The sequence below is a fragment of the Nocardia sp. IFM 10818 genome (genome assembly GCF_054655275.1).
Map to the genome: position 1 here is coordinate 1,931,856 of NZ_BAAHJH010000001.1, position 902,555 is coordinate 2,834,410.

A 902,555-nucleotide genomic window follows, 5' to 3' on the forward strand; every position below is an offset into this window, starting at 1 on the left:
CGCATCCGCCGCCCGCGTACAAGCCCATCCCCGCTCGGTCAGCGTGATCAATCGCGCCCGCGCATCGTGCGGATGCGGATTCCTTTCCGCATAGCCCTTTTTCACGAGCTCCTCGACCAACTGACTGGCCGCCTGCTTGGTCACCCCCAGATGCTCGGCGATCTCACCCACGGTGGCCCCATCCGGCGCCATCCGCACGAACGCGAACCCGTGCGCCGGCCGCACATCGGTGAACCCCGCCGCCGCCACCCCGTGGTGAATGGCATCGGTGACCTCCGCCGCGGCCGCGAGCAACAGCAGTGGCAGATCCCCAGCGAAACCGGTCATGCCCAAATCTTGGCACTTGACAAGAAAGTCAACAAGCTTGACTATATGGACAAGCTACTTGACCAAAGGATCTGAACATGCCCGTGACCCGCTCCGCCGAAGCCCAATCCTTCGACCTGCACAACGCCCGCTTCACCTCCCTCATCCGCCCGTCCCTCGGCAGCCGGGAACTCTGCACCTGGCGCGTCGAGGTGGCCCCCGGCACCGAGGGCGTCCCCCACACCATCCACCGCGAGGAGGTCTTCGTCCTGCTGCACGGCTCGGCCGTCATCACCATCGACGGCGACCGGTCCACCCTGTCGCCCGGCGACGCCGCCGTGGCCCTGGCCGGCTCCGCCATCGGCCTGAGCAACCCCAGCGACCAGCCCGCCACCGTCCTGGTCACCACCTCGGTCGGCTTCACCGGCGAACTCGCCGACGGCACCATCGTCAACCCGCCCTGGGTCAACTGACGCCCGATTCACCTGCGCCATAACCCGCTCGCCGAGATCGCCGGTGGGGTGATGATGGTGCGATGGGGCAGCTCTTGGTGCTGGTCAATGGATTGCCGGGGTCGGGGAAGACGACGCTGGGGAGATCATTGGCGATGGTGCTGGGGGGCTGCCTGCTGTCGAAGGACGACGTGAAGGAGACTCTGGCGGGGTGGGCCGATGAGCGGGTCGATGCGGCGGCGCTGGGTGGCCGGGCCATGGACATCATCTGGACGCTGGCGCGGGAGATCGCCGAGCCGGTGATCGTCGATTCGTGGTGGTTCAAGCCGCGGGATCTGGAATTCGCGAAGGCGGGTATTGCCGCTTCGGGGGCGGAGCGGGTGGTGGAGGTGTGGTGCGACCTGCCCGCCGAGGTGGCCAGGACCCGGTACGCGCGACGCCGCCGGGCAGCGATTCACGCCGATGGCCGGCGGCTGGCCGAGGATTGGGAGCGGTGGGCCGTCTGGGGTGCGCCGCTCGGGGTCTGTCCCGTGGTCGTCGTGGATACGGGGTGCCCGGTCGGAATCATGGAGCTGGTGAATCGGATTCGGCACGCCGCCGGCGGGGCGGAGCCATGACCACAGGGGGCGGGGCGATGACCACCGTATTGCCGCCTCGGTGTTTCGCCCGGTACATCGCCGAGTCGGAGGCGCGCATGAGATGGCGGTGGGTGGCTTCGGTGTAGTGCGCGCCGGGGTGGGAGGCGTCGAAGACCGCCACGCCGACGCTGGCGGTGATCGGGGTGGGCAGGCCGGGCATGGTCTCGACGGCGCGGCGGAGTTGTTCGCCGACGGTGGCGGCGGGTTCGCGCAGATAGCCGACGACGACGAATTCCTCGCCGCCGGTGCGGGCGATGAGGGTTCTGGGTGCGGCGGTGGTGCGGAGGCGGTCGGCGGTGCGGACCAGGACCTCGTCGCCGAAGGGATGGCCGAAGGTGTCGTTGACCGCCTTGAAGCGGTCCAGGTCGAGGGTCGCCACGTAGGCGGTGCGGTGATGGCAGCGGTCGATGTGGGCGAACAGGTAGGAGTCCAGGCCGCGGCGGTTCAACAGGTGCGTGAGCGGGTCGGTGAGGGCGTCCATGCGCAGCAGCCAGTGGCTGAACTGCATGAACGGCAGCATGACTCCGATGACCACGAAGATGACCAGGACCACGGCGACGCCCTCGGCGAGGGTGAACATGCGCACGGCCAGGATCGTGCCGCCCAGCAGGGCCGCACCGATGTGGATCGCCAGTACGCGCGGGCCGTGGAAGACCGTCACGTACGCGCCCATCGCCACGAGCAGCACCAGGCCCAGCACGCCGATGACCGGATCGCGCACCACGACGCTGTTGACAATGGCGTCGAGATCGAACAGCGCGATCCAGATCAGCGATTCGAACTCGCGCGGCCACGGCAGGAACCACCACCGGCAGGTCCAGATGCCCGCGACGGCCGCCTCCAGCAGCCCCTGCGCCACCCCGCCCCGGCCGGTCAGCTCGTGCTGGGAGACCATCGCCAGCAGGGCGATCGCGAGCATGGCGATGCCGCCGGCGCCGAGCATGAATTTGAATCTGCTCAGCGCCGAATGGGATTCGAATGTCTTGACCAAGCCGCGGTAGTCGACACGGTCTCGCCACCAGGCCCGGAACATCGATCGACCAGCTGTCATCGAGCGCCTCACGTCCGTTGGCGTACTACTCGACGGTAAGTCGCGGGCTAACCCGCCGCTATTGTGATCTCGATTACAGCCTGATTCAGCTCTCGCGCGGATAAACCTTCACCACGGTGCCGTCCAGGTCGGCGGCCAGATACGCCGCGCCGCTATAGGCATCGATCAGATAGACCATGATGGTCGGCCGATCGTCATTGAAGGTCCACGCTGGGTCGACGATCACATACCGCATGGTCGCGTCGGGCACATTGAGCTGCTGATCCGCCGCCTCGAGCAGACCCGGCAGCACACCCCAGTCGATCGAACTCAACACCACCGTGGTCTCGCTCCCCGACAAGGTCCCACCCGGCCCCTGCTTACTGACGCTCCCATCCCGATAGGTATAGCTGTCGTACCGCTTCGACCCCGCCGAGATGGGCATGCCCGCATTGGCATACTCCGGATAGAACGTCACCTCGCTGAATTCCTTCACCCCGGAGGCATTCTCGAACGCGGCGATCACCTGCCGAATCCCGTCGGGCGTGAGCAGATCGGCGGCATTCCCCGGATTAGCCGCCGTGGTGACAACCGCACCGGCAGGCTGCCGAGCACCGGGCGCCTGACTGGTATCGGGGGAGAGGCCCGGATTCGCCTGCGAGCCGGACCGATCCGGCCACAGCGCCACTGCGGCCACCAACCCCGCCGTCACCACAACAGCCGCAACACCAACCGGCAGCCAACGCTTGCCTGCCCTCGAACGAACGACCCCCCTCGGTTCGGACGCGGACGAAATCGGCGCGGATGCGGCAGGCGCCGGCCAAGGTGCAGACCCGCCGCGCGATGGCCACGGCGAGGATTCGGCAGAGGCCGGCTGCAGCACCGCCGCACCGGGTGCCGGCCAGGGCGCAGACTCGACAGGCGGCGGCAACGGCGCGGCGGTTCCGGCCGCCTGTGCGAGCATGCCGTCCACCTGCTCGAGGGACGGCCGCCGATCCGGGTCGGTGACGAGCATCGCCCGCAGCACCGGCGCGAGCGGCCCGGCCTGCCGCGGCGGCGGCACATCGCCCCGCACCACGGCCGCGAGCGTGGCGGCCGTCGTCTCCCGCCGCAGCGGGTGATACCCCTCCACCGCGACATACAGCAATAGCCCGAGCGACCACAGATCCGAGGCGGGATGCCCCTCCCGGCTGTCGAGCCGTTCCGGCGCAACATAATCCAGCGACCCCACCACGCTCCCGGTCGAGGTCAGCCCGTGCAACCCCTCCACCGCCGCAATCCCGAAGTCGGTGAGCACCGGCGAACCGTCCTCGCGCAACAGCACATTCGCCGGCTTGATATCCCGATGCAGCACCCCCACCGCATGCGCGGCCCGCAGCGCGGCCAGGATCCCCTGCCCCAACCGCGCGACGTCGACCGGATTCATCGGCCCGTATTCGAGCCGATCGGCCAGACTCCGCCCCCGCACCAACTCCATCACGATCCACGGATGCGCCGGCGCCGGACTGTCCACAATGTGATGCACGGCCACCACATTGGGATGCCGAATCCGCGCCAGCGCCCGAGCCTCCCGCAGCACCCGCTCCCGCTGCGCCGCCCCCGCCCCGCCGGTGCTGCCCTCCGCCGCCAGCACTTCCTTCAATGCGACTTCCCGGTGCAGCACGAGGTCATAGGCCCGCCACACCGTCCCCATCCCGCCGCTACCCAGCGCCTCGAGCACCTCGAACCGCCCGTCGACCACTGTCCGCCCGGATTCCACCGCGACAGCCTATGACCAACCCCACCCCTGCGCGAGACACCCACCCGCAACCCGAAGCCCGTCGGCCGAGCAGGTAATGGTGCACCCCTCGTCCTGCGCCATTACCTGCCCGGCGGGCTCATGGAAGGGCGACCCGCGCGCCTCCGGACACCGAGTCATGGAATTCGACTGCGGCGGGTAGGTCATAACCGAGTGATAGCAAGATCGCATCGATGTGTTACCTGCGTCACGCTGTCGGCGTTTCCCGGGGGTGGGCCGTGGTTGCTAAATCGTTATGCTCCAGGCGGATTCGCGTTTCGCGGCTCAGGGCGGGCTGGTGGGCATACGGTGGGCAACATGGAAGAAGGCCCCTCGGCGTGCTGCCGAGGGGCCTTCTTCTTGGTCTTGAAGTGCGCCATCAGGGACTCGAACCCCGAACCCGCTGATTAAGAGTCAGCTGCTCTGCCAATTGAGCTAATGGCGCGTGCTACCTGCGTTCTGGCCTGTCCCGGGGGGCTTGGCCGCTCTGCGGTGCGGAAAGAACATTAACAGGCTGTGGCGGGGAATGTGAAATCGCCTGGTTAAACGGGGTTTTTGTCGGGATGGGGGAACTTGCTGATCGGTGTTAACGGAAGGAGGGGCTGTGGGGATGAAGGGGGCGAGCCCTGTGGGGGCGAGCGCAATGTCGTTGGTCGGGGCAGGGTTGCCTGGCAGAATGGCACGAGCGTGGTCTCGACCGATCCCCGCGGGCGTGGTGGGTCGAGCAGGCGTGGTCGGGGTCCAGTCCCGGGGCCGACTACGCACCGAGAGACGTGAAGTGGGGTTGCTATGAGCGATGGTCAGGGCCGCGACCGTTCGAGGCGACGGCATACCGGGAAATGGCTGGTATTCACCGCCTTGGCATCGGTATTGGCATTGGCGCTGGTGGGATGTTCCTCGAGTTCGGGCGATTCCTCCTCGGTCGCAATCGATTCCAATCCGATCAGCGAGATGATGAAACCGAAGCTGATCTCCCCGGTCAAGGACGGCGAGAAGGGCGTCTCGCCCGGTGATCCGCTGGAGTTGAAGGTCGAGGACGGCAAGATCACCAGCGTGGCGCTGACCAACCCGGAGGGCCGGGCCGTGGCCGGCGACCTCGCCGCCGACGGCCGGTCGTGGAAGTTGGCCGAGGCGTTGGGATTCGGGCGCACCTACAAGCTGACGGTGGACGCCATCGGCCTGGGCGGCGCGACCAGCACCAGCATGAGCTTCACCACAATCTCGCCGAACAACCAGACCCACCCGTACCTGCTGCCGGGCGAGAACGAGGTGGTGGGCATCGGCCAGCCCATCGCCATCCAGTTCGACGAGAACATCCCGGACCGCAAGGCCGCCCAGGATGCGATCAAGGTCACCACCACCCCTGCCGTGGAGGGCGCCTTCTACTGGGTGAACAACCGCGAAGTGCGTTGGCGGCCCGAGCATTTCTGGGCGCCGGGCACCAAGGTCGATGTGGCCGTGAACGTTTACGGCAAGGATCTGGGCAATGGACTGGTCGGTGACACCAACATCACATCCAGCTTCACCATCGGCGACGCCGTGGTCTTCACCGCCGACGACAACACCCACATGGTGACGGTGGAGAAGAACGGCCAGGTGATCAAGACCATGCCGACCTCGATGGGCAAGAACTCCACGCCCACCGACAATGGCATCTACATCGTGGCCGACCGGCACGAGAAGATCATCATGGACTCCTCCACCTACGGCGTGGCGGTGAACTCGCCGGACGGATATAAGACCCCGGTCGACTACGCGACGCGAATCTCGTACTCCGGCATCTTCTTCCACTCGGCGCCGTGGTCGATCGGCGCGCAGGGCTCGTACAACACCAGCCACGGCTGCCTCAACCTGAGCCCGTCGGATGCGCGCTGGGTGTTCGAGAACGCCAAGCGCGGTGACATCACCATCATCAAGAACACCGTCGGCGGCACGCTGTCGGGCGTGGACGGGCTGGGTGACTGGAACATCCCGTGGGAGCAGTGGAAGGCCGGCAACGCCGACGACAATCGCTGACCCAACCAACTCTCGGGGCTCTCAGGGGCTTCGCCCCCGAACCCCCAGGAGCACTCGGGGGCTCCGCCCCGGACCCCCCAGGAGCACTCCGGGGGCTCCGCCCCCGGAGACTTGGGGGTTCCGCCCCCGGAGACTTGGGGGTTCCGCCCCCGGAGACTTGGGGGTTCCGCCCCCGGAGACTTGAGGGTTCCGCCCCCGGAGACTTGGGGGCTCCGCCCCCGGAACCTCGAAGCGGCCCGGTACCAGCAGTGCTGGTACCGGGCCGCTTTGCTCGATCAGCCTCGAGGGACCCGGCCTACTTCGTCCCGACGCCCATCGGTCCGCAGCCCAGGCTCGATTCGCCCAGGATGGCGATGGCGCTGCCGAAGACCGCGCACAGCGGTCCGTCGCCGAAGAGGATCTTGTCCAGGTTGGGCAGTCCGAAGGATCCGGTTCCGGTGGATCCGGTGGTCATGAGCCCGCCCTTGGATCCGGTCTGCGCCGAGTCGGAGGCCGATCCGGTAACCGAGGACTCCATCGGATCGTCGGCCACCGTGGCGGGCTCGGTCAGCACGATATCGGCGGAGGCGGCGGGGGTTGCGCTGAGGATGGCGGCCGTGGCTAGGAACGTGGTTACGGCACAACGGTTCACGTGAGCGTCTCTCTGGTCGAGCTCTGCGGGGGTCCCGACTCCCCCCGATGTCGTCCTGAGTGTACGAAGATCGGGTGAGCTGCGACGCAAAATCAGAAACGATACTGATCCAGTCGCGCGGATGTACGGCAATTCACAGGTCAGGCATCGATTCGGGCGATGGCGCGCACCGGCGCACCGTCCGCCCCGGCGAGCCTGATGGGCAGCAGCGACACCTCGATCCGGTGCCCCAGCTCCTGCGCCGCCAGCACCCGATCCAGATTGGTGAGATTCTCCGCGATCACCGCGTGCGCCCCGCACAGGATCCGGTGCACCGGAATATCCTGCGCCGGTGTCGGATCCACGCTCAGCGCATCGATCCCCACCGTCCGCACCCCGCACTCCACGAGATAGGCCGCCGCCTCCGGAGTCGGCGCGGGATGCCCCTGATAGGCGTAGGTACCCCAATGCGCCGACCACCCCGTCGCAATGAGCACGACCTGACCGGCGGCCACTCGCCCCTCGAAGTATTCGACCCCGATGGCACTGCGCGGCGCCAGCCCGCGCGCATCCACCGCGACCGCCGGGCCGATGAACCGATCCAGCGGCAAGGCGTCCAACGCCGGCAGCGAATCGTCGATGTGCACGGGCGCGTCCACATGCGTCCCGGTCTGCGACCCCATGCTCAGGTGCAGCACATTGACCCCGTCCGCGGTGACGGTCAGCGCCGGTTCGATCCGCACCTCCGGATCGCCCGGGTACACGGGCATCCCCGTCACCACGGGAACCGACAGGTCGATGATGCGCACGATGTCAGCCTCGCGAACCCGGCCATCCCCCGCAAGTGCTGGGCGCGCCCGGTCGCATCCGGATTCGATTACGGCTGCTTGGTGGTGAAGGCGGCGACCACCGCGCCGACCGCCGCCCCCGCCGGCGCACCGGTCACGGCGGTCGTCGCGCCGATGATCGCGCCCGCGAGCACGCAACCCGAGATCGTCCCGGTCAGCGCGCCGCTGCCCGCGCCCAGGCTCTCCAGGGTCGTCGACAGCACGGGATCGATGGCCGGAACATCGTGCAGCAGCACGGGGGACAGCAGCGCCGCGGTGAGCCCGCCGGCGATGAACCCGAGCACGCCGCCCGCAATGGCTCCCGGTCCCGCGGCCAGGAAGCATCCGTTCGTGGCCCCCGGAATTCCGCCCGCGATCGCGCCGATGCCGCCGCCGTCGGCAATGGTCCTGGTCACCCGATCACGTTCGGCCTGTTCGGTGCCGGGCTGGGTGGCGGCGGGCGCTTCGAAAGCGGCCTGGGCCGCATCCGCGCCGGGCGTCAGGACGACGGTATTGCCCTGCACATCGGCGTCGATGGGAAAGCGTAGATCGTCGATCTTGTAGAACCCGGCCAGGATTCGCACGATCTTCCCGCCGGCGTCCCGGATGACCACGGCGCCGTCCTGTAGCTGCACGCTGCCGTGCTCGATGACCACCTTGCCGGTGCGCCCGGCCAGGCTGGCGGTGACGGTGACCTCCTCGGGCTCCGCGGTGGCCGGAACGACGACCAGGCCGAGGGCGGCGCAGGCGACGCCCGCGAGGAGGGCGGCTTTCCCGAACTTCATCATGGAATTCCCCTTCGGCCGAAGCTAGCGACGGGATTCACGTTCAGGAGCTACCCCGCTGACGTTAGCTCGCGGGGCGCTAGCGGGGCGATCATGTTCTCCGAACCGTGCTGTATTTGATTCGTGGGGGACACCCCCACACCCCCGCAGGGGCCAGCCCCCGCACCCCCGCAAGGGGCTCCGCCCCTTGGACCCCGGGCAGGGCGGATGGCGATGAGGGCGAATAGGGATGAAGGGCGGGCGGGGGATGCGGGCTACTCGGGGGCGAACGGTGCGTTGTTCGTGGCGAGGGTGTTCGGTGAACTACCGTCGTCGGGGTGAGCACCGCACGGATCGTGATCGTGGGCGGCGGTTTCGCCGGGGTGGAATGCGCTCGATACCTGGAGCGCCGGTTGCGCCCGGGGGAGGCGGAGGTGCGGCTGGTGGGGGCGATCGGCGCGGGCCAGCTGTATCTGCCGCTGCTGCCGCAGGTTGCCGGAGGTGTGCTGCCCTCGCAGGCGGTGGTGGTGTCGCTGCGGCGGGTGCTGAAGCGCACCGAGCTGATTCCCGGGATGGTGGTGGGCGCGGACGCGGCCCGCCGGCAATGCGTGGTGCGAGGGCCCTCGGGGGGTGAATACGCCCTGGACTACGACCATCTCGTACTGGCCACCGGCAGCATCACCCGCATCCTGCACATTCCGGGCCTGCCCGAGCACGGATTCGGCATGAAGACCCTCGCCGAGGCCGTCTATCTGCGCGATCACGTGCTGCGCCAGCTGGATATGGCCGCCATCGCCGAGGATCCGGCGGAGCAACGGGAGCGCTCCACCTTCGTGACCATCGGCGCCGGGTACGCCGGCACCGAGACCATGGCCGTGCTCACCCGGCTGGCCCGGTCCGCGGCCCGGCAGTACTACCCGCGGCTGGATCCGGACCTGGTGCGCTGTCATCTGATCAATCACAGCGACCGCGTCATGCCCGAACTCGGCGAGCGCCTGGGGGAGAGCGCGAAGAAGCTGATGGCCAAACGCGGAATCGAATTCACCCCTGGCGCTTCCGCGTCGGAGGTCGGCGAGCGCTCGCTCACCCTGACCACCGGCCAAGTGATTCCGACCCGCACGGTCGTGTGGACCGCGGGCGTGACCCCGAGCCCGCTCGCCGAGCATCTGAGCGCGGAGACGGTGCACGGCCGCATGGTCGCCGACGCCGATCTGAGCGTGCCGAGCCTGGCCGGCGTCTGGGCCTGCGGTGACGTGGCCGCAGTACCGGACGTGACCAATCCGGGCACGTTCTGCGCCCCTACCGCTCAGCACGCCATGCGCCAGGGCCGCCACCTGGGCGCGAATCTGGTTGCGGCCCTGCGTGGTAAGCCCCGCACCGACTACCGCCACAAGGATCTGGGCATGGTCGTCGACCTGGGCGGCCGGGATGCGCTGGCCCGCCCGCTGGGCATCGGATTACGCGGCGCCCCAGCACAATTGGTGACCCGCGGCTATCACCTGATGGCCACCCGCACCTTCACCGCCCGCGCCCGCATCGCCTTCAACTGGGCCCTGCACGCGGTGACCGGCGACGATTTCATCCGCCTCGGCTTCGGTGACGACGCTCCGCACACCATCGGCGATTTCGAACGCTCCGCCGACTATCTGAGCGCCGATCAGGTCGCCGCCATCCTCGACTCCCGGATATGAGGAAGCCCCGGTCCAGGGTGGTTGGACCGGGGCTCCTCGAGTGGCCTACGTCCCGGCAGACGGTCGGCCACGGGAATTCCCGCTAGCGCACCGGGGAGGGCGTGCGATCGTCGGGCTGTGGTTGTTTGCCGAGCAGCGAATGCTTACGGCCGTAGGCGAAGTAGAGCACCGTGCCCAGCGCCATCCAGATGACGAAGCGCAGCCAGGTCTCGATGGACAGGTTGAGCATCAGCCACAGGCAGGCCAGCGCCGCCAGGATCGGCACCAGCGGGACCAGCGGAACGCGGAAGCCGCGCTTCAGGTCCGGGCGGGTGCGGCGCAGGATCGGCACGCCGACCGCCACCAGCACGAATGCGGCCAGGGTGCCGATATTGACCATCTCTTCGAGGGTGCCGAAGTCGACGAACCCGGCCAGCAGCGCGCAGATGACACCGACCAGCACGGTCAGCCGCACCGGCGTGCCCTTGGATCCGGTGTGCGCCAGACCGCGCGGCAGCAGCCCGTCGCGCGCCATGGCGAACAGCACGCGGGTCTGGCCCATGTACATCACCATGACGACCGTGGACAGGCCGGCGATCGCGCCGATGGAGATGATGGACTTCACCCAGGTCGCGCCGTGCAGCGCGAAAGCCGTTGCCAGGGTGGCGTTCCCGCCGGCCAGCTCGGTGTAGGGCACCATGCCGGTGAGCACGATCGAAACACCCACGTAGAGCACGGTCACAATGGCCAGCGCGCCGAAGATGCCGCGCGGCACATCGCGCTGCGGGTTGCGGGTCTCCTCCGCGGCGGTGGCGACCACATCGAAGCCGACGAAGGCGAAGAACACCAGGGAGGCGGCCGCGAGCAGGCCGTACCAGCCGTAGCTGGTGCCGCCGGAGCCGGTCAGGAAGGAGAACAGCGACTGCCGCAGACCGTCGGCGTGCTCCGTCGGCTGGGCCGGCGGAATGTAGGGCGTCAGGTTGGACGGCTTGAAGTAGGTGGCGCCGACGACCAGCACCAGGGCGATCACACCCAGTTTGATGGCGACCGCGACGGCCGACACCCGCGAGGACAGCTTGGTGCCGGTGGCCAGCAGCACGCCGACGATCGCGATGATCAGCACCGCGCCCCAGTCGAAGGTGATCGAACCCAGGTGCAGCACCGGCGGTTGCGAGCCGAGCACCTCACCGAGGTATTGCGACCAGCCCTTGGCCACCACCGACACCGCGAGGGCGAACTCCAGGATCAGGTCCCAGCCGATGATCCACGCGATGATCTCGCCGAACGTGGCGTACGCGAACGTATACGCGCTGCCCGCGACCGGAACAGTCGAAGCGAATTCGGCGTAGCACAGGGCGGTCAGGCCGCACGCGATCGCCGCGAAGACGAAGGCGAGGGAGACCGACGGTCCCGCCACGGTGCCCGCCGTGCGCGCGGTGAGGGTGAAGATGCCCGCGCCGATGACCACCGCGACGCCGAAGATCGTGAGATCCCGGGCCGTGAGGTCCTTGCGTAGCTTGGAATCCGGTTCATCGGTATCCCGGATCGACTGTTCAACTGATTTGGTGCGGAACAATCCGCTCGTGATCGCCACTCTTGGTTTCCTCCTTGAAACTCCGGTGCTGCGGTCAGATCGACCGCGGGATGGCGTCGAGACGCCGCTCGGCGAACCGGTTCGCCGCCTCGCCCGTTCCGATTCCTTCGTCCGTCGCGGCCGCGATGATGTCGCGGACGCGATCGAAGATGCTGGTGACATCGGCTTCCACGGCGGCCGGTTCGGCCTGCCGCAGTTCACCCGCCACCTGAATGAGGCCGCCCGCATTGGCGACGAAGTCCGGCACCCACGTGATGCCGCGGCCGCGCAGCGCCTGCTCGACCTCGGGGTGCGCGAGCTGGTTGTTGGCCGCGCCGCAGACCAGCTTGGCCGCGATGGCGTCGGCGCTGGACATGGTGAGCGTGGCGCCGAGCGCGCAGGGCGCGTACACATCGACCGGTGCGGTGGCGACGTGACTGAGCAGTCGCACCTGCGGGTGCTGCTGCGAAACCCGCTGCATGGCAGCCTCGTTCACATCGGTGATGCAGACCTCCGCGCCGTCGGCGAGCAGCAGGGCGGTGAGCTCGCGGCCCACCTTGCCCACGCCCTCGACGCCCACCGTGCGGCCCGCCAGCGACGGTGTGCCCCATACGGATTCGGCGCCCGCGCGCATGGAGTGGAAGACGCCGAGCGCGGTCAGCCGGGCGCTGTCGCCGGAGCCGCCGGCGGCGGTGCTGCGGCCGGTCACATGGCGGGTGTGCTGCCCGATGATGTCGAGGTCGTCGGTATTGGTGCCGACATCGCCCGCCGTGATGTAGCGCCCGCCAAGGGTTTCCACGAAGCGCGCGTAGGAAGCCAGCAGCGCCTCGGTCTTGGCCACGGCGGGATCGCCGATGATGACGGCCTTGCCGCCGCCCAGGTCGACGCCGGCGGCCGCGGCCTTGTAGGTCATGCCCCAGGACAGGCGCAGCACGTCTTCCAGGGCCGCGCCCTCGGTGGCGTAGGGGTAGAAGCGGGTGCCGCCCAGCGCGGGGCCCAGCGTGGTCGAATGGATCGCGATAATGGCCTTGAGGCCGGTCTTGTCGTCCTCGCAGAACACGACCTGTTCGTGGCTGCGGCGGCTCAGCTCGTGCGAGCGGCCGAAAACCCCTGCCTCGGTCTGCATTGCGGTCACGATCGATTCCTTTCGGTCGCCGCCCGGGTAGGGCGGTTTCGGTTGCCGCCTGGGTGTGGCGGTGATGGGTGCCGCTGGTGGGCGGCGAGGTTCCCCGATCCGCCCGCCTCCGTCGTTCCGGCATGCTTTTGGCCGGAATCCACCGCGATCAGTGGTGGCGTCGCGGGTGTGGATCCCGGCCAAAAGCGCGCCGGGACGACGGGTGGGTGGGCTCGGGTGGGTCGGTCGGGTCGGTTGATTCGGTCGCCGGGGGTCAGTGCTCGATACCGAGCTCCCGCAGACCGTTCCAGTACTGCTCGACATTGCCGAGCTTGACGTCCTCGTAGCCGCGGACGACATCGGGCAGTCCGGCCGCCTCGGTGGCGGTGTCATAGGTGTCGGCGCTCAGCGTGACCGCGAAGTGCCGCACCATCTCGGTGTAGTGGGACAGCAACTCCCGCTCCACCTTTCGCACGTGGGCGTAGCCGAACGGATCCAGCGGGGTGCCGCGCAGCTTCTTGCCCTTGGCGAGCAGCTTCAGCGCCACATGCGATTTCGGTCCGAGGCCGATCTTCTTCTTGCGGCCGAGGGCACGCAGCACCGGCGGATGCAGCTTGTAGGTGAGGTTCTCGCCGCCGGGCACCTGCGCGGCCACCTGGTCGAGGAAGGCCGGATCCACCAGCAGGCGGGCGACCTCGTACTCGTCCTTGTAGGCGGTGAACTTGTGCAGTCCGCGCGCCACGGCCGCGCTGAAGTCGGTGCGCTCGGTGACGGTCCGCTCGGCGTTCCAGACGAACTGCACCGTCTCGATGTAGCGCCGGGCGACCTTCGCGCTCTGGTAGCCGATGAGTTCGGCGGCGCGCAGCTCCACCAGTCGCCGGACCTCGCCGTCGAAGGTGGTGCCCGCCAGCAGTTCCGCGGGCGCCTCGACCCGGACCCGCTGCGGCTGCGCCGATCCGACGGCCGCGGCGAAGGCGGCGGGATCGGCGATGGCGACCCGGCCCCAGCGGAAGGCCGCGATATTGGCGGCCACGGCGACGCCGTTGATGCCGACGGCCTCCTCGATGGCCGCCGCGGGCAGCCGCAGGCCGCCGGACTGGAAGGCCGCGCCCACCATCAGGAAGTTGGCCGCCGCGGTATTGCCGAACAGCTGCTCCGCCGCCGCGAGCGCATCGAAGTGCTCGAGCGAATTCGTGACTGTGGCAAGGCGATCCAGCAGCGACCGGGTGGGCGGGTAGGCCACGTTCTTGTCGTAGACCATATCGCCGGTGGGCGTCTGGCTGGTCGAGGCGATGGCGATGGTGCTCGCCGCATTGCCGTACTGCAGGTTCTTCGGATCGGTGGCGGTCAGCAGATCGATGGCCACGATGCAGTCCGCATTACCCGGGGTGAGCCGGTTGGACGGCTCCAGCTCGGTCGCCGAGAACCGCAGGTGGGAGACCACCGGACCGGCCTTCTGGCTCAGGCCGATCTGATCCAGGCTCTCCACCTCGTATCCGGCGCGCAGCGCGGCGGTGGCCAGCACCTGATTGACGGTCACGATGCCGGTGCCGCCGATACCGGCGATCAGCACGTTCTGCGTGCCCTGCGGCGCGCCCAGACCCGGATCGGCCACCGTGGGCGGCTCGGCGGTCTTGCGCTTGGCACTCTTGCGGCCCTTCTTGTCCGGCGTGACCTCGACCGTCACGAACGACGGGCAGTCGCCGTCCAGGCAGCTGTAATCGGTATTGCAGGAGGTCTGATCGATGCGGGTCTTGCGCCCGAACTCGGTCTCGACCGGTTGCACCGACAGGCAATTCGACTTCACGCCGCAGTCGCCGCAGCCCTCGCACACGGCCTCGTTGATGATCACCCGGGTATTGCGGGTGGGCAGTGTGCCCCGTTTGCGCTGGCGCCGTGCGTCCGCCGCGCAGTGCTGGTCGTAGATGAGCACGGTCACGCCCGGGATCTCGCGCAGCAGTCGCTGCGCCTCGTCGAGCCGGTCGCGATGCCACAGCAGCGTGCCCTTGGCGAGGGCTTTCTTATTGTGCCGCTTGGGTTCGTCGGCGCAGACGATGATCTGCTTGACGCCCTCGATGGCGAGTTTCCGCGTGATCTGCTCGACCGAGAGGATGCCCACCGCGTCCTGTGCGCCGGTCATGGCGACGACCTCGTTGTAGAGCAGCTTGAAGGTGATGTTCACCCCCGCGGCCACGCACGCCTGCACGGCCAGCTGACCCGAGTGGAAGAAGGTGCCGTCGCCGATGTTCTGGAACAGGTGCGGCACATCGGTGAACGGCGCCTGCCCGATCCACTGACTGCCCTCGCCGCCCATCTGGGTCAAGCCGGTGACCGCACTGTCCTCGCGCCCGGACATGGTGACCAGGGTGTGGCAGCCGATGCCGCCACCGCCGATGGAGCCCTCGGGCAGTGCGGTGGAGCGGTTGTGCGGACAGCCGCTGCAGAAGTAGGCGGTGCGCTTGGTGGACAGCACCTCCAGCGAAAGCGGCGGCGGCGCGGCCTTTTTCAGCTCGACGCGGTCGCGCAGCACGCGGCGCAGCGGGCCCAGCAGGCGGCCCGGGGTGAGTTCGCCGTCGAAGGGCATGAGCAGCGCGCCGCGCTCGTCGTGCTTGCCGAGGATGCGCGGGGCGTTCTCGGTGCCGTAGAGGATTTCGCGGATCTGGGTCTCGATGAAGGCGGTCTTGTCCTCCACCACGATGAGCTGCTCCAGGCCCCGGGCGAATTCGGTGACCTTGTGTGCCCCAACGGGATACGGCATCCCGATGCGCAGCAGCCGGATGCCCGCGCGGTGCAGCGCCGCATCGTCGACGCCGAGGTCGAGCAGGGCCTGGCGCACCGAGTCGAAGGTGGTGCCGGTGGCCGCGATACCGACCTTGGCGTCGGCCGGATTCACCTCGATGACATCGAGATCATTTGCCGCACCGAAGGATCGGACCATCTCCCAGCGCGGCCCGTACAGGTCGGCCTCGGCCAGCACGCTGTCGGTGGGCGCGGCCATGGGCCGCTGCCGGTAGGCGAAGGGCTTGCCCTCCCACACCACCTCGGGCACCGTGAGCGGCAGGTCCGCGACCGAGGCGTCCACCGTCCACGCGCCGTCGGCGACATCGGCGACGATCTTCATGGCCACCACGCAGCCCGACGCCCGCGACAGCGCCACACCGGCCATGCCCATGGTGATGATCTCTTCGGCATTGCGCGGGAACAGCACGGGAATGCCCATGGCCGCCAAGGACCGCTCGCTCACCGCGGGCACCGTGGAGGATTTCGAGGCCGGATCGTCGCCGACCAGCAGCAGCACGCCACCGCGCGGATTGACGCCGTACATATTGGCGTGCCGCAGCGCATCGGTCGCGCGGTCCACGCCGGGGCCCTTGCCGTACCAGACGCCGACGACGCCGTCATGGGTCGGCTTTCCGGCGGGCAGATCCGCCTGGCTGCCCCACACCGAGGTGGCGGCGAGCTCCTCATTGAGACCGGGAACGAAGGTGATGTCGTGTTCGGCCAGCACATTCGGCATGCCGAGCAGCATCTTGTCGACGCCGCCGAGCGGGCTGCCCTGGTATCCGGAGACGAAGGTCGCCACCCGGCGACCGGCGCGAATATCTCTGACGTGCTGTTCGACCAGCAATCGGGCAATGGCCTGCACGCCCGTGAGAAGGACCGGACCCGCGCCGGAGCGATAGCGGTCGGCGAGGTCGTACGGTGCGGTTGTCTCGGCCTGCGGTAGGGATGACGGGCAGGCAACGCTGGTCATGGACAGTCACCACACTTTCCACAGCCCAGATCGTGAGCTGCAAACGAAGGGACTTGCAATCGGTGCAGCGAAATCTGCCGGGATGTGTGTTTTGTGTCAATAGCCGCCCGGAAAGTTGATCAGACTGCTCAAAAGTGATCTGGAGCACTCCGGGTAATGAGTCAATCTGCTCGGTGGTGGGTGTCCCCGGTCACATCATGCGGATTCCGGATTGTTCGTCAGATGTTCGACCAATGGCAGCGAGCGGTATTCGATCGGCGTCGCCAGGGCCAGCATGGTCTCGGTGTGCCGCACGCCCGGGACCGCGTGCACCCGCTGAATGATGCCCAGCAGATCCTGCTGGGTCTGCGCGGCGATGCGTACCAGCAGGTCGGATCGGCCCGTGGTGGCGTGCACCTCGAGCACATGGGGAAACGCCCGCAGCGCGTCGACAATCTCGTCGATCTTGTTCTGATCCAGTTCCACGCCGAGGAACGCGTGCACCGCGAACCCGACGGCCTGCAGATCGATGGCCGGCGGATAGCCCCGCACCACCCCCGCCGACTCCAGCCGCTTCATGCGCGCCTGCACCGTATTGCGGGCGATGCCCAAGCGCGCCGCCAACTCCAGGATCGGCGTGCGCGGATCGGCCGCCAGTTCCTGCAGCAGCGCGGCATCCAGATTGTCGATCTTGACGGCCACACCGCATTTTCGCACGACACCCTGCAAGGGCCACCGCATATCGCTGATCCGGGCGCGTGCTCAGGCGGCGCGCTGGGCCCGGTCGATTCCGTTCACGAGGACGGCCAGGAGAACGGCGGCGAGCAGCAGCAGCGCACAGGCGGCCCACAGCGCCGGTCCGCTGCCGGTCGAGAACCCGCCCCAGAACGCGACCCACCCGCCGAGCCAGGCGATCCACCAGGCTCCGGTGAGCACGGCCGCCCCACCCGAACCGCCCGGCCGGGTCAGCTGATGAACGGCCACGCCGGGGAGGAACAGATTGACCATGGGAACGATCCAGCCCGCGATCACCCACGAACGCCCGAGACGGGGAAAGCCCGGGTGCAACGCCTCGGCATTGCGATGCGCGCGCAACTGCCAGCAGAGGAGAGTGATGGCCGCGATCGGCACGGTGATCAGGAGCGCCGCGAAGCCGAGCAGGGTGGGCACGGCCCAGGCATCGAGGGCCGCATCGTAATCAGGCGAGTCTTTCGACAGGCCCTCCAGGCGCTCGTAATTCGCCGCGCCGGAGGCGATGATCACCGGACCGAGCAGCACCGGGAACAGCAATACCGAGGCCATCGGGCCGAGGTAGCGGCCCACGACAATGGTTTCCGGATGCGCCCGGCCGTATTGCCCCGGTGCCGCCGGATAGGGCTGCGGGGCCGGGATATCCGGAATCGCTCGTCCGGTCTGCCACCCGGTGACGCGGGACAGCACCGTCCGCACGGCGAAGGCCGACACCGCGGCGGCGGCGAACGCCGCAGTGAAGAGCGCCACCGCTACTCCGGCGCGCCCTGGATCCTCGGACCACCCGTACCGCACGGCCAGGCTCGCGATTGATCCGATGCACCACAGGAGCACCGACAGAAACCAGCTCGCCCACCACAGCACCACGAGCGGCGTGGTGGAATTCGCGGGCAACCGCGCCGAATTCGGCGCGGTGCCGGGATCGCTGGCGCGTTGCACATCGTCGAGCACAATGGGCGGGGCGAACCAGTTCACGATCGGCAGGAAGCCCGCGAACACCCAGCCCCGGGACAGGCGATGCGGTGCGCCGCACAGCAGTTCCGCATTCGCCCGCGCCCGGTACAACCAGATCACGAGCAGGATGCCGAATACGGCCTGCATGGCGAGCAGTGGCGCCGTGGACCAGTTCAGCCAGGGCACGGCGGCATTGAACGACGATACGAACGCGCGTTCGCCGATCCGGCCCGCTTCGTAGTCGCTGAGCAGCAGCCAGATTCGCGCGAAGCCGATCACCCAGAGCACCAGGATGCCGGCGACCGCGAACGCCGCCACGGACAGCGCGAGGGTCAGCCCGCGCAGGGGCCGCAGTGCGGACTGCGGCGGCGTGCGCTCGGTGTAGGGATCGGAATCGTAATAGGTGGCCATCGGCCATCACCCCCAGCGACTTTCAGCTTCTCGCCCAGGCAGGCTATCGTGCGGCTGACCGGTGCGGAACCTGATTCGCTCTCACCCGAAACGGCCGGCGTGCCCTTGTGATCCCGGGACTATCCGACGGTGATTCGCTGCGCGCTATGGTCGCCCGGTCCGGCGCAGTAGAATTCGTTGATGACCGCCACCGCCGATTCGGCTACGGCACTGCGCGAGCGGATTCTCGGTGTCGCCTACGAGTTGTACACCCGCCGTGGCGTGCGCGCCGTCGCGCTGGCCGAGATCGCCGACCGGGCCGGAGTCGCGGAAGCTGTACTGCGTCGGCATTTCGCCACGGTCGACGACTTGGTCCTGGCCGTTCTCGACCGCAGGGAGCGGTTGTGGACCTTCGGCTTGATCGAGGAGCAGTCACGGTGTCGCGGCGCCACCCCCGAGGACCAGCTGCTGGCCATCTTCGATGTATTCGACGAGTGGTTCGCCGCAGACGATTTCGACGCGTGCACCTTCATCAATGTGCTGCTGGAAATGGGTGCGGACCACCCGCTGGGGCGGGCCGGAATCGAGTATCTGCAACACATTCGGGATATCGTGCGGGCCCGCGCCGAACGCGCCGGGCTGTGCGATGTCGACAACTTCTCCCGATCGTGGCACATCCTGATGAAGGGCTCGATCATTGCCGCGGCCGAGGGCGATCGGCCGGCCGCGCGCCGGGCGCAGCGGATGGCGCGGCTGCTGATCGAGATGCACCGTCCGCGTGGTGAATCTCCGGAAGCCGGGGACGGATTCGACCCGCGGCACAATGGCGCGAGCCCCGATCCATTGCGCCCTGACGGCGTCCGGGGCTAGCCGGTCGGCCGCTGGCCGCGAGCCTGTTCGACCCGTTCGGCGTAGCGGACGAGCAGGTCGGCCGGATCGGCGGGCGGGGCCTGACGGCGCCAGATGGCGCGGAACTTGCGGGTGAGCACCGCATCGGCGAGCGGGATTTCGACCAGGGCGCCGGTGCGCAGGTCCGGTTCGGCGATCAGCCCGCTGAGAATGGCGGGCGCCAGGCCGCCGCGGGCGGTAGCTAGAATCGCTGCGGCCGAACCGAGTTCGGCGGCGGGCGGCGCCGGTTCGGTCGTCGCCGCCAGGATCTCCCAGACGGTATCGCGCGTGCCCGAGCCGGATTCGCGCCAGAGCAGGGGAGTGCCCGCCAGTTCGCGCACCGTCACCGGCGTGCGGTGCCGGGCCCACGGATGCCCGCGCCCGACCACGACCACCAGATCGTCGGCGCCCAGCACGCGGCTGCCCAGTTCGGCCGGTGGATGGGGCCCTTCGACGAATCCGAGGTCGGCCTCCGCCGCCCGGACCCAGCCCTCGACCTGCCGGGAATTGCCGACCTCCAGCGCCACCGACACCTCGGGCCGGGCCTCGCGCAGCGCCGCCAGCCACTGCGACATGCGATGGTCGGCAATGGTCTTCGAAGCGGCGATGCGCAGCCGGGGCCGATCGGCCTCGCGCAGCGCGCTCACGCCCGCGGTGAAGGCGTGCGCCGCCGCCAGCAGCGGCCGGGCGTGCTCGACCACGATCCGCCCCTGCTCGGTGAGCCTGGATCCGGTCGGCCCGCGCTCCAGCAGCCGCACCCGCAGCCGCCGCTCCAGCGCACTGATCCGCATGCTCGCGGCCGGTTGGGTGATCCCGTGCCGCCGTGCCGCCGCCCCCAGACTCCCCAGCTCCGCCACCGAGACGAGCAGGTCGAGCACCTCCAGATCAGGTGTTCCCGGCGGCAGAGTCATAAGGATCGATTATGGGGTGCTCGGCATTCGATGGCTACCGGACCTGCTCGGTGACGGCAAGGCTCGAGATCGTGCACCGGCGCGCGGCCGGTCGGCCGTGGCGGCGGGGCAGTGAACCACGAGGAGAGATCATGACTTTCGTCATCGGAGCGGACTGCGTCGACGTCCTGGACCGCGCCTGCATCGAGGAATGCCCCCTCGACTGCATCTACGTCGGCGACCGAATGGCCTATATCCAGCCCGAGGCCTGCGTGGACTGCGGCGCCTGCGAGCCGGCCTGCCCGGTGGAGGCCATCTACTTCGAGGACGATGTGCCCGCCGACCAGGAGGTATTCATCCGAGAGAACGCCCGCTTCTTCGACGAGCCGCTGCCCGGTCGCGACGAACCGCTCGGTGATCCGGGCGGGACGCTCAAAGTCGGCGTGCTGGGTGTCGACACCCCGTTCGTGGCGCGGTACGGGCGGTAGCTGCGGACCCCCGCACAACTGGAAAGGCCCCGGTCCGTATGGACCGGGGCCTTTCGTAGGGTGGCTGACGGGACTCGAACCCGCGACAGCCAGGATCACAACCTGGTGCTCTACCAACTGAACTACAGCCACCATTGCCGGGCGTTTCCGGCGCGGTAGATCGTATCGCGATCCGACTCTCAGAACCTAATCGGCTGGTTAGGCGGTATTTCCGGTCTGATTCCCGGTGGTGGGCGCGGGCTGGCGGGCGGTGCTGCCGAGTTCGGCTGCGACGGCCGCGATCTCCGCGGTGGAGGGGCCGGGGGCGGGGACGAAGGCGGTGCGGCGGTAGTACTGGAGTTCGCGGATGGACTCCTGGATATCGGCGAGGGCGCGGTGGGCCAGGCCCTTCTCCGGCTGGCCGAAGTAGATGCGCGGATACCAGCGGCGGCACAGCTCCTTGATGGAGCTGACGTCGATCATGCGGTAGTGCAGGTGGGCGTCCAGGGTGGGCATATCGCGGGCGATGAAGCCGCGGTCGGTGGCGATCGAATTGCCGGCCAGGGGCACCGTGCGCGGGGTGGGCACGTACTCCTTGATGTACTCCAGAATCTGCTGCTCGGCCTGGTCGAGCGTCACGGTGGAGCGGCGGACCTCCTCGGTGAGCCCGGACCGGGCATGCATCTCCGTCACCACCGGGGGCATGGCGGCGAGCGCGGCGTCATCGGCGTGGATCACGATGTCCACGCCGTCGCCGAGGATATTGAGGTCACTGTCGGTCACGAGCGCGGCCACCTCGATCAGCTTGTCGCTGTCCAGGCGTAGGCCGGTCATCTCGCAATCCATCCACACCACGAATTTGTCGGACACTCGGCAAAGGGTAGTCGTTTTGGTCCCCTCGTCCGGGTCACCCGGCCGCGTTGAGCGTGGGTTGGGGGTTGACCGGGGATTATGGTTGCTGCATATCCGCGCGATCGATAGCGGTCGGTTTGTTGGCAGGGCAGTTCTCTCGAGCAGTCGCAGTTGGCAGAGCAGACGGAGGAAGCGCGATGACCACCCCGCAGGAGAAGGCAGCGGCGGCCCGCAAGGCCGCGGAGGAGGCCGCGCGGATCGCGGCGGAGGCGGCCGCGGCCGCCGAAGCGGCGGAGAAGGAGGCGGCCGCACAGGAAGCGGCGGACAAGGCCGCCGCCGAATCCAAGGCCGCGGCCGATGCGGCGGCCGAGAAGCCGAAGGCTGATACGGCTGCGAGTGGCGGCGCGCAGGCCGGCGCGGCGGGCGGTGATGCGGCCGCGGCGCAGCAGATCGCGGCGGGGTACGCCTTCGAGGGGCTGGCGCTGGAACTGGGCACCGTCATGGTGGACGGGCGGGTGCATCCGGATGCGCGGGTGCGGATTCCGATGAAGACCATGAACCGGCACGGGCTGGTGGCGGGTGCGACCGGTACCGGTAAGACGAAGACCGTGCAGGGGATCGCCGAACAGCTCTCGGCGGCGGGGGTGCCGGTGGTGCTGGCCGATATCAAGGGCGATCTGTCCGGGCTGGCCATGCCGGGGCAGTCGAACGACAAGATCCTCACGCGCGCACAGGAAACCGGGGACGCGGACTGGGCGCCGAGTGGATTCCCGTGCGAATTCGTCTCATTGGGCACCGAGGGCATCGGGGTGCCCATCCGGGCCACGATCACCGCGTTCGGGCCGATTCTCCTCTCGAAGGTGCTGGGGCTCAACGAGACTCAGGAGTCCACACTCGGCCTGATCTTCCACTGGTCGGATCAGAACGGCTTCCCGCTGCTGGATCTGAAGGATCTGCGCGCGGTCATCCAATTCCTCACCAGCCCCGAGGGCAAGGAGGATCTGAAGGGCATCGGCGGCGTCTCGGCGACCACGGCGGGCGTCATCCTGCGCGCCCTGGTCAACCTCGAGGCCGACGGCGGCGACACCTTCTTCGGTGAGCCGGAACTGGATCCGGCCGACCTCATCCGCACCGTGGGTGGCCAGGGCGTGATCACCCTCTTCGAGCTGGGCGCCCAAGCGGCCCGCCCGCAGATGTTCTCGACCTTCCTGATGTGGGTGCTCGCCGATCTCTTCCAGACCCTCCCCGAGATCGGCGATATGGACAAGCCCAAGCTGGTCTTCATCTTCGACGAGGCCCACCTCCTGTTCAACGGCGCCTCCAAAGCCTTCCTGGACCAGGTCGAGCAAACCGTGAAACTCATCCGCTCCAAAGGCGTGGGCGTCTTCTTCTGCACCCAGCTGCCCACCGACATCCCCAATTCCGTTCTCTCCCAATTGGGCGCCCGCATCCAGCACGCCCTGCGCGCGTTCACCCCCGAAGACCAGAAGGCCCTCTCCAAAACCGTCCGCACCTACCCCAAAACCGCCACCTACGACCTCGAAAAAGCCCTCACCTCCCTGGGCATCGGCGAAGCCATAGTCACCGTCCTCTCCGAGAAAGGCGCCCCCACCCCCGTGGCCTGGGCCCGCATGCAACCCCCGCGCTCCCTCATGGACACCATCGGCGACGACGGAATCCGCTCCCGCGCACAGCAATCCCCGCTCTACGCCAAATACGGCCAAACCATCGACGCCGACTCCGCCTACGAAATCCTGGCCGAGAAGATGGCCGCCGCCGCCAAACAGGCCGAAGCCGAAGCCGAAGCAGCGCCCCCCACCCGCTCCTCCCGCTCCAAACAGGCCCCCGTAGACGAATCCATGGCCGAAAAAATCGTCAACAACCCGGCTTTCAAGAACCTCCTCCGCTCCGCCGCCACCGTCGCCGGCCGCGAAATCAGCCGCAGCATCTTCGGCACCCGCAAGCGCTGAACCGAAACGACATCGACCGGGAACTGGTGGCGGCAAATCCCGAGTAGCCCCCGCCACCAGTTCCCGGTCGACGTCATTTCAAATCGAGATGCGGGTCTTCGGCCCAGGTATGGTGTGGAGCGCCCCTCCAGATAGTGCCCGATCCTGAGCCGCTGCGTGTGGTGCATGTCGAGGCTGTCGAGTTCGGCCGGGGCGACGAACCGTAGTTCGGTGGACTCGGCGGAGATGGCCAGGTCGCCGCCCGGGAGTGCTCACAGGCCGCTGTCAGCGCGCCTCTGCAGCAGGATTCGGCCTCGGTCGTCGCACACCACGGCGGACGCCGCGACAACAAGACTGTTGGGCTCAGGTGCGGCTGGGTCGTCGTAGAATTCGGTGCGCGCCATCGACTTACCTTTCCACCGGTCGGGCTGTTCGCCAGACCGCGTCGAAACTCTCGGCATAGGTGTCGAACAGGCCGCCGTCGAGAGTGCGGCGTAGATGCCGGACGGGTGCGCCGTATGCGTTCACTCCCCACATGTGAGCATTCACCAGCATCTGGTCGTCAGCGCGATAAGTGCTGTTGTAAAGCGTCGTGTCGTGGGTCCGCAGCTCGATGCCCGACGTCCCGCACAGCGGTTGGTAATGCATCAGAGCAAGACGGCACCGGGATTCGATGCCATGCCCGAACTTCTCTTCCCTGCCGCGCTGCCCGACATTGGCGCTGTCGGCGTCACCGACAGCGATCCGTATCGAGCAGCCCGCCTCGGCCCTTTCCTTCAGTAGATCATTCAGCCGTGGATACGCCTCGTGGAGAAATACCGCCGCGTAGACCAGAACGTCGATATGGTCACATGCCGCCGCGAACAGATTGACGAACGCCGGCGCGGAATCCGGCCGAGATTGACCCAGCGTTCAACCGATTTCGGGTCTACGCCGATCGCCTCTGCCAGGCCGGCATGGGTCCACCCGTGGGCCGCCATGGCGGCCCGCAACCGCTCATTCGACCTAGGGACGTTCTACACCCAGACAACGACCTGCCGCGCCGGCTGGTGCGCGTGGACTTCGGAAACGGGCCGCAGCACCCGGCTGTCTGCTATACCGCCCCCGCAGACGTGATCGTGAGATTCGCTGCGGCAATGGAACCAGGACTACGTGATCAGGGTGGAAACGCTCGAGCCGGATGAGAACGTGCCCGAGTTCCCAACGTGGCGGCTGTTCGCGAGGGAGGAATGAGCACTGCCCGGGCGGAAGCAACGTTTCTATGCACTGAATTGCATAGTACGTATCGTCTCAGTTACCCTGGCGGCATGGCCCTCGAACATGCGCTCCTGGTATCGCTGACCGAACGCGCCAGTTCGGGGTACGACCTGGCGCGCCGGTTCGACAAGTCCATCGGCTTCTTCTGGAACGCCACCCACCAGCAGATCTATCGCGTGCTCAAGCGCATGGAGGAGCAGGGGTGGGTGACGGCCGAGGCCGTGGCGCAGGAGGGCCGGCCCGACAAGAAGGTGTACACGGTCAGCGAGGCCGGGCGGGAGGAGCTCACCCGCTGGATCGCCGAGCCCATCGATATCGCGCCCATGCGCAATGAACTCGGTGTGAAGCTGCGCGCCGCCTCGCTCGGTGACGTGCCCGCACTGTGCGCGGAGGTGAAGCGGCATCGCGATCAGCACGCGCACCGCCTCGAGCTGTACCGCACCTTCGAGAAGAAGGACTACCCCGCGCCGGATCAGCTCACCGGCCGGAGACTGCACCAGTACCTCGTCCTGCGCGGCGGCATCCGCGTAGAGGAGGGGTTCATCGACTGGTGTGACGAAGTACTAGACGCCCTGCAGCGGGACACAGCCCGGTCCCAGGCGTCCGACCCGAAAGGCACTCGGCAATGAGCGCTTACCCGCATCTCTTCGAACCCCTGGACCTGGGATTCACCACACTGCGCAATCGCGTGGTCATGGGTTCCATGCACACCGGCCTCGAGGATCGGGCCTGGCACATCAACCGCCTTGCCGCCTACTTCGCCGAGCGCGCCAAAGGCGGTGTGGGCCTGATCATCACCGGCGGCTACGCCCCCAACCGCACCGGCTGGCTGATGCCCTTCGGCGCCAAGCTCACCAATAAGACCGAGGCCTACCGGCACCGCGCCATCACCAAGGCGGTGCACGCCGAGGGCGGCAAGATCGCGCTGCAGATCCTGCACGCGGGCCGTTATTCCTATATGCCCGGCAGTGTTTCGGCGTCGGCGATCAAGGCCCCGATCAATCCGCTCAAGCCCCGCGCCCTGTCCGCCAAGGGCGTCGAGCAAACCATCGACGACTATGCCCGCTGCGCCTACCTGGCCAAGTTCGCCGGCTACGACGGCGTCGAGATCATGGGCGGCGAAGGCTATTTCATCAACCAGTTCCTGGCGCCGCGCACCAACAAGCGCAAGGACAAGTGGGGCGGCACCGCCGAGAACCGCCGCCGCATCGCCGGTGAGATCGTCCGCCGCGTCCGCAAGGCCGTCGGCCCCGACTTCATCATCGTCTTCCGGCTGTCCATGGCCGATTTCGTGGAGGACGGCCAGACCTGGGACGAGATCGAAGCCGTGGCAAAGGATGTGGAGGCCGCCGGCGCCACCATCATCAATACCGATATCGGCTGGCACGAGGCCCGCGTCCCCACCATCGTCACCTCGGTCCCCCGCGCCGCGTTCGTGGAGTGGACCGCGAAGGTCAAGGACGTGGTGAGCATTCCGGTCTGCGCCTCCAACCGCATCAATATGCCCGAGACCGCCGAGGAGATCCTCACCCGCGGCGACTCCGACCTCATCTCCCTGGCCCGCCCCCTGCTCGCCGATCCCGACTGGGTCCGCAAGGCGCAGGAAGCGCGCAATGACGAGATCAATACCTGCATCGCCTGCAACCAGGCCTGCCTGGATCACGCCTTCCAGATGAAAACCGTGTCCTGCCTGCTGAATCCGCGCGCCGGCCACGAAACCGAACTCCGGCTGCTGCCCACCCGCCGCACCAAGAAGGTCGCCGTGGTCGGCGCGGGCCCCGCCGGCCTGTCCGCCGCGGTGAGCCTGGCCCAGCGCGGCCACGTCGTGGACCTCTTCGAAGCCGACGACAAGATCGGCGGCCAGTTCGACATCGCCCGCCGCATCCCCGGCAAGGAAGAGTTCAGCGAGACCGTCCGCTACTTCACCCGCCAGATCGAACTCACCGGCGTCCGTTTGCATCTCGGCACCCGCGCCACCGCCCAGCAGCTCATCGACGGCCGCTACGACGAGGTCATCCTGGCCACCGGCGTGAAACCGCGCATCCCCAATATCCCCGGCATCGACCACCCGAAAGTACTCACCTACGCCGAGCTGGTGCGCGACGGCAAGCCGGTCGGCAAGAAGGTCGCGGTCATCGGCGCCGGCGGCATCGGCTTCGATGTCAGCGAATTCCTCACCGTCGAAGGCCATCCCAGTCTCAAGCTCGACGAGTGGAAGGAAGAGTGGGGCGTCTCCGACGATCCGAATGCCCGCGGCTTCCTGACCGCGCCCAAGCCTTCCCCCGCCGCTCGTGAAGTCGTTCTGCTGCAACGCAAGTCGTCGTCCTTCGGCAAGGATCTGGGCAAGACCAGCGGCTGGGTGCACCGTGCCGCGGTCAAGGCCAAGGGTGTGGAGCAGATCGGCGGCGTCAACTACGAGCGCATCGATGACAAGGGCCTGCACATCAGCTTCGGCGAGAAGCGCCAGCGGCCCACCGTCATCGAATGCGACAACGTCATCCTGTGCGCCGGGCAGGAATCGGTGCGGGACCTGGAAGAACCCCTGAAGGCCGCGGGCGTCAAGATCCACCTCATCGGCGGCGCCGACCTGGCCGCCGAACTGGACGCCAAGCGCGCCATCAACCAGGGCACCCGCCTGGCGGCGGCCATCTGATGCCGAACCTGACCCGCCTCGGCCTGCCCGGAGACGAGCAGGCCTGGGCGGCACTGGGATTCACGGTCACCGACGGCGAGATCCGGATCGGCCAGGTCACCTGCACGCTGGGCGTCGCGGCCTGGGGCTTCGACGAAGTGCACGCCGATCCGGCCGCGCTGGGTGTGCCCGCACTGCTGTCGGATGCCTCGGCCGACACGGCCGCCTCGCATCCGAATGGCGTGACCCACGTCGATCACATCGTCTACTGGGCGCCCGATCTCGATGAAGCGGTCACGAATCTCACCGCGGTGCTCGGTATTCCGCCGCGCCGCCGCTTCTTCCCGCGCGGTCCCGAAGGCCCGGAGATGGCCTTCTACCGGGTGGGCGAGCCCTTCATCGAGGCGGTCGGCTCGGGCCTGCCGCCCGCACTGGTCGGCGTCGCCTTCATGACCCCCGATCTGGACGCCGCCGTCGCGGCCGTCCGGGCGCAGGGCGGGCCCATCGGCGATCCCAAACCGGCCGTCCAGGGCGGTCGCATCGCCAGCGTGTGGCGCGGGCACGCCAACTGGGGCATCGCCTTCATGGAACCCGAACCCCGCGGCTGACCCCGCCCCAGTAGGCTCGCTCATCGTGAGCTTGCCTGCACCCACCGCTGAGAACCGTGCCGTCGTCACCGGAGCCTCCTCCGGGATCGGAACCGCCCTCGCCGAAGAGCTCGCCTCGCGCGGCTATTCGCTCATCCTCGTGGCCCGCCGCGAGGATCTGATGAACCAGCTCGCCGAGAAGCTGACCGCCAAATACGGGATCACCGCCGAGGTCCGCGCGGTCGATCTGTCGAATCGGGAGCAGCGCGCGCCGCTGGCCGAGGAGCTGGCCAAGCGCGATATCGCGATTCTGTGCAACAACGCGGGCGTGGCCACCTTCGGTTCCCTCGCCAAGCTCGATCTGGGCTACGAGCGCGACATCATGGAGCTCAATGCGGTCGCGGTGCACGATCTGACTCTCGCGGTGCTGCCCAGCATGATCGAGCGGCGCAGCGGCGGGATTCTCATCACCGGGTCGGCGGCGGGCAATATGCCGATTCCGAACAATACGACCTATGCGGCGTCGAAGGCGTTCACCAATACCTTCGCCGAATCGCTGCGCGGGGAGATGAAGGAGCACGGCGTGCACGTCACGCTGCTGGCGCCCGGCCCGGTGCGCACCGACAATCCGGATCAGGAAGAGGTCGGGAACAAGATCCCGGAGTTCATCTGGGTCACCGCCGCGCACACCGCCAAGATCACCATCGATGCGCTGGCCCGGAACAAGATGCGCGTGGTTCCCGGCCTGATCAGCAAGGGTATGAGCCTGGCCGGGCAGTTCGGGCCGCGCTCCATCACCTCGGTCGTCGCCGGCGCCGCCTACAAGAAGCTGGGCAGCTGACCGGCTGAGCGGTCAAGGATCCGTCAAGATCGGGTACTCGCTCGTCAAGGGCGTGTAGCCAGGTGTTTCCGGAATCCCGGGACAGGCGTACTCCTGACAATGGCCCCGCATACCGAACGGCGGGGGCGACTCAGGAGACATCGTGACGCTGCTCGACATATTCCCGTCGCTGCGGTCGGGGGGCATGCTTCCTCGGCTGGATCCGGCGGTCTGGCCGCGTGAAACGCACTACGACGCCGACGGTCGCATTACCGTCGGCGGCGTGGCGCTCGCCGATATCGCCGATCAGTACGGCACGCCCACCTATGTGCTCGACGAGAGCGAGGTGCGGGCGCGCTGCCAGGCGTATCGGAAGGGGTTCCCGGATGCCGAGGTCATCTACGCGGGCAAGGCGCTGCTGACCCGGGCCGTGGCCGAATGGATCACCGACGAGGGGCTCTCGCTGGATGTGTGCTCGGCCGGTGAGCTGGCCGTCGCGCTCTCGTCGTGGGTGGATCCGCAGCGAATCGTATTGCACGGCAATGGGAAACCCTTCGCCGAGTTGGAGACGGCCATCAATTGCGGTGTCGGCCGCATCGTCGTCGACTCGCTCACCGAGATCACACTGCTCTCCGCGCTGGCCACCCACCCGCAGCAGGTGATGCTGCGGGTGACGCCCGATATCGACGTGCACGGTCATCCGGCGGTGCGCACCGGTGTCACCGATCAGAAGTTCGGCTTCCCCATCGGCGGTCACGCGCTCACCGAGGCGGTGGAACGCGTTATGCGGCAACCGAATCTGGATCTCGTCGGCCTGCACTGCCATATCGGGTCGCAGATCCACGACACCTTCCCCTACGGCGAGGCCGTGCGCCGCATGGTCGGCGAAATGGCGCGCATCCGTGACGAATACGACCTCACCCTGAAGGAACTCGACCTCGGCGGCGGCCACGCGGTCGCCTACCGCAGCGGCGATGCGGAAATGAACCTCCCCGAACTCGCCGACATCATCGAGGACGCCCTCGACGCCGCCTGCCAGCGGCACGGCTACCCCCGCCCGCACATCTCCATCGAACCCGGCCGCGCCATCGTGGCCCGCGCCGGCATCACCCTCTACCGGGTGCTGTCCATCAAACAGGTCGAAGGCGGCCACACCTACGTCACCGTGGACGGCGGCATGGGCGACAACTCCCGCGTCGCCCTCTACGGCGCCCGCTACGACGCCGTCGTGGCCAACCGCCACCCCACCGGCCCGATGATGACCGCCACCATCGCCGGCCGCTACTGCGAAGCCGGCGACATCCTCGCCACCGACGTCCGCCTCCCCGTCGACCTCCGCCCCGGCGAAGTCCTGGCCATGCCCTGCACCGGCGCCTACCACCACTCCCTGGCCTCCTCCTACAACGGCGTCGGCCGCCCGCCCATCATCGCCGTCCGCGACGGCGACTGCCGCGAACTCATCCGCCGCGAGACGATCGACGACCTCCTCAGCCGCGACGTCGGCCGCTGAGGAGTTCGTGCCGCAACATCACGACCTGGTTGTCGAATGTGCGTGATTCGACCAGGCGCAACTCCCGGCGCGGTTTCAGGTCGGCGAGAACCGGCCTGCCGCCGCCGAGCAGGACGGGGTGGACGAAGATCCGGTACTCGTCGATAAGGCCGAGCCCGGTGAGCGTCGACGCCATATCCGAGCCGCCGAAGATGATCAGCGTCTTGTCCTCCCCGTCCTTGATCGCCGCGAGCTCCTCCGGACTGTTCACCACGCGGGTGTTCCAGTCGGCCGACCGCAGCGTCCGTGACATGACGACCTTCGGCTTGGCCCGCCACATCGGCGCGAACTCCAGATCGTGTGAATGATCGGAAATCTCCTCGGCCCTGGGCCAGTACGACGACATCATGTCCCACACGACCCTCCCGTACAGAAACCCATCCGCCTGCTCCGCGGCTTCGCGGCTGTATCCACTCAGTTCGGGATCCATGATCGGCCAGTCGAACTCGCCGTTCGGCCCTTCGATGAAGCCGTCCAGCGACTGGTTGATGAAATGGATGATCTTTCCCATGTGTTGCCCTCGCATCATCGGTGTGTCGAAATCGCTTTGCGGACACACACTCGTCAAGCCGGCTGACACCGAACTGACACACCCCTGACACCGCGTAAGGTGAGGTCCCGTGGAGTCGGACAGCAGGCTGGAGGACTTACGGTCGGCACTCTCATGCGTTTTCGAGAAGCTCGACGCCGAGAGCCTCACCGAGCCCGACCGGGTCGAGTTGGTAGCGCGCGCCGAGGTGGTTCAGGACCGGATCGACGCGATCCAGGACGCCATCGACGACGAGGAGCACCCACGCACGCGGACCACGCCCGCACCGAAGCCTTCGGGCGATCGGCTGTTCTGAGGCGGCGCTGAACCGCACGGTCCGCGGCTGCTGTGTTCGGCGAGGTCGCGGCGGCCAGCACGAGAAAGAGGCATGACCGTGCGCTTCCTGAGTGACAGCAGAGGGCCGTAATACTGTTCGGATGAGGTGGATTCGCGACTACTACGCGGATGAGGGTATCTGGCTCATGATCGAACTCGATGATGATGGCTGGCCGAACCGACAAGTCGAACTTCGAGGTGCTGATGGTGAGCCCATCACGGCCGCGTCGCTTGCGGAGGTGATGTACGCCCGCGACCACGGGGGAATCGCTGAAGTTCAGGCGTACGAGCGTGAATATGGCGTTCTCGCGGAGGGTAGCGCCGACGATTGGGACGTCGAGGCGAGTGCCCTCGACCAAATGTCGGCCGAGGAATTCGAAGCGGTCTGGACGGTCGCTCGTCAAGCAATCGAACAGCGGCCACCCACCGGTAAGAGCAGATTTCCCTAGCGACAGGCCGCTCGCTCGTCGGCATGTGCGTGCGTGTCGACCGAATCTCGATTTGAAACACTGTCGACCGGGAACTGGTGGCGCGGCCCTCTCGGGCTTCGCCGCCACCAGTTCCCGGTTGATGTCGTTTCACATGCCGGAGGATGGCGGCGCCTTCGGGTGGCGCATCCAGGGGGCGCTCATCGTGCTGCTCGCACCGCCAAAGCGGCCGCGACCAGCGCAATCGCGCCCTCTGCGAGACCGGCGGCCGCGAACGCGTGCGCGGCTGACAGGGTGGTGGTCCCGGCCAGGCTCAGGAACAAGGAACCGAAACTCGCGATCCCGACGACCACGCCCAGTTGGGTGCCGGTCACGAGGATCCCGCTCGCGTCCGCGGCCAGTGCGGTCGGGACGCGGGTGGTGGCGCGGGCGACGAGCGGTCCGAAGCAGAGGCTGAATCCGGCGCCCATGATGGCGAAGACCGCCAGTTCCAGGGCGCCCGGCTCGCTGCCGTCGCGTAGCAACAGACCCATGGCGGTCAAGGCGGCGGCGGCCAGCACCAGTCCGGTGGGGACCACGGCCGCGTGGAATCGGGTGGGGATGCGCTGCCAATTCAGGCTGCACAGGGCGAAGGCGATTCCGTTGGGGAGGAACAGCAGTCCGGCGTGCAGGGCGCTGTAGCCGAGTGTGCTCTGCAGGTGGATGGCCATGACGAACAGGGAGCCGCCGACGGTGCACATGACCAGGAACAGCGTGATGGCGCTGAGGACGAGGCCCGGGGCACGTAGGACGCGATCGGCGAACAGCGGTTCCCCGCCGCGCCGGTGCACCTGGCGCTCGACGAGCGCGAAGCCTGCGAATCCCACTGCGGCGGCGACCATTGCGAGCAGCGACCACAGCGGCCAGTCCTGCTCGTGGCCGAGCACGAGCGGCACCACCAGCAGCAGAACCGACGATGTCAGGACGGCGAGCCCGGGCAGGTCCAGCTTGCGGTCCACCCGCGTTGTGAGGGGCAGCAGTCGCGGTGCCACGATCAGCAGCAAGACTCCGATGGGAACGTTCACCAGAAACACTGCACGCCAACCGGTTCCGAAGAGATCTGCGCTGACGATGAGCCCTCCGAGGATCTGGCCCGCGACCATCGCACCCGATGTCACCGCCGCGTAGGCCGAAATCGCCCGCGCCCGTGTGGTTCCGGCGAAGGCGCGCTGAATGATCGTCATCACCTGCGGTACCATGGCGGCCGACCCGATGCCTTGCAGGAATCGGAACACGATGAGCGCCGGTGCATTCCACGCCAGCCCGCAGGCCAGCGAGGCCACCGTGAAGATCGTCAGACCCGCCACGAACATGGTCCGCTGCCCGAGCCGATCACCCAGCCGCGCCCCGGTCACCAGCAGCACCGCATAGGCGATCACATACCCCGAGACGATCAACTGCAATTCCGAACCTGTTGTCCCCAAGGAGATCCGGATCGCGGGCATAGCCACATTGACGATCGACGTATCCAGCACCGACACGAACTGCCCGCACAGGATGACCGCGAGCACCACCCAGGCTCGCCGCTCTCCAGGGCCCGCTCCGTCGCGGGCCGAATCCTCCGCCTTGCCGGTCGCACTCGAACTGCCCGTGACGGCCCCGCGTGCCGATCGAGCCGGATCATGGGTTCTGTCATCGGAATAGAGAAGGGGTCCCGCTGCGTCCGGTGCTGTGCCGGTCGCGCGTCGTGTTGCGGTGGGCGGCTTCTCCACCGCGCTGAGCAGACGGTCGGCGCCGCGGGGATGGCGGCGTATCACGGTCGGTACCGAACGGCCGGGTCCGTCAGCCGGGTGAGCTCGGCCGGTCGCCGGGTGATCGGTCGCGCGGGTCGGGAGTTTCGTCATGCAGATGAGGTTGTTCCGGGCCCGGCTCGGCAGGTAGGAGTCCGTTTATACGGGTATTGGCAGCACCTGGATACGGGTGCCGGCGCCCGGCAGGATGGTGGCGTGAACTCAGTGCGCAGCGACCGAAGCTCGGCGGGCATCGAGCGTGACCCCGACCCCCGCGTGGCTGTCGGCGACCTCACGCCGCAGCGCCCGGCGGCGGTGCCGAGCGGGCGGCCGGCGGGCGGACCCCGGCGGGCCCGCAAGGCGCAGCGGGAGGAGTTGTCGGCCTTCCTGAAATCGCGGCGGGCGCGGATCACGCCGGCCGATGTCGGGCTGCCCGCCGGGTCGAGGCGGCGCACCCCCGGCTTGCGCCGCGAGGAGGTGGCGCAGCTCGCCGGGGTGGGGGTCACCTGGTACACGTGGCTGGAGCAGGGGCGGGATATCAATGTGAGTGTGCAGGTGCTGGACGCTGTTTCGCGCACGCTCTGCCTGGACGGCGCGGAGCGAGCGCATCTGTATCAGCTGGCGAATGTGCCGACGGTGCCCAGTCCGCAGGCGGATGGTCCGGTGCCGCCGGAGCTGCAGGTGATTCTCGATCACCTGCAGCCCTTGCCGGCGGCGCTGCTCAATGCTCGGTATGACCTGATGGCGCACAACGCGTCCTATGCCGCGATGTATCCCGGTTTCGTCCGCGCGCATCGAAATGTGCTGCGGCACGTGTTCCTGACGCCGGAGTGCTGCAATCCGTATCCGGCCGGTCATCCGGAGCATCTGGCGCGCATGGTCGGGTACCTGCGGGCGGCGTATGCCAAGCATCTGCAGGATCCGGAGTGGACCTCGTTCGTGGACGATCTCTGCGCGGACAGCGCGGAATTCGCGGCCATGTGGGCGCGCAATGATGTGGCGACGCCGGTGGGGCGCACCAGGGTGATCCGCAATCTCGCCATCGGGGAGCTGGAGATGGTGCTGACATCCATGTCGCTGCCGTCCATTGCCGGGGCGTGGGTGCAGGTGTGGACGCCGGAGAACGCGGCCGGGTGGGAGCGGCTGCACGGGCTGCTGGGCATGTCGGAGACCCAGCGGCGGCAACCGTGGGAGGAGCATTGGCGGCGCGAACACGGGTGGACGGGCGATTCATTGGCCGGACCGGATTCGGTCGCATAGTCTGCGCAGCATGACGGAGGTTCCGGGTCGGGCGACCATCGGGCAGGCCACGGGACGCGGGCAGGTCCTCGCGTGGGGGCTGTGGGATTGGGGGTCGGCCGCTTTCCAGGCGGTCACGCTGACCTTCGTCTTCTCGGTGTATCTCACCGACAAGGTGGGCGACGATCTGCCGGGCGGCACCTCCGCGAGCGCCTGGCTGGGCTGGGCGCTCGGCATTTCCGGCCTGCTGGTGGCCATCACCGCCCCGGTGAGCGGGCAGTGGTTCGACGCCACCGCGCGCCGCAAACTGTCGCTGGGCATCCTGACCGCCCTGACCGTGCTGAGCATGGCGGGGCTGTTCTTCGTCCGCGACGACTACCACTACCTGTGGCTGGGCCTGGTGCTGCTGGCGCTCGGCGCGACCTTCTTCGAGCTGTCCAATGTGCCGTACTTCGCCATGCTGCGGCAGGTGTCCACGCCGCGGACCGTGGGCCGGACCTCCGGATTCGGCTGGGCCATGGGCTATTTCGGCGGCATCTTCCTGCTGCTCATCTGCTATTTCGGATTCATCAGCGGGGACGGCGATTTCCGCGGCCTGCTGGGCGTGCCCACCGATGAGGGCCTGAATATCCGCCTGGTCGCGGTGCTGGCGGCGGTGTGGTTCGCGGCCTTCGCGCTGCCGGTATTCTTCGCGGTGCCCGAATTGCCGCGCACCGACGCCGATCCGGGCGCGGCCGTACAGCTCGAGACCGGGCCGAAGCGGCATTGGCTGCTCGCCTGGTTCCACGCGGTGGGGGATTCCTATCGCGTGCTGTTCCGCGATATCCGCGAGCTGTGGCGCACCGATCGCCGCACGGTCGGATTCCTCTTCGCCAGCGCCATCTTCCGCGACGGCCTGGCCGGAGTCTTCACCTTCGGCGCGGTGCTCGCGGTCCGGGTGTACGACATCGCCGACTCCGATGTGCTGCTCTACGGCGTGGCCGCGAATGTCGTTGCCGCGCTGGGTGCTTTGATCGCGGGCCGGTTCGACGACCGGATCGGGCCCAAACCGGTGATCGTGTTCTCGCTGGCCGCCATCATCGCCTGCGGCCTGGCGCTGCTGGTGGTCTCCGGCGCCCTCATGTTCTGGATCTTCGGCCTGATCCTGGCCGTATTCGTCGGCCCCGCACAGGCTTCGGCCCGCTCGTTCCTGGCCCGCATCGCCCCGCCCGGTCGCGAGGGGCAGCTCTTCGGGCTCTACACCACCACCGGCCGCGCCGTATCCTTCATGGCTCCCAGCCTTTTCGGGCTGTTCGTCTGGGCGACCGGCGAGGACCGCTACGGCATCATCGGCCTGGTGCTGGTGCTCGCCATTGGCTTGGCGGCGCTGATTCCCCTGCGCGCCAATGATTTGCAGGGGCGCTGATCACGGCTTCCAGGCGCCCATGCCGAGGGCGATGAGCCGGACCTGGAGCACCGCCCGGTCGATGATGCGCGGGCGCTCCCGCGCATCGGTGACGACGTAGTCGGCAATGCGATCGGCCACCGTCGAGACGATGAGATCGGCGGCCAGCTCCAGATCATCGGGCGACCAGGTGTCCAGGGCCCGGATCCGCGACAGGTCGACCACGAGTTCGCGCACGATGAGCTGCATTTCGACGGCAATGGCCCCGCGCAGCGGCGCGGAGCCGCCGTGCCGTTCGCGAATCAGGAAGCCCCACAGGTCCCGCCGCTGGTCGACCTGCTCGAACACGAAGCGCACGGTCTCGGCCAGCCGGGCATTCGGGGTGCGGCGCATTTCCCGCAGCGCCAAGCGGAGTTGACGGACGCCCTCCTCGACCAGCGTGGTGCCGAGCTCGTCGAGGGAGGTGAAGTGCCGGTAGAACGCGGTCGGCACGATGCCCGCGGAGCGGGCGATCTCGCGCAGGCTCAGCGCCGCGAAGCCCCGGTCGGCGGCCAGCGCGAGGGTGCCGTCCAGCAGGGCCGCGCGGGTGCGCTCCTTGCGCTCGACTCGGGTTGCCGCCTGCTCGCTCATTTCGATGAGCATACATCCGTTCACATTCGTTCCATTCGAGAGATGTCGTGTGGGTCACACGAACTGCCGGTTGAAGTGGAAGGCCTTCAGCGGGCACACTAACTCAGTGTACAGATGTGCACCGAAAAACTTGGGTGTCGGTGACAACCACCCGACACGACAGGAGGCCCGCATGGTTGGACTCATCGACCTCGTGGAGAAACTGACCACCCCGCATCCGCTGGATCGCTACCTGGAGCTGGTGCGCCCCACCCTCACGCTGCGCCAGATGCGCGCGGAGATCACCCATGTGCGGCGCAGCGCGGTCGGCTCGGTCACCCTGACGCTGCGGCCGACCCGGCAGTGGACCGGGCACCTGGCCGGCCAGTACGTGCAGATCGGCGTGGTCATCGACGGGATCCGCCATACCCGCTGCTATTCGCCGGTGAACGCGCAGGCTCGCCGGGACCGGCACATCGAGCTCACCATCAAGGCGCATCCGCAGGGCCTGGTGTCGAACTACCTGCACGCGAACGCCATCCCCGGCATGGTCGTGGATCTGGCGCCCGCGTCCGGCGTCTTCCACCTGCCCGAGGAGCGACCCGACCGGATCGTCCTCATCAGCGGCGGCAGCGGCATCACCCCGGTGCTGTCCATGCTGCGCACCCTGGCCACCGAGCGGTATCAGGGCCGGGTGCTGTTCCTGCATTACAACCGTTCTCCGGAATGGGTGCCGCATCGCACCGAGCTCGAGGCGATCGCCATGCAGCACACCAATTTCCGGATCGAATTCCGGTACCCGGAGCTGCAGCGCGATCCGCATTTCGGCTACGACGAGCTGGAGCAGCTCGCGCCCTGGTTCCACCTCGCCCAGACCTACCTGTGCGGGCCGCCCGGACTGATGAAGGCCGTGCGCACGGTCTACGAGGCCGAGCAGCTCGCCGACCGCCTGCACTCGGAGGAGTTCACCCTCGCCGCCGCCCCGGCCGATCCGGCCACCGCGGAAGGCACGATCAGCTTTTCCGGCAGCGGCAAGTCCCTCGAGAACACCGGCGCGAGCCTGCTCGAGCAGGCCGAGGCCGCCGGTCTCAGCCCGGCCTACGGCTGCCGCATGGGCATCTGCTTCACCTGCACCGCGGTCAAGAAGTCCGGCTGCACCCGCAATCTGCGCACCGGCGAACTCGACGCCGATCCCGACCAGCCCATCCAGCTCTGCATCAACGCCCCCGTCGGGGACGTGGATCTCGCTATCTGACCGACATCAGCCATCCGAAAGGGAGGGTTTCACCATGGCGATACTCACCGAGACCAAGGCCGGACCGCTGGTCCTGAGCCCCGAGCAGGTCGAGGAGATCGGCCGTGAGCTCGACGAGCTGCGCGCCCGCATCACCGCCGATCTGGGCGACCGCGACCGCGACTACATCTACTCGATCATCCGGGCCCAGCGCGGTTTCGAGATCGCCGGCCGCGGCCTCATGTACCTGGGCTTCCTGCCGCCGTTCTGGCTGGCGGGCGTGGCCGCGCTCAGCGTCTCCAAGATCCTCGACAATATGGAGATCGGCCACAATGTCATGCATGGCCAGTGGGACTGGATGCGTGAGCCCGGCCTGAACTCCCGCGAGTTCGAATGGGACACCGTCTGCCCGGGCGACCAGTGGCGGCACTCGCACAACTACATGCACCACACCTTCACCAATATCCACGGCATGGACCGCGATATCGGCTACGGCATCCTGCGGGTGGACGAGGGCCAAGCCTGGAATCCGCTGCGGCTGGGCAATCCGCTCTACGCCTTCATCCTCATGGTCGCCTTCGAATGGGGCGTCATGGGCCACGACCTGGAGGTGGAGAACATCGTCCGGGGCAAGCGCAGCTGGCAGGAGATCAAGGAGCTGGTCACCGGTCAGGCGCGCAAGGCGAGCAAGCAGGTCCTCAAGGACTACGTCATCTTCCCCGCGCTCACCGGCCCGCTGTTCCTGTCCACGCTGGCCGGGAACTTCACCGCCAATATCGTGCGCAACCTGTGGACCTTCTCCATCATCTTCTGCGGTCACTTCCCGACCGGCGTACAGACGTTCACCGAGGAGGAGACCGCCAATGAGACCCGCGGCGAGTGGTACGTGCGCCAGATGCTGGGTTCGGCCAATATCACCGGCGGGAAGCTGTTCCACATCATGTCCGGGAACCTCTCGCACCAGATCGAGCACCACCTGTTCCCGGATATGCCCGCCAACCGGTATCCGGAAATCGCGCCCGAGGTGAAGGCGCTGTGCGAAAAGCACGGCCTGCCCTACAACACCGGCCGTTTCACCAAGCAGATCGGTTCGGTCTGGCTGAAGCTGTTCAAGCTGGCCCTGCCGCCGTTCCTCACCGGGAAACCGAAACCTGCGAGTGTTATCGTGATGCGCCGGGGGCAGGCTAGCGAAGTGGGCGTGTAGATGATCGGAAAATTCGAAAGCAACAAGGATCTGATCCAGGAATTGACGTCGTCCGGAGCGCGGCACGTCGGCAATATCGCAACGATCATTACCGGTACGGTCGCCGAGGTGACCCGGGAGATCGGCGATTGGATCACCGACGCCATCGAAATGCGTGAGGCCGCGGCGGCCGCCGCCCGCGACGCCGCCGCCCAGCGCGCCGAGGACGTCGGCGGGGATCTCGACGAGGAGCCGGAAGCTCCTGTCGCACAGGATGATTCGGCCACGCCGCCGAAGTCCGAAGCAACCGGGCCCGCGGATGTCATCGACGCCGAGGTAGTGGAAACCCGCCGCTACTGAGAGCCGAAACGCGCCGCCAGGATCTGCGAGGCTCCAGGGGCGTAGCCCCGAAGCCTCGAGGTCTGTGGCCAATGGGAATTACCACACGGGCAGTCGCCGCCGGTGCTGCGCCACCTCGGTGATCAGGTCCTTGTAGCCGTCGGCGAGTTCGGCGAGGCGATACCAGTGCAGGTGCGCCTCGCTGTCGCCGTTGCGGGGCCGGTCCTCGCTCACCCGGTGCGGTCCGGTGCGCGGCCGGGTCCGCCCGTCGCCGTTCTTCGCCGGCCGCGCGGCCGGTAGCGGACCACCCAAAGCCTGTTGTGCGGCAACCCATTTCGCCGCCATCCGATCGATGACCGCGCCGAGGGTCTCGGTGTGCAGCGAGGCTCCGTTGCGGTGCGGGATGTGCCCCGCCACCCAATCGTCGATCCGCGCCACCAGTTGGGCGCGCCGCTCGTCGATGTCCTCGACGAGCTGGCTGCAGTCCGCCACCCGGCTGGGCGTGGCCCCGTCGGCGTGCGCGGCCTCGTGTGCGCGATGCCGGCGCTCATGGCATCGGGCCAGCTCATAGGCGGAATCGAGCACTTCTCGATCGGGCCGGTCGAGGGATACCGGATCGCGGAAGGCGCGCAACAGCAGTGACGGCGGCGGAAGCTCGGCCCCGAATCCCGCACCGATGTAGTCGGTTGCCATAGTTCCCACCCTTAGCCCCTAGGCCGTAGTCGACTGGATGCGCCAGGGCCGAGGGGGTTTCGGGGAGGGGCTCCCCTCGGCTCCGGCGCAGTCCCGCATCCCGGAACGCGCAGCCATCACCAAACGACACGGTGAAGAAACCGGGAAATCCGCGACGATGCGATAGAAGACTGTCCAGGAAATGCGGGACATATTCAGGAAAGCGCGATAGTCGAACGGGCGCAACCACCTGGCGCGTGATCGGGGAAGCTGCCTGAAAATTGTTATACAGCATCTCGGTACGGTCACGTGGGTGCTGCGTTCGGGAGCCTATCGACACCTTCGCGGCGCTTGCCGGAATGGGTGCGGACGGCGCCGGGCCGGGTCGTACCGCCGGGTAGTCCGAGCAGTCTGTTTCTTAGGCTTATGAATAGCTATCGCTGCGGCGCGCCGGGGGCGATACGGGCCGTGGTCCGTTAGCCTCGGTATTCGTGCCCGCTTATGCCTCGTCACCGGAGCTGCGATTCGGCTTCATGTTCGCGCTGGAAGACCCGGAGCGAATTGCCGAAGTCGTGCGGAGTCTGATTGTTCGCCGGCAGGTGTCGGTCTTCCGGCTGGCGCATCTCTCCGGCGACAACGGCCCGCCGGAACGCTATGTGGTGAACTGGGCGGCGGTCCCGCAGATTTCCATCACCACCGAGGCGCCGACGCCCGATGAATTGCGTTCCAGCGGAACGATGCTGGTCAACGCGTTCCTGGGGGAGGGCGGCGAAGTGAGCCTCTATTCGGCGGAAGGTACTGCCCCAAAGTAGCGCGCAGCGGTGTGCGGGGGGTCACAGCGCGTCTCAGCAACATCACAGCAACAGACCAGGGTCTCGTAAGCATGCCTCGGCAAGGTGGGTCACGTCGCCGACCGGAAATCCCGATCGACGGCGTTACCAACAGAGAGGTTGAAAAATGATCCCGGTTATCATCGACACTGGTTCCGCTGCCCTCAATGGCCTGTTCAACACCGGTTCGGCGGCGCTGAGCGGTATCCTCAACACCCTCTTCACCGGCTCGTTCGGCCGCTAAAGCTACTTCATTCGAAGGGTTTTCGGGCAGCGCCCCGGGTGCGACGCACCCGGGGCGTTTTTGATGCCGCGGGCCCGGACCTGCTGCGGGGGTCCGGGCTTCAGCCCATGAGCGCGGGCGTGCGGCGCGCCTGCAAGATCTGTTCCAACAGCGCGACGAGAACGTGCTTGACCGATTCCCGGTCGCGCGCATCGCAATCCATCATGTGCACCGCCGGATCGATATCCAGCGCCTCGCGGACCTCCTCGAGCTCGAACCGCTCGGCGGCCTGGAACCGGTTGACCGCCACCACGAACGGCGTGCGCCGCTGTTCGAAGAAGTCGAGCACCGGATAGCAGTCCTCGACGCGCGCGGTGTCGACCAGAATGACCCCGCCCAGTGCGCCGTCGAGCAGATCGTCCCAGAGGAATTCGAAGCGCTCCTGCCCCGGCGTGCCGAACAGATAGAGCACCAGCGAGGAGTCCAGGGTGATGCGGCCGAAGTCCAGCGCCACGGTGGTGGTGGTCTTCCCCGACGCCAGGCCCGGATTGTCCACGCCGACCGAGACCTCGGTCATGGCGGCCTCGGTGGCCAGCGGCTCGATTTCGGAGATGGCCCCGATGAGCGTGGTCTTGCCGACGCCGAAGCCGCCGCTGACCACGATCTTCACCGACGACGCCAGCGCCGGCGCGGAATTTTCAGAGTGCCCGAACAAGATCTCGAATCCTTTCGATGGCGGCGATGGAGAGTTCACTTCCCTCGCTCACCGCGACATGGCCCGCCGAGACCAGATCGCTGACCAGCACCCGGGCCACGCCGACCGGCACCCGCAGGGCGGCGCCGATCTCGGCAATGGAATGCGGGCGCTGGCACAGCCGCGCCACCCGTTCCTGCTCGAACCGCAGCGGTGCGGTGAGCGCGGCCGGGGTGGCGCGCACCAGGGTCTCGATGCGCAGGCCGTCCACCAGTGGTGTGGTGCGTCCCGCCGTCATCATGAACGGCCGCACCACGTGCTCGTCGAACTCGCCGGCCGCCGGATGCGGCAGCGAGGAAGTGGCCGCGGTCCAGCCGGTGGGCTGGGCGAGCCGGATCATCCGGGGGTCCGGGAGGCGGTGCGCATCGCTCATCGGCCCAACGACTCCCGTAATTCGGTAATGAGCGCCGGGGTGAGGAGCGTGCCGGCGCGCTCGGCCAGGACGGCCATCTGATAGCCGACCAGGCCGACATCGGCGGTGCTGTCGGCGATCACGCCGATGCAGCTGCCGTTGGCGACCGAGGAGACCAACAGGAATCCGCGCCCCATCTCGATCATGATGAGCCGCAGACCGTCGAAATCGTAACTGCGCGAAGCGCTTCGGCCCAAACTGGTGAGCCCCGACACAATGGCGGCGAGCCGGTCGCCGCCGGTGCGATCCAGGCCGGCGGACATGGCCATGAGCAATCCGTCGGAGGAGACGGCGACGGCGTCGCGGACGCCGTCGGTGGTGCGCACGAAATCGGCCAGCAGCCAGTTGAACGTGTGCGGATCGGTCTCGGTGTAGTGGGTCGTCACGTGCGGGTCCTCCTAGGGATTCGAGCCCGGGCGGGGTGGCTCACCGCGCTCGCCGCGCTGATGCCCGGTCCGGAAGCCGGCGAGCATGCTGCGCACCTGCTCGGGGGAGCGTTCCGCGAGCGGCGGGGTGGGCCGGGGGTTCGCCTCGGGTGGGGTGCCCGAGGCGGGTTGGGCGCTGCCCGGCACGGCGCCCGAATGCTCACGAGTCTTCCTGTTGCGCTTGACGAGACCGTTTCGCGTACGTTGCACCTCCGGCACCGTTTCCGGAACGGCGTCGTGAGATGTGTTCGCGCCCACGGTTACCGGCTCGGGGTCCGGTGAGAGCACCTGTTCCGCAGAAGAATCCGGTGCGGCGACGAGCGCCATGGGTTCGACCCGGTGTGCTACCGCCGCGGCGCCGTTGACGCGGGAGCCGCCGCGCGCGCCGTTGACGGCCTCGATGACGGCGCCGTTGTCGATCGAGCCGTTGTTGATCGAGTCACTGGTGATCGAGCCAGCCTCGTCGCCGAACGCGACGGGAAGATCCGATGTGTCGGCGATCAGAGAATCAGCTGTGGCAGTGTGTATTTCGACAACGCTCTCGGCTGCTGCCTGTGGCGAGCGATGCCGTCCGGCCTGGGACCCGTTCGGCGTTCTCGCCGACTGCGCGTGCGTCGCGGCGTGTTTCGGCTCGGGCGCGGGCAGATCGGGCGCCGTCGAGTCCCGATCGGCGAGCAGGGCCTGCGGCAGCAGCAGCCGCGCCACCACGCCGCTCACCGGCGAGACGGTCAGCTCCACCTCCACACCGAGGCGCTTGGCCAGCCGGCCCACCACGAAATGACCCAGGAACCGGGTGGGCGCGACCAGGAAGTCGGCCTCGCCGCGCAGCCGGGCATTGGCGGTGGCGAGCTGCTCGGACGGCATGCCGACGCCGTGGTCCACCACGGCGATCATGTACCGCTGGCCCATCCGGCGGCCGTAGATCTCCACCTCCAGATCCGGTGGGGAGAAAGACAATCCGTTCTCGATGAGCTCGGCCAGCATATGGGCGAGATCGCTGACCTGGGCGCCGGTAATGGCCACCTCGTCGACCCGGCGCAGCACCACGCGGCGGTAGTCGTCGACCTCGGACAGACCGGCCCGAATGACATCGCTCAGCGGAATGGGCTGCGACCATCGCCGCGGTGCGGATTCGCCGACCAGCACCAGCAGGCTCTCGGCATTGCGCCGCATACGGGTGGCCAGGTGATCCAGCTCGAACAGATTGGACAGCGCCTTGGGATCGAGCTCCTCGCGCTCGAAATCGCTGATCAGCCCGAGCTGGCGGCGCACCAGGTTCTGATTGCGCCGGGCCAGATTGGCCATGGATTCGGTGGTGTTGCGGCGCAGTCGCGCCTGGGCGGAGGCGAGTTCGAAGGCGGTGGCCTGCACGCGATCGAGGGCGTGCGCCACCGACACGATCTCCTCGCCGGCGCTCTCGTCGGCGCGCACCGGCTCCGGCGGCTCGGGTTCGGAGCCGGAGTCGTCGTGCCAGGCCTCGATGAGCTGCGGCAGCCGCCGTTCGGCGACCTCGCCGGCCTCCTCGGCCAATTCCGCCAGCGGCCGCACGATGGCGCGCACGGTGGCCACCACCAGCGCGATCTGCGCGGCCAGGGCGAGGGCGGCGGCCAGGGCGTAGGCGGTCAGCCACAGGAACGCGTCCCGGCGCAATTCATCGGCGCGATCGCGGATCTCGGCGCCGATGCGGGCCTGCGCCGCGTGCTCGGCATCGATGACCTCGGTCATGTGCCGCCACCACAGCGCGGCGTCGACCGGCTCGGTCAGCGGGCCGCGCACCGAGTCGAAGGCCACCGACTCCGCCTCGCCGACCCGCAGGGCGGCATCGGTGCGCAGGATGTCATTGAGCCGGGAGCGCTGCGCGGCGGTGGCGTCGCGGGCGAAGGCGGTGATGGCGACCTGTTTCCCGGCGCGAATGTCGAGGAACTGCACGTACTCCCGGCCGCTGAACTCGCCCTTGGTGAAGACGCCGTTGAGGAAGCCGCGCTCCTGCGCGGTGTACTCCTTCACATCGCCGAGCGCGAAGAGCGTCTGCAGGCCCCGCCACAGCGCGGTGTCCCAGGTTTCCTCCGGACTCGGACGTGCCTGGTTCAGTCCGAGAATCGCATTGGTGTAGAAGCTGAACGAGACCGAGGCGCCGATCCGGCCGCCATCCACATCGGCGCGATTGGCGCTGAGCCCGGAGAGCTGTTCGAGCGCCGAGCGCACCTTGTCGGCCCCGGCCGGCAGCGTGTCCAGGGTGCGGGTGAGCGCGTGCAGGGCGAGATCGGTGAGCGCGCGCTGATCGTTGACGGAATTGCGCAGGGTGCCGTCACCGCCGAGCAGGCCATTGGTGATGCCGCGCTCGCGCTGCAGCTCGTGCACCAGATCCTGCACGGCCAGCGCCAGATTCACCGCGCCGACGGCATCGCCGGTATCGCGGTAGCGGTCGGTCTCGGTGACGATGATGACGGTGAGCAGCGCCAGCACCAGGGCCACCGACACCACGAGAATGCGCCGCAGCCGCGCGCGAATGGTGCGCGGCCGGGTGAGATCGCGTGCCGCCGTGAGCTTCACGCTACCTCTCGGCAACAAACCCGCCGCCCGCAAAGCCACGCTCACTCCTGACATCGGCCAACATCCCGTCACATTCCATGAGAAGCAGATGTGCTGTTCGCGTCGGGCAGGAGACAACAGCGTGAACAACGCCTCACAGGCGCGCCGTTCAGGGTTTCAGCGAACCGGCGGCCTCGTAGATCCGGCGCACCACGTCCTCGATGTCCGGTTCCTCGATGGACAGATCCCGGACCTCGGCGCGCGCCGACACCGCCGCGAGCAACTGCGCGGCGGTGGTGCTCTCGGTGTCGAAGGCGAGGCGCTGGCGCATGCCGGCTCCCTCGGTGTCCAGCAGCTTCGCGCCCGGCAGATCGGTGAGATCGGGTGTGGGCTCGGCCAGATCGACGGTGAGCACCCGGTGCGCGCCCACGGTGGCGGCCAGCCCGGTGAGCGAGCCGTCGTAGACCAGACTGCCGTGATCGACCACCAGCACGCGCTCGCACAGCCGCTCGATATCGCCCATATCGTGGGTGGTGAGCAGCAGGGTGGTGCCGCGCTCGGCGCGCTCGTGCCGCAGGAACTCCCGTAATCGCTGCTTGGACAGCACGTCCAGGCCGATGGTCGGCTCGTCCAGAATGACCAGCTTCGGCGAGTGCAGCAATGCCGCGGCGACCTCGGCGCGCATGCGCTGGCCCAGCGACAGCTGCCGCACCGGGGTGTCCAGGGTGCCCGTCATCTCCAGCTGCTCGACCAGCTCGTGCGTGCGCGCCGCGGCCACGCCGGGCTCCAGCCGATGGATGGCGGCCAGGATCGAGAACGATTCGCGCAGCGGCAGATCCCACCACAGCTGCGAGCGCTGCCCGAACACCACCCCGATGCGGGCGGCCAGTTCGCGCCGCTGCCGCACCGGATCCAGGCCGCAGGTGCGCAGCCGCCCCGCGCTCGGCACCAGGATCCCGGTGATCATCTTGATGGTGGTGGACTTGCCCGCGCCGTTCGCGCCGATGTATCCGACCGCCGCGCCGCGCTCGATGCGGAAGCTCATATCGTCCACGGCCGTGAGCACCTCGCGGCGGCGCCGCCAGCGGCCCTCCTTGCGGTGCAGCACGAAAGTGCGTGTCAGGCCTTCGATATCGATGATGGGCTCGCTCACCCGCCGCCTCCTTGATAGTGCCTGGTGCCCTGCCGCCACACCCACAGCGCCGCCGCCCACACCCACAGCGCGGCCACCGGCGACGCCCACGCCAGCCAGTTCGGCAGCAGCGCCGGGCCGGGCAGCCCGAGCAGTGCGATGGTGGGCAGATACGAGGTGAAGGCGACCGGAATCAGCAGGGCGAAAACGAGTTTCATCGAGGTGGGGAAGACCGAGGTGGGCTGCATCGAGGCATAGGACCCGCCGTAGGTGAAGGCATTGGTCAGCTCGGCCCCGTCGATGAGGAAGAACTGTACGCCGGCCGCGCAGATGAACAGGCCGGCGAAGATGGCGACGCCGGCGATCAGGGTAATGGTGAACAGCGCGATATGCGCTGGGGTCCAGTCGATGTCGTTGCGGGCGAGGCCGACGCCGAGCACGGTGACCGCGACCGCGATGCGCGCCACCCGGCGCAGGGCGATATCGCTGGTCATGAGCTGGAGCAGCAAGGGCTGCGGCCGCAGGTAGAAGGCGTCCAGCCGGCCCATCCGGATATACGTCGGCAGCGTATCGGCATGTCCGACAAGCATATCGGCGATGGTGAAGGAGGTATTGCTGAGCCCGAACAGCAGCAGCATGCCATGGAGGGTGAGGCCGCCCAGCTGCGGCACATTGGTGAAGATCACCCACATCTCGGCGAATTCGACCAGGCCGATGAGGAAGGCGCTGAGCACCTCGGTCGCGAAGGACAGGGGATAGGCCCGCTGCGCGCGGATGCGGGAGGCCAGCACCGCGCGGTAGGGGGCCAGTGCCGACGGACGCGGGTCAGCCACCCTGCACCTCCAGCTTGCGGCGTCCGGCGCGCAGCATGAGCTGCCCGGCGACCACCAGGGTGATCAGCCAGAAGCATTGCGCGCCAACGTGCTGCACGGCGTCCAGACCGGTGGTGCGGCCGGAGAGCACATCGATGGGCGATTGCAGCATGGACGGGAACGGGGTGGCGTAGGCGATGACGCGCAGCCAGTCGGGGAACAGGTGCACCGGCGCGAAGAGCCCGGCCAGGAAGGTGCCGAGGATCATGTGCAGCGCCCGCATGCCGCGCGTCTCGATGAGCCAGAATCCGGTGAGGCAGACGGCGAACATGGACAGGAACGACACCGCCATGGCCAGCACGAGGCTGATGGCGCCGAGGAGGTAGGGGCCGGGCGTATCCGGGAAGGCCAGCCCGAAGGTGAGCGCGCCGACGGCGATGCTGGGCAGCCCGCGCGGGATGAGGGTGCAGACGGCGCGGCCGAGATATTCGGCGGTGTGCGCGAATTGGATGTCGATGGGGCGCAGGAAGTCGATGGCGATATCGCCGGTGCGGATGCGCTCGACGATATCGGGCAGATGCCAGAAGGCGATGGCGCCGAGCAGCCCCTGCGACAGCCAGATGTAGGCGCCGATGGTGCCGTCGGAGTAGCCGCCGAAGGTGGGGTTGACCGCCACCGCGGCCATCAGCACCGCGGCGCGGACGAAGCCGAAGATGACATTGGTGATCAGGCCCGCGGCCATGGCCAGCCGGTATTGCGACTGTCTGCGGAATCCGGCTCTGACCAGTTGCCAATAAACCCCCACGTCGGCGCGCACAAGAGATTGACACTACCAACTCTCGGGCCGTCCGGGCATGCCCCCGGAAACCCCTGCGCGGTCGGAAAACGCCGAAAACCATCCGGGGCCATGGCCGCCGGTGGTAGAAACAACCACGTTTCACTTTGCTGCGACGCGAGGATCACCGATGACGATTGCCGAGACGACTGTTTTCGAGGCGCTCGAATCCAATGTGCGCGGCTACTGCCGATCCTGGCCGACGGTCTTCGATACCGCCCGCGGCTCCTGGCTCACCGATGAGCACGGCAAGGACTACCTGGACTTCTTCGCGGGGGCGGGCGCGCTCAACTACGGGCACAACAATCCGATTCTCAAGCAGGCGCTGATCGACTACCTGACCGGTGACGGCATCACCCACGGCCTGGATATGTCGACGGTGGCGAAACGCCGTCTGCTGGAGACCATCCGCGATCTGCTGCTCGTTCCGCGCGGGCTGGACTACAAGGTGCAGTTCCCGGGACCGACCGGTGCGAACGCCGTGGAGGCCGCGCTCAAGCTGGCGCGCAAGGTCACCGGGCGGACCACCGTCCTGAACTTCACCAATGCCTTCCACGGCATGACCCTGGGCGCGCTCTCGGTGACCGGCAATGCCGCCAAGCGCGCCGGGGCGGGCGTGCCGCTGGTGCACGCCGTCCCCATGCCCTACGACGGCTACCTCGCCGAGTCCGAGGACTTCTCGTGGATGCGCCGCGCGCTCGACGACGCGTCCTCGGGCCTGGACAGGCCGGCCGCCGTCATCGTGGAGACCGTGCAGGGCGAGGGCGGGGTCAATGTGGCGCGCGCCGAATGGCTGCGCCGCCTGGCCGACCTCTGCGCCGCCCGCGGCATCCTGCTCATCGTCGACGATGTGCAGATGGGCTGCGGCCGCACCGGCCCGTTCTTCTCCTTCGAGGTCGCCGGCATCACCCCCGATATCGTCACCCTCTCCAAATCCATTGGCGGCTACGGCCTCCCGATGGCGCTGGTGCTCATGCGCGCCGAACTCGACCAGTGGGCGCCCGGCGAGCACAACGGCACCTTCCGCGGCAACAACGCCGCCTTCGTCACCGCCGATACCGCGCTGCGCCACTACTGGTCCGACGGCCGCCTCCAGGAGGCGACCCTCGCCAAGGGCGACCGCATCGGCAAGCACCTGACCGCCTTGACCGAGAACTTCCCCGGCATCACCACGCGCGGCCGCGGCCTCGTGCACGGCCTGGTCTTCGACGACGCCTCCCAGGCCGCCAAGGTCTGCCGCACCGCCTTCGAACTCGGCCTGCTGGTGGAGACTTCCGGAACCGCCGACGAAGTGGTGAAATTGCTCCCGCCCCTGACCACCACCGAGGACGAAATCGCCTACGGCCTCGGCCTCCTCACCCGCGCCGTGGAAACCGTCCACGACGCCCACTGACCCGTGCCCGATCCGGGCACACCACACGTCGGTCACCGCCCACACCGGTGCCCGGCCGGTGCCGGGTTCCCCGCGGCGGAGGGAACCCGGCACCACTCTCAGCCGAAATTGGCGCGGAACCAGGCCAGCAGCTGCGCTTCGGTTTTGGGCCCGGTGGACGGATTGTCCTCGCGCTGGGCGCAGAACTTGTATTCCAGATGCCAATCGTCGTGCACGGCCTCCAGACAGGGTCGTTCGCGCTGACCGGCGGTCTCGGTGAAGCAGAAGAAGCGGCCGACCACCATGCTCGCCCGCACCCACTCCGCATCGGATCCGCTGCCGCCGCACGCATGTCCCGGCAGCTGCCGCTGCCGCGCCTGATAGCCGATGTAGGCCGCGGTGCTCTCGGGATAGCCGATGATCACCACATTGGGTCCGTCGGCGCGGCCCATGCAGGTCAGCAGGGCCGACATCGGTTCGGCCGGTTCGTTGCGAGCGCAGTTGGCGCGGCTGTAGGCCGGACCGGTGCGGGCGAATACCGCCCGGTCGGCGTCGGTGAAGTAATCGGGATCGCCGTGCTCCGGCTCGGGGAGGAACTGCCCGAAGTGGTGCTTGGCCGTGTAGTCGCGCAGCGGCGTATCGGAGGGATACACCCACGTGTAGATCGCCATGGCCAGCACCGCCTCATTGGTCACGGCCAGACTGGGCAGCGGATCGGCCGCGGCGACCGCGTAGTTCGCGAAACAGGATTGGCGTCCGGCCGCGGCGCCGTCGAATCCGAGGGAGACGCCGTCCTGCCCCGCCGGTTCGCCGGGGCAGCTCTCGCCGCGAAAAGTGCTCAATACCAGCGACTCGTAATGGTTGCGCAGATCATCGAGGGTGCGGAAGCGCCAGAACTGCGTCAGCGGGGTGTCCGCCGCCGGGTTCGCGGCGCAGGTGACGGCGGCGATGGTGGTGCCGTCCGGTTGGGCGCGTGCGCAATTGGCGCGCTTGTATCCGGTGCTCGCCGCCAGGGACAGCAATTCGATATCGGCGGGTTGCAGCGCGGTGGCATCCGGCAGCGCCGCACCGGCCGTGGTGAGCCGGGTCGCCGACCAGCCCGCGAAGCAGAGCGATGCGATGAGCAGCAGCATCGTGCCCAGCAGTGCGGCGATCGTCCGGCCGCGGCTGGTTTGCGGTGGGGGAGTGAGCCGGACGGTCACCGGGTCCGGCATCCGCACCGCTTCGGTCGGGCCGATGGCCGGAGTCCACACCGTCGTGGAGTCGGCATTGCCCGTGGCGCTTCCGGTCAGCGCCGCGCGGGCGGCGGCCGCCAGTTCGCCCGCGGTGCGGTAGCGCTCGCCCGGCTCCTTGGCGAGGCCGCGCGCCACGACGCCGTCGAAGGCCAGCGGGAGGCCCGGCCGCGCGGCGCAGGGCCGGGGCGGCGGATCGAACAGGTGGGCGCGCATGATCCGCTCATTGGTCTCGCCCGCGAAGGGCTGTGTGCCGGTGAGGCATTCGAACAGCACGCACGCCAGGGCATAGACGTCGACGGCCGGAGTGAGATCGCGGTAGCCGAAACGCTCGGGCGCCATATAGCGGAACGAGCCGACCGCGCCCTCACCGGTGAGGGATTCGTCCGAACTCGATTGTGCGATACCGAAATCCACCAGATACGCGAAGCCGTCCCGGGAGACCAGGATATTGTCCGGCTTCACATCCCGGTGCAGCAGCCCGTCGGCGTGCGCGGCGTCCAGGGCCGCGCCGATCTGCCGGACCAGATCCACCGACCACTCCGGGGACCGGGATCCACCGCGCTGCACCAGCGCCCGCAGGCTCTCTCCGTCCACCAGTCGCATATCGATATAGAGGTGCCCGTCGATCTCGCCGTAGTCGTGGATCGGGATCACATGGGCCTCGCGCAGCCGCGCCGCCGCATGTGATTCCCGCTGAAACCGCTGCCGGTACAACCGATCCTGGGCCAGCCGCTCGGGCAGCACCTTGATGGCGACGGTGCGGTCCTTCACCGTGTCGTAGGCCTCGTACACCTCGCCCATACCGCCGCGCCCGACAAGCCGGACCAGTCGATAGGGGCCGAAAAACGAACCGACCGATAGAGATCGGCGCATATCGGTCATTCGAGCATTCTCGTCTACCCGAAGTTCTCTTGGAACCAGGTCTGCACTGCCGCCGCGGTTTTGGGACCTTTCGCCGGACTGTCCTCGTTCTGGGCGCAGACCACCACTATTTGATGCAACTCGTCGTGCATGGCCAGCAGGCAGGGCACCGGACTGTCGGGGTCCTTGCTCGTGAAGCAGAAGTAGCGACCCACCGCGCCGATCTCCTTGCGCCAGACGGCATCGGATCCGGCGCCGTCACAGGCGCGGCCCGGGAAGGCGCCGAGATTGGCCTGATACAGGATGCTCGCCGCCTGCCGATCCGGGAAACCGACGAAGCTGACGCCGGGTTCGTCGAGGGCGGTTCCGCAGTCGATGATCGCACTGGCCGGGCCCGCCGGCGGGTCGGAGTGGATGCAGTTCGGGGCGCGGTAGCTGTCGCCGGTGTGCGCCATCAGTTCCCGGTCCTCGGCGGTGAAGAAGTCCGGATCCTTGGCCTTGTCCGCGGCGCGGAACTGCCCGTAGTTCCTCTTGGCCCAGTAGTCGCGCAGCGCGGTTTCGGCGGGATCGGCCCAGATGTAGAGGGCCAGCGCCATGGCGGCGTCATTGGTCAGGAGCAGGCTCGGCTTCGGTGCGTCCGGCGTCTCCGTCTTGTTCGCGAAGCAGGTCTTGCGACCCACCTCCGTGCCGTCGACGAGGGAGGGCGCATCGAGCCCCGCGGGATCGCCGGGGCAACTGGCGCTGCTCATCGCGCGCGTCAGATCCTCGTAGTAGCTGTGCAGCCCCGCCACGGTGCGGAAGCGAAAGAAGCGCGCGGTGGGCGAGGACACCTCGGGCCGCGCCGGGCAGAGAAAGATCGCCGTCATGGAGCTGTCGGGCTTCTCGTGATAGCAATTGGCCCGCTTGTACCCGACGCCCGGGACGAGCTTCAGCAATTCGACGTCGTCCGCGGTCAGCGCCGAGTCGACCGCGGTGGGCACGCCGTCCCGGGTCCCGCTCACATAGGCCCAACCGGCGAATCCGCAAGCGGCGACGACCAATACGAGCACGGCCAGGATCGCGCCGACTCGTTTCCACCGCCGTCTGCGCGGGGGTGCGCCGCCGGTGCCGTCGCCGCCGGTGCGATCGGCTCCGCGATCCGGCCGCTCGACCGTTCCGGTCGAGCCCGGGTCGGTGTGCGGTCCGCGCATGCCCGATGCGGTGAACTGCCCCGAACCGACAGTCGTGCCGGGGGGATTCGTGCCCGGCCGACCCGGATCCGTATGCGGCCGTCCCGGATCCGTTCCGGGGCGCGTCGGGCCGGGCGGTGGCGGCCCGCCCGTCCGGTGCATCGCCCCGGTGGTTCGCGTGGTCGGGTCGGCTTCGGTTCTGGCCTCGCTGGGGTGGCGGACCGTCCCCGAGGGGGTGGCGTCGCGCTGCCGGGAGTGTCCGGAACCCATGCCGGTGTGCGCCCACGCGCCGGTGCGCGCGGCGGGACTCGGTTCGAGGCCCGCGGCGGCGTGGGCCGCGCTGAGGGCGGCGTGGGCGGCGGCGGCCAGGGCGCCGGCGGTGGGGTAGCGGTCCTGGGGGAGTTTCGCCATGCCGCGGGCGATGACCGGGTCGAAGGTCTCCGGCACGGTGGCGCGGACCTGGCTGGGCCGGGGGATCTGGGCGAAGAGGTGGGCGCTCATGATCTGCGCCTCGGTCTCGCCGGAGAAAGGTCGTGTGCCGGTGAGGCATTCGAACAGCACGCAGGCCAGGGCGTAGACGTCGGCGGCGGGGGTGAGCTCGCGGGAGCTGAAGCGTTCGGGGGCCATGTAGCGGTAGGAGCCGACCGCGCCGCCGGCGCTGGTGAGGGTGTCGTCGGTGGCGGACTGGGCGATGCCGAAATCCACCAGGTAGGCGAAGCCCTCCTTGGTGAGCAGGATGTTGTCGGGTTTCACGTCCCGGTGCAGCAGCCCGTCGGCGTGTGCGGCGTCGAGGGCGGCGGCGACCTGTTCGATGAGACGCACGGTGCGTTCGGGGGAGCCGGGTCCCGAGTGTTGCAGGAGGGCGCGCAGGCTGTCGCCGTCGACCAGGCGCATATCGATGAAGAGGCGGCCCTCGATCTCGCCGTAGTCGTGAATGGGAATCACATGCGCCTCGCGCAGCCGGGCCGCGGCATGGGATTCGCGCTGGAATCGCTGGCGGTACACCGGATCCTGCGCCAGGCGCTCGGGCAGGACCTTGATGGCCACGGTCCGGTCCTTGACCGTGTCGTAGGCCTGGTACACCTCGCCCATGCCCCCGCGCCCGATCAGGCGATCGAGCCGGTAGGGCCCGAATCGCGATCCGACGGTGAGCGGGTGTTCGGAACTGGTCATTGCGTCCTCGGCTCCTCGTCGCGGATCCATTGTGGCAGTTCAGGGGATCCGGCCGACCAAGAATCACGCGGATTACAACCGGTGACGATTCGAGCGGCGAACGGCACTGTTTCGGATCATGTGGCCGACGGGTTCGGCCGCCCCTCGCATTCGTCCCCGCTGCCCGAGGTGCCGTCTTGTCCTTAATTGCCGTGCAGGCCAGTGCCGTTATCGACCGGCCCCGCCGGATTCGGCTGCCCCGCCCGTCGACCGCCTGGATTCGACTGGCCAGTCCGCTGGCGCTGGTGGCGATCTGGCAGGTCGCCAGCGCCACCGGGGTGCTGCCGGAGCGATTGCTGGCCGCGCCGGTGACGGTAGTGCGGACCGGTGTGGAGCTGATTCAGGACGGGACGCTCATCGACGCCGTCTCGGTGTCGCTGCAGCGCGCGGCGCTCGGCTTCGCGATCGGGGCCGTCGCCGGTATCGGGCTGGCGCTGGCGGCCGGATTGAGCCGGGTGGGGGAGAACGTCGTCGATCCGATCCTGCAGATGCTGCGGACCCTGCCGTTCTACGGGCTGATCCCGCTGTTCATCCTGTGGTTCGGGATCGGCGAGCTGCCGAAGATCGTGCTGGTCGCATTCGGTGTGGCGATCCCGTTGTATCTCAATACCTTCGCCGGCATCCGGGGCGTGGACGGCAAGCTCGCCGAGCTGGCGCGGGTGCAGCGGCTCGGCCGCGCGGCGCTCATCCGGCACATCGTGCTGCCCGGGGCCCTGCCGCAGACGCTGGTGGGCCTGCGGCAGTCGCTGGGCGTGGCCTGGCTGGCGCTGATCGTGGCCGAGCAAGTGAATGCCGATGCGGGGCTGGGGTTTCTGATCAATGACGCGCGTGAGTTCCTGCGCACCGACGTCATCGTGGTCGGGCTGCTGGTCTACAGCGCACTGGGTTTGCTCACCGACGCACTGGTCCGGCTGATCGAGAGGAGAGCGCTGTCGTGGCGACGCGGGTTCTTGGCGGAGTAGGAGAGGTTGCCCGAATCCGGGGTCTGACCAAGGATTTCGGGGAGCGGCGGGTGCTGCACGGTATCGATCTGGATATCGCGCCCGGTGAATTCGTCGCGCTGCTGGGGCGCAGCGGCTCCGGAAAGTCCACGCTGCTGCGGGCTTTGGCCGGACTCGATACCAACACCGGCGGTGAGCTGAGCGTCTCCGGCGATGTGGCGGTGGCCTTCCAGGAACCGCGGCTGGTGCCGTGGAAGAAGGTGCACGCCAATATCACTCTCGGACTGCGGCATCCGGATGCGCGGGCCGCCGCGCGCGCCGCGCTCGCGGAGGTGGGGCTGTCCGGTCGCGCCGAGGCGTGGCCGCTGACGCTGTCCGGCGGTGAGGCGCAACGGGCCTCTCTGGCCCGCGCCCTGGTGCGCGAACCGGATCTGCTGCTGCTCGACGAACCGTTCAGCGCGCTGGATGCGCTGACCCGCATCACCATTCACGGCCTCGTTCTCGATTTGTGGGCCAAGCACCGGCCGGGCGTCCTGCTGGTGACCCACGATGTCGACGAGGCCCTGCTGCTGGCCGACCGCGCGCTGGTGCTGGCCGACGGCCGCATCGCCCGCGATATCGCCGTCGAGCTGCCGCGCCCGCGCCGCCGCGAGCATCCCGAATTCCTCGCGCTGCGCGCGACTCTGCTCGCCGAACTCGGCGTCACCCCGGAAGGAACCGCATGATCACCAGACGATTGTTCGCCGCCCTGGCCGTGACCGCGGCCCTCGCCACGGCGGCCTGCGGTTCCGGTGATGCCAATGACAAGGGCGTGCGCGCGGACGGTTCGGTGGACCTGTCGCAGGTGACGCTGCGGATCGGCGATCAGAAGGCCAATGCGCTGCAAGCGCTGCTGGATGTCTCCGGCGAGGCGAAAGACCTGCCGTACCAGCTGGAATGGGCGCAGTTCACCGCCGGGCCGCCGCTGCTGGAGGCCATCAATGCCGGGTCCGTGGATCTGGGCGGGGTGGGCAATGCGCCGCCGGTGTTCGCGGCGGCGGCCGAATCGCAGATCAAGATTGTCGCCGCCTATACGACCGGTTTCCAGGGACAGGGCATCGTGGTGCCCGCGGCCTCCGGCATCCGGGACCCGAAGGAACTGCGCGGCAAGAAGATCGCCGTCACCAAGGGCAGCTCGGCGCACCATCACCTGCTGCAGGTGCTCGCCAAGAACGGACTGAGCTTCGGCGATATCGAACCGCAGTACCTCCAGCCCGCCGATGCGCTCGCCGCGCTGTCCACCGGGCGGGTCGACGCCTGGGCGGTGTGGGATCCCTATGTGGCCCAAGCCGAACAGCAGGGCAATCGGGTGCTGGTCGACGGCGAGGGCTATGTGCGCGGGGACAGCTTCTATGTCGCGGGCACGAAAGCCCTGGAGAACAAGGCCAGTACGGCGGCGATTCGGGATCTGCTCACCCGCATTCAGCGCGCACAGGCCTGGATCAAGGCCAATCCGGAAGCGTGGGCCAAGGAATCGGCCGCGATCACCGGCGTGCCCTACGACGTCACGCTGGTGGCCGTGAAACGCGCGGTATACCAGCATCATTCGCTCGATACGGCCACCATTGCCGGCGAGCAGGAGGTGGCCGACGCCTTCGCCGCGGCCGATCTCATCCCGCGCAAGGTCGACATCACCGAATACGTCGACACCCGCTTCAACGACCGCTTCACCGCCTAGGAGACTGCCGAATGAGCCTGTCGTTCCATTGGTTCCTGCCCACATCCGGTGATTCGCGCGGCCTGGTGGTCGGCGGGCACGGCACGCCCATGTCGGGTGATCGCCCCGCCTCGCTGCACTATTTGAACCAGATCGCCGCGGCTGCCGAATCCAATGGGTTCGAGGCCGTGCTCACCCCGACCGGGTCCTGGTGCGAGGACGCGTGGCTGACCACGGCCATGCTGGTCGAGACCACCGAGACGCTGAAATTCCTGGTGGCCCTGCGGCCCGGATTGATCAGCCCGTTCCTGGCGGCGCAGATGGCGGGGACCTTCCAGCGGCACTCCGGGGGACGGCTGCTGCTCAATGTGGTGACCGGCGGCGAGCCCCTGGAACAGAAGGCGTACGGCGACTTCGCGGACAAGGAGACCCGATACGCGCGCACGGGTGAGTTCCTGCACGTGGTGAAGTCGCTGTGGAATTCGCGGGAGCCGATCACTTTCGAGGGCGAGCACCTGCGCGTCGAGAACGCACTGCTGAGCAATCATCCCGATCCGGTGCCGCCGGTGTTCTTCGGCGGTTCCTCGGGACCGGCCGGTCCGGTCGCGGCCCGCTATGCCGACACCTATCTCACCTGGGGTGAACCGGTGCTGGCGGTGAGCCGCAAGCTCGATTGGATTCGCGGGCTGGCCGTCGACCACGGCCGCAAACTGGATTACGGCCTGCGCATTCACGTCATCACCCGCGACACCTCGGAGGAGGCGTGGGCGGTGGCGGACAAGCTGCTCGCGGGCATCGATCCGGCCGATATCGAGCGCGTGCAGGCCAGCCTGCACAAGAGCGAATCCGAGGGGCAGCGCCGCATGCTGGAACTGCACGGCGGCAGCACCGACCGCCTGGAGATCGCGCCCAATCTGTGGGCGGGCGTGGGGCTGGTGCGCGGCGGCGCGGGCACCGCCCTGGTCGGCTCGCACGAAGAGGTCGCCGAACGGCTCATCGAATACGCCAGGGCGGGCATCGGCCATTTCGTGCTTTCCGGCTACCCGCATCTCGAGGAGGCGTACTGGTTCGGCGAGGGCGTGCTGCCCATCCTGGGGCGAAAGGGGTTGTGGCAGCACCCCACTCGCCGCCACTCCGCGCGGACTGCGATTCCCTTCGCCGGGGCTTCCAGCAGCTGATTCAGGTGAGGCGCAGCGAGCCTTGCTGACCTCAACGCAGGGAGCGCCCCGCCTTTGTGAGGCGCTCGCTGGTGCTTCGCCTGAGCGAAATCAGTTGGGGCGGGTGAATTCTCCGTCATTGACACCCGCAGTGAAGGCGCTCCACTCGCCGGGTGCGAAGACCAGCGCTGGGCCGCCGGGATTCTTGGAGTCGCGGACGCCGACCATGCCACCGTCGAGGAAGGCGACCTCCACGCATTCGGTCTTGCCGCCGCTGTGGCTGCTCTTGAACCAGTTCGCCCCGGATAGGTCTGTGCTCACGCGTCGTATCTCCTGGCTGCGACCTGTCTGAGCAGGTCTCTCGACTTGGTTTCATCCAACGATACGTCTCGGATGTCGGTAGCGAGCTGACGATAGAGCCGCACGTCGTCGGCGTTCTCCAAGTACAGATCGTTGGTGCTGGCCGATCCTTCCAGGTAGACCAGTGGCGGCTCAACCGGTCGGCCCTTCGCGTCGACACCGAAGTCCAACACCATGAATGGGCTCGGTGGCAGTCCCCAGGTGACTCCGGCGGAGAACTCTTGGATGCGGATGCCGACGTTGGGCAGCTTGCCGACCTCGGCCAGGTGCCGGAGCTGAGCGGCCATCACTCGAGGTCCGTGCACGGTACGGTACAGGGCCGATTCATGCAGTAGCACAGTGAGTTTCACTGGGTCGGCCTTGCGGGTGATGACTGTTTGCCGCTTGAGCCGCAGCTCGACACGGCGGTCGATGTCCTCGGGGTCGTTGGCGTGGAAGAACGAGCGGATCAGGGATCGGGCGTAGTCCGGGGTTTGCAGCAGCCCCGGAACGATCTCATGATATGAGATCAGCTCCCGTGCGGCGGTTTCCAGACCGACGTAGGTTTTGAACGCGGAATCGGAGTAGAGACTGCCGAAGGCGGTGACCCAGCTCTTCATCTGCGCCTGTTTGGCGAGCGCGACCGCCCTGTCGGTTTCTTCCTGCGACATCTCGTAGAGTTCGCACAGCGCCTGGACGTCACGAACGCGGATCCGCGCCACGTCCCCGCCTTCCAGCCGTTGCAGTCCGGACTTGCTCAGCTCGACCAGCGGTGCGGCACGCTCGACGGTCAGGCCCATCCCTTGCCGCCCCTCACGCAGCAATCGACCCAATTGGCGACGCGGAAGCGTGGTCGATGGTTCGTCATCACTGGTCAGATGATCGTCATCGACGGCCGAACCGGAAAGCCTTTGCTCGCGGGTCTGAAGGCCACGATCACTCGCATCAACGCTGCAGCCGTATTCGTGCCCAACAATGCATTTCGATGCCTACACGGTGCTTCGTGATCTCCGGCGGGTGGTGGACGTGTTCACGGTGAGTCCCGAAAACATCTACACGCGGACCGGTCCCGATGGACATCGCTGACGCACTCGTCCTTATCGGCGAGGAACGGCCCGTCGGCTGGGTTCAATCCCGTGACGGCTCATGGGCTCCCGTCTGGCAGGACGGGCGCATCGGCCCGTCCTTCACGATCTCCGAGCTGATCGATCTCGCCACCGATGACATCGCGCAGGTGGATACAGAGTGACACAACGCCGACCGGGAACTGGTGGCGGAGCCTACTCGCGAAATGCCGCCACCATTTCCCGGTGATCGATCGTCCAGCAGCATCAGGCGGCCTAATTCCGCTGCTGCACTCTACTTCTGGGGGTTTCCGTGTCCATGTTGGCTCAGTTCGTGGTTGTCGTGCTGTCTTGCATCGGGCTCGTTGCCGCCGCGAGGTCCCCGTCCACAATCTGCACCGCATACACGGTCGGCACCGTGCCTAGGTCGTGCCGCCCAATGAGTTGAGCCATTCGACGATGAAGCCAGGACGGCTCACGCCAGCCCGGCGCGGTGCACCAGAATGGCCAGCTGGGTGCGGTTCTCCAGATCGAGTTTGGCGATGATCCGGCTGACGTGGACCTTCACCGTGGACTCGCTCATGTGCAGCGTGCGAGCGATATCGGCATTGGCCGCCCCGGTGGCGACGGCCAACGCCACCTCCCGCTCCCGATCGGTGAGGTCGTCCAGCCGGGCGCGAGCCTCCGGCTGCTGCGAGCCGGGACTGTTCGCGAACGCGGTGAGCATGCGTTTGGTGATGGCCGGCGCGAGAATCGCCTCGCCCCGCGACACCACCTCTACACCGTGCGCGAGTTCACGCGGCGGCGTGTCCTTCAGCAGGAATCCGGCGGCCCCGGCTTCCAGTGCGGCATAGACGTATTCGTCGAGCCCGAAGGTGGTGAGCACCACGACGGCGGGCGGATCGGGCAGCGCGCGCACCCGCCGGGTGACCTCCAGCCCGTCCACCTGCGGCATCCGGATATCGGTGACCACCACGTCGGGTCGATGCTTCTGCACCAGCTCGACGGCATTGCGCCCGTCCACATCCTGGGCCACCACCTCGATCCCGCCCCCGGCCTCCAGGATCATGGCGATCCCGGACCGCACCAGCTCCTCATCGTCGAGCAGCACCACCCGGATCACGAAACCTCCTTCACGACGGCCACTTCCACTGATTCATGCCTGCTCCCCGAGGGGGAAGCTCGCGTGCACGGCGAAACCGCCGCTGGGTGTGCGCCCGGAATGCAATGCGCCACCGGCGAGTTCGACCCGCTCCCGCATCCCGACCAGCCCGAATCCCGAGCCCTGCGCGGCCAGCGCGGTCCGCTCTCCCGGGCCATTGCGCACGTCCACTTCGAGACTGTCCGCACGTGCCACGACCGACACCCGGACTTCCGCTCCCGCAGCGTGTTTGGTGGCATTGGTGAGCGCCTCCTGCACCACCCGGTAGGCGGCGCGCCCCACCGCGCCGGGCACCGCGGGCAGCTGCGCGGGCAGCGAGGCGTCGACCAACTGCCCGGCCGCAACGGCCTTCTCGACGAGTTCGGCGATGGCGGCCAGATTCGGAGTCGGTCGCAAGGGAGCTCGCTCATCCGCGCCCACCGCCGAAGTCTCCGGCCGCACCGCACCGGGCCCGGCATCCCGCGCTCGCTCCGGCCGCGTCGCGCCCGACCGGTCGGCACCCACCGGTTGCCTGCCCACGGACCGATCGACGCTGCCGGTGCCGGTGTCTTCCGTAGACTGTTGCGCTACTTTCGATCGCTCGGCAGCAGCCGGCTGCGCGCCGCCGGTCCGTGCGCGCTCGCCGGCTCCCCGGTGGTCGACGCGCGGCAAGGAGGTTTCGGGTGTTCGCCCGGCTTCGGCATCACTCTGTCTGAGCACGCCGAGTAGCTCGCGCATCTCGGCGAGGGCGTGCGCGCCGGTCTCGCGGATGGTGCCGGCCATGTCGGCGGGCTTGCCGGTCGAGGAGACCTCGAGGGCTCCGGCGAGCACGGTGATCTGCGAGATCCGGTGTGCCACGATGTCGTGCATCTCGCGGGCTATGCGCAGGCGTTCGGCTTCCACGGCCGCCGCGGCGAGCAGGTCGCGTTCGCGTTCGGCCTGCTCGGCGCGTTCGCGCAGGCTGTCGAGGGTCTGCGCGCGCTGATTGGTCCAGAGGCCGATGAGGGTGGGGACCAGGATCAGCAGCAGGATGATGGTGCCGCGATGGAGGAAGAGCGACGGGGTGGTGGACGTGCCCCAGGGAATGACGGCGACGCCAATGGCGGCGGCGGTCGCCAGCCAGGTCCGGGTGCGATTGCCGTAGCGGTTGGCGACGGTGTACATGGCGAGCAACATCGGCCAGGTGGCGCCGACCAGAATGTCGGCGGCTACGGTGACAGCCAGCACCGGCAGCGGCCGGTTGCGCCGGAACAGCAGAGCCGCGCCGGCCACAATCGCCAGCGGCGGCCCCGCGGCGGCCGGCAGCAGCCCGATCGAGGTTCGCTGCACATCGCCGAAGGCCATGAAGCCGAAGAACAGCGCGAGCAGGACGTCCAGGATCAGGCGTCGTATCCGCTGCGGTCGGCTCACTCTGGCAACACTAGTCATTGGATCGTTGTCACACGTCACGGCGTGCGAGTAGCACGCCACCGGCACACAGCAAACCTGCGGCAAGGCCCAGGAGCGGCAGTGGCATGAGTGCGGCCACACCCGTGTACGGGCGGACCAGCATGGCCGCGGAGGTGAACGGCATGAGCTTCGGGCTGAGACCCGCGAGCATGCCGCCCACCTCGGCCACGGTGGGAATCCCAATGGCGGCGACCATGGCGACGGTGGCATTGCGGGTCACCGCGGCGATGCCGAGACCGACCAGGGCGGCCAGGGTCGTGTACAGCGTGACAGCGCCGAGAACCTGTGCGATGCGCCAGGTTTCGGCGGGGATCCCGCCGCGCAGGCCCTGGATCGCCAGGGTGAGCCCCACCATGGCGACGCCGCTCACCGCCGCCAGCGCGCCGCTGGTCAGCGCCTTGGCCGCCAGCACCCGGCCGGGGCGGCGCAGGGTGAGCATGGTGGTGGTGATGGTGCCGTAGCGGTATTCGTGGCCGAAGGCGTTCACCGCGACGGCCGTGGTGCACAGCGTCACCAGCACCAGCGGCAGCCCGGAGAAGCAGGCGACGAAGGCCTCGCGCGGGGTCATATCGTCCTTGCCGGAGACGCCGAAGGCGATCAGGCCTTGCAGCGCCAGCCCGGTCAGCAGCAGCACCCAGGTGGAGCGCACGGTGGCCAGGCGCGTGAGTTCGTAGCGAATCGCGTTGTACATGAGGGGAATTCCTTCTCGTGGCATCCGGATCAGGCGGCGACGTGCCCGCGGTACTGCGCCGCGCCCGCGGTGGCGCGGAAGAACGCCTCCTCGAGGCTGGTCTGCTGCTGGGACAGTTCGGTGACGAGCAGTCCGGCCCGCATGGCGATGGCGGCCACGGCCTCGCGGTCGGTCCCGGTGACGACGACCGCGCCACCGGGCTCGATGTGCACCTGGAAGCCATTGCGGGACAAGGCGTCCGCCAGGTCGCGGGGACGGTCGACGCGGGCGATGATGCGGGCGGCGGAATTGCGGTCGACGAATTCGCGCACCGATTCCGCCGCGATCAGCCGCCCGCCGCCGATCACGATCAGCGAATCCGCCAGGTGCGCCATCTCATTGAGCAGATGGGAGGACACGAGAATGGTGCGGCCCTGCTGCGCCAGCTGCTTGAGCAGATCGCGCAGCCAGCGCACGCCCTCGGGATCCAGGCCATTGGCGGGCTCGTCGAGAATGAGGGTCGCGGGATCGCCGAGCAGCGCGACGGCCAGGCCCAGGCGCTGCTGCATGCCGAGGCTGAAACCGCCCGCGGCCTTGTCCGCGGCGCTGGTCAGCCCGACGATGTCGAGGACCTCGTCGACGCGGCGGCGGTCGATGCCCGCCCCGGCGGCGACCATGCGCAGGTGGCCGCGGGCGGTGCGCTTGGGGTGCACGGCCCGCGCGTCGAGCATGACCCCGACCGCGCGCAGGGGGTCGGCCAGCTCGGCATAGGTCCGGTCCTCGAACCGGGTCCGCCCGCCGCCGTGGTCCAGGCCGAGCATGAGCCGCATGGTGGTGGACTTGCCCGCGCCATTGGGGCCGAGGAAGCCGGTGACCACGCCGGGTCGCACGGTGAAGGACAGGTTGTCGACGGCGGTCACATCGCCGTAGCGCTTGCTCAAGCCCTGGGCCTGGATCATGGTCGTACACCTCGTTCTCGGCGGCGCCGCGGGTGCGGCGCTCGGGTCGGGAACGAATCTGCCGGATCCGGCCGGGCGATCCATCTGCCTACGGCACACGACCGGCTAACACTTTCGGCTTAGACCCGCTGCGCGATCGGCCGATGTACCTCCGGATTCTCCCCGGCATTCTCAATGCCATGACCAGTCCGCCGACGGCCACAGCAATCACCTCGCGCCCGCTCGAACCGACTCGCCACACCAGGTACGTCACTCTGGATGTGCTGCGGGCGGCGGCCCTGTTCGGCGTGTTCATCGTCAATATCGGCCTCCTCACCTTCACCATCGACGGACCGGTCAGCACGGCCGTCGTGAATGCGGAAAATCTGCTGCTGCACGACAAGTCGCGCACGCTGCTCTCGCTGCTGTTCGGCGCGAGCGCGGCGCTCATGTGGGCGCGGGGCGCGACCCGGGCGCTGCTGTGGCGGCGGTATGCGGTGCTGTTCGCCGTGTTCGGCGTGGTCAACCTGCTGTTCTTCCCGGCCGACATCCTCACCCACTACGCGCTGATCGGCGCCCTGTTCGCGGCCGCGCTGCCGTGGCTCATGAGCGGCTCACGGGCGCGGCCGCTGTGGGTGGCGGCCGGATTCGCCGGGCTCGAGATCCTCACCCGCACCATTGCCCCGCCCGCCCTGGAATTCGGCGGCTCGCTACTCACGGATGCCTCGGGCATATGGACCGCCCGCGCGGTCATCGCCGCGAATCAGCTGTGGACCGGCCTCGTCCTGCAAGGGCCGTGGACCGCCGCCGCCTTCGCCCTGGGCATCTGGCTCACCCGCCGCATGCTCCACACCGGTTCCGCCGCAATGGGTTCCACCTCCCAGCGCCGTTCCCTGCTGCTGGCGGGCGGCGGCATCGCCGTGGCGGCGCTGGGCCATATCGCCCAGTCCCGGCTGACCTTCACCGGCAACGAGGCGGCCACCGGCATGCCGCCGGTGTTCACCGCCGCCTGGCTGGCGGCCGGATTCGGCGGCGCCCTGGCCTACGTCGGCCTGATCTCCCTGCTGATCGAGCGCAATGGCGCCGCCGCCCGCCTGCTCACCCGGCTGGCGCCCCTGGGCCGTCTCACCCTGACCGCCTACCTCACCAGCACCTTCGTCTTCGTCCTGATCCTCTACACCGGCCCCGCCGACGGCCTGCCGCTGGCCGGCGGCCTGGCCCTGATGACCGCGCTCTGGATCGCCTTCGCCGTCCTCGCCCCGATCTGGTTCCGCTCGCATCGGTACGGCCCCGCCGAATGGCTGTGGCGCAAGCTGTCGGCCGGCCGGAATCCGGACGAATCACACCGATCCGGTCGATCGGTGGCCGAATGATCGGGCGAAGATCAAGATGAGTGTGTGGCAGGACAATTCGTTCCGGTGCCGGGGTGGTTCTCCCGGAACAACCAGGACTGCGGGATCGCGGTGGGGGATATCGACGGGGACGGGGGGCTGGATGTCGTCGTGCTGATGATCGATGATCCGCCGGAGCAGAATGGCGGGTTCTATCGCGTGGGGAAGGGGCTGGCGGGGGACGGCACCGTGCAGGAGTGGGGACCCTGGCTCACGGTGCCGGATTGGTGGGGGTGGGAGAACCAAGGGGGCGGGATCGCGCTCGCGGATCTGAGCGGGAACGGGCAACTGGATCTGGTGGTGTTCCTGGTCGACAATCCGGCGGGGCAGAACCAGGGGTATTACCGGGTGGGACGGGATCTGGCCGGGGATGGCACGGTCACCGGCGGCTGGACGGCGTGGCTCCCGGTACCCGACTGGTTCGGATGGGAGAACCAGGGGGCGGATATCTGCCTCACGCGGATCGACGGACGGGACACGCTCGTCGTGCTCACCGTCGACAATCCCCCGGGGCAGAACTCGGGCCGGTTCCGGCTGGCCAAGGGGCTCACCGCCGACGGGGCGGTGGCGGAATGGACTCCGTGGCTGGCGATTCCGCAGTGGTACGGGTGGGAGAACCAAGGGGCGGGGATCACCGTCGCCGATCTCGACGGGGACGGGCGGCCGGAGTTGATCGTGTTCGGGGTCGACAATCCCGCGGGCGGGAATGCGGGGGTGTACACGGTCGGGTGGGGGCTCGATGGCAGCGGGCACGCCGTGGACGGGTGGAGCCGGTGGACCGTGCTGGCGGACTGGGGATTCCAGGAGAATCAAGGGGCGGCCGTCGCGGTGCTGCCGACCGGTGCACCGATGCCCGAGCTGGTGGTGTGCACCATCGATCACCAGGTGGGCGGCAATGCCGGATACCTGCGGGCGCTCACGCTGGAAACCGATCTGGATCAGGCCGACACCGAAGGACTGTGGCGGGTACTGGATTTCGGGACCGAGATCAATCCGGTGCACGCCGCCCTGCTGCACACCGGGGATGTGCTGTTCTTCGCGGGCTCCGGCAACGATGTGGACCGCCATCACGCGCACGACTTCCGCACCCGCGTCTGGCATTACCCGCGCCCTGGACTGGACGCGCCCGCCACGCCCATCGACCTGTTCTGCGTCGGGCAGGCCTTCCTGCCGGACGGGCGGCTGCTCGCCGCCGGTGGAACCGAACGCTACGACCCCTTCTACGGACTGCCCGACGCGCTGATCTTCGATCCGGCGGACCTCACCTGGAAAGCCGTGCCGGACATGGCCTTCGGGCGCTGGTATCCCTCGCTGGTGAGCCTGCCGAGCGGTGACGTCGTCGCGGTGTCCGGGCTGGGCGCGGACAACTTCCTCTCCAACACCCCGGAGCTGTTCGACGCCGCCACCGAAACCTGGTCGCCGCTGCCGGTGCCGGGGCCGCTACCCATGTACGCCCACCTGTTCCTGCTCGCCGACGGCCGGATCTTCTACGCCGGCGGCCAATACGGCGGCAACAATGGCGTGCGGCCGTCGATCTGGGATCCGGCCACCGGCGCGCGCACCGAGGTGCCGGGGTTGACCGATCCCGGATCGCGCAATCAGGCCGCCAGCGTGCTGCTGCCGCCGGCCCAGGACCAGCGGGTCCTGATCCTGGGCGGCGGCGGCTTCGATATGCACTCCCCCGCACCGGCGCTGGCGGACACCAAGATCGTGGATCTGTCCGCGCCCGCGCCCGCCTATGCGCCCGGACCGCCGCTGCATCACGCGCGCATGCACGTGAGCGCGGTCATCCTCCCGGACCGGACGGTGCTGGCCACCGGCGGCTCCGGTATGGAGGAGATGGCGCATGCCGCGCCGCCGCACGCCGAGATCTTCCATCCGGCCATGAACCACTGGATGCACACCGCGCCGCAGCGGATTCCGCGGCTCTATCATTCCGTCGCGCTGCTCACCCCGGATGGGAAGGTGATCACGGCCGGCTCGAATCCGGTCCGCAAGACCGAAGAGCTCCAGATCGAGATGTACTGGCCGCCCTACCTTTTCCAGGGTCCCCGCCCGGAGTTCACGCTGGTCTCCGATTCCGCGACCTACGGTGCGGCGGTCACCGCCTCCAGCACGGCCGCGCTGCGGGAGGTCAGCTTGGTCTACCCGAGCGCCTGCACGCATTCCTGCGATACCACGCAGCGCCTCGTCGACGTCGAATTCAGTGCGGTCGATGGCACGGTCACGCTGACCATGCCCGACAACCCGGCGCTGGCTCCGCCGGGCTGGTACCTGGTCTTCGCCGTCGACAATGTCGGGGTACCGTCCATCGGGCGGTGGCTGCACCTCACCTGACTCAGCTGCTGGACGCCCCGGTGAAGGGGATCGCCGGACGCGCGGACCGGCGGCGGGTGGGGTACTGCCACAGGCCCTTTCGCTCCAGAATGGGCAGCCCGCCCTCGCCGAACCAGTACGCCTCCTCGAGGTGCGGGTAGCTGGAGAGCATGAAGCGGCCGATGCCCGCGGTCTGAACCCGGTGGCGGTCTTGACCATGATCCGCCGTTAACTGCGGGTTCACGGTCGTCTCGTAGGGTGCGGCCATGCGCGTACAACCGGTGTCGACGGTCGATGAACTCATGGCTCTGCTGGCCGACTGCGAGGACGCCTGGGATATGCCCGACCGCAGCGGGGATCCGGTCGACATCCTCGACCACGACCGCCAGTGCGCCGAACTGCTTCATCGGGATTTCCCCGGCGATGCCGAACTCCAGGTGGCGGGCCTGGTCCACGACATCGGGCACGTGCTGATTCCCGGCGACGACGCCGGTCACGCCCGCCACGGCGCGGACGCGGTGCGTGCGCTGCTCGGCGCGCGGGTGGCCCGCCTGGTGGAACTGCACGTGACCGCGAAACGCTATCTCGCCGCCACGGATTCAGTGCACGCCGACGCCCTCTCGGATTCCAGCAAACGCACGCTCGTGGCGCAGGGCGGCCCGATGACGGCCGATGAGATCGCCGAATTCGAGGCCGATCCGGACTTCCGCGCCGCCATCGCCCTCCGTCGCGCCGACGACGCGGGCAAGGTGGTCGGCCTGGAGGTTCACCCGCTGTCGTGGTGGCGTCCCGTCGTCACGCGAGTGGCGGACGGGTACCGGCCGGGCAACTGACGCGCGGTTGTTCACAGCCGTTCACCTGCATTGTTGCCCGCTCGCGAGCCGTGGCGGCACGGACCGCGCCCGGGCATAGAATCCGTCTATGACGTTGTCGCCTCGGGTGCCCGATCTGGCCGCCCTGGATCTGCTGCTCTCGGTGATCGAACTGGGCAGTCTGGGGCGGGCGGCCAAGGCGCATGCGATCAGTCAGCCTTCGGCCAGTTCGCGGATCCGGTATCTGGAGCAACTGGTCGGCGTCCCGGTGCTGGAACGCACCACCCTGGGCTCGCGGCCGACGGCGGCGGGGGCATTGATCGCGGAGTGGGCGCGCGATGTGGTGGATGCCGCGGCGCGGCTCGACGCCGGGATCGACACCCTGCGGGCGCAGCGGGACTCGCGGCTGCGGGTGGCCGCCAGCCAGACGATTGCGGAGTATTTGTTCCCGAAATGGCTGATGGGTTTGCGGGCGCGGGTGCCCGATACCTCGATCTCGCTGGAATCCGGGAACTCGGCCGAGGTCGCGCGGGCCGTGCTGGACGGCCGCGCCGCCATCGGATTCGTGGAGAGCCCGCAGGTGCCGCGTGATCTGGAGAGCCATATCGTGGCCCGGGACCGGCTGGTCGTGGTGGTGTCCCCGGAGCACCGGTGGGCGCGGCGGCCGGAGATCAGCGCCGCCGAACTGGCGCAGACACCGCTCATCTGCCGGGAATCCGGCTCGGGCACCCGAATCTCCTTCGAACGGGCCATGACTCGCGACCTGCCGGATTGGCGGCCGAATGTGGTGCTGGAACTGTCCTCGACCACCGCCATCAAGACCGCTGTCGCCAACGGCATCGGCCCGGCGGTGCTCAGTTCGCTCGCGGTCGCCACCGAACTCGGCGAGGGATTGCTGGTGTCGCCGCATGTAACGGGGCTTGATCTGGACCGCGCGCTGCGCGCGGTATGGCCGAAGGGACAGCGACCGACCGGTCCCGCCCGCGACCTGTACGCTATCGCCCGACGTCCGCTGTGACCACCATCTCTCCTTGAAGGCTCAACTGCGCCAACGGCTCCCGCGTGAGCGGCTCGAGGGGTTATGGTCCAGACATGGTGCGAACCGCCTTCGCCGCCGTCGATTCGGATGACCCCGAGCATGCGAATCGAGCACCGCGGCCCCATTTGGAAGTCGTTCCCGGGGTGAGCGAGGCAGATGCTCCGCTCGATCCCGGACCGCCGCCGTCATTCGGCGAGAATCCGCTGGCTGAGGCCGATATCGAACGGCTTCCCTCCTCCGCCCGGCATCGGATAGCGGCCTTCATCCACTTGCAGCTGGCCGCCCTGGAGGAGATGCCCGAGCCGCTGCCGGACTGGAAGCCCAGCACCGGCGAACTCTGATCCCCAACCGTAGTGCCCCGGTTGTGCAGACAGCCAGTGGCACAGGTCTTTTCCCGGCATTTTGCCGGATGGACGGGCTTCGAGGTGGCCTGGCAGGGTGCTTGTCACGGCATCACCCGCATTCCTCGGAGCATTATGAATACTGCTAGTCCCGGTCGTGGCGCGGCACTGTTGTTCGCGCTGATCGCTTGCGGGAGCCAGCTCTCGGCAACCGCTCAGGCCCAGCCGGATTCGACCACCTGGTATGTGAGGGCCGCGGCGCCCGCCGGTGGGACCGGGAGCGCCGAATCACCCTTCGATTCCCTGGCCCGGGTGCAGGCCGCAGCCCGCGAGGGCGACACCATCATCGTGCAGCCGGTCGGACCGGAGGTGCCCGCCCTGGATGGCGGCATCGCCCTCAAACCCGGGCAGCGCCTGCTCGGCGGGGGTCCCGCGGTGATCGGCGCGCCCGCCGGATCCGCGCTGCCGCGCATCACCAACACCACGGGCGAGCACGACGGCGATGCGGTCCGCCTGGCGAGCGGCGCCGAGGTCGGCAACCTGGTCATTGCCGGAGCGCGGCGCGGCGGCATCTACGGCCGCGATGCCGCCGATGTGGTGATCAGCGGAAACGATGTCTCCCAGACGAATCAGCAGTGCGCGGACGGTTTCATGATCGGCCCGTTCACGCTGCCGCCCACCCTGGCGGTCGGCGCCTCCGCGCCGCCCCTGCCGAATTTCATCACGCTCAACAACGGGTGGGCGGCCATCATGACCGACTACACGACGGCCGCCGCGACCGTGCGGATCGAGGGCAATGACGTCCACGACACCGCCTGCGGCGACGGCATCGACCTGCGCGCGCACGGCGCCAGCCGGGTCACCGCCGAGCTCACCGGCAATGCGACGCGCACTATCAATCTGGGGCTGGCGAAGCTGTCGGTGCTGGCCGTGGGGCTGCAGGCCGGTGACTCCGCCCAGCTCACCGCCACTCTGACCGGCAACTCGCAGACCGAGATCGCGCCGCTGTCGACCTCGGTGCTCAACAAGGTGGCCGACAGCGAGGGCATTTTCGTCAATGCCCTCGGGCAGGCGCGCATGGACGTCACCATCGACGACAATGTCTTCCGCAACGGCTACGGGAACTTCTCGGCCAATGGCCTGGAGTACGTCTCCACCAACGGCACCCCGGACAGCCGGGTCACGGTGACCGACAGCAGCTTCGACACCGTCGAAGGCGACATCATCGAGAACTACAACCTCAGCACCGAAGGGGCGCGGCAGTCGCTGACGCTGACCAATGTGCGCGCGCACCACTCCGAATTCCCGGCGGGCGCGCTGCTCAATCCGGTGGTGCCCGCCAACCTCGGCACCTGCGTGGTGACCACCAATATGGGTCGCTCCGGCCGCACCGAATTGCGCATCGCCGATTCCGAATTCGGCCAGTGCAGCGCCGACGGCATCGGGCTCATCGCCTACACGCCCAGCGGCGCCGGGCCGTCCACCGCGGCGCTGACCTTCGACATCCGGGACACCGCGATCGACGGCACCGCCGCCAACGGCATCAATATCGTGAATATCGGCGATACCGCCGTGCTGCGCGGGACGATCGAGCGCACCGCCGTCACCGCGGCCCGGCAGCGGCTCATCACCACCCGCAGCAGCGGCGGCACGATCGCCGACGCGGCACTGGAGTTCGGACCCGGAACCCTGGACGGCGCGGCCGTGAACTGCCTGGCGGACGCCCACGCCAAGACCGCTTTGTCCGGAATTCCGGTCGTCTGCCGATAGGCGAAATGGGCTGCGGGGACGCCCCGCAGCCCATCCCGGACGGCGAATCAGTTGGTCTGAATCCCGGTGGCGATCTTGACCACGACCTTGTCGGCCGTGACCTCCTGCACCGTCACATTCATCCCGTCGGCCGGCTGCGTCTCGCCGACCGGCACGCTGACCTCCTGCCCGGCCACCTTCAGCGTCACGGTATTGCCGTTCACGGCGACCAGTTGCGCCTCGATGCCGAGAATGCTGGCCTTGGCGTCCACGCCGCGGTCGAAGGTCACCGTGCAGCCGCTGACGGTGCACTCGGACTTGGAGCCCGGCCCCTCCGCGGAGCACGCGGCGACCCCGAGGGGCGCGAGCAGGGCGAACGATGAAATGGCGATGAGCCGTCGAAAACGCACGGCCCCAGTCTAGAGGCGAAAGCGGTCCGGCACCCTGAACAGCGCGGAGGTCAGGGCAGCGGCGGGACGTTCTGATTGAGGTGGAAGACATTGTCGGCATCCATCCGGCGCTTGAGCGCGACCAGGCGATCCCAGGCGGCGGGTCCGTACGCCTGCCGGACGCGGTCGAGCCCCTCGTCGGCCTCGTCGTTCAGCTGATTGACATACGCGCCGCCGGCCGACCACGGCAGCATGGACCGCCAGCCCGCCCGCGCCCAGTCCCGGTGCGCCGCACCGGCCTCGGCCGGATCGGGCCAGACCGCCGCCAGGGTCAGCAAAGAGGCGGCCTTCCGGAAGCGGAAGGCGGTGTCCCCGGCCGGCACTCGCTCGATGGCGCCGCCCATGATGCGCAGCAGCACGTGTGACAGCGGGGTGGTCGACTCCTCGGCGACGGCGACCAGGCGGTCGATGCCGGAGTCGTCGAGCGGGGTGAGGAATTCCGAGCGCATGTAGTACGACAGGCCGGCCGGTGCGGCCTCGTCGACCATGGACTGCACGACCGTGTAGGGCATCATGCTGGTCAGATCGGCTGTAGGGGAGGCGAATTCGCGTAGCGGGCGAATCAGCTCCGCACCCGCGCCCGGATCGCCGAGGTAGGCCGAGGTGAGCACCACCGCGGGGCGGCCCCGCAGGGTCTCCGGCACCCAGGGCGCGGGCGGCGCGGTAATGAGCGAAGCGCTGAGCCCCAGCTCATCCGGTGCGGTGGCGGCCAGGTCCAGCAGCACCCGCAGTCCCTCGCGCGCGTGCGCCAGCGGATGCAGCAGGGCGCTGGCGAACATCGGGACCGGAATGGCGCCGAGGCGCAGGGTGAACGAGGTGACGATGCCGAAATTTCCGCCGCCGCCGCGCAGCCCCCACATCAGTTCCGGATCGGATTCCGCCGTCACCGTGCGGATCTCGCCGTCGGCCGTGACCAGCTCCGCGCCCAGCAGATTGTCACAGGTCAGCCCGTAGGCGCGCGAGAGCCAGCCCACGCCGCCGCCCAGGGTCAGGCCCGCCACCCCGGTGTGCGAGATCTCCCCGCCCGGTGTCGCGAGACCGTATTCCTGTGTGGCGGTGTCCAATTCGCGCCACAGCACGCCCGGTTCCACCTGGGCGACCCGGGCCGCCGGATCCACGCGGATGCCCTTCATCGGGCTCAGATCGATCATCAGCCCGCCCTCGCACACCGAGAACCCGGGCACGCTGTGCCCGCCGCCGCGCACCGCGATGGGCAGTGCGTGGCGCACCCCGAACCGCACCGCCGCCGCCACCTCCGCGGCACTGTGGCACTGGGCGATGAAGGCCGGCTGCCGGTCGATCGCCCCGTTCCATACTCGCCGCGCGCGTTCATAACCAGGATCGCCCGGCCGGAGCAGAACCCCGGTGAATCCGGTCAGCTGAGCTGCAGAGATATTCATGAATCCAGTGCAGCGCCCGCGGCCCGCGCCCGGCCATCCCCACTTCCAGGGGTTCCCGCACCCCCGGCCCGCCCATACGCTGAGTCCATGGACGATGTCCTGCGCAGATTGAGCGCCGGGGTGGACCGAGCGTGCCGTGGCGGGGTCGGCATGGTCGGAGCCACGAACGCCGTGCTCGGGACCGGGATCGACGCTTCCGGGAACGGCGCCGGTGCGGGCGAGGGCACGGCCCGTGCCGATACGGCCGGGACCCGCACGAGCGCGGTCGCGGCGGAACCGGGTGCGGTGCGCATCGGGCGCGCGGTCGCGGCGGCGGTGCGCGAAGCCGTGCCGTTCGACTCGTGGTGCGTGATCACCGTCGATCCGGCGACCCTGCTGCCCACCGGCGGCTTCCACCGCGAGGGCATTCCAGAAGCGTTCGCACCGCGGCTGGTGGAGATCGAGGCGCGCGGCGACGACCTGTGCGCCCTCCCGGCCATGGCCCGCGCCGCCACCCGCACCGCCGCGCTGAGCCTGGTCACCGACGGGCGCTTCGAGCGCAGCCAGCGCTTCAACGAGGTCTTCGTCCCGGTGGGCCTGCGCGATGAGATGCGGGTGCTGTTCACCTCGAAAACCGATGTGTGGGGTGCGCTGATCATGTTGCGCAATACCGACAGCCCGGATTTCACCCGCGCCGACGCCGCCCTGGTGGGCCGCGCGACCGGCGATGTCGGCGCGGTCCTGCGCCATCAGCTGGTGCTCGCCGAGATCGCCGCCGACCAGCACTGCGACGGTCCGGGCCTGATCCTGCTCGACGAGCGGTACCGGGAGATCGGCACCACCGCCGCGGCCCGCCGCTGGCTCGGCGAAATCGACGACGACACAGCGACATTCAGCGGCGTGCCGTACTGCGTCCTGCACCTGGCCCGGCAGGCGGGAGCGGGTCCGCGCCGCAGTCGTATCCGCACCCGCACCGGCCGCTGGCTCACCCTGCACGCGGAAGCCCTCGACGGCGGCCGGGTATCGGTCATCGTGGAACCGACCCGCCCCCAGGACATCGCCCAGCTGGTCGCCGACGCCTACCAGCTCACCGCCCGCGAACGCCATATCGTGCGACTGCTCAGCAGCGGCCACTCCCGCGCCGAGATCGCCAAACTCCTGGGCCTGTCGGCGCATACGGTCAACGACCACGTCAAGAGCGTGTTCGGCAAGGTCGGCGTGCGCAGCCGGGCGGAGCTCACCGCCAAACTCTTCTTCGACCAGTACGTTCCGCGCATGGAATCCGGAACACCGGCCGGCGCCTCCGGCTGGTTCCTCCGCTAGGACCCGATGGCCTTGGCGAGCAAGGGGAACAGCAGTACGGTGGTCGCTCCGGCGGCCACCAGGGTCGAGGCCAGGGATTGGCTCATCAGGCCATCGCCGGTGGCTACCTGGGTGATGGCCACGATGATCGGCAGCCCGGTCGCCGCGTACAACGCCAGCTGCGCCCGTTCGCGGCTCTCGGTCAGGTTCGCGCCGTGCGGGACGAAGCGCTCGCTGAACCACACCGGCAGCCCGCGCGCCAGCGCGATGGCGAGCACGAAGAGCACCCAGGTCAGCGGCCGCCGCGCCACCGCCGCCGGATCGATGCCCATGCCCGAGACCACGAAGAAGATGGGGATCAGCACCCCGAATCCGATTGTCTCCAGGGATTCCTCGATCTCCGGCAGCTCCTCGCTGACCAGGCTGCGCAGGATCAGGCCCGCCGCGAAGGCGCCCAGCACCACATCGAGACTGAAAACGTCCGCGACCGTCATCAGCACCAGCAGCAACAGGAAAACCACCCGTACCGGCAATTGCGTTGTGCCGCCGCCGAGTTGACCGAGCAGCCGCGGCAGCCCGGGCGCGCGGTCGAGCAGATGCCGCGGCACCAGCGCGATGAATCCGGCGGCGACCGCGAACAGCGCCAGCACCACGATGGCCGCGCCGGGACTGCGACTGGTCAGCAGCACCGACATGGCCACGATGGGCGCGAGCTCGCCGACCGCCCCGTGCGCGAGCACCGCCCGGCCCAGCGGTTTGTCCAGCACCCCATCCTGTTTCACGATCGGCAGCAGCGTGCCCAGCGCCGTCGAGGTCAGTGCGATGGCCACCGCGATCTGCGTGGTGAATCCGGCGTCCCGCGCGGCGAGGTGCACCATGCCCAGGGCCAGGGCGAGGCAGACCAGCCAGGTCGCCCACGCCACCCGCCCGGGTTTGGCGCGCAGCAGGCGCGGATCCAGTTCGTATCCGGCCAGCAGGAACAGCATTCCGAGCCCGAGCTCGCTGAGCAGGTCGACGCCGCCGCCGGATCCGGCCCAGTCCAGCACGTACGGCCCGAGCACCATGCCCGCCACCAGCAGGATGACCACATCCGGTACGAATCCGCGCAGCAATCGCACAGCGAGGGGGGACAGCGCAGCGACCGCCGCGATCCAGAACAGCGACACGATCGGCGACGGATCGGATCCGGTCGCCTCTCCAGCCGCCGTGATCAGGGTTTCCGCAGCCAGAGTCACGTCGCCATGGTGGCACGCCCCGGCCACCGGACCGGGCTGTGACACGGTGCTGTGACGCAGTAGCCAACCGGTAGCGCCCTGTGAGGCGTATGCAGGAGTGATGGGCAGCCATACGAAACGCCTGGGCCGCCACCCGAAGCGCACGCCGTTCTACGGGGTGATCATGATGCTGGCGGCCATGCTCACCGGACTCTGGGTGCGTGACTGGCCGAGCCCGGTCGCGCGGGTCATCGCCTTCATCGTGCTGTTCGTGATCGCCGCGGCCGGCTTCCTCATGACCTTCCGCGACAACTCGTGACGACGCTGCGCCGCCCACCCCGCAAGGTCACCAACAGTAATCGGGGTCAAGGGGCGGAGCCCCTTGTGGAGGTGCGGGGGCTAGCCCCTGGGGGTGCGGGGTGTCCCCGCCGGGGGGCGTGGGGGTGCCCCCCACAAATCAGGCACAGTAAAAGCAGATGCCGTTGGCCGGCAGTTGGGTGAAGCAGTCGGCGCACACCGGTGCGCGCTCGGGCTCCGGCTTGGGTTCGGGCGTCGCGGCGTTCATGGTGCCGCGGCGCTTGGCGGCGACCTTGGGGGTGAGCGGCGGAATGCCGCCGTCGGCGGGCACCGCCGCGCCGTAATGCTGGTAGCACTGCCAGCGCGCGTAGGCGGCGTGCAGTTCCAGATCGTCGGGGATGGGGAGCCCGGCGAGTTCGAGCACGTACTTGTAGGCGTCGCCAATGGTGTGGTTCTGGCGAACGCACAGCGCGGTCAGCGGCGGCTCACCCGCGCTGTGGCAGCGGCGCGCGACCTTGCGCAGGATGGCGTCCATCCAGGTGCGCGTGGGCGCCTGGGTGTGCACGCCGGAGGATTCCTGCACCCGCTCGGCCAGTTCGTTGACGGTGACGAAATGTCCGTACCCGGTGGCTGTTTCGGCCAGTTCGGCATGTGCCGCCAGGGCCCATGCCACCGTTGCCTCGCGGAACGGCACCGCCGTGCCGTCGGCCGCTCGCCATGCTCCTGCCGTTGTAGGTGCGGAATCCCTCATCACGCGTATAAGTTATCGCGTAACCGGCCGCCGAGGCCAATGCGCAGAACGCATATCGAGTGTTGTTGCGCCACAATATGTTCTCTGCCCGGCGTGGCGCTTGCGTGTCGAATTGGACACGGTGGCATATCGCACACCGATTGTGGGAGTAACGTTGGTCTCGGTTACCTCTCCGCTATCGATAATCGATATGACCGGCATTTCCGAACCCTGGATGGGAGGCGCGCGATGAGCGCAAACACGGTGTGGCTCGGCAGCCCGAGCGACAGGCCATCGAACTGCGTGGCGGGCGCGCGAATTCACGTGACCCTACCCGCCGGATCGAGTGCGATCGCCGTTCTTCAGCGCGGGGTGTCGCCCGAGGGCGCCGCCACCGTATCGGAAACGGGCGGCGTCTCGGCCGGATAGTCGGGCCGCCAGGCCTCCGTGACCCCGGGCACGCCGTCCTGCACCACATAGCCCGCGCGGGTGGCGATCGGCGCGCCGGGCCGGTGCACGAAGGGCAGCACGCGGAAATCGCTGTGCAGCACCCCGTGATCCACCTCGACCCGCACATAGCCGCGCTGCGCGTTGAAGAACTTCATATCCGGATTGGCCGCGAGCAGATTGCGCCCGGTCTCGTTCATATCCGCGCCGTCGCCGCCGCTGGTGATGGAGGTGCCGGTGAATTCCACGCCCACCACCGGTGAGCGCAGATCGTCGAACTCGCGCCGCAGCTCGGCGGCGTAGTTGTGATGGCGGTCGCCGGTGAGCACCACGAGATTGCGCGCCCCGCGTTCGGCGGCCGAGCCCAGAATGGCATTGCGGTCGGCGACATAGCCGTCCCAGGCGTCGGTGCCCAGCAATACCTCCTCGCCCGGGTCGTAATCCGAGCGCGCCATGGCCACCTGATTTCCCAGGATCTGCCAGCGCGCGGGCGAGTCGGCGAACCCGTCGAGCAACCACTCCCGCTGCCGTGCGCCCAGCAGCGTGCGATCCCCGTCGAAGCGGGCATCGCAATCGGAGGTGAGGCTGCCGTCCCCGCACGCCTGCCGGGTGCGGTACTGCCGGGTGTCGAGCATGGTGATCTCGGCCAGATCGCCGAACCGATACCGCCGGTGCAGCAACATGTTCGGCCCGGACGGCATTTGCGCCAGCCGCAGCGGCTGATGCTCGTACATGGCCTGGAAGGCCGCCGCCCGCCGTCGCCGGAACAGCGCGGGCACCCGGTAGATATCGATTCCGATGCCGCCCTTGTCCCCGGCCCAGTTGTTGTCGACCTCGTGATCGTCCATGGTCACCAGCCACGGGAAGGCGGCGTGCGCGGCCCGCAGCGGCGCATCGGATTTCGCCTGCGCGTAGCGCAACCGGTAGCCGCGCAGATCCACGGCCTCACCGGGCAGATCCGGTACGTTCAACCCCTGCCGGCCCTGCCGCCAGGAGCGCTCGTAGATGTAGTCGCCCAGATGCACCACCAGATCGAGGTCTTCGCGGCTCATGTGCTCGTAGGCGGTGAAATAGCCGGAACTCCACGACTGACAGGACGCGAAGGCGAACCGCAGGCGCGCGGTGGCCCGGGCGACCGGGGGAGCGGTGCGGGTGCGGCCGATCGGCGAGATGGCCGAGCCCGCCCGGAATCGATAGAAATACCAGCGATCCGGATCCAGGCCGTTGACCTCCGGATGCACGCTGTGACCCAGCTCCCGGGTGGCGACCGCACTGCCGCGCGCCACGATCCGGCTGAAGCCCTCGTCGTGCGCGACCTCGTAGTCGACGGTGACCGGCGCGTTCGTCATACCGCCGTGCCCGTCCGGCGCGAGCGGATCCGGTGCGAGCCTGGTCCACAGCACCACGCCGTCCGGCGTCGGATCACCCGAGGCCACGCCCAGTGTGAACGGATCATCGCCCGGGAATCTCGGTGCCGGAAATCTGATGCTGCTGGCTGCCGAGGCGCCGACCAGCACCGCGGCCGATCCGGCCGCGCCGAAGCGCAACAACTGGCGCCGTGACAACTCCATAAGCCACGGTACTCGAGCGGATCGAAGGTCCCTGTGAACGGTGGTTTGTTTGCCGGGAAATTTCCGATGACGGCTCGGGTCCGCCGAGCTCAACGGCCAGAACAGCGAGCACTTCTTCAACTACCGCATCGCCGACCTCTACAGCGATGAGGAGGCCTTCGCCTCGATCGAGGGGCATCGCCTGACCGAGGCCGCCCTGCAGAAGCGCGACGGGGACGCCGCCGAACGGGCCGCGCGCGATCACATCATGGACGCGCTCGCGGTCACCCTGCGCATCTCGGGTCACGCCCTGGTCCTGGTCGCCGGCCGGGTGGCGCGGGCGGGCGCCGCGCGCGCCATTGCCCCCGACCCTGCCATCGGAGACCTGTATCTCGGAGCGGGGGAGGTCCGGACGCCTGCGTAGAACCGCCTCGGGTGCCATGATGAATCGAGTGTCCACGGGGAGGACACGCTCGAATCGTCCAGGGGGGAAATATGAATACACCCGGGTTTGCCGTCAATCGCGCCGCCTGTTCGCGGCCACCGTTGCTGTCGGGAGGATTGCCGCTCATCGGGCATGTTCGTGAGCTGGCCGCCTATCCGGAAGGCTTGGTGCGGCGTGGCCATGGGGAACAGGGGATGATCTTCCGGATCGCACTGCCCGGAACCGCGGACTCGGTGGTGGTGCTCGGGAAAGCCAACTGCGAGAGGTTCTTTCACGATGAGAATCTCTCCACGCAGGCCGCGTATCCGTTCTTCCGCACCATGTTCGCGCCGGACTTCTTCAGTCTGGCGAGCCCGGCGGAGTACCGCGAGCAGAAGAACATCATCCTGCCGCGTTTCACCGGGCGGCAGCACGAGATCTATGCCGCGGTGATGGACGCGCAGGCGCGGGCGTTCCGCGAGCGGCTCGGTGCGCGGGGCGAATTCGAACTCGCCGAGGAACTCGGTGTGCTGGTCATGAATATCGCGGCGCAGTCCTTTCTCGGGGATCGGTTCACCGCCGAAATGCGCGACGACGTCTTCGGCAGATTCCGCTGGTTCTCCAAGCAGATGACCTTCGCGCCGCGATTCGTGCCCACCGTCGGCCGGGTTTTCGGAGCCCGCGCCGGGGCCGGCCTGAAGGCGGATCTCACCGCGATGCTGGCGCGCCGCCGCACCCGGCCGCTGGACGAGGCCGATTTCCTGCAAACCCTGTCCACCGCCGCCTATTCCGATGGTTCGGCCGTTCCCGACGCCGTGCTGGTCAATCTGGTATTGCTGCTGCTGTGGGCGGGGCACGAATCCACGACGGGGCATTTGTCGTGGGCCGTGATCGAATTGCTGCGGCATCCGGAGCTGCTCGCCCGCGCTCGCGCCGAGGCCGACGAACTCGGGGACGGGCCGCTGGATCTGGAGGCCGTCAAGCGGTTGCGCTTCATCGACGCCTGTATTCACGAATCCGAGCGGATGTATCCGATCGCGCCGGTGCTCATGCGCAAGGCCGTCGCCGAGGTCGAGATCGACGGTTACATCCTGCGCCCGGGCACCCAGGTATTCACCTCGCCCCTGGTGAATCACCTACTGCCCGAAGAACATGCCGATCCGGGCGTCTTCCGCCCCGAACGCTATCTCGGCCCGGACGCCAAATACGAACGCGCGAAACTCATGGGCTTCGGCGGCGGCGTCCACACATGCCTGGGCACGAGATTCGCGAAACTCGAGATGACGATCATCCTCGCGCACCTGTTGCGGCACTACGATCTCGAGCTCACCACCGGCGATCCGAAACCGGATATCGGCAACAAGTCCCGGTGGCCCGCGCGTCCCTGCCGCGTCGCCTATCGGGTGCGCGCCGCGGACTGATCCGCGAGCGCTGCGGCGTAGACCGCCAGGATTCCGGTGAGATGCCGGCAACAGTCACCTCTACCGGTGCGAATTGCAGCTTAGAACCCGTGGCGCAGACATCGTCTTCGAGGTCACCAACAGCTTCTACAAGGAGGAGGACCCGTGTGCGGTTGCCACCCGCGTCGCAACCGGGCTCGAGTCATACCTGCCCCCCGCTTCATAGGTAATGTGCGCTCCCAGCGCTGTTCCATCCTATCTCTGCTGCACGCTCGGACCGGCAGTCCACAGCCCAGGTCAACGCGCTGCAATGCCGAATGGCGTGCTTGTCCGACTGAGCGGAGTTCGGCGGGAATCGGGCAGCGCTAGAGGAGTTCGGTAGCGCGGGGTATACCGGCCTGATTCCCTACGCAAGGTTGCAAGCCACACCGTCAGATTGAGCCGGGCTGCACAGCGAAGCGACGATCGCAGAAGCCGTGCGCGGCGCGATGATTGCCCAGTACCGGCCGGCTGCAGCGTAGGAGTCAGGCCTCCAACACCAGGAACAGGAAGGCCAGGAACCTCGGGTCCTCGCGGTCCTGGAAGAACTCGGGGAACCGCTCGACCGCTTCCGGGGCGGGCGCCGGCTCCTCGACGTGGGTGACACGGAATCCACTGTCGAAGAATGTCTGGAACATCGTCGACAAGGACCGATCCCAGAATGTGAGGTCTGCGGTCTGCCCTGCCATATCGGTCACCTTGCGTTGGCGCGTGGCGAAGTAGTTCGTGGTCTCGCCGGCCTGGAGCTGCGTGAACCACATGACCAGCGGGTGCTCCACCGAGAGGATCAGGCGGCCTCCCGGCTTGAGCACGCGGCGCATCTCCGCCAGCGGGGAATGCCAGTCCTCGAGGTAGTGCAGCGCGAGGGAGCAGACAACGTCGTCGAATGTGTTGTCGCCGAACGGAAGAGGGGCAGCGAGGTCCCCGACGTGTAGCTCTGCGGCACCCCCGACTCTGTCTGCGGCGATGTCGATCAGGGCTTGGCTGCCGTCGATTCCGACCGCGGTCGCTCCGCCTTCGATGAGGTCGACGAGCGTGGGACCCGAGCCGCATCCGGCGTCGAGCACGTGCTTACCCGTCACGTCGCCGAGCAGGTTCCGGATCGCGGGCCGGTTGTAGTACTCGTTGAGGAGGCTCGTCGCGTTCTCCTCGGCGTAGGCCTTGGCGATCGGGTCGTACGCGGCCGCGCCGACGGCGTCGGTTCGCTGCGTTGTTGTCCCCACGTGCCCGACGCTAACACGGCCGTAGCGGCTGTGCCTGAACGCTCCCTGTCCACGTTCGGAATTCGAGTTCCTTTGCGCGCCAGACCATCACCGCCCACTCGGCACTACGACGGCCCAGCTCGAACATCCGCGCACGCCAAGCCAATCGGCCCAGGTGCCATACTCGCGGGTTTCGTCGACCAGAGTCTCGCCGACGTCGAACACCACGGCACTAATCACGGCTCTCAACCCTACTGTGAGATGGTCTGTGAACCGATCTCCAGACGATGGAATCGAGAACGGGTCAGCGCTGGGTAGCTCGTTCGACAGCGCGCTGAACGAGGGGATCCGCTTGCGCCTGCGACACCGGTTCATCGAGCGCGCCCAACTGGACGGTAACGACTCTGTTCCCGACTCGGGCGGTGATCGTGTCGACGTAGGAAATCTTCTTCACGCCACCGACTTTCGAATAGCCCTGCGCCCGGACCGCGACGCTACCCTCCCCATAGCTGGGGTAATCGAGCAGCTCGACCTGCTCGAAAACGAACACTGAACCACCCGTGCCGTCACCAGTATCCCCGGCCGTCGACGCCACCATGCACCGCGGCATATCAGGATGACGCGGCAACTCGATCTCCGCGGCCGCCGCCTCGCCAGAAGCCATGACATCGATCTCCGACGACACCACCACACGCGGTCGGCCCGGAGATTCGAAACTGGCCGACTTCGCCCACGGCCCGCTACGGCCGACGGCAGAAGCGTCGACACCCAGGCAGGTCAACAGCCCGCTCGTCCACGGATGTTCCTCCTGATCGGGTCGCGATATCCCCGAATCACCGGGCCGCTTCTCCCGATAACCCGACGGCACATCGGCGAGCACGAACACAGCCGCTTGGGCCGCCTGGCGGTCAGCTTCCGCACCGGTCGGCGCGACCGGCGTCGACGGATCCGACGAACACCCGGCCAGCACCAGTGAGGCGGCAACGACGAGCGCGGCCCGCGTCCCATCTCCCATCAGGAGCGGTTGGACGAACCCGCGATACCCGAGACGAACAACCCCGCCCCGGCCAAACCGACGACCACCCCGACGCCCAGCAACCAGCTCGAGGCCGCCGACGCATCCGACGCGCGATCGTCATAGCTCTGCGCCCCGGACTTTGATGACAGGCAGGTGTCGGACCTGCTCATGGACTGCCCGTCGCACTGCGGATTCTCCGCGTCGTTGCCAGCCACAAAGCTGAAACCGATCAGCGCCAGCGCGACCACCACCAGAACGCCGCCGAAGAACTTCCGCACCACAGCGGTGTCCTGCTGTGTATTCGTCATCGATTTGTCCCACCCCGACTAACGAGCGCCAGTCAATCGCGCTCTCTACCAAACAACCTCGGGGATTATATTCTGCACACACCCCCGACCCGCCACCGAACTCCCCGCGTCCATCCCGCAGCCGTCTCCAGCGGCCAGGCCCTCATGCCGAAATACCTCGAGCTGCCGCGACAACGAGCCCTCCCGCACATAGCGCAGCTCCCGCAGACTCGCCACCTAGTCAACATGCGTATTCGAGCCCTTTCCATGAGCTGGGTTCAACTCACTTCGGAAGTGGGTGCGGCAGTGTTACTTTGACCGCCACCAGTCCGATTCCGCCCGATCGCTGGCGGGGTCGGCGCAGCCGCAGAACGTCCACAGGTGGCAGCCGCCTGTCGCTTGGCCACATCCGAGCCTAGGTGTGAAGGGCGGGTCGACCGGGCATAGACGCTATCGGCGCAAGGTCGTCGATGGGAGGCACCGGGATGAGTTTCTCGGGGACGATGGGCGGACCATCTTCGCGAACGGATCGGTCTCGATGACGTCTTCGGCCAGCAGGTAGCGGCAGAACTGTCGGAGGAGCGAGTCGAGATCTAGCTCCATCCCGACATACTACGCGGGAAAATCCCTTGCTGTTTGAGCGTTGTAGGGGCTGGGTATAGGTGTAACTGCCAGCATTGTCGCTGGTCAGCTACACGAAGCGCCCCCGGCAGGAATCGAACCTGCGACCTAGGGATTAGAAGGCCCTTGCTCTATCCAACTGAGCTACGGAGGCAGTGCGGGGCATCGGCGTTGATGCGGGCACCAAACACCTTGACCGAAATCGGTCTTGGTGTCCAGCGCGTTAAGTATAGCGAGCGTCCAGATCGGGAATGGGTGGTCGCCTAGCAACTGTTCGGCGCGTCGGGGCGGTTGTGCAGACCGGGGGACGGGAAACCCCAGGGGAGTCGGGACGGGTAGTCCGAACTACCCTGGGCGTATGTCGTCACCGCAGGACCCGCCCGCAGCAGCCGACGTTCGAGCTACCCGGTCGGGTTCGGGGGGGACGTTCGCGGCGATCGCCGCCGTGGGCGGAGCGGTGGCCGCTATGACTGCGGCGCTGGTGGTGGCGTTGTCGGCGGCGCAGGCACTGACGCTGCTGGGGATTCCGGATCCGGGGGCCCTCACCACGTACGGGCTGCCGGCGGTGCGGGCGCTCGCTGATCTTTCGGCCGCGGTGGTGGTGGGCTCGCTGCTGTTCGCGGCGTTCTTCGTGCCGCCGCAGGCCACCGGGGTGCTCGACGCCGGAGGGTACCGGGCGCTGCGACGCGCCGGGAACGCGGCGGTGGTGTGGGCGGCGTCGGCGGCATTGCTGGTGCCGTTGACATTGTCGGACACCACCGGGCAACCGGTGCTGGACAATCTGCGGCCGGAAGCGGTGTGGCGCGCGGCGAATCAGGTCGACGTGGCCTCGTCGTGGCGGCTGACCGTGTTCTTCGTGCTGGCGCTCGCCGTCGGGTGCCGGGTGGCTTTGCGGTGGGGATGGACTCCGGTACTGCTGTGGGGGTCGATCATCTGCCTGATGCCGGTGGCGCTGACCGGGCATTCGTCCTCGGGCGGCGCGCACGATCTGGCGACCAACAGCTTGATCCTGCATCTGGTGGCCGCGTGTTTCTGGGTGGGCGGGCTGTTCGCGGTGCTGGCCTACGCGCTGCGGGACGGCAAGTACACCGCGCTGGCGACGCGGCGGCTCTCGCTCATCGCGACCATCTCGTTCGTGGTGATCGCGGCCAGCGGCGTGATCAACTCCTGGGTGCGGCTGCCGCAGTTCGGCGATCTGTTCAGTACTACTTACGGGCAGTTGATCCTGGCCAAGACCGCGGCCCTGCTGGTGCTCGGGCTGATCGGCTATCTGCAGCGGCAGCGGGCGCTGCCGGATCTGGAGAAGGATCCGAGCGACCGCGCCGCATTGATCCGGTTCGCGGGCGTGGAGGCGCTGGTCTTCGCGGCCACCGTCGGCCTGGCGGTCGGTCTCGGCCGCACCCCGCCGCCGCCCCTGCTCGAGGTGCCCACACCCGCGGAGGTGGAGATCGGCTACAACCTGGCCGGTCCGCCGACCGTCGCGCGCATCATGTTCGACTGGCGCTTCGATCTGATCTACGGAACGCTCTCGATCGTGCTGGCCGTTCTCTACCTGCGGGGCGTGGCGAGGCTGCGCACCCGCGGTGACGCCTGGCCGGTCGGGCGGACCATCGCGTGGCTGGCGGGTTGCGCCACGTTGCTGATCGCGACCAGCTCCGGCGTCGGCCGGTATGCCCCGGCCATGTTCAGCGTGCACATGGCCCAGCACATGCTGCTGTCGATGCTCGCGCCCATCCTGTTCGCCCTGGGCGGCCCGGTCCTGCTGGCGCTGCGGGCGATTCAACCGGCCGGTCGCGAACAGCCGCCGGGGCCGCGCGAATGGATCCTGGCCGCGGTGCACAATCCGGTCTCGCGCTTCCTGACCCAGCCCGTGGTGGCGTCGGTCTTCTTCGTGGGCGGGTTCTACGCGCTCTACCTGGGCGGCATCTTCGACAAGGTGCTCGACTCGCACGGCGCGCACCTGATCATGAACGCGCACTTCCTGCTCAGCGGCTACCTCTTCTACTGGGTGGTCATCGGCATCGACCCCAAGCCGCGGCAGGTGGAGCCGCTCACCAAGCTGGGCATGGTGTTCGGCTCGCTGCCCTTCCACGCCTTCTTCGGCATCGCGCTGATGAGCATGCAGACGGTCATGGGCGGCTGGTTCTATCGCAGTCTCGGACTGGGCTGGAACATCGACCTGTTCGACGACCAGAAGACCGGCGCCGGTCTCGCCTGGGCCAGCGGGGAGATCCCGCTCGTGGTGGTGATGCTCGCCCTGCTCATCCAGTGGTCGCGCAGCGACGACCGGATGGCCAAACGGCTCGACCGCCAAGCCGACCGTGACGACGACGCGGCGCTGGCCGCGCACAACGCCATGTTCGCCGAGCTCGCCCGGCGTGATCGAGAGGTACCCAAGTGAGTGATGTCGCCTTGACGCGGAAGGTCAAGCGGCTCTATCGATCCGACGTCCGGCGGGCACGGCGCCTGCTGCACGGGCACACCCGCAAGACACCGGTTTTCCACACCGATATCCAGGGACCGCGCGGTCCGGTCCCGGTCACGCTGAAGCTCGAGCATCTGCAGCACGGCGGCACGTTCAAGGTGCGCGGGTGCCTCAACGCGCTGCTGCAGGCCCGCGAGGACAACAGCAGCGTGGTGCTCGCCTCCGGGGGCAATGCCGGGATCGCCGCGGCCCTGGCCAGCGCCCTGCGCGGCAAGTCCTGCACCGTGGTGGTGCCGGAATCGGCCCCGCACACCAAGGTCGCCGCCATGTGGTCGCACGGCGCCGAAGTGCTGTGGCACGGAACCACTTACGCCGAGGCCCACCGCTACGCCCGGGAGCTGGCCGCGGAGCGCGGGGCCATGCAGCTGCACGCCTACGACCAGCCGGCCATCGTGGCCGGGGCGGGCGTGGTCGGGCTGGAGATCGAGGAGCAGGTGCGCGGCCGCCCGCCGGTGCTGGTGGCCGTCGGCGGCGGGGGTCTGGTGGCCGGCATCGCCATTGCGCTGGGCCTGCGCGGGCGGGTGATCGGCGTCGAACCCCAGGGCGCGCCGACCCTGCACGCCGCCCTCGCGGCGGGCCATCCGGTGGAGGTCGACGTGTCCAGCGTCGCCTCGGACGCCTTGGGCGCCAGCCGCATCGGCGATATCGCCATGGAGGTCGCCAAGCGTTATCAGGTGCGGTCCCTGCTGGTCAGCGATGACGACATCGTGATGGCGCGCGAATACCTGTGGCGCGAATTCCGCATCGTGGTCGAACCCGCCGGGGCGACCGCCGTGGCGGCCATCCAGAGCGGCGCGTACGTGCCCGCCGCCGGGGAGCGGCCGGTCATCGTGCTGTGCGGGGCCAATACGGATCTGGCGACGCTGTAACCGGATTCACGCCCGGATAACGCCACTGACGTGGCGGTTGTCCACATGGCGCGAGGTTGTCCACAATCCCCGGATCAGGGGTGTTGCGCGGACCCACCGCGGGCCAAGCTGGAGGCACGAACGAATCACAGCCGAAACAGCAAGGGGGAGTGCGATGTACGAGGCGAATACCGCGGTGATCGGACGAGTGGTCACCCATCCCACCCGCCGGGAACTCGGGAACGGCGACCAGGTGTTGTCCTTCAGGCTGGCCAGCACCTCGCGCCGCTTCGACCAGGCCACCGGCGACTGGGTCGACGGCGGCACCCTGTATCTGACGGTCACCTGCTGGCGCAAACTGGTCGAAGGCGTCGAGTCCTCCCTCCAGCGCGGCGACCCGATCATCGCCTACGGCCAACTCCGCTCCAACGAATACACCAGCCGAGACGGCGCCGAGCGCAGCGACCTGGAAATGCGCGCCCTCGCCCTCGGTCCCGACCTGGCCCGCTGCACCGCCCCGGTACAGCGCAAACACTTCGCCCCCACCCCCCATCCCGAACCGGCCCCCGGCCCACGCGAAGATGCGGACACTGCCGGAGAACCGGCAACTCAACACAGATAGGCTTGCCGATATGGCTGAGTTCATTTACCAGATGATCGTTTTCACGTAGTTGCAGGTGAGCGGGTTCGCCTGCGAAGCGCGTAATCGGGGTGATCGTGGGCGTTGGAGAGGGCTGTGTGGTGCTCTGAGTGAGCCTCTGACGGCCTGTAGGCGGCCTGGTGATGGTTGGGGGGCTATGAGTCAGGCGGTCGGCGCTCCGGAGCGGTAAACGAAGGTGCGTACCTCCGCCGCTGAAGCCAGTTCCGCGAATCGGTCGAGTTGATCAGCTGGTAGGAGACCGAGCGTGAGTCCATCGCCATCGACGTATATACCGATCAGTGCCACATCGATTTCGAGCAGTCGATCAGCCAGTTGCTGCAAGAAGGCCCGGCGGTAGTCGGGGTCCCAGTTATCGACTTTGCGCCAGTCGTACCAGTCCCATGACAATCCTTTCGGAAAGGCGGGTAGTCGTTCCAGATCGCGCCGAATCTCGGATGCGTCGTTCCGCCAGTCGAAATAGATCAGACCGTCGCGGCGCAGGGCTTCGATCACGATGCTCTCCGGACTGTCCCACCAGTCAGGGTCTGTCGTGTCGAGCGTGTCCACCAAGGTCACTGCTGCTCGCATGGGGTTGGTAGCCAGAAGTTCGACAAGCTCGCACATTCTCGCCTGCTGCTCCGTACTGAAGATCACGAGCACAGAACCTACTTGGCGCTACTGACACATTGGGCGGTGCGGAACGCCCCACCAGCACGGAGGGTGGGGCGTAAGTGGCACTTACGCCCAACGCTTGATGTAGCGTTATCTCTACGTTTTCCACCGCGCTGGAGTGGCGTCAAGCCTCTTCGGTGAGCGTGGAGGACAAAGGAAAGGGACTGGCGTCGCGGCAACGACGACCAGCCCCTTTGCTCAGGTCAGTACATCTTGATCAGCGCAACAGCAGTACGTACACCAGGAGCGCCACAACTGGGCCTGAACACCTTGCAGAGACCTCGGCAGCGATATACCAAGCTGCCGGGGTTTTCTTTCTCCTATGCCTTCTTCTCGGCATCGGGTTCCTCCTCTCCAGAACGCAACGTCAGGCCGCCCGGATGACGGACTGGAACGCTGCATCCCGGATAGGAGTCACCGCGATAACGCTAGCCGACTTGGCCACCGTGGCACTGGCATTCGTGTCGAATCCACCGGCGTCTCAAACTGAGACAACCCGGTTTGCGTGGCTAAGCTTCCTGGTGAGTCCATCGGTGGATGCGCACCGCTGACTGTTCGACCGCTGGATCCAGAACTTGCGGCGCGCGGTCGGCTACGACGTGCAGTACTTCGCCACCGTCGAACCGCAGCGGCGCGGCGCACCGCACATCCATATCGCGTTGCGCACCGCGATCCCGCGCAAGATCCTGCGGATGGTGACCGCCGCGACCTATCACCAACTGTGGTGGCCGCACTTCGACCAGGTGCAGTACAGCGACGACAACATGCCGGTCTGGGATCACAAGGAGCACAACACCTTCGTGGACCCGACCTCCGGGAAGCCGATTCCCACCTGGCAGCAGGCCCAGGAGGTCCTCGACACCGTGGACGACCTGGATCCGGCCCACGTGATCCGCTTCGGCACCCAGATGGACATCAAGGGCATCCCCGCCGGCAGCGAGGAAGCCAACCGCCACATCGGGTACCTGACCAAGTACCTCGTGAAGTCCATCGGCGAAGTGCTGGAGGCCACCAGCCCGACCACTACGACCGGTTGCACGCCGAGCTCCAGACCGTCCCGTGCTCGCCGCGCTGCCCGATCTGGCTGCGCTACGGCATCACCCCGAAGGGTGCGACGGAGAAGACCGTGCCGGGCCACTGCAAGGGCAAGGCGCACCGCCGCGAAACCCTCGGCCTGCGCGGGCAACGGGTCCTGGTGTCGCGCAGGTGGTCCGGCAAGACGCTGCCCGATCACCAGGCCGACCGCACCGAGTTCGTTCGGCAAGTCCTCGCGGCGGCCGGTATCGAGAAGACCGACCACAGCCGCGCCACGATCACCCCGGTGGAACCGGGCGACACGGCGGTCCCGCCCCGCGAACACCTGATCATGGCCATGATCTCGCAGCGGTCGGCGGACCGTGTCCAGTACCAGAACGCCCTGGAGTCACTCGGACCTCCTGAGGCGCACGACATTTCGGCAATGCAGGAAGCGGCATAGGGGGTCGGTGATGAGCACGGAATACTGCTGGACGATCGAGGATGTTGGGCGCTTTTTGAAGGTCTCGCCGGACACGATTCGGGAATGGCGAAAGAAGCGATACGGGCCGCCGGCGAAGAAGGCGGGCAAACACCTGCGGTACAAGCCTGCTCAGGTCGTCGAATGGTTCGACAACCTGCCGGCCGATGACTTCGTCGCCTAGGGGTGGCTCGTGTCGCACATTCAGGACCGGTGGTACAAGGAGATTCCTGATCCGGACAACTCGGCGCGGACGCTGCGGGTCAGGACCAAGGATTTCGGCAAGGGGATGCGGTACAAGGTTCGGTATCTGGCTCCGGACGGTAGTGAGCGGTCCAAGAGCTTCCCGGATAAGTGCAAGAGGCAGGCTGAAGCATTCAAGACGAAGATCGACAGTGCGTTGCTGGAAAACCGGTATGTCGATCCTCGGGCGGGCCGCGAACCGTTTCCGACGCACGTGGCGATCTGGCTGTCCGGCACCTCCGATGACGGCTCCAGCCGCACCACCAACACGATTCAGGTGGAAACCAATATCGTGCCGTTCTTCCAGTCCCATACGGTGGCCACGGCGGCGACGGTGGACGCGGTGAAGAAGTGGCTCGAATGGCTCAAGGGACGGGGCCTGGCGCAGTCGTATCGGGCGCAGCTGTTTCGGCAACTGGCCTCGATCATGGAACTGGCCGTTGTGCAGCGGAAGATCCCTGAGAACCCGTGCAAGTCGAAGGAGATCACGCCGCCGAAGCCTGTGGGGCGCAAGGTGATCCCGTGGACGGAGGCACGGACGCGAGCGATCTGGCAGGCGCTGCCGGAGCGGAATCGGATTGTGGTGCCGCTCGCCCGGGGTATCGGGATGCGGCAGGGGGAGGTGCTGGGGTTCTCGCCCGATGACGTGCGGCGCGATGCCGGGCTGGTGGATATCCAGCGTCAGATTCGGCTGGTGGATGGCACTCCGGTGTTCTCGCTGCCCAAGGGCGATAAGACGCGCGTGGCTCCGCTGGAGTCCGGGGTGCTCAGGGAGATTGACGCGTATGCGGAGCTGTTCCCGCCGGTGCCGGTGACGTTGCCGTGGGATGAGCCGGGCGGCCGGCTGGAGACTGTGTTGGTGCTCATGACGCGCGAGGGCGGCAAGACGTGGTACGGGGAGCTGTTCACTGCGACGGTGTGGGCGGGGGCGTTCCGGACCGCCGGCATTACGCGCCGGAGGCGGATCGATGGGATGCACGCGCTGCGGCATCTGTACGCCTCGGATCTGCTTGGCAACGGAGTCGCGATCAACGAGCTTTCCGAGTACCTCGGACACGCCGATGCGGCGATCACGCTGAAGTATTACGCGCACCTGATCCCGTCCAGCCACGAGCGGGCGCGGGCGGCGATCGGGGCGGTGTTCGGCGGCTCGGAGCAGACGCTGACGGCCTGTGCACGGCCTGATCATGGCGGGTTAATCTTGCCGGGGTCGCTGGCGACGGGGGCGGAAAAACCGGCCGCGAACGGAAACCAATCGATGACCTCTGCCGTTGGGACGGTGGGGCGAAATCACCAAGACAACTACCGATAGGCTTGCCGATATGGCTGAGTTCATTTACCAGATGACGAAGGTTCGAAAGGCGCATGGCGACAAGGTCGTGCTCGACAATGTGACCTTGAACTTCCTTCCCGGGGCCAAGATCGGTGTCGTCGGTCCGAACGGCGCCGGTAAGTCGAGCGTGCTGAAGATCATGGCGGGACTGGACCAGCCGAACAACGGGGATGCTTGGCTGGCGCCGGGCGCGACTGTCGGCATCCTGCAGCAGGAGCCGCCGCTGAACGAGGAGAAGACCGTTCGCGGCAATGTCGAGGAGGGGCTCGGCGAGATCAAGGTGAAGCTGGACCGCTTCAACGAGATCGCCGAGCTCATGGCCACCGACTACTCCGATGAGCTCATGGAGGAGATGGGCAAGCTGCAGGAGGAGCTGGATCACGCCGACGCGTGGGATCTGGACTCCCAGCTGGAGCAGGCCATGGACGCGTTGCGCTGCCCGCCGCCGGAAGAGCCGGTCACCAACCTCTCCGGTGGTGAGCGCCGCCGCGTGGCGCTGTGCAAGCTGCTGCTGAGCAAGCCCGATCTGCTGCTGCTCGACGAGCCCACCAACCACCTCGACGCCGAATCGGTGCTGTGGCTCGAGCAGTTCCTGGCGAACTACCCGGGCGCCGTGCTGGCCGTCACCCACGACCGGTACTTCCTCGACAATGTCGCGGGCTGGATCCTCGAGCTCGACCGCGGCCGCACCTTCCCCTACGAGGGCAACTACTCCACCTACCTGGAGAAGAAGGCCGAGCGGCTCGAGGTCCAGGGCAAGAAGGACCAGAAGCTGCAGAAGCGCCTCAAGGACGAGCTGGCCTGGGTGCGCTCCGGCGCCAAGGCCCGCCAGGCCAAGAACAAGGCGCGCCTGGGCCGCTACGAGGAGATGGCGGCCGAGGCCGAGAAGATGCGGAAGCTGGACTTTGAGGAGATCCAGATTCCGGCCGGTCCGCGCCTGGGCAATATCGTGGTCGAGGTCAACAACCTGGACAAGGGCTTCGGCGACCGCCAGCTCATCAAGGACCTGTCGTTCACCTTGCCGCGCAACGGCATTGTGGGCGTCATCGGCCCCAACGGCGTCGGCAAGTCGACGCTGTTCAAGACCATCGTCGGTCTCGAGCAGCCCGACAGCGGCACCGTGAAGGTCGGCGAGACGGTCAAGCTGAGCTACGTCGACCAGAACCGCGCCGGCATCGACCCGAACAAGACGGTGTGGCAGGTGGTTTCCGACGGCCTGGACTTCATCCAGGTCGGCAATCAGGAAATGCCGTCCCGCGCTTATGTTTCCGCATTCGGCTTCAAGGGCCCGGATCAGCAGAAGCCGGCCGGGGTGCTCTCAGGCGGTGAGCGCAACCGCCTGAACCTGGCGCTGACCCTCAAGCAGGGCGGCAACCTGATCCTGCTCGACGAGCCCACCAACGACCTCGACGTCGAAACCCTGTCCTCGCTGGAGAACGCCCTCGAGAACTTCGCGGGCTGCTCGGTGGTCATCTCCCACGACCGCTGGTTCCTGGACCGCACCTGCACCCACATCCTGGCCTGGGAGGGTGACGGCGACAACGACGCCAAGTGGTTCTGGTTCGAGGGCAACTTCGAGGCCTACGAGGCGAACAAGATCGAGCGGCTGGGTCCGGAAGCGGCGCGTCCGCACCGGGTCACCCACCGCAAGCTCACTCGCGGATAGCTCGAACCGATACCCGTACCGGGCCCGCCGGGCCCGGTCTCAGCCCGGCTCGCGCGGGGATGGCGCTCGTCATCCCCGCGTCGGCCGGGAGTCGATAGCTGGACAGCTCGACGTTTGCCAGAGGGCTCTTCCATGTCCTCAGAGTGAACGGCTATCGAGGAGCGAATTCGTCGATTTCGCGTACGCATTTGTGCGTGAAATCCGTTTTGGTGCAAGGTTTGTCGTACTCCACCTGGCGGTTCCATGCGGCACCGGCAATCGCCGAACCGTCCGGTTTGTCCGGAGTGTGCGACGCGGGCGCGGCATTGGCAAGAACTCAGCCCGGCACATCCGCCGCTCAGCTACTCTCGGACCCGGCGTCACTTTGTTACGGAACCGAATCCCAGGAGTTGGCGAAAATGACGGTCTCGTCCGAATTGTCCAGCGCGGCGTGGGCTGCGAGTTTGCCCGCCTCACTGCGCGGCAATCTGGTTTCCCTCGAGGAGGCGTACTTCCGTCACGTCGACGCCGGGGACGCGGACTGTGCCATCCCGGCCACCTCCACCCAGATCTTCCGCTGCCACGTCGATCTCGCCATGCGCCGCACCCCCGGCTTTGCGAACGTGCGCGTGCATCACCCCGATGACGAGTCCGGCCTCGGCGCCGCCGTGCAAATGGTCACCGACGATATGCCGCTGCTGGTGGAATCGGTCACCTCCTCGCTGAGCCGCATGGGCGTCAGCGTGAGCGAGGTGGTGCACCCCATCTTCGAGGTGACCCGCGACGGCGAGGGCGCACTCGGGACCGCCGTCCCGCACGAGGTGGACGGCAACGGCGCCACCGGATTACGCGAATCCTGGATGCACGTGCAGCTGCATCCCTCCACCAGCCGCGAACTGCTGGAGCGGGTCGGCAGCACCCTCACCGACGTGCTCACCGACGTGCGCCGCGTCATCGAGGACACCGAGGCCATGCGCGAGGCGCAGGCCCGGGTGGCCGAGCAGCTCGAGGCCGCCGCCAAGAACGGCACATCCCCTTTCAGCGCAACCGATCTCGGCGATTGCGCCAACCTGCTGCGCTGGCTGGCCGACGGCAACTTCACCGTGCTCGGCTACGCCCGCTACGAGCGCACCACCGTCGACGGGCAGGCCAAGTCGGTCATCCTGCCCGAGACCAGCCTCGGCGTGCTGCAGCCCCGGGTCGGCACCGATTTCCGGGTGCCCGACAACAGCGGCGACCAGCCGCTGCTCATGCTCACCCAGGGCCTGGTGCCCGCCACCGTGCACCGCGCGGTCTACCCCTACTTCGTGGGCGTGGCCGAGATCGACGACTCCGGCGCCCTGCTCGGCGAGCACCTGTTCATCGGCGTCTTCACCGTCAACGCCCTGCACGAGAACGTGCTCGACATCCCGGTCATCTCGCGGCGGGTGCGCTCCATCATCGAGGCCAGCGGCTTCGATATGGACTCCTTCTCCGGTCAGGAGATGCTCGAGGTCATCCAGTCCTTCCCGCGCACCGAACTGTTCTCCTCCGACGGCGAGACCCTGCGCCGCACCGCCAGCGCCGTCCTGAACGTGGGTATGCGCCGCCAGGTCCGGCTGTTCATGCGCATGGACGGCTACGGCCGCTTCGTGGCCTGCATGGTCTACCTGCCGCGCGACCGCTACACCACCCGCGTGCGCCTGGAGATGCAGGACATCCTGGTGCGCGAGCTGGGCGGCGTCTCCATCGACTACTCGGCGCGCGTCTCCGAAAGCGACCTCGCCAGTGTGTATTTCACGGTGCGCCTGCCCGACGAGGGCGCCGCCGCGGACACCACGGAGCCGAACCGGCTGCGCATCCAGCATCTGCTGGCCGAGGCCAGCCGCACCTGGGAAGACCATCTGCGCGACGAGACGGCGACCTCCACCGTGCTCGATCCGGCCATTGCCGAGCGCTACGCCGACGCCTTCCCGGAGAGCTACAAGGAGGACTTCCCGGCCGGACGCGGCCTGGCCGATATCGTCCGCCTGCAGGGCCTGCAGGACGGTGGCATCGATCAATACCTGTACCGCGATGCCGACTCCGAGCCCGGTTCGTGGCGCTTCACCCTCTACATCGGCGGCAAGGGCATCTCGCTGAGCCAGGTCCTGCCGGTGCTGCAGAGCCTGGGCGTGGAGGTCATCGACGAACGCCCGCACCAGCTCGAACTCGATGGCGGGCCCGAGCAGTGGATCTACGACTTCGGCCTGCTGGCCCGGCCGGAACTGCTGCGCAGCGCCCTGGACCAGAGCATGGACGCCCAGCTGGTGGAATCCTCCGCGCGGCTGAACGTGCTCGACGAACAGGTGCGCGGGCTGCGGGAAGGCTTCACCGAGGCCTTCGAGGCGCTGTGGTACGGCCGCGCCGAGGCCGACAGCCTCAATGAGCTGGTACTGCGCGCCGGGCTGCACTGGCGTTCGGTCTCGATCCTGCGCGCCTACGCGAGATACCTGCAGCAGGCGGATTTCCCCTATTCCCAGGCGAATATCGCCCGCGTCCTGCTCGCCTACCCGGATGTGGCGCGGCTGTTCGTGGACCTGTTCGCCGCCGTCTTCGATCCGGACTCCGCCGACGAGAGCCACGCCAAGGATCTGGAAGCGGCCGTGCGCCGCCGCATCGACGATGTGGTGAGCCTGGACGCCGACCGCATCTTGCGCGCCATCCTGAGCCTGATCAAGGCGACGCTGCGCACCAATTACTACGTCACCGATGCCGAGGGCCGGTCCCGGGATTACCTGTCGTTCAAGGTGGAACCACATCAGATCGCCGAATTGCCCAGGCCGCGGCCGCAATTCGAGATCTTCGTGTACTCCCCGCGGGTCGAGGGCGTGCATCTGCGCTTCGGCCCGGTCGCGCGCGGCGGGCTGCGCTGGTCGGACCGCCTGGAGGACTTCCGCACCGAGATCCTGGGCCTGGTCAAGGCACAGGCGGTGAAGAACGCGGTCATCGTGCCCGTCGGCGCCAAGGGCGGTTTCGTGGTGAAGCAGCCGCCGGCCGCCACCGCGGATCCGGTCACCGACCGGCAGGCCTTCCAGGCCGAGGGCGTGGCCTGCTACCGCACCTTCATCTCCGGCCTGCTCGATGTCACCGACAATGTGGACCGTGCGACCGGCGAGGTCATCCCGCCCGCGCGGGTGCTGCGCCGCGACGGCGACGACACTTATCTGGTGGTCGCCGCCGACAAGGGCACCGCCACCTTCTCCGACATCGCCAATGACGTTGCGCGGCAATACGGTTTCTGGCTGGGCGATGCCTTCGCCTCCGGCGGTTCGGCCGGCTACGACCACAAGGCCATGGGCATCACCGCCCGCGGTGCGTGGGAGAGCGTCAAGCGGCACTTCGCCGAAATGGATATCGACACCCAGAGCGAGGATTTCACCGTCGTCGGCATCGGCGATATGAGCGGGGACGTCTTCGGCAACGGCATGCTGCTGTCGGAGCACATCCGCCTGGTGGCGGCCTTCGACCATCGCCACATCTTCCTGGATCCGAATCCGGACGCGGTGAGCTCCTTCGCCGAACGGACGCGCATGTTCGCCCTGCCGCGCTCGTCCTGGGCCGACTACGACCGCTCGCTCATCAGCGAGGGCGGCGGCGTGTGGGACCGCACGGTGAAATCCGTCCCCATCAGCGAGCAGGCCCGCGCGGCGCTCGGGCTGGCCGACGAGGTGACGGCGCTGTCGCCGCCGGAGCTCATGCGCGCCATCCTGAAATCGCCGGTGCAACTGCTGTGGAACGGCGGTATCGGCACCTACATCAAGGCCAGCACCGAGACCAATGCCGAGGTCGGCGACAAGTCCAATGACGCGGTCCGGGTGAACGCGAACGAGTTGCGGGTCAAGGTCATCGGCGAGGGCGGCAATCTGGGTGCCACCGCGCTGGGCCGCATCGAGTTCTGCCGCCACGGCGGCAAGATGAACACCGACGCCCTCGACAACTCGGCGGGCGTGGACTGCTCCGACCACGAGGTCAATATCAAGGTGCTGCTGGACGGCGTGGTCTCCAGCGGCGAACTGCCCGAGAACGAGCGCAATCCGCTGCTGGCGTCGATGACCGACGAGGTCGCCGCACTCGTCCTGCGGGACAATGTGTCCCAGAACTATCTGATGGGCATGTCCCGGGCCGAGGCGCCGCGCATGCTCAATGTGCACATGCGCGTCATCGACGATCTGGTGGACCGGCGCGGCCTGGACCGCGAACTGGAGGCGCTGCCCAGCGATATCGAGATGAAGCGGCGCATGGAGGAGGGCACCGGGCTCACCTCGCCGGAGCTGTCCAATCTCATGGCGCACGTGAAGCTTTCGCTCAAGGCCGACCTGCTGGCCAGCGATCTGCCCGACACCGCGTACTTCTCCGCGCGGCTGGTGCAGTACTTCCCCACACCGCTGCGCAATCGGTTCGGGGCCGCCATCAAGCGGCACCGGCTGCGGCGCGAGATCACCACCACCATGCTGGTGAACGAGGTGGTGGATCTGGGCGGCATCACCTACGCGCACCGGCTCAACGAGGAGATCGGCGCCACCGCCTCCGATGCGGTGCGCGCCTTCACCGCCGCGACGCAGATCTTCGGACTGCACACCATCTGGGAGCGCATTCGCGCCGCGGAGATCTCCACCGGTATGAAGGACGCGCTGGAACTGGAGACCAAGCGCACCCTCGATCGCGCCTCGCGCTGGCTGCTCAACAACCGGCCGCAGCCCATTGCCGTGGGCGCGGAGATCCACCGCTACGCCACCGAGGTGCACCGGCTCGCGCCCAAGGTGCCGGGCTGGCTGCGCGGGCATCACATCGACACCCTGAACGTGCAGTCGCAGGCGATCATCGGCAAGGGCGCGCCCACCGAGCTGGCGACCGAGGTGTTCGGGCTGCTGAATCTCTTCCCGCTGCTGGATGTGATCGATATCGCCGATATCACCGATCGCCGCGGTGAGGAGGTGGGTGCGCTGTACTACGCGCTCAATGACCACCTCAAGATCGACTGGCTGTTGCAGGCGGTCAGCCACCTCGAACGCGGTGATCGCTGGCACGCCCTGGCCCGGCTCGCGCTGCGCGACGACATGTACGGATCACTGCGCTCGCTGACCCTCGACGTGCTCTCCGCCGGCGACCCGGAGGAGACGGCCGAGGAAAAGATTGCATACTGGGAGTCGAAAAATCAGTCCCGGCTCGGGCGCGCGCGTAGCGCCCTCTCGGAACTGTTCGAATCCGGAACCCACGACCTGGCCACGCTGTCGGTTGCGGCGCGGCAGGTGCGCAGCATGGTGAGCGGGGTGGGTGCGCAATCGGAGGTACCGCGTTGACCAGTGTCGGTTCGCTGAACGGGCATAGCAAGTCATTGGATGTGCAGAGCACGTCATCGGTCGAGCAGGCGTTCGGCACGCCCAGGCGCTTTCACACCAAGGTCGAGGTGCGCTGGTCGGATATGGACGCCTTCCAGCACATCAACCATGCCCGCATGGTGACCCTGCTGGAGGAGGCCCGGATTCCGTGGCTGTTCCTCGACGACCGGCCCACCGTCGGCCTGAAGTCCGGCTGTGTGCTGGCCGATCTGCGGGTGCAGTACAAAGGTCAGCTGCGGCACGAGGATTCGCCGCTCGACATCTCCATGTGGGTCGAGCGGCTGCGGGCCGTGGACTTCACCGTCGCCTACGAGGTGCGCGCCGCCGCGGCCGCACCCGATTCCCCGCCGGCGGTGATCGCCTCCACCCAGCTCGCCGCCTTCGATATCGAGACCCAGCGCCTGCGCCGCCTCACCACCGAGGAACGCGACTATCTGTCGCTGTGGCTGAACGACTGAGGCGAGTCCCGCGACAGTGACGTCCGAACTCACCCTGCACATCCCGGATCCGGCGGAACGGGAGAACCTGGCCACCTTCGTCTCCCATGCGATGCGCCTGGACCCGGCCGCCGTCATCCGGCTGCGCCGCCGCGGCGACCGCTACGTATCCGCCTGGGCCGCCACCGGTTTCGAGGCGCTGGCGGTGCGCACGGTCGTCGGTTCCCTCGGCACCGACGATGTCACCGTCGGCGGCGATATCGTGCTGTCCCGCCTGCACGGGCCGGAGCCCGGCGCACCGCTGGAGCTGGGCTACCGCATGGATTCGGCCTGGCGTTCGGCGCTGCCGCCGGAGTCCGGATTCGTCCACGTGGACGATGTCCCGGCCCGCATGCTCGTCGAATTGGCCGAGCGCGGAGCGGAATTGGCGCAGGAGCACTCCGCGGGGCACGGCCCGCCCGCCTCCCTGCTCGACCAGACCGTGCTCACCGTCTCCAATGCCGGGGAGAGCGTCGAGGTCCCCATGCGCGTCGTCTTCGCGCTCGCCGCAATGGATTTCATCCCGCACGGCGGCGAGAAGACCGACTCCCGCCGCATCTCGGTGGACGAGATCGTCCGGGTCCGCGCCGCCCGCACCTGGCTGCGCCTGGACGCCCGCTACGGTTCCGTGGCACGCCGCCGCGGTCCGGGCCTGCCGCTCCTGACGAGCTGAGCGCATCGGCCATCGACGGATCGATGGCCGGTCTCGCCATGCCCATTGGTCGCCCGGCTCGTGCCCGACTACCTTGACGGCATGGGCGATGCCGCAATCGTGACCGAGTGGATGGACCTCGCCATCGGCGACGCGATGCTGACCGCTTACCTCGCCCGCCCCGCGGCCCCCGGAGACTATCCGGGAATCGTTGTCGGACACGAGATCTACGGCCAGCACGCATCCGCCGTCGCGGCCACCGACCGGCTGGCCGCACTCGGCGCCATTGCCATCCTGCCCGACCTGTTCCACCGGGTCGCGCCGCGGGCCGAACTGGAGTTCACGGCCGACCGGGATCGCGGCCTGGAACTTCTGCGCACGCTGCGCCGTCCCGAGGTGCTGGCCGACATCTCGGCCTGCCTCGCCGAACTGCGGCGTCGCGGCGCCACCTCCTCGAGCATGGTCGGCTTCAGCGCCGGCGGGCACGTGGCCTATTACGCCGCAACCCAGCTCCCGCTCGCCGCGACCGCCGCCGTCTACCCGGGCTGGCTCACCGATACCGGCATTCCCTTGTCGACGCCGGAACCCACGGTCGAGTACACGCCCGGCATCACCGGCCGGATGCTCCTGCTCTTCGGCGGCGACGATCCGCTGATTCCCGCCGCCGCGCGCGAGTCCCTCGCGAATACACTGCGCGCCAACGATATCGACCACGAGATCGTCGTCTATGACGATGCTCCGCACGGCTTTCTCTTCCCCGGACGCCCGTCCTACCGCGAGGATATCGCCGAGGATGCGTGGAAGCGTCTGGCCGACCTGGTGCGCCCCTAGATCTCCGGCCGGGGCGCGCGGTGCTGCCCGTCCTTCATGCCCTGGAATCCGGCCACCCCCTGCGTGGCCACATTCTCCGATTCCCCACGCCCGCGGCGGCTTCCGCTGTAGGCCCACTCGCGCACGGTCGCCACCATCCGCGGCAGCAGCTCCACCTCGGGCGGCATATTCCGCACCGGATCGAAGAACCCGGGCGAGGCATGCTCGCCGATCTCGGGTTCGGCAATGGTGATCTCGGCCAGCGTGCGCATGGGGCCGGTGCGCGGCGCGGCCTTCAGGGTGAATCCGAGCCGTTGCCGCTTCAAATGCACCTGGAGCGCCGACAGGGACGGCGTCTCCGGTTGCGCCCCATCGGGCTCGGCGAAAATCCACTCGGCGGGACCCTGCTCGAAGCGGTAGGCCATGAGGCTGCCGTAACGGGCGCTCGCCCAGCCGCGCGCCGGTTGGATCAGGAATCGGCTCCAGGGACCGGTGCCGGTGGTGGCCAGTGCGAGGTCCCAGGGCCGGTTGTGCCGGTCCAATACCCGCACTGCCAGGCCCAGTGCGTCCGGCAGGTCCGCGGGAAGTCCGATGCCCTTCGAAATCCGTGCCAGCACAGGGCGATCCGTGCTGCCCAGCAGTTGCTTGTACTCGCCGTCCACGGTATGCAGAACGCCCGTCAACGGCAGCCCGGCCGGATGGAACACGCGATTGCGCCGCACCCACGCCCCACCGGCGAACACTCCACGCACGATACGGTCGGGAATAGCCATGAAATCTGCACCTCTTCGTTTGCTCGGCACTTCGCCTCGCAATACCCGTGTGCGGCCGGGTGAATCCCGCGAGTGGCGGTACTCGGCCCGCGGCGGCGGCCGGTGACGGGTCAGTGCAGACCGAGTAGTCGCAGGCCCGCGGTGGTGACGGCGGCGGCCAGAATCACCGCGAGCAAGGGCGCTTTACGCCAGGCCAGCACGGCGGCGACGAGAACCCCTGCGGGGAGCGCGATTCCGACCTGATTGCCGCCGGAGGGGATGAGAGTGGTCACCGCCAGCGCGGTCAGCAGGACCACCGAGGCGATTTCCAGCAGTTTCACCGTGCGGGCGGAGACCTTGACACGGCTGCGGAGAACGGGGCCGGCGAAGCGGAAGGCATAGGTGCCGACGGCCAGCGCGCACACGCCCAGCAGCAGGGCCTTGGTCATGGGAATCGTCCTCGGGAGTCTCGGTGGGAGCGTTTACGCGGGTTCGGCGGCCGATTCGCTGGCCGCGGGATCGGTCCGGCGGGCGACCAGCAGCACGGCGGTGAGGGCCAGCAGCACCGGCAGGCCCGCGCCCAGGAACGGCGTGGTCACCGCCGCGACGGCAGCGCCGGTCAGGGCGGCGATGCGCGTCTGGGCGTCGCTGAGGGCGGGAATGACCAGGGTGATGAGCACCGCGGGGAATACCGCGTCCAGCCCGAAGGCATTGGGGTCGGGCACGATCGAGCCGAGCATGGCCCCGATCGCGGCCCCCATCGGCCAGGCGGCCAGCACGGCCAGCCCGCACAGCCAATACGCGGCGCGCCGCCGCGGGCGATCGGGCTGGGCCAGCGCCATGGCGACGGATTCGTCGTTCATGATCTGGGTGCCGACCAATCGCCGCCATCCGGTGCCGACCACATCGGGCACCGAGAGCCCATAGGGCAGATGGCGAGCATTGACCAGCAGCCCGGCCAGCACCGCGGCAATGAGCCCGCCCCCGGCGGTGACGATCCCGATGAAGACGAACTCGGAGCCGCCGGCCACCACCGCCAGGCTCAGCACAATGGGCAGCCAGGCGGGCAGCCCGGCGGTGACGGCCGTCGCCCCGTAGGAGACGCCGATCATGGCGACTGCCAGGCAGATCGCCGCGATACCGGTCAATACACCCCGATCCAGTGTTCGCCATATCGAACGCATGTTGTCTATATTGAACGCATCGAGTCCGAATAGTCAAAGGGGTGCGGCAGCGAGCCGGTACTGTGTGAACCCATCATGATTCACGATGAGAACCCGTCGGCCACCTCGCCGCAGGAGGCCATCGCGGCTGCCCTGCGCCGGGAGCGCGGCCGGTCCGGGCTGTCGCTCACCGAGGTGGCGAAGCGGGCGGGCATTGCCAAATCCACTCTGTCCCAATTGGAGTCCGGATCGGGCAATCCCAGCATCGAGACGCTGTGGGCGCTGTGCCTGGCGCTCGGCATCCAATTCTCGCAGCTGCTGGATCCGCCGCGGCCGCAGGTGCAGGTGATCCGGGCCGGCGAGGGTGCGGAGCTGGCTTCGGCGCAGGCCGAGTACCGGATCACCCTGCTGTCGGCCGCGCCGTCGAACGTCCGGCGCGATATCTACCGCATGACCGCCGAACCCGGGCGGCCCCGCCGCTCCGATCCGCACGCGCGCGGCGTCACGGAGCACGTGATGCTGTGCGCGGGCCATGCCAATGCCGGGCTCGCGGATGCGCCGGTCGAGCTGCGTCCAGGGGACTACATCTGCTATCCGGGCGATATGCCGCACGTCTTCGAGGCGCTCGAACCGGGCACCTGGGCCATGCTCATCAGCGAATACAGCTGATTCCGGCCGGTTGCGCGCGCGACAGCGCGAGCGTTCGACATATCGGCCGATGAACCCTCGGCGGTCGAGCGCGAGCTAGGCCGCGCCCTCGCCGAGGTACTGCAACCAGGTCGGGTCCAGCTCCGAGCTGGAGGACAGCAGTCGCCAGTGCGGGCCCTTGGGCGATTCCAGAGGATGCACCAGGGTCCAGCCCAGCTCGCTCAGCAGCTTGTCCGCCTTGCGGTGGTTGCAGGGCGCACAGGAGGCGACGCAGTTCTCCCAGGTGTGCGGCCCGCCGCGGCTGCGCGGAATCACATGGTCGATGGTTTCCGCCTTGCCGCCGCAGTAGGCGCAGCGATACCGGTCGCGATGCATGAGTGCGGCGCGGGTCATCGGGACGCGGGCGCGGTAGGGGACACGCACGTAATTGCGTAGTCGGATGACCGAGGGCAATGCGACCGAGGTGCCGGCGGAATGCACGACCGGGCCCTCGGGATTGTCGTGGACGGTATCGGCCTTGTCGCAGATCAGCAGCACGATGGCGCGGCGCGCGGACAGGGCGGTGAGGGGTTCGTACGTGGCGTTCAACAGCAGGACGCGGCGTTTGGCCCAGCTGGAACCGGTGGAGACTTCGGGCGGGCGATGCGCGTGATGATCATGATGCGCACCCGGATGATGGTCGGACAAAACATGCAGCGGAATGGCCCCCGACCCACGATTGTGGACGTCGGCGGGCTGGAGTTGTCGATGTGTCCGCGCCTCATGCCTGGCGCTGTGCCGCTGCTTCATGGGCATACCCCGAATCCGTATTCGTCCGATGGGTGCTTCGTCTCGGCAGACTGCCACCCAGTTGACCATGGAAGTCCGCAGAATGCACGGTGATTTTGCAGATTCTCGGGCACAAACGGGTGAACAGGACGTGACCTGGGGCGTCGTACCCGTGCCGGTCGCGAAGCGGGGGGTATACGCGAGGCCGCCGCGCTGGTGCGCGGCGGCCTCGGACGCCGAAGTGAGGGAGGCGACGGGCCGTGATCGCGGACTGTGGGCACAATGGTTGCGTGACTTCCGGTGAGCAGACGACGACATCCTTCTATGACGCGGTGGGCGGGGCCGCGACCTTCGATCGGATCGTCGCGGCCTTCTACCGGGAGGTCGCGGCCGATGAGGTGCTGCGGCCGCTGTACCCCGAGGAGGATCTCGGTCCCGCCGAGCGGCGGCTGCGGATGTTCCTGGAGCAGTACTGGGGCGGGCCGCGGACCTATGGGGAGGAGCGGGGGCATCCGCGGCTGCGAATGCGGCACCATCCGTTCAAGGTGGGGCCGATCGAGCGGGACGCTTGGTTGCGGGCCATGCACATCGCGGTGGCGGAGATCGAGCCGGAGGTGCTCGACGATGCGCATCGCAAGCAGTTGCTGGACTACTTCGAGATGGCCGCCAATTCGCTCATGAACTCACCTTTCTGAGTTCATTGCGCAGAAGGTGAAGCCGCCCAGACGGTTTCCGGTGCGATCGCGACACCGCTGACGATTTGCTGAAACTGGACAAGTGTCGTCTTTGCGGCCCCGGGCGGCGGTGCGCTTTGGCACCATTACGACTGTGACCGAAACATCCGCCGGGCCGGGGGCCGCGGCTGCGCAGGCAATGCCGTGGTGGCGATCGGCCGTCTTCTATCAGGTGTATCCCCGCTCGTTCGCGGACTCCGACGGCGACGGCGTCGGAGATCTCGGCGGGCTCCGCGAAAAGCTCGGGTATCTGGAGCTATTGGGGGTGGACGCGTTGTGGATCTGCCCGATCATGCGCTCGCCCATGGCAGACGGCGGCTACGACGTGTCCGATCCGCGCGATGTGGACCCGCTCTTCGGCGGTATCGCGGCCCTGGACGAGGTGATCGCCGAGGCGCACGACCGGGGGATCCGGGTCACCATGGACCTGGTGCCCAATCACAGCAGTGATCGGCATCCGTGGTTCCGGGCCGCGCTGCGCGCCGGACCGGGCAGTCCGGAGCGGGCCCGGTACTTCTTCCGCGATGGGCGCGGGCCGGATGGCGCTGCGCCGCCGAACAATTGGCCCAGCATCTTCGGCGGGCCGGCGTGGACCCGCGTGATCGAGGCGGACGGCCGGCCCGGGCAGTGGTATCTGCACATCTTCGCGCCCGAACAGCCCGATCTGAACTGGGAGAATCCGGAGGTCGCCGCCGATTTCGAGCAGACCATGCGGTTCTGGCTGGATCGCGGGGTGGACGGGTTCCGCATCGATGTCGCGCACGGTATGGCCAAGCCCGAGGGGCTGCCGGATATGGCCGATCCGAACTCCAAGATGTTCGGCCACGACGATGAGGATCCGCGCTTCAACAACCCCGGCGTGCACGAACTGCACCGCAAGCTCCGCAAAGTCATGGACGAATACCCGCACGCGGTGGCGATCGGGGAGGTGTGGGTGGACGACAACACCCGCTTCGGCGAGTATCTGCGCCCCGACGAGCTCCATCTGGCGTTCAACTTCCGATTAGCCGAGACGCCTTTCCATCCGGACCGGATTCGGGAGGCCGTCGACCATTCGCTGAGCGCGGTGGCGGCGGTCGGGGCCAGTCCGACCTGGACACTGTCCAATCACGATATCGAGCGCGAGGTCACTCGCTACGGCGGCGGTCCGGTGGGATTCGCGCGGGCGCGCGCCATGATCCTGCTGGAGCTGGCGCTGCCGGGCAGCGTATTCGTCTACAACGGTGCGGAATTGGGCCTGCCCAATGTCGACGATCTGCCCGAGGCGGCATTGCAGGATCCGGTATGGGAACGCTCCGGGCACACCGAGCGCGGCCGCGACGGGTGCCGGGTGCCGCTGCCGTGGGAGGGCGCGCAGCCGCCGTTCGGTTTCACCGCCGGACGCCCCTGGCTGCCCATGCCGCCGTACTGGGCGCAGCTGACGGTGGAGCGGCAGCTGGAACGCCTGGATTCCATGCTGTCGCTGTACCGGATGGCCATCGAATTACGGGGTATGCGCCCGGAATTCCGCGGTCCGGGCCTGGAGTGGTACGGCAGTCCGCCGGGCTGTCTGGCCTTCCGGCGCGGCGGCGGACTGCTGTGCGTCCTGAACGCCACCGACGCTCCGATTCTGCTGCCCGCCGGCGAGGTGTTGCTGGCGAGTGCTCCGATTACCGCTAGAAAACTTCCGGCAAATTCCGCGGCCTGGCTGATTTGACCGGGAACGCGACGACACGAGCGTGGGCTCGCTCACCGGTCTAGGGTGACGATCCGGGCATCGATTACCGTTGTGCCGTGAGCATTCTCCAGACAGTGCTGATCTATGTCGGCATCCCGGTTGCGATCTATCTGGTGATCGCTGGATTGTCGTTCCTCGGCAAGCCGCTGCCCGGCAAGAAGCCGGACCACTACGAACTCGGACAGCAGTGGACCCAGCCACCGGTGCTGTGGAGCGCGACCGACGAGGTGACCGGCGCCGGTCATCACGATGTTGCTGAGTCGTCGCATGGCAATCATGCGGCTATCGAATCCGCCGAGGCGGACCTGATCGGAGGCCGGGCAAGTGGCAAGTTCTAATTGGCCCGCGGTGAACGCAGCCGACCTACCGCACGGCTACGCCATCACCAGCAGCGGACGCGTATCCGGCGTGCACGAAGCCGGCGACGTCTTCAACGAGGTGCCGTTCACCGATCATGAGCGCCTGCTCATGGACAATGCCCTCACCGACGCCACCCGCGCCACCAAGGTGCGCTTCAATATCTTCATCGGCGACCTCGGCGCCGACTCCGCCTCCGGCGCGGACGCCGTCTTCCCCGGCACCCCCGAGGCGGCCCGCTCCGTCCTCATCGCCGTGGACCCGAACACCGGTTCCGTCGAGGTCCGTTCCGGCCGCGACGTCGCCGAGCGCGCCAATGACCGCGTCTGCCAGCTCGGCGCCACCGCCGCCCTGAGCTCTTTCCGCCAGGGCGACCTGATCGACGGACTCGTCTCCGCCGTGCGCGTCATGGCCGCGGCCATCGGCCGGGTCTGACAACTCTCGTAGGGCTCTCAGGGGTTTCACCCCTGAAACCCCCCGGGAAAAGGGTGAATTCAGGGGCTTGGCCCCTGAAACCCCGCGGGAGAGTGGGCGATACCGGATGCCCGGCTTCCGCCGCTCGCCCGAATTCCGCGTCCTCCTGCGCGGCTCGGCCGAGCGGCCGGCTCTTGGTCGGTTGATCACCGGGAAACTGTGGCGGCATCTGTCGAGTGGGCCCCGCCACGAGTTCCCGGTCGGTGGTGTTTCGAATTGGCGTGCGGGGCGGGTTGTACGCCCAGAGCGTAACTGGGGCTCGGGGGCGGGCCCGGCGATCTAGGCTCGGGGTATGTCCGAGCCTGCTGTTCCGGCCGTGCCGGAGTTTCCGCGTCTGCGTTCGATTCCCGGTGGGCGCGAAGAGCGGCCGCGGGAGCAGGCCGTGCGGGAGCCGTTGTGGCGGGAGGTGCTGGGGGAGCGGCTGCGGGCGTTGCGGCAGGAGCAGGGGGAGAAGCTCAGTGAGACGGCGGGGCGGGCCGGGATTTCGCCGCAGTACCTGTCCGAGGTGGAGCGCGGGCGGAAGGATCCGTCGAGCGAGATGATCTCGAATCTCGCGGGGGCGCTGGGGACCACGCTCGGAGATCTCACCGGACAGGTGGCCGACGAGTTGCGCCGTCAGCGGATGGCTCTGATTTCCCGGCCGCCTGCGAATCACCGGCCTGCGGGGCCGGTGCTCATGGCCCTCGCCGCCTGAATCACGCCGAGCGGGAACTGGTGGCGGCATTCGTCGAGAAGGGACCGCCGCCAGTTCCCGGTGGGTGACGTTTCAGTTCATTCGCGAGGGCCGAGGATCTGGTCGACGAGACCGTAGTCCAGGGCCGTCTGGGCGGTGAAGACGCGGTCGCGGTCGGTGTCGCGGCGGAGGGTCTCCAGGGATTGGCCGCTGTGCTTGGAGAGGATCTGCTCGATTTCGGCACGCATGCGGACGATCTCATCGGCTTGGATGATGAGATCGGGGATGGTGCCGCGGCCGCTGGCGGCGGGCTGGTGCAGGACCACGCGGGCGTGCGGGAGCATGGTGCGGCGACCGGGCGAGCCACCTGCCAGCAACACTGCGCCCACCGCTATCGCCTGGCCCACGCAGGTGGTGACCACGGGGGAATTGATGTGCTGCATGGTGTCGTAGACGGCGAGCATGGCGGACAGATCGCCGCCCTCGCAGTTGATGTAGAGGTTGATGTCCTGGCCGGGGCTGTCGGCGTCCAGGTGCAGGAGCTGGGCGATGAGGGCATTGGCCACACCGGAGTCGATGGGCGTGCCCAGGTAGACGATGCGCTCGGTGAGCAGGTGCGAGTACACGTCCATGATGCGTTCGCCGCGCGGGTGCTGGGCGATGACATTGGGGATGGTGTAGCTGGTCATCAGGAGATACCTACCTTGTGGCGCTGGGGGACGACCTGCCAGAAGGAATCGACGATGGCGTCGATGAATCCGTACTCGCGGGCCTCGGTGGCGGTGAACCAGCGATCGTGCAGTGAATCCTCGAAGATCTGGTCGTAGGACTGCCCGGTGTCCTCGGCGATGAGCCCCAGGACGGTCTGCACGGTGTGCCGCAGATCGCTGGCCTGGACCTCCACCTCGACGGCGCTGCCGCCGATGCCGGCCGAACCCTGATGCATGAGAATCCGGGCGTGCGGCAGCGCGAACCGCTTGCCGGGAGATCCGGCGGACAGCAGGAATTGCCCGGCGCTGCAGGCCAATCCGAGTGCCAGCGTGGACACCTCGCAGGGCACCAGGCGCATGACATCGCGGATGGCGAGCATGGCCGGCACCGAACCGCCCGGCGAGTGGATCCACAGCGAGATCCCCGCCTCCGGATCCTCGGTCGCCAAGGTGAGCAGCTGCGTCATGAGCAGTGCGCCATTGTCGTCGTCGAGCGCGCCGTCGAGGACCAGAATCCGGCGGCTGAACAGTTGTTCGCGTGTGCGCCAGTTGAACATCGGCTTGTTGTCTCCCATGCATCCACCGTGCCGCAGCGGACCCCCGGATTTCGCGCCACGCTGCCGTGAGCGGATCCGCTCACAGCAGCGTGAGCGAAACCGCAGTTCAGGGCGTGCGCCGATGAGTTTCTCCGCTGCGGTCCGTCTGCATCGATGACCCGCGTCGACCTGGAGGCACCCGTGGACCCCGAACTGATTCCGGCCTGGATTCGCACCGAGCGGCTCGCGCTCGCCGACTTCCTGGACGACCTCACCGCGGCCGAATGGCAGCAGCCCTCGCTGTGCGACGGCTGGACGACGCACGAGGTGCTCGCGCACATCACGCTGTCGAATCGGGAAACGGTGTGGGACACCGTGAAAGGCATCGTCCGCGCCCGCTTCGACTGGAATCGGATGACGGCCGAGCAAGCCCGTGATCGCGCCGCGGCCTACACACCGGCCGAGCTGCTCGGCCACCTGCGCGAGGCCGCGGGCGTGATGAAGCGCGCGCCGGGTGCGAGCCCGCTGGATCCGTTGGTGGACATCATCGTTCACGGCCAAGACATCGCCCGGCCACTCGGCCGCACCTGGCGTACCCCCGTCGCGCGCGTGCTCCCCGCCCTCGACCAGGTCCTGTCCAGCCGTTTCTACGGCGCACCCAAGCGAGTGCGCGGATTGCGTTTGAACGCCACCGACGCGGACTGGACCTACGGTGACGGCCCGGATGAACTCAGCGCCTCCGCTATCGATCTGCTGATGCTGGCGACCGGCCGGCTGCCCGTCGCGACGGTGCGTCCTCCGGCGTAGCGCCACACAGCTCGGCTAGCCCGCTCATCATGGCGGCGGCCCAGCAGGGGTAATCGTGCCCACCGGTGTACACCTGCAACCGGCTCCGAAAACCTCTGTCCGACACCATGTCCTGGAATCGGTGCAGATGCTCGGTGAGCAGCCCTTCATTCGATCCGGCGTCGATCAGGATGCGCACCGGCCCCACCGCCGCCGTCCCGAACCGCTCGAACAGCCATGAGGTCGAACTGTCGGTGTAAGTATGCGGACTCACGCTCCCGTCCGGCCGCCACCACACCGACGGCGACTGCGCCAGCACGGCACCGTACGCCTCCGGCGTCCACAGCGCGGCAGCCAGCGCCGTGAGCCCACCGAGGCTCTGCCCGCACAGCATTCGCCGCTCGCGCCCCGCCCACCGCACCCCGGAGGACTCGGCGAACGGGATGAGCTCGTCCGCGAGCATCTGAACAAACTGCGGGTCCGCTCCCAGCTGTCGCATCCGATCCTGCGGTGCGGCAGGAGATTCCACGCCGATGATGCCGACGGGCGAGCACCGGCCGGCACGTATCGCGGCGTCGATCGCGGCGGGCATATTGAAATCATCGAACCAGCGCTGCGCATCGAGCAGAACCAGCATCGCGAGCCCGCCCGCTGGAATCGGTCCGGCCGGAATGTATTGCCGGATGCGGTAGGTGTCCGCACCTCTCGCAGTGGTGAAGTCGTGAGCCGAGAGCGTGCCCGCCGGCCGCGCCTCCATGTGCTTCCACTCGGCAAGCGAAGGCGCCGAGGGCAATTCGAGCACCGACCCGAAACCTCGGCCGCTCCCGCAGCCGGGATTGCGCGGGTCCGGCACCGTCCGCGCCATGAGCGCCTTCGCATCGAGATGCGCGAGAACACCACTGCCGAAGAAGCGATCCCGCTCGCCGAATGGATAGAACCGATAGCTGCTGCGCAGTGTGTCCAGAACATCGAACGTAACGAACCACACATCGGTGTCCGGAAGCCGCCGCATCATCCCATCGGCCACAAGGCCCTTGTCGGTCAGCCTGTTGACCAGCGCATAGACACCCGCGATCGGCTCCCGCTCGCGCCACAGCAGCGTCACCAGCCGACGGTCCAGCTCACGCCCCGGCTCGATGAGCGGCGTTCCGGACCCGATGATCTCGTCCCAGAACTCATCGACAGCAGTACTACCGCGAGCCCGCGCCGCGTGCAGCAGCTCGCGCAGCCGAGGGCTTTCCATCATCGCAGCGGGACCCTCCAGCGGTCCGGGTGCCTGTCGGCGCGTCGAGCTGCCGCACTCAGCGAAGCATCCTCGCCTCGGGCACACACTGCCCGGGGCACGTCATCCTCGCCGCCCGCAGCCTCGGCAGCCACGACCTGGCCGGCCGGCCGGGACGGGGGCCGGCCGTGGTCGCGGCGTCGCGTGGGTGCGCCCGGCCACGGTTGCCGCGTCATGCGCCGCATCCGCTCAGTCGGCGGTCAACTCGTCGAGCAGCGCCCGCAGCCGAGGGCTGTCGATCGTCGTCGCCGCCATGTGGGTGTTGGCGGGTCGTAGCGGTGACGATTGCCGCGCTCCCCGCGTCTCCGGCGACGGCCGTCGCGTCGGTCTTCTCGTTGTGTCGTGTGGGGATCCGGGGGTCGCCGATGACTGGTGCCGATGTGTGCGCGTGCTCGGAGGCGGCCTCGCTGCCCGCTATGCCGCCCGCGACGTCGGCGGCCGGATGGTCGCGCGGCGTATGGTGTCGGGGGGCTGTCACGGGTGGATCCTTCTGGTTCGACATGGGTGCGCCCCCTGCGGATTTCGCAGGGGGCGCGACCGTTGGGGTGTTACTGCTGGTCGAAGGCGCGAGCGCGCAGGGAGCGCTCGATGCCGGCCTTGCCCTCGATCACCAGGCGGCGCAGGGCAGGCGGGTGTTCGGCGGAGAGGAATTTGTCGGCGAGGGCGACGGCTTCCTCGGTGATGGCCCAGTGCGGGTACAGGCCGACGACCACGGTCTGCGCCACTTCGCTGGAGCGGCGCTCCCAGACGCCGGGGATCTCGGCGAAGTAGCGTTCGGTGAAGCCGGACAACAGGTTCGACTGACCGACCGGGGCGAAGCCGCTGACGATGGCGCGGGCGGTGATGTTCGGGACCGTATCGTCGTGCATAACGGTGGCCCAGGCCGATTCCTTCACGCCGATCTGCGGGCGAGCGGTCCGGGCGGCGGCGGCCTGGCGGCGGCCGGCGGCGGTGGGGTCGCGCTCCAGTTCGGCGTCGATGACCGGGGACTGCGGTCCGTCGGCATCGATGTCACCGGCCGCGGCGAGCGCCTGGATGAGACGCCAGCGCAGATCGGTGTCGACCGTGAGGCCGGGCAGGTTGGCGGCGGTGAGGTCGCCTTCCAGGATCTGGCGCAGCGCCTCGACGTGGCGGACGGCCAGCTTGGCGCCGGTGAGGGCGTTCACGAAGGCCAGCTGGTAGTCCGAACCCGGCTCGGCGGCGCGGGCCAGGTCCAGCAGGCGATCGGCGAACTCCGGCCAGCCGGTGGTATCGGCCCAGGCCGGGTCGGCATAGCTGGCCAGTGCGGTGTGCGCCTGCATGAGAAGCCGCTGCACCACGCCGATTTCGGTCTCTTCTCCCACCCCGCGCTGCACCAGTGCCACGAAGTCGCGGGCGCGCATCTCGGCTTGGCGGGTCATCTCCCAGGCGGCCGACCAGCACAGCGTGCGGGGCAGCGGTTCGGCGATATCGGCGATGCGGGCCACCACCGTCTCGAGCGACGCGGGATCCAGGCGCACCGAGCAGTAGGTGAGGTCGTCATCATTGACCAGCACCAGCTTGCCCTGGGCGACGCCCACCAGTTCGGGTACATCGGTGCGCTCGGCCGGATTGATATCGAGCTCGACGCGCTTGGTGCGCACCAGCTTTCCGTCCTGCTCGTCGTACACGCCGATTGCCAGGCGGTGCACGCGGCGCTCACCGGCGCCGGGAGCGGCCCCTTCCTGGATGACGCTGAACGAGCTGTACTTGCCGTCGGCGTCCACGGTGAAGTCGGGGCGCAGGATGTTCAGGCCGGTGGTCTTGAGCCACTGCGCGCCCCAATCCGACAGATCCCGCCCGGACGCCTTCTCCAGCGCACCGACCAGATCATCGAAAGTGGCGTTGCCGTAGGCGTGTTCGGTGAAGTAGTCGCGCAGGCCCGCCAGGAACGGCTCCTCGCCGACATAGGCGACCAGTTGCTTGAGCACCGATGCGCCCTTGGCGTAGGTGATGCCGTCGAAGTTCACCTCCACCGCCGCCAGATCCGGAATGTCCGCCGCGATCGGGTGGGTCGAGGGCAGCTGATCCTGCCGGTACGCCCAGGACTTCTCGACATTGGCGAAAGTGGTCCAGGCATTGGTGTATTCGGTCGCGTTCACCTGGCACAGCACCGAGGCGAAGGTGGCGAAGGATTCGTTCAGCCACAGATCGTCCCACCACTTCATGGTGACGAGATCACCGAACCACATGTGCGCCATCTCGTGCAGCACCGTCTCGCAGCGGCGCTCGTACGACGCGCGAGTCACCTTGGAGCGGAACACGTAATCCTCGAGGAAGGTGACCGCGCCCGCGTTCTCCATGGCGCCCGCATTGAATTCGGGCACGAACAGCTGGTCGTACTTGCCGAAGGCGTACGGCACACCGAAATTGGCGTGATAGAAGCCGAAGCCCTGTTTGGTCTCGGTGAAAAGCCGTTCGTGGTCCATGAATTCGGCCAGCGAGGCGCGGCAGTAGATGCCCAGCGGGATATCGCCGTGCTCGTCGACATAGGTGTCGGTCCACTTGGCGTACGGCCCGGCGATGAGCGCCACCAGGTAGGTGCTCATCCGCGGCGTGGTGTCGAAGGTGTGCTCGACCACGGTGCCGATCTTGCGGGTCGAGGTGGTCGCGCCATTGGAGATGACCTCCCAGTCCTCCGGCGCGGTGACGATCAGATCGTAGGTGGCCTTGAGGTCCGGCTGGTCGAAGCAGGCGAACATCCGCTTGGCGTCGGCGGTTTCGAACTGCGAGTACAGGTAGACCTTGTTGTCGGTGGGGTCGACGAAACGGTGCAGGCCCTCACCGGTGTGCGAGTACTCGCAGTCGGCCTCGACCACGAGTTCATTGCGCTCGGCGAGCCCGGTGAGGGTGATGCCCTTGGACTCGTCGTAGTCGCTGACATCCACCGGCGTCCCGTTCAGGATTGCCGAGCGCACGCCCGCGCCCACGATGTCGACGAAGGTCTGCGCACCGGGCGTTGCCGTGAACTTCACCGTCGAGCGCGAGAAGAAGGTTTCACTCCGCGTGGCCTCGGCGCTGGTGGGCTGCCCGGTCAGATCCAATTCGACGCGATAGTTCTCCACCTGGACCGTCGCGGCGCGTTCGATCGCCTGCTCGCGGGTGAGATTCGGTGCGGACAAGGGGGCTCCTTCGCTCTCGGAGTACTGTGCCGTGCGTTCACGCAGCGGTGCGGGCGACGCTGCCCACCGTCATGCGGTGCGCCCACCCGGACCCGGAACAATTCTCCACTGGGCGCCACGGGCGCAGACGCAACGCAGCCCAGCTTGCCACGTCGCCGGACCGGTTGGCGGGCGCATGCCGAGACCTGATCATTCGCCGCCGCGGCGGCGGTCCCGCCGCCGGGTGCTCGCCGGGCTGCGGGCCGCCGGACGGCCGTCGGTAGGCTGTGCGGCGCAGCGCCCGTCCGCGCTGTTCCGCGCCGCTATGAGGAGGACCACGTTGAAGCACATCCACGCCGGTAAGGTGCGCGACCTGTACGAGGACGGCGATGAGCTGATCCTGGTCGCCTCCGATCGGGTGTCGGTGTACGACGTGGTGCTGCCCACCCCGATCCCGGACAAGGGCGCGATGCTCACCCAGCTGTCGAACTGGTGGTTCGAGTTCTTCGCCGATGTGCCCAACCACCTCGTCTCCACCACCGACGTGCCCGCCGAGTTCGCCGGCCGCGCCGTGCGCGCCAAGAAGCTGACCATGGTGAAGGTCGAATGCATTGCCCGCGGCTACCTGACCGGCTCCGGCCTGGCCGAGTACAAGCGCACCGGCGAGGTCTCCGGCATCGCGCTGCCGCCGGGCCTGCGGGAGGGCGACAAGCTGCCCGAGCCCATCTTCACCCCGACCACCAAGGCCGAGGTCGGCACCCACGACGAGTTCATCACCTTCGACGATGTGGTGAACCAGGAGGGCAAGGAGGTCGCCGAGCAGCTGCGCGACCTGACCCTGCAGGTGTACTCGCGCGGCGCCGCGCACGCGGCCGCCCGCGGGGTCATCATTGCCGACACCAAGCTCGAATGGGGTTGGGACGGCGACACTCTCACCCTCGCCGACGAGGTCCTGACCTCCGACTCCTCCCGCTTCTGGCCCGCCGACTCCTACGAGCCCGGCCGCCCGCAGGCCTCCTTCGACAAGCAGTTCGTGCGCGACTGGTCCACCTCGACCGGCTGGAACAAGGAAGCCCCCGGACCGGAGATCCCGGCCGATATCGTCGAGGCGACCCGCCAGAAGTACATGCAGGCCTACGAGCTGATCACCGGCCGGTCCTGGAGCTGACCGGATAGCACTGCTCGAGCACGGCCGCGCATCCCCCGTGGATGCGCGGCCGTCGTGCTTCAGGCCGGAACCCGGTCCAGTGCAACGAATTCGTCGACATAGCCCAGGGCCCGCTCCTCGAGAGCGGCGAAATGGGCCTCGCGAGCCGCGCCGGCGACCGCGTCGCCGATGAACAGGTTGCCCTCCGCGTCCACGCGCTGCGGGCGCTCCTCGGCGTCCGGGAGGATGGCGACGGTGGACCGGCTGAAGCCGCAGTAGTAGGCGATGCCCGCGCTGAGCTGGTTCTCCAGCACCTGCCGCATGGCGGGGATGATGGCGTCGTCCTCGGTGGCGCCCGCCAGTCCCAGCCACAGCATGCGCTTGCCGACCAGGCGCGGCTTGCTGCGGCCGTAGGCGAAGCCGTAGTTCCAGACCCGGTCGATCCAGCCCTTGAGCAGGGCCGGAACGCTCTGCCAGTAGATCGGGAAGACCGCGATGACGACCTCGGCGGCGAGAATGCGGCGCATGTGCGCCTCGGTCTCCTCGGAGTAGACCTTGTCCCGATTACCCCAATCGGGCTGATCGGCGACCGTCATGCGCGGATCGAAGCCCTCGGCGTGCAGGTCGAGCAGGTCGACGGTGTAACCCCGCGCCTCCAGCCGCTGCGCGGTGCGACCGGCCAGATACGCTGTGAGCGAATCGTTCCGATGATGCGAGACGACCACGAGAGCGGTGCGGGCGCTGGGGTTTTCGGTCTGCGACATGGGGTTCCTCCTGCGATGCGATCTTGTTCGGTAGAACCAGTACATCCGGAATGCCGTGGACGTTCCATGGGAGAAACTCTCCGATCAATAGGAATTCGTCTACGCTCGAGGGGTGGACCCCTTGAGTTGCTTGTTGAGCGGCATTCGCGCCGAAGGCTCGGTCGTCACCTCCGCGGTGCTGGAGGGCCCGTGGACCATTCAATTCGCCGACCGCGCCCCGTTGACCATGATCAGCGTCTTCCGCGGCGGCGGCACCCTGATCCTCGCCGATGGCACTCGCACCCGGATCACCATGGGGGACACCGCGATCGTGCAGGGTCCCGAACCCTTCCGCCTGGTCGACGACCCGGACTCGCTCATCGGGCCGCCCACCGAATACGAGATCTCCTGCTTCACGTCGGGCGAGGACTGCTGCGGTGAGGAACTGCGCGGAATCCGCTGGGGCAGTGAGCAACCGGAGGCGACGGCCCTGGTGGTGGGCGCCTACAAGACCTCGGCCCGCCGGCACGACCGGCTGTTGCGGGTGCTGCCGAAGGTGCTGGTGATCAGCGAGGAGACCGACGTCTGCCCCTGGCTCGAGGCCGCCGCGAGTGATGCCGCCAAACTGAGCGCCGGATCCCAGGCCATGATGGACCGGCTGCTGGACTGGGGCCTGGTGTGCACGCTGCGCACCTGGTTCGAACAGGCGGGCGAGGATGCCCCGCACTGGTATCGCGGCATGGCCGACGAGATCGTCGCTCCCGCTTTGCAGGCCATCCACACCTATACCGGCAAGGGCTGGACGGTGGCCTCGCTCGCCGCCGAATCCGGCGTCTCCCGTGCGCTTTTCGCCAAACGCTTCGCGGCGGTCATGGGGCGGCCGCCGCTGAACTACCTCACCGAGACCCGCATGGACGAGGCCGAGGAACTGCTCGCCGACACCGACCTGACCGTCGCCCAGGTCGCCAAGAAGGTCGGCTACGCGGACGCTTTCGGCTTCAGCGCCGCCTTCAAGCGCTATCGGGGCATGAGCCCCAAGGCATTTCGCATTTCGGCGACGGTGGCGGCCTGAGCTACGCGGTACGCAGCTGTGCGGCGCGCAGGGTGAGATAGTTGCGTTCGGGCGTGCTGGTGGTGCGGTTCGCGGCGGCCAGATAGTGGGTGACGGCGCGGTCGCGGTCACCGGCCATCTCGTAGAGATGGCCGCGAACCGCGTCGAGCCGGTGTGAGCCGGACAGGGAGTCCTCGAGGGCGGCGGTCAGCTCCAGCCCGGCCTGCGGGCCGTGCACCATGGCGGTGGCGACGGCCCGGTTCAAGGTCACCATCGGATTGGGCGTCACGGCTTCGAGTTTGTTGTACAGCACCAGGATTCGCTCCCAATCGGTGTCCTCGGCCCGCCGGGCCCGCGCATGCAGCGCGGCAATGGCGGCCTGGATCTGATACGGCCCGGTGAGGCCGGCCGGCAGCGTCGCGGTGACCAGCTTGACGCCCTCGAGTCCGGCGGCGCGGTCCCAGCGGCCGCGATCCTGCTCGGCCAGGGGGATGAGCTCGCCGTGCGCACCGGTGCGGGCGGCGCGGCGGGCATCGGTGAGCAGCAGCAGCGCCAGCAGGCCGGTGACCTCGGTGTCGCCGGGCAGCAGGCGATGCAGGGCGCGGGCCAGGCGGATGGCTTCGGCGGCCAGGTCGGCGCGGTGCAACTGCGCGCCGGTCGTGGTGTGGCCCTCGGTGAAGATCAGATACAGCACGTGCAGGACGGCCCCGACGCGTTCCCGCCATGCCGCCGGGTAGGCGTCGTCCTCGCCCGGCATGGCGAAGGGCCGGTCGACACCTGCGAGGCGCTTCTTGGCGCGCGAGATGCGCTGCGCCATGGTCGATTCCGGGACCATGAAGGCGCGGGCGATCTCCTCGGTGGCGAGGCCGCCGACGGCGCGCAGCGTCAGCGGGATGGAACTCGCCGCCGACAGCACCGGATGACAGCACAGGAAGAACAGGGTGAGACTGTCGTCGCGCTCGGCATCGCCGCCGGACAGCACATCGGCCGGCATCGGGACCTCGCGCAGCGCGTCGGCGGCCTCGCGATTGCGGCGCGCCACCTCGGCGCGAATCGTATCGACGAGCCGGCGCTGGGCCACCGAGATCAGCCACGCGCGCGGATGCTCCGGCAGTCCCTCCTCGGGCCACTGCGTCGCCGCGGCGAGCATGGCCTCCTGCAAGGCGTCCTCGGCGGCGTCGAAATCCCCATTGCGGCGCATGAGCACACCGAGGACCTGCGGCGCGAGTTCGCGCAGCAGGTCCTCGACGGCATAGGTGGCGGCGGACATCGGCGGATCGGGACCGCTACGCCTCGGTGGTGGGTGCGCTCATGATCGCCCGCACCTCGATGTACTCGCCGATCGGCTTACCGCCCGGGCCCGGACCGGCCGAGGCCTTGGCCGCGATCTCGATGGCCCGCTCCGGGCTGTCCACATCGACGATCCAGTAGCCGGCCAGGAATTCCTTGGTCTCCGGGAACGGGCCGTCGGTGACCACCGGCGCGGACCGCCCGTCCGAGCTGACCAGCCGGGCCTCGTCCGGGCCCGCGAGACCCTGGGCGTCGACCAGCTCACCGGATTTGGCCAGTTCCTCCCCGAGGAGGCGCTGGAAGTCGATGTGCGCCTGGATCTCCTCCATCGTCCACTCGGTGATCGGGGTATCGCAGTGGGCGGCGGGGCCGTAGGTCTTCAGCAACATGTATTTCACGGTGGAGCTCCTCGATTCCGAGCGCCCCGGTGGCGCTCTCGCGGAGAGGTCGGAACCCCGCCCGCATTTTCGACATACTTTGCCGGGCGGCTACAGCGGTGCGCCCGGATCGGCCAATCGTTGCGGATCGACCGGGTCGCCGCTCAGTATCAGTTCCTTGATCCGCTCGGTCACGTCCCAGACATTGACGTTCATTCCCGCGAGCACCCGATTGCCGGAATCCAGCCAGAAGGCCACGAACTCCCGCTTGCCCAGATCGCCCCGCACCACCACCCGGGCCTCCTGACCCGGGGCCACATAGCCGGTGTACTCCATGCCGAGGTCGTATTGATCGGTGAAGAAGTAGGGCAGCCGGTCGTAGACGGCCGGCTTGCCCATCATGGTGGCCGCCGCGACCGCGGGCTGATTGAGCGCATTGGCCCAGTGCTCCACCCGGATTCGCCGGCCCAGCACCGGATGCTGCTGATCGGCGATATCGCCGATGGCGACGATATCGGGATCGCTGGTGGCCAGGCTCTCGTCCACCAGGACGCCGCTCTCCGCGGCCAGGCCGCTGTCCACGGCGAGTTCGATATTCGGCCGCGCGCCGACCGCCACCAGCACCGCGTCGGCGTCGATGACGGCGTCGTCGGCCAGCTTGACGCCGGTGGCGCGCCCGTCGGCGGTCACGATCTCGGCCACCTTGGTCTCGCAGCGCAGATCCACGCCGTGATCGCGGTGCAGTTGTGCGAAGACCGCGCCCATCTCCGCGCCCAGGGCGTTCTGCAACGGCACCGGCAGGGTCTCCAGCACGGTGACCTCGAGCCCGGCATTGCGGGCCGCGGCCGTCACCTCCAGCCCGATCCACCCGGCCCCGATCACCACCAATTTCCGTGCGGCGCGGAACATCTCCAGCAGCGCTTCGGTGTCCTCGGCATTGCGCAGCGTGTACACCCCGGTCGCATCGGAACCGGGGATCGGCAGGGTGCGCGGCCGGGATCCGGTGGCCAGCGCCAGTTTGTCGTAGTTCAGCGTCGTACCGTCCGGCAGCGCAACGGTTTTGGCGGCGCGATCGACCGCGGTGACGGTGGTGCCCAGCAGCACCTCGATATGGTGATCGCGATACCACTGCGCCGGGTCGACAATGGCGTCCTCGGGCGTCTTCTTGCCCAGCAGGCAGTCCTTGGACAGCGGCGGCCGCTCGTAGGGCAGCCGCTCCTCCGCGCAGATCAGATGCACGGTGCCGTCGAAGTCATTGGCTCGCAAGGCCTCCGCGAGCTTGGCCGCCGCGAGTCCGCCGCCCGCGATCACGAACCTGGAATTGGTGGTCATGGCCGAACCTCCCTGCACCGCTGTACAGCGGCCGCCGACGATGAGGCTTGATATCCGACCCTAACGCGCGATGGCCGAGCCCCGGCGGAAATACCGGGAAGAATGTCCGTTGTTGCGCATGGGGAACGGCCGTCCCCACCGGCCGCGACCTGACGCGAAAGGAAGCTTCCGTGAGCGACACCAAGAAGGACCGGGTTGATTTCTGGTTCGATCCGCTGTGCCCATGGTGCTGGATCACCTCCCGCTGGATCCTCGAGGTCGAGCAGGTCCGCGATATCGAGGTCCAGTTCCATGTGATGAGCCTGTCGGTGCTCAACGAGGGCCGCGAGGACCTGCCCGAGCAGTACCAGGAACTCATGCGAACCGGCTGGGGGCCGGTGCGCGTGGCCATCGCCGCCGCGCAGGCGCACGGCGACAAGGTGCTGCCGCCGCTCTACGCCGCGCTCGGCACCCGCCTGCACAACCGCCGCGCCGAGTACGAAGGGCGCGAGGACCTGCTGAAGGTCGTCATCGCCGAGGCCCTCGCCGAGACGGGTCTGCCCGCCGAGCTCATCGAGGCCGCCGACAGTTCCGACCACGACGAGGCCCTGCGCGCCTCGCACCACGCCGGGATGGACAAGGTCGGCAAGGATGTCGGCACCCCGACCATCCACGTCAACGACGTGGCCTTCTTCGGGCCGGTGCTCTCCCGCGTCCCGCGCGGAGAAGAGGCGGGCAAGGTGTGGGACGGCGTCGTCGCCCTCGCCTCCTACCCGCACTTCTTCGAGCTCAAGCGCACCCGCACCGAAGACCCGGAATTCGACTGAGCCCGGTGGACCGGGTCCGCGAGTGACTCCCGGACCCGGTCAGCTGGAAGAACTCGAGCCACCCGAGTCCGAGGAACCCGACGAGCTGCCCGAATCGGACGAGCCCGAGGAGCTTCCCGAATCGGACGAGCCTGGGGAACTGCCCCAGTCGGATGAGCCCGAGGAACTGCCCGAACCGGACCACCCCGGGGAACCGGATCCGGGCTCGGGCTGCGTAGGTGTCCGATATCCACCGGAGTCGGACGGGCGGCCCTCGCCGTATCCGCCCGGACCGGCCCAGCCGCTGTCGCCGTAGCCGCCGGGGGAGTAGGGCGACGGGCCGCCGTACCCACCGGGGTTGGGGTACGGCATGGGTCCGCCGCCGGGTCCGCCGACGCTGTACTGGGTGGTCGTATCCCCGTATCCGCCCGGCGGGTACGGGTACCGACCTTGCGGTCCTTGCGGATACGGCGGATAGCAGGGCGGCGGCGGAGCCGGCGGCGGCTGCATGGGCGCGCTCGGGCGCAGGAACAGGCGGCCGTGGCGGCTGCGGTCGCGCAGCGCCCACATGCGCCAGGTCAGCACCGGATGGCTGGACATGGCATTGACGAACCAGACGAAGCCGCCCTTCTCGGTGGCGGCGCGATCGGCCATCTCGTCGAAGCCGACCAGGCTGTTGAGGTACTTGCCCGCCGCCAGGGTCTGCATGGCGGCGGGAGCGCCGGTGTGCCGGTTGCAGTAGCCGTAATTGTCGGCCGTGTACTCCTGCGAGCGGATCAGCGAACTGCCCAGCACCGGCAGGAACGGCACCAGGAACATGCCGAACTGCCGCCAATAGGAGACATGCCCCGCCGCGATGTGCCCGACCTCGTGGCCGATGATGAACGCCAGCGCATCGGGTTGCCGTGCGGCGCCGCCCACTTCGAACAGATCGCTGTACACCGCCACGAACCGGCGGAACCCGTGCCCCGAGGCGAAGGCATTGATGGCGCCATTGCCGAGCACCACATACGCGTCCGGCGGCTTGTTCATCCCGAGCCGCGCCGCCGCCTCCTGCACCATCCGATAGCCCTCGGGGAACTGCGTCGGCGACATCTTCACGCCATTGACCCGCAGCGTCGCGTAGTTCATACCGCGCCCGATCCACAGCAGCACCGGCGCGAACACCATCAGCAGCACATAGTCGTTCAACGACCCCGTGACCAGCATCAGCAACGCGAACAAATACACCAGCGCCGTCGTCACCACCACGACCACCAACAGCGGAATCTCCCAGCTGTGCCGCGCCGGCATCCCGAACGGCGACAACCCCCGCGTCTGCTGATGCGGCGGAATCCGCGGCGGCGAATACGGGACCTGCGCCGCCCACCCCGGCGGCCCCACCTGCGGGTTCCACCCGGACATGCCGGTCACCGGATTCCACCCCGGTCGCTCACCGGCCGGAGGTCCCCCCGCATGCGCGGCCGGCGGTACTGACTGATCGTCGGACGTCATGACCTGCACTCTATTCAGTTCTGCACGCCGCCGCCGCTGTGTGGGGGTTCGGGGGCGGAGCCCCCTGAGAGTCCCGAGAGTTGGTTCCTGACAGAATCGCAGCCATGCGCGTATACCTGGGTGCCGACCATGCCGGCTTCGAACTGAAGAACCACGTCAAGGCTCACCTGGAGGGCCAAGGCCACGAGGTCGTCGATTGCGGCGCTCTCGAATACGACGCCCTCGACGACTACCCGGCCTTCTGCATCGAGGCCGCCCGCCGCACCGTCGCCGACCCGGGCTCCCTGGGCCTGGTCTTCGGCGGCTCCGGCAATGGCGAGCAGATCGCCGCCAACAAGGTCCCCGGCGCCCGCTGCGCCCTGGCCTGGAGCGTCGAGACCGCCAAGCTGGCCCGCGAGCACAACAACGCCCAGCTGATCGGCATCGGCGGCCGTATGCACCCCCTCCCGGAGGCCCTCGCCATCGTCGACGCCTTCCTCACCACCCCCTGGTCCGGTGAGGAGCGCCACCAGCGCCGCATCGACATTCTGGCCGAGTACGAGAAGACCGGCGTCGCCCCGGCCGTCCCCGCGTACTGACCTGTGCCGGAAGGCCATACGCTGCACCGCCTGGCGAAACTGCACCACAAGCGTTTCGCCGGCGGTCAGGTTCGAGTATCGAGCCCCCAGGGCCGCTTCGCCGCCGACGCCGCCCGCCTCGACGGCCAGGTCCTGACCCGCGCCGAAGCCTGGGGCAAACATCTGCTCCACCACTACGATTCGGGCCTGACCGTGCACGTCCACCTGGGCCTGTACGGCACCTTCACCGAATCCCCCTACCCCCTGGGCGATCCCGTGGGCCAGGTCCGCATGCGCCTCATCGGCGGCGGCCGCAAGGGCGACCTCTACGGCACCGACCTCCGCGGCCCCGCCGCCTGCGAAATCCTCCTCGACCCCGAGGTCGCCGCCCTCACCGCCCGCCTCGGCCCCGACCCCCTGCGCAAGGACGCCGACCCCGACAAGGCCTGGGCCCGCATCCACCGCTCCCAGCGCCCCATCGGCGCCCTGCTCATGGACCAGAAGGTCCTGGCCGGCGTCGGCAACGTCTACCGTGCCGAAGTCCTTTTCCGCCACGGCATCTCACCGCACAGCTCCGGAAAATCCCTGAGCCGCACCGCATGGGACGCCCTGTGGGCCGACCTGGTGGAGCTCATGCAGGTCGGCGTCCGCCGCGGCAAGATGCACGTGGTGCGCCCCGAACACGACCACGGCGCACCGTCGTATGCCGCCGACCGGCCTCGCACCTACGTGTATCGCCGGGTCGGCGAACCTTGCCGCCTGTGCGGCACCACCGTCGTGCGCGCGGACATGGAGGGCCGCAACCTGTTCTGGTGCCCCACCTGCCAGCCCGGCTGAGACTCGTCCCGAGCCGAGCCCATTCCTCCGTCAGGAGGTGGTGGGGCACAGGGTGATTCCGTCGAGGAGGTCGGTGCGGCCGACCTCGTCGCCGATCTCGCCCACGCCCCGGTCGCAGAGGTCCGCGGCCACTTCCGCCGGATCGGTCACCCACAGTTGCGATACCGAGTCGCCGATGCCGAAGACGTGGTCGTCGCGGTTGCGGTCGAAGCGGATGAACCAGCGCCAGCCGATGTCGGCGGACAGGGAACTGCCGAGCGGCCGGAGATCGGCCGAGTCGGTGATGTCCCAGAGGCGGACGGTTTGGTCGACGCCGGAGGAGGCCAGGCGGCGGCCGGTGCTGTCCACCGAGAGTTCGGCGACCGGGGCGGTGTGGGCGGGAGTCCGCCCGGAGGGGCGTGGGACGGCGGGATCGGTGATATCCCAGGAGCGAATCGATTCGTCGTCGCCGCCGCTGAACAGGTGGCGGCCGCCCGGCGCGAAGGCGAGGGCGGCGACCGGGCCCTCGTGGCCGATCAGGCGGGCGCGCAGGGTCGGGCGGCGGCGATCGGCGATATCCCACAGGTAGATGATCGCGTCGCCGGAGCCCGTGGCAGCGAGCTTGCCGTCCGGCGAAACGGCCAGTGACCGAAAGGATCTCGTGGTGTCCGCCGCGGCCGTGCCGAGCGGGACGGGCTGTGCGGGATCGGCGACATCCCAGATCCGCAGCGAGGTGTCGTCGTCGCCGGTGATCAGGAAGCTGCCGTCGGGGCCGAAGACGGTCTCCGTGAAGTAATGCGTCCGCAGTGAGCGCGGCGTCCCCAGTGCGGTGGGCCGGGCGGGATCGCCGATATCCCAGAGCTGGAAGCCGCCGCCCGCGGAATCCGTGGCGGCGAGGGTCTTGCCGTCGGGCCGAATCCCCACCCGCACACCGCTGTACGGCGCCACCGCGGCGTGCGCCGAGCCGGCGAACGCCACCCGGTTGTCATGGTCGATGGACCACACCTGGAAATCCCCGTCGTCCTCACCCGTGACCAGGCGCGTGCCCGCGGCATCCATATCGATCGAGGTGAACGGCGCGTCGGTGAGCACCGGGATGTCCGCGGGCGGCAGCGACCAGACCCGGATCCGCCCGTCGCCGCCGGCGGAGATCAGATTGTTGTCCTGGGTCAGGCCCAGAGCGGGTATGGCCCCGCGATTGCCGCGCACCGGATGTCCAACGGGCTGGAACCCGGACGGGGTCAGCTGCCACAGCACCACCGCCCCGTCGGCGCCGCCCGAGCTCAGCTGGCCGGGGCCGAAGACGAGCGCATCGACCGCGCCACCGTGCTGCGTCTGCTGAATACCCAACTCGCGCGGCGCGTTCCGGTCCGCGAGCGACCACAGCCGCACCGATCCGTTCGCCGATCCCACGGCCAGCAGCCCGTCCGGGTTCATGGCGAGCGCGTGCACGCCGTCGCTGGCGGAGACGAGCGGCGCGCCGAGCGGCGCCGGATCGGCCGGATCGGCGAGATCCCACAGCCGGACGGTACGGTCCTCGCCGCCGGTGGCGAGCAGCGTCCCGTCGGCGCTCAGCGCCAGCGCCGAGATCGAACCGGTGTGTGCGGCAATGGTCGCGCGCACGCGCGGCGTCGCCGGATCGCCGGTGTCGAGCAGGGAGAGCGCGCCTGTGCGATCCGCCGCGATGAGCGATCGTCCGTCCGGTGTGAGCGCCAGTGCCAGCACCGGTGAGCCGAGGTCGGAAACACCCAGTGCGCGAGGCTGTTCCGGGTCGCGGACATCCCAGAACCGCACGGTGTTGTCGTAACTCCCGCTGGCCAGCACGAGGCCGCCGGGGGCGAACGCGACCGAGCTCACCGCCTTGGAATGACCGCTCAGACCGGGACCCAGGACCGTAGGCCGCTGGCCGCCATGGGTGGCCCACAGCCGGATCCGGGTGTCGTCGCCGGCGCTGGCGAGCACCCGGGCCCGCGGATCGTAGGCGAGTCCATTGATTCGCCCGGCGTGCCGATCGGAGGAGGCATTGATGACGGGTGTGGACTGCGTGGCGAGCAGCCGCGCCTGCGCCTCCGCGTCACCCGGGCGCAGCCGATAGGCGGCCAAGGCCATTCGGGTCGCGTCCGCCGGATCGAACTCCACCGCGCGGCGGGATTCCGCGACCAGCGCCGCGATTCGCGCATCGTTCTGCTCCCGCACCAGCGCCCGCCGCTGTGTGCCCGCGAGCAGGGCAGCGATCAGGGCGCCGACCACCACCAGCACGGCGGCAGCGCGCAGTATCCTTCGCCGCCTGACGATTTCGCGGCGGCGCCGGCTCGATCGCGCGATGAATTCCCGCGCGACGCGATTGACCGTACCGCTGCCGTCGAGCACCGGCGCGGCCTGTTCCAGCCGTTTGGCGCCGTACAGCAGCGAATCCGGTTGCCCCTGCGCGTTCCAGGTGCGCGCATCCTCTTCGATGCGATGGCGGGCGGGGGCGAATTCCTTTTCCTCCGCGACCCATTCGGCCATCCGCGGCCACACCCTGGGCACCGCGTCGTGCAGCAATTCGATCTCGTCATCGTGCACGATCACCAGGCGGGCGGCGACCAACCGGCCGATCGCCGCCTCGGTCGCGCCCGGATCCTCGGATTCGGCGACGAGTACGGAGCGTGACAGGCGATTCCGGGAGACCGAGCGCGGCCCGATGATCGTCAGGGCCAGCAGCACCGCGCGGGCCGTACGCTGTTCGGCGGGGGTGAGCCCGGACCACGTCCGCTCGGCCGCCGCGGCGACCGAACCCGCCATCTCACCCGCCGCGCGGTAGGCGTCCAGGGTGAGGGTGCGGCCGCTGCGGTTGGACCATGTCGCCTCCAGCACATGCGAAAGCAGCGGCAGCAGTGCGGCTTTGCCGTCCTCGGAGGTCGCGGTCTCGAGATCGCGCAGGATGATGTCCACGAGCGCCGGTTCCACCTTCAGGCCGCAGGCCAGGGCGGGTCCGGTGATGACCTCACGCAGTTCGGCGTCGCTCATCGCGCCGACGATCACCGAGCTCTCGCGCATCGCCTGCGCCAGGGCCGGGAACTGGATGACATCGTTGAAGAAGTCGGAACGGATCGCCAGCACGGCCGTGATCCGGCGGTCGGACTCGGGCGCGGTCACCCGCGTGAGCTCCTCCACGAACCGCCGCCGCTCCACGGCGTCGCCGCACAGTGTGAACAACTCTTCGCCCTGATCGATGAGCAGCAGTCCGTCGCCCGCCTCGGGCAGCCGGGCCAGCGCCTCGTGCAGGGCGGCGGCGGGGTGCGCGCCCGGCGTGAACAGTACGGGCACATGGTCTTCCGGCCGCGCCTGCAGACCCGCCGCCAGCAATGAGGACTTGCCCGCACCGGACACGCCGACCAGCAGGATCAGCCGCGGGGCGTAATCGTCCTCCTCGAGCGCCGCGATCGCGTCGAGGACGGCCTCCCGGGTGTTCTCACGGCCGAAGAACAGGTCCGCGTCGGCGGCGCGGTAGGGGGACAAGCCTCGGTAGGGCGGATGGCCGGGCTCGCGCACGCGCAGCGCGAGATCCCCCTGATCGTTCTTGGCCTGCTGCCAGGCAACCCGCCAGCGATGCAGCTCGAGCAGCTCCGGATCGAGATCCTCGGGCTGCTCGCGCACCTTGGCGTCGCTGGTCAGCACGGCCAGCACCGGCAGTACCGACTCCCAGGTGGCGGGCACCCGATTGCCGCGGCGCCAATCGCTCACCCGCTGCACGGTCACCGTGCTGCTACCGGGGACGCCCCGGGTATTCGCCCGTCGCACAATTGATTTGATGGTCGGTGTTCCGGCTGCCTCGAACAGCAGGCCCAGCCGCTCGGCGAAGCGCTTGCGCGCACCAACTGCTACCACCCGATGGCTCCTCGGAACTCTGGCGATTCGATTCGAACACTGGCGGCAACTCGGGTGCGATCGACGTTAGCAGCCAGTTTCAGGTAATCAGCAAACCTTTAGACAACAATTCGTTCGCTGCCGGACATGCCGGAAGGCGGGCTCGATCCGCGCTGGACCGAACCCGCCTCCCGTCCGGAATCAGAACGCCGGCAGCTGCACGCCGAACGAGGCGGCGAGCTCGGCGCCGGCCGCGCCGATGTCCTGGATGGCCGCCGCAATGGGGTCGGCCTGCACCGGAGCCTGCACCGGAGCGGCGGCCTCGACCACCGGGGCTTCGAGGACGGGAGCCGCGACCTGGTTCACCAGGGCGGCCACGGGCGAGATCTCCTCCCGCGGGGTCATCTCATCGATGGCGAAGAAGTCGGCCGCGCCGAGCCCGGCCCCGGCCACCGCGCCCACGCCCGCGCCGACCAGAGCGCCCACGGCCGCGCCCAACGGGAATGCGATCGGCGCACTGGCCGCCGCACCGGTCGCGGCGCCGAGCACCGCACCGGTGGTGCCGCCAATGGCCAGGCCGATGGGGAAGCCCAGCGCGGCGCCGATGGGCGCGCCCACCACACAGCCGACCAGGAAGTACGGCAGCCCCACCAGGCAGCCGACGCCCGCGCCGATGGCGGCGCCCGCGAGCCCGCCGGCCGCCATGCCCACCAGGCCGACCGCACCGCTGCCGACAATGGCGCCGGGCAGCGTGCCCGCCGCACCGCCGACCACCGCGCCCACGGTGCCGCCGACGGCGGCACCCCGGGCGGCGCCGGCCCGCGCGGCATTCTCGATGGTCACCGGCTTGGTCCTGACATCGGACCGCAGTCCCCGGGTCGGGTCCGCCGGGGCGGGGGCCAGGGAGGCGGTGGCGTCCTCCGGCTGCGCGAACGCGACCGGCTGAGCAAGGGCGTCCGGCTGAGTGAATGCAACCGGCTCCGCTGGGCGGGCGGGTTGCGCAATGGCCGTGATCGGAGTGGCGCCCGCCGCCGGAGCGGTGGCCGTGCAGACCGCCACCGGAATGGCGGCGGCGAACATGGAGAGGATGGCCAGTTTCGACTTGGTCATTGTTTTCCCTTTCGGTGTGCGCCATCTGGCGCGGGGAAATCAGAATGCGGATCGGCAATTGGGCCGATCAACGCACCTTTCCCCGCGGAATGGCATAACCGCAGGTAAAACGCTATGGGTGGGAATTCCGCTGCGGAATTCACCAGGAAATGTCAGTGCCCTGGATCTCCTGGAAAAGGCCGTTCAGCAGCCTTTTTATTCATCCGGTCGCAGGCCCTCGAGCACAGCGCTCAAACCGCGTTGGAAGCGTGCTCCCGAATCGGTTCCGGCGTACCCGGACAGCACTTCCACCGCCGGGTGGCCGGCGCGAGCCCAGGCGGATTCCGCCAGGGCCGCGCCCAGCACGTAGTAGTAGAAGCCGGTCGTCACCGCCTCCAGTCGCTCTCCGTGGAAACCGGCCGCGGTGAGCACCCGCAGGATCGTGCCGAACTGTGCGACCGCGGCCGGGCCGAGCGGCGGGGTTCCGCCGATCAGCGGGGCCGCCCAGTGGTGGCGGAGCAGCGCCTCGAAGGTGCGGGTCCCGATGCTCGTCAATGCGTCCCGCCAGTCGCCGTCGGGGTCGTCGTCCTCGAGCGTCTCGGCGAACACCGCGTCCACGGCGTACTCGAGCACATCGTCCTTGGTGGCGACATAGCCGTACAGCGTCATCGGCGGAACGCCGAGCCGGTCGGCCAGCTTGCGCATGGTCAAGCCGGATGCGGATTCCTCGTCGAGCAGGGTCACCGCCGCCGCGACGATCCGGTCCCGGTCCAGGGCGGGCCGGCCGCGCGCGGTCTTTCCGGGGCGCAGCCATATCGAGGTCCTCTCCGGCATTGACCGATCATACAAATCTCGTACACTGAACGAAAGCCGTACGTTGTACGGAAACCGTGCAACGTACGAACCTCTGATCGCACGAGTAGGCGGGGGCGGCATGATGCCCACAATCTCCAGGAACAAGGTCGATGTCGTGGTGGTCGGCGCGGGACTGTCCGGGCTGGCTGCCGCCCGGCGAGTCGCCGACCGGGGCCGCTCGGTGGTCGTGCTCGAGGCTCTGCCCAGGGTCGACGGGCGCACGCTGACCGGTCGGGTGGGTGATGCGGTGGTGGACGAGGGGGCGACGCTGGTCTACCCGGTGCACGACAATGTCTTCCGGTTGGCGCGGGCACACGGCGTCGACCTGTTCGAGAGCAACTCCGAAGGCCGGTTCCTGCTCTACACCGCCGGTGTCGCACACGGTTTCCGGTTCGGGAATTCGCGTGCCGTGCGACTGTCCGGGCGGCCGGCGCTACGCCCCTTGCTCAGAGCGTCGCTGCACCTCGCCGCGCGATGGACCGCGCTGCCCCTGCCGCCCGATGCCATCATGCAGGTGCTCGGCGTACTCGCGGCCCTCGACGATCTGGCCGCGCGGGTTCCGGCTGCCGCGCCGTGGGCCGCTCCCGAGGCCGAAACGCTGGATCAGCGCACCTTCGGTTCCTGGCTGCGCGAACAAGTGCCCGATCCTCGGGCCCGACTGCTGTTCGAGGCCGATTTCGCCGGATATCTGCCCGATTCGACCTCGCTGCTGTACGCCCTGCACTTCCTGCGCACCTGGGGCGGTCTCGGCGCTCTCTTCGGAGGTTCCGGATCGGTCCATCGATTCCGCGGCGGCGCACAGGAATTGACTCGCGCGCTGGCACCGAACTGTTCGGGCCGCGTGCCGGATCGCCCAGCCATTATCTCGAAAAGAACTGGCAGGACGAGCCGTACGCGCACGGGTGCGAGGGCGGGCTGGCCGTCGGCGCGCTCACCGCCGCGCGCCGTTTGCCGAAAACACCGGTCGGCCGTGTGCATTTCGCGGGCGTCGAAACCGCCGACGCGTAGATGGGTTTCCTCAGCGGAGCTGTTCAGGCGGGTGAGCGGGCGGCCGACGAAGTGCTCGAGGCCGGATGACGGCTAGGTGGCCAGGGCGTAGAGCAGCCAGACCGTGCCGGCGATGACGCCCAGGGTCACCGGCACCGCGCCCAGACCGCCGAGAAAGACCAGGCCGGCCGGATGGCCGCCGTCGCGGCGCAGTCTCGGCAGCATGAGGGCGGCGATGCCGATCCACAGCAGCAGGGCGACGACCGGGCCCACATAGATCGAGGCGACCCAGAGGGCCGAGGCGAAGAACCAGACGCCGAGGGCGAAGCAGACGAAGGTCAGGATCGCGCCCGCGATCAGGCCGGCGACGAGGTTGACCGCGCACCCGATCCAGCCGAGGTCGCCGCCGTCCGAGTAGCGCGCCGGACCGTAGTTCGCCCGGCCGTAGTTCGCCTGCCCGTAGTTCATTGCGCTCCACTTCCCCGAGCCGAACTCATTCGGCTGCCGCGGCCCGGCTAGAAGCCGCCGCCGTCGAAGCCGCCGAAATCGCCGCCGCCGTCGAAACCGCCGAAATCACCGCCGCCGGTATCGGTTCCCGGGTCGGCGTAGCCCGGATCGTATCCGGCGTCGCCATAACCCGGGTCGCCGCCGGTGTCGTAGCCGGAATCGGTGCTCTGATCCGCGCCGCCGTATCCGTTGCCGCCCGCGTCGAGGCCCGCTTGAAAGCCGTCGCCGTAACCGTTCTCGAACGCGGCCGCGTCATAGCCGACACCGGCCATCCCGCCGAAGAGGGCGTCGAACAGCAGCACCGAGCCGACGCCCCACGCGCCCGCGACGAGCGCTGTCTTCCACCAGGGTTCGGAGTACCAGCCGGCCGGAACCGGGCGTCCGGCCACTCGGCCGCCCGGGTAGTAGTTGGGCGTGCGGGACGTCGGGTGCGGTGAGGCTTCGATGCGCCGTCCGTCGTAGTCGACGACGCGATCCTCGGTGACCCGCCCCGCGCTGCGCTGCCCGTCGAGTTCGGGAACCGCCGGGCCCGGATCCATGCGCATGGCGGTGCGGGCCGCGCGCACGTAGTAGAGCCCTTCCAGCGCAGTCTCTTTCGCCAGCCGCGCCTGCGCCGGGGTCTGCGCCTGCTCGATCTGCGAGCCCGCGGCGGTGAAGCGCTCGGCGGCGTCGGCGAGGGCCTGTTTGGACGGTTCGTCGGTGCCGTTCAGGTTGTAGACCTGCCCGCCGAGGCGCTCGATCACCCGGCGCGCATCGGCTTTCGCGTCCGCGAGCCGGGTACTGGCGCGCGAGCGCTGCGCCCGGCCGACGAGCAGCACCGCCAGCAGCACGACCACCATGACAATGAGCAGAACGACTACCGTAGCCACGCCGACCAGCCTACTCGGCGTAGTTTGCTGACGAATTGCTCTATGCTGCCGTCATCCGGCGACCGCCGCGAAGCGAGAGCCTCGCCCCCCTGGATCGACCTCCTCGGCGTCGAGCTCCGACACCGCGAACTGCCGCTTGCCCGCCGTCTTCGCCGAATACATGGCGCGATCGGCGCTGCGCAGCAGATCCGAGAAATCACAGTCCCGGCCGGGCGGGCAGAAGGCGGTGCCCACGCTCGCCGAGGCGGGCACCGGACCGGCGGCCGTCGGCACCGGTTCGCACAGCGCCGCGAGCACCCGCATGGCCAGCTCGCCGAGCGTATTGCGCCGCGCCGGCAGCGCGACCACGAACTCGTCACCGCCGTAGCGGGAGATCACCGTCTCCGGCGGGCAGGTCGAGCGCAGCCGCTGCGCGATGGTGACCAGCACCTCGTCGCCGACCGAATGCCCGTAGCCGTCATTGATCGCCTTGAAATCGTCGAGGTCGATGAGCAGCAGCCCCACGCCGCGCGCGGGATCGGTCTGCATCATCCGCACCCGCTCCTGCAACAGCGACCGGTTCGCCAGATCGGTGAGCGCGTCATGGGTGGCTTCGTGCCGCAGCCGGGTCTGCAGGGCCGCGATCTCCTGCACCCGCACCGACACCGCCTCGGACAGGCTGCGCTCCTGCTGGGCCAGGGCCCGCTGCTGCAGCGCCTCGGCATAGCTGTCGATGGCCTGACTGGCCACGAACGGCCAGCGGGTGGCGATCAGCGAACCCGGATCGCCCGGCGCCAGCCCCAGCAGCGCCCGGCTGGCCGGGGCGAGCATGCGGGTCCGGTCGAACGGCGCCTCCGCCAGCGTGCGGCCGACGGCGCGGGCGGCGGGCACCGGAAACGGTTCGCACCCTGCCAGTTCCAGTAGCTCGTCGATAATGCGGGCGAAGATGGTTTCGAGCTCGTCGGGAGACAGTTCGGGTCCGTCGCCGTTCCAGGCCGGATGCACCGCGCGCACCCACTCCCGGATGGTGGCCGCGACCACGGCCGAGGTTCGGGTATCGATTCGCACCGGCATCCCACTCACCTCGCGCGGATGGTGTCGGTGCCGGCAGCGCCGGTCGCGCCCTTCGGTTGGAACTCACTGCCTCGCGGTCGGCTACACCACTGGTGCATGCTCACCGCCCCCTTTCCAGATACCCCCGTCCGGACAAAAAGGATCCTAGCAAGCCACCCGGTTTCGAAAACCCCTGATTCAGAACAGGTTCCCGCAACCTCGCGAATGGCGATCGGATGGTTGATCGCTCAGATCCCACCGGCGTTACACCCGATTTCCGCGCGTCTCGAGCGACGCGCCGTTCTCCCCGCGCGACCGGCCGCGACATGGGCGAACAGGGCCCGATTGGCATTCCGCGAGTGAGGTTCGGTACAGTGCTCAACGCATGCGACATCGGCGGCGCCGGTGTGCGGCCTGCGGGTGTAGTTCAATGGTAGAACCTCAGCCTTCCAAGCTGATGGTGCGGGTTCGATTCCCGTCACCCGCTCTGATCCCTCGGGATGCCTAACGGGGTGTAGCGCAGCTTGGTAGCGCATCCGCTTTGGGAGCGGAGGGTCGCAGGTTCAAATCCTGTCACCCCGACCATCTTTCGATTCTTTCTGCCCCGGTGTTGCTGCCCCCGGTGTGCCCCGGTGCACCGTAGGGGATTGGATAGGGGTTACGCGGAACAGGTTCTCGCGTGGCCGAATGTGATTACCGGGATGCCGGATCTGTGCGGGGTTCCAATCCCGCGAGGGTGATGTCGATGAATCGGTGCCAGCGCCGATGTTCGCCCGGGCGACGGTGGCCAGGGCTCCCACGAGCATGTAGAGGTCGTCGAAAGTCGCGTGTGTGCGCACGGCGTCGCGGCCGGATGCTGCCTTCTCGCACATGGCTCGTGCGAAGCCGAGGATTTCCAGGAAGCGTTGCTCGGCGATTGCCTCCACGAGGGCCTGGCGGGTGGGGAAGTGGCGGTAGACGGTGCCGGTGCCGATGCCGACTCCGGCGGTGCGGGCGACGTCGGCACGGCGGAAGCTCGATCCTGGCGCGTCCCGCCCCACCCGGGTGCAGCTGCCGCCGTGGCCGACCGCTACTTCGGCTGTTCGGGCTGCGGGGCCTGGGTGGTGACCTTGGGCTTCTCGGCCCACTTGGTGGTGCCGTCGGCGGCGTTCATGGTGGTGAGCAGGTCGATGCCGGAGGCGATGAGGGTGGGGCCGCCCAGGGCGATGGTGCCGATGATGCCGCCCGCGGTCGCGCCGGTGGTGAGGCCGGGGATGCAGCCCGCCACCAGCGTGACGATACAGCCGATGGTCGCGCCGATGGCGGTGCCGACGAAGCCGCCGATGGTGGTGGCCAGGCCGAACTGGGTGGTGAAGTCATTGAGGGCGCGCTGGTTCTCCAGTTGCGAGGCAACCGGTTTCACGGCCAGTGGCTGGGTGAGGTCCGCGCCCGACGGCTTGTCGGGGGTGATGGACAGGACGGTGGCGTCCTTGTCGACCTCGGACTTGACCGGGATGGGGATCGGTCCCAGGTTGAAGTCGAGGGGAAGGGTGAGCAGCACATTGCCCTCGCCGTCCTTCACATCCACGACATCCACCACTGCGGCCGGGTCGGCGGGGGCGCCGTCCGGGGCGACGAGCACGCCGTCCTTCTCGATCAACCGCTCGCCGCGGCCGGCTTCGAGCTGGCTGTCCAGGGCTCGCGAGAGTTCGAAGGTTCCGCCTTTGAGCGTGGTGACGACCGTCTTGTCCACCAGCTTGGTCGAGTACGTGATGTGCTCTGGGGTTTCGGGGGCCTCGGGCTCGGCATTCGCCGATCCGGTTGCCACGGTCAGTGCGCCGATCACCAGGGCGGCTGCCGTCGTGGCGCTGCGGAACTCCATGCGGTATCCCATCCGTCATCAGGTGTGTCACTGTCGGGACGCTCAGGAGCTTCAAACCCCGAATTCCCAGCTGGCCCAGCCAGCAAGCCTAGTGGAAAGCTCAGTTAGCGAAAGAGTTTCGGGCATGCGAAAACGGACGGAAATCATCCGGCGGTGATCCAGAGTTGATCCGGCCGACCAGTTTGCCGCAACGTCGCTCACTGTAGCGCCCCGGCTGCGCGCCTGTCAGCGGAACCGGGCAGACTGCGGGCATGAGCCTCAGGTACAGCGCGGGAGTCCTGTTGTTCCGCCGCACATCCGGCCTCGAAGTGCTGCTCGGCCATATGGGCGGCCCGCTCTGGGCGAAGAAGGACGCCTCCGCCTGGTCCATCCCCAAGGGCGAATACGAACCCGCCGAAGAGGATCCGCAAGCCGCCGCGGCTCGCGAATTCACCGAGGAACTCGGCCTGCCCGTGCCCGACGGGGATTGGACGCCACTCGGCGACGTCCAATACGGCAGCGGCCGCGGCAAGAAGCAGGTCACCGTCTGGGCAGTCGAAGGCGATCTCGACCCCGCCGAGATCGTCCCCGGCCACTTCGACATGGAATGGCCACCGCGCTCCGGACGCATCCAGCAATTCCCTGAAATCGACCGCGCCGCCTGGTTCGCCCCGGACATCGCCCTCGACAAACTCGGCAAGGGCCAGCGCCCCTTCCTCGACCGCCTCGCCCAGCGCCTCGTCGAACAGACCCTCTCACCCCAGGATTGACCTCGACCTCACCCCGAGAGCTGCGTCTCGCTGTAGACCCGGGAATTCGCCATGTCGTCCTGGCGCGCTGCTGGCCGGGATCCACACCCGCAGCGTGTCGACGAATGGGGTGGATTCCGGCCGAAAGCACGCCGGAATGACGGGTGGCGGGTCCCGACGCATGGCGATGGGACGGGGACGGGGCTTCGTTCAGAGGCGGGGGTCGACCGGCTCGGTTTCCAGTGCCAGCACGGCGAATACGGCTTCGTGGACGCGCCACAGAGGCTCGTTGCCGACGAAGCGGTCCAGGGCTTCCAGGCCCAGGGCGTATTCGCGCAGGGCCAGGGAGCGTTTGGCGCCCAGGCCGCGCTGGCGCAGGCGTTGCAGGTTGGCCGGGCGTAGGTATTCCGGGCCGTAGCTGATCCGGAGGTATTCCGGGCCACGGCATTTCACGCCGGGCTGGACCGGGCGGCCGCTGCGAGTGGCGGTGCCCGCGACCAGGGAGCCGAGCGGCTTGACGACCATGCCTTCGCCGCCCGCCGAGGTCAGTTCGGTCCACCACGTGGTGGCCGCGGCTTCGCTGTCCGGATCGGTCAGATCGACCAGCAGGCGGCCGGTGGGGGTGAACAGTTCCGAATCGGCGGTGACCAGGCGGTCGATGCGTTCCAGGTGCCAGTTGTGTTCGCGGACAGCGTAGTTCGCGCCCTGGGCGGCCAGGATCTGGAACGGGGCCAGGCGGATGCCGTCGAGGCCCGCGGTGGGCCAGCAGTAGCGGCCGTAGGCGGTGGTGAAGGCCGCGGCGTCGGTGCGGCGGGCCGCGGTGTGCTCGGCCAGATCGGCGACGTCCAGTCCGCGGTCGGCCGCGGCGGCCAGGACCTGGGCGGCGGCGTCGAGGGAGGCGCGGGCGGCCGCGCCGACGGCGGCGTACTGGCTGCGGAGCAGGCCCATGGCCTTGGCGGACCAGGGCATGAGTTCGGTGTCGAGCAGCAGCCAGTCGGTGCCGAGTTCCTCGAACAGACCGGCCTGCTCGGCGGCGGCGCGGACGCGGGACAGCAGGGTCTCGGTCTGCGCGGCGCCGTCGAAGAAGGGGCGGCCGGTGCGGGTGTAGATGGCGCCGGTGCTGCCGTCCTCGATGCCGAAGCGGCTGCGGGCGGCGTCGGCCGAGCGGGCCACGACCACGACCGCGCGCGAGCCCATGTGCTTCTCCTCGCACACCACGCTCGGCACACCCTCGGCGCGGTAGTACTCGAAAGCTTGCGCCGGATGCTCGAGGTAGCCGTCCAAGGTCGACGTGGCGCACGGCGACATGGTGGGCGGCAGGTAGACCAGCCAGCGCGGGTCGGTGGCGAAGCGGCTCATCACCTCGAGTGCGGCGGCGGCCGAATCCTCCTGGACGCCCACGCGACCCAGGTGTCGGGTTTCCACCACGCGGCGGCCGAGGACATCGTCGAGATCCAGCACGCCCGGATCACGCTGCGGGGTGGGCGCCTGCAGCGGGCGGGCGGGTTCGTACCAGACCTGTTCGGCCGGAACGGAAACCGGTTCCTTCTCCGGATAGCGCAGGGCGGTGAGCTTGCCGCCGAACACCACGCCCGTGTCCAGGCACAGCGTGTTGTTCACCCATGCCAGCTCGGCCATGGGCGTGTGCCCGTAGAGCACCAGGGCGCGGCCCCGGTAGTCGTCGGCCCACGGGTAGCGGACCGGCAGCCCGTATTCGTCGGTCTCCCCGGTGGTTTCGCCGTACATGGCGAACGACCGCACCCGGCCCGAGGCGCGGCCGTGGTACTCCTCCTTCAGCCCGGCGTGCGCGACCACCAGCTTGCCGCCGTCGAGCACATAGTGACTGACCAGGCCGCGCATGAACTCGTGCGCCGCCTTGCGGAAGTCGCCGTCCTCGGCCTCCAGCTGGGCGAGGGATTCGGCCAGGCCGTGCGCGACCTTCACCTTGCGGCCGTCCAGGGCGCGCACCAGCTTGAACTCGTGATTCCCGGTGACGCACAGGGCGTTCCCGGACGCCACCATGCCCATGACCAAGCGCAGCACGCCCGGGGTGTCGGGACCGCGGTCCACCAGATCGCCGACGAATACGGCGGTCCGGCCATCCGGATGCCGCGCGTCCACCGGCCGCCCGGAACCGTCGCGGGCCAGCTCGTACCCGAGCTCGCCCAGCAGGGTCTCCAGCTCGGAGCGGCAGCCGTGCACATCGCCGATCACATCGAAGGGCCCGGTGAGCTCGCGCTTGTCGTTCCACAGCCGCTCGTTCACGATGGTCGCCGCCTCGATCTCCTCGACCCCGCGCAGCACGTGCACCTTCCGGAAGCCCTCGCGCTCCAGGTATTTCAGGCTGCGCCGCAGCTCCCGCTGCTGCCGCGGGATGACGTGCGGGCCGAGGTCCGCGCGATCGGGCCGGTTCGCATTGCGCTCGACGCACACCTTGTCGGGCACATCCAGCACGATCGCCACCGGCAGCACGTCATGATCCCGAGCCAGCTCGATGAGCGCCTGCCGCGCCTTCGGCTGCACATTGGTGGCGTCCACCACCGTGCGCAGCCCGCGCCGCAGCCGCACCCCCGCAATGTGGTGCAGCAGCGCGAACGCCTCCGGGGTCGCCGCCTGATCGTTCTCGTCATCGCTCACGATTCCGCGGCAGGCGTCCGAGGACACGATGGCCGTCGACCGGAAATGCTTGCGCGCGAACGTGGACTTGCCCGACCCGGTGCTGCCGACCAGCACCACCAGCGACAATTCCGGAACCAGCAACTCCGCCATTACGCGACCCCCTTCGCCGCGCTGCTGCTCACCGTCTTGGTGAACACGGCCATTTGCGTGGACGCCCCGAGCTCGACGTCCACCGGCCCGATCGGCTCCAATCGCACCGCATACCCGTACCTCTCGCAGACCGCATCGGCCCACGCCGCGAATTCCGCACGGCTCCACTCGAATCGGTGGTCAGAATGCCGGAACGCTCCGGGCGCCATGCCCTCGTAAAGCGTGTTGTACTCCCCGTTCGGCGTCGTCACGATCACCGCCCCCGGCGCCGCCGCCCCGAACACCGCATGCCCGAGCGCCTGCAACCGAGGCTCGTCCACATGCTCGATCACCTCCATGAGCACCGCCGCGTCATACCCCCGCAGCGAAGCGTCGGTATACGTCAGCGCGCCCTGCCGCACCGTCACCCGCCGCGCCTGCCACTCCGGCAGCCGCTGCAGCCGCCGCTTGGCGATATGCAGCGACCGCATGGACACATCCACCCCCACGATCTCGGCAAAACTCCGCTCCGCCACCAATTCCCGCAGCAGCGCCCCTTCGCCGCACCCGAGATCGAGCACCCGGCTCGCCCCTACGTCGCGCAGCGCCTGTACGACAGCCGCCCGCCGCAGCACAGCCAGCGAAGGCATGCGCGCGCCGGCCTGATCGGCCACGAATCCGGTATCGCCGGGACCGGCGGTGAAAGTCGCTGTGCCGGACCCCGGCGCGTCACGGGCGGTCCGCTCGTTGAGCACCTCGGGCGTGTCATCGAGGTCCTCCGGCAGGGTCTCGACGAGCCCCAGCTCTTCGGGCTCGGCGTCGTCGAGTTCGGCCAGCCGGACCAGCGCGGCCTGCACCAGCGAATGGCGGCGGGCCAGGTAGCGGCGGGTGATCCAGGCGCGCTCCGGATGGTTCACGAGCCAGCCTTCGCCGAAGCGCAGCAGCTTGTCGATCTCGGCGGAGTCGAGGAAGTAGTGCTTGCTGCCGTCGAGGACGGGGAGGAGGACGTAGAGGTGTGAGAGCGCTTCGGACAAGCGCAGGACGCCGGTGAGTTCCAGGCGGACGTAATGGGATTCGCCCCAGTCCGGGAAGGCCGGGTCCAAGGGCAGGGGAGTGGCGGTGACCGTCCAGCCGAGCGGTTCGAAGATCTTCACCACCTGGTCCGGGCCGCCCTTGCAGGGCACCGCGGGCAGTTCGAGGCGCAGCGGCAGCGCGGTTCCGGCGAGTTCGGGATGGGTCTTGCAGCGCCCGTGCAGGGCGGTGCCGAAGATGGTGGCGATGGCCACCGACAGCAGTGAGGAGGCCGCGTAGGGGCGGTCGTTCACATACTGGCCGAGGCTGAATTCCGGTGCGCTCTTGGACTTTCCGCGCACCAGGCGGACCGGGTCGATCTCCAGCAGCAGGGCGGCCGTGCAGCGCTCGTCCCCGGCCTCGGGATACAGCACCCGCGCGGTGCCGTAGGACTGCTCGAACCCCTGTATCCGCGCGGGGTTCTTGTGCAGCAGGAACCCCAGGTCGGAGGCCACCCAGGCGGCCCCCTGCGGGCGGGTGCAGGTGATCGTCAACAGCATCAGCTCAGATTCATCGCATCGGCCCAGCACCGCAACCCAATTCCCAACCTCGCACCCCGACACGTGTAGGTTCGGCGCGGTGCCGCACCCTGCGGCAGTCCGGGACTCGGTGAGGAGCGGGAATGCGCTTGGCAGGCACAATCGGCACGATCGCGGCGGCGGCGCTGGTACTGGCCGGCTGCGGCGGCGGTGACGACTCGGCGTCGGACACCACCACCTCGGCCAAAACCACCACCTCGGCCGCCGCCCAGAGCAAGGGCCGCGAGTGCACCGCCGAGGACATCAAGGTCGACGGCGGCTTCGGCGAGAACCCGAAGATCACCATTCCGGACGATTGCGATCCGCCCGAGCAGCTCATCGTCAAGGATCTGGTCGCGGGCTCCGGCCCGGGCGCGGTGGCCGGGCAGCAGCTGACCATGAACTACAGCCTGGTCACCTGGTCGGACAAGAAGAAGCTGGACAGCTCCTTCGACCGCGGCAAGCCCTTCCCCCTCGCGCTGGGCGCGGGCCAGGTCATCCAGGGCTGGGATCAGGGCCTGATCGGCGTCCAGCAGGGCGCGCGCCGGTTGCTGATCGTGCCGCCGGACCTCGGCTACGGCGCGGGCGGCAATGGCATCAAGCCGAACGAGACGCTGGTCTTCGTCACCGACGCCGTCAAGGTCGGTTAGCTGGAAGTCCGAGACCTCCGGCCGGATCCGCAAGCGCTGTACCAGGGCGGCTGAGCAGTGCGCCAGCCGCCGCGCTCCCCTCTGCCATGACCGGTTACCGGTGTCTCCGACCCGTCAACTAACCTGGTCGGGATGCGTTAGGGGGGAACTAGCCGTCAACCATGAACTACGAACAAGGAGCATGTCCGTGAAGAGCACCGTCGAGCAGCTGAGCCCGACCCGGGTCCGGATTAACGTCGAGGTGCCCTTCGAGGAGCTGAAGCCGGACTTCGACAAGGCCTACAAGGCCCTTGCGCAGCAGGTCCGCATTCCGGGCTTCCGCCCGGGCAAGGCCCCGGCCAAGCTCCTCGAGGCCCGCCTGGGTCGCGGCGCCGTGCTGGAGCAGGTCGTCAACGACGTGCTGCCCAAGCGCTACAGCGAGGCCGTGGTCGCCTCCGAGGTGAAGGTCCTCGGCCAGCCGGAGATCGAGATCACCAAGATCGAGGACGGCCAGGAGCTGGCCTTCACCGCCGAGGTCGACGTCCGCCCCGAGGTCACCCTGCCCGCCTTCGGCGACATCAAGGTCACCGTCGATCCGATCGAGATCACCGATGCCGACATCGAGGAGCAGCTGACCTCGCTGCGCCAGCGCTTCGGCACCCTGACCTCGGTCGAGCGCGCCATCGAGAACGGCGACTTCGTCTCCATCGACCTGTCGGCCACCGTCGACGGCGTCGAGGTCGAAGAGGCCTCCACCACCGGCCTGTCGCACGAGGTCGGCTCCGGCCAGCTCATCGAGGGCCTGGACGAGACCCTGATCGGCCTGAAGGCGGCGGAGTCCAAGGACTTCACCTCCAAACTGGTCGCCGGCGAGCACGCGGGCAAGGAAGCCGTCATCACCGTGACCGTGCAGTCGGTCAAGGAGCGCGAGCTGCCCGAGGCCGATGACGAGTTCGCCCAGCTGGCAAGCGAATTCGACACCATCGACGAGCTGAAGACCGATCTGAAGTCGCGCGTCGAGCGCGTCAAGAAGGTCGAGCAGGCCGGCCAGATCCGCGACAAGGTGCTCGAAGCCCTGCTCGACACCGTCGAGATCCCGCTGCCGGAGAAGGTCGTGCAGGCCGAGGTCGACGCCGTCAAGCACGACGCCGTCCACGGTTTCGACCACGACGAGGCCAAGCTGGCCGAGGCCCTCGAGGCCCAGGGCTCCTCGCTGGAGGAGTTCAACAAGGACACCCAGGAGTCGGCCGAGAAGTCGGTCAAGACCCAGCTGCTGCTCGACGCCGTCGCCGAGCAGGAGAACACCCAGGTCGGCCAGGACGAGCTGTACGAGCGGATCATCTTCCAGGCGCAGCGCTACGGCATGTCGCCCGATCAGTTCATCCAGCAGATCCAGCAGGCCGGCCAGCTGGGCGCCGTCTTCGCCGACGTCCGCCGCGGCAAGGCCCTCGCCGGTGTGGTGGTCCAGGCCGCCGTCACCGACACCGCCGGCAATGTGGTGGACACCGCGGAAATGTTCGGCAACCCGGCCGCGGAGGCCGAAGAGGTGTCCGCCGAGGAGCTCGCCGAGGTCGCCGATACCGCTGAGGCCGACGCCAAGTAAGTTTTGCGCTATGAGCGAAGCAGGGCGGTACCGGGAGTTCGGTGCCGCCCTGCTTCGTTAGGGTTTGTGTCAGCGAATCAGTAGGGGCTTGTTAACCGAGCCGTTGAGAGAGGGCAGGTATCCGTGACAATCAATCAGGCAGGGGTGCGCATGGCATCCGAGACTGCTGGTCTGAACCTCGGTGATTCGGTCTACGAGCGCCTGTTGCGCAATCGGATCATCTTCCTGGGCAGCCAGGTCGACGACGACATCGCCAACAAGCTGTGCGCGCAGATCCTGCTGCTGACGGCCGAGGATCCGACCAAGGACATCGCGCTCTACATCAACTCCCCGGGCGGCTCGGTGACCGCCGGCATGGCCATCTACGACACCATGCAGTTCGCCGAGTGCGATATCGCCACCTACGGCATGGGCCTGGCCGCCTCCATGGGCCAGTTCCTGCTCGCCGCCGGCACCAAGGGCAAGCGCTACGCCCTGCCGCACTCGCGGATCATGATGCATCAGCCGTCCGCCGGCATCGGCGGCTCCGCGGCCGATATCGCCATCCAGGCCGAGCAGTTCGCCTACACCAAGCGTGAGCTGAACGAACTCCAGGCGCTGCACACCGGTCAGTCCGTGGAGCAGGTCACCCAGGACGCCGACCGCGACCGCTGGTTCACCCCGCAGGAAGCGCTCGAGTACGGGTTCATCGACCACGTGATCACGCACGCGCGCCAGGCCAACGGCGCCAACTGATCACGCCCATCCACGAGACTTTTTGGAGACGCACATGTCGAACCTGATCGACCCGCGGTCCGCGGGCATCACCTTCGCCGCCGCCGGGTCGGCCGCTCAGATGCCGGGTTCTGTGGCCCCGCAACAGGCACAGTCGCGGTACATCCTGCCCTCGTTCATCGAGCACTCCAGCTTCGGCGTGAAGGAGTCCAACCCGTACAACAAGCTGTTCGAGGAGCGCATCATCTTCCTCGGCGCCACGGTGGACGACACCTCGGCCAATGACATCATGGCGCAGCTGCTGGTGCTGGAGTCGCTGGATCCCGACCGCGACATCACCATGTACATCAACTCGCCGGGCGGCTCGTTCACCGCGCTGATGGCCATCTACGACACCATGCAGTACGTGCGCGCCGATGTGGCCACCGTCTGCCTGGGTCAGGCCGCCTCCGCCGCCGCCGTGCTGCTGGCCGCCGGCGCCCCCGGCAAGCGCGCCTGCCTGCCGAACGCCCGCGTGCTGATCCACCAGCCGTCCACCTCGGGCGGCATCCAGGGTCAGGTCTCCGATCTGGAGATCCAGGCCGCGGAGATCGAGCGCATGCGCCGTCTCATGGAGACCACGCTGGCTCGCCACACCGGTAAAGATGCGGACACGATCCGCAAGGACACCGACCGCGACAAGATCCTCACCGCCGATGAGGCGAAGGAATACGGGATCATCGACACGGTGTTCGAGTACCGCAAGCTCAGCGCCCAGAAGTGAGGGCTACGGGTGGCGGGGCCGGTCCGTCCTCGCCACCCGGGCAGGGGTGAGTCCACGCACATGTCCGGTGAGAAACGTGCCCAAGTTGTCGACCTCGGTCGCGGGAAGCGGGTACGGTCACTCTAGGGACCTTTGCTCGTGGTTGTCGGCTCTGCCTTTTGGGAATAATTGGCCGCATCGCCGGATCCGCTCACAGGGGGTCACGGCTTACGCTCGAAGAAGGCACTTCGCCGACAACCGGGGACAGACGGTTGCACGCGGACAAGGAAGTAGGGACCCAGGAGATGGCGCGCATCGGTGATGGCGGCGATCTGCTCAAGTGCTCGTTCTGCGGAAAGAGCCAGAAGCAGGTCAAGAAGCTCATTGCGGGACCGGGGGTGTACATCTGCGACGAGTGCATCGATCTGTGCAACGAGATCATCGAGGAAGAACTCGCCGAATCGAGCGAGGTCAAACTCGACGAGTTGCCCAAGCCCGCGGAAATCCGCGATTTCCTCGAGCAGTATGTGATCGGGCAGGACGCCGCGAAACGCACGCTCGCCGTGGCTGTGTACAACCACTACAAGCGCATTCAGGCCGGTGACAAGGGCCGCGATTCCCGTGGCGAAGCCGTCGAGTTGATGAAGTCCAACATCCTCATGCTCGGCCCCACCGGCTGCGGTAAGACGTACCTGGCACAGACGCTGGCCAAGATGCTGAACGTGCCGTTCGCCATCGCCGACGCCACCGCGCTGACCGAGGCCGGCTACGTCGGCGAGGATGTCGAGAACATCCTGCTGAAGCTGATCCAGGCCGCCGATTACGACGTCAAGCGCGCCGAGACCGGCATCATCTACATCGACGAGGTCGACAAGATCGCCCGCAAGTCGGAGAACCCGTCCATCACCAGGGATGTCTCCGGTGAGGGCGTGCAGCAGGCGCTGCTGAAGATCCTGGAAGGCACCCAGGCCTCGGTGCCCCCGCAGGGCGGCCGCAAGCATCCGCACCAGGAATTCATCCAGATCGACACCACGAACGTGCTCTTCATCGTGGCGGGCGCCTTCGCCGGCCTGGAGAAGATCGTGCAGGATCGAGTCGGCAAGCGCGGCATCGGTTTCGGCGCGGAGGTGCGCTCCAAGGTGGAGATCGACACCGCCGACCACTTCGCCGATGTCATGCCCGAGGATCTGATCAAGTTCGGTCTCATCCCCGAGTTCATCGGCCGCCTGCCGATCGTCGCCTCGGTCACCAACCTGGACAAGGACTCCCTGGTCCGCATTCTGGCCGAGCCGAAGAACGCACTGGTCAAGCAGTACGTGCGCCTGTTCGAGATGGACGGCGTGGACCTGGAGTTCACCCAGGACGCCCTGGAAGCCGTTGCCGACCAGGCCATCCTGCGCGGCACCGGAGCCCGCGGCCTGCGCGCCATCATGGAGGAAGTGCTCCTCCCGGTCATGTACGACATCCCCAGCCGCGATGACGTGGCCAAGGTCGTCGTCACCGAGGACACGGTCAATAACAACGTGCTGCCGACGATCGTGCCGCGCAAGCGCCAGTCCGGTCCGGAGCGCCGCGAGAAGTCGGCGTAACCACCAGCTTTTACGAGACGGCCCCGCGAGATATCGCGGGGCCGTTCTCGTTTCACATCAGGAGTCCCGGAAGACCGCCGCGAGTTCACGGCGGGAGGTGATGCCGAGCTTCGGGTAGGCGTTGGACAGGTGATAGCCGACCGTGCGCGGGCTCAGGAACAGCTGCGCGCCGATGTCCTTGTTGGACAAGCCGGTTGCGGCCAACTGGGCGGTTTGCAGCTCCTGCGGGGTGAGGCGGCCGAGGACGTCGACCGTGGGTGCGGTGGTGCGGGTCTCGCCGGTGGCGCGCAGCTCGCCCTCGGCGCGTTCGGCCCAGGGGAGCGCGCCCAGACGGCGGAGGGTTTCCGCTGCGGCGCGCAGATGGGTGCGGGCCTCGGCGCGCCGCTGATGACGGCGCAGCCATTCGCCATAGAGGAGTTCGGTGCGGGCGCGGTCGAAGGCGAACTCGGACTGGGCGTGGTGCAGGTGCAGCGCGGTGGTGAAATGCGTTTCGGCAGTGTCGTCGTCGGCCAGCAATGCCAGGCAGCGCTGCGCGATGGCCCGCGCCCACGGCTGGGCTACCTGATCGGTCCAGGCGCGGTACCAGTCGAAGACGGCGCGCGTCTCCGCGAGGCGATCGGTGCGATGCGCGGCCTCGACCAGGTCGGGAATGCTCGCGATCGCACCGTGCCGGTTGGCTCCGGATAGGACGGTGAGGAGCCGGTCCACGGCGGCGTCAGGTCTGCCGATGCCGAGGTCGAGCAGGCTCAATGCGGCGATGGCGTGCACATTGGCCGGGGCGATATCGCGTTCCAGGGGTTCCGTTGTGAATTCCGCGCACCGTTGCTCGTCGCCACGGATCGCGGCAAGCAATGCGAGAGTGGTGGATTGGTAGATCTGGCTGGCCCGGTGCCCGCTCTCGGCGGCCAGCCGTAGCCCCTCGGTGGCGGCGGCGCTCGCGGCGGTGAGTCGCCCGAGCACGAGCTCGGTGCGCGCCTGCAACTGGAGCGCCCGGGTGAGTACACCCACTGCCCCGAGCCGTCGGCAGTCCTCGGCGAGCGCGGCCGAAAGATCCCGGGCGGCAGGGATGTCCGCTATGAGCAAATGCCAATGCGCGGCCGTCGCCCGCTCCCGCAGCTGATCATCCGCGATCCCGGTCATGAGAAACCGCAGCGCCGTGATCGATTGCCCGGCATCCGCGTCCGCGCCCGGATTGAGCCCGGCCATGAGGTCCGCCAGCGCCCGCACCCGCTCAGCCCCGGGCAGCCCCGAACTCTCGGCCCGGGCCGCGGTATGTGCCACGGCCGTCAGGTCCCCCGCACTCCAGGCCGCCTCGGCCGCCCGGAACAACAGACTGCCCGCCAACTCCGGATCCTGCGCGGCCACGAAAGCAGCGGCCGTGCCGAGCGATTGCTGCGCGGCCTGCGGCCGATCCTGCGCCAGCGCGATCTCGGCCTGCAACTCGGATAGTCCGGCCAGCGCCACCGGCGTCGTGGTCAGCGGCAGTGCCCGCTCCACGAATTCCGTTGCGGCATCCAGATCCCCGCCCTCGGCCGCCGCCCGCGCGGCGGCGTACAGCCGCCGTCCCCGCGCCACCGGATCCGGGCTGAGATCGGCCGCCCGCCGATAGGCCGCCGTCACCTCGACCAGCCCGCCCCGCCCCAGCGCCCGCCGCGCGGCCTCGTCCAGCGCCGCGGCCACCGCCTCATCCGGCGCCTCCGCCGCGGCAGCGAGATGCCATGCCCGCCGATCGGCATGCGCGATCGCATCGAGCATCTCGGCCAGCACCCGATGCGCCTCCCGCCGCCGCGCAGCCGTCGCCCCGTCATACGCGGCCGCCCGAACCAGCGGATGGCTGAACACAATCCGCCCATCCTCCACCCGCACCAACCCGGCCTGTTCGGCCCGCGCCAAGTCCGCCCGCGCCGCTTCGCGATGCGCCGCGCCCCCTACCTCCACGCGCCCGGCGATTTCGGTCCCCACTCGGCCGGCCTCAGCAGGTGTGGCGACTTCGGTGCCCGGCTGGTCGGTCTGCACATGTGTGGCGTTCTCGGCGCCCATCCGGAGCGTAGAGCCGACCTCTGGATCCGGGTGACTCGCATCGGTGTGTGCGGTGGGGTTCTGGCGGATACGGGTGGCGGTGAGGTGTGCTGCGGCGGAGAGGATGACTGCGGGGTCGGAGGTGTCGTCGGTGGCGGCGATGAGCAGGAAATCTTGGGTGGTGGCGGGGAGGGCGAGGATACGGTCGGTGAAGGCGCGTTGGATGCGGTGGGGGGTGGGGGTTTTCGCGCTGAAGGGGGAGGTGTACATGCGGTCGGCGCGACGCAGGGTGGGCAGGACCTGGAGGGCGAGGGGGTTGCCGTTTGCTTCGCGGAGTAGCCAGGTCGCGGTGGCAGCGGGGAGGGGGCCGTGGGTTGCGCTGAGCAGGGTCGCTGCCGCTGTTTCGTCCAAGCGGGCCAAAGGCAGTGTGGCGCCGGGGAGTTCGTGGAGTTCCGGTAGATGGTCGTCGCGGACGGCGAAGAGCAGGCCGATCGGTTCGGCGTCCAGGCGGCGGGCTGCGAAGAGCAGGGTGTCCAGGGTGGCGCGGTCGAGCCATTGGGCGTCGTCGATCAGGCAGAGGAGGGGAGTCTGGTCGGATAGGTGGGCCAGCAGGGTCAGGGTGGCCGCGCCTACCAGGAACCGGTTGGGGTGCTCGGCTTCTCCGGAATCGAGGGCGGCTCGCAGGGCGGTGGCCTGGGCGTCGGGGAGCGCGGTGAGGTCGGTGCGGGCTCGGCCGAGCAGGAGGTGCAGCCCGGCGAAGGCGAGGTCGCGTTCCGCTTCGGTGCCGCTGACCCGGAGGAGCCGGTGGCCGGATTCCGCGGCCAGCGTGGCGGCGTGGTCGAGGAGAACGGATTTGCCGATGCCCGCCTCGCCTCGGAGCACCAGCGTGGCGGCGTGGCCTGCGGCGGACCGGGTCAGCAACTCTTCGACGACGGCGGTCTCGTCGGCACGACCGAATAGCACGGTTAGCGACTCTAATGAGGTGGGCGGGCGACTCGGCGGGACGGGGTGAGTCAGTGCGTGTACGGGCGGGCGGCGCGGCCGTCGCGCAGCGTGTGGGCCCACCAGATGAGCTGGTCCAGCATGGTTTTGGCGGCGATGGCGCTATCGGGGTCGAGGGCATTGCCGTCAGCGTCGAAGCGGTCCCAGGCCAGGTGGAAGCTGACGGTGTCGCGGACGGTGACGGCATGCAGTTCGGCGAAGACCTGGCGGAGGTGCTCGACGGCGCGCAGGCCGCCGGACATGCCGCCGTAGGAGACGAAGCCGATGGGCTTGAGACGCCACTCCTCGTAGTGCCAGTCGATGAGGGTCTTCAGCGAGGCCGGGTAGCTGTGGTTGTACTCGGGCGTGACCACGACGACGGCGTCGGCGGCGGCCAGGCGTGCGCGCAGCGGATGGCATGCGGGATCCGGGTCGGCGCTGAGCACGGTGGGGAGCGGATGGTCGGCCACGTCGATGAGGTCGATCTCGAAACCGGCGTGCTCGGCGGCGCGGCCGCTGAACCAGTTCGCGACGGTGGGGCCGAAGCGGCCGTCACGGGTGCTGGCGACAATGACGGCCAGGCGCAAGGGGGTCGTGGACATTGGGATCTCCCATCGGGGCGGTGTATCGGTATGCCGGAAACGCTAGGGAGACGGGCATTCCGGCCGCCTCTGTCGGATGACCGGGTTCGGCGGCGGCAATGACCGGGTCCGCCGGATCCGGTCGAACCAGGTCATTCGACAGAGGCGGTACCGGGTGGCCGGTTCATAACGTCATCGGCATGACAACGATCTCCGCCCCGGCCCCGGAGGTGACGACCACCGGCCGTCCCGCACCCTCCGTCAATGCCATTGCGGCCGTGGTGATCGCGGCCGGCATCATGTCGGTTCTCGACACCACCGTCGTGAATGTGGCCCTGAATCAGCTGGCCGCCGGCTTCCGCGTCCCGCTGTCCACCATCGCCTGGGTCTCGACCGCCTACCTGCTGGCCCTGGCCACCGTCATCCCGCTCACCGCCTGGGCGATGGGCCGATTCGGCGCCAAGCGGACCTTCCTCACCGCGATCGTCCTGTTCACGCTCGGCTCGCTGCTGGCCGGCCTGGCCTGGAATGCCCCGTCGCTCATCGCTTTCCGCGTGCTGCAGGGCCTGGGCGGCGGCCTGCTGATGCCCGTCGGCATGAGCATGGTGATGCGCGCCGCCGACCCGAAACACATGGGCCGCACCACCGCACTGCTCGGCATCCCGGTGCTCGTCGGGCCGCTGGCCGGACCCATCCTGGGCGGCTGGCTGGTCGACAATGCCGGTTGGCGCTGGGCCTTCTTCATCAATCTGCCGATCGCCGCGATCGCCCTGATCGGCGCGGTGCGGGTGCTGGCCGATGAACAGCCGCGGCCCGGCCGCCGCCTGGACCTGCCCGGTCTGCTCATGCTGTCCCCGGGCCTGGCCCTGCTCATCTACGGTGTCGCCACCGGCGGCGAGCACGCCGACTTCACCCGGCCGGCCATCCTGGCGCCCACGCTCGCGGGCCTGGGTCTGGTGATCGCCTTCGTGCTGCGCGCACTGCGCACCGAGAATCCGCTGCTCGATCTGAACCTGTTCCGCCACCGCGCATTCCGCTCTGCCGCCGCCACGCTGACCTTGTTCAACGGCGCGTACTTCGGCTCCATGCTGCTGGGCCCGCTGTACTGGCAGCTGGTCCGCGGCAGCACCGCCACCGAGGCCGGTCTGCTCGGCATCCCGCAGGTGCTGGCCACCGGTATCACCATGCAGGTCGCGGGCCGGCTGATCGACAAGATCCCGCCCGGCCGGATCGTGCTCGGCGGAATCTCGCTGGCGGCCCTCGGTTTCGGTCTGGTCACCACGCAGATTCACGCGGACAGCCCCTACTGGGCGGTCTCCCTGGCCGGCGCGGTCATGGGTGTGGGCGTCGGCGCGACCATCATGCCGACCATGACCACCGCGGCGCGGACGCTGCCCAAGGACGAGATGCCCGCCGCCAACACCACCCTCAGCATCATCTCCCAGGTCGCCAGCTCCGTGGGCATCGCCGCCATCTCGGTCCTGCTGACCACCGCCATGGCCCGCGAAGTCCCCGGCGCCACACTGGATTCGGTGGCCCGGACCGTCGAGCGCGCGAGCATTGCCGAACCCCTCGCGGACGCCTTCCGCGGCACCTACGGCTGGGCCGTGCTGGTGCTGGCCCTGGCGCTCGTCCCCGCCCTGCTGCTGCCCCGCAAGGCCCTCAGCTGAGCGGGCTCGGCCATCCGGGCGCGCACGGTTCAACGGCCCCGCGAAATATCGCGGGGCCGTTGGCATCCGGCCATCCTCCGCTATTCCGCCCAGGGCACCCGGCAGGAGTCCTGACTGAAGCCCTGATCGGTAATGCCCAGCGCGTGATAACTACGGGCGCGCGAATTCTCCAGCGCGATGTGATAGGTCAACTCCATGACGCCTTCGGTCCCGAACCGCTTCTTCAGATCGCTGACCTGCTCATCGGTGACCGTAGGCGGCGTGGCCGTCATGGCTTCGGCATAGGCGATCGCCGCGCGCTCGTCCTCGCTGTAATGGCCGGAGGTCCGGTAGTCGTCGATATGCCGCAGCCGATCGAGATCCAGATCGGACAAGCGCATGAGCATCGATCCGAAGTCCACACACCAGGAGCAGCCCACGGTCCGAGCCACGAAATACACGGCGATCTCACGAATGGGCAGCGCAAGCTTGGTCGACCCACGCTCGACGAGCGTCTCGTGCACCCCCGCCGCACGCATGAGCCTCGGATGATTGGCCAGCACGGCGAACGGCTCCGGCACCTCCCCGAACCGGCGCTTGCTGTACCAGTACGTGATTCGCGTCAGCAGTCCGGCCTGTTTCGGCGTGACGGCGGGAATACGAGTGACGCCCATAGCGGTCTCCTTCGATCCAAGGGTGTGCTGCTGTTCCTTGGACGAGACAGCCCCGCCGGACGTGACGGGCCGGCGGAAATTTCCCGCATCACACGTGCGTCCATTGTCGTTCTCGGAGTTGGTGACGATCGGGGGTGCCGATCGCGGCCAGTGCCGGGGATCGACGGTGATCCCCCGTGGTTCGCCATTGAACCTTTACTCCGATATCCGGGAATCGGCGCGGCGGCTTCACCTGTTACGACGGTGTGGGAGGCGAGAATTCAGCGGTTGGAGGGACCGCGGCGGCGGGACGTCTCCGGGGGACGGCGGCGGGGGAAGCGGATGTTCACCGGGGCCGGTTCCGGGACCGGATGGCGTTCGCGGGGTGCGACCAGCAGGCAGGCCGCGCCGAGCGCGCCGAGGGCGAGGATCGAGACGAGGCTGAGGGTGTAGCTCGCGGTGCTCATGGCGTCGGGGCGGTGGGTCACGTGGTAGACGACATGGGGGAGGCTGAAGACCAGCCAGCCGAGGCCGGCGGCGCGGGCGATCATGCTGTCGCGGTGGTAGAGGGCGAAGGCCGCGATGGCGGCCAAGGCCAGGAAGAAGGCGCCGACATCGCCGACCAGGTGGTGGTTGTAAGGGCCGTCGGGGCTCACCCACTGGGCGCCGAAACCTGGGAAGTCGTCGTAGAAGGATTGCGGGGCGAAGACCGCCCAGAGGCCGACGATGAAACCCTGTGCGGCCAGGATGCCCAGCATGATGAGCAGGGCGAGCCAGCGGCGGCGGTTCACCTCCAGCCGCATGCGCACATTGATGCCGTCCCCGGTGCCGCGAAACGAGATCCGCATCGGCCCTCCGCCCATCGCCGAATCGCTGTGTGATCACGGTAATTCGCGCGACGGGCGGTAACAAGCACCCGCGCTAGATCTGCTCCATCTTCAGATCCTCGGGACCCCAGTAGGCCCGCATGAGCACGATCTTGCCGTCCCCGTCGAACTCCATGACATCGATCGGCGCCAGCGTCATCCGCTGCCCATTGAACGTCGTGACCAGCGTGAACGACACAGCGGCATGCTTCCCGTTCACCTTCACGGTATGCAGCTCGGTGGACCGCTCCAGATTCTCCAGCGCCGCGTACAACTCCCGGATCTTCTCGTGCCCGCGCCGCAGCTCGCTACCGATCGGATCCTCCACCACCGCGTCGGCGGCATACAACGCCACAATCTCCTCGGTAGGCCCCGTGGCCACCAACTTCACGTACTGTTCGACCACATCACGAGGCTGCACTGCCACGACAACTCCCAACAGATTGAAACGTGTTCTAATCGCGCAGCGTAGCAACTCCCAGCCCACCCCGAAACACCCCACATCACTAGGTGAGACCATCCCCAAATGGGGGGTCAAGGGGCGAAGCGGCCATGCCGATCACAGCCCCAGCCGCTCCGGCGAGCTATACACATTCATGCTCGCCCCCCGAAGAAACCCAACCAGCGTGAGCCCCGAATCAGCCGCCAGGTCCACCGCCAGCGAACTCGGCGCGGACACCGCCCCGAGCACCGGTATCCCCGCCATAACCGCCTTCTGAACCAGCTCGAAAGACGCCCGCCCACTGACCATCAGGACGACATCATGCGCAGGCAGCCGTCCCTCGCGCAGTGCCCACCCGATGACCTTGTCGACGGCATTATGACGACCGACATCCTCACGAACGGCCAACGCAATACCGTCGACAGTGAACAACCCGGCCGCATGCAGCCCGCCCGTGACATCGAAAACCTGCTGGCGGGAACGGAGTTCGTCGGGAAGCTTGGCGAGCGTATCGACCTCGAGAAGCGGCACGCTCGCCGGCAGCGGGTAGCGAGTGCGCGTACGGACCTCGTCGAGAGCAGTCTTACCGCACAGACCGCAGGAGCTGTTGGTCAGAAAGTTGCGCGGAGTGATCGCAACCGGGTCGCGGAGCTGGACGTCGAGCACGTTGTAGGTGTTCTGGCCGTTCTCATCGGTACCGGCGCAATACCGCGCGGTCACAATATCCTCGGCGGCGGTGATGATGCCCTCGCTGAAGAGGAAGCCGTGGATCAAGTCGATATCCGCACCAGGCGTACGCATGGTGACGGCCAGGGATTCCCCGCGCGTGCGGATCTCCAGGGGTTCCTCGACGGCCAGGGTATCGGGCCGGCGCACCGTTCCCGTGGAGGAGATGCGCAGGGTGGGGCGGCGGGCGGTGACTCTGCTCATGCGGTGTGGACGTGCCGTTCCATGCGAATGGTGACCGCCTTGGAGACCGGCGTATTCGACCGCAGCGCAACATGATCCAGCGGCACCAAGGGATTGGTCTCCGGATAGTACGCCGCCGCATTGCCGCGCGGGGTGGAGTAGGCGACCACACGAAAACCCGTCACCCGGCGCTCGACCCCATCGGTCCACTCCGAGATCAGATCCACCAGTTCATCTTCCACCAAACCGAGCGCGGCGATGTCCTCCGGATGGACCAGCACCACACGGCGGCCGTTGTGTATGCCGCGGTAACGGTCGTCGAGGCCGTAGATGGTGGTGTTGTACTGATCGTGGCTGCGCAGGGTCTGCAGAATGAGCCGGCCCTCCGGAACCGGCAGCCAGTGCAGCTCGTTGACCGCGAAGTTGGCCTTCCCACTGGCAGTGCGGAATTCACGGGCGTCACGGGGCGGGTGCGGCAGTTCGAAGCCATTGCGCCCGCGCACCTTGTCGTTGTATCCGGCGCAGCCGGGAACCACATTGGCGATGGCGTCGCGGATCTTGTCGTAGTCACGCCGGAAATCCGCCCAGGGCACCGGATGGCCGGGACCGAAGAGCTCGCCCGCCAGCTCGCACACAATGGCGACCTCGCTGCGCAGATGCTCGCTGACCGGCTTCAGCCGCCCGGTCGACAGATGCACCATCGACATCGAGTCCTCGACCGAAACCTGTTGGCGCACACCGTCCTGCACGTCCTCGTCGGTGCGGCCCAGAGTCGGCAGGATGAGCGCGGTCCGGCCGTGCACCACATGGCTGCGATTGAGCTTGGTGGAGACGTGCACGGTGAGCTCGCAACGGCGCAGCGCCGCCTCGGTCACCTCGGTATCGGGGGTGGCGGCGGCGAAATTGCCGCCCATGCCGACGAAGACCTTGGCGCGGCCGTCACGCATGGCGCGAATGGCATTCACGGTGTCCCAGCCGTGTTCGCGCGGACTCGTGATGCCGAACTCGTCGTCCAGCGCCGCCAGGAAGGTCTCCGGCATCTTCTCCCAGATGCCCATGGTGCGGTCGCCCTGCACATTGGAGTGGCCGCGCACCGGGCACACGCCCGCGCCGGGTTTGCCGATCATGCCGCGCAGGAGCAGCAGATTGGTGGCCTCCTCGATGGTGGCCACGCCGTGCAGCTGCTGGGTGAGACCCATGGCCCAGCAGATGATGATGCTGTTCGATTCGGCGAGCAGACGGGCGGTGCGGTCCAGCTCCTCGCGGGTCAGACCGGTCGCCGCCTCGACCACGCCGAGATCGACTGCGCGCATGTGCTTTTCGTACTCGTCGAAGCCGGCGGTGTGCGCGTCGACGAAGACGCGGTCGACGACCGTGCCGGGGTTGCGGTCCTCGGCCTCGAACAGCAGCTTGGCCAGGCCCTGGAACAGCGCCATATCGCCGCCGAGGCGGATCTGCAGGAAGTCGTCGGCAATGGTGATGCCGCCGGTGAAACCCTTGACCGTCTGCGGGTCCTTGAACCCGATCAGCCCGGTCTCCGGCAGCGGGTTCACCGCGATCACCTTGGCGCCGTGCGCCTTTGCCTCGCCCAGCGCGGACAGCATGCGCGGATGGTTGGTGCCCGGATTCTGCCCGGCCACGATGATCAGATCCGCCTTCTTGAAATCGTCGATCGTCACCGAACCCTTGCCGATGCCGATGGAGCCGATCAGCGCGGTGCCGGAGGACTCGTGGCACATATTCGAGCAGTCCGGCAGATTATTGGTGCCGAAGGAGCGCACCAGCAGCTGGTAGAGGAACGCCGTCTCGTTGGCGGTGCGGCCGGAGGTGTAGAAGACGGCCTCGTCGGGAGTGCTCAGCCCGCGCAGGGTGTCGGCGATGAGGCGGTAGGCGTCGGCCCAGTCGATGGGGGAGTAGTGGTCCGCGCCGGGGCGCAGCACCATCGGATGGGTGATGCGGCCCTGCTGGCCGAGCCAGTATCCGGACTTCCCGGCCAGCTCGTCGAGGGAGTGCGCGGCGAAGAACTCCGGCGTGACCGTGCGCAGCGTGGCTTCCTCGGCGACGGCCTTCGCGCCGTTCTCGCAGAACTCGGCGGGCCTGCGCATACCGGTCGGTTCCGGCCAGGCGCAGCCCGGGCAGTCGAAACCGTGCCGCTGATTGACCCGGGCCAGCGTGCGCGCGGTGCGCACCACGCCCATCTCCTCCACTGCCCGCTCCAGGGCCACGGTGACCGCCTTGACGCCCGCGGCCTCGGTCTTCGGGGCGGAGACCGTCAGGGCTGACTCATCGATATCGGCTTTCGGCGCGGCACGGTGCATGACGACCATTGTCCTCTCGGTGGCGAGTCTGTCTCAGTCGGTCCCCTGGATGGTATTCCGCGGCGTTCGGCTTTTCTCGAACGCATGAACATCGCGCCCCGCGCGCGCGATATACGAGGCGACGGTTTCGCACAGTCGCCCCATCGGCCCGGGGGGCCAATGCGGTTGGCGTCCAGCAGGTAAAGGCTGGGTGAGAAGTCTCCGCAGCGGGGGTTCCCGGCCTTACCATCGAACGAGCGAGGTCACGCCGGATGATGACACGTGCACGATACGGTCGGCGTGCCGGGACTTCCCACCGGCAGGCGAAACCGATACGCGGCGAGCGGTATTCGAACCGCACCGCCAGGATTTTCGCGCTCCTCGCCGCCCTGCTCGCCCTGGCGGCGCCCGCGGCCCTCGGTGCGGCGTACACCGCGAGCACCCTACCGGCGCTAGCGTTCACCAGTCCCGATGAGCCGGCGCACGCCGAGCTACCGGCGAATCTGCCGCCCGCCAAGGGGGTTTCACCGGTCGCGACCAGTGCCCCGCTCACCCCGGTCCCGGTGCAACCCGATACCGGCGGCGGAACCTATGACGGTGGAACCCAGGACGGCGGCACCTCTCCCGGAACCACCGGCGGGGACTGCAGTGGCGGCGGCTGTGATTCGAACCCGTACCCGGACGGCTCCGGCACCTCGGACGGCCCCGGCCAGCAACCCCAGCAGCAGCCGTGCGGAACCTCCTGCGGGACCCCGGAGGAACAGATCCCGGAGGGCAATGGCGGGGGCAATGGCTCGACGCCGCAATGCGGTGACTGGGGCCAGCCGTCCTGCGGCGGAACCACACCCGAGTACTGCTGGGACGGAAGCCTGAAGCCGTCACACGGGCAGTGTCCGAAGCCGATCGAGTACTGCCCGGATGGGAGTGTGAAGCCGTCGAACGGTGAGTGCCCCAAGCCGATCGAGTACTGCTCCGATGGCAGTGTGAAGCCGTCGAATGGTCAGTGCCCCAAGCCGATCGAGTACTGCTCGGACGGCAGCGTGAAGCCCGCGAACGGGCAGTGCCCGACGGTTCCGGAGAAGTGCCCGGACGGGAGTGACAAGCCCTCGGGCGGGCAGTGCCCGGTCGCGCCGGAAAAGTGCCCGGACGGCAGCGTGAAGCCTGCGAACGGGCAGTGCACCGACGGTGGAACGAATCCCGGGACGAATCCGGGCACGAATCCCGGAACGAATCCAGGTTCCGGAAACCCGGGGGACATCACGAATCCCGGCGTCCAACCGGCGCAACCGGATCCGGATACCGGCCGGCCCGAGGGGGAGCCCCCGAATCCGGGCAGCAACGACGTCTTCCCGAATCCCGCGGTGACAACCGGTCTCGAGCTCGATCCGCCCGCCGCGACACCGGGAACCGAGGTCACCGCGACCGGCCGCGGCTGTGATCCCGGTGCGCAGGTGCGACTTTCGATCGGCGACGCCAAGGTCGCCGACACCCGCGCCGGCTCCGACGGCGTCTTCGGCGCGACGCTGCCGACCGGGTCCACCGAGATCGGGCATCACAAGGTGACCGCCGAATGCGGTGTGAAACTCGCCGCGGACCTGGATGTCGTCCTCGTCAGCCGGGTCGGCGGCGGCGCGGCGACCGCGACGGTGCTGCTGTTCTTCGTGCTCATCGGCGGCTGGTTCTACGGCCACCGCCTGGTATCCCACCTGCCCGCCCGGAGGCCCCGATGATCAGCCGCCACCTTCGCCCGCTCCGGAATGCAGTCCTCGTGATCCTCGCCGCGCTCGGCTTGTTCGGTGCGGCAACGCTGTTCGGATCCGGTCCCGCCGCGGCCGAGGGCTCGGTGAGCGCGACCGCCACCATGGACGGCCGCGCCATTGCCGGAGCGAATGCGCAGAACCCGGTGCGGCTGGATCCCGCCAAGGTCACCGAGGTCACGGTGGAGATCACCAATGGGTCCGCGAGCCCGGTGACCATCCGGCGGGTGGACCTCGCCGGGCATGTGCTCGGGCTGAACTTCTTCTCCTACTCGACCTCGGTCGAATTGACCGTCGCCGCGGGCAAGACCGAGAAGCTCACCTATCGGCTCGATCCGGCCGGTCTGGGCGGACAGGCCACCGGGCTGATCGGCTCCGATCTGACGCTCATCGGCGCTAGCGGGGATCCGATCACCAGCGTGGGCACCGTCATCGACGTGCGCGGTTCACTCGTGTCGGTGTACGGGCTGTTCGGGATCATCCTGGCCGTGCTCACCGCCCTGGCCATCACCGACGCCGCCCTGACCGTGGCGCGACACCGGCTCGCCGCCAACCGCTGGCAGCGGGGGCTGCGCCTGCTGGCGCCCGGTATCGGGATCGGGCTCATGGTCGGCTTCACCGCCTCGGTCGTCCGCTGGTGGGTGCCCGGAACCGGGCTGTGGCTCGCCCTCGCCGGCGTCACCGCCACGGTGTTCTTCCTGGCCGGTTACCTCTCGCCCACCCCGCGCGACGAGGACGACCTCGGCCTGGACGCCGAAGAGCTCGCGGTCGCCCGCGAACTCGACGCCCAAGGCTATCCGGCGGGCGGGGCGGACGACCTCACCGTCGCCCTCAATATGGGTGCGCACGGGTATCCGGTCGGCGGCGCGCCCGATCTGGGCGCGACGCGCAAGCTCGGCCCCGGCTATCCGGCAGGTGCACCCGATCCGGCCACGGCGCATGGTGGCGGATCCGGTCCGGCTGCGGCGCACGGCAGCGGCCCCGGTCCGGCTGCGGAGTATGGTGGCGGATCCGGTCCGGCTGCGGCGCCTGGCGGCGGACCGCCGCCCTATCCGGGCGGCCGTCCGGCCTCGAAGGTTCTCGGCCCGGCCGTCGGTGGCCCCGACGATGTGACCATCGGGCGGGATCCGCAGGCGCACAGGCCAACCGGTGATCCGGCGGAGGAGCCGACCATTCGCACCGGGCCCGGCGGGACGCACCGGCTCCGGCCCGGAGGCGCGGTCGGATGAGCGTGAAGGATCTCAACAGCGCCGATATCGGGCGGGTGCGCGCCGCGCTGCCCGGATACGACATCGACGGGCAGGTCGGGCGCGGCGGATGCGGGGTGGTGCTGGCCGGCACGCATCGCGGGCTGCACCGCCGGGTCGCCATCAAGCAGATTCCGCCGCAGTTCGCCGACGATATGCAGGTGCGGCGGCGCTTCGTGGACGAGGCGCGGGTAATGGCCGCCCTCGACCACCCGCATGTGGTGCCGGTGTACGACTACATCGAGCACGAGGATCTGTGCCTGCTGGTCCTGGAGTACCTGCCCGGCGGGACGGTCGAGAACCGTTTCATCACAGCGGGATTCGAGGCCATGGCGGCGGTCGCGGTGGCCTTGTCCTGTGCGGCCGGGCTGGACGCGGCGCACCGGCACGGCGTCCTGCATCGCGATGTGAAGCCGTCGAACCTCATGTTCGCGGCCAATGGGACGCTCAAGCTCACCGACTTCGGCATCGCCAAGATCGTCGGCGGTGACGAGACGCTGGTGACCCGGGCCGGCGAGATCATCGGCACCCCGTCCTACATCGCCCCGGAACAGGTTCGCGGCCAGCAGCTTTCGCCCTCCACGGACGTCTACGCGCTGGCGACCATGCTCTACCAGCTGCTCTCCGGCACGCTGCCCTTCCCGCCCGGCGCCGATGCCCTCGCGGTGCTGTTCGCGCACGCCTACGGCGAACCCGTGCCACTCGGCGAGGTCGCGCCCACCGTTCCCGAACCCATTGCCGACGTCGTCATGCACGGCCTCGCCTCCGATCCGGCCAACCGTTACGAATCCGCCGAATCCTTCGGCATCGCCCTCGGCGAACCCGCCGTCTCCTGCTGGGGCGCGCACTGGCTCACGCCCATCGGCATCCCGGTGATCGGCGCGGACACCATTGTCGCCGCCGCCACGGGCGCCACCCGCTCGGTCATGACCCCCAGGCCGATGCCGCGCCCACCCCACACCCCGCGCCCGCTGCCCGACCCCTACGGCACCACCGCCCCATCCTCGATCGCCCACCCCGCCGACGCATCGGACCCGAACCTGACCCCGGCACCGGGCCCGGCATACGGTCCAGCCCACACCCAGCCACAGGTCGCCGCGTCCGGATCGACCCTGACTCCGCCTCCGGGCACCGCGTCCGGTGCGACCCGGACTCCGCCTCCGGGCACCGCGTCCGGATCGACCCCGACCCCGCCACCGGGCACCGCGTCCGGATCGACCCGGACTCCGCCACCGAGCGCCACGCCCGGTGCGACCCCGACCCCGCCACCGGGCGCCTCGACCGGTCCCAACCTGACTCCGCCGCCCGGTGCCGCGCCCGATCCGAACCGAAACCCGGTACCGGGCACCGCATCCGATCCGAACCTGCCGTCGCCACCTGTAGCGGGCCGCGCACCGGCATCGGGACCCAACCCGGCCGCGCCCTATCCTGCCCGGGAGGCCGAGCGGCGATCGGGTTCCGCGCGCCCGAATCAACCAGCGGCGCATCAGGGGACGACGATGCGACCCCAGCCCGCCCGCCCGGACTACCTGCGACCCGCAGCGCCCCTCGGCGGGGACAGGCCGAATGGACCGTCCGGCCGCCCGGGGGCCCCGGGCGGATACCGGGTGCCGCCGGGCACTCCTCCGGGTGGTTATCGCGTTTCGGATCCCTTCGCCGGTGCTCGCGGGCAGCAGGGGGCGGGTTTCCGCGCCGCACCGGGCGTGCGCGTGCGACCATTGCAACCCTTGCAGCACAACGGTGTTCGACTGGTCGATGTCGATCGCGGTGATCTGGTGCCGATCCAGCGGGTGGTCACCCTGCCGTCGCCGCGCCTGCCGTTCCTGGCCGCGGCGGTGCTCACGGTGGTCGCGGGCGGAGCGGCCGTGCTCGGCGTGGGCGCCGCGGCGGAGCCGAATACGCCGCCCGCCGGCGTGGTTCGCATCGCGGGCGTCGATCCGGCGGTGAGCGCAATCGATCTCGATCTGTCCGAGCCGGTGCCGATCGAGATCACCGGCGCCGACGCCGATTCGGCGAAACTCGGCCTGAATGTGCTGGGCGCGGGCCTCGGCGGCGCGGCCACGCCCTTGCAGCCCGGCAATCCCGCCACCGCCGAACTACCCGCCCCGGTGAACCAGTACGTCCTGGCCGGCGACCTCACCGGAGAACTGACCCTCGCCCGTGGCGGAACCACCACCGCCACCTACGAATTCGATCTCCGCACCACCCAGCGCGCCACCACCACGGTCACCGCCATCGCCCTGGCCCTGCTCCTGCTCTTCGCCACCGCCTACACCGAATCCAATGCCCGCGCCCTCCGCCGCGGCAGCGCCCGCTTCGCCGCCACCATCGGCCTGACCATCAGCGCGGCCCTGCTGGGCGTGGTGGCCGTCGGCGCCTCCTGGATCCTGCTCGGTCACGAACCGACCGTCACGGCCGTAATCGCCTGCGCCGCACTGGGCGCCGCCGCCGGCCTGACCTTCGCCACCGGCTGCCGCCGCATCGGCAAACGCTACCGCTACGTCCGCCTGCACCGCGACCGCGTGCGCACCTGATCCGAAACATCATCGACCGGGAACTGGTGGCGGCCGCTACTCGCGAAATGCCGCCACCAGTTCCCGGTGATCACCCGTCCAAATATCGCCTACCCGGGTCTGCCCGGTACGTGAGGATGCGCTGGCCGATGCGCACGCTCCACCCGGGCTTCAACTCGATCGGCCGCTGCCCCACCCGAATCCAGTCCGCCGCTCCCGGAGCCGCCACGAACGTCCCGCCCGGAGTCGCCGCATCCCGCACGAACACCACCCCGCCCTCGACGTACACATACGCGTGCACCCGCGACACATGCCGATTCCGCGGAATCACGATCGGTGCCGCCTGCGCCCGCCGTACCCCCTCATCGATCATCGGATCCCGCCCCACCACATACGGTCGATCCAGCGGGTACACCGACCCATCCGACGTGGTCAACGCCCCCGGCATCACAGTCTGCGCGGCTCCCGGCCGCCCATCCGCGGCCTGCTGCCCCGAAGCCACATCCTCGAACGCCGCCGCCTCCGCATCGAACTCGGCCGTCGGCGGCTGCGATTCCGGATCCGGCCTGCCCTCGCGCCCGCCGGGCTTGCCTTCACCCGCATTGGATTTCGAGAATTTCGGCCGCCATCCGAAGGAATGCGGCGCATCCGCCCCGGGCACAGCCGGCTCCGCATTGTCCATCCGCGTGGTCGCCTGCGCCCGGGCCGCATCCGAATCGGAAAGCCCTCCGCCCGCATGCGCGCCGCCCTGCGGCCTGGCCTCCGGCGCTCCGGCCGCCTCCGACTTGCCAAGAACTCCACTCGAGACATTGCCGCGCGGCCTTCCCGCCGCCGGTTCGGTCGCGCCCATATCCAGCGGATCTCGAGCCGGACCGACCTCCCCGCGTGCACTACTTGGCTCGGAAGCGCCACTATCTGCACTCATGCTGCTTCGCGGCCCGGCCTCCGGCGATCCGGCCGCCTCCGACTCGCCACGACCCCCACCCGACACCTTGCCGCCGTGCCCTCCCGCCGCGGGCGCGTTCGCGCGGGAACCCTGCGAATCCTGAGCTCGACCGATGTCCCCGCGTGCACTACCTGCCTCGGCAGCGCCATGGCCTGCGCTCATACCGCTTCCCGGCCCCGACCCGCCGGCCGGGTGCGGCTCGCCCCAGCCCTCACCCAGTACACCGCCGCGCGGCCTTCCCGCCGCCGGTTCGGTCGCACGCGTGCTCACTGGATCCGGGCCCCGGCCGATATCCCGGTGTGGGCTGCCCGGCTCGGAATCCCGTGCGGCAGGGGAGTTTCGACGCTGCAGAGCATGCTCGCCCGGCCAACTCGGCACCGGCCCGGGCATCCGCGTCTCGGTGGTGGCCTCGCGCGGAGGTTTCCCCGACCGGTTGCCGAGCGCCGGGTAGGGCGGCGGATCCGACAAGACCGGCGCCGCTCGATCCTTCGGCGCACCGGTCGCGCGGTCGATCGTGGGCACGACCGCCTGCGGGTCGGATTTCGGTGCGGGCGCTGTCGGCGGCTGCTGCCCGGGCCCGCGGGTGACGGTCGGCACCTCGGCCTGCGGGTCCTGCGGGCGGACAGCCTTGTGCTGGTCCGCCGGATCCTCGGTCGCAGCAACCCGGGTGACGTCCGGTTCGGCGGACGAACTCCCGGCCGGGGAGGCGACCGGATCGCCCGCGGACCATGGAATGCGCCGTGCGGGTGGCGACGCGGCCCCCGCCTCCAATGCCTGGGCGTCCGCCGCTGTCATGGCCTGCGTCTCGACCGGCACATCGGACGAAGCCCGGCGGCCCGCCTCCACGGCAGCGCCGGTCCCTGAACGGGCGGCCGACTCGCCACCCCGCGCCACGGCGGCCGCACCCCGGGCGGCGGCCTGTTCACTCGATGAGGCTGCCTTGTGACCCGCTGCCGATCCGGCGATCGGGTGGCCGCCGGACGGTGGATCGCGGTGGACGGATGGCGAGGCGGCGGGGCTCCCGTAGTTTTTCTGGTCGGCGGCGGTCATGGCCTGTGTTTCCGCCGGTTCGGGGGATGCTGCGCTGGGGGCCTTCGCGGAACCGGCGGCACCGGTCCTCGAACGGGCAGCCGGCTCGCCGCCCCGCCCGCCCGCGGCCGATCCGGCGATCGGGCGGTCGCCGGATGACGGATCGCGGTGAGCGAATGGCTGGGCGGTTGTGGACTCCAAGGCTTTTGCGTCGGCGGCGGTCGTGGCCTGTGTCTCCGCCGGCTCGGGGGAGGTTGCGCGGCGGGACGCCGCTGGAGCGGCGGTACTGGGTTTCGAGTGGGCGGATGCTCCTGGTCCGGCTGCGATGGTTTCCGGACCGGTGGCCGGCCATCCGGCTGCCGGAGTCACCGGGCGGCCTGATGCAGGACCTGCCGCCGGGGGTTCTGGTGGGGCAGCTGACCAACCGGCCGGTGGGGTTTTTGGGCGGGCGGACGGGGGCTCGGCTGTGGTCTGCGGGCGGGCGGCGGGCGCGGTGCTCGGGGCCGTTTTCGGTTGGGGCGCAAGTGGTTCGGGGGCGCGGGTTTGGGGGCGGGTGACGGGGGGTTCGGGTGGGGATTCGGGGGCGGCGGAGGTGGGTGGGGTGTGGCGGGCGGGGGTTTCGCCGGCGGCGAAGCGGGTGTGGGAGGGGGTGGGGAGGGGGGCGCGGCGGGTCTGGTCGGGGGTGGAGACTGCGGGGTCTGTGGGCGGGGGTGTGGGTTTGGGGAGGGCGCTGCTGGTGGTGCGGGAGTGGGGGGTGACGCCGGTGGGCGGGGCGTGCAGGATGAAGCCGCCGGCGGCGGCTACGCCGGCGCGGAGGTCGGTGTGCGGGATTTCGGAGGTGGTGCGGGCGTCGGCGGCGATCGTGAGGCGGCGCACCGGATCTCGGAGGATTTCGTCGGCCCAGGTCATGGCGCGGACGCCGGATAGGTGGCGGGTGCCTTCGGGGCCGTCGACTATGGCGCGGACCGGGCCGCGGAGCAGGATCAGGATGCCGCCGGAGGTGGGGGCCACCACGCCGAAGGCGGGCGGGTGGGCGGAACCGCTGGTGAAGACGGTGGCGGCCAGGCGCTGGGCAATGGCCACGCCCGGGTCGCCGGCGCTGGAGGCGGTTTCCGCCGCGCCGAGAACCCTTTCGGTGGAAGGACTTTCACCGGCCAGGAAGATCACCACATTGCCGAATCGCGCGACCAGCCCGTCCCCGCGCGCCAACCCCACCGTGGTAGGAATCCGCCCCATTCCGCGCCTCCTCAGCCGGGCGCTCACAACATCGCAGTCAGCATAAGTCCCACAGCCCGCCCCCGGCAGCGGCTGCCGAACATAGTGACCGGTATCGACCGGCCGCCGCTCCGCGGCGGCGAGCATCCGATCACCCCACCGAATATGCCCCGGTCGTGCTCGGAATGCATCCGGCATCGCGGCCGGTGCGCTACCCGGGACATACGCGGCGCAGGCCGCGGCCGTTCGGTGCGACACGTTTCGCCAACTTGACCAATATGCCGCGCGGCGGCGGCGCGAACGCGAGGATCGAGAGATCGTGCCGGTGCACCGGGCTCCGGCAAACCGATGAGGAACCGAATCTATGGGCACGATCGACAGGAACCGGCGCGCCGCCACTCCCCGCGGCGTGCTCTTGACCGCCGCGACCACCACTCTCGCCGCCTCCGCCGTCCTGCTGTGCGCACCGGCCGGCGCCACGGCCACCCAGGTCGGCGTGGATCCGGGCATCAGCTTCGGATCCGCCACCAACTACGGCACCGGCTGCACCTACATGGTGAACGGTTACGTGGACGACCCGACAACCCCGGTCGTGTTCTACGACAATGGAATTCCCTTCGCCTGGGCGCGCCCCTCCGGCCGCATCGCCGAGGTGCGCTGGTCACCCCAGACCCAGGGCGCCCACCGCCTCCAGGTCGTCCAGCACAGCGGCCCCGGCGAGGACGTCTTCCCCTACGTGGACGTCCACGTAGGCCAGGGCGTCAACGCCGGCTCCGGCTGCAACGTCTTCGGCGGCTGACCGCTCACGGCTCCGCGCAGGTGCCGCCGCCATCCCGGGCGTTGGCAACCCGTCATCCCCGGCGTCTTCGCCGCCAGGATCCGCACCGGTCCGGCGGATTCCGGCCGACTCGGGTCGAGCGGCCGTGTGTGCTTCAGGCCGGTTCGAAGGCGGCTTCGGCGGCGGGGGCGGCGGCGGCGCGGTCGGCGGCTACCAGGCCGAGGCGGGTGCGGCGGTCGAGGATGTCGGCGCTGTCGAGGGCGCCTTCGTGGGTGGTGGCGAAGGCGAATTCGGCGCCGATCACGTCGAGATCGGGGGCCACGGGGGCGGCCATGAACGGGTGGCGACGGGTGAGTTCGAGGACGGCGGCGGCCTCGCTGCCGTAGCGTTCGACCAGGCGGGTGGGGGCGGCGATGCCGTCGCGGAAGGCGCCCGAGACGGCGCCGACCAGCGGGAGGTCGCGGGTTCGGCAGGGGGCGGCGGGCAGGGCGGCGTGGGTGACCGCGGCGTCTACGGCGTCCTCGGCCATTTTGCGGTAGGTGGTGAGTTTGCCGCCGACCACCGTGATCACGCCGCTGGGGGAGGTGAGAATGGCGTGCTCGCGGGAGATGTCGGCGGTGCTGTCGCCGCCGGTGCGCAACAGGGGGCGCAGGCCGGCGAAGGTGCCGCGAATGTCTTTGCGGGTCAGGGGTTCCCGCAGCACCGTATTGACGGTGTCGAGCAGGAAGTCGATCTCGGATTCGGTGGCGTGCGGCACGTCCGGCACCGGGCCGGGGGCTTCCTCATCGGTCAGGCCCAGGTAGACGCGATTGTGCGCGGCCGGGAAAGCGAAGACGAAACGGCTGGTGCTGCCGGGAATCGGTACGGTCAGCGAGGCCGACAGGCCGCCGAACGCGGCGGCGTCGAACACCAGGTGGGTGCCGCGCGAGGGGCGCAGTTCGATGCTCGGATCGACCTGATCGGCCCAGACGCCGGTGGCATTGACCACGGAACGGGCGGTGACGGTGAGGGTTTCGCCGGTCAGCCGATCCCGCAGCGTCGCCGCGGTCCCGCTGACCTCGGTCGCCTCGACCCGGGTGAGGATGGACGCCCCTTCCAGCGCCGCCGTGCGCGCGATGGCCACGACCAGCCGGGCGTCGTCCACCAGCTGCCCGTCCCAGGCGATGAGCCCGCCGCGCAATCCCGCCCGCTTCACCGTCGGCGCGAACCGCAGCGCCTCGGCCGCCGCGATCCGTCGTGACCGCGGCAGCACCGCGGCCGAGGTTCCCGCCGTGCGCCGCAGCACGTCACCGGCCGCGAAGCCGATGCGCACCAGCGCCTTCTGTGCCGCCCCGATATTCGGCAGCAGCGGCACCACCTGCGGCAGGGCCCGGGTCAGGTGCGGCGCGGTGCGGGTCAGCAGGATGTCGCGTTCCACCGCGCTCTCGTGCGCGATCCCCACCCCGCCGCTGGCCAGATACCGCAGCCCGCCGTGCACCAGCTTGGAACTCCACCGGCTGGTCCCGAAGGCCAGATCCTGCTTCTCCACCAGCACGGTGCGCAGCCCGCGCGCGGCGGCGTCCAGGGCCACGCCGGCGCCGGTGATGCCGCCGCCGATGACCAGCAGGTCGATGGTCCCGCCATCGCCGAGCGCCTGCAGCTCGCGGTGCCGCCGGGCGGCATTGAGCGCCGAACTGGCCTGGGCCGAATTGCCGGTCATAGCGGGACCTTTCGATGCGGATTTCGGTGCGGATACGGCGTGGATGGAGATGCCCGCGAGCGGGCCGTCGGCGCCTACTGCGGCGCCAGATAGCGGTCGAGCGCGTAACCGAGCTCGGTGTCGAGCTGATCGGAGTCGAGCAGTGCGGCAACGGTTCCCGCCGACTGCACCGCCGACTGCGCCATGAGCAGCAGCATGGTGGCCAGGCGCTCGGGATCCCCCGCGCGAATCGACCCGTCCCGCTGGCCTTCTCGAATGCCGTCGGCGAACAGCTCGATCAGCGCCCGCTGATTGCGGCCCAGCCGTTCGAACACGTAGGTCAGCATGACCTCGGCGTCGGTGCGGAAGATCTTGGCGAACAGCGGGTTCCGCCGCATCATGCCGCCGCCGCCGACAATCGACGCCACCAGGCGCGCACGGGCGGTCCCGCTGGCGGGCACCGCCGCCGCGATGATCTCGCGCAGTTCGCGCACCAGCAGATCCGCCACCAGTGATCCGGTGTCCGGCCAGCGCCGGTACACGGTCGGCCGGCTCACGCCCGCGCGCTTGGCCACCTCGGTGAGGGTGGTGCGCCGGACGCCGAATTCGGCCACGCAGGCCCGGGCCGCGTCGAGGATCGCCCGATCGACGGCGGAGGACGGTTCGGTCGATGTCATGGATGCCACCATGGAGAGGCTAGAGGTTCTTTCCGGGTCGGGATCGTTACTGCTTGACATTCTATGTCAGACTGTAACGCATGGTCGACACACGAGCAGCCTCCGCATCGACGGAAAACCCGGGCGAGCCGCAAGATCGCCCGAGTATGGTGTGGGACGCCTGGGGCTCCCCGTCCGGACACAAACCGCTGCCGGCGCAGATTCGGGGACTGCTCGCGCAGGTATTCGGAGTGTCCGGTGATCCGGTGACCCGTCGCGATGAGGGCGACGTGCCGCTGCGTGATTCGGCGCTCTCGCCGGAACAGCACGCCGGGCTCGTCGCGGTGGTCGGCACGGAGAACGTGTCGGCCGGCCACCGCGATCGGCTGCGTCACGCCGGCGGCAAGTCCACCCCGGATCTCTTGCGCCGCCGGGCCGATGGGCCGCAGGACGCGCCCGATGCCGTCGTCTTCCCCGCCGATCACGCGGAAGTGCTTGCCCTGCTGGACCACTGCGCGGCCAGCGGCATCGCCGTGGTCCCGTTCGGCGGCGGCACCAGCGTCGTCGGCGGATTGGACCCGGCCCGAGGCGCTTTCGGCGCTGTCATCGCCCTGGACCTGCGCCGCCTGGACGCCGTGACCGAGGTCGACCCGATCAGCGGCACCGCCACCCTCGGCGCGGGCCTCACCGGCCCGCAGGCCGAGGAACTGCTTGGTAAGCACGGACTTTCGCTCGGGCACTTCCCGCAGAGCTTCGAGTACGCCACCATCGGCGGCTTCGCCGCCACGCGGTCCTCCGGACAGGCCTCGGCGGGCTACGGCCGGTTCGACGATATGATCCAGCGGCTCCGAATCGCCACGCCCAGCGGCACTCTCGACCTCGGCCGCGCGCCCGCCTCGGCGGCCGGACCCGATCTGCGGGAACTCTTCTCCGGCTCGGAGGGCACCCTCGGCATCATCACCGAGGTCACGCTGCGCGTGCACCCCGTGCCGGAAACCACTGCCTACCAAGCGTGGTCGTTCCCCGATTTCGCCACCGGTGCGGCGGCGCTGCGCACCGTGATCCAGGCTGGGGCCGCGCCGACCGTCATGCGGCTGTCCGATGAGGCCGAGACCGGTCTCAACCTGGCCCGCGCCGGGGATATCGGCGGCGCGACCGTCGGCGGATGCCTCGCCGTCACGACATACGAAGGCACCGAAGCGCATGTGGTCGCTCGCAGCGCGGAAGCCCATGCCCTGCTCGCGGCCGCCGGTGGCACCGCGCTCGGCGAGACTCCCGCCCGGGAATGGGAGCACGGCCGCTTCTCCGCGCCGTACCTGCGTGATTCGCTGCTGGACGTCGGGATCCTCTGCGAAACCCTGGAAACCGCCACGAGCTGGTCGAATCTCGCCAACCTGAAGGCGAAAGTCACCGCCGCCCTGACGGATTCGCTCACCGCGCAGGGCACGCCCGCGCTGGTCATGTGCCATATCTCGCACACCTATGCGACCGGGGCTTCGCTGTACTTCACGGTCGTCGCCAAGCAGGCCGACGATGCGCTGGCGCAGTGGGCGCAGGCCAAGCGCGCCGCCGGTGACGCCATTGTCGCCGCGGGCGGGACCATCACCCACCATCACGCCGTCGGCGCCGACCACCGGCCGTGGATGACCGAGGAGATCGGCGATCTGGGCGTTCGGGTGCTGCGCGCGGTGAAACAGGCCGTCGACCCCACCGGAATCCTCAACCCGGGGAAGCTGATCCCGTGAAAACGATTCGTTCCATCGCCCTGGTGACCAACCCGCATTCCGGGCAGGGCAAAGGCGAACAGGTCGGTATTGCCGCCGCCAATCTGTTCACCGACCGCGGTGTGCAGGTGACCGAGATCCGCGGCGGCTCGGCGGCGCACACCGAAGAATTGCTGCGCGCCGTGCTCGCGGACCCGGATGGGCGGCCCGACGCGGTGGTCTCCGCGGGCGGCGACGGTTTGACCTGCGTGGCCTTGCAGGCTCTCGTCGGTACCGATACTCCGCTGGGATTGGTGCCCGGCGGTACCGGCAATGACCTCGCGCGCGAGGTCGGCGTCCCGGAGGACACCGCCGCGGCCGTCGAGGTCGTGCTGGGCGGCAAGACCCGCACCATCGATCTCGGGACCGTCGAAACCGAGGGGGCGAGGGCTCCGATGTGGTTCGCGACGGTGACCGGGACCGGACTGGACGCTCGGGTCACCTTGCGCGCCAATAGATTGAGCTGGCCGAAGGGGCCGATGCGGTATACCGTGGCCGCGCTCATCGAGCTGATGGGGAAGCTGGCGGTGCCGTATCGGATCGAGCTGCACGGGTCGCCGGATCACCCGGACGGGACGGTGATCGAGGTGCCCGCGGTCATGGTCGCGGTCGGGAATACCCGGACTTATGGCGGGGGGATGCTGATTACGCCGGATGCGGTTATCGATGACGGGATGTTGGATTTGACGGTTGTGGGGGCGATGTCGCGGCTGGAGATGCTGCGGTTGCTGCCTGCGCTGTCATCGGGGAAGCGGATCGAGCATCCGGCGACGGTGCAGTACCGGGCGTCGAGGATCGAGTTGGCTGCGCCGGGGGCGCCGGCTACGGCGGACGGGGATCCGGCGGGGACGTTGCCGGCGGTATTTCGCGCGCATGCACGGGCGCTCGAGGTGTTGGTTCCCTGAGTTGGGGGGCGGGTCTGATCAGGGACGCTCGTGGCTGTGTTTAATTTGCCTCCGCTTCGCTCCGGCGGGGTTCGGGGCCTGGAGGTCTCGATTTTTCCCTCCCTCCGCGCACGCCGGAGCTCCTCCGCTTCGCTCCCCCGCTCCGACGCACGCTCCACTCAGTCCAAAATCGAGACGGCCCCGAACCCACACAGCGAGTGCACCAACTGTCATCCCTGCCGTTCATTGACAGTTCGCCTGCGGCGGACAAACACACAAGCACACGGGCTGGGGACCCGACGGGCTGGTGCCCCGGACCGGCCGGTGAGCGGGCCGGCTGGCGACCGCACCGGCTGGCGACCGCACCGGCTGGTGAGCGGACCGGCTGGCAACCGCACCGGCTGGCAACCGCACCGGCTGGCGATCGGACCGGCTGGTGAGCGGACCGGCTGGCAACCGCACCGGCTGGTGACCGGGCGGACCGGCGTTTGTCACCCGACGAACGAAATCTCCTGCAACCCGAGCACATTCGCGCGATCCAGGAGCACCACCGAATCGGGCGCCGGTCGGGGCATGACGCCTGCCGTCGCCAGATCGACCAGTCGCTGCCAGCGTGCGACGTGCCATCGGAAGCTGAGGCGGCCGACTTCGCGGCCCCGTGACACTTGTCCCGCGAGCGCTGCTTCGGCGGGGGCGTCGATCATGATCAGATGCAGTGTTCGCCCCGACTCGGCGGCCCATGCGGAGACCAGTCGTCGCACCCACTGCCGAGTGCCGCAGTCGTGGATCACCACCGGTCCGGGCGCTGCCTGTAGGGCTTTGCGAATCCGTGCGTAGTGGGTGGCGTGCACGATCGGCAGCCACAGGGGGTAGGGCACTCCGCCCAACCGCCGATGCCACGAATTCCGGGAATGCTGCGAGTCCAGCACCACGGCCCCATCCGGACTCACCGGTGGCTCGACCCCTTCGGCCGTGGCGCCGAACAGTTTCTTCAGCGCGGTGCTCTTCCCGGCTCCGGGTACGCCCGTGATGATCACCGCCGCGCCTGCGGGATACCGCAATTCACCGATCGGATCGCCGCGCAGATCGTGTACCTGGTGCGGAATCACAACGCGGGGCGCGGGGGAGCGCGGTGTGCCGAGTTCGAGCGGAGGGTTCATCCCTTTCATCGTCGGTGGCGGAATGGGTTCCGGCAACCGGGATTCCCCTGAGATTTCACTGATCCATCACCGAGTGATCATCGGTCCGGTCCGGAGCCGGTCGCTTGTCGGGGGAAATCGGCCGCAGGGGGGTTGCGCGCCTCGAAGATCTTGTGCGTTCGCAACGGTGATGCAACGAATTGTGGCTTACCCTGGCCGATTTGGGCCGAACCTGAGAATTGCTTATGGATCCGGGGAGATCGCCGCGAACGGCGGTAGTCTTGCTTTCGAGGGCGGGGCTCTCGGTGTCCCTCATCCGCCGAGAGCTCCGCTCTCCGGCTCTCCGCCGCCACCCGCGCTCGCCCATATCCCGGCGGCGATGAATGCGACCTGGATCTCAACACTTAGAATCGCACGGTGACCAGCACAGCCTCTGAGAACCCGCGTAATCGTGCCGAAGCCCTCCCCAAGAGCTGGAACCCCAGCGATGTCGAGGCCGACCTGTACGAGCGCTGGGTAGCCGCTGGTTACTTCAAGGCCGACGCGAGCAGTGACAAGCCCCCGTACTCGATCGTGCTGCCCCCGCCGAACGTGACCGGCTCCCTGCACATGGGCCACGCCCTCGACCACACGCTCATGGACCTGCTCACCCGCCGCAAGCGGATGCAGGGCTTCGAGGTGCTGTGGTTGCCGGGCATGGATCACGCGGGCATCGCCACCCAGAACGTGGTGGAGAAGCAGCTGGCGGTGGACGGCAAGAGCAAGGAAGACTTCGGCCGCGAGCTGTTCATCGACAAGGTCTGGGACTGGAAGCGCGAATCCGGCGGCGCGATCCAGGGCCAGATGCGCCGCCTCGGCGACGGCATCGACTGGAGCCGCGACCGCTTCACCATGGACGACGGGCTCTCGCGCGCCGTGCAGACCATCTTCAAGCGCCTCTACGACGCGGGCCTCATCTACCGCGCCGAGCGCCTGGTGAACTGGTCGCCCATCCTGCGGACCGGCATCTCCGATCTCGAGGTCGACTACAAGGACGTCGAGGGCGAGCTGGTGTCGCTGCGCTACGGCTCCCTCAACGACGATGAGCCGCATGTGATCGTCGCCACCACGCGGGTGGAGACCATGCTCGGCGATACCGCGGTCGCGGTGCACCCGGACGACGAGCGCTACAAGCACCTCATCGGCACCACCCTCTACCACCCGATCACCGAGACGCAGATCCCGATCGTGGCCGACGACTACGTCGATCCCGAATTCGGCTCCGGCGCGGTCAAGATCACCCCGGCGCACGACCCCAATGACTTCGAGATCGGCCTGCGCCACAACCTGCCGATGCCGACCATCATGGACGAGCGCGGCCGAATCGACGGCACCGGAACCGAATTCGACGGCATGGACCGCTTCGAGGCCCGCATCGCGGTGCGCGAGCGCCTGGCCGCCGAGGGCCGCGTGGTCGCCGAGAAGCGCCCCTACATCCACTCCGTCGGCCACTCCGAGCGCTCCGGCGAGCCCATCGAGCCGCGGCTGTCCATGCAGTGGTGGGTCAAGGTGGAGGCGCTCGCCAAGGCCGCCGGCGACGCGGTCCGCAACGGCGAGGTGACGATCCACCCGGCCGGCCAGGAACCGCGCTGGTTCGAGTGGGTCGACAACATGCACGACTGGAACATCTCGCGCCAGCTGTGGTGGGGCCACCGCATCCCGATCTGGTACGGCCCCGGCGGCGAGGTCGTGTGCCTCGGACCGGACGAGCAGGCGCCCGAGGGCTGGGTGCAGGACCCGGACGTGCTCGACACCTGGTTCTCCTCGGGCCTGTGGCCCTTCTCCACCATGGGCTGGCCGGACGCCACCGAGGATCTGCGGAAGTTCTATCCGACCAGCGTGCTCGTCACCGGCTACGACATCCTGTTCTTCTGGGTGGCCCGCATGATGATGTTCGGCATGCTGGTCTCCGACGACCCGGTCATCACCGCGGGCAAGGATCCCAAGCAGAAGCAGGTGCCGTTCCAGGATGTGTTCCTGCACGGCCTGATTCGCGACGAGCACGGCAAGAAGATGTCCAAGTCGCGCGGCAACGGCATCGACCCGCTCGACTGGATCAACGAATACGGCGCCGACGCAACGCGATTCACCCTCGCGCGCGGCGCCCAGCCGGGCGGCGACCTCTCCGTCGGCACCTCGCACGTGACGGCCTCGCGCAGCTTCGTCACCAAGCTGTTCAATGCCACCAAGTTCGCGCTCATGAACGGCGCGGTCACCGGTGAGCTGCCCGCCCGCGACACCCTCACCGATACCGATCGCTGGATCCTGGACCGGCTCGACGAGGTCGTCGCCGAGGTGGACGCGGCCCTCGACCGCTACGAGTTCGGCAAAGCCTGCGAGGCGCTCTACCACTTCGCGTGGGACGAATTCTGCAGCTGGTACCTGGAATTGGCCAAGGTGCAGTTCGCCGAATCCGACGAGCGCGCCGCCGGCACCCGCCTGGTGCTCGGCAATGTGCTGGATTCGGTGCTGCGCCTGCTGCATCCGGCCATCCCGTTCGTCACCGAATCGCTGTGGCAGGCCCTCACCGAGGGCGCCGAGGGCGAATCCATCGTGATCGCGTCCTGGCCGCAGGTCTCCGGTGCGGCCGCCGACGCGGTCGCCGCCCGCCGCATCGCCGACACCCAGAAGCTGATCACCGAGATCCGCCGCTTCCGCAGCGATCAGGGTCTGGCCGACAGCCAGAAGGTCGCGGCCAAGCTCATCGGCCTGGACGGCGCGGATCTGCTCGCGCAGCAGGCCGAGGTCGCCAATCTGTCCCGCCTCACCGCGCCCGGCGATGACTTCTCCGCCACCGCCGCGGTCGAGGTGCGCCTGACCAATGCCACGGTGACCGTCGAGATCGACACCTCCGGGACCGTCGACCTCGATGCCGAGCGCCGCCGCCTGGAGAAGGACCTCGCCGCCGCGCAGAAGGAATTGGCCGGCACCACCGCCAAACTCGGCAACGAGGCCTTCCTCGGCAAGGCGCCCGAGGACGTGGTCGCCAAGATCCGGGCCCGCCAGGAGATCGCCGCCTCCGAGGTCGAGCGCATCGGCGCCCGGCTGCAGGAGATCGCCAAGGGCAACGGCAAGTGAACGGCGAACCGGAGCGCCAGTACGCCGAAGGGGCGCCACTGACCAGCGGCACCTCCCCGGTGGACCTGGCCGAAATGGCCCTGGTCGAGGCCGAACTCGATCAGCGCTGGCCGGAGACCAAGATCGAGCCGTCGCTCACCCGCATCTCCACCCTCATGGATCTGCTCGGCTCGCCGCAGCAGGGCTATCCGGCCATCCATATCGCGGGCACCAATGGCAAGACCTCGGTCACCCGCATGATCGATTCGCTGCTGACCGCCCTGCACCGGCGCACCGGCCGCATCACCAGCCCGCACCTGCAGCTGGCCACCGAGCGCATCGCCATCGACAACGCGCCCATCACCCCGGGCCGCTATGTCGAGGTCTACCGCGAACTGCAGCCGTTCATCGAGATGATCGACAAGCAGTCCGCGGCGGCGGGCGGCCCGGCCATGAGCAAGTTCGAGGTGCTCACCGGCATGGCCTACGCGGCCTTCGCCGAGGCGCCCGTCGATGTGGCCATCGTCGAGACCGGCATGGGCGGCCGCTGGGACGCCACCAATGTGATCGACGGCCAGGTCGCCGTCATCACCCCGATCGGCCTGGACCACACCGACTATCTCGGACCGGATCTCACCTCCATCGCGGGGGAGAAGGCCGGGATCATCAAGAAGGCCCCCGACGACGGGCTGGTGCCGCGCGACACCGTCGCGGTCATCGCCCAGCAGGAACCGGAGGTCATGGACGTCCTGCTGCGCCGCGCCGTCGAAGCGGATGCGGCTGTGGCGCGCGAAGGTTCGGAGTTCCAGGTGCTGACCCGGCGGGTGGCCGTCGGCGGCCAGGTCCTGGAATTGCAGGGTCTCGGCGGTGTTTACCAGGACATCTTCCTGCCCCTGCACGGTGAGCATCAGGCCCGCAATGCGGTCCTCGCGCTCGCCGCCGTGGAAGCCTTCTTCGGCGCGGGCGCCTCCCGCCAGCTCGATATCGATGCCGTGCGAGCCGGTTTCGCCGCCGCCGTCAGCCCGGGCCGCATGGAGCGCATGCGGGCCGCACCGACGATCTTCATCGACGCCGCGCACAACCCGCAGGGCGCGCGGGCCCTGGCCGCCACGCTCACCACCGAATTCGACTTCCGCAAACTGGTCGGCGTCATCGCGGTGCTGGGCGACAAGGACGCCGGCGGCATCCTCGACGCGCTGGAACCGGTCTTCGACGAGATCGTCGTCACCGAGAACGGTTCCCCCCGCGCTCTGCCCGTCGACGATCTCGCCAATCTCGCCGTTCAGCGCTTCGGCGACGAGCGGGTGGCGGTCGCGGCCGACCTGGCCGACGCCATCGAGACCGCCATCGCCCTCGCCGAGGAAGGGGAGAATGGTGAGATGGTCTCCGGCGCCGGCATTGTGGTGACCGGTTCGGTCGTCACCGCCGGGGCCGCCCGCTCCCTCTTCGGAAAGGATCCCGCGTGACCGAGGAACAGCAGCCCGTGCCCGCACCCGCCACCGACCCGTGGAAGGGCTTCCGCGGTGTGATGGCCGGGACGCTCATCCTCGAGGCCATCACCGTGCTGCTCGCCCTGCCGGTGGTCTCCGCCGTCGGCGGGGGACTGCGCTGGTGGTCGGTGCTGTTCCTGGTCGGCCTGGCCGTGCTCATGATCCTGGGCGCGGGCGTGCAGAAGCGGCCGTGGGCCATCGCCTTCAACCTCGCGCTCCAGATCCCGCTGCTGGTAGGCGGTTTCATCCACCTGTCGATCCTCATTATCGGCGTGGTGTTCGCGGCGGTCTGGCTGTTCATCCTCTTCCTGCGCGCCGATGTGAAGAAGCGGATGGACGCGGGCCTGCTGCCCAGCCAGCGCATGGCTTCCTGAGCCACCGGCGGTCACCCACCTCACTCGTCCCGGCCCCGCGGTCGTCCGACCGCGGGGCCAGGATTATTTCCAGGGCGGAACCCCGGTTACTCTTTGCGCGTGACTGAGCAGACGTTGGTACTCATCAAGCCGGACGGCGTTGCCCGGGGCCTGATCGGGGAGATCATCACCCGCATCGAGCGGAAGGGTCTGAAGATCGCTGCCCTGAAGCTCGTGAATGTCTCCGAGGAATTGGCCGGCCAGCATTACGCCGAGCACGCCGAGAAGCCGTTCTTCGGCTCCCTCATCGAATTCATCACCTCGGGACCGGTCGTCGCGGCCGTGCTCGAAGGCCCGCGCGCCATCCCCGCGTTCCGCCAGATCGCCGGCGGCACCGACCCGGTCGAGAAGGCCGTCCCCGGCAGCATCCGCGGCGACTTCGCCCTCGAAACCCAGTTCAACCTCGTGCACGGCTCCGACTCGCCCGAGTCCGCCAAGCGTGAGATTTCCCTCTGGTTCCCCGAATTCGCCCTCTGACGGGCGGAACAGCACCGAGGTCCCGGCCTCGCACCGGCCGGTGCGAGGCCGATCTCGACCCGGTGAGATCCCGACGCGGGGGGGTTCGTGGGCGCGACGCCCCGACGTGGTGTGGGATACTGGCATCGGATATCGCCGACGCTCGCCGTTAGCGGCAGGTGGAGGGGGATATCCGATTGACACCGCGGAGCGACGGACGATCATCGCTGCCCTCGACGACTTCAAAGACTCGGTTGTCGGCCGGCACGCTGGATGAACGCTCGTGATGCGGAGTTGAGCCAACCAACCAGGCGCCATGCGGCCAGTTAGCCCGAACGACGAACACAAGGTGATAACGGGCCGCGCGGCGCACAGACCATCGCTCTCGCGCCCTGACAAGGCGCGAGACCGAGTAAACAGCGCCCCCGCGTCGGCCGCGTCACTCTCCGAGGGACGCGCCCGGGGGCCCGAGGGAGATTTCGTGGCCGATCGAGAGCCGCAGGAAGCATCGCAGGTGAATGCCGAAGGGGAGGCCGCGGACACCATCCCGGCTGCCGAACAGTTGCCGGAACGGATCCGTGTGCACGCACTGGCGAAGTTGCTGGGAGTCACCAGCAAGAAGATCCTGGCCCACCTGACCGAAATGGGCGCGCAGGCGCGCAGCCCGCAATCGAGCCTGGACCGCACGGTCGCCGAGACCGTCCGCGACGCCTTCGGGCCGCGGGATGTCGAGCCGGCCGCCGCGCCGCAGCCGATCGCCGAGACGACGGTCGATCAGGCCATCGCCGCCGGCGACGACCGGGCCGCCGATGAACTGGCCGCCGAGGAGGTCGAAGCCGCCGAGGCCGAGGTCCAGGCCAAGACCGGCGCCACCGACTCCGCGCCCGGCGCGCGGCAGGCGAAGCTGTTCACCAGCCCGTTCCAGCCGCCGGAGCCGCCGGCCGAGGAGCCGGTGACCTTCCAGCCCGCCGCCGTGGTGGCCGCGCCGCTGTTCCTGTCGCCGGACGCCGCCGCCGCCGAGGAGGCGCGCCGCAAGCTGCGCGCCGAGCGCAAGACCAAGATCGAGGACCGCAAGCCCGACGAGCGCAAGGTCGACGAGCGCAGGGACGACCGCAAGGCCGACGAGCGCAAGACCAAGCTCGAGGAGACCGTCGCCGAGGAGAAGGCCGCCGAGGCCACCGAATCCGACGAGACCGAGGACGAGAGCGATTGGGACGGCGACGAGTCCCGCGAGCAGCGCGGTGAGGGCACCTCGCGCCGCCGCCGTCGCGGTCGCCGCGGTCGCGGCCGGGGTCGCGGTGAACAGCACAGCGATTCCGATGGTGACGACGCCGAGTCCGAATCCGAGGATCCGATCGCGGCCGAGAACATCGACGGCGAGGACGCCGACGCCGATACCGAGGACGACGACGAGTCGGCCGCCGTGCCGGAGGGTTCGAGCAGCCGTCGCCGGCGCCGTCGGCGCCGCCGCAAGGGCGGGGACGACGGCGAGGTCGAGGCCGCCGACGACGATCCGCCGAACACCGTCGTGCACGAGCGCGAACCGCGCTCCAAGCGTCGCGCCGCCAAAGAGGTGGACGAGGTGCAGGGCATCAGCGGGTCGACCCGCCTGGAAGCCAAGCGCCAGCGCCGCCGCGACGGCCGCGAGGCCGGTCGCCGCCGTCCGCCCATCCTGACCGAGTCGGAGTTCCTGGCCCGCCGCGAATCGGTGGACCGGGTGATGGTGGTGCGTGAGAAGCACTTCCCCGATCATCCGTCGAACACCATTCAGGTGGCGGTGCTCGAGGACAACATCCTGGTCGAGCACTTCGTGACCAGCACCGGGTCTGCGTCCATGGTCGGCAATGTGTACCTGGGCAAGGTCCAGAACGTGCTGCCGTCGATGGAAGCCGCATTCGTCGATATCGGCCGCGGCCGCAATGGCGTGCTGTACGCGGGCGAGGTGAACTGGGAGGCCGCCGGTCTCGGCGGCAAGGAACGCAAGATCGAGCAGGCGCTCAAGCCGGGTGACACCGTGCTGGTGCAGGTCTCCAAGGATCCGGTGGGCCACAAGGGCGCTCGTCTGACCACGCAGATCAGCCTGGCCGGCCGCTTCCTGGTGTACGTGCCGGGCGGCACCTCCACCGGCATCTCCCGCAAGCTGCCCGATACCGAGCGCAAGCGGCTCAAGGAGATCCTGCGCGATATCGTCCCGCAGGATGCCGGCGTCATCATCCGCACCGCGTCGGAGGGCGTCAGCGAGGCCGAGCTGGCTCGCGATGTGGAGCGGCTGCAGCAGACCTGGCGCACCATCGAGGAGCAGGGCAAGAACGGCTCGGGCGCGCCGAAGACGCTGTACGAGGAGCCCGACCTGCTGGTCAAGGTCGTCCGCGACCTGTTCAACGAGGACTTCTCCAAGCTGGTCATCGAGGGCGACCGCGCCTGGACCACCGTGGAGAACTACGTCCGCACCGTCGCCCCGGACCTGCTGGCCCGCGTCGAGCGCCACGAGAACAACGGCGTCGACGTGTTCGGCAGCTTCCGCATCGACGAGCAGCTGGCCAAGGCCCTCGATCGCAAGGTGTGGCTGCCCTCCGGCGGCACGCTGGTGATCGACCGCACCGAGGCCATGACGGTCATCGACGTCAATACCGGCAAGTTCACCGGCGCCGGCGGCTCCAACCTGGAAGAGACCGTCACCCGCAACAATCTGGAAGCGGCCGAGGAGATCGTCCGCCAGATGCGACTGCGCGATATCGGCGGCATGATCGTCGTCGACTTCATCGACATGGTCCTCGAATCCAATCGCGACCTGGTGCTGCGCCGCCTGACCGAGGCCCTGGGCCGCGACCGCACCCGCCACCAGGTCTCCGAGGTCACCTCGCTGGGCCTGGTCCAGATGACCCGCAAGAAGCTGGGCACCGGCCTGGTCGAGGCATTCTCGACCACCTGTGAGCACTGCCACGGCCGCGGCATCCTGGTGCACAACTACCCGGTCGAATCGGCTCCCGCCGAGGAGGGCGTCGGCCGCCGCGAGGGTTCGCGCCGCCGCCGCAAGGACCGCGGCGCGGCCGCCGCCGAGCCCCCGGCCCCGGTCGAGACCCCGGTGGCCGAAGAGCCCAAGGAGGCCAAGGAGAAGGTCGCCGCCAAGCGCGCCCACCCGGTCGCCCTGGCCATGGCCGCCCACCACCACGACGACGAGGAGGCCGCCGAAGCCGCCGTCATCGCCGACGAGGTCGCCATCGCCGAAGAAGCAGTGGCCGCGGCCGAGGTCGCGGGTGTCGAGGCAGCCATCGAAGCCGAGCAGCTCACCCCAGAAGCGGACGCTGTCGCCAAGGCCGAGGTCGCCGCTGAAGCGCAAGCCGAGGCCGCCGCCACCGGCAAGGCCGGGACCAACGGAACCGCCCCGGCGGCAACCGAGTCCGAGTCGGTCTCCGCCGCAGCGGACGAGGTCGTCGCGGCGGACGCCGTCGACGCCGCCGCCGAGGCCGCGGTGACCGTGGCCGAAGCCCAGGCCGCCGAGGCCGTGCAGACCGCCGCCACTCAGCGGGACACCGAGCCGAAGCCGGCCGAGCCCGAGCCTCCGGCCGTCACCTCCGGCCGTCGCCCGCGCCGCCGCGTGGCCCGCACCCCCGCGGCCCCGGCCGCGGACAGCACGAGCGCGGTCTTCGTCATCTCCAGCGCGGACAAGCCCGAAACCCCGGCCCTGTCGTTCGACGACATCGCCCCGGTCCAGGTCCCCCCGCGCGCCCGCCCGCGCCGCCGCACCGCGGGCCGCCCGGCCGGCGCTCCTGAGGACGCCAACAAGTAGGTGAACCCCGCCGAATGCCCGCCCTCCCGCAACCAGGGAGGGCGGGCATTCGCCGTAAACCAGTTGGCCGCCCCGCCAGCTGCTGCCTAGGCTCGAGGCTTCGATAAGCAAAGGAGCCGATCATGTACCGCAACGACGAGACATCCTTTTGAACGGACCAGCAAGCGCCGCCGGGGGTTCCCTCTAGCGAGACCAAGGTCAAACGCGGCGACCGCACCATCGGCCACGACAAGGAGCTGGTCGAGAAGCTCGGCGGCAACGACCCCTGCCCCTGCGGCTCCGGCCGCCGGTTTCAAACGCTGTTGCCGCCCGAAGGGCACCTACGACGGGGTACCGGGCGATTACTACGTCCGGGACTAGCGTCAGCCCAGCAAGCGCCGGGCTGGGGCCGCCGGTGACGGGCTGGGGCTGACGGTGACGGGCCGGGGCCGCCGGTGACGCGCTGGGGCTGACGGTGACGCGCTGGGGCCGCCGGTGACGCGCTGGGGCTGACGGTGACGGGCCGGGGCCGACGGTGACGGGCCGGGGCCGACGGTGACGGGCCGGGGCCGACGGCGGCGGGCCTGTGCGCCGGGCGCCGGCCGCGCGCACTCGTCCGGGGGTTCGGGGGCGGAGCCCCCGGGAATTCTCCTGGGGGTTCGGGGGCGAAGCCCCTGAGAGCACCCGAGAGTTGGGCTCCTCACCCCAGTTTGGAGGGGGGTGGGCATGTCCTGTAGTCTTGGACAGTCGCTGCCCCCGGTGACAGCAGTCTGCGCTGAGGTCGTAAGTGCTGTTAGAGAGTGGGCCCCGGTTCGTATTTAGAGCCATCGGCCTGAGGCGGCGGTGAATACCAGACCAGTCATGCGGCGGTTTCCGGCAGCAGCCGGGGTTCAGCCGCGTGAGAACAGTGCCGAGCACTAAGTACGAAGAAAGAAGGGCAGCCGACCGATGGCAACGTACGCAATCGTCAAGACCGGCGGAAAGCAGTACAAGGTCGCGGTCGGTGACCTGGTGAAGGTCGAGAAGCTCGAGGGTGAGCCGGGCACGTCCGTGTCGCTGTCGCCGGTGCTGGTTGTCAACGGCGCCGAGCTGACCACCGATGCGGCCGCGCTGGCCAAGATCACGGTGTCCGCCGAGGTGGTCGATCAGACCAAGGGCCCGAAGATCCGCATCCACAAGTTCAAGAACAAGACCGGCTACCACAAGCGTCAGGGCCACCGTCAGAAGCTGACGGTCCTGAAGGTCACCGGCATCAAGTAGTCCGACCAGGGGTTCGCACCCCGGCACGAGGAGTTTGAAATGGCACATAAGAAGGGTGCATCCAGCTCGCGCAACGGTCGCGACTCGAATGCCCAGCGGCTCGGCGTGAAGCGCTTCGGCGGCCAGACCGTCAAGGCCGGCGAGATCCTGGTTCGCCAGCGTGGTACGCACTTCCACCCCGGCGTGAACGTCGGCCGTGGCGGCGACGACACGCTGTTCGCCCTCGAGGCGGGCTCGGTCCAGTTCGGCACCAAGCGTGGCCGCAAGACCGTGAACATCGTGGTTCCGGAGCCGGTGTCGGCCTGACGCCGTCACGGAGCTTCTCCACAAACTTTCCGAAGCGGGTCAGGGTGCAGAAACACCCTGGCCCGTTTCTGTGTTCGCACGATGTGCGAAAAGGACGGCGGGGGCTAAGCCCCCGGACCCCCTTAGCGAAAAGATGCCGAGGGCCAAGCCCCCGGACCCCCCTTAGCGAAAAGATGCCGAGGGCCAAGCCCCCGGACCCCCCTTAGCGAAAAGACGGCGGGGGCTAAGCCCCCGGACCCCCTTGGAAAGGGGGCGGGCCCTCGAACCCCAGGTGAGGCTGGCTGCCGAACCCCCGTGGCGGGGTGGCCCCCGGTCCCCAAAACAGACGACTAGTCCTGAAGGAGGATGATCACCGATATGTCCAAATTCATCGACCGTGTCGTACTGCACGTGCGTGCGGGCAAAGGCGGGCACGGGTGTGCTTCGGTGCGCCGCGAGAAGTTCATGCCGTTGGGTGGGCCCGATGGCGGCAATGGCGGCAATGGCGGGGATGTGATCCTCGAGGTCGACCCGAATGTGCACACCCTGTTGGACTTCCACTTCCATCCGCATGCCAAGGGTGGGAACGGCAAGCCGGGTGAGGGCTCCAATCGCAATGGCAAGCAGGGTGAGGGGCTGTTGCTGAAGGTGCCGGACGGCACCGTGGTCATGAGCACCGACGGTGAGGTGCTGGCGGATCTGATCGGGGTGGGGACCCAGTACATCGCGGCGCGGGGCGGGCGCGGCGGTCTGGGGAATGCGGCGCTGGTGTCGAAGGCGCGCAAGGCGCCGGGGTTCGCGCTGCTCGGCGAGGACGGCGAGGAACGCGATCTCGTCCTGGAGCTGAAGTCGGTGGCGGATGTGGGCCTGGTGGGCTTCCCGTCGGCCGGTAAGTCCTCCCTGGTGTCGGTGCTGTCGGCCGCCAAGCCGAAGATCGCCGACTACCCGTTCACCACGCTGGTGCCGAATCTCGGTGTGGTGCAGTCGGGCGACACCACCTTCACCGTGGCCGACGTGCCGGGCCTGATTCCGGGCGCGAGCGAGGGCCGCGGCCTGGGCCTGGACTTCCTGCGGCATCTGGAGCGCTGCGCGGTGCTCGCCCATGTGGTGGACTGCGCCACCCTGGAGTCGGACCGCGACCCGATCTCGGACGTGGACGCGCTCGAGGCCGAACTGGCCGCCTATCAGCCCGCGCTGAAGGGCGATGCGAGCCTCGGCGATCTGGCCGACCGGCCGCGCGTGGTCATTCTCAACAAGGTAGACGTCCCCGATGCCGATGAGCTCGCCGATATGGTGACCCCGGAGTTCACCAAGCGCGGCTGGCCGGTGTTCAAGATCTCGGCGGTGAGCCGGGAAGGCTTGCGCCCATTGACCTTCGCCCTCGCCGATATGGTCCGCGAGTACCGCGAGGCGCATCCGAAGGCCGAGCCGGCGCGTCCGGTGATCCGACCGATCGCCAAGGGCGACAGCGGATTCAAGGTGATCAAGGATCCGGAGGTGCCCGGCGGCTTCATTGTCACCGGTGAGCGCCCGGAGCGCTGGGTGGCGCAGACCCAGTTCGACAATGACGAGGCCGTGGGTTACCTGGCCGACCGCCTGGCCCGTCTCGGCGTCGAGGACGAACTGGTCAAGCAGGGCGCGCAGCCCGGCGCGCCGGTCACCATCGGCGACTACTACTTCGACTGGGAGCCCGCGATCTCCGCCGGCGGCGAGACGCTGATGACCCGCCGCGGCGTGGATCCGCGCCTGGATCAGACCGAGCGCATCGGCGCGGCCGAGCGCAAGCACGCCTCGCGGGTGCGGCGCGGCCTGGTGGACGAGGACGAATAGAACTACCGCGGTGGTCCCGCGGGCGAATTGAGGTGTGGTGCAGGTGAGTTCGAGTATCACGCGGGTGGAGTCCGGGCTGAGCGAGGCCCGGCGGGCCATTGCCACGGCGCGCAGTGTGGTCGTCAAGATCGGGTCGTCGGCGCTGACGAGCCTCGAGGGCGGCCTCGATACCGATCGGCTGGACAAGCTGGCCGATGCGGTGGAGGCGCGTATGCGCGCGGGCTCCGATGTGGTGGTGGTGTCCTCGGGCGCCATTGGCGCGGGCATCGCGCCGCTCGGATTGTCCAAGCGCCCCAAGGATCTCGCCACCAAGCAGGCGGCCGCCAGCGTCGGCCAGCTCGCTCTCGCGCATGCCTGGGGGACCTCGTTCTCGCGCTACGGCCGCGTGGTCGGGCAGGTGCTGCTGTCCGCCGGTGACTTCGGCCGCCGCGAGCATCACCGCAACGCACAGCGCACCCTGGACCGGCTGCGGTCGCTGCACGCCATTGCCGTGGTGAACGAGAACGACACCGTCGCAACGGAAGAGATCCGGTTCGGTGACAATGACCGGCTGGCCGCGCTGGTGGCGCACCTGGTCGGCGCGGACGCGCTGGTGCTGCTCTCGGATGTGGACGGCCTCTACGACGGTGATCCGCGCAAGGGTTCGGCCACCTTCATTCCGGAGGTGCGCAGCAGCGCCGATCTGGACGGCGTGATCGCCGGCACCGGCGGAGCGCTGGGCACCGGTGGTATGGCCTCCAAGCTGGGCGCGGCCCGGCTGGCCGCCGATGCCGGCGTGCCGGTGCTGCTGGCCGCCGCCTCCGATGCCGCCGCCGCGCTCTCGGGCGCGAGCGTGGGCACCGCCTTCGCCGCGCGCCCGGTTCGCTTGTCCGCCCGCAAGTTCTGGGTCCGGCATGCCGCCGACAGTCATGGCGCGGTGCACATCGACGCGGGTGCGGTGCACGCGGTGGCCGAGCAGCGGCGTTCGCTGCTGGCGGCGGGCATCACCGAGGTGAACGGCCGCTTCTACGGCGGCGATGTCATCGATCTGATCTCTCCGGACAATCGGATCGTGGCGCGCGGCGTCACCGCCTATGACAGCGATGAGCTGGAATCGATGAAGGGCCGCTCGACCGGTGAGCTGCCGGACAGCATGAAGCGTCCGGTCGTGCACGCCGACGATCTGGTCAAGATCTAGCCCGCAACCGGCGGGGGCAACCCCCAAATATGCTGCGTACCAGTCGGATCGCTGCGTTTCGAGCAATCCGGTCGGTTTCGTATGACCGAGTTTTCCGGTCCTCCTCAGCGTGTCGCCCGGCGCGGCGAGCCGAGGGGCGACGGAAGGCCATGGAAAGGGCAGTGGGCGGACGGCGTTCACAGCGCATTCTGGAATTGCACCCGGCGCCCGCATCGAGATGTGCCCTTCGCCGATAGCGGATGCCTGGATCCGGCGCGGTCCGCCCTTGCCGCGCCGGGCTCGCGGTCCGGCTTCCGCCACGCGGAGCGCCGGGTGCGCCCGCACCGCCGTGGAGGTAGGTATGTACATACCCGAACCGGACAATTCACAGTGGCGGGTGAGTGGTCGTGACAATGTCTTCGAAAATCGCCCCCTGCTGCCGGATTGGCATGAATTGCTGGCCGCGTTCTGCGGTCATATCGGTGATCAGGCCGAGGACCATCCGGTGACCCGCTGGGCCCGGGCCCTGGCCGAATTGCATTTGGCGCGCCGGGATCAGCCCGGTGATGCGGGCGGCATCGATGAACTACGGTCCCGGATCGTCACTTTCATCGACGAATGGGTGGCGAGCCGGGCGCTGCGGAGGGGTGCAGCGCGGGCCGAGTCCCTCGGGGCGATGATCGACGGGATGGCCGCCGCGCACGTGCGGGCGGTGCACCTGCTGCGCACGGCCGAGCAGGTGTCCGATGAACAGGTGCATGCGGCATGGTTTCTCTTGGCGCAGTTGGCCGATGGCTGGACCGATCGGGCGGCCGGGGTCGTCGAGGCGCGGATGCGGCGTTCTGCGTGAGCAGTGGGCGCACCGGGTGAGTAGTGGAGGCACCGGGTGAGTAGTGGACGCGCCGTGTGATCAGGTATCGGGTGGTCGCGCGGTGTCGAGCGGTGATCGGCGCAGGGGGCCGGTCACCGCGCGGGGCGCGCCACCAGAATGCTGTCGGGTGTGACGGTGCCGACGCTGCGCTGCAAGTGGAAGCCGCTGCGCTCCAGTAGTTTCCGGTATTCGCTCAGCGTGCGTTCCCGCCCGGTGGCCTGCACCAGCATCTCCAGATCGATGAACTTGCTGGCATGCGGCCGCCCGTGCTCGGGCAGCACCACCTCGATGACCAGTGCCACGGCATCGGGTTCCATTGCCGTGCGCAGGGTCCGCAGAATCCGCTCCGCCTCGGTATCGGACCAGTCGTGCAGGATGTGTTTGAGAATGTAGGCGTCCCCGCCCTTGGGCACGGCTTCGAAGAACGATCCGGCTTCCACCGAAATCTGGTCCGCCAGACCGTATTCGGCAATCCGTGCGGGCAGGCCGTCCGCCACCCGCGGCAGATCGAAGATGATGCCGCGCCCGGCCGGGTTGCGCCGCAGGATCTCGACGAGCAGGCTGCCCTGCCCGCCGCCGAGATCGACGAGCGTGCCGTACTGCCCGAAATCGTAGGCGGCCAGCAGCGGCTCCACCGCCAGGCTGCTGACGCTGGTCATGCCCCGATCGAACAGTTCGCCGAGATCCGGGTGGGCGGCGGTGTATTCGAAGAACGACATACCCTCGAGCGTCTCGCCGACAGGTCGCCCGGTGCGCACGGCATCGACGAGGTGGGTCCAGTGGTTGCGATGGAATCCGGACCCGAAGAACCGGATCATGTCCCGCAGCGAGACCTCGCCATCGCTGCGCAGCGCCCGCGCGATGGGCGTGAGCGCGTAGGCCCCGTCGCGGCGCTGGGTGAAGATGTCGAAGCTGATGAGCAGCCGCATCAACCGCCGCAGGCCGTCCTCATCGGCGCCGACGAGACGCGCGAGTTCGGCGGGCCGCTGGGGACCGGCATCGAGGGCGTCCGCGATCCCGAGCTCCGCCGCCGCATAGATGGCCTGCGACAGGAACCCGGTCATCGCCAGTTCCAGCAGTGCGATGGGCCCCGGCACCAGCCGCCGGTGCAGCGCGGCCAGCCCGTCACGGAACAATCCGACGGCGCGCACGATCGGGAGCGGCGGAATTCTGGATGACGCGGATGCCATGGCGGACCCCAACAATCGTCGCCGATTTCGCGGACTCTCAGCAGACTACGCCCGTCCTGCCAGGCAGAACGGGCGATCATCCGCGCGTCGGAAGAATTCGCGGGGTGTTTCAGTGGCTGTGGGGCAGTGCGTGGCGGGGCAGCAGCCCGACCACGGCGCAGCACACCGCGGTGATTCCGGCGACCGTGGCCAGTGCCGCGGTGGTTCCGCCGGTGGTGTGGAAGTACACGGTGGTCACGGCCGCCGCGCCGAGGCTGTTGGCCAGCTGCTGAACCGCGGACAGTGAGCCACTGGCGCTACCGGATTCGCTGGGATCGATATCGCCGAGGGTGACCTGGTAGATGCTGCCGAAGCAGGCCCCGAGGCCGAGCCCGGTGAGCAGGACCGGGGTGGCCAGCAGCCACGGCGTGGGAGTGGTGACCGCGATGAGCGCGAGCAGGGTGAGGGTGCCGAGCAGCGTGAGCAGCAGGCCGATGGCGACCAGCCTGCGGCCCAGCCGTGCGAGGAGCTGATGCGCCGCGATCGAGGCGACGATGATGCCCACCGCGATCGGCGCGAGCCCGAGCGAGGTCTGCGCCGGGCTGCGGTGCAGCACATCCTGCAGGTACAACGACAGCACGAACAGCAGTCCGGACGTGGCGGCGAAGTACACCAGGCCGAGCAGCAGACCCGAGGTGAATCCGCGATTGCGCAGTAGTGAGGGCTCGATCAACGGGCTCGCGGCACTGCGCTGCCGCAGCCCGAACAGAGCGAAGAAGACGAGCCCGGCGGTGAGCGAGAGGATCGGCGCGACCGACCAGCCGTGCGCGGAGCCGTCGATCAAGCCGTAGAGCACACCGGACATGGCGGCGGCGAGCAGTCCGGACCCGAGACCGTCCACGCCGACGGTGCGATCACCGTGATCACGGGGGAGCAGTCGGGCGGCGAGCACGATGGCGAGCCCGCCGAGCACGATATTGATCAGGAACATGGACCGCCAGCCGAGCCCGAAAAGGTCTGCGTCGATGAGGAACCCGGCGAGCAGCGGCCCGCCGATGGCGGACAGCCCGAGGGCGGGTGCGAAAACGCCGAATGCCTTGGCGAGCTCATCGCGGGGAAAGACCGCCGCGAGAATGCCGAACCCCTGCGGAATGAGCAGCGCCCCGAAACCGCCTTGCAGCACCCGGAACACGATGACGGAAGCGGGATCGACGGCGAGCCCGCAGGCAATGGAAGCGAGAGTGAAGCCGCTGATGCCGATGAGGAACAGCCGGCGGCGACCGAACTTGTCGCCGAGCCGCCCGCCCACCACCAGCAGTACACCCATCGCGAGTGAATAGGAGGCGCCGAGCCATTGGACCAGCGCCGCTCCGCCGCCCAGGTCGGCGGCAATGGTGGGCGCGGCGATATTGGTGATGGTCGCGTCCAGCAGATCGAGGATGGATGCGAAGAGGATGACGGCGAGCACGGCCCAGCGGGCGCGCACCGCGGCGCGCGGCTCGACGGCCAAGGTGGAGGACATGAAATGCCTAGGGAGACAGGGCCTCGCGCGGTGCGAGGACGGAATCAGGAGGGGGAGAACACCGTTGCGTTCTCGCGGACCCACTGGGCGAAGGTGCGGGCGGGGGTGCCGAGCAGGGTTTCGGTGGTGTCCGCGACGGGGGCGGGCCGGATGGTGGCGGTTGCCCAGTAGTCGAGCAGCGAGCCGACGAAGGCGGGCGGCATGTGCTGGGCCATCTGCTCTTCGGCCGCGGCGCGGGTGATCTCGTCCATGGGGATGCCGCGGCCGAGGATGTCGGAGACGATGGCGAGCTGTTCGCGGAAGGTGAGCAGTTGCGGTCCGGTGAGGGTGACGGTGCGGCCGCGCAGGTCGCCGGAGGTGAGGGCGGCGACGGCGATATCGGCGATATCGGTGGGGTGGATGACGGCCATGGCGGCGTCCGGGTAGGCGTGCTGGATCGGCATGTCATCGGCGATGAAGTGGGCCCAGCCGAGGGTATTGGTGGCGAAGCTGTCGGGACGCAGCACGGTGACCGTGAGATCCGAAGCGGCCAGGGCCTTTTCGACTGCGAGGTTGTGCATGGCGAGCGGGTCGATCTCGGCGTCCGGGCCGAGGACGGACGAGGAGGACAGCAGCACGACGTGTTCGACGCCTGCCTGCTGTGCGGCGGTGATGAAGGCATCGATGCCCGCGGGTTCGGGGTAGAGGAAGACCTGGGTGGCGCCCTGCAACGCGGCGCCGAAGGTCTCGGGAGCGTCGAGCCGCAGTTCGGCGATATCCACGCCGGCCGGGACGGTGAGGGCGGCCGGATCGGCGCTGGCGGCGCGAACGGGCAGCCCGGCGGCGTGCAGATCGGCGAGGACGGCCTGGCCGATCTTGCCGCGGGCGCCGGTGACGAGGGTGGTCATGAGTTCTCCATTCGAGAGATAAGATCCGTGCTTGATGACATATGCATGCTGTCATGCACATAATTGGGTGTCAACACATATCTTCGAACAGGCATGGAGTTACCATGAGCACATGACTGCGAAGGACGCGCGAACCGCCGACGACCTGCTCGATGCGGTGGGCCCGGCGTTCGGCAAGCTGCGGCGCACCTCACTACTGGAGGTGGAGAACCCCATCTCGGCCAAGGATCTGAGCCGCACCCTGGTGCTCAACCTGGTGCTGGAGCACAGTCAGGACAACGAGGTCACCGTGGGCATGGTCGCCGAGTTGCTCGGCGTCGACCCCTCGGTGGCCAGCCGCATGGTCAGCGACAACATCAAGGCCGGCTACCTGGTGCGTGCCGCCTCGCAACAGGACGGCCGCCGCACGGTCCTGGAACTCAGCGACGCCGGGCGCGAACTCATGGCCCGCTTCCGCAAACATCAGCGCGATGCCTACGACTACATCACCGCGGACTGGTCCGAACACGACCGGCTGGAGCTGGCACGCCTACTGCTGCGCTATGTGGATTCCCTTGCGGGACTGAAGGAACGGGGATTGGCGAAGGACGCCTAGAACCGCATCCCCGGTCAGGACGGGGTGGCCAGGGCGAAGGGGAGGACCGCGTCCGCGCCCGCGGCGCGCAGGCTGCGGGCCGCCATGGTCAGCGTCCAGCCGGTGTCGGTGAGGGCGTCGACCAGCAGGATGGGGCCGTCCACCGCGGTGAGATTCGGTACCTCCCAGGCATTGTGGAGCGCCGCCACGCGGTGGGCGGAGTTGGCGGCCGAGATCGGGGGGATATCGGGACGCAGGTGCAGTACGCCCAGATCGCGCAGGCGGCCGATCTGCGCCAGGCGGGCCGCCAGGGAGGTGGTGAGTTGGCGGTGGCGGTGGTTGTCCAGCGCGATGACGGCGGTCGGACGCTGTGCCCAATCCCATTCGCGGAGAACGATGGTGCAGGCCTGGAAGACCTCGTCCGGGACGGGGCCGTCCGGGGCGTCGAGGAGTGCGCGCAGTCGCTGGCCCCAGCCGAGATCGCTGAGGCGGCCGAGTACGCGACCGGTTTCCGCGCCCTCGGATATCTTGCCGGACAGCGAGATTCCGAGTTTCGCCATGCCCGTCGGCCATTGCTTGCGCGGAGCGAGGTCGAGTCCGGGCCGATCCAGGCGGGCGCGGATGGCCGCCAGGTCGGCGGTATCGACGGAGACGTCCTGCCGCGCGCCGGTGCAGTTGTCGCAGCGGCCGCAGCCGGGGGCGTCCGCGCTCAGTCCCGGATCGTCGAGCTGGCGGCGCAGGAAGTTCATCCGGCATTCGCCGGTGGACTGGTAGTCGATCATGGCCTGCTGCTCGGACTCGCGCGCAATGCTCAGGCGCTCATAGCGTTCGGTGTCGTACCGCCACGGTTCGCCGGTGCCGATCCAGCCGCCGCGCACCCGCCGCACCGCACCGTCCACATCGAGGACCTTGAGCACCATCTCCAGCCGGGAGCGGTTCAGCTCGACCAGCGGTTCCAGCGCCGCGGTGGACATGGCGCGATCCGCATCGAGGGCATCGAGCACCGACCGCACCACATGCTCGCGCGGAAACGCCACGGATGCGAAGTAACTCCAGATCCGGCGATCCTCCGGCCCGGGCAGCAGAATCACCTCGGCGCGTTCGGTGCCGCGCCCGGCACGGCCGACCTGCTGGTAGTAGGAGATCGGTGAGGACGGTGCGCCGACGTGCACGACGAACCCGAGATCCGGCTTGTCGAAACCCATGCCGAGCGCGGAGGTGGCGATGAGCGCCTTGACCTCATTGTTCAACAGCGCCGCTTCCAGCGCTTCCCGCTCGGTGGGCTCGGTCTGCCCGGTGTACGCGGCGACGTGATGTCCGTGCGAATTCAGCACATCCGCCAGATCGTGCGCGGCCGCCACGGTCAGCGCGTACACGATGCCCGAGCCCGGCAACTCGTGCAGCCGCTTGCTCAACCACGCCGTCCGCTGCACCGCGTCCGGAATCTTGACCACCGACAAATGCAGTGATTCCCGATCGAGCGTGCCGCGCAGCACCAGCGTGTCCGTGCCGATCTGCGTCGCCACATCGGTCACCACCCGGTCATTGGCGGTGGCGGTGGTGGCCAGCACCGGCACGTCGGACCCGAGGTCGGCGATGAGGGTGCGAATCCGCCGATAGTCGGGCCGGAAGTCGTGCCCCCAATCGGAGACGCAGTGTGCCTCGTCGATCACCACGAGACCGGCGTCCGCGGCCAGCTTCGGCAGCACCGAATCCCGGAAGTCCGGATTGTTCAATCGCTCCGGACTGACGAGCAGCACGTCCACGTCCCCCGCCGCCACCCGCGCATGGATCTCGTCCCACTCGGTGACATTCCCGGAGTTGATGGTCGCCGCGACCACACCGGCCCGCTCGGCCGCCGCCACCTGGTTGCGCATGAGCGCCAGCAATGGCGACACGATGACCGTGGGCCCGCGCCCCGCCGCCCGCAGCAGCTTCGCCGAAATGAAGTACACCGCCGATTTACCCCACCCGGTGCGCTGCACCACCAGAGCGCGCCGCCGCTGCACCACCAATGCCTCGATGGCGGTCCACTGATCCTCCCGCAGCCGCGCCTGCGGTCCGGCGAGCTCGCGGAGCAGCCGTTCGGCATCCTGCCGCAGATCACCGGTGGTCGTGGTCGAGGTCGCGCCGATCGAGGTCACGCGCTCCATCGTGCCGCACCGCACCGACACCCGGAACCCTGCCCGCAACCTCGCACCCCGACTCGCGACTTCGCACTCCGGGTCGGGCTATCGGGCCGCGGCGAGGTGCGCATCCACCATGGTCCGTACCAGCGTCTCCAGCGGCGGCCAGGGAAAACTCGGCCGATCCTGGCGCAACATGATCAGCCCGTGCATGGCCGCCCACACACACGCCGCCGTGGCCCCGGGGTCCTTGCTCCCGCACGCGGCCACCGAATCGGCGAGCAGCTGAAACGTCGTCAACCCCGGCATTCGCTCGACACTGGGTTCCCACCCCGGCGTCCCCGCCGTCCCGAACAGCACCCGATAGTGCCCGGGATGCCCGAGCCCGTAATCGACATAGGCCCGGCACAGCGCCGAGAGCCGTTCGGCCGCGCCGCCTTCCGCCCCGTCGACCGCGGCCGTGAGCACCTCGTGCAATTCCGCGAACCGGACCGCGTACACCGCGGTGAGCAACTCGCGGCGATCCACGAAATGCAGGTACAGACTCTGCGGCGCGATCCCCGCTTCCCGTGCGACAGCACGCAATGACAGCGCTTCCACCCCGGCCAGCTCCTCGAGCAGCCGGCTGGCCGCCTCGACGAGTTCGGCTCGCAGCAGCCCTCCTTCGCCTCGGCGGTTGCGGCTACGGGGAGCGGATGAATCCTTCGGCACCTTGACAGCTTAACAAGACGAGCGTCTACTGACAGCTGTAAGCAGACGGCTGTCTTGTTAGGAAATCCCTTGATGCTCACCGTGACCCGCGTCGTCCACGCCAGCGTCCTGCTCGACTTCGGCGGAGCCCGCATCCTCACCGACCCCTGGTTCTCCGAAACCCGGTTCTACCGCCACGGCGAACCCCGCGCCATCACCAACGCTGCCGATTTGCCGGAACTCGCGGGCATCGTCATCAGCCACGGCCACTACGACCACTGCGATCTCGACAACCTGGTCGGATATCCGGACAAGGCCGTGCCTTTCGCGGTCGTGCCCGGCCTGGCCAAGAAGGTCCGCGCCGCCGGGTTCACCAATGCCGTCGAACTCGCCCCCTGGCAGTCGACGCGCCTGGGCCCGGTCGAGGTGATCGCCGCCCCCGCCAGCCACGGCGTCCCGGAGGTGACCTTCGTGCTGCGCGCCGACGGCCACACCGCCTACTTCGGCGCGGACACCCTCCGCATCGACGAACTCGACGAAATCGCCGGTCGTTTCCCGGATTTGGACCTCGCCCTGCTACCCGTCAACGGCCTGCGCATCCGGCCCGCCTTCAATCACAAGGTGGTCATGGACGCCGAGGAGGCCGCCGATCTCACCCGCGTCCTGCATCCCCGGATCGCGGTGCCCATCCACTACGCCTTCTCCAGCGGGCCGCTCGGCGACCGCATCATCACCAAGGGCGATCGCCAGGGCGCGGACCTCTTCCGCGAGGCCGCCGCCGATCGCGTCCCGGACACCGCCGTGCACATTCTCCCGACCGGGCAGCCGCTCACGCTGTAGGCCGCCGCGTATCCCACCGGATGCGCATTGGTTGCGGTGCCGTCAAGATCGCGCGGAATCGCCTGCCCGGACGGACAATAGGGGTCCGGGGACGAATGGGTGTCCCAAGGGGGTGCAGGAGGCCACGATGCCCGAGAAGTTCCCGTCACCTGCGGGGTGGACGCCGCCGGGTACGCAGTTCACCAGCAAGGGAACGATTTCCCGGACCGTGATCGGCACCGTGGCGGGCCTGCTCGTCACGCCCTTCGGCATCGCGCTCGCGGCCCAGGGCGCGGCCGAGATGCGGCAGTGGGTGATCCTGGGCGAGTTCGCCGATCGCGCGGGCTCGACCCTGCAACTGTTGTTCGGCGCCGCGCTGTTCCTGCTGGTCGCGGCGCTGGCCGCGTACTCACCGGCCGCCACCGTCACCGCGGGTCTCGTCTGGGGCGTGCTGCCGGGCCTGATCCACTTGATCTTCCCCAATGACACCTTCGGGCTGATCAACGATCTACCCGGGCTGTCCGATGAGCTCCATGTGGCTCTCTACCAGTGGCTGCAAACGGGATTCGCGCTGATCGTCGGATTCCTCCTGATCGGCGCAGGTGTGGCTGCCACGTTCCGCCGTCGGTGAACCTGGCGGCAGGGGTGTGGGCCGAACCCCACACCCCTGCGGTCTCACCCCTTCACGCAGAGCACCTGCCGCAGCGTCGCCACCACATCCACCAGATCCGCCTGTGCCGCGATGACCTGATCGATGTCCTTGTACGCCGCCGGAATCTCGTCCACGACCCCGGCGTCCTTGCGCGACTCCACGCCCTCGGTCTGCGCGATGAGATCCGCGACGGTGAACTGCCGCTTGGCCGCATTCCGGCTCATCCGCCGCCCCGCACCGTGCGACGCGGACTGGAACGACTCGGGATTCCCTTTGCCTCGCACCACGTACGACCGCGTACCCATGGAGCCGGGGATGAGGGCCAGATCGCCCTTGCCCGCCCGGACCGCGCCCTTACGGGTCACCAGCATGGGAATGCCGTCGATGATCTCCTCCGCCACATAGTTGTGGTGGCAAGAGATCGAATCGTCGAAACTCACGGCTACACCGGCGAATTCGTCACGCACCGCCTTGCAGACCAGTGCCAGCATGACGGCCCTGTTCCGGGCCGCGTACTCCTGGGCCCAGGTCAGATCGCGCCGGTAAGCATCCATTTCCGGCGTCCCGGAAAGGAATACCGCCAGATCCCGATCCGGCAGATCCTGGTTGTGCGGCAGCGCCCGCGCCACGGACATGTGCCGCTCGGCGAGTTCCTTGCCGATATTGCGGCTTCCGGAGTGCAGCAGAATCCACACCCGCTGCTCTGAATCCAGACAAAGCTCACAAAAGTGATTTCCCCCGCCTAGGGTTCCCATCTGCTTGTGGGCCTTGGATTCCCGCGCGTGCACGGCCGGATCCAGCGCATCGAAGCCCTTCCAGAATCGGTCCCACCCCGCACGCAATGTGGTCCCGGCGGCGCGCTGCCCGTGGAGCTCCGCATTCAACCGGTTCACGTTCACCGGATCGTCGTGCGCGGCGAAGCCGACCGGCACCAACGCCTCGATGCGCGACCGCAGCGAATGCAGATCGTCCGGCAGATCGCTCGCCGTCAGCGAGGTCCGCACCGCCTCCATGCCGCACCCGATGTCCACGCCGACGGCCGCCGGCGACACCGCATTCGGCATGGCGATCACGGATCCGACGGTGGCCCCCTTGCCGAGGTGCACATCCGGCATCACCCGTACGCCGTGCACCCACTCGAGATTCGCGATATTCCGCAGCTGTTGCAGCGCGGCCGCCTCGACCTCGTGCTCGTGGGCCCACATGAGCGTCTGCGCGCGCGTACCGCGCAGCTCGACGGGAAACATCGGATCGTCCTTTCGTTCAACTGCCACCCACCGTAGGTGCACGTCCCGTCGGCGTGCACCCGATTATCGGGCCGCCGGACTCAGGGTTCGACGAAGTCGGCGGCGAGGGAGCAGAGTTTCCAGGCGCCGTCGCGGCGGACCATGGTGCCGGTGTAGTCGATGTCCTTGAAGTAGTGGCGGTACTTCTCGGGGACATTGCTGAAGGCTTCGTGGAAGACGAAGGTGGCGGAGTCCGGGTCGGTCTGGGTGACGCCGGTGATGGTGTTGGTGAAGCCCGCCGTTTTGACCTCGGGGCCGAGGTGTTTGTCGTAGTGGGGGGTGTAGCGGAGCACGATTTCGTCTATGGCGTCGGCGTTCTCGGGGCAGACCAGGGAGCGGAAGCCTTCCCAGTCGCGGGCATTGGAGGTGGCGGCCACGGCGCGGGTGGCGTGCACCAGGTCCGGGTCGAGGGTGGTGGGGTCGCCCGGATCGACGGCTTTGTCGGGCGCGTTGAAGACGATCGGCGGCTGGAAGGGTTCGAAGCCGGCGGCGGTGAGGTGGGCGGCCATGGCGCGGCGCCAGGAGCCGTCGTCGATCATCATGCGGATGGCGGCGGTGATGCGGCCCTGCAGATCGATATCGCCCTTGCGGACGCCGACGCCGTAGCGCTCACGGGTGAAGGGGTGCCCGACCACGCGCAGCACGCCCGGATGCTCCTGGGCGTACCCGGCCAGAATGACGTCGTCGGTGGTGACGGCGTCGACGGTGCCCTCGATGAGGTCGGCGACGCATTGGGCGTAGGTGTCGCGCATGGCGAGTTTGACGCCGCGGGCGAAGCTGCGGCGGATCTTGTCGGCGGAGGTGGAGCCCTCGGCGGTGCAGACCACGCGGCCGTTGAGGTCCTCGGGGCGGTCGATGGCGCGTTCGCTCTGGCGCACCAGCAGGTCCTGGCCGGCGATGAGGTAGGGGCCGGCGAAGGAGACCAGCTGCTGGCGGGCGGCGGTAATGGAGTAGGAGGCCACGACGAAATCGACTGCGCCGGAGTTCAACAGGTCCTCGCGCAGCTCGGAGCGCGCCTCCCGCCAGATGATGTGCTCGGGTTGCACGCCCAGCTTGCCGGCGATGTAGACGGCGGTGTCCACGTCGAAGCCCGCGGGTTTGCCGTCGGGTCCGCGCATGGACAGGCCGGGTTGGTCGAATTTGATGCCCACGGTCAGGGTCTGCGGTGGCGGCTGCTGGGGGTGCGGGCCGGATGACGGGTCCTGGCCGCAGGCGGCCGGTAACAGACCGGCGGTGAGGACGGCGGCGAGGATCGCACGCTTCATCGAATCTGATCTCCTGTCGTCGAAACGCGGCGGATCGATCGGGACGAGCGCGGGGCTGAGATGGGCGATTGCCGCAATCTGTCAGCACACTGGGTGCATCAAAGCATTCGAGCGACCGAAACATGTGGAGATCGCGGAACTGCGTGGCGATTCGCTGATCTTGCCCGGTCCTTCGCAATTTTTCAGCGATCGGTTCTCGTACTTTGCGGTCTGTGACGAGATCGGCTGCCGGTTCACGTGCCAATAGTTAGTGCATTAATTATTATGGCGCTAACGGTGAGAGGAGGACCCGGTGGAGTTGGATCTCGACGACCCGCTGCGGCTGGACCGGCAGGTGTGCTTCGCGCTGGCCGTGGCCAATCGGGCGGTGCTGGCGGTCTACCGGCCGCTGCTGGAACCGATGGGGCTGACCCATCCGCAATATCTGGTGATGCTGGCGCTGTGGGGTGAGGCGCCGATGTCGGTCAAGGACATCGGGGAGGCGATTCAGCTGGATTCGCCGACGCTGTCGCCGCTGCTGAAGCGGCTCGAATCCGCCGGGCTCATTACGCGGCGGCGAGACAGCCACGACGAGCGGAATCTGGTGATCGATCTGACCGCTGCGGGGCGGGCGCTGCGCGCCGAGGCGGAGCGGATTCCGCCCGCGGTGGTCGAGCGGCTCGGGGTGAGCCTGGCGGATCTGGAGGAGTTGCGCGACGTGCTCACCCGCGTCAACGACGCCGCCCGGCGGTCGGCGCCGGAAAGCGGGAAGGGAAATCGGAAATGAAGCGCCCCAACCCGATTCAGTGGATCGGCTATTCGTGCGGAATGCGGCTGCCGGACTCCATGCAGGAGTGGGTGCGCAATGACCTGACCGGGAGGTTCGCCTTCCCGCGGCATCTGGTGCGCGGGCTGGTGCCGCTGACGCCGATCTTCGCGGCCTTCCTGCTGTTCCCGGGCGAGCTGTGGCTGCGCGGCGCCATGATCCTGCTGGCCGTGCTGCTCGCGCTGTTCTACATCGTCGCCTATATGCCGATGAACCGCGCGCACCGGCTCGCCAAGCACGGCCTGCCCGCCGATCTGGAGAATCCGGCCCGCGCCACCCGGCGGGCGGCCGAGCGCGCCGCGTACGAGGCGCGCTACCAGCGCTGACCTATTCGGCGTTCGCGGTGCAGGCCGAGGCGATGACCGTGGCCGCGCGCGGGCTGGCGCTGCCCAGGTCCGGGAAGGCTGGGGCGCTCTGGCCCAGGCTCGCGACCGCGATCTGCTCGGCCTCCTCGCGCGATCCGGCGTCGGCCCAGCCCCACTTGCCGTCGGCGCCGCGGGCGATGGCGCCGCAGCCGTCGCTGAAGTGCAGCACGATATCGCAGTCGTAGCTGGCGCAGTCCCGGATGGCGGCCGCGTCCGCGCCGACCTTCGAATCATCGGTGGTGACGACGGCGGAGCCCTTGAGCTGCGACATTGCGATGGTGCCGTAGTACCGCGGGGCGGCCTGTGCGAGTCCGGCGGTGGCCAGGGCGCCCGCGGCGGTCAGGGCCGCGGTAATGGTGGTGATGCGTGCTACCGACAAGAGAATCCCCGGTGTTTCAAAGCGGATGAACGATAGCGATGCTACAGCGCCTTGCGCAGCGCGGTGAAGGCGGAAGTGTTGGCGCGCTGGGTTTCCCGCAGGTGGAAGGCCATGGACATGAAGCCGTGGATGGTGCCTTTCCAGCGGTGGATCTCGGTGTTCACGCCGGCGTCGCGCAGCCGTCGCCCGTACGCCTCGCCCTCGTCGCGCAGCGGATCGAATTCGGCGGTGGCGATATAGGCGGGCGGGAGCCCAGTGAGGTCCGCGATCAGGGGATTGGCCCGGGGATCGGTGTGATCGGCCGCCGAGTTCAGGTACTGCCGCCAATACCAGCGCAGATGCGCGGCCGTGGTGAAGTAGCCCTCGGCATTCTCGGTGTAGGAGCCGGAGTCGCAGGCCGGATCCAGCATGGGATACAGCAGCAGCTGGAAGGCGATATCCGGCCCGCCGTTGTCGCGGGCCTGCAGGGCGGCGACGGTGGCGAGATTGCCGCCCGCGCTGTCGCCGGCGACGGCGAGACGGGCCGGATCGCCGCCCAGGGATTCGGCATGGTCGGCCACCCAGCGCAGGACGGCGTAGGCGTCCTGCGCGGCCGCCGGGAAGCGGGCGTCCGGGGCGAGGCGGTAGTCCACCGAGACCACGATGACGCCCGCCTCATTGGCCATGGTGCGGCAGAAGCGGTCGTGGCTGTCCAGGCTGCACAGCACGAATCCGCCGCCGTGATAGAAGACGACGACCGCCGGGCCGGGCTCGGCGGCGAGGGGCCGGTAGAGCCGCACCGGCACCTCGGGCGCGCCGACCGGGCCGGGCACCAGCCATTCCTCCACGCCCGCAACGGGAATGGGTTCGACGGCGGGTGCGCGGCGCGCGGCCAGGAAGGCCCGGGCTTCGGCGGCGTCGAGCACCTCGGTGCCCAGCGCCGGGAAGGCGGCGGTGGCGGCGTCGGCGAAGGCCCGCCATTCGGGAGACAGGGACATCTCGAGATCCTCACTGGCCGTTCGTTATCGGTTGCCTGCCGCGCGGGTCACATGCCGCGCGGAATGAACTTGCCCGCCGCGAGACCGCCGTCGACGGCGACCTCCGCGCCGGTGATGTAGGCCGCCGCGTCGGAGGCCAGGAAGGCGACCAGTTCGGCGACCTCCTCCGGCAGGCCGGTGCGCTCCAGCGGCAGGGTGGGGAAGCTGCCCGGTCCGGTGGTCAGGTACGGCACCATCGGGGTGGCGATGGGGCCCGGATACACGGAGTTGACGCGGATCTGGGACAGGCCCAGTTCCAGTGCGGCGACCTTGCTCAGGCCGCGCAGGCCCCATTTGGAGGAGCCGTAGGCGGAGTGGTTCATCAGGCCCTCGAGGCCGGACTGCGAGGAGATATTGACGATGGCGCCGCCGCCCGCCGCGATCATGGCCGGGACCGCCGCCTTGATGCCGTTGAAGGCGCCGACCAGGTTCACCTTCAGAATGCGTTCCAGCTCTTCGGAATCGGTGTCCATGAGCGATTTCATGGTGTAGATGGCGGCATTGTTGACCAGCACGTCGAGCTTGCCGTAGGTCGAGACGGCGGTGCCGACGGCGGCGGCCCAGCTGTCGGTGTCGGTGACATCGTGGCGGACGAAACGGGCTGCGTCGCCGAGTGATTCGGCCAGCTCCTTGCCCTCGGGCTCCAGCACGTCGGTGATGACCACCTTGGCTCCGCGCTCGACGAACAGTCGCGCCTCGGCCGCGCCCTGTCCGCGGGCGGCGCCGGTGATCAGGGCGACTTTGCCGGTCAGATCAGCCATTTCGATTCCTTCTCCTTGTTGTTGCGGAAGTGCGGGATGACCTTCTCGCCCCATTGGCGGATGGTCTCCAGGCACGCGTCCTGCGGCACGGTGCCCATCTGAATGAGGCACAGGATCTCGTCGGCCCCGGCCTCCCGGAGCCGCTCGACATAGGCGATGGCGTCGTCGGCGGTGCCGTAGGCGTGCTCGGCATTGAAGATGGCGGTGGAGCCGGACTTCACCGGGATCTTGGCCTCGTGCAGGTAGGCGACGTGTTCCTCGGCGGCCTGCCTGATCTTGGCGACCTCGTCCACGGCGGGGTCGACGGCCTCGTCGGGGAGGGGGCCCGCGCCGTAGTAGTGCTTGATGGACTGGGCGAAGAACCGCTGGCCGCGCGCGCCGATCTGCTGGGCGCGCTCGCGATCGTCGAGCACGATGGTCGGGCACAGGGCCGCGAAATGATCGTTGACGACGGTGGAGACGAACCGCTCGCCCGTGCGGGCCGCGATGGCCGCGTCGTAGATGCCGCGCAGTTCCGCGATCTCCTCGATGCCCGCGAAACCCAGGACCAGCGCGCCGATTCCGTACTCGGCGGCCAGCTTCAGCGTGTCCTTCTTGGTGCACGCCAGGAACAGCGGCGGATGCGGGCGCTGAATCGGACGGGGCAGCAGGTGATGCGGACCGATATCCAAAAGCTCACCGTGGTACTCGAATTCGCCCTCCTGGTGCTGCCAGGCGGCGCCGATCATGCGCAGTGACTCCTCGACCTCCTGGTAGGTGCGGTCGGGATCGACTCCGCACATGGAGGTTTCGACGGCGGTGGCGCCGCGGCCCGCGCCCAGGTTCAGGCGGCCGCCGGAGAGCACGTCGAGCATGGCCGCGCGTTCGGCGGTGCGCACCGGGTGATTGAAGTTGAACGGCATGCAGACCACGCCGTGGCCGATGCGGATGCGCTCGGTCTTGGCGGCCACCCAGGTCAGGAAGATTTCGGGAGCGCTCATATGGGCGTAGTACTCGAGCCCGTGGTGCTCGACCGCCCACACCGCGTCGAAGCCGACCTCGTCGGCCAGGATCGCCTGTTCCACACAGTCGCGCAGCACCTGGGCCTCGTGTTCGGGGGTCGGGTCGGCCATCTGCGCTTCGAAGATCATGGAGAACTTCATCGGGACTCCTCGCTATGCCTAACCGGAATAGTTCAGGACTCATAGCCTCAGGTCATTCGGATGTCTCAGTGGCCGGGACCACACCTGCCCGGCATCGACCGGCCGGACTTAGCGTCGGTTCGAACGCTGAGAAAGGACGGGAACCTGTGGGACAGCTGGACGGGAAAGTCGCGCTGATCACCGGCGGTGCGCGGGGTATGGGAGCGGAGCATGTGCGGCGCTTCCTGGCCGCGGGCGCGCAGGTGGTGTTCGGCGATGTGCTCGACGAGGAGGGCAAGGCCCTCGCGGCCGAGCTCGGTGCGTCCGTTCACTATGTGCACCACGATGTGACCAGCGAAAGTGACTGGGCAGCAGCGGTTTCCGAGGCCACCAGCCGCTTCGGCCGACTCGATGCGCTGGTCAACAATGCGGGCATTCTGCGTTTCACGCGCATCCTCGAGATGAGCCTGGACGAATGGAACACCATGCAGGCCATCAATGTGACGGGCGCGTTCCTCGGCATCAAGACCGCCGCGCCCGCCCTGATCGCCGCCGGCGGGGGTTCCATCGTCAACGTGTCCTCGGTGGAGGGTTTCGTCGGCGCCGCCGGGCTGTCCGCGTACAGCGCGAGCAAATTCGCGCTGCGCGGGCTCACCAAGTCCGCCGCCCGGGAGCTGGGGCATTCGGGTATCCGGGTGAACTCCATTCATCCCGGCGGCATCGCCACGCCCATGACCGCGTCCGTGGCGGGCGCGTCCGGGGTCGACGGCGACAGTTTCTTCTCCGAACTGCCCATTCCGCGCTGGGGCAAGCCGGTCGAGGTGTCCGAGGTGGCGCTGTTCCTGGCATCGGACGCCTCGAGCTACTGCACCGGCGGCGAATTCGTCGTCGACGGCGGCATGCTCACCGGTTGCGGCTATTAGAGGACTGTCATGGAATTCGAATTCGACGTCGTGGTCGTGGGTTCCGGCGCCGCGGGCATGACCGCCGCGCTGACCGCCGCCTATCGCGGGCTGTCGGTGACCCTGATCGAGAAGAGCCGGTCGTTCGGCGGCTCCACCGCGCGCTCCGGCGGCGGCATCTGGGTGCCGAACAATCCGGTGCTGCGGGCCGCGGGCGTGCCGGACAGCCCGACCATGGCGCGCACCTATTTGAAAGCCGTTGTCGGCGACCGGGTTCCGGAGGCGAAACAGCGGGCGTTCCTGGACAACGGCCCGGCGATGTTCGACTACCTCGGGGCTCGCTCGAAGTACTGGGAGTTCGAGTACGACCGCGGCTATTCCGATTACCATCCGGAATTCCCGGGCGGTCTGGCGCAGGGGCGCAGTATCGAGCCCAAGGTGATCGACGGGCGGCTGCTGGGCGGTGATCTGCACAAGATCAATCAGCCGACCATGTCCGCGCCCAAGGGCATCGCCATCACGGTCAGCGACTTCCACGATCTGAACATGATCGCGCGCACCTGGGCCGGTAAGAAGACCGCCATGAAGGTCGGCGCGCGCACCGCGCTGGCCCTCGCCAAGGGCGCGCTCCCATTGAGCCTGGGCAAGGCCCTGGCCGCCCGGCTGTGGCTGTCACTGCGGGACGCGGGCGTGCCGGTGTGGCTGAATACGCCTCTCACGGAACTGATTACCGAGGGTGGCGCGGTCGTCGGCATTCACGCCGAGCACGAGGGCCGCCCGGTCGTCATCAGGGCGCGCCGCGGCGTGGTGCTCGCAGCCGGCGGCTTCGAGCACAACCTGGAGATGCGCAAGCAATACATTCCCGGCCCGCAGTCCACCGAGTGGACCGTCGGTGCGGCCGAGAATGTCGGCGAAGGCATTGTCGCGGGCCAGCAGGCCGGTGGCGCGGTCGATCTCATGGACGATGCCTGGTGGGGCCCGTCGGTGCGCAGTCCGGAGAACCGGCCGCCGTTCTTCTGCCTGGCCGAGCGTTCGCAGCCCGGCGCCATTCTGGTCAATGATCTCGGCGAGCGCTTCGTCAACGAGTCCGCGCCGTATGTGAACGTGGTGCACAAGATGTACGAGCAGCAGGCGGCCGGGATCGGCTGTATTCCCGCGCATTTCATCTTCGATCAGAACTTCCGCGACCGATACCTGTTCCTGGGCAATTTCCCCAAACGCCCACTGCCACAGGCGTACTACGACAAGGGCATCGTCAAGCAGGCGGACACGCTGGCCGAACTGGCCGCCGAACTGGGTATTCCGGCCGACAAGCTCATCGCGACGGTCGAGCGCTTCAATGTGTTCGCCGCGGCCGGTCGCGACGAGGACTTCCAGCGCGGCGACTCCGCCTACGACCGGTACTACGGCGATCCGACGGTCAAGCCCAATCCGACCCTCGCACCGCTCGAGCGCGGCCCGTTCTACGCGGTCGAGATGGTCCCCGGCGACCTCGGCACCAAGGGCGGACTGGTGACCGACGAGTATTCCCGCGTACTCGACGAACAGGGCGATCCCATCGCGGGTCTCTATGCGGCGGGCAATAATTCGGCCGCCGTCATGGGCAACGACTACGCCGGCGCGGGTGCGACCATCGGGCCCGCCATGGTGTTCGGCTATATCGCCGCCAATCATCTCGCGGATCTGGACGAGGCTCCGGCCGCGCCCGCGGCTCCGACCAAACGGACAGCCCGGCGCACCGCGTCGCGGACCGGCAATGCGGCGCCGAACTAGGAGGCGGACATGGGACGAGTGAGCGGTAAGAACGTCATCGTCACCGGCGGTGCGCGGGGGATGGGCGCGGCCTTCGCCCGCAGGCTGGCGGCCGAGGGGGCCACGGTGGTCATCACCGATGTGCTCACCGAGGCGGGCGCCGCGCTGGCCGCCGCGCTGGACGAGCGCGCCCTGTTCCTGCCCCTGGATGTGACCGACGAGGCGGCCTGGAACGATGTGGTCGCTCGGGCGGAAGCGGCGTTCGGGCCGGTCTCGGGCCTGGTCAACAATGCGGGCATCGTGCACGTGGACCCGATCGAGAAGCTCTCGGAGGCGGACTACCGCAAGGTCATCGACGTCAATCAGGTCGGTGTTTTCCTGGGTATGAAGGCCGTGGTCGGCTCCATGCGCCGGGCGGGGGTCGGTTCGATCGTGAACATCTCCTCGACCGGGGGCCTGATCGGCTACTCCAACATCCTCGGGTACGTGGCGTCCAAGTGGGCGGTGCGCGGGATGTCGAAGACGGCGGCGCAGGAGTTCGCTCCGGACAATATCCGGGTCAACTCGGTGCATCCGGGCATTGTCGCCACCGAGATGGTCGCCGCCTCCGAGCGTTCCGCGAATATCGCTGCGCACCAGCCTATTTCCCGGCCGGGCACGCCCGAGGAGCTCGCCGATCTGGTGCTGTTCCTCATTTCCGACGAATCCTCCTACAGCACCGGTTCGGAATTCATTGCCGACGGCGGCTTCACCACCCAGTAATTCAGCTGCGAGACAAGGAAATCGGCAATGAAGGACTTCAACGGCAAGGTCGCCGTGATCACCGGTGCGGGCGCGGGCATCGGCCGCGCCCTGGCCATCGAGCTCGCCCGCAATGGCGCGCAGCTGGCGCTGTCGGGCCGCAATCTCGACAGCGTCGCCGAGACGGCCGCGCTGTGTGAGAAGGAGGGCGCGCAGGCGCGGGCCTACCGGCTCGACGTCACCGATCGCGCCGCAGTGCACGCCCACGCCGCCGAGGTGGTTTCCGACTTCGGCAAGGTCAATATCGTCATCAACAATGCCGGCGTCTCGCTGACCGCCAATATCGAGGACGTCAGCTGGGAGGACTTCGAGTGGATCTTCGATATCAACTTCTGGGGCACCGCGCACGGCACCAAGGCGTTCCTGCCGCATGTCATCGCCTCCGGTGACGGGCATATCGCCAATGTCTCGTCCATGTTCGGCCTGGTGGCCTGCCCGAGCCAGAGCGGTTACAGCTCGTCGAAGTTCGCCATGCGCGCCTTCACCGACGCACTGCGCCAGGAGATGATCATCGCGGGCCACAATGTGGGCGTCTCCAGCGTGCACCCCGGCATGATCAAGACCGAGATCGCTTGGAAGGCAAGGGCATCGGCCAACCGCGACCGCGACGCGCTGGCCAGCAATTTCGACCGGCTGGCCAAGACCAGCCCGGAGAAGTGCGCGCAGACCATCCTCAACGGCATCCGGAAGAACAAGCCGCTCATCCTCATCGGCCAGGACGCCCGGGCCATGAACTGGATGCAGCGCCTGCTCGGCTCCGGCTACATGAAGCCGCTGACCGCGCAGATGCGCAAGGAGATCTGAGCCCGCCGACGTCCTCGGCCGCTGACCGCGAACGGCGGCCGAGGGCCGCGAAGCCCCGCAATCGTGCTGGGTGCTTAGCTGGACGCGTGAACACCGGGAACCGGTGGCGGCATCGGCCGAGAGGCCACCGCCACCAGTTCCCGGTCGGTGCTATTTCAGATCGCGGAGTTCGGCTTTGACGACCTTGCCGCCGGCATTGCGGGGGAGTATGTCGGTGAAGATGACGTCGCGGGGGACCTTGTAGCCGGCCAGGCGGGTGCGCGACCACTCGATAATGGCGGCGGCGTCCACGGTGTCGGGGCGCTCCGGGACCACGATGGCGCGGCCGACCTCGCCGAGGCGGTCGTCGGGGACGCCGATCACCGCGACGTCGCGGATGTCCGGATGCTGCAACAGGACTCGCTCGATCTCGGCGGGATAGGCATTGAAGCCGCCGACGATGAACATGTCCTTGAGGCGGTCGGTGATGCGCAGATACCCGTCCTCGTCGAGGCGGCCGATATCACCGGTGTGCAGGAAGCCCTCGGCGTCGATGGCCGCCGCGGTGGCGTTCGGATCGTCGAGGTAGCCGAGCATGACATTCGGTCCGCGGACGATGATTTCGCCGGGCTCCCCGGGCGGCACGTCGGCGCCGGTGCTGTCCACGATCCGGAGTTCGGTGTCCGGCAGGGCTTTTCCCACGGTGCCCGCCACCAGGTCGGCGGGCGCGTCCGGCGGGCAGACGGTGACCACGCCGACGGATTCGGTCAGGCCGTAGGCGGTGAAGACGTAGGGGACGCCCAGCTCCTCGCGCACGCGTTCGACCAGTTCGGTGGGAATCGTGGCGCCGCCGGTGCCGGCCAGCCGCAGCGATCCGAGCAGGTAGTCCTGGAGCGGGGCGTGCAGGAGGTCGCTGAAAAGCGTTGGGGGACCGGCCAGCACGGTGATGCGTTCGTTCTCGATGAGTTGCAGTGCCGCGATGGGGTCGAAGCGCTCCACGGGCACCATGGTGGCGGCGCGCAGCAGGGAGGCGACGATGCCGGCCTTGTAGCCGAAGGTGTGTGAGAACGGAGCCACCAGCAGGTACCGGTCGCGCGGCCGCAGCGTGACGGCATCGGACCAGCGGGCGAAGACCTCCAGCGTCTGGCGGTGGGTGGCCAGCACCCCCTTCGGCGCGCCGGTGGTGCCGGAGGTGAACAGAATGTCGGACACCGCATCGGGATCCACCGCGGCGGCGCGCTCCTGGGCGGCTTCGGGCGGAATCACCGTGCCGGGAGCCAGGAATCCGGCCCACGAACTGGTGTCCCAGTGGGCCGAGCTGGCGCCCAGGGCATCGTCGAGCAGGATGAGGTGTTCGAGATCGGGCAGCGGTACACCGGATTCGGCGAGCATGCCCGGATAGTCGGCGCCGAGGAACTCCTGCACCGTGCACACCGCCTTGGCGCGGCTGCGGGCCAGGATATCGGCGGCTTCGGGCCCGCGTAGCCGGGTGCTCATCGGTACCAGCGTGGCGCCGGCGGCGAGCATGCCGAGCGCGGTGAGAATCCACCGAATGCTGTTGGGCGCCCACAGGCCCACGCGGTCGCCGGGCTCGATGCCGGACGCCATCGCGGCCCGCGCCACCTCCCCGGTCTGCTCGGCCAGTTCGGCGTAGGTCAGCCGCCCCGCCGGACCCGCGATCGCCACCGCACCCGGATAGCGCCGCGCGCGCTCGCCCACCAGGGCCGGAATGGTCGAGACCGGGGCCGGGGTGGAAAGGCCGCCGATGGACGCCGCGTACCGCCGATCCATGCGCCCATCCTGCCCCACCCCACCACCCGCGATCCCCATTTTCCCCGTGCCATCCCGCTGACCGGGCGTGCCGTGTTTTGTTTTCGCACTCGGGCGTGCTGCCGAAGGGTTGCGGGAGTGGCGGGACGCGGGGATTCCGCTGATCGGGATGCGGGTTGGGGGCGGGGGCGGTCACGCGGCACGCTCGAATCAATGTTGCCGAATCCACGACATCGAAGGAGTGACATGACCGCGGGAGCCGAGCTGGCGCAGCGACCCGGCACTGTGACGGGGAGCGCGGATTCCGGGGCAGCGGTGCACGTCGCCGAACTCGACGGCCGGTGCGCGCTGTCGCGGGAGCAGATCGGCGGGAAGGCGTGGAGCATCGATCACATGCGGGCGCTCGGGCTGCCGGTGCCGCCGGCCTTCGTGATCACCACCGCTGCCTGGGCCGATTACACGCGGCGCGGGGTCGTCTCGGAGGAGATCTGGGCGCAGGTGCGCGCGGGCGTCGCCGTGCTCGAAAGGGGGACCGGGCGGCGGTTCGGGTCGGCGCAACGGCCGCTGCTGATCTCGGTGCGATCCGGATCGGCGATCAGCATGCCCGGCATGATGGACACCGTCCTCAACCTCGGCATGACCGACGCCGTGCAGCGGGCGCTCGCGGATGAGACCCGGAATGTGTTCTACGCCGACGACACTCGGCAGCGGTTCGTGCACCAGTACCGGGAGACCGTGCTGGGGGACCCGAACGGCGCGGTGCCCGCGGATCCGTGGGGGCAGCTGCGCGGGGCGATCGAGGCGGTGTTCCGGTCGTGGGATTCGGCGCGCGCCAAGACGTATCGGCGCAATCGCGGGGTGCCGGACACGCTCGGCACGGCGGTGACGGTGCAGGCCATGGTTTTCGGCAATCTCGATGAATTGTCCGGCACCGGTGTGCTTTTCAGCCGGAATCCGAATACCGGCGATGGTCCGGTCTACGGTGAATGGCTGGTCGGCGGCCAGGGCGAGGACGTGGTGTCCGGCCGGTTGACCCCGCGGCCGCTGGACGAGCTGGCCGCTACCCAGCCCGAGGTGCACGAGCGATTGATCGCCGCCACCCGGCTGCTGGAACGCGATGGGCGCGACCTGCAGGACATCGAGTTCACCGTGGAATCCGGAACGCTGTGGATGCTGCAATCGCGCCCGGCCAAGCGGTCGGCGCGGGCGGCGGTGCGCACGGCGGTGGCCATGGTGGCGGAAGGACTGATCGGACCCGCGGAGGCGCTCGCGCGGGTGACCGCCGACCAGGTGTGCGAGGTATTGCGCCCGGCCTCCGGTGACACCGAGGGGCGGGAATCGCTGGCGCGCGGTGAATCGGCCTGTCCCGGACTGGCTTCCGGCGTGGTCGTCACCGATCCCGATGAGGCGGAGGCGCGCGCCGAGGCCGGGGAGGATGTGGTGCTGGTGCGGCCCACGACCAGCCCGGACGATCTGCACGGCATGATCGCCGCGCGGGCCGTCGTCACCGAACTGGGCGGCACCACCTCGCATGCCGCGCTGGTCAGCCGGGAGCTCGGCAGGCCCTGTGTGGTCGGCTGCGGGCCGGGTGTGGTCGCCGCACTGATCGGTAGAACCGTCACCGTCGACGGCGGCGCCGGACTGGTGCTGGCCGGTGAGGTCACCGCCAAACCGGTCGAGCAGGTCGTGCTCGACGATGTGCGGCAGCTGGCCGCGTGGGCCGGTGTGGACCCCGCGGCGCTGGCCGCCTGGCTGGAGGAGCGCGCGGCCGCCCCGGAAAGTCCTGAGCAGGACGAGGTTTCCGCGGATCTGCCCGTGACCGAGCTGGATATCCTGCGCCTGGTCGGCATCAAGGGGCGGGTGAACGCCGATAATCTGGCCGCCAGCCTGTCCGCCGAGGCGGCCGATATCGCCGCTCGCTGTGCGGATCTGGTGACCTCCGGCTTGTGCGCGAGCACTCCCGCGGGCTTCCGTCTCACGCCGCAGGGCCGCCCTCGCCTCGAGCAGCTGCTCACCGCGGAGCGCGCCACCGTCGACGCGGCCGCCATGACCGCCGCCTACGACGAGTTCTGCGTCTTCAACGCCGATCTCAAGGTGATCATCACCGACTGGCAGATGAAGGACCCGGCCACCGTCAACGACCACGCCGACGCCGGCTACGACGCCGCGGTCCTGGCCCGCCTCACCGCGACCCATCGGCGCCTGCGCCCGCTGGTCGCGCGCCTGGGCGAGATCGCTCCCCGCCTGGTCCGCTACCTCGATCGCCTGGATCGCGCGGTGGAGCGCATTGCCGAAGGTGACCACACCTACGTGGCCCGCCCCATCATGGACAGCTATCACACGGTGTGGTTCGAACTGCACGAGGACCTGATCGGCCTGTGCGGCCTCACCCGCGCCGACGAGGCGGCGGCCGGTCGTGCCCACTGATCCGATGGTCTCCGACGCCGCGCCCTCGGATTCCCCGCATGCTCCATCCGAACCGGGGCGCCGCTGGGTCGAGTTCGCCCAGATCGACAATGTGCGGGATTTGGGCGGGCTCCCCGTCCGCGACGGCGGCACAACACGTTTCGGCGTGGTGTTCCGCTCCAGCACCTTGCAGCAGGCCACCGCGGCGGACCTGAGCCGTCTGACCGGGACGCTCGGCCTGCGCACCGTCATCGACCTGCGGCTGCCCGACGAGGTGGAACGGGAGGGCTACGGCCTGATCGCCGGGGCGGATGTGCGCATCGCGAACCTGCCGATCCGCAAGTCGCCGCAGTCCTCGCTTGCCGCACGGGATCTCGTTCCCGATAGGACCCGCGTGAACCTGACCGAGCTCTACGGGCAGCTGCTGGCGGGCAGTGGTGCGCACATCGTCGAATCGGTGCGGCTCATCATCGACCCGGCTCGTCGCTCGGTGCTGTTCCACTGTGCCGCAGGCAAAGACCGCACCGGGGTGCTCGCCGCGGTCCTGCTGGACGCCGTCGGCGTGCGCCCGGAGGCGATCGCCCACGACTACGCCCAGACCAATGAGCGCATGCACCGGGTCCGGGAACGCCTCGATGCCCTCGCCTCCTACCAGGGCCTGCCGCCCGCGAATACCGGGATCCTGGCCGTCACGCCCGACGTCATGCTCGGCTTCCTGGAGAACCTGCACGCCGAACACGGCGGCGCCGCGAAATGGCTGCTCGCCAACGGTCTTTCCGAGACCGACCTGGAGCTGCTCCGCCGCGCCCTGGTCCAGTCCGCACCGCCACCGCTCCAGTAGCGTTGGCGCGATGCTGGTGTCACATATCGAGGAGATAGTCGGCGGCAAGCTCGCGTGGACCGAAGTGGATCTGCTCGATATCGACGACAGTTCCGCGCGGCCCATCCGGGATGCGCTGGAGGAATTCGGGATCCGGGTCAACTACCACCCCATCGGCCAGCCCCGGCATGTGACCGCCGTCCTGGGCGGCACGCGCCCGGTCGCGCCCTATGTGATCCTCTGCTGCCACGGCGAGGCCGGCCGGATCCTGCTGCCCGAACTCGGCGCGGAGATCGCCGCCGAGCAGCCGTTCAACGGCACGATGGGGCCCAAGCGGGTGCGCAAGCATCTGCATCTGCCGGGCAGCGCGGTGATCTCCACCGGTTGCGAGACCGGCAAACCCGCACTCGCGCAGGCTTTTCTGGACGCGGGCGCGTCCGCCTACTTCGCTCCCGCCAAGATGCCCGACGGGCACAGCGCGTTCTTCGCCGTGCTCCAGCTGTTCTACGAGCTCACCGCCGGACGCGATCTGCGGCAGGCGGCGCATCGGGTGCGCGCCTACGACGACGAATTCGACATGTGGGAACTCCGGGAGCGCTGACGAATCCGGATAAGCTCGAGTCGACCATCCGATTCCGTGCTCGGCCCGTCACCAGGAGGATTCCCGATGCTCGCAGCGTTCTCGATCACCCCCATCGGCGTCGGCGAGGATGTCGGCGAGCAGGTGGCCGTCGCCGTGCGCGTGATTCGCGAGAGCGGCCTGCCCAATCGCACCTCGGCCAGCTTCACCGAGATCGAGGGCGAATGGGACGAGGTCTTCGCCGTCATCAAGAAGGCCACCGACGCGGTGATGGCCGAGGCCGGGCGCTGCAGCATCTCGATCAAGGCCGACGTCCGTCCCGGCCACGACGCCATGCTCACCTCCAAGCTGGAATCGGTGGAGCGCCATCTGGCGCGCTGACCGCGGTCAGCGCCGATCGATGAGGATCTTGCCGTCCTCGTCCGGGACGATCACCGGGAGCAACTGCTCGGCCTCGGCGCGCACGGCGGCTTCATCGGTGTCGGAGAGCGGATGCCACGGCGTGATCCGGATGGTCGAGCCGTCGAGATCCCAACGGCCGTGGGTGAATCCGTCCACCAGATAGGTGGGCACACCCGCGGACGCGATCTTGGTGATGCGGGCGCGATCCGCATCGCTGATGATGCGGCGGCGATCGCGGTGCCCGAGGGTGACATTGTCGAACGCGGGCAGGAAGCGCACGGGCACAGCGAGATCGCCGTCGGCGATCGGGGCGTCGAGGACATCGAAGAGTTCCGCACCCTCGTCATTGTGGAAGACGCGCAGCTGCGGGCGCAGCCGATGCACCACCTCGGCCAGCCGGGTGACGCCCGACCAGGCCTGGATATCGGCGACCGTCGCCGGGCCGAAGGCGGTCAGATAGCGCAGCACCAGCGTGTCCGGATCGGGGACCGTATGAACCGGATCCCCGATCCACTCGTGCGCGAGGGCGACCCCGACATAGCGATTCCGCCAGCCGCCCCAGGCGCCGGCCTCGGCATCGTTGACCAGGGGGATCATTGCGGTGAGCGCCTGCGCGAGCCGCCCCGGATGCGGGGAGTCCGGGAAGCGCTCGCCCAGCATCCGCCCCAGGTCGCGGCGCAGCAGCATGCGCCCGGTGAGCAGTTCGGTTCCGGCGGCGGCCAATTCGCCGAGGTCGATCCCGCCGAGCGCCTCCTGGAAATAGGCGGCCTTCAGGTTCGCCGCGACGAACGGCGCGACCGTCGGGTGCAGCCACCGGAAGTCCGCGGCGGCGGCCAGATGGACGGTGCGCCGAATCATGGTGGACCGCACCACGGTTCGATCCCGCAACAGCGCCTCGAGGTCATCGTGGCGGAACCCGGCGAGCCGGGTCCACAGCCCGACGTAGGGCCAATTCGGCTCTTGCCCCTGCACCGCGACGAGATGCCGGACGAGGTCGGCCACGGGCATATCGACGCGCTCGGTCAGCATCTGGCGAAGGAGGAGGGTCCGGTTCAGCGTGCGCAGCGACAAGGTCGTCATAGCACCATGGTCGCCGCTGTATAGGACAGTTCCTGTCCTACTTTCTCCGCTGCGTCGATGTCAGCCCGCTGTCAGTCCGGTGTCAGCCGCGCCCGCGACAGTGTGTCCATGACAACGATCACCCTGTCCGACCGGGACAAGAGCACCATCCGCACCGCCGCCTACGGCGCGGTCTCCCTGCTGGCCGCCGCCGGCGCACCCCACAAAGGCGTCTCCCGAGCCTCCATCGCCCTGACCTCGTCCACCGGCCTGGTGGGCCATGTCCTCGCCGCCAAGTCCAGGGACATTCACCTCCCCGGCAGAACCGTGGCCGACCTCGCCGACCACGTCCTCCCCGCGCTCACGGCCGCCATGACCATCCTCGCCACCCACTCTCCCGCCGAAGCGGACAACTTCCGCACCACCGTCCTGATCGCCCTCGAATCCGCCACCCAGCCGCACAAGCGCCACCCCGGCCCCGTGCTCACCGCCATGGTCAACAAGATCACCGAGGCCCTCGGTCCCGCGTGACCGCGTCGGTAGGAGCCGAGACGCAGCAGCAGGCGGGTGTAGGCATCGGGGCGGCGGTGTGCGGCTATCGCATGACGCCCATGCGGAGCAGGAAGCGGGCGTAGGGATCGGGCCGGTGCGGAGTGCGGACCGACCCGGTGAGCTCGCGTTCGACGCGGTCCAGCAGGGACTCCAGGCAGTCGTTGTGGAGCGAGCGGATCATCAAGGGCCACAAGAGTTTTGCTGGGCCGTTCAGGCGCATGACGGTGATGTGGCTGAGCTTGGTGGTATCGTCGCCCAGGGGTTCGATGGTGAATTCGTGGAAGCCCTCGCCGACGCCCGGCTCGAATCGGAAGCGGACCCAGCGGCCGGGCTGGTGGCCGACCACGGTGTAGTGGCCGCCGCCGTGTGAGCCATGGGTTCCGAGGGCGATCGGGCCGTCCAGGGCCAGGACCGGCCAGGGGGCGCCGGGCCAGATGCGGTCGCGATCGCCGCTGCCGAAGGTTTCGACGATATCGGCGACCTTGTCGGCGGCCGCCGGGAGGACGCGGGAGTGGACATTGAGAATGGCCATGACACAGGACCTTTCGGGGTGACTTCGGCTCAGCGGGCGAGGGTGCGCAGCAGTCGCACGAACGGGCTCCACCGCGCGGGTGCGCGCACGGAGCCGGTGAGTTCGCGTTCGGCGCGGTCGAAGGCGTCCTCGAGGCAGGCGTCGTGCATCCAGCGGTACGCCAGCGACCATTGCAGCCGGCCGCCGACGGAGGGGGCGATGGTCAGCAGGTGGCGTAGTTCGGCGCCCGTGTCGGCGGGTTCGACGGTGAATTCGTGGAATCCGTTCCAGCCGCCAGGGGCGTCGAATCGGAAGCGGACCCACCGTCCGGGCTGGTAGCCCACGACCGTGTAGCGGATCGGCCCGTGCCCGCCGGTCGCGCCGACGCCGAGCGGGCGGTCGAAGCGCATGGGCGGCCACTGGCCGCGGGGCCAGAGCCGGTCCGCGGGGCTCGCCAGCGCATCGAGCAGTGCACCGGCCTCCGCCTCGGAGACGGGCAGCGTGCGGGTGTGAATGTTGAGGACAGCCATGTCGCAAACACCCTTCATGTGAAATGTTCCTTCTAATTAAATTAGAGCAAACATTCCACATGATCGGGAGGGTGGGCTCGGCCACACCCGCGGCGCGAGGGCGGAGATGTCAGCCGCAGGCGGCGCGATGCTGTTCGGCGGCGAGGAAATGCGCTGTGGCGCGGGTGGACTCGTAGAGGTCGCGGTAGTGGCGGTAGTACGCGTCGTAGTGGGCGGTGCGCGCGGGATCCGGTTCCACGGTATCGACGATCGGATTCCAGGAATCGGTGTCGATCCCGATGGCTTCGGCGGCCAGCAGCGCGTCACCGAGCGCCGCGCCGACGGTGTCGGCGGGAAGTTGCTGCGGCAGTCCGGTGATATCGGAGACGATGCGCGTCCACAGACCGCCCCGGGTGCCGCCGCCGACGGCCACCAGGCGGCGCGCCGCACCGCCGGCGGCGGACATGGCCTCGAGATTGTGGCGGACGCCGAAACCGATGCCTTCCAGGACGGCCCGGTAGATGTCGGCGCGCCGGTGAGAGAGGGTCAGCCCGGCGATCATTCCCCGCGCGTCGGGATCGAACAGCGGCGTGCGTTCCCCCGCGAAATAGGGGAGGACCAGCAGGCCGCGGCTGCCGGCCGGAACCCGTCCTGCCTCGTCCACCAGATCGGTGAAATCGCTGCCGGTCAGGCCGCGCAGCCAGTCGGTGACCGCGCCGGAGGTGGCCATTCCGGCGGCGGAAGTGTAAGTGCCGGACCAGGTTCCGCAGGTCGTCCACAGTCCGGGATGCGGGCGGGGCGCGGTGAGCACCTGGGTGAGGAACAGGGTGGTGCCGTACATGATCATGGTGTCGCCGGGCGCGCGGACGCCGACGCCCGCGGCCTCGGCCCAGGCGTCGATGGTCCCGGTGGTCACCGGCAGGCCCGCGGGCAGACCGGTGGCGGCGGCCGCGTACGGGGTCACCCGGCCGACAATCTCGGTGGGCCAAGCCAATTCGGGCAGTTCCAGGCCGGGCGCGACGGACGCGGCCCAGTCCGCCGCCCAGTCGCGGGCCATGAGGTCGTACATGGGCACGCATTGGCTCGCGGATTGATGGTCCAGCACGTAGCGCCCCGTGAGCCGGTGCACCAGAAACGAACTGGCCATCAGGAGCATGCGGGTCTCTTTCCACACCTCCGGCTCGTTCCGGACCAGCCAGCGCACCTTCGGCCCGACCGCCTGGCTGGTGAGCGGCGAACCCGCGCGCTCCAGCACGGTCGCCGCGCCCAATTCCGCTTCCAGCTCCGAGATTTCGAGCCCGGCGCGGGTGTCGACCCCGTAGAGGATGGCGGGCCGCAGCGGCCGCCCCTCGGCATCGGCGGGCAGCAGGCAGGGTCCGATGCCGCTCACCGCCAGCGCCTCGATGGGCTCGTCGGCCGCGGCCGTGAGCTCCCGGGCGATGGCTGCGAAATCCGCCCACCACACCGACTCCGCATCGTGCTCCACCCAGCCGGGCCGTGGCGTCGAGACGCGGTGCGGCCGTTCGGCTCTCAGTTCGACCCTGCCGTCGCGGCCGACCAGGACCCCCTTGGATCCGGAGGTGCCGATATCGATGCCGAGCAGCATGTCAGCTCGCCCTGCTGAATTCGTCGACGGTGACGCCCAGCAGCTCGCACGCGGTGCGCACGGTGGCGCGGTGATCACCCGGAACGGCGTGAATGTGGTTGGCGCCGAACCGCGACAGGAAATCCCCGGCCTCGGCGTCCAGCCTGGCGAAGGCGTGCGGCCATTCCCGGGTGGATTGCTTCATCAGCGCCTCATTGGTCGCCTCGTCGTAGGTCTCGAAATCGCCGAGCATCACCTGCATCCGGTAGGCGCCGTCCTTGCGGGTGAGCCGGGCGAGGGTCATTCGCCCGGGCGCGGCCAGATGGTGCACGGACGCGCCGCCGGCCGGGAAGAAGAACACCTCCGGATACAGGTGCACGCGCGCGAGGTTATCGGCGGGATCGTCGCTGCGGGCCGCGTACCAGGTGGCGTGCTGCCCGGAATTGCACAGATCCCAGATATCGCGATCGGCGTGATAATGCCGCACATCCGCGAAAAGCACCGGCGTCCCGGCGATCTGCTTGAGCAGCTGCATGGTGAGCGCGCCGTCCATATCCGCCTCGGTGGCGCATACGTGCGGGCGCTTGGGCCCGTTCCAGTCGTAGGGGTCGTTGAGGAACGCCTCGGCGATATCCATGGTCGCGAAGTGCTGGGTCAGCTCCGGCTGGCCCTTGATACCGGAGAAGTCCAGATGCCATTCCGCGATCAGGTCGCGCATGGCCAGATAGGACCGAATCTGGCGCTCCAGCAGTTCGGGCGTGAGTTTGTGCCCGTCGTAATGCACCCCGCCCGCGTACCGCTCCAGCCACTCCCGCGCGCCCTTGGCCTCCCCGCCGTCGGCGAGTTCGGCGCGGCGCACGATCTCCCACTGATCGATCTCCTCCACGTCGATCCCGAACAGCCGCTGCCATTGATCGGTATTGGCCACCGCGGTGTTCATCCCCATCGGCCGGCCGCCGATCCGCCCGAAGGTAGTGCCGCGCAGGCTTTCCACCGCCGCCGCGGCCCGCGCCCGGGCGCCGATGGCGGCGATCAGCTCCGGGTCCGCGGGATCGCCCCACAGCCGTGCGTGCGCCCGCCCGATCTGATCCAGCGCCCCGCCCGCCGCCAGCATCCCCACCATGCCCGGCTGCACCGGATCGATATTCGACAGCAGTAGCAGCGGTCCCCGCAAGGCGCCCGCGGCCAGCATGGTGAAGTGCGGGAACGCCCACACCGCGTAGTGCAGCACGGTCAGGTCCACCCCCGCCGCCTGCACCCGGCGCGCCACGGCGACCGCCTGCTCGTTGCTGCCCACCGGCTCCACCCCGCGCACCACGGTGTGGCCAGCCGCGGTCAGCTCGGTGACCAGCCGATCCTCCACGGTCCGAATGAATCCGACGATTCCCCCGTGCACATAGTCGCGGCCGTCGGAAATGCTGATCACGCCGATACGTGCCATGGCTTTCCTCCCCGCAATGGGTGGATTCTCGACTCCCTTTCAGAATCCCAGCCCCGTGCGCGCGCCACGGTCGAATCCGGAAGAATCGATCAGTGCGGGAAGATCAACGGGGCCAGTCCGACTCCGCCCTGCGCCCAGCCCGCCGAGGTGACCCACCGCCGGTCGCCGTCGCTGATGATCTCGGCGGCATGCGCGGGAACGTGACCCGCGAGATCGGCCGGGCGAAAGTGAAAAGGGGTTGTGCTGCGGAAGATCTCGGTGCCGACGTAATCCGGGCGCGGGCCGATGAACAGATACCAGTCGTCATTGTGGCGCAGGACGAACGGTGACTCGGTATTGCCCGCCTCGGTGCCGCGCAACGGATCGGTATAGGCGATGCCGCGCTCGCTCCAATGCACGAGATCCCTGCTCGTGCGATAGGCGACGACATGATTGCCGCCCTCGGGTGTGCTGGTGGCGCAGTAGTACATGACCCATTCGCCGCCGATGCGCGTCACCATGGGATCGCGCGCGTCGTAGCCGTCGCGGAACAGCGGGCCCTCCGGACGCCGGGTCCAGTGGAACAGGTCGGTGGAGGTCGCGAGGTTCATTGCCGTTGCGGTGCGGTCGATTCCGCCGCCGTCGTAGAACATGAAATACCGCCCGCCGGCCCGGATCACGAACGGCGCCCACAAATGCGTTTCGCCGTAGTCGCGATCCACCGTGAGCGCGGTCGCGTGCTTGGTCCACGGCCCGTGCAGATGCTCCGCGCTGGCATGGGCGAATTCGGTCTCGTCGAACGGGTCTGCCGGCTCCGCGTGCGTGATGCCGAACAGATGCCAGCGCCCGGCCCCATCCCGCACCACGGTGTGATCATTGATGTACCACGGTTCCCCGCCGGCCTCGCTCGGATCGTAGATCCGCCGGAACGTCCCCGCGCACAGCCGCTCCCGCCGCATCATCGGATCGCCTCCACCGCACCGGTACGCCAGTTCACACGCAAACTTCGCCGTAACGATCATTGTCGCTGGTGACGAGGTTCCGGTATGGCTACTGACAGATCCGATATCCCATCGTGCCCCACTTGCGGAAGAACCCCGACGCCCATTGTGTACGGCCTGCCCGCCCGGGTCGCCGCCGCCCGCGCCGACCGCGGCGAGATCGTGCTGGGCGGATGCTGCATCGGCCCCGGCTCCCCGAAGTGGGCGTGCACCTCCTGCGGTGCCCGCTTCGGCGACATCTACCCGGAGATGGTGTGAGGCCGGAGGGACGCTGTCAGAGACGCAGCCGCGCGATGACGGCGCGGTGGTCGGTGCCGGCGATATCCATCGAGTGCACCGCGGTGGCGTGGCCGCCGGCGATCAGGACGCGATCGATGCCGATGATCGGGCCCCAGGATCGGTCCGTGGGCCAGGTGGGCATGGCGCCGAGCCCGAGCAGTTCGGCGGAGTCGGCGTAGCGGCCGCGCACCAGATCCCGGTAGGCGGAGTGTTCGAAGGTGGCGTTGAAGTCGCCGCCGACCACCACCTGGCCGGTCTGCTCGTCCAGCAGCTCGCGGATGCGGCGGAGTTCGCGCTCCCAGACCCCCGGGTTCGACAGGGGCGGAATCGGATGCAGGGCGAAGACCGTGACAGGGCCGCGGTCGGGGTGAATCATGCTGGCGCGCAGGTTGTTCAGCCAGAAACCCTCGAACTTGACGCCATCCTGCAAGGGGTACTTGCTGAAGATTCCCGTGCCCTGGCCGCCGCCCGACGGGGCGGTGTACCGGTGCGGCAGCAGCTCCGCGAGGCCCGCCGCGTCGAGTTTGGCCAGCAGCTCCGGCGTGAGTTCCTCGAGCGTCAAGACCTCGACCGCGCTCTCGCGGGCCGCTCGCACCACCGCCTCGGGTGAACCCTTCCCGAGCATCAGATTCGACTGCATCACAACCAGATCGGTGCCCGGCCGTGCACTCCCGTCCGGCCACAGCATCGGCGCCTGCGACCAGATCGCGGCCGCCGACACCGCCACCGCCAGCGCCGCGCTCACCCAGTGGCGGGCCAGGCCGAGCACCACGATCGCAATGCCCGCGGCCACCATGAAATACGCCGCGAACGAGGCCGCCAGCACCGCCGGCTCCCACACCCACGAGCTGTGGTGCAGCCCGACGCCGGCCGCGCCGACCAGCAGCAACAGCCATCCGGCGATGAGCAGCACCCACCCGAGCGGCCCACGCCGGCGCCCGATGCGCTCGGTCACCTGCTCGGCCCGCGCCAGGTCGTTGATCATCGAGAGTCCTCCCACCCCGCTCCGACGATCACCCTACTTCGGATGTTCGGCCGCACAGCGCGTGGGTGCGCACGGCGCCGATATCCATGGTGGTGGGGATCCGGTGAACGTGATGGCGACCAGGCGGCCGGCGGCGGCCCGCGGTACCACGATGTGTCCTACTGGAGTACGGATCAGCCGGCGTCGCGGGGCCGGGTGAATCGCAGGGTCACGAGCTGGAATGGGCGTAGCCGTAGCCGGACTCCCGCTGGTTCGCCGATTACGGAAGCGGCGGGTGGCAGCGGACGCTCCAGAAGGTCGCAGACGGTGAATCCGGTGGTGTCGAAGCCGGGTTTCACCAGTGCGGTCGCTCGACCGCCGTGGGCTTCGTAGACACGCAGTACGACATCCCCGCTGCCGTCGTCCGCCAGTTTGACGGCGCTGGTGACGACGGCGTCGTTGTCGATGGTGAACAGGGGATCGACCGGATCGGCGACGCCGGGCGGGGAGGGAAGCAGGTTGATGCGGTAGCCCTCGCGGACGGCGTCGCCGATCGAGGCGCCCGGGGTCAGCGAATGGCGGAAATAGTGTGAGCCGTGATCGGTTTCGGGATCGGGGAAGCGCGGTGCTCGCAGCAGCGAGGCCCGCAGGGTGGTCGTGGTGCCCCCGTCGGGGCGGACGGTGCGGGTGACATCATGGCCGTAGGTGGAGTCGTTGGCGACGGCCACGCCCCAGCCGGGTTCGGCCACATGGACGAAGCGATGGTTGCAGGCTTCGAATTTGGCGTATTCCCAGCTGGTATTGGTGTGGGTGGGCCGGTAGAGGTGGCCGAACTGGGTTTCGGAGGCGTAGCGGTCGGCGTGAATGTCCAGGGGGAAGGCCAGTTTGAGGAATTTCTCGGTTTCGTACCAGTCGATGCTGGTGTCGATCTCGATGCCGCGGGCGCCGGCGCGCAGCACGATGGTCTGCTCGACCTTGGAGGAGCCGAACGAGCGGCCCAGGCGCACGATCGCGGCGTCCGGTGAATCCGTATCGGCGGCAACGAAGTCCGCGTCGGTGAGGTCGGTGACGCGGTTGCGGTAGAAGAGGTCCACATCCCAGGCGTCCCAGGAATTGGGCAGGTCCTGGTGCAGCTGGAGCAGGTTGGCGGGGGAGTCCGGGGGCAGGGTTTCGCGCTGGTGCTCGTGATCGAAGATCGAGACCAGCAGGCCGCGCGCGTCGATTTCGACTCGGAGCAGGGCATTGTCGAGGATGAAGCCCCCGGCCGAACGCTCGGTCACCGAGCACGGGCGCACCGGATCGACCGGGGCCGCCGCACCGGCTGGAACACCGCGCCAGGTGTGCGGGGTCGGGTTGAAGACATTGGGGCCCACGCGTTCACCGCCGAGCACCCATTGGGCCTGCTCGATGAGCGCTCCCAGCTCCGCGGCCACCTGCGCGTAGGTCTGCTCGGCCTCGCGGTGCACCCAGGCGATCGACGAACCCGGCAGGATGTCGTGGAACTGGTGCAGCAGCACCGTCTTCCAGAGCCGATCCAAGTCCGCGTACGGATACTCGGCGTGCTTGCGCACCGTGGCCGTGGCGGCCCACAGTTCGGCCTCCCGCAGCAGATGCTCGCTGCGCCGGTTGCCCTGTTTGGTCTTCGCCTGGCTGGTCAGCGTGGCGCGGTGCAGCTCCAGATACAGCTCGCCCACCCACACCGGCGGATTGTCGTATTCGGCCTCGGCCCTGGCGAAAAAGTCGGCGGGCTTGTCCCACAGCACCTTCGGCGAACCCTCGAGGTTCCGCATCCGGGCGGCCTTGGCGACCATCTCCCGGGTCGTCCCGCCGCCGCCGTCGCCGAATCCGGTCGGCGCGAGCGACATCGACGCCCGCCCCTTGTCCTTGAAATTCCGTGCGGCATGCGCGATCTCGCGGCCGTGCATGGTGCAGTTGTAGGTGTCGACCGGCGGGAAGTGGGTGAAGATCCGGGTGCCGTCGATGCCCTCCCACAGGAAGGTGTGATGCGGGAACTGGTTGATCTGACTCCATGAGATCTTCTGTGTCAGCAGCCATTCGGAACCGGCGGCCTTGATGATCTGCGGCAGTCCGGCGGCGAAGCCGAAGGTGTCGGGCAGCCAGGCCTCCCGATTCTCGATCCCGAACTCCTCCAGGAAGAATCGCTTGCCGTGCACGAACTGCCGCGCCATGGCCTCGGAGCCCGGCATATTCGTATCCGACTCGACCCACATGCCGCCGGCCGGGACGAACCGCCCCTCCGCCACCGCCTGCTTGACCCGGGCGTACACCTCGGGCCGATGCTGCTTGATGAAGTCGTATTGCGCCGCTTGCGACATGGCGAAGACGAACTCGGGATCGGCCTCGAGCAATGCGGTCATATTCGCCGTGGTGCGCGCGACCTTGCGCACCGTCTCGCGCAGCGGCCACAGCCACGCCGAGTCGATGTGCGCGTGCCCGACCGCCGAGATCCGGTGGGCGGACGGGACCGCCGGCGCGGCCAGCACCTCGACCAGGCAGGCCCGCGCCGCCGCGGCACTGCCGTTCACATCCTGCAGATCGACGGCGTCGAGCGCCCGCTCGAGGGCACGCACGATGTCGTAGCGCCGGGCCGGATCGTCGGGCATCTCGTGCATGAGCTCGCCGAGCACCTCGAGATCCTGCACCAGCTGCCAGACCTCGTCGTCGAACACCGCCAGATCCATCCGGCCCAGCCGATACTGCGGCTCGTGCCCGGCGGTGGCCTTCTCTCCGAGCCCGGTCGGCGCGAAGAACGGAATGACCGGGTTCGCGGCCGCCTCGACGTGCAACAGCACCTGCTCCCCGCCCGCCACGGGCGACCCGATCCGCACCCATTGGCTGCGCGGATGCAACCCCTTGACCGGCGACCCGTCCGGGCGATAAACCAGCCCCTCGCACTGGAATCCGGTCATATTCCGGTCGAACCCGAGATCGATGATCGCCTCGACGGTCCTGCCTGCCCACTCGGCGGGCACCGTCCCCTCCACCGTGAGCCAGCTCGTCCCCCACGGCGCACCCCACCGCGCCCCGGATTCGATCGCCGTCCGCGGCGCGGCCAGCCCCTCGGCCACCGGCACCGGTTCATCGGGCGCATCCCAGATGGACACCCGCAGCGGCACCGACTCCGGATAGATCGCCGGAACGATCCGATCGAGCACCCGCCCGAAGCGGTCCTCCAGCAATCGGCGGTCATCGTGCATAACGGGGCTCCCCTCGGACCGGCCAGTGATCAGCGGAATCACCACCATTCTGCGTCAGAACTGCGGATATTCCGGTCAACAGCGTGTCAGGCGGCGGTCTCGATCAGGAGGAGAATCCCCGCGGCGGCAGTCCGTCGCCGAAGGTTAACCATCTCGCCACGAACGAGAATCGGACAGAACGGCTCCGGGGTGGTATTAATTCGCGGTGGCATGGACTTTGCGGCTGAGCGCGGATGAAGAGGCTGCGCTGAGCGCGCAGGCGATGGTGGAGGGCCGATCGAAACAGGAGATCGCCCGCGACGCCATCCGGACCTATCTGCACCGGCACGCCACCTGGGACGAGTACCTCTCCGAGACGCCGGTCGTCTACGGGTAGTAGCGGTCCCGGATATCGGCGTAGCGGCGGCGGATCGCATCGCCGATACCGGGTGCCAGGGAATGGAATTCGGTCACCGCGGGGGCGGGCCAGCGGGGCGGGCGCGGGCCGCCGCGCAACGCCCAGGCGGCTTGGCGGGCCGCGCCCAGCGCCACGTATTCGCTCGGGTGCGGCACCGCGACGGTGCGGCCGAAGATGGTGGCCGCGGCATGCGCGATCAGCCGGGACTTGGACGCGCCGCCGATGATCAGGATCCGGCGCGGCGTGGTGGGCAGCCGGTCGAAGGCTTCGGCGATATTGCAGAGCATGCCCTCGATGGCGGCGCGGGCCAGATGATGCGGGCGCATGGTGTGCGGGCGCAGGCCGTGAATGCTGCCGGTGGCGTGCGGCAGATTCGGCGTGCGTTCACCGGCCAGATAGGGCAGGACGGTGAGACCGTCCGCGCCGGCGGGGGATTGGGCGGCCAGCACCTCGAGGCCGGAGACATCGGTGCCCAGCAGCGCGGCGGTGGAATCCAGGACCCGGGCCGCATTGAGGGTGCACACCAACGGCAGGAACGCCCCGGTGGCGTCGGCGAAGCCGTTGACCGCGCCGGAGGGGTCGGCGCTGGGGTGCGGGGAGCGGGTGAACACCGTGCCGCTGGTGCCCAGGGACACCACCACATCTCCGTCCTCGATGCCCAAACCGAGTGCGGCGGCGGCATTGTCGCCGGTGCCGGCGGCCACCACGCGGCCGCCCGGGGTATGCCCGGCCACCTCCGCCGGATTCAGCACCCGGGGTAGCGCGGGCGTGCGGCCGCGGAAGGCCAGCGACAGCAGGTCGGTGCGGTAGCGCCCCGCGGCGGGGGACCAGTAGCCGGTGCCGGAGGCGTCGCCGCGATCGGTGGTGGGGACGGTGTCCGGGTCGCCGCCGCGCAGCTGCCAGGTCAGGTAGTCGTGCGGCAGCAGCACCTGGGAGGTGCGGTCGGCGAGTTCGGGTTCGTGATCGGCGAACCAGCGCAGTTTGGCCACGGTGTGGGCGGCCAGGGGCACGCTGCCGACCGCATCGGCCCAGGCCTGCGGACCGCCCAGCTCCGACACCAGTTGCGTGGCGGCTTCGGCGGACCGGGTGTCGTTCCACAGCAGCGCGTCGCGCACCGGATGGCCGGCGGCGTCGAGCACCACCAGGCCGTGCTGCTGCCCGGCCACGGCAATGGCCTCCACATCGCGCATCATCCGGTCGCAGGCGGCGCGCAACGCCTCCCACCAGGTGCCGGGCGGCACCTCCGTCCCGTCCGGATGTGGAATCTGCCGCTGCCGCAGCACCGTTCCGGTGTCGGCATCGCAAACCACGATCTTGCAGGACTGTGTGGACGAGTCCACTCCGGCAACGACCGTCATTGGCCCCTACCCGTCTATCGTGCCCCTCGGTGCGGGTGCAGTTGGATTTTGCGTCCGGCGCCGCTGCGGAAGGTCTGCAGGGCGTCGGCGAATTCGTCGAGCGAGAAGTCGTGGGTGATCATGGTTTCCGCGTCGATGACGCCTTCGCCCATGAGATCCACGGCCCGTCCGAAACTGTGCAGCACCGCCATCGATCCGATGATGGTGATCTCGTCGTTGTAGATGCGGAACGGCGAGATCGCCGCCCGCGCCGTCGCGGGTGCGACGCCGAACTGCTGATAGGTGCCGCCCCGCCGCACCCGGGAAAGCCCGTCCTCCACAGCGGGAATCGCCCCGCTGCATTCGATGACGATCTCCCATCCCTCGGGCCGATCCAGCTCGTCGGCGGTGACGGACGCGGCGTCCGCGCCGAGGGTGCGCGCCACCGCCAGCCGATTCGCATTGGTGTCCACCACCGACACCGAGGCGGCCCCGGCCGCAATGGCCAACTGCAGCATGAGCAGACCCATGGTGCCCGCGCCGTAGATCAGATAGTGCGCGCCGAGTCGCCGGGGCAGCACATCGAATCCGTGCACCGCGCACGACAGCGGCTCCACCAGGGCGCCGTGCGCGGCCGGTAGATGCCCGGGCAGCCGATAGCAGTTGGCGGCGGGCACTTTCACGTATTCGGCCATGGCGCCGTCCACGGTGTCGCCGATGGCGCCCCAGTTCTCGCACAGATTGCCGCGCCCGATGGCGCAGTAATGGCAGCGCCCGCAGAACAGCGACGGATCCACCGCCACCCGATCACCGGTTCGCACGCCCGCCGCCTCCGCGCCGAGCGCGACGACTTCCCCGGCGAATTCGTGGCCCGGCACGATCGGATAGGGTGTGGGCGGGAATTCGCCCGCCACGATATGGATATCGGTCCCGCAAATGCCGACCGCGTCGACCCGAATCACCGCCTCGCCCGGACCGGGCGTGGGATCCGGCACCGTTTCGACCGAGAACTGTCCAGGCTTCTCGACGAGCAACGCGCGCATACAAATACCATGCACCCCAGCGGTGCTCGCCCGGTGCGTTTTACGCAATAGCAATCACCTGTATAGGGGGATGTCACTCCATTAGGGGGAGTACGGGACCGATTGATACCACAGGGCGGTCGTCGAGACGTGCGCGTGCTCGAGCGGCAGGTAGTGGCCGTCCTCGCGCCATCCCAGCGCCTGGACGGTGGCGCGCAGCGAGTGCTCGAAACAGATCGGATCGGGAATATGCCACCGGTACATTCCGAAGCGCTGGTTCGGTTCGTAGATGCGGTCGCGGGGTTGCACCTGCACCAGGCCCAGATATGGGGTGGAGTAGGGGAGTTGGATGCCGTCGAGATCGAAATTCCAGGCGCCGCCGAAATAGTCCTCGGTACCGGTGCCGCAGATGGTCGGGAATTCGGTGTCGTCGTCCAGATAGAACTTCAGCTCGCCCTCGCCCCACCAGCCGGGTGCGCGGGGTTCGATGGCCAAATAGGTGCCGGCGTAGCGGCCCGGGCCGCCGGTCACCTCGATCATCGGATGGACGGCGGGGGCGCCGAGGGGGTCGCTACTGCGCCACCGCGCGTGTAGATAACCGGACGAATCCGGCAGATCCTCCTCGAGGTAGGTGATCTGGTAGTAGACCGGCGCGGTGCGCTCGGCCCCGTTGTGCAGGGTGATGAGGGCATGGCTGTGGAACGGCATGGGCCAGTAGCTGTTCAGCCCGCCCGCGGGCGCGACCACGATCATCTGGGAGTTGACCAGCGCCAGCTGCGGCCAGCCATTGCAGAAGAAGTCGCCGAGCGGGACCGCGACGGCGGGGTCGGGCGAACCGTCCCAGTACATCTGGAGCGTGAAGTCGCGCAGCAGCGCGCGGTCGGTGGTGATCCAGATGTGGCGGATGACGCCGGGACCGGAAAGATCGGCGAGAGTGACGGTTTCACCCGGCGCGAGATCGATCGAGGGCGAGACCTTCCAGCCCCGGCCGAGCCCCGCCGCCGCGAAAGCGCCTGTGCCGGAGATCGCGCGTCCGCCCCCGCCGGGCGCTCCGGTGGGGTTCTCCGCGCTGACGGAGCGGGTGCGCCGCCCGTCGAGCTGCCAGATCTCCTGCACCATGGGAATTTTCGCATGTACAACGGACGCCCGTCCCGGACATGGGGCGGACAAGCGAATGCCGACGCCGTCCGGTAGACAGCGTCGGCATTCTGATCTAGCGGCGGTTGCCGAAGCTCAGTTGGTGCCGGGCAGGCCGGGGCGCTGGATCAGCTTGTCGCGCAAGGTGTCGATGGTCGCGCGGTCGATGCCCAGGCCGTCGGAGATGAAGCGTTCCATCGAGCCGTAGGACATGGCCGCCTGGCCGAACGACGCCTGCAGGAACTCGCGCTGCACGCCCAGCAGCGGCTCGAACAGCGAGCGGTCCTTGATCAGACCCTGCTTCTCCAATGCGTCGAGGGTGGCCTTGTTGCTGGCCGCCAGGCGATCGTTGGACTCCAGGAAGTTGTCGAAGATGGTGAACTGGTCGGTACCGAGGATGTTCATGAGGATGGCGGTCATCCAGCCCGTGCGGTCCTTTCCGGCGGTGCAGTGGTAGAGCACGGGGCCGGAGGCGCCGGCGATCTCGCGCAGGGCGGTGCCGAACTGGTCGCGCATGGTGGCATCGGTGACGAAGAGCTTGTAGTAATCCTTCATGATCTGGGCGGCCTTGCCATTGCCCAGCATCTCCTGCTGCTTGTCGTGGCCGCCGGTGATGATGCCGCCGATGAAGGTGTAGAAGTCGTTGTTCGGGTCGTAGACCGGGAGCAGCTGGGTCGGGATCGAGGCGGGCACCTTGTTCGGGTTGGCGGCGCGCTCGGTGGGACTGCGGAAGTCGATGATCTTGGTGACGCCGTAGGTGATCAGCTTCTGCTGATCGGCGTCGGTGAGCTTGTCCAGGGCGTCGGTGCGGTAGACCAGGCCGTTCTTGATGGTGCCGGCGAAGGCGGCCACACCGCCGATATCGCCGGCATTGGGGGCGCGGGTGAGGCTGAAATCGCCGTCGGCGGGGGCCTGGGGGAGGATCGAGATGCTCGGGGCCGCCGCCGCGGGGGTGAGGGTGGCGGGGAAGACGGCGATGAGCGAGGCGGCCACGCCGGTGAGGGTGCCGCGTACAGCGCGCGAAATCGTCACTAGGGGTGTTCCTTTCAACATCGGATCGGACGAAGGGCATCCGGCCCGGGTTCGCGCATCGGCAGGCGGCTGCGGTTTCGGGTCGGTTATGGGTGAGACCTCGCCTGCGTGATGCCGTTCACACACTGGCAGTGGGAAATCGCGCCGTTGGCGGTAGTCCCGCTGGCTGAGACGGGATCGTCGGTCAGCAGGATGGGTGGCGAGAAGTGCTGGTGTGTAGGGGATTTCGGGATGGACTTGATGGCTGCCCAGGCACGCGAAAGGCCGGCGCCTCCCCACGTGGCGCCGGCCTTTCGGAAATCGGGTGGTTACTTGCCGACCAGCTTGGAGCGCAGGGTCTCGACGGTGGCGGCGTCGATTCCCAGGCCGCTGGACAGGAAGTTGTCGAACGAACCGAAGGACTGGGTCGCCTGGTCGAAGGCGGCATCCAGGAAGTCTTCGGAGACGCCCAGCACCGGCTCGAACAGCGACGGATCGGTCACCCGGCCGCTGGCGACCAGGCCGTCCAGGGTGCGCTGATTGCCGGCGGCGAGGTTCTCGTTGGATTCGAGGAAGCTCTTGTAGATCTGGCCCTTCGGGACGTTCAGGGCCTGCATGAGGATGGCGGTCATCCAGCCGGTGCGGTCCTTGCCTGCGGTGCAGTGGTAGAGGACTGCGCCGGGGGCATTGGCGATTTCACGCAGGGCAGTGGTGAACTGGGCGCGCGCGGTGGGGTCGGTGACCATCCAGCGGTAGTAGTCGCGCATGTACTCGGCGCCCTTGCCGTCGCCCAACATCTGCTGCTGGTATTCGGGGCCGCCTTGGACGACCTTGCCGAAGAAGACGTAGAAGTCGTTGGCGGGGTCGTAGACGGGCAGTGCCTGCAAGGGAATCGAGGCGGGCAGCTTGTCCGGGTTCTGGCCGCTCTCGGTCGGACTGCGGAAGTCGATGACCTTGGTGATGCCGGCCGCGACGAGGGCCTGCTGTTCGGCGTCGGAGAGCATGCTCAGTGCATCGGCGCGGAACACCATGCCGGGCTTGATCTTTCCGCCACCGCCCTGGGTGGGGACGCCGCCGATATCGCGAGCATTGGGTGCGCTGGCGAGGTTGAGCTCAACCGTCTTGGGAGACTGCAGCACCGGGACGGGAGCAGCCGCCACAGGAGCCGAGGTGGCGGGGAAGACGGCTATGAGCGCGGCGGCTACACCGGTTAATGTGCCGCGGAGGGCGCGCGAAAACGTCATGGGGGTGTTCCTTTCGATACGGGCGGGAGTGGGGGTTTCCCGTCCGGGTATGCAGGCTGGGGTGCGCCGTTGGCCTGTGCGTGTGCGGCGAATGAGATCAGGGCGAACGGTTGGTTTTCGGGTGATCAGTCCCGGCCTGTGAGATTGGGGTTGCGAGCCGGTCGCGGCTCGATCCGTGCGCGGCTACTGGGCGTCCGCCAGCAGCGTGATGGTGCCTGCGCCGCCGTCTACGCGGACGCGTTGGCCGTCGGTGAGGCTGGTGCTGGCGGTTTTGGTGTCTACTACGCAGGGGACGCCGAATTCGCGGGCGACGATGGCGGCGTGGGAGGCGGCGCCGCCGATATCGGTGACCACTGCGCCGGCGTAGCCGAACATGGCGGTGTGGCCGGTGTCGGTGACGGCGGCTACGAGGATGTCGCCGGGTTCGACGTCGTCGTCGAGGGACAGGATGCGTTTGACGGTGCCTTCGACCACGCCCGGGCTGACGCCCAGGCCGGAGAGGGTGCCGCCGACGGGGAGCGCCCCGGAGACTTCTTCCGGTTCCCAGGTGCCGTTGATGACGTCGGGCATGCGGATGGACTGGTATCTGGTGCGCTCGGCGCGGCGGCGGGCGACGCGGTCTTTGAGATCTGCCGGGGCCCAGAGGATTTCATCGAGGTTGAGGAAGGCGAAGTCCTCGATCTCGGTGAGCTTGCCGACCTTCACCAGGCGCGCTGCGCGCTCTTGGGTGGCCAGGCGCAGGCAGTTGGTGATGCGCACGACCGCGTCGCGGGCGCGCTCGCGGTAGACGGTGGCGCCGACGGCCATCTTGGCGGTGCGGGTCGTCGGCTCGGGGACCGGCTCTCGGTGGGGGGCGGGCATTTCCGCGGCGCGGCCGGCGGCGGTGACCAGGAGTTCGGGGCGGTCGCCGAAGGTGGCGTTGCTGAGTTCGCATTCGCCGGGGCCGCGGTGGCCGACCTTGGCGAGTTCCTCGTCGAGGGCCTTGGCGAACTCCGGTGACTTCTCCCGGGCGGCCGCCACATCGCCGCTCTTGGCGACCTCCTGGAGGCCGGCGTCCTTGCGGCACAAGGCTGCCAGGCGTTCCACGGCCAGCATGGTCTTGGCCGACTCCAGGCGATTCAGGTCGATCTTGACTTCGCCCCTGTGGGCCGCGGAGGCCGCGCCGGTCATCATGACGCCGATGGAGGCCGCTTGCCACGCCTGGTTCAGGCGGTCGCGCCAGAGCAGGGCGCGGGCGTGCAGCTGTTCGTCGGTGAGATCGGAAATCTGGTCGCGGGTCAGCGCTTCCGCGTGCGACGCGGCATTGATCAGTTCGGCGGTCTTGCTGTAGCTCATGGCGGTGCGGGCGACGCGGCCCATGGCCTTGACGGTGCCCAGCCGCCCGGCGAGTCCGGTCGGCATGGGCGGGCGGCCCTTGGGGTGCAGTTCGACATCGCCGATGGCGCCGTAGACGTCGCGGCGCACGCTCTCCTCGTCCCAGCCGGGCATGTTCTGTGCGGAGAACACGCCGATGGACGGGTTGATGTACATGTGGTGGCCGAGGACGCCCGTGACGCGGGAAACCCAGTGTTCCAAGGCAATTCCCTCGATGGCGATCATGTGTCCCATGGCCTCGTTGCCCAGGCGGATCGCGCCCGCCTGCAGGTCGATGGTCAGGGGGGTGAGCGGGCCGGGCAGCGCCTCGGAGGTGTTGGTGGCGGTGAAGACCGGGATGCGGTCGTCGACCAGGTCGTCGAACTCGCCCTGAAGTCCTTCCGGTGCACCGGATTTCAGCTGGTAGCCATCGGAGGTGGGTGCATTCTGCGGGACCACGTGCGAGGGCAGGGGGATGGCGCCGGTGCGGTTGCGGAAGCCGGAACCGCTCGCCTTGCGGCCGGGCAGGCCGCGTGCGACGTCGGCGACCACTTCGCGGGCGGTCCAGCCGTAGCGGAAACCCCACTCCTCGCGGGCGGCGGTGGCATCGACGCGCGCGGGCTGCGCGGACGAACGTGGCAGCCACGCAGCGTATTTGACGCCCGCGTCCTTGAAGATGCGGCGCACCTCGTCACCGGACACATCACCGGGGGCGGCCAGTCCGACCGTGCCGCTGCGCTGTGAGATCGCGGCCAGCACCAGGAAGCGCTCGAGGTCGTCGTAGTGCAGTACCTGTGAGCCGTTGTCGCCGCGTCCGCCCACAAGGGATTCCAGGGTGCGCCAGCTGCTTCGGTCGACGCGGCGGCCGGTCACCAGCGGGGTTCGCACAATGAGGACGTCCGCGCCGCTGCCGGTGGCGGCGCTCTCCACGGCCGAATCCGCTCCGGCGGCAACGGGAACCACCAGGCGCGCACCGGCTTCCCGGGCCGCGGTGGCAATGGCCGCGACCGCGCGGCCCGCCAGATGCACCACGGCATCCGCGCCGGCCACGGCTCGCGCGCAGGTCTGGGCATCGGACAGGTCGCCGATGGTCACCTGGACCCGCGGGTCGACATATCGATGCCGCTGCCGGTCCAGGCCGGTGACCTCGTGACCCGCCGCCAGCAGCATCCGTGCCACGGCCCGGCCGCTCGGCTCGGTGACCCCGGTGACCAGAATCCGCATTGACTCTCCTCCTCGTGAGGCGTCCCCAACCAACGTGACGCCGTTCACACACCATCCCCACTGGTCAGCCGGGCAAAGGCGGACAGTCCCGGTCATCGGGATCCAAGAATCGTTGAGCAAGATGGGACGCTAGGGCCGGGCGGGTGCGGAGGGCACCGTCGAGGACATGACAGTGCGGAATTCCGTCACGCCGCGGGCGGCGGGCGAAGTGGGCCGGTACGACATCGAGACCGATGTGCTGGTCGTCGGCTACGGGGCCGCGGGCGCCTGCGCCGCGTACGAGGCGGCGCTGGCGGGGGCGCGGGTGCTGGTGGTGGATCGCGCGGGCGGGGGCGGGGGCGCGTCGGCCATGTCGGGCGGGGAGATCTATCTCGGGGGCGGGACGCCGCTGCAGGTGGCGTGCGGGTTCGAGGACACGCCCGCGGAGATGGCGGCCTTCCTGAAGGCGGCCATGGGTGCGGGGGCCGATGCGGCCAAGATCGACGAGTACTGCGCGGGGAGCGTGGAGCACTTCCAGTGGCTGGTGGACCGTGGGGTGCCGTTCAAGCCGACCCTGTGGGACGCGCCCACCTGGGTGCCGCCCACTGATGACGGGCTCATGTGGCTGGGTGAGAACAGTTGGCCCTTCACCGAAATGGCCGCGCCCGCGCCGCGCGGGCACCGGCCGGCCGCCAATGACTTCGGCGGCAGGCTGCTCATGGAATGCCTGACGGCGGCGGCCGAATCCGCCGGTGCCACAACATTGTTCGATACCCAGGTCACGAATCTGATCGTCGCCGGGGACGGGGCGGTCGCCGGTGTGGTCGCCCGGCAATACGGCAAGGAACTCACCATCCGGGCCCTGCGCGGGGTGGTGCTCACCACCGGCGGCTTCGTCGACAACGACGAGATGCTCCTCGCGCACGCCCCGGAACTGCTCGGCCACACCAAGGTCAGTGCGGGCACCGACGACGGCAGCGGCATCCGCATGGCGCAGGCCCTGGGCGCGGCCGTTCGGCACATGTCCTCGGGGCAGGTCGGGATGTCCCTCATCCCCGGGCTGGCCGCTCGCGGCATGGTCGTGAACGCCCAGGGGCGCAGGTTCATCAACGAGGACACCTATCCCGGCCGCATCGGCCAGTCCGCGCTCTACCGCCAGAACATGGGCGGCAGCTTTGCCGGAAACGACACCGCCGTCTGGGTGATCGTGGACGAGGAAGGTTTCGAGGACGTTCCCGAACCCCAGCGCTGGGGTGTGCGCCCCACCCACGTCGCCGAAACCCCGGCGGAGCTCGAGGAACTGACCGGCCTCCCCGCCGGATCCCTGGCCGAGACCATCGGCCGCTACAACGAATTCGCCGCCCGCGGTGCGGATCCCGACCACCACAAGGCCGCCCGCTGGCTGCGACCGCTCACGCCGCCGCTCGCCGCCATCGACGTCAAAGCCGGTGTGCGCCCGCCCTCGGAATCCGGTGACCGCCGCGGCACCGGGGCGTCCGTCTTCACCCTCGGCGGCCTGCACACCGACCTGGACAGCCGTGTCCTCGACCTCGACGGCAACCCCATCCCGGGCCTGTACGCCGCGGGCCGAACCGCCAACGGACTGCACGGTTTCGGCTACATCTCCGGAACGTCCCTCGGCGACGCGACCTTCTTCGGCCGCCGCGCGGGCACCTCCGCGGCCCGCACCTACTGACCGCTATCGGTGTGCGGCACCGGTTTTCGTGCTCAGCCGAGCAGTCCGGGCTGATCGATCACCCACAGCCAGGTGCCATCCGGCTGCCGGCGAGCCACCTCCACGGTGACCCCGCCGTCGTCCAGTCGCGTCGCGGTCATCGCCAGATCGCCATTGCGCACGGTGGGCAGCAGGTGGCCGGGTAGGAATGTCGGCTTGTCGGCCACGAGATCCGCATAGGCGTCCCGGATCTCCGCGCTCCCGGTGGCGACCCGCCCACCGGGCAACGCCAGCACCGCGTCCGCCTCGTACAAATCCACCAGCCCGTCGATATCCGCCGCATTCAGCCGATCCACCACGAACCGGCTCAAGTCCTCCGGCCGCAGCGCTTTCTCATGTCCCATGTCCGGACTATGCCAGCCCCCACCGACAAACACGACCGCCCTGCCGAGACCCGGATTCCGTTGACCGGGACTTTTCCGGAGCAGGTCCACTCACGAGCCATACCGTCGAGATCAAGGGGTTCAAGGGCTTACCCCGAGACCCGGAAATCTCCGGTCTGGGGTTCAGCGGTTGCCTCTGAGGTCCGGAATCCCCGGTCTGGGGTTTCAGGGGCTTGCCCCTGAGGTCGGGAATTCCCCGGTCTGGGGTTTCAGGGGCTTGCCCCTGAGAGTTACGAGAGTTGTCAGGAGGACACACCCGCATGACGAACAAGGTGCTCGATCGGGTTCGGGATCTGCTGCCCGCGATCCGGGAACGGGCGGTGCAGGCCGAGGAGCAGCGGCGGGTGCCCGACGCCAGCATTGCCGAGCTGACCGAGGCCGGGGTGTTCCGGATGCTGCAGCCGGCGCGGTACAGCGGCGCGGAGGAGTCGCCGGTGGACTTCTACGCGGTGGTCCGCGCCATTGCCACGGCGTGCCCGTCCACGGCGTGGGTGGCCTCTGTGCTGGGTGCGCATCCGTGGCAGCTGGCGCTGTTCGACGATCGTGCGCAGCAGGACGTGTGGGGCGAGAACCCGGACACGCTGGTGTCGTCCTCGTACGCGCCGACCGGCAAGCTGACCGCCGTCGAGGGCGGCTACGAGATCTCCGGGCGCTGGAGCTTCTCCTCCGGCTGCGATCACGCGCGGTGGGTGTTCCTGGGCGCGCTGGTGCCCTCGGAGCAGGGCATGGACTACTACACGGTCCTGGTGCCGCGCACCGACTATCGCATCGAGGACGTGTGGAACGTGTCCGGGCTGTCCGGCACCGGTTCCAACGACATCGTCATCGACAAGGCGTTCGTCCCCGGCTACCGCGCCTACAGCGCCGCGGATCAGGCCAACCTGGTGGGCCCCGGCCAGACGGTGAACACCGCTCCGCTGTACAAGATTTCGTTCGGCAGCGTCTTCTCCAACACCATTACCGCGCCCATCATCGGCGCGGCCGAGGGCGCCTACGAAGCGCATATCGCCAAGCAGCAGGAGCGGGTGCGGCTGTCCTACGGCGGCCAGAAGGTCTCCGAGGATCCCTTCGCCCACGTGCGAATCGCCCGTGCCGCCAGCGAGATCGACGCCGCCATCCTGCAGATGGAGCGCAATACCGCCGAACAGCTGCGCTATGCCGAAGCGGGCGAGGAGATCCCGTTCGACCTGCGGCTGCGCACCCGCCGCGATCAGGTGCGCGGCACCGAACGCGCCCTGGAGGCCATCGACCTGCTGTTCAAGAACTCCGGCGGGCATTCCATCCGCCGCCCGAACCCGATCGAAAGGCATTGGCGCGACGCGCATGCCGGCAGCGTGCACGCCATCAACGACGTCGAGCGCGCCCTGGCCATGTTCGGCAAGGGCGCCATGGGTCTCGAAGTCACCGATCGGATGCTCTGATGACCCTCACCGTCGAGAACACCACCCGCTGGGTCACCGTAGACGGCCACAAACTCCGTTACCACGAGGCGGGTTCGGGCGCCCCGCTGGTGCTGCTGCACGGCTCCGGCGCGGGCGTCTCCGGCTGGGCCAACTTCGGCGCGAACCTGCCGGTGCTGGCCCGCCACTTCCGCTGCCTGATCCTGGATCAGCCCGGTTTCGGCGCGAGCGGCCGCCCGGAAGTCTACGAGCGCAACTACCTTCGCATCGCCACCGACGCGGTGCTGGGCCTGCTCGACGAGCTGGGCATCGAAAAAGCCCACCTGCTCGGCAATTCCATGGGCGGCGGCGTGGCCACCATGACCGCCCTCGACCACCCCGGCCGCGTGGACCGCCTCGTCCTCATGGCCCCCGGCGGCGTCGGCGTCAACGTCCTCGGACCCGAACCCTCCGAAGGCATCCGCCGCCTCATGGAGTACACCATGAACCCCACCGACGACCGCGCCATGGGCTTTCTCCGCGCCATGGTCTTCAACGAGGCCACCCTCACCGAAGACCTCATCGCCAACCGCCTGAAAGCCGCGGCCGACCCCCGCGCCCAAGCCGCCCTCCGCGACGCCTACGCCACCTTCTACAACCCGAAAATGGCCGAGCCCCTACCCCTTTGGGCTCGCCTGAAGGGATTGCAGCACGAAGTCCTCATGCTGTGGGGCCGCGACGACCGCGTCACCCCGGTCGAGGGTTCCCTCTTCCCGGCCCGCCAACTCCCGAACGCAGACCTGCGCATCTTCTCCCGCTGCGGCCACTGGGTCCAGGTGGAACGCAAGGCCGCCTTCGAACGCTCCGTCATCGACTTCCTGAATAGCGGGCTCTGAGCCCGGCGCTTCGCACCCGTTCGCCTCCTGCCCTGTCCGCGCGAACGGGTGCGAAGTCGTCTCCGAACCGCTATTCCACCCAAAGGCTTTCGAGAGTCAATCCCAACGCCTCGCCGAGCGCCATCGCCTGAGCGGGCGTCGCGAGCACGTACACCGAGTCGTCCGTGCTCGGGTCGTGGTCGGGCCACCCCACCTGGTGAATCTCTCGATCGCCGTCCACCGGCAAGCTGGTGATTATCTCGAACATCGTCAAGGTGTTCAGAACACGATCGGACATGTGCTCGGTGTGCCAGGAGTTCGGCTGACCGTTCCACACCCAATGCAGTTCGTCATCGATCACCCGGACGTCGCTGATCTCGACCGTGCCCGGGAACAAGCGTGCGACCTTCTCGAAGAATTCCGCATAACCCTCGTCGAGGCTGTCGCCGGCGTCGTAGTTCGTAATGACGGCTACCCCCAGTTCCTCCAGCGCCTCGACGAGGTCCTCGGGCGACATCTCCTCCGGCTCGTCATCGTCGAGCCAGGTGAGCGCTCGCAGCCGTTCCCCCGCTTGTTCCTCCGTGAGCATGTCCACGTCAACCAGCAACTGCGCCACAGCGCCGTAGGTCTCATACACCCGGGCCATCGTGCCGGATGCGGGCCGTGGCCGCATCCCGTGCGGCCCGCCCGGTGAGCGGGACCCCACCTCGTTGTTCCTCGCCTTTCATATTTCGATTAGAAATAGGAGGTGGTCGATGATGACCGGTGAACTCGACTCGATCGCAACCGCGGTGGCCGCGATTGCGGGCGGCGGGATGGTGCTCGTGGTGGACGATGAGAATCGCGAGAACGAAGGCGATCTGGTGCTCGCGGCCGAGAAGGCGACGCGGGAGAACATCGCGTTCATGGTTCGCCATACCAGCGGCGTGGTCTGTGTGCCGATGGCCGGTGAGGATCTCGATCGGCTGTTGCTGCCGCCGATGACCGCGGTCAATCAGGATCCGAAGGGCACCGCGTACACCGTGTCGGTGGATGCGATTTCCGGTGTGAGCACCGGTATTTCGGCCGCCGATCGGGCGCACACCATGCGCTTGCTGGCCGATCCCCGGACCACTCCGGACCAGCTCTCGCGGCCCGGTCACGTCTTCCCGCTCCGCGCGCATCCGCGCGGTGTGCTGGGCCGTGACGGTCATACCGAGGCGTCGGTCGATCTGGCCCGCCTGGCCGGATTGCGGCCCGCCGCGGTTATCGCCGAGGTCGTCAACGAGGACGGCTCCATGGCCCGGCTCCCTGAACTCCTGATCATGGCCCGCGAGCACGACCTGCCCATTGTCTCCATCGCCGACCTGATCGAGTATCGGAAGTCCTTGGAGCACGGCATCTCCCGCGTGGTCGAGACCCGGCTGCCCACACGATTCGGGGACTTCCGCGTCCTCGGCTACGCCGACGAGCACTCCGGTGCCGAACATTTGGCCCTGGTCTACGGCGACCCCGCCGGTGCCGATGTCCTGGCCCGCGTCCACTCCGAATGCCTCACCGGCGATGCCTTCGGTTCCCTGCGCTGCGACTGCGGCGAGCAACTCGATGCCGCCATGGAAGCCGTTGCCGCGGAAGGTAATGGCGTCATCGTCTACCTCCGGGGGCAGGAGGGCCGCGGCATCGGACTGTTGAACAAGCTGCGCGCCTACGAACTCCAGGACGACGGCGCCGACACCGTGGACGCCAATGTCAGACTCGGCCTGCCCATCGATGCCCGCAGCTATACCGCCGCTGCCCAGATCCTCGCGGACCTCGGCGTCACCTCGGTCCGGCTGCTCAGCAACAATCCGGCCAAGCAAGCCGGTCTGGAAGCCCACGGCATCGGTGTCCTCTCACGAATCCCGTTGCAGGCCAAGCCCACCGAGCACAATGTCCACTATCTGCGCACCAAGCGCGACCGCATGCGCCATCAGCTCACCGGGATCGAGGCGCCGGTGGCGGCGGGAGGGCTCTGAGCAGGGTTTCGGTGAGGGCGTCGAGGTATCCGGGCTCGAGCGCGGCGCCGCGCACCGACAGTCGCCAGTAGAGGGGCGCGGCCAGCAGGTCCAGCGCCAGTTCGATATCGACGTCGGGGGCGAGTTCGCCGCGTTCGACGGCGCGCCGCAGCAGTTCGGCCCCGAGTGCCCGCCGCGGGTTGCCGATCGCGGATTCGACGGCGGCGCGCAGGACCGGATTGCGGACGGCCTCGGCGGTCAGATCGGGCAGGATGCGCGAAAAGCGTGGGTGGGTAAGCCAATCCACGAGACCGGCGAGGGCCTCGCGGAGGTCCTCGCGCAGTGATCCGGTATCGGCGACGACGGCGTGATCCAGGCTGAATTCGGAGATGACGGCGATGACCATGTCCTGTTTGGCGGGCCACCGCCGGTACAGCGCGCTCTTGCCGACGCCCGCGCGCTTGGCGACGGCCTCCATGGACAGGCGCGCGTAGCCCTGCTCGGCCAGCTCATCGAGGACGGCTTCGGTAATGGACCTGGTGACCTCGGGCTGGAGGACGGCGGCTCCGGTGGGTGCGCGTCGTGTCATGCGGCGAGTATAGCGAGTGGACGATACGGTACCGTCCCGTCTAACCTTGCGTCGGGACGGGACCGTCTCGTCCGATTGTGGGAGGACCTCCATTGAACCCTCGCGAACTGGTCGATCACGCTCTGGCGCTGCTGCTGGAGAAGGACATGGCAGGCTTCGCCGGACTGTGGGCCGAGGACGGCGAACTGGAGTTTCCGTTCGCGGCAGCCGGCTATCCGGAACGGATCCGGGGCCGGGCCGCCATCGCGGGCTATCTGCGGGACTACCCGAGCATCCTGGATATCCGCGAGATTCCGGAGAAGGCGGTGCACGAGACCGCCGATCCGGAGGTGGTCATCCTCGAATTCGCGGCGGCGGGCCTGGTCGTCGCCACCGCGCGGCCGTACCGGATGCGGTACATCGCCGTGATCACCGTGCGCGACGGTGCGATCCGGAACTATCGCGACTACTGGAGTCCGCTGGCGGCGGCCGAGATCATGGGCGGCGCGGACGCGCTGACGGCCGCGTTCACCGGAGGCCGCGATGCGTGAGGTGCTGGTTCTCGGCTCGTCCGGCACGACCGGCAGCCGGGTCGCGAATCAGCTTCGGTGGCAAGGGGTCCCGGCCCGGCTCGCGACGCGGTCGCCGGGCGCCGATCCGTTCCGGGTCCGGTTCGATTGGCTCGACAGCGACAGCCATGACCGTGCGCTGCAGTCGGTTTCGGCTGTCTACCTGGTCGCGCCGGTCGGCGTGCACGATCCGGTTTCGCTGGTCGAGCCGTTCCTGCGCACGGCGCTGCGGCACGGCGTGCGGCGAGTGGTCGCACTCGGATCCTCGGCGGTGCCGGCGGCGGACAGCGGGATGGGCGGAATCTCTCGGCTGGTGCGGGAACTCATGCCCGAATGGGCGGTGCTGCGACCGTCCTGGTTCATGCAGAACTTCACCGGCGAGCATGCGCTCGCCGCGGGGGTTCGCGCGGGGGAACTGGTGACCGCGACCGGCGACGGCAGGGTCGCCTTCATCGATGCCGCCGATATCGCCGCGGTCGCGGTCCGCGCCCTGATCGATGAGAACGCCCACGACACCGAACATCTCCTCACCGGACCGCGGGCGATCAGCTATGCGGAGGCAGCCGCGATCATCACCGGAAGCACCGGGCGAGCAGTGGTCCACCGCCCGGTCAGCGCTGCCGAACTCACCGATCACTGGATCGGGAACGGACTGCCCGCCGATTTCGCGGCCATGCTCGCCGGACTCGACGAGGGGATCGCCGCCGGCGCGGAAGACCGCGTCACCGATGCCGTCGAGCGGCTCACCGGCCGGCCGCCGCGCGACTTCGCCGAGTTCGTGGCCGAGGAGTTGCGCGACCGTTGATCGGTTCGCTCCATGCGGCCGGAATCCGGCAGTAGGGTCGAGATCGTGCCGAGCCTCGTCAGCCGCATCGTTCCCGGTTACCTGCGGGTCGCCCGCGCCAATCGAGCCTTCGTCAGCGCCGAGAATGCGCGGAAGCATGTGCGGGAGCGCACGCTTCGGCCGCAGCCGTACGGGCCGCCGCGCAGGCTGCGGGCGGATGTGGCGATCTCCGTCAGCCGGGATCAAGGGTGGCCGGTGTACACGGTGGTGCCGCGGACCGGGCGGGTGCAGGGCAATCTGATCTATGCGCACGGCGGCGGGTGGGTCAATGAGATCGCGCCGCAGCATTGGGCGCTGGCCGCGGAGATCGCGGCGGGAGCGGGCACGACGGTGACGGTGCCGATCTATCCGCTGGTGCCGTTCGGGACCGCGGAAGAGGTCATCGCGGGAATGGCGGATCTGGTGCTGGCCAACCGGTCTCGCTACGGGACGGTGTGCCTCGGCGGGGACTCCGCGGGCGGGCAGATCGCTTTGTCGACGGCCGTGGTGTTGCGCGATGAGCAGCGGGTGACGGTACCGCGCACGGTGCTCATCTCGCCCGCGCTGGACCTGTCGCTGAGCAATCCGGAGATGGATGCGGTGCAGCCGTCGGACCCGTGGCTCGGTAAGGAGGGGACGCGGGTGTTCATCGAGCTGTGGCGGGGGAAGCTGCCGCTGTCGGATCCGCGGGTGAGTCCGCTCGCGGCCGAGATGCACGGGCTCGGGCCGTTGACCGTGTTCTACGGGACGCGCGATATCGGATACCCGGATGGGCTGCTGCTCGCGGAGAAAGCGCGGGCGGCCGGGGTGGAGGTCGACTTTCACGAGGGGAACGGGCTGGTGCACGTGTATCCGCTGACGCCCGCGCCCGAGGGACGCAGCGCGCGCGGGGTGATTGTCGAACGACTACGTGCAGCTCTGGCCGAACCGTAGTTGGCGGCGCGGATCGCGTCCCATAATCGGAATATGAACGATCGCAAAGGTTTTCTCCAGGGAGGACCCAGCGGGCTCACCGAACGGGTCGTTTCGATTTCGGCGCCGGACGCGGAGCTCAAGATCCCCTTCCGCGGCGGGTACGAACATTTCAAAGCCACTGAGCGGCATCAGATCACGGCGGATGGCAAGCTGCCGGTGTACGAGTGGACCGGGCGCACGGCGGTCGCCGAATAGGGCGCCGTCAGGTGGGATGCTCCGCGAGCCAGCGGCGGGCCCGGGTGGCCGAGGCGCGGGACAGCCATGCGTCCTGCACCACCTCGGTGAGTTCGGCCAGGGTGAGCTCGGGCAGGCGGGAGGCGCGCACGAGGACCGAGAGATGGCCGTCGAAGTGCCCGGTGGTGAAGAAGGGGGAATCCGGATCCTGGACCAGGGCCAGCTTGTCCGACTCCGAGGGGACCCAGAAGACGATGACATCCCGATAGCGTTCGCCGGTCTCGGGATCGAAGGCGTCCGGGCGCGGGGTGCGGAAGAAGATGAACGACTTGCGGCCCACCTGGTAGACGGGATTGCCGGCCGCCGGACCGTACTCGACGGTGACGTGCGGCATGGCCTTGGCCAGCTCGTGCACGTCCTCGACGCGGGCTCTGCGCCTTCCGCTGGGCACGGCATCGAGTGTATTCCGGTGGTCGCCGAGCCATGCCCGAAGTGCATGACTCACGCGGCCCATGCGGCGCTGGAACCGGGCTTACCAGACACCCTTCGAGCTGGATTTATGAGCCCGGCGCTGGCCCGCTCCGGGCGCGATCGCATAGGTTGGTGCGCATGGCGCGGCGTGTCCCAGGCAACCTTCCGGAGGAGGTCACCAGTTTCGTCGGCCGTCGCGAGGACCTGGCCACCGCCAAGCGATTACTGCCCACCACCCGGGTGCTGACCCTGTTGGGACCGGGTGGAATGGGCAAGACCCGGCTGTCCCGGCAGATCGGCCAGCTCGTGGCGCGGGCCTTCCCGGATGGGGTCTGGCTGGTCGAGCTGGCCGAACTGCACGATCCGGAACTGGTGACGCTCACCGTCGCCGAAGCGCTGAACCTGCGCGACGAGACCACCGCGCCCCTGCCGCGGCTCACCGAATTCCTGGAGAACAAGCGGCTGCTGCTGATCCTGGACAACTGCGAACACCTCATCGAGGCGTGCGCCGCGCTGGTCGGGCGGATCATCGCCACCACGCCGGATGTGCGGGTGCTGGCCACCAGCCGCGAGGTGCTCGGCATTCCCGGCGAGCAGGTGATGCCGGTGCCGCCGCTGGCGGTGCCCGAACCCGATACCGCCGCCGACAGCGATGCGCTGCAACTGTTCGTCGAACGCGCTGCGGCCGCCAATCCCGGCTTCCGGGCGACGCCCGCCAATCTGCCTGTGCTCGCCGAGATCTGCCGTCGGCTCGAAGGCATGCCGCTGGCCCTCGAACTGGCGGCGCTGCGGCTGCGCATGTTCACCCCGGAACAGATCGTCGACCGTCTCGACGACACCATGGGCCTGCTCAAGGCCGGTCCGCGCACCGCGCCGCAGCGGCAGCAGACCATCGAGGGCGCCATCCGCTGGAGCTACGATCTGTGCACGCCCGCGGAACAGCGGCTGTGGGAACAGCTTTCGGTGTTCGCGGGCGGCTTCGACATCGACGCCGCGGAATCGGTGTGCGAGCTGGGCGGCGGATCGCTCATCGACGCGCTCACCGGTCTGGTGGACAAATCGGTGGTCATGCTGCGCTACGACGGTGACGCGGCGCGGTATTCGATGCTGGAGCCGATCCGGCAGTTCGCCGCGGACCGGCTCACCGAACGCGGTGCGGACAAGGAGGCGCGGGCCCGGCATCGCGCCCACTACCGGCGGCTGGCCATGCGCGGACAGACCGCGTACTGGACCGCCGAGGACGTGGTCTGGTTCCGGGACCTGAGCCGCGAGCACGCGAATCTCCGTGCGGCCCTGCGCTCCGGGCTCGATGACGAGCCGCTGGAGACCATGGAGACGGTCAGCGTGCTGCGGCCGTTCTGGGAGCACCACCGGTTCCTGTCCGAGGGCTTCCGCTGGCTGTCCGAAGCATTGACCCGCAATCCGGAGCCGAGCCTGGCGCGGGCGCGGGGTTTGTCCTCGGCCGCATCGCTGTCGGCGCTGCTGGGCGATTGGGAAGCGGCGGCGATCCTGGTGTCCGAATGCCTGGAAATGATCGCGACGCTGGAAATCACCGACATCCTGCCGGAGGTTGCGCTGGATCAGTCGCTGCTGGCCTTCTCTCAGGGCGACCGGGAGCGTTCGCTCGAGCTGGCGCGCAGGGGCATCGACCTGGCCGCCGCCCATCGGCAGCCCGCCATCGAAATGGACAGTCACGCCTTCGCTTTCATGTGCGCCATGGTGCTGGGCGCGCCCGGGCGGACGGAGCTGGCGCAGCGCTTCCTGGAACTCACCACGGCCAGCGGTTCGCACCTGCTGGGCGGGTTGGCCCTGTGGACCGTCGGCATCGATCACTGGCGGCGCGGAAACCTGGACGAGGCAGCCGAATTCCACAGCCGCGCAATAGAACAGCTGGCCCTGTTCGAACGCTGCATCTGGCTGTCCTCGGCCTTCGAGGGCCTGGCCTGGACGGTGTCCGCCCGCGGCGACCACGAACGCGCCGCCCGCCTGCTCGGTGCGGCGGAAACCTTGCAGCGCAGCACCATCCGCCTGGCGCACACCATCACCACCGCCATCGGCGACAAGGAACGCCGCGAGGTCCGGGAGGCCCTGGGCGACGAGGCTTTCCGGGCGGCGTTCGGCGCGGGCGCGAATATGCGCCTGGAGGAAGCCATCGACTACGCGCTGGGCCGCACCCCCGCCCAGCTCCCGCCCGAGCCGGAGCCTCCCGCCGCGAAACGCCCCGCCCGCAAATCCCCGGCCGCAGCGACCGAGACCAATGTCCTCACTCGCCGCGAAAAGGATGTGGCCCGCCTGGTCGCCGCGGGCCACAGCAATAAGCGCATAGCCGCCGACCTGGTGATCTCGGTGCGCACCGCGGAGACCCACGTCGAGCACATCCTCACCAAACTCGGCTTCACCTCCCGCACCCAGATCGCCGCCTGGGTGCATCGGCACGACCTGTGAGGTTCAGTCCGGCAGCTTGCCGAGCAGCCAGCTGCCCACGCCCTGCGGGTCTTCGCCGAAGTAGTAGTCGTGGATCGCTCGTAGTAGCTCCTCGACGGTGATGCGGCCGTCGCCGTTCGCATCGAGGCGGGTGAAGATTTCGACGGCGTCGGGGGCGGGCAGGTTCATGAGGGCGCCCGTCCAGCGGATGTGTTCGCTCATATCGAGAGCACCGTCGCCATCGGTGTCGGCGATATCCATGATGGCCTGCAGGAAGGGGCGGTAGCCCTGCTCGAAGGACTCCTCGGTGACGAGCAGGCCGTCGGCGAAGGCGCGCTGGTATTCGGGCAGGGAGATGGAGCCGTCGCGGTCGGCGTCGGCGGCTTCGGCCAGATGGTCCCAGAGGCCGAGGCTCAGCTCCAGGAGTTGTTTGCGGGCGGGCGAGTCGGGCCCATGGCCGAATTCATCGGCCAGGCGGGCGGCGGAGGACTCGAAGTCCGAGCGTTCGATGCGGCCGTCGCCGTCGAAGTCGAAGGTCTGGAAACGACGAGCTAGCTTGCGGCGTAGAAAGTCACTGATTTCCATGACCTCAGTGTGGGCCGGTTCCGCTGCGACACAATCGTTTCGCGAAACATTCCACAACGGCCGAACCGACCGGTGCGATCAATTCCCGGTGGCGCCGTCGATGCGCTCGCGGAGGAAATCGGCGTGGCCGCAGTGACGGGCGTACTCCTCGATCATGTGCAGGTAGACCCAGCGCAGCGAGATGGTCTTACCGGTGCGGGGATGCACGAAGGTGTGATCGAGCGGAAGGGCGGCGGCGGCCTTGTCGCACAAGGCGATCTCGTCGCGGTACCGGGCGAGCTCGGCCTCGGCGTCCTCGGGAACCACGTCGTCGAAGTCGGTGTCCGGGTTCGTCTTCGAGATGTGGATCCACGGAATATCCTCGCCGGCGGCGCGCTTGCGGAACCAGCCGCGTTCGACATCGGTCATATGCCGGATCAGTCCGAGCAGCGATAGCGAGGACGGCTCGACGCTGCGGTTCGCGAGCTGAACACCGGTGAGGCCCTGGCATTTCCGGAGCAGGATTGCGCGGTAGTCGTCGAGGAAGGATTGCAGCATGGGTCGCTCGTCGCCGACGTACAGCAAAGGGGTGCGGTCGATTTCGGGTGCGGTCCAGGTCATTACCGGAGGTTACCGCCGGTGCCGCCGCGAGGACGTGCCAACGGCCCGGGACCGGCGTCCCGGGCCGTTGCTCGCTGTTCGGTTGTGATTCAGTGCGCCGTGCCGCCGGTGGCGGGGGTGCGGCCGTGCTTCATGAGGACCGCGCCGATCAGGGCCACGACCGCGGCGGCCGCCACGAAGTAGAAGCTGATCTCGTAGCCCTTGTCGGTGTAGAGCAGTGGCACGTCCTTGGTGACCGTGGGTGCGCCGGTGACGGAGACGTCCACGCGTACCGGGTTGGCGTTGAGGAAGGCGGTGGCGACCGCCAATCCGATCGCCACGCCCATGGCTTGCATGACGCCGAGCATGCCGGCGCTGATGCCCTGTTGTTCGGCGGGGACGGCCTCGACTATGAGGTTGGGCGTCGCCGCGTAGTAGAGGCCGAAGGCGATGCCGAAGACCGCGCTGATCAGGGCCAGCGTCAGCCAGGTGTGCGAGGTCAGGGCGTAGGCGATGGAGGAGGCGATGAAGATGACCAGGGCCAGGATCAAGGGGGCGCGGGCGCCGGAGCGGCGGATCCAGAGGCCGCCGAGGAAGCCGAGGATCATGGCGATGACGGCTTGGGCCAGGGCGATGTGGGTCGCGAACTTCAGGAGGCTGAAGCCGTCGCCGTAGCTGTAGCCCGGATTCAGTTCCGCGCGAACCATATCCGGCGGCAGTTGGGCGTAGACCATCTCTTCGGGGACCACCACCGCGCCCGGCGGCAGTTCGACGCCCGGCGGCAGCGCCGCCTTGGCCTGCGCCTCCGCCTGGGCCTGGGCGGCGTGCAGGGCTCCGGCCTTCACCTCGGTCCACGTGGCGGACTCGACCTCGGCGACGACCGTGGCGGCCGACGGGGACTGCGACCAGTAGCCGATGGCATAGGACTGGAAGCCGATGGTGAACGAGGCCAGCAGCGCGATGAACAGCACCACGCTCACGCGCGGCGTGATGAGCAGCTTCATATCCATGATCGGTTCGCGCACACGCGTTTCCACGATCGGGAACAGCGCCAGCAGGATCCCGCCGCCGATGAGCCACGCCAGCGTGGCGGGCTCGGTCCAGCCCCAGTGCTGGCCGTTGTCCAGGTACACCAGGGTGAGGACCAGACCCGTGCCGAGCAGCGCCGCGCCGATCAGATCGAGCCGCTGCGGTACGCGCAGCCGGGATTCCGGCACGATCAGCACGACGAGCGGGATCATGACCACGGTGAACGCCGCCAGCGCCCAGAAGATGGCGCGCCAGCTGTAGTGCTCCACGATGAACCCGCCCAGCAGCGGGCCCGCGAGCGCGGAGACGCCCAGACCGGTGGCCGCGATGCCCAGGCCGACCGGAACCAGCCGCCGCGGCATCAGGTCTCGGATGAGGCCGTAGGAGATGACCGCGGTCGCGATGGCCGTCGCCTGCAGGCCGCGGCCCACCAGGAACAGCAGCCAGTTGCCGGTGACCGCGCAGATGACGCAGCCGATCAGGAACAGCGCGCCGCAGGTGAGGAACATCTTCTTCTTGCCCCAGATATCGCTCAGCTTGCCGATGAGCGGGGAGGTGGCGGCGCCGACGACGCCGAAGATGATGATGGCCCAGTTGATATTCGCGCCCTGGCTGGGGAAGGTGGGCGCGATCTGGCGCAGGGCGGCCGAGACCATGACGTATTGCATGGGCGCGACTTCGGTGAAGAGGACGATCACCGCCAGGACGGAGAAGATCCGAAGCTTCGACGCTCCATCGAGGCGGCCGGTGTCGTCAGCGGCATCCGGGGGCGCAGCGGTTTCGACGGAGGTGGACATGAGGCGTCCTCCAGGTGGGTAGGTAACACGTAGATGTGAAACGTGTCACGGCGAATACCCGCCGCCTATCACCAGGTCCGTTCAGTTGGCGCGCGCGTCCGTTCAGTGGGACTCTTCGGAATTCTGCTTCCCCGTACCTTTTCGGCGGCTACGCTTACTCGCCAGTTTGTCGAGGTCAGCCAGCAGATCCTCGGCGAATTCCCGCTCCGCCTCGTAATGCTTGACGCACCAGCGCAATACCGCGCTCGGATACGCCCACTCCGGATTGGCGTCCGCGCCCTCGGCATCGGCCTGGGCCCGGCGGCGCATGGTTTCCGCGTAATCGATGTGCTGGTGCAATATTTCGCGCATGCGCTCCGGCTGCGCGAGATGGCCGAGCCAGGCCCGCAGCATCACGCTGTGCTTGAGCACGGGCGCTTCGACGGGGGAGTGGTTCACCCAGTACGCCGCGGCTTCCCGTCCGCTGTCGGTGATGGCGTACATACGCTTTCCGCGCATGCCGTCCTCGGAGACCACCGTCCGCGAGGTCGCGAATCCATGCTTCTCCAACCGCTTCAGCTCGGCGTAGATCTGGCTGAACGACGGCGACCAGTAGAAGAACTGCAGACTCCAGTCCGCCCACTTCTTCAGGTCGTACCCGGAGAGTTCGTCTGCGTGCGAGAGCATTCCGAGCACGGCCCACGCGGTGGTGGGCAGCTCCGGAATCGCCGGCTCTTCCTCGCCGGGGTCGGTCATTGTCGAACTGTATCGCCCCCGCACGGGCCCGCCTTCCCTGTCCTGGTCCGGTTCAGCGCCAGTGGGCCCGGCGCGGGAACAGTGTGCGACCGGCCTCGTGCGCCACTTCCAGCACCACGCGGGCCAGCCGATCGAAGCTCATGCCGTCGGCGCGGCCGGATAGCGACAGCGCGGCCGGGGCGGTGCCGCGGCCCCGCAGTGGCGCTGCGACACAGGCGATTCCGACCACGGCCTCTTCCCGGTCGATGGCCACGCCCTGGCGCATGCGGATCTGCTGGAGTTCGCGGGCCAGCGCCTCGGGCTCGCAGATGGTGCGCGGGGTCAGCCGCGGCAACCGGGCGCGCAGCGCGGCCTCGGCGATATTGGGCTCCAGACAGGCCAGCATGGCCTTGCCGACACCCGTTGCGTGCGCGGGCATCCGGCCGCCGAGGCGGGTGGGCAGGCTGGCGGCGAAGCGGCCGCCGGCCTTGTCCAGGTAGACCACATCGCGCCCGTCGAGCACCGCGAGGTGGCCGACCATGCCGGTGCGCTGGCTCAGCTCGTGCAGCAGCGGGCTGACCGCATCGCGAATCTCATTGTGATCGGCGGTGAGTCCGCCGAGCTCGAGGGCGCGCATGCCCAGCCGGTAGCCGCCGGAGGTGTGTGCCAGCCAGCGCAGCTTGATCATCTGATCGAGGATGCGGTGCACGGTCGAGCGCGGCAGCCCGGTGCGCTCGACCAGGCCGAGCAGGGTGAGGGTGGGCGTGGAGGCGTCGAAGGCGTCCAGGATCAGCGTCATGCGCTCGATCATCGAGACCGGGACTTCGGCGCTGGGGCGAGAATCCTTGGCGCGCATGGGGTTGTGGGTGACTCGAGCTTCCGCGGAAGGCATCAGGGCGACGGACATTGGTACCTCCGTTGGTCGGCGTCCAGTCTAGGAGTATTCCGATTAGGCATGTGCCGGTTTCGGACCTTGTGCTACCCATCACAGTGCCCTGGGCCACATCCGTAGGAATCGGGAGAACTACGTATAAATCACGTATCCGTGTCTCGGTGACCGAACCACGATATTGACCGCTCCCCGCGCCGACCTGCTGTCATGACTGACAGCTATATTTCGAACCGAAATAAAGGAGGCGCCGTGGAACCGGTGCTGACGTCCCCGGGAATCGATCCGGCCGCCTTCAAGGCGGTGCTCGGACGGTTCGCTTCCGGAGTCACCGTGATCACCGCCCTCGACCGGGGAGAACCGGTCGGATTCGCCTGCCAGTCCTTCGCCGCGCTGTCCCTCGAGCCGCCGCTGGTGAGCTTCTTCCCGGCCCGGACCTCGACGACCTGGCCGCGCATCCGCGGCGCCGGTGTGTTCTGCGTGAATATCCTGGCCGACCATCAGACCGATATCTGCCGCCGGCTCGGCCGCCCGGGACCGGACAAGTTCGCGGGCGTGGACTGGACCGCGTCGCGGAACGGCTCGCCGCGGCTGACCGGAGCCCTGGCTTCCATCGACTGCGCGCTGCACGACGAGGTCGACGGCGGCGACCACACCATCGTCATCGCCCGCGTGACCGGCCTGAACGAGCATTCCGAGGCGAATCCGCTGCTCTTCTACCGCGCCGCCTTCGGCCGTCTCGCACACCAGTAGCTACCTCCCGGCCAGTGGGACAGCCGTTGTCGAAGGCGTCACACCGGCCGCAACCATCGAAGTAACGGCAAGGGAGAGGAACACACATGACCACCACGGACAGTGCTGGGACATTGACCGAGGCGCGCGTGATCGACGCGGGCGCCCCGCCCACGCGATTCGCGCGCGGCTGGCACTGCCTGGGCCTGGCCGACTCCTTCCGCGACGGAAAGCCGCACGCCATCAAGGCCTTCGGCACCGAGATCGTGGTGTTCGCGGCCGCGGACGGCGCCCTCAATGTGCTCAATGCCTACTGCCCGCACATGGGCGGCAACCTCGCCGACGGCACCGTCAAGGGCGATTCGCTGGCCTGCCCGTTCCACGACTGGCGCTGGAACGGCACGGGCAAGTGCACCGGAATCCCTTATGCGCGACGGGTTCCGCCGCTGGCGCGCACCAAGGCCTGGCCCACCATGGAGCAGAACAAGCAGCTGTTCGTGTGGAACGACCCGGAGGGCCGCCCGCCCGCGCCCGAGGTCGCCATTCCGCGCATCGACGGCGCGTTCAGCGACGAGTGGACCGACTGGACCTGGAACACCATGATCGTGGACGCCAACTGCCGCGAGGTCATCGACAATGTGGTGGACATGGCGCACTTCTTCTATGTGCACTACGGGTTCCCGACCTTCTTCAAGAACGTCTTCGAAGGCCATGTCGCCAGCCAGTACATGACCTCGGTGTCCCGCGAGGACATGATGGGCGAGACCGCGAAAGCCCTGGGCGGTAAGAACGTCCTGCATTCGGAGGCCTCCTATTACGGGCCCTCCTACATGATCGACTACCTGCGCAGCGAGAGCGCCGGGCTGACGGTCGAGGGCTATCTCATCAACTGCCACTACCCGATCTCCGAGAACCGGTTCATGCTGCAGTACGGCGCGATCGTGAAGAAGCCGACCACGGTATCGGCCGATGAGGCGGTTGATATCGCCAACAAGTTCGCCAACGGTCTCGGCAAGGGCTTCGAACAAGATGCCACCATCTGGAAGCGCAAGTCCCGCATCAACAATCCGCTGCTGTGCGAGGAAGACGGCCCTGTCTACCAGCTCCGCCGCTGGTACGAGCAGTTCTACACCGACGTCGCCGCCGTCTCCGAGGAGATGACCGCCCGCTTCGAATTCGAGGTCGACACCACCCGCGCCGTCGCCGCCTGGGAGGCCGAGGTCGCCGAGAACGTGGCCGCCGGCCGCGCCCCGGCCTTCTGAAAGACCCTGCCATGGACAAGGTTTCGTGCCGCACCTGCGGAACATGTGTACTGGCGGAGAAATTCAGCCCGCACCACACCAGCGTGCAATGGAACACCGCCGCCCGCACCGCCTGCACCGAACTCGGCGGCAGCGGCCCGGCCTCGCACACCTGCCACGCCCTGCGCGCCAGCATCGACGCCGCGGTGGAAGCAGGGGAACTGACCGTCAGCACTCGCGACGCCGACGTGCGCACCCGCGGCCGGACCTTGGCATGAGCACCCGGAACCACGAGCCGGGTGGGTGGAAATCGACGGCACGGGAACGGAACTGGTGAATCGGATGACAGTGGCTGATATCGAGCCGGACCTCGCGCAGCTCGAAGATGAGGTCGCGCGGACCGCGCGGCGCGGCGATGGTGCCGCGGTGCGGGTCGTACGCGTGGTGCGGGAGACCGGGGACGCGGTGTCGCTGGAGCTGGTTCCGGAAGCGGCGCATGCCGAGCGGTTCGGGTACAGGCCGGGGCAGTTCCTCACGCTGCGGATTCCGAGCGAGCTGACCGGGTCGGTGAGCCGGTGCTACTCGCTGTCCAGCGCGCCGCACGAGGGCGGGCCGCTCAAGGTGACCGTCAAGCGGACGGCCGCAGGGTATGGATCGAACTGGTTGTGCGACAACGCGGTCGAAGGCATGGCGCTGGATGTGCTGCCGCCCGCCGGATTGTTCACCCCCGCCTCGCTGGACAGCGATCTGCTGCTGTTCGCCGGTGGCAGCGGCATCACGCCGGTGCTGTCGATTCTGAAGTCGGTGCTGGCGGAGGGGTCCGGGCACTGCACGCTGATCTACGCCAACCAGCACGAGAACTCGGTCATCTTCGCGGCGGAACTGGCGGAGCTGGCGGCGGTGCATCCGGATCGGCTGCTGGTATTGCACTGGCTCCAGTCGGTGCAGGGCCTGCCGACCGTCGCACAGCTTGCCGCGCTGGCGACGCCATGGGCCGGTCGCGAGGCGTTCGTCTGCGGGCCCGGCCCGTTCATGGACGCCGTCAGCGCCGCCATGGCCGCGCTGGGCGCGGACCGCAAGCGGGTGCACGTCGAGAAGTTCGTGTCGCTGTCGGGGAATCCCTTTGAAATCGACAGCGACACAGTCGATATCGAGGCGGTAGCCGATGCGGGCGACAATGCCACCGCCCGGGTCGAACTCGACGGTGAGAACCACGAAGTCACCTGGCCGCGCGGCCGGACCCTCCTGGACGTGCTGCTCGCGCAGGGCATCGAAGCGCCCTACTCGTGCAAGGAAGGCGCGTGCAGCGCCTGCGTCTGCCGCGTCGTGTCCGGCGAGGTGTCCATGCGCCGCAATGAAGTACTCGAAGACGCCGACCTGGCGGACGGCTATGTGCTGGCCTGCCAGGCGGTCCCGGTGACCGACGACGTCTCCGTCACCTATTCCTGATTGCAGAGGAGTGATCATGGCTGCCCTCAGCTCCCTCGGCTATGTGCGAGCCCGCATTGCCGATGTCGACGCCTGGCGCGAATTCGCGTTCGACACCATCGGTTTCGCCGAAGGGTCCGGCCCCAACCCGGATTCGGTCTACCTGCGCACCGATGAGCACACCTACCGCCTGGAACTGGTGCCGGGCGACCGCGACGAGGTCCTGGCCGTCGGCTGGCAGGTCGCCGACGCCCGATCGCTCTCCTTGGTGCGCGAAACCCTGGAGAAGGCCGGTGTCGCCGTGACGGCGCTGTCGGTGGCCGAGGCCGCCGCCCGGCACGTCGAGGAGGCCATCAGCTTCACCGACCCGTCCGGGTTCACCATCGAGGTCTTCCACGGCCCGCTGCTCGACCACAGTCCGGTGCTCACCAAATACGGCGCCCGCTTCGTCAACGGCGATCTCGGCCTGGGTCACGTGGTGCTGCCGGTGCCCGATATCGAGGCCGCGCGCCGGTTCTACACCGAGGTCCTGGATTTCGCCTCCCGCGGCTCCTTCCGGGTCGGCCCGCCCGAGCATCCGATCTGGATCCGCTTCCTGGGCGTCAACCCGCGCCACCACAGCCTGGCCCTCATTCCCGGCAGCCGCCCCGATGGCCCGGGCATCGTGCACATCATGGTCGAGGTCGACGCCCTCGACGATGTGGGCCGGGCCCTGGACCGCGTCACCAAGGCCGGCTACCACCTGTCCTCCACCCTGGGCCGGCACACCAACGACAAGATGATCTCCTTCTACGTCCGCACCCCCGGCGGCTGGGACCTCGAATTCGGTTGCGAGGGAATGCTGGTCGGCGAGGACTACGTCGCCGAGGAGATGACCGCCGACAGCTACTGGGGCCACGAATGGGCCCGCGGCTGACGCATTGAGATCGGACCCGTCCTCCCGTGCGAGGGCGGGCCGCCGCCGACTCCGCCAGAGCCCCGGCGGAGTCGGCGGCAGGTTCGGAGCACAACTGAATACCCGCGAAGGAGCGACGAAAGTTGAACCAGCCCACCGCATCCGGACCCACCCGTTTCGGATTCTTCATCGCCCCCTATCACCCGCTGACCGGCAATCCCACCTTGCAGATCCAGCGCGATCTGCGGCTGGTGGAATTGGCCGACGAATTCGGCTACGCCGAGGCCTGGGTCGGTGAACACCACTCCGCCGGACTCGAAATCATCGCCGCCCCCGAGGTTTTTCTGGCCGCCGTCGCCGAGCGCACCCGGCGGATCCGGCTGGGCACCGGCGTCAACTCCCTGCCCTACCACCAGCCCATGATGCTGGCCGACCGGCTGTGCCTGCTCGACCATCTCACCAAGGGTCGCGTCATGATGGGCATCGGCCCGGGCCAGCTCGCCTCGGACGCGTCCATGATGGGCGTGCCGCAGCCGCGCCAGCGCGACATGATGCACGAATCCATGGATGTGCTCACCCGGCTGCTGCGCGGTGAGGCGGTCACCGCCAAAACGGATTGGTTCGAACTCAACGAGGCCCGCCTGCAACTGCTGCCCTATCAACGGGGCGGGCTGGAAATGGCTGTCGCATCGACCATTTCACCCTCGGGCGCGGTGCTGGCCGGACGCCACGGCGCGGGCCTGCTGTCCCTGGCCGCCTCCGATCCGAGCGGGTACGAGGCGCTGCTGCCCAACTTCAAGGTCTACGAGAAGACCATGGCCGACAACGGCCACCCGGTCGACCGCGACAAATGGCGGCTGGTCGCGCCCATGCACATAGCCGAGACCCGCGAACAGGCCCGCCGCGAAGCCGAATGGGGCATAGGGCATCTCGTCGACTACATCAAGCAGCTCAGCGGTATGGACGTCCCCTGGGGCGATACCGCCGCCGAGGCCGTCGACCAGTGGGCCGGCCCCGGCTTCCCGGCCTTCGGCCGCGCCACCATCGGCACTCCCGACGACGCCATCGCCGCCATCGAGGCCCTCGCCGAACAGTCCGGCGGTTTCGGCACCTTCCTGGTGCTGGCCCTCAATGTCGCCGACTGGGACGCCACCCAGCGTTCGGTGCGCCTGTTCGCCGAACACGTCATCCCGCACTTCACCGGCGCGAACCGCAATCGCCGCGCCTCGCTGGAGTGGGCCAACGCCAATAGCGAGCGCCTCATGTCCGGTATGCGCGCGGGCGTCGAGGCCGCCTTCGAACGCCACGGCCAGGCCCTGGCGGCCGCCCTCCAGCCCGGGGAAGGACAGTGACATGCGCGCGGTAGTCATGCGCAACCGCAAGCTCGTGGTCGACGAGTTCCCGGACCCGGTGCCCGGACCGGGCCAGGTGCTCGTCGAGACCATCGCCTGCGGCATCTGCGGCTCGGACAAGGCGGCCCTGGATTACACCGACGAATTCCTGCAGGCCTCGCGCGACAGCGGCGTGCCCACCTTCCTGTTCGACCCGCACAAGGACATGGTCATGGGCCACGAACTGTCCGCGCGGGTGATCGGCGCGGGACCGGATACGCCGTTTGTGGCGGGACAGAACGTCGTCGCCCTGCCCTGGGCGCTGGATGCCGCGGGCGGCATCCACGGCGTCGGCTACTCCAATGTGTTCCCGGGCGGCTTCGGCGAACGCATGGTTCTGCAGGCCATGGCCCTGGAGCCCATTCCGGAGCACGTGCCGCCGCACGTCGCCGCTATGACCGAACCCCTCGCGGTCGGCTTCGGCAATGTGGCCAGAACCGGCATCGGCCCGGAGGGCACCGGCATCGTGATCGGTTGCGGCCCGGTCGGTCTGGGCGCCGTCGCGGCCCTGGCCGAGCGCGGCGTCGCCCCCATCGTGGCATCCGATCCGTCCGCGCTGCGCCGGGAAGCGGCCCTGCGGCTCGGCGCGCACCGGGTGGTCGACCCGACCGTCGACGAGCCCGTGGAGATCTGGCAGGAACTGGCCTCACCCGGCCAGCAACTGCACGTCTTCGTCTGCGCCGGAGTCCCCGGCCTGCTCAACGACCTCATGTACAAGGTCCCCCGGGAAACCCGGATCCTGCAGATCGGCTCGGTCATGTCCGATGACGTGATCCGCCCGATCGTCGGCATCTACAAGGACATCTCCCTGCAAATGTGCATGGTCTACCCGCACGAGGAGTACGCGAAAACCCTGCACCGCATAGCCGATGGCGTCATCGACGCCGAATCCCTGGTCACCACCCAGGTGGGCTTCGACGGCGTAGCCGACGCCATCGACTCCCTCCGCCACCCCGACGACCACATCCAGATCCTGGTCCGCCCCGACCTGTGAGTGAAACATCCTCGACCGGGAACTGATGGCGGCATTCCGCGAGTAGCCCCCGCCACCAGTTCCCGGTCGGCGTCATTTCTGATCGGTGAAGGTGATCCGGACCGTGACGGGGGTGGTTTCCAGGGCGGCGAACATGGAGGTCGCCAGGCCGGCCAGGGCCGGGTGCGGTGCGAAGGTGCGGGCGCGAGCGACCACGTCGTCGTCGGGCAGGAACTCCGCGGTGCCGGTGCGCCAGCGATCGCCTTGGCGGACACGGATGGCCGGGTCGGCGCTGAGATTGCGGCCCCAGCCCGAGCGCATACCGTGCTGGCAGATGACCCACGCGCCGCTGCCGTCCGCGTCGAACAGGATGGAGACGGGGACGCGGCGCGGTCGACCGGTCTTGCGGCCGATGGTCTCGATCTCGGTGGCCAGCGCGGTGCGAATGCCGACGCGGTCGAGCGCGCGGACCGTGGGGTTCATGACGTACCGGCCGAGGGCGCGTTCGCGGCGGAACTTGCGCGCCGTGCGGTCGGCGGCGCCGGCGGTGCTGGAACGCTTACTGCGGAAGGCGTCGAAACCATTGCGGCGCAGCATCGTCATCGCTGTCCGCCACGGTGATCGGGCGGGGTCGGGATCCTTGCCCGCTCCGAGCAGATGCAACTGATCGGTGTGCCATTGCAGATCGAGCGCGCCGTCGAAGGACTTCATGGCCCCATTGGCGGCGAGCTGGGGCGGCAGGCCCAGCGAGATACTCGGCGGCCGCAGGACATCGGTGCGCTTGCTGAGCAGATCGGCTGCGGCCGTGGGGATTACGGCCGCCGGGCGGCCGAGGCCGACGATATCGCAGGTGCCCTCGGCCAGCGCCTCGGACATGGCGGTGCGGGAACGGAATCCGCCGGTGACCGCGATCGGCACCGCACCGGCGGCGCGGCGGGCGGATTCGGCGTAGTCGAGGAAGTAGGCCTCGCGCGCCCGGGTGCTCGCCGAACTGGTGCGGGGGCGGCCCATCATGGCGGGGGATTCGTAACTGCCGCCGCTGATCTCGATGAGATCCACCCGCTCGGCGGAGAGCCGCTCGATCACCTCGCGCGACTCCTCCTCGGTGAAACCGCCGCGCTGGAAGTCCGCGGAATTCAGCTTGATGCCCAGCCCGAAGCCGGGGCTCACCGCCGCGCGGATGCTGCGGGCGACCTCGAGCACGAACCGGCGGCGGCGCTCGGCATCGCCGCCCCAGGCGTCGGTGCGCTGATTCGACAGCGGAGACAGGAACTGCGACACCAGATATCCGTGCGCGCCGTGGATCTGCACGCCGTCGAATCCGGCGGCCTCGGCGACCCGGGCGGCGGTGCCGAAGCGGCGAATGATGTCGCGGATCTCCTCCTCGGTGAGGGCGCGCGGCGCGGGCACGCCCGGAATGCCCATGCCGATGGCGGACGGCGCCACCGTCCGGTTCCGGGTGACGAGCGGATTGCCCTGGCGGCCCGGATGATTCAGCTGCACCCAGACCTTGCCCCCGCCGTCCTTGGCCGCCTTGGCCCACCGGGTGAGCGCCGGCAGATGCCGTTCGTCCTCGATGGCCACATTGCCCGGTTCACCGCAGTGCCGGCTGTCCACCATCACATTGCCGGTCACGATCAATCCGTAACCGCCCGCGCTCCAGCGCGCGTACAGTCGTTCCAGGCGCTCGTCGGGGGCATTGTCGGCGGTGCCCAGGCCCTCGCTCAGGGCGGATTTCATCATGCGGTTCGGCAGGACCTGGCCGCTGGCCAGAGGTAGGGGATCGTGCAGGGTCGTCGTCACTGGGGCCCCGATTCATCGTCGAAGAAGTGGCGGCGGTCTACACTCACTGGTAGACCAATCGGTATATCGAACGGTAGTACACCGATCGGTATACGGCAAGAAAGGGGAATCATGAGAGCCCGGGATCGTCTCATCGACAGCGCCGTCGCCCTGATGCGCTGCAAGGGCATTGCCGGGACGGGCATCGCGCAGTTACTCGAGCACAGCGGGATTTCGCGCCGGTCGGTCTACCTGAACTTCCCGGGCGGCAAATCCGAGCTGGTCGCCGCGGCCACGCGCACCGCGGGCGAGGCCTCGAGCGCCCTCATGCGCACGGTGACCGCGGGCGCGGACCTGGCGAGCGTCATCGCCGCCTTCCCGGCCATCTGGCGCGACACCTTGGTCTCCAGCGACTACTCCGCCGGCTGCCCCATTGTCGCCGCGGCGCTGGGCCGCTCCGAATCCGCCGAGGCCGCCGATGTGGCGGGGGAGATCTTCACCGAGTGGGAGGGCATTCTCGCCGAGCGGCTGCGCGCCGAACGGGTGGACGCCGAGACCGCGCGCTCCCTGGCCACCACCGTCATCGCCGCCATCGAGGGCGCGGTGGTCATGTCGCAGGCGACGCGGTCCACCGCACCCCTGGAGCGGGTCGGCAAGCAGCTCGCCGAACTGGTCGCCGGATACACCCGGCGCGATGCGGACGCCGCCGTGGGGAGTTGAGAATCCGGCGAAAAATTTCCATATGCACGCGGCGCCGAGCTCTGGATAGCGTCGAAGGCATGAGGATTCTGGTAACCGGAGCCACTGGAAATATCGGCCGCATGGTGGTCGAGTACCTGCACGAAGCCGGCGCGGAGAATATTCGCGCCCTGTCCAACCATCCCGAACGCACCGACTTCCCCGACGGCGTGGAGGTCGTCAAGGGCTATCTGAAGAAGCCGTCCACCCTGCCCGCCGCCTTCGAGGGCGTGGACCGCATGTACCTGGCGCCCGTGCTCGACACCGTCACCGAGGTGGTCGCGCTGGCGCGCGAAGCCGGGATCTCCCAGATCGTCGACCTGTCCGGCGATGAGACCACCGACTGGCAGCCCATCGCGAAGGCGGTGGAGGCGTCCGGCATCGACTGGACGCATCTGTACGCGGGTGAGTTCATGGAGAACACGACCATCTGGGCAGAACAGGTGCGCACCACCGGTGAAGTGCGCGAACCCTATCCGGCCGCGGCCAATGCGCCGATCGCCATGGACGATATCGCGCGGGTCGCGGCCACCGTCCTGATGGGCGAAGGGCATCTCGGCAAGACCTACGAGCTCACCGGGCCGGAATCGATCACCCGGGCGGGGCGGGTGCTGCGCCTGGGCGAGGCGCTCGGCCGGGACCTGAAATTCGTCCAGGTGTCGCGTGAGGAGGCCATTGCCGTCCTCGCGCCGATCATGGGCGAATTCGCCGAGTGGTACGTCGACGGGCTGGCCGCCATGGTCGACCATCCCCAGGTGGCCACCGACACGGTGGCCGAACTCACCGGTCGCGCAACCGTTTTCGAGGAGTGGGTGGCCGCGAACGCCGGCGAGTTCCGCTGATCGGTTCGCCCGCGCGCTGTTTCGGACCCCGGACGGCGACCGGCGCGAGCCGACTCAGGCGATCGCTTCGACCGCGGCGATCGCCTGCGGGGTGACCTGGTCGACCAGATCGTCGAAGTCGTGGTGCTTTTCGAGGTACCCGGCGACGAACGGGCAGATGGGCACGATGCGCAGGCCGGCCGCGCGGGTGTCGGCGAGCGCGGCGGCAATGAGCTTGCTCGCCAGCCCGCGTCCGGCGAAGCGGTCGCCGATCTCGGTGTGGAAGAAGATGCGCTGCCCATCCTTGTCGAGGTAGGCGGTGAGGCCCGCGCGCTCGCCGTCCACGTGGATCGCGTAGTGCTGGGGCTGGGCGTCGGTCACCTGGGTCACGGTCGGTTCCGTTTGGGGTGAACCGTTGTTCACGTCGGTCATCGTTACTCGCTTTCCAGCAATTTGTGGATACGGCAACCAATCTAACCGCGGGACTGCGTCGGGTATTCCGTCCGCCCCGGCTCCAGCGGCGGCGCGCCGACCGGGCAGTTCACCCGGCACTGCGGTTCGGCCTCTGGGGGAGCGACCTTCAGGGCGTCGTCGCGCACGGTGAAGAAGGCCAGGGCGGCGGCCGCCACCATGAGCACCGCGCAGACCAGCACCGCGATGCGGAAACCGTGTTCGAAGGTGGACGGGTTCATATAGGCCGCGCCGGTGAGTCCCGCCAGCGGCGGGATGGCGGCGACGGCGAGCAGCCCGGCCGCGCGGGCGACCGCATTGTTGACGCCGCTGGCCACGCCCGCATGGCGCTCGTCGGCCGTCGCCAGCACGGTGGCGGTGAGCGGCGCCACGGCCAGTGTCAGGCCGATGCCGAAAACGACTGCGGCGGGCAGCACTACGGTCGGATACGAGGTGTGCTCGGTAATGCGGGTCATGAGCAGCATGCCGGCGGCGGAGAGCAGGACGCCGAGGGTGATCGGCCAGCGCGGGCCGATGCGCTGCGCCAGCGCGCCGGAGCGGGCCGAGAACAACAGCATCAGGATCGTGGCGGGCAGCAGGGCGGTGCCCGAGGCGATCGGGCTGAAACCCGACACGACTTGCAGGGTGAGCACCAGCAGGAAGAACACCACGCTCATGGCGCCGTACATGACGAAGGTGACCGCATTGATGGCGGTGAACTGCTTGGAGGCGAACACATCCAGGGGCACCATCGGCTGCGGACCGTCCGGGTCGGCAGAGCGCCGCCGCTCCACCACAATGAAAGCGACGCCGCACAATACGCCGAGCACGGCACTGCCGATCACGAGTGGCCGGTTCGCGCTCTCCTCGGGCGCCTCGGTGAGCGCATAGGTGATTCCGGCCAGGCACAGCGCCGCCAGCGTCGCCCCGAGCACATCGAACTTGCCGTGCGCCCGGGGGTCATAGGTCTCCGGCACATGCCGGACGGTCACCGCGATCACCACCGCGGCCAGCGGGATATTGAGCAGGAAAACCCAGCGCCAGCCGACGGATTCGACCAGCCAGCCGCCCAGGAACGGCCCGATCGCGCCCGCCACGCCACCCAGCCCGGACCAGGCCCCGACCGCCCGCGCCCGGTCCTCCGGCTGGAACGACGCCTGAATGATCGCCAGCGAGCCGGGCGTCAGCAGCGCGCCGCCGATGCCCTGCAGCGCGCGGGCCGCGATGAGCATCGAAGTGTCCTGCGCCGCACCGCACAACGCGGAGGCGACGGCGAACCACACCACGCCGACCAGGAAGATCTTGCGCCGCCCGAAGCGGTCGCCCAGCGCGCCGCCCAGCAGAATGAGCCCGGCCAGGGTCAGCGTGTAGGCATTGACCGTCCACTGCAATCCGGCCATCGAGGCATCGAATTCGTCGCCGATTCTGGGCAGCGCCACATTCACGACGGTGGCGTCCAGCATGGCCATGCCGGACCCGAGAACGGTGGCCAGCAGGACCCAACGGCCGGCGGCGGAGGACAACCGGATGCTCGCGGTCATCAGCCCACCGTAGCGTGTCATGTCACCCTGTTCCGGGCGTGCGCGGCACGGCGAGCCGGAGCCGCTGAATCCGTCATCGAATCGGTCATGCGGGCATAAGAGCTTGAACCCGAAATAACATGCCGCGCAAGATTTCTGGTTGTCACAATCGTGCACATTTTTTGAGGGCTTGCCGGTCGCTGCGGACCGGAAGCCAGGGGAGAAATTCAGTGAAGATCAAGAAGTTCGCCGTGACCGCGTTCATGGCGATCAGCGCCGTCGCCGTCACCGCGGGGACCGCGCACGGTGCGCCCGAGGCGCCGGCCGCCTCCGCCGTCACCATTGTCACCGCCGAGGAGGGCGTCGACCACGGGGTGGCCTTCAAGTCCGAAATGGGCAGCGACGGCAAGCTCACCACCACCGTCGACGGCGTGTTTGCGGTGACCGGCGATGCCATCAGCCTGGCCGACAAGACCGGCGCCCCGGTGGCCACCATTCCGCTGTCGCACCAGGTCGGCGAGCACAAGCTCACGCTGTCGCCGGTCGTCAGCGATAACGGGCACAAGCTCGAGCTGATCAACCAGTCCGTGCCGACCGGCGCGGACATCAGCTACGCGGCCGACCAGTACCGCCTGCAGAAGGCCGGGCAGTACGCCGGCATCGGCGCGCTCATCGGTCTGCTGCTGGGCATTCCGTTCTTCATCGGCATCATTCCGGGTGCGGCCTTCGGCGCGATCATCGGCGCCATCGTGGGCTACACCTCGCCGGTGCCCGACGAGATCGAGAACGCGGGCCGTCCGCCGGCCTGATAGCCGCCTCGCGGTAGCGCCCCGGCGCCGGATTCACGATCCGGCGCCGGGGCTTTCCCGTTTCGGCGGCCCGAACCCGATCAGCGCCGCCGCACCCGCCACCGGCGGAGTGCCACCGGACCTGAGCCGCCGGCGGCCGGTGGCCGGTCAGTAGGCTGTAGCCATGACTGCAGGATCTGCCACCGACCTGGACAACGTCCGCGAGGTGGTGCACGAGGCGGCGCGCCGGGCCCGGGTGGCGTCGCGCACGCTCGCCCGGCTCACCACCGCGGACAAGGATGCCGCGCTACACGCGGCGGCCGACGCGCTGCTCGGCGCCAAGGACCGGATTCTCGCCGCCAATGCCGAGGACATCGAGATCGCCAAGGCCGGGGGAACCGCGGAGGCGCAACTGGATCGGCTGCGGCTGACCGAGGCCCGCATCGACGGCATCGCCTCCGGGCTGCGCCAGGTCGCCGGGCTGCCGGATCCGGTGGGCGTGGTGGTGCGCGGTTCCACGCTGCCCAACGGCTTGGAAACCCGGCAGGTGCGGGTGCCGCTGGGCGTGGTCGGCATGGTGTACGAGGCGCGGCCGAATGTCACGGTGGACGCCTTCGGGCTGACCCTGAAGTCCGGCAATGCCGCCCTGCTGCGCGGCTCCTCCTCGGCGGTGCGGTCGAATACCGCGCTGGTGGCGGTGCTGCGGGAAGCGCTTGCCGCACAGGGGATCCCGGAGGATGCGGTCCAGCTGCTGCCCGCCGAGGACCGGTCCAGCGTCACACACCTGATCCAGGCGCGCGGGCTGGTGGACGTGGTCATTCCGCGCGGCGGCGCGGGCCTGATCAATGCCGTCGTGCGCGATGCGCAGGTGCCGACCATCGAGACCGGGACCGGCAACTGCCATGTGTTCGTGCACAGGGACGCCGATCTCGAGATGGCCGAATCGATTCTGATCAACGCCAAGACGCGGCGGCCGAGCGTCTGCAATACCGCCGAGACGGTGCTCATCGATGCCGCCATCGCGGAGGTCGCGGTGCCGCGGCTGATCAAGGCCCTCGAGGACAAGGGCGTCACCATTCACGGTGATCTGCCCGGCCTGGTGCCCGCCACCGACACCGATTGGGCCGACGAATACCTGTCGCTGGATATCGCGCTCGCGGTGGTCGAGGACCTGGACGCCGCGATCGACCACATCAACCGCTGGGGCACCGGGCACACCGAGGCCATTGTCACCGCGGATCTGAAGGCCGCCCGCGAGTTCACCGGTCGCGTGGACGCCGCCGCCGTCATGGTCAACGCCTCCACCGCCTTCACCGACGGCGAGCAGTTCGGCTTCGGCGCCGAGATCGGCATCTCCACCCAGAAGCTGCACGCGCGCGGGCCGATGGGGCTGCCGGAGCTGACCTCCACCAAGTGGATCGTCTGGGGCGACGGGCAGATCCGCCCCGTGTAGCAGCGCCGCGGAGGTGTCGCCGGTCCCGGTTACCGGCGACACCTCCGCATAAGGCACAGTGGAGCGAGCGGGCCTGAGTTCGGCGGCCCCGGCCCCGGAGGAAGGACAGCACCAGTGGCTCCTACCAGCGCACCGAATCAGGAGCCGATCTTCTCGTCGGTCGACGATGTGATCGAGCGTCTCGCCAAGACCGGCTATCTCGCCGACAAGGGCACCGCCACTTCGGTTTTCCTCGCCGACCGGCTGGGCAAACCGCTGCTCATCGAGGGCCCCGCCGGTGTGGGCAAGACCGAGCTGTCCAAGGCGGTGGCCGAGGTCGCGGGGGCCGAACTGGTGCGGTTGCAGTGCTACGAGGGCGTGGACGAGGCGCGGGCGCTGTACGAGTGGAATCATGCCAAGCAGATCCTGCGCATTCAGGCATCCTCGGAGAACGACTGGGCCGAGACCAAGGCCGATGTCTTCACCGAGGAGTTCCTGCTGTCGCGGCCGCTGCTGACGGCAATTCGCCGGACCGAGCCGACCGTGCTGCTCATCGACGAGACCGACAAGGCCGATGTCGAGATCGAGGGCCTGCTGCTCGAGGTGCTCAGCGACTTCTCGGTCACCGTGCCGGAACTGGGCACCATCACCGCCAGCCGCAAACCGTTCGTGGTGCTCACCTCCAATGCCACCCGCGAGCTGTCCGAGGCCCTGAAGCGGCGCTGCCTCTACCTGCACATCGACTTCCCGGACGAGGATCTGGAACGCCGCATCCTGGCCAGCCGGGTGCCCGAGCTCAAGCCCGCGGTGGCGGCGCAGCTGGTGCGGATCGTGCACGTGCTGCGCGGAATGCAGCTCAAGAAGCTGCCCTCGGTCGCCGAATCCATCGACTGGGCGCGCACGCTGCTCGCCCTGGGCGCCAAGGATCTCGACGACAAGACCGTGCGCGCCACGCTCGGGGTGGTGCTCAAACATCAGGCCGATCATGTGCGCGCCCTGTCCGAGCTGAAGCTGGCCTGACCTCATGGCCGGCGGTGGAGCGAACACACCCCGCGGGCTGGTCTCCGCGGCCCTGCGCGCCGTGACGGGCGGATCGTCGGCGCCCGCCGCCGAGCTGCCCGGCCCGACGGCGCAGCACGGGATCTCGGGGCATCTGGTCGCATTCGTGGAAGCCTTGCGCGCCAGGGGAATTCCGGTCGGACCCTCCGAAACCGTCGATGCCGGACAGGTTCTCACGGTCCTGGACCTGATGGACCGCGAAGCGCTGCGCGAGGGCCTGGCCTGCGCGCTGCTGCGCCGCACCACTCAGCGCGCCACCTTCGACGGCATGTTCGACCTGTGGTTCCCACCCGCGCTGGGTGAGCGCATCGGGGCCGAGGAGGTCGAAATCCCGCACCGGCCGGACGGTTCCGTCGACATTATCGAACTGCGCAAGATACTGGCCGAGCTGCTCATCCAGGATCCCTCCGGCGAGCAGGCCCAGCAATTGCAGGCCCTGGCCGCGCAGATGGTCGAGCAGATGGGGCAGTACCAGGCCGCGGGCGGGCCCTCCTTCTCCGCGTATCAGACGCTGAAGGATCTCCAGCCCGACATCCTGGTCAGCAAGATCCTCGCCGGGCTGGCCCGGGGCATGGACGACTCCGACTTCGGCACCGAGGTCAACCGGCGCGCGGCGCGCCAGCGCATCAAGGACTTCCGGCTCACCGTCGAGGCCGAGACCCGCCGCCGGGTGGCCGAGCGCATCGGCCGCGACCGGGTCGCCACCTACGGTGTGGCGCGTCAGGCCGAGGACGCCGACTTCCTGCGCATCTCGCAGCACGAACTCGACGAACTACGCCGCAGCAGTCAACGGCTGGCCCGAATCCTGGCCTCCCGCTTGGCCTCTCGTCGCCGTCGCGCCCGCCGCGGCGAGATCGACCTGCGCAAGACGCTGCGCAGGTCCATGTCCACCGGCGGCGTGCCGATCAACCTGGTGACCCGCAAACCCCGCCCGGGCCGCCCCGATCTGGTGCTGGTGTGCGATATCTCGGGCTCGGTCGCCGGGTTCTCCAGCTTCACCATGGTGCTGGTGAACGCCCTGCGTGAACAGTTCTCGCGGGTAAGGATTTTCGCCTTCGTCGACCGTGTGGACGAGGTCACCCACCTGTTCGACGCCACCACCCCGCTCGACCAGATCACCAAGCGCATCTTCACCGAATCCACCGTCGTCGGCATCGAAGGCCACTCCGATTACGGCTCCGCCCTCGAGAGCCTCGCCGAGAACTGGCCCGACGCCGTCACCAGCCGCACCTCCCTGCTCATCCTCGGCGACGCCCGCACCAACTACCGCGACCCGGCGCTGGACACCCTGCAACGCCTGGTCGGCGTCGCCAAACACGCCTACTGGCTCAACCCGGAGGCCGAGAAGATGTGGGGCACCGGCGATTCCGCCGCCACGAAGTACGCCGACATCATCGAGATGCACGAATGCCGCTCCGCCCGCCAGCTCACCGCGGTGGTCGGCCGCCTGCTACCGGTCTAGGAGGAGCCGATGGACGAACTGCTCGCCTACTGCCTGGCCAAACCCGGTGCCTGGCAGGACGAACCCTGGGAGGGCGATATCGTCGCCAAGGTCGGCGACAAGATCTTCGCCTTCCTCGGCGGCGGCGAAGCCATCGGCCTCAAATGCGGCCGCAACCGCGAGGAAGCCGACGAACTGGTCGCCATGTACCCCGAGGACGTCTCGGCCTCGCACTACATCGGGCGCTACGGCTGGAATGCTGTCAAGATCGGCGGCGCGGTCCCCGCCGACGAACTCCGCGAGTTGATCGACCAGTCCTATGACGCGATCGTGGAGAAGCTCCCGAAATCCAAGCGGCCGTGAGCTGATCACTCGTTAGTCGGCCATTAGGGAAGCGTTGGCCGGCGGGGTCACCGTGGGCTGGTGAAACGAATCTCCGCTGCTCATATCCTGCTCGCCTTCGTCTTCGCCGTGCTGACCACGGTGTCGGGGGCCGTCATCGCGCGCGCCGATACCCCGGACCGGCTGCACGGGACCGAATACACGGTCAAGGGTTATCAGTACGAGGTGCGGGTGCCGCAGCTTGCCGGTGGTACCGAGACCGAGCGCGCCTCCTTCAACGAGGCCATGCGGCTGTCCGCCGACGAGTACATCGGCTACGTCGACCACGTCACCTCCGTCTACCCGGCGCACAGCGAGGTCGTCTACATCGGCGCGCACGTGGCCAGCGGGAAGCTCGGCGTCGAGATCTACAAGGAGGGCGCGGCGCACGGGTACGAGGAGTTCGTCACGCACAACACCTGGCTGGCGACCGGTCAGCCGGTTTACCTCGCCGATCTGTTCACCGATTTCCAGGGCGCGCTGAACGTGCTCTCCGAGCAGGCCGCGGTGCTGGTGCCGCAGACCGCGGCGGGCGAGAACTACTCTCGCGCCGCCGTCGAGCCGTATGCCGCCAATTACGAGAAGTGGGCGGTCACCCGGGACGGCCTGCGCGTCTATTTCGGGGAGATCGGCTCGCACGCCGCGGGCAATATCCACATCACCGTTCCGTGGCCGGCGGTCGAGCATCTGATGCTGCCGGAGATGAAGACCATTGGCGAGGCGTGAGCCACTCGCCGCACAGTGGTGTCCCCTCGCTGCGCAGCCGCGCCGTTCGCCCCCGGTAAGCTCGCTTTTCGTGCATACGACAAGGCGCCGCAAGCTGGGGGTGATGGGCGGCACCTTCGATCCCATCCACCACGGTCACCTGGTGGCGGCCAGTGAGGTCGCGCATCGGTTCGACCTGGACGAAGTGATCTTCGTGCCGACCGGGCAGCCCTGGCAGAAGGCCGATCGGGTGGTGAGCCCGGCCGAGGACCGCTATCTCATGACGGTCATCGCCACCGCCTCCAATCCACGCTTCACCGTCAGCCGCGCCGACGTGGATCGCGGTAAGGACACCTACACCGTCGACACCCTGCGTGAACTGCGCGAACAGCATCCCGACGCGGATCTGTACTTCATCACCGGAGCCGACGCGCTGGCCAGCATCCTCACCTGGCAGGATTGGTCGGAACTGTTCGCCCTGGCGAAATTCGTCGGAGTGAGCCGTCCGGGGTACGAATTGAATATCGACCATCTGGCCGACCACATCCGCGATTACCCGGAGGGCACGGTCACCATGGTCGAGATTCCGGCCCTGGCGATCTCCTCCAGCGAATGCCGGCGGCGGGCGGGCGAAGGCAGACCGGTGTGGTACCTCGTCCCCGACGGGGTCGTGCAATACATATCGAAACGGCACCTGTACGGGCCGGGAAGCAACGGGAAGGTAGCAGCAGGGTGAGCGCATCCGTCGAAGCTTTGAAGATGGCAACGGTGGCCGCATTGGCGGCCGACGAGAAGCTGGCCTCGGATGTGGTGGTGCTGGACGTCTCCGAGCAGCTGGTCATCACCGACTGCTTCGTCATCGCCTCCGCGCCGAACGAGCGCCAGGTCAACGCGATCGTCGACAATGTCGAGGAGAAGCTGCGCGAGGCCGGATACAAGCCGGTGCGCCGCGAGGGCACCCGCGAGGGCCGGTGGGCGCTGCTCGACTACATCGAGATCGTCATCCACATCCAGCACAATGACGAGCGCGACTTCTACGGCCTGGAGCGGCTGTGGAAGGACTGCCCGCAGGTGCCGATCGAGGGGCTCGGCGCGCCGGGCGCCGCGCCCGCGGCCGGCGGGGACGACGAGGCCGGGGACGACTAGTGAGCAAGAAGCATCCTGGCGTCCGGCGACTGATCCTGTTGCGCCACGGGCAGACCGAATGGAATGCCTCCGACCGCATGCAGGGGCAGATCGATGTCGAACTCAATGACATCGGCCGCAAACAGGCCAAGGACTGCGCCCGCGATATGGCGTGCGACGATCTCATCCACATCGCCTCCTCGGACCTCAAGCGCGCCCACGAAACCGCGCTCGCCGTCGCCGATCACGCCGCCATGCCGGTTGTCACCGATGTGCGGCTGCGCGAGACCAGCCTCGGCCAATGGGAGGGCATGAACCACCTCGAGGTGGACGCCCAGTACCCGGGGGCGCGCAAGGCCTGGCGGCTCGACCCCACCTTCACCCCGCCCGGCGGCGAATCCAAGATCGAGGTCGGCCTGCGCGCCCTGCCCGTGGTGCAGGAGCTGCTGGCCGAGCGGGAGGACTGGCCGGGCCGTACCATCATGCTGGTTGCGCACGGCGGGCTCATCGCGGCGCTGACCGCGGCGGTACTCGACCTCCCGCACCAGCATTGGCCTGTCCTCGGCGGGCTCGCCAATACCAGCTGGGTGCAGCTCACCAGCCACGGTCCGAGTATCGAACAGCCCGCCTGGCGGCTCGATGTATGGAATGCGCTGGCGAAAGTAGCACCGGATGTCCTCTGACAGTTCCGCCGATCCCGCGTCGTCCTCCGACGGCGTCGTGGCGGATGCGGCCGGCGATCCGGGGAGCAAACCGGTCCTGCTGGTCATCGCCGACTCGCTGGCCTACTTCGGGCCCAAGGGCGGGCTGCCCGCCGACCATCCGAAGATCTGGCCGAACCTCGTTGCGGCCGAACTGGACTGGGATGTGGAGCTGATCGCCCGCATCGGCTGGACCTGCCGCGACGCCTACTGGGCGCTGATCGGCGACCCGCGCGTGTGGGCGGCCGTCCCGCGCGCCGGGGCCGTGGTCTTCGCGACCGCCGGCATGGATTCGCTGCCCTCGCCGCTGCCCACCGCGCTGCGCGAGCTCATCCGCTATGTGCGACCGGCCGGCCTGCGCCGCCGGGTGCGCGACATCTACAACTGGCTGCAGCCCAAGCTTTCCCCGCTGGGGTGGCCGGTGGCGCTGCCGCCCTCGGTGAGTGTCGACTACCTCGAACAGTCGCGAAACGCCCTCGCGCAGTTGCGTCCCGAGCTGCCGGTGGTGGGAGTGCTGCCGTCCGTGCACAAGTGCGACGCGTACGCGAGCGTGCACAAGGGCCGCGAGCCCATGGTGCGGGCCGTCTCGGCATGGGCCGCGGAGAACTCCGTTCCGCTGGTTGACCTCGGTGAAGCCGTGCGCGACAACGTCTTCCACGGCCCCGCCAATCCGGACGGCATCCACTGGGGCTGGGAAGGCCACCAGGAGGTCGCCCGCGCCATGGTGAAGGTCCTCGCCGAGGTCTCCTCCCGCGAGGTGGTCAGCTAGCCGATGGCCGTCGTGGTTGTCACCGACTCGTCGGCCAGTCTGCCCGCCGACCTCACCGCGGATCTCGGCATTCTCGCCGTCCCCCTGCACGTTCTCGTGGACGACCGGGAAATCCGCGAGGGCGTCGACCCCTGCGATATCGACTACGGCTCGTCCACGGTCACCACGTCCTCGGCCTCACCCGGCGATCTGCGCGCCGCCTACGAGCGCGCCCTCGAACTCAGCGACGGCGACGGCGTCGTCGCCGTGCACATCTCCCGCCAGCTCTCCGGAACCTGGGAAGCCGGCCGCCAAGCCGTCCGCGATATGGACGCCGCCGCTAAGGTCCGCCTGGTCGATTCCCTCAGCGCCGGCCTCGGCACCGGCCTGCCCGTCCTGGCCGCCGCCCGCCGCGCCCGCACCGGCGCCGACCTCGACGTCGTCTACGACACCGCGGTGGCCGCCGCCACCCGCGGCCGCGCCTTCATCGTCGTTAACCGCACCGAACAGCTCCGCCGCGGCGGCCGCCTCAGCACCGCCGCCGCCTTCTTCGGCACCGAACTCGTCACCAAGCCCATCCTCCAAATAGTCGACGGCCGCCTGGAACTCCGCGAAAAAGCCCGCACCCGCTCCAAGGCCTTCACCAAACTCGTGGCAGCCGCCGTGGACGCCGCCGGCGAAGACGGCGCCGCGGTGGCCGTCCAGCACCTCGGCTCCGAAGAAGCCGCCACCACCATCGCCGCCCAACTCCGCGACCTCATCCCCGGCATCCGCGAACTCATCGTCGCCGAATTCGGCCCCACCCTGGGCGTGCACCTCGGCATGGGAGCCGTTGGCGCACTGGTGGTTCCGGGCGGCTGCGGCTAGACCGCGGACTTGGCGCGGGCCACCGCTTCGCGCACGGCGGGGGCGATCTCCTGGCCCCAGCGGGCGAGGGAGGTGCTGTCCTGGGCGCCGCCGGTGGGGGAGAAGAGGGTGAAACCTGCTGCGCCGTGGTTGATCACGGCGTCGGTGAGTTCTTCGATCCACTGGTCGGGGGAGCCGCCGAGCCAGCGGCCGGTTTCGTCGCGCGGGCTGGGGAGGGGCGCTCGGTGATGCGGCCCGGGAGGTTGAAGATGGTGCGGATCTCGCGTGGGTCGCGGCCGCCGGCGGCCGCCGCTTCGTCGATGATCGGGCGTGAGGTGCGGTAGCGGTCGCTGAGCCAGTCGGCGGCGTGGCCCGGAATCCAGCCGTCGGCCACGCGGCCGGTGACGGCCAGGGACTTCGTGCCCACCGAGCCGGTCCACACCGGCGGGGTGGGGACGGGGGCCGGTTCGATGTCGGTGACCCGGTAGTGGCGGCCCTGGAAGGTGACCGGGTCGCCGCCGCCACCCAGCAGTTTGACCAGGGTGATGGCTTCCTCGAAGGCGTCGACGGCGGCGCCGGGGGACAGGCGGGGGACGCCCATGTCGGCGATGCGGTCCCACAGGCCGCCCGCGCCCATGCCCAGGACGACGCGGCCGCCGGACAGGGCCGACAGGGAGGTCACCGTGCGGGCCAGCATGGCGGGCGGGCGGGTCGGCAGGTTGGTGACATTGGCGAAGCCTGAAATGTATCGGGTCTGGCCGAGAACGAAGCCCAGGGCGGCGTAGGCGTCCAGGCGAGCGCCGAAGTAGGGGTGGTCGGACATCGAGAAGATATCCAGCTTGTCGCGGTCGGCCTGCTGGATCATGCGCAGCAGCTGCGGGGCGTCGTCGATGCCGCTGTGAGTGCCGCAGCCGAGCTTACATCCAGTTCGTGACACGAACTATCCGGTCGAACGGCTGGATTTTCACAACCACTCGCGCTATCCACAGACTTTCCGAAACCCCAGGTCGCCGCCCGGGGCCGAGCACGCCCATCGTCCTACCGTCGCCCCATGCCACGAATCGATGAACGCACCCGGGCCCGCCGCAGACTCGACGACCTCACCGACCCGAAACGCGCCTACGGCCCAAGAGAATTCACCCCGAGCCCGCCCCACCCGCCGCGCTGGGACGACGAATCCGTGGATCAGGCCACCTGGCACGAGCGGCTGGTGCCGGATCGATTCCGCGGCACCCGCTGGGATCCCGGCCCACGCGGCGCGGTGATCCTCGCCGTCATCGCGGCGCTGGCCATCCTCCTGACCGCCATCGTCTCCCTGCGGGAAAAGCCGGTGGTGCACGCGGTTCCGCCCATCGCACCGGCCGGCGCGACCACATCGACGGCTCAGGCTCCCGGCGCAGCCCCGCCCAGTACAACGCCCGACGCCCGTCCATCGGCCACGGGCGAGGTGGTGGTCAGCGTCGTGGGCCTGGTGGAATTCGGCGGCCTCCGCCGCTTCCCGCCCGGCGCCCGCGTAGCCGACGCCGTGAAAGCCGCAGTCCCCCACCCGGAAGCCGACCTGTCCGGCCTCAACCTCGCCCAGCAACTGTGCGACGGCGACCAAATCGTCATCGGCAAGACCGACCCCCGCCCCCAACAAGTCGGCAGCACCGTAGTCAATGCCGCCCTCGCCGCCCCCGCCCAGAAGCCGCCCGGCACTCCCCGCCCCTCCGGTTCTCCAGCCACCAAGGTCAATCTGAACACCGCCACCGAATCCGACCTCGAGGCCCTCCCCGGCGTAGGCCCCGTCACCGCCCGCGCCATAGTCGCCTGGCGCACCAAGAACGGAAAGTTCACCGCCATAGAACAACTCACCGAAATCGAAGGCATCGGCCCCGCCCGCCTCACCCGCCTGCGCGAGGTGGTGACGATATGACCGCCCCGAGCCCCAGTACCGCTGTCCCGGTGCAGAGCGCGATGGGCGCGCGCCATTGGCGGCGGCAGTACAAGTACCTCACCGCCGGTGTCCGTGTGCGGGAAACCTCGGGCGGCATGAAGTACGGCGGCGCCGTGGTGGCCCCGCTGTATCGCACAAGTCGACCCGCGCGCGGGCTGTCGTCGCAGCGCGCGTTGAGGTGGCCCCTGATCCACGCGGCGGCGACGATATGACCGCCGAGGAGGCCGGGGCGCGCAGCATCGGGCCCGGGTGCCGACGTGGCGAGCGGAGTGCGGCCGGTGGTGGGTGGAGGTTGCTGGATGCCCGTGATGTCTTAGGGGCGCCGCTGGTGCTGGTTGCGGCTGTGCGGGCCTGGTTGCGCTGGGTGGTGCGGGAATGACCGGCAGTATCCGGCAATACGACAAGCATTGGGGCGAAGCCGATCCAGGCGATGGAGGGGATTGTCCGGACCAGAGGCCGGACCGCGCTGGATCGGCGGCGGAGCTTGGTGCGGTAGAGCGGTCGCGCGGCTACGCGGTGAGGGCGACGTGATGGCAGAGCGTCGAATGAGCGATACGCCCGACGAGCGCGGGTTGGTCGAGTTGGAGGAGGTGTTGGATGCGCGGTTGGTGCCGGCGGCGGTGTGTTGTTGGGGCGCAACGATTGTGGCTGTGGTTGCGGGGTGGCGGGCCGGGGTTTGGGTGGCGGTGGGGTGTGGGGTGGTGGCTATCGGGTTGTGGTGGTGGGGGATTCGGCGGGGTGAGAACCGGCGGGGCGAGAACCGGCGGAGGGGACTGGTTCTCGTGCTGTTGGCGGCGGTGGTGGCTGGTGCGGGGTATGGGGTGGCGGGGGCTTGGCGGGAGTATCGGGTGCAGGCGCATCCGCTGCGGTCGGCGGTGGGGGAGGACGTGTGGGTGACCGTGGTGGCGGCGGACGATCCGAAAGAGCTGTCGGCCAGGCGGTTCGGTGGGCGGAAGCTGTTGGTGGAGGGAAAGCTGGTCGAGTTCCGGCGGGGTGCGGAACGGGTGGTAGGCGGGGGAGGGGTGGTGGTGCTGGCGTCGAGGAATGGCTGGCGGGATCTGCTTCCGGGACAGGAGGTGGTGTTCCGGGCTCGGGTCGATCGACCGTGGGGATCCGATCTGACCGTGGCGGTACTGCGGGCGGAAGGGCCGCCCACGCGAGCGGGAGTGCCGCCCTGGTGGCAGCGCGCGGCGGGGGAGGTGCGCGGGGATTTCGCGGACGCGGCGGGGAGAGCATTGTCCGCCGAAGCGGCGGGGCTCCTTCCGGGCCTGGCCCTCGGTGATACGTCGCGGCTGGCGGAGCAGGTGCGCAAGGACTTCCGGGAAACCGGTTTGGCGCACCTGACCGCTGTCAGCGGCGCCAACATCACCATCTTGCTAGGCGCGGTACTGCTTTCGATGCGTGCTTTGACGGTGGATCCGCGCGTCGGGGCGGTAGCGGCCGCAGTTGCACTGCTGATGTTCGTGGTGCTGGCGCGACCTTCGCCGAGCGTGCTGCGCGCCGCCGTCATGGGAGCGATCGCCTTGCTGGCGTTGGTCACCAGCCGCCGCAAACAGGCGCTACCCGCATTGTGTGCGGCGGTGATCGGGCTGATCGGCTGGTCTCCGGGGCTGGCCGTGGATATCGGGTTCGCACTATCGGTGCTCGCCACCGCGGGGCTGGTGCTGCTCGCGCCCGGATGGTCGGAATGGCTTCGGGCGCACGGATGGTGGCGCGGCGTGGCGGATGCGGTCGCCATCTCGGCGGCGGCCTTCGTGGTCACCACGCCGATCGTCATCGCGCTGACCGGACGCTTGAGCCTGGTAGCCATCGCGGCGAATGTGCTGGTGGCTCCGGTGATCGCGCCGATCACCGTGCTCGGTGCGATCGGTGCGGTGCTATCACCGGTGTGGCCGCCATTGGCGGAGCTGGTACTGCATTGCACCGCTCCGCCGCTGTGGTGGCTGTTGACGGTCTCCGAGCGTGCCGCCGCACTCGGCGCATCCGTCGTGCTGCCCACCGGCATTCGGTCCGGCCTCGTGGCCGCCGTCGCCTGTACGGTGGTATTGCTCGCCCTTGAATTCCGTTCGGCGCGAACGAAAGAAGGCGATCGCTAACGGCGGAGGAGGTCTACCACGCCGGTGGTGGATTCCTTGCCGCCGCCCTCGGCTACTCGGCGGTCCATGAGGGCCATGAAGGGGGTGAGGAGTTCGGGGCTGACGCCCTGCTCGGCGGCGGTGCGGAGCAGGGTTCCGTTGGTGGTGGCCATCATCGAGAGGTTCGATTCGACGCCCTCGGCGTAGTCGCCGCTGGCCAGCTGGGCGGCGGTGCCGTAGGCGTAGGCGGCCATGGCCTGCTGGTAGCCGACCAACAGAGGGGCGAACTCCACCGGGTCGATGTTCTCCTTGTCGATCAAGGCGAAAGCGTGTGCGGCGCCGGCGAACATGCCCCACATTCCGCTGAGCAGTGCGATGTCGTAGAGGGCGGCGAAACCCGGGTCGGCGCCGACGTAGGTGACGGCGGCGGGGACGGACAGGGCCTCGGCGTGCGTCTCGTGGGCCTCGGGGGAGCCGCTGTAGAAGACGTACGCGCCGGAGTCGGGGACGCCGATCATGGAGGGGACGGCCATGATTCCGCCGTCCAGGAAACGGCCGCCGCGCGCGGTGATCCACTCGGAGAGCGCACGGGCTTCGGCGGGCGTGCTGGTGGTGAGGTTGACGATGTCGCGGCCGGTGAGATCGATGCCGCCGAGGGTGGCGCGCACCGAGGCGTCGTCGAGCAGGCACACCACGACGAGCGAGTTGGCGGAGACGGCGGCCGCCGCCGTGGCGATGGGCGTCGCGCCCTCGGGAACCGTTCGGGCACTGCGGTTCCAGACGGTGACGGCGTATCCGGCGGCGAGCCACGAGCGAATCAGGGCCGAGCCCATATCGCCGAGGCCGAGGACGGTGAGCGAGGAGTTCGAGTGAACCGACATGAGCGCTACTCTGGGCCTCGCATCCGGGGCGCTCAAGTACGCACAGGGAAGTGGGTACGCACCTCCGGGTAAGTCAACAGGCAGCGGAAAGGGGCACGTGGTGCCGATCACACGCCGACCGGGCGCCTACACCTGCGGGCTCGACGCCACTCTTTCGGTCCTGAACGGCAAGTGGAAGATGATGATCCTCTGGCCGCTGAGCGAGCGCCCGCACCGCTTCGGGGAACTGCGCCGCCAGGTCCCGGGCGTCTCGGAGAAGGTGCTGACCACCCAGCTGCGCGAACTCGAGGCCGACGGCATCGTGCACCGCGAGGTCTACGACGAGCTGATCCCGCGCGTCGAGTACTCGCTGACCCCGCTGGGCGAACTGCTCAACAATGCGCTGCTCCCGCTGGAAGCCTGGGGCCGCGCACATCTCATGGGCGAACCCGCGCCCGCGACCGGTCATTAGGCGATCCGGATCCGGCGAGCCCGTGATCCCGGCGGCCGGGTGTCGGGGGCGGCTCGTAGGATCGCTGTGTGAGCCAACGACCCGCGCCCCTGCATCTCGTGCTCGGTGAAGAGGAATTGCTGATCGAGCGGGCGGTTTCGGCGATTACCGCACAGGCTCGGGCCACCACCCCGGAACCGGATTCGATGCCGGTGGACCGGCTGCGGGCCGGCGATGCGAGCACCGCGGAACTGGCCGAGCTGCTCAGCCCCTCTCTGTTCGCCGAGGACCGGGTGATCGTGCTGGAGTCCGCCGCCGAGGCCGGCAAGGACGCGGTATCGGTGATCCAGGACGCCGCCGCCTCCCCGCCCGACGGCGTGGTGCTGGTGGTGCTGCACACCGGCGGCGGGCGGGCCAAAGCGCTGGCGCCGGCCTTGCAGAAGCTGGGCGCGGTCGTGCACAACTGCGCCAAGGTCAGCAAGGCCGGTGAGCGAGTCGAGTTCGTGCGCAACGAATTCCGCGCGCAGAACGTCCGGGTGTCGGCCGATGTGGTGCAGGCGCTGATCGAGGCGATCGGCTCGGATCTGCGGGAATTGGCCGCGGCCAGTTCGCAGTTGGTGGCCGATACCGGCGGCAAGGTCGATCTCGCGGCGGTGCACCGGTACTACTCGGGCAAGGCCGAGGTCTCCGGCTTCGATGTGGCCGATCTGGCGGTCTCCGGCGATCGCCCGGCGGCCATGGAGGCGCTGCGCTGGGCCACCGATCGCGGCGTGCCCGCCGTACTGCTCGCGGACGCGCTCGCCGATTCGGTGCACACCATTGCCCGCGTCGGATCGGCCGGCCGGGGCGACCCGTTCAAGATGGCCGGCGATCTCGGCATGCCGCCGTGGAAGGTGAAGAAGGCGCAGGCCCAATCACGGGGCTGGACGGCCGCATCCATCGGTCAGGCGCTGCAGGTGGTGGCCGCCCTCAACGCGGACGTCAAGGGCGGTGCGGCCGATACCAACTACGCGCTCGAGCATGCCCTCGCGCGCATTCTCGACCTGCGCGAGTCGGCCTGAACTACGGCGACCAGGTGATCTTGCCGCCCTGGAAGTCCTGGGCCTTACCGCCGTTGTAGTCGTACTCATCGCTGGTGGGGAAGCCGTAGCGGCCGTTCTCCGCGCCATTGCGCACCCACTCGTCGCGGATGGAACCCCAGATGACATGGGTGCCGGACTTCTGCGTCGAGTAGATGGCGCCGCCCTCGAACAGCCCGTAGAGCCCGTTGTCCGTGGTGGTCTTGGCGACATCGGTAATGGGGAAGCCCAGCGGGCTGTTCTCCCAGCCGACCTGCCCGTACTTCTGCAGGATCACGCCGGTCAGCGCGTGCGCCGCGGTGCCCAGCGACCAGTAGACCGCACCACCCTGGAAGGTCTGGAACCGTCCGGGCTTGGCGGTCGCCCCCTCATCCGCGGTCGGGTACTTCAGCGTCCCGGACTCCGAGCCGAGAGCGGTCCACTTCTCGCGGATGGCCCCGCCGACGGCATGCGCATCCGTCGCCGGCGTCCAGTAGATGGAGATGTTGTTGGCGAAGTCCTGCTTCTTGCCCCCGCCCGCGGCGTCCAGCTCCGGCCCCACCGGATCGCCGAACACGCCCGGCCCGCCGGACCGGTCGTACGCGACCTCGATGGCCCCGCCCACTTCGAACGGCCCGATCGGCCGGGCGCCCGCGGTCCCGACCCCCGTGCTCAGCACGACAGCGACGGCGCCGGCCGCCAGCGCGGCCCGACCCCAGGACGATTTCTTACCAAGCAAGACAACTCCCAACGCAGGTGATATCCGATTGCCCCCGACGTTTCGCAGCCCATCCTGCTGCGAACCGCCCACGTTCGGCAAGTTGCACGGCTGAGAGGAACGTGACAACTGATTTCGCAAGGTCCGGGTAACTCACCGGGTATGCCCGGAATTGGTTCGGCACCCAACCGCTGGCACGCGTGCACGACGGTCGACGGCTCCCGAGCCGTGCGCTGAAGTCCCGGAGAGGCGGTACAGCAAAACCGCCGCGGTCATCGTGGCCACGGCGGTTGTTCAAAGCGTGTAGTCCGGTGGATACCGGGGTGAATCAGCCGAGCTTGTTGAAGGCCAGCGACAGCGCCGACTTCTTGTTGGCGGCCTGGTTGGCGTGGATGACGCCCTTCGAGGCAGCCTTGTCCAGGCTCTTGCTCGCGTCACGCATCAGCTCGAGCGCCTTGTCCTTCTCGCCCGCCGCAGCGGCCTCGCGGAACTTGCGGATCGAGGTGCGCAGCGCGGACTTGACCGACTGGTTGCGCTGACGCGCAAGCTCGTTGGTGCGGATCCGCTTCATCTGGGACTTGATGTTGGCCACGCCTGTTTCCTCGTGTTCCTTCGCTTGGTGGTTTTAACCGGCTGAAAAGTCTTTGAGTGCACGCTACGAAGAGGGCGTAGCGCCGCACCGACGATCGAGGTTACCAGGCAACACGCCACGGCATGAAATCGGCCCTGTCCGCGACAGGGCCGCAACCAGAAATTTATCCCGGTCCAACACCGTGTTGCCCCTGCGTGATGGACCATTTTTGCATGACTCCCGCCGCCGCGCAGGGTCCACCCAGGACAGTGAAACCGGCCGCGGCCGTGCCACCCCCGATCGGCCGCACCGAGATCGACGATGCGGCGCTCGGGGTCTTCGCGGGATACCGGCCGGGCCGCTACGACCGGGCCTATGACGAGATGTTCGACTCCTCCGGCAAACCGCGCCCCGCCTACCGGGGCATTCACGCCGCCCTGTGCACCATCGACGCCGCGGATCTGGCGGCCCGCGCCGAGGCGCTCGACCGCGCCTTCGTGGATCAGGGCATCACCTTCTCCCTATCCGGCCAGGAGCGGCCCTTCCCGCTGGATCTGGTGCCGCGGGTGATCGCCGCCACCGAATGGACCAAGCTCGAGCGCGGCATCAAACAGCGGGTGCGGGCCCTCGAGGCCTTCCTCGCCGATGTGTACGGCGAGCAGACCATCCTGCGCGACCGGGTCATCCCCAAACGGCTGGTCACCTCCTGCGCGCATTTCCACCGCGAGGCCGCCGGCCTGTTCCCGCCCAATGGCGTGCGCATCCACGTCGCCGGCATCGATCTGATCCGCGACGAGCACGGCGACTTCCGGGTGCTGGAGGACAATCTGCGCTCCCCGTCCGGGGTGTCGTACGTGATGGAGAACCGCCGCACCATGGCCCGCGTCTTCCCGGACCTGTTCGCCTCGCACCGGGTGCGCGCCGTCGGCGACTATCCGGCCCATCTGCTGCGCGCCCTGCGCTCGGCCGCCGCGCCGAACGAGGCCGACCCGACCGTGGTGGTGCTGACCCCGGGCGTCTACAACTCCGCCTACTTCGAGCATTCGCTGCTGGCCCGGCAGATGGGCGTGGAACTGGTCGAGGGCCGCGACCTGTTCTGCCGCGACAATGTCGTCTACATGCGCACCACCGCCGGCGAGCGGCAGGTCGACGTCGTCTACCGGCGCATCGACGACACCTTCCTCGACCCCATGCAGTTCCGCCCCGACTCCATGCTCGGCGTGGCCGGGATCCTGAACGCCGCCCGCGCGGGCACCGTGGTGCTGGCCAATGCCGTCGGCAACGGCGTGGGCGACGACAAACTCGTCTACACCTATGTGCCCGCCTTCATCGAGTACTACCTGAGCGAGAAACCGGTGCTGCCCAATGTCGATTCGTATCGCTGCTGGGAGCCCGGCGAGCGCGACGAGGTGCTCGACCGGGTGGCGGAACTGGTGGTGAAACCCGTCGAGGGCTCCGGCGGCTACGGCATCGTCATCGGCCCCGACGCCACGGCGAAGGAACTCGAGGCCGTGCGCCGCAAGGTGCGCGCCGATCCGCGCGGCTGGATCGCCCAGCCGGTGGTGCAGCTGTCCACGGTGCCGAGCAAGATCGGCGGCCGGCTCTCGCCGCGGCATGTGGACCTGCGCCCCTTCGCGGTCAACGACGGCGACGACATCTGGGTGCTGCCCGGCGGATTGACGCGGGTGGCGCTGCCGGACGGCTCCCTGGTGGTGAACTCCAGTCAGGGCGGCGGCAGCAAGGACACCTGGGTGCTGGCCCCGAGAACCTCCGTGGAGCAGCGCGAACTGGCGGGCGAGCAGCTGGTGAGCGAACTGCACATCACCCGGGATCGCGATCAATCCCGGGAGCCCTCACCGACGCGGGCGAGCCAACAGCAACAGTGACGACAGATAGGGCGCAGCATCATGTTGGCGCGCAATGCCGAATCCCTCTTCTGGATCGGCCGCTATATCGAACGCGCCGAGTACACGGCACGCATTCTCGATGTCGCGGTGCATCAACTGCTCGAGGACGCGACCGTCGATCCGGACAGAACCTCACGGGTGCTGCTCAAGGTCCTCGGCATCGAACCGCCCGCGGCGGAACTCGACGTCTGGTCGGTGACCGAGCTGGTGGCCTTCGGCCGCGACCACGGTGGATCCATTGTCGATTCCATCAGCAGGGCCCGCGAAAATGCCAGAGGCGCAAGGGAAGTCACCTCCACCGAAATGTGGGAATGCCTCAATGCGACCTACAACGGGCTCGCCGCCGCCGAGCGCGCCGCCCGCGCCCTGGGCCCGCACGAGTTCTGCCACTACATCACCGACCGCGCCGCCATGTTCGCCGGACTCTCCGATTCCACCCTCAGCCGCGACGACGGCTACCGGTTCCTGCTGCTGGGCAGATCCATCGAACGCGTGGATATGACGGTGCGCCTGCTGCTTTCGCGGGCCGGTGATCGCACCTCGTCCCCGGCCTGGGTGACGGTGCTGCGTTCGGCCGGGGCGCACGACCCGTATCTGCGCACCCACCGCGGCGTCCTGGACGCCAATCAGATCGCCGAATTCATTCTGCTGGACCGCCTTTTCCCGCGTTCGGTCTTCCATTCCCTGCGCGTCGCCGAAACCTGTCTGCAAGAACTGGATCAACGCCCCAACAGCCGTTTCGCCGCCCGCCACGAAGCGCATCGCCTGCTCGGCCGGGCCCGCAGCGAACTGGAGTTCCTGCCCTCGCTGGTGCTGCTGGAGGACCTGCCCAGCCGCCTGCTCTGGTTGCAGGAGACCTGCCGCGAGGTCGGGGAAGCCGTGGCCCTGCAGTACTTCCACGCCGAATCCTGGGTGGCCTGGACGGGCTTGCACGGGCGCAACAACTTTCAGGTGCAGGAGCAGGCATGAGCGGGTCAGGGCCGGAGGCGGCAGCCTGCGTAACCACGCAGGCCCCCCGCTCGTGCCGAAAGGACACAGCATGAGCTGGCGGATGCGGGTGGTGCACACCACCGGATATGTCTACGACGCGCCGGTCACCCGGTCGTTCAACGAGGCGCGGCTGAGCCCGCGCGCCGACAGCCGGCAGAACGTGATCCTCAGCCGGGTCGACACCGTGCCCTCGACCCGCTCCTACCGCTACACCGACTACTGGGGCACCACCGTCACCGCCTTCGACCTGCACGCCCCGCACACCGAATTGGAGGTCACCAGCGCCTCGGTGGTGGAGACCGAGCCGTTCGCCGGCCCGCCCGAGGAGCTGTCCTGGGAGGAACTGCGCGAGGACGCCGTCGCCGACCGCTTCGACGAATTGCTCGCCCCCACCCCCCAGGTGCCGCGCGAACGCCGCCTCTCACCCGTCGCCCGCCAGCTCGCCCGCGGCGTGCCGCCCGCCAAAGCCGTTGTGCGCGCGGCGGAATGGGTGCACCGGGAAATGCGCTACCTGGCCGGCGCGACCTCGGTGCACACCTCCGCGGTGGAGGCCTTCGCCGAACGGCAAGGCGTCTGCCAGGACTACGCGCACCTGACCCTGCTGCTGTTGCGCGGCATGGGGATTCCCAGCCGTTACGTCTCCGGCTATCTGCATCCCGATCCGGCCGCCGAGGTCGGGCGCACCGTGGCCGGGCAGATGCACGCCTGGGTGGAGGCCTGGACCGGGCAATGGTGGGGCTACGACCCGACCAACAACATTCCGGTGACCGAGCAACACGTTTCCGTTGGGGTGGGCCGTGATTACGCGGATGTGCCGCCTCTGAAAGGTATCTTCAGCGGAAGCGGCTCGACCGATCTCGAGGTGGTGGTGGAGATCACTCGACTCGCGTGATGCGTGATTCGGCAGGACACAGGTGCTCTCCGCCGTATGGCGGGACGAACCGGGAAGGTGGCTGATGTCTCCCACAGCGCAGGAAGTAGTCGAAGAACTATCGGAGCTGGAACCGATTTCGCTGGGCCGGAAGCTGTTCGCCGAAGGTTTCGGCACCTTCGTGCTGGTTTTCGGCGGTGTGGGCACCGCGGTGCTGGCCGGTGACAAGGTGGGCGCCCTCGGCGTCGCCCTGGCCTTCGGCTTCACGCTGTTGTTCCTGGTCTACGCCATCGGGCCGATCTCCGGATGCCATGTGAATCCGGCGGTCACCGTCGGCCAGTTCCTGCTCGGCCGGATCTCGGCCGCGCATGCCGGCGCCTACGCGCTCGCTCAGATAGTCGGCGGCCTGCTCAGCGGCGTGGCCCTCTACGCCATCGCCCAGAACCTGCCCTCCTACAACCGGGCTCGCGACGGCCTCGGCGCCAACGGCTGGGGCGCGCACAGTCCCGCGAAGATCGAACTCGGCGGGGTCACCGTCGACGGTTACGGGCTGGCCGCCGCCATCACCGTCGAGGTCATCCTCACCGCGCTGCTGGTCTTCGTGGTGCTGGCCTCCACCGACCAGCTCTCCGACGTCCCCCTGGCGGGCCTGTCCATCGGCATCACCCTCGCGGTGATCCACCTGATCTCGATTCCGGTCGACAACACCTCGGTGAACCCGGCTCGCAGTATCGCCGTCGCCTTCTTCCAGGACGGCGCACCCGCTCAGCTGTGGGTGTTCGTGGTCTTCCCGCTGATCGGCGGCGTGCTCGGCAGCCTGGTCTACGGCCTCATGTTCGGTCGGTCGCGGAATATGGCGAGCTGACAGCCTTTCGGCGAATTCCGTGCCCCGTTTCCGGTGGAAACGGGGCACGGGTCGTATCGGGAAGTGGTCGAGCGGGGCGCTTTCGTTCAGTACCAGTGATATTCGGCGCACAACCGATGCGCGACCAGATCGAAGGTCTTGCGCGGGACGATCGCGCCCTCGCGGCGGATCCCCGCTTCCGGCACATCGAGAACCCGGTCCAGGCGCACCCAACTGGGGCGGCCCGCATGATCCCACGGCCCGTCGCCGATGCCGACCCAGTTCGAGTGATGGGCGTGGTCGGCATTGGAGGAGAGCATCAGGCCGAGCAGGGTATTGCGCTCGCGGCCGACCACCAGCACCGGACGGTCCTTGCCATTGCCCGGGTCCTCCTCGTAAGGGACCCAGGTCCAGACGATTTCGCCGGGATCGGCGCGGCCGTCCAATTGCGGACTGTAGACGATCTGCCGGGCGCGTTCCCGGGACGGCACCCCCGCCGAGGAGGTCGGCCGCACCGAGACCCCCGGTCCCGCCTTCGGCGTCGTCACCGCCTTCATCGCCCGATCCCACATCGACGACTTCTGCATCCGCCCGATCAACTTCGGGGCCTGCTGTCGGACGAGCTGGGAACCCTGCTCCTTAGCCACGATTCCCAACTGCTTCCCCAGAGCATTCCATCTGCCGGCCATGGTCGGCAGCCTAGCGGCGGTTCGCCGGTACGCGCACCGTAGACTTCGGGGTTGACATGCCGCTGTTTCGCCATGCCGAGGAGTGACTCCGATTAGCAGCTTCGCCGATACGACGTTCACCGATCCGTCCCGGATCAGGAACTTCTGCATCATCGCCCATATCGACCACGGGAAATCCACCCTGGCTGATCGCATGTTGCAACTCACCGGTGTGGTGGAGGAGCGCGCCATGCGGGCCCAGTACCTGGACCGCATGGATATCGAGCGCGAGCGCGGTATCACCATCAAGGCGCAGAACGTGCGGCTGCCCTGGCAAGTCGACGGTGAGGACTACGTCCTGCACCTCATCGACACCCCCGGCCACGTGGACTTCACCTATGAGGTGTCGCGCGCGCTGGAGGCGTGTGAGGGCGCCATCCTGCTGGTGGACGCCGCCCAGGGCATCGAGGCGCAGACCCTCGCCAATCTCTATCTGGCGATGGACAAGGACCTCACCATCATCCCGGTGCTGAACAAGATCGACCTGCCGGCCGCCGACCCGGATCGCTACGCCGCCGAGCTCGCCCACATCGTGGGCTGCGAGCCCGAGGACGTGCTTCGGGTGTCCGGCAAGACCGGCGTCGGCGTGCCCGAACTGCTCAATGAGGCGGTGCGCCAAGTGCCGCCGCCGGTCGGCGAGGCCGACGCGCCCGCCCGCGCCATGATCTTCGACTCGGTCTACGACACCTACCGCGGCGTCGTCACCTATGTGCGTGTGGTGGACGGCAAGCTCACCCCGCGCCAGAAGATCAAGATGATGTCCACCGGCGCCACCCACGAGCTGCTGGAGATCGGCATCGTCTCGCCGGAGCCCAAGCCCACCCAGGGTCTCGGCGTCGGCGAGGTCGGCTACCTCATCACCGGCGTGAAGGACGTGCGCCAGTCCAAGGTCGGTGACACCATCACCTCCGCGCGCGACGGCGCGAAGGAAGCGCTGACCGGCTACCGCGAGCCGCGACCCATGGTCTACTCCGGCCTGTACCCGCTCGACGGCTCCGATTACCCGGACCTGCGTGACGCGCTGGACAAGCTCCAGCTCAACGACGCCGCGCTCACCTATGTGCCGGAAACCTCTGTCGCCCTGGGCTTCGGCTTCCGCTGCGGCTTCCTGGGCCTGCTGCACATGGAGATCACCCGCGAGCGCCTGCAGCGCGAATTCGGCCTCGACCTGATCTCCACCGCGCCCAATGTGATCTACCGCGTGGTCATGGAGGACGGCGCCGAGCACGTCGTCACCAACCCGTCGTTCTGGCCGGAAGGCAAGGTGCGGGAGATCTACGAGCCGATCACCAAGTGCACCATCATCGCGCCGGCCGAATTCATCGGCACCATCATGGAGCTGTGCCAGGCCCGCCGCGGTGAACTGCTCGGCATGGACTACCTGTCCGAGACCCGCGTGGAGATGCGGTACACGCTGCCCATGGCGGAGATCATCTTCGACTTCTTCGACTCGCTGAAGTCGCGCACCCGCGGCTACGCCTCGCTCGACTACGAGGAGGCCGGTGAGCAGCAGGCCGCGCTGGTGAAGGTGGACATCCTGCTGCAGGGCGAGGCCGTGGACGCGTTCTCGGCCATCGTGCACAAGGACGCCGCGCAGGCCTACGGGCACAAGATGACCACCAAGCTGCGCGAGCTCATCCCGCGCCAGCAGTTCGAGGTGCCGATCCAGGCGGCCATCGGCTCCAAGGTGATCGCGCGCGAGAACATTCGCGCCATCCGCAAGGACGTGCTCGCCAAGTGCTACGGCGGCGACATCTCCCGTAAGCGGAAGCTGCTGGAGAAGCAGAAGGAAGGCAAGAAGAGGATGAAGACCATCGGCCGCGTCGACGTGCCGCAGGAAGCCTTCGTGGCGGCGCTGTCGACCGAGTCGACGGCCGACAAGCCCAAGAAATAACTCTTGTGGTTCCCGTGCCCCGCTGCCTGACGGCAGCGGGGCACTGTGCTGTCAGGGGGTTGGGGCTGTGACGGCAGCGGGGCACTGTGCCGTGAGGGGTTGGGGCTGTGACGGCGGCGGGGCACGGTGCTGCTCCGGATCGTGCTGTCCCGGGTTTGGGCGACTTCACCGCAGGGCATTGTTGTGAAAGCCAATCGCGGGGTAGGTTCTGCCGAACGATCTTCGACGGGGGAGCCCGGTGGGCATATCAGCTGCGCCGGGTTCGTTACGCAGCGAAAAACTGGGGCTTCCGTACAGATATACCGAGTGACAAGCTGTCTCTCACACCGTTGTGCACACCGTCTCCGACCTGGTGGATGTGACAGACCGGATATCCGGAAATAGGGTGTGAACGAGTTTTGAAACGGCGGCCCGTCACGACGGATCGCGCTTCACCTGAGAGCGGAGCCTGTATGACACGTGATCTGCCCTTCGATGATGCATCCGGTGCGGACGACGACTACGCGGGCGACACCGCGTACCGCATTGCCACCGGGGTCTCGCGGGTGACCAGGGCAGGCGCGTACGTCACCGGAGGCGCGCTCATCGCGGCCGGTGGCAGCCAGGGCGAGAACGGCGCGCCGATCAATCACGACAGCCGCAATGTCGGCTGGTCCCAGGTGAACGATCCCAAGCCGGACGAGCCCAGCCCCACCCTGACCTTCCCCGACCTCACCGAGGACGCGCTGCCCTACAGCGGCGGCGCCTCGCCGGTCGCAGACCCGTTCGACAACGGCCAGTACGGCACCGACGCCGGTCTCTTCCCCGGCCATTTCGGCGGGCAGGGCGATGCGACCATGGCCGGCTTCGGCGGCCTCGGCCTGCCCGAATCCGGTACGCCCGCCTTCGGACTGGGCTACGGCGACGACTCGCACAATGCCCTCGGCATGCCGCTGGAGAGCTCGCAGTCCTCCGAATCCGCGCTCGGGCTGCCGCTGGGCACTCCGCAGTCGGCGCTGTTCGACGACGACCAGGGCGGATTCCTCGGCGGCCTGCAGCACATGCAGGGCCTCAAGCTGCCCGGCACCGAGGGGCTGCACCTGCCCGGAATGAACAGCGGCGGGTTCGCCCCGCCCGGATCCGGGTTCGAGAATCCGTCGCACACAGGGCCTTTCGACGGCATCGGCGAAGGCTTCGGCGCTTTCGTCAAGACCAGCTGGGAAGTCGACGCGCATGCCGGCCTGGACGGCGTGTGGGTCCGCTCGGAACTGAACGTGGACATCGCCGTCGGCAATATCGGCAACCAGTTCAACGAGTTCGGGCGCGATCTGAGCGATGGCATCGCCCATGCGCCGGGTTACAAGCCCGGCGTCGAGGCGGCCGAACAGCCCGGTTCCTCGTTCCTGGGCGGACTACGCGGCCTCGATGAGCCGAATGCGGCCGCGAATGCTCCCGGCCACCAGGCTGATCCGCAGAACGGTGGTGCGCCCGCTCCCGTCGGCGGCGCACCGAACGGCGGTGCGGCGGTACCCGCGAACGGCCTGCCCAATGGCGCCACCGGCCCGGGGGCCGGTGCGACCGCTCCTGGTGCGGGCGCGAATGCTCCCGGTGTGCACGGACCAAGCCTGAATGCTCCCGGCGCGGCTGGTCCGAGCGCCGGCGCCCCCGGATTGGGTGCTCCCGCAGCACCTTCCGCTCCGGCGGCCGGTATCGGTGCGCCCGCCCCCGGCCCGGCGGGCCCCATCGGCCCGGTCGCGCCCACCGCTCCGGCGGCTGTCGCTCCGGTCGCCCCCGCCCCGGTTGCCGTCGCGCCGGTTGCCCCCGTTGCTGTCGCTCCGGTCGCTCCCATCGCCGTTGCTCCGGTTGCCCCGGTGGCCGTGGCCCCGATCGTCCCCGTGGCCGCCGCGCCGGCTCCGGTCGTACCGGTCGCCGTCGCGCAGCCGGTGGTGACCACTCCGCTGCAGACCACCATTCAGCCCGATGCCGCCTCGCAGCCGATCGCGAATCTGCTTGCCGCTCCGGCCGTCTCGCCGCTGACCGCGCCCGCCGCCACCGCCCCGGCCCTGCTGGACCTGCGGCAGCCGACGGTCGTCGCGGAGCATCCGGACAAGCCGGCCACCATGATCGCCCAGCCGCTCACCTCCGCGCCCGGCACCTCCGCGCCGCAGATCAGCATCCCCTCGACGGCGGATTCGCCGTCGCTGCTGACCACGGCGCCGACCGCGCCGACCACCAAGCTGCCCGGCGCGACCGACCCGGCCACCACCAAGCTGCCCGGCCTCACCACCGCGCCCGCGGTCACCACGGCTCCGGGCGCGACCACCGCACCGGGCCACGCCACCGCGCCCGGCGGCAGCACCGGTCCGGGCAACACCACCGCGCCGGTGGTCACCAACCCGACCACCGGTACGGACCCGGACGGCGGCCTCACCACGCAGCCCAGCGTCCCGACCGATGACGTGGACGTCCCGTCGGTGACCGTGCCCAGCGACGACAACGACTCGATTCCGACGCATCAGCCGACGGTGAGCAATCCGCCGACGACCGTCACGGTGCCGACCGTCGAGCCGACGGTGCCGACCGGCGATTCGCATCCGACCCTGGACACGCCGCCCACCATCGATACGCAACCCACCATCGATGTGCCGGATCCGACCATCGCGACCATGCCGCCGCTGACCACCAAGCCGATGCCGGATATGCCCAAGCCGGTGAAACCTGTTGCGGACGTCTCGGATTCGGGCCACCACGCGCTGCCGCTCGCCGACACCACCCCGTTCTACCAGGTGCACGACGCGGCGCTGACGTCGAACCTCATGCCCGAGGCCGCCTTCGCCGAGACCCACCATCCGGTTTCCGGCGCACATGACGTCACGCTGCTGTGAGCGGCGCTGAACGCGTTGCCGTCGTGAAGAATCCGGATGCGATGGGTCCCCTGCTCGAGCTGCTCGACGAGCTGCTCGGGCACACCCATACCGCGGGCCGCGCCGATCTGGCCTCGCGGCTCGGGATCGCCCGCGCCCGCATCGCCGATCCGCGGGTGCGCCTGGTCGTGGTGGGCGAAGCCAAGAGCGGGATGAGCACGCTGGTCAACAGCCTGGTCGGCGCGCCGGTCAGCGCCACCGACAGCGAGATCAGCGTGCCGGTCATCGCCGAGTACGGCGATCAGGCCACCGCCACCCTGGTCAAGGCCGGCGAGGGCGGCCGCGCCGTCCGCGAGTCCGTGGATCCGCTGACCGTCACCGCGGCCCTGAACCCGGATGTCATCCGCGCCGAATTCACCCAGCCCAGTCCGCTGCTGGCCGAGGGCTTCGTGGTGCTGGACGCCCCCGGCTCGCCGGCCGACACCCCGGCCACCTGGTCGCTCATCGCCGCGGCCGACGCCGTCCTCTATGTCGCCGACGCCAGCGCGGCGTTCACGCCCGAGCAGATCGCACAGCTGCAGCGCATCCAGCAGGTGTGCCCCACGGTCATCTGCGTGCTCAACAAGATCGACCGGTATCCGCAGTGGCCGCAGGTCCAGCAGCGCGATCGCGAACTGCTCGACGACGCCGGGCTGGCCTTCGCCGTGGCCCCGGCCTCCGCGCTGCTGCACGATCAGGCCGGCGGCAATCCGCGCTCGGATCTGGAATCCGGTGTGCCGCAACTGCTCGAGCACCTACGCGGGTACGTGCTGGGCCGCGCCGACGCGGTGGCCGCCGAGGCCGCCGTGGGCGATATCCGCCTCATTACCGACCATCTGGCGCTGGCCCTGCGCACCGAGGCCGAAACCCTGCGCGACCCGCGCCGCTACTCCGTCATCACCGAGCAGCTGCGCCGCACCCGCGAGGAAGCCGAACAGCTCCGCCAGCGCACCGCCAACTGGCAGGTCACCCTGGCCGACGGCGCGGCCGAGCTGATGGCCGACACCGAACACGATCTGCGCCATCGCCTGCGCAGCCTGATCCGGGACGCCGAGGCCGACATCATGAAGCGCGATCCGGCCAAGCGCTGGACGGACTTCGGCGCGGACCTGGACGCCAAGATCTGCGAGGCGGTCGAGGAGAACTTCGTCATCGCCCACTACCGGTCGGTGGAATTGTCCGAGCAGGTGGCGGCCAAGTTCCCCGACAGCGGTATCCCCACTCCCGATCTGCGCCTGGATAATCCGGGCGAGGTGGGGGAAGTGCTCGAGCCCGTGGCTCCGCTGGATTCGCTCATCAGCGCGAAACCCGCTGTCACCGAACAGTTCCTGACCGCGCTGCGCGGCTCCTACGGCGGCATCCTCATGGTCGGCCTGGCCACCAGCCTGCTGGGCATGTCCCTGGTCAATGTGTACTCCGCGGGCGCCGGTGTGCTGCTGGGCCTCAATGCGGTCTGGGACGACCGCAAGAATCGCAAGCAGCGCCGCCAGGCCGAGGCCAAGGTGGCGGTGGCCCGTCTCATGGACGATGTGATCTTCCAGGTGTCCAAGGAATCCCGCTACCGCCTGCGCGCCGTGCAGCGCAGCCTGCGCGATCACTTCACCGAGATCGCCAATGAGACACTGCGTTCGGTGGACGCCTCGCTGCGCGCCGCCGAGGAGGCCGCGGCCGTGCACTCCGGGCAGCGCCGCGAGTATCGCCTCACCGAGATCGAGACCTCGCTGGTGCGCCTGCGCGATCTGCGGGAACGCGCCGACGCCCTCAGCGAATAGATCCGGGTCCTACCGCCCCGGATGGGCCGGGTTGAATTGTCCTGCGCGGTGGGACTCTTCGGCCCGGATGACGTGCATGACGGCATTGATGAGCGCCAGATGGGTGAACGCCTGCGGGAAGTTGCCCAGATGGCGTCCGGTGGTGGTGTCGATCTCCTCGGCGTAGAGCTTGAGCGGACTGGCGTAACCGAGCAGTCGCTCCAGCAGCTGGCGGGCCCGCTCCAGTTCGCCGATCTCCACCAGCGCGGAGACCAGCCAGAACGAGCAGATGGTGAACGAGCCCTCCTCGCCGTACAGGCCGTCGTCGGTGGTCTCGGTGCGATACCGCAGCACCAGTCCGTTCTCGGTCAGCTCGTCGGCGATGGCCAGCACCGTGGCGCGCACGCGGTGGTCCTCGGGCGGCAGGAACCGCAGCAGCGGCACCAGCAGCAGCGACGCGTCCAGCGAGTCGCCGCCGTAGACCTGGGTGAAGACGCCGTCGGCATTGACGCCGTGATCGAGGATGTCGGCGTGGATCTCGTCGGCGATATCGCGCCACTTGCGGGCGTAGTCGAATTCGCTGTGCAGCTCGGCCAGTTTCGCGCCGCGATCGAGGGCGACCCAGCACATCACCTTCGAACAGGTGAAGTGCTGTGGCTCGCCGCGCACCTCCCAGATGCCGCGATCGGGCTTGCGCCAGTTGTCGATTGCCGCCTGCACCTGACGTTCCAGCATGGGCCACAAGGTTTCCGGAACCTGGCGGCGTGACTTCACGTGCAGGTAAACGGAATCCAGCAGGGTGCCCCAGATATCGTGCTGGTCCTGGTTGTAGGCGCCGTTGCCGATGCGCACCGGTCGGGCGTGGTCGTAGCCGTCCAGATGCGTCAGCTCGGATTCGGTGATCTGCCGCTCCCCGCCGATGCCGTAGAGCACTTGCAGCGGAATGGCTTTGCCATTGTCATCGGTGGCGACATCGTGCAGGAAGGCGAAGAAGTCGTCGGCCTCCCGGTCCAGGCCGAGGGTGTACAGACCCCACAGCGCGAAGCTGGAATCCCGCACCCAGGTGTAGCGGTAGTCCCAATTGCGTTCCCCGCCGGGCGTTTCCGGCAGCGAGGTGGTGGCCGCGGCCAGCAGCGCCCCGGTCGGCGCATAGGTGAGGCCCTTCAAGGTGAGCGCACTGCGCTGCAAGTGCCCGCGCCACGGATGATCCGGGAAGCGGCCCAAGGTGATCCACTGCCGCCAGCATTCGGTGGTCAGCCACATCTTCTCCGCCGCCTCGGCGAAGGTGCGCGGCGGCGGCAGCTCCGACCAGGACAGCGCCACGAAGACCTGATCGCCCTCCTGCATGCGCTTGCGGGCGCGCGCCTCCCGGCCCTCCAGGCCGAGGCGCAGGTCGGTGGTGAGCGTCAGCGTCGGGCAGCCCTCTATATCGCAAGTGGCGCTTGCCTTCTCGTAGACATCGCCGGTGTACTCCCACTTGGCCGGACCCCGGTGGTAGTCGAAGGCGGGCTCACAGCTCATCTCCAGTTCCACCGTGCCGTTCACGCATTTCACCGTGCGCAGCAGGATGTGCTCGGCATCCCAGTCCATGGGCGTGCGGCGATGGGTGCGGCTGCGCGCCTGATTGTTGTGCCAGGGGCCCAGCACCAGCGCGTCGCGCACGATGAGCCAGCCGGTCTCGGTCTGCCAGGTGGTCTCCACAATGAGCCCGCCGGGCAGATAGCGCCGCGCCGCGGGCACATTGCGGCCGTAGGGACCGATGCGGAAATGCCCGGCGCTGCGATCCAGCATGGCGCCGAAGATGCTGGGGGAGTCCGGGCGCGGCACGCACATCCACTCCACCGAACCATTGCGGGCGATGAGGCAGTTGGTCTCGCAGTCGGACAGGAAGGCGTAGTCGTCGATGGGCGGATACGGCGAGTGATGGCTCACCCCGACGGGCACGGTCGGCAGGTAGTCGTCGGTGAGCGCGGCGTCGGGCCGGTCCACCGAGTCGCGCGGGGGCTCCAGCGGGTCCGGGCCGGGAGGATCGTAGCTACTGCCGAGCGGCCTGTCGTTCGACTCCGGTTCGTCGTAGGACTCCATCACACAATGATCTGTCCGTTCGGCCCGAATCGTCCACCCGCGACTTCTGGGCGTAGGTTGGTGTCGTGCATCGGATTGCTGATTGGTGGGACGGCGTCGAACTCTGGGTGGCCGGCCTGCCCTTCGTTCCCCAGTTCGCCGTGGTGCTGGCCGCCATGGTCCCCGTCTGCTTCGCTCTCGCGTTCGTGCTGGACCGTGCGCTGCGCCTCGCCCTGCGGGCGCTGGGCCGGGATCGGGTGGTCGCGCAGGAGGCCACGGCCGCCGTCGCCGCACCCCGCCCGACCCGGAAGGAAGCCGCCTGATGCCGCGCTCGCGCGTCCAGCTCGCCCTGATCGCCCTGCTGGTTCTGGTCGTCGTCGCCTGGCTGCTCACACGCTGAGTTCGCTGGCTGTTCACCCGGTCGAATCGGGTTTCCCTACGTGTCGAGCGAACCCGGCGCGTACTCTGCTGCACCATGTCAACCACCGATGAAGGCATGGAACTCGAGACGCTGCTCGTCGACGAGGAATTCGAGGACGAGCCGCGCCTGATCGCGACTCACACCTGCGGCCCCGAGGAGGCCGTGGACATGGTCAAGGCGGCGCAGCTGCTGGGCCTGGGCGTGCGGCTGAGCAACCGCATCCGCATCGACGAGGACGATGCGGAATCCGCCACCGAGGAATGGGTTCTCGACATTCTCGAGACGCCGCCGATGGCGGAGGAAGACTGAGCCGGAGGACTAGTTCCCCGAACTTCCCTGGTCCCGCCATTCGCTGAACCGCTTGCCGATCTTCGACACGGTCTCGCTGACCTCTTGTCCCACCGTGCCGACCGCGGACCCCATGTCCTTGCCCAGGTTGCGCACGGTGCGGACGAGGGGGTCTTCGGACTGGTCGAAGGTCTGCTTGTAGGAGCGGGCGGCCTCCCTGACCTGATCGCTGATCTTGGCGTTCTTGTCCTGATCGCGGGTCGGATAGCGGCCGTCCAGAATGCGGTCGTAGTCGCCGCTGGTGATCCAGCGGCGCAACTCCGCGGCCCGCAGCACCGAGAACGGGTGCGTCTGCAGTTCCAGATTCAGCAGTTTCAGCACGCCGTCGCGCAGATCGCCGGACTTGTCGTAGTCATCGGCCTGCTGCAGGAATGCGGCATGGCTCATCTGGTCCACCCGCGACCCGCCCGCCAGCTTCATGTGCACCCGCACCGAGGCGTCCACATCCTGCCCGCACAGCAGCCCGGCCCGGTCGCCGGAGAGCTCGGATTTGCGGCTCCACTCCATGAGCGCCGCGATGATGGCGCGCAGCGCCCACCCGCCGATCGGCACCCACCCGACGCCCGCCGCCAGCCGCATGAGATGCATGAGCATGGTCCGGTACACCGCGTGCCCGCTCAGCGCGTGCCCGAGCTCGTGGCCGACCACGAACCGCAGCTCCTCGCGATCGAGCAGGTCCAGCAGCCCGGTGGTGAGCACGATGAACGGCTGATCCATGCCGATGGTGAAGGCGTTCGCGTTCGGATCCTGCAGCACGAACATCTCGGGTTTGGTGCGCGCGTCCAGGATTCGCGCGCAGTCCTCGCGCAGGTGGTGGATATTGCGGAACTGCTTGTCGTCCACCCGAACCGCCGTGGCCAGATACAGCAGCCGATGCTGCCGCTCGGCCAGCAGTCCGGACAGGGTGCGCAGGACGACGTCGAACCCGCTCAGCGAGCGCAGCGTCACCAGCGCGGTGCGGTCGGCCGGATGCTCCCAGGCGCGGGTGGAGATGCCGGGAAACTCCCGGCGGATTCGGTCGGGACTTGTCATGAATTCCCCCAGCGGACGGTGCGATGCCGTGCGGCACCGCTTCGCCCTACATAGTGCCGCCTGCGGCCCGCGCTGTCCCGTGCCGATTCCCGGCCGCCCCGGTCGCAGGCCCTTTATCGATCTCACTATCTGAGACACCGTTCCGGTGAGCGAGAAGTGAATTCCGGTGCGCATGTTCACGGTGATTGGGCGCACCCCTCATGGCTCTGCTACAGTTCGCCCGTGTCGTCGAGTGCTCTTCCCCAGGTCCGCCATGAATTGGCGTTGATCGCGGTGGGCTGCCTCGCGGTCGCGGACATTCACTGTCGCTGATTGCCGACCGAGCTGTGCTGCTTGTCCCCTCAGTAGACTGGCGCGCGTGCCTTTCGCAGCTGTGCTCGTACCCCGGCGGCCTTCGGGCCGATAACGCGACCGCCCATGTCCGACCTGGGCGGGTCTACGGCAATCCCCAGTATTTCCGCCGATGATCTCGACTCGGCGGGCGGTAGGAAAGGTCCACCGATGTCCCGCAGTACCAGACTCTCCCGTCGTTCCGTAGCCGTCGCCCTCACCGCGGTCGTGGCCTCCGTGCTGACCGCGTGCGCCGGCGGTTCCAGTGATGTCGTGGGCGGTGGCGATGGCGGCGGGGCAGGCAGCATCAAGCTGCACCTGTACGGCTATGCGGTGCCCAAGCCCGGATTCGACAAGGTGATCCCGGAGTTCACCAAGACCGAGGCCGGTAAGGACGTGGAGGTGCTGGCCTCCTACGGCGCCTCGGGCGATCAGTCCCGCAAGGTCAAGGACGGCGCCGAGGCCGATGTCGTGAATTTCTCCGTCGAGCCCGACATCACCCGCCTGGTGGACGCCGGTCTGGTGGACGCCAGCTGGAATGCCGACGCCAACAAGGGAATTCCATTCGGCTCCGTGGTCGCCATCGTGGTGCGCAAGGGCAATCCCAAGGGCATCAAGGATTGGGACGACCTGCTCAAGCCGGGCGTCGAGGTGGTGACCCCCAACCCGTTCTCCTCGGGTTCGGCCAAGTGGAACCTGCTGGCGCCGTACGCGGCCAAGAGCGAGGGCGGCAAGAACCCGCAGGCCGGTCTGGACTACCTGTCCCAGCTCGTCTCGCCCGAGCACGTGAAGGTGCAGCCCAAGTCGGGTCGTGAGGCCACCGACACCTTCCTGCAGGGCGTCGGCGATGTGCTGCTCAGCTACGAGAACGAGGCCATCTTCTCCGAGCGCAAGGGCGATCCGATCGAGCACATCATCCCGCCCACCACCTTCAAGATCGAGAACCCGGTCGCGGTGCTGAAGAACAGCAAGAATCCGACGCAGGCCATCGCCTTCAAGGACTTCCTGTTCACCCCCACCGCCCAGCTGGCCTGGGCGCAGGCCGGTTTCCGCCCGGTCGATCCCAAGGTGACCGCCGCCTTCGCCGACGACTTCCCGACCCCGCAGAAGCTGTGGACCATTGCCGACCTGGGCGGCTGGAAGACCGTGGACAAGGAACTGTTCGCGCAGGGCACCGGCAGCGTGGCGATCATCTACGACAAGGCCACCAAGTAAACGGGTGAGCCGGACCACACAGGATACTTGGCAACGTGAACGACAGTAGTGGCAACACCGGCGCCGGGCAGGGCGCCGGTGTTGCGGGGGACAAACCCAAGCCCAGCGGCCCGGGGCGCTTTTCCTGGCTGCGCGTCACCGGCTCGGTCGGGCCGCTCGGCATCGCCACCGTGGTGCTGTGGCTCAGCATCATCGTGCTGCTGCCCCTGGCCGCCATGACCGTCGCCTCCTTCGAGGACGGCTGGGCCGGCTTCTGGGAGGCGGTGACCGCGCCCGCGGCCCTGGATTCGCTGCGGGTGACCGTATTCGTCTCGATCGTGGTCGCCGTCATCAATGTCGTGATGGGCACGCTCATCGCGTGGGTGCTGGTGCGCGACGACTTCCCGGGCAAGGGCGTCGTCAACGCGCTCATCGATCTGCCGTTCGCGCTGCCGACCATTGTGGCCAGCATCGTGCTGCTGTCGCTGTACGGGCCGCAGAGCCCGATCGACATCCAGCTCAATGCGACTCAGCCCGGCCTGGTGGTGGCGCTCGCCTTCGTGACGCTGCCGTTCGTGGTGCGCTCGGTGCAACCGGTGCTGATGGAGATCGACCTGGAGGTCGAGCAGGCCGCCGCCTCGCTGGGCGCGGACAATCTGACCACCTTCCGCCGCATCGTGCTGCCGACGCTGGCGCCGGCCATCATCAGCGGCGGTGGGCTGGCCTTCGCGCGCGCCATCGGCGAATACGGGTCCGTCGTGCTGATCGGCGGCAATATCCCGCGTGAGACGCAGATGGCCTCGCAGTACATCCAGCAGCAGATCGAGGTGGACCGGCCGGTCAATGCCGCCGCGGTCTCGGTCGCGCTGCTGGTCATCTCGTTCGTGACGCTGCTGGTGCTGCGGCTGTTCGCGGATCGCGCGGCGCGCAAGGAGCAGGAGAGCTGATGAGACTTTCCGCGCTGACCCGTATTTCGCTGCGTTCCGTGGCGCTGGGGTATCTGCTCATCCTGCTGGTGCTGCCGCTGGCGATCATTCTGTGGCGCACCTTCGAGCACGGCATCGGCACTTTCATCGACTGGATCTCCACGCCCGCGGCGATCTCGGCGTTCAACCTGTCGATGATCATTCTCGCCATTGTGGTGCCGGTGAACGTGGTGTTCGGCATCCTCACCGCGCTCGCGCTGGTACGCGGGCGCTTCCCGGGCCGGAATCTGTTGCAGGGCCTGGTGGATCTGCCGTTCGCGGTGTCGCCGGTCGTGGTCGGCGTCTCGCTCATCCTGCTGTGGGGTGCGGGCGGCTGGTTCGGCGGGCTGGAGGACCACGGGCTGAAGGTCATCTTCAATCTGCCCGGCATGGTGCTGGCCACCATCTTCGTGACGCTGCCGTTCGTGGTGCGCGAGGTGGAGCCGGTGCTGCACGAGATCGGCGACGATCAGGAACAGGCCGCCGCGACGCTGGGCGCCTCGCGCTGGCAGACGTTCTGGCGCATCACGCTGCCGGCCATCCGCTGGGGCCTCACCTACGGCGTGGTCCTCACCGTGGCGCGCTCGCTCGGCGAATTCGGTGCGGTGATCATGGTTTCCACCGCGCTGCCCGGCAAATCGCAGACCCTCACCCTGCTCGTGCACGGCCGCTACGAGGACCACAACACCTTCGGCGCGTACGCGGCGGCGACCCTGCTCATGGGCATCGCCCTCATTGTCCTTCTCCTGATGACCCTCCTCGAACGCAAGCGGGGCACTGCCAAATGATCACCGTGACCAATGCGAACAAGAACTACGGTTCCTTCGCCGCCCTCGACAATGTCAGCCTGGACATTCCCTCCGGCGAGCTGACCGCACTCCTGGGCCCGTCCGGTTCCGGCAAGTCGACGCTGCTGCGCTCGATCGCCGGACTGGAATCGCTCGACAACGGCATCGTCACCATCGCCGGGCGGGATGTGACCCATGTGCCGCCGCAGAAGCGCGATATCGGCTTCGTCTTCCAGCACTACGCGGCGTTCAAGCACATGACCGTGCGCGACAATGTCGCCTTCGGCCTGAAGATCCGCAAGCGGCCCAAGGGCGAGATCAAGAAGAAGGTCGACGAACTGCTCGAGATCGTCGGCCTGGACGGCTTCCAGCACCGCTTCCCGGCGCAGCTGTCCGGCGGCCAGCGCCAGCGCATGGCCCTGGCCCGCGCGCTCGCCGTGGACCCGCAGGTGCTGCTGCTGGACGAGCCCTTCGGCGCGCTCGACGCCAAGGTGCGCGCCGACCTGCGCCAGTGGCTGCGCCGGCTGCACGAGGAAGTGCACGTCACCACCGTGCTGGTCACCCACGACCAGGAGGAGGCCCTCGATGTGGCCGACCGCATCGCGGTCATGAACAAGGGCCGCATCGAACAGGTCGGCAGCCCCGAAGACGTCTACGACCGCCCCGCAAACGAATTCGTCATGTCGTTCCTGGGCGCGGTCGCCAAGCTGAACGGCCACATGGTCCGCCCGCACGACATCCGCGTGGGCCGCGACCCCTCCATGGCGCTCGCGGCCCACGAGGGCACCGCCCAGTCGGCGGGCGTCACCCGCGCGACGGTCGAGCGAGTTGTGCACCTGGGCTTCGAGGTTCGCGTCGAACTCCGCAATGCGGCGACCGGTGATCTGTTCACCGCGCAGGTCACGCGCGGTGACGCCGAGGCGCTGCATCTGGCCGAAGGCGAAACCGTCTACGCGCGTGCCACACGGATCCCCGAGCTGCCGGTTACGTAGTTCGGCGGGCGAGTGGTTCGGAAGGGCTAGGAGGACAGGCCACCCGACATGCTGTTGAAAAGCCCGAGCGCCTGAATGGCGGTGGATATCGCGGTGAGCACCATTTGCACCGAACCCATGACCGAACTCCTTGTCTATGAGGGAGAACGAGACACAACGGGCGTACGCATCTGATCGTACGTGCCGGTTGGTTCACTTGGGGCCTGAAAAAGTGAAACGTCATCGACCGGGAAATGGTGGCGGGGTTTGTCGGCGTGTCGCCGCCACCAGTTCCCGGTCGCGAGCGTTTCACATTGGGGGTCACTCGCTCCAGGACAGGACGGTCGGGGTCGGGTCCTCGGGTTGGGCGGCTTCGGGGGTGACGTAGCGCCAGATCGGTAGGAGCGCTTCGTCGTTGAGGGGCTCGGGGGAGGTATGGACGGTGGCGTCGAGGCGGGCCGTGACGGCGGTGGTGTCCAGGCCGGAGCCGATGAGGACCAGATTGCTGGTCCGGGGCTCGTGCCGGCTCCAGGCGGCCGGTTCGATGGTGATGTGGCGGCCGACCATGTGCAGCAGGAACTTTCGCTGATCGTCCGGGGTGGCGAAGGCCAGCACGCCCTTGGCGCGGAACAATCCGGGCGGCGGATCCTCCAGCACGGCAATGAGTTCGCGCGGATTCAGATCCGTTGTGCTGGTGAAGGACACGCTGTCGTAGCCGTCGTGCAGATGCCGATGACCGCAGCCGTCGCCATGATGGCCGTCGGCGTGACGGCCGTCGCATTCGGGCGCCTCGTGCGCGTGATCGTCGTGGTCCTCGAAGAGCTCGTCGAAACTGAGTTGTTCCCCGACGCGGGGCTCGCGAGCATCGCGGGCCGGGATATCGAAGAGCAGCCCGGGATCGACGCGGCCATGGCTGGTGGGATAGACCGGCACTTGCCCCACGAGTTCGCCTATCTCCGTGCGCAATTGCTCCAGCGCCGCGGGCTCGACCCGGTCGGCCTTGTTCACCACCACCAGATCCGCCAGCCGCAGATGCGTGGCGAGCTCCGGATGCCGTGCGCGACTCTCGGCGAAATGCTCCGCGTCCACGACCTCGATCAGCCCGCCGTACCGAATCCGCGGATTATCGCTCCCCGCCACCATCCGAATGAGGTTCCGCGGCTCGGCCAGCCCACTGGCCTCCACCACAATGACGTCGATCTTCTGCCGCGGATCCGCCAGCCGGTCGAACAGCCCGTCCAGCTCGCTCACATCCACCGCGCAGCACACGCACCCGTTCCCCAGCGACACCATCGCATCGACCTGCCCCGCCACCAGCATCGCATCGATGTTCACGGCCCCGAAGTCGTTGACCACCACCCCGATCCGCGCGCTCCGGCTCCGCAACAGCCGATTGAGCAGCGTCGTCTTCCCGGCCCCCAGAAATCCGGCCACGATCAATACAGGAATCCGCCGACTCACCCGGACCACCCTACCGATCCGCGAGCCACCGCCCGCGACCTGTCCGCCGGCCACGGTCAGGGGGCGCCGTGCCACACCGGCATCGCATCGAGCCGGAGCCGACGGCCGGGGCGCGACCTCCGCGCTCACAGCCGTCCCGGCCGCAACCGCGAACGTTGCGCACCGCGCCGACCGTCGCGTACTTCCGCCCCGCCGTCCGCGACCCCTGACGACCTCCGCACCGACAGCCGTCCTATCCGCGAACGGTGAACGTTTCGCGCCGCATCGACCGTTGCGCACGTCCGTCGGCCGGTATTCGGGGGCGGCGCAATCGGCCGATGCAGGGTGACGAGCAGTCAGCCCGTCTGTACGCACTCCGGCAAGTCGTGCCGTGGCGGGCGGGTCGCAGAGTTGTTGCGCTCCCGCACTTCCCCGAATCGCCCACCGAGACGACCTCGCCGAACGATAGTGGTGCATAGCTTGGCCGCGATCTACGGCATGAGGCCGTATGTGAGGCGGCCGCAGCATCGCCGAAACGTCGCGGCAATACTGGCGTCCTACCGTGACGCCGGTCGGGCCGATCAGCGGAGGTGCGCCGTGCGGGTGCGAGATTTACTGGACGCGCCGCAGTTGCGCATGCGGTTGCTACACGGGGATGCGGCGGCCCTGAACCGCCCCGTCGCCCGGATCTGCGCCACCGATATGCCCGACCCCCGCCCATTCGTCACCTCGGGCGCTCTCGTATGCACCGGACTGGTCTGGCGGCACGATCCCGCCGACTCGAATCGGTACATCGGCATGCTGGCCGCCGCAGGTGTCGCGGGCGTCGTCGCGGGCCAAGCCTTGCACGGCCATGTCCCCGACGACGTGCTGACCGCCTGTGAACGTCACGGCCTACCCCTGCTGTCGGCCCCACAGAGCGTCCCGTTCAGCCGCATCATCGAGCACCTCGCCGAACAGGCGGCCGAATTGCGCTGGCGGCACATCCAATCCGGCGCCGACCGGCAACGCCGCCTACTGGCCGCGGTGGCCGCCGGGACCAGCATCGCGGACCTGATCGGCGACATCGCCGCCGAGCAGGACATTTCGATCTGGTTGGTGACCGCCACCGGCCGCATCGTCGCCGGAACCGCCCCGCTGTCGGAGGAGGAACTCGACCGAATCGTCACCACCGCCCTGACCGCGCCGCGCCTCCCGGCCGTCACCACAGGTGCCCTGCGCATCCGACAAGTAGGAGCCGGAGAACGAATCACCGCCTGGTACCTGGTCATCCGCCCCACCACCGCCGAACTCGATTCCTCCGGCACCGATCTGGCCGCCATAGCCGAGTTCTACCGCCAGCGCGCCGCCGACCGCCTGCACCTGGACTGGGAACTCATGGACCGTTTCCCGGCCCCGCCGACCGACCGCCCGAACGAACCCGTCGTGGCCATAGTCGCCGAAATACACCCGGCCACCACGCAGGATCAATCCGGCTTCGTCACCGCCACAACGAATTCCACTTCGGCCCGGCACACCGCCCGCCCGGCTCTCCGGCAGCGGCCGGAGAGCGGCGACACCGCACCCGATCCCGGCGTGATAGCGCCCGTTCCGAGCAGCCCCGGGCCGGGCTCCGGTGGCTTGGAGCGTGAAACCGAGATGGTCCCGCACGATCCCGGCGGCCGGGTGCGGCAAGTCGGCACGGTCACGAATGATCCCGGTGAGCCGGAGCGCGCCCGCAGCTGTCGAGACGGCGATTCCGGCTCGGCCAGCGCGCCCGGCAAAGGCGCACCAGATCCCGAGAGCAGAGGACACCAAGTGCGAGGAGCCGCACGCGATTCCAGCGATTCACGGCAAGACTCCAGCGCGGCGACCCACGACCCCGGGAAGCGAGCGCGTACGGCGGGTCGTGCCGCCCACGATGCCGGCGCGCCCGCGCGGGCGGTGACGGCGCACGATTCCAGTGCGGTGGTTCCGGCATGGGGCGAGGTGGCCACTGACACCGGTGCGGTGGTGTTTGTCCAGGGCGAGGGGGCGCACGGTTCCGGTGCAGGCGCGGGTGGCGAGTCGCCCGGTCGCGGTGCTCGCCGGGTTGCACGCGGTTCTCGCGGCGAAGTGCGCACCAGCGAGGTCGGGCGTGGTGAGGCGCGCGGGTGGACCGGTCGGGTTGGGTTGGGCGCGGTGCGGGCGGTGCTGCACGACGTTGTGGTGGATGCCAGAACGTCGGTCGATGCCGAAGGTCGTCTGGTCGCCATCGTGGGCGGTGCGCAGGACGAGATCGCGGACATTGTGCGTCGGCGGATCGGGCGGCTGGCGCCGGCATTGGGTGGAATTCGACTCGCAATGGGTGTGAGCGCGCGGCAGCGGGACGAATCGCTGTCGGGTGCGGTCGCGGCCGCTGCGGCCGCCGCTTCCGCCGCACGGGAGGACGACGGCGTGGTGCGGCTGCGGGTGGCCGATATCGATTCGGCGGTGGGGCTTTTCACCGCGGTGCCCGGTGGGTTGCAGCGGCGGTTCGCGGAGCGGGTGCTGGGGCCGGTGGTGGAGTACGACCGGCGGACGGGGGCGGGGTTGCTGGAGACGTTGGAGGTTTTTCTGGGGTGTGAGGGGTCGTGGCGGCAGGCGGCCGAGCGGATGCATGTGCATCTCAATACCGTTCGGTATCGGATCGGGCGGGTCGAGGAGCTGACCGGGCGGGATCTGGGGCGGCTCGACGATCGGCTGGATCTCTACCTGGCGGTGCGGACGCTTGCGGGGCACGGTGTGTCCGTTTAGTGCGGCGGGCGTGCGGTCAGACGGCTCCGGTGTAGGGGTCCCAGGCGGTGCCGGGGTCGGGGGCGTCCTCGCGGAGGACGCTGGCCTGGATCAGGCCGTAGGGGCGGTCGTCGGCGTGGAAGACCTCGTTCTCGTTGGCGACGCCGAAGCGGGAGAGATCGAAGTACCAGTGGTGTTTGTTGGGAGCCGACAGGCGGATCTCGGCGAGGCAGGGGAAGGCTTCGAGGGCGGCGGCGCCCATGTCGAAGAGGGTCTGCTGCAAGGCTTTCGAGTGTTCGGTGGCGAACTTCTCGATCATGACGGCGCGGATGCCGGAGTAGGTCGCGTCCCAGTCGGCGGGCGGGGCGGCGAAGCGCCAGCGGGCGGTGAGGCTGGTGGCGAGAATGCGGTCGTGGGTGGGCTGCAGGACGGTGTAGGAGTCCTCGAGGAAACCGGCGAATTCGGAGCCGGTGGATTTGAGGATCACCAGATCCTTGACTCCCCCGATCACCCATTCGCGTTGCCCGGGCGCCTTGCCGCTGACGGTGACCGCGGCCGTGCGGATCTCGGGGCCGATCCGGGTCCAGGTGTGGTCGTGGCCGCGCCCGTTCACCGGAACCCGCTGCCACGCATACTCTTCGATCTCGATCCGGGCCGAGTCCACCGGATCCACGTCATCGACGAAATGGCGGGCCAGAGCCAGCCCGTACTCCTCGATACTGCCGTCACCGTGCTCCTTGGCATAGGAGTAGATGGTCTGCTTCTGCGAATCGGTGGGCAGCACCGCGCCCTGATCACCGCTGGTGTGCGCCTCGTCGAAAGCCCCACGCAGGCACGACGATACGTTCAGATCCCGGATCTCGTGCCGGTCCCCGTCGCGGTAGATGCGCACCACCCGGTTCTCGGCCTTCCCGTATTGGTGCGGGCCGAGCACGATCTTGCCGGTCATCTCGGACATGGTCGCCTCCCGTGGTCGATGAACACTGTGCCTCACTGTGGCGCACACCCGCGGCCGCACACGCTGGTTCCGGAGACAAAACACCGCACCCGGGGCGCACGCCGATTCGGCCGATCGGACAAACCCCCGGACCGGCGCGCCTGCCTACCCTGACCATCAACGACGCGCCGCAAGGAGCCACCATGACCTCGCCCCATCCCGTCGACACCCGGCTGCCCTGGCATCGGCTGCTGGTGTTCGGCATCCAACACGTCCTGATCATGTACACCGGATGTGTCACCGTCCCCCTGGTCTTCGGCGCGGCCGCCGGCCTGGACAAGTCCACCGTCGGCATGCTGATCAGCGCCGACCTGCTGGTCGCGGGCGCGATCACGGTGGTGCAGAGCCTCGGGCTCGGCAAGTTCGCGGGCGCGAGACTGCCCATCATCACCGGCGCGACCTTCGTGGCCATGTCGCCGATGATCCTCATCGCCAAGGAATACGGCCTGCCCGCCGTCTACGGCTCCATGCTGCTGGGCGGTCTGCTCGGCCTCGCGCTGGCCTGGCCCTTCGCCATGATCGTGCGATTCTTTCCGCCGCTGGTCACCGGCACCGTGCTGACGGTCGTCGGCATCTCGCTCATCGGCGTGGCGGGCGGCCTGATCGTCGGCACCGATCCCAAGGCGGACTCGTTCGGGTCCATCTCGAATATCGTGCTCGCCACGGTCGTATTGCTGATCGCCCTGGTCTGCACGGTGCTCGGCCGCGGCGTGTGGTCGCAGCTGGGGATTCTCATCGCGCTCATCGCGGGCGTGCTCATCGCCATCCCGATGGGCCTGATCTCCCTCGACGGTGTCTCCGGCGCGGCCTGGCTGGGCGCGCCGCATCCGTTCTACTTCGGCGCGCCGGAGTTCCCGATCACCGCCGTGGTGGCCATGAGCATCGTGATGGCCGTGGTGTTCGCCGAATCCACCGCCAGCATGCTCGCGCTCGGTGAGATCACCGGCAAGAAGGTCGGCCGCGCCGATATCGCGCGCGGCCTCGCGGGCGATGGCCTCTCGGCCATCCTCGCCGGTGTTTTCAACTCCTTCATCGACACCGTCTTCAACCAGAATGTCGGCGCCGTCGCCCAAACCCGCGTCTACAGCCGATATGTCACCGCCGTCTCCGGCGGCCTGCTGATCCTGCTCGGCCTGCTGCCCCGCTTCGGCGCGATCGTCGCCGCCGTGCCCAAACCCGTCGTCGGCGGCGTGGGCCTGGTCCTGTTCGCCACCATCGCGGTCATCGGCATCGACACCCTGCGCAAAGCCGACCTCTCCGACCGCGTGAACCTGACCATCATCGCGGTCGCCATCGGCATCGGCCTGGTCCCGGTCCTCACCAAGGGCATGTTCGACAAGTTCCCCTCCGCCGCCGAAATCCTCCTCAACAGCGGCATCACCCTGGCCGCCGCCACCGCCTTCCTCCTCAACCTCCTGTTCAACCACACCAAGGTAGGCGACTTGGCCCGCGGCGCAATCGAATCCGCGACCGCCAAGCCGGAACCCCAAGACCCGCAACCCGGACCGCAGGACCCGATCACGGCATAGCCGCTCACACACGAGAAGAGGTCGCAGATTCGAAGGAATCTGCGGCCTCTAGCTGCGAGCCGAACGACGTTCCGGCCGTAGGGGCTTGAGGTGAAGCCCCTGTTCGGGCCGAGAGGTTTGGGTGAACCCCTGTTCGGGTCAAGGGGTTCGGGGGCGAAGCCCTGTTCGGGCCAAGGGGGTTCGGGGGCGAAGCCCTGTTTGGGCCGAGGGGGTTCGGGGCGAAGCCCTGTTGGGGCCCGGGGGTTCGAGGGCGAAGCCCTGTTGAGGCCGAGAGGGTTCGGGGGCGAAGCCCTGTTCGGGCCAAGGGGTTCGGGGGCGAAGCCCTGTTCGGGCCGGGGGTTCGAGGGCGAACCCTGTTTGGGCCGAGGGGGTTCGGGGGCGAAGCCCCTGAGAGTCCCGAGAGTTGGGTTTACCCGCAGGCGTTGACCCACTCCGACATTCCATCGGCGAACAGCTGCCGCTTCCAGATCGGCACCTCGTGCTTGATGCGATCCACCAGCTCGGCGCACGTGGTGAACGCCTCCCCGCGATGCGGCGCCGCCACGGCCACGGTAATGGCGAGGTCGCCCACGGTGAGCGCCCCGATCCGATGCACCGCCGCCACCGGCAGCCCGGTCGACTCCGCGAACTCGTCGCAGATCCGGCGCATGAACTTCGCCGCATCCGGGTGCGCGGAGTATTCGAGCGCCGAAACCTCCTGCCCTCCATCGTGGTTGCGCACTTTGCCGGTGAACACGACCACGGCCCCGTGCTCCGGCCCGCTCACCGCCTTCTCGACCTCGTCCGGATCGAGCGGCTGATCGCTGATCCGAACCAGCAGTTCGCGCTCACTCATGACTGCCTCCTCCGGCCACCTGGGCCAGCAAATGCTCGAGCAGCGGCTCCAACACCGCGATGCCGTCCTTCACCCCACCCGGCGACCCGGGCAGATTCACGATCACCGTGCGCCCCGCGAGCCCGGCCACCCCGCGGCTGAGCGAGGCCAGTGGAAACTTCGCCGTCCCCCGCTGCCGAATCGCCTCGGCCACCCCCGGCAGCTCCCGATCCAGCACGGCCAGCGTGGCTTCCGGCGTCGCGTCGGTCGGCGAAGCCCCCGTCCCGCCGGTGCTGATCACGAACGCCGGTTCCCCCGCCAGCGCCTCCGACAGCCCGTAAGCGATATCCGAATCCGCGTAAACAAGCGGCCCCCGCACCGAAAACCCGAGCCCGGTAAGCCATTCCGCCAGCCTCGGCCCCGTGGTGTCCTCGCGCGTCCCAGCCGCCGCGCCCGTAGACGCCACCAGCACAACCGCAGCCCGCCCCGCCCCGAACGCCGCAACCTCGGAACCCGCCACAGGCTTCGGCTCGGTACCGTGTGGCCGGTGCGGCTCGGCACCTGCGGCCCGGTGTGGCTCGGCACCTGCGGTGTGGTTGACACCGGCGCCTTCAACCTGGTGCGGCTCGGCACCTGCGGTGTGGTTGGCCTCGGCGCCTTCAATCTGGTGCGGCCCAGCGCCTTCGGCCTGGTGCGGCGTACCGCCCTCGACTTGGTGCGGCGCGGCGCCTTTTGCGTGATGCGACGTTGTGGACAGCTGCGTCGCGGCACTCTCACCCGCGTGTGATTGCCCCTCGCCCGCACCGGCATTCCCGCCGCCATCCGGCGCCCCCGCGGGCCGCACCCAATGCCCGTGCTTCCCACCGTCTTTGGTGAGCAGCCGGACCCCGGTCAGCGTCGCCGCCGGATCCACCGCCTTCACCATGTCGTGCAGGGTGAGCCCGGCGACGGCGACGGCGGTCAGCGCCTCCATCTCGACCCCGGTGGGCCCCTTGGTCTTCGCGGTCGCCTCGATGGTGATGCTGCTCTCGGTGAACCCGAACGTCACATTCACCGACGACAACGCCAACTGGTGGCACAGCGGAATCAACTCCGAGGTCTTCTTGGCCCCATTGATCCCCGCCAGCCGCGCCGTGGTCAGCACATCCGCCTTGGGCATGTCATCGGCCCGCACCAGCTTCACGACCGCCGCGGTCGTCACCAGCTCCCCGCCCGCGACAGCCACCCGCGCCGTGTCGGCCTTCGCACTCACATCCACCATGCGAGCGCGACCTTCCTGGTCGACATGCGACAACTCACTCATACCCCCAGCCTTCCACAGCCGCCCTCCCCGCCGCGTCTGTGGTCATCCACCGAACTCGGGCGAGATCACCGGCAACCCGTTCGTGCGATTACCCGAGCGAACGCTCCCGCGCCGAAGCCCATAGGCAGAAGTCCCGTTCGCCATCCCGGCAGAGGTCCCGTTCACCGTCTTGCCGAGGTCCCGCTCTTCATCCCAGCGCGCCTTCGGCCGGATCTCCGACGACATGGCGGATTCCGGCCGAAACCGCGCCGGAATGACGAGGAGATCTGAGCCGGAATGGCGAGGAGAATCCGAACGGGCGCTTACAGCCGCTGGACGGAGACGATCGTGCCTGCGGGGAGTTCGGTCGCGGTGGCCGGGATCTCCGACAACGTGGCTGATTCCGGCCGAAACCGCGCCGGAATGACGAGGAGATCTGGGCCGGGATGACGAGGAGAAATCCGAGCGGGCGCTTAGAGCTCCTGGACGGAGACGATCGTGCCTGCGGGGAGTTCGGTCGCGGTGGCGGGGATGTCGATCAGGACGTCGGCCTGGGCCATGGAGGCGATGAGGTGGGAGCCCTGGCCGGCGACCAGGGCGACGCCGGTGTCGGTGCGGCGGCCGCGCAGGAACTGGCGTTTGCCGTTGGGGGAGCGGACCGCGTCGAGGAGGGGGAGGTCGGTGGTTTCGATTTCGGGGAGGCCGGCGAGGCGACGCAGGATCGGGCGGGCGAAGACCTCGAAGGAGACCATGGTGCTGACCGGGTTGCCGGGGAAGCTCAGGACCGGGACGTCGTCGATCACGCTCACGCCCTGGGGGCCGCCGGGTTGGATGGCGACCGGGCCGAATTCGCCGCCGAGGGGAGTGAGGACGTCCTTGACGACCTCGAAATCACCCATGGAGACGCCGCCGGAGGTGAAGACGAGGTCGGCGGTCGCGGTGGCTTCGGACAGGCGGTTGCGGAATTCGTCGTGGTCGTCGGTGGAGTGGGCGAGGGAGACCACGTCCACGCCGTTGTCGGTGAGGGCCGCGGCGAGGGCGATGCCGTTGGAGTTGTAGATCTGGCCCGGCAGCAGCGGGGTTCCGGCGGGCACCAGTTCATCGCCGGTGGTGAGGACGGCGGCGCGGACGCGGCGGGTGACCGGCAGCTCGGGCAGGCCGACGGCGGCCAGCGCGGCGATGTGGCGGGGGAGGAGCACGGTGCCCGCGGCGACGAGCAGCTCGCCCGCCCGCACGTCGGTGCCGGGCTCGCGGACGAAATCCCCGGCGGCGCGGGACTTCTCGATGGTGATGGCCTCGCCGTGGACCGTGGTGTGCTCCACCGGCACCACGCAGTCCGCACCGGCGGGCAGGGGCGCGCCGGTCATGACCTTCAGGGCCGCACCGGCGGGCAGGGTGAGCTCGCCCGTGCTCCCGGCCGCGATGACCCCGGCCAGCGGCAGCGTCACCGGCACGATCGCCACCGAGTCCGCGCGCACCGCATAGCCGTCCATCGAGGAATTGCGGAACACCGGCAGATCAAGGGGGGAGTACACGTCCTCGGCGAGTCGCCGTCCGAGGGCCGCGGTCACGGGCACTCGCTCGCTGGTGCGGGCGGCCAAGGGGCTCAGCAAGTCCTCGATGCGTTGCCGATGGTCGTCCACGGACCTGGCGTGGGCGAGAGTGTGCCGATAGGTCATGTCGCTGAGCCTAACGCCTGTCCGGCGTCAAAAACTTGAATGATTCCACTACGCGACCGGGCGCCGCGACCGGTAATAATGGTCGAATGACCGTCGTCGCTATGGGGATGCCCGCAGTACGAGCTGGGCGCCCCTCCTTGGACGGCCGGCCCGACACCCCCTACCTCGTGGATCGCTTCGGCCGCACGGCCCGGGACCTGCGGGTGTCCATCACCGAGAAATGCTCGCTGCGCTGCACGTATTGCATGCCCGAAGAGGGCCTGCCCGCCATTCCGGCCGACGAACTGCTGAGCGCGGACGAAATCGTGCGACTGGTGGTGCTGGCCGTCCGCGAGCTGGGCGTGCACGAGGTCCGCTTCACCGGCGGCGAACCGCTCATGCGCCGCGACCTGGAGCGGATCATCGCGGGCTGCCGGGCGGCGTTGCCGGACACGCCGCTGGCCATGACCTCCAATGGCGTGGGCCTGCAGCATCGCGCCCGCAAGCTCGCCGAGGCCGGATTGAACCGGATCAATGTCTCCCTCGACACCGTGGACCGCGACGGTTTCGCCAAACTCACCCGCCGCGACCGCCTGGACTCGGTGCTCTCCGGCATCCGTGCCGCCCGCCAGGCTGGGCTCACCCCCATCAAGGTCAATGCCGTGCTCATGCGCGAAACCCTCGGCGGCGCGGCCGATCTGCTGCAGTGGTGCATCGACGAGCAGGCCGAGTTGCGCTTCATCGAGGAGATGCCGCTCGACGCCGACCACGAGTGGGCGCGCGCGAACATGATCACCGCCGACGAACTCCTCGACGTCCTGGGCGCACGCTTCGCCCTCACCGAGGTCGGCCGCGACGACCCCTCCGCCCCCGCCGAACAATGGCAGGTCGACGGCGGCCCGGCCACCGTGGGCATTATCGCCTCGGTGACCCGCAGCTTCTGCTCCGACTGCGACCGCACCCGCCTCACCGCCGACGGCCGCATCCGCTCCTGCCTGTTCAGTGATCAGGAATACGACATTCGCGCGGCCCTGCGCTCCGGCGCGAGCGATGACGACATCGCCACCCTGTGGCGCGGCGCCATGTGGAACAAGTGGGCGGGCCACGGCATCGACGCCGCCGGTTTCGTCCCGCCCACCCGAACGATGGGAGCAATCGGTGGTTGAGGTCCGCTACTTCGCAGCCATAGCCGATGCCGTGGGCAAAACCAGCGAAACCCTCGACCTCCCGGCGGGCGCCACGGTCGCCGACCTGCGCACCACCCTCTCCACCACCTACGGCCCCGACCTGGATCCGATGCTCAAGGTCTGCGCCTACCTCATCGGCGACGAACTCACCCGCGACGCCACCACTCCGCTGAGCCCCCGCGTCGACGTCCTCCCACCCTTCGCCGGTGGCTAGCGCCCCGTCCTGGACGTGTGATCACCGGGAATCTGTGGCGGCATCGGCCGAGTAAGGCCCGCCACCAGTGCCCGGTCGGCGCTGTTTCGGATTCGTACGGGCGGGAGGGTGGCCCTGTGAGGGCCTCCCTACGCTCGCCGAACGGCGCGAGACTGGCCGCATGCTGCGATACCGTCTCTTCGGCAACACCGGCCTGCGCATCTCCGAAATCATCCTGGGCACCATGACCTTCGACGATCCCGTCGAGTCGAAGCGCATCGTCGACGCCTATGCCGACGCGGGCGGCAATGTCCTCGACACCGCCTCGGCCTACGGTGACGGCGAGGACCTGCTCGGGGAAATCCTCACCGGGCGTGACCGTTTCGTCCTCGCCACCAAATACACCCTCAGCCGCGATCCGGACGATGCCAATGCCGCGGGCAATCACCGCAAGAACTTGACGCTCTCCCTCGAACGCAGCCTGCGCCGCCTGCGCACCGACTACATCGACATCTACTGGGTGCATCTGTGGGACCCGCACACGCCGCTGGACGAAACCATGCGCGCCCTCGACGACGCCGTGCAGTCGGGCAAGATCCTCTATATCGGCATCTCCGACGCCCCCGCCTGGGTGGTGGCCCGCGCGAACACCCTTGCCCAGTGGCGTGATCGGACCCAGTTCAGCGGCCTGCAAGTGCCCTACAACCTGCTGACCCGCGATATCGAACGCGAATTGCTGCCCATGGCCGAGACATTCGGCATGACCGTCACCACCTGGGCCCCGATGGCGGCGGGCAAACTCACCGTCTCCGAGGAGAGCCGCCGCGTCGACCCGGCGACGCTCACCGACCGTGAGCGCGCCGCCGCCACCGCGGTGGCGAAGGTCGCGGCCGACCTCGGCGCCACCCCGGCCCAGGTCGCCATCGCCTGGACCCGCCACCGCTCCCGCGCGATCGTCCCCATCGTGGGCGTCCGCACCGCCGCCCAGCTCACCGAGAACCTGGCCGCGGCGCAGGTGACCCTCCCGGAGGAAGCGGTGCGCGACCTGGAGGCCGCCGCCCCCTTCGAACCCGGCTACCTCGCCGACTTCCTCGCCGAATGCCAGTCCCACCCGCAGGCCTTCGGCCACGCCGCGACCAGACTCGACCCCCGCTGAGCGGCTGCGCGAACGGCAGCGCCCGCCCCGTGCGAACGGAGCGGGCGCGAGAATCGAAGCGAGGCGGCTACTTCCACCAGGTGTCGAGCGGCGTCACCGGCACGGCGCGCTTGTGGCGGGTCTTGCGGAAGATCATTTCGACGCGCTCCGCCACCTCGGGCGTGACGTCCTTGCCCTCGAGGTAGTCGTCGATCTCGGAGTACTTCATGCCCAGGGCCTCCTCGTCGGGAAGCGCCGGACGATCGTCCTCGAGATCGGCGGTGGGAACCTTCTGCCAGACGCTGGGCGGCGCGCCGAGCTCCTGGAGCAGGGCCGCGCCCTGGCGTTTGGTGAGCCCGGTCAGCGGCGTGATGTCGACACCGCCGTCACCGTATTTGGTGAAGAAGCCGGTGACCGCCTCGGCCGCGTGGTCGGTGCCGACGACCAGCAGATTGAGCTGCCCGGCCACCGCGTACTGCAGGACCATGCGCTCGCGGGCTTTGATATTGCCGCGCACGAAGTCTCGCAGCCGGGTTTCCCCGCCGAGCAGCTCGTCGATGCCGTAGGCGGCCTCCTCGGCCGCGGCATCCGCGCTCGGCTTGACGTTCACGACAATCGACCGGTCCGGCTGAATGAAGCGCAGGGCCACCTGGGCGTCGTGTTCATCGGCCTGCACGCCGTAGGGCAACCGGACGGCAATGAACTTGGCGTCGACACCCTCGGCGCGCAATTCCTCGGCGGCCAGCTGGCACAGCCGGCCGGTCAGCGTGGAGTCCTGGCCGCCGCTGATGCCGAGCACGAAACCCTGTGCGGGAGTGGACCGTAGATAGTCCTTGAGGAAGTCGATGCGACGCCGCACTTCGGTTTTCGGTTCGATGGACGGCAGCACGCCCAACTCGGCGATGATCTGTTCGCGCAGGTTCCCCATGGCCACACTCTACTGCGTGGTCGCTGGGACGACGCGGCGGACGAGGGCCTCCCAGCTGTCGCCGATCTGCGTGCGCGAATAGCCGAGCTCGCGCATCTGATGCAGTACCAGTCCGGCCTCCAGCGAGGCGAGCAGCGTATCGGCGAGCAGGGCGATATCGCCGGGCGCGCCGGCCTGTCGCAGCAGCATCGACACATGGGTTTTCATGACCGCGTACGGTGCGCCGGAATAGCGTTGCGGCAGGTCGGTGGCCGCGCGCAGCACATCGCCCTCGATCTCGGTGTAGGACAACCGGGCCCGGCCGAAGGCGACCAGCCGCTCCAGCGCCGGCGCGCCCGGCCCCAGCGGCGGCGGCCCGAACATGTACGCGCCCTGCAATTCCCGATCGGAGGCGTCCAGCAGCGCGTTCATCAATCCGGCCCGGCTGCCGAAGCGCCGGAACACCGTGCCCTTGCCGACGCCCGCCTGCCTGGCGACCGCGTCCATGGTGACGGCATTCGCGCCGTGGCGCCGCACCAGCTCGGAGGCCGCGTCCAGCAACAGCTTTCGATTGCGGGCGGCATCGGCGCGCTCGGGGGCTTCGCCGTCCGCCAGCGGCAGTCCGGCGCCGAGCTGCAGAGCCGATGTGTCCGGTGTCACGCTGTCGACTCCTTTGTCGGGAATGAAAGTGGACCATGGTCCGGTTAGATGCTAGCGTAAGCGCGGCACAGCGCCAGAAAGCATCAGGAGTTAGCTATGACGATCAAGATCCTCGCCATTTCCGGTGGCCTGCGGGCCGCATCCTCCAATACCGCGCTGCTGCGGGCCGCTCAGCAACTCGCGCCGGAGGGCGTGGAGATCGAGATCTATGAGGGCCTGCGCGACCTGCCCTACTTCGACGAGGACCTCGAAGGCGACGTCCCCGCCACGGTGACCGCGCTGCGCGAGCAGGTCGCCGCCGCCGACGGCGTGCTGATCGCCAGCCCCGAGTACAACTACAGCATCCCGGGCGGCCTGAAGAACCTGCTCGACTGGCTGTCCCGGCCTTACGGCGAGTCGGTCCTGACCGACAAGTCCATCGCCATCATGGGCGCCTCCGGCAGCCCCTTCGGCACCGTCCGCGCCCAGAACCACCTGCGCGATGTCTTCCACCAGGTCGACGCCAAGGTCGTCAGCAAGCCCGAGGTCTACGTCGGCGCCAACTACACCCGCTTCGATGAGCAGGGCAACCTGGTCGACGAGACCAGCCGCAACCTGATCGCGGGCCTGATCGCCGCCCTGGTGGTGCAGATCCAGCGCAACGCCCTCGTCGGCGCCTCCGCCTGATCGCTCCCGCAACCGAACACCCACACCGAACCCCTTCGAGGCCGCGACTTCTCAGTCGCGGCCTCGGGCGTCGTCGGCCCCATTGGCATGGACCGGGCCTGGACGGTTGATCACCGGGAACTGGTGGCGGCATTCGCCGAGTAGGCCCCGCCACCAGTTCCCGGTCGGCGCTGTTTCGGATTACGGCGTGGCGCGGCGGACGAGGGATTCCCAGTGGTCGCCGATCTGGTCGAGGGTGTAGCCGAGGTTGCGGGTCTGGTGCAGGACCAGGGCGGCATCGAGGGCGGCCAGCAGGGAATCCGCCAGGAGTGGAATGTCGCCCGGAGTTCCCGCCTGGCGCAACAGCATTGCGACGTGGGTCTTCATGATGTTGTACGGCGCGCTGGAATAGCGCTCGCCCGCGTCGGCGGCGCGGCGGATCTCGCCCTCGATATCGATACCGGCCAGGCGGGCGCGGCCGAAGGCGACCAGGCGCTCCACCGGCGGCGCGCCGGGGCCGAGCGGGGGCGGGCCGAACATATAGGCCGCCTGGCGTTTCTGCTCGGACTGGTCGAGCAGGGCGAGCATGAGGCCGGCGCGATTGCCGAAGCGGCGGAACACCGTGCCCTTGCCGACGCCGGCGCGTTTGGCGACCGCGTCCATGGTGACCGCGTCCGCGCCCTGCTCGCGGACCAGGGCCTCGGCCGCGTCCAGGAGCAGTTGCCGATTGCGGGCGGCGTCACTGCGTTCCTGGCTTCCGGTTGTGAGCAGCGGGACCGCGTGCGAAGGTGGCGTCTGGGAGTCGATCGGCTCGATGGACAGGACGGGCGGAGACGGCTCATCCGCCGGCGTGCCGGGTGTCACGGTGTCACCGCTGCGCTGGCGGGAATGAAAACGGACTGCGGTCCGGTTGATCGGTGGTGACAGTTCCACCGCTGGATCGGTACCGCAGGAGTGATGACCATGTCGCAGACCCGTCTTCTCGCATTAGTGGGCAGCCTTCGCGCCGCCTCGATCAACCGCCGCCTGGCCGAGGCCGCCGCCACCACCGCCCCGGAGGGCGTCGCGGTCGAGATCTACGAAGGCCTGGCCGATATTCCTTTTTACAACGAGGATCTGGATGTAGCGGGTGAAGTCCCGCCCGCCGCGCAGGCTTTGCGCGAAGCGGTCGCCGCGGCCGATGGTCTGCTGCTGGTGACTCCCGAATACAACGGCACGCTGCCCGCCGTCCTGAAGAACGCCATCGACTGGGCCTCGCGCCCCTACGGCGCGGGTGCGATCAAGGGTGAGCCGGTGGCCGTGGTCAGCGCGTCCATCAGTTCCAATGCGGCCAAGTGGTCGCACGGCGACGCGGTGAAGGCCCTCCGGGTCGCCGGCGCCGACGTGGTCGAGGACGCCTCCCTGAACTTCGGCGGCATCGGCCGGCGCTTCGGCGAGACGCATCCCGCCGACGATGCCGAGGCGCTCACCCAACTGGCCGCCACCGTCCGCCTGCTCGCCGACGCCGCGGCGGTGACAGCGACCGCGTAATCCCGCCCGCCCCCAACTGAATCCAGCACAAGGCCACGGCTGCTCCGCCGTGGCCTGGCGCATTTCCGGCCGCCGCTGAACTAGCGTCGAGCCATGAAGCAACCGGCAGGCAACTCCCGTTGGCGCCGCTACTGCATGGCCGCCCTCCTCACCGTGTCCGCCGCCGCGACGGCAGCGACCGCCGCCGAGGCCGCCGCAGACCGCCTCGCCATCGGCAACTGGGCCGGTTACGTCGTCCAAGGCGACTTCCGCGAAGTCACCGCCACCTGGGTGCACCCCGAAATCACCTGCCTCAACCCCGGAGTCCTGCAACGTGTAGTCCCCTGGGTAGGCCTGAACGGCGCACCCGGCCACGACGGCCGGGTAGCCCTCCCGCTGATGCAGACCGGCATCGAATCCATGTGCGCCAGCGAAGCCGCAGTAATCGCCTCCCAGCCCGGCCTCCACCTAGAGGACCTAGCCGCCGGCCTGGCCTACACCGACCCTCGCCTGGCCGGCCGCGTCATGAACGCCGGCGACGACCTCTCCAACACCCTCGGCGCCGCCACCGACACCCTCTGCGCCACCGCCGCCCTCCCCACCCAATGCCACCCCCACCAATTCATCACCGCCTGGTGGGAGGCCTACCCCGCCCCACCCGTCTCCTACGACGACGCCCGAACCCACCCCGGTGACACCCTCCGCTCCACCGTCACCTGGACCGGCACCGCCTACACCATGACCCTCGAAAACCTCACCCGCTCTTGGACCCGCACCACCATCACCCCCTCCACCGCCCCCGCCCGAACCGCCGAAATAGTCATAGAAGGCCACCTCGACGCCCCCCTCCCCACCTTCACCCCCGTCACCTTCACCAACATCACCATCGACGGAAAACCCCTCTCGTCCTACGACGCCGCCCCCTACGGCATAGCCGCCACCAACCGCCTCCTCTCCCCAGGCCCCATAACCAACTCCACCTTCACCATCAGCTGACCAACCCAGCTCTCGAACTCTCAGGGGCAAGCCCCTGAAACCCCGGAGTGCGGGAGAGGTCGGCCGCCGCCGGTGCGCGGCGGCAAGCCCCGGGAACCCCAGTACACGAAGAAGGCCGCAGGCTGCCACCAGCGCGTGGCAGCAAGTCCCCGAAACCAGCACGGGAGGAAGGCAGCCGCTGCCGGTGCGCGGCAGCGAAACCCGGGAACCCCAGCGCGAGGAAGGCGGGCTGCCACCGGCGTGCGGCAGTAAGTAACCCGAAACCCGGTACAGGAGGAAGGCAGCCGCCGCAGGTGCGCGGGGCCAGTCTCCGCAACTCCAGTGCACGAGGAGGGGCGGCCCCGATCAGCGAGCGATGGCAAGTCGTTGAGTGTCTGTGCTCTAGGACAGGCCGTGCTCGGTGCGGGGCAAGTCGCCGAAACCTCTGCGCTCGAGGAGGGCTGGATCGACCGGTGTGCGGGCAAGTCTCGGAAACCCCTGCGTCCCAAGGAGGGCGGGCCCAACTCTGTGCACGGTGGGCGAGTCCTTCAACGGCCGCGAAGGGTCGCGTGTGAGGAGCGGGCTCGGAATCCTGCGCGTGGCGTGACGTGGCGTCGCGCACCCGACTCTCGTGCGATGCGGGTGAGATCTCTCCTACTCGCAGAGGCTGAAAAGCGCGTGGGGGCGCATTCCGGTAGCGCGGGGTAAGCATGAGTGCGTGACGGTGTATCGGGGGCAGTTCCATGAGGTGCTGGTGACGGGGGATCGGGTTTACCGGTTTGCTCGGACCGACGCTGCGGCCGCGCGGATGCCTGGTGAGTGGGAAGTGCTGCGTGCGATCGCCCGGATGGATCTCGGTGTCGCGACGCCGGTGCCGCTCGAGCCCAGCGCCGCGGATGAAGTGGCGCTTGGTGGCCGTGCCGGTTTGGTGCTGACCAAAGTCCCGGGGTGGGTGCTGACCGCGGTCGACGATGCGAATCTCGCGGTTCGCGCGCATATCGCCGCTGAGCTGGCCCGTCTGCTGCGGGCCATGTCCGCTGTCCCTGGCGACTTGCTGACAGCGTTGCCGCGCAATGGCTCCGGTCGGTGGCCGGAGTTCGCCTCCGGAGTCCGTGAACGGCTGTACCCGCTGATGTCCCCGCGCGGCCGAACTCGCGCCGACCGGGAACTGGACGCGGTGCAGGCGCTCGGGGGTGGACATGTGTCACTGGTGCACGGTGACCTCGGTGCGGAGAACATGCTGTGGGACAACGGCTCTGCGTCGGAGGCGGCTCCACCGGCGGCGCGCGTGTCCCGCCCGAGCGGTTCGGCCGAGTCGCAGCAGCCGTTCAGGGGCCGCTGGCTCGACGGGCAGCGCGCCGACGGTCTGCCACGCCTGGTCGGCGTCATCGACTGGGATGGTGCGGCCATCGGCGATCCGGCCGAGGATGTCGCATCCCTTGCGGCGAGCTATGGGTGGGGCGTGGCGGCCGAGGTGGTGGACCGAGCCTCGATCGAGGGGACGGCCGGTCTGCTCGACCGCGCTCGCACGATCGCGGCCACCTTCGCGCTGCAGCAGGCCCTCGCCGGGGCGGACGACAACGATGAGGAGGAACTCGCGGACGGGCTGGTCGACTATCGCTGACCCGGGAACCGGCACCTGCTGAGGGGAATTGGGCGATGTGGCAGGCATGCCGACCTCGAGCCGCAGTGCCGCCGGCGTCGGGTCGAGGTCGTTACTGACGTCGCGCCGTGGGGTCTTGTGGTCGGGTTCGGGTAGTCGGCGTTCGGGCGGAGCCCCGAGTTGCAGTGGGGTTCGGGCGGGGCCCCGATATGTAGTGGGGTTCGGGCGGAGCCCCGAGTTGCAGCGGGGTTCGGGCGGAGCCCCGAGATGTAGTGGGGTCGGGCGGGGCCCCGAGATGTGGTGGGGGTCGGGCGGGGCCCCGAGATGTGGTGGGGGTCGGGCGGAGCCCCGAGATGTAGTGGGGGGGTCGGGGGCGGAGCCCCTGAGAGTTACGAGAGTTGTTCCGCGACACGCCGATGCGGGGCGAGGCCCTGGAATTGGGGGCAGGGGTGGGCGGGGGCGGGAACAGCCTTGTGGGGCGGGGCGGGTGTTACTGGCGTGATGGGTGTTGATCAGCGTGAATGGTGGGTTTGCTGGAAATGAGCTGGATGTCCAAATTGTGATCTACACCTCAGTCGTGTCGAGTTGCGAATCGAGCTTCCTGGTACTTCCGGCGATCGAATTTCATTGATGTGAGTCGCAACATGTCGTGTTGTATGAATCTGTCGGCCACTAGGTGTAGTGTCTTGGGTGCTGGAAAGGCGTGCGGCAAGAGCTTCGAGCGAAGCCGCGCGACCAGGGGCTTCGGTCTCGCTTCCAGGGGTTTGCGAAGCAATCAGAGGATCTTGTTTCAGCCGTGCACTGCATACGGATCGAAGGCAAGGAGAAGGGGACACCAATGACCATCACCGTGTACACGAAGCCCGCTTGTGTTCAGTGCAACGCCACCTACAAAGCCCTCGACAAGATCGGCGTCGAGTACGACGTCATCGACATCTCCGAGAACCCCGAAGCCCGCGACTACGTGATGGCCCTGGGCTACCTGCAGGCCCCCGTCGTCGTCGCCGGTGACGATCACTGGTCCGGCTTCCGCCCGGACCGCATCAAGGCGCTCGCCACCGCCGTCGCCGTCGCCTAGCGGGCCCGGCAGCGCGAGCTGCCGCAGCGGGTTCGCCCCGAGACGAGAGGAGGGGAGATGACCGAGATGTCCACGCGGACACCGAATCTGGTCTACTTCTCCAGCGCATCGGAGAACACGCACCGCTTCGTCGAACGGCTGGGCGTCCCCGCCGTTCGCATACCGCTGCATACTGCCGACTCACTGCGAGTCGACGAACCCTACGTGCTGATCGTCCCCACCTACGGTGGCGGTCGGCACGTTTTGGGTGGTGAGCGATCCGAGAAGGAATTCGTCCCCCGTCAGGTGGCCAAGTTTCTCAACGATCCGCACAACCGCGAACTTCTTCGCGGCGTCATCGCGGCCGGCAATACGAACTTCGGCGATACGTACTGCTTTGCGGGAGAAGTCATCTCGCGCAAGACAGGGGTCCCGTACCTGTATCGCTTCGAACTCATGGGAACTGCCGAGGACGTCGAGCGCGTCCGAGAGGGATTGGGATTGTTTTGGCAACGACAACAGCACCGGTCGGAAAGACTGCCCGCGTAGAGCGCCCCGTCAGCGGCGACTCCAATACGGCGGGACTGGACTACCACGCGCTCAACGCGATGCTGAACCTGTACGGCCCCAATGGCGAGATCCAGTTCGACAAGGACCGCGAGGCCGCGCACCAGTACTTCCTGCAGCACGTCAACCAGAACACGGTCTTCTTCCACAACCTCGACGAGAAGCTGGACTACCTCGTCAAGGAGAACTATTACGAGACCGAGGTGCTGGACCAGTACAGCCGTCCCTTCATCAAGACGCTGTTCCAGCAGGCGTACGCCAAGAAGTTCCGCTTCCCGACCTTCCTCGGCGCGTTCAAGTACTACACCAGCTACACGCTGAAGACTTTCGACGGCAAGCGCTACCTGGAGCGCTTCGAGGATCGCGTGTGCATGGTGGCGCTGACCCTGGCCGCCGGTGACGAGACCCTCGCGCAGGAACTGGTCGAGGAGATCATGGACGGGCGCTTCCAGCCCGCCACCCCGACCTTCCTCAACTCCGGCAAGAAGCAGCGCGGCGAGCCGGTGTCCTGCTTCCTGCTGCGCATCGAGGACAATATGGAGTCCATCGGGCGCTCCATCAACTCCGCCCTGCAGCTGTCCAAGCGCGGCGGCGGTGTGGCCTTGCTGCTGAGCAATATTCGTGAGACCGGCGCGCCGATCAAGAAGATCGAGAACCAGTCCTCGGGCGTCATCCCGATCATGAAGCTGCTGGAGGACTCGTTCTCCTACGCCAACCAGCTGGGTGCCCGCCAGGGCGCGGGCGCGGTCTACCTGCACGCCCACCACCCCGACATCTACCGCTTCCTGGACACCAAGCGCGAGAACGCGGACGAGAAGATCCGTATCAAGACGCTGTCGCTCGGTGTGGTGATCCCGGACATCACCTTCGAGCTGGCGAAGAAGAACGAAGACATGTACCTGTTCTCGCCGTACGACGTGGAGCGCATCTACGGCCTGCCGTTCGCGGACATCAATGTCACCGAGAAGTACTACGAGATGGTCGACGACAAGCGCATCCGTAAGTCGAAGATCAAGGCGCGCGAGTTCTTCCAGACCATTGCCGAGCTGCAGTTCGAGTCCGGCTACCCGTACATCATGTACGAGGACACCGTGAACCGGTCGAACCCGATCAAGGGCAAGATCACCCACTCCAACCTGTGCTCGGAGATCCTGCAGGTCTCCACCCCGTCGGAGTTCAACGACGACCTGTCCTACTCCAAGGTCGGCAAGGACATCTCCTGCAACCTGGGCTCGCTGAACATCGCCAAGACCATGGACTCGCCGGACTTCGGCAAGACCGTGGAGACCGCGATCCGCGCGCTCACCGCCGTCTCGGATCAGACCCACATCTACTCGGTGCCGTCGATCGAGCAGGGCAACAACGAATCCCACGCCATCGGCCTGGGGCAGATGAACCTGCACGGCTACCTGGCTCGTGAGCGCGTCTTCTACGGTTCCGAAGAGGGCGTCGACTTCACGAACATCTACTTCTACACGATCGCCTACCACGCGGTCCGGGCCTCGAACCTGATCGCCATCGAGCGCGGTCGCGCCTTCGGCGGCTTCGCCGAGTCGAAGTACGCCAGCGGTGAGTACTTCGACAAGTACACCGAGCAGGCGTGGGAGCCCAAGACCGACCGCGTGCGCCAGATCTTCGCCGATGCCGGCATCCACATCCCGACCCAGGAGGACTGGCGGGAGCTGAAGGCCTCGGTCATGGCGCACGGCATCTACAACCAGAACCTGCAGGCGGTCCCGCCGACCGGTTCGATCTCCTATATCAACCACTCCACCAGCTCCATCCACCCGGTGGCGTCGAAGATCGAGATCCGCAAGGAAGGCAAGATCGGCCGCGTCTACTACCCGGCCCCCTACCTGACCAACGACAACCTGGACTACTTCCAGGACGCCTACGAGATCGGCTACGAGAAGGTCATCGACACCTACGCCGCCGCCACCCAGCACGTCGACCAGGGCCTGTCGCTGACGCTGTTCTTCAAGGACAGCGCCACCACCCGCGACGTCAACAAGGCGCAGATCTACGCCTGGCGCAAGGGCATCAAGACCCTCTACTACATCCGCATCCGCCAGATGGCTTTGGAGGGCACCGAAGTCGAGGGCTGCGTGAGCTGCATGCTGTAGCCGCAGCGGCATTCACAGGGCGCTCCCGGACATTCCGGGAGCGCCCTGCGCATTTCCGCGGGTGATCGAGTGGCACCATCGAGGGATGGCCGAACCGACGCGCAAGATCGCGATAGTGCTCTTCGACGGGGTCGAGGAACTGGACTTCGCCGGGCCGTGGGAGGTGCTGGCGTTCTGGACGCGCACCGTGCCCGAGGACGGGTGGGAGGTGTTCACCGTGTCCCGGGACGGCGCCACGGTCACCTGCGCGAAGGGGCTGCGCGTCACACCGGACCACTCGTTCGGGACGATGCCGAATCCGGATGTGCTGCTGCTTCCCGGCGGCATGGGCACCCGGCCCATGATTCACGATCAGCCGATGCTCGAATGGCTGCGCGCGGTCCGCGAGACGACCCCGCTCATCACCAGCGTGTGCACCGGCTCGCTGGTCCTCGCCGCGGCCGGGCTGCTGGCCGGGCGTCCCGCGACGACGCACTGGCTATCGCTCGACGTCCTCGCCCAGATCGACCCGAGCATCGACGTCCGCCCCGACGAACGCTACGTCGACAATGGCGACATCATCACCTCCGCGGGCGTCTCCGCCGGCACCGATATGGCCCTGCATCTGCTCCAGCGCCTGGCCGGTGACGACCGCGCGCGCTGGGTGCGCCGCGGCATCCAATACGACCCGCAACCGCCCGCCGGCACCGAATGGCCGGCGGGCGAGGAGTGGAAACTCGGCTCGGTGGATCCACGAAAGTGATTGCGGCCTACCGGAAGCGGTCCGCGTGCTCGTCCACCCACTGCGCGAATGTCCGGGCCGGGCGGCCGAGCACCCGCGGCACCGTATCGTCGACCGTCGTGGACTCGGGGGTCGGTGCGGCATACCAGCCGATCACGTAATCGGCGTCCGCCCGCGAGACGCCGGTGCTCATCAGCCGTTCGACGGCCTGCTCATGGGTCATCCGGACGAACCTGATATCGCGCCCGATCACCTTGGACAACAAGGCGATCCGTTCGGTCGGCGTCAGCGATTCGGGCCCGGTGAGGTTGTACGCCTGCCCGGCGTGCCCGTCCTCGAGCAGCGCGACCGCGGCCACGGCACCGATATCCGCCTCGTGCACCAGCGCACTGAGATTGTCGTAGGGCTCCCGAACTTCCCCGTCGGCCCGAATCGACTCAACCCAGGTCAGCGTGTTGGACATGAACTCCTGCGGCTCCAACCGCGTCCACTCCACCCCCGATTCCGCCACCGCCTGCTCCACCGGCCCGACCCCGCCACCCCACACCACGGTAATCCGCCGCACCCCCGCGTCCACGGCCCGCCGCACCAACTCCGGCCCCACCTCCGCCAGCCCCGCCGTCACAGTGATGTGCAACCGCTCGACCCCCTCCAGCGCCGCCCCCAAAGTCACTGGCGCAGTATGCGTTCCCGCCACCAACTCCACCCCACCCGGCAGCACCTGCGCAGCCGCCCCCGGATCCCGGGTCAACGCCCGAACCCGCTCCCCCCGCCGCACCAATTCCGCCACCACATGCCGCCCGGTATTCCCCGTAGCACCCGTAACCAACGTCGTCATGACCTTCTCCTTCCGTCGCCCCGACGTTAGAACCCCAACAAAACTCGAGGTCAACCGTCATCGCTCTCGGCGAAATCGGGAATACGATCGAGAAATCACGAAAGTAGTTGTGGGGGAAGCGGCCTCAAGTGGGCGGTGTCGTTGTAGGTGGTGAGGCGGAGGCCGGAAGAGTTTCGTTCCCAACGGGTTATGGAGGCGTTGGCCAGTTGGGTGGATTCGATTTTGAGGATTTCGGGTTCGGTGAGGTTGGCGAGGATGTAGCGGGTCATGACGATGACTATGTCGTGGGTGAAGATGAGGGTGTGGCCGGTTAGTTCGGGGAGGAGGGGGCGGAGGCGGAGGGCTACGTCGGGCCAGGATTCGCCGCCGGGCGGGCGGTAGTAGAAGCGGCCCAGGCGTTCTCGTTCGCGGTGCTCGGCGGGGTGGCGGCGGCGGACGCCGAGGGCGGTGAGGCCGTGCAGGATGCCGGTGTCGCGGTCGCGGAGGCGTTCGTCGAGGCGGACGCGGGGGACGGGGAGGTCGTGCAGGGCGATCTCGGCGGTTTCGCGGGCTCGGCGGTAGGGGGAGGAGAGGATGGCGGTGGGCGGGGGCTGGGTGGCGAGCCAGGTGCGCAGGGCGGCGGCCTGGGTGTGGCCGCGGGCGGACATGCCGACGTCGGGATCTCTTGTGCCCTTGTCGAATTCCTCGGCTTCGACTTGGAGGGCGGCGGCCAGGGCCGCATTGGCCGTGCTCTCGCCGTGGCGGACCATCGTCAGTGATTCCAGCGTCACGGTCGTAGCCCAGCACAGGTCGGCACGGGATGCCACCGAACCGGCCGGTTTGTTACCTGCCGGGCGGACAGGGACAACCGCCCGGACCGTCGACGCGGTCCGGGCGGGCGGCATCACATGCGGGCGGGCTGGGCTCCGGCGGTGATGTCGGCGGGCGGGAGCCACAGGGTGGCAATGGTGCCGCCGCCGACGGCGGGCTCGATGGAGGCATTGCCGCCGTGCGCCTGGGCCACCCAGGCGACGAGGGCCAGCCCGATGCCATTGCGGCCCGTGCGACCGGCCGCGCCCCGGTTGAACGGGCTGGCCGACATGACCGGATCCACACCGGGACCGTGATCGCGGACCGAGACGCGACCCTCGGCGACATGGACCTCCACGGGCGCGGCCCGATTGACGGCGCCATGGGTGAGACCGTTCTCCAGCATGTTCCGGATGGCGAGGCTGAGCAGCGCCGGATCGCCGACGACCACCGACGGGTGCGCGGTGACGATGAGCCGCGGATCGGCGGCCTCCTCGGTGACGGCTTCGGCGAGCTGGTCCAGGCGCAGCATGGTGCGCTCGGGTTCGGCGATGCCCGATTGCATGCGGGCGCGGGCGAGCAGGCCGGTGACGAGACGGGCCATGCGGTCGGCGAGGCGGCGGGCCTCGGCGAGGGTCTGCTGCACCTCCTCGGGTTTCGGCCGCGATTCGGTGAGCAGCTTCAAAGTGGTGAGCGGCGTGCGCAATTCGTGCGCGGCATCGCCGAGGAACTGCTCGTGCTCGTCGAGCATGCGCAGCGCCTCGCGCTGGCTGCGGCCGGAGAGCAGATACGCGGCGGCGGTGGCCACCGCGACGAGCGCGAAACCGCCGATCGCCAGCCACAGCACCAGCATTCGATGCGCGCCGGCATCGGAGACGGCCTCGCTGCTGGCCAGGATGACGACGATATTGTCCCAGTCCGACCAGTACACCGGCGTTCCCACCACGCGCACCTCGCGCCCGGTGATATCGGTGGTGGTGAACACCGTCTCGGTGTAGATGGTGCCGTCGGAATGATCCTCGGTCTGCGTCGCCAGCGTCGAGATCTCGCTGTCGCTGGGCATTTTCGAGCGCTCGTAGGTGTGCGCCTGCTTCCACGGCTCACCCGGCCCGCGCACCGCCACGATCACCCCGGCCGTGCCCATGGCGAGCTCGTCGTCGACGACCTGGGACAGGTCCAGGCTCTTGGTTTCCTGGTCGTACTGGATGGCGCGCGCCAGCCCGGAGGACACCTTCTGCGCCAGCAGATCGGAATCGGCGGTGCGGAACCGGGAATCGACGGAGGCCGCGACGAATCCGAATATCAGCACCGTGGCCGCGGTGATGACGGTGACCAGCCCGGTCATCATCCATCGGGCCCGGCGCAGCCGGGCGACGGCGGGGGAGCGGTGCGCGCTCATGCCGCCTCGCCGGAGATGAGAAACCCGGTGCCGCGCACGGTTTCGATCACGCAGGGCTCACCGAGCTTGCGCCGCAGCTTCGCCACGACGGCGTCCACCACATTCGAGGCGGGCTCGGCCATTTCGTCCCAGCAGCATTCGATGAGATCGGTGCGCGTGACCACGCTGCCGCGGCGCGTGGCCATCAATTCCAGCACGGCGAATTCCTTGGGGGTGAGGGTCAGCATGATGCCGCCGCGCGACACCCGCCGCCGCATGAGGTCGATCTCGATGTCGCCCAGTGTGATTCGCGACGCGGTGGGCTGTTCGCGGCGCCGGCACAGCGCCCGCACCCGCATCACCAGCTCGGGCAGCGCGAAGGGTTTGGTGAGGTAGTCGTCGGCCCCGTGCTCGAATCCGGCCAGCCGGTCGTCGAGCCCGTCGCGCCCGGTCAGCATGAGCGCGGGCACGGTGTGCCCGGCGCTGCGGGTGCTCGCGACGAGGTCCAGCCCGTCGCCGTCGGGCAGCCCGCGATCGACCACCAGGCAGTCGTACCGGTTGATGGCGATCTTGAAATCGGCGTCGGCGATATCGCAGGCATGATCCACCGCGAAACCGGCCGAGCGCAGCCCGTCGGTCACCTCACGACTGAGTTGCTGATCGTCCTCCAGTACCAAAACACGCACAGAGGCAGAGACTAAGCCATGCTGGTCGAGCGCCCAATGGCTCGCGACGGCGTATGACCTCGAAATTATCGGAAAATTATCCCGGCGGACCGGACCGCTGTCCGCGGTGCCGCGACGAGTGCGCGGGGGCCGTGCGCCCAGTGCGCGCGGAAGCCGTGTGCCCGACCCTCTCACGGGAATACCGGCCGGGTCGAGCCACGTTTCCGATCTTGCTGCCCGGTCGGTGTGTCGCACCCTCCACATCGGTGTGTCGCGCACCGCGCCGGGCGTGATTTGGTGTCGGCCGGTATCCTGCACGAGGATGCTTTTTGCGTCGTCGCCGGGTGAATTCGTGTCCACCCGGGGCGGCCCACCCGCCGGTGGCGGGTGACGTACATGGTGCACGACGGCTTCGAGGAGGTGGGTTGCATGCGTAGCGAACCCCCCAGTCGAAGGCCGCGCGGCGCCGCCCCCTCCATCTGCCGATAGTTCCTTTACCGGCGGTAAGGGTCGGTGCCTCGCGGTGTGACTCGGTGTATCCATCCGCTCACCCACGACTCGCCGTTCCGGCCGAGGTTCCGCCATGACGCAGACCGATCTGCCCGTCGTTTCGACGCTGCCCGCCGTCCTTCCGACGCTGCCCGAAAACAGCCTGCCCGAGGAGCTCCAGTCGCGCGCCACCGGCCGCGGCACGCTGTGCTCCGAGGGTGATTCGCTGCGCGATATCGCCGGCGGCCATCACGTGGCCGCCACCCTGGAGTGGCTGGACAATCATCCGCCGCACGTCATCGCCGACGAGATCTCGCGCATGGACGCCGTCTCCGCGGGCCTGGCCTTCCGCCTGCTCGACAAGGACCGCGCCCTCGACGTCTTCGAGGAGCTGGAACCGGTCGACCAGCAGCAGATCCTCACCGGCCTGCGCGATCACGCCTTCCGCGAGCTCGTCGAGGAGATGGATCCCGACGACCGCGCCCGCATGCTGCGCGAAGCCCCCGCCAAGGTCGCCAAGAAGGTCCTGGCCGGGCTGAGCCCGCGCGAACGCCGCATGACCGCGGCCTTGCTGGGCTACCCGGAGGGTTCCGTCGGCCTCTACATGACGCCGGAAGTCGTTGCGCTGCCGCGTAATCTGCCCGTCGCGCAGGCGCTGCACATGGTGCGCACCGAGGGCGCGAACGCCGAGACCGTCTACACCCTGCCGGTGGTGGACGCCGGCCGCCGCCTGATCGGCATCGTGGAACTGCGCGAGCTGGTGCTCAGCTCCCCCGACGCCATGATCGCCGATCTGGTCGAATCCGAGCCGGTCTTCGTCCGCGCCACCGATTCCGCGGAGAAGGCCGCCCGCCTCATGCAGGGCGCGAACCTCATCAACCTGCCGGTGGTGGACAGCGAGGACCGCCTGGTCGGCCTGCTCACCATCGACGACGCCGTCGAGGTCATCGAGGCCGCCGACTCCGAGGACGTCGCCCGCCAGGCCGGCGCCGCGCCGTGGGAGGGCCACTACATGGCCGCCACGGTGTTCCAGCTGGCCCGCTACCGCGCCCTGTGGCTGATGCTGTTGCTGCTGGCCGCGACGCTGACGGTGAGCGTCACCGACTTCTTCTCCGGCACCCTCGAGCAGGTGGCGCAGCTGGCGCTGTTCATCCCGCTGCTCATCGGCGCGGGCGGCAATGCCGGTGCGCAGGCGGCGACCTCGTGCGTGCGCGCGCTGGCGGTCGGCGAGGTCCGCGTCTCGGATCTGTTCAAGGTGATCTGGCGCGAATGCCGGGTCGGACTGGTGCTCGGCGGCATGCTCGCGGTGGTCGGCATGGTGATCGGCGCGCTCTTCGTGGGCGCGAAAATCGCTGTGGTGGTGGGCATTACGCTGGTGCTCATCTGCGGCTGGGCGGCCACCATCGGCGGCACCATGCCGCTGCTGGCCAAGAAGCTGCGCATCGATCCGGCGGTCATCTCGGCCCCGATGGTGACCACGCTGGTCGACGCGACCGGTCTGATCATCTACTTCACCACCGCGAAACTGGTGCTCGGCATCTGATCGGCAACCGCTGCCGGGGGCGGTTTCGATACCCGCCCCCACCTGCTGTGACCGATTGCACCGCTGTAGATTTCCGGTCGGTGCAGTGCCCTGCCGCACCCTGTCCGGCATTCTCCCAGGACAACACCTCGACACAAGGTCTTGTGCTACATGAGTATGTCGTCCACAAGTAGTAGTGTTCAGGGCAAGGAATTCCGCATGGTCACGGTGAGCTGAGAAGGGTGAGTGAGCGGGTGTGAAGCTGATCGATCGAGTGAGCGCGATCAACTGGAACCGCGTGCAGGACGAGAAGGACTCGGAGGTCTGGGATCGGCTCACGGGCAACTTCTGGTTGCCGGAAAAGGTTCCGGTCTCCAATGACATCCCGTCCTGGGCCACGCTGACTCCCAATGAGAAGCAGCTGACCATGCGGGTCTTCACCGGCCTCACCCTGCTGGACACCATCCAGGGCACGGTCGGCGCGGTCAGCCTCATCCCGGACGCGCTGACCCCGCACGAGGAGGCGGTGCTGACGAACATCGCCTTCATGGAGTCGGTGCACGCCAAGAGCTACAGCCAGATCTTCTCCACGCTGTGCTCCTCCAAGGAGATCGACGAGGCCTTCCGCTGGTCCGAGGAGAACCGGAACCTGCAGCGCAAGGCCGAGATCGTGCTGGAGTACTACAACGGCGAGGATCCGCTCAAGCGCAAGGTGGCCTCCACCCTGCTGGAGTCCTTCCTGTTCTACTCCGGCTTCTACCTGCCGATGCACTGGTCCTCGCGGGCCAAGCTCACCAATACCGCCGATATGATCCGCCTGATCATTCGCGACGAGGCCGTGCACGGCTACTACATCGGCTACAAGTTCCAGAAGGGCCTGGAGCTGGTCTCCCAGGCCGAGCGCGACGAGCTCAAGTCCTACACCTTCGAGCTGCTGTTCGAGCTGTACGAGAACGAGGTCGAGTACACCCAGGATCTCTACGACGAGGTCGGCCTCACCGAGGACGTCAAGAAGTTCCTGCGCTACAACGCCAACAAGGCGCTGATGAACCTCGGCTACGAGGGCCTGTTCCCCAAGGACGAGTGCGATGTGAACCCGGCGATCCTGTCGGCGCTGTCGCCCAATGCCGATGAGAACCACGACTTCTTCTCCGGCTCGGGCTCGAGCTACGTGATCGGCAAGGCCGTGAACACCGAGGATGAAGACTGGGAGTTCTAGTCCGCCCTGGGTAAGGGGGTTGCCGGGGAAGCCCCTGCGACCCCTTTTCCATGCGCCGGCGCACGATCACGAATCCTTCACGGTCCGCATGATGAATTCGTAGCGGTGGCCGCCCGGGCCACCGCTACGAAAGGTTTTGCGGCACATGAAGTTCAAGACTGTACTCGCGGCAGGTGCGCTGGCGCTGGGCGTCGTCGCGTCGGGCTCGGCCATCGCCAACGCCGATGAGGTCTACTACGGCAACTACGGCACCCTGGCCGCCTGCGAGGCCGACGGCGCCAATGGTCCGGCCCACCCGGACTGGACCAACTACCAGTGCCGCGAAGCGGTCGACGGCACCTGGAATCTCTACCTGCAGGGCTGATTTCGCTCAGTCGGTCACATATCCGTTGAGCGTCTTGCGGATATCGTCCAGCAATGCTCGAGCGGCGATGACCCCGGAACCGTGCCAGATGCTGTCCTCGACCGCGAACACCCGCTTGTCGCCGGACACGCTGAGCTCTTTCCAGTCATCGCCGCTCATGGTCTTCTTGCCGAACTCCAGCCCGTCCGGCCCGTCGAACATGACATAGGCGATATCGCCCTCGATCCGGTCCCGGGTCTGCTGCGCGCTCAGATCCGCGCCCACATCGTAGGAGACGACCCGCTGCGGTCCGGGCCGCTGCACGCCGGCATCGGTGAGCACCTGCCCGGCGAAGCTGTCGAGCCCCTGCATCTGGATATCGTCGCGCTCGAAGCGCAGCACCGACGCCTGGGTCAGATTCGCCGCGACCGCATTCCCGGTATCGGTGGCCACGGTCCGATAGTCCTCGAGCACCGTGGCCGCCGCCGTCTTGCGGCCCAGCGCCTCGGCGAACGAGGTGAACTCGGCCTGCCAGCCGAAGTCGTCGCCGACCAGCACCGTCGGCGCGATCTCGCGCATGGCCCGGTACTGCGCCCCGTCGGCCGCCGTCCCGAGGATCACATCCGGTTTCAACGCAGCGACTTTCGCCGGATCGGGCTGCCCGACCGAGCCCACATCGGGAATCTCGGAGATCCCGTACCCCAGATACGACGGCTGCGGCGTCGGCCCGGAAACCGTTGCCGCGCCGACCACTCGCTCCCACAGCCCGAGCGCGCAGGTGGCGTCGAGGGCCGCGGTGGACAGCACCACGATGCGCTTGGGATCGGCGGGCACCTCGGCGGTCCCCGCCGCGCTGTTGATGGTGCGCGTCCCCGACGAGGAATCGGGCGAACTCGGCAGCGCGCACGCCTTCGCGGTGTCGCGTTCCAGACCCACCACACCGGCTCCGGCGATATTGGTGGTGGTGCGCACAATCGAGCTCATCGCGTCATCATCGGATCCGGAGCATCCGGCGAGTAGCCCCGGTAGTACCGCGGCCGCCGCGAGAACCACCCCCCAGGTGCGCAAACGTCGCGCGGGGGCAGCTGGGGAGGCGAACGTGTTTCGGGTGGAAGCGGACTCGCGCACCGGCATGGCTGGCAGCGTACTCACCGCTCGCCCCGCCGCCCAATTACGACACAGAGTAGGACCACCTGGCGACCGGTGGGGCAGCACGGTTTACGATCCATGACAGCGCATGCCGCCCGTCGTTCGTCTGTGCACGAATCCGGACGCCGGTAGCACCCGCGACGAACGACCAGAAGGTACCTGTCAGGAGGTTCAGTGACTGCCGTAGAGCCACGCCCAGTCCGTGAAGTGGAAGCGGCTCGGCCATACCCGCAACGGACGGGTCCCAAGGGTTCGTTCATCTACAAGATGGTCACCACCACGGACCCGAAGGTCCTCGGCGTCATGTACCTCGTGACGGCCATGTCCTTCTTCCTCGTCGGCGGCCTGATGGCGCTGCTCATGCGCGCCGAGCTGGCCCGGCCGGGCATGCAGTTCCTCTCGCCCGAGCAGTTCAACCAGCTGTTCACCATGCACGGCACGATCATGCTGCTGTTCTATGCGACCGCGATCGTGTTCGGCTTCGCCAACATCATCCTGCCGCTGCAGATCGGCGCGCCCGACGTGGCGTTCCCGCGTCTGAACGCGTTCAGCTACTGGCTGTACCTGTTCGGCGGCTCGATGGCCACCGCGGGCTTCATCACCCCGGGCGGCGCGGCCGACTTCGGCTGGACCGCCTACACCCCGCTGTCGGACATCGTGCACTCGCCCGGCGTGGGCGCCGACCTGTGGATCCTGGGTCTGGCCGTGTCCGGTCTGGGCACCATCCTCGGCGGCGTCAACATGATCACCACCGTGGTCTGCCTGCGCTGCCCCGGCATGACGCTGTTCCGCATGCCGATCTTCACCTGGAACATCCTGGTGACCTCGGTGCTGGTGCTGCTGGCCTTCCCGCTGCTGACCGCCGCGCTGATGGCGCTGGCCTATGACCGCCACCTGGGTGGTCACATCTACGACCCGGCCTCCGGCGGTGTGCTGCTCTACCAGCACCTGTTCTGGTTCTTCGGGCATCCCGAGGTGTACATCATCGCGCTGCCGTTCTTCGGCATCGTCTCGGAGATCTACCCGGTCTTCAGCCGCAAGCCGATCTTCGGTTACACCACCCTGGTCTACGCGACGCTCGGCATCGCGGCGCTGTCCATCGCGGTGTGGGCGCACCACATGTACGCCACCGGCGCGGTGCTGCTGCCGTTCTTCTCGTTCATGACCTTCCTCATCGCGGTCCCGACCGGCGTGAAGTTCTTCAACTGGATCGGCACCATGTGGCGCGGCCAGCTGACCTTCGAGACCCCGATGCTGTTCTCCATCGGCTTCCTGGTGACCTTCCTCTTCGGTGGTCTGTCCGGTGTCGTGCTGGCCTCCCCGCCGATCGACTTCCACGTGTCGGATACCTACTTCGTGGTCGCGCACTTCCACTACGTGCTCTTCGGCACCATCGTGTTCGCCACCTTCGCGGGCATCTACTTCTGGTTCCCCAAGATGACCGGCCGCATGATGGACGAGCGCATGGGCAAGTGGCACTTCTGGGCCACCTTCGTGGGCTTCCACACCACGTTCCTGGTGCAGCACTGGCTGGGTAACGAGGGCATGCCGCGTCGCTACGCCGACTACCTGGACAGCGACGGCTTCACCGGCCTGAACACGGTCTCCACCATCGGCGCCTTCATCCTGGGCGCGTCGATGCTGCCGTTCATCTGGAACGTCTTCAAGTCCTACCGCTACGGCGAGGTCGTGACCGTGGACGATCCGTGGGGCTACGGCAACTCCCTGGAGTGGGCCACCTCCTGCCCGCCGCCGCGGCACAACTTCTACGAGTTGCCGCGCATCCGCTCCGAGCGCCCCGCGTTCGAGCTGCACTACCCGCACATGGTCGAGCGCATGCGCGCCGAGGCCCATGTCGGCTGGGGCTCCAAGTCCCACACCGTGCACGAGCTGGAGAAGATCGGGAAGTAATCCCGAACCACAGCCACGCGGCGTCCGTCGAAAGACGGGCGCCGCGTTCGCGTTCGCACCAAGATCACCGGGAACTGGTGGCGGCGTTTCGCGAGAAGGCCCCGCCACCAGTTCCCGGTCGGCGCATTTTCACTCTCGGGGCGAGGTGACACCCGCCACCCGGATAACGGGCGACGCGGGTCGTTCGACTAACACCTGACAGAATGAGTCCGCCGCTGAACGCAGGTGGCGCAGTCGCGAGAACGGGAGTTTCGATTGAGCACGTCTGACACGACGGTTCTGGTCACGGTCACCGGACCCGACAAGCCGGGCGTGACGTCGGTACTGCTCGCGGCGTTATCGCACAATGGCGTCAGCCTGCTCGATGTCGAACAGGTCGTCATCCGCGGCCGCCTCACCCTGGGCGTGCTGGTCTCCTGTCACACCGATCCCGAGGATCTGCAGGATCAGCTCGAGGACGCCATGGCCAGCATCGGCATGAATGTCGATGTGGAGATCGGCCCCAATTCCGTGACCGGCGCGAAGCTTTCCACCCATGCCGTGGTGGTGCTGGGCAGCCCGGTGACCGCCCGGGCGTTCAGCGCGATTTCGCGCAAGCTGGCCGAGCAGGGCGTGAACATCGACTCCATTCGCGGCATCGCCGACTATCCGGTGACCGGTCTGGAACTCGGGGTCACCGTGCCCTCCGGCGACGCCGATACCGAGACCACGCTGCGCACCACGCTGTCCGTGGTCGCCGCCAAGGAGAGCGTCGATATCGCCGTCGAGCGGGCGGGCCTGGCGCGACGGGCCAAGCGGCTCATCGTGTTCGACGTGGACTCCACCCTCATCCAGGGCGAGGTCATCGAAATGCTGGCCGCGCACGCCGGCGTCGAGGACGAGGTCCGCAAGGTCACCGAGGCCGCCATGCGCGGTGAGCTGGACTTCGCCGAATCGCTGCGGCAGCGGGTGGCCACGCTGGCCGGGCTGGACGCCTCGGTCATCGACGAGGTCGCCGATCGCATCGAGCTGACCCCGGGCGCGCGCACCACCATTCGCACCCTGCGCCGGCTGGGCTTCCGCTGCGGCGTGGTGTCCGGCGGCTTCCGCCAGGTCATCGAACCGCTCGCGCACGAACTGGAATTGGACTTCGTCCAGGCCAATACGCTCGAGATCGTCAATGGCAAGCTCACCGGCAAGGTGGTCGGCGAAATCGTGGACCGCGCCGCCAAGGCCGTCATGCTGCGCCGCTTCGCCGCCGAGACCGGGGTGCCGATGGAGCAGACCGTCGCGGTCGGCGACGGCGCCAACGACATCGACATGCTCAATGCCGCGGGCCTGGGCATCGCCTTCAATGCCAAGCCCGCGCTGCGCGAGGTCGCCGATGCCGCGCTCTCGCACCCGTACCTGGACGCGATCCTGTTCATCCTCGGCGTGACCCGCGACGAGGTCGAGGCGGCCGACGCTCTGGACGGCGGCGTGCGGCGAGTCCCGCTCGGCCGCTGAGCGCCCGAAGCCGAAGCCGTTTCGCCATACCGGCGCGCTTTTGGCCGGAATCCACGAGCCGCGGCGGATCCCGGCCGAGCGCACGCCGGGATGACAGGCGGTGCGACTCGTCCGATTCGCCTGGCCCGTTCGGAGCCTTTCCGTCGGTAGCGTGGCCGGAGGAGATCCGGTCATGACGATGGGAGGCTGTTCGTGCGGGTGCGTACATCACTGGCGGTGCTGCTGCTCGGCCTGGCGCTGACCGGGTGCGGGGACAACGAGAATCCGAACACGGTGCAGCCGACGACCACCTCGGCCGGCGCCGCGGAGACCATCGACGTGGACGAGGACGAGAACAACCAGGCCCGCACGCTGGTGGTCGGCCAGGCGATCAAGGTGGAGCTGAAGGCCAATCCCAGCACCGGATCCTCCTGGCAACTGGGGGAATTGGACCAGAACATCGTCAAGCAGAACGGTGAGCCGGTCTTCGAACAGGACACCAGCGACGGCGGGCCCAAGCCCGGTCAGGGCGGCGAGACCACCTGGTGGTTCATCGGCATCAACCCGGGCACGACCCGGCTCGTGCTGAACTACGGCCGACCCTGGGAAAAGGACGTGCCGCCCGTGCAGACCTTCACGCTGAACCTCACCGTCCGGTAGCCGGGCGGGAATGCGGGCGGCCGATGCCGGTTGCCGCACCGAGAGTGCGCTGCGGCAGCGGCTTTCGCCGGGTCGCTAGGCTGGCCCGCAGGTGATGTCGTGCGGGGCCGCGGCCGATAGGCGGCCCGCGGAAGGAGTGCGGGTGTCCAGCATCGAGTCCACCGTGGACGCCGGATTCGCGGTCAGGCACGCCGAGCTGGCGCGCGGGTACGGCGGCGGGGGAGATCCGGCGGATCCGGCGCTGGTGCAGGCCATGCAGATGGTGCTGCACATCCCGAAGAACGATCCGCCCGGGCGCAGCGCGCTGCTCGCGGCGGCGGCCTCGGCGGTGGTGGCGCTGTGCCTCGACGAGCGGGTCGGCCCCGACGGCGAGTGGGAGGAGCGCTACCTGGGCTGGAAGCGCTCCCGGATTCGCAAGGTGGCGCGGCGGGCCCGCGGCGCGCACTGGCTGGCCGCGCAGGAAGTGGACGGCGTGACAGCCGAATTCGAGGGCGCGCAGGCGCGGGCGCTCGTGCCCGGCCCGGTCGGCGACATCGACCCGCGCATCAAACGCCTCCAGATCGGCGGCACCGAACTACCCGTCGATGAGCCCGGGGAGATCGATGACACGTATCCGGTGCTATGGGTGAACGCGGATCTGGGTATGACGGTAGGTAAGGCCGCCGCGCAGGTCGGGCATGCGAGCATGCTGCTGGCCGGCGCCATGCCGGTGCAGCGGGCGTATGCCTGGGCGGCGCGCGGTTACCGATGCACCGTCGCCGAGGCCGACCCGGAGCGCTGGCGGCATTTGCTGCGCCGGGAGGCCGACCGGACCGCGGTCGCGGTGCGTGACGCCGGGTTCACCGAAGTGGCGCCCGGGTCGACGACCGTGATCGCGGTGCCCTGAGCGGCTCGCCGCGCCGTGTGGCCCGGCGGGTTTCAGCTCGGCGCGGCCCGGGTATCGGTTCCGGTACTGACCGTGGTGGCCGGGGCATTCGAACGATTGGTGAATGTCGCGTGTCCCAGCTGCGAACCGGATGGTCGGCGTGCTGGCATATATGTGCACGCCCGCTCGACTTCCCCGGATCAGAGGGCAATGATCGGTGCACGAGTTTCCTGAAAGGAAACCAACGGAAATGACGACACTGCTGTTGATTCTCATCCTCTGGGTGGTGCTCTCGGTTCCGGCCGCACTGCTGTTCGCGCGCATGTTCCGGTCGACGAGCGCCGACGCGCGCGCTCGCGGCGATCGGACGGAGCTAACCACCCCCTTGGAATTCGACGGTCCGGCTGACGAATTCACGTCGGGACCCCATCGGAGGCGATGACACGCACAGATATTTCGCACCACGTTGACGATCGTCCAGGGCGGTGGGCAAAGATGGACCCCGTGCCACAACCGGATCCCGATCTGCTCATCGATTTCAACGATGTCACCGTCCGACGCTCGGGCCATACGCTCGTAGGACCTGTCACCTGGCAGGTGGAGCTCGACGAACGCTGGGTTGTGCTCGGCCCCAACGGCGCCGGGAAGACATCGCTGCTGCGGATGGCGGCGGCCGAGATGTACCCGACCTCGGGCAGCGCCAATCTGCTGGGCGAGACCCTCGGCCGCGTCGATGTGAACGAGCTACGCCCGCGCATCGGCCTGTCCTCCGCCGCCGTCGCCAGTCGCGTGCCGCGCGACGAGAAGGTGGGCGATCTGGTGGTGTCGGCCGGGTACGCGGTCATGGGCCGCTGGCGGGAACGCTATGACGAGGTCGATACCGACCGGGCCGTGGACATCCTGGAAAGCCTGGGCGCGGAACACCTTTCCGATCGCGCCTACGGGACGCTGTCGGAGGGCGAGCGCAAGCGGGTGCTGATCGCCCGCGCGCTCATGACCGATCCCGAACTGCTGCTGCTCGACGAGCCCGCCGCCGGACTGGATCTGGGCGGGCGCGAGGAACTGGTGGAGCGCCTCGGCGATCTGGCCGCCGATCCGGACGCGCCCGCGACGGTGCTGGTGACCCATCACGTGGAGGAGATCCCGCAGGGCTTCACCCACGGCATGCTGCTCAATGAGGGTGCGGTGGTGGCGCAGGGCCTGCTCGAGGATGTGCTCACCGCCGAGAACCTGAGCGAGGCCTTCCGGCAGTCCATCACCCTCGATCGCATCGACGGCCGCTACTTCGCCCGGCGCAGCCAGCGTTTCGGGCGGCACCGGACCCGCTGAATCCGGTGCGCGGTCCGGCCGCGCGGAATTCACCGGCCTGCCACCGGATATCCCGGCGCGCTGCCATTGCATCCCCCTCCCACAACGGGCAAACTGTCCGCAACATGACCGGATTCGCTGTGAACTGGTCTGCCGAGTCGATCGCCGCTGCGTAGCCAATTCTCGGCGAACGCTCGGCGCGGGGCGGTGGCACGGGTGGGGCCGCCGCGGACGGAGGGAGCAGGAGTGGGCCGGACCATCGCTGCGGTGGCGCTCGTGGCCATCGCGTTCGCCGCAGCCGGGTGCGTCGCCGATCCACCGGCGCCGCAAAAGGTTTCGGCGATCCAATCCGCCGAGGGGCTGGGCCCCGCCGCGGTGCCGTCGGATCTGCACGGCAAGACCGTGCAATTGCGCTACGACAGTGGTTCCGGTGGCACCGTGACCTTCGCCGGGGACGGCCGCACGCTGACCTACGTCGCCGCCGACAGCGGCCGCAGGACCGTGGCGCCGGTCGCCATCGAGCATCTGGAAACCGGTGTGTTCCTGGTGACCTGGGCCGATGCGGGCAGCGGCGATGTGTTCAGCCAGGTGCAGGACTATCGCACCGGCATGCTCACCGGCACCCGATCACATCGCGGCGACCCGTCCGGCGCCTTCACCATCGAGCCGCGCACCGGCTCGGTCCACCTCACCGACTGAGCCCCGGAACCGAACCAGGTTCTGTCGCGGTGACCTAGCAACCGTTAGGGTGCGGAGTGTGAGTGAGACCGTAGCCCCGACCGACTCTCAGCCCGCCGCGCCCGTCAAGGACGCGTCCACCGTGATGCTGGTGCGCGACGGCGCACGCGGCCCCGAGGTGTTCCTGCAGCGTCGCGTGAGCGCCATGGCCTTCGCCGCGGGCATGACGGTCTTCCCCGGCGGCGGCGTGGACCCCTCCGACGCCTCCGCCCACCTCGACTGGGCCGGGCCCGAACCCGCCTGGTGGGCCGAGCGTTTCGGCACCGACGCCCCTCGCGCCCAGGCCCTGGTCTGCGCCGCCGTCCGCGAGACCTTCGAGGAATGCGGCGTCCTGCTCGCCGGCCCCACCGCCGACACCGTCGTCTCCGATACCAGCGTCTACGCCGCGGCCCGCGCCCGCCTGGAACGCCGCGATCTCACCTTCGCCGATTTCCTCACGCAGGAGAACCTCGTCCTGCGCGCCGACCTGCTCCGCCCCTGGGACAACTGGATCACCCCCGAGGTCGAACCCCGTCGCTACGACACCCGCTTCTTCGTGGCCGTCCTCCCGGAAGGGCAGCACGCCGACGACGCCACCTCCGAGGCCGAGGTCGTCACCTGGTGCACCCCCGCCGAAGCCATCACCCGCTGGAAGAACGGCCTCGACGTCCTCCTCCCGCCCACCTGGACCCAACTGGTGGCCCTCGCCGAATTCCCCTCCACCGCCGCCATTCTCGCGGCCAGCCCCGCCATCACCCCCATCATGCCGGTCTACGACCCCACCGCCCCCAAGGCCGCCCTGGCCTTCCCCCACGCCGACCGCTACTTCGCCGACCTCCCCGACAACACCCGCCTGCGCGGTTCGCAGCGCCCGGAGTAGTCCCGGCGAAGGCCGTGCGCCCGGCTCACCGCTCGCAGAGCGGGGCGGCCGCGCGCACCAGCGCCGCCTGATGCAGCGGGTCGCTGTGCCGTTCGCTCACGGTGTCCAGCACGCTGCCCGCCAGCCGCGCCGCGCAGTCCGGAGCGTCCAATTCGGCTCGCTTACCGGCCAATTCGTCGATGATCTCGCCATTGACCCGGTCGATCACCGGGCGTACGGCGGTGAGGTCCACGGTGGGGGCGGGCGCGGATGCCACACCGTTGCTCCACAGCGTGACCAGACCTCGCTGCACCAGCTTGTTGGCCTCGATCTGGCCTTGGAAGACCTGCCGGACCCAGGCGTCGGGCAGGTCCCGCTGGGCGCCCAGTCGCGCCATCGCGTCGTAGATGACGGCCTCGCGGGCGGGATCGTCGATGACGGGCCGGGTGCCCTCGCGTTCGGCGGCCGCCCATTTCACGGCCGCGACGGTGTCGGCGGTCTCCAGCCGCTCGGCCAGCAGGGCGACCAGCCGATCCAATGACCCGGTGTCCTGCGCCGCGGCCGTGGCGGCGGTGCCGGTTCCGAGCTGGCCGGTCAGCACGGCGATCGTCGATACGGCTGCCATGGCCAGACCTCGCATCACATATACCTTCCTCTTCGCTGCACGACTTGTGCGCCGCTCCGATTCTGATCGCGCGCCATAAGAGTTTGCTGAAAGGAGGCTGACATGCACGTGATGGTGCGTGACCGCCGCGGCGCAAGCCGCTCGGCGCATGCCCCGGGGCGCAGGCGGCGCGGATCGGGCCGCGGCGCGGCAGTAGGGTGTCGGCTGTGGCCGAGTTTGTGACCGTGGACCGGGGTGTGGCGGAGGGCGTTGCCGTTCTCCGGATCGCCCGCCCGCCGATGAATCTGATCGATCTGCAGGTGGCGCTGGAGGTTTCCGCCGCCGCGGCGGAGATCGCGGGGGATGCCGGGGTTTCGGCGGTCATCGTGTACGGGGATGAGCGGGTGTTCTCGGCCGGCGACGAGATGGCCGAGCTGGCGAGGTTCACGCCCGAGCAGGCGGAGGCGGTCGTCGCCGATTTTCAGGCCGCGTTGAGTTGCCTGGCCCGGTTGCCGCAGCCGACGGTGGCGGCGATCAGCGGGTATGCGCTGGGTGCCGGGCTGGAGCTGGCCCTGGCCGCGGACCGGCGGATCATCGGGGACAACGTCAAGCTCGGGCTGCCGCAGATCAAGGCGGGGCTGATTCCGCTGGCGGGGATCCGGCGGCTGAGCCTGCTGGTCGGGCCGTCCAAGGCCAAGGATCTGGTTTACAGCGGGCGGTTCGTGGATCCGGAGGAAGCCGAGAAGATCGGCCTGGTCGACGAGGTCGTGGCGCCCGACGATGTGTTCGCCGCGGCGCTGCGGTGGGCCGGGCAGTTCCAGGGCGCGCCGGGCCTCGCATTGGGCGCCGCCAAGCGGGTGTTCGAGGCGGGCACGCACGGGCACGACCGGGCGCGCAAGGAGTGGGCCGGGCTGTTCGGCAGCGCGGATCAGCAGGTTGGAACACGTTCCTATTTGCTGGACGGGCCCGGGTCGGCCCGATTCACGCGCGGATAACCGGGCCGATACACGGGCTCACCGGGGCGTTCATTAGGCTGCCCTGTTATGACTGCTCGTCCTGAAGACCCCGCGCCGAACCCGCACGCCACCGAGGCGGAGGTCCAGGCCGCGTATTCCGATAACAAGCTCGCGCAGGTCCTCTACCACGACTGGGAGGCGGAGACCTACGACGAGAAGTGGTCCATCTCCTATGACGAGCGCTGCATCGAATACGCGCGCGGCCGTTTCGACGCCGTGGTCCCCGACGCGCCGCTGCCCTACGAGCGGGCCCTCGAACTCGGTTGCGGCACCGGCTTCTTCCTGCTGAACCTCATGCAGGGCGGGGTGGCCAAGTCCGGTTCGGTGACCGACCTGTCCCCGGGCATGGTCAAGGTCGCCACCCGCAATGGCCAGAACCTCGGCCTGGACGTCGACGGCCGCGTCGCCGACGCCGAGACCATCCCCTACGAGGACGACACCTTCGACCTGGTCGTCGGCCACGCCGTGCTGCACCACATCCCGGATGTGGAACTGGCCCTCAAGGAATGCCTGCGCGTGCTCAAGCCCGGCGGCCGTTTCGTCTTCGCCGGCGAGCCGACCACCATCGGCAACTTCTACGCCCGCAAGCTCGGCCAGGTCACCTGGAAGATCACCACCGAGGTCACCAAGCTCCCGTTCCTGAGCGACTGGCGCCGCCCGCAGGCCGAACTGGACGAGTCCTCCCGCGCGGCCGCCCTCGAGGCCGTCGTCGACCTGCACACCTTCGACCCCTCCGACCTGGAGCGCATGGCGACCAGCGCCGGCGCGGTCGACGTGCTGGCCAAGACCGAGGAATTCGCCGCCGCCCTGTGGGGCTGGCCGGTCCGCACCTTCGAGGCGGCCGTGCCGGAGTCCAAGCTCACCTGGCGCTACCGCATGGCCCAGTACAAGGCCTGGCTGGGCCTGTCCAAGCTGGACGAGAAGGTGCTCCGCCACATCGTCCCCCGCCAGTTCTTCTACAACGTCATGATCACCGGCGTGAAGCCCGGCGCCTCCGCCAAGTAACCGGCGCCGGCGAAATCCCTTGGGCTACGCCTTCACTCGCGACGATGTCGCCTATCTCGGCAGCGCGGCCGGCCTGGCTGCGCTGACCGGGGCCGACCGCCTCGACCTCACCCCGAAGTCGCTGCTGCGCGACCTCGAACAGCTCCGCCGCACCCACGGCGACCGCGCCGCCGTCCTGGTCGAAACCATCCGCCTGCGCCGCCGCGCCACCGCCAAACTCCCCGAGTCGGGGGAGTGGCTCTTCACCGACGACGCCCTCCAGCAGGCCACCCCCACCGCGGTGGCCCGCCATCGCGCCGCCCGCCTGGCCGGCCGCACCGTCCACGACGTGACTTGCTCGATCGGCGCGGAATTGGCTGAACTCGCCCGCGTCTGCCCCGCCGTCATCGGTAGCGACCTCGATGAGGTGCGCCTCGCCATGGCCGCCCACAATCTCGCTGCGGCGCTTGCGAATCCATACCGGAACCCCGGCGCGGGAGTGCCCTCGGCCGCGGATTCCGACGCAGGAGCTCTCCCCTCCGCCGACTCGGATTCCGGCGTCCGAGATGATCTCCCCGCCGGTTCGGATTCCGGCGGGGGTGGACTGCCGGCCGCCGGTTCGAACTCCGGCGCGGAAGGACTGCTCGCCGCAGACGCCGGCTCCGGTGCGCGCGTCGTCGGCGGGAGCGTGATCTCGGGGACGGGCGCATCCGTGCGGGCCGCCGTGGTGGGTTCGAACGCTGTTGCGCAGCGTCCCCGAAACGCGCGAAATGTGGTGCTGGTCAAGGCGGACGCGCTGGCGCCGAGCAGTAATGCCGAGGTGGTCATCGCGGATCCGGCGCGGCGGGCGGACGGTAAGCGCACGCATGATCCGGCGAAGCTGCAACCTCCGCTGCCGGATCTGCTGGAGGCGTATGCCGGTCGCGATCTTGTCGTGAAGTGCGCTCCCGGACTGGATTTCGACAAGCTCGGCTGGGCGGGCGAGGTCGAGGTGGTGTCGTTGGACGGTGCGGTGCGGGAGGCATGTTTGTGGTCGCCCGGTCTGGCGGAATCCGGTGTCACGCGGCGAGCGACAGTGCTTTCGTCGAGCGGCGAGTCCTGGAGCCTCACCGATGCGGAGGCGGATGACATTCCCGAGCGTGAGCCGGGGGAGTGGATCGTCGACCCGGATGGGGCGGTCGTGCGGGCGGGCCTGGTGCGCCATTACGCCGCGAAACACGGTCTGTGGCAACTGGATCCCCGCATCGCATACCTGACCGGCGATAGCGTGCCGGAGGGCGTGCGCGGGTTCCACATTCTCGATCGGATGGACTTCCGGGAGAAGCCGCTACGGGCCGAATTGCATCGCCGCGATTGTGGTCCGCTCGAAATCCTCACGCGCGGTGTCGATATCGACCCCGATGCGCTGCGGGCCAAGTTGAAACCTCGTGGCAAGCAACCTTATACGCTGGTCGTCACGCGCATCGGCCGCACTGCCACGGTATTCATCTGCGCCACCCCGTAACTGGCGTCGGTCGTCCCGGGGTCGGCGTCAGTCTTCGGGCGCGGCGACCGTTGCCTGGAAATCCGCGACGAATCTGGTGAGCAGCCGGGCGAATTCGTCGCGTTCGGAGTCCGTCCAGTCCGCGGTGGCGCGGGCGAAGACCGCTTGCCGCGCGCTGTGTGCGCGTTCGAGGGCTGTTTGCGCCTTACGGGACAGGTGGAGCAGCACGCGACGTGCGTCGGCCTGATCGGCACGCCGTTCCAGCAGCCCGTCCGAGACCGCGCGTGCCACCAAGCGGCTGGCGCGGGGCTGGTCGACTCCGAGTGTGTTCGCGATATCGGTGACCGTGGCCTCCCCGTCGCGCGCTTCGACGGCGTCGAGCACCCCGAACACGGTCGGGTCCATGGCGGGTTCCTCGCTGAACGCGCCGAGCCGGCTCAGGCTGCGTCGGGTCTGGCTGCGTCGGATCGTCACCATCGCCCGCTCGATGGCAGCCGTCGCGGGATCGTTCTCCGTCACCCTTGTCATTCTACAACTGGTTGTTAAAATACAAGTACATGTAATTTGACATGTTTATGAGGAGGAGGATCATGACCACCGCACACGTACCCGGCAAACCCCTCGGCTACTACCTCCGTCACATCGACCGGATGCTGGAGGAGAACTTCGCCGCCCTGCTCGCCGACCACGGCCTGGTCCGCCGCTCCTGGCAGGTCATCAATACGATCTCCGCCGGCCCGGTGACCCTGGCCGAATTGGATCGCGCCCACGCGCATTTCCTGGATGACGCGGAACCCATCGTCGTCCCGCACGTGACCGCTCTGGTCGACCGCGGTGTGGTTGCCGTCGACGCCGCCGGCAACCACACTCTCACTTCGCACGGCCGCGGTGTCCACGCCGCCGTGGCCCAGCTCATCGACGCCGAACGCGCCGCGGCCATCGACGGTCTCGGCGCGGACGGCTACCGCGAGCTGATCGGCATGCTGCAGCGGATCGCGGACAACCTGGATGCCGTTGCCCGCGAACGCAACTGACTCACGGCAGTACTTCCCCCACCAAGGCGACCGCCTCGTGCAGCTCCCGCCGGTCCTGCAGGCGGCTGAAGTGAATGCCGTCCGGCGTGACGACGGCCTTGGCTCCGAGGTTCGCGGCGAACAACCGCACGTGCTCGAGCGGATCCGGCGTCAGCACCGGATCGTCGATGGCGACCAGCACCCGGAACTGCTCGGCGGCCTTGCGAATCCGCTCCCAATCGAAGCCGCCCTCGAAGAACCCGGCCAGCTGGTCGTAGCCGACCTCGTGCGCCATCGACGCCACCAGGACGAGGCCCGCGAAGGGCGCGCCCTCGTGCCGCTCCAGCAGACGCAGCAGGTTCACGCCGCCGAGGCTGTGGCCGACCAGTACGGTGTCGGCCGGATCGGAGATCTCCGCGGTGACCGCCCGCAGCCACGGTTCGGGTTGCGGCGCTTCGGGATCCGGCATCTGCGGCACTCGCACCTCGTGGTCGCCCAGGGCGGCGGCCAGATGGCCGTACCACGCCTGGTCCGGGCTGCTGGCGAATTCGTGCGAGACGACGATGGTGCTCAAACTGCTACTCCAAACGATTCGAGGTATTGCCCCTGATCGAACCCGCCGTCCGCGCAGTCGATTCCCGCTGTCCGCTCACAGCGAATCCTTGCCGGATTCGTCACGGTCAGATCCCCTCGACCGTGACCACCCGGAACGGATTGCTCGGCGTGCCGTCGCCCATGGGCCCGCCGCGGTCGAATTGCGAGACCACCACGAGGACGCGATCGCCGCTGTGCGCCATGGTCGTCGGAATGCGCAGCGCCTCATCGGTGACGCGCTGCCGGAGTTCGGCGGTCGCGCCGTCTGCGCTGAGCTGCCAGCGGCTGATGGCGTTGTCCTTGTTGTGCACGGCCCAGAGGGTGTCGCCGCGCAGTTCGAGACCGTCGCCGTTGATCACGTTGCCGCCCTTCAGATCGACCTTGGTGATCGCGGGCTGCGGCTGCACCGCGATCCGGTAGAGGTCGCCGGAGGCCATGTCGACGGTGAGCAGGTAGCGCCCGGACTCGTCGGCCACGATGCCGTTGAGGACATAGCTGCCCGGCGCGCTGGGGCCGATCGCCGCGGTCAGATCCGCATAGACGGGCAGGTTTCCGCGCCCGCCGTTCGTCATGGCATCCGCGAGCTGTTCGGGGCCGACGCGGTAGATCACCGGCCGGACGCTGTCGGTGAGGTAGGCGCTGCCGTCCGGTGTGATGGCGAGATCGTTGATGAACGGCTTGTCCGCCTGTGGTGCGTCGAAGCGAGCCACGAGGTTGCGAGTCCCGGTGTCGTACACCGCGACTCCGGCGGTGTGGTCGGTGACCCAGAGCCGCCCGGCGCTGTCGACGCGCAGGCCGTTGGCCGTCATCCGCCCGTCCGTACCGGAGGGAAGGAAGATCTCGGCCCTGCTGCCGCCCGCCGTGGCGCGGTAGATCGCGCCGGTGGTCCAGGAGCCGACGTAGACGTCCCCGGTGCGTGAATCCACCGCGATCCCTTCGGGATACGCGCGCTCCTCGGGCAGTTCGAAAGCGGTGCCGATACGCGCGGCCGGGGCCGGATCACTCGGCGCCGCGGGCTCCGCGCCGGTGGAGCAGGCCGCCAGCGTCAGCATCAGAGCCGCGGGCAGGGCGCTGCGGAGTCGGGTCGAACGGGACATGGGTGTGCCTTCCGGTGCAGATCAGTAGGGGTATCACCTAAGTGCGACATCGAACATAGATTAGAGTTCTAATGATAGTCAATGTTCGAACAATCGGAAGAGTCGAATACCATGCACAAGTGACGTCGATGCCCACCGCCGAACGCCTCGGGGCGTACCTCAAGCGCGCCGAACAGGCCCTGCAAGCGGCCAAACTCGCCGCCGTCAAACCCGCGGGCGTGACGGTCCCGCAGTACGCGGCCCTCCTCGTGCTGAGCGAGAACCCCGGCATCTCAGCCGCCGAACTGGCCCGTCAATGCTGCGTCACCCCGCCCACCATGAACACCGTCCTCGCCAACCTGCGCGACCGCGGCCTCATCGAACGCACCCCCCACGCCTGGCACCGCAACGTCCTCGAAACCCGCCTCACCGAACAAGGCGCCGCCGTCCTCCGCGACGCCGACAACCGCGCCGTCCCCGTCGAGCGCGCCCTGGCCGCCGAATTCACCGACAAGGAACGAGAAGCCCTGAAAGACATGCTCGAACGAGCCATAACCCTCCTGGACTCCGTCCGCCCCGAATAACCGCACCCAGCCTCTGCGGGGGCCAGGGAGCAGCCGTGTCGGCCGCGGGGCTTCCGCGTGTCAGTCCCACGAGTCCACCCGCCCGCAAGCTGCGCCCGGGGAAGAGCTTCAGGGCGCAAGTCCGATAGAGGCCCGACGGCCTGGAGGTCGCGCCCGAGGATAGATCTCAGGGGCGCGCGAGTCCCATGGAATCCCAAAGATCCGAAAGTCGTCTCCGTGGACGGGGTTTCAGGGGCGCGAGTCCCATGAAGTCCCGACGATCCGGAAGCCGCGCCCGGGGAATGGGTTTCAGGGGCGCGAGTCCCAAGGAGTCCCGACGGTCCGGAAGCCGCGCCCGGGGAATGGGTTTCAGGGGCGCGAGTCCCAAGGAGTCCCGACGGTCCGGAAGCCGCGCCCGGGGAATGGGTTTCAGGGGCGCGAGTCCCAAGGAGTCCCGACGGTCCGGAAGCCGCGCCCGGGGAATGGGTTTCAGGGGCGCGAGTCCCAAGGAGTCCCGACGGTCCGGAAGCCGCGCCCGGGGGTGGGGTTTCAGGGGCGTCAGCCCCTGAGAGTCCCGAGAGTTGGGTTTACTTCTCCGGCTTGTAGACGAAGATCTCCCCGATGCGGGTGGTCACCACGACCTCGCCCTTCGCGCCGATGGAGGTGCCCACGGTCGTGCCTTCCGCCCCGGGCATGTCATCGGAGTCGACGGTCGCACCCGTCTTGGTGTCGAAGGTGACCAGGGTGAGGTGCTCGCCGATCGGGGCGACGGTGTACCCGGTACCCCCGGCGGTCTGCACCGGCTTGCCGCGTAGCGCCAGATCCTTGCGCTCCCAGGCGATCTGGGCGCTGTCCCCATTGTCCCGGATGGCCAGCAGATGCCCCTCGTCCCCGGCGGGCACGAGCAGCCCGTCCTGGGCCGAGATCGCGCCCCGCGCCGGGAATCCCAGATCGTGCACCCACTTGGTGCGCCCATCGGAGGTGTCGACGGCCATGAGCCGATCGGCGTTGTCGCCCACGTACACCGTGGACCCGTCCGGCGAGAGCGTCGGGCTGGTGGCGCTGCCGCCGGTCAGCATTTCCGCGCTCCACTCGGTGCGGATCTGTTTGCCGTCGTAGCTGAGCGCCATCAGATCGGCCGTGCCGACGCCCGGCCGCCACACCGTGGCGTAGAACCGCCCGGTCTGCTGATCCACCGCGGACACATTCGCGACCGGGCACTGCGGCCCGCCGGTCGCGCAGTCCTCGATGCCCTGCCCGTCCGGCGGCCGGTTCAGGCCCGGGTTCTCCAGGAAGTCCGGCTCGCCGAGCAACTGGAAGGTGGGCACCTGCCGGTCCCCGGTCTGCCGGCTGAGCACGTCGACCTGCCCGGACTGGGTCACCGACAGCACATTGCCGTCCCCGGTGAACTGCACCGAGATCGGCACGCCCGCCACGGGTGTGCGCCAGCGCGGCTGCCCGAGCAGATTGAACGAGTACACGCCGCCGTCGTCGCCGACATACACATTGGTGCTGCCGTCCACGGCCGCGCCCGCGTCGACGGCGCTGGGCCCCATGGCATTGCAGAACCGCTTGCGCCCGGTCTGCATGAGGAAGGAGAAGATCTGGCACGAGGGCGTGCGCGTGGTGACGAACATCTGCCCCTCCGGCCCGACCGTCACCGGCGCGCCCACGGGCCCGCCCACGGGACGCTGCCAGCTCAGCGACAGGTTCCGCGATCCGGTCACCGGAGTGGAACCGCTGTTGCGCGCATCGTGGAAGGCGAGCGGCCAGCCCGCGCCATTGCCGACCTTGATGTCGTCGACCGTGGTGCTGCCGCACGCGGTGAGCGTCAGCAATCCGGCGGCCGCAGCTGCCAGTGTGCGACCGATCCGCGGTCCGTGCTGGTCACGTCCGGTGTGCCGCCTGCCGCTTCGCACCTGCTGGTGTCCCTTCTGCCAGTACGATTCTCTGGTTAGCTCTCGGGGGGCTGATGCAGCCGGAGCACAGCCTACTTTCGAGTCCCGGGAAGGGGACCGATACCCTCGTCTAAACGGTCCTGGGAACAGTAGGAGCAAGTTCGTGACGAGCATGTGGGGCGCGCCGTTGCGCTCGCGTTGGGCCGGATCGCGGCGCCGGGATCCGGAGCAGGCGCGCTTTCTGACCGTGGCATCGCTCAAATGGGTGCTCGCCAACCGCGCCTACACCCCCTGGTACCTGGTGCGCTATTACCGGCTGTGGAAATTCAAGATGGCCAACCCGCACATCGTGTTGCGCGGCATGGTCTTCCTGGGCCGCAATGTCGAAATCCACGCCACCCCCGAACTGGCGCGCATGGAGATCGGTAAATGGGTGCACATCGGTGACGGCAATGCGCTGCGCTGCCACGAGGGTTCGCTGCGCATCGGCGACAAGGTGGTGTTCGGCAAGGACAATGTCGTCAATACCTACATCGATATCGAGATCGGCGAGTCGACCCTGGTGGCCGACTGGTGCTACATCTGCGATTTCGACCATGTCACCGATGACATCACCATGCCCATCAAGGACCAGGGCATCGTCAAGAGCCCCGTCCGCATCGGCCCCGACACCTGGATCGCCGCCAAGGTCACCGTGCTGCGCAGCACCCGCGTCGGCCGCGGTTGCGTCCTCGGCGCCCACGCCGTCGTCAAGGGCGACTACCCCGACTACAGCATTGCCGTCGGCGCCCCCGCCCGAGTGGTCAAGAACCGCAAGGACGCCTGGGACGCCGCCGCCGACAAGCGCGCCGAATACCTTGCCGCCCTGGCCGATATCGAACGCAAGAAGAACGGCGTAGCCGCCTCCTGAGCAGTGTCACCCGCGCTCGCTAAGGTCGCCCCATGACCGGATACGCCGCCTTCCTGCGCGGGATCATGCCCACCAACCCGAACATGCGCAACGAAAAACTGCGCGGCGTCTTCGAGGGCCTCGGCTTCGGCAAGGTCAGCACCCTGCTCACCAGCGGCAATGTCATCTTCCACACCGGCGAATCCGATATTCCCGCCCTGGAATCCCGCATCCAGCAAGCGTTGAATGCCGAGCTGGGCATCCCCGGCGGCACATTGGTCCGCAACCGCGCCCAACTCCAATCCCTCGTCGACGCCGACTGGTTCCCCGGCCTCACCCACAGCCGCGAAACCTATCTGACCGTCACCTTCCTCAAAGACGCCACCGCCGGCCTCCCCGACCCGGCCGCCGCGAGCACCGACCTGGCCCGCGTCCTCGGCTACGACGAGACCGCCGCCGCCGTCCTCTCGGTCATCGACAACAGCGACCCGAAAACCCCCTCCTTCATGGCCTGGCTGGAAAAGACGCACGGCAAGGACATCACCACCCGCACCTACCTCACCGTCCAGAAGGCACTGAAGAAGATCGACTCCTGAGCGTTTCCGGACCGTGCTTCCCCGCACCCGGCCGCCCCGGCTGATCTCGCCCGAACCCGGGCTGTCCCTTCGAACAGTGATGGAGGACGATGGACGTGCGGTGCGCTGAGCGCCGCGATCTCTGATTGTGTCCGGTGATCCGTTTCCTTACCCAGGAGGACGAAGATCCATGCTGACCATTCGGAACCATCAACGCTCCACCTCCCTGGCGGCCGCCCTCGCCGCACTGGCCGCAGCCGCCATCGCCACCGCCGCCCCCGCCCTCGCCGCCAACAGCATCGACGTCACCGGTGTCGGTCCCGCGAACGTAGGCGTCGACTACAGCTGCGACGCCTCGGCCGGAGTAGCCGCCATCAAGGTCATGGTCGGCGCCCCCGACGCCGAGAGCCCCTCCGCCACCGGCGCGGACAATGCCGTCATCTGCGACGGCACTCCCCAGTCGGCCGTAGTCACGGTCGCCGGCGTCACCGGCGATCCGGCACCACTGTCGAAAGGCCAAACAGTCCAGGTCCGAGTCGCCCTGGTCGACCACGCCGACACCGTCGTCTCCGGCCAGAACAAAGTGGTCTCCCTCGGTTAGCAGCTGAGAAACCGAATGACCCCCGCCAAATGTGGCAGGGGCATTCAGGCGCACTCAGCGCGAAGGGTTCAGCTCTCGTCCGTGAACAGGTCGTCGGCAGAGTCGACCGAGACCGCCTTGTCCAGCCAAGCCAGTAGGCGTTCGGAATCAGTGCAGGACATTATCTGGTCACGCATATCACGGGGCACTGCCAATCCGCGACGATCGAGCATGCGAAGCACAGCCTCCGCGAGGCCCTCGGCTCGACCTTCGGCACGGCCCTGGGAGCGGGCTTCGGCACGCATACGTTGTGAGGTTTCGGAGCGGAAGAATGAGAGGTCCACGGTCATCAACTGCCTCCAGATTTGTCCGGCCCGGCTTTTGCCCAAACCCAGTTCGGTGAGTTCAGCGAAGATCAGGGCGTCGTCTTCGTCGATGGTCTGCAATGCGGTGGCCAGCGTTTTCAGTATGTCATTGATGCCGGGGTCATTGGCATGGGTGATTGCTGACAGCGTGGCCAAAGGGATGTCGTCTACTGCGGTGCGCAAGTCGGTGATCGGCTGCACATTGTGTGGCCCGAGGACCAGTGGGCGAACGATGAGACTTGTCCACTGACGAGGGCCGATGTGGAACGGTCCGGCCGCCCAAGCGGCAGTGGCCGTGTCCTGGCAGATGACCAGTAGGACCGGGTGCAGGTCGTATTTCGCGTGAACGTGTGCGAGGTAGTAGGCCCAGGCGCTGAACTTCCGCTTGTCGTCTCGTCCTTGAGCCTCGACCAGGAGGAGGAAAGGTCCTTCGGCGGTGTCGATGCGTAGCAAGGTGTCGACGCGCCGTTCCAGGGGTTCGATCTCGGTGAGATCGTTCGGCAGCAAAGCGACTGAACGTGGTTCTGGAAAAGGGAGATTCAGCGCTGTGAAAGCGCGGCCGAAGACCTCGGGGTGGCTTTGGAAGAGCCGGTGCATCGCCTCGTGCTGAGAGCTGACCATGGGGCGAAGGTATCGCCGTGGATCGAGCATGTGTTCGATCCACGGCGAGATGGTCCGGGCTGTCCCGATTCGTTCGGGAGGCCAGCGGTTCGATGCCGGGCGGTCAGTACGGCTGGTTCGGGTCTCGTTCGGGGAGCGGGCGTTCCACGATGGCGGGGCGGCCCAGGGGGTTGCGGACCTTGCGTTTGGCGGACTGGTAGACGAGGGCGGTTTCCTGGGCGACCACGTCCCAGGCGAAGTCGGCGGTGAGGCGTTCGCGGGCGGCCCAGGAGCGATCCTGCGCGGCGGCCGGGTCGTCCAGGACCGAGTTCACCGCGTCGACAAGGCCGTTGACGTCGGCGGGTTCGAAGGAGGCGCCGGTGACACCGTCGGTGACCAGGTCGCCGAGACCGCCCGCGGTGGAGGTGACCAGGGGGGTGCCGGCGGCGGCGGCCTCCAGGGCGACGATGCCGAAGGGCTCGTAGCGGCTGGGCAGGACGATGGCGTCGGCGCCGTGCAGCCAGCCGAGCAGGTCCGTGTGGTCCAGGCGGCCGACGAAATTCACGGCGCGGGCCACGCGGTGGGCGCGGGCGCGCTCACGCAGCCAATCGAATTGGGTGCCGATGCCCGCCACTGTCAGCGTCGTTCCGGGGTGGGCTCTGCGGATGCGCGGGAGGGCGGCGATCGCGTCCTGGATGCCCTTCTCGTATTCCAGGCGGCCGACATAGAGCAGCCGGGGCGGACCCGAGCGTGGGGCGCGTTCGCGGAAGGTCCACGCGCCCACGTCGATTCCATTGCGGATGACCGTGACCGGCACCCGCTCGGGGCTGTAGAGGCGCTCGACTTCGTCCTTCATCGACTCCGAACACGTGATGAGGGCGTCGGATTCGTGGGCCAGCCACCATTCCACCGAGTGCACCTGACGGTTGACGCGGCCGGAGACCCAGCCGCTGTGCCGGCCGGCCTCGGTGGCGTGGATGGTGGAAACCAAAGGGACGTCGTAGAACTCGGCCAGCGCGATGGCGGGATGAGCGACCAGCCAGTCGTGGGCGTGCACCACGTCCGGAATCCAGCCCTCGCCGATGCCGCCCTTCTGCAGCGCCATGCCGGCGCGCACCATGGCGTGCCCCATGGCCAGCGTCCACGCCAGCATGTCCTCGCCGAAGTCGAAGCACGGCGGGTCCTCGGCGACCGCCACGACGAGCACGCCGTCCTCGACGAACGAATGCGTCGGGTGCGTGCTCGCGTCGGTGCCCATGGGGCGGCGGGCCAGCACGACCACTTCGTGCCCGGCGGCGGCCAGCTCGGTGGCCAGGTGATGGACGTGGCGGCCCAGCCCGCCGACAACGACGGGTGGGTACTCCCACGACACCATCAAGATCTTCATTAGGGTCCTTCTGCCACAGAGCCGAGACGGCGCGCATCGAGCGCTGGGAACAGTCCGTCGGCCGCGTACCATCCTGCGGCAAGCTGCCCCGCTTTGGCCAGTTGACCGGCGGCGACGGCGGCGGCGATTTCGCGCACCGCATGCGCGTGCTGATGGGCCCGGTCCCGGGCGTAACCGGCCGCGGAATCCTTGGACACCATGAACGCCCAGTCGCTGGACACGGTCAGGATGGCCTCGCGCAGCAGCTGATCGGCCACCGGATTGCGCAGCCCGCCCAGTCCGGAACCCGGCACCTCGGAACCGGTCTCGACGCGCATCTTGTCGAGGGTGTCCAGCGCCAGCCGCACGATGTCGGCATTGAGTTCGACCAGATCGGCGACCTGATCCCCGGCCCACACCCGCCAGTCCTTGCCCGAACCCCAGGAGGAGTCGCTGAGCTGCACCGATTCCCCGACATAGCCATGGGCCCGCGCATCGGCGAGGGTGCCGACGGTAATGCCCGCCTCGGGCAGCGCGCGCAGCACCTGCTCCAGCCACTGCGGCCCCTCGTGCCACCAGTGCCCGAACAATTCGGTATCGAAGGCGGCCACCACGAGCGCGGGCCGCCCGATGCGCTCGGACTCGGAGATCAGCCGTTCCCGCACGGTCTGCACGAAATCGGCGACATCGCGCCGCACGGCCTCGGCGGCGAGCGCGGGATCGTAGGGAGCCTTGTCCGGGCCCGCGACCGTCTTGCCGGTCACCCGGGACGGTTTGAGGCCGGTGGCGTGATCGTAGTGATGGAAATCACGATAGGCGGCCTGACCCGGGTAGCCGGATTTCGGCGACCAGACGCGGTAGCTGACGTGCAGATCGCGACCGAAGGCCACCACATCCGAATCCCACACGGGTCGCCCGAGGGTGGTGTCCCCGCGCAGCGCGGGACCGTCGACCATGAAGTGGGTCACCCCGGCGGCGGCGTACCCCTGCTCCATTCCCGGCGTGAATCCGCATTCCGGAGCCCAGATTCCGGTGGGCGTATGCCCCCACCGCTGCCGCGCGTCGGCCAGGCCCTCGCTCAATTCGAATGCGCGCAGCCGCGAATCCAGCAGTGGCTGGAACGGATGCGCGAGCGGCCCGCCCAGCAATTCGATGGCCTCGGCATCGATGAGCTGCCGCCACACCGGCGAGGCTCCGTGCCGCCAGCGTGTCTCGAAATCCTCGAGGGCTTCGTTCGCGAGCCGGTGTTCGTGGCTGCCCAGCGCGGTATTGCCCGCCATGGACGCCTCGTCCGCCCGCAGCCGCCAGTTGCCCAGCCAGTGATGCATCCCGGACAAACTGTGCGGATCATCCAGCTGCGCCGCCAGCACCGGCGTGATGCCCAGGCTCAGCAGATGCGAACGCCCCTCGGCCGCAAGGTTTCTCAGCACCTTCGCGACGGGCAGATAGGACGCCGCCCACGACTGGTACAGCCATTCCTCACCCACCGGCCAGCGCCCGTGATGCGCCAGCCACGGCAGGTGCGAATGCAGCACCAGCGTGAACTGCCCTGGAACGGAACCTTTTTCGTTCACGGCTTCACCGCAATGGCCACCAGATCGAGGCTGGCGTCGATCTCGGCCTCGGAATCGGCGAGCAGCTCGAAGTCATCGGTCGCGACCGCGGCCACATCCGCGGCCAGTTCGGCCGGCCACGGCTCGCCCGCCACGGCCCGCTCGATCTGCGCGTCGATGATCGACCCGCCCCACTTCTCGTCCAGCGCGCGCAGCGCGGAACCGTGGAACACGCCCGCCATCAACTCGACCCGGAAACCGGCCTCGACGCACAGCTCGGTCAGCTCCGCGGCATTGAGCTCGCGGGTGTGGAAGGGATTGAGCGGCGTATCGCGCCCCGGCGAAAAGGTGATCCGGTTGGGCGTGCTGATCAGCAGCGTCCCGCCCGGCCGCAGCACCCGCAGCACCTCGCGCATGAATTGCGCCTGATCCCAAAGATGCTCGATGACTTGGAAATTCACCACCACATCGACGGACTCGTCGTCGAGCGGCAGCTCGGCCAGATTCCCCTGCACCATCTCCACCCGCGGGTACTTGGCCCGCACGTGCGCCACCGCGCTGTCGTCGTAATCGAGCCCGATCACGCGCTCGGCGACATCGGCGATCATATTGGCGCCGTAGCCTTCTCCGCTGCCGGCCTCCAGCACGATCTTGCCCTCGCACCGCTGTAGCAGTCGCACGTAGGCGATCTCGTGGCGGCGGAACCAGTAGTTCTCCTCGGCGATACCGGGCACCGTCCGTTCACCGGTCAAAGGCAGGGGATCGGTGGGGGTTTCGGTGGGTATCACGGCCTCGCTCATCCGTCCGACGTTAGCGGTTGCCCATATCACAGCCGCAGCCGGATCTGGTGATGCAGAACATCACAGCCTAAGTTACCCATGAGTAACTTAACGTAGGGTAATCTCCCCGACGAGCTACTTGTGGACGTACGGCCAGCCGATCGTGCGACCGCCACACCCGTGCCATCAGAACAGGAGGTCGACGAAGACCAATGCCGAACATCGTCGTACTGATCAAGCAGGTTCCTGACACCTGGTCCGAGCGCAAGCTGACCAGCGGTGACTACACCCTCGACCGCGAGGCCGCCGACGCGATCCTCGATGAGATCAACGAGCGCGCCGTCGAGGAAGCGCTGCTGATCAAGGAGGCGCAGGGCGGCGAGGTCACCGTGCTGGCCATGGGTCCCGAGCGTGCCACCGAGGCCATCCGCAAGGCGCTGTCCATGGGCGCCGACAAGGCCATCCACGTCAAGGATGACGCCATCCACGGCTCCGACGCCGTGCAGACCGCCTACGTGCTGGCCGCCGCGCTCGGCCAGATCGAGGGCGTGGAACTGGTCATCGCCGGCAACGAGGCCACCGACGGCCGCGCCGGCGCCGTGCCGGCCATCATCGCCGAGTACCTGGGCCTGCCGCAGCTGACCCACCTGCGCAAGCTGACCGTGGACGGCGACCGCATCGCCGGCGAGCGCGAGACCGACGAAGGCGTGTTCAAGCTGGAGGCCTCCCTCCCGGCCATCGTCTCGGTCACCGAGAAGATCAACGAACCGCGCTTCCCCTCCTTCAAGGGCATCATGGCCGCGAAGAAGAAGGAAGTTCAGACCTTCACCCTGGCCGATCTGGGCGTGGATCCCGAGACCGTTGGCGTGGCCAACGCGGGCACCCAGGTCACCGGTGTGACCCCGAAGCCGGCGCGCACGGCGGGCGAGAAGATCGTCGACGAGGGCGAGGGCGGTCAGCAGATCGCCACCTACCTGGTCGGACAGAAGATCATCTAAAGCCCCCCGAGCCCAACGAACTTCAGGAGAAAGACAATGGCAGAAGTACTCGTGCTCGTGGAGCACGCCGAAGGTGCGCCCAAGAAGGTCACCACCGAACTGATCACCGCCGCCCGCACCCTGGGCACCCCGGCCGCCGTCGTGGTCGCCGCCCCGGGCACCGCGGACAAGCTGGGCGACGCTCTGGCCGCCGCCGGCGCCGAGAAGATCTACGTCGCCGAGTCCGATGACGCCGAGGGCTTCCTGGTGACCCCGAAGGTCGACGTCCTCGCCGGCCTGTCCGAGACCGCCGCCCCGGCCGCGATCCTGGTCGCCGCCACCGCCGAGGGCAAGGAGGTGTCGGGCCGTCTCGCCGCCCGCATCGGCTCCGGCCTGCTGGTCGACGCCATCGCCATCAATGGCGACGGCTCGGTGCAGCACTCCATCTTCGGTGGCGCGTTCACCGTCGATGCCAAGGCCACCGGCGATGTCCCGGTCATCTCGGTGCGCCCGGGCGCCATCGAGGCCGCCCCGGCCGCCGGCGCCGGCGAGAAGGTCGCCGTCGAGATCCCCGCCCAGGAAGAGGGCGTCGTCAAGGTCGTCTCCCGCGAGCCGATCGTCGGCGGCGACCGTCCGGAGCTCACCGAGGCCGCGATCGTGGTCTCCGGTGGCCGTGGCGTGGGTTCGGCCGAGAACTTCGGCAAGGTCGTCGAGCCGCTGGCCGACGCCCTCGGCGCCGCCGTCGGCGCGTCCCGCGCCGCCGTCGACTCCGGCTACTACCCGGGCCAGTTCCAGGTCGGCCAGACCGGTAAGACGGTCTCCCCGCAGCTGTACATCGCCCTGGGCATCTCCGGCGCCATCCAGCACCGCGCCGGCATGCAGACCTCGAAGACCATCGTGGCCGTCAACAAGGACGAAGAGGCCCCGATCTTCGAGATCAGCGACTACGGCATCGTCGGCGACCTGTTCAATGTCGCCCCGCAGCTGACCGAGGCGGTCAAGGCCCACAAGGGCTGAAACCCTTCGCGCTGAGCGCAATCGAAACAGCCCCCGGTCGGAAACGCCCGGGGGCTGTTTCGCGTCGTCGTGCCGTTCCTACGCTTGGATGACCTCGACGTGCACCAGTGCGCCCAGCGAGTCGCAGCTGGCCCAGGACTGGTTCTGCCCGTAGTGAATAGGGCCGTACTTCCAGTAGGTGAACGGGATGGGCCACGCGACGCAGGTGAGCTTCACCTGATGCCAGGCCGGCAGCTCGCAAGTGGACATGCCGCCGGTGTTGAAGATGTTGTAGACGTGACAGTTGGCCTGCCAGACCGGTACATCGGCCTGGGCCACACCCCCACCAGCAAACATAGCGCCCGCAGCTGCGGTGACAACCGCCGCGCCGGCCGCAAGCCGCTTTGCAGATAGCATTCCGACCTCCTGAGTAGGTGTTGTCTGGAACACATCGCGTACGGATCGCGCCCGTTACTTTCCAGCATCCCCCCGCTCGGGCTCAGGCCAGTTCGTAGCGGGCGGTGGGCGCGGGTCGGTCCTCCTTCGTTGTGCGGGTGAGGCAGTGGGCGCTGCGCATTCGGCCGTCGGGGGTGAAGTGGCCGAAGAAGCACACTTCGATGGACAGGTCTTGGCCGCGTTGGTTGACGTGGAGGGTGTAGTGGGCCGACAGGCGGTCGCCGTCGGACATGGCGGTGTGGACTTGCATGTGGGCGGTGGGGCGGTTCTTGCGGACCGGGCGGGTGTGGGCGATGAGTTTGGCTCGGTCGATGCGGTGGCCGTCGGCGAATTGGACGATGTCGGGGGTGTGGAAGCGGTCGACGATGGTCGCGGGGGCGTCGTCGGTGTTGAGGAGCTGGTCGTTGAAGTCGGCGTAGAAGTCGGCGATGAAGCGGGCCGGGTCGGCGTCGGTGAACGTGGGCATCAAACCTCCTGGGAGGGAAGGCGGCTCGTTTATGTCTGACAAGTTGTAAGATATAGAGTTGTGGGAACTCTGACAAGGTGTAAGAAATGAGTGCGTCGCGGGTGCGGAAACGCCGGGCGGACGCCGATCGCAGTCAGGCGGCGATTCTGGATGCGGCGGCGCGGATTCTGGATGCGCAGCCCGAGGCCAGCGTGGAGGCCATTGCCGAAGCCGCCGGGGTGACCCGGCAGACCGTGTACGCGCATTTCCCGTCGCGGGAACGGCTGCTGCTGGCGGTGCTCGACCGGCTCACCGAACGGACGGCCGCCGCGATGGACGCCGCCGAGCCCGATTCCGGTCCGGCGATCGAGGCGCTGCTGCGCATGCTCGATGCGGCCGCGGCGGAGGCGGGCCGGTATCCGGCTCTGCTGCAACGGATCAACGCCCTGCCGGTGAGCACGCAGGACGACCGGGAACGGCACACCTCGATTGCCGACCGGATCGCGCAGGTGATCCAGCGGGGGCGGGCGGCCGGGGAATTCGACGACGGCCTCCCGATCGATTGGCTGGTCGCCGTCACCATCCGGCTCGCCCACTCGGCGAGCGAAGAGCGGGACAGCGGGCGCATGTCCGCGGCCGCGGCCGGACGGGCCTTGCGCACCAGCGTGGTGCGGTTGCTCGAGGCTCGGTGACCGCGTACCCGGTCGTGAGAACTCGGCCCACGCCGATCGTCAGCGCCCGACTCGATTCTCCTCGCGTGGCACAGGTCCGGGCGCATAGAGTGACCTGCGGCCGGAAATGGCCGGGGGCCGGCCGAAGCAGAGATCGAGACGTGATGTCAATGAATCCCGAACTGGCGGAGGTGGTTGCCGCCCTGCACTGGGACCTCGCGGAATGGCTGGGCTCCGATGCGCTGCCGAAGGTGTTCGACCGGATTTCCGGCGCTTTGGACGAGGAGTTCACCTCGGTGGTGACGACCGGGCAGGCGGTGGATCGGGAGACGCTGCTGCGGGGTTTGTGGTCGGCCCGGAACCTGCAGCCGGGCTTGGAAATCGAGGTGCGTGATATCCGGGAGCTGGCGCGCAGCGGCAATCTCATCGTGGTGCGCTTCGTCGCGGAGAACATGCTCGCCGAGACCCGCACCAGCCGTACCGTGACCGCGGTCCTGGTCACCGATGGCCGGACCTGTCAGTGGCGGACGGTGCACGAGACCGCCGCACCCGCCGAAGGCGCCGGATGACATGCTAGGGGGCATGACACTGCTGCCCGTGGACGTCGCCGAGAACATCAGAGATATCTTCGAGGAGCGGGGTGAGCGGTGGCTCGCGGATCTGCCGCGCGTGATCGAAGAGCGGTGTGCGGCATGGGGTCTGGAAGTGACCGGCGCCGCCTTCGGGGGCGGGACGCACTCGTATGTGGCCCCGGTGCGGCGTGCGGACGGCTCGGTCGCGGTGCTGAAGATTCCGGTGGTGGATCCGGAGAACATCGGCGAGGCGGCGGGCCTGTTCGCCTATCGGGGTGACGGCGCGGTCCGGTTGTACGAATTCGATTCCGCCACCGGCGCGATGCTGCTGGAATGGGCGCGGCCCGGCACGCCGCTGCTCGAGCAGCCGGGTTTCCCCAGCCTGGAGGGCCGCCCGGAGCACATCGACAAGATCGAGCAGGCCTGCCGCCTGTACCGGCGGCTGCGGCGCGAGCCCCTCGACATTCCCGGGGACTATCCGGCCCTGCCCCCGGCCGCCGACATGGTGGCGGAGTGGACTCGCTTGTTCATCGATCCGGAACCCGAGCTCGCGCAGGTGATTCCGGCCCCGCTGCTCGGGCAGGCCGCGCAGTGGTGCGACAAGCTCACCGTGCCCGACGGCCCGCTGCTGGTGGTCAACCGCGACACCCATCTGGGCAATATCGTTGCGGCGGAGCGGGAACCGTGGCTGCTCATCGATCCCAAGGCGTATCTGGGCGAGGCCGCCTTCGACGCCGGATTCCTCATCATGATCCAGGTGCAGAGCGATCCGACGCCCGAACATGCTCGCGCGGTGGTGGAGCGCACCGCCGCCGCCCTGGAGGTGAATGCCGAGCGCGCCCGCGGCTGGGCCTTCATGCGCGCCATGGAGGAAATCGTCTGGGCGCTGGAAGACGAAGAGCCGGAGGATCTTCGCCTGCATCTGGCCGTGGCGACGGCGCTGGCCTGACCGGTCGGCGCCCCCTGGGTTCCCTGCGGTCTGGTGCCCCAGGTTCCCTACGGTCGGTGCCCGTGCTTCTCGCGCGCCTTCTCGACCCGTTTGTCGTCCCCGTCCACGACCATGCCGATGGTGGTGGGGATGAGCAGCGCGAGACCCCAGGGCACCGCCACCCAGAACGGCCAGAAATAGCCGAGCCCGGTGGCCAGCCAGATCAGCACCATGAGGGCGTTGACGAAAACCCACGGGATCCACATGATCGTGATCCACTGCGGCACCCGCCCCTTGGACTTCCCGGCGGGCTGCGCCCGCTGGGTCCGTTGCGCCGGTAGGTCGGACAGTATCGGGGACAGCTCGCCGTATGTCTTGGCCGAGTAGACCTGCTGCAGTCGTTCATCGAATTCGTGCAGGCTGAGCCTGCCCTCGTTCATGGCCAGCTGCAGCCGGTTGACGATCTGCTGGCGGTCGGCGTCGGAGGCCCGCATGTGCTCCTGGCTCACGAATGCCAGAGTAGGTGTGTCGCGGCCCGCGCGCCGCACCAATTTGCGGTCGGCGCGGCCGAATTCGGGCAATGCTCCGGTTTCACGCGGAGTGCAGGGCGGCCAGCAGTGTCGTGAGGATGGGGGAGCGGCGCACATCGCTGCGCAGCACCGCCGAGACCGGCACCCGCAGCGGATGCCGTCCGGTCAGTCGCAGTGTCGCGATGCCCTCGGTCTGACTGTCGGCATACAGAATCGTCCACGCGTCGGGCCGATTGATGAGCTCCATGGTGGCGGTGTGGTCCGGCGGAATGGGCGGACCGAAGGCCGGCCCGGTCGGCAGATCGGCGAAGGCGGAGCGGACGACATTGTGCAGCAGCACCTGATCGGTCTCCGGCGGCAGCAGCAGCGGGTACGCGCCGAGCGCCGTGAGGGTGACATCGTCGCGGCCCGCCAAGGGGTGCGAGGTCGAGGTGGCGATGACGAGATCCTCGACCCAGAGCTTCTCGACGCTCAGTCCGGGCTGATCCACGCTCCCGCGAATGAGAGCAAGATCACAGTCCCCATCCGCCACCGCCTGGATGCGCTGGCGGAACGGCTTGATGACGAATTCGATCTCCGCGCCCGGGTGCGCCTCGCGCGCACCGGCGATGGCGGACAGTGATCTTGTTGCGAAGCTCATATTGGCCGCCAGGCGAATTCGCGGCCCGGAGGCCCGCACAGCTGCGCGAATGGCGGATTCCAGGCTCAGCATTTGCTTCGCAAGAGGAAGTAGCCGAGTGGTCGCGTCGGTGGGCACGACCGACCGGGTGGACCGCTCGAACAGCGGCACGCCGAGGTCTCGCTCGAGCCGCGCGATCTGATGACTGATCGCCGACTGCGAGATGAAGCAGCGGGTGGCGGCGCGGCTGAAGCTGAGCTCCTCGCAGACCGCCACGAAGTAGGCCAGTTGTCGCAGCTCCACGGCGCTTCTCCAATTCATGATCAACCTAGATAAGAGTCATCTAGATTATGCGCCCTGACCCCTGGAACATTCCCGCTTCGAATCACGGTTGGTAATGACAGAAGGAGGCTGTCATGCAATACGTGGACGCGGGAATCGAAACCGCTGATGTCGTCATCGTCGGATCGGGCTTCGGTGGTCTCGCCGCCGCGAAGCAGTTGAACAAGTCGGGGGTGCGGTACGTGCTCATCTCGAGCACGCCGGAACATCTCTTCCAGCCGCTGCTGTACCAGGTAGCGACGGGTGTGCTGGCTTCGGACGAGATCGCCCCGCCCATCGCCAATATCATTCGCCACCACAAGAACGGTGAAGCCCGCCTCGGCAAGGTCATCCACATCGACGCCGAGGCCGCCGTGCTCACCTACGAAACCCCGCAGGGTCTGAGCAAGATTCGCTACGGCAAGCTCATCGCCGCCACGGGCGCCAGCCAGTCCTATTTCGGCCGTGACGATTTCGCGCACAAGACCTTCTCGCTCAAGACCATCGACGATGCCAAGCGCCTGCGCGCCCAGATCGAGCGCGTCTTCGAGGCCGCCAGGCACGCCGATCCGGCGACTCGGCAGCGGTTGCTGAGCTTCGTGGTGGTCGGCGCCGGCGCGACCGGCGTCGAGGTGGCGGGCCAACTCAAGGAGCTGTCGAAACGGCACTACCACCAGGATATTTCGGTCACCCTGGTCGAGGGCGCGGGCGCGGTGCTGCCGCCCTTCGGCGGCGGGCTGTCGGAGTATGCGAAGAAGTCGCTGAGCCGCAGCGGCGTCGAGGTGCTGCTGGACACCTTCGTCACCGATATCGAACTCGGCAAGGTGACCGTCAAGAGCAAGGACGGCGTGGAGCGCGGCATTGCCGCCGAGACCGTGGTGTGGTCGGCGGGCGTGCAGGCCGGCGGCTTCGCGCAGCTGCTGGCCGAGGTCACCGGCTGCGAAACCGACCGTGCCGGACGACTGCTCATCAATCCGGACTGCACCGTCGGCGGACACGCGGACATCTTCGCCATCGGCGATATGACCTCGCTCAACGGCTATCCGGGCCAGTCGCCGGTCGCCATGCAGGAGGGCCGCCACGTCGCCGACATCATTCGCGGCAAGAAGCCGGCCGCCACCCCGTTCCAGTACTGGGACAAGGGCAGCATGGCGGTGATCAGCCGCTTCAGCGCGGTCACCAAGCTGAACGACAAGATCAAGTTCACCGGCGTGATCGCCTGGTTCGCCTGGCTGGCCGTGCACCTGTTCTACCTGGTCGGCTTCCGCAACCGCTTCATGGCGGTGTTCTCGTGGCTGGTCGCCTTCATCGGGCACGGCCGCCCCGGCTTCAACGAGGTCGAGAAGGCGCCCGCGCCACCGGTTCTGGAGCAGCGGCGCGCCGCCTGAGCGCCGATCGCCGGAGGGGCCGCCCGGATACTTCCGGGCGGCCCTTTCGCTGTTCGAATTCCTTGACTTCAACAGAGGTTGAGGTTTCACGATGGCGGTATGTCGGAAAACAGAAGAGCTCTGATCACCGGGGCCTCCGCGGGATTCGGGCGGGCGGTCGCGCTCGCCCTGGCCGAGCGGGGCTGGCGGCTGATCATTACCGCACGCGGGGCCGAGCGGCTGGAGAAGGTACGGGCCGAGACGGGCGCGCAGGCCCTGGTGGGAGATATCGCGGATCCGGCGCATCGGGATGAGATCGCGCGGGCGATCGGGGCCGGGCGGCTGGATCTGGTGATCAACAATGCCAGTGCGCTCGGGCCGAGTCCGCTGCCGAGGCTGGAGCGCTATCCGGTCGGTGAGCTGGCCACCGTGTTCGGGGTCAATGTGGTTGCGCCGTTGGAGGTTCTGCAACGGGCGCTGCCGGTGCTGCGGGCCTCGGACGGGATCGTGGTGAACATCAGCTCCGATGCGGCCGTGGGGGCGTACGAGGGCTGGGGCGGGTACGGGGCGTCAAAGGCGGCCCTGGACCAGATCACCGCGGTGTTGGGCGCGGAGAATCCGGGTTTGCGGATCTACAGCTTCGATCCGGGGGATATGCGTACCGAGATGCATCAGGCGGCGTTCCCGGGTGAGGACATCTCCGATCGCCCGGAGCCGGAGACGGTGGTACCCGCGTTGCTGCACCTGATCGAGACGCGGCCCGCGAGTGGCAGATACATTGCGTCGGAACTGCCGGTGGCGCCATGACGGTCGAGTTGGACCGCCTCGACTTCACGCTGCCCGAAGCGCGGAATGCGACCAGTCCGCCGGAGGCGCGCGGCCTGGCCCGCGACGAGGTGCGGCTGCTGGTGAGCGACCGGGGCGTGCTGACGCACGCGCGATTCCGGGAGCTGCCGTCGTTCCTGCGGCCGGGAGACCTTGTGGTGGTGAACAACTCGGCCATGCTCGATGCGGCGGTGGACGCCGGGTTCGGCGGCATGGACGCGGTGGTGCACTTCTCGACCCGGCTCGATGACGGGGGATGGGTGATCGAGCTGCGTGATCGGCGCGGGACGCCGTGGGCGGGTGCGAGTCCGGAATCCGGTGCGAGCGTGCGGCTTCCGGGCGGTCACCGGGCAGTGCTGCGCGGTCCGTGGCTGCCGGACGGCGATCGGTTGTGGGCCGCCGATATCGATACCGATGTTCCGGAACTGCTGGCTGGATACGGCCGCCCGATCACGTACTCCTATGTGTCCGAGCGATGGTCGTCCTCCTACTATCGGACGGTCTTCGGCCGCGAACCTGGTAGCGCCGAAATGCCGAGCGCCGGACGGCCTTTCACCGAGGCGCTGGTGACCGAGCTGGTCGCGAGCGGCATCGGCCTGGCGCCGGTCACCTTGCACACCGGGGTGTCCTCACCCGAATCGGGGGAGCCGCCGAGCCCGGAGCGGTTCACCGTGCCCGAGGTGACGGCCCGGCTGGTGAACGCCACCCATGCGGTGGGCGGTCGGGTGGTGGCCGTCGGCACCACCGTGACGCGGGCACTGGAATCGGCTGTCGGCGCGGATGGCCTGGTCACACCGGCTTACGGATGGACCGATCTGGTGCTGCACGCCGGTCGCCCGGCCCGCGCCGTGGACGGGCTGATCACCGGCTGGCACGCGCCCGGAGCCTCGCATCTGCGGTTGCTCGAATCGGTGGCGGGCGCGGCGGCGGTTCGGGCGGCGTACCGCGCCGCGCTCGACACCGGCTATCTCTGGCACGAATTCGGTGATACCGCACTGCTGTTCGGGCAATGATCGAGCGCCGGGCGAGGACCCGGCATGCAAGCCCGCACAGCGGTGCCGTAATCTCGTCTGATCGTCGTTCGCCGACGGCCGCGCGGGGTCGGATATCGGCCGCGTGACCGGGTGCGGCGGGTGTTGCCACGGCTCTCCCGCAGCCTGCGCAACCGGGTCGTACCCCGCCGGGAAACGAGCGTTTGTCCTGGTAGAGAACGTTCAGCGGCACTTCGATGAACGCTCGGTGTGGTCTGCGTCGCGTTCACCGGACTGGCATCGGAAGGCCATCTGACGGTCGCTCCGGCGCAGTCTGGGGCTGGCTTGATCAACCGTATGACCACCATGGCAGTGTCGAATTCCAAGCTGCTCGCACCCGCGTCATATGTCGCCCCGGAACCGCCCCGCAGCCCGGGCCGGTCCCAGTACTCCCTGGTCGTCTCCTCCGATGCCGAACATCGCGAGGCGGCGCAGCGGTTGCGCTACCAGGTATTCGCCGCCGAACCCGGTTTCACCATCCCCGACAACGGTACCGGCCTGGACGCCGATCGTTTCGACGAGCACTGCGACCATCTGCTGGTCCGCGATGAGCTCACCGATCAGTTCGTCGGCTGCTACCGCATGCTCCCCCCGGACAAGGCGACCGCCGCCGGCGGCTACTACACCGCCACCGAATTCGATCTGACCGCACTCGATCCCACCGGGCACCGGATCGTGGAGATGGGCCGCGCCTGCGTGGTGCCCGACCACCGCAATGGCTCGGTGCTCACCCTCATGTGGGCGGGCATCCTGCACTACATCCAGCTCACCGGCTACGAGTGGGTCATGGGCTGCGTCTCGGTGCCCATGCGGACGACCCCCGAGGACCAGCCCGGCGTGAACGTGCGCGGCGTGCGCGATCTGGTGCTGAAAAAGCATGCGCTGGAGGCCGATCGGCGCGTCCGGCCGTACAACCCGGTCGTCGTGGACGGCCGCACCCTGGACGAGCTGGAAGCCCCGGCCAGGCCCAAGCTGCCGCCGCTGCTCAGCGGTTACCTGCGGCTCAATGCCCAGATCTGCGGGGAACCCGCGCACGATCCGGAGTTCGCCGTCGCCGACTTCGTGGCGCTGCTGGGCCTGTCGACCGTCAACACCCGTTACCTGGAGCGCTTACAGAGCGCGGCCAACAGTCTCGACGCCCGGTGATGAATCATGATGCCCGCCTTCCTTTCCCCGGGTTCGGGGGCGATGGACTGCCCGCCCGCCCAGCCCACCGCGCACGCGTGGATGCCCAGCAGCCCCTGTGGTCCGGAATGCGTCGAGATCGCCCCTGAGGCAGGGACTTTGCGGGTCGCGGCCCGTATTGCCGGCATCGGCGCGGTACTCGTCTCGTTCCCCTTCGCCTATGTGGCGACCCCGCGCCGCTGGCGGCCGAGGATGCACAGCCGTTACGCCCGGAGCTTGTTGTTCTGCTGCGGGATTCGCCTCCGCCTCGTCGACAACCGCGATCCGGCTCCGGACGAGCGGCGCGGCGTGCTGGTGGTGGCCGGTCATGTCAGCTGGACCGACATCATCGCGCTGACCGCCGTGGAACCGCTCGGCTTCGTGGCCCGCGCCGATATGGTCGACTGGCCGGTCCTGGGCAATATCGCCCGCCGCGTCCGCGTCATCCCCATCGAACGCGAACGGCTGCGGGCCCTCCCCGGCGTCGTCAGCCGCGTCGCGGCCCGGCTGGCCGCGGGCGAGCGCATCGGCATCTTCCCGGAAGGCACCACCTGGTGCGGTCGCGTCCACGGCAGCCTGCGTCCCGCCCTGTTCCAGGCCGCGATCGACACCGCAACCCCGGTGCAGCCCATCCGGCTTCGCTATCTGGACGCCTCCGGTGAACTGTCCACGGTCCCGGGCTTCGTCGGCATCGACACCATGGCCGATTCCCTGCGCCGCGTCCTGCGGTCGAAGGGGGTCGTCGCCGAAATCGTGCTGCAACCCGTGGAGTCTCCCGGCTCCGACCGCCGCGAACTGGCCCGCCGCTGTGAGCGCGCCATCCACGGCGACAGTGTGGATCGCGCCTTCGGCGGCGTCATCCACAGCTTGGAGCAGGAAGCCCTCGGCGAGCGGGCCGCCGAGGCGGCCCGCACGATGGTGGCCCCGCCCGTGCGGCAGCGGGCGACCGCCGCGGAGGCTCCCGCTCGCGTGTGATCGCGCCCACCGGCCGGATCGGTTCCGCCGCAACCGATCCGGCCGGCGCCGCCTCACTCCCGCGCGTCCGGATCGCGCAGCGCCAGCGCCCGGTCGATGGGCATGCCGGTGCGCTCGGCCAGAATCATGCGCTCCCGGACCTCCCGGGGAGTGCGGGGCCGGTAGCCCGGGCCGGTGCCGCAGCAACCGCCGCGGAAGGTCAGCCCGGAGCGCAGCACCGTCTCCAGCACGCGCCAGCCCGCCTTGTCGGTCTTTCTGGGGACCGCCAAATGCGCACCGGCATCGATGAGTTCAGCGCGGCATTGCGGACAGCGATCGGATCCCGGGCGGCGGACCGGGCTCTTGAAGGACACCCGGCAGGCCAGGCACACCATGTGCGTTGTATTCGGGTAGATGCACATGGCCGCAGCGTAAGTTCGGCGCCCGGACCGCCGCGAGCCTATTTCCGCTCCGGCTCAAGCGGATTCGGTGGTGAACAGGTTGACCTTGTAGGTCGTCACCGGCGCCGTCCGGCCGAAAAGCCTTCCGGCGAGCCGATACCGGAGCGGCCAGGTGTGCGCGATGCTCGGCTGCGGCTGCCCGAAGTTGCGTGACTCGCGCAGCCGCAGCCCCAGCGGTTCGAGCGTGGCCGGGTCGTCGCAGATCCACTGCATGCGAGCGGATACGGCCTGGAACACCGGATTGCGCTCCTGGCTGTTCATCATCATGCGGCCGCCGGTGTCGATCGCCAGCGGCGAATCCGGGAACTCTTCCGCGAACCGCCGCAGGGTGGCATGCACCCGGTCCTCCGGGAAGTAGAGCAGCACCGCCTCGCTCAACAGGAAGACCGGTCCCGGCCGCTCCCGCACCAGCGCGAACCAGTCCGTATCGAAGATCGACCCGGCCACCATCGTGTACCGATCCCGATCCTCGAAGAACCGCCGCCGCAGCGCCATGGTGTCCTCGAGATCGAGATCGATCCAGCGCACCCGCCCGTTGTCGAGCCGATCGAACCGAGTCGACAACCCGCACCCGAGATCGACCACCGTCCCGTCCGGATGCTCCCGCAGAAACCCGCGCACGTACTCGTCGAACAGCGAAGCCCGCAGCACCGACCCGGCCAGCGACGGCCCCCGGAACTTCGAGAAGTCGTAGTCGATCGCCTCGACAAGCTCGATGGCCTTCTTGTCCCCGAGCACACTCGACCGATGCCGGGCATCGCGCGCCCGACCATAAAGCGGAATCAGCAACGTTTCTTGGACCGCACCCAGCGAAATCGTTTCACCCACCCCAGCACCGTAACTTAGGGTGGGCTAACGTCTCCAGGAATTATTCGCTCCCATGCCGTACCGATCCAGGTTTACCGGGGTGCAGGGATTTCCCGTGCGGCATAGGGTTTCGCGATGGTGGTTGTCGGCGTGGACGATGAAACTCCCGCGGGCGGCGATCCGGCCACGCCGGTGCTGGTCCCCGATGGCGTGAACCCGCTCTCGAGCGCGGTCGGCTGCGCGTTCGCCGATCATCGGCGGCTGGAAGTGAACCGTCCCCGCTTCGGGATCGTGCATCAGGATGCGGAAGAGACTGCGTCGCCCACGTCACACCCGAGCCGGACCCCGCAGGTCTCAATGCCCCGCGCGGGCGGCCGCGCGCAAGCCGTCCGCCTGGGCCCGGACGCTCGGGAAGTGGGCTTTCGGTCCAGGCCGGGTACGGCGGGAATATCGGCGAGACGGCGGCGGCTATCCTTTACTGGTCATGAAGTCGGCTTTCCCGGGTCCGGTCGGTGCCCAGACGGTCTACCTCGATCACGCGGCCACGACACCTATGTTCCCGGTCGCTGTCGAGGCGATGTGTGCTGCGCTGGGGACGGTGGGGAATGCGTCCTCGTTGCACGGGTCGGGGCGGGCGGCTCGGCGGGCGCTGGAGGAGGCGCGGGAGTCGATTGCGGCGGGGCTGGGGGCGCGGCCTTCGGAGGTGATTTTCACTTCGGGGGGTACCGAGAGTGACAATCTGGCTGTCAAGGGGATCTACTGGGCGCGGCGGGACGCCGATGCGCGGCGGAACCGGATTCTGGCCAGTGCGGTGGAGCATCATGCGGTGATCGATACCGTGGAGTGGCTGGAGCAGCACGAGGGGGCGCGGGTCACGTGGCTGGAGGTGGACGCCGAGGGCGTCGTCTCGCCGCGGACCTTGCGGGCGGCGCTGGCCGAGTGTGCCGACGAGGTGGCGCTGGTGAGCGTCATGTGGGCCAATAACGAGGTCGGGACGGTGCAGCCGATCAGCGAACTCGCGGCGGTGGCACAGGAATTCGATGTTCCCCTGCACAGTGATGCGGTGCAGGCGGCGGCGCAGCTGCCGATCGACTTCGGGGCCAGTGGGCTGGCGGCGGCCAGTTTCGCCGGGCACAAGGTCGGCGGGCCGCACGGGGTGGGCGTGCTGTTGCTGGGGCGGCAGGTGGCGGCGGTGCCGCTGCTGCACGGGGGCGGGCACGAGCGGGATCTGCGGTCGGGGACCTCGGATGTGCCGGGGGCCATCGGGCTGGCCGCCGCCGTGCGCGAGACCGTTGCCGGGTTGCCCGCGCGCACAGCGGAATTGACGCGGTTGCGGGATCGGCTCATCGACGGTGTGCGGGAGCTGGTGCCCGATGCCGTGCTCAATGGCGCGACCGGGGAGCGACGGCTGCCGGGTAACGCCCACTTCACGTTCCCCGGCTGCGAAGGCGATTCGCTGCTCATGCTGCTGGACGCGGCCGGGATCGAATGCTCGACCGGATCGGCCTGCAATGCCGGTGTCGCCGGACCCTCCCATGTGCTGCTGGCCATGGGCGTGGAGCCGCGGCTGGCGCGCGGGTCGCTGCGATTCTCATTGGGACACAATTCGACCGACGCCGATATCGATGCCCTGCTGGCCGCGCTGCCGCAGGTGGTGGAGCGGGCGAAAGCGGCCGGACTGGCCGGAGCGAAGGGAGGCTTCTGAATGCGAGTACTTGCCGCGATGAGTGGTGGCGTGGATTCCGCGGTGGCGGCCGCCCGCGCCGTGGAGGCCGGACACGAGGTGGTCGGCGTGCACCTGGCGCTGTCGCCCACCCCGGGCACGCTGCGCACCGGATCCCGGGGCTGCTGCTCCAAGGAGGATGCCGGTGATGCCCGCCGCGCCGCCGACGTGCTCGGAATCCCGTTCTACGTCTGGGATTTCGCCGACCGGTTCAAGGAAGACGTGATCGACGACTTCGTCGCCGCCTACGCCGCCGGTGAGACCCCCAACCCGTGCCTGCGCTGCAACGAGAAGATCAAGTTCTCGGCCCTGGCCGACCGCGCCGTGGCCTTGGGCTTCGACGCCGTCGTCACCGGCCACTACGCCCGCCTCGAGGACGGCGTCCTGCGCCGCGCCGTGGACGCCGACAAGGACCAGTCCTACGTGCTTGCGGTTCTGACCGCCGAGCAGCTCGAGCGCGCCATGTTCCCGGTCGGCGACACCCCCAAGCCGCAGATCCGCGAGGAGGCCGCCGCCCGCGGCCTGGCCGTGGCCAATAAGCCCGACTCGCACGACATCTGCTTCATCCCGTCCGGTGACACCCAGGCCTTCCTGGGCGCGAAGATCGGCATCCGCCCGGGTGCGGTCGTCGATGCCGACGGCACCAAGCTCGCCGACCACAAGGGCGTGCACGAGTTCACCATCGGCCAGCGCAAGGGCCTGGGCCTGCCCGGCCCGGCCGCCGACGGCCGGCCGCGCTACGTCACCGGCATCGACGCGGACTCCGGCACCGTGCACGTCGGCACCGCCAAGGACCTCGAAGTCTGGACGGTCCTCGCCGACCGCGCCATCTGGACCTCCGGCGTCACGCCCACCGAGCCGGTCGAATGCGTGGCCCAGGTCCGCGCCCACGGCGGCACCGCCCCCGCGGTCGCCGAAGCCGTCGGCGACGGCCTGGTGGTCCGCCTCCGCGAGCCCCTCACCGGCGTCGCCCGCGGCCAGGCCGTCGTCCTCTACCGCCCCGACGAGGCGGGCGACGAGGTCCTCGGCAGCGGCACCATCTCCGGTACCGAGCGCGAACTCCACGCGTACGCAACCGAATCGGTCGCGGACGCCACCCGGTGACGCCACCCCCCTTCCTGGACGTGCGATCACCGGGAACTGGTGGCGGCATTCGTCGAGTAACCCCCGCCACCAGTTCCCGGTCGGCGTTGTTTCACAATGCGAGAGGGATGCGTGGTGGCGCGGATGAGTGACGGGGGCGCGGGGATGGGCGTGTTGCGGGGCGGGATTGCGACGGGGGTCGGGTCGTGGCCGGGGACCGATGTGCGGGAGGCCGCGGCTACCGTTGTCGGGGAGCTCGGGGATCTGCCCCACCTTGTCGAATTGCCCGGGCGCGGAGTCGGTTCCGACATGATCGGGCGGGCCTCGGCGCTGCTGGTGGATATGCAGTTCGACAGCACCACACGGGGCTACCGGCTCGCGGTGCGGCCCGGGGCGGTCGCCCGGCGTGCGCACGATCTGCTGCGGACCGATCTCGATGCCCTCGAAGAAGCGTGGGAGACCGCCGGTTTCGCGGGCTCCGGTCGACCGGTCAAGTTGCAGGCCGTCGGACCGCTCACGCTCGCCGCGGAGGTGGAGCTGCCGCTCGGCCACCGTGTGCTCACCGATTCCGGTGCGCTACGCGACCTTTCGGAGTCACTGGCCGAGGGCCTCGCCAACCACGCGGCCGAACTCGGCAAGCGCCTGGGGACGGAGGTGCTCGTCCAGTTGGACGAGCCGCTGCTGACCGCGATTCTGGACGGTTCCCTGCGCGGCGTCAGCGTTCTGAACACGGTGCGCGCCATGCCCGAACCCGAAGCGCTGAACGTCCTCGACACGGTCATCACCGCCCGGCCCGGCCCGGTCCTGGTGCACTCCTGCGCCGAACCGCCTGCCCTCGGCTTCCTGCGCAAGAGCGCAGCCGTGGCCGTGGGTTTCGATATGGCCACCATCGGCACCGGCGATCTCGACCGCATCGGCGAATTGCTCGACGACGGCAAGTATCTGGCCCTCGGCCTGGTCCCGACCGCTGCTCCGAGCAAGCCGGTCACCTGGCGGGAGATCGCCGAACCCGGTGTGCGCCTGATGGATCGCCTCGGTTTCCGGCGCCGCCTGCTCGCCGAGCAGATCATCGTCACCCCGGCCTGCGGCCTCTCGGGCGCCCCGCTGTCCTGGGCTCGCAAAGCCCTGACCCTGGCCTCCGAGACCGCCCGCGCCTACGCCGACGAACCCGAATCCCTCACCTTCGACTGAGAAGGGCATGCCGGGCACCTCGTCCAAGGATCACACGGCTAGGGGTTGCGAGCCTGGAACGGGTTGTGCCGGTGGGTCGTAGGCGCGCCAGGCTTCGGCGAGCCGGACGGCGGTCTTGCGCAGGTCTTCTTCCTCGGCGACGAAGCTGAGGCGGATGTGGTCGTGGCTGTTGCCGGAGGCGTCGAGGCCGGCGCCGGGGAGGAGGGCGACGCCGTGGCGGAGGGCGCGCTGGGCGAAGGAGGTGCCGTCGCCGTGCGGGAGGCGGATCCAGAAGGTTTGGCCGCCGGGGACTTCGGGGACGTGCCAGTCGGGGAGGTGGCGGCGGAGTTCGGCGCGGAGCAGGTCGTGGGCTGCCTTGCGCTGGTGGGCGATGCGGTCGCGGAGGAGGTCCAGTTGGGGGAAGAGGTGGACGGCGGCCAGCTGGGCGGGGATATTGCCGCCCAGGTCGTGGACGGCGCGCAGGCGGGCGATGCGGTCGATGACGGGGATGGGGGCGCGCAGCCAGCCGACTCGCATACCGCCCCAGATGATCTTGCTGAGGGAGCCGACGGAGATGACCTCGTCGCTGTAGGCGGCCAGGGGCGGCGGGGTGTCGATGCCGGGGAAGGACAGTTCGGCGAGGACCTCGTCATCGATGAGCGGGGTTCCGGCGGCCGCGGCGGATTCGACGAGGGCGCGGCGGTGGGAGGCGGAAAGGATTGCGCCGGTGGGGTTGTGGTGGGTGGCGATGACGTAGGCCAGGGGCGCGGGCGGGATCTTTCCGAGGCCGATGGGGGCGGGGGCGGGGATGGCGGCGGCGTCGCGGAAGGTCTCCAGGGAGCCGGGGTAGGTGGGGGTTTCGACGAGGAGGCGGTCGCCCGGGCGCAGGTAGGCGTGGGCGATGAGGGACAGGGCCTGCTGGCCGCCGCCGGTGACCAGGATCTGGGCCGGATCGGTGGGGACGCCGCGGCGGGCGTAGCGGTCGGCGATGGCCTTGCGCAGCAAGGGATGTCCGGCCGGGTGGTAGCCGATGTCGCCGGTGAGGGCGGCCAGGTCGGGGACGATGCGCTGATAGGCCTCGGCCACTTCCGGCGGGGGCGTGCCGGGGGCCGCGCAGGCCAGGGCGATGATGTCGGCGTCGGGTTCGAGCAGTTGCAGGAAGGCGGGGGAGTGGGTGGTGTCGCGCAGCGGCTCGGAACCCGTGCCGGCAACCCGCGTCCCGCTGCCCTGGCGGCGCACCAGGCGGCCTTCGACGCTGAGCAGATCGTAGGCGGCGACCACGGTATTGCGGCCCACGGCAAGGGCTTTCGCCAGTGTGCGGTCGGGCGGCAGCGGGGTGCCGGGCGGTAGTTCGCCGTCGTCGATCAGGGCACGCAGGCGGGCGGACAGCAGGACGTACAGCGGTCCCCGGCCCGCGGACCAGCGGCCCAGGCGGCCGGCCAGCTCGATTGGATCCATATCGGGACCAATTCTGCCGAATTGGCTCTGGGATGGCCAGCGGGATCCCGCGACGATGAAGCCATGAGCAAGGTTTCCATCACCGATACCGTCGCCGCGCTGCCCGGCCCGTGGCAGCAGCGCGAACTCGCCCTCGTGAATGACACCGTGGTGCGGGTCGCCCAGTTGCACGGGGAATTCCCGTGGCATCACCACGATGAGGACGAGCTGTTCCTGTGCTGGGACGGGACATTCCGGATCGAGCTGGGCGATCGGGATCCGGTGACGCTGCGGCCCGGCGATATCTTCGTGGTGCCCAAGGGGGTCCGGCATCGGCCGGTCGCGGAGGAGCCCGCGCACGCGGTATTGGTCGAGCGGCCGGAGACCAAGCAGTTCGGTAACTGATCACCCGGCGGCTCCGTAACCGAACGCCCGGCGGCTCCATGACTGAACGCCCGGCGGCTCCGTGACCGAGAATGTGGCGGCGACGGCCCCCTGCCGTCGCCGCCACGGCTCCTACTGCTCGGGCGGTTCGGGCAGCGTATCCCCGGTCTCCAGCAGGGTTTTCAGATTCGCCAGGATGGCGGGCCAGCCCTCGCGGATGCCGGCCAGCATGCGGCTGTCGGGGCCGAAGCCGTCGTGCACGACGGTGAGCTTCACCATCTCGCCGAGCGGCTCGATATCGAAGGTGACCGTGGAGCGCGGCTCGGTGGACAGCCTCTCGAAATCGTCCTCGCTGAAACCGAACTGCTCGGTAAAGGCGCGGTCCACCGAATGCCAGGTGTAGGACAGCCGGCGGAAGGGGTCCGACTCCAGGATGACCTGTTCGGGATCCTTGCTGACCCAGCCGGACTGCTCCCAGGTCATGGTCGATCCGGTTTTCCAGTCGGTGTCGAAGGTCGCGCCCCAGTACCGCTTGGTGAAGGCCGGATCGGTCAGGGCCTGCCACAGCTTCTCGGGCGTGGTCTTGATGTATGTGGTGTAGACGAATTCGTCGCTCATGGTCGCGCTCTCCAATGCGGATTTGAGGTCGGCGAGTGCGCGCACCCGCCCGCGGTCGTATCGGTTGATCCAGCGGTCGGCGATGGCATTGACGGGTTCGGCATTGAGATAGTGCAGTTTCTCGCGGCCGTGCCGTCGCGTGGTCACCAGATTGGCCGCCGCCAGCACGGCCAGGTGCTTGCTGACGGCTTGGCGGGTCATCTCGAGTCCGGCGCACAGGTCGCGCAGGGTCTGGCCGTTCCGCTCGTTCAGGCTGTCGAGCAGCCGACGGCGGCTGGGATCGGCCAGTGCCTTGAAGACCTCGTCCAACGGATACCTCACCCTTGTGCTTGCCATAGGCAACCTTGTGGTTGCGTATCCGAGAATAGGCAACCACAAGGTTGCCTGTCAACCGTGGGTGTCCGATAGGTGCGAATCGCTTTCCGGCCCGCCGACCGGCAATATGTGCAGGGTGTTGCGTAGTTTTCAGGTGACGAATCACCGCTCACTCGCCGAGTCGCAGGAGTTGCGCCTCACCCGTGGCAACGGGCCCATTGCCACCCCCGTCACCGCCGTCTACGGCGCCGCCGCCACCGGTAAGTCCGGCCTGGTCGACGCCCTGGACCGAATGCGCGACGCCGTGCTCAACTCGGTCACCGGCTGGGACCCCTACAGCGGTCCGGTGCGCACCCCGCACCTCGGATTCGCGGACCGCCCTTCGGAATTCGTCGCCCACTTCGTGGCCGAGGGCTGCCCGTACACCTACGGCTTCCGCCTCGACAATGCCGATGTGCAAGCGGAATGGCTGCATTCGCACCCGCACAACCGCAAGCGCATCGTGTTCGAACGGGCCGGCGACGATATCCGCATCGGGCCCATGTTCGAGGCCGCCCGCTACGGCCTGGGCGCGGTCGTACCCCTGGTGCGCCCGAATGCCCTGCTGCTCAGCCTGTCCGGCCAGCTCTACGCCGAACCCCTGGTGCCCGCCTACCGCTGGTTCCAGTCGCTGCTGGAAGTCCAAGTGGGCCAGCCCGATCCGCAGGAGATCGCGCACCGCGTGGGCTCGCACATCTCCCGCTCCACCGACCACGCCGTGCGCCTGCTGACCCTGCTGCGCGCCGCGGACCTCGGCATCACGGATCTGCTGCTGCCCGGCGACGACCCCATGTACGCCGATTACCTACGTGACCTCGATACCGATATCGCCGCCACCACAAAGGAAATCGACGCCTGCATCACCTCGGGCAGTTATGCCGAGGAGCTCTTCCTCGAACACGGCATCACCGTCACGCTGCTGCAGCGCGAGCTGTCGAATCTCTACTCCGCGCGCGACGCCCTCTACTCCCGCATGGTCGCCCGCCGCGGCGTCGGCCTGGGCCTGACCCATGAGGGCATCGACACCGCCTTCGACATCGCCGACGAATCCACCGCCACCCTGGCCATGCTGCGGCTGCTGCCGCCCATGCTCGACGCGCTGGACGCCGGCGGCGTCTTCGCCGTGGACGATATCGACGCGCATCTGACGCCCGAGGCGGCCGACAGCCTGATCCAGCTGTTCCAGAACCCCGAAACCAATATGCACGGGGCGCAATTGATGTTCACCACCGCCAATCGCACCCTCATCGATCGCGGCAACGGCCGCTCGCAGAGCAAGCGCACCACGGTTTGGCAGCTGCGCCGCACCCCGACCGGCACCTCGGAGCTCACGCCGCAGTGACGCCTGATGGGCGCAGCCGGCGGAGCCGTCGTCCGTCCGCGCACGGCCGGAGCGGATGCGGAGGTTACGCCTAGCATGGGCTCATGATGGAGTTCGCGTTCATCCTGTTGATCGGCGGCGCGCTGGTGGCGACGATTCTGCTGTACCGGCGGGGGCGCAGCGGTGCGCCGATCGCCGCACCGGAGTCCGGCACGCTGTACGTGACCGGGGTGAGCCCGCGCCCGAACGCGGTCGGCGAGCAGTACGTCACCATCAGCGGGAGCATCTCCGGTCCGTCATCGGTCGCGCACGAGGTGTACGGCCGCTTCGCCTGGGATGTGAACCAGTGGCCGTCGGTGGGTGACCAGATCCCGGTGCTGTATCCGGCGGGCAAGCCGGACAACTGGGCCATTGATCACCCCGGCTCGCGCCCGTACTTCGGTACGCGGGAACGCGATCAGCGCAAGGAATTCTGAACCGATCAGGGCAGCGCGCCGTAGGCGCGGGTCGGCGTGATGCGGAGGACGACGCGGCGGTCGGCGACCATGGCGCGGCGATAGTCGTCCCAGTCCGGGTGTTCACCGGACAATGCGCGGTAGTAGTCGATCAACTCCTCCACGGTGGCGTCGGACGGCTCGGCCGCCACGGGCGAGAGGTCGGCCTCGCCCTCGATCACGGCGTAGGACCAGAAGTCGGGTGCGCTGATGTGCAAAGCCGTCCACGGGTTGCGCGACAGGTTCGCGTATTTCGCGCGATCGGCCGTGATGGAGATGCGGATCAGCCCGTCGTCGGCCACCCAGTGATTCACATTGGACTGCTGCGGCAACCCGTTGCGGCGCAGGGTGGTGAGGACGGAGTTCTGGTTGGAGCGGGCGAAATCCACCGCTTTGGCGAGATCCATATGGGGTGGAACCCGAAGGGCCGGAGCACTGTTCCCTGGATCACAGAAAACTGGTCGAACTGCCCGCGACGTGCGGGAATGTCGCGCAATCGTGTCGGTGGGACCCGCTAGTCTCCTTATGTGAGCGAATCGGGCATCGAGATCAATGCGGCATCCGGGGCGGAGCAGGCTGCGGCGAGCGGCGACGAACGCGTGCAGTGGCAGCGACTGGCGGAGGAGGTGCGCGACCACCAGTTCCGGTACTACGTGCGCGATGCGCCGATCATCTCGGACGGCGAATTCGACACGTTGTTCGGGCAGCTGGTGGCGCTCGAAGAGGCGCATCCGGATCTGCGCACCCCCGATTCGCCGACCCAGGTCGTCGGCGGCGGCTTCACCACCGAATTCGCGCCGGTGGACCATCTGGAGCGGATGTACTCGCTGGACAATGTGTTCAACGAGGAGGAGATGCGAGCGTGGATCGCGCGCGTCGAGGCCGAGACCGGCACGGGCACGCACTACGTGTGCGAGGTGAAGATCGACGGCGTCGCGCTCAATCTCGTCTACGAGGACGGCAGGCTGGTGCGCGGTGCCACCCGCGGCGACGGGCGCACGGGTGAGGACGTCACGCTCAATGCCCGCACCATCGAGGACATTCCGCACGAGCTGACCGCAACCGACGAGTTCCCGGTGCCGCGGCTGCTGGAGGTGCGCGGCGAGGCATTCATGACGCTCGCGGACTTCGAGCACCTCAATGCCTCGATCGTCGCGGAAGGCAAAGCGCCGTACGCGAATCCGCGCAATACCGCGGCCGGTTCACTGCGGCAGAAGGATCCGGCGGTGACGGCGCGGCGGCGGCTGAAGATGATCTGCCACGGTTTCGGGCGGCTGGAAGGGTTCGCGCCGAAATCGCAGTACGAGGCATACCGGGCGCTGGCGGCATGGGGGCTGCCCGTCTCGGCGCACACGGTGCAGGTGCAGGGCGCGGACGCCGTGGTGGATCGCATCACGTACTGGGGCGAGCACCGCCACGATATCGAGCACGAGATCGACGGCCAGGTCATCAAGGTCGACGATTTCGCCTTGCAGCGGCGGCTGGGCGCGACCTCGCGCGCACCGCGCTGGGCCATCGCGTACAAGTACCCGCCGGAAGAAGCCACCACCAAGCTGCTCGACATCCAGGTGAATGTCGGTCGCACCGGCCGGGTTACGCCGTTCGCGGTCATGGCCCCGGTCACCGTGGCGGGCTCCACCGTGGCCATGGCCACCCTGCACAATGCCGCCGAGGTCAAGCGCAAGGGCGTTCTCATCGGCGACACCGTCACCATCCGCAAGGCCGGTGACGTGATCCCGGAGGTGCTCGGCCCGGTGGTGGACGCGCGCACCGGTGACGAGCGCGAGTTCGTCATGCCCACGCACTGCCCGGAGTGCGGTACCGAACTCGCCCCGGAGAAGGAGGGCGACGCCGATATCCGCTGCCCCAATCAGCGGTTCTGCCCGGCGCAGTTGCGCGAGCGCGTCTTTCACGTGGCCGGGCGCGGTGCGTTCGATATCGAGGCGCTGGGCTATCAGGCCGCCATCGATCTGCTGAAGTCCGGGGCCATCGGCGATGAGGGCGATCTGTTCTCCCTCGACGAGAAGAAGCTGCTCGGCACCACGCTGTTCACCAATAAGTCCGGCACGCTCTCGGCGAACGGCAACCGGCTGCTCACGAATCTCGAAGCGGCCAAGGACCGTCCGCTGTGGCGCGTGCTGGTCGCCCTGTCCATCCGGCACGTCGGTCCGACCGCCGCCCGTGCGCTGGCCTCGGAATTCAGCAGTATGGACCGGATTCAGGAAGCCTCGGTGGAGGAACTGGCCGCCGTCGACGGCGTCGGTCCGACCATTGCCGCGGCGCTGAGCGAATGGCTCACCGTGCCATGGCATCTCGACATCATCGACAAGTGGCGGGCGGCCGGGGTCCGGATGGAGGACGAGGCCGACGAGTCCATCGAGCGCAATCTCGAGGGCCTGTCCATCGTGGTGACCGGGTCGCTGCAGGACTTCACCCGCGACGGCGCCAAGGAGGCCATTCTGGTGCGCGGCGGCAAGGCCTCCGGATCGGTATCCAAGAAGACCGCTTTCGTGGTCATCGGCGACGCACCCGGTTCCAAGGCGGCCAAGGCCGAGGAGCTCGGCGTGCCGATCCTGGACGAGGACGGCTTCAAGCGCCTGCTCGAAGGCGGGCCCGAGGCCGTCACGCCCCCGGCCGAGTGAGCCGGCTCGGGATACGGAAATACTGAGGCGGCGACGCCGGTGCGGAATATCGCACCGGCGTCGCCGTTCGATCATCTGGAAGACGACGACAACGGAGGCGGTTCATGAGCGGCGCGGTCGAGATCCGGCAGGCGACTCCCGAGGAGTACGGCGCGGTCGGTGCGCTCACCGTGGACGTCTATGTGGGCGAGGGGTACATCAACCCCGCCAGCGACTACGTCCCGGAACTCGCCGACACCGAGACCCGGGCGGAGACCGCGCACATCCTGGTGGCGGTCCACGACGGCCAGATCGTGGGATCGCTCACCGTCGCGACGCCCGGTACCCCGTACGCCGATATCGCTCGCCCGGGCGAACTCGAGTTCCGCATGCTGGCCGTCGCCAAGACCGCCCGCGGGCTCGGCGTCGGTTCCACGCTGGTGCGTCACGTGATCGATATCGCTCGCGCGGAGGGCTTCGACGCGGTGGTCCTCACCACCATGCCGCTCATGAGGGACGCCCGCCGCATGTACGACCGCCTGGGCTTCACCCATGTGCCGGAACGGGATTGGCTGACCATGGCGGGCACCCCGCTGACCGTCATGCGCCTGCCGCTGAACTGACCTGTCCCGCAATGCATTCCGCGCCGGTGCGCATGAAGCGCACCGACGCGAAACGGCGGCAGGGTGCCCGAGGGCACCGGAGTACTCAGCCGAGAACGGTCGCGACGATCCCGGCGAGATAGCCCAGGCGCGCGACCTCCGAGGGCCGGAAGTCCGGCCCGCCCGGGCGGCCCAGCAGCAGCACCTTCCCGGTATTGCCCAGCGGCGCGGCGGCCAGCTTGGTGTCCATGTCCCGCCAGAGCTGCGGCACCCACTCGGCTTCGCCGTCGAGGACCGCGGGCTTCTCGAGCGGCATCCACGGCGCCGAACCCGCCTGGGTGGACGGCGCGCTCTGCGAGCCCACCACCCGGTAGGCGCCCTGCGGGCCGATATCGATGACGGTGCTCCAGCCCACGCGCAGCACCCGCGGCACGCCGTCGACGAGCACCTGCAGCCGATCGTCGCGCGCATTGGCGACCTGATCGATGAGCTCCAGCTCACGGTGCGTATCCAGCATGCCGGAGTACGGCCGCAGCGAGTCCACCTGCACGTCGTGCAGCGATTCGGCCGCCGTGATCAAGGTGTCGGGCAGGGCGCCCGGCGGGACCTCCACCACGATGTCGTCGATCGCGAAGCCGTCGCCGCGTTCGACCACATCCAGCGAGAGGATGTCCGCACCCACCGAACCCAGAGCGAGCGCGAGCGAACCGAGACTGCCTGGCCGATCCGGAAGTTGCACGCGAAGCAGGTAAGACACGTGCCTTCCTCTCTCTTTTCCTCAGCGACCGAAACCTTGGGGTGGATACCCGGCTTCGCCAATACTTACACCCTTGGTAGCCGGTTATCGAATCGAAGCAACCAGAGTGACCCGAGCCACTTACCGAATGGTTACCTATCGGGGCCGGACAGTCCAGCCGGGCACGACTCGCTAGGCTGTGTCTGGCCGAATCACACGCAAGAACCATGCTGAAAGGGGTCCCGCGGTGCCCGCCATCTCCAGGGACGAGGTCGCACACCTCGCCCGGTTGTCCCGGCTCGCCCTGACCGACGACGAACTCGATCTCTACGCCGGTCAGTTGGATTCGATCCTGACCCACGTCAAGCAGATCACCGAGGTCGCCGCCGACGTTCCCGCCACCGCGTCCCCGAATCCGGAGACCAATGTGACGCGCCCGGATGTGGTGCAGCCGTGCCTGACTCCGGACGAGGCGCTGTCCGGCGCCCCCGCGGTCGAGGAGCAGCGGTTCCTGGTTCCGCAGATTCTGGGGGAGGGCGAATGACCGACCTGACCAAGCTCACCGCGGTCGAGCTGGCCGAGAAGATCCACACCCGCGAGGTGTCCTCGGTCGAGGTGACCGAGGCGCACATCCGGCGCATCGCCGAGGTCGACGGCGAGATCAACGCCTTCCTGCACGTGGCCGGCGAGCAGGCCCTGGTGACCGCCGCCGAGGTCGACCGCGCCGTCGCCGCGGGCACCGTCGCCTCGCCGCTGGCCGGTGTTCCCTTGGCGCTCAAGGACGTTTTCACCACCACCGATATGCCGACCACCTGCGGGTCGAAGATCCTCGAGGGCTGGGTGGCGCCGTACGACGCGACGCTCACCACCAAGCTGCGCGAGGCCGGCATCCCGATTCTCGGCAAGACCAATATGGACGAGTTCGCCATGGGCTCCTCCACCGAGAACTCCGCCTACGGCCCCACCCGCAACCCGTGGGACAAGGAGCGCATCCCGGGCGGCTCCGGCGGCGGTTCGGCGGCGGCGCTGGCCTCGTATCAGGCCCCGCTTGCCATCGGCACCGATACCGGCGGCTCCATCCGCCAGCCCGCCGCGGTCACCGCGACCGTCGGCACCAAGCCCACCTACGGCACGGTGTCCCGCTACGGCCTGGTCGCCTGCGCGTCCTCGCTGGATCAGGGCGGCCCGTGTGGTCGCACCGTCCTGGACACCGCGCTGCTGCACGAGGTCATCGCCGGATACGACCCGCGCGATTCCACCTCCCGCAATGTGCCGGTGGCCCCGGTCGTGGCCGCCGCCCGCGAGGGTGCGAAGGGCGATCTGAAGGGCGTGAAGGTCGGCGTGGTGCGCGAGCTGCACTCCGACTCCTACCAGCCGGGCGTCATCGCCTCCTTCGACGCCGCCGTCGCGCAGCTGAAGGATCTGGGCGCCGAGGTGATCGAGGTGTCCTGCCCCAACTTCGAGCACGCGCTGTCGGCCTACTACCTGGTCATGCCGTCGGAGGTGTCCTCCAATCTGGCCCGCTTCGACGCCATGCGCTACGGCCTGCGCGTCGGCGACGACGGGACGCACAGCGCCGACCAGGTCATGTCGCTCAGCCGCGAGGCCGGGTTCGGCCCGGAGGTCAAGCGCCGCATCATGATCGGCACCTACGCGCTGTCGGCGGGCTACTACGACGCCTTCTACGGGCAGGCGCTGAAGGTGCGCACGCTCATCGCGCAGGACTTCGACCGGGCCTACGAGACCGTCGACGTGCTGGTCTCGCCGACCAGCCCGTTCACGCCGTGGAAGCTGGGCGAGAAGGTCAACGATCCGCTGGCCATGTACCTGTCGGACCTGTGCACGCTGCCGACCAACCTGGCCGGGCACTGCGCCATGTCGGTGCCGTCCGGGCTGAGCGCGGACGACGGGCTGCCGGTGGGTCTGCAGATCATGGCCCCGGCGCTGGCCGACGACCGGCTGTACCGGGTCGGCGCGGCCTACGAGGCGGCGCGCGGACCGATCGCCTGAGCTATCCCGCCTCTCCGCGACTTCGGCGCACGGCTCAGGTGCCGTCGAAGTCGCGGACGCGTGGCGGCGGTCGGGTGGGTGTCTGGATTTGGATGTACCCGACGAGTTACCCGGACCTCACGAAATCAGTTGTCGCCTTGGGCTGAGTCACCGGCGGGCCAGGTGAATTCCGGGTCGGTGGCGTAGTCCAGGCGGCGCTGGTCCAGGGCCATGGCGACCATGGTCTGCGCGCCCGGGCCGATGATCCTGCGCAGCGGCGGGTTCGGATCGTTCACCAGCTCCAGCAGGGCGGCCGCGCCGACTTCCGGCGCGGCTTCGATCCATTCGCCCTCGGCGGGCTCGGCTTGCTCGGCCGGGGCGTCCTGCGCGGTCGCCATCGCGGCGATCATGGCCGGGTCCGGGTAGTCGGGCATGCCCAGAATGCCGGTGCGCACCTGCGCGTACGCCGGAATGCCTGCGGCGAACTTCATGCTGGACTTGGCCCAATCGGTGTCGAAGCCGCCCATCTGCGCGATGGTCACCGTGACTCCGAACGGGCGCAGTTCATCCGCCAGCGAGGCGCTGAAACCCTCCAGGGCCCACTTGCTGGCGTTGTACAGACCGAACAGCGGCAGCGAGCCGACCGCGCCGACCGTCGAGATCTGCACGATGTGCCCGGAACCCTGCGCACGCAGCCGCGGCAGCGCCGCCTGCGAAACCCACAGCGCACCGTAGAAATTGGTGTCCATCTGATCGCGGATCTGGTCCTCGGTCAGCTCCTCGATCGCGCCGACCAGGCCGAAACCGGCATTGTTCACGATCACGTCGAGCGAGCCGGTGAACTCGAAGGCCGCCGCCACGGTGTCGAACACCTGCTGGCGATCGCGCACGTCCAGCGGCAGCACCCGCAGCCGCTCGGTGGCCAGCTCGTCGAGGGCACGCGGATCGCGCACCGTCGCCACGACATGGTCGCCCGCCGCGAGGGCCGCGACCGTGAACGCGCGGCCGAGCCCGCGGCTTGCGCCGGTGATGAACCAGGTTCGAGTCATCGAAGTCCTTTCCTTGCGAGACCTGTTTGTCTCGAGGCAAACCTTGCCAAAGTGGTTGACATGCCCCTCGAACCGGGGGGAGGGGGCCGTCTCGCTGCGGCGATATCGTGGAGACGGGTAGGCTGCGACCCGTTAGACGCCATAAGAGGGATTGGGGAATGCTGCTACCGGGGGAAGTTTTCGCGGGCTATGTGATCGACCGTGAACTGGGCCGGGGCGGGATGGGATCGGTGTACGCCGCGCATCACCCGCGGCTGCGGCGAGTGGACGCACTGAAACTGCTGCATCCGGAAATGTTCGGCAACAAGGAGACTCGCATTCGCTTCGAGCGCGAGGCCGATGTGGTCGCGCAGCTGGACCACCCGAACATCATCACCGTCTACGATCGTGGCGCCGAGGGGGAGCAGCTGTGGATCGCCATGCAGTACGTCAATGGCGTCGACGGGGCGGACCTCGGACCGGACACCCTCACTCCGGAACGGGCCGTGCAGATCATCCTGCAGACGGCGGCAGCGCTGGATTACGCACACGGTAAAGGCGTTCTGCATCGGGACGTGAAGCCCGCCAATATCCTGCTGTCGCCCTCCGCCGGCGCGGACGCCGGGCACTCCGGGCGAGTGCTGCTGAGCGACTTCGGGATTGCCCGCGTGCTCGGCAACGCGCCGATCACTCGCTCCGGAACGCTCACGGCCACGCTGGCCTACGCCTCGCCCGAGCAGCTCAGCGCGGTGCCCCTGGATCACCGCTCCGATCAGTACTCGCTGGCCTGCACGCTGTACCGATTGCTCACCGGCACAGGGCCGTTCGACGCGGACAATATCGCCGCCGTCATGCTCGGGCATCTGCAATCCGCGCCGCCCGCGGTCAGCTCGCTCGATCCCGAGCTGCCACAGGCGCTGGACGCGGTGCTGGCCCGGGGGCTGGCCAAGGATCCGCAGGACCGGTACGCCTCCTGCACCGAATTCGCCCAGGCCGCATGGCAGGCCGTGGCGCCGCCGGCGGCCGCCGTGCTGACCGATACCCGCCCGCTGCCGGTGGCGGCCGCGCCGATCCGGCGGGTGCCGGCGCATCTGGAGCTGGTGCACGGCTGCCTGCTCGGCAGCGCCATCGGCGATGCGCTGGGCGCGCCGGTGGAAATGCTGCTGCTGCGCGATATCAAGCAGCGGTTCGGGCCGCGGGGCGTGACCGGCGAGCGAAACAGCTACCGGGGCAAGATCTCCGATGAGACGCAGCTGACGCTGTTCACCATGGACGCGCTCATCCGGGGTTCGGTGCGGGTGCGCGCCCGCGGGCTCGGCGACGCCACCGACGGGCTGATTCAGGGCATCACCGTGGGGCTGGTGCAGGAATCGCTGCTGGTGTGGTTGCAGGGGCAGGGGATCACGGTGCCCGAGCAGCCGCTGCTGCTGCGCAGCGGGCTGACCGGCTATACGGAGCTCATGAGCTATCGCGGGCCGACGCATACGACCACCACGGCCATGCAGCGGGTGGCCGGGCAGTTGCAGCCGAGTGCGCCGCTGGGAACGCGCAATCGGCCGATCAACGACTCCAAGGGCTGTGCGGCGGTGGTGCGGTCGGTGCCGTTCGGGTTCACGCACTCACTGGAGTACGCCTTCGAAACGGCCTGTGACGCAGGAGCGCTCACGCACGGGAACCCGGGCGGATGGTTGCCCGCCGGGACGCTCGCCGCCATTGTGTTCGGATTGTGCCGCGGCCTGGAGCTGAGGGCGGCGGTGGAGCAGGCGCGCGCCGAGCTGGTCCGGCATCGCGATCACCAGGAGACCTCGCACGCGCTGGCCGCCGCCATCCGGCTGGCGCACGGATCGGCTCGGCTGGGAAGTCCGATGCCCGCGCTGGAGGTGCTCGAATCACTGGGGTCGGGCGTGGTCGGGCCCGAGGCCCTGGCGATCGGCGTCTATGCCGCCCTCTGTGCGGAATCGATCGGCGGGACGCCGGAGCAGATCTTCCGCAATGGAGTGCTGTTGTCGGTCAACCACTCCGGGGACAGCGACGCCACCGGAGCGGTCTGCGGTGCGCTGCTCGGTGCGCGATTCGGGGTGAGCGCGATGCCACAGCAGTGGCTGGCCGGGCTCGACGCGGCCCCGATCATCGAGCGGCTGGCCAACGATTTCTGCCGGGAGTTCGGGCCGAACCCGCCGCGCAACGCCTACGGCGAGCCCACCGACGAGTGGTACACCCGGTATCCGGGATAGGCGGGCGCGCAACGGCATCCGGGAATCGGCGCCCGGGTGTCAGCAGTCGGGGATCGCGGTGCCCTGATCTGTGCCGTAGCGGTGACCGTGCCCGGACGGGGCATCCAGTGCGCCCAGCAGATCGACGGCGGTCTGCACGAAGCTCACTCCGGGAATCCATTGCGGCACCGGAGCATCCGGGCGCGTGCCGGCGAGCTCCGGCGGTTTCCACAGCAGCGACGGCGACCAATGCACCACCGGGTCGGAGGAATTGGCCAGCACCGTTCCACCCGCGCGATGCACCTGCCCGGCGGGCGGACCGGCCCACAGCACACCGCAGGTGCGCCGATCCTGCGCGGCATCGTCCACGAAGATCGAACTGCCGCCCAGCGCACCGAGACTCTGCCCGTAGACGAACAGCCGCGGCGGATCCGGCAGGCGCGCGACCCGCTCCTCGACGGCCGTGAACAGCGCCCGCGCCGACTCCTGCGCGGCGGTCCGCCCGAACAGGAAGGTCACCCAGCTCGGCGCGGCCGAATACTGCAACCCGACCAGCGCCACATCCCCGCCGAACCGCTGCCCGATCCCGGCGGCCGCCTCGCCGTCGATCCACCCGGACCCGGTCGGCACGGTCACCACCAGATTCCGCCGCTCGAACCCGCCCGACCGCTCCAATTCCCGAATCGCCAGCTCCACCCGGGATTCCAGATCCGGTGCGGCATGCAGTCCCACATACACCCGCACCCCCCGCCCCGGATCCGCGGCGACGAACCGCCGCCCCTGCGCCCCCAGCGCCGGCCAGCTGATCGCCGACTCCGGACTCCCCGACCGCGTCGGCGAAACCGGCTGCACCACAGCCGGATCGAACCGAGCATCGGCGGCCGCATAGGCGGCCTGCCGCCAGTCCACGATCCCGGGCACCACCACGAGCTGCGTGGCCACACCCACCACGACCAGCCCCGCCACCGCCCGCGCCCGTCCCAATCGCCGTGCGGCCCACCGCAGCCCGCTCCAGACCGCCACAACCGCACCCGCGATCAGCACCGTCCCCACACCCCAGTGCACCCAATACCCGGCCCCGATCCGAGCCACCCCCATGACATCCCGCAACTGGTTCTGCCAATGCCCCGCCCGCAGCATGGCCGCGACCACCAGCGCCGCGGTCACCCCGAGCACGGGCTTCCGGAACCGCACCCACCGCGAACCATCGATCCGGAAGCGGCGCAGCACAACCCGAGCGAGCCCAACGCCCGCCAACGCCAGCACCACCGACAGCGAAGTCAACACCGCCTGCGCCGACGCCGTGCGCGGCAACAGCCCGGGAGCCAACGACGCGAGCACCCCGAGCCCAACCCCAGCGGTGGTACCCACCCGCGGCCACGCCATGACGCCACGCCCGTGCCACGATGCGGGCCCGCGCATGCCACGCCGCATGCCTGCCCGTCGGTCAGCCCCGGCATCCCGGCGCGGATCCTCCTTGGCGTGGGACAGATCCGGCCCGGCATGGCGCAGGTCTTCTCCACTGTCGGTGGTCCGCATGTCGGTCATCACGCCACCGCCGGAACGGTCAGGTCGATGCGGCGGGTGCGGGCCGTGCGGATCAGGAGGAGGACGAGGGCGATGGATCCGGTTGCGGCGAGGGCGAATCCGGCGATCCGGAGGGGAGCGGGGACGGTGTCGGAGGTGTCGTCGAACATGGCCTCGTGGACCGGGGCGCCGTAGTTCTGGCGGATGGAGTTCAGGTCGACCGCTGTGGTGGCGACGCTGGCCATGACCTGGCATTGGGTGCGGCTGTAGGTTGTGGGGCGGGTGGCGCAGGAGGCGTGCATGCGCTGTTCCAGGCCGGCGTCGAGGGTTTGGCGGGCCCAGGGGCCGAGGGGCTGGTTGTGGGCGTCGGCGTAGCGGAGCAGGTCGTAGCCGAAATCGTGGGCCTTGCAGGCGAGATCGAATTCCGCGGGGAGCGGGACGGGGGAGGAGCAGTCGCCGCGGGGGTTGATCAGGAGGCCGGATTCGAGGACCGGGCGGTAGCCGAATTCGGCTTCGAAGTCGGCGGGAGTGACGGACGGATCGGGGTGCGCGGCAGTGGATTCCAGGATGGCGCGGCGGGCGGCGGTGTCCTCCGGGGCGGCCGGCGCGGTGGCCGCGACGGCGGTGGCGGGTGCGCACACCACGGCTACGGAGAACAGCATGGTCGCGGCGGAGGCCAAACGGATCGCTCTCATGGGAGACGACGCTAGAAATCGGCGTGATCTTGCCGCCTCACGCTGCGGGGCCGTTCCCGCATGGGCGGGGCGGGGGAGCGGGATGGGAGGCTGATACCGGAGTAGGGGGTGGCAGATACCCCGGCCGTATGAGGTCTGGAGCCGTAATGGTTTCTAGTGTCGTAGACATGCTCGGAACATCCCTGGCGCCCAAGCGCCGCCTGAAAAACGCGCGACTGTGGGTCGACGCGGTCACGGTGCTGGTGGCGCTGGTGTTCATCGCGGTGGCCTGGCCCACCTTGCACCTCACCCACCAGGTGCCGGCGGCCGCGCAGCCCTTCATCGCGGGACTGGCCGCCTTCCCGATCCTGCTGGTGCGCGCGAACCCCGCGCTGGGCTGGGCCATCTCCGCCGGATCCGCGCTGCTCATCGCACTGGCCATCCCGCATCAGCCGGGCAATACGATCCCCTTCCAGGTGATCCACATTCTGGCGCTGTTCGCGCTGGTGTTCGCGGTGGCGGTGCAATCGCCCATGCAGCTGGTCGGCGTGGTCTGGGTGGCGACCTCGCTGCTGTTCGGCACCACCATGGCCGCGAGCGGGGACAGCTTCTCCGATGCGGGCTTCGGCTGGCCGGTGGCCATTACCGGGCTGGTGGTGCTGGGCCTGCTGGTGCGCTGGCTGGTGTCCTCGCGCCAGGCCCTGGTCCGGCAGGAGGAGGAGACCGAGCTGGAGCGGGCCCGCCGGGCCATTCTCGAGGAGAAGGCCCGCATCGCGCGCGACCTGCACGATGTGGTGGCGCATCACATGTCGATGGTGGTGGTGCAGGCGCAGACCGCGCCGTACCGGATCAATGACCTGTCCCCGGAGGCGCGGGCGGAATTCGAGTCCATCGGCACCGGGGCGCGCTCGGCGCTCAATGAGATTCGCGGACTGCTGGGGGTACTGCGGAGTGACGGGCAGCTGCCCGAGCACGCGCCGCAGCCCACCGCCGCCGATGTGCAGGCCATGCTGGAGGGCGCGCAGCGGGCCGGGGTGCCGCTCGCCTGGAGCATCGACGGCGTGCTCGAGGCGGTTCCGGACACGACCGGGCTGGCGCTCTACCGCATCGTCCAGGAATCGCTCGCCAATGCCTCGCGGCATGCGCAGGGTGCTCCGGTACGGGTGCGCGTCGCCGTCGGCGCGGCGCTGACCCTCACCGTCGAGAACGGTCCGGCCATCGGCGGCAAGCCCGCCGATCCCTCGGGGACGCCGGGCAGTGGACTGACCGGTATGCAGGCCCGCGCCACCGCGGTCGGCGGCACGCTCAGCGCCGCGCCCCGGCCCGATGGCGGGTTCGTGGTGCACGCCGAACTGCCGCTCGCACCGGTCGTCGCAGGTCAGGGTGGCGCCGTGGCGCTGGAGTCCGGTATCTAGCGCACCTCGTCGCCGCCGAGCTGTCGTCCTTCCCGCCGGTTGCGGATTGCTCCGCAACCGGCGGAAATCCGTGTGCCGATGCCCCTACCAGCGTGTCGGGGTGCGAACCTGCCGTGGTGGCGGCTGGAGGTCGCCGGGCATGGCAAACTCGGTTGCGTGCGTGAGGTGGGATTATGGCGATAACGGTGTTGATCGCCGACGATCAGGCGATGGTGCGTGCGGGCTTCGGGGCGCTGCTGGCCGCACAGCCCGATATCAGCGTCATCGGTGATGCGCCCGACGGGAAAACCGCTGTGGCGGAGGCGAAGCGGCTGCGCCCGGATGTGGTGCTCATGGATGTGCGCATGCCCGAGATGAACGGCCTCGACGCGGCGCGCGCCATTCTGGCGGCCGGGTTCGATCCGCCGGTGCGAGTGCTCATGCTCACCACCTTCGATATCGACGACTACGTCTACGAGGCGCTCGGCATCGGGGCCAGCGGGTTCATGCTCAAGGACGCGCCCGCGGAGGAGTTGGTGCGGGCCGTGCGCGTGGTCGCCGCGGGCGACGCGCTGCTGGCGCCGACGGTGACGCGGCGGCTCATCGCCGATGTGACCCGGCGCCGCAACAACACTCGCCGCGCCCCGGCGCCCGCGCTGTCCGCGCTCACGCCGCGCGAGCGGGAGGTGCTGGAACTGGTGGCGCGCGGGATGTCCAATGCCGAGATCGCCGAGAGCCTGTTCGTCGCGGAACAGACGGTGAAGACGCATGTTTCGAAGGTTTTCGCCAAACTGAATCTGCGCGATCGGGCGCAGGCGGTGGTGCTGGCCTATGAATCCGGACTGGTCACCCCCGGCTGATCCGGAGCAGTGGCGCGCCGGCGGTAGGCTCACGGATCCGTACGTCACCGAAAGGGGGTCGTAAGTGCTGAACAGCGGTGACGTGTTCGCCGGTTTCACCATCGAGCGGCTGCTCGGCCAGGGCGGGATGGGCTCGGTCTATCTCGCCCGCCACCCCCGCCTGGGGAAGCTGACCGCGCTCAAGCTGCTGAACCGGGAACTGTTCGCCGACAGGGAGATCCGCGCGCGCTTCGAACGCGAGGCGGACCTGGTCGCGCAACTGGACCATCCCAATATCGTCGAGGTGTACGACCGCGGCACCGAGCACGATCAACTCTGGATCTCCATGCAGTTCGTCGACGGTGTCGATGCCGCCAGCGTCAACCCCGTCATCCTGCCCCCCGAGCGCGCGGTGCAGATCATCGAGGGTGTGGCCGCCGCCCTGGACTACGCCCACTCCCGCGGCGTCCTGCACCGAGACGTCAAGCCCGCCAACATCATCCTGGCCCGCGCCGTGGCCGGGCACGGCGAGCGCGTCTTCCTCTCCGACTTCGGCATCGCCCGCCTCCGTGAGGATTCCACCCACCTCACCCAGACCGGCATGTTCACCGCGACCCTCGCCTACGCCTCCCCCGAGCAGATGACCGGCGCCCACCTCGACCACACCACCGACCAGTACTCCCTGGCCTGCGCCCTCTACTGGCTCCTCATCGGCATCGGCCCCTACGACTCCCCCCACCCCGCCGAACTGATCCGCGGCCACCTCCAACTCCTCCCTCCACCGGTCAGCCTGCGCCGCCCCGGTCTCACCCCCGCCATGGACGCCGTCCTCACCAAGGCCATGGCCAAACGCCCCACCGACCGCTTCCCCTCCTGCACCGCTTTCGCCAAGGCCGCCCGCCGCGCCCTCACCGACCCCCGAATCCCCACGCCCCCACAACCAATGGGCACCGCCTATCCCTCCGCACCCACCTCCCAACCCGGCTACCCACCGGGATATCAAGCCCCGCCGCCGGGTTACACCCAACAGCCGGGCTACCCGTCCGCCCCGCCGAACTACCCTGCCCCCCAGGCATACCCGCCCCCCGTCTATCCGCCCGCGCAGCAGGGTTATCCGGCCCCCGGCTATCCGCCTCAGCCGCAGAGCTATCAGGCCCCGGGCTACGTTCCGCAACAGCCTCCGGCCCCGCAACCCGCCCCACCCGCCGCGGGCTATGCCGCCGCACCCCCGCAGCCCGCCGCTCATCCGAATCGACCACAGCCCGCGCCTCCCGCGCAGCGCTCGCCCGATCCCTCCGAACAGCGCACCGACCTGCTTCCCCAGCCCGGAACGCCCGCGCCACCCCCGGAATCGACCACACCCGAATCCGACGACAACCCAACACGAAACCCGCACGCGGTCACACCCTCCGGCCCGCAGATATCGGAGCCGGAGCCGGGCGGTCCGCCCGAATCCAGTGAAGCCGCTGCGTACTCCGGTGAGGCAGCAACGGAACAGCCCGGGCAGCCCGAGCACGCACCGCGTGAGTCCGCACACCACGGTGACCAGACGTCGATGCCCGCGAGCGCTGAGCAGGAGGGGGAGGCGAGCCCGGCCGCTGGCGCGCCGCCGGAGTTCCGGTCCGGCGGGCCCGCGGCCGCGTCGCCCGAATCCGGTAAAGCCGCAAGGCAGTCCAGTGGCTCGACAGCGGATCGGTCCGGGCTGCCCGAGCATGCACGGCGTGAGCCGGCGCACCGCGGTGACGAGGCATCTGCGCCTCCGGTCGCCAGCGAGCCGCGGCAGCGGAACGACGAGTTCACCGCGAGCGCACGATCCTCGACCTCGGCCTTGCCGCCCGAATCCGGTGAAGCCGCTGCGTACTCCGGTCCAACAACGGAACAGCCCGAGCACGCACCGCGTGAGTCCGCACACCGCGGCGATGGGACCTCGATGCATGCGAGTGCTGAGGCCGCTTCGTCCGAAGGGCATGAAGCGCCAGACCCGATGCGTGACGACGGGACTTCGGGGCACTCCGGCTCACCCGCCCCACAGCCGGATTCGGCTGCGACGGCAGGCTCGCCCGCGCACGACGCGGGGGCCGCGAGCCGCTCCTCGGAATCGGGACAGCAGCCCGTGCCGCCGGGTGGGTACGACGATGAAGCTGTGGAAGCGGCGATCGCGGCGAATCTCGGGCCCGAGTGGGCGGGCCGGGCGTCGGCGGGGCGGGCGGCCTACGCCGGAGATGCCGCATGTGCGCCGGAGGTTTCGCCGCCGGGTGATGAGCCGTTGCCGGGGGAATCGGCTGCGGTGCAGCAGGCCGGTTCGGCAGGGCCACGCGGCGGCGATGCCGAACTCGCGGCCGCAGGCGACGCCGCTCGAGGCTCGGGGCAGCCGGACCATCATCCGGACGGAGATTTGCCGCATTCGACGACGACGGGTCGATCCGGGGTGGACGCGACGCCCGAATCAGGCGATGACGCATCGCATCCGGGTGGTGTCGGTGCTGGAGAGCCAGGTGTGCGGGAGGCATCCCTACTCGGTGATGTCGGTGAGCGCCCATTCCGGACGACAGCCGAAGCGACTGGGGGCTCCGGCGCTGCCGGCTCGCCTGCGGCCGGGGAGGCAAATCTCGGCACCGCGGTGGGCGATCGGCCCGCGGGCGACGTCTCGTGGCATTCGAGTGGTGGCGCACCGGGCGGGGAAACGGTCGGACCGGTGGAATCGCATGGGGCTTTACGCCACTCGGGGAGCGAAGCGGGGAGACCCGCCGCGCAGGCGGGCGGCGATGCTGCCGCTGGTTCCGGAGCGGGAGAGTCCGGCGCAGCGGGAGCGGCCGGCGATGAGCCGGGGTCGGTTGTCTATCCGGCGGGCGGGGGGCGGGGTTCGGCGGAGATCGAGGAGCGCGCGCGGGCGCGGACGGATGTCATGCCGCTGGCGGGCGACAAGGGTGAGTCGACGGTGGACGCCGGCGACAGGAGCGGCGCGATGGCGGGCGCGGGCGGGGAGGCGTATCCCGCTGGGGAACTGAGGCATCCGGAGTCGGGAGCGTTCGTGCCGGTGCGCGATGAGGCCGAGAGCAGTGGCCCCGGGCGGGTGGGGCTCGCATGGACGGGCGAGGAAATCGAGGGGAGCCGCCCAGGGCGGGTCGGGCCTGCGTGGGCGGGTGAGGAAGTCGAGGGGAGCGGCCCGGGGCGGGTGGAGGCTGCGTGGGCGGGTGAGGAAGTCGAGGGGAGCGGCCCGGGGCGGGGGGCGCCGCCGGTGCCGGGTGGGGAGTTCGGGGGGTATCCGGGCGGGGGTGGGTTCGGGCCCGGGTATGGACAGCAACCGGGTGGGGGGTATCCGCCGGGTTTGGTTGGGCCGCAGGAGCGGCCGCGGGCGGAGGCGTCGCAGGCGACGGCGATGGTGGTGCTGGGGCTGGTGGTGGTGGCGCTGGTGTTGATGCTGGCGCTGGTGGTGGTGACGCTGGGCGGGTGAGCCGCTAGGGGACGGCGTCTTGGGCCAGGACCATTTGGCCGTTGTCGACGAGGAGCTGGCGGGCGCGGCGGCGCACCAGGCAGTTGTCGACGGTGCAGCACATGTGGATCTGCATGGCTTGGTGGGCCTGGGGGAGGGTGAGATCGCCGGGGTCGATGGTGCAGTCGAAGAGATACATCATGGTGTCCGCCGGGTGCAGCGCAGGGTCCTGTGCAAAAACTCGGTCCGGCGCTGGTGTTCGGGCGGTCACTGCGTCGGACCTGAGGCAAGCGTATCGAGATTCGGCCGCTCGCATGGGGAATACGCGTGCTCGCCGACAGTTGTTCACTGGCACGTATGGGTTGTGTGGTGCGCCCGGCTCGGGGACGAGTGGTCCAGACATCAGGGTTCCGGCTCTCACCGGGCGCGCCTCGAGTACAGCACTCCGGCGACGACACAGCAATCGAAACCACGCACCGCCGCGGAGTTTTTCGAAACCGCCAGGTCAGCATTCATATCGCATGGGAGCATCGTTCACAGTGACCGAAAACCGCCTTCGTGGGGGAGGATTCGATGTCCGACCATGGTTCCACTCTGCCGCGCCGCCAACTGGGGCGATACCTGCGGGAGGGGCGCATGCAATGCAATATGACCATCGCCGAGGCGGCCGGGCTGATGGAGTGGAGCGAATCGAAACTCCAGCGGCTGGAAACCGGTAACGCCGAGAAGATTCGGGTGCTCGATATCCGGGAATTGTGCCGTATCTACGACTTCGACGAGGAGTTCAGCGCCGCCCTGCTCGGGCTGGCCCAGCAGGCCAGTGTCAAGTCCTGGTGGCACGAATACGACGACCTCATTCCCGAGGGCTTCAATGTGTATGTCGGCCTGGAGGCCTCGGCGCGCGCGTTGATCTCCTATCAGCCCGATCTGATCCCCGGCCTGATGCAGACCGCCGACTACGCACGCGTTCTCATCAGCGATTACTGGCCGGATGCTGCCGTCGACCAACTCGATCGCCGGGTGCAGTTGAAGATGCGCCGCCAGTCCCTTTTGACCAGAAAACGCAGTCCCGCCACCTTCGATGTGGTGATCCACGAAACCGCATTACGCCGGGTCGTGGGCGCTCCGCAGATCATGGCGGCGCAATTGCGGCGCGTGGCGGACATGTCGACACTGCCATCGATAGCGGTTCGTGTACTACCCTTCTCCGCGGGCGTTCCGATCGGGCATACCGTCGGGCCGTTCGTGATTCTGGAATTCGGCCGGGACAGCGGAAACCGACCGGTCGAGCCAACCGTGGTGTACCTGGAGAACTTTCTGGGCGACCTGTATCTCGAGAAGCAGGCCGCGGTCGAGAAGTATCACCAGGCGTACCAGTCCCTCCGGCGCGCGGCGCTGGATGAGGCGAGCAGTAGGGATCTCTTGCGGAAGGCAGCGAAGGAGTACGCGACGTGAACGAACCGTCCGGTGTCCGGTGGTTCAAGAGCGCCCGCAGCACAGGGGCGAAGGAATGCGTGGAAATCGCGTTCCTGGGCAGCGGTGTGGGAGTGCGCGATAGCAAGAATCCGACCGGTCCGAAATTGTTTTTCGGCCCGGCCGAATGGGATCGGTTCACCGCCGCGCTGGTGACGGGACGCTTCGATCGCCGTTAGCGCGCCGCGGCAGCGGGCAAACGGCGGGGCCCCCGCGCAATTGCGGGGGCCCCGGTCATTTGCTCAGCCGAAGAAGGCCGCAGCTTCCCGGTAGCGTTCCTGCGGAACCAGTTTCAGCTGTTTGGTGGCTTCGGACAACGGCACCAGTTCGATTTCGGTCCCGCGCAAGGCCACCATTTGCCCGAATTGCCCGGCGTGTACGGCTTCTGCCGCATGTACGCCGAAACGCGTGGCCAGCACCCGGTCATACGGCGTCGGCGTGCCACCGCGCTGCACATGGCCGAGCACGGTCACCCGCACCTCCTTGCCGATGCGCCGCTCGATCTCCGGCGCCAGCTGCTGCGCCACACCGGTGAATCGCACATGCCCGAATTCGTCGATACCGCCGTCGCGCAGGGTCATGGACTTGGGATCGGGCGTGGCCCCCTCGGCCACCACGCAGATGAAATGCGAATCCCCGCGCTGGAAGCGCCGTTTCATCATGGCGCACATCTCGTCCACATCGAAGGGCACCTCGGGCACCAGCGTGAGGTGCGCGCCGGAGGCCATACCGGAGTTGATGGCGATCCAGCCGGCGTGCCGGCCCATGACCTCCACCAGCATGACGCGCTGATGCGATTCGGCCGTGGTGTGCAGCCGGTCGATGGCCTCGGTGGCAATGGAGATGGCGGTGTCGTGCCCGAAGGTGGTGTCGGTGCAGTCGATGTCGTTGTCGATGGTCTTGGGCACGCCCACCACGGGCACGCCCTCGTCGGCCAGCCAGCTGGCCGCGGTCAGCGTGCCCTCGCCGCCGATGGGGATGAGCGCGTCGATGCCATTGTCGTCGAGAGTCTGCTTGATGCGGCCCAATCCGGCGCGCAGCACATCCGGATTGGTGCGGGCGGTGCCGAGAATGGTGCCGCCCTTGGTGAGTAGCCGGTCGGTGCGGTCGTTATTGAGGATCTGGATCTTGCGATCCTCGAGTAGCCCCCGCCACCCGTCCTGAAAGCCCACGATCGCATCCCCCCAGCGGCCGTTCGCGGTACGAACGACGGCTCGGATCACGGCGTTCAGGCCAGGGCAGTCCCCGCCTCCGGTCAAGACTCCGATGCGCATGTGACCTATCTTGCCCCGAGTCCGGGAGTCGGTGGGGCGCACCCCCGTGAACCGCTGGTTAAGACCTGGCCGATTCGCCGGTCGACCCGCGCTTCAGCACACTCCGCCCTGCAATTCCTCCAGATGCTCGCCCACCAGCGCCGCCACCTTGTTGAGCATGACGGTGCCCTCGTCGAAGGAACCGGAGCTGGGCGCCGCGGCAATGGCCACGGCCACCTGCCCGCCCTCGACCGGAATCAGCCCGAACTGCCGGACCAGGTAGTTCCCGCCGGTGTCGGGTCCCCAGCCGCCCTTGAATTCGGCGCCGTCCAGATTGCCCAGACCCCAGCGCTGCCCGTAGCTGATCTGCCCCATGAGGCTGGTGACGCTGCCGGACTCGGGCAGGCACGGCAGCTTCGCGGCGAAGCGCACCTGGTCGTCCAGCGACCAATCCGCCTGGCCGAAGGCGGAATACTCCGAGCGGGTCCGGGTGGCCGGCACCTTGGTGACCGCGTCGCCGCCCTCGCGCAGCACCGCCTCGACGGCCTGGGCCGCGGCGGCGGGCGCGCCGAGGGACTGCCAGAGCACATCGGCGGCCGAATTGTCCGAGTAGGTGATGGCGGTGCTCGCGGTGCCCGAATAGCCGGAGTTCTGCCGCAGCGCCGCCAGCGCCAGCGGCACCTTCATGGTGGACCAGGCCGGGCCGCTGCTCCAATCGCCGAGGGTCACCACCCGGTCGCCGCCCACCGGCAGAATGGCCAGGGCCACCTTGCCATTGAGGGCCGGGCGTAGCTCATTGCTGAATTCCCAGGCGAGACTGCCGGGCACCGCCATGACAATGCCCGCGGTGGTGGTCGCGGGCCCGCCGGCGGCGCTGGTCGTGGTGGGCACCATGACCGGATCCTCGGTGGAGCAGGCGGCCCCGGCCAGTAGCAGGGTCACCGCACCACAGCCCATCGCCCGTGCGATGCGGCGGCGCAGCGATGTTCGCAGGCCGATTCGGTCAGCGGCCCGCGAATTCGATGCGTCCACCCGGTTTACCTCCAGACGTGTCCGGGTACATGTAAGTCCCTGTTCCTAGTGGACACACATAAACCCGTCAATTCGCAAGGGATTGTTGTGCGTCCGGGCGGCAGGGTCAAACGCAGTGCGTATAGCCGCATTTCAGCGTCGGTGACGACACTGCCCGAGGCGCACAGGCGACACTGCCTCCGGCTCAGTGGCTGTAGTGCCTCCGGCTCAGTGGCTGTACTGCCTCCGGCTCAGTGGCTGCAGAGCCCGCCGTGCAGGTTCGGTAGGTGCTCGCCGATCAGCATGGCCATCTTGTCCATCATGTCGGTGGCGTCCTCGAAGGACCCGGACTCCGGCTCGGCGGCCATGGCCACCGCGATCGGCCCGGACAGCGTTGGGATCAAACCGAACTGGCGAACCAGGTATTTGCCGGTGTCGTCGTGCGGCCCCCAGCCGCCCTTGAATTGGGCATCGATCAACCGGCCCAGCCCCCAGCTCTGGCTGGGGGTGATCTCACTCATGAACGAGACCACCCGGTTGGCCATGGGCAGACAGGGCAACTGCGCCGCGAAGCGCACCTGATCGGTGAGCGTCCAATCGGTGGCGCCGAATTCGTAGAGCTGATTGCCGCCCAGCGCGGCCAGCTGCGAGTGCCGGGACCCCACATCGGTGTTCATGTCCCCGGCCTCGTGCAGCACCGCCTCCACGGCGTCGGCGGCCTCGTTGCCGGTGCCGAGCGAATCCCAAAGCGCCTGCGCCGCACCATTGTCGGAATAGGTGATGGCGGCCTCGGCGGTATCGCGCAGCCCCTCGGGATCATTGCGCAGCGCGGCCAGCGCCAGCGGCACCTTGATGGTCGACCAGGCGTCGCCGACGACCCAGTCGCCCAGCACCGTCATATCCCCGCCGCCGACCGGCATGATCGCCAGCCCGATGCTGCCGTCCAGTCCGGCCTCCAGATCGGCGAAATCGGCTGCGAGAGAAACCACATTGGGCAGGCCGAACAGATCGGGCAGCGTGGGTCCGATCATCGACATGCCCGGGCCCCCGACGGCCCCGAGCGCCACGGCGGCCGGATCGGCCACCGGATTGCCCGTCACCCGGTCCGCTCCGCACGCGGAGACCGCGAGCAGCGCCGCCATTGCGAGGCCTCGGGCAACAGCCTTGCGACAGGCCGGAATAGGGTCAGTAGACATACACCACCGCGTTCTCGCCACCCGTGCAGGTGACCAATTTGCCTGTGGCCGTACAGCTCATCGTGTACGACCGGTTGGTGACCGGGCTGACCGCCACCACGCTGGTCGCCGTCCCCGGCCGCCCAGCCGTCGCGTCAGCATACGCCCGGCGCACTTCTTCCGCGAAAGGACAACTGGTGACGCCATTTCCGATGGCGGAGGTGGTGTAACCGCTCAGGGCGGCGTACACCTTCGCGCACGGCGTCGCGCCGGCCGGCAACTGCACCGTGGTGGGCGCCGCGGAGGTCGTCGTGGTGGGCGGTTGGGTCAGCGGCACGGTGATGTTCGGATCGTCCTGCGCCACCGTCGTCTTCGGTGATTCGGAACCGGAGCGGTCCAGGACTTGCCAGCCCACCGCGCCCGCGATGGCGGCAATGGCGATCACCAGCACACCGATGGCCATCGGCACCGCGATGGAAGTGCGGGAGGACCGCCGCGGCGGCGGCTGCGGATCCTCGTAGCGCGGATGATCCGAGGTCGGATACAGCGACGGGTCGGGCGCGGGCGCGTACGGAAAGTCCTGCGGCTGGGCGTGTCCCCACACCGGCTGCTGCTGTTGGTGCTCACGCGGCTGCGCCTGCTGCGGCAGCGGCGTGTAGTGCAGATCGCTGACCCGCACCACGGTCGGATCGGCGGGCACGATGACCGGCAGATCGCTGGTGGCCGGCTGCTCCTCGCCCACGGCGGGGAAGCTGCCCGTGGTGTACGGCGGATAGTTCCCGGTGTTCGGTTGCACCACAGTGGGATCGGTATTGCGCACCGGCGGCGGCGGGTTCCGCACCGTGGGCGCGGCTCCCGGCGGCTCCGGCACGGGCGCGGGCGGCACGGTGCGCCCGCGCGGCAGGATCTCGGTCGGCGGCGCCGCCACCATGCCGCCGCTGAGCGCCGTGCGCGCGGCCCGCGCGAACTCACCCGCGGTCAGATAGCGCGCGGCGGGATCCTTGGCCAGCGCCCGCGCCACCACGGCGTCCAGCGCCGGGGGGATCCCGCTCTGCTGTGTGCTCGGGCGCGGTGGCGGATCCGAGAGGTGTGCGCGGATCAGCACACTCATATTGTCGGCCGGGAACGGCTTGCCGCCGGTGAGGCATTCGTGCAGCACGCAGCCGAGAGAGTAGATATCGGCCCGCCCGGTCACCGGTCCCGAGTCGAAGCGCTCCGGAGCCATGTAGGCGTAGGAGCCCACGGCGCTGCCCGCGATGGTGAGCGTGGTGTCGCCCTCCGCGCGGGCGATGCCGAAGTCGGCGAGATATGCGAAATCCGCATCAGTGACAAGGATATTGGCGGGTTTCACATCCCGGTGCACGAGACCGGAGTAGTGCGCGGCGTCCAGCGCGGCCGCGATCTGGTCGATGACATTGACCGCGCGCAGCGGCGCCATGGTGCCCTGGAAGTCGAGCAGGCTGCGCAGATCCTGGCCGCGCACCAGCCGCATATCGATGTAGAGCACACCGTCGATCTCGCCCCAGTCGTGGATCGGGATGATGTGCGGTTCGGCCAGCCGGGCGGCGGCCTGTGATTCGCGGCGGAAACGCTCCTGGTAGGAGGGATCTTTGGCGAGTTCGGCGGGCAGCAGCTTGAGCGCGACCACCCGATCCTTGACGGTGTCGTAGGCCTCGTAGACCTCACCCATACCGCCTCTGCCCAGCAGCGAGCGCAACTCGTACGGCCCGAACCTGCCGCCGGCCCGTGATGGCGGTGCTTCCACCCCGTCAAACCTCCAACTCCCGGGAGGGCAACGACGAAATGTCCGCGACCCACCCCTCTAAGAAGTGGATTCTCCGGGGGAAACTACACCGTGGTCAAACGCGAAGACGATCGCCGCCGCCCGATCCCGTAACCCGAGCTTCCCGAAGATGTGTCCCACGTGGCTTTTCACGGTCACTTCGGAGATGCCGAGCTCCTTGGCGATCTCGCCATTGAGGCGGCCGCGCCCGATGAGCTCGAGAACTTCGAGTTCACGCACGGTGAGTTCGGACAGGTGGGTATCGCCGGGCGCGGGTGTCGGACGTGCCGACCGGTATGCGGTCAGCACCCGCGGGGTCACCGACGGATCCAGCCACGCGCCGCCCGCCGCGACGGTGCGCACGGCCCGGATCAGATCCTCGGCGGGGGAGTCCTTGAGCAGGAAGCCCGCCGCGCCCGCGCGCAGCGCCCCCGAGAGCAATTGATCATCGTCGAAGGTGGTGAGCACCAGCACCGGCGGCGCGTCCGGCCGCAGCCGCAGCGTCCGGGTGGCCTCGATGCCGCCGATGCGCTTCATCCGCAGATCCATGAGCACCACATCGGGCCGCTCGGCGGCCACGGCGGCGGGCACCTCGTCGCCGTCGGCGCATTCGCTCACCACGAAACCGTCACGGCGGCGCAGGATCCGGCGCAGCCCGCCGCGCACCAGCTCCTGATCGTCCACGACGAGGACGGAGACGAGCTCCTCATCCGGTTGCGCGGTCACGCGCCCTCCTGAATCTCCTTGGGCGCGACCGTATCCGGGCGGCCCTCGAATTTGCGGGTCATCGATTGCAGGGCGGTGCGCAGGGAATCCTCGGCGGCATTGGCGAGACAGCCGAGACTGGTCACCGGTATGCCGGTGAGCGGAATCTGCGCGTGCACATGCCAGCCGCCGTCGACGGGACCGGCGGTGAGCGCGCCGTCGAGCAGTCCGATGCGCTGGCGCATGCCGGAAATGCCCATACCGCGTCCCGGGCGCGCGGCGGCCCCGGCGGGCAGCGTATTGCTCATATCGAACCGGATATCCTTGGCGCATATCTTGATTCGCAGTTTCGCGTCCGCGCCGGGCGCATGCTTGGCGACATTCGCCAGCGATTCCTGACTGATCCGGTACAGCGCCAACCCGACCCCGGCCGATACCGCGGAGGTATCGCCGTCGAGGCGGTAGTCCACCGTCATGCCGGCGCGGACGAAATCCGCCACCAGATCGCCGATGTCCGCCAGGTCCGGTTCCGGGGTCTGCGAGGCGGGCCGTTGATCGAGCAGGCCCACGGTGCGCCGGATATCGGCCATGGCCTGGCGGCCGAGCCGTTCGGCGTCGGTGAGCGCGTCCACGGCCTCGTCCACATCGCGATCGGTCTGCAGGGCGTGCCGGGCGGCGGTCACGTGCAGCAGCGTGATGGACAGCGAATGCGCGATCACGTCGTGCACCTCGCGGGCAATGCGGCGGCGTTCGTCGTCTGCGGCCTGCACGGCTCTGACCTCTTGATTCTCGCGCTCCTGGAACAGATAGCGGCGTTGATAGTTCAGCAGCTGCCCGACCATCCAGCCGCACAGGATGCCCACCACCCAGACCGGCAGGGGCAGGTCGACATGTCCGATGGAACTGAAGAACACCAGTTCGCCCAGCATTGCCAGGGTCACCGGGATGCTCGCCAGCATCGGCGTGATGGCGGCGATCTCGCCGGCGGCGGCGAACAGGATGAACGGCGCGATATCGGTGGGCACCGGCTGCGCGAGGAACAGCGCCGCGGACGACATGGTGAACACGGCCACTATCAGCGGCTTGGGCAGCACGCCCAGGAAGGCGTACAGCGGCAGGTGCAGGTTGAGCACCACCAGGGCGACGACCGGCAGGATGCTCGGCGCGTACCCCTCCTGGTAGCGATGGATCATCGCGATGATCCCGACCGCCAGCAGCACCAGATCGATGAGAGCGACCACCGGGGCCGGATAGCCGTACTCGGTGCGCTCCACATTGCGCCGGAACTCCTCGGCGGGATTCCGGATGAACCGCCGGATTCGCGCCGCGCTGGTCCGCGGTACGGCCCGCAGATCCCGCAACGCCTGCCCGAGGGCTGCCGGGGTGGCGTCGGTCACGTTCATTCTGCAAGGCTAGTGGCCGATGTTGACGGCGTACATCGTGCGGGGGCAGGGGCGCGGCTCCTACCGGGGTAGGAGGGCAAGTCGCGTCCGCGGCACGACGACAGAAACACGGCCCGTCCGTAGCGTCGGGTGTATCGGCACAGCGCCCGCTCACCACCGAGATCACCGGGCGCGTTACGAAAGGCTGGGGCCATGTCCTGGGCAGACCTGCACGCACGCACCGACATCCTGCACGCCGTCCTCGACCGGGCGGCCCGGGATCCGTTCGATCCCACCCTGTTCGACGACCTGCCGGGCCTCGACCGGCTCTTCGGCGGACCCGACGGCGTGCTGCTCGCACTGCGGCACCGCTGGGAGAACCATCTCGTCGTGAAACTGGAACACGCACTGGCGCAAGGCAAATCGGTGGTCGAGGTGCACAACGAACTCGCCGCCGAACAGCCCGCGCTGCGCGCGATCCTGGACGCCTACGACACCGATCGTCTCTACCGCAGCCCGCGACCGCGGGCGCTGGCCAGCTGAGCCATCCGGCAGCCGGCCGATCAACGAGGGGAAATCACCATGCTGGAACTGACCGACGTCGTCAAGGAATACCGGGTGGGGGAACAGACCGTCCGCGCGCTGGACGGCATCAGCCTGCGCATCGAGGCGGGCGAGTTCACCGCCATTATCGGGCCGTCCGGCTCGGGCAAGAGCACGCTGCTGCATCTGCTGGGCGCGCTGGACACTCCGGGTTCCGGGTCGATCCGATTCCAGGACAAGGAGATCGGCGACCTCGACGACGATCGGCAGTCCGAGTTCCGGCGACATCAGGTCGGTTTCATCTTCCAGTTCTTCAACCTGCTGCCCACCCTGTCGGCATGGGAGAACGTGGCGATTCCGAAGTTGCTGGACGGCACCGGATTGCGCAAGGCCAAGCCGCGCGCCCTGGAGCTGCTCGAGCTGGTCGGTCTGGCCGATCGCGCCGAGCACCGGCCGGCGGAGCTGTCCGGCGGGCAGATGCAGCGGGTCGCGGTGGCGCGGGCGCTAATTATGGACCCGCCGCTCATCCTGGCCGACGAGCCCACGGGCAACCTGGACTCCAAGACCGGCGCGTCGATTCTGGAACTGCTCGGCGACATCACCAAGCAGGGCAATTCCGTGGTGATGGTGACCCACGATATGGGCGCGGTGCGCTACTGCGACCGGGTCATCACCCTGCGCGACGGCCGCATCGGTTCCACCGAGCGGGTGGAGCGCGGCGATGACGGCAAGGTGCGCGCCATTCCGGAGGCGTTCCGCAAGGCCACCGATTTCGGCGGGACCGACGCCGACGGAGCCGCTTCCGATGACGCCGCCTCCGATGACGCCGGGGCCGCGTCCGATGATGCCGGGGCGGTGCGCGCATGATTCGCGCGGTCTGGGATCGACTGCGGCTGTTCAATATCGGTGAGCTCCTCGCCCACCGCGGCCGCACCACCATGTCCATGGTGGTCATGGGAATCTCCGCGGGACTGCTGGTCTCGGTGTTCAGCATCTCCGGATCCATTACCGGCTCGGTGGACAAGCTCACCCGCAGCCTGGGCGGCAATGCCGCGCTGGAGATCAGCGGCATCACCGATGCGGGCTTCGATCAGCAACTGCTGCAACAGGTCCGGAGCACCGCCGGGGTGCAGACGGCCGTTCCCATGCTGCGGCAGTCCATCGGCGCCGACGACAACCGGGCCCTGCTCATCGGGGCCGACGCCAGCGTCTCCGAACTCGGCAGCGATCTGGACGGACCACTGCGAGATCAGGCGAGCAAGCTGCTGACCGTGTCCAACGGCGTTCTGGTGGGCGCGGGCATGGGGCTCGCCGAAGGTGAGAAGCTCCAGTTCGGCGCGGTCACCGCGACAGTCGCGGGCGTACTCGACGACGAGACCTCGCAACAGCTCAACGGCGGGCACATCGTGATCACGATGCTGCCGGTGGCGCAGAAGATCACCGAGCGGGCCGGCCGGCTGGATTCCATCCAGATCATTCCCGCCGCGAATGCCGATGTGGCACAACTGCGCTCGGCGCTCACCGAGGCGGTGGCCGGTCGCGCCGTCGTCGCGGATCCGGGACTGCGGGCGGCGCAGGCGGGCGGCACCGTGCAGCTGGTGCGCTACTCGACACTCGCCTCCTCGGCCGCGGCGCTCATCGTGTCCGGGTTCCTCATCTACAACGCCATGAGCATGGCGGTGGCACAACGCCGTCCGGTGCTGTCGCTGCTGCGCGCCATCGGCGGCCGCCGCGCGCCCATGGTGCGGGACCTGATCGTGGAGGCGGCGCTGCTCGGCCTGCTCGGCGGCGTGATCGGCTCGCTGATCGGCGTGCTCATGGGCCGCGGCGCCATCGACCGGCTGCCCGCGGCCATGCTGAACGCCGTGGAGGCGCGCACCGAATACATGGTGCCCGCCTACGCCATACCCGTCGCCATCGCGGCCTGCGTGGCGGCCAGTGTCGCCGCCGCCGCCATCGCGGCCCGCCAGGTGTACAAGGTGGAGCCCATCGAGGCGCTCGTTCCGGTGGGCGTGTCCACGGCGGACAAGGCGAACCCGATGCTGCGCTGGGGCGCGGTGGTGCTGGGCGTGGTGCTGGTCGGGGCCGGAATCTTCATGGCCAACGGCGATTTCGGCCGGCTGTCCATGACCGCCAGCGCGCTGTCCATCGGCGGCGCGGTCATGTTCTGCTTCGCCGCCACCGGGCCGATCGTGCGCGCCACCGCGGCGGTCGCCCGGCTCTTCGGCGCGCCCGGCGCGCTGGGCGCGACCGCGGTGGAACGCGCGCCGCGGCGGGTGTGGGCCACGGCCATGACGGTCATGATCGGCGTCACCGCCGTGGTGGCCATCGGCAATGCCACCCGCAATATGGTCGATTCGGCGGGCGAGACCTTCGAGGGCCTGGGCGTCACCGACGTGTTCATCAGCCCCAACTCCATGCAGGAGTTCCCCACCGGGCCGATCCTGCCCGCCGAACTGAAGGCCAAGGTCAGCGCCGTCCCGGGCGTCGAGGGTGTGGGCTCGGCGCAGATGGCCTTCGCCACCCTGGGCGGCGGCCGGGTCATGCTGCAGGCCTACGAGCAGGGCCAGGGGCGCAGCACCGTCACCGACGGCCTGAGCGCGGAGGTGTTCCGCCGCATGGCGCTCGGCGAGGGCGTGGTCGTATCCCGGGACGTGGCACGGTCATTGGATGTGAGCAAGGGCTCGATGCTCGAGCTGCCCACCGCCACCGGCATCCACCGGGTGGAGGTGCTGGACGTCGTCCCGTACTTCTCCGCCATCGCGGGCGTGGTGCTGATGGATCTGGAGATTCTGCGGCAGTGGTACCAGCGGCCCGGGGAAACCATTCTCGGCGTGGACTTCCTGCCCGGCGCGGATCCGGCGCAGGTGCAGGCCGCCATTCGGGACGTGGTGCCCGCCGAGCTGCACGTGGAATCCGGCGCCGACTCGGTGGCCGCCATCTCCTCGAGCCTGCGGCAGGGCACCTCGCTCAGCTCCTCCATCCTCTGGATCGTGGTGCTGGTGGCCACCGTCGCGCTGCTCAATACGCTCATGCTGTCGGTCCTGGAACGACGCCGCGAACTCGGCGTACTGCGCGCCATGGGCACCAGCCGCCGGTTCCTGCTGCGCGCGGTGCTGGCCGAGGCCGCCGGCATCGGTGCGGTGGGCGCGGGGCTCGGGCTGGCCATCGGCGCGGCCGTGCACTATCTGGTCACCATCGCCATGACCAATACCGTCTCGGTCGACGTCGCCTACCAGCCCAGCCCGCTGCTGCTGGTGTACGCCGTCATCGCATTGGTGCTGGCGCTGCTCGGCTCCATCCCGCCCGCGGTGCGGGCGGCGCGGCTGCCGATCGTGGAGGCCATTGCCGCCGACTGACACTGCTGCGCCTCATGCGGGCCGCATTTCATAGGATGGTCCGCATGAGCGCAGCCACGGTCGAGTTGATGGACTACTCCGACGTCATTGCACGGTACGAGCCGGTGCTCGGTATGGAAGTCCATGTCGAGCTGGGCACCGCCACCAAGATGTTCTGCGGATGCCCGACCGAGTTCGGCGCCGAGCCCAATACCCAGGTGTGCCCGGTCTGCCTGGGTCTGCCGGGCTCGCTGCCGGTGGTGAACGAGAAGGCCGTGGAGTCGGCGATCCGCATCGGCCTGGCGCTGAACTGCTCCATCACCCCGTGGGGCCGGTTCGCGCGGAAGAACTACTTCTACCCGGACCAGCCGAAGAACTACCAGATCAGCCAGTACGACGAGCCCATCGCGACCAACGGCTACCTCGATGTGGTGCTCGATGACGGCTCCACCTTCCGCGTCGATATCGAGCGCGCGCACATGGAGGAGGACACCGGCAAGTCGCTGCACGTCGGCGGCTCCACCGGCCGCATTCACGGCGCCTCGCACTCGCTGCTGGACTACAACCGCGCCGGCGTGCCGCTCATCGAGATCGTCACCAAGCCGATCACTGGTGCGGGGGAGCGGGCCCCCGAAGTGGCGCGCGCCTATGTGACCGCGCTGCGCGAGGTGCTCAAGTCGCTGAACGTGTCGGACGTGAAGATGGAGCAGGGCTCGCTGCGCTGCGACGCCAATGTCTCGCTGATGCCCCTCGGCGCCAAGGAATTCGGCACCCGCACCGAGACCAAGAACGTGAACTCGCTCAAGAGCGTCGAGGTCGCGGTGCGCTTCGAGATGCGCCGCCAGGCCGCCGTGCTGGCCGGGGGCGGCACCATCATCCAGGAGACCCGCCACTTCCACGAGACCGACGGCTCCACCTCCGCCGGCCGCGTCAAGGAGACCGCCGAGGACTACCGCTACTTCCCGGAGCCCGACCTCGAGCCCATCGCGCCCGATGCGGCGTGGGTCGAGGAGCTGCGCGGCACCATCCCGGAGTACCCGTGGCTGCGCCGCGCCCGCATCCAGGCGGAGTGGGGCCTGTCCGACGAGGTCTTCCGCGATCTGGTGAACGCCGGGGCGCTGGACCTCATCATCGCCACCGTCGACGCCGGCGCCTCGGTCGAGGCCGCCCGCGCCTGGTGGGTCAACTCCCTGACCGAAAAGGCCAAGGAGCGCGAGGTTTCCATCGAGGACCTGCCCATTACGCCCAAGCAGGTCGCCGAGGTGGCCGCGCTGGTCGAGGCCAAGACCATCAACAACAAGGTCGCCAAGCAGGTCGTCGACTTCGTCCTCGCCGGCGAAGGCGACCCGGCCCAGATCGTCGAATCCAAGGGCCTCGGCATGGTCTCCGACGACTCCGCCCTCCAGGCCGAGGTCGACAAGGCCCTCGCCGCCAACCCGGACATCGCCGACAAGATCCGCTCCGGCAAGGTCCAGGCGGCAGGCAAGATCGTCGGCGACGTCATGAAGGCCACCCGCGGCCAGGCCGACGCGGCCCGCGTCCGCGAGCTCGTGCTGGCCGCCTGCGGCGTCGAAGGGTAAGTAAGGGTTTCGGGGGTCTGGGCCCCGCTTCTGCCTCGGGCGTACCAAGGGGGCGTGGGCCGCGCTCCTGCCTCGGGCGCAGCTAAGGGGGTTTCGGGGGCTTAGCCCCCGTTCCCCCTCAGCCGCAGCGGTGAGGTTGACCCTGACGCAGGGTCAACCTCGCAGCATGAGCGGCATGACTGCGAAAGCCGATGCACTCCAGCACTTCACGGTCCACCACGACGGCGTCACCATTCCTGTCTCGCACGGCGGCCGCGGACGACCGCTGGTGCTGTGCCCCGGGCTGACCTCGAGCCAGGCCGAACTGCACGAGCTGGCCGGACTCTTGCGGCGCGATCACCATGTGATCACCTTCGACCTGCGAGGTCACGGCTGCTCCTCGGCCGCCGACGGCTACACCTTCGAGGCGTTCGCCGGTGACTTCGCCGCCGTGATGGCGGCGTTCCAACAGCTCGATCCGCCCGCGCCGCCCGTGCTCGCGGGCCACTCGTACGGCGCGGACCTGATCGTGCATTACGCCGCCGAATTTCCCGGCGTCGCCGCCGAACTCGTGCTCATCGACGGCGCGAACCCGATTCCCGAACCGTTCATCACCGAGGCCGACCTGCCGGAATTCCGGGAGTTGTGGGAGAACCTGGCGACATGGCAGGAGACCTTGAAAGGTACTCCGCGTCAGGTACTGCTGACTGGACGGCAGATTCTCGACCTGAACCTCGAACTCGATGTGATCCGCACGGAGCAGACCCTCGATCGCTTCCGCGCCATCGACTGCCCGATCACGATGATCATGTCGGCCGCGATGGCCGGGCACAGCACCGAAGGCCGCACACCGCAACGCAATCGGAACTGGCGGGCGGGCATAGAACGGCTCGTCCGCGAGCTGCCGCAGATCTCGGTCACCTGGCTCGAGGCAACGCACGCGCTGGTCGTCACCCATGCCCGCGAGATCGCGGGCAGACTGGCCGCATGCTGACCATCGGCGAGCTGGCGTCCTATGCCGGGGTGACGGTGCGCGCGGTGCGGCACTATCACGCCAAAGGACTACTGCCGGAACCGGAACGGGATCACTCCGGCTATCGCCGGTACGACGCCGCCGCCGTGGTCGAACTGATCAGGATCCGGGCCCTCGCCGAGGCCGGGGTTCCGCTGGCTCGGGTGCGGGAACTGCTCCAGGCAGGCCCGGAGGAGTTCGCCGCGGCCGTCGCGGAGATCGATGAGCGGCTGCAAGCGGAGATCCGGCAGCGGGAGCGGCACCGCGAACGGATCGCCCGCCTGGCCGCGGGCGACAGTCTGGCCCTGCCGCCGGAGGTCGTCGAGTTCCTCGACCGGATGCGGGCCCTCGGCGTCGACGAGCGGATCGTGCGGGTCGAACGCGACGGCTGGATCCCGGTGACCGCGCACACCCCCGAGCGCATCCCGGAGTTGATGGCGCACAAGCGCGCACAGCTCCCGGGCCCACTGCTGGACTTCTTTCTCACCCTGGGGCGCGCCCTGGACCGGACCGATAGCGACCCCATGCTGATCGAGCTGGCCGATACGACGGCCGCCTACCTCACCCGGCTGGCCGACGAGCGGGGTGAGGACTATGTGGGCGGCGATATCGCGCCCGCGCTGGCCGGACTGCTGGACGCGCTGGTGTTCGAGACCGCACCACCGGCCCGCCGGTTGATCGAGTTATTGCGCGAGCGCGGCTGGACCGGCTGGACCAGGCTCGAACGAACCCGGCCCAGTTGACCTGCGCGCGTTCAGAAATACGCGCCCGAATACCCGCCCGGGAAGCAGTAACCGGTGACCATTCAGAAATAGACGCCTGGGAAGCAGTAGCCGGTGACCAGCTGACGATCCCCGTAGCGCACGGCATCCGGATCCCACTGCGCGCCCAGACCCTGGACGAAGGAGCGCGTCACATCCAGATCGGCCCGGTCGGCGACCAGGATGAGGGTGCCGTCCTCGGTGATCGAGCCGCCGCCCAGCACATCTCGTGCCACCGGATCGGCCAGCAAGGCGTCGTGGAAGCGCGCTAGGTCGACGCCCGGGACGCGGACCAGGAAGCCGTCGGCGCGTTCGTGATCGGCGGGCAGGAATTCGATGCCGAGCACGGCCTCCTGGCTGTAGCGCACCTTGATGTCGTCGGCGATCCAGCACAGATTGTCGCGGCCGGTGCAGGCCAGTTCGAAGCGGCGGGCGGGCTCATAGGTGATCTGCTCGGACTCCTCCGACCAGAAGACGCCGTCGATGGGTTCCGAGTGCACGGTGAGCCCCAGCTCCATGGCCGCGGTGAGGTTGACCTCGATCTCGAACTGGGTGAGCGGGTCGTTCATGCGCGGGTCGGCGGGATCGGTGATGGTGTCGCGGTTCCAGGTGCCGAACAGCTCCGCGGTGGGCTGCAAGGGATTTCCCTGCGCACAGGACCAGGGACCGTAGGCTTCGGCGGTGCCCGAGGCCGCGGTGAGCAGCCCGCCGGTGAGCATGATGACGGCCGCGAAGGCGGCGGCGATTCTCGCAGTGATCATTTCGGCCATTACCCCTCCCGAGAGGGTTGAACTCGGCAAACTATTGAACGGGATGCGAAACAATCACATTGTATTGCGATAACGCCGCCACCATTCGGAAATGCGGAACCGGGGCCTAGTCCGGTCCGCTGCCGTTGCCCGACGAGGGCGGCGGAATGCGCACGACCCGATCGTCGAACGGCCCGGGCGCACCCGGCGCCTCCTTGTTGATCGTGCCCACCCACACGGTGCCGTCCGCGCCGATGGTGGCGCCATTGAGGCGGCCGTACTTGTTCTGCACGGTCAGCGTGGGCGCCTCGGTGATCGACTTGGTGGCCGGATCGATCTTCGCGAAGGCCAGCGCATTGGATGTGCTCATGGAGACGGCGACGGCATCGGAGGCGGCCGCGCACCCGGCCACGCCGGGATGATCCGTCCACGACCAGGCCGTGCTCACCGCGCCGTCCTTGGTGACGCGCTGCAGCCGGTCCTCCACCGCGGTGCGGTCGGTGACCCAGATGTCCTCGGGACCCACGCACACATCCCCGGCCACTCCGATGCCGGAGATCAGCACCTCGGGATTGGGCGGTTGCCCCGGAACCGGATCCTTCACGCGCAGCAGCTTGCCCGCGAGCGAGCCCGGATCACCGGAGGCCGCCGGATTGCCGGCGTCACCGGTGAGCACCAGCAGGTCCTGGCCCGCGAAATCGATCGCCCCCCGATTCCCGGTCTGCCCCTTGGGGATTCCGGTGAGCACCGGCTTCACCGACCCGTCCTCCGACACCCGGATCACCCGGTTGTCGCTGGGGCCGGTGACATACAGGTAGTACAGCCCGTCCTCGTAGAACGACGGCGACAGCGCGATATCCATGAGCCCGCCGTCCACGGTGCCGACATCGATCGGCTGATCGATCTCCTGCTCCTTCTCCGGCGGCGGCGGCGCCTCGGTGGGCCCCACCGGCGGCGCCAGCGTCAGCACCTTCAGGCTGTCGCGGTCCAGCACGATCGCCCCGCCGCCGCCGAGCGCGACAATGCCGCCGGTCCTGCCCAGGCAGGAGATCACCACATTCGGATCCGGATCGATGCACGGCCCCTCCGGCCGCTGCGGCGAGGTGGACGGCGACTGCGGATCCTTGGTCTCCGGTTCGGCGTCCTGCCAGGAGGGCTCGGTGGTGAACGGGCTCGACGCGCTGTCGTCGAACCGGGCGCAGCCGGACAGCAGCACGGCGCCGAGCGTCACACCCAGCACGACCTTCCGTGCGCCCCTCCCGATACGGCTCGCGGCAACCAAACTCATGGCTCAGACGTTACGGAAAACCTGGCGCGCGTGCGCGGACGGGGTCGCGGAACGACGGCCCGTTCTGCCCTATCGGCGCGAACTGGACAGTGGACACGCCCACCTATCACCGTGTGTCGGACGCTCCGGGCGCATAGTGTTGCCCGCGTGACACAAAAGCCGAACGAACCGTCCGCCGGAGCGCCGGGCAGCGCGCCCGGATCGCCGCGGCCGGGTGAACCGGTGCGCAGCCCCTTCGATTCGCCGACCGAGCAGTTCACCACGTCCGGTGCCAAATCCGAGCTCACCAAGGATCTGCCCCGTACCGACGAGGACCTGGGCCTGGAACCCGACGTGCCGCTGTACTCGGAGCTGAAGAATTCGATTCCCGGCGCGTCGTCACCCGCCGACACCGCGCCCACCTACGGCTTCGCCTCCATCCCCCCGGCGCCCGCGCCGCCCGCCGACACCAGCACGCGGCCGCTGCGGCGCGACGACCGGCGCGGCACCCTGGATCTGGGATTGCTGTTGCTGCGCTTGGTCATCGGCGGCACCTTCATCTACCACGGTCTGCAGAAGCTGACCGGCTGGTTCCATGGCCCGGGGCTGGAGGGCACCAAGAACATGATGGAGAACGGCGGCTGGGATCAGCCCAGCGTCGCCGCCAGCCTCCTCATCGTGGGCGAGCTGGGCGGCGGCATCCTGGTGGTGCTGGGCCTGGCCACGCCGCTGGCGGCGGGCGCGCTGCTGGCCGTGATCCTGGACGCCTGGATGTGGAAGCAGGGCATGGTGCCCGGGTTCCAGTACAACGCGGCGACCGAGACGGGCGTGGAGCTCGACTCCATCCTGGTGGGCATTACCGCGGCGCTCATCCTGACCGGTCCGGGGCGGTTGTCCTTCGACCGCAATCGCGGGTGGTCGGCCCGGCCGTTCATCGGCTCCTTCGCCGCCATGGTGGCCGCCATCGCCGCGGCCGTGGCGACCTACATCGTCCTGCACGGCGGCAATCCGCTGGTCGGGATCGGCCCGTTCTAGACGGCGCGAAACACCAAGCGGCCCGGGTGATCCGAAGATCACCCGGGCCGCTTCGTCCGTCACACCGATCAGTCGATGCCGGAATTCACCACTGCGTGTTGGTGAATCGCTCCCACTCGTCGTAGGTCTCCTGGTGCAGGCGCATCACCTGGGAGGACTTCGCGTCGATCTGTTCCTGCAAGGCCGCACGGTGCGCGTTCATCTGCGCGAGTTCCGGTGCGGAGGCCATGAATTCCCGCGATTCCAGCTCCCGCGACTCGGCGGCGAGTTCCTCGGCTTCGGCGAGCAGGGTCTTCGCCTGCCTGTTGCGGGCGTCGCTACGCTCCAGCATCGCCGTGTACTCGGCCAGCATCGTGTCGGCCTTGCCGATGTATTCGATTGTCATTCCCTGCTCTCTTCTTACGGCACCCGCCGCACAGCACCCTTGTCCGCCGAGGTCGCCAGCGCGGCGTAGGCACGCAGCGCGGTGGTGACCGGGCGATCGCGATGCGCGGGCTGCCAAGGCCGTTCCGACGCATCCATTTTGGCGCGCCGCTCGGCGAGAACCGAATCGGGGACCAGCAATTCGAGAGCACGCGTGTGCACATCGATGCGAATGCGGTCGCCGTTCTCGATCAGGCCGATGGTGCCGCCGCTGGCCGCCTCGGGCGAAATATGGCCGATGGACAGGCCGGACGTGCCGCCGGAGAAGCGGCCGTCGGTAATGAGAGCGCACACCTTGCCCAGGCCGACGCCCTTGAGGAAGGAGGTGGGGTGCAGCATCTCCTGCATGCCCGGACCGCCCGCGGGACCCTCGTAGCGGACCACGACCACATCGCCGGGCTGGATCTGCTTGTTGAGAATGACCGAGACCGCCTCCTCCTGGGATTCGACCACCACGGCCGGGCCCTCGAAGGTGAACAGGTCCTCGTCGATGCCGGCGGTCTTGAGGATGGCGCCGTCCGGAGCGATATTGCCGCGCAGCACGCACAGCCCGCCCTCGACGGTGTACGCGTGCTCGACCGAGCGGATGCAGCCCTTCTCGGCATCGGTGTCCAGGGAGGACCAGCGGTTGTCGGTGGAGAACGGCTCGGTGGTGCGCACGCCGCCCGGCGCGGCGTGGAACAGCTCGACGGCCTCCTGAGAAGCCTTGCCGGAGCGGATATCCCAGGTGTCGAGCCACTCGTCGAAGGATGCGGTGTGCACTGTGGTCACGTCGGTCTCCAGCAGCCCGCCGCGGCGCAGCTCGCCGAGGATGGCCGGAATGCCGCCGGCGCGGTGCACGTCCTCCATATGGTAGTCGGAGTTGGGGGAGACCTTCGACAGACAGGGCACCCGGCGCGAGATCTCGTCGATGGTGCCCAGATCGAAGTCGATCTCACCCTCCTGCGCGGCCGCCAGGGTGTGCAGCACCGTGTTGGTGGAGCCGCCCATGGCCACATCGAGGGCCATGGCATTGCGGAAAGCCTTCTCGTTGGCCACGTTTCGCGGCAGCACCGAGGCGTCGTCGTCGCGGTACCAGCGGGTGGCGATATCCACGATGACGGTGCCGGCCTTCTCGAACAGCGCGCGGCGGGCCGTGTGCGTGGCGAGGGTGGAGCCATTGCCCGGCAGCGCCAGGCCCAGCGCCTCGGTGAGGCAGTTCATGGAGTTGGCGGTGAACATGCCCGAGCAGGAACCGCAGGTCGGGCAGGCGCTGCGCTCGACCTCGGCGAGGCCCTCCTCGGAGACCGCGCTGGAGGCGCTGGCCGCGATGGCGGTGATGAGGTCGGTGGGCGCCTGGGCGACGCCGCCCACGACCACGGCCTTACCGGCCTCCATGGGGCCGCCGGAGACGAACACGGCCGGGATGTTCAGCCGCATGGCGGCGTTCAGCATGCCGGGAGTGATCTTGTCGCAGTTGGAGATGCACACCAGCGCGTCCGCCGTGTGGGCATTGGCCATGTACTCCACCGAGTCGGCGATGATCTCGCGCGAGGGCAGCGAGTACAGCATGCCGCCGTGACCCATGGCGATGCCGTCGTCCACCGCGATGGTGTGGAACTCGCGCGGCACGCCGCCGGCCGCCCGTACCGCATCGGCCACGATCTCGCCGACGTTCTTCAGGTGCACGTGGCCGGGTACGAACTGGGTATAGGAGTTCGCGATGGCGACGATCGGCTTCCCGAAGTCGGAGTCGGTCATACCGGTGGCGCGCCAGAGCGCGCGGGCGCCGGCGGCATTGCGGCCGATGGTGGTGGTGCGTGAGCGAAGCGGTGGCATTGGTCCTCGAATTTCGTCGCGGGGGCTGGTAGCGACTGCACCGGAAGTGATCCGGCAGCTATTCCACGGTACTCCCGGGCTCCTGCCCGGATTTCTCGGCGTCGTCCTCGGTGTCGGCGTCCTCCGGTTCGATGAACGGATCCGGAATTCGCCCATTGCTTGCTGCGACCAGATCGCGGAGGCGGTCGTAGCCCACCGCGGGCAGCGTCACATCCGACTCGTCGGCCAGATGCAGGCGCAGCCAGCCCCGCTTGGGGATGCGCAGACCCTTGATCTCGGCCCAGTCGATATGCCGCGATCCGAACATGGAGCGCACATCGATACCGGAGTCGGAGACCTTGGTCCGGACGCGTTCGACCCAGACGGCCAGGGCGAGCGGAATGGCGAAGAGCACCCAGAGCACCTTGGGCGCCCCGAAGAAGGGGAAAGCCACCGAGAACAGCAGCAGGAAGACCCCGAGGTGGGCGAGTCTGGGGAGGCGGATCACGCGACCCGTGTCCGATCCAGAGTCGGGCGTGTGGGACGATCGAGCCGGTGGCACGGACTGATGCGGTGATGACACACCCCCATCCTCGCATTCTGTTGAACGAACCCGAACAACCGCTCTGTCTCACATAATGAGACACACATGGTCAGATGTTTGACTCAGCGACTCACGCACGCTTACCGTCATGCGCGTGAATCGAATCGAGTTGCTCGTAATCGGCCGGCGCGTCCAGCGCTGAGCCGACGACTGTAGGTCTATTACGTCAGCTCGCAACTGCGACGCGCCACCCTCGAACAGCCCCGGCTGTCGAGGGCTTTTTTGTGTTCAGGCAAGTCCCATGGACTCGAACGACAAGCAGTAAGGAACCAGACGGTGAGCGCACCTACCGCCCGACCCGGGCCCTCGGCCCGCAGGCCCGCGCCCTCGGCTGCCCAGCCGAGCGCGGCCCCGGCCAGCACTCCGAATCGTCGCCAGGTCCCGCCCGAGCGGGTCACCGGCGCGCAATCGGTCGTCCGCACGCTCGAAGAGCTCGAGGTGGACACGGTATTCGGTATTCCGGGCGGCGCGATTCTTCCCGTCTACGATCCGCTGTTCGACTCGACCAAGGTCCGCCACGTGCTGGTCCGGCACGAGCAGGGCGCGGGTCACGCGGCCACCGGCTACGCCCAGGCGACCGGCAAGGTCGGCGTGTGCATGGCGACCTCCGGTCCCGGCGCGACCAACCTGGTCACCCCGATCGCGGACGCCCAGATGGACTCGGTGCCGCTGGTGGCGATCACCGGGCAGGTCGGGCGCAGCCTGATCGGCACCGACGCCTTCCAGGAAGCCGATATCTCCGGCATCACCATGCCGATCACCAAGCACAACTTCCTGGTCACCGACCCGCTGGACATCCCGCGGATGATCGCCGAGGCCTTCCACCTGGCGGCCACCGGCCGTCCGGGCGCGGTGCTCGTGGACATCCCGAAGGATGTGCTGCAGGCGCAGACCACCTTCAGCTGGCCGCCGGAGATGCGGCTGCCCGGCTACCGTCCGGTCACCAAGCCGCACGGCAAGCAGGTGCGCGAGGCCGCACGGATGATCATGGAAGCCAAGTCGCCGGTGCTCTACGTCGGCGGCGGCGTGATCAAGGCCGACGCCTCCAGGGAGCTGCTGGAGCTGGCCGAGCTGACCGGCATCCCGGTGGTCACCACCCTGATGGCGCGCGGCGCGTTCCCGGACTCGCACACCCTCAATATGGGCATGCCCGGCATGCACGGCACCGTGGGCGCCGTTGCGGCCCTGCAGCGTTCGGACCTGCTGATCACCCTGGGCGCGCGGTTCGACGACCGCGTCACCGGCCAGCTGGACTCCTTCGCGCCCGGCGCCAAGGTCATCCACGCCGATATCGACCCGGCCGAGATCGGCAAGAACCGGCACGCGGACGTGCCGATCGTGGGCGACTGCCGCGAGGTCATCTCCGAGCTCATCGACACGCTCAAGGCCGATCCGGCCGCGGGCGAGGCGCCGCTGCTGGAGCTGACCGACTGGTGGACCTACCTCGAGGGCGTGCGCAAGTCGTACCCGCTGGGCTACACCCCGCCCAAGGACGGCTCGTTGTCGCCGGAATTCGTCATCGAGAAGCTGGGCCAGCTCGCCGGTCCGGACGCCATCTACTGCGCCGGCGTCGGCCAGCACCAGATGTGGGCCGCGCAGTTCATCAAGTACGAAAAGCCGCGCACCTGGCTGAATTCCGGTGGTCTGGGCACCATGGGCTACGCGGTTCCGGCCGCCATGGGCGCCAAGATGGGCGCACCGGACAAGGAGGTCTGGGCGGTCGACGGTGACGGCTGCTTCCAGATGACCAATCAGGAACTGGCCACCTGCGCCGTGGAGGGCGTGCCGATCAAGGTCGCGCTCATCAACAACGGCAACCTGGGCATGGTGCGGCAGTGGCAGACCCTCTTCTACGAGGAGCGCTACTCCAATACCGACCTGGGCACCCACACCCTGCGCATCCCGGACTTCGTGAAGCTGGCGGAAGCCCTGGGCTGCCACGGCATTCGCGTGGAGAAGGAAGAGGATGTGGAGGCCGCGATCCGCGAGGCGCAGGCCATCAACGACCGGCCGGTCGTGATCGACTTCATTGTCGGCAAGGACGCGCAGGTGTGGCCGATGGTCGCCGCCGGCACCTCCAATGACGAGATCATGGCCGCCCGCGGCATTCGCCCGCTGTTCGACGACGACGAGTCGGCGTCGGAGCCCGCGGTGATCCACGAGGCCATGTCGCATGAGCGTTCCGCCGGCTCCGCCGCCAGTGGTACAGCCCAGAAGGGGAATGAGGAATGAGCACCACCCACACCCTCTCCGTGCTGGTGGAGGACAAGCCGGGCGTGCTGGCGCGCGTGGCGTCGCTGTTCTCCCGCCGCGGGTTCAATATCGAGTCGCTGGCCGTCGGCGGCACCGAGATTCCCGATATCTCGCGCATGACAATCGTCGTGACCGTGGAGGATCTGCCGCTCGAGCAGGTCACCAAGCAGCTCAACAAGCTGGTCAATGTCATCAAGATCGTGGAGCAGGACGCCGACAGCTCGGTGGCCCGCGAACTCATCCTGGTGAAGGTGCGCGCCGACGCCAGCGTGCGCACCCAGGTCATCGAGGCCGTGAACCTGTTCCGCGCCAAGGTGATCGACGTCTCGCCGGACGCGCTGACCGTCGAGGCCACCGGCACCCGCTCCAAGCTCGACGCGCTGCTGCGCATGCTCGAGCCCTACGGCATCCGCGAGATCGTCCAGTCGGGCGTGGTCGCGGTGGGCCGCGGTCCGAAGTCCATCACCGCGACTCGCTAGTAACCGGGTCGCACCGCGACCCACCGCCCGAACACCCGGCATGCTGTAGCCGGGACTACAACGTCATCAGATATCCAGAAGGGAACCAAAAAGTGGCAGTCGAGATGTTCTACGACGACGACGCTGACCTGTCGATCATCCAGGGCCGCAAGGTCGCGGTCATCGGCTACGGCAGCCAGGGCCACGCCCACTCGCTGAGCCTGCGCGACTCCGGCGTCGACGTGCGCGTCGGCCTCGCCGAGGGCTCCAAGTCCCGCCCGAAGGCCGAAGAGGCCGGTCTGACCGTCGGCACCCCCGCCGAGGTCTCCGCCTGGGCCGACGTGATCATGGTGCTGGCGCCCGACACCGCGCAGGCCTCCATCTTCACCAATGACATCGAGCCCAACCTGAAGGACGGCGACGCGCTGTTCTTCGGTCACGGCCTGAACATCCACTTCGGCCTGATCAAGCCCCCGGCGAACGTCACCATCGGCATGGTCGCCCCGAAGGGCCCGGGCCACCTGGTCCGCCGCCAGTTCGTCGACGGCAAGGGCGTTCCGGCCCTGATCGCCATCGACCAGGACCCGAAGGGCGAGGGCCAGGCCCTGGCGCTGTCCTACGCCAAGGGCATCGGCGGCACCCGCGCCGGCGTCATCAAGACCACCTTCAAGGAAGAGACCGAGACCGACCTCTTCGGCGAGCAGGCCGTGCTGTGCGGCGGCACCGAGGAACTGGTCAAGACCGGTTTCGAGGTCATGGTCGAGGCCGGCTACGCGCCCGAGATGGCCTACTTCGAGGTCCTGCACGAGCTCAAGCTGATCGTCGACCTCATGTACGAGGGCGGCATCGCCCGCATGAACTACTCGGTCTCCGACACCGCCGAGTTCGGCGGCTACCTGTCGGGCCCGCGCGTCATCGACGCCGGCACCAAGGAGCGCATGAAGGCCATCCTCGCCGACATCCAGGACGGCACCTTCGTCAAGCGCCTGGTCGCCAATGTCGAGGGCGGCAACAAGGAGCTCGAGGGTCTGCGCAAGGCCAATGCCGAGCACCCCATCGAGGTCACCGGCGCCAAGCTGCGCGGCCTGATGAGCTGGGTGGATCGCCCGATCACCGAGACCGCCTGAGTCTCGACGCGCTTTGCGCGCAGGAACGGCCCGGCACTTTTCGGGGGTGCCGGGCCGTTTCGTATTCCGGGGGTTACGCGTGGATCGGGGCGGGTCGTCGGCTCATGGTGACGCCGATGGCGAGCAGCCACAACATGGTGATCCCGCCCATGGTGGCGGTGGTGCCCCAGCCGTTGGCGGCGTAGAAGTCGGCCGGGGTGTTCCCGAAGAACAGTGACGGCACGAACAGCAGGTGGATCACCGCCAGGACGAGTGCCGATCTGCCGGTCCACCCCGGTAGCAGGCGGGTCTTCAGAACCGCGATTCCGAAGGCGGAGAAGAACAATGCCTCCAGCAGCCGCGAGACGGTGCCGTAGAGGATGTAGGTCCCGGACTCGGTGATGGTCGTGTCGATATCGCCCGGCGATTGGATCGCGGCGCCGACCTCCAGGCTCATGGACACGAAAACGACTGTCACCCACATCAATCCGGCCGCCATGGCCAGTGTCGCCACCCAGTCGAAGCGGGCATCCGTGCGTTTGAGCAGCGTGCCGAATCCAGTCATGAACACGACCAGCGCCGTCAGCCCCAAGAGCCCGAACAGGCTGCGGGTCAAGATATTCCAGTCCGGCGGCGGACCACCGTAGACGAAGTACAACGGCAACTCGATGAGGGTGAGAACCGCCCCGATGACGGCCGCGAGCCCAGTCGCCCGCTGAAGGGTTGGGGTGTCCATAACAACGCCTTTCAAAAGTATATCTCTTATACTATAAGGCATATGCTAATCTGATCCGGACCCAATTACCAGGGCTGTTCCCAGGAGGTACGCAGCGTGGAGAGCAAGGCTCCGGACGATCTGGCCCGTCTCTGGCGGCTGCCAACCGGTTCGAAGCTCGGTCGCCGCGCCGAACTCGACGTGGACCGCATTGTCGCCACCGCCGTAGAACTCGCGGACCGTGACGGGACTGCTGGCGCGACCCTGCCCAAGATCGCCACAGCGCTCGGCGTCACCCCGATGTCGCTGTATCGCCACATCGGTTCCAAGGACGAACTCGTCGACCTCATGGCCGACGCCGCCTTCGGCTCACCCCCTGAACCGGCCGCCGCGGATCCCGAATGGCGTGCCGCCCTCCGTGAATGGGCCTTGGCAGTGAGCACCGTCTACCGCCACCACCCCTGGCTGGCCCACCTGCCCATAAGCGGCCCCCCACGCGGCCCGAACGCCATCGCCTGGATGGACGCAGGCCTACGCGCCCTGCGTCCCACACCGCTGGACTGGCCCGCGAAGATCGGCGTAATCACCGTAGTAGGCGGCTACGTCCGCCAAGCCTTCGTCACCGGCAGGCAACTGGAAGAAAGCCGCCGCGCCGCCAACCTGAACGAGACCCAGGCCCTCCGCAACTACACCGCCGACGTAGCGACCCTGGTCGACCCGTCCCGACTCCCCGACGCCGCCGCCCTCTTCGCCTCCGGCATCTTCGAAGCCATGCCCTCGTCCACCGATCCAGTGGACGAGGACTTCACCTTCGGCCTGAACCTGGTCCTCGACGGCGTCACCGCCGCTGTCGAGAACCGCCCCGGCCGCTAGCGATTGGGATTGTTCTCATACCCGCGGTCGTCGTCCTGCTTACCCGGGCAGACCCACACCCACTCGTGCTCCCACTTCCGATCGGAATAGTCGTAGTTCAGGTCCGCCACCCACTTGCACTTGGGCTTATCGGTTTTGGCGGCGTCATATCGCACCTGACCGATCGAGGCCGAAGGCGCCGCTGCGGCAGGCACCACCAGCGCCGCCAAGGGCACCACGGTGATCGCGCCGGCCACAACCACGCGCGCCAGCCTCCGCGATCCACTGATTTTCGTCGACTGCATACTCCGACTCTCCTCCCTGCCCGACCCCGAACGCCATGGTGCTGCCACGATTTCGGGAAGATTCAGGGTTCCATGGTCCTCAGGGATGATGGCTACACTGAACAGTACGGATCCGCCGGTGGCACGGTTCGATCGACAACGTAACCAGTGTCGTACCTACCCATGAGGTTTCAGGACGAGGAGGGCGGATCCTTTGTGGCCGAATCGACGGTCCATTCGGCGCGGGCCAGCAATTCGTCGAACGTGACGATCTCGGGTTCGACGAGCCCACGCCTGAACAACTCGAAGGATCGGATCTTGTCCTGTCGGAACCCGCTACTCTCGCCGCATCGAGGTGATTATCGGCGCCCGCCGGGTGTACAACCGGCAGTTCGCCTCCAGATCCCATGCGTACCGATGCATGTCGGCCAGATTTCCCTGGGTATCCGGCACCATATTCGGCCTGGAATCCACTAGTTCCGCATCACACCGCACCGCACGACTCCGCTGAACCCCGCGGATCGATAACTCACATTGGCGAACCGCTTCCGAGCTCCTCGGAAACGTCCTCCACGCAAGATTCCGTCCACCCAGAGGTCCCAGGCCTACCCGGCATCGACACGAGCGTCCCAATCCGCGCCTCGGGCTCATCCGCCGAATCCCGCACCACTGCAATCGCGATAGTCGAACCCCTCAGACTCCCTTGCCCGATGGCAGGAATGGCGAGAGGCTCGCTGCTCATCGGTGGCTGCTCCGGGGCTGTTCCTGCCCCTGACGCGACCGCTGGGCGACGTGTGAAGGAATGGTGCTTCCCGAGCGTCTCGGATCAGTATGCGTACATGCGAGTCCTCTTGACCGGCAACGCAAATCGGAGCAAGATCAACGAGCTCGGGTGATTGACAGGGATGGGGTCCCATGAATGACGATGAGCTAGCGATGATGCAGCAGTACTCGGCTTGGCTGACCACGCCTGGAGTGCTTTCTGATGATGTCCGCGAACCGTTCTACATTGGCAACGGGATCATCGTTCTCGATACGAACGTTCTTTTGAGCTTGTATGAATACACGGCGACAGCGCGCGATGAAGTGCTTGACGCACTCGAACTGATCGGGGAGCGGTTGTGGTTGCCTCATCAAGTCGGGCTGGAATTTGTTCGAGGGCGCCGCCGGGTGATTGAGTCGAGGACCGCAGCCTTGAAAGGTGCAAAATCGGAGCTGGACCGGAAGCTTCAGGAGATAAAGACTGCGTACTCGAATGTGAGTCGGTACGTCGAGAACCTCCTCAGAACATACGCCCACGATGAGCAAGGCGCCGCCAAGTTTAGCGCTGACCTCCTTGCAGATGCCGAAGATCAGGTATCGGTTTGGAGAAAGAAGGCTCGGGCTGAAATTGAGCAGATTCAACTCGGTCAAGACATTAAGGTTGAAAATCTTCCTGTCGGTGATCCTGTGCTTGCTCGAATTGCGAAAATATACGGCGATCGGATTGGTGATCCGCCGTCTCCTGATCTGGTGCGAAGTCGTGTATCTGATGCCATCGAGTATCGCTTTCCAAATCGCATCCCGCCCGGATTCTCCGACTCGGGCAAAGGTTTATCGATCCTGGCTGCGGGAGACTACCTTATGTGGTCAGAAGTGCTCGATCGGGCCAAGGAGCTGAGCTCGCCGCGACGGGTCCTGATTGTTTCTCAAGATACAAAAGAGGATTGGTATGAGCCTGCCAGTGTCAGCTCTCACGGACAGTCCAGGCCATGGCCCGGACTATACGATGAGCTGCGTCAGTGCTCAGACGCCGCGCTTTGTATCGAAACTCCGGGTGATTTCTATCAGGGAATCAAGAGGTTTCTGAATGCAGATCTCGCCGAGGGGACTTTTGAAGAGATCGATCGTGCGGTCACCATTATCCCCCTCGATGAAGAGCTTAGGACGGAGGAGGAGATCGTGACAACGATGCCTTCTGTCACGCTCTTATCTGACGCCCTCAGTTCAGTAGGTTTGAATTTCGGAATTATGCAGACGGTCACGCAGTGCTCTATATATGCTCAGCGAAATCTGCAGTGGTGGCTGATCGGAATGTCGGCCGACCTTGGAAGGCGGGAGCCGACGGTCGGCGAACCAGAGGTTGCAGTCCGGGCGGTTGTGCGGTCGGTGGATCCACCGGCGCAATCCTGGATCCCGGCAGAAATCTTTCCTTTGGGTTCATGGCCCAATCCGTCATCGCTTTGGGTTGCTCCGTGGTTCGCCGAGGTTGATAAGGCGGTGCGTGGACGGTATGCGGCGATTCTGCGCGCGCTTGCGGCACAGCATGCTGAATATTGTGCAAATCAGTGAGTTATAAATCCGTTCAGAGAATTGGACACTAGATGGGGAGTATTTGATGTCTGCTAACAATGTTGCAATACAGCAGGAGTGGTTTCAGCGAAAGCCTGACGCGGAATTTGCCGTTCGAGCTCTGCTATCTCAGCTTGAAAAAAGCGACGAGGATCCGCGTGCGATTATGAACGGATACGTATTCGCGAAGCGGGCGCTCGCGGCTTCGATGCAGGTATTGATTCGTACTCAAATTCTGGATGAAGAGATAGCGAAGTTTCGAGAGCTTCATGGCAAGGTCCAGGCGCACGTTACTACGCAGTACAAGGAGAGGATTTCTGATAGATTTCTGAATGTACCGTATAATTCGCATGTCCACGAACAATTGTTCGCGCTGCTCTATCAAAGGATTGGCGAGGCCGTCGATGCGGAACTTCTACGTATTGTGACAGCCGACTCTGTGCACACCGAACGCCGGACTCGTGAGTTGCGGGAGCTGGGGTTGGACATCGCTGCGACGAAGATCGATGAGATTAATGTATATACCCTCCGATCCCTAGAGATCGACTATTCACTGTCTCAGAATATTGTGAAGAACAACATTCGGAAACATAGGGAGCTGCCAGTGGGTGAGCGGGATCGACTACTGTCGAAACTCTAGAGGTCAGGCTGGAACAGCCCGCGCTGAGATCGTCCTGGCGTCGTTCAAATTGGGCTTCCGGGATCGACGGCGGATGATTGCTCTAATTAGCTGACCCGGGACAAATTGGTCCGATAATACTCGTGGCGAGAGTGGTCATCCTGTCCGGTGAAGGCGCGGAACTGGCCGAGTTTGTAGGATAGCCCTGAGCTACGCTCCACCTTCTCGATTTCGAAGTCGCGGTTCAGCAGGCTGATTCTCCTGTCAATCTCCGGGTCGTCGATCTCAAGATTTGCTTTTCTAGCTATTTGTGCGGCAGTCAGAAATTCGTCAGAGCCGCGCAGTACGCGATAGATTGGGTCAGCGGTAAGCTCCAACTCTCGTTCGCGAGGTGCAGTTTCATGCCTAAGTGCGGCTGCGATCGACAGCCCAAGTGCCTTGGCAACAGGTGGTGGAAATGCATTGCCGATCTGCCGGTAGATCGCGGTTTTTTTGCCTGTGAACTGCCATCGGAACTCGTCGTCGTTCCAGCCCTGGATGCGGGCAACCATTTCGACTGTCAACTTGGGGCCAAACTCTGTCATTGGGCGCTTGGGTCCATAAGGAGGAGCGTGGTCGTGGATGCCGTACGCATCCACGCCCATCTCGGCCCAGGCACGTTTGGCTCGAGTCGGGCCGAGATCTGCTCCGCCGTGCTTCTTGGAGCCGCCCACGATTGTTGGTGCTATCCCGTTGGCGCGCGCAGCCCATTCCTCTGCGCCTTCCCATCCGTTAGCCTTCATCAGATCGAGCAGGACTTCGCCGACTGTCGGTGGAGTACCTGTCGGTTCTGGCCAGTGAAAATAGCGGAATTCATCAGACTCCATGGCAACCAGCACGAAGCGCGGGCGCAATTGTGGCACGCCGTAGTCGGATGCCTGTAGAAGCCGCCACTCGGCGGAATAGCCGAACTCACCCAGCCGATCTAGTACGTGCTGCCGGTATCCGGCGAACCGGGGCATGCTGAGACCGCGGACGTTTTCCAGTAGTAACGCACGCGGTTTGAGGATCGCTACCTGCTCGACAGCCCATGCAAACAGATCGCGTTCATCATTGGCGCCCAACTGTTTTCCCGCAATGGAAAACGGAGGACACGGTACGCCGCCGGCGAACAGATCGATTCGCTTCCTGCCCTCGCCTGGGGCGTAGTCCTCGGGATTCCACACATTGTGATCGGCAACGTCACCCAGCTCGACCTTCCACTGAGGGCGGTTGAGCTGGAGTGTACTGACGGCGTTCGCATCAAGTTCAATGGCCAGCTCGTGCTCGAATCCGGCACGCTCGAGACCGAGAGCCTGGCCGCCAGCACCTGCGCAGATCTCGATGACGCGAAGTTCGGTCACACTGATGCCTTTCGATTTCGTGGCTGGTGGGGCGTGGTCAGGTCCGCGGGGGTATCTTTCCGTACGACGCCACCTTGCCTGGAACCGGTACGGATGTGACTGCGAATCGATCGGAAGATGCTCGAAAGAGGGCCCATGAACGGGGCCTCTACCCAGCCCCGCTCAACGAGGGGCGGTCCCGGAACATGCGGGCGAACCGGCGATCCGGCACGAAGCCGGAGGTAGCGCTTCGTACAGCGCTGCACAGGATGGGCTATCGCTACCGCAAGGACTTGCGGCTCGATCTGACTACGATGAAGGTTCGTCCTGACATTGTCTTCACAGCTCGCAAAGTGGCGGTGTTCGTTGATGGCTGCTTCTGGCATGTTTGCCCAGAGCATGGCCGCCAGCCGACGACGAACGAGTGGTACTGGACGCCGAAGCTGCGCAGGAACATCGAGCGCGATCGTGCCGCGGATATTGCTCTGGCAGACGCTGGTTGGCAGGTCGTCCGCCTTTGGGAACACGAGACTCTGGAGGTTGCTGTGACGGCAGTCACCAGCGTCTTGGAGGGCGGATCCGAACATGTGAGCGATCATATGGGATCCTTGGAAAGATGAACGACAGACGCTCCGAACACGCTAGATTTGCGAGTCGTGGGCGCGTCGTTTAGGGCTGAGCTGCTGGGTTGGAAGCCCAGCAAGAAGAACAAGCTTGGCTGGAAGTGGGTTCCCAACTCTGCTGACACCGATAACGCGACGAGCTTGAGACTCGCGGCGCACGTTCTAGGGCGGCTCGGTGATTCGAACCCGAACTTGACCGGTTTGGATCCTGTTGCGCCGCCAGATAATCCAGGTGGTCTGCTCGAGGTGCAGGTACTTGCCGACTTGGCCACTCAGTTGCCGACACTGGACCCATGCCGGAACTGGGACTTTGCGCGTGGGCGGAGCATCGTCAGCTACGCGCAATACCAGCATCTAGCTGGTGTGGATGCCGCGATCGCCAAGGATCCGAACCTTCGGGTAACTCTGGGAACCGACTATCTGATCAAGCCTGATGTGCTGGTTGGCCTGTGCGGAACGCCGACCAGCACAGGCCGCATATGGCTGCACGCTGCCGTCGCATGTAAGTGGACAATCCGATCGGACCGAGTGCAGAACATTCGGCACGAGAACAGCAACATGATCAGGCATCGGCGCGGCAGGTTGCCGCATCTGGTTACGGTCACTGCCGAGCCGATGCCGACACGTCTCGCATCGATTGCACGAGGCACCGGCGAAGTGGACGCGACCTACCACATCGCCTATACCGAACTGGCGGATGCTGTTGCTGCGGAAGGCAGTCAGGACCAGCAAGCGGCGTGGGATGAGGTTACGAAGCAAGGCCGCCTGCTCGACTATCGTGCCCTCGCACAGTCGCTCGTCGCGTGGTAGCGCGAGGTAACTACGTTCGAAGCGCGTTTTGGACCTGTTCTCTCGCATCCGCAGGAAGGCGGCGGTAACCGTTCCACGCTCGATCGAGCGGTGTCGAGCCGCGGCGGCCGCGGTCGATCCAGCGTGCCAAGCGGCGTCGATCGCTAGCATCGAGCGATTGAATCTCGGCAAGAACATCGGATGCGTTTGTGGTCTTGTCCCGAGCACCTGTGTGGCATCGTTTGCACTCGGTTACCAGCATTATCTCGTCCCCGCCCCCGGGGAGGAGCGTCCGCCGACGCGCGACTGCGAGGACAGCGGTGGAGTTGGAATCGTCCACGTACGGCTCACCGCCTCCGATGCCGCACACCGTGCACATATAGCCGTCGCGTTCGAAGACTGCCTGTCGGTCGGTAGCAGGAACCGTCATCGCCTGATCGGCCTTGCGCCTGGCTTCCTTATCCCAGACATGCACTCCTGTTTCGACGAATCGCTGCTCGTCGGCCAGAAGGTGCGCGTCTTCTGTGTTCGCCAGGATGACCCAGCCGTACTTCCTCAGGTCGCGGACGCGACGGTCGACCTGGGAGACGCCGGGGAAGGCTTCTCGGAGTTGCTCTTTCGTGAAGATGTTGCCCTCGCCGATCTCGTGCACCAGCCACAGGCCACTGCGGATCATCGTTCCGCCGACCTTGTCGTCGCGCCAGTCAGGGAGGGGCATTTGGAACTCCGTTCGAGCTGCAAGTGATCGAGTTGTTCTTGCTGGATACGAGGGTAGCGCTCTACCGCTGCGCGCCTCGGTACAAGTTGGTCCTGTTTGTCGGGCGTCCGTGTAATGATGCCCAGGCAATCCGAACGTGGTGATCAACAGGAGGGGCTCCGCAATGGCAGGACAGTTTGGGTTTCCACCGGATGGTGACAAGATCAGCCTAACGGTGGCCGACAGACTGCGGCAGGCCAAGCAGGACGACGGAGCCAAGGTGACGGTCGACTGGCGGGGCGAGCAGAAGCACCTGTACGTCATCTCCATGCCGGTCGACATGCTGTACTTCAATCCAGACACCCACCGGATCCGGGCACAACGCACCCTCGACCCCGTTCGGAACCGGGTTCTGGAGGAGAATCCGTGGGGCGAAGAGGCGCAGGAATACCTCGCATACTTGTTGCAGCGCAAGCCGTCCAACCTTGATCAGGTCGACCCGGACTTCGAGGCGCTCATGGACGAGCTGGATGACGCCGGCCAGCGCGACCCGGGCATCATCAGCCCGAAAGGTATTCTCGTGGACGGGAATACCCGATGTGCGGCGCTTCGCGAGCTCGGCATCAAGGACATTCGCGTTGGCGTGCTACCCAACGACACATCTCGTCGTGACATCAACGAGGTCGAACTCTCCCTGCAGCTTCGGCGTGACAAGCGGCGTGAGTACTCTTACATCAACCGGTTGATTGCCATCGAGGATGAGCTTGCCGGCGGGCGCCTTCCCGAGGATGTTGCACGGGACTTCAACATCAAGCCGGCGACCCTGCAGGGAGATCGCTGGGTCTACGGCCTGATCCAGGACGCTATTGCGCGGAGCCAAACGGCGGACGGAGCGCAGCTGCGTCTGATCGACTTCGAAGAACACCAAGAGAAGCTGCGCGAGCTCTACCGGGAGTACACCAAGCTCGCCAAGACGGATCCGGACGGAGCCGAACGCCTGAAGGAGTCCCGGCTTGCGGCGGTGGTCTTGAACTACTCGAAAACGACTTTGAGGCTCATGGAGCAGGACTTCTATGACCGGTACTTGAAACGGCAACTGCCTAGTGAGTTGAAGTCCCCGGCAGCTGAGTCAGAGAGTGTGCAGATTCCAGGACTGCCTGGTGTAGTCGTCCCTGACGCACCTGTGGATGTCAAATTGAGCCAGAAGTTGACGGATACCCTGCTCAAGGCAAAAGCGTTGTCGCAGGCCGGGGGCAAACTGAAGCCTGCTGAAGTGGCTAGCGCAGACCAGATTCTGAAGGACGCGCGTGAGAGCTTTGACACGGCAGCGCGGTTGGCAGGTAAAGACGCTCAATACCAGAAGCGTCAGCTGGCTGTGCCTGAACGCCTGACCGACGCCGCTGACTATGTCAGCCAATGCGTAACCGAGTTCGCCGAAGCGAAGAGCAAGCGCGCGCTCGACGACGATGCATTCGATGATGCGCTTCTGATACTGAAGGCGAGTCTGGTTCGCCTCGCGAAACTTGCGGCTCGTACGTACGACACACCCGGCGATGGGGTCGACTGGCTGCTCACCGCCACGCGGGAGAAAGAATGACCCTGCCTGCGGGGCCGAGCCTGGAGATTGGCTTCGGTGATGACGTCACCAGGGCCCGCTTTCGGGCGGGCCCTGGCCATGAGGAATCGTTGCGCAACTTTGTGCTCAAGTTTCGAACTGCAGCCCAGAGATCGGCAACAACAGTTGATATCGACCTCGACGAACTGCTGACTAACCTTGTGGCACTTGCCAGTTGGCCGGAGCCCAGCGGAGTCGTGTGGGATCCGGAGCTTGCTACTTTGGCGAGTGACACTGCTCAGGATGCGCGAGTAGTCAGCGAGAGACTCGGCGAAAAAGGGTTGGCAGCAGGTGATTTGAAGCCAGATGGTGTCGATGAGCTGCTCGGCTCCGGCTGGACTGCTGACCTCACCGATTTTCAGCGCAGAGACATCGCCAAGCTCCTCTCGCTGCGGCATGGAGCGAATTTTTCTGTGCCGGGTGCGGGGAAGACTCGCGTCGGTCTCGCTGTGTTTCAGGCGCTCCGCAACATCAGTGGAGTTGAGCGGCTGCTGATTGTCGGACCCAAATCGGCGCACGAGTCATGGCAGTTCGAGAACCGAGAGTGCTTGGAAACACCACTCCGTATGGATGTCTACTCAAGGGGCGCCGATCCCGCCGCCGAGTCATTGATCATCAACTACGAGCGACTTGACGGTGCTGTGAACGAGCTGGGCCGGTGGCTGGCTGCTCGTCCGTCAATGCTCCTGCTGGACGAAGCGCACCGCATGAAGCTTGGTGCGGAAGGTACGTACGGATCAGCATGTCTGGCGTTGGGTCCACGTGCGCGGCATCGCCTGATTCTCACTGGGACGCCCGCGCCTAACGGTGTCAAGGACCTGGAAAACCTGTTCGGATTTGTCTGGCCTGGGTACGGTCGGCAAAGAGTCGTACAGGCTGTGGCTGGCGGCGACCTCCCCCGCGCGAGCAGAGTTCTTCAGCCGTTGTTCGCCCGAACAACGAAGGGGGAGCTGGGGTTGCCGCCTGTTACGTCGACGTTCCGGTCTATCTCGTTGCCTCCGATTCACAAGGAAATCTATGACGCCCTCGTCGGGCGGTACTCAGCTCGTGCCAGTGCCTCAGAATCCGAATTCCAAGCGCTCGGAAAGGCAGTCGTCTACCTACTCATGGCCGCCACCAGCCCAGCCTTGCTGTCGGTAGGCACCACTCGTTACGAGCCATTGTCGTACCAGGTGCCACCATTGCCCATCTCGGAGAGCTCCTCGTTGTTCGATCTGATGGGAGACCTGCCGGCATACGAGATGTCGCCGAAATATCAAGAGGTGCTGGCGATTGTCGCGGCCAACGCTGCGCAAGGGCGGAAGACTCTTGTCTGGTCGACCTTCGTGCGGAGCCTGCTCACACTGGACCGCATCCTAGGTGAGTTCTCTCCGGCAGTGGTGCATGGCGGGACCGAAGATCGTGAGGCTCAAATCGCTAAGTTCCGGAATGATCCAGACTGCATGGTTCTGTTATCCAACCCCGCCACCCTCGGTGAAGGTATCAGCCTCCACCATCATTGCCACGATGCGGTTTATGTCGATCGAGACTTTGCGGCTGGGCGGTTCTTGCAAAGCTTGGATCGCATTCATCGTCTCGGTCTGGCACCCGAAACGCAGACCAGGATCACGGTGCTTGCCTCAGAGGGCACGATCGATGAAGTAGTTGACCAGCGGTTGGGCGACAAACTGCACTTCATGGGAACAATCCTTGATGATCCGGCAGTGCGCGAACTTGCGGATCTCGAGGAAGAGCCCTCTATCGGCGGTGGTCTGGATAGGCACGACCTCGCAGCACTCATGGGTCACCTCCGTGGCCATCCCGCCTGAGCCGATTTTGCGGGCGGCTGTCCGCTGGCTACAGCAGCTGCCGGTCAGCGGACGTGCCCGGGCCCGTGCACTGTTCACGACTTTGGATGAATACAGCGACCTAACGCCCACCCAGTACGACACAGGATATGTGTGGCTTCGAGATGTTGGACTACTGAGCGACGTGCATGCCTCGACACCCGCAGCGGGCCGGGTGTTTGATGCGGCTATAGCGCACAGCCAGGCATCCTGGCTGCCGGACGCTGACACACTTATCGGTTCTCCGGAGGAGCTGCCCGCTGATGTGCGGGCGGTAGCGCAGGGACTGAGCATTGAGGACGAAGTGGCCTTCTCCCGGCTTTCGGCTGTGTGGGGGAAAGTTGACACCGATGAGCGGCTCAGAATCGGAAACGCAGGTGAGCTCGCGGTGGTCAGGTTGCTGACGGAAGCTGTACCGAACACAACTGTGGACCACGTTGCGAGCTGGTCTGACGGATTCGGTTACGACATCGCGGTCTCGTGCCCGACTGGTGAAATGCACCTGGAGGTGAAAACGACACTGCGGCGTGGGCGGTTGTCGTTCTACCTCAGCCGCAATGAGTTTCGAGTCATGCAGCACGACGCTGCATGGAGTCTGCTGGTCGTCCGGCTCAATGCACAACTCGAACCACTCGCGCTAGCGACAGTGCCGAATGAGTGGGTCGCGACACATGTTCCGCTGGATCGCACAGCACTTGGCAAGTGGCAATCGTGTCGTTTGGATGTACCACCGCATGTGCCAGTACCAGGGATTCCAATCAGTCTACCGATCTCCGACCAGCGAGCAGCCCTGTTGTTGCAGGGAAAGGTAGGCTGGCCGGGCAATGAGCGGTGATAGCCACTGCACTGGTGTCGCGGTGCAGGTAGGAGGCGGCGGAACGACTGCTTGAGTAGTGCCTTGCGGATTGGACGGCGTAAGGACGCCGCTTGTCTCGGTGGCTTCGGTGCATTTACAGCCCGGCTTTCCGTTTCGTCGAGTTATGAATTACCGCCAGGCGGGTCGGCGTAGGTGGCGATCAGCGCCGCTAGCGCGGCTGGCGACGCAGCGAACGGCCAAACTCGGAATGCTTGGCATTCGGCGAGTCGGGTGACGGCGCCAAGGAGTACGTGCTGGGGAGGAGGCGAGTGTAGGTGGCGCGGCGGCAGCGGTTGTCGATCGTGCTGGAGGAGATGCCTTCGGCCAAGAGGTCTGCACGGGTGCGGATCATGGGTCCAGATTGAGTGCGGGCCTTTCGAAGGGGAGTTCCGTGACCTGGGGGAATGGTCGAGCTGTGGAAAATTCACGTGATGTGAAGATCGCGTGTGGGGATGATGCAGGTATGACGACGGAGATGTTGGTTCGGCAGGCCACGGTGGACGACGAGAAGTTTCTGTGGGCAATGCTTTTCGAGGCGGCGCATGCGGGGGAGCAGGGGATGGTTTCGCCGGATGAGTTGAAGGGGGTGCCGGAGTTGGCTTGTTATGTCGAGGGGTGGGGACGGGCGGGGGACTTCGGGGTTGTTGGCGGGAGGGATGGGGAGCTGGAGGGGGCGGCTTGGGTGCGGCGGTTCGCGCACGACAAGCCGGCGTATGGGTATGTGGATGACGAGACGCCGGAGTTGGCTATTGGGGTGGTGCCGGGGCTGCGCGGGGTTGGGTTGGGGACGGCACTGCTCGATGCGGTGATCGTGGAGGCGCGGTTGCATTACCCGGGGGTGAGTTTGAGTGTGCGGGTGTCGAATCCGGCGTTGCGGCTCTATCAGCGTGCGGGGTTTGTTGAGGTGCCCGGTACGGAGGTGGTTGATCGGTCGGGCGGGACCAGTATCACTATGGTGTTGCGGTTCAGTTGATTACGTGTTCGGGGTGGCGGGCTGCGGTTCAGGGCTCGTGGCGGAGGTCGAAGGCCAGGCGGCCGGGGGCCAGGTAGTCCTTCGGGTCGAGGAGCATTCGGATTTGGGGGCGGTCGTCGTCGGGGATGCGGGAGAGTTCTTCGTGCAGGGGGGTGCGGAAGGCTTCGCCTCGGGCGGTGAAGATGGGGAGCCAGTTGTCGTGGTGGTTGGGGACGAAGATCTTGGGGCGGAGGGCTTGGATGTAGGTGCGGGGGTCGCGGAGGCCGTTGGTGAACTGGTTGTAGCCCTGGACGGCGCCGATGTGGACGGTGGATGGGGGGAGGGCTCGCAGGGTATCGATCACTTGGGGTGCCCTGTCTGCCAAGGGTCCTGAGGAGTCGTGCCAGGTCAGGGTGAAGGTCTCGGTGCGGAATTGGTGGAGGAGGACGCCGCCTTCGGGGGCGGAGAGGTTGCGCACCAGGTGTGCCGCGTCGACGAGAGTTGGTGCGTAGGTGCGGATGTCGCCTATGCAGGGGGTGGGGCGTACGCGTGTGGAGGCGCCGGGGCCTTCCTGGCGGGCGGTGCGGGCGGAGTGCAGGTGGCGGATGGTGGTCACCGAAAGGCCGGGCGCCAGGTCGAAGTCGTAGCGGTCCCCCGGTTTCGAGGCGGCCGAACCCAGTTCGACGCAATCGAATTCGGCTCGGGCGACCTGTTTGCGGATGGTGGCGCAGTGCTCGGAGGTGCCGTATACGACCGCGCCGCTGGCCTGCGCGATCGGCCCGGCGTCGGCCGCATGGTCGAAGTGGGCGTGGCCGATGAAGATGGCGGCGGGGCGCAAGGCCGCGACCTCGGCGGGAGTGGTGGGGACGTAGCCCGATGTCAGGCCGCGCGGCACCCAGGCGTCGAGCAGGAACACGCGCCCACCCATGGCGACGGCGAAGCTTGCGCAGCCGAACCAAGCCAGGAGGACCTGGTCGTCGCGGACGGCACCGGTTTGCGGGTTCACGGCATCCGAACCGAAGAAGTGCTGACGCGCGGCAATGGTGTCGGCCAGGGTGGGCTCGGGCAGTGGAGGTGCAGCGAAGCGGTCGGTCAGGCCGGTCAGGCTGCGAGAGATGCTGGCCACGTGGGTCCCCTTACGTTGTGGGATGGGCGCCACCCTGCCCGATCCGCATTGTGCACGGATCGGGCGGGTGTGTCACGTGGTGCGGGTGGAGCGGGAGCATATCCAGGTCATCAGGCGTTCGAGGGGGCCGCGGCCGAGGGTCAGGACCCATAGGGTCGAGGCGGCGAGGGTGACGGCGATGAAGATGGCCAGGGGAGTGTTGTCGGTGAATTCCAGGTCGCGCAGGAAGCGGAGGGCGATGATGTGGCCGGCGTAGGCGGTGAGGGGGATGGAGCCTACAGCTGCGAGGGGGAAGAGCAGGGGGCGGATGCGGGGTGCGAGGTACAGGAGTAGGCCCAGGACCGTCAGGGCGAAGCCCAGGGAGCCGGCTATTTCGAAAGTGGTGCCGGAATGTGGTTCGGCGGTGCGTAATTGGGACCAGTCGGAGTCTTCGGGGGAGACCGAGTCGCTCAGCAGCCAGGCGGTGCCGTAGCCGAGGGCCATGAGCGCGATACCGGTGGCGATCAGTCGATTCCGGAGGGCGATCGAACGCAGATCGGATCGTCCGATGGCGAGTCCGGTGAGTGCGAAGGTAATCCAGACCAGGCCGGGGTAGTCGCCCAGGACCGCGAGATCGGTTATCTGTGCGCCGGAGCAGATTTCGGCCGTGGGTGCGCAGGTGTCCGGCAGGACGTGGGACAGCCATACGGTCAGCGGCGGGGCGAGCATGGCCCAGCCGGCGGCGAGGATGAGCAGGCGGCGTGGCGTCCAGCGCAGGAAGGGGATGCACAGGGCGAACAGGAGGGCGTAGGTCTGGAGGATTACCGAGATACCGGTGTCCAGGGCCGTCAGGAGACCTCCTGTGGCGAATAGGACTATGGCGCGCACCAGGATTCGGAGTCGCGCCGATATCAGCTGGGCGCCGGTGGGCGGGTTCTCGCGGCCGGTGAGCAGGGCGATGGATACGCCCGCCAGCGTCGCGAACAGGATCGAGGAGCGGCCGTGCGCGATCGACAGCCAGCTGCCGGGATCGGTCCAGGCCAAGGTGCGGGTGACGCCGATGTGGGCGACGATCATCCCCAGCACTGCCAGGCCGCGCGCGGCGTCGAGGGCCACGATGCGGGAGCCGGGCGGCGCTGTGGCCGCCGCGGGTGCGGCGGCGACGGTTGTGGTCATACCGGCATGGTGTCGGAACGACCATTAGGAAGTCGTGAGGCTCTCACCGCCACCCGCATGACCTGAGCGGGGCTCGCTGGGAGCGTCTCGCCGCCGTAATGCGGTAACCGAGACCTTGCCGTTGCTATGGGCTATCGATCGGTGAATGCCGGGATCACACTGTGACGAACCGGATGGTAAATGTTCAGCCCGTTGTTAACCGCTTCGCGTTCTATCGATTTCAGTGGTAGCTGAACGAAGGCTACCGGTAGGGCAATTGGGGGCTCACCATGTACAACGAGGTACATGCGGCCGCGCTGGAATGCGAAGACCACAAGTACACCATGCGCATCAGCCGGCTGGCGATCGACAAGCTCGGGATCCGGCTGTACGACCGGGTTTCGGCGGTGCTCGCGGAGCTGATCGCCAATTCGTACGATGCCGATGCCACCGAGGTGGCGGTGGAGCTGCCGTGGGGAGTCACCCTGACGGGCAATATCCGGGCCGCGGACGAGCCCGCCTACCGGATCGTGGTGTCCGACAACGGGCATGGGATGACGGCCGAAGAGATCAACGAGCACTATCTGATGGTCGGATCGGATCGGCGGGTGCGGACCGGATCGGATCTGTCGCGAGAGCGGCGACGGCCGGTCATGGGGCGCAAGGGAATCGGAAAACTCGCCGCGTTCGGGATCTGCCGCACCATCGAGGTGATCAGCGCGGGCAGCCATCCCGAGGACTACACCGACCTCGGCTGGCCGGTCTCGCATCTGATCATGGACCTGGACGAGATGCTCACCGACACCGAACGGGACTACTACCCGAAACCCGGTGCGATGGACGGCACTTTCACCGCGAGGCGCGGCACCACCGTCATCTTGAGCAACTTCTTCCGCAAGCGGGTGAACACCGGCACCGAGCTGAATCGCCAGCTGGCCTCCCGCTTCGGCATCGAGCGCGCCGACTGGCGGGTCGAGGTCCGCAACAGCAACGGCCGGGAGAGCTTCACCCTCAGCGACCTGCCGATCGATGTCATGGAGGAGACTCGTATCGACACCGCGCGGGTACCGGTGCGTTTCGGGCATCAGTACCTGCCGGTGACCGGGTGGATCGCCTACTCGAAACAGCCCTACCGGGACGAGGCCATGGCCGGTGTGCGGATCTACGCGCGCGGCAAGATCGTCGCGCAGACCAGGGATTTCGGAATTCCGGCCGGATTCACCGGCGAGTTCAAACTGCGCTCCTACCTGGTCGGCGCCATCAATGTCGACTGGCTCGACGACGACGAGGATCTGGTGCGCTCCGACCGCCAGGACATCATCTGGAACTCCCCGCGCGGCGAGGCCCTGGCGACTTGGGGTCAGGCGCTCATCAAGGAAATCGGCAGGCTCGGTGAGAAATCCATTCGCCGCCGGGTCTGGGAGGAGTTCGTGGAGCGCTCCCGGCTGCACGAGACCCTGGAGGCGATCGCACCGGGCGACCGCATGTTCCGGGATTCCGTCGTGGAGGCGGCGCGAATCCTGGTGGCGCACAAGGACCGTGCCTCCCTCGACGATCCCGCCCACATCCAGAACATGCTCCGGCTGGCCCTGTCGCTGGGCCCGCAGCGCAGCCTGCTGGAGACCCTCAAGGAGATCGCCGAGGACGGCGAGGATCCCGAACTCGATGTGGTGGTCGCCCTGTTCGAACGCGCCCGTGTCGCCGAGATCTACTCCCTGGGCCAGATCGCCAGCGAGCGCGTGGCCGTCGTGGACCGCCTGCGCGCCCTCATCGACGACCGGCGCTCCCTGGAACGCCCCTTCCAGGAGCTCATCGAATCCGCCCCGTGGCTGCTCGCCCCGGAATGGACGCCGCTGGGCATGAACGAATCCCTCAAACGCGTCCGCGCCAGCTTCGAGCGCTGGTACGCGCAGAAATTCGGCGCCACTCTGGTGACCACCGCCATCGGCAGTCACAAGCGCGAACCCGATTTCGTACTGCTGCACGACTCCGGCGAACTGTGGATCGTCGAGATCAAGCGCATGGATTACCACCTCACCGACGAGGAGTACAACCGCGCGGTCAACTATCTCTACGAACTCGACCGCTTCCTCGACGAGAATCCCCGCATCGGCGCCCAATTCCCGCGCCGCCGCCTGACTTTCATCGTCGACCACATCGACCGCCTGGGCCCGGCCTCGCTCTCCTCGCTCATGAGCGACCGGCGCGTCGACCGGCGCACCTGGCGTGAACTGCTCGACTCCACCCTGCGCGCGCACCGGGACTTCCTGGAGCGCGTCTACGCCATGCGCGACAACGGGGAAGACGAACAGTCCGATGGCGGCATCCGGGCCGGCTGAGGCTGTCGCAGCAGCGCAGAACACCGGGGACGATCCGGCGGTGAATCGAGTTGCCGAACGCGTGTAATCGCGACGCGACCCAGTGATTTGGTGTGGTCCGGGTAACTCGTGGGGTACGTCTAGAATCGGTTCGGCTCCCGACCGGGGGCACGCGTGCCCGATGGTCAACGGCTCCCAGCCGGGCGCTGAAAATCCGGGGAGGCGGGGGAGCGAGGCGGAGGAGCATGGTTCACGGCACCGTTAAGTGGTTCGACAGCGAGAAGGGCTTCGGATTCATCCGGCCCGACAACGGCGGCCCTGACGTGTTCGTGGAGTACACCGAAGTCGAGGGCGACGGTTTCCGGTCCCTGGTGGAAGGTCAGCGGGTCGAATTCGAGGTGCGCCGGACCAAGCCGGGACCGGAGGCCGTCGGCGTCCGAGTGATCACCGAACGCGGCTTCTGAAGAACTCCGCCGCGATTTCCTGCGCGCGTTTCCGCTGCGCCGGCTCATCCTTGATGAATTCCTCTGCGGCCCGCTCGAACTCGGCCGAGATGAATTCCGCGATCGGCGCCGGAACACTGCCGGATCCCATTTCCCGGGTGCGTGATTTCAACTCGGTCAATTCCGCGACCGACGCCACGAATTCACTCGGTAAATCGCATTCCGCGAGCAGTGTCGGCAAATGCATGGGCGCCACCGATTTATCGGAGTGTTCGTGCAGCCAGCGCAATGCCATGGCCGGTCGCAGCGAATAGAAAACCTTCTTCAATGACCGGTTCGAGTCGAACAGCTGCCACTGCCGCCGCCCCAGGTGCAGGTAGTGCCGGGCGATCCGGTTGCGGTCCGCGATGTCATCCGCCAGCGCCCGCAATTCGTCCCGGAATTGCGCGTCGCCGCGGTAGGCGATCGGCGACATCAGCCACTCGATGAGCACCGCATTCCCGTTCACCAGCAGCCGCAGCGCCTTCACCAGATCCCAGCCGTTGACATCCAGCAGGCCCACCAGCGGCGTCTCGATGACGTCCCGGCCGGGCCACGGCGTCAAATAGTCCGCGGCCGTGCGCACGTAGACGAACCGGCAGTCGTAGTCCGAATCGGGCGAGGGGAAACCCCAGGCCCGGCTGCCGCTCTCAATGGCGAGCAGCACGTCGACCCGGTGCTCGCGCTCGATTCGATCCAGCTCGCCGTCGATCGTCGCGACCACCGCGGGGTCCATGGATGAGGGGATCGAACGCAGTGTCATGCCCGGTGACGCTAGCGCCCGCAGCCGCACTGGTCCACGCGATTTCGCACCGGTCGTGCCCCTGAAATCAGGGGCGTGATTTGTCCGTTATAGCGGCGTATTTCGATTCGTAATGAACCAGGTCACACGTCCAGGACCCTATGACCTGAGTCACAGAGTGCTAATGCCGCGTAACGAGTTGGCAAATGCCCTCGATAGGCTGATCGTCAGTAAGTTCAATCCGAGAGGTAATTACATGATCCCCGTTATCATTGACACCGGTTCCGCTGCCCTGAACGGCCTGCTCGACACCGGCTCCGCCGCGCTGCACGGCCTGCTGAACACCCTGTGGACCGGCTCCTTCGGCAAGTGATCGGCTGTTGGTAGTCCGCGGACAATACTGGCCACGGACGAGCCGGCATTGCTGACGTCGATCTAATTCGACTTCGAAAGCCCGGCCTCGCGCTCCGCAGCGGCGAGGCCGGGCTTTCGGCTATTCATAGCCACTTCCTCTAATCGCGAAAATCCGCCTCGCGCGCACCTGATTCGCTGATTGTTAGCCGAATCCGGCTGCCTCCCTTTCGTTTAGACAGCGCCGATCCGATGGCCTAAGTTGGCCCGTATTCGGACGGTCGTCCAAGGATCTGCCGCACTGCGAGAGGTGCGGTCGCGGCCGTCCAGAGGAAGTGAGTGTTGATGAAGCGGGTACCGCCACGGCGCCCCCGGCCCCGTCGAGTGGGCCGCACATGAACATCGAGGCACTACAAGCCAGCTGGCGCCAGGTCGAGCGGATCGGCGACGAGGCCGTCCAATACTTCTACTCGCACCTGTTCCTGGCCCATCCCGAGGTGCGGGACATGTTCCCCATCCGGATGACCGGACAGCGCGACAAGTTCTTCGCCGCGCTGGGCCGCATTGTCAGCAATGTCGAAACCCTCGCCACCGACCCGGAATTCGTCGCCCAGCTGGGCCGCGACCACCGCCGCTTCGGTGCGGTGGCCGCCCACTACCCGGCCGCCGGCGCCTCGCTGCTGGCCACGCTCGCGCATTTCCACGGCCGTGCCTGGACCGATGAGCTCGCCCAGACCTGGACCGACGCCTACTACGCGGTGGCCGACATCATGGTCAATGCCGCCGAGGCCGCCTCGGACACCCCGGCCTGGTGGGACGCCGACATCGTGGCCACCGAGAAGCGCAGTGTGGACGTCACCGTGCACACCGTCCGGCCGCAGCAGCCGTATCACTACCAGCCCGGCCAGTCGCTGGCCGTCGAGATCCCGCAGCGCCCGCGGTTGTGGCGCTACTTCTCGCCGGCCAATGCGCCGCGGCCCGACGGCACCTTCGATATTCACGTCCAGGTCGTCGACGGCGGCGAGGTCAGCGCGACCTTCGCCCGCAATGCCCGGCCCGGCGACCGGATCCGGCTGGGCGCACCGGTCGGCAATGCCTTCGTGATCCCGCCGGGCGCGGTCGACAACCTGCTGCTCATTGCCGGCGGCTCCGGGCTGGCCCCGCTGCGCGCGGTGGTCGACGGCATCGAACAGCGGTCCCGGCAGGGCGCCGTACCGCGCGTGCAACTGCTGCACGGCGTGCGCACCTCGTGGAATCTCTACGACCACGAGGCCCTGCAGGCGCTCACCGAGCATCCGTGGTTCAGTTACACCCCCGTCGTATCCGAGGATCCGGGATTCCACGGCGTGCAGGGCACCGTCGGCGCCGTCGCCGCGCGCGGGCGCGACCTGACCGGCACCACCGCGCTGGTGTGCGGTTCCCCGGCCATGGTCACCGCGACCGTCGCCGCGTTGACCTCCGCCGGAATGCCGCGCCACGCCATCAGATTCGAGACGTTCGGCCAAGCGCCGGTCGCCGACCCGGCCGGACGCAGTGTGGACAAGGTTGCCCAATGGATGTGAAACCCGAGGATATTCGGAACAACAAGTTCGACGACATCCGCAACACCAAGTTCAAGGGAGCGCGCCTGGGGCGCAAGGGATATGACGCCGAAGAGGTCGACCGCTTCCTGGAACAGCTGCACGCCCGCATGGCCCGGCTGGCCCGGGAGAACCGGAATCTGACCCTCACCAGCAACTCCCAGGAGCTGGCCCGGCTGCAGCGCGAGAACATGCAGCTCGCCTCCAAGAGCGAAGCCCTGCAGATGCAGATGCAGACCATGGCCTCCGCCGGCGATGTCGCCGAACTGCAGCAGCAGCTGGCCAACTCGCATTGGGAAATCGCCCGGCTGCAAGGCGAATTGGAGAAGGACGAGCTCGGCATCAGCACGCGCGCGGTCAATGTGCTCAATCGCGCTCAGTTGTCCGCGGATGCCATTATCGAGCAGGCCGAGCAGCACGCCCGCGACCTGATGGCGGTGGCGCGCTCTCAACAGCGTGAAATGCTGCAGCAGACAAGGGAATCCGCCGGATCCACCAGATTCGCCGGATACCTCGACCAGGATCTCGAGGACCAGCGCTACGAGCAGCTGCGCGCCTACTCCGATCTGCTGCGCACCCAGTTGCAGACCATGATCGCGACCCTCTCGGTCGAGGTCGACAAGCTGGCGCTGCTCCCGCTGCCGGGCAACCAGGCCACCGCCGTGGCGTTCCCCGGCGATCCCTTCCCGCCGCGCGGTCTACCGGCCGACGGCTCGGAGCCCGCACCACACCACTGATTCACCGTCCAGCCCACGGAGAAGCACATGAATATCGAAGCCTTGCAAGCCAGTTGGAAGCAGGTCGAAGCGGTCGGCCCGGAAGCGGTCGAGTACTTCTACAACCACCTGTTCGACAGCCACCCGGAGGTCCGCGGCATGTTCGCCGAGGACATGACCGAACAGCGCGACCGCTTCCTGTCCGGTCTGGCCCGCATCCTCACCAATGTCGAAACCCTCGCCGCCGACCCGTCGTTCGTGCAGCAGCTGGGCCGTCACCACGCCGGCCTCGGCGTGGTGGCCGCGCACTACCCGGTCGCCGGCGCCTCGCTGCTGGCCACCCTCGAGCACTTTCACGGTGACGCGTGGACCCCGGAACTGGCCGAAACCTGGGCCGCCGCCTACGGCGCGGTCGCGGACATCATGATCTCCGCGAACTAGTAAGCCGCCCGATCGCGCGCGGCCGGAGAATTCTGCGAGCCGGTCCCGGAACACCGCCGGGACCGGCTTTCGCCGTACCCGGGGCGTCTTGGCGAGTAAGGCCAACATGTCAGCGGCAGAAAGGAATCCGGCCCATCAAGATCAGCCGATTGATTCAGCGCCAGCGAAGTTGCTGAAAGATTGCAGAATGCGAGGCCCGATGCGGAGCCGGCGGCGGGATTGTGAGCCGTGCACGACCGTATCGCGACTTAACCGGACAATTGACCAAGAGCGTCCCGCTGAGCGGGAGAACCCCCACGTCACCGGTGTGACGGCACCCGCCTACCGGGCGGTAAGGGCAGCCGAAATCGAGCACACTAAGCTGACGCCCGTAAATCCCGGATCCCTTCCTCAGGAGTACCCCACAGTGAGCCAAGCAGGACGTCCTGTTGTTCTGATCGCCGACAAGCTCGCCCAGTCGACCGTCGACGCGCTCGGCGACGGCGTCGAGGTTCGCTGGGTCGACGGCCCCAACCGACCCGAGCTGCTCGCGGCCGTCCCGGAAGCCGATGCGCTGCTGGTGCGCTCGGCCACCACCGTCGACGCCGAGGTGCTCGAGGCCGGCAAGAACCTGAAGATCGTCGCCCGCGCCGGCGTCGGCCTGGACAATGTCGACGTGCCCGCCGCCACCGAGCGCGGCGTCATGGTCGTCAACGCGCCGACCTCGAATATCCACACCGCCGCGGAGCACGCCGTCACCCTGCTGCTCGCCGCCGCTCGCCAGATCCCGGCCGCCGACGCCACCCTGCGTGAGCACACCTGGCAGCGCAGCAAGTTCAACGGTGTCGAGATCCTGGGCAAGACGGTCGGCGTCATCGGCCTGGGCCGCATCGGCCAGCTGTTCGCCCAGCGCCTCGCCGCCTTCGAGACCAAGATCGTCGCGTACGACCCCTACACCTCCCCGGCCCGCGCCGCCCAGCTCGGCATCGAACTGCTGAGCCTGGACGAGGTGCTCGAGCGCGCCGACTTCATCTCCATTCACCTGCCCAAGACTCCCGAGACCAAGGGCATGCTGAACAAGGAGACGCTCGCCAAGACCAAGAAGGGCGTCATCATCGTCAATGCCGCCCGCGGCGGCCTGATCGACGAGCAGGCGCTGGCCGATGCCATCACCTCCGGCCACGTGCGCGCCGCCGGCCTCGACGTGTTCGAGACCGAGCCCTGCACCGACAGCCCGCTGTTCGACCTGCCGCAGGTCGTGGTGACCCCGCACCTGGGCGCCTCCACCTCCGAGGCCCAGGATCGCGCCGGCACCGATGTCGCCAAGTCCGTGAAGCTCGCCCTCGCCGGTGAGTTCGTGCCCGGCGCGGTGAACGTCGCCGGCGGCGCGGTCAGCGACGAGGTCGCCCCGTGGCTGGAGCTGGTCCGCAAGCAGGGTGCGCTGGTGGGCGCCCTCGCCAGCGAGCTGCCGGTCAGCCTGGAGGTCCAGGTGCGCGGCGAGCTGTCCGCCGAAGACGTTGCCATCCTGGAGCTTTCGGCGCTGCGCGGAGTGTTCTCCGCCCTCATCGAGGATTCGGTCACCTTCGTCAACGCCCCGTCGCTGGCCAAGGATCGCGGCATCGAGGCCACCGTCACCACCCACACCGAGAGCCCGACCCACCGTAGCCTGGTCGATCTGCGCGCCGTGTTCGGCGACGGCCGCACCCTGAACGTGGCCGGCACCCTGACCGAGCCGCAGCAGGTCGAGAAGATCGTCAATATCAACGGCCGCAACTACGACATGCGCGCCGAGGGCCTCAACCTGGCCGTCCTCAACTACGAGGACAAGCCGGGCCAGCTGGGCCGCCTGGCCACCAAGCTCGGCGACGCCGGCATCGACATCCTGGCCGCCCAGCTGTCCCAGGACCTGGACAAGACCGGCGCCACCGTCGTCCTCCGCGTCAACAAGGAGGTCCCGGCCGAGGTTCAGACCGCCATCGCCGAGGCCGTCGGCGCAGCGAAGGTCGCCCAGGTCGACCTGAGCTAAGGATCCCCACGGATAAGCCGGAAACGCGCCCCCTTCCACGTTGATGGAAGGGGGCGCGAATGCTTGGGTGACAACTGATTTCGCAAGGTCCGGGTAACTCCTCGGGTACCCCCGAAATAGTTTCGGCACCCACCGGCGGCACGCGTGGCCAACTGGTAACGGCGTTCGGCCGGGCGCTGAAGTCTCGGGGAGGCGGGACAGCTCAGCGCACGCGTCGCTCCCGCGACTCGACGGCGTCCTTCGCCTCCACCAGGCTCGCCCCCGGGTTGAGGTCGCGATAGACCTTGATGGCGTGGATCTTCTTGCCGCGCTGGATGAGTTCGTCGATCTCGCTGTAGTCGAGCGACAGGCTCGGATCGGAGATGCCGAGATGTTTGATGATGAGATCCAGTTTGCGTTCGAGGCGATCGATCTTGCGCTCGAGTCGGGAGTTGTCGAACATGCCTCGAACCTACCGAGGCCGCTGCGCATTCCGGGCGGCGGTGGCGTTCGGCTCGATGCCGCCGCACCGGGCGGAGACGGGTTCCGCTGCGTCATCGGTCTCACAGAGTGGGAGGAATCCCGTGCGACCTGCTGCTGCTCGATCTCACTGATTGGGACTGGCTTGCCCTGGTGGAGGCGGCGGAATATCCACCCGCTATCGTGACGGGCGGACTCTCTTCCCAGCTGAACGGAGCATTGTTGTCATGAAACTCGCTGTCATCCCGGGCGACGGTATCGGTCCCGAGGTCATCGCCGAGGCGCTCAAGGTGCTCGATGTGGTGGTGCCCGGTGTGGAGAAGACCGAATACGACCTGGGGGCCAAGCGGTTCCATGCGACCGGGGAGATCCTGCCCGACACCGTGCTGCCGGAGTTGAAGCAGCACGACGCGATTCTGCTGGGGGCGATCGGCGATCCGTCGGTGCCGAGCGGGGTGCTCGAGCGCGGGCTGCTGCTGCGCACGCGGTTCGAGCTCGACCATCACGTGAACCTGCGGCCGTCCAAGCTGTACCCGGGCGTCACCTCCCCGCTGGCCGCCAATCCGGAGATCGACTTCGTCGTCGTGCGCGAGGGCACCGAGGGGCCCTACACCGGCACCGGCGGCGCGATTCGCGTGAACACCCCGCACGAGGTGGCCACCGAGGTCTCCACCAATACCCGCTTCGGCATCGAGCGCGTGGTGCGCTACGCCTTCGAGAAGGCCGAGCAGCGCCGCGGGCATCTGACGCTGGTGCACAAGAACAATGTGCTCACCTTCGCCGGTTCGCTGTGGCAGCGCACCGTGAACGAGGTCGCCATGGAATATCCCGATATCGAGCTGGCCTACCAGCACATCGATGCGGCGACCATTCACATGGTCACCGATCCGGGCCGCTTCGACGTGATCGTCACCGACAACCTGTTCGGCGACATCATCACCGACCTCGCCGCCGCCGTCTCCGGTGGCATCGGCCTGGCCGCCTCCGGCAATATCGACGCCTCGGGAACCAATCCGTCGATGTTCGAGCCGGTGCACGGCTCGGCTCCCGATATCGCCGGTCGGTCCAAGGCCGATCCGACCGCCGCGATTCTCTCGGTTGCGCTGCTGCTCAACCATCTCGGCAATGCCGAAGCGGCCGCACGGATCGAATCGGCCATCGCGAAGGATCTCGCCGCACGGACCGCTCCGGCCTCGACCGTGGAGATCGGCGACCGTATCGCCGCCTCCGTCTGAGCCTGCGAACCGAACGGCCCCGCGCCCTTCGAGGGTGCGGGGCCGTTCTGCTGCACGCGGTAACGATTTATGCTGTGACACAGCGTGATACGCCGATGTCACAAATGTGATGAAATCGACGCACTGCCAAGGGGATGCGAAAACGTAACGGGCGCATCCCTTCCGGATTTGCGGGAGGGCGGCCGATCTAGTGGGAACCCCTGGGGACCAAGGGGACTGCCGCCAGCGCGATCAGCGCCGTCAGCGCGTAGGTGACGGGGAATCCGGCGACGGTGATGAGCGCGCCGAACGCGGGCGCCAGCGCCGCCATGGCCAGGTTCTGCCCGGTGTTCTGGATGCCCAGTCCGCGCCCGGACCAGTAGGGTCCCGCGATCTCCGCGACCGCGGTGAAGGCCAGGCCATTGTCGGTGACCGTGATGACCGACGCCGCGATCAGAATCGGAATCGCCGCCCACCACCACTGCGTCCAGGCGGTGAAGGCCAAGCCCGCCATGGAGATTGCGGCCGCGATGGCCACGGTCCGCAGCGGACCCAATCGGCTGCCGACGCGATCGGACCAGATGCCCGCCCCGATGCGCCCGCCCGCGCCCAGAATCTGGGTGAGGGTGACCAGCGCCCCGGCCGCGGCCAGCGACCAGCCCACATCGCGATGCAGCCACAGCAGCGCGAAGGTCCACAGCGTGCCCTGCGGAACGCACAGCAGCACCGACACCAGGTGAATCCGCCACAGCGTTGAATCACCACGGTAGGGATTCGCGGGTCGGCCTGCGTCGCTGGGGGATTCGGGCCGCGGCGGATCGATGATGCCGAACAGGCAGCCGATCGCCGCCAGGCCCGCCATCACCGCGGGGACCAGGATGGCGGTCGAGAACCCGTGCGCCGCAGCGACAGCCGGAATGCTCAGCGCGCCGATGCCCACGCCCAGCGGTTGTGCGGTCTGCCGGATTCCCATGGCCAGGCCGCGCTGATCCTTGGGAAACCAGCCGACAATGACCCGCCCGCTCGCGCCATTGGTGCTCGCCGCGCCCATGCCGCCCAGGAACAGGAATACGCCCAGGACGGCATAGCTGGAAACGGACGCGGCGGCCAGCCCGGCCGCCAGCATGAGCGCGGGCCCGGCCACCAGCACCTTGTGCTCGCCGATGCGGTCCACGATGTAGCCCCACGCGATGAGCGTGCACACCAGCCCGACCGTCGGCATGGAGACCAGCAGACCGGCCGTGGCCAGCGGCATTCCGCGATCGGTCAGGGCCGGCAGCAGGAACGGGGTGCCGTGCACGAAGACCGCGCTGGCGGCCTGGGCGAAGACGCCGAGCGCGAGCATGCGCCACCGTTTCGCCGTACCGATCTGGGTCACGGTGGTCATGGCTGCACCTCGTATCTCACAATGTGGAATTGATGTCTTACTGTGTGAACATCGTCCGTTACGTTACACCTGATGCGCGTGGCTATTCGAGGGGCAAGCTGTCTGTTTGCTCACAGCGATCACGTCCTACCGCCGGCGCCCGGCCGGACCGCCAGTTGTCTTGCGCACAAGCCCTTTCCACATCCGGCGCGCCCCGATGCTCGCGGGCACGCCGCGCCCGCGCACCGGCCGTCCGCCTACCGGATACCCGGACTCCGGCGGTGTGCCCGCCCGCCGCCCGCGCCCTCGCCGTGCCCCGCGGTCGGGCGCGTTCGGGCAGGTGGCGGCCGGTCGATAGGATGCGACACATGCGCCTAGGTCGAGTTGCCAGCCCAGATGGAGTCGCGTTCGTCAGTGTCGAAGGGGACGGCGGTGACGCCACCGTTCGCGAGATCGCCGAACATCCGTTCGGCACGCCGACGTTCACCGGCCGCAGCTGGCAGCTCGCGGATGTGCGCCTGCTGGCGCCGATTCTGGCCAGCAAGGTGATCTGCATCGGCAAGAACTACGCCGCGCACGCCGAGGAAATGGGCGGACCGGCCCCGGTCGATCCGGTCATCTTCATGAAGCCGAACACCGCCATCGTCGGCCCCAACGCGCCGATCATCTTGCCGCCCAGCTCGTCTCGAGTGGAATACGAGGGCGAATTGGCCGTGGTCATCGGCCGTCCCTGCAAGGACGTGCCCGCCGCCCGCGCCAAGGACGTGATCCTCGGCTACACCGTCGCCAATGACGTCACCGCCCGCGACCAGCAGAAGCAGGACGGCCAGTGGACCCGCGCCAAGGGCTACGACACCTTCTGCCCGCTGGGCCCGTGGATCGAGACCGCGCTGGACCCTTCGGATCTGGAGATCGTCACCGAGCTCGATGGCCAGGTGAAACAGCGCAGCCGCACTTCGCTACTGCTGCACGACATTCCGAAGTTGATCGAATGGGTGACCACCGTGATGACGCTGCTGCCCGGCGACGTCATCCTCACCGGCACCCCCGAGGGCGTCGGCCCGGTGCAGGCCGGCCAGCACGTGTCCGTGACCGTCGAAGGCATCGGCACCCTCACCAATCCCGTTGCCGCCAAACGCTGATCGAGAGAGAGACATGTCCGACGTTCGCGTCCGATTCTGCCCGTCGCCCACCGGCACGCCCCATGTCGGCCTGGTCCGTACCGCCCTGTTCAACTGGGCCTATGCGCGCCACCACGGCGGCAAGTTCGTCTTCCGCATCGAAGACACCGACGCCGCACGCGATTCCGAGGAGAGCTACCAGGCCATTCTCGACGCGCTGCGCTGGCTCGGCCTGACCTGGGACGAGGGCCCCGAGGTCGGCGGCCCCTACGGCCCGTACCGGCAGTCGCAGCGCAAGGACCTGCACCTGGATGTGGTGCGCCGGCTGCTGGAGGCGGGGGAGGCTTACGAATCCTTCTCCACCCCTGAGGAAGTCGAGGCCCGGCACAAGGCCGCCGGCCGCGATCCCAAGCTGGGGTACGACAACTTCGACCGCGACCTGACCCCCGAGCAGATCGCCGCCTACAAGGCCGAGGGCCGCCCGGCGGTGATCCGCCTGCGCATGCCCGACCGCGACCTGTCCTGGCACGATCTGGTGCGCGGCGAGACCACCTTCAAGGCCGGTGTGGTCCCGGACTTCGCGCTCACCCGCGGTAATGGCGACCCGCTCTACACGCTGGTGAATCCCGTCGACGACGCGATGATGAAGATCACCCATGTTTTGCGCGGTGAAGATCTGTTGTCCTCCACACCGCGGCAGCTGGCTTTGTATGAGGCTTTGCAGCGGATCGGCGTCGCGGAACGCACTCCCGAGTTCGGTCATCTGCCGTTCGTGATGGGTCAGGGCAACAAGAAGTTGTCCAAGCGCGACCCGGAGTCGAATCTCTTCCACCATCGCGACCGAGGGTTCATTCCGGAAGGTTTGCTGAATTATCTGGCACTGCTCGGCTGGAGCATCGCCGATGATCATGACCTCTTCTCCATGGCGGAGATGGTCGAGGCCTTCGATATTTCGAAAGTTAATTCGAATCCGGCCCGTTTCGACCAGAAGAAGGCCGACGCTCTGAACGCCGAACATATTCGCTTGCTGGAACCGGGTGATTTCGCTCACCGGCTGCGCGAGTATCTGACCGAGCACGGTCATATCGGCGCCGAGATCGACGAGAAGCTGTTCGCCGTCGCGGCCGATCTGGTGCAGACGCGAATCGTGGTGCTCGGCGATGCGTGGGGTCTGCTGAAGTTCCTGTTCGTGCCCGCCGACGAGTTCGCCATCGACGAGGCCGCGAAGGAAAAGAACCTCACCGCCGATGCCGCTCCGGTATTGCAGGCGTCCGTGACGGCGCTGGACGGCGTTTCGGCCTGGAATGCAGGGGAGATCGAGGCGGCGCTGAAAACGGCGCTCATCGACGAGCTGGGCCTGAAGCCGCGCAAGGCCTTCGGTCCCGTGCGCGTGGCGGTCACCGGCTCGCACATCAGCCCGCCGCTGTACGAGTCGATGGAACTGCTGGGCCGCGAGGTCTCGATGAGCCGTTTGCGCGCGGCGCTCGCGGGTATCGCGTAACCCGTGGTCCGAGGTTGGGTCGGAGCGCCGGTGACGACAGCTGAACAGCTGCCCGAACCGGCCTCTGACCAGCCGATTTGTGTATTACCGGCCTAGTCCTGCTAATCTCTTTCTCGGCCGGAACGCGGTCGGAAAGCCCCGAGCGGGGCGGCCCGAAAGCCCAGGTCAATGGGGTATGGTGTAATTGGCAACACAGCTGATTCTGGTTCAGCCATTCTAGGTTCGAGTCCTGGTACCCCAGCTTCGAGAGTCGTGAGGCTCTCGTTTTGTTCGAGATGACGCGGTCGCTCCGCCTGATTCTCGGCATCCTGGTCCCGTCGTCTAGCGGCCTAGGACGCCGCCCTCTCAAGGCGGTAGCGCGGGTTCAAATCCCGTCGGGACTACAAAAGTGCAGGCCCCCAGCCAATCGGCTGGGGGCCTGCACTTTTTCCCGAATGTTCTCAATCTCGCGCCGTGGCGGTGCTGCCGCCCAGCGGCATTGCGGGCATCCCGAGTTTGCGGTGATCCCAGCTGCGGACGCGTTCGGGCACCACGCGAATCGCCACCCGCTTGTTCAGCATGGCCTCCACGAACGGCTTGGCCTCTTCGCTGTAGGGCCCGGTGTAGCGCTCCCACACGCTGATTCCCACCTGGAACAGGGCCTCCGGATCGTCGACGATCTCCGCGCGGCCTTCGATGGACACCCCGCGCAACTGGTCGTAGGTATCGCCGGCCTCGACCATGACGGTGATGCGCGGATCGCGGCGCAGGTTCACCGCCTTCTGCGATTTGGCCTTGGTCTCGAACCAGATCTCGCCGTTGATCAGGCCGTACCACATGGCGATCAGATGCGGCCTGCCCGAAGCGCCCACGGTAGCCATGGTCGCGATGCGGCTGCGCTCCAGAAATTCGGTGATCTCCTGGTCGGACATCACAATCTGCGCGCGTTGATTAACTCCCATGGGCCGACTGTAATTTACGCCGTATGGCGGCGGTCACACGACCGGGTCGGGCCGCTGGACGGCCGCAGAAACGCCGACGCCCCCGCCGGGTAGGGCGAGGGCGTCGCTGGGGCTGCTGAGGCGTCAGAGGCGCTTGTGGAGGGCGTCGGCGGCGGCCACCAGGTCGGCGGCCCACCGCGCGCCCGGGCGGCGGCCCATGCGGTCGATGGGTCCGGATACCGAGACGGCCGCGACCACGGCGCCGGTGGCGTCGCGCACCGGCGCGGACACGCTGGCCACGCCCGCCGCGCGCTCGGCGGCGGACTGGGCCCAGCCCCGGCGGCGCACCTCGGCGAGGGCGCGCTCGCCGAACACCGCTTCCGGGAGCACGGTGCGCTGCAGGTCGGCATCGGCCCAGGCCAGCAGGACCTTGGCGGCCGAGCCGGCGGTCATGGGCATGCGCGCGCCCACCGGAACGGTGTCGCGCAGGCCCGCCGCGGGTTCCATGGAGGCCACGCAGACGCGGGCATTGCCGTCGCGGCGGTAGAGCTGCACGCTCTCGCCGGTGATCTCGCGCAGGCGCGGAAGAATCGTGGCGGCGGCGTCCAGGAGCGGGTCGCTGGCGGTTGTCGCCAGCTCCGATAGCGCCGGGCCGGGACGCCACAGTCCCTGGCTGTCGCGGGCCAGCATGCGATGCGTCTCCAGGCCCACGGCCAGGCGATGCGCGGTGGCGCGGGGCAGGCCGGTGCGGGCGCACAGCTCATTGAGGCCGCAGGGTTGCTCGGCTACGGCGTGCAGGACCGCCATGGCTTTGTCCAGAACCCCGATACCGCTATGCTGTCTCATAGAACGATATTAGCGTCTCGCATATTGGGAATTGCAAATCCCGATACCGGAACTCTCCGGATTCCGCGGGCCGCGCTCCCCGCGTCACCAGCCCGGGCGCGGGAATGTCTATCGAGAGGTGATGGAGATATGGCCGACCGGCCACGCACTCTGGCGGAGAAGGTCTGGGACCAGCACGTCGTCGTCCGCGGCGCGGGCGAGGGCGCGAACCGCGAACCCGACCTCATCTACATCGACCTGCACCTGGTGCACGAGGTGACCAGCCCGCAGGCGTTCGACGGCCTGCGGGCGGCCGGACGTCCCGTGCGCCGGCCGGATCTCACCATCGCCACCGAGGACCACAACGTCCCGACCATCGACATCGACAAGCCGATCGCCGATCCGGTGTCCCGCACGCAGGTGGAGACCCTGCGCCGCAACTGCGAGGAATTCGGCATCCGCCTGCACCCGATGGGCGATCTGGATCAGGGCATCGTGCACGTGGTCGGCCCGCAGCTGGGGCTGACCCAGCCGGGAACCACGGTGGTGTGCGGTGATTCCCACACCTCCACCCACGGCGCGTTCGGCGCGCTGGCCATGGGCATCGGCACCTCCGAGGTCGAGCACGTGCTGGCCACGCAGACGCTGTCGCTGAAGCCGTTCAAGACCATGGCCATCAATATCGACGGGCAACTGCCCGAGGGCGTCACCTCCAAGGACGTCATTCTCGCCGTCATCGCGCAGATCGGCACCGGCGGCGGCCAGGGATATGTCCTGGAATACCGCGGCGAGGCCGTGCGCGCCATGTCCATGGAGGCGCGGATGACCATGTGCAACATGTCGATCGAGGCGGGCGCCCGCGCGGGCATGGTGGCCCCCGACGAGGTCACCTACGAATTCCTGAAGGGCCGCCCGCACGCCCCGGAGGGCGCGGATTGGGATGCGGCCGTGGCGGCCTGGGACGCGCTGCGCACCGATGAGGGCGCGGTCTTCGACGCCGAGGTGCACATCGACGCCGCGGCGCTGACACCCTTCGTGACCTGGGGCACCAACCCGGGACAGGGTGCGCCCCTGGGCGACACGGTGCCCGATCCGGAGCAGATCTTCGACGAGAACGAGCGCGCCGCCGCCGAGAAAGCGCTGCAATATATGGACCTGAAACCGGGTACTCCGCTGCGAGATGTCGCCGTGGACACGGTTTTCGTGGGCTCCTGCACCAATGGCCGGATCGAGGATTTGCGCGCGGTGGCGAACGTGCTCAAGGACCGCAAAGTGGCCGACGGCGTGCGGATGCTGATTGTGCCGGGCTCCATGCGGGTGCGGCTGCAGGCGGAAAAGGAGGGGCTGGGCGAGATTTTCACCGCCGCCGGCGCGGAATGGCGTCAGGCCGGGTGCTCGATGTGCCTGGGAATGAACCCGGATCAGCTTTCGCCCGGTCAGCGCTGTGCTTCGACCTCGAACCGGAACTTCGAAGGGCGCCAGGGCAAGGGCGGCCGCACGCATCTGGTGTCGCCGCTGGTCGCGGCCGCCACGGCGGTGCGCGGAACCCTGTCCTCACCTGCGGATCTCAACTGATCCCAGCTCTTTTCGGCCCTCAGACTCAGGAGAAACGATGGAAGCCTTCAAGGTCCACACCGGGATCGGCGTCCCGCTGCGCAGGTCCAATGTCGACACCGACCAGATCATCCCGGCGGTCTATCTGAAGCGCGTCACCCGAACGGGATTCGAGGACGGGCTGTTCGCGGCCTGGCGTTCGGATCCGAACTTCATTCTGAACACCGCGCCCTACAACAGGGGTTCTGTCCTGGTCGCCGGTCCGGATTTCGGCACCGGTTCCTCACGCGAGCACGCCGTTTGGGCGCTCAAGGACTTCGGGTTCCGGGTGGTGATCTCGTCCCGGTTCGCCGACATCTTCCGCGGGAACGCGGGCAAGGACGGCCTGCTGACGGCCCGGATGCCGCAGAGCGATGTGGAATTGCTCTGGAAGTTGCTCGAGGAACAGCCCGGTTTGGAATTGACGGTGGACCTCGAGGCCCGCACCGTGGCGGCTGGAACCGTCGTGTTGCCGTTCGATATTGACGACTACACCAGGTGGCGTCTGCTCGAAGGTCTGGACGACATCGGGCTGACACTCCGGCGCGTCGACCAGATCAGCGAGTTCGAAAACGCAAGGCCGACTTGGAAACCCACCACCATTCCGGCCCGTATTTCGCAAGCGTAATCATTGGTGCGGGTTAGCTGAACACGCTTGAACCCGGTTGCTGGGCGTGTGCCATGTCTCATCAAAATAGGCGTGGCACATTGACTCTTGCTCAAAGAAGGTTTACCGTGGTACCTAGTCGGTCCGACGACGGGCCATTAGTCTGCGGAGGATTCAATGAACAAGGCGGAACTGATCGATGTTCTGACCGAGAAGTTGGGTACTGACAGGCGTACGGCTACTGCGGCAGTCGAGCAGATTGTCGACACGATCGTGCGCGCGGTGAACAAAGGTCAGAGCGTCACCATCACCGGATTCGGTGTCTTCGAACAGCGGAAGCGGGCCGCTCGCGTGGCTCGTAACCCGCGCACCGGTGAAACCGTGAAGGTGAAGCCCACTTCCGTGCCGGCCTTCCGTCCGGGCGCCCAGTTCAAGGCGATCATCGCCGGTAAGCAGAAGATCGCGTCGAGCGGCCCGGCCGTGAAACGCGGTGTGGCTGCCCCGGTGTCGGGCAAGGCGGGCGCCAAGAAGACCACGGCGAAGAAGACCGCGAAGAAGGCCACCAAGGCTCCGGCCAAGACCACGGCCAAGAAGGCCGCGTCGAAGGCTCCGGCCAAGAAGGCCACCGCCAAGAAGACGGCGGCGAAGAAGACGGCGGCGAAGAAGACCACGGCCAAGAAGACCACGGTCAAGGCCACCGCCAAGAAGGCTCCGGCCAAGAAGACTGCGGTCAAGAAGGTTACGGCCGCCAAGAAGACCGCGAAGAAGGCTCCGGCCAAGAAGACCGCGGCGAAGCGCACCGCCCGTCGCTGACGGTTTTCGCGCAGGACGATATGTGAGACGGCCCGGCCCAGCCGGGCCGTTTCGCATGTCCGGGGCAGCATTCCGAACGCCCGCACGGCCCTCCAGCGGGCCGCGAGCGCCGCGAAACCTCCTACGCGCGGGTAGAACCCGCCCGGAGGGCTCTCGCGGGCCCAGAATTGCCTCTGATCATGAAACCGGTTCCGACCGGCCGGATGCGGTGCGGCGCGGCTGAATACGGGCTCCGACCGGCGGTTTGTCCGCCCGGGTGCGGGCGGGAAGCCGTACCGCCGAGCGGGATCCGGCCCGTGACCGGCCGAATGCCGTGCGGCGGGGGCAAATCCGATCTTCGAACCGGTGGCCCCAAATCGTCGTTCCGGCGCCGAAAATCGGCGTGTGACCGGCCGGATGCCGATCTGGAAGTGCTCCGGCGACAGCCGAATCCGATCTTCGTGCCCGGCGTGGAAATGAGTCGATTACGGCCCGGAAACCGGCTCTCGAGCGGCCGGAAGCCGTGTGGCCGGGCATGAATTCGATCTTCAGCCGGGAAGTAGCCATACACGGGCGGGCGTTCGCCAGATGGCGGAATACACGTCGCGACCGGGCGAATGCCGCCCCGCGGACCGGAACTCGCACGGCCGCGCGGAAACGGCTCGCGGCGCCCGGAAGCCGTTCTCGAACCGCGGGAACCACCCCGCGACCGGCCGAATGTGGTGCGGCGGCAGCGGATCCGCGCTGCGGATCCGGGCTGCGGGAGTTACCCGGCCGAACCGGAAATCCGGTCGCCGACCGGCCGGAAGTCCTGTGCGCGCGGTGGAATTCGATCTTCGTGACCGAGCGGAAACTCAGTCGAATGGACGGGTTGCCCGGTCCGGGCGCCGACGAGTTTCTCAAATCATCGGATGTATAGCGAAATCCTCGCGCTGACGGGCCGGATGCCGTCCGGAGGTGGCCGGAAGTCGCAGGGCGAGGGGGGATCTGGAATACGACCGGCCGGAGCCGGTTCCCGCCGTCCCGGAGAGCCGGGAATGGCCGTGCGACCGGCCGGACAGTCGTCTGTAAGTCGCGGCGGGACAGCTGAATCCGATCTTGACCGCCATCGTGCGCCCAGCCCTGTCAGAGGACTGGAATCCGGACTCTGACCGGCCGAATGCGGTGCCGCGGCGGTGGTTCCGGCACGCCGGAACCGGTGTGCGGTCGTCCGGGGGGGACGGAAAACGGCGGTGCGGGAGGGAAATCCGGGGCATGACCGGCCGGATGTCGTGCGCGGAAGGGAAATGTGATCTCCACGCCGGGCCCCCGGCGCCGATGCCGAACCGGGGGCGGGCGGTGGGAAGTCGGTTGGTGCCCAGGGAATCCGGGCCCCGGGGTCGAGGGGTGAATTCGGTTGCGTGAATTACACGCGTGAGATCTCGGGGGAGATGAGGATGCGGTCGAGATGGTCGGCCGCGACCAAGCGGCCCCGGTGCAGGGACAGCACCCAGACGCTGCCCTTGCGATTGCGGGCCGGAGGCAGGTTCAGTCCGTCTCGGGCCGCCCAAGTCTCCAAGAGGTCCGGAATCACCTTGCCCTGGCTCGAGATCACCTGGACGGCGGGGTCCGAGCCCAGTTCCCGGGCGCGCGCCAGGGCGGCTTCGGGGGCTGCGGCATAACCGGATTCGGAGAACAGCGGATCGAGTTGGACCTCCACGCCCAGTGCTTCCGCCAGCGGGGTCACGGTTTGGACACAGCGCAGCGGTGGGGCGGAGTGGATTTCGGTGGCGCCGAAGGCGAGCAGATTCGGGACCAGCGCGCTTGCCTGTGCGCGACCGGCCTTTTCGAGCGGGCGTTCCTCGTCGGGGCCGCTGAAGCGTTCGCGCCGACCGGCCTTGGCATGGCGCACCAGCAGCAGCGTGTCGGTATCGGCGGGCAGGCGCAGGAAATTGCGGACGATGGAGCGGTCCATGGGGTAGGACAGCGCGTCCATGAGCCCGTCCAGACCGCACCAGACGATTTCGTCGACCTCGGCATTGGATTCGAAAGCGCCGTCGAGCACATGGGCGGCCCAGTAGTCGACGCGCTTGAGCTTGCGGTGCCCGGTGACCGGATAGGTGACATGGCCGAGATAACGCCCCAGGCGCGATCGGAGGCCGGTTTCCTCCGCGACCTCGCGCACGGCCGCCACCACCGGGGTCTCACCGGGATCCAATTTGCCCTTGGGCAGCGACCAGTCGTCGTACTTGGGGCGGTGCACCATGGCGATCTCGATGCCGCCGCCGGCGGCCTCGCGCCACAGCACCGCACCGGCGGCGAGGATATTGGCGCTGACTCGCGGGTCGTACAGCGCGCCGGCCGGATCGGAACTCGGCTTGCTCACTGGCGGTCCGGACGTCGCAGTCGCATGAGGTACTCCTGATGGTCCCGGATCTGCTCACCGGGAACGTCCGGATCGGGCTGCGCCGCCCAGCTGCCATCGGGCTGCAGCACCCAGCAGCGAGTGGTCTCCGAGAGCGCGGAGTCGAAGACGGCGCCGAGCTGGTCGGCCAGGCGCGGATCCTTCACCTGCGCCAGCACTTCCACGCGCCGGTCCAGATTGCGGTGCATCATATCGGCGCTGCCGATCCAGTATTCGTGCTGCGCCTCGAAGTGCAGGATCCGCGAATGTTCCAGGTATCGGCCGAGAATCGAGCGGACCTCGATGTTCTCGCTCATGCCGGGCACGCCGGGTCGCAGGCCGCAGATGCCGCGCACCACGATCTGCACCGGCACGCCGGCCTGCGAGGCCCGGTACAGCGCGTCGATGATCTGCTCGTCGACGATGGCGTTGGCCTTCAGCCGGATTCGGGCCTGCTCGCCCTGGGCCGCGAGTTCGACCTCACGTTCGATGCGCTCGATGATGCCGGCGCGCACACCGCTGGGCGCGACCAGCAGGTTGCGGTAGTTTGCCTTTCGCGAGTACCCGGTCAGCGAGTTGAACAGATCGGTGAGGTCGGCGCCGATCTCCGGTGCGGCGGTGAGCAATCCGACGTCCTCGTACAGCCGCGCGGTCTTGGGGTTGTAATTGCCGGTGCCGATGTGGCAGTAGCGACGGATGGTGGCGCCCTCGCGGCGCACCACCAGGCAGGTCTTGCAGTGCGTCTTGAGCCCGACCAGGCCGTAGACCACGTGCACGCCCGCCTGTTCCAGCGCCCGCGCCCATTTGATGTTGGCCTGCTCGTCGAAGCGGGCCTTCACCTCCACCAGCGCCACCACCTGCTTGCCGGCCTCGGCGGCGTCGATGAGCGCGTTGACGATGGGGGAGTCGCCGGAGGTGCGGTACAGGGTCTGCTTGATGGCCAGCACCTGCGGATCGGCGGCGGCCTGTTCGATGAACCGCTGCACGCTGGTGGAGAACGAGTCGTAGGGGTGGTGCACCAGCACGTCGCCCTCGCGCAGGGCGGCGAAAACGTTTCGGGGCGTTTCGCGTTCACCGAAGGCGGGCGGGGTGGCCGGGACGTAGGGCGCGTCCTTGAGGTTGGGCCGGTCCACGCCGTACACCTGCCACAGGCAGGACAGATCCAGCAGGCCGGGCACCTGGATCACGTCGGCCGGATCGACATCGAGCTCGCGCAGCAGCAGATCGAGCATGTGCTCGGTCATATCGTCGGAGACCTCGAGCCGCACCGGCGAGCCGAAGCGGCGGCGGGCGAGTTCGCGCTCCAGGGCCTGCAGCAGATCCTCGTCGCGGTCCTCCTCCACCTCGAGGTCGGCATTGCGGGTGATGCGGAACGAATGGTGTTCCACCACTTCCATTCCCGGGAACAGCTGATCGAGGTGAGCGGCGATCAGCTCCTCCATGGGCAGGAAGGCGGCCATGCTGGAGGCCTGTGCGGCAGCGGAATCGCGCACCTGGGAGATGCCGTCCCGGCCGGCCGCGGCGAAGGTGCGGCGCACGCGCACGAAGCGATCGACGTTGTCGGGCACCTTCACTCGGGCGAAGTGCTCGCCCCCGGTGACCGAATCCTTCACGGTCACGGCGAGATTGAGGCTCAGGCCGCTGATGTAGGGGAACGGGTGCGCGGGATCGACCGCGAGCGGGGTGAGCACCGGGAAGACCTGGTCCTGGAAGTATCCGGACAGGCGCTGCTTCTCGGCGTCGTCGAGCCCGGCCCAGCGGATGACCTCGATGCCCTCGGTGGTGAGCGCGGGCAGCACCTGATCGAGGAAGACGCGCGCGTGCCGGCCCGCCAGATCCTGGGTGCGGGCGGCGATCATCTCCAGCTGTTCGGTGGGCGAGAGCCCGTCGGCCGAGCGGACCGAGAGCCCGGTTTCGGCGCGCCGCTTCAATCCGGCAACCCGGACCATGTAGAACTCGTCGAGGTTCGACGCGAAGATCGCCAGGAATTTGGCGCGCTCGAGCAGCGGCTGCGAGGTGTCCTCCGCCAGCGCCAGCACTCGCGCGTTGAAGTCGAGCCAGCTCAGTTCCCGGTTCACATACCGGTCCTGTGGCAACCTCGTCCGGGCGGTGGTGGGCGGTGGGGTCGCCGCGGGTGGCGCCGCGGGTAGTAGCGGCGTTTGTTTCACGGTTTCCGTATCGCTCACTCTCACGATCATTCCTTATGTCCCGTATGACGCGCCGACGTGACACTGTCCATTGCAGCGCACATCACGCCGGGTCAGCACATCGACGACCCGGCCCGGCGGACTTGTTTCGCCCCTTGACACGCTCGCGACACGCTTATTTCACGCAATAGCGTCTCGGTGGCCGCGCCGACCCCGAGCGCGGCGGCGCGTTCCAGATCGGCCGCGGTGTCCACGTCCTGGCGCAGGCCCGGCCAGGCGCCGAGCAACTCCACAGCACCCGCCGCGATATGGCGGCGGGCCGAATCCGGGCCGAAGAGCGGGTCGAGCGGCGCGGAGCCGTCGCGGACGAGCAGCGCCACCGTGCCGCTGCCCTCGTGATCGGCCACCACCGAGCGGCGATGCCCGGCGGAGGTCAGCATGTCGGACAGTTCGTGCGGGCGCAGGGCGGGCAGATCGGCTTGCAGGGCAAGCAGATCGACCGCGCCGTGCCGGCGGCGCACCGCGGCGGCGGCCGCGGACAGGGCCGCGTTCAGGCCGCCGGTCGGATGGCCGTGCGGTTCGGGGTGCACATGCGCGCCCAGGCCGCTCACCACATCGGTCACGGCGGGATCGGGGGTCACCACGGTCACCGTGGCGATGCCCTCGGCCGCGACCGCGGCCGTCACCGTATCGGCCAGCATGGCCAGCACCAATCGCGATCGATCGTGCGGATGCAGGCGATCGGACAGCCGGCTCTTGGCGAGTCCGAGACTTTTCACCGCGATCACGGCGTGCACGGGCGGGCGTGCGGCGGCGCCATTCGGGTGTGCGGAGCCGGTGGCGGACATGTCGGAATCCTCCCACTCCGAGGTGACCGGCGGGTGAGCGGGCGTGGGACTCGCGCCTCGAATCACCTGTTTGCCGTGCTCGGCATGCCGTCTCGCGCACCCCGCTTATATTGGGCTGATGGCTAGGGCAGCAGTGATGGGATCGGGTTCCTGGGGGACCGCGCTCGCGAAGGTGTTGGCGGAGGCCGGAACCGAGGTCACCATGTGGGCTCGGCGGCCGGAGATCGCGAAGGCGATCACGACCGGGCGGCGGAATCCCTCGTATCTGGTGGACGTGGAACTGCCGCCGATCGCCGCCACCGACGATCCGGCGGTGGCCCTGGCCGGGGCGGACATCGTGGTGCTGGCGGTGCCGTCGCAGACCCTGCGCACCAATCTCGCCGCGTGGCGGGACATCATTCCCGCCGACGCCACCCTGCTGAGCGTGGCCAAGGGCATCGAAACCGGCACGCTGCTGCGGATGAGCCAGGTCATCGCCGAGGTGAGCGGCGCCGACCCGAGCCGGATCGCGGTGCTGTCCGGGCCGAATCTGGCCGATGAGATCGCGGCCAGGCAACCGGCCGCCACCGTGATCGCCTGTACCGATACCGCGCGGGCCGAGGCCGTGCAGCACGCCATCGCCACCGGGTACTTCCGGCCGTACACCAATTCCGATGTGATCGGCTGCGAGATCGGCGGGGCCTGCAAGAACGTCATCGCGCTGGCCTGCGGCGCCGCCTCCGGAATGGGATTGGGCGACAACTCCATTGCCACGCTCATTACGCGCGGGCTGGCCGAGATCATCCGGCTGGGCGTGGCCGTCGGCGCGGAGCCGGTGACCTTCGCGGGCCTGGCCGGAATCGGCGATCTGGTCGCCACCTGCACCTCGCCGCTGTCGCGCAACCGGTCCTTCGGGCACGTGCTGGGCGAGGGCGGCAGCATGGAGACCGCGCAGCAGGCCACCCATGGGCAGGTCGCGGAGGGTGTGAAGTCGTGCACATCGGTGCGGGCGCTGGCCGCCGCGCACGGGGTGGAGATGCCGCTCACGAATGCGGTGCACCAGGTCTGCCACGAAGGGCTTTCCGCTGAGGAAGCGGTCGGTCAGCTGCTGGGCCGCCGGCTCAAATCCGAATGATCCTCGAATCCGGGGGAATCCCAGCTCGACTCGGCGGACCGGATGTCGCACTCCGGCCACCGCGCGCGAAGTGGAGTGCGGCCGGGTCGAATCGGAGTAACACCCGGCCGAGCGGGAGCGACGGTGTGAGCAGGAGCTCGGCGGCCGCGGTCACCGGGCCCTGAGCCGACCGTGTAACACCGCCGCCATTCCCGACCGGGTACGGTTCCGGGCATGACCAACAGGATCAGGGTGGCGGTGGTGTTCGGCGGCCGGAGCAATGAGCACGGGGTTTCGTGCGTTTCGGCCCGGACCGTACTGGGCAGCCTCGATCCCGAACGGTACGAGGCGGTTCCGATCGGGATCACGCAGGACGGCACCTGGGTGCTAGCCAGTGGCGATCCGCGCGAGCTGACTCCGACCGATCGCGCCATGCCCTCGGTGGCGAGCACCGGCACCGAGCTGACCCTGAGCGCGGACCCGTCCCGGTCCGGCAGCCTGGTTCCCCTCGACGGCGCCGAGACCGTGCTGGGCGGCGTGGACGTGGTGTTCCCGGTGCTGCACGGCGCTTTCGGTGAGGACGGGACCATCCAGGGTCTGCTGGAGCTGGCGGGGATTCCGTACGTCGGCCCGGGCGTGCTGGCCAGTGCGGCCGGTATGGACAAGGAATTCACCAAGAAACTGCTTGCGGCCGAAGGGCTTCCGATCGGCGTGCAGGTGGTGCTGCGACCCGGCGTGCCGACCCTGTCCGAGGCGGACAGGGCTCGCCTGGGCCTGCCGGTGTTCGTGAAGCCCGCCCGCGGCGGCTCCTCGATCGGCATCACCAAGGTCGACGACTGGGATGAGCTGGATGCCGCCATTGCCGTTGCGCGCCAGGTCGATCCGAAGGTGATCGTCGAGGCCGGGATTATCGGGCGCGAAGTGGAATGCGGTGTGCTCGAGTTCCCCGACGGGCGAGTCGAAGCCAGTGTGGTGGCCGAGATCCGGATGCCCGATACCACCGGCGACGGTCCGGAGTTCTACGACTTCGACACCAAATACCTCGACGACGTCTGCGAGTTCGACGTTCCCGCCAAGCTGGACGACGATGTGGCGCAACAGGTTCGGGAGATCGCCGTGCGGGCTTTCCGGGCGCTGGACTGCCAGGGCCTGGCTCGCGTGGACTTCTTCGTCACCGAGCAGGGCCCGGTCATCAACGAGATCAACACCATGCCCGGCTTCACCGCCATCTCCATGTATCCGCGCATGTGGGATGCCACCGGCATCGATAACAGGACCCTCGTCAGCACCCTGATCGAAACGGCTCTGGCGCGCGGCACCGGCTTGCGCTGACCGATATCGCCGTGCGATCGAGCTCCTGCCCACATGGCAGGAGCTCGATCAGTATTCGGGGCCCGGAACCGCCAGATCGATGGTGTCCGCGGTGGTGCGCGCCCATTCACCGACCGCCGTGATGTATTCGGCGGCGGGGCGGGCCACGATATCGGCGGCGGTCATCGGCCAGCGGGTGGGCCAGCGCGGGTCGACCGTGGAACGGTCGCCCGGGTTGGGGTTGTTCACCTTCACGCCGTGGAAGGCCCGGCGGATATCGATTCGCAGGGTGGCGATGGGGATCGGATCGCGCACCATGCGGGTCAGCTGTATGCGCAACCCTGCCGTCGCCTCCGGGGTCATTCGCGACGGGTGCTGCACCTGGAACGACGCGATGGCGAAGAAGTGGGCGCGCAGGCTGTCCTCGCTGCCGTCCAGCACCCGCCACTCGATTTCGAGCAGCTCCGGAATGCGGTCACCGCAGTCGCCGGACTCGGGTAGCGCGGCACCGCATTCCCGGCAGTGCCCAGCAGTTGCGGTCATACCGCCGAGCATGGCACTTCCGGGTCCCGCCGCGCAGCCGGCTTTCGGCGCGTCTCCGCGTACTCTCGGTGAGGTGATCGTGGCAATGACGATTCCCGGGCTGGCGCTGCTGATTATCGCGGTGGCCTTCGCCGAGGTCGCCTATCGCAAGCTGACCGGTCGGACCGTTCTGCCGTGGATGCGTCACGTCGAAGGTCCGCGCAGTGCCGCGGGCATCGGATTCGAACAGTTCGACGCCATCTTCAGCTCGGGCAAACAGGCCGAATTCGAACAGCGCCAGTCGGTCCTCATGCACCGTGAGAACCCCGGCGACGGCACCGACGGCATCGAGGTGGACCTCACCTCCGGCACGGTCACCCTCCGCGCGAACTGAAACAGCGCCGACCGGGAACTGGTGGCGTGGCTACTCGGCCGATGCCGCCACCAGTTCCCGGTGATCGCCTGTCCGGCTAGTTGGGGAGGGGGTTCGGGTCCAGGTTCTGCGGGGGGATGGTTGTGGTGATGGCGTCCGACACTTCTTGCAGGGGAGTGGGGCCGGCGTCATTGGCCATGGTCAGGGCGATGTAGGTGCCGCGGTCCACGGCGAACCAGGTGCCGGAGGTGGCGCCGCTCGTCGGATCCTTGACCTCGAACCAGCTGACGCCGTTCACGACCTGGAGCGGGGAGGCGCGGTGGAATTCCAGCGGGCGGCCCAGACCGCAGCGCAGCACAATGGGTTCGCCGCCCTCGGGCAGCTGCCACGCCTTGGTGGCGGCGGGGGCGGGCTGGCGCAGTTCGGCGGCCGTGTAGTCGCCGATCTTCTCCGGGAGCGCGGGCAGCAGCGCCGAGCAGGCCGGGCCGGTGGCGCCGGGCGCGTCCACCGCGCCGAGGGCCAGCGGCTCGCGAACCGGGTTGCGATTGGCGATCACGCCCGCGACGAGGACGCCGACCACGAGCGCGACCGGGAGCGCGACCGCGGTGGCGATGAGCGCGGGCGAGCGGCCGGGGGAGTAGTCCTCGTCGGACGGCTCGGCGCTCGCCGAGTCGCCGCCCGCAGCCGAGTCGCCGCCTGCCTCGGCATCGGACTTGCCGCCTGCCCCGGCATCGGACTTGCCGTCCGTCTCGGCATCGGATTCGCCGTCCGCTGCCGCATCGGACTTTCCGAGGCGAACCGCAGCGTCGGCGTTCGGCTCGGCCGCGGGCTCGGCGGTCGTGTCCGGCTCGCTGGATTCCGGTTCGCTGCCGCGGGTGTCGTTGCTCATCCGGTCGTCGGTCCCCGATCGTGCCGCGCCGGGCGCGGTGGGGCCCGGCTGGTGGTCGTCGATTGCGGGTTCGAGGGTACCGTTCATACGTTTGCCAACCGCATCACACTCAGTACCGAGGAGACCGTCATCACCGCCAGCAGCGGGCAGGGCCCGGCCGAGCCGACACCGGTTGCCACCGGGAGGCCGACACCGCCTCGCACCGGGGAGCCGACACCGCCTCCCACCGTGCGCGACCTCGGGGAGTTCGCGCTGATCGACCGCATCAACGCCGGGCGCACGCAGGCGCCGGGCGTGCTGATGGGGCCCGGCGACGACGCTGCCCTGGTCGCCGCGCCGGCCGGCCGCTTCGTGGTGACGACCGACATGCTGCTGGAGCACCGCCACTTCCGCCTGGACTGGTCCAGCCCCCAGGACATCGGCCGTAAAGCCATCGCCCAGAACGCGGCGGACGTCGTGTCCATGGGCGCTCGCCCGAGCGCATTCGTCGTCGCACTCGGCTGCCCCTCCGACACCCCGGTCGCCTTCGTCGAAGCCCTCGCCGACGGTATGTGGGCCGAGGCGGAGCGCGCCGGCGCGTCGATCGCCGGCGGCGACATGGTGCGCAGCTCCCAGATCGTGATCTCGGTGACCGCCTTCGGCGATCCCCTTGGGGCCGAGGTGATTACGCGCTCGGGCGCGCGGCCCGGCGACGTGGTGGCGGTCGCCGGCCGACTGGGCTGGTCGGCGGCGGGGCTGGCCGTGCTGTCGGCGGGCGTCGATCTCGATCGCTTCGCCGATGCGGTTGCCGCACATCGTGTTCCGCAGCCCCGCTACGAGGCGGTGCTGGACCTGCCCGCCGCCGCGCTGCCGTGGGGTGGGGCCGAGCGTCCGGTCGAAGCGGCCCCCCGCCCTCCGGGCGTTCCGCTGGCCGGAATCCACTGCGGTGCGGGAGATCCCGGCCAAGAGCATGCCGGGATGACGGATGCGCCCCACGCCGGAGGGATGGGGGTGCGGGCCTCTGCGGCGCGCGCCGGCGACGTCGCGGTGATCACGGCGCTTACCGATGTGTCGGACGGGCTGCTGGCCGATCTCGGGCATATCGCCCAAAGTTCCGGTGTTGCTATCGATCTCGATAGTTCGGTCTTGCGTGACCGGCGGCTCGGAGAGGTGGCGGATGCGCTCGGGGCGGACGCGCTCGAGTGGATTCTCTCGGGTGGCGAGGACCACGTGTTCGCGGCCACTTTCTCCGATTCGGGGGATCTACCTGCGGGTTGGGTACTCATCGGGCGGGTTGGTGCGGGGGCGGGCGTGACCGTGGACGGCGCCGCTCGGTCCGGACCTACCGGTTGGGAATCCTTCGCATAGGAGGGTGGGGTTTCGCCGTGGAAGTGGGGCGGATAGGTTATCCCGACATGGGTGGAAAACCACTGGCGGAAGTCATCGATTCGGGCTGGGCCGAGGCCCTCGAACCGGTGGCCGACCGCATTGCCGAGATGGGTGAATTCCTGCGCGCCGAAAACGCCGCCGGGCGCGGTTATCTCCCCAAGGGGGAGAACGTGCTGCGCGCCTTCCAGCGGCCCTTCGACAAGGTGCGCGTACTGATCGTCGGGCAGGATCCGTACCCGACGCCGGGGCACGCCATGGGGCTGAGTTTCTCGGTGGCGCCGGATGTTTCGCCGGTGCCGCGCAGCCTGGCCAATATCTTCTCCGAGTACTCCAAGGACCTGGAGTACCCGACGCCGTCCTGCGGTGATCTCTCGCCGTGGTCGGATCAGGGCGTGCTCATGCTGAACCGGGTTCTCACCGTGCGCCCGGGCGAGCCGGCCTCGCATCGCGGCAAGGGCTGGGAAGCGGTGACCGAGCAGGCGATTCGCGCCCTGGTCGCCCGTGACCAGCCGCTCGTCGCCATTCTGTGGGGCCGGGACGCCTCCACTTTGAAGCCGATGCTGGGGTCGACGCCCTACGTCGAATCCGCCCATCCCTCACCATTGTCGGCTTCGCGAGGATTCTTCGGATCTCGTCCGTTCTCACGTACCAACGAATTGCTGGGTACATTAGGGGCCGCGCCGGTGGACTGGCGTCTGCCCTAGGGCGCGAATCCGTAGATCCGATCAGGAGCATGTGTATGCAGAACAAGACTGCCCGTGGTGTTTTCGTCGCGCTTGCCGCGGGCGCCGCTTTCGCCGTGGCCCCCGCCGCCAATGCCGCGCCGTTGACGCTGGAACCGGCCCCCGTCGAGACGGCTCCGGCCGCGCCCGTCGCGAGCCTGTTCGACACCAACAGCGCGACCACGATGTCGTCGAGTGTGACTTCCCGGGTGGCGTGCATCTTCCAGTCGATCAGTCAGCAGCTGGACTGCTTCACCGGGCACCAGTAACCCGGCGCACCATTCGCACTTCGAGTGCGGGAGTGAAGGCTTCGACTCGGCGTTCGCCGTCGAGTTCGAAGCCGTACTTTTTATAGAAGGCTCGAGCGCGCGGGTTCTCCTCGAAAACCCACAGGCTGGTGTCGGCGTCCTCGGCCAGCACGGCGCGCATCAGATCGTGGGCGACGCCCGTGCCGTACCAGGCGGCGCGCACGTACAGCGCGAAGAGCTGGCGGGGCGTGACCACCGAATCGTCCAGTGCCGCGCCTTCGCGGGCGAATCCGATGACCTCGTCGCCCACGACCGCGATGGTGTTCAGGCGGGGATGCGCGATGCGCAGCCGCTCGTTTCGCTCCGCCAGCCGATCGATGTCGAAGGCGTCGAGCACATGGTCGGGCACCAATCCCCGGTAGGCCTCGCGCCAGCACGCGATATGGCATTCGGCCAGGCTCCGGGTGTACTCGGCCGTCAGCGGCAGGATCCGCCATGCCGCGTCCATAGCGTCCTCCTGGATACGACAAAAACCCCGGCCACCCGATTATGGGCGCCGGGGTTCTCGAAAGCTGGAAATCAGCCGCGCACGACCTTGCCGGCCTTGAGGCAGGAGGTGCACACGTTCATGCGGCGGGTGTTGCCGGGGGCAACCTGCGCACGAACAGTCTGGATGTTCGGGTTCCAGCGACGGTTGGTGCGCCGGTGCGAGTGCGAAACCGACTTACCGAAGCCGGGGCCCTTGGCGCAGACGTCGCAGACGGCAGCCATAGTCGCGAGCTCCTTCATGTCATGTTGGGACCCGCTGCACAGTGCACAGCGTGTCCGAAAACTTAATGTCGTGGACGTGCCTACCAGCGAATAACTGGCGAACGCGAGCAGATACCTGAGAGGGCAGGACCGGTGCCCGCGTCGGGCAACCCTGCAAGAGTAACCGCCCCCTCTCGCCGATGTCCAATTGGCCCCCCGTTCGCTGACCCGCGACCACCGCACGAACACCAGGTGACGGCGCGGTGTCGGGGGTCGCGACTAGGCTGGCCACCGGGGTTACGACGACACGATGTCGAGCGGAAGGACGGTGACGGTGCCCGGGGTAGCGGACGCACTCGACGGTACTGCGCTGCTGCGCTGGGGGCGGCTCTGCCTAACAGCGCTGGAGCGCCACCGCGCCGAGATCAACGCCCTCAATGTCTTCCCGGTCCCCGACTCCGACACGGGCACCAACCTGCTGAACACCATGCGCGCCGCCGTGCGCGGGGCGGAGGAAGCCACCTCCGGTGCTGGAACGAGCACGGCCGAAGAGCTCGATCGGCCCGAGGCGGGTGCCGTGCTGCGCGGGGCGGAGAACGCGCCGGCCGGAGCCGGGGCGTTCGTCGCCGATGTGGCGCACGGCACGGCTCAAAGGTGGCCGGTCGGTGGGTTCGAAGTGGGCGATTCGATCGAGCTGCCGGGCGATGCCGGGCTGGACGGCGATGAGTCGACGCGAGGAATATCGGCATTCGCGATCGCGAGTGCTATGGCGCGGGCGGCTACGGCGGGGGCTCGGGGGAATTCGGGGATCATCCTGTCGCAGGTGCTGCGGGGGGTGGCCGATGCGGTGTGTGATGGACCGCTCACCGAGGCGACATTGCGCTCGGCTTTGCGGCGGGCGGCGGGGCTGGTGCGGGAGGCGCTGAGTTCGCCTGTCGAGGGGACCATGCTGACGGTGCTGGACTGTGCTGCAGAGAGCGCTGGGGAATGTCCGGAGCGCACATTGCCCGCGGTCGCGCTGGCCGCGGCGGATGGGGCGGCGAAGGCGCTCGAAGAGACGCCGTCTCAGCTCGGGGTGTTGCGTGAGGCCGGGGTGGTGGATGCCGGTGCTCGGGGGCTGCTGGTGCTGCTGGATGAATTGGTCATCGTGGCCGGTGCGCAACCTCCGACGCGGCCCACCTATGTGCGGGGCGAGTCCGGGGCGGCGTCGTATCGGCCGACTGTCCGGTCCGCGGCGGTCCAGTCGGGCGCGGTCGGCGCAAGGGGTGCGGCGCCCGTCGACGTGCATGGGGCGGCGGCCGGTGGTGCGCGCACTGTGGCCGGTGACGTGCGCGGGGGCGGAGATGCGGCAGGAACAGCTGAGCACGCCGGCCCGGCGGACAGGCCCGATGTTGCGGCGGGACGTGCCGCGAATTCCGTCGCTTCGGCAGGTGACGCGCACGGGGCCGGGTACGCGGCGGGAATCGATGCGAATTCTGTTGGGGTGGATGTGGATTCGGAGCACACGGCCTACGGTGGAATGGGGGGTGAGGCGGGTGCTCCTATGTATGAGGTCATGTATCGGCTGAGCGGCTCCGATGACGAGCGGGTGGCACGGCTGCGGGATCGGCTTGCGGCACTGGGGGATTCGGTTGTTGTGGTGGGGGACGGCGCGGGGGGCTGGTCGGCACATGTGCATTGCGCGGACGCGGGGGCCGCGGTGGAGGCGGGGCTGGTGGCCGGGACGCTGAGCGGGATTCGGATCGAGACGCTGGCGGTGTCCGAGCATGCGCCGGAGGGGGTGGCGGATCGGGGGATTCTGGCGGTGGCTTCCGGGGAGGGGGCGGTGCGGTTGTTCGAGGATTCGGGGGCGGCGGTGCTGGAGGGGGAGGTGACGGCGGAGGCGTTGCTGGCGGGGATTCGGGGGTTGCCGCATCGGGAGGTGCTGGTGTTGCCGAATGGGGCGTTGCCGGCGCACGAATTGGTGGCGGTGAGTGTGGCGGCCCGGGATGGGCGGCGGGAGGTGCTGATGTTGCCGAGTGCGTCCATGGTGCAGGGGCTGGCGGCGCTGTCGATGCACGATGGGGGGCGGATCGCGGTGGACGATGCGTTCGCCATGTCGGAGGCGGCGGCCGGAACACGGTGGGGGGCACTGCGAGTCGCGCCGGAGCGGGCGCTGACGATCGTGGGGATGTGCGATGCGGGGGACGGGCTCGGGCTGGTCGGGCACGATGTGGTGGTGATCGACGCCGATGTGCGGGCGGCCGGGCGCACGCTGCTGGACCGGATGCTCGGGCTCGGTGGGGAATTGGTGACCATGCTCATGGGAGCCGATGCGCCCGAAGGGCTTTCGGCAGAGTTGAGCGATCATGTCGGGACCGCCTTCCCCGGTGTGGAGGTGGTGGTGTACCCGGGCGGGCAGCCCGGGGATCTCGTGCAGATCGGGGTTGAGTAGTGGCGACATTGAGTGATCGGCTGGACCATGTGCTCGGCGTGAAAGCCGCCGAGCCGTTGGCCGAGGCCTTCGATATGCACACCGTCGAGGACCTGCTGCGGCATTATCCGCTGCGCTATGCCACCCAGGGGCAGCCGCTCACCGAGGAGGCGCCGGAGGAGGGGCAGCACATCACGGTCATGGGCCGGGTCACCAAGACCGAACTGCGGCCCATGAAGAACCGGCGCGGCAGCCTGCTCAAGGTGGCCCTCGACACCGGCGGCCCGCGTCCGGTCGACATCACCTTCTTCAATGGCGACAAGGTGCGCTATCTGGTGAAAGACGGTGTGAGGGCGATGATGTCGGGCACCGTGCACTGGTGGCGGCCGGACCGCTGGAACCTCTCGCACCCGGATTACCTGATCCTGCCGGACAAGGAGGACGGTTCGGTCGAGAACCTCACCTCGGTCCGCGGCGGCGGCGCCCTGCGCGGTCTGGCGCAGAGCGCGAAAGGCGCCGGCGGCGTGGATGTCTCGTTCTTCGAACGGGAATTCATCCCCGTCTATCCCGCCACCGCCAAGGTGCAGAGCTGGGATCTGTTGCGCTGCGTCCGTCAGATCCTCGACCAGCTCGACCCCATCGACGACCCGCTGCCGGAGGACCTGCGCGCCGAGCATTCCCTGCTCCCCGTCTCCGACGCCCTGCGCCTGATCCACCTACCCGAGCGCAAATCCGATATCGACGAGGCCCGCAATCGCCTGCGCTTCGACGAGGCCCTGGCCCTGCAGCTGGTCTTGGCCGAGCGCCGCCATCGGACCGAGGGCCGCGCCGCCAAACCCTGCCCGCCCCGCACCGACGGCATTGCCGCCGCCTTCGACAAGCGCCTCCCCTTCGAACTGACCGAAGGCCAGCGCACCGTCATCGACGAGATCTCCGCGGACCTGTCCCGCAGCCACCCCATGCACCGCCTGTTGCAGGGCGAGGTCGGCTCCGGCAAGACCATCGTCGCCCTGCACGCCATGCTGCAGGTGGTCGACAACGGCCAGCAGACCGCCCTGCTCGCTCCGACGGAAGTCCTTGCCGCCCAGCACTATCGATCGCTGAAGAATATGCTCGGCGACCTCGGCGAGGCCGGTGAGCTGGGCGCGGCCGACACCGCCACCAAGGTGGTGCTGGTGACCGGCTCCATGTCCGCGGGCCAGAAGAAGGCCGCGCTGCTGGACGCCGTCACCGGCGAGGCGGGCCTGGTCATCGGCACCCACGCCCTGATCCAGGAGGCCGTGGAGTTCTTCGACCTCGGCATGGTCGTCGTCGACGAACAGCACCGCTTCGGCGTGGAACAGCGAGACGCCCTGCGCGCCAAGGCGAAGAACGGCATCAGCCCGCATCTGCTGGTCATGACCGCCACCCCCATCCCGCGCACCATCGCCATGACCACCCTCGGCGATCTGGAGACCTCGACCCTCACCCAGCTCCCGCGCGGCCGCTCGCCGATCACCTCGAAAGTGGTGCCCGCCAAGGTGAAACCCTCCTGGGTGGACCGCGCCTGGGAGCGCATCCACGAGGAAGTCCAAGCCGGTCGCCAGGCCTATGTGGTCTGCTCCCGCATCGGCGACGAGGACGAGAACGGCAATGGTAAAGCCAAGGGCCGCAAGAAATCCGATGAGGAGAAGGAAGGCCCCACCACCCACGCCGCCGTCGATGTCTACGAAATGCTGCGCACCGGCCCTCTGAAGGACCTACGCGTGGGCCTGCTCCACGGCCGCCTCCCCTCCGACGAAAAAGACCGCGTCATGCGCTCTTTCAACGACGGCGACATCGACGTCCTGGTCTGCACCACCGTCGTCGAAGTCGGCGTGGACGTCCCCAACGCCACCGTCATGGTCATCGTCGACGCCGACCGCTTCGGCGTCAGCCAGCTCCACCAGCTGCGCGGCCGCGTAGGCCGCGGCAAACACGCCGGCCTGTGTCTGCTGATCACCGAATCCAACCCGGTCGGCACCGCCATGGCCCGCCTCGAAGCGGTGGCAGGCACCACCGACGGCTTCGAACTCGCCGTACTCGACCTCCGCCAGCGCCGCGAGGGCGACGTCCTCGGTTCGGCCCAGTCCGGCACCGCCCGCAGCCTCCGCCTGCTGTCCTTGCTGGACGACCTCGAAGTAATCACCGCCGCACAGCAATTGGCCCGCGAGGTAGTCGAGTCCGACCCCGGCCTGACCAGACACCCCGGCCTCGCCAGCATGATGCACGCCGCAGTGGACGGCGAGCGCCTGGAGTACCTGGCGAAGTCCTAGACCTGGCCGCACACCCCTTGTGCCCCGTCCGCACCCGGTCCCAACGGTAATTCGGGGTGTGAACCGGCCCGAAGGGGGTGTGAACCCCGGGCGTGGATCTTGAAACGCAACCACAGCCAGTCTCCCCGTCCGAAAGGTGAGGCCACGGCTCCCAACTGGGGAGCCGGCGCCGGGTACGGCAGGCGAGGTGACCCCTCTTCCTCGTTTGCTTTGCGCACGCAAGAGAGCCAAGACCTCCCGCGAAGCAAGATCACCGGTGCACCGACCGCCCGCGGATCGAACCGCGGCAACGCCTCAGCGAGGAATCCGCGGATAGGGCAGATCCGTACTGGTGTTCTCAGCGATCGCCAACGGCCGCCCGATCTGCGGGAAGGCGCGCTGCGGGCAATTGGGCCGCTCGCACACCTTGCAGCCCGCGCCGATGGGAATGGCGGCGGCCGGGTCGTCGAGCTGGAGGCCCTTGGAGTACACGAGGCGGTCGGCGTATTCGATATCGCACCCCAGGCCGATGGCGAATTCCTTACCGGCGGTGCCGAATCCGGTGGGGGTGGGCGTGGTGGTGCGGGCGACCCAGAGGTAGCGGCGGCCGTCGGGCATGGCGGCTATCTGGGTGAGCATGCGGCCCGGGTGGGCGAAGGCCTCGTGGACGACCCACAGCGGGCAGCTGCCGCCGACGCGGGAGAAGTGGAAGGCGGTGGCGGACTGGCGTTTCGAGATATTGCCGGCGCGATCGGTGCGTATGAGGAAGAAGGGGACGCCGCGCTGGCCTTGGCGTTGCAGGGTGGACAGCCGGTGGCAGACGGTTTCGAAGCCCACTTCGAAACGTAGGGATAGCAGGTCGATGTCGTAGCGTAGCTCTTCGGCCGACCGCAGGAATTTGCTGTACGGGAGGATGAGCGCCCCCGCGAAGTAGTTGGCCAGGCCGATCCGCGCCAGCGTGCGGGATTCGCCGCTCAGGGAGGGTGTTTCGTCGAGCACCTCGTCGAGCAGGTTGCCGTGCAGCAGGAAGGCCAGGGTGGTGGCGATCTGGAAGGCGCGCTGGCCCGGGCGCAGCCGGCGGGCCAGGGTGAGGGTGCGGGTCTCCGGTTCGTAGTGGCGCTTGGGCACATTCGGGTCGGCGCCGTCGCCGCGGACCAGCACGGTCACGCCGGCGCGTTCCTCGGCCACGCGGGCGAGCTGGCGGTCGAGCGAGCCGATGGCGAGTCCGCAGTCATCGAACAGTCGTTCCGCCGCGAGGTCCAGCTGGGCGATGTGGTTGTGGTGGTCGTAGAAGAAGTCGCGCACATCCTCGTAGGGCATGGGCACGCCGGGTGCGCCGGTGGGGGTGGCGACCTTCGAGGACAAGAGATCCAACTGGTCGGTCGCCGCGCGTAGTCGGCGGTGCATGGCCACAACGATTTTCGCGACCTCGGGCATGCGCGTCGCCAGATCCTCGACCTCGGCCACGGGGGCGGCATTGCCGCCCGCGGCTTCGACCAGGATCTCGTGCAGATCCGACACCAGCCGGGCGTCGGAGTCGGCGGCGAAGAACTGCACGTCGAGATCGAAGGTGGAGTTCAATTTCAACAGCACCGGGATCGTCAGCGGCCGCTGATCACGCTCGAGCTGGTTGAGATAGCTGGGGGACAGGTCCAGGGATTTGGCCAAGGCCGCCTGGGTCATCCGGCGTTCCTCGCGCAACCGTCGTAGTCGGGCCCCCGCATACATCTTGCGCACAGTGCGAGATGGTACCCATACTGCTTCGCAAACATCGCATTATGACGGGACTCGCCCGTATTCCGGTGATTCTGCGAGCGTTTTCGTGGTCGCGGCACGTCTGCGTAGCATGCGAATTCGAGACGTGGGGCGGGCCCTTTTGTGGGTCCCCATCGTACGCGGCGCCGACGAGCAGCGGGCTCGAACCGCATCCGGAACGTACCCAGGAACCGGGCCTCTCAACCCAAAAGCAGGTGAACTTGGAGTTCGCCGACCTCAGCCCGGCAGCTCACCGAGTCTGATCCAATAGCGTCGCACCACACCGTATTCGGAGTCCAGAATGCTTTCGAGGCTGCCGCCGTGGCGCTCGATCGTCCGCGCCGAGGCGAGGTTCTCGTCCTCGCAGACGATCAGCACCTCGGCCATGCCGAGCGCACGGGCTTCGCCGAGCATCCGCCCCAGCGCCCAGGTGGCCAGCCCGCGCCGGCGCGCGGACGGCCGGATGCCGTAGCCGATATGCCCGGCGTGCTGTACGAAATCGCCGAAGCCGTGCCGCAGCGCGATACCGCCGAGCACCTGCTCGCCGTCGACGATCCAGCGGTAGGTGCACACCGCCGACTGCGCGTCCTCGGTCAGCCGGGTGATCCACGCGGTGAACCCGGCGAACGAGTCGACCTCGTCGGCGGGCCGCAGCCCGAACCCGTCTTCGTGCAGGCCGGGACCCCATTCCCGATGCGCCGCCAGCCACGCGGCATGCAGGTCTGCGGTGGGCGCGATCAACTCGGGCATAGCGCGACACTACCGATCCGGTGTCCAGGCCCCTGCCGGGTTTCCCGGCCGTCCCGGTGGTTCGCGACTTCGCAGTTGCCACGGGATTCGCTCGCCGAAATTCGCCGATGCGAGGCGTTTTCCCAGGTCGGTGGCCTGCGTAGCGTCGGAAATATGAAGACCTATCCAGTGCGCGCCCGCTCCGCGGCGGAACAGTTCCCGAGGGAGGAGCACCTCGCCGCCCGTATCGCCCAGGTGGCCGTGGATCCGGTGGCCGTGCCCGCCGACGTCGAGGAGATGATCGTCAACCGGATCATCGACAATGCCGCCGTGGCGGCCGCGTCGGTGCTGCGGCGGCCGGTGACCACCGCGCGGCGGCAGGCGCAGGCGCACCCGTACGGGCCCGGCGCCACGGTGTTCGGACTGCCCGGGGCGCAGCGGTTCTCACCGGAATGGGCGGCCTGGGCCAATGGCGTGGCCGTGCGCGAACTCGATTTCCACGACACCTTCCTGGCGGCGGAGTACTCGCACCCCGGCGACAATATTCCGCCCATCCTGGCCGTCGCACAGCACACCGGCCGCAGCGGCGCGGAGCTGATTCGCGGCCTGGCCACCGGCTACGAGATCCAGATCGACCTGGTGCGCGCGATCTGCCTGCACGAGCACAAGATCGACCATGTCGCCCACCTCGGACCATCGGCCGCCGCGGGCATCGGCACGCTGCTCGGGCTCGACGCGGACACCATCTACCAGGCCGTCGGCCAGGCCCTGCACACCACGACCGCGACCCGGCAGTCCCGCAAGGGCGAGATCTCCAGCTGGAAGGCGTTCGCGCCCGCCTTCGCCGGGAAGATGGCCGTCGAAGCGGTGGACCGCGCCATGCGCGGCGAGGGTGCGCCCGCGCCCATCTGGGAGGGCGCCGACGGCGTGATCGCCTGGCTGTTGGGCGGATTCGACGCCGAGTACCAGGTGCCGCTGCCGGGTCCGGGCGAGGCCAAGCGCGGGATTCTGGACAGCTACACCAAGGAGCATTCGGCCGAATACCAGAGTCAGGCCCCGATCGATCTGGCGCGGCGCATGCGCGATCGGATCGGCGATCTCGGCCGGATCGCCTCGATCGTGCTGCACACCAGCCACCACACCCACGTGGTGATCGGCAGCGGCTCGGGCGACCCGCAGAAATACGATCCGCATGCCAGCCGCGAAACCCTCGATCACTCGGTGCCCTATATCTTCGCGGTCGCGCTGCAGGACGGCGCCTGGCATCACGAGCGATCCTATGCGCCCGAGCGCGCGCAGCGGCCGGACACCGTCGAACTCTGGCGCAAGATCAGCACCGTCGAGGATCCGGAGTGGACGCGCCGCTATCACTCCGCCGATCCGGCCGAGAAGGCGTTCGGCTGCCGCGCCGTGGTCACCCTGGACAGCGGGGAGACCATTGTCGACGAGCTGGCGGTGGCCGACGCGCATCCGCTGGGCGCACGGCCGTTCGGTCGCGCGCAGTATGTCGAGAAGTTCCGCGTGCTCGCCGAGGGCGTGCTGGAACCGGCCGAGCAGGATCGCTTCCTCGACGTGGCCCAGCGCACGCCCGAGCTGAAAGCCGGTGAGCTGGAACAGCTCACGTTCACCGTCTCCGACGCGGTGCTGGCCGCCGCACCCGCGACTCCCGGAGGGATCTTCCGATGACTACCTCAGTGTTCCGGCGTATCGAGGATCAGCGCCTGCGCGGCGATCACGGTGGTCCCGTTGTAGGTCATGGCCGGCGATCCGTACAGCCGATAGCCCTCGTCGAGCAGTTTGCTGATGCGTTCACAGAACCTCGCATCGTCCGGTCCGGTAATGAGGCGGTAGCGCAGCGGTTGATCGGTCATACCGCAAGCCTAGGACGGTGGTCGCGGTGACCGGGCTCATGGCCGCCACGACCACGGCGGCGGACAAGCGCGCGGCCTTTCGCGCCGGGTTGACGAGCGGGCGGATCCAGCGGTTTCCGGGCGCCTTCAATCCTTTGGTGGCCAAGCTGATTCAGGAAGTCGGCTTCGAGGGCGTCTACGTCTCCGGCGCGGTCGTGTCGGCCGAGCTGGCGCTGCCCGATATCGGCCTGACCACCCTCACCGAGGTGGTCGAGCGCGGCCGCCAGATCGCCCGCGTCACCGACCTGCCGGTGCTCATCGACGCCGACACCGGATTCGGCGAGCCCATGAACGCCGCCCGCACCGTGACCATGCTCGAGGACGCCGGACTGGCCGGCTGCCACATCGAGGATCAGGTCAATCCGAAGCGCTGCGGGCACCTGGACGGCAAAGCCGTTGTCCCCGTTGCGGATATGGTGCGCCGTCTACGTGCGGCGGTGTCCGCCCGCCGCGATCCCGGCTTCGTCATCTGCGCCCGCACCGATGCCCGCGGCACCGAGGGCCTCGACGCCGCCGTCGACCGGGCCAAGGCGTACGCCGATGCGGGCGCGGACCTCCTCTTCACCGAGGCCCTGGCCGATGCCGGTGAGTTCGCGAAGTTCCGTGCGGCCGTGGACATCCCGCTTTTGGCGAATATGACCGAGTTCGGCAAGTCCGAACTGCTGTCGGCCGCCGAGCTGGAGAATCTCGGCGTCGATGCCGTCATCTACCCGGTGACCACGCTGCGCCTGGCCATGTTCGCCGTCGAATCCGGCCTGCGCGAGATCGCCGCCACCGGAACCCAATCCGCGCTCGTGGATCGCATGCAGCATCGCGCCCGCCTGTACGAGCTGCTCGAGTACTCCCGCTACAACGAATTCGATTCCGACATTTTCAATTTCACCGTGAGCGAGTGAGCTGATGACCGAGATCAAGAAGGGCCTGGCCGGGGTGGTGGTCGATACCACCGCCATCTCGAAGGTGGTGCCCGAGACCAGCACCCTGACCTACCGCGGCTATGCCGTGCAGGATCTGGCCCGGCACTGCCGTTTCGAGGAGGTCGCCCACCTGCTGTGGCACGGCGAACTGCCCGATGCGGCCGAACTGCGCGCCCTGACCGAACGCGAGCGCGCCCTGCGCCGCGCGGACCGCTCCCTGCTGGCCCTCATCGACCGCTTGCCCGAGACCTGCCATCCCATGGACGTCGTCCGCACCGTGGTCAGCTACCTCGGCGCCGAGGACCCCCTCGAGGATCGCGGCCGCAGCCGGGACGAACTGCTGGCCAAGGCCCTACGCATGACCGCCGTCCTGCCCACGGTCATCGCCGCCGATATGCGCCGCCGCCGCGGCCTGGACCCGCTCGCCCCCGATCCCGCCCGCGGTTTCGCCGAGAACTTCCTCTACATGTGCTTCGGCGAGCCCGGTCCCGGCACCCGCCACCTGGATCCGCGCCTGGTGCGAGCCTTCGAAACCTCGCTGATCCTGTACGCCGAGCACAGCTTCAATGCCTCCACCTTCGCCGCCCGCGTCGTCACCTCCACCGAATCCGATATGTACAGCGCGGTCACGGCGGCCATCGGCGCCCTCAAGGGCCCGCTGCACGGCGGCGCCAACGAGGCCGTCATGCACATGATGCTGGAGATCGGCAAGCCCGAGCGAGCGCGGGAATGGTTGCAGGACAGGCTCTCCCGCAAACAGAAGGTGATGGGCTTCGGCCACCGCGTCTACAAGGACGGCGACTCCCGCGTCCCCACCATGAAAGCCGCCCTCGACGATATCGCCGACCTCACCGGCGGCGCCGAATGGCTGCGCATGTACGACGAACTCGAAGCCACCATGGCGCAGGCGAACGGCATCAAACCGAACCTCGACTTCCCCGCCGGCCCCGCCTACTACCTCATGGGCTTCGACATCGACATGTTCACACCGATTTTCGTCATGAGCCGCATCACCGGCTGGACCGCCCACATCATCGAGCAATCCCAATCCAACGCCCTCATCCGCCCCCTCTCGGAATACACCGGCGTCCCCCCGCGATCGCTGCGCGGAGTCGCCTGACCCTCAGGCAGAGCGCGCCGGAATCGAAATCCTGCGCCGCATGGGCGCAGGCCGAAGGCTCCGGCGATCAACGGTCATGCGGCCGCCCGCGCGCGTGGTGCGGGCGGCCGATGAGCTGCGGCGGATCGGTGTCAGCGCACGGCGTGAGCGGCGGTCACCATGTTCCGCAGTGACGCCTCCACTTCGGCCGGGCCGCGGGTCTTCAAGCCGCAATCCGGATTGACCCAGAGGCGTTCGGCCGGAACCGCTTTCAGTGCCTCACGCAGGGATGTGGTGATCTCCTCGACAGTGGGGACGCGCGGGGAGTGGATGTCGTAGACGCCCGGTCCTACGCCGAGCGCGAAGCCTGCCGCATTGAGGTCGTCGAGCACCTCCATGTGCGAGCGCGCCGCCTCGATGGAGGTGACGTCGGCGTCCAGTTCGGCGATGGCGCCGATCACCTCGCCGAATTCCGAATAGCAGAGGTGGGTGTGGATCTGGGTGGCGTCCGAGACCCCGGCCGTGGACAGCCGGAAGGCCGCGACGGCCCAATCCAGGTAGTGCTGTTCGGCTTCCGCCCGCAGCGGCAGTAGTTCGCGCAGCGCCGGTTCGTCCACCTGGATGATGCGGATGCCCGCCGCCTGCAGATCCACCGTCTCGTCCCGGATGGCCAGCGCCACCTGCCGGGCGGTGTCCTCGATCGGCTGGTCGTCGCGCACGAATGACCAGGCCAGGATGGTGACCGGACCGGTGAGCATGCCCTTGACCGGCTTGTCGGTGAGGGATTGGGCGTATTCGATCCACTCGACGGTCATGGGCTGCTGCCGCGTCACATCGCCGAACAGGATCGGCGGGCGGACGCAGCGGGTGCCGTAGGACTGCACCCAGCCATTGGCGGTGGCGCAGAAGCCGTCCAGCTGCTCGGCGAAGTACTGCACCATGTCATTGCGCTCCGGTTCGCCGTGTACCAGCACGTCGATGCCCAGCTTCTCCTGCAGCGCAATGACATCGGCGATCTCGGCGCGCATCCGGTCGCGGTACTGCGCGGCGGTGATCTCGCCCTTGACCAGGGCCGCGCGATCCTTGCGAATCGCGGGGGTCTGCGGATAGGAGCCGATGGTGGTGGTCGGCAGCGGCGGCAGCGGCAGGCGTTCCTGTTGCAGCACACGGCGTTCCGCGGCGGGGGAGCGGCGGGTGGCCTCCGGGCCGAGCGCCGACAGGCGCGCCCGCACCGTGTCGTTGCGCAGCCGCGGATCGGCGGCCCGGGACTCGAACGCCGCACGGGCGGCGGCCAATTCGGCCGTGATCGAGGCCGTGCCCTCGTGCAGCGCGGTGGCCAGCAGCCGCACCTCGGCCACCTTCTCCGCACCGAAGGCCAGCCAGGACCGCAGCACCGGCTCGATACCGGCTTCGGCGTCGAGCGAATACGGCACGTGCAGCAGCGAACTGGAGGTCGAGACCACCAGCGCCCCGGTGCTGCCGAGCAGGGTGCCCAGCGTGCTCAGCGCCCGATCCAGATCGGTGCGCCACACATTGCGGCCGTCCACGACACCCGCCACCACCAGCTTCCCGGCCAGCGCCGGCACCGCGGCGACCTCGCCGACCGTCGTCCCGGCGGTGAAGTCCAGCGCTATGCCCTCGACGGCGGTGCCCGCCAGCACCGGCAGCGCCGCACCCGGACGCCCGAAGTAGGTGGCGACCAGAATCGCGGGCCGATCCGCCGAGGCCGACAGCTCGTCGTACACCCGCCCGGCCACCGCGAGCTCGGCCGCGGTGAGGTCGGTCACCAGCACCGGCTCGTCGATTTGCACCCACTGCGCGCCCGTCGCCGCCAGCTGCCGCAGCAGATCCAGATACAGCGGCAGCAGTGCGTCGATCCGCCGCAGCGGATCACCCTCGGCATCCTTGGCCAGCTTCAGGAAGGTCAGCGGGCCGATCACCACCGGCCGCGCGGGCACGCCGAGCGCCAGCGCCTCCCGCAGCTCGTCGAGAAGCTTGTCCGGATGCAGCGCGAACTCGGTGTCCGCGCCGAATTCCGGCACCAGGTAGTGGTAGTTGGTGTCGAACCATTTGGTCATTTCGAGCGGTTCGACCGCATCGGTGCCGCGGGCCGCCGCGAAATACCGATCCAGCGGATCCGCGATACCGGCCACCCGCGGCGGCAGCGCGCCGACCATGACCGCGGTATCGAGCATCTGGTCGTAGTACGAGAAGGTGCCCACCGGCACCGAATCCATTCCGGCCGCGGTCAGTCCGGTGAGCTGAGCGATGCGGAGCTCCCTGGCGACGGCGTGCAATGCCTCGGCATCGCTGCGTCCCGCCCAGTAGGACTCGGTGGCGCGCTTCAGCTCACGCCGCGGCCCGATCCGCGGTGAGCCCAGAACCGTTGCGGTGAAAGGGGAAATGTTGGTCACAGCTGTTCTCCAGTGTTTCCAGAGCCACTGGCCGCCGCCCACGGGCATGGCTGAACCCGAGTGCCCCGAATACACGCTCACGCGAGCATGCGGAAACCACTGCCGGCCCATCCACCCGGTCCACGAGGCGGAGACCGCCGGATACGGCGTACCCGGCACAATCGGCAGGTCTTCGGACTCGCGGGCACCGGCCGAAATGGCCGACCTACTGGCCGTCGCTTCCCGGGCCATGGAGCCCAGTGCATATGACGGCGGTCGTTCCTGCTCACCGCTGCGGGACAGTCCCGGATTCTCACCGGGTTCCCTCTTCACCCGTCGGTTAACGGGTTTCGACGCTGCCGTGGGACGTTCGGGGCTCCGACTCGTCTCCCACAGTGCGAACCGACTGCGCTGCGCAGTCTATTCCTTAGCCGGCGCCGATCCGAAACCGAACCTCACCCGACCGGCGGTGACGAGGTGAGGTGTGTAGCTTTGCGAATGACAACTTCGCAGGACCGGCGGGTGTGCTTGTGAAGATGACTGCGAAGTGAGTTCGATGCCCGATCGATATCGCCGGGCAGGTACCTTAAGGCGCATGTTCTCCAAAGTCCTGGTCGCCAACCGCGGCGAGATCGCCATTCGCGCCTTCCGCGCGGCCTACGAACTCGGCATCGGAACGGTGGCGGTCTTCCCCCACGAGGACCGCAACTCCGTCCATCGGTTGAAGGCGGACGAGGCCTACCAGATCGGGACGCCCGGGCATCCGGTGCGGGCCTATCTGTCGGTCGAGGGGATCATCGACGCGGCCAAGAGCGCGGGCGCCGACGCCGTGTATCCGGGCTACGGATTCCTGTCCGAGAATCCGGACCTGGCGGCGGCCTGTGCGCGGGAGGGCATCACCTTCGTCGGCCCGTCCGCGCAGGTGCTGGAGCTGACGGGCAACAAGGCGCGGGCCATTGCCGCCGCCAAGGCCGCCGGGCTGCCGGTGCTGAAGTCTTCCGAGCCGTCCTCGGATGTGGACGCGCTCATGGCGGCGTCGGAGACCATGGACTTCCCGGTCTTCGTGAAGGCCGTCGCCGGCGGCGGCGGGCGCGGTATGCGCCGGGTGAGCGATCGGGCCCAGCTGCGCGAGGCCATCGAGGCCGCCGCGCGCGAGGCCGAATCGGCCTTCGGCGATCCGACGGTGTTCCTGGAGCAGGCGGTGGTCAACCCCCGCCATATCGAGGTGCAGATCCTCGCCGATCAGCACGGCAATGTCATTCACCTGTTCGAGCGCGACTGCTCGCTGCAGCGGCGGCATCAGAAGGTCATCGAGCTCGCGCCCGCGCCGAATCTGGATCCCGCACTGCGCGACCGGATCTGCGCCGACGCGGTGGCCTTCGCCACGGAGATCGGCTACAGCTGCGCGGGCACCGTGGAGTTCCTGCTCGACGAGCGCGGCAATCACGTGTTCATCGAGATGAATCCGCGAATCCAGGTGGAGCACACGGTGACCGAGGAGATCACCGATGTGGACCTGGTGCAGGCGCAGATGCGCATCGCCGCCGGCGAGCGGCTGGAAGACCTTGGCCTGAGCCAGGATTCGATCACCATCCGGGGCGCGGCCCTGCAGTGCCGCATCACCACCGAGGATCCGGCCAATGGGTTCCGGCCCGACACCGGCCGCATTACCGGCTACCGGTCGCCGGGCGGCGCGGGCGTGCGCCTGGACGGCGGCGCGAATGTCGGCGCGGAGGTCGGGGCCTACTTCGACTCCATGCTGGTCAAGCTGACCTGCCGCGGGCGCGATTTCCAGACCGCCATCGCGCGGGCGCGCCGGGCCGTGGCCGAATTCCGGATTCGCGGCGTGACGACCAATATTCCGTTCCTGCTGGCGGTGCTGGACGATCCGGACTTCCGCGCGGGCAAGGTCACCACCTCGTTCATCGACGAGCGCCCGCAGCTGCTCACGCTGAAGAGTTCGGCCGACCGCGGCACCAAGATCCTGCAGTACCTGGCCGACGTGACGGTGAACAAGCCGCACGGCAGCCGGCCGACCAAGCTGTATCCGCACGACAAGCTGCCCGCTATCGACACCACCGTGCCGCCGCCGCCCGGATCGCGGCAGCGGCTCTTGGAGCTGGGGCCGGAGGGCTTCGCCCGGTGGCTGCGCAATCGCGAGGGAGTGGCGGTCACCGACACCACCTTCCGTGACGCGCACCAGTCGCTGCTGGCCACCCGGGTCCGCACCAACGGCCTGCTCGATGTGGCCGGGCACGTGGCGCGGCTGACGCCGGAACTGCTGTCCATCGAATGCTGGGGCGGCGCAACCTATGACGTGGCGCTGCGCTTCCTGTTCGAGGATCCGTGGGAGCGCCTGGCGGCGCTGCGCGAGGCCGTCCCGAACATCAACCTGCAGATGCTGCTGCGCGGCCGCAATACCGTCGGCTATACGCCGTATCCGGAAAAGGTCACGCGCGCATTCGTTTCCGAGGCCACCGCCACCGGCATCGACATCTTCCGCATCTTCGACGCGCTCAACAACGTCGATCAGATGCGGCCCGCCATCGACGCCGTGCGCGAAACCGGCACCGCGGTGGCGGAAGTCGCCATGAGCTACACCGGCGACCTGTCGAACCCGAACGAGAACCTCTACACCCTCGACTACTACCTCAAGCTCGCCGAGCAGATCGTCGAGGCCGGGGCGCACGTCATCGGCATCAAGGACATGGCCGGTCTGCTGCGCGCGCCCGCCGCCCACACGCTGGTCACGGCGCTGCGGCAGAACTTCGATCTGCCGGTGCACGTGCACACCCACGACACCCCCGGCGGTCAGCTGGCCACCTACCTGGCCGCCTGGCAGGCCGGAGCCGACGCCGTCGACGGCGCCTCGGCTCCCATGGCGGGCACCACCTCTCAGCCCGCGCTGTCGGCAATCGTTGCCGCGGCGGCGAATTCGCCGTACGACACCGGTTTGAACCTGCAGCACGTCTGCGATCTGGAGCCCTACTGGGAGGCGCTGCGAAAGGTCTACGGCCCCTTCGAATCCGGTCTGCCCGGCCCGACCGGCCGCGTGTACCACCACGAGATCCCCGGCGGGCAGCTGTCGAACCTGCGCCAGCAGGCCATCGCCCTGGGCCTGGGCGACCAGTTCGAGGAAGTCGAGTCGAAATACGCTGCCGCGGACCGTCTCCTGGGCCGCCTGGTCAAGGTCACCCCGTCCTCCAAGGTCGTCGGCGACCTCGCCCTCGCCCTGGTCGGCACCGGCGTCGACGTCGAGGACTTCGCCGCCGATCCCGGCCGCTACGACATCCCCGATTCCGTCATCGGGTTCCTCCGCGGCGAACTCGGCACCCCCGCCGGCGGCTGGCCCGAGCCCTTCCGCAGCCGCGCTCTGGCCGGGCGCGGTCCCGCCAAGCCGGAAACCCAGCTCACCGCCGAGGACGAAGCGGGCCTGGCCGGCACCTCCGCCGAACGCCGCGCCACCCTCAACCGCCTGCTGTTCCCCGGTCCCACCGCCGAATTCCTCGCCCACCGCGAAAAGTACGGCGACACCACCGGTCTGTCGGCCAACCAGTTCTTCTACGGCCTGCGTCACGACGAAGAACACCGCGTCCAACTGGAGAAGGGCGTCACCCTCCTCATCGGCCTGGAAGCCATCTCCGAGCCCGACGAGCGCGGCATGCGCACGGTCATGTGCATCCTCAACGGCCAACTCCGCCCGATCACCGTCCGCGACCGCTCCATCGCCAGCGAAGTCCCCACCGCGGAGAAGGCCGACAAGACCAATCCGGGGCATATCGCGGCCCCGTTCGCGGGTGTCGTGACACTGGCTGTCTCCGAAGGCGATTCGATCGCCGCGGGCGACACCATCGGCACCATCGAGGCGATGAAGATGGAAGCCGCCATCACCGCTCCCCGAGCAGGTCTGGTCAAGCGCATCGCCATCGGCAAGGTCCAGCAGGTGGAAGGCGGCGACCTCCTCATCGAAATCCGCACCAACGAGGCCGCGGCCGAATGAGGCCCGCAGGCTTCCACGCCACCTTCGGGGCGCTGCAAGCGGCGGCGACCCGATGACGCGGATCGTGGCGGGAACCGCGGGTGGGCGTCGGTTGCGGGTGCCGCCCGCAGGGACGCGGCCGACGTCGGATCGGGTGCGGGAGGCGCTGTTCAGCGTGATCATGGCGCGCATGGATCTGGATGGGGCGCGGGTGCTCGATCTGTATGCGGGGTCCGGGGCGCTGGGGCTGGAAGCCTTGTCGCGCGGGGCTTCTCACGCCTTGCTGGTGGAGTCCGATCGCAAGGCCGCGGCCGTTGTTCGCGGCAATATCGGGGATCTCGGGCTGCCCGGTGCGGAATTGCGGATGGGCAGCGTGGCGGGGGTGCTCGGGCGGGCGGCGGTCACCTCGGCCGCAGGGCGTGCGTCCCGGGTCGCGCCCGAGGCCGTTGAGGTGCGTGCGGCAGCGCCTGCCGGTGGGCCCTACGACCTGGTGTTCTCGGATCCGCCGTATGCGCTCGATATCGCGGAGGTGCTCGCTGATCTGCGGGCGCTCGTCGAGGGGGGATGGTTGCACGACGGTGCGCTCATCGTCGTCGAGCGGTCGACGCGGTCGCCTGAATTGGACTGGCCCGCAGGGTATTCGCCGCTGAAGTCGCGCACTTACGGTGAAACCCGCATCGATCTGGCGGAGTACGTGCCGGAGGAGTAAGGGCCTCAGGGGTTCCGGTGCCTCGCGACGGCTGGGGTACGGCTGCCGGCCCCGTGCCCCGGGCTACTTGAACGCGGGGTTCGGGAGGGTGCTGCCGCCTGCTTGGGCGAGGAGCTTGCCTCGGGAATCGACGATGGTGGCATTGGAGACCAGGCGGGTGCGGCCGCAGTGGGCGTTGGTGCCGATCACGGTGTAGGTCTGGCCCGGGGCCACGGGGCGCAAGTAGTCGATGTTCAGGTTGAGGGTCAGTTGGGGGATGAAGCGGTCGAGAGTGCTGGCGGAGGCGAAGCAGACGGCATTGTCGAGGATCATGGCGACGTAGCCGCCGTGGATCATGCCGCCGGGGTTGCAGAGCTGCTCGCCCGGGGTCCAGGCCAGCTCGACGCGGCCGGGCTCGGCGGTGACCACGGTTTGGCCGAGATGGTCGTCGACGGTGCTGAACTGCGGGAACCTGCCCTTGCCGAAGAGGTTGATGAATTCGGCGCCGGACAGCGTGCGCATCAGGTCAAGATCGGCTTCGACGCTCAACATTCTCTCCGATGATCAAGAACGGCTTCGGTACCGAAGATACGTCAGCCGGGTGACAGCCCTTGCCGCGCATACGGCGCGGACCGTGCGGCGGCCGCCCGATGTGTCCCGGCGCGGCCGTGCCTTGCTACCGTTCGCCCATGGCTGGAGCACTGTGTCCGGGCTCGTTCGACCCGGTGACCAATGGGCATCTCGATGTGATCCGGCGGGCTGCCGTGCAGTTCGACGAAGTCGTCGTGACGGTGGTGATCAACCCCAACAAGAAGGGCATGTTCACCATCGAGGAGCGCGTCGAGATGATCCGGGAGGTCACCTCGGATCTGCCTAACGTGCGCGTGGAGTCCTGGCAGGGCCTGCTGGTGGAATTCGCCAAGGAACAGGGCCTGACCGCCATCATCAAGGGCCTGCGCGATGCCACCGACTTCGGCTACGAACTGCAGATGGCGCAGATGAACCGCAAGCTCACCGGCGTCGACACCTTCTTCATCGCAACGAATCCCGCCTTCGGATTCGTCTCGAGCTCCCTGGTGAAGGAGGTCGCCGCCTATGGCGGCGACATCTCCGACCTGCTGCCGCCGTCGGTCCACAAGCGCCTGCTCGACCGCATCGCCGAACGCCGCGCCTGAGCGGGGCGCGGTACACGCCCCGCTCAACCGCGAATGATGCCTGCGCGCTGCTGCGAATAACGCCTGCGCGCGCCCGTACACGTTCCGCCCGTGCGAGTCGCGGGCGCGCAAGTCCCACCCGTGCTCGCGCGTACGTGCGTTTCGTTTGTGGTGCGCGCACTACGTGTGTTTCGCGTTTGGTGCGTGCACTAGGTGTGTTTCGCGTTTGGTGCGCGCACTACGTGCGTTTCGCGAACGGTGTTCGCATGCGTACGTGCAGGTCCGCGATTCATAGCGGATGCGCTGGGACGCGGCGTGGTTCGAGCGCGGGCGTGGGCTCGATCCGCCCGTCGGGCGAGCCGCGGCGGCCGCGGGTCAGAGCGGCGCGGAGTCGTCGACAGGCATCCTCGCCGCTGAGGTCGTTCCAGGTCCAGCGCACCACCTGGAACCCCAAGGCGCGCAGGCGACTTTCGTGAGCCTGCTCGCGGTGCACGGCCTCGGCCGGATCGCCGCCGTGGCGCAGGAGCCGGCCATAGCGGAACGGGCCGTCGAATTGGCAGATGACGCCCGCGTTCTCGTAATAGAAGTCGGCCCGGTCGACGACATGCCCGTCGGGTGCGAGCACAGTGCCCTGGGTCGCGGGCGCGGGCAGGCCGAATCGCCGAATCATGATCCGGCTCAACGATTCGCCCGCGCTCCGGCTGCGACCATCCAGGAAGCCCACCGCATGCTTTGCCCGGGCGATCCCGTGCCGGAACTTGGCCCGCGCCACCTCCTCCGCCAGTTCGTCATCCGTGAGCCCGAACCTGCCCGCCAGCGCATCACCCGCCACCACCGCCGCATCGAACGGCAGCGTGAGCGCCAGATCCACCACCGTGCGCGCCGGTGTGGTGACCAGCAGCCCATCCACCTCCGCCGCCGAATCCAGCGGCGATCCGAACACTTTCGTGTGCGGCCTGGTCCGCCCGCCACCCCGCCGATTCCGCGTGACGCACACCCGGTCCAGCGGAACCCGCCACAGCGTCGTGCCATACAGCACCGCCGCCGATTGATGACTCACCACCGACCCCTCGGCCAACTCCGGCAGCAATGCCTCGATCAGCAGCCGATGCCTCTCCCACAGCCCCGGCCCGCCCACGTTCCAGCCCGACGTGCCAGAAGTGCTCGTGCCTATAGCGCAAGTGCCGAGAGCTCCTGTGCCCGGAGTGCAAGTGCGGGGAGCGCCTGTGTCCGGAGTGCAACTGCGGGGAGCGCCTCTGTCCGGAGCGCAAGTGCCGGGAGCACCCCTGTCCGGAGTGCAAGTGCCGGGAGCGCCCGTGCTCCGAGCGCCGCTGCCGGGAGCGCACACGCCAGGAGCACCGCACCCCTCGAACAGCCTCCGCGCCAAACCTCTTGTCGCACAATGTCGTGTCATTCCCGTGCCCGCGGCTCATTCCCCGTCCGGCCGCGGCCGTCCCCGCCGCCAGCTGTACCGCACGCAGCCCCGGTTCACCCGCCCCGGCGGGCGCTGCGGTCCGGGGCCGCGCGTATCCCGCCGTCCCCCAAGACATCCCCGTGATCGCTCCATTGTCGGAACCCTTTCGTTGGTCGATGCTGCTTTTGACGCAGCGCCGACCCCGGCCGGTTCCAGCCGATCCCGGAAATGACGAAACCTCGCACTCGTACCGGCGTTTCGGCCGGGGGAGTGCGAGGTTTCGCTTGTCGGATATTCGGATGTTCAGTTGGCCGGTGCGCGGAAGACCCACAGCCGCAGGCTGATGAACCGCATGCCGCCCACGATGGCGGTGATCGCCAGCACCGCGAGCGCCTGCATCACATCGCCGAGCCCGGGCGCATTGGTCTCCAGGATGGCCAGCGCCGCCGAGGTGATGGCCAGCCCGGCCAGCGCCAGCCCGCCGCCCTCCAGTTGCGCGGTGAACCAGGTGACCCGCTCGCCCGCGTGGAAGGTCAGCCGCCGGTGCAGTTCATTGGCCAGCGCGGTGCTGACCACCGAGCCCGCCAGATTGGCCATGAGCGGTCCGCTGCCGGACAGCGCCAGGAACAGCAGCAGGTAGCTGACATTGCTGAGCCCGCCGACCCCGGCGAAGCGAATGAGCTGGGCGAAGGCGTTCTCGCCGCGCAGCCACACACCGAGCTGTCCGGCCCAGCGGGTCCCGGCGGTGCGCAGCGCTTCGGCGCCATAGGCATAGGTGTTGACCAGGACCGGGAGGGGCGAAACGCCCTGCTGGGGGATATCGAGGACAGCCATTGTCTTTCCCATTCCTACGTCGTGTTCCGCATGCCGTTGTCCGGCGTTCGAGACCACGATGTCCGGCACCGCTTACAGCTCTCTGACAAAGCGCTGACACGAAACCTGACACCGTGTGCCCGACTGCTCGGCACTGCGGCTCGCCTGAACACGTTGGGCCTTTTCGGCCAAGTGTCGCAATTCGTACTGCTTGTTCAGTATTGACTGAACAAATCGAACTGTCAACCCCAGGAGGCTCCGCTGCCTCGGCCCAACACCTTCTTGCCCATCAAAGGTAACACCAACTGGAGGCGTTTCCTCCACTTGTTTTTGTGGTGTGCGAAACAGTGCCCGACACGCCGTTACCGTCCACGCTTGACAGGCTCGCGGCAGGCACACTGGCCATCAAGCGGAGTGTCTCGCCGTGAGTCCAGGCAGGAGAATGGGGTAGCTGTATGTACCGGGTATTCGAAGCACTCGACGAACTCGTGGCCATCATCGAAGAGGCGCGGGGCATCCCCCCGACCCGTAATTGCATCGTGCCGCGCGGCGAGGTGCTCGAACTGCTCGACGACGTCCGCGAGGCGCTGCCCGGCGAACTCGACGACGCCCAGGACGTGCTGGACCACCGCGACAAGATCGTCAACGATGCCCGGACCGGGGCCGAGGCGACCATCACCGGCGCCAATGAGCAGGCGCATCAGACCGTCACCGGCGCCCGGGACGAAGCCGACCGCATTCTCGCCGACGCCAAGGCGCACGCCGATCGCATGGTGGCCGAGGCCCGCGCGCACGCCGAGCACCTGGTCGCCTCGGCGGAGGCGGAGGCCGAGCGCGTGGTCGCCGACGGCAACAAGGAATACGAGGCGGTCACCGGCCGCGCCCGCACCGAATCCGATCGCATGATCGCCGCCGGGCAGGCGTCCTACGACCGGTCCGTCGCCGAGGGCAAGGCCGAGCAGGAGCGCCTGGTCTCGCAGACCGAGGTCGTTCGCGCCGCGCACGTCGAGAGCGCCCGGCTCATCGACGCCGCCCAGGCCGACTCCGATCGTCTGCGCAGTGAATGCGACGACTACGTCGACGGCAAGCTGGCCGACTTCGAGGAAACCCTGCAGAGCACGCTGCGGATTATCGGCCGCGGCCGCCATCAGGTGCGTACCGGTACGAGCGTGCCGGATTATGCCGCCGAGTTCCGCCGCTAGTTACCGCGTCACCTGTCTCGGACACGGTTTGGGTTCGGACCATGACCTTCGGTATTGTTGAGTGGTTGCCCATTCCACACCGAGCGTGAGTGAGTTCGTGATGTCTGCCGATTCCGGTAAGCCCTCGCGTCATCGTCAGCACCTGACGGACGCGGGCTTCGTGCTGGATACGCGCAGTCTCGGACGCAAGCCCGGGTCGCTGCGTGAATTGCGTCGCACCGTCACCACCGCCGAGAAGATCGGCCTGGAGATGGTCGGCATTCCCGCCGGTTCCGAGGTCGAACTGGATCTCACGCTGCAGTCGGTTTCCGAGGGCGTGCTGGTCACCGGTTCGGTGCACGCGCCCATCGAAGGGGAATGCTCGCGCTGCCTCGAACCGTTCACCGACGAGATCGAATTGCAGCTCACCGAGCTTTTCGCCTACCCGGACAGCGCGACGGAGCAGACCACCGAGGAAGATGAGATCCCGCGTCTGGTCGACGACATGATCGACCTGGAACCGGTGATCATCGACGCCGTCGGCCTGGAACTGCCGTTGCAACCGCTGTGCGAACCCGATTGCGCGGGATTGTGCCCGGAATGCGGTGTACGGATGGCGATTGCGGGTTCCGGTCACGGTCATGAGATACTTGACCCTCGCTGGGCCGGGCTCGCGAATTTCGCCGTTGCCCCCGGAGGCGATACCGCAGGTGTCGCGCCGGACCCATCAACAGATTCCACCCTCGCGGGCCACAATGGCGCGTCGAGTCAGAGGACAGAGGAGAAGTAGTCGTGGCCGTTCCGAAGCGCCGGATGTCCCGTGCCAACACCCACGCGCGTCGCAGCCAGTGGAAGGCCACCGCGCCGACCCTGATCACCTGCCCGAACCGGGCTTGCGGTCAGCAGACCCTGCCGCACATCGCGTGCCCGTCCTGCGGCACCTACAAGGGCCGCCAGGTCACCTCGGCGGTCTGATCCGCCTGATCGAGCAGCCGACCGTGACCGCCAGCAAGGACGCGGCGGAGATTGCCGCCGTAGGTGACTCAGCCGAACATTCTCCCCTGCTAGAGGCGCTCGGCGTCGACGTGCGTCCGGATCTGTTGCGCCTCGCGCTGACACACCGGTCCTATGCGTACGAGAACGGCGGGCTGCCGACCAACGAACGCCTGGAATTCCTGGGCGATTCGGTGCTCGGCCTGAGCATTACCGAACGTCTGTATCTGGAGCATCCGGACAAGTCCGAGGGCGAACTGGCGAAGCTGCGGGCGAGCGTGGTCAATATGCACGCGCTCGCCGAGGTCGCCCGCGGTCTCGGCGAGGGCGGTCTCGGCCGGCACCTGCTGCTCGGTAAGGGCGAAGAGCTCACCGGCGGCCGGGACAAGCCGAGCATTCTCGCCGATGGCATGGAGTCGCTGCTCGGCGCCGTGCATCTGCAGCACGGTATCGATGTGGCACGCAGTGTGGTGCTGCGCCTGTTCGCCGAACTGCTCGAGCGTGGTCCTCGCATGGGGGCCGGGCTCGATTGGAAGACGAGCCTGCAGGAGCTGACCGCCGAACGCGGCATCGGCGTGCCGTCGTATGAGATCACCTCCACCGGGCCCGACCACGACAAGGAGTTCACCGCGACCGCGGTGATCGGTGGCAAGGGTTACGGCCAGGGGGTGGGCCGCTCCAAGAAGGAAGCGGAACAGAAGGCCGCGGGCGCCGCGTATCAGGCTTTGAACGCCGAGAGCGAAGCCGCCGCCGAGGGCTCGGCCGACAGCTCCAAGAGCTAGCTCCGATGCCCGAACTTCCCGAGGTCGAAGTCGTACGGCGCGGGCTCACCGAACACGTGGTGACCCGCGTCGTCGAATCCGTGACCGTCAAGCATCCGCGCTCGGTGCGCCGGCATGTGCTCGGCGGGGAGGATCTGGCCGCCCGGCTGGCCGGCCTGCGGGTCGAATCCGCGCAGCGGCGCGGGAAATTCTTGTGGCTCACCTTCGATGAGCCGGATACCTCACTCGTGGTGCACCTGGGCATGAGCGGGCAGATGCTCGTGCAGCCCGGTGATGCGCCCTTGGAGAAGCACGCGCACATCATCGCGAGGCTGGATTCCGGGAGCGAACTGCGGTTCGTGGATCAGCGGACCTTCGGCGGGTGGCAGGTGTCGGATCTGCTGGAGGTCGACGGGACGCTGGTGCCCGAGCCGGTCGCGCATATCGCGCGCGATCCACTGGATCCGCTGTTCGACGCCGAGCGGGTGGTGCGGGTCTTGCGCGCCAAGCAGTCGGAGATCAAGCGGGTGCTGCTCGATCAGACCGTGGTCTCCGGGATCGGCAATATCTATGCCGACGAGGCGCTGTGGCGGGCCGGAATCCACGGTGAGCGTGTGGCCGCCAAGCTGACTCGTCCGGCATTGCACGGGCTGCTGACCGAGGTCGGCGCCGTCATGAGCGAGGCGCTCGCCGTCGGCGGCACCTCCTTCGACGCCCTCTATGTGAACGTCAATGGCGAATCCGGCTACTTCGAGCGCTCCCTCAACGCCTACGGCCGCGAACACCAGCCCTGCCGCCGCTGTGGTGCGCCGATGGTGCGGGAGAAGTTCATGAACCGGTCGTCGTTCTCCTGCCCGCGCTGCCAGACCCGCCCGCGCCGCTGACCCGCTGACTTTGGGGCCTAGCCTCCCCGCCGATCGCCTTGAAGCGCTACCGTTTTGACAGCGGCATGTGTGGTGCCGGCTGGAGGGATCAATGCGCAAACTGACCTATTACGTCGCGGCAACCATCGACGGATTCATCGCCACCGAGGACGGATCGGTCGATTTCTTCCCGGTGGGCGGCGACCACGGCCCCGCCATTACCGCGCAGTATCCCGAGACCTTACCGACCAAGGTGCGCGAAGCTCTCGGCGTGGACCGCCGCAATCTGTACTTCGACACCGTGCTCATGGGCCGCAAGACCCACGATTTCGGCGTCCGCACGGGAACGTCGAGCCCTTACTCTCATCTGCGCCAGTACGTGGTCTCCCGCACGCTGCCCGAGGCTCCGGACCCGGACGTGGAACTGATCTCCGATGATCCGCTCGCCCGCGTCCGCGAGTTGAAGCGTGAGAAGGGCCTCGGCATCTGGCTGTGCGGCGGCGGCGACCTCGCGCAGACGCTCATGCCCGAGATCGACCAGGTCTTCCTGAAGCTCTATCCGATCGTCCTCGGCCGCGGCCGGCCCCTCTTCGGTGACGGCCCGCGCCTGCCGGAGGCGGCGCGCTTCCGGGTCCTCACCAGCCGAGTCTTCGAGGACGGTGTCGCCTTTCTCAAATACATCCGGGTGCGCTGAGGCACACGGTAGCGGGGCCGGCGCCGATCTCTGACAGGCATCCGCTATCGAGGCGGGTTATGCTGCCTGAGACGGAAGACCCGGGGGTGGTCGCGTGGGATGGGGGGAAGTACATGATCGATCTCGGTCCGAGTGCCGCCGTATTGCGCGCGGAGATCGAGTCGTTCTACGCGGGTTTCGGTAATCCGGCGGCATTGCGGGAGGCGTTCCGGGAGGCCGTGCTGTTGGTGCCGCTGGCGGAGGGCGCGCGGATCACCACGTCGAAATACCGTGGTGTGGACTGGATCTGCGCGTTCACCAGTGCGGGGGAGTACGCCGGGTGGCTGTCGAGGCGGGAGGAGCTCGACGCGGCCGGTGCGTATCCGTACCGGACATTGAAGGGTTGGCGGTTGGCCGATTTCGCGGCGGGGTGTGTGAATCCGACCGGGGTGGCGGTGGATATCGCCGGGCGGGCGCCGATGGCGTTCCCGCCGAACGTGTCCGAAGAGCGAGCAGCGATTGCACAGGAACAGGGGGCCTGAGGGCGTGGCCGAGAAGCTGAATGTGTCACCGGAGGTGCTGATTCAGGCGGCGCAGGGGATCACCGGGATCATTACCGAGCTGTCGGAGATCGGGATCAAGGAGACCGCGTCCTCGGGGCGGGGGTTCTCGCTGCTCACGCTGTCGCCGTTGGAGGCGGGAAAAGCGGTGGTGCAGTCGGGGTTCGAGGAGTTCACCGAGCGGTGGTCGTGGGGTGTGCGGTATCTGGTGCAGGCGGGCAATTCGATCGCGGAGACGCTGGGGTTGGCGGCGGGCCGCTATTACATGATGGAGCAGCAGAGCTCCGATACGTTCAAGCAGGTCTACACGCATCTGCTCGGCAACCCGCACCTGTCCAGTGATGAGATCAAGGAACGGACCTGGGATCAGACCCTGGCCGACAATCCGATCAATCAGATCATCAATGCCGACTACTCCCAGCAGTCCTTCGACGAGGCGGCGGCGAAGATGAACACCAACTGGCAGGTGGTGCAGACCGTCGGGCCGCAGGCGCTGGCGAATGTGAGCGCGGTGACGAATCCGGTCAGCGCCTTCACCTCCGAGGACGGGCTGCCCGACGCCGGGTGGAACACCAATGGCGCCGAGCAGGCCGCCGCCATCTTCTCCGGTCAGCAGGGCCGACAGGGCTGAGTCGTGGGACTTTTCGATGAAATCGACAACCTCGTCGACATCATCGACCGCAGCTGGGAGAAGGGGGTCGAGAAGGCCGGTGAGCTGGCCGACGACGCCCTGGACGCGGCTGGGTCGGCGGCGCAGAAACTCGGGATGGATTCCCTCGCCGAGGGTCTCGACGATCTCGGCGATCAGATCGTGTCCGCGGCGGGCGGTGAGCTCGAAGAACGCCAGCTCGGTGAGACCAAGGATCCGAAGGAGCTGATCCGCGGCGAGCCGACCGCCATCACCGAGGCCGCCACCACCCTGCGCGATATGGCCACGCAGATCTCCTCCACCGGTGATGCCCTGCGCACCATCGACGCCGCCGGCTGGGAGGGCGACGGGGCCGACGGTTTCAATGCCGTCTACGACCAGCAGCCCAAACTCTGGTGGGACAGCGCCGAATCCTTCACCGCGGCAGCCGGAGTCCTCGACGCCTGGTCCAATGCCGTCAAGACCGCGCAGGCCCGCGCCGCCGACGCCATCACCGAATGGGAACGCGCCCTCACCGAGGAACGCGGCAAAAAGGACTGGTGGAACAACCTCACCGGCGACCAGCAGAAAGCCCACGGCCCACTCGCCGACACCTGGACTTCGTTGCGCGACAACGCCCGCGCCATCCTCCGCCAGGCCCGCGTCGACCGCGACAACGCCGCCGCCGACGCCGCCGCCAAAATCGCCGAGGCCACCGCCAAAGCCCCCACCGAGCCCCCCTTCACCACCAAACTCAGCGCCGACTTCTCCGACCTGCTGGCCATCGGCGAACACGCCAAACTGTCCTTCGAATCCGGCCTGCTCACCGGCCTGTCCGGCATGGTGCAGTTCATCCGCTCGGTCAACCCCAGCGACACCTACAACATGACCCATCCGGCCGAGTATCTCGGTGCGATGTCGGATCTGGGTACCGGCCTGGTGGTAGCCGCCTCCGATCCCGGCGCAGCCGTCGACGCCATCATCTCCGAGGCCCGCACCAACCCCTTCGAATTCGCCGGCGCCCTGACCGGCGAGGCCCTCGTGACGGTCGCAACCGGCGGTGCGGGCGCCGCGAAACCGGTGATGTCGGTGGTCGACAAACTCGGCGACATCGGCCGCCGCACCAATCGAGTCACCGACGGCCTCCCCGACAGCGGCAGCCCCAACCTCGGCGCCGGCTCCCCCGATGGCGCAAACACTCACGGCACCAACAGGAATGACGCCCCATCGAGCGACGCTCCGTCCGACGCCCCATCCAACGATGTCCCCGCGGACAACCAACCACGCGAGCCTCTCGCCGGAGCGCCACGCGAGGCGACGCCCGACTCACAGTCTGGCGTAGACGCCGGCTCGAGCCCCGACGGCGCCGCCCCCGAATCACCCGCCACCCGCCCGGATACCGGCGATCAACCACCGGCCCGCGACACCACCGACGACACCGCCGCCCTGGATACCTCACCAGCCCACCAGGGCTCACCCCACAACCCAACTCCGGACACCAACCAGAACCCCCAAACCACCCCGGATTCCCCCGCACGCAACGACACCCAGCCCACGCGCCCCGACACCGACGCTCCATCCAACGACCCGGCCACCCGCCCGGACGACGACATCCCACCCCGCTCCGAGACACCCGAGCGCGACACCACACTCGACGAGAACGCAGGCCCCCGCGAACCCGACACCAACCTCGGCACCCGCGACCCGGAGCCCGACACCTCCATCGACCGCCCCGAAACCGACCCGGTCGACACCCGCAACCCTGACCCCGAAGCGACTTCCCCAGGCGCACCCAAAGATTCGGACACACCACCTGCCCGCACCACACCGGACACGACCCCCGACGCCCCAGCACCCGCCCGCGATCCGGATTCCCCACAGGGACAACCCAACCCGGACAACTCCGCACCAGTCCACTCCACCAACGCCGATTCGCCGAACGCCACCGAGACCGACCCTCGACGCGCTCCAGACCACACCGACACCACGTCAACGCGTACCGACACGGATCACCAGAACTCGGTTCCCCCAGCTGTAACACACCCAGGCAGCTCGGTTTCCCCCAACCCCAGCGGCCGTGGCCCGGACACGCCCGCACCCGCCCGCCAGCCAGACACCAACCCCGGCCCGCGATCAACCGACCCGGCCAACACCCGCAACGACGGCCGCGACCCGAGCACTACTCACCGCGATCAAGACTCCGACCGCAGCGACCAGGACACCGACCGCGAGCAAGACCCCACGCACCGTGACGAGGACACCGAGCACCGCGACGAGGGCACGCACGATGCGGACTCGGCCGACGGTCGTGGGCCGCGGAACGACGAGGACTCGGAACCCGGGCGAGCGGGACCAGCGCCGAATCCGGAATCCCCCGATTCCCCGATCGATTCGCGGTCGACCGTGGACCAGGACAGCGCAGACGGTAATCGCGACACGGTCGACGACGAGCGTCGGGAGACCACCGAGCAGGACACGGATCGCACCGAGGACGACACCTCCGCGGGCGAAGACAAGTCCTCCGAGGAAGACGCCACGGACGACGCGCGTGACGGTGAAACCGATGACGCTGCATCGACATCCGAGGAACCGGACACCGACGATGTGACTCCGGAGAACGATCAGCCTGCTAAAGACGTCACCGAAGGCGGCGATCCGGTCGACGTGGCGACCGGTGAGTTCCTGCTCCCCGAAACCGATCTCGATCTGCCCGGCATTCTCGACCTGGTGCTGAAGCGTCGCCACCGTTCGAACTATCGCTTCGGCCGCTGGTTCGGTCCCTCCTGGTCGGCGACTCTGGATATGCGCATTGTGGTGGGGGAGAAGGGCGTAACGGTAGTCGCCGAGGACGGCGTCCTGCTCGCCTACCCCCACGCCGAGCCGGATACGCCGGTCACACCGCTGTCCAGCGCCCTGCGCTGGACCCTGACCCGCGCCGAATCCGGCGCCTACCGCCTCTGGGATCCGGACCGGGAACTGATCTGGCACTTCGCCCCCGAACCGGTCTTGTCCGGCCTCGACGTCCAACGCGGTAACTACGCGATCTCCGCCATCACCGACCGTCACGCCAACCGGATCCGCTTCCACTACGACGCCGACGGCAACCCGACCGAGATCACCCACACCGGCGGCTATCGAGTCCGCATCACCACCGCCCACGGGCGTGTCACCGCCCTGGATGTAGTCGACGGCGAAACCCTGGTCCGCGTGCGTGAATTCGGCTACCGGGCAGGCGATCTGATCGCGGTAACCAACGGCGATGGCGGCACCACCCACTACGCCTACGACACCGACCACCGCATGCTGTCCTGGACCGACTCCAACGGCAACCACATGCGCAACACCTACGACGAACGCGGCCGCGTCATCCGCCAGCGCGGCCCCGCCGGCGTCCTCGACTGCGAATGGGACTACCTCTCCCTCGGTGACGGCACCGGCACCATCACCACCCACACCAACTCCCTGGGCGCCACCACCACCCACGGCTTCGACCACGACCTCCGCCTCCGCGACATCCTGAACCCGGTAGGCGCCCGCACCCACTACGACTACAACACCGACCGCCACCCACTGAGAGTCATCGCCCCCGACGGCGCCACCACCCACTACACCTACACCGATTTCGGCGACGTAGCCTCCATCACCCGTCCCGACGGCGCCTCCATCACCCTCGACTACCTCTTCCGCCACCGCCCCACCCGCATCACCGACGTCGACGGCACCGTCCGCCATCGCGAATACGACGAACGCGGCAACCTCACCGCCCTCACCGACCCCACCGGCAACCGCACGGAATACACCCACCACCCCTCCGGCGCGACCGCATCCATCACCGCCCCCAATGGTGCAATCACCCGAATCGAAACCGACGCAGCAGGATTGCCGACCCGAGTCATCGACCCCCTCGGCGCGGAAACCACCATCAAGCGCGACGGTCTCGGCCGCCCCATCCGCGTCACCGACCCACTGGGCGCAGTGACCCGGTACCACTGGTCCCCGAGCGGAAAACTCCTGCACCGCACCGCCGCCGACGACTCCCGCGAATCCTGGACCTACGACGGCGAAGGCAACCTCCTCACCCACACGAATCCCGCAGGCGGCATCACCCGCTACACGTACGGCGCCTTCGACCTCCTGTCCTCCCGCACCGATCCCGCCGGCGCCACAACAATTTTCACCTGGGACACCGAACGCCGCCTGACAGCGGTCCACAACCCCAACGGCCAAACCTGGCTCTACCACTACGACCCCGCCGGCCGCCTCACATCCCAAACCGACTACACCGGCGCGACCACCCACTACACCCACGACAAGGCAGGCCGAACGGCCACCATCACCCCCGCCACCGGCATAACCCGCCACCACACCCACGACCTCCTCGGCCGCCTGACATCGATTACTACCGACTCCGGCGACTGGATCCACTACACCCACGACATCGCCGGCCGCCTCCTGAAAGCCACCAACGGCAACGCCGAATCCACCATCCACACCCTCCGATTCGGCTATTCCCCAACAGGCCTCCTCGAGTCCCAACAACTCGACGCCCAGTCCCCCATGCTGTTCACCCACGACCAGTACGGCCGCCGCACCCGCCGCACCACCCCCACCGGCGCCGAAACCCGCTGGCACTACGACTACCTCGGCCGCCCCAGCACTCTAACCGCCGACGGCCACGACATCGACTTCACCTACGACCCCACCGGCCGTCTAACCCGTTGGCGCTTGGGCGAACTCGCCGTAGAGAGCACCCACGACCCGGTCGGCCGCCTCCTCCGTCAAGAGGTCACCGCGCATCCAGTCCGTCTACTCAACCTCGGTCTGGGGTCCAGCGATAGTCCCGGCCCCAAGGGGATGCGCACCGACGAATACACGTGGCGCGCTGACGGATACATCACCAGCCACACCAGCCAGCTCGCCGAAGCTGCCCCGCTCCACCGTGACTATGACCTCGACCCGCTGGGCCGGGTCACCTGCCTCGCCCACAACGGTGCCGTAGCTGAGCGCTATACCTACGACCTGCTTAGCAATATCACCACTAGCCATATCTCCGGAGTAGGTGCGGTCGAGGCGGTGGCGCCTGCGATGGCGCTAGCCGAGTCCTTCGAAGCGAAAGCCGATCCGCACCGTTTTTCCTACCGCGAATATCGGAACAACCTCCTTGTCCGAGACGGACGCACCCGCTATCGCTACGACGAATCCGGCCGCCTGATCCGCAAGACCACTGCCCGTTTGTTCCGCAAACCTGACGTCTGGCACTACCGCTACAACAGCTTCGACCAACTCACCGATGTCTGGACCCCAGATCATCAATGGTGGCACTACACCTATGACGGACTTGGGCGGCGGACTACCAAGCAGCGCCTCTCGAGGGACCGCTCAGTTCTCGAGCGGGTCGACTTCGCCTGGGATGCATCCAAGATCACCGAACAGGTTACGCACGACTCCGTCACCCGCTGGATTTTCAGGCCGCATAGCCACAGGCCAATAGCGCAGACAACCGACCGAGCAACTCTCGATCGAGAATTCTACGCCGTCCTAACGGACCTCGTAGGCACGCCCGTCGAATTGGTAGATCCCTCGAATGGTGAATCGATCGCTTCAGCAACTGCCGACCTGTGGGGCAGGACAATCTGGCGTGGAGAGGCGTCGACGCCCCTCCGGTTCCCCGGGCAAACATATGACTCAGAGACTGGACTTCACTACAGTCTGCATAGGATCTACGACCCCGCGACCGCCCGCTTTCTTACCGGAGACCCGCTTGGCCTCCGTCCGGCGCCGAACCCTGGCATCTACCCGCATAACCCGACACGGTGGGCGGATCCGCTTGGTTTGGCCCCCGAGGAATGTGTCAACGGTGGCAGCTGGGACGCGAATGAAGAGCCGTATCTGTACCGAGGTGTTCCACATGCGACATCTTCGGCCCCGTTCCCTGAATGGTATCGCAACTACCAGAACGCCTTAGAGGGCGTTGCGGAACCCAATGGGCTATATTCCGATACTCCAAATTTTGATCCTCAAGCGCATGTCGGTACGAATGAAACCCAAGACAGCATGTTCACCTCGTGGACCACGGACTATGAGGATGTTGCCTTGCCTGCAAGCCAGGAAGGAAATGGTCCGGGAGTTGTACTGAGAATCCCCAATAGTGAAGGTCCTGGGTATTCCCGAGTGCCTGGTATATCATATCCATACACGGAGTCAGAGGTAACAATAGCTGGCACAGTTCGCGGAGCTGAAGTAAGTATAGGCGGAGGGCCATGGATGCGAGTGAATTGATTCTATTAGTTGACCGGGCGATCGGTGAAGGCCTTTGTGACGAGGATGCGGCTACTGGTATCGACGAATCTGCAGTGACAGATGTCGGTAGAACGCGCGTAGCGGGGCTGCTGGGCACATACAGGCGACGGCTCAAGCTAACCGAATCTGGAACAGATCTCCGAGATCAGACGGAGGATCTTGTGAGGTTTCTCGAAGGTCGTGGAGACGAATACTTGGCGACAATCCGTGTGCATTTATCGAATGGCCTGGATCGCGTGTTTCTTTCGGAATCTGATGAACCGAGAATCCTTTTCTGGATGAAAATGTTGGATCTGCCGACGTATGTGCAGAGATGACCACCGAGGTCGTGCCGAGCGAATCTGGCGACTTGAAACATATGGAGCAACATTGTTCGGAGGGTCGGTGTTGCATCGGCTGAGAAAGTCCGAGCGGATCCTGGTCGCGGGGGCCGGGGAGTGGGTTCGATCTGCTCGGTGGATTGCCCATCGCGTTCCAGTTGCATGAGCGTGGGAAGGAGGTCTTCTTCGCCAACCTGACTTTCACGGCAGTCGGGCGGACGGGAGCAATCCCGTGGCGCCGGGGTACTCGAGGTTCGCGCTGGTTGATGGCGGGACCGACCTGGTGATGAGGCTAGGCTCAGGACTCCGGTGGAGGACATTACAAGGTTGCTGCTGTCGAAGCATTTCGCGATCAGATACCGCTGCGGTCGCGGCGGGCGGTTCCTGGGTGATCAACCCCGGTTTGGGTGGTGGGGGTGGGGTGAGGCAGGGTTTCGGGGTGTGGATTCGAAAACTGCGTTCCCGTTGACGGGGAGCTTGCTCGTCTTTATTGGGTCGGTGCACACTGCGCTTGGCGGTGTGATGTGTGTGAGCGGGGATGCGGCGGACGAGCTTTCGTTCTGGTTCACCGCGTTTGGAGTGGCTGCGGTCTGCTTCGGTGTTGCTGTGATCGAGACGGAGCGGGCGCGCGGGTTTGCTCCGGTGCCGGTTCTCGTCGCGATAGCCGTGCTCACCGGGTTCGGCTTGGTGTTCGAGCCTGTGTCCGGGTTTCTCACTGTGTTGGTGCCGCTGGGTGTCGGGGTGCGGAGATGGCTGCGTCATCGGCGTGACGTGCCGGTTCCGGTCGGGTAGGTCGAATCCGGGTCGGGCGCACGCCGATCCGGTTCCCGGTGGGTTTGTGAAACGATCGCGACCGGGAACTGGTGGCGGGGGTTACTCGGGGGAATGCCGCCATCAGTTCCCGGTGAGCGAGTGTCCAGGTGGGATTAGAGGATGGCTACGGCCACGACGAGGCCGAGGGCGAAGTGGGCGGCGGAGACTACCAGGGCTTCGGCGGCGAATTGGGGGCTGTGGAGGACGGCGCCGATGTCGATGCCGAGGACTCGTTCCAGGATGCGGACGGAGATTACCTGGACGATGATGCCTACGGCGCCGAAGATCAGGGAGCGGATGAGGCCGCCGGCGAGGTCGCCGCCGGAGGCGTAGATGGCCAGGACGACGATGAAGGCCATGCTGAGCATGCCTGCGGCGCTGACGGTTACGGCGTTGGGGAGACCCTGGGCTACCAGGTTGCGGAGCTTGCCGGGGGTGGTGAGGTCCACGGCGAAGAAGCCGGCGAGCATGAGGACCAGGCCTACCAGGGCGTAGAGGAGGATGGCGCCTACGCCTTCACCGAGTGAGCTCCAGTAGCCCTCTTCGAGTGCGAGAACGGTCGTCATCGGGGGATCCTTCGGGTGCGGTGGTGGGACTGGGGGAGTATTTCAGGATTCGGGGATGCGATGGGGGATGAACGCCGCGCCGTCGTCGGTGATCAGGCCCGCCGTTTCCCGGATGCCGAGGCCAGCGGCGGTGTCGCCGACCATCCAGGCGCCGAGAACGGGTCGCATGCCGTCGAATTCCGGCAGTGGGTCCAGCAATTGGTAGACGAATCCTTCGGCGCCGTAGACGCCGCCGGTGGCGGTTTCCATACCGGCGCCGACGATGGTCATATTGGCGCCCTCGCGGCCGAGTTTCGGCTTGCGGATGTACTCGGTGAGCTCGTGCGGGTCGTCGAGGTAGGCGGGGAGCAGGTTGGGGTGGCCGGGATACATTTCCCACAGGACGGCCAGCAACGCCTTGTTGGAGAGCATGGTCTTCCACAGCGGCTCTACCCACATGGTCGCGGGCAGGGATTGGACCACGCGCTGGCCGAATTGGTCGTCGAGGACCCACTCCCAGGGATAGAGCTTGAAGATGGATTCGATGGGTGCCTCGGCCAGATCGACGAAACGTTCCAGCTCCGTGTCGAATCCGACTTCCTCGATGGGGAGGGCGACGGTGTCGAAACCGGCTTCGGCGGCGGTCTCCTGCATGTAGGCGGTGGTGACATTGTCCTCGCCGGTGGCATCCGCGCCCGACCAGGTGAAGTGCAGATCCGTCTTCGGAAGCACATCCCGGAGTTCGGTCCAGCGTTCGACGAGCTTCTCGTGCAAGGAGTTCCACTGGTCGTCACCGGGGTGGGTGTCGGTGAGCCAGTGCCACTGGACGATCGCGGCCTCCAGCAGCGACGTGGGCGTATCGGCGTTGTACTCCAGGAGTTTCGCGGGGCCGCGGCCGTCGTAGCGGAGGTCGAAGCGGCCGTAGACGTAGGGGTCGTTGCGCTTCCAGGAGTTGGCGATGGGTTCCCAACTCCATTGCGGGAGACCGAAATCGGCGAAGCGCTCGGTGAGGATGATGTGTTCGACGGCATGCATGCACATGGTGTGCAGGACCTCGACCTGGGCTTCCAGGGCCAGGATTTCGTCCATATCGAATTCGTAGTGGACGGACTCGTCCCAGTAGGGGCGGGGTTGGCCGCTGGCGTCGCGGCCGGGTTTGCCGAAGACCAGGCCCTGGCTCTCGACGATCTGCTGCCAGCCCGCGCGGGGAGTGCTGCTCAGACGCCGCATCAGGAGCCTCCTCCGCCGAGCTTCGCGCCGAGGCCGCCGCGCTGAATGGTGGTGCCGGTCTTGGTTTTGATGGACGCGCCCTTGGGAGCCACGGTGGTGCCGCCGGTGGGGGCCTGGCCGATGGTGTTGTTGCCGCCGTAGTAGTAGCGGTACTGCAAGCCGTTCAGGATGAAGATGCCGCCGATGCCGCCGCCGTGCGAACGCGAGCCTTCCTCGCAGTAGTTGTCGGGGACGACGATCTCCTGATTGTCCTGCGTGGCGGTGATCTTCTGCCCGTTGGCGAGGGTGACCTCCTGGCCCTTCTTGGCGATGATCGTGCAGTACGCGGTCACCTCGGGCGATTTGATCGCGCTGTAGGCGAGGTAGCCGCCGCCCACCAGGGCCGCCACGCCCACCACGGCGGCGCCGCCGATCATGAGCCGCTTGCGCGACTTCCGCTTGGCCTCATCGGCTTCCGCTTCGGCCTTCGCCTTCGCCTCGGCTTCATACCGCGCTTTCGCGCGCGCCCGCGCCTCGGCCACCGTCGGCACGCGCGCCTTGGTGACGCCGGGCTCCTGCTGGATGATGCTGCCGCGCCGCGGAGCCTTCGGCTCGGCGGGTGCCGGGAATAGTGGAGGAGTGGATTCGACCGGCGGCACCGGCAGCTGGAATGTGGGTGGCGCGGTAGAGGGAGCCAGCGGCGGCCCGCTCACCGGAGGAGCTGCGGGCGGCATGGTCGGCGGCGCCGCGGGTGGGGCGATCGGAGGGGCAGCGGGCGGCGAGGCCGGAGGGACAGCGGGCGGCGAGGCCGGAGGGGCAGCGGGCTCGCTCACCGGTGGCTGGGGTGCAGGCCCGGGGCGGCCGGGCTCGCGCGCCCCGAAGTGCCCGCCGGGCGCCGCCTCTTCCGATCCCTGTGCGCCCCGCCCGGATTCCTCGGGCTCCGCGCCGAAATGCCCGCCCGGGGCGGCATCCTCACCGGATCCGGACTGGTCGTTCGAGTCGCCGGAGCCGCCGCGATGTTCATCAGCCAACGATCGACTCCTCGAACTCCCCGCGCACTAGCGCTCTTCGAACCCGGTCATGCCACCTTGGGCAGCGCCCCAGTCTTCCACAACCAGATCCACGCGGCCAGGAGTATCGCCGGAACGCAGCAGCGTCAGCAGCGTGTCGCACTTGTCGCGCGGTCCCTCGGCCACCACGTGCACCCGCCCGTCGCGGTGATTGCGGGCGTATCCGGTCAGGCCCAGTTCGAGCGCGCGCGACCGCGTCCACCAGCGGAAGCCGACGCCTTGGACATAGCCGTGCACCCAGGCGCTGAGCCGGACCGGATCGGACATCACTCGTCGATCTTGAAGGTCAGATTGACGGTGGTGCCGGCCTTCAGTGTCCGGCCCACGGTGCACACCTTGTCGATGGCCCGCTGCGCCGCGACCAGCAGCCGCTGCCGCGATTCCTCGTCCAGCTCGCTGAGATCGAGTTCCATGGACTCGGTGAGCTCCGGGTAGGTCTCGTTCTCGCGGTCGGCGTCGCCGGCGACTCGCACGGTGGCGTCGAAGCTGTCGCCGAGCCGCCGCGACAGGGTGAAGTCGGCGCTCAGGCCGGTGCAGCCGGCCAGTGCGATCTTCAGCAGCTCACCGGGGGTGAACGCGCCGGGCACGCCCGCGGAGGCGATGAGCACCTCGCCGCCGCGATTGTTGCGGCCGGTGTAGGCGCGGGTTCCGGTGCGCTCGGCCCACAACTCCACCGGTTCGGTGGACTGCGCGGCAGCGGCGTTCTGCGGTGCGGCGGTCTGTTCAGCCATGACCAAGATCCTCCCATTTGCTCGTGCCACGCGATGCGAGGCCCATCCGGACTGCGAAACACGGAGCCGGTCAGGCGAATTCCGCAGTGACCTGGGCCACTGCGATGCGGGGCGCGAAGGGGGTGTGGCGATGCGCCGATTCGCGGGCGCGGGCTTCGAGGATGTTTGCATGGCAACCGAGGACGATGAGTTCTGGGAAGAGCTGACGCCGGACGAGCGCGCGTCGTGGGTGCGGCAGGACCGGCTGATGTACGGCGGGCTCATTGCCATCGGGACGGTCATCATTCAGCCGTTTCTCACTTCCGGCTCGCTGAACGTGACCGCCGTGATCGCGGTGATCTCCTTTGCGATCGCGTTGCCGCATCTGGGAGTGATGGTGCTGATCGAGGATTGGTCGGCTTCGGATGCGTATCCGAAGATGAATCTGCTGCAGCAGATCGCCAAGTCGCTCGGGTTGGGCGGGTCGACGGTGGGGGTGGTCGCGGCCTTCTGGCATATCTCGTGGATCGCGGGGGTGGCGATGCTGGCCAGCGGTGTCGGGGCGGGGAGTGCGCTGACGGCTTATCAGTCGCGGGTGATGATGCCGGAGAAGTTTCGGCGGGACGCTGAGCAGGCTCGGCGGGAGGCGGAGGAGGCTGCGCGGGAGTACGGGCGGGGTGCAGCCGATGGGTTGGAGCGCGATGAAGGGGATGACGGTGAGGGGAAGCAGTCGTGATTGCCCGGATTGTGTGGGAGAGCGGTGTTGGGGCTGTGTTTGATTTGTGGGGGACACCCCCACGGCCCCGGTGGGGGACACCCCCGCACCCCCCGCAGGGGCTAGCCCCCGCACCCCCACAAGGGGCTCCGCCCCTTGACCCCGAAGACTGTGGGGCGGATGACTGTGGGGCGGCTGGCGGGAGGGCGGCCGGCGGGAAGGCAGCCGACGGCAGGGCAGCCGACGGCAGGGCGGCTGGCGGGAGGGCGGCTGCGCTGGGGGTGGCCTGCGCGAGTTGCGGGGCTGTGATCAGCGCGGTTTCGGGGCGAGGTTGGTGATGGCGAGGTTGGTGATGATGTCGGGGGTGAGCGCCTGCAATCCGTCTTCATCCACGTAGGCGGCCAGTGCCAGGGCGTCGGCGGCGGGTGGGTAGCGGGGGTGTGGGACGGCGATGACCGTCATGCCGGCGGCGTGGGCGGAACGTAGTCCGTTGCTCGAATCCTCGATGGCCACACACTGTTCGGGCGGCAGGCCCAGTGCTGCGGCGGCGGCCAGGTAGCCGTCGGGGGCGGGCTTGCCGCGCTCGACTTCTTCGGTGGACACGGTTGCGCGGAACAGGGTGGTGACGCCCATGTGGTCGAGGACCACGTCGATCAGCCTTCGCGGTGAGGAGCTGGCCAGGCCCAGCGTGTACACGTCGGCGAAGCGCCGGACCGCTTCCACGGCATCGGGCATGAGCGGCAGGTGTTCGGTGTAGCGGTCGCTCATGCGGGTGATGACGTCGTCGGCCACCTGTTCGGGGGTGCGTCGTCCGTCGAGCAGGTCCTTGCTGAGGTATGCGGCCCATTCGGCGGTGCTCATCCCCATGAGCCGATCCTGGGTATCGGGCAGCCACCGGCCGTGCATCTCGTCGATGTACCCGCGCCGCACCTCCTCCCAGATCGGTTCGGTATCGATGAGTACGCCGTCCATATCGAACACGATCGCCGCAACAGCCATGGTGACCATCGTCCCGGTGCGCGGCCGGGGAGGTATCACCGGGGCGGTGAACGGCGATGCGGAGGCTCGAGCTTCAATCATATTGAAGGTTGTGGAATTCGCGGCTACGCTCGTGCCCATGAGCGAAACTACTACTGCGAGTAGTAATTCCGGTTTCTCGATGTCGCGACGGGGTTTGTTCGGTTCGGCGCTCATGGCCGCCGGGGCCGCCACGGCGGGTGCGGTCGCCGGGCGGTCGACCGCACCGGAGCAGGCGGACGACCGTCGTACGGAGTCGTTCTACGGACCGCATCAAGCGGGAATCGCCACCATCGCGCAGACCCATGCGATCTTCTTGTCCTGCGATGTCGCGAAACCCGATCGTGGCGTCCTGCGCGAGCTGCTCGCCGGATGGACGGAGACGGCGGCCGCTCTCACGGCCGGGAACCGCGTGCCCGACAGTCCCGGCACCGCAGCGGGTTTCAGCAATCACACCGACTTCGCCAGCGATCTGGATCCGGCCCGGCTGACGGTGACCTTCGGTCTGGGTCCGGCCGTCTTCGACGATCGCTTCGGGCTGGCCGATCGGCGCCCGCAGCACTTGCAGCCGCTGCCCGGATTCCCTGATGACGCCTTGAATTCCGCGTGGACCGGCGGCGATGTCCTGGCCCAGATCTGCGCCGACGACCCGCAGATCGTCAGCCACGCCTTCCGCGCCCTGCGGGCGCGCCTGCCCGGCCTGGGCCGGTTGCGCTGGACCCAGCACGGCTTCCTCAGCCGCCCGGCCGGTGGCGGCACTCCGCGAAACATGTTCGGCCACAAGGACGGTACTGCCAACGCCCGGCCCGGATCCCAGGAATTCGACGACACCGTCTGGGCGACCGCCGATACCGAACCAGAATGGTTCCGTGGCGGAACTTATCTGGTGTTCCGCAAGATCCGCATGAAGACCGCCGACTGGGACATGCTGCCGCTCTCCGAGCAGAACCGCATCATCGGCCGCCGCCGCGGGGACGGCGCGCCCCTGCACGGCTCGGGCGAATTCGACCCGGTGGATCTGGAAGCCCGCGGCCCCGACGGCGAACTCGCCATCGCGCCCGCCGCGCACATCCGCCTGGTCAACGGCATTCCGATGTTCCGCCGCGGCTACAACTACGATTACGGCACCCTGCTCGCCACCGCGACCGCCGCGACCGAAGAGGTGGCTCCGCACGATCACCCGGCGGGCACCGACCCCAATCACACCCACGGCGGCCACAATTCGCTCGATGCCGGCCTGCTCTTCGCCGCCTATATGAACAACCCGCCCGAGCAGTTCATCCGCGCCCAGCGCGCCATGGCCGGAACCGACCTGCTGAACGGCGTCGTCCAGCACACCGGCAGCGCCTTCTTCGCCGTGCCGCCGGGCATGAAGGAAGGCGAGCCGGTCGCGGCGGGTCTCGGCCTCTGAGCGCCCGATCGGGACGGGCCCCTCGTCATTCCGGCGGCTCTTGGCCGGAATCCACACTGGTGGAGCGAGATCCCGGCCACAAGCACGCCGGGATGATCTGGGGGCTCACGCCGGGATGGCCCGTGGGCTTCCATGCGGCTGAGCCGGTGTCCGGTCAGCGGGACTGCTTTTGCGAACGTGACCGCACATCGGCGCGTCTGGCTAGCGTGCCGTCATGGACATCTACGACCCGGAGCTGTACGTAGACGGGCCGATCCACGAGATCTTCGCGGGGCTGCGGCGGACACAGCCCGTCTACTGGCAGGACATGCCCGGAGAGCCGGGGTACTGGGCCGTCCTCAAGCACGCGGACGTCGCCTATGTGGCACGCAATCCGGAGCTGTTCTCGGCCGAACGTGAGGGCGTGATTCTGGAGAATCAGCCGCCGGAGCGGCTCGAGATGACCCGCAACATGCTGCTCATGATGGATCCGCCCCGGCACACCGAATACCGGAAACCCCTGGCGGAGCACTTCAAAGCGCGCGTGGTGGGGGAGATGGAGGATCGGGTCCGCGACCTCACCCGCCGACTGCTCGACAATGTCGACGGCGACGTCGAATTCGTGCACGATGTCGCCGGAGTCCTGCCCAGCCAGGTGGTCGGCGGTCTGTTCGGCATCCCGGCCGCCGACTGGCCGGACCTGCGCCGCTGGGCGGAACAGTCCACCAGCCAACAGGATCCGGACCTGGTCGGGGATTTCGACGCCACCGCCGAGGTCACCAAGATGGCCGTCTACGCCATCCAATTCGCCATGCAGCGCCGCGCCGAAGCCCCGCGAAGCCGCGCCGAAGCGCCGCGAGCGGACCTCACGTCATTGATCCTGGCCGGAAACTTCGGCGGGAAACCCATGTCCGACATCGAATTCGGCAGCTTCTTCACCCAGATGGTGACAGCGGGCAACGACACCACCAAAACCATGCTGTCCTCGGGTCTGCGACTGCTGCTCGACCACCCCGGCCAGCTGCAGGCCCTGCGCGCCGATCCGGCCCTGATTCCAGGTGCGGTGGAGGAGATCCTGCGCTACGCCAACCCGCTGCACTACTTCCGCCGCACCGCCACCGCCGACACCGAGATCCGCGGCGTACCGATCAAGGCGGGCGACAAGGTCGCCATGTGGTACACCTCCGCCAACCGTGACGAGGACGTCTTCGCCGACCCGCAGCGCTTCGACATCCGCCGGAACCCCAACCCGCACTTGTCCTTCGGCCTGGCCCAGCATTACTGCCTGGGCGTGCACCTGGCCCGCCTGGAAGGGCGAGTGTTCTTCGAGGAACTGCTCGCCCGCTTCCCGGACATCGAGCGAACAGGCCCCGCGCGCCGGATTCGCTCCAACCTCAACAACGGCCTGAAGTCGCTGCCGATCCGCCTGTCCCGCTGATCAGATCTGGAACCGGTACCCCATGCCCGCCTCGGTGAGAAGGTGCTTGGGCTGTGACGGGTCGTCCTCGAGCTTGCGCCGCAACTGCGCGAGATACACACGCAGGTAATGGGTTTCGGTGGCATACGCCGGACCCCAGACCTCGCGCAGCAGTTCGCGCCGCCCGACCAGCTTGCCCTGATTGCGGACCAGCATTTCCAGCACGCCCCATTCGGTGGGCGTGAGGTGCACGTCCTTGCCGTGGCGGATGACCTTCTTGGCGGACAGATCCACGGTGAACGACGAGGTCTCGATGATCGGCTCGGACGCGTCGGCCGTGGCGGCGGACCGGCGCACGGCGGCCCGCAGGCGGGCCAGCAGCTCGTCCATGCCGAACGGCTTGGTGATGTAGTCGTCCGCGCCGGCGTCGAGCGCCTCGACCTTGTCGGAGGAGTCGGTGCGCGCCGACAGCACGATGACCGGCGCGGTGGACCACCCGCGCAGCCCGGCCAGCACCTCGATCCCGTCCATATCCGGCAGCCCGAGGTCCAGGATCACGACCTCGGGATGCTTCTCCGCCGCCGCCCGCAGCGCCGCGGCCCCCGTGGACGCGGTCGTCACCTCGTATCCGCGCACCGACAGATTGATGCGCAGTGCGCGCAGAATCTGTGGTTCGTCGTCGACCACAAGGACTTTGGTCGGCGCCGGCGCCGAGTTGGTCACCCGTTCTCCTGTTCATCGCTGGCTTGTAGATCGATCACCATTGTCAACCCTCCACCCGGGGTCGGCTCCGCGTGCACGGTGCCGCCCATGGCATCCACGAATCCTCGGACCACCGACAGGCCGAGGCCGACGCCGGTGGAGTTGTCGCGATCGCCGAGCCGCTGGAAGGGTTCGAAGAGCTGGTCCTCCAGGCCGGTCGGCACGCCGGGGCCGGCGTCGACGACGGTGACGGCCACCCGTTTCCCGGTGCGCTCCGCGGTCACCCGGACGGGCGTGGCCTGCGGAGAGTAGCGAATCGCATTATCGATGAGATTGGCCAGCACGCGTTCCAACAGCCCCTGGTCGGCGTGTACCGATACCGTACCCACCTCCACCTTCACCCGGTCCATGGCGGTGCGCCGCAGACCGCGGGTGCCCATGCCCATGAGCGCGCGGTGCACCACCTCGTCGAGGTAGACCCGCCGCATCTGGGGTTTCACCACGCCGACCATCAGGCGGGAGGAGTCCAGCAGATTGCCCACCAGCGCGGTCAGCTGATCCACGGATTCCTCGATCGTCTCCAGCAATTCGGCGGTGTCCTCCGGGGAGAACTCCACATCGTCGCTGCGCAGGCTCGACACCGCCGCCTTGGCTCCGGCCAGCGGCGTGCGCAGATCGTGACTGACCGCCGACAGCAGCGCCCGGCGCAGTTTGTCGGCCTCCATGACCGCCTGCGCGGCCCCGGCCTCCTCCCGCAGCCGCCGCTGATGCACCAGTCCCGCAGCCTGATTCGCGACCGCGCCCAGCACCACCCGATCGCCCGCCGTCAACGGTCTGCCCGACAGCAGCAGCCAGTGCATATCGTCCCCGGCCTCCAGCGCGGTCTCGGCGGCGGCCACATCGGCCGGCGGGTTCTCGCCCACCGAGGCGATGACCCCGTCGTCGTCGACCAGGCTGACCGCGGTCTGCCCGTAGGTCTCGCGCGCACGCTCCAGCAGGTCCTGCAGATTCGCGCCGTGCAGCACCGCGCCCGCGAACAGTGTCAGCAACTCCGCCTGCCGGGATGCCTTGCGCGCCTCCCGGGTTCGCTTGGACGCCACATCCACCAGCGCCGCCACCGCGACCGCCACCAGCAGCAGCACCACGACGGTGAGGAAGTTGTCCAGCTCCGCCACGGTGAGGCTGTAGCGCGGCGCGGTGAAGAACCAGTTCAGCAGCACGCCCGACAGCAGCGCCGACAGCGCCGCCGGGGCCACGCCGCCGAACAGCGCCACCACGATGACGCCGATGAAGAACAGCGCGCTCTCCCCGCCGAGCTCCAGCCAGCGATCCAGCCACAGCACCGTGACCAGGCAGATGAGCGAGGGCACCACCAGCGCCGCCAGCCAGGACCGCAATTGTTGTTCGCGCGGTGTCAGAGACTGCCAGCGGAAGCCCGGATTGGACTCTTCATGGGTCACCATGTGCACGTCGATCTTCCCCGACTCCTGCACCACGGTCGCCCCGATGCCCTCGTCGAGCATGCGCGCCCAGCGGGAGCGTCGCGAGGTGCCGAGCACCAATTGGGTCGCGTTCGCTTGCCGGGCGAAATCCAGCAAGGTGGTCGGCACATCATCGCCGGTGACGGTGTGCAGGCTGGCATCGAGACTGGTCGCCAGATCGCGCAGCCGGTTCAGCCGCTGCGTGGACACCCCGGCCAGCCCGTCACCGCGCACCACGTGCACCAGCACCAGTTCCGCGCTGGACTTGGCCGCGATCCGGCTGGCGCGCCGCACGATGGTCTCCGATTCCGGCCCGCCGGTCACCGCCACCACGACCCGCTCGCGGGCCTCCCAGGTATCGGTGATCTGGTGGTCCGCACGATATTTGGCGAGCGCCGCATCCACCTGATCGGCCAGCCACAGCAGCGCCAGTTCCCGTAGCGCCGTGAGGTTTCCGGGCCGGAAGTAATTGCGCAGCGCCGCGTCCACCTTCTCGGCGGCATACACATTGCCATGGGACATTCTGCGCCGCAGGGCTTCCGGCGTGATGTCGACCAGCTCGACCTGATCCGCGCCGCGAACCACCCAGTCCGGCACGGTTTCCCGCTGCACCACCCCGGTGATCTGCTGCACGACGTCATTGAGGCTCTCCAGATGCTGGACATTGACCGTGGAGATCACGTCGATGCCCGCGTCCAGCAGATCGTGCACGTCCTGCCAGCGCTTCTCGTGCTTGCTGCCGGGCACATTGGTGTGCGCGAGCTCGTCGACCAGCACCACGGCCGGCTGCCGCCGCAGCACCGCCTCGACATCCAGTTCGGGCATCGAGGTGCCGCGGTACTCGACCATCTTGGGCGGAATGCGCTCGAGGCCGTCGAGCAGCTCCGCGGTCTTGGACCGCCCGTGCGTCTCCACCACCGCGGCCACCAGATCGCGCCCCCGCTCCAGCCGCCGGTGCGCTTCCGACAGCATGGCGTAGGTCTTGCCGACGCCGGGGGCGGCGCCCAGATATATCCGTAGTTGTCCGCGCTTCACTCGTTAATCATCGCGCCCGGCGCGCGTAGTCCCGGACGGGCGGCACGGGCCGGGGTGCGGGGCGCCTCGGCGGCGGCCAGGGCCCGCAGGCACAGCGCGGCGGCGAGGAAGCCGAGGATCACCATCAGGGTGACGGCGAGATCCGGCACGGTCGTCTCCTTACATCCATGGCGGTGGGCCGAGCCGGGTCCGGCTCGGCCGAGCTTCCCCTGTCTACCGCCGGAACAGCGGAAATGCCTGGTCCTGACGCTTTCTTAACGGTCTCACCCGCGATGTTGACGACCTGGGTGCGACACACCGGAGAAAACGCGTAAGCAGGGCGTCAAGGAGGTCGTTTGGGACGCTAAGAAGCCGTAAAGGCCCTCGTTTTCGGCCCGTTTTAACGCTTGACTCGCTCCGGCGCATCTCGGGATGCGCAGCACAGAGAGAGGTTCAAGAGATGTCCGTCGTGGTGTTCACCGTGCTGACAGTGGCGATCTTCGCCCTGCTCGGCCTGATCCAACGCGGGGTGGAACGGCTGTGATCCAGAACATTGTCGGTCTGGTCCTGGCCATCGGCATCGCCGCGTTCATGGTCGCGGCGCTGCTGTTTCCGGAGAGGTTCTAAGTGAGCACGACTACCGCGGGGATCGTCTTCGTCGCATCCCTGATCATCGCGCTGGCCTTGGTGCACATCCCGCTCGGGGACTATATGGCCCGCGTCTACAAGGCCGAGAAGCATTCGCGCGCCGAGAAAGTCATCTACAAGGTCATCGGCGTGCAGCCGGGCGTGGAGATGACCTGGGCGGTCTACGCCCGCAGCGTGCTGGCCTTCTCGGCGGTGAGCATCCTGTTCCTGTTCTTCTTCCAGCTGCTGCAGGGCAAGCTGCCGCTGCACCTGAACGATCCGGCGACCGAGATGACGCCGGCGCTGGCCTGGAACACCGCCGTCAGCTTCGTCACGAATACCAACTGGCAGAACTACTCCGGTGAATCGACCATGGGTCACCTGGTGCAGATGGCCGGTCTGGCGGTGCAGAACTTCGTGTCCGCGGCCGTGGGCATGGCCGTCGCGGTGGCGCTGGTGCGCGGCTTCGCCCGCAAGCACACCGTCGACCTCGGCAACTTCTGGGTGGATCTGGTGAGGGGAACCATCCGGATTCTGCTGCCGATCTCGTTCGTGGCCGCGATCATCCTGATCGCCGGCGGCGCGGTGCAGAACTTCGTGCTCAACGACCAGGTGGTGGACACCGTCGCCGGCGCGACCCAGACCCTGCCGGGTGGTCCGGTCGCCAGCCAGGAGGTCATCAAGGAGCTCGGCACCAATGGCGGCGGCTTCTACAACGCCAACTCCTCGCACCCGTTCGAGAATCCGACCACCTGGACCAACTGGTTCGAGATCTTCCTCATCCTGGTGATCCCGTTCTCGCTGCCGCGCGCCTTCGGCCGCATGGTGGGCAGCGTGAAGCAGGGCTATGCCATCACCGCCGTCATGGGTTTCATCGCGCTGCTGTCGATCGGGTTGACCAACCTGTTCCAGCTGCAGCACCACGGCACCGTCCCGACCGCCATCGGCGCGGCCATGGAGGGCGTGGAAACCCGTTTCGGCGTATCGAATTCGGCGACCTTCGCCGCCTCGACCACATTGACCTCGACCGGCGCGGTGGACTCCTTCCACGATTCCTACACCAGCCTCGGCGGGCTCATGACCATGTTCAACATGCAGCTCGGCGAGGTCGCGCCCGGCGGCGTCGGCTCCGGCCTGTACGGCATGCTGATTCTCGCCGTGATCACGGTCTTCGTCGCCGGCCTCATGGTCGGGCGCACCCCGGAGTACCTGGGGAAGAAGATCACGCCCCGCGAAATCAAGCTGGCCGCAACCTATTTCCTGGTCAGCCCGCTGATCGTGCTGGTGGGCACCGCCATCGCCATGGCCATGCCCGGACAGCGCGCGAGCATGCTCAACAGCGGCCCGCACGGACTGTCGGAAGTGCTGTACGCCTTCACCTCCGCCGCCAACAACAATGGCTCGGCCTTCGCCGGCCTGACCGGCAATACCGAGTGGTTCAACACCGCGCTCGGCCTGGCCATGGTGTTCGGCCGCTTCCTGCCCATCATCTTCGTGCTGGCCCTGGCCGGATCGCTGGCCCAGCAGGGTCATACGCCGGAATCGATCGGCACGCTGCCGACGCATCGGCCGCAGTTCGTCGGCATGGTCGTCGGCACCACCTTCATCCTGGTCGCCCTGACCTTCCTGCCCGCGCTCGCGCTCGGGCCGCTCGCTGAAGGAATCCACTGAAATGTCTGCCCCCACTGTTGATATCGAGAAGCCGCAGCAGGCTTCCGCGCACCAGGGCGGCCGGGTCTCCAGCGGACTGTTCACTCCGCAGCAGCTGGTGAAGTCGTTGCCGGACGCCGTCAAGAAGCTGGACCCGCGCACCCTGTGGCGCAATCCGGTCATGCTCATCGTCGAGATCGGCGCCGTGTGGTCGACCATCCTGGCGATCGTGGACCCGAGCTTCTTCGGCTGGGCGATCGTGGTCTGGCTGTGGGCCACCGTGCTTTTCGCCAATCTGGCCGAAGCCGTCGCCGAAGGGCGCGGCAAGGCGCAGGCCGATACGCTGCGCAAGGCCAAGACCGACACCGTCGCTCGCCGGCTGGCGAACTGGTCGCCGGGCGCGCGCATCATCGAGGAGAAGGTCGCCGCCCCGGAATTGCAGCGCGGCGACTACGTCGTCGTGGAGGCCGGGCAGGTCATCCCGGGTGACGGCGATGTCGTGGAAGGCATTGCCTCGGTGGACGAATCGGCCATCACCGGCGAATCCGCCCCCGTCATCCGCGAATCCGGCGGCGACCGTTCCGCGGTCACCGGCGGCACCACGGTGCTGTCGGACCGGATCGTCGTGCAGATCACCCAGGAGCCGGGCGGCTCGTTCATCGACAAGATGATCGCCCTGGTGGAGGGCGCCTCGCGGCAGAAGACGCCGAACGAGGTCGCGCTCAATATCCTGCTCGCCGCGCTCACCATCATCTTCGTGTTCGCGGTCGCGACTCTCCAGCCGCTGGCCATCTTCTCCAAGGTGAACCTGCCGGGCGTGCCGGATTCCATCGCGCTCACCAATGACGGCATCAGCGGCATCGTCATGGTGTCCCTGCTGGTCTGCCTCATTCCGACCACCATCGGCGCGCTGCTGTCGGCCATCGGCATCGCCGGCATGGACCGCCTGGTGCAGCGCAATGTGCTGGCCATGTCCGGTCGCGCCGTCGAGGCCGCCGGTGACGTGAACACCCTGCTGCTGGACAAGACCGGCACCATCACCCTGGGCAACCGCCAGGCCTCGGCCTTCGTGGCCATGCCGGGCGTGTCCGAGGACGAGATCGCCGACGCCGCACAGCTTTCCAGCCTCGCCGACGAGACCCCCGAGGGCCGTTCCATCGTGGTGTACGCCAAGACCGCGTACAACAAGCGCGAGCGGCACGCCGGTGAACTGGTCGGCGCGACCTGGGTGGAATTCACCGCTCAGACCCGTATGTCCGGCGTCGACCTGGCCGACGGCCATCAGCTGCGCAAGGGCGCGGCCAGCGCCGTCACCGAATGGGTCCGGCTGCACCACGGCGAGGTGCCCGCCGAGGTCGGTCAGACCGTGGACGGCATCTCCGCCTCCGGCGGCACCCCGCTGGTGGTCGCGGAGATCAAGGACGGCAAGGCCCGCCTGCTCGGCGTCGTTCATCTGAAGGACGTCGTCAAGGAGGGCATGCGGGAGCGCTTCGACGAGATGCGCCGCATGGGCATTCGCACCGTCATGATCACCGGCGACAATCCGTTGACCGCCAAGGCGATCGCCGACGAGGCCGGTGTGGACGACTTCCTCGCGGAGGCCACCCCGGAGGACAAGCTGGCGCTGATCAAACGGGAGCAGGACGGCGGCCGCCTGGTCGCCATGACCGGTGACGGCACCAATGACGCGCCCGCGCTCGCGCAGGCCGATGTCGGCGTGGCCATGAACACCGGCACCTCCGCCGCCAAAGAGGCCGGCAATATGGTCGACCTCGACTCCGATCCGACCAAGCTCATCGAGATCGTGGAGATCGGCAAGCAGCTGCTCATCACGCGCGGCGCGCTGACCACCTTCTCCATCGCCAATGACATCGCCAAGTACTTCGCCATCATTCCGGCGCTGTTCGTGGCCCTGTTCCCCGGCCTGGACGCGCTGAACATCATGCGGCTGTCCAGCCCGCAGTCGGCGATCCTGTCCGCGGTCATCTTCAACGCCCTCATTATCGTGGCGCTGATCCCGCTGGCGCTGCGCGGTGTCAAGTACACACCGGCCGCGGCCTCGAAGCTGTTGAGCCGCAACCTCGCCGTCTACGGCCTGGGCGGCATCATCGCCCCGTTCATCGGCATCAAGCTGATCGACCTCCTTATCCAATTCCTCCCCGGGATGTCCTGAAATGCGCATGTCAACTTGGATCCGGCAACACATCGCCGCGCTGCGTGCGCTGCTGGCGCTCACGATGATCACCGGAATCGTCTATCCGCTGGCGATTTTCGCGGCGGCCCAGATTCCGGGCCTGAAGGACAAGGCCGACGGCTCGCTGCTCGAGGTGAACGGAAAGACGGTGGGCTCCAGCCTCATCGGGCAGTCCTTCACCGACGCCGATGGCAACCCGCTTGTCCAGTACTTCCAGAGCCGCCCGTCCGCGGCGGGCGACGGCTACGACCCGCTGTCCACCTCGGCCAGCAACCTGGGACCCGAGCAGATCGTGGACTCCAGCCCCGACGAGCCCAACCTGCTGACCACGGTCTGCGCGCGCTCCAAGGCCATCGGTGAACTCGACGGCGTCGACGGCGCCCGCCCGTTCTGCACCCCCGGCGGGGTGGGCGCGGTGCTGTCGGTCATGGGCCCGCGCGAGGCCGATGGCGAGGTCGACCATCCGACCAAGGTGGTCAGCGTCAACGAGTTCTGCTCGGTGAGCTCCGAGACCTTCCTGCCCGAATACAAGGGCGTCAAGGTCGAATGCGCCACCGCGGGCGAGGACTACTCGGCCGGGCGGATCATCCCGATCCGCGGCCACGCGCCCGATATCTCGCAGGTGCCCGCCGACGCCGTCACCGCCAGCGGCTCGGGCTTGGACCCGCACATCTCCCCGGAGTACGCGGCCATCCAGGTGGCGCGAGTCGCCAAGGAGCGCAATATCTCCCAGGACGACGTCGAGGCGCTGGTCGAGGCGCACACCGACGGCCGCACCCTCGGCTTCCTCGGCGCGCCCCGGGTGAACGTGGTCGAGCTGAACCTCGACCTCGACGGCAAGTACCCGTTCAAGGGCTGATCAGCTCGGGCGGCTGATCAGCGCACCGGACTGCAACTGGCCGGATCGGGCAGTTCGGTGCAGGGCGTATTGCCGGCCGAACGCAGGATGTCCTTGCCGGCGCCGTCCGTGAGGAACCGCAGGAACGCCGCGGCCGGCGAATCCGCGGGGAGTTCGCCATTGCTGTAGGCGTACTCCACATTCCAGAACGGATAGGCGCCGGCGAGGGCCTGCTCACGCTTGGCGGCGACGCCCGCGATCGATACCGGCGTGATACCGGAAGCCTTTGCCGCATCGGCGGATTCGCTGTAGCCGATGGCGCCGGGCAGGCCCGCCACGGTGTCCAGCATGTCCTTGGTCGACCCGACCGCGCAGAAGGCCGGACCCGGCGGATCGGTGGTCTGGACGGTGCGGCAGGTGGCGGACGGCGCAGGGGGCTGTTCGTCGCCGAGAATCCGGCCGCGGAAGGTCTCGCGGGTCCCGGAGCCGACGATCCGATCCACCACGCGCACCGGCAGATCCGGGCCGCCGAGCTGCTGCCAGTTGGCCACGCGGCCGGCGTACAGGTCCCGGATCTGCTGCGCGGTGAGATCGGCGACTGTGACACCGGGGTGGACGATCATGGTGAACAGCGACATGGCCAGCGGCCGGGGCAGCAGATCCGGATTGGGGAAGGCCACGGTCTTCGGACCGTCGGTAATGGCCAGCAGGCCCGGATTGCCCGCGCCATCCTTGTCGACCCGGTCCAGACCGCTCTCACTGCTGTCGAAGGCGGTGTCGATTTCGGCTCCGGCACAACGTTTCTCGTAGGCGCGCGCGGCCTCGTTCATGACCGATTCGAAGGCCGTCGAGCCGACCAGCGTCAATGTGCCGGTGGCGCAATCGGCGGCGACCGGCTTGTCGGTGACCAGCGCGACGGTGAACTGGACCGTGATCACCACCACCAGGAAACCGATGAGCGCCAGCAGTTTCGGCGACAATCCGGTGCGGCTGCGGGTCTCGATGACCCGGCCGCCCTTCAGCCCGCCTTCCACCGTCGGCGGCTCGTATTTGCCGGATCCGGTGGTGCGCTGGAAGAGCGCGAGAATCTTGTAGTGGTCGCCGCGGTTCATCGGCACCTTCGGCAGATCGATGACCCCGATCCGCTTGCCGTCGGCGGTCTCCTCGTGCGCGCCGATCCCGGTGCCCGGCCGCAGACTGTCGCCCAGGCCGCGCGGGCTGAACTCGGTCACCGCCATACCGATGATGCGGCGGTCCTCGAAATGCAGGTGCATGCCGATGTGCTGCTCATCGGGTACCGCGTAGTCGCGGGTGTCGATGGCGGTCGCGCCGTTGTTCTCGATCCGGATCAGCACGATCGACAAGTCGTGCAACGCCGGTGCGTCGCCGTCCTCGGCGGGCGCGGTCAGCTTGCCCAGCACGCCCGGCAGCACGTCGACCAGATCGGTGGGGTCCGCGATCCGGCCGGTGACCGGGGTGTCCATCTGCACCCGGTAGCCCAGCCGTTTCCGTCCGACGAGCACGAACTCCCAGACGAAAGCGATGAGCGGCACCGCGATACCGATGAGCGCGAGCACGATCTCGATGGAAACGCCGAACACCGAACCCCCGAATCGTCTGGTACGACTGCATTGTCGGACCGTTGATCAGTAGCACACCGCCGTCGCCCGAGCATTTCGGCAACAGTTCACCCGCGCGCTACCGGGCCCGCGACCTCACCACCAGCCGAGCAGCGGCTGCAACTGGCGGCCGAGTTCCGGTGCGAGCGAACGCGCGTAGCTCGCGGTGAGGTGATGCTCGTCGTGGTAGATGAGGATATTGCCCTCCACCACCGCGCACACCTCCGGCTCGCAGACCGCGTCGTTGAGATCGAGGGTGTGCACGCGGGGGAAGTCGGTGGCGGGATCGGCCGCCGGGTTGGTCGGGGACAGGGCGTCCGGGCGCTGCATACCGCAGCTGAGGCGGTCACCGCCCGCCGCCAGGCAGTCGATGGCGCGATAGCGAATGCCATTGCGGCGCAACCACGGCGTATCGCGGATGGCGAGCACCTCCAGGCCGCGATCGGACAGCTCCGACCACACGTCCAGATAGTCCTGCGGGGTCTCGTCGCCGCCGCTGTCGGCGGGGCGGGTGCCGGTGGTGAAGACGAAATCCGGGCGATCCTCGCCGAGCCGGTCGATCACCTCGCGCGACCAGTCGCGGCAGTCCGGATTGCGCTGGCCCTTGTACATGGGCTCCTCGGCCACGGTGAGCGGGCAGCCCATCTTCAAATAGATGGTGAGCCGGAACCCGTACTGCTCGGCGAGCACCAGCAGCGCCGGAACCCAGTGCTCGGCATGGGAATTGCCGACCACGGCCACGGTGTGCGGGGAATTGGCGTCGCCGTAGGTGCAGGTGATGACCGAGCGGGTGTCGAAGTCGGAGATGCAGCCGTCGCGGGTGGGATAGGCGACATCGGCCGGGGCTTCCTCGATGGTGGGGCGCATCTGGGCGCGCGGCACCAAGGCGCCCTCGGTGAGGGCCAGCGCGCCAGGGTATTTCGCCGGATCCAGCTGACCGACGGCGTGCGCCTTGGCGCCATTGGTCCACTGCCAGGTCAGGGTGGAAGCGAGCACCAGGACGCCGATGGTGGTGACGGCGGTGCCGATCAGCACGCGCGGGCGGACGGCGACGGTCGGCCGGGCGCGCAGGCGCAGCGGCTCCTCGATCCAGCGGTGCGTGGCATAGGCGAGCACGAACGAGGCGAGGATGACGGCGAGACCGCCGAGCGGCCCGGCGCTGCGCTCGTGTCGTTCACCCAGGTAGAAGATGAGAATCGGCCAGTGCCACAGGTAGAGGGCGTAGGCGAACGCGCCCAGCTGCACGATCGGCGCGGCCGCCAGCACGCGGTTGACCGCGGGCTGATCCGCGGTGCGCAGGCCCGTACCCGCGAGGATGAGCGCCGCCGTCGCCAGCACGGGTAGCAGCGCCGCCGGTCCCGGGAACTGCGCGGAGCCGTTGACCAGCCAGCCGCACGCCACGATGGCGGCAATGCCGAACCAGGCGCAGGCTTCCCGCAGCGGCCGCGGCAGCCGCACCAGTGGCGCCGCGAGGGCCAGCAGCGCACCGGTGAGGGGTTCCCAGGCGCGCGCGAAGGTGTCGTAGTAGTTCCAGCCCTGCTGGGTCGAAACGCCGTGGGCCGCATAGCAGAACGAGACGAGCGCAGCCGCGCCGAACACCGCGGCGAGCACGATCCGCAGGGTGTCGGGCCGCCCGGCCCGGCGCAGCACCCGATTGGCGCGCAGCAGCACCGGCACGGGCGCGAAGCGCGTGAGCGTCTCCCGCCCGGTCCGGTTCAGCCAGGCCATGGCCGCGATGATCACCAGCAGGCCCAGATAGCACTGGCCCTGCACCGACATCGACCACAGGTGCTGCAGCGGGCTCACCGACGGATCGGCCGCCAGATAGTCCGACCAGGACAGCGCCAGATACCAGTTCTGGAAGTAGAACAGCGAAGCCAGCGTCTGGGCCGCGATATCGGACCAGCGGGTGTGCGGGAGCAGCGCCACCGTCGCGACCACGACCGCCGCCAGCACCACCACCATGGCGGGCAGCAGCCGGCGCAGCGTGCGCTTCAGGGTCGCGAGCACCCCGACCGCGCCGTCGTCCGACCGGCGCAGCAGCATGCCGGTGAAGAAGAAGCCGGACAGCACCAGGAAGACGTCCACGCCGCCGGAGACCCGCCCGAACCAGATGTGGAAGATCACCACCAGGGCGATGGCGATCCCGCGCAGTCCGTCCAGGTCCAGCCGGTAGGCGGAGCCGGAGCGCCGCGCCGGGGCGGCGGTGGCGTCGCGGTCCGGTGCGGTCGGCGAGGAGTGCTCGGTGCGGAATATGGCCATGGCGGCGACCATTCTGGTATCCGATTGCCGGAAACGCCCAATCGCCACACCAGGGGTGACCGGAATGTGGCCTATGTCCTGATCAGGCGAATGCAAAATACCGCAGCCACAGATATGGGATCGCCACCGCGATCGTGAGCGCGGTCACCACGATGCCCTTCCTGGTGAATTCCCAGAACGAGATGGGATGGTCGGAACGCTTGGCGATACCGAGCATCACCACATTCGCGCTGGCGCCGACTGCTGTGAGATTGCCGCCGAAATCCGCCCCAATGGCCAGCGCCCACCACAGCGCACCGGCCTGCGCCTGGTGGTCCATGGATTCCACCAGGTCGGCCACCAGTGGGCTCATGGTCGCGACGTAGGGGATATTGTCGATGATGCCCGACAACAGGGCCGAAACCAGCAGGATCAGCATGGTTGCTGCGAGCGCATTTCCGCCGGTGACTTCGGTGGCGTATTTCGCCAGCCGGCCGATGACGCCGGTTTTCACCAATGCACCGATCATCACGAACAGACCGGCGAAGAATAGCAGCGTTTCCCATTCCACCGCCGAGAGGTAATCGCGTTGCGGCAGGCCGGAAATCAGCACCAGCACACCCGCGCCGAGCAAGGCCACGATCGAGGGTTCGAGCTGGAATATCGAATGCCCGAGGAAGCCCGCGAATACCGCGGCCAGCACGATTCCGCTCTTGATCAGCAGTTTCGGATCGCGAATGGCCTCGCGCTCGTTCAACTGCATGATGTCGGCGACCCGCGCCGGATCGACGTCGAAGGCGCCGCGGAACAGGCGCGGCAGCGCGAGGGTGAAGACCACCAGCGCGATGAGCACGATGGGCGTCATATGCCACAGGAAGGTGTTGAACGAGATGTTCGCCCGGCTGGCGATGATGATGTTGGGCGGATCGCCGACAATGGTCGCCGCGCCGCCGATATTGGAGGCCAGCACCTCGGCGATCAGGTACGGGGTGGGCGGCACGTCGAGGCGTTCGCACACCAGCAGCGTCACCGGCGCGATGAGCAGCACGGTGGTCACATTGTCCAGGAATCCGGACGCGCCGGCGGTGATGAGCGTCAGCAGGATCATGACGCGCAGCCCGGATCCCTTGGCGCGCTTGGCCGCCCACACCGCGGCGAATTCGAAGATGCCGGTCTGCCGCAGCACGCCGACGATGATCATCATGCCGAGCAGCAGGAAGACGACGTCCCAGTCGATGCCGGTCTCGTGCGAGTAGAACACATCGTCGGCGCTGGCAATGCCCAGTGCGACAACGACGCCCGCGCCGCAGAGGGCGGCCGTGGTCTTGTGCACGCGCTCCGAGGCGATCAGGACGTAGGCGACGGCGAAGACCACCACGGCAATGACGGTCATCGCGACCGCCCCGGCGGGCTCAGTTGTGCAGCGCCACTTCCAGCAACCGTGAGGCCGTGATCACCCCGAGCAGCTTCTTGCCGTCCATGACGGCGACCAGCGGCGTCTTGTAACGGGCCATGAGCGCGGCCACCTCGATCATATTGTCGTCGCCGTTCGCGGCGGGCAGCCGGCTCAGCCGCTCCGGGATCACATCGCGGACCTTCTTGCCGCGCAGCCGATTCGCCACCTGCGAGCACATGGTCTCGTTGAGCACCCCGGCCAGCGAGGGATCGTCCTGGACGTATTTGGGCACGATGAACAGCACCACGGTGGAGGCGGGCAGCACCGCGCACGGCGAGCCGTCGGCGTCGGTGACCAGAATTCCCGGTAGCCGATGATTCGCCAGCAGCCTGGCCGCGGCCATCGCATCGGAGTCCAAATCGATTACCGGATAGTCCTCGGCCATCTGCGCGGCATGCATACTCGCAGGATACGACGCTGCACCCGGCTGTCACGGGAGCAGAATACGTCAAGATCGAATTCGGGCCGCGCAACAGAAACTCCCAGGTCGGTTCGTGGCGAACCCAGGTCAGGGTTCCACCGCCGACCAGACTTCCCGGCACACCTGGTGTAAAGATGCCGTAAGCGAGGGCCCGGCAGCAAGTTACGCGCGCCGGACGGGACCGGCCGCACCGTGCCGGTCCCGTGCCCGAATCTCAGTAGCCGCCGGGCTGCAGGCGCAGCGGGACGCCCAGGCGGTTCCACAGATTGATCTGCGCGGTGATGGCGACCAGGCCGCCGCGCTCGCCCTCGTCGAAGTGCTTCTCGACGCCCGCCCAGATCTCATCGCTCACACCGTGCGCGCCCAGGCGGGTCGCGGCCTCGGCGTATTCGAGGGCGGCGCGCTCGGCGTCGGTGAACAGCTCGGACTCCCGCCACGCGTTCAGGTGGTAGATCCGCTGTTCGGTCTCGCCCGCCTTGCGGGCCTCGGTGGTGTGCATGTCGATGCAGAACAGGCAGCCAAACTGGTCGTTTGGTATATTCGCATCATGCCAGGTCAGAGAGTTATTGGGCGGGTTCGACTATCCCGCAACACCGACGAGTCCACCAGTGTTGAGCGCCAGAAGGAGATCATCGAAGCCTGGGTCAAGGCGAACGAAAACATCCTCATCGGCTGGGCCGAGGATGTTGATGTGTCGGGATCGGTCAGCCCCTTCGAGGCCCCCGAGTTGGGGCCATGGCTCACGGAGGACCGCAAGGATGAGTGGGACATCATCTGCTCGTGGAAGCTCGACCGGGTTAGCCGCCGTGTCATTCTACTCAATCAGCTTTTCGGGTGGCTTCAGGAGAACAACAAAGTACTAGTTTGTGTTTCGGACAACATTGATTTGTCCACGTGGGTTGGGCGACTTATTGCCAACGTTATTGCGGGCGTCGCTGAAGGCGAACTGGAAGCGATTGCCGAACGCACGCGCTCAAGCCGTAAAAAGCTGCGCGAGATCGGCCGCTGGGGAGGCGGTCGCGTGGCTTATGGCCACTTGCCGGTCCAGACCGAGGTGGGCTGGGTTCTCGCCGTGGACGAGGAAGCTGCCAAGGTTATTGACGAGATTGCCGACCTGTATCTAGACGGACGGTCCGCCGACTGGATTGCGGACGATCTAAACGACCGCGGAGTCCTGTCTCCGCTGGAGCATTTCCGGACGCTACGGGGCCTTCCTAATCGCGGTGGGAAATGGCACGCCAACGGGATTCGCTTCCTGATGCAGAACAAGGCACTGCTAGGGCATGTGACATTCCAGCAGGAAACCGTCCGGGACGACGACGGGATGCCGCTCCTCTACAGCGAGCCTGTAATGAGCAAAGAGAAGTTCGACCGAGTGCAGGCCGCTATCGAAGCGCGCCGGACCGGCCCCGCCCGGACTCGGAAGACGAGTCCGATGCTCGGTGTGGCGTTCTGCTACGACTGCGGCTCGCAGCTCGCGCACAGGGTCATGAACCGTGACTACGGCACGCTGGTCTACCGCTACTACCACTGCCGGGAGAAGGGGTGCCCGTCCAAGACGATGATGTATGCGGACGAGGTAGAGAAGATGCTCGAAGAGAGCTTCCTCGAAGACGTCGGCGGCGAGCTGGAGATGACTCGCACCTGGATTCGGGCCAGCGACCACACAGCGGAGCTGGAAGAGGCGCGAGAGGCTGTGAAGGATCTCAGCAACATGCTGACGACTGCGAAGTCCAAGACCATGAAAGCGACATTGGCTCGGCAGCTGGAGTCCCTCGACACGCGGATCGAGGCTTTGGAACAGCTTCCTGTGAGGAAGGGCGGCTACGAGTATAAGGAGACGGGCCGGACCTACGCGCAAGCCTGGGAGGAAGCGCATACGCCGGAGAATCGGCGGCAGCTACTTCTGAAGTACGGGGTCACCTGCCGGGTGCAGCTCCGCTCCAAGGGGCAAGGTGAGAACGAGAAGGGTATCTGGGCCTGGGACCTGAATGTTCCGGCCGACTTGAGGGCACGGATGACCGCGTAGATACAGCAAAACCCCCTCCCTGGGCTTAACAGGGAGGGGGCGCTGTGATCTTAGAACAGCCGGCCGGATGCAGGCGGTGGCGCCTTTGGTGGGCGCTTTCGAAGTTGGCCGAGTCGGTCCAGCACCTCGCCGATTGCCTGGTCGATACCTTCGAGTTGCTTCTCTGCGAAGGCAATCTCTTCCGGCGTCTCGGCCGCGTCCAGGTCCGAAAGGATCTCTTTCCGGTCCGAACGGAGTTCACTCAGCTTCTCTTCCGCGATCTCCAGCCGGAGGCGTTCGATCTCGGGATCGGACATAGGATCACCCTAGCGGGCATCAGGGCCTGCGCCATTTGAACAACCGCGACAGTCCGTCGATGATCTCTTTGCGATGCTTGGCGTCGATGCCGTCCTTCCGGAACGCCATATAGGCGATCGAGATCCGGGTTATGGCGGTCAACAATGCTCCGCCGCTGGCGGCGTACAGGACGGGCTCGGTGTATTCGTGAACTGCCACGGCTGGGGTCGCTTCCTCTGGGGTGCCGTGAAACGGCGGGGATGCGGCCACTATGAGCCGAAAATGGGCATGGCTCAACCAGGGAGCTGCCCGTACGTGAATTCTACACGCCCCGCTGTTGGTCGCAAGTGTGCGCTCGCGCTCGGGAAAAGGTTGCAGCGAAGGTGATTGCGGAGATTGCCGCTGGCAGGACGTGTCATAAAAGCATCTATCCGTCTACCGCATGACGAAATTCGCGTTATTATAGAGCATCTGGTCCGGATTGGCAATCAGAATCTGCAACGAAATCGTGACAGACCAAGTGGTCGCAATGGTGGCGCTCTGTCATGTGTCATCCCAAGATGCCGCCGTCAGGAACTTCGGCCTTATCGGTCAGGTTCACCGCATCGCGCGACCACCGGGACGCGATCAGCGCCGTCCGCTGCGTGCCGCCGACGAGCTTGCACTGTCCGGACACGATCGACCCGGCGGGGATCAGGTCGTACTTCATGGCGACGTGGACCCTGTACCAGGACTCGGATGCCTTCGGGTCGGTCTCGGGGGGCATCTCCGGTAGTACGAACGTGTGTGAGAACGCTGCACTGAGCGGGAAGTTGTTGGCCGGGTTGAACCAGCCGTTGGCGACCAGCGACAGGTTGGCCAGTGACTCGTATCGGCGCGAGGAGAAGATCTTGCCGTCCGGCCCCACGACCTCGATCACGTAGACGGGCTTGATACCGGTGTGCTCGGTCGTGGTCACCCAGCGGCCCGGCATACCGCCGACTGGCGGGTAGTAGGTCATGGTCGTGCTCGTGGTGTAGCCGGAGGCAGCGCCGTGGAAGTCGACGCGCCACAGGCCGCCCTTCTTGAGGACAAGTCGGCCGTCCTGGACCGCTACACCCTTCGCTGGTCCGAGGCCGGTATCGAAGGGCATGACCACCCACTTCGCGGCCGGGACGTCCCAGTTCTTGCCCATGAAGGCGGAGCCGTATCCGGAAGCGTCACGGAGCAAGTCCATACGCATTCGCATGGCGTTCTGTCCGTCGTAGTGCTCCGCGGCGGTGGCCCCTACCTTTTCGCGGTGGCGGAAGATGCCCTTGGCGGCTTCCCACAGCATGTCTCGGGCTTTGCCGTCGATGAGCGGCTTCACCGCGTCTTTGCCGATGCCCTGGCCGAACTTGTCGCCGATCTCGAATGCGCCGTCAGGGGTCTGGTGGTTCGGCGCGGTCATCCGAGGGTGCCTCCGTCCGGAACGGTGGGCTTGACGACGGCGTTCTCGGTGCCGACGTCCCAGCGGTTCACGCTGAACGACGAGCGCAGTGTGCCGCCGAAGATGGTGGCTGTGTCGTCCTTCTGGTGGTAGACGGCGACCTCTGCGGAGTAGGCGTTGTCGGCCGGGATGACGAATGTATGGGAGAAGGCGGCGGTTTCGGGGCCTTGGGTGGTGATCACCAAGTCGAAAGCGTGCGCGGTGTAGAGGACCTTCTCGCCGCCGGTGATTCGGTAGACAGCGAGAGTTACGGTGGCGTTGACCGGGCCGCCAGAGAACCAGCCGGAAGGCGCCTGGCCCCAAGTGACGTGGGTGTCAGCCCGCCAAAGACCCTTGGACAGGAACTTGACTCCGCCCTGGTACATCTCGACGCCCTTGGCGGGGCCGAGCTGCTGATCGAACGGGAGAAGGCAGTCTTTGCGGCCGGTGATCTTCCAGTTGTTGCCCATGAACAGCGACATGTATCCGCTGACACCTTCGAGGAGGTCCAGCCGGTCTTTCATTTCGCGCTGGCCGTCCTTCACCTTCTCGGCCAGGGCAGCGAGCTTGTCGAACTCGCCGCCCCACTGGCCAGCTGCGGCGTTGTACTTGGTGCGTGCCCCGCCGGTCACCATTCCCATCACGGCGTCTTTGTTGATGTCCTGGCCGTACTTGGACGTCACGACGTACGCGCCATCGGGTACGAATCCGTTGGGGGCTGTCATTTACAGGCTTTCCTGACTCGGTAGCGAATCCGGCCGCCCCGGAGGGGTAGCGCCGGGCAAATGGGACTTGATCCAGTCGTGGAGTTCCTCGATGTGGTCGAGTGCAATGCGCAGCAGGTTCTTGGTCTGGCGGTTCTCTGTCTCCAGCACGGCCACCCGTGAGGTCAGCGCCTCCACCTGAGAGCGCAGAGGGGCTACCAGGACCACAGCCGTATCGGCGATGATCTTGGCGGCCTCCGCGTCGATTTGAGTGGACTCGGCGCGGTTCTTGCGCCGGTTGATCCACCCGGTGACGCCAGCTCCGAGCGCGCCGGAGCCAGCGATCACACCAACCTGTTCGAGGATTTCGGGCAGGCTCACTCGCCCTGGGTGTCGTCACCGCCGGTAAGCGGGGACTTCACCAGGTAGGCGATGGCGGGGATCAGTGCGGCGTAGACGCCAAGTGCCGGCTCGACCCACGAGGTGTCGATCGCGTGGCCGACCACGGTGGTGGCGACGCCGATACCTGCGAGGATGAGGGCGCGGACAGCTGCCGGTGCAGGGATGCGGTTGGTCATTGTCAAGTTCCTTACGTGAGGGAGAACGCCCCGTCTCGTTCGTCGGAGGGGGCGGGGATCATTCCGGCGCGCTCGTATTGGGCGAGCATCGCCGCGTTCTCTTCGGGGGTGAGGCTGGCGATATCGGGGATAGCGCGTAGCGGGGGTTCCTCGGTGTCGATGTCGACCCACTGAGTGGAACCGTTGAAGGGGGACTGCTTGCCCGCGATGGGGCGTTGCAGCTTCTTGGTCTGTAGTTCCGGGTTGTGTCGGAATCCCAAGTCCCACAAGTGCTTAGACCAATCCCGGAGGACCGACGGATGCATGAGCATCGGGACGCCGGTCCTCGGCAGATGCAGGAGTGCCCACAGGGCGAACTCCTCGGGATTGTCTGGATCGCACCCCGCCTGGACGGGGATGCTCATACAACTCCTAGTGCTTGTAGTCCGGACCCGAGGGTGCGGACGTTCTCATACAGCGACAGCAGCGGATCGGACGCTTCGCGCTGGCCGACGTCGAACTCCCACCCGGACGGGCCGTCCTTGTCGAAGGACCAGGAGATGCGATTGATGCGCTCGACGTAGATCAGGTGCTTGGGCATCCCGAGCACGCTCACGCCCACCCGGTCACCCAGCCAGCAGTCCCCGTAGCCGGGAGCACCCAGCCTGTAGGGCATCGCATCGGCGAGTTTGACGGTGACAGCAATCTTTCGGCGTGTGTCCCAGAAGTGCTTTCGCATGGCCACGACGGAGCCCAAGGTGTATGCCTTGTCGCTGCCCTCGGCCCAGCCTTCGTAGAAGTGTGTGAAGCCGAGATCTTGGGCTCGCTTGACATCCTTGTTGGCCTGAAAAGCGGCGAAAACGTCCTCGTAGAGGGGCTTGAGCACGGCATCAACTGCCGGGCCAAGCTGCGACTGGGCACCCAGTAGAGACCCGAGGAACCCGGCCACGCCGATGATCGCCGCGGAGATCCCCTCGTTCACATACGGGGCCGAGTGGCCACCGGCAACCACCTGGACTTCGGTGGCTTCGGTGTACTCCCAGTTACTCGACTCGATACCGGTGTAGGTGGACTCCTCGAAGATCACCCACGGGGCCTTGGCCACCGTGCCCCGGAAGTCGGGCTTGTAGTACTCGTCCGGGGTGTTCGGATTGGGGAGGATGTCCTGGCCTTCCACCAGGCCCTGGTCATCGAAGTGGGTGAACATGTGGGTGAACCCGTCGATGAGGTTGCCCTCGAACGCCGTGCCGGTGTTCCACGCCGACTTGTCCTGTACCGAAAACACCAGGCACCCGTGCTTGAGCCGGGCACCCGGCCACGGGGGCGGATCGCCATCAAGGTACCGGCGGGCGTCGATATGGATCTGACCGTCTTCCAGCGTCTTCTTGATGGCATCGAACAGCGAACCGAATCGCGAATACACAATCGTCCACACCGATGTGTCGATCGCATACGGCAATGGCGCGACGGCCATTGTCCAATTCGCCATATCCAGGTTCAGCCATGTCTTCGGATTGAGCGGATCATCGCTGATCTGCCAGAGCGACATTTCCTTACGCATGATTTGGGCAAAAATCGTGAAGGAAACGACCCAGAGGGAGGGGCCTGCCAAAAGCCACGCCTTTGGAAACTGCACCTCCGGGGGGAGCCAGGGGTTACTGAACACACGGATGTGCGAGAGGTGGGCGAAATCGTGAATGAAGGTGGCTTCGAGATACCGCGTGCCGTCCTTCTCTTTCACGACGTTGAACCGCACCATGGAGCCGGACCAACGTGCGCCCTGCTTATCGAAGGTCACCATCACATTGCGCTTTTGGCGGCCCTTGTGATTAGCGATCCACACGGCGATGTAATGGGCTATTGGCAGTCGGATAGCGGCGGTGCCTGCGTCGTTCTCGATGAACTCGAACGTGTGCGACAGCTCGCCGACGACTTCGCCGTAAAGGCGCATGTCGCCATCCCAGATGCGAATCAGCGGACGCTGAATGCGCTCCCGTTCCCATCGGCGGTGCTTGGCTCGTGCGCGGGTGTAGACCTTGTTCAGGTCGACAATCGTGGACGTCACCACAGCCCCCAGGGGCGAGACCACGGACGAGCCAGACGCAGCTGGATCTTCGCGCCCGCAGGCGCCTGGGCAATCGTCACCGGCAGCTTGACACTGCCCGTATACGGACGGACGAAGTGCCGGAACCGGACGCCGTTCATTCGTGCCCAGACCTGCGCGTTGTTGTCGCTGGTGACCTGGGGCCGGCGGGGGTCGACATCGACAGTGATGTCTTCACCGGCCAGCAGGGACGGCATGACGATGCGGCGGTTGGCCAGTTCGTCGTCTTCCCACGAGAAGTCCGGCAGGACGACCCGGCCGGGGGCCGATACGACCCACACGGGCCAAAGGGGCTGATCGGTGGGATTCAGGTCCGGGATCTCGAACTCATAGGTCACCGCGGCCGGGTTGATATTCCCGTCCTTGATCAACGGGATTCCCGTGGTGTCCTTGTCCAGAACGAATTCGTAAACCTCTTCTTCGCCGTACCAGAACGGGTCACCGGCGATGCAGGTCATGACGGCCTGGTGGATGGTTCTCTCGTTCGGATCGGTGATCAGCGAAATATCCGGCTGTTCACCGAGGCGCAAATACAGGGTGCGCCGATCGTCGGCGGTGGTGACGATCAGCTGGCAGTCCTCGGTGTAGCTCCACGCCTTGCGCCATTCCGAATCCCGCGACATCCAGGAATTCGGGCCGCCGTTGCGGTCGTCGTTCAGGATGTGCACGCCGAAAACGATGTCTCGCCGCAGAATGCGGTGAGCCAGATAGCGTGCGCCGGGGATATTCGCGGGCTCCTCGTAAACGGTGCGAACCGGGGGGTCGTAGATACCGGTCAGGCCGGTAGCCAGATAAACCCCCCGGTCGCCTGCGTTAGGCCCAGCGAGCGTGAAGACCTCACCGTTGACTCCAATGAGTTCAACGATTGTCTGCAAGTGGATTACCTCGTGTACTGCAACGACTTCCGAGCCTGCTGATTGCGTTCATCCTGCTTGGCTGCTTCGAAGTCGGAGATGTAGTAGTTGTACTGAGTGGTGCCCTGTTCAATGAGCTGCGGAAGGAATCCGGAACCACTGCCGAATCCGAGATCGGAGACGAACTGATTCTTGGTTTCCTTGGCGAAGTCCTCGGGGAGGGTGTCGAGCTTGGCGTCCTTCATGGACTGCTCCCAAGTGCCGGAGACGTCCTCGATGCCGAAGACCTTGCCCATGTCGTTGGCCATGTTCTTGACCGCGTTGAGCACGCCCGGCAGGCCGTTCTTCATGCCCTTCTGGAGCCGCTGCATGACCGTCAGGCCCTGGTCCTGCATCTCGTCGCCCATGCCGCCTGCGGCGTCCACGATCGACTCGTACGGCTTGCCGTACTTCGCCTGGTACTCAAGCTTTTTCGCCTCTTGCTTGAGAATGTCGGCCTGTTCGCGCAGGTCGTCGGCACGCTTCTCCAGAGCAGCCTTGTTGGTCTTGCTCTTGGTGCGCTTGGCGTCGGCTTCGATCAGACTGGCCAGGTCGTCCAGCTCGGTGGCCTGGAGTTCCAGCTCGTCCATCCGCTGCTTGGTCGCGTCGTCCACCTTTGCGATCGAGGACTTGGTGTCCTTGTTCGCGGCCTTGGTCGACTTGGTGACGTTCGCCGTGGTGTCGGACAAGTTGTCCGCGACGGTGGCCTTGGCGTCCTTGGCCGAGTCGGCGACTTCGCCGATCGCGTCCTTGAACTGGCCGACCATGATCACGATGCCCATCTGCGCCGTGTCGCCGAAGACATCCTTGGCGGCCTGCATAATGCTCTTGGCCGCGTTGACCACGGACTTCTGCTGGTCGGTCATGCCCTCGGCGAATGCCTCGCCGATCGACTGGCCGGAGTAGAGCACCCAGCCTTGACCGGAGAAGGGGCCTTCCTTCGCCGGGGAGAACGGGAAGAAGTCTCGGGCGGCCGAGACGATCGAACTCGCCGCGTCCTTGACCTTGCCCAGCATGGCCTTGATGCCGTCAATGAAGCCCTGGATCAGGGCCTTTCCGGATTCCAGCAGCAGCGAGCCCAGGTCACCCAGGGCACCCTTGAAATCGGTCGGGAACTTCTTGCCGATCTCGATCACGTCGCCGATGAACCCGGCGATGCCGGAGACCAGATTGGCGAACTGGCTGATGATCTCGGCAATCACGGGGACCACCGCGGCCAGCACAGACGCCCCGAACTCGGCGAACTTGGCCATGATCTGGGCAACGAAGCCGATGATCGGTGCCAAAGCGACTGCTAGCTCAGCGAACGACTCGGCCAGCTTGACGATGCTGGGCATTAGCTCAGGCAGGGCATCGATCAGGGGCTGAATCGCGGTGACGGCCAGCTGTACGAACAGCGGGACCAGCGGGAGCAGGGCCTGAAGGATCTGGACAAAAGCCGTGACCAGGGGCGGGATGAACGGCTGAAGCTGTTGCAGAACCTGTAGCAGCAACCCGCCCAAAATCGACGCGACCTGTGAGAATGCATCGACCAGGGGCGGTATGACCGGTTGCAGGGCGGCGAACGCCTGAACCAAGATCGTTCCCAGGATCTCGGCGATGGGGGTCAAGACCTGGCCCAGGATCTGAATCGCAGGCAGCAGCAGCGATTGCACGATGTTTGCGAACGACTGAAAAGCGGGAGTCAGGGCGGTGATGATGGGGGCCAGGGACGAGCCCAGTTCACCGATCACGTTGGCCACGACCACCGACAGCGAGGTCAGGGCGGGCATCAGGGAAACGAGCAGGTCAGCGACGCCGCTGAACATGTTCTGAAGCGGTGCGCCCAGCTTGGCCTGCGCCAATGCCCCGGCCTCCCACAGCCGGCCGAACAGCTCTAGGACGCCATCGACGGTCTGTGACAGACCCTCCATAGCGCCGTCGAAGATGCTGTTGCCGCCGAAAGCCGTTAGGCGGGCGGTCATTTCGTTGAACTTGGTGGCGAACAGCCCGATGGAGCCGCTCAGATGTCCGAACGACTGGGCACCGGCCGCGGAGAGCGTCAGGAACCCCTGGGTGATCTGCTGCATCGGCACCTGGAGGGAGCTGAACAGCGATGCCGTCCCGGCCAGCATGGTCTGGATCTGGGCCGGACCCTGGCCGGTGGTGATCGCGTCGAAGACGCCCTGGAACATGTCCGACAGACCGGAGGCCACGCCCTTCATGCCCTCGGTCAGCATCGGCATCAGCGTCTGGAGCTGGGCGAACATCGGCGTCATCCGCTGCTCGAAGACGCCGGACACGGCCGCCTTCATCTCGTTGAACGCCGGACCCAGCTGCGAGGCGGCCTTCTTGATGCCGTCGAAGCCCAGATACAAAGCGCCAGCCGCGATTCCGGCCGCCGCGAGCAGCGACGGCAGGCCCGACAGCAAGCCGGACACAATGCCGATCGCGGGCGCAGCCGCGAGGAACACGGCGGTGACGATCCAGCCAATACGGCTCAGGCCCAGGAACTTCCGGCCCGCGTAGGTGATCGTGCGATCGACATTCTTCTCGGAATCCGAGGCGCCCCGATCAGCCGCCTGCGACTCCTGACGCAGGCCACGCAGCGCGGCGCGGGCACGGTCCAGGAAGCTGGTATCGCCGTCTCTGTTGGACATCTGGCGGATGGCATCGGCTACCCGGTTCAGGCCGGACGCCTCGCCCACGGTGTCTCGAAGGGCGGACTTGATCGCCATCATGCGGGATCGGAACCGACTCAGGTCCCGGTCGCGCTCGCGGAAATACCGGGCCTGTTCATCAATAGCCGAGCCCAAGTCGCGCATCGACTGCGCGCCGCGACGAGCCGCGTTCGGCAGGTCCCGCAGGTTGCGGACCGAATCCTCACCGAACTGACGAGCCGAACGCCCCGCCCGGCGGAGGATGTCGTCGTAGGCGTACATCGTGGCCCGCAGTCGGCCGATCGTCGGCAGCATCCTGCGGTACTTGTTGGTGAGGTCCCATACCTCGTTGCGGTGGCGGCGGATGCCGTCGCTCATCCGGTCAAGGCTGCTGTGCATAGCCTCGTTGGTGCGGACCACCGTACGGCTCATGGCGCGCAGGCCGCCCTGTCCCACATGGCCAAGGCCCGCGAGTCCGCGCCCCAGAGCGCGAACGGCGGACAGGGCTCGGGCATAGGACTCGCGGTCCACATCGAGGCGGACCGAACCGCGCAGGCCACGGGTCGCGTCTTCGACTTGGCGGCGGATGCCGCTGGTGTCTGCGTCCACGCGAGCAGAGCCGCGAGCACCCTTCGCGGCCTGCTCGATCTGTCGTCGGAAATTCTTGGTGTCGGCCCGGACCGGGATCTCGACTTCGAGGCCCTTGGTCTCGGCCGCCAGCTGGCGGCGCAGAGCTTCGCGGAACTTCTCGGTGTCGGGAACGACCCGGACGGATACGCGGCCGACTTCCTTGCCGCCCGGTCCTGCCATAAAGCTGCCTTCCTATTGTTTCTTGGCCGCTGCTAGATGGGCCTTTGCGATGGACGCGAAAGAGCCCGGCGCATCGCGCTTCTTGTTCTTGGAATCCGGCAGCGGGAAGGGCTCCGGTGGCTTGGGCTTGTTCTTGGAATTCACGCTCAGGTACAGGTGCTGTAGCGAGCGGAGGGCGTTCACCGTGGCGACGCCGATATACCGGGATTCGTCCCAGCCACGGAAATGAGGACCGCCGCGGAGTTCGGCAGAGTACGCCGATCCGAGGGGTAGATATTTGATGAGATTGATGACCGCTCGCGGAGTCAGGCGGGACTCCGGGACGAACAGGTCCCGGAGATCCACCCGGTAGTAATGGAGCAGGTCGGCTGCGATAGCCCCGCCGTGCTTGTCGATCAGTCCAGCGAGGGCTGCGCTTCCCCCGGCTGGGTCGCCTCCACCCAGCGCTCGAACAGCCGTAGCGTGAGCGCCAGGTCATCGGTCAGTGCGTCGACCAGCACCTTGCCCAGTCGCTTGTCATCTGCGACCAGGGCGAAGATGGCGCGGGCCAGCTCACCGGTGGCCTCCATCGACTCGACCGAACTCTCCTCGGATTCGAGCTTCTCCATCGAAGTCATGTGCTCGAAGGCCGCTTCACGGTCCTTCTTGGGCAGGCGCAGGAGGTTGCGGAGGACAACGGACTTGCCCTCGGCGATCTCCACGATGATGGGAGCGAATTCGCGTTCGATATCGGCACGCAGGGCATCGAGAGAATACGAGTTGGACATTGGTTGGCAGACCTTTCTTGGGTCGGCGGGCTGAAAAGGGAAAGCAAGGGCGCGGCAGGCCCGCCAGGAAAACCGCGCCCTCGCGTCATCACGACAATGAGACGTTCATTGTCAAGTTTCGGGTCAGCCGAAAAGCGTCTGACTGATCCAGTCGAAAAGCCGGTTGGCACCGTGCTTCAGGAACGTCGCCTTGATCGGCAGAGCGGCGAACTCGTCGGAGGGCAGCGCCACAGCGTCATCGCGGCGGATCGACGCCTTCGAGGCGTAGAAGCCGACCTTGGCGTCACCATCCACGATGATGACCAGGAGAGCGCGCTCGGTCGGGGCGGGATTACCGCCGTCGACACCGAAGATGCCCGGCGTGGTCGCGGCGTTCTTGCCGTAGTACAGCTCGAAACCGGTCGCGTCGAACTGGTGCAGCTGAAGGGTCAGATAGTCGGCTGCGGCTTCGGTCGTCACCTCGCGGAGCTGCGCGTTCTGCCAGGTGCCCTTCACCTCGGAATCGCCTCCGTCGAAACCGAACTCGGGCATTTCCTCGCGGCTGGTGTGGCCGATGTTCGACCAGCCATTCGGGGCCTGGGTGATCGTCGCGTCGATGGTGCCGCCGCCGGTCAGGCCGGTGCCGACCACGACGAGTTTGGGAAGCGCCTTGCCCTGGAGGGTGCCGATGAACGACACCTTGATGCCGTCCTTCAGGTCTCCGGTTGCGAAGGCGTTACCGGTGCCGATGCTCGGAAGCGCCTCCAGTGCGGCCTGCACCTGAGCAGCGGTCGCGTTGTACGGCAGCGCCGACGTGGTTTCGCCGCCGGAGGCGATGGTGAACGAGCCGGCAGTCGCCGACCCACTGATCTTGATGGTTTGAGTCTGCGCGCCGAAGGTGACCGGGTTGAGGTTGGTCAGCTCGGTCGGAGTCGGGGCGGCGGTGCCCACCGGGCCGATGAAGACGTAACCACCCGACGCTGTGAATACGGCCTTGTCGTTAATGGCCATGGAGAATCTCCTGAACTAGTTTGGGGGGCGAATGCCGAGCTGAATAAGCCCTTGAATTCGCCAGGAATCTTGGAAAAGGGAGCTGAACTGAGTCGCGCCCATTGTTTCGAAGATGGAATGTAGGTAGCCCGCGTCCGTCATCGTCTGCCGTCGCACCGCGTCGTAGAGGACCTCTAGGGCTTCCTCGTACAGCGCCTCGGTCTCGGCCAGGCCCTCGGTGGTGTATGCCGTCATCTCGATGACCGGGTGTGCCATCTGGGTCGGCTTGGTCGGGTGGCGCTTGCCGCCAACGCGGCGAATGTTGATCATCGGGAACTTGCGGTAGTCGATGTCTTCGACCCAGGTCCCGACCTTCACCCGGCTGCCGAAATGGGCACGCAGGATCGGCAGAACGATGGACTGGACACGGGCGAGCTGGCTCGCCAACGTGTCTCCTATCCGGTGAGGCCAGCGGCCCCGGTGATGATGTAGAGCCCCGGCACGTACTTCGGCTCCTCGGTCTCGTACTTGCCCTTGACCATGTGCCCGAACTCGATCGACATGGCAGCGGGATCTTCGAGGTTCACGAACGAGTCGACATCACCATGGGTGACCGTCACCTTCGCCCGGCCGGAGCGGCGGTGGCCCGCCAGCCGCGATTCGGCGCGAGAGCCGATCTCGTTGGCCTCGGCAGCGGCAGCACCCTTCACTCCGTCGAGATGGGAGATGACCTGATTCATGGCCTTTTCACCGATCAACCGGACGCCCATCAGTACCTCTTGATCGTGTAGTCGACGTGGGCAGTCCGCGGCGAATTGGTGTAGTAGTTCGGATCTCCGAATACAACCCAGCGCTGACCGCGCCATTCGATCTGGGCCTGAGCGCCGAGCAGGTGCGGGAATCCGCGAGCGAAGCGCATCTTGTAAACCTTCTCGCCTTCGAAGCCCTCGTTGTCTTGGTCCTGGCGTCTGGCGCTGGTGCCGGACTGGCCCTGAACCTGTAGCCGGGCCTTGGCCGGGATGCCGACCTTCGACGGCCGGGACCGGATATTGCCGTCCACGTCGGTGATGTACTCCTCGGGGAACACGATCACGTCCTCGGTGGCCCGATCGAGCAGGCTCATCGCGGCTTCTCCAGCGTCGGCACCAACATGAACATGCCCGTGCGGCGGTAGCCGAGTAGCTCCCATTCCTCTGCGAGGATCTCCAGCTTCCCGGACGCGGCGTCCTGGCTGAGCATGTAGGAGTACGAGCCGTCCGATTCCTGGATATAGCCGTCAGGGTTGCGGACCAGCCGCAGTACGGCGTCCGCTTCCACCTGCACGACGTCATCGCGCAGGATCTCGCCCTCGGCAACCTTCTTGTCCAGGTCCCGGATCTTGCGGCGGATGCGCCGCTCGACGTCGGTCAGGCGCGCGAGAATCAACGCCTTCTCCTCGTCGGAGAGGGTGCGGCCCCACCGGACCGCTACGTCAGCAGGTTCGGCGTAGGCCATCGCTCACTCCTCGGTCTTGGCGGGGGTCCGGCGGCGGGCAGCCGGCCGGGTCTCGGGGCTGTGTGTCGCCCACTGACCGGCTGCGATGAGCCGGTCCGCGAGGTCGTCATCGACCTCGGCCAGGGTGTGATTCAGCAGGTTGCGAACCGTTGCCATGGCGTCCTTTCGATCATCGGCGGGGCAGTCTGTAAGCCACCCCGCCGTTCATTGTCAAGTTGAGGTCAGGCGGTAACGACGTTGGTCAGCTTGACGAATGCGTTGACATCGTTGATCAGGACGCCGAACTCCGCTTCGACTCGCACGGCCACCATGTTGTGCTGCCACAGCGATACAAGCTCGGGAGCCTGCGGGGTACCGAAGTCCAGGGTCGCCTGGTCCGAGACGTCGAAGGACAGGCCACCGACCTGGCCCCAGACGATCTGGGAGAAGTCACCCATGTAGCCGATGGTCGTACCGGCCGCGACGTGATCACTGAGCACGGTGGAGCGGCCCAGGATACGACCCTCGCGGAACGGGCCGGTCAGCTGGTCGTAGGTCGACTCCACGAACAGCGGCCGGTGATTGGCATCAACGGCCGAGTTCAGGATCGGTTCGGCCTTGTCGTCAAAGAGGGTGCCGTTCCACTTCTTACCGTCGTTGACCAGTAGCGAAAGACCGCCGTTGAGAGCGTTGTAGGCGTTGGAGCCGTCCGCCGCGCCCTTGCCTGCACCGAGCGGATCAGCGAGGGAGATGGTCTTGGTGGTCTGATCCAGGTTGCCCTTGAACTGGGTCGGGGCATTGGTGCCATGCAGCACCGCGTTGTCGAACGCGAGGGCAATCGCCTCGGCGACCTTGGTCCGCATGGTGCCCAGGTAGTTCTGCGGGTTGGCTCGCACGATTTCCGAGGACGCCGCGAAGATGGTGGCGATCTTGGCAGGCACGACGGTCTGCTTGCCCATGTTGCCCTTGGTGATCGGCTTCTTCTCACCTTCGCCGACCCACGACGCCTTCACGTCACCGGTCCAGTGCGGGATGGCCACGCCGGTCGGACCCATCGGGATCTTGCGGGCGATCCGCTGCACGATCGAGGTCTTCTCGATCTCGGCGAAGTAGTCCTGGGCCTGCACCGGGTCCAGGTAGCCCTGGAACATGGAGTCGCCGGTCTGTGCAATCCGCGGATCATTGGTCTTGGCAATAGCCATTAGGGAATCTCCTTGTAAGAGTGGGGGTTTCAGGCACCGACCGCGCGCCGGACCATCTCCAGCAGCGGGTCACCGTTGAGCGGCAGGACATTGCCGCTGCCCTGGGTCGGATCGGTCGGGCGATCCTTGGTCTCGGTCTTGCCGAATAGGGCCTTGACGGTCTTGGCGTGTGCGGTGATCTCGTCCTCGGTGCTGCCCTGGAGCAGGGAGGCGAACTCGATAGCGGACGGGCCGGGAATATCGGCATTGAGGGCGGCGTGGAGCTTGACCAGCTCCAGCGCCTTGTCCGAGAGCTGCTGCTCCAGAACGGAGTACTTCTCGGCCTCGGCGGCCAGTTTTGCCTCGTACTCGGTGACCGCCTCGGCCTTGGCCGTCGACACCGCATCGTTCTTCTCGTTGCGGTACTTGGCCGCCTCGTTGTTGGCCTTGGTCAGCTTTTCCCGGACCCATTCGGGCAGAGAATCGACGGTCTGCGCCACAGGCTCCTGGCTCGTGGTCGCGGGGGTGGTGTCAGTGCTGGCGGCCTGGGTTTCGGGCATGGGGGATTCGTCTCCTGGACGTGCGTCAGCCCACCTGGGGCTGGGGAAGGGGGGTGACTTACGCGGCGAATGCGAAGTCGGACATGGTGATCTCGCCTCGTTCGAGGCGGCGGCGAAGCGCGTTGATCGCTTCACGATTGAGGTTGTCGGTCCGGGCCTTGCCGGAGTCGATCAACTTGCGGGCTTCCTTAGTGGCGTCGCCCCACAGCTCCAGCGCCGCTTCAGCGGCCTTCTTGCCGGGCCAGTTCGTGCGGCTATAGACCGGGACGACCTTGCAGTCACAGCCGGTGTGCCACTGGGTCATGTAGTCGCTGACGTCCTCGCCAGCGGCGATCATGCGCTTGGCGGACTGGTCATCCAGGTCCAGACCGGCAGTCTCAGCAGCCATGAACACCGGTCCGCGGCTGATCAGCATCAGGCACCAACCGCAGGTCTCCCGGCCGGTCGCTACCCGCGCCCAGCCCTTCACGATCGGGGCCGGATCGGTGGTGACGGCGTGGATGATCTGGCGGCGTCCGCCGTTCTCGACTTCCTTGACAATGCGTCGCAGGACATCGCCCACCGCGTGGTCCGGAGCGTCCTCCTGGGACATCCGGCGACGCGAGGGCTCCATCGCTTCCACGAACCACTCGAAGCGGTACTGCTCCAGCGGCACTTCATGCAGCGGCAAAGCCGGATGATGCTGTGCCCGTTGGGAATCAAAGAACAGGCGCCCCAGCTCCGCGGCCTGCTGCCGCCGAGTGGCGACCTCCGGAAAAATCAGTTCCAGAAGCCGGAGCCACTCAGCGATAGTCAGGGCTGGATTGGTGAAGAACTTCAGCCACTTCTCGATGACTGTGACCGTGCCGGCCGAGATCACCGCCTGCTGATAGGCGTATTCCTCGGGCGTCATGCGGCGGGCTGCTCCTCGGGGAGCGGGGCCTCATCCTCTTCCTGGGGATTGGGCTGGCCCGGCTGCGGCACCGCGTACATCGACGCGAGCTGCCCCATCGGGTTCTCTTCCTCATCCCATTCGCGCATCTTCTCGCGCTGGGTGATGGTGTAGCCCATATCAATTCGCGCCTGCTCCTTGGGGATCACCCCGTTGCCGGAGTTGTAGAGCTTGGCGGCGGCATCGGCCTTCGCGGCGTAGGTCGGAGTCGACGGATCACGCCACACCGACTCCATGCGGTAGTACTCCGGCGGGATATCTGAGCCGGGGTTCATCACCTTGTAGGCGACCCGCATGGCCTGCTCCCACGCACCGCCGAAGATCTTGGCCTTGCGTTCGGCGTTCTTCACCAACCGCGCCTCCGACGCCTTGATGGCTTCGGCGGAGGCCGGGTTGTCCGACGAACTGGACAGGTACTGCGGCGGCAGGCCGGTGTAGGCGGCTGCCTGTTTGGCGAGTTCCTGCAAGCCCTCGGTGAAGTTCCGGAGTTCAGCGGCTGCGAACTGCTGTGCCTTGGCCTCGTGGTCCTCGAAGGCGATGATCCGGGCGAGGTACGCCTCCATCACCGCATTCGGGTTCGACCCATCGACACCGAGGTCTTCGGCCTTCACACCGAACAGCAGGCGTTGCGGTACCGCCATCAACTCCGCGGTGGCTTGCAGGTTCATCATCAGCCGGGCAGCGGCATCGGTCACCGAGCGCAGCTCCGGAGTGATCTCCGAAGTGCCGTAGAGATCCGACAGCCGGTTGCGGTTGGTCAGCGGGATGACCGGCACCAGCTCCATGCCGTGGTTGATGGTGGACAGCACCTTCCACTGCCCGGACTCCTTGACCCACGCCACCGTCCGATCCGGAAGGTAGAGCGTGGAGGCGATCAGCTCGTTGCCCTCGGCGTCATAGGTTGCACGAATTGCCTTGGACACCTGGCGAGTTCGCGGGTCGATCACCGCGTGCAGCGCTGTGGGCGGCTCCACTCGGATGATCGGGACCGTAGGGTCGACGCCCGGATCGTTCTCGTCCGGCGCGGCCACGGTGATGTAGGCCCGGCCGTGCACCAGAGCATCGGTATGGCCCAGGGTGGCTTCGACGTCCAGGAAGTTGGCCTGCCACCAATCCCACATCGTCTCGTCTGCCTCGTCGGCCCCGGCGAGCTGGAAACCCTCCAGCTCCAGCCGGTCAGCGAGCGCGTTCACGTACAGGCGGGGATAGCCGACGTTCGCGAGGAGATCTCGCATGGTCGGGGGAGTGGCAATGCCGATCGCCGTGGGGCGGCGTTCGGACTCGTAATACGCCTTGTTCTCTTTCAGGGGAGACTGCTGCTCATCGAAGAGATTCAGCATTTCGTCCCGTGTCTTGTCGACATCAACGGCGGTAGCCATTACTTGAACACCACCGCCTTTCGGGACCGGTTGCGCTTGGACATGAGGAACTCCTGCCTCGCTCCAAAAGCGAGGACGGCACAGACAGCGGCGTCGATCTTTCGGCTACTGTCCTTACTGGCTTTACGGATGGCGATAGCGTCGTAATTTGTCGGGTGACGCTTCGCGTTGAGAATCTGCTGACGCAGAACCGGGTTGCCGTCGTGCGACATCTCCTGTTCGAGCACCGCATCTAGGAACCGTTCAGTGTCAAAGGCGAATTTCTTCGCCTGGCCACGCATATCGAAGGCAATCGGATTGCCCGGCGTCGCATTCACCTGCATTCGCTTGCGGTAGGTCCGCGACCAGGAATCGACGTACGCCTCGAATTCCTTCACGTCCGCGCGCATCGACACGACGTCGTAGCGTTCGAACGCGGAATGGACAGCGGCGTCCACGTCTTCGCGAGGGACTTCGCCGCCATGCTTTTCGGGGTCCCAGTGCCCCAGAAGGAACAGGCAGCCGTCACTGACACGGCACGCCACGAGGGCGGTGTGGTCATTCGACTTCGAGCCGTCGAACCCGAGCGTGATTCGCTCGCCGGGCTCCAACTTGGTGGACTGGAAGATCGCATCCCATTCGTACGGGGCGATCCAGCTGTCCTCGGCGGCGTTGACCTGGTTCAAGAACTTGCGGCGGCTCTCGGTGACCGGACGTCGGACGTCGAGCATCGAGGCGATGATCGTGTCCAGGTCCAGCCACTCGGCGTCACCGCGGGCGATCATCAGGCCAGCGCGCAGCAACTGCACGCCGCGCTCGAACCCTTCGGGGTCTTCCTTCGGGCTCGGGATCTCCGAGAGCGGAGTGCCGGCCGGGGCCTCCAGCGAGTCGTACAGGAACCCGGTATCTACGGCCTTACCTGCGAGGACATCGTTGAAAGCGTCGTAGTCGCGCTCTGCGTCGGAGTCCTGACCGGGCACGTGGGCGTTGCAGATCGACAGCGACCGGCACGCGCCGTAGGCGGACTTGTCGACGTTGCCCGCGATCACCTCGGACATCGCGTGCCCGTCGTTGGTCTCGACCCACCACTGCGTCTCGTTCTTGATGACGAACGTGGGCCGCTTACCCTCCAGCGCCAGCGGCGAGGACGTGACGCCCTCGATCATTCCCCCGGCCTTGGAGTAGATAATCGTCTTGTTCAGATCCAGCCCATAGGTCTCCTTCATCTTTTCGGAGACCAGAGCGGGGAAAAGCGTGAAGGTGTTTCGGGTCTGATCCTGGGAAACAGCGGCGATCTGAATCCACGCGGAAGGCCGCGGCTTGCCTACAGGCTGCCCGGTAACAGAATCGAAGTGCGAGAACGCTACCGGCCCACATAATTCTGCGAGCGCCATCGCGCCCGCCAGTGGGTCCTTACCCCAGCCCTTCAGGCGCCTGAGTAATCCACTGCGATAAATGAATTTCCCGGTCTCATCGACCGCGTACCACCAGACCAGGAAACGAGCCTGCTCCAGCGTCGGCAGGAAGGGACCACCGGCCTGGGGGCCACCCGGCTGCCTCGCATATTCGGCCAGCCAGTTAATGACCCCCCAACCGAGGGAATAATCAGGGAGGTAGAAACCTCCCTGCTCATATCGACGCCATGTAGGGCCGACAATGTGCGGAGGGGCGGGGAGTAGCTCCTTATCCGCGCTCACTCCCTCACCTCCTCCAAGATCTAGTTGTTGACGTCGTAGGCGTGCGCGCCGGTCAGATAGCCGCGCACGTTGTCGACCGCCCGACGCGGATCTGTCCACAGCGGGAAGTCACAGACGGCATCTCGCGGGTTGCATTCCGAGCGCACAGGCACGGTGAAACCGGCCCGAGGGCCGGTGAAAGTCATTCCGGCAAGGGACAATCCGCGGAAGGCGTGCTCAATGCCGCCGGGGCGTTTGGGGTCCGCATAGAGGACGCCCGCCAGCCGATCCCGGTAGGGGCCGTTCTGGAGAACCTCGATCGCGTCGCCAGCTGCCCGCGCACCCTGGGAGTAGCCCTTCACCACGATGTGGCCGCCGCACGCGGCGGCATACTTCTCAACAGCGCGGACCATGTTGTCCCGGCCCTCACGAACCGAGTCGTCATAGGTGACCGGCCGAAGCGGCCAGATCGACGCCGAGTAGCGCACCTTGCGGATGCCGAGTCCATAGACGTTGGCATCGGGGTCGTCGTGACCGCCGATGCCGAACACCGCCACCGGCTCGCAACCGGGAGCGTCAGCGACGGCCGCCGGTGCGTTCATTGTCAAGTACGAGGCGAGCAAAAAGCCGATGACCGCCAGTGCGGCCCGGACTCTCACTTGTGGCCCGCTTTCGGGTCGTACATGCCCTCGATGCCGAGCTTCTCGCCGATCGCGGCAATCGCATCGTCCAGGGTGCGGCCCTTGCCGAAGAACCGGTGACCGGGATACGACAAGCCGACGTCGCCGGGAACGTTGTCCCGCGCGCCGACCAGCTGCCAGCGGATGTCCTTGACGTCCGAGCCGATCGGGCCGACGTAGGTCTTGAGACAGTCGAAAATGACCGCCTTGAGCTGGGATTCGTTCATATCGAGGATGTCTCCTTGGGGAATGCCGCCCGCCAGGCGGTGCTGAATCTGTCGCCGGAACTCGTGCATGTCCCAGTTGCCGGGGTCCCATTTGCCCTGGCTCGCGCCTGCCCACTCCTTGTGGGCGATGTTGCGGTCAGCGCCGTAGCCGAGCCTGCGGCTCAAGGCTGCGCCGATCTTTACCGCTGCGTCCCAACACTTTTGGGGCCACGGGTCGATACCGTTGCCTGCCATCTCGATGCCGATCAGGCGATGATTGGCATTGTTGGTTGGTAGGCCCGGCCACGAGCCAGCGCCAGCGTGCCAAGCGACACCCGCGGCCACGATGGTTGCCACGCCGTCGCGCGATAGGTGGATGTTGGCGATCGGACCGTCCAGGCCCGGCACGCCGTTCCGAATCACATGCGCGCCTTGGTCGTTCACGCCCATGTGGTGCCACAGGACGCCCCATACATCGCCGAAGTCGCCGTGGCCGATCTGCTGCCACGGGGTGCCGTCAGGGTCGCGCCACTCGCGGACCTCCACGCCCTCGGCGCGGATCACGTCGGCTAGCCAGCTCGGGTCACCGTTCCAGGGCATGGAGAAGCTCCGTTCATTGTCAATTAATTGGGTAAGAGAAGGCCGCCTACGTCACGGTTGAGCCGCCGACCTCGGCGAATCCGTCAGGCTTCTGGTCAATCAACGTCCGGCCGACCTTGTGCCGCCAGAGATACTGGGGGTTGCCGACGACGACTGACTTCTCCAGGTGAACCGGACGGCCGTAGGGCTCCGCGCCAAGCCCGTCGTCGGTCGTGCCACCGAACTTGAACAGCCACTTGTCCACCGGGATCAGCGGCGGGAGCGTTTCGGGAAACGCATCGCCGACGAAGTAGAGGTCACAGGAGTCGTTTTCAGGTCGGGACTCGACGTGAACCAGCTCGCTACCGGACGGCACGTACACCGCCTCCCATTTACCGGACTTCTTCAGGACAGTGACAAATGACGTACGAATGTCTGATGCTTCTTTCGCTAGAGGTCCCGGATGCTGAAGTCGTCCAGATCCGCGGACCAGTTCTGAGTCCCGAAAAAGTTCTTGTCGGACTGGACAAGGAGCCCGCCGTAGCGAAACTCTTGGCCGGTCGGGATCGTGTTTCCCGAATCGGTCCACGTCGAGACAACCTGGTTGGTGGTGTCCGGGTTGCGGATGAGGGTGTAGACGTTGCCGACCACGCGGAACTCGGCGATGTCGCCAGCCGAAAACGAGCTGGTGGAGTCAGACCTCTGCCGCGTGGACTTCCCGCCGGTCATCGACCAGATGCCGGTGTAGCCCGATCCTGTCGAGAGCAGGGCGTAGACCATGCTCGCGTTGGTGGACGGCATCCTGAGCGCCAGCCCACAGGACAGGCCGTTGAGCCCTGTCGCGACTCGGGCGCGGACTGCGAACGAATCAGACGTCACAGGCCGCGTGTAGAAGGCCCCCTGGATGTTGTTCGTGTTGGTCGAGCTGGTGGTGCCCGCGCGCATCCTGTTCGCCACGATGCCGGGCACGATCGACGCCTCGCCGAACGGGACGGTACGCCAATCCGAACCAAGCGATGCACGGTCGAAACTGTCCGAGAAGAACGCCTTTGACGAGTAGACCTTTCTCCAGGCCGAGCCGTTCCAGATCCAGGCTTCCTTCATCTTCCGTGCGCCGACGTTGAGCGTCTTCAGCTTCTGGCTGCCGACGTACAGGGACAAGAGCTACTCCGGGATGCAGTAGAGGACGCCCGCGACGGGCGACGCAGGCAAGGACGCGACAACCTGAATGGCGTCACCGCGGAGCGCGGTGGTCGACGTCGTGCCGATGGTCAGATTCGATGTGCCCTTCGCGTCCAGCGCGGCCTGGAGACCGGTCACGTTCGCGATGGTGTGCGCGTGGGTGGCATCGGCCTTCTTTCCGATCTGGGTGGCCACAGTGGTGGCGAAGTTCGGATCGTTGCCCAGCGCGGAAGCCAGCTCGTTGAGCGTGTCCAGCGTCGTCGGGGCCTGGCCGACCAGGGCGGCCGTGCCGACCTTGACTCGGGCATCGACCTGGGTCTGATCCAGCTTGGTGTCCAGTGCCGACTGGAGTCCGGTCACATCGGACATCGCGTGGGTGTGGACCTTCGCGGCCTTGCCCGCGAGACCGGGAACCGTGGGGGAGTCGTAACTCCCACCCAGATCGCCGGTGAGTTTGATGGCGCCAACCACGGTTGCTGATGCGGAGGGCATACCCTGCGATACCGCTGCGGCGGCATCCTTGGCGGACTGTGCAGCAGCAGCTGCTGATCCGGCAGCGGCGGTCTTGGACTGACCTGCCGCCGTCGCCGAGCTGGCGGCGTCAATGGCGGACTGTGCCGAACTAGCGGCCGAGAGTGCCGCATTGCCGAGCGAGGGGATCGTCACCGTGTTCTTGGTACCGTCCGTGGCGGTGAACTCCAGGGCATCGCCCTTCAGTCCGACGTCCGAGTACGCCCGGCCGGCCGGACCAGCCGGGCCTCGCGGACCTGCGGGACCTTGTGGTCCCTTGACCGAGAGCACCTTGTCAACGAACTTCGGAGACGTCCCGACAATGGCGCCTGTGGGCGAGCCCACATACGAGACGGACACCTGGCCGTTGGTGGGGAATCCGCGGAGGCGCATCAGCTGATCACCCGCACGGTGCCGATAGCCACTGGGTCACCGCCACCGCTCGCCTGTTCGGCGGCGGGCATGAAGACCAGCTGCCACTTGGTTCGCGTCGGGACCTTGTTCACTTCCGGGTGCTCGACCTTCAGGTCCGCCCGAGAGCCCGTGATGACGAACTCCCACGTGGTGAGCGGACTGGTGTCGAACTCGAAGAACAGTCGGCCGGGAGGGAAGGGAATCGCCTGGCCGCGCTCGTCCAGGTTCTCGAAAGACCATTTGAAGTCGCGACCCTTGTAGAGGACCAGCGTGTCACTGGGTAGCTCGTCGCCGATCACAGCCATGCGGGAGCGACTCCTTTCACAAGTAGATGGGAACAGCCCGGAGGGGGAGCAGGTAGCGGGCTCAACCCCTCCGGACTGGGCTCTGTCACTCAGCCAGCTTTTGGCGGAACAGGTCCGCGATGTCGATGACCGCACCGTCAGATTGGTTGCGCTCGATTTCGAGCCGGACGCGACGGCGTGAGCCCTCGGTAACCAGCAGGTCGGTCAACGCCTGATTGACTGCCGCCAGGAGTTGAGCTGACGGCCTGCCGGACTTCAAGAGCTGGTTCGCGAAATGGAGAGTGAATCTCGCGAACTGCCAGTCGCTCGGTTCGTAGTACTTCGACTGAGCTGACGAGGACAGAGATCTGAACAGGTCAACGATCAGCGGATGAGGATCGTCAAACCCGAGTTCGGGGATCTTCACGGTGCCGAGCGCCGAAACGGATTCGACAGGCACCTCATCTTTGTTGCGGCGGACCCGCTGGTCCGACCGTTTGGGAACAGGGCCACGAGAGCCCAACAGAACCACCTCCTGGGTGAGGACGGGCTCCTGGCCCGTCAGAGAGCCCCAGGGTGACGTTCTGCAACTCGTCTCCTCCGGGTCCGAAGTTCCGCCTTCCGGGCGTGACCTTCGGCAGAGGACTTTCGAGCGTGACAATGCGCGCAGACAGCGCGCAGATTCCGCAGGGAATGGTCATCTCCGCGGTTGATGTGATCGACCTCGGTGGCTGCCTTCCAGCAGTCGGCCGAGCGGATCTGACAGACCCCCTTATCTCTCCGGAGCACCTGGCTCCGTCGAGACTCCCAATCAGAAGGGAGTCGGGAGGATCTATCCGAAGAGGTCCATCCAGACAATGGACCTCCTATGGGAACTGGGTTACCGGCCCGGCCTTTGAGGGCCGGTCCTGGGGGCAGGCAGCCCTTCGAGGGGCTGCCCTTCGGGGAAGACCCGCCAGGGTCGTTCGGTCGCTTTCGCTCCCTCACTTATATATACGAGTCCCACACCCCCCGATTCCGTCCCGGTGGGCGCTAAGTGTGATCGGACTTACACCTTTCTGCCCTGCTTATCGGGACGCCATCTAGCTCACTCAAATTTCTCGCCCCAAGCATCGTCGATCCAATCGCCATAGCCGCAGTTCCTTGAAGAGGTTTCCCCAACCTTCACCCAGTTGCCGTAATCCTCATATGGCCTATCGCTTTGGTCATAGCATCGGATTACCACCCGAACCCATCCCGATCCTTGGGTGCAAAATGCTCCTCCTCCATCCGGATTATAGTATTCAAAAGATCTACAGCCCTCGGGTATTGCTTCCGCGGTAGCGGGCAGCCCGAATGCTAGGAAGCTGAGTGAGGACGCGGCAATTAGAGTGATAGTTCTAATCTTCATGGTAGGGATCGTATCGCCATGCCGGCTAACGGGAGCGACCTTTCGACCGTGGCCGAAATGAAAAGGCTCCTGCCTCGATGGTGAGGGCTTTTCCTATTTCATGGCCTCTAAACCCGTACATAACCGGGCGGGCGCATTACGTGCCGATCTAGCGCGTACGGGCGGGGGTGCGCCCCCCTGGGTACCCGCCGGTAGGTTACTGGCCGGTAACCGCGCTGACCAGGCGATTTGGATCGGCGGGCCCAGGGGTCTACAGTCGCGCGCCCTCGCGCACACGCGCGTTCCTTTCCTGCCTCTGCCTGCCCCTGCGCACCTGCCCCCGTGCCTGCCCCTGCCTGCCTGCCTGCCCCTCTCCCTCTCCCTGCCCCTGCCCCTGCCCCTGCCCCTGCCCCTGCCCCTCTCCCTGCCCCTGCCCCTGCCCCCCTCTCTGCTGCCCCTGTCCCTCACCCGTGCGCACCCTGCCCCCGTACACCCCCGCTGTGCGCACCCCTGCCATGCGTCCCTGTTGTGCAGTAGCCACCGCGACCGGGCGGTATGTCATTCGACTTGACAATGAACGGCGGGGCGATTACCTTATGAGTCGTACCGAGAACGAACGGAGGTGAACGGAGTGGGAATCGCAATCGCTGCCGCTATCGCAGCGGCGCTAGGTTTGATCGGTCCGAATGCGGATGCGGCGCTACCTGGCGACGACAACGGCGACGGAATCATCATGGAAGATGAGTCCGGCTGGAATTGCGCCACCATGGGCAATCTGATCTGTGGGCCGATTGAGCCTCGCTAGAGCTTGACAATGATCGGCTCTCATGATTGGGTGAGAGCCGTTCAGCCGGAATCTCCGGCGCGATCCTTGATTAACTCAATAGTGTGAATCTCCGGATGACGTGAGAGCCTTTGATCGGCGAACAATTGTCAAATGGTGCTTGGGAACCCTAAAGCGTGAAGGGTTTGAGAGCTAGGCAGCAACACTACACACCAAGGATTGACAATGAACGGCGAATTTGATAGGCTCCGATCGGAATTCGAAATAAAGGCTCCGGCCTTTACCTAGATTCACACCAGCTTGACAATGAACGGTCCGGCTGATAGAGTTGGAATCACCAACGGGGCGAGAAACTTCAGGCCGCAAGCCTGAAGGGATCGTCTCCACGTGAACTTTGAGAACTGAACATAGAGCGCGAACCCACTGGTTCCCAGAAGAGCGATGGTCATGCCAAGGCCATGAGCGATGAGGCTGGGAGCAAGGTCACCTGAGACGTGACCAGGAACGCCGGTACCCGCAGAAACGGGCCTGGTAGGTAAGGGGAGTGAAAGCGATGCGAGTCGCTTGCCTTCGGCAGGGGATGCCCCTGCCTTTGGTTGGCAACTTGACAATGAATGGAGTAATCATGCCCAACTATGTCGAATGCAAGGGATGCGGCGAAGCCATGGAGTACTGGGGCCTGCATGTCCCCATGGAGAAGGGCTTTCTTCCGAAGGATCGGTACGACTGCTCTGACTGCCGAGTCTCCCAGTTCTACGCACCGTACCGAGTGATCATGCGCAAAGACTCCGACCTGGCCATGGTCTAGCCACCAGGTTTGGGCAGGGCCGCGCCCTGTCCATTCCTGATGACTTGACAATGAAAGGCAATAGATATGACTGCGGTTCTTCCTGCCCTTGACGTTGACCAGATCAACGAGGCGCGGCAGTGGATCTATGACCACACCGACCACGTGGCCTACGACTGGAAAGACTCCGATGTCGCTGGCTACGTGGCGAAGCACTATGACGGCGGCACCGAAGGGTTCGCCAACTCTGTCCGTGGCCAGATGGCGTTTGTGTATGGCAAGGATTGGCGCAAGCGCTGTGACCACTTCGCCGAGTTCTATGTGAAGGGCTACCGGTCCGACTACAAAGACTTGCTGATCGTGAACTGGACCGAGGCGAATGATTCCTACGGCCAGGATGACGCGATCGGCAATGCGAACTACCGGGTTCTGCGTGAGCAGTGGGGCGATGCTCCCGGCCTGAGCGATGGCCCGTACTCCAATTGCGACTTCATTGCCCTTGACCTCGATTCCGAGGCACCGGAAGGCATGACCGACACCCTCGATGCCCTGGAGAACTATCCGGTCCTCGACGACGACGAATACGGCAAGGTCGAACAGGAAGCCATCCAAGAGCATTGGGACTCGTATGGCCGCGACGACATGCACCGTGCCGTGCGGAAAGCCATCGGTGCGGATGAATTGACCGAGGCTGCTGAGCAGATCATCGAGTCGCTGGTGTGGGAAGGCTTGCTCGACTACGGGCACGGCGGCGGATACCCGACTATGTACGACTGGTCTGCCACCAACTTCGGTGAAGACGTCATCCCTGAATGGATCGCCGCACGCATCGGAACCGTCGTCACCGTCCGCAACGGCTGGTGGCAAGAGGCAACGTTCGACCTTCGCAAGCGCAATCTCATCGCCGACTAGGAGACTTGACAATGACTACCCCCGCCGGAATGAAGACGATCATCCTCGAGTGGACCGAGATCTGTGACCACACGCTCAAGGTCACCGTGCCGGAAGACTTCGACCCGGCCGACCTCGACAACTTCGATCGTTACCCGGACCTGTACGACGATCTCGCCGAATTCGATAGCGAGTCCTACGACGGATGCACCCGAGAGAGTGCGTTCATCCGCGAAGTCGTGGAGTACGACCCGCGAGCTTCGACCCTCTACCTGGATTAACAGGTTTGCCTGCGGCCCGAGCATCGCTCGGACCGGCGGGTTCGCTGTTCATCCCTACTTGACAATGATCGAAAGGCAAGACTCATGACCGCGAGCATCTACGTTGCCAGCCTCACCGACTACAACGCTGGCCGCCTGCATGGTGAGTGGTTTGACGTGCTCGAATACAGCGATGGTGAAGACCTGCTAGCCGCTGTGGATCGGATGCTCCGCAAGTCTCCGACCGCACGGTTTGAAGGCATCGTGGCCGAAGAATGGGCCATCCACGACTATGAAGGCTTCGAAGGATTCAAGCTCTCGGAATGGGCGCGGTTCGATGAAGTCTTCGACCTGGCGAAAACCCTGAACGAACTCGAACGTCACGGGGAAGCCGAAGCGTTCACGGTTTACATGCAAGACGTGGTGAGCTGGGATTCTCTCGGAGATCTGACCGACGCTGTTTCCGACTTCCGCGATGCGTACATCGGAGAGATCAGCCCGACAGACTACGCATACGACGCCGTAGAAGACATGCTGCACGGACTCCCCGAAACCGTCCGCATGTACTTCGACTACGAGGCGTATGGCCGCGATCTCATCACCGGCGGAGACATGACCTACACCCAGGGCCACCTGTTCTGGAACCACTGACCACCCACGCCACACGTAGACTCACACCCAACGGGAGGACGAACACATGACACAGGCTTCGCTGAAAACGCGAGTCGCTGATCTGGAGGGGCAGGCCGAGGTGACCAAGCAACAGCTTCGGGAGTTGGTGGCAGGGCAGGCCGAGGCATCGAGTCACCTCGACGCGCTGGATGAGCACTTCCGCCTGGTCGATGCCCGACTAGCAGGTATGGACGAACGCCTGGCGGGCGTGGACAACAGGCTCGGCCTGGTGGATCTGCGACTCGGCCACGTAGACACGCGGCTCGGCCGCATCGAACGGGAGCTATCGGAAAATCGCGTGCTGCTGAAGTCTCAGAAAGACATGCTGCAAGCGATCCTGGATCGACTTCCCAAGTAAGACAACCGAATACAGCTAGCCCCCTGGGTTTGACCTAGGGGGCTTTTTGTATGCCTTGAGAAGGAATGACATGAACGAGACAACGCCGACGCTCGGCAAGATTCGGCGAATCACAGGCATCGCCGACCAGGTGCTGTACGAGGTTCCCGTGGCCTACCCAGACGAGCCAACCAAGGTCGTGAGCTTTGTCCGCCGGTCACCTCATGGACCGATCTTCATGTACCTCGAGCCGTTCGGATGGTGCCGGATCGAAGATCCGAACAGGTTCGGAGACTTCGGCCCCGAGTGGGTCCAGCGATTTTTCTCGGAGGACTGAACATGACTACGTTCGAGCACGCCGACTCGGTTTTCGCCATCGCCGATAGCGTGGCTCACCACATCGGATCAGGTTGGTACGCCGAAGGCTTCGGCAGCAACGAAGGCCGGGCAACAATCACCGGTCCCCACGGAATGGAGCTGCTGCTGGTGTCTCGCCGAGGCTTGTACTCGGTGCCGCGCGGCATGATCCGCGTGTTTCCCCAGTACGGCGACGCGAAGGACCACCTACCCCGGCAGTTCCGAGATATCGAGATCAACATCTCGCTGTCCAAGTCTCCAATGATGATCGCCCGAGAGATCAACCGCCGGTTGATGCCCACTTACGAGCACGCCTACGCCGTGGCTCGTGATGCATGGATGAGCTTTCGTCAGCAGGCTGCCGACGATCGAGCGACCGAAGCGGATCTGACCGGCGCGATGCGGGCCAACTTCATGGCCGGGCTGAAGCGTGGAGAGTTCGGCGAGAACGGCCGCGGTGGTGAGTTCGCGGTCCGGGACGGGCAGGTGTATTGGGAGATACGGTTGCCGCCGGAGGAATCGCGCACGCTGGCTAGGGTCCTGGCGGATCTCCTGGGATGACCAAGAAGGCTCGACGCTTCACGACCAAGGATGTCGATGAAGCTATGCAGGCGTGCGAGGCCGTTCATCTGGAGTTCTGGTCTCACAAGAGATTCGGCGGCTGCTGGGCGGTCGGGCTCTGCGTGTACTGGGAGGTCGACTGGTACACCCTCTCCTGCGGTCGAAAGCTGGTGATCGCTCATAGCTGGGGAGGCATCGCGAACGCCCGTCGACAGGGCGAGTTCAAGCCGCGCCGTCAGCGCCTTGTCAATGAAGACTTGCCGCTGCTGCTGACCAGCTGATTCGCGGGTTCGCTACACCCTCCGGAGCTTTGCCGGCCGGGGGGTGGTGTGAGCTACGAAACAGAACAGGAACAAGACATGAGTACTCAAATCATTGATGCCGCAAAGGAATTCGCGGAGGTATTCGACAACTGGGAAGCCGCTGCACATGTCGGCTCAAGCTTCCAGTGCTCCGAGGTAGAAGCCTTGGCCGAGCTGCTGCGTGCCTGCGGACGGGACGACGCCGCCGAGAGCTGGATCGACTGGCACGCGGAGGACGATGAGTGCGGCGACGCGCATTGCCGCTGCGCTGGTGACCACTGCGAGAACGAAGACGAGGACGGGGAATGAACACCAAGACCATCACTGTGCAGTGGAGCACCGTCGAGTACTACCGCGACACCATCGAGGTTCCGGACTACCTGGATCTGACCGACGAATCCGCGGTGCTGGAGCAGATCAGCTGGAAGGCGTCACACTGCTCGGAGTACTCCGGCGACTCGGAACTCGTTTCGGTGCAAGAGGTTTCGGAATGACCACGCGCAGCCCGGAACGCATCGAGTTCCTCACCGACGTGTTGACCACAGCGGTGGAGGGAGGCATCGGCTACTGGTCGGAGCTACGCAAGTACCTGCACGAGGCACCGCACGCTCACGCGGTGATCGTGGACTACGAGCACGGGGAGAAGTACCACGTCGACATCGACACGATCGCCGAAGGATTGAGTCTGGTCTCGAAGGCGAGCGTCGGCGGCCTGCCGGAGCGCTATCGCAAAGCGATCGTCCATGCCGATCGGCTCAACACCTGCTCCCCCGATTACGGAGGCCATCCCGATATCGACTCCGAGATCGCCGATATGGTCGTGCAGATTTCACTGTTCGGCGAGGTGGTCTACGGCTGACGAGCCGCTGTCGTCGGGTTCTGGTTCCAACGGCGCTTCGTCGCGCCAGTTCACATTCAGGCTGAGGATGCCCGCAACGGCGAAGAGGATTGCTCCCGTAGCAGGTGTCTCGGTCGGAAGATGCTGTAGCAGCGAGAGAGCCGCGTTGTGGAACGGCACATTTTCGGCGAACCGTACCGCACCTCCGCTTGCCCACAGCAGCGACGCCGCTGCGAGCAGGACAAGAGTAAGCCGCGCATACAAGGGGATATCGCGTTCTGCAATCGCGGGGAGGGTTGATGCAAACAGGAAGGCTCCGGAAGTCGTGGTGATGCACGCGGTGATCACCAAGAGGAATTGCTCCTGGACGGCGCCTTCGTAATGCAGGGCGACGCTGATGTAGGCACCGATGAATCCGCCGCATACGACCGCGGCCATGTGGGTCAGCCACAGCTTGCGCGTGTAGGTCAAGGCGCGGGCTGCCAGGTAGATCATGGCGGCAGAGGCCAAGACGGCGAACAGGTACGACAGCGCCGTGTCCCAGCCGGTTCCGGCCAGATGATGTCGCATGAGGGAGAACGGAACGGTGGCGTTCAATGCCGCCAGCGCGGCCAGCATGACCGTTGTCGGGCGCGTGGAATGGTACTTCCATCGAGGTATGCGCGTGGCCGCGACTCCCGCGCATAGCACTGCGGTGGGGACGTGAAGTGCGTACTCGGCTGTTGCAGTCATGACAACAACCTCCTCGCTGTTCGGGTGCGCTTGCTAAGCGGAGGTTTGGCTGGCTCCTCGTCCTGTACAACGGCGGCGGGCTGCTCTGTCTCCAGCAGGCGGCGCGAGATCTCTTCCACCAACTGCCCGTTGGTGGCCGACCTGAGCGCGTCGCTGACGGCTGGCCGGTCCCCGACAATGGGAAGTCGGAACGCTTCGGCCGGCGCTAGCCCGGCCTGGATCAATCCCTCGGCTGGATTGACTCCGAATGCGAGGCAGAAGTCGATAACTGTTTGCGCGACAGGCGGTCTGGTGGCGTCGAACAGGTGCCGATTGACCTTGCTCGGGTTGACATCCATGTGCTGAGCGATAGCCAGCTCGCTCTTGTCGCCCGAAATCTGCTTCGCCCATCCCTGAAATCCGCCATGCATGGAGGCATCGTACTCGCAGTTCAAGGCGTGATTGAAACGCTGTAACTGGGGTTTTGTGTCACACGCGAGGTGCTGGGTGCCGCACTTCTGCGTTGGCGAGTTGCAATAATGCGGTAACCCATGCTTTGCTGGGCGCATGACCAAGAAGGATTGGCGCATCAGAACCGCCGTACACGCGACACGCGCGCCGGGGCGTGGGTCAACTCAAGGGGAGGAAGGGGTAACTTGACAATGAAGAGTATCTTGGTACGGTCCACGGGACCGTACGCGACAACAGAACAGGTTTGGGGGCATTTTCATGGAACAAACCGACAAGGGCTCAGACAAGCTGACGCTGGCGATTGTCGAGAGCTTGAAGAACCAAGGACTTACACAGTCCGAGATCGCCAACATGTACGGCGTGACCAGGCAATACGTTTCCTGGATAAAGAAGACCTACGGCGGGAGCGAGACTCCTCGCGAAAGGGTATTGAAGAACTTCCCTTGGACTCTTACCACGCAGCAGGGGCAGATGGCCCCCGCGCGAAATCTGCGCAATCACGCTGAATACATGGCTACTGGCGGAAAAGGTATGTCCGCCGAGAAATTGACCAAACTCCGCAACTTCTACAAGAAGCTCCGCGACGAGAACGTTGTGGTCGAGTTCGACCCTGCGCTTCCCCCCGAGCCGGGGGTGAGTTCGGTCGGAGGCTTCGCCTACCGGCCGCGCGCCGCGGAAGACGGGGACCTGTTGATCCGTGTCAACGAGCACACGGCAATGAATGAGGAAGGCAAGATCATATGGAGGTTCCCGCCCAGAGAGCCGTGACATCGGAGGTCGGTGCACAAGCGCCAACCGCCGATCCCCGCGAGTTTCTCGCTGAGCACGCCTTCACTCACTTATCTATCGAGGTACCGTCGTTGCTGTTCGTGACGACGAGGATGGTGTCCACCGCGGTGTGGACGATGATGGTGTACCGAAGCAACGCGGTCCGGCTGGACGATGATCTGTTTCAGCCGGTCGCGGATCTCTACGACAGTGCAGAACCCTCCATCGTGGAGGAAGTGGAAGACGAATCCATGATGTTCGGTGCGGGTATCCGCACCGTCCACTTCTTCCGAGTGCCGGGCTATGAGTAAGCCCCTCGCGCATCGAAGCGTCTCCCAACTCCAGCAGTACGAAAAATGCCCGTACGCATACAAACTCGCACGCATCGACCGCGTATGGTCGCGCCCGGCTGCATGGCTGGCGCAAGGTTCCGCAGTTCACACCGTGGCCGAGATGTATGAACGGTCCGAGCGGACCATGACCCTCCAAGCAGCTCAGGATCTGTTTCGGGAGGAGTACTCGACCGAGATAGCCAAGTACACCGAACGCACTCCCAACTTCGAATTCTGGTTCTGGAGTGGGCCTTACAACGGCGAGCGTGATATCGAACGCCGGTACGGCATCGGCCTGGAGCAGGTCGCCAAGTACCTCGATTGGTACGAGCGCCATCCCGAAGAGGTCATCTGGATCGCTCCTGATGGCACGCCCGGCATCGAACTCGGCTTCAACATCGACCTGGACGGCGTGAGGGTTCGCGGCTACATCGACGCTGTGATCCAGAACGGCGACGAGGTTCGAGTCCGCGACAACAAGACTGGAAATCAGCCAGGCGGAGACTTTCAGCTGGGCGTCTACTCGGTGGCGCTGGCTGATGAGTACGGCATCGACCCGCCGCAGGTGGGCGACTACTGGATGGGCCGATCAGGCAAGCCGACCAAGGACTACCGGATTGGTGAATGGACCCGTGAACGGGTCACCGAGGCGTTCCACGAGCTGGAGGGCAACATCCGGGCGGAGAGATTCGAACCCAAGCCCGACCCGGACAAGTGCCGGTTCTGCGACGTGAAGGCGTCGTGTGCGTTTGCCATGGGCTGAAACTTGACAATGAACGGAGATTGAGTGGCAGAACTCGACCCCAATGACCCCCTGTTGACGTCGGCGCACGCCCCACACGAGACAGCCGCCGTGCTGCGGATGCACCGCAACGGCATTCCGGGTTTCGCCCTTGCCGATGAACTGGGCATGAAGGGAACCGAGCTGGTCAAGGCTCTGCAATCGGCGCTGGACGCCGAAGGCGAAGCCAGCCGGCACGGGGTGCCCATCCATGACGCCGCGATCAAGAAGGCTTCATAGCCCCGGCGCCGAAGAAAGTGAGGAGGACAACACATTTACACCCCACTGCAAAGTCTCTACATCCGTGGTTCGGCCGGTGAGCCGCTGCCCACGGTCTATCAAGCCTTGGAGGAGAAGGGGACGCGCTTCCTGCGCGGCCAGCTGGTTCTGGTGAGCGCGGGGCCGGGTACGGGCAAGTCGGCGTTCGTGTTGTCGCTGGCGCTGCGGGCGCGGGTGCCGACGCTGTATTTCAGCGCGGATAGCGATGCTTTCACCCAGGCTTCGCGGTCGGTGGCGATGCTGACCGGGTGGCCGCTGGAGAAGTCGGCCGAAGCCGTTCGCGGCGGCCAGCTCGGCGACGCTGCCGGACTTTTCCAGGGGATTCCGATCCGGTTCAACTACAACGCCAGCCCAACCCTGGACGACATCGAACGCACGATGCTCGCCTATGACGAGGTGTACGGGGACTTCCCCGTGCTGATCGTCATCGACAACGTGACCAACGTTCGCTCCGGCGGTGACGGCGACGATGACCCGTTCTCAGGCCTGGAGAGCCTCATGGACTACCTCCATGACATGGGCCGCCAGACCGGCGGCTGCGTGATCGGCCTGCATCACGTCACCGGCACCTACAACGATGCCGATAAAGCGATTCCGCTGTCAGGCGTTAAGGGGCAGATCACCCGCGTGCCGGAGATGGTGCTCACCCTGCATCGCAAGACCTCCGATGCCGACTACGGCGTGGACACCCTCTATGTCTCCACGGTGAAGAACCGCGGCGGCAAGTCCGACCCGAGTGGAGTGGACGCCGCTGAGCTGGAGTTCATCGGCGACACGATGCAGATCCGGGATTTCCTCTACTCAACTACTTGACAATGAACGGAGATTGAGTGGCGACACGCCGCCGGGCCGTCAAGCCCAAGGTGTGCGTCGACTGCGTGAAGGAAGAGATCACGACCAAACGCAAGGCTCCACATCCGGGGCCGCGCTGCGCGACGCACCACCGCAAGAAACGAACCATCCGCCGCGACTACTCCCACGAGAAGCACATCGGCGAGACCTACGGCATCACCAAGGAGGAGTACTGGGCGATCTATGAGGCCCAGGGCCGCAAGTGCGCCATCTGCCGACGAGCGACCGGCGTACGCAAGAAACTCAGCGTCGACCACGACCACGCCACCGGCATGGTTCGCGGCCTGCTCTGCACCATGTGCAACCGGAATGTCTTGGGTCACTTGAGAGATGAGCCCGAAGCCTTCGACCGGGGCAAGCGATACCTGAGTCATCCGCCTGCTGTGGAGGTGATCGGATGCCGGATCGTCCCGGAGGGCGGAGCGCCGGTGAAGGGCAGGCGCTGATAACCCAGGTCATCCACCGGTACCACCCTGAATGGGTTCCGCCCGAGGCGGGCCGCAACGAGTGGATCAGATGCCGGTGCCCATTCCACGGCGACGACTCGCCTTCGGCGAGCGTCTCCTACGCCCACGCGGCATTCAAATGCTTCGCCTGCCCGGTCAAGGGCGACGCGATAGCGATCATTCGACACCAGGAGGAGGTGAGTTATGCAGAGGCTGTCCGAATCGCAGAGGGCATTTCTCCGGGCAGCAGCCCAGCGGTACGAAGGAAGCCTGGCCGGGTCTCCGGCCGAAGAGTATTTGGCGACACGCGGCCTGATGGCCCCCAGCATCCGGGAAGCCATGAGCGGGTTCGCCCTCGGATACGTGGCCGATCCACTCCCTGGTCATGAGATGCACCGCGGATCACTGGCAATCCCGTATCTGCGCTGGTCCAGCGATCAACGGCTCTCGGTGGTCTCCATCAGGTTCCGCTGCATCCAGGACCACGACCACAAGGGGCACGGCAAGTACATGACTGTGGCCGGTGACCGGCCCCGGCTCTACAACACCAAGGCTCTGCTGGAGCACAGTCCGGTCGTCGCGATCACCGAGGGCGAAATCGACGCCATCACATCGCAGGTATGCGGAATCCCCACGGTCGGAGTGCCGGGGGCCGAAGCATGGCAGCCGCACTTCCGCGAACCCTTCCTCGGGTATCGGGACGTGTTCGTGCTCGCTGACGGCGACGAGGCGGGCCACCGCTTCGCCAACACCGTGGCCAAGTCCCTGCCGAACGCGAAAGTCATTCCTTGCCCGCCGGGCGAGGACGTCAATTCCCTCGTCATGAGTCAGGGCAAAGCTGCTCTGCTGGAGAGGATCTCATGATTTACATCTACAGCCAGCCTGGCTGTCAGCCGTGCAAGATGGTCATCAAGATGATCGAGGAGTCCGGTGTGAACTTCACCGTTCTCGACATCAGCACCGATCACCTGGCGCGTGAGTACGTGGTCGAGACCCTCGGTGCCCGATCGACGCCGGTCATCGAATACGGCAAGGAACACGTCAGCGGCTTCACTCCCGAAACCAAACCGAAGGTTCAGGCGTTCATCGACGCCGAGTCCTCGCCGACAGTCTACGGACCTGGCACTTTCCTGCACTGAAACTTGACAATGAATGGACGGATTGCGTGACCGACAACATCAACCCGGCTCACTACCAGGGCTTCTCCAACGGCGCTCAGGTCATCGACATCAGCGAGCACCTGACCAGCAACGGCGGGCAGGCGTTGCAGTACATCGCCCGATCGACCCGGCTCGACGGCAAGAACAAGGGCAACCCCCTCGAAGACCTCCGCAAGGCCATGTGGTTCATCGACCGCGAGGTCAGCCGCCTGGAGGCGGTCCAGAAGGCCGCCGACGAGGCTGTCAGCGCCAGGTTGGACGAATGGATGAACAGCCTCCACGAGTGGATCGGCGTGCCCTACGTGCCCACGCAGCGCTGGCTGCTCGGCGTCGACCAGAAGCCCGGGCCGCGCAAGTTCGATTCGCTGTTCGGCATCCCGCTAGGGGTGATCGTCCGCGACATCGACGGAGACGAATGGCGATGGGAATCCGGGGGGCGGTTGACCTGGCGGTCGGAGGGCGAAGGCGACTTCGCCGAGTGGTTCAACTACACCATCGAAGATGACGAAAGCTACGGCCCGTTCATCGAAGTCATTGAGAGCGAGGCATTTTGAGCAAACGAATCGTCATCATCTCCGATACCCAGATCCCCTACGACGACCGCAAGGCCGTGCGGGCGCTGATCCGGTTCATCGGCGACTACCAACCCGACGAGGTAATCCACATCGGCGACCTGATGGACTTCCCCCAGCCCAGCCGGTGGAACAAGGGCACGGCCGGAGAGTTCGAGGGCTCGGTGTTCGCCGACTCCGAAGAGGCCAAGCGCCACTTCCTGGAGCCGCTACGCGAGGTCTACGACGGGCCGATCGGCGTCCACGAGGGCAACCACGACGAGCGGGCGCGAACCTATCTCGCCAAATACGCTCCCGCCCTGGCGGAGTCCGGCGCGTTCGATATCGATGTACTTCTCGACTTCGACAGCTACGGCATCGAACTGCTACCGGAATTCCACAAGGTGGCCCCGAACTGGATCACCACCCACGGCCACCGTGGAGGCATCCGACTATCCCAGGTCGCGGGCGGAACAGCCCTCGGTGCGGCCAAGAAGTTCGGCGTCTCGGTGATCATGGGCCACACCCATCGCATGGGCATCGCCTCCTACACCAACGGCGTCGGCGGTGTTGTCGACCGCACCGTAACCGGTATGGAAGTCGGCAATCTCATGGACATGAAGAAGGCGCAGTACCTCAAAGGCGGCACCGGAAACTGGCAGCTCGGCTTCGGCCTGCTGACCGTGGAGGGCAACCATGTCAAGCCGGAGCTGGTGCCGATTACGGCGGGCAAGTTCACGGTCGACGGCGAAGTTTGGAAGGTCTGAAACTTGACAATGAATGGTACGGAAATCAAGGCGGCGGTGAAGCGCGCCGCCGGGTCGGTCGTGCTCCAGTGGCCTGACGTGATCGAGGCCGATGACCTGGAACAAGAGCTGATGCTCTGGATTCTGGAACGCCCCTCGGTCCAGGCCAGGCTGGAGGCGGGCACCGCCCGTGAACGGCACGGCCTGCTGGTCCGGCACGGCCACGTCATCGCCGCCGACGCCCGCAAGTCCCGCATTCGGTTCGCCGCGGAATTTCACTACTCCGTCGATGAGGTCAAGGCACTCCTGGAGGGCCGCGACCGGGGCGCAGATCGGCTGGACGATCTCACAGAGGCCATGGATCTGCTGCGGGAACGCAACGACGAGCAAGCCGAACTGATCGCCGAGAAGTACGGCGAAGGCAAGTCGATGGGGACTGATGCCCGCCGCAAGATGCTCCAGCGAGCGCTGGTCTCGCTGACCGACGAAATGAACCGCATCATCCGCGAGAAGTTCGACGCCTACACCGATGGGCCGGGCTCGCGCACCGCACTGTCCAACCAGGCGGCACAGGCCGCTATTCGCACGTAAGGAACTTGACAATGAACAGCCTGCTCGATTCGACGTTCAACGGCATGGGTGCTGGCGAGATGTACCGCGCCTGGACGGCACCGGGCGTGTTCCCCGACCAGCCCCAGCCCCGCCTGGAGAACTGGTCGAAAGACGATCTCGAAATGTACTGCGGCATCTACGAATTGGAGAGTGAGTGACCAACTTTGGCCCGACCGGAAAGCTCGTCTACGAGCGGACCTACTCCCGGACCAAGCCCGATGGCACCAAGGAAACCTGGCCCGAGACCGTCCGCCGAGTAGTCGACGGCAACATGGGCCTGGTCGACGCCCGCCACCACCTACCCGGCGAGCGTGACCAGCTGATCGAGATGATGGAGAACTTCAAGATCCTGCCCGCTGGGCGGCATCTGTGGGCCTCCGGCGTACCGGGTCGCCAGTACCTTTTCAACTGCCACGTATCCCACTGGGGAGCCGAGCCGGCCGAACACTTCGACTTCACCTTCATGAGACTCATGGAGGGCGGGGGAGTGGGCAGCAACTACAGCAACCGCTACCTACGCGACTACCCGGTCATCCAGCATGCCCTGCGGGTCGAAATCGTCTGTGACCCTGAGCATCCTGACTACGAGGATCTCAAGGAAGCCGGACTCCTGTCTGAGCGATACAACTCCGATTGGACCGGTGCATTCGAGGTGGAGGACAGCCGCGAGGGCTGGTCCGCCGCCCTGGTGGATCTCATCGAAACCCACTACCGCGAGGAAGTCCTCAACTTCCGCCGCGTCTACGACGTCACCAACGTCCGGGCCTCCGGCGCACGGTTGAAGACCTTCGGCGGCCGGGCATCAGGCCCGGTGCCGCTGGCGAAGATGCTCGTAGCGGTCTGCAAGGTCTTGTCCGACCTGGAGGGGCGCAAGCTCGACGGCATCTCGGCCATGGAGATCGACCATGCGATTGCCGAGTGTGTGGTCTCCGGCGGTAACCGGCGCAGTGCGCGCATGGCGATGATGCATTGGGCGGACCCCCAGGTCAGCCGCTTCATCAACATCAAACAGCAGTCGCTGAGTCACTGGACCACCAACATCAGCGTGGAGGTGGACGAGCGATTCTGGGAGGCCCTCGAAGGCCGCGGCGACACCTATCCAGGGTTCCTCTACGAGCGCAGCGAGATCGACCACGCACGCTACGTCCTGGACGCCATCGCAACCGGCATGGTGCGCAACGGTGAGCCGGGATTCTGGGATAGCACGCTGTCCAACATCGGTGAGCCGGAGCCGGTGGTTTGTACCAATCCTTGTGGCGAGATTGGTCTAACCCCTTGGGAGAACTGCAATTTGGGGCATGTGAACCTAGCAGGTTTCGTGGACGAGTACGGCGTGGACGACGTGAACGGCCTGGAGCTGGCGCACAAGCTGATGGCCAGATTCCTGATCCGGGCTACCTACGGCGACGTCAATGACCCGAAGCAGGCCGAGGTTCTGGCACGTCAGCGCCGGATCGGCGTCGGGCACTTCGGTGTCGCGTCGTTCCTGGCGATGACTGGGTTCCCGTACTCCACAGCCCCGAGCAACTATCGGTTCCGGGGACTGCTGCGGTCGCTGGCTCGGGAGGTCGACCAGGCGGCGCGGGAGTTCTGCCATGAGCTGCGTATCCCGGTGCCGGTGAAGCTGCGCACTGTTGCCCCCACGGGCACGATCGCGAAGCTGGTGGGAGTCAGTGAGGGTATCCACCCGATCTTCTCCCGATATTTCATCCGCCGGGTTCGACTATCCACGGTCGACCCAGACCAGTTGCAGATCCTGAAGGACTACGCCAGCCAAGGCTACGAGATCGAGGAAGACCAGTACGCGGCCAGCACCGCGGTCGTGTCCATGGCCACGAAAGACACTCTGGTTCAAGCGGTCTCTGACATCTGGGACGCGAAGACGGCTGAGTGGCTGGTGGAATCGGCCGACGAACTGAGCCTCATGGAGATGCTCGAATTCCAGGCCATGTACCAAAAAGACTGGGCCGACAACGCGGTGTCCTACACAGCCAACGTCGACCCGGCCAAGTACACACCCGAGGACGTCGCAGCAGCGATCAAGCACTTCGGCGGCCAGCTCAAGGGCGCGACCATCTTCCCCGAGGCATCCATGCCCCAGGCTCCCTACGAGCGGATCTCGAAAGAGACCTTCGACGCGGCCATGGTGCAGGCGATTGCCGATGGCGTGGATGAGAACTGCGCCAACGGCGCGTGCCCGATCCGATAACGGTCCCTCGGACCGAATCAACCCCCACGAAAGGTAGTACAACCATGGGTTTTCCCGATCCCTTCTCCAGTGCCTCCGAGGCGCAGGACACCCAGCCGACAAACGGCGGCAGCGTCTTCGACGCTCCTGCGGCCCCCGCTGCGGCTCCGGCCCGGCCTGCCGCGCCTTCTGGCGACGGCAAGGTGGTTCTGACTTTCAAGGGCGGCGCGGGTTACGACGCTCCCTGGGTCGTGATTCACGCAGCCGACCTCCAGGATGCCTACAACCAGGTCAGTGCCGAGAACGCTGCACTGCTCGCTTCGGTGATGCAGGAGACCCAGCGTGCCGGTCAGTACTTCTCGGGCCTGGGTGGTTCCGCCCCGAAGGGCGGCACCGGCGGCGGTGGTCAGCAGCGCCAGCAGCAGCGTGCTCCGCAGGAGTCGGCACCCGGCGGTGAGTCGCGTCAGTGCCAGCACGGTGAGATGCAGTTCAAGTCCGGCGTCGGCAAGAACGGCAAGCCGTGGAAGGCGTTCATGTGCCCGGCACCGCGCAACGCTCCGGATCAGTGCTCGCCTGAGTTCCTGCGGTAGCCAACTTGACAATGAACAGCGGCCGTCGCTAACTTGACAATGAACGGAACGGGGGCGGGAAGCGGCCCGCCCCCTTCCGGGGAGAGAAAACACCTTGTACGCAAAGCTCATCGGCCATACGGCCATCGACGCGGGCTCCATGTTCGACGTCGGTTACAACATCCATCCCGGTGCGGAGACCTGGGCGGACGAACTCGCAGAGTTTGCCGGCCGAAACTGCTACCAGAGCTTCCACCGGCCGAATCCGGCCACCGCGGATAACGGGGACTACCTCGATCACATCCTCGATGTCGGCCACGAATCGGTGCTGGAGCACGCCAGCGCCACCTTCTACATCGAAGCCTCACGTTCGGTGCTCACCGAGCTGGAGCGCCACCGGCACCTGTCGTTCTCGGTGGTCTCCCAGCGCTACGTGGACGCCACCACGCTCGGGTTCAACCTGCCTCCGGCGCTGCTGGACCTCGAAGGCGACGCCCGCAACGAGGCGCTGGATCTGTACCTGAACGTCGATGACGTCACCAAGGCCGCCTACCTCCAACTGGTCGAGATCTACACCGAGGCGGGCAAGCCCCGCAAGCAAGCCCGCGAGGCGGCCAGAGCCGTCCTGCCTGGCATGACCAACTCGCCCATGGTCGTCACGGCCAATCACCGGGCCTGGCGCTACGTGATCAAGAACCGCTGGCACGAGGCCGCGGACGCCGAGATTCGCCAGCTGGCAGGCGAGCTGCTGCGCCAGCTGCGGGAGCTGGCACCCAACACCTACTCCGACATCCCGGAGACCCCCTACAGCTACGAAAAGAGCGCGGCATGAAGCGAATCCACGTCGAACTACTCGACGGTGGCACCGCGGAGTTCGAGGACTCCGATGTGGTGCTCGACAAGTCCGAGGGAACGCTGAACGTCTTCGCCCCCGGCGGCGACTTCTGCGTCTTCAACTGGGATCACGTCGCCTACTACGTCGTCTTCACCCTGAACGAGGACGCCTAGCCAGTGATCGAGTTCCGGAATGAAGTCGCAGGAATCCCGGTCATCATCCGGGTTGTAGAGCATGAGGACGACCTAGAGGGCTTCCGCGATTTCATCCGGAGCAACCTCGGAATCCTCGGACTCGACACAGAGACAACGGGATTGGGCATCTACGGCGAAGGCTACGGCCTGCGCCTGGCCCAGTTCGGCAACCACACCGAGTCGTGGGTGGTCCCCGTCGAATACGGGGGCCGCTTCGCCGAAGATGTCCGCCTGGCCCTGAAGGGCGTCCAGCGGTTCGTGCTGCACAACGCCAGCTTCGATCTACAGGTCATCGACCGGTGCCTCGGCATCCCGATGGAGGATCTCTGGTCCAAGGTCACCGATACCCGCATCCTGGCCCACCTGGTTGACCCTCGGGGCCGCGACGAAGGCGGTTTCGGTCACTCCCTGGAGGACGTCACCCGGCACTACATAGACCCGGTGGTCGCCGATGAAGTCAAAGGGCTCATGGGGCGCCTGGCGAAAGAAGCCAAGACCACCAAGGAAAAGATCTGGGCCGCAGTCGATCTGATGAATCCGGACTATCTCCTCTACTCGGGGATGGACCCGATTCTGGCGATGCGGCTGTACCAGAAGATCTCCCCGCTGGTGCCAGACGTCTCGCGCAAGCTGGTCCGCTACGAGCACCGGATCGCCGAAGTCTGCGCGGTCATGGAGCGGACCGGGTTCCTGCTCGATGTGGACTACACCCTGGACCTGTCGGCCAAGCTCCAGCAGAACGAGCTGGACTACAAGGCCAAGGCCGCGGCGCTGGGGTGCGAGAACGTCAACAGCACCGAACAGGTGGCCGACGTCCTGGAGTTCCGCGGAGTCCGCATCACCGACCGCACGCCCACCGGCAAGCGCAAGGTGGACAAGAAGCTGCTGGATCGGCTCGTGACCGAGGGCGACGAGTTCGCCATCGCGGTCAAGGAGGCCAAGAAGGCGGGCAAGTGGAGAACCACATGGGTCGACGGGTTCCTCAAGAACCGCGACGCCTCCGACCGGGTGCACGCCAGCATCAACCCCTTACGGGCTCGTACGGCGCGCATGAGCATCACCGGAGTCCCGGCGCAGACCCTGCCGTCCGGGGACTGGATGATCCGGCGGTGCTTCCTCGCCGACGAGGGGCAGCTCATCAGCTCCGTGGACTACCAAGCTCAGGAGTTGCGGGTGCTCGCCGCACTCAGCGGCGACCGCACGATGATCAAGGCATTCAAGGAAGGCGCTGACCTTCACCTGCTCACCGCACAGGCCGCCTTCGGCTCCCACATCACCAAGGACGATCCGGAACGCAAATACGCCAAGGTCGTGAACTTCGGACGCGTCTACGGCGGCGGTGCCAACACAGTGGCCGAGCAGACCGGCCTGGACATGGAACGCGCCAAGATCGTGGTCGACGGCTTCGACAAGGCGTACCCCGGCGTGAAGCACCTGAGCAACCGGCTTCAAACCGAAGCTCGTCGCAACGGGTACATCACCACTCCTGTCGGCCGCCGTCTTCCGGTGGACCCGTCGCGGGCGTACTCGGCACTGAACTACCTGATTCAGTCCTCCAGCCGGGACGTGACCGGCCGGGCGCTGCTGCGCCTCTACGACGCCGGATTCGGACCGTACCTGCGGCTGCCGATCCACGACGAGATCCTCGCCTCAGTGCCGGCCGAGCACGCCGAATGGGGAGCCGCTGAGATCGGCCGACTCATGGCCGAGGACATCGGCCCTGTTCACGTCGGCACGGACCCCGAAGTCGGGGGCCGCTCCTGGGGCTCGCTCTACGGCGCTTCCTTCTGAACCGAACTTGACAATGAATGGACATAGGTGGACATAGATGGACACTGCATACATCAGCGTGCCCGTGCACGACGAGTTCATAGATCGAGGTGGAGACATCCGATCGTGCGCAGAGCGCGCGTTCCGCGAACTCGGAATCTTCGACACCGAGGCCATCACCCTCGAACAGATCCGGCCCTCCAGCCGGAGCCAGCACGTCTACGACTACATCTATTCGGCCCCGGCGGTGGTGGTCTGATGGATGACCAGGAATTCTTCGATGAGCTATATCAGCTCTGGGCACAGTGCAGCGGCACCGGCTTCTGGTTCGCCAAGGAGAACGATCTCATCGGGGGCCACTGCGTGATGCTTGACGATGTGACCCCCGCCGAGGCTCCCCGGCCCGGTCTGGAGGTTGCCAGCTTTGCCCGGCAAGAAGACGCCACCTTCATTGCCACGATCTACACCGCGCTGCCCGACATTCTTCGGCGTGCCATGGCCGCCCTTGACGAGGCCGAGCGGCTCGACATCGAACGGGACCAGGTGGTGAGCGAGCTACGGGAGGTCACCGCGGAGAACGAACGCCTCCAGGCGGATCTGGAGTGTTTCCAGTGACCCACCCTCGCCCCGGATGGGACGAATACTTCCTGGAGATCGCGCGAGCGGTCTCTCTCCGATCCGATTGCGAGCGAGACCGAGTGGGGGCAGTAGTTGTCAATCAACGACGCATCCGAGCCACTGGATACAACGGCGCTCCTGCGGGAGCTGCGGGATGTGCGACTTGCCCTCGACGGACTAGCGGATGTGCTCCGGGGAGCAGTTACGACGCTGGCGCCTCTGCTTGCGTCGCTGTCCACGCCGAAGCAAACGCGCTGCTGTACTGCGACAGAGCGGATCTCGCTGGATCTACCCTCTACATCACCCGCGAGCCCTGTTACTCATGCCGCAAGCTCATCGACGCAACCGGTATAGCTCAAGTGGTGTACCCGTAGCGAAAACCCCTCTCCCGTTGGGAGAGGGGTCTTTTCGTGTATCCGAGGAAAGTCTCAGTGTGCGTGAGGATTTCGTCATTCCGGATTGACCGCGAACCGGTCGAATCCGGTCCAATGGGACACGCCCTGGGCGTACCCTGGTCAACACTCGTCAACGAGTTGGGCGGAGGTCCCGAAATGACGTTACGTTTCCTCGGCGGTCCAAGCGGCAAGAACGGCTCGCCGTGTCTGTGGGAGTTGGACGGTGAATACCTCTGGCAGGGGTACCCGGTCGATCCAGAAGTGTTGGCACAGATGAATGTTCCGGACGGCGAGATCGTCGTCAGAGTCCCGAAGGCTGTCGTGGCCTTCCTACCGAAGGGCGAACCGAATGGAGCTGCTGACTGACGAGCAGTGGTCGGAGCTGCACGCATCCTGCACGACTTCGGCACTCCACCTCGAACTGCGCGATGTCTACGCGGTTCCCGATGAGGCGGAGCGATTCGAGAAGTGGCAGGCCGGGCAGCTGACCGACGCTGAAGACGCCGAGTGGTGGGCTCCTTGGCTGGAGATGACTCGCGGCATGGTCAACCGCGGCGTGACTATGCGACGGGCGCGCATCGTGTCCGAGCCCGTCTCCAGCTACATCCACTTCGAATGGGCTACGACCCGCAACGTGGACGGCGGCGAGGATGTCCGCTGGCTACCCCGGCACAAAGCCGCAGGGATAGCGGTCCCACCGGTTGACTTCTGGCTGTTCGATGATCGGCGGCTGGTCCTCAACCACTTCTCCGGAAACGGAGCCTGGGTCGGAAACGAGCTGATCGAAGACCCTGACATGGTTCGTTTGTACCGGTCGGCATTCGATGCGGTCTGGGAGTTGACAACACCCCACGCGGACTACAAACCTGCGCTCGGTGACCACCAGTAGCGCTGGGCGAGCACGAGAAGCCCTGGGCAACCGCCTGCGGGAAATACGCCTGGACGCGCACCTCACAGCGCGCGAACTCGCCACACAGGCGGGCTGGAACCACACCAAGGTCTCCAAGCACGAGAACGGGCATCGGGTACCGAGCCTGGGAGACCTTGAGCTGTGGTGCCGGCTGTGCAATGCCGAAGACCTGTTGCCGGACCTCGTAGCCGCGACACGGGAAATCGAGAAGATGTACGTGCAGCTGCGCAGGCTGCACCGCACCGGCACCGCCCGCTACCAACAGCAGGTGCTTGGCGAGGAACGGAAAGCCAAGCGGCATCGCATCTTCTGCGTTTCGCTGGTCCCCGGCCCGGCTCAAACGCCGGAGTACGCGACTGCGGTTCTGACCGATATCGCGACCATGAACGACTACCCGGCTACCGACGTCCCCGCAACGGTCGCTGTGCGGATGGAGCGCGCCGAGTTGCTGCGCTCCGCCCGCGTCTTCCATATGATCCTGTGCGAGAACGTCCTCCGAGTCGGCGTGGTGCCGCCCGATGTCGCCGCAGGGCAACTCGAACACCTGCTGACAGTCATGGACTACCCACGAGTGCGTCTGGGCGTGCTCCCGGCAGAAGCCCGCCAGTACATGCCCGTCTGCGAGTTCTGGATCACCGACGACACCGAGGTCGAGATCGAAACGTACTCGGCCATTCTGCGAATCCAGCAACCGAGCGAGGTCGCGGTCTACACCACGGTCTTCGACCAATACGCGCGGCAAGCGCTCTATGGCAAACGAGCCCGCGCGATCATCCAGGGTGTTCTGGACGACCTTCGTCAACATCGGTCAACCTCGTAGCCAGTCCAAGGCCCTTGTTCCTACTGTCTGATCAGGCACTCGGGGGCGGTTGCAGTCGACACCGGTCCCGAGCTGCCTCACCAGCGACAGACACAGGGGTCGAGATGGCTTGGCGTACACGACTCTTCGATTTCCCCGGCGGCATATTGGAGACCAACGCCTACGGGGATAAGTCGGACGATGATCCAGGGGTTTACCTGGAGCTGTTCCAGCCCGAATCCGACAGCCGGGACGACGACCATTCACAAGGGGCGGACATGCGCTACAAGGCAACCATATTGGGGTATCTCCGGACGGACGTGTCCGGGATATCTCAGCTCTGGGATGAAAGCCAGCTCCGCAAACGTGCCGCTCAGCTGGGCTACGACTTCGCCGCAATGATCGTGTACGACCCGAAGTTCGGTCGGCCACCACTGGCCCGGCTCAGAGCCCAAGCCACCCGGCTCAATGCCGAGGCGGTCATAGTTCCTTCCCCTGGGCACTTCGAGGGCGGGGAGGTACCCGGCTCGCTGGTCCAGCAGCTCGACGTCATCACGGTCAGCCCCGAGGAGACCTACGCGCGGAGGGAAACGCCGCCTCTTCGGGACATGCCCTCCATCCGCCGGGCGGACGGGGCCTAGCTACAAGACCACTCCGATGCTCGGGACGAAAGGGGGTGGGTCATAGCCGAATTCAGGACGTCTTGATCCACGGGACCCCTGGCTCTCGCAACCGTGCCGGGGGTGTTCCGCAGATAGAGCCTTCTGCACTTCAGGACGAGCACCCCCAGCCGCACCCCTCGAAACGGCCGCTGGGGGTGTCCTGGTGCTGGTTAGCAGTTGTCGAACATCCAGGCACCGTCGATGAAGGTCCACGTCCGCGGCTTCATCGAATCCGCCGGGGCATTCGGATCGTTGTCCACGGTGACCACCTGCGCCGCCGAGCCGGAGATCCGCACCGTAACCGGGTTCGGCTGCGGAGTGCGCCCCGCGAGGGCGATCTCCGCCATCGACCGCAAGGTGTCCACATTCCCGGCCTTCGCCTGGCACCGCTGGGAGTAGAAGTTCCACAGCCCGTCCCAGTCCTTCGCGACCGTGAGCCCATTGAACGTGTCGGCTCGCTGCTTCAGCACTTCCTCCGACTTCGGGTCGGGTGTCGCTTTGGTCGTGGTCGGCTGCGCCGATACGGTCTGACCAACCGGTGTGGGCGTCGCCTCGGAATCCTCCGAGCAGCCGATTACCCCAAACAGCAGGCTCGCGGCAATCGCACCGGTCCCCAGCTTCTTCGCATTCATCGCACAGCTCTTTCTTCCCCTGTCCCTCGTGGGCAGGGGTCTTTTCGTGTTTCTCAGGGTTTCCGGCCGGGCGGAGTCAAGCCGCGACAGCGGCGGCCGGAGTGATTTCGAGGGCCACCGGAGAATCGGCAGCCTGTTTCAGGGGCTCGCGCGCCAGCATGATCGTCAGGTGTGTTGCGACCAGGACGACGAGCGTGGGAAGCGCCGCAATCGCTTTAGCGACGAGATTGCCTGGCGTTGCAGCTTCGGCATATGCGACGTTTCCGGCGATGGATATTACGGCCCCGGCCAGGAGAAGCATCCAGGGGTACCACCGTTTGCGGGACATTGCCGCAGTCGCGACGGTCGCAACAACCTGCAATCCGTCAATGATCACCGGCAGCATCCATGCTTGGCCCGCTGAAACCCCGTTCAATTCCGCGAGCGCGGTGAGCTTCGTGAATGACATCGAGAATGCGAGGCCCGACACCGCGACTGTGCCAGCGGTAGCGGCTCGGAGCGGCGTAATTGCCGCAGAAGCGAAAGACGCGCAGGAAGATAGACTCTTCAATGCACCTGGTCCCTTCAGGTGTGTGCACTCCCCGGCAAGGGAGTGTGTTGGCCCCTCGTCTGGACGGCAATCCGGGCGGGGGGTTTTCGATACGTGCGGGAGGGACGCTAGCACGGATCTGGGACTGGTCAACGGACCGGTTCGGTCAGGGGGAGGAAATTTCACCCGCTCTACCTGCGGGTATCGTGTATCCCAAGCACTCAGATTGGGCAGCCGTTGACCTGGGAGACGCGGATTTTCACCAGTTCCCGGACGGTGGCGTCGAGCGGGCCCTTGCGGATGGCCATTTCCGCCTGCACCCAGGCCTGGTAGACCTCGGGCGCGAGCTGGGGGAGGTTGAGTCGTGACATGTGCTCGTCCTTTCTCGTCAGTACACAACCAGGACGCGGCAGCCCACGCGGGCGTGACGGGCGGCCGATGTGGGGCCGGTCACGTTGTGCCCGCGGCGCGGGGCCGGGTGCTCGGATTAGCCTCGTGGGCATGCCGATGTCTGATCTCGGGGCGAAGCTGCTGCGGACGCGCTGGTTCGTGCGAGCGCCGATCTGGTTGTTCCGGGCGCGGCTCGGATTCGTCTTCGGCGGACGGGTGCTGCTGCTCGAGCACATCGGGCGGAAATCGGGGGAGCAGCGGTACGTCGCCCTCGAAGCGGTGGACCGCCCGGATGCGAACACCGTCATGCTCGCCTCCGGCTTCGGAACCGGATCGCAGTGGTACCGGAACCTGAAGGCGAATCCGCAATGCCGGGTGAGCATCGGGTTCCGCAATCGGGCGCCCGCGACCGCGCGCATGCTGACGGCGGAGGAAGCGAAACCGATCATGGCCGAGTACAAGACGGTGCATCCGGCCGCGTACAAGCAGCTCGGCCGGATCATCGAGCAGGCCGTCGGCGGCGATATCGACGATGTGCCCTTGGTGGAGCTGACCCTGCGGCGCTGACCCGCCGAGCGTTCAGGCGGTGAGCTCGTAGACCCGGTAGGGGCTGCGGATCACCTGGTGGGCGACATTGCGCACGTCCACACCGCCTGGGGTGCGGCCGAATTCGGTGCCCGCGTGGGCGTGCCCGTGCAGGGCCAGCGCCGCGCCGCCCGCGTCCACGGCCTCGGCCAATTCGGCGCAGCCCAGATGGGAATAGATCCGCGGCGATTCACCGGCGAGCGTGTCCAGCACCGGCGCGAAATGGGTGAGGGCCACGCGGATATCGCAATCCAGGCTGTCCAGCGCCGCGCGCAGGCGCTGGGCGTCCAGCGGGCCGCGCCGATAACGCTCCCGGTGTTCCTCGGTGCCCTCCTCCGGATTTCCCGGATAGTTCGGGAAGCCGCCGCTGCCGCCCATCACGCCGGCGATGCCGAGCCGAATGCCATGGAGCTCCAGCACGGTCGCGGTGCCGTCGAGCACCCGCACGCCGCGTTCGCTGAGCAGTTCGGTGATCCGGGCCTGGTTGCCCCGGTCGTGATCATGATTGCCGAGCACCGCGACCACCGGCACCGGGAGCCCGGACAGCTCCCCGCTCACCGCCCCGCCCGCGCGCAGGGTGCCGCCATTGGTGAGATCCCCCGCGAGCAGCAGAACATCGGCATGGTCGCCCAGCCGCTGGAAGGCGGGCCGGAACCGTCCGATGGTCTTCTCGGTCATGTGCAGATCCCCGACGGCGGCGATCCGCACGACGCGGCCGGTGCCGCTATTGCTCCCCATACCCGTCAATCAGCCACAACCGGACGGTCCTGTCAACGGCATAACCCCGCGCGCGCCGGTACTCCCATCCGGAAGGGTAGCTGCGATTCTGCGAAAGACGGCGATCCGGACAATAATTCGCTCGTGCAAGCAGTCTTCCTGATCGCGCTCGGTGTGCTGTTCTTCATTATGGGACCCGCATTGGCGGTGGTGATCGTGTCCGCGGTGCGGCGATCGGCGCGAGAGCAATTGGCCGCGCGACGGCCCGCGAAGGCAACTACTGTGCGAATGCCCGTGGGCGCGAACCGCGCAGTTCGGCGCTGAACTCGCCCGGCGCCGAACTCGACCGGGTCCCACGCCGGCCCTTGTCATTCCGGCGTGGTCATTCCGGCGTGCTTTTGGCCGGAATCCACACATCGAGGTGAGATCCCGGCCAAAAGCACGCCGGGATGAGGGGGTGGCCACGCCGGGATGAGAGGTGACGGGAACCGTGGACTACGGGCGGGTCAAGGCCGCGTAGCGGGTGACGTGCTGATCGGTGCTGCCGAATTCGTGCTGAACGGCGGTGAGGCGCTTGAAGAAGTGGCCGATGGCCAATTCCTCGGTCATGCCCATGGCGCCGTGTAACTGCACCGCCTCCTGGCCGATGAGCCGGGCGGCGCGGCCGATGGTGGCCTTGGCGGCGGAGGCGGCCTTGGCGCGATCGGCGGGGGCGGCGTCCAGTTTCAGCGTCACCAGATAGGTGGCGGCAATGGCCTGTTCCAGCTCCAGGTGCATGTTCACCATGCGGTGCTGCAGCGCCTGGAAGCTGGCGATGGGGACGCCGAACTGCTTGCGCTGCTTGGTGTATTCGACGGTGTCGGCCACGACCTTGCGCATGATGCCGACCGCCTCGGCGCAAACCGCGGCAATGGCCTCGTCCAGGGTCGCGGCGACGGCGTCGGCGGCATTGCCGAGCAGCAGAGCGTCGGCGGGCAGGCGCACCCCGTCGAAGGTGAGGTCCGCGGCGCGGCGTTCGTCGATGGTGCGGTAGGCCCGCGCGGTCAGCCCGGCGGGCGGGTCGGCCGGATCGAAATCCACGACGAACAGCGCGATCTCACCGCTGTCCAGGCGGGCGGTGACCAGCAGGTGGGTGGCCAGCGGGGCGGCGGTGACCACGATCTTGACGCCGTCGAGAATCCAGTCCTCGCCCGCGCGGTGGGCCGTCGTGGTGATCCTCGTGTAGTCGTAGCCGGAGCGCGGCTCCAGGGCGGCGAAACCGGTGATCACCTCACCGGCGGCAATGCCGGAGAGCAGATCCTCGGCGCGCTTGCCCTCGGCGCGGCGCAGCAGGCCGCCGCCGACCACCACGGTGTCCACATACGGTTCGACCACCAGCGCGCCGCCGAGGGCCTCGGCAATGATCATGGTCTCGACCGGTCCGCCGCCGCTGCCGCCCACCGATTCCGGCAGGCCCGCGCCGAGAATCCCGACCTCCTCGGCCAGTCCGCGCCAGATCTCCGGCTGCCAACCCGCGCCGACCCGCGCTGCGGCCCGGCTGGATTCGAGGTCGTAACGGGCCGCGAGGAATTCCGTGACGGTGTCGCGGAGCAGATCCTGTTCTGCGGTGAAAGAGAAGTCCATGGTCACAGTCCCAGCGTGGCTTTGGCGATGATATTGCGCTGAATCTCGTTGCTGCCGGCGTAGATCGAGCCGGCGCGGTCGTTGAAGTACCGCAGCGCGGCGACGGCCTGCCAGTCCGCGCCGCTGACGAAACCGTCGGCGGGAGCGGTGTAATCGACGACCGGGCCGCCGGGCATGGTGGCGTGCGGCTGGTAGGCGCGGCCCTGCGGGCCCGCGGCCTCCAGCGCGAGTTCGGTGAGCGCCTGGCTCAATTCGGTGCCCAGGATCTTGATGGTGGAGGCGGCCGGTCCCGGATCCTTGCCGCTGGAAACCAGAGCGAGCGTGCGGTATTCCAGAATCTCCAGCACATCCGCGCGAATGCGGGCATCGGCCAGTTTGGCGGCGAAGGCCGGATCGTCGATGAGCGCGCCCTCCCCGTTGGGGTTGGGCTGGGCGAGCGCGGCCTGCGCCAGCTCCTCGGCCATCACCTGCAGCGCCGGGGCCGCCGCGCCGCCGCCGCGCTCGAAGTTGAGCAGGTATTTGGCCACGGTCCAGCCGTCGTCGATCGCGCCGAGCACATTCGTCTTCGGCACCCGCACCTGGTCGAAGAAGACCTGGTTCTGCACCTGCTCGCCGGAAGTCATGACCAGCGGCCGGATTTCGATGCCCGGCGTGCGCATGTCGATGAGGACGAAGGTGATGCCCCGCTGCTTCTTGGCCTGCTTGGAGGTGCGCACCAGCGCGAAGATCCAGTTGGCCTCGGTGGCGTGGGTGGTCCAGATCTTGGACCCGGTGATCACCAGATCCGCGCCGTCGTCCACGGCCGCCATGTTCAGCGACGCGAGATCCGAACCCGCCTCGGGCTCGGAATAGCCCTGGCAGAAGAAGACTTCGCCGGTCAGGATGCGCGGCAGGAAGTAGTCCTTCTGCTCCTCGGTCCCGAACGCCATGATCGCGTGCGACACCATGCGAATGCCCATGGGGGACAGGTTCGGCGCACCGGCGAGGGTGCATTCCCGCCCGAAGATGTAGTGCTGGGTCAGGCTCCACTTGCAGCCGCCGTACTTCACCGGCCAGGCGGGCGCGGCCCAGCCCTGCGCGTGCAGGATTTCCTGCCATTTCATGCTGGCTTCGTGATCGGGGTAGACGCTCGTCGCCAATCGACCGGCCAGGCGAAGATCGTCGGTTAACTTTTCGTCGAGGAAACGACGCACCTCATCTCGAAATGCCAGATCGTCGGGCGACCAGTCCAGATCCACGATGACTCCTTGTGCGAGAACCGACCCTAACCATCTCACCGTAAACCCCCTGCTGGCAAATGTGCTGGCACCTGCCCTCACTTCTGGTCGTTGACATTCCACAGTGGGTTGTTATCATCGAATAACAACGTTCCACAGTGGAACATCATGGGAAGGATCGACATGGACATCACCACCGGCACTCGCGCCTCGGACGCCGAGCGCGCCCAGGTCGCGGACCTGCTTGGCCGTCACATGTCCGACGGCCGCCTCGACCTCGCCGAATACAACGAGCGGGTCGCGCAGGTCTACGCCACCGTCTACCGGGAAGAACTGCAGCAGGTCCTCACCGACCTCCCCGAACTCACCAAACCGACTGCCGCGAAGCCGGAGCCGCGCACCCGCTTCCCCATCTGGCAGCGCATCGAAGGCAGCGCCTGGCTCGGCGTCAGCCTCCTGGTGCTCGGCATCTGGGCCGCGATCTCGCTGGCCGCGGGCGAATTCACGTACTTCTGGCCCGTCTGGGTAATCGTCCCGTGGGGCGCCGTCCTGGTCTTCCGGGTCCTCACCGGCTGGGAAGCCGGCGCCGCGAAGCACTGCGGGAGAACCGTAATGAGGTAACCGTCATGTCCGCTTACACCACCCTTCTCGCCTTCCATATCGTCGTCGGCGCCGCCGGGCTGTCACTCGGCCCGGTCGTGGCCTGGGCCGACGCGCACACCTGGCGGCACTCCCGCGAACTGGGCGCCTGGTACCTGGGACTGGTTGTCGCCGTCTGCATTTCCGCCTGCGCCCTGGTCTTCTGGCGCCGCACCGACCTGTGGTGGCTCGTCCCCGTCTCGGCCCTGACCGTGGCCCTGGCTCTGCTCGGCCGCTACGCCGTCGCCCGCCGCGGCGCCTGGACCCACGCCTACGTCCACGGCATGGGCGGCTCCTACATCGCCCTGCTCACCGCGACGATCGTGGTCAGCTTCGCCATCGACGGCCCCCTCTACGGCGCGGCCCAACTCATCGCGTGGCTCGCCCCCACCGCCGTGATCACCCCGCTCCTCGAGGTGTGGCGACGCCGCATCACCCCGGCCGTCCCGGCGCACGCATAGCTCGACATTCCCGTACCAATCTGAAACAGCATCGACCGAGAACTGGTGGCGGTGGCTACTCGGGCGATGCCGCCACAGATTCCCGGTGATCGTCTGTCCAGGTCTACGAATGGGATTCGGGGGTGCTTAACATGGCTGGGTGGGCTCAGGCGGCAGGTGGGAAGTCGAGCATTCCGAGGTGTGGGCGCGGCGGGCGCGGTCGTTCGGGGCCGAGGCGGCGGCCTATGACGAGCACCGGCCGGACTACCCGATGGCGGGGGTGCGGTGGGCGCTGGAACCGTTGGGGGACAGAGACGATGCCGAGGTGCTGGATCTCGGGGCCGGGACCGGGAAGCTGACCGGGGTGCTGCTGGCGGCGGGGGCGCGGGTGCGGGCGGTCGAGCCGGACGACGCGATGCGCGCCACCCTCGCGCAGCGGTATCCGCAGGTGCCCGCGCTGGCGGGCACGGCGGAATCGATTCCGCTGCCGGATGATTCGGTGGACGCGGTGCTCGCCGGACAGGCGTTTCACTGGTTCGATCTGCCACGGGCGTTCCCGGAGCTGGCGCGGGTACTGCGACCGGGCGGGGTGGTCGCGGCCTTCTGGAACACCCACGACAGTTCGGTCGACTGGGTCGCCGAACTCGATCGGATTTCCCTCACCCGGCTGTCCTTCCGGCGATTCCCGGGCGACGGACTGCCCTCGCACGCCTTGTTCCATCCCTTCGAGCAGAGCGAGTTCGCGCATTCGCAGCGCCGCACCGCCGAAAGCCTGGCCGCCACCATCGGCACCCATTCCACCAGCCTGGTCGTCACGCCCGCCGAGCGCGGCGAACTCCTCGATCGGATCACCGGCTATCTGAGGAGCCGTCCCGAGACCGGCACCGGCGAATTCGAAATTCCCTTGCGCACAAAAGTCATCCGCGCCACCATACGACCGGCATGACCGGTCGAAACGCATGGATCGTCACCCCCGCCCCGGTGCGCGATCCCGAATCCGTGGCACTTCTGCGCGACTACCTCGTCGACGTGGCGAACAGCTACCGGCTGCATCGGCTGGGGCGGCTCTCGACGCGGGCCGAACTCGATGACGACTGGGCCGGTTTCACCACCGACGACCTCGTGCCGCCCCGGGGCGTGTTCCTCGTCGGCCGGTACGGGGGCCGCCCCGCCGCGTGCGCCGGGCTGCGCCTGGCCGAAACCGGCACGGTCGAATTGACCAGGGTCTTCGTCCGGCCCGCACAGCGCGGCACCGGCGGCGCGAAACGCCTGCTCGCCGCCATCGAGGAGGCGGCGATCGGCTTGGGAGCCAATCGGATCAGGCTCGACACCCGCCTGGACCTGATCGAGGCCCGCACCCTCTACCTCGGCCACGGCTACGTCGAGATCCCGCCCCACGAGGACCGCGAATACGCCGAGATCTGGTACGCCAAGGATCTCGCCTGACCGATCCCGCTCACCCATTGTCGATCTCGACCAAGCCGTTCGCCCAGCGAGCGCAGGTTCGCTCCGGATCGACGGTGATCACATCGGCGACCTCGACCAGTTCGGGCGGATCGAAAAGGGAGCGGCCCCGAAGATCAGAATCCGTGAAGTCGTGGATCTGTGTGAGCTGTACGGACTCGATGAGGACTGGACCGCGACGATCAAGCGGCTCGCCGAACAGGCCCCGGTCAAGTCCTGGTGGCACGCCTACGCCGATCTGATCCCCGCGAACGTCAACTTGTTCGTCGGATTGGAAGCCGGCGCAAAGGTTTTGACCATTTTCCAGCCCTTGATCGTGCCGGGTCTGCTGCAGACCGCGGACTACGCCAGGGAGATGGACCGCATCTACTTCTCCAAGGAAACCGACGAAGAGCTGAATCGGCGCGTCGCGCTCCGGATGCAGCGCCAGAACGTCATCCTCCGGCAGCGACAACCAGCCAAAGCTGTTGTCGTACTGCATGAAAGCCTGCTGCGCACGGTAGTAGGCAGCGCCAGGGTGATGGCCGCTCAGCTGCGGCACATCGCGGATCTGAGCACTCGGGACAATGTCGACATACGTGTGCTGCCGTCTCGTCGCGGGTTTCCGCTCGGAATGCCCTTGACGCCCTTCATCATGTTCGAGTTCGGCCGTGACCCGAAGGGCAAGCTCGCCGAACCTACCCTGGTGTTCGCCGAGAGTTTCGTTGGCGCGATGTACTTCGAGCGGTCCACCGAAGTGAAGCTGTATCGGGAATCGTTCCGGACGGTGCAGGGTGCCACGCTGGATCCGCGGCCGAGCCGGGACCTGTTACGTGAGATAGCAAGGGAGTACGACAGTGAACGTTGCCCTCACAGCTGCCAGGTGGTTCAAATCGAGTCGCAGCTCCGGCGGCCGGGATTGCGTCGAGGTCGCGTTCCTCACGGGCGCGGTCGGTGTCCGGGACTCCAAGAATCCGACCGGTCCGGCGCTGGTCTTCGCAGCGGGGGAGTGGTCGGTGTTCACCGCGGGCGTGGCGGCGGGGCGGTTCGACCGCCCCTGAATGCAGAACGACCCCGGAGCCACTCACTCCAGGGTCGTTCTATGTGAGCGAAATCGCTCAGATGGCGGCGATGTTCTCCGCCTGCGGGCCCTTCTGGCCCTGCGCGATGTCGAAGGAGACCTTCTGGCCTTCCTGGAGCTCGCGGAAGCCGTTGCCGGCGATGTTGGAGTAATGGGCGAAGACGTCGGGGCCGCCGCCGTCCTGCTCGATGAAGCCGAAGCCCTTCTCCGAGTTGAACCACTTCACGGTGCCGGTAGCCATTCTGGCTCTCCTTTTTACTGGTCGAAGGCCCGCACCTTGCGGACCCGATGTCGCTCTGGGGTGATTCCGGGCGGAATCACTGGGAAACACAAAAACGCGCCTGCTGAATTGTGTGCAGGCGCGTACAGAAGTCTGTGAGAACCAAGAATTGCAACACCGAAGACAATACCCGATCTTCCAGTCATCGGACGAATCGGCCTGTCATAGGGCGTGCCGCGGCACGGAACCGGACGCGTTGTCGGCATACTCGGGGCAATCGAGCCCGACGGGGTAACCTCGACGGCTGTGCACCTGAAGAGTCTGACGCTGAAGGGGTTCAAGTCCTTCGCGTCCGCGACGACCCTGCGGTTCGAACCCGGGATCACCTGTGTGGTGGGGCCCAATGGGTCGGGCAAGTCGAATGTCGTCGACGCGCTCACCTGGGTGATGGGTGAGCAGGGCGCGAAAGCTCTGCGTGGCGGGAAGATGCAGGACGTCATCTTCGCCGGCACCGCGGGCCGCGCCCCGCTCGGCCGTGCCGAGGTCACGCTGACCATCGACAACTCCGACGGTGTGCTGCCCATCGAGTACTCCGAGGTGTCCATTACGCGGCGCATGTTCCGTGACGGCGCCGGCGAGTACGAGATCAACGGCAACTCCTGCCGGCTCATGGATGTGCAGGAACTGCTCAGCGACTCCGGCATCGGCCGTGAGATGCACGTCATTGTCGGGCAGGGGCAGCTATCGGCGATTCTCGAATCGCGGCCGGAGGACCGGCGGGCGTTCATCGAGGAAGCCGCGGGTGTGCTCAAGCATCGGCGGCGCAAGGAGAAGGCCGTCCGCAAGCTCGACGCCATGCAGGCGAATCTGGCGCGGCTCACCGACCTGACCACGGAATTGCGCAGGCAGCTCAAACCGCTGGGGCGGCAGGCCGAGGTGGCACGGCGTGCAGCAACCGTCCAGTCTGAATTGCGGGACGCGCGGTTGCGGCTGGCCGCCGATGATCTCGTGACGCGGCGGCGCGAGCTGGAATCGCAGCAGAGCAAAGAGGCGTACGCGCGCGAGCAGCAGGTGAACGTGCACGCCGAACTGGATGCCGCCAATGCCGCGCTGGCCCAGCAGGAATTCGAATTGTCGCGCCTGACGCCCAGTGCGGAGGCCGCCGCGCAAACCTGGTTCCAGCTGTCCGCGCTGACCGAGCGTGTCAATGCCACTATCCGGATTGCGCGAGATCGTGCGCGCAACCTGACCATCGAGCAACCCGCCGGCGCCGGGCGCGACCCGGAACAGCTGGAGCGCGAGGCCGAGCGGGTCGAAGCCGAGGAGGCCGAACTCCTCGAAGCCGTGGAGATCGCCACCGAAACCCTGGAAGCCGCGCGCGACGCCCTGCACGAGCGCGAACAGGCCGCCAAGGCCGCCGAACAGGCGCATCTGGCCGCGGTGCGGGCCATTGCCGACCGGCGCGAGGGTCTGGCCCGGCTCTCCGGTCAGGTCGACACGCTGCGCTCGCGCGCCCAGTCCGTGGACGGTGAGATCGCCCGCATGTCCACCGGCATAGCCGAGGCCCGGCAGCGCGGTGCGGCCGCGGACGCCGAATTCGAGGCCGTCCAGGGCGAATTGAGTGAGCTCGACGCCGGTGAGGCCGGTCTGGACGCGCAGTACGAACACGCCGCCCAGGCCCTGGAGAACGCCGACCAGCGCGTCACCGAACTACGCGAGAAGGACCGCGAGGCCGGTAAGCGCGTCGCCTCCCTGACCGCCCGCATCGAGGCCCTCACCATGGGCCTGGCCCGCAAGGACGGCGCGGCCTGGCTGCTCGAGCACCGTACCGACGGCCTGCTCGGCCCGCTCTCGGGCCTGATCAAGGTGCACGGCGGCTTCGAGGCCGCCGTCGCCGCCGCCCTCGGCCCCCTCGCCGACGCCGTAGCCGCCGACACCGGCCCCTCGGCCCACGCTGCCGTCCGGGCCCTCAAAGAAGCCGACGGCGGCCGCGCCGCGCTCGTGTACGCCAGTACGGCCCACGCCGGTTCTCGTCTCGGGGAGAGCGCGACGCCGGGCCATGCCGGTGCGGCCCAATCCGATTCGCGTCTCGGAGAGAGCGCGACGCCGGGCCGTGCCGGTGCGGCGCATAGCGGTCCGGGTTCCGAGGGCGGGCTTGTGGTGCCGGGCTATGCCGGTGTGGCCCAATCCGATTCACGTCTGGGCGGGAGTGCGACGCCGGGCCATCCCGGTGCGGCGCATGGCGGTTCGGGGCCTGGCGGTGAGCCTTCGGCACTCGGATATGCCGATGCTGCGCATGGCGATTCGGGTTCCGGTGGCGGGGGTGCGGCGTTGGGGTATGCCGGTACGGCCCACGCTGGTTCGGGTTCCGGCGGTGCGCTGCCAGGCGGTGCGCGCTGGCTCGCGGAGGTCGTCGATTGCCCGGAGCACATGCGCGCCGCGATCACCGCGCTGACCACCGGCATTGCCGTCGCCGAGGATCTGGCCGCGGCCACTCGCGTGTTGGCTGCGCGTCCGGAGCTGCGCGTTGTCACCCGCGAGGGTGACCTGACCGGTACCGGCTGGGTGCTCGGCGGTTCCGACCGCGCGCCCAGTCAGCTCGAGGTGCAGGCCGATATCGATTCCGCCACAGCGGAACTCGCGTCCTGGCAGCGGCAGGCCGAGGAGCTCGAGGCCGCCCTCGCGGGTGCGCTGGCCGAGCAGACCGACCGCAAGGAGGCCGTCGACCACGCCCTGCTCGCGCTGCACGAATCCGATCAGGCGCTGGTCTCCATCTACGACCGGCTCGGCCGGCTGGGGCAGACGGCTCGCACCGCCCAGAAGGAATGCGAGCGCCTGCTCGCGCAGCGCGCCGAGGCCGAGGCCGGGCGGGAAGAGACGCTGAGCAAGCTCGCCGAGCTCGAGGACCGGCTGCGGCACGCCGAGCTCGAGCAGTCCGAGATGGGCGCCGAATCCGCGGGCACCGAGGCCGCCGGGTACGCCCGCGAGGAGGCCGCGGCCGCCCTCGCCGAGGCTCGCACCATGGAGGTCGAGGCCCGTCTGGCGGTCCGCACCGCCGAGGAGCGCGCCGAATCGGTACGCGGCAAGGCGGATTCGCTACGCCGCGCCGCCCGCGCCGAACGCGAGAACCGCGCCCGCGCCGAACGCGCCCTGGCCGCCCGCAAGCAGGCCGCCGCCGTCGCCGCCGTGGTGGCCGACTCCGCCGAGCGGGTGGCCGCCCAGCTCGAGCAGGTCGTCGCCGAGGCCGCCGCCCGCCGCGACGAACTGGTGCGCCGCCGCACCGAATTCGCCGCCCAGGTGGAGCAGACCAAGGAACGCGCCCGCGCTCTGAACAGCCAGCTCTCCCAGCTCACCGACGCGGTCCACCGCGACGAGGTGGCGCGCGCCCAGGCGGCGCTGCGCATCGAACAGCTGGAAGCCACCATCTCCGAATCCTTCGGCATCGCGCTGGAGGACCTCATCGCCGAATACGGCCCGGACGTCCCCATGCCGCCGACCGCGCTGGAGATGATGGAGTACGAGCAGGCCAAGGAGCGCGGCGACCAGGTCACCGAGCCGCAGCCCATGCCCTACGACCGCACCACCCAGGAGCGCCGCGCCAAGCGCGCCGAGAAGGACCTCACCACCCTCGGCAAGGTGAATCCCTTGGCGCTGGAAGAGTTCGCGGCCCTCGAGGAGCGCTACAACTTCCTCGCCACCCAGCTCGAGGACGTCAAGAAGGCCCGCCAGGACCTCCTCGACGTCGTCGCCGAGGTGGACGCCCGCATCCTGCAGGTCTTCACCGAGGCCTACGAGGATGTGGAGCGCGAATTCGTCGGCGTCTTCAGCCGGCTGTTCCCCGGCGGTGAGGGCCGTCTCTTGCTCACCGATCCCAGCGACATGCTCACCACGGGCGTCGAGGTCGAGGCGCGGCCGCCGGGCAAGAAGGTCAAGCGCCTCTCGCTGCTCTCCGGCGGTGAGAAGTCGCTGACCGCGGTCGCCCTGCTGGTCGCCATCTTCCGCGCCCGCCCCTCACCGTTCTATGTCATGGACGAGGTCGAGGCGGCCCTGGACGACACCAATCTGCGCCGGCTCATCGGCCTGTTCGAGCAGCTGCGCGAGAAGAGCCAGCTCATCGTCATCACCCATCAGAAGCCGACCATGGAGATCGCCGATGCGCTCTACGGCGTCAGCATGCGCGGCGACGGCATCACCCAGGTGATCTCGCAGCGCCTGCGCGGGGAGAACCTGGTCGGCGCGGCCACCTGAGCGCTCAATCGCGCAGGTCCTCGATGCGGTCGCGGAGATGCTCCAGCAGCTTGTCCGGGTCGTCGAACTCCGCCGGATCGATGGGCGCGCCGAAATGGATGGTCACCGGCTGCCGGCGGTCGAAGGCGGGGTCGTCGCCGCGGTGCCGGCGCATGGGTAGCACCCGGTCGGTGCCGGTGGTGCCCACCGGAATGATGGGAATGCCGGTCGCCAGCGCCAGTTTCGCCACCCCGGGCTTATAGGGCTCGGTCTCGCCGGGCGCGACCAGGCGGCCCTCCGGGTAGATGATCAGCACGCCGCCGTGCCGCAGGATCTGCTCGGCCTGCGACAGCGCGGTGCTGCCGGATGCATTGTCGCGGCGCACCACCGGGATCTGGCCCAGCCGGCGCACCAGCCAGCCGACCACCGGCCACGACCACAGCTCGGCCATGGCGATGGCAATCGCCCTGCGGCGCAACGCACCCCAGAGGAATACCGCGTCCAGCATCGAGATGTGATTGCTCGCGATGATCACGGGCCCGGTCTTCGGCACCCGCTCGCGTCCGAGCACGGTGACCCGGACGATATTCGACCAGGCCAGGGTGCGCAGAATGCGACGCACGAATTGAGTTGTGAGCCAGGCGCGTTTGCCCAAGCCCTTGGGCCGCCGCGCGGTGTCGTCGTTCGATGCCACGCTCACATCCTGGTATCCGGGCGGCGAGCGCGGCACCGGGGAACTACTCAGGCGCGGGAAATCTCAGCGGGCGTCTCTGAACCCGTTCCTCGCTGTTCGCACGGGATGCGCATGGTGGTTGCCAGGCCGAGCTGAGGGCCGAAATCCCGCCCGCTGGCTACCGGCGTGTGAATCGAGCGGACACGGCTAGGACGGTCGGCCACCGTGTCAGGGTGTGAGATGCACGCGGAATCAGCAGATTCCGCGTGCATGGCGGGAGAGGGTGTTACGGGCGCCAACCGGCGATGGCCGCGGCGATGGCCGCGGGTTGATCCTCGGTGGCGTGATGGCCGGCCGGGCCGATGTGCTCGATGGTCAGACCGGCGATGTTGTCCTTGCACCAGGCCGCCATGTCCGGGGTGATCAGCAGGGTGGGCGAGGAGTCGAAGGTGAGCAGCAGTTTCGGGATCTGCGGGCTGGCGGCGAGCCAGGCGTCGTAGGCGGTGACGGCGGCGGTGACATCGGCGGGATCACCGTCCAGGGGGAACGAGCGCGCCCACTGCAGCACCGGCTTTCGGCTCTCGCGGGTCGGGTACGGCGCCAGGTAGGGGGCCAGTTGTTCGTCATCGAGGGGATGCAGCACACCGCCGGTGTAGGCGGTCTCGATGAAGACCGTCTTGTCCAGCACGAGTTCCTCGCCCTGGGCGGAGCGCATCGTCTTGCCGCGCTGCCGGGGACCCTCACCCAGGTCGCTCCAGGACATGGGCCGCACGATCGTTTCGAAAAAGGCGATGCCGCGGACCCTGCCGGGGTGGCGCGCCGCCCAGTCGAAACCGAGCGCGCCGCCCCAGTCGTGGCCGACGAGCACGACGTCGTCGAGTTCGAGCGCATCGAACCAGGCATCGAGGTAACGGGCGTGATCGGCGAAGGTGTAGTCGATATTCGGTTTCCCGGAGCGGCCCATACCGATCAGATCGGGAGCGAAACCGCCGAGCCTGGGCAGGATCTCGCGCCACATGTGCGAGGACGCGGGATTACCGTGCAGGAACACGAAACGTGTACTGCCCGGGGCTTGTTCGTAGTGGATGGTAGAGCCGAGAACCTCGACTGCGGGCATGACAAATCTCCAGACTTTCAGATGGGGAATGAACTGCGGACGCACGTGCGCCCGGATGCACGAGCGGTGTGCATCGCTCGCGCCGAAACCGATTCAGGCGGAGGGATTCTCGATGCGCCATACCTGCTGGGCGGTCAGTGATTCGAACTGCCAGCCGTCGGTGGTGCGGACGGCACCGAAGCGGTAAACGGCGCCGAGTTGTCGCACCGGCGCCGGGTCGTCGCCGCGGCCGTAGTGGCCGACGAGGTTCGCACGGATCGTCGCGGTGTCACCGTCGAGGTCGATCAGGATGCCGCTGACAACATGCTGCAGACGGGTGTAGCCCTCGTGGTTCGCGGTGGCTTGGGCCAGCACGCGCTCGCGGCCCTCGGCCGTCCCGCCGGGGGTGGTGGCCTTGGCGCCCGGGGTGAACATCGCACCCAGGGCGGCGAAATCGTGCTCGTCCAGCGCTACGCCGAGCCGGGTGGCCAGGCGGGTGAGCTCGGCCTCGTCACGTTGCAACCGATCGACGGCAGCGCCGCCGGATTGCCCGCAGGCGACCGCGACCAGGGCGACCATCGCACCGGCTGCGGCGGTCACGACGCGGCGCATACGTGGGGAGGCGCGGCGAGGTTTCCTGTGCGGTCGGTCGCGAAGGGGGCTGCCCGCGTGGGTTTCGAATTCAGGGGTGGCAGTCATCTCTACTCCTTGGCCACTTTCCAACGACACGCTACGTTCCGTGTCGTCAGGCAAGTGTGGGCCACCGGGCATACCCTGTCAACACGACACGTTCCGTTTCCGCTAAGGTGGGCTGTGTGCCGCCGCCATCCGACCCGAAACGCCGCAGCGAGTCCAGCAAGCGCGCCACTCTCGAGGCCGCCCTCGCGCTCTGCGAGGAAAACGGATACACCAAGGTGACGGTGGAGGGTATCGCCGCGCGCGCGGGGGTGAGCAAGAAGACGATCTACCGGTGGTGGCCGTCGAAGGGCGCGGTCGTGCTCGACGCCCTCCACGATGCCGCGATGCAGGCCACTGCATTCCCCGATACGGGCGACCTGGTGGCCGACCTGCACCGCCAACTCACCGGTCTCGTCGGCGTGTTCACCTCACCGCAATTGCGGCCGGCGACCCTGGGAGTGTTCTCCGAGGGTTTGCACGATCCCGACTTCGCCAACGAGGTGCATGAGCGGGTCATCTCCCCGCGCATCGAGGATTTCAAGCAGCGCCTGCGCAAGGCCGTGCGGGAGGGGGAGCTGCCGCCCGACACCGACGAGGACCTTGTCATGGACCTGCTCTACGGGCCGGTCTACCACCGCCTCATGGTGCACCTGCCGCTCCCCGACGACGCCTACCTGAGCAAGATCATCGACTCCGCTCTCGCGGCAGTGCGCAGCACTCCGGAACGCATCGCGTCCCGGAAGTGATCGCCGACAGTCGGGCGACTGATCGGTTCGGCTTGCGCGCGGCAACCGCACCGAGGCGTCCTCCAGCGAAGTCCCACGCACTTCGCGAGGTCGGCCCTGGGCAGTAGGTGATCACGTTGGGGCGCAGACACCTCTCAGTCGCGCAGGAACAACAGGATGAACGCCAGCACGACCGCCAGCGCCAGGGCCGCCACACCGTAGGTGAGGCGATGCGAGCGCAGGCCGGGCAGGAAGGCGTCCACGGAATAGCGGCCGGGGCCGGTGAGGGCCAGGCCGCCCGCGGTGACGAGCAGGACGATCTCGTATTCCAGACCCGGACCGGATTGGGATCCGAGCCAGCCCGCACCCCATTTGACGGCGAGAGCATTGATCATGACGCCGACCAGGGCGGCCGCCGAGAGCGGCGTGAGCGCGCCGAGCGCGACGCCGAGTCCGCCGACGAATTCACTGAGCCCGGCGAGCACGGCCATGAACTCGCCGACCGGATAGCCGCTCTGCTCGAAGCCCTGCCCGGTGCCGGTGATGCCGTAGCCGTCGAACCAACTGAACAGCTTCTGGGCGCCGTGGGCGGCCATGGTCAGTCCGATGCCGAGCCGGATCGCCAGCAGGCCCGCGTCATAGGCGTGAACACTGGTTGTGTGGTTGGTGGAGAGAGGGGAGTTGGGAGCGCTGGTGGTGGTCATTTCGCGTTCTCCTTCGGCACAAGCCAAACGAACTAATGGCACATATGGCCCACCCGGGCTAGAGAATACCCCCGTCGATCGGCGCGGACCGTCCCACTGACCGGGAATTCCGGTGCGAGACAATGTGAAACGTCTGCGCGTCTGATGTGTCGGACGCTAGCGTCCGGTGGTCATGAGACGTTCTATAGCCGCTATTGCCGCAGGTGTCACCGTCACGCTCGCCGCGCCGCTGCCCACGGCGCTGGCCGACACCGGATCCTCCTCGCTGTCCGGGGGCACCGGATCCTCCTCGCTCTCGGGCGGCGGCTCCGGCTCGTCGTCGCTCTCCGGCGGCGGCGACCTGCCCAGCTACGCGCAGTGGATCGCGGATGTCACCGTGGTCGCCAATGAGGCGCAGGCCTACCTCGCCACCCGGCTGCCCTCCGGCGGGAAGCCCGCCATCGTGTTCGATATCGACAACACGACGCTGGAGACGCAGTACAACCCGAGCCCCATCACCCCGGCCATCGCGCGCATGCTGCAACTGGCGCAGTGGGCCGACGGGCAGGGTGCGGCGATCATCTTCGTCACCGGCCGCCCGGCGGTCATGAATCTCTATACGCAGCTGAATCTCTCGGCCGTGGGCTATCCGGTGGAGCGCCTGTACGGGAGCCCGCTGACCACGCTGTCGGCGGGCTCGGCCGGGCTGGAGGAGTACAAGACGGCCAGCCGGATCGATATCGAGAGCAAGGGCTACACCATCGTCGCGAATATCGGCAACAGCGCCTCCGATCTCGCGGGCGGCCATGCCGAGCGCACCTTCAAGCTGCCTGACTACGACGGAGCGTTGTCGTGAACTGAGCGCGTGGCCCGCGCCCCGCCGTCATCGTGCGGCAGACTCTCGGCCAGGTGCTCAGCGCTCCAGCAGCGCTTTCAGCTGCGCACCACCGGTTTCGGCGAGCCAGGCGTCCAAGGTGCGCAGGCTCGGCAGGATTTCGCGCAGGGCGGGGATGTCGGCATGCCAGCCCTGGCCCGCGCGGGTCTGACGCCAGACATTGGCCAGTTCCGGGCCCATGGCCTCGGCCTCCACCTCGGTGATCTCCTGGTATCGGACCGGATGGCCGGTGCTTTCGCTGATCTCGGCCGCCGCGCCGACCGGGGTGGGGGAGTCACCGGCCAGCTCCAGGATCTCGCCGTGGAAACGGGCCGGATCGGTGAAGGCCAGCACCGCGAAGGCGGCGACATCGTCGACGGCGATCATCTGCAGCGGCTGGTCGCCGGCGAACAGGTGGCGGTGCACGCCGTCGACGATGCCATCCACGACCGAACCTTCCAGCAGATAGTTCTCCATGAAGCGGACCGGGCGCAGGATGGTCCAGCGCAGGCCGCTCGTCCGTACGGCATCCTCGATGCGGCGCTTGCCGACCGAGCCCCAGTTCCGTTCCTCCCGGAACGATGCGATACCGGTGAAGACGATCTGATCGACGCCCGCCGCCGCGGCCGCCGCCACCAGGTCCGCACCGCGGCGCGCTTCCAGATCGACATCCCAGCCACCGGCCTGATAGAGCGCGGGCGGCACCAGCAGCACCGCCCCGACACCGGCGAGTGCCGCCGCGATGCTGTCACGATCATCGAAATCGCCGACCGCCAGCTCCGCACCCGCGGCCGCGAGTTCTTGCGCGGCAGCCGATTCCCTGTCGCGAACCAGCGCGCGGACCGGGCGGCCCGCGCGCAGCAGCTGCCGGGCCGTCGCGCCGCCCTGCTTTCCGGTGGCGCCGGTGATCAGAACGAGGTCGCTGTGAGAAGACATGTTCACCTTGTCTGTTCGGTAGTATTCGGGTCGGATGACCCGGATTCCGACGCTACGAGCAGCCGAATCCGGTTGGCCAGCACCGCGGAAGGAACGCCGTAACGAAATGACCGCCCCACCGCTGTCCGTCGGCTCCTCCGATGGCCGTGCCGCCGCGGCGAACTCGCGCGCGGATGCCCGCCGCAATCGCGCCCTGGTGCTGGCCGCTGCCCAGCGCGCCTTCGCGGAGATCGGCGTCTCGGCCTCGCTGGCGGAGATCGCCCGCCGCGCCGGGGTCGGCGCGGGCACGGTGCACCGGCACTTCCCCAGCAAGGACCATCTCCTGGAAGCGGTTCTGCAACAACGCATCGACCGCCTCACGGCCCTGGCGGTCGGCTATCGCGACGCCCCCGACGCCGGTGCGGCCTTCTTCGCCTTCTGCACCGAGGTCATCACCTCGACCCCGCGCAACCAGGCCTTGTGCGACGGCGTCTTCGACAGCGACGGCTGGCCGCGAGACCTGCTCCGCGAAGCGGGCGAGCGCTTCCACCGAGCCCTGTCCGACCTGCTCGTCGCCGCCCAGCGCCAGGGCGCGGTCCGCCCCGACCTCACCCTCGCCGACGTCCTCGCCATCTTCACCGGCTGCGTTGCGATCCAACGACTCCCGAGCGATCAACCCGGGCTGGCTCGTCCCGCCGCGCTGGTCTTGCAGGCACTGCGGCCGCAAGCTCCCGCCTCCCGAGTGACGAAACCCGGAACTCTCGCGCTGGACCGTAACGAAACCCCCGGCCGTAACGAAACTCCGGCAGCTCACTGCCCGATGTGCGCCGCCCCTCTCCGCTACACCGGCCCGGGCCGCCCCGCCCGCTATTGCTCACCCGCCTGCCGCCAGAAAGCCCACCGCCGCCGCCACGCAACTGCTCGTTGAGTTCCTGCGTGATGTCGCCCGCCCAACGTCATTCCGGCATGTTTTTGGCCGGAATCCACAGCATGCGTCGGCGCACCTGCGGGGGTGTATCCCGGCCAAAAGCGCGCCGGGATGACGAAGCGAGTCGCGCCGGCATGAGTGAGTGGGTCGCGCCGGGATGAGGGAGTGGGTCGCGCGAACGACGAGAATTGTTGAGGCGTATACGTATTCGTGACCTGGTATAGCGATACGGGTTCACCGGGTGGCGGGTTAGGCTCGCGGCGTGGTGTGGGTATCGGCTGTGGCTTTCGGGGTCGCATGGTGGCTGGGGTTGTATCTACTGGCGCGGGATTCGCGGAAGCCGGTGTTGCGCCGGGCGGGCGTGGGGATGCTCGCGTATGCGGCGGCGGTGGTCGGCGATGGGCTGGCGACCGGGGACGAGTGGTTCGACGGGTTGCGGATCGTGCTGGTGTGCCTGCCGGGGATCGCGTGGACGGGGGTGTTCGTGCGGTTGTGGCCGGAGCGGTTCGCCGAACGGGGGGACCGGATCTGGCGGTTGGGGGTGGTTCCGGTGTGTGCGCTGCTGGCCATGCCGGCGGCGGCCGGATTGATGCCGGTGGCCTATCTGCTGGGTGCGCTCGTCATTCTCATGCTGCTGGTGGCCATGCTGGGAATGCTGAATCAGCAAGCCGATTGGGCCGATGACTCGCGGCGTTCGGTGGCCGGGCTGCTGTCGGTCGGCGCGCTCATGTTCGGGCTCAGCGCGGCCCTGATCCTGCTGGGATTCAATGTGGTGCCGCGCACGGCCATGCTCTCGGCCGTGGCGGTGGATCTGCTGCTGCTCGGACTGGGCATCGCCGTGCTGGACGCCTTCGACGAAGGGGAAGCGCTGCGCGGCGACATGATTCGCTCGCTGCTGGCCTCGGCGGTGACGGCGGTGGTGTTCGGCGGCCAGGCGGCGGTCGCCATCGTGCTGGCGGGGGAGCGGACCGGGCTGTTGGCCCTGCTGTTCGGCGCCATAGCCGCGGCCATCGCGCTGCAGGTGCTCAACGCGCCCCTGCAGGCGGGCGTGGATCGGCTCGCCTTCGCCTCCGCGCCGCGATTGCGCGCGGCCCGCAGCGACTTGCGCATCGCCGCGGAAGCCCTCCCGCGCAAGGTCGCCGACACCGGCCTGGCCGCGCTGGAAGAGGACGAGTTCGCCCGCCTCACCCGCCGCGCCCTCAGCCACTACGCCGATCTCGGCAAACTGGTCTCCAGCCCGCTCATCGATCTGCCCGCCATCGACGACCGGCTCGCCGGCCGCGACGCCGTCGGCCCGCTGGACCGCGCCACCGAACTCAAGGGCCTGCTCACCGAATCCATCACCCGCCTGAAACCGCGCACCGGCGAGGAATTCGGCACCAGCGAGGAGTGGCGGCACTACAACTCGGTCTACTTCTATTACGTGGTCGGCATCCGCCCCTACAGCGTCCGCACCAAACGCACCGACCTGGACCCGGTCTCCCGCCGCGCCCTCGCCTGGTTCGTCGACCAGGTCCCCGAACGCACCCTGCACAACTGGCAGAACTCGGCAGCGAAGCTCATTGCCGCCCAACTGCGCTCGGGTCTCGGCAGGACGCCCTCCGAAACGAAAAACAAAGCCTGACCTGCGTGTGGCAGTAGTAGGCAGCGCTTGGCGTGGTGTTGGCAGTGCCCTTCCGGCGACTGTCGGAGTGTCACAAGCGAACACCCCGACCGAAGGACTGGTTCCCATGACCTACAGCGCCACCGCCCCCCGCACCATCGCCGGCATGTCCCCCCTGCGCCTGGCCTACGAACTCGACGGCGTCATGACCCTCGTCTCGGGCATCGCCCTCATGGCCCTGGCCGGCGTCCTCGACTCCCCGCTCGGCCTGTCCACCCCGCTGCTGCTGGGCGTCGGCGCCTTCTTCACCGCCTACGCCCTCGGCGTCCTGATCGTCGCCACCCGCAAAGAGATTCCGCGTAAGCCCGCCGCGATCATCGCCGGCATCAACGCCTTCTGGACCCTCGACAGCCTCATCACCCTGGCCGCCGGCTGGATCGAACCCACCACCCTGGGCGCCCTCGGCGTCCTGTTCATCGCCGCCTTCACCGCCCTCATGGCCGCCGCCCAGGCCTACACCCTGCGCACCGACCGCTGAATCACGGCGCACACCGAAACATGGTCAGCGGCAATGCCGCCCGGATCATCCGGGCGGCATTGCCGCGTGCCGTATCAGTTGAATGTGACGATGGCGGGCGTGACGTCGCCGGCGGCCAGTTGCTCGCCGCGCAGCAGCTGGATGCGATCGGGGTCCAGGCGGAGCACCGTGAAGGCGGGATCCTCGGGGCCGGTCGCGCCGAACGCGGTCAGGTCGTAGCCCAGTGGGGGCGGGGTGGTCATGAACATGTCCCAGACGTGCTTCTTCGTCGTGGCGTCGTCCACCCAGCTGGTGCGGGCCTCGCCCTGGACGACGTTCTGGGCGGGGCTCCAATAGGAGAAGGCCGCGACCGGGTTGGCGGACAGGTGCCGGGCCTTGATCGGGGAGGGGAAGGTGAAGATCCAGCCGACGGGGCGGTCGCCGTCCATTTCCCAGATGGGGTGCAGGATGCGGGAGCGGGGGCGCCCGCCGGGGGCGACGGTGGTGATGGTGCACCAGACGATATCGCTGGTGAAACGGAAGAAATCGGCCTTGATGGTATCGAAGGTCGTGGGCATGGCGGCCTCTCGAGGGTTGCGCGGCACAGATGGAGTGCATGCTCGCACGACCCACCGACAAGAACTGCGAAGCCGTGGGTGAGCGGGGGTGAATTGCCTTGTCGCGCTAGAGCAGATCGCTCACGTCGTCGGGGACGTCGACGGCGTATTTGCGCAAGGTGTCCATGGGGACCACCTCGAGGGCGTTCTCGTGGGTGGCGGCCAGGACCACGGGGGCGGCGACGCCGTCCTCGTGGGCGTGCAGCCAGCGGACTGCGACCACGCACCAGCGGTCGCCGGGTTGCAGGCCCGGGAAGTTGTTCTCCGGGCGCGGGGTGATGAGGTCGTTGCCGATCGACTTCTGATGCTCCAGGAACTCCGCGGTCACCACGGTGCACACGGTGTGGCTGCCAAGATCTTCGGGGCCGGTGCTACAGCAGCCGTCCCGGTAGAAGCCGGTGAGAGGATCGGTGCCACACTCCTCCAGCGGTCCCCCAAGCACATTTCGATCGGTCACGTCGCCGATCCTATTGTCTCGGTGTCGCATTCGCCGCTCCTTCCGCACTGTGGTGCGATGTTGTGCAGACCGGTCGGTCGTTGTCCCGATTCGAGGCCCGCGGTTCGGCGTGTCCATAGCCGTTACCCATTGATGTGTGCTACTGAACACTGCTCCGCGACCCGAGAGTAGGTGTGCGAATCGGGCGATAGACCCACCTCTGAAAGGATGGGGGCGTGACTGCTCAAGCCTGGATCCTCATTGCCGCGATCGCCGCGGTGCTGCTGGTGGCCTTCGTATCGGGATTCGTCCTGTACAAGCGCCGTCGCATCTCGCTGGCGCCGACCGCTCCGGACAAGAAGCTGACGGAAAAGACCGACCGGTCAGGTGGGTACAAGTCGGCGGGGGGATTCAGTTTCAGTCAAGGCGGCGGGACCGCGACGCTCCCGAAGCCCGCGCCCGAACCGGAGGGGGCGGCGGGGCGGGAGCAAGCACAGCCGGTGCCCGTCGAGCGCACCGATACCGAGGGACAGCCGCACGTCGGCGACGATGCCGCCATCCCGCGCGATTCGGGCAAGCGCAGCATTACCGATGTCCGCCTGCCCGAGCCGGTGCAGGGACCCGAGCCCGCCGCCGATACCGCCGCGCTCGCCGATGCCGCGGCCGCCGAAGCAGTCACACCTGCCGATATCGTCGCCCCGGTCGAGCCGACCACCGTTCCGGAGGACACCGCCGCGCCCGCTGAGGCCGCCGCTCCGGCCGCACCCGCCGAGCGGGTCGAAACACCTGACGTGGTGGAAACCGGCGGGCCCATCGAGATCGTCGCACCGGCCGACACCGCGCCGCCCGCGGCCCCGGCTCCCGTCGAAACCCCCGCTCCCGTCGAGACTTCCGCCCCGGCCGAGACCGCAGCCCCGGCCGAACCCGAAGTCTTCATCCCGGATATCGAGCCCACCGCGGGCCGCCTCACCCGCCTGCGCGGCCGGCTGTCCCGTTCCCAGAACGCCGTCGGCAAATCCCTGCTCGGCCTGCTCGGCGGCGGCGACCTCGACGAGGACTCCTGGGAGGAGATCGAGGACACCCTGGTGATGGCCGATCTCGGCACCGCCAGCACCGCCGCCATTGTCGAGCGCCTGCGCGCGGAAATGGCCGCCCGCAGCGTCCGTACCGCCGCCGATGCCCGGAATGTGCTGCGCGACGTCCTGATCGAGGCCCTGCGCCCCGAACTCGACCGCTCCATTCGCGCCCTGCCGCACGCCGACCATCCGTCGGTGCTGCTGGTGGTGGGCGTGAACGGGACCGGAAAGACCACCACCACGGGCAAACTCGCCCGCGTCCTGGTCGCCGATGGCCGCCGCGTGCTGCTCGGCGCCGCCGACACCTTCCGCGCGGCCGCCGCCGACCAGCTGCAGACCTGGGGTGAGCGCGTGGGCGCGGAGACCGTGCGCGGCAAGGAGGCCGCCGATCCGGCCGCCGTCGCCTTCGACGCCGTCAGCGCGGGCATCGACCGCGGCGTGGACGTGGTCCTCATCGACACCGCCGGCCGCCTGCACACCAAGACCGGCCTGATGGACGAGCTCGGCAAGGTCAAGCGCGTGGTGGAGAAGAAGGCCGAAGTCGACGAGGTGCTGCTGGTGCTCGACGCCACCGTCGGCCAGAACGGTCTCATGCAGGCCCGCGTCTTCGCCGACGTCGTCGACATCACCGGCGTTGCCCTGACGAAGCTGGACGGAACCGCCAAGGGCGGCATCGTCTTCCAGGTGCAGCACGAGCTCGGCGTGCCCGTGAAACTGGTCGGTTTGGGCGAGGGCGCGGATGATCTCGCTCCGTTCGAGCCCGGCGCCTTCGTCGACGCCCTGCTCGGATAACCCGCGCCGACCTGGGCGGATGACGTGTACTGAGATCATCCTCACAATCTGCCCGTAACAGATGTGCGGTTTCGGAAACGTGACTGCAACAGTGCACGCTCATCCGTTCACCTAGGTGAAACGCCGCAGGTTCACGGAGGAAACACCGACTGAGGAACCTCATTGCAGGCCCGATTTGCCGTGTACCGGCGGGGCTCGAGATGAGGAGGACAAGAAGGTGGACTTCCCAGTAATGGGCGCGCCTGACGCCGGAGACACCGCATGGATGCTGGCGGCGTCGGCACTCGTGCTTTTGATGACACCCGGATTGGCGTTCTTCTACGGCGGCATGGTCCGCTCGAAGAACGTGCTGAACATGATCATGATGAGCATCAGCGCCATGGGCGTGGTGACCATCCTGTGGTCGCTCTACGGTTTCTCCATCGCCTTCGGCGATGACAAGGGCAACCTGTTCGGCGATCCGGCCCAATACTTCGGCCTGAAGGGCGTTTTCGGCGGCGCCGACCAGTCGAACGTGCTGGCCGACGTCGAAACCAGCGTGCCGCTGGCCGGCACCATCCCGCTACCGGTGTTCGTCGCGTTCCAGCTGATGTTCGCGATCATCACCGTCGCGCTGATCTCCGGCGCGGTGGCCGACCGCATGAAGTTCGGCGCCTGGCTGCTGTTCGCGGCGGTCTGGGCCACTGTCGTCTACTTCCCGGTCGCGCACTGGGTGTTCGCCTTCGACGGCATCACCGGTGAAGAGGGCGGCTGGATCGCCAACAACCTCAAGGCCATCGACTTCGCGGGCGGCACCGCCGTCCACATCAACGCCGGTGTCGCCGGTCTGGTCCTCGCACTCATCCTCGGCAAGCGCAAGGGCTGGCCCAAGACCCCCATGCGCCCGCACAACCTGCCCTTCGTCATGCTCGGCGCCGGCCTGCTGTGGTTCGGCTGGTACGGCTTCAACGCCGGTTCCGCCGTCGGCGCCACCGCCACCGCCGGTGAGACCTTCCTGACCACCACCATCGCGACCGGCACCGCCATGCTCGCCTGGCTGCTGGTGGAGAAGATCCGCGACGGCAAGCCCACCTCGCTGGGCGCCGCCTCGGGCATTGTGGCCGGTCTGGTCGCCATCACCCCGGCCTGTTCCTCGGTGAACGTGCTCGGCGCCATTGCCATCGGCGCGGTCGCGGGTGCGCTGTGCGCCCTGGCGGTCAGCCTCAAGTTCAAGCTCGGCTTCGACGACTCGCTCGACGTGGTCGGCGTGCACCTGGTCGGCGGCATCGTCGGCACCCTCATGGTCGGCCTGGTCGCCGCGCCCGAGGCGCCCGCCGGTGTGACCGGTCTGTTCTACGGCGGCGGCATCGAGCAGTTCAAGCTGCAGTCCGTCGGCGCCCTCGCCGTACTGGTGTTCTCCGCGGTCGCGACCGCCATCATCGCCTTCGCGATCAAGTTCACCATCGGCCTGCGCGCCGACGAAGAAGGCGAGTTCCAGGGCTTGGACGAGTCCGAGCACGCGGAATCGGCATACGATTTCGCTGCTGTGGGTGGAACGGCCCGTACCACCGCCGCGACCGTCAAGGAGGCATGACGCAATGAAACTGATCACTGCAATCGTCAAACCGTTCACGCTCGAGGACGTCAAGAGCGGGCTGGAGCAGGCGGGCGTACTCGGCATGACCGTGAGCGAGGTGCAGGGGTACGGACGTCAGAAGGGCCACACCGAGGTCTACCGCGGCGCCGAGTACTCGGTCGACTTCGTCCCGAAGGTTCGGGTCGAGGTGGTCGTGGACGACGCTTCCGTCGAGAAGGTCGTCGAGACCATCGTCGAGGCCGCCCGCACCGGCAAGATCGGTGACGGCAAGGTCTGGGTGACTCCCGTCGAGGCGGTCATCCGGGTCCGCACCGGCGAACGTGGGTCCGACGCTCTCTGAAAGAGATTGATCGAATGGCGGCCCCGCACCCGCCGGTGTGAACCGGATGGGACGGGGCCGCCCCCGTGCTCGGGGATGACGAACTGAATGAGATGGGTGGTGGGTTGTGGGTTTCCAGCAGGCACGCGACGAGAAGGTTCCGAACGGGAAAGTCTCCAACGGGGCGTCGGACCTGGTCCGGGCTCGTGACCAACTGCTGGGGGAACACCACGCCAATGGCCGCACCTCGAAACTGGATTCGGAGGCGCTGCGCCAGGCGCTGGTGGATCTGTTCGAATTGTGGCTGACCACCAAGGCTTCCGATGTCGGCATCACGCCGGACAGCGGATTGGCCATCATCGCCGTGGGCGGCCTGGGCAGGCGGGAGATGCTGCCGTACTCGGATCTGGATCTGGTGCTGCTCTACGACGATGTCGACCCGCACAAGGTGGCCGAGGTCGCCGATCAGCTCTGGTATCCGCTGTGGGACGCCCACATCAAGCTCGACCACAGCGTGCGCACCGTGCCGCAGGCACTGCGCGTGGCCTCCGACGATCTCACCGCCGCGCTCGGCATGCTCGAGGCGCGCCACATCGTCGGCGACGAGGGCCTGAGCAATCTGCTGATCAGCGGCGTGCGCCGGGATTGGCGCAGCGGGATCCGCTCCCGCTTCGACGCCTTGATCGCACAGGCCGAAACCCGCTGGCGCCGAAGCGGAGAGATCGCGCATCGCGCCGAACCCGATCTCAAGCACGGGCGCGGCGGCCTGCGCGATATCCAGCTGCTCGACGCGCTCGCCATCGCCCAGCTGACCGACGCCATGCCGGGCCTCGGTCCGGATGTGCCCGGCGGCGGTCTGGCCCAGGCCCACCGGCGCCTGCTGGATGTGCGCACCGAGCTGCACCGGGTCGCCGGGCGCGGCCGCGACCAGCTGCGCGCCCAGGACGCGGACGAGATCGGCGCGGCCCTGCGCATCGGGGATCGCTTCGATCTGGCCCGCACGCTCAGCGATGCCGCGCGCACCGTCAGCTATTCGGTGGATGTCGGATTGCGCACGGCCGCCAATGCCCTGCCCCGGCGCGGCCTCGCCCGCTTGCGCCGCATGCCGGTGCGCCGACCACTCGATGAGGGGGTGGTCGAGCATTCCGGCGAGGTGGTGCTGGCCCGCGACGCCCGCCCGCAGCGCGATCCCGGGTTGATACTGCGCGTGGCCGCGGCCTCGGCGCAGACCGGGCTGCCCATGTCGGCGACGACCCTCAACCGGCTCTCCGAGGACGCGCCCGAACTGCGCGAACCGTGGCCCAAGGACGCCCTCAACGATCTGCTCGTGCTGCTGGGCGCGGGGCCGGGCACCATCGACGCCATCGAGGCGCTGGATCGAACCGGCTTGTGGGGCAGGCTTTTCCCGGAATGGGGCGTGGTGCGCGATCTGCCGCCGCGCGATGCCATGCACACCTGGACCGTGGACCGCCACCTCATGGAGGCCGTCGCCCAGGCCAGCGCGCTGTCCACCCGCGTGGCGCGCCCGGACCTGCTGCTGCTCGGCGCGCTGCTGCACGATATCGGCAAGGGGCGCACCGAGGATCACAGCGTGGTCGGCGCGGAACTGGCCACCTCCATCGGCCGCCGGCTGGGCCTGTGGCCCTCGGATGTGCGGATGCTCTCGGCGATGGTGCGCCACCATCTGCTGCTGCCCGATACCGCCACCCGCCGCGACCTCGCCGATCCGGACACCGTGAAAATGGTGATCGACGCCCTCGACGGCGATCCGCAACTCCTCGAACTGCTGCACGCGCTCGCCGAAGCCGATTCCCTGGCCACCGGGCCCGGCGTCTGGAACGACTGGAAAGCCTCGCTCATCGGCGATCTGGTGCGCCGCTGCCGCCTGGCCATGGCGGGGGAGGAATTGCCCGAACCCGAACCCATTCCCGACGAACTGCTCGAACGCGCCGAATCCGGTGGCGTGCACGTGGAATTGAAACCGGGCGAGGGCCGCTACACGCATATCGTCACCGTGGTCGCGCCCGATCATCCCGGATTGCTCTCCGATGCGGCCGGTGTGCTGGCGCTGCATTCACTGCGCGTGCTTTCCGCCGATCTGGCCGGCGTCGGGAAATCCGCGATCGACACCTTCGTCGTCGCGCCGCGATTCGGTGATCCGCCGGATCCGGGCCTGTTGCGCCAGGAATTGATCCGGGCCATCAATGGGGATTTGGATTTGGCCGCGGTGCTCGCGCGCAAGGAACGCGAGGCCGGGGGCACCCAGCCGAGTCCTTATGCGCGGGCGAAACCGCGGGTGCTGTGGTCGGAAACCGCCGAGCCCGGACGCGTGCTGCTGGAATTGCGCGCCGAGGACCGAATCGGTTTGCTGAGCCGGCTGGCCGCCGCGCTCGCGGATTCCGGTGCGAATGTCTGCTGGGCCAAGGTGGTGACCATGGGCGCGGCCGTCGTGGACTCGTTCTGCCTGGATCTGGGCGCTTTCGACACCCCCGAGCAGCGGGCCCGGATCGAGGCCGCGGTGCTTGCGGTGGTGCCGCCGCAACAACCCAAGAAGGCCCCCGAATCGGACACGGAAAACGGATCAACCTCGGTTTTCTGACCATTCGCCATGAAGCAGGATTAACTGGCAAACCATACGTTTGCCAGTTAATCTGATTGTTGCACGGAATTTGCTGCAATTACGATCTGGCACTCCGCATCGCGCCCTACGATCGCATCGATCACAAGCTTGTCGCGAGCATGAGGGGAGCAGTCGGTGGCAATAGAAGTTGTTTCCGCGTCCATGATGACGAGCGACATGACCTCGCACATCGCCCGCTGCGTCGGCGGCGACCGCTGGGTCGTCTCCTGGCTACCGGGCCGCACTCTCACCGGGCAGCAGGCGGTGACCGCCATGACGATCGCCTCCACCGTCGCCGACCATCAGCCCTCCGACACCGAATGGGCCATGCTCGACGGCCTCGCCCTCGGCCTCGGACTCACCGCCCGCGAGGCGGTCGGCATGGTCCTCAGCGAGAACCACGACCTACGCCGCCCGCCCACCGGGCGGCGTCCCCGCAGCCTGGAATAGTTCCGTCAGTAGGTGAGGAACAGGTACCACAGGCCGTCGCCGCCCTGCTTGCACTCGTAGACGGCGCCGACGCCCGGCGGGACCACCCGGCCGTCCGGCAGCGTGAAGGTGCCGCTCTGGCCATCGGCCTCGCAGGCCTCCTTGGTCGCGTAGTTCCCGTCGATCTGGTATTCCGCCGCGGCATGCGCGGTGGCCGAACCCACACCGACGACGCCGAGGGTGAGCAGTCCGGCGGCAATGATCTTCTTCATGGTTTTCCTTTCGCGAGGGCTCGGACCCTTCGAGCCGTGCTCAGAAAACCAGTGCGGTCATGACGATTTCATGACCGCGGTTCCGGCCCGCGGCGCGGGTGCGCGCGCGGTGATGCCGATGCTGCGTCTCACCGCTTCGGGACGCCCACTACCCTGGTATATCGAGTGACCACCCTCGAGATCAGGAGCGCGATCGGTGTTCGAATCCCTTTCCGACCGGTTGACCGGTGCCCTCAAGGACTTGCGCGGCAAGGGGCGCCTCTCACCGGCCGATATCGACGCGACCGCGCGCGAGATCCGCTTGGCCCTGCTCGAGGCCGACGTGGCGCTGCCGGTGGTGCGCGGCTTCATCGCCAAGGTCAAGGAGCGCGCCAAGGGCGCGGAGGTCTCCGCGGCGCTGAATCCGGCCCAGCAGGTCGTCAAGATCGTCAACGAGGAGCTCGTCGGGATTCTCGGCGGCGAGACGCGGCGGCTGCAGTACGCCAAGAACCCGCCCACGGTCATCATGCTGGCCGGTCTGCAGGGCGCCGGTAAGACCACCCTCGCCGGCAAGCTCGCCAAATGGCTGAAGGGACAGGGGCATCAGCCGCTGCTCGTGGCCTGCGACCTGCAGCGTCCCGGCGCCGTCACCCAGCTCCAGGTGGTCGGCGAGCGGGCCGGTGTGCCGGTCTTCGCACCGCATCCGGGCACCTCCATCGGCGGCGGCGAGAACCCCCTCGGCATCTCCGCGGCCGATCCGGTGAACGTGGCGCGCGCGGGCATCGAAGAGGCCAAGTCCAAGCAGTACGACATCGTGATCGTCGACACCGCCGGTCGCCTCGGCATCGACGAGGAGCTCATGGCGCAGGCCGCGGGAATCCGCGATGCCGTGCGGCCCGATGAGATCCTGTTCGTCCTCGACTCCATGATCGGCCAGGACGCGGTCACCACCGCCGAGGCCTTCCGCGACGGCGTCGGCTTCACCGGCGTGGTGCTCACCAAGCTCGACGGCGACGCCCGCGGTGGCGCCGCGCTGTCGGTGCGTGAGATCACCGGCCAGCCCATCCTTTTCGCCTCCACCGGCGAGAAGCTGGAGGACTTCGACGTCTTCCACCCCGACCGCATGGCCAGCCGCATCCTGGGCATGGGCGATCTGCTCTCCCTGATCGAGCAGGCCGAACAGGTCTACGACCAGCAGCAGGCCGAGGAGGCCGCCCGCAAGATCGGCTCCGGTGAGCTGACCCTGGAGGACTTCCTCGAGCAGATGCTGGCCATCCGCAAGATGGGTCCCATCGGCAATCTGCTCGGCATGCTGCCCGGCGCCGGCCAGATGAAGGACGTGCTCGCCCAGGTCGACGACAAGCAGCTCGACCGCGTGCAGGCCATCATCCGCGGCATGACCCCCGCCGAGCGCGCGAACCCGAAGATCATCAACGCCTCTCGCCGCCTGCGCATCGCCAATGGTTCCGGCGTCACCGTCACCGACGTCAACCAGCTCGTCGACCGCTTCTTCGAGGCCAAGAAGATGATGGGCGCCATGAGCCGCCAGTTCGGCCTGCCCGGCGCGGGCCGCGGCGGCGGCAAGGGCAAGGGCAAAGGCAAGAAGGGCAAGAAGGGCGGACGCGGTCCGACGCCGCCGAAGGTGCGCGGCGGCTTCCCGGGCGGCATGCCCGCCCTCCCCGGCGGCATGCCCGCCGGTATGCCCGACCTGTCGAACCTGCCCCCGGGGCTGAACGAATTGCCGCCGGGGCTGGAAGGTTTCGACCTCAGCAAGTTCAAGTTCCCGAAGAAGTAAACCCGAACCACGCGCTCGGCCCCGGCGGATACCCGCCGGGGCCGAGCGCGTATCAGCGCGGTGCGGCGTCAACCGTGGTACATCGGCCGCGGAGCTCCGGAACCGGTGGGGCTGAGCCGCATTCGGACCGAACCGCAGGCGCAGCGGGTGTAGGTCACCACGCCTTCCGAGGTGCGATGGCGCGACAGCGTTTCGAAGGGTTGGTCGCTGGGCCATCCGCAATATTCGCAATGTCCGGTTCTCGCTGCCATATGTCCAGTTTTCGTGGCGGCGTAGCATCGGTCTATCGAATATTTTCGCAGTGAATCGTTTGGAATCACCACATGATCGATCCGCGGTTGCAGACCTTGCGGGTGCTGGCCGAGCAGGGGACGGTCACCGCGACCGCGGCCGCGCTGCATCTCACGCCGTCCACCGTGTCGCAGCAGTTGCGCGGGCTGGCACGGGAATTGGAGGTGGAGCTGCTCGAGCAGGTGGGGCGGCGGGTACGGCTGACCGCCGCGGCGCATGCGCTGCTGAAGCACGCGGATGCGATGGCCGCCGAATCGGAAAGGGCGCGCGCGGAACTGGCGGCGCATCGGGCGGGCATGGCGGGAGTGCTGCGGATCAGCGCGATGCCGACGGCGCTGGCGGCCCTGGTGGTCGAGGCGGCCGCGCGGCTGCGCGACGCGCATTCCAGGCTCGCCGTGGAGTTGGTCGAGGACGAGAGCCGGCACTGCTTCGATCTGCTGCTCGCGGGTGACAGCGATATCGGTGTGGTGCTGCCCGCGCCGGGCAGCCCGCCGCCGGATGATCAACGCTTCGAACAGCATCCGCTGCTCGACGAACCGCAGGATCTGCTGGTGCCCGCCGATCATCGGCTCGCCGGTCGGGCGAGCGTGGCGTTGGCCGAGGCCGCCGCGGACGACTGGATCAGCGGTCCGGAGCGGATCACCCACCATCAGGTGGTGACCGCCGCTTGCGCCGCGGCGGGATTCACCCCGCGCATCACCGGCCGCGCGGTCGATTTCATCGGCGTGGCCGCCATGGTCGGTCACGGATTCGGCGTCAGCCTGATCTCCCGCTTGGCGTTCGTCCCACCGGAATTCGAGGTGGTGCGCGTACCCCTGCACGGCGATTCGGTCCCGATCCGCCGTCATCTCACCGTGGTTCGCCGCGGCGCCGCCGCGCACCCGGTCATCGCGGCCGGTCTCGCCTCGATCCGCGAGGTCTGCCGCGAGCGCACCGACATCACCGTCCTCGCGCCCTGACGCGCCGGTCTTGACCTGGACATTTGATCACCGGGAACTGGTGGCGGGGGCTACCCGCACGATGCCGCCATGATTACCCGGTCGGTGATGTTTCGGATTTGGTGCGGCGGCGTCGGCGGGCAATGAGCTCCGGATCGAAGTCGGGGGTGGACCAGGAGGCGGCGAGGGCCAGGCTGGGGGCGCGACCGGCGGCCACGTGGGCGAAGGCGCAGGCCGCGGCGGCATTGCGGTCACCGGCGGCAATGTGGGCGAAGAGGGCCTCGTGTTCGGTGAGCTGCTCGCCGGGATCGCGGTCGGCGGTGAGGCGGAACAGCCACTGGGTGCGCGCCTCGAGCGGGCGCATCTGGGTGCTGAGCAGGGGATTGCCCGCGAGCGCGATGATCTCGGCGTGGAAGGCGGCATTGGCGGCGGCAATGCGCCGCACGTCACCGGCGGCGGTGGCCGAACGCGACTCGGCGAGAGCGGCTTTCAGCGGTCCGATGGTATCGGGTGTGGCACGGGTGGCGGCCAGTCTTGCGGCCAGGGATTCCAGCGCCTCGCGCACATCGAACAGGTGGGCCACATCGGCCGGGGTGAACGGCGCGACGAGCGCGCCCTTACCGGGCACCAGCAACACCAGGCCCTCGAGGGCCAGCATGCGCAGCGCCTCCCGCAGAGGGATCCGGGACGCCTGCAATTCCGCCGCCAGATCGCGCTCGACGAGCCGCTGGCCGGGGAGCAGTTCGACGCCGACGATGCGCTGCTTGATCGTTTCGTAGGCGCGCGTGCGCACAGCCCCAGGTTCCGCCACGGGCGTTCACGTTATCGAGCCGCATGCCCGGTTCGTGTACACCCGCGTACGCATGTCGCCGCGCGCCCCGGCCGCGATATGCGGCGGACGCGGCCGATCTAGGATGTGAAGCGGTCCGAGGCCAGGAGGTCGGGTATGCATCTGCGGGGCGTGGTTCTGCCGGACGGGGACGTGCGCGATCTCTGGGTGCACCGGGGCCGGATCTCCTTCGAGCCCGTGCCCGGAGCCGAAACCCTGTGCAGCACAGGCTGGATCGTGCCCGGACTGGTCGACGCCCACTGTCACGTCGGCATCCGCTACGGCGGCGGCCACGAGGATCACGCGGGCGCGGTCGCCCAGGCCGAAACCGAACGTGACGCGGGCGCCCTGCTGTTGCGGGACGCGGGCTCACCCATCGACACCCGCTTCCTCGAAGCCCGCGACGACCTTCCCGAAATCATCCGTGCCGGCCGCCATATCGCCCGCCCCAAGCGCTACATTCGCGAACTCGGCATCGAACTCGACGACGAACGCGACCTGCCGGAGATCATTGCCGAACAGGCTCGCCTGGGCGACGGCTGGGTGAAGATCGTCGGCGACTGGATCGACCGCGCGGCCGGTGACCTGCGCCCGCTGTGGTCGGACGCCATCCTGAAGGAAGCCATCGACGCCGCCCATCGCGAAGGCGCCCGCGTGACGGCCCACGTCTTCGGTGAGGACGCCCTCTACGGCCTGCTCGACGCCGGTATCGACTGCATCGAGCACGGCACCGGCCTCACCGACGACACCATCGAGATGATGGCCGCCCACGGCGCCGCCCTGGTCCCGACCCTGATCAATATCGACACCTTCCCCGGAATAGCCGACAGCGCAGGCAAGTTCCCCGTCTACGCCGCCCACATGCGCGACCTGCACCGCCGCTCCCGCGAAACCGTCGCCAAGGCGCACGACGCCGGCATTCCCATCTACACCGGCACCGATGCCGGTGGTTCCATCCGCCATGGGCGGATAGCCGATGAGATCGCCGCCCTCATGGAAGCCGGTCTCTCCCGTCACGACGCCCTCGGCGCGTCCTCCTGGAATGCCCGCACCTGGCTGAACCGCTCCAATATCGAGTCCGGCGCGCCCGCGGATTTCGTTGTCTACCACCAAGACCCCCGCACCCACCCGGAAGTCCTGGCCAACCCTTCCTGGGTCGTCCTCCGCGGTCGCGTCTACAACCGCGCCGACCCGGTCACCGGTCACCGCTGACCCGGTTCCCCGGATTCGGCCTCGCACGATAAGTGAATAGGTCATGCTTCACATGTTTGTTTCTCAACCTGATGAGGTGATGACCTTGGGTTCCGTCGAGAGTTTATTGACGGCCGTGCTGGCCGGATTGATCGTGAAGCTGATTACGTCGGGCAGCGGCGGCCACGGCCACGGGAGCTTCGGCCACCACTGACCGCTCTCCGATCGCAGCCCATCGGAACCTCGAGAAGATCTGGTGGGCTGCGTCTTTCGGCGCCCCCGATCAGCCCAGCAGATTCGCCAGTCCGCGCAACGTGGCCCGAGCGGCGACGAAGAGCAGCTCGGCGACGCCGGGAGCCTCGGCCACCACGGTTCCGGCGATGAGGGCCGCCTCGGTCTTGTCGACGACATCCGGCCTGTCGTCACGGCGGTCACGAACGTCCTGGGGTGCTTGCATACCGAGTTATCGGGCGGTGCGGGCGAGGCGTTCTCGCAATTCGCCGAATCGACGCCGATGAATTCCTGCGTTCAGGGCAGTCCCAACTCGAGGAGACATTCGCCGATTCGGAGGCCGACCATGCGAGACCTTGTTGTCACCGAGAACATCACCCTCGACGGGGTAATCGACGCCACTGCCGGATGGTTCACGGTGGGCGACGACGAAAGTGTCGACCAGTCCGACATTCTGGACGAATTGCACGCACACACGGAACGCTGCGACGCCGTGCTGTTCGGCCGGGCCACCTTCGAGGACATGCGGGGCTACTGGCCGCTGCAGACCGACGACCGGACAGGGATCACCGACTCCCTGAACCAACTGCGGAAGTACGTGGTGTCGCGGACCATGACCGACCCCGAATGGGCGAACTCCGTGGTGCTTCGAAACCTGGACGAAGTGCGTGCGCTCAAGGAGCAGCCCGGCAAGGACATCGTCAGCACCGGCAGCATCCACCTGGTGCACGACCTCATCGCGGCCGATCTGATCGATGAGTTCCGCTTGTTCGTCTACCCGGTGGTGATCGGCCAGGGCGCGCGGCTGTTCGAGGAGGGCGCGAAGGTGCCGCCGCTGAAATTGGTGGAGAGCAAGAGCTTTCGCTCCGGCGTGGTGTTGCTGCGCTATCGCACCCGTTGACGGTTTCGCATCCGGCGGGTGAATAGGCAACCGAATCGGTCAGGGCCACCGCGAATGCGGAGCGCGTGCTTAAGATCACCTTCTCCGTGGCCGATCCGGTGCGGAGCATTGCATCTTTGCCGGTGGGGGACACCTTGCACGACCAGCCGACCGACCGTCACGACCCGTTGAGCGGCCCGCCCGACCCGGCACCGGCACTCGATTCCGCGTCCGCGCACGATGCGATTCCCGCGCCCCATCCCATGCCTGCGTTCGCGCCGGATGCGCCGCCCCCATACCGGTCGGAGCCGCTGCCGTCCCCGCCCTATCCGGCGCAGCCGCTGCCGCCGTACCTGGCGCACCCGGTGTCCAGGCGGCGCTGGTGGGTGTTGTTCGCCCTCGTCGGTGCGATCGTGATCGCCGGTGCCGCGACCATTGTCGGGTTCGTGGTGATGCGCGAGGACGAGCCCGAGAAATGGGCCGCCGGTGACTGCGTGGCGCTCGCCGGGGCCTCGCTGATCGAGTTCGACTGCGACCAGAACTCGGCGGCGTACCGGATCAAGACCCGGGAGGAGGTGCGGTACCCGGTGGAATCGGCGTGCACCAAGTACTCCGAGGTGACCAAGGCCATGGCGGAACCCGTCACCGGCGACGCCCAACCCGGCGCCGTGCTGTGCCTGGTGCCGACCCGGTTCAATATGTCCGACCCGGGTGCGTTGCAGGCGCTCGACTGCATCGACGTCAAGAACAGCGGCGCCACCATCACCCGGATTCCGTGCGTCGACGGCGAGCGAAGCATCAAGGTGATCGGCACCGAACTGCACACCCAGGTCCCGGTCACCGATCACGCCTGCCAGTCGCGCCCCGAGGCGCGCAATGCCTTCGCGCAGACCTCACTGGGCGGCCGGGCGATCGTGGTGTGCGCGACCGATACCGATCCGACCGATATGAACAACGCCAAGGTCGGCGACTGCGCCTCGGACATCACCTTCAAGCTGGTGCCCTGTACGAATTTCGATGCCGACCGCCGGGTGCTGACGGTTGAGGTCGTCTATCAGAAGCCGGTCAAACCACAGTGCGCGGACGTCTTCGGCGCCAATGCGTTCTCGATGCGCACCACCGAAACGACGGATCTGGTCCTGGCTGTCTGCATGGGCCCCGGCAACCCCAACGATTCTCTCTACGCCACGGTCGGTGATTGCATCTACGATCCGGTCCAGGGCACCGGCAAGGCCTCCGACACCAAACGCGTCGACTGCGCCGACCCCGCCGCCAATATGGAAGTCATCGACCGGCACAGTCCCGACGACGGGAAATGCCCCTCCGGCTGGGCCGCCGCGCTCACCTACGAGCCGGGCGTCACCAATGGCCTCACCATCTGCCTGGGCCGCCGGTGAGCGGTCCCGCGAGGGCGATTTCCGGGGTGCGCGCCCGGTCTGGCAGAATGGACCACCGTTCTCGTTCGAGGACAGTGTCAGCCCGTCTCCGGTTACGTACCGCGCGGCGGTCACAACACTCAACGCAAAACCGGACCCGCCGCGTGCGGGTTGCTGAATTGCGGCCGTGACCACTCGGTGAGCCCCTCGGGGTTCGCCACCACCTGAAAGGGAGCAGCAATGGCTGTTCGTATCAAGCTGACCCGCATGGGCAAGATCCGCAACCCGCAGTACCGCGTCGTCATCGCCGACGCCCGTACCCGTCGTGACGGCCGCGCCATCGAGTCCATCGGCATCTACCAGCCGAAGCAGGAGCCCTCGCTCATCCAGATCGACTCCGAGCGCGCCCAGTACTGGCTGGGTGTCGGCGCGCAGCCGACCGAGCCCGTGAAGCGCCTGCTGGAGATCACCGGCGACTGGCAGAAGTTCAAGGGCCTGCCGGGCGCCGAGGGCACCCTGAAGGTCGCCGCGCCGAAGCCGTCCAAGCTGGACCTGTTCAACGCCGCGCTGGCCGCCGCCGACAACGAGCCGGTCGCCGAGGCCGTCACCCCGAAGAAGAAGGCCGCCAAGAAGGACGAGGCCGCCGAGGCCGAGGCCCCGGCCGAGACCGAAGCCGCCGAGTAGCGTGAGCGAGCGCAGCGAGCGAGCCAAAGGCGCAGCCGCCTCGGCGGTCATGCCGGAGCCGAGCGCTAGCGAGGAGGAGGCATGAGCGCCGTGGTCGCCGATGCCGTCGAGCACTTGGTGCGCGGCATCGTCGCCAATCCCGACGATGTGCACGTCGAGCTGATCACCAGCCGTCGTGGCCGGACCGTCGAGGTGCACGTGCACCCGGACGATCTGGGCAAGGTGATCGGTCGCGGTGGCCGTACCGCCACCGCGCTGCGCACCCTCGTCGCCGGGATCGGCGGTAAGGGCATTCGCGTCGACGTGGTCGACACGGATCAGTAGATGGAACTGGTCGTCGGGCGGGTCGCCAAATCGCACGGTGTGCGCGGCGAACTCGTCGTAGAAGTCCGCACCGACGAGCCGGAACTGCGTTTCGCGCCCGGCAGCACCCTCACGGGCAAGCTGCCGCGGTCGAAGCAGACGCAGCAGTACGTAGTGGAGTCGGCCCGGGAGCACTCGGGCCGGCTCCTGCTGCGTCTGGACGGTGTGGACGATCGTGATGTGGCGGATGCGTTGCGCGGCATGCTCTTTGTCGTCGACACCGCGGATCTGCCGCCGTCGGAGGATCCGGACGAGTTCTACGATCACGAACTCGAAGGGCTCACCGTGCAGCTCGGGGACGGGACCGTCGTGGGCGCCGTCAAAGAGGTGCTCCATTCGGCCGCGGGAGAACTGTTGTCGATCAAGGCGTCCGAGGCGTTCCCGCCGGCGGGACGAGAGATCCTGGTGCCGTTCGTGACCGCGATGGTGCCGACCGTGTCGATCGCCGAGCGGCTGATCGTCATCGATCCGCCCGAAGGTCTGCTGGATCCGGAGTGAGCGCGATGCGCATCGACGTAGTCACGATCTTTCCCGAATACCTCGAGCCGCTGCGAACCGCCTTGCTGGGCAAGGCGATCGACAAGGGCCTGCTCGAGGTCGAGGTGCACGATCTGCGCCGCTGGACGCACGACGTGCACAAGTCCGTGGACGACACGCCGTACGGCGGCGGGCCCGGCATGGTCATGAAGCCGACCGTGTGGGGCGACGCCCTGGACGAGGTGTGCCCGGACGAGGCGCTGCTCGTGGTGCCGACACCGGCGGGCGTGCCGTTCACCCAGGCCACCGCCGAGCGCTGGTCGGCCGAAGAGCACATCGTGTTCGCGTGCGGCCGCTACGAGGGCATCGATCAGCGTGTCTTCGACGATGCCGCCAAGCGGGTGCGCGTCGAAGAGGTCAGCATCGGCGATTACGTGCTGATCGGCGGCGAGGCCGCGGTGCTGGTCATGACCGAGGCGTTCGTGCGGCTCATTCCGGGCGTGCTCGGCAATCAGCAGTCGCACGAACAGGATTCGTTCTCCGACGGCCTCCTGGAAGGCCCTTCCTACACCCGCCCGGTGTCCTGGCGCGGGCTCGACGTGCCCGAGATTCTGCTCTCCGGCAATCACGCCAAGATCGACGCGTGGCGGCGCGAGCAATCCCTGGAACGCACCCGGGAGCGACGCCCCGATCTCTTGCCGCCCGGCTGAGGCTATTGTCTTCCTGCTCGACATCGATTCGGACGACGAAAGGCAGGTATGGAAGTGCTTCGTACAGTTGTCGTTTTCGCCGCAAGTGTCGTTTTCATCGGTTTTGGTGCGGCCGCCGCGCACGCCTTCACCCCACAGGAAGAACTCCGTTTCCTGCTGCTGAAGCATCAGCATCAATCCGACAACTTCAAGGCCATCTCCGCCATGGCCGGTCACAAGACCTGCGCCGAGATCGACCGTTATGGCCAGGGCCGCAAAGCATTCCGCATCGCCTTCGATCGCATGCACCCGGAAACCAATGTCGCGCTCAATGGCATGACCGTCACCGAAATCGACATCCTCACCTATTGCCCGCAACACATGTTGCCCGCCTGAGTGCGCCACCCTGTCGTGTCGCCGGACCGCGCCGGTAGTGTCTGCGGGCGTGACGACTGCCTCCGAAACCGTCAGCACTGAGAATCCCCCGAGCACGGGGACCGTCCGCCTAGCCAGCGTCGGCCGGCGTATCGCCGACGAACTGGGGGTGCGCGAAGAGCAGGTGCGTGCCGCCGTCGAACTACTCGACGCCGGCTCCACCGTGCCGTTCGTGGCCCGCTACCGCAAGGAGGTCACCGGCGGCCTGGACGACGCGCAGCTGCGGCAGCTCGACGAGCGCCTGCACTACCTGCGCGAACTCGACGAGCGGCGGTCGTCGATCATCGAATCCATTCGCGGCCAGGGCAAATTGGACGAGGCGCTGCACGCGCAGATCATGCTCGCCGACACCAAGGCCCGCCTGGAAGACATCTACCTGCCCTACAAGCCCAAGCGGCGCACCAAGGCGCAGATCGCCCGCGAGGCCGGGCACGAGCCGGTGGCCGACGCGCTGCTGAACGACCCCACCACCGACCCGGCGCAGTACACCGCCGATCAGCTCGACGGCGCCCGCGCCATCCTGGTCGAACGCTTCGCCGAGGACGCCGACCTGGTCGGCGAACTGCGCGAGCTCATGTGGAGCCGCGGCCAGATCACCTCGACCGTGCGCGCCGGCAAGGAAGAGGCCGGCGCCAAGTTCGCCGACTACTTCGACTTCAACGAGCCCTTCGACAAGCTGCCCTCGCACCGCATCCTGGCGCTGCTGCGTGGTGAGAAGGAAGAGGTGCTCACCCTGCACCTCGAACCCGATGCCGAGGAACCGGAAGAGGGCGAGCGGACCATCTTCGAGGGCCGCATCGCGCACAGGTTCGGCATTGCCGCCCAGGGCCGCGCCGCCGACACCTGGCTGCTCGACACCGTCCGCTGGGCCTGGCGCACCAAGCTCCAGGTGAGCCTGGGCATCGACATCCGCATGCGGCTGCGGCAGTCCGCCGAACGCGATGCCGTCGACGTGTTCGCCGCCAACCTGCGCGACCTGCTGCTCGCCGCGCCCGCCGGCACCCGCACCACCATGGGCCTGGACCCGGGCTATCGCACCGGCGTGAAGGTGGCCGTGGTCGACGCCACCGGCAAGGTGGTCGCCACCGAGGTCATCTACCCGCACAAGCCGCAGGGCCAGACCGAGAAGTCCCTCGCCGTGCTGGGCGCGCTGGTGGCGCGGTTCAATGTCGAGCTCATCGCCATCGGCAACGGCACCGCCTCGCGCGAAACCGACGCGCTGGCAGCCGAACTCATCTCCCGCATTCCGGAGAACAAGCCCACCAAGATCGTGGTGTCGGAGGCGGGCGCCTCGGTGTACTCGGCCTCGGCCTACGCCACCCAGGAACTGCCGGACCTGGACGTCTCGCTGCGCGGCGCGGTGTCCATCGCCCGCCGCCTGCAGGATCCGCTGGCGGAACTGGTGAAGATCGATCCGAAGTCCATCGGCGTCGGCCAGTACCAGCACGACGTCTCCGAGACGCTGCTGGCGCGCTCGCTGGGCGCGGTTGTCGAGGACGCCGTGAACGCGGTCGGCGTGGACGTCAACACGGCCTCGGTGCCGCTGCTGTCGCGCGTGTCGGGCATTACCGGTTCGGTCGCGGAAAGCATTGTCGCCCACCGCGATGCCAATGGGCCGTTCCGCAGCCGCACCGCGCTCATGGACGTGCCGCGCCTGGGACCCAAGGCGTTCGAGCAGTGCGCGGGCTTCCTGCGCATCCCCGAGGGCGACGATCCGCTGGACAGCTCGGCGGTGCACCCCGAGGCCTATCCCGTCGTGCGCCGCATCCTCGATGCCAGCGGCCGCGGCGTGAAGGAGATCATCGGCAACACCACGGTCCTGCGCGCCCTGCGCCCGGCCGACTTCACCGATGAGCGCTTCGGCGTCCCGACCGTCACCGACATCATCGCCGAGCTGGAGAAGCCCGGCCGCGACCCGCGCCCCGAGTTCAAGACCGCCGAATTCGCCGCGGGCATCGAGAAAGTCGCCGACCTGCGGCCCGGCATGGTCCTCGAAGGCGTCGTCACCAATGTCGCCGCCTTCGGCGCCTTCGTCGATGTCGGCGTCCACCAGGACGGCCTGGTCCACGTCTCGGCCATGTCCCACAACTTCGTCAAGGATCCGCGCGAAGTCGTGAAATCCGGTGACGTGGTGAAGGTCAAGGTCCTCGAGGTCGACGTCCAGCGCCAGCGCATCGGCCTGTCCCTGCGCCTGGACGACGAGCCCGGCGCCGCCAAACCCGAACGCGGCGAAGGCCGCCCGCGCGGCGGCCAAGGCCAGCGCGGCAACGACGGCCGTCCCCGCCAGGGCGGCCAGGGCGCGAACAACCGCCAGGGCGGCGGTCGCCAAGGCGGCCAGGGCGGACGCCAGGGCGGCCAGGGCGGACGCCAGGGCGGTCAAGGCGGCCGTCAGCAGGACCGCCGCAATCAGCCCGCCCCGAGCGGCGCCATGGCCGATGCCCTCCGCCGCGCGGGATTCGGCAAGTAGCCACCGACGCAGTGACGAGAACGCCCCGGAATCACGCGATTCCGGGGCGTTCCCGTCTGCTGGTCAGCGCGGCGAGGTCATATCGCAGATACGAATGCCCGAGAACGACGCCAGCAGGCACGGCAGCGCGGGCAGGGCATGCGATCCGTTCTCCACCGAACCCGCGAAATCGGTGTCGATCGCGGAACCGGTGTAGTCGGTCAGTGCGGAGCCGGTGCCCGACACCCCGGCGGGCTGCTCGGTCGGGGCTTGCAATAGCAGCGGCGCGGCGGCGGCCGGCGCTGCCGTCGCGAGGGCGGCGGTCAGCGCGGCTGTCGCAAGGGCTTTCACGGTCAGCGATTTCACGGGTTGTCCCTTCGGAACGCACCGTGCGCCGGTGCGTGTGGAGCAGGGTAGCCCGGCCCGGCAGTCAGTGAACTGAAATCGTTTCAGATTGGCTGCCGATTGTCGCGTCGCTCGACGTTCATCCCTCCGTCGGCGGCTCGGAGCACAATGGCGGGCGGCATGGCTAGGCTGCGGGGCGGACACGCAGGTGACCGCGGGCCGATCGTGGAGACGAGAGGGTATGGCGGGATTTCAGCGGTGGTGGAACGACGTCGTCATCGGGGACGGGCGGTTGCCGTTGGCGTGCCTGCTCCTCGGGTTCATCGTCGGGTTCCTGCTGATTCGAATCAGTGTGCGGCTCATCCGGAAACAGGTGCGGTGGTGGCCCGGGAACGTGCGGGCCGGGGATGTGCACATTCATCACATGGTGTTCGGGGTCATCCTGGTGCTCAGCTCGGGGGCGGGACTGGTCACGCTGTGGCAGAGCGGCGTCGGGGTGATCAGCGCGCTGGCGGCGACCTTCGGGGTGGGGGCGGCGCTGGTGCTGGACGAATTCGCGCTGATCTATTACCTGCGGGATGTGTATTGGGAGGAGCAGGGCCGCACCTCGGTGGACGCGGTGTTCGTCGCGATCGCGGTGACCGGACTGCTGCTGCTCGGGTTCCATCCGCTCTGGTTGCTCGATATCGGGGAGTTCCGGCGCGATCCGGGCGTGCTGGAGCGCGGGGTCATCGTCGGGTTCGCGGTGGCGAACCTGGGGCTGGCGGCCATTGTCATCGCCAAGGGCAAGATCTGGACCGGTTTGTTCGGGATGTTCTTCCCGCCGCTGCTGGTGGTGGGCGCGCTGCGCCTGAGCCGGCCGGGTGCGCCGTGGGCGCGCTGGCGGTACTCGTCCCGGCTGCGGTTGATGCGGCGGGCCATCGTGCGCGAGCGCAGGTACCGGCGGCCGATGATCCGGGCGAAGATCTTCGTGCAGGACCTGCTCGCCGGGAAACCGGATGTGGCCCATGTGCGCCGGGCCGCGGAGGAGGAGCTGGTGCGGACCGTGGTCCCGGCCCCGCCCGCGCCGCCGCCGTCGCTGCACTTCATAGGTAGCCGTAAGGTCGCGGACGTATCGTCGGAGCCGGAGGAGCAGCGGACTGCCGCGCCCAGCGCGTCGACCACCGCTCCCAGCGCGTCTACGGGGGCCGATTAACAGCGCGGCCCCGCCATCTGGCACAATGCTCAGGTTGCCTCGAGCCAGTGCTCCTCGTGAATGCTGCCGCTCGCGGGCACCGCCCAATTATCCGGAGCACGAACCGGTCGAGCGCCATGTCGCTGCCGCCAGGTTCCTCTGTTCGCGCGAAACTCCAAAAGGACGGAAATGAACACCCTCGACTTCGTCGACGCATCGTCGCTGCGCAGCGACATCCCGGACTTCCGCCCGGGTGACACGGTCAACGTGCACGTGAAGGTTATCGAAGGCAACAAGGAGCGCATCCAGGTCTTCAAGGGCGTCGTGATCCGCCGCCAGAACGGTGGCATCCGCGAGACCTTCACCGTTCGCAAGGTCTCCTTCGGTGTCGGCGTGGAGCGCACCTTCCCGGTGCACAGCCCCAACCTCGACAAGATCGAGGTCGTGACCCGTGGTGACGTCCGCCGCGCCAAGCTGTACTACCTGCGCGATCTGCGCGGCAAGGCCGCCAAGATCAAGGAAAAGCGCTGAAGTAGCTTTTCCGCCCGAACGCCGAGTAGCCCGGCACCGCATGGTTTCCCGCGGTGCCGGGCTACTCTGTTCCGGTGGCAGACGAGAGCGAGTCGGTAGCGGTGTCCGGGTCGGATGACGACGGCCGGGCCGAGCAGGCCAAGCCCAAGAAGAAGCAGCGTCCGTTCTGGCAGGAACTGCCGATGCTGATCGGCATCGCGGCGGTCATCACCGCGCTGGTCGTGACGTTCATCGGCCGGCCCTACGTGATCCCGTCGCAGTCCATGGAGCCCACCCTGCACGGGTGCGCGGGCTGCACCGGCGACCGCATCTATGTCCAGAAGCTGAGCTACTACTTCGGCGATCCGCAGCCGGGTGACGTGGTGGTGTTCGTCGGGCCGACCGACGACTGGAACAAGACCTACCGCTCGATCCGCTCGTCCAATGCCGCCGTCCGCGGCGTGCAGAACTTCCTGTCCTTCTTCGGCCTGGTGCCGCCGGATGAGAACGACCTGGTGAAGCGCGTGATCGCGGTCGGCGGGCAGCAGGTCAAATGCTGTGACGAGCAGGGCCGGGTCATGGTGCGCGAGGACAAGCCGGGCGCCGAATGGAAGGCCCTCGACGAGCCCTACGTCGACCCCAAGCGCAACAACCCCTTCGATCCGGCGCATCCGGATATCCCGTTCAATGCCGGCGGCCGCGCCTTCGGCCCGGTGACCGTGCCGGAGGGCAACCTGTGGGTGATGGGCGACAACCGCCGCGAGTCGGCCGATTCCCGCTGGCACATGGGCGATGAGCTGCAGGGCACCGTGCCGGTGTCGGACGTGCGTGGTAAAGCCATTTGGAAGATCTGGCCGGTGGGCCGGATCGGGCTGGTCCGCTCCGAGGACCCGCAGACGAACTGAACTACTAGCGAGATAATCGACCGGTGGGGAAGATGGCGAACGGTGCGGCCCGGAAGCGGCCGGGCGGCAAGAAGATTCAGCGTATCGAACGCGGCGACTGGCCCCCGCGCGTGGTCATGCGCCCCGCGGGCGGGCTACGCACCCTGGAGGCGGCGCTGATCCGCAGCGGGCTGGGTCCCGTGGCGGGCGTCGACGAGGCCGGGCGCGGCGCATCGGCCGGACCGCTGGTTGTCGCGTCCTGTTTGCTGGCGCCCAAGGCGCACGCGGCGCTCGCCGGACTCGACGACTCCAAGAAGCTCACCGAGAACGTGCGCGAGGAGCTGTTCCCGGTCATCCAACGCCTCGCCCTGGCGTGGGAGGTGGTGGTCATCCCGGCCTGGGAGATCGACTCCATCGGCATTCACGTGGCCAATATCGAGGGCATGCGGCGCGCGGTGGCCGGACTGGACCCGGTGCCCGGGTACGTTCTGACCGACGGCTTCCGGGTGCCCGGCATTCCGGTGCCGTCACTGCCGGTGATCGGCGGGGATGCGTCCGCGGCGTGTATCGCCGCGGCCAGCGTCCTGGCCAAGGTGACCCGGGACCGCATGATGGTGGCGATGGACCAGCAGTTCCCGGGCTACGGCTTCGCCGCCCACAAGGGTTACAACACACCGGAACACACCGAGGCGATGCAGCGTTTGGGCGTCACCAGTGAGCACCGGCGGTCCTGGCGCAACGTGCGGGAGACCGGCCGAGTGGCTACCGATACCGCGTATGCGGGATGATGGCTCTACCACCAGTGTGGCGATAAGGAGGACGTTCCACCCGATGAGCGCCGAGGACCTCGAGAAGTACGAAACCGAGATGGAACTCTCGCTGTACCGCGAGTACAAGGACATCGTCGGTCAGTTCTCGTACGTGGTGGAGACCGAGCGCCGCTTCTACCTCGCCAATTCTGTCGAACTGCGTCCGCAGAACGCCGACGGCGAGGTGTACTTCGAGGTGCGCATGTCGGATGCATGGGTATGGGACATGTACCGGCCCGCACGCTTCGTGAAGCATGTTCGCGTCATCACGTTCAAGGACGTGAATATCGAGGAGTTGGAGAAGCCCGACCTGCGGCTTCCGGAGTAATCCACAACCCCTCGTTATCCACAGGAATTCTGTTTTCCCAGGTCGGCATGGCCGGGTCCCCCTACGGGCCCGGCCATGCTGGCATCCATGGCAAGCAATCTCGCGCTCGGCGCGCACGGGGAGGAGCTGGCGGCGCAGTACCTGCGCGCGGCCGGCATGGAGATCGTTGCCCGCAACTGGCGATGCCGCTACGGCGAGCTGGACCTCATCGCCCGGGATCGGGGCGTCACCTGCTTCATCGAGGTGAAGACCCGCAGCGGCCTCGGCTTCGGCCCGCCCGCCGCCGCCGTCACCTTCGAAAAACAACAGCGAATCCGGCGCCTGGCGCTGCTGTGGCTGCACGAACAGGACGGGCCATGGCTCCACATCCGGTTCGACGTGGTCTCGGTCCTGCTGCGCCCGGGCCAGGATCCCGTGATCGAGCACCTCCGGGCGGTGTTCTGATGCCCCTCGGAAAGGCGTTCTCGGTGGCCGTCACCGGGGTTGACGGGCAATTGGTCGAGATCGAGGCCGATATCGGGCAGGGGCTGCCCTCGGTGCACCTGGTCGGGCGGCCGGACAGTGTCCTGCAGGAATCCCGGGACCGGGTGCGGGCCGCGGTCACGAACACGGGGGAGAAGTGGCCCGACGGCCGGGTGATCCTGGCGTTGTCCCCGGCCACCCTGCCCAAGGTCGGCAGCGCCTACGACCTGGCCTTGGCGGCGGCCGTACTGGACGCCGCCGGTGCCATCCCGTCCTATCGGCTGGGCGACACCGTACTGCTCGGTGAGCTCGCCCTGGACGGGCGCGTACGCCGAGTCCGCGGGATCCTGCCCGCCGTGATCGCGGCCCGCAATGCGGGCCGCAAGACGGTGATCGTGCCCACGGCCGCGCTGGCCGAGGCCGGACTCGTGGACGGCATCCGAATCCTGGGCGCCTCGACTCTCGTCGAACTCGTCGACTGGCTGCGCGGTGGCGGCGAGCTCGCCCACCCCGAACCCATGGAGCCGGCCCCCATCCGCGCCAACGGCGATCTCAGCGAGGTCGTCGGCCAGGACGAGGCACGCTGGGCCCTCGAGGTCGCTGCGGCGGGCGGCCACCATCTCCTCCTCACCGGCCCGCCCGGTATCGGCAAAACAATGCTGGCGCAGCGCCTTCCGAGCCTGCTCCCGCCGCTGCGCGAACGAGACTCACTGGAGGTGACCGCTATTCATTCCGTAGCGGGCACCTTGTCGGATGACTATCCCTTGATCACTTCTCCGCCGTTCGTCGCCCCCCACCACTCGTCCTCGGTGGCATCGATGATCGGCGGCGGCTCCGGCTCGGCACGACCCGGCGCGGTGAGCTGCGCCCACCGTGGCGTCCTGTTCCTCGACGAGTGCGCCGAGATCTCCACGAAAGTCCTGGAAGCCCTTCGCACTCCGCTCGAGGAGGGGGAGGTCCGCATCGCACGGCGCGACGGCGTTGCCCGCTATCCGGCACGCTTCCAGCTCGTCCTCGCCGCGAACCCCTGCCCCTGTGCACCCGCCCGCGATATCGACTGCATTTGCGCGCCCCTGGCCCGCCGCCGGTACCTCGGCAAACTGTCCGGCCCGCTCATGGACCGCATAGACCTGGCCGTTCAAATGCATGCACAGGCAGCCGGGGCCTTCGGCGGCGAGGAAGTCGAAAGCAGCGAAGCGGTCCGAGCCCGCGTGACCGCCGCCCGCGCGGCCGCAGCTGAACGCTGGTCCTCCCTGAACATGTCCACCAACGCCGAAGTCCCCGGCCACGTTCTGCGCCAGCGTTTCCGGTTGCCGCACGAGGCCCTCGCTCCGGTCGAGAACGCCCTCAAACACGGCCGTATGTCCGCCCGGGGCGCAGACCGCGCCATCCGCGTCGCCTGGACCGTCTGCGACCTCCGCGGTGGCGATCTGCCCACCGCCCAGGACGTCCTGCAAGCCTTGAACTTCCGCCAGCGGGGTGGCGCATGAGCATCGTCACGCGCGTCGAGAGGGATGTGCCCCGCATTCCCCTCAGGGTTACGCCCTGTCATCCCGGCGCGCTTCCGACGGGGATCTCCAACGGCACTGTGGATTCCGGCCAAAAGTGCGCCGTGATGGCGGATAGGGCATTCGTCGGAGCGCTCAGCGAATTGCTGGTGGGCGTCACAGCGGTCGACGCGCTGATCGGAGTCGGCGCCGGCGTGCGGAGCCGGTGGGGTGCCGATGTACCGAGCCGGGTCGGCGAGGTGGCGCATGAGTGAATCCGACGCGGACGAGCGCAGGTTGGCGTGGGTGTATCTGTCGCGCGTGGTGGAGGGGCCGTGCGCGGCGCTCTCGGCGCTGATCGAGTCGGTCGGGGTGGTCGAGGCGGCGCGAGCGGTGCGGGAATGCGCGCTGCCGGAGGCGCTGCGGGGGCCGACCGAGTTGCGGCGCGGGATCGAGCGGGCCGAACAGGACTTGGCGCATATCGCGCGGCTCGGCGGCAGGGTGGTGACGCCCGATGACGCGGAGTGGCCGGCATGGCGGATGCTCGGGTTGAAACAGCTTGACCCCGAGCGGGACGAAGCCGCCGCCGCGCCTCTGGTGTTGTGGGTCCGGGGGCAGCGCTCGCTGGTCGAATGCACCGAGCGGGCGATCGCGGTCGTCGGGGCGCGGTGCAGTACCGGCTATGGCAACCACGCCACCGGTGACATCGCGGGTGAACTGGCCGTACGTGGCTGGACCATTGTTTCCGGTGCGGCCTTCGGTATCGACGGCATGGCCCACCGAGCCGCGCTGGCGGTTGGCGGGCTGACCGTCGCCGTGCTGGCGTGCGGTCCCGACCGCCCCTATCCGGTCCAGCACGACCATCTCTTGGCCGAGATCGCGGACACGGGCCTGGTCGTCACCGAATATCCGCCCGGCACCAGCGCCCGCAAGCACCACTTCCTGGCCCGCAATCGCCTGATCGCCGCACTGGCCGACGGCGTCGTCGTGGTGGAGGCGGGCGCCCGCAGCGGAGCCCGCAATACCGTGAAATGGTCGCGCCGCCTGGGCCGTCCGGCCCTGGCTGTTCCCGGCCCCATCACGTCCGCCTCCTCGGTCGGCTGTCATCGCATGATCCGGGAAGGTGAAGCACTCATGGTCACCACCGCCGAGGAAGTCCTCGACGAGGCCGGCCCGCTGCGGCTCTCCCTTCCCGGCGCGGTTCCGCCCAACCCGGAGGACAACCTCACTCTCGACGAGTCCCTCGTCTACGCCGCGCTCCCACCCACCGGCTCCCGCCTGCCCCGCTCGGTATCGGAAACCGCGGGTTTGACGGTCGCCGCCACCCGAGCCGCCCTCTCATCGCTGGAACTGGCGGGCCTGGTCGGCTGCGATGAAAACGGTTGGTACCGAATGGCCCAACCCGAAGGAGGGCAGATATGACCCGCTGACTACTGGTCCAACCGCACGAGCAGCCGCACGGGCGACCGCCTCCGCGTTGGGGCGACAGGCGATCGCCTGTGCGAGCTGCGATCCGGCGCGGTGGCTTGCTTTGCGGGGGTGGGGCGGTGAACGTGGGGGTATGGGTGAGTTGCCGGAGGATCTGGAGGCGTTGCTGGTCGAGTATGGGCGGCATTTGAGGTTGGGGCGGAATCGGTCGGAGCATACGGTGCGGGCTTATGTGGGGGATGCGCGGTCGTTATTGGGGCATTTGGTGGGGCGGTCGGCGGATTCGGGGGTGGGGGAGGTGGATTTGGCTTTGTTGCGGTCGTGGCTGGCGGGGTTGGCCGAGGGTGGGGCGGCGCGGACCACTATGGCGCGGCGGTCGTCGGCGGCGCGGACGTTCACGGGGTGGTTGACGCATACGGGGCGGTTGAAGGTGGATCCGGGGCCGCGGCTGGCTTCGCCTCGGGCGCATCGGGTGTTGCCTGCCGTGCTGGGGCGGGAGCAGGCTCGGTCGGCCATGGAGGCGGCGGAATCGGGGGCGGCGCAGCAGGATCCGATGGCCTTGCGGGATCGGTTGATCGTGGAGATGTTGTATGCGACGGGGATTCGGGTGAGTGAGTTGTGCGGGCTCGATATCGAGGATGTGGATCGGGAGCGGCGGCTGGTGCGGGTGCTGGGGAAGGGGAACAAGGAGCGGGCGGTGCCGTTCGGGGGGCCCGCGGATCAGGCCCTGGATGCGTGGCTGCGGTCGGGGCGGGCGGCGTTCGCCACCGAGCGGTCGGGGCGGGCGCTGTTGCTGGGGCGGCGGGGGCGGCGGCTCGACCCTCGGCAGGCGAGAACTGTTGTGCACGAGGTGGTTTCGGCTATTCCGGGCGCGCCGGATATGGGGCCGCACGGGTTGCGGCACTCCGCGGCGACCCATCTGCTCGAAGGAGGTGCGGACCTGCGGGTGGTTCAGGAGATTCTCGGGCATGCCAGCATGGCCACCACGCAGCTGTACACGCACGTCTCCATTGATCGCCTCAAGAAGGTTCATGACCAAGCACATCCACGCGCCTGAGGGCGCGCCGCAGGTCCCGGACAATGTCGAACTGATTCCCGGTGCGCCCGATTCGCCGGTGATCCTGCATGTTCCGCACTCCGCGCGCCGCATACCGCCGGCGGTTCGAGCGGGGATCCTGCTCGACGATCCGGCCCTCGAACGGGAACTCGACCACATCACCGACGCGCACACCGCAGTGATCGCCGCGACCGCCGCGAGCCGCTCCGCGCTGCGACCCTGGCAATTCGTCAATCGCCTGTCTCGCCTGGTCGTCGACCCCGAACGCTTCCCGGATGACCGGGAGGAGATGCTCGCGGTCGGGATGGGGGCGGTCTACACGCGGACGACGCACCGAACGGCCTTGCGCCCCAGCGACTTCGATCCGGCCCCGCTGCTCGGCCGCTACTTCCACCCCTACGCCCGTGCGATGGCCGACCTCGTCGCCGCGCGCCTGGCCGCCACGGGCCGGGCGGTCATCATCGACGTGCACTCGTATCCGACCGAGCGGCTGCCCTACGAAATGCACGGTGACGGTCCCCGGCCACCCATCTGCTTGGGTGCGGACGACTTTCACACCCCACCGGAGCTGACCGCCCTCGCCGGAAAGATTTTCGCCGAGTTCGGTGTTGTGGGCATAAATAGTCCGTTCATGGGTACATATGTCCCGCTGGACCGCTACGGCACCGATCCCCGCGTCACCGCCCTGATGGTGGAGATCCGCCGCGATACCTACATGACCGAGCCGGGCGGTCCCGCCGGCCCGGGGCAGGTGCGGCTCGCCGCGGCGCTGGCCGAGCTCATTGCCGGTCTCCCGTGATCAACGTCATATCGACAACGTATCGACGACCTATCGGAAAAGCTGTGGTACCTTCACTTAGGTAACCCTAATTTTGGAGGTGTTCCTCTTGGCACGCGCTCGCACGACCCTCGTGGTTCAGAACACGATCCAGCTGACCGATCATCTGATCCGAGTCCACCTGGGCGGCCCCGGTTTCGCGGCCTTCCAGCCCAACGGGTTCACCGATGCCTACGTCAAGCTGGTCTTCCCCGGCGCCGACGGCGAGATCATGCGCACCTACACCGTGCGCTCGGTGGATCCGGCCGCCCAGGAGATCGCGATCGATTTCGTGTACCACGGCGACGAGGGCGTGGCCGGGCCGTGGGCGGCCGCCGCCGAACCGGGCGACACCATCGACGTGATGGGCCCCGGCGGCGCGTACGCCCCCCGCCCCGACGCCGACTGGCACCTGCTGGCGGGCGACGAATCCGCTCTGCCCGCCATCGCCGCCGCCTGCGGCGCCCTCCCGCTCGACGCCGTGGGCCGCGTCTTCGTCGAAATCTCGGGCCCCGCAGACGAACTCACCTTCCAGCACCCGGAAGGCGTCGAACTGACCTGGATCCACCGCGGCGCCGCCGACCCCGGCGAGAAGCTCGCCGACGCCGTCCTCGCCGAGCCCTGGCGCGAAGGCCAGGTCCAGGTCTTCGTCCACGGCGAGGCCCAGGCCGTCATGCACCGCATCCGCCCCTACATCCGCAAGGAACGCGGCATTCCCGCCGAATGGGCCTCCTCCATCTCCGGCTACTGGCGCCGCGGCCGCACCGAAGAGGGCTTCCGCCAGTGGAAGTCCGACCTCGCCGAACGCGAGAAGGCCGCCCCCGCAGCCGTGTGACGTACGTTGGAGATCATGTCCGCCGAATCGAGCACTGGAACCGCCCCCCTTCGTGACCGGCTGCGCGCCGCGCTCCCCACGGCCATGAAGGCCCGCGACAAGAACGCCACCGCAGCCCTGCGATCGGCCCTGGCGGCCATAGATAACGCCGAAGCGGTGGACGGCTCCGACATGCAAGCGGGCGCAATCGAATCGAGCCCGGCCGGCCTCGGCACAGCCGAACGCCCGCGACGAGACCTGACCGAGGCGGACATCGAGGCGATCGTCCGCACCGAAATCGCCGACCGCCTCACCGCCGCAGCCGAATACGCCGGCCGCGGCAGCAGCGCCGACGACCGCGCCGCCGCCCTGCGCGCGGAGGCCGCCGCCCTGGAGGCGCACATCGCCGACTGAGCACACGGCTGGTACGCCCGAGCGCCCGCGCGGCCGACCGCCTCGGCCGAGTCGATGGTGGGTCCGAAATCGCCGACCGTCTCACCGCCGCAGGCGAATACGACGGCACAAACGGAGACTCGGACCACGCGACCACCCTCGGCGCAGCCGAATGCGCCGGGGGTCTCAGCGGCGGCTCCGAGCGTGCCGCGAACCTGCGTATCGAGGCCGCTGGGTTGCGAGCGAGTCTCGGTGACGCCTGACCGCGGGCATTCCGGTTAGCGGCGACGGAGGGCCGCGACGGCTTCCTCGGAGGCTTCGATGACGATGGTGTGATAGCTCGCGATCCGCGACACGATCGCTCCCCGCGGCCCTTCCCGCCATTGTGCACTGGCGTAGAACTCATCCTCCTGCCGCCGGTGCTCGTCGCGGGGGGGGCGAACGCACGGATGAGGTATGCCTCCTCATGGCCGTCCTCATCGACAAGCGAAGCGCCGCAGTCGATCACATCGATGCCGTACTCCCTCAGCAGCGGAACCGACTGATTGCGCATGACGTCGATGACGTCGTCGCGAGTACCGCGTTTCAGGCGGTAGGTGCGGATCTCGATGACCATGACGGCGACTCCAGCCACGACTCCCGCTGTGCCGCAGGCTCATTCCGGCCGGATGGTGAGCACTGGGAACGCGGTCCACGGTGGTGGCTGACCGAGCGCGCCTCGGAAGCGCAGGCTCCCGAAACGCATTCGGCTGCGGGTGGTTACTCCCGCACGCTGCTCCGGCGCGGCTCGCCGCGGCCGGTTCGATCAGCCCGGCCGAATTGTGTTGATGTAGCGGCCGGCGAACCAGTGCTGGATGAGCCGGACTACGGGGCCGCCCAGGCGGGTGTACCAGGTGCCGGGACGGGAGAAGGCGGCGACCACGCCGTGGACCGACTCGTCGGCGGGGTCGTATTCGACGGCGAACAACTCCTCCCCGATTTCCGGGTGGCCGGGCAGGGTGCCGTAGGCGAAGCCGCGGCGGTTGGGTTCGTCGAGGATGTAGACCACGCGGCACGGGGCGGTGATGCCCAGCGGGCCCACGCCCAGGAAGACGGTTAGGTCGGTGCCGTTCTCGGCGGTAGCGGTGGTCGCGCCCCGGAAGATGCCGGTGCCCTTCTGCATTCGATATGCCAGGATCTGTGCGCCCGCCTCCTCGAACAGGACGCGACCCGCGCCGATGCGGCGGCGTAGCCGGAACTGGTGATAGCCGGGCGGGAATTCGCCTGCGGTCGCGCCGACGTCGGGGTAGGTGAACGGCGGAGTGGCGGGCTCGTGCGACATGTTCACATCCTGGTCCGATGCTTGCGAGCGGGATAGGGGCGGGCGGTGTGAGAGTCGTCCCGGATACGGAAGCCGCCACCGGGCACAGGGTCCGGGTTTGCTCAGCACCCGCCACGAGGACGGGGCGGCCGGTACCCGAGCGGGACCACCCGCAGCTGGCGATGGGACGAGGTGGCCGACGCCCCGCAAGAGATCCGGGCTAGCTCGGAGAAAGCGGCTTCAGGCGGATCGGCGCTTGGCGGATCAGGCCGAGCGGGTCGAGGTAGTCGTGGTCGCGGCGGGCGCCCCAGTGCAGGCACGCGTCCACCGGGCAGCCGGGGTGCCCGGCTGTCAGGACGCCGATCGTGGCGCCGCGAGAGATCCTGCGCCCCACCGGGATCGAGGACGTCACCGGTTCGTAGGTGGTGCGCAATCCGCCGGGATGGCTGATCGACACCACTGGTTTGTCCGCCACGACACCGGCGAAAACGACGATTCCGTCCCCGGCGGCGAGCACCTGCTGCCCAGCGCTGCCTGCCAAATCCACGCCGCGATGGCCGGGCAGCCAATCCCGCTCCGGATTGTCGAATGCCCGGACCACGGCGGGCCGTGGCCACAGCGGCCAACCGAACTGTCCCTTCGCCGCGGTGTCCATGGGCGTGGTGCCCACGGGCGCGGTGCCAACGGGTACGGCGCTAACGGGTGCGGCTCCGACCTGTGTGGTTCCGGCCAGCGCGGCGACGAGCAGTGGCCCCAGCAGCACCGGCGCCAACCAGGTGAGCGTCCTCGACATGGGCGTGTGCATGTACACAGCGTGCGCCCGCCGGAGCCTGCGCGGGATACCGTGGTCGGCGAGTGTGGACAGCTCCCACGCATGTGAACAGCGCACGTCCGGACCGGTAGCGATCTCGCGCAGGAGGGGACAATTCATGGGCTCCGCAGAGCCGAATATGGAAGAGCCGAATGCGGAAAGTGAAGCGGCGCTGATCGATTACCGCTTCACCTTGGCCAACGAGCGCACGTTCCTGGCGTGGATGCGGACCGCTCTCGGCCTGCTCGCCGGTGGTGTGGCGGTGCACGAACTGGTCCGCCCGTTCCGGCATCACGGTGCGCGCACGGCCGTCGCCATGGGCTGCATCGTGCTGGCCACCATCGTCGCTGTCGGCGCTTACGGCCGCTGGAAGCACGTGCAGGCGGCCATGGAGCGCGGCGACAGGCTGCCGCACACCGTGATGGTCCCCATCCTCGCCTTCGGCATCGCCGTCATCGCGGTGCTGGCGAGTATCGGCCTGCTGCTGTCGTGACCAGCCCGGAAGCCGGTCTGGCCGCCGAGCGCACCGCCCTGGCCTGGTGGCGCACCGCCATCGGATCCATGGCCAATCTGGTGTTGTTCGTGCACGCCGCCTTCACCGCGGATTGGCGTCCGGTCAGCGTGCTCTGTTTCGTGGCGACCGGGGCGCTGGCGGTGGTCACCGTGGTCTGCGTCCGGCGCAGCCGGGTGCTGCATTCGCACAAGAAGGGCGATTGGGGTGACGGCACCCGCGCCGTAACCGTCGTCGCCACCGCGATTACCGGCGTGGTGCTGACCGCCTTGGTCATGGCCTCGGCCTATGCCCTGCATCTACCCTGACCAGCCCCGCATCCGCCCCGGCCGGTCAGTCCAAGATCGTCGCCCCGAACCCCGATTTCATCTCCGCGCAGCGGCCCCGTAAACTGGTCCAGCGGTTTGCGGAATGCAGACCGACTTCGCGCGCCCAGATCAACGGGTCGCCGGCTGGTCCCCTGAATCATCTCGGAGGGTCCGGCGGCCGTGGGCGCCAGGGCAGGGGTCGCCGATCCCTGTGCGAACCAGCAACGAAAGGAATTACGGGAGCCATGGCTGTCGTAACAATGAAGCAGCTGCTCGACAGCGGCGCGCACTTCGGCCACCAGACTCGTCGGTGGAACCCGAAGATGAAGCGGTTCATCTTCACCGACCGCAACGGCATCTACATCATCGACCTGCAGCAGACGCTGACCTACATCGACAAGGCCTACGAGTTCGTCAAGGAGACCGTCGCCCACGGTGGCACCGTTCTCTTCGTCGGCACCAAGAAGCAGGCCCAGGAGTCGATCGCGGCCGAGGCGACTCGCGTCGGGATGCCCTACGTCAACCAGCGCTGGCTGGGTGGCATGCTCACCAACTTCTCCACCGTGCACAAGCGTCTGCAGCGCCTCAAGGAGCTCGAGGCCATGGAGCAGACCGGTGGCTTCGACGGACGCACCAAGAAGGAAATTCTCATGCTGACGCGTGAGAAGACCAAGCTGGAGCGCACCCTCGGCGGCATCCGGGACATGGCCAAGGTGCCGTCGGCCATCTGGGTCGTCGACACCAACAAGGAGCACATCGCCGTCGGCGAGGCTCGCAAGCTGAACATCCCGGTCATCGCGATCCTGGACACCAACTGCGATCCCGACCTGGTCGACTACCCGATCCCGGGTAACGACGACGCGATCCGTTCCGCCGCGCTGCTGACCAAGGTCGTGGCCTCCGCTGTCGCCGAGGGCGTACAGGCGCGTGCCGCCCGTGCCACCGGCGATGCCAAGCCCGAGGCCGGCGCCGGCGAGCCGCTCGCCGAGTGGGAGCAGGAGCTGCTGGCTCAGGCCGCCCCGGCCGCCGAAGCCCCCGTCGAGACGGCCGCCGAGGCCGAGCTCAAGGAAGTTCCCCCGGCGACCACCCCGGCCGACTTCTGATCCACGCTCCGGCGTTTGTTCACCCTGCCGCCCCCTCCCGTTCGGGAGCGGGCGGCAAGGTGTGACCACCACAGACCAACACTGAGGAGGCTCGCCCCAGATGGCGAACTACACCGCCGCTGACGTGAAGCGGCTTCGCGAGCTCACCGGCTCCGGAATGATGGACTGCAAGAAGGCCCTGGAAGAGACCGCGGGCGATTTCGACAAGGCCGTCGAGGTCCTGCGCATCAAGGGCGCCAAGGATGTCGGCAAGCGCGCCGAGCGCGCCACCGCCGAGGGTCTGGTCGCGGCGCAGGACGGCGTCATGATCGAGATCAACTCCGAGACCGACTTCGTCGCCAAGAACGCGGAGTTCCAGGAGCTGGCCAACAGCATCGTCGCGGCCGCCGCCAAGGTGCGCCCGGCCGATCTGGATGCCCTCAAGGCCGTCGACCTGGGCGGCAAGACCGCCGACCAGGCCGTGCAGGAGCTGGCCGCCCGCATCGGCGAGAAGCTCGAGCTGCGTCGCGTCGTGTCCTTCGAGGGCCCGGTCGCCACCTACCTGCACAAGCGCGCCACCGACCTGCCGCCGGCCGTCGGCGTGCTGGTCGAGTACACCGGTGAGGGCGAGGCCGCCGCCGATGTGGCCCGCGCCGCCGGTATGCAGGTCGCGGCCCTCAAGGCCAAGTACCTGACCCGCGAGGACGTTCCGGCCGACCTGGTCGAGAAGGAGCGCTCCATCGCCGAGGCGACCGCTCGCGAGGAGGGCAAGCCGGAGGCCGCGCTGCCCAAGATCGTCGAGGGCCGCGTCAACGGTTTCTACAAGGACGTCGTCCTGCTGGAGCAGGCGTCCGTGACCGACTCCAAGAAGACCGTCAAGGCGCTGCTGGACGAGGCCGGTGTCACCGTGACCCGTTTCGCGCGCTTCGAGGTCGGCCAGGCGTAATCGCCCGCTGAAGTCGAAAAGGCCCCCTGCGCAACGCGATTGCGCAGGGGGCCTTTCGCTGTGCCGGGTCAGTGCGTGTGCGGGCGGTTCTGCAATGGCGTGAGCTGGTGGATGTCGTGCCGCAGGCGCAGCTCGTCGACGCGCTCGGGCGTGGCCTCGCCGGAGCGCAGCAGCTCGCCGAGTTCGGCCAGGTATTTCTCGTGCCCCGCCGGCGTCACCAGGAAAAGCATTGTGGCCGTGGCGCTTCCGGGGTTGTGGAAGGCGTGCGGGCAGCCCGCGGGGACGTGCATGAAGCTGCCCGGTCCGCCGCGGAAGACCGTGGCGCCGTCCTGCGCCTCCCAGGTGGTCCAGTCGCCGACCGGTTCGGTGACGGGATGGAAGGCCAGCAGATCCAGTTCGCCCTCGACGATGTAGAAGATCTCCTCGGCGTGCCCGTGCCAGTGCGCGCCGACATCGAAACCCGGTGGCACCGTGGCCTCGAAGGCGGACCAGATATCGGAGTGCTCGGCTCCGACCTTCAATGTCATGGTTTGCTGCACCCTGTCACCCGCGCCGGGCGGCAACAGCAATCCGTCGGCGGCGAGCAGTCCATCGGTCATGGCGGGCTCCTGAAGAGTTCCGGACGATGACGATCACGCTAGGAATGCGCGCGCGGAGCTGTCCTGGTAGTGATACTGCTACCCAGAACGCGGTGCAGGGGGACAGTCGAAATGGTAAGCGGCAACGACCATCCCGGATCGGGGCACGAGCGGCATCAGCAACTCGGCCGGTTCCTGCGCGCACAGCGGGAGCGGCTGCAACCCGGGGACGTGGGCCTGGTGCCGTACGGCGATCCGGCCCGCCGCCGGACCCCGGGCCTGCGCCGGGAGGAGGTCGCCGAGCTGTCCGGAGTGGGCCTGACCTGGTACACCTGGCTCGAACAGGGCCGGGAGGTGGAGGCCAGCCGCCAGGTCATCGACGCGCTGGCCCGGACGCTGCGGCTGGACCCGGATCAGCATCGCCATCTGCGGTTCCTGGCCGGTCTGGCCGAGCCGCGGGTGGCCGAGGACGCCGATGATCGCGCCCGGCTGCAGCATCTCGTCGATGCCGTCATGCCGAATATCGCCTCCATCTACGATCCGGCCTTCGACTTCCTGGTGTGGAATCGGGCGTACCCGGCCGCGCGTCGCGATCCCCTCGAATTGCCGCCGCAGCGGCGCAATCTGCTGTGGATGATGTTCACCGACACCGTGACTCGCGCCATGATGCCGCAGTGGGAGCAGGCCGCCCGCGCGGTCATGAGCCAGTTGCGCGAGGCCATGGGCCGCCGCCCGGACGATCCGCGCCTGACCGGGCTGGCGGCGCAGTTGTGCGCGGCCAGCCCGGACTTCCGGGATTGGTGGCCGGATTACCGGGTACGCCGGTTTCGTCCCGCCGTCATCGTCATCGACCATCCGCACGCCGGACCGATCGAGCTGAAGGTGTTCCAGATGCGCCCGGTCGAGAACCCGAACCTGCTGCTGGTCGTGCAGGTTCCGGCCACGCCCGCGGCCGCCGCCCGGGTGGCCGCATTGCTGACGTATGCCGAATCGGGACGCAATGGCGACAAATCCGAACCGGTATCGAGGGTCGGCTCACCCTCGGGAGGCCCCGTGAGGCAGGATAGATGAAGCTTTGTTGCCGTCCCGCGCGATTTCCGCGCCGGGATGGTCTTTTCATGTGCATGCGCACGCTCGAATGCCGAGGATAAAAGGAGACCGATGACGGACCCGGATACGGCCCCCGACCGCAAGGGCTATCGCCGAGTGCTCCTCAAGCTGGGTGGCGAGATGTTCGGCGGCGGCCGCGTGGGTCTCGATCCCGATGTGGTGCAGACCGTGGCCGAGCAGATCGCCGAGGTCGTGGAGGACGGCGTCCAGGTGGCCGTGGTCATCGGCGGCGGCAATTTCTTCCGCGGCGCGGAACTCGAGGAGCGCGGTATGGAGCGCGCCCGCTCGGATTACATGGGCATGCTGGGTACCGTTATGAATTCCCTTGCGCTGCAGGACTTCCTGCAGAAGCAGGGCATCGACACCCGGGTGCAGACCGCCATCACCATGGGTCAGGTCGCCGAACCGTATCTGCCGCTGCGGGCCAAGCGGCATCTGGAGAAGGGGCGCGTCGTCATCTTCGGCGCGGGCATGGGCATGCCCTACTTCTCCACCGACACCACCGCCGCGCAGCGCGCGCTGGAGATCGGCGCCGAAGTGGTGTTGATGGCCAAGGCCGTGGACGGCGTCTACAGCGACGACCCGCGGGTCGACCCGGACGCCACCATGTTCACCGAGGTCACCCATAAAGAGGTGCTGGAGCGAGGCCTGAAGGTGGCCGACGCCACCGCGTTCAGCCTCTGTATGGACAACCAGATGCCCATGCTGGTGTTCAATTTGTTGACGAAGGGCAATATTGCCCGCGCAGTCGCCGGTGAGAAGATCGGCACGCTGGTCCGGTCGTGACCGACGAAAGAACGATGACCATGTGGAGGAATCGCCGTGATTGAAGAAGCGCTCTTCGACGCCGAGGAAAAGTTCGAGAAGGCCGTCTCGGTGGCGAAGGACGACCTGGGTTCCATTCGGACCGGTCGCGCGAATCCGGGCATGTTCAACCGGGTCGTCGTCGACTACTACGGGTCGCCCACCCCCATCACCCAGATGGCCAGCATCAACTCCCCGGAGCCGCGCATGCTGGTCATCAAGCCCTATGAGCAGAGCCAGCTCAAGGAGATCGAGACCGCGATCCGCAATTCGGATCTGGGGGTGAACCCCACCAATGACGGTCACATCATCCGCGTCATCGTCCCGCAGCTGACCGAGGAACGGCGCCGCGAGATGGTCAAGCAGGCCAAGTCCAAGGGCGAGGACGCCAAGATCGCCATCCGCAATGTGCGGCGCAAGACCATGGACGAGCTGGGCCGCATTCAGAAGGACGGCGAGGCCGGCGAGGACGAGGTCGGCCGGGCCGAGAAGGAACTCGACAAGACGACCGCCAAGTACGTCAGCCAGGTCGACGAACTGGTGAAGCACAAGGAAGCGGAACTTCTCGAGGTCTAATCGACCGGGCTGTCCGTATGACCGGCAGCTCGAGGTCTGGACGGCCGGCCGACGCGCGATCGGCCGGCCGGGGGTAGGGACGGAACGGACGACAAGTGAGCGACGGGACAATCGTGGCCGAAGAAACTGCCGCCACCGGCGATGTGACGCCGGATGAGGGACCCGCGGAGGCGCCGCCGGGCGCGCCCAAGTCCAAGGCGGGGCGCAACCTGCCCGCCGCACTGGCGGTCGGTTTCGGGCTGGGGTTGTCCCTCATCGCGATTCTGCTGTGGGCGCCCAAGATCCTGATCGGCGTGATCGCGGCGGCCATGGCGGTGGCGACCTGGGAGGTGGCCAAGCGGCTGCGCGAGGCCGATGTGCTGGTGCCGCGGATTCCGCTGCTGGTGGGCGGGCAGGCCATCATCTGGCTGGCCTGGCCGGCCGGGCCGCAGGGGGTGCTCGGGGCGTTCGGGGCCTCGGCGCTGGCGGTCATGGTGTGGCGGCTGTTCGACCACGGATTGCAGGCGACGCCGCGAAATTACCTGCGTGACACCGCGATCAGCGTGTTCGTGCTGGCGTGGGTGCCGCTGCTGGCCTCGTTCGCCGTGCTGCTCCTGCTGGAGGAGGACGGCAATCTGCGGGTGCTGACCTTCATGATCCTGGTGGTCTGCTCGGATGTCGGCGGCTATGTGGCGGGGGTGCTGTTCGGCAAGCATCCGATGGTGCCCGCGATCAGCCCGAAGAAGTCCTGGGAGGGCTTCGGGGGCTCGCTGGTGTTCGCCGTCATAGGCGGTCTGCTGACGGTCACCCTGCTGCTGCAGGCCAATTCCATGATCGGTGTGCTGCTGGGTGTGGGGCTGGTGCTCGTGGCCACCACCGGTGATCTCATCGAGTCCCAGATCAAGCGGGAGCTCGGGATCAAGGACATGGGCACGCTGCTACCCGGCCACGGCGGCATCATGGATCGCCTGGATTCGATGCTGCCGTCGGCCTTCGTGTCCTGGTTGGTGCTCACAGCCCTGCTGTAAGGAGAACGGGGGCTGCGCCCCCCGAAACCCCCTTGGTCCTGCTCTAGTGCGCTTTCTTGGCGGCGCGCCGGAGTTGCAGGATGCGGTAGCCGCCGACCAGCGCGGTGGACAGGGCGCCGATGAAGACGGCCAGCAGGACCAGGACGCCGATGGGCAGGTTCCAGGTCCAGGCGAAGAATTCGACGTGCGCCTGTTCGAGGTTCTGCAGGATGAATACCAGGACGAGAATGCCCAGCAGGGCGGCGATGACGAGGCCGATCCACGCATAGCCCGCGCGGGTCTTGAGAACGCCTTCGCCCTTGTGCTTCGGCTGGCTGCTCGGGGCCGGATCCGCGCCCGAGGCTGGTACGTCGGCGGTGGTCATAGCTGAATCATTGCCGATAGCTATGACCGGCGCACGCATATTGGCACTTATCTCCGCAATGTCGCCTCTGCCCGATGTTCGCCCGTAATGTGACCAGCGCATCTCACCCCGTGGCCCCGTGGAACCGTTTCGGATGGAATCATGGAGGGGTTATGACTGCCGCCCCCTTGCCCCTCGTTTTCGACGCCCCCCGCCGTGGCATGCCGCCCCGGCACCTCGCCGACCTCGATCCGGCCGAGCGCAAGGCGGCGGTCGAGGAGCTCGGGCTCCCCAAGTTCCGCGCCGACCAGATCGCCCGGCAGTACTACGGCCGCCTGGTATCCGATCCGGCGCAGATGACCGACCTCCCCGAGGCCATGCGCGCCAAGGTGGGCGAGGCGCTCTTCCCGCCCCTGCTCTCCGAGGTCCGCCACGTCGTCTGCGACGAGGGCACCACCCGCAAAACCCTCTGGCGCGCCCACGACGGCACCCTCCTGGAATCGGTCCTCATGCGCTACCCGGACCGCGCCACCCTCTGCATCTCCAGCCAGGCCGGCTGCGGCATGGCCTGCCCCTTCTGCGCCACCGGACAGGCCGGCCTGAACCGCAACCTCTCCACGGCCGAAATCGTCGACCAGGTCCGCGCCGCCGCGGCCGCCCTGCGCGACGGCGAGGTCCCCGGCGGCCCCGGCCGCCTGTCGAACATCGTCTTCATGGGCATGGGCGAGCCCCTCGCCAACTACAAGCGCGTGGTGAACGCCGTCCGCCGCATCACCTCTCCCGCGCCCGACGGCCTCGGCATCTCCCAGCGCAATGTCGTCGTCTCCACCGTCGGCCTGGCCCCCGCCATCCGCAAACTGGCCGACGAAGACCTCTCGGTGACCCTCGCGGTCTCCCTGCACACTCCCGACGACGAACTCCGCGACACCCTGGTCCCGGTCAACAACCGCTGGTCGGTAGCCGAAGTCCTCGACGCCGCCCGCTACTACGCCGACAAGTCCGGCCGCCGCGTCTCCATCGAATACGCCTTGATCCGCGATATCAACGACCACCCTTGGCGCGCCGACATGCTCGGCAAGAAGCTGCACAAGGCCCTCGGCTCCCGCGTGCACGTGAACCTGATCCCGCTGAACCCCACCCCGGGCAGCAAGTGGGACGCCTCCCCGAAACCCGTTGAGCGCGAATTCGTTCGCCGCGTGGAGGCCCAGGGCGTCCCGTGCACCGTGCGCGACACCCGCGGCCAGGAGATCGCCGCCGCCTGCGGCCAGCTGGCCGCCGAAGGCTGATTCCGGGGGCGGAACCCTCCGGTCCGGAGGGCCGGAAAACCTGGTCTGAGCCGTACCCGCCCGATTACCTGCCCACTCGCCGACCCGCCTTCTGCTCACTCGTGGACAGCCTCGACAGCTGCTTCGATCCGGTGACACTTCCGCAGCTCGCCGAAACCGCTTCCTGGGATGAGCGTTTCGCGTTGGTGACGGCCTTTCTGATGCGGCAGTACGCGCAGCGGGCGGCGGATGCCGAGGTCGCTGCCACCTGGCATCGCCTGATGGCCGGCAAGGGGCTGGTCTCGGTCACGGAGCTGGCGGCGGGTTGCGGCTGGAGTCGTAAGCGGTTGTGGTCGAGGTTCACCGCGCAGATCGGGGTGACGCCCAAGCACGCCTGCCGGGTGGTTCGCTTCCGGCGTGTGTTCGAGATGCTCGTGGCAGGGCAGTCCGCCGCCGAGGCCGCCATCGCGTGCGGATATGCCGATCAATCGCATCTGCGCCGGGAAGTATCGGGTTTCGTCGGGATGACGCCGGGCGTGGTCGCCCGCAATCCACAGGAACCGGAATGCACGACGGCATGGGAACATTCGTTCAAGACAGGCATGTGGTGCGTCGACGATAGTTAGTGCGACCAGCGAATCCACGGGGGGATGTCATGAGTCGACGAGCGGGTGTCGTGCGGACCGGATCCGGTGGACCGGCGCGCATCTCTCGGGAGGGGAACTCATGAAATCCCCTGGTTCCTACTGGACATTGGCGGTGGTCTCGGTCGCCACGTTCATGCTGATGCTCGACCTGACCGTCGTGAACGTGGCGTTACCCGACATTCGCGCCGACTTCGGCTCGAGTTTCGCAGCACTGCAATGGATTCTGGATTCCTATGCGCTCGGCCTGGCCGCGGTGCTGCTCGCCGCCGGGTCGCTGGCCGATCGGATCGGCCGCAAGAGGGTCTTCGACGGCGGGCTGGTGGTCTTCGTGCTCGCCTCCCTCGCCTGCGGACTCGCGCCCGGCGATATCACCCTCATTCTGGCCCGCTTCGTCCAAGGTCTCGGTGGCGCGGTTCTTTTCGCGGTCGGCCCCGCGCTGCTCGGGCACGAGTTCCGGGGCCGGGAGCGCGGTCTGGCCTTCGGCGTCTTCGGCGGGGTCGCCGGGCTCGCCATCGCTTTCGGCCCGCTGATCGGCGGTGGCCTCACCGAATTGTGGAGCTGGCGGCTGATCTTTCTCGTCAATGTCCCGCCGACCCTGCTCGCGCTGCTGATCGGCTATCTGCGGATGCGTGAATCCCGCAGCGACACACCGCCTCCCGTGGACTGGCCGGATATGGTCGTGTTCTCGCTCGCCCTGTTCTTCCTGGTGCTCGGAATCCTGCGGGGTGAGCAGGACGGCTGGAGCAGCGCCCGCATCATCGGTTGTTTCGTGCTCGCCGGGCTACTCCTGGCGATGTTCACCGTATTGCAGGTGACGCGGCGCGATCGGGCCATGTTCGACCTCACCCTGTTCCGCAACCGGACGTTCAACGGGCTGTCGGCGGTGACGGCGTTGTGCGCGCGGATTGCACAATGCCATGGTGCTGGCGGCGCTGATCGCCGCGGTGTCCGCCGCCATCGCCGTGGCCACACTGCGCCGCGCCGACCTGGACGAGGCCGCCCTGGAAGCCGCGGCCCCGCCGCCGAAAAGGTCGCTGGATCACATTGCGCGGCAACGTGATCCGGAGACCCTGCGCCCGGCCGGCGCGGGCGAGTCCGAGCTGCGCTAGCCGGCGATATCCGCGACGAACAGTCGCGGACCGCGACCGGCGGCCCGGGCCAGGAGGGGCAGGCTCGGGTCGGGGCCGGTATCCATTGCAGGCACAATTGCGAATCGGGTAGTCGATTACTCGGTCGGTGCGTATTCGGTCTTGCGACAATTCGGGCGTGGAGCGGTTGGTGATCCTCCGCCCGCAGGAATTGGCGGGTACCGTGCTTCGTTTGGATCCGGGGCGGCAACTGGTGGGGCGTGGTCCACGAGCCACTATTCGCCTCGATGATCAACATGTCAGCGGCGTGCATGCCGCGATCAGCAATGTCGGCGGGCGGGTAACCGTCGAGGATCTCGGGTCCTCGAACGGGACTCGAATCGACGGCGAAATCATTTTGGGCGTCAGGGCTCTCCGCGACGGCGATACCGTCACCTTCGGGAATGTCGACGCGCGCTTCGAACAGGGGGCCGGGCCGCGAACCACCATATTGCCGCGCGAGGCCATCCAGCGGCATCAGACCGGCCGGGTCACCTACGATATCGACCGCCAGACGGGCGATCACATCAACAATGTCGGGCGCGACCAGTACTACAGCTACGTGCAGCAACGCGAGAGCTTCCTGCGCGAAGTCGCGGCCTCGCGGACCAAGGCGCGGTTCGTGTTCTGGTTCGGCTTGTTCCTGACCGTCGGCGGTGTGGGCGGATACGGCTATTTCCTGTTGAAAGCACTGGGCGATGCGAGCACCTCGTTCCAGAGCGATGCGTTCGCGAGCGGTACGGGGCCGGATGATTTCCCGATCTTCGGTCCCGAGACGAGTCTCGGTTTCCCGGCCGGTCTGCTCTGCTTCATGGTCGCATTCGTCGGCCAGATCCTGTTCTTCATCGGATTGATCATGTGGATCGTGGCGGCCGCGCGCGCTCGCAAGGTCGATTCCGATCCGCGTCACGCCTGGAACTCACCGTTCATCAGATAAGGGGAAAGCAGTGACCTTCAATATCGGCTCGCAGCAGGGCAATATCAACAATGTCGCGGGCGATCAGACGATCTACGGCGGGCAGCACGGAAAATTCGAGTCCACCGGACCGGTGGAGTTCGCCGTCGAACTCGCCGACGCCCTGCGGCGCATGGGCCTGGATCGCGCCGCCGCCGACGCGGAGGCGATGCAGCGGGAACTGGCCCGGCCGCAGCCGGATCGCGAGTCGATCTCCGCGCGGCTGACCCGGATCGCGCAGGCGGTCGTCGCCGTCGCGGGCGCCGAATCGGCCGTGCACAAACCACTCGTCGCGCTGGCCCGGTGGCTGGGCGCGGCCGGCGCCCCGGTGCTGGCGCTGCTCGGCCTGTAGCCGGTCCGCCCCCGTCGTACCACCGCCCGAGGAAACCGGGGCCTGTCCATGATCAGGACGGATGGTGTCGTGTCTGCCGGGCGAGGTGCTGCGCCGCCACCACGCCGAACTGGAGCTACGCCTGCGGCAGCTGGAAACGTGCAAATCGATGATCGAGCACGCCATGAGCTGCGACGCCGGGGATTTCACCCAATGCCCCGCCTTCCGCCGCCTGGTGGTGAAGACCGCCGATGCCCGCCGGGATCCGGCGTGCGCGGATACCCTCGGCGCATCGGGCAACGTCTCCGGATGACGCCGGTGCATTCGCGGTCGCGGATGTCGTATCGGGCGGTGCGCCGATCGTCTTCCGGGTAGAGGCCGTGGAAGCGCCACGCCGTGCGAGGAGGAACGATGAAGTATCTGCTGTTGTTCGTGGACGACGAGAAGTTCACCGCCGAGCTGGAGGCGATGGCGCCGGCCGATCGGGAACAGGCGTATGCGCGGGTCGGGCAGTGGCTCGCCGAGCACGCGGACAAGATCAGTGGGGGCGGGAAGCTGCAGCCGCCGCACACCGCGACGACCGTGCGGCTGGGCGAGGGTGAGCCGGTGGTCAGCGATGGGCCGTTCGTGGAGGGCAAGGAGGTGGTCAGCGGGTACACCGAGGTCGATGTGGCGGATTTGGACGCGGCGCTCGCCATGGTCCGCACCTGGCCGGGGTGCCCGATCGTCGAGATCCGCCCGCTGCTGGCCTGACCGGTGGTGGCCGAGCCCGCCCACGAGGAGCTGGTCCGCGCCGTGCGCGAGCATGCGGCGCGGCTGACGGCCGCGCTGGTCACGCTGCTCGGGGATTTCGCCGCGGCCGAGGATCTGGTGCAGGACGCCGTCGAGACGGCATTGCGGCGCTGGCCGGTCGAGGGCATACCGGAGCATCCGGACGCGTGGCTGCTGACCGTGGCCCGGCGCCGCGGGCTGGATGTGCTGCGCCGGGAGCAGAACTACCGTGCGAAACTCGCCCAGCTGCGCGTGCCCTCGCCCGCCGAACCCGACGACCGGCTGCGGCTGATCTTCACCTGCTGTCATCCGGCGTTGTCCCGCAGCGCGCAGATCGCGCTCACCTTGCGCGCGGTCTGCGGGCTGACCACCGCGCAGATCGCCGCCGCCTTCGTGGTGCCGGAAACCACCGTGGCCCAACGCCTCACCCGCGCCAAACGCAAGATCGCCGATGCCCGCATCCCGTATCGGATTCCGGATCCCGACGAAGTGCCCGCCCGGCTGGCCGAGGTGCTCGCGGTCATCTACCTCATGTTCAACGAGGCCTACCTGTCCACCACCGCCGACGCCGTACACCGGCCGGACCTGGCCGCGGACGCCGAATGGCTGGCCGCACTGCTCGCCGAACTCATGCCCAACGAGCCCGAGGCGGCCGGGCTGCTCGCCCTGATCAGGCTGCACCGCGCGCGGGCCGCGGCCCGCTTCGACGCCGGCGAACTGGTGCTGCTGCACGATCAGGACCGGTCCCGTTGGGATCACGCCGCCATCGCCGAGGCTACCGCCCTGCTCACCCGCGCCGCTCGCCGCCACCGCCGCGCGGGCCCCTACCAATTGCAAGCGGCCCTCGTGGCCTGCCACGCCGAGGCCCCGACCTGGGCGGACACCGACTGGCCCCAGATCCTGATCCTCTACGATCTGCTCCTGCGCCTGGCCCCCTCCCCGGTCACCCGCCTGCACCGCGCCATCGCATCCCGCTACGTCAACGGCCCCGAACAAGCGCTCACCGAACTGGAACCCCTTGCCGCCGCGCTGGATCGCTACCCCCTCTACCATGCCACCCGCGCCGAACTGCACCGCGCGCTCGGGGACAACGCCGCCGCCCGCGCCGACGACGAGCGCGCCCGCGCCCGCACCGCCAATCCCGCCCAGCAGTCCCTGCTCGACCAGCGCCTCGAGTGGACCTGAATTCGCCGCCGCCGCTGTCGTATTCGGGGTTCGCCCGATCGTCTGAGGGGTAGGAGGTCCGAGACGAAGCCTCCGCTCGAACCGCAGCGATGGAGGAATTCCGATGACAACCCGCCCCAACCCCATTCCCGCCACCTACCGGCGGATCACCCCGTGCCTGGTCGTGCAGGGCGCCGCCAAGGCGCTCGAGTTCTACACCGAGGTGTTCGGAGCCCGCGAGCGCCTGCGCTTCCCGGGACCTGACGGCGCCATCGTCCACTCCGAGACCGAAATCGGCGATGCGGTGGTCATCGTCGAGGACGAGTCCCCCTACCTGGGCACCACCGCGCCGCCGCCGGGCGGCCTGCCCGGTTCCCCGGTCTTCCTGTTCCTCTACGTCGCCGATGTGGATGCCACCGTCGCCCGCGCGGTGGAACTCGGTGCGACGCTGCAGCGCCCGCCGCAGGACCAGTTCTACGGCGACCGCGACGGCTACCTCATCGACCCGTTCGGCCATGGCTGGACCGTGGCCAGCCATGTGGAGGATGTGCCGCCGGAGGAGATGATGCGGCGCATGGCCGCCATGGGGGAGTGACTCACGATCACAGCAGGCGTTCGATCGGCAGCAGTACGCCCACCACGATCATCGCCGCGCCGGAAAGGCGGGAGATCGACTGGGCCAGCGTGGGTTTCGCGGTGAGAATGCCGCGGGCGCAACAGCCGACGACGGTATAGAAGAGGCCGCAGGTCCCGACGAACAGCAGGCCGAGGATGCCGAGCTGGAGGGGGAGCGGCAGGGCGGTCCGCGGGTCGGTGAATTGCGGCAGCATGGCCAGGAAGATCAGCGATGATGAGCAGCAAGGTGGTGCCCCAGAAAGCCAGCAGCAGAGTCGGATTCATAACGACCTCCGGTGGGGTGTCGGGCGTGCTGGAAACGCTATCCCTATCGGCGGCGAAGAGGTTGCCGAGTTTTGCCCGGATCCGGCTCGGCAGTGGAAGAATCCTCGTGATGGACGCCATCGACCGGAAGATTCTTGCGGAGCTGCAACGCGATGGGCGCGTGAGCATTACCGATCTGGCATCCCGCATCGGTTTGAGCATTTCCCCGACCCATCGCCGCCTGCGCGATCTGGAAACCAGCGGCGTCATCCGCGGCTACCGCGCCCTGGTCGATCCCGAAGCGCTGGGCCTCAGTTTCGAGGCGCTGGTCTTCGTCACCATGAAGCAGGAGGATCGCGAAACCCTGCTCGCTTTCGAACGTGCCCTGGCCGCCATCCCCAATGTGCTGCAAGCGCAACGCCTTTTCGGGGACCCGGACTATTTGATCCGGGTCCGCACCCGCGATCTGGCGGCCTACGCCGAGCTCGAGGACGACACCCTGGCCGCGCTTCCGGGAGTGCAGCGGCTGAACTCGACATTGGTCATGAAACAGGTGGTCACCGATCGCGCGATTCCGACCGCGGCGCAGGACTGAATCCTCGACCGGCTTTTCGCGCTCATTCGCAATTCTCGATACTTTCGCGAAACACACTGTGCGGATAGGCGTTTCGCGGAACGATATTGGCTGGGCACAACGCCATGAGATCGAGGGGGCGCCAGGGTGGCCGAGTCCGATATCGATAAATACGTCAAACTTCTGCGCAAACTATTCGTACCGGACGAACATCCGCGCACCCGGACCGCCCTGTGGCATGGGCTGCTGCGCCGCGACGGGTCGCAACTACCGCCGCCGATGGTGTGCCTGGTCGGCGCGAATGCCGAGGGCAGCACGGTGCGGTCGGCGACCTATAAATGGCTGGAGGCATCCCACCGCCGGGCCGCACCGCGCGTGCACCTCGCCGTCACGGCCCGCCCGCGCGATGCGGAGTATCCCGATCCGAACGAAGCGGCGGTGGAGGACTGCCTGTGGATTCTCGGCCGCCTGCGACTCGGGCTCGCGACCGGCAATACCGGGATGGGCGCGTTGGTCTTCCCGCGCTACAACATGCTGTCGTGGGTGCTCGGGCAGCGCTTCGGGCCCGGTGACGATGCGCCGGAGGAATTGCGGCGCCAGCTGTGGCAGCTGTTGCGTGCCGGTCGCCGCCGACCGCGGCGAGGCGTCCCGGTGGACGACGTCATGCCGCGCATCGCGGAGCGGGTTCCGCTGACCGTCTATCTGGTGCTGCTGCTCTGGCCGGTGCTGTGGCTGTGGCTGCGGTTGAGCGGGCGGGTGCCCGTGCTGTCCCGGGAGGTGCGGTGGTTTCTGGGGCAGCGGTATCTGAGCCCCGAATTATCGGATGGCTTCCTGGATTTCGCCGGTCGCCTCACCTGGCCGAGCCGCAGCGGCGAGGATCCGGATCAGATATCGAAGCTGCTGGTGCACGCCTTTCTCGAGGATCTGCGCCATGGCTACCGGCGGCGTCTGCTCCGCCCGTCGAGCTGGCGGCGCACCGCCTATCCGGTGGTCCTGTTCCACGTGGAGGATCCCTCCGGCCCGGCGGCCGAACTCATGCGCCGGATCAACGAGATCCGCAATGAGACCGGTGTCTTCGACCCGCTCGTCGTGGTGGCGACCATGACGCAGTCGCCCTACGGGCAGCGACTCGGCCGGGTCTCCCAGCTGCTCAGCAAGAATGTGCAGGACACGAATGCCGAGCAGCCGGAATACGATCCGCTGGAGTACTGGGGTGCGCGAATCGAGGAGCGTCGCCGCCGGCGGGCACGCGAATCCTGGTATCTCCCTTTGCGGTTGACCGATGCGCTGGCGGGGGTCGCTGAACTCGGCTTGCCGAAACTCGCGCGTCCCCCGAAACCGCCGTGGTTCGCGCGCCCCGGCGTGCCCGCGGCAACGGCGCTGGCGCTGATCGTCGTCCTGGTCGTCGCGGCCGCCCCGTCCGTCGGGCCGCAGGTGCGCGAGGGCTGCTGGCGGTGGCCGTGGGAGTCCGGTATCGGCGTCGCGGTGCACGGCGGGGAGTGCGTGGGCTACAGCGACAGTGAGAGCCTCATTTTCACCGATGACGCCGAGCTGCGGGAAATGCAGCGAGAAGTGTTCCGGCAGAATCGGATCGCCGAGGACATCCACCGCCGGAATCCGAGGAAGACCTTGGTCTCGGTGGTCTACTTCGCCGGGCTCACCTATGTGGACGACAATGTGAAGTATCCGCACGCGCAGGTGGAAGAGCTGGCCGGCTTCGCGATACGCCAGCGGCGCGCGATCGAGGAGAGCAGCGAATCCGAACCACTGCTGCGGGTGATCATCGCCAATGGCGGATCCACCATGCGATACGCCTCCTGGGTGGCCGAACATCTGCTGAGCCGGATCGTGCGCGCGGACACCAGCCTCATCGGCGTGGTCGGCCTGGACCGCAGTACCGCCGAGACGCGCCGGGCCATCGCGCTGCTCGGGGCGCGCGGAGTGCCGGTCATGCCGACCACCTTGTCCGCCGACGGTCTCACCGAGGTGTCGCCGCTGTATTTCCAGCCGGTCCCGGGCAATCTGACACAGGCGCGGCTGGTGGCCGACTACTACCAGGGAGCGCGCTATCCGGAAGGGGACGAGAAGCAGGGCCGGCCGCGATACACCGGCATCACCCTCTACCACTGGAACGATCCCGACGACATCTACGTGAAATCCCTGACCGACGGCGTCCGGAACGAACTACGCGGGCGCGGAATAGCTTTCGAGGAAGTGTCCTGGATTCGCCAGCAGGAGATGGCCGACTGGCCCGCGCCCTGCGCGCAACCGCAACCCGACCGGCAGCGGCTGCACTATTTCGCCGGCCGCAACCACGATTTCGGGGCCTTCGTGGATTCGCTCACCCGCGGCTGCCCCACGCCCGATACGCTCGCGATCCTCGGCAATGACGCGGTGACCCGATTCATCGCCGACCCGACCGCCCGCGCCGCCGCCCCGCCCGGACTGCCGATTCGCTATGTGGCCAAGGCCGTTCCGGTCCTGCTCGGTGGCGCCGAATGCGTGCGAGAAGGCCGCGGCGTGCTGGGCGACGAGCCGGTGCACCCGGACTTTCTGGATATGTGCCGGCGCCTGAAATCCCTTGTCGACCAGCTCGATCTGTACGAGACCGCCTGGCCCGGCGATCGCACCGGGCTGGCCTACGACGTGGCGGGAGTATTCCTGGAGGCCGTGCGCCGCAATCAGGCGTATCTGGAGGAGACCGCCGCCGGCACCGTTCCCGCTCGGGCCGCCATCGCGACGAAACTGCGCGAGATCGACTATCAGGGCGTGACCGGGGTACTGGCCTTCAGCGCCTCGCGCATCGCCAATGACACCACCATCGGAATTCTGTACACCGAGGACGTGAGCGATGAAAAGGCCTCCCAGCAATGCCTGTTGATGTACGGCAGAACCGTGGGCCCGAACGTCGGCCGTGCGCCCGACGGATGCCCGGTCGGAACCCGCGGGACCGTCGAGGATTGGGCGCCGGCCCCGCGCTGAATGTTCGGGGTTACCCCGGAGCGGCAAATGGGGGTGAATACCGGATTCGGCAGGCGGGGCGGCGGGCCTACGGTCTCCACCAGGAGGTCGTCATGAAGTCCGCTACCGTTCCGGTCGCCGTCGTCGGGTTGTACGCGGTGGTCGCCGGATTCGTGTTCTCCGCGACCGTCGCCGAGACGGTGCTGCTGTATCCCAATATCTTTCGCGATATCCCGGAATCGCTGGAGTTGACCGAGCGATTCATGAGTGAGATGGCGGTGGGGGATTTGATGCGGCCGCTGGGGGCGGGGCTGACGCTGTGCGCGTTGGCCGCTCTCGGTGCGGTGCTGTGGTACCGGGTGGCGCGGGGATGGCTGATCGCCTCGCTGGTATCGCTGATCAGCGGGCAATTCCTGCTGTCGATTCTGTATTTGTGGCCGCGGGCCTCGGTGCTGTTCGATGATCGCGCCCAGCACACGCTCGGCGAAATCGAGCGGGCGGCAACCGAATTCCAGGTGGGGCAGGGATTCCGGATACTCGCGTGCGCCCTCACCGCCGTATTCGCGGCAGCAGCCGCGCTCGTGTGTTGTCGAGCGCGGCTGGTGCGGCGGTTATCGGTCAACGACGGGTGAGGGAATCGAGGGTTTGCTGCAGGCGCGGTGAATGCAGCGGCGAGAAGTACGGGTTGATCCGCAGGGCCTCGGACAACGTGTCGGCGGCCTGGTCGGTTCGGCCGAGGGCGGCGAGGATCATGCCGCGGTGGTAGGCGAGGGTGGCGCTGCGCAGGCCCAGGGTGGCCGCTCGGTCGGCGTAGCCGAGGGCTTCCTCGTTGCGGCCGGCCTTGTGCAGGGACCAGGCGAGGCCGTCGGCGGTGAGGATGCTCTGGCGGCGGTCGTATTCCAGCCGGGCCAGGCGGACGGCCTCGTTCGGGTCGCCGTGGTCGGCGGCGAGCAGGGCGGCGTCGAGGTATTCGGTGGCGCCCTGGGCGGCGAGTTCGGCCTGCTGTGCGGCGACTTCTTGGTACTTGCCGGCCGCTTCGTCGGGGCGGCCCGCCGATTCGAGCAGTTCGCCGAATTCGATGAGGTACCCCGGCAGCGGTGCGATACCGGTCAATTGCGTGTACAGGTCGATGGCCCGGGCGGAATCTCCCCGCGCGGCAGCGATTTTGGCCGTGCCCTGCAAGAGGGCCGCGCTCTGTGGATTCGCCAGCAGCCCGGCGTTGTACTGGTCCTGGGCCTCGTCCAGCCGCCCGGAATTGAAGGCCAGTTCGCCCAGGTGATAACGGGCGAAAGCGATCTGGTCGGCGGTGTTCGCCGCGCCGAGCGCCATTTCGAGGGCCACCCGCGCGTCCTCGGTGCGGCCGTGCAATTCCAGGTCGTAGGCGGCGCGGGTGAACGACGGCACACCGGGGCGCAGATCGAGCATGCGCTGGACCGCGGCGGTGGCGGCGTCGGCGTCGCCGAGCTGGGTGTAGGCGTCGACGAGAACGCCGTAGACGTCGGCGCTTTCGGGGCGCAGGGCGAGCGCCTGTTCGCCGTAGGTGCGCGCCGCGGTGAAATCGTGCAGCGCGTTGGCGAGCACGCCGAGCCCGAACAGGGCCTCGGCATTGCCCTCCGGCTTGATTTCCAGCGACCGATCCAGGGCCCGCTGCGCCTCACCATAGTTCTCGGGATCGCCGGTGATGCGCGCCAGTTCGACATAGGCCGCGCCCAATTCGGCCCAGCCCGCGGCATTGCCGGGCATCCGGTCGAGCTGCTGCCGCTGCTGCGCGACCTTGGTGATCAGCGGGTCGACGGCCACGGTCCGCGCGGAGTCGGCGGGAGATGCGTTGTCGGACAGGGCGATGGTGGTCCCCGCCGCGGCGGCGACCAGGACGAAGAGGGCGAACAAGATCAGTGCGGGCTGTCGGCGTATGCGGAAAAAGGCGCCGCGGGACTGGGTTTCGGACATTTCGAGGCCTCGGAGAAAGAGTCGTGGGGAGGAGAAGCCCCGGGGGCGGGACCGGATCGGGGCCGGTCCCGCCCCCGGGAGCGATATCAGGCGCTCGGCGGCGGATCGAGCGGATTCACCGCGCGCCTGCGGCGCAACAGCATCCAGCCGCCGAAGCCGAGCAGTGCGGCCGCACCGACGCCGCCCGCGACGGCGGGCATCGCCCACGACGTCCCGCCCGCATCGGCGGGCAGCGCGGCGGCAGGCGCGGTCACGGTGCCGTCCGCCAACGCTCCCGAGGTGTATTCCATACCGCGCGAAGGCAGTGCGAGATACGGGAACGATTCGGAGAACTTCGCGTCATTGGCATCGACCTTGTCGCCCGCGGCGAGCGCGTCGACCAGCTGACCGGTCGCGGCCGCACCCTCCATGGCCTGCAAGGCGATATCCACGACATCGTCGGTCAGCCGCCGCCCGTTCGGGAACCCCTGCAGGTCCCCGGCGAGCACGCCGAGCCGCTCCGGCGACGCGGTGACCGGGACGGACATATTGAGCCGCAGCATCTCCGAGGGCTGGAACGCCTTGGCATTCGCATCCGCATTGAGGATCTGGGAATTCAGATCCGCCTGGATGGGCGGCTTGGTGCCGTCCAATGTCGGGGCGTTCTTGGCGATTCCGGTGAGGAAGATCTCCACCAGGTCATTGCGGGGCCCGGCCGGGGCCGGGATCTTGTAGATGGCCTCGATCAGCTTGGCCAGCTCCGGATCGGTGACCCGCTTGACCACCTCGGGAATGGTGGCGTCGGTGGCGGGGGAGATGCCATTGAACGCGTCCTTCAACTCGCCGGGCATGACCACCTCGTTCACCAGCGGATTACCCAGCCGCGACACCTGCACCGCCTCGCCGACCGGCTTGGCCTCGCCCGGGCTGAGCTGCATGGTGCGGCGCTCGGTATCGCTCCACACGCCGATCACCGGATTGCGGGCCGGATCGTTCTTCAACGCCAGATCCCGCATGGGCACTTGCAGCACAACGGTATTGACATTGAATCCGGCGAGGGTATCGGTGCCGGTCTCCGACAGGTCGCCGCCGTAGAGCAGATCGAACACCCGCAGATCCAGGAAGAACGGATCCTCCGCCGCGCCGACGTACACGCTGCCGCCGCTGGGCAGCGTCTCGGTCGCCTGCTCCCGCAGCGTCTGATAGTCCGGCATGGACGCCTCGCCGACATACGAGGGCGCCGCCTGCCCGTGCGCGATCGGCCGCCAGTCGTTCACCCCGTGGCTGACCGACACCGTGTAGTTCTGCCGGAACAGCAGATTCTCGTCGTTCAGGCTGGTGACCGGCCCATTGTTGTAGAGGAAGGTCGACCCGCCGCGCCGGTCGTCGGTGGTGAAGTTGATGCGGTACGACAGATCCGGTTTGCCATTTCCGTCATTGTCGATATTGATGTCGTAGTTCGCCTCGGTCGCCCACGGGTAGAAGTTGGGGCCGCCGTAGGCCGCCTGCACACCCCACCAGTTGGCGATGAGCGTGACGGTATCGGGCTTGTCCGGGCTGACGAACGCGTACACATCGGTGTTGTCCACCGCCGGATCCCCCGCGATGAGCGGGGCCTCCCGGTGACTGGAAGCGCCGGCGGTGGTCGGCAGCGCGAAGCCGCCCACCGTCCCGCCGAGCACGAGAACGCCGACGGTCGCCAGCGCGCCGGCGGCACGGCGACGAATGCCGCGCCGTGGTGATCGGGACATGAGATTTCCTTCGAATCCGGGTCGTGACACGCCTCGGAATCGAGACGGTGCAGTCATGGTCGGACCCGGGGTGACCTCGCCACATCGGCCGATCGACCTATCCCGGGGCGGGTGGGAAGTTATTCAACCCAGCCGTTATGTGTAATTGAGATCACAAAGCGCATTCGACCGGAATAACGGACCGAAAGTTGGTTTCCGAGAAGCGTTTTCAACTGCGATGACATAGATCACTGTCGCTTTTAACCTCTAAGGCAGCTCTCAGGTTACTTTTTGGCAACAGTCTGCTGGACACTTGACTTAGGTGCTTGAAAAGCAACCATCCAAAACCCGGGCAGGTCCCACGTAAGAAAGCAACCAGAGATATGAAGCTCAGCAAGTTTGCCGCTACGTCGGCGCTGGTCATCTCGGCACTCGGCATCGCCACCGGCACCTCGTATGCCCAGCCGGCTCCCGCGCCCTCGCCGCTCATCCCGAGCATCATCGACGGCGTCAATCAGGGCATCAACCAGCTGGTGCCGCAGATTCACTGGAACGCCCAGCGTGAGGGTGATTCTGTCGTCGTCACCACCGACGCGGGCTCGCTGACCACCGCTGACAACCAGTTCCAGGTGCGCGACAACCTGGGCAACCTCGTGACCGCCGTCCCGACGAGCTTCACCATCGACAACATCGAGTACCCGATCGATGTCGCGGTCGACGGCCTGCGTGCCACCCTGACCCCGCGCAAGGATCAGGGCCACGAGGTCGCCGCTTCCGTGGATCCGCTGCGCCACAATGTGGTCCGCCAGGACGCCTTCGACGATGCGATGTCCGCCGCGGGCACCCAGTTCGGTCTGGCCACCGCCATCGGCACCCTGGTTGGCACCGTCCTCGGGCTCGGCCTCGGCTGCGGCCTGGGCTTCATCGCCCTGGTTCCGACCACCCCGATCTTCCTGCCCGGCCCCATCGGCGGCTGCCTCGCCGGTGCTGCCGCGGGCGCTGCGCTCGGCGGCGCGGCCGGCATGGTGATCGTGGGCGGCGTCGCGGCCGTCGTCGTGGCGATCGGCTTCTTCACCCGCATCAACGCGCCCGAGAACCAGTAGGACTCGGAGCCACAACTGCAAACACGGCAAGGGCCGGGTCGTCGGAGGCGACCCGGCCCTTGCCGTGTGAAAAGACCTAGCGCGGCTTGCGCTGCAGCAGCGAGTCGCGAATCAGCACCGCGGCAATGCCGAGGGCGAACAGGATCAGGAAGATGTAGCCGATATTGCCGGTGCCCGACGAGCTGCCCTGCGGGCCCTCGAACAGCATGGCCAGCAGGATCACGACGACGACCCACCCGGCGGCGCGGAAGGTGCGACGCGACTCACCGCTCCATCCCCATGCGGCGGACGGAACCTCGGCCGGGTCGACCTTGGTGACAACAGCAGAGCTGTGCGCGGGTTCCAGTTCCGTGGTGGCCACTTTCGCTCCTCTTTGGGCTCGAATCGATTTCTGGCCAATATGGTGGCATACGACCGTCCGTCGTAGCCAGCAGGGTGGCGGTGTGGCAACTCTCGAACTCTCAGGGGCAAGCCCCTGAAACCCCAGCGGCGGTGGCAAGGCGAAGCCCCTGAAACCCCGCGCGGGAATGATCGGTACTTCGAGGGAGAATGAGCGCGTGTCCGACGTTGTGAAGGTTCTGCTGCTGGGCAGCACGGGTTCGATTGGTACGCAGGCGCTGGAGGTGATCGCGGCCAATCCGGACCGATTCGAGGTGGTCGGGCTGGCGGCGCGGGGCGGGAATGCCGAGCTGCTGGCAGAGCAGATCGCCGCCACCGGCACGCGCAACGTGGCCGTCGCCGACGAGGCGGCGGCGGCGAAACTCGGTGTGTCCCTGGCGGGTCCGGAGGCGGCGGCCGAACTGGTGCGCCGCACGGATGCGGATGTGGTCCTCAATGCCCTGGTCGGCTCGCTCGGCTTGGAGCCGACGCTGGCGACTCTCGAATCCGGTCGCCGACTGGCCTTGGCCAATAAGGAATCCCTGGTGGCAGGCGGCTCGCTGGTGACGCGGGCGGCGGCCCCCGGCCAGATCGTGCCGGTGGACTCCGAGCATTCCGCCCTCGCCCAATGCCTGCGCGGCGGGCGTGCCGAGGAGGTCGCCAAACTGGTGCTCACCGCCTCCGGCGGCCCGTTCCGCGGCTGGACCTCCGAGATGCTCGAATCGGTGAATCCGGCCGAGGCCAAGTCCCATCCGACCTGGTCGATGGGCTTGATGAACACCCTCAACTCGGCCTCGCTGGTGAACAAGGGCCTCGAGCTCATCGAAACCCACCTGCTGTTCGGCATCGACTACGACGACATCGACGTGACCGTGCACCCGCAGTCCATCGTGCATTCCATGGTCACGTTCAAAGACGGCTCCACCCTGGCCCAGGCCAGCCCCCCGGACATGAAGCTGCCCATCGCGCTGGCCCTGGGCTGGCCGGACCGGGTCCCGGGCGCCGCCGCCCCCTGCGATTTCTCCACCGCCGCCACCTGGACCTTCGAACCGGTCGACAACGCGGTGTTCCCGGCGGTCGAACTCGCCCGGCAGGCCGGCAAGGCGGGCGGTTGCGTGACCGCCGTCTACAACGCCGCCAACGAGATCGCCGTCCAGGCCTTCCTCGACGGCCTGATCCGTTTCCCGGGCATCGTCCGCACGGTGGCGCGGGTCGTGGAGTCCGCCGACGCGTGGACCGCCGAACCCAGTACCTTGGACGAGGTGCTCGCGGCGGATGCGTGGGCGCGAGAGACCGCACGCACGCTCGTGCGCGGCTGATTCAGCAGGAGGGTTCGTAACCGCATGGTCTACGCGATCGGCTTCATCCTGTTCGCCCTCGGCATCACCCTGTCGGTCGCCTTACACGAATGCGGCCACATGTGGACGGCGCAGGCCACCGGCATGAAGGTGCGCCGCTACTTCATCGGCTTCGGCCCGAAGGTGTTCTCCTTCCGCCGCGGTGAGACCGAATACGGCCTGAAGGCGCTGCCGCTGGGCGGCTTCTGCGATATCGCCGGCATGACCGCCCTCGACGAACTCGACCCCGAGGATCTCGACCGCGCCATGTACCGCCAGGCCACCTGGAAGCGCCTGCTGGTCATGTCCGGCGGCATTCTGATGAACTTCCTGCTCGGCTTCATCCTGATCGTGATCCTCGCGGTGGGCTGGGGCCTGCCGCGCTTCGATCAGCCCCCGGCCACCCAGCTGGGCAATATGAGCTGCGTGCAGAGCCAGACCTCCGCCCAGCAGGTCGTGCCCTGCACCGGCGAGGGTCCCGCCCAGCAGGCGGGCCTGCGGCGCGGCGATATCGTGACCGCCGTCAACGGCGTGCCGGTGAAGACGTGGAAGGAATTCGTCGAGCAGACCCAGAAGCAGACCGGCACCTTCACCTACACCATCGACCGCGACGGCGACACCCTCACCGTCCCCGTCACCCCCCAGCTGGCCACCATCTACCCCGAGAAGGACGGCCGGCCCAAGACGGTCGCCAAAATCGGTGTCGGCCAAGACTTCTACGAGCCGGTCAAATACAACGTCCTGGCCGCCATCCCCGCCTCGGCGGCCTTCACCGGCGATATCCTGGCCCGCACCGTGCACGCGCTGACGCAGATGCCCGCCAAGGTCGCCGACCTCTGGGAAGCGGTGACCGGCGGCGAACGCGATCCGGAAACCCCCGTCAGCGTCCTGGGCGCCAGCCGCATCGGCGGCGAATCGGCCGAACGCGGTCTGTGGGAGCTGTTCGTCCTGACCTTGGCCAGCCTCAACTTCTTCCTCGGCGCCTTCAACCTGCTGCCCCTGCTCCCGCTGGACGGCGGCCACATGGCGGTGGTCATCTACGAGAAGATCCGCAATGTCTTCCGCAGCCGCAAGGGCCTCCCCCCGGGCGCTCCGGTCGACTACCTGAAACTCCTCCCCGCCACCTACGTCGTGGTCGTCATCGGCGGCGCCTACATGCTGCTGACCCTCGCCGCCGACATCGTCAACCCGATCAGGCTGTTCCCGTAGCGATTTCGCGCAGCAGCCGCCGGCACAGGGCGTCCGCGCGGCGGGTGGTCTCGGGCTGGCGGAATTCGGGGGTCAGGGCGAGGACCTGGTCGCAGGCGGTGTCGATGTCGATGAGGTGGCCCACGGAGACGAAGACCGGTTTCACGCCGGCGCGGGTGCGCAGGGCGCGGCCGACCGGGTCGCCGTCGATGGTGATGGTGGTCCAGCAGCCGCGGTCGGGGGCGGGGTCGTCGTGGTCGCCCCAGGCGTTCTTGGCGACGCCGAGGGTGGGGACGCCGGTGAGCAGACCGAGGTGGCAGGCGAAGCCGAAGCGGCGGGGGTGGGCCAGGCCCTGGCTGTCGCAGATGAAGAGATCCGGTGTGACGGTGAGCTTTTCGAGGGCCCGCAGGGTGGTGGGGAGTTCCCGGAAGGCCAACAGTCCGGGAACATACGGGAAATCCGTGGTGCCGCGGGCGGTGACGGTTTCGATGGTTTCCAGGGTGTCCGGATCGAGGACTACTATGGCGGCGGCCACGTTGCCGTGGTCGTCGTAGGCGGAGTCAAGGCCGGCTACCGTGCGGAAATGCGGTGGCCGGGGGTTTTCCGGGACCACCAGGGAGCGCAGTCGATCTTGCAGGGCGATGGCCTCGCCGGGGGTGCCGGGCCAGTGATCGATGTTCGCTACCTTCACATTTCGCTCCAAACGCCCTCGCACGGTCTGCAACGAATACCCATCGTAGGGGTCGGCCGATTCCGGGCTGACGGCTCGGGAGCTGTACCGTTGTCGCCGCTGTCACAGGGCGAGCGGTATTCGAGCGTCGTTAGACTCGGGACCGGAAGGGTGAGGATCATGACGAAAGTAGGCACACTCTCGTGAGCACAGCCATCGGATTGGGGATGCCCGCTGCGCCGGCGGCGGTCCTCGCACCTCGGCGCAAGACCCGCCAGCTGATGGTGGGCAATGTCGGCGTGGGGAGCGATTTCCCCGTGTCCGTGCAGTCCATGACGACCACCAAGACTCACGATGTGAACGCCACCCTGCAGCAGATCGCGGAACTCACCGCCTCCGGCTGCGACATCGTGCGCGTGGCCTGCCCGCGTCAGGAGGACGCGGACGCGCTGCCCATCATCGCCAAGAAGTCCGGCATCCCGGTGATCGCCGACATCCACTTCCAGCCCCGCTACATCTTCGCCGCCATCGACGCGGGATGCGCCGCGGTGCGCGTGAATCCGGGCAACATCAAGGAATTCGACGGCCGCGTCAAGGAGGTCGCCAAGGCGGCCGGCGACGCCGGCATCCCGATCCGTATCGGCGTCAACGCGGGCTCGCTCGACAAGCGCATGATGGCCAAGTACGGCAAGGCCACGCCCGAGGCCCTGGTGGAGTCGGCGCTGTGGGAGGCGAGCCTGTTCGAGGAGCACGGCTTCGGCGATATCAAGATCTCGGTCAAGCACAACGACCCGGTGATCATGGTGGAGGCCTACCGCCAGCTCGCCGCCCAGTGCGACTACCCGCTGCACCTCGGCGTGACCGAGGCGGGCCCGGCCTTCCAGGGCACCATCAAGTCCGCGACCGCCTTCGGCGCGCTGCTATCCCAGGGCATCGGCGACACCATCCGGGTCTCGCTGTCCGCCCCGCCCGCCGAGGAGGTCAAGGTCGGCGGCCAGATCCTGCAGTCGCTGAACCTGCGCCCGCGCAAGCTCGAGATCGTCTCCTGCCCGTCCTGCGGCCGGGCCCAGGTCGATGTGTACACCCTGGCCAATGAGGTCACCGCCGGCCTGGAGGGCATGGAGGTGCCGCTGCGCGTGGCCGTCATGGGCTGCGTGGTGAACGGTCCCGGCGAGGCCCGCGAGGCCGATCTGGGTGTCGCCTCCGGCAATGGCAAGGGGCAGATCTTCGTCAAGGGCGAGGTCATCAAGACCGTGCCCGAGCACCTGATCGTGGAGACCCTCATCGAGGAGGCCATGCGTCTCGCCGACGAGATGGGTGAGACCGCTGGCAGCGGTTCGCCGGTCGTCACCGCGGGATAACCACCTGGTCGCAGGCTTGCCGTGGCCGCGTGACGCGCGGCCGCGGTCAATAGTGCGGCACGTTGTCGGAAGTTCTGGCACGCTGTGAACGTGCGGAGTGTGCTGGAGCCGACCCGGCGGGCGAAGTCGTCCGGTGCCCGTCAGCTCGCGAACCGCGATCTGACGCAGGTATTGCGGGTGCTCGACACCGATCCGGTGGCGACCTGCATGGTGGCCGCGCGCTTGCAGGAGTACGGGCTCGATGCCCGGGGCACCTACGGCGAACTGTGGAGCCGCGGCGGCCCGGGGGATTCCCTGTGCTTCTCCGGCGCGAATCTGGTCCCGCTGCGCGGCAATCGGGCCGATCTGCGGGCCTTCGCCGATCGCGCCGTGCGCGGCCCGCGCCTCTGCTCCTCGGTGGTGGGTCGCCGCGAACTCGCGCTGCCGCTATGGGAGTTGCTGTGTGAGCACTGGGGCCCGCCGCGCGATCTACGCGCCGATCAGCCGCTGCTCGCCCTGGAAAAGCCCGCCGGGGTGCAACCGGACCTGCAGGTGCGCCGGGTGCGTCCCGAGGAGATCGACCGCTACCTGATCGCCGCGGTCGCCATGTTCACCGAGGAGATCGGCGTGGACCCCCGCGCCGGCGACGGCGGCCGCAGTTACCGCCGCCGCGTGGCGAGCCTCATCGAATCCGGCCGCGCCTGGGCACGATTCGAGGACGGCGAGGTCGTCTACAAGGCCGAGGTGGGCGCGCTGTCCCGCCGCACCGGCCAGATCCAGGGCGTCTGGGTGCATCCCGACCGCCGCGGCAAGGGACTCGGCACCGGTGGCACCGCCGCCGTCGCCAATGTGGTGGTGGCCTCCGGCCGCACCGCCAGCCTGTACGTGAACTGCTACAACGAGGCCGCCCGCCGCGCCTACGCCAAGGTGGGATTCCGGCAGATCGCCACATTCGCCACGGTGCTGCTCGACTGACCCATTGGTGTGATATCGGCGTGAAATCCGTTCCGGTGCAGTGTGTCGCCCAGGTTTGCCAGTAGTTGGCTCTAGCATCTGTGCCGATGTCAACACGGGTGCTCACCATGCTGATCGCGGCCGCGATCACGATTGCCGCCGCCGGCTGCTCATCGGGTCCGCAGGGCCCGGCGCAGACAGCCGACGCCTTCCTCGACGCCTTCGCCCGCCACGATGTGCGGGCCGCGGCGGATTTCACCAGCCTGCCCGAAAAGGCCGGTCCCGCACTGGCTTCCGCCTGGGACCAGCTCCAGGCCGAGGAACTGTCGGCGACCTCCGGCGCTATGCGGGTCAGCGGCGACACCGCCACCGTGGACTACACCTACGCGTGGAAACTGCCCAAGGACCGCCTCTGGACCTATCGCGGCCAGCTCAATATGGGCCGCAGCGACGGGCGCTGGGTGGTCCGCTGGATGTCGTCGAATATCCATCCGCAGCTGGGCGATACGCAGAGCCTGCAACTGCGGTCGGTGCCCGCGCCCCGCGCCCGCGTCAACGAGCGCTCCGGCACCGATGTGCTGGTGCCGGGCCCGGTCTACCGCATCGCCTTCACCCGCTCCGCCAATGTCGATCCCACCGCCGTGGCAACGACATTGGCGACGGTGCTGCGCCGGTTCGACGAGCGGATCACCCCCGCCTCGGTCATCGACGCCGCCCGCAAGGCCGAGGGCCCCTACACCGTCGCGGTGCTCTCGGAATGGGAATTCGGCCAGGTGAGCGCCGATCTGCTCGGCCTGCCGGGGGTGACCTTCGGCAAGCAGTGGGACATGGTCCCCACCGATCGCCGCTTCGCCCCGGATCTCATGACCCAGGTCCGCAAGACCGTCATCGACGAGGTGGACGGCAAGGCCGGCTGGACCGTGGTCACCGTCAATGCCAACGGCGTCGACACCGATGTGCTGAAAGAGGTTGCGCCGCAGGTCTCCCCGTCGTTCTCGCTGAGTGTGGACCGGCACATTCAGAATGCCGCCCAGCGCGCCGTCGACGGCCGCGCCGAGCAGGCCATGATGGTGGTGATCCAGCCGTCCACCGGAGCCATTCTCGCCATCGCGCAGAACGAGGCCGCCGACGCCGACGGCCCGGTCGCCGCCTCGGGCCTGTACCCGCCGGGCTCCACCTTCAAGACGGTGACCGCGGCCGCGGCCATGACCGCCGGCGACGCCACCCCGGACACCATCGTCCCGTGCCCGAGCCGGATCGTGGTGGGGGAGCGCACCATTCCCAACTACAACCTCTTCACCGTCGGCGACGTGCCCATGTCGACGGCCTACGAGCGCTCCTGCAACACCGCCTTCGCCAAGATCGCCTCCGAGCTCGGCGGCGAGGATCTGCGCACGGCCGCCGCGGCGCTGGGCATCGGCCCGGACTACACGGTGGTCGGGCTGCCGACGGTCTCCGGCTCGGTCCCGCGCAGTGACGATCCGGTGCAGCGCGCCGAGGACGGCATCGGCCAGGGCAAGGTGCTGACCAGTCCCTTCGGCCTGGCCCTGATGGCCGCGACGGTCGCGCACGGCAGTACGCCGGTGCCGTACCTCATTTCGGGCCACCCGACCGAGATCAGCGGTGAGCGCCCGCAACTGCCCGGGGACGTGCTGGCGGGCCTGCGCGCGATGATGCGCAAGGTGGTGCTCGGCGGTACCGCCGAACGCGTGCGCGATCAGGGCGAGGTGTACGGCAAGACCGGCGAGGCCGAAGTCGACGGCGGCTCGCACTCCTGGTTCGTCGGCTACCGCGGCGATATGGCCTGGGCGACCCTGCTGGTGCGCGGCGGCAGCTCCGACAACGCGGTGGCGGTGACCCGGGACATGCTCACGGCGCTGCCGCCCGGGTACTGAGCCGGGGGCGATGCCGCAAGGTCAGCGCGGGGAGGAGGTCTGGTAGCGCCCGCCGAGGCTCACGCACGCGGCGGGCTGGATTTCCCCGGTGAGGGTTTCGGATACATAGCGCTGCTGGGCCAGGGATTTCGCGGGCGGGCCGACGGTGGACGCATCGCCGAGGATTTCGACGACACCGGCTCCGGCGAGGACCATGCCCGCGGTGGTGAGTAGCAAGAGGGCCGAGCGCTTCATATCCAACTCCCTTGTTCAGGGGGATCGAGTCAGGCTATCCGAACGGTGGATTTCGGATAGCCGATGCTCATTAGGGTTGGCTGACTGTTTGCCACCGTAAGGAACGGTAATCCGAGTGTGATGGGCCTGGCAACCCTCGAATGTGATCGAGCACACTTCTGGAACCGGAGTGCCGCAGGTCACCTGGACGTTCGTCTCGGAAGTTGGATTTCAGTTCATCGGGTCGTCACCCGCCGCGCGCGGCGCTCAGTTGGCGCGCTGCATGGTGGCAGCGAGGTGATGCTGCAGCGGCTGCTCGACCGCGGCCATGCGCAGCCGGTAGCTCAGGGTGTCCCCGGCCAGGGTGATGCTGCGGCCCAGGGCCGTCACCGATTTGGCGGTGCTGCTGCGGCCGATCGAGGTGGAGTCCAGCTCGATGCGCATGCCCTCGTCGTCGCGGACGATGGTGCCCTCGCAGATCTCGGTGATGCCGGTCGGATGGGCCAGGATCAGCTCGATCCGGTCGCCGCCGATGGCCCGGAGATATCCGGTTTCGCTATGCATCGGGCGGCCGTCGGCGGCGGCGCGGGTGCGTTGCCGGTAGGTCAGGAACGGCCGGCCGACATGACCGAAATGCACTTCCTCCAGATATTCGAAGGAGTCGATGGTCGGGTACTCACCCTGCCCGCGGCCGCGCCATGTGCCCAGCAGCGGGGCCAGATGTGCGATGTCGGGATGGGGCGCGACGGCGGTTTCGGGTTCGAGCACGGCGGTCAGCTTAATCCGCCGCGTGTGATTCGGCGGCCGGTCGACGCGCCGTGCACGTGTTATTTACAGAAAGGGGGGTTGATAGGGCGTTTCGATCATGGAATCCCGGATAAGGGGGTTTGCTCAGCGGCGGCTGGCGCGGCGGTAGCCGTAGGCGGCGGGCAGGGCGAAGACGATGATGGCGCCGACCGACCAGGCGATGGTACGCAGCAGCGGACTCGCCAGGGGTCCGCCTTCGGCGAGGGCGCGCATGGTGTCCACGGCGACCGACATGGGCTGATTGCGGACCACCGGCTGGATCCACTCCGGGTACGCGCCCAGCGGGACGAATCCGGTGCTGAAGAACATCAGCAGCGAGGACAGGATGGCAATGGCCTCGACCAGCGTGGATTTGGCGGTGAACACCGCGATGGCGGTGACCATGGTGGCGAAGGCCAAGCCGAACAGCACCGGCACCCACAGGAAGGCGAAGGCGGCGAGCGGGCCCTGCCGGAAGCGGAAGCCGAGCAGCATGGCGAATCCGATGATCACCAGGGTGCCGCCGAAGATGCGGCAGCCCTCGGCCAGAATGCGCGCGGCCAGCCCGGAAGCCCGGTGCACCGGCAGCACCCAGAAGCGCGCCAGCAGTCCGGCATCGCGTTCCCGGCCGAGCATGACGCCGCTGGCGACGGTGCCCGACAGCGCGCCCACCAGGCACACCATGGGGACCGACCCGTAGAGGGCGCTGCTGCCGGAGAACTTCTCGATCTGCGAGCCGACCACGATATCGAGCATGAGCAGCAGCAGGCAGGGCACGATCAGGGTTTCCAGCAATGTGATGGGATCGCGCACCCAGCGCAGCAGCAGCCGCAGCGTCTGAATCCAGGTGTGGCGCACCAGCGCCGGGGCCGAGCCCTCGGCGGTGGTGATGGTGTCGGCGGAGCCGGTGCTCGGGGCGAGGGTGATCACGTCACGACCTCTTCGTGTTCAGGCGGACAGTGAAGTACAGCGAGAAGACAATGATTCCGATGCCCCACAGCAGTGGCGGCGTCATGACCGCCCAGGTCACCTCGCCCGCCCTGCCCAGCGAATCGCCGCCGAGGGCGCGCAGGCCGAAGGCGAATTGCGAGACGGGCTGGTTGCGGACGAAAGGCTCGACCCAGTCCGGGAATTGGTTCGCGGGGGCGAGGCCGGTGGAGAGCATGCCGAGAATGAGCGGCGGCAGCACCAGCATCTGGGTGGTGGCCTCGGGGGATTTGGTCACCGTGCCGATGACGTCGGCGCCCAGGCAGAAGGCGATGCCGATGAGCATGGCCAGGCCCAGGAATCCGAGGGTGTGCGAGAGCGGGCCCTCGAAGCGGAAGCCGATGACGTGCACCGAGATCAGGGCGGAGATGAGCGCGATGATCATGCGGAAGACATTGGCGGACATGCGCGCCGCGGTCGGCACCAGCGGGTGCATGGGCATGGCGTCGAAGCGGCGGTCCAGGCCGGAGACCATATCGGTGGCGGCCCGGAACGCCGCGGAGATGGCGGTGAAGGCCGCGGCCTGCAGGATGACGATGGGCGCGAAGAACTGTGCGTAGCTGCTGAATCCGTGCCCGGCGAAGCTCATCACCTTGTTGAGCGGGATGTAGAAGCTGATGGCGAAGGTCGCCGGTGCCAGGACGGCGGTGAGGATTTCGCCGGTCTTCACCGAGGGCACGATGAGCCGCACCGTCAGCACCCACCACTGCTGCAGCGTGCCCGGGGTGGCGCGGGTGCTGGTCAGCCAGGCGCCGGAGGCGGTGGCCGTGGCGGCGGTCACGAGCGGGCCTTTCCATTGAGCTCCTGCTCCTCGGTCATATGCCCGGTGAGCGAGAGGAAGACATCGTCGAGCGAGGGCCGGCGCAGGGCGATGTCGACCAGTTCCAGTCCCGCCCCGTCGAGCCGGCGCAATGCCTCGGCGAGGGTCTTGGCGCCTTCGGGCGCGGGAATGCCCAGCCGATCGGTATTGCGGGTCAGCGCTTCGCGACTGGCGTCGGGCAGCAGATCGCCCAGGGCGGTGGCGATTCTGGGCAGTTCCTCGATCCGCAGCGGCACGATCTCGCAGTAGCTGCCGCCGGTGCGGGCCTTGAGTTCGTCGGCGGTGCCGTCGGCGATGACCACCCCGTGGTCGATGACGATGATCCGATCGCACAGCGCGTCGGCCTCTTCCAGGTACTGCGTGGTGAGCAGGGTGGTGATGCCGTGCTTGCGGAACCCGCTCACCAGATCCCAGACGCCTTGCCGGCTGCGCGGATCCAGGCCCGTGGTGGGCTCGTCGAGGAACACCACCTCCGGCCGCACCACGAGCCCGCACGCGATATCGATGCGCCGCCGCATACCGCCGGAGTAGGTGCCGACCCGGCGGCCCTTGGCCGCGCCGAGATCGAATTCCTCGATCAGCTCCTCGGCCCGCGCCCGCGCCGCGCGTTTGCGCAGGCCCATGAGCCGCCCGAACATGACCAGGTTCTCGTAGCCGCTGAGCGCGTCGTCGAGCGCGGCGAACTGACCCGTCAGCATGATGGAGCGCCGCACCGCGGCCGCCTCGCTCACGCAGTCGTGCCCGGCGACCTGGGCGCGTCCGGCATCCGGTGCGATGAGGGTGGACAGGATGTTGACGGTGGTCGTCTTGCCCGCGCCATTGGGCCCGAGAATGCCGAGCACCTCCCCGGGCGCGGCCTTGAAGGTGATGCCGCGCAGGGCCTGCACGGTTCCGAATGATTTCTCGACGCCTTCGACGATCACGCCGTCCACGCCGCTGCCGGGTTTCACTGGGTCCCTCCGAGGTGTTCGTCGAGGATGCGGGCGATGGCCGCCAGCGCGTCCGGCGAGGTGAGCTCGTCGTGCGTGGCCTCGATGTCGTAATTGGTGATCTCCCCGGCGATCCAGGGCCGCCAGCCGGCCGGCCCGAAGATCTCCGAGGTGTCCACGGTGCCGCTGAAATACAGGGCGTCACCGTGGAATACCGGCCGCTGATAGCCGGTGCGGGTGCGGGCGGAGGCGTTGTAGGACGCGGCCATCCGTTCCAGGGTGAGCGCGTCCACGAGCGCGACCCCGCCCATGCGCTCGCGGATCAGTTCCGCCGCCTCTTCGGCGGTGGCGTCGGGTGAGACGTCGGCAATGCCGAAGACCTGGCCGAAGGTGGCGACGAAGGATCCGGCGGTGAGCTTGTCGACGCTGTCGCCGTCGATATCGGTGCTGTCGGCGTCGAGCAGGGCCAGGGTGCCGATCTCGGCGCCCTCGGCGAGCAGCCGGGTGGCGACGGCGTGCGCGATGAGGCCGCCGAAGGACCAGCCGAGCACGTGGTAGGGGCCCTCCGGTTGCAGCCGGCGGATCTCGCGCACATAGCGTTCGGCGAAATCGCCGATGCTGCGGGCGGCGGGTTCGCCGGACAGGTCGGGGGCCTGCAGGCCGTAGATGGGGCGGCCGGGGCGCAGCAGTTCGGCCAGGCCCAGATAGGTCCAGGCGATGCCCGAGGACGGGTGGATGCAGAACAGGGCCGGTTCGTCGCCGTCGGGGCGGATGGGCAGCACCACGTCCAATCCGAGACCGGGGCCCGAAGCCGGTCGCGCGGCGGCCAGTTCCGCGGCGGCGCGCGCCTGTGCCAGCTCGGCGGTGTATTCCGCCTCCGCCGCGGCGGCCTCCTGCGCCTCGGGCGTATCGGCGAAATCGGCTGCTGCCGTGAGGGATTCCATCCACAGCATGGCCAGTTCGGCGATCTCGTGCCGCGCGGTGAGCGTGACCGGGAAGGTGAAGCTCGCCTGCAGCCGATCGCCGACCACGACGGCATTGATCTCGATCTCGGCGGTCACCGGCACCTCGGGGTGCTCCTCGGTGTGCAGATCGCCGAACTCCTCGGTCGGCAGCCAGCCCAGCCCCTCCAGTCCGGCCGGGATGTCGGCGGCGGCATAGCGGCCGAGGTAGTTGAAGCCGATGCGACCCGGGATCCGGTGCGGCAGTTCGCGTGCGGTCTCCTCGTTGAGATAGCGCAGCAGGCCGTAGCCGATGCCCTTGCCGGGCACGGCGAGCAGTTGATGCTTGGCCGCCCGGATGGCGTCGCCCATGGCCGGGCCGCCGTCGAGCGCGTCGTCCACATCGATGCCCGGCAGGTCCAGCCGCAGCGGATACAGGGTGGTGAACCAGCCCGCGGTGCGGGAGAGATCCGCGCCGGGAACGATTTCCTGTTGCCGCCCATGCCCTTCCATACGGATGAGCACCGAGGCCGGGTTCGGCTCGGTCTTCCCGGTGTGCCCGGATCGCTCGGCCCGCCAGCGCAGCACGGCCAGTCCGAGGGTGGCCAGCAGGGCGTCCTCGACGGTGCCGTCGAACAGCGCCGGGAGGGTGGTCAGCAGCGCGGTGGTGACCGATGCGGGCGCCGACACCTCGACGGCGCGCACGGTGACGGCGCGGTCGACGGCCGGATCCAGTTCCCGGGCGCCGATGAGCGGATCGGGCGTCGCGGCGATCTCGCGCCAGTAGCCGAGTTCGGCTGTGCGGCTGTCGCTGTGGGCCTCCTCGCGCAGGGCGTGCGCCCACCGGCGCATGGAGGTGCCGGTCTCGGGCAGGACCGGCGTCGCCCCGCCGGAGAGCTGCGCCCAGGCGGCGATCAGGTCCGGGATGATGATGCGCCAGGTCACGCCGTCGGTGACGAGGTGGTGCGCCACCAGGATCAGCCGCCCGGTGCGCTCGTCCGGGCCGGTGCCGACCGGGTCGAACCAGATCAGCTGCAGGACCACGCCATTGGCCGGATCGAGCCGGTTGAGGGCCGAATCCACCTCGGTCACCGCGTATTCGCGCAGTTCGGCGGTGCTCGCGGCGCGGAATTCGATGCGGTGCACCAGCTTGTCGACATCGACGGCGCCGGGCTCGCGGGTGTGCAGCCGCCATTCGCCGTCGGTGCGGGTGAGCCGGGCGCGCAGCATATCGTGCTTGTCCACCACCGCGGTGACGGTGGCGACGAGCTGTTCGCGGGTGATCCCCTTCGGCATTTCCAGCACCGCCGACTGCGCGAAGCGCCCGAAATCGCCGCCGCGCTCGGTCATCCAGCGCACGATCGGGGTGAGCGGCAGCTCGCCGACCCCGCCGCCCGGCAGTTCCTCGAGCACGATGGCAGCGCCGGCCTCCTCGGCGAGTGCCGCCAGGGCCGCGACGGTGCGATGCTCGAACACCTGCAGGGGCGAGAGCTCGATGCCGCGCAGCCGTGCCCGCGACACCAGCTGGATGGCGAGAATGCTGTCACCGCCGAGTGCGAAGAAGGAGTCGTGCACGCCGACGCGCTCCCGGCCGAGCAGCTCCGCCACGATCTCGGCCAGCGCCGACTCGGTGGCATCGGTCGGCGCGCGGTACTCGGTCTCGGCCTCGAACACCGGTTCCGGCAAGGCTTTCCGGTCGAGCTTGCCGACCGCGTTGAGCGGGATGGCGTCGAGCACGACGAAGGCCGCCGGCACCATATAGCCGGGCAGCGTGTCGGCGGCATGGGCGCGGATGGCGGAGATGTCGGGCACGGCGCCGGGGGAGGGCAGCACATAGGCGGCCAGGGCGGTCGCCCCGCCCGGGCCCTTGACGCCCAGCGTGACGGCGAATTCGACGCCCTCGGCCCGCGCCAGCACCGCGTCGATCTCGCCGAGTTCGATGCGCTGGCCGCGCACCTTCACCTGGAAGTCGGTGCGGCCCAGGTATTCCAGCCGCGGCGCGGTGAGCGATCCGGTCCAGCGCACCAGATCGCCCGTGCGGTACATGCGCTCGCCCGGACCGCCGTAGGGATCGGCGACGAACCGGGCCGAGGTCAGTCCGGTGCGATCGTGATAGCCGCGCGCCAGCGCGTGGCCTGCCAGGTACAGCTCACCGGCCACACCCATCGGCACCGGCCGCAGCCGATCGTCGAGCACGAGCGCGGCCGCACCGCGGATCGGACGGCCGATGGTGACCGGCTGATTCGCCTTCAGCGCATCCGACGTCGTGGCCCAGATGGTGAATTCGGTCGGGCCGTAGAGATTGACCAGCATCCGCCCGGCCGACCAGCGCTCGACCAGTTCCGGTCCGATGGCCTCGCCCGCCACCGCCAGCACGCGCACGCTGGACACCGCCGCCGGGTCCATGGTCGCCAGTGCGGAGGGGGTGATCACCAGATGCGTGACCCGCTGGGCGGCAATGAGATCCTGCAATGCGTCGCCGCCGAACACATCGGGCGGTGCGACCACCGCGGCGCCCCCGGCCCCGAAGGCCATGAGCGCCTCGAACGCCGAGGCGTCGAAACTGGGTGAGGCGACCTGCAATACCCGCGAGCGTTCGTTCAATCCGAGCGTATGGTGCTGCGCCCGGACGAGATCGGCCAGGCCGCGATGCGAGACGGACACGCCCTTCGGCGTCCCGGTGGATCCGGAGGTGTAGATCAGCCACGCGGGATGGTCGGGGTTCACGGCGTAGTCGTAATCCCGTTCCCAGGCTTCCCGCGACCAGCGGTCGATGTGAATGACCTTGGTGCGCGCGTCTTCCTGCGGGCCGTCGAGCACCAGCCACTGGATGGTGCCGGGCAGCAGCGGCCGATGCGCGCTGGTGGTGAGCCCCAGCACCGCCCCCGAATCGGTGAGCATGTGATCGATGCGGTCGAGCGGGTTGCGCGGATCGATGGGCAGGAAGGCCGCACCGGTCTTGGCGGTGGCCCAGATGGCGGTGAGCAGCGCGGCGCTGCGGGAGATGGCCAGGGCGACAACCGTTTCCACTCCGGCGCCGGCCGCGGTCAGCTGAGCGGCCAGGAAGTCCGAGGCGGTATCGAGCTCCTGATAGGTGGTGGTCCGCCCCTCGGCGACGATGGCGGGCCGATCCGGGTGATAGGCGGCCGCGGTGGCGAGCACCTCCGCCAGCATGGTGATCTCACCCCCGCGCGGCCCGCGCAGCGGCACCAGCGCGCGCCGCTCCGCCTCGTCGAGCAGATCGATATCCGACAGTCGCACCTGCGGATCGGCGATGACGGCGGCCAGGACGCGCTGCCAGCGGGTCACCATCCGGGCCGCGGTGGCCGCGTCGAACAGATCGGTCGCGTAGCTGAGCGTGCCCTCCAGCCCCGACGGTTCCGCGCCCGGCCGGGGATCGCGCAGGTCGAAGGCCAGATCGAACTGTGAGGTATCGCGGTCGAACGGCTCCACTTCCACGCGCAACCCGGGGAATTCCAGGCTCGGCGGGGCGAAGTTCTGCAGCGACAGCGTCACCTGGAACAGCGGATGGTGGGCCGTGGAGCGCGCCGGATCCAGCACCTGCACCAGCCGTTCGAAGGGCACCTCGGCATGGGCGAACGCGTCCAGATCGGCCGAGCGCACCGCGGTCAGGAAGTCCCGGAACCCGCTGCTGGGATCGACCGGGGTGCGCAGTGCGAGAGTGTTCACGAACATGCCGACCAGATCGTCGAGCGCGGCGTCCCCGCGCCCGGCCACCGCGGTACCGACCACCACATCGGGCGTGCCCGCCAGCCGGGACAGCAGCACGGCCAGCGCCGCGTGCAGCACCATGAACAGGCTGGTGTCGGTCTCGGCCGCCAGCGCCGCCAGCCCGGCGTGCAGCCGGGCGTCGAGCGCGAACGGCAGATCGGTGCTGCGCATGCTCTGCACGGCGGGCCGCGGCCGGTCCGTGGGCAGCTCGAGCACATCCGGGCTGCCTGCCAGCTGCTCGCTCCAGTACCGGACCTGCTGGGCGGCACGGGATTCCGGATCCCGCTCGTCGCCGAGCAGTTCCCGCTGCCACAGCGAGTAGTCCGCGTACTGCACCCGCAGCGGTTCGCGCACCGGCTCCGCGCCCGCGCTGCGCGCCAGATAGGCGGTCAGCAGGTCGGTGGCCAGCGGTTCCATGGACGCGCCGTCGGCGCTGATGTGGTGCACGACCAGCACCACGACATGGGTGTCGGGTGTATCGATGATCCGGAACAGCCCGACGCGCAGCGGCGGCTCCCGGGTCACGTCGAATCCGGTTCCGGTCAGCTCCTCGATCCGATCCCGCAGCGCCGCACCGTCTTCGGTGTCGACCACCCGCATCTCCGGTGCGGCGGTCCGCACGCTCACCACGACCTGGCGCGGGCCGTCGGCATCACCGGGATAGATGGTCCGCAGCGTCTCGTGCCGGGTCACCAGATCGGTGACGGCGGCGCGCAGCGCCTCGGTGTCCAGCTCGCCGGTGAGCCGCAGCGCGGCGGTGATGTTGTAGGCCGCCAGGCTCGAATCCATGCGATTGAGCACCCACATGCGCTGCTGCGCGGGCGACAGCGGCACCCGGTCGGGCCGCAGGCGCGGCGCCAGCGCCGGGCGGCCGGACAGATCGGCGGAAGGCACGACCCGAGAAGACAATTGGGCGACCGTCGGGGCGTCGAACAGATCGCGCAGCGCGACCGTCGCGCCGAGCACCGCGTTCACCCGCGCCACCACCTTGGTGGCGCTGAGCGAGTTGCCGCCGAGTTCGAAGAACGACCGGTCGATGCTGACCCGATCGAGCCCGAGCACCTCGGCGAAGACCTCGCCCACGGCCCGCTCCACCGCCGTGCGCGGCGCCAGATACCGCTCTTGCAGGCTCGCGAAATCCGGTGCGGGCAAGGCATTCCGGTCCAGTTTGCCGACCGGCGTCAGCGGGACGTCGTCCAGTTCGATGAGGTAGCTGGGCACCATGTATCCCGGCAGCGCCGCCGCCACCCGGGTGCGCAGCAGTTCGGTGTCGAGCGGCTTGCCGCGCACGCCGACCACATAGGACACGAGTACGGTCTGCCCGCCGGGCCCCGGCGCGCCGATGGTCGCCGCGTACTCGATCGCGTCATCGGCATGGAGCACCGCGTCGATCTCGCCCAGCTCGATGCGCAGGCCGCGAATCTTGACCTGGAAATCACTGCGCCCCTGGTATTCCAGCTCCAGCCGCGCCCCGTCCGCGCCCTTGACCTCCACCCAGCGCACCATGTCGCCGGTGCGGTACATGCGGGTGCCCGAGGCCCCGTACGGATTGGCGATGAACCGCGCCGCGGTCAGCGCGAACCGGTTGAAATATCCGCGCGCCAAGGCGGGTCCGGCCAGATACAGCTCGCCGGTCACGCCCAGCGGCACCGGCCGCAGCCAGGAATCGAGCACCATGGCCTGCGCGCCGCGAATCGGCGCGCCGATGGTGATCGGTTCGCCGGGCAGCAGCACGCCGGGCCCGGTGGCCCAGATGCTGAATTCGGTGGGCCCGTACAGGTTCAGCATGCGCCGGCCGGGCGCCCACGCGGCCACCAGCTCCGGCCCGGCCGCCTCGCCCGCCACCGACAGATTGGTCAGGTCGGAAAGCCCCATCGGGTTCATGGTCGCCAGCACGGACGGCGTGATCACCGCATGAGTCACGCCCTGGGTGCGCAGCAGCTGTTCGAGTTCGCTGCCGCCGTACACATCCGGCGGCGACACCACCAGCCGCCCGCCCATGGCGTGCGCCTTGAGAAGTTCGTGCACGGAGGCGTCGAAACTGGGGGAGGCCACCTGCAGCGTGCGCGACATCTCGTTGAGGTCCAGGCCCTTCTCCTGGGTGGAGACCAGATTGGCCAGGCCGCGATGGCTCACCAGCACGGCCTTGGGCTTGCCGGTGGAGCCGGAGGTGTAGATCAGGTAGGCGACCTGGTCGAGGCTGATGGGCCCGCCGCGTTCGGCATCGGTGATCGGTGCGTCGGAGACCGTCATGACGCGCCGGATGGTGTTGAGATCGTCGAGCAGCAGCCAGTCGATGCTGCCCGGCAGCGACTCGCCGACCGCGCACACCGTCACGCCGATGGGCGCGCGGGAGTCGGTGAGAATGTGCTCGATGCGCTCCACCGGATAGTTGGGATCCAGCGGCAGGAAGGCGGCGCCGGTCTTGGCCAGCGCCCACACCGCGACCACCGATTCCACCGAGCGGGTCAGGGCCAGCACCACGAAGACCTCGCGGCCGACGCCGCGGCGCAGCAGCACCCGCGCGAACCGGTTCGACCAGGTGTCCAGGTCGCGGTAGGTCATGGTGAGATTGCCGGAGCTGATGGCGATGCCGTCCGGATTCACCCGCGCGCCGGCGGTGAGGATATCGGCCAGCGTGCGCATGGGCACCGGATCGCCGCCGCGCACCGGCAGCAGGGCGCGGCGCTCGGCCGGATCGCAGTGCTGCACCTGCGCCACACGGCGGTCGGGCCGGTCGGCGATCTGATCGAGCAGGTGGACGAACCGGTCCAGCAGCCGCCGCGCCGCCGCCTCGGGCAGGTGGTCGGCCAGGAATTTCACGCTGATCTGCAGGCTCTCGGTGCCGTCCGGGGCGCGCTGCGGAATCACCATGAGGTTCAGCGGGTAGGGCGTGGCGTCGGTGCCCTCCACATCCAGGATGCGCATGCCCGCGATATCCATGGCCTGCGAAAGGGTTTCGCGGTCGATCGGGTAGGACTCGAACACGGTGAGGGTGTCGAAGAGCTCGGGCAGCCCCACGGCCTGATGGATGGCGGCCAGCCCGACATGCTGATGGTCCAGCAGCCGCGCCTGCTCGGCCTGCACCCGCGCCAGCAGATCCGCCACGCGCTCACCGGGATGCAGCCGCACCCGCACCGGCAGGGTATTGATGAACAGCCCCACCATCTCCTCGACGCCGGTCAGCTGCGGCGGGCGGCCGGAGACGGTGCCGCCGAAGACGACATCGGTGCGGCCGGTGAGCATGGCGAGCAGCAGCGCCCACCCGGCCTGCACGGCGGTGTTCACCGTCGCGCCCGCATCGCGCACGGTGGACTCCAGCCGGGACAGCTGCGCGGCGGTGAAATCGACCGTCACCATGCCGGATTCGGTGGAGGTGATATCGGCCAGCGTCGGGACGGCCCGGGTGGGCGAGTCCACGCCCGCCAGCGCCTCGGTCCAGGCGGCGAGGGAGGCGGCGTCGTCCTGGTCGGCGAGCCAGGCCAGGAATTCGCGATAGGAGTGCGCGGGCGCGGCGGTGAGTTCCTGACCCGTGATCGAGGACAGGTAGCCGGCGAGCAGTTCCCGCACCACCAGCGGCGTGGACCAGCCGTCCAGCACCAGGTGGTGATTGGTCATGAGCAGCGTGCACGCCTCGGTGTCGGTGCGGATGAGGCTGAAGCGCAGCAGCGGCGGGCGGGTGAGATCGAAACGGGAACCCGCGTCCACGTGCACCAGGCGCTCCAGCTCGCGCTGCCGGGCCGAAGCCTCCGGGAGATCGGTCAGATCGATTTCCTGCCACGGGATCTCGGCGGCGGCCAGCACCAGCTGCCGGGGCCCGTCGGGGGTCTCGGCGAAGGCCACGCGCAGCACGTCGTGCCGGTCGAGCAGGGCCTGCGCGGCCGTGCGCAGCCGGGTGGAATCCACGCGGCCGGCCAGCGACAGCCGGGTCTGCACGGTGTAGCCGTCGGCGGTGTCGTTGTCGTAGCGGGCGTGGAACAGCAGCCCGTATTGCAGTGGCGAGAGCGGCCACACATCGGTGAGCCCGGCGTATTCGCGCTCCCAGCCGTCGATGTGCTGTTGCGTGACGCCGACCAGCCCGAAATCGGAGGGGGTGTGCCCGCCCGCGCCGGATTGGCGCGCGTGGGCGGTGAGACCGGCCAGCGCCCGGGCCCACAGGTCGGCGAATTCCCGCACCTGCGTCTCGGTGAGCAGCTCCGAGGCGTACGCCCAGGTGATCTCCAACCCGGCGTCGGTGTGGAAGGCATTGATGTCGATGGCCGCTTCCAGCGGCGCGCGGTCGTCCTGCGTGGCCGCGAAACGCCGTGGCAGCCACGGGGTCTCGCCGCCGTCGGAGGTCTCGACACCCGCGCCGGTGCGGCCCAGGTAGTTGAAGCTCAGCTGCGGGACGGCGGTACGGGTGAGGCTCTGCCGGGTGTCGGGGTGCAGATACCGCAGCATCCCGTAGCCCACGCCTTTGTCCGGAATGGCGCGCAACTGTTCCTTGACGGCCTTGAGCGCGGCGCCCGCCGCGGGCCCGCCGTGGAACGCCTCCTCGGGATCGATGCCGCCCAGATCGAGCGCGACCGGGTAGACGCTGGTGAACCAGCCGATGGTGCGCGAGATGTCCGCGCCCGGCGCGATCGACTCCTCGCGGCCGTGGCCTTCGAGGGTGAGCAGTGTCCGCCGGGTGTCCCGCCAGCGGCTCGCCGCGAGTGCGAGCGCGGTGAGTAGCGCGTCGTCCACACCGCAGTGGAAGCGTTCGGGAACCAGTTCCAGTGCCGCGGCGGTGGTTTCGGCATCGATGACCGTCCGCACCTGCCGCATGGTCGCGACGGTGTCGGTCTGCGGGTCCAGCGCCCGCGATCCGAACAACGGATCGGGTGTGTCCAGAATCCGTTGCCACAGCGGGACTTCCGCCAGTCGTTCGGCGGCCTGCTCGCGCTGGGCGTGCGCCCACCGCCGGAACGAGGTGCCCACCGGCGGCAGCTCGCCGCCCGCCCAGGCGGTTGCCAGGTCGGGGAGCAGGATGCGCCAGGACACGCCGTCGGTGACCAGGTGGTGCAGTACCACCCACAGCAGCGGATCGGCGTTCTCGCGCTCGATCAGCACGAAGCGCGCGACCACGCCGGCGGCCGGATCGAGCAGGTCGGCCGCCGCCTGGAGTTCGTCGGAGCCATCGCCGTCCGCGAGCGCGTGGACCGTGTCGATGAGCGATTCGGCCCGCACCGTCCCCGGTTCGCCGACCGCCCACTGCCGGCCGCCCGCGCCATTGCCGCGCGAATCACCGTGGTGCGCGAGGGTGCTGCGCAAGAGATCGTGCCGGTCCAGCAGCGCCTGCACCGCGGGCACGAGCCGGTCGCGATCCACATCGCGGGGCAGGCCGATCAGCACCGCCTGCGCGAAGCGCGGCCAGGTGTCGCCCTGCGCGAGCATGGCGTGCACGATCGGGGTGAGCGGCACCGGGCCGATCCCGCCGCCCGGCAGTTCCGGCAGGGCCTGCGCCGCCGCATCACTGGCCACGGCCGCCAGCGCGGCAACGGTCTTGTGCTCGAACACATCCCGGGCACGCACCGACAGCCCGGCCTTCTTGAGGCGGGCCACCAGCTGGATGGCCACGATGCTGTCGCCGCCCAGGGCGAAGAAGTTGTCGTCCGCGCCCACCGCCTCGAGACCGAGCACCTCGGCGAAGACGGCGGCCAGGATCTGCTCCCGCTCGGTGCCGGGGGCCCGGCCGGTGTGCGCGCGAGCGCCGAAGTCCGGCTCCGGCAGCGCTCGCCGATCCACCTTGCCCGCCGGGGTGAGCGGCAGCGTGTCGAGGACCATGACCGCAGACGGCACCATGTGCGCCGGAAGGTGCTTGCCCACAGTGGCTTTCACGGCTTCGGGGTCGATCGTGGCATCGGCGGCGGCCAGCACGTAGGACGCCAGCGCCGTGGCGCCGCCCGGCGTCGTGGCCCCGACCGTGATCGCCACCTCGACCCCCGGATGCCGTGCGACGGCGGCGTCCACCTCGCCGAGTTCGATGCGGAAGCCGCGCACCTTCACCTGGGTGTCGCCACGGCCCACGTATTCCAGTTCCGGGCGGCCGTTGCGCCGCCGCCAGCGGACCAGATCGCCGGTGCGGTACATGCGCTCGCCGATGGCGAAAGGGCTGGCCACGAAGCGTTCCGCGGTGAAGCCGATGCGCTGGTGGTAGCCGCGCGCCAGGCCCGGGCCGCCCAGGTACAGCTCACCGGTCACCCCGGGCGGCACCGGCCGCAGCCACGGGTCGAGCACCACCGCGCTCATTCCCCGCGCGGGCGCGCCGATGGTGATCGGATCGTCCGGCGCCAGCGGCGTACTCAGCGTCGCGGTCACCGTGGTCTCGGTCGGGCCGTACCCATTCAGCACGCACCGCCCGGCCCAGCGCACGGTCAGCTCCGGCGGCACCGACTCGCCGCCGACCACCACGGTCCGCAGCCGCGGCAGGGTCTCCGGCTCCAGCGAACCGGCCACCACCGGAGTCACATTCAGATGCGTGACCTCCAGTTTGCGCAGGACTCTCGCCAGCTCCTCGCCCGCGTACGCGGCGGGCGGCACCACCGCCACCGTCGCCCCGACGGCCAGCGCCACGAGCAGTTCCTCGATCGAGATGTCGAAGCTCGGCGACACCGCGTGCGCCATCACCGCGTCCGAGCCGACGCCGAAGGCCGCGCCCGAGCCGGTGACCAGATTCGCCAGGCCGCGATGGGTGACGCCGACGCCCTTGGGCAGGCCGGTGGAGCCGGAGGTGTAGATCAGATAGGCCAGCTGATCGAGCCGCACCGGGGCGAGCCGATCACGGTCGGTGATGGGCGCGGAATCGGTTGCGGCAAGGGTCGTCTCGGTCACCGGATCATCGACTGTCAGCCACCGCACCCGATCCGGCAGGGCCGCCCGCACGGCCGCGACCGTCACCCCGGCCACCACGCCGCTGTCGGTGATCATGTGCTCGATGCGGTCGGTCGGATAGCCGGGATCGATGGGCACGAAGGCCGCGCCCGTGCGCGCCACCGCGATCATGGCCAGCACCGACGCCGCCGAGCGCGGGATGGAAATCGCCACCGCGCGTTCGGGTCCGGCGCCGGCCGCGATCAGCACCCGCGCCAACCGGCTGCTGTACTCGCTGACCTCGCGGTAGGTGAACGCCGTGCCGTCGGCGCGCATGGCGATGGCCGACGGATCGACCGCGGCGCCCGCCGCCAGAATCTCCGGCAGCGTGCGCGGTGCGGCGCCGGGGCGGCCGCGGGCGGGGACGAGTTCGGCGCGCTCGGACTCCGACAGCGCCGCCACCGCGGACAGCGGCCCGTGCGCCCCGCCCGCCAGGAAACGGTGCAGGAAGTCCAGGAACCGCGCGTGCAGGGCGGCGAGCTCGCTCTCGCCGTAGCGGTTCGGATTGGCCTGGAAGTCGATATGGGTGCGCTCGCCGCCCACGCCCGGATACACATTGACGAACAGATCGTCGATGAGCCCGGAGGTCAGCACGTGCAGCCGCCCGGTCACCCCGCCCAGGCGTATGCGGGTATCGGCCAGCATGAGATTGACCGTCGGCCCGAAACCGGCCATTTCGTCCATGGCCCAGCCGAGATCGCGAATGATGTCCTCTTGGCGATAGCGCTGCCGGCGCAGGGCGGCGGTGAGCTCACCCTGGGTGGCGCGAATCAGATCGCCGACGGTGGCGGTGGGCGCCGGGTGCAGGCGCAGCGGCACCACATTGGCCACCATGCCGCCCGAGCGCCGCAGCACCGCGGTGGTGCGGCCGGACACCGGCAGGCTCAGCACGATTTCGCCGCTGCCGGTCATGGCGCCCACATAGGCGGCGAAGGCGGCCACGATGATCGGCGCCGGGCTGCTCGACAGTTCGGCGGCCAGCGCGTCCAGCAGCGCCGCGGTCCGCTCCGGCAGTTCCCCGCTGAGCAGGCGTGGATGCGCGTCGACCGCCCCCGTGCGCCGGCCCAGCGACACCGGTTCGGCCATCCCGGCCAGATGCTCTTTCCAATACTCCCGGTCGGCCTGCAGCTTGTCCGAATCCCGGTAGGCCGCATCGGCTTCCACGATCCTGGCCAGCGGTTCGGCCTTGCCCTCGGGGATCTCCCGGCCCGCCACCGCCGCGTTGTAGATCTCCGAGGTGCGCTGCAGCATGGTCAGCGCGCCCACGCCGTCGAGCAGGATGTGGTGGAAGCGGGAGTACCAGTACCACCTGCCCTCGGCCAGCTTCAGCATGCGCACCGCGCACAGGCGGTCGCGCGTCATGTCCAAGGGGGCGGTGAACTCCGCCCGCATCCACGCCTGGGCCGCGGCCTCCGGATCCGGCTCGCCGCTCAGGTCGATGGTCTCGATGACGTCCTCGAGCGTGGTGTCCACGACCTGCCAAGGCAGTTCGTCGATTTCGAGCAGCCGCAGGTAGCCGGTCCCGAACTCCCGGCCCGCCTGCCGCGCCGCCGCGGCCAGCAACTCCACGTCCACCGCGCCCGCCAGCTCCACGTACTGGGCGATGGAGACGGGGGTGTCACCGGCCAGATGCTGGGCGAACCAGATGCCGCGCTGGGCCGCCGACAAGGCGAACGCCTCGGTGGGCAGGGCGGGGGCGGAACCGGACAGGGCAGAGCTGGAAGCCATGAAACATCCTGCGTGCTGGTGACATTCGGCGGGTTAGGAGGCCTTCCTCGCCATATACAATTCCGCGTCGGAAATCGGTTCAGCGGAGCCGGTCAGGTACTGCACCAGTGTGGAGCGGTCGTCCAGCACCAGCCAGCGGGCCGGGTCGGTGATCCGATCGCGGCCCTCCTTCGTGGTGATACCGAAATCGACGCGCGCGGAGGTGGTTTCGGTGGTGAAGGGGACCGGGGTCGCACCGGTCTTGGTGATGGCCAGCCGGGACACGATCGCCTCCAGCTTGGGCACGTCGGCGATCACGATCCGGGTGCCGGGGCGGGCCCCGAGGGCGAGCAGCATGCGGGCCAGCCGGTTGGACCAGCGATCCAGCTCGGCGTAGGTCAGCTCGCAGTCGGCGGCGGTCACCGCGACGGCGGCGGGATCCGAGTGGAGGGCGGACTCCGAGGAGGGGGCAGCGGTCTCCCCGCTCGCCCGCATCGGAACGAGTGTGATGGCGGGCGATTCGGCCGTCTTGCACATCGATATCATCCTCTCGGAAGTGCGACTGTGTGGGGCTGTTCGGGATGTATCCACTGTCGCAACCACCGAGTTCGACCGACAGCAACCACAGTGCTGCCCGTCCCCGCCCCGGGGGTGCGGGATTGCCCACCTAGGGTGGGTGGAAGATCAAATCGGGTTGTGTGAGATCAACTTCCGAGATCGACGATGGCCTGGGAGATCATGGCCATGGAATCGCGGGGGCTCAGCGCCATGGCGCGCAGCTGATCGAACATGACGCCGTAGCGGCGCACCTCCGGATGACCCTCGATGAGCTCGTCGCTGGCGATGCCCTCCACGTAGACCAGTTCCGGATCGGCCGGATCCGGGAAGTCCAGCAAGGTGAACGAGCCGAGCATGCCCGGATGGGCGCCGGCGTCGAAGGGCAGGATCTGCAGGATCACATTGCGCTTCTCGGTGTGGAACAGCAACTGGTCGAACTGTTCCCGCATGACCTCCGGACCGCCCACGAGCCGGCGGATGACCGCCTCGTCCAGCACCACCCACAGCTCCAAGGGATCGGACTTGTCCTTGGTGAGCACGCGGGCGCGCTCCTGGCGGGCCCGGACCCGTTGCTCCCGAACCTGTTCGGAGATCTTGGGCATGGTGGTCTCGTAGACCGCGTTCGCGTACGCCTCGGTCTGTAACAGGCCCGGGACGTAGGTGGACTGGAAGAAGCGCGCCGAGAGCGCCTCCGCCTCGAAGTTGATGTACGCGCCGTAGACCTCGGAGACGGCGTCCTCGAAGGACCTGGCCATACCGGGTTTGAGCGCATCCACCAGCAACTGCAAGGCATCTGAACGCTGCGGCTCGCCGATGCCGTAGAGATCGAGCATGGCGGTCAGGGTGCGGCGCTGTGGCCTGGCCTGCGCGGTCTCGATGCGGTACAGCGTGGTGACATTGATCCCGGTTTTGGCGCTGACCACCTCTTTGCTGAGATGGGCGTCCTCGCGCATCTCGTGCAGCATCGCCGCGAGGCGGCGCAAACGGACGGTAAGCACGGTGCGCTTGCCTGCCATGACAACCCTTTCGCCTTGCGCACTACCTAGAACGCATTCTTGCGTTCTTGCATTTGTAAGAGCATGATCCAGCTAGCCTATTCGTGAACAACCGATCCGATGAGCGGTATAGCTGAATCCGGAGACCAATCATGTTGGTGCGATTAGTGATGTTGTCGGGTGCTTTTGGGGAGTCGCGATGACCATGTCGATTGCCGGCGCGCTGCCGACTGCCCCGCAATTGCTCTGTGCCTTCCAGGGCCGTCGATTTCAAGATCGAGTTCTGCTCCGGTCGGCACATGCTCTCGCCGAGCTGCACGAGCGGCGGGCTCAGGTGCGCGACCCCATGTTGATCACCGAGATCGATTGCCGCCGCGACGAACTCGTTGACGATATCAACGATTGGGTGGATCAGGAACTGCCCCAGCATCGCAATGGCGCCGCGCTGCACACGGAAAGCCTTGGGGCGGTGGTGGACCGTATGGCCAGGAGCTGGGTGGAAGCCAATCAGGTGATAGATCATGAAGGCGCTGCTAGTGATAACACCCATAAACACTGGTACCATCTGGCCGAACTGGTTGACGGTTACACTGATCTCGTAATCGACGTGGCCGGTGGCCGGCGCCGTTTACCAGAACAATGATTCCAAATGCATTGACACAATTGATGTATTGCCACGGAACCATTGTCGTCATCGGTGACGTCAACCGAGTGGCGCTATCGGACCAGTAGCTCGCTCGAACCGTGAGACGTCGCCCGCCCCAAGACGGCGGGCGCAACGGGGCGCCCCGCCCGGCGTGCCGCGTGGTCGACTGGCGCGGCACGCCCGCCTCGGGTTTCACGCGCTGTCGAGTCGCACACTGTTCATTCGCGAAATTGCGGTCGTCAATCGTCTTTTCACATTCGAGGACGGAGTCCCGTCGTGACAGCGGGGGAAACCACAGCCCATGAACTCTACCGGCAGGCTCGCACCGGCGCCTTCCGCATGGAGATTCCCGCGGCCCGCAAGTGTGCCGCGAACTTCCTGCGGTTCGCCGACTGCCTGGATTCCCATATCGACCGCTCCACCAGGCTACGGACGCTCTCCGGCTTCGGCGACTTCGACTCCGCCCACCAGCTCCGGCGCGGATTCGAGGACAAGGGCACCCAGCTGACCGAAACCCTCACGGCCCTGCGGGACTCGGCCCTGCGCATGGCCGCCGCCTACCTGCTGGCGGCCGGACTGATCGAAGCCACCGACCGATCCCACGCCCGCCCGCTGCTAGCGGCCACCGCGGGCCTCTGAACTCCGGCACCGATCCCTCCCGGAGAACAGTTGGGCTGGTACCGCCACAGGTACCAGCCCAACTGCCGTGTGGGCGGGCGCCATCCATCCGGCGAGCGGCCTCGAATAACTGCTAATCCATTTCTGGATGTCTAAATCAGTACGGACCTGTCGGTATTTCAACTAGCAGTAGGAAGGAGGGCGCGATGATCCCGCATTTTCTCGGCACGATCGTCCATATGGTCAACAGCTTCCTTGGGATGCTTCTGATTCCGTAGGTGTGCTGTAAGGGGTCCCGGGGCGGGCAGCCGCCCCGGACCCGGTTCATGGTTGCTTCGTGGCGGCGAAGTGCAGCAGCGCGCCGGAGCGGTCGAGGCGGTCGGGGCGCAGGCCCGCCCCGGTCATCCAGCCCTCGAAGTCGGCCGCGGTGCCGCTGGGGCCGAAGACCCCGGAGGTGCGCATGGTCAGCTGGAACAGCTCGGAGCGCGAACCGGCGCCTCGGATGATGGCCGTGCCGATCAAGCGGGCGCCCGGCTTGAGGCAGCGGGCCATCTCCCGGATGGCGGCGGCCGGATCGGGCAGGCAGTGCAGCCCGTTGTAGCTGAGGCAGAAGTCGAAGGTGTTGTCGGCGAACGGGAGTGCCTCGATATCGGCCTCGGTGCAGCCGATCCCGGTCAGGCCCAGATGGGTGGCGCGAGCCCGGGTGCGGTCCAGCATGGCGGGGGAGATATCGGCGGCGATGTAGTCCAGGCGCTGGCCGGGGCGCACGGCGCGCAATGCCACCCCGCCGCCGCAGGGGACGTCCAGGACCGCGGTGCCGTCGGGCAGGTCGCCCAGGAAATCCATGCTGCTGTAGAAGAGTCCGACATCGGTGCCCCAGAGCACGCGCCCGGCGGGCCGGGCCAGCTGCTCCCGTTCGACCACTGCGTCGTACACGCCGGCCCCGATCGCTCCGAATGTCTTGTTGCGCCAGGTCTCCCGTGTATCCGGCATCGTGTACCCCCTCGCTCCGGGTAAATCGACACTACCCAGTATGGCGCAGGGGAACCCGATGGTCAGTCGTGCAGGTTCGCTTGGAACGCAATGCGATCGCCGCGATAGAGCGAGCGGACGCGCTCCACCGGGACGCCGTCGACATCGACGCTGCGGCGGTGCAGCAGCAGCATGGGCAGGGCGGTGGTGCATTCCAGCAGCGTCGCCTCGCGGGGCGAGGCCAGCACCGTCTCGATGCGCTCGGTGGCCTGGGCGTAGACCACCCCGCTCGCGCGCACGGCCGCGTAGAGCGAGGTGGCGGGATCGTAGGCGCCGCGCAGGCCCGCGAAGCGGGGTAGCGGCATGTACGTGCTCTCCAGGCCGATGCGTTCGCCGTCCGCGAGCAGGATGCGCTCCAGGTGCATGACCGGCGCGCCGGGCTCGATGTCCAGCACGGCGGCGGTATCGGGATCGGCCGGGATATCGGTCCAGTCGACCAGTAGGCGGCCGGGCGTGCGGCCGAATTTCAGCGCCCCCTCGGTGTAGGAGCGCAGCGACAGCGGCTGCACCATCTTGGGCCGCGACACCACCGTGCCCCGGCCCTGGCGGCGAATCCTGCCCTCCACCAAGAGTTCTCGCACCGCCTGGCGAACCGTTTCGCGCGCCACGCCGCAGCGCAGCGCCAGCTCGCGTTCCGACGGCAGCGGATCGCCCTCGGCCAGGGTGCTCAGCAGCGATTCCAGTTCCGCGCGCACGCGGTAGGACTTGGGCATGCGGGCCGATTCTGCGGAAAGCATGGTCCCCAGCGTACCCGGAATTGGTCTATACCAATTATTAACCCAGCGTTTGCATACGAAACACTCCTAGGTCTAGACCATTCGCCACCATGGGCGCATGCGATTGGTCATCATCGGAGGCGGCATTCTCGGCACGGCCCACGCCCTGGCCGCGATCGGACGCGGTCACGACGTGGTTCACCTGGAGCGGGAGGTCGAGGCGCGCGGCGCCACCGTTCGCAATTTCGGCCTGGTGTGGGTGTCCGGGCGCAGCGCGAACGAACTCGACATCACGCTGAAGTCCCGGCAGCTGTGGGAGGAGATCGGCGGCAAGGTGCCGGGCGTGGGCTTCCGGCCCGCGGGCTCGATCACCCTGGTGCGCACCGAGGCCGAGCTCGCCGTGGCCGAGGCGGCCGCCGCGAACGCCTCGGCGGCGCAGCGCGGATTCGAACTGCTCGACCCGGATCGGGTGCGCGCGGTCAACCCGGCGCTGCGCGGCAAATTCCTTGCCGGACTGCACTGCTCGACCGATGCGGCCGTGGAGTCCCGGCAGGCGCTGCCCGCGCTGCGGCACTACATGGCGGCCACCGGCCGCTACACCTTCTTCGCCGGCGCCGAGGCCCGCGCCGTCACCGGCACCACCGTGGTCGACGACCGCGGCCGCCGCCACGAGGGCGATCTCGTCCTGGTCTGCCCGGGCGCGGCGCACTCCGGTCTGACCCGCGAGCTCGCCGGTGATCTGCCCGTGCGCCGCGTCCGGCTGCAGATGATGCAGACCGCGCCGCTGGGCGAACCGCTCACCACCGCGGTGGCCGACGGCGACAGCTTCCGCTACTACCCGGGCTTCCGGGGGCCGGAGCTGGATCGCCTGAATCGTGAAGAGGCCCAGCCCTTCACGGCGGCCCAGCACAAGATGCAGTTGCTGTGCGTGCAGCGGCTGCACGGCGGGCTCACCATCGGCGACACCCACGAATACGACGAGCCGTTCAACTTCGATGTCGACGAAGCGCCCTACGAGCACCTCACCGCCGTGGCCGAGGAACTGCTGGGCCGCAAGCTGCCGCAGATCGTGCGCCGCTGGGCGGGCGTGTACAGCCAGTCCATCGATCCGGGCGCCATCGTCACCCGGGCGCAGGCCGCCGACAACGTCTGGGTCATCACCGGTCCGGGCGGCCGCGGCATGACCCTCGGACCCGCGCTCGGCGAAGAGACCGCCGACCTGCTCGAGCTGTAAGGAAATTCCTTGACCGACAAGCAGATCGATCTCGCCGTCCTCGATATGGCCGGCACCACCGTGCTCGACGACGGCCTGGTGATCCGGGCCTTCGAGCAGGCCGCCACCAGTGCCGGCATTCCGGTCGCCGGGCCGGAGCGCGAGGCGGCGCGGCAGTACGTCATCGACACCATGGGGCAGTCCAAGATCGTCGTCTTCCGGGCGTTGCTCGGTGACGAGGACAAGGCGCAGCGGGCCAACGAGGCCTTCGAGGCCGCCTACGCCGAGTTCGCCGATGCCGGGGTCACGCCGATTCCCGGTGCGGAGGAGGCCATTTCGGCGCTGCGGGCGGCAGGGATCAAGGTGGCGCTGACCACCGGATTCAGCCGCGCCACCCAGGACAAGCTGCTGAACGCGCTGGGCTGGAAAGAGATCGCCGACCTCACCCTCGCCCCGTCGGATGCCGGGCGCGGGCGCCCCTATCCGGACATGGTGCTCACCGCCGTGCTGCGGCTGGGCATCGACGCCGTGGATCGCGTTGCGGTACTGGGCGATACCAGCAGCGATATCGGCACCGGCCTGGCCGCGGGCGCGCGCATCGTCGCGGGCACGCTCACCGGCGCGCACGACGAACAGCAGCTGCGCGCCGCCGGAGCCACCCACGTCGTCGCCTCCGTCACCGAGTTCGCGCAACTCCTGCTGGCCGAACGCGCCTGAGACTTCCGCCGCCCCGCCGGGGCGGCGGAACACCCCCGAGTCCCTCCGAGCAGACCTACCCCACGAACCGAAAGTTGCAGTCACCGTGCGTAATACGAACAACCGCCTCGCACGCACCCTCGCCCGCACCGCCCTGATCCTCACCTCCGCCACCGCTGTCGCCCTCGGCCTCACCGCCTGCGGCGGCACCGGAGCCGACTCCGCCGACGGCAAGAAGGTCACCGTCTACTCCGCCGACGGCGTCGGCGAGTGGTACAAGACCCAGTTCGCGAAGTTCAAGGAGCAGACCGGCATTGCGGTCGACCTCGTGGAAGCCGGTTCCGGTGAGGTCGTCAACCGCGTCGAGAAGGAACAGTCCAACCCGCAGGCCGATGTGATCGTCACCCTGCCGCCGTTCATGCAGAAGGCCGACAAGTCCGGGCTGCTGCAGTCCAGCGGCGTGGACACCGCCGCCTTCGCGGCCGCCGACAAGGACGCCGCAGGCAAGTGGGTCACCCTCGCGGGCAACTACCTGTGCTTCATCGCCAACCCCTCGGTCGACGCGGCCGAGCTCACCTGGGACGACCTGCTGAAGCCGGAGTACAAGGGCAAGCTGCAGTACTCCACCCCCGGCCAGGCCGGTGACGGCACCGCCGTGCTCATCCTGCTGCAGCAGCTTTACGGCAAGCAGGGCGCGCTGGACTACCTGACCAAGCTGCAGGCCAACAATGTCGGCCCGTCCTCCTCCACCGGCAAGCTGCAGGCCAAGGTCGACAAGGGCGAGCTCCTCATCGCCAACGGCGATGTGCAGATGAACCTGGCCACCATCAAGGAGAAGGGGGCCACGTTCACCGTCTTCTTCCCGGCCGCCGCCGACGGCAAGCAGTCCACCGTCGCCGTGCCCTATCTGATGGGCCTGGCCAAGGGCGCCCCGCACTCCGCGGAGGGCAAGCAGCTCATGGAGTTCCTGCTGTCGGCCGAGGTGCAGAAGACGCTGCCGGACGCCGATGCCGTGTCCGTGCGCACCGATCTCGGTGAGGTGACCGCCACCGGCGCGGGCCCGACCCCGGCCTCGCTCATCAAGAACGTCACGGTCCTGCACCCGGATTGGAACCAGGTGCTCAGCGATCTCGACGCCGACCTCGCGGCCTACCAGAAGGCCACCGGGCAGTAATCGAAACCAGGAGCAGCAACCATGTCCTCCGCGTTGACGACAACCTCGGCCACCGCCACCGCCGCCGCCGCCGCCGAACCGGCCATCGTGTTCGACCGGGTCGGCGTCACCTACGGCCGCGGCCGCAAAACCACTGTCGCACTGGCCGATTTCAACCTGCGCGTCGCCGCGGGGGAAACGGTTGCCCTGCTCGGACCCAGCGGTTCCGGCAAGTCCACCGCGCTCAAGGCCCTGGCCGGATTCATCCGGCCCACCTCGGGCACGGTGCGGCTGGCCGGCCGTGATGTCACCGGCCTGTCGCCCGCCAAGCGCGGGATCGGGGTGGTGGTGCAGTCCTACGCGCTGTTCCCGCACATGCGGGTGCGCGACAATGTGGCCTTCGGGCTGAAGGCGCATCGGGTGCCGCGCAACGAGATCGGCGATCGGGTGACCGAGGCCCTCGACATGGTCGGCATGGGCTCCTACGCCACCCGGCTACCGCGTGAACTCTCCGGCGGCCAGCAGCAACGGGTCGCCATCGCCCGCGCGCTGGCCATCCGCCCCAAGGTACTGCTGCTCGACGAACCCCTCGCCGCACTGGATGCCCAGCTGCGCCAGAACATGCTGGGGGAGCTGCAGCAGCTGCGAAAGGCATTGCCGGACACGGCGATGATGTACGTGACCCACGATCAGTCCGAGGCGCTGGCGCTCGCGGACCGGATCGCCGTCATGCGCGACGCCCGGCTGGTCGATATCGATACCGCGCACAACCTGTGGCAGCAGCCCTCCACCGACTTCACCGCCTCATTCCTGGGCGGCGCGAATCTGCTGCCGTGCGAGGTGAAGCACGTCTCCGGCACCGCCGCGCTGATCACCGTGGGCGAACACACCCTGCGGGCGGAAGCGCCGCCCGCGGGCGTGGGCAGACCGGACTGGGCGCCGAATGCCGAAGCCCACCTGTGCGTTCGCCCGCATACCGTGCGGGTCGTGCCGCTCACCGAGCGAGATGCGTTGCGCGGCACCGTGACCACCAGCGTCTGGAAGGGCGCCTCGACCCGCCTGCACCTGGAAGTCTCCGGCATCCCGGTCGAATTCACCGCCGACGTCCCCGGCCACACCCCGCTCACCCCCGGTGATCACGTGGGTGTGAAGTTCGCCGACCCCGCGGGCGTGCTGATTCCGCCGGGTATCGGAACCGATGCCGCGACAACGGATCCCGAGGTGCGGGCATGAGCGCCGCGATAGCCCGCGCTGGGGGTGCGCGCATCAGCGCCGGGTCAGCGCGCGCTGGAGGTGCGAGCGGGAGCGCCGCCTCTGAGCGGCTGGACCGGAGTTCCGCCCGTCATCCCGGCGCGCCTTTGGCCGGGATCTCCACCAGGCCGGTGGATTCCGGCCGAAAGCGTGCCGGAATGGCGAGGAGGAATCCTGTGCAGGCGTTCGGCCAGGTTGGGGATGCCAGAGGGAGGGGCGTGCCGAGTTGTGCGCGCGGTGCGGGCGGAAGCACTGCGCAGAGTCGTGCGCGCGGTGCAGGCGGGCGCATTGCGCAGAGTCGTGCGCGCGGTGCAGGCGGGCGCATTGCGCAGAGTTGTGCGCGGGGTGTGGGCGGGAGCACTGCGCCGAACTGTGCGCGGGGTGCGGGCCGGAGCGGCACGGCGATCCGTGAGGGGGATCGGCCGTGACCGCTCTGCTCGAATCTCCGGCCGCGCCGGCGGCGCCGGAATCGCATCCGCCCGTGCGCGGTTGGCAGCCGATCCTGTGGACGGTGCCGCCGGTGCTGGTGGTTCTTCTCGTCGCGGTGTATCCGATCGGGCGCGTGCTGGTGGAGTCCACGCGGACCAAGGACGGCGGGCGGGGCACCGGGACCTGGACGAGTGTGCTGGGGGAGGAGTCGTTCCGGAATGCCTTGTGGCGCACGGTGTCCATCGCCGTGTCGTCGACCATCGGCTGCCTGGTGCTGGGCATCTTCCTGGCGATTGTGCTGGCATTCATCCCGTTTCCGGGGTCGCAGGTGGTAGGGCGGCTCATCGACACCATCCTCACCCTGCCGTCGTTCCTGGTGACGCTCGCTTTCACCTTCCTCTACGGAACGGCGGGCGCGGTGAATGCGCTCATCGGGGAGCTCACAGGCAGCACGGAACCGGCGTTGAACTTTCTCAGCACGCCGTGGGGTGTCATTCTCGCCGAGATCACCTTCTTCACGCCGTTCGTGGTGCGGCCGCTGCTGGCGGCGTTCGCGCAGTTGCCGCGGGAACAGCTCGATGTGGCTTCGAGTCTCGGCGCGTCGCCGTGGCGGGTGCTGCGGCAGGTGGTCATGCCCGAGGCGTGGCCCGCGCTCGCGGCGGGCGGGAGTCTCGTACTCCTGTTGACCCTCAACGAGTTCGGCATTGTGCTGTTCACCGGAGCCAAGGGTGTGATCACCTTGCCCGCGCTCATCTATACCCGCGGCATCGTCACCTTCGACCTGCCCGGCGCGGCCGTGCTGGCCACCGTCCAGGTGCTGCTCTCGCTGAGCCTGTACATCGGCTATCGCGTGATCTTCGCCCGCTTGACCGGAAACCGGAAGGAGAGCTGACCATGCTGGTCTGGACTCGTCGCGGTCGCCTTGCCGTGCTCGCGGTGTTCGCCGTGGTCGTCACGGTCGTGTTCGTGGCGCCCATCGCGACCGTGGTGGCCGCCGCGCTGGCCGGGAGCTGGACCGGGCCGCTGCCTTCGGATCTCGGGTTCGCCAACTTCGGCGAGGCGCTGTCCGGTGAGCAGGCCGCCAGTCTCTCGGTCAGCTTGCAGACCGCGCTGCTGGCCGGCGGCCTCGCGCTGGTTCTCGGCAGCTGGGCGGCACTGGCGGCCCGGGAAGCTCCGAAATGGTTGCGAACCATCACCGATGCCGTCTTCCATGTGCCGGTGGCGGTCCCGTCGGTGGCGATCGGCCTGGGCGTGCTCATTGCCTTCAACGAGCGCCCGCTGCTGCTCGGCGGCACCAAATGGATTGTCATCCTGGCGCATACGGTGCTCGTCCTGGCCTACGCCTTCAGCGGCGTCTCGGCAGCGCTGGACCGGCTGGACCCCGGCTATCAGCAGGCCGCCGAATCCCTGGGCGCGGACCCGGCCCGGGTGCTCTTCCGAATCACCCTGCCGCTCTTGCTCCCCGCGCTGGGCGCGGCCGCGGGCTTGGCCATCGCCCTGTCCATGGGTGAACTCGGCGCGACCATCATGGTCTACCCGGCGAGCTGGAAGACCTTGCCCGTCACCATCTTCGCGGCCACCGACCGCGGCGAGGTCTTCGACGCCGCGGCCAGCACCACCCTGCTCGTCCTGGTGACGCTCATCGCGCTGGTCGTGCTCGGCCGCCTGAAAGGCCGTGCCGCCCTGCGCTGATCATCAGCGGACCTGCGGTGCGACCTTCGAGCCGAGCAGATCGATATTGCGCAGGACCTTCTCGTGCTCGAGGGTGCCCACGCTGGTGTGCAGCATGAAGCGGTCCAGGCCGAGGGTGTCGCGAATGTCGGCGATCTTGCTCGCGACGTAGTCGGGGGTGCCGACGAACAGGGAGCCGCTCTGCGAGCGCAGGGCGGAGAACTGTTCCGGGGTCATCGGGCCCCAGCCGCGCTCGCGGCCGATGCCGGACATGGCGCGGGCGTAGGGGGCGTAGAAGTCCGAGACCGCTTGTTCGTCGGTTTCGGCCACATAGCCGTGGGCGTGCACCGCCACCGGCTGGGGCTCGTGGCCTCCCTCCTCGAGGGCACGGTGGTAGAGGTCTACCAGCGGCTTGAAGCGGGCCGGTTGACCGCCGATGATCGCGATGGCCAGGGGCAGCCCCAAAAGGCCTGCGCGGACCACGGATTCGGGGCTGCCGCCCACGGCGATCCACACCGGGAGCGGACGGTTCTCGGTGCGCGGGTAGACCACCACGTCGTTGAGGGGTGCGCGGAACTTACCCGACCAGGTGACCGGCTCGTCCTCGCGGAGCTTCAGCAGCAGGGCCAGCTTCTCCTCGAACAGCTCGTCGTAGTCGGACAGGTCGTAGCCGAACAGCGGGAAGGATTCGATGAACGACCCCCGCCCCGCCATGAGCTCGGCGCGGCCGTTGGACAACCCGTCGAGGGTCGCGAAGTCCTGGTACGCGCGCACCGGATCGGCCGAGCTGAGCACGGTCACCGCACTCGTCAGCTGAATGCGCTCGGTCCGGCCGGCGATGGTCGCGAGCACCATGGCCGGCGAGGAGGCGGCGAAGTCCTTGCGGTGATGTTCGCCGACGCCGTAGACGTCGAGCCCGGCCTGTTCGGTGGCCACGGCCTCCTCGACCACCTGGCGCAGTCGTTCCCCTGCGGTGGGCACCGGCCCGTTGCCGCCGACCGGGTGCGTCTCGGCGAATGTAGTCAGTCCCAGTTCCACGGCGTCCGCCCTCTCTCCTGATTCGTTTCCGGATCAACCAACACCCTAAACGGACCGTGGTCCGGAACTATTCCCGCGGTCGAGACCGGCGGTGAAGCCGTGCCGATGCAGATCTGCGAGGAACTCGACCGGATCGACCAACTGCTCGATGTGCCGGACACCGGCCGGGAACCGGTGCACGCGTTCGGCCAGCAGCGCGGCCGCCACGCCGGTCGCCCGGCTCTGCCTGCGGCCGGTGAACCACGCACCGGCGACGTCGGATTCGACCTTCAGCGCGAATCGATCCGAACCCACATGCACCCGCGCGAGCGCGGCTTCGACCGCGCGGCCGCGCATCAATCGCCCCATCCCGGGCCGGCGGGCGGCGGCCAGCAGCGATGTCAGCAGCCGGGAATCCAGGGCCAGACCGGTGCGCACCCGGGAGACGCCCAGGGTGGCGGAAAGCGTGTACTGATCGGAGAACGGGAACCGATGCACGGTGCGGCAGCCCTGCGGAAAGGTCATTCGCCAGGATCCGGATAGCGCGCCGAGCCCGTCCAGCGTCCAGCGAATCGCAGCGCGGCCGTGCGCCTCCCCGGACCCGAGCAGCGCACCGATCCGGATCTCGGCGGCGGGGGAGCGCTCGATCACCATGCGGGCCAGCAGATTCGACACCCCGGGTATGAGGCCGACGCTGAGCACCCCGACCGCATTATTGGCGGCGGCCACCTCGTGCAACGCCTCGAGCTCGGCGATCACCGCACGCGCCGCGGTGACATCCAGATAGTGAATGCCCCGCTCGAAGCACGCCCGCGCCACCGCCGCATTGTGCGACTCGGCGCACATCACGACCACGTCCGCGCGCCCGTGCCTCCGGTCCGCACCGTCGCGCTGGTCCGCGGCGCCGTCGCACCGCTCGATCGCGCCGCCGCGCCGCTCAGCCGTACCGTCGTGCACCTCGGTCGTGTCGTCGGGCTGCTCGCCCGTGTGGTCGTGCGTCGCGTCCGAGCCGCTGCGGAGTATCCCGCCCGCGCTGCGCCGCATCGCGCTGGTGCCGGTGTGTGCGTTATTCGCTCCGCGTGGCGGCTCCGCGCTGCCAGGTGTGCCGGGCGCGCCGTCGAGGAGGGCCGCTACCTGAGCGGGATCGGCCGCATCGACCTGCGTCAGGCTGGCGCCCGGCACCGGGATCGCTTTGGCTGGATCACGGCCTGCCAGCACCACATGCGCTTCGGTCGCGACCAGTAGGGCGGCGGCTTCGCGGCCGACTGCGCCGTAACCGCCGAGTATCACGATTCTGCTCACGGTGTCACCGGGCCTGTGCGAGTTCGCGATTGCGGTCCGGGGCGTACCAGGCGAGTGCGACGACGACGCCGAGGGCTGCCAGCAGTGCTGCCGCGGCGAAGTCGATTCGCAGGCCGGTGGCGCCGCCTATGTTCGCGGCGACGATGAGCGCGGCGGTCAGGCCGAGCGAAGCGCCCAGGCGCTGAACGGTATTCACCACACCGGAGGCCGCGCCCTTGTCGGCGTCCGCCGCCGCCCGCAGCACCGGCGCGGTCGCGCCCACGAACACCGGGGGCAGGCCGACGGCGAAGACCAGACTCACCGGCAGCACCACCGTCAGATATCCCGCGCCCGGTGTCAGGAACAGCGCGTAGCCCGCCAAACCGGTGGCCTGCAATGCCATTCCGGCCGCCAAAACGATGCGCGCGCCGTAGCGTTCCATGGCCTTGGGCACGATCGTGCGGGCGACAACGAGATTCAGCAGCGCGATGGGCAGCACCGCGAACCCGGCGGCGATGGCCGAGTAGTGGAAGTGCTCCTGGAGCATGATCGTGATCAGCACGAACGCGGGGACATGGGCCGCTCCGAGAATGAAATTCGCCGCGGACCCGGCATGTACGGCTCGCAGGCGCAACAGTGCGTTGGGCACCACCGGCGCGGCGCTGCGCCGCTGATTGCGCACGACGACGAGGGCGCAGGCGAAGGTCAGCGCCGCGGCGGCGAGGGTGACCGCGTCGATTCCGCGGCCCGGCAGCTCCGAGGCTAGATAGACCAGCGCCAGCAATCCGGCCGTCGCGCTGAAAGCGCCTGTGGGATCGAGTTTCCCGGCGCCGCGCGAGGTGGCTTCGTCGGCGGGCAGCACCCGCGCACTCGCGATGAGCACCAGCAGTCCGACCGGGACATTGATCAGGAAGATCGCGGGCCAGCCGAACCACTCGGTGAGCACCCCGCCCAGTGAGACGCCGATGGCCGCACCGGCCGCGCCCATGGCGCTCCACACCGCGAAAGCCTTTCGGTACGCGGCGGGTTCGGTGAAGATCGCCGAGAGCAGGGCCAGCTGGGCGGGAATGACAATGGCGCCGCCCATGCCCTGCACCGCCCGTGCCGCGATCAGCCAGCCGGCATTCGGCGCGAAGGCCGCGGCCAGGGACGCGGCGGTGAACAGCGCCAGGCCGATCCGGAAGACGCGCCGCCGTCCGTACAGGTCGGCCATGCGCCCCGCGACCAGTTGCAGGCCGCCGAAGGTGAGCAGATACGCGTTGACCACCCACGCCGCGCCCGCCGGGGTCAGCCCGAGCGCGGTGGTCATGGCCGGCAGGGCCACGTTCACCACGGACCCTTCCAGGAAGACGAGCAATTCGACCGAGGTGAGCAGCAACAGGGCCGCTCTTGTTTTCGTAGTCACGCTACAAGAATGTTTTAGTAGTGCCGCTACAGTCAAGGGTGTTGGCAAAGTTTTCGTAGTGGCACTACCGTCAGTTGGCATGGTGAAAGAAGACGGCCGCAAAGCGCGGGCCCGCGCGACCAGGACCCGGATCGTGCGGGCGGCCACCGAGCTGTTCGTCTCCGACGGCTACGCCGTGACCAGCATCGCGGCCGTCGCGTCGCGGGCCGGGGTGGGCGAGCAGACCGTCTACTACTCCCTCGGCAACAAGCGGGCCCTCCTCACCGCCGCGCTCGATCAGGCCATTGCCGGTGACGACGAACCGGTGCCCACCCTCGAGCGATCGTGGACGACCGGCGCACTGGCCGACCCGGACCCGATCGCCCAGCTGCGCGCACAGGTCGAGGGCGCGGCCGAGATCCTGCAACGCGCCGCGCCGCTGCTCGAAGTGGTGCGCGGAGCCGCCGCCACCGATACGGAACTGGCCGGCATCTGGACCACCAATATCGAGCAGCGCGCCACCGTGCAGCACACCTTCGCCGCCGCGCTGGCCGCGAAAACACCGCTGCGCGACGGGCTCACCGTGGCCGAGGCCGCCGACATCATGCTGGCGCTGCTCGGCCCGGAGAACTACACCCTGCTCGTCGGCGCGCGCGGCTGGTCGCCGCGGCGCTGGCGGGAGTGGACCCTCGGCGCCTTGATCCGGGAGCTGACCGAACTGTCACCCCGGCCGGGCGGATAGTCTTGATCCATGTCTGTGCGCACCCGCAAACCCCTCGTTCCCGGCACCCAGTCGCCCATCCGCGAGGTGCCGAAATCCATCGAGCGGCCCGAATACGTCTGGAAGAAGACGGCCAACGAGGGACACGAGCCCTGGGTGCAGACCCCGGAGACCATCGAGAAGATGCGCATCGCCGGCAAGATCGCGGCGCAGGCCCTGGAAGAGGCCGGCAAGGCGGTCGCACCCGGCGTCACCACCGATGAGCTGGACCGGATCGCGCACGAGTACATGATCGATCACGGGGCGTACCCGTCGACGCTGGGCTACAAGGGTTTTCCCAAGTCCTGCTGCACCTCGCTGAACGAGGTCATCTGCCACGGCATCCCGGACTCGACGGTCATCGAGGACGGCGACATCGTGAACATCGACGTGACCGCGTTCATCGACGGCGTGCACGGCGACACCAACAAGACCTTCCTCGCCGGTGACGTGGACGAGGAGGTGCGGCTGCTGGTCGAGCGCACCGAGGAAGCCACCATGCGCGCCATCAAGGCGGTGCGGCCGGGCCGCGCGCTCAATGTCATCGGCCGCGTCATCGAGTCCTACGCCAACCGGTTCGGCTACGGCGTGGTGCGCGACTTCACCGGTCACGGCGTCGGCCCCACCTTCCACAGCGGCCTGGTCATCCTGCACTACGACCAGCCGGCCGTGGACGCCGTCATCGAGCCCGGCATGACCTTCACCATCGAGCCCATGATCAACCTGGGCGGCATCGACTACGAGATCTGGAACGACGGCTGGACCGTGGTCACCAAGGACCGCAAGTGGACCGCGCAGTTCGAGCACACGCTCGTCGTGACCGACGACGGCGCGGAAATCCTCACCCTGCCGTGAGCGGACGCCTCGTCATTCCGGCGCGGAACCGTCCCCTCACCATCCCGGCGCGGAACTCTCGAGGGCTGCGCCGTGTTGACGAAGGGCGGCGCGCGTGAAGGGCGTGCTGCTTGTCGCCGGCACCACCTCTGACGCGGGCAAAAGCGTTGTCGTGGCCGGGCTTTGCCGGATGCTGGCGCGGCAGGGCGTGCGGGTCGCGCCGTTCAAGGCGCAGAACATGTCCAACAATTCCGTCGTCACCCTCGACGGCGGGGAGATCGGGCGCGCCCAGGCCCTGCAGGCGCGCGCGTGCGGGCTGGAGCCGAGCGTGCGGTTCAATCCGGTGCTGTTGAAGCCGGGCAGTGATCGGCGCTCGCAGCTGGTGGTGCGGGGCAAGGCGATCGACACCGTCGGGGCCAAGGATTACTTCCGGCACCGGACCGCGCTGCGGGCCCTCGTGGCCGAGGAATTGGCTTCGCTGCGGGCGGAATTCGATGTGGTGATCTGCGAGGGCGCGGGATCGCCCGCCGAGATCAACCTGCGCGCAACGGATCTGGCGAACATGGGGCTGGCGCGGGCGGCGGACCTGCCCGTGGTCCTCGTCGGCGATATCGATCGCGGGGGAGTGCTGGCGCATCTGTTCGGGACCGTGGCGATCCTGGAACCCGAAGACCAGCAGTTGATTTCCGGATTCATCGTCAACAAGTTCCGCGGTGACGTGGAGCTGCTGCGGCCCGGCATCGATCAGCTCACCGAGCTCACCGGGCGGCCCACTCTCGGGGTGATCCCCTTCGCCGAGGACCTGTGGATCGACGCCGAGGACTCGCTCGGCACTGTCGCCGACGCACCGGTCGGGCGACCCCGGCCGCCGCTGGGCGGGACCTGGCTGACGGTCGCGGCCATCCGGCTCCCGCGGATCTCGAACTCCACCGATGTCGAGGCGCTGGCCTGTGAGCCCGGCGTCGCCGTCCGCTGGGTGGACGATCCCTCCCGACTGGCCGGGGCCGATCTCGTGGTGTTGCCGGGCAGCAAGGCCACCGTCGGCGATCTCGAGTGGTTGCGCCGCACGGGCCTTGCCGCGGCGCTCACCGAGCGCGCGGCGGCCGGCGGCCCGATCCTCGGCATCTGTGGCGGCTATCAGATGCTCGGCCGGGTCATCGCCGACGAGGTCGAGTCCGGGGCCGGTGAGGTTCCGGGACTGGGCCTGCTGGATCTGGAGATCGAGTTCGCCGATCCCAAGGTGCTGCGCCGTTCCGCCGGTCACAGCGGGGAAATCCCGGTGCGCGGCTATGAGATTCACCACGGCCGGGTGCGGTTCAGCGGCGACGAGCCCTGGCTCGAGCTCGGCGGAATCCCCGAAGGCAGTGTGCGCGGGGCGATCTGGGGCACGCACCTGCACGGCGCGCTGGAATCCGACGAATTCCGCCGAGCCTGGCTGCGTGCGGTCGCCGTTGCGGCTGGTTGCACGGATTTCATTGGGGCAGAAGACGTTTCGGTCGCAGACGAGCGCACCCGGCAGCTGGACCTGCTGGCCGACCTCATGTCGGCCCATCTCGACCTCGCCGCACTCGAAAAGCTCATCGCCGGTGGGGCTCCCGTCGACCTGCCGACACTCACTGTTCATCGGTGACGCCGCTCACGGCAATCCGTGCGACTCCCGCCGGGGACCTCCGGCGGCCGTGTAGCGTAATTCGATATGGAATCTCGGCGGATCACGGTCGGTGACCGCGTATGGACCGTGCGGGTCGGAGGCAACGAATCCCGGCACCACGTAGTCCTGCTACCCGATGCGGGCGATCCGGCCGACGTGTACGACGAGGTCTGCGCCCGGCTGCAGACCTCGGATTTGCGCACCATCGTCATCGAGACGGCCGACGGGCTCGACACCACGACCGTATTCGCCATCCTCGACGAACTGCGGGTGCCCTGGGCCAATCTGGTCGGCTGCGGCGCCGGCGCGGCGCTGGCCTGGCAGCTGGCCGCGCGCGGCTTCGGCCGGTTCATGAGCCTCATCGCCGCCGGCAGCGGCCATCCCGCCACCCCCGGCGCGGACGGGACCATCGCGGACGCGAGCTGCCCGCCGGTGGAGATCCCCACCACCCTGCTGGCCACCAAGCGGCTGCCGCCGGAGCTCGCCGAAGCCTCCGGCCGCCACGTCTACGGCGAATTCCGGCTGGTGCCGGTCGATGTCGCGGACGTGGCCACCGAAGCGGGCAGCGAGCTGGCCACCGAGATCGTGCTACGCACCAGCTTCTGGTGACCCGGCCGCCGCATCAGGCCCGGAGTCGGCAGCCTGCGTAACCACGGAGGGCTCCGCGGCGGCCGCTAGGACACCGCCGAGAGCCACTCCAGCCAGGAATCCAACTCGGCGAACGCCTCGGTGCGCGGCTTCTCCGACGAGAGGAACACGTCGTGACGTGCGCCTTCGATGGGGACGATATTGGTGCGATCGCCGAGGCAGCCCGACCAGCGCTGGATCTGGCGCACATCGAGCACCACATCGGCCACATCGGCGGCCGGGCCGTACTTGCTCATGAACTTGGTGATCTTGGACCGCAGCACCAGCGTGGGCACGCCCACGTCCAGGCCCTGATGCACGCGGGCGTGCCCGCGGCGGATGGCGCGCAGCCAGCCGGCGTGAACCGGGAAGCCGGTCAACGGTTTCCAGTCCAGGTTGTAATCCCATTCGCCGGAGGCGGTGCGGTGCAGACTGTCGCCGTAGGTGGAGATGACGCCCAGCGGCAGCTTGGTCATGGCGCTCAACCGGCCGATGCCGTGAATCAGCGCCGTGCCCACCGAGCGGTAGTACGCGGGCCCCTGCAGGTCGAACCACGGGCTGTTGAGCACCAGCCCGGTAATGCCCTGCGCGCGGGCCCCGCCCGCCGAGTTGAGGCGGTTGAGCCACAGCGAGGTCACCAGCCCGCCGGTGGAGTGTCCCATGACCAGCACCGGCAGCCCGGTCTCCTCGCGCACGATCTGCAGCGAGCGATTCAATTCGGCGTCGTAGAGCGCCAGATCGCTGACATAGTGCGGGGTTTGCCCGGCCCGCGAGGAACGCCCGCACTTGCGCAGATCGAGTGCGTAGAAGGCATACCCGCGCGCGGCCATGTGCTGGGCCAGATGCTCCTGGAAGAAGTAGTCGGTGAACCCGTGCACATACAGCACGGCCCGGGTCACGGTCGGGCGCTCGGCCGGCGCGTAGCGCACCAGCGTGGCCACCACATCACCCTCGCCGTCCGGGTCCGGGCCCAGCGGGATGGTCAGTTGCTGGTAGTCCGCTCCGAGCACATCGGGCTGCCAGGAGCCCGTGGCCTGCGCGGGGGCGGAGGTGGTCGCGGTGGAGGACGTATCGGAGCTCACATGCCCAAGGCTAATGCCGCCGTCGCCCGATGGCGTGTGGAGGTATCTCTCACATTCGGCCTTTTCGTTGCGGGATTTCCACGTGTCCAGGGGCACAATCGGTCTTAGGTGAACGACGGGTAACCTAAGCGCCGCTGGGTTGCCATACAAAGACAAGGAAGTCGATCAACGCCGTGTCGAACGCTGCCACGATTGAAAAGACCGATGTAGTCCTCATCGGTGCCGGCATCATGAGTGCCACCCTCGGCGCACTGCTTCGACAGGTGCAGCCCGATTGGTCGATCACCCTCTTCGAGCGGCTGGACGCGGCCGCCGCCGAGTCCAGCGATCCGTGGAACAACGCCGGTACCGGCCACTCCGCGCTGTGCGAGCTGAACTACACGCCGCAGAACGCCAAGGGCGAGGTCGAGATCACCAAGGCCGTCGACATCAACGAGCGTTTCCAGGTGTCGCGGCAGTTCTGGTCCTACGCGGTCGAGAACGGCGTGCTGGCCAACCCGTCGAACTTCATCAACCCGATTCCGCACGTGAGCTTCACCCACGGCGCGGCCGGCGTGGAGTACCTGCGCAAGCGCTACGAGGCGCTGGCGCGGCATCCGCTGTTCCAGGGCATGGAGTTCATCGACGACGCCGACGAGTTCGCGCGGCGACTACCGCTGATGGCCAAGGGCCGCGACTTCTCCGATCCGGTCTCGCTGAACTGGACCGAGTCCGGCACCGATATCGACTTCGGCGAGCTCACCAAGGAGTTGCTCGCCTACCTCGGCGCGTCCGGGGCGGATATCGCCTTCGGGCACGAGGTCAAGGACCTGACCAAGCAGTCCGACGGCTCCTGGATGGTCAAGGTCCGCAACCTGCGCAATGGCAAGGTGCGGGTCATCAAGTCCAAGTTCGTGTTCGTCGGCGCGGGCGGCGGCGCGCTGCCGCTGCTGCAGAAGGCGGGCATCAAGGAGATCTCCGGCTTCGGCGGCTTCCCGGTGTCGGGCCTGTTCCTGCGCTGCACCAACCCGGACCTGATCGCCCAGCACGAGGCCAAGGTCTACGGCCAGGCCTCCGTCGGCGCGCCGCCGATGTCGGTGCCGCACTTGGACACTCGCGTCATCAATGGTGAGCGCGGCCTGCTGTTCGGCCCGTACGCCGGCTGGACGCCGAAGTTCCTCAAGGACGGCAAGATGACCGACCTCCTCAAGTCGGTCAAGCCGAACAACCTGTTCTCCATGCTCGGCGTCGGCGTCACCGAGATGGGCCTGGTCAAATACCTGGTCTCCGAGCTGCTCAAGTCGCAGGCCGGCCGGGTGGGCGTGATGGAGGAGTTCATCCCGCGCGCCGACGGCCACGACTGGGATCTGATCATCGCCGGCCAGCGCGTGCAGGTCATCCGGCGCAAGGGCGCGGGCGGCGTACTGGAGCTGGGCACCGCGGTCGTGGCGGCCGAGGACGGCACCATTGCCGGTCTGCTCGGCGCCTCCCCGGGCGCGTCCACCTGTGTGAGCGCCATGCTGGACGTCATGCGCAAGTGCTTCCCGCGCGAATTCGACGGCTGGGAGCCGAAACTCAAGCAGATGGTGCCCTCGCTGGGTGTGCGACTGTCCGAGAATCAGGCCCTGTTCCAGGAGGTCTGGGACTGGTCCAACAAGGCGCTGCACCTGGACGGAACCAACACGCCGAAGCATGCCGGGGTTTCTTCTCACGCATAGTTGTGATAGCAACAATCGATGATGTCAACGGTTGCTCTCAAAAGGTCGTGGGCCGAAGATCTCGACACCGCGACGCTGTACAAGCTGTTGAAACTGCGCGTCGAGGTGTTCGTCGTCGAGCAGAAATGTGCCTACCCGGAACTCGACGGCTTCGACCTGCTCCCGGAAACCCGCCACTTCTGGCTCGACGACGAGGGTGACATCGTCTGCACCCTGCGCCTGCTCGAGGAACACGAGAACGGTGTGAAGTCCTTCCGCATCGGCCGCGTGTGCACCACCCCGTCCGCACGCGGCCACGGCTACTCCAACCGGGTGCTGCAGGCCGCCCTGGCCGAAGCCGGCTCGGCGACCGTGCGCTTGAACGCCCAGAGCTACCTGGCCGACATGTACGCCAAGCACGGCTTCAAGGTCGACGGCGAGGAATTCCTGGACGACGGCATCCCGCACGTTCCGATGCGCCGAGGCTGACCAACCGCTCACGCGCCCGCTGTGGATACCCACAGCGGGCGCGTGGCGTTTAGGCGTGGGCACAGACAGCGGCTAGCGGCGAGCTGAGGCGGAGCGACTGAGGTGGGTGGCTGAGCCGGGCCGGGGCCGCCGACGGCCGGCATACGGGCCAGAGGAGGCCGCCATGAGCGGCGCGCATAGAGTTGGGGGCGTGTCCGTTTCCTCTGTGGCTCCCTATTCCGAATCCGTGCGCACGGGCGGGTCGTCCGGTGACGAGGCCGGGTTCCCGTTCTCAGCGGTCGTCGGGCAGGAGCGGTTGCAGCTGGCGTTGATCCTGTGCGCGGTGCATCCCGGCATCGGCGGCGTGCTGGTGCGCGGCGAGAAGGGCACCGCCAAGTCGACCGTGGTGCGCGCGCTCGCGCAGCTGTTGCCGCCGGTGGTGGACGAGAGCGGTGCGCGTCCCGCCCGCCTGGTGGAACTGCCGGTCGGCGCCACCGAGGACCGCGTCGTCGGCTCCCTGGACCTGGAGCGCGTGCTGCGCGACGGGGAGCAGGCGTTCAAACCCGGTCTGCTGGCCGCGGCGCACCACGGCGTGTTGTACGTGGACGAAGTGAACCTGCTGCACGACCATCTGGTGGACGTGCTCCTCGATGCGGCCGCCATGGGCCGGGTGCACATCGAACGCGACGGCGTATCCCATTCCCACCCCGCACGATTCGTGCTCGTCGGCACCATGAACCCCGAGGAGGGCGAACTCCGCCCGCAGCTCCTCGACCGCTTCGGCCTGACGGTCGACGTCGTCGCCTCCCGGGACGTGGACGTGCGCATGGCGGTCGTCCGCCGCCGCCTCGACTACGAAGCCGATCCGGCCGCCTTCGCCGCCCGCTACGCCGCCGCCGATCGCGATGTCGCGGAACGCATCCTGACCGCCCGCGACCGCCTCGCCGATGTCGAACTCGACAATGTGGAACTCCGCCGAATCGCCGCCCTGTGCGCAGCTTTCGATGTCGACGGCATGCGCGCCGACCTGGTCGTCGCCCGCACCGCCACCGCCCACGCCGCGTGGCGGGGCAGCGCGGAGGTGACCGAGGCCGACGTCCGGATCGCCGCCGAACTGGCCCTCCCGCACCGCCGCCGCCGAGATCCCTTCGACGAGCCGGGAATCAGCGAAGAACAACTCGACGACGCCATGCAGCAGGCGGCGGAAGAAGCCACCCGGGCCGAGCGGCAGAACGGCGGTGCCGACGACCTGGGAAAAGGTGAAGCGGTCCCGCAGGACGATGCGGGGCCGCAGCACCTGACCGAGGACGGCTCCCAGGGGCCGGACGACGACCCGGACGGCGGACCCGATTCGCCTGGGGGAGGAGCGGATTCGCCCGAATCGTCGTCCACCCAGCATGGACCGGATACGCCGCCCTCCAGTGACCCCGCCGGATCGGATTCGGCAGGCGATCCGAATCTCACTGGCAGCAGCCGGGATTCGTCCAACAAATCCGACTCCCGGGGCGAGCCTGATTCGCGGGGCGAGTCCGATGCGCAAGGCCGCCCCGCCCGCGAGGGCCGTACCGCCGCACCCACCGGGTCGATCGCCAAGCCGCCCCGCTGGGAGGTCCCCGGCATCGGCGAAGGCGCCCCCGGCCGCCGCTCCCGCGCCCGCACCCGCAACGGCCGCGTCGTGCGCGCCATCGCCGAGACCGGCGCCGGCCTGCACCTGCTCGGCACCATCTTCGCCGCGGCCCCCCACCAGCGCGCCCGCGGCCGCTCGTCCGGCCCACTGGAATTCGCCCCCGGCGACCTGCGCGGCGCGTATCGCGAAGGGCGCGAAGGAAACCTGGTCGTCTTCGTGGTGGACGCCTCCGGCTCCATGGCCTCCCGAGACCGCCTCGCCGCGGTCACCGGCGCAGTCATCGCCCTGCTGCGCGACGCCTACCAGAGCCGCGACAAGGTAGCCGTGATCACCGTCCGGGGCCGAGACGCCGAACTCGTCCTCCCACCCACGTCCTCGGTGGACATAGCGGTCCGCCGCCTCAGCACCATGCGCACCGGCGGCAAAACCCCTCTGGCCCAAGGCCTCCTGAAGGCCCGCGAAGTCCTCCGCCGAGAGCGGGTCCGCGACCCCCACCGCCGCCCCCTCCTGGTCATGCTCACCGACGGCCGAGCCACCGGCGGCCCCGACCCCGTCCCCCGCGCCCGGGCCGCCGCCCGCCTCCTCGCCGCCGACTCCATCACCGCCATGGTCGTCGACTGCGAACGCGGCATGATCCGCCTGGGCCTGGCCCGCGACCTGGCCACCGACCTGCGCGGCGGCTACCTGCGGTTGGCCGAACTCACCGGCGACGCCGTAGCAGGAGTAGTCCGCGCCACCAGCGCAGCCTGAGCCCCCGCACCGACTGGCACCGCTCGCCCCCGTCGCGCAAGCCGAACACAATCGAGCGGCAAGCGCCCCGCCCTACCGTCGCCCCATGAAACTCGTTCGCGCCCTTGCCCTGTCGTTGTTCGCCATCGTGACGACGGGATGCTCGATATCCACCGATCCCGATCCCAGAGTCGACGAGGCCGACCTCGAGCACTCCGTCCAGCAAACACTCACCGACCAGGTCGGGCAACGCCCGGATTCGATCGACTGCCCCGGCGACCTCACCGGAACGGTAGGCACCACAATGCGCTGCACCCTGTCCTCCGCCGGCTCCCAAATCGGCCTCACCATCGAGGTCACAGGCATCAAAGACGGCAAGATCGCCTACAACGTCGAAGTAGACGCCAACTGACACCCAAACCCGATGGCCACGTCCAGCCCGTCTGGTCTCCAGCCCGTCCACTCTCCAGCCGGTCCGATCGCCAGCCGGTCCGATCGCCAGCCCGGCCGATCGCTAGCTGGTGCGATTTCCAGCTGGTGTTGGCTCGAACTGGTGCGGACACGAGCCCGTCGGGTCCCCAGCCCGTGTGCTTGTGTGTTGGTCCGCCGCAGGCGAACTGTCGATGAACGGTAGGGATGACAGTTGGTGCATCGACTGTGTGGGTTCGGGGCCGTCTCGATTTTGGACTGAGTGGAGCGTGCGTCGGAGCGGGGGAGCGAAGCGGAGGAGCTCCGGCGTGCGCGGAGGGAGGGAAAAATCGAGACTGTCAGGCCCCGAACCCCGCCGGAGCGAAGCGGAGGCAAATCAAACACAGCCACGAGCGGTCCCGGATGGAACTCCCCGCCCTCCCGGTTCGTCTGAACGATATGGGGATTTTTCGTCGCAACAGATCGCGCCGCCGCAGAGAGGTGGCCGAAGCCGGTGGGGACGTGGCCGGTGAGGCCGTGATCGGCGCGGCCGAGGCCGTGACGTCCGGCGCGCTGCACGCGGTCGGCGCCGGCCTCGGGCGGATCCTCTCGGCGATCGCGCACGCTCTGACCTGAGCGTTCCGCACCGCTCTGACCTGAGCGCTCCACACCGCCCGCCGACCCGCGCCCGCCGGTGGCGCCGCGCCCCCGGTATGGCACCGTTGGGGGCGAGTGGCCGGAGGCGGCCGTGCGGTGAAAGGAGCTCGTTCGATGCCCAAGGGTGTTCCGCTGCCGGAAAGCATTCCCGACGACGGACTCACGACTCGGCAACGGCGCAATCAGCCGGTCCTGGCGGTGCACACCGGCCCGGGCAAGGGGAAGTCGACCGCCGCATTCGGCATGGCCTTGCGCGCCTGGAACCAGGGCTTCGATATCGCGGTCTTCCAATTCGTGAAGAGCGCGAAATGGAAAGTGGGCGAGGAAGCCGCCTTCCGCACCCTCGGTCAATTGCACGAGGAGAAGGGCGTCGGCGGCGCGGTCGAGTGGCACAAGATGGGCGAGGGCTGGTCCTGGACTCGCAAGCACGGCAGCGATGAAGACCACGCCGCGGCCGCCCTGGCCGGCTGGCAGGAAATCGCCCGGCGCCTCGCCGCCGAACAACACCGCTTCTACGTGCTCGACGAATTCACCTACCCGATGAAGTGGGGCTGGGTCGATGTCGACGAGGTCGTCGAAACCCTGCGCAACCGCCCCGGCAACCAACATGTCGTGATCACGGGCCGTGATGCCCCGCAAGCGCTCATCGACGCCGCCGACCTGGTCACCGAGATGACCAAGGTGAAGCACCCCATGGACGCGGGCCGCAAGGGCCAGCGGGGCATCGAATGGTGAGTGTGCCCGCGGTGGTGATCGCCGCCCCGGCTTCGGGCAGTGGCAAGACCACCCTCGCCACCGGATTGATCGGCGCGCTGCGGCGGGCCGGACATCGGGTCGCGCCGTTCAAGGTGGGGCCGGACTACATCGACCCCGGCTACCACGGCCTCGCCGCCGGACGCCCCGGCCGCAACCTCGACCCGGTCCTGGTCGGTGCGGAGCGGGTGGTTCCGCTGTACCGGCACGGCAGCCAGGGCTGCGATATCGCCGTGGTCGAAGGCGTCATGGGTTTGTTCGACGGCCGTATCGACGAAAACAACACCGCACCTGTCGCCGAAGGCTCCACCGCCCAGATCGCCGCCATGCTCGGCGCCCCCGTCATCCTGGTCGTCGACGCCCGCGGCCACAGCCAGAGCCTCGCCGCCCTCCTGCACGGCTTCGCCACCTTCGACACCGGAATCCACCTCGGCGGAGTCATTCTCAACCGCGTAGGCAGCGAACGCCACGAACAGGTCCTGCGCGCCGCCTGCGCCCGAGTCGGCCTCCCCGTCCTGGGTGCTCTCCCGCGCATGGCCGAATTGGCGGTCCCTTCACGGCATCTCGGCCTGATCCCCGCCGTTGAGCACGGAACGGCCGCCCAGGCCGCCACCGACGCCATGACCGAGCTCGTCGCCGCGCACGTCGACCTGCCCGCCGTGGCCGCCCTCGCTGCCTCGAATACGACTGGGCCACTGTGGGACCCGGTCGGCGAGCTGCATGCCGCCGGCTCGATCGACAGCCGCGCCGGTCGGGCAGTCCCGGCTGCCGATGTCGCCGAAACGTCGGCTGGTTCGTCGCCGAGCGCCCCGGTCCTGGCAATCGCCGGCGGCGCGGCCTTCACCTTCGGCTACGCCGAACACCGCGAACTCCTCGCCGCGGCGGGTGCGCGGGTAGTCGCCTTCGACCCCCTGCGCGACGACCTGCCTTCCGGCACAGCGGGACTGATCCTCCCCGGCGGCTTCCCCGAAGAACACGCCGCCGACCTGGCCGCCAACACCCCTCTCCTGGAATCCATCGCCCACCGCGCCCGCGCGGGCATGCCCATCCACGCCGAATGCGCCGGTCTCCTCTATCTGACCCGCTCACTCGACGGACACCGCATGGCGGGTGTAATCGACGCCGAAGCCGAATTCGGCCCCCGCCTCACCCTCGGCTACCGAGACGCCGTAGCCCTCACCGCCTCCCCACTCTGGCAACCCGGCGAACGGGTCCGCGGCCACGAATTCCACCGCACCCGCCTCACCACCCCCGCCTCCGCCCCACCCGCCTGGGCCTGGCGCTCCCCGTCCGGCGAGACGGTCCGCGAAGGCACAGCCGTAAACCGAGTCCACGCCTCCTACCTCCACGCCCACCCCGCAGGCAACCCCACCGCAGTGGCCCGCTTCGTCTCCGCCGCAGCGGATTTCGCCACTTCACACGCACCGGCCTGACGTCGATGCCCAGCCGGGACCCCGCGTGTGTGCCGATGGCGGCGACACCCCGAACCGTCCGCCCGCTCTCAACAGGCGGCGCGAGTCGTCGAGCCCCGCGTCCTCTGCACCGCCGGCATATCTGTGCCAGCCCAGCCGACCGCCCGCGAGCGCGCCCCACTGGCGGTGACACGCCACCAGTGACCCGCCGAAGCGCCACTAACCCCCGCCCGTGTGTCGAGTGTGCACCAACAGCGGTGATACGCCGGAATCGCCGGAGTTCATTGCACACTCGACGAGCCTAGGGGCGGGCGAGTGTGCACTGGCGGCGGGGTTACGGCGTATTTGCCCGGGTTGGCTGCACACTCGATGGTGTGGGAGATGGAGTGCGACGTAATGACGTGCGGGGAGAGTTGGCGGTTGGCGTGGGAATGCGGGTCGGGGTGACACCCGAGGCGATTGTGGCAGCGGTGCGAGAAGCGGTGGGGGAGCGCCCGATCGGCTGCTTGGCCTCGGTGGACCGCCGGGCGCGGGAGCCGGGTCTGGCAGCCGCGGCGGAATACCTCCGCGCGCCGGTGGTGGCGTTCTCCCCGGAGGAACTGGCAACAGTCGCAGTCCCCACGCCGTCGGCACGCACCGCGGCGGCGATCGGCACACCCAGCGTGGCGGAAGCGGCCGCGCTGCTCGCGGCGGGGAGCGATCGGCTGGTGGTCCGCAAGACAGTGATCGGCGGGATTACGGTCGCGGCGGCGGTGATCCGGGACCAGGGCGAGATCTAAGCTGCGGTTGTGGTGTATTCGACCGAGGGGGCCGGCCGGTGGCGGGGATTCTCGGCGCTCTGGTTCGTCATGGGCGCGGTGGGGTTCCTGGTGGCGGCGGCTGTGTCCGTCCTTCTCTACGATGTGCAGAGCTATCGGCGAATTCCGTTGGAGTTCTGGGTATCTCCCATAGTTGTTTGGGTGCTCGCGGGTGGCGTCGCATGGGCATCGGGGTGGGTCGCGCGCCGGCTGGGCCGGTCGCCGTACTGGGGGATCGGTGCGGGGTTCGCGGTGTTCCTGCCCGGTGAGTACCTCTGCGCGGTGGCTGTGGCGAACTACCTGTGGTACTAGCGAAACGAATCCGCCGCACCCGCCGGCTGGTTGGTACCGGCGGGTGCGGCGGGGCGAATCACGGTTGCAAGGGAAGTGATTCGCGGATACGGGGAGTCAGGGGGCGACCGAGCCCCAGTCGGCGAAGCCGGTGGGGTCGTGGCGGCCGAGGCTGCCGTGTTCGAACAGGCCCCAGCCCTCGGCGCCGTTGCAGCGGGCCTTGCCGACGTGGTCGATGACGCCGAAGGGGATGCGGCCGGCCAGGGCGGGATCGGAGAGGTCGTAGAGTCGGCTCTCGGACCAGTTGCGCCCCTTCCATTGGCCGTGCAGCCAGTCCGGGTCGCCGCCGTAGCCGCAGCCGACGTTCAACGCCACGAAGGTGCCCGCCTCCACCTCGACCTCGAGGGGCTTGCCGTCGGGCGCGGTGAGTTCCAGGCGCAGCGCGGTGGGGATGCGGGTGCCGGACTTGTAGGTGAGATGCACTCGCGGCCAGCCCAATTGCTCGATGCGCCCGTCCGCCCAGATGCGGGTGGCGTCATTGAGGGTGCGGAAGCCGTTGGGCTCCTCCTGGACGATGACGATGATGGAGAAGTCGTCGAAGCGCAGCGGCACGTAGAGCCACCAGAACCCTTCGGAGGGTTCGTCGGCCACGCGCCCGGCCGGGTCGCCGTCGCCGACGGGCCGGATGCCCCAGGAGCGGTCGCGGGTGCCGGTCCACACGGCGGGATCGACGGTGAAGTCGGTCCCGTCGACGGCGAGGGTGCCCGACCAGGAACCGACCTGAGCGAAACGCTGGGCGTCGATAATGGGCCGGTTCAGCCCGGTGATGATGGTGTGCGGCTCCTCCTGCACGACGGGGAAGGCGCCCTCCCAGGTCATGTCGAAGGACAGATCCTCGTGTTCGCACACGACGCGAAGCTTCTGCAAGGGCTCCACGATCTCGATGCGGTAGCCGCCGACCTTGGTGTCCAGGCTGCGTTCGGTGAGCGCGTCGGAGAACCGCACCGCGCGCTGCTGATCCCCGCGGCGCACGGTGGCGAAGGCGTCGATCACCCCGAGGTTCGGGTACACGCCGAACCCGGTGACCAGGAAGGTGCCGTCGTCGCGATCGCAGGCGTTGAAATAGCTGCGGTCGTAGAAGTTCCGATCGCTGGTGCCGACCCGCGCCATGGGCAGCGGGGTCTGGTGGATGGGGTATTCGTCCAGTGGACCGATCATGGTCAGTTCTCTCAATCCCAGGCGTAGGTGCCGTCGAGCAGGGCTTCCAGCAGTGGCCGGTGCATGACGTAGTCGTCGCGGTCGGCGGTGTCGGTGTCCTCGCCGAAATGGATCATGCGGCGCTTGATGCGGCCCATGACGATGCCGTGCCGCAGCGCCGCGTAGAGCAGATACCAATCCAGGTCGACGGGCCGGTGGCCGGTGAATTCCTCGTACATCGCCTCGACGTGACTGCGGCGCATGTAATCGGGCAGGCCCGGCTGGTCGAATCGGGTGGCGATGTCCTGGAAGAAGCGGTGGATCAGGATGGTCCAGGCGATATCGAGCTCGCGCGGCCCGAGGGCGGCCATCTCCCAGTCCAGCACGGCCACCGGGTCGTAGCCGTCGAAGATGATATTGCCGGGCCGGGCGTCACCCCAGCTCAGCACGGTCTCGGTCTCGGCGGGCCAGGTGGCTTCCAGATGATCGAAGGCGCGCTCCAGCAAGGGAATACGGAAGCCGTCGCGTGCGAGCGCCCAGTCGTACCAGGCCTTCTGGGCGTCGAAATGCCGGCGCAGCGCCGACCCCTCGCCGTCGAGCATCGGGAACTTCCCGAGCGGATTCTCGATGGCGTGGATCTTGGCGATCACCTCGACGGTATTGCGGGTCAGCCGATACCGCTCCTCGGGCGTGGAATCGAACAGCCAGCCCAGGAATACGTACGGCGGATTGTCCTCGGGCACACGGCCGTCGACCCGCCGCATGACGAAGAACGGCGACCCGAGCACCCTTTCGTCGTTCTCCAGCCAGCACAGCGGCGGCAGCGGCACATCGGTGGCCTTGGCGACGCCGTCGATGACCGCGTATTGCGTTGCCAGATCGTATTTCTCGAATACCGGGAAGGAACTGTCCTCGGGCGCCAAGCGCGCCACGAAGGAGCCGCCCGCGGGCTGTCCGTTCTCGCTCCACTCGGCCTCGAAAAGCAGCGTGGTGCTGGACATGCCGCCCGCCGTCGGACGGGTCAGCGAGGTGACCTTCGGCGGCGCATCGGCGTCGACTTTGGTGGCGAGCCATCCGGCGAGTTCCTCGGTGAGCACATCGAGGTCGCGCTCGCTGGTGGTCAGCTGCCGCCGCTGGTTGGGGTCGGCCGACGTCATTGGTCCTCCTGACACAGTGAAATTGGGTGAAATGTAACTCGTTCTAGTTGCCTTCCGGGGGGAAATCCGGCGTCGAAATCGAGCAGTACCGTTCACCGGGATTCCGCTTGTCGACCCTGATGTTGCGCGCGTAGTTCCCAGGGGCGATTAGTTCTGTAGGGGGACGCGAGATTCGCTCTGGAGTGTGATGCGGGCCGGTGTGCGCATTCCATAGCGTCGGTGCAAATGTGACGTGAGGGGCTTGGATGAGTGTGCAGACTGCGGACGCGACGATCGACCTCCAACCGGAGATTCCGGAGGAGCCCGGACGCTGGAACCCGGCTCTGCGCATCCTGTTCCGGTTCTGCTTCGTGTACTTCGGGCTGTTCCTGCTGATCTATCCGCAGCCGATCCTCGCGCTGCTCGGGCCCGCAACCGAATTCGTCCCGGACAACTGGGCACAGACCTACGCCAGCTTCCCGAGCCTGCTCGTGGAGTGGGTGGGCCGCACCGTCTTCGATGTCGAGGCCGTCCTGCACACCATGTCCGGCAGCGGTGATCAGACCTACCTGTGGGTCCTGGTGTTCTGCTTCTTCGTCACCGCCGTGGCGGCCACGATCGTGTGGAGCGCCTTGGATCGCAAACGTCCCGAATACCGGCGGCTCGCGGGCTGGTTCCTGCTGTTCGTCCGGATTCTGCTGGCCGGTCAGATGCTGCTGTACGGCTTCGCCAAGGCCATTCCGGCGCAGATGCCGGAGCCGTCGCTGGTCACCCTGCTGAGCCCGTTCGGCGAGTTCACCCCGATGGCCGTGCTGTGGACCCAGGTCGGCGCCTCGCCGGTCTACGAGAGCCTGCTCGGCATCGCCGAGATCACCGGCGGCGTGCTGCTGTTGCTGCCGCGCACCGCCCTGGCGGGCGTGCTGGTCAGCCTGATCAGCATGGCGCAGGTCTGGATCCTGAACATGACCTACGACGTGCCGGTCAAACTGCTGTCGTTCCATCTGCTGTTGCTGGGCCTGGTGCTGCTGGCTCCCGACGCGCGGCGGCTGACGGCGGTGCTGCTGGGCGGCGCGGCGGGACCCTCCACCGCGCCCGAACCGGTCGACAGCCGCCGGGGCCGCCGCATTGTCGCCGCCGTGCAGGTGGCGCTCCTGCTCTGGTTCTCGGCCGGATTCGCCATGGCGACCTGGGAAGGCTGGACCCAATGGGGCGGCGGGCGGCCGAAATCGGAGCTCTACGGCATCTGGGAGGTCACCGAGTTCACCCGCGACGGTCAGCCGGTGGCGCCCCTGCTCACCGATGAAAGCCGGTGGCGGCGAATGATCTTCGAGGATCCGGGCACGGCCGTGTACCAGCGGATGAACGACGAGATGGTCATGGTCGGCGCCGAGATCGATGCGGGCGCGCATCGCATCACCCTGAGCCCGCCCGAGGCCCCGGCGCCCTTGGCGACCTTCACCTACGACCGGCCCGCACCGGATTCCATGACGCTCACCGGTGAACTGGAAGGCCGCCCGGTGACGATCTCACTGCACGCGGTCGACCTCGACTCGATACCGGTCCGCCAGCGCGGAGTGGACTTCGTGCAGGACTACCCGCGCACCGGCGCCGGAGTGCGCTAACCGGCGGCGCTGTGCGGCATGCCGTGTCATGCCAGCAGAGCTCAGGAATCCCGCACCGATTTCCCGGGCACGACGCTCCGCCGGGAATCTCCGTGTGCACCACGGCGTTCACTCCACGCGTGACCACACTCCCGGAGGAACTCGAGAAGTACGTCGACGAATCGAAGGTCTACGCCACCGTGGCGACCATCGGCGCCGACGGCCAACCGCACCTCACCGTCGTCTGGCTGCTCCGCGATGGCCAGGACCTGATCTACTCCACCACGGTGTCGCGCCAGCAGTACAAGAACCTGGTTCGCGATCCCCGCGCCACCGTCCTGATCCTGCCGCCGGACCGCCCGTTCGTCTACGCCGAGATCCGCGGCAAGGTGACCATCGAACCCGATCCGGCCCGCGAACTGCCCGATCGCGCCAGCCTGCACTTCACCGGCAAGAAGTACGCCGAATTCAATCCCGCCTCCGTCGACGACGCCGAGCGCGTGATCGTCCGGATCACCCCCACCAAGGTCTACAGCCGCATCTGATCCCGCCGCGGCCCGGCGCCCGCGTGCCGCGCGACCGCGGCGGCGGGCTCCGGCCCGGGTCGCCCGGTGAGGTTTCTATCGGTTGCCGCACGGACGCCGGGCGGTTGATGCCCCCGCCGATCCAGCCCGTAGGCTCAATCCTTGTGCCACACACGTCAGCCGCAGCCGATGACCAGCCCGTTGGAGACCCGAACTACCTGGTCGGGCTCGATCTGAACGGCCGCCGCGTCGTGGTCGTCGGCGGCGGAACCGTCGCCCAGCGCCGCCTCGGCCTGCTCATCGCCTCCGGCGCGGACGTGCACGTCATCACCCGCGAGGCCACCCCGGCGGTCGAGGGCATGGCCACCTCCGGCCAGATCACCCTGGAGTTGCGGCCCTACGCCGACGGCGATCTGGACGGCGCCTGGTACGCCATGGCCTGCACCGACGAACCCGAGACCAATGCCGCGGTCGTCGCGGAGGCCACCCGCCGCCGCGTGTTCTGCGTGCGCGCCGACACCGCCCGGCTGGGCACGGCCGTCACCCCCGCGACCGCCCGCTACGACGGCATGACCCTCGGCGTGCTGGCCGGCGGCCAGCACCGCCGCTCGGCCGCGGTCCGCACCGCACTGCTGGAAGCGCTGCAATCCGGTGTGGTCACCGATGATTCGGCTCCCGTCACCCCCGGCGTGGTGCTCGTCGGCGGCGGTCCGGGCGATCCGGATCTCATTACCGTGCGCGGCCGCCGCCTGCTGGCGCGTGCGAATCTCGTTGTCGCCGACCGGCTCGTGCCACAGGAACTGCTGGCCGAACTCGGCCCGGACGTCGAGGTGATCGACGCCGCCAAGATCCCCTACGGCCGGGCCATGGCGCAGGAGGCCATCAATGCCGCGCTGATCGAGGGCGCGAAGGCCGGGAAGTTCGTGGTCCGCCTCAAGGGCGGCGACCCCTATGTCTTCGGCCGCGGCTACGAGGAGCTCGAGGCCTGCGTCGACGCCGGCGTTCCGGTCACCGTGGTCCCCGGCGTCACCAGCGCCATCTCGGTGCCCGCCCTGGCCGGGATCCCGGTCACCCATCGCGGCGTCACCCACGAATTCGTGGTCGTCTCCGGCCACGTCGCCCCCGACCACCCGGATTCCCTGGTCGACTGGCCGGCCCTGGCCCGCCTGCGCGGCACCCTCGTCCTGCTCATGGCGGTCGAGCGCATCGACAAGTTCGCCGCCGCCCTGCTGGACGGCGGCCGCGCCGCCGGCACCCCGGTCACCGTGATCCAGGAGGGCAGCCTGCGCACCCAGCGCATCGTGCGCGCCGACCTGTCCACCGTGGCCGAACGGGTCCGCGCCGAGGGCATTCGCCCGCCCGCCATCATCGTCATCGGCCCCACCGCCGGTTTCACCGCCGGAGCGCCGGAGGGCGAGCCCGCCGCGGCGAGCCCGCGCTGATCCGGGTTCAGCGGCGCCGCAGGGCGAGCCAGAGGGCCGTGCCCAGCAGCCCGCCCGTGCCGATGACCACCGCGACCAGCAGCACCAGCACGACCGCGAGATCCGGCGCCCCGGTCGCGACCATGATCCAGGCGATGACGAGCTCGACGACGGCGACCGCCAGCAGCCCCAGGCAGACGGGCAGGGAGATGGTGCGGCGTGGCGGTCTCTCGGACACGGCCAACTCCTTCGCAGCGCGCGGCGATACCTGCCGTGATGTAGCGATCGTAGCCGCGCGCCCAGGGCCGGGGCGCATTTCGCGATGCGGCGGGGGAGTGCCGCGCTCAATGGGCGGGCGCGATACGAGGACGGCTCCGCCGCAGCGACATCCGCTGCGGCGGCGGGAGCTGCCCGGCGGCTACCGCCGCCAATTCCGGGTGATCGCACGACGAGTGGGGGTGCGGTGTGTCGAGTGACGGCGATTCGCCGGCGGAGGGCATCCACTACAGTGGCGGGGTGCTCGAGAAACCCGCTGCGACGATGCAGTATCCGGTGACCACGCGGGCGTTCGGGCTCGCCATCCTCGTACTGAGCGGTTTGCAGCTGATGGTGGTGCTCGACGGCACCGTCATGATTCTGGCGCTGCCGCGGCTGCAGGACGAGATGGGGCTGTCCAGCGCGGGCAGCGCCTGGACCGTCACGGCGTACGGTCTGCCGTTCGCGGGGCTCATGCTCCTGGGCGGGCGGCTCGGTGACTCGTTCGGACGCCGGCGCATGCTGATTCTCGGCGTCGCGCTGTTCACGCTGGCGTCGGCGCTGTGCGGTATGGCGCAGAACGAGGCCTGGCTGATCGCGGCTCGCGCGCTGCAGGGCACGGGCGCGGCGATTGCCGCGCCGACGGCTTTCGCCTTGGTGGCGAGCACCTTCGCGCCCGGGCCGGCGCGGAATCAGGCGGTTGCCATCTTCGGGTCCATGGTGGGCATCGGATCGGTGGGCGGCCTGGTGCTCGGCGGCGCCCTGACCGAATGGGATTGGCGCTGGATCTTCTGGATCAACGTGCCGATCGGCATTCTCATCGTGATCGGCGCGATCTATCAGCTGCGCGATACCGAACACCAGCGGATCAGCCTCGATGTCCGAGGTGCGGTGCTGGGTACCGTGGCCTGTGCCGCAATCGTTTTCGGCGCGACCGAGGGGCCGTCGATGGGCTGGGACAGCCCGGTCATCCTGGGCTCGCTCATCGGCGGGCTGGCGCTGCTGATCGTCTTCGTGTTCGCCGAGCGCTCTGTCGCCAACCCGCTGCTGCCGTGGTCGCTGTTCGACAGCCGGGACCGCGTGATCTCCTTCGTCGCGATTTTCCTGGCCTCCGGCGTGCTGGGCGCGACGACCTTCTTCGTGGCGCAGTTCCTGCAGAACGTGCTCGGGTACAGCCCGCTCATGGCCGGTCTGGCCAGTATTCCGTTCACCCTCGGCGCGGGTGTGGGCACCGCCGTCGCCTCCAAAGCCGTGCAGTACGCGCAGCCGCGCTGGCTGCTGGCCGGCGCCGCGACCCTGCTGGCCTGCGGCCTGTATTTCGGTTCCACACTGGATGATTCGGCCCAGTACGTGCCGACCCTGCTGGTTCTGCTATCGGTGGTGGGTTTCTCGGTGGGCATGGCCATCGTGATTCTGCCGCTGTGCGTACTGGTCGGTGTGGACATGGCCCATATCGGCCCGCTGTCGGCGGTCGGGCAGATGTTCATGAATATGGGCACCCCGTTCGCGGTCGGCCTGCTCAGCCCGGTCGCACTGTCGCGCACCCTGTCGCTCGGCGGCACCAATGGCAAGGCCGCCGATATGACCCCGCTGCAGATCGACGCGCTCGGCAGCGGGTACACGCTGGTGCTGCTGGTCTGCGCGATCGGCACGGCGGTCATGGGCCTGCTCGCGCTCACCCTGCGCTACACCCCGGCGCAGCTGGCCCAGGCCCAGCACGCGCAGGACGAGGCGCAGAAGTCCTGAGCCGCGCATGCTTTCGGCCGTGCGCACCCGAGCCGCGGGCGGCCGGGGCGGTCAGCCCAGCGCGTCCCGCAGGGCGGTGGCAGGGAGTCCGTGTGCCTCGGCAACGGGTGAGCTGACCAGCTCTCCTTCGATTGTGGCCAGGCCCTTGGCGAGTGCCGTGTCCGCCCGCAGGGCGGTGCGAGCGCCGTTGTCCGCCAAGGCCGCCGCATACGGCAGGGTCACATTCGACAGCGCGCGGGTGGAGGTGCTCGGCACCGCGCCGGGCATATTGGCGACGCAGTAGAACAGCGAATCGTGCACGCGGTAGGTGGGTTCCGCGTGCGTGGTGGGGTGCGAGTCGGCGAAACAGCCGCCCTGGTCGATGGAGATGTCGACCAGCACCGAACCCGGCTTCATCTGGGCCACAAGGTCATTGGAGACCAGCTCGGGCGCGCGGGCGCCCGGCACCAGGACCGCGCCGATCACCAGATCCGCGGCGCGGACCTGTTCCTCGATGGCGTGCGCGGTGGAGGCGACGGTGGCCATGCGGTCGCCGTGGCGGCGGTCCAGTTCGCGCAGGCGCGGCGCGCACACCTCGAGAATCCGTACGTCCGCGCGCATTCCGGCGGCGATGACGGCCGCGTTCTCACCGGCCACGCCGCCGCCGATGACCACCACGGTGGCCGCGCCCACGCCGGGCACGCCGCCGGGGAGCACGCCGCGGCCGCCGAACGGGGTCATCAGGTGGTACGCGCCGACCTGGGCGGCCAGGCGTCCGGCGACCTCGCTCATGGGGGAGAGCAGCGGCAGCGAACCGTCGGGCAGCTGCACGGTCTCGTAGGCGATGGCGGTGACCTTGCGTTCCAGCAGGGCCTCGGTGCAGGCCCGCGACGCCGCCAGATGCAGATAGGTGAACAGGATCTGCCCCGGGCGCAGGCGTTCGTATTCGGGCTCCAGGGGCTCCTTGACCTTGAGGATCAGGTCGGCGGCCCAGACATCCGCGGGGGTGGGCAGGATGCGGGCGCCGGCGGCTTCGAATTCGGTATCCGGGATGGCGGATCCGGTTCCGGCGCCCTGCTCGATCAGGACCTGGTGGCCGCGGCGGGTCAGGTCGGCCACGCCGGAAGGGGTGATGGCGACGCGATACTCGTGGGTGGTGAGCTCGCGCGGAATGCCGACTTTCACGGTTGCTTGCCTTTCGATGACCGCGCCGGGAGACGCGGTGTTTGTGGATACCTCCGAGCCTGGGCGACCGAATCAGTGCGGTCAAGCGCGAGGCTCAACCGATTCCGTCGCGGAAAGTGTGTCGGACGACGCAAAACGATCTTGGTGACTCGCCACGCCGACGGCTCCGGTTGTTGGCCCCGGCGGGTTTGCGCAAGGATGACCAGGGTGAGCGATCTGAATTCCGGCAAGGGCGCCCCGGTGCTCGACGATATCTCCAAGCGGATCATCGCCCAGTTGCAGGAGGACGGGCGGCGCGCCTACGCGACCATCGGCAAGGCGGTCGGGCTGTCCGAGGCGGCGGTGCGGCAGCGGGTGCAGAAGCTCGCCGACGCGGGGGTCATCCAGATCGTGGCGGTCACGGATCCCTTGCAGGTGGGGTTGTTCCGGCAGGCCATGATCGCGGTGACGGTGGACGGTCAGGTGCAGCCGGTGGCCGATGCGCTGGCCGCCATCGACGAGATCAACTATGTGGTGGTGTGCGCGGGGCGCTACGACGTGCTGTGCGAGGCGGTGTGCCCGGACGACGAGGCGCTGCTGGATCTGGTGTCCACGCGCATCCGGGCGCTGGCCGGGGTGCGGCACGCGGAGATCATGGTCTACCTGAAGTTGCGCAAGCAGACCTACAAGTGGGGCACGCGCTGAACTCGCAACGAAATCCGTAGCTGACAATCTTGTAACAACGAAATCGGTTGCCGAGTGGCCGAAACTGTGGGATAACCGAAGCAAGTCCGACTTCGAGGAGTCCCCATGACCGCCACCGCCGAATCCAGACCCGTCGCCGCCGACGATGCCGCTCGCGTCCTGCGCGACCACCTGTGGATGCACTTCACCAATCACAATGGGCGCGACGAGGCCGAGGCGCCCGTCATCGTCCGCGGTGAGGGGGCCTACCTGTTCGATGCGAGCGGCAAGCGCTATCTCGACGGATTGGCGGGCCTGTTCGCCGTGCAGGTCGGGCACGGGCGTGCGGAACTGGCGCAGGCGGCCGCCGCGCAGATGATGGAGTTGTCCTACTTCCCGCTGTGGGGCTACGGGCATCCGCCGGCCATCGAGCTCGCCGATCGGCTGGCCGCGTCCGCGCCGGGCGATCTCAACCGGGTGTTCTTCACCGTCAGCGGCGGCGAATCCGTCGAGACCGCATGGAAACTCGCGCGGCAGTATTTCAAGCTGGCGGGGGAGCCGGCCAAGCACAAGGTGATCAGCCGGTCGATGGCCTATCACGGCACCTCGCTGGGCGCCTTGTCGATCACCGGAATCCCCACCGCCAAAGCGCCTTTCGAGCCGCTGGTGCCCAGCACCCAGCGGGTGCCGAACACCAACTTCTACCGGGCCACCGAGCACGCCGACGACTACGAGGCGTACGGCCTGTGGGCGGCCGACCGCATCGAGGAGGCGATTCTCTTCGAGGGTCCCGAGACCGTCGCCGCCGTCTTCCTCGAGCCGGTGCAGAACACCGGCGGCTGTTTCGTTCCGCCGCCCGGGTATTTCCAGCGGGTCCGCGAGATCTGCGATCGCCACAATGTGCTGCTGGTCTCCGATGAGGTCATCTGCGCCTTCGGCCGCCTCGGATACGCCTTCGGCGCACAGCGTTTCGGCTACCAGCCCGACATCATCACCACCGCCAAGGGTCTCACCTCCGGCTATGCCCCCCTGGGCGCGGTGCTGATCAGCGACAAGCTCATGGAACCCTTCCAGCGCCAGGATGTTCCGTTCATGCACGGCTCCACCTACGGCGGCAATCCCGTGGGCTGCGCCGTGGCGCTCGCCAACCTCGACATCATGGAGAACGAGGACCTCTACGGCCACGTGCGCGCCAACGAGGATCTCTTCCGCACCACCCTGGAGAAGCTGAGCGACCTCCCGATCGTCGGCGAAGTCCGTGGCGCGGGCTACTTCTGGGCGGTGGAACTGGTCAAGGACAAGGCCACCCGCGAACGCTTCACCGCCGAGGACTCCACCCGCGTGCTGCGCGACTACATCTCCCGGGAGCTCTTCGCCAACGGCCTGCACTGCCGCACCGACGATCGCGCCGAACCGGTCATCCAGTTCGCCCCGCCCCTGATCTGCGACCGCACCCAGTTCGAGGAGATCGAGCAGATCCTGCGCACCGTGCTCACCGGTGCGACCCGCCTCCTCTGAGCAGCTGGTTCGGACCTCCTCGCTATTTCGGCGTGTACTCGGCCGGGATCCACTGCCTCGCGGTGGATCCCGGCCACGAGCACGCCGGGATGACGGAGCCGCCGTCTCCCGCTGCCCGGTCGAGCGGGCGGTCGTGTCAGTCGGTGAGCTCCGTGATTTCGGCGGCCAGGTTGGCACGTGCGGCGGCCTCGTAGCGGGTGCGCGCTGTCGGCGTCCGGAACAGGTGCTCCTGCTGCATCAAACCCTGCAGCACCGCCGCGCGCCCCTTGCGGAACAGCTCGTCGGGAACCTGCGCATACTCCGCCCGCACCGCGGAAGTGTATGCGGCATAACCGGATTCATCGGCCGCCAGGATCGCGAGATCGGCATCGCAGAGCACCCCGCCATTGCGATCGGCAGCCTCGGGGTGATGCCCCGAGGTGAGCCGCACCAGCCGCGCCACCTCGGCCACGGTGCCGCTCGGCACCCCCAGCCCCGGCAGTACATCCTCGGCCAGCCGCGCGCTCCGCTCCTCGTTGTCCACGCGATCTACCGCATACACGGCATCGTGAAAGAACGCCGCATACCGCACCGCATCGACATCGTCGGCATCCCCGGCCAGATCGTCGATCACCGCCAGCATCGCCGCCAGATGCTCCACCGTGTGATACCGCCGATGCGGTTCGCTGTACCGCCGCACCAGATCCTCCCCGACCTCCCGCGCCATCGGCCCGGCCAACTCGGTCCACCGATCCAGCAATATCGCCTCGAGACTCGTCCCCATCCCCGCAGTGTGCCGAATTCCCGGCATCGGCAACAGTCCTCACCCCCGGTGCTTTGCACCACACCAAGGCGCCACCTCCGCCCTGGTCACCGCTATCGGTCCCGGCCAATGTGACCCGCGTGGGGCCGGAGTGTCGGGGGCCGTTGCGCCACAGTCTAAATGAAATGCCGCGGTTGTGGAATTCCTATTGTGTACACATTGTGTGGAAGTTACCCAATTTGTACAAGTGGGGATGGAAGTTACCCAAAATGTACAAGTTTGGAGATATCCGAGCAGACGCGAGAGGCTAATGTGCGCAAATTGTCGGTAATGTGGTAAATCATTGGGCATCACTTTTCGCGTATGTAGGGGAACTTGTGCTGCCAGAGGGGATTTCGTTCGATCTCGAGGTGATGCCCCGGGGCGGGCCGCACTCGAACTGGCTGGATCGGCTGTTGCAGACGGATCGATTGGAGTACACGGACCGTGCGGATGTGCCGGACTCGGTCAAGCAGAAAGTCGTTGCGGCACTGGCGTATCTCGGTGACCGCTACGGCACGCACGAAGCGAACGCCGAACTGATCGGGGGCATGGTCGAGGGGATTGCGAAGCCGCGGGTGCTGGAGCTGGGCGCGGGCCACGGGCTGCTGTCGCAGCATCTGCTCGACCTGCATCCCGGTGCGCTGGTGACCATTACGGACGTCGATCCCGTGCTGGTGGCCGATATGGCGGCTGGACCGTTGGGTGCGCATCCGCGTGCCACCGTGCGGATCATGGACGCGACCGCCATCGACGCGGCCGATGACAGTTTCGATCTGGTGCTGTTCGCCGCGGGATTCCATCATCTGCCGCCCGGACCGGCCGCGCGGGCGATCGCGGAAGGCACCAGGGTGGGCGCGAAATTCGTTGTGATCGACGGTATCCGGCCGCCGGCACTCGAGCTGGTGGTGCGTTCCGTCACGCTCCCGCCCATTGTGGCCGCGGTGATGGCATTGAGCCCGCGGCTGCCGTGGGCGGCGATCCCGCCGACCGTGCACGACTGTTTCATCACTTGCCTGCGCAACTACAGCCGGTCCGCTTTCGAAGCGCTCGCGGCGGCAGCGGATCCGGCCATCGGCGTCGAGTTCCCGGTGACCGATCGTGTCGAGAACGACGACAAGCCGGTGATCTTCACCAGACCCTGATCACGCCGACTGTGCGCCCACCCTCGCTGGGCACTGATCGGTCGCCGAGTCTCCGTGCGTCGGAGCGAGCACAGTGCGGTGTTCGCCGGAGCAGCGGCGCACGGGTCGTCGGGGTGAGCGGCGACGCCACCCCGACGGCGTTGGCCCTGCGGTGCCGCGATGGGGGCGGCACCGCAGGCCGGTGCCTTACGAGTCCACCCGCGCCCAGGTGAGCAGATCCCACATTTCGGGCTTGTTCCACTTCTGGTTCAGCACTTTGTGGATGTGCCGTCGGCGGACGTTGTCCGGGCACAGCACGGTGACCTCGGTGGGCTCGTTGAACTCCTTCTCACCCGGGACCGTCGTGAGGAACCGCTCGAAGTCGGGATTCTGCCGACAGAGCCCGAAGATGTGATCGATGTCCGCACGCGGCACGGTGCTGGCGCCGATCAGCACCAGGTACTGGACGACGTGCGCGGCCATCCTCGACCAGGATTCGCCGAAGCTCTCGCGGGCGCCCGGGTTGTTCAGGATCTCCACGATCAGGTTCACCCGATCGTCCGCGCTCGGCTCGGGAAACCACGGGAAGGTGTCCTTGAATGCCTGATTGGTGGCCATGATGTACAGCTGCGGCCCCTGGGCATACGCCGCCGGATTGCCGATCGACTCCAAGAGCTCGAGGTCTCCGCGGTCGAACACCGGCGGAAAGCCGCCGGTCTGAATCGCAATCGAGTTCGGAATCAGGCAGGAGGCGACGACGGGGCCCAGGGTGAGCGGAATCCCCAGGTTGCGGACGATCGTATCGATCATCGCGTTCGGCATCCGCCGTTCCAACCGCAGGTACTTGTTGATGCTGTTCTTGGTCTGGCCGACCCAGGAAGCCATCTCCGCCCGCGTGATTCCCAGAACCTGAGCGGTCGCATCGATAGCGTCCATCAGTTGCTGCATGTGCTGGTCGGGATCATCGATCACATCGAAGGGCGGGTACACCCGGTTCTTGCGTGAACCATGCGCTCGCGGGTCTCGGGGCTTCTCCTCGGCCATGAACCCTTCTCCGTCCCTCGCACCCGGTCCCGGCTCGCGGCGTCGGATGCTTGTAAAGCTGCCTAGCAGAGTGAGATACACGCTGTGCGGACCAGCAGTCAAACCCGTTGGTACGCAGACGCACCCGCGTCCACCGCGGTGCGGTACCGTTCGATGCCACAGATCAAGATCGGAGTTACGTTGATGGGTCCGCGAGCACAGGCCACCACCGCACGCCCGCCAGGGAAGCCGAAATGGCCGTGGATCGGCGGTGCGGCAATCGTGGTCGCCGTCATTCTCGGTGGTGCGATCCTCGTCGGTACCGGAAAGTCCTCCGACACCGCTGCTCCACTGCCGGGACCGGCCTTCAGCGCTCCGACAGACGAGTGCCAGCTGGTATCGAAGACGGTGCTGGACCGGTACGTGCCAGGGGCGGCGTGCAGGGCGAGCGCGTACCGGTCCAGCACCTTCTCTCCCAGTTGGACGGTCACCACCGGCGATGCCGAGGTTTCCAGTATCGAGGTCGCTCTCACCCTTTCCCCTGATCCGCGCGTTACCTACGCCCAGGCCAAGAAGTCGGTCGTCGATGGTTTCGTTGCGCTGCAGCGGAGTCCGGCCGAGGCGGACCTCCCGGCGGCCGACCTCGATCCGAACGCGCGAGTGCACGAAGCGCACATGATCAGCGGTCAAAACAAGCTCAACCCCGCCCTCGTCGACGCTCGCCTGTTCGTGCTGGTCGGCGGCAACGGGGTCCTTGTTGTGCGCGGCGACGGTTGGAAGGACGCCGAGTCCGCGCGCACGGGCATGACGGCCATCGCGACAGACATCATCGCCAACCTGCGATAGCAATCCTCGGGACGCTAGGGTTCGACCCGCACGAAACTGGTCTTCTTCCAACTCTGTGTCGGAAAGTCCTGCCCGCTTTCGATGATCTCGTGCAGCTTGTACTCCCCGGATTCCGGGATGCGCAGAACCACGCTGCTCGCTGTGAAGGATTCGTCGGTAAGCTCCTCGATCGCGAGCAGCCTCCAGCCGCAGCCAGGGAATCCTAGGGATGAGGATCCTCGGAACCTTCAGGTACAGAAGAATCTTCACGAGCATGGAGTTCGGGATTCCGAGCTGCCCGTTCTCGTACTTTCTGAGCGTGCTGACGGAGATGTGCACCGCGTCAGCGAGTTCCTGCTGTGTCACTTTGCGTGCCACACGAAACGCGTACAGACCTAGTCGCAGGCTCTCGTTCATCTCGACCGGATCCAGGCCCATGTACAGGTCCCGTCTTCTCCCAGCCATCGCATTCCTTCATTCACGCCGTCAACGCGGCAGTCTCGTCCTGCCGGCCACCTGTTCGCGCATCGCCTCGGTCACCTGCATCATCTGCGCGTCGCTGTTTGTGGCGGTGTCGTATTCGACCTGGATGGTGAGACGGTCATCGATGGTGAAGATGGTCATCTTCGGCGCCATGCCTTTGGCCATGGCGAACATGTCGTCGCGGACGAATTCGAGGCCTTCCGGTAGCGAATGTGCGTGCAGCCGACCGACATTGGACATACCAAGTGTCGGGGGTGAGGCGAACAGGGCGGCGGTGACCGCGTCCAGGTCGCGCTGGGTGGCGGCCATGTAGAGGGCCGGGAACTTCAGCTCGAGTGCGGCCCGCATACCGGCGTCCACCATTTTCGCCAGCTCGATCGGGTCCGAATCCGCGCTCGCGACGACCGGGGTGGCGACACCGGCCACGCAACACAGCACCGTGGTGGTGGGGACCGGCGGAACCAGATAGGAGCGCACGTCCACTGCGTGCCCGGCCAGCATCGGCACCGGACCGGCGCCGGCGTCGAGGTGCGGGCGCACCGCCATCAGTGCCGCGCCGGTGATCAGGCTGCTCACCGAGAAGCCTTGTGCGCGTGCGAGGGTGACGAGATCCGCAGTCTCCGCCGCGGTCAGTTCGATGCGGCGTACCGCAAATCGCCCCAGCGGATCACCGTTGCCCTCGCCGTCGCGCACCACCTGGCGAGGGGCGGCGGCCGCACTCTCCGGAGCGAGCGCGATGGCGTTGAGCTGGGCGATGAACGCGTCCACCTCGGCGTCGGTGACGGTGCGCATCAATTGCGCGTCCGCGCCGTCGATCAGGGCGCGGTCGCCGTCGAACAGCGGCAGGGGCGAACCCGCCAGATGTGCGCTGTAGCGCTGCCACATTTCATCGACGAGCGCGAACATCGAGCGCCCGTCGGACATGCCGTGGTGCACGATCAGCACGATCTGGGTGCGGTCTCCGTCGCGCAGCACCCGCGCCGCGAAAAACCCGGCGCTCCAATCCGGTTCGCTGTTGATCAACCTCCGGTAGGCGTCGTCGCCGCCTTCGGTCACCTCGAGCGTGGGCCGATGGTCCGCGCGCAGTTCGAATCGTGGCGCACCGCCGGGGTCGTCGACGAGTACCGCGCGCAGCAATGCATGCCCGGCGGCGAGCTCGTCCAGCACGAGCCGCAGGATGTCGATATCGACTTCGCCGCGCACCGTGGTGCCGATGAACAGCGGCACTTCGCTTTTCGGCACGCCGGTGAGCCTTGCCGCACCGCCGAAGTACGCAATCTCGAAGGGGGAGAGCAGGCGATGTGTATCCATAGGGTGACCCGTGCTTCTGTACAGGGGGCTAACGCTCCGACCCTACACAGAGGTGACCGGCGGTCGCGGTCAGCAGCGGGTGTGGTTGGGGTGTTCGTAGTTGTGGAGGGGGGCGGTGGTTTTGGGGGACATGATGCGGCCCAGGCCGGTGATGGATTCCAGGAGGGGGATGCGGGCGAGGGTGTTGCGGAGGGTTATGCCGAGGGAGGATTCGGGCATCATGAGGCGGACGTTGGGGCCGATTCTCTGTTTGGTGTCGACCAGGGGGCGGAGGGCTTGTTCGTAGTGGGAGAAGGCGGTGCGGTGATTGCCGGCGGCGGTGGCCAGGGCGCCGGAGAGGTGGTAGGCGCCCAGGAAGGAGAGTTCGGCGCCGGCGCCGGAGGCGGGGGAGGCGCAGTAGGCGGCGTCGCCTACGAGGGCGATGCGGCCGGTGGACCAGGTGGGCATGTGGACCTGGGCGAGGGCGTCGAAATAGAGGTCGGGGTCGGCGAGGGCGGTGGTGAGGAGTTGGGGTACGTGCCAGGCGGTTTCGGTGGCGAAGCGGTCGGTCAGGACGTGGCGCACGGAGTCGGGGTTGCGGTGGTCGATGTTCAGCTCGGGGCTGCGGAACATCAGGTAGGCCTTGGCTTCGGGGGAGGTTCCTGAGCTGTAGATTCCGGCCAGCCGGCTCGGGGTGTTGAACATGGTCATCCAGCCGGCGGGGCCCAGGGACGGGTCGGCGTCGGCGAAGGCGAAGTAGTGGCCCATGTGGCGCACGAAATCGGATTCGGGGCCGAAGGCGAGGCGGCGGACGATGGAGTGCAGGCCGTCCGCGCCGATCACCAGGTCGAAGCGGCGGGCGGGGGTGTGGTCGAAGTCGACGGTGACGCCGCCGGGATCCTGGTGCAGGGCGGTGATGGTATCGCCGAACAGGTATTCGGCCTCGCCGGAGGTGACATCGTGCAGGATGCGCACCAGGTCGCCGCGCAGGATCTCGACATCGGCGCTGTTGAACTTCTGCTGGATGCGGCGCATGTCGACGCGGGCCACCTCGCGGCCCGCGGCGTTCACGTAGCGCAGGCCGGCGGTATCGGTCGCGGCGGCGCGGGCCCGGGACAGGATGCCCATGCGTTCGGCCACCTCGACGGCTTGGTCCCGGATATCGACGCCCTGGCCGCCGCGGGGGAGGTGCGGCGCCCGTTCCACAACGGTGGGCCGGAAGCCGTGGCGGGCAAGCCAATACGCCAGCGTCTGGCCTGCGATGCCCGCCCCGGAAATCAGAATTCGCGCGTTCTGCATGATGACATCCCGTCTCAAAAATGCTGACCACTGGTCAGTCGCGACGGTACGGTACTGACCGGTGGTCAGTCAACGGTTAGGATTCGTCTCGTGACCGATGATCCGCGCAGTCGAATACTGCGGACCGCGCTCGAGCTGTTCGCCGAGCGCGGGTACTACCCGGTGTCCGTGCGCGAGATCGCCGAAGGGGTGGGGCTGACGAAAACGGCCGTGCTCTATCACTTCCCGAGCAAGGCCGATATCGCGGCCGCGCTGGTCGAGCCGCTGCTGGTGGAGTCGAAGGCGGCGGTGGAAGCCGCGCGCCTGGTCGCGGATCCGCGGGCGCGGTGCTGGGCGGCCATCGAGGGGCTGGTCGACGCCTGGCTCGCGCACCGGCAGCTGATGCGCATGCAGATGCGCGACCAGGCCTTGTCCGCCAACTCGGCGACCTTCGCGCGGATGCGCGAGATCGCGCTGAGCGCACAGGAATTGATTGCCGGGCCGGATCCGGACTTCGCCGCGCAGGTGCGGGCCGCGCAGGTCTTCGCGGCGCTGGGCGATCCGGTCATGATCTACGCCGACCGGCCCTTGGCCGAGCTGCGTCCGGCGATTCTCGAGGGGGTCGCCCGCCTGCTGGGAACCGTTCCCCCGGAAGATGAATCGCGCATCAGGGTGGAGCCGCGCGAGGCTCCCGCCAGGCCGTCCGGTCGCGGCCGCCCGGGCGCCATGTCCGCGGCCATGGTCGCCTCGGCGCGCCGCATGCGGGATTCCGGCGACTACTCCATGGATCGAATCGCCGCCGAACTGGGCGTATCCCGCGCCACCGTGTACCGGCACCTCGCCGCACCGGCCGAATAGAACTATTTTTGAGACAATTGCGAGACGGTCTCGCCGATGAGCCGGACGGCCCGGCTCCGCACGGGAGCCGGGCCGTCGCACTCAGCTGTCGAACCCCAATCCGGTGGCGTCCATGGCCTTCAGCCACAGATTGCGACGCCCCTGATGCGCATCGGCCCGCGCCAGTGACCAGCGGGTGAGATTGATGCCGACCGAACGGAACGGCTCCGGCGGCATGGGCAGCGGCCGGGAGCGCACCATGCGCAGCCGGGTGCGCTCGGTATCGAGCCCGTACAACTTGTCGAGCATGACCTCCGCGCCGAAGCGGGTCGCGCCCACACCGAGCCCGGTGTAGCCCGCGGCGTAGACCAGCCGGCCCTTGTAGGCGGAGCCGAAGAAGGCGCAGAACCGCCCGCAGGTGTCGATGATGCCGCCCCAGCGGTGGGTGAAGCGCAGACCGTCCAATTGCGGGAAGGTCTGGAAGAAGTGTTCGGAGAGTCTTTCGAAGGTTTCCTCGTTGTACTCCAGGTCGGGGGCGATTTTGCCGCCGAAGTGGTAGATCGCGTCATAGCCGCCGAACAGAATGCGGTTGTCGCTGGTCAGCCGGTAGTAGTGGAACTGGTAGGAGGCGTCGCCCAACCCCATGCGGTGGCGGCCCCAGCCGATCGATTCCAGCTGCTCCTCGGTCAGCGGCTCGGTCATGAGCGCATAGTCGTAGACCGGCACCACGTGTCGCGACACCTTGGCCAGCGGCCCCTGGAAGGCGCTGGTGCACAGGGCGACTCGCGGCGCCCGCACTTCGCCGTGCGGCGTGTGCATGGTCAGCTTGCCGTTCGACTTCGAAATGCGCTGCACGGGCGTGCCTTCGTAGATGCGCACGCCCAGTTCCAGGCAGGCGCGGCGCAATCCCCAGGCCAGCCGGGCCGGGTCGAGCATGGCGACGCCGTCGCGATCCCACCACCCGCCCAGATAGGTGGGGGAGTGCACCAGGTTCTGCACCTCTGCGGCGCTGAGCAATTCACTGCGATAGCCGAGCGCGACCGCCGCGTCATGGCTCTCCCGCAGCCATTCGAGCTGATGCGGTTCGGTGGCGACCTCCAGTTCCCCGGTGCGCTCGAAGTCGCAGTCGATGCCGTAGCGGCGAATGGCGGCCTCGATGGCGTCGAGGTTCTCCCGCCCCATGCGTTCGAGATCGTCGATCTCGTCGGGGAAGCGGTCCATGCCATTGGCGAGCCCGTGGGTGAGGCTGGCGGCGCAGAAGCCGCCATTGCGGCCGGAGGCCGCGTGCCCGCACATGGCGGATTCGACGAGCACCACATCGGTGCCCGGATTTCTTTCCTTGGCGATCAATGCCGTCCAGAGCCCGCTGTAGCCGCCGCCGATGACGGCCAGATCGGCGTCGGTGGCGGTGGTCAGCGGCTCCGTGGGCGCAGGCCGGTCCGGCCGGTCGGTCCAGTACGGCGTCGGCGCTGCTTCAGACAGTGCCGACGCCCACAGTTTGCTCGCTTTGGCCTGCATGGCCGATCAACTCCTTCTCTCTTGCCCGGCGGTCCGGCCGCCGAGCCCAACAACGGTGTGCGTTGGCTCCATGGGGGGTGTTTTCATCTCCCGGGTGCGCGAAAGCCGCCGGTGATCACTCCCGGAACAGGGAGGATCGACCGGCGGCTCGCGGAAGGGTCAGCTGGTGGCGGCGCGATCGTCGGAGCGGCGGCGCATGCGCAGCTGCCCGGCGATGACGAAGACCAGCGAAATCAGGAAGGTGGCACTGGCGACCGCATTGACCTGCGGCGGAATGCCACGCAGGTTGATACCCCAGACATACATGGGGAAGGTCTGTTCGGTGCCGGCGGTGAAGTTTGTGACCACGAAGTCGTCGAAGGACAGCGAGAACGCCAGGAGGGCGCCTGCCAGGATGCCCGGCCAGACCAGGGGCAGCACCACGGATCGGAACGCCTGGAACGGCGTCGCGTAGAGATCCATGGCCGCCTCCTGCAGCCTCGGGTCGAGCCCGGCCAATCGCGCCTTCACGGTGACTACGACGAACGATAAGCAGAACATGACGTGTGCGATGAGAATAGCCCAAAACCCGAGCGGAATGCCCAATCCGATGAAGAGTGTCAGCAGCGATGAGCCCATGACGATCTCGGGAGTGGCCATCGGCAGGAAGATGAGCGCCTGCACCGTGGAGCGCGCGCGGAAGCGATAACGCGCCAGCGCGAACGCGATTCCGGTGCCCAGCGCGGTGGCGACCAGCGCCGCGAGCGTGGCGATGAGCAGGCTCATGAGCAGCGCGTCACGCAATCCGGCGGGGCCGAACATATCGGTCCAGTTGTGCAGCGTGAAGTGGAAGTCGTCGAAGTCGAGAACATAGGTGGTATTGCGGCTGCCGGGCTGATTGAACGACAGCAGCAGCACGACCGCGATCGGCGCGAGCAGGTATCCGAGGATCAGAAAGCCGAGCAGCAGCACCCAATTCGCGCGCAGCCACTGCGCGATTCGCCGGGGCCGGGGCCGGGTCCGGGTCCGGGGTTTCCGGGGCGAAGCCTCGGAGAGTCCCGAGAGTTGGGACATCTACACCACCTCATCGGTATCGGTCTTGCGCAGATAGAGCACCACCAGCACGAGAATCGAGAGCATCAGCATGACCGACAGCGCGGAGCCGACAGGAATGTCCTTCACCACCAGCAGACGCGACTGAATGACATTGCCGATCATGGTGGTATTCGTGTTGCCCAGCAGTTGCGCATTGACGTAATCGCCCATGGCGGGCACGAAGGTCAGCAGTGTTCCGGCGACCACGCCGGGCATGGACAGCGGCAGGGTCACCCGCCAGAACGTCCGCACCGGCCCGTGCGCCAGATCGGCGGAGGCCTCCAGCAGCCGCGGGTCCAGCTTCTCCAGGCTGGCGTAGAGCGGCAGCACCATGAACGGCAGGAAGTTGTAGACCAGTCCAGCGATCACCGCGATGGGCGTGGCCAGCAGCCGCCCGTCCGCGTCGAGCAGGTGAATGGCCTTGAGGAACCCCACCACTTCACCGGTATCGGCGAGGATCGCCTTCCACGCGAAGGTCCGCACCAGGAAGCTGGTGAAGAACGGCGCGATGACGGCCAGCAGCATGAGGTTCTTCCACCGCCCGCCCTTCAAGGCGATGGCGTAGGCGAGCGGATATCCGAGCAGCAGACACAGCACGGTGCAGATCAGCGAATATCCCAGCGACCGCAGGATCTGCGGGTGGTACAGCTCCCACGCGAAGGAGAAGTTGTCGATCGAGAACGTCTGCGCGTAACCGGATTCGATGGATCCGGTCCGGTCGTACATGCTGGCCGCCAGCAGCTGCACCGTCGGCACCGCGAAGAACACCAGCAGGAACAGCATGCCGGGCGCGAGCAGCAGATACGGTGTGCGCCCGCGTTTCACGCGCGGTGCGGCGACCTCGGTGGCCGCGGTGGGTAACAGGGCAGGCATATCACGACCGTCCCAGCAGGAAGGCGTGATCGGGATGCCAGTGCACCGCCACCGGCGAATTCGGCCGGATGGTGGCCGCGGGACCGGCATTGGGCACCAGCGCGGTCAGCTCCTGACCCCACTCCGCCTTGACCAGATACTGCGTCGACACACCCAGGAAGATGGCATCGGTGACGGTGCCGGCAATGCTGGTGTGCGCCGCGGGCACCTTCTCGGGATCGGCTGCGATGTACAGCTTTTCGGGCCGGATGCCGACCAGCGCCGCGCCCGAGGTGACCCGGCTGCGCTCGACCGGCACGGCCAGCCGCTGCCCGTGCGCGTCCACGGTCACGCAGTCGCCGCTGCCGGTGACCGTGGCTTCGATGAGATTGGTCTGCCCCAGGAAGTTGGCCACGAAAGCGGTCGCCGGATAGTCGTAGATCTCCTGCGGCGCACCGGATTGCTCCAGGCACCCGCCGTTCATCACCGCGACGGTATCGGCCATGCTCATGGCCTCTTCCTGATCATGGGTGATGTGCACGAAGGTGGTGCCGACCTCGGTCTGCAATCGCTTGAGCTCGAGCTGCATCTGCCGCCGCAGCTTGAGATCGAGTGCGCCCAGCGGTTCGTCGAGCAGCAGCACCTCGGGATGGTTGACCAGCGCGCGGGCCAGCGCCACCCGCTGCTGCTGCCCGCCGGACAGCTGCGCGGGCTTGCGCGACCCGAAACCCTCCAGCTGCACCAGCTTCAGCATCTGCGCGGCCTGGGTGCGCGCCTGTGCCTTGCCGACGCCCTTGCGCCGCAGCCCGTAACCGACATTGTCCTCGACGGTCATGTGCGGAAACAGCGCATAGCTCTGGAACACGGTATTGATCGGCCGCCGATACGGCCGCAGCGGTGTGATATCGGTGTCGCCCAGCTTGATTCGCCCTGTGGTCGGCTCCTCCAGCCCGGCGATCATGCGCAGCGTCGTGGTCTTTCCGCAGCCGGAGGCCCCGATGATCGCGAAGAACGACCCGTCGGGAATGGTGAGATCCAGCTCGCACACGGCGGTGAAATCGCCGAAACTCTTTGTCACGCCCTCGATATGGAGGTCTCGAGCAGTCACCCTCACGCCCCCGTGACGGCCTGGAACTTGGACTGGTAGTCCTTGTCCTTGGCCTCGTCCAGCAGCATGAAGACCTCCAGCTTCCGCTGGGTCTCCACGCTGGGGAAGATGAGCTCGTTCTTGGCCAGCTCCGGATCGAACTTGGCCATCTCCTCCTGCGCGCCGGCCACCGGGCACACATAGTTGACGAAGGCCGACAGCCGCGCCGCGACCGCCGGATCGTAGTAGTAGTCCAGCAGTTTCATCGCATTGCCGGCCTTGGCCGAGGTGATGGGGATGAGCGCCTCGTCGGAGTAGAGCATGGCCCCCTCGTCCGGGCTGATGAACTTGATCTTCTCGTCCTTGGCGGTCAGCTGGATGACATCGCCGGACCACGCCATACAGGCCGCGATATCGCCCTTCACCAGATCCTGCACGTACTCGTTGCCGGTGAACTTGCGAATATGCCCGGACTGCACCGCCTTCTGCAGTTTGGCCAGGGCATTGTCGAAGTCGTCGTCGCTGAACTTGGCGGCGCTCTTACCGAGCGAATGCAGCATCAGGCCCATGGTGTCGGGCATCTCGGTCAGGCAGACCACCTTGCCTTTGAGATCGGGCCGGGTGAGCAGTTCGTCGATGGTGCGCACCTCACCGGTGACATTGGTGTTCACCCCGATGCCGACCAGACCGGACTGCCACGGCACCATGCGATCGTTGTCCGGATCGATCTCGGTCGTGCGCAGCATGGGCGCGAGGTTCTTGCTGAAGTTCGGCATCTTCGACAGCTCGTACTTCTGGGTGTAACCCTGCCGCACCACCTTCACCGCGGTGGAATCCGACAGCACCATGATGTCGCGGCCGATGGACTGGCAGGCGGTGAGCTGTGCGCTGACCTTGCCCCAGAACTCGTTGTTGTCATTGACATCGGCCACGTATTCCACCGAGATGCCGGTCTTGGCGGTGAATTCCGCCATGGTGGGGTGCACTTCGGCATTGCCGGGATCCTCGTCGAGGTAGCCCGGCCAGTTGGAGAAGTTGAGGGTCTTATCGGTCGCTGAGGTGTCGGTCGGGGCGGTGCAGGCGTCGGCGCCGGTATTGGACGAACCCTTGGTGCCGCAGGCGGTGAGCGCGCCGGCGGCCGCGAGCAGTGCGCCGCCGCGGAACAGGCCGCGGCGGGTGGGCCGGGCGCCGAGTATGCCGTGCAATTGGGGAGGCAGGGAGTCCGGGGACTTGTTCATGGGGTGGCACCTTCACCAAACGAGATTCCGAAGTGCGCAGCGGTGCTGCGGCGTTGGGAAGATATTCCCATAGTCTGGTTTCTGCGCAAGCGATTCCATTGAAAAATCCCTGTTACGCAACGAATTCAGTTGTGGAGCGTGATTTCTGCTGCGGGCATGCCGGTGAGGGCGGGTGCCGAGCGATTCGGCGACCCACCCCCACGGCGGTCTGTATTCGGTTGTGGACGATCCGTCCTCTTACTCGGCGCGAAAGATCACGTCGTGCCACGGCTTGTGCGCGGCCGCGGTGATATCCGACATCACATGCTTGATATTGGTGTACTCGTCGAATGCGTAGGCAGACATGTCTTTTCCGAAACCCGACGCCTTGTATCCGCCGTGCGGCATTTCGCTGATGATCGGAATATGGTCGTTGATCCACACGCATCCGGCCTGGATCTCGCGGCTCGCGCGCTGCGTGCGGTACACATTGGTCGACCAGGCCGAGGCGGCCAGACCGTAGGCGGTGTCATTGGCGAGTGCGATGGCCTCATCATCGGTATCGAATGGCAGCACCACCAGCACCGGACCGAAGACTTCCTGCTGCACGATTTCCGAATCCTGCGCGGCGCCGGTAATCAAGGTGGGCTCATAGTATGCGCCGCCCTCGTGCGTGTGCTCGGGAATGCGGCCGCCGCGAACGACTTTCGCACCGGCGTCGCGGGCGCGATCGACCATGCCGATCACTTTGTCGCGATGCTTGCGCGTAATGAGCGGTCCCATATCGGTTTCCGGATCCTCGACCGGCCCGAGCGTCACCCGATCCATGAGATCGGCGACCCGCCCGACGAATTCGTCGAACAATGGCCGCTGCACATACGCGCGCGTGGCCGCGGTGCAATCCTGGCCGACATTGATCAAAGCGCCGGCGACCGCGCCCCGGGCGGCGGCCTCGAGATCGGCGTCGTCGAATACCACGAACGGCGCTTTACCGCCGAGTTCCAGATGCACGCGCTTGACCGAGCCCGCCGCGGTCGCGGCGACCTGCCGGCCGACCGCGGTCGATCCGGTGAAGGACACCATGGCGACATCGGGATGCTCGACCAGCGCCTGCCCCGCGACCGGCCCGACGCCGGTGACCACATTGATGACGCCCGCGGGCACGCCCGCCGCCGTCGCGGCCTCCGCGAACAGCAGCGAGGTGAGCGGCGTCAGCTCGGAAGGCTTGAGCACAATGGTGTTTCCCGCCGCCACCGCGGGCAGGATCTTCCACGCCGCCATCTGCAGCGGGTAGTTCCACGGCGAGATGGACCCGATCACGCCGAGCGGTTCGCGGCGAATCATCGAGGTGTGGTCGCCGGAGTACTCCGCCGCCGACTTGCCCTCCAGCTGCCGTGCCGCCCCCGCGAAGAACGCGGTGTTGTCGATGGCGCCGGGCACATCGAATTCCTGGGCCAGCCGAATCGGCTTGCCCGCGTTGACGCTTTCCACGGCGGCCAGCTCACCGGCGCGCTCGCGCAGTACGCGCACCCAGGCGTGCATGATGTCCGAGCGCTCGCCCGGCGTCCTGCCCGCCCATTCCGGGAAGGCGGCCTTGGCGGCGGCCACGGCCGCGTCGACATCCGCGGCGCTCGCGCCCGTGCCGGTGGCGATGACCTCGCCGGTGGCGGGCGCGGTAACGGACAGCGGCTCATCCGACCCGGGCCGGCGCGCACCGCCGATGTACTGGAGTTCCTGCTGACTCACTGCGCTCCTTGATTCATGTCGTGGTCACCGAGCAGCCACCACACGTTCGCACTCTTTGCCCGATTCCGCATCCGGTACGGGCAAATCCGCCGCTATCCCGCCGAGCGGGACGGCGGCGGGATGCGATCGTGTTCAGCCCAGATGCGAGTCGGCGACCGACAGCGCCTGGTCCAGGATGGCCAGACCCTCCTTGGCCTCCGCCTCGGAGATGGTGCACGGCGGGACGACGTGCACCCGGTTGAAATTGACGAACAGCAGCAGGCCCGCGGCCTTGGCGGCGGCAATGGTCTCGGCCATGGCCTGACTGGTGCCGCCATAGGGAGCCAGCGGTTCCCGGGTCTCCCGGTCGCGCACCAGCTCCAGGGCCCAGAACACGCCGAGCCCGCGCACCTCGCCGATGCAGGGATGCCGATCGGCCAGCTCCCGCAGCGCCGGGCCGAGCACCCGCTCGCCCATCTCGGCGGCGTTCTCGACAATGCGTTCCTCGGTCATGGCAGTGATGGTCGCCACCGCCGCGGCCGTGGCCAGGGGATGCCCGGAGTAGGTGAGCCCGCCCGGATAGGCGCGATCGTCGAAGGTCGCCGCGATATGCGGTGCGATGGCGACGCCGCCCAGCGGCACATATCCGGAGTTCACGCCCTTGGCGAAGGTGAGCAGATCCGGCGCCACATCGAAATGCTGGATGGCGAACCACTTTCCGGTGCGGCCGAAGCCCGCCATCACCTCATCGGCGATGAGGACGATGCCGTAGCGGTCGCACAACTCCCGCACGCCCGCCAGGTATCCCGGCGGGGGAACCATGATTCCGGCCGTACCCGGCACGGATTCGAGGATGATGGCCGCGATGGTGCTCGGCCCCTCGAAGGCGATGGTCTGCTCGAGGTGCTCGAGCGCCCGCTGCGTCTCCTCGGCCTCGGTGCTCGCATGGAACTGCGAGCGATACAGGAACGGCCCGAAGAAGTGCACGATGCCCGCATTGCCGTGATCATTGGGCCAGCGCCGCGGATCGCCGGTCAGGTTGACCGCCGTCTCGGTGCCGCCGTGATACGAGCGGTACCGGGCCAGCACCTTGTAGCGCCCGGTGTGCAATCGCGCCATGCGCACCGCGTGCTCGACCGCGTCCGCGCCGCCATTGGTGAAGAAGATGCGGTTCAGCTCGCCCGGCGTGCGCTCGGCGATCAGCCGCGCCGCCTCCGAGCGCGCGTCATTGGCGTGCTGCGGGGCGATGGTGCACAGCTTGGCCGCCTGCTCCTGGATGGCCGCGACCACCTTCGGATGCTGATGCCCGATATTGGTGTTCACCAGCTGCGAGGAGAAGTCCAGCAGGCGGTTGCCGTCGCCGTCCCACACATACGAGCCCTGCGCGGCGCTCACCACCATGGGTTTCAGCGCGGCCTGCGCCGACCAGGAGTGGAAGACGTGCTTGCGATCCAGCTCGTAGGTGCGCGCCGCCGCGGCGCGGGCGGCCTCCGGATCGAGTCCGTTCGGGAGAGTCATCGCAGTGTCCTTCTCAGTGGTTCTGCGGGAAGCCGAGATTCAGCCCGCCGTGGCTGGGATCGAGCCAGCGGGTGGTGACGGCCTTGGTGCGGGTGAAGAAGTGCACGCCATCGGTGCCGTGCGCATGCGAATCACCGAAGAGCGAGTTCTTCCAGCCGCCGAAACTGTAGTAGGCCATGGGCACCGGAATGGGGACGTTGATGCCGACCATGCCGACCTCGACCTCATTGTGGAAGCGCCGGGCCGCGCCGCCGTCATTGGTGAACAGGGCGGTGCCGTTGCCGTAGGGGTTGCCGTTGATGAGGGCCAGCGCCTCGTCGTAGGTCTCCACCCGCACCACCGACAGGACGGGGCCGAAGATCTCGTCGGTGTAGACGCTCATCTCGGGGGTGACATTGTCGAGAATGGTGGGGCCGAGCCAGAATCCGTCCTCCGCGCCATCGGCCTGGATGCCGCGTCCGTCGAGAACGACGGTGGCTCCGGCGGATTCACCGGCCGCGACGTAGGAGGCCACCTTGTCGCGATGGGCCTCGGTCACCAGCGGTCCCATATCGGTGCCGCGGGTGCCGTCGCCGGTGCGAATGGTCTTGGCGCGCTCGGTGATCCGGGCGACCAGGTCATCGGCGATGGGGCCGACCGCCACCAGCGCGCTGATGGCCATGCAGCGCTCGCCCGCGGAGCCGAAGCCCGCGTTCACCGCGGCGTCGGCGGCGAGGTCGAGATCGGCGTCGGGCAGCACCACCATGTGGTTCTTGGCTCCGCCCAGGGCCTGCACGCGCTTGCCGTGCTTGGTGCCGTTCTCGTAGACGTACTTGGCGATCGGGGTCGAGCCGACGAACGAAACCGCCTTGATGCCGGGGTTTTCCAGCAACTCGTCCACGGCGACCTTATCGCCCTGCACCACATTGAACACACCGTCGGGCAGCCCGGCCTCGGCCCACAGCTCCGCGATCCACAGCGACGCCGAGGGATCCTTCTCGCTCGGCTTCAGCACCACCGTATTGCCCGCGGCAATGGCGACCGGGAAGAACCACATGGGCACCATGGCCGGGAAGTTGAACGGCGAGATGATCGCCACCGGCCCCAGCGGCTGCTGGATGGAGAAGATGTCCACCTTGGTGGAGGCGTTCTCGGTGTACCCGCCCTTGAGCAGATGCGGGATGCCGCAGGCGAATTCGACGATCTCCAGCCCGCGCGTCACCTCGCCGAGCGCGTCCGCGAGCACCTTGCCGTGCTCGGAGGTGATGATCGCGGCCAATTCCTCCTTGCGGGCATTGAGCAGCTCCCGGAACTTGAACAGCACCTGGGTGCGCTTGGCGAGGGAGGCATCCCGCCACTCCGGGAACGCCGCGGCGGCCGCCTCGACCACCGTGCGCACGTCGGCGACATTGGCCAGCGTGACGTGTCCGGTCACCACGCCGGTGGCGGGATTGGTCACGGGCGCATTGGCCTCGCTGGTTCCGGCGAAGGGTTTGCCGTCGAGCCAGTGTGCGATGGTCTGCATATCTCCTCGATTCGATGGATGGACCTGCATATGCGCAAGGGGCCCGCCCCGGTCGCCGGCACGACTGGGACGGGCCTCGGAGGGAGGACGGTTCCGCGCCCCGCCCGGCGGGGACTACGGTGGCCCGGCTTCAACTCTGCACCATGACCGCCGATCAGCCTCCCGACGATCTGTACGCGATTCCGCATTTCGTATTACGATTCGTCGGTGCTCCTCTCAGTCGCTGATGTCCTGGCGATGCCGGTGGTGCGCGCCGGGCAGCCGGAAGTGATCGGCGGCGGGTCCCTGGACCGGCCGGTGCGGTGGGTGCACGTCAGCGAATTGCCGGATGTCGCGAAACTGCTGGTCGGCCGGGAATTGATCCTGACCACCGGCCAAGCCCTGGCCGGTAGCGACGCGGCCGGCGTCGAATATCTGGAATCGCTGTCCCTGGCCGGTGTTTCGGGCCTGGTGGTGGAGCTGGGCACCTATCTGAAGGAACTGCCGCCGATCATCGGCGAGACCGCCGACCGGCTCGGGCTGCCGATTGTCGCGCTGCACCGGATCGTCCGCTTCGTCGAGGTCACCGAGGCCGTGCACCGGGTGATCGTGGCCGACCAGTACGCCGAACTGGAATTCGCCCGCACCGTCCACGAGACTTTCACGGCACTGAGCGTGCGCCGCGCCTCCCTCGCCGAAATCGTCAAGACCGCCGCGGGCATGCTCGACGCCTCGGTCGTCCTGGAGGACCTCACCCACCGCGTCCTGGCGCTGACGGCCCGCCACACCGCCACCTCCACCCTGCTCGACCATTGGGAATCCACCTCCCGCCTGCTGCCCGATCACGATGCGAACGTGGTCCCCGTGGGCCCGCACACCCAACGCTGGGGCCGGCTCATCCTGCGGTCCAGCCGCGTCCCCAATGCCCGCGCCCGCATGGTCCTGGAGCGCGCCGCGCAGACCCTGACCCTGCACCGCATGATCGAGCGCGACCGCTTCGGCCTGCACCGCCAGGCCCAGACCGGCCTCATCGACGATATGATCACCGGTCGTCTGACCGACGAGCGCGATGCCGTCGCCCTGGCCGCCACCCTGGGCCTGTCCCGCCGCGCCCGCTACGTCCCCCTGGCCATAGCCGTCTCCGCCGCAACCGAATCCGATCCCGTCGCCCACCAGCGCCGCACCGCCGCCATTCTCGACGCGGCCCTGCACGGTGTCGCGCTCGCCAAGGCGACGGCCCTGGCCGCCCCCGATCACGGCAATCGCGTGATCCTCATCCTCGCCGTCTCCCGCACCGGCGACCTGGACGATCTGCTCACCGCGGTGTGCACCACCATGCTCGCCGAAATCCGCCGCGTGGCGGGCATAGACCGCGCCGTCCTCGGCGCGGGCTCCGAATCCGATTCCCTGCTCGACACCGCCCGGGAGCTCGCCCAGGCGGCGCATGTCGCCGAAGTGGCGCTCTCCCTGCCGACCTCGGCCCCCCGCGCCTTCTACCGCAGCGGCGACGTCCGCCTGCGCGGCCTGCTCTCCCTGATCCGCGACGAGCCGGGCGTGCAGCGATTCGCCGAGACGGAGTTGAGCGCATTGCTCCGCCACGACATCCGCCAAGCCACCGACCTGACCCGCACCCTCCGCCAATTCCTGGACCTGGCGGGCAATAAGACCGAGTTGGCCAAGCGCCTCAACATCTCCCGGCCCACCCTCTACGACCGCCTCTCCCGCATCGAGCGAATCCTCGACGTGGACCTGGACAATGGCGAAACCCGCACCTCGCTGCACACCGCCCTGCTGATCCGCGACCTCACGGTTTCGCCCGACTGACAACGGGCACATCAGACCAAATAGGTCACGACACCGGGGGCGCTCAGGGATGACATCGCAATCGGCCCGATCCCGGACTCGCTCCGCTACCGCGATCGACATCGAACCCTCTTGACGGACAAGGGGATTCGATTGGCCGGCGTAGTCTCTGCTGCGCGCGAGGGGATCAGGCCGGGTCGGCGCCCATGGGGTTGGGGTAGGGGACCGTGCCGCTGTGGGCGATCGCCTTGGCGGCCGGGGTGAGCAGGGTGAGGACGGACTCGATGTTCGGGATGTCGCGGTAGGGCGCGGCGGCGAGGGCGTCGGTGCGGGATTCGATGTGGGTGCGCAGGGCGCGGCCCTCGTCGGTGAGCTGGTCGCCGGTGAGGAGGTTGCGGGATTCCAGGCGGGAACGGGCCGCGGCCCAGTCGGATTCGGTGAAGCCGCGGTTCTCCAGCCAGAAGGAGGCGGGGCCGCCGGAGAAGGCCATGAACAGGACGTGGGCTTCGCAGCCGTCGATGCCTTCGGCCAGGAGGCAGGCGATGTGGCCGTCGCCGCGGTGTTCGCGCAGGGTGGTGACGGCCTGCCAGAAAGCCTGGGCCGGATCGCCGGGGGTGGGGAGGTCGCGGTTGGCGGCGAAGAGGGGACGGCCGGAGGCGGAGGCCCGGTCGATCGACTGCTGGAGGCGGGGGAGGGTCTGCTCGGCGAGGTCGGCCAGGCCGGGGACGAGGGTGCGCAGCACCGAAGCCGCGGCGGTGCGGCGGGTTTCGAGGATGGCCTCCGGGGTGGCGAAGGACCAGGCGTCGGGGATGGCGCGGCGGATCATGGCCGGGTGGAAGTTGTAGAAGGTGGCTTCCACGACGCTGGGACCGACCGGGCCGAAGGGGGCGGAGCGGGCGCCGAAGTAGCCCATCCAATAGCCGCGCAGGCCGACGGCCTTATTGGCGGCGCGGCATTCCGGGGCGAAATAGGTGACGGCGTGCAGGGGCTCGAGCGCCCGCCACATCGCACGGGCGAAGGCGTTGTCCATCGACGAACCGTAAAGTCGCGGAAGGTGAATCATCTAGCCTGTAAGGTTTGTGACTTGAGTCACAGTATTGATTTCCGCTGGTAACTCGGTTTCATATCCGCGCAACAAACTCGCCCGCACAATCCCTCACACGGTCATGCGACCGGGATGAGGAGCTACACAGATGGAAGCGAGTACGCCACCCGTACTTTCGAGCGGAACCGAGACGACGGGCGCGGTCTCACGACTCAAACCCAATGTCGTCGGATTGCTCGGCGTGGTGTTCATGGCCGTGGCGACGGCCGCGCCGATCACGGCCATGACGGGCAATGTGCCGTTCATGATGTCGGCGGGCAGTGGAATCGGAACGCCCGCGGCCTTTCTCATCGCCATGGTGGTGCTGGCGATCTTCTCCGTCGGCTTCACCACCATGTCGAAACACATCACCGCCACGGGCGCGTTCTACGGGTTCATCTCCTTCGGCCTCGGCCGCACCGCCGGGCTGGCGGCGGGCCTGCTGGCCACCTTCGCGTACATCGTGTTCGAGCCGTCGATCATCGGCATCTTCTCCTATTTCGCGCAGACCACGGTGCTGGACCAAGCCGGCGTCGACATCCCGTGGTGGATCTTCGCGATACTGATGCTGGCCATCAACGCCTTCAGCACCTGGTTCGGCGTGGCCGTGGCCGAACGGGTGCTGATCGGCCTGCTGGTGACCGAGGTGATCGTGCTGGCCATCATGGCGGTGTCGGTGCTGTTCCACGGCGGCGGTCCCGAGGGCATCTCCCTGGAACCGATCAACCCGGTGAACGCCTTCAGCGGCGCGGCCTCCGCGGGACTGGGACTGTTCTTCGCCTTCTGGTCCTGGGTCGGCTTCGAATCGACCGCCATGTACGGCGAGGAATCCAAGGACCCCAAGCGGATCATCCCGCGCGCCACCATGATCGCCGTGCTCGGCGTCGGCGCGTTCTACGTATTCGTGTCCTGGATGGCCATCTCCGGCACCGGCCGGGACACGGCGCTGGAGTACGCCGCCTCGGCCAATCCGATGAACGTCTTCTTCGCGCCCACCGAGACCTATGTCGGGCACTGGGCGGTCACCACCATGCAGTGGCTGATGATCACCGGCTCGCTGGCCTGCGGTATGGCCTTCCACAACTGCGCCTCCCGCTACCTCTACGCACTCGGCCGCGAAGGCGTGATTCCGGGGCTGCAGAGGACCGTCGGCCGGACCCACCCCAAGCACGGTTCGCCGCACATCGCGGGCCTGGTACAGACCGGGATCGCCGCCGTGCTGGTGCTGGCCTTCGCGCTGGCGGGCAAGGATCCCTACACCGGTCTGTACACGCTGCTCGCGGTGCTCGGCACCATGGCCATCCTGGTGGTGCAGGCGGTGACCTCGTTCGCGGTCATGAACTACTTCCGCACCAACCATCCCGAGACCCGGCACTGGTTCAAGACCTTCCTGGCCCCGCTCCTCGGCGGCGTCGCCATGCTCGGCGTGGTGCTGCTGCTGGTGGTCAATATGGATACCGCCGCGGGCGCGGAGGCCGATTCGCTCATTCTGAAGGCGACCCCGTATCTGGTGGCGCTCGTCGCCCTCGCCGGGATCGGCTACGCCACGTACCTGAAGCGCAGTGATCCGGCGCGCTACGCGCTGCTGGGCCGCACCGTGCTCGAGGAAACCCACGAGAGATAGCGGGAGGAAACAACAGTGGCACTGACCGACGAGTCCCAGGTCGCCTACGGCGATCGCGTCGCCGCCATCGAGCCCGGCGGTGACGAGTACATTCCCGAGGCCGCCCGGCACGGAACGCCGCGAAAGCTGTTCTGGACGTGGATGTCTCCCAATCTGGAGTTCGCGACGATCTTCATCGGCGTGCTCTCGGTGACCGCCTTCGGAATGAACTTCTGGCAGGCGAGCCTGGGTCTCGCGGTCGGTGTCGGCCTCGGCGCGGCCGCGCACTACGTGCTCTCCGCGCGCGGGCCGCTGCACGGCGTCCCGCAAATGGTGCTGGGCCGCATGGCTTTCGGCTATCGCGGCAATGCGCTGCCCGCCGCCTTCATGTCGGTCATGTGCGGTGTCGGATGGTTCGCCACCAACAGCGTCAGCGGGGCCTTCGCACTCAACACCCTGACGGGCCTGCCGAAGGTGCCGGCGCTGCTGGTGATCGTGGTGGCGCAGACCGCCTTCGCGTTCTTCGGCCACAACCTGGTGCAGGCGTTCGAGCGAATCGCCTTCCCGCTCTTGGCCGTCGTGTTCGTCCTCGGCACCATCGCGATCTTCGGCGAGGCCGAGCTCGGCGCGGCCGCGCCCGCCGGGGGAGCGGGCGGCCTCGGCGGCTTCCTGCTGACCGTGGGCACCGCCTTCGGCTATGCGGCGGGCTGGAATCCCTACGCCGCGGACTACTCCCGCTATCTGCCGTCCACGGTGTCGAGGACCGCGACCGGGCTGTACGCGGCGGCCGGATTGTTCATTTCCTGCCTGTGGCTCAGCATGCTCGGCGCGGCGTCGGCGACCATAGCGAGCACCGCGACCGGCAGCCCCACCGATGTGTTCACCGGCAACCTGCCGAGCCTGCTGGCGGATCTGGCGCTGCTGGCCATCGCGATCGGGGCGGTGGCGGCCAATGCGCTCAATGTCTATTCCGGCGCAATGGCTTTCGTGACCATGGGGGTGAAACTCCCGGTGCACACCCAGCGCGCCCTGGTCTGCGTCGCCTTCGGCGGCATCGGCTTCCTGGTCGCCTGGTGGGCCCTGGCCGACGCCGCCGCGAGCTACGAGGCCTTCCTGCTCATCGTCGCCTACTGGATCGGCCCCTGGCTGGGCGTGGTGCTGACCGACCAGTTCCTGCGCCGCGGCCGGCCCGTCGCCCACCTGCTCTACGACAGGACCTACGTCAACCACAGTGGTGTCGCGGCCTTCGGCATCGGCCTGGGCGTGTCGGTGCTGCTGTTCTCCAATCAGCACAAGTTCGTCGGGCTGATCCCCCGGCAGCTGCCGGAACTGGGCGACATCACCTTCTTCGTCGGCTTCGTGCTGTCCGCCGCGATCTACTGGACCCTCGAGCGTTCCCGGATATCGCGCGCGGCGGTGGCAGCATGATCGGCATGATCAAGGCATCGGAACTGCTGGTCACCGCCTATGAGGAAGCACTGATCGGGCTGGACGAAGGCGGCATCCCCATTGGCGCCGCCCTGTTCGACAGCGCGGGCAATCTGCTCGGCCGCGGTCGCAACCGTCGCGTCCAGCAGGACGACCCCAGCCTGCACGCCGAAACCGACGCCTTCCGCAATGCCGGACGCCGCCGCGACTACCGCGACACCATTATGGTGACCACCCTGTCGCCGTGCTGGTACTGCAGCGGCCTGGTCCGCCAGTTCGGCATCGGCGCGGTCATCGTCGGCGAAGCCCAGACCTTCACCGGCGGCCACGATTGGCTTGCCGCACACGGGGTTTCCATCACCGTGCTCGACGACGCGGCCTGCATCGACCTGATGACCCGCTTCATCGCCGACCGCCCGGACCTCTGGCACGAGGACATAGGAGTAGCCGAGTGACCGCCATCGCCACCATCGACCTCGACCGCTGGCGCGCCGGCGGCGACCCGGCCGCCGCCGTGCTCCGCGAGGTCGACGCGGGCATGCAGCGCGCCGGCTTCCTGCTGGTGCGCGGACACGGTGTGCCCGAAGGACTTCCGGCCGCCCTGCGCGCCGCCGCCCGCCGCTTCTTCGCCCTCCCCGAGCAGGTGAAACAGCGCTACGCGGTCTCGGTGGGCGGACGCGGCTGGATCGGCCCCGGCATGGAGGCCAACGGCTATGCCGAAGGCACCGAAACCCCGCCGGATCTCAAGGAGACCTTCGCCCTCGGCGCGGACACCCCCACCGGCGATCCGGCCGTCGACGACGTCTGGTTCCTGAACAATGTCTGGCCCCGGGAGATCTCCGAACTCCGCGACCTCGCCACCGCCTACACCGACGCCATGCGCACGCTGTCCGATGAATTGCTGGCCCTCTTCGCCGCCGCACTGGACCTGCCGCACAACCCTTTCCGGGACCTCGCCACCCGCCCCACCTGGACCTGCAATATCAACTGGTACCCACCCCTCACCCACGTGGGCGCGCCCGAACCCGGCCAGTTCCGCATCGGCCCGCACACCGATTTCGGCACCGTCACCGTCCTGGACCGCGAACCCGGGGCCGGTGGCCTGCAGGTCTTCACCGACGAAGGCGGCTGGGAAGACGCCCCCTACGACCCGTCGGCCCTCACCGTGAACATCGGTGACCTCCTCGCGCATTGGAGCGGCCAACGCTGGCCCGCCGGCCGCCACCGCGTCCTCCCACCCCAGGAATCCGCCCCCGACGAAGACCTCGTATCCCTCATCTACTTCTACGAACTCGACCACGACGCCCGCGTCACCCCCCTCGCCCCGCCGATCGGCCGCCTCGACGGCCTGCAGCCGGTCATCTCCGCCGAATTCCTCCGCACCCGCCTCGACGCCATCACCCTGGGCTGAGACCACCCGGCGAGTTCTCGCGGCCGCCGGTGGTCGGCGGCCGCGAGAACGAACTGCGCCCCGCCGGGAACATCACCGCACCGCCGGATGTCGGCAGGGGGCATGGCCCGGTGGCGCCGCCGACCGGACCGCCCTGCCCATCGCGGGGGACGGCAGCGACGCGAAAGTCGCTGCCGCCCACTTGATCGACGCTCTCGGATACGACACCGTCGATATCGGTTCCCTTGCCGACAGCGGCGCACCCAGCCCGACACCCCGGTGTACGGCACGCCTTACGCGTCCGCCGAACCGTTCTGGGAGAACCCCGCCGCGCCGGCGAATGCCGAGAAGATTCGCAAGCTGGTCGAGGCCGCCGAGCGCTGAGCACAAGGGAATCCGAGGGTCAGCCGTTGCAGATGGCTTCCTTCACGAGGTAGGAGTCGTGGTACCACTTGGCATCGGATTCGGCCTCGTACGGGGTGGCGCCGTAGCCGCCGGTGTACTTGTTCATGAACTCGGAGTAGGCCACCGCACCGCAGTCGGTGAAGGTGGTGACGACCGAACAGCTGCCGTAGCCGCACTTTTCGAGGGCGGCGTCATTGGCGGCGCTCTCGGACTGGTAGTTCCAGGACCAGCCGAGGTCGCCGTCGGCGGAGACGGCCATGGCGCCCCAGTAGCCGGTGTAGGCCTGCGCGGGGGCGGCCGGCGCGACGGTGGCGAGGGTCGCGAAGGCGACGCCGGCCATGCCGATGAGGATCTTGCGCATCGATTTCCTAGCGTTTGTCGAGATGAGATGCGGCGGCCGAACAGTGCTGCGCGGCCGTGCAACTCACTATCGCGGGGGGTACCGACAAACGTTTACAACTCGATGACTGCTACGCGGGAGCCCAGCGGTTGGCGGTGAGGGTGTAGCCGGGCAGGGCCTCGGTGGACATGCTGGACTCGTATATGCGCTCGTACCCGGTGCGGGCGATCCGCCAGACGCCGTCCTCGCGGCGGTACTCGTCGCGATAGTAGGCGGCGCCGCGAATCAGGACCCGGAAGTCGGGGACGATCACCGTGTCCTCCAGACACCAACTGCCGGTGGCGGTCTCGCCGTCGACGGTGATCTCCGGGTGGTTGGCCACGTGCACGGTGATGATATTGCCGCCCAGGCTCTTGCTCATGTAGTCCACGACCTCGTCGCGCCCGGTGAAATCCAGCGGCCTGCCGCCGGACGGCGATCCATAGGAGGCGACGATGTCCGCACTCAGCGTGTCGGCGAACTCGTCCCACAGCTTCAGATCCAGGGAACGCAGGTAACGGTACTTCAGGGCGCGAATCTGCTCGAGCGCCTCGATGCTGCTCATCGGAGAATTCGATCACGGGTTGCCGGATCGGGGAAGCGTTCTCGCCGATCACCGGACACACTGGGGGACATGTTCAAGAAGTTGCTGGCGTCCGTCGGGGTGGGCGGCGCCGAGGTCGAGACCGAACTCCACACCCCGGGAGTGCAGCCCGGCGGCACGGTGCAGGGCGTCATTCGCTTGCGCGGCGGCAAGGTCGCGCAGGACATCGCCCGCGTCGCACTGGAATTCGTCACCCGCGTCGAGTTCGAGCATTCCGACGAGGAGTCGCAGGGCGATCGGGGTTTCGGCCGCACCGATGTGCACTGGGCCTTCACGCTGGGCCCCAATGAGCCCTTCGAGATCCCGTTCTCGCTGTACACGCCGCTGGAAACCCCGATCACCTTCTACAACGGCCGCCACCTGCCGGGCGCGGTGGTGTCGGTGCGCACCATTGTCGAGATCGAGAATGCGGTGGACGCGGGCGACAGCGATCCGCTCGGCATCGGCGCGCTGCCCGCGCAGCACGTCATCCTCGAGGCCATCGAACGCCTCGGCCTGCCGCTGCGCTCGGCCGATGTGGAATGGGGGCAGCTGCGCGGCATCCGCCAGGAGCTGCCGTTCTATCAGGAGATCGAATTCGGTCCAGCGCACCGGTATCCGCGGCTCAACCAGCTCGAGGTCACCTTCGTCGCCCGGCCCGAGGGCATGGACGTCATTCTCGAGGCCGACAAGAAGGGCGGCTGGATCAGCGAGGGCAGCGATGTCTTCGACGTGCTGTTCGTGGACTACAACGCCCTCGGCAATGTCGATTGGGCGGCCGTGCTCGACCAGCGCTTGTCGGCCATGTCCTCACGCTGAACCCGGCTCCCGAGGCGGCCGCGAGAAAACTGGAACGTGTTCTGGAAATCGCCTCGGAACGGACCAAGCAATTGCTACCCTCCGGCCATGATTTCCACCGTGGTCTGGGGCACCGGCAATGTCGGCCGGGCCGCCATTCGCGCCGTCGCGGCCCATCCGGCGCTCGAACTGTCCGGCGTGCTCGTGCACAACCCCGCCAAGGTCGGCCGCGACGCCGGTGAATTGGCCGGACTGGAGACGGAATTGGGGGTGGCGGCGACCGACGATATCGCCGCCACCCTCGCCGCCGGACCGCGCGCGGTGGTGTACGCCGCCTCCGGCGACATCCGTCCCGACGACGCGCTCGCCGACATCCTGCGCGCGATTCGCGCCGGAGCCGTGGTGGTCACCCCCGCGCTGTACCCGCTCTACGACCACCGCAGCGCCCCGGCCGAACTCCGCGGCAAGGTGCTGGAAGCCATTGCCGAGGGCGGCGGTTCGCTGTTCGTCTCCGGTATCGACCCGGGCTGGGGCAATGACGTGCTGCCGCTGCTGCTGAGCGGTCTGGGCAGCCACGTCGACGTGGTCCGCTGCCAGGAGATCTTCGACTACACCACCTACGACCAGCCCGACTCGGTGCGCTACCTGGTCGGCATGGGCCAGCCCATGGACTACCAGCCGCCCATGCTCCTGCCGACCGTGCCGACCATGGTGTGGGGCGGGCAGATTCGGCTGCTGGCCCGCGGACTCGGCGTGGACCTCGACGATATTCAGGAGGTCGTCGAACGCCGTCCCCTCGACGACACCGTCGAGACCGAGCGCATGGGCAGATTCGAGGCGGGCACCCAGGGCGCCATCCGCTTCGAAGTGCAGGGCATAGTCGCCGGCCGCCCCCGCATCGTCATCGAGCACGTCACCCGCATCCACGCCTCCTGCGCCCCCGACTGGCCGCTGCCGCCCACCGGCGACGGCGCCCACCGCGTCATCATCGAGGGCCGCCCGCGCATCGAGCTCACCCTCCAGGCCACCGATGAGGACGGCAATCACTCCGCGGGCGGAAACGCCACCGCCGTGGGCAGATTGGTGCACGCCATCGACTGGCTCACCGCCGCCGCACCCGGCCTCTACGACGCCCTCGACATCCCCCTCCGCCCCGGCACTCTCGACAGGAGCACCCCATGATCATCGACATTCCCGAGGGCAAGGACCCCATCGGCTACGTGTGGGGCGAAATGGTCCCCGGCATCGGCGTGGCCGCCGCCAACTTCTCCCTCGCCGTCTACTCCCACACCACCCTGGGACTGCGGGAATTCGAGGCCGCGCGCCTGCGCATCGCGCAGATCAACGGCTGCCTGTTCTGCCTGGACTGGCGCACCGACCGCAATGGCGAGAAGGTCGAGGAGTCCTTCGCCGACGATGTGACCAACTGGCGCACCACCGCATCCTTCGACGACCGCACGCGGCTGGCCGCCGAGTACGCCGAACGCTACGCCCTCGACCACCACAACCTCGACGACGACTTCTTCCAGCGCATGCTGGCGCACTACACCCAGGCCGAAATCGTGGAACTGTCCATGTGTCTCGGCTCCTGGCTGGCCTTCGGCCGCCTCAACCACGTCCTGGGCCTGGACGCAGTGTGCGTCCTGCCCAGCCACCCGGCCCAGTAGCCGAGAGGTCTAGGTCAGAACGAGAAGTTCGGTGGGGGAAGCGATTTCGATACGCAGGCCGGACTTCTCCGCCACCCGGGCCAGACCGTTGATATCGGACGGCTCCGACCGGGACAGCACCAGCGCGCGGGCCAGCAGACCCTTGTGGTGTTTGTTGAAGTGGCTCACCACGGTTCGCGTGCCATCGGGGCGCTCGGTGAGCACGGTCGCGGTGATCGCGCCCGGAATGCGGCCCAGATTCTGATAGGTGCCCGAACGCAGATCGACGGTCAGCGCGCCGTCGGTCTCCGCGCGCAGGGCCTCGGGCAGCACCTGCTTCCACACCGCCTGCAGCGTGGGCAGGCCCGGCAGTTTGGAACCGCCGGACAGCCGGTAGGCCGGGATGGGATCGCCCGCGCGAATCACGCCGAACAATGCCGAGCCGATGGCGAGGCGGGCATTCGCCTTGGCGCGCTGGGCTTTGGTGAAGTCCGCGGCATCCAACGCGTCGTAGAGCACGCCCGTGTACCGATCCAGCGCGGGCCGGGTGGGGGAGGTGCGCAGCGCGGCATTGCGTGCGATCTCCGCGTCAGCCCCCTTGCCCAGGCCGAGTGCGGTGCGCGAGGCATCCGGATCGGCGGCCAGATCGGTCAGCTGCGTGACCAGCTTGTCGCGCACCGCGGTGAGCTGCGGCATCGACAAGGCGCCGAGGTCCAGGGGAGCGCCCGATCCGCCATCGGACTTGGTTTCGGAGGGAGGCAGCAGCACCAGCACGAGCGAACACGGTAATGCCTTGTGAGTCTCGAGTGGTCAGCGGCTACGCTGTGTCCCCGTGATCACCCGTCTCTCCCACCTCTTCCTGCGTACCCTGCGCGACGATCCCGCCGACGCCGAGGTGCCCAGCCACAAGCTGCTCGTCCGCGCCGGATACGTGCGCCGCATCGCCCCGGGCGTCTACTCGTGGCTGCCGCTCGGCCTGCGCGTGCTGCGCAAGGTCGAGAATGTGGTCCGGGAGGAAATGGACGCCATCGGCGCCCAGGAGATCTCGCTGCCGGCGCTGCTGCCGCGCGACCCGTATGAGGCCACCAACCGCTGGACCGAATACGGCGACGCGCTGTTCCGCCTCAAGGACCGCAAGGGCCAGGACTATCTGCTCGGCCCCACCCACGAGGAACTGTTCGCGCTCACCGTGAAGGGCGAGTACAGCTCCTACAAGGACCTGCCGGTCACGCTGTACCAGATCCAGACCAAGTACCGCGATGAAGGCCGCCCCCGCGCCGGCATCCTGCGCGGCCGCGAATTCATCATGAAGGACTCCTACTCCTTCGACCTCGACGACGACGGCCTGAAGAAGAGCTACAACGCCCACCGCGAGGCCTACCAGCGCATCTTCGACCGACTCGGCGTCAAGTACGTCATCGTGGCCGCCACCTCCGGCGCCATGGGCGGCTCGGCGTCCGAGGAGTTCCTGGCCGACAGCCCGGTCGGCGAGGACACCTACGTCATCTGCCGCGAATCCGGCTACGCCGCCAATGTCGAGGCCGTCGTCACCGCCGCGCCCCCGGAGATTCCCCTGGAGGGCCAGGCCGAGGCGGTCGTCCACGACACCCCCGACACCCCGACCATCGCCACCCTGGTCGACTGGGCCAACGCCGCGGGCATCGCCGAGCAGTTCGGCCGTCCCGTCACCGCCGCCGACACGTTGAAGAACGTGATGGTCAAGCTGCACCACCCCGACGGCAAGATGGAGATCATCGGCATCGGCGTCCCCGGCGACCGCGAGGTCGACGACAAGCGCCTCGGCGCCTCCGTCGAGCCCGCCGAGGTCGAGATGCTCGACGAGGCCGACTTCAAGGCCAACCCCTTCCTGGTCAAGGGCTACATCGGCCCGAAGGCGCTGCAGGCCAACGGCATCCGCTACCTGGTCGACCCCCGCGTGGTCACCGGCACCGCCTGGATCACCGGCGCCGACGAACCCGGCAAGCACTACGTCGGCCTGGTCGCCGGCCGTGACTTCACTCCCGACGGCACCATCGAGGCCGCCGAGGTCCGCGACGGCGATCCCTCGCCCGACGGCCGCGGCCTGCTGGAAGCCGCGCGCGGCATCGAGATCGGCCACATCTTCCAGCTCGGCCAGAAGTACACCGACGCCTTCGAGGTCGACGTGCTCGGCGAGAACGGCAAGCCGGTCCGCCTCACCATGGGCTCCTACGGCGTCGGCGTCTCCCGCATGGTCGCCGTGCTGGCCGAGCAGATGCACGACGACAAGGGCCTGCGCTGGCCCGCCGAAGTCGCCCCGTACGACGTGCACGTGGTCATCGCCAACAAGGACGACGCCGCCCGCGCCGGCGCCGAACAGGTTGTCGCCGAACTGAACTCGGCCGGCCTCGACGTCCTCTTCGACGACCGCACCGCCTCCCCGGGCGTCAAGTTCAAGGACGCCGAACTGCTCGGTATGCCCTACGTCCTCGTCATCGGCCGCGGCTGGGCCGAAGGCAAGGTCGAACTCCGCGACCGCTTCGCCGGCACCGCCGACGAACTCCCCGCCGACACCGCCGCCCAGTCCGTCATCGCCAAGATCCGCGGCTGACCGGCGCCGGCCCGCCGCATACGAGACGCGCCCCACTTCCGAATTGCTTGGAGGTGGGGCGTTTTTCATACACTGGGGTATGAACGAACCCGGGTTCCCGTGGTGCGAGGTGTGCGGGGTGGGAGCGCTCGAGGAAGTGCGAGACTTCACCGGCTGGCGGGATGAGATGAGTGGCGACCACCCCGACGCATCGAACGGTGGACAGTGAACGACTCAGTGGCAGGCCGTGGCGATGCCTGCCATCCACGACCGGATGGCGGCGCGCTGTGCGGGTGGAAGGTTGGACTCCAGTTCGGACTCCCGGCGTGAGACGGCGATGCGGGCTGCGGCGAAGCGTTCCCGGCCGCGGTCGGTGATGTAGATCTGGTGGCTGCGCTTGTCGGCCGGGTTGGGGCGGCGTTCGACCAGGTCGTCGGCTTCCAATCCGGCGACCATTTCATTGGCGGCCTGGCGGGTGCTGGCCACTTCCCGGGCGATCTCGGCGACCGACATTCCGGCCCGGGCGCCGACCATCATGAGGGTCGCGTACTGCGAGGTGGACAGCCCGAAGTCCTTGAGTTCCTCGCCGATTGCGGCGCGCATGTTCAGCCAGACGCTGCGGACCATGAAGGTGAGTGATCCGTTCTCGTCCCAGTCCCCGCTCAAGGGCAGCCTTCCTCCCGGATTGACAGGTACCTGACAATTGAGCATTCTTTGAATCGTCAGGTTCTTACCAATCGTACCGAAGGTGTTCATGACCACGCCTCCGACGCTGCCCATTGCGCGGCAGCGAATGATCCTCGCCGTCCTCCTGCTGTCCTCCGTGCTGATCTGGCTGGACAACACCATTCTCGGCACCGCCCTCGAAACCCTCGCCGACCCGGTGCACGGGCTCGGCGCCAATCCGGCCGAATTGCAGTGGGCCACCGGCTCGTACACCCTGGTCTTCGCCGCGCTGATGTTCACCGCGGGCGCGCTGGGCGACCGGTTCGGCCATCGGACCGTTCTCGCAACAGGATTGGCGCTCTTCGCCGCGTCCTCGGTCTGGGCCGCCTACGCCGGTGATGTCGGCCAGTTGATCGCGGCGCGCGCCGCCATGGGCGTGGGCAGCGCGCTCATCATGCCCCCGACCATGGCCATCGTCACCTGGACCTTCACCGGTCCGGCCCGGGCCGCCGCCATCGGCCTGTTCTCCACCTCCGCGGGCATCGGATTGGCGGCGGGCCCCTTGCTCGCCGGCCTGCTGCTCGACCACTTCTGGTGGGGCTCTGTGTTTCTCGTCAATATCCCGGTGGTCGCCGTCGCGCTGGCCGGAATCGCCGCCCTGGTCCCGAACTTCCGCAGCCCCACCCGCCGCCCGCTGGATCCGGCCGGTCTGGTGCTGTCCATCAGCGGGCTCGGCGCGCTGGCCTACGGCCTGATCAAGGCGGGGCAGGTGGCCTCCTGGACCCCGCTCGACGTGTGGGCGCCCATCGTCGCCGGAGTGATCCTGCTGACCGCCTTCGTGCTCGTCGAATTGCGCAGCGCCCAGCCCAGTTTCGATCCCCGGCTGCTCGCCGAGCGCACCTTCGGCGGCGGCAATGCCGCTCTCGGGCTGCTGTTCCTCGCCATGACCGCAGTCGGTTTCTACGGCGCCTTCTATCTCCAAGGCGCACGTGGCTTCTCGCCGCTGGAAGCAGGTCTGGCCAATGCTCCCGCCGCCCTCGGCGTGATCGTCGGCGGCCCGCTGGGCATCCGGCTGGTGCGCCGGTTCACGCTGCGCCCGGTCGCCGTCCCCGCGCTCGCCATCGCGGCCCTGGCCATGGGCAGCTTCGCCCTCTTCGGCCTGGACACCCCGATCATCTGGAACGAGATCGTCGTATCGATCCAGGGCCTCGCCCTCGGCATCGTGATCGGCACGGTGACAGCGGCTCTGATGAGCACCCTGCCCCTGGAGCGCGCGGGCGCGGGCTCGGCCGTCACCAATACGGTCCGCCAGACCGGCAGCGTCCTCGGCATCGCCATCGGCGGCACCATCATGTCGATCGTCTACAGCCGCGCCATGGCGGGCTCGGTCCGGGACCTCCCGCCCGCGGTGGCCGACCGGATGCGCGAATCGGCCGAACTGGCCCGCCCCACCGCCGCCGCCCTCGGCCGCCCCGATCTCGCGCACGCGGCCGACGAAGCCTTCATCCACGCTCTGCACGTCGGCGCGCTCTGGGCCATGGCCTTCACCCTCGTCGCCGCCGTCCTCGCGATCACCCTGCGCCCCAGCGGTATTCGCCCTCAGTCTGCCAACTCGGCGGCCGATTCCCTGCCTGCCTCGGAGCAGCCCCGCAGAAAGTCGGTGATGACCTCGAGCTCGGCAGGCGAGTAGCGGTCGCACAGCGCGTCCATGCGCCCGTTCATGCCCGAGAGCATGCGGTAGAGCTCCGGGTTGCGGTCCCGCACCGCGCGGACGGTGACAGCGCGGCGGTCGAGGATGCCGCTCGAGGTGGCGGGGTGCAGACCGGCCAGCCGGGCCAGAGCGCTGGGAGTGAGCGGCCCGTGCCGGCTGACCAGATCCAGGCAGGTCCAGTCGGGAATCTTCGTGGCAGTCGACGGGTTCGGGCCGCTCAGAACTCGAGGTCGGACCACGGAATGCTGATCGGGAATGGATGGTCGATCTCGATGTCGCGGGTATGCGTCCATTCGCCGACCAGGAGGTAGTTGGCCGGATACAGGGGATGCACGCCTTGAGGCAGGAGGTCCTGCCTCGTCTCCAGGGCGTAACAGCGGACAGTTGCGATGGCACTCTCCTCGGGTGTGAGCGCAACCTCCCAGTACCAAGGAATCCCGGCTCCCGCGTAGCGGGCCTTCTTGGCTTCGACATCCGAGCGGGTATTGGAAGGCGACAACACCTCGCCTACCAGGACCACGTCGGCAGCGCGCACGTCGTGGTACGGCGGCAAGCAGCGGTACACGAGGAAATCGGGGGTGGCGAAATCCGACTTCCCGCTGGTGCCGAAGAAGACGTTCGTCTCCAAGTTGGAGACCCAGCAGTGCTCGGTATTTGTCGCCATGTCCTTGCGTGTGCAGCGTTCGAAGGCATTGGTGATTCGGCGCATGAAGGTCTGATGCTCGCCGGGTCCGCGGCGTAGCCACACCACTCGGCCGTTCCACAGCTCGATCTGTTCGGCGACCTCCGCAGGCAGGCGCTCCAGCTCTTCCCAGGTCATGTACTCGGGAAGATCGGGTTGGCCGACGTGCGGGATCGACATGTCGGTCATGCTACCGAGTGCTGTCGGCTGTGTGGGCTGACGTTGTCGACCCCCCGGTCGGACCGGTCGCTCCGGCAGCTGATTCCGGCTCAGTTGTAGGCCTTGGCGACCCCGTCGAGGAGGCGCTCCAGGGTTTCGTAGCTGGGCAGGTCGACGACGTCGATCAGGTTCGGGGTCACCGGGACCTGTGTGCGGTTCGCGACCTGGGTGAACAAGGCCGGGTCGTTGGGGCGGAAGCCGTGCTCGGCCGCGAGGCGCTGCAACTCCGGGTCGGTGGACAGCAGTGTGCCGAGGCGATCACCGTTGTCGTTCAACGGGACCACCGTGTGCTGGGACAGCACGGTGGGGGAGGGATACATGAGCACCATGTCGGGCTTCAGGCGGCCCTGGACGGCGGCGTCCACGTACTGAGCCTCGTAGATCCACACCAGCGGAGCCGGGCCCATGCCCGCCGCCAGGTATTCCCGGAACGGCCCGTCCGTGCTGTTCTCGGTGTAGCCCTGGCGGGTGAACAGGCGTGAAACCCGCGACAGCGCATGATCTTCGGCCGCGGTGCCGCGCACGATCGAGTTCTCGTTCGCCACGTAGGCCGCCACCGCCAGGTACATGGCCGCCGAGTTCGAGGTGCGCGGATCGGTGGTGGAGATGAGCACATGCTTGCGGACCGGATAGGAGGTATTGCCCGCCAGCTCGTCCCACTGGGCGCCCTTCTCCACCAGCTCCAGGTACTTCGCCATATCGAGGATGGGCGTCGGTCCCGGCCGCACCACGCCCGCCGCGGTGAGCAGCTCGGCGATCGGCTCGAAGGTGGCGATGGCCATGGGGGAGGAGAACGGGGTGTATTTCCCGCTCACGTTGCGCTGCCGCTGGATTCGCTCGGCGGCGGTCGTGCTGGACGGGAAGGCGAAGTCGTAGCCGCCCAGATCCACCGAGGTGGCGATCTGCCGCGAACCGGCCGGATCCACCTCGGCCCGCACGCCGTGTTTCGCGAGCGCGTCGATCACCTTCGGGTCGGAGAAGAACCCGATCTTCTCCGAGCCCACCACGCCGCGGACCGTGGTGAGCGCCGCCGGAGCCGCGGCGGGCGGCGCCGAATCCGGTTGCCGCACCGCCAGCGCCACCGCGACGACGAGCAGCAGCGCCACGGCCGCCGCCAGCCCGCCGAGAATCCGCTTATCGCCCGTCAAGGTGTCCAGCAGGTTACCGGCAGTCGAATTCGCTTTGTCCCCCACGGAAATTGCCGAAGCATTATCCGAATTCGACTGCGGGGTATCTTGTTCCGCCTCTGCAGGCGTCAGTTCGCGCCGTGCAATGCGCTCCACCAGAATGGGAACGAATTCTCGAATGGCATGGCCGTCGAACCGCTGCCGCACCGCCCCCACCACGGCCGTGACCTGGTCCGCGCCATGTTCTTCGCCATAGGCTTCGACCAGGCGATTCGTCAGCTCCAGCAGAGCTTTTTCTTCCCGGGCAGTATCGACCGCCACGCTGTCTCCCTCGACCTCACACCGGAATTTGATTGCACGGCAGGGAAATGCGCCTGCCGACGCGCGACAACCCTACCGGCATACCGCACCGATTTCCGATCGACGGGGAAATCGGCGCGGGCCGGGCGGATATCGAATTCGGACCGACCGAGGGAAATTCGGCCCGCTGCTTCAGGGCTGACCTGGGAATGCGATGGTCGGCGGGTTGGTGCCCAGGATCGACTGCCATGTGGCCAGTCGCACAGCCGATTCGGTGAGCGCCTCGACCGCGGTGCGCCGCACATCCGGCGTGCCCGCGGTCTCCACCGCCGCGCGCCAGGCGGTGGCGCAATCGGTTTCGACCGCGACCGCCAGCTTGGCCGCCGGAATCGGATCGTCCACCACGAAGGGTGAGGTGTAGGCCGCATCCGGCGCGGGCACGGCCGCGTCGAGCGACTTCAGCGCATCGGCGGTCGCGTCGCGGCGCACCCGGTGCGCGGCGGTGTACTCCGAAACGAGCTTGGCCCGATCGGTATTCGCATAGGCCGCGATGACGCCGTAGGCGTAGACGGCCGCGTACTCGGCGCTCAGGGCGGCCGTGAGCGCCCGCTGATCAGGTGTGGTCATGCGAGCAGCACCCCCGCGTGCGTCGCGCAGGCGGCGCTGATCGAGGCGAGCAGCCCGGCACGGTAATCGGACAGCTGCGCGGACAGCTCGGCCGCCGACCGCCCGGCGGCGGTCAGCTGGTCGCGCAGGGTGGCCACCGACGGCGGCGGCACCGGCGCGGTGGGCGTCACCGGGGGCGTCCGGTAGGAGGGCTTGGTCCCGTCCCCGTACGTGCCGATGGCCCGATCGATCTCGGTGCGCAGCGCGGTCGCGTGCTCGGTGCGCTGCGCCGCGATGGTCTCCAGCGCGCGGGCCTTCTCGGGCGCGGTGGCAATGGCCGCGGTCGCGGCGGCGGCGTCGACCAGCGCCGATTCCTCCTGGGCCAGCAGCGGATCCGGGGCGGCCGGGGCCTTCTCGTCCGTGCACGCGCTCAGCACACTCACGGCGGCGACGGTGAGCACGCCGCCTCCGGCCATGCGTAACACGGCACGACGGTCGAGGGCGGGCGCGAGAGACGCTGGCTGGATTGTCAACTTGGTTGCGAGGCGGCTATGAGCGCGGGGCACCGGTACATGGTGCCAGTCCGCAAGGCCGCCCCGCCGAACCGGGCCGTCGGACAGGCTTTGAATCCTTCCTCCAGCCCGAAGGTGGGGAATTTCTGGCTCATACTGCCCGACCGCTCGGCGAGCGACCTGGTCTTCCGCAATCAGCACCAGCAGGGTTGAAACCCGCCCTGTAGAACACCGCCGATACTATGCGTCTGATCCGAGCGCGGCGGTGGTCTCGGCGAACCGCCTTCCGCGTTCCGGCGCGTCGCGGCAGACGCGCCGCCGGATGTGTTTGCGCCGACTATGCGGAGGTCGTGAGCTCCCGCTGGTCCACTACACTCTTCCCGCGCGTTACGCTAGACCTTCGGCAGGGTATTTCGCCGTCTCTGCCCGACAACTCAACCCGTCACAACTGAACCAGGAGCCGCCCCACATGCCGATGCCGACCGAGGAAAGGGTGAGCCAGCTAGTTGCTGGACTCGTCGAACGCCGAGGATTCGACCTCGAAGGCGTCGATATTTCGGCTGCCGGGACGGCGCACACCAAGGTGAAGGTGACGGTCGACAGCGACGGATCCGCCGATCTGGACGCCGTCGCCCAGTTGAGTTCGGAACTATCGGAAGCTCTCGACGAGGCCGGCGACTTCGGTGAGACCCCGTATCTGCTGGAGGTCACCACCCCCGGCATCGATCGCCCGCTCACCGAGCTACGCCACTGGCGCCGCGCCCAGGGCCGCAAGGTCAAGGTCACGCTGCGCCCCGGCGTCGAATCTCCGGAGGAGAAGGGCAAGTCGCGGTTCGAGGCCCGCGTCGGCGCCGCCACCGACACCGAGGTGGCGCTGGTCCTCGGCGGCAAGCGGAAACCACACCGGGTGACGGTGCCGCTGGCCGATATCGAGTTCGCCGTCGTCCAGGTGGAGTTCGCTCCCCCCGGCGCGGCCGAACTGGAACTGGCAGGGGGAGTAGCGCCGGGCCGTCCCCAGCCCGGCGCCCAGGAGGAATCCACTGAAGACGAAGCAGCAGCGTCCGATTCATTGACCGAAGGGATCGTGGAATGAACATCGAAATCGAAGCCCTGCGTGCGATAGTCGCCGACAAGGGAATCTCGATGGAGACGGTGATCTCCGCGATCGAGTCGGCCTTGCTCACCGCCTACCGGCACACCGAGGGGCATCAGCCCAACGCCCGCATCGACATCAACCAGAAGACCGGTGTCGTGCGCGTCATGGCCCGCGAGCTCGACGCCGACGGCAATGTCATCTCCGAATGGGACGACACCCCCGAGGGGTTCGGCCGCATCGCCGCCACCACCGCCCGCCAGGTCGTGCTGCAGCGGCTGCGCGACGCCGAGAACGAGAAGTCCTTCGGCGAGTTCTCCACCCACGAGGGCGACATCGTCGGCGGCGTGGTGCAGCGCGACGCCCGCATGAACGCCCGCGGCACCGTGGTGGTGCGCATCGGCAGCGAGGCGCACGGCGCCGAGGGCGTCATCCCGCCCGCCGAGCAGGTGCCGGGTGAGACCTACGAGCACGGCGACCGCATCAAGTGCTACGTCGTCGGCGTCTCCCGCGGCCCGCGCGGCCCGCAGATCACCCTCTCGCGCACCCACCCCAATCTGGTGCGCCGCCTGTTCGCCCTGGAGGTCCCCGAGATCGCCGACGGCTCGGTCGAGATCGTGGCGGTCGCCCGCGAGGCCGGCCACCGCTCCAAGATCGCGGTCCGCTCCACCGTCCCCGGCGTCAACGCCAAGGGCGCGTGCATCGGCCCGATGGGCCAGCGCGTGCGCAATGTGATGAGCGAACTGGCCGGCGAGAAGATCGACATCATCGACTACGCCGAGGATCCGGCCGCCTTCGTCGGGAATGCGTTGTCGCCGTCGAAAGTTGTCTCCGTCACGATCGTGGACCCCGAAGCGCGTGCCGCGCGGGTCGTGGTCCCGGACTTCCAGCTCTCCCTCGCCATCGGCAAGGAGGGCCAGAATGCCCGCCTGGCGGCCCGGCTCACCGGCTGGCGGATCGATATTCGCAGTGATGCGGCCCCCGACGTCGCAGGTGGGGTGCGTACGGAGGCGGGCCGGGGCTAGAAACCCGGGAGCGCTGCGCGCGCTGTCCCGGTAGCGTCGATCGCGCTCGGATCGACCAAGATCGCAAGGTGGAACAGACCCCTCGGATGACAGCTTGGTAACTTCCAAAGGGTACGGATGCGGAGATCGGGACATGACAGCGGTACAGTGGACGCAGGCTCAGCGCGAGTCTCCGGCCCCTTCGCGTGCCGCACGGGAACGATCGAGATCAGAACCCGTACGGACCTGCATCGGATGTCGGAAACGAGAGTTGGCCGCCGAGTTGTTGCGAATCGTGGCGCAAGACGCTGGGGACTCCCAGACGATTGCGATCGTTCCCGATCCGCGGCGCAGACTGCCCGGAAGGGGTGCCTGGTTGCACCCCTCTTCGTCTTGTCTGAGTTTCGCGACCCGGCGCCGAGCATTCGGCAGAGCACTACGAGTGTCCGGATATCTGGATATCTCAGCCCTGGAGCATTACGTAGAGAACAGGCACGAGCACTCATGAGCACACCGTGAAGTCCCAGCGATGATCGGCCATCGGAAATAATCTGAGGTCGTGCGGGCGCCCCTTCCCAAAAGGGTTGCCACGCTCGACCTCTCAGTGAGGAGAGCAGTGGCAGGCAAGGCCCGCGTGCACGAGTTGGCGAAAGAACTCGGTGTCACGAGCAAAGAACTACTCGCGCGGCTCAAGGAGCAGGGCGAGTTCGTGAAGTCGGCGTCGTCGACGGTGGAGGCCCCCGTCGCACGCCGCTTGCGGGAGTCGTTCGCGGCGAAGAACGCCCCGGCGAACGGCACCGCGAAGTCCGCAGCCAAGCCCGGCGATGCGCCGCGCCCGGCTGCCAAGCCGTCCCCGGCCAATGCCGGTCCGCGCCCCGGCGCACCCCGTCCGTCCGCACCGGCTCCGGCCGCTCCGGCTCCGGCCCCCGCGCCGAAGCCCGCGGCCGCCGAACAGGCCGCCCCGGCGGCCCCGTCCCCGGCCGCGGCGGCCAAGCCCGCTCCGGCGGTCCGGCCCGGTCCGGCTCCGAAGCCGGCGGCGCGTGAAACCGCGGCTCCCGCAGCGGCTTCCGCCGCTCCGGCCACTCCGGCGCAGCCGACCCAGCGTCCGACCCCGGGCGCCCCGCGTCCGGCGCAGCCGGGCCAGCAGGGTCAGGCCCCGCGTCCGGCGCAGCAGTCCGGCGCTCCGGCCCCGGGCCCGCGTCCGGCCGGTCCGAAGCCGGGTCCGAAGACCCCGCGCGTCGGCAACAACCCGTTCTCTTCCGCGCCCGAGCGGCCCGCGCCGCGTCCGGCGCAGCCGGGTCCGCGTCCGGGCCAGGGCCAGGGTCAGGGCGGTCCGCGTCCGGGCCAGGGCCAGGGTGGCCCGCGTCCGGGTCAGGGCGGCCCGCGCCCGGGTCCCGGCCAGGGCGGTCCCCGTCCGGCTCCGGGCCAGGGCGGCCCGCGTCCGGGTGGCGCCCAGGGTGGCGGCCCCCGTCCGGGTGGCCCGCGCCCGAGCCCCGGCTCCATGCCTCCCCGTCCCAATCCGGGTGCGATGCCGCAGCGCGCGGCGCGTCCGGGTCCCGGCGCCGGTGGCGGCGCGGGTCGTCCGGCGCGTCCGGGTGGTCCGGGCGCCGGCCGTCCCGCCGGTGGCGGCGGTCCGTACCGCGGTGGCGGTGGCGGCGCTCCGGGCGCCGGTGGCGCTCCGGCCGGTGCCGGTGGCGGTGCCGCGGGTGGTTTCCGCGGTCGTCCCGGTGGCGGTGGCGGCGGTCGCCCGGGTTCGGGTGGCGGTCGCGGCGGTGCCGCGGGTGCCTTCGGACGTCCGGGTGGCGCGCCCCGCAAGGGCCGCAAGTCGAAGCGGGCGAAGCGCGCCGAGTACGAGTCGATGCAGGCGCCCGCCGTCGGCGGCGTGCGGCTGCCGCGCGGCAACGGCGAGATCATCCGTCTCGCCCGTGGCGCGTCGCTGTCCGATTTCGCCGAGAAGATCGGCGCCAACCCGGCCTCGCTGGTGCAGGCGCTGTTCAACCTCGGTGAGATGGTCACCGCGACCCAGTCGGTGAACGAGGAGACCCTCGAGCTGCTGGGTTCGGAGATGAACTACGTCGTGCACGTGGTCTCCCCGGAGGACGAGGACCGCGAGCTGCTCGCCAACTTCGACCTCACCTACGGCGAGGACGACGGCGACGAAGAGGATCTGCAGTCCCGCCCGCCGGTGGTGACCGTCATGGGTCACGTCGACCACGGTAAGACCCGACTGCTGGACACCATCCGTAAGGCCAATGTCCGTGAGGGCGAGGCCGGCGGCATCACCCAGCACATCGGCGCCTACCAGGTGCTGTCCGATGTCAACGGTGAGGATCGACTGATCACCTTCATCGATACCCCGGGTCACGAGGCGTTCACCGCCATGCGTGCCCGCGGTGCGAAGGCCACCGATATCGCGATCCTCGTGGTCGCGGCCGACGACGGCGTCATGCCGCAGACGGTGGAGGCCATCAACCACGCGCAGGCCGCGGACGTGCCGATCGTGGTGGCGGTCAACAAGATCGACAAGGAAGGCGCGAATCCGCAGAAGATTCGCCAGCAGCTGACCGAATACGGTCTGGTCGCCGAGGAATACGGCGGCGAGACCATGTTCGTCGACATCTCGGCCAAGCAGGGCACCAATATCGAGGCGCTGCTGGAAGCGGTCGTCCTGACCGCGGACGCGGCCCTCGATCTGCGGGCGAACCCGGACATGGACGCGCAGGGTGTGGCCATCGAAGCCCACCTCGACCGCGGTCGCGGCCCGGTCGCCACGGTGCTCATCCAGCGCGGCACGCTGCGCGTCGGCGACTCGATCGTGGCGGGCGACGCCTACGGTCGCGTGCGCCGCATGGTCGACGAGCACGGCGCCGACGTCGAGGCGGCGCTGCCGTCGCGGCCCGTCCAGGTCATCGGCTTCACCTCGGTGCCGGGCGCGGGTGACAACCTGCTCGTGGTCGAGGAAGACCGCATCGCCCGGCAGATCGCCGACCGCCGCAACGCTCGCAAGCGCAACGCCCTGGCCGCGCGCAGCCGCAAGCGGATCTCCCTGGAAGATCTGGATGCCGCTCTGAAGGAGACCTCGGAGCTGAACCTGATCCTCAAGGGCGACAACTCCGGTACCGTCGAGGCCCTCGAAGAGGCGCTGCTCGGTATCGATGTGGGCGACGAGGTGCGACTGCGCGTCATCGACCGCGGTGTCGGTGGCGTCACCGAGACCAATGTCAACCTGGCGTCGGCGTCGAACGCGATCATCATCGGGTTCAATGTCCGGGCCGAGGGCAAGGCGACCGAGCTGGCGAACCGCGAAGGCGTGGACATTCGCTACTACTCGGTCATCTACCAGGCCATCGACGAGATCGAGAAGGCCCTCAAGGGCCTGCTCAAGCCGATCTACGAAGAGGTCGAGCTGGGTCGGGCGGAGATCCGCCAGATCTTCCGCTCCTCCAAGTTCGGCAATATCGCCGGCTGCATGGTGCTCTCGGGCTCGGTCAAGCGCAATGCCAAGGCGCGCCTGCTGCGCGACAATGTCGTGGTCGCCGAGACCGTGACCATTGCCTCGCTGCGCCGCGAGAAGGACGACGCCACCGAGGTCCGCGAGGGCTACGAGTGCGGTATGACGCTCACCTACAACGACATTCGTGAAGGTGACATCGTCGAGGCCTACGAGCTGCGGGAGAAGCCGCGCGACTAGGTTCGCCATAGCTGAACCCGCTGGGTCCGGAGCGATCCGGGCCCGGCGGGGGCTGTGGCGGTCTACGGTTCTCCGTGGGCCGCTTACCGATCCGACGCGTTCCCGCGCACGCCTATTGGGCGCGTTGGTCTTACGAGAATAAGTGCGTGCGCATCACATGGGAGACAAGTTGTTCTTCGGAGCGCTGGAATTCGACATCCTGCTCGGCGATGTGCATTCGCTCAAGCAGAAGCGCTCCGTCATCCGCCCGATCCTCGCGGACCTCCAGAGAATGGGTGTCTGCGCCGTCGAAGGCGGGGAACACGACCTTTACCGGCGTACGTTGCTCGGTGTGGCGATGGTCAGCGTAGGCATGAGCCATCTCACCCAGGTGCTGGACAAGTGTGAACGGCACGTGGCGGACCGCCCGGAGTTACAGTTGCTGGCGGTACGCCGCCGCGTCTTCGGACCCGAAGACTGAATCGATTACGTGAGGAGGGCATGGCCATGGTGGATCAGGCCAGGGCACGCCGACTCGCCAAGCGGATCTCCACGATCGTGGCTACGGCCATCGAATACGAGATCAAGGATCCGCGGCTGCGTTTCGTCACCGTCACCGATACCAAGGTGACCGGTGATCTGCGGGAAGCCACCATTTACTACACGGTGATGGGGGAGACCCTCGACGCCGAACCGGACTACGCGGAAGCGGCCGCCGGGCTGGAGAAGGCCAAGGGCATTCTCCGTTCCAAGGTCGGTGCGGGCACCGGCGTCAAGTTCACCCCGATCCTGTCCTTCGCCCTCGACACCGTCCCGGACGCGGCCAAGCAGATGGAGGAGTTGCTGGCTCGCGCCCGCGCCGCCGATGCGCGCGTCGCCCAGGTCGCGGTCGGCGCCACCTATGCCGGTGACGCCGATCCGTACAAGGCCGACGACGAAGACGACGACGAAGACTGACCTGCGGTCGCGAACCGGGGAGGAGACGCGCCGGTGACGGAACAGGTCGATCTGGCCGCGGCGGTGTCGGTGCTCGACACCGCCCGGTCGGTCACGGTGCTCTGCCACGTCCAGCCCGATGCCGACACCATCGGCAGCGGGCTCGCGCTGGCGCAGGTGCTGCATCGGCGCGGGGTGCCCGTGCGGGTGTCCTTCGCCGAGCCGGCGGAGCTACCGGCCTCCATGCGGTCGCTGCCGGGCATCGACTTGCTGGTGCCCCCGGCCGAGGTGCCGCGGGAGGTCGACGTGCTGGTGGCGGTGGACTGCGGGAGCGCGGGCCGGTTGGGTGCGCTGCAGGACCGGCTGTCCGGCGCCCGGGTCAGCCTGGTGCTGGATCACCACCGCTCCAACACTCGCTTCGGCGACGTGAACGTGGTCGACGAATCGGCCGAATCGACGGCGGGTCTCATTGCCCGCATTCTCGACGCCTGGGGTGAGCCCATCGATCGCGAGGTGGCGCATTGCCTCTATGCCGGGCTGGTCACCGATACCGGATCCTTCAAATGGGCGCGTCCCGGCTCGCACGCGCTCGCCGAGCGGCTGCTGGCCACCGGCATCGACGGCGCGGGCATTACCCGCACGCTCATGGACACCCATCCCTTCGGCTGGCTGACCATGCTGTCGCGGGTGCTGGCCTCGGCGCAGCTGGATCGCGACGCGGCCGCGGGCGCGGGGCTGGTGTACGCCTTCGTGCGCCGGGAGGATCTGGACGGGGTGCGCTCCGAAGAGGTGGAGAGCATTATCGACCTGGTCCGTACCACCTCCGAAGCCGAGGTGGCGGCCGTCTTCAAGGAGTCCCGTTCCCGGCCCGAGCAGTGGACGGTCTCGCTGCGCTCGCACGATTCCGCCGACGGCTCGCCCGGGGTGGACGTCGCCCGCGTGGCGACGGCGCTCGGCGGCGGCGGGCATCGTTATGCCGCAGGCTATTCCACCACCGGGACGCCGGAAGACCTGGTCACGGCCCTGCTGGCGGAACTCGGCGGGCGTTGAGCCGCGGCGGATGTGATATCCGGCACGGGCGCGCACCCGCTCTCGGATGTAACGAATCCGGATTGCCCGGCGCGGCTTAGCTATTCGATAGCCATCAGCTACAAGCGCTGATCAAGGGTAATTTCTACGCATTTGGCCGAACTGTCGAGCAGTCGGCACACTTCTAGCAATCCACTTGATAGATCTGCTTGGAGTAGTGCTGTGCGCAAAACGTCTCGTCTCGCGGTAATCCTGGTCGCCACGGCCGCCGTACTCGGTTCGGCGGCCGGCACCGCCGTCGCCGTCGATCCGCCCGCGACCGGCTCCCACTCGCCGGCCATCGAGCCGGTGCGCGACGCGGAGCTGGCCGAACTCGTCCGGCTCTCCGATCCGGGCACGCTGACCGACCTGCACGACGGCGAACAGCGCATGAACCGCATCGCCGAGATCTTCACCGGCCACAAGGACCGCCGCGGCATCTTCGCGGTCTTCTATCGCAACATCCTGCGCGACGCCAATCCGCTGCTCGATCAGGGCCGCTTCGACGACCCGGTCTGGGCACGCAAGGTCAGTTACGCCTTCTTCCACGAATACCTGGCCAACCTGCACGGCCACCTCACCGGCGGCCCGGTCACCCCGGGCTGGCAGCGCTACTACGCCATGGCCGCCGATCCCGCCCGCTCGGCGGGCCGCGTGGCCGGCGCGGGCCTCGACGCCCACCTGCTCATCGACTTCCCGAAGGCCATCGCCGAGACCGGCACCCGCCTCGAGAACACCCGCGACTTCTTCACCATCGGCGACGCCCTCATCGGCACCACCCACAACATCACCGACGAACTGAAGGCCGAATACGGCGCCCAGCTCGCCGACTTCTTCAACCTCTACTTCGTCGGCAAGGCCGGTGACGTCGTCCTCGGCGACGGCAACACCAGCTACGTCCTGTTCCAAAGCGTGCGCGGCACTGCCCTGTCCCAGGGCATCGCCATGAAGAACGAGCTCACCTGCGGTCCGGCCGAACTGTCCATGCAGGGCCTGTACTACACCGCCGAGGCCGTATTCGACGGCCTGGAGGCCGCCGGCTGGGTCTGACGGATGCCAACCGGATTGGCCTCACCTTTGAGACCGTTGCGGGTGCGAGTCTCCTGGATCGCTTGGCTGACGCGTGAAAACTCCACGCTGCCAAGCTGATCGGAGCGCACTCGCTATGATGGCAGCGGGAATGGCGGACCCGCTGGCCTCGGGTTTCGGAGGATGAGTCTGGAGGGGAGCCTGTCGTGACCACCGCGCTGATCATCGGCGACATTCAGAAGGGGATCACGGACGGCTATCCGTTCGCCAAGAGTGTCGTGCCGCCGCTGACCGAACTGCTGCCGCGTGCTCGCGCGGCCGGTGTTCTCGTTGTGTTCGTGCGCTTCGCCATGCGGGCCAATGGGGCCGATCTGCCGCCGGGCAACGCGCTGTTCAAGTCGTTCTTCGAGTCCGGGGACGGTTTCCATGAGGGGGCGGCCGGAACCGAGATCGCGCTGCCGGTCGCGGACGAGGACATCGTGGTGGTGAAACGCCGCGCGAGTGCGTTCGCGGGGACCGATCTCGACCTGGTGCTGCGGGCGGGCGGCGTCACCACGCTCGCGATCGCGGGGGTGGCGACCAGCGCGATGGTGGCCGCCACCTGCTACGACGCGGCGGATCGCGGGTATGGGGTGACCGTGCTGCGGGACGGCTGCGCCGATGGGGACGCGGCGATGCACGACTTCTTCCTGGACGCTGTCTTCCCCAGCCGGGGACACGAGGTCGTGGCCTGCGCCGATTGGAAACCGGCCTGACTCACGCGTGGCTGCCGCGCCCCCTCGGGTGGGTCTCCCGAAGCCGAAGCGGATCGGCGAACGAGCCCGCCCCGAGATGATGACCGGGCCGTGCGGTCAGCGTGCGCGGCCGTCCGTGTCGTAGGCGTGTGGGAGGGTGATCGGATGCGCAATGGTGAGGACTGCGGGGTGGACGGGGTGGGGGAGCCGAGTTCGGCCGTGGCGGATGTCGCGACGCGCAAGCGCGGGGACGAGGCGGTGCAGGCCGGGCCGCGGCGGATTCTCGGGATCGCGGTGCCGACGCTGGGGGTGCTGGTCGCGGAGCCGATCTATCTGCTGTTCGATATGGCGGTGGTCGGCCGCTTGGGAGCGCTGGCGCTGGCCGGGCTCGCGGTCGGCGGATTGATTCTGGCGCAGGTCAGTTCGCAGTTGACGTTTCTGAGTTATGGCACGACGGCGCGGTCTTCGCGGCGGCACGGGGCCGGGGACGAGGCCGGGGCGGTCGAGGAAGGGGTGCAGGCCAGTTGGATCGCGGCCGGGGTGGGGGTGGTGATTCTCCTTCTGCTGCAAGCGTTCGCGGGGCCGGTGACGCGGGCCATCGCGGGTGGGGGTGGTATTGCCGATGAGGCGTTGCCGTGGTTGCGGATCGCGTTGTTCGGGGTGCCGTTGATTCTGTTGTCCATGGCGGGGAACGGGTGGATGCGCGGGGTGCAGCAGACGCGGCGGCCGTTGGTGTATGTGGTTGCGGGGCTGGTGGTTTCGGCGGTGCTGTGCCCGGTGCTGGTGCACGGGCTGCTGGGTGCGCCGCGGTGGGAGCTGGCGGGGTCGGCCGTGGCGAATGTGGTGGGGCAGTTGGTGGCCGGGGGATTGTTCGTGCGGGCGTTGTTCGCCGCGAAGGTGCCGTTGCGGCCGCGCTTCGAGGTGATGCGGGCGCAGTTGGTGCTCGGCCGGGATCTGATCGCGCGCAGTCTCGCCTTCCAGGCGTGCTTCGTGTCCGCGGCGGCGGTGGCGTCCCGGTTCGGGGCGGCGTCGGTGGCGGCGCATCAGCTGGTCCTGCAGTTGTGGAACTTCCTGGCGCTCACCCTGGATTCGCTGGCGATCGCGGCGCAGACCCTGGTGGGCGCGGCGCTGGGGGCCGGGAACGCCCGGGGCGCACAGGGTCTCGCGCGGCGGATCACCGGGTGGTCCACGGCCTTCGCGGTGGTGCTGGCGGCGGCGTTCGCGGCCGGATACGCCCTGATTCCGCGGCTGTTCACCGAGGATCCGTCGGTGCTGGAACGCACCCACGTGGTGTGGTGGTTCTTCGTGGGCCTCATCCCGGTCGCCGGTGTGGTGTTCGCCCTCGACGGCGTGCTGCTCGGCGCGGGTGACGCGGCCTTCCTGCGCAATGCCACGCTGGGCTCGGCGCTGCTGGGCTTCCTGCCCGCCATCTGGCTATCGCTCGCCTATGACTGGGGCATCGCCGGAATCTGGTCCGGGCTGGTCGCTTTCATGGTGCTGCGGCTGATCGCGGTGTGCGGGCGGGCGCTGTCCGGGCGGTGGGCGCGAGTCGGCGCGGAGGTGCCGCGCCGACTCGCGTGAGCCCGGAGCTGGAGTGCCCGGCGCACATCGCATCGGTCATCGGCGGCTGACTCGGCGTCAGGGGGCCGGGGTCACCAAGCCCGCTTCGTAGGCGGCGATGACCAGTTGGACGCGGTCGCGGGCAAGGAGTTTGGCGAGGATGCGGCTGACGTGAGTTTTGACGGTCAGCGGGCTCAGGACCAGGGTTTCGGCGATTTCGGCGTTGGTGAGGCCGCGGGCTATGAGGATGAGGACGTCCAGTTCGCGATCGGTCAGGGTCGAGATGGACGGGCGGGGTGCGGGATCGGGGAGGGTGCGGACGCGGGTGATGACGGCGGCGGTGGCGCTGGGGGACAGGAGGGCTTCGCCGGCGGCGACGGTGCGGATGGCGTCGAGGAGGGCGGCGGGTTTGGTGTCCTTGATGAGGAACCCGCTGGCCCCGGCGCGGAGGGCTGCGAGGACATTGTCGTCGGTGTCGTAGGTGGTGAGAACGAGAACCCGCACACCCGCAAGGTTCTCGTCCGCGGCGATCTCGGCGGTGGCGGCGATGCCGTCCAGGTCGGGCATGCGGATGTCCATGATCACGACGTCGGCGCGTTCGGTGCGGGCGAGGGCCACGGCCTCGCGGCCGGTGGCGGCCTCGCCTACGACCCGCATATCGGCCGCCGAGGCGATGAGGAGGGCGAAGGCGCCGCGTACCAGGGCTTGGTCGTCCGCCAAGAGGACTCGGATCACGGCTGGGCCTCCATCGGCGCATCGATTGCCGGTCGCGGTGCGGTTCGCTCGGTGCGGTCGGCCCGGCGCTCGGCCGAGTTGTACAACGCCGACCCGGGTTCGCTGGGCGGGATCGGCGCAGCCCCGGGTTCGCTGGCCGGGCTCCTCGCGGCCTCGGGTTCGCTGGGCGGGATCGGTGCCGGTGCGGGGTTCGACGGGCCGATGAACGGGAGTACGGCGGCGATCTCGAAACCGCTGCCGGTATCGGTCGCGGAGACGGTGCCGCCTATGGCCTCGGCGCGCTCGATCATGCCGCGGATACCGAAACCAGTAGTGGCCCTGGGGGTTCCGGAGTCGTCTCGCTGCTGGCCGCGGCCGTTGTCGGTGACGCCGATGAGCAGGCGGTCGATGCGGTAGTCGAGACGCACCGTCGCCATGGTTGCCCGGGCGTGTTTGGCGACATTGGTCAGGGCCTCTTGAATGATGCGGTAGCCGACGAGCTCCACGGTCGGAGCCAGGGGGCGCTGGTGCCCGGCGGTCACGAATTTCACGGTGACTCCGGCAGCTTCGGCGTGATCGGCGAGCGTACGCACCCGGGCGAGATCGGGCAGGGGCTCTCGTGACGTGCTGTCCTCGCGTGCGCCCCTGTCCGGTGCACGCAGCACGCCGACGGTCGCGGCGAGTTCGGCGCGCGCGTCGGCGCAGGCGTCGGAGATGGTTTCCAGCGCATGGATCACGATGCCGCGGTCGGCATGTCGCTCGGTGAGCAGGTGCGCGGCCACGCCGGCCTGCACCTGGATGACGGTGATGGTGTGAGCGAGGAGGTCGTGCAGGTCGCGGGCGATGCGCAGGCGTTCCTCGGCGACCTGGCGGCGGGCCTCCTCGTCGCGGGTGCGTTCGGCGCGTTCGGCGCGATCCAGCACCTCGGTGATGTAGGCGCGATGCAATCGGACCGCTTCACCGGCCACGCAGGCGAGCACGATCCAGCCGACCGCGCCGAAGGTCTGCAGTGCGGTGTTCTCGTTCTCGGTGCGGGAGAGGAGGATTCCGCCGGCCGCGAGCGCGATGACGGCGAGGATGACGCCCGCGGTGCGGCGCCGGGTGCCGTACCGCGCCACCGTGTACAGGGCGATGATGGTCGAGGGAATGATCGCCTCGTGCGGGAATTCGTTCGCGTGATACGGAATCGCCAGCGCCGCATGTGTGATCAGCACCGGCATCGGGTACCTGCGCCGCGCGATCAAGGGCAGGGTCGCCAGCACCAGCAGCGCGATGCCGAAGCCGTTGATCTGTTCGGTCGCCGGTATCAGGAAGCCCGCCACCAGTTCCGCGAGCAGGACGAGGCCCATGAGCAGGCCGTCGGTCCACCACACGCGGTTCATTCCCGCCATTGTGCGGCAGTGGCGGGCCGGGCGCGTACTCCGTGCGGAGTATTCGCAACAGCCGACCCCGGGCGGACGTTTTCTCTTCGGCTTCCCGCGACGCTGCTGTCATGCCCGATGCGAGGAGTCTGTCATGGGAATGAAAGCCAGAGCGCTACTGCTCATCGGCCTGTGGATCGCGGTGCTGGCCGCGATGGTGCCGTTTGCCGGTGGGCTCGATGATGTGAAGTCCGACAAGGAAACCGATTACCTGCCCGCCTCGGCGCAGTCGACCACGGCCGCGCAGCTCGAGCAGACGCTGCCCGGCGGGACCGAGAACGTCTTCCTCGTGGTGTACGAGCGTGATTCGGGCGTCACCGAGGCGGATCGTGCCACCGCCGCCGCCCAGTACGCCGCGCTGCGGGCGACGTACGGCAGTGCGAGCGGGCCGGATCAGCCCATTCCCTCCGCCGATGGGAAGGCCCTGATGTATCCGGTGATGGTCGGCGAATCCCATGGTGAACCTTCCTCCTACATCGAGGAATTCCGCTCGGCCGTGGCCGAGCATCCCGCCGGGCTGACCGTGCAGGTCGCCGGGCCCGGTGCGCTCTCGGCCGATTTCGAGGGCGCGTTCGAGGGCATCGACGAGCGGCTGCTGCTGGTGACGGTCCTCGTGGTGACCGTCATCCTGCTGCTCACCTACCGCAGCCCGCTGCTGTGGCTGGTGCCGCTGCTCGCGGTGGCGGGCGCGAACCTGCTGTCCATGGCCGCGGTGTACGGCCTGGCCAAGACCTTGGACGTCACCGTCAACGACCAGAGCGCCGCGGTGCTCACCATCCTGGTCTTCGGCGTCGGCACCGACTACGCCCTGCTCATCGTCGCCCGCTATCGCGAAGAGCTGCGCCATCATTCGGATGTCGTCATCGCCATGCTGGCCGCCCTGCGCCGCTCCGTCCCCGCCATCGCCGCCTCCGCCGCCACGGTCAGCCTCGGCCTGCTGTGCCTGCTCGCCGCCGACATGAACAATGCCGCTGGCATGGGCCCGGTCGGTGCGGCCGGGATCCTCTGCACCCTGCTGGTCATGGTGACCCTGTTCCCCGCCCTGCTGGTGATGTGCGGCCGCTGGATCTTCTGGCCGCGTGTGCCCCGCCCGCAATCCGACGCCGTCGCCCGCGCCACCCTGTGGGATCGCATCGGCGCGTACATCGCCCGCCGCCCGGTGATTTCGGCCGCCGCCTCGGTAGCGGTCCTCGCCCTCCTCGGCCTGGGCCTGCTCGGCAACACCGGATCCCTGTCCCGCGCCGACCAATTCGTCGACACCCCGGAATCGGTCCACGGCCAAACCGCCATCGCCGCCCACTTCCCTGAACGCGCCGGCACCCCGCTGCTGGTCCTGACCCCCAATACCGTCCGCGACGCCGTGCTCCGAGCGGTGGAATCCGATCCGGGCATCGGCTCGGCCGAAGCGGGCCGCACCGGCCCCGAGTTCTCCGAGATCACCGCCATCCCACGCGATCCCGCCGACTCGAGCGCCGAATACGCCACCATCGACCGCCTCCGCGCCGGTCTCGGCGACCTGGCCCCGGGCACCGTCATAGGCGGTCCCAGCGCCTCCAACCTCGATATCGCCGACGCCTCCACCCGCGACCGCCGGGTGGTCATCCCCCTCGTCCTGCTGGTGGTGACCGCTGTTCTGGCCCTGCTCCTGCGCTCCCTCGCCGCCCCCCTCGGCCTCCTGCTGACCGTCGTCCTGTCCTTCGGATCGGCGTTGGGCGCAAGCGTTCTCGCCTTCGAACACCTCTTCGGCTTCACCGGCTTGGACTCGGGCCTGATCCTCTTCGCCTTCCTGTTCCTGGTAGCCCTGGGCGTCGACTACAACATCTTCCTGGTCAGCCGCGCCCGCGAAGAGGCCCGCCGCATCGGCACCCGCCCCGGCATGCTCCGCAGCCTCTCCGTCACCGGCGGCGTGATCACCTCCGCCGGCGTCGTCCTGGCCGCCACCTTCGCCGTCCTGACCACCCTCCCCCTGGTCTCCCTGGCCCAAATAGGTTTCGCCGTAGCCTTCGGCGTCCTCCTCGACACCCTCCTGGTCCGCTCCATCCTGGTCCCGGCCCTCACCATGCTCGCCGGCGATCGCGTCTGGTGGCCTGCCCGCCTCCCCACCCCGGCGCCCACCGGCTCCGCCCCGGCCGCACCCGCCCCTGAGCCGGCAATGACCCGAACGTAGAGTTCGCCACTCGGTAAGGCCATCGCTCTAGTCGATGGCCTTACTGATCAGGGTGATTGCCGCAAACACCCCACCGACGACGATCAGACCATAGTGGCCCGCCGATCTGGAGTAGTCGTAGGTGGAGGCGGCGATGGTGACCGCCGCAATCAGAAATAGCAGGCGCTTCATGACTGGCTCCCACGCACTCGCCTTCACCGTAGAAGATCGATTTCCCTTGCGCCACAGTCGAATACGAGAATGGCAGCGCAGCGGCGGCGATGGTGCAGCGAACGGCGGGACGGACCGCCCAGTTCCCCGTATAGCCGCCGTCGAGTGGGTGGGCACCGTGCGGGAAGGCCTTCTAGCGGGAGTTCAGCAGCGACTTCGCCCACTCGAATAGCGGGCAGTCGGCCGGGTCACAATCTCGGTGTAGATCAGCGACTTTCGATACTTCGAATGGCTGCACCGACTCAGGGTCCAGCTTGCAATTCACCAACTCAATACTTCGCGGCGCTTCATAAGTGGGCATTCTTCACCTTCGATGGTGTTTGCCGTTGGCGCGGTGCCTTCCGGATTCGACGGGCATGAGCACCCGGTTGCGCTTCAATCGACCGCAGCGAATCAGGATGGCTCGGGCTGCCGCCTTCGCCGCGCATACGGTCACCGGGTGGTCCTTGTGGATCTCCCAAACCAGAACGGCGTGGTCCTCTGTCCATGAATCCCGTTCCGGTGCAGTGCAATCGGTGAGCGCCGGGTCGGCGGGTCTGCTCAGCAACATCGGGTTCACGCCCCTTCATGCCAAATGGTTTGGTCCCCCCGATGGCCGGTAGTACTCGATTGCCGGTTCCGTCGCTTTCGGTGTGGGCACACGGCGAGCGATCCGAGTTGGATTCTCCGGAGCCAGCATTCGAGGTTTCCGACCACCTGGGGTGATTCCAAGTACACACCTATCGGATAGAATTTGGTGCATCCAACTGCGTCATCCAGGCATGTAGTGCCACACTGCCAAATCAGATAGTTCCAGAATTAGGCTCCATCGATAGCGAGGCTAAAAGATGGCTGGATCTACGCTTGCAAGCCGGGCCCTCGGGCGACTCCTGGCGCAGCATAGAAAGCGAGTAGGACTGACCAGGTATGCGGCCGGTCAGATCGTGGACACCTCTCAGCAGACCATGGGAAGGATCGAAGACGGCCTGAAGGCGAAGGTGTCTCAGTTGTGGATCAACGCATGGGCCGATGCCTACCAGGTCAGCGATGATGACCGACGGCTCATGCTGGACCTGGCGCACGACATGGCCGTTGCCGAAAAGAACTGGTGGCGTGCGTATGCCGATGGGCTGCGGTCAGGATTCGATCACTACATGGGCTTGGAGGGGGCCGCACGCAAGCTCACCACGTGGAAGCTGGCCATCGTTCCCGGAATGCTCCAGACTCCGGAGTACCGTCGCGCGATCGCATGGTTCGAATCGCCGAATCTTCCGCATGATCAGGTGGAGAACCGTGTCGAGGTTGCCATGCGTCGCCGGGCGCGGCTGGATGACGAGACATTCACCCTGGAAGTGCTGATTTCCGAGATGGTTCTACTTGACCAGATCGGCGGGCCGGGTGTTATGACTGAGCAACTCCGGCACCTGGTGGACGTGAGCCAGCGATCGAACGTGTCGGTCCGTGTGGTCCCGCTCAATGCCTCCGGTCATCCTGGTTCATTGGTGGGATCGTTTGTACTCCTGGAGTTTCCGAAGCTTCCCGCTACCGGTCTGCTGGAGCCGCCCGTAGTCTACGTGGAGGGCTACGCGGGCGATCTCTATATGGAGCGGGAACCCGAAGTGCAGCGTTATCGCGATGCATTCGTCCAGATCGACCGAGTAGCGTTGGACCAGTACGCGTCCAGACAGCTCATACTGTCGCTAGTCAAGGAGTATGACGAGTGAACATCGACCTGACCGGAGCCCAGTGGTTCAAGTCGAGCCGGAGCCACTCTAGCGGCGAATGCGTCGAGGCTGCGCATCTTGCGGGCGGCATGGTGGGGGTTCGCGACTCGAAGCTCGGAAACACCAGCCCCGTATTGGTTTTCGAGCCGGTTGTGTGGGATGGCTTCCTCGGTGCCCTCGGTACAGGCGAATTTGACCTGTAGTCGTGACCAGCTCCTCGATGATGCGGCGTTGGAGAGCTCGTCCGTGGTCGCGAACAATGCGATGAATCGCGGTCGGGGGCTGGCCGGCGTCAACAGCTACGCCCGTGAGCTCGGCTTCGATCCCTATGAGCGGTTGGCGGATGTACTGCGCGCTGATTCGGGGGCCTCGGTCCGCTGGATCGACGTGTGTTGCGGGTCGGGAAGGGCGCTGCTCGAAGCCGAGCAGCGCTTCGCCGTGGAATTTCCCGCCGCCGATGTGGCCGTGATCGGAATCGACTTGGTGGATCACTTTCTCGCGGCTCCGCGCACTCCGCGACTGCGCTTGATCACCACCAACGCGGTCGGCTGGCAACCCGAGGGTCTCGCTGATCTGGTCAGCTGTGTGCACGGGTTGCATTACCTCGGGGACAAGTTGGGCATGCTGTCGGCGATGACCCGATGGGCAAGGGCCGGTGGGACATTCGCCGCCGACTTCGACCCGCATTCCATCCGGCATGCCGACGGTTCCTCGGCCGCGCGCACGGTGCTGGCTCGGCTCCGGGCGGCAGGGCTGACCTACGACGGCCGGCGGCATCGGCTCTCGGGGAACGACTTCCGCCCGGTGGATTTCGCCGCTACCTATCTCGGTGCGGACGACACCGTGGGCCCCGGCTACACCGGTCAGCCCGCGGTTGCGTCGTACTACGAGTTCTGAGCTGCGGGTATCGCGCGGCTATGCCGTCGGCACGGGAACCGCGTTGATGAGGCCGCCGTCGATGAGGAGGTCGGTGCCGTTGATGTAGGACGCTTCCGGGGAGGCGAGGAAGGCGACGGCGGCGGCGACCTCGTCGACCGAACCTACGCGACCGGCGACCACCGTTGTGGCGGCGGCGTTCTGGGCGGCGACGGGGAGTTCGGCGCGGAAGGCGGGGGTGTCGATGTAGCCGGGGCTCACCGAGTTGACGCGGATTGCTCTGGGGGCCAGTTCGGCGGCGAGGGTGCGGGTGAGGTTGTGGACGGCGGCCTTGGTGGCGGAGTAGAGGGCGGTGGCGGCGAAGCCGCGATGCAGGCCGAAGGAGGCGTTGATGATGATGGAGCCGTTGTCGGCGAGGAGGGGGAGGGATTGCTGGATGGTGAAGAAGGCGGCTTTGAAGTTGGCGTCGAGGACGCGGTAGAACTCGGATTCGGTGACGTCGGCGATGGGCTGGAAGGAGCCGATGCCCGCATTGGCGAACACCACGTCGAGGCGGCCGTAGCGGTCGCGGATGGTGGTGGCGAGGGTTTCGATATCGGTGAGGATTGTTGCGTCGCCGGGGATTCCGGTGGCGCGGTCGCCGATCTGTGCGACGGCCTCGTCGAGGCGGGACTTGTCGCGGCCGGTGATGATCACCTGTGCGCCCTCGGCTGCGAGGCGGTGCGCCGTGGCCAGGCCCATGCCACTGGAACCGCCGGTGACCAGAGCGATCTTGCCGTCGAATCGGAAGCTGTTGTGTGTCATGGGCACAAGCGTGCCGTCGGCGGCCGGGGGTAAACAGTGCGTGTTTATGGTGGGTGTGGCACCACCAGGATCGCGCGGATCGACACCACCGCCCTCGGGCGGCATCACCCGGATCGGCGGGTCAGCTTGCTTCGATCAAAGGTTCGGCGAGACGTAGGTGGGGGAGGCGTTCCAGGCGCGCCGCGGTGTCGGTGGCGGGCTGCGGGTTGTAGAGCACCAGATGCCAATCCGGATGGTCGGCGACGGTGAGGGTGGTCGCGTCGAAGTACAGCTCACCAGCTTCGGGGTGGCGCAGGGCGTTCACGGCCTGGACGGGGACGCCCACGTCGTGGCGTTCCCACAGGGCGGCGAATTCGGGGCTGCGTGCGCTGAGCCGCTCGACCACTCCGCACACTTCGGGTTGGCCGGAGCAGTGCGCGGTATCGGCGCGGTAGGCGGCCACCACGGCGGGTGCGGCCGATTCCCACACCTCGCCCATGGCGCGGTAGCGGGGATTGGTGAAGTAGGTGATCAGGCAGTGCTGGGGGTCGTCGTCGTAGCCGAAGACCAGGCGCGCGGTGTCGTTGAACGCGAGGATGTTCCAGTATCGGTCGCGCAGGACGGCGGGTCGCCGGCCCCAGGCGTCGAGCAGGTGGCGCACTTCCTCGGTGACCGCCGCGCCGGGCTCGCCGCAGGCGGGCGGCGGGTTCATTCCGGCCAGCACGTAGAGGTGCGCGCGTTCGCGATCGCTGAGCAGCAGCGCGCGAGCGACCGCATCCAGCACATCGGCCGAGACCGAGATATCGCGCCCCTGTTCGAGCCAGGTGTACCAGGACACCCCCACGCCGGCCAGGACGGCGACTTCCTCACGTCGCAGCCCCGGCGTCCGACGTCGTCCCGCCGCGGGAATTCCCACGTCTCCCGGCGTGATTCGCGCTCGCCGCGAGCGCAGGAAGTCCGAGAGCTGCTCGCGCCGCCGGAGTACGGAATCGCTGGCCATAAGCCACGGTAACAATGACCGCCCGCGCACGGGAAACGAGCCGGTTCAGCCCTCCGCGGCGGCGTCCTCGGCGGCGCGGCGGGCCAGGTTGGCTGCGAAGAGGTGTTTTTCCGCTACATCAGCGGGTTCCTCCGCCATGACTTTTACGGAATCACTTACGGCAGAAGCGGATTAAAGAATATCGACCGGTCCGTCGAAGGATTGTCAAGGGGGCTGTCGGGTCTGTCCAGGCCCCTTGTGGAGGTGTCATGCTGAGAACGTGGCTTCAGGGCGCTCGCTCGAATGGTCTGGCGGATACGCCCACACGGCCCACCTTCCAGTGGCGCAGGGGGCGGAGCGCGATCGAGCCTAACCGGCATGCAGACCTTCCTCCTGTTCCTGTTCAGACGCAAGGATGGAGACACGGCGATGGCATGGCAATGGAGCGACCAAGGCAGCCCACAAGGCCGGACTGTGGACCCGAACGCGATCGCGACGGCCACCTATCAGGGCAACCCGTATGCGTTCGTGCGAACGAAAGATGGCCATCTGTCGGTGAATTCGTGGGACGGCGGGAAATGGAACTGGTCCGACCAAGGAACTCCCCAGGCTCGCACGGTCGATCCCAATGCGATCGCGTCGGTCGCCTACCAGGACCGGCCCTATGTATTCGTGCGGGGCAGCGATGGTCATTTATGGGTGAACTGGTGGGATGGCGGGAAGTGGAACTGGTCGGATCAGGGCGGTCAGATCGATCCGGACGCGATCGCGGTGGTCACCTATCAAAACCGGCCCTACGTGTTCGTGCGCGGCAGGAATGATGGTCATTTGTGGGTGAACTGGTGGGACGGCGGGAAGTGGAACTGGTCGGATCAGGGTGGTCAGATCGATCCGGACGCGATCGCGACGGTGACGTATCAGGGGAATCCGTATGTGTTCGTGCGCGGTAGCAACGATGGTCATCTGTGGGTGAACTGGTGGGACGGTGGGAAGTGGAACTGGTCGGATCAGGGTGGTCAGATCGATCCGGACGCGATCGCGACGGTCACCTATCAAGACCGGCCCTACGTGTTCGTGCGCGGCAGCAATGACGGCCATTTGTGGGTGAACTGGTGGGACGGTGGGAAGTGGAACTGGTCGGATCAGGGTGGTCAGATCGATCCGGACGCGATCGCGACGGTCACCTATCAAGACCGGCCCTACGTGTTCGTGCGCGGCAGCAATGACGGCCATTTGTGGGTGAACTGGTGGGACGGCGCGAAATGGAGCTGGTCCGACCAAGGAACTCCCCAGGGCCGCACGGTCGATCCGAACGCGATCGCGACGGTCACCTATCAAAACCGGCCCTACGTGTTCGTCCGTGCCAGTGACGGGCACCTGTGGGTGAATTGGTGGTCGTAATCGCGGCTGGAGGTCGTGCCGGTTGACGGAAGTCACTCCGTGAGCAGCCCCTCGCCTTCCGGGCGGCGGGCTGCTCCGCTGTTCTACGGGTGTAGGGGAGGAACCTGTCGACGTTCGGTAAAGAACTGCGGCGGGTTCCGGGGCGGTATCGGGCGTAGTAGGGCGCGGCACCCGGGTCGAAAACTTGCGGGTTCAGCTCTCCTCCGCGGCGCGCTTGGCGAGGTTGGCGGCGACTTCGGCCTGCCAGTTCTCATTGGCGTGGTTGGTGTCGACCTCGTATTCGAAGCGCGCGGTCATTTCCGGGGTGATATCGGCGACGTCCACGTAGAACTGCTCGTACCAGCGGCGGTGCTGATAGACCGGCCCGTCTTCCTGGGTGAGCAGCGGATTGTCGATGCGCGTCTTGTGTTTCCAGATCTCCACGTCCTGGAGGAATCCGACGCCGAAGCTCTTGCCGAAGGACTTGGCCAGTTTGGCGGACTTCTCCGGCGGCAGCCCTTCGATGCGCTGGACGCTCACACCCCACTGCAGCATGAACGAGTTGTTCGTGACGGGGTAATGGCAGTTGATCAGAACGACTTCCACGGTGTTGTCGCCGAAGTCGTTGTGCAAGTAGTTGATCATGTACGAGGGCCCGTAATAGGACGCCTCGGAACGCAGCAGCGACACCTGCCCGTAGTTGGAGCCGCTGTACATATCGGGGCGGCCCTTCGACTGCAGGAACTGTGTCGAGACGTGTCCTTCGAACACATTCTTGAAATACACCGGATAGGCATAGTGAATGTAGAAGAAGTGCGCCATATCGACGTTGTTGTCGATGATTTCGCGGCAGTGCGCGCCCTCGATGAGCAGGGTGTTCCAATCCCAGTCGCTCCAGCGATCGGTCTCGATGCCCTCGATGTGCGGTATGGCGACCTCGGGCGGCGGCGGATTGCCCTCGGGATCGTTCCAGACGAAGAACTGCCCGTTCTCCTCGCAGGTGATCCAGGATCGGGTGCGCGCCAGCGGCGGGACCCGGCGCGCGTACGGGATGGCCGCGCATTTCCCGTCGCCGCGCCAGCGCCAATCGTGGAAGGGGCAGGCGATATTGTCGTCCTTGACACTGCCGTAGGACAGATCCGCGCCCATGTGCCGGCAGTAGCCGTCCAGGGCGTGCAGCTTCCCGTGACTGTCCGCCCAGATCACCAGCTTGCCGCCGAAGGCATTGACCGAGTGCGGGTTTCCGTCGCGGAACGATTCGGCCAGCCCCAGACAGTGCCAGCCGCGCGCGAATCGCGTAATCGGTTCTCCGACATCGATGGTGCGGACCTGATGGGTCGCATGCGTCGCCATGTGCCGAGATTAAGCGTCAGTGCTTAACCGGGCAAGGGTTATTGATCTTTTGTCGCCTCGCGATACCGCCGCACAATGACTTTCGCGGGCCGCAGCGAACGCCCGGCAGCGGTGAGCCCGGGCTGGATCACCTCGGAGATCGTGCGGTCCAGGCTCGGATCCGCGGCGGCGGCAACATCGGCGGCCTCCATGGTGAGCGCGTCGAATTCACTGCCCGGAACCGGATCCACGAGCTGCCCGCCGCGCCCCGCCAGCAGCCGCTCCACCCGCGCGGCGAACGCCTCGAAGGCAATGCGCTCGGTCTCGGAGGCGGCGGTGGCCGCGAAGGAGCGGGCATCGTTGTAGAGCGCGAACAGATCGACGACGAGGGGAACGTCCGCACCGGCCCGCTCGCGCTGGGCCCGCGCCTTGGCGTCGTCGGCCAGCCGCTCCAGCGTCCCGGCCTGGCGGGCGAGCACCCGGGCGAGGTCGTCGATGCGCTCGGTGATCTGGTCGAAGCCGGTCGCTGCGCCTGATTCGGTCATGCCGAAACGATAATCCCGGGTGTCGGTTTCGGCTGCTACGATCGCGCCCATGGCGGTTTTCGGAATCGACCTGGGGACAACAAATTCGGCGATTGCAAGAATCGATGCTGACGGCCGCCCAGAAGTACTGATCGGGATGAACGGGGAGCCCACGGTTCCCTCGGTGGTGTTGTTCGCCTCCGGCTTCGACCATGTGGTGGGCGAGGGCGCGCGCCGGCAGGCCCGCCTGGATCCCGAGCATGTGTGCGCGCTGGTCAAGCGGCGGATGGGGGATGCGGACTGGCGGTTCGTGGCGCACGGGCAGACCTGGTCGGCGCCCGCGGTGTCCTCCCTGATTCTCAAGAGCCTGGCCGCGGACGCCGAATTCGGCGGCGGCGAAACGGTGCAGCGCGTGGTCATCACCGTGCCCGCGTACTTCGGCGACGAGGAGCGGCGCGCCACCATTCAGGCCGGTACGTATGCCGGTTTCGATGTGGCGGGCGTGCTGTCGGAGCCCATCGCGGCCGCGCTGTCCTACGGGTTCGGGCGGCTCGACGGCAGTATCGATATCGGCAAGGGCGGGGCGCGCGAGACCGTGCTGGTCTACGACCTCGGCGGCGGCACCTTCGACGCGACCGTCATCGAATTGGCCGACCGGCGCATCTCCGTGCTCGCCGTGGAGGGCGATCATCAGCTCGGCGGCGCGGATTGGGACGAGCGCATCGCCCTGCACCTGTCGCAGCAGTTCTGCGCCGCCAATCCCGACGCCGAGGACCCGCTCGACGATTCGGCCGGCTCGCAGATGCTGGTGCTGGCCGCCGAACAGGCCAAACGCGAACTCAGCGAGCGGGAGAGCACCGAGATCGTCATCGCCCACGACGGCGCCCGCGCGGTGGTCACCCTGACCCGCGCCGAAATGGAGGCCATGACGGCCTCCCTGCTGCGCCGCACGCTCGATCTCACCCGGGCGTGCATCGCCGAGGCGGGCAAGCGCGGTGTGCATCAAGTGGATCGGCTGCTGCTGGTCGGCGGTTCCTCGCGCATGCCCATGGTGGCCGAGGGGCTGCGCAAGGAATTGGGCCTCATCGGCGAATTGCGCGATCCCGATCTGTCGGTGGCGCGCGGCGCGGCGCTCTACGGCGAGAAGCTGGAAATGGAACGGCTCATCATCGCCGATCTGGTGACCCGCGGCCGGCTGCGCGACGGCGCCGCCTTGTCCGAGGCGGCGCCGGATGATCTGAACCAGTCCCTGGCCCGGGTCGCCGCCTCCTTCGGGCAGCCGGTGGGCCTGGTCAAGCGCATGCTCGAAATCCAGGTCGACACCGTGGTGTCGCGCGGTTTCGGCGTGCTCGCCCTCGACCCGTACAACGGCCTGGCCGCCAGCTGGCTGGTGCATCGCAATCAGACGCTGCCGATTCGGGTGCGCCGCTCCTACGGCACCGTGCGCGCCGATCAGGATCAGATCGAGCTGACCATCGTCGAACAGCAGGGCCAGGCCGCCTCCACCCGTCCCGAGGATACGAAAATCCTGGTGGAGGGCCGGATTCGCGATATTCCACCCGGCTACCCGGCCGGCAGTGAAGTCCAGGTGACCTTCGAGATGGGTTTCGACGGCGTCCTGCACGTCACCGCCTACCACGTGGACGCGCGCATGCCGCTCGCCCTGTCGGTGCAGACCGGGGCCACCCTGTCCCAGGCCGATGTGACGCGGGAACTGGATCAGTTGCAGCGCACCCGCCGCCGAACCGTCTGAGCGCAGCCGTGCACGCCTTCGACCCCAACGATTACCGCAAGCGAGTGCTGGCCGCCGTGGAACGCCGCGGCGGTCTCGAGCACGCGGATTGCTTCGAGCTCTACGACATTCCGCTGGAGGAGTCGGATCGGCTCAGCGACGCCGAGGTGCAGGCGCGCGTGGACGAGGTCTGGGCGTTCTGGCAGAAGCAGCGCGACCATCCCAAGTACCGGGTGCTGGTGGGCCTGCTGGTGGACGCGCACGAGGAACTGTGCGATCCGCTGCTGTACGCCGCCTCGCGGCGGGTCGAGGCCGAGCGCGTGAAACAGCAACGTGCCCGGCGTGATTCGGAACGCTACGAAATGCTCGACACCGCCATCGAGCGACTCGTGCAGCGGCACGGCGGCATTCCGGCGAGCAAGATCCCGGGGCTCGAGGACATCGGCAAGATGGGCAACCTGAGCGCCGCCGAAATCGAGGCCCGCATCCGCCGCCATCGCATCCTCGAGGAGATCGCCGCGCCCGCCCCGGCGGCGACCAGCGCGGTGAGTGCCGGGCGGCGGCAGCAGATCCGCAAACTGCTGGCCGAATACGAGCGGCTGCTGCCCGGCGATCCGGTGCCGACGCTGCTCGCGCTGCTGCGCCTGGATTTCACCAAGGCCCATCAGACCGGTGAAATCCGTTTGCGCGCGGAGGCTTTGCGCGCGCGGACCCGCGAGCTGCCGCCCGGCCGGGTGCGGGTGGTGCTGGACGAGCTGCTGGTGCACATCAAGGACCTGCTGGAGGCCGGCGGCAGCGTCGTCGACGACTACCTGCAAGCCGTCATCGAGGATGCGACCGAGGCGCTGCGCCCGCAGGTGCGGGCGGCGGTGCTGGTGGAAGACCACCTCATCGAAGGCGATTTTGAATACCTCGTCGGCGAGGGCATAGCCGCGGGCCTGGATCGCGCGCACGCCGAACAGGTGCTCCTCGCCCTGGTCACCGAACTCGGCACGACCATCGAGGGCCGCGAGCACCTCGCGGGCACCACACATCGGGGACCGGGCGGCGCAGGCTCCGGCGCTGCTGGCGCAGGCACCAGCGGTCCGGGTGCCAGCGGCGCAGGCACCGGTGGCTCGCGCTCTGGCAGTGCGGGCTCCGGCGGCATGGGTGCTGGCGGCGCGGGCGGCGGCGTTGCTGGCGCAGGCACCAGCGGTCCGGGTGCCAGCGGTGGAAGCTCCGGTGGCTCGCGCTCTGGCAGTGCGGGCTCCGGCGGCACGGGCACCGGCAGCGCGAGCGCTTGGCGCTCGGATTCGACTGCGGCGGACCGTGGTTCACATCGGACGCCGACCCCACCCGCGCGGGCTTGGGAGGAGCCGCTCAAGGCGGCGCGCGCGGCCTTGCGCCGTGGCCGCCCCAAGGAAGCGTGGCAGCAGGTGGCCGACGCCCAGCGCAAGGTGGGCGGCGACCCCGCGGGCAGCACGGCGGTCCGCCCGGTCGCCGAGGAAGTGGATCGGGTCTTGGCCGAGGCCGCCCAGCGGTGGCGCGCCGCCTCCGTCAGCTGTGCGGGCAAGCGATTCGTCGAGGCCCTGGAAAGCCTGGAGTACTTGGAGCGCAGCGCTTCCGACGTACCCAATCCCGACCACCGCGGCCCGAACCTGGAGCAGCTGCTCACCCAGGCCCGTGCCGCGCTCACCGAGGCCGATCGCATGCTGGCCGCGGCCCCGGCCGCCCCACCCGCATCCCGAATGCGGGCCCTGCTGGCCGTTTTCGACGTCTGCGCCGATCACGCCGGAGCCGCCGCCGCGCTGTCGGCCCTGCCGGTCGACGCCCCGCCGCAGGTGCAGGCCACCCGCAAACCTGACGGCACCGTGGTCATCACCTGGTCGCCCTCGGCCACCGAACAAGCCGAATACCGTGTCACCCGTTTGCAACCCGACGGCTCCTGGCGCGTGGTCGGCCGCACCCGCGGCACCACCCTCGAGGACGGCGGCGCCACCACCGGCCCGGTCCCCGTCTACGGCGTCGTCGCCTCGGTCTCCGGCCGCACCTCCGAGCTCAGCCGCTCCGACGGCCCGGCCCGCCCGGACCAATCCGCCGCGGGTGCGTCCCCGGCCGCGGGTGCAACCCAGGCCGCGGGTGCGTCTCCGGCCGCAGGTACGACCTCGGCCGCGGATGCGACCCCGGCGGCGGACCCGACTCCCAGCGGCATGCCTGTGGTCTCCGCTCTCACCGTGCATGACGGCCTGCTCACCTTCGAATGGCCGATCGGCATCACCGAGGTCATGGTCGTCGCCCGCACCGACGCCCCTCCCACCGATCCGGACGATCCGGCAGCGGCCCGCAAGTGGAAGGTCACCAACACCCGCTATCAGATCGACGGCGGCGTGAAAATCCCCGCCGACATCCCACGCCCCTGCCACCTGGCCATCGCTTCCTGTCGCCGCGACGGCGGAACCCTGGCCGTGGCGGCGGGATTCGCCCCCAACGCCCGCATTCGCTGGGTCGGTTGATCGTCCGCGAATCCCGGCGTGGGAATCTGGTGGCGGCCGATGTCGTTGCTGCGAGGACGGTCGTGAGCAGAGAGGCGGAGCTGGGTGATTCCGAAACTGATGGCGGTGAGCGACATCCATGTCGGTCATCAGGGCAATAAACCCGTGGTCGAGTCGATCCGGGCGGATTCACCCGAGGACTGGCTGATCCTCGCCGGTGACGTGGGGGAGAAGACCGAGGACATCCGCTGGGCGCTGGAAACCCTGCGCGGGCGCTTCGCCAAGATCATCTGGGTGCCCGGTAATCACGAATTGTGGACCACGGCAAAAGATTCCGTGCAGATGCACGGCGCTGCCCGCTACGACTACCTGGTGTCGATCTGCCGCGACCTGGACGTGCTCACGCCGGAGGATCCGTTCCCGGTGTGGGAGGGCGCGGGAGCGGAGGCGCACGGGGGCGCGGTCACCCTTGCCCCGATGTTCACGCTCTACGACTACTCCTGGCTGCCGCAGGGCGCCAAGACCAAGGCCGAGGGCCTGGCCATCGCCCGCGAGCGCAATGTGGTCGCCACCGACGAGTTCCTGCTCTCCCCGGACCCGTACGTCACCCGCGACGCCTGGTGTCACGCTCGCGTGCAGTACACCAAGCGCCGCCTCGACGCACTGCCCGCCGAGACCCCGCTGGTCCTGATCAACCACTGGCCGCTGCTGCGCCAGCCCGTCGACATGATGTGGTACCCGGAGTTCGCCCTGTGGTGCGGCACCGACCTCACCTCCGACTGGCACACCAGCTACAACGTGGTCTGCGCCGTCTACGGCCACCTGCACATTCCCCGCACGGCCTTCTACGACGGCGTGCGCTTCGAGGAAGTCTCCCTCGGCTATCCCCGCGAATGGCAGCGTCGCGGCCTGCCCGACAAGCTGCTGCGCCAGATCCTCCCGAATCCGGAGTACGGCCCCGATGATCTCAACGAGTGGGGCGGCCACTTCAAGATCACCCCGGAGATGCGCGAACTCGCCCAGAAGATGCGCGCCCAGGTCGACAAGCGCCGCGGCATCTCCTGACCGGGGTTTCCAGGGTCCGAACTCGCACATGGCCGGCCTGTTGATCGAACGCCGAGCTGTTGGGGGTGCGGCCGGTGAACCAGGAGCGGAAAGTCCCGCGCATGATGCACCGAGTCAGCATAGGTGTCCGCTATTTTCTCGGGCGTGTACACGCTAGTGTGTACACTCGAGGTATGTCCGAGATCAGCACCCGGGAACTCCGCACCAACCTGGCGAAATACATCGACGCCGCCGAAGCGGGCGAGCAGGTGATAATTCTTCGTGACGGCACCCCCGCCGCTGCCCTGGTCCCGCTGTCCGTCGTGGAAGCTGTCGACGACGCCGAGGACGAAATGCTGGCACGCGAAGCCGCCGCGCGGCTCGCCGACGGTTCGGCGACCGTCAGCATGGCCGAAGTGCTCGCCGACATTTTCGAGGCGCGTAAGTGAAATACGCGTTCGAGTTCCACGAATCGGCCCGGCGGGAACTGCGCAGCCTGGAACAGCAGGACGCGATGCGCATCCTCACTGCATTAACGGCGCTCGGTAACGATCCGTACGCCGAAGGGCCGGCAATCCGGAAGCTGGTCGGCGTGGACGCCTACCGGCTGCGAGTAGGCCGATTCCGTGTCGTCTACCAAGTGCAAGACGAAGTGCTGGTGATCCTGGTCGTGAAAGTGGGGTGGCGGCGTGACGCGTATCGCGACCTGTGATGGTCGCTGCGGTGTGATTCGCCAGCTCGGGTAGGGCCGTGTGTGCTCGCGAGCATGTGGTCGTCGCAGCGGGCGGCGCGCCCGATTCGGGCCCAATGATGTCATAGCCGCCTGCGCAAGCTGTTGACGGGACCGGACGGCGCGCAAGCCAATGTCCTGGAGATGGATCCGGGCACCTCCTGGCCGCAACGCGATGTCCACGAGCCCGGCCCGGAGGAGGTCTATGTGGTCGCGGGCGTGTTCAACGACGGCGCCCGCGCCTACCCGGCCGGAACCTTCCTGCACGCCCCGGTAGGTTCCTGGCACGTGCCCACGACCGAGACCGGCTGCACGCTGTTCGTCTTCTATCCCGAGGGCTGATTCCCACCGTGCGGTAACGGTGAGATTGCTGTACGGGTGGCTGGCGTGCGAGTCATCTCGTGAGCAGTGATGATGGGGAAGTGCGTGAGTTGCTGCCGCAGCTGATCGATCGGGTCCGGCAGGGCCCGGTCGCTCTCGCCCGCGTCGTGGCCGTCACGGGGGCCGGGCCGCGCGCTGCCGGGGCGGCCATGCTGGTGACCGGGGACGGGGAAGTCGTCGGGTCGGTATCGGGAGGATGCGTCGAGGCGGCGGTGGTCGACTCGGCGATGGGCGTGCTCGATGGCGGCGACGCGGTGCTCGAGCATTTCGGTATCGCCGATCCCGAGGGGGTGGCGATCGGGTTGACCTGTGGCGGTGAGATGGAGGTGTTCGTCGAGCGGGTCACGAGAGCCCGGCTCGGCGATCTGCTGGCACTGGAATGCGAGATCCGGCAAGGTCGTCCGGTCGCGATGGTCACCACGCTCGACGATGCGCCGTCGTGGTGGTTGATCGGCTCGGGTGAACCGGAGGCGGGTGTGAGCCGCGATGCGGTGCACCTGGCGCGGGCGGGGCGCACCGGCACGATCGGGCTGGATGAATGCGAGCCGACGGCGTTTCCGCCGCGCGCGTTCGTGCAGAGTTTCGGCCCGCCCGCGCGAATGATTCTGGCGGGGGCCAATGATTTCGTGCGGGCGCTGAGCCGGCTCGGCGGACAGCTCGGATATCGGGTCACCGTGGTCGACGCGCGCGAAACCTTCGCCACCGCAGCACGATTCCCGGCAGCCGACGAGGTGGTGGTGGACTGGCCGCATCGGTACCTGCGGCGGGAGCACGAGCGCGGCCGCATCGATGCCCGCACGGTGGTCTGCGTGCTCACCCACGACACCAAATTCGATGTGCCCCTGCTGGCCGAGGCGCTGGGCATCGAGGACATCGGCTTCATCGGAGCGCTCGGGTCGCGGCGCACCCACGCCGATCGGCTGGGACGACTGGCCGAGGCCGGGGTGAGTCCGGATCAGTTGCGGCGGCTGCGAAGTCCGGTGGGGCTGGACCTCAATGCGTCCACGCCGGAGGAGACCGCGGTCTCGATCGCGGCGCAGATCATCGCCGAGTGCGGCGGTGCGTCGGGCCGCCCGCTCTCGGCAACGGACGGCCCGATTCACCACTGAGGCAACGGGTTCAGATCAGGTGCTCGATGCGGACCGGGATTTCGCGGATGCGTTTGCCGGTGGCGTGATGGATCGCATTGATGATGGCCGCGGCCGCACCCACCATGCCGAGTTCGCCGAGACCCTTCACGCCCAAGGGATTCACCACCGAGTCCTCCACCTCCACGAAGGAGATGTCCACCTCGGGGGCGTCCGCGTTGACCGGCAGCAGGTATTCGAGCAGTGAGGGATTGGCCCAGCTGCCGTCGCGCGCATCGGGCAGGGTCGCTTCCATCAGGGCCTGGGACAGGCCCCAATTCAGGCCGCCCAGCACCTGGCTGCGCGCCAGCTTGGCATTGAGAACACGACCCGGCGCGTACGCGCCCACCATGCGGCGCACTCGCACCAGGCCCAGTTCCGGATCCACCGCGACCTCGGCGAATTGGGCGCCGAAGCTGATCATGCCGAAGGGCTGACCCTGGGCCGGGGGACTCCAGGAGCCGATGGTCTCCGCGTCGGTGAGGTGATTGCGGTTCAGGAGGGTCGAGTACTCCTCGCGCACACTGGGATTCGCGCGCAGCCGGAGTGCGCCGTCGCGCCCTTCGATCTCCACCGCCGCATGCCCGTGCAAAGGCGATGCGGTATCGCCCACGGCCAGGTCGATCAGCTGCGCCAGCAGATCGGTGCACGCGGTGTGCACCGCCGCGCTGATGACGCCCGCGCCCATGGAGCCCACGGCGGCGGCGATATTCGGATAGTCGGTATCGCCAATGTCGACACGGATCCGGTCGAACGGAATGCCGAGGGCGTCACCGGCCACCTGCGCCATGGTCGTCGCCACGCCGGTGCCGAAATCCTGGGTGCCCGCCTGGACGATGAGCGACCCGTCGGCCAGCAGCCGGGCATGCGCGCGCTGCGGCTGGGCCGGTTCGTAGACCGGGTAGCCCGCGGTGGCCATGCCCCGGCCGAGCACCCAGTTCCCGTCCGTGCGTGGGCCTTTCCGGTATTCGGCGGCCGACCAGCCGAAGCGTTCGGCGGCCGTGCGCACGCACTCGGCGTACCCGTCCGAACTCCACGGATGCCCGCTCTCCGGATCGATGGCGGCGTGATTGCGCAACCGCAACTCCACCGGATCCATGCCGAGTTCGGCGGCGAGTTCGTCGACGGCGCATTCCAGGGCCGCCATTCCGGAGGCCTCGCCGGGCCCGCGCATGAATGTCGGCGTCATGGTGTTGGCGCGAATCAGCTCGTACCTGCCCTCCCAGTTGGGGATGGCGTACGCCTGCCCGGCCGCACTCAGCGACGGTTCGGCCCAGTCGTCGAAAGGTGAAGTGAGCGACAGCTTGTGGTGCCGCAGCCCGGTGAACGTCCCGGCGGCGTCGCATACCAGGGTGACCCGCTGCTCCTGTTCCTCGCGCAATCCGGTGCCGTAGAACATCTGCGCGCGATCCAGCACCACCTTGACCGGACGGCCCAGCTCCCGCGCGATCATGGGCGCGAGCGTCACGTGCGGCCATATCATGGCCTTCGCGCCGAATCCGCCGCCGACGTAATGGGCCACCACGCGCACATTGGCGGGCGAGATGCCGAGATAGGCGGCGATGGTCGCCTGCGAGGCGGCGACGCCCTGGGTGGTGTCGTACACCGTGACCGTATCGCCGTCCCATACCGCGGCGGTCGCCGAGCATTCGATCGGATTGTGGTGGTTGGCGGCGAAATGGTAAGTGGCGTCCACGGTATGGGCGGCCCGCTGTGCCGCCGCCTCGAAATCGCCGCGGGACTGCGCCGCCGGAATCATGCCGCAGAAGATCGTGTCGGGCTGATAGGCGGCAGCGCGCCCGTCCGCGAGCCGCACCAGCGCCTCGCGCTCGTCGTAGTCGGCGGTGACCAGTTCCGCGGCTCGCTGCGCCTCCTCGAAGGTATCGGCCACCACCACCGCGATGGGCTGACCGAAGTAGTGAATCGTGTTGTCCTGCAAAGGGAAGAAGGTCTGCCCCGGCGCCGGCCCGCCGAAGGCGGAGGGCCACTGCGGCGGGATGCCGGCCACCTTCGGCAGGTTCTCGTGGGTGAAGACCGCCACGGCGCCGGCGGCCATGGCGGCGGCGGTGTCGATGGTGCGCACGGCGCCGCTGCCGACCTTGGCGCCCACGATCACCGCGTGCGCCATGCCGGGCAGCGGGATCTCCGCGGTGTACTGCGCCGCACCGGTGACCTTGGCGCGGCCGTCGAGCCGATCGAAACCCTGGCCGACCAGCGGCCGGGACGCGGTGGCGGTCATGTGAAACCTCCCAGCGGATACACCTGCGGGCGTACGGTTTCCAGCGCCCGCGCCAGGGTGCGCTGGGCGAGTTCGACCTTGAAGGCGTTCATGGGATGCGAGGCGTCGGCCGCCGCCAGCTCGGCCGCGGCCGCCTTGGCGAAATTGGCGGTGGTGGCGGCCTTTCCGATGAGCTGGGCTTCCGCGGTGCGGGCCCGCCACGGTTTCGTGCCCACGCCGCCCAGCCCGATCCGCACATCGACGACCGTGCCGTCGGCGACATTCAGGGCGACGGCCGCGGAGGTGAGGGCGAACTCGTAGGATTCGCGATCGCGCACTTTGAGATAGTGCGAATTGGCGGCGAACGGCAAGGGCGGAACATCGATTCGCGTGATCAGCTCATCCTCGGCGATCGGATGCTCGAGGTGCGGGGTATTGCCGGGCAGCAGGAAGAAGTCGTCGAATCCGATGGTGCGCTCCCCGCGGGGGCCCCACACGGTGACCGTTGCGTCCAGGGCCACCAGGGGGATGGCCACATCCGAGGGATGGGTGGCGAAGCACATCGGGCTGGTGCCGAGAATGGCGTGCCCGCGGTGCATTCCGTCCGCCGCCGCGCAGCCGGATCCGGGCTCGCGCTTGTTGCAGGCCCGCCCGGGTTCGCGGAAATAGGCGCAGCGCACCTTCTGCATGAGGTTGCCGCCCATGGTGGCCATATTCCGCAGCTGCGCCGAGGCGCCCTTCCACAGCGCCACCGACAGGAACGGATAGCGTTCCACCACACCGGGTTCGGCGGCCACCTCGCTCATCTTCGCCAGTGCGCCGATGCGCAGCCCGCCCTCGGGGGTGTGCTCGATCCCGCCCAGCGGCAGCCAGGTGATGTCGACGACATTGTCCGGTTCCATGGCGCCGATGCGCAGCATGTCCACCAGGGTGGTGCCGCCGGCCAGGAAAACCGTTCGCGGCCTGGCGGTTACGGTGGTCACGGCCTGTTCGACGGTGCCGGGGCGGGCGTAGGAGATCGGTTTCACGGCAGTTCTCCCGCCGCCCGGTTCATGGCGTCGCGGGCGGTGCACACCGCGGCCCGGATGTTCTGATAGGCCGCGCACCGGCAGATATTGCCGCTCATCCATTCGGCGATCTCGGCCTCGGATTCGGCGTGCCCCTCCTCGATGCATTTGATGGCCGACATGATCTGCCCCGAGGTGCAGTAGCCGCACTGGAATCCGTCGGCCTCGAGGAAGGCCTGCTGCACCGGGTGCAGCGCCTCGCCGTCGGCGAGGCCCTCGATGGTGGTGATCTCGCGGCCTTCGGCGGCGAGGGCGAGGGTCAGGCAGGACAGCACCCGCCGGTTGTCCAGCCAGACCGTGCAGGCGCCGCAGCCGCCCTGATCACAGCCCTTCTTGGTGCCGGTGAGATGCAAATGCTCGCGCAGGGCGTCGAGCAGGCTGGTGCGCGGTTCGAGGACCGCGAAGTGGTCGTGGCCGTTGACTCGCAATGTCGCCATGATGCGGGACGGGCCGATGAATTCCGCCGGTTGCGCGCTGGTGCGGCCCGGTGACTGCTCGATGGACATCCTTCGCCTCCTTGCCGCGCGGATCCCCGAGGATGCCGCGGTCGTCGCCGGACTGCGCCTGGTGATGAGCTGGCAAAATCCTAGCAACCATCCGCTGGTCGTGCAGGGTGAATGCGGACCGGTAGGCTCGATGCGTTGAGTGTGGTGCGAGCAGGAGGCGGGTCATCGAGCAGCGGGCGGTCGCGGCGACATCAGGGGAAACGACCCCGGAGTCGGCGCGCTTGATCGGAACGATTCTTCCCCACGGCGTCGCGGCGGCGGAGCTGACGACCTATCCGGAGGGCCTGCGGCCGCATCCGGCCGAGGAGCATCTGATCTCCCGGGCGGTGGAGAAGCGGCGGCGCGATTTCATCGGCGCCCGGCACTGCGCCCGGCAGGCCCTCGCCGAGCTGGGCGAGCCCGCCGTGGCCATCGGCAAGGGCGGGACCGGGGAACCGCTGTTCCCGCGCGGCATCGTCGGCAGCCTCACCCACTGCGACGGCTACCGGGCCGCCGCGCTGGCGCACAGACTGCGTTTCCGCTCCATCGGCATCGATGCCGAACCGCACGGACAGCTGCCCGAGGGCGTGCTCGATTCGGTGAGCCTGCCCGCCGAACGCGACTGGCTGCGGACGGTGCTGCCCGGCACCGGCCTGCACCTGGATCGACTGCTGTTCTGTGCCAAGGAGGCCACCTACAAGACGTGGTTCCCGCTCACCGGCCGCTGGCTCGGGTTCGAGGACGCGCACATCAGCTTCACCGTCGACGAGGAATCCGACGGCGCGGGCGCGGGCACCTTCCACAGCGAACTGCTGGTGCCCGGCAACACCACCGACGGCGGCGCACCCCTGAAGTCCTTCGACGGCCGCTGGCTCATTGCCGACGGCCTCATCCTGACCGCGATCGTGGAGGCCTGATGGGCGAGAAGCGGACTCCCGTGGTCGGCGCGCTCGGCGGCCTGCTCATTGTCGACAAGGACGGCGGCTGGACCAGTCACGATGTGGTCGCCAAGAGCCGAAGGCTGTTGCGCACCAAGAAGGTCGGTCACGCCGGCACCCTCGACCCGATGGCCACCGGCGTGCTGGTGCTCGGCGTGGAACGCGCCACCAAACTGCTCGGCCAGCTCATCCTGACCACCAAGGCCTACACCGCCACCATTCGCCTCGGTCAATCCACCATTACCGATGACGCCGAGGGCGAGACCACCGCGACCACCCCGGCCGCCCATCTCACCGATGCCGAAATCGCCGCCGCCGTCGCCGAATTGACCGGCGACATCCAGCAGGTCCCTGCAACCGTCAGCGCCATCAAGGTCAATGGCGAACGCGCCTACGCCCGCGCTCGTGCGGGGGAGGACGTGGAGCTGGCCGCGCGCCCGATCACCGTCAGCCGCTTCGACATCCTGGCTCGCCGCGATATCGACACCGGCGCAACCACCTTCGTGGATCTCGACGTCGAGGTCGAATGCTCCTCGGGCACCTACATCCGCGCTCTGGCCCGTGATCTCGGTGAAAAGCTCGGCGTCGGCGGCCATCTCACCGCCCTGCGCCGCACCCGCGTCGGCCCCTTCACCCTCGAGCACGCCCGCACCCTCGATCAGCTGGCCGCGGCGGCCGAGGCCGACGAGCCCCTGCTCAGCCTGGATATCGACGAGGCCGTGCGCACCGCCTTCCCTACCCGCGACATCACCGATGCGCAGGCCGAGGACCTGCGCAACGGGCGCTGGCTGGATAGCATCGGCCTGCCCGGCGTCTACGCGGCCATCGACTCCTCCGGCCACGCCATCGCCCTGCTGAAGGAAAGCGGAAAGCGCGCCGCGTCGGTCATGGTGGTCCGCCCGGCCAATCTCTGAGTGTCCGCGCGGCGACGCGCGAAACACTCATCGCAAACTTGCTGGAATCGGAGAGTTCTGGCACGGTTGAAGGTGGTCTTGATCATTTCGTCCCTCAATGGTGAGGAGATTGAGAATGAACGTCGGACTGTCGGATGAGATATCCAGCAATGCGTTTGAATTCCTCGGGATCGGGAACTCCAGTCGCCCTCTCCATATCGTGCTGGTAGCCCCGCCCTATTTCGATATCCCCCCCTACCGGTTACGGCGGCGTCGAGGCGGTGGTCGCCACCCTGGCCGACGAACTCGTCGATCGCGGGCATCGGGTCACCCTGATCGGTGCTGGTCGCGACGGTACGAAGGCGCGGTTCATCCGGGCGTGGGGCGAACTGCTCACGCACCGGCTGGGCGAGCCCTACCCGGAAATCGTCAATGCCATGAAGGTGTGGCGGATCATCGAGAAATTGCATGCCGAAGATCCCATCGATATCGTGCACGACCACACCTTCGCCGGGCCGTTGAATGCGACGGCGTATCGGACGCTCGGAATACCGACCGTGCTCACCGTGCACGGGCCGGTCGACGACGAGATTCACGAGTATTACCGATCCCTGGATCGCGGCGTGAAACTCGTGGCCATCAGCGACCGGCAGCGGGAATTGGCGTCCGACCTGAATTGGATCGGGCGGGTGCACAACGCGATTCGCCCGGACGAATGGCCGTTCCACGAGGAGAAGATGGACTACGCGCTGTTCCTCGGCCGGTACGCCCCGTACAAGGGGCCGCACCTAGCCCTGGAGGCGGCGCACGCGGCCGGGATCCGGCTGGTGCTGGCGGGCAAATGCAATGAGCCGCCGGAGAAGTCGTTCTTCGACGAGCAGGTCCGGCCGCTGCTCACCGATACCGATCGCGTCTTCGGCGAGGCCGATGCCCGGGCCAAGCGGCAACTGCTGGCCTCGGCGCGCTGCCTGCTGTTCCCGATTCGCTGGGAGGAGCCGTTCGGCATTGTCATGATCGAGTCGATGGTGTGCGGCACACCGGTGGTGGCGCTGCGCGGCGGCGCGGTGGCCGAGGTCGTCGACCACGGTGTCACCGGGTTCGTCTGCGATGATCCGGCCGAGCTGCCCGAGGCCATCGCGCGGGCCGGCGACCTGGATCCGCATGCCTGCCGGCAGCGGGTCGAGGAACGGTTCGCCGCGGGCCGTTTCGCCCACGGTTACGAGGGCATCTATCGCCGGGCGATCGCGGGCGGCGCGTCGCGCACCACGCATCTGCCGATCGTCATCGGGCAGAGCGCCAAGAACGGCCTCAGGTCCCGCCGGTGAGCATCTTCAACGCCGGACCGCCGGCCGCGACGGGCGGCGGTCTGGTGACAATGGTCGAGGCCGGCACCTTCTGCCTGTCCGATCAGCTCGGCGATATGCACGCCGGATCGGCGCAGGGGCTGTTCTATCGGGACGCCCGGGTCATCAGCCGCTGGGAGTTGCGCTTGGACGGCCATGCGCCGGAACAGCTTTCGGTCATGCCCTCGGAGGCGTTCCGGACCCGGTTCGTGGCGCGCATGCCACCGCGCCAGGGCGTGGCCGACGCCACCGTGCTGGTGCTGCGCAAGCGCATGATCGGTGACGGCATGCGCGAGAAGATCATTGTGCGCAATCTCGGTGACGAGGACACCGCGGTGACCCTCACGCTCACCGTGGATTCCGATTTCGCCGATCTGTTCGCGGTCAAGGAGGGGCGCTCGAACACCGGCGGCTGCGATTTCACCGTGGCCGACGGCGGACTGCGGCTGACCGATCGCCAGGATGCCGGTCGCGGGCTGGTGATCACCGCGACCGGCGATCCGGTGGTGCAACCGGGCCAGTTGTCCTGGCGGGTGGTGGTGCCGCGCCGCGAGAACTGGCACACCGTGGTGGAATGCCAACCGTTGCTGGGGCATCGGGCCGTCCCCATGAATCTCGACGACGCCGATGAGGACAGCCCCACCAGCAAGATCCGGGAGTGGCGCGCCAATGCCACCAGGCTCACCGCCGACGGTGCGGGCCTGAGCGCCATCCTGGCGCGTACCGAGAGCGATCTCGGCGCCCTGCGCATGGACGACTCCGACGACGGCGCCATGTACGTGGCGGCGGGCGCGCCGTGGTTCATGGCGCTGTTCGGCCGCGACAGCCTGCTCACCTCCTGGATGGCGCTGCTGCTGGACTCCGACCTCGCCCTGGGCACCCTGCGCCGACTGGCGAAACTGCAAGGCACACAGGTCGATCCGATCACCGAGGAGGAACCCGGCCGCATCATGCACGAAATGCGGCACGGCCCCTCCGGCGATCAGGTGCTCGGCGGCGCCGTCTACTACGGCACCGTCGACGCCACCCCGTTGTTCGTCATGCTGCTGGCCGAATGCCGCCGCTGGGGCGTCGACGAGGACGCCATCAAGGAACTGCTGCCCGCCGCCGACGCCGCCCTGGCCTGGATCGACCATTACGGCGACGCCGACGGCGACGGCTTCGCCGAATACCGCCGCAAAACCGATCGCGGCCTGGCCAACCAGGGCTGGAAAGACAGCTGGGACGCAATAAGTTTCGCCGACGGCCACCTGGCCGACCCGCCCATCGCCCTGTGCGAGGTGCAGGGCTACGTCTACGCCGCCCGCCTGGGTCGCGCCGACCTGGCCGAAGCCTTCGGCGACACCGCCACCGCCACCCGCCTGCGCGCCCGGGCCGCGGACCTGAAAGCCCGCTTCGACGACGCCTTCTGGATGCCGGGCCCCGGCTGGTACGCCATGGCCCTGGACGGCGCCAAACGGCAGGTCGACTCCCTCGGAAGCAATGTCGCCCAATGCCTCTGGACCGGCATCGTCCCCGATGAACGCGCCGCCACCCTGATCGAGCGCCTCGCCGCCGAGGACATGGACAGCGGCTTCGGTCTGCGCACCCTCTCTTCGAACATGCGCCGCTACAACCCCATGGGCTACCACACCGGCTCCGTCTGGCCCCACGACTCCGCCATCGCGGTCGCCGGTCTGCTGCGCTACCGCCACATCCCCGGCGCGGTCGAACTGGCCGAACGCCTCTCCGGCGGCCTCGTCGAAGCCATCCTCGAATTCGGCGCCCGCCCACCCGAACTCTTCTGCGGCTTCGCTCGCAAGGACCTGAGATCCCCGGTCCCATACCCCACCTCGTGCTCCCCGCAAGCCTGGGCCAGCGCCGCCCCGCTGCTACTCATGCGCTCCTTCCTCGGCCTGTCGCCGAACGTGCCGCAGCGCACCGTCACGGTCGCGCCGCGACTACCCGAGCGGGCCGGGCGCGTGCGCTTGTCGGATCTGCGGCTCGGACCGGCGACGGTGACCATCGAGGCGCAGGGGACCACCGTGAAAGTCGATGGCCTGCCCGGTGATTGGCAGCTGATCCAGGCGTAAACGGGTCGATCCGGAGCGCGGTCCGGAGTAGGCCGTCCGGGGGAGGGCATCACCATATCCGTAGGGCGATATGCGCATCCAACTACGCATTTCAGGCGTTTCGTACTGGACGGAATGCAATGGTCATTGACCTGCGGTAATTCTTACCGGCCCAGCGCCGATACGCCGGTATCGAGGTTTGATCGGAGGGGATCGGCGGTGCGACCAGGGCGGATGGTTCAGGCGATGCTGATGAGTGGGGCGGTGGTGATCGCTGCGGCCTGCGGGTCGGATGATGGCGGATCATCGGGGCCGGGGACCACTACGGCGGGGAGTGCCGTCACATCGGTGTCCACGAGGCCGGTGACGGTGCCGACTTCGGATGCGCCGGTGGGGAAGAACGGGGGGACGACGCCGGGTGGGGCGCCGGGGCCGGTGGCGCCGCAGCAGCCGCAGGAGCCCGGTCCGTTGCCGGACAAGTCGACGGTGCTGATTCAGACGCTGACGGTGCAGGGGGTGGCGATTCCCTATGTGCCGGTGAATCTTCGGCTGTATCAGCCGTGTGATCCGGCGTCCCGGGATCTGCCGGAGGGGACGCCGGAGGTGCGGCGGTGGGACGGGGTCACCGATGCCAATGGGCAGACCGGGTTCCTGGTTCCGGTGGGGTGCTATCGATTCGGGATGGCGGCGCCGCTGGGGACGAATCCGGTGCCCGAGGGGCTGCACACGCTGTTCGTGGAGCGCGAAGGGCAGATTGTGCACGGGCGGTTGCGGTTCCAGGATCCGGCGCCGGATCCGGTGTGCGCGTCGCAGACGATCCTGCACGATCTGGGGGAGGGGCCGCCGTATACGACGACCCTCGCGACGGTGAGTGAATGCGATGGGTTCTGGGCGGTCATCGTCTGGGATATGCCGGGGGACAGTCAGCGGATCGTGCATCGCGGATACGACTTCGGCTGGAGGAATTACGTGTACTTCCCGCACGACGTGTGCTGGAGCGAGGCGAAAGCCGATGGGGTTCCGGCGAATCTGGAGAAGTACTTCCTGAAATGCTGACGGGGCTCACCGCGATTGCAGCGGTGCGAGCGCGCCCAGTGCCGCGCCGACACAGGCGTCGCGCAGCACTGGGCGTGGGCAATGGCGGGTCTCCAGCCAGTCGACGGTGAGCACGCGGACGAAGGTCAGCCAGCTCATGAAGACCTTGGCATTGGCCTCGAAATGGTCCAAGTGCAACACCACCGCGATTCGCTGGCTGGCGGGCATCTTCGCGCTCGGCGCGGTGAGCCGGGCCTGAGCGGGCCGCTACCGGCCGAGCAGGCTGTGCGCGAGATAGGCGGCCTCGGCGGCCAGCCCGGGCGGGTTGGTGGCGATGAACATCGAGGAGGCCGCGAGGTTGCCGAGGATGCGCCAGGTCGGGTCCGGCCGCCCGGCGACCAGCAGACCGCGGGTGGCGGGGTGCACGGCCAGGCCGCCGGCCGGATGCGGTTCGGCGGCCTTCGCCTCGAGCAGCGCGCTCACCAGGGGTTCGGTGTCCTGCGGCGTGGTGTAGGCCGAGGGATTCACCGCATTGAGCACCACATCCGCCGTCCACTCGGCGTCATCGCGCACCGTGAACCCGCCGCCGGAGCGGGCCTCGATCTTGCGCACCCCGGACCGCAACCGCAGCTGGCCCGAATCCAGCAGGTGCAGCAGGATTTTCGCATTGTGCGGCACCATGGGTGAGCTGACGCCGTTGACGGTGCGGAAATGCGCCGTCCGCAGCATGGTCCGGTCGGCCTCCGCCAGCCGCGGCCAGGCGATCGGGCCGGTGACGCGAATGAGCATGGCCAGCAACCGGAGTCCCGCGTGCGGTGAGTCGACGGTCGCCAGCTGGCGGCGCAGGCGATCCACGGCGGGCTCGGTCTCGGCGGTCAGGATCTCGGTGGCGAGGGTGTCGAAATCCTGGCCGAGCTCGGCGAGTTCGGCGCGCACCAGCGAGACCAGCTCGGCGAAGGTCACCGCGGTGCGCGGTGCGATCGCCTCCGGGGTGAGATGCCGCGGTGTCAGCCGCATGGGTCGCTGCTGGACGAATGGCAGTGCGCCGGTGCGGGACACGAAGGTGATCGGGCCGGTGTGGCCGTGCGCGGTGAGACCGGCCGCGATATCGACCGCCGTGAGACCGCTGCCGATGACGGCGACATGCGCGCCCGCGGGTATCCCGGGCAGGGTGCGCGCCAGCGGATACGGTTCCCCGACATAGCCGGGCGCACCCGTCAGCCCGTAATGGTCACGGGGACGGCCGCTTCCGACGCCGAGCACGGCGCGATCCACCGGCACCGCGTAGCCGTCCTCGGTGTGCAGGACCGCCCCGCCGTCCCGCGAGAACCCGGTGACCCGCGACTGCACGACGCTGACCCGGCACCCGGTGGCCCGCAGAGCGGTGATGGCGGCGCGAGCGGTGTCCTGCAGATATCGGCCGTAGAGCGCACGCGGCACCAGCGGCTGACCGAGGCTCTCGTCGAGATAGCCCGCGATATCGTCGCGCTCGCTCAGCCAGCGCTGGAAGTGCGCCGGATCGCCCGCGCGCATGGACATGATCATGGGCGGTGCGTTCACCCGCACGGCCTCGATATCGGGCTGATAGGCCCGGCCCCGCCACAGCGTCTCCGCTCCGTCGAACACGGTGACGGCCCGCGGCGTCCGATCCGCCGCGGCGAGTGCGTCCAGCAGGCCGACCGCGGCGGCGCCCGAGCCGACGATCCCGATGTGCATGACAGTGCTCCCTTGCGATCCAACGATGATGACGCCGCCCAGCCTCATCGGATCGCCGCGGCGATCCCATCCCGCAAATGCGGGGAATTGCCGGCGCGCACAGCCGTGTCCCGGTGTGCGGAATGGCGAATCGACGGGTAGGCGCGCGACAGGATGCCGGCCACGCCCCCGGCCGTGAGCGCAGCGGGACAGCGAAACTTCCTGAGAGCTCTAGGGGGTTGGCGGTTCGGGGGTGAAGCCCCTGAGAGCCCCCGAGAGTTGGGCCTACCCCTCATTCGTGGGATGGCGGACTCGAGGCCGCACGCGACAGGATGGCGGGCATGACCACTTCGACCCGGCACGCGGTGACCGCCCTGCTCGCCGATATCGCCGCCGCCCCGGACGCGCAGGCGCTGTTCGAGCGGACCTCGGCCCGGCTGCGCCGCATCGCGCCGTTCGACGCGGCGGTCTGGGTGGCCACCGATCCGGTCAACGGGCTGACCACCGCGCCGGTGCGGGTGGAGAACCTGCATGAGGGCGGCTGCGGAACCTATTGGGAGTCGGAGTTCTTCGCCGAGAACGTCAACCTGTTCCGCGATCTCGCCCGCGCTCCGGTCCCGGTGGCGGGCCTGCGCGCGGTCACCGGTGATCGCCCGGCCCGCAGTTCGCTGTACCGGAACTTCATGCGCCCCCGCGGTTTCGACGACGAATTGCGCGCGGTGTTCCGCGCCGACGGCCTGCCGTGGGGTCAGCTGAGCCTGTTCCGCGAGCGGGGCCGCGCCGAATTCGCCGCCGCCGACATCGCTCTCGTCGAGACCCTGTCCGCGCCGATCGCGCAGCGGCTGCGCTCCTTCGCGCAACCCGCCGACCCGCAGCCGCACCCGGAGGACGCCACCGCGGCGCCCGGCCTGCTGCTCTTCGACGCCGACGGCGGCCTGGTCTCGGTCAACGACGAGGCCCGGGAACTGCTGGCCCGCATGCCCTCCGGCCCGTCCACCACCACTCCGCTCGGCATCGATCTGCCGCTGCCGGTCTGGATTCTCAGCACCGCCGGGCGCGCCCGTCTCACCGGCGTCAGCGCGCGCATCCGGATCCGCACCACCGACGGCCGCTGGCTGGTGTGTCACGCCTCCTGCCTGCGCGACGCACACGGCAATGCGGGCATGACCGCCATGGTGATCGAACCCGCGACGCCGTCCGAGATCGCCGAACTGGTGCTGGCCGCCTACGAGTTGACCCGCCGCGAACTCGATGTCGTCGAGCAGATCGCGCGCGGCCTGCCCACCGCCGAGATCGCCGAACGGCTGCACCTGTCCCCGCACACGGTCCGCGACCACGTGAAGGCGATCTTCGACAAGGTGGGCGTCACCAGTCGCGGCGAACTGGTCGCCAAGCTGTTCGCCGAATTCCAGCTGCCCGCCGCGGAGCGCCGTACCGTCCGCGTTGCGACCGACTGACCACCGCGCCGAGACGCTCCCCGGCATTCCGGCGCGTTCTCGACCGGAATCCGCCTGCCGGGAGACAAGCCGGGGTCTTGTCGATCGCCGGGGTGGCAGCGGCACCTAGGGGGTGCAGCGTCGAAAGGAGCGGTGACCGCTGCCATCAACCACCTTGCGCTGTCGTGCGACCGCGGACAATCCTTTCGGGTAGAGCCGAAAGGGGGCCGATCGTGCTGCGGCTGTGGCTGGAATCCGAGGATTTGGCGCGAGTGATCATCGCGCGGGGAACTCCGCCGATGGGGGCGGCGGTGCTGGCCGCGCAGGCGCTGGCCAAACCGAATCCCGATGGCGTGCTGGATCGTTGGCGCGCGGGTGCGCGGCAGCGGATCACGCCCTCGATGACGCCGCTGCTGGATCTGGTCGGCCACGGCCGCTACATCCCGGATTTCCTGACCCCCTACACCGACGCCGGATCCGGTGTGGACGGCCAGGTCGACGCGGTGCTGTCCACGCCGCGGCAGGAGGTGCGCACCCAGCTCGCCCGGGCCTTCGGCCGCAGCCTGCCGCCGTCGTGGACCAAACTGCTGGCCGATGACGACGGCGCGGCGTGGGCGGCGCTGGCCCGTGCGGCCCGGGAATTCCACGAGCAGATCGTGGCGCCGGACCTCTCCCGCCTCGACGCCGGCATGGGTGCGGAGACCGCCGCGCTGGCGCACACCGTGGCGACCGAGGGTGTGGCGGCGGCATTGTCGTCGCTGCATCCGCGAATCCGGTTCGCGCATCCGGTGCTCGAGATAGAAACCCTGCGCGGCGGCGATATTCATCTCGGCGGGCGCGGATTGCAGTTGTGGCCTTCGGCATTCGTCTGGCCCACCCCGCGCGTGCTGCTCGACCACGAGGGCCCGGCCGTACTCGTCTATCCGGTGCCGCCGCCCGCGCAGTCCGCCGGGATCGCGGCGGATCCGCTCGGGGATCTGCTCGGCCGCACCCGCGCCGCCGTGCTGCGGACCCTGGCCGTCGCCGAGCACACCACCAGCGGGCTGGCGCGCGAACTCCAGATCAGCGCCGCCTCGGCGTCGGAGCACGCGGCCGTGCTGCGCAATGCCGGGCTGCTGTGCAGCATTCGCGACGGCCGCGCGGTCTGCCACCGCATCACTCCGCTGGGCACCTACCTCCTGCGCCCGCCCGCGTTCTGATGCTCGGAAAGCCAGGCTTCTCGAAAAGCTCAGTGCTCGTGGGTGAGCCAGATGGCCTCGGCCGCGATACCGCCCAGATCCACCGTGCGCTCCTCGATCCGCACCGCGATGGTGCCCGCGAAATCGCGTCGCTCCACCACCGTGATCGGGGTGTCCAGGGCGATGCCCAGCGAATCGAAATACCGCAGCATGGCCGGGTCGGAGTCGGAAATCCGTGCCACCCAACCGGATTCGCCGTCCCGGAAATCGCTGAGCTGCCGGGCGGGCGGGGTCGGCACCGCGCCGTCCACCGACGGGATGGGATCGCCGTGCGGGTCCCGGTCGGGATGGCCGAGCTTGGCGTCGATGCGCGCCATGAGCGTCTCGGAGACGGCGTGCTCGAGCACCTCCGCCTCGTCGTGCACCTCGTCCCAGCCGTAGCCCAGCTCGTTGACCAGGAACGTCTCGATGAGCCGATGCCGGCGCACCATGGCGATGGCCGCGCGCCGGCCGTCCTCGGTGAGGGTGATGGACCCGTAGCGGGCGTGCTCCACCAGGCCCTGTTCGGTGAGCTTGCGCACGGCCTCGGAGACCGTGGAGGCCGACACTTCCATGCGTTCGGCCAGCAGCTTGGTCGTCACCTTGTCCTGTGACCACTCCTGCGCGGTCCAGATGATCTTCAGATAGTCCTGGGCGACCGAGGACAGCACGGGGGCGATATCCGATCCGCGGCTCGCGGCGGCAGTGTCGGAGGTCCCGTTGGCTTCGGACGGATCGGCCAGCTCGCGGCGCGTGGCGATGTCTCGTTTTCCGGGCACGTACCCAACCTTAGGCACACCCGGTCTCGTTTCCCACATCGGCGCGCTTGCTGGTAGGGAGTCGAAAACAGCGGCCCGAAGGGTCTCGGTTGAGGGTGGCGGTGGGAGACGGGTGGGCGAACAGGGGGTGTCTACCATGCTTCGTCCTGTGAAGTTCCACAATGCCGAATACTGTCTGTGACGCGCTTTGCGTAGGCTTCCGGTGTGCAGAGATGGCGAAGTCTCGATGAGATGCCCGCGGAGTGGGGCCGGTGCGTGCTCACGATCGGGGTGTTCGACGGCGTGCACCGCGGTCACGCCCAGCTCATCAGCCGTGCGGTGAAATCCGCTGCGGTGCGGGGCGTTCCGTCGGTGCTCATGACGTTCGACCCGCATCCGCTCGAGGTGGTGCGGCCCGGATCGCATCCGGCGCAGTTGTCCACGCTGACCCGCCGCGCGGAACTGGTGGAGGAACTCGGCATCGACGTGTTCGTGGTGATGCCCTTCACCCACGACTTCATGAAGCTGAGCCCGGAGCAGTACGTGCGGCAGCTGCTGGTGGACAAGCTGCACGTGGCCGAGGTCGTGGTCGGCGACAACTTCACCTTCGGCTCCAAGGCCGCGGGCACCGTGGACACCATGCGCGAGTTCGGGGAGCGCTTCGGCTTCGACGTGGACGGGGTGCAGCTGCTCGGCGAGCACGCCGTGACCTTCTCCTCCACCTACATCCGCGCCTGCCTCGCCTCGGGCGACATCACCGCCGCCGCGGAGGCGCTGGGCCGCCCGCACCGGGTCGAGGGCGTGGTCGTGCACGGCGACGGCCGCGGCAAGGGCCTCGGCTTCCCGACCGCGAATGTGGCCCCGACCATGCACGCCGCCATCCCCGCCGACGGCGTGTACGCGGGCTGGTTCACCGATCTCGACCATCCCGGCGCCGAACCCCGCATGGCCGCCATCTCGGTCGGCACCAACCCCACCTTCGACGGCCGCAATCGCACGGTCGAGCCGCACATCCTCGATTTCGACGGCGACCTCTACGAGCATCGCGTGGCGGTGGACTTCGTCGAACAGTTGCGCGGCATGCGCAAGTTCGAGTCCATCGACGATCTGGTGGAAGCCATCGGCCAGGACGTGAGCCAGGCCCGGAAAGTTCTGAATCCCGACGGCGTGTAAACTGGCCCGTCGGGTTTGCTGCGGTCCGCGGCGGCGCCCGCTCCCGGATTCGTCCGGGATCCCTCGTGCGCGGACTGAAACACAGGAGTGATACGTGGCTCTGACCACCGAGCAGAAGAAGGCGATCCTCGCCGAGTACGGCGTCCACGAGAAGGACACCGGTTCCCCGGAGGCGCAGATCGCGCTGCTGTCGAAGCGGATCGCCGACATCACCGAGCACCTCAAGAAGCACAAGCACGACCACCACACCCGCCACGGCCTGATGGCGCTGATCGGTCGTCGCAAGCGTCTCTCGAAGTACCTGCAGAACACGGACATCGAGCGCTACCGTGCCCTGATCGAGCGTCTCGGCCTGCGTCGCTGATTCGAGCGACACAACCTGGCTACCAGAGGTAGTTGACGAACCGGCCAACGGGGAGGCTTAGAATCTCCTCGTTGGCCTTTCGTGCATCCGGTGAAACTCGCCTGGTGCACGCCAACACGAGCCGTATGCACCCGTCGCGTGGCGTCGGTCTTCGGTAGTGGCTTTTCGGGGCGCGCAAGACGTGAGAGATTGCGTTGCCGGAGGGCTTCGATCGATGACCGCCTCCGCGTCGCCGCTCCCAAGGGGGAGTAGGCCGGGTGTGCGCGCCGTGACCAGGAGGGTCGTGGCGCGCCCATGCCGGGTACGGCAGACGAGCCGGATCGCGCACCAGGGAAAGGTGCGCTGGATCCGGCGAGACGAGAGGTTGAGAGAAGAAAAATGTCCGATACACAGAACAGTTCGGCCGTCGAGGTAGAGCCCGGCGTCTTCGAGTCCGTCGCCCTGATCGACAACGGCAGCTACGGCACTCGCACCGTCCGCTTCGAGACCGGACGCCTGGCCAAGCAGGCCGCCGGCTCCGTCGTCGCCTATCTGGACGACGAGACCATGCTGCTGTCGGCCACCACCGCCGGCAAGCACCCCAAGGATCAGTTCGACTTCTTCCCGCTGACGGTGGACGTCGAGGAGCGCATGTACGCCGCGGGCCGCATCCCCGGCTCGTTCTTCCGTCGTGAGGGCCGCCCCTCCACCGACGCCATCCTGACCTGCCGCCTGATCGACCGGCCGCTGCGCCCGTCGTTCGTGGACGGTCTGCGCAATGAGATCCAGGTCGTGGTGACCGTCATGTCGCTGGATCCCAAGGATCTCTACGACGTGGTCGCCATCAACGCCGCCTCGGCGTCGACCCAGCTCGCCGGTCTGCCGTTCTCCGGCCCGGTCGGCGGCGTGCGCGTGGCGCTCATCGGTGACCAGTGGGTCGCGTTCCCGACCGTGGAGCAGCTGGAAGGCGCCGTGTTCGACATGGTCGTCGCCGGCCGCGTGGTCGAGGGCGACGTCGCCATCATGATGGTCGAGGCCGAGGCCACCGACAATGTGCTGGCGCTGCTGGCCGACGGCGCCACCGCGCCCACCGAAGCCGTTGTGGCCCAGGGCCTCGAGGCCGCCAAGCCGTTCATCGCGCGGCTGTGCAAGGCCCAGCAGGACCTGGCCGATCTGGCCGCCAAGGAGACCGAGGAGTTCCCGCTCTTCCCGCCGTACCAGCCCGATGCGTTCGAGGCCGTGGAGGGCACCGCCAAGGCGGAGCTGAACGAGGCGCTGTCCATCGCCGGCAAGCAGGAGCGCGAGGAGAAGATCGACGAGATCAAGCTCTCGGTGCTGTCCTCGCTCGCGGAGTCCTTCGAGGGCCGCGAGAAGGAGCTGGGCGCGGCGTTCCGCTCGGTCACCAAGAAGCTGGTGCGCCAGCGCATCCTGACCGACGGCTTCCGCATCGACGGCCGCGGCCTGGCCGATATCCGTGCCCTCTCCGCCGAGGTCGCGGTGGTGCCGCGCGCCCACGGTTCGGCGCTGTTCGAGCGCGGCGAGACCCAGATCCTGGGTGTCACCACCCTCGACATGGTGAAGATGGCGCAGCAGGTCGACTCGCTCGGCCCGGAGACCTCCAAGCGCTACATGCACCACTACAACTTCCCGCCGTTCTCCACCGGTGAGACCGGTCGTGTGGGCTCGCCCAAGCGCCGCGAGATCGGCCACGGCGCGCTCGCCGAGCGTGCCCTCATGCCGGTGCTGCCGTCGCAGGAGGAGTTCCCCTACGCCATTCGCCAGGTGTCGGAGGCGCTGGGCTCCAACGGCTCCACCTCCATGGGTTCGGTATGCGCCTCGACCCTGTCGCTGCTGAATGCCGGTGTGCCGCTGAAGGCTCCGGTGGCCGGTATCGCCATGGGCCTGGTGTCGGACACCATCAAGAACGACAAGGGTGAGGACGAGGTCCGCTACGTGGCCCTCACCGACATCCTGGGCGCCGAGGATGCCTTCGGCGACATGGACTTCAAGGTCGCCGGCACCCCCGAGTTCGTGACCGCGCTGCAGCTGGACACCAAGCTCGACGGCATTCCGTCGCAGGTGCTGGCCGGTGCGCTGAACCAGGCCAAGGACGCGCGTCTGACCATCCTGGATGTCATGGCCGAGGCCATCAACACCCCGGACGAGATGAGCCCGTACGCGCCGCGCGTCACCGCCATCAAGATCCCGGTCGACAAGATCGGTGAGGTGATCGGCCCCAAGGGCAAGGTCATCAACCAGATCACCGAGGACACCGGCGCGAACATCTCCATCGAGGATGACGGCACCGTGTTCGTCGGCGCGACCGACGGCCCGTCGGCGCAGGCGGCGATCGACGCGATCAACGCCATCGCCAACCCGCAGCTGCCGAAGGTCGGCGAGCGCTTCCTGGGCACGGTCGTGAAGACCACCGCCTTCGGCGCGTTCGTCTCGCTGCTGCCGGGCCGCGACGGTCTGGTGCACATCTCGAAGCTGGGCAACGGCAAGCGCGTCGCCAAGGTCGAGGATGTGGTGAACGTGGGTGACAAGCTGCGCGTCGAGATCGCCGATATCGACAACCGCGGCAAGATCTCGCTGGTGCCGGTCGACGAGGATTCGGACAACGCGGACGCGGCGCCCGCCGCGGACGTGGCGGCCGAGTGAGTGTCGTAGCTCTGGCGTAATCTGCGGTGGCCCTTCGCTCCGGATGATGGAGTGAGGGGCCACCGGTTTCTCGTCTGCCAGTTGTGGGGAAGCATGGTTCGGAAGAAGGACACTCGAGTGTCGGGTAAGGAAGCTGCGCTGGTTCGCACCACGACGGAGGTGCCGTACGCCGATACCGGGGTGCGGAAAACCGTGCTGCCCGGCGGACTACGAGTCGTCACCGAGCATGTGCCCGGCGTGCGCTCGGCCTCCATCGGCGTGTGGGTCGGGGTCGGCTCGCGCGATGAGGGCCCGACCGTGGCCGGGGCCGCGCACTTCCTCGAGCATCTGCTGTTCAAGGCCACGCCCACGCGCAGCGCGCTGGATATCGCGCAGGCCATGGATGCGGTCGGCGGTGAGCTGAACGCGTTCACCGCCAAGGAGCAGACCTGCTACTACGCGCACGTGCTCGACGAAGATCTGCCGCTCGCAGTGGATCTGGTGTCGGATGTGGTGCTCAACGGGCTGTGCCGCGCCGAGGATGTGGCCGTCGAGCGGCAGGTCGTGCTCGAGGAGATCTGCATGCGCGACGACGATCCCGAGGACATGGTCGGCGACGCCTTCCTCACCGCCATGTTCGGCGAGCACCCCATCGGCCGCCCGGTGATCGGCAGCATCGAATCCATCGAGGGCATGCAGGCCGCCCAGTTGCGGTCCTTCCACCAGCGCCGCTACCGCCCCGACCGCATGGTGGTCGCCGTCGCGGGCAATATCGAGCACGAGCACACCGTCGAGCTGGTGCACCGGGCCTTCGCCCCGCATCTGGAACTCGGCCGCGAGCCCGCCGGCCGCCGCGAGGGCAAGTTCCGGCCCCGCGGCAATCCGGGACTGCTGCGCATCCACCGCGACAGCGAACAGGCCCATCTGGTCTTCGGCACCCGCGCCTTCGGCCGCCACGAGGGCGAAAAGCGCTGGCCCCTCTCGGTTCTCAACACCGTGCTGGGCGGCGGCCTGAGCTCCCGCCTCTTCCAGGCCATCCGCGAGGAGCGCGGGCTGGCCTACTCCGTCTACTCCAGCGTCGACACCTTCGCCGACACCGGCGCCTTCTCCGTCTACCTCGGCTGCCAGCCCGAAAACCTCGGCAAGGTGGCCGATCTCGCCCGCGGCGTCCTCGAAGAGGTGGCCGCCACCGGCATCACCGACGCCGAATGCGCCCGCGCCAAGGGCTCCCTGCGCGGTGGCCTGGTCTTGGGCCTCGAGGATTCCGGCTCCCGCATGAATCGCATAGGCCGCAGCGAACTCTCCTACGGCAACCACCGCAGCGTCTCCGAAACCCTCGCCCGCATAGACGAAGTCACCACCGACGAAGTCTCGAAAATCGCCCGCACCCTCCTCGCCCGCCCCTTCGGCGTGGCGGTCGCAGGCCCCTACCGCCGCACCCGAGACCTCCCCGCCGCCGTCCGCCGCCTCGTCGACTGACGGCCCGCACCCGCTGTGGCGGTGCGCGGCTAGAGGTTTCGGCGCATGGCGGTGCGGGGCCAGCGGTCGAGGCCGATCTCGGCTTCGTGGGCGCGGATCTTGCGGAGGCCGGGGGTGAGGGTCTCGTCGGGGATGCGGTGGAAGCCGAGGCGCTCGTAATACGGGGCGTTCCACGGGACTTCGGTGAACGTGGTCAGAGTCAAGGCGCGCAGGCCGGCGGCGCGGGCGCGGGCGGCGGCGTGGTCTAGCAGGCGGCGGCCTATGCCCTGGTGGGCGGCCTTGCGATGGACGGAGACCTGGGCTATGTGGGCGGTGCCGTCGACGTCCTCGTCGATGAGATAGGCGAGGGGAGCGTCGTCGGTGCCGACGGCGACCCAGGCGCGGCCCATGCGGCGGTAGGCGTCGAGGGATTCGATCGGAAGCGGGTCGTCTTCGGCGATGTCGGGCATGCCCACCGTGCGGAAGGGTGCGCCGGCGGCGATCTCGATGTCCTGCAGGATCGGGAGGTCGGCGGCGGTGGCCGGGCGGATGCGCATCAGGCGAACGTAGCGCGGGCCGGGTGGGGAGTCATTCGGATTTCTGGTTGGCGGCGGCGAGGATCGCGGGCAGCAGGCCGGGCAGGGCGGCCTCGACCGCATCGGCGCGCAGCAGCTGGTGGGCGTTGCCGTCGATGACGAGTCTCTCGGTGAGACCGGCTTCGCGCAGGATCTTGAAATGGTGCGCGGCCGTGGACTTGCTGACCCCGTCGTACAGGGCGGTGCAGCGCAGCGAGGTGCCCGCATTGCCCAGCCGGCGCACCATTTCCAGACGGACCGGGTCCTGCAGGGCGGCGAGCACCGTCGGCAGCGGCGCCACCTCGGACACCACGGCGGGCAACGGATATTCGGTCTCGGGCATGATCTACTTCACTCCGCTAATGGTTTGATGATCATCGAACCTGGCGTAGGGTCAAGTTCGATATTCATCAAACTTACCTGATTGGAGGGGCCGATGTCGGCAGCGACGGTTGCGGTGCGGACCGAACAGGGCAATCAGACCTGGGCGTATGCACTCGTGCTCGCCGCGAGCGGCGTGGCGCTCGGCGTTTCGGGCGCACCCGCCCCGCTCTACGGGCTGTACCAGCAGGCGTGGCATTTCTCGCCGCTCACCACCACCTTCGTCTTCGCGGTGTACGCGATCGCCGCGCTCGGCGCGGTGCTGGTCTCGGGGAAGATCTCCGACGTGGTCGGCCGAAAGCCCGTGCTGCTGGGCGCATTCGGCATCATGATCGCGGGACTGGTGGTGTTCCTGCTGGCCGACAATGTGGCCATGCTGCTGCTGGCGCGGGCGTTGCACGGCGCGGCCGTGGGCGCGACGGTGGTGGCGGGCGCGGCGGCGCTGCTGGATCTGCGGCCCATGCACGGCGCGCGCTCCGGGCAGCTGTCGGGCGTGGCGTTCAATGTCGGCATGGCGGTGGCGATTCTGGGCTCGGCGCTGCTGGCGCAGTACGCGCCGCATCCCATGCGCACGCCCTATGTGGCCATCACCATCGTGTGCCTGATCATCGCGGCCGGCGTGCTGGCGCTGCGCGAACCGCACACCGCGCGGGTGTCGGGCCGCATCCGGATCGCCAAGCCCGCTGTACCGCAGGAGATTCGCGGTGACTTCTGGTTCTCGGCACTGGGCGTGATGGCGGCCTGGTCGGTGCTGGGCGTGCTGCTGTCGCTGTACCCCTCGCTGGCCTCGGCCGAGACCGGCATCCACAATCTGGTGTTCGGCGGCGCGGTGGTGGCTTCCACGGCCCTGGCCGGTGCGCTGGCCCAGGCGTTCGCCACCGGCATCCCCGCCCGGCGCGCCGCCATCACCGGCGATATCGGCATGGCCATCGCACTGGTCCTGACCATTCCTGCCCTGCACACCGGCAACTGGGTGCTGGTCCTGGCCGCCGGATTCGCCCTCGGCGCCACCTTCGGTCTCGGCTTCGGCGGCTCGCTGCGCCACCTGTCCAACGTTGTGCCGCAGCACAAGCGGGGCGAGACCATGTCGGCCTACTATCTGCTGGCCTACTCGGCCATGGCCCTGCCCACCGTGGTGGCGGGCTGGGCCGCGACCACCTGGGGGCTGAGCACCGTGTTCCCGTGGTTCGTGGTCGTGGTCGCGCTGGCCTGCCTGGCGGCGGCCGGAATCGGCCTGCGCAAGCGCGAACCGGCCGTCCTCGACTGACCACCGGCGCCGTGCCCGGGATCCGGCGGACCGCGAAATCCTTTGGCGGACGCCGGAAATCCCGCCATCCGATGCACCGCGGCAGCGGTGTCGCTATCCTTCCGCTATGCGGCGGTGGGGGTGGTTCGGCGGCGGGCTGAACCGGAGGATGCACCGGTCGGCACTGATGGTCTCGGTGCTGGCCGCGGTCGTCGGCGGTCTGGCGGTCGCGGCGCTGACCTATTGGCTGCTGCGGCAGCTGCTGGGCGTCGAGGACGTGAAGCCGAATCAGTTGGACCTCACCAAGATCGCGCTCACCGTCGCGGCCGGCCTCGGCGCGGCGGTGGCGCTGGTGGTGGCGTACCGGCGGCAGCGGGATCTGGAGCGCGGCCGCTTCGCCGAACTGTTCGGCGCGGCGGCGCGGCAATTGGGCGACGCCGATGTGGCGGTGCGCATGGCCGGGGTGTACGCCATGGCCGGTGTGGCGGACGAGTTCTCCGCGCCGGGCCGCCGCCAGCAGTGCATCGACGTGCTGTGCGGCTATCTGCGCCTGCCCTACGCCCCCGATGAGGGCAACAGCCACCTGGTCTCCAAATCCCAGCGCATCGAGGACTCCGGCACCGCGGTCGAACGCGTCTACCACTACCGGCAGAACGACCGCCAGGTCCGCGACACCATTGTGCGGGTCATTGCCGGACGCCTGCGCGCGAGCGCCGAAGTGTCCTGGTCCGCCTGCGATTTCGACTTCTCCGACGCCATCTTCGAAGACGCCGATTTCCGCTACGCCGTCTTCGCCGGCCGCAATACCCGCTTCGCCAACGCCATGTTCGTCGGCCCCCGCGCCACCACCTTCGAGAAGGCCCGCTTCCTCGGCAAGCGGGTCACCTTCCGCGGCGCCATATTCCGCGGCGCCGCCACCTCCTTCGAGGGCGTCGCCTTCGCCCACTCCCGCGTGGACCGGTCCGAACGCGACAGCGCCGGAACCACATTCGTCGACACCACCTTCAGCGGCCCGGTCACCTTCGACGGGGCCGTCTTCGCCGGCGCCCGCACCGCCTTCACCCGCGCCAAGTTCGCCGGGACGCGCAGCAGCTTCGTCAACGCCGGATTCACCGCCGAGCTGACCTCCTTCGAGAAGGCCATCTTCGACGGCGACCGCGTCGCCTTCACCGGCGCCGAATTCACCGGCGCCGCCGTGACTTTCGCCGCCTGCCGTTTCTACGCCGAAGCCAGCTCCTTCGAATGCGCGCACCTGGGCGCCAATGCCCGCTTCCGCACCACCCGCACCCGCGAGATCAGCTTCGCCCGCTCCGAATACCACAGCAAGGTCTCCTTCGCCGACGCCGTCTTCGGCGGCCGCTCGGTGGTCTTCACCGGCGGCGACTTCTTCGGCGACATCTCCTTCCGCCGCGCCGCCTACGACGCCCGCGAGATCACCTTCGAGCGCCCGAAGGCCTGGGTCGGCGTGCATTTCGACTGGGACGGCACCCCGGTCACCAAACCGGCGAACATCCGCCCCGAGCAGTGGCCGCCCACCCCGGCCGAAACCGCGCCCGCCCCGGCCTCCTGAACACGGTCAGCGGGCCGGGAATCGGATGATGCGGTCGTCTCCGGCGCGGGCATCGCCGCGGCCGTCGGTATTGGAGGTGGTCAGCCACAGCGCGCCGTCGGGCGCGATCTCGACCGTGCGCAGGCGGCCGTAGCGCTCCTCGAACAAGGCTTCCGGCTCACCGGTGACGCCGTCGTTCAGCGGGACGGTCCACAGTCGTTCCCCGCGCAGGGCCGCCGCGTACAGGGTGTCGCCCGCGATGGCGATGCCGGAGGGGGAGGCTTCCGAGGTCGTCCAGGTGACCAGGGGATTGACGTACCGGCCGCCGCGGGTGTCGCCGGCGCCCTCCACCTCGGGCCAGCCGTAATTGCGGCCCGGCTCGATGAGGTTGATCTCGTCGAAGGCATTGCGGCCGAACTCGGCGGCGAACAATCGCCCCGCCCGATCCCATGCCAGCCCTTGCACATTGCGATGGCCCAGGCTGTAGACCGGCGAGCCCGCGACCGGATTGCCCGGCGCGGGTTCGCCGTCCGCGGTCAGGCGCAGGATCTTGCCATTGGGGCCGCCGGGATCCTGCGAGCGGGCGGTCTGCCCGGCGTCCCCGGTGCCGACGTACAGCATCCCGTCCGGCCCGAAGGCGATCCGCCCGCCATCGTGAATGCCGGCCTTGGCGATGCCGTCGAAGATCACCTCCGGTGCGCCGTCGAGCCGGAACCGCACGATGCGATTGTCGGTGGGGGAGGTGAAATACGCGTACACGTACCGGTCGTCGCCGTAGCGCGGCGAAACGGCCAGCCCGAGCAGCCCGCCCTCGCTCTGGGCGTCGACCTCGGGCACCTGATAGACCCGCTCGGGTTCCGCACCCGCCCGCACCCGCAGGATCGTCCCGCTGTCGCGCTCGGCGACCAGGGCGCTGCCATCGGGCAGGAACGCCAATCCCCACGGCACCTCGAGGCCCTGCGCCACCTCCTCACCGGCGTTCAGATCCGGCCGCCCGCCGGGCAGGCTGGGTGCGGTACTGGTGGCGGTGGGCGCGGACGGTTCGGTCCCGCAGGACGCCACCGCGCCCCCGAGCAGCAGGACGGCGGCCACGAGGCGGAGCGGGGCGATGCGCATACCTCCATCCTGCGCGGAGATCGTCCGCGAGGTGCCGCATTGCCCGCCTCTCGGGGGCTGCGCTAGCGTCGAAGGTGGGATCGGAAGTGGCAGGGGATTGTGGTGGGGTCTCGCGACGTGTGGTGGCCGGCAGCCGGTATGGCGCTGCTCGTCCTGGCGGCGGCGGCCGGCTTCGCGGCCATCGCGAAAGAGCGACGCGCGCGCCGTGATTCGGGTGGCCGGGCGGCTCCGGCGAGCCGGGGACTGGCCATTCTGGCCGTCGCGCTCGCTCTGCCGGGCTGGGCCGGAGTCGCCGCCACCGTGGTGCCCGCCGTGCAGTTGATGGCCGGTGACACCATCGCCGGCTCCGCGGGTCCGACCTCCCCGGGCCTGGTGCAGGCGGGCCTGCCGACCACCACGACCTCCGCGAAACCCGCCGCCCCCGACCCGATGTCGCTGCTGGTCCCCGGCGACTGCGTCGAGGTCCCGATGGACCGGACCACCGACGCCTCCGGCACACCCACCTGGGAACCCGGCGATCCGGCCCCGGCCGACTGCAATTCCCTCGATGCGAATTACCGTGTGCTGCAAACCGGCCCGCAAGCCTGCTCGGGCACCCTCTACAAACTGGAGACCAGCCGCCACGACAAGTCCGGCAACCTTCTCTACCACCTCTGCCTGGCCTTCGACTGGCGCGTCGACTTCTGTTACGACACAACGCAAATGGCCGAGCCGTTCAAAGTGGATTGCGCCACCCCCGGCCGCCACGTCGTACAGGTCACCGCCGTGCTGGAGAACACCACCGACGGCGCGCGCTGCCCCCGCGACGGCCAGGGCGCGGTCTGGGTCGTCTGGAACAAGCGGGAGCTGACGGTCTGCTTCCGCGGCAGCGACGACCCGGGCGAATAGCTAGGCGCGGCGGCCGATGGTGATCATGTCCGGGACCAGCCAGGGCGGCAGCGGGAAGCGGCGGACCGCGCGCTGATCGGTGACCTCGAAACCGCTGTCCCGCAAGAGCTTCCGGGTGGCTCGTGCGGAGGGCGCGTGGGCGGGGAACAGCGGACTGCTGGTGACGCGCTGCACCGCGGCGGCGGAGGCGGACGGCCGCATGGTGGCAATGGCCACCAGCCCGCCGGGCGCCAGCACGCGGTGGAATTCGCGCAGGGCGACCGGGTGATCGAAGAAGTGGAAGGCGGTGGTGGTCACCACCGCGTCGAGTTCGCCGTCGCCGATGGGCAAGTGCTCGGCGGCGGCATGCCGCCACTGGACGGTCGCCGACCGGTTGCGGGCCTGGGCCAGCATGCCGGGGGAGGCGTCCACGCCGTAGATGATCTCCGGACTCAGTTCGCGTTCGATGCGGGAGGTGAGAATGCCGGTGCCGCAGCCGATATCGGCGATCCGGCGGGATCCGGCGGCGCGCAGTTCGGCGACCACCTCGTGCTGCGGCGGGCGATAGACCACCTGTTGCAGCGGCGCGGTGTCGTAGGCCCGGGCGACGCCGCTGAAGAATCGGGTGATGGCGCGGTTGAAGGCTCGGTTTCCGATGGTGGCGGATGTGCTGTGCATACGTGCTCCTGTCCGGTACTCATCGAATCAGATATCCGACTGTCTGGGAAGGTGTATGCGGTAGCGTCGGGCATATGAGGATTCGTGGAGCTGTCCTGGAACGAATCGGCGCCCCGGCGCCCTACGCCGAGTCCAAGCCGATCGTGGTGGACGAACTCGACCTGGGCGAACCCATGCCCGGTGAACTGCTGGTGCGCATCGAGGCGGCCGGGCTGTGCCACTCGGATCTGTCCGTGGTGGACGGCAATCGGGTCCGCCCGGTGCCCATGCTGCTCGGCCACGAGGCCGCCGGCCGGGTCGAAGCCGTCGGCGCGGGCGACAGCGATATCGAGGTCGGCCAGCGGGTGGTCATGACCTTCCTGCCGCGCTGCGGTGAATGCTCCGGCTGCGCCACCGAGGGCCGCACCCCGTGCCTGGCCGGCAGCCTGGCCAATAACGCGGGCGAAATGCTCAGCGGCGGACGGCGGCTGCTGCGCGACGGCGCGGAGGTCCATCACCACCTGGGCGTCTCGGGCTTCGCCACGCACGCGGTGGTGGACCGGCATTCGGTGGTCCCCGTGGACGACGACGTGCCCGCCGACGTCGCCGCGGTGCTCGGCTGCGCGGTGCTGACCGGCGGTGGCGCCCTGATCAATTCGGCCAAACCGCGCCCCGCCGACCGCATCATGGTGGTCGGCCTCGGCGGCGTCGGCATGGCCGCCGTACTGGTGGCCGCCGCCCTGCGCGAGGGCACCGGCCGCGAGGTGATCGCCGTCGACACCGTGCCCGAAAAGCTGAAGATCGCCATGGAACTGGGGGCCACCGCGGCCTACATGCCCAGCGATGTCGCCGATCAGGGCATCCAGGCCGAGGTGGTGATCGAGGCCGCGGGCAATGTGCGCGCCTTCGAAACCGCCGTCGCCGCAACGGCTCCCGGCGGCGCCACCGTCACCGTCGGCCTGCCCGCGCCGGATGCCCGCGCCAGCATTTCACCGCTGGGCCTGGTGGCCCAGGGCCGCACCATTATCGGCAGCTACCTGGGCTCGGCCGTGCCCTCCCGCGATATTCCGGAATTCGTGCGGCTCTGGCGGGCGGGCAAATTGCCGGTCGAACGCCTCATCTCGTCGCGGATCCGCTTGGACGACATCAACGAGGGCATGGACCACCTGGCGGCGGGCCACGCCCTCCGCCAGGTCGTCGTCTTCGATTGATCAGCCGTCCCCCCCGCAAGCTGGACGGACGATCACCGGGAACTGGTGGCGGCATTTGGCGAGTAGCCACCGCCACCAGTGCCCGGTCGGCGTTGTTTCAGATCAGCGGACGTCGATGCTGAGGGTGGTGGTCTCGGTCTTGGCGGGAAGTTTCGTCGTGTCCACCAGGAGGATTTCGCCGGTGTCCTGGACGCCGTTGGGGAGGGTCTTGGCCTTCAGGCCGTATGGGGGCTGGTCGCCGGTGCTGTCCTCGAGGCCGAAGTCGCTGTCGTTGGCGATGTAGAGGGTCTTGCCGCCGTCGGTGGTGGCGACGCCTTCGATCTTGTCGTGGCCGAAGAACTTGCCGTCGGCGTTCAGGCTCGCGAGCAGACCGGCGAAGTCGAGGTTGGATTTCTTCGCCACCGGGGTGATTCCGGCCTTCTGGAGGGCCGCGACGCCGTCGGCGGTGGAGACCGTGCCGACGTAGGTTTCCAGCGGCTTGCCGCCGACCTGCAAGCCGTTCTTCGGATCGTAGTGAGCGCCGGGGACTTTCGCCTCGGGGCCGATATCGGTGGCGCCGGAGATATCGATGGTCCACAGCTTCTTGTCGGCCTTGGGCGCCTTGTTACCGTCCCGCTCGTCGACGACGAAGGTCGTATTGCTCAGCGCGGTGATCTCCGAAGCGCCGAGCTTGCTCTTCGGGTTCTCCAGGGGGTAGGCGAATTCCTTGACCGCCTTGGTCTTCAGATCCACGGTGACGATGCGGGTCATCGGCACCTCGCGCGCCGACTCCAGGCCGGGGGTCTTGAGACCGCTCTGCATGATGCCGACCAGGGTGCTGCCGTCGGGGGTGACGGTGAGACCCTCCATGCCCTGATTGGGGGTGCGCAGGGCGAGCTCGGCGGGCAGTCCGCGGCCGGGGGTCAGCCGCTCGAGTTCGGTGCCCTCGGCATCGAAATGCACCAGGAACGGGCCGTATTCGTCGGAGACCCAGAAGGTGCCGTCGGCGAGTGCGACCAGGCCCTCGCTGTCGATGCCGTGATCGGTGGGCGCGAGCTCCCTGCCGTCGAGGCCGCGCACGGTCTCGCCGGTCAGTGCCGAGGTGTCGACCAGGCCGTTGAACGGCTGCCCGGCCGGATTCTTCAGCGCGAGGGTGGATTTCACCACCGCCTTGGTGCCGGTGAGCTCGATCTTCGCGATCTGCGGGGTGAAATCCGCGATCGGGGCGAGCTTCTCGTTCTTGGCCTTGCCGTCCACATTCGGCCCGCGATCGGTGAGCCCGTAGAACTCGGCGGCAGAGCCCGGCACCGGCACGAACGCCGACCCGAACGCACTGCCCTGCACCGTGACTCCGCCGAACTGCCCCAGCGGCGCGACATCGGTGGCGAACAACCGCACCGCATCGGTGGTGGTGACGGTGATGCTGTCCGCGCCCGTGTACCCGGCCGCGGGCGTGTACACCAGTGACCCGTCGGTGCCGCGGCTCACCGTGCCGTGCTGCGGATCGGCGATCGCCACCACCGCGCTCCCGCCGGCCTTCGCCACCAGGTCGTCCAGCGAGACGACCAGCGGCTGATCCTTGGTCGCGATGAACCCGGCCCCGGAATCGGAGGACGAGCAGGCGGCGGTCACGGCGGAGGCGCACACGGCGACGGCGACGAGCGCGCTGCGGGTACTACGGCGAATTCTCACCAACGATGCCTACCGCCCGATTTCGACGCCCAGTTGACCGGCACCTGAACAGTTCCCGCTACCGCACCCGCCTGTGACCTCGCTCACCGCGCGGCGCTCGCGCGACCGTGTCAGCTGATTGCTTACCTCGACGTTGGTATTTCCCAGAAAGGTGCGTACTTGCCGCTCGCGAGCGGTGGATCGACAGTGACAGGCGAGACGGCGAGCAGATTCCGCCGCCGATCGCCCCACCGAATCGCCTTGAAACGGAGCACTTGTGAGCGATATCGAACGCACCCCGGTCACCGTCCTCGGACTCGGCTCGATGGGACGTGCCCTGGCCGAAGCTTTCCTGGCCGCCGGTCACCCCACCACCGTGTGGAACCGCACCCCGGAGAAGGCGGCCCCACTGGTGGCGGCCGGTGCGACGCAGGCCGAGGACATCGAGCGAGCGGTGGCGGCGAGCCCGCTGGTGGTCTCGGTGCTGACCACCTTCGCCGCCACACTGCAAGCGCTCGGCCCGGCCTCGGACGTGCTGGAGGGCCGCACCCTCATCACCCTGAACAGCGGGAATCCGGCCGGTGCGCGCGCCATGGCCGACTGGGCCGAGGCCCGGGGAGCCCGTTTCCTCGGTGGTGCGATCAAGGATGTGCCTGCGGCCGTTGGCAAATCCGGGACCCTGCTCTACTTCGGCGGTGATCGCACCGTATTCGACGAGTACGAACCAGTCCTGCGTGCACTCGGCGGCCACACCGTGCATCTGGGCCCCGAACCCGATCTCGCCGCCCTCTACGAATCGGCTGTCGGCGCCACCCTGCTGCCCGCCCTGCTCGGCTTCTTCGAAGGCGCGGCCATGATCACCGCGCGCGGGATCAAGGCCGCCGACATGGTCCCGTATTCGGTGAAGTGGTTGCAGATGATCGAGTCGATCCTCCCGGTCCTGGCCGAAGAGATCGACAACGCCGACTACACCCGCCTGGGCTCCTCGGTCGGCCTCTTCTACGAGGGCCTGGCGAATGAGATGGCCAATGGCGCCGACGCGGGCGTCGACCTGTCCTGGCATCGCCCGATGAACGACCTGCTGCAACGCGCCATGGACGCGGGCTACGGTCAGCAGAGCATCACGGCCCTCATCGAACTGTTGCGCACCCCGGCCACGGCACCCGCCTGACCGACCACCCGGGCCCGATCGGGTCACCGCGCCGCAGCAGTTCGGCCGCACCCGGAACGTGCCCGCCGCGCGGGGTCGCGGGGCGCGAACACCTCTCGGCGACGGTGCCCGGATCGGCGCGGGATGGCTATCGAGGTAGCGGGGCTCGATCGGCGGATTCTCCGACCCGATAGGCTCTGTCCGTAGCCCTGACGGGTGCCGAGACGGACGTATGTGAGGAGACCAGGTGACCACGAACCGGATCAAGGTAGGTGTGCTCGGGGCGCGCGGCAAGGTCGGCCAGGCCATCTGCGCGGGCGTCGAGGCGGCCGCCGATCTGGAGCTGGTGGCCCAGGTCGACAAGGACGACTCGCTCGAGCTGTTCACCGAGACCGGCACCGAGGTGGTCGTCGACTTCACCCATCCCGATGTGGTCATGCCGAACCTGAAGTGGCTGGTGGAGAATGGTATTCACGCCGTGGTCGGCACCACCGGCTTCGACGCCGAACGCCTCGATCAGGTGCGCGGCTGGCTGGCGCGGAACCCGGAGACCGGCGTGCTGATCGCGCCGAACTTCGCCATCGGCGCGGTGCTGTCCATGCGCTTCGCCGAGCAGGCGGCCCGCTGGTTCGAATCCGTCGAGGTCATCGAGCTGCACCACCCCAACAAGGCCGACGCCCCCTCCGGCACCGCCTACCGCACCGCCGGCCTCATCGCCGCCGCGCGGGAGAAGGCCGGGGTGGGCCGCAGCCCCGACGCCACCAGCACCGAGCTCGAGGGCGCGCGCGGCGCGGATGTGGACGGCGTGCGCGTGCACTCGGTCCGCCTGGCCGGTCTGGTCGCCCACCAGGAAGTGCTCTTCGGCACCCAGGGCGAGACCCTGACCATCCGCCACGACTCCATGGACCGCACCTCGTTCGTGCCCGGCGTCCTGCTCGGCGTGCGCAAGACCCCGCTGCGCCCCGGGCTGACCGTGGGCATCGACCCGCTGCTCGACCTGTGAGTGCCGCCGGATCCGGCGACGTGCGCCGCGAGGTCATCAAGCTCATCGCGTTCATCGCATTCCTGGTCGTCGCCCTGTTGGTCTACTTCGCAGGTCTGGGCCAGCGTGCGATCTTCCTGCTCACCACCTCGGATCCGGCCTACGACACCCTCGTCTTCAAGGCTGTCGGAATCGGGGTGCTGATCCTCCCCTTCGTCGGCGTCTGGGCGCTGGCCAGCACCCTGCGCGCGGCCTGGGATCATCAGCGCCTGGCGCGGCGGATGCACGAGGAGGGACGCGAGCTCGACACCTCCGATCTGCCCCGCCGCCCGTCCGGCCGAATCGAAAAAGCCGCCGCCGACCAGCTGTTCGAGAAGGTCAAGGCCGAATTCGAAGCAGACCCGGACAATTGGCGAACCAACTACCGCGCCGCCCGCGCCTACGACTACGCCGGCGACCGCACCCGCGCCCGCGACATGATGCGCCGCGCCGTCGAACTGGAACGCGCCGAACGCGCCACCCGATCCTGAACCGCTGGACGGAGTTCGCTCCTCGATCCCGCCCGTCGTCTCGGGTCCTGCTCGTCTCGGTCCCGGCCGTCTCGGTCCCGCCCCCGTCATCCCGGCATGCTTGTGGCCGGGATCAACACCAGCACGGTGGATTCCGGCCACAAGCGCGCCGGAATGACAGAGCTGGGGTGAACCCTTGACCAGGTGGTTGAACTCCCGACGGCAGCGGCCCGGAATCTCTTGATTCCGGGCCGCGTTCGTTGTCGAGCCTATGCCTGGGGCGGGTGCACCGTGCGCCAGTGGTCGGCGATGTCGATGCGGCGTGCCAGCCAGACCTTGTCGTGGGACTGGACGTAGTCGAGGAAGCGCTCCAGCGACTTGGCCCGGCTCGGGCGACCGACCAGGCGGCAGTGCAGGCCGATGGAGAGCATCTTCGGGGCGCCCGCCGCGCCCTCGGCGTAGAGCACGTCGAAGGCGTCGCGCAGGTGCGCGAAGAACTCGTCGCCATTGGCGAATCCGGCGGGGGAGGAGAACCGCATGTCATTGGCTTCCAGGGTGTAGGGCACCACCAGTTGGTCGTGCTCGCCCACCTTGACCCAGTACGGCAGATCGTCGGCGTAGGAGTCCGAGTCGTAGGCGAAACCGCCGTGCTCGACGACCAATTCGCGGGTCTGCGGGGAGTCCCGGCCGGTGTACCAGCCGCGCGGGGGTTCGCCGAACAGCTTGGTGATGATGGCGACCGCCTCGTCCATGTGGGCGCGTTCGGTGGCCGGATCCACGGACTGGTAGGAGATCCAGCGCAGGCCGTGGCAGGCGATCTCGTGGCCGAGGCGTTTGAAGGCCGCCACCGCTTCCGGATTGCGTTCCAGCGCCCGGGCGACGGCGAAGATGGTGAGCGGGATATCGCGCTGTTCGAACAGCCGCAGCACCCGCCACAAGCCGGCGCGGGAGCCGTACTCGTAGAGGGATTCCATGCTCATGTGCCGTTCCGGGAAGGCCGCCGCCGGAACGATATCGGACAGGAAGGTCTCCGAGCCCTCGTCGCCGTCGAGCACATTGTTCTCGCCGCCCTCCTCGTAGTTGAGGACGAACTGCACCGCGATATTGGCCGCACCGGGCCACTGCGGATGCGGCGGGTTGGGGCCGTAGCCGACCATGTCCCGGGGGTAGTTCAAATCGAAATCGCTCATGCCAGTTGGTCTTTCTGCTCGGCCTCGAGGCGGGCCACGGCGGCGTCGGTGAGAGTGCCGAAAAGGCGCAGCCGCGCCAGGCCGCCGTCGGGGAAGGCGTCCAGGCGCACCTCGACCACCGGCTCGTCGGAGGCGAGGGCGAAGCGGTGGCGGGTATCGGGCTGAATCGCGGTGCGCGCCAGCAGTTCCACCTCGCTGCCGTCGGCGCGGATGCCGGTGAGCGCGGCCGCGCCCGGGCTGTTGAACAGGAAGTAGGAGGTGTCGATCTCGGCCATGGTCAGCACGCCCTCTTCGGCGAGGCGCACGGTGACCCAGTCGTTGTCGCGGTCGCGGCGGCGCGCGGTCTCCCAGCCGTCGCCCATGACGCGGGCGCGGCCGGGCATGAGGATGTTCTGCGGATGCGAGAAGAAGCGGTTGGAGCAGTCCGCGACCAGCCCGCCGTTCTCGATGGCGGCCAGATCGAACGATCCCGAGTTCAGCCATCGCAGTTCGGGTTTGGCAATGCCGTGCACGCGCAGGCGGGCAATGCCGCCGTCCGGGAACATGCGCAGGCGCACATGGGTCCAGCGCTCGGCGGAATCCACCGGGAACGAGTTGCGCGAGTCGCCGGATACCTTGGCGCGCTCGACAATGGTGGTCCAGCCCGCCAGCTCGGCCAGTTCCCGCGGCGACGGATAGCCCTGCACCGCAATCGCTTCCACCGAGACCTCCGGCGGATAGTTGCCCTTGAACCAGGCGGTGTCCACGACCACGCCGCGGATCACGCCGGGCACGCCCAAGCGCACGATGGCGGTATCGCAGTCGTCGGCGGCGGGGGCGTCACCGAGTTCGCCACGGCGGCGGCGGGTTTCCCAGCCGTCGTACACCTGGCCCTTGTGGCCGAAGGTGGCGGGGGAGTAGGTGGACTCCTCCGGGCGGATGAGATTCTCCTTCTCCGCGAAGGATTCGTCATTGGCCCAGACCACCGCGCCACCGAGGGTGCGGACGGCGAGATCGGGCAACAAGGTGAAATCGGACGAGTCGCTGGTCATCAGGCTCCTCTGGCTTGCCGCAAAAGCGGGGCTACTTCTGATCAAGAGTGCTAACGTGCAAAGTGGCCGCCGGGCGGGCGGTGACAGTCTGTGGAGATGACGTAAGACCTCAACGGTGCGCGTTCCGGGCGGGCGGTCGTCGCTGAAGCAGAAACCTCAATCCGCGAGGGTTGGGAGTCTCTCCGTCAGGAGGGGGACGTCAAAGTGCCGGAATCTTCCTTTCTCGCAGTTGATGCAGGACTTCGACTGTGGCGGACGGGGCCAATGCGGTCACGTCATCCGGCATGAATGCGCCGCTGCCTAGGCCCCGCAGCACGACGGTCGCGAGGGCCTGGGCGGTAGCGGGCTCGTCCACCACGGCCCCGCCCTGGCGGTCCAGGTAGCGGCCGATGCGGGGCGCGGCCACACCCAGGGCGGTGCGGTAGAAGGTGAAATTGGCCAGCCAGCGGGTGACCAGATGGCCCGCGCCCATATCCCAGCCCTGGTAGTAGCCGCGTTCCAGGGAACGCGTGACCAGCCGGTTGTGCCGGACGACCGCGGCGCGCACCTCCTCCGGCGACCCGATGGGCAGCACCTGGGTGGAGCCGTCGCACACCCACACGCCGGTCTGGGCGGCGGCGGCCTGCATGACGGCCTTGGCGTGATCGGCGACGGGGTGCTCCAGGGACTGGAACTGCGGTGCGATACCGCAGGCGGCGCTGTAGTCGTAAGTGCCGTAGTGCAATCCGGTGCAGCGGCCGGCGGCGCGGTGGATGGCGCGAGCGACGGTGGCGGTGCCGTCGGCGGCGATCACGGCCTGCGGGCTCTCGATCTGCAATTCGAACCGCAATGTGCCGGAAGGCAAGCCGTGCGCGGCTTCGATGGCATCGCACAACGCGACGGCGATGTCCACCTGATCGAGGTGACGGATCTTCGGCAGTGTGAACACGAACCCCTCGGGCACCCCGCCCGCGCCCTCGAGCACCAGTTCCAGGGTGCGCACCGCCCGCGCCCACTCGGCGGTGGTGAGCCCCTTGAGCCGGACCCCACGCGAGAAGACCTCGGCGGGAAGCGCTTTCAAGGCCGCTCCGGCGCGCAGCGCGTCACGGTCCTCGACCTCGTCGCCGCGGGTGCCGTAGCCGTCCTCGAAGTCGAAGCGCATATCCTGCACCGGCCGCCGCGCCAGGGTGGCGAGCACCAGCTCGACCACCTCGGCCCCGGCCAGTTCGGTCAGCAGCTCGCGTTGGCTCTCGGCGAGTTCGATGGCCGCCGCACCCCAAACCGCCGGCATGTCCGCCGAGGCGTCCGCCCCGCTCACATACGCGGTGTGGACCGGCTGCCCCGGGCGCTCCCCCGGATAGTTCCGGGCCAGCTCCGCGTCGACCGCAGCGAGCTTGGCTCCGATTCCTGCCAGCACCTCTGGTGGCAGCGTCACGAATGAACCTCCGCATTCTCGATGGTGAACCCGGCCAGCGGGCCGGTGTAGGACTTGGGCAGCGGCCGCGCGAACTCCCCGCGCCCGGACTTGCGCAATCCCATGGTGACCAGCGACTGCACCGTCAGCGTGGCCGCCGCGACCCCGTCGACGACCGGCACCCCGACCTCGCGGGTCAGGTACTCGCACAGATCCGCCATACCCGCGCAGCCCAGCACGATGGCATCGGAGTTGTCGGCGTGCACGGCGTCGCGGCAGGCGTCGGCGATGACGGTGCGCGCGGTGGGGTCCTCCAGCTCCAGGACCGGGATCTCGGCCGAGTGCACGCCCAGGCAGAACCGCTGCATGCCATAGCGTTCGGCCAGATCGAGGGCTCGTCCCTCGGTCCGCGACAGGGAGGTGACCACGCTGAACCCGCGCCCCAGATGGCTGGCCGCCTGATAGGCCGCCTCCGCCATGCCGATCACCGGCCCGCGCGCCAGCTCCCGCGCCGCGTCCAGGCCCGGATCCCCGAAGCAGGCGATCACATACCCGTCGGCCCCCTCGGCCTCACCGCGCGCGATCTCGGCGAGCAGCCCGGGCACCGCCAGCGCCTCGTCGTAGTGGCTCTCGATGGAGGCGGGCCCCATGGCGGGGGTGATGCCCTCGATCACGGTCCCCGGCGCCGCGACCGCGCGGGCGGCCCGGGCGGCGAGTTCGGTCATGGCCGCCGTGGTGTTGGGATTGATGACTCGAATTCGCATGAACCTCACCGATTCTCGGAAACGGGGGCGGGGAGTCCGGCGAGCGCGGTGAAAGGCATGTCGCACATCCGATCTCGTCGGGTCCCAGGAGCGGGAGCATGGTCATCGCCACGCTATCGTGCGGGTGTTGCCCGGTTATTGCTGAAACTATATATCTTTCTGACCAGCCGAATCCGCAAAAAGTCCGGTATCGGTGGGCAGTCGCGACAGTACTCCGTTCAACCTGGAATGGTGCAGGTCCGTGGCGGTGAGCAGGGCCTCGGCATCGCGGGCCAGGAAGGCGGCGAGCTGCTTGGAGTGATCGGCGTGCAGCACCACCCGATCGGCGGTGCTGACATGCACCATGGGCTGCACCGGTTCGGTGATGTTCCAGGCGTATTCGAGCATGTGCACCACGCGCGGCATGCCCGACGGGCGCACCAGCGCGAGATGGAAATTGCGGGTCTCGCGGTGGTAGGCGACCGCGTTCTCGGTCAGGATGGCCCGCTCCAGCCGGGCATGGATCTCCCGGGCCAGCTCGTGATCCTCCGCGGTGGCGTGATGCACCGCCGCCGCCAGCGCCGCCGACTCCAGCCGCTCCCGCACCACATACAGTTCCCGCAGCTCGGCGGCGGTCAGCAGGGTGACCTGATATCCGAAATTGGGCCGGTGCGCGAGCAGCCCCTCGCCGATGAGCGTCTGCAGCGACTCGCGCACCGGAATGGCGCTGACCCCGAACTGCCGGGCCAGCTCACCCAGCGGCAGCCCGGTGCCCGGCGGCAGATTGCCCTCCAGGATGAGCCGGCGCAACTCGGTCAGGATCTCCTGCTGCGAGTAGCCGCGCTTGGCGTCGGCGGGCGGGGTGAGCTGGGGCAGGCGGGGTAGTCGCGGTCGGGACGGCACCAGCCAACGGTAGCGGCTGGCGCGGGCGGGCCCGACGGCGTCTCCCGCGAATGCTTGCGCGGCCGTGAACTGCGCAAAGCCGGACGATCAGAGGTCGTCCGGCCCGTAGCCGAGCGCTTTGAGCGAAAGCCGGTGCAGCGTTTCGCGTTCCGCCGCGGTGAGCCGCTCCAGCAGGATGTCGGTGGCGTCGGCGATGCGCGCGTCGGTCTCCTCGCGCTGCCGGTTCCCGGCCTTGGTCATGGCCAGCCGGTACTTGCGCCGGTCCTCCGGATCGCGGGTGCGGGTGACCAGCCCCGCCTTCTCCATGCCGTCGATCAATCGCACCACCTCGCTGCGGTCGATGGCCATGGCATCGGCCATCTCCTGCTGCGAGATCTCACTGCGTTCGGCGAGGTAGGTCAGCATCCAGTGCTCGCGCAGGGACGTCCCCAGCCGGTTGTGCATGGCCTTGTGCAGCTTGCCCAGCACATACGTCGGATATCGCAGCAGTCCGCGGGGGTGGAACTCGCGCTCATCGGTCACTTGCTGATTCTACCTATTGTTGAGTTCCTCAATCATTGTTAGTCTCCACAGTTGAGAAGCTCACGTACAACTGAAGGGATGGTCCGATGACGCAATCGCGCACGGACACACGACTTTCCGGGGCGATCGATCCCGGCCTCGCCGACCGGATCCCCGCGCATGTCTGGCGGACCGCCGTCGTCGTCGTCTTCGGCGCGGTCATGGGCATGCTCGACACCTCGCTGGTCAATATCGGGCTGCACACCATGGGCGAGGACCTGAACGCCTCGCTGGCGACCATGCAATGGGTGGCCAGCGCCTACCTGCTCGCGCTCGGCGTCTCGCTGACCGTCTGCGGCTGGCTCGGCCGGCGCTTCGGGGTCGGGCGGCTGTGGCTGGCGGCGCTGGCCGCGTTCACGGTGGCCTCGACGCTGTGCGCGCTGGCGCCGACCGCGGGCTGGCTGATCGCGCTGCGGGTGCTGCAGGGCCTGGCCGCCGGGGTCATGATCCCGGCCGGGCAGACCATCCTCGGCCAGGCGGCCGGGCCGCACCGGATGGGGCGGGTCATGGGCATGGTGGGCATTGCCGTCGTCGGGGCGCCCGCCATCGGGCCGACCATCGGCGGCGTCATGCTCGCCAACTGGAGCTGGGAGTGGTTGTTCCTGATCAATATTCCGTTCGGCCTGATCGGATTCGCGCTGGGACTGCGCTATCTGCCGCTGAGTCCCGGTGCGCCGAACGGGACCATCGATGTGCTCGGGTTGGTGCTGGCGGGCGGGGGAGTGTCGGCCGTGGTCTACGGGTTGTCCGAGATCGGCGTAGGCAGTTCCTCGGCCGTGCTCTCGGTGTGGCTGCCGATCGTGCTCGGCCTGGGCGGGCTGGCCGCCTTCGTCGTCCGCAGCGCCGGGCGCGCCCGCCCGCTGCTGGACGTCCGGATGTTCGGCAATCGGGTCTTCGCCGCCGCCAATGCGGCGGGCTGGTTCGCGGGCGCCGCGATGTTCGGCGTCATGGTGTTGCTGCCCTTGTACTTTCAGGTGCTGCACGGTGACGGATTGATTCGCACCGGCGTCTCATTGCTGTCCTACGGGCTGGGCGGTGTGGTCACGCTGCCGCTGGGCGGGCGGCTCGCGGACCGCTTCGGCGGCGGCGTGATCGCGGTCGGCGGAAACCTGGCGGCCTGCGTCACGGTCGCGCCGTTCGCCTTCTTGCCGGTCGATGCGAATACCGCTGTGGTGCAGGCGCTGCTGTTCGCCGCCGGGGTGGCGACCGCGCTGGCCTCACTGCCGCTCACCGCGGCCGCCTATGCCGCGGTGCGCCCGGATCAGCTGCCCGATGCGGCGGCGTTCGTCAATATCCTCATGCGGGTCGGCGGGGCGGTCGGTGTCGCCATCGTCGCGGTGATCCTGTCGCGAGCAACGACATCCGGCGCGGATCTGCTTGACAGCTACCACTGGTCCTTCGCCGCCATGGCCCTCATGTCGCTGTGCGCGGCGGCCGCGTCCACGGTGTTGCGTCGCCACCAGCGGGGATAACGGTAAGGGGATAAAGACCCGATGCCGACCCGCCGGGCTCTGCCCGGCGGGTCGGCATCGTTGTGCCGCCAAGTGGCTGCGCCGCTTACGTGGTGCGCACGGTCAGGTCGTCGAGCAGGATCATGACCTCGCCCTGGGTCTTGACCACATCCAGCAGGCGGATCTTCAGACCGAGCAGGCGCGCGTCCTCGATGGTGTCGCGCACCGCGTGCTCCACGTGCTGCCATTCGCCGCCCACGGTCACCTTGCCGATGAGCAGCTCGTGCTCGTCGGCGGTATTGCCGAGCCGCGCGTACACCCGGATCGAGGCGTGCGGCGAGCGCACCCACAGCTTGATGTCCGCCAATTGCCCGGCGATGGAGAAGGTTTCGCCGGACTTGGCGACCAGCTCCACCTCGAGATCATCGGCCGCCTGCCGGATCAGCAGCACCAGCGCGCGATAGTCGCGCCCGGTCTCCCCGCTGGCGAAACTCGCCTGCTGCTTGCCCGGCGCCCCCTCCGCGAACGTGGTGAGGTGCGTGCGGTCGGCCCCGGTCCCCGCCACCGCCCAGTTGTCCTTGTTCTCGAAGTCGTCGAGGAGCACCTCCGACGATGCGTCCGACATCTCCGGCCATCCCTTCACCCACGCGTCGTCCGGACCGACTCCGGTTCGCCCGCAACCCTACAAGTCCCGGAATCTCCTTGTATCCCAGCTAGGCTCGGATCGTGCCGAAACTGCTGATCATTCATCACACGCCGTCGCCGCACATGCAGGAGATGTTCGAGGCGGTTGTTTCGGGGGCCACCGATCCGGAGATCGAAGGGGTCGAGGTGGTGCGGCGGGCGGCGCTGGCCGTGACCGCCGCCGATGTGCTGGCGGCGGACGGATATGTGCTGGGGACTCCGGCCAATCTTGGCTATATGAGCGGTGCGCTCAAGCACGCGTTCGACACGATCTATTACCCGTGCCTGGATTCCACGCGCGGCCGGCCGTTCGGCTATTACATCCACGGCAATCAGGGGACCGAAGGCGCGGAGAAGGGCATCGAAGCCATCACCACCGGGCTCGGCTGGGAGAAGGCCGCGGCGGCCGTGATCGTGTCCGGTCCACCCGCCAAGACGGATGCCGAAGCCTGCTGGGAACTCGGCGCGACCGTGGCCGCACAGCTCATGGGGTGATCGCTCTTTTCCCCCGAATTCTGGTGGCTGACGGATCGCCCCTGCCTACCGTCATACTCGTACGGAAGTTTTCGTGGAGTGTGGGAAGAGGTGACGGCCGCCGTGGAGGCGCAAGATTCGGGGATTCGCCGCATCGGGCTGGTCGAGGATCATGAGTCGGTGGCGATCGGGCTGTCGGCCATGTTGGCTCCGGAACCCGATCTGGAATTGGTGATCACGGCGGGGACGGTGGCGGAATTGCTGGCCGCCGGACCGCGATTGGATCTGGTGGTGCTGGATCTGCGGCTCGCGGACGGATCCTCGCCGGAGGACAATGTGCGGGCGCTGCGGGCGCGGGGCATCGAGGTGCTGGTGTTCACCGGCGCGGACAATCCCTTCCTGGTGCGCGAGGCCGCCAAGGCCGGCGTGCTCGGGGTGGTGCGCAAATCGGAGGACGTGCCGACCGTGGTGGCCGCGGTGCGCCGCGCCGCACAGGGCGAACAGGTGGTGACCACCGACTGGGCGGCCGCCATCGACGGTGACCCGCAGCTGATGGATGTCGGGCTGAGCCCGCGCCAGCAACAGGTGTTGCAGCTCTACGCCTCCGGCGAGAAGGCCAGCCGGGTGGCGCGCATGACCGGACTGTCGGAGCAGACGGTCAATGACTATCTGGGCCGCATCCGGCAGAAGTACGCCGATGCCGGACGCCCGGCTCCCACCAAGACCGATCTGTACAAGCGGGCCGTCGAGGACGGGTGGCTGCCCGTGCCCGAGCGGCATCCGCGCGCATGACCGCCTCAGGCACGCTGGAATCCGCCACCGCGCAACGCTCCCTGTCCGCTGTCACCGCGCTCGCGCAGCGGCTGGGCGGCGGGCTGACCGTGGCCGCGGACGATCCGGCCACCGCCGCCTACGACCGCATCATGCGGCGGCTGGGCATCAGCGTCGGCATCGCGGGGATCATCGTCGCATTCGTGGAGCTGCCCGAGATCGCCGAGCAGGGCCACCATGGCCCGCCCTGGTGGACGCCGGTGGCGGTGGCGCTGGCCTTCGGCTGGTATCCGATTCTGGCGGTGGTGTCGGCGGTCGCGGGAACACGGCACATCCGGTTCGTATCCGGGTGTGCGGCGGTCAGTTTCCTCGGCGCGCTGGTCACCATTCCGCTCGCCCTGCAACTGCACACCATCGATGCGACCACGGTGTGGCCGTACCGGGTGACCGCGCTGGCGGTGACGGCGGCCGTGCTGGCGTTCCCGACCCGGGTGACCGTCACCTATCTGCTGGTCGCGTCGGGTTCGGCCGCGCTCGCGCCGGTGTACACCATCACCGAGGTCACCCCGCTCAGCATTGCCGAGAATTTCGCGCGCGCAGCCGGTCTGGCGGCCCTGTTCGTCTGGTGCGGCACCGCCGCCACCGGCGCCGCCGCCCGCGTCGACCGCGAATCGGCCATTGCCAGCCGCCGCGCCGCCGCGGCCGCCGCCGCGCAGGGCCGTGATCGCGAACGCGCCCGCTTCGCCGCGCTCATTCACGACGCGGTGCTGTCCACGCTGCTGGAAGCCTCGCGCGCGGGCACCGAATCGGATGTGCTGCGCCGCCAGGCCGAGCGCACCCTCGAACAGCTCGACGAATGCCGTGGCAGCGAACGCGATCCCGATCTGCTGGACGCGCGCTCCGCGGTCCTGTTCCTGCGCACCGCCGTGCACGAGGTCAATCCGGGCATCCGCTTCGCGACCCGCACCTGGCCCGGCTACGACGATCTGCGCATGCCGGTGCACGCGGCGTCCACCATCGCCGCCGCCCTCACCGAGGCGGTGCGAAACAGCCTGCGCCACGGCGCCGTTCCCGGCCGCGAGGTGCACCGCACCGTCACCGCCACCGTCAGCGCGGGCAGCATCCGCATCGTATTCACCGATGACGGCGCGGGTTTCGACCTCGCCGCCGTTTCGGCCGACCGTCTGGGCATTTCGATGAGCATCCTCGGCCGCATGCGCCAGCTGGCGGGCGGCTCGGGCTTCGTGGAATCCCAGCCCGGCGAGGGCACCACCGTGACACTGGTCTGGGGCGGCGATGGCCTTCGCTGAAACCCGCACGGCGGACCTGGATTCCCGTTTCGGCCTGCGCGACCTGCTGGGCCTGCGCGGCCGTTCCGCGTGGCTGTTCCTGCTCATTCTCGAGGCGACCATCGCGCTGTACATGGTCCCGTATTTCGGTGCGGCGCCGCAGTGGGCGGCCTTCCTCGGCATGGCGCTCATGCTCAGCGCCGCCGCCGTGGTCGTGGCCATGCCCGTCGATCCGCTGCCCCTGCCGGTGGCGTTCTTCGCGGCCTCGGCGGGCCCGATCGCGACCGGCCTGGTGCTGGTGACCTCCACGCCCGAGCACGCCCACCACTCGGTGTGGTCCGCCTTCGCGTCGTCCTATGTCTTCGCGGTGCTGGTGCTGCGCGGCCGCGTCCGCACGGCCTGGGCCGGTGTGCTGGCCGTGGCCGCCGTGCTGGTGCTGGCCAGCCTGGACTCGCAGATCCATTCCCGCGCCATGATCGGCTCGCTGGTTCCCATCGGCACCGTCGCCGCCATCTCCGTGTTCGCCGCGGTCATGCGTCCCATGCAGCGTTCGCTGCGCCTGCTGCGCGAGGAGGCCATGCTGCGCGCCGCCGCCGAGGCCACCATGGCCGCCGCCGACAGCGAACGCACCCGGCAATTGGCCCGCCTCGATCGCGTGGCCCGTGACATTCTCGAGCGCATTGCCGACGGCGCCGAACTCTCCGCCGCCGAACGCGAGGAATGCCGCCTGCTGGAAGCCGAACTCCGCGACGGCCTGCGCGCACCGCAGCTGGTCACCGACGAACTCAGCGACGCCGCCCGCGGCGCCCGCTCCCGCGGCGTCGAAGTGGTCCTGCTCGACGACGGCGGCTTCGCCGGCGTTCCGGAGTGGGTCCGCAAACGCGTCATCGACGCCGCCACCCGGGAACTCGACGCCACCAACACCGGTTCCGTCACCGTGCGGGTCCTCCCGCTGGGCCGCCGCGTCCTGGCGACGGTCCTCGCCAATGCCCCCGACCACGACCGCCGCACCGAGATCGACACCGACGGCAAGGTCACCGTCATGGACTGAGCCGCCGGGGTCGGGGCTGAGCGTCCGGGTGAAAGCTCGCCTCGTCACTCCGGCGCGCTGGTGGCCGGAATCTCGCACGACGCAGTGGATCTCGGCCAATAGCGCGCCGGGATGACGGGCGGGCTACCGTCCGCATGCTCAGGGGGTGTCGCAGCGGCCGGGGCCGCCCCTTTTCATCTGGTCGCGCAGCGCGCTCTGCACGGTGGTCGACAGCCAGGAGTTGAGGGACATGCCGCTCTGCGCGGCGGCCTCCTCGGCGCGCGACTTGATCTGCTCGACCAGGCGCAGGGTGACCCGGCTGATATCGCCGGTCATCTCCTCGAAGCTGGGGTTGTCCTGGTCGGCGGCGGTCTTGCGAACGTCCACGTGCGCGTCGGTGCCGTCCACGGAGACGTGCACGGTGCGGTCGCCGACCGCGGCGCTGACCTCGGCGGCGAGTTCGGACAGCGCGGCCAGCAGGACCAGGCGCGCCGAGTTCTCGGTGGCGGCGGCGAGGGCGGCGGCGGTGGCCTGGGTCTTCTCATCGCCCAGGGCCGCGGCCGCGATGAGGTTTTCGCGCAGCTGATCGGTGTACTTAGTGAGATCCATGACACCAGTGTGGTGTCACCAGTGACGTCATTCAAGGAAAGTTTTGGCGTCACACTGGGGCGAGTGAGGCAAATCGCCGTCGGGCCAGCACGGGTTCGGGTATAAGGATGCAAAAGCCGTTCAGGTGACCGGGTAGCCTTACGGTCTATGACGAACGGTGAATCGACGCGAATTGAGCTGCACGCGTCCGGCACAGTAGGTGTCGCGATGGTGACTCCCTTTACGGCCGAAGGCAAGCTCGATGTCGATGCCGGCGTCGGACTGGCCGCCCGCCTGGTCGACGGCGGCGTCGACCTGCTCGCCATTTCGGGAACCACGGGAGAGTCGCCGACCACCACCGAGTCGGAGAAGTTCGATCTGCTGCACGCCGTCGTCGATGCCGTGGGCGATCGCGCCACCGTCATCGCGGGCGCCGGCACCTACGACACCGCCCACAGCATCGAGCTCGCGCGCAATGCGCAGCGGGCCGGGGCGCACGGGCTGCTCGTCGTCACCCCGTACTACTCGCGGCCCAGCCAGGACGGGCTGCTCGCGCACTTCACCGCCATCGCGGACGCCACCGATCTGCCGGTGACCCTGTACGACATTCCGCCGCGCTCGGTGGTGCCCATTGCTTCGGACACCATTCGCCGGCTCGCCGAGCATCCGAACATCGTCGCGGTCAAGGACGCCAAGGGCGATCTCAATGCCGGCGCCGAGCTGATCGCCGAGACCGGGCTGGCCTTCTACTCCGGCGACGATGTGCTGAACCTGCCGTGGCTGTCGCTGGGCGCCACCGGATTCATCAGCGTCATCGGGCATCTGGTGCCCGACCGCCTGCGCGCGCTGCGCGAGGCCTACCTCGCCGGTGATGTGGCGCGGGCCCGCGAGATCAATGTCAGCATGATTCCGCTCAACCGGGCCATGGCCCGCCTCGGCGGCGTCGCCATGACCAAGGGCGCGCTGCGCCTGCTCGGCGTGGAGGTGGGCGAGCCACGCTTGCCACAACTCATGCCGAGTCAAGAACAACTCGACGAGCTCGCGGTTGACCTGCGGGCAGCCGGGGTGCTTGCATGAGCGGCCCCGTGGAACGCCGGCCGCGCCGAACCGCCAGCCGCGCCGCGGGTGCACCCGCCCCGGCCTCGGCCCGCCCGGAACCGGTTGCCGCGCAGCCGGAACCGGCCGTGCAGCAGGACTCCGCCGCCGTGCCGCCGGAGAACGCTGCCGTGCGGCAGGCAGCCGCTGCGCCGGAGGCGACCGCCGCGCAGGGCGGCCGGTCGGGCCGCGGCCGCAATGGGACCTCGGACCGGTCCCGATCGGCGCAGGCCGAGAAGGCCGCCCCCGCCAAGGCCGCGCAGCCGGAGAAGGCGCAGACCGAATCCGCCCCGGCCAAGGGCCGCCAGGAAGATTCCGGCCCGGGCCGTTCCCGCCAGTCCGATCGCGGCCGCCGCCCGGGTGGCCGCTCGCGCCAGTCCGGCCGTTCCGAGCGCACCGATCAGGTCGAGACCGAGTCGCGCCGCGATCCGCACGCCATGGGCACCCCGCCCAAGGCCCCCAAGGGCGGCCTGCGCGTGTTCGCGCTCGGCGGCATCGGCGAAATCGGCCGCAACATGACCGTTTTCGAGTACGGCGGCAAGCTGCTCATCATCGACTGCGGCGTGCTGTTCCCCGAGGACCAGCAGCCGGGCGTGGATCTGATCCTGCCCGACTTCGGTCCCATCGAGGACCGGATGGACGATATCGCCGCCGTCATCCTCACCCACGGCCACGAGGACCACATCGGCGCGGTGCCGTTCCTGCTGCGCCTCCGGCGCGACATCCCGGTCGTCGGCGCGAAGTTCACCCTCGCCCTGGTCGCCGCCAAGTGCCGCGAACATCGCTTGCAGCCCAAGCTGATCGAGGTCGTCGAGGGACAGCGCACTCAGCACGGCCCGTTCGACTGCGAGTACTTCGCGGTCAACCACTCGATTCCCGATGCCATCGCCGTCGCGGTGCGCACCCCGGCCGGGCTGGCGCTGCACACCGGCGATATCAAGCTCGACCAGCTGCCGCTGGACGGCCGCCTCACCGACCTGGCCGGTTTCTCCCGCCTCGGCGACGAGGGCGTCGACCTGTTCCTGGTCGACTCCACCAATGCCGAGGTCCCCGGCTTCGTCACGCCCGAGCGCGAGATCGGCCCGGTGCTCGACAATGTGATCGGCAAGGCCAAGGGCCGGGTCATCGTGGCCTCCTTCGCTTCCCACGTGCACCGCATCCAGCAGGTGGTCGAGGTGGCGCAGCGCTACGACCGCCGCATCTGCTTCGTCGGCCGGTCCATGGTCCGCAATATGCAGATCGCGCAGGACCTCGGCTACCTGGATGTGCCGGACGGCCTGGTGGTCGATCTGGATCAGGCCGCGAATCTGCCGGTGCACAAGCTGGTGCTCATCTCCACCGGCTCGCAGGGCGAACCGCTCTCGGCGCTGTCGCGCATGGCGCGCGGCGATCACCGCCAGATCAATATCCGCGCCGACGATCTCGTGGTGCTGGCCTCCTCGCTGATCCCCGGCAATGAGAACGCCGTGTTCGCCGTGGTGAACGGCCTGGCCCGGCTCGGCGCCACCGTGGTGACCCAGCAGAACGCGAAAGTCCATGTCTCCGGCCATGCTTCGGCCGGTGAGCTGCTGTACCTCTACAACGCGGTGCGTCCCACCAATGCCATGCCGGTGCACGGCGAATGGCGGCACCTGCGGGCCAATGGCGCGCTGGCCGTGGCCACCGGCGTCCCGGAGGAGCGGGTCGTGCTGGCGGAGAACGGCGTCGTGGTCGACCTGGTCGACGGCATCGCCACCATTACCGGCCGCATGCGCGTCGGCCAGGTCTACGTCGACGGCCTCTCGGTCGGCGACGTCGGCGAATCCACCCTCTCCGATCGCCTGGTCCTCGGCGAGGGCGGCTTCATCTCCATCACCGTCGCCGTCGACTCCACCACCGGAAAGGCCGTCAGCGCACCGGAAGTCAGCGGTCGCGGCTTCTCCGACGATCCGGAAGCCCTGGTCGACGCCCAGGAGCTGGTGGAAGCCGAACTCCGCCGCCTGGCCGGCGAGGGCGTCACCGACACCCACCGCATCGCCCAGGGCGTGCGCCGCGTGGTCGGCCGCTGGGTCGCGGAAGTCTATCGCCGCCGCCCGATGATCGTGCCCACCGTCATCGGCGTCTGACGACCCGGAACACCAAGAGCGACAAGGCGAGAGCGCCCGGCAGCAGGAGCTGCCGGGCGCTCTCGCCTATAAAGGCCGATCCGGCGATTGCGGCCGTTCGGGCTCGGTCCGCTCGGCTGCCGTTCGTTCCACCCCATACGCGAACCGGCCCCGGCAGCGTCAGCTGCCGGGGCCGGGGCTCTCGTGCGTGGCGACTACTCCTGGCAGGCCGCCGAATCCAGCTTGGCGGTCTTGACGATATTGCAGGCGAAGGCGTGGTCGACCTTCCATTCGTTGCCGTCGGCGACGAAGGAGACCGAGCCGTTCTCGACCGGGGCGCCGCCGATGGTGATCTTGGCGTCGGCCTTCAGCTTGCCGTCGACCGGCTCGCCGACATTGGTGATCTCGACGGTCACGTCGTTCTTCTTGGCGGCGTCGACCAGCTTGGCGACCAGCTGCGGGTCCTGGCCGGCGTTCTCGATCCAGTCGACCTTGGTCTTGGCGTCGATGGACGGATCGAAGGCCTTGGTGATCTTGTCGTTCAGTTCCTGCACCGTGGGCTTGGGCAGGTTGGCGACCGAGGAGGTGGACGGCGCGCCGGTGATCTCGCCGCCGTCCTCCACCCCGCCCTCGAACTTCGGGGCGTCGGTGGTGGCGGCCGAGGTGGTGGCGGCGGTGGTGGTCGTGCTCTCACTGGTGCTGCAGGCGGCCAGGCCGAACGCCGAGGCGGCGATCGCCAGGGCGGCGGTCGCGCGGACGATGGTGTGCTTCAACGGATTTCTCCCCTACGAAAGATGCGTACTCGGAATTACAGGTCGTAGCCGCTGGTGCAGTTCCAGTGGTAGATGTAGGCGTCGGACCGGTTCCGGTTCAGCGCCTCCGCACGCGCGGCCGACTTCGAGTACGCCGCACCGTAGGTGTAGAGCCCGGCGCGGTTGGAGAAGGCGATCACACCGCAGCCGTTGGCGAAGCTGGCCACGATCTTGCAGTCGGAGAACGGGCATTCGCTCAACGCGGCGTTCTTCGCGTTCTCGCGGCTGGGGGCGTCCCAGGAGTAGCCGACATGGCCCGTGGAGGGGGACAGCGCGACCGCGCCCCAGTTGTCGACATAAGCATTGGCCGGAGCCGCGGTGCCCACCAGCAGGGAGCCGGCGACCGCGACCATCGCGGCGGCGCCGGAGACGATCTTCTTCAAGGTATTGCCCTTCTCAAATTATTGGGTCCACGACCCGATGGACCGAGTGATCAAGCTACCGACCCGGATTGGTTGACGCCAACCGGTGGGACCGCTCCATGATCGAATTCGGCGCTTATCGCCGACCGTGCGGTTTCCTTAACGTCCGCGCCCGTGTACGCCGCCGGAATGTCCGGTTAGGGTTCGGGTATGACTTTGGCCCAACGGGAACGCCAGGCCCTGGTGCGGACAATGGCCGAGGTGGGGCCGGACGCGCCCACCCTGTGCGGGGAATGGACCACCCGGGATCTGGCCGCGCACCTGATCGTCCGTGAACGCCGCCCCGATGCCGCGCCGGGCATCATGCTCGAGCCTTTTGCGCGTCATCTCGAGAACGTGCAGCGCAAGGTGGCGCAGCGGCCGTTCGAACAGTTGCTCGACGAGGTGCGCGGCGGGCCGCCGTGGTACCTGCGCCCGGTCGACGGACTCATGAATCTCACCGAGATGTTCGTCCATCACGAGGACGTCCGGCGCGGATCACCGGGCTGGGAACCGCGGCAGCTGGCCGCCGCCGATGAGGACCGGCTCTGGAAGGTTCTGGTCGGCTTGGCGCGCATGGCGTATCGCAAATCGCCCGTTACCGTCGCGCTCGCGACGCCGGGCGGCCGCCGGGTGATCGCGCACCACAAGGGTGACCGCACCGTGGTGCTCGCCGGACCGCCGTCCGAGCTGCTGCTGCACGCCTTCGGCCGCAATGAGGTCCGCCTCGAGGCCACCGGGGACCCGGATGATGTGCGCGCCGTGTACGCACTCGACCGCAGTGTATGACTTCCAGAATCTGAGACGATCTTCCCAGCTCGACTGGTAATAACCAGTCCGATCATGAAACGATCATGCGGCGAACGGTAGCTTTCCTGAGCCGAACGGTTGCTTTCGCGGGATGAGCGGTCGCCGCCGGACAACGGCGGAGGCCCGTGCTGTGATGAGGTGGTAGGCAATGTCTTGGCAACTGGCGGTTCTCGGACCGGTCGAGTTCGGGTCGGCGGGCGTGCCCACCGCGCCCATGCCACCCAAACAGCAGGCGGCCCTGGTCATGCTGGTCTGCGCCCGCGGGCGCGCGGTCTCGGTCGAGGAGCTGATCGACGGCATCTGGGGTGGGGACCGGCCCACCTCGGCGGTCGGCGCGCTGCGCAACTACGCCTGGGCGCTGCGCAAGACCCTGGCCGCGAGTGCGGTGCAACTGTTCTCGGAGTCGCGCGGGTACCGCCTGGAAGGCCCGGTCGACCTCGATAGCGATCGCATCGACGCCGTCCGCGCCGACGCCGATCGGGCGCGCGCCGCCGGAAACCTGGAACAGGCCGACACCCTGGTGCGCTCCGCGCTGCGGCTGTGGCGCGGCGACCCGTTGAGCGGGGTGCCCGGCCCCTGGGCGGCCGCCGAGCGCGCCCGGCTGCGGCGGCTGCACCGGGTGCTGGAAGAAGACCTCCTCGAGATCGCGGTGCAGCGCGGCGAATACTCCCGCGCCATCGCCGATCTGGAGGCGCTCATCACCGGCGACCCGCACAGCGAGCGATTGCGCGCGCTCATGATGACCGCGCTGTATCGCGCCGGGCGCCGCACCGAGGCCCTCGACGAATTCCAGCGCATCCGCCGGCTGCTGGTCACCGAGCAGGGCATCGAGCCCGGGCCGGTGCTGCTGGAACTGCACCGGCAGATCCTCGCCGACGAACTGCCCGCCGCCGCGCCCGCTCCGGCCGCCGCCCCGCGACCGGCCCAATTGCCGCCGGACACCGCCGATTTCACCGGCCGCCACGCCTTGGTACGCGAATTGAGCACCGTGCTCGGCGGGCCCGCGGATCCGCCCATCGTGGCCATCTCGGGCATGGGCGGGGTGGGGAAGACGGCCCTCGCGGTGCATGTGGCGCACCGGATCCGGGATCGCTATCCGGACGGGCAGCTCTATGTGGACCTGTGCGGCGCGGGCAGCGAACCCGCCGATCCCGAACACGTGCTCGGCGCGTTCCTGCGCGCCCTGGGCGTACCGCAGCGCGATGTGCCGGTCGGCGTCGCCGAACGCGGCGCGCTGTTCCGTTCGGCCATCAGCGGCAGGCGCATGATGCTGCTGCTCGACAATGCCGCCGACGCGGCGCAGCTGGCGGCGCTGCTGCCCGGGGAATCCGGGTGCGCGGTGCTGGTGACCGCGCGGCGTCCGCTCACCGCGCTGCCGGGCGTGCACGCGATTCCGCTGACGGTGCTCGAATCCGAGGAGGCCGTCGAACTGTTCGCGCGGATCGCCGGGGCCCGGCGGGTAATGGGCGATCTCGATGCCGCGCATCGCATCGTGGAACTGTGCGGGCTGCTGCCCATGGCGATCCGCATCGTGGCGGCCCGGGTCGCGGCCCGGCCGCGGTGGACCCTGGTCTCCGAGGCCGACCGGCTGGCGGCCGAACGCCATGACCTCGATCGCTTCCGCGTCGGCGACCTGGCGCTGACCGCGGCGTTCCGGGCCGGATACGAACAGCTCCCGGAGAGCACCGCCCGCGCCTTCCGATTGCTGGCCGTGGCGGATCTGCCGGATCTGCCGCTGGCGGCCACCGCGGCGGTGCTGGACACCATCGAGCCGCTGGCCGAGGACCTGTGCGAGGAGCTCGTCGATCGCGGCATGCTCGAGACCATCGGCCGCGGGCGCTATCACTATCACGACCTCATGCGCCTGTTCGCCATCGGCCGGCAGGCCGCCGAGGTCGACGTCACCGCGCGGCTGCTGGACTACTATCTGGCCACCGTGAAAACCGTGCTGCGCGTGCGTCATCCGGGCCTGCGCCTGCGGCTGGCGCCCACGGCGAATCCGGGCACGCGGCTGACCGATCTGGACGCCACCCTCGAGTTCCTCACCGTGGAGCGGCGCAATCTGGTCGCGCTGTACCGGATGGCCGTCGCGGGCACCGCGCAGCATCGCGCGCTGGCCGCCGATCTCGCCCTGGCGGTGGGGGAGACCATGCTGGCCGGTGATGCGACCGTCGATCTCGAGAAGGCCCTCGAGGAGCTGATCCGCGCCATCGAGGGCGACGGCAATGCGGTCGCGGCCCGCCGCGCCCGGCTCGCGCTGGTCTTCGCCCTGGTCGTGGAGTTCAGCGCCCCCGAGCGCGCCGCCGCCCACCTGCGGCGGCTGCTGGCCGAGGCCGATCCGGAGAACGAGCCCTGGGTCGCCGGGACCACCAATGTCTTCGCCGGCATCCTCGCCCTCTACGACCAGGACCCGCACCGCGGCGCCACCCATTTCGCCACCGCCCTGCACCTCTTCCGGCGCGGCGTCAGCCCCGAAGGCGTGCGCATCGCCTATTCCTTCCTCGCCCAAGCCCATTCGGCCGCCGGCCGCAACCGTGACGCCCTGGCCGCGGCCGCCCGCGCCGTCGTCTGCGACAGTCACGCCGGCACCCGCCTCAATGCCATGTGGGCCCTCACCGAAGCCGCCTGCGTACTGTCCAGCGAAGGCGAGGACGATCTCGGCGCCCGCCTCTTCGACGCCGCCCTGCACGCCGCCCGCCGCGCCGGCAGCACCCGCTTCGAATCCGCCGTCCACGCCCGCGCCGCCCAGAACCACCTGGCCGCCGGCCGCCTCCGCGAAGCCGCCCACCACGCCGAACGCGCCGAACAAACCCGCGCCGGCCACCTCGGCCTGGTCGGCACCCACAACCTCCTGGTCCGCTACACCGCCCTCCGCCGCCTCGGCCGCAATGTCGACGCCGCCGAATGCTACCGAGCCGCCGCCACCCAAATCCCCGACTTCCACACCACCCTCACCCGCTGGTCCGCCCTCCTCGCCCCCACCCCGACCCCCGACCGGAAGCTGCCATTGGCGGCGGCCCACTGAGCCCGGCCCAACGTGCTAGGACAAACGCGCAGCGGACGCGCCGCTGTGCCGCGAGCGTTCCGCCGCTGTCACGCGGGATTCCGCCGCTGTCGGACCGGGGACCGCGCTGCTCACGCCGCCGACTGTGTCCGGGGTTCGGGCGCAGCGGTGTGGATACGGGGCGGGGCCGGTCCTGGCGCCCTGGAATCGGCTCGGATTCCGAGACCAGCCGCCGTCATGTCTCGGGGGGTTTGGGGGCTTGCCCCCAAAGTTCTTCCTCTCTAGGGGTTCGGGGGCTCGGCCCCCCCGAATTTCCCCTGCCGACCGGGGGTCGGCGTTGCCATCACCACATGTCTGGAATGTGTGGGTCGGGTGTTGCGGATGGTCCGCATGGGGCAGTTGCGGCTAGCCTGAGGTGCATGGCAGGTAAGTCCCGCGGTACCGCAGCATCACGGTCGCGAGCGGGATCGGCGCGGGGGCAGGCCTCTGCACGGTCCGGATCGCGCACTCCACGCACGGCTGCGGGAGGACGCGCGAACGGTGCGGGCCGTCCGGGCGGGGCGGCGCGCAAGGCGCCCGCGCGACGGCGTCCGGCGCCGCGGCGCAAGTCCGATACCGCGCCCTTGGCGGTGGTCACCCGGACGGTCAGCGGCGGCTGGAACATGCTGGCGCGCGGGCTGGGGGCGAGCACGCGGGCGATCAGCCGGGCGGGGGATATCGAGCACGGGCATCGGCGCGACGGGATCGCGCTGGCCCTGGTGGCCTTCGCATTCATCATCGCGGCGGCGGTGTGGCTGTCCGCGGGCGGTCCGGTCGGGCACTGGGTGGATACCGCGATTCGCGCGATCTCCGGATCCGCTTCGGCCGGGCTGCCTTTCGTGGCGGTGGCCGTCGCGGTGATCCTCATGCGCACCGAGCCGGATCCGGAGATCCGGCCGCGCCTGGTGCTGGGCGGTCTGCTGGCCGGACTGCCGATTCTGGGCCTGTGGCATCTGGCGGCGGGCGCGCCTGCCGATGCGCACGGCCGCGCGCACGCCGCGGGTTTCGTCGGCTATGTCATGGGCGGTCCGCTGCGGGACGGGTTGAGCGCCTGGCTGGCGGTGCCCCTGCTGTTGCTGGCCATTGTGTTCGGCATCCTGCTGCTCACCGGCACCAAGGTGCGCGAGGTCCCGGAGCGCATGCGCGAGATCTTCGGCACCGCCAGCGGCGGCGACGAATACGAGAGCTATTCCGACGGCCTCTACGATCCGGCCAACTACGACGCGGACGGCTTCCCGCTGCACCGCCCCGAGGTGCGCCGCCGCCGCGGTCGCAGCCCGGCGGACAACTATCCGGCCGATGAGTTCCCCGGTTCGGACGCGGCCACCGAGATCATCGGTGAGCCGCCCTTGCAGGACGCCAAGGACATCGCCAAGGAGCCGCCGAAGCCCAAGCCGCGCAAGCCCGCTCCCAAGGTCGTCGACCAGACCCCGCCGCCGCCGGAGCCGCAGCAGCTGGAGTTCGTGGCCGACCGCGAGGTCGACGGCGACTATCAGCTGCCGCCGCTGAGCCTGCTCACCGATGGCGATCCGCCCAAGAAGCGCAGCGCCGCCAATGAATCCATGATCGAGGCCATCACCGAGGTGCTGGTGCAGTTCAAGATCGACGCGGCGGTCACCGGTTTCGTGCGCGGCCCGACGGTCACCCGCTACGAGGTCGAGCTGGGTCCCGGTGTGAAGGTCGAGAAGATCACCGCCCTGGCCCGCAATATCGCCTATGCGGTGGCGACGGAGAACGTGCGCCTGCTCGCGCCCATTCCCGGCAAGTCGGCGGTCGGCATCGAGGTGCCCAATGCCGACCGCGAATTGGTGCGCCTGGCAGACGTTCTGAAGGCCCCCTCCACCCGCAACGATCACCACCCGCTGCTGATCGGCCTGGGCAAGAACATCGAGGGCGAATTCGTCTCCGCCAACCTGGCCAAGATGCCCCACCTGCTGGTCGCGGGCTCCACCGGTTCGGGTAAGTCGAGTTTCGTGAATTCCATGCTGGTTTCGCTGCTGCAGCGCGCCACCCCCGATGAGGTCCGCATGATCCTCATCGACCCCAAGATGGTGGAACTCACGCCCTACGAAGGCATTCCGCATCTCATCACCCCCATCATCACCCAGCCCAAGAAGGCCGCGGCCGCCCTGGCCTGGCTGGTGGAGGAGATGGAGCAGCGCTACCAGGACATGCAGGCCAACAAGGTCCGCCACATCGACGACTTCAACCGCAAGGTCAAGTCCGGCCAGATCACCGCCCCGCTCGGCAGCGAAAGGGTGTACCGCCCTTATCCGTACATCCTCGCCATCGTCGACGAGCTCGCCGACCTCATGATGACGGCCCCCCGGGATGTCGAGGACGCCATCGTCCGCATCACCCAGAAGGCCCGCGCCGCAGGCATTCACCTGGTCCTGGCCACCCAGCGCCCCTCGGTGGACGTGGTGACGGGTCTGATCAAGACGAACGTCCCGTCCCGCCTGGCCTTCGCCACCTCGTCGCTGACCGACTCCCGGGTCATCCTCGATCAGCCGGGCGCGGAGAAGCTCATCGGCATGGGCGACGGCCTGTTCCTGCCCATGGGCGCCAACAAGCCCACCCGCCTGCAGGGCGCCTTCATCTCCGACGAGGAGATCCACGCCGTCGTCGAATTCACCAAGGAGCAGAAGGAACCCGACTACCAAGAGGGCGTCACCGCCGCCAAGGCGGGCGAGAAGAAGGACGTCGACCCGGATATCGGCGACGACCTCGACCTGTTGCTGCAGGCCATCGAATTGGTCGTCACCTCCCAATTCGGCTCCACCTCAATGCTTCAGCGCAAGCTCCGCGTCGGCTTCGCCAAGGCCGGTCGTCTCATGGACCTCATGGAGACCCGCGGCGTCGTCGGCCCGAGCGAAGGCTCCAAGGCCCGCGACGTGCTCATCAAGCCGGACGAACTGGATGGCCTGCTCTGGACCATCCGCGGCGGTGACGGCGAACCCCCGTCCTCGGATGAGGAGCCCGGCGACGGCTGAACCGCCAGCGCCGTCCGTTACCGCCGTTCCCTCACCCGTCGGCCACGGATCCGGACAGCAGCCGGCCGCGTCCCTCCAGCAGGACGGTGTCGAACAGGGCGTGATAGCTGCGCTGGGCGGCCGCGGCGACCGCCCCCGGTCTGAGATAGGCGTCGAGCCGGTGGGCGGTGTGCACCAGCCGCACCGCCCACCGTCCCGCCTGCTCACCGGTGGACAGCAGCAGGTGCTCGACCTGGTACGCCAGATCCATGCAGGCCGAACCGATTTCGGCGTAGGCCCGGGCCTCCTGCTCCCAGTCCGGCCGCCCGGTCGGCTCCAGCACCTCCACAATGGCCGTCAGCTCGGCTGTGATGCGCTCCAGTCGATGCTGATAGCGGGCCAGCCCGTTGGCGCTGCGCAGTGTGCGCATGGTGATCGGCGGCCGGCATTGGATCTGCTCGGCTTCCGCGGTGCGCGCCACCCCGCGCAGCGCGGCGGCGGACAGGTCGCGCAGGACCCAGTCCACCGTCAGTTCCAGATCGATGTTCTCTACACGCACGGCAACCGTGCCTCTCCGCCAAGGCATCCGCGAACACCGGCCCCCGCGCCGGAATGGACATGAGCACAACCCGTGCTCGCTAGCCGTATCGGCGCCGCCGCGAAATATGTTGCCAAAAGTTAGCCATCAATTGTGTGGCGGCTGTCACGGCATGAACTCGGCCGGATCCGGCCATTCAGCGGAGTCTCGCCGTCAACCGGCGATGGCGGGACGGCGGAACCATCCACCGGAAATACGTTGGGACATACTGGTAATCAGGAGTGTGCCGACGAACAGGTGTCCGAATCCGGACCGGACACAACGAGCGTCCGCCCGGCATCATTCGGCTGTCGCAGAAGCCTGGCCGACCCACCGGCGTTCGGCCCGCGCGGATGTCGCCGTTGACATCTACTCCACGCTGAGGTGCGCGGGACCGGAAAGGTGGACGGGGCCCAGGCGAGGGCCCCATGAGGGCCTGCGACCGTGCGACCCGCCTCTCACGCGGCGTCGAGGGCCGCGGTGATCTTGTGGACCATTTCGGTCGTGGCGGGTCCGATGGGGCTCTTTCCCGCCTGCGTTGCGGCATCGATCGCCACGAGGACGGTGGTACGGAAGTTGGCGGCCTCGCCCGGGTCCTGCTGCTGCAGCAGGCGCACCGACGCCGTCAGGGCCGGCAGCACCCGATCGGCGAGCTCGGCAACGGATTTCCCGGTCAGCTTGATGTCCCGCGACTTGGCCGCGAGCACGTACCCGACCTGTCCGGTCGCGGAGTTCAGGGCGATGCAACCGGCGGTGGAGGCCTTGTGTGCCGAGCCGGTGGCGGAGAGCAGGGAGACGGCGCCGTACGCGGCGATGCGGATGGTGCTCTTGTCCTGGTCGGTCAGGGTGATGGTGGACATGATGTGTACTCCTTTGTGTGAGTTGTGGTTTCGGCCGTCCGCGGTGCGGGTTCCGGTCGAGCTCGATGTACACACTGTCGGGGTCGCGACTGACAGCGGCCTGACAGACCTCTGACATGCCCACTGACACGAAATATGCAGTCTGAACTGAACAGGCTGACCCGCGCCCTGCTCGACCGGTACACCGATGCCGAGCGCGCGACGATCGCCGAGGCGCTGGCGCTGCTCGACCGGTTGTCGGCCGCGGACCCTTCCGGCAGCAAAGGACATTGAAACCATGGCTCTGACCACCCCGGATCCGAATACCGCGCTCGTGCTCGTGGATCTGCAGCGCGGCATCGTCGCCTCGCCCGCCGTGCCGAACTCCGGCGCCGAAGTCGTCACGCGCTGTGCCGAACTCGCGCAGGCGTTCCGCAAGCGCGAGCTGCCGGTGGTGCTGGTGAACGTGAACTTCGGGGCGGACTTCGCCGCGGCTCCGAAGGGCCGCAAGGAGATCGGGCCCGCGGCCGGGTTCCGGCCCCCGGCCGACTGGTCCGATCTCGTCGACGGGATCGACGCGCAGCCCGGCGATATCCGGGTGCGGTGCCCAGCGCGTACAGGATCGGCGGCAGGGCGGCGGAACACAGGTACGGCAGTAGGGTTTTCGCCCGGTAAAACGGTTTCCGAGGGCGCCGCCACAAGGTAGCCATGTGGTGACTCGTCTGTAGCAGGCGGGCCCCCTGGCTGCGGTTCGTGCGCGGCGATTGTTTGTCGGTGGGTCGCCGTAGAGTTGCGTTCATGAGCATTTCGATGTGCCGGCGCGCGGGGCCAGGCGAATTCAGTTGCGCGACTGGTGGTTCGGATAGCACTGTGTTCGTCGTAAGCGATATAGGAGAAGGGCCATGGGGAGTGGTCCTCCGGGGGAAGGAATGAATGCCATGAACTGCAATATGGTTCGCGGGGAGCGTCGCGGTCCGAGGTTCGCCAAGAGCAGCTTCAGCTATGGCGGCGGCGATTGCGTGGAGGTTGCCTACCACGAAGGCCGGATCGCGGTGCGTGATTCCAAGGATCGGCACAGCCCGACCTTGTGGTTCACGAAATCCGAGTGGCGAGCATTCACATCGGGTGTCCGGGCCGGCGAATTCGATTTCGGCGGCTGACGGGCAGGTGGTGTCGCAGCGAATTCGCTGCGACACCACCACCCCACGTGCGGCCGACCCCTCGTGCGGCCGCTGGAATCAGGTCAATTGGTTGCGATGCGGTGTATTTCGTCCCGGAGTCCGGCGAGAAATACGCGGGCATCGCTGTCGAACACCGCCATTCGAGTCAAAGCCGCCCAGCGGCGGCGATGGGCGTCGACGAGTTCGGGGCCGCGCGTGACCATGTTGCCCGGAATAGGCTCCGCGGAGGCGAGCGCGTGGTCCTCGTTCTCGTAGATGACAAAACCGTGCGGAATCGTGGTGCTCGCCTCGATATCCTGCGGAATAATCCCGATGCTGACCGAATCGAGGGTCTCGATCGAAATGATCCGGTCCAGCTGGGCGAGCAGCATGCGATGCGGACCGGGCCGAAACCGCAGGGCCGCTTCGGTCATCAGGAATTCGAAGCGCTTCGCGGGGTCGTACAGCACCCGCTGACGATCCAGCCGCGCCGCCAGTGCGGCCGCCAGAGCGTCGGGCGTATAGGGCGGATCGAAGGTGGCGAACACGCGGCGCGCATAGTCGGCGGTCTGTAGCAGCCCCGGCACCAGTGCGGGCTGAAAATTCCGCACCACCAGCGCGTCCTCCTCGAACGCCCGCACATCGTCCTGCAAATGCGCGCGACCCGCGAGCGAGGCCGCCCAGTCCTGTACCTCGGGCGAATGCGCCGCCTCGGTGAGCGTGCGCAGCAACTGCAGGGAATCCTCTTCCGCCCCAACCGCCTCGGCCCAGTCGAGCACCTGCGGTAGCGGCGGGACCGCATGGCCGGCCTCGATCCGCGACAGCGTCGACTGACTGATCCCGACCCGCTTGGCCAACTCCCGCCCGGAGATCCCAGCCACCCCCCGCAACCGGCGCAACTCGGCAGCCAACTGCTGCCGCGGATGTGACTGCCGTGCAGCCGAATCCGCGGCGGCGTCCGCCGCCGTAGCCGTGCCCTCCGCGGGCTGATTCACTGGAACCATGATGATTCAGATCGAATCAGATCGATTCACTCGAGTCAAGACTGGGCGTTCACACCGTGAATCATGAATCATCGATCGAAAGATGGTATGCCCGGGAGGAATCGAACCTCCGGCCTCTTCGTTCGCAACGAAGCGCTCTCTCCGCTGAGCTACGGGCATGTGATCCGCGCTGATGTCGCCGTTGACATCTACTCGCCATTGAGACGCGCGGGGGGCAAGGACGGGTATGAAAAAGGGCCGCTCCGAGGCGTATTGCCGGATGCGGCCCTGAGGGGTCTGGGACGTAGACCCTTAGGGACCGCTGCGAATTCGCTGACGGAGGAAGCCGGGTACGACGAGGAGGGCGCCGGACGTGCGGGCGCCGTCGATCCAGCGCTGGCGCTGGGTGCGGGGCTGCCCGTACATGGAGTGGACCTTCCTGGTCGTATCGGTTGGTGTATACCGAAGGTAGCACCGTGGATTCGGCTGCGAAACCGAATTATCGAGCGGTCTCATGGGAGGGGGTGGCGCCCTCAGGCCAGGGCGCCGCCGTCGATGGTGAGGACGGCGCCGGTGATGTAGGAGGCGGAGGGGCTGGCCAGGAAGACCACCCCGGCCGCCAGCTCTTCGGGCTTTCCGTAGCGGCCCATGGGGTTCCAGGAGCGCTGGATATCGGAGGTGGGGCCGTCCGGGGGATTCATGTCGGTGGCGAAGGCGCCGGACTGGATGACGTTGACGGTGATTCCGCGGGGCGCCAGGTCGCGTGCCGCGCCTTTGCTGTAGCCGATGACGGCGGCCTTGGATGCGGCGTAGTCGGCCATGCCGGGGGTGCCGGTGCGGGCGGACAGAGTGGAGCCGATGGTGATGATGCGGCCCTCGTCGGCGAGCACCGCGGCGGCGGCGCGGGTCGCGCTGACGACCCCGCCCAGGTTGACGTCGTAGACCGGGTTGCGGTGGCCGGGCGTGACCTCGCCGAGTGTTCCGGATTCGATGACCCCGGCATTGTTGACCAGCACGTCCAGGCGGCCGAAGTCGGCGACGACCGACTCGATCAGTGTGGCGACCTGCGCCGGATCGGATTGGTCGGCGCGGTAGGCGCGCGCCCGCCGGCCCCTGTCCTCGATATCGCTCACCACCGCGGAAGCCTTGCCGGACATGGACGTTGAACTGATCGCCACATCGGCTCCGGCCTCCGCGAGCGCCTTGGCGATGGCCGCTCCGAGTCCGCGCGAGCCGCCGGTGACCAGCGCGACCTTGCCGTCCAGCGAGATGTTCATCCGAGTCTCCACTCATTGTGTACTGAAAGGTATAGAACTCTTCTAGTAATATACTTATCGGTACAGAAAGGCAAAGGGAGAGCGGTGACCACTGGACGACCACGCGAGTTCGATATCGATGAGCGGCTCGATCGCGCCATGCGGGTCTTCTGGCGGCAGGGCTACGAGGGGACCGCCCTGTCCGACCTGACGGCGGCGATGAACATCAACCGGCCCAGCCTGTATGCCGCATACGGCAACAAGGAAGCCCTGTTCCTGCGGGCGGTCGATCGCTACGAGGCGGGGCCGGCCGGCTATGTCGGCCGTGCGCTCGCCGAGCCGACGGCCCGCGCCACGGCCGAATCGCTCATGCGCGGTGCGGTCGCGCTCACCACCTCGGAACCGCGCGGCTGCCTGTTCGTCCAGGGCGCATTGGCCACCGGGCCCGGAAGCGACTCGGTGCGTTCGGAATTGGCGGCCCGGCGGCAGGCGGCGCACGCGACTCTCCGGGATCGTTTCGACCGTGCCCGCGCCGCGGGCGAGTTCCCCGCGGATATCGATGCCGACGCTCTCGCTCGATCGATCTGGGCGACCACCTATGGTCTCGCCGTCCAGGCGGCGAGCGGCGCCTCTGCGGTGGAACTGAACCGTGCCGTCGACATGGTCATGGCCACGTTCCCCTGAGTGCCGCCGTGATGTGCGGCAGGCGATGTGGGCCGGATGGCGGCAAACGTCGTCCTTGACAGGCAGTGCCGGCGGGCGCATTCTGAACCGTGTTCAATTTGAACCGTGTTCAGAATGGCGGGTAGATGGCCACGAAGTGGGGTGACCGGGAGGCTCGGCGGGTCGATATTCTCGAGGCCGGGCGGCGATTGCTGACCGACCGGGGGTACGCGGCCCTGCAGATGCGCGATGTCGCCAAGGGCGCCGGGATCAGTCCCGGCACGGTGTACACCTACTTCGCGACCAAGGAGGCGCTGTACGCGGCGTTGTACGCGGCGCGGCTGGCCGAATTCGCCGACAAGGTCGAACCGCTGTGCGCGGAGTGCGACGACGCGGAGGATCTGTTCGTCGCCATGTGCACCGAGTATCTCGAGATGTACCGGATCTACGGGCAGGAGCTCAATATCTGGGCGGTGCTCGCGGGTGAGGTCGAGCTGGACCAAGAGGTGGGCGGGCAATTGCTCGTGGCCGCCGCGCGGATCTACGACCTGGTGCTGCGGACGGTCGATCGGTTGCGCATCGCGGAAACCGCTGCGGCGGAGGCGGATCCGGGTCTGGTGGTGACCATGCTGTGGGCGGTCATGACCGGGCTGGCCGATCACTTCACCAGCGTGCGCCACTACCTGCACGCCCACCAGTGGGAGGAGACCGTGCGCTTCACCGCGCGCACGTTCACGGCGGGCCTGCGGAGCCCGCGGGAGCAGGAGAGACAAGTATGAACAATGGCGTTCATCCGGCCGCCGAGCTGGCGCGGCGAGCCCTGGACCGGGTGGTGAACCCTTCGCGGCTGCGGGACGCGGAAGCGTTGCGGCGCAGTGTATCCGGCAAGACCGTACTGGTGACGGGCGCCTCGTACGGGCTGGGGGAGGCCACCGCCCGAGAACTCGCCGCGGCCGGGGCGACCGTGCTGCTGGTGGCGCGCACCGCCGAGCGGTTGGAAGCCCTTGCCGCGGAGATCGATTCGACGGGCGGGACGGCATTCGCGTACCCGGCGGACTTGACCGACGAGGTGGCGGCGGGGGAGCTCGCGAAAACGATTACCGAGCGCCACGGCGCGCTGGATGTGATCGTCAACAATGCGGGCAAGTCCATGCGCCGCTCACTGCACCTGCAATACGACAGGTTCCACGATTTCGAACGCACCATCGGCGTCAACTACCTGGGCCCGATCCGGCTGCTGCTGGGCCTGCTGCCGGCCATGCGCGAGGCCGGGCGCGGGCACATCGTGAACATCTCCACCATCGGCGTCCGGATCGCACCCGGACCGCGCTGGGGCGCGTACCAAGCCTCCAAGGGCGCCTTCGACGTCTGGTTGCGCAGTGTGGCACCGGAATTGCACGCCGACGGCGTGACGGTGTCCACGGTCTACATGGCCTTGATCTATACGCGGATGAGCGCACCGACCCCGATCATGCGCGCACTGCCGGGCCTCTACCCGGCCGAGGCCGCCGATATCGTCGCCAAAGCCATCGTCCGGCAACCTCGTTCGATCGCGCCCTGGTGGGTGTGGCCCGCCGATGTGCTGTCCGCGGCGCTGCCCGGGCCACTGGACGCCTTCATGCGGATCTGGGCGCGCGTCACCCGCGACACCGACGCCGCGACCGCGGGGAGCCCGCAGTGAAGGCGAACACGATGCTGGAAACCGGTCTCGCTGTCGGCACGGCCTTGACCGAATCCCGGCTGCTGCGCCCGGTGGGTCCCCGGTCCGCGCTCCGGATGGGTCGCGCACTCGCCTCGAAATCCCCGAATGCCCCACTGCTGGCGGCATTGTCGGCCGCCCGCTGGCCGAACCGCGTCGCCCTCGTGGACGACCTCGGCGCACTCACCTACGCCGACCTCGCATCCTGGATCGATGCCGTCGCGAGCGGTCTGCACCACGAATTCGCCGTCGGCGCGGGCGGTGCGGTCGCGGTCATGTGCCGCAACAGCCGCTACTCCGTCGCCGGACTGCTCGGGGCAATGGCGACCGGCGCCGACGTGATTCTGCTCAACACCGACTTCCACACCGAAGCCCTACGCCGCTCACTGGCTCGCCAGGAAATGCGGGTGATCATCTGCGACGCCGAATTCGAGGCCGCCCTGCGTGCGGCCGGTTACGCCGGCCCGCTCGTGCTCGCTTTCGGCGCCGCCCCAGTCGAACCGGCCGAGGCCGTGGGGAATTCGGCACCGGCGAGCCGAGCGACCGCGCATCGGGTGACCAACAGTCAGTGGGCAGCGGGTCGGACGAAGACCGGCTGGACGGTGGCGGGGGAGGTGGCCGTTCGGCAGGCGTCCGCGAGCCACCCGGTCGTGCGGGAGGCGAGTGAAGGGGAGGCGGCAACAGGCCGTGTGTCGGGCGAAGTGACCGCCGTTGGGCAGGCAGCGGGCTCCGCGCCGGGCGGATCGGTCACGGTGGACGGGTGGGTGCGGCGCGGGTATCGGCCGCTGGGGCGGATGCCGGTGGGGCGGTTGGTGATTCTGACCTCCGGGACCACCGGTACGCCGAAGGGGGTGCCGCGCCGGCCGGGTCTGTCCATGATCGCGGGCACCGCCGCGAGCATCCTGCACCGGACCGGGCTGCGGACCGGCAGCGTGATTGCGGTCGGCATCCCGATGTTCCATGGATTCGGTCTGGGCGTAGTGCTACTAGGGCTGGCGCTGGGCGGAAAGCTGGTGATGCACAGGCGGTTCGACGCCGAGACCGCGCTGGCGGCGATTGCCGGGCATCGGGTGGACATGTTCGCCGGGGTGCCGGTGATGATGCAGCGAATCCTGGCTCTGCCCAACGCGACTCGGCAGCGGTACGACCTGTCGTCGCTGCGGGTGGCCCTGTCGGGTGCGGCCCCGTTGAGCCCCGCCCTCGCACGGGAATTCACCGCCGTCTTCGGCGAGGTGCTCTACAACGGTTACGGCTCTTCGGAAGTCGGCATCGGCGCACTGGCCACCCCGGAGGATCTACGGGTCGCACCGGGTACGGTGGGCCGCCCGGTGACCGGCGTCGAAGTGCGCATTCTCGACGATACGGGGCGTGAACTGCCGCCGTGGGCGGTCGGCCGCATCTTCGTCGGCGGCGATCTCGGCTTCTCCGGCTACTCCGGCGGCGGCAACAAGGATCGGGTGGACGGGCGGATCAGCAGCGGCGATATGGGCTATCTGGACGCCGGCGGGCGGTTGTTCCTGGTGGGCCGGGAGGACGACATGATCGTCTCCGGCGGCGAGAACGTGTATCCGCAGGAAGTGGAGTACGTCCTGGCAACCCATCCGGCCGTGGCCGACGTCGCGGTGATCGGCGTGGACGACGCGGAATACGGCCAGCGGCTGGCCGCCTTCGCGGTGCTCGCCCCGGAGCATCACCTCGACCCGGGTGAACTTCGAGACTTCCTGCACGACAAGGTCGCCCGATTTCAGCGCCCGCGCGATATCACCCTCGTCGCACAGATTCCGCGCAATGCCACCGGCAAGGTCGACCGAAAGGCATTGCGCGGAACCGGGAATCCGTCCGGCGCCGCCTGAGCGACGGCGACCGGAACCGCGAAAGCCACTGGGGCAGAACGTGGGTACGTCGCTGGTGCTGGCATTGCCGCCGATCGATGGCTTCAGCTCGCTCTCCCAGTCGTGGCGACCCTGACGCAAGTCCAATTCGGCCGCCGTCACGGTTGCGGGTCGGGAATGCGTTCCTGCAGACCGTGTTTCAGGTGGTCGATGACGGCGCGGGTGCGGCGGGGGAGTGCGGGGGAGACCGCGTAGACGGCGTGGATGTCAGCGCTGGGGGTCGGGATGCCGGGGAGGACCTGGATCAGGTCGCCGCTGTCCAGCAGCGGGCCGACATGCCAGAGGGAGCGCATGATCAAGCCGCGTCCTTCCAAGCACCAGCGGGTGATGACATCGCCGTCGTTGCTGACGAGGTTGCCGGCCACGCGGACGGCGGTTTCCGTCCCGTCGGGGGCGAATCGCCAGAGGGAATAGTCGCTGTCGTTCTCCTTCAGCACGATGCAATTGTGCTGCTCCAATTCGGCGAGCCCGGCGGGCAGGCCGTGGCGCCGCACGTATTCCGCTGATGCGCACACGATTCGGCGATTCCGGCACAATCGCGTGGTGGTGAGCCGGGAATCGTGCAGTGTGCCGACATGGATGTCGATATCGAATCCGGTGCCCGCGATATTGAGCGGTGTCGAGGACAACTCCAGATCGATATGGATCTTGGGATGCACCGCAACGAATTCGGCGACCAGTTCGGCGATATGCGCCCGGCCCAGCCCGATGGTCGACCGCAGCTGGACCCGGCCGCGGAGTTCGTCGTGCTGTTCGGATATGGAGTCGGCGAGCACGAGGCCGCCGCTGCCATGCTGTCCGCGGTGGAAGCGGTGCTCGCACAAGGTCATGCCGCGCTGACACCGGATATGGGCGGCGTCGGCACCACCGAATCGCTCGGCAAGGCGATCTGCGCCCGCCTGGAACAGCCTGCGAGTTGACATGAGCTTGAAAGACAAGACCGGCAGGACCTTCCGGCGCGGGCTGCCGCGGCTCGACGGTGTCCGCTGATCGTTCCGGTGGGACTCACCGCCATCGTCCTGATCGCGGGCAGGTTCGACGCGGTCCCGGAGAACATGATCGGCGGACTGGCGGTGATCGTCGGGCTGGGCACGCTGCTCGGGCCGCTCGGCAACCGCCTGCGATCGTCTCGAAAATCGGTGGCGGCGCGCTCGTTTGCCTCATGGTGCCGTCGATCCGGGTGTACCTGGGCGCATTCGAGCAGAACACCCTCGATGCGGTCACCGTGGCGATGAAGCAGGCGAATTGGCTGTACTTCGTGATCAGCACCCTGGTGGTCGGCAGCATTCTGGGAATGAGCCGCACACTCATGACCGGCGGCCTGGTCCGCATCTTCCCGCCGCTGATCGCCGGCACCACGGTCGCGGTGGCCGCCGGACTCGGCACGGCCATGGCCTTCGGCTACGACTTCCATCGCGCCCTGTTCTACATCGTGGCGCCGATCATCGGCGGCGGCATCGGCGAGGGCGTCAGCCCGCTGTCCTCCGCCTATGCCGCGGCGCTCGGCGGGGAGCCGGGAAGCTATGTGGCCGAACTGATTCCGGCCGCCATTCTCGGCAATATCGTCGCCATCGTCACCGCGGGCCTGCTGCGCCGCCTCGGCGAGCGCCGCCCGGCGCTGGACGGCGGCGGGCAACTGGTGAAATCACCGGACCCGGCACTGTCCGCAGCCCCGGCCGAAACCGCTGCACGCGAACCGAATTACGCCTTCGGCGTGCTCACCATCACCGGCCTGTTCGTCCTCGCCACGCTCCTGGAACTGGTCATTCCGCTGCCCGCCCCAGTACTGGTGATCATCCTCTCGGTGTTGTGCAAGGCGTTCGACTTGTTTCCCGCCGAGGCGGAAGCCGATGCGCGAGCGGTGTATTCGATCATCTCGCGCTGTTTCATCTACCCGACCATGATCGGTCTCGGCATGCTGTACCTCCCACTGGCCAACGTGATCGGAGTCCTCGCACCCGGCTACATCCTGGCCTGCACGGCGGTCGTCCTGTCGATGGCGGCCACCGGATTCCTCATCGGCCGCGCCATCGGCATGTACCCGGTCGACGCATCCCTGGTCACCGTCTGTCACAGCGGCCTGGGCGGCACCGGCGACGTGGCCATCCTCTCCGCGGCCAGCCCCATGGTCCTCATGCCCTTCGCCCAGATCTCCACCCGCATCGGCGGCGTCTCCACGGTGATCTCCGCCGCCTGGCTGATCCGCATCCTCTAGACGGGGCCGTCCAACCTGTTCGTCCCACTCGGCCGGAAACTCCGCCCGCTGCGCGCACACATCGGCTTCGCCGACGGCGGTTCCGCGGTCCTCGGCATCGCCCGAGCGGTGTAGTCGGTCGCCCGCCGCCCTCATCGTTAACGGGCGCTTCCGAGCGGGGCGATTATTCGGCGGTGATCCGATTGTGACGGCGCCGGCGCCGGCTCGTGTCACCATCTCGACTGCTAACTCGGAGCTATTGACAGGAGTGTGCGACGGTGACTGCCGCGAACGGTGAACAGGGGCCTGCGATCGGGCAGATGGCGGTGATCCATCGGACCTTCCGCAGTGAATTCGCGACCGCGCCCGCCCTGGTGCGGGCCCTACGGCCCGGCGCGGGGGAGCGGGTTCGGCTGGTGACCGAGCATCTGCGGAATGTGCTGGACGGGTTGCATATTCACCACACCGGTGAGGACGAGATCCTGTGGCCGCTGGTGCAGCAGCGCGCGCCCGAGGAGGCCGAGCGGGTGAAGCTCATGGTGGACCAGCACGAACGGGTCGATGAGCTGGTCCAGCAGCTGACCGCGTTGCTGCCGCAGCTGGCGGCCGATCCGCTGGCCTATCGCGAGGACACGGCGGCCAAGCTCGAGGAGTTGGGCGCCGAATTGGAGACGCACATGGCGGCCGAGGAGGCGGAGCTGCTGCCCATCGTGGCCCGGCACGTCACCGCGGCGGAATGGGCGCAGCTGGGGCAGCACGGTCTGGCCCGCGTCGACAAGAGTCGTCGCCTGCTCACGCTGAGCAACATTCTGGATCTCGCCACCCCGGAGGAGCGGAAGCTGTTCCTCGCCGAGCTGCCCGCACCGGTCAAGGTGCTGTGGAGGCTGGTCGGCAAGCGGCAGCTGGCCCGCTCCCGCGCCCGGTTGTACGGCGCCGCGGCCTGAGGCCGCGGGCCGCACGGCTCGTCAGGACACGAAAGCGCCCATCACCGGCTGCCATTCGGCGACCCGGCGGGCCTCGACCAGGCCCTCGCGCTGGAACGGATCCTCGTCGAGGAGCTTGTGCACCGTCTCGGCGTCCGGGGCCTGGAACAGGATGAGCGCGCCCAGGCCGTCGGTGTAGGGGCCGCTGGTGAGCACGATGCCCTGGTCGACGAGGTTGTTCAGGAACGCCCGGTGCTCGGGGCGATGCTCGGCGCGCGCCGGGACGGTGGCCTCGGTGTAGGTGTAGTGGACGGCGAAGATCGGCACTGATGGCTCTTTCCGGTCGGGGGAACTTGTCGAAGAATCAGAGCGTCAACAGCATTCGGGTATTCCCGAGCGTATTGGGCTTGACGTAGCTGAGGTCGAGGAATTCGGCGACGCCGGTGTCGTAGGAGCGGCACATCTCGGCGTAGACCTCGGCGGTCACCGGGGTGCCGTCGATCTCCACGAAGCCGTGCCGGGTGAAGAACTCCACCTCGAAGGTGAGCACGAACAGCCGCTTCAGCTGGAGTTCGCGCGCGACGGCGATCAACTGCTCGACCAGCAGCCGCCCGGCCCCGGTGCCCTTGATATCCGGGTGCACCGCCACCGTGCGCACCTCGCCGAGGTCGGCCCACAGCACGTGCAGCGCCCCGCAGCCGATGATCTGCCCGTCCTTCTCGGCCACCCAGAATTCCTGGACCGCCTCGTACAGCGTGACGAGGTTCTTCTCCAGCAGGATCCGGCCGGCGTAGATGTCGATGAGCTGCTTGATCGCGGGCACGTCAGAGGTTCGGGCGCGGCGGACGACCGGCTGGGTAGCCGTCGTTCCGTCGATCGAACCGCTGTGAGGTGCCCGTGTTGTCATGGGGTGCACAGTAGTCGGCCCCGGTACCGATAGGCTTGGCGGTGTGTCGCACATCCAGCTCCCCCGCATACCGGAATGGTCCGGAAACCAAGGCCGGTTCGGCGGCCGGTGGGGGCGCTGGTGACGGTGCAGCGTGACGAGTGGGATGGTCGCTGGGCCGATGCCGGTCCCCAGCGACCGGGATTGGCGGCGGTACCGCAATCGGCGGGCGTGGTGGAGACCGCGGCCGTGCCGTTGATGAACATCGCGAATGTGCTGACCATCCTGCGCATCCTGATCGTGCCGCTGTTCCTGGCCGCGCTGTTCGCCGGCGGCGGGCACGACACCGGCTGGCGCTGGGCCGCGGCCGCGCTGTTCGGCGTCGCCGCCATTACCGATCGCATCGACGGGCAGCTGGCCCGGAAGTACGGTCTGGTCACCGATTTCGGCAAGCTCGCCGATCCGATCGCGGACAAGGCGCTCATTGGCGCCGCCCTCATCGGACTGTCCATGCTCGGCGATCTGCCCTGGTGGATGACCCTGGTGATCGTGGCCCGCGAACTCGGCATCACCCTGCTGCGGCTGGCGGTGGTGCGCCGCGGCGTGATCCCGGCCGGGCGCGGCGGCAAGCTCAAGACGCTGGTCCAGTCGGTGGCGATCGCGGTGCTGTTGCTGCCGTTGTCCGGGGGATTCGCCACCGCCGGAATGGCTTTGATGTACGTGGCGGTGGTGCTCACGGTGGTGACCGGCCTCGACTACGTGGTGCAGGCGGCCCGGCTGTGGTTCGGCTCGCCCGGCGGCAGCCGTGCCGCCTGAGGTCCGTCTCACCCCGCTCGGGTCGCCCGACCCGCTGACCTCGCTCGCGCCGGCCGCCGACCTGGTGGCCGCGCTGCGCGCCGCGGGTCAGACCATCGCGACCGCGGAATCGCTGACCGCCGGACTGCTGGCCGCGACCATTGCGGGAATTCCGGGCGCGAGCACCGTGTTGCGCGGGGGACTGATCGTCTACGCGACCGATCTCAAACATGCTCTCGCCGGTGTGAGCACCGACACGCTCACCGCGGACGGTCCCGTCGCCGCGAGCACCGCGGAGCAGCTGGCCGTCGGCGCCCGCACCCGCTGTGGAGCCGATTGGGGCGTCGGGCTCACCGGTGTCGCCGGGCCCGATCCGCAGGACGGTCGTGAGGTCGGCACGGTCTTCCTCGGTATCTCCGGTCCGGAGGGCACCGAGGTGGTCCGGTTGAAGTTGTCGGGAGACCGGTGGACGATCAGGGTGGGCTCGGTCCGCGCCGCGGTCACCGAACTCGTCCGCAGCATTGCGGGCGGGTGATGGGGCCGGGAACGCGCGGCCGACGCCGGACGTTGTCCAGTCAAACGCTGGGTCCGGCGAGACGAGTGTGAGGAGAACGAGATGACGCTGCTGCGAGAAGCGATCGGGGAAAGCCTGCGGCGCGCTCGGGTCGCCCAGAGCCGGACGTTGCGTGAGGTCTCCACCTCGGCACGGGTGAGCCTGGGGTACCTGTCGGAGGTGGAACGCGGGCGCAAGGAGGCTTCCAGCGAGCTGCTGGCCGCCATCTGCCAGGCCCTGGATCTGCCGCTGGCGCAGGTGCTCTTCGATGTCGGTTCGGCCATGGCCGAGGCCGACAAGGCCGCCGCCAAGCAGCCCGAGCCGGTGGGGGTGGGTGCGCCGAGCGCGCCCCCGGCCTCGAATGCTCAGCTGTCGGCGGCCGGTGCGAAGGTCACGCCGCGCGGCGGGGACGGCGCTTTCGGTCCGCGAATCGTCATTCCGGCGCCGAAGTCGGACCGGCTGGTGCTGGTGGCGGCCAAGTGATCGCTGTGCGCTGGAGCCGAAAGGGATAAATTCTCTGTAGGCTTCAGGCCGGAGGCGTCGTGCAGCTGCGGGGGTTCCGCTCCGCGGCTGCCGGCGCAGTGGATGGAGACAGGGACAACCGGGTGCGTGACGGTCGCGCACTATGTCGCGCTACCGAGTGCGGCACGTCATATGGAGGCGGGATCAATCGATGGCTAATCCGTTCGTGAAGGCCTGGAAGTACATGATGGCCCTCTTCGATTCCAAGATCGAGGAGCATGCGGATCCGAAGGTCCAGATCCAGCAGGCCATCGAGGAAGCCCAGCGCCAGCATCAGGCCCTGTCGCAGCAGGCCGCGTCGGTGATCGGCAACCAGCGTCAGCTGGAGATGAAGCTGAACCGGCAGCTCGACGAGGTCGAGAAGCTGAACGCCAATGCGCGCCAGGCGGTCATGCTCGCCGATCAGGCGACCGCCGCCGGCGATACCGAAAAGGCGATCCAGTACACCAATGCCGCCGAGGCTTTCGCCGCCCAGCTGGTCACCGCCGAGCAGGCCGTCGAGGATCTGAAGGTGCTGCACGACCAGTCGCTGCAGGCCGCCGCGCAGGCCAAGAAGGCGGTCGAGCAGAACGCCATGCTGCTGCAGCAGAAGGTCGCCGAGCGCACCAAGCTGCTGTCCCAGCTGGAGCAGGCCAAGATGCAGGAGCAGGTCTCGGCCTCCCTGCAGCAGATGGACTCCACCCTCTCGGCCCCCGGCACCACCCCCAGCCTGGACGCCGTGCGCGAGAAGATCGAGCGTCGCTACGCCAATGCCCTCGGCGCCGCCGAACTCGCGGGCAACTCCGTCCAGGGCCGCATGATGGAGGTCCAGCAGGCCTCCATCCAGATGGCCGGCCACAACCGCCTCGAGCAGATCCGCGCCTCCATGCGCGGCGACGCCCTCCCCTCCGGCGGCCAGCAGCAGTCCATCCCCACCCAGCCCGCCCAGCCCCAGCCCCAGATGAACAAGGGCCAGGCCGCTCAGCAGTAGCGGTTCACGGCGCGAAAGGCAGCACACCGATGGGGAGATCGCGGGCAGAGCACGACCCCGCGACCTCCCCTGCCCGTTTCCGCCGCCCCCGGGTCACCGCCCCGCTGACTTCCCTGTTCCCCTCGCCCTTCGGCCGCACCCCGAGTGAACAGCCACCCACTGGGCCTCGGTCATCCGAAAAGGATGCGGCCACCACCGAATCCGCCGCGCCCGGCGCTGTCCGAACCCCCGGCGCGGACAGTCTCCCGGCTCGGCCCACCTCGGAATTCACCAGTGGCGCAGCCGAACCCGCCGGCTCCGCACACTCGCCGATCGGGCCGCGTTCCCACGGCGGAGTAGCGAACCCCGGCGGGCATACAGCAACCCGCGACTCGTCGGCCGCTGCGAGCGATGCCGCGCGGGCGCAGTCGACCGGATCTCCCGCAGGCGGTTCCGCCGCTGGGTTCCCCTCGGGCGAAGCCACGACCTCGTCGCAGACCGGGCAGCCGCCGTCGGGCGCGCCCGGATCGAGTAGCGGAGCTGGATTTGGTTCCGGGGGCGTTGCGGCGACTTCCAAGGCCCGTGGCGCCGAGGCGTTCCCTCAGGCCACAGCGGTCTCCGATGGCACGAAGCAGCCGGGGTGGCAGCAGTCCCTCGATGGCTGGACGACCTCGCCGTATCCCGGATCGTCGCCCGCGTCGGCACCCGGAAGGCGCGGCGCTGCGGGCTATGACGCCGGACACGAGTCGGGCGCGGCCGCAGGGCAGCGCGGACGGGCTCGGACGGACAGCGGATTCGGCCGCGGTGAGGCCGGCCGACCGGCACCGGGCAAGGGACGCGCTGGGCGGCGGAGCCGGCGGGAGCGGGCCACCGAGGTGGTGCGGGAGGCGTTGGCGCCGACCGGGATGGAACCCGAGGAGTTGGCGCAGCGGCTGCCGGAGACGTTGCGGGGGATGGGGGAGCAGGCGCTGGTCGCGGTGCGGAAGTGGGCCGATCCACGGGAGCGGGAGCTGCGGAAGCGGCGGCGGGCGCGGCGGCGAAGCCTGAGATTGGGAACCGCTTCCGGGTTGACCACGGCCGGAACTGTTGGGCTCGTGCTGGTTTCGGCGCCGGCCTGGGCGGTGATCGTGGTCGGCGGCGGGGCGGTCGCCCTGGTCACCGGCACGACCGTAGCCGTGCGCCGCTACCTGGAACTGCGCAAGGAACCATTGCCGCAGGCGGCATTCCAGCCCCGGCGGTTGCCGCCGCTGCGGTCCGCCGCGCGGGCCGCGATCAGCCGATTGGTGCGGGCCGAGCGGGCCTTGCACGGTTTGGGCGATCAGATCGCCAAATCCGGGCGACTACCCGCCGACGACCTGGTCGACACCCTCGAAACGGCCTCCTCCGGCGCGGCGGCGCTGCACGCCCTGGCCGCCGACGTGGTCGCCATGGAGCGCGCCGCGGATGCACTGGGCGCGGCGAAAGCCCCACTGGTCGAACACGTCCGGGCCGCATCGATTCGCCTCGACGACGGCGTGGTCGAGTTCGAAGGCATGGTCGCGGCCGCCGCCCGGGTGCTCGCCGTGCCCGAGAGCGCCGCCGTGGCAGACGATCTCGGCTGGGCCATGGTGGGGCTGCGCGACGCCGCCGACCGCCTCGACGGCTGGGCCCAGGCCCTCACCGACCTCGCCGACGACCGGTATCGCGCCAATCCATGAGCGCGTAACGGCTTTCGGCCGATCCGGCTGAGAATGGGTGTGGGCGTGTGGATGACGCCTGGCTAGCGGTAGCCGTTCATATTGGCCCATTGGTCGACCGAGCCGCTGAGCAGGCCGGTGGTGGCTGCTGCGCGGAGGATGGTGACCAGGATGCTCCAGGCCAGGTATTCGGTGTCCATTGTGACCTCCTGACGGGAGAATGTATCCAGTGTGTGCGGGGTGTGCTTGGTGTGAAGCAGGGTTGGCTCAACCGTGAGCGGGGGAGGGTGGGGGTCGGGCGTAGGCTGTTGCGGTATGACTCCAGCTGTCGTTGCCACCGCCTACGGTGGTCCGGAAGTGTTGTCGCTCATCGAGGTTGAGGTGCCGCCGCCGGGGCCCGGGGAGGTCACCGTCGAGGTTCGTGCGGCCGGGGTGAATCCTTTCGACTACAAGCGGTTCAGTGGGGCGTTCGGCACCGATCCCGCGGCCCTGCCCATGCGGCTGGGCGGGGAGGTGTCGGGGGTGGTTACCGCGGTGGGCGCGGAGGCGACGGGGCCCGCTGGGCCGATCGCGGTGGGTGATGAGGTGCTCGCGCGGGTTGCCGGGGGATATGCCGGGGTGGTGAATGCCCCGGCCGCGCGCGTGGTGCCCAAGCCCGCCGAGGTGAGCTGGGAGGTCGCGGCGGGTCTGCTCGCCGTGGGAGGCACGGCGGTTCATCTGGTCGCGGCGACCAAGGTCGGGCCGGGGGACACGGTGCTCGTGCACAGTGCGGCCGGGAGTGTGGGGTCGGTGGCCGCGCAGTTGGCGGTGGCGCGCGGCGCGCGGGTGATCGGCACGGCCGCGGCGAAGCATCATGATCGGCTGCGGGCCTATGGGGTGGAACCTGTCGAATACGGGCCCGGTCTCGCCGACCGGGTGCGCGCTCTGGCTCCGGGCGGCGTGGACGCGGCGCTCGATACCGTCGGCACCGAGGAAGCGGTGGAGGTGTCCGTCGAACTGGTCGCCGACCGCGCCCGGATAGCCACCATCGTCGCGTTCGAGCAAGCGGCGAAGTACGGGTTTCAGGGGCTGGGTTTCGCGCCCGGTGCGGATCCGGGGGTCGAGATCCGGGAGAACTCGTGGCGGGAACTGCTCGACTCGGTGCGGGCGGGCAAGCTGGATCTGGTGATTGCCGCGACGTATCCGCTGGCCGAGGTGGCGGCCGCGCTCGAGCTGGTGATGGCCGGGCATGCCGGCGGCAAGGTCGTGCTGCTGCCCTGAGGCGGATCGCGGGCCGGTGACCATCCCGATCCGGGGACTCGGGGACAACCCTGAACTTACCCCGATTTCGCCGTTGACCTGGTGCTTTTCTTTTGTGGAGGCAGCAGTATGGATGGTGTCGGATCGCGCTGACGGCGGTTCGAGACCTACGGGAGGCATTCAATGCTTTGGAAGATCATCGGCGTCGTCGCGCTCGTGTGGATCGCGTTCGCGATCATCGGCGCGCTGATCAAGGGTCTGTTCCCGATCCTGATGATCAGCGCGGTCGTATTCGGCCTTTACCTGCTGTACAAGGCGGTGTCCAACTCGGACAAGACCACGATCGGCAAGTTGTAGCGAGGTTTTCGAAGGGGCCGTGCGGTGTTGTCAAGGACGCCGGACGGCCCCTTCGCATGTCGGCTGGACCGGTTTGCCTGATTTGCCCTCCGGCCTCGCCTGGGTCGCATATGTTGTTGCCCACAACATATCGATAAGCGGTCGTCACAGACGTATGCGTGCCACGACCGCGGCTCGGGAAGGTCACCGTGATGAGGACGAAAAGCCCGCTCTTGCCGAAGAATTCCGGCCACCGGAGATTCCGGATCGGATACGCCGCCGTGGCGCTGGCACTGTCGGGAGCAATGACGCTCACCGCATGCGGGTCGAACACCAGCAGCAACGACAAGTCCGATTCACCCTCCGGCGGAGGCGGCGACACGGTGGGCGTCATCCTGCCGGAGACCGCGACCTCGGCCCGCTGGGAATCCTTCGACAAGCCGATGCTCCAGCAAGCCCTGCGCGCCGAGGGCTTCGACGCCGACGTGCAGAACGCCCAGGGCGACGTGCAGAAGTTCACCACCCTCGCCGACGGCATGATCGCCAAGGGCGTGAAGGTGCTGATCATCGCCTCCATCAATAGCGAGGTCGGCAGCGCGGTCGCCGCCAAGGCCAAGAAGGCCGGCATCCCGACCATCGACTACGACCGGCTCAATCTGGGCGGATCCTCCGACTACTACGTGTCTTTCGACAATGTGAAGGTCGGTGAGCTGCAGGGCCAGGCCCTCGCCGACGCCTTGAAGTCCAAGCCGGGCGCCGAGGTCATCGAGATCGAGGGCGCGCCCACCGACAACAACGCCACTCTGTTCCACCAGGGCCAGCAGAACATTCTCAAGCCCCTCTACGACGCGGGCACGCTCAAACTGGTGCGCTCCCAGGCCATCGACGGCTGGGACAACCAGAAGGGCGGCACCACCTTCGAGCAGATTCTCACCGGCAACGGCGGCAAGGTCGACGGCGTGGTCGCGGCCAATGACGGCCTGGCGGGCGCGGTGATCACCGTGCTGAAGAAGAACGGCCTCAATGGCAAGGTGCCGGTCACCGGCCAGGACGCCACCGCCGAGGGCCTCAAGGCCGTCCTGCGCGGCGACCAGTACATGACGGTCTTCAAGCCGATCCTCGGCGAGGCGCAGGCGGCCGCCAAACTCGCCGCGGCCCTGGCCAAGGGCGACAAGGCGGCCGCGGACGCGCTGGCGGTGAGCGTGAGCCAGGATCCCAAGGGCAAGCGCGAGGTGAAATCGGTGCTGCTGCAACCGCAGACGGTGACCCGCGCCGAGGTGAAGGTCGTGACCGACGCCGGTTTCGTGAAGGCGGCCGATATCTGCGGTGGCGATCTGGCGGCGGCCTGCACCGAGCTCGGTATCCGCTGAGGGTGAGGGTATGAGCGAGCCGCTACTCCGAATCACCGGACTGAACAAGAGTTTCGGTGCGGTGCACGTATTGCACGACGTCGATTTCACGGTGCCCGCGGGCGAGGTCACGGCCCTGGTCGGCGACAATGGCGCGGGCAAGAGCACCCTGGTGAAATGCGTTGCCGGGATTCATGGTTCCGATTCCGGCGAGGTGCGCTTCCGGGGCGAACCGGTGCACCTGCGCGGCCCCAAGGATGCCGCCGAGCTCGGCATCGAGGTGGTCTATCAGGACCTGGCCCTGGCCGACAATCTCGATATCGTCGCGAATATGTTCCTCGGCCGCGAACGCGGCAAGCCGTGGCTGCTGGACGAGGCGAGCATGGAGGAGGCGGCTCGCCGCACCCTGGCCTCACTCGGGGTGCGGACCGTGAAATCGGTGCGCACCCCGGTGTCCGCACTGTCCGGCGGGCAGCGCCAGACCGTGGCCATTGCCAAGGCGGTGCTGTGGAACAGCAATCTGGTGCTGCTCGACGAGCCGACCGCGGCGCTGGGCGTGGCGCAGACCCGGCAGGTGCTGGATCTGGTGCGGCGACTGGCCGAACAGGGCCTGGGCGTGGTGCTGATCAGCCACAACCTGGCCGATGTGTTCGAGGTCGCCGACCGCATCGCGGTGCTGTACCTGGGCCGGATGGCCGCCGAGGTGCGCACCGCCGATGTGACGCACGGCCAGGTGGTCGAGCTGATCACCGCCGGGCGCTCCGGCGATCTGGGACTGGCGCGACCGGAGGCGGTGGCGCTGTGAGCGAGAGTGGAATGCGCGAGGAGAACACCGCCGGGAGCAACGACTCCGGGCGTACGGAAGCCGCTGGGATGACGAAGGTTTCGGAGCCGGGTGCGGTCAAGACCGCGGAGACCGCGGTCGCGGATTTCGGCATCGACACCACCACGCTGTCGAGCCGGGAGGCGGTGCGCGACTATGCGGCCCGGCTGCGGGCGGGTGAAATCGGTTCGCTGCCGGCCATTCTCGGCCTGGTCGCGCTGGTCGTGCTGTTCTCGGTGATGTCGGATGTGTTCTTCTCGCTCAACAACATCGCCAACTTGCTGGCGCAGGGCGCGGGACAGACGATCATCGCGATCGGCATCGTGTACGTGCTGCTGATCGGGGAGATCGATCTGTCGGCGGGCACCGCCTCCGGCGTGGCCGGCGCGGTGCTGGCCATGCATTACGTCGAGGACGGAAATCTCATGTCCGGCATGGGATCCACCGTGTTCTTCATCTTCAACGCGCTGCTGATCCTGGGCGCGGTGCTCGCGGGCCTGCTGCGCATCTGGCCGGGCGTGGCCATGTCGCTGCTCGGCGTGGCCATCACCGTGATCGGGTTCAAGGCCAATCCGTGGGTGGAGATGCTGCTCGCGGTGTGCGTGGGCGCGGCCATCGGCTGCATCACCGGATTCCTCATCGCGAAGATCGGCATGCCGTCCTTCGTGGTGACGCTGGCGCTGTTCCTGGCCTGGCAGGGCGTGATTCTGCAGCTCATCGGCGAGGGCGGCGTGCTGGGCATCAGCTCCTCGCACGTGCTCGATCAGGTCGCGAACGGAAATCTGTCGACGCTGGGCAGCTGGCTGCTGTTCGTGATCGCGGCCGGCGGATACGCGGCGGTCACGCTGGGCGGGCATTTCCTGCGCCGCCGCCGCGGGCTGGTCACCCAGCCGACGCCGCTGGTGCTCGCGAAAGTGGTGGCGCTCACCGTTTTCGCGGCCATCGTGACCATCCTGCTCACGGTGAACCGCTCGCCCAACGATCTCATCGAGATCTCCGGCGTGCCGTATGTGGTGCCCATCGTCCTGGCGCTGATGGTGGCCGGCACCTATGTCCTCAACCGCACCACCTACGGCCGCCACATCTACGCGGTCGGCGGCAACGCGGAGGCCGCCCGGCGCGCGGGCATCAATGTAACGCAGCTGCGGGCAAGCGTTTTCGTCATCTCCTCCTCGTGCGCGGCGATCGGCGCGATCGTCTACTCCTCGAAGGTCGGATCGGTGGATCCGCAAGCGGGCGGCCTGAATACGCTGTTGTTCGCGGTCGGCGCGGCCGTCATCGGGGGCACCTCGCTGTTCGGCGGGCGCGGCCGGGTGGCCGACGCGGTGATCGGCGGCGCGGTGCTGGCGGTGGTCTCCAATGGCCTCGGCCTGCTCGAACAGCCGGCCGCGGTGGTCTCCATCGTCACCGGTCTGGTGCTGCTGCTGGCCGCCACGGTCGACGCATTGTCGAGACGACGCGCGGCGGTGGCGCAACGGTGAGCGCGGCAGTGGTATTCCTGAGGTCATGACCGTCGCCCGACCGGACGAGGTGCGCCGCTTCAACCGGTCGAGCCTCCTGCGCCTGCTGCACATCGGAGGCCCCGCCACCCGCGCCGCGCTGGCCACCGAACTGGGCCTGAACCGCTCCACCATCAAGATGCTCGTCGACGCGCTCGCCGAGAGCGGACTGGTGGAGGAGCGGGTGCCCCGGTTGCCCCGCGGCGCGGGCCGCCCGTCGCTGCTGGTGCTGCCGCAACCGCATGCGGCGGTGGTGCTCGCGGTCGATGTGCAGGTCGAGCACGCCGGTATCGCGCTGGTCGGGTTCGGGGGGCAGATCCTGGGCCGCAACAGCTGGAATCTGCATGGGCGGCAACGAGAACCGGACGAGGTGATCACCCATATCGCCGAATCCGCGACGCTGCTCGCGGCCGATCTGGGCCTGCGGCCGGTGGCGGCCGGCATCTCGGTGCCCGGCGTGGTGCGGCGGGCCGACGGGCTGGTGCACGATGCGGCCAATCTGGGCTGGGCCGATGTGTCGCTGGGACAGCGGATGAACGGTGTGCTCGGTGTGCCCGTGGTGGTCGGGAACGATGCCGAATTCGGAGCGCTGGCCGAATACGCGCGCGGCGCCGGACGCGGCGCCGATGACGCGGTCTTCGTCTCCGCGGATGTCGGGGTGGGCGGCGGGCTCATCTCGCAGGGCACCTTGTTGCGCGGGTCCGCCGGATATCTCGGCGAGATCGGCCATATGACGGTGCGCCCCGGCGGGCGGTCCTGCCACTGCGGCAATGAGGGCTGCTGGGAGACCGAGGTGGGCGAGGCCGCGCTGTGCCGGGCGCTGGGGCTGTCCGAGCACGGTCCGCGCGGGGCCATTGTCGCGGAACTGCGCTCCCTGCACGGTGATTGCGAACCCCGGCTCGGCGAATACCTGGACTGGCTGACCCTCGGTCTGGTCAATGTCGTCAATATCCTGGGCCCCGAACTCGTTGTGCTCGGCGACCTTTTCACCGCCTTGCCCGATGCCGCCGTCGCCCGAGTCGGCGATCAGGTCCGCCGCCGCAGCATGGTCAGCCGCGCCCTCGGCGGCGTGCGCATCGAAAAGTCCCGGCTGGGAGCGGATTTGAAGCTGCTCGGCGCCGCCGAAGCGGCCTTCGACGGCGTGCTGGGCATGCTCTGACCTGCGGATCAGGGGTTGTGCGGTATCGATCGGGCGCGCCTGGTGTTGAATTCAGGCATGGAGCAGCTACCCGAGGACTGGGAGCGCGGCATCGTCATCGTCGCGCACCCCGATGACATCGAATACGGCGCGGCCGCGGCCGTCGCGCGCTGGACGCGGCAGGGCAAGGACATTCGCTACGTCCTGGTCAGCAGCGGCGAAGCGGGCATCGCGGGCCTCCCGCCCGTCGAATCCGGCCCGCTGCGCGAACTCGAGGAACGCGCGGGCGCCAAGATCGTCGGCGTCACCGAAGTCGAATTCCTCGGCCACCCCGACGGCCGCATCGAGGAGAGCCTCGCCCTCCGCCGCGACCTGGCCGCCGCCATCCGCCGCCACCGCCCGGAAATGGTGGTGCTGTTCAACTTCGGCGACGTCTGGGCCCGCGGCTACCCCAACAGCGCCGACCACCGAGCCGTAGGCCGCGCCGCCCTGGACGCCGTATCCGACGCCGGCAACGAATGGATCCACCCCGACATCGCCGACCTCCCGATCTGGTCCCCCCGCTGGGCCGCCGTCTACGGCGTCCCCAACGGCAGCCACGCCGTAGACGTCTCCGACACCATCGAACCCGCCATCGAATCCCTCATGGCCCACGCCCGCTACCTGGAGGCCCTCAGCCCCGAACCAGTAGCCACCCAGGCCCGCGCCGTCATCGACATGACCGCCGGCCCCAAGGAAGGCTTCCCAGCAGCCCACGCCATCTCCTTCGAACTCTTCTACTTCGCAGGCTGACTCACTCACAACACCCCGCGTTCCCCCTGCCGACCCAACCCCGCCCGCCGAAGGCGAACCCCGAAATCCCGTGACGGGGTTGATCTATCCGAGCCCGTCCGATTGTCGGCCGGTCCGGGCACCCGCCGGTGCGATCACCAGCCGGCCCGATTGTCGGCCAGTCCGGGCACCAGCCGGTCTGCTCGCCAGCCGGTCTGCTCGCCAGCCGGTCCGCTCGCCAGCCGGTGCGGTCGCCCGCCGGTGCGATTGTCGGCCGGTCCGGGCACCAGCCGGTCCGCTCGCCAGCCGGTCCGGTCGCCCGCCGGTGCGATTGTCGGCCGGTCCGGGCACCAGCCGGTCCGCTCGCCAGCCGGTCCGGTCGCCCGCCCGTCCGGTCGCCAGCCGGTGCGATTGCCGGCTGGTCCGGGTCACCAGCTGGTCGGGTCGTCAGCTCGTGTGCTTGTGTGTTTGTCCGCCGCAGGCGAACTGTCAATGAACGGCAGGGATGACAGTTGGTGCACTCGCTGTGTGGGTTCGGGGCCGTCTCGATTTTGGACTGAGTGGAGCGTGCGTCGGAGCGGGGGAGCGAAGCGGAGGAGCTCCGGCGTGCGCGGAGGGAGGGAAAAATCGAGACTGTCAGGCCCCGAACCCCGCCGGAGCGAAGCGGAGGCAAATTAAACACAGCCACGAGCGGTCCTGAGTGGAATGCCTTCACCCCACCGCCCCGCAACTAACACCCGACGGCAACTCAAACCCCATGTGGCATGGTATGGGCGTGCGAGTAGCGGTGGTAGCCGGACCAGATCCGGGACATGCCTTCCCAGCGATCGCGTTGTGCGTGCGATTCCTGGCAGCAGGCGACGACCCGGTGCTGTTCACCAGCCCCCGCTGGTTCGACGCCGCCCGCAACGCCGGAATCGGCGTCCGCCGCCTCAAAGGCCTGGCCCCCCGCGCCGAGGACGACGACGCCGACGCCGGAGCACGCATTCACCAACGCGCAGCGCACATCGCCACCGAAATCCTCCCCGACCTGAGCGCCATGCTCCCCGAACTCGTAGTATCCGACATCCTCACCGCCGGCGGCGGCATGGCAGCCGAACGCCTGGGGCTCCCGTGGGCGGAATTGTCGCCGCACCCCCTGTACCTGCCGTCAAAAGCCCTACCCCCCATAGGAAGTGGTCTCGCCCCCGGCGAAGGCGTACGCGGCCGAGCCCGGGACTCCATGCTGCGCACGCTGACCGCCCGCGCCATCCGCCGCGGTGAGGTCCAGCGCGAGGAAGCCCGCGCGAGCATCGGCCTACCACCCCAGGACCCCGGCCCGACCGCTCGCCTCATCGCCACGCTCCCCGCACTGGAAGTACCCCGCCCGGACTGGCCGGACAACGCACATCTGGTCGGCCCGCTGCTCTGGGAGCCGACCGATCACGTGCTGGAGCTCCCGCCCGGCAACGATCCGCTGGTCATGGTCGCGCCCTCGACCGCGCACACCGGAGTCAACGGCATGGTCGAAACCGTCCTCGAAGCGCTCGACGGCGCCGGAGTCCGGGTCGCGGTATCCATGCTCGACACCCCGCCCACCGACCTTCCGCCCTGGGCCACAGCCGGTTTGGGCCGCCAGGACGAGATTCTCCGCCACGCCTCCGTCGTGATCGGCGGCGGCGGACACGGCCTGCTCGCGAAGTCCCTGCTAGCGGCCGTCCCCGTCATCACCGTCCCGGGCGGCGGCGACCAATGGGAGCTCGCCAATCGCGCCGCCCGCCAAGGCAGTTCGATTCTCATCCGCCCGCTCACCCCGGAATCCGTGCGCGAGTCCGTCCAGCGGATCCTCGACGAGCCGTCGTACAAGGCTGCGGCCGTATCGGCAGCCGCAGGCGCGGCGGTGGTCACCGACCCCGTCCAGGTCTGCCACGACGTGCTCGAGGCCGCCCGCGCCGGCTGACCTCACCGAGGGGCGAGCAGCCGGGCCGAGGGTCCGCTGCTCGTCCTCCGAGGCTGTTGAGCGGCTGGGCCGGAGGGTCCGCTGTTCGTCCTCCGAGGTGGTTGAGCGGCCGGCCCGAGGGTCCGCCCGCCCGTCATCTCGGCATGCTTTCGGCCGGGTCCACATCAGCCTGGTGGATCCCAGCCCGAGCGCTCCGGAATGACGAGGAGGCCTCTCGGCCAATGCGCTCAGCCGAGCGCCCCGTCGATTCAGGTGGTGATCCCCGCGTTTTCGGGCCACGCAGCCCGGTGGCGTAGGCTCGCGGCCGTGCGGTTGACGGAGTTCCAGGAGCTGTTGCATACCGAATTCGGGACGACGCGGGGAGATGCGCTGCTGACCGATCATGTGTTGCCGTCGATGGGAAAGACGGGAGCGCAGGCCATCGAGTCCGGGATCGATCCGCGGGACGTGTGGCGGGCGCTGTGTGCGGAATTCGATGTACCGCGTACGCGGTGGTGAGTGGAAGAGCTGATTGCTGTGGGATCCGAGTTGTCGTCCGAGCTGCCGCCTGCCGTGAACGAGTTGTTCGGCGCTGATCCGGTGTTCTCCGACGACCATGAGGGCGCCAGCGGCGGCGTGGTCAACGTCAACGGAACCTATTGGATGAAAAGGGGTTCCGAGGCCGTCGCCGAGCACGCGCGTCTGGTGTGGCTGGAGGCGCAGGGCCTGCCGGTCCCGAAGGTGGCCTTGTTCGACGCCGATGTGCTGGTGCTCGCCGATGCCGGCGTCGCCAGTCTGGCCTCCGCCGAGCTGGATTCGCCCGGTACGGCGATGGGCGAGGTGCTGCGGCGGCTGCACGCGCTGCCGATCGCCGACTGCCCGTTCGACGCGCGGATCGACACCATGCTGCGGCTGGCGCGGCGGCAGGTAGCGGAAGGCCTGGTCGACGCCGAGGATTTCGACGACGACAATGCCGGGCGCACCCCGGAGGCGGTGCTCGAGCAGCTGATCGCCGAGCGTCCCGAGACCGAGGATCTCGTTGTGGTGCACGGCGATTACACACCGTCGAACGTGCTCGAGGGCGGCATGCTCATCGATCTGGGGCGGCTGGGCGTGGCCGACCGGTACCGCGATATCGCGCTCGCGCTGCGAGATCTCGAGGACGATTTCGGGCCGGGCGAGGTGGCGGCATTCCTCGCCGCCTACGGACTGTCCGAGCCCGATCAGCGGCGCGTGCACTATTACCGGCTGCTCGACGAACTGTTCTGAGCAGTCGACCATTCGCCCGACCGCTCGACGGCTGTTCCGAGCGGGTTTCGCCGGTTGCTCGGCAGTCGTTGCCAGCGGCGGTTATTCGCCCGGCTGCGTCTTCTTCGCGTAATGCCGGGTGGCCTTGGCGCGGTTGCCGCAGGTGGCCATGGAATGCCAGCGGCGGGCGCCGTTCTTCGAGGTGTCGTGGAACCACAGCACGCAATTGGGGTGGGCGCACTGTTTGATGCGGTCGGGGGCGGCCAGCAGGGATAGCAGGTTGTCGGCCGCGAGCCAGGCGGGCAGCCAGTGCGGATTGCGGATCTCGGTTTCGTCGGCGGGCCCAGTAGAGGTGAGCGTCCGGCGGATGCGGCCGTGGTCGAGCACGGCATTGAGGGCATCGCCGGATCCGCCGCGCGCCACCTGCAGGATGGCTTCGCGCGCGGTGAGCAGGGCGCGCAGGGTCGGTTCGTCGGCGGGGGCGGTGAGGTCGTTGTCGGCCAGCCACCGGCGCAGGCCGTCCACATCGGTGAGCAGGTCCTGCGGTCCGTCGGGGGATATCCAGCGGGTGTTGAGCAGGTCCAGGGCGAGCGGTTCGCCGAGGTGGGGGCGTGGATCGGGCACGACTGAGGGTAACCGGCGCGGGTTCGTCATCGGGGTAACGCCTCCTCTCTAACCGGTAAAAGTAATTATGAGGGTTGACACTGGGATTGCCGTATCGCTAGGTTCTAACCTGTCAAACAATGAACACTGGTTAAAGCTTCCCAAGGGGTCATCATGACAGCACCTGCGCTCGCCACCGGCCACATCGGCCTCAATGTCACCGACCTGGATCGCTCGGTGGACTTCTACCGGCGCGCCCTCGGATTCGAAACGCTCGGCGCCGGCGGAGAAGGGGAGCGGCGGTTCGCCTTCCTCGGGGCGGACGGCAAGCTGCAGGTCACGCTGTGGCAGCAGAGCGACGGGCGGTTTGATGTGAAAACACCGGGACTGCATCACCTTTCGTTCCAGGTCGGCACCATCGACGAGGTGTGGGCGGTGGAATCGGTGCTCCGGGAACTGAATGTGGCCTTCGCGCACGACGGCGTCGTCGCGCACGGCGAGGGCGCGTCCTCCGGCGGCATCTTCTTCACCGATCCGGACGGGATCCGGCTCGAGGTGTACGCGCCCGCCGGGGCCGAGCACGCGCCCGCGCCGAGTGGCGCCGCGCCCACCTGCGGCTTCTTCTGAGCAGGAACCCTCCGCCACAGCGCAGTTCGGAGTGGGCCGCGCGGCCCGCTGACAGGAGCACACCATGACCATCGCCTATCACTCCGGTGAACTGGCCGTGCAGGAGCGCATGGGTCAGGCCGATATCGCCCAACGTGTGGGGCGCATGATCCGCGCCGACATCCCGGCCGCCGCGGCGGAATTCCTGGCCGCCCAGCCGATGGTCGTGGTGGCGGCCGCCGATGCCGCGGAACGGTTGTGGGCGAGCCCGCTGACCGGGCCCGCCGGGTTCGCCCGGGCCGTGGGCGAGCGCACCATCGTGGTGGACGCGCTGCCGGTTCCCGGCGACCCGCTCGCCGAATCACTGCGCGCCGCAGGACATCTCGGCATGATCGCCTTGCAGCCGCAGCGGCGGCGGCGCATGCGGGTCAACGGGGTTGCCGAACCCACTCCGGCGGGGCTGCGGATCACCACCGATCAGGTGTATTCCAACTGCCCGAAATACATTTCCCGCCGGGGGATCGAGGAGTGGTCGGACGGCGGCGCGGTGACAGTCCGGCGTGCGACGGAGCTGGATCCGGAGCAGCGGCGGGCGCTGGGTTCCGCCGATACGTTCTTCATCGCCTCCGCCGACCCGGACGGCAATGCCGATGCCTCGCATCGCGGCGGTAATCCCGGTTTCCTGCAGGTGCTTTCGCCGAGCCGTCTGCGCTGGCCGGACTATCGCGGCAACTCCATGTTCATGACGCTGGGCAATATCGCCGCCGATCCGCGCTGCGGGCTGCTGGTGCTCGACTGGCGGACCGGCGCGACGCTGCAAATGACCGGCACCGCCGAAATAACCTGGGACGAAGCCACGTTCACCACCGGTGCGCAATGCTCCATCGACTTCACCCTCACCGAGGTGATCGAGATCTCCGGCGCCACACCGCTGCGCTGGAGCGAGCCCGAACTCTCACCCGCCAACCCCTGAAAGGACCCGCCATGCGACCCCCACTGCCGCCCTTCGACCTGGAATCCGCCAAGGCCAAGGTGCGCGCCGCCGAAAACGCCTGGAACACTCGCGATCCCGAGACGGTCGCGAACGCGTACACCGAGGATTCGGTGTGGCGCAATCGCGATGAGTTCCTCACCGGGCGCGCCGAGATCGTCGACTTCCTGAAGCGCAAGTGGGCCACCGAGAACGGTTACGCGCTGCGCAAGGAGCTGTGGAGCTTCCGGGAGAACCGCATTGCCGTGCGGTTCCAGTACGAATGGCACGACGAGAACGGCCGGTGGTATCGCAGCTACGGCAACGAGCTGTGGGAATTCTCGCCCGAGGGGCTGATGTCGCGGCGCGAGGCCAGCATCAACGATGTGCCGATCGCCGAGTCCGATCGCCGCATCTTCGGGCCGCGCACCGCCGCGGAGGAGGACGCTCTGCTTCCGATCCGCTGAGGCCGCGGTCGGCGCCGGCCCCGTCGCGGGGTGGGCCGGCGCCGTCGCGTGGGCTCGGCCGGCATCCTCGAAAACTTCGCTGGCGTGTCGCGGGGCGTGGTGTTTGCCTCGAACACCTGTTCGTTTAAGCTGTCGTCGGAACTTGTCGGTGCTGCCCTCTAACGTGGGCGCCAACCACAGAACGAGATACACCCATCAGAAGGGGACCAGACGATGGCACCACAGGCTTTTGACCGCGACAAGGCGCTCGAGCTGGCGTTGGCGCAGGTCGAGAAGAGCTTCGGCAAGGGCGCGGTCATGCGCCTGGGCGAGGAGGCCCGCCAGCCGATCTCGGTGATTCCGACCGGCTCCATCTCCCTCGACGTCGCCCTCGGCATCGGCGGTCTGCCGCGTGGCCGCATTGTCGAGATCTACGGTCCGGAATCCTCGGGTAAGACCACCGTCGCCCTGCACGCGGTCGCCAATGCGCAGGCCGCCGGCGGTGTCGCCGCCTTCATCGACGCCGAGCACGCGCTGGATCCCGATTACGCCCGCAAGCTCGGTGTGGACACCGACGCGCTGCTGGTGTCCCAGCCCGACACCGGTGAGCAGGCCCTCGAAATCGCCGACATGCTGGTGCGTTCCGGCGCCATCGACATCATTGTCATCGACTCCGTGGCCGCCCTGGTGCCGCGCGCGGAAATCGAGGGCGAGATGGGTGACAGCCACGTCGGTCTGCAGGCCCGCCTCATGAGCCAGGCGCTGCGCAAGATGACCAGCGCCCTGAACAACTCCGGCACCACCGCCATCTTCATCAACCAGCTGCGCGAGAAGATCGGCGTCATGTTCGGTTCGCCGGAAACCACCACCGGTGGTAAGGCGCTCAAGTTCTACGCCTCCGTGCGCCTGGACGTGCGCCGCATCGAGACCCTCAAGGACGGCTCCGACGCGGTCGGCAACCGCACCCGCGTGAAGGTCGTCAAGAACAAGGTCAGCCCGCCGTTCAAGCAGGCCGAGTTCGACATCCTCTACGGCGTCGGCATCTCCAAGGAGGGCTCGATCATCGATATGGGCGTCGACCAGGGCTTCATCCGCAAGTCCGGCTCCTGGTACACCTACGAGGGCGACCAGCTCGGCCAGGGCAAGGAGAACGCCCGCAAGTTCCTGCTCGAGAACACCGACGTCCGCGACGAGATCGAGAAGAAGATCAAGGAAAAGCTGGGCATCGGCGCCGACATCACCGCCACCGACGAAGCCCCGGCCGATTTCTAGCCAATGCCCGATCGGGAAACCCCTGGGCCCCGGCCGCATTCGCCGGGGCCCACCGGCCCCCGCCTCGACGCGGTGGAACGCCTCCGCCGCGAACTCGAAGCCCTCGAATCCCGCCACCCCAAACGCGGCCGCACCACCCGCGCCCGCGTTTCCTGGGACACCACCGACTCCACCTGGGATCTCGGCGGCGAATCACCCGCCACATGGTCCCGCGCCGCCCATGAACCGCCCGCCGACCATGAGCTCGACGGGGAGTCCCCCGACAGCGCACCAGCCGACGACGCCTTCACCGAAGACGACCACCCGGCCACGAAACCGAGGCGCGCCCACCAACGTCCGCCCCACGGGCTACGCCGATCGCCGGGGCAGCGGCGAGAGGAAGTGCCCGCTGACCCCGGCGATGGCGACGACGTGCCCGGTGGTGATCGGCACGGCTTCGCAGATGTTCCGGTGACCGCAGCCGAGGACGGTGGATCGGACGCTCGGGCCGAGGCGTTCGCTATCCGCTTGCTTGCGAACGGTGCCCGGAGCCGTGCGGAACTCGCAGATCGCGTGGTCGCCGAAGGGTTTACCGTCGAGACGGTCGATCGCGCGTTGAACCGGTTGGCCGCGGCCGGTCTCATCGACGGTGCCGCTGTCTCTCCAGGTTCTGGTGTCCGTGGGGGAGAGCTGCACCGGAAGCACGCCGCGCGTCGAGGTTCCGAAGCGGGGATCGCGGATCATGTGCCGCCCGACAACGATCGGGAATCCGCCGTCGAGGCGGAGCAGACGGCGTTCCGCGCTCGTGAGACTCGGGGCGAGCGGGCTGCTCGTCGCCGGGCCGAACGCACGGAGCGTTCCCGGGCGGCGCGAAACGCGCAATTCGGTGATCCGGAAACCGGTGGCACCGAGGCGCAAGCCAAAGAGGTTTGTCTGCGGCTCCTGGCCGACCGGGCTCGCAGTCGCTCCGAACTCGCGGACCGCTTGGCCGCCAGGGGGTTCACGCCGGAAGTAGCGAATCGCGCGCTGGACCGCCTCACCGAGGTCGGGCTGATCGATGACGCTGCCTTCGCTCAGCAGTGGGTGCATTCCCGCCACACCTACTCGGGCAAGGGGAAGAAGGCTCTTGCCCAGGAGCTGCGGCGCAAGGGTGTCGCGCAGGAGGACGCCGAGGAAGCGTTGTCCACCATTACCGGTGATGACGAACAGGTTCGCGCCACCGAATTGGTGCGCCGCAAACTCCGGTCGATGCCCCGAGAGCTGGATCGCGAGAAGACCATTCGCCGCCTGGTCGGCATGCTGGCCCGCCGCGGCTACGGCTCCGCCACCGCCTACGCCGTCGTCAAGGCCGAACTCGACAATGCCGGGCAGGATTTCGACTCGTCGGAACTCGACTGATCGAGAATTCCGGCGCCCGCGCCGGACCTCCACCGGCCTTCCCGTGCAAGCTGCGAAAACGGCGGCGCACCAACAGTTTCGGTAGCGTGGACGGCAGCACCGCCTGTGTGATTCGGGCTGTTGGAGCGGCCGGGCGGCCGGAGGGAGGACAGTATGGTCGAGAGCGCTGCCGCGGAATCGATCGAATTGGTGGACGAGGACTTCTACACCGATCCGCATCGGTATTACGACCGCTGGCGTGAACGCGGCCCGGTGCACCGGGTTCAACTCGTGAGCGGTTCCCAGGTCTGGGTGATCCTCGGCTATGCCGAGGGCCGGGCAGCACTGGCTGATCCGCGCCTCCGCAAGAACGCCGCCGACCTGTACGAATTGTTCCGGCAGCGAAACGTTCGAACCCTCTCGGACTCGAACGCCCAAACCCTCGCCGCTCACATGCTCAACAGCGACCCGCCCGAGCACACCCGCCTGCGAAAACTCGTCTCCCGAGCCTTCCTGCCCCGCCGCGTCGCCACCCTGCGTCCGCGCATCGAGGAAATCACCGCGGCCCTGCTCGACGACATGGCCGCCCACGACGAGGTCGACCTCATGCAGGTCTTCGCAAACCCGCTGCCGGTCACCGTCATCTGCGAACTCCTGGGCGTCCCCTTCGACGAACGCGCCGACTTCCAGGAATGGACCAGAATCCTGGTCAGCTCCGGCGGCACCATAGAAGAACGCGCCGCCGCCACCCTCGGCATGAGCGAATACCTCCGAAAACTCATGGTGGACAAGCGCGCCCATCCCGGCGAGGACCTGCTCTCCGAACTGGTCCAGCCCACCCCCGACGGCGACCGCCTCGACGAGCAGGAATTGGTCGCCATGGCCTTCCTCCTCCTCGTAGCCGGCCACGAGACGACAGTCAACCTCATCGGCAACGGCACCCACGCCCTCCTGCGCAACAGACCCCAATGGGACGCCCTCCGCGCCGACCCGACAGCCATCCCCGCCGCCATCGAAGAATTCCTCCGCCACGACGGCCCGGTCGGCTGGACCACTCTCCGCTACACCCACGAGCCGGTCCAGATCGCCGGAATCGACATCCCGGCAGGGGAATTCATCTATGTCGCCCTCTCGGCCGCCAACCGCGATCCGGCACGCTTCGATAGTGGCGACACCCTCGACACCACCGCGAACGCCACCGGCCACCTGGCCTTCGGCCACGGCATCCACTTCTGCGTAGGCGCCCCCCTGGCCCGCCTGGAAGCCGACATAGCCTTCAGATCCCTGCTGGCCCGCTTCCCCGACCTGACCCTGGCCGACCCCACCTTCGAACCCTCCTGGCAGAACAGCCTCCTCATCCGAGGCATGTCCGAACTCCCCGTCCGCCCCCACGGCTGACCGGCACCCGGAATGGTTTCGACGCACCGGAACCGAACTGCCAGAATGGCGAAATGGCAGAGGAGATCACGGCGGCACTACGCGTCCTCACCGCGGTCTTCTCGCCGTACCCGCGTCGTCCGGTGCTCGACCGCTGCCCCCACTGCGGCCCACCCGTCAGAGTGGACGATCATGACCTCTTCTGGCTCACCATCAAACTCGGCAACACCATCGGTGACCGCACCGACCTGAAAGCTCTGCTCCCACGACTGCTCGAGAAACTGGCCACCTCGAACGAACTGGACCCCAACATCGTGCTGGGCAAGCTGTCCAAGGAGCAATGGCGCACCTGGCCACCCGCCGAACAGCAGGCGATCGACAACTACCTCGACGCCGTGTGGCATTCCGTACTGGCCGAATTCCCCGCACCGCCCGGGTCGCTGTCGGATCCGGCCGAGTTTCTCGCAGCAGTCGCCGCGGCGGCCATAGCGCCCGACAGATTCCTCGCCACCTGGGACAAAACCGCGACCCAATCAGCGGACCGCCACCTAGCCATGCTGGTGAACCAGACCTTCGCAGTAATGGGCCTGCCCGCCACACTCACCGCATGGTTGCGCCGAGACACGATGCGGCACCGTCTACTCCAGGCATACGAGCGCGATCACGCAACCCCGTGGGCGGACTCCCTGGCCCAGGCCCACGACACCATCTCTCTGCTCTGAAAGCGGTACCCGAGATCAAGGTCGGCAGCGGAGACGCGCCCAGCGCTCGACTTCTCGTCCAGCAATACCTCTGCCTTGCGGTGGGGGAGGCAGAGTTGGCCCCTGCCTTCGGGCTTCACAGAAAGGAAGTATCCGCGACCTGCGCACCGGGTACCGCGATCGAGGGTAGCACGTACCTGAAATAGGGGAATTCAGTGTGAGATTCGGCCGGATCGGCGACTTCCGGTTCGGCTCGGGCCCCGGTTCTCGCCGCGGCGTGGCGGCCGGTGCGCGGCCAAGCGGGGGAGCGGATCGCGTCGGGGGGTGGCGGGGTGGCGTCGACCGCGGGCCGCGATCATTCGCTTGCGGGTTTCCAGGACCCACGTCACTCCGACCGCCCCGACGAAGGCCGTGAGGCCCGCCAGGAGCGGAGTGACGACCATGACCACGAACAGTCCGAGGATGAATTGCCGCTGGTCCCTGTCCTCGTCGCTCATGAATCCCAGTATGCGAGCCCGATCTCCCCGTGTCCGCCATCTACCGACATTGACCCCAACCAGCAATCGGGCGAATGGGCTGCTCCCGGCGTGTGTGGATAGCGTTGCGGGCGCGGAGCTTATCGCTCCGCGCCCGCACTGTTCGGATGGGATCCGGACTACTTCTTGTCGCCGTCGCCGGTGAGGACGATGTCCATGCCGGGAGGGGCCGCGGTGAGGGTGGTGTCGGCGGGGAGGGCTCGGCCACCGCGTTTGCGGGTGCGGAGCCAGTGTTCCAAGCGGGTGGCGAAGACGGTCAGGGCGTAGTTGAGGGCGATCATGATGACCGCGATCACCAGTAGGGCGGGAATGATGTTCTGCTCGGCGGCGCCGAGGCGCTGGCCGGAGCGGACGATCTCCAGATAGGTGATCTGGTAGCCGAGGGCCGAGTCCTTGAGGGCCACGACCATTTGGGAGACCAGAGCCGGGAGCATGGCGGTGACGGCCTGTGGGAGCAGGATGGTGGTCATCACCTGGGTCTTGCGCATGCCCAGGGCTACGGCTGCCTCGGTTTGGCCCTTGGGGAGGGAGCGGATGCCGGAGCGGACGATCTCGGCGATGACCGAGGCGTTGTAGATGGTCAGCGCCGTCACCACCGCAGCCAGCGCGAGCTGGGTGGAGGGGAAGACGTTGTAGTCGGAGAAGACGGCGAACAGGAAGATCATCAGGATCAGCACGGGGATGGCGCGTGCGAATTCCACGATGGTGCCCGCGACCAGGCGCACCCAGGCGTGATCGGAGAGGCGGAGGACGCCGAAGATCATGCCGAGAACGAGCGCGAAGACGATGGAGATGACCGCTGCCACGATGGTGCCGCGCAGGCCGGGCAGCAGGTAGGTGCTCCAGATTTCGCCTTCCACGAACGGCTTCCACTTGTCCGCGGTGAACTGGCCCTTGTCGGCCAGGCCCCGGTAGGCGACCCAGGCCAGCACCGCCAGCGCGACGACCACCAGCACCGAGTAGAGGCGGTAGCGCAGTTGCGCGCGGGGGCCGGGCGCGTCGTAGAGAACCGAAGCCGCGGTCATCGTGCCACCTCGTATCGTTTGGCCAGCCAGCCGAAGAACAGGCCGGTGGGCAGGGTCAGCACCACGAAGCCCAGCGCGAAGATGGCGCCGATGGACAGCAGCGCCGCCTCGTTCTCGGTCATCTCGGCCATGAGCAGTGCCGCCTCACCGACGCCGATGGCGGCGGCGATGGTGGAGTTCTTGGTGAGCGCGATGAAGACCGAACCCAGCGGCGCGATGACCGCCCGGAAAGCCTGCGGCAGCACGATGAGCCGCAGATTCTGGGTGAAGGTCAGCCCCAGCGAGCGGCCCGCCTCGGACTGCCCCAGCTGCACGGTATTGATGCCCGACCGCAGCGATTCGCAGACGAAAGCCGCGGTGTAGATGCTCAATCCGACGATCGCCCAGCGAAAGTTGTTGTCCGCGATATCGGTCGGCCCCTCCGGCGCGAGCTTGAACCCCAGGGTCGAGTACAGGCCCAGCGAGCAGAACACGATGATCAGCGTGAGCGGGGTATTGCGGAACACGGTCACATACGCGGTGCCCAGCCAGCGCGCCACCGGCACCGGCGACACCCGCATGGCGGCGACAAGCGTGCCGACGATCAACGCCCAGAACGCCGAATACAGCGTCAGTTTGATGGTCACCCAGAATGCGTCGAGCAACCGGTCGTCATACTCCGAGATCAAGTCGAACACGACAGTCGCGTCCCTCCGATCGAAATGCCATGCGGGCCGGGCGGTGTCATCGGGATCGCCGTGACCTGCCGCCCAGCCCGCGTTGTCAACTCAGTACCGATCAACCTTCGGCGGCTCCGGAGCCGTGAATCCGGTGCCGGCGAAGTTCTTCTCGAGGGCCGACTTCCAGGCGCCGCTGGTGATCATGGCCTCGATGGCGTCGTTGATCTTGTTACGCGATTCGGTATCGCCCTTCTTCAGGCCGATGCCGTACTTCTCGGTGGTGAACGGCGTGCCGACGACCTTCAGCACACCCGGCGACTGCGCCGCGAAACCGCGCAGGATGGTCTCATCGGTGGTGAGCGCGTCCACCGAACCCGACTTCAGCGCCTCCACGCACAGCGAGTAGGTGTCGTACTCCTGCAGCTGAACGTCCTTGGCGTACTTCTCCTTGACGTTCTGCGCCGGGGTGGAGCCCTTCACCGAGCACAGCTTCTTGCCGCCGGTCAGCGACTCCACGCCGGTGATGTCGGTGTTGTCCGACCGCACCAGCAGCGACTGACCCGTGATGTAGTACGGGCCCGCGAAATCGACCTTCTCCTTGCGCTTGTCGGTGATCGAGTAGGTGCCGACCACATAGTCGACCTGCCCGTTCTCGATCAGCGTCTCGCGCTGCGGGGTCGGCGCCTCGACGAACTTGATGTTCTCCGGCTTCACACCCAGCTGCTCGGCGACGTACTTGGCGACGTCGACGTCGAAACCGCTGTAGGAGCCGTCCTTGTTCTGCAGGCCCAGGCCGGGCTGGTCGAACTTGATGCCGATGGTGAGCTTGCCGTCGGCGGCGTTCTGGCTCGCGGTCTTATCGCTGCCGCCACCGCACGCGGTGGCGGCCAGCGCGAGGGCGATCGCCCCGACAGCGACCCGGAGCGCTTTGTTGAACCTCATCGGGAGTCCTTCTCTCTCGTGAAACGAACGGTCAGTGGCTGAGGATCTTGCCGAGGAAATCCTTGGCGCGATCGGATTTCGGTGCGGTGAAGAACGAGTCCGGATCGGTGTCCTCGACGATCTGGCCGTCGGCCATGAACAGCACCCGATTGCCGGCGCGGCGGGCGAAGCCCATCTCGTGGGTGACCACGACCATGGTCATCCCGTCCTTGGCCAGCTGAACCATCACCTCGAGCACCTCGGACACCATTTCCGGGTCGAGGGCGGAGGTGGGCTCGTCGAACAGCATCACCTTGGGATTCATGGCCAGCGCGCGGGCGATCGCCACGCGCTGCTGCTGGCCACCGGACAACTGGGCCGGATACTTGTCCGCCTGATTGGCGATGCCGACCCGCTCCAGCAGTTCCATACCGCGCTTGCGGGCTTCCTCCTTGCCCTGGCGGCGCACCTTCACCGGCGCCAGCATGACGTTCTCGATGATGGTCTTGTGCGCGAACAGATTGAACGACTGGAACACCATGCCCACGTCGGCGCGCAGCTTGGCGAGAGCCTTGCCTTCGTCGGGCAGCTTCACCCCGTCGATTGCGATATCGCCGGAGTCGATCGTCTCCAGTCGATTGATGGTGCGGCACAGTGTCGACTTGCCGGATCCGGATGGTCCCACCACGATCACGACCTGCCCCTTGGGCACTTCGAGATTGATGTCACGCAGAACGTGCAGCGAGCCGAAGTGCTTATCCACATTCCGCATCGAGATCATCGGCGCGGACTTGTCCACGGAAATGGCAGCGTCGGTCATGACCAGTGACCTTAGAGGGCTCATGCCCGAAATGCTCAACTTTCGCCTGTCGAACGAAACTGTGCCGCGACCCGACACTCGTCCGTAACCCCGGATTGACGCGGAAGTGATGGGAGAGACGCGGGTCACCCTCCGGTTAGGGGTGGTCGCAGGTGGTTGAGGAGCACTCTCGCACAGCCATTACCCTGGTTGGGTGAATTCGTTGGGGCAGGTTTCAGCACGTAGCGCGGTCGTCGACGCGGTGGTGGGCGAGCAGGATGCCCGGACCTACGAGGTCCGCACCTACGGCTGCCAGATGAACGTGCACGATTCCGAACGCCTCTCGGGTCTGCTCGAGGACGCCGGATACGTCAAGGCGGCTCCCGGCGATACCGCCGACCTGGTGGTTTTCAATACCTGCGCGGTGCGCGAGAACGCCGACAACAAGCTGTACGGGACGCTCGGGCACCTCGCGCCCATCAAGGCGGGCCGGCCGGGCATGCAGATCGCCGTCGGCGGCTGCCTCGCCCAGAAGGACCGCGACACCGTGGTCAAGAAGGCGCCCTGGGTGGACGTCGTCTTCGGCACCCACAACATCGGCTCGCTGCCGGTGCTGCTGGAGCGGGCCCGCCACAATGAGGAAGCCCAGGTCGAGATCATCGAGGCCCTGGAGGCCTTCCCCTCCACGCTGCCCGCCAAGCGGGAGTCGGCCTACGCCGGCTGGGTGTCGATCTCGGTGGGCTGCAACAACACCTGCACCTTCTGCATCGTCCCCTCGCTGCGCGGCAAGGAGGTCGACCGCCGCCCCGGCGATGTGCTCGCCGAAGTGCAGGCCCTCGTCGATCAGGGCGTCATGGAGGTGACGCTGCTCGGCCAGAACGTCAACTCCTACGGCGTCTCCTTCGCCGACCCCACCGAGGAGCGCGACCGCGGCGCCTTCGCCAAACTGCTGCGCGCCTGCGGCGGCATCGAGGGCCTCGAGCGCGTCCGCTTCACCTCCCCGCACCCGGCCGAGTTCACCGATGACGTCATCGAGGCCATGGCCGAGACCCCCAATGTCTGCCCGCAGCTGCACATGCCGCTGCAGTCCGGCTCCGACCGCGTGCTCAAGGCCATGCGCCGCTCCTACCGCAGCGCCAAGTTCCTCGGCATCATCGAGAAGGTCCGCGCCGCCATGCCGCACGCGGCCATCACCACCGACATCATCGTCGGCTTCCCCGGCGAGACCGAGGAGGACTTCCAGGCGACCCTGGATGTCGTCCGGCAGGCGCGGTTCACCAGCGCCTTCACCTTCCAGTACTCCATCCGTCCCGGCACGCCCGCCGCGACCATGCCCGACCAGCTCCCCAAAGCGGTTGTGCAGGAACGCTACGACCGGCTCATCGCGCTGCAGGAGCAGATCTCCCTGGAAGGCAATCAGGCGCTCATCGGCACCGAGGTGGAGTTGCTGGTCGCCGAGGGCGCGGGCAAGAAGAACGCCGCCACCGCCCGGATGAGCGGTCGCGCCCGCGACGGCCGCCTGGTGCACTTCCGCCCGCCCGCCGATCTGGCGCCCGGCGCGGAGATCCGCCCCGGCGACATCGTCACCGTCACCGTGACGGGCGCGGCCCCGCACCACCTCATCGCCGACAGCGAGGTCCACACCCACCGCCGCACCCGCGCAGGCGACGCCCACGAACGCGGCGTCACCCCCAAAACGGCCCCCATCGGCGTCGGCCTCGGCCTCCCGCGCATCGGCGCCCCCGCCCCCGAACCCGTGTCCTCCGGCTGCGGCTCGGGATGCGGAGCATGATGGGACCCGCCCCCCGGGCATGACCATGCGACTCCAGCTGGACAGGCGATCACCGGGAACTGGTGGCGGCATCGCGCGAGTAGGGTCCGCCACCAGTGCCCGGTCGATGATGTTTCAGATGGTGCCCGCCCCGTTGCAGGATTCCTGCCCGACTCAGGAACACGCCCTATGACCGAGCAACACCCCAACGGCCCGGACGACGCGCGCCGAAAGGACGATCCGGTGACAGGCAACGACGACGCCCCGGCCCAGGAGACCGGCGGATCGCCGAAGCAGCCGGAGGACAAGGCGGTTCGATCCGGTGGATCCGGCCCGGCATCGGGCCGGCCGGGTGGGGCCGAGGCGGGGGAGGGGCCGGGAGAACCGGCGGGACAATCCGATTCGGCGTCCGAACCGGCGCCCGAGGCGAACGAGGAGAGTATGAAGGCGGCCGAGAACAGTCAGGACTTCGACCAGTTCCGTGCGGATCTCGAAGCCGTGGAACGCAGGATCGCGGGGGAGATCGATCCCGGCGTGCGGGCCATGGTGGTCGCGGGCGCGGTGTTCGTGCTGCTGCTGTCGCTGGTGCTGCCGCATGCGGGGGAGGCGCGCGGGTTCGATGTGCTGCTGTACGACGCGGCGGCGATCAAGGAACACATCGGTCTGCCGTCGCGGGTGTTCGAGTGGTTCGTGACCGTGTTCGGGATCGGGTTCTCGCTGGCGGCGCTGCTGACCCGGCGGTGGGTGCTGGCGTGGATTGCGGTGGCGGGGACCGCTATTGCGAGTGTGTTCGGGGTGTTGTCGATCTGGCATCGGCAGACTCCCGGGCTGGGTAACTACGAGGGGGCCGGGCCGGGGATCGGGCTCATTCTGGCCACGATCGCGGCCATGGTGCTGACGTTCCATTGGGTGCGCGTGGTTTGGAGTCGTACTGCGGTGCATCTGGCTGCCGAGGAGCAGCGCCGGATTGCCGCCGCACAGGCGGAGGAGCACGATCACCGGAAGCTCTTCGGCGAGAAGTAGTCTCGCGCGAACAGGCCCGGCGACACCGGATACGGTTGCCGCCGGGCCTGTTTCATGTTCAGCCTCGGGTCAGGATGTACTCGCCGAGCAGGTCGTACTGTTCCTCGGCGATGCCGTCGTCGAGAGGGACGGCTACGGCGACGGTGCCCTCGTCCTCGCCGGCGAAGAGGGCGGGGTCGTTGCAGTCGGCGAAACCGATGGCGTCGAGACCGGCTTGGGCCGCGCCGCCACACCAACCGTGGTCGGCGACAACCAGATCCGGCATGGGCTCACCGCGGCGGGCCAGGTCGGCCAGGACCAGCTGAATCGGGAGAGGGGAATGGGTGTGGATCGGCACGCCACCGTCCGCCAGGATGCCCACGCCCATGAAGGACTCGACTTCCACCCGGCGCACCATTCCGTACCGGTTCTCGGCGTCGTAGCCCAGGTCCGCGCCGAGTGGGACGACGGTGCCGCCCGCCTCGGTCAGGGCGGCTGCCAGGTGTTGGTAGAGGCGGGCGAGAGTGCGGGGGTGGCCGGTGGCGAACAGGACTCGCTGCTTGGCTTGCAGGGCTTTTCCGAATCGGGCGGCGTAGCGGTCTAGTGCGTCGGCTGTGAGTTCCGGGTCGATGGTGTCCTGGCCGCGGCGGTGGTTGAGGCGGGGGTCGACGCCTGCCTTGCGGACCATCAGGTCGAGGACTGTGTCGGGGGTCCAGATGCCGAGGTTTAAGCCGAACTGGTAGTGCGGGTCTCGGCGCGCCATGCGGGCGTAGTGCTCGAGATTGTTCTCGCGGGGGGTGGCTACGGCCCCTGCCATGCCCGTCGCCAGCAGGTGCGCGATGAGCTGTTCCCGGTTTGGTGCCATGGAACCGAGACTAATCGGGGGGGTGGGGCGGCCTGTCTTTATCTGGCCCACAGTGTGATCCGGTCGCAGCGGGAATGCGGTCCACTGCCTGTGATGACGGAATTCTGATCAGGGACGCTCGTGGCTGTGTTTAATTGCCTCCGCTTCGCTCCGGCGGGGTTCGGGGCCTGACAGTCTCGATTTTTCCCTCCCTCCGCGCACGCCGGAGCTCCTCCGCTTCGCTCCCCCGCTCCGACGCACGCTCCACTCAGTCCAAAATCGAGACGGCCCCGAACCCACACAGTGAGTGCACCAACTGTCATCCCTGCCGTTAATAGACAGTTCGCCTGCGGCGGACCAACACACAAGCACACAAGCCGGAGACCCGACCAGCTGGTGACCCGGACCAGCCGACAATCGCACCGGCGGGCGACCAGATCGGCTGGCGACCGCGCCGGCTGGCGATCACACCAACTCGTGACCGCACCCGCTGGCGACCGGACCGGCCGACAATCGCACCGGCCGGCGATCGCACCGGCTGGCGACCACACCAACTCGTGACCGCACCGGCTGGCGACCGGACCGGCCGACAATCGCACCGGCCGGCGACTGGACCGGCGGGCGACCGCACCGGCTGACGACCAGATCGGTTGGTGCGGACTAGTGGGCTGGCGCGGTCCGGTGGGCTTGCGCGGGCCGGTGGGCTTGCGCGGGCTGGCGGGCTTGCGCGGACCGGCGGGCTGGCGCGGACCGGCGGGCTCGGGACTGCGGGGGTTCCGGCTCGAGGGAACTTCGTACTCCGGCCGGAACCGTGTGCAGCTGTCTTCAGGGTGAACCTGTTGTGAGGCTGGTTGATTCAGCGTTGGCTGACGGCGCCCTCGGCGGCTTCGGCCCATTCGCGCCATTGTTTGGCTTGTTCGCGGGCTTTTTCGGCGTCCCGGGTCTTGCCGGCAGCTTCGGCTTTGGCGGCTTGTTCCTCGAATTGTGCGACCCGCTCGCGGAATTGGGCGGCGCGGGCCATGGCCTCGGGATCAGTGCGGCGCCATTGGGCGTCTACGGCGTCGCGGACGCGCTTTTCTACGGCGCGGAGGCGGGCTTCCAGGTCGTGGATGCGTTCGCGGGGGACCTTGCCGATGGCGTCCCACTTTTCCTGGAGGTCGCGGAGGGCGGCTCGGGCGGCGTCGAGGCCGGCTTCGGGGTCGATGTGCTCGTAGTGCTTCAGCAGTTCTTCCTTGGCCGCCGCGTTGTGCTCGAATTCGGCGTCGCGTTCGGAGGCGTGGGCGTTGCGGGCGGCGAAGAAGATGTCCTGGGCGGCCTTGAAGCGTTTCCAGAGTTGTTCGTCTGCCTCGCGGGGGGCACGGCCGGCGGCTTTCCATTCGGCGAGCAGGTCGCGGAAGACGGCGGCGGTGCCGGACCAGTCGGTGGAGCCGGAGAGGTCTTCGGCGCGGACGCAGAGTTCTTCTTTGCGGGTTTTGGCGGCGGCGCGTTCGCGGTCGAGTTCGGCGAAGTGGGCGCCGCGGCGGCGGTTGAAGGCTTCGCGGGCCTTGGAGAAGCGGCGCCAGAGGGCGTCGTCCACCTTGCGGTCCACGCCGCGGATGGTCTTCCACTCGTCGAGGATTTCGCGCAGGCGGTCGCCGGCGACCTTCCACTGGGTGGATTCGGCGGCGATCTGCTCGGCCTCGGCGGCCAGGGCTTCTTTGCGCTCGGTTTGCTCGTGCCGGGTGCGTTCCTTCTCCTCCTTGGCGTGCGCGGCCGCCTCGTCGGAGTGTTCGATGATGGCCCGCAGGCGCTGCGCCAGACCCTCGATATCGCCGATGACGGCGGCGGTCGGCAACGTTTCGGCAAGCGCGGTGGCGGCGGCCTTCGTCTTGCGGGCGTCGGTGCCCGCGGCGAGGCGGGCCTCCAGCAGGGCCACCTCGGTGGCCAGGTCGTCGAAGCGGCGGCCGAAGTGGGCGAGGCCCTCGGCGGCGTCGCCGGCCTGCCAAGAGCCGATGACGCGTTCCCCGTCGGTGGTCTTGACCCAGGCGGTGCCGTCCTCGTCGACCCGTCCCCACTGGCTGGGGTCGCTCACGGTGGGCACCACGACCGGGTGCGGATGCGGGGTCGCCGGGCCGGGAGTGGGCTTGACGGCATGTGGTTTCGGAGACTCCGGTTTGGGACCCGCGGCGCCCGGGCGGGGGCCGGCGGCGGCTGCCGGGGAGGGTCGCTTGGCGGCGCCGGGCTGCGGCGCCGGGGCGGACTCCGGGTGGGTCGCCTTCTCGTTTCCGCTGTTGTCGGTCATTGCTCCTCGTCCCTGCCGCGCGTCACGGCTGCCTGGTTACGCCCTAGCTCATCGGTCTAGCTCATCCCATTCAACCAGGCTGAGATGGGAAATGCTGTCTTTGAGCACACCTCGGCGGCGCGGTGTTCGGGCGGGGTGGGGCTGGTGAGGTGCGTTAGCGCTACGGTTGACGGCGTGTTCTGTGTTGCGTCGCTGGTTCCCTCGCCGCCCGTGCTGGTACCCGAACTCGGGGGCGCGGCCGGCGACGGTGAGGTGACCCGGGTGCGCGCGGCCGCGTTGCAGGCCGCGAAGGCGCTTTCCGGGCGCGCGACCAGGTGGATCGTGATCGGCACGGACGAGGCGAATCGCGTGATCGGTGCGGATGCGGTCGGCACATTCCGGGGATACGGCGCCGATATTCGTATTGGTTTGTCCGGAACATTCCAATTTGGCGGCGATAGCAACAATTCGGTCACTGCTGTCGCCGAGGCCGCCGATCCGGAGCTGCCGCTGCCGGTGCTGATCGCCGGGTGGTTGCGTGAGCAGGTCGCCCCGGACGCTGTCGCCGAGGCACGCCTGATCGACGCCGCGACCTCGCCCGCGGACTGCCTGACCTTCGGCGCGCGGCTGCGTGGCGAACTCGATGCCGAGACCGAGCCGTGCGCGGTGCTCGTCGTCGGCGACGGCGCGGCGACCCTGTCGCTCAAGGCCCCGCGCTACTTCGACGAGCGCGCCGAGTCCGTGCAGGCGGAGATCGACCGGGCGCTGACGGCGGGGGACCGGCGGGCCCTCGCGGCCCTGGATCCCCGACTGTGCGCGGAACTGGCTGTGGCGGGCCGCCCCGCCTATCAGATCCTGGCCGGGCTCTTCGACGCCGATGCCGCCGATCCGCAGGTCGAAACCCTCTATGCCGCAGCCCCCTTCGGCGTCGGCTACCACGTGAGCGTGTGGCGTCCGGGAGGCGCGGCGTGACCACCCCCGTCGCGGTGGTCGGCCCCACCGCCACCGGAAAGTCGGATCTGGCCCTGGATCTGGCCGAACGCCTGCACGGCGAGATCGTGAACATCGACGCCATGCAGCTGTATCGCGGCATGGACATCGGCACCGCGAAACTCCCGGTCTCCGAACGCCGCGGCATTCCGCATCACCAGCTCGACGTCCTCGATGTCACCGAGACCGCCACCGTCGCCGCGTATCAGGCCGCCGCCCGCGCCGATGTGGAGGCGATCATGGCGCGCGGTCACACGCCCGTCATCGTCGGCGGCTCCATGATGTACGTGCAAGCGCTGCTGGATGATTGGGACTTCCCGGCCACCGACCCCGCCGTGCGCGCCAAATGGGAGGCGCTGCTCGCCGAGCGCGGTGTGGTGATCGTCCACGAGGCGCTGAAGCAGGCCGATCCGGTCGCCGCCGCCACCATCCTCCCCACCGACGGCCGCCGCATGGTGCGCGCCCTCGAGGTGGTCGAGCTGACCGGCAAGCCCTTCGCCGCCTCCGCCCCCCAGATCGGCGAACCCCGCTGGGGCACGGTCATTGTCGGCGTCGACCGCGAGACCGCCGAACTCGATGCCCGCATCGAACTGCGCACCGCGAAGATGTTCGAATCCGGTCTGCTCGACGAGGTGCGCACGCTCATCGGCCAGGGCTTGCTGGAAGGCCAAACCGCCCGTCGCGCTATCGGTTACGCACAAGTCCTCGCCCACTTCGATAACGAATACGACCTGAACGAAGCACAGGAGCGCACCTTCATCGGCACACGGCGCTATGTTCGACGACAGCGCTCGTGGTTCCGCCGGGATCAGCGGGTGCGATGGGTGGACGGCGCCGATCCCGAGCTGGCGGAGACGGCGCTGGCGCTCATCGGCTCCTCGACGACGAGGGACGAATAGGACATCCGCGCAGTGGCACGCCGCTCGAACACCGCCTCGGTCCAGGTTTGGCAGGCATATCTGAACAGCCGGGCCAAACGCCTCCGCGATCAACGGTTCCTGGTGCACGGCAGGCGGCCCATCACCCGGGCGCTGGAATACCGGTGGCCGCTGGAAACCCTCGTCTACCGGCTGGGCACGCCCGAGCCGTCGGCGTGGGCAAGGGAGATCCTGGACTCCAGCGGCGTGCCCCGCGTCGGGCTGGTGCCCGAGGTCATGGCCGAGCTGTCCGAACCCGCCGAGCCGGTGCCGGAACTGGTGGCCGTGGCCATGACCCGGCGCGCGGAACTCGACGACTTCGCCCCCGGCGCACCGGAAGAGCCGCCCACGGTCGTGGTCATCGACCGGCCCGCCTCGGCCGCGGGCCTGGGCGCGCTCATCCGTTCCGCGGTCGCCTTCGGCGCGGGCGGGGTGATCATCACCGGTGCCGGCGCCGACCATTACGACCCGCAGTGCGTACGCGTCTCCGATGGCGCGCTGTTCGCCGTCCCCATCCTGCGCGCCTCCGGTCCCGCGCAGGTGAGCGCGTTCCGGGACCGCCAGCGCGGCCGCGGTATCGACACCCGTATCGTCGGCAGTGACGACCACGGCGGTATCGCCCTCGACGATTTCGAATTCGGCGGCGCCACCGTCCTGGTCCTCGGCGACGACAGTGAGACGCTCGCCCCCGCCTGGCAGCAGGCGTGCGACGAGCTGGTGTGCATCCCGACCGATGGCACGCTGGGCGCGCCGTCCTCGGCGGCGGTGGCGCTCTACGAGATTTCCCGGCAGCGCCGGGCGATACGGTGAGGACTATGGAGAACGAGCGCGCGGCGGATATCGAATTCACCAAGGGGCACGGCACCCAGAACGATTTCGTGATTCTGCCGGATCCGGATGCGTGGCTGGAGCTGACCGAGTCGCGGGTGGCGGCGCTGTGCGATCGCCAGCGCGGGCTCGGCGCCGACGGCGTGCTGCGGGTGGCTCGCGCCGGGGCGCTGGTCGAAAACGGTGCCATCGCAGCGCTTCCCGAGGGCGTGAGCGCCTCGGACTGGTTCATGGACTACCGCAATGCCGACGGTTCCATCGCCGAGATGTGCGGCAATGGGCTGCGCGTGTTCGCGCACTACCTGGTGGCGAACGGTTTCGAAGAGCGCACGGAGTTCGTCGTCGGCAGCCGCGCCGGGGCCCGCCCGGTGGTCGTCCACCATGCCGATCCGGTGCACGGCGAGGTCACCAACACCATGGGCACGGTCACGGTGCTGGGCGATTCCACCGCCGCGGTCGACGGCCGGCAGTTCACCGGTGTCGGCATCGATGTCGGCAATCCGCACCTGGCCTGCGTGGACCCCACCCTCACCCCGCAGGAGCTGGCGGCGCTGGACCTGACCCGCATGCCCGGCTTCGACCACAGCCTGTTCCCGCACGGCGTGAACGTCGAGATCCTCACCGCCCTGACCGTCGGCTCCGACGGCCGCAAGGGCGTGGACATGCGCGTCTACGAGCGCGGCGTCGGCGAAACCCGTTCCTGCGGAACCGGAACCGTCGCCGCCGCGGCGGCAGCCCTGCTGCGCGACGGCTTCGATCTGGCCGCCGACACCGGGCACGTGGAGGTCCGCATCCCCGGCGGTGAGGTCACGGTGAGCATCGAGCACGGCACCGCCTTCCTGCGCGGCCCCTCGGTGCTGGTGGCCACCGGCCGGATTGCCGCCAAATGGTGGCAGGACGCCTGAGCGGGCACGCCCAGAAATAACCGAATGCGCCTTCTCGTTGGTCCGTGGGACCATGGAGGCGTATGAGTAAATCAGAAACGTACGAGTTCACTCCCGCCCAGGAGCTCGAGGACGACGCCGGGACCGGTTGGTCCACGGCGCCCACGGTCGGCGAAATGCAGCTCGAGGAGCGCAGTTCGCTGCGCCGCGTGGCCGGGCTGTCCACCGAACTCACCGATATCACCGAGGTCGAGTACCGGCAGCTGCGACTGGAGCGAGTCGTGCTGGTCGGCGTCTGGACCGAAGGCACCGCCGCACAGGCCGAGGCGAGCATGTCCGAGCTGGCCGCGCTCGCCGAGACCGCCGGTTCCCAGGTCCTCGATGCCCTGATCCAGCGCCGCGACAAGCCCGATCCGGCCACCTACATCGGCTCCGGCAAGGCCGACGAACTGCGCGGCGTGGTCCTCGACACCGAAGCCGACACCGTCATCTGCGACGGTGAACTGACCCCCGCCCAGCTCAACGCGCTGGAAAAGGTCGTCAAGGTCAAGGTCATCGACCGTACCGCCTTGATCCTGGACATCTTCGCCCAGCACGCCACCTCGCGTGAGGGCAAGGCCCAGGTGTCCCTGGCCCAGATGGAATACATGCTGCCGCGCCTGCGCGGCTGGGGTGAGTCCATGTCCCGGCAGGCCGGTGGTCGTGCCGGCAGCAATGGCGGTGTGGGTCTGCGTGGTCCCGGTGAGACGAAGATCGAGACCGACCGCCGCCGCATCCGCGAGCGAATGGCCAAGCTGCGCCGGGAAATCCGCGAGATGAAAACGGCCCGCGACACCAAGCGCGCCCGCCGCACCTCCAGCGGTATTCCGCAGGTCGCCATTGTCGGCTACACCAATGCCGGCAAGTCGAGCCTGATGAACACCCTGACCAATGCCGGAATCCTGGTGCAGGACGCCCTGTTCGCCACCCTGGATCCGACCACCCGCAAGTCCGCCCTGGAGGACGGCCGCGAGGTCGTGTTCACCGACACCGTCGGCTTCGTCCGCCATCTGCCCACGCAGCTGGTCGAGGCCTTCCGCTCCACCCTCGAAGAGGTCACCGGCGCCGACCTGCTGCTGCATGTCGTCGACGGCTCCGACCCCCTCCCCGGCGAGCAGATCAAGGCCGTGCGCGAGGTCATCACCGACGTCCTCCGCGAAACCAAGACCCAGGCCCCGCCGGAGCTCCTGGTAGTCAACAAGATCGACGCCCTGGACCCCATGGAACTCACCGAGATCCGCGGCTGGCTCCCCGACGCGGTCTTCGTCTCGGCCCGCACCGGTCAGGGCATCGACGAACTCCGCGACCGCCTGGACCACGTCCTGGGCGGCCTGGACGTCGAGGTCAGCGTCCTGCTGCCGTACACCCGCGGCGACCTGCTGGCCCGAATCCACGCCGACGGCCGCATCATCAGCTCCGACCACGACGAGTCCGGAACCCTGGTCCGCGCCCGCGTCCCCCGCTCGCTGGCAGGCCCACTGGCCGAGTACGCCCACGCGGGATCGGACCCGGTCGAGTAAGCAACACACGAGGTGGAGGCCCACCAGCCTGCCGGTCCGATCGCCTGCCGGTCCGATCGCCGGCTGATGTGGTCGCCTGCCGGTGTGGTCGCCAGCGGGTGCGGTCGCGAGTTGGTGTGGTCGCCACCCCGTCCGGTCACCAGTCGGTCCGGTCACCAGTCGGTCCGATCGCCTGCCGGTGCGGTCGCCTGCTGGTGCGGTCGCCAGTGGGTGCGGTCGCGAGTTGGTGTGGTCGCCTGCCGGTGTGGTCGCCAGTGGGTGCGGTCGCGAGTTGGTGTGGTCGCGAGTTGGTGTGGTCGCCTGCCGGTGCGATTGTCGGCTGGTCCGGGTCACCAGCTGGTCGGGTCTCCGGCTTGTGTGCTTGTGTGTTGGTCCGCCGCAGGCGAACTGTCTATTAACTGTAGGGATGACAGTTGGTGCACTCGCTGTGTGGGTTCGGGGCCGTCTCGATTTTGGACTGAGTGGAGCGTGCGTCGGAGCGGGGGAGCGAAGCGGAGGAGCTCCGGCGTGCGCGGAGGGAGGGAAAAATCGAGACTGTCAGGCCCCGAACCCCGCCGGAGCGAAGCGGAGGCAATTAAACACAGCCACGAGCGTCCCTGATCAGATTCCAGTGGTGTGTCACTGTCCTCCCACCGGCAAATATCGGGTAACACTCGCCTAATGGCTGAACCCGCATTGTCTGCTCGCCTCTTGGCGGCACTGCGAGCCGCCGAGACCGCCGTGCGCCCGAACTACTTCGGCCTGCTGGTAGCGGCCATCTTCTTCGCATGGTCCGTCTCCCCGTCATTGCTGCCACGCAGCTGGATCTTCCAGGGCCTGGTCAGCGGCGTCACCGCCGCCATCGGATACGGCGTCGGCTGTGTCCTGGCGTGGGCCTTCCGGCGGTGGGTCCGGCCGCGACTGCCGGAGACGCCCGCCCGGGTGGCGGCTCTGGAGAACCAGCCGCAAGGCGTGCGCGATGCCATCAAGGCGGTCATCGTCCTCGGCTGCATCGTGGGCGCCGCAATCATTCTGGCGCGCTCCGCCCGCTGGCAGCGTGATCTCGAAGTCCTCATGGGAATGGACCCGACCACCACCTCCGGATATCTCCGCACCGAATTGATCGCGGCCGCGACGGTCGCCTTCGTGGTCGGCCTGTTCCGCGTGGTGCGCTGGGCATTGCGGTCGGCGATCCGGGTCCTGAATATCCGCTGGCGCCTCCCGCGAGTGGTGGCGGTACCCACCGCCGTCGTCATAGTCGCCGTGGCCGCCGTCCTGCTGTTCCAGGGCGTCCTGGTGAAAGTATTCTTCGACGCGGCCAATTCAGCGTTCAGCCTGCGAAACGGTCACACCTCGGCGGCGGCGCAGCAGCCGCGGCTGCCCGAACGGTCGGGCAGTCCCGAGTCACTCGCCCCCTGGGACACCCTGGGCTCGGAGGGCCGCTGGTTCGTCTCCTTCGTCCCGACCAAGGAACGAATCGCACAGGTCACCGGCAAACCCGCACTGGATCCGATCCGCGTCTACGCCGGTCTGCAATCGGCCCCGACCCCCGAGGACATCGCCAATCTCGTAGTCCGCGAATTGGACCGCACCAAGGCATTCGAACGCGAAGTCCTGGTACTCGTGACCACCACCGGCACCGGCTGGGTGGATTCGACCACCGCCGAGGCCATCGAATTCATGTACGGCGGCAATACCGCAATCGCCGCCACCCAGTATTCGTACCTCCCGAGCGTCCTGTCCTTCCTGTCGGACAAGAACAAGGCCACGGAGGCGGGCCGGCTGCTGGTGCACGCGGTGCATGCCCGCTGGGCGCAATTGCCCCCGGACGCCCGCCCGAAGCTGCTCGTCTACGGCGAAAGCCTGGGTTCGCAAGGCTCGGAAGGCGCCTTCACCGGCCTCGACGATATTCGCTCGCTGGTCGACGGCGTCCTGTGGGTCGGCCCGCCGAATTCCAATCGCATCTGGAGTTCTCTCGAGGTGCGCCGCGATCCGGGTACCCCGGAGATTCTCCCCATTTATGCCGACGGCCTCATCGTGCGCTTCGCCGCCGACGCCGCGGATCTCGAGCGACCGCCGAGCACGTGGCTGCAACCGCGCATCGTCTATTTGCAGCACGCCTCGGACCCCATTGTCTGGTGGTCCCCGGATCTGCTTTTCGAACAACCCGATTGGCTCGCCGAACCGCGCGGCCCCGATGTCTCGAAGTCCATGCGCTGGTGGCCCATCGTCACCTTCTGGCAGGTGAGCGCCGATCTCGCGCACGCCCAGAAGGTCCCCTCGGGCCACGGTCACCGCTACGGCACGCTGGTGCTGGACGGCTGGGAGGCGGTCGCCCCGCCGCCGGAGTGGAGCCAGGACCTGGAGGACCGGATTCGCCAGGCCCTCAATGAGGATTCGGACTGGGAGATAGCCCACAAGTAGGCTGCGCCACCCACAGTCGGTGCCCCGCACTGAATTTCGTTACGATGCCGTTATCGAATTCAGTGCAGGGAGGGTGTGTCTTGACTCGAACCGACAATCCGTCGTCCGCAAATGAGACTCCGCAGCGGCTCACCGATGGCGCGCCGCTGCATGTCGAGTTGACCGATACCGATCGGCGCATCATCACCGTGCTGACGGCGCCCTCGCGCGCCTGGTTCAGTCCGCGCTTCTACGGCATGGACAATATCCCGGCCGACGGTCCGGTGCTGCTGGTCGGCAATCACACCCTCGCCGGCGGCACCGATGCGCCGCTGCTCGCGGCCGAGGTGCTCGCCCGACGCGATCGGCTGGTGCGGGGGCTGGCCGAGAACGTGCTCATCGACGTGCCGGGCCTGCGAGATGCCCTGCACCGCTTGGGAATCGTGCGCGGCAACCGGCACAACTGCACCACGCTGCTGCGGCAGGGCGAGGCCGTGGCGGTGTTCCCCGGCGGCGGCCGGGAAGCCATGCGCGGCAAGGGCCAGAAGTACAAGCTGCTGTGGGAGGGCCGCACCGGCTTCGCCCGCATGGCCATCGAAACCGGTGCGCCCATCGTGCCCACCGCCATGATCGGCGGCGACGATATCTACGACATCATCTTCGACGGCGACGACCCGGTCATGCGCCCGCTGCGCAGCCTCGTCGTCGGCCTGGGCCTGCGCGCCAACCTCACGCCCCCGCTCATTCGCGGCGTCGGCCCCACCCTGCTGCCCAAGCCCGAGCGCTTCTACTACTCCCTCGGCACGCCCATCGACACCAGCCCGTGGCGCGATGCGGCCGATCCGGAAGAGGCCGCGCTCGAACTGCAATCGGTGGTCCGCAAGGCCCTCGAAGGCGAACTCGACTTCCTGCTCGCCGAGCGCGACAAGGACCGCGGGCGCAGCCTGCTGGGCCGCACCCTGTCCGCCGTCGGCTGGTAGGACCCGGGCCCCCGATCACATGGTGACGCGCAGGTCGGGGGCCAGATACATGCGGTCGCCGGGCTGGACTCCGAACGCGGTGTGGAACTCGGGCATATTGCGGGCCACCTGATTGACGCGGAACTCGGCGGGGGAGTGCGAGTCCAGCGCCACCATGCTGGCGGTGTATTCGTCGGTCGCGGCGTGCCGCCACATGCGGGCGTAGGCGAGGAACAGCGGGCGATAGTCGGGATCGGTCACGCCGCGGCGCTGTTCGGCCAGCCGGAATGCGGCCAGCGCGGTGGTGAGGCCGCGCAGATCGGCGAGGTTCTCGGTGACGGTGAGCTCGCCGTCGACGTGCTGTTCGGGTGTCAGCCCTTCCGGGACGAGCGGATCGTATTGCTCGATCACCAGTTTGGTCTTGGCCTCGAACGCGGCCTTGTCCTGCGGCGTCCACCAGTCGCGCAGGGTGCCGTCGGCATCGTATTTCGAACCGCCGCTGTCGAAGCCGTGGCCCATTTCGTGGGCGATGACCATGCCGATGCCGCCGTAGTTGACGGCCGGTTCGGCGTCGGGATCGAAGAACGGCGGTTGCAGAATGCCCGCGGGCAGCAGAATTCGGTTGAGTTCCCAGCTGTAGCTGGCGTTCACGTCCGAGGGCGTCATCATCGACCATTCGGCGCGGTCGGCGGGGCGGGTGAGTTTGCCCAGCTCCCAGCGGAATTCATGGCTGTCGACGGCGCGCAGGGCGGCGATGAGCGAGTCGCGCGGCACGCTCAGGCCGGAGTAGTCGCGCCATCGCTCCGGGTGGCCGGTCACCGCGACCACCTTGTCCACCTTGGCGACCGCGGCCCGACGGGTGGCCTCGGACATCCACGGCGTCTCCGACAGCGCGGTCCGGTAGGCGGCGAGCAGATCCCGCACCAGCTCCTCGACGAGCTTCTTGGTGCTGTCCGGGAAGTACTTGTCCACGTACTGGCGGCCGAGGGCGTCGCCGAGTCGCTCCCGCACGATCCGGACCGCCCCGCGCCAGCGCTCCGGCTGCTCCCGGGTGCCGTGCATGGCCTTGTCGTAGCAGTCGAAGTGGGCGTCGGCGAAGGGTTTCGCCAGGGCGGGCGCATAGCGCGCGATGAGCCGCAGCCGCAGGTAGTCCCGCCAGACGGCGATATCGGTCTCGGCCCAGACGCGGGCGAGGACGGTGGCGTAACCGGGCTGGTCCACGATCACGGTGCCGAAATCCCCTGGGCGATCGGTCAATCCGGACAGCCAGGCGTCCCACTCGAATCCCGGCGCCAGCTCGGCCAGCTGCCGCCACTCGTACGGGTGATACGACGACAGCGATTCGATCAAGCGCGGCAGGTCCACATGCCCGGCGGCGATGCGGGTCTCCAACTCCAGCGTCCGGGCCGCGACCTCGTCTGCGGCGGGTATCCCGGCCGCCTGGGCGATGCGCTCGAGATAGGTGCGGTAGGCCTCGCGCAGTTCGGCGTACTGCGGTTCCCGGTAGTAGGACTCGTCCGGCAGGCCGAGTCCGGATTGCATCAGAGACGGCCGATGCCGGGTCGAATCCATGCGATCGGGCCAGATCCACAGCTGGAAGGGCGCGGGAACCCCGAGCGTGGTCAGCCCGCCGGCGATGCGCGCGAGGTCGGTGCGGGTGCCCGCCTGCTCGATCTCGCCCAGCAGATCCGCCAGCGGCGCGATGCCCGCCCGGTCGAGCGCGGCGCTGTCCAGGAAGCCCTCGTAGATATCGCGCAACCGCTGCTCGTCGGTGCCGGGCGCGGCCTCGGAGAGGGATTCGAGCACGGTCCTCAACCGCTGCTCGTTGTGGTCGACGAGTTCCTCGAAGGCCCCGTAGGAGGGTTTGTCCGGGGGCAGCTGGAAGTCGCGCAGCCAGGCGCCGTTGACATTGCGGTACAGGTCGTCCTGCGGGCGGACGGCCGGGTCCATGCCCGTCAGATCGGGGCCGGTGGCCGGTGCGGGCGCGCTGTCCGTCGTGCACGCCGCCAGCGCGACGACCAGCGGGACCGCGGCGGTCCCGGCCAGGAACCGGCGCCGGTCGAACCGGCCGTGGGCAGTGCGTTCGTCTCCCGTATTGCGTTCGCTCCCAGTCATATTCGCGACGCTACGGGACCGGGACCGGCGCGTGATCGCGCTGCGTGATGATCATCGATGCGCCTGTGGGGGGATCCGGCCCCTGAACATCACCCTGACGCCTCCCCGAGCCATCGCCCGTGCGAGTCGGCGCGGCCGTCTCCTCCGATACCTCCCGACTATCGAGTAGGTTTACTCGGGTTCAGATGGTGTTCCGGGTGGGTGGCCCGAGAAGATTCCCAGTTCGGGGCGGTTTCCGGTGATTCGAAGTGAACGACCATTCGGGTTCCGTGTACGGTATGGGGCATAGGCGATGTGCCGATGTGGTCACTTCAGGAGGTTGGCGTGGAGCGCACTCTTTTCGAACCCGAACACGATCTTTTCCGGGAGTCGTTCCGAAAGTTTCTCGATCAGCATGTGGCGCCCCACCACGAGGAGTGGGAGAAGGCGGGCATCGTCGATCGCGCGGTGTGGCTGGAGGCCGGTAAGCAGGGCTTCCTCGGCATGGCCGTGCCGGAGGAATTCGGCGGCGGCGGGGTGAAGGACTTCCGCTACAACGCCGTCGTCACCGAGGAGACCACCAAGGGCCAGTACTCCGGCCTGGGCTTCGGTCTGCACAACGATGTCATCGCGCCGTACCTGCTGGAGCTGGCGAACGAGGAGCAGAAGGCGCGCTGGCTGCCCGGCTTCTGCTCCGGTGAGATCATCACCGCCATCGCCATGACCGAGCCCGGCACCGGCTCGGATCTGCAGGGCATCAAGACCCGCGCGGTACGCGACGGCGACGACTGGATCCTCAACGGCGCCAAGACCTTCATTACCAATGGCATCAACGCCGATATCGTCATCGTGGTCGCCCAGACCGATCCCGAGAAGGGCGCGATGGGCTTCTCCCTGCTCGTCGTCGAACGCGGCATGCCCGGCTTCGAACGCGGCCGCAATCTGGACAAGATCGGCCTCAAGGCGCAGGACACCGCGGAGCTGTCCTTCACCGATGTCCGCGTCCCCGGCAAGAATCTGCTCGGCACCGAGGGCCAGGGCTTCATCCACCTCATGCAGAACCTGCCCCAGGAGCGCCTGTCCATCGCCGTCATGGCCGCCGCCGCCATGGAGGGCTGCCTGGAGACCACCATCCAGTACGTCCGCGACCGCAAGGCCTTCGGCAAACCCATTGGCGCCCAGCAGAACACCCGCTTCGTGCTGGCCGAACTGGCCACCAAGACCACCGCCGTCCGCGTCTTCACCGACCGCTGCATCGAACTGCTCAACCAGGACAAGCTCACCGCCGAGGAAGCCGCCATGGCCAAGATGTGGAGCACCGAGGAGCAACTCGACCTCATCACCAAGTGCCTGCAACTGCACGGCGGCTACGGTTACATGCGCGAATACCCGATCGCCAAGGCCTACATGGACGCCCGCGTGCAGACCATCTACGGCGGCACCACCGAGATCATGAAGGAGATCATCGGGCGCAGCCTGAAACTCTCCTGACGGGCGTCGGCTTTCCCGCTCGGAGGCGGCCGGATCGTTCCGGCCGCCTGCGAGTATCCGACAATCGGGATGGGTTGGCGCAGAGCGTATGTCGCGCGAAGCCGGGTGGGTGGGCAGACTCGACGGCATGGATCGTAGTTTTTATGCGGGCGGGATCGCGGTTGTCACCGGGGCGGGGGCCGGGATCGGGCGTGAGCTCGCGGTGCGGCTGGCGCGGGCGGGGGCATCGGTGGCGCTGGTGGATATCGATGGGGAAGCGCTGGGGGAGGCGGTGGAGGAGGTGCGGCGCGGCGGCGGGGAGGGTGTCGGGTTGGTCGCCGATGCCGCCGACGCCGCGCGAATGGGCGAGGTGGCGGGGGAGGTCGGCGGGCGGTTCGGCGGGGTGGATTTTCTGATCAACAATGCGGGACGGCTGTACTACGGTGGTGTGGCCGAGTCGGCGCCGGCCGATTTCGATGCGGTGATGCGGGCGAATTTCGGTGCGACAGTGGCGAGTACGAAGGCGTTCCTGCCGGCGGTCGTGCAGTCGTCGCGGGGGCGGATCGCGAATCTTTCCTCCGCGTACGGACTGATCGGGCTCAGCGGGGCGGCACCGTACACCGCGGCCAAGTTCGCGATCCGGGGATTCACCGAGTCGCTGCGGTCGGAACTGCGTGAGCATCCCCAGGTGGCTGTGACCTGTGTATATCCGGGTGGGGTGAAGACCGGGATCGCGTGGTCGGCGCTGTCGGCCGCGGGGGTCGACGCGCATCGGGCGGCGGTTCGTTTCGACCGCCATGTGGCACGCACCCACCCGGAGCAGGCCGCGCGAATCATCCTGCGCGGTATCGCACAGGGGAGGAGTCGTGTTCTGATAGGGCCCGACGCGATCCTCGCCGATACCGCCGCCCGGATGGCAGGCGGTCAGTACGAGCGGCTGATTCGGCTTGTGATCAGGGGATAAGAGGGGCATACGGCGATGGCTGGCACACGGTGGCTGCTGATCGAGACCTTCGGCGGCGGCGAGCCCACGGTAATCGGACTCGGCAGTGCGCCAAGGAAATTCATTCCGCTGGCGCAGCTCTTCCGGCATCGTGAGACGCTGGCGACGATTCGTGGGGCAATAGCGGCGACCGCCGACACGCTGGCGCCGGTGGAGATGCTCAGCGATGACGGGCGCCGCCGCACCGTGACGGTGCCGAGGCTGATCACATCCGAGCGCATGCACGCGATCCTGGTGTGGTCGGGGCCGGTCGAGGAGCAGGTTCCGCCGCGAGATCCGGTGGGGGCGTGGTACTTCAACCTTTCCACCTCGAAGTCCACCCGCTCCGACGATCTGCTGGACCTCTACGGCGTACCCCCGGAGCAGCGGGCCCGTGAGCACGCCATCGCGGGCGTGTTCACCCGCGTCATCACCAATAGCGACGAGTCGGACGCGCTGGCCAAGGTGGTCAGGTCGGCGCCGGGCACCGAACACCAGGCGGTGTGGACCGTCCGCCGTGACGACGGGGCCCTGCGCGCGGCGCACTTCTCCTGCCGGATGCTCGAAGAACGCAGTGCCACAGGGGAATCCGAAGTGCTCCTGCGCGGGGTCACCCACGATATCGGCGACGCGACCGATATCAGCGCCGCGCCGCCGCCGGTGATTCTCGAGCACCGCGTGCTCGACGCGGCCGCGGCCGATGGCGAGTTCCGGGCCATCGTCGACCTGCGCACCTTGCGGCTGCTGCGCTGGATGGGGCCCGCCATGCCGGAGATCGCGTGGCAGGCCCTGGCCGGGGAACCCGAGCCGGCAATCCATCCGGACGACATCACGGCGGCGAAGACCATGAGCCGCGACCTCGCCCACACCCGCACCGCCGGGCGACTTCGCCTCCGGACACTCGACGGCGGCTGGAAACCGGTCCATGCCCGCGCCGTCCTCATGGCGCTCGATCAGTACACCACCGCCGCGCTGGTCACGGTCCGCGAAGCCGACGGGCCGGAGGCCGGCTGACGGGTGATTCGGCGCGGTCAGCAAACAGACCATCGGAAATGTTTGTCGGATTGGTAACACCGGCTGAATCCGCACCCCAGGTCACCGCCGCTGGCTGTGAAAGACGCAGTACAACAATGGATTTGCTCGCTTGAAGGCGGGACGCCGGATCATTAGAGTGCGACCGGTACGCACCCGCGTGAGCGGGAATCTTGTCGGTGATCCTCCGTGATGCCGCCTGGCGCGTCGTTGACAAGCCCTGCCCGCAACGCTGACGGCGTTGGCCCGGGTGGCAGGGCTGCTCGGCGTAGGAGGACGGCAGTCATGCTCGGATGGGCGAAGACGCGGAGGGCTCTCCCTCAGGCGGCGAACCACCCTGTTCTCGATACGCTTCCCTCGGCATTCGTGCGAATTCCTTTGTACCGATTGCATATCGAGAGCATGGTCCGGAAATCAGGTGAAGTCGGACGGCATATCGACGCACTCTCGGATGTCGCGGCGGCGCTGCCGCCGATAGTCGTGCACCGCCCGCGGATGACGGTCATCGATGGCCTGCATCGGGTGCGGGCGGCGCAAGCCTGCGGCGCGCAGTGGATCGACGCGGTCTACTTCGACGGCGACGATGGTCAAGCGCTCCTGCTGGCGGTGCAGCTGAACAATGCGCACGGCCTGCCACTGACCACCTCCGACCGCAAAGCCGCCGCCGAGCGCGCGCTCGCCTTCTATCCGGCATGGTCGGACCGGAAGCTGGGCGAGGCGATCGGCTTGCCGGAGAGTGTGATCGCGGATATTCGGAAACGATTGGCGACGACGTCGCAATGGAGGTTGTCCGGTGTGTCGGCAATCTCTCGGCGAATGGTCGCCGGATAATTCGACGGGTGGAACTGAGCCGAAGATCCGTGCTGGCTCTGGCGGCGGGGCTGCCATTGCCCTTTCTCGTGTCCGGACGGGCGGCTGGGGCGCCGACGGCCGCTCCGGCGGTGGAGCCGAGCGTGCGGTACACCATGACGGCATTCACCAATGCCAGTGAAACCGATTTGTATGTCTACGAATCCACGGATGCCACCACATTCCTGCCGGTGCGGGGTCCGGCGTACACGCCGCCGGGGGGATTGCTGCGGGATCCGAGCCTGATCCGGCACCGGGACGGGCGTTTCTACCTCACCTATACGACCGGGTGGGAAGGGCAGACGATCGGGTTCGCGCGCAGTGACGACCGGATCAACTGGACGCACCTCTACGACTATCAGGTGAAGGTGCCCGGTGTGACCTCGACCTGGGCTCCGGAATGGTTCGCGGACCCCAATGGGGAGATCAATGTGGTGGTCTCGCTGTCGGACGGGTATCGGTTCACCCCGCACCTGATGACGGCCACCGATGCCGAGCTGCGGTCGTGGACGCCGCTCACGCCGATGGCGGGGCTGGCGGCGAAGGACGAGGTGAGCTACGGCTATATCGACACCACCGTGGTGCATCACCTGGGCAAGTATTACGCCTTCACCAAGAACGAGAGCACCAAGTATCTGGAGCTCGCCGTGGCCGAGCAGCTCGCCGGCCGGTATTCCTTTGTGCAGACCGATGATTGGGCCGGATGGGGGACGCCGCGCGAGGGGCAGTCCGTCATCCGATTGCCGGACGGGGGCTGGCGCATCTTCTTCGACGCCTACAACGACGGCAAGTATTTCTACAGCGACAGCCACGACGATTTCCGGACCTGGACGCCGCCCGCCGAGCTCCCGGGCCTGTCCGGCACCGTCCGGCATTTCACGGTGCTGGCCGAATCGCGGGGTGCGGGCGCGGCGCACAACGGCTGAGATTCGGCATGGTCGAACGAAGGAAATCGCAGGTGAACAAACTATGACCGAAATCTGAGCCGACTCAGTTTTTCCCTGCGGCGACCGGCCGTTCCTGTTCGGCGGCCGGGCTTTCCTCTCTCGGCGTGACAGTGCACACGGCGAATTTTCGGCAAATGAGTTCTAGCGTTTGCCTCAGCTGATCGCACGAGGTGGTGCGGCAGCCGATCCCATTCACTGTGTGCCCATAGCACTCTCGCTCCAGGGAGCAGCTCGAAATGAACAGAATCCTGCGTTCGCCGCGCCGCGCGGCAGTGGTCACGGCAGCCGCGTTCATCGCCGCGGCATTGACCACCGGGGTCGCCGTCGCCGATCCCGGCCCGGCGGCGGACACGCATTCCTCCGACACCGTCGGCTACGGGCCCGAGCTGACCGACGAGGCGGCGGCCTTCGTCTACGGGCTCGCCAATCCCGACGCGGCGCCGCAGGGATCCAACAACTGGGACTGCAAGCCCGATGCGGCCCATCCCCGCCCGGTCGTGCTCGTGCACGGCACCTGGGCCAGCGCGTTCGGCGCGTACTCGTACATGTCGCCGGAGCTGGCCAAGGCGGGGTACTGCGTGTTCACCTTCAACTACGGTCGCGCCAATGCGCCCGGAGCCGGACTGGTGCAGCCCACCATCGGCGCCACCGGCGATATCGACGAGTCCGCGGGCCAGCTGGCCGCCTTCGTCGACCGGGTGCTGGCCGCCACCGGCGCGAGCCAGGTCGACACCATCGGCCACTCCCAGGGCGGCGTGGTGATCCGCGAGTACCTGAAATTCCACGGCGGCGCGGATGCCGGCGACCCGTCGCGCAACAAGGTGAATCACGTGATCACCTATGGCGCAACGAATCACGGCACCACCCTCAGTGGTCTGGGCAGTCTGCTCGGCCCGCTGGGCGGCGCCCTGGGCGTGGATCTGACCAACCCGACCGCGGACCTCATCGGCCAGGCGGGTGTCGAGCAGCTCATCGGATCGCCGCTGCTCACCAGGCTCAATGCGGACGGCGACACCATGCCCGGCATCGACTACACCATTGTGGCCGACCAGTACGACGAGGTGTCCAGCCCGTACAGCCGCACCTACCTGGACGCCGGGCCCGGCGCGACCGTGAACGACGTTCTGTTGCAGGACGGTTGCGGCCAGGACACCTCCGACCACAACTCGATGGTCTACTCCCCGCGGGGATTGTCCATCGCGCTGAACGCCCTCGACCCGGTGGCCCACCCCACCCTGACCTGCTCCGCCAACCCCTGGCTGCTCTGAGCAGGACGCCCGAATCCGCCCGGCGCCCCGAGGCGACGGGCGGATTCTCGATGCCGGTCGGCGTGCTGCCGTGCGGCGGGTGCCGGACGGTCAGTTTGCCGAGTAGTTGCGGTTTGGTGACGGTTCGAGGCGGTCAACTGATAGCGAACTAGCATCGCGGGTAGGTCGGGGTTGTCCCTGGAGGCCCCAGATGCGTACCAGTCGAAAAGCTCGTCTCTCTGCCCCGGTGCGGTGGATCGCTGCCGCGGGACTCGGGGCCGCACTCGCGCTCGGCCCACTGGCCACGCCCGCCGCTCATGCCGACGCCGATTACGGCGGCGGCTGCGTGCTGTACAGCGGGAATCCGGCGGCGACCATCGATTCCCTGCGCTTCCGGTGCAATCCGGCGCAGCAGGACGCCCTCTTCCGCGATGCCTCGCCCGGCGCGGTGCCCGTGGGCGTGAAGAACGGGTGGGTCATCCGGCCGGTCGACATGCAGGCGTGGGCGCCGGCGCTCTGGATCGGCAAGACCTTCTACACCGGCCCCGACGGCGGCTATCTGATGAACCGGATCACCGGAGCCGGAATCGAGGGCTGGCCCGCCGACGTGTACCGCGGTCCGGCATTGCTGGACGGCGGCCCGGCCTGGGTGCTGGACTATCGGCCGTCGCCGAGTCCGCAACTGTACGACGAGATTCGGGAGATCACGCCGGGCGTGTGGTTCGGCTACTCGTGGTCGCGGGAGCCGGGCGGACCCGCCCGGTTGCTCACCTTCGCACTGGCCTGAGTGATACGCGCTCGATCGCAAGGTTATTCGGCGCGCCGCCGCCGACCTATCCTGTTCGGAGTACGAGCGGGCAGGATTCGACTCTAGGGCGTGACAATGCGGATCGAGCAGGTATCGGAGTCGGTGTACGCCGTCGCCGGGACGAATGTGAACTGGGCCTTGGTGACCGGTGATTCCGGAGTGACGGTCGTCGACGCCGGATACCCCTCCGACGCACACGATGTGCTCGCCTCGGTGCGGCAGATCGGGCACGACATCGCCGATATCGCGGCGGTGCTGCTGACCCACGCGCATCTCGATCACATGGGCGGGATTCCGCTGCTGGTCGAGACGGTCGGCATGCCCGTCTACACCGGGGCGGCCGAGGTTCCGCACGCGCACCGCGACTTCCAGCAGCAGATCACCCCCGTCGAGATGCTCGAGCAGCTGTTCGTTCCGGGCGGGGCCAAATGGGTGATGCAGACCGCATGGGCGGTCAAGGGCGGGCTCACCACCAAGGTGCCGACGGCCACCGCCGCCGAGGAATCGGTGCTGGCGCAGCTGCCCGGCGGCTTCGTCGCCATTCCGACGCCGGGCCACACCATCGGTCACACCGCCTACCTGATGCCTTCGGAGAAGGTGCTTTTCAGCGGTGACACCCTGGTGACCGGGCACCCCATCGCGGCGCACGACGGGCCGCAGGTGCTGCCCACGGTGTTCAATCACGACGAGGAGGGCGCCCGCGCCGCGGCCCGCTCCCTCGCCGCCTACGATGCCGAGATCCTGGTGCCCGGACACGGCCGGGTCGCCCGGCAACCGGTAGCCGTGCTCGCGAATTCGCTACTCCAGGACCGGGATACGGAGTAGGTGCCGGGCGCCTACGGTCCGCGTCCGGCGCTTGCGCATCGAAACGGACGGAACTGCCGCAATGGGTTTCACGGCACCTGCGTGCCTTCCCGGAGCCGCTGATCCGCGGTCGGTTCGTCGGATTCCGTGAGCCGGCCGTCGCGCAGGGTCAGCCGGTGGTGGGCGCGCAGCGCGGCCTCGCGATCGTGGGTGGCGTGCACGACGGTGACGCCGCTCGCGGCGGCCGCGTGCAGGGCCGCCGCGATCTCGCGCTGGGCATCCGCATCGAGTCCGGTGGCCGGTTCGTCGAGCAGCAGCAGGTCCGATTCCTGGGCGAGAGCCTGTGCGAGCAAGGCGCGTTGACGCTGGCCGCCCGACAGCGCGGTCAGGGGGCGGTGCGCGAGATCGGCGATGTTCATGCGCTCCAGGCAGTGGTTCACGATGGCCTTGTCGGCCCGGGTCAGCCGCCGCCACGGCCCGCGCTCGGCCCAGCGGCCCATGGCCACGGTCTCGCGGACGGTGATCGGCAGCGTCGGCGGAACGCTGGCCTGTTGGACGGCCAATGCCGGTCGGCGGCTTCCGGCATGTTCGATCGTCCCGGACGTGGGGGTGATGACCCCGGCGAGCGTGCTGAGCAAGGTGGATTTGCCCGATCCGTTCGGGCCCACCACGGCCGTCACCCGGCCGGCCGGAATCTCGGCCGTGACCTCGTGCAGTACGGTGCGGCCCGCGTAGGCGGCGCACATCCGGTGGATTCGTAGTGCCGGGTTTGTCCGGTTGTGCACCTCATCACCTCACTTGTATTGAAATTCATTTTCAATATATCGTCCCGGCCCATGGAATGGCTCATGACCCCCTTCGAGGTCGGTTTCGTGCAGCGCGCGCTGTGGGGTGGTCTGCTCGTTTCCTGCGTCTGCGCCATTGCCGGAACATGGGTTGTGGTGCGGGGCATGGCATTTCTGGGGGACGCCATGGCGCACGGGATGCTGCCGGGAGTGGCGCTGGCCTCGCTGCTGGGCGGGAATCTGTTGCTGGGGGCGGCTTTCAGTGCGGCGGCCATGGCGTGGGGGGTGTCGGCGCTGGGACGCAATCCGCGGTTCTCGCCGGACACCTCCATCGGCTTGCTGTTCGTGGGGATGCTGTCGCTGGGTGTGCTGATCGTGTCGCGGTCCGGATCGTTCGCGGTGGATGTGACCGGGTTCCTGTTCGGGGACGTGCTGGCCATCCGGACGCGGGACCTGGTGTATCTGGCGGTCGCGGTGGTGCTGGCCGGGGTGATCGCGGTGCTGGGGCATCGGGCTTTCGTGGCGCTGGCCTTCGATGCGCGCAAGGCGCACACGCTCGGACTGCGGCCGCAACTGGCGCATGCGGCGCTGCTGGGGCTGGTGACGCTCGCCATTGTGGCGTCGTTCCATCTGGTCGGGACACTGCTGGTGTTCGGGTTGCTCATCGCGCCGCCCGCGTCAGCCGCGGTGTGGGCCAACCGGATTCCGGTGATCATGGCGCTGGCGGGCGCGCTCGGGTGCTTTTCGACCGTGGCCGGACTGCTGGTGTCCTGGCATGCCGGGACGGCGGCCGGGGCGAGTATCGCGGTGATCGCGGTCGGGCTGTTCTTCGTCTCCATGATCGCCGCCTGGCTGCGCGAGCGCGTGCGGTTGTGCGGGGGAGGGGTGAATACCGTTGTCGCGCTGTCCATTGCGGCGATCGTGCTGCCGCTGGCCGGCTGCGGCCCGGCCGAGGAGGAGAAGGCCGAGGACGTGCCGCACGGGTATGTGCCCGGTGCGGCGGAGGCGGCGGAGGAACAGCCGCGAGTCACGCTGGCCGACAAGGAAACCGGGCGGATCCAGATCCTCGATCTGATCACCGAGCAGGTCACCGACCTCGGCGCGCTGCCGGGTGTGGAGGGCATTGCCCGTGACAACCGGTACGCCTATGTCAGCGCGGGTGCGCGCGTGCATGTGGTGGATGCCGGCGCGTGGGTGGTCGATCACGGCGATCACATGCATTACTACCGCACGACGCCCCGGGAGATCGGCACGCTCGCCCGCACCGGGGTGACCGCGGTGCACGGTGATGTGGCGCTGACCGCCGTGCAGTTCGGCGCTCGGACGGCGCTGCTGGATCGGGTCGCGCTGGATGCGGGCCAGGTTGTCGAGAAGCGGGTGGTCGACGGTCTCGTCG

Annotated in this window: 867 protein-coding genes, 8 tRNA genes, 10 pseudogenes and 1 riboswitch (2 of these 886 cut by a window edge); of the genes and pseudogenes, 524 read left to right on the forward strand and 361 right to left on the reverse strand. The window is 68.1% G+C overall.

The window, feature by feature from the left end; genetic code table 11:
* On the reverse strand, positions 1-327 hold the 5' portion of the coding sequence (locus tag ACYQ5L_RS08605) for a MarR family winged helix-turn-helix transcriptional regulator (RefSeq protein WP_459956863.1). The gene continues 120 nt to the left of window position 1, outside the view; 327 of the gene's 447 nt are visible here — the first part of the coding sequence; it begins with the start codon at positions 325-327; its stop codon lies off the left edge, out of view.
* 77 nt (positions 328-404) lie between these two features.
* Between ACYQ5L_RS08605 and ACYQ5L_RS08610 the strand changes: the two genes are divergently transcribed.
* Together ACYQ5L_RS08610 and ACYQ5L_RS08615 are read left to right on the forward strand one after the other, a co-directional pair.
* Positions 405-779 (forward strand): cupin domain-containing protein, encoded by a 375-nt coding sequence (locus ACYQ5L_RS08610; protein ID WP_459956864.1) that lies wholly within the window; start codon positions 405-407, stop codon positions 777-779.
* Positions 780-841: 62 nt separating this feature from the next.
* Positions 842-1,375, forward strand: a complete 534-nt coding sequence (locus ACYQ5L_RS08615) for a P-loop nucleotide/nucleoside kinase family protein (protein WP_459956865.1) — start codon at positions 842-844, stop codon at positions 1,373-1,375.
* Here ACYQ5L_RS08615 and ACYQ5L_RS08620 read toward each other — a convergent pair.
* The 4 genes from ACYQ5L_RS08620 to ACYQ5L_RS08635 form a co-directional block, all read right to left on the reverse strand.
* A complete protein-coding gene (locus tag ACYQ5L_RS08620) occupies positions 1,323-2,447 on the reverse strand; it encodes a GGDEF domain-containing protein (RefSeq protein WP_459956866.1) in 1,125 nt (374 codons plus the stop codon). The genes ACYQ5L_RS08615 and ACYQ5L_RS08620 overlap by 53 nt on opposite strands.
* An 85-nt stretch (positions 2,448-2,532) precedes the next feature.
* Entirely contained in the window at positions 2,533-4,185 is a 1,653-nt protein-coding gene (locus tag ACYQ5L_RS08625; RefSeq protein ID WP_459956867.1) for a serine/threonine-protein kinase, read from the reverse strand.
* 390 nt (positions 4,186-4,575) lie between these two features.
* Positions 4,576-4,648, reverse strand: a tRNA-Lys gene (locus ACYQ5L_RS08630).
* 355 nt (positions 4,649-5,003) lie between these two features.
* Positions 5,004-5,141: a hypothetical protein gene (locus ACYQ5L_RS08635; protein WP_459956868.1), complete on the reverse strand. Its 138-nt coding sequence runs from the start codon at positions 5,139-5,141 to the stop codon at positions 5,004-5,006.
* A gap of 13 nt (positions 5,142-5,154) precedes the next feature.
* Between ACYQ5L_RS08635 and ACYQ5L_RS08640 the strand changes: the two genes are divergently transcribed.
* On the forward strand, positions 5,155-6,219 hold the full coding sequence (locus ACYQ5L_RS08640; RefSeq protein ID WP_459956869.1) for a L,D-transpeptidase: 1,065 nt from the start codon (positions 5,155-5,157) through the stop codon (positions 6,217-6,219).
* A 295-nt stretch (positions 6,220-6,514) separates the two neighbouring features.
* Here the strand turns inward: ACYQ5L_RS08640 and ACYQ5L_RS08645 are convergent, their stop codons facing one another.
* The 3 genes from ACYQ5L_RS08645 to ACYQ5L_RS08655 form a co-directional block, all read right to left on the reverse strand.
* On the reverse strand, positions 6,515-6,850 hold the full coding sequence (locus tag ACYQ5L_RS08645) for a hypothetical protein (protein ID WP_459956870.1): 336 nt from the start codon (positions 6,848-6,850) through the stop codon (positions 6,515-6,517).
* Between the two features lie 140 nt (positions 6,851-6,990).
* Positions 6,991-7,638: a cyclase family protein gene (locus ACYQ5L_RS08650; protein WP_459956871.1), complete on the reverse strand. Its 648-nt coding sequence runs from the start codon at positions 7,636-7,638 to the stop codon at positions 6,991-6,993.
* A 68-nt stretch (positions 7,639-7,706) separates the two neighbouring features.
* Positions 7,707-8,444 (reverse strand): DUF8020 domain-containing protein, encoded by a 738-nt coding sequence (locus tag ACYQ5L_RS08655; RefSeq protein ID WP_459956872.1) that lies wholly within the window; start codon positions 8,442-8,444, stop codon positions 7,707-7,709.
* A 314-nt stretch (positions 8,445-8,758) separates the two neighbouring features.
* On the opposite strand from ACYQ5L_RS08655, the gene ACYQ5L_RS08660 reads away from it, so the two are divergent.
* On the forward strand, positions 8,759-10,111 hold the full coding sequence (locus ACYQ5L_RS08660) for an NAD(P)/FAD-dependent oxidoreductase (protein WP_459956873.1): 1,353 nt from the start codon (positions 8,759-8,761) through the stop codon (positions 10,109-10,111).
* 82 nt (positions 10,112-10,193) lie between these two features.
* On the opposite strand, the gene ACYQ5L_RS08665 is transcribed toward ACYQ5L_RS08660, so the two are convergent.
* The 5 genes from ACYQ5L_RS08665 to ACYQ5L_RS08685 all read right to left on the reverse strand — a co-directional run bounded on the left by ACYQ5L_RS08665 (position 10,194) and on the right by ACYQ5L_RS08685 (position 18,625).
* The gene (locus ACYQ5L_RS08665) at positions 10,194-11,684 is read right to left on the reverse strand and encodes an APC family permease (protein WP_459956874.1); all 1,491 of its coding nucleotides are present in this window, start codon (positions 11,682-11,684) and stop codon (positions 10,194-10,196) included.
* A gap of 34 nt (positions 11,685-11,718) precedes the next feature.
* Entirely contained in the window at positions 11,719-12,789 is a 1,071-nt protein-coding gene (locus tag ACYQ5L_RS08670; protein ID WP_459963362.1) for a Glu/Leu/Phe/Val dehydrogenase dimerization domain-containing protein, read from the reverse strand.
* A gap of 262 nt (positions 12,790-13,051) precedes the next feature.
* Positions 13,052-16,531: an indolepyruvate ferredoxin oxidoreductase family protein gene (locus ACYQ5L_RS08675; protein WP_459956875.1), complete on the reverse strand. Its 3,480-nt coding sequence runs from the start codon at positions 16,529-16,531 to the stop codon at positions 13,052-13,054.
* 195 nt (positions 16,532-16,726) lie between these two features.
* The gene (locus tag ACYQ5L_RS08680; RefSeq protein WP_459956876.1) at positions 16,727-17,212 is read right to left on the reverse strand and encodes an Lrp/AsnC family transcriptional regulator; all 486 of its coding nucleotides are present in this window, start codon (positions 17,210-17,212) and stop codon (positions 16,727-16,729) included.
* Positions 17,213-17,272: 60 nt separating this feature from the next.
* Entirely contained in the window at positions 17,273-18,625 is a 1,353-nt protein-coding gene (locus tag ACYQ5L_RS08685) for a DUF4328 domain-containing protein (protein ID WP_459956877.1), read from the reverse strand.
* Between the two features lie 180 nt (positions 18,626-18,805).
* Between ACYQ5L_RS08685 and ACYQ5L_RS08690 the strand changes: the two genes are divergently transcribed.
* Complete coding sequence (locus tag ACYQ5L_RS08690; RefSeq protein WP_459956878.1) at positions 18,806-19,474, forward strand: TetR/AcrR family transcriptional regulator; 669 nt, start codon at positions 18,806-18,808, stop codon at positions 19,472-19,474.
* Here ACYQ5L_RS08690 and ACYQ5L_RS08695 read toward each other — a convergent pair.
* Positions 19,471-20,403 (reverse strand): LysR substrate-binding domain-containing protein, encoded by a 933-nt coding sequence (locus ACYQ5L_RS08695; RefSeq protein WP_459956879.1) that lies wholly within the window; start codon positions 20,401-20,403, stop codon positions 19,471-19,473. The genes ACYQ5L_RS08690 and ACYQ5L_RS08695 overlap by 4 nt on opposite strands.
* A gap of 131 nt (positions 20,404-20,534) precedes the next feature.
* On the opposite strand from ACYQ5L_RS08695, the gene fdxA reads away from it, so the two are divergent.
* Positions 20,535-20,870 carry a ferredoxin gene (gene fdxA / locus ACYQ5L_RS08700; RefSeq protein WP_459956880.1) on the forward strand — a complete coding sequence of 112 codons (336 nt, stop codon included), beginning with the start codon at positions 20,535-20,537 and terminating at the stop codon, positions 20,868-20,870.
* 59 nt (positions 20,871-20,929) lie between these two features.
* Here fdxA and ACYQ5L_RS08705 read toward each other — a convergent pair.
* Positions 20,930-21,002 (reverse strand) — tRNA-His (locus ACYQ5L_RS08705).
* Between the two features lie 66 nt (positions 21,003-21,068).
* Entirely contained in the window at positions 21,069-21,719 is a 651-nt protein-coding gene (gene orn / locus ACYQ5L_RS08710; RefSeq protein WP_459956881.1) for an oligoribonuclease, read from the reverse strand.
* Between the two features lie 179 nt (positions 21,720-21,898).
* Here orn and ACYQ5L_RS08715 point away from each other — a divergent pair, with 179 nt between their 5' ends.
* Positions 21,899-23,671, forward strand: a complete 1,773-nt coding sequence (locus ACYQ5L_RS08715; protein ID WP_459956882.1) for a helicase HerA-like domain-containing protein — start codon at positions 21,899-21,901, stop codon at positions 23,669-23,671.
* A gap of 387 nt (positions 23,672-24,058) precedes the next feature.
* Here ACYQ5L_RS08715 and ACYQ5L_RS08720 read toward each other — a convergent pair whose 3' ends face one another.
* Positions 24,059-24,298, reverse strand: coding sequence for a hypothetical protein (locus tag ACYQ5L_RS08720; RefSeq protein WP_459956883.1), 240 nt, complete (start codon positions 24,296-24,298; stop codon positions 24,059-24,061).
* A gap of 659 nt (positions 24,299-24,957) precedes the next feature.
* On the opposite strand from ACYQ5L_RS08720, the gene ACYQ5L_RS08725 reads away from it, so the two are divergent.
* From ACYQ5L_RS08725 to lysA, 5 genes are all read left to right on the forward strand, one after another.
* Complete coding sequence (locus ACYQ5L_RS08725; protein WP_459956884.1) at positions 24,958-25,536, forward strand: PadR family transcriptional regulator; 579 nt, start codon at positions 24,958-24,960, stop codon at positions 25,534-25,536.
* Positions 25,533-27,560: an oxidoreductase gene (locus ACYQ5L_RS08730; RefSeq protein ID WP_459956885.1), complete on the forward strand. Its 2,028-nt coding sequence runs from the start codon at positions 25,533-25,535 to the stop codon at positions 27,558-27,560. Before ACYQ5L_RS08725 ends, ACYQ5L_RS08730 begins: the two co-directional genes overlap by 4 nt.
* Positions 27,560-28,147 (forward strand): VOC family protein, encoded by a 588-nt coding sequence (locus ACYQ5L_RS08735; protein WP_459956886.1) that lies wholly within the window; start codon positions 27,560-27,562, stop codon positions 28,145-28,147. The genes ACYQ5L_RS08730 and ACYQ5L_RS08735 overlap by 1 nt, the downstream gene beginning before the upstream one ends.
* A 25-nt stretch (positions 28,148-28,172) precedes the next feature.
* Complete coding sequence (cmrA, locus tag ACYQ5L_RS08740; protein ID WP_459956887.1) at positions 28,173-28,967, forward strand: mycolate reductase; 795 nt, start codon at positions 28,173-28,175, stop codon at positions 28,965-28,967.
* Between the two features lie 142 nt (positions 28,968-29,109).
* Positions 29,110-30,456 (forward strand): diaminopimelate decarboxylase, encoded by a 1,347-nt coding sequence (gene lysA, locus ACYQ5L_RS08745; protein ID WP_459956888.1) that lies wholly within the window; start codon positions 29,110-29,112, stop codon positions 30,454-30,456.
* Here lysA and ACYQ5L_RS08750 read toward each other — a convergent pair.
* A complete protein-coding gene (locus ACYQ5L_RS08750) occupies positions 30,434-31,075 on the reverse strand; it encodes a dihydrofolate reductase family protein (protein WP_459956889.1) in 642 nt (213 codons plus the stop codon). The two genes, lysA and ACYQ5L_RS08750, sit on opposite strands and share 23 nt — an antisense overlap.
* A gap of 40 nt (positions 31,076-31,115) precedes the next feature.
* Here ACYQ5L_RS08750 and ACYQ5L_RS08755 point away from each other — a divergent pair, with 40 nt between their 5' ends.
* Positions 31,116-31,340, forward strand: coding sequence for a hypothetical protein (locus tag ACYQ5L_RS08755; RefSeq protein ID WP_459956890.1), 225 nt, complete (start codon positions 31,116-31,118; stop codon positions 31,338-31,340).
* A 166-nt stretch (positions 31,341-31,506) separates the two neighbouring features.
* Positions 31,507-31,809 (forward strand): hypothetical protein, encoded by a 303-nt coding sequence (locus ACYQ5L_RS08760; protein WP_459956891.1) that lies wholly within the window; start codon positions 31,507-31,509, stop codon positions 31,807-31,809.
* Positions 31,810-31,988: 179 nt separating this feature from the next.
* On the opposite strand, the gene ACYQ5L_RS08765 is transcribed toward ACYQ5L_RS08760, so the two are convergent.
* Positions 31,989-33,341 carry an MFS transporter gene (locus tag ACYQ5L_RS08765; protein WP_459956892.1) on the reverse strand — a complete coding sequence of 451 codons (1,353 nt, stop codon included), beginning with the start codon at positions 33,339-33,341 and terminating at the stop codon, positions 31,989-31,991.
* Positions 33,342-33,773: 432 nt separating this feature from the next.
* Between ACYQ5L_RS08765 and ACYQ5L_RS08770 the strand changes: the two genes are divergently transcribed.
* The gene (locus ACYQ5L_RS08770) at positions 33,774-34,817 is read left to right on the forward strand and encodes a helix-turn-helix transcriptional regulator (RefSeq protein WP_459956893.1); all 1,044 of its coding nucleotides are present in this window, start codon (positions 33,774-33,776) and stop codon (positions 34,815-34,817) included.
* Between the two features lie 10 nt (positions 34,818-34,827).
* Positions 34,828-36,201, forward strand: coding sequence for an MFS transporter (locus ACYQ5L_RS08775; protein ID WP_459956894.1), 1,374 nt, complete (start codon positions 34,828-34,830; stop codon positions 36,199-36,201).
* Here the strand turns inward: ACYQ5L_RS08775 and ACYQ5L_RS08780 are convergent, their stop codons facing one another.
* Positions 36,202-36,810, reverse strand: a complete 609-nt coding sequence (locus tag ACYQ5L_RS08780) for a TetR family transcriptional regulator (protein ID WP_379203442.1) — start codon at positions 36,808-36,810, stop codon at positions 36,202-36,204. It lies immediately after the preceding gene.
* Positions 36,811-36,982: 172 nt separating this feature from the next.
* Between ACYQ5L_RS08780 and ACYQ5L_RS08785 the strand changes: the two genes are divergently transcribed.
* From ACYQ5L_RS08785 to ACYQ5L_RS08795, 3 genes are read left to right on the forward strand one after another with little or no spacing between them, the layout of a single operon-like run.
* Positions 36,983-38,044: a ferredoxin reductase gene (locus ACYQ5L_RS08785; protein WP_459956895.1), complete on the forward strand. Its 1,062-nt coding sequence runs from the start codon at positions 36,983-36,985 to the stop codon at positions 38,042-38,044.
* 34 nt (positions 38,045-38,078) lie between these two features.
* Positions 38,079-39,227 carry a fatty acid desaturase family protein gene (locus ACYQ5L_RS08790; RefSeq protein ID WP_459956896.1) on the forward strand — a complete coding sequence of 383 codons (1,149 nt, stop codon included), beginning with the start codon at positions 38,079-38,081 and terminating at the stop codon, positions 39,225-39,227.
* Complete coding sequence (locus tag ACYQ5L_RS08795; RefSeq protein ID WP_459956897.1) at positions 39,228-39,566, forward strand: hypothetical protein; 339 nt, start codon at positions 39,228-39,230, stop codon at positions 39,564-39,566.
* 78 nt (positions 39,567-39,644) lie between these two features.
* On the opposite strand, the gene ACYQ5L_RS08800 is transcribed toward ACYQ5L_RS08795, so the two are convergent.
* On the reverse strand, positions 39,645-40,238 hold the full coding sequence (locus tag ACYQ5L_RS08800; RefSeq protein ID WP_459956898.1) for a DUF4254 domain-containing protein: 594 nt from the start codon (positions 40,236-40,238) through the stop codon (positions 39,645-39,647).
* A gap of 470 nt (positions 40,239-40,708) precedes the next feature.
* Here ACYQ5L_RS08800 and ACYQ5L_RS08805 point away from each other — a divergent pair, with 470 nt between their 5' ends.
* Complete coding sequence (locus tag ACYQ5L_RS08805; RefSeq protein ID WP_459956899.1) at positions 40,709-41,029, forward strand: hypothetical protein; 321 nt, start codon at positions 40,709-40,711, stop codon at positions 41,027-41,029.
* Between the two features lie 362 nt (positions 41,030-41,391).
* Here the strand turns inward: ACYQ5L_RS08805 and ACYQ5L_RS08810 are convergent, their stop codons facing one another.
* The 7 genes from ACYQ5L_RS08810 to ACYQ5L_RS08840 form a co-directional block, all read right to left on the reverse strand.
* Positions 41,392-41,988 (reverse strand): GTP-binding protein, encoded by a 597-nt coding sequence (locus tag ACYQ5L_RS08810; protein ID WP_459963363.1) that lies wholly within the window; start codon positions 41,986-41,988, stop codon positions 41,392-41,394.
* Entirely contained in the window at positions 41,969-42,397 is a 429-nt protein-coding gene (locus tag ACYQ5L_RS08815; protein WP_459956900.1) for a DUF742 domain-containing protein, read from the reverse strand. Before ACYQ5L_RS08815 ends, ACYQ5L_RS08810 begins: the two co-directional genes overlap by 20 nt.
* Positions 42,394-42,822 (reverse strand): roadblock/LC7 domain-containing protein, encoded by a 429-nt coding sequence (locus tag ACYQ5L_RS08820; RefSeq protein WP_379203456.1) that lies wholly within the window; start codon positions 42,820-42,822, stop codon positions 42,394-42,396. Before ACYQ5L_RS08820 ends, ACYQ5L_RS08815 begins: the two co-directional genes overlap by 4 nt.
* 12 nt (positions 42,823-42,834) lie before the next feature.
* Positions 42,835-45,414, reverse strand: coding sequence for a sensor histidine kinase (locus ACYQ5L_RS08825; protein WP_459956901.1), 2,580 nt, complete (start codon positions 45,412-45,414; stop codon positions 42,835-42,837).
* A gap of 148 nt (positions 45,415-45,562) precedes the next feature.
* Positions 45,563-46,546: an ABC transporter ATP-binding protein gene (locus ACYQ5L_RS08830; protein WP_459956902.1), complete on the reverse strand. Its 984-nt coding sequence runs from the start codon at positions 46,544-46,546 to the stop codon at positions 45,563-45,565.
* A complete protein-coding gene (locus ACYQ5L_RS08835; RefSeq protein ID WP_459956903.1) occupies positions 46,543-47,358 on the reverse strand; it encodes an ABC transporter permease in 816 nt (271 codons plus the stop codon). The genes ACYQ5L_RS08830 and ACYQ5L_RS08835 overlap by 4 nt, the downstream gene beginning before the upstream one ends.
* Positions 47,351-48,154 carry an ABC transporter permease gene (locus ACYQ5L_RS08840; protein ID WP_459956904.1) on the reverse strand — a complete coding sequence of 268 codons (804 nt, stop codon included), beginning with the start codon at positions 48,152-48,154 and terminating at the stop codon, positions 47,351-47,353. The genes ACYQ5L_RS08835 and ACYQ5L_RS08840 overlap by 8 nt, the downstream gene beginning before the upstream one ends.
* Positions 48,155-48,302: 148 nt before the next feature.
* Between ACYQ5L_RS08840 and ectB the strand changes: the two genes are divergently transcribed.
* A complete protein-coding gene (gene ectB / locus ACYQ5L_RS08845; RefSeq protein WP_459956905.1) occupies positions 48,303-49,565 on the forward strand; it encodes a diaminobutyrate--2-oxoglutarate transaminase in 1,263 nt (420 codons plus the stop codon).
* A 98-nt stretch (positions 49,566-49,663) separates the two neighbouring features.
* Here the strand turns inward: ectB and ACYQ5L_RS08850 are convergent, their stop codons facing one another.
* Together ACYQ5L_RS08850 and ACYQ5L_RS08855 are read right to left on the reverse strand one after the other, a co-directional pair.
* Positions 49,664-51,661, reverse strand: a complete 1,998-nt coding sequence (locus tag ACYQ5L_RS08850; RefSeq protein ID WP_459956906.1) for a serine/threonine-protein kinase — start codon at positions 51,659-51,661, stop codon at positions 49,664-49,666.
* Positions 51,662-51,675: 14 nt separating this feature from the next.
* Positions 51,676-53,982, reverse strand: a complete 2,307-nt coding sequence (locus ACYQ5L_RS08855; RefSeq protein ID WP_459956907.1) for a serine/threonine-protein kinase — start codon at positions 53,980-53,982, stop codon at positions 51,676-51,678.
* 176 nt (positions 53,983-54,158) lie between these two features.
* On the opposite strand from ACYQ5L_RS08855, the gene ACYQ5L_RS08860 reads away from it, so the two are divergent.
* From ACYQ5L_RS08860 to ACYQ5L_RS08875, 4 genes are read left to right on the forward strand one after another with little or no spacing between them, the layout of a single operon-like run.
* Positions 54,159-54,983, forward strand: coding sequence for an ABC transporter permease (locus ACYQ5L_RS08860; protein WP_459956908.1), 825 nt, complete (start codon positions 54,159-54,161; stop codon positions 54,981-54,983).
* A complete protein-coding gene (locus ACYQ5L_RS08865; protein ID WP_459956909.1) occupies positions 54,956-55,687 on the forward strand; it encodes an ABC transporter ATP-binding protein in 732 nt (243 codons plus the stop codon). The genes ACYQ5L_RS08860 and ACYQ5L_RS08865 overlap by 28 nt, the downstream gene beginning before the upstream one ends.
* Positions 55,684-56,679, forward strand: coding sequence for an ABC transporter substrate-binding protein (locus ACYQ5L_RS08870; RefSeq protein ID WP_459956910.1), 996 nt, complete (start codon positions 55,684-55,686; stop codon positions 56,677-56,679). Before ACYQ5L_RS08865 ends, ACYQ5L_RS08870 begins: the two co-directional genes overlap by 4 nt.
* Positions 56,680-56,690: 11 nt before the next feature.
* A complete protein-coding gene (locus ACYQ5L_RS08875) occupies positions 56,691-57,836 on the forward strand; it encodes an LLM class flavin-dependent oxidoreductase (protein ID WP_459956911.1) in 1,146 nt (381 codons plus the stop codon).
* Between the two features lie 90 nt (positions 57,837-57,926).
* On the opposite strand, the gene ACYQ5L_RS08880 is transcribed toward ACYQ5L_RS08875, so the two are convergent.
* The gene (locus tag ACYQ5L_RS08880) at positions 57,927-58,136 is read right to left on the reverse strand and encodes a DUF397 domain-containing protein (RefSeq protein ID WP_459956912.1); all 210 of its coding nucleotides are present in this window, start codon (positions 58,134-58,136) and stop codon (positions 57,927-57,929) included.
* Positions 58,133-58,987 carry a helix-turn-helix domain-containing protein gene (locus ACYQ5L_RS08885; protein WP_459956913.1) on the reverse strand — a complete coding sequence of 285 codons (855 nt, stop codon included), beginning with the start codon at positions 58,985-58,987 and terminating at the stop codon, positions 58,133-58,135. Before ACYQ5L_RS08885 ends, ACYQ5L_RS08880 begins: the two co-directional genes overlap by 4 nt.
* A gap of 239 nt (positions 58,988-59,226) precedes the next feature.
* On the opposite strand from ACYQ5L_RS08885, the gene ACYQ5L_RS08890 reads away from it, so the two are divergent.
* Positions 59,227-59,403, forward strand: coding sequence for a hypothetical protein (locus tag ACYQ5L_RS08890; protein ID WP_459956914.1), 177 nt, complete (start codon positions 59,227-59,229; stop codon positions 59,401-59,403).
* Between the two features lie 290 nt (positions 59,404-59,693).
* Here the strand turns inward: ACYQ5L_RS08890 and ACYQ5L_RS08895 are convergent, their stop codons facing one another.
* From ACYQ5L_RS08895 to ACYQ5L_RS08910, 4 genes are read right to left on the reverse strand one after another with little or no spacing between them, the layout of a single operon-like run.
* Positions 59,694-60,341 carry a response regulator gene (locus ACYQ5L_RS08895; protein WP_459956915.1) on the reverse strand — a complete coding sequence of 216 codons (648 nt, stop codon included), beginning with the start codon at positions 60,339-60,341 and terminating at the stop codon, positions 59,694-59,696.
* Between the two features lie 33 nt (positions 60,342-60,374).
* Positions 60,375-61,769, reverse strand: a complete 1,395-nt coding sequence (locus ACYQ5L_RS08900) for a sensor histidine kinase (protein ID WP_459956916.1) — start codon at positions 61,767-61,769, stop codon at positions 60,375-60,377.
* A gap of 28 nt (positions 61,770-61,797) precedes the next feature.
* Positions 61,798-62,499, reverse strand: coding sequence for an ABC transporter permease (locus tag ACYQ5L_RS08905; protein ID WP_459956917.1), 702 nt, complete (start codon positions 62,497-62,499; stop codon positions 61,798-61,800).
* Between the two features lie 29 nt (positions 62,500-62,528).
* Positions 62,529-63,437 carry an ABC transporter ATP-binding protein gene (locus ACYQ5L_RS08910; protein ID WP_459956918.1) on the reverse strand — a complete coding sequence of 303 codons (909 nt, stop codon included), beginning with the start codon at positions 63,435-63,437 and terminating at the stop codon, positions 62,529-62,531.
* Positions 63,438-63,616: 179 nt separating this feature from the next.
* Between ACYQ5L_RS08910 and ACYQ5L_RS08915 the strand changes: the two genes are divergently transcribed.
* Together ACYQ5L_RS08915 and ACYQ5L_RS08920 are read left to right on the forward strand one after the other, a co-directional pair.
* Complete coding sequence (locus ACYQ5L_RS08915) at positions 63,617-64,789, forward strand: DUF418 domain-containing protein (RefSeq protein ID WP_459956919.1); 1,173 nt, start codon at positions 63,617-63,619, stop codon at positions 64,787-64,789.
* A 24-nt stretch (positions 64,790-64,813) separates the two neighbouring features.
* A complete protein-coding gene (locus tag ACYQ5L_RS08920) occupies positions 64,814-67,144 on the forward strand; it encodes a galactose oxidase-like domain-containing protein (RefSeq protein WP_459956920.1) in 2,331 nt (776 codons plus the stop codon).
* Position 67,145: 1 nt separating this feature from the next.
* On the opposite strand, the pseudogene ACYQ5L_RS08925 reads toward ACYQ5L_RS08920, so the two are convergent.
* Positions 67,146-67,310, reverse strand: a pseudogene (locus ACYQ5L_RS08925) (LLM class flavin-dependent oxidoreductase); the annotation flags it as partial.
* Between the two features lie 79 nt (positions 67,311-67,389).
* Here ACYQ5L_RS08925 and ACYQ5L_RS08930 point away from each other — a divergent pair.
* From ACYQ5L_RS08930 to ACYQ5L_RS08945, 4 genes are all read left to right on the forward strand, one after another.
* Entirely contained in the window at positions 67,390-67,956 is a 567-nt protein-coding gene (locus ACYQ5L_RS08930; protein ID WP_459956921.1) for an HD domain-containing protein, read from the forward strand.
* Positions 67,957-68,044: 88 nt separating this feature from the next.
* The gene (locus ACYQ5L_RS08935) at positions 68,045-68,953 is read left to right on the forward strand and encodes a LysR family transcriptional regulator (RefSeq protein ID WP_459956922.1); all 909 of its coding nucleotides are present in this window, start codon (positions 68,045-68,047) and stop codon (positions 68,951-68,953) included.
* A 74-nt stretch (positions 68,954-69,027) separates the two neighbouring features.
* Positions 69,028-69,315 carry a hypothetical protein gene (locus ACYQ5L_RS08940; RefSeq protein WP_379203493.1) on the forward strand — a complete coding sequence of 96 codons (288 nt, stop codon included), beginning with the start codon at positions 69,028-69,030 and terminating at the stop codon, positions 69,313-69,315.
* 135 nt (positions 69,316-69,450) lie between these two features.
* Positions 69,451-71,085, forward strand: a complete 1,635-nt coding sequence (locus tag ACYQ5L_RS08945) for a right-handed parallel beta-helix repeat-containing protein (protein WP_459956923.1) — start codon at positions 69,451-69,453, stop codon at positions 71,083-71,085.
* A gap of 47 nt (positions 71,086-71,132) precedes the next feature.
* Here the strand turns inward: ACYQ5L_RS08945 and ACYQ5L_RS08950 are convergent, their stop codons facing one another.
* A complete protein-coding gene (locus ACYQ5L_RS08950; RefSeq protein ID WP_379203497.1) occupies positions 71,133-71,474 on the reverse strand; it encodes a hypothetical protein in 342 nt (113 codons plus the stop codon).
* Positions 71,475-71,524: 50 nt separating this feature from the next.
* Positions 71,525-72,913 carry an FAD-binding oxidoreductase gene (locus tag ACYQ5L_RS08955; RefSeq protein WP_459956924.1) on the reverse strand — a complete coding sequence of 463 codons (1,389 nt, stop codon included), beginning with the start codon at positions 72,911-72,913 and terminating at the stop codon, positions 71,525-71,527.
* 87 nt (positions 72,914-73,000) lie between these two features.
* On the opposite strand from ACYQ5L_RS08955, the gene ACYQ5L_RS08960 reads away from it, so the two are divergent.
* Positions 73,001-74,215 carry a helix-turn-helix transcriptional regulator gene (locus ACYQ5L_RS08960; protein WP_459956925.1) on the forward strand — a complete coding sequence of 405 codons (1,215 nt, stop codon included), beginning with the start codon at positions 73,001-73,003 and terminating at the stop codon, positions 74,213-74,215.
* Here ACYQ5L_RS08960 and ACYQ5L_RS08965 read toward each other — a convergent pair.
* Complete coding sequence (locus ACYQ5L_RS08965) at positions 74,212-75,429, reverse strand: cation:proton antiporter (RefSeq protein WP_459956926.1); 1,218 nt, start codon at positions 75,427-75,429, stop codon at positions 74,212-74,214. The genes ACYQ5L_RS08960 and ACYQ5L_RS08965 overlap by 4 nt on opposite strands.
* Positions 75,430-75,529: 100 nt before the next feature.
* Between ACYQ5L_RS08965 and ACYQ5L_RS08970 the strand changes: the two genes are divergently transcribed.
* Positions 75,530-75,727 carry a hypothetical protein gene (locus tag ACYQ5L_RS08970; RefSeq protein WP_379203503.1) on the forward strand — a complete coding sequence of 66 codons (198 nt, stop codon included), beginning with the start codon at positions 75,530-75,532 and terminating at the stop codon, positions 75,725-75,727.
* Positions 75,728-75,865: 138 nt separating this feature from the next.
* On the opposite strand, the gene ACYQ5L_RS08975 is transcribed toward ACYQ5L_RS08970, so the two are convergent.
* Positions 75,866-76,456: a hypothetical protein gene (locus tag ACYQ5L_RS08975; protein ID WP_459963364.1), complete on the reverse strand. Its 591-nt coding sequence runs from the start codon at positions 76,454-76,456 to the stop codon at positions 75,866-75,868.
* 341 nt (positions 76,457-76,797) lie between these two features.
* Positions 76,798-78,453 (reverse strand): alkaline phosphatase D family protein, encoded by a 1,656-nt coding sequence (locus ACYQ5L_RS08980; protein ID WP_459956927.1) that lies wholly within the window; start codon positions 78,451-78,453, stop codon positions 76,798-76,800.
* A 247-nt stretch (positions 78,454-78,700) separates the two neighbouring features.
* On the opposite strand from ACYQ5L_RS08980, the gene ACYQ5L_RS08985 reads away from it, so the two are divergent.
* Both ACYQ5L_RS08985 and ACYQ5L_RS08990 read left to right on the forward strand, forming a co-directional pair.
* Complete coding sequence (locus ACYQ5L_RS08985; protein WP_459956928.1) at positions 78,701-78,856, forward strand: hypothetical protein; 156 nt, start codon at positions 78,701-78,703, stop codon at positions 78,854-78,856.
* Positions 78,857-78,927: 71 nt separating this feature from the next.
* Complete coding sequence (locus ACYQ5L_RS08990) at positions 78,928-80,277, forward strand: cytochrome P450 (protein ID WP_459956929.1); 1,350 nt, start codon at positions 78,928-78,930, stop codon at positions 80,275-80,277.
* 503 nt (positions 80,278-80,780) lie between these two features.
* On the opposite strand, the gene ACYQ5L_RS08995 is transcribed toward ACYQ5L_RS08990, so the two are convergent.
* The 5 genes and pseudogenes from ACYQ5L_RS08995 to ACYQ5L_RS09015 form a co-directional block, all read right to left on the reverse strand.
* Positions 80,781-81,518: a class I SAM-dependent methyltransferase gene (locus tag ACYQ5L_RS08995; RefSeq protein WP_459956930.1), complete on the reverse strand. Its 738-nt coding sequence runs from the start codon at positions 81,516-81,518 to the stop codon at positions 80,781-80,783.
* 132 nt (positions 81,519-81,650) lie between these two features.
* Positions 81,651-81,737, reverse strand: a pseudogene (locus tag ACYQ5L_RS09000) (haloacid dehalogenase); the annotation flags it as partial.
* Between the two features lie 64 nt (positions 81,738-81,801).
* Positions 81,802-82,512 (reverse strand): hypothetical protein, encoded by a 711-nt coding sequence (locus ACYQ5L_RS09005; protein ID WP_459956931.1) that lies wholly within the window; start codon positions 82,510-82,512, stop codon positions 81,802-81,804.
* Positions 82,512-82,823 carry a hypothetical protein gene (locus tag ACYQ5L_RS09010; RefSeq protein ID WP_459956932.1) on the reverse strand — a complete coding sequence of 104 codons (312 nt, stop codon included), beginning with the start codon at positions 82,821-82,823 and terminating at the stop codon, positions 82,512-82,514. The genes ACYQ5L_RS09005 and ACYQ5L_RS09010 overlap by 1 nt, the downstream gene beginning before the upstream one ends.
* Positions 82,824-83,503: 680 nt before the next feature.
* A tRNA-Arg gene (locus ACYQ5L_RS09015) sits at positions 83,504-83,577 on the reverse strand.
* Positions 83,578-83,781: 204 nt separating this feature from the next.
* On the opposite strand from ACYQ5L_RS09015, the gene ACYQ5L_RS09020 reads away from it, so the two are divergent.
* From ACYQ5L_RS09020 to ACYQ5L_RS09030, 3 genes are all read left to right on the forward strand, one after another.
* Positions 83,782-85,824, forward strand: a complete 2,043-nt coding sequence (locus tag ACYQ5L_RS09020) for a bifunctional copper resistance protein CopD/cytochrome c oxidase assembly protein (protein WP_459956933.1) — start codon at positions 83,782-83,784, stop codon at positions 85,822-85,824.
* Positions 85,821-86,777: a threonine/serine dehydratase gene (locus ACYQ5L_RS09025; RefSeq protein WP_459956934.1), complete on the forward strand. Its 957-nt coding sequence runs from the start codon at positions 85,821-85,823 to the stop codon at positions 86,775-86,777. The genes ACYQ5L_RS09020 and ACYQ5L_RS09025 overlap by 4 nt, the downstream gene beginning before the upstream one ends.
* A gap of 154 nt (positions 86,778-86,931) precedes the next feature.
* Entirely contained in the window at positions 86,932-87,378 is a 447-nt protein-coding gene (locus ACYQ5L_RS09030) for a single-stranded DNA-binding protein (protein ID WP_459956935.1), read from the forward strand.
* 180 nt (positions 87,379-87,558) lie between these two features.
* Here the strand turns inward: ACYQ5L_RS09030 and ACYQ5L_RS09035 are convergent, their stop codons facing one another.
* Positions 87,559-88,050: a DUF6630 family protein gene (locus tag ACYQ5L_RS09035; RefSeq protein WP_459956936.1), complete on the reverse strand. Its 492-nt coding sequence runs from the start codon at positions 88,048-88,050 to the stop codon at positions 87,559-87,561.
* A gap of 617 nt (positions 88,051-88,667) precedes the next feature.
* Here ACYQ5L_RS09035 and ACYQ5L_RS09040 point away from each other — a divergent pair.
* The 8 genes and pseudogenes from ACYQ5L_RS09040 (at position 88,668) to ACYQ5L_RS09075 (ending at position 100,103) form a co-directional block, all read left to right on the forward strand.
* A pseudogene (locus ACYQ5L_RS09040) lies at positions 88,668-89,545 on the forward strand (replication initiator).
* A gap of 10 nt (positions 89,546-89,555) precedes the next feature.
* Positions 89,556-89,747 (forward strand): helix-turn-helix domain-containing protein, encoded by a 192-nt coding sequence (locus tag ACYQ5L_RS09045; protein ID WP_459956937.1) that lies wholly within the window; start codon positions 89,556-89,558, stop codon positions 89,745-89,747.
* A 9-nt stretch (positions 89,748-89,756) separates the two neighbouring features.
* On the forward strand, positions 89,757-91,118 hold the full coding sequence (locus ACYQ5L_RS09050) for a tyrosine-type recombinase/integrase (RefSeq protein WP_459956938.1): 1,362 nt from the start codon (positions 89,757-89,759) through the stop codon (positions 91,116-91,118).
* 10 nt (positions 91,119-91,128) lie between these two features.
* Complete coding sequence (gene ettA / locus ACYQ5L_RS09055; RefSeq protein ID WP_459956939.1) at positions 91,129-92,805, forward strand: energy-dependent translational throttle protein EttA; 1,677 nt, start codon at positions 91,129-91,131, stop codon at positions 92,803-92,805.
* 398 nt (positions 92,806-93,203) lie between these two features.
* Positions 93,204-98,105, forward strand: a complete 4,902-nt coding sequence (locus ACYQ5L_RS09060; RefSeq protein WP_459956940.1) for an NAD-glutamate dehydrogenase — start codon at positions 93,204-93,206, stop codon at positions 98,103-98,105.
* Between the two features lie 41 nt (positions 98,106-98,146).
* Positions 98,147-98,602: an acyl-CoA thioesterase gene (locus ACYQ5L_RS09065; protein ID WP_459963365.1), complete on the forward strand. Its 456-nt coding sequence runs from the start codon at positions 98,147-98,149 to the stop codon at positions 98,600-98,602.
* Between the two features lie 16 nt (positions 98,603-98,618).
* Positions 98,619-99,293, forward strand: a complete 675-nt coding sequence (locus ACYQ5L_RS09070) for a DUF8185 domain-containing protein (RefSeq protein WP_479684935.1) — start codon at positions 98,619-98,621, stop codon at positions 99,291-99,293.
* Positions 99,294-99,374: 81 nt separating this feature from the next.
* On the forward strand, positions 99,375-100,103 hold the full coding sequence (locus ACYQ5L_RS09075; RefSeq protein WP_459956941.1) for a dienelactone hydrolase family protein: 729 nt from the start codon (positions 99,375-99,377) through the stop codon (positions 100,101-100,103).
* Here ACYQ5L_RS09075 and ACYQ5L_RS09080 read toward each other — a convergent pair.
* The 3 genes from ACYQ5L_RS09080 to ACYQ5L_RS09090 form a co-directional block, all read right to left on the reverse strand.
* Entirely contained in the window at positions 100,100-100,855 is a 756-nt protein-coding gene (locus ACYQ5L_RS09080; protein WP_459956942.1) for a phosphodiesterase, read from the reverse strand. The genes ACYQ5L_RS09075 and ACYQ5L_RS09080 overlap by 4 nt on opposite strands.
* Before the next feature lie 110 nt (positions 100,856-100,965).
* Positions 100,966-101,283: an AzlD domain-containing protein gene (locus tag ACYQ5L_RS09085; protein WP_459956943.1), complete on the reverse strand. Its 318-nt coding sequence runs from the start codon at positions 101,281-101,283 to the stop codon at positions 100,966-100,968.
* A gap of 33 nt (positions 101,284-101,316) precedes the next feature.
* Positions 101,317-102,018: an AzlC family ABC transporter permease gene (locus ACYQ5L_RS09090; RefSeq protein WP_459956944.1), complete on the reverse strand. Its 702-nt coding sequence runs from the start codon at positions 102,016-102,018 to the stop codon at positions 101,317-101,319.
* A 75-nt stretch (positions 102,019-102,093) separates the two neighbouring features.
* Between ACYQ5L_RS09090 and ACYQ5L_RS09095 the strand changes: the two genes are divergently transcribed.
* Entirely contained in the window at positions 102,094-102,666 is a 573-nt protein-coding gene (locus ACYQ5L_RS09095; RefSeq protein ID WP_459956945.1) for a helix-turn-helix domain-containing protein, read from the forward strand.
* 75 nt (positions 102,667-102,741) lie between these two features.
* Here the strand turns inward: ACYQ5L_RS09095 and ACYQ5L_RS09100 are convergent, their stop codons facing one another.
* Entirely contained in the window at positions 102,742-103,434 is a 693-nt protein-coding gene (locus ACYQ5L_RS09100) for an HNH endonuclease (RefSeq protein ID WP_459963366.1), read from the reverse strand.
* Positions 103,435-103,703: 269 nt separating this feature from the next.
* On the opposite strand from ACYQ5L_RS09100, the gene ACYQ5L_RS09105 reads away from it, so the two are divergent.
* From ACYQ5L_RS09105 to ACYQ5L_RS09125, 5 genes are all read left to right on the forward strand, one after another.
* On the forward strand, positions 103,704-104,108 hold the full coding sequence (locus tag ACYQ5L_RS09105) for a globin (protein WP_379198289.1): 405 nt from the start codon (positions 103,704-103,706) through the stop codon (positions 104,106-104,108).
* A 178-nt stretch (positions 104,109-104,286) separates the two neighbouring features.
* The gene (locus ACYQ5L_RS09110; protein WP_459963367.1) at positions 104,287-105,843 is read left to right on the forward strand and encodes a glycoside hydrolase family 13 protein; all 1,557 of its coding nucleotides are present in this window, start codon (positions 104,287-104,289) and stop codon (positions 105,841-105,843) included.
* A gap of 77 nt (positions 105,844-105,920) precedes the next feature.
* Positions 105,921-106,202 (forward strand): aa3-type cytochrome oxidase subunit CtaJ, encoded by a 282-nt coding sequence (gene ctaJ / locus ACYQ5L_RS09115; protein ID WP_459956946.1) that lies wholly within the window; start codon positions 105,921-105,923, stop codon positions 106,200-106,202.
* A gap of 10 nt (positions 106,203-106,212) precedes the next feature.
* Positions 106,213-106,656: a DUF5130 domain-containing protein gene (locus ACYQ5L_RS09120; RefSeq protein ID WP_459956947.1), complete on the forward strand. Its 444-nt coding sequence runs from the start codon at positions 106,213-106,215 to the stop codon at positions 106,654-106,656.
* 331 nt (positions 106,657-106,987) lie between these two features.
* The gene (locus ACYQ5L_RS09125; RefSeq protein ID WP_459956948.1) at positions 106,988-107,389 is read left to right on the forward strand and encodes a helix-turn-helix domain-containing protein; all 402 of its coding nucleotides are present in this window, start codon (positions 106,988-106,990) and stop codon (positions 107,387-107,389) included.
* Positions 107,390-107,466: 77 nt separating this feature from the next.
* Here ACYQ5L_RS09125 and ACYQ5L_RS09130 read toward each other — a convergent pair whose 3' ends face one another.
* Both ACYQ5L_RS09130 and ACYQ5L_RS09135 read right to left on the reverse strand, forming a co-directional pair.
* Positions 107,467-108,057, reverse strand: coding sequence for a ClpP family protease (locus tag ACYQ5L_RS09130; protein ID WP_379198295.1), 591 nt, complete (start codon positions 108,055-108,057; stop codon positions 107,467-107,469).
* Entirely contained in the window at positions 108,057-108,653 is a 597-nt protein-coding gene (locus tag ACYQ5L_RS09135; RefSeq protein ID WP_379198297.1) for a ClpP family protease, read from the reverse strand. Before ACYQ5L_RS09135 ends, ACYQ5L_RS09130 begins: the two co-directional genes overlap by 1 nt.
* Positions 108,654-108,788: 135 nt before the next feature.
* Here ACYQ5L_RS09135 and ACYQ5L_RS09140 point away from each other — a divergent pair, with 135 nt between their 5' ends.
* A complete protein-coding gene (locus ACYQ5L_RS09140; RefSeq protein ID WP_459956949.1) occupies positions 108,789-109,421 on the forward strand; it encodes a maleylpyruvate isomerase family mycothiol-dependent enzyme in 633 nt (210 codons plus the stop codon).
* On the opposite strand, the gene ACYQ5L_RS09145 is transcribed toward ACYQ5L_RS09140, so the two are convergent.
* Positions 109,357-110,646 (reverse strand): alpha/beta hydrolase-fold protein, encoded by a 1,290-nt coding sequence (locus tag ACYQ5L_RS09145; protein ID WP_459956950.1) that lies wholly within the window; start codon positions 110,644-110,646, stop codon positions 109,357-109,359. The two genes, ACYQ5L_RS09140 and ACYQ5L_RS09145, sit on opposite strands and share 65 nt — an antisense overlap.
* 584 nt (positions 110,647-111,230) lie before the next feature.
* Positions 111,231-113,822 (reverse strand): aminopeptidase N, encoded by a 2,592-nt coding sequence (gene pepN, locus ACYQ5L_RS09150; RefSeq protein WP_459956951.1) that lies wholly within the window; start codon positions 113,820-113,822, stop codon positions 111,231-111,233.
* A gap of 304 nt (positions 113,823-114,126) precedes the next feature.
* Between pepN and ACYQ5L_RS09155 the strand changes: the two genes are divergently transcribed.
* Positions 114,127-114,969, forward strand: coding sequence for a phosphoribosylaminoimidazolesuccinocarboxamide synthase (locus tag ACYQ5L_RS09155; protein WP_459963368.1), 843 nt, complete (start codon positions 114,127-114,129; stop codon positions 114,967-114,969).
* A 59-nt stretch (positions 114,970-115,028) separates the two neighbouring features.
* On the opposite strand, the gene ACYQ5L_RS09160 is transcribed toward ACYQ5L_RS09155, so the two are convergent.
* Positions 115,029-115,712 carry an NAD(P)H oxidoreductase gene (locus ACYQ5L_RS09160; protein WP_459956952.1) on the reverse strand — a complete coding sequence of 228 codons (684 nt, stop codon included), beginning with the start codon at positions 115,710-115,712 and terminating at the stop codon, positions 115,029-115,031.
* A 112-nt stretch (positions 115,713-115,824) separates the two neighbouring features.
* Between ACYQ5L_RS09160 and ACYQ5L_RS09165 the strand changes: the two genes are divergently transcribed.
* Positions 115,825-116,763, forward strand: coding sequence for an AraC family transcriptional regulator (locus ACYQ5L_RS09165; RefSeq protein WP_459956953.1), 939 nt, complete (start codon positions 115,825-115,827; stop codon positions 116,761-116,763).
* Between the two features lies 1 nt (position 116,764).
* Here the strand turns inward: ACYQ5L_RS09165 and ACYQ5L_RS09170 are convergent, their stop codons facing one another.
* The 3 genes from ACYQ5L_RS09170 to ACYQ5L_RS09180 form a co-directional block, all read right to left on the reverse strand.
* Complete coding sequence (locus ACYQ5L_RS09170; RefSeq protein WP_459956954.1) at positions 116,765-118,012, reverse strand: RNA polymerase sigma factor; 1,248 nt, start codon at positions 118,010-118,012, stop codon at positions 116,765-116,767.
* 16 nt (positions 118,013-118,028) lie between these two features.
* Positions 118,029-118,430 carry a YciI family protein gene (locus ACYQ5L_RS09175; RefSeq protein ID WP_459956955.1) on the reverse strand — a complete coding sequence of 134 codons (402 nt, stop codon included), beginning with the start codon at positions 118,428-118,430 and terminating at the stop codon, positions 118,029-118,031.
* A 90-nt stretch (positions 118,431-118,520) separates the two neighbouring features.
* Positions 118,521-119,741, reverse strand: coding sequence for an NAD(P)/FAD-dependent oxidoreductase (locus tag ACYQ5L_RS09180; RefSeq protein ID WP_459956956.1), 1,221 nt, complete (start codon positions 119,739-119,741; stop codon positions 118,521-118,523).
* Between the two features lie 170 nt (positions 119,742-119,911).
* On the opposite strand from ACYQ5L_RS09180, the gene ACYQ5L_RS09185 reads away from it, so the two are divergent.
* On the forward strand, positions 119,912-120,547 hold the full coding sequence (locus ACYQ5L_RS09185; RefSeq protein ID WP_459956957.1) for a mycothiol-dependent nitroreductase Rv2466c family protein: 636 nt from the start codon (positions 119,912-119,914) through the stop codon (positions 120,545-120,547).
* Positions 120,548-120,970: 423 nt separating this feature from the next.
* On the opposite strand, the pseudogene ACYQ5L_RS09190 reads toward ACYQ5L_RS09185, so the two are convergent.
* Positions 120,971-121,930: pseudogene (locus tag ACYQ5L_RS09190) on the reverse strand (M48 family metallopeptidase); the annotation flags it as partial.
* Positions 121,931-122,124: 194 nt separating this feature from the next.
* On the opposite strand from ACYQ5L_RS09190, the gene ACYQ5L_RS09195 reads away from it, so the two are divergent.
* Positions 122,125-122,598, forward strand: coding sequence for a ribose-5-phosphate isomerase (locus ACYQ5L_RS09195; protein WP_459956958.1), 474 nt, complete (start codon positions 122,125-122,127; stop codon positions 122,596-122,598).
* 3 nt (positions 122,599-122,601) lie between these two features.
* Positions 122,602-123,414 carry an Fpg/Nei family DNA glycosylase gene (locus ACYQ5L_RS09200; RefSeq protein WP_459956959.1) on the forward strand — a complete coding sequence of 271 codons (813 nt, stop codon included), beginning with the start codon at positions 122,602-122,604 and terminating at the stop codon, positions 123,412-123,414.
* Between the two features lie 30 nt (positions 123,415-123,444).
* On the opposite strand, the gene ACYQ5L_RS09205 is transcribed toward ACYQ5L_RS09200, so the two are convergent.
* The 3 genes from ACYQ5L_RS09205 to ACYQ5L_RS09215 form a co-directional block, all read right to left on the reverse strand.
* On the reverse strand, positions 123,445-127,263 hold the full coding sequence (locus ACYQ5L_RS09205) for an nSTAND1 domain-containing NTPase (RefSeq protein WP_459956960.1): 3,819 nt from the start codon (positions 127,261-127,263) through the stop codon (positions 123,445-123,447).
* A 180-nt stretch (positions 127,264-127,443) separates the two neighbouring features.
* Positions 127,444-128,352, reverse strand: coding sequence for a hypothetical protein (locus ACYQ5L_RS09210; RefSeq protein ID WP_459956961.1), 909 nt, complete (start codon positions 128,350-128,352; stop codon positions 127,444-127,446).
* 195 nt (positions 128,353-128,547) lie between these two features.
* A complete protein-coding gene (locus tag ACYQ5L_RS09215; RefSeq protein WP_459956962.1) occupies positions 128,548-129,165 on the reverse strand; it encodes a TetR/AcrR family transcriptional regulator in 618 nt (205 codons plus the stop codon).
* 103 nt (positions 129,166-129,268) lie between these two features.
* Here ACYQ5L_RS09215 and ACYQ5L_RS09220 point away from each other — a divergent pair.
* Both ACYQ5L_RS09220 and ACYQ5L_RS09225 read left to right on the forward strand, forming a co-directional pair.
* Positions 129,269-129,951 (forward strand): annotated as a pseudogene (locus tag ACYQ5L_RS09220) (flavin monoamine oxidase family protein); the annotation flags it as partial.
* A gap of 63 nt (positions 129,952-130,014) precedes the next feature.
* Positions 130,015-130,194 carry an FAD-dependent oxidoreductase gene (locus tag ACYQ5L_RS09225; RefSeq protein WP_459963369.1) on the forward strand — a complete coding sequence of 60 codons (180 nt, stop codon included), beginning with the start codon at positions 130,015-130,017 and terminating at the stop codon, positions 130,192-130,194.
* A 72-nt stretch (positions 130,195-130,266) separates the two neighbouring features.
* On the opposite strand, the gene ACYQ5L_RS09230 is transcribed toward ACYQ5L_RS09225, so the two are convergent.
* From ACYQ5L_RS09230 to ACYQ5L_RS09240, 3 genes are all read right to left on the reverse strand, one after another.
* Entirely contained in the window at positions 130,267-130,641 is a 375-nt protein-coding gene (locus tag ACYQ5L_RS09230; RefSeq protein WP_459956963.1) for a hypothetical protein, read from the reverse strand.
* Positions 130,642-130,688: 47 nt separating this feature from the next.
* Positions 130,689-131,519 carry a DUF1542 domain-containing protein gene (locus ACYQ5L_RS09235; protein WP_459963370.1) on the reverse strand — a complete coding sequence of 277 codons (831 nt, stop codon included), beginning with the start codon at positions 131,517-131,519 and terminating at the stop codon, positions 130,689-130,691.
* 81 nt (positions 131,520-131,600) lie between these two features.
* Positions 131,601-132,602: a diguanylate cyclase domain-containing protein gene (locus tag ACYQ5L_RS09240; protein WP_379198330.1), complete on the reverse strand. Its 1,002-nt coding sequence runs from the start codon at positions 132,600-132,602 to the stop codon at positions 131,601-131,603.
* 395 nt (positions 132,603-132,997) lie between these two features.
* On the opposite strand from ACYQ5L_RS09240, the gene ACYQ5L_RS09245 reads away from it, so the two are divergent.
* Both ACYQ5L_RS09245 and ACYQ5L_RS09250 read left to right on the forward strand, forming a co-directional pair.
* Positions 132,998-133,068: transfer RNA gene (locus tag ACYQ5L_RS09245), tRNA-Gly, on the forward strand.
* 21 nt (positions 133,069-133,089) lie between these two features.
* Positions 133,090-133,166: transfer RNA gene (locus ACYQ5L_RS09250), tRNA-Pro, on the forward strand.
* Here ACYQ5L_RS09250 and ACYQ5L_RS09255 read toward each other — a convergent pair.
* Both ACYQ5L_RS09255 and ACYQ5L_RS09260 read right to left on the reverse strand, forming a co-directional pair.
* Positions 133,145-133,621, reverse strand: coding sequence for a TetR/AcrR family transcriptional regulator (locus ACYQ5L_RS09255; RefSeq protein WP_459956964.1), 477 nt, complete (start codon positions 133,619-133,621; stop codon positions 133,145-133,147). The genes ACYQ5L_RS09250 and ACYQ5L_RS09255 overlap by 22 nt on opposite strands.
* 29 nt (positions 133,622-133,650) lie before the next feature.
* Entirely contained in the window at positions 133,651-134,442 is a 792-nt protein-coding gene (locus ACYQ5L_RS09260; RefSeq protein WP_459956965.1) for a DUF8020 domain-containing protein, read from the reverse strand.
* 251 nt (positions 134,443-134,693) lie between these two features.
* Between ACYQ5L_RS09260 and ACYQ5L_RS09265 the strand changes: the two genes are divergently transcribed.
* Positions 134,694-135,191, forward strand: a complete 498-nt coding sequence (locus ACYQ5L_RS09265; protein WP_459956966.1) for an NUDIX hydrolase — start codon at positions 134,694-134,696, stop codon at positions 135,189-135,191.
* A gap of 189 nt (positions 135,192-135,380) precedes the next feature.
* Here the strand turns inward: ACYQ5L_RS09265 and ACYQ5L_RS09270 are convergent, their stop codons facing one another.
* Positions 135,381-137,939, reverse strand: coding sequence for a polynucleotide kinase-phosphatase (locus ACYQ5L_RS09270; protein ID WP_459956967.1), 2,559 nt, complete (start codon positions 137,937-137,939; stop codon positions 135,381-135,383).
* A complete protein-coding gene (locus tag ACYQ5L_RS09275) occupies positions 137,939-139,489 on the reverse strand; it encodes a 3' terminal RNA ribose 2'-O-methyltransferase Hen1 (protein ID WP_459956968.1) in 1,551 nt (516 codons plus the stop codon). Before ACYQ5L_RS09275 ends, ACYQ5L_RS09270 begins: the two co-directional genes overlap by 1 nt.
* Positions 139,490-139,617: 128 nt before the next feature.
* On the opposite strand from ACYQ5L_RS09275, the gene ACYQ5L_RS09280 reads away from it, so the two are divergent.
* From ACYQ5L_RS09280 to clpX, 5 genes are all read left to right on the forward strand, one after another.
* On the forward strand, positions 139,618-140,157 hold the full coding sequence (locus ACYQ5L_RS09280; protein ID WP_459956969.1) for an FKBP-type peptidyl-prolyl cis-trans isomerase: 540 nt from the start codon (positions 139,618-139,620) through the stop codon (positions 140,155-140,157).
* A gap of 187 nt (positions 140,158-140,344) precedes the next feature.
* Positions 140,345-141,739 (forward strand): trigger factor, encoded by a 1,395-nt coding sequence (gene tig, locus ACYQ5L_RS09285; RefSeq protein ID WP_459956970.1) that lies wholly within the window; start codon positions 140,345-140,347, stop codon positions 141,737-141,739.
* A 150-nt stretch (positions 141,740-141,889) separates the two neighbouring features.
* Entirely contained in the window at positions 141,890-142,474 is a 585-nt protein-coding gene (locus ACYQ5L_RS09290) for an ATP-dependent Clp protease proteolytic subunit (protein WP_459956971.1), read from the forward strand.
* 100 nt (positions 142,475-142,574) lie between these two features.
* Positions 142,575-143,216, forward strand: coding sequence for an ATP-dependent Clp protease proteolytic subunit (locus ACYQ5L_RS09295; RefSeq protein ID WP_459963371.1), 642 nt, complete (start codon positions 142,575-142,577; stop codon positions 143,214-143,216).
* Positions 143,217-143,500: 284 nt separating this feature from the next.
* A complete protein-coding gene (gene clpX, locus ACYQ5L_RS09300; protein WP_459956972.1) occupies positions 143,501-144,784 on the forward strand; it encodes an ATP-dependent Clp protease ATP-binding subunit ClpX in 1,284 nt (427 codons plus the stop codon).
* Between the two features lie 57 nt (positions 144,785-144,841).
* On the opposite strand, the gene ACYQ5L_RS09305 is transcribed toward clpX, so the two are convergent.
* Entirely contained in the window at positions 144,842-147,766 is a 2,925-nt protein-coding gene (locus tag ACYQ5L_RS09305; protein ID WP_459956973.1) for an AAA family ATPase, read from the reverse strand.
* 50 nt (positions 147,767-147,816) lie between these two features.
* On the reverse strand, positions 147,817-148,386 hold the full coding sequence (locus ACYQ5L_RS09310) for an NADPH-dependent FMN reductase (RefSeq protein WP_459956974.1): 570 nt from the start codon (positions 148,384-148,386) through the stop codon (positions 147,817-147,819).
* A gap of 179 nt (positions 148,387-148,565) precedes the next feature.
* Between ACYQ5L_RS09310 and ACYQ5L_RS09315 the strand changes: the two genes are divergently transcribed.
* On the forward strand, positions 148,566-150,035 hold the full coding sequence (locus ACYQ5L_RS09315; RefSeq protein ID WP_459956975.1) for a DHA2 family efflux MFS transporter permease subunit: 1,470 nt from the start codon (positions 148,566-148,568) through the stop codon (positions 150,033-150,035).
* A gap of 80 nt (positions 150,036-150,115) precedes the next feature.
* On the opposite strand, the gene ACYQ5L_RS09320 is transcribed toward ACYQ5L_RS09315, so the two are convergent.
* The 5 genes from ACYQ5L_RS09320 to ACYQ5L_RS09340 form a co-directional block, all read right to left on the reverse strand.
* Entirely contained in the window at positions 150,116-150,688 is a 573-nt protein-coding gene (locus tag ACYQ5L_RS09320) for a carboxymuconolactone decarboxylase family protein (protein WP_459956976.1), read from the reverse strand.
* Positions 150,689-150,948: 260 nt separating this feature from the next.
* On the reverse strand, positions 150,949-151,515 hold the full coding sequence (locus ACYQ5L_RS09325) for a hypothetical protein (RefSeq protein WP_459956977.1): 567 nt from the start codon (positions 151,513-151,515) through the stop codon (positions 150,949-150,951).
* Between the two features lie 73 nt (positions 151,516-151,588).
* Positions 151,589-151,960 (reverse strand): nuclear transport factor 2 family protein, encoded by a 372-nt coding sequence (locus tag ACYQ5L_RS09330; protein WP_459956978.1) that lies wholly within the window; start codon positions 151,958-151,960, stop codon positions 151,589-151,591.
* Positions 151,961-152,092: 132 nt separating this feature from the next.
* Complete coding sequence (gene fdhD, locus ACYQ5L_RS09335; RefSeq protein WP_459956979.1) at positions 152,093-152,905, reverse strand: formate dehydrogenase accessory sulfurtransferase FdhD; 813 nt, start codon at positions 152,903-152,905, stop codon at positions 152,093-152,095.
* Positions 152,902-155,202, reverse strand: a complete 2,301-nt coding sequence (locus ACYQ5L_RS09340; protein WP_459956980.1) for an FdhF/YdeP family oxidoreductase — start codon at positions 155,200-155,202, stop codon at positions 152,902-152,904. Before ACYQ5L_RS09340 ends, fdhD begins: the two co-directional genes overlap by 4 nt.
* 251 nt (positions 155,203-155,453) lie before the next feature.
* On the opposite strand from ACYQ5L_RS09340, the gene ACYQ5L_RS09345 reads away from it, so the two are divergent.
* From ACYQ5L_RS09345 to ACYQ5L_RS09355, 3 genes are read left to right on the forward strand one after another with little or no spacing between them, the layout of a single operon-like run.
* Positions 155,454-156,911 carry a hypothetical protein gene (locus ACYQ5L_RS09345; protein WP_459956981.1) on the forward strand — a complete coding sequence of 486 codons (1,458 nt, stop codon included), beginning with the start codon at positions 155,454-155,456 and terminating at the stop codon, positions 156,909-156,911.
* Between the two features lie 38 nt (positions 156,912-156,949).
* On the forward strand, positions 156,950-158,167 hold the full coding sequence (locus ACYQ5L_RS09350) for a hypothetical protein (RefSeq protein WP_459956982.1): 1,218 nt from the start codon (positions 156,950-156,952) through the stop codon (positions 158,165-158,167).
* Positions 158,164-160,719 (forward strand): serine/threonine-protein kinase, encoded by a 2,556-nt coding sequence (locus tag ACYQ5L_RS09355; RefSeq protein ID WP_459956983.1) that lies wholly within the window; start codon positions 158,164-158,166, stop codon positions 160,717-160,719. Before ACYQ5L_RS09350 ends, ACYQ5L_RS09355 begins: the two co-directional genes overlap by 4 nt.
* 70 nt (positions 160,720-160,789) lie before the next feature.
* Here ACYQ5L_RS09355 and ACYQ5L_RS09360 read toward each other — a convergent pair whose 3' ends face one another.
* Entirely contained in the window at positions 160,790-163,909 is a 3,120-nt protein-coding gene (locus ACYQ5L_RS09360; RefSeq protein ID WP_459956984.1) for an FHA domain-containing protein, read from the reverse strand.
* A gap of 343 nt (positions 163,910-164,252) precedes the next feature.
* Between ACYQ5L_RS09360 and ACYQ5L_RS09365 the strand changes: the two genes are divergently transcribed.
* Positions 164,253-164,687 carry a hypothetical protein gene (locus ACYQ5L_RS09365; RefSeq protein ID WP_459956985.1) on the forward strand — a complete coding sequence of 145 codons (435 nt, stop codon included), beginning with the start codon at positions 164,253-164,255 and terminating at the stop codon, positions 164,685-164,687.
* Between the two features lie 133 nt (positions 164,688-164,820).
* Here the strand turns inward: ACYQ5L_RS09365 and ACYQ5L_RS09370 are convergent, their stop codons facing one another.
* Positions 164,821-166,365 carry a glycerol-3-phosphate dehydrogenase/oxidase gene (locus tag ACYQ5L_RS09370; protein ID WP_459956986.1) on the reverse strand — a complete coding sequence of 515 codons (1,545 nt, stop codon included), beginning with the start codon at positions 166,363-166,365 and terminating at the stop codon, positions 164,821-164,823.
* A 74-nt stretch (positions 166,366-166,439) separates the two neighbouring features.
* A complete protein-coding gene (locus ACYQ5L_RS09375; RefSeq protein WP_459956987.1) occupies positions 166,440-167,021 on the reverse strand; it encodes a TetR/AcrR family transcriptional regulator in 582 nt (193 codons plus the stop codon).
* A 146-nt stretch (positions 167,022-167,167) separates the two neighbouring features.
* Here ACYQ5L_RS09375 and ACYQ5L_RS09380 point away from each other — a divergent pair, with 146 nt between their 5' ends.
* The gene (locus tag ACYQ5L_RS09380) at positions 167,168-168,745 is read left to right on the forward strand and encodes an FAD-binding oxidoreductase (protein WP_459963372.1); all 1,578 of its coding nucleotides are present in this window, start codon (positions 167,168-167,170) and stop codon (positions 168,743-168,745) included.
* Positions 168,742-169,668 (forward strand): diacylglycerol/lipid kinase family protein, encoded by a 927-nt coding sequence (locus ACYQ5L_RS09385; RefSeq protein ID WP_459956988.1) that lies wholly within the window; start codon positions 168,742-168,744, stop codon positions 169,666-169,668. Before ACYQ5L_RS09380 ends, ACYQ5L_RS09385 begins: the two co-directional genes overlap by 4 nt.
* A gap of 470 nt (positions 169,669-170,138) precedes the next feature.
* Here ACYQ5L_RS09385 and ACYQ5L_RS09390 read toward each other — a convergent pair whose 3' ends face one another.
* A complete protein-coding gene (locus ACYQ5L_RS09390) occupies positions 170,139-170,807 on the reverse strand; it encodes an AAA family ATPase (protein ID WP_459956989.1) in 669 nt (222 codons plus the stop codon).
* A 396-nt stretch (positions 170,808-171,203) separates the two neighbouring features.
* Between ACYQ5L_RS09390 and ACYQ5L_RS09395 the strand changes: the two genes are divergently transcribed.
* The 11 genes from ACYQ5L_RS09395 to ACYQ5L_RS09445 all read left to right on the forward strand — a co-directional run bounded on the left by ACYQ5L_RS09395 (position 171,204) and on the right by ACYQ5L_RS09445 (position 185,391).
* The gene (locus tag ACYQ5L_RS09395; RefSeq protein WP_459956990.1) at positions 171,204-173,903 is read left to right on the forward strand and encodes a valine--tRNA ligase; all 2,700 of its coding nucleotides are present in this window, start codon (positions 171,204-171,206) and stop codon (positions 173,901-173,903) included.
* Positions 173,900-175,348, forward strand: coding sequence for a bifunctional tetrahydrofolate synthase/dihydrofolate synthase (gene folC, locus ACYQ5L_RS09400; protein ID WP_459956991.1), 1,449 nt, complete (start codon positions 173,900-173,902; stop codon positions 175,346-175,348). Before ACYQ5L_RS09395 ends, folC begins: the two co-directional genes overlap by 4 nt.
* Positions 175,345-175,746, forward strand: a complete 402-nt coding sequence (locus ACYQ5L_RS09405; protein WP_459956992.1) for a DUF4233 domain-containing protein — start codon at positions 175,345-175,347, stop codon at positions 175,744-175,746. The genes folC and ACYQ5L_RS09405 overlap by 4 nt, the downstream gene beginning before the upstream one ends.
* Positions 175,747-175,845: 99 nt before the next feature.
* Positions 175,846-176,262 (forward strand): nucleoside-diphosphate kinase, encoded by a 417-nt coding sequence (gene ndk / locus ACYQ5L_RS09410; protein ID WP_379198416.1) that lies wholly within the window; start codon positions 175,846-175,848, stop codon positions 176,260-176,262.
* A gap of 460 nt (positions 176,263-176,722) precedes the next feature.
* Positions 176,723-180,031 (forward strand): translation initiation factor IF-2 N-terminal domain-containing protein, encoded by a 3,309-nt coding sequence (locus ACYQ5L_RS09415; RefSeq protein WP_459956993.1) that lies wholly within the window; start codon positions 176,723-176,725, stop codon positions 180,029-180,031.
* A 236-nt stretch (positions 180,032-180,267) separates the two neighbouring features.
* Positions 180,268-180,429, forward strand: coding sequence for an SEC-C metal-binding domain-containing protein (locus ACYQ5L_RS09420; RefSeq protein WP_459963373.1), 162 nt, complete (start codon positions 180,268-180,270; stop codon positions 180,427-180,429).
* 529 nt (positions 180,430-180,958) lie between these two features.
* Positions 180,959-181,270, forward strand: coding sequence for a 50S ribosomal protein L21 (gene rplU, locus ACYQ5L_RS09425; RefSeq protein WP_067544282.1), 312 nt, complete (start codon positions 180,959-180,961; stop codon positions 181,268-181,270).
* 39 nt (positions 181,271-181,309) lie between these two features.
* On the forward strand, positions 181,310-181,576 hold the full coding sequence (rpmA, locus tag ACYQ5L_RS09430) for a 50S ribosomal protein L27 (RefSeq protein WP_379198420.1): 267 nt from the start codon (positions 181,310-181,312) through the stop codon (positions 181,574-181,576).
* Between the two features lie 357 nt (positions 181,577-181,933).
* Entirely contained in the window at positions 181,934-183,385 is a 1,452-nt protein-coding gene (obgE, locus tag ACYQ5L_RS09435; RefSeq protein WP_459956994.1) for a GTPase ObgE, read from the forward strand.
* Between the two features lie 76 nt (positions 183,386-183,461).
* The gene (gene proB / locus ACYQ5L_RS09440) at positions 183,462-184,562 is read left to right on the forward strand and encodes a glutamate 5-kinase (RefSeq protein WP_459963374.1); all 1,101 of its coding nucleotides are present in this window, start codon (positions 183,462-183,464) and stop codon (positions 184,560-184,562) included.
* Between the two features lie 340 nt (positions 184,563-184,902).
* On the forward strand, positions 184,903-185,391 hold the full coding sequence (locus ACYQ5L_RS09445; protein ID WP_379198424.1) for a DUF4254 domain-containing protein: 489 nt from the start codon (positions 184,903-184,905) through the stop codon (positions 185,389-185,391).
* A 113-nt stretch (positions 185,392-185,504) separates the two neighbouring features.
* On the opposite strand, the gene ACYQ5L_RS09450 is transcribed toward ACYQ5L_RS09445, so the two are convergent.
* From ACYQ5L_RS09450 to ACYQ5L_RS09460, 3 genes are all read right to left on the reverse strand, one after another.
* Positions 185,505-186,602, reverse strand: a complete 1,098-nt coding sequence (locus tag ACYQ5L_RS09450; RefSeq protein ID WP_459956995.1) for a methyltransferase — start codon at positions 186,600-186,602, stop codon at positions 185,505-185,507.
* Between the two features lie 109 nt (positions 186,603-186,711).
* A complete protein-coding gene (locus ACYQ5L_RS09455) occupies positions 186,712-188,103 on the reverse strand; it encodes an MFS transporter (RefSeq protein WP_459956996.1) in 1,392 nt (463 codons plus the stop codon).
* 44 nt (positions 188,104-188,147) lie between these two features.
* Complete coding sequence (locus ACYQ5L_RS09460; RefSeq protein WP_459956997.1) at positions 188,148-188,990, reverse strand: NAD(P)H-binding protein; 843 nt, start codon at positions 188,988-188,990, stop codon at positions 188,148-188,150.
* Between the two features lie 112 nt (positions 188,991-189,102).
* Here ACYQ5L_RS09460 and ACYQ5L_RS09465 point away from each other — a divergent pair, with 112 nt between their 5' ends.
* Positions 189,103-189,585, forward strand: a complete 483-nt coding sequence (locus ACYQ5L_RS09465) for a MarR family winged helix-turn-helix transcriptional regulator (protein WP_459956998.1) — start codon at positions 189,103-189,105, stop codon at positions 189,583-189,585.
* A 14-nt stretch (positions 189,586-189,599) separates the two neighbouring features.
* Here ACYQ5L_RS09465 and ACYQ5L_RS09470 read toward each other — a convergent pair whose 3' ends face one another.
* Positions 189,600-191,717 carry a RecQ family ATP-dependent DNA helicase gene (locus ACYQ5L_RS09470; RefSeq protein ID WP_459956999.1) on the reverse strand — a complete coding sequence of 706 codons (2,118 nt, stop codon included), beginning with the start codon at positions 191,715-191,717 and terminating at the stop codon, positions 189,600-189,602.
* Positions 191,718-191,795: 78 nt separating this feature from the next.
* Positions 191,796-192,401, reverse strand: a complete 606-nt coding sequence (locus ACYQ5L_RS09475; protein WP_459957000.1) for a TetR/AcrR family transcriptional regulator — start codon at positions 192,399-192,401, stop codon at positions 191,796-191,798.
* 72 nt (positions 192,402-192,473) lie between these two features.
* On the opposite strand from ACYQ5L_RS09475, the gene ACYQ5L_RS09480 reads away from it, so the two are divergent.
* Both ACYQ5L_RS09480 and ACYQ5L_RS09485 read left to right on the forward strand, forming a co-directional pair.
* A complete protein-coding gene (locus ACYQ5L_RS09480) occupies positions 192,474-193,220 on the forward strand; it encodes an MBL fold metallo-hydrolase (RefSeq protein WP_459957001.1) in 747 nt (248 codons plus the stop codon).
* A gap of 127 nt (positions 193,221-193,347) precedes the next feature.
* Positions 193,348-193,830 (forward strand): hypothetical protein, encoded by a 483-nt coding sequence (locus ACYQ5L_RS09485; protein WP_459957002.1) that lies wholly within the window; start codon positions 193,348-193,350, stop codon positions 193,828-193,830.
* 44 nt (positions 193,831-193,874) lie between these two features.
* On the opposite strand, the gene ACYQ5L_RS09490 is transcribed toward ACYQ5L_RS09485, so the two are convergent.
* Together ACYQ5L_RS09490 and ACYQ5L_RS09495 are read right to left on the reverse strand one after the other, a co-directional pair.
* On the reverse strand, positions 193,875-195,098 hold the full coding sequence (locus ACYQ5L_RS09490; protein WP_459957003.1) for an RtcB family protein: 1,224 nt from the start codon (positions 195,096-195,098) through the stop codon (positions 193,875-193,877).
* An 80-nt stretch (positions 195,099-195,178) separates the two neighbouring features.
* Positions 195,179-196,402: a glutamate ABC transporter substrate-binding protein gene (locus ACYQ5L_RS09495; protein WP_459957004.1), complete on the reverse strand. Its 1,224-nt coding sequence runs from the start codon at positions 196,400-196,402 to the stop codon at positions 195,179-195,181.
* A 298-nt stretch (positions 196,403-196,700) separates the two neighbouring features.
* On the opposite strand from ACYQ5L_RS09495, the gene ACYQ5L_RS09500 reads away from it, so the two are divergent.
* Entirely contained in the window at positions 196,701-197,168 is a 468-nt protein-coding gene (locus ACYQ5L_RS09500; RefSeq protein WP_459963375.1) for a MarR family winged helix-turn-helix transcriptional regulator, read from the forward strand.
* Positions 197,165-197,533: a DUF5313 family protein gene (locus tag ACYQ5L_RS09505; protein ID WP_459957005.1), complete on the forward strand. Its 369-nt coding sequence runs from the start codon at positions 197,165-197,167 to the stop codon at positions 197,531-197,533. Before ACYQ5L_RS09500 ends, ACYQ5L_RS09505 begins: the two co-directional genes overlap by 4 nt.
* 1 nt (position 197,534) lies before the next feature.
* On the opposite strand, the gene ACYQ5L_RS09510 is transcribed toward ACYQ5L_RS09505, so the two are convergent.
* Genes ACYQ5L_RS09510 through ACYQ5L_RS09525 form a run of 4 tightly spaced genes read right to left on the reverse strand, consistent with a single transcriptional unit; the run spans position 197,535 to position 200,870 of the window.
* Entirely contained in the window at positions 197,535-197,951 is a 417-nt protein-coding gene (locus ACYQ5L_RS09510; protein WP_459957006.1) for a DUF4189 domain-containing protein, read from the reverse strand.
* 41 nt (positions 197,952-197,992) lie between these two features.
* On the reverse strand, positions 197,993-198,928 hold the full coding sequence (locus ACYQ5L_RS09515; RefSeq protein WP_459957007.1) for an alpha/beta hydrolase: 936 nt from the start codon (positions 198,926-198,928) through the stop codon (positions 197,993-197,995).
* 47 nt (positions 198,929-198,975) lie between these two features.
* Positions 198,976-199,728: a glucose 1-dehydrogenase gene (locus tag ACYQ5L_RS09520; RefSeq protein ID WP_459957008.1), complete on the reverse strand. Its 753-nt coding sequence runs from the start codon at positions 199,726-199,728 to the stop codon at positions 198,976-198,978.
* Entirely contained in the window at positions 199,716-200,870 is a 1,155-nt protein-coding gene (locus tag ACYQ5L_RS09525; RefSeq protein ID WP_459957009.1) for an LLM class flavin-dependent oxidoreductase, read from the reverse strand. Before ACYQ5L_RS09525 ends, ACYQ5L_RS09520 begins: the two co-directional genes overlap by 13 nt.
* Positions 200,871-201,016: 146 nt before the next feature.
* Between ACYQ5L_RS09525 and ACYQ5L_RS09530 the strand changes: the two genes are divergently transcribed.
* From ACYQ5L_RS09530 to ACYQ5L_RS09545, 4 genes are read left to right on the forward strand one after another with little or no spacing between them, the layout of a single operon-like run.
* The gene (locus ACYQ5L_RS09530) at positions 201,017-201,772 is read left to right on the forward strand and encodes a glucose 1-dehydrogenase (RefSeq protein ID WP_459957010.1); all 756 of its coding nucleotides are present in this window, start codon (positions 201,017-201,019) and stop codon (positions 201,770-201,772) included.
* Positions 201,773-201,781: 9 nt separating this feature from the next.
* Positions 201,782-203,524: a 3-oxosteroid 1-dehydrogenase gene (kstD, locus tag ACYQ5L_RS09535; RefSeq protein WP_459957011.1), complete on the forward strand. Its 1,743-nt coding sequence runs from the start codon at positions 201,782-201,784 to the stop codon at positions 203,522-203,524.
* Between the two features lie 9 nt (positions 203,525-203,533).
* Positions 203,534-204,265, forward strand: coding sequence for an SDR family NAD(P)-dependent oxidoreductase (locus ACYQ5L_RS09540; RefSeq protein ID WP_459957012.1), 732 nt, complete (start codon positions 203,534-203,536; stop codon positions 204,263-204,265).
* A 27-nt stretch (positions 204,266-204,292) separates the two neighbouring features.
* Positions 204,293-205,108, forward strand: a complete 816-nt coding sequence (locus ACYQ5L_RS09545; protein ID WP_459957013.1) for an SDR family NAD(P)-dependent oxidoreductase — start codon at positions 204,293-204,295, stop codon at positions 205,106-205,108.
* Between the two features lie 150 nt (positions 205,109-205,258).
* Here ACYQ5L_RS09545 and ACYQ5L_RS09550 read toward each other — a convergent pair whose 3' ends face one another.
* On the reverse strand, positions 205,259-206,878 hold the full coding sequence (locus ACYQ5L_RS09550; RefSeq protein ID WP_459957014.1) for a FadD3 family acyl-CoA ligase: 1,620 nt from the start codon (positions 206,876-206,878) through the stop codon (positions 205,259-205,261).
* Between the two features lie 225 nt (positions 206,879-207,103).
* Here ACYQ5L_RS09550 and ACYQ5L_RS09555 point away from each other — a divergent pair, with 225 nt between their 5' ends.
* The 4 genes from ACYQ5L_RS09555 to ACYQ5L_RS09570 all read left to right on the forward strand — a co-directional run bounded on the left by ACYQ5L_RS09555 (position 207,104) and on the right by ACYQ5L_RS09570 (position 211,044).
* Positions 207,104-209,284: a pyruvate, phosphate dikinase gene (locus ACYQ5L_RS09555; protein WP_459957015.1), complete on the forward strand. Its 2,181-nt coding sequence runs from the start codon at positions 207,104-207,106 to the stop codon at positions 209,282-209,284.
* Positions 209,274-210,104, forward strand: a complete 831-nt coding sequence (locus tag ACYQ5L_RS09560; RefSeq protein ID WP_459957016.1) for a tyrosine-protein phosphatase — start codon at positions 209,274-209,276, stop codon at positions 210,102-210,104. The genes ACYQ5L_RS09555 and ACYQ5L_RS09560 overlap by 11 nt, the downstream gene beginning before the upstream one ends.
* Before the next feature lie 10 nt (positions 210,105-210,114).
* A complete protein-coding gene (locus ACYQ5L_RS09565) occupies positions 210,115-210,684 on the forward strand; it encodes a hypothetical protein (protein WP_459957017.1) in 570 nt (189 codons plus the stop codon).
* A gap of 66 nt (positions 210,685-210,750) precedes the next feature.
* Positions 210,751-211,044 carry an MTH1187 family thiamine-binding protein gene (locus ACYQ5L_RS09570; RefSeq protein WP_459957018.1) on the forward strand — a complete coding sequence of 98 codons (294 nt, stop codon included), beginning with the start codon at positions 210,751-210,753 and terminating at the stop codon, positions 211,042-211,044.
* Between the two features lie 6 nt (positions 211,045-211,050).
* Here ACYQ5L_RS09570 and ACYQ5L_RS09575 read toward each other — a convergent pair whose 3' ends face one another.
* Positions 211,051-212,145 (reverse strand): winged helix DNA-binding domain-containing protein, encoded by a 1,095-nt coding sequence (locus ACYQ5L_RS09575; RefSeq protein WP_459957019.1) that lies wholly within the window; start codon positions 212,143-212,145, stop codon positions 211,051-211,053.
* Between the two features lie 108 nt (positions 212,146-212,253).
* On the opposite strand from ACYQ5L_RS09575, the gene ACYQ5L_RS09580 reads away from it, so the two are divergent.
* Entirely contained in the window at positions 212,254-212,655 is a 402-nt protein-coding gene (locus ACYQ5L_RS09580; RefSeq protein ID WP_459957020.1) for a hypothetical protein, read from the forward strand.
* 64 nt (positions 212,656-212,719) lie between these two features.
* On the opposite strand, the gene ACYQ5L_RS09585 is transcribed toward ACYQ5L_RS09580, so the two are convergent.
* The 5 genes from ACYQ5L_RS09585 to ACYQ5L_RS09605 form a co-directional block, all read right to left on the reverse strand.
* Entirely contained in the window at positions 212,720-213,208 is a 489-nt protein-coding gene (locus ACYQ5L_RS09585; RefSeq protein WP_459957021.1) for a hypothetical protein, read from the reverse strand.
* 29 nt (positions 213,209-213,237) lie between these two features.
* Positions 213,238-213,717 (reverse strand): SRPBCC family protein, encoded by a 480-nt coding sequence (locus tag ACYQ5L_RS09590; protein ID WP_459957022.1) that lies wholly within the window; start codon positions 213,715-213,717, stop codon positions 213,238-213,240.
* A gap of 109 nt (positions 213,718-213,826) precedes the next feature.
* On the reverse strand, positions 213,827-215,302 hold the full coding sequence (locus ACYQ5L_RS09595) for an FGGY-family carbohydrate kinase (RefSeq protein ID WP_459957023.1): 1,476 nt from the start codon (positions 215,300-215,302) through the stop codon (positions 213,827-213,829).
* A 1-nt stretch (position 215,303) separates the two neighbouring features.
* On the reverse strand, positions 215,304-216,722 hold the full coding sequence (locus ACYQ5L_RS09600) for an L-fucose/L-arabinose isomerase family protein (protein WP_459957024.1): 1,419 nt from the start codon (positions 216,720-216,722) through the stop codon (positions 215,304-215,306).
* An 89-nt stretch (positions 216,723-216,811) separates the two neighbouring features.
* Positions 216,812-217,663: a glycoside hydrolase family protein gene (locus ACYQ5L_RS09605; RefSeq protein ID WP_459957025.1), complete on the reverse strand. Its 852-nt coding sequence runs from the start codon at positions 217,661-217,663 to the stop codon at positions 216,812-216,814.
* Between the two features lie 84 nt (positions 217,664-217,747).
* Here ACYQ5L_RS09605 and ACYQ5L_RS09610 point away from each other — a divergent pair, with 84 nt between their 5' ends.
* Entirely contained in the window at positions 217,748-217,960 is a 213-nt protein-coding gene (locus ACYQ5L_RS09610; protein ID WP_459957026.1) for a hypothetical protein, read from the forward strand.
* Between the two features lie 16 nt (positions 217,961-217,976).
* Here the strand turns inward: ACYQ5L_RS09610 and ACYQ5L_RS09615 are convergent, their stop codons facing one another.
* On the reverse strand, positions 217,977-218,966 hold the full coding sequence (locus tag ACYQ5L_RS09615; protein ID WP_459957027.1) for an endonuclease/exonuclease/phosphatase family protein: 990 nt from the start codon (positions 218,964-218,966) through the stop codon (positions 217,977-217,979).
* Positions 218,967-219,139: 173 nt separating this feature from the next.
* The gene (locus ACYQ5L_RS09620) at positions 219,140-222,163 is read right to left on the reverse strand and encodes an alpha-mannosidase (protein ID WP_459957028.1); all 3,024 of its coding nucleotides are present in this window, start codon (positions 222,161-222,163) and stop codon (positions 219,140-219,142) included.
* 205 nt (positions 222,164-222,368) lie between these two features.
* On the opposite strand from ACYQ5L_RS09620, the gene ACYQ5L_RS09625 reads away from it, so the two are divergent.
* Positions 222,369-222,539 (forward strand): hypothetical protein, encoded by a 171-nt coding sequence (locus ACYQ5L_RS09625; protein ID WP_379198493.1) that lies wholly within the window; start codon positions 222,369-222,371, stop codon positions 222,537-222,539.
* On the opposite strand, the gene xylB is transcribed toward ACYQ5L_RS09625, so the two are convergent.
* From xylB to ACYQ5L_RS09655, 6 genes are all read right to left on the reverse strand, one after another.
* On the reverse strand, positions 222,530-223,918 hold the full coding sequence (xylB, locus tag ACYQ5L_RS09630; RefSeq protein ID WP_459957029.1) for a xylulokinase: 1,389 nt from the start codon (positions 223,916-223,918) through the stop codon (positions 222,530-222,532). The genes ACYQ5L_RS09625 and xylB overlap by 10 nt on opposite strands.
* Before the next feature lie 14 nt (positions 223,919-223,932).
* Complete coding sequence (locus ACYQ5L_RS09635; protein ID WP_459957030.1) at positions 223,933-224,940, reverse strand: zinc-dependent alcohol dehydrogenase family protein; 1,008 nt, start codon at positions 224,938-224,940, stop codon at positions 223,933-223,935.
* Positions 224,941-225,021: 81 nt separating this feature from the next.
* Positions 225,022-226,038: a glycoside hydrolase family 172 protein gene (locus ACYQ5L_RS09640; protein WP_459957031.1), complete on the reverse strand. Its 1,017-nt coding sequence runs from the start codon at positions 226,036-226,038 to the stop codon at positions 225,022-225,024.
* Between the two features lie 114 nt (positions 226,039-226,152).
* A complete protein-coding gene (locus tag ACYQ5L_RS09645; RefSeq protein WP_459957032.1) occupies positions 226,153-227,088 on the reverse strand; it encodes a tyrosine-protein phosphatase in 936 nt (311 codons plus the stop codon).
* A gap of 308 nt (positions 227,089-227,396) precedes the next feature.
* A complete protein-coding gene (locus ACYQ5L_RS09650) occupies positions 227,397-228,311 on the reverse strand; it encodes a tyrosine-protein phosphatase (protein ID WP_459957033.1) in 915 nt (304 codons plus the stop codon).
* Positions 228,312-228,494: 183 nt separating this feature from the next.
* Positions 228,495-230,888, reverse strand: coding sequence for a PEP-utilizing enzyme (locus tag ACYQ5L_RS09655; RefSeq protein ID WP_459957034.1), 2,394 nt, complete (start codon positions 230,886-230,888; stop codon positions 228,495-228,497).
* Positions 230,889-231,054: 166 nt separating this feature from the next.
* Between ACYQ5L_RS09655 and ACYQ5L_RS09660 the strand changes: the two genes are divergently transcribed.
* Positions 231,055-232,563: an FAD-dependent oxidoreductase gene (locus tag ACYQ5L_RS09660; RefSeq protein WP_459957035.1), complete on the forward strand. Its 1,509-nt coding sequence runs from the start codon at positions 231,055-231,057 to the stop codon at positions 232,561-232,563.
* Between the two features lie 32 nt (positions 232,564-232,595).
* Here the strand turns inward: ACYQ5L_RS09660 and ACYQ5L_RS09665 are convergent, their stop codons facing one another.
* The gene (locus ACYQ5L_RS09665) at positions 232,596-232,946 is read right to left on the reverse strand and encodes a YybH family protein (RefSeq protein ID WP_459957036.1); all 351 of its coding nucleotides are present in this window, start codon (positions 232,944-232,946) and stop codon (positions 232,596-232,598) included.
* A 299-nt stretch (positions 232,947-233,245) separates the two neighbouring features.
* Between ACYQ5L_RS09665 and hsaA the strand changes: the two genes are divergently transcribed.
* On the forward strand, positions 233,246-234,406 hold the full coding sequence (hsaA, locus tag ACYQ5L_RS09670) for a 3-hydroxy-9,10-secoandrosta-1,3,5(10)-triene-9,17-dione monooxygenase oxygenase subunit (protein WP_459957037.1): 1,161 nt from the start codon (positions 233,246-233,248) through the stop codon (positions 234,404-234,406).
* Positions 234,406-235,260, forward strand: a complete 855-nt coding sequence (locus tag ACYQ5L_RS09675) for an alpha/beta fold hydrolase (RefSeq protein ID WP_459957038.1) — start codon at positions 234,406-234,408, stop codon at positions 235,258-235,260. The genes hsaA and ACYQ5L_RS09675 overlap by 1 nt, the downstream gene beginning before the upstream one ends.
* A 70-nt stretch (positions 235,261-235,330) precedes the next feature.
* On the opposite strand, the gene ACYQ5L_RS09680 is transcribed toward ACYQ5L_RS09675, so the two are convergent.
* Positions 235,331-235,876, reverse strand: coding sequence for a hypothetical protein (locus tag ACYQ5L_RS09680; protein WP_459957039.1), 546 nt, complete (start codon positions 235,874-235,876; stop codon positions 235,331-235,333).
* Between the two features lie 121 nt (positions 235,877-235,997).
* Between ACYQ5L_RS09680 and ACYQ5L_RS09685 the strand changes: the two genes are divergently transcribed.
* The gene (locus tag ACYQ5L_RS09685) at positions 235,998-237,233 is read left to right on the forward strand and encodes a bifunctional 3,4-dihydroxy-2-butanone-4-phosphate synthase/GTP cyclohydrolase II (protein ID WP_459963376.1); all 1,236 of its coding nucleotides are present in this window, start codon (positions 235,998-236,000) and stop codon (positions 237,231-237,233) included.
* Here the strand turns inward: ACYQ5L_RS09685 and ACYQ5L_RS09690 are convergent.
* Positions 237,193-237,801 carry a TetR/AcrR family transcriptional regulator gene (locus ACYQ5L_RS09690; protein WP_459957040.1) on the reverse strand — a complete coding sequence of 203 codons (609 nt, stop codon included), beginning with the start codon at positions 237,799-237,801 and terminating at the stop codon, positions 237,193-237,195. The two genes, ACYQ5L_RS09685 and ACYQ5L_RS09690, sit on opposite strands and share 41 nt — an antisense overlap.
* Before the next feature lie 92 nt (positions 237,802-237,893).
* On the opposite strand from ACYQ5L_RS09690, the gene ACYQ5L_RS09695 reads away from it, so the two are divergent.
* From ACYQ5L_RS09695 to ACYQ5L_RS09710, 4 genes are read left to right on the forward strand one after another with little or no spacing between them, the layout of a single operon-like run.
* The gene (locus ACYQ5L_RS09695; RefSeq protein WP_459957041.1) at positions 237,894-238,331 is read left to right on the forward strand and encodes a nuclear transport factor 2 family protein; all 438 of its coding nucleotides are present in this window, start codon (positions 237,894-237,896) and stop codon (positions 238,329-238,331) included.
* A complete protein-coding gene (locus tag ACYQ5L_RS09700) occupies positions 238,324-239,154 on the forward strand; it encodes an NmrA family NAD(P)-binding protein (protein ID WP_459957042.1) in 831 nt (276 codons plus the stop codon). Before ACYQ5L_RS09695 ends, ACYQ5L_RS09700 begins: the two co-directional genes overlap by 8 nt.
* A gap of 45 nt (positions 239,155-239,199) precedes the next feature.
* Positions 239,200-240,105 carry an alpha/beta hydrolase fold domain-containing protein gene (locus ACYQ5L_RS09705; RefSeq protein WP_459957043.1) on the forward strand — a complete coding sequence of 302 codons (906 nt, stop codon included), beginning with the start codon at positions 239,200-239,202 and terminating at the stop codon, positions 240,103-240,105.
* Between the two features lie 33 nt (positions 240,106-240,138).
* On the forward strand, positions 240,139-240,342 hold the full coding sequence (locus ACYQ5L_RS09710; protein WP_459957044.1) for a DUF5988 family protein: 204 nt from the start codon (positions 240,139-240,141) through the stop codon (positions 240,340-240,342).
* A gap of 7 nt (positions 240,343-240,349) precedes the next feature.
* Here ACYQ5L_RS09710 and ACYQ5L_RS09715 read toward each other — a convergent pair whose 3' ends face one another.
* Positions 240,350-240,715, reverse strand: coding sequence for an MmcQ/YjbR family DNA-binding protein (locus tag ACYQ5L_RS09715; RefSeq protein WP_459963377.1), 366 nt, complete (start codon positions 240,713-240,715; stop codon positions 240,350-240,352).
* Between the two features lie 215 nt (positions 240,716-240,930).
* Between ACYQ5L_RS09715 and ACYQ5L_RS09720 the strand changes: the two genes are divergently transcribed.
* Positions 240,931-243,237, forward strand: coding sequence for a LuxR C-terminal-related transcriptional regulator (locus tag ACYQ5L_RS09720; RefSeq protein ID WP_459957045.1), 2,307 nt, complete (start codon positions 240,931-240,933; stop codon positions 243,235-243,237).
* A gap of 3 nt (positions 243,238-243,240) precedes the next feature.
* Here the strand turns inward: ACYQ5L_RS09720 and ACYQ5L_RS09725 are convergent, their stop codons facing one another.
* From ACYQ5L_RS09725 to ACYQ5L_RS09745, 5 genes are all read right to left on the reverse strand, one after another.
* Entirely contained in the window at positions 243,241-243,801 is a 561-nt protein-coding gene (locus tag ACYQ5L_RS09725) for an EF-hand domain-containing protein (RefSeq protein WP_459957046.1), read from the reverse strand.
* A 78-nt stretch (positions 243,802-243,879) separates the two neighbouring features.
* Positions 243,880-244,401, reverse strand: coding sequence for a DinB family protein (locus ACYQ5L_RS09730; RefSeq protein ID WP_459957047.1), 522 nt, complete (start codon positions 244,399-244,401; stop codon positions 243,880-243,882).
* Between the two features lie 89 nt (positions 244,402-244,490).
* The gene (locus ACYQ5L_RS09735) at positions 244,491-246,206 is read right to left on the reverse strand and encodes an MFS transporter (protein WP_459957048.1); all 1,716 of its coding nucleotides are present in this window, start codon (positions 246,204-246,206) and stop codon (positions 244,491-244,493) included.
* 102 nt (positions 246,207-246,308) lie between these two features.
* Positions 246,309-246,941 (reverse strand): PadR family transcriptional regulator, encoded by a 633-nt coding sequence (locus ACYQ5L_RS09740; RefSeq protein ID WP_459957049.1) that lies wholly within the window; start codon positions 246,939-246,941, stop codon positions 246,309-246,311.
* Between the two features lie 52 nt (positions 246,942-246,993).
* Positions 246,994-247,827 (reverse strand): IclR family transcriptional regulator, encoded by an 834-nt coding sequence (locus tag ACYQ5L_RS09745; RefSeq protein WP_459957050.1) that lies wholly within the window; start codon positions 247,825-247,827, stop codon positions 246,994-246,996.
* Positions 247,828-248,061: 234 nt separating this feature from the next.
* Here ACYQ5L_RS09745 and ACYQ5L_RS09750 point away from each other — a divergent pair, with 234 nt between their 5' ends.
* From ACYQ5L_RS09750 to ACYQ5L_RS09780, 7 genes are all read left to right on the forward strand, one after another.
* Positions 248,062-248,562, forward strand: coding sequence for a flavin reductase family protein (locus ACYQ5L_RS09750; protein ID WP_459957051.1), 501 nt, complete (start codon positions 248,062-248,064; stop codon positions 248,560-248,562).
* Between the two features lie 86 nt (positions 248,563-248,648).
* On the forward strand, positions 248,649-249,803 hold the full coding sequence (locus ACYQ5L_RS09755; protein WP_459957052.1) for a 3-ketosteroid-9-alpha-monooxygenase, oxygenase component: 1,155 nt from the start codon (positions 248,649-248,651) through the stop codon (positions 249,801-249,803).
* Positions 249,804-249,814: 11 nt separating this feature from the next.
* On the forward strand, positions 249,815-250,060 hold the full coding sequence (locus ACYQ5L_RS09760) for a hypothetical protein (RefSeq protein WP_459957053.1): 246 nt from the start codon (positions 249,815-249,817) through the stop codon (positions 250,058-250,060).
* Between the two features lie 64 nt (positions 250,061-250,124).
* Entirely contained in the window at positions 250,125-251,231 is a 1,107-nt protein-coding gene (locus ACYQ5L_RS09765) for a 2Fe-2S iron-sulfur cluster-binding protein (protein ID WP_459957054.1), read from the forward strand.
* Between the two features lie 16 nt (positions 251,232-251,247).
* Positions 251,248-252,126, forward strand: a complete 879-nt coding sequence (locus tag ACYQ5L_RS09770; RefSeq protein WP_459957055.1) for a VOC family protein — start codon at positions 251,248-251,250, stop codon at positions 252,124-252,126.
* A gap of 122 nt (positions 252,127-252,248) precedes the next feature.
* Complete coding sequence (locus tag ACYQ5L_RS09775; RefSeq protein ID WP_459957056.1) at positions 252,249-253,457, forward strand: LLM class flavin-dependent oxidoreductase; 1,209 nt, start codon at positions 252,249-252,251, stop codon at positions 253,455-253,457.
* A gap of 1 nt (position 253,458) precedes the next feature.
* On the forward strand, positions 253,459-254,490 hold the full coding sequence (locus ACYQ5L_RS09780; protein ID WP_459957057.1) for a zinc-binding dehydrogenase: 1,032 nt from the start codon (positions 253,459-253,461) through the stop codon (positions 254,488-254,490).
* Positions 254,491-254,562: 72 nt separating this feature from the next.
* Here ACYQ5L_RS09780 and ACYQ5L_RS09785 read toward each other — a convergent pair whose 3' ends face one another.
* The gene (locus ACYQ5L_RS09785; protein ID WP_459963378.1) at positions 254,563-256,212 is read right to left on the reverse strand and encodes a nitroreductase family deazaflavin-dependent oxidoreductase; all 1,650 of its coding nucleotides are present in this window, start codon (positions 256,210-256,212) and stop codon (positions 254,563-254,565) included.
* A 171-nt stretch (positions 256,213-256,383) separates the two neighbouring features.
* Here ACYQ5L_RS09785 and ACYQ5L_RS09790 point away from each other — a divergent pair, with 171 nt between their 5' ends.
* Positions 256,384-256,971: a TetR/AcrR family transcriptional regulator gene (locus ACYQ5L_RS09790; protein WP_459957058.1), complete on the forward strand. Its 588-nt coding sequence runs from the start codon at positions 256,384-256,386 to the stop codon at positions 256,969-256,971.
* A gap of 59 nt (positions 256,972-257,030) precedes the next feature.
* The gene (locus tag ACYQ5L_RS09795; protein ID WP_459957059.1) at positions 257,031-257,831 is read left to right on the forward strand and encodes an NAD(P)H-binding protein; all 801 of its coding nucleotides are present in this window, start codon (positions 257,031-257,033) and stop codon (positions 257,829-257,831) included.
* A 54-nt stretch (positions 257,832-257,885) separates the two neighbouring features.
* Here the strand turns inward: ACYQ5L_RS09795 and ACYQ5L_RS09800 are convergent, their stop codons facing one another.
* Together ACYQ5L_RS09800 and ACYQ5L_RS09805 are read right to left on the reverse strand one after the other, a co-directional pair.
* Positions 257,886-258,242, reverse strand: a complete 357-nt coding sequence (locus tag ACYQ5L_RS09800; RefSeq protein WP_459957060.1) for a GNAT family N-acetyltransferase — start codon at positions 258,240-258,242, stop codon at positions 257,886-257,888.
* A 41-nt stretch (positions 258,243-258,283) separates the two neighbouring features.
* Positions 258,284-259,801: an MFS transporter gene (locus tag ACYQ5L_RS09805; RefSeq protein WP_459957061.1), complete on the reverse strand. Its 1,518-nt coding sequence runs from the start codon at positions 259,799-259,801 to the stop codon at positions 258,284-258,286.
* 209 nt (positions 259,802-260,010) lie between these two features.
* Between ACYQ5L_RS09805 and ACYQ5L_RS09810 the strand changes: the two genes are divergently transcribed.
* From ACYQ5L_RS09810 to ACYQ5L_RS09860, 11 genes are all read left to right on the forward strand, one after another.
* Entirely contained in the window at positions 260,011-260,589 is a 579-nt protein-coding gene (locus ACYQ5L_RS09810; protein WP_459957062.1) for a DUF8020 domain-containing protein, read from the forward strand.
* Between the two features lie 163 nt (positions 260,590-260,752).
* A complete protein-coding gene (locus tag ACYQ5L_RS09815) occupies positions 260,753-262,021 on the forward strand; it encodes a glutamate-5-semialdehyde dehydrogenase (RefSeq protein WP_459957063.1) in 1,269 nt (422 codons plus the stop codon).
* Between the two features lie 114 nt (positions 262,022-262,135).
* Positions 262,136-263,020: an AAA family ATPase gene (locus tag ACYQ5L_RS09820; RefSeq protein ID WP_459957064.1), complete on the forward strand. Its 885-nt coding sequence runs from the start codon at positions 262,136-262,138 to the stop codon at positions 263,018-263,020.
* Between the two features lie 4 nt (positions 263,021-263,024).
* Positions 263,025-264,521, forward strand: a complete 1,497-nt coding sequence (locus ACYQ5L_RS09825) for a vWA domain-containing protein (protein ID WP_459957065.1) — start codon at positions 263,025-263,027, stop codon at positions 264,519-264,521.
* A 9-nt stretch (positions 264,522-264,530) separates the two neighbouring features.
* Positions 264,531-264,863, forward strand: coding sequence for an MmcQ/YjbR family DNA-binding protein (locus tag ACYQ5L_RS09830; protein WP_459957066.1), 333 nt, complete (start codon positions 264,531-264,533; stop codon positions 264,861-264,863).
* 60 nt (positions 264,864-264,923) lie between these two features.
* Positions 264,924-265,607, forward strand: a complete 684-nt coding sequence (locus ACYQ5L_RS09835) for an RsiV family protein (RefSeq protein ID WP_459957067.1) — start codon at positions 264,924-264,926, stop codon at positions 265,605-265,607.
* 70 nt (positions 265,608-265,677) lie between these two features.
* Positions 265,678-266,322 carry a nicotinate-nucleotide adenylyltransferase gene (nadD, locus tag ACYQ5L_RS09840; RefSeq protein WP_459957068.1) on the forward strand — a complete coding sequence of 215 codons (645 nt, stop codon included), beginning with the start codon at positions 265,678-265,680 and terminating at the stop codon, positions 266,320-266,322.
* Positions 266,319-266,732 carry a ribosome silencing factor gene (gene rsfS / locus ACYQ5L_RS09845; RefSeq protein ID WP_459957069.1) on the forward strand — a complete coding sequence of 138 codons (414 nt, stop codon included), beginning with the start codon at positions 266,319-266,321 and terminating at the stop codon, positions 266,730-266,732. The genes nadD and rsfS overlap by 4 nt, the downstream gene beginning before the upstream one ends.
* On the forward strand, positions 266,732-267,394 hold the full coding sequence (locus ACYQ5L_RS09850; protein WP_459957070.1) for a histidine phosphatase family protein: 663 nt from the start codon (positions 266,732-266,734) through the stop codon (positions 267,392-267,394). The genes rsfS and ACYQ5L_RS09850 overlap by 1 nt, the downstream gene beginning before the upstream one ends.
* 37 nt (positions 267,395-267,431) lie before the next feature.
* Entirely contained in the window at positions 267,432-268,181 is a 750-nt protein-coding gene (gene octT / locus ACYQ5L_RS09855) for a diglucosylglycerate octanoyltransferase (RefSeq protein ID WP_459963379.1), read from the forward strand.
* A gap of 3 nt (positions 268,182-268,184) precedes the next feature.
* Positions 268,185-269,027: a DegV family protein gene (locus ACYQ5L_RS09860; RefSeq protein ID WP_459957071.1), complete on the forward strand. Its 843-nt coding sequence runs from the start codon at positions 268,185-268,187 to the stop codon at positions 269,025-269,027.
* On the opposite strand, the gene ACYQ5L_RS09865 is transcribed toward ACYQ5L_RS09860, so the two are convergent.
* Positions 269,024-269,164: a hypothetical protein gene (locus tag ACYQ5L_RS09865; protein ID WP_459957072.1), complete on the reverse strand. Its 141-nt coding sequence runs from the start codon at positions 269,162-269,164 to the stop codon at positions 269,024-269,026. The two genes, ACYQ5L_RS09860 and ACYQ5L_RS09865, sit on opposite strands and share 4 nt — an antisense overlap.
* Entirely contained in the window at positions 269,161-269,943 is a 783-nt protein-coding gene (locus tag ACYQ5L_RS09870) for an LLM class flavin-dependent oxidoreductase (protein ID WP_459957073.1), read from the reverse strand. The genes ACYQ5L_RS09865 and ACYQ5L_RS09870 overlap by 4 nt, the downstream gene beginning before the upstream one ends.
* Positions 269,944-270,057: 114 nt before the next feature.
* Between ACYQ5L_RS09870 and ACYQ5L_RS09875 the strand changes: the two genes are divergently transcribed.
* From ACYQ5L_RS09875 to ACYQ5L_RS09885, 3 genes are all read left to right on the forward strand, one after another.
* Complete coding sequence (locus tag ACYQ5L_RS09875) at positions 270,058-270,921, forward strand: ComEA family DNA-binding protein (RefSeq protein ID WP_459957074.1); 864 nt, start codon at positions 270,058-270,060, stop codon at positions 270,919-270,921.
* The gene (locus tag ACYQ5L_RS09880) at positions 270,918-271,154 is read left to right on the forward strand and encodes a hypothetical protein (RefSeq protein ID WP_459957075.1); all 237 of its coding nucleotides are present in this window, start codon (positions 270,918-270,920) and stop codon (positions 271,152-271,154) included. The genes ACYQ5L_RS09875 and ACYQ5L_RS09880 overlap by 4 nt, the downstream gene beginning before the upstream one ends.
* A 333-nt stretch (positions 271,155-271,487) precedes the next feature.
* Entirely contained in the window at positions 271,488-273,038 is a 1,551-nt protein-coding gene (locus tag ACYQ5L_RS09885; RefSeq protein ID WP_459963380.1) for a ComEC/Rec2 family competence protein, read from the forward strand.
* Here ACYQ5L_RS09885 and ACYQ5L_RS09890 read toward each other — a convergent pair.
* Positions 273,035-273,898: an NAD(P)-dependent oxidoreductase gene (locus tag ACYQ5L_RS09890; RefSeq protein ID WP_459957076.1), complete on the reverse strand. Its 864-nt coding sequence runs from the start codon at positions 273,896-273,898 to the stop codon at positions 273,035-273,037. The genes ACYQ5L_RS09885 and ACYQ5L_RS09890 overlap by 4 nt on opposite strands.
* Before the next feature lie 100 nt (positions 273,899-273,998).
* Here ACYQ5L_RS09890 and ACYQ5L_RS09895 point away from each other — a divergent pair, with 100 nt between their 5' ends.
* Together ACYQ5L_RS09895 and holA are read left to right on the forward strand one after the other, a co-directional pair.
* Positions 273,999-274,349 carry a winged helix-turn-helix transcriptional regulator gene (locus ACYQ5L_RS09895; protein WP_459957077.1) on the forward strand — a complete coding sequence of 117 codons (351 nt, stop codon included), beginning with the start codon at positions 273,999-274,001 and terminating at the stop codon, positions 274,347-274,349.
* Positions 274,350-274,417: 68 nt separating this feature from the next.
* Positions 274,418-275,389, forward strand: a complete 972-nt coding sequence (gene holA / locus ACYQ5L_RS09900; RefSeq protein ID WP_459957078.1) for a DNA polymerase III subunit delta — start codon at positions 274,418-274,420, stop codon at positions 275,387-275,389.
* Between the two features lies 1 nt (position 275,390).
* On the opposite strand, the gene ACYQ5L_RS09905 is transcribed toward holA, so the two are convergent.
* Both ACYQ5L_RS09905 and rpsT read right to left on the reverse strand, forming a co-directional pair.
* Positions 275,391-276,125, reverse strand: a complete 735-nt coding sequence (locus ACYQ5L_RS09905; RefSeq protein WP_459957079.1) for an LGFP repeat-containing protein — start codon at positions 276,123-276,125, stop codon at positions 275,391-275,393.
* A gap of 307 nt (positions 276,126-276,432) precedes the next feature.
* Positions 276,433-276,696 (reverse strand): 30S ribosomal protein S20, encoded by a 264-nt coding sequence (rpsT, locus tag ACYQ5L_RS09910; RefSeq protein WP_459957080.1) that lies wholly within the window; start codon positions 276,694-276,696, stop codon positions 276,433-276,435.
* Positions 276,697-276,908: 212 nt separating this feature from the next.
* Here rpsT and ACYQ5L_RS09915 point away from each other — a divergent pair, with 212 nt between their 5' ends.
* The 4 genes from ACYQ5L_RS09915 to ACYQ5L_RS09930 all read left to right on the forward strand — a co-directional run bounded on the left by ACYQ5L_RS09915 (position 276,909) and on the right by ACYQ5L_RS09930 (position 281,308).
* A complete protein-coding gene (locus ACYQ5L_RS09915; protein WP_459957081.1) occupies positions 276,909-278,561 on the forward strand; it encodes a circularly permuted type 2 ATP-grasp protein in 1,653 nt (550 codons plus the stop codon).
* 21 nt (positions 278,562-278,582) lie between these two features.
* Positions 278,583-279,551: an alpha-E domain-containing protein gene (locus ACYQ5L_RS09920; protein ID WP_459957082.1), complete on the forward strand. Its 969-nt coding sequence runs from the start codon at positions 278,583-278,585 to the stop codon at positions 279,549-279,551.
* Positions 279,552-279,621: 70 nt separating this feature from the next.
* Positions 279,622-280,464 (forward strand): transglutaminase family protein, encoded by an 843-nt coding sequence (locus tag ACYQ5L_RS09925; RefSeq protein WP_459957083.1) that lies wholly within the window; start codon positions 279,622-279,624, stop codon positions 280,462-280,464.
* Between the two features lie 64 nt (positions 280,465-280,528).
* Positions 280,529-281,308: an aquaporin gene (locus tag ACYQ5L_RS09930; RefSeq protein ID WP_459957084.1), complete on the forward strand. Its 780-nt coding sequence runs from the start codon at positions 280,529-280,531 to the stop codon at positions 281,306-281,308.
* 86 nt (positions 281,309-281,394) lie between these two features.
* On the opposite strand, the gene ACYQ5L_RS09935 is transcribed toward ACYQ5L_RS09930, so the two are convergent.
* Positions 281,395-281,976 carry a type II toxin-antitoxin system PemK/MazF family toxin gene (locus tag ACYQ5L_RS09935; RefSeq protein WP_459957085.1) on the reverse strand — a complete coding sequence of 194 codons (582 nt, stop codon included), beginning with the start codon at positions 281,974-281,976 and terminating at the stop codon, positions 281,395-281,397.
* A gap of 82 nt (positions 281,977-282,058) precedes the next feature.
* Here ACYQ5L_RS09935 and lepA point away from each other — a divergent pair, with 82 nt between their 5' ends.
* The 3 genes from lepA to ACYQ5L_RS09950 all read left to right on the forward strand — a co-directional run bounded on the left by lepA (position 282,059) and on the right by ACYQ5L_RS09950 (position 288,563).
* A complete protein-coding gene (lepA, locus tag ACYQ5L_RS09940) occupies positions 282,059-283,909 on the forward strand; it encodes a translation elongation factor 4 (protein ID WP_459957086.1) in 1,851 nt (616 codons plus the stop codon).
* Positions 283,910-284,361: 452 nt separating this feature from the next.
* Positions 284,362-286,773, forward strand: a complete 2,412-nt coding sequence (locus ACYQ5L_RS09945; protein WP_459957087.1) for a DUF5585 domain-containing protein — start codon at positions 284,362-284,364, stop codon at positions 286,771-286,773.
* A 41-nt stretch (positions 286,774-286,814) separates the two neighbouring features.
* Positions 286,815-288,563: a dynamin family protein gene (locus ACYQ5L_RS09950; RefSeq protein ID WP_459957088.1), complete on the forward strand. Its 1,749-nt coding sequence runs from the start codon at positions 286,815-286,817 to the stop codon at positions 288,561-288,563.
* Between the two features lie 9 nt (positions 288,564-288,572).
* Here ACYQ5L_RS09950 and ACYQ5L_RS09955 read toward each other — a convergent pair whose 3' ends face one another.
* Positions 288,573-290,627: a glycoside hydrolase family 15 protein gene (locus ACYQ5L_RS09955; protein ID WP_459957089.1), complete on the reverse strand. Its 2,055-nt coding sequence runs from the start codon at positions 290,625-290,627 to the stop codon at positions 288,573-288,575.
* A gap of 65 nt (positions 290,628-290,692) precedes the next feature.
* On the opposite strand from ACYQ5L_RS09955, the gene ACYQ5L_RS09960 reads away from it, so the two are divergent.
* The gene (locus ACYQ5L_RS09960; RefSeq protein WP_459957090.1) at positions 290,693-290,929 is read left to right on the forward strand and encodes a hypothetical protein; all 237 of its coding nucleotides are present in this window, start codon (positions 290,693-290,695) and stop codon (positions 290,927-290,929) included.
* A 152-nt stretch (positions 290,930-291,081) separates the two neighbouring features.
* Positions 291,082-291,336: a hypothetical protein gene (locus ACYQ5L_RS09965; protein WP_459957091.1), complete on the forward strand. Its 255-nt coding sequence runs from the start codon at positions 291,082-291,084 to the stop codon at positions 291,334-291,336.
* Positions 291,337-291,345: 9 nt separating this feature from the next.
* Here the strand turns inward: ACYQ5L_RS09965 and ACYQ5L_RS09970 are convergent, their stop codons facing one another.
* Positions 291,346-292,407: a M48 family metallopeptidase gene (locus tag ACYQ5L_RS09970; protein WP_459957092.1), complete on the reverse strand. Its 1,062-nt coding sequence runs from the start codon at positions 292,405-292,407 to the stop codon at positions 291,346-291,348.
* A gap of 222 nt (positions 292,408-292,629) precedes the next feature.
* On the opposite strand from ACYQ5L_RS09970, the gene ACYQ5L_RS09975 reads away from it, so the two are divergent.
* The 5 genes from ACYQ5L_RS09975 to ACYQ5L_RS09995 all read left to right on the forward strand — a co-directional run bounded on the left by ACYQ5L_RS09975 (position 292,630) and on the right by ACYQ5L_RS09995 (position 296,676).
* Positions 292,630-292,719 (forward strand): Ms4533A family Cys-rich leader peptide, encoded by a 90-nt coding sequence (locus ACYQ5L_RS09975; RefSeq protein ID WP_379199892.1) that lies wholly within the window; start codon positions 292,630-292,632, stop codon positions 292,717-292,719.
* 189 nt (positions 292,720-292,908) lie between these two features.
* Positions 292,909-293,952: a sulfate ABC transporter substrate-binding protein gene (locus ACYQ5L_RS09980; protein ID WP_459957093.1), complete on the forward strand. Its 1,044-nt coding sequence runs from the start codon at positions 292,909-292,911 to the stop codon at positions 293,950-293,952.
* A gap of 128 nt (positions 293,953-294,080) precedes the next feature.
* On the forward strand, positions 294,081-294,878 hold the full coding sequence (cysT, locus tag ACYQ5L_RS09985) for a sulfate ABC transporter permease subunit CysT (protein WP_459963381.1): 798 nt from the start codon (positions 294,081-294,083) through the stop codon (positions 294,876-294,878).
* Complete coding sequence (gene cysW / locus ACYQ5L_RS09990; protein ID WP_459957094.1) at positions 294,878-295,684, forward strand: sulfate ABC transporter permease subunit CysW; 807 nt, start codon at positions 294,878-294,880, stop codon at positions 295,682-295,684. The genes cysT and cysW overlap by 1 nt, the downstream gene beginning before the upstream one ends.
* Positions 295,681-296,676 carry a sulfate/molybdate ABC transporter ATP-binding protein gene (locus tag ACYQ5L_RS09995; protein WP_459957095.1) on the forward strand — a complete coding sequence of 332 codons (996 nt, stop codon included), beginning with the start codon at positions 295,681-295,683 and terminating at the stop codon, positions 296,674-296,676. Before cysW ends, ACYQ5L_RS09995 begins: the two co-directional genes overlap by 4 nt.
* A 300-nt stretch (positions 296,677-296,976) precedes the next feature.
* Here the strand turns inward: ACYQ5L_RS09995 and ACYQ5L_RS10000 are convergent, their stop codons facing one another.
* Complete coding sequence (locus ACYQ5L_RS10000) at positions 296,977-298,089, reverse strand: CobW family GTP-binding protein (RefSeq protein WP_479684936.1); 1,113 nt, start codon at positions 298,087-298,089, stop codon at positions 296,977-296,979.
* 609 nt (positions 298,090-298,698) lie between these two features.
* Between ACYQ5L_RS10000 and ACYQ5L_RS10005 the strand changes: the two genes are divergently transcribed.
* A complete protein-coding gene (locus ACYQ5L_RS10005; RefSeq protein ID WP_459957096.1) occupies positions 298,699-300,849 on the forward strand; it encodes a helix-turn-helix domain-containing protein in 2,151 nt (716 codons plus the stop codon).
* 16 nt (positions 300,850-300,865) lie between these two features.
* Here the strand turns inward: ACYQ5L_RS10005 and pucL are convergent, their stop codons facing one another.
* The gene (gene pucL, locus ACYQ5L_RS10010) at positions 300,866-301,786 is read right to left on the reverse strand and encodes a factor-independent urate hydroxylase (RefSeq protein ID WP_459957097.1); all 921 of its coding nucleotides are present in this window, start codon (positions 301,784-301,786) and stop codon (positions 300,866-300,868) included.
* Between the two features lie 182 nt (positions 301,787-301,968).
* Between pucL and ACYQ5L_RS10015 the strand changes: the two genes are divergently transcribed.
* Positions 301,969-303,354 carry a uracil-xanthine permease family protein gene (locus ACYQ5L_RS10015; protein ID WP_459957098.1) on the forward strand — a complete coding sequence of 462 codons (1,386 nt, stop codon included), beginning with the start codon at positions 301,969-301,971 and terminating at the stop codon, positions 303,352-303,354.
* Positions 303,355-303,763: 409 nt separating this feature from the next.
* On the opposite strand, the gene ACYQ5L_RS10020 is transcribed toward ACYQ5L_RS10015, so the two are convergent.
* The 3 genes from ACYQ5L_RS10020 to ACYQ5L_RS10030 form a co-directional block, all read right to left on the reverse strand.
* A complete protein-coding gene (locus tag ACYQ5L_RS10020; RefSeq protein ID WP_459957099.1) occupies positions 303,764-304,189 on the reverse strand; it encodes a molybdenum cofactor biosynthesis protein MoaE in 426 nt (141 codons plus the stop codon).
* Positions 304,182-305,471 carry a bifunctional molybdenum cofactor biosynthesis protein MoaC/MoaB gene (gene moaCB / locus ACYQ5L_RS10025; protein ID WP_459957100.1) on the reverse strand — a complete coding sequence of 430 codons (1,290 nt, stop codon included), beginning with the start codon at positions 305,469-305,471 and terminating at the stop codon, positions 304,182-304,184. The genes ACYQ5L_RS10020 and moaCB overlap by 8 nt, the downstream gene beginning before the upstream one ends.
* 452 nt (positions 305,472-305,923) lie before the next feature.
* On the reverse strand, positions 305,924-307,129 hold the full coding sequence (locus ACYQ5L_RS10030) for a molybdopterin molybdotransferase MoeA (protein WP_459957101.1): 1,206 nt from the start codon (positions 307,127-307,129) through the stop codon (positions 305,924-305,926).
* An 86-nt stretch (positions 307,130-307,215) separates the two neighbouring features.
* Here ACYQ5L_RS10030 and moaA point away from each other — a divergent pair, with 86 nt between their 5' ends.
* The 3 genes from moaA to ACYQ5L_RS10045 all read left to right on the forward strand — a co-directional run bounded on the left by moaA (position 307,216) and on the right by ACYQ5L_RS10045 (position 309,644).
* The gene (moaA, locus tag ACYQ5L_RS10035) at positions 307,216-308,274 is read left to right on the forward strand and encodes a GTP 3',8-cyclase MoaA (protein ID WP_459957102.1); all 1,059 of its coding nucleotides are present in this window, start codon (positions 307,216-307,218) and stop codon (positions 308,272-308,274) included.
* A complete protein-coding gene (locus ACYQ5L_RS10040) occupies positions 308,267-308,509 on the forward strand; it encodes a MoaD/ThiS family protein (RefSeq protein WP_459957103.1) in 243 nt (80 codons plus the stop codon). Before moaA ends, ACYQ5L_RS10040 begins: the two co-directional genes overlap by 8 nt.
* 160 nt (positions 308,510-308,669) lie before the next feature.
* Positions 308,670-309,644, forward strand: a complete 975-nt coding sequence (locus tag ACYQ5L_RS10045; RefSeq protein ID WP_459957104.1) for an aldo/keto reductase — start codon at positions 308,670-308,672, stop codon at positions 309,642-309,644.
* 67 nt (positions 309,645-309,711) lie between these two features.
* On the opposite strand, the gene nadE is transcribed toward ACYQ5L_RS10045, so the two are convergent.
* Together nadE and ACYQ5L_RS10055 are read right to left on the reverse strand one after the other, a co-directional pair.
* Positions 309,712-310,551 (reverse strand): ammonia-dependent NAD(+) synthetase, encoded by an 840-nt coding sequence (gene nadE, locus ACYQ5L_RS10050; RefSeq protein ID WP_459957105.1) that lies wholly within the window; start codon positions 310,549-310,551, stop codon positions 309,712-309,714.
* 9 nt (positions 310,552-310,560) lie between these two features.
* A complete protein-coding gene (locus ACYQ5L_RS10055) occupies positions 310,561-311,190 on the reverse strand; it encodes a TetR/AcrR family transcriptional regulator (RefSeq protein ID WP_459957106.1) in 630 nt (209 codons plus the stop codon).
* Positions 311,191-311,286: 96 nt separating this feature from the next.
* On the opposite strand from ACYQ5L_RS10055, the gene ACYQ5L_RS10060 reads away from it, so the two are divergent.
* Complete coding sequence (locus ACYQ5L_RS10060) at positions 311,287-311,856, forward strand: NADPH-dependent FMN reductase (protein WP_459957107.1); 570 nt, start codon at positions 311,287-311,289, stop codon at positions 311,854-311,856.
* Positions 311,857-312,036: 180 nt separating this feature from the next.
* On the opposite strand, the gene ACYQ5L_RS10065 is transcribed toward ACYQ5L_RS10060, so the two are convergent.
* The gene (locus ACYQ5L_RS10065; protein WP_459963383.1) at positions 312,037-312,642 is read right to left on the reverse strand and encodes a TetR/AcrR family transcriptional regulator; all 606 of its coding nucleotides are present in this window, start codon (positions 312,640-312,642) and stop codon (positions 312,037-312,039) included.
* Between the two features lie 156 nt (positions 312,643-312,798).
* Here ACYQ5L_RS10065 and ACYQ5L_RS10070 point away from each other — a divergent pair, with 156 nt between their 5' ends.
* The 7 genes from ACYQ5L_RS10070 to ACYQ5L_RS10105 all read left to right on the forward strand — a co-directional run bounded on the left by ACYQ5L_RS10070 (position 312,799) and on the right by ACYQ5L_RS10105 (position 320,411).
* Positions 312,799-313,365: an NAD(P)H-dependent oxidoreductase gene (locus ACYQ5L_RS10070; RefSeq protein WP_459957108.1), complete on the forward strand. Its 567-nt coding sequence runs from the start codon at positions 312,799-312,801 to the stop codon at positions 313,363-313,365.
* A gap of 93 nt (positions 313,366-313,458) precedes the next feature.
* The gene (locus ACYQ5L_RS10075; protein ID WP_459957109.1) at positions 313,459-314,340 is read left to right on the forward strand and encodes a G1 family glutamic endopeptidase; all 882 of its coding nucleotides are present in this window, start codon (positions 313,459-313,461) and stop codon (positions 314,338-314,340) included.
* Between the two features lie 733 nt (positions 314,341-315,073).
* Positions 315,074-315,943, forward strand: a complete 870-nt coding sequence (locus ACYQ5L_RS40940) for a phosphotransferase family protein (protein WP_479684941.1) — start codon at positions 315,074-315,076, stop codon at positions 315,941-315,943.
* Between the two features lie 817 nt (positions 315,944-316,760).
* Complete coding sequence (locus tag ACYQ5L_RS10090; RefSeq protein ID WP_379199856.1) at positions 316,761-317,000, forward strand: redoxin NrdH; 240 nt, start codon at positions 316,761-316,763, stop codon at positions 316,998-317,000.
* Between the two features lie 66 nt (positions 317,001-317,066).
* Positions 317,067-317,528: a class Ib ribonucleoside-diphosphate reductase assembly flavoprotein NrdI gene (gene nrdI / locus ACYQ5L_RS10095; RefSeq protein ID WP_379200023.1), complete on the forward strand. Its 462-nt coding sequence runs from the start codon at positions 317,067-317,069 to the stop codon at positions 317,526-317,528.
* A 59-nt stretch (positions 317,529-317,587) separates the two neighbouring features.
* Positions 317,588-319,669 (forward strand): class 1b ribonucleoside-diphosphate reductase subunit alpha, encoded by a 2,082-nt coding sequence (nrdE, locus tag ACYQ5L_RS10100; RefSeq protein WP_459963384.1) that lies wholly within the window; start codon positions 317,588-317,590, stop codon positions 319,667-319,669.
* 85 nt (positions 319,670-319,754) lie between these two features.
* Positions 319,755-320,411, forward strand: coding sequence for a DJ-1/PfpI family protein (locus tag ACYQ5L_RS10105; protein ID WP_459957110.1), 657 nt, complete (start codon positions 319,755-319,757; stop codon positions 320,409-320,411).
* 7 nt (positions 320,412-320,418) lie between these two features.
* Here ACYQ5L_RS10105 and ACYQ5L_RS10110 read toward each other — a convergent pair whose 3' ends face one another.
* From ACYQ5L_RS10110 to ACYQ5L_RS10125, 4 genes are all read right to left on the reverse strand, one after another.
* Entirely contained in the window at positions 320,419-321,228 is an 810-nt protein-coding gene (locus ACYQ5L_RS10110; RefSeq protein ID WP_459957111.1) for an NmrA family NAD(P)-binding protein, read from the reverse strand.
* A 95-nt stretch (positions 321,229-321,323) separates the two neighbouring features.
* Positions 321,324-321,998: a histidine phosphatase family protein gene (locus ACYQ5L_RS10115; RefSeq protein WP_459957112.1), complete on the reverse strand. Its 675-nt coding sequence runs from the start codon at positions 321,996-321,998 to the stop codon at positions 321,324-321,326.
* 113 nt (positions 321,999-322,111) lie between these two features.
* Positions 322,112-323,416 carry a sensor histidine kinase gene (locus tag ACYQ5L_RS10120; protein ID WP_459957113.1) on the reverse strand — a complete coding sequence of 435 codons (1,305 nt, stop codon included), beginning with the start codon at positions 323,414-323,416 and terminating at the stop codon, positions 322,112-322,114.
* A complete protein-coding gene (locus ACYQ5L_RS10125; protein ID WP_459957114.1) occupies positions 323,413-324,081 on the reverse strand; it encodes a response regulator transcription factor in 669 nt (222 codons plus the stop codon). The genes ACYQ5L_RS10120 and ACYQ5L_RS10125 overlap by 4 nt, the downstream gene beginning before the upstream one ends.
* Positions 324,082-324,643: 562 nt before the next feature.
* On the opposite strand from ACYQ5L_RS10125, the gene mgtE reads away from it, so the two are divergent.
* From mgtE to ACYQ5L_RS10140, 3 genes are all read left to right on the forward strand, one after another.
* Positions 324,644-326,092 carry a magnesium transporter gene (gene mgtE, locus ACYQ5L_RS10130; protein ID WP_459957115.1) on the forward strand — a complete coding sequence of 483 codons (1,449 nt, stop codon included), beginning with the start codon at positions 324,644-324,646 and terminating at the stop codon, positions 326,090-326,092.
* Between the two features lie 235 nt (positions 326,093-326,327).
* Entirely contained in the window at positions 326,328-327,290 is a 963-nt protein-coding gene (nrdF, locus tag ACYQ5L_RS10135; protein WP_379199841.1) for a class 1b ribonucleoside-diphosphate reductase subunit beta, read from the forward strand.
* A gap of 145 nt (positions 327,291-327,435) precedes the next feature.
* A complete protein-coding gene (locus ACYQ5L_RS10140; RefSeq protein ID WP_459957116.1) occupies positions 327,436-327,654 on the forward strand; it encodes a hypothetical protein in 219 nt (72 codons plus the stop codon).
* A 6-nt stretch (positions 327,655-327,660) separates the two neighbouring features.
* Here ACYQ5L_RS10140 and ACYQ5L_RS10145 read toward each other — a convergent pair whose 3' ends face one another.
* A complete protein-coding gene (locus ACYQ5L_RS10145; RefSeq protein WP_459963385.1) occupies positions 327,661-328,767 on the reverse strand; it encodes an ABC transporter substrate-binding protein in 1,107 nt (368 codons plus the stop codon).
* Positions 328,768-328,956: 189 nt separating this feature from the next.
* Here ACYQ5L_RS10145 and ctaD point away from each other — a divergent pair, with 189 nt between their 5' ends.
* From ctaD to ACYQ5L_RS10185, 8 genes are all read left to right on the forward strand, one after another.
* Complete coding sequence (gene ctaD / locus ACYQ5L_RS10150; protein WP_379199838.1) at positions 328,957-330,693, forward strand: aa3-type cytochrome oxidase subunit I; 1,737 nt, start codon at positions 328,957-328,959, stop codon at positions 330,691-330,693.
* 255 nt (positions 330,694-330,948) lie between these two features.
* Complete coding sequence (gene serB, locus ACYQ5L_RS10155) at positions 330,949-332,178, forward strand: phosphoserine phosphatase SerB (protein WP_459957117.1); 1,230 nt, start codon at positions 330,949-330,951, stop codon at positions 332,176-332,178.
* A gap of 192 nt (positions 332,179-332,370) precedes the next feature.
* On the forward strand, positions 332,371-332,817 hold the full coding sequence (locus tag ACYQ5L_RS10160; RefSeq protein WP_459957118.1) for a protease inhibitor I42 family protein: 447 nt from the start codon (positions 332,371-332,373) through the stop codon (positions 332,815-332,817).
* 94 nt (positions 332,818-332,911) lie between these two features.
* The gene (locus tag ACYQ5L_RS10165) at positions 332,912-333,703 is read left to right on the forward strand and encodes an aminoacyl-tRNA hydrolase (protein ID WP_459963386.1); all 792 of its coding nucleotides are present in this window, start codon (positions 332,912-332,914) and stop codon (positions 333,701-333,703) included.
* 229 nt (positions 333,704-333,932) lie between these two features.
* Entirely contained in the window at positions 333,933-334,124 is a 192-nt protein-coding gene (locus ACYQ5L_RS10170; protein ID WP_459957119.1) for a hypothetical protein, read from the forward strand.
* Between the two features lie 53 nt (positions 334,125-334,177).
* Positions 334,178-335,011, forward strand: a complete 834-nt coding sequence (locus ACYQ5L_RS10175; protein ID WP_379199828.1) for an ABC transporter ATP-binding protein — start codon at positions 334,178-334,180, stop codon at positions 335,009-335,011.
* A gap of 225 nt (positions 335,012-335,236) precedes the next feature.
* The gene (locus tag ACYQ5L_RS10180) at positions 335,237-335,689 is read left to right on the forward strand and encodes a MoaF-related domain-containing protein (protein ID WP_459957120.1); all 453 of its coding nucleotides are present in this window, start codon (positions 335,237-335,239) and stop codon (positions 335,687-335,689) included.
* 124 nt (positions 335,690-335,813) lie between these two features.
* Complete coding sequence (locus tag ACYQ5L_RS10185; RefSeq protein ID WP_459963387.1) at positions 335,814-336,587, forward strand: NUDIX hydrolase; 774 nt, start codon at positions 335,814-335,816, stop codon at positions 336,585-336,587.
* Between the two features lie 25 nt (positions 336,588-336,612).
* On the opposite strand, the gene aroQ is transcribed toward ACYQ5L_RS10185, so the two are convergent.
* Positions 336,613-337,191 carry a gamma subclass chorismate mutase AroQ gene (gene aroQ / locus ACYQ5L_RS10190; RefSeq protein WP_459957121.1) on the reverse strand — a complete coding sequence of 193 codons (579 nt, stop codon included), beginning with the start codon at positions 337,189-337,191 and terminating at the stop codon, positions 336,613-336,615.
* Between the two features lie 206 nt (positions 337,192-337,397).
* On the opposite strand from aroQ, the gene ACYQ5L_RS10195 reads away from it, so the two are divergent.
* Genes ACYQ5L_RS10195 through ACYQ5L_RS10205 form a run of 3 tightly spaced genes read left to right on the forward strand, consistent with a single transcriptional unit; the run spans position 337,398 to position 340,674 of the window.
* Complete coding sequence (locus tag ACYQ5L_RS10195) at positions 337,398-338,165, forward strand: enoyl-CoA hydratase-related protein (RefSeq protein ID WP_459957122.1); 768 nt, start codon at positions 337,398-337,400, stop codon at positions 338,163-338,165.
* A gap of 48 nt (positions 338,166-338,213) precedes the next feature.
* The gene (locus ACYQ5L_RS10200) at positions 338,214-339,191 is read left to right on the forward strand and encodes a class I SAM-dependent methyltransferase (protein WP_459957123.1); all 978 of its coding nucleotides are present in this window, start codon (positions 338,214-338,216) and stop codon (positions 339,189-339,191) included.
* A gap of 19 nt (positions 339,192-339,210) precedes the next feature.
* The gene (locus ACYQ5L_RS10205) at positions 339,211-340,674 is read left to right on the forward strand and encodes a THUMP-like domain-containing protein (RefSeq protein WP_459957124.1); all 1,464 of its coding nucleotides are present in this window, start codon (positions 339,211-339,213) and stop codon (positions 340,672-340,674) included.
* A 27-nt stretch (positions 340,675-340,701) separates the two neighbouring features.
* On the opposite strand, the gene ACYQ5L_RS10210 is transcribed toward ACYQ5L_RS10205, so the two are convergent.
* Positions 340,702-341,172: a MarR family winged helix-turn-helix transcriptional regulator gene (locus ACYQ5L_RS10210; protein ID WP_459957125.1), complete on the reverse strand. Its 471-nt coding sequence runs from the start codon at positions 341,170-341,172 to the stop codon at positions 340,702-340,704.
* A 71-nt stretch (positions 341,173-341,243) separates the two neighbouring features.
* Here ACYQ5L_RS10210 and ACYQ5L_RS10215 point away from each other — a divergent pair, with 71 nt between their 5' ends.
* Positions 341,244-341,687 (forward strand): hypothetical protein, encoded by a 444-nt coding sequence (locus ACYQ5L_RS10215; RefSeq protein ID WP_459957126.1) that lies wholly within the window; start codon positions 341,244-341,246, stop codon positions 341,685-341,687.
* Position 341,688: 1 nt separating this feature from the next.
* Here the strand turns inward: ACYQ5L_RS10215 and ACYQ5L_RS10220 are convergent, their stop codons facing one another.
* Complete coding sequence (locus ACYQ5L_RS10220) at positions 341,689-342,240, reverse strand: RBBP9/YdeN family alpha/beta hydrolase (protein ID WP_459957127.1); 552 nt, start codon at positions 342,238-342,240, stop codon at positions 341,689-341,691.
* 106 nt (positions 342,241-342,346) lie between these two features.
* Positions 342,347-343,357, reverse strand: a complete 1,011-nt coding sequence (locus tag ACYQ5L_RS10225) for an SMP-30/gluconolactonase/LRE family protein (RefSeq protein WP_459957128.1) — start codon at positions 343,355-343,357, stop codon at positions 342,347-342,349.
* Positions 343,358-343,485: 128 nt separating this feature from the next.
* On the opposite strand from ACYQ5L_RS10225, the gene ACYQ5L_RS10230 reads away from it, so the two are divergent.
* Positions 343,486-343,920, forward strand: a complete 435-nt coding sequence (locus tag ACYQ5L_RS10230; protein WP_459963388.1) for a MarR family winged helix-turn-helix transcriptional regulator — start codon at positions 343,486-343,488, stop codon at positions 343,918-343,920.
* A 566-nt stretch (positions 343,921-344,486) separates the two neighbouring features.
* Here ACYQ5L_RS10230 and ACYQ5L_RS10235 read toward each other — a convergent pair.
* A complete protein-coding gene (locus ACYQ5L_RS10235) occupies positions 344,487-345,818 on the reverse strand; it encodes an outer membrane protein assembly factor BamB family protein (RefSeq protein WP_459957129.1) in 1,332 nt (443 codons plus the stop codon).
* A 151-nt stretch (positions 345,819-345,969) separates the two neighbouring features.
* On the opposite strand from ACYQ5L_RS10235, the gene ACYQ5L_RS10240 reads away from it, so the two are divergent.
* From ACYQ5L_RS10240 to ACYQ5L_RS10250, 3 genes are all read left to right on the forward strand, one after another.
* Positions 345,970-346,707: an acyltransferase gene (locus ACYQ5L_RS10240; protein ID WP_459963389.1), complete on the forward strand. Its 738-nt coding sequence runs from the start codon at positions 345,970-345,972 to the stop codon at positions 346,705-346,707.
* A 32-nt stretch (positions 346,708-346,739) separates the two neighbouring features.
* Positions 346,740-347,282 carry a DUF1697 domain-containing protein gene (locus ACYQ5L_RS10245; RefSeq protein ID WP_459957130.1) on the forward strand — a complete coding sequence of 181 codons (543 nt, stop codon included), beginning with the start codon at positions 346,740-346,742 and terminating at the stop codon, positions 347,280-347,282.
* A 169-nt stretch (positions 347,283-347,451) separates the two neighbouring features.
* The gene (locus ACYQ5L_RS10250; protein ID WP_459957131.1) at positions 347,452-347,862 is read left to right on the forward strand and encodes a hypothetical protein; all 411 of its coding nucleotides are present in this window, start codon (positions 347,452-347,454) and stop codon (positions 347,860-347,862) included.
* A gap of 68 nt (positions 347,863-347,930) precedes the next feature.
* Here ACYQ5L_RS10250 and ACYQ5L_RS10255 read toward each other — a convergent pair whose 3' ends face one another.
* From ACYQ5L_RS10255 to ACYQ5L_RS10270, 4 genes are all read right to left on the reverse strand, one after another.
* Positions 347,931-348,827: an RpnC/YadD family protein gene (locus ACYQ5L_RS10255; protein WP_459957132.1), complete on the reverse strand. Its 897-nt coding sequence runs from the start codon at positions 348,825-348,827 to the stop codon at positions 347,931-347,933.
* A 103-nt stretch (positions 348,828-348,930) separates the two neighbouring features.
* A complete protein-coding gene (locus ACYQ5L_RS10260; RefSeq protein ID WP_459957133.1) occupies positions 348,931-350,193 on the reverse strand; it encodes a glycosyltransferase family 4 protein in 1,263 nt (420 codons plus the stop codon).
* Positions 350,193-351,746 carry a 1,4-alpha-glucan branching protein domain-containing protein gene (locus tag ACYQ5L_RS10265; RefSeq protein ID WP_459957134.1) on the reverse strand — a complete coding sequence of 518 codons (1,554 nt, stop codon included), beginning with the start codon at positions 351,744-351,746 and terminating at the stop codon, positions 350,193-350,195. The genes ACYQ5L_RS10260 and ACYQ5L_RS10265 overlap by 1 nt, the downstream gene beginning before the upstream one ends.
* Positions 351,743-352,525 (reverse strand): class I SAM-dependent methyltransferase, encoded by a 783-nt coding sequence (locus ACYQ5L_RS10270; protein WP_459957135.1) that lies wholly within the window; start codon positions 352,523-352,525, stop codon positions 351,743-351,745. Before ACYQ5L_RS10270 ends, ACYQ5L_RS10265 begins: the two co-directional genes overlap by 4 nt.
* Before the next feature lie 191 nt (positions 352,526-352,716).
* Between ACYQ5L_RS10270 and ACYQ5L_RS10275 the strand changes: the two genes are divergently transcribed.
* Positions 352,717-353,502: an electron transfer flavoprotein subunit beta/FixA family protein gene (locus ACYQ5L_RS10275; RefSeq protein WP_459957136.1), complete on the forward strand. Its 786-nt coding sequence runs from the start codon at positions 352,717-352,719 to the stop codon at positions 353,500-353,502.
* 36 nt (positions 353,503-353,538) lie between these two features.
* Positions 353,539-354,498, forward strand: coding sequence for an electron transfer flavoprotein subunit alpha/FixB family protein (locus tag ACYQ5L_RS10280; RefSeq protein WP_459957137.1), 960 nt, complete (start codon positions 353,539-353,541; stop codon positions 354,496-354,498).
* 78 nt (positions 354,499-354,576) lie between these two features.
* Here the strand turns inward: ACYQ5L_RS10280 and ACYQ5L_RS10285 are convergent, their stop codons facing one another.
* Positions 354,577-354,894 (reverse strand): hypothetical protein, encoded by a 318-nt coding sequence (locus tag ACYQ5L_RS10285; protein ID WP_459957138.1) that lies wholly within the window; start codon positions 354,892-354,894, stop codon positions 354,577-354,579.
* A gap of 82 nt (positions 354,895-354,976) precedes the next feature.
* Positions 354,977-355,399 carry a nuclear transport factor 2 family protein gene (locus tag ACYQ5L_RS10290; protein ID WP_459957139.1) on the reverse strand — a complete coding sequence of 141 codons (423 nt, stop codon included), beginning with the start codon at positions 355,397-355,399 and terminating at the stop codon, positions 354,977-354,979.
* Between the two features lie 86 nt (positions 355,400-355,485).
* Here ACYQ5L_RS10290 and ACYQ5L_RS10295 point away from each other — a divergent pair, with 86 nt between their 5' ends.
* From ACYQ5L_RS10295 to ACYQ5L_RS10305, 3 genes are all read left to right on the forward strand, one after another.
* On the forward strand, positions 355,486-356,070 hold the full coding sequence (locus ACYQ5L_RS10295) for a TetR/AcrR family transcriptional regulator (protein ID WP_459957140.1): 585 nt from the start codon (positions 355,486-355,488) through the stop codon (positions 356,068-356,070).
* Between the two features lie 149 nt (positions 356,071-356,219).
* Positions 356,220-356,618, forward strand: a complete 399-nt coding sequence (locus ACYQ5L_RS10300; RefSeq protein WP_459957141.1) for a hypothetical protein — start codon at positions 356,220-356,222, stop codon at positions 356,616-356,618.
* Positions 356,619-356,631: 13 nt separating this feature from the next.
* Entirely contained in the window at positions 356,632-357,570 is a 939-nt protein-coding gene (locus tag ACYQ5L_RS10305) for an aminoglycoside phosphotransferase family protein (RefSeq protein ID WP_459957142.1), read from the forward strand.
* Positions 357,571-357,617: 47 nt separating this feature from the next.
* Here ACYQ5L_RS10305 and ACYQ5L_RS10310 read toward each other — a convergent pair whose 3' ends face one another.
* Together ACYQ5L_RS10310 and ACYQ5L_RS10315 are read right to left on the reverse strand one after the other, a co-directional pair.
* On the reverse strand, positions 357,618-358,058 hold the full coding sequence (locus tag ACYQ5L_RS10310) for a DUF1707 domain-containing protein (protein ID WP_459957143.1): 441 nt from the start codon (positions 358,056-358,058) through the stop codon (positions 357,618-357,620).
* Between the two features lie 82 nt (positions 358,059-358,140).
* Complete coding sequence (locus ACYQ5L_RS10315; protein ID WP_379200015.1) at positions 358,141-359,001, reverse strand: LysR family transcriptional regulator; 861 nt, start codon at positions 358,999-359,001, stop codon at positions 358,141-358,143.
* A gap of 113 nt (positions 359,002-359,114) precedes the next feature.
* Between ACYQ5L_RS10315 and ACYQ5L_RS10320 the strand changes: the two genes are divergently transcribed.
* The 5 genes from ACYQ5L_RS10320 (at position 359,115) to ACYQ5L_RS10340 (ending at position 364,381) form a co-directional block, all read left to right on the forward strand.
* Positions 359,115-360,407, forward strand: a complete 1,293-nt coding sequence (locus ACYQ5L_RS10320) for an NAD(P)/FAD-dependent oxidoreductase (RefSeq protein WP_459957144.1) — start codon at positions 359,115-359,117, stop codon at positions 360,405-360,407.
* Positions 360,408-360,506: 99 nt separating this feature from the next.
* Entirely contained in the window at positions 360,507-361,193 is a 687-nt protein-coding gene (locus ACYQ5L_RS10325) for an SDR family NAD(P)-dependent oxidoreductase (RefSeq protein ID WP_459957145.1), read from the forward strand.
* Positions 361,190-362,224, forward strand: coding sequence for an S-adenosylmethionine:tRNA ribosyltransferase-isomerase (locus tag ACYQ5L_RS10330; protein WP_459957146.1), 1,035 nt, complete (start codon positions 361,190-361,192; stop codon positions 362,222-362,224). The genes ACYQ5L_RS10325 and ACYQ5L_RS10330 overlap by 4 nt, the downstream gene beginning before the upstream one ends.
* A gap of 315 nt (positions 362,225-362,539) precedes the next feature.
* Complete coding sequence (locus ACYQ5L_RS10335; RefSeq protein ID WP_459957147.1) at positions 362,540-363,388, forward strand: GNAT family N-acetyltransferase; 849 nt, start codon at positions 362,540-362,542, stop codon at positions 363,386-363,388.
* 9 nt (positions 363,389-363,397) lie between these two features.
* Positions 363,398-364,381, forward strand: a complete 984-nt coding sequence (locus ACYQ5L_RS10340) for a lysophospholipid acyltransferase family protein (RefSeq protein WP_459963390.1) — start codon at positions 363,398-363,400, stop codon at positions 364,379-364,381.
* Between the two features lie 53 nt (positions 364,382-364,434).
* Here ACYQ5L_RS10340 and ACYQ5L_RS10345 read toward each other — a convergent pair whose 3' ends face one another.
* Entirely contained in the window at positions 364,435-364,782 is a 348-nt protein-coding gene (locus tag ACYQ5L_RS10345; protein ID WP_459957148.1) for a hypothetical protein, read from the reverse strand.
* A 54-nt stretch (positions 364,783-364,836) separates the two neighbouring features.
* Positions 364,837-365,649, reverse strand: coding sequence for a class I SAM-dependent methyltransferase (locus ACYQ5L_RS10350; protein ID WP_459957149.1), 813 nt, complete (start codon positions 365,647-365,649; stop codon positions 364,837-364,839).
* Positions 365,650-366,112: 463 nt separating this feature from the next.
* Here ACYQ5L_RS10350 and ACYQ5L_RS10355 point away from each other — a divergent pair, with 463 nt between their 5' ends.
* The 3 genes from ACYQ5L_RS10355 (at position 366,113) to ACYQ5L_RS10365 (ending at position 369,625) form a co-directional block, all read left to right on the forward strand.
* Complete coding sequence (locus ACYQ5L_RS10355; protein WP_459957150.1) at positions 366,113-367,333, forward strand: cysteine desulfurase family protein; 1,221 nt, start codon at positions 366,113-366,115, stop codon at positions 367,331-367,333.
* Positions 367,334-368,455 carry a tRNA 2-thiouridine(34) synthase MnmA gene (gene mnmA / locus ACYQ5L_RS10360; RefSeq protein WP_459957151.1) on the forward strand — a complete coding sequence of 374 codons (1,122 nt, stop codon included), beginning with the start codon at positions 367,334-367,336 and terminating at the stop codon, positions 368,453-368,455. It abuts the gene before it with no gap.
* Positions 368,456-368,578: 123 nt separating this feature from the next.
* The gene (locus ACYQ5L_RS10365) at positions 368,579-369,625 is read left to right on the forward strand and encodes a methionine synthase (protein ID WP_459957152.1); all 1,047 of its coding nucleotides are present in this window, start codon (positions 368,579-368,581) and stop codon (positions 369,623-369,625) included.
* Positions 369,626-369,655: 30 nt separating this feature from the next.
* Here the strand turns inward: ACYQ5L_RS10365 and ACYQ5L_RS10370 are convergent, their stop codons facing one another.
* A complete protein-coding gene (locus ACYQ5L_RS10370) occupies positions 369,656-371,062 on the reverse strand; it encodes an aminotransferase-like domain-containing protein (RefSeq protein WP_459957153.1) in 1,407 nt (468 codons plus the stop codon).
* 63 nt (positions 371,063-371,125) lie between these two features.
* On the opposite strand from ACYQ5L_RS10370, the gene ACYQ5L_RS10375 reads away from it, so the two are divergent.
* On the forward strand, positions 371,126-371,446 hold the full coding sequence (locus ACYQ5L_RS10375) for a cupin domain-containing protein (protein WP_459957154.1): 321 nt from the start codon (positions 371,126-371,128) through the stop codon (positions 371,444-371,446).
* A gap of 111 nt (positions 371,447-371,557) precedes the next feature.
* Here ACYQ5L_RS10375 and ACYQ5L_RS10380 read toward each other — a convergent pair whose 3' ends face one another.
* Entirely contained in the window at positions 371,558-372,352 is a 795-nt protein-coding gene (locus ACYQ5L_RS10380; protein WP_459963391.1) for an ArsR/SmtB family transcription factor, read from the reverse strand.
* Positions 372,353-372,485: 133 nt separating this feature from the next.
* On the opposite strand from ACYQ5L_RS10380, the gene ACYQ5L_RS10385 reads away from it, so the two are divergent.
* Together ACYQ5L_RS10385 and ACYQ5L_RS10390 are read left to right on the forward strand one after the other, a co-directional pair.
* Entirely contained in the window at positions 372,486-373,739 is a 1,254-nt protein-coding gene (locus tag ACYQ5L_RS10385) for an AAA family ATPase (protein ID WP_459963392.1), read from the forward strand.
* An 83-nt stretch (positions 373,740-373,822) separates the two neighbouring features.
* Positions 373,823-374,194 (forward strand): hypothetical protein, encoded by a 372-nt coding sequence (locus ACYQ5L_RS10390; protein ID WP_459957155.1) that lies wholly within the window; start codon positions 373,823-373,825, stop codon positions 374,192-374,194.
* Positions 374,195-374,199: 5 nt separating this feature from the next.
* Here the strand turns inward: ACYQ5L_RS10390 and ACYQ5L_RS10395 are convergent, their stop codons facing one another.
* Positions 374,200-374,619 carry a PPOX class F420-dependent oxidoreductase gene (locus ACYQ5L_RS10395; RefSeq protein ID WP_459957156.1) on the reverse strand — a complete coding sequence of 140 codons (420 nt, stop codon included), beginning with the start codon at positions 374,617-374,619 and terminating at the stop codon, positions 374,200-374,202.
* Positions 374,620-374,760: 141 nt separating this feature from the next.
* Between ACYQ5L_RS10395 and ligA the strand changes: the two genes are divergently transcribed.
* The gene (gene ligA / locus ACYQ5L_RS10400; protein WP_459963393.1) at positions 374,761-376,854 is read left to right on the forward strand and encodes an NAD-dependent DNA ligase LigA; all 2,094 of its coding nucleotides are present in this window, start codon (positions 374,761-374,763) and stop codon (positions 376,852-376,854) included.
* Between the two features lie 104 nt (positions 376,855-376,958).
* Positions 376,959-377,456 carry a GNAT family N-acetyltransferase gene (locus ACYQ5L_RS10405; protein WP_459957157.1) on the forward strand — a complete coding sequence of 166 codons (498 nt, stop codon included), beginning with the start codon at positions 376,959-376,961 and terminating at the stop codon, positions 377,454-377,456.
* Positions 377,457-377,541: 85 nt separating this feature from the next.
* Here the strand turns inward: ACYQ5L_RS10405 and ACYQ5L_RS10410 are convergent, their stop codons facing one another.
* Entirely contained in the window at positions 377,542-378,192 is a 651-nt protein-coding gene (locus tag ACYQ5L_RS10410; protein WP_459957158.1) for an ACT domain-containing protein, read from the reverse strand.
* Between the two features lie 226 nt (positions 378,193-378,418).
* Here ACYQ5L_RS10410 and gatC point away from each other — a divergent pair, with 226 nt between their 5' ends.
* Together gatC and gatA are read left to right on the forward strand one after the other, a co-directional pair.
* The gene (gatC, locus tag ACYQ5L_RS10415) at positions 378,419-378,715 is read left to right on the forward strand and encodes an Asp-tRNA(Asn)/Glu-tRNA(Gln) amidotransferase subunit GatC (RefSeq protein WP_379200334.1); all 297 of its coding nucleotides are present in this window, start codon (positions 378,419-378,421) and stop codon (positions 378,713-378,715) included.
* Complete coding sequence (gene gatA, locus ACYQ5L_RS10420) at positions 378,712-380,181, forward strand: Asp-tRNA(Asn)/Glu-tRNA(Gln) amidotransferase subunit GatA (RefSeq protein ID WP_459957159.1); 1,470 nt, start codon at positions 378,712-378,714, stop codon at positions 380,179-380,181. The genes gatC and gatA overlap by 4 nt, the downstream gene beginning before the upstream one ends.
* A 125-nt stretch (positions 380,182-380,306) precedes the next feature.
* Here the strand turns inward: gatA and ACYQ5L_RS10425 are convergent, their stop codons facing one another.
* The gene (locus ACYQ5L_RS10425; protein WP_459957160.1) at positions 380,307-381,209 is read right to left on the reverse strand and encodes an SDR family NAD(P)-dependent oxidoreductase; all 903 of its coding nucleotides are present in this window, start codon (positions 381,207-381,209) and stop codon (positions 380,307-380,309) included.
* Between the two features lie 158 nt (positions 381,210-381,367).
* Here ACYQ5L_RS10425 and ACYQ5L_RS10430 point away from each other — a divergent pair, with 158 nt between their 5' ends.
* A complete protein-coding gene (locus tag ACYQ5L_RS10430) occupies positions 381,368-383,422 on the forward strand; it encodes an ADP-ribosylglycohydrolase family protein (protein ID WP_459957161.1) in 2,055 nt (684 codons plus the stop codon).
* A gap of 39 nt (positions 383,423-383,461) precedes the next feature.
* On the opposite strand, the gene ACYQ5L_RS10435 is transcribed toward ACYQ5L_RS10430, so the two are convergent.
* Together ACYQ5L_RS10435 and ACYQ5L_RS10440 are read right to left on the reverse strand one after the other, a co-directional pair.
* On the reverse strand, positions 383,462-384,949 hold the full coding sequence (locus tag ACYQ5L_RS10435; protein WP_459957162.1) for an alpha/beta-hydrolase family protein: 1,488 nt from the start codon (positions 384,947-384,949) through the stop codon (positions 383,462-383,464).
* On the reverse strand, positions 384,949-385,623 hold the full coding sequence (locus ACYQ5L_RS10440; RefSeq protein WP_459957163.1) for a hypothetical protein: 675 nt from the start codon (positions 385,621-385,623) through the stop codon (positions 384,949-384,951). The genes ACYQ5L_RS10435 and ACYQ5L_RS10440 overlap by 1 nt, the downstream gene beginning before the upstream one ends.
* A 167-nt stretch (positions 385,624-385,790) precedes the next feature.
* On the opposite strand from ACYQ5L_RS10440, the gene ACYQ5L_RS10445 reads away from it, so the two are divergent.
* From ACYQ5L_RS10445 to ACYQ5L_RS10455, 3 genes are all read left to right on the forward strand, one after another.
* Positions 385,791-387,017 carry a sensor histidine kinase gene (locus tag ACYQ5L_RS10445; RefSeq protein WP_459957164.1) on the forward strand — a complete coding sequence of 409 codons (1,227 nt, stop codon included), beginning with the start codon at positions 385,791-385,793 and terminating at the stop codon, positions 387,015-387,017.
* A 173-nt stretch (positions 387,018-387,190) separates the two neighbouring features.
* Positions 387,191-387,856, forward strand: a complete 666-nt coding sequence (locus ACYQ5L_RS10450; RefSeq protein WP_379200349.1) for a response regulator — start codon at positions 387,191-387,193, stop codon at positions 387,854-387,856.
* A gap of 64 nt (positions 387,857-387,920) precedes the next feature.
* Positions 387,921-391,289: a serine/threonine-protein kinase gene (locus ACYQ5L_RS10455; RefSeq protein ID WP_459957165.1), complete on the forward strand. Its 3,369-nt coding sequence runs from the start codon at positions 387,921-387,923 to the stop codon at positions 391,287-391,289.
* A gap of 4 nt (positions 391,290-391,293) precedes the next feature.
* Here ACYQ5L_RS10455 and ACYQ5L_RS10460 read toward each other — a convergent pair whose 3' ends face one another.
* A complete protein-coding gene (locus ACYQ5L_RS10460) occupies positions 391,294-391,470 on the reverse strand; it encodes a hypothetical protein (RefSeq protein WP_459957166.1) in 177 nt (58 codons plus the stop codon).
* Between the two features lie 371 nt (positions 391,471-391,841).
* Here ACYQ5L_RS10460 and ACYQ5L_RS10465 point away from each other — a divergent pair, with 371 nt between their 5' ends.
* Positions 391,842-392,723 carry a helix-turn-helix domain-containing protein gene (locus tag ACYQ5L_RS10465; protein WP_459957167.1) on the forward strand — a complete coding sequence of 294 codons (882 nt, stop codon included), beginning with the start codon at positions 391,842-391,844 and terminating at the stop codon, positions 392,721-392,723.
* A complete protein-coding gene (locus ACYQ5L_RS10470; protein ID WP_459957168.1) occupies positions 392,720-392,920 on the forward strand; it encodes a DUF397 domain-containing protein in 201 nt (66 codons plus the stop codon). Before ACYQ5L_RS10465 ends, ACYQ5L_RS10470 begins: the two co-directional genes overlap by 4 nt.
* Positions 392,921-392,983: 63 nt before the next feature.
* Here the strand turns inward: ACYQ5L_RS10470 and ACYQ5L_RS10475 are convergent, their stop codons facing one another.
* The 6 genes from ACYQ5L_RS10475 to ACYQ5L_RS10500 form a co-directional block, all read right to left on the reverse strand.
* Entirely contained in the window at positions 392,984-394,015 is a 1,032-nt protein-coding gene (locus ACYQ5L_RS10475; protein WP_459957169.1) for an ATP-dependent 6-phosphofructokinase, read from the reverse strand.
* Positions 394,016-394,108: 93 nt separating this feature from the next.
* The gene (locus tag ACYQ5L_RS10480; RefSeq protein WP_459957170.1) at positions 394,109-395,026 is read right to left on the reverse strand and encodes a serine hydrolase; all 918 of its coding nucleotides are present in this window, start codon (positions 395,024-395,026) and stop codon (positions 394,109-394,111) included.
* 230 nt (positions 395,027-395,256) lie between these two features.
* Positions 395,257-396,147: a serine hydrolase gene (locus ACYQ5L_RS10485; RefSeq protein WP_459957171.1), complete on the reverse strand. Its 891-nt coding sequence runs from the start codon at positions 396,145-396,147 to the stop codon at positions 395,257-395,259.
* Positions 396,148-396,190: 43 nt separating this feature from the next.
* The gene (locus tag ACYQ5L_RS10490) at positions 396,191-397,945 is read right to left on the reverse strand and encodes a serine/threonine-protein kinase (RefSeq protein ID WP_459957172.1); all 1,755 of its coding nucleotides are present in this window, start codon (positions 397,943-397,945) and stop codon (positions 396,191-396,193) included.
* Between the two features lie 57 nt (positions 397,946-398,002).
* Positions 398,003-398,689, reverse strand: coding sequence for a response regulator (locus tag ACYQ5L_RS10495; RefSeq protein ID WP_459957173.1), 687 nt, complete (start codon positions 398,687-398,689; stop codon positions 398,003-398,005).
* Positions 398,686-400,071 carry a sensor histidine kinase gene (locus ACYQ5L_RS10500; RefSeq protein ID WP_459957174.1) on the reverse strand — a complete coding sequence of 462 codons (1,386 nt, stop codon included), beginning with the start codon at positions 400,069-400,071 and terminating at the stop codon, positions 398,686-398,688. Before ACYQ5L_RS10500 ends, ACYQ5L_RS10495 begins: the two co-directional genes overlap by 4 nt.
* Positions 400,072-400,263: 192 nt before the next feature.
* Between ACYQ5L_RS10500 and ACYQ5L_RS10505 the strand changes: the two genes are divergently transcribed.
* The 6 genes from ACYQ5L_RS10505 to ACYQ5L_RS10530 all read left to right on the forward strand — a co-directional run bounded on the left by ACYQ5L_RS10505 (position 400,264) and on the right by ACYQ5L_RS10530 (position 407,245).
* Positions 400,264-400,593, forward strand: coding sequence for a hypothetical protein (locus ACYQ5L_RS10505; protein WP_459957175.1), 330 nt, complete (start codon positions 400,264-400,266; stop codon positions 400,591-400,593).
* Between the two features lie 39 nt (positions 400,594-400,632).
* On the forward strand, positions 400,633-401,460 hold the full coding sequence (locus tag ACYQ5L_RS10510; protein ID WP_459957176.1) for an ABC transporter ATP-binding protein: 828 nt from the start codon (positions 400,633-400,635) through the stop codon (positions 401,458-401,460).
* Positions 401,457-403,952, forward strand: a complete 2,496-nt coding sequence (locus ACYQ5L_RS10515; protein ID WP_459957177.1) for an ABC transporter permease — start codon at positions 401,457-401,459, stop codon at positions 403,950-403,952. Before ACYQ5L_RS10510 ends, ACYQ5L_RS10515 begins: the two co-directional genes overlap by 4 nt.
* A gap of 44 nt (positions 403,953-403,996) precedes the next feature.
* Positions 403,997-405,511 (forward strand): Asp-tRNA(Asn)/Glu-tRNA(Gln) amidotransferase subunit GatB, encoded by a 1,515-nt coding sequence (gatB, locus tag ACYQ5L_RS10520; RefSeq protein ID WP_459957178.1) that lies wholly within the window; start codon positions 403,997-403,999, stop codon positions 405,509-405,511.
* Positions 405,512-405,686: 175 nt separating this feature from the next.
* Positions 405,687-406,484, forward strand: coding sequence for an alpha/beta fold hydrolase (locus tag ACYQ5L_RS10525; RefSeq protein ID WP_459957179.1), 798 nt, complete (start codon positions 405,687-405,689; stop codon positions 406,482-406,484).
* A complete protein-coding gene (locus ACYQ5L_RS10530) occupies positions 406,478-407,245 on the forward strand; it encodes a MerR family transcriptional regulator (RefSeq protein ID WP_459957180.1) in 768 nt (255 codons plus the stop codon). The genes ACYQ5L_RS10525 and ACYQ5L_RS10530 overlap by 7 nt, the downstream gene beginning before the upstream one ends.
* Positions 407,246-407,307: 62 nt before the next feature.
* On the opposite strand, the gene ACYQ5L_RS10535 is transcribed toward ACYQ5L_RS10530, so the two are convergent.
* A complete protein-coding gene (locus ACYQ5L_RS10535) occupies positions 407,308-408,024 on the reverse strand; it encodes a hypothetical protein (RefSeq protein WP_459957181.1) in 717 nt (238 codons plus the stop codon).
* Between the two features lie 115 nt (positions 408,025-408,139).
* Positions 408,140-409,300 (reverse strand): PQQ-dependent sugar dehydrogenase, encoded by a 1,161-nt coding sequence (locus ACYQ5L_RS10540; RefSeq protein ID WP_459957182.1) that lies wholly within the window; start codon positions 409,298-409,300, stop codon positions 408,140-408,142.
* 147 nt (positions 409,301-409,447) lie between these two features.
* Here ACYQ5L_RS10540 and ACYQ5L_RS10545 point away from each other — a divergent pair, with 147 nt between their 5' ends.
* Entirely contained in the window at positions 409,448-410,314 is an 867-nt protein-coding gene (locus ACYQ5L_RS10545; protein WP_459957183.1) for a DoxX family protein, read from the forward strand.
* An 85-nt stretch (positions 410,315-410,399) separates the two neighbouring features.
* Here the strand turns inward: ACYQ5L_RS10545 and ACYQ5L_RS10550 are convergent, their stop codons facing one another.
* Genes ACYQ5L_RS10550 through ACYQ5L_RS10560 form a run of 3 tightly spaced genes read right to left on the reverse strand, consistent with a single transcriptional unit; the run spans position 410,400 to position 413,042 of the window.
* The gene (locus tag ACYQ5L_RS10550) at positions 410,400-410,699 is read right to left on the reverse strand and encodes a hypothetical protein (RefSeq protein WP_459957184.1); all 300 of its coding nucleotides are present in this window, start codon (positions 410,697-410,699) and stop codon (positions 410,400-410,402) included.
* Between the two features lie 14 nt (positions 410,700-410,713).
* Positions 410,714-412,555 carry a dihydroxy-acid dehydratase gene (ilvD, locus tag ACYQ5L_RS10555; RefSeq protein WP_459957185.1) on the reverse strand — a complete coding sequence of 614 codons (1,842 nt, stop codon included), beginning with the start codon at positions 412,553-412,555 and terminating at the stop codon, positions 410,714-410,716.
* 58 nt (positions 412,556-412,613) lie between these two features.
* Positions 412,614-413,042, reverse strand: coding sequence for a PH domain-containing protein (locus tag ACYQ5L_RS10560; protein WP_459957186.1), 429 nt, complete (start codon positions 413,040-413,042; stop codon positions 412,614-412,616).
* 372 nt (positions 413,043-413,414) lie between these two features.
* Here ACYQ5L_RS10560 and ACYQ5L_RS10565 point away from each other — a divergent pair, with 372 nt between their 5' ends.
* The 3 genes from ACYQ5L_RS10565 (at position 413,415) to ilvC (ending at position 416,976) form a co-directional block, all read left to right on the forward strand.
* Positions 413,415-415,370, forward strand: a complete 1,956-nt coding sequence (locus ACYQ5L_RS10565) for an acetolactate synthase large subunit (RefSeq protein WP_459957187.1) — start codon at positions 413,415-413,417, stop codon at positions 415,368-415,370.
* Entirely contained in the window at positions 415,367-415,870 is a 504-nt protein-coding gene (ilvN, locus tag ACYQ5L_RS10570; RefSeq protein ID WP_379200395.1) for an acetolactate synthase small subunit, read from the forward strand. The genes ACYQ5L_RS10565 and ilvN overlap by 4 nt, the downstream gene beginning before the upstream one ends.
* A 104-nt stretch (positions 415,871-415,974) precedes the next feature.
* A complete protein-coding gene (gene ilvC / locus ACYQ5L_RS10575) occupies positions 415,975-416,976 on the forward strand; it encodes a ketol-acid reductoisomerase (protein ID WP_379200571.1) in 1,002 nt (333 codons plus the stop codon).
* Positions 416,977-417,049: 73 nt separating this feature from the next.
* Here the strand turns inward: ilvC and ACYQ5L_RS10580 are convergent, their stop codons facing one another.
* Positions 417,050-417,691: a hypothetical protein gene (locus tag ACYQ5L_RS10580; RefSeq protein WP_459957188.1), complete on the reverse strand. Its 642-nt coding sequence runs from the start codon at positions 417,689-417,691 to the stop codon at positions 417,050-417,052.
* Between the two features lie 96 nt (positions 417,692-417,787).
* Between ACYQ5L_RS10580 and ACYQ5L_RS10585 the strand changes: the two genes are divergently transcribed.
* On the forward strand, positions 417,788-418,543 hold the full coding sequence (locus ACYQ5L_RS10585; protein WP_459957189.1) for a TetR/AcrR family transcriptional regulator: 756 nt from the start codon (positions 417,788-417,790) through the stop codon (positions 418,541-418,543).
* On the opposite strand, the gene ACYQ5L_RS10590 is transcribed toward ACYQ5L_RS10585, so the two are convergent.
* Complete coding sequence (locus tag ACYQ5L_RS10590; RefSeq protein ID WP_459957190.1) at positions 418,540-418,827, reverse strand: hypothetical protein; 288 nt, start codon at positions 418,825-418,827, stop codon at positions 418,540-418,542. The genes ACYQ5L_RS10585 and ACYQ5L_RS10590 overlap by 4 nt on opposite strands.
* Positions 418,828-419,721: 894 nt before the next feature.
* On the opposite strand from ACYQ5L_RS10590, the gene ACYQ5L_RS10595 reads away from it, so the two are divergent.
* Positions 419,722-421,137, forward strand: coding sequence for a PIN-like domain-containing protein (locus tag ACYQ5L_RS10595; RefSeq protein WP_459957191.1), 1,416 nt, complete (start codon positions 419,722-419,724; stop codon positions 421,135-421,137).
* Between the two features lie 46 nt (positions 421,138-421,183).
* Positions 421,184-421,777 carry a hypothetical protein gene (locus tag ACYQ5L_RS10600; RefSeq protein ID WP_459957192.1) on the forward strand — a complete coding sequence of 198 codons (594 nt, stop codon included), beginning with the start codon at positions 421,184-421,186 and terminating at the stop codon, positions 421,775-421,777.
* An 86-nt stretch (positions 421,778-421,863) separates the two neighbouring features.
* Here ACYQ5L_RS10600 and ACYQ5L_RS10605 read toward each other — a convergent pair whose 3' ends face one another.
* Positions 421,864-423,138, reverse strand: coding sequence for a DNA cytosine methyltransferase (locus tag ACYQ5L_RS10605; RefSeq protein WP_459957193.1), 1,275 nt, complete (start codon positions 423,136-423,138; stop codon positions 421,864-421,866).
* 185 nt (positions 423,139-423,323) lie between these two features.
* On the opposite strand from ACYQ5L_RS10605, the gene ACYQ5L_RS10610 reads away from it, so the two are divergent.
* The gene (locus ACYQ5L_RS10610) at positions 423,324-423,737 is read left to right on the forward strand and encodes a very short patch repair endonuclease (RefSeq protein WP_459957194.1); all 414 of its coding nucleotides are present in this window, start codon (positions 423,324-423,326) and stop codon (positions 423,735-423,737) included.
* Positions 423,738-423,773: 36 nt separating this feature from the next.
* Positions 423,774-424,550 carry an NgoMIV family type II restriction endonuclease gene (locus ACYQ5L_RS10615; protein WP_459957195.1) on the forward strand — a complete coding sequence of 259 codons (777 nt, stop codon included), beginning with the start codon at positions 423,774-423,776 and terminating at the stop codon, positions 424,548-424,550.
* Between the two features lie 10 nt (positions 424,551-424,560).
* On the opposite strand, the gene ACYQ5L_RS10620 is transcribed toward ACYQ5L_RS10615, so the two are convergent.
* Positions 424,561-425,247 carry an HNH endonuclease gene (locus tag ACYQ5L_RS10620; RefSeq protein WP_459957196.1) on the reverse strand — a complete coding sequence of 229 codons (687 nt, stop codon included), beginning with the start codon at positions 425,245-425,247 and terminating at the stop codon, positions 424,561-424,563.
* Between the two features lie 163 nt (positions 425,248-425,410).
* On the opposite strand from ACYQ5L_RS10620, the gene ACYQ5L_RS10625 reads away from it, so the two are divergent.
* The 4 genes from ACYQ5L_RS10625 to ACYQ5L_RS10640 all read left to right on the forward strand — a co-directional run bounded on the left by ACYQ5L_RS10625 (position 425,411) and on the right by ACYQ5L_RS10640 (position 430,496).
* The gene (locus tag ACYQ5L_RS10625) at positions 425,411-426,823 is read left to right on the forward strand and encodes a ParB N-terminal domain-containing protein (RefSeq protein ID WP_459957197.1); all 1,413 of its coding nucleotides are present in this window, start codon (positions 425,411-425,413) and stop codon (positions 426,821-426,823) included.
* Positions 426,820-428,649, forward strand: a complete 1,830-nt coding sequence (locus ACYQ5L_RS10630; protein WP_459957198.1) for a DEAD/DEAH box helicase — start codon at positions 426,820-426,822, stop codon at positions 428,647-428,649. Before ACYQ5L_RS10625 ends, ACYQ5L_RS10630 begins: the two co-directional genes overlap by 4 nt.
* A gap of 82 nt (positions 428,650-428,731) precedes the next feature.
* Complete coding sequence (locus ACYQ5L_RS10635; RefSeq protein WP_459957199.1) at positions 428,732-429,502, forward strand: protein NO VEIN domain-containing protein; 771 nt, start codon at positions 428,732-428,734, stop codon at positions 429,500-429,502.
* Between the two features lie 484 nt (positions 429,503-429,986).
* The gene (locus tag ACYQ5L_RS10640) at positions 429,987-430,496 is read left to right on the forward strand and encodes a GNAT family N-acetyltransferase (RefSeq protein WP_459957200.1); all 510 of its coding nucleotides are present in this window, start codon (positions 429,987-429,989) and stop codon (positions 430,494-430,496) included.
* Between the two features lie 28 nt (positions 430,497-430,524).
* Here the strand turns inward: ACYQ5L_RS10640 and ACYQ5L_RS10645 are convergent, their stop codons facing one another.
* Together ACYQ5L_RS10645 and ACYQ5L_RS10650 are read right to left on the reverse strand one after the other, a co-directional pair.
* Positions 430,525-431,601, reverse strand: a complete 1,077-nt coding sequence (locus ACYQ5L_RS10645; RefSeq protein ID WP_459957201.1) for an MBL fold metallo-hydrolase — start codon at positions 431,599-431,601, stop codon at positions 430,525-430,527.
* 72 nt (positions 431,602-431,673) lie between these two features.
* On the reverse strand, positions 431,674-432,756 hold the full coding sequence (locus ACYQ5L_RS10650) for a heparan-alpha-glucosaminide N-acetyltransferase domain-containing protein (protein ID WP_459957202.1): 1,083 nt from the start codon (positions 432,754-432,756) through the stop codon (positions 431,674-431,676).
* Between the two features lie 269 nt (positions 432,757-433,025).
* Between ACYQ5L_RS10650 and ACYQ5L_RS10655 the strand changes: the two genes are divergently transcribed.
* Together ACYQ5L_RS10655 and ACYQ5L_RS10660 are read left to right on the forward strand one after the other, a co-directional pair.
* Positions 433,026-435,074, forward strand: a complete 2,049-nt coding sequence (locus tag ACYQ5L_RS10655) for an ATP-binding protein (RefSeq protein ID WP_459957203.1) — start codon at positions 433,026-433,028, stop codon at positions 435,072-435,074.
* 224 nt (positions 435,075-435,298) lie between these two features.
* Positions 435,299-435,517, forward strand: a complete 219-nt coding sequence (locus tag ACYQ5L_RS10660) for a cold-shock protein (RefSeq protein WP_459957204.1) — start codon at positions 435,299-435,301, stop codon at positions 435,515-435,517.
* Here ACYQ5L_RS10660 and ACYQ5L_RS10665 read toward each other — a convergent pair.
* Positions 435,498-436,298: a nucleotidyltransferase domain-containing protein gene (locus ACYQ5L_RS10665; protein ID WP_459957205.1), complete on the reverse strand. Its 801-nt coding sequence runs from the start codon at positions 436,296-436,298 to the stop codon at positions 435,498-435,500. The genes ACYQ5L_RS10660 and ACYQ5L_RS10665 overlap by 20 nt on opposite strands.
* A gap of 725 nt (positions 436,299-437,023) precedes the next feature.
* Here ACYQ5L_RS10665 and ACYQ5L_RS10670 point away from each other — a divergent pair.
* From ACYQ5L_RS10670 to serA, 4 genes are all read left to right on the forward strand, one after another.
* Positions 437,024-438,190 carry a globin domain-containing protein gene (locus ACYQ5L_RS10670; RefSeq protein WP_459957206.1) on the forward strand — a complete coding sequence of 389 codons (1,167 nt, stop codon included), beginning with the start codon at positions 437,024-437,026 and terminating at the stop codon, positions 438,188-438,190.
* The gene (locus tag ACYQ5L_RS10675; RefSeq protein WP_379200440.1) at positions 438,181-438,945 is read left to right on the forward strand and encodes a DivIVA domain-containing protein; all 765 of its coding nucleotides are present in this window, start codon (positions 438,181-438,183) and stop codon (positions 438,943-438,945) included. Before ACYQ5L_RS10670 ends, ACYQ5L_RS10675 begins: the two co-directional genes overlap by 10 nt.
* 27 nt (positions 438,946-438,972) lie before the next feature.
* Positions 438,973-439,365: a globin domain-containing protein gene (locus tag ACYQ5L_RS10680; RefSeq protein ID WP_459957207.1), complete on the forward strand. Its 393-nt coding sequence runs from the start codon at positions 438,973-438,975 to the stop codon at positions 439,363-439,365.
* 406 nt (positions 439,366-439,771) lie between these two features.
* Positions 439,772-441,370: a phosphoglycerate dehydrogenase gene (serA, locus tag ACYQ5L_RS10685; RefSeq protein WP_459957208.1), complete on the forward strand. Its 1,599-nt coding sequence runs from the start codon at positions 439,772-439,774 to the stop codon at positions 441,368-441,370.
* Between the two features lie 202 nt (positions 441,371-441,572).
* Here the strand turns inward: serA and ACYQ5L_RS10690 are convergent, their stop codons facing one another.
* On the reverse strand, positions 441,573-441,812 hold the full coding sequence (locus ACYQ5L_RS10690; protein WP_379200446.1) for a hypothetical protein: 240 nt from the start codon (positions 441,810-441,812) through the stop codon (positions 441,573-441,575).
* Positions 441,813-442,056: 244 nt separating this feature from the next.
* On the opposite strand from ACYQ5L_RS10690, the gene ACYQ5L_RS10695 reads away from it, so the two are divergent.
* On the forward strand, positions 442,057-443,064 hold the full coding sequence (locus ACYQ5L_RS10695; protein WP_459957209.1) for a 3-isopropylmalate dehydrogenase: 1,008 nt from the start codon (positions 442,057-442,059) through the stop codon (positions 443,062-443,064).
* 187 nt (positions 443,065-443,251) lie between these two features.
* Here the strand turns inward: ACYQ5L_RS10695 and ACYQ5L_RS10700 are convergent, their stop codons facing one another.
* On the reverse strand, positions 443,252-444,430 hold the full coding sequence (locus tag ACYQ5L_RS10700) for an MFS transporter (protein ID WP_459957210.1): 1,179 nt from the start codon (positions 444,428-444,430) through the stop codon (positions 443,252-443,254).
* A gap of 347 nt (positions 444,431-444,777) precedes the next feature.
* On the opposite strand from ACYQ5L_RS10700, the gene ACYQ5L_RS10705 reads away from it, so the two are divergent.
* From ACYQ5L_RS10705 to ACYQ5L_RS10720, 4 genes are all read left to right on the forward strand, one after another.
* A complete protein-coding gene (locus ACYQ5L_RS10705) occupies positions 444,778-445,551 on the forward strand; it encodes a fumarylacetoacetate hydrolase family protein (protein WP_459957211.1) in 774 nt (257 codons plus the stop codon).
* Between the two features lie 13 nt (positions 445,552-445,564).
* Positions 445,565-447,031: a glutamate--tRNA ligase gene (gene gltX, locus ACYQ5L_RS10710; protein WP_459957212.1), complete on the forward strand. Its 1,467-nt coding sequence runs from the start codon at positions 445,565-445,567 to the stop codon at positions 447,029-447,031.
* Positions 447,032-447,200: 169 nt separating this feature from the next.
* Positions 447,201-447,272 (forward strand) — tRNA-Gln (locus ACYQ5L_RS10715).
* A 69-nt stretch (positions 447,273-447,341) separates the two neighbouring features.
* Positions 447,342-447,414: transfer RNA gene (locus ACYQ5L_RS10720), tRNA-Glu, on the forward strand.
* Between the two features lie 57 nt (positions 447,415-447,471).
* On the opposite strand, the gene ACYQ5L_RS10725 is transcribed toward ACYQ5L_RS10720, so the two are convergent.
* On the reverse strand, positions 447,472-447,972 hold the full coding sequence (locus tag ACYQ5L_RS10725; RefSeq protein ID WP_459957213.1) for a pyridoxamine 5'-phosphate oxidase family protein: 501 nt from the start codon (positions 447,970-447,972) through the stop codon (positions 447,472-447,474).
* A gap of 123 nt (positions 447,973-448,095) precedes the next feature.
* Positions 448,096-448,797, reverse strand: a complete 702-nt coding sequence (locus tag ACYQ5L_RS10730; protein ID WP_459957214.1) for an IclR family transcriptional regulator — start codon at positions 448,795-448,797, stop codon at positions 448,096-448,098.
* Between the two features lie 129 nt (positions 448,798-448,926).
* On the opposite strand from ACYQ5L_RS10730, the gene leuC reads away from it, so the two are divergent.
* The 3 genes from leuC to ACYQ5L_RS10745 all read left to right on the forward strand — a co-directional run bounded on the left by leuC (position 448,927) and on the right by ACYQ5L_RS10745 (position 451,789).
* Positions 448,927-450,351, forward strand: coding sequence for a 3-isopropylmalate dehydratase large subunit (gene leuC, locus ACYQ5L_RS10735; RefSeq protein ID WP_459957215.1), 1,425 nt, complete (start codon positions 448,927-448,929; stop codon positions 450,349-450,351).
* Between the two features lie 37 nt (positions 450,352-450,388).
* Positions 450,389-450,997 (forward strand): 3-isopropylmalate dehydratase small subunit, encoded by a 609-nt coding sequence (gene leuD / locus ACYQ5L_RS10740; RefSeq protein ID WP_379200462.1) that lies wholly within the window; start codon positions 450,389-450,391, stop codon positions 450,995-450,997.
* 156 nt (positions 450,998-451,153) lie between these two features.
* The gene (locus ACYQ5L_RS10745) at positions 451,154-451,789 is read left to right on the forward strand and encodes an HU family DNA-binding protein (RefSeq protein WP_379200464.1); all 636 of its coding nucleotides are present in this window, start codon (positions 451,154-451,156) and stop codon (positions 451,787-451,789) included.
* A 1,384-nt stretch (positions 451,790-453,173) separates the two neighbouring features.
* Here ACYQ5L_RS10745 and ACYQ5L_RS10750 read toward each other — a convergent pair.
* The 3 genes from ACYQ5L_RS10750 to cofC all read right to left on the reverse strand — a co-directional run bounded on the left by ACYQ5L_RS10750 (position 453,174) and on the right by cofC (position 457,146).
* Positions 453,174-454,133 (reverse strand): NUDIX hydrolase, encoded by a 960-nt coding sequence (locus ACYQ5L_RS10750; RefSeq protein ID WP_459957216.1) that lies wholly within the window; start codon positions 454,131-454,133, stop codon positions 453,174-453,176.
* The gene (locus ACYQ5L_RS10755) at positions 454,130-456,349 is read right to left on the reverse strand and encodes an RNA degradosome polyphosphate kinase (RefSeq protein WP_459957217.1); all 2,220 of its coding nucleotides are present in this window, start codon (positions 456,347-456,349) and stop codon (positions 454,130-454,132) included. The genes ACYQ5L_RS10750 and ACYQ5L_RS10755 overlap by 4 nt, the downstream gene beginning before the upstream one ends.
* Positions 456,350-456,411: 62 nt before the next feature.
* On the reverse strand, positions 456,412-457,146 hold the full coding sequence (gene cofC / locus ACYQ5L_RS10760; RefSeq protein ID WP_459957218.1) for a 2-phospho-L-lactate guanylyltransferase: 735 nt from the start codon (positions 457,144-457,146) through the stop codon (positions 456,412-456,414).
* Between the two features lie 118 nt (positions 457,147-457,264).
* Between cofC and ACYQ5L_RS10765 the strand changes: the two genes are divergently transcribed.
* Both ACYQ5L_RS10765 and ACYQ5L_RS10770 read left to right on the forward strand, forming a co-directional pair.
* The gene (locus ACYQ5L_RS10765) at positions 457,265-458,260 is read left to right on the forward strand and encodes an NAD(P)H-dependent glycerol-3-phosphate dehydrogenase (protein ID WP_459957219.1); all 996 of its coding nucleotides are present in this window, start codon (positions 457,265-457,267) and stop codon (positions 458,258-458,260) included.
* 213 nt (positions 458,261-458,473) lie between these two features.
* Positions 458,474-459,571, forward strand: a complete 1,098-nt coding sequence (locus ACYQ5L_RS10770) for a D-alanine--D-alanine ligase family protein (protein WP_459957220.1) — start codon at positions 458,474-458,476, stop codon at positions 459,569-459,571.
* Between the two features lie 48 nt (positions 459,572-459,619).
* Here ACYQ5L_RS10770 and ACYQ5L_RS10775 read toward each other — a convergent pair whose 3' ends face one another.
* Positions 459,620-460,093, reverse strand: a complete 474-nt coding sequence (locus tag ACYQ5L_RS10775; RefSeq protein WP_459957221.1) for a DUF5946 family protein — start codon at positions 460,091-460,093, stop codon at positions 459,620-459,622.
* A gap of 73 nt (positions 460,094-460,166) precedes the next feature.
* Here ACYQ5L_RS10775 and ACYQ5L_RS10780 point away from each other — a divergent pair, with 73 nt between their 5' ends.
* Positions 460,167-460,466 (forward strand): DUF6191 domain-containing protein, encoded by a 300-nt coding sequence (locus ACYQ5L_RS10780; protein ID WP_459957222.1) that lies wholly within the window; start codon positions 460,167-460,169, stop codon positions 460,464-460,466.
* A gap of 76 nt (positions 460,467-460,542) precedes the next feature.
* On the opposite strand, the gene ACYQ5L_RS10785 is transcribed toward ACYQ5L_RS10780, so the two are convergent.
* Entirely contained in the window at positions 460,543-461,421 is an 879-nt protein-coding gene (locus ACYQ5L_RS10785) for a DUF3515 domain-containing protein (RefSeq protein ID WP_459957223.1), read from the reverse strand.
* 141 nt (positions 461,422-461,562) lie between these two features.
* Here ACYQ5L_RS10785 and thiL point away from each other — a divergent pair, with 141 nt between their 5' ends.
* From thiL to ACYQ5L_RS10800, 3 genes are read left to right on the forward strand one after another with little or no spacing between them, the layout of a single operon-like run.
* Entirely contained in the window at positions 461,563-462,681 is a 1,119-nt protein-coding gene (gene thiL, locus ACYQ5L_RS10790; protein ID WP_459963394.1) for a thiamine-phosphate kinase, read from the forward strand.
* A 47-nt stretch (positions 462,682-462,728) separates the two neighbouring features.
* Complete coding sequence (locus tag ACYQ5L_RS10795) at positions 462,729-463,406, forward strand: uracil-DNA glycosylase (protein WP_459957224.1); 678 nt, start codon at positions 462,729-462,731, stop codon at positions 463,404-463,406.
* A 35-nt stretch (positions 463,407-463,441) separates the two neighbouring features.
* Complete coding sequence (locus ACYQ5L_RS10800; protein WP_459957225.1) at positions 463,442-463,693, forward strand: hypothetical protein; 252 nt, start codon at positions 463,442-463,444, stop codon at positions 463,691-463,693.
* Here ACYQ5L_RS10800 and ACYQ5L_RS10805 read toward each other — a convergent pair.
* Together ACYQ5L_RS10805 and rpmB are read right to left on the reverse strand one after the other, a co-directional pair.
* Entirely contained in the window at positions 463,677-464,180 is a 504-nt protein-coding gene (locus tag ACYQ5L_RS10805) for a GNAT family N-acetyltransferase (protein ID WP_459957226.1), read from the reverse strand. The two genes, ACYQ5L_RS10800 and ACYQ5L_RS10805, sit on opposite strands and share 17 nt — an antisense overlap.
* Before the next feature lie 71 nt (positions 464,181-464,251).
* Positions 464,252-464,443: a 50S ribosomal protein L28 gene (gene rpmB / locus ACYQ5L_RS10810; RefSeq protein WP_011210730.1), complete on the reverse strand. Its 192-nt coding sequence runs from the start codon at positions 464,441-464,443 to the stop codon at positions 464,252-464,254.
* Positions 464,444-464,732: 289 nt separating this feature from the next.
* Here rpmB and ACYQ5L_RS10815 point away from each other — a divergent pair, with 289 nt between their 5' ends.
* Positions 464,733-466,856 (forward strand): DAK2 domain-containing protein, encoded by a 2,124-nt coding sequence (locus tag ACYQ5L_RS10815; RefSeq protein WP_459957227.1) that lies wholly within the window; start codon positions 464,733-464,735, stop codon positions 466,854-466,856.
* A complete protein-coding gene (recG, locus tag ACYQ5L_RS10820) occupies positions 466,856-469,129 on the forward strand; it encodes an ATP-dependent DNA helicase RecG (RefSeq protein WP_459957228.1) in 2,274 nt (757 codons plus the stop codon). The genes ACYQ5L_RS10815 and recG overlap by 1 nt, the downstream gene beginning before the upstream one ends.
* A 294-nt stretch (positions 469,130-469,423) precedes the next feature.
* On the opposite strand, the gene ACYQ5L_RS10825 is transcribed toward recG, so the two are convergent.
* Together ACYQ5L_RS10825 and ACYQ5L_RS10830 are read right to left on the reverse strand one after the other, a co-directional pair.
* Positions 469,424-470,845, reverse strand: a complete 1,422-nt coding sequence (locus ACYQ5L_RS10825) for a short-chain fatty acyl-CoA regulator family protein (RefSeq protein WP_459957229.1) — start codon at positions 470,843-470,845, stop codon at positions 469,424-469,426.
* Positions 470,846-471,100: 255 nt separating this feature from the next.
* Complete coding sequence (locus tag ACYQ5L_RS10830; protein ID WP_459957230.1) at positions 471,101-471,613, reverse strand: GNAT family N-acetyltransferase; 513 nt, start codon at positions 471,611-471,613, stop codon at positions 471,101-471,103.
* A 153-nt stretch (positions 471,614-471,766) separates the two neighbouring features.
* Between ACYQ5L_RS10830 and prpD the strand changes: the two genes are divergently transcribed.
* Positions 471,767-473,278 carry a 2-methylcitrate dehydratase PrpD gene (gene prpD, locus ACYQ5L_RS10835; protein WP_459957231.1) on the forward strand — a complete coding sequence of 504 codons (1,512 nt, stop codon included), beginning with the start codon at positions 471,767-471,769 and terminating at the stop codon, positions 473,276-473,278.
* A gap of 5 nt (positions 473,279-473,283) precedes the next feature.
* Here the strand turns inward: prpD and ACYQ5L_RS10840 are convergent, their stop codons facing one another.
* Complete coding sequence (locus tag ACYQ5L_RS10840; protein ID WP_379200495.1) at positions 473,284-473,463, reverse strand: DUF1737 domain-containing protein; 180 nt, start codon at positions 473,461-473,463, stop codon at positions 473,284-473,286.
* Between the two features lie 38 nt (positions 473,464-473,501).
* Between ACYQ5L_RS10840 and prpB the strand changes: the two genes are divergently transcribed.
* Entirely contained in the window at positions 473,502-474,398 is an 897-nt protein-coding gene (prpB, locus tag ACYQ5L_RS10845) for a methylisocitrate lyase (RefSeq protein WP_459963395.1), read from the forward strand.
* Positions 474,399-474,402: 4 nt separating this feature from the next.
* Entirely contained in the window at positions 474,403-475,539 is a 1,137-nt protein-coding gene (locus tag ACYQ5L_RS10850) for a bifunctional 2-methylcitrate synthase/citrate synthase (RefSeq protein WP_459957232.1), read from the forward strand.
* Between the two features lie 131 nt (positions 475,540-475,670).
* On the opposite strand, the gene metE is transcribed toward ACYQ5L_RS10850, so the two are convergent.
* Positions 475,671-477,980 (reverse strand): 5-methyltetrahydropteroyltriglutamate--homocysteine S-methyltransferase, encoded by a 2,310-nt coding sequence (metE, locus tag ACYQ5L_RS10855; RefSeq protein ID WP_459957233.1) that lies wholly within the window; start codon positions 477,978-477,980, stop codon positions 475,671-475,673.
* A gap of 98 nt (positions 477,981-478,078) precedes the next feature.
* A riboswitch (cobalamin riboswitch) is annotated at positions 478,079-478,281 on the reverse strand.
* A 225-nt stretch (positions 478,282-478,506) separates the two neighbouring features.
* On the opposite strand from metE, the gene ACYQ5L_RS10860 reads away from it, so the two are divergent.
* Together ACYQ5L_RS10860 and rsmD are read left to right on the forward strand one after the other, a co-directional pair.
* On the forward strand, positions 478,507-481,911 hold the full coding sequence (locus ACYQ5L_RS10860) for a pyruvate carboxylase (protein ID WP_459957234.1): 3,405 nt from the start codon (positions 478,507-478,509) through the stop codon (positions 481,909-481,911).
* Between the two features lie 52 nt (positions 481,912-481,963).
* Positions 481,964-482,599, forward strand: coding sequence for a 16S rRNA (guanine(966)-N(2))-methyltransferase RsmD (gene rsmD / locus ACYQ5L_RS10865; protein WP_459957235.1), 636 nt, complete (start codon positions 481,964-481,966; stop codon positions 482,597-482,599).
* Between the two features lie 63 nt (positions 482,600-482,662).
* Here rsmD and ACYQ5L_RS10870 read toward each other — a convergent pair whose 3' ends face one another.
* The gene (locus ACYQ5L_RS10870) at positions 482,663-483,130 is read right to left on the reverse strand and encodes a PaaI family thioesterase (protein WP_459957236.1); all 468 of its coding nucleotides are present in this window, start codon (positions 483,128-483,130) and stop codon (positions 482,663-482,665) included.
* A gap of 137 nt (positions 483,131-483,267) precedes the next feature.
* Between ACYQ5L_RS10870 and coaD the strand changes: the two genes are divergently transcribed.
* Positions 483,268-483,753, forward strand: a complete 486-nt coding sequence (gene coaD, locus ACYQ5L_RS10875; protein WP_459957237.1) for a pantetheine-phosphate adenylyltransferase — start codon at positions 483,268-483,270, stop codon at positions 483,751-483,753.
* Between the two features lie 268 nt (positions 483,754-484,021).
* On the opposite strand, the gene ACYQ5L_RS10880 is transcribed toward coaD, so the two are convergent.
* Complete coding sequence (locus ACYQ5L_RS10880) at positions 484,022-484,870, reverse strand: hypothetical protein (RefSeq protein WP_459957238.1); 849 nt, start codon at positions 484,868-484,870, stop codon at positions 484,022-484,024.
* Positions 484,871-485,449: 579 nt separating this feature from the next.
* A complete protein-coding gene (locus ACYQ5L_RS10885; RefSeq protein ID WP_459957239.1) occupies positions 485,450-485,980 on the reverse strand; it encodes a GtrA family protein in 531 nt (176 codons plus the stop codon).
* A gap of 434 nt (positions 485,981-486,414) precedes the next feature.
* On the opposite strand from ACYQ5L_RS10885, the gene ACYQ5L_RS10890 reads away from it, so the two are divergent.
* The 11 genes from ACYQ5L_RS10890 (at position 486,415) to ACYQ5L_RS10940 (ending at position 499,030) form a co-directional block, all read left to right on the forward strand.
* Entirely contained in the window at positions 486,415-487,161 is a 747-nt protein-coding gene (locus ACYQ5L_RS10890; RefSeq protein ID WP_459957240.1) for a DivIVA domain-containing protein, read from the forward strand.
* Between the two features lie 100 nt (positions 487,162-487,261).
* A complete protein-coding gene (locus tag ACYQ5L_RS10895) occupies positions 487,262-487,930 on the forward strand; it encodes a YceD family protein (RefSeq protein WP_379200516.1) in 669 nt (222 codons plus the stop codon).
* 2 nt (positions 487,931-487,932) lie between these two features.
* The gene (gene rpmF, locus ACYQ5L_RS10900; protein WP_067544735.1) at positions 487,933-488,115 is read left to right on the forward strand and encodes a 50S ribosomal protein L32; all 183 of its coding nucleotides are present in this window, start codon (positions 487,933-487,935) and stop codon (positions 488,113-488,115) included.
* 23 nt (positions 488,116-488,138) lie between these two features.
* Positions 488,139-488,915 (forward strand): ribonuclease III, encoded by a 777-nt coding sequence (rnc, locus tag ACYQ5L_RS10905; RefSeq protein WP_459957241.1) that lies wholly within the window; start codon positions 488,139-488,141, stop codon positions 488,913-488,915.
* 5 nt (positions 488,916-488,920) lie between these two features.
* The gene (gene mutM, locus ACYQ5L_RS10910) at positions 488,921-489,778 is read left to right on the forward strand and encodes a bifunctional DNA-formamidopyrimidine glycosylase/DNA-(apurinic or apyrimidinic site) lyase (protein WP_459957242.1); all 858 of its coding nucleotides are present in this window, start codon (positions 488,921-488,923) and stop codon (positions 489,776-489,778) included.
* A 91-nt stretch (positions 489,779-489,869) separates the two neighbouring features.
* Positions 489,870-490,451: a dihydrofolate reductase family protein gene (locus ACYQ5L_RS10915; protein WP_459957243.1), complete on the forward strand. Its 582-nt coding sequence runs from the start codon at positions 489,870-489,872 to the stop codon at positions 490,449-490,451.
* Positions 490,452-490,510: 59 nt separating this feature from the next.
* Positions 490,511-490,972: a hypothetical protein gene (locus ACYQ5L_RS10920; RefSeq protein WP_459957244.1), complete on the forward strand. Its 462-nt coding sequence runs from the start codon at positions 490,511-490,513 to the stop codon at positions 490,970-490,972.
* 4 nt (positions 490,973-490,976) lie between these two features.
* On the forward strand, positions 490,977-491,621 hold the full coding sequence (locus ACYQ5L_RS10925; protein WP_459957245.1) for a hypothetical protein: 645 nt from the start codon (positions 490,977-490,979) through the stop codon (positions 491,619-491,621).
* Between the two features lie 3 nt (positions 491,622-491,624).
* On the forward strand, positions 491,625-497,897 hold the full coding sequence (locus ACYQ5L_RS10930; RefSeq protein WP_459957246.1) for a putative T7SS-secreted protein: 6,273 nt from the start codon (positions 491,625-491,627) through the stop codon (positions 497,895-497,897).
* Positions 497,879-498,235 carry a hypothetical protein gene (locus ACYQ5L_RS10935; RefSeq protein WP_459957247.1) on the forward strand — a complete coding sequence of 119 codons (357 nt, stop codon included), beginning with the start codon at positions 497,879-497,881 and terminating at the stop codon, positions 498,233-498,235. Before ACYQ5L_RS10930 ends, ACYQ5L_RS10935 begins: the two co-directional genes overlap by 19 nt.
* Before the next feature lie 444 nt (positions 498,236-498,679).
* The gene (locus tag ACYQ5L_RS10940; protein WP_459957248.1) at positions 498,680-499,030 is read left to right on the forward strand and encodes a DUF6463 family protein; all 351 of its coding nucleotides are present in this window, start codon (positions 498,680-498,682) and stop codon (positions 499,028-499,030) included.
* 134 nt (positions 499,031-499,164) lie between these two features.
* On the opposite strand, the gene ACYQ5L_RS10945 is transcribed toward ACYQ5L_RS10940, so the two are convergent.
* The 5 genes from ACYQ5L_RS10945 to ACYQ5L_RS10965 are packed head-to-tail and all read right to left on the reverse strand — an operon-like array spanning position 499,165 to position 502,606.
* Complete coding sequence (locus ACYQ5L_RS10945) at positions 499,165-499,617, reverse strand: DUF350 domain-containing protein (protein WP_459957249.1); 453 nt, start codon at positions 499,615-499,617, stop codon at positions 499,165-499,167.
* A gap of 42 nt (positions 499,618-499,659) precedes the next feature.
* A complete protein-coding gene (locus tag ACYQ5L_RS10950; protein WP_459957250.1) occupies positions 499,660-500,826 on the reverse strand; it encodes a glutathionylspermidine synthase family protein in 1,167 nt (388 codons plus the stop codon).
* A complete protein-coding gene (locus ACYQ5L_RS10955) occupies positions 500,826-501,836 on the reverse strand; it encodes a hypothetical protein (protein ID WP_459957251.1) in 1,011 nt (336 codons plus the stop codon). The genes ACYQ5L_RS10950 and ACYQ5L_RS10955 overlap by 1 nt, the downstream gene beginning before the upstream one ends.
* Before the next feature lie 27 nt (positions 501,837-501,863).
* The gene (locus tag ACYQ5L_RS10960; RefSeq protein WP_459957252.1) at positions 501,864-502,142 is read right to left on the reverse strand and encodes an acylphosphatase; all 279 of its coding nucleotides are present in this window, start codon (positions 502,140-502,142) and stop codon (positions 501,864-501,866) included.
* On the reverse strand, positions 502,142-502,606 hold the full coding sequence (locus tag ACYQ5L_RS10965) for an OsmC family protein (RefSeq protein ID WP_459957253.1): 465 nt from the start codon (positions 502,604-502,606) through the stop codon (positions 502,142-502,144). The genes ACYQ5L_RS10960 and ACYQ5L_RS10965 overlap by 1 nt, the downstream gene beginning before the upstream one ends.
* Before the next feature lie 169 nt (positions 502,607-502,775).
* Between ACYQ5L_RS10965 and ACYQ5L_RS10970 the strand changes: the two genes are divergently transcribed.
* Entirely contained in the window at positions 502,776-503,321 is a 546-nt protein-coding gene (locus ACYQ5L_RS10970; protein WP_459957254.1) for a hypothetical protein, read from the forward strand.
* Between the two features lie 288 nt (positions 503,322-503,609).
* Here ACYQ5L_RS10970 and ACYQ5L_RS10975 read toward each other — a convergent pair whose 3' ends face one another.
* Positions 503,610-504,299 carry an HAD family hydrolase gene (locus tag ACYQ5L_RS10975; protein WP_459957255.1) on the reverse strand — a complete coding sequence of 230 codons (690 nt, stop codon included), beginning with the start codon at positions 504,297-504,299 and terminating at the stop codon, positions 503,610-503,612.
* A 118-nt stretch (positions 504,300-504,417) separates the two neighbouring features.
* Between ACYQ5L_RS10975 and ACYQ5L_RS10980 the strand changes: the two genes are divergently transcribed.
* Both ACYQ5L_RS10980 and ACYQ5L_RS10985 read left to right on the forward strand, forming a co-directional pair.
* The gene (locus ACYQ5L_RS10980; protein ID WP_459957256.1) at positions 504,418-505,728 is read left to right on the forward strand and encodes a Dyp-type peroxidase; all 1,311 of its coding nucleotides are present in this window, start codon (positions 504,418-504,420) and stop codon (positions 505,726-505,728) included.
* Between the two features lie 214 nt (positions 505,729-505,942).
* Entirely contained in the window at positions 505,943-507,145 is a 1,203-nt protein-coding gene (locus ACYQ5L_RS10985; protein WP_459957257.1) for a cytochrome P450, read from the forward strand.
* Here the strand turns inward: ACYQ5L_RS10985 and ACYQ5L_RS10990 are convergent, their stop codons facing one another.
* From ACYQ5L_RS10990 to ACYQ5L_RS11000, 3 genes are read right to left on the reverse strand one after another with little or no spacing between them, the layout of a single operon-like run.
* On the reverse strand, positions 507,146-507,847 hold the full coding sequence (locus tag ACYQ5L_RS10990; protein WP_379200544.1) for a response regulator: 702 nt from the start codon (positions 507,845-507,847) through the stop codon (positions 507,146-507,148).
* Complete coding sequence (locus ACYQ5L_RS10995) at positions 507,844-510,342, reverse strand: ATP-binding protein (RefSeq protein ID WP_459957258.1); 2,499 nt, start codon at positions 510,340-510,342, stop codon at positions 507,844-507,846. The genes ACYQ5L_RS10990 and ACYQ5L_RS10995 overlap by 4 nt, the downstream gene beginning before the upstream one ends.
* Positions 510,339-510,491 (reverse strand): hypothetical protein, encoded by a 153-nt coding sequence (locus ACYQ5L_RS11000; protein ID WP_459957259.1) that lies wholly within the window; start codon positions 510,489-510,491, stop codon positions 510,339-510,341. The genes ACYQ5L_RS10995 and ACYQ5L_RS11000 overlap by 4 nt, the downstream gene beginning before the upstream one ends.
* A 262-nt stretch (positions 510,492-510,753) precedes the next feature.
* Between ACYQ5L_RS11000 and ACYQ5L_RS11005 the strand changes: the two genes are divergently transcribed.
* Genes ACYQ5L_RS11005 through ACYQ5L_RS11020 form a run of 4 tightly spaced genes read left to right on the forward strand, consistent with a single transcriptional unit; the run spans position 510,754 to position 515,651 of the window.
* The gene (locus ACYQ5L_RS11005) at positions 510,754-510,948 is read left to right on the forward strand and encodes a potassium-transporting ATPase subunit F (RefSeq protein ID WP_459957260.1); all 195 of its coding nucleotides are present in this window, start codon (positions 510,754-510,756) and stop codon (positions 510,946-510,948) included.
* Complete coding sequence (kdpA, locus tag ACYQ5L_RS11010) at positions 510,949-512,619, forward strand: potassium-transporting ATPase subunit KdpA (RefSeq protein ID WP_459957261.1); 1,671 nt, start codon at positions 510,949-510,951, stop codon at positions 512,617-512,619. It begins immediately after the preceding gene.
* A 1-nt stretch (position 512,620) separates the two neighbouring features.
* Positions 512,621-514,771: a potassium-transporting ATPase subunit KdpB gene (gene kdpB, locus ACYQ5L_RS11015; RefSeq protein WP_459957262.1), complete on the forward strand. Its 2,151-nt coding sequence runs from the start codon at positions 512,621-512,623 to the stop codon at positions 514,769-514,771.
* Position 514,772: 1 nt separating this feature from the next.
* Positions 514,773-515,651: a potassium-transporting ATPase subunit C gene (locus tag ACYQ5L_RS11020; protein ID WP_459957263.1), complete on the forward strand. Its 879-nt coding sequence runs from the start codon at positions 514,773-514,775 to the stop codon at positions 515,649-515,651.
* A gap of 17 nt (positions 515,652-515,668) precedes the next feature.
* On the opposite strand, the gene ACYQ5L_RS11025 is transcribed toward ACYQ5L_RS11020, so the two are convergent.
* The 5 genes from ACYQ5L_RS11025 to ACYQ5L_RS11045 all read right to left on the reverse strand — a co-directional run bounded on the left by ACYQ5L_RS11025 (position 515,669) and on the right by ACYQ5L_RS11045 (position 521,866).
* Entirely contained in the window at positions 515,669-517,231 is a 1,563-nt protein-coding gene (locus tag ACYQ5L_RS11025) for a substrate-binding domain-containing protein (protein WP_459957264.1), read from the reverse strand.
* A 114-nt stretch (positions 517,232-517,345) separates the two neighbouring features.
* The gene (locus ACYQ5L_RS11030) at positions 517,346-519,511 is read right to left on the reverse strand and encodes an acyltransferase family protein (protein ID WP_459957265.1); all 2,166 of its coding nucleotides are present in this window, start codon (positions 519,509-519,511) and stop codon (positions 517,346-517,348) included.
* Positions 519,512-519,593: 82 nt separating this feature from the next.
* A complete protein-coding gene (locus ACYQ5L_RS11035) occupies positions 519,594-520,883 on the reverse strand; it encodes an ArsB/NhaD family transporter (RefSeq protein ID WP_459957266.1) in 1,290 nt (429 codons plus the stop codon).
* 19 nt (positions 520,884-520,902) lie between these two features.
* Positions 520,903-521,346, reverse strand: coding sequence for a CBS domain-containing protein (locus ACYQ5L_RS11040; protein WP_459957267.1), 444 nt, complete (start codon positions 521,344-521,346; stop codon positions 520,903-520,905).
* 235 nt (positions 521,347-521,581) lie between these two features.
* On the reverse strand, positions 521,582-521,866 hold the full coding sequence (locus ACYQ5L_RS11045) for a carboxymuconolactone decarboxylase family protein (protein WP_459957268.1): 285 nt from the start codon (positions 521,864-521,866) through the stop codon (positions 521,582-521,584).
* Here ACYQ5L_RS11045 and ACYQ5L_RS11050 point away from each other — a divergent pair.
* Positions 521,861-523,396, forward strand: a complete 1,536-nt coding sequence (locus ACYQ5L_RS11050) for a recombinase family protein (protein ID WP_459957269.1) — start codon at positions 521,861-521,863, stop codon at positions 523,394-523,396. The genes ACYQ5L_RS11045 and ACYQ5L_RS11050 overlap by 6 nt on opposite strands.
* A 50-nt stretch (positions 523,397-523,446) precedes the next feature.
* Here the strand turns inward: ACYQ5L_RS11050 and ACYQ5L_RS11055 are convergent, their stop codons facing one another.
* From ACYQ5L_RS11055 to ACYQ5L_RS11205, 31 genes are all read right to left on the reverse strand, one after another.
* Positions 523,447-523,692 (reverse strand): hypothetical protein, encoded by a 246-nt coding sequence (locus tag ACYQ5L_RS11055; RefSeq protein WP_459957270.1) that lies wholly within the window; start codon positions 523,690-523,692, stop codon positions 523,447-523,449.
* 19 nt (positions 523,693-523,711) lie between these two features.
* The gene (locus ACYQ5L_RS11060; protein ID WP_459957271.1) at positions 523,712-523,891 is read right to left on the reverse strand and encodes a hypothetical protein; all 180 of its coding nucleotides are present in this window, start codon (positions 523,889-523,891) and stop codon (positions 523,712-523,714) included.
* A 331-nt stretch (positions 523,892-524,222) separates the two neighbouring features.
* Positions 524,223-525,101 (reverse strand): hypothetical protein, encoded by an 879-nt coding sequence (locus ACYQ5L_RS11065; RefSeq protein WP_459957272.1) that lies wholly within the window; start codon positions 525,099-525,101, stop codon positions 524,223-524,225.
* Positions 525,098-525,844, reverse strand: coding sequence for a hypothetical protein (locus ACYQ5L_RS11070; protein WP_459957273.1), 747 nt, complete (start codon positions 525,842-525,844; stop codon positions 525,098-525,100). Before ACYQ5L_RS11070 ends, ACYQ5L_RS11065 begins: the two co-directional genes overlap by 4 nt.
* Positions 525,845-526,204, reverse strand: a complete 360-nt coding sequence (locus ACYQ5L_RS11075) for a hypothetical protein (protein WP_459957274.1) — start codon at positions 526,202-526,204, stop codon at positions 525,845-525,847.
* The gene (locus tag ACYQ5L_RS11080; RefSeq protein ID WP_459957275.1) at positions 526,201-526,401 is read right to left on the reverse strand and encodes a hypothetical protein; all 201 of its coding nucleotides are present in this window, start codon (positions 526,399-526,401) and stop codon (positions 526,201-526,203) included. The genes ACYQ5L_RS11075 and ACYQ5L_RS11080 overlap by 4 nt, the downstream gene beginning before the upstream one ends.
* 11 nt (positions 526,402-526,412) lie before the next feature.
* The gene (locus tag ACYQ5L_RS11085) at positions 526,413-526,805 is read right to left on the reverse strand and encodes a phage gene 29 protein family protein (protein WP_459957276.1); all 393 of its coding nucleotides are present in this window, start codon (positions 526,803-526,805) and stop codon (positions 526,413-526,415) included.
* The gene (locus ACYQ5L_RS11090; protein ID WP_459957277.1) at positions 526,802-528,445 is read right to left on the reverse strand and encodes a Gp37-like protein; all 1,644 of its coding nucleotides are present in this window, start codon (positions 528,443-528,445) and stop codon (positions 526,802-526,804) included. Before ACYQ5L_RS11090 ends, ACYQ5L_RS11085 begins: the two co-directional genes overlap by 4 nt.
* Positions 528,442-529,359 (reverse strand): phage tail protein, encoded by a 918-nt coding sequence (locus tag ACYQ5L_RS11095; RefSeq protein ID WP_459957278.1) that lies wholly within the window; start codon positions 529,357-529,359, stop codon positions 528,442-528,444. Before ACYQ5L_RS11095 ends, ACYQ5L_RS11090 begins: the two co-directional genes overlap by 4 nt.
* 5 nt (positions 529,360-529,364) lie before the next feature.
* The gene (locus ACYQ5L_RS11100; RefSeq protein WP_459957279.1) at positions 529,365-532,826 is read right to left on the reverse strand and encodes a hypothetical protein; all 3,462 of its coding nucleotides are present in this window, start codon (positions 532,824-532,826) and stop codon (positions 529,365-529,367) included.
* A gap of 12 nt (positions 532,827-532,838) precedes the next feature.
* Entirely contained in the window at positions 532,839-533,171 is a 333-nt protein-coding gene (locus ACYQ5L_RS11105) for a D site-binding protein (RefSeq protein ID WP_459957280.1), read from the reverse strand.
* A 50-nt stretch (positions 533,172-533,221) separates the two neighbouring features.
* Positions 533,222-533,593, reverse strand: coding sequence for a phage tail assembly protein (locus tag ACYQ5L_RS11110; RefSeq protein ID WP_459957281.1), 372 nt, complete (start codon positions 533,591-533,593; stop codon positions 533,222-533,224).
* Positions 533,594-533,716: 123 nt separating this feature from the next.
* Positions 533,717-534,583: a phage tail tube protein gene (locus tag ACYQ5L_RS11115; RefSeq protein ID WP_459957282.1), complete on the reverse strand. Its 867-nt coding sequence runs from the start codon at positions 534,581-534,583 to the stop codon at positions 533,717-533,719.
* A 15-nt stretch (positions 534,584-534,598) separates the two neighbouring features.
* Positions 534,599-535,009 carry a hypothetical protein gene (locus ACYQ5L_RS11120; RefSeq protein WP_459957283.1) on the reverse strand — a complete coding sequence of 137 codons (411 nt, stop codon included), beginning with the start codon at positions 535,007-535,009 and terminating at the stop codon, positions 534,599-534,601.
* Positions 535,010-535,017: 8 nt separating this feature from the next.
* Entirely contained in the window at positions 535,018-535,332 is a 315-nt protein-coding gene (locus ACYQ5L_RS11125; RefSeq protein ID WP_459957284.1) for a DUF5403 family protein, read from the reverse strand.
* Positions 535,332-535,685 carry a hypothetical protein gene (locus ACYQ5L_RS11130; RefSeq protein ID WP_459957285.1) on the reverse strand — a complete coding sequence of 118 codons (354 nt, stop codon included), beginning with the start codon at positions 535,683-535,685 and terminating at the stop codon, positions 535,332-535,334. Before ACYQ5L_RS11130 ends, ACYQ5L_RS11125 begins: the two co-directional genes overlap by 1 nt.
* Positions 535,682-536,056: a Gp19/Gp15/Gp42 family protein gene (locus ACYQ5L_RS11135; RefSeq protein WP_459957286.1), complete on the reverse strand. Its 375-nt coding sequence runs from the start codon at positions 536,054-536,056 to the stop codon at positions 535,682-535,684. Before ACYQ5L_RS11135 ends, ACYQ5L_RS11130 begins: the two co-directional genes overlap by 4 nt.
* Positions 536,057-536,059: 3 nt before the next feature.
* Positions 536,060-536,212, reverse strand: coding sequence for a DUF7302 family protein (locus tag ACYQ5L_RS11140; protein ID WP_459957287.1), 153 nt, complete (start codon positions 536,210-536,212; stop codon positions 536,060-536,062).
* 65 nt (positions 536,213-536,277) lie between these two features.
* On the reverse strand, positions 536,278-537,237 hold the full coding sequence (locus ACYQ5L_RS11145; protein ID WP_459957288.1) for a phage major capsid protein: 960 nt from the start codon (positions 537,235-537,237) through the stop codon (positions 536,278-536,280).
* A 29-nt stretch (positions 537,238-537,266) separates the two neighbouring features.
* On the reverse strand, positions 537,267-537,776 hold the full coding sequence (locus ACYQ5L_RS11150; RefSeq protein ID WP_459957289.1) for a hypothetical protein: 510 nt from the start codon (positions 537,774-537,776) through the stop codon (positions 537,267-537,269).
* Positions 537,777-537,834: 58 nt separating this feature from the next.
* The gene (locus tag ACYQ5L_RS11155) at positions 537,835-538,668 is read right to left on the reverse strand and encodes a VG15 protein (RefSeq protein ID WP_459957290.1); all 834 of its coding nucleotides are present in this window, start codon (positions 538,666-538,668) and stop codon (positions 537,835-537,837) included.
* Positions 538,665-540,086, reverse strand: coding sequence for a phage portal protein (locus ACYQ5L_RS11160; protein WP_459957291.1), 1,422 nt, complete (start codon positions 540,084-540,086; stop codon positions 538,665-538,667). The genes ACYQ5L_RS11155 and ACYQ5L_RS11160 overlap by 4 nt, the downstream gene beginning before the upstream one ends.
* Entirely contained in the window at positions 540,086-541,762 is a 1,677-nt protein-coding gene (locus ACYQ5L_RS11165; RefSeq protein WP_459957292.1) for a hypothetical protein, read from the reverse strand. Before ACYQ5L_RS11165 ends, ACYQ5L_RS11160 begins: the two co-directional genes overlap by 1 nt.
* 20 nt (positions 541,763-541,782) lie before the next feature.
* Positions 541,783-542,343 (reverse strand): cutinase family protein, encoded by a 561-nt coding sequence (locus tag ACYQ5L_RS11170; protein WP_459957293.1) that lies wholly within the window; start codon positions 542,341-542,343, stop codon positions 541,783-541,785.
* 53 nt (positions 542,344-542,396) lie between these two features.
* On the reverse strand, positions 542,397-543,227 hold the full coding sequence (locus ACYQ5L_RS11175; protein ID WP_459957294.1) for an N-acetylmuramoyl-L-alanine amidase: 831 nt from the start codon (positions 543,225-543,227) through the stop codon (positions 542,397-542,399).
* A gap of 46 nt (positions 543,228-543,273) precedes the next feature.
* Complete coding sequence (locus tag ACYQ5L_RS11180; RefSeq protein ID WP_459957295.1) at positions 543,274-543,588, reverse strand: hypothetical protein; 315 nt, start codon at positions 543,586-543,588, stop codon at positions 543,274-543,276.
* A 68-nt stretch (positions 543,589-543,656) separates the two neighbouring features.
* Complete coding sequence (locus tag ACYQ5L_RS11185) at positions 543,657-544,367, reverse strand: hypothetical protein (protein ID WP_459957296.1); 711 nt, start codon at positions 544,365-544,367, stop codon at positions 543,657-543,659.
* 3 nt (positions 544,368-544,370) lie between these two features.
* Positions 544,371-545,291 carry a phage tail fiber repeat family protein gene (locus ACYQ5L_RS11190; protein WP_459957297.1) on the reverse strand — a complete coding sequence of 307 codons (921 nt, stop codon included), beginning with the start codon at positions 545,289-545,291 and terminating at the stop codon, positions 544,371-544,373.
* Positions 545,291-545,617, reverse strand: coding sequence for an LtfC-like domain-containing protein (locus tag ACYQ5L_RS11195; protein ID WP_459957298.1), 327 nt, complete (start codon positions 545,615-545,617; stop codon positions 545,291-545,293). Before ACYQ5L_RS11195 ends, ACYQ5L_RS11190 begins: the two co-directional genes overlap by 1 nt.
* Before the next feature lie 85 nt (positions 545,618-545,702).
* Positions 545,703-546,128, reverse strand: coding sequence for a phage terminase small subunit (locus tag ACYQ5L_RS11200; protein WP_459957299.1), 426 nt, complete (start codon positions 546,126-546,128; stop codon positions 545,703-545,705).
* A gap of 29 nt (positions 546,129-546,157) precedes the next feature.
* A complete protein-coding gene (locus ACYQ5L_RS11205; RefSeq protein WP_459957300.1) occupies positions 546,158-546,583 on the reverse strand; it encodes an HNH endonuclease in 426 nt (141 codons plus the stop codon).
* A 1,013-nt stretch (positions 546,584-547,596) separates the two neighbouring features.
* Between ACYQ5L_RS11205 and ACYQ5L_RS11210 the strand changes: the two genes are divergently transcribed.
* The 12 genes from ACYQ5L_RS11210 to ACYQ5L_RS11265 all read left to right on the forward strand — a co-directional run bounded on the left by ACYQ5L_RS11210 (position 547,597) and on the right by ACYQ5L_RS11265 (position 552,775).
* Positions 547,597-547,770, forward strand: a complete 174-nt coding sequence (locus ACYQ5L_RS11210; RefSeq protein ID WP_459957301.1) for a hypothetical protein — start codon at positions 547,597-547,599, stop codon at positions 547,768-547,770.
* Positions 547,771-548,374: 604 nt separating this feature from the next.
* A complete protein-coding gene (locus tag ACYQ5L_RS11215; protein ID WP_459957302.1) occupies positions 548,375-548,557 on the forward strand; it encodes a hypothetical protein in 183 nt (60 codons plus the stop codon).
* 66 nt (positions 548,558-548,623) lie between these two features.
* Positions 548,624-549,448, forward strand: a complete 825-nt coding sequence (locus ACYQ5L_RS11220; protein ID WP_459957303.1) for a hypothetical protein — start codon at positions 548,624-548,626, stop codon at positions 549,446-549,448.
* An 11-nt stretch (positions 549,449-549,459) separates the two neighbouring features.
* Positions 549,460-549,708 carry a hypothetical protein gene (locus tag ACYQ5L_RS11225; RefSeq protein ID WP_459957304.1) on the forward strand — a complete coding sequence of 83 codons (249 nt, stop codon included), beginning with the start codon at positions 549,460-549,462 and terminating at the stop codon, positions 549,706-549,708.
* Between the two features lie 84 nt (positions 549,709-549,792).
* Positions 549,793-550,338, forward strand: a complete 546-nt coding sequence (locus ACYQ5L_RS11230; protein ID WP_459957305.1) for an antirestriction protein ArdA — start codon at positions 549,793-549,795, stop codon at positions 550,336-550,338.
* Between the two features lie 46 nt (positions 550,339-550,384).
* Positions 550,385-550,717: a hypothetical protein gene (locus ACYQ5L_RS11235; RefSeq protein WP_459957306.1), complete on the forward strand. Its 333-nt coding sequence runs from the start codon at positions 550,385-550,387 to the stop codon at positions 550,715-550,717.
* 70 nt (positions 550,718-550,787) lie between these two features.
* The gene (locus ACYQ5L_RS11240; RefSeq protein WP_459957307.1) at positions 550,788-551,033 is read left to right on the forward strand and encodes a hypothetical protein; all 246 of its coding nucleotides are present in this window, start codon (positions 550,788-550,790) and stop codon (positions 551,031-551,033) included.
* Between the two features lie 2 nt (positions 551,034-551,035).
* Positions 551,036-551,614: a hypothetical protein gene (locus ACYQ5L_RS11245; RefSeq protein ID WP_459957308.1), complete on the forward strand. Its 579-nt coding sequence runs from the start codon at positions 551,036-551,038 to the stop codon at positions 551,612-551,614.
* Positions 551,611-551,895: a hypothetical protein gene (locus ACYQ5L_RS11250; RefSeq protein ID WP_459957309.1), complete on the forward strand. Its 285-nt coding sequence runs from the start codon at positions 551,611-551,613 to the stop codon at positions 551,893-551,895. Before ACYQ5L_RS11245 ends, ACYQ5L_RS11250 begins: the two co-directional genes overlap by 4 nt.
* 78 nt (positions 551,896-551,973) lie before the next feature.
* A complete protein-coding gene (locus tag ACYQ5L_RS11255; protein ID WP_459957310.1) occupies positions 551,974-552,225 on the forward strand; it encodes a hypothetical protein in 252 nt (83 codons plus the stop codon).
* Positions 552,222-552,410: a hypothetical protein gene (locus tag ACYQ5L_RS11260; RefSeq protein ID WP_459957311.1), complete on the forward strand. Its 189-nt coding sequence runs from the start codon at positions 552,222-552,224 to the stop codon at positions 552,408-552,410. Before ACYQ5L_RS11255 ends, ACYQ5L_RS11260 begins: the two co-directional genes overlap by 4 nt.
* Entirely contained in the window at positions 552,407-552,775 is a 369-nt protein-coding gene (locus ACYQ5L_RS11265) for a hypothetical protein (protein ID WP_459957312.1), read from the forward strand. Before ACYQ5L_RS11260 ends, ACYQ5L_RS11265 begins: the two co-directional genes overlap by 4 nt.
* Here the strand turns inward: ACYQ5L_RS11265 and ACYQ5L_RS11270 are convergent.
* Positions 552,746-553,486, reverse strand: coding sequence for a hypothetical protein (locus tag ACYQ5L_RS11270; protein ID WP_459957313.1), 741 nt, complete (start codon positions 553,484-553,486; stop codon positions 552,746-552,748). The genes ACYQ5L_RS11265 and ACYQ5L_RS11270 overlap by 30 nt on opposite strands.
* Positions 553,483-553,896: a hypothetical protein gene (locus tag ACYQ5L_RS11275; protein ID WP_459957314.1), complete on the reverse strand. Its 414-nt coding sequence runs from the start codon at positions 553,894-553,896 to the stop codon at positions 553,483-553,485. Before ACYQ5L_RS11275 ends, ACYQ5L_RS11270 begins: the two co-directional genes overlap by 4 nt.
* A 298-nt stretch (positions 553,897-554,194) precedes the next feature.
* On the opposite strand from ACYQ5L_RS11275, the gene ACYQ5L_RS11280 reads away from it, so the two are divergent.
* From ACYQ5L_RS11280 to ACYQ5L_RS11400, 25 genes are all read left to right on the forward strand, one after another.
* Complete coding sequence (locus ACYQ5L_RS11280; protein WP_459957315.1) at positions 554,195-554,704, forward strand: XRE family transcriptional regulator; 510 nt, start codon at positions 554,195-554,197, stop codon at positions 554,702-554,704.
* Positions 554,701-555,015 (forward strand): hypothetical protein, encoded by a 315-nt coding sequence (locus tag ACYQ5L_RS11285; protein ID WP_459957316.1) that lies wholly within the window; start codon positions 554,701-554,703, stop codon positions 555,013-555,015. Before ACYQ5L_RS11280 ends, ACYQ5L_RS11285 begins: the two co-directional genes overlap by 4 nt.
* Positions 555,008-555,799 (forward strand): RecB family exonuclease, encoded by a 792-nt coding sequence (locus ACYQ5L_RS11290; protein ID WP_459957317.1) that lies wholly within the window; start codon positions 555,008-555,010, stop codon positions 555,797-555,799. Before ACYQ5L_RS11285 ends, ACYQ5L_RS11290 begins: the two co-directional genes overlap by 8 nt.
* A gap of 24 nt (positions 555,800-555,823) precedes the next feature.
* Complete coding sequence (locus ACYQ5L_RS11295) at positions 555,824-556,057, forward strand: hypothetical protein (protein ID WP_459957318.1); 234 nt, start codon at positions 555,824-555,826, stop codon at positions 556,055-556,057.
* Positions 556,058-556,141: 84 nt separating this feature from the next.
* Positions 556,142-556,909: an AAA family ATPase gene (locus ACYQ5L_RS11300; RefSeq protein WP_459963396.1), complete on the forward strand. Its 768-nt coding sequence runs from the start codon at positions 556,142-556,144 to the stop codon at positions 556,907-556,909.
* Between the two features lie 65 nt (positions 556,910-556,974).
* The gene (locus tag ACYQ5L_RS11305) at positions 556,975-557,394 is read left to right on the forward strand and encodes an endonuclease VII domain-containing protein (RefSeq protein ID WP_459957319.1); all 420 of its coding nucleotides are present in this window, start codon (positions 556,975-556,977) and stop codon (positions 557,392-557,394) included.
* Complete coding sequence (locus ACYQ5L_RS11310; RefSeq protein ID WP_459957320.1) at positions 557,346-557,783, forward strand: CHC2 zinc finger domain-containing protein; 438 nt, start codon at positions 557,346-557,348, stop codon at positions 557,781-557,783. Before ACYQ5L_RS11305 ends, ACYQ5L_RS11310 begins: the two co-directional genes overlap by 49 nt.
* Complete coding sequence (locus ACYQ5L_RS11315) at positions 557,692-558,258, forward strand: toprim domain-containing protein (RefSeq protein ID WP_459957321.1); 567 nt, start codon at positions 557,692-557,694, stop codon at positions 558,256-558,258. The genes ACYQ5L_RS11310 and ACYQ5L_RS11315 overlap by 92 nt, the downstream gene beginning before the upstream one ends.
* Positions 558,255-558,533 carry a glutaredoxin family protein gene (locus ACYQ5L_RS11320; RefSeq protein ID WP_459957322.1) on the forward strand — a complete coding sequence of 93 codons (279 nt, stop codon included), beginning with the start codon at positions 558,255-558,257 and terminating at the stop codon, positions 558,531-558,533. Before ACYQ5L_RS11315 ends, ACYQ5L_RS11320 begins: the two co-directional genes overlap by 4 nt.
* A gap of 26 nt (positions 558,534-558,559) precedes the next feature.
* Positions 558,560-559,108, forward strand: coding sequence for a hypothetical protein (locus ACYQ5L_RS11325; RefSeq protein ID WP_459957323.1), 549 nt, complete (start codon positions 558,560-558,562; stop codon positions 559,106-559,108).
* A complete protein-coding gene (locus ACYQ5L_RS11330; RefSeq protein ID WP_459957324.1) occupies positions 559,105-559,872 on the forward strand; it encodes a metallophosphoesterase in 768 nt (255 codons plus the stop codon). Before ACYQ5L_RS11325 ends, ACYQ5L_RS11330 begins: the two co-directional genes overlap by 4 nt.
* Positions 559,873-559,881: 9 nt before the next feature.
* Entirely contained in the window at positions 559,882-560,442 is a 561-nt protein-coding gene (locus tag ACYQ5L_RS11335; RefSeq protein ID WP_459957325.1) for a hypothetical protein, read from the forward strand.
* An 11-nt stretch (positions 560,443-560,453) separates the two neighbouring features.
* Complete coding sequence (locus ACYQ5L_RS11340; protein WP_459957326.1) at positions 560,454-560,621, forward strand: hypothetical protein; 168 nt, start codon at positions 560,454-560,456, stop codon at positions 560,619-560,621.
* Positions 560,618-562,672 (forward strand): ribonucleoside-triphosphate reductase, adenosylcobalamin-dependent, encoded by a 2,055-nt coding sequence (nrdJ, locus tag ACYQ5L_RS11345; protein ID WP_459957327.1) that lies wholly within the window; start codon positions 560,618-560,620, stop codon positions 562,670-562,672. The genes ACYQ5L_RS11340 and nrdJ overlap by 4 nt, the downstream gene beginning before the upstream one ends.
* Before the next feature lie 44 nt (positions 562,673-562,716).
* Positions 562,717-563,241, forward strand: a complete 525-nt coding sequence (locus ACYQ5L_RS11350) for a hypothetical protein (RefSeq protein ID WP_459957328.1) — start codon at positions 562,717-562,719, stop codon at positions 563,239-563,241.
* Positions 563,242-563,335: 94 nt separating this feature from the next.
* Positions 563,336-564,052, forward strand: coding sequence for an FAD-dependent thymidylate synthase (gene thyX / locus ACYQ5L_RS11355; RefSeq protein WP_459957329.1), 717 nt, complete (start codon positions 563,336-563,338; stop codon positions 564,050-564,052).
* Positions 564,049-564,228, forward strand: coding sequence for a hypothetical protein (locus ACYQ5L_RS11360; protein ID WP_459957330.1), 180 nt, complete (start codon positions 564,049-564,051; stop codon positions 564,226-564,228). Before thyX ends, ACYQ5L_RS11360 begins: the two co-directional genes overlap by 4 nt.
* 3 nt (positions 564,229-564,231) lie before the next feature.
* Positions 564,232-566,040 carry a DNA polymerase gene (locus tag ACYQ5L_RS11365; RefSeq protein ID WP_459957331.1) on the forward strand — a complete coding sequence of 603 codons (1,809 nt, stop codon included), beginning with the start codon at positions 564,232-564,234 and terminating at the stop codon, positions 566,038-566,040.
* Positions 566,041-566,077: 37 nt separating this feature from the next.
* Positions 566,078-566,278: a hypothetical protein gene (locus ACYQ5L_RS11370; RefSeq protein WP_459957332.1), complete on the forward strand. Its 201-nt coding sequence runs from the start codon at positions 566,078-566,080 to the stop codon at positions 566,276-566,278.
* Positions 566,278-566,634 carry a hypothetical protein gene (locus ACYQ5L_RS11375; protein WP_459957333.1) on the forward strand — a complete coding sequence of 119 codons (357 nt, stop codon included), beginning with the start codon at positions 566,278-566,280 and terminating at the stop codon, positions 566,632-566,634. The genes ACYQ5L_RS11370 and ACYQ5L_RS11375 overlap by 1 nt, the downstream gene beginning before the upstream one ends.
* Complete coding sequence (locus ACYQ5L_RS11380; protein WP_459957334.1) at positions 566,631-567,011, forward strand: deoxycytidylate deaminase; 381 nt, start codon at positions 566,631-566,633, stop codon at positions 567,009-567,011. Before ACYQ5L_RS11375 ends, ACYQ5L_RS11380 begins: the two co-directional genes overlap by 4 nt.
* Positions 567,012-567,188: 177 nt before the next feature.
* The gene (locus ACYQ5L_RS11385) at positions 567,189-567,398 is read left to right on the forward strand and encodes a hypothetical protein (protein WP_459957335.1); all 210 of its coding nucleotides are present in this window, start codon (positions 567,189-567,191) and stop codon (positions 567,396-567,398) included.
* On the forward strand, positions 567,382-567,921 hold the full coding sequence (locus ACYQ5L_RS11390) for a DUF6879 family protein (RefSeq protein ID WP_459957336.1): 540 nt from the start codon (positions 567,382-567,384) through the stop codon (positions 567,919-567,921). Before ACYQ5L_RS11385 ends, ACYQ5L_RS11390 begins: the two co-directional genes overlap by 17 nt.
* On the forward strand, positions 567,908-568,762 hold the full coding sequence (locus tag ACYQ5L_RS11395) for a helix-turn-helix domain-containing protein (protein WP_459957337.1): 855 nt from the start codon (positions 567,908-567,910) through the stop codon (positions 568,760-568,762). Before ACYQ5L_RS11390 ends, ACYQ5L_RS11395 begins: the two co-directional genes overlap by 14 nt.
* A 104-nt stretch (positions 568,763-568,866) precedes the next feature.
* On the forward strand, positions 568,867-569,382 hold the full coding sequence (locus ACYQ5L_RS11400; protein ID WP_459957338.1) for a hypothetical protein: 516 nt from the start codon (positions 568,867-568,869) through the stop codon (positions 569,380-569,382).
* 191 nt (positions 569,383-569,573) lie between these two features.
* On the opposite strand, the gene ACYQ5L_RS11405 is transcribed toward ACYQ5L_RS11400, so the two are convergent.
* The 3 genes from ACYQ5L_RS11405 to ACYQ5L_RS11415 form a co-directional block, all read right to left on the reverse strand.
* Positions 569,574-570,035: a hypothetical protein gene (locus ACYQ5L_RS11405; RefSeq protein WP_459957339.1), complete on the reverse strand. Its 462-nt coding sequence runs from the start codon at positions 570,033-570,035 to the stop codon at positions 569,574-569,576.
* 76 nt (positions 570,036-570,111) lie between these two features.
* Complete coding sequence (locus tag ACYQ5L_RS11410; RefSeq protein ID WP_459957340.1) at positions 570,112-570,585, reverse strand: DUF2637 domain-containing protein; 474 nt, start codon at positions 570,583-570,585, stop codon at positions 570,112-570,114.
* Positions 570,586-570,785: 200 nt separating this feature from the next.
* The gene (locus ACYQ5L_RS11415; RefSeq protein ID WP_459957341.1) at positions 570,786-570,935 is read right to left on the reverse strand and encodes a carboxymuconolactone decarboxylase family protein; all 150 of its coding nucleotides are present in this window, start codon (positions 570,933-570,935) and stop codon (positions 570,786-570,788) included.
* A 130-nt stretch (positions 570,936-571,065) separates the two neighbouring features.
* Between ACYQ5L_RS11415 and ACYQ5L_RS11420 the strand changes: the two genes are divergently transcribed.
* Positions 571,066-571,521, forward strand: a complete 456-nt coding sequence (locus ACYQ5L_RS11420; protein ID WP_459957342.1) for a nitroreductase family deazaflavin-dependent oxidoreductase — start codon at positions 571,066-571,068, stop codon at positions 571,519-571,521.
* Between the two features lie 12 nt (positions 571,522-571,533).
* On the opposite strand, the gene ACYQ5L_RS11425 is transcribed toward ACYQ5L_RS11420, so the two are convergent.
* From ACYQ5L_RS11425 to ACYQ5L_RS11435, 3 genes are all read right to left on the reverse strand, one after another.
* Complete coding sequence (locus ACYQ5L_RS11425; protein ID WP_459957343.1) at positions 571,534-572,277, reverse strand: metallophosphoesterase family protein; 744 nt, start codon at positions 572,275-572,277, stop codon at positions 571,534-571,536.
* Positions 572,278-572,751: 474 nt separating this feature from the next.
* Positions 572,752-573,879 carry an acyl-CoA dehydrogenase family protein gene (locus ACYQ5L_RS11430; protein ID WP_459963397.1) on the reverse strand — a complete coding sequence of 376 codons (1,128 nt, stop codon included), beginning with the start codon at positions 573,877-573,879 and terminating at the stop codon, positions 572,752-572,754.
* Between the two features lie 2 nt (positions 573,880-573,881).
* Positions 573,882-575,117: an acyl-CoA dehydrogenase family protein gene (locus ACYQ5L_RS11435; protein WP_459957344.1), complete on the reverse strand. Its 1,236-nt coding sequence runs from the start codon at positions 575,115-575,117 to the stop codon at positions 573,882-573,884.
* Between the two features lie 147 nt (positions 575,118-575,264).
* Between ACYQ5L_RS11435 and ACYQ5L_RS11440 the strand changes: the two genes are divergently transcribed.
* The 6 genes and pseudogenes from ACYQ5L_RS11440 to ACYQ5L_RS11465 all read left to right on the forward strand — a co-directional run bounded on the left by ACYQ5L_RS11440 (position 575,265) and on the right by ACYQ5L_RS11465 (position 578,679).
* Positions 575,265-575,717 carry a DUF1707 SHOCT-like domain-containing protein gene (locus tag ACYQ5L_RS11440; RefSeq protein WP_459957345.1) on the forward strand — a complete coding sequence of 151 codons (453 nt, stop codon included), beginning with the start codon at positions 575,265-575,267 and terminating at the stop codon, positions 575,715-575,717.
* A gap of 5 nt (positions 575,718-575,722) precedes the next feature.
* Positions 575,723-576,196, forward strand: coding sequence for a hypothetical protein (locus ACYQ5L_RS11445; RefSeq protein WP_459957346.1), 474 nt, complete (start codon positions 575,723-575,725; stop codon positions 576,194-576,196).
* A 139-nt stretch (positions 576,197-576,335) separates the two neighbouring features.
* Positions 576,336-577,121 carry a class I SAM-dependent methyltransferase gene (locus tag ACYQ5L_RS11450; RefSeq protein ID WP_459957347.1) on the forward strand — a complete coding sequence of 262 codons (786 nt, stop codon included), beginning with the start codon at positions 576,336-576,338 and terminating at the stop codon, positions 577,119-577,121.
* Positions 577,118-577,621 (forward strand): GNAT family N-acetyltransferase, encoded by a 504-nt coding sequence (locus ACYQ5L_RS11455; protein WP_459957348.1) that lies wholly within the window; start codon positions 577,118-577,120, stop codon positions 577,619-577,621. The genes ACYQ5L_RS11450 and ACYQ5L_RS11455 overlap by 4 nt, the downstream gene beginning before the upstream one ends.
* A gap of 334 nt (positions 577,622-577,955) precedes the next feature.
* A pseudogene (locus tag ACYQ5L_RS11460) lies at positions 577,956-578,396 on the forward strand (DUF5753 domain-containing protein); the annotation flags it as partial.
* A gap of 79 nt (positions 578,397-578,475) precedes the next feature.
* Positions 578,476-578,679: a DUF397 domain-containing protein gene (locus tag ACYQ5L_RS11465; RefSeq protein ID WP_459957349.1), complete on the forward strand. Its 204-nt coding sequence runs from the start codon at positions 578,476-578,478 to the stop codon at positions 578,677-578,679.
* A gap of 57 nt (positions 578,680-578,736) precedes the next feature.
* Here ACYQ5L_RS11465 and ACYQ5L_RS11470 read toward each other — a convergent pair whose 3' ends face one another.
* A complete protein-coding gene (locus tag ACYQ5L_RS11470) occupies positions 578,737-578,940 on the reverse strand; it encodes a cold-shock protein (RefSeq protein ID WP_379199383.1) in 204 nt (67 codons plus the stop codon).
* Positions 578,941-579,225: 285 nt separating this feature from the next.
* On the opposite strand from ACYQ5L_RS11470, the gene ACYQ5L_RS11475 reads away from it, so the two are divergent.
* Positions 579,226-583,167, forward strand: coding sequence for an AAA family ATPase (locus ACYQ5L_RS11475; protein ID WP_459957350.1), 3,942 nt, complete (start codon positions 579,226-579,228; stop codon positions 583,165-583,167).
* A gap of 4 nt (positions 583,168-583,171) precedes the next feature.
* On the opposite strand, the gene ACYQ5L_RS11480 is transcribed toward ACYQ5L_RS11475, so the two are convergent.
* The 3 genes from ACYQ5L_RS11480 to ACYQ5L_RS11490 all read right to left on the reverse strand — a co-directional run bounded on the left by ACYQ5L_RS11480 (position 583,172) and on the right by ACYQ5L_RS11490 (position 585,515).
* Positions 583,172-583,840 (reverse strand): lysophospholipid acyltransferase family protein, encoded by a 669-nt coding sequence (locus ACYQ5L_RS11480; protein WP_459957351.1) that lies wholly within the window; start codon positions 583,838-583,840, stop codon positions 583,172-583,174.
* A gap of 265 nt (positions 583,841-584,105) precedes the next feature.
* Positions 584,106-584,936 carry a haloalkane dehalogenase gene (locus ACYQ5L_RS11485; RefSeq protein WP_459957352.1) on the reverse strand — a complete coding sequence of 277 codons (831 nt, stop codon included), beginning with the start codon at positions 584,934-584,936 and terminating at the stop codon, positions 584,106-584,108.
* Between the two features lie 93 nt (positions 584,937-585,029).
* Positions 585,030-585,515, reverse strand: a complete 486-nt coding sequence (locus ACYQ5L_RS11490; RefSeq protein WP_459957353.1) for a nuclear transport factor 2 family protein — start codon at positions 585,513-585,515, stop codon at positions 585,030-585,032.
* A gap of 215 nt (positions 585,516-585,730) precedes the next feature.
* On the opposite strand from ACYQ5L_RS11490, the gene ACYQ5L_RS11495 reads away from it, so the two are divergent.
* Positions 585,731-586,339, forward strand: a complete 609-nt coding sequence (locus tag ACYQ5L_RS11495; protein ID WP_459957354.1) for a TetR/AcrR family transcriptional regulator — start codon at positions 585,731-585,733, stop codon at positions 586,337-586,339.
* A 134-nt stretch (positions 586,340-586,473) separates the two neighbouring features.
* On the opposite strand, the gene ACYQ5L_RS11500 is transcribed toward ACYQ5L_RS11495, so the two are convergent.
* Positions 586,474-587,022 carry a DoxX family protein gene (locus ACYQ5L_RS11500; RefSeq protein ID WP_459957355.1) on the reverse strand — a complete coding sequence of 183 codons (549 nt, stop codon included), beginning with the start codon at positions 587,020-587,022 and terminating at the stop codon, positions 586,474-586,476.
* A 172-nt stretch (positions 587,023-587,194) separates the two neighbouring features.
* Here ACYQ5L_RS11500 and ACYQ5L_RS11505 point away from each other — a divergent pair, with 172 nt between their 5' ends.
* On the forward strand, positions 587,195-587,857 hold the full coding sequence (locus tag ACYQ5L_RS11505) for an HAD family acid phosphatase (RefSeq protein WP_379199375.1): 663 nt from the start codon (positions 587,195-587,197) through the stop codon (positions 587,855-587,857).
* Between the two features lie 57 nt (positions 587,858-587,914).
* On the opposite strand, the gene ACYQ5L_RS11510 is transcribed toward ACYQ5L_RS11505, so the two are convergent.
* Positions 587,915-588,811, reverse strand: a complete 897-nt coding sequence (locus ACYQ5L_RS11510; protein ID WP_459957356.1) for an NmrA family NAD(P)-binding protein — start codon at positions 588,809-588,811, stop codon at positions 587,915-587,917.
* A gap of 106 nt (positions 588,812-588,917) precedes the next feature.
* On the opposite strand from ACYQ5L_RS11510, the gene ACYQ5L_RS11515 reads away from it, so the two are divergent.
* The 3 genes from ACYQ5L_RS11515 (at position 588,918) to ACYQ5L_RS11525 (ending at position 591,859) form a co-directional block, all read left to right on the forward strand.
* Positions 588,918-589,718 carry a TetR/AcrR family transcriptional regulator gene (locus tag ACYQ5L_RS11515; RefSeq protein WP_459957357.1) on the forward strand — a complete coding sequence of 267 codons (801 nt, stop codon included), beginning with the start codon at positions 588,918-588,920 and terminating at the stop codon, positions 589,716-589,718.
* Between the two features lie 262 nt (positions 589,719-589,980).
* Positions 589,981-591,342 (forward strand): hypothetical protein, encoded by a 1,362-nt coding sequence (locus ACYQ5L_RS11520; RefSeq protein ID WP_459957358.1) that lies wholly within the window; start codon positions 589,981-589,983, stop codon positions 591,340-591,342.
* A gap of 106 nt (positions 591,343-591,448) precedes the next feature.
* Positions 591,449-591,859, forward strand: coding sequence for a hypothetical protein (locus tag ACYQ5L_RS11525; protein WP_459957359.1), 411 nt, complete (start codon positions 591,449-591,451; stop codon positions 591,857-591,859).
* Positions 591,860-591,933: 74 nt separating this feature from the next.
* Here ACYQ5L_RS11525 and ACYQ5L_RS11530 read toward each other — a convergent pair whose 3' ends face one another.
* Positions 591,934-592,416 (reverse strand): pyridoxamine 5'-phosphate oxidase family protein, encoded by a 483-nt coding sequence (locus tag ACYQ5L_RS11530; RefSeq protein WP_459957360.1) that lies wholly within the window; start codon positions 592,414-592,416, stop codon positions 591,934-591,936.
* Between the two features lie 106 nt (positions 592,417-592,522).
* Complete coding sequence (locus ACYQ5L_RS11535) at positions 592,523-592,912, reverse strand: DUF2237 family protein (RefSeq protein ID WP_181581079.1); 390 nt, start codon at positions 592,910-592,912, stop codon at positions 592,523-592,525.
* A gap of 215 nt (positions 592,913-593,127) precedes the next feature.
* Here ACYQ5L_RS11535 and ftsY point away from each other — a divergent pair, with 215 nt between their 5' ends.
* The 5 genes from ftsY (at position 593,128) to ACYQ5L_RS11560 (ending at position 599,724) form a co-directional block, all read left to right on the forward strand.
* Positions 593,128-594,759, forward strand: a complete 1,632-nt coding sequence (gene ftsY, locus ACYQ5L_RS11540) for a signal recognition particle-docking protein FtsY (protein WP_459957361.1) — start codon at positions 593,128-593,130, stop codon at positions 594,757-594,759.
* A 232-nt stretch (positions 594,760-594,991) separates the two neighbouring features.
* On the forward strand, positions 594,992-596,332 hold the full coding sequence (locus ACYQ5L_RS11545; RefSeq protein WP_459963398.1) for an ammonium transporter: 1,341 nt from the start codon (positions 594,992-594,994) through the stop codon (positions 596,330-596,332).
* A gap of 4 nt (positions 596,333-596,336) precedes the next feature.
* Positions 596,337-596,675: a P-II family nitrogen regulator gene (locus tag ACYQ5L_RS11550; protein WP_379199365.1), complete on the forward strand. Its 339-nt coding sequence runs from the start codon at positions 596,337-596,339 to the stop codon at positions 596,673-596,675.
* Between the two features lie 106 nt (positions 596,676-596,781).
* Positions 596,782-599,253: a [protein-PII] uridylyltransferase gene (locus tag ACYQ5L_RS11555; protein WP_459957362.1), complete on the forward strand. Its 2,472-nt coding sequence runs from the start codon at positions 596,782-596,784 to the stop codon at positions 599,251-599,253.
* A gap of 156 nt (positions 599,254-599,409) precedes the next feature.
* A complete protein-coding gene (locus ACYQ5L_RS11560; RefSeq protein WP_459957363.1) occupies positions 599,410-599,724 on the forward strand; it encodes a hypothetical protein in 315 nt (104 codons plus the stop codon).
* Positions 599,725-599,729: 5 nt separating this feature from the next.
* Here ACYQ5L_RS11560 and ACYQ5L_RS11565 read toward each other — a convergent pair whose 3' ends face one another.
* Positions 599,730-599,975 (reverse strand): hypothetical protein, encoded by a 246-nt coding sequence (locus tag ACYQ5L_RS11565; protein WP_459957364.1) that lies wholly within the window; start codon positions 599,973-599,975, stop codon positions 599,730-599,732.
* Between the two features lie 196 nt (positions 599,976-600,171).
* Here ACYQ5L_RS11565 and ffh point away from each other — a divergent pair, with 196 nt between their 5' ends.
* A complete protein-coding gene (gene ffh / locus ACYQ5L_RS11570) occupies positions 600,172-601,749 on the forward strand; it encodes a signal recognition particle protein (protein WP_459957365.1) in 1,578 nt (525 codons plus the stop codon).
* 323 nt (positions 601,750-602,072) lie between these two features.
* Positions 602,073-602,999, forward strand: a complete 927-nt coding sequence (locus ACYQ5L_RS11575; RefSeq protein ID WP_459957366.1) for a LysR family transcriptional regulator — start codon at positions 602,073-602,075, stop codon at positions 602,997-602,999.
* A 73-nt stretch (positions 603,000-603,072) separates the two neighbouring features.
* Here the strand turns inward: ACYQ5L_RS11575 and ACYQ5L_RS11580 are convergent, their stop codons facing one another.
* Entirely contained in the window at positions 603,073-603,789 is a 717-nt protein-coding gene (locus ACYQ5L_RS11580) for a GntR family transcriptional regulator (protein WP_459957367.1), read from the reverse strand.
* A gap of 135 nt (positions 603,790-603,924) precedes the next feature.
* Between ACYQ5L_RS11580 and ACYQ5L_RS11585 the strand changes: the two genes are divergently transcribed.
* Together ACYQ5L_RS11585 and ACYQ5L_RS11590 are read left to right on the forward strand one after the other, a co-directional pair.
* Complete coding sequence (locus ACYQ5L_RS11585) at positions 603,925-605,019, forward strand: amidohydrolase family protein (protein ID WP_459957368.1); 1,095 nt, start codon at positions 603,925-603,927, stop codon at positions 605,017-605,019.
* Between the two features lie 43 nt (positions 605,020-605,062).
* A complete protein-coding gene (locus ACYQ5L_RS11590; protein WP_459957369.1) occupies positions 605,063-605,212 on the forward strand; it encodes a hypothetical protein in 150 nt (49 codons plus the stop codon).
* Positions 605,213-605,281: 69 nt separating this feature from the next.
* Here ACYQ5L_RS11590 and ACYQ5L_RS11595 read toward each other — a convergent pair whose 3' ends face one another.
* Positions 605,282-605,455 (reverse strand): hypothetical protein, encoded by a 174-nt coding sequence (locus ACYQ5L_RS11595; RefSeq protein WP_459957370.1) that lies wholly within the window; start codon positions 605,453-605,455, stop codon positions 605,282-605,284.
* Between the two features lie 120 nt (positions 605,456-605,575).
* Here ACYQ5L_RS11595 and ACYQ5L_RS11600 point away from each other — a divergent pair, with 120 nt between their 5' ends.
* The 8 genes from ACYQ5L_RS11600 (at position 605,576) to ACYQ5L_RS11635 (ending at position 612,600) form a co-directional block, all read left to right on the forward strand.
* A complete protein-coding gene (locus ACYQ5L_RS11600; RefSeq protein WP_459957371.1) occupies positions 605,576-606,130 on the forward strand; it encodes a dihydrofolate reductase family protein in 555 nt (184 codons plus the stop codon).
* A 65-nt stretch (positions 606,131-606,195) separates the two neighbouring features.
* Positions 606,196-607,506, forward strand: coding sequence for an LppU/SCO3897 family protein (locus ACYQ5L_RS11605; RefSeq protein WP_459957372.1), 1,311 nt, complete (start codon positions 606,196-606,198; stop codon positions 607,504-607,506).
* Between the two features lie 219 nt (positions 607,507-607,725).
* Positions 607,726-608,169 (forward strand): 30S ribosomal protein S16, encoded by a 444-nt coding sequence (gene rpsP / locus ACYQ5L_RS11610; protein WP_379199348.1) that lies wholly within the window; start codon positions 607,726-607,728, stop codon positions 608,167-608,169.
* A gap of 81 nt (positions 608,170-608,250) precedes the next feature.
* On the forward strand, positions 608,251-608,493 hold the full coding sequence (locus tag ACYQ5L_RS11615) for an RNA-binding protein (RefSeq protein ID WP_029930032.1): 243 nt from the start codon (positions 608,251-608,253) through the stop codon (positions 608,491-608,493).
* Positions 608,494-609,030, forward strand: coding sequence for a ribosome maturation factor RimM (gene rimM / locus ACYQ5L_RS11620; RefSeq protein WP_459957373.1), 537 nt, complete (start codon positions 608,494-608,496; stop codon positions 609,028-609,030).
* A gap of 5 nt (positions 609,031-609,035) precedes the next feature.
* Positions 609,036-609,719 (forward strand): tRNA (guanosine(37)-N1)-methyltransferase TrmD, encoded by a 684-nt coding sequence (gene trmD / locus ACYQ5L_RS11625; protein ID WP_459957374.1) that lies wholly within the window; start codon positions 609,036-609,038, stop codon positions 609,717-609,719.
* A 54-nt stretch (positions 609,720-609,773) separates the two neighbouring features.
* Positions 609,774-610,094: an SANT/Myb-like DNA-binding domain-containing protein gene (locus ACYQ5L_RS11630; RefSeq protein WP_459957375.1), complete on the forward strand. Its 321-nt coding sequence runs from the start codon at positions 609,774-609,776 to the stop codon at positions 610,092-610,094.
* Between the two features lie 49 nt (positions 610,095-610,143).
* A complete protein-coding gene (locus ACYQ5L_RS11635) occupies positions 610,144-612,600 on the forward strand; it encodes a Tex family protein (protein WP_459957376.1) in 2,457 nt (818 codons plus the stop codon).
* A 63-nt stretch (positions 612,601-612,663) separates the two neighbouring features.
* On the opposite strand, the gene ACYQ5L_RS11640 is transcribed toward ACYQ5L_RS11635, so the two are convergent.
* Positions 612,664-612,945 (reverse strand): hypothetical protein, encoded by a 282-nt coding sequence (locus tag ACYQ5L_RS11640; RefSeq protein ID WP_459957377.1) that lies wholly within the window; start codon positions 612,943-612,945, stop codon positions 612,664-612,666.
* 220 nt (positions 612,946-613,165) lie between these two features.
* Here ACYQ5L_RS11640 and ACYQ5L_RS11645 point away from each other — a divergent pair, with 220 nt between their 5' ends.
* The 13 genes from ACYQ5L_RS11645 to ACYQ5L_RS11705 all read left to right on the forward strand — a co-directional run bounded on the left by ACYQ5L_RS11645 (position 613,166) and on the right by ACYQ5L_RS11705 (position 623,108).
* Positions 613,166-614,119, forward strand: coding sequence for a hypothetical protein (locus ACYQ5L_RS11645; RefSeq protein WP_459957378.1), 954 nt, complete (start codon positions 613,166-613,168; stop codon positions 614,117-614,119).
* Between the two features lie 168 nt (positions 614,120-614,287).
* Positions 614,288-614,629 carry a 50S ribosomal protein L19 gene (gene rplS / locus ACYQ5L_RS11650; protein ID WP_033086110.1) on the forward strand — a complete coding sequence of 114 codons (342 nt, stop codon included), beginning with the start codon at positions 614,288-614,290 and terminating at the stop codon, positions 614,627-614,629.
* Between the two features lie 74 nt (positions 614,630-614,703).
* Entirely contained in the window at positions 614,704-615,513 is an 810-nt protein-coding gene (gene lepB, locus ACYQ5L_RS11655) for a signal peptidase I (RefSeq protein WP_459957379.1), read from the forward strand.
* Between the two features lie 32 nt (positions 615,514-615,545).
* A complete protein-coding gene (locus ACYQ5L_RS11660) occupies positions 615,546-616,280 on the forward strand; it encodes a ribonuclease HII (RefSeq protein WP_459963399.1) in 735 nt (244 codons plus the stop codon).
* 43 nt (positions 616,281-616,323) lie between these two features.
* The gene (locus tag ACYQ5L_RS11665) at positions 616,324-616,629 is read left to right on the forward strand and encodes a DUF2469 domain-containing protein (protein ID WP_011210678.1); all 306 of its coding nucleotides are present in this window, start codon (positions 616,324-616,326) and stop codon (positions 616,627-616,629) included.
* An 87-nt stretch (positions 616,630-616,716) separates the two neighbouring features.
* Positions 616,717-617,073, forward strand: a complete 357-nt coding sequence (locus ACYQ5L_RS11670) for a YraN family protein (protein ID WP_459957380.1) — start codon at positions 616,717-616,719, stop codon at positions 617,071-617,073.
* Positions 617,073-618,581: a YifB family Mg chelatase-like AAA ATPase gene (locus ACYQ5L_RS11675; RefSeq protein ID WP_459957381.1), complete on the forward strand. Its 1,509-nt coding sequence runs from the start codon at positions 617,073-617,075 to the stop codon at positions 618,579-618,581. The genes ACYQ5L_RS11670 and ACYQ5L_RS11675 overlap by 1 nt, the downstream gene beginning before the upstream one ends.
* Positions 618,578-618,853: a hypothetical protein gene (locus ACYQ5L_RS11680; RefSeq protein ID WP_459957382.1), complete on the forward strand. Its 276-nt coding sequence runs from the start codon at positions 618,578-618,580 to the stop codon at positions 618,851-618,853. Before ACYQ5L_RS11675 ends, ACYQ5L_RS11680 begins: the two co-directional genes overlap by 4 nt.
* Positions 618,846-620,000, forward strand: a complete 1,155-nt coding sequence (gene dprA, locus ACYQ5L_RS11685; protein WP_459957383.1) for a DNA-processing protein DprA — start codon at positions 618,846-618,848, stop codon at positions 619,998-620,000. Before ACYQ5L_RS11680 ends, dprA begins: the two co-directional genes overlap by 8 nt.
* Before the next feature lie 139 nt (positions 620,001-620,139).
* The gene (locus ACYQ5L_RS11690; RefSeq protein WP_459957384.1) at positions 620,140-621,063 is read left to right on the forward strand and encodes a tyrosine recombinase XerC; all 924 of its coding nucleotides are present in this window, start codon (positions 620,140-620,142) and stop codon (positions 621,061-621,063) included.
* Entirely contained in the window at positions 621,038-621,862 is an 825-nt protein-coding gene (locus tag ACYQ5L_RS11695) for an N-formylglutamate amidohydrolase (protein ID WP_459957385.1), read from the forward strand. The genes ACYQ5L_RS11690 and ACYQ5L_RS11695 overlap by 26 nt, the downstream gene beginning before the upstream one ends.
* Positions 621,863-621,950: 88 nt before the next feature.
* The gene (locus ACYQ5L_RS11700; RefSeq protein ID WP_459957386.1) at positions 621,951-622,715 is read left to right on the forward strand and encodes a siderophore-interacting protein; all 765 of its coding nucleotides are present in this window, start codon (positions 621,951-621,953) and stop codon (positions 622,713-622,715) included.
* Between the two features lie 15 nt (positions 622,716-622,730).
* Entirely contained in the window at positions 622,731-623,108 is a 378-nt protein-coding gene (locus ACYQ5L_RS11705) for a GatB/YqeY domain-containing protein (RefSeq protein WP_459957387.1), read from the forward strand.
* A 784-nt stretch (positions 623,109-623,892) separates the two neighbouring features.
* Here ACYQ5L_RS11705 and ACYQ5L_RS11710 read toward each other — a convergent pair.
* Both ACYQ5L_RS11710 and ACYQ5L_RS11715 read right to left on the reverse strand, forming a co-directional pair.
* Positions 623,893-624,408, reverse strand: a complete 516-nt coding sequence (locus ACYQ5L_RS11710) for a DUF1990 family protein (RefSeq protein WP_459957388.1) — start codon at positions 624,406-624,408, stop codon at positions 623,893-623,895.
* Positions 624,409-624,607: 199 nt separating this feature from the next.
* The gene (locus tag ACYQ5L_RS11715) at positions 624,608-625,192 is read right to left on the reverse strand and encodes a M23 family metallopeptidase (RefSeq protein ID WP_459957389.1); all 585 of its coding nucleotides are present in this window, start codon (positions 625,190-625,192) and stop codon (positions 624,608-624,610) included.
* A 124-nt stretch (positions 625,193-625,316) separates the two neighbouring features.
* On the opposite strand from ACYQ5L_RS11715, the gene ACYQ5L_RS11720 reads away from it, so the two are divergent.
* From ACYQ5L_RS11720 to tsf, 4 genes are all read left to right on the forward strand, one after another.
* Entirely contained in the window at positions 625,317-625,691 is a 375-nt protein-coding gene (locus ACYQ5L_RS11720) for a YidH family protein (protein WP_459957390.1), read from the forward strand.
* Positions 625,688-626,017: a DUF202 domain-containing protein gene (locus tag ACYQ5L_RS11725; RefSeq protein ID WP_459957391.1), complete on the forward strand. Its 330-nt coding sequence runs from the start codon at positions 625,688-625,690 to the stop codon at positions 626,015-626,017. Before ACYQ5L_RS11720 ends, ACYQ5L_RS11725 begins: the two co-directional genes overlap by 4 nt.
* Positions 626,018-626,262: 245 nt before the next feature.
* Entirely contained in the window at positions 626,263-627,120 is an 858-nt protein-coding gene (gene rpsB, locus ACYQ5L_RS11730; RefSeq protein ID WP_379199314.1) for a 30S ribosomal protein S2, read from the forward strand.
* A gap of 100 nt (positions 627,121-627,220) precedes the next feature.
* Positions 627,221-628,045, forward strand: a complete 825-nt coding sequence (gene tsf, locus ACYQ5L_RS11735) for a translation elongation factor Ts (protein WP_459957392.1) — start codon at positions 627,221-627,223, stop codon at positions 628,043-628,045.
* A 68-nt stretch (positions 628,046-628,113) separates the two neighbouring features.
* Here tsf and ACYQ5L_RS11740 read toward each other — a convergent pair whose 3' ends face one another.
* Positions 628,114-628,644, reverse strand: a complete 531-nt coding sequence (locus ACYQ5L_RS11740; protein ID WP_459957393.1) for a cupin domain-containing protein — start codon at positions 628,642-628,644, stop codon at positions 628,114-628,116.
* Between the two features lie 111 nt (positions 628,645-628,755).
* Between ACYQ5L_RS11740 and ACYQ5L_RS11745 the strand changes: the two genes are divergently transcribed.
* The 4 genes from ACYQ5L_RS11745 (at position 628,756) to ACYQ5L_RS11760 (ending at position 632,120) form a co-directional block, all read left to right on the forward strand.
* A complete protein-coding gene (locus ACYQ5L_RS11745; protein WP_459957394.1) occupies positions 628,756-629,694 on the forward strand; it encodes a helix-turn-helix transcriptional regulator in 939 nt (312 codons plus the stop codon).
* 90 nt (positions 629,695-629,784) lie between these two features.
* Positions 629,785-630,519 carry a UMP kinase gene (pyrH, locus tag ACYQ5L_RS11750; protein ID WP_379199307.1) on the forward strand — a complete coding sequence of 245 codons (735 nt, stop codon included), beginning with the start codon at positions 629,785-629,787 and terminating at the stop codon, positions 630,517-630,519.
* A gap of 36 nt (positions 630,520-630,555) precedes the next feature.
* A complete protein-coding gene (gene frr, locus ACYQ5L_RS11755) occupies positions 630,556-631,113 on the forward strand; it encodes a ribosome recycling factor (RefSeq protein ID WP_459957395.1) in 558 nt (185 codons plus the stop codon).
* A gap of 143 nt (positions 631,114-631,256) precedes the next feature.
* A complete protein-coding gene (locus ACYQ5L_RS11760) occupies positions 631,257-632,120 on the forward strand; it encodes a phosphatidate cytidylyltransferase (protein ID WP_379199412.1) in 864 nt (287 codons plus the stop codon).
* A 43-nt stretch (positions 632,121-632,163) separates the two neighbouring features.
* On the opposite strand, the gene ACYQ5L_RS11765 is transcribed toward ACYQ5L_RS11760, so the two are convergent.
* The gene (locus ACYQ5L_RS11765; protein WP_459957396.1) at positions 632,164-632,484 is read right to left on the reverse strand and encodes a LapA family protein; all 321 of its coding nucleotides are present in this window, start codon (positions 632,482-632,484) and stop codon (positions 632,164-632,166) included.
* A gap of 152 nt (positions 632,485-632,636) precedes the next feature.
* Between ACYQ5L_RS11765 and rlmN the strand changes: the two genes are divergently transcribed.
* The 9 genes from rlmN (at position 632,637) to ACYQ5L_RS11810 (ending at position 639,318) form a co-directional block, all read left to right on the forward strand.
* Entirely contained in the window at positions 632,637-633,749 is a 1,113-nt protein-coding gene (gene rlmN / locus ACYQ5L_RS11770; protein ID WP_459957397.1) for a dual-specificity RNA methyltransferase RlmN, read from the forward strand.
* A gap of 101 nt (positions 633,750-633,850) precedes the next feature.
* The gene (locus ACYQ5L_RS11775) at positions 633,851-634,354 is read left to right on the forward strand and encodes a helix-turn-helix domain-containing protein (RefSeq protein ID WP_459957398.1); all 504 of its coding nucleotides are present in this window, start codon (positions 633,851-633,853) and stop codon (positions 634,352-634,354) included.
* 100 nt (positions 634,355-634,454) lie between these two features.
* Entirely contained in the window at positions 634,455-635,435 is a 981-nt protein-coding gene (locus ACYQ5L_RS11780) for an MFS transporter (RefSeq protein ID WP_459957399.1), read from the forward strand.
* 206 nt (positions 635,436-635,641) lie between these two features.
* Complete coding sequence (locus tag ACYQ5L_RS11785; protein WP_459957400.1) at positions 635,642-636,439, forward strand: FHA domain-containing protein; 798 nt, start codon at positions 635,642-635,644, stop codon at positions 636,437-636,439.
* A gap of 10 nt (positions 636,440-636,449) precedes the next feature.
* Entirely contained in the window at positions 636,450-636,809 is a 360-nt protein-coding gene (locus tag ACYQ5L_RS11790) for a hypothetical protein (protein WP_459957401.1), read from the forward strand.
* 61 nt (positions 636,810-636,870) lie between these two features.
* A complete protein-coding gene (locus ACYQ5L_RS11795) occupies positions 636,871-637,101 on the forward strand; it encodes a MerR family transcriptional regulator (protein ID WP_459957402.1) in 231 nt (76 codons plus the stop codon).
* 98 nt (positions 637,102-637,199) lie between these two features.
* The gene (locus ACYQ5L_RS11800) at positions 637,200-637,541 is read left to right on the forward strand and encodes a YciI family protein (protein WP_459957403.1); all 342 of its coding nucleotides are present in this window, start codon (positions 637,200-637,202) and stop codon (positions 637,539-637,541) included.
* 6 nt (positions 637,542-637,547) lie between these two features.
* Positions 637,548-638,744: an RNA polymerase sigma factor gene (locus ACYQ5L_RS11805; protein WP_459957404.1), complete on the forward strand. Its 1,197-nt coding sequence runs from the start codon at positions 637,548-637,550 to the stop codon at positions 638,742-638,744.
* A 103-nt stretch (positions 638,745-638,847) separates the two neighbouring features.
* Complete coding sequence (locus tag ACYQ5L_RS11810; RefSeq protein ID WP_459957405.1) at positions 638,848-639,318, forward strand: VOC family protein; 471 nt, start codon at positions 638,848-638,850, stop codon at positions 639,316-639,318.
* Between the two features lie 7 nt (positions 639,319-639,325).
* Here the strand turns inward: ACYQ5L_RS11810 and ACYQ5L_RS11815 are convergent, their stop codons facing one another.
* Entirely contained in the window at positions 639,326-639,553 is a 228-nt protein-coding gene (locus ACYQ5L_RS11815; RefSeq protein ID WP_459957406.1) for a hypothetical protein, read from the reverse strand.
* Between the two features lie 179 nt (positions 639,554-639,732).
* Between ACYQ5L_RS11815 and ACYQ5L_RS11820 the strand changes: the two genes are divergently transcribed.
* The 3 genes from ACYQ5L_RS11820 to ACYQ5L_RS11830 all read left to right on the forward strand — a co-directional run bounded on the left by ACYQ5L_RS11820 (position 639,733) and on the right by ACYQ5L_RS11830 (position 643,769).
* Entirely contained in the window at positions 639,733-640,197 is a 465-nt protein-coding gene (locus tag ACYQ5L_RS11820; protein WP_459957407.1) for an Lrp/AsnC family transcriptional regulator, read from the forward strand.
* A 126-nt stretch (positions 640,198-640,323) separates the two neighbouring features.
* Positions 640,324-643,158 carry a type 1 periplasmic-binding domain-containing protein gene (locus ACYQ5L_RS11825; protein WP_459957408.1) on the forward strand — a complete coding sequence of 945 codons (2,835 nt, stop codon included), beginning with the start codon at positions 640,324-640,326 and terminating at the stop codon, positions 643,156-643,158.
* Between the two features lie 92 nt (positions 643,159-643,250).
* Positions 643,251-643,769 carry a hypothetical protein gene (locus tag ACYQ5L_RS11830; protein ID WP_459957409.1) on the forward strand — a complete coding sequence of 173 codons (519 nt, stop codon included), beginning with the start codon at positions 643,251-643,253 and terminating at the stop codon, positions 643,767-643,769.
* On the opposite strand, the gene ACYQ5L_RS11835 is transcribed toward ACYQ5L_RS11830, so the two are convergent.
* Positions 643,756-645,087, reverse strand: coding sequence for a tetratricopeptide repeat protein (locus ACYQ5L_RS11835; RefSeq protein ID WP_459957410.1), 1,332 nt, complete (start codon positions 645,085-645,087; stop codon positions 643,756-643,758). The two genes, ACYQ5L_RS11830 and ACYQ5L_RS11835, sit on opposite strands and share 14 nt — an antisense overlap.
* A gap of 86 nt (positions 645,088-645,173) precedes the next feature.
* Entirely contained in the window at positions 645,174-646,817 is a 1,644-nt protein-coding gene (locus ACYQ5L_RS11840) for a DUF4331 domain-containing protein (RefSeq protein ID WP_459957411.1), read from the reverse strand.
* Positions 646,818-647,179: 362 nt separating this feature from the next.
* Between ACYQ5L_RS11840 and ACYQ5L_RS11845 the strand changes: the two genes are divergently transcribed.
* Complete coding sequence (locus tag ACYQ5L_RS11845) at positions 647,180-647,899, forward strand: DUF8020 domain-containing protein (protein WP_459957412.1); 720 nt, start codon at positions 647,180-647,182, stop codon at positions 647,897-647,899.
* A 76-nt stretch (positions 647,900-647,975) separates the two neighbouring features.
* On the opposite strand, the gene ACYQ5L_RS11850 is transcribed toward ACYQ5L_RS11845, so the two are convergent.
* Positions 647,976-648,260, reverse strand: coding sequence for a DUF2631 domain-containing protein (locus ACYQ5L_RS11850; RefSeq protein ID WP_379199249.1), 285 nt, complete (start codon positions 648,258-648,260; stop codon positions 647,976-647,978).
* A gap of 166 nt (positions 648,261-648,426) precedes the next feature.
* On the opposite strand from ACYQ5L_RS11850, the gene dxr reads away from it, so the two are divergent.
* Together dxr and ACYQ5L_RS11860 are read left to right on the forward strand one after the other, a co-directional pair.
* Entirely contained in the window at positions 648,427-649,596 is a 1,170-nt protein-coding gene (gene dxr, locus ACYQ5L_RS11855; protein WP_459957413.1) for a 1-deoxy-D-xylulose-5-phosphate reductoisomerase, read from the forward strand.
* A gap of 24 nt (positions 649,597-649,620) precedes the next feature.
* Positions 649,621-650,823, forward strand: a complete 1,203-nt coding sequence (locus tag ACYQ5L_RS11860) for a M50 family metallopeptidase (RefSeq protein WP_459957414.1) — start codon at positions 649,621-649,623, stop codon at positions 650,821-650,823.
* Here the strand turns inward: ACYQ5L_RS11860 and ACYQ5L_RS11865 are convergent.
* The gene (locus ACYQ5L_RS11865; protein WP_459957415.1) at positions 650,807-651,493 is read right to left on the reverse strand and encodes an endonuclease V; all 687 of its coding nucleotides are present in this window, start codon (positions 651,491-651,493) and stop codon (positions 650,807-650,809) included. The two genes, ACYQ5L_RS11860 and ACYQ5L_RS11865, sit on opposite strands and share 17 nt — an antisense overlap.
* Before the next feature lie 206 nt (positions 651,494-651,699).
* On the opposite strand from ACYQ5L_RS11865, the gene ispG reads away from it, so the two are divergent.
* The 3 genes from ispG to ACYQ5L_RS11880 all read left to right on the forward strand — a co-directional run bounded on the left by ispG (position 651,700) and on the right by ACYQ5L_RS11880 (position 655,661).
* Complete coding sequence (gene ispG, locus ACYQ5L_RS11870) at positions 651,700-652,833, forward strand: flavodoxin-dependent (E)-4-hydroxy-3-methylbut-2-enyl-diphosphate synthase (protein ID WP_459963400.1); 1,134 nt, start codon at positions 651,700-651,702, stop codon at positions 652,831-652,833.
* Between the two features lie 90 nt (positions 652,834-652,923).
* Positions 652,924-653,787, forward strand: coding sequence for a GNAT family N-acetyltransferase (locus tag ACYQ5L_RS11875; protein WP_459957416.1), 864 nt, complete (start codon positions 652,924-652,926; stop codon positions 653,785-653,787).
* 86 nt (positions 653,788-653,873) lie between these two features.
* Positions 653,874-655,661 (forward strand): penicillin-binding transpeptidase domain-containing protein, encoded by a 1,788-nt coding sequence (locus ACYQ5L_RS11880; protein ID WP_459957417.1) that lies wholly within the window; start codon positions 653,874-653,876, stop codon positions 655,659-655,661.
* Positions 655,662-655,682: 21 nt separating this feature from the next.
* Here ACYQ5L_RS11880 and ACYQ5L_RS11885 read toward each other — a convergent pair whose 3' ends face one another.
* From ACYQ5L_RS11885 to ACYQ5L_RS11920, 8 genes are all read right to left on the reverse strand, one after another.
* Positions 655,683-655,895 carry a hypothetical protein gene (locus tag ACYQ5L_RS11885; RefSeq protein WP_459957418.1) on the reverse strand — a complete coding sequence of 71 codons (213 nt, stop codon included), beginning with the start codon at positions 655,893-655,895 and terminating at the stop codon, positions 655,683-655,685.
* A gap of 246 nt (positions 655,896-656,141) precedes the next feature.
* Positions 656,142-656,651, reverse strand: coding sequence for a peroxynitrite isomerase (locus tag ACYQ5L_RS11890; protein ID WP_459963401.1), 510 nt, complete (start codon positions 656,649-656,651; stop codon positions 656,142-656,144).
* A gap of 114 nt (positions 656,652-656,765) precedes the next feature.
* Positions 656,766-657,587 (reverse strand): ABC transporter permease, encoded by an 822-nt coding sequence (locus ACYQ5L_RS11895; RefSeq protein WP_459963402.1) that lies wholly within the window; start codon positions 657,585-657,587, stop codon positions 656,766-656,768.
* Between the two features lie 4 nt (positions 657,588-657,591).
* Positions 657,592-658,428: an ABC-2 transporter permease gene (locus ACYQ5L_RS11900; protein ID WP_459957419.1), complete on the reverse strand. Its 837-nt coding sequence runs from the start codon at positions 658,426-658,428 to the stop codon at positions 657,592-657,594.
* Positions 658,425-659,417, reverse strand: a complete 993-nt coding sequence (locus ACYQ5L_RS11905; protein ID WP_459957420.1) for an ATP-binding cassette domain-containing protein — start codon at positions 659,415-659,417, stop codon at positions 658,425-658,427. The genes ACYQ5L_RS11900 and ACYQ5L_RS11905 overlap by 4 nt, the downstream gene beginning before the upstream one ends.
* Positions 659,414-672,688 carry an amino acid adenylation domain-containing protein gene (locus tag ACYQ5L_RS11910; protein ID WP_459957421.1) on the reverse strand — a complete coding sequence of 4,425 codons (13,275 nt, stop codon included), beginning with the start codon at positions 672,686-672,688 and terminating at the stop codon, positions 659,414-659,416. The genes ACYQ5L_RS11905 and ACYQ5L_RS11910 overlap by 4 nt, the downstream gene beginning before the upstream one ends.
* A gap of 33 nt (positions 672,689-672,721) precedes the next feature.
* Positions 672,722-673,204, reverse strand: a complete 483-nt coding sequence (locus tag ACYQ5L_RS11915; RefSeq protein WP_459957422.1) for an AMP-binding protein — start codon at positions 673,202-673,204, stop codon at positions 672,722-672,724.
* A 167-nt stretch (positions 673,205-673,371) separates the two neighbouring features.
* Positions 673,372-674,241: a helix-turn-helix domain-containing protein gene (locus ACYQ5L_RS11920; protein ID WP_379199227.1), complete on the reverse strand. Its 870-nt coding sequence runs from the start codon at positions 674,239-674,241 to the stop codon at positions 673,372-673,374.
* Positions 674,242-674,503: 262 nt separating this feature from the next.
* Between ACYQ5L_RS11920 and ACYQ5L_RS11925 the strand changes: the two genes are divergently transcribed.
* Both ACYQ5L_RS11925 and ACYQ5L_RS11930 read left to right on the forward strand, forming a co-directional pair.
* The gene (locus ACYQ5L_RS11925; RefSeq protein ID WP_379199402.1) at positions 674,504-674,863 is read left to right on the forward strand and encodes a DUF4254 domain-containing protein; all 360 of its coding nucleotides are present in this window, start codon (positions 674,504-674,506) and stop codon (positions 674,861-674,863) included.
* Between the two features lie 279 nt (positions 674,864-675,142).
* The gene (locus tag ACYQ5L_RS11930; RefSeq protein WP_459957423.1) at positions 675,143-675,505 is read left to right on the forward strand and encodes a hypothetical protein; all 363 of its coding nucleotides are present in this window, start codon (positions 675,143-675,145) and stop codon (positions 675,503-675,505) included.
* 303 nt (positions 675,506-675,808) lie between these two features.
* On the opposite strand, the gene ACYQ5L_RS11935 is transcribed toward ACYQ5L_RS11930, so the two are convergent.
* Both ACYQ5L_RS11935 and ACYQ5L_RS11940 read right to left on the reverse strand, forming a co-directional pair.
* A complete protein-coding gene (locus ACYQ5L_RS11935) occupies positions 675,809-676,477 on the reverse strand; it encodes a class I SAM-dependent methyltransferase (protein ID WP_459957424.1) in 669 nt (222 codons plus the stop codon).
* Positions 676,478-676,539: 62 nt separating this feature from the next.
* Entirely contained in the window at positions 676,540-677,253 is a 714-nt protein-coding gene (locus tag ACYQ5L_RS11940) for a GntR family transcriptional regulator (RefSeq protein WP_459957425.1), read from the reverse strand.
* A 97-nt stretch (positions 677,254-677,350) separates the two neighbouring features.
* Here ACYQ5L_RS11940 and ACYQ5L_RS11945 point away from each other — a divergent pair, with 97 nt between their 5' ends.
* The 6 genes from ACYQ5L_RS11945 to ACYQ5L_RS11970 all read left to right on the forward strand — a co-directional run bounded on the left by ACYQ5L_RS11945 (position 677,351) and on the right by ACYQ5L_RS11970 (position 683,666).
* Positions 677,351-678,466, forward strand: coding sequence for a TIGR03364 family FAD-dependent oxidoreductase (locus ACYQ5L_RS11945; protein ID WP_459957426.1), 1,116 nt, complete (start codon positions 677,351-677,353; stop codon positions 678,464-678,466).
* Positions 678,467-678,475: 9 nt separating this feature from the next.
* Complete coding sequence (locus tag ACYQ5L_RS11950) at positions 678,476-679,162, forward strand: phosphonatase-like hydrolase (RefSeq protein WP_459957427.1); 687 nt, start codon at positions 678,476-678,478, stop codon at positions 679,160-679,162.
* A gap of 85 nt (positions 679,163-679,247) precedes the next feature.
* Entirely contained in the window at positions 679,248-680,315 is a 1,068-nt protein-coding gene (locus tag ACYQ5L_RS11955; RefSeq protein WP_459957428.1) for a 2-aminoethylphosphonate ABC transporter substrate-binding protein, read from the forward strand.
* Positions 680,316-680,336: 21 nt separating this feature from the next.
* Complete coding sequence (locus tag ACYQ5L_RS11960; RefSeq protein ID WP_459957429.1) at positions 680,337-681,527, forward strand: ABC transporter ATP-binding protein; 1,191 nt, start codon at positions 680,337-680,339, stop codon at positions 681,525-681,527.
* Positions 681,528-681,969: 442 nt separating this feature from the next.
* Positions 681,970-682,866: a 2-aminoethylphosphonate ABC transporter permease subunit gene (locus tag ACYQ5L_RS11965; RefSeq protein ID WP_459957430.1), complete on the forward strand. Its 897-nt coding sequence runs from the start codon at positions 681,970-681,972 to the stop codon at positions 682,864-682,866.
* A 2-nt stretch (positions 682,867-682,868) separates the two neighbouring features.
* Positions 682,869-683,666, forward strand: coding sequence for an ABC transporter permease (locus tag ACYQ5L_RS11970; protein ID WP_459957431.1), 798 nt, complete (start codon positions 682,869-682,871; stop codon positions 683,664-683,666).
* Positions 683,667-683,669: 3 nt separating this feature from the next.
* On the opposite strand, the gene ACYQ5L_RS11975 is transcribed toward ACYQ5L_RS11970, so the two are convergent.
* Genes ACYQ5L_RS11975 through ACYQ5L_RS11985 form a run of 3 tightly spaced genes read right to left on the reverse strand, consistent with a single transcriptional unit; the run spans position 683,670 to position 687,348 of the window.
* Positions 683,670-684,683 (reverse strand): LLM class flavin-dependent oxidoreductase, encoded by a 1,014-nt coding sequence (locus ACYQ5L_RS11975; RefSeq protein ID WP_459957432.1) that lies wholly within the window; start codon positions 684,681-684,683, stop codon positions 683,670-683,672.
* Between the two features lie 45 nt (positions 684,684-684,728).
* On the reverse strand, positions 684,729-685,964 hold the full coding sequence (locus tag ACYQ5L_RS11980; protein ID WP_459957433.1) for a saccharopine dehydrogenase family protein: 1,236 nt from the start codon (positions 685,962-685,964) through the stop codon (positions 684,729-684,731).
* A gap of 4 nt (positions 685,965-685,968) precedes the next feature.
* A complete protein-coding gene (locus ACYQ5L_RS11985) occupies positions 685,969-687,348 on the reverse strand; it encodes an MFS transporter (protein ID WP_459957434.1) in 1,380 nt (459 codons plus the stop codon).
* Positions 687,349-687,427: 79 nt separating this feature from the next.
* On the opposite strand from ACYQ5L_RS11985, the gene ACYQ5L_RS11990 reads away from it, so the two are divergent.
* The 4 genes from ACYQ5L_RS11990 (at position 687,428) to ACYQ5L_RS12005 (ending at position 691,181) form a co-directional block, all read left to right on the forward strand.
* On the forward strand, positions 687,428-688,069 hold the full coding sequence (locus ACYQ5L_RS11990; RefSeq protein ID WP_459957435.1) for a TetR/AcrR family transcriptional regulator: 642 nt from the start codon (positions 687,428-687,430) through the stop codon (positions 688,067-688,069).
* Positions 688,070-688,078: 9 nt separating this feature from the next.
* Positions 688,079-688,942 carry a type I methionyl aminopeptidase gene (map, locus tag ACYQ5L_RS11995; protein ID WP_379199200.1) on the forward strand — a complete coding sequence of 288 codons (864 nt, stop codon included), beginning with the start codon at positions 688,079-688,081 and terminating at the stop codon, positions 688,940-688,942.
* A 94-nt stretch (positions 688,943-689,036) separates the two neighbouring features.
* Positions 689,037-690,551 carry a cobyric acid synthase gene (locus tag ACYQ5L_RS12000; protein ID WP_459957436.1) on the forward strand — a complete coding sequence of 505 codons (1,515 nt, stop codon included), beginning with the start codon at positions 689,037-689,039 and terminating at the stop codon, positions 690,549-690,551.
* Positions 690,552-690,617: 66 nt separating this feature from the next.
* Positions 690,618-691,181 carry a beta/alpha barrel domain-containing protein gene (locus ACYQ5L_RS12005; protein ID WP_459957437.1) on the forward strand — a complete coding sequence of 188 codons (564 nt, stop codon included), beginning with the start codon at positions 690,618-690,620 and terminating at the stop codon, positions 691,179-691,181.
* A gap of 65 nt (positions 691,182-691,246) precedes the next feature.
* Here ACYQ5L_RS12005 and ACYQ5L_RS12010 read toward each other — a convergent pair whose 3' ends face one another.
* On the reverse strand, positions 691,247-692,281 hold the full coding sequence (locus ACYQ5L_RS12010) for an alpha/beta hydrolase (RefSeq protein WP_459957438.1): 1,035 nt from the start codon (positions 692,279-692,281) through the stop codon (positions 691,247-691,249).
* A 173-nt stretch (positions 692,282-692,454) separates the two neighbouring features.
* On the opposite strand from ACYQ5L_RS12010, the gene mqo reads away from it, so the two are divergent.
* From mqo to ACYQ5L_RS12055, 9 genes are all read left to right on the forward strand, one after another.
* The gene (gene mqo, locus ACYQ5L_RS12015) at positions 692,455-693,978 is read left to right on the forward strand and encodes a malate dehydrogenase (quinone) (protein WP_459957439.1); all 1,524 of its coding nucleotides are present in this window, start codon (positions 692,455-692,457) and stop codon (positions 693,976-693,978) included.
* 18 nt (positions 693,979-693,996) lie between these two features.
* Complete coding sequence (locus ACYQ5L_RS12020; protein ID WP_459957440.1) at positions 693,997-694,446, forward strand: GNAT family N-acetyltransferase; 450 nt, start codon at positions 693,997-693,999, stop codon at positions 694,444-694,446.
* 226 nt (positions 694,447-694,672) lie between these two features.
* Positions 694,673-696,802: a VWA domain-containing protein gene (locus ACYQ5L_RS12025; RefSeq protein WP_459963403.1), complete on the forward strand. Its 2,130-nt coding sequence runs from the start codon at positions 694,673-694,675 to the stop codon at positions 696,800-696,802.
* Positions 696,803-696,887: 85 nt separating this feature from the next.
* Positions 696,888-697,193, forward strand: a complete 306-nt coding sequence (locus tag ACYQ5L_RS12030) for a DUF4333 domain-containing protein (protein WP_459957441.1) — start codon at positions 696,888-696,890, stop codon at positions 697,191-697,193.
* Between the two features lie 455 nt (positions 697,194-697,648).
* Positions 697,649-697,825 carry a hypothetical protein gene (locus ACYQ5L_RS12035; protein ID WP_459957442.1) on the forward strand — a complete coding sequence of 59 codons (177 nt, stop codon included), beginning with the start codon at positions 697,649-697,651 and terminating at the stop codon, positions 697,823-697,825.
* Positions 697,826-697,960: 135 nt separating this feature from the next.
* A complete protein-coding gene (cobO, locus tag ACYQ5L_RS12040) occupies positions 697,961-698,581 on the forward strand; it encodes a cob(I)yrinic acid a,c-diamide adenosyltransferase (RefSeq protein WP_459957443.1) in 621 nt (206 codons plus the stop codon).
* Positions 698,575-700,032 (forward strand): cobyrinic acid a,c-diamide synthase CobB, encoded by a 1,458-nt coding sequence (locus ACYQ5L_RS12045; protein ID WP_459957444.1) that lies wholly within the window; start codon positions 698,575-698,577, stop codon positions 700,030-700,032. The genes cobO and ACYQ5L_RS12045 overlap by 7 nt, the downstream gene beginning before the upstream one ends.
* Before the next feature lie 404 nt (positions 700,033-700,436).
* On the forward strand, positions 700,437-700,790 hold the full coding sequence (locus tag ACYQ5L_RS12050) for a cobalamin biosynthesis protein (RefSeq protein ID WP_459963404.1): 354 nt from the start codon (positions 700,437-700,439) through the stop codon (positions 700,788-700,790).
* Between the two features lie 9 nt (positions 700,791-700,799).
* Positions 700,800-701,120, forward strand: a complete 321-nt coding sequence (locus tag ACYQ5L_RS12055; RefSeq protein WP_459957445.1) for a hypothetical protein — start codon at positions 700,800-700,802, stop codon at positions 701,118-701,120.
* Between the two features lie 96 nt (positions 701,121-701,216).
* Here the strand turns inward: ACYQ5L_RS12055 and ACYQ5L_RS12060 are convergent, their stop codons facing one another.
* Together ACYQ5L_RS12060 and ACYQ5L_RS12065 are read right to left on the reverse strand one after the other, a co-directional pair.
* Positions 701,217-702,317: an Rv3169 family protein gene (locus ACYQ5L_RS12060; protein WP_459957446.1), complete on the reverse strand. Its 1,101-nt coding sequence runs from the start codon at positions 702,315-702,317 to the stop codon at positions 701,217-701,219.
* 11 nt (positions 702,318-702,328) lie between these two features.
* The gene (locus ACYQ5L_RS12065) at positions 702,329-703,453 is read right to left on the reverse strand and encodes a phosphotransferase family protein (protein WP_459957447.1); all 1,125 of its coding nucleotides are present in this window, start codon (positions 703,451-703,453) and stop codon (positions 702,329-702,331) included.
* A gap of 245 nt (positions 703,454-703,698) precedes the next feature.
* Between ACYQ5L_RS12065 and ACYQ5L_RS12070 the strand changes: the two genes are divergently transcribed.
* From ACYQ5L_RS12070 to cobA, 3 genes are all read left to right on the forward strand, one after another.
* Complete coding sequence (locus ACYQ5L_RS12070; protein ID WP_459957448.1) at positions 703,699-705,054, forward strand: DoxX family protein; 1,356 nt, start codon at positions 703,699-703,701, stop codon at positions 705,052-705,054.
* A gap of 119 nt (positions 705,055-705,173) precedes the next feature.
* A complete protein-coding gene (locus tag ACYQ5L_RS12075; RefSeq protein ID WP_459957449.1) occupies positions 705,174-705,578 on the forward strand; it encodes a PPOX class F420-dependent oxidoreductase in 405 nt (134 codons plus the stop codon).
* A gap of 107 nt (positions 705,579-705,685) precedes the next feature.
* Positions 705,686-706,999: a uroporphyrinogen-III C-methyltransferase gene (cobA, locus tag ACYQ5L_RS12080; protein ID WP_459957450.1), complete on the forward strand. Its 1,314-nt coding sequence runs from the start codon at positions 705,686-705,688 to the stop codon at positions 706,997-706,999.
* Between the two features lie 7 nt (positions 707,000-707,006).
* Here cobA and ACYQ5L_RS12085 read toward each other — a convergent pair whose 3' ends face one another.
* Complete coding sequence (locus ACYQ5L_RS12085; protein ID WP_459957451.1) at positions 707,007-707,216, reverse strand: hypothetical protein; 210 nt, start codon at positions 707,214-707,216, stop codon at positions 707,007-707,009.
* A gap of 302 nt (positions 707,217-707,518) precedes the next feature.
* On the opposite strand from ACYQ5L_RS12085, the gene ACYQ5L_RS12090 reads away from it, so the two are divergent.
* Positions 707,519-708,979: an MFS transporter gene (locus ACYQ5L_RS12090; protein ID WP_459963405.1), complete on the forward strand. Its 1,461-nt coding sequence runs from the start codon at positions 707,519-707,521 to the stop codon at positions 708,977-708,979.
* A 51-nt stretch (positions 708,980-709,030) separates the two neighbouring features.
* On the opposite strand, the gene ald is transcribed toward ACYQ5L_RS12090, so the two are convergent.
* Positions 709,031-710,143 (reverse strand): alanine dehydrogenase, encoded by a 1,113-nt coding sequence (gene ald, locus ACYQ5L_RS12095; protein ID WP_459957452.1) that lies wholly within the window; start codon positions 710,141-710,143, stop codon positions 709,031-709,033.
* 198 nt (positions 710,144-710,341) lie between these two features.
* On the opposite strand from ald, the gene ACYQ5L_RS12100 reads away from it, so the two are divergent.
* Positions 710,342-710,827, forward strand: a complete 486-nt coding sequence (locus ACYQ5L_RS12100; RefSeq protein ID WP_379203021.1) for an Lrp/AsnC family transcriptional regulator — start codon at positions 710,342-710,344, stop codon at positions 710,825-710,827.
* Positions 710,828-710,932: 105 nt separating this feature from the next.
* On the forward strand, positions 710,933-712,324 hold the full coding sequence (locus tag ACYQ5L_RS12105; RefSeq protein WP_459957453.1) for an aspartate aminotransferase family protein: 1,392 nt from the start codon (positions 710,933-710,935) through the stop codon (positions 712,322-712,324).
* A 136-nt stretch (positions 712,325-712,460) separates the two neighbouring features.
* Here ACYQ5L_RS12105 and ACYQ5L_RS12110 read toward each other — a convergent pair whose 3' ends face one another.
* Entirely contained in the window at positions 712,461-713,087 is a 627-nt protein-coding gene (locus tag ACYQ5L_RS12110; protein ID WP_459957454.1) for an HD domain-containing protein, read from the reverse strand.
* Positions 713,088-713,479: 392 nt separating this feature from the next.
* Here ACYQ5L_RS12110 and ACYQ5L_RS12115 point away from each other — a divergent pair, with 392 nt between their 5' ends.
* Entirely contained in the window at positions 713,480-714,250 is a 771-nt protein-coding gene (locus ACYQ5L_RS12115; RefSeq protein ID WP_459963406.1) for a class I SAM-dependent methyltransferase, read from the forward strand.
* 186 nt (positions 714,251-714,436) lie between these two features.
* Here the strand turns inward: ACYQ5L_RS12115 and ACYQ5L_RS12120 are convergent, their stop codons facing one another.
* Positions 714,437-715,273: an MmyB family transcriptional regulator gene (locus tag ACYQ5L_RS12120; RefSeq protein WP_459963407.1), complete on the reverse strand. Its 837-nt coding sequence runs from the start codon at positions 715,271-715,273 to the stop codon at positions 714,437-714,439.
* Between the two features lie 153 nt (positions 715,274-715,426).
* On the opposite strand from ACYQ5L_RS12120, the gene ACYQ5L_RS12125 reads away from it, so the two are divergent.
* Positions 715,427-716,098 (forward strand): hypothetical protein, encoded by a 672-nt coding sequence (locus ACYQ5L_RS12125; protein WP_459963682.1) that lies wholly within the window; start codon positions 715,427-715,429, stop codon positions 716,096-716,098.
* Between the two features lie 228 nt (positions 716,099-716,326).
* On the opposite strand, the pseudogene ACYQ5L_RS12130 reads toward ACYQ5L_RS12125, so the two are convergent.
* The 3 genes and pseudogenes from ACYQ5L_RS12130 to ACYQ5L_RS12140 all read right to left on the reverse strand — a co-directional run.
* A pseudogene (locus ACYQ5L_RS12130) lies at positions 716,327-716,542 on the reverse strand (helix-turn-helix domain-containing protein); the annotation flags it as partial.
* Between the two features lie 21 nt (positions 716,543-716,563).
* Entirely contained in the window at positions 716,564-717,871 is a 1,308-nt protein-coding gene (locus ACYQ5L_RS12135) for a phthiocerol/phthiodiolone dimycocerosyl transferase family protein (protein ID WP_459957455.1), read from the reverse strand.
* Between the two features lie 69 nt (positions 717,872-717,940).
* On the reverse strand, positions 717,941-719,149 hold the full coding sequence (locus ACYQ5L_RS12140; protein WP_459957456.1) for an FAD-dependent monooxygenase: 1,209 nt from the start codon (positions 719,147-719,149) through the stop codon (positions 717,941-717,943).
* A gap of 90 nt (positions 719,150-719,239) precedes the next feature.
* Here ACYQ5L_RS12140 and ACYQ5L_RS12145 point away from each other — a divergent pair, with 90 nt between their 5' ends.
* On the forward strand, positions 719,240-719,986 hold the full coding sequence (locus tag ACYQ5L_RS12145) for a TetR family transcriptional regulator (protein ID WP_459957457.1): 747 nt from the start codon (positions 719,240-719,242) through the stop codon (positions 719,984-719,986).
* A gap of 81 nt (positions 719,987-720,067) precedes the next feature.
* On the opposite strand, the gene ACYQ5L_RS12150 is transcribed toward ACYQ5L_RS12145, so the two are convergent.
* The 8 genes from ACYQ5L_RS12150 to ACYQ5L_RS12185 form a co-directional block, all read right to left on the reverse strand.
* Positions 720,068-721,483, reverse strand: a complete 1,416-nt coding sequence (locus ACYQ5L_RS12150) for an NAD(P)/FAD-dependent oxidoreductase (protein ID WP_459957458.1) — start codon at positions 721,481-721,483, stop codon at positions 720,068-720,070.
* 159 nt (positions 721,484-721,642) lie between these two features.
* Positions 721,643-722,536, reverse strand: a complete 894-nt coding sequence (locus ACYQ5L_RS12155) for an ABC transporter permease (RefSeq protein WP_459957459.1) — start codon at positions 722,534-722,536, stop codon at positions 721,643-721,645.
* Entirely contained in the window at positions 722,537-723,340 is an 804-nt protein-coding gene (locus ACYQ5L_RS12160) for an ABC transporter permease (protein WP_459963408.1), read from the reverse strand.
* Positions 723,341-723,431: 91 nt separating this feature from the next.
* Entirely contained in the window at positions 723,432-724,487 is a 1,056-nt protein-coding gene (locus ACYQ5L_RS12165) for an ABC transporter ATP-binding protein (RefSeq protein ID WP_459957460.1), read from the reverse strand.
* A 32-nt stretch (positions 724,488-724,519) separates the two neighbouring features.
* Entirely contained in the window at positions 724,520-725,734 is a 1,215-nt protein-coding gene (locus tag ACYQ5L_RS12170; RefSeq protein WP_459957461.1) for an ABC transporter substrate-binding protein, read from the reverse strand.
* 237 nt (positions 725,735-725,971) lie between these two features.
* Entirely contained in the window at positions 725,972-727,459 is a 1,488-nt protein-coding gene (locus tag ACYQ5L_RS12175; RefSeq protein ID WP_459957462.1) for a gamma-aminobutyraldehyde dehydrogenase, read from the reverse strand.
* 132 nt (positions 727,460-727,591) lie between these two features.
* Entirely contained in the window at positions 727,592-728,956 is a 1,365-nt protein-coding gene (locus ACYQ5L_RS12180; RefSeq protein WP_459957463.1) for an aspartate aminotransferase family protein, read from the reverse strand.
* 13 nt (positions 728,957-728,969) lie between these two features.
* Positions 728,970-730,460 (reverse strand): CoA-acylating methylmalonate-semialdehyde dehydrogenase, encoded by a 1,491-nt coding sequence (locus ACYQ5L_RS12185; RefSeq protein ID WP_459957464.1) that lies wholly within the window; start codon positions 730,458-730,460, stop codon positions 728,970-728,972.
* 207 nt (positions 730,461-730,667) lie between these two features.
* Between ACYQ5L_RS12185 and ACYQ5L_RS12190 the strand changes: the two genes are divergently transcribed.
* Entirely contained in the window at positions 730,668-732,263 is a 1,596-nt protein-coding gene (locus tag ACYQ5L_RS12190) for a PucR family transcriptional regulator (protein ID WP_459957465.1), read from the forward strand.
* Positions 732,264-732,429: 166 nt separating this feature from the next.
* Here ACYQ5L_RS12190 and ACYQ5L_RS12195 read toward each other — a convergent pair whose 3' ends face one another.
* Positions 732,430-733,272, reverse strand: coding sequence for an SCO6745 family protein (locus ACYQ5L_RS12195; protein WP_459957466.1), 843 nt, complete (start codon positions 733,270-733,272; stop codon positions 732,430-732,432).
* A 163-nt stretch (positions 733,273-733,435) separates the two neighbouring features.
* On the opposite strand from ACYQ5L_RS12195, the gene ACYQ5L_RS12200 reads away from it, so the two are divergent.
* From ACYQ5L_RS12200 to ACYQ5L_RS12215, 4 genes are read left to right on the forward strand one after another with little or no spacing between them, the layout of a single operon-like run.
* Positions 733,436-734,950 (forward strand): APC family permease, encoded by a 1,515-nt coding sequence (locus ACYQ5L_RS12200; RefSeq protein ID WP_459957467.1) that lies wholly within the window; start codon positions 733,436-733,438, stop codon positions 734,948-734,950.
* 15 nt (positions 734,951-734,965) lie between these two features.
* Positions 734,966-736,357, forward strand: a complete 1,392-nt coding sequence (locus ACYQ5L_RS12205; RefSeq protein WP_459957468.1) for a purine-cytosine permease family protein — start codon at positions 734,966-734,968, stop codon at positions 736,355-736,357.
* Positions 736,358-736,362: 5 nt separating this feature from the next.
* Positions 736,363-736,812 carry a nucleoside deaminase gene (locus tag ACYQ5L_RS12210; RefSeq protein WP_459957469.1) on the forward strand — a complete coding sequence of 150 codons (450 nt, stop codon included), beginning with the start codon at positions 736,363-736,365 and terminating at the stop codon, positions 736,810-736,812.
* On the forward strand, positions 736,809-737,768 hold the full coding sequence (locus tag ACYQ5L_RS12215; protein WP_459957470.1) for an isopenicillin N synthase family dioxygenase: 960 nt from the start codon (positions 736,809-736,811) through the stop codon (positions 737,766-737,768). The genes ACYQ5L_RS12210 and ACYQ5L_RS12215 overlap by 4 nt, the downstream gene beginning before the upstream one ends.
* Positions 737,769-738,150: 382 nt before the next feature.
* Here ACYQ5L_RS12215 and ACYQ5L_RS12220 read toward each other — a convergent pair whose 3' ends face one another.
* Entirely contained in the window at positions 738,151-738,513 is a 363-nt protein-coding gene (locus tag ACYQ5L_RS12220) for a DUF4189 domain-containing protein (protein ID WP_459957471.1), read from the reverse strand.
* A 109-nt stretch (positions 738,514-738,622) separates the two neighbouring features.
* Positions 738,623-739,096, reverse strand: a complete 474-nt coding sequence (locus ACYQ5L_RS12225; RefSeq protein ID WP_459957472.1) for a nuclear transport factor 2 family protein — start codon at positions 739,094-739,096, stop codon at positions 738,623-738,625.
* A 69-nt stretch (positions 739,097-739,165) separates the two neighbouring features.
* On the opposite strand from ACYQ5L_RS12225, the gene ACYQ5L_RS12230 reads away from it, so the two are divergent.
* The 3 genes from ACYQ5L_RS12230 (at position 739,166) to ACYQ5L_RS12240 (ending at position 741,579) form a co-directional block, all read left to right on the forward strand.
* A complete protein-coding gene (locus ACYQ5L_RS12230; protein ID WP_459957473.1) occupies positions 739,166-739,933 on the forward strand; it encodes a sporulation protein in 768 nt (255 codons plus the stop codon).
* Between the two features lie 87 nt (positions 739,934-740,020).
* Positions 740,021-741,094 (forward strand): NAD(P)H-dependent amine dehydrogenase family protein, encoded by a 1,074-nt coding sequence (locus ACYQ5L_RS12235; RefSeq protein ID WP_459957474.1) that lies wholly within the window; start codon positions 740,021-740,023, stop codon positions 741,092-741,094.
* A complete protein-coding gene (locus tag ACYQ5L_RS12240) occupies positions 741,091-741,579 on the forward strand; it encodes a carboxymuconolactone decarboxylase family protein (protein WP_459957475.1) in 489 nt (162 codons plus the stop codon). The genes ACYQ5L_RS12235 and ACYQ5L_RS12240 overlap by 4 nt, the downstream gene beginning before the upstream one ends.
* Before the next feature lie 9 nt (positions 741,580-741,588).
* On the opposite strand, the gene yaaA is transcribed toward ACYQ5L_RS12240, so the two are convergent.
* The gene (gene yaaA, locus ACYQ5L_RS12245; protein ID WP_379202960.1) at positions 741,589-742,332 is read right to left on the reverse strand and encodes a peroxide stress protein YaaA; all 744 of its coding nucleotides are present in this window, start codon (positions 742,330-742,332) and stop codon (positions 741,589-741,591) included.
* A gap of 58 nt (positions 742,333-742,390) precedes the next feature.
* Here yaaA and ACYQ5L_RS12250 point away from each other — a divergent pair, with 58 nt between their 5' ends.
* Positions 742,391-744,148, forward strand: coding sequence for a proline--tRNA ligase (locus ACYQ5L_RS12250; RefSeq protein WP_459957476.1), 1,758 nt, complete (start codon positions 742,391-742,393; stop codon positions 744,146-744,148).
* A 213-nt stretch (positions 744,149-744,361) separates the two neighbouring features.
* On the opposite strand, the gene ACYQ5L_RS12255 is transcribed toward ACYQ5L_RS12250, so the two are convergent.
* On the reverse strand, positions 744,362-744,793 hold the full coding sequence (locus tag ACYQ5L_RS12255) for a MarR family winged helix-turn-helix transcriptional regulator (protein WP_459957477.1): 432 nt from the start codon (positions 744,791-744,793) through the stop codon (positions 744,362-744,364).
* A gap of 88 nt (positions 744,794-744,881) precedes the next feature.
* On the opposite strand from ACYQ5L_RS12255, the gene ACYQ5L_RS12260 reads away from it, so the two are divergent.
* The gene (locus ACYQ5L_RS12260; RefSeq protein WP_459957478.1) at positions 744,882-746,483 is read left to right on the forward strand and encodes an MFS transporter; all 1,602 of its coding nucleotides are present in this window, start codon (positions 744,882-744,884) and stop codon (positions 746,481-746,483) included.
* Here the strand turns inward: ACYQ5L_RS12260 and ACYQ5L_RS12265 are convergent.
* From ACYQ5L_RS12265 to ACYQ5L_RS12285, 5 genes are all read right to left on the reverse strand, one after another.
* Positions 746,393-746,743 (reverse strand): hypothetical protein, encoded by a 351-nt coding sequence (locus ACYQ5L_RS12265; protein WP_459957479.1) that lies wholly within the window; start codon positions 746,741-746,743, stop codon positions 746,393-746,395. The genes ACYQ5L_RS12260 and ACYQ5L_RS12265 overlap by 91 nt on opposite strands.
* Positions 746,722-747,366, reverse strand: a complete 645-nt coding sequence (locus tag ACYQ5L_RS12270) for a Uma2 family endonuclease (RefSeq protein WP_459957480.1) — start codon at positions 747,364-747,366, stop codon at positions 746,722-746,724. The genes ACYQ5L_RS12265 and ACYQ5L_RS12270 overlap by 22 nt, the downstream gene beginning before the upstream one ends.
* A gap of 89 nt (positions 747,367-747,455) precedes the next feature.
* Positions 747,456-748,853 carry a three-helix bundle dimerization domain-containing protein gene (locus ACYQ5L_RS12275; RefSeq protein WP_459957481.1) on the reverse strand — a complete coding sequence of 466 codons (1,398 nt, stop codon included), beginning with the start codon at positions 748,851-748,853 and terminating at the stop codon, positions 747,456-747,458.
* 171 nt (positions 748,854-749,024) lie between these two features.
* Positions 749,025-749,459: a ferritin-like domain-containing protein gene (locus tag ACYQ5L_RS12280; protein ID WP_459957482.1), complete on the reverse strand. Its 435-nt coding sequence runs from the start codon at positions 749,457-749,459 to the stop codon at positions 749,025-749,027.
* Positions 749,456-749,914 (reverse strand): hypothetical protein, encoded by a 459-nt coding sequence (locus ACYQ5L_RS12285; RefSeq protein ID WP_459957483.1) that lies wholly within the window; start codon positions 749,912-749,914, stop codon positions 749,456-749,458. The genes ACYQ5L_RS12280 and ACYQ5L_RS12285 overlap by 4 nt, the downstream gene beginning before the upstream one ends.
* Before the next feature lie 505 nt (positions 749,915-750,419).
* Here ACYQ5L_RS12285 and rimP point away from each other — a divergent pair.
* From rimP to ACYQ5L_RS12340, 11 genes and pseudogenes are all read left to right on the forward strand, one after another.
* Positions 750,420-751,043 (forward strand): ribosome maturation factor RimP, encoded by a 624-nt coding sequence (rimP, locus tag ACYQ5L_RS12290; protein WP_379202944.1) that lies wholly within the window; start codon positions 750,420-750,422, stop codon positions 751,041-751,043.
* On the forward strand, positions 751,040-752,068 hold the full coding sequence (gene nusA, locus ACYQ5L_RS12295; protein WP_379202942.1) for a transcription termination factor NusA: 1,029 nt from the start codon (positions 751,040-751,042) through the stop codon (positions 752,066-752,068). The genes rimP and nusA overlap by 4 nt, the downstream gene beginning before the upstream one ends.
* Positions 752,069-752,201: 133 nt before the next feature.
* Positions 752,202-752,555 (forward strand): YlxR family protein, encoded by a 354-nt coding sequence (locus ACYQ5L_RS12300; protein ID WP_379202940.1) that lies wholly within the window; start codon positions 752,202-752,204, stop codon positions 752,553-752,555.
* A 126-nt stretch (positions 752,556-752,681) separates the two neighbouring features.
* A pseudogene (locus ACYQ5L_RS12305) lies at positions 752,682-752,759 on the forward strand (translation initiation factor IF-2 N-terminal domain-containing protein); the annotation flags it as partial.
* Positions 752,760-752,801: 42 nt separating this feature from the next.
* Complete coding sequence (infB, locus tag ACYQ5L_RS12310) at positions 752,802-755,738, forward strand: translation initiation factor IF-2 (RefSeq protein WP_459963409.1); 2,937 nt, start codon at positions 752,802-752,804, stop codon at positions 755,736-755,738.
* Between the two features lie 169 nt (positions 755,739-755,907).
* Positions 755,908-756,198: a DUF503 domain-containing protein gene (locus tag ACYQ5L_RS12315; RefSeq protein WP_459963410.1), complete on the forward strand. Its 291-nt coding sequence runs from the start codon at positions 755,908-755,910 to the stop codon at positions 756,196-756,198.
* 26 nt (positions 756,199-756,224) lie between these two features.
* On the forward strand, positions 756,225-756,674 hold the full coding sequence (gene rbfA / locus ACYQ5L_RS12320) for a 30S ribosome-binding factor RbfA (RefSeq protein ID WP_067548794.1): 450 nt from the start codon (positions 756,225-756,227) through the stop codon (positions 756,672-756,674).
* Positions 756,675-756,707: 33 nt separating this feature from the next.
* Complete coding sequence (locus tag ACYQ5L_RS12325; RefSeq protein ID WP_459957484.1) at positions 756,708-757,703, forward strand: DHH family phosphoesterase; 996 nt, start codon at positions 756,708-756,710, stop codon at positions 757,701-757,703.
* A gap of 201 nt (positions 757,704-757,904) precedes the next feature.
* Positions 757,905-758,771 (forward strand): DUF5995 family protein, encoded by an 867-nt coding sequence (locus ACYQ5L_RS12330; protein ID WP_459957485.1) that lies wholly within the window; start codon positions 757,905-757,907, stop codon positions 758,769-758,771.
* 185 nt (positions 758,772-758,956) lie between these two features.
* Positions 758,957-759,505, forward strand: a complete 549-nt coding sequence (locus tag ACYQ5L_RS12335) for a cysteine hydrolase family protein (RefSeq protein ID WP_459957486.1) — start codon at positions 758,957-758,959, stop codon at positions 759,503-759,505.
* Between the two features lie 198 nt (positions 759,506-759,703).
* Complete coding sequence (locus ACYQ5L_RS12340) at positions 759,704-761,065, forward strand: MATE family efflux transporter (RefSeq protein ID WP_459963411.1); 1,362 nt, start codon at positions 759,704-759,706, stop codon at positions 761,063-761,065.
* Positions 761,066-761,122: 57 nt separating this feature from the next.
* On the opposite strand, the gene ACYQ5L_RS12345 is transcribed toward ACYQ5L_RS12340, so the two are convergent.
* A complete protein-coding gene (locus ACYQ5L_RS12345; protein ID WP_459957487.1) occupies positions 761,123-761,779 on the reverse strand; it encodes a response regulator in 657 nt (218 codons plus the stop codon).
* Positions 761,776-763,140, reverse strand: a complete 1,365-nt coding sequence (locus tag ACYQ5L_RS12350; protein WP_459957488.1) for a sensor histidine kinase — start codon at positions 763,138-763,140, stop codon at positions 761,776-761,778. The genes ACYQ5L_RS12345 and ACYQ5L_RS12350 overlap by 4 nt, the downstream gene beginning before the upstream one ends.
* A 133-nt stretch (positions 763,141-763,273) precedes the next feature.
* Between ACYQ5L_RS12350 and ACYQ5L_RS12355 the strand changes: the two genes are divergently transcribed.
* Positions 763,274-765,346 (forward strand): MMPL family transporter, encoded by a 2,073-nt coding sequence (locus ACYQ5L_RS12355; protein WP_459957489.1) that lies wholly within the window; start codon positions 763,274-763,276, stop codon positions 765,344-765,346.
* 27 nt (positions 765,347-765,373) lie between these two features.
* Here ACYQ5L_RS12355 and ACYQ5L_RS12360 read toward each other — a convergent pair whose 3' ends face one another.
* Complete coding sequence (locus tag ACYQ5L_RS12360) at positions 765,374-765,517, reverse strand: hypothetical protein (protein WP_459957490.1); 144 nt, start codon at positions 765,515-765,517, stop codon at positions 765,374-765,376.
* A gap of 866 nt (positions 765,518-766,383) precedes the next feature.
* On the opposite strand from ACYQ5L_RS12360, the gene ACYQ5L_RS12365 reads away from it, so the two are divergent.
* Genes ACYQ5L_RS12365 through ACYQ5L_RS12375 form a run of 3 tightly spaced genes read left to right on the forward strand, consistent with a single transcriptional unit; the run spans position 766,384 to position 768,156 of the window.
* Positions 766,384-767,259: a helix-turn-helix domain-containing protein gene (locus tag ACYQ5L_RS12365; RefSeq protein WP_459957491.1), complete on the forward strand. Its 876-nt coding sequence runs from the start codon at positions 766,384-766,386 to the stop codon at positions 767,257-767,259.
* Entirely contained in the window at positions 767,256-767,462 is a 207-nt protein-coding gene (locus ACYQ5L_RS12370) for a DUF397 domain-containing protein (protein ID WP_459957492.1), read from the forward strand. Before ACYQ5L_RS12365 ends, ACYQ5L_RS12370 begins: the two co-directional genes overlap by 4 nt.
* 28 nt (positions 767,463-767,490) lie before the next feature.
* Positions 767,491-768,156, forward strand: coding sequence for a class I SAM-dependent methyltransferase (locus ACYQ5L_RS12375; RefSeq protein ID WP_459957493.1), 666 nt, complete (start codon positions 767,491-767,493; stop codon positions 768,154-768,156).
* 18 nt (positions 768,157-768,174) lie between these two features.
* Here the strand turns inward: ACYQ5L_RS12375 and ACYQ5L_RS12380 are convergent, their stop codons facing one another.
* A complete protein-coding gene (locus ACYQ5L_RS12380; RefSeq protein WP_459957494.1) occupies positions 768,175-768,939 on the reverse strand; it encodes an SDR family oxidoreductase in 765 nt (254 codons plus the stop codon).
* Between the two features lie 121 nt (positions 768,940-769,060).
* The gene (locus ACYQ5L_RS12385) at positions 769,061-769,918 is read right to left on the reverse strand and encodes a helix-turn-helix transcriptional regulator (protein ID WP_459957495.1); all 858 of its coding nucleotides are present in this window, start codon (positions 769,916-769,918) and stop codon (positions 769,061-769,063) included.
* A 357-nt stretch (positions 769,919-770,275) separates the two neighbouring features.
* On the opposite strand from ACYQ5L_RS12385, the gene ACYQ5L_RS12390 reads away from it, so the two are divergent.
* The gene (locus ACYQ5L_RS12390; RefSeq protein ID WP_459957496.1) at positions 770,276-771,298 is read left to right on the forward strand and encodes a DUF8189 domain-containing protein; all 1,023 of its coding nucleotides are present in this window, start codon (positions 770,276-770,278) and stop codon (positions 771,296-771,298) included.
* Positions 771,299-771,490: 192 nt separating this feature from the next.
* Here the strand turns inward: ACYQ5L_RS12390 and ACYQ5L_RS12395 are convergent, their stop codons facing one another.
* Complete coding sequence (locus ACYQ5L_RS12395; protein ID WP_459957497.1) at positions 771,491-772,630, reverse strand: 3-ketosteroid-9-alpha-monooxygenase, oxygenase component; 1,140 nt, start codon at positions 772,628-772,630, stop codon at positions 771,491-771,493.
* Positions 772,631-772,668: 38 nt separating this feature from the next.
* Positions 772,669-773,154, reverse strand: a complete 486-nt coding sequence (gene grpE / locus ACYQ5L_RS12400; protein ID WP_459957498.1) for a nucleotide exchange factor GrpE — start codon at positions 773,152-773,154, stop codon at positions 772,669-772,671.
* A 49-nt stretch (positions 773,155-773,203) separates the two neighbouring features.
* Here grpE and ACYQ5L_RS12405 point away from each other — a divergent pair, with 49 nt between their 5' ends.
* The 7 genes from ACYQ5L_RS12405 to ACYQ5L_RS12435 all read left to right on the forward strand — a co-directional run bounded on the left by ACYQ5L_RS12405 (position 773,204) and on the right by ACYQ5L_RS12435 (position 780,600).
* Positions 773,204-774,886, forward strand: coding sequence for an Hsp70 family protein (locus ACYQ5L_RS12405; protein WP_459957499.1), 1,683 nt, complete (start codon positions 773,204-773,206; stop codon positions 774,884-774,886).
* 8 nt (positions 774,887-774,894) lie between these two features.
* Positions 774,895-777,357: a SaeA-related protein gene (locus ACYQ5L_RS12410; protein ID WP_459957500.1), complete on the forward strand. Its 2,463-nt coding sequence runs from the start codon at positions 774,895-774,897 to the stop codon at positions 777,355-777,357.
* 84 nt (positions 777,358-777,441) lie between these two features.
* Positions 777,442-778,401, forward strand: coding sequence for a metallophosphoesterase family protein (locus ACYQ5L_RS12415; RefSeq protein ID WP_379202902.1), 960 nt, complete (start codon positions 777,442-777,444; stop codon positions 778,399-778,401).
* Between the two features lie 173 nt (positions 778,402-778,574).
* Complete coding sequence (locus ACYQ5L_RS12420) at positions 778,575-778,829, forward strand: type II toxin-antitoxin system Phd/YefM family antitoxin (RefSeq protein WP_459957501.1); 255 nt, start codon at positions 778,575-778,577, stop codon at positions 778,827-778,829.
* The gene (locus ACYQ5L_RS12425) at positions 778,826-779,092 is read left to right on the forward strand and encodes a type II toxin-antitoxin system RelE family toxin (RefSeq protein WP_459957502.1); all 267 of its coding nucleotides are present in this window, start codon (positions 778,826-778,828) and stop codon (positions 779,090-779,092) included. Before ACYQ5L_RS12420 ends, ACYQ5L_RS12425 begins: the two co-directional genes overlap by 4 nt.
* A 123-nt stretch (positions 779,093-779,215) precedes the next feature.
* A complete protein-coding gene (locus ACYQ5L_RS12430) occupies positions 779,216-779,452 on the forward strand; it encodes a cupin domain-containing protein (RefSeq protein WP_459957503.1) in 237 nt (78 codons plus the stop codon).
* Between the two features lie 80 nt (positions 779,453-779,532).
* Positions 779,533-780,600, forward strand: coding sequence for an XdhC family protein (locus ACYQ5L_RS12435; RefSeq protein WP_459957504.1), 1,068 nt, complete (start codon positions 779,533-779,535; stop codon positions 780,598-780,600).
* A gap of 10 nt (positions 780,601-780,610) precedes the next feature.
* Here ACYQ5L_RS12435 and ACYQ5L_RS12440 read toward each other — a convergent pair whose 3' ends face one another.
* Genes ACYQ5L_RS12440 through ACYQ5L_RS12450 form a run of 3 tightly spaced genes read right to left on the reverse strand, consistent with a single transcriptional unit; the run spans position 780,611 to position 784,409 of the window.
* Positions 780,611-782,857, reverse strand: coding sequence for a xanthine dehydrogenase family protein molybdopterin-binding subunit (locus tag ACYQ5L_RS12440; protein WP_459957505.1), 2,247 nt, complete (start codon positions 782,855-782,857; stop codon positions 780,611-780,613).
* Positions 782,854-783,864: an FAD binding domain-containing protein gene (locus ACYQ5L_RS12445; protein WP_459957506.1), complete on the reverse strand. Its 1,011-nt coding sequence runs from the start codon at positions 783,862-783,864 to the stop codon at positions 782,854-782,856. Before ACYQ5L_RS12445 ends, ACYQ5L_RS12440 begins: the two co-directional genes overlap by 4 nt.
* Positions 783,861-784,409 (reverse strand): (2Fe-2S)-binding protein, encoded by a 549-nt coding sequence (locus tag ACYQ5L_RS12450; RefSeq protein WP_459957507.1) that lies wholly within the window; start codon positions 784,407-784,409, stop codon positions 783,861-783,863. The genes ACYQ5L_RS12445 and ACYQ5L_RS12450 overlap by 4 nt, the downstream gene beginning before the upstream one ends.
* On the opposite strand from ACYQ5L_RS12450, the gene ACYQ5L_RS12455 reads away from it, so the two are divergent.
* The 5 genes and pseudogenes from ACYQ5L_RS12455 to ACYQ5L_RS12475 all read left to right on the forward strand — a co-directional run bounded on the left by ACYQ5L_RS12455 (position 784,402) and on the right by ACYQ5L_RS12475 (position 789,634).
* Positions 784,402-784,548 carry a hypothetical protein gene (locus tag ACYQ5L_RS12455; RefSeq protein WP_459957508.1) on the forward strand — a complete coding sequence of 49 codons (147 nt, stop codon included), beginning with the start codon at positions 784,402-784,404 and terminating at the stop codon, positions 784,546-784,548. The two genes, ACYQ5L_RS12450 and ACYQ5L_RS12455, sit on opposite strands and share 8 nt — an antisense overlap.
* An 82-nt stretch (positions 784,549-784,630) precedes the next feature.
* Positions 784,631-785,305 (forward strand): 4'-phosphopantetheinyl transferase Npt, encoded by a 675-nt coding sequence (npt, locus tag ACYQ5L_RS12460; protein WP_459957509.1) that lies wholly within the window; start codon positions 784,631-784,633, stop codon positions 785,303-785,305.
* Entirely contained in the window at positions 785,305-786,240 is a 936-nt protein-coding gene (truB, locus tag ACYQ5L_RS12465; RefSeq protein WP_459957510.1) for a tRNA pseudouridine(55) synthase TruB, read from the forward strand. Before npt ends, truB begins: the two co-directional genes overlap by 1 nt.
* A 115-nt stretch (positions 786,241-786,355) precedes the next feature.
* Positions 786,356-787,544, forward strand: a pseudogene (locus tag ACYQ5L_RS12470) (glycosyltransferase family 4 protein).
* A gap of 50 nt (positions 787,545-787,594) precedes the next feature.
* The gene (locus ACYQ5L_RS12475) at positions 787,595-789,634 is read left to right on the forward strand and encodes an amylo-alpha-1,6-glucosidase (RefSeq protein WP_459963412.1); all 2,040 of its coding nucleotides are present in this window, start codon (positions 787,595-787,597) and stop codon (positions 789,632-789,634) included.
* A gap of 218 nt (positions 789,635-789,852) precedes the next feature.
* Here ACYQ5L_RS12475 and ACYQ5L_RS12480 read toward each other — a convergent pair whose 3' ends face one another.
* Positions 789,853-790,092 (reverse strand): hypothetical protein, encoded by a 240-nt coding sequence (locus ACYQ5L_RS12480; RefSeq protein WP_459957511.1) that lies wholly within the window; start codon positions 790,090-790,092, stop codon positions 789,853-789,855.
* On the opposite strand from ACYQ5L_RS12480, the gene ACYQ5L_RS12485 reads away from it, so the two are divergent.
* Positions 790,082-790,669 (forward strand): hypothetical protein, encoded by a 588-nt coding sequence (locus ACYQ5L_RS12485; protein ID WP_459957512.1) that lies wholly within the window; start codon positions 790,082-790,084, stop codon positions 790,667-790,669. The two genes, ACYQ5L_RS12480 and ACYQ5L_RS12485, sit on opposite strands and share 11 nt — an antisense overlap.
* 6 nt (positions 790,670-790,675) lie before the next feature.
* Here the strand turns inward: ACYQ5L_RS12485 and ACYQ5L_RS12490 are convergent, their stop codons facing one another.
* Both ACYQ5L_RS12490 and ACYQ5L_RS12495 read right to left on the reverse strand, forming a co-directional pair.
* Complete coding sequence (locus tag ACYQ5L_RS12490) at positions 790,676-790,876, reverse strand: hypothetical protein (RefSeq protein ID WP_459957513.1); 201 nt, start codon at positions 790,874-790,876, stop codon at positions 790,676-790,678.
* Between the two features lie 39 nt (positions 790,877-790,915).
* The gene (locus tag ACYQ5L_RS12495) at positions 790,916-792,364 is read right to left on the reverse strand and encodes an FAD/NAD(P)-binding protein (protein WP_459957514.1); all 1,449 of its coding nucleotides are present in this window, start codon (positions 792,362-792,364) and stop codon (positions 790,916-790,918) included.
* Positions 792,365-792,684: 320 nt separating this feature from the next.
* Between ACYQ5L_RS12495 and ACYQ5L_RS12500 the strand changes: the two genes are divergently transcribed.
* Together ACYQ5L_RS12500 and ACYQ5L_RS12505 are read left to right on the forward strand one after the other, a co-directional pair.
* Positions 792,685-793,800, forward strand: a complete 1,116-nt coding sequence (locus ACYQ5L_RS12500) for a LuxR C-terminal-related transcriptional regulator (RefSeq protein ID WP_459957515.1) — start codon at positions 792,685-792,687, stop codon at positions 793,798-793,800.
* Positions 793,801-794,012: 212 nt separating this feature from the next.
* Entirely contained in the window at positions 794,013-794,978 is a 966-nt protein-coding gene (locus tag ACYQ5L_RS12505; protein WP_459957516.1) for a DUF5937 family protein, read from the forward strand.
* Between the two features lie 29 nt (positions 794,979-795,007).
* On the opposite strand, the gene ACYQ5L_RS12510 is transcribed toward ACYQ5L_RS12505, so the two are convergent.
* Positions 795,008-795,775, reverse strand: a complete 768-nt coding sequence (locus ACYQ5L_RS12510) for a metal-dependent transcriptional regulator (protein ID WP_459957517.1) — start codon at positions 795,773-795,775, stop codon at positions 795,008-795,010.
* A gap of 204 nt (positions 795,776-795,979) precedes the next feature.
* On the opposite strand from ACYQ5L_RS12510, the gene ACYQ5L_RS12515 reads away from it, so the two are divergent.
* The 4 genes from ACYQ5L_RS12515 (at position 795,980) to ACYQ5L_RS12530 (ending at position 801,389) form a co-directional block, all read left to right on the forward strand.
* Positions 795,980-796,927 (forward strand): bifunctional riboflavin kinase/FAD synthetase, encoded by a 948-nt coding sequence (locus ACYQ5L_RS12515; protein WP_459957518.1) that lies wholly within the window; start codon positions 795,980-795,982, stop codon positions 796,925-796,927.
* 94 nt (positions 796,928-797,021) lie between these two features.
* A complete protein-coding gene (gene rpsO / locus ACYQ5L_RS12520) occupies positions 797,022-797,291 on the forward strand; it encodes a 30S ribosomal protein S15 (protein ID WP_379205204.1) in 270 nt (89 codons plus the stop codon).
* 378 nt (positions 797,292-797,669) lie between these two features.
* Entirely contained in the window at positions 797,670-799,931 is a 2,262-nt protein-coding gene (locus ACYQ5L_RS12525) for a polyribonucleotide nucleotidyltransferase (protein WP_459957519.1), read from the forward strand.
* Positions 799,932-800,024: 93 nt separating this feature from the next.
* On the forward strand, positions 800,025-801,389 hold the full coding sequence (locus tag ACYQ5L_RS12530) for a M16 family metallopeptidase (protein ID WP_459957520.1): 1,365 nt from the start codon (positions 800,025-800,027) through the stop codon (positions 801,387-801,389).
* 29 nt (positions 801,390-801,418) lie between these two features.
* Here the strand turns inward: ACYQ5L_RS12530 and ACYQ5L_RS12535 are convergent, their stop codons facing one another.
* Together ACYQ5L_RS12535 and ACYQ5L_RS12540 are read right to left on the reverse strand one after the other, a co-directional pair.
* The gene (locus ACYQ5L_RS12535) at positions 801,419-801,925 is read right to left on the reverse strand and encodes a GNAT family N-acetyltransferase (protein ID WP_459957521.1); all 507 of its coding nucleotides are present in this window, start codon (positions 801,923-801,925) and stop codon (positions 801,419-801,421) included.
* A gap of 31 nt (positions 801,926-801,956) precedes the next feature.
* The gene (locus tag ACYQ5L_RS12540; protein WP_459957522.1) at positions 801,957-802,286 is read right to left on the reverse strand and encodes an ArsR/SmtB family transcription factor; all 330 of its coding nucleotides are present in this window, start codon (positions 802,284-802,286) and stop codon (positions 801,957-801,959) included.
* Between the two features lie 93 nt (positions 802,287-802,379).
* On the opposite strand from ACYQ5L_RS12540, the gene ACYQ5L_RS12545 reads away from it, so the two are divergent.
* Entirely contained in the window at positions 802,380-803,591 is a 1,212-nt protein-coding gene (locus ACYQ5L_RS12545) for an MFS transporter (protein ID WP_459957523.1), read from the forward strand.
* 106 nt (positions 803,592-803,697) lie between these two features.
* Entirely contained in the window at positions 803,698-805,140 is a 1,443-nt protein-coding gene (locus ACYQ5L_RS12550; RefSeq protein WP_459957524.1) for a pentapeptide repeat-containing protein, read from the forward strand.
* Between the two features lie 6 nt (positions 805,141-805,146).
* Here ACYQ5L_RS12550 and ACYQ5L_RS12555 read toward each other — a convergent pair whose 3' ends face one another.
* Positions 805,147-806,235: a PQQ-dependent sugar dehydrogenase gene (locus ACYQ5L_RS12555; RefSeq protein WP_459957525.1), complete on the reverse strand. Its 1,089-nt coding sequence runs from the start codon at positions 806,233-806,235 to the stop codon at positions 805,147-805,149.
* 102 nt (positions 806,236-806,337) lie between these two features.
* On the opposite strand from ACYQ5L_RS12555, the gene ACYQ5L_RS12560 reads away from it, so the two are divergent.
* Positions 806,338-807,123 carry a hypothetical protein gene (locus ACYQ5L_RS12560; RefSeq protein ID WP_459957526.1) on the forward strand — a complete coding sequence of 262 codons (786 nt, stop codon included), beginning with the start codon at positions 806,338-806,340 and terminating at the stop codon, positions 807,121-807,123.
* Here ACYQ5L_RS12560 and ACYQ5L_RS12565 read toward each other — a convergent pair whose 3' ends face one another.
* Positions 807,124-807,780 (reverse strand): class I SAM-dependent methyltransferase, encoded by a 657-nt coding sequence (locus ACYQ5L_RS12565; protein ID WP_459957527.1) that lies wholly within the window; start codon positions 807,778-807,780, stop codon positions 807,124-807,126.
* A gap of 74 nt (positions 807,781-807,854) precedes the next feature.
* Between ACYQ5L_RS12565 and ACYQ5L_RS12570 the strand changes: the two genes are divergently transcribed.
* Positions 807,855-808,970 (forward strand): alcohol dehydrogenase catalytic domain-containing protein, encoded by a 1,116-nt coding sequence (locus ACYQ5L_RS12570; protein ID WP_459957528.1) that lies wholly within the window; start codon positions 807,855-807,857, stop codon positions 808,968-808,970.
* Between the two features lie 102 nt (positions 808,971-809,072).
* On the opposite strand, the gene ACYQ5L_RS12575 is transcribed toward ACYQ5L_RS12570, so the two are convergent.
* Positions 809,073-810,641 (reverse strand): esterase-like activity of phytase family protein, encoded by a 1,569-nt coding sequence (locus tag ACYQ5L_RS12575; protein ID WP_459957529.1) that lies wholly within the window; start codon positions 810,639-810,641, stop codon positions 809,073-809,075.
* A 256-nt stretch (positions 810,642-810,897) separates the two neighbouring features.
* Here ACYQ5L_RS12575 and ACYQ5L_RS12580 point away from each other — a divergent pair, with 256 nt between their 5' ends.
* The 3 genes from ACYQ5L_RS12580 (at position 810,898) to ACYQ5L_RS12590 (ending at position 813,282) form a co-directional block, all read left to right on the forward strand.
* Positions 810,898-811,791: an NAD(P)-dependent oxidoreductase gene (locus ACYQ5L_RS12580; RefSeq protein WP_459957530.1), complete on the forward strand. Its 894-nt coding sequence runs from the start codon at positions 810,898-810,900 to the stop codon at positions 811,789-811,791.
* A gap of 241 nt (positions 811,792-812,032) precedes the next feature.
* On the forward strand, positions 812,033-812,773 hold the full coding sequence (dapB, locus tag ACYQ5L_RS12585; RefSeq protein WP_459963413.1) for a 4-hydroxy-tetrahydrodipicolinate reductase: 741 nt from the start codon (positions 812,033-812,035) through the stop codon (positions 812,771-812,773).
* Positions 812,770-813,282: a hypothetical protein gene (locus tag ACYQ5L_RS12590; protein ID WP_459957531.1), complete on the forward strand. Its 513-nt coding sequence runs from the start codon at positions 812,770-812,772 to the stop codon at positions 813,280-813,282. Before dapB ends, ACYQ5L_RS12590 begins: the two co-directional genes overlap by 4 nt.
* 248 nt (positions 813,283-813,530) lie before the next feature.
* On the opposite strand, the gene puuE is transcribed toward ACYQ5L_RS12590, so the two are convergent.
* From puuE to ACYQ5L_RS12620, 6 genes are all read right to left on the reverse strand, one after another.
* The gene (gene puuE, locus ACYQ5L_RS12595) at positions 813,531-814,451 is read right to left on the reverse strand and encodes an allantoinase PuuE (protein WP_459957532.1); all 921 of its coding nucleotides are present in this window, start codon (positions 814,449-814,451) and stop codon (positions 813,531-813,533) included.
* Positions 814,448-815,482 (reverse strand): allantoicase, encoded by a 1,035-nt coding sequence (gene alc / locus ACYQ5L_RS12600; RefSeq protein WP_459957533.1) that lies wholly within the window; start codon positions 815,480-815,482, stop codon positions 814,448-814,450. Before alc ends, puuE begins: the two co-directional genes overlap by 4 nt.
* Positions 815,483-815,681: 199 nt before the next feature.
* Positions 815,682-816,896: a DUF6986 family protein gene (locus ACYQ5L_RS12605; protein ID WP_459957534.1), complete on the reverse strand. Its 1,215-nt coding sequence runs from the start codon at positions 816,894-816,896 to the stop codon at positions 815,682-815,684.
* Positions 816,893-817,639, reverse strand: coding sequence for an aspartate/glutamate racemase family protein (locus ACYQ5L_RS12610; protein ID WP_459957535.1), 747 nt, complete (start codon positions 817,637-817,639; stop codon positions 816,893-816,895). Before ACYQ5L_RS12610 ends, ACYQ5L_RS12605 begins: the two co-directional genes overlap by 4 nt.
* Positions 817,640-817,786: 147 nt before the next feature.
* The gene (locus ACYQ5L_RS12615; RefSeq protein ID WP_459957536.1) at positions 817,787-818,521 is read right to left on the reverse strand and encodes a GntR family transcriptional regulator; all 735 of its coding nucleotides are present in this window, start codon (positions 818,519-818,521) and stop codon (positions 817,787-817,789) included.
* An 87-nt stretch (positions 818,522-818,608) separates the two neighbouring features.
* Positions 818,609-819,043: a MarR family winged helix-turn-helix transcriptional regulator gene (locus ACYQ5L_RS12620; RefSeq protein WP_459957537.1), complete on the reverse strand. Its 435-nt coding sequence runs from the start codon at positions 819,041-819,043 to the stop codon at positions 818,609-818,611.
* Between the two features lie 86 nt (positions 819,044-819,129).
* Between ACYQ5L_RS12620 and ACYQ5L_RS12625 the strand changes: the two genes are divergently transcribed.
* The gene (locus ACYQ5L_RS12625) at positions 819,130-820,554 is read left to right on the forward strand and encodes a DHA2 family efflux MFS transporter permease subunit (RefSeq protein ID WP_459957538.1); all 1,425 of its coding nucleotides are present in this window, start codon (positions 819,130-819,132) and stop codon (positions 820,552-820,554) included.
* Between the two features lie 85 nt (positions 820,555-820,639).
* Here the strand turns inward: ACYQ5L_RS12625 and ACYQ5L_RS12630 are convergent, their stop codons facing one another.
* Positions 820,640-821,158 carry a hypothetical protein gene (locus ACYQ5L_RS12630; RefSeq protein ID WP_459957539.1) on the reverse strand — a complete coding sequence of 173 codons (519 nt, stop codon included), beginning with the start codon at positions 821,156-821,158 and terminating at the stop codon, positions 820,640-820,642.
* A gap of 101 nt (positions 821,159-821,259) precedes the next feature.
* Between ACYQ5L_RS12630 and ACYQ5L_RS12635 the strand changes: the two genes are divergently transcribed.
* The 4 genes from ACYQ5L_RS12635 (at position 821,260) to ACYQ5L_RS12650 (ending at position 824,802) form a co-directional block, all read left to right on the forward strand.
* Positions 821,260-821,712: a flavodoxin family protein gene (locus ACYQ5L_RS12635; RefSeq protein WP_459957540.1), complete on the forward strand. Its 453-nt coding sequence runs from the start codon at positions 821,260-821,262 to the stop codon at positions 821,710-821,712.
* A 102-nt stretch (positions 821,713-821,814) separates the two neighbouring features.
* Positions 821,815-822,483 (forward strand): LuxR C-terminal-related transcriptional regulator, encoded by a 669-nt coding sequence (locus ACYQ5L_RS12640; protein WP_459957541.1) that lies wholly within the window; start codon positions 821,815-821,817, stop codon positions 822,481-822,483.
* Entirely contained in the window at positions 822,480-823,772 is a 1,293-nt protein-coding gene (locus ACYQ5L_RS12645; protein ID WP_459957542.1) for a sensor histidine kinase, read from the forward strand. The genes ACYQ5L_RS12640 and ACYQ5L_RS12645 overlap by 4 nt, the downstream gene beginning before the upstream one ends.
* Complete coding sequence (locus ACYQ5L_RS12650) at positions 823,759-824,802, forward strand: hypothetical protein (RefSeq protein ID WP_459957543.1); 1,044 nt, start codon at positions 823,759-823,761, stop codon at positions 824,800-824,802. The genes ACYQ5L_RS12645 and ACYQ5L_RS12650 overlap by 14 nt, the downstream gene beginning before the upstream one ends.
* A gap of 138 nt (positions 824,803-824,940) precedes the next feature.
* Here ACYQ5L_RS12650 and ACYQ5L_RS12655 read toward each other — a convergent pair whose 3' ends face one another.
* Positions 824,941-825,390: a hypothetical protein gene (locus tag ACYQ5L_RS12655; protein ID WP_459957544.1), complete on the reverse strand. Its 450-nt coding sequence runs from the start codon at positions 825,388-825,390 to the stop codon at positions 824,941-824,943.
* A gap of 147 nt (positions 825,391-825,537) precedes the next feature.
* Between ACYQ5L_RS12655 and dapA the strand changes: the two genes are divergently transcribed.
* Together dapA and ACYQ5L_RS12665 are read left to right on the forward strand one after the other, a co-directional pair.
* Positions 825,538-826,446 (forward strand): 4-hydroxy-tetrahydrodipicolinate synthase, encoded by a 909-nt coding sequence (dapA, locus tag ACYQ5L_RS12660; RefSeq protein ID WP_459957545.1) that lies wholly within the window; start codon positions 825,538-825,540, stop codon positions 826,444-826,446.
* An 8-nt stretch (positions 826,447-826,454) separates the two neighbouring features.
* A complete protein-coding gene (locus ACYQ5L_RS12665; protein WP_459963414.1) occupies positions 826,455-828,569 on the forward strand; it encodes a ribonuclease J in 2,115 nt (704 codons plus the stop codon).
* 194 nt (positions 828,570-828,763) lie between these two features.
* Here the strand turns inward: ACYQ5L_RS12665 and ACYQ5L_RS12670 are convergent, their stop codons facing one another.
* Both ACYQ5L_RS12670 and ACYQ5L_RS12675 read right to left on the reverse strand, forming a co-directional pair.
* A complete protein-coding gene (locus tag ACYQ5L_RS12670) occupies positions 828,764-829,321 on the reverse strand; it encodes a WKL family lipoprotein (RefSeq protein ID WP_459957546.1) in 558 nt (185 codons plus the stop codon).
* A gap of 35 nt (positions 829,322-829,356) precedes the next feature.
* Entirely contained in the window at positions 829,357-829,743 is a 387-nt protein-coding gene (locus ACYQ5L_RS12675; RefSeq protein ID WP_459957547.1) for a DUF4189 domain-containing protein, read from the reverse strand.
* A gap of 189 nt (positions 829,744-829,932) precedes the next feature.
* Between ACYQ5L_RS12675 and ACYQ5L_RS12680 the strand changes: the two genes are divergently transcribed.
* The 3 genes from ACYQ5L_RS12680 (at position 829,933) to ACYQ5L_RS12690 (ending at position 836,607) form a co-directional block, all read left to right on the forward strand.
* Complete coding sequence (locus ACYQ5L_RS12680) at positions 829,933-830,550, forward strand: TIGR03085 family metal-binding protein (protein WP_459957548.1); 618 nt, start codon at positions 829,933-829,935, stop codon at positions 830,548-830,550.
* Between the two features lie 169 nt (positions 830,551-830,719).
* Positions 830,720-833,596 (forward strand): AfsR/SARP family transcriptional regulator, encoded by a 2,877-nt coding sequence (locus ACYQ5L_RS12685; protein ID WP_459957549.1) that lies wholly within the window; start codon positions 830,720-830,722, stop codon positions 833,594-833,596.
* A 329-nt stretch (positions 833,597-833,925) separates the two neighbouring features.
* On the forward strand, positions 833,926-836,607 hold the full coding sequence (locus ACYQ5L_RS12690) for a DNA translocase FtsK (RefSeq protein WP_459957550.1): 2,682 nt from the start codon (positions 833,926-833,928) through the stop codon (positions 836,605-836,607).
* Between the two features lie 31 nt (positions 836,608-836,638).
* On the opposite strand, the gene ACYQ5L_RS12695 is transcribed toward ACYQ5L_RS12690, so the two are convergent.
* A complete protein-coding gene (locus ACYQ5L_RS12695; RefSeq protein WP_459957551.1) occupies positions 836,639-837,145 on the reverse strand; it encodes a hypothetical protein in 507 nt (168 codons plus the stop codon).
* Between the two features lie 476 nt (positions 837,146-837,621).
* Positions 837,622-838,023: a hypothetical protein gene (locus tag ACYQ5L_RS12700; RefSeq protein WP_459957552.1), complete on the reverse strand. Its 402-nt coding sequence runs from the start codon at positions 838,021-838,023 to the stop codon at positions 837,622-837,624.
* 135 nt (positions 838,024-838,158) lie between these two features.
* Here ACYQ5L_RS12700 and ACYQ5L_RS12705 point away from each other — a divergent pair, with 135 nt between their 5' ends.
* The 3 genes from ACYQ5L_RS12705 (at position 838,159) to ACYQ5L_RS12715 (ending at position 839,162) form a co-directional block, all read left to right on the forward strand.
* Entirely contained in the window at positions 838,159-838,296 is a 138-nt protein-coding gene (locus ACYQ5L_RS12705; RefSeq protein WP_459957553.1) for a hypothetical protein, read from the forward strand.
* A gap of 4 nt (positions 838,297-838,300) precedes the next feature.
* Positions 838,301-838,708, forward strand: coding sequence for an isochorismatase family protein (locus ACYQ5L_RS12710; RefSeq protein WP_459957554.1), 408 nt, complete (start codon positions 838,301-838,303; stop codon positions 838,706-838,708).
* 244 nt (positions 838,709-838,952) lie between these two features.
* Complete coding sequence (locus ACYQ5L_RS12715; protein ID WP_459963415.1) at positions 838,953-839,162, forward strand: DUF397 domain-containing protein; 210 nt, start codon at positions 838,953-838,955, stop codon at positions 839,160-839,162.
* An 83-nt stretch (positions 839,163-839,245) separates the two neighbouring features.
* Here ACYQ5L_RS12715 and ACYQ5L_RS12720 read toward each other — a convergent pair whose 3' ends face one another.
* The 3 genes from ACYQ5L_RS12720 to ACYQ5L_RS12730 all read right to left on the reverse strand — a co-directional run bounded on the left by ACYQ5L_RS12720 (position 839,246) and on the right by ACYQ5L_RS12730 (position 841,422).
* A complete protein-coding gene (locus tag ACYQ5L_RS12720) occupies positions 839,246-840,166 on the reverse strand; it encodes a helix-turn-helix domain-containing protein (protein ID WP_459957555.1) in 921 nt (306 codons plus the stop codon).
* An 83-nt stretch (positions 840,167-840,249) separates the two neighbouring features.
* Positions 840,250-840,325, reverse strand: a tRNA-Arg gene (locus ACYQ5L_RS12725).
* 353 nt (positions 840,326-840,678) lie between these two features.
* Positions 840,679-841,422, reverse strand: coding sequence for an SDR family NAD(P)-dependent oxidoreductase (locus tag ACYQ5L_RS12730; protein ID WP_459957556.1), 744 nt, complete (start codon positions 841,420-841,422; stop codon positions 840,679-840,681).
* Between the two features lie 84 nt (positions 841,423-841,506).
* On the opposite strand from ACYQ5L_RS12730, the gene ACYQ5L_RS12735 reads away from it, so the two are divergent.
* From ACYQ5L_RS12735 to ACYQ5L_RS12750, 4 genes are all read left to right on the forward strand, one after another.
* Positions 841,507-842,085 carry a TetR/AcrR family transcriptional regulator gene (locus tag ACYQ5L_RS12735; protein ID WP_459957557.1) on the forward strand — a complete coding sequence of 193 codons (579 nt, stop codon included), beginning with the start codon at positions 841,507-841,509 and terminating at the stop codon, positions 842,083-842,085.
* A gap of 125 nt (positions 842,086-842,210) precedes the next feature.
* Positions 842,211-842,843 (forward strand): TetR/AcrR family transcriptional regulator, encoded by a 633-nt coding sequence (locus ACYQ5L_RS12740; RefSeq protein WP_459957558.1) that lies wholly within the window; start codon positions 842,211-842,213, stop codon positions 842,841-842,843.
* Positions 842,840-843,745, forward strand: a complete 906-nt coding sequence (locus tag ACYQ5L_RS12745; protein ID WP_459957559.1) for an SDR family NAD(P)-dependent oxidoreductase — start codon at positions 842,840-842,842, stop codon at positions 843,743-843,745. The genes ACYQ5L_RS12740 and ACYQ5L_RS12745 overlap by 4 nt, the downstream gene beginning before the upstream one ends.
* Complete coding sequence (locus ACYQ5L_RS12750) at positions 843,742-845,616, forward strand: AMP-binding protein (RefSeq protein ID WP_459957560.1); 1,875 nt, start codon at positions 843,742-843,744, stop codon at positions 845,614-845,616. Before ACYQ5L_RS12745 ends, ACYQ5L_RS12750 begins: the two co-directional genes overlap by 4 nt.
* Positions 845,617-845,753: 137 nt before the next feature.
* Here ACYQ5L_RS12750 and ACYQ5L_RS12755 read toward each other — a convergent pair whose 3' ends face one another.
* The gene (locus ACYQ5L_RS12755) at positions 845,754-846,416 is read right to left on the reverse strand and encodes a LysR substrate-binding domain-containing protein (RefSeq protein ID WP_459963416.1); all 663 of its coding nucleotides are present in this window, start codon (positions 846,414-846,416) and stop codon (positions 845,754-845,756) included.
* Between ACYQ5L_RS12755 and ACYQ5L_RS12760 the strand changes: the two genes are divergently transcribed.
* The 3 genes from ACYQ5L_RS12760 (at position 846,309) to ACYQ5L_RS12770 (ending at position 848,793) form a co-directional block, all read left to right on the forward strand.
* Complete coding sequence (locus tag ACYQ5L_RS12760; protein ID WP_459963683.1) at positions 846,309-846,575, forward strand: hypothetical protein; 267 nt, start codon at positions 846,309-846,311, stop codon at positions 846,573-846,575. The two genes, ACYQ5L_RS12755 and ACYQ5L_RS12760, sit on opposite strands and share 108 nt — an antisense overlap.
* 242 nt (positions 846,576-846,817) lie before the next feature.
* A complete protein-coding gene (locus tag ACYQ5L_RS12765; RefSeq protein ID WP_459957561.1) occupies positions 846,818-847,870 on the forward strand; it encodes a 2-hydroxycarboxylate transporter family protein in 1,053 nt (350 codons plus the stop codon).
* Between the two features lie 257 nt (positions 847,871-848,127).
* Entirely contained in the window at positions 848,128-848,793 is a 666-nt protein-coding gene (locus ACYQ5L_RS12770) for a hemerythrin domain-containing protein (RefSeq protein WP_459957562.1), read from the forward strand.
* A gap of 21 nt (positions 848,794-848,814) precedes the next feature.
* Here the strand turns inward: ACYQ5L_RS12770 and ACYQ5L_RS12775 are convergent, their stop codons facing one another.
* Both ACYQ5L_RS12775 and ACYQ5L_RS12780 read right to left on the reverse strand, forming a co-directional pair.
* Positions 848,815-849,099 (reverse strand): YciI family protein, encoded by a 285-nt coding sequence (locus tag ACYQ5L_RS12775; protein WP_379198218.1) that lies wholly within the window; start codon positions 849,097-849,099, stop codon positions 848,815-848,817.
* Positions 849,100-849,136: 37 nt separating this feature from the next.
* Positions 849,137-849,679, reverse strand: a complete 543-nt coding sequence (locus ACYQ5L_RS12780; protein ID WP_459957563.1) for an amino-acid N-acetyltransferase — start codon at positions 849,677-849,679, stop codon at positions 849,137-849,139.
* Positions 849,680-849,799: 120 nt separating this feature from the next.
* On the opposite strand from ACYQ5L_RS12780, the gene pgsA reads away from it, so the two are divergent.
* From pgsA to ACYQ5L_RS12855, 15 genes are all read left to right on the forward strand, one after another.
* Positions 849,800-850,474, forward strand: a complete 675-nt coding sequence (gene pgsA / locus ACYQ5L_RS12785; protein ID WP_459957564.1) for a CDP-diacylglycerol--glycerol-3-phosphate 3-phosphatidyltransferase — start codon at positions 849,800-849,802, stop codon at positions 850,472-850,474.
* A complete protein-coding gene (locus tag ACYQ5L_RS12790) occupies positions 850,464-850,988 on the forward strand; it encodes a CinA family protein (protein WP_459957565.1) in 525 nt (174 codons plus the stop codon). Before pgsA ends, ACYQ5L_RS12790 begins: the two co-directional genes overlap by 11 nt.
* Positions 850,989-851,069: 81 nt before the next feature.
* Positions 851,070-851,489 (forward strand): helix-turn-helix domain-containing protein, encoded by a 420-nt coding sequence (locus ACYQ5L_RS12795; protein ID WP_459957566.1) that lies wholly within the window; start codon positions 851,070-851,072, stop codon positions 851,487-851,489.
* A 190-nt stretch (positions 851,490-851,679) separates the two neighbouring features.
* Positions 851,680-852,498: a PspA/IM30 family protein gene (locus ACYQ5L_RS12800; RefSeq protein ID WP_459957567.1), complete on the forward strand. Its 819-nt coding sequence runs from the start codon at positions 851,680-851,682 to the stop codon at positions 852,496-852,498.
* 854 nt (positions 852,499-853,352) lie between these two features.
* Positions 853,353-854,174, forward strand: coding sequence for a phage shock envelope stress response protein PspM (gene pspM / locus ACYQ5L_RS12805; RefSeq protein WP_459957568.1), 822 nt, complete (start codon positions 853,353-853,355; stop codon positions 854,172-854,174).
* Between the two features lie 294 nt (positions 854,175-854,468).
* A complete protein-coding gene (locus ACYQ5L_RS12810) occupies positions 854,469-855,413 on the forward strand; it encodes an NADP-dependent oxidoreductase (RefSeq protein WP_459957569.1) in 945 nt (314 codons plus the stop codon).
* Positions 855,414-855,575: 162 nt separating this feature from the next.
* The gene (locus ACYQ5L_RS12815; RefSeq protein WP_169814918.1) at positions 855,576-855,749 is read left to right on the forward strand and encodes a hypothetical protein; all 174 of its coding nucleotides are present in this window, start codon (positions 855,576-855,578) and stop codon (positions 855,747-855,749) included.
* Positions 855,750-856,033: 284 nt separating this feature from the next.
* Complete coding sequence (locus ACYQ5L_RS12820) at positions 856,034-857,098, forward strand: sugar ABC transporter substrate-binding protein (RefSeq protein WP_459957570.1); 1,065 nt, start codon at positions 856,034-856,036, stop codon at positions 857,096-857,098.
* Positions 857,099-857,108: 10 nt separating this feature from the next.
* Positions 857,109-857,882, forward strand: a complete 774-nt coding sequence (locus tag ACYQ5L_RS12825; RefSeq protein WP_459957571.1) for an ATP-binding cassette domain-containing protein — start codon at positions 857,109-857,111, stop codon at positions 857,880-857,882.
* Between the two features lie 68 nt (positions 857,883-857,950).
* Entirely contained in the window at positions 857,951-859,381 is a 1,431-nt protein-coding gene (locus ACYQ5L_RS12830) for a sugar ABC transporter permease (protein ID WP_459957572.1), read from the forward strand.
* A gap of 25 nt (positions 859,382-859,406) precedes the next feature.
* The gene (locus ACYQ5L_RS12835; RefSeq protein WP_459957573.1) at positions 859,407-860,558 is read left to right on the forward strand and encodes an ROK family protein; all 1,152 of its coding nucleotides are present in this window, start codon (positions 859,407-859,409) and stop codon (positions 860,556-860,558) included.
* A gap of 57 nt (positions 860,559-860,615) precedes the next feature.
* A complete protein-coding gene (locus ACYQ5L_RS12840; RefSeq protein WP_459957574.1) occupies positions 860,616-861,329 on the forward strand; it encodes a PIG-L deacetylase family protein in 714 nt (237 codons plus the stop codon).
* 754 nt (positions 861,330-862,083) lie between these two features.
* Positions 862,084-863,247 carry a glycosyltransferase gene (locus ACYQ5L_RS12845; RefSeq protein ID WP_459957575.1) on the forward strand — a complete coding sequence of 388 codons (1,164 nt, stop codon included), beginning with the start codon at positions 862,084-862,086 and terminating at the stop codon, positions 863,245-863,247.
* 306 nt (positions 863,248-863,553) lie between these two features.
* Entirely contained in the window at positions 863,554-863,745 is a 192-nt protein-coding gene (locus ACYQ5L_RS12850) for a DUF3046 domain-containing protein (protein ID WP_459957576.1), read from the forward strand.
* Positions 863,746-863,763: 18 nt separating this feature from the next.
* Positions 863,764-864,495: a phosphotransferase gene (locus tag ACYQ5L_RS12855; protein WP_459957577.1), complete on the forward strand. Its 732-nt coding sequence runs from the start codon at positions 863,764-863,766 to the stop codon at positions 864,493-864,495.
* Between the two features lie 81 nt (positions 864,496-864,576).
* Here ACYQ5L_RS12855 and ACYQ5L_RS12860 read toward each other — a convergent pair whose 3' ends face one another.
* Entirely contained in the window at positions 864,577-865,098 is a 522-nt protein-coding gene (locus ACYQ5L_RS12860; RefSeq protein WP_459957578.1) for a CGNR zinc finger domain-containing protein, read from the reverse strand.
* A 153-nt stretch (positions 865,099-865,251) separates the two neighbouring features.
* Here ACYQ5L_RS12860 and ACYQ5L_RS12865 point away from each other — a divergent pair, with 153 nt between their 5' ends.
* The 8 genes and pseudogenes from ACYQ5L_RS12865 to ACYQ5L_RS12900 all read left to right on the forward strand — a co-directional run bounded on the left by ACYQ5L_RS12865 (position 865,252) and on the right by ACYQ5L_RS12900 (position 871,826).
* On the forward strand, positions 865,252-865,704 hold the full coding sequence (locus ACYQ5L_RS12865; protein WP_459957579.1) for a VOC family protein: 453 nt from the start codon (positions 865,252-865,254) through the stop codon (positions 865,702-865,704).
* 70 nt (positions 865,705-865,774) lie between these two features.
* Complete coding sequence (locus tag ACYQ5L_RS12870) at positions 865,775-866,656, forward strand: pyridoxamine 5'-phosphate oxidase family protein (RefSeq protein ID WP_459963417.1); 882 nt, start codon at positions 865,775-865,777, stop codon at positions 866,654-866,656.
* 11 nt (positions 866,657-866,667) lie between these two features.
* Entirely contained in the window at positions 866,668-867,120 is a 453-nt protein-coding gene (locus tag ACYQ5L_RS12875; RefSeq protein WP_459957580.1) for a nuclear transport factor 2 family protein, read from the forward strand.
* A gap of 213 nt (positions 867,121-867,333) precedes the next feature.
* Positions 867,334-868,371, forward strand: coding sequence for a recombinase RecA (recA, locus tag ACYQ5L_RS12880; protein ID WP_379198178.1), 1,038 nt, complete (start codon positions 867,334-867,336; stop codon positions 868,369-868,371).
* 3 nt (positions 868,372-868,374) lie between these two features.
* Positions 868,375-868,926 (forward strand): annotated as a pseudogene (locus ACYQ5L_RS12885) (hypothetical protein); the annotation flags it as partial.
* A gap of 168 nt (positions 868,927-869,094) precedes the next feature.
* The gene (gene recX, locus ACYQ5L_RS12890; RefSeq protein ID WP_459963418.1) at positions 869,095-869,748 is read left to right on the forward strand and encodes a recombination regulator RecX; all 654 of its coding nucleotides are present in this window, start codon (positions 869,095-869,097) and stop codon (positions 869,746-869,748) included.
* Positions 869,749-869,901: 153 nt separating this feature from the next.
* Complete coding sequence (locus ACYQ5L_RS12895) at positions 869,902-871,125, forward strand: cytochrome P450 family protein (RefSeq protein ID WP_459957581.1); 1,224 nt, start codon at positions 869,902-869,904, stop codon at positions 871,123-871,125.
* Positions 871,126-871,178: 53 nt separating this feature from the next.
* Positions 871,179-871,826 carry a hypothetical protein gene (locus ACYQ5L_RS12900; protein WP_459957582.1) on the forward strand — a complete coding sequence of 216 codons (648 nt, stop codon included), beginning with the start codon at positions 871,179-871,181 and terminating at the stop codon, positions 871,824-871,826.
* A 634-nt stretch (positions 871,827-872,460) separates the two neighbouring features.
* Here the strand turns inward: ACYQ5L_RS12900 and ACYQ5L_RS12905 are convergent.
* The 4 genes from ACYQ5L_RS12905 to ACYQ5L_RS12920 all read right to left on the reverse strand — a co-directional run bounded on the left by ACYQ5L_RS12905 (position 872,461) and on the right by ACYQ5L_RS12920 (position 875,727).
* Positions 872,461-873,366 carry an amino acid ABC transporter permease gene (locus ACYQ5L_RS12905; protein WP_459957583.1) on the reverse strand — a complete coding sequence of 302 codons (906 nt, stop codon included), beginning with the start codon at positions 873,364-873,366 and terminating at the stop codon, positions 872,461-872,463.
* The gene (locus tag ACYQ5L_RS12910; RefSeq protein WP_379198164.1) at positions 873,363-874,043 is read right to left on the reverse strand and encodes an amino acid ABC transporter permease; all 681 of its coding nucleotides are present in this window, start codon (positions 874,041-874,043) and stop codon (positions 873,363-873,365) included. The genes ACYQ5L_RS12905 and ACYQ5L_RS12910 overlap by 4 nt, the downstream gene beginning before the upstream one ends.
* A gap of 90 nt (positions 874,044-874,133) precedes the next feature.
* Positions 874,134-874,967 (reverse strand): glutamate ABC transporter substrate-binding protein, encoded by an 834-nt coding sequence (locus ACYQ5L_RS12915; protein ID WP_379198162.1) that lies wholly within the window; start codon positions 874,965-874,967, stop codon positions 874,134-874,136.
* Positions 874,968-874,998: 31 nt separating this feature from the next.
* Entirely contained in the window at positions 874,999-875,727 is a 729-nt protein-coding gene (locus ACYQ5L_RS12920; protein ID WP_459963419.1) for an amino acid ABC transporter ATP-binding protein, read from the reverse strand.
* A 280-nt stretch (positions 875,728-876,007) separates the two neighbouring features.
* Here ACYQ5L_RS12920 and miaB point away from each other — a divergent pair, with 280 nt between their 5' ends.
* Together miaB and ACYQ5L_RS12930 are read left to right on the forward strand one after the other, a co-directional pair.
* Positions 876,008-877,537: a tRNA (N6-isopentenyl adenosine(37)-C2)-methylthiotransferase MiaB gene (miaB, locus tag ACYQ5L_RS12925; RefSeq protein ID WP_459963420.1), complete on the forward strand. Its 1,530-nt coding sequence runs from the start codon at positions 876,008-876,010 to the stop codon at positions 877,535-877,537.
* Positions 877,538-877,957: 420 nt separating this feature from the next.
* The gene (locus ACYQ5L_RS12930) at positions 877,958-878,539 is read left to right on the forward strand and encodes an Rv2732c family membrane protein (RefSeq protein WP_459963421.1); all 582 of its coding nucleotides are present in this window, start codon (positions 877,958-877,960) and stop codon (positions 878,537-878,539) included.
* 58 nt (positions 878,540-878,597) lie between these two features.
* On the opposite strand, the gene ACYQ5L_RS12935 is transcribed toward ACYQ5L_RS12930, so the two are convergent.
* Positions 878,598-879,383, reverse strand: coding sequence for a phosphatase (locus ACYQ5L_RS12935; protein ID WP_459957584.1), 786 nt, complete (start codon positions 879,381-879,383; stop codon positions 878,598-878,600).
* Positions 879,384-880,218: 835 nt separating this feature from the next.
* Positions 880,219-881,643 (reverse strand): DUF349 domain-containing protein, encoded by a 1,425-nt coding sequence (locus ACYQ5L_RS12940; RefSeq protein ID WP_459957585.1) that lies wholly within the window; start codon positions 881,641-881,643, stop codon positions 880,219-880,221.
* A 174-nt stretch (positions 881,644-881,817) separates the two neighbouring features.
* On the opposite strand from ACYQ5L_RS12940, the gene ACYQ5L_RS12945 reads away from it, so the two are divergent.
* From ACYQ5L_RS12945 to ACYQ5L_RS12975, 7 genes are all read left to right on the forward strand, one after another.
* Positions 881,818-882,594 (forward strand): class III extradiol ring-cleavage dioxygenase family protein, encoded by a 777-nt coding sequence (locus tag ACYQ5L_RS12945; RefSeq protein WP_459957586.1) that lies wholly within the window; start codon positions 881,818-881,820, stop codon positions 882,592-882,594.
* The gene (miaA, locus tag ACYQ5L_RS12950; RefSeq protein ID WP_459957587.1) at positions 882,591-883,511 is read left to right on the forward strand and encodes a tRNA (adenosine(37)-N6)-dimethylallyltransferase MiaA; all 921 of its coding nucleotides are present in this window, start codon (positions 882,591-882,593) and stop codon (positions 883,509-883,511) included. The genes ACYQ5L_RS12945 and miaA overlap by 4 nt, the downstream gene beginning before the upstream one ends.
* A gap of 12 nt (positions 883,512-883,523) precedes the next feature.
* Positions 883,524-884,339: a TrmH family RNA methyltransferase gene (locus ACYQ5L_RS12955; RefSeq protein WP_459957588.1), complete on the forward strand. Its 816-nt coding sequence runs from the start codon at positions 883,524-883,526 to the stop codon at positions 884,337-884,339.
* A gap of 5 nt (positions 884,340-884,344) precedes the next feature.
* Positions 884,345-885,262, forward strand: coding sequence for a diaminopimelate epimerase (gene dapF / locus ACYQ5L_RS12960; protein ID WP_459957589.1), 918 nt, complete (start codon positions 884,345-884,347; stop codon positions 885,260-885,262).
* Positions 885,263-885,324: 62 nt separating this feature from the next.
* Complete coding sequence (gene hflX / locus ACYQ5L_RS12965) at positions 885,325-886,800, forward strand: GTPase HflX (protein ID WP_459957590.1); 1,476 nt, start codon at positions 885,325-885,327, stop codon at positions 886,798-886,800.
* 660 nt (positions 886,801-887,460) lie between these two features.
* Complete coding sequence (locus ACYQ5L_RS12970; protein ID WP_459957591.1) at positions 887,461-889,203, forward strand: alpha/beta hydrolase; 1,743 nt, start codon at positions 887,461-887,463, stop codon at positions 889,201-889,203.
* 80 nt (positions 889,204-889,283) lie between these two features.
* Entirely contained in the window at positions 889,284-890,162 is an 879-nt protein-coding gene (locus tag ACYQ5L_RS12975) for a lysophospholipid acyltransferase family protein (RefSeq protein ID WP_459957592.1), read from the forward strand.
* Positions 890,163-890,177: 15 nt separating this feature from the next.
* Here ACYQ5L_RS12975 and ACYQ5L_RS12980 read toward each other — a convergent pair whose 3' ends face one another.
* Positions 890,178-892,256 (reverse strand): M13 family metallopeptidase, encoded by a 2,079-nt coding sequence (locus ACYQ5L_RS12980; protein ID WP_459957593.1) that lies wholly within the window; start codon positions 892,254-892,256, stop codon positions 890,178-890,180.
* A 324-nt stretch (positions 892,257-892,580) separates the two neighbouring features.
* On the opposite strand from ACYQ5L_RS12980, the gene ACYQ5L_RS12985 reads away from it, so the two are divergent.
* The 8 genes from ACYQ5L_RS12985 to ACYQ5L_RS13020 all read left to right on the forward strand — a co-directional run bounded on the left by ACYQ5L_RS12985 (position 892,581) and on the right by ACYQ5L_RS13020 (position 900,395).
* Positions 892,581-893,726, forward strand: a complete 1,146-nt coding sequence (locus ACYQ5L_RS12985; protein WP_459957594.1) for an acyl-CoA dehydrogenase family protein — start codon at positions 892,581-892,583, stop codon at positions 893,724-893,726.
* Between the two features lie 127 nt (positions 893,727-893,853).
* On the forward strand, positions 893,854-894,669 hold the full coding sequence (locus ACYQ5L_RS12990; protein WP_459957595.1) for an SDR family NAD(P)-dependent oxidoreductase: 816 nt from the start codon (positions 893,854-893,856) through the stop codon (positions 894,667-894,669).
* Between the two features lie 15 nt (positions 894,670-894,684).
* A complete protein-coding gene (locus ACYQ5L_RS12995; protein WP_459957596.1) occupies positions 894,685-895,701 on the forward strand; it encodes a GAF domain-containing protein in 1,017 nt (338 codons plus the stop codon).
* Positions 895,702-896,004: 303 nt separating this feature from the next.
* Positions 896,005-896,550: a hypothetical protein gene (locus ACYQ5L_RS13000; protein ID WP_459957597.1), complete on the forward strand. Its 546-nt coding sequence runs from the start codon at positions 896,005-896,007 to the stop codon at positions 896,548-896,550.
* 8 nt (positions 896,551-896,558) lie between these two features.
* Entirely contained in the window at positions 896,559-897,494 is a 936-nt protein-coding gene (locus ACYQ5L_RS13005; RefSeq protein WP_459957598.1) for a glycoside hydrolase family 43 protein, read from the forward strand.
* 257 nt (positions 897,495-897,751) lie between these two features.
* Positions 897,752-898,783 (forward strand): esterase/lipase family protein, encoded by a 1,032-nt coding sequence (locus ACYQ5L_RS13010; protein ID WP_459957599.1) that lies wholly within the window; start codon positions 897,752-897,754, stop codon positions 898,781-898,783.
* Positions 898,784-898,973: 190 nt separating this feature from the next.
* Positions 898,974-899,549, forward strand: coding sequence for a hypothetical protein (locus ACYQ5L_RS13015; RefSeq protein ID WP_459957600.1), 576 nt, complete (start codon positions 898,974-898,976; stop codon positions 899,547-899,549).
* 96 nt (positions 899,550-899,645) lie between these two features.
* Positions 899,646-900,395, forward strand: coding sequence for an MBL fold metallo-hydrolase (locus ACYQ5L_RS13020; protein ID WP_459957601.1), 750 nt, complete (start codon positions 899,646-899,648; stop codon positions 900,393-900,395).
* 68 nt (positions 900,396-900,463) lie between these two features.
* Here ACYQ5L_RS13020 and aztA read toward each other — a convergent pair whose 3' ends face one another.
* Positions 900,464-901,159 (reverse strand): zinc ABC transporter ATP-binding protein AztA, encoded by a 696-nt coding sequence (aztA, locus tag ACYQ5L_RS13025; protein ID WP_459957602.1) that lies wholly within the window; start codon positions 901,157-901,159, stop codon positions 900,464-900,466.
* A gap of 51 nt (positions 901,160-901,210) precedes the next feature.
* On the opposite strand from aztA, the gene aztB reads away from it, so the two are divergent.
* Positions 901,211-902,555: the 5' portion of a zinc ABC transporter permease AztB gene (gene aztB / locus ACYQ5L_RS13030; protein ID WP_459957603.1), read on the forward strand. Its footprint extends 653 nt past the window's final position; only the first 1,345 of its 1,998 coding nucleotides appear in the window; the start codon lies at positions 901,211-901,213; its stop codon lies off the right edge, out of view.

What these genes read in the sequence shown, in the direction of transcription:
- ACYQ5L_RS09540 (WP_459957012.1), top strand. Translation starts at nt 203,534, where the DNA reads ATGGGACGAGTGAGCGGTAAGAACGTCATCGTCACCGGCGGTGCGCGG.
- ACYQ5L_RS11110 (WP_459957281.1), bottom strand. Translation starts at nt 533,593, where the DNA reads ATGTCCAACTCGTATTCTCTCGATGCCCTGCGTGCCGATATCGAACGC.
- rpsB (WP_379199314.1), top strand. Translation starts at nt 626,263, where the DNA reads ATGGCTGTCGTAACAATGAAGCAGCTGCTCGACAGCGGCGCGCACTTC.
- ACYQ5L_RS10895 (WP_379200516.1), top strand. Translation starts at nt 487,262, where the DNA reads ATGTCTGCCGATTCCGGTAAGCCCTCGCGTCATCGTCAGCACCTGACG.
- ACYQ5L_RS11550 (WP_379199365.1), top strand. Translation starts at nt 596,337, where the DNA reads ATGAAACTGATCACTGCAATCGTCAAACCGTTCACGCTCGAGGACGTC.
- ACYQ5L_RS12385 (WP_459957495.1), bottom strand. Translation starts at nt 769,918, where the DNA reads ATGGCCAGCGATTCCGTACTCCGGCGGCGCGAGCAGCTCTCGGACTTC.
- ACYQ5L_RS09660 (WP_459957035.1), top strand. Translation starts at nt 231,055, where the DNA reads ATGACAGTGCGGAATTCCGTCACGCCGCGGGCGGCGGGCGAAGTGGGC.
- ACYQ5L_RS12150 (WP_459957458.1), bottom strand. Translation starts at nt 721,483, where the DNA reads ATGCAGGCCAAAGCGAGCAAACTGTGGGCGTCGGCACTGTCTGAAGCA.
- hflX (WP_459957590.1), top strand. Translation starts at nt 885,325, where the DNA reads ATGAGTAAATCAGAAACGTACGAGTTCACTCCCGCCCAGGAGCTCGAG.
- ACYQ5L_RS12935 (WP_459957584.1), bottom strand. Translation starts at nt 879,383, where the DNA reads ATGGCACCAAACCGGGAACAGCTCATCGCGCACCTGCTGGCGACGGGC.
- ACYQ5L_RS11660 (WP_459963399.1), top strand. Translation starts at nt 615,546, where the DNA reads ATGGCGAACGGTGCGGCCCGGAAGCGGCCGGGCGGCAAGAAGATTCAG.
- rpsP (WP_379199348.1), top strand. Translation starts at nt 607,726, where the DNA reads ATGGCTGTTCGTATCAAGCTGACCCGCATGGGCAAGATCCGCAACCCG.
- ACYQ5L_RS11810 (WP_459957405.1), top strand. Translation starts at nt 638,848, where the DNA reads ATGACAACCCGCCCCAACCCCATTCCCGCCACCTACCGGCGGATCACC.
- ACYQ5L_RS09455 (WP_459956996.1), bottom strand. Translation starts at nt 188,103, where the DNA reads ATGTCCTCCACCTTGGCCGTCGAGCCGCGCGCCGCGGTGCGCGCCCGC.
- ACYQ5L_RS11800 (WP_459957403.1), top strand. Translation starts at nt 637,200, where the DNA reads ATGAAGTATCTGCTGTTGTTCGTGGACGACGAGAAGTTCACCGCCGAG.
- ACYQ5L_RS10020 (WP_459957099.1), bottom strand. Translation starts at nt 304,189, where the DNA reads ATGAGTGAGCGCGAACTGCTGGTTCGGATCAGCGATCAGCCGCTCGAT.
- ACYQ5L_RS10755 (WP_459957217.1), bottom strand. Translation starts at nt 456,349, where the DNA reads ATGATCGTGAGAGTGAGCGATACGGAAACCGTGAAACAAACGCCGCTA.
- ACYQ5L_RS12565 (WP_459957527.1), bottom strand. Translation starts at nt 807,780, where the DNA reads ATGCACAGCACATCCGCCACCATCGGAAACCGAGCCTTCAACCGCGCC.
- ACYQ5L_RS09215 (WP_459956962.1), bottom strand. Translation starts at nt 129,165, where the DNA reads ATGCCGGAGAGGACCTCGATATGGCTGCGCCCCGGAAAGACCGCGCGC.
- ACYQ5L_RS12835 (WP_459957573.1), top strand. Translation starts at nt 859,407, where the DNA reads ATGACCGTCGCCCGACCGGACGAGGTGCGCCGCTTCAACCGGTCGAGC.
- ACYQ5L_RS08620 (WP_459956866.1), bottom strand. Translation starts at nt 2,447, where the DNA reads ATGACAGCTGGTCGATCGATGTTCCGGGCCTGGTGGCGAGACCGTGTC.
- ACYQ5L_RS08975 (WP_459963364.1), bottom strand. Translation starts at nt 76,456, where the DNA reads ATGAGGGATTCCGCACCTACAACGGCAGGAGCATGGCGAGCGGCCGAC.
- gatB (WP_459957178.1), top strand. Translation starts at nt 403,997, where the DNA reads ATGAGCGCAGCCACGGTCGAGTTGATGGACTACTCCGACGTCATTGCA.
- ACYQ5L_RS09340 (WP_459956980.1), bottom strand. Translation starts at nt 155,202, where the DNA reads ATGCACCGTGCCGCGCCGAAAGCCGATATCGATGAGTCAGCCCTGACG.
- ACYQ5L_RS09020 (WP_459956933.1), top strand. Translation starts at nt 83,782, where the DNA reads ATGTCGTCACCGCAGGACCCGCCCGCAGCAGCCGACGTTCGAGCTACC.
- ACYQ5L_RS09725 (WP_459957046.1), bottom strand. Translation starts at nt 243,801, where the DNA reads ATGGAAATCAGTGACTTTCTACGCCGCAAGCTAGCTCGTCGTTTCCAG.
- ACYQ5L_RS12830 (WP_459957572.1), top strand. Translation starts at nt 857,951, where the DNA reads ATGACGAAGGTTTCGGAGCCGGGTGCGGTCAAGACCGCGGAGACCGCG.
- ACYQ5L_RS12155 (WP_459957459.1), bottom strand. Translation starts at nt 722,536, where the DNA reads ATGTCCCAACTCTCGGGACTCTCCGAGGCTTCGCCCCGGAAACCCCGG.
- ACYQ5L_RS10805 (WP_459957226.1), bottom strand. Translation starts at nt 464,180, where the DNA reads ATGGACGCGGCATGGCGGATCCTGCCGCTGACGGCCGAGTACACCCGG.
- ACYQ5L_RS11455 (WP_459957348.1), top strand. Translation starts at nt 577,118, where the DNA reads ATGACCGGTCGAAACGCATGGATCGTCACCCCCGCCCCGGTGCGCGAT.
- ACYQ5L_RS12005 (WP_459957437.1), top strand. Translation starts at nt 690,618, where the DNA reads ATGGAATCTCGGCGGATCACGGTCGGTGACCGCGTATGGACCGTGCGG.
- ACYQ5L_RS11720 (WP_459957390.1), top strand. Translation starts at nt 625,317, where the DNA reads ATGGGCTCCGCAGAGCCGAATATGGAAGAGCCGAATGCGGAAAGTGAA.
- ACYQ5L_RS09800 (WP_459957060.1), bottom strand. Translation starts at nt 258,242, where the DNA reads ATGACCGACGTGAACAACGGTTCACCCCAAACGGAACCGACCGTGACC.
- ACYQ5L_RS11740 (WP_459957393.1), bottom strand. Translation starts at nt 628,644, where the DNA reads ATGACCGATGGACTGCTCGCCGCCGACGGATTGCTGTTGCCGCCCGGC.
- pucL (WP_459957097.1), bottom strand. Translation starts at nt 301,786, where the DNA reads ATGTCCGAGATGACCGGCAAGATCGTGCTCGGCCCGCACCAATACGGG.
- ACYQ5L_RS11430 (WP_459963397.1), bottom strand. Translation starts at nt 573,879, where the DNA reads ATGGACTTCTCTTTCACCGCAGAACAGGATCTGCTCCGCGACACCGTC.
- ACYQ5L_RS09110 (WP_459963367.1), top strand. Translation starts at nt 104,287, where the DNA reads ATGCCGTGGTGGCGATCGGCCGTCTTCTATCAGGTGTATCCCCGCTCG.
- ACYQ5L_RS08915 (WP_459956919.1), top strand. Translation starts at nt 63,617, where the DNA reads ATGACCAGTCCGCCGACGGCCACAGCAATCACCTCGCGCCCGCTCGAA.
- ACYQ5L_RS08670 (WP_459963362.1), bottom strand. Translation starts at nt 12,789, where the DNA reads ATGCAGACCGAGGCAGGGGTTTTCGGCCGCTCGCACGAGCTGAGCCGC.
- ACYQ5L_RS10860 (WP_459957234.1), top strand. Translation starts at nt 478,507, where the DNA reads ATGTTCTCCAAAGTCCTGGTCGCCAACCGCGGCGAGATCGCCATTCGC.
- ACYQ5L_RS12185 (WP_459957464.1), bottom strand. Translation starts at nt 730,460, where the DNA reads ATGCAGACCATCGCACACTGGCTCGACGGCAAACCCTTCGCCGGAACC.
- ACYQ5L_RS11545 (WP_459963398.1), top strand. Translation starts at nt 594,992, where the DNA reads ATGGGCGCGCCTGACGCCGGAGACACCGCATGGATGCTGGCGGCGTCG.
- ACYQ5L_RS08905 (WP_459956917.1), bottom strand. Translation starts at nt 62,499, where the DNA reads ATGTACAACGCGATTCGCTACGAACTCACGCGCCTGGCCACCGTGCGC.
- ACYQ5L_RS12420 (WP_459957501.1), top strand. Translation starts at nt 778,575, where the DNA reads ATGTCCGAGATCAGCACCCGGGAACTCCGCACCAACCTGGCGAAATAC.
- coaD (WP_459957237.1), top strand. Translation starts at nt 483,268, where the DNA reads ATGGCTGGAGCACTGTGTCCGGGCTCGTTCGACCCGGTGACCAATGGG.
- ACYQ5L_RS09955 (WP_459957089.1), bottom strand. Translation starts at nt 290,627, where the DNA reads ATGGAGTCCTACGACGAACCGGAGTCGAACGACAGGCCGCTCGGCAGT.
- ACYQ5L_RS08685 (WP_459956877.1), bottom strand. Translation starts at nt 18,625, where the DNA reads ATGGCCACCTATTACGATTCCGATCCCTACACCGAGCGCACGCCGCCG.
- ACYQ5L_RS08955 (WP_459956924.1), bottom strand. Translation starts at nt 72,913, where the DNA reads ATGAATATCTCTGCAGCTCAGCTGACCGGATTCACCGGGGTTCTGCTC.
- ACYQ5L_RS09460 (WP_459956997.1), bottom strand. Translation starts at nt 188,990, where the DNA reads ATGACCACCCTCGTCACCGGCGCCCGCGGCAAGATCGGCCAGGCCGTC.
- ACYQ5L_RS09520 (WP_459957008.1), bottom strand. Translation starts at nt 199,728, where the DNA reads ATGGCTGATCTGACCGGCAAAGTCGCCCTGATCACCGGCGCCGCCCGC.
- ACYQ5L_RS09145 (WP_459956950.1), bottom strand. Translation starts at nt 110,646, where the DNA reads ATGATGGAAAGCCCTCGGCTGCGCGAGCTGCTGCACGCGGCGCGGGCT.
- ACYQ5L_RS10785 (WP_459957223.1), bottom strand. Translation starts at nt 461,421, where the DNA reads ATGAACGGTACCCTCGAACCCGCAATCGACGACCACCAGCCGGGCCCC.
- ACYQ5L_RS11690 (WP_459957384.1), top strand. Translation starts at nt 620,140, where the DNA reads ATGGGTGAGTTGCCGGAGGATCTGGAGGCGTTGCTGGTCGAGTATGGG.
- ACYQ5L_RS10240 (WP_459963389.1), top strand. Translation starts at nt 345,970, where the DNA reads ATGTGGGGCGCGCCGTTGCGCTCGCGTTGGGCCGGATCGCGGCGCCGG.
- pyrH (WP_379199307.1), top strand. Translation starts at nt 629,785, where the DNA reads ATGACGGACCCGGATACGGCCCCCGACCGCAAGGGCTATCGCCGAGTG.
- ACYQ5L_RS09100 (WP_459963366.1), bottom strand. Translation starts at nt 103,434, where the DNA reads ATGAAGCAGCGGCACAGCGCCAGGCATGAGGCGCGGACACATCGACAA.
- ACYQ5L_RS12685 (WP_459957549.1), top strand. Translation starts at nt 830,720, where the DNA reads ATGTCTTGGCAACTGGCGGTTCTCGGACCGGTCGAGTTCGGGTCGGCG.
- ispG (WP_459963400.1), top strand. Translation starts at nt 651,700, where the DNA reads ATGCCCGCTGCGCCGGCGGCGGTCCTCGCACCTCGGCGCAAGACCCGC.
- obgE (WP_459956994.1), top strand. Translation starts at nt 181,934, where the DNA reads ATGTCCAAATTCATCGACCGTGTCGTACTGCACGTGCGTGCGGGCAAA.
- fdhD (WP_459956979.1), bottom strand. Translation starts at nt 152,905, where the DNA reads ATGAGCAGAGTCACCGCCCGCCGCCCCACCCTGCGCATCTCCTCCACG.
- ACYQ5L_RS11945 (WP_459957426.1), top strand. Translation starts at nt 677,351, where the DNA reads ATGCGATTGGTCATCATCGGAGGCGGCATTCTCGGCACGGCCCACGCC.
- ACYQ5L_RS10980 (WP_459957256.1), top strand. Translation starts at nt 504,418, where the DNA reads ATGAGCGAAACTACTACTGCGAGTAGTAATTCCGGTTTCTCGATGTCG.
- ACYQ5L_RS10630 (WP_459957198.1), top strand. Translation starts at nt 426,820, where the DNA reads ATGACCCTGCCTGCGGGGCCGAGCCTGGAGATTGGCTTCGGTGATGAC.
- ACYQ5L_RS11510 (WP_459957356.1), bottom strand. Translation starts at nt 588,811, where the DNA reads ATGTCTTCTCACAGCGACCTCGTTCTGATCACCGGCGCCACCGGAAAG.
- ACYQ5L_RS08990 (WP_459956929.1), top strand. Translation starts at nt 78,928, where the DNA reads ATGAATACACCCGGGTTTGCCGTCAATCGCGCCGCCTGTTCGCGGCCA.
- ACYQ5L_RS09525 (WP_459957009.1), bottom strand. Translation starts at nt 200,870, where the DNA reads ATGAAGTTCTCCATGATCTTCGAAGCGCAGATGGCCGACCCGACCCCC.
- ACYQ5L_RS10660 (WP_459957204.1), top strand. Translation starts at nt 435,299, where the DNA reads ATGGTTCACGGCACCGTTAAGTGGTTCGACAGCGAGAAGGGCTTCGGA.
- ACYQ5L_RS09360 (WP_459956984.1), bottom strand. Translation starts at nt 163,909, where the DNA reads ATGGGGCGGATTCCTACCACGGTGGGGTTGGCGCGCGGGGACGGGCTG.
- ACYQ5L_RS09270 (WP_459956967.1), bottom strand. Translation starts at nt 137,939, where the DNA reads ATGGCGGAGTTGCTGGTTCCGGAATTGTCGCTGGTGGTGCTGGTCGGC.
- ACYQ5L_RS08790 (WP_459956896.1), top strand. Translation starts at nt 38,079, where the DNA reads ATGGCGATACTCACCGAGACCAAGGCCGGACCGCTGGTCCTGAGCCCC.
- ACYQ5L_RS09690 (WP_459957040.1), bottom strand. Translation starts at nt 237,801, where the DNA reads ATGACACGACGCGCACCCACCGGAGCCGCCGTCCTCCAGCCCGAGGTC.
- ACYQ5L_RS12180 (WP_459957463.1), bottom strand. Translation starts at nt 728,956, where the DNA reads ATGACTCTCCCGAACGGACTCGATCCGGAGGCCGCCCGCGCCGCGGCG.
- ACYQ5L_RS09740 (WP_459957049.1), bottom strand. Translation starts at nt 246,941, where the DNA reads ATGACCGACCCCGGCGAGGAAGAGCCGGCGATTCCGGAGCTGCCCACC.
- ACYQ5L_RS11275 (WP_459957314.1), bottom strand. Translation starts at nt 553,896, where the DNA reads ATGCATGGCGGATTTCAGGGATGGGCGAAGCAGATTTCGGGCGACAAG.
- tsf (WP_459957392.1), top strand. Translation starts at nt 627,221, where the DNA reads ATGGCGAACTACACCGCCGCTGACGTGAAGCGGCTTCGCGAGCTCACC.
- ACYQ5L_RS11240 (WP_459957307.1), top strand. Translation starts at nt 550,788, where the DNA reads ATGAACGAGACAACGCCGACGCTCGGCAAGATTCGGCGAATCACAGGC.
- ACYQ5L_RS12035 (WP_459957442.1), top strand. Translation starts at nt 697,649, where the DNA reads ATGGGGATTTTTCGTCGCAACAGATCGCGCCGCCGCAGAGAGGTGGCC.
- ACYQ5L_RS12645 (WP_459957542.1), top strand. Translation starts at nt 822,480, where the DNA reads ATGACCGCCTCAGGCACGCTGGAATCCGCCACCGCGCAACGCTCCCTG.
- ACYQ5L_RS12655 (WP_459957544.1), bottom strand. Translation starts at nt 825,390, where the DNA reads ATGGATCTCACTAAGTACACCGATCAGCTGCGCGAAAACCTCATCGCG.
- ACYQ5L_RS10460 (WP_459957166.1), bottom strand. Translation starts at nt 391,470, where the DNA reads ATGATGTATCTCTTCGACTGCACCATCGACCCCGGCGATCTCACCCTC.
- ACYQ5L_RS10960 (WP_459957252.1), bottom strand. Translation starts at nt 502,142, where the DNA reads ATGTCCGATCCGGTCCGGCTCAGCGCCTGGGTGCACGGCTATGTCCAA.
- ACYQ5L_RS10730 (WP_459957214.1), bottom strand. Translation starts at nt 448,797, where the DNA reads ATGAGACAGCATAGCGGTATCGGGGTTCTGGACAAAGCCATGGCGGTC.
- gatA (WP_459957159.1), top strand. Translation starts at nt 378,712, where the DNA reads ATGACCGACCTGACCAAGCTCACCGCGGTCGAGCTGGCCGAGAAGATC.
- ACYQ5L_RS09135 (WP_379198297.1), bottom strand. Translation starts at nt 108,653, where the DNA reads ATGGGAGACAACAAGCCGATGTTCAACTGGCGCACACGCGAACAACTG.
- ACYQ5L_RS09580 (WP_459957020.1), top strand. Translation starts at nt 212,254, where the DNA reads ATGACAACGATCACCCTGTCCGACCGGGACAAGAGCACCATCCGCACC.
- ACYQ5L_RS09295 (WP_459963371.1), top strand. Translation starts at nt 142,575, where the DNA reads ATGCCGGGTTCTGTGGCCCCGCAACAGGCACAGTCGCGGTACATCCTG.
- ACYQ5L_RS12760 (WP_459963683.1), top strand. Translation starts at nt 846,309, where the DNA reads ATGCACCGCAACGAATTCGGCGACCAGTTCGGCGATATGCGCCCGGCC.
- ACYQ5L_RS11270 (WP_459957313.1), bottom strand. Translation starts at nt 553,486, where the DNA reads ATGACTGCAACAGCCGAGTACGCACTTCACGTCCCCACCGCAGTGCTA.
- ACYQ5L_RS09465 (WP_459956998.1), top strand. Translation starts at nt 189,103, where the DNA reads ATGACTGCGAAGGACGCGCGAACCGCCGACGACCTGCTCGATGCGGTG.
- ACYQ5L_RS11710 (WP_459957388.1), bottom strand. Translation starts at nt 624,408, where the DNA reads ATGTCGCACGAGCCCGCCACTCCGCCGTTCACCTACCCCGACGTCGGC.
- ACYQ5L_RS09655 (WP_459957034.1), bottom strand. Translation starts at nt 230,888, where the DNA reads ATGCGGATTCTGGTCACCGGGGTCACCGAGCCGAGCGGCCGGGCCGTG.
- kstD (WP_459957011.1), top strand. Translation starts at nt 201,782, where the DNA reads ATGGAATTCGAATTCGACGTCGTGGTCGTGGGTTCCGGCGCCGCGGGC.
- ACYQ5L_RS11880 (WP_459957417.1), top strand. Translation starts at nt 653,874, where the DNA reads ATGTCAACACGGGTGCTCACCATGCTGATCGCGGCCGCGATCACGATT.
- ACYQ5L_RS12545 (WP_459957523.1), top strand. Translation starts at nt 802,380, where the DNA reads ATGTCGGCAGCGACGGTTGCGGTGCGGACCGAACAGGGCAATCAGACC.
- ACYQ5L_RS09715 (WP_459963377.1), bottom strand. Translation starts at nt 240,715, where the DNA reads ATGCCGCACGTCACCGTCGAGTACGGTCCGGCGGCCGGCAATCCCGTC.
- ACYQ5L_RS09610 (WP_459957026.1), top strand. Translation starts at nt 217,748, where the DNA reads ATGGCTACTGACAGATCCGATATCCCATCGTGCCCCACTTGCGGAAGA.
- ACYQ5L_RS09650 (WP_459957033.1), bottom strand. Translation starts at nt 228,311, where the DNA reads ATGACGTTTTCGCGCGCCCTCCGCGGCACATTAACCGGTGTAGCCGCC.
- ACYQ5L_RS11100 (WP_459957279.1), bottom strand. Translation starts at nt 532,826, where the DNA reads ATGGCAGGACCGGGCGGCAAGGAAGTCGGCCGCGTATCCGTCCGGGTC.
- ACYQ5L_RS09505 (WP_459957005.1), top strand. Translation starts at nt 197,165, where the DNA reads ATGAAGCGCCCCAACCCGATTCAGTGGATCGGCTATTCGTGCGGAATG.
- ACYQ5L_RS11125 (WP_459957284.1), bottom strand. Translation starts at nt 535,332, where the DNA reads ATGGGCGTCCGGTTGATCGGTGAAAAGGCCATGAATCAGGTCATCTCC.
- ACYQ5L_RS10045 (WP_459957104.1), top strand. Translation starts at nt 308,670, where the DNA reads ATGCTGCGATACCGTCTCTTCGGCAACACCGGCCTGCGCATCTCCGAA.
- ACYQ5L_RS10305 (WP_459957142.1), top strand. Translation starts at nt 356,632, where the DNA reads ATGACACTGCTGCCCGTGGACGTCGCCGAGAACATCAGAGATATCTTC.
- nrdE (WP_459963384.1), top strand. Translation starts at nt 317,588, where the DNA reads ATGCTGAACCTGTACGGCCCCAATGGCGAGATCCAGTTCGACAAGGAC.
- ACYQ5L_RS09615 (WP_459957027.1), bottom strand. Translation starts at nt 218,966, where the DNA reads ATGATCAACGACCTGGCGCGGGCCGAGCAGGTGACCGAGCGCATCGGG.
- ACYQ5L_RS09320 (WP_459956976.1), bottom strand. Translation starts at nt 150,688, where the DNA reads ATGGGCGTCACTCGTATTCCCGCCGTCACGCCGAAACAGGCCGGACTG.
- ACYQ5L_RS11600 (WP_459957371.1), top strand. Translation starts at nt 605,576, where the DNA reads ATGCGAGACCTTGTTGTCACCGAGAACATCACCCTCGACGGGGTAATC.
- ACYQ5L_RS12610 (WP_459957535.1), bottom strand. Translation starts at nt 817,639, where the DNA reads ATGCGAATTCGAGTCATCAATCCCAACACCACGGCGGCCATGACCGAA.
- ACYQ5L_RS12200 (WP_459957467.1), top strand. Translation starts at nt 733,436, where the DNA reads ATGGAAGCGAGTACGCCACCCGTACTTTCGAGCGGAACCGAGACGACG.
- ACYQ5L_RS10165 (WP_459963386.1), top strand. Translation starts at nt 332,912, where the DNA reads ATGTCGTGCGGGGCCGCGGCCGATAGGCGGCCCGCGGAAGGAGTGCGG.
- ACYQ5L_RS10185 (WP_459963387.1), top strand. Translation starts at nt 335,814, where the DNA reads ATGCTGGTGCGCGACGGCGCACGCGGCCCCGAGGTGTTCCTGCAGCGT.
- ACYQ5L_RS11175 (WP_459957294.1), bottom strand. Translation starts at nt 543,227, where the DNA reads ATGCCCTGGAACGGTGACCCGAGCTGGCTAGCCGACGTGATCCGCGCC.
- ACYQ5L_RS10475 (WP_459957169.1), bottom strand. Translation starts at nt 394,015, where the DNA reads ATGCGCATCGGAGTCTTGACCGGAGGCGGGGACTGCCCTGGCCTGAAC.
- ACYQ5L_RS08715 (WP_459956882.1), top strand. Translation starts at nt 21,899, where the DNA reads ATGACCACCCCGCAGGAGAAGGCAGCGGCGGCCCGCAAGGCCGCGGAG.
- ACYQ5L_RS08960 (WP_459956925.1), top strand. Translation starts at nt 73,001, where the DNA reads ATGGACGATGTCCTGCGCAGATTGAGCGCCGGGGTGGACCGAGCGTGC.
- ACYQ5L_RS12820 (WP_459957570.1), top strand. Translation starts at nt 856,034, where the DNA reads ATGACGCTCACCGCATGCGGGTCGAACACCAGCAGCAACGACAAGTCC.
- ACYQ5L_RS11715 (WP_459957389.1), bottom strand. Translation starts at nt 625,192, where the DNA reads ATGCACACGCCCATGTCGAGGACGCTCACCTGGTTGGCGCCGGTGCTG.
- ACYQ5L_RS10640 (WP_459957200.1), top strand. Translation starts at nt 429,987, where the DNA reads ATGACGACGGAGATGTTGGTTCGGCAGGCCACGGTGGACGACGAGAAG.
- ACYQ5L_RS11390 (WP_459957336.1), top strand. Translation starts at nt 567,382, where the DNA reads ATGGAGCTGCTGACTGACGAGCAGTGGTCGGAGCTGCACGCATCCTGC.
- ACYQ5L_RS09010 (WP_459956932.1), bottom strand. Translation starts at nt 82,823, where the DNA reads ATGACGAATACACAGCAGGACACCGCTGTGGTGCGGAAGTTCTTCGGC.
- rlmN (WP_459957397.1), top strand. Translation starts at nt 632,637, where the DNA reads ATGACTGCCGCCCCCTTGCCCCTCGTTTTCGACGCCCCCCGCCGTGGC.
- ACYQ5L_RS11500 (WP_459957355.1), bottom strand. Translation starts at nt 587,022, where the DNA reads ATGACCACCACCAGCGCTCCCAACTCCCCTCTCTCCACCAACCACACA.
- ACYQ5L_RS11765 (WP_459957396.1), bottom strand. Translation starts at nt 632,484, where the DNA reads ATGACCACCGCCGACGTACCAGCCTCGGGCGCGGATCCGGCCCCGAGC.
- ACYQ5L_RS09170 (WP_459956954.1), bottom strand. Translation starts at nt 118,012, where the DNA reads ATGTCCGCCGCCACCTATGCCGTCGAGGACCTGCTGCGCGAACTCGCG.
- ACYQ5L_RS10120 (WP_459957113.1), bottom strand. Translation starts at nt 323,416, where the DNA reads ATGAGCGCGCACCGCTCCCCCGCCGTCGCCCGGCTGCGCCGGGCCCGA.
- ACYQ5L_RS11135 (WP_459957286.1), bottom strand. Translation starts at nt 536,056, where the DNA reads ATGGCCTACGCCGAACCTGCTGACGTAGCGGTCCGGTGGGGCCGCACC.
- ACYQ5L_RS12690 (WP_459957550.1), top strand. Translation starts at nt 833,926, where the DNA reads ATGTCTGGAATGTGTGGGTCGGGTGTTGCGGATGGTCCGCATGGGGCA.
- ACYQ5L_RS09565 (WP_459957017.1), top strand. Translation starts at nt 210,115, where the DNA reads ATGCTGGTGTCACATATCGAGGAGATAGTCGGCGGCAAGCTCGCGTGG.
- ACYQ5L_RS09210 (WP_459956961.1), bottom strand. Translation starts at nt 128,352, where the DNA reads ATGACCAAGTCGAAACTGGCCATCCTCTCCATGTTCGCCGCCGCCATT.
- ACYQ5L_RS11645 (WP_459957378.1), top strand. Translation starts at nt 613,166, where the DNA reads ATGGCGGGATTTCAGCGGTGGTGGAACGACGTCGTCATCGGGGACGGG.
- ACYQ5L_RS10725 (WP_459957213.1), bottom strand. Translation starts at nt 447,972, where the DNA reads ATGGGAGTTAATCAACGCGCGCAGATTGTGATGTCCGACCAGGAGATC.
- ACYQ5L_RS09590 (WP_459957022.1), bottom strand. Translation starts at nt 213,717, where the DNA reads ATGGCTGTCCTCAACATTCACACCCGCACGCTGCCCGTCTCCGAGGCG.
- ACYQ5L_RS09160 (WP_459956952.1), bottom strand. Translation starts at nt 115,712, where the DNA reads ATGTCGCAGACCGAAAACCCCAGCGCCCGCACCGCTCTCGTGGTCGTC.
- ACYQ5L_RS11815 (WP_459957406.1), bottom strand. Translation starts at nt 639,553, where the DNA reads ATGCTGCCGCAATTCACCGACCCGCGGACCGCCCTGCCGCTCCCCCTC.
- ACYQ5L_RS12650 (WP_459957543.1), top strand. Translation starts at nt 823,759, where the DNA reads ATGGCCTTCGCTGAAACCCGCACGGCGGACCTGGATTCCCGTTTCGGC.
- ACYQ5L_RS11920 (WP_379199227.1), bottom strand. Translation starts at nt 674,241, where the DNA reads ATGGCAGGCAAGCGCACCGTGCTTACCGTCCGTTTGCGCCGCCTCGCG.
- mgtE (WP_459957115.1), top strand. Translation starts at nt 324,644, where the DNA reads ATGACGCAGACCGATCTGCCCGTCGTTTCGACGCTGCCCGCCGTCCTT.
- ACYQ5L_RS09980 (WP_459957093.1), top strand. Translation starts at nt 292,909, where the DNA reads ATGTCCCGCAGTACCAGACTCTCCCGTCGTTCCGTAGCCGTCGCCCTC.
- ACYQ5L_RS11695 (WP_459957385.1), top strand. Translation starts at nt 621,038, where the DNA reads ATGACCAAGCACATCCACGCGCCTGAGGGCGCGCCGCAGGTCCCGGAC.
- rbfA (WP_067548794.1), top strand. Translation starts at nt 756,225, where the DNA reads ATGGTGGATCAGGCCAGGGCACGCCGACTCGCCAAGCGGATCTCCACG.
- ACYQ5L_RS09640 (WP_459957031.1), bottom strand. Translation starts at nt 226,038, where the DNA reads ATGGTGCAGGAGATCTGGCAGCTCGACGGGCGGCGCACCCGCTCCGTC.
- ACYQ5L_RS10175 (WP_379199828.1), top strand. Translation starts at nt 334,178, where the DNA reads ATGGACCCCGTGCCACAACCGGATCCCGATCTGCTCATCGATTTCAAC.
- ACYQ5L_RS08800 (WP_459956898.1), bottom strand. Translation starts at nt 40,238, where the DNA reads ATGGCAACCGACTACATCGGTGCGGGATTCGGGGCCGAGCTTCCGCCG.
- ACYQ5L_RS12060 (WP_459957446.1), bottom strand. Translation starts at nt 702,317, where the DNA reads ATGATCGGTCCACTGGACGAATACCCCATCCACCAGACCCCGCTGCCC.
- ACYQ5L_RS10915 (WP_459957243.1), top strand. Translation starts at nt 489,870, where the DNA reads ATGCGCAAACTGACCTATTACGTCGCGGCAACCATCGACGGATTCATC.
- ACYQ5L_RS10280 (WP_459957137.1), top strand. Translation starts at nt 353,539, where the DNA reads ATGGCAGAAGTACTCGTGCTCGTGGAGCACGCCGAAGGTGCGCCCAAG.
- leuC (WP_459957215.1), top strand. Translation starts at nt 448,927, where the DNA reads ATGGCCGACCGGCCACGCACTCTGGCGGAGAAGGTCTGGGACCAGCAC.
- ACYQ5L_RS11215 (WP_459957302.1), top strand. Translation starts at nt 548,375, where the DNA reads ATGCCCAACTATGTCGAATGCAAGGGATGCGGCGAAGCCATGGAGTAC.
- truB (WP_459957510.1), top strand. Translation starts at nt 785,305, where the DNA reads ATGGGCGAGAAGCGGACTCCCGTGGTCGGCGCGCTCGGCGGCCTGCTC.
- ACYQ5L_RS08850 (WP_459956906.1), bottom strand. Translation starts at nt 51,661, where the DNA reads ATGACCGATATGCGCCGATCTCTATCGGTCGGTTCGTTTTTCGGCCCC.
- ACYQ5L_RS12825 (WP_459957571.1), top strand. Translation starts at nt 857,109, where the DNA reads ATGAGCGAGCCGCTACTCCGAATCACCGGACTGAACAAGAGTTTCGGT.
- ACYQ5L_RS12240 (WP_459957475.1), top strand. Translation starts at nt 741,091, where the DNA reads ATGATCATCGACATTCCCGAGGGCAAGGACCCCATCGGCTACGTGTGG.
- ACYQ5L_RS12525 (WP_459957519.1), top strand. Translation starts at nt 797,670, where the DNA reads ATGTCCGATACACAGAACAGTTCGGCCGTCGAGGTAGAGCCCGGCGTC.
- ettA (WP_459956939.1), top strand. Translation starts at nt 91,129, where the DNA reads ATGGCTGAGTTCATTTACCAGATGACGAAGGTTCGAAAGGCGCATGGC.
- ACYQ5L_RS12280 (WP_459957482.1), bottom strand. Translation starts at nt 749,459, where the DNA reads ATGACCACACCTGATCAGCGGGCGCTCACGGCCGCCCTGAGCGCCGAG.
- ACYQ5L_RS10770 (WP_459957220.1), top strand. Translation starts at nt 458,474, where the DNA reads ATGACCAACAGGATCAGGGTGGCGGTGGTGTTCGGCGGCCGGAGCAAT.
- ACYQ5L_RS11860 (WP_459957414.1), top strand. Translation starts at nt 649,621, where the DNA reads ATGGTCTACGCGATCGGCTTCATCCTGTTCGCCCTCGGCATCACCCTG.
- ACYQ5L_RS11160 (WP_459957291.1), bottom strand. Translation starts at nt 540,086, where the DNA reads ATGGCTACCGCCGTTGATGTCGACAAGACACGGGACGAAATGCTGAAT.
- ACYQ5L_RS13020 (WP_459957601.1), top strand. Translation starts at nt 899,646, where the DNA reads ATGCGGATCGAGCAGGTATCGGAGTCGGTGTACGCCGTCGCCGGGACG.
- ectB (WP_459956905.1), top strand. Translation starts at nt 48,303, where the DNA reads ATGACGATTGCCGAGACGACTGTTTTCGAGGCGCTCGAATCCAATGTG.
- ACYQ5L_RS12995 (WP_459957596.1), top strand. Translation starts at nt 894,685, where the DNA reads ATGGCTGGCACACGGTGGCTGCTGATCGAGACCTTCGGCGGCGGCGAG.
- ACYQ5L_RS10290 (WP_459957139.1), bottom strand. Translation starts at nt 355,399, where the DNA reads ATGCCCACGTTCACCGACGCCGACCCGGCCCGCTTCATCGCCGACTTC.
- ACYQ5L_RS10270 (WP_459957135.1), bottom strand. Translation starts at nt 352,525, where the DNA reads ATGAGCGAGGCCGTGATACCCACCGAAACCCCCACCGATCCCCTGCCT.
- rimP (WP_379202944.1), top strand. Translation starts at nt 750,420, where the DNA reads ATGCCGATGCCGACCGAGGAAAGGGTGAGCCAGCTAGTTGCTGGACTC.
- ACYQ5L_RS10935 (WP_459957247.1), top strand. Translation starts at nt 497,879, where the DNA reads ATGGATGCGAGTGAATTGATTCTATTAGTTGACCGGGCGATCGGTGAA.
- ACYQ5L_RS12285 (WP_459957483.1), bottom strand. Translation starts at nt 749,914, where the DNA reads ATGGCCGGAGGCGGCGTGCTCACCGTCGCCGCCGTGAGTGTGCTGAGC.
- ACYQ5L_RS09310 (WP_459956974.1), bottom strand. Translation starts at nt 148,386, where the DNA reads ATGTCCACGACCCCCTTGCGCCTGGCCGTCATTGTCGCCAGCACCCGT.
- ACYQ5L_RS10840 (WP_379200495.1), bottom strand. Translation starts at nt 473,463, where the DNA reads ATGACCGATCAACCGCTGCGCTACCGCCTCATTACCGGACCGGACGAT.
- ACYQ5L_RS09710 (WP_459957044.1), top strand. Translation starts at nt 240,139, where the DNA reads ATGAACGATCGCAAAGGTTTTCTCCAGGGAGGACCCAGCGGGCTCACC.
- ACYQ5L_RS12720 (WP_459957555.1), bottom strand. Translation starts at nt 840,166, where the DNA reads ATGGTTCCAGTGAATCAGCCCGCGGAGGGCACGGCTACGGCGGCGGAC.
- ACYQ5L_RS12210 (WP_459957469.1), top strand. Translation starts at nt 736,363, where the DNA reads ATGATCAAGGCATCGGAACTGCTGGTCACCGCCTATGAGGAAGCACTG.
- ACYQ5L_RS12920 (WP_459963419.1), bottom strand. Translation starts at nt 875,727, where the DNA reads ATGATCTCGATGCGGAATGTGGATAAGCACTTCGGCTCGCTGCACGTT.
- ACYQ5L_RS11245 (WP_459957308.1), top strand. Translation starts at nt 551,036, where the DNA reads ATGACTACGTTCGAGCACGCCGACTCGGTTTTCGCCATCGCCGATAGC.
- ACYQ5L_RS10745 (WP_379200464.1), top strand. Translation starts at nt 451,154, where the DNA reads ATGAACAAGGCGGAACTGATCGATGTTCTGACCGAGAAGTTGGGTACT.
- ACYQ5L_RS11425 (WP_459957343.1), bottom strand. Translation starts at nt 572,277, where the DNA reads ATGGGGAGCAATAGCGGCACCGGCCGCGTCGTGCGGATCGCCGCCGTC.
- ACYQ5L_RS10965 (WP_459957253.1), bottom strand. Translation starts at nt 502,606, where the DNA reads ATGGCTGAACAGACCGCCGCACCGCAGAACGCCGCTGCCGCGCAGTCC.
- ACYQ5L_RS12455 (WP_459957508.1), top strand. Translation starts at nt 784,402, where the DNA reads ATGGACATCCTTCGCCTCCTTGCCGCGCGGATCCCCGAGGATGCCGCG.
- ACYQ5L_RS11615 (WP_029930032.1), top strand. Translation starts at nt 608,251, where the DNA reads ATGAGCGCCGTGGTCGCCGATGCCGTCGAGCACTTGGTGCGCGGCATC.
- ACYQ5L_RS10260 (WP_459957133.1), bottom strand. Translation starts at nt 350,193, where the DNA reads ATGAAGATCTTGATGGTGTCGTGGGAGTACCCACCCGTCGTTGTCGGC.
- rsmD (WP_459957235.1), top strand. Translation starts at nt 481,964, where the DNA reads ATGACGCGGATCGTGGCGGGAACCGCGGGTGGGCGTCGGTTGCGGGTG.
- ACYQ5L_RS12135 (WP_459957455.1), bottom strand. Translation starts at nt 717,871, where the DNA reads ATGGATACACATCGCCTGCTCTCCCCCTTCGAGATTGCGTACTTCGGC.
- dapF (WP_459957589.1), top strand. Translation starts at nt 884,345, where the DNA reads ATGGAGAACGAGCGCGCGGCGGATATCGAATTCACCAAGGGGCACGGC.
- ACYQ5L_RS11420 (WP_459957342.1), top strand. Translation starts at nt 571,066, where the DNA reads ATGCCGATGTCTGATCTCGGGGCGAAGCTGCTGCGGACGCGCTGGTTC.
- ACYQ5L_RS09080 (WP_459956942.1), bottom strand. Translation starts at nt 100,855, where the DNA reads ATGGCTATTCCCGACCGTATCGTGCGTGGAGTGTTCGCCGGTGGGGCG.
- ACYQ5L_RS09230 (WP_459956963.1), bottom strand. Translation starts at nt 130,641, where the DNA reads ATGAACTACGGGCAGGCGAACTACGGCCGGGCGAACTACGGTCCGGCG.
- ACYQ5L_RS12350 (WP_459957488.1), bottom strand. Translation starts at nt 763,140, where the DNA reads ATGAACCGCGTGTGGTGGACCGACGGCCTGCTCATGGGCCTCGTCCTG.
- ACYQ5L_RS09760 (WP_459957053.1), top strand. Translation starts at nt 249,815, where the DNA reads ATGGACAAGGTTTCGTGCCGCACCTGCGGAACATGTGTACTGGCGGAG.
- ACYQ5L_RS11115 (WP_459957282.1), bottom strand. Translation starts at nt 534,583, where the DNA reads ATGGCCATTAACGACAAGGCCGTATTCACAGCGTCGGGTGGTTACGTC.
- ACYQ5L_RS09830 (WP_459957066.1), top strand. Translation starts at nt 264,531, where the DNA reads ATGGACGAACTGCTCGCCTACTGCCTGGCCAAACCCGGTGCCTGGCAG.
- ACYQ5L_RS09375 (WP_459956987.1), bottom strand. Translation starts at nt 167,021, where the DNA reads ATGACATCGACCGAACCGTCCTCCGCCGTCGATCGGGCGATCCTCGAC.
- ACYQ5L_RS09995 (WP_459957095.1), top strand. Translation starts at nt 295,681, where the DNA reads ATGATCACCGTGACCAATGCGAACAAGAACTACGGTTCCTTCGCCGCC.
- ACYQ5L_RS09785 (WP_459963378.1), bottom strand. Translation starts at nt 256,212, where the DNA reads ATGATGAAATCCGCCCTGAGCGAGGGCCTGGGCACCGCCGACAATGCC.
- ACYQ5L_RS12100 (WP_379203021.1), top strand. Translation starts at nt 710,342, where the DNA reads ATGACCAGGGTGAGCGATCTGAATTCCGGCAAGGGCGCCCCGGTGCTC.
- ACYQ5L_RS12220 (WP_459957471.1), bottom strand. Translation starts at nt 738,513, where the DNA reads ATGCGCAAGATCCTCATCGGCATGGCCGGCGTCGCCTTCGCGACCCTC.
- cofC (WP_459957218.1), bottom strand. Translation starts at nt 457,146, where the DNA reads ATGTCCGCCACCGGCTCCGCACACCCGAATGGCGCCGCCGCACGCCCG.
- ACYQ5L_RS12110 (WP_459957454.1), bottom strand. Translation starts at nt 713,087, where the DNA reads ATGGGGACGAGTCTCGAGGCGATATTGCTGGATCGGTGGACCGAGTTG.
- ACYQ5L_RS11350 (WP_459957328.1), top strand. Translation starts at nt 562,717, where the DNA reads ATGGGTTTTCCCGATCCCTTCTCCAGTGCCTCCGAGGCGCAGGACACC.
- ACYQ5L_RS12475 (WP_459963412.1), top strand. Translation starts at nt 787,595, where the DNA reads ATGGTCGAGGCCGGCACCTTCTGCCTGTCCGATCAGCTCGGCGATATG.
- ACYQ5L_RS12730 (WP_459957556.1), bottom strand. Translation starts at nt 841,422, where the DNA reads ATGAACATCTCGCTGGACGGCAAGGTCGCGCTGGTCACCGGCGGCTCG.
- ACYQ5L_RS11190 (WP_459957297.1), bottom strand. Translation starts at nt 545,291, where the DNA reads ATGCGCCTCCGCGGATTCCCCACCAACGGCCAGGTGTCCGTCTCGTAT.
- ACYQ5L_RS09765 (WP_459957054.1), top strand. Translation starts at nt 250,125, where the DNA reads ATGACAGTGGCTGATATCGAGCCGGACCTCGCGCAGCTCGAAGATGAG.
- ACYQ5L_RS09060 (WP_459956940.1), top strand. Translation starts at nt 93,204, where the DNA reads ATGACGGTCTCGTCCGAATTGTCCAGCGCGGCGTGGGCTGCGAGTTTG.
- ACYQ5L_RS10950 (WP_459957250.1), bottom strand. Translation starts at nt 500,826, where the DNA reads ATGCGGCGTCTGAGCAGCACTCCCCGCGCGGGCTGGCAGCAGATCGTC.
- ACYQ5L_RS09930 (WP_459957084.1), top strand. Translation starts at nt 280,529, where the DNA reads ATGTCTCCCACAGCGCAGGAAGTAGTCGAAGAACTATCGGAGCTGGAA.
- ACYQ5L_RS10255 (WP_459957132.1), bottom strand. Translation starts at nt 348,827, where the DNA reads ATGGTCAGCTCTCAGCACGAGGCGATGCACCGGCTCTTCCAAAGCCAC.
- ACYQ5L_RS09365 (WP_459956985.1), top strand. Translation starts at nt 164,253, where the DNA reads ATGGGCACGATCGACAGGAACCGGCGCGCCGCCACTCCCCGCGGCGTG.
- ACYQ5L_RS09085 (WP_459956943.1), bottom strand. Translation starts at nt 101,283, where the DNA reads ATGACCAAGGCCCTGCTGCTGGGCGTGTGCGCGCTGGCCGTCGGCACC.
- ACYQ5L_RS12270 (WP_459957480.1), bottom strand. Translation starts at nt 747,366, where the DNA reads ATGTCGATCCCGCACGTCGGCCAACCCGATCTTCCCGAGTACATGACC.
- ACYQ5L_RS09685 (WP_459963376.1), top strand. Translation starts at nt 235,998, where the DNA reads ATGACCGGTGAACTCGACTCGATCGCAACCGCGGTGGCCGCGATTGCG.
- ACYQ5L_RS11020 (WP_459957263.1), top strand. Translation starts at nt 514,773, where the DNA reads ATGCGCATGTCAACTTGGATCCGGCAACACATCGCCGCGCTGCGTGCG.
- ACYQ5L_RS10485 (WP_459957171.1), bottom strand. Translation starts at nt 396,147, where the DNA reads ATGGCGGCGCTGCTCGCGGTCTCCGCGTGCGGAGCGGACCGGGTGACG.
- ACYQ5L_RS12535 (WP_459957521.1), bottom strand. Translation starts at nt 801,925, where the DNA reads ATGCGCATCCGCCCGGCCACCGCCGCCGACCTCCCGATCCTGCAGGAC.
- ACYQ5L_RS10890 (WP_459957240.1), top strand. Translation starts at nt 486,415, where the DNA reads ATGTACCGGGTATTCGAAGCACTCGACGAACTCGTGGCCATCATCGAA.
- ACYQ5L_RS12980 (WP_459957593.1), bottom strand. Translation starts at nt 892,256, where the DNA reads ATGACTGGGAGCGAACGCAATACGGGAGACGAACGCACTGCCCACGGC.
- ACYQ5L_RS12380 (WP_459957494.1), bottom strand. Translation starts at nt 768,939, where the DNA reads ATGACACACAACAGCTTCCGATTCGACGGCAAGATCGCTCTGGTCACC.
- ACYQ5L_RS10600 (WP_459957192.1), top strand. Translation starts at nt 421,184, where the DNA reads ATGTCTGCTAACAATGTTGCAATACAGCAGGAGTGGTTTCAGCGAAAG.
- ACYQ5L_RS12680 (WP_459957548.1), top strand. Translation starts at nt 829,933, where the DNA reads ATGACTTTGGCCCAACGGGAACGCCAGGCCCTGGTGCGGACAATGGCC.
- ACYQ5L_RS12045 (WP_459957444.1), top strand. Translation starts at nt 698,575, where the DNA reads ATGGTGAGTGTGCCCGCGGTGGTGATCGCCGCCCCGGCTTCGGGCAGT.
- ACYQ5L_RS11290 (WP_459957317.1), top strand. Translation starts at nt 555,008, where the DNA reads ATGAGTAAGCCCCTCGCGCATCGAAGCGTCTCCCAACTCCAGCAGTAC.
- ACYQ5L_RS09490 (WP_459957003.1), bottom strand. Translation starts at nt 195,098, where the DNA reads ATGTTTCCCGTCGAGCTGCGCGGTACGCGCGCGCAGACGCTCATGTGG.
- ACYQ5L_RS10320 (WP_459957144.1), top strand. Translation starts at nt 359,115, where the DNA reads ATGCAATACGTGGACGCGGGAATCGAAACCGCTGATGTCGTCATCGTC.
- ACYQ5L_RS11835 (WP_459957410.1), bottom strand. Translation starts at nt 645,087, where the DNA reads ATGTCCGAAACCCAGTCCCGCGGCGCCTTTTTCCGCATACGCCGACAG.
- nadE (WP_459957105.1), bottom strand. Translation starts at nt 310,551, where the DNA reads ATGGGGAACCTGCGCGAACAGATCATCGCCGAGTTGGGCGTGCTGCCG.
- gltX (WP_459957212.1), top strand. Translation starts at nt 445,565, where the DNA reads ATGTCCGACGTTCGCGTCCGATTCTGCCCGTCGCCCACCGGCACGCCC.
- ACYQ5L_RS09545 (WP_459957013.1), top strand. Translation starts at nt 204,293, where the DNA reads ATGAAGGACTTCAACGGCAAGGTCGCCGTGATCACCGGTGCGGGCGCG.
- ACYQ5L_RS08775 (WP_459956894.1), top strand. Translation starts at nt 34,828, where the DNA reads ATGACGGAGGTTCCGGGTCGGGCGACCATCGGGCAGGCCACGGGACGC.
- ACYQ5L_RS10700 (WP_459957210.1), bottom strand. Translation starts at nt 444,430, where the DNA reads ATGACCACCGTGACCCAGATCGGTACGGCGAAACGGTGGCGCATGCTC.
- ACYQ5L_RS12405 (WP_459957499.1), top strand. Translation starts at nt 773,204, where the DNA reads ATGGCGGTTTTCGGAATCGACCTGGGGACAACAAATTCGGCGATTGCA.
- ACYQ5L_RS08980 (WP_459956927.1), bottom strand. Translation starts at nt 78,453, where the DNA reads ATGGAGTTGTCACGGCGCCAGTTGTTGCGCTTCGGCGCGGCCGGATCG.
- ACYQ5L_RS09470 (WP_459956999.1), bottom strand. Translation starts at nt 191,717, where the DNA reads ATGGAGCGCGTGACCTCGATCGGCGCGACCTCGACCACGACCACCGGT.
- moaA (WP_459957102.1), top strand. Translation starts at nt 307,216, where the DNA reads ATGACCGTCGTCGCTATGGGGATGCCCGCAGTACGAGCTGGGCGCCCC.
- ACYQ5L_RS10225 (WP_459957128.1), bottom strand. Translation starts at nt 343,357, where the DNA reads ATGTCCCGTTCGACCCGACTCCGCAGCGCCCTGCCCGCGGCTCTGATG.
- ACYQ5L_RS10450 (WP_379200349.1), top strand. Translation starts at nt 387,191, where the DNA reads ATGGCGATAACGGTGTTGATCGCCGACGATCAGGCGATGGTGCGTGCG.
- ACYQ5L_RS08655 (WP_459956872.1), bottom strand. Translation starts at nt 8,444, where the DNA reads ATGATGAAGTTCGGGAAAGCCGCCCTCCTCGCGGGCGTCGCCTGCGCC.
- ACYQ5L_RS11335 (WP_459957325.1), top strand. Translation starts at nt 559,882, where the DNA reads ATGAATGGTACGGAAATCAAGGCGGCGGTGAAGCGCGCCGCCGGGTCG.
- ACYQ5L_RS10395 (WP_459957156.1), bottom strand. Translation starts at nt 374,619, where the DNA reads ATGGATCTCGCCAAAGCGGTGGATTTCGCCCGCTCCAACCAGAACTCC.
- ACYQ5L_RS09325 (WP_459956977.1), bottom strand. Translation starts at nt 151,515, where the DNA reads ATGCGGATCTCGTTTCGCGGCACCGGGGACGGCATCAATGTGCGCATG.
- ACYQ5L_RS12495 (WP_459957514.1), bottom strand. Translation starts at nt 792,364, where the DNA reads ATGCACATCGGGATCGTCGGCTCGGGCGCCGCCGCGGTCGGCCTGCTG.
- ACYQ5L_RS10500 (WP_459957174.1), bottom strand. Translation starts at nt 400,071, where the DNA reads ATGAACGTGACCGACGCCACCCCGGCAGCCCTCGGGCAGGCGTTGCGG.
- ACYQ5L_RS08930 (WP_459956921.1), top strand. Translation starts at nt 67,390, where the DNA reads ATGCGCGTACAACCGGTGTCGACGGTCGATGAACTCATGGCTCTGCTG.
- ACYQ5L_RS10885 (WP_459957239.1), bottom strand. Translation starts at nt 485,980, where the DNA reads ATGGCTGTCCTCGATATCCCCCAGCAGGGCGTTTCGCCCCTCCCGGTC.
- aroQ (WP_459957121.1), bottom strand. Translation starts at nt 337,191, where the DNA reads ATGGCAGCCGTATCGACGATCGCCGTGCTGACCGGCCAGCTCGGAACC.
- ACYQ5L_RS11225 (WP_459957304.1), top strand. Translation starts at nt 549,460, where the DNA reads ATGACTACCCCCGCCGGAATGAAGACGATCATCCTCGAGTGGACCGAG.
- ACYQ5L_RS11195 (WP_459957298.1), bottom strand. Translation starts at nt 545,617, where the DNA reads ATGGCTGTGATCGGCGACGAGCTACCCAGTGACACGCTGGTCCTCTAC.
- ACYQ5L_RS11370 (WP_459957332.1), top strand. Translation starts at nt 566,078, where the DNA reads ATGGACACTGCATACATCAGCGTGCCCGTGCACGACGAGTTCATAGAT.
- ACYQ5L_RS12840 (WP_459957574.1), top strand. Translation starts at nt 860,616, where the DNA reads ATGGAGCAGCTACCCGAGGACTGGGAGCGCGGCATCGTCATCGTCGCG.
- ACYQ5L_RS08675 (WP_459956875.1), bottom strand. Translation starts at nt 16,531, where the DNA reads ATGACCAGCGTTGCCTGCCCGTCATCCCTACCGCAGGCCGAGACAACC.
- ACYQ5L_RS11595 (WP_459957370.1), bottom strand. Translation starts at nt 605,455, where the DNA reads ATGCAAGCACCCCAGGACGTTCGTGACCGCCGTGACGACAGGCCGGAT.
- rimM (WP_459957373.1), top strand. Translation starts at nt 608,494, where the DNA reads ATGGAACTGGTCGTCGGGCGGGTCGCCAAATCGCACGGTGTGCGCGGC.
- ACYQ5L_RS12705 (WP_459957553.1), top strand. Translation starts at nt 838,159, where the DNA reads ATGCAGTCTGAACTGAACAGGCTGACCCGCGCCCTGCTCGACCGGTAC.
- ACYQ5L_RS10690 (WP_379200446.1), bottom strand. Translation starts at nt 441,812, where the DNA reads ATGTTCGACAACTCCCGACTCGAGCGCAAGATCGATCGCCTCGAACGC.
- ACYQ5L_RS09575 (WP_459957019.1), bottom strand. Translation starts at nt 212,145, where the DNA reads ATGACGACCTTGTCGCTGCGCACGCTGAACCGGACCCTCCTCCTTCGC.
- ACYQ5L_RS09195 (WP_459956958.1), top strand. Translation starts at nt 122,125, where the DNA reads ATGCGCGTATACCTGGGTGCCGACCATGCCGGCTTCGAACTGAAGAAC.
- ACYQ5L_RS09075 (WP_459956941.1), top strand. Translation starts at nt 99,375, where the DNA reads ATGGGCGATGCCGCAATCGTGACCGAGTGGATGGACCTCGCCATCGGC.
- grpE (WP_459957498.1), bottom strand. Translation starts at nt 773,154, where the DNA reads ATGACCGAATCAGGCGCAGCGACCGGCTTCGACCAGATCACCGAGCGC.
- ACYQ5L_RS09555 (WP_459957015.1), top strand. Translation starts at nt 207,104, where the DNA reads ATGACCGCGGGAGCCGAGCTGGCGCAGCGACCCGGCACTGTGACGGGG.
- ACYQ5L_RS09770 (WP_459957055.1), top strand. Translation starts at nt 251,248, where the DNA reads ATGGCTGCCCTCAGCTCCCTCGGCTATGTGCGAGCCCGCATTGCCGAT.
- ACYQ5L_RS12815 (WP_169814918.1), top strand. Translation starts at nt 855,576, where the DNA reads ATGCTTTGGAAGATCATCGGCGTCGTCGCGCTCGTGTGGATCGCGTTC.
- ACYQ5L_RS11935 (WP_459957424.1), bottom strand. Translation starts at nt 676,477, where the DNA reads ATGCCGGATACACGGGAGACCTGGCGCAACAAGACATTCGGAGCGATC.
- ACYQ5L_RS10590 (WP_459957190.1), bottom strand. Translation starts at nt 418,827, where the DNA reads ATGCAGTCGACGAAAATCAGTGGATCGCGGAGGCTGGCGCGCGTGGTT.
- ACYQ5L_RS10975 (WP_459957255.1), bottom strand. Translation starts at nt 504,299, where the DNA reads ATGGCTGTTGCGGCGATCGTGTTCGATATGGACGGCGTACTCATCGAT.
- ACYQ5L_RS09495 (WP_459957004.1), bottom strand. Translation starts at nt 196,402, where the DNA reads ATGAAGCGTGCGATCCTCGCCGCCGTCCTCACCGCCGGTCTGTTACCG.
- ACYQ5L_RS10230 (WP_459963388.1), top strand. Translation starts at nt 343,486, where the DNA reads ATGCCCACCGCCGAACGCCTCGGGGCGTACCTCAAGCGCGCCGAACAG.
- ACYQ5L_RS11415 (WP_459957341.1), bottom strand. Translation starts at nt 570,935, where the DNA reads ATGTCACGACTCAACCTCCCCCAGCTCGCGCCCGAGGTCTACCAGGCC.
- ACYQ5L_RS12710 (WP_459957554.1), top strand. Translation starts at nt 838,301, where the DNA reads ATGGCTCTGACCACCCCGGATCCGAATACCGCGCTCGTGCTCGTGGAT.
- ACYQ5L_RS12895 (WP_459957581.1), top strand. Translation starts at nt 869,902, where the DNA reads ATGGTCGAGAGCGCTGCCGCGGAATCGATCGAATTGGTGGACGAGGAC.
- ACYQ5L_RS11590 (WP_459957369.1), top strand. Translation starts at nt 605,063, where the DNA reads ATGCTTCACATGTTTGTTTCTCAACCTGATGAGGTGATGACCTTGGGT.
- rpmB (WP_011210730.1), bottom strand. Translation starts at nt 464,443, where the DNA reads ATGGCTGCCGTCTGCGACGTCTGCGCCAAGGGCCCCGGCTTCGGTAAG.
- dxr (WP_459957413.1), top strand. Translation starts at nt 648,427, where the DNA reads ATGATCGGTACTTCGAGGGAGAATGAGCGCGTGTCCGACGTTGTGAAG.
- ACYQ5L_RS09665 (WP_459957036.1), bottom strand. Translation starts at nt 232,946, where the DNA reads ATGGGACATGAGAAAGCGCTGCGGCCGGAGGACTTGAGCCGGTTCGTG.
- ACYQ5L_RS12030 (WP_459957441.1), top strand. Translation starts at nt 696,888, where the DNA reads ATGAAACTCGTTCGCGCCCTTGCCCTGTCGTTGTTCGCCATCGTGACG.
- ACYQ5L_RS12120 (WP_459963407.1), bottom strand. Translation starts at nt 715,273, where the DNA reads ATGGCCGAGGAGAAGCCCCGAGACCCGCGAGCGCATGGTTCACGCAAG.
- ACYQ5L_RS11045 (WP_459957268.1), bottom strand. Translation starts at nt 521,866, where the DNA reads ATGCACACCACCGAGGCCCGCAAGGCGGGCGAGACCGAACAGCGGATC.
- ACYQ5L_RS12020 (WP_459957440.1), top strand. Translation starts at nt 693,997, where the DNA reads ATGATGTCAACGGTTGCTCTCAAAAGGTCGTGGGCCGAAGATCTCGAC.
- ACYQ5L_RS10815 (WP_459957227.1), top strand. Translation starts at nt 464,733, where the DNA reads ATGTCGAGCGGAAGGACGGTGACGGTGCCCGGGGTAGCGGACGCACTC.
- recA (WP_379198178.1), top strand. Translation starts at nt 867,334, where the DNA reads ATGGCACCACAGGCTTTTGACCGCGACAAGGCGCTCGAGCTGGCGTTG.
- ACYQ5L_RS09380 (WP_459963372.1), top strand. Translation starts at nt 167,168, where the DNA reads ATGGTGTGGGACGCCTGGGGCTCCCCGTCCGGACACAAACCGCTGCCG.
- ACYQ5L_RS11155 (WP_459957290.1), bottom strand. Translation starts at nt 538,668, where the DNA reads ATGACGCCCGAGGAATACGCCTATCAGCAGGCGGTGATCTCGGCCGGC.
- ACYQ5L_RS12300 (WP_379202940.1), top strand. Translation starts at nt 752,202, where the DNA reads ATGACAGCGGTACAGTGGACGCAGGCTCAGCGCGAGTCTCCGGCCCCT.
- ACYQ5L_RS09915 (WP_459957081.1), top strand. Translation starts at nt 276,909, where the DNA reads ATGACTCCCGCCGCCGCGCAGGGTCCACCCAGGACAGTGAAACCGGCC.
- xylB (WP_459957029.1), bottom strand. Translation starts at nt 223,918, where the DNA reads ATGACGGTCGTTGCCGGAGTGGACTCGTCCACACAGTCCTGCAAGATC.
- ACYQ5L_RS10345 (WP_459957148.1), bottom strand. Translation starts at nt 364,782, where the DNA reads ATGTGCATCTACCCGAATACAACGCACATGGTGTGCCTGGCCTGCCGG.
- ACYQ5L_RS12970 (WP_459957591.1), top strand. Translation starts at nt 887,461, where the DNA reads ATGGCTGAACCCGCATTGTCTGCTCGCCTCTTGGCGGCACTGCGAGCC.
- map (WP_379199200.1), top strand. Translation starts at nt 688,079, where the DNA reads ATGTCTGTGCGCACCCGCAAACCCCTCGTTCCCGGCACCCAGTCGCCC.
- ACYQ5L_RS11140 (WP_459957287.1), bottom strand. Translation starts at nt 536,212, where the DNA reads ATGGCAACGGTTCGCAACCTGCTGAATCACACCCTGGCCGAGGTCGAT.
- fdxA (WP_459956880.1), top strand. Translation starts at nt 20,535, where the DNA reads ATGACTTTCGTCATCGGAGCGGACTGCGTCGACGTCCTGGACCGCGCC.
- ACYQ5L_RS13015 (WP_459957600.1), top strand. Translation starts at nt 898,974, where the DNA reads ATGCGTACCAGTCGAAAAGCTCGTCTCTCTGCCCCGGTGCGGTGGATC.
- ACYQ5L_RS10535 (WP_459957181.1), bottom strand. Translation starts at nt 408,024, where the DNA reads ATGATCACTGCGAGAATCGCCGCCGCCTTCGCGGCCGTCATCATGCTC.
- ACYQ5L_RS12235 (WP_459957474.1), top strand. Translation starts at nt 740,021, where the DNA reads ATGATTTCCACCGTGGTCTGGGGCACCGGCAATGTCGGCCGGGCCGCC.
- ACYQ5L_RS11220 (WP_459957303.1), top strand. Translation starts at nt 548,624, where the DNA reads ATGACTGCGGTTCTTCCTGCCCTTGACGTTGACCAGATCAACGAGGCG.
- ACYQ5L_RS10670 (WP_459957206.1), top strand. Translation starts at nt 437,024, where the DNA reads ATGAACATCGAGGCACTACAAGCCAGCTGGCGCCAGGTCGAGCGGATC.
- metE (WP_459957233.1), bottom strand. Translation starts at nt 477,980, where the DNA reads ATGCCCGTGGGCGGCGGCCAGTGGCTCTGGAAACACTGGAGAACAGCT.
- ACYQ5L_RS10540 (WP_459957182.1), bottom strand. Translation starts at nt 409,300, where the DNA reads ATGAGTTTGGTTGCCGCGAGCCGTATCGGGAGGGGCGCACGGAAGGTC.
- ACYQ5L_RS11845 (WP_459957412.1), top strand. Translation starts at nt 647,180, where the DNA reads ATGAAGCTCAGCAAGTTTGCCGCTACGTCGGCGCTGGTCATCTCGGCA.
- ACYQ5L_RS10530 (WP_459957180.1), top strand. Translation starts at nt 406,478, where the DNA reads ATGCTGACCATCGGCGAGCTGGCGTCCTATGCCGGGGTGACGGTGCGC.
- ACYQ5L_RS11960 (WP_459957429.1), top strand. Translation starts at nt 680,337, where the DNA reads ATGTCCTCCGCGTTGACGACAACCTCGGCCACCGCCACCGCCGCCGCC.
- ACYQ5L_RS11885 (WP_459957418.1), bottom strand. Translation starts at nt 655,895, where the DNA reads ATGAAGCGCTCGGCCCTCTTGCTACTCACCACCGCGGGCATGGTCCTC.
- ACYQ5L_RS10920 (WP_459957244.1), top strand. Translation starts at nt 490,511, where the DNA reads ATGCTGCCTGAGACGGAAGACCCGGGGGTGGTCGCGTGGGATGGGGGG.
- ACYQ5L_RS12360 (WP_459957490.1), bottom strand. Translation starts at nt 765,517, where the DNA reads ATGAAGCGCCTGCTATTTCTGATTGCGGCGGTCACCATCGCCGCCTCC.
- ACYQ5L_RS12530 (WP_459957520.1), top strand. Translation starts at nt 800,025, where the DNA reads ATGGTTCGGAAGAAGGACACTCGAGTGTCGGGTAAGGAAGCTGCGCTG.
- ACYQ5L_RS10830 (WP_459957230.1), bottom strand. Translation starts at nt 471,613, where the DNA reads ATGCCCGAGTTGATCGCGCCCACCGCAGACCTGCATGCCGCGTGGCTG.
- ACYQ5L_RS09860 (WP_459957071.1), top strand. Translation starts at nt 268,185, where the DNA reads ATGGCCGTCGTGGTTGTCACCGACTCGTCGGCCAGTCTGCCCGCCGAC.
- moaCB (WP_459957100.1), bottom strand. Translation starts at nt 305,471, where the DNA reads ATGAGTGAGTTGTCGCATGTCGACCAGGAAGGTCGCGCTCGCATGGTG.
- ACYQ5L_RS09390 (WP_459956989.1), bottom strand. Translation starts at nt 170,807, where the DNA reads ATGAACCCTCCGCTCGAACTCGGCACACCGCGCTCCCCCGCGCCCCGC.
- ACYQ5L_RS10675 (WP_379200440.1), top strand. Translation starts at nt 438,181, where the DNA reads ATGGATGTGAAACCCGAGGATATTCGGAACAACAAGTTCGACGACATC.
- ACYQ5L_RS08720 (WP_459956883.1), bottom strand. Translation starts at nt 24,298, where the DNA reads ATGCATTACCAACCGCTGTGCGGGACGTCGGGCATCGAGCTGCGGACC.
- ACYQ5L_RS09970 (WP_459957092.1), bottom strand. Translation starts at nt 292,407, where the DNA reads ATGACAAGTCCCGACCGAATCCGCCGGGAGTTTCCCGGCATCTCCACC.
- ACYQ5L_RS09950 (WP_459957088.1), top strand. Translation starts at nt 286,815, where the DNA reads ATGGGTCCCCTGCTCGAGCTGCTCGACGAGCTGCTCGGGCACACCCAT.
- ACYQ5L_RS10625 (WP_459957197.1), top strand. Translation starts at nt 425,411, where the DNA reads ATGGCAGGACAGTTTGGGTTTCCACCGGATGGTGACAAGATCAGCCTA.
- ACYQ5L_RS11405 (WP_459957339.1), bottom strand. Translation starts at nt 570,035, where the DNA reads ATGAATGCGAAGAAGCTGGGGACCGGTGCGATTGCCGCGAGCCTGCTG.
- ACYQ5L_RS10015 (WP_459957098.1), top strand. Translation starts at nt 301,969, where the DNA reads ATGACCTCGCCCCATCCCGTCGACACCCGGCTGCCCTGGCATCGGCTG.
- ACYQ5L_RS08855 (WP_459956907.1), bottom strand. Translation starts at nt 53,982, where the DNA reads ATGACCAGTTCCGAACACCCGCTCACCGTCGGATCGCGATTCGGGCCC.
- ACYQ5L_RS08815 (WP_459956900.1), bottom strand. Translation starts at nt 42,397, where the DNA reads ATGAGCGATGCGCACCGCCTCCCGGACCCCCGGATGATCCGGCTCGCC.
- ACYQ5L_RS12570 (WP_459957528.1), top strand. Translation starts at nt 807,855, where the DNA reads ATGAGGATTCGTGGAGCTGTCCTGGAACGAATCGGCGCCCCGGCGCCC.
- rpmA (WP_379198420.1), top strand. Translation starts at nt 181,310, where the DNA reads ATGGCACATAAGAAGGGTGCATCCAGCTCGCGCAACGGTCGCGACTCG.
- ACYQ5L_RS10090 (WP_379199856.1), top strand. Translation starts at nt 316,761, where the DNA reads ATGACCATCACCGTGTACACGAAGCCCGCTTGTGTTCAGTGCAACGCC.
- ACYQ5L_RS09345 (WP_459956981.1), top strand. Translation starts at nt 155,454, where the DNA reads ATGATGACACGTGCACGATACGGTCGGCGTGCCGGGACTTCCCACCGG.
- ACYQ5L_RS09445 (WP_379198424.1), top strand. Translation starts at nt 184,903, where the DNA reads ATGTACATACCCGAACCGGACAATTCACAGTGGCGGGTGAGTGGTCGT.
- ACYQ5L_RS09795 (WP_459957059.1), top strand. Translation starts at nt 257,031, where the DNA reads ATGAGGATTCTGGTAACCGGAGCCACTGGAAATATCGGCCGCATGGTG.
- ACYQ5L_RS11320 (WP_459957322.1), top strand. Translation starts at nt 558,255, where the DNA reads ATGATTTACATCTACAGCCAGCCTGGCTGTCAGCCGTGCAAGATGGTC.
- ACYQ5L_RS10385 (WP_459963392.1), top strand. Translation starts at nt 372,486, where the DNA reads ATGTGCAGGGTGTTGCGTAGTTTTCAGGTGACGAATCACCGCTCACTC.
- ACYQ5L_RS10515 (WP_459957177.1), top strand. Translation starts at nt 401,457, where the DNA reads ATGATTCGCGCGGTCTGGGATCGACTGCGGCTGTTCAATATCGGTGAG.
- ACYQ5L_RS10300 (WP_459957141.1), top strand. Translation starts at nt 356,220, where the DNA reads ATGAATCCCGAACTGGCGGAGGTGGTTGCCGCCCTGCACTGGGACCTC.
- ACYQ5L_RS10465 (WP_459957167.1), top strand. Translation starts at nt 391,842, where the DNA reads ATGTCCGACCATGGTTCCACTCTGCCGCGCCGCCAACTGGGGCGATAC.
- ACYQ5L_RS12450 (WP_459957507.1), bottom strand. Translation starts at nt 784,409, where the DNA reads ATGTCCATCGAGCAGTCACCGGGCCGCACCAGCGCGCAACCGGCGGAA.
- ACYQ5L_RS12740 (WP_459957558.1), top strand. Translation starts at nt 842,211, where the DNA reads ATGGCCACGAAGTGGGGTGACCGGGAGGCTCGGCGGGTCGATATTCTC.
- ACYQ5L_RS11795 (WP_459957402.1), top strand. Translation starts at nt 636,871, where the DNA reads ATGGTGTCGTGTCTGCCGGGCGAGGTGCTGCGCCGCCACCACGCCGAA.
- ACYQ5L_RS11375 (WP_459957333.1), top strand. Translation starts at nt 566,278, where the DNA reads ATGGATGACCAGGAATTCTTCGATGAGCTATATCAGCTCTGGGCACAG.
- ACYQ5L_RS10245 (WP_459957130.1), top strand. Translation starts at nt 346,740, where the DNA reads ATGACCGGATACGCCGCCTTCCTGCGCGGGATCATGCCCACCAACCCG.
- ACYQ5L_RS11385 (WP_459957335.1), top strand. Translation starts at nt 567,189, where the DNA reads ATGACGTTACGTTTCCTCGGCGGTCCAAGCGGCAAGAACGGCTCGCCG.
- ACYQ5L_RS12715 (WP_459963415.1), top strand. Translation starts at nt 838,953, where the DNA reads ATGGTTCGCGGGGAGCGTCGCGGTCCGAGGTTCGCCAAGAGCAGCTTC.
- ACYQ5L_RS08610 (WP_459956864.1), top strand. Translation starts at nt 405, where the DNA reads ATGCCCGTGACCCGCTCCGCCGAAGCCCAATCCTTCGACCTGCACAAC.
- ACYQ5L_RS08640 (WP_459956869.1), top strand. Translation starts at nt 5,155, where the DNA reads ATGATGAAACCGAAGCTGATCTCCCCGGTCAAGGACGGCGAGAAGGGC.
- cysW (WP_459957094.1), top strand. Translation starts at nt 294,878, where the DNA reads ATGAGACTTTCCGCGCTGACCCGTATTTCGCTGCGTTCCGTGGCGCTG.
- ACYQ5L_RS12900 (WP_459957582.1), top strand. Translation starts at nt 871,179, where the DNA reads ATGGCAGAGGAGATCACGGCGGCACTACGCGTCCTCACCGCGGTCTTC.
- ACYQ5L_RS10505 (WP_459957175.1), top strand. Translation starts at nt 400,264, where the DNA reads ATGTCCTGGGCAGACCTGCACGCACGCACCGACATCCTGCACGCCGTC.
- ACYQ5L_RS10445 (WP_459957164.1), top strand. Translation starts at nt 385,791, where the DNA reads ATGCTCGGAACATCCCTGGCGCCCAAGCGCCGCCTGAAAAACGCGCGA.
- ACYQ5L_RS12795 (WP_459957566.1), top strand. Translation starts at nt 851,070, where the DNA reads ATGACGCTGCTGCGAGAAGCGATCGGGGAAAGCCTGCGGCGCGCTCGG.
- ACYQ5L_RS11280 (WP_459957315.1), top strand. Translation starts at nt 554,195, where the DNA reads ATGGAACAAACCGACAAGGGCTCAGACAAGCTGACGCTGGCGATTGTC.
- ACYQ5L_RS08945 (WP_459956923.1), top strand. Translation starts at nt 69,451, where the DNA reads ATGAATACTGCTAGTCCCGGTCGTGGCGCGGCACTGTTGTTCGCGCTG.
- prpD (WP_459957231.1), top strand. Translation starts at nt 471,767, where the DNA reads ATGAAGACCTATCCAGTGCGCGCCCGCTCCGCGGCGGAACAGTTCCCG.
- ACYQ5L_RS11150 (WP_459957289.1), bottom strand. Translation starts at nt 537,776, where the DNA reads ATGCCCGAAACCCAGGCCGCCAGCACTGACACCACCCCCGCGACCACG.
- ACYQ5L_RS11675 (WP_459957381.1), top strand. Translation starts at nt 617,073, where the DNA reads ATGCCCCTCGGAAAGGCGTTCTCGGTGGCCGTCACCGGGGTTGACGGG.
- ACYQ5L_RS10970 (WP_459957254.1), top strand. Translation starts at nt 502,776, where the DNA reads ATGGCAACCGAGGACGATGAGTTCTGGGAAGAGCTGACGCCGGACGAG.
- ACYQ5L_RS09935 (WP_459957085.1), bottom strand. Translation starts at nt 281,976, where the DNA reads ATGGCCGGCAGATGGAATGCTCTGGGGAAGCAGTTGGGAATCGTGGCT.
- ACYQ5L_RS10275 (WP_459957136.1), top strand. Translation starts at nt 352,717, where the DNA reads ATGCCGAACATCGTCGTACTGATCAAGCAGGTTCCTGACACCTGGTCC.
- ACYQ5L_RS08695 (WP_459956879.1), bottom strand. Translation starts at nt 20,403, where the DNA reads ATGACTCTGCCGCCGGGAACACCTGATCTGGAGGTGCTCGACCTGCTC.
- ACYQ5L_RS08780 (WP_379203442.1), bottom strand. Translation starts at nt 36,810, where the DNA reads ATGAGCGAGCAGGCGGCAACCCGAGTCGAGCGCAAGGAGCGCACCCGC.
- ACYQ5L_RS10850 (WP_459957232.1), top strand. Translation starts at nt 474,403, where the DNA reads ATGACCGAGATCAAGAAGGGCCTGGCCGGGGTGGTGGTCGATACCACC.
- ACYQ5L_RS11820 (WP_459957407.1), top strand. Translation starts at nt 639,733, where the DNA reads ATGGACGCCATCGACCGGAAGATTCTTGCGGAGCTGCAACGCGATGGG.
- trmD (WP_459957374.1), top strand. Translation starts at nt 609,036, where the DNA reads ATGCGCATCGACGTAGTCACGATCTTTCCCGAATACCTCGAGCCGCTG.
- ACYQ5L_RS08760 (WP_459956891.1), top strand. Translation starts at nt 31,507, where the DNA reads ATGATCGAACTCGATGATGATGGCTGGCCGAACCGACAAGTCGAACTT.
- clpX (WP_459956972.1), top strand. Translation starts at nt 143,501, where the DNA reads ATGGCGCGCATCGGTGATGGCGGCGATCTGCTCAAGTGCTCGTTCTGC.
- ACYQ5L_RS10030 (WP_459957101.1), bottom strand. Translation starts at nt 307,129, where the DNA reads ATGACCTATCGGCACACTCTCGCCCACGCCAGGTCCGTGGACGACCAT.
- ACYQ5L_RS11525 (WP_459957359.1), top strand. Translation starts at nt 591,449, where the DNA reads ATGACCTACAGCGCCACCGCCCCCCGCACCATCGCCGGCATGTCCCCC.
- ACYQ5L_RS11705 (WP_459957387.1), top strand. Translation starts at nt 622,731, where the DNA reads ATGTCCGCCGAATCGAGCACTGGAACCGCCCCCCTTCGTGACCGGCTG.
- ACYQ5L_RS09635 (WP_459957030.1), bottom strand. Translation starts at nt 224,940, where the DNA reads ATGCGCGCGTTGCTCGTCGAGAAGCCTGGACAGTTCTCGGTCGAAACG.
- ACYQ5L_RS09240 (WP_379198330.1), bottom strand. Translation starts at nt 132,602, where the DNA reads ATGCCGGTGCGAATCGATACCCGAACCTCGGCCGTGGTCGCGGCCACC.
- ACYQ5L_RS12700 (WP_459957552.1), bottom strand. Translation starts at nt 838,023, where the DNA reads ATGTCCACCATCACCCTGACCGACCAGGACAAGAGCACCATCCGCATC.
- ACYQ5L_RS10295 (WP_459957140.1), top strand. Translation starts at nt 355,486, where the DNA reads ATGAGTGCGTCGCGGGTGCGGAAACGCCGGGCGGACGCCGATCGCAGT.
- ACYQ5L_RS09570 (WP_459957018.1), top strand. Translation starts at nt 210,751, where the DNA reads ATGCTCGCAGCGTTCTCGATCACCCCCATCGGCGTCGGCGAGGATGTC.
- ACYQ5L_RS10405 (WP_459957157.1), top strand. Translation starts at nt 376,959, where the DNA reads ATGAGCGGCGCGGTCGAGATCCGGCAGGCGACTCCCGAGGAGTACGGC.
- ACYQ5L_RS12875 (WP_459957580.1), top strand. Translation starts at nt 866,668, where the DNA reads ATGCGACCCCCACTGCCGCCCTTCGACCTGGAATCCGCCAAGGCCAAG.
- dprA (WP_459957383.1), top strand. Translation starts at nt 618,846, where the DNA reads ATGAGTGAATCCGACGCGGACGAGCGCAGGTTGGCGTGGGTGTATCTG.
- ACYQ5L_RS12810 (WP_459957569.1), top strand. Translation starts at nt 854,469, where the DNA reads ATGACTCCAGCTGTCGTTGCCACCGCCTACGGTGGTCCGGAAGTGTTG.
- ACYQ5L_RS12800 (WP_459957567.1), top strand. Translation starts at nt 851,680, where the DNA reads ATGGCTAATCCGTTCGTGAAGGCCTGGAAGTACATGATGGCCCTCTTC.
- ACYQ5L_RS12195 (WP_459957466.1), bottom strand. Translation starts at nt 733,272, where the DNA reads ATGGACAACGCCTTCGCCCGTGCGATGTGGCGGGCGCTCGAGCCCCTG.
- mutM (WP_459957242.1), top strand. Translation starts at nt 488,921, where the DNA reads ATGCCCGAACTTCCCGAGGTCGAAGTCGTACGGCGCGGGCTCACCGAA.
- ACYQ5L_RS13000 (WP_459957597.1), top strand. Translation starts at nt 896,005, where the DNA reads ATGCTCGGATGGGCGAAGACGCGGAGGGCTCTCCCTCAGGCGGCGAAC.
- ACYQ5L_RS11840 (WP_459957411.1), bottom strand. Translation starts at nt 646,817, where the DNA reads ATGTCCCGATCACCACGGCGCGGCATTCGTCGCCGTGCCGCCGGCGCG.
- ACYQ5L_RS12625 (WP_459957538.1), top strand. Translation starts at nt 819,130, where the DNA reads ATGACGCAATCGCGCACGGACACACGACTTTCCGGGGCGATCGATCCC.
- ACYQ5L_RS09005 (WP_459956931.1), bottom strand. Translation starts at nt 82,512, where the DNA reads ATGGGAGATGGGACGCGGGCCGCGCTCGTCGTTGCCGCCTCACTGGTG.
- ACYQ5L_RS11340 (WP_459957326.1), top strand. Translation starts at nt 560,454, where the DNA reads ATGAACAGCCTGCTCGATTCGACGTTCAACGGCATGGGTGCTGGCGAG.
- ACYQ5L_RS10800 (WP_459957225.1), top strand. Translation starts at nt 463,442, where the DNA reads ATGCAGAACAAGACTGCCCGTGGTGTTTTCGTCGCGCTTGCCGCGGGC.
- ACYQ5L_RS10140 (WP_459957116.1), top strand. Translation starts at nt 327,436, where the DNA reads ATGAAGTTCAAGACTGTACTCGCGGCAGGTGCGCTGGCGCTGGGCGTC.
- ACYQ5L_RS08935 (WP_459956922.1), top strand. Translation starts at nt 68,045, where the DNA reads ATGACGTTGTCGCCTCGGGTGCCCGATCTGGCCGCCCTGGATCTGCTG.
- ACYQ5L_RS09595 (WP_459957023.1), bottom strand. Translation starts at nt 215,302, where the DNA reads ATGCTGCTCGGCATCGATATCGGCACCTCCGGATCCAAGGGGGTCCTG.
- ACYQ5L_RS09735 (WP_459957048.1), bottom strand. Translation starts at nt 246,206, where the DNA reads ATGTCCACCTCCGTCGAAACCGCTGCGCCCCCGGATGCCGCTGACGAC.
- ACYQ5L_RS10365 (WP_459957152.1), top strand. Translation starts at nt 368,579, where the DNA reads ATGAGTGACGGGGGCGCGGGGATGGGCGTGTTGCGGGGCGGGATTGCG.
- ACYQ5L_RS11665 (WP_011210678.1), top strand. Translation starts at nt 616,324, where the DNA reads ATGAGCGCCGAGGACCTCGAGAAGTACGAAACCGAGATGGAACTCTCG.
- ACYQ5L_RS10435 (WP_459957162.1), bottom strand. Translation starts at nt 384,949, where the DNA reads ATGACCGACATGCGGACCACCGACAGTGGAGAAGACCTGCGCCATGCC.
- ACYQ5L_RS12440 (WP_459957505.1), bottom strand. Translation starts at nt 782,857, where the DNA reads ATGACCGCCACCGCGTCCCGGCCGCTGGTCGGCCAGGGTTTCGATCGG.
- dapA (WP_459957545.1), top strand. Translation starts at nt 825,538, where the DNA reads ATGACGAACGGTGAATCGACGCGAATTGAGCTGCACGCGTCCGGCACA.
- ACYQ5L_RS12260 (WP_459957478.1), top strand. Translation starts at nt 744,882, where the DNA reads ATGACCACGCCTCCGACGCTGCCCATTGCGCGGCAGCGAATGATCCTC.
- ACYQ5L_RS10795 (WP_459957224.1), top strand. Translation starts at nt 462,729, where the DNA reads ATGGGTGGAAAACCACTGGCGGAAGTCATCGATTCGGGCTGGGCCGAG.
- ACYQ5L_RS08985 (WP_459956928.1), top strand. Translation starts at nt 78,701, where the DNA reads ATGGACGCGCTCGCGGTCACCCTGCGCATCTCGGGTCACGCCCTGGTC.
- ACYQ5L_RS08910 (WP_459956918.1), bottom strand. Translation starts at nt 63,437, where the DNA reads ATGATCCAGGCCCAGGGCTTGAGCAAGCGCTACGGCGATGTGACCGCC.
- ACYQ5L_RS11005 (WP_459957260.1), top strand. Translation starts at nt 510,754, where the DNA reads ATGCGCAGCACAGAGAGAGGTTCAAGAGATGTCCGTCGTGGTGTTCAC.
- ACYQ5L_RS11130 (WP_459957285.1), bottom strand. Translation starts at nt 535,685, where the DNA reads ATGAGCCTGCTCGATCGGGCCACCGAGGACGTGATCGTGTTCCCCGAG.
- ACYQ5L_RS10775 (WP_459957221.1), bottom strand. Translation starts at nt 460,093, where the DNA reads ATGACCGCAACTGCTGGGCACTGCCGGGAATGCGGTGCCGCGCTACCC.
- ACYQ5L_RS12555 (WP_459957525.1), bottom strand. Translation starts at nt 806,235, where the DNA reads ATGCGCATCGCCCCGCTCCGCCTCGTGGCCGCCGTCCTGCTGCTCGGG.
- ACYQ5L_RS08940 (WP_379203493.1), top strand. Translation starts at nt 69,028, where the DNA reads ATGGTGCGAACCGCCTTCGCCGCCGTCGATTCGGATGACCCCGAGCAT.
- ACYQ5L_RS10655 (WP_459957203.1), top strand. Translation starts at nt 433,026, where the DNA reads ATGTACAACGAGGTACATGCGGCCGCGCTGGAATGCGAAGACCACAAG.
- ACYQ5L_RS12105 (WP_459957453.1), top strand. Translation starts at nt 710,933, where the DNA reads ATGACCGCCACCGCCGAATCCAGACCCGTCGCCGCCGACGATGCCGCT.
- ACYQ5L_RS11530 (WP_459957360.1), bottom strand. Translation starts at nt 592,416, where the DNA reads ATGCCCACGACCTTCGATACCATCAAGGCCGATTTCTTCCGTTTCACC.
- ACYQ5L_RS08615 (WP_459956865.1), top strand. Translation starts at nt 842, where the DNA reads ATGGGGCAGCTCTTGGTGCTGGTCAATGGATTGCCGGGGTCGGGGAAG.
- leuD (WP_379200462.1), top strand. Translation starts at nt 450,389, where the DNA reads ATGGAAGCCTTCAAGGTCCACACCGGGATCGGCGTCCCGCTGCGCAGG.
- ACYQ5L_RS13010 (WP_459957599.1), top strand. Translation starts at nt 897,752, where the DNA reads ATGAACAGAATCCTGCGTTCGCCGCGCCGCGCGGCAGTGGTCACGGCA.
- ACYQ5L_RS11250 (WP_459957309.1), top strand. Translation starts at nt 551,611, where the DNA reads ATGACCAAGAAGGCTCGACGCTTCACGACCAAGGATGTCGATGAAGCT.
- ACYQ5L_RS10335 (WP_459957147.1), top strand. Translation starts at nt 362,540, where the DNA reads ATGACCACCATGGCAGTGTCGAATTCCAAGCTGCTCGCACCCGCGTCA.
- ACYQ5L_RS11085 (WP_459957276.1), bottom strand. Translation starts at nt 526,805, where the DNA reads ATGAGCATCCCCGTCCAGGCGGGGTGCGATCCAGACAATCCCGAGGAG.
- ACYQ5L_RS09620 (WP_459957028.1), bottom strand. Translation starts at nt 222,163, where the DNA reads ATGCACGATGACCGCCGATTGCTGGAGGACCGCTTCGGGCGGGTGCTC.
- ACYQ5L_RS10060 (WP_459957107.1), top strand. Translation starts at nt 311,287, where the DNA reads ATGACGATCAAGATCCTCGCCATTTCCGGTGGCCTGCGGGCCGCATCC.
- ACYQ5L_RS11680 (WP_459957382.1), top strand. Translation starts at nt 618,578, where the DNA reads ATGAGCATCGTCACGCGCGTCGAGAGGGATGTGCCCCGCATTCCCCTC.
- ACYQ5L_RS10680 (WP_459957207.1), top strand. Translation starts at nt 438,973, where the DNA reads ATGAATATCGAAGCCTTGCAAGCCAGTTGGAAGCAGGTCGAAGCGGTC.
- ACYQ5L_RS12765 (WP_459957561.1), top strand. Translation starts at nt 846,818, where the DNA reads ATGGTGCCGTCGATCCGGGTGTACCTGGGCGCATTCGAGCAGAACACC.
- ACYQ5L_RS09235 (WP_459963370.1), bottom strand. Translation starts at nt 131,519, where the DNA reads ATGGTGGTCGTGCTGCTGGCGGTGCTGCTCGTCGGCCGGGCGCAGCGC.
- ACYQ5L_RS10595 (WP_459957191.1), top strand. Translation starts at nt 419,722, where the DNA reads ATGAATGACGATGAGCTAGCGATGATGCAGCAGTACTCGGCTTGGCTG.
- ACYQ5L_RS10610 (WP_459957194.1), top strand. Translation starts at nt 423,324, where the DNA reads ATGCGGGCGAACCGGCGATCCGGCACGAAGCCGGAGGTAGCGCTTCGT.
- ACYQ5L_RS09875 (WP_459957074.1), top strand. Translation starts at nt 270,058, where the DNA reads ATGCCACGAATCGATGAACGCACCCGGGCCCGCCGCAGACTCGACGAC.
- ACYQ5L_RS11035 (WP_459957266.1), bottom strand. Translation starts at nt 520,883, where the DNA reads ATGACCGTCATTGCCGTGGTGGTCTTCGCCGTCGCCTACGTCCTGATC.
- ACYQ5L_RS12745 (WP_459957559.1), top strand. Translation starts at nt 842,840, where the DNA reads ATGAACAATGGCGTTCATCCGGCCGCCGAGCTGGCGCGGCGAGCCCTG.
- ACYQ5L_RS09480 (WP_459957001.1), top strand. Translation starts at nt 192,474, where the DNA reads ATGCTCACCGTGACCCGCGTCGTCCACGCCAGCGTCCTGCTCGACTTC.
- ACYQ5L_RS12115 (WP_459963406.1), top strand. Translation starts at nt 713,480, where the DNA reads ATGCCCCGGGGCGGGCCGCACTCGAACTGGCTGGATCGGCTGTTGCAG.
- ilvD (WP_459957185.1), bottom strand. Translation starts at nt 412,555, where the DNA reads ATGCCACCGCTTCGCTCACGCACCACCACCATCGGCCGCAATGCCGCC.
- ACYQ5L_RS10370 (WP_459957153.1), bottom strand. Translation starts at nt 371,062, where the DNA reads ATGGATCCAATCGAGCTGGCCGGCCGCCTGGGCCGCTGGTCCGCGGGC.
- ACYQ5L_RS09260 (WP_459956965.1), bottom strand. Translation starts at nt 134,442, where the DNA reads ATGGAGTTCCGCAGCGCCACGACGGCAGCCGCCCTGGTGATCGGCGCA.
- ACYQ5L_RS09675 (WP_459957038.1), top strand. Translation starts at nt 234,406, where the DNA reads ATGACCCTCACCGTCGAGAACACCACCCGCTGGGTCACCGTAGACGGC.
- ACYQ5L_RS12395 (WP_459957497.1), bottom strand. Translation starts at nt 772,630, where the DNA reads ATGGCGACGCATGCGACCCATCAGGTCCGCACCATCGATGTCGGAGAA.
- ACYQ5L_RS10075 (WP_459957109.1), top strand. Translation starts at nt 313,459, where the DNA reads ATGAAGCAACCGGCAGGCAACTCCCGTTGGCGCCGCTACTGCATGGCC.
- ACYQ5L_RS10200 (WP_459957123.1), top strand. Translation starts at nt 338,214, where the DNA reads ATGACTGCTCGTCCTGAAGACCCCGCGCCGAACCCGCACGCCACCGAG.
- ACYQ5L_RS10375 (WP_459957154.1), top strand. Translation starts at nt 371,126, where the DNA reads ATGAGCAAGGTTTCCATCACCGATACCGTCGCCGCGCTGCCCGGCCCG.
- ACYQ5L_RS12365 (WP_459957491.1), top strand. Translation starts at nt 766,384, where the DNA reads ATGGCTGGATCTACGCTTGCAAGCCGGGCCCTCGGGCGACTCCTGGCG.
- ACYQ5L_RS09600 (WP_459957024.1), bottom strand. Translation starts at nt 216,722, where the DNA reads ATGGCACGTATCGGCGTGATCAGCATTTCCGACGGCCGCGACTATGTG.
- ACYQ5L_RS09275 (WP_459956968.1), bottom strand. Translation starts at nt 139,489, where the DNA reads ATGCTGTTGACGATCACCTGCACCCGCCCGCAGGGGGCCGCCTGGGTG.
- ACYQ5L_RS11070 (WP_459957273.1), bottom strand. Translation starts at nt 525,844, where the DNA reads ATGACAGCCCCCAACGGATTCGTACCCGATGGCGCGTACGTCGTGACG.
- ACYQ5L_RS09045 (WP_459956937.1), top strand. Translation starts at nt 89,556, where the DNA reads ATGAGCACGGAATACTGCTGGACGATCGAGGATGTTGGGCGCTTTTTG.
- ACYQ5L_RS09550 (WP_459957014.1), bottom strand. Translation starts at nt 206,878, where the DNA reads ATGGATCGGCGGTACGCGGCGTCCATCGGCGGCCTTTCCACCCCGGCC.
- ACYQ5L_RS10110 (WP_459957111.1), bottom strand. Translation starts at nt 321,228, where the DNA reads ATGACGACGTTGGTTACGGGTGCTACGGGGAATACCGGGCGGCATGTG.
- ACYQ5L_RS11445 (WP_459957346.1), top strand. Translation starts at nt 575,723, where the DNA reads ATGTCCGCTTACACCACCCTTCTCGCCTTCCATATCGTCGTCGGCGCC.
- ACYQ5L_RS12125 (WP_459963682.1), top strand. Translation starts at nt 715,427, where the DNA reads ATGCCACAGATCAAGATCGGAGTTACGTTGATGGGTCCGCGAGCACAG.
- ACYQ5L_RS09890 (WP_459957076.1), bottom strand. Translation starts at nt 273,898, where the DNA reads ATGTCGGTTCACTCGAACTCCTCGCTCACCGTCCTCGGCCTCGGCGAT.
- ACYQ5L_RS10665 (WP_459957205.1), bottom strand. Translation starts at nt 436,298, where the DNA reads ATGACACTGCGTTCGATCCCCTCATCCATGGACCCCGCGGTGGTCGCG.
- ACYQ5L_RS10650 (WP_459957202.1), bottom strand. Translation starts at nt 432,756, where the DNA reads ATGACCACAACCGTCGCCGCCGCACCCGCGGCGGCCACAGCGCCGCCC.
- ACYQ5L_RS12225 (WP_459957472.1), bottom strand. Translation starts at nt 739,096, where the DNA reads ATGAGCAGCATCGAGGCGCTCGAGCAGATTCGCGCCCTGAAGTACCGT.
- ACYQ5L_RS11360 (WP_459957330.1), top strand. Translation starts at nt 564,049, where the DNA reads ATGAAGCGAATCCACGTCGAACTACTCGACGGTGGCACCGCGGAGTTC.
- ACYQ5L_RS10340 (WP_459963390.1), top strand. Translation starts at nt 363,398, where the DNA reads ATGCCCGCCTTCCTTTCCCCGGGTTCGGGGGCGATGGACTGCCCGCCC.
- hsaA (WP_459957037.1), top strand. Translation starts at nt 233,246, where the DNA reads ATGACGAACAAGGTGCTCGATCGGGTTCGGGATCTGCTGCCCGCGATC.
- ACYQ5L_RS09755 (WP_459957052.1), top strand. Translation starts at nt 248,649, where the DNA reads ATGACCACCACGGACAGTGCTGGGACATTGACCGAGGCGCGCGTGATC.
- ACYQ5L_RS11065 (WP_459957272.1), bottom strand. Translation starts at nt 525,101, where the DNA reads ATGACCGCGCCGAACCACCAGACCCCTGACGGCGCATTCGAGATCGGC.
- ACYQ5L_RS10170 (WP_459957119.1), top strand. Translation starts at nt 333,933, where the DNA reads ATGACGACACTGCTGTTGATTCTCATCCTCTGGGTGGTGCTCTCGGTT.
- ACYQ5L_RS12355 (WP_459957489.1), top strand. Translation starts at nt 763,274, where the DNA reads ATGGGAATGAAAGCCAGAGCGCTACTGCTCATCGGCCTGTGGATCGCG.
- ACYQ5L_RS11310 (WP_459957320.1), top strand. Translation starts at nt 557,346, where the DNA reads ATGCCGGATCGTCCCGGAGGGCGGAGCGCCGGTGAAGGGCAGGCGCTG.
- ACYQ5L_RS11915 (WP_459957422.1), bottom strand. Translation starts at nt 673,204, where the DNA reads ATGTGCAAGACGGCCGAATCGCCCGCCATCACACTCGTTCCGATGCGG.
- ACYQ5L_RS12090 (WP_459963405.1), top strand. Translation starts at nt 707,519, where the DNA reads ATGCAGTATCCGGTGACCACGCGGGCGTTCGGGCTCGCCATCCTCGTA.
- ACYQ5L_RS09805 (WP_459957061.1), bottom strand. Translation starts at nt 259,801, where the DNA reads ATGACCGCGAGCATCCGGTTGTCCTCCGCCGCCGGCCGTTGGGTCCTG.
- ACYQ5L_RS09585 (WP_459957021.1), bottom strand. Translation starts at nt 213,208, where the DNA reads ATGGCCATTCTCAATGTCCACTCCCGCGTCCTCCCGGCGGCCGCCGAC.
- ACYQ5L_RS09605 (WP_459957025.1), bottom strand. Translation starts at nt 217,663, where the DNA reads ATGATGCGGCGGGAGCGGCTGTGCGCGGGGACGTTCCGGCGGATCTAC.
- ACYQ5L_RS10985 (WP_459957257.1), top strand. Translation starts at nt 505,943, where the DNA reads ATGGACATCTACGACCCGGAGCTGTACGTAGACGGGCCGATCCACGAG.
- ACYQ5L_RS10620 (WP_459957196.1), bottom strand. Translation starts at nt 425,247, where the DNA reads ATGCCCCTCCCTGACTGGCGCGACGACAAGGTCGGCGGAACGATGATC.
- ACYQ5L_RS12930 (WP_459963421.1), top strand. Translation starts at nt 877,958, where the DNA reads ATGAAGGCGGCCGAGAACAGTCAGGACTTCGACCAGTTCCGTGCGGAT.
- ACYQ5L_RS12070 (WP_459957448.1), top strand. Translation starts at nt 703,699, where the DNA reads ATGAGTGTGCAGACTGCGGACGCGACGATCGACCTCCAACCGGAGATT.
- ACYQ5L_RS12865 (WP_459957579.1), top strand. Translation starts at nt 865,252, where the DNA reads ATGACAGCACCTGCGCTCGCCACCGGCCACATCGGCCTCAATGTCACC.
- ACYQ5L_RS11055 (WP_459957270.1), bottom strand. Translation starts at nt 523,692, where the DNA reads ATGTCCGATCCCGAGATCGAACGCCTCCGGCTGGAGATCGCGGAAGAG.
- ACYQ5L_RS08795 (WP_459956897.1), top strand. Translation starts at nt 39,228, where the DNA reads ATGATCGGAAAATTCGAAAGCAACAAGGATCTGATCCAGGAATTGACG.
- ACYQ5L_RS08735 (WP_459956886.1), top strand. Translation starts at nt 27,560, where the DNA reads ATGCCGAACCTGACCCGCCTCGGCCTGCCCGGAGACGAGCAGGCCTGG.
- ACYQ5L_RS11940 (WP_459957425.1), bottom strand. Translation starts at nt 677,253, where the DNA reads ATGCTTTCCGCAGAATCGGCCCGCATGCCCAAGTCCTACCGCGTGCGC.
- ACYQ5L_RS10105 (WP_459957110.1), top strand. Translation starts at nt 319,755, where the DNA reads ATGGCCGAACCGACGCGCAAGATCGCGATAGTGCTCTTCGACGGGGTC.
- ACYQ5L_RS08690 (WP_459956878.1), top strand. Translation starts at nt 18,806, where the DNA reads ATGACCGCCACCGCCGATTCGGCTACGGCACTGCGCGAGCGGATTCTC.
- ACYQ5L_RS12630 (WP_459957539.1), bottom strand. Translation starts at nt 821,158, where the DNA reads ATGTCGGACGCATCGTCGGAGGTGCTCCTCGACGACTTCGAGAACAAG.
- ACYQ5L_RS10945 (WP_459957249.1), bottom strand. Translation starts at nt 499,617, where the DNA reads ATGACGACCGTTCTCGCACTCGAAGAGGGCTACTGGAGCTCACTCGGT.
- ACYQ5L_RS11030 (WP_459957265.1), bottom strand. Translation starts at nt 519,511, where the DNA reads ATGGCCATATTCCGCACCGAGCACTCCTCGCCGACCGCACCGGACCGC.
- rplU (WP_067544282.1), top strand. Translation starts at nt 180,959, where the DNA reads ATGGCAACGTACGCAATCGTCAAGACCGGCGGAAAGCAGTACAAGGTC.
- ACYQ5L_RS11830 (WP_459957409.1), top strand. Translation starts at nt 643,251, where the DNA reads ATGAAGTCCGCTACCGTTCCGGTCGCCGTCGTCGGGTTGTACGCGGTG.
- ACYQ5L_RS12390 (WP_459957496.1), top strand. Translation starts at nt 770,276, where the DNA reads ATGCAGACCTTCCTCCTGTTCCTGTTCAGACGCAAGGATGGAGACACG.
- ACYQ5L_RS12230 (WP_459957473.1), top strand. Translation starts at nt 739,166, where the DNA reads ATGTTCAAGAAGTTGCTGGCGTCCGTCGGGGTGGGCGGCGCCGAGGTC.
- ACYQ5L_RS10525 (WP_459957179.1), top strand. Translation starts at nt 405,687, where the DNA reads ATGACTGCGAAAGCCGATGCACTCCAGCACTTCACGGTCCACCACGAC.
- ACYQ5L_RS09180 (WP_459956956.1), bottom strand. Translation starts at nt 119,741, where the DNA reads ATGACCACCAATTCCAGGTTCGTGATCGCGGGCGGCGGACTCGCGGCG.
- ACYQ5L_RS09965 (WP_459957091.1), top strand. Translation starts at nt 291,082, where the DNA reads ATGTCAACCACCGATGAAGGCATGGAACTCGAGACGCTGCTCGTCGAC.
- ACYQ5L_RS10870 (WP_459957236.1), bottom strand. Translation starts at nt 483,130, where the DNA reads ATGTTGAGCGTCGAAGCCGATCTTGACCTGATGCGCACGCTGTCCGGC.
- ACYQ5L_RS12940 (WP_459957585.1), bottom strand. Translation starts at nt 881,643, where the DNA reads ATGACCGACAACAGCGGAAACGAGAAGGCGACCCACCCGGAGTCCGCC.
- ACYQ5L_RS12065 (WP_459957447.1), bottom strand. Translation starts at nt 703,453, where the DNA reads ATGACGTCGGCCGACCCCAACCAGCGGCGGCAGCTGACCACCAGCGAG.
- ACYQ5L_RS11260 (WP_459957311.1), top strand. Translation starts at nt 552,222, where the DNA reads ATGAACACCAAGACCATCACTGTGCAGTGGAGCACCGTCGAGTACTAC.
- ACYQ5L_RS11145 (WP_459957288.1), bottom strand. Translation starts at nt 537,237, where the DNA reads ATGGCTATTGCCAAGACCAATGATCCGCGGATTGCACAGACCGGCGAC.
- ACYQ5L_RS08785 (WP_459956895.1), top strand. Translation starts at nt 36,983, where the DNA reads ATGGTTGGACTCATCGACCTCGTGGAGAAACTGACCACCCCGCATCCG.
- nrdI (WP_379200023.1), top strand. Translation starts at nt 317,067, where the DNA reads ATGTCCACGCGGACACCGAATCTGGTCTACTTCTCCAGCGCATCGGAG.
- prpB (WP_459963395.1), top strand. Translation starts at nt 473,502, where the DNA reads ATGGCCGCCACGACCACGGCGGCGGACAAGCGCGCGGCCTTTCGCGCC.
- ACYQ5L_RS09290 (WP_459956971.1), top strand. Translation starts at nt 141,890, where the DNA reads ATGGCATCCGAGACTGCTGGTCTGAACCTCGGTGATTCGGTCTACGAG.
- ACYQ5L_RS12500 (WP_459957515.1), top strand. Translation starts at nt 792,685, where the DNA reads ATGACCACTTCGACCCGGCACGCGGTGACCGCCCTGCTCGCCGATATC.
- ACYQ5L_RS11400 (WP_459957338.1), top strand. Translation starts at nt 568,867, where the DNA reads ATGGCTTGGCGTACACGACTCTTCGATTTCCCCGGCGGCATATTGGAG.
- ACYQ5L_RS11670 (WP_459957380.1), top strand. Translation starts at nt 616,717, where the DNA reads ATGGCAAGCAATCTCGCGCTCGGCGCGCACGGGGAGGAGCTGGCGGCG.
- ACYQ5L_RS11780 (WP_459957399.1), top strand. Translation starts at nt 634,455, where the DNA reads ATGAAATCCCCTGGTTCCTACTGGACATTGGCGGTGGTCTCGGTCGCC.
- ACYQ5L_RS08970 (WP_379203503.1), top strand. Translation starts at nt 75,530, where the DNA reads ATGGGCAGCCATACGAAACGCCTGGGCCGCCACCCGAAGCGCACGCCG.
- ACYQ5L_RS12490 (WP_459957513.1), bottom strand. Translation starts at nt 790,876, where the DNA reads ATGCCCGCCAGCCAGCGAATCGCGGTGGTGTTGCACTTGGACCATTTC.
- ACYQ5L_RS09515 (WP_459957007.1), bottom strand. Translation starts at nt 198,928, where the DNA reads ATGTCCCTGTCTCCCGAATGGCGGGCCTTCGCCGACGCCGCCACCGCC.
- ACYQ5L_RS11040 (WP_459957267.1), bottom strand. Translation starts at nt 521,346, where the DNA reads ATGCATGCCGCGCAGATGGCCGAGGACTATCCGGTAATCGATTTGGAC.
- ACYQ5L_RS08870 (WP_459956910.1), top strand. Translation starts at nt 55,684, where the DNA reads ATGATCACCAGACGATTGTTCGCCGCCCTGGCCGTGACCGCGGCCCTC.
- ACYQ5L_RS12540 (WP_459957522.1), bottom strand. Translation starts at nt 802,286, where the DNA reads ATGCCCGAGACCGAATATCCGTTGCCCGCCGTGGTGTCCGAGGTGGCG.
- ACYQ5L_RS10705 (WP_459957211.1), top strand. Translation starts at nt 444,778, where the DNA reads ATGCGCCTAGGTCGAGTTGCCAGCCCAGATGGAGTCGCGTTCGTCAGT.
- ACYQ5L_RS09030 (WP_459956935.1), top strand. Translation starts at nt 86,932, where the DNA reads ATGTACGAGGCGAATACCGCGGTGATCGGACGAGTGGTCACCCATCCC.
- mnmA (WP_459957151.1), top strand. Translation starts at nt 367,334, where the DNA reads ATGCGAGTACTTGCCGCGATGAGTGGTGGCGTGGATTCCGCGGTGGCG.
- ACYQ5L_RS11440 (WP_459957345.1), top strand. Translation starts at nt 575,265, where the DNA reads ATGGGAAGGATCGACATGGACATCACCACCGGCACTCGCGCCTCGGAC.
- ACYQ5L_RS11255 (WP_459957310.1), top strand. Translation starts at nt 551,974, where the DNA reads ATGAGTACTCAAATCATTGATGCCGCAAAGGAATTCGCGGAGGTATTC.
- ACYQ5L_RS09880 (WP_459957075.1), top strand. Translation starts at nt 270,918, where the DNA reads ATGACCGCCCCGAGCCCCAGTACCGCTGTCCCGGTGCAGAGCGCGATG.
- ACYQ5L_RS11990 (WP_459957435.1), top strand. Translation starts at nt 687,428, where the DNA reads ATGGTGAAAGAAGACGGCCGCAAAGCGCGGGCCCGCGCGACCAGGACC.
- ACYQ5L_RS11265 (WP_459957312.1), top strand. Translation starts at nt 552,407, where the DNA reads ATGACCACGCGCAGCCCGGAACGCATCGAGTTCCTCACCGACGTGTTG.
- ACYQ5L_RS11970 (WP_459957431.1), top strand. Translation starts at nt 682,869, where the DNA reads ATGCTGGTCTGGACTCGTCGCGGTCGCCTTGCCGTGCTCGCGGTGTTC.
- nusA (WP_379202942.1), top strand. Translation starts at nt 751,040, where the DNA reads ATGAACATCGAAATCGAAGCCCTGCGTGCGATAGTCGCCGACAAGGGA.
- ACYQ5L_RS09700 (WP_459957042.1), top strand. Translation starts at nt 238,324, where the DNA reads ATGCGTGAGGTGCTGGTTCTCGGCTCGTCCGGCACGACCGGCAGCCGG.
- ACYQ5L_RS09745 (WP_459957050.1), bottom strand. Translation starts at nt 247,827, where the DNA reads ATGTCCGTCGCCCTGATGCCTTCCGCGGAAGCTCGAGTCACCCACAAC.
- ACYQ5L_RS11910 (WP_459957421.1), bottom strand. Translation starts at nt 672,688, where the DNA reads ATGGCTTCCAGCTCTGCCCTGTCCGGTTCCGCCCCCGCCCTGCCCACC.
- ACYQ5L_RS10430 (WP_459957161.1), top strand. Translation starts at nt 381,368, where the DNA reads ATGCTGCTACCGGGGGAAGTTTTCGCGGGCTATGTGATCGACCGTGAA.
- ACYQ5L_RS08725 (WP_459956884.1), top strand. Translation starts at nt 24,958, where the DNA reads ATGGCCCTCGAACATGCGCTCCTGGTATCGCTGACCGAACGCGCCAGT.
- ACYQ5L_RS10325 (WP_459957145.1), top strand. Translation starts at nt 360,507, where the DNA reads ATGTCGGAAAACAGAAGAGCTCTGATCACCGGGGCCTCCGCGGGATTC.
- ACYQ5L_RS10440 (WP_459957163.1), bottom strand. Translation starts at nt 385,623, where the DNA reads ATGAGAGCGATCCGTTTGGCCTCCGCCGCGACCATGCTGTTCTCCGTA.
- ACYQ5L_RS11585 (WP_459957368.1), top strand. Translation starts at nt 603,925, where the DNA reads ATGCATCTGCGGGGCGTGGTTCTGCCGGACGGGGACGTGCGCGATCTC.
- ACYQ5L_RS10580 (WP_459957188.1), bottom strand. Translation starts at nt 417,691, where the DNA reads ATGGACACCCCAACCCTTCAGCGGGCGACTGGGCTCGCGGCCGTCATC.
- puuE (WP_459957532.1), bottom strand. Translation starts at nt 814,451, where the DNA reads ATGAGCGATTTCGATTTGAACTACCCCCGGGACATGGTCGGCTACGGC.
- ACYQ5L_RS08890 (WP_459956914.1), top strand. Translation starts at nt 59,227, where the DNA reads ATGGACATCGCTGACGCACTCGTCCTTATCGGCGAGGAACGGCCCGTC.
- ACYQ5L_RS08875 (WP_459956911.1), top strand. Translation starts at nt 56,691, where the DNA reads ATGAGCCTGTCGTTCCATTGGTTCCTGCCCACATCCGGTGATTCGCGC.
- kdpB (WP_459957262.1), top strand. Translation starts at nt 512,621, where the DNA reads ATGTCTGCCCCCACTGTTGATATCGAGAAGCCGCAGCAGGCTTCCGCG.
- ACYQ5L_RS12780 (WP_459957563.1), bottom strand. Translation starts at nt 849,679, where the DNA reads ATGACAACACGGGCACCTCACAGCGGTTCGATCGACGGAACGACGGCT.
- ACYQ5L_RS12170 (WP_459957461.1), bottom strand. Translation starts at nt 725,734, where the DNA reads ATGAACAAGTCCCCGGACTCCCTGCCTCCCCAATTGCACGGCATACTC.
- ACYQ5L_RS10215 (WP_459957126.1), top strand. Translation starts at nt 341,244, where the DNA reads ATGACCACCGCACACGTACCCGGCAAACCCCTCGGCTACTACCTCCGT.
- ACYQ5L_RS11745 (WP_459957394.1), top strand. Translation starts at nt 628,756, where the DNA reads ATGGTAAGCGGCAACGACCATCCCGGATCGGGGCACGAGCGGCATCAG.
- ACYQ5L_RS09155 (WP_459963368.1), top strand. Translation starts at nt 114,127, where the DNA reads ATGAGGAGGACCACGTTGAAGCACATCCACGCCGGTAAGGTGCGCGAC.
- ACYQ5L_RS09925 (WP_459957083.1), top strand. Translation starts at nt 279,622, where the DNA reads ATGAGCTGGCGGATGCGGGTGGTGCACACCACCGGATATGTCTACGAC.
- ACYQ5L_RS10250 (WP_459957131.1), top strand. Translation starts at nt 347,452, where the DNA reads ATGCTGACCATTCGGAACCATCAACGCTCCACCTCCCTGGCGGCCGCC.
- ACYQ5L_RS10695 (WP_459957209.1), top strand. Translation starts at nt 442,057, where the DNA reads ATGAAACTCGCTGTCATCCCGGGCGACGGTATCGGTCCCGAGGTCATC.
- ilvC (WP_379200571.1), top strand. Translation starts at nt 415,975, where the DNA reads ATGTTCTACGACGACGACGCTGACCTGTCGATCATCCAGGGCCGCAAG.
- ACYQ5L_RS09885 (WP_459963380.1), top strand. Translation starts at nt 271,488, where the DNA reads ATGAGCGATACGCCCGACGAGCGCGGGTTGGTCGAGTTGGAGGAGGTG.
- ACYQ5L_RS11470 (WP_379199383.1), bottom strand. Translation starts at nt 578,940, where the DNA reads ATGGCTACCGGCACCGTGAAGTGGTTCAACTCGGAGAAGGGCTTCGGC.
- ACYQ5L_RS09485 (WP_459957002.1), top strand. Translation starts at nt 193,348, where the DNA reads ATGCCCGAGAAGTTCCCGTCACCTGCGGGGTGGACGCCGCCGGGTACG.
- ACYQ5L_RS09945 (WP_459957087.1), top strand. Translation starts at nt 284,362, where the DNA reads ATGACACGTGATCTGCCCTTCGATGATGCATCCGGTGCGGACGACGAC.
- ACYQ5L_RS11170 (WP_459957293.1), bottom strand. Translation starts at nt 542,343, where the DNA reads ATGAACGCACCGGCGGCCGTCGCTGACGCTCCCGGTTGCGAGCCGGTG.
- alc (WP_459957533.1), bottom strand. Translation starts at nt 815,482, where the DNA reads ATGACCAGCGACTCGTCCGATTTCACCTTGTTGCCCGATCTCGCCGTC.
- ACYQ5L_RS12905 (WP_459957583.1), bottom strand. Translation starts at nt 873,366, where the DNA reads ATGACCGCGGCTTCGGTTCTCTACGACGCGCCCGGCCCCCGCGCGCAA.
- ACYQ5L_RS10550 (WP_459957184.1), bottom strand. Translation starts at nt 410,699, where the DNA reads ATGACAATCGAATACATCGGCAAGGCCGACACGATGCTGGCCGAGTAC.
- ACYQ5L_RS10765 (WP_459957219.1), top strand. Translation starts at nt 457,265, where the DNA reads ATGGCTAGGGCAGCAGTGATGGGATCGGGTTCCTGGGGGACCGCGCTC.
- ACYQ5L_RS11515 (WP_459957357.1), top strand. Translation starts at nt 588,918, where the DNA reads ATGACCGCCCCACCGCTGTCCGTCGGCTCCTCCGATGGCCGTGCCGCC.
- ACYQ5L_RS09125 (WP_459956948.1), top strand. Translation starts at nt 106,988, where the DNA reads ATGTCCGAGCCTGCTGTTCCGGCCGTGCCGGAGTTTCCGCGTCTGCGT.
- ACYQ5L_RS09920 (WP_459957082.1), top strand. Translation starts at nt 278,583, where the DNA reads ATGTTGGCGCGCAATGCCGAATCCCTCTTCTGGATCGGCCGCTATATC.
- ACYQ5L_RS09370 (WP_459956986.1), bottom strand. Translation starts at nt 166,365, where the DNA reads ATGACCGGCAATTCGGCCCAGGCCAGTTCGGCGCTCAATGCCGCCCGG.
- rplS (WP_033086110.1), top strand. Translation starts at nt 614,288, where the DNA reads ATGAACACCCTCGACTTCGTCGACGCATCGTCGCTGCGCAGCGACATC.
- ACYQ5L_RS11565 (WP_459957364.1), bottom strand. Translation starts at nt 599,975, where the DNA reads ATGAAGAAGATCATTGCCGCCGGACTGCTCACCCTCGGCGTCGTCGGT.
- ACYQ5L_RS11505 (WP_379199375.1), top strand. Translation starts at nt 587,195, where the DNA reads ATGAGACGTTCTATAGCCGCTATTGCCGCAGGTGTCACCGTCACGCTC.
- ACYQ5L_RS09450 (WP_459956995.1), bottom strand. Translation starts at nt 186,602, where the DNA reads ATGGCATCCGCGTCATCCAGAATTCCGCCGCTCCCGATCGTGCGCGCC.
- ACYQ5L_RS09265 (WP_459956966.1), top strand. Translation starts at nt 134,694, where the DNA reads ATGAGCCTCAGGTACAGCGCGGGAGTCCTGTTGTTCCGCCGCACATCC.
- ACYQ5L_RS09130 (WP_379198295.1), bottom strand. Translation starts at nt 108,057, where the DNA reads ATGACCAGCTACACCATCCCCAATGTCATCGCCCAGCACCCGCGCGGC.
- ACYQ5L_RS11575 (WP_459957366.1), top strand. Translation starts at nt 602,073, where the DNA reads ATGATCGATCCGCGGTTGCAGACCTTGCGGGTGCTGGCCGAGCAGGGG.
- ACYQ5L_RS12140 (WP_459957456.1), bottom strand. Translation starts at nt 719,149, where the DNA reads ATGCAGAACGCGCGAATTCTGATTTCCGGGGCGGGCATCGCAGGCCAG.
- ACYQ5L_RS10070 (WP_459957108.1), top strand. Translation starts at nt 312,799, where the DNA reads ATGTCGCAGACCCGTCTTCTCGCATTAGTGGGCAGCCTTCGCGCCGCC.
- ACYQ5L_RS09095 (WP_459956945.1), top strand. Translation starts at nt 102,094, where the DNA reads ATGATTCACGATGAGAACCCGTCGGCCACCTCGCCGCAGGAGGCCATC.
- ilvN (WP_379200395.1), top strand. Translation starts at nt 415,367, where the DNA reads ATGAGCACCACCCACACCCTCTCCGTGCTGGTGGAGGACAAGCCGGGC.
- ACYQ5L_RS12915 (WP_379198162.1), bottom strand. Translation starts at nt 874,967, where the DNA reads ATGAGGTTCAACAAAGCGCTCCGGGTCGCTGTCGGGGCGATCGCCCTC.
- ACYQ5L_RS09090 (WP_459956944.1), bottom strand. Translation starts at nt 102,018, where the DNA reads ATGCGTTCGATATGGCGAACACTGGATCGGGGTGTATTGACCGGTATC.
- ACYQ5L_RS09720 (WP_459957045.1), top strand. Translation starts at nt 240,931, where the DNA reads ATGGCGCGGCGTGTCCCAGGCAACCTTCCGGAGGAGGTCACCAGTTTC.
- ACYQ5L_RS09790 (WP_459957058.1), top strand. Translation starts at nt 256,384, where the DNA reads ATGAGAGCCCGGGATCGTCTCATCGACAGCGCCGTCGCCCTGATGCGC.
- ACYQ5L_RS09780 (WP_459957057.1), top strand. Translation starts at nt 253,459, where the DNA reads ATGCGCGCGGTAGTCATGCGCAACCGCAAGCTCGTGGTCGACGAGTTC.
- ACYQ5L_RS10330 (WP_459957146.1), top strand. Translation starts at nt 361,190, where the DNA reads ATGACGGTCGAGTTGGACCGCCTCGACTTCACGCTGCCCGAAGCGCGG.
- ACYQ5L_RS10355 (WP_459957150.1), top strand. Translation starts at nt 366,113, where the DNA reads ATGAAGTCGGCTTTCCCGGGTCCGGTCGGTGCCCAGACGGTCTACCTC.
- ACYQ5L_RS10145 (WP_459963385.1), bottom strand. Translation starts at nt 328,767, where the DNA reads ATGCCGGTGCGCGAGTCCGCTTCCACCCGAAACACGTTCGCCTCCCCA.
- ACYQ5L_RS09355 (WP_459956983.1), top strand. Translation starts at nt 158,164, where the DNA reads ATGAGCGTGAAGGATCTCAACAGCGCCGATATCGGGCGGGTGCGCGCC.
- ACYQ5L_RS10285 (WP_459957138.1), bottom strand. Translation starts at nt 354,894, where the DNA reads ATGCTATCTGCAAAGCGGCTTGCGGCCGGCGCGGCGGTTGTCACCGCA.
- ACYQ5L_RS09815 (WP_459957063.1), top strand. Translation starts at nt 260,753, where the DNA reads ATGACTGCAGGATCTGCCACCGACCTGGACAACGTCCGCGAGGTGGTG.
- ACYQ5L_RS11235 (WP_459957306.1), top strand. Translation starts at nt 550,385, where the DNA reads ATGACACAGGCTTCGCTGAAAACGCGAGTCGCTGATCTGGAGGGGCAG.
- ACYQ5L_RS09140 (WP_459956949.1), top strand. Translation starts at nt 108,789, where the DNA reads ATGACCCGCGTCGACCTGGAGGCACCCGTGGACCCCGAACTGATTCCG.
- ACYQ5L_RS10390 (WP_459957155.1), top strand. Translation starts at nt 373,823, where the DNA reads ATGATGGAGTTCGCGTTCATCCTGTTGATCGGCGGCGCGCTGGTGGCG.
- ACYQ5L_RS12160 (WP_459963408.1), bottom strand. Translation starts at nt 723,340, where the DNA reads ATGCTGTTCCTGCTGGTGTTCTTCGCGGTGCCGACGGTGCAGCTGCTG.
- ACYQ5L_RS10425 (WP_459957160.1), bottom strand. Translation starts at nt 381,209, where the DNA reads ATGACTCGAACCTGGTTCATCACCGGCGCAAGCCGCGGGCTCGGCCGC.
- ACYQ5L_RS11485 (WP_459957352.1), bottom strand. Translation starts at nt 584,936, where the DNA reads ATGCCCGCAGTCGAGGTTCTCGGCTCTACCATCCACTACGAACAAGCC.
- cobO (WP_459957443.1), top strand. Translation starts at nt 697,961, where the DNA reads ATGCCCAAGGGTGTTCCGCTGCCGGAAAGCATTCCCGACGACGGACTC.
- ACYQ5L_RS11080 (WP_459957275.1), bottom strand. Translation starts at nt 526,401, where the DNA reads ATGACCAACCGCATCCCTGCACCGGCAGCTGTCCGCGCCCTCATCCTC.
- ACYQ5L_RS12990 (WP_459957595.1), top strand. Translation starts at nt 893,854, where the DNA reads ATGGATCGTAGTTTTTATGCGGGCGGGATCGCGGTTGTCACCGGGGCG.
- ACYQ5L_RS09315 (WP_459956975.1), top strand. Translation starts at nt 148,566, where the DNA reads ATGACAACGATCTCCGCCCCGGCCCCGGAGGTGACGACCACCGGCCGT.
- cobA (WP_459957450.1), top strand. Translation starts at nt 705,686, where the DNA reads ATGCCCCCGCCGATCCAGCCCGTAGGCTCAATCCTTGTGCCACACACG.
- ACYQ5L_RS11230 (WP_459957305.1), top strand. Translation starts at nt 549,793, where the DNA reads ATGACCGCGAGCATCTACGTTGCCAGCCTCACCGACTACAACGCTGGC.
- ACYQ5L_RS08730 (WP_459956885.1), top strand. Translation starts at nt 25,533, where the DNA reads ATGAGCGCTTACCCGCATCTCTTCGAACCCCTGGACCTGGGATTCACC.
- ACYQ5L_RS12550 (WP_459957524.1), top strand. Translation starts at nt 803,698, where the DNA reads ATGCGGCGGTGGGGGTGGTTCGGCGGCGGGCTGAACCGGAGGATGCAC.
- ACYQ5L_RS09730 (WP_459957047.1), bottom strand. Translation starts at nt 244,401, where the DNA reads ATGACCTGGACCGCACCCGAAATCGACCGCACCCCTTTGCTGTACGTC.
- ACYQ5L_RS10510 (WP_459957176.1), top strand. Translation starts at nt 400,633, where the DNA reads ATGCTGGAACTGACCGACGTCGTCAAGGAATACCGGGTGGGGGAACAG.
- ACYQ5L_RS09825 (WP_459957065.1), top strand. Translation starts at nt 263,025, where the DNA reads ATGGCCGGCGGTGGAGCGAACACACCCCGCGGGCTGGTCTCCGCGGCC.